The following is an 891,810-nucleotide window of genomic DNA, read 5'->3' on the forward strand; positions in this document are numbered from 1 at the left end:
TCCGCCGTACTACGGCGGCCAGGCCAGCGGGGCGGGCAACGAGGCGTTCTTCGAAGCAGTTCTGGCCGACGCACCGCTGCCAGTCTACCTTTACAACATCCCCGGGGCCGTCGGACAGGAGCTGTCCGTCGAGACGGTTGCCGCGCTCGCCGAATCGGACACCGTTGCGGGACTCAAGGACTCCTCGGGCGACCTGCCGTACGTCACCGCGGTCCTCAATCGAACGCCGGAGGACTTCACCGTCTATCAGGGCCACGACGGCCTGTTCGTCCCGTCGCTCGTGCTGGGCGGCGACGGCGGCGTCAGCGCGCTCTCCCATCTATTGTACAGCGAGCTAGAACGAGCGGGCACCGCCGTCGCCAACGGCGACGTGGCGGAAGCCAGAACGGTCCAGCGGAAGATCCTCTCACCACTCTCAGAAGCGTGTGCCGAGTTCGGTTTCGCGCCCACCGTGAAGGCGCTGCTCGCCGACCGCGGCATCATCGCCCACGCGACGGTGCGGCCGCCCCGGGACTCGCTCTCTCCGGACGCAGTAGAGTCCGTAACCGGGATGCTGTAGTGGCAATCAGACCGCGCTATACTGCATATCGACCGTCCCGCTGTCACCAGAAGGTGTGTCGTTCGCCTTCGATAGCGGGCTCTGAGACTCAAATGGGCCTGTGAGGTTCCACGAGATTCATTACGCTGGGCGGCAGTGAACGGAATATATGTCGTTGCTGCCCTCCCGCGGTCCCGACACGAGCACCTCACAGGACGGGGAGCTACAGGTCGTCGGGGTCGACGAAGACGTCTCAGATGTCCTCGATGCCCTCTCCTCGGAAACGGCCAGAGAGATCCTCAACACCGTCTACGACGAGCCGGGAACACCCTCTGAACTGGCCGACCGGCTCGATATGTCGATACAGAAGGTCTCCTATCACCTGGAAAAGCTGGAAGACGAAGAGCTGATCACCGTCGCAGGGGTCCAGTACTCGGAAAAAGGCCAAGAGATGAAGGTGTACGAGCCCCCGGAGGACCCGCTGGTGTTGTTCGTCGGGACGCAGGAGCGCAAGCAGTCGCTCCGGTCGCTCGTTCGCCGGGTCCTGCCTGTCATCGGGGTTCTCACCGCGGCTAGCGTCATGCTGCAACTCCTGCTCGGGCAGTTCCCGATCCAGCTCGGGAGTTCCGGGGCCGGCGGCGACGCGGGAACCACCGGTGACGGTGCCCAGGGCGGGGACGCCGAGAGTCTCGAGGCGGCGAACGAAACGGCCGCGACGGCCGAACCCACGTCAGCCCCGACGGAGACAGACGACAGCGGGTTCCAGATAGCCGAGGCGACGGAGACGCCGGAAGCCACGCCGGCCCCGGAAAGCACTCCGGTGCCAGAAGCCGACACCCCGGTCGAAGCGATGACCGAGGAAGCGCGTAAACTGACGACCGACGCCGCGGCCAGTGGTGGCATCGACCTCGAACCCGGCGTGGCCTTCTTCCTCGGTGGGCTGCTGGTCCTGACGCTGTACGTCTCGTTCTGGGCGTACAAGAACTACCGCTGAGCCGGCTTAGCGGTCCAGTAGATTCAGTCCGAATCGATCCGTTCGGCGACCAGCACGCCAGCCTGCTCGGTGACCATCTCGACGGCCGTCAGCGCGTAGCCGGCGTCGGTGAAGGCGTCAGCCAGGACACCGACCGTCGCCGGGTCGTCGACTTCGGGGCTGTAAAACGGCGCATCGGGGTCGTCGTCGCCGAACAGCATCACGTCTCCGAGGACGATTCGTCGCGGCCCCAGATCGGCGATGGTGTCGATGGCGTCGCGCTTCTCGTCATCGCCGAGGTGATGCATCGCGAAGTTCGACGTGACGATGTCCACCGGGCCGTCGACGTTCGGAGCGCGGAAACGGCCATCGCCGAAGCTCACGTTCTCGACGCCTCGCTCGTCGGCTTTCTCCCGTGCTTTCTCCAGCATCCCGTCGCTGATGTCGCGGCCGATAACCTCGCCCGCGTCGGGCGCGAGTGCGAACGCAATCGCTCCGGTCCCCGTGCCGAGGTCGAGGACTACGTCGTCGCTTTCGGGGGCCGCGTGCTCGACAGCGAAGTCGACACAGGCGCGATACGCCGCCGAATCCTGGTCCTCGTCGTACGCGTCGGCGTGTTCGGAGAAGCGCTCGGCGTGTTCGTCGAGTGATTTCTTCATACTCGCTTCTCGTCGTGCTCGCACAAGTGTCTCCCGCTCCGTTTCGCGGTTTTGTCGCGGCTCGGGTTCACTTAAAACGCGTTTTGAGCCACAGGTGGGCTTTTGCTATCCCCGTCCAAAGCATGAACTGCGCCGTCGACGGGTGACCTGCCCCCGAGCCGCCCTGACCCCGTCCCCGCCGACGGCCACCGCCCTCACTCCGCTGACGCTCCCTGGTAGTCTCCCCGCCCCCACACGCCAACGCCTTTGTCCGTTCGCTCGCTGTCGTCCGGTATGCGTCTCACGTTTCTCGGCACCGGCAGCGCCATGCCCACCGGCTCTCGAATGCAGTCCGGCTATCTGCTGGAACGCGACGGAAAACGGCTGCTCGTCGACTGTGGCAGCGGCGTGTTGCACTCGCTGGCCCGAACAGACGCGGGCTACGAAGGCGTCGACACCGTGTTACTGACCCACCACCATCTAGACCACGTTTCCGACCTCGACGTGCTGATGAAGGCCCGCTGGCTGGCCGGCGAAACAGAGCTCACGATAGCGGGTCCGCCGGGCACGTCCGACCTGGTTCGGGACCTCCTCGAAACACACGACTACATGCAGGACCGACTGGACCTGACGCTCAGGGACCTCGATGGCGGACCGTTCGAACTGGCTGGGTTCAGCGGCGACACCTGCGAGACGCGCCACTCGATGCAGTGTTTCGCCTACCGACTCTCAGTCGATGACGGACCGGCGATAACGCTTGGCGCAGACTCAGAGGCGTTCACGGACCTCGTCGAGTTCGCCGAAGGGTCGGCAGTGCTCGTCCACGACTGCTCGTTCCCGGATGACGTGGACGTGTCGAACCACCCGACGCCGACGACGCTCGGAGCGACGCTCCGCGATGCCGACGCCGAGGTCGGGCGTGTGTATCTCACCCACTTGTATCCACACACGGAGGGACGACACGAGGAGATGCTGGAGTCGATAGCGGACAGCTACGACGGCGACGTGCAGTTCGCCGAAGACGGCCTGACGATAACCGTCGACAGGACCTAAACGCGTTCGAGCGTGACGCGGAACTCGGCTCCACCGGCGTCGCTTTCTGCCACGCTGACCCTGCCGCCGTAGGACTCGGTCAGCGCCCGAACGAACCCGAGGCCGAAGCCGGTCCCCGAACTCTTCTGCCCCTTCACACCCATTTCGAAAATATTCTCGCGCAGGTTTGGCGAGACACCCGCCCCATCGTCGGCGAAACAGACAGTGACCTCGTCAGGGGTGGCTTCCGCCGGAGCCACTCGCATGTGTACCTCGCCCTCGTTGTGGACCGCCGCGTTGGACATGATGTTCGTGAACACGGAGTCGAGCAGGTCGCCGCCGTACACCTGATACTCGAACGCTGACGGCTCGAAATCGACAGTCAGTGACCCGTAGTTGGCTCTGACATCCCGGACTGTGTCCCCGAGAACCGTCGCGAGGTCCTGTGGCTCCGGGTTGTCCTGCGATTCTAGCGTCGAGACGAGGTCGCCGACGCGCTGGATGAGGTCGGCGGCGCTCTCGGCCGCGCGCTGTATCTTGCCGGCGTACTCCTCGGTCTGGCCGTCGACCTGTCCCGCGACGACATCGGCGAACCCGGCGATGACCTGAAGGTCGTTGCCCAGGTCGTGGCGGAGAAGCCGGTCGTACATCTCGATCATCTCCTTTCGCCGTTCCAGGTCCCGGTGTGCCCGTTCTAGCCGTTCGCGGGAACGGATGTTGGAGATGGCCGTCGCGGCGTGGGTCGCGAGAATCTCCATTGGTCTGACGTACTCGTCCCCGAACTCCTCGACGGTTTGTGACCGTGTGACCAACACCGCTGTCACCTCGTCACCCATCCGGGCCGGGACAGCCAGCGCACCCGTCACGTCCGAGTCGGCCGTGACAGCGGCGTCAGCGCCCTGTTCGACGAGCGTCTCGCCGGCCTCCTGCGCCCGTCGAGCCAGGTCACTGGGTGGCTCGCCCTGAACGAGATTCGGGTTCGTGCTGTGGACGACCCGGAGGTCGTCGTCACGAACTTCGACGAACGTAGAGTAGGAGAACTCGAACAGCAGCGACATCGCTTCGAGCGTGAGGGAAACGACCTCGTCGACGGACTCACAGCGATTGAGCGCCTGCCCGTACTTGTTCAGGTCGGCGACCTGTCTGGCAAAGTCCTGTTGTTCTTCGAACGACATATCACCCACTCCTCGCAGACATTGGAACTACGTAGCAATAGTGAGCGGGGCAAAAAACGGTTTCGGGAGACTCACCGGCGGAATGAAAGACGGCAGACACGTATCGTGGGTACGCGGTCTCAATCGAGTCGGTACCGAAGTAGCGCGGCGATGCCACCGAGGTTCGAGAGCTGCTGGCCGGGCGCGAACTCCGCGGAGAAGACGGTCACGTCGCCGCCTTTCTGCTCTGTCGTCTCGATGATCTGGTCGACGTCGATGTCCCAGTCGCCCTCGCCGGCCCGCTCCAGTCGGAGCCGCTCGTCGAGCACGAGCAGCGTCTCGATAGCGCCGTAGTCGGCCGCCTTGGCGACTTCCTCCGGGCCGTAGGCCACCTCCGAACCCGACCCGATGCGCTCCATCAGTTCGTCGATGTAATCCGCCTCCTCGGCGATGCGGGTCTGCTGTTGCACGTCCTCGACAGCGCCGCGTTTGAGTACTTCGTGGACGCCTCGGTCGCCGACAGCAGACGTGTCTACGACGGTAATCTGCTCGGCGATATCGGGAATCTCGTCCTGAAAGTGGTCTAGCGCGTCCTGTTTGGTGAAGCCGGGACCCGCGAGGATGTAGGCGTCCACGTCCTGGCGTTTGAGGACTGACGCCAGTTCGTCGAACAGTTCCTTGCGCGGGCGGGCATACTCGCCCTTGCCAGTCGTCGAGGTGATGGTCGCCCGCTCCTCTGTGCCGTACTGGGCGACGGTGTGGACGTGGGCCTCACCCTCTTCGACGGTCGCGATCGCCACATCGGGGTTCTCCGTGGCTTCGACGGCCTCCTCCAGGCGGTCGGCCTGGTCCGGTTTGAGATGCTTTTCGATGGTGAGTTCGGTGTGTTCCTCGACGTTGAGCGTGTGGTGAAAACCCAGTTGGTCCTCCCGAGAGCAGTCGACGATTTCGCCGCCGACCCGGAGGCGGTTGGCGAACTTCGCGAACTCCACGTCGGTGACCTCGATCTGAATCCACATCGGCTCTCGCTCGCCGCCTTTGTCCCGGAGGTTGTCGTCGTTGCGCTGGATGCGACGGGTCGTGTCGCCGGAGACGAGGTCCCCCGGCTCGATGACGTACGAGAGATGCCAGAGGTCGTCCAGCGTCTCGGGGACCACCTCGATGCGCTCTGCCCCTTCGGCGGTGGTCTCCTGACTCTGTATTTGCATACTGAAGCGTCCGCTTCAGGGACACAAGTGTTCTGCCATTCGACGCGCTGGGACAGGAAAACCGTGACCGAACTAATCAGGCGACCGAGCCTGCAGCGGGCGTCGCGGGTTCAGAGGCGATTTCCGGCATCTCCCTGACAGCGGTCCCGATAGCGTAGGCCCCGGCCACGTAAGCGTAGAACACTACGAAGGGTGTCAGGACGGAACCCACGACGGTGGCGCTCAGGACGCTGACGACGACGCCGGCGAGGAGGCTGATACCGAACGCGACGACCCAGCCAGTAGCGTAGGTGCGGCTGAACAGGAGCGGGCGGAGGTCACTCGGCGAGAACGCCGCGGCGACGCTGTCGGTCCGAACGTAGGCGACGACGGCGGCCGGAACAATGTACACTGCGGCCAGGGAAATCGCGAGCATTCCGAGCGCGGCGACTGTGAGGAGCAATCCCGTGATTACGCCACTGAAGACGGTCTCGCTGGGTCCGAAGGTGGCAACAGTGAGAAACAGTGCTGTCCCTGTGATCACCGTCGGGACCAGCGAGTAAACGAATCCGATAGCGAACGCCTTCAGCCCGTCTATGCCCAGGTCGCCCCATTCGTCGAACTCCGGCGGCGTCGTCTCCCCGTTCATCACGGCCCGGAGTGACCGGACGACGTACCCGAACACGAAGAACAGCGGAACGACGAGGAAACTCAGGAACAGCAACGCACCCCCGATAGCGATGGTTTTCACTGCGCTGTCGCCGTCCTGCGGATACGATATGGCTTCTTTGAACATGATGACGCTCCGTGACAGTAGCCTGGCTGGCGTGGCCGCTGCCACGTCAGTCACGACGATGTGTCACATTGAATTATAATACGTCTTACAAGTACATATAGCAGTAGGTGTTACGTGCTGTCAGTTCGCGTCGGGAGAGTCTCCGTGTCTCACCGCTGGTCTGTGTCGCCCTCGGCAGCCGCCTGCAGGCGTCCAAAGGCCTCCCACGACGGGTCCGCCCCGGGGTGCGATTGTCGGGTGCCGTCGACGTAGAGCCCTGAACCGTTGGTCACTTCGCCGACGACGGCGGCTGGCGTCCCGCGGTCCCTGAGCGCGTCGACGACGCTATCAGCGTCTGCAGGGTTGACGGCAGCCAGAAGCGTCCCGCAACTACTGACGTGCCAGGGGTCGATGTCGAGCGCGTCACAGAGCGCGCCGACGCCGTCAGCAACCGGCATCGCCTCGCTATCCACGTCGAACCGGACGCCCGCACCGTCGGCCATTTCGATGAACGCACCGGTGATACCGCCCTCCGTCGCGTCGTGCATCGCCGTCACGTTGCCGGCGTTTGTCGCGGCCATCGCGTCCTCGACGAGCGCGGTGTCGGCCAGTCGCTCCTGTGCGATGGCGGTTCGGTCGGGCGACAGCCCGATCTGTTCCGGAAAGAGATTGGCGAACAGGCCAGTGACTTCGGCCCCGGGGCCGGTGCCGACGACCAGTTTGTCGCCCGCCCGAGCGCCGTCCGGCCGGACGATGTCGTCGTGGGACCCGACGCCGAGCACCGTCGCACCACCGACCCAGGAGTAGTCGACGCCGGCGTAGCGGGCGGTGTGGCCGGTGACGACGCTCACGCCGACTTCCTCGGCCCGCCCGGCAAAGCCGTGCCACATCGCCGCCAGTTCGTCGTCGCTCATCGCCGGTGGGAGGGTGAACGTTACGGAGAGATGCGACGGCGGGAGACCGGAAACGGCAACGTCGGCCAGGACCACGTCAAGCGCGAACCGACCGGCCCGCTCGAACCCCAAATCGGGGAGGACCGACAATGGGTCGGTGGCCGTGACGAGGGCGTCGCCGCCGACGTCGATGACGCCGAAATCGATACCGTGGGTCGGCCCCAGCGTCACGTCCTCTCGGTCCGCGCCCAGTTCCGGGTAGATGACGGTATCGAACAGTTCGCGGTCGATTTTTCCGAGATCACTCATGCAGCCAGCTACCTCCGGCGCGGTGTTCTCTCTGCCCCGGCATCGTCACTCCTCGGTCATCCGGCTGCCGCCCGGCGGCAGGAACTCCTGTATCTGGTCCGGGCTGGCGACCTTGCGGACGAACGTCTCGTCGGCGAAGCGGTCCTTGAATTCCCGGTACAGGCGCTTCGCGATGTCGTTCTGGGCGTACTGGCCCGGTTCGACGGTGATGCTGGTCGCGGCCTGCCCCTCGATGGCAGCCGGCGGGCCGCCAATGACTCGCGTCTCGTCGTCGCAGGTGATGCCGACGGCGACGCCGGCCGGCGTGGACTCGAAGTACGTCCGGTCGCCGCGGATGGCGAAGCCGCCCTTCTCCAGATATTCGCCGCTTTCCGGCGTCTTCGACACCTGGTCGGGGTCGACCATGTACACGTCGCCGGCGAACTTCCCGTCTTTCCAGACAGAGGAGTACGAGACAGCGAACTGTGCGGCTTGGTCCAGTGAAGACTGCGGGAAATCCACCTCTTTGGACGGTTCGCTGGGACCGGTCGCTTTGAGCACCGTGACCGGGCCGCCGTGGGCCTGCGCGTGGAAGAACTTGTCACCGCCCTCCAGATACTTCTGGACGAGTTCTTCGTTGTCGTCGGCGTCGCGGCCGCCGATGACGAGGAAGCCGTCCGAGGTGTGGAACCAGCGGAACTGCTCGTACCAGCGCTCGGTCGACCGGGTCGGAATGGACTGCATCGAGAGCCAGTCCGTCGGTTCGTCCTCGGCCTCGTCGTTATCGGCTTCGTCCTCGCCGTCGTCGGCCTCCCACTCCTCGCGCCGCTCTTTGACCGCTTCGAGGTCCTCGCGGGTGTTCTCGATGGCAGCGAGCGCGCCCTCCTTCTTCTCCTCGATGCGTTTGGCCTCCTTGTACAGTTCGTCGGCGTTCTTCTCGACGCCGGTGAAGGCGTCCACTGTGACCCGCGTCCCGTCGATGTCGAGGGTCACCGTCCCCTCGCTCCCGTCAAGCGAGACAACTGCTTCGGCGGCCGCGATTCCGCGGTCGGCCCCCTCGTCAAACTTCGCCTCGATGTCGTCCCAGGACACGTCGTCCTGGCGGGCGGCCTGCACCGTCGAGAGCACGTCGTCGACGAGGTCGTAGTTGGCGTACAGCAGTTCGGCCTTCTCCCGTTCGACCTCGGCGTCGGCTTCGAAGTCCTCGATAGCCTGCTCCTGTTGCTGGATGATGCGCTGCTGTTTCTCTATCTCGGCCTCGAAGTCCGGGCGCTGTGTTTCGCCGCCCTCGACTTCCTCCTCCCGCTGGAAATTGAAGAAGTAGTCGTCCAGCGCGGGGTTGAACTCCGTGAAAGATTCGCTGTACAATTCTTCGTACTCCGCCAGCGGAATCGGCGTCACGTCGATGCGCCGGCGGTCCGGGTCATCGCCGGATTCCCCGTTGCCTGCACCGTCACCGTCGTCGAGCGTTTCGTAGTACACCCGCGGGTCGACATCTCCCTCACGCAGGCGCGTCCCCATCTCGTCGATGAGTTCGTACAGCCGCTCGAAATCGGACTCATCGAGGTCGTCGACGGCGACGTTGTAGTCGATGCCGGCGCGGGTACACAGCTCCTCGCCGTAGAGGCCGCCGAAGTTCAGTTGCGTCGCCAGCGTCCGTACGAGGTCAGCGTCGGATTCCTTGATACGAGCGACGAACCCGTCGTAATCGACGGTCATCGGGTTGAACCGCGCCGAGGGGAACTCGTAGGGCGTCCCGGGCGCGACGGTCCGTGATTTGAGCCGCACAGTTTCGAGACAGTCGATGACCTCGCCGTATTCGTCGAGAACGGCGACGTTCCCGTCACCGAACAGTTCTGCAACAATAGTCGTCGAGGCGTCCTCGCGGTCGAACTCCAGTTCGATGATGCGGTCGAACTCGAACTGCTCGACGCGGACGAGGTCAGCGCCCGACAGCCGGTTCCGGAGCATCATCGCGAAGTCCGGCGGGCGGCCCGGTGCGTCGGGGACGTGACTCTGGTCGGCAGCGTGGGCGCGCTTGACGTCGCCGACTTCGATGAGGAACTCGACGCGCCCGCGGTCGAAGTCCCGGAGCTTCAGTCTGACGAGGTCGTCCTCGGGGTAGAGGTACGCCTTGTCGAGCTTCGCGCCCTCGTAGCCGGCGAGTTCGCCCTCAAGAGCGGCGAGGTCGACGCTCGTCAGTTCCCGCTTGTGGTCCATGTCGGTGGCTGTCGGCGGGCACCCAAAGGCGTTCCGTTACCCGCTGTCGGCGATTGCCTCGCCCGTCTCCAGTCCGTTCCGCAGCGCCGCGTGGAGTCGCCCCTCGCCGGCCACCCAGTCGCCGGCGAAGTACAGGTCGTGCTCGGCGGCACACGCCAGCAGATCGTGGTCGACCTTGCCCTCGGGCTGGGAGTAGCGCCAGTGCTGATGGTCGGTCCAGTCGGGGTCGGCAAGCCGGTCGTCGTCCAGCAGTCGAGCCGTCCGCGTCGCGATGTCGTCGACGAGCGTATCGGGGTGTTCGTCGTAGTTCGCAATCGACCACGGTTCGTTCATCTGGACCAGCAGCAGGGACTCGCCGTCGGGGACGTGGCCGTCCTTGCACTCCTCGCGGCCGACCCAGCCGATGTCGTGGTCCTTGTCGCTGTTGACCGCGGCGTACCACGGCACGTCGAGTTCGAAGGGGTAGTGCAGCACCCCCGCGATGACCGTTCGATAGGGGACGGCGGCGATTTCCTGCCGAAGCGCCCGGCAGTCGTCGTGATCCCACCGCGACTGTCCCAGCAAATCTGCTGTCTGGGGGGCCGGCGGTGTCAGCAGCGCAGCGTCGAAGTGCCCCAGGTCCGCTCCGTCGTCGTCCTCGAGCCGCCAGCCGTCGCGCTGCCGCTCCAGGCGTTCGACCCGGACGCCGTTCTCTACTTCGGCGTCGGTCTCGTCGAACAGTCGCTTTGCAAGCTGTGTAATGCCCGCCTCGTACGTCCATTTGTGTTCGTCAGCGTCCCGTCCGGCGTCGATTTCCCCGGTCCTGTCGAACGCGTGCACCGGTTCCTCGATATCGACGAGTCCCTCGGTCGGGAGCGCCTCCGTGACCAGTTCCGTCACGCGCCCGTCGTCCGCCTTGAGATAGTTCGCCCCGTACTCGTACGTGCAGTCGCCGTGCCGCCGGGTCGCGGCGCGCCCGCAGACGCCGCGGCTCTTCTCGAACACTGTTACGTCGACTTCCGCGTCGTGGAGCGCGTACGTTGCCGCCGCACCGGCACCACCGGCACCGACGACTGCGAGGTTACGAGCCATACGTGCCAGTCGGACGGTGTGAGTAAAAATCCACCACACAACCAGTTCGGACCGCCCGCCAGTGGTCCGGTTCAGCGGTCCCGCTGGCGTCGGAGACCCCGACGCGTCCAGCCGACCACGGCGAGTATCGCGACACCGACGCCCACTTGGCGGAGTGAGAACCCGGGGCCCTGTGCCGCGGTCGTTGCCCTGTCATCGCTGTCAGTGGCCGGAATGGATTGGTTTTCGACTGTGAGTGGGCCCGCCGTCTCGCCGTTGACCCGAACGGTTCCGTTGACCGCCTCGAACTCTGTCTCGACGACCGTCTCCTCACCGGGCTCAAGCGCCACTTCGTCCGTCGTCACCGGTTCGCCGTCGACCGTCACCGTCAGTGTCTCGTTGACTGGCCGCGGACGGGCGTTCTTTACTGTCGTTCGCACGGTCGTATTGAACCCGGCCCGAACCCAGTCAGCCGACAGTGAGGCCTCCCTGATCTGCAAATCGGCGTTCCCCTGACCTTCGGGAGTGGGTTCCCCATCGGTACCCACTTCGGTTCCGAATCCGGCGGTTTCGTTTCCGTCGCCGGTCGTGTTGCCGGCAGGCGCGCCCCCGCCTGTTGTTCCGTTCCGCGCGGTTGCGTTCGTCCCATCGGTCGACGTCCCGTTTTCATTGCCATCCGACCCCGTGATCTCGTCATAGATTCCACCGTCAGACTGGGAGTCATCGTCGTTGTCCGAGCCGTCAGAGTCCTCGGAGCCGCTATTGTCGGAGTCGCCTGAGTCGTTCGAACCGTCTCCACTGGAGTCGGTATCGTCGTCGGAGTTGCCACCTGAGTCGTCAGTGTCGGCAGCGCCGACATCGCTATCCGCCTCAGTTTCCTCCTGTGTACCGTTCTCAGTTCTTTCACTGTCCGTCGGTGCCTCGGTCTCCTCACTGTCCGTTGGTTCTTCAGTTTCCTCACGGTCAGTGGGTTCCTCGGTCTCATCACTGTCCGTTGGTTCTTCAGTTTCCTCACTGTCCGTTGGTTCTTCAGTTTCCTCACTGTCCGTTGGTTCTTCAGTTTCCTCACTGTCCGTTGGTTCTTCGGTCTCCTCACTGTCCGTTGGTTGCTCAGTCTCTCCATCGTCCGTCGGTTCCTCGGTCTCCTCACTGTCATTCGGCTCTTCAGTCTGGGTCTGTGTCTCGGTATGTTCTCTTTCTGTGGGGTTCTCGGTTTGCGTCGGCTCCTCCGTTTCTTCGTTTTCGGTCGATTCCTCCGTTTCCTCGCTCTCAGTCGGTGTCTCCGGGCTCTCCGTAGGTTCCTCCGTCTGGTCGGTCGGGTCTTCGGTTTCTTCGGAGTCTGTCTGTGGCTGTTCCGTCGGCGTCTGTTGGGCCTCCGCAGTCTGCTCGCCGTCGGTCGGTGCGTCCGTTTCGTTTACCTGCCCGAGCAGTCTCTCAGAGTCGGATTCGATAATAGATTCGACGGCGGCTCCGGGTGTGCTCACTGCGGCGTCCGATACACCGTTCTGGGGGCCGGCGCCGGAGGCACCCACGCTGCCGACAGCGAATACGGACGCGAGCGCAGCGGTGCCGAAAACGATAGTGACAGCAGCAAAGAGTTGTTTGACCTCGCTCATACAGGGAGGTACGCGAGTAAAGGATTAGTTACCCAGCAGCCAAACCCTCGGTAAGGTCGTCCTTCGTACACAGAACCGGTAGTGTGGCCGGAAAATCCGCCGTCCGTACGACCTCTACACCCTACGATGGACTCGGACGAGACCGCCGATTAACGCCAGCACAAGTGCGACCAGCTGAACGGTGAATCCGGGCCCGGAGGCCGAGACCGTCTCGGAGGCTGGCTCCGCACCGCCGCCGCTTTCACCAGTCTCGGCAGTCCCGGACCCGCCCGTACTCGGGGCCGAGTTCGAGCCAACGCGGAGGTCACCTGCACTGACGCCGTTGACCGCGACTGCGCCGTCGACAGCTTCGAACTCCATCGTCACGGTAGTTTGTTCGCCGGCGTCGAGTCGAACGGTCCGAGAAGCGACCGGGTCGCCGTCGACAGTGACCGTCAGCGTCTGTTCGACGGTTTCGTCGGTCGGGTTCTCGACGGTCGCTCGCGCTGATGTGTTGAAGCCGGCCCGGACCCAGTCAGCCATCAGGGATGCATCGGCAACAGTGAGTTCTGCGGGCGTCGGCGTCGATGCATTCGTATTCGAGGAGCTGGCTGTCGTCGTCGGGGTGGACGTATTAGCGACCGGGGAGACGACAGCGATGGTCGAGAGGTTGGACGATGACGCCTGGATAGACGTATTCGTCGCGTTGGCGCTACTGGGTAGCTGACTCCAGGACCCGTTGTGGTACTGGAACACCCGGACGGCGTCCATCGATCCGTTGGTCGGCAGCGCCGATTCGTTGAGCCGCAGGGTGTACCTCACCCGGCTGATGGCAGACGCATTTGCGCCGGAAGTGACGGTCACGTACCCACGCACACCGTCTGCCTGAACTTCGGTCATGTTGTTCGGCGTGGCCTGCGGGCCGAGCATCGTCGCGTTGAACCCATCACTGTCGTTGGTCACGTCGAGCGAGAGTGCAGAGAGGGTGAACGCCGGCGCGGTCTCGGACGGCCCGGAGCGGTTCAGCGATTGGGTGACCGTCGAGTTCGCGGCGTCGGCAGTCACTCGGACAGTGACTCCGTTGTCGATCTGGGACTGCGAGATCGCGGGCGCCTCTGCGCCGCCGCCGTCGTCGGTCTCGTCCGACTCGTCGTCGAGATCGAAGCCGCCACCGCCACCGCCTCCGCCGCCGCCACCGCCTCCGCCACCGCCTCCGCCACCGCCGTCACTACTGCTTTCGGCTTCGACAGCAAGCGTTTCAGTGGCGGCGTTGCCAATAGCGAGCGAGCGGTTGCCCTCGTTGTCGAAGGAGATACTGAAGGAGACAGTTACTGTTTCACCGCCGGCAATCGGGCCGATAGTTCTGGACTTGAGCGTCTGGTTGGTCTCTGTAAGCGCCGCGGTGTAGTTCCCACTCTCTGTCCCGACGTTTGCGACAGTCGCTGTCACGTCCACTGACTCGCCGGTTTCGGTGGACGAATTACTCAGTCGGGCGTCGCGAACCTCGAACGTCGCGGGTTGGGTCACTGAGATGTTTCCACCGGAGTCACCGTTGACCGCCACGTCGTACTCTCCGCCGCTCTCGAAGACGTAGACGAAGGAGACCTCGGTCTGTTGACCGCCCGAGAGCGTGACGTTCCTCGTGTCCACGATGTCGTCGTTGGTCTGGAGGCGCACCGGGGAGGTCCCTGTCTCGTCGCCGTTGTTGACAACGGTGGCAGTCACCTCAATCGGTTCGCCTGTCCGAGCGCTCGTCCGGTTCAGGTCGACGGCAGCCGTGTCGAATGCCGCCGGCTCCTTGACCGTGACAGTGCCAGCCCGCTGGCCGTTGATGTCGACTACGTAGTTCCCGCTGTCGTTGAAGACGTGGTTATACGTGATTTCCGTCGCTTCACCGCCCTCCAGCGTCACTTCTCGGCTCTCCGCGATGGAGCCCGCGACGGCGAATTCACCGGTGACAGTCCCCGCTTGGCCACCGGTGTTCGTGAGGGTCGCGCTAAGCTCGACAGAGCCGCCCTGAGTCACGGACTCGCTACTGACCGCCGCGTTGCTGACCTCGAACGTCGCCGGTTCCGTGACCGTCACGCTGGCTCCGAACTGGTTGTCGACGGCGATGTCCCGCGTCCCCGCATCGCTGAACGACTGGACGAACGTGACGGTCGCTTCCTCGCCGCCGTCGAGTGTCACCGACTGCGTGTCTATCGTGTTGCCGTCCTCCTGCAGCCGTACATCGGCTGTCCCGGTCTGATCGCCTTCGTTCCGGACGGACGCGGTGACAGCTATCGGCTCCCCGGTGACGACGTCCGTTCGGTTCAGGTCGACGCTAGTGGTTTCGAACGTCGCCGCCTCGGAGACTCGAACTGTTCCGACCCGCTCGCCGTCGAGGTCGATAGGGTACGTGCCGACGGCGGTGAACGACTCCGTGAACGAGACAGTCGTCGATTCTCCAGGGCCTAATTGCAGTTCCGTGGCGTTCACCCGCTCGTCAGCGACTGTAAGCGGGACCTCGTAGGTACCGGTCTGGTCGCCAGTGTTCGTAACCGTCGCGGTCACCGCGACGCTCTCGCCCTCGCCCACCCTCGTCGTGTTCAGCGCCCTTTCGGAGACTTCGAACGTCGCTGGCTGCTCCACCGTGACGGTCTGAGTCTCGCTACCGACCGTGAACTGGTACGTGCCGGGCTCCTCGAACGTGTGCACGTACGTGTCCGTATCGGATGCATCGGGTTCCAGATCGAACGAGACGGCGTCGACGGCTTCGTTCTCCGTTTCGACCCAGAACTCCTGCTTCGCGGTCACGGTCCCATCGTTTCTGGCCGTCACCGTCAGTTCTGCCGCGTCGCCCCGGGTGACCGTTGTTCTGTTCCACTTCGCGTCGGTGACCTGAATATCGGGCTGGCCGACAGTCAGGGTGCCGGCGATGACGCCGTCGACCGTGACCTCGTGGTCGCCCTCGTCAACAGCTCCTTCGAGTCGATAGAGGAGTGTCTCGTTGACTGTCTCTCCAGCCGGGACCGTTACCGACTCCTGGCCAACCTGTGTGCCGCCAACTTCGATAGGCAGCGTAATCGTTCCGGTCTGTCCGCCAGTGTTCTCCACCGTCACCCACAGCTCCGGCTCGCGGGTCCCGATGCCACCCGTGTCCGTGTCAGTATTGACCTGGGTGTCGATGAGCCCGGCGTCCTGAATCTGGAGCGAGCCCTCGTCCGCAACGTCGACAGTCCCGACCGATTCGCCGTTTATCGTCAGGTCGTAAGTACCCTCGCTGTCGAAGCTCGGTGAGAACTCCAGCGTCTCCGTATCGCCGTTCTCGATTTCGACGGTCCGGGTGGCGATTTCGGAGCTGTCAGTCTGCAGAACGACGTCCTCTGTCGCCGACCCGTCCCCGCCTCTGGGGTTTTGCATCCGGACCGTCAGGTCGACGGGCTCGCCGGTGACCGTCGAGTCGTCGCTTAGCTGCGAGTACTCGACGGTGAACTGCCTGGATTCCTCGATGGTGATGGTCGGGTTCGAGCCGGAACCGTCCCGCAGTTCGTACGCCCCGGCAGGCAGCTCGTCAAGGGTCCCGGTGTCCAGCGTCCACGAGGTCGTCTCCGTGTCGCCGCCACCGACCTTGACGGCGAGTTCGTTGACCATCCGGGACGCTCCGGTGTCCGTGTTCTCAAGTTTCGGTATGATCGTCAGTTCGCCGGTTTGCCCGCCAGTGTTTTCGAGCGTATGAGTTACCTCGATGGTTTCGCCTCGCGTGACAGTAGCCCGGTCGACTGTCGTCTCGGTGACCGTGATGTTCGGCGGTTCGACGACGGTTACCGTCCCGGCCGGGACTCCATCGACGGCGAGGTCGTACTCGCCGGTGTCGTCGAGGGTGACGGGAACAGTCTCCGTCGTCTGCTGGCCGCCGCCAACCGCAACGTCGGCTTGCTCAATTTCCTCGCCGTCCGCCGTGACGGCTACTTGTTTCGTCCCATCGCTGTCTCCGGTGTTCTCAGCCGTGAGCTCCACCTGGAACTCCATCCCGGAGACGACAGAGAACGGCGCATCGTGTATACCGGAACTGTTGGTCTTTGTCGCAGAGGCGTCGGTCACCTCGATAGCCGCTGTCTCGTGATTGGACGCGGCTGCGACACCCGGCCCGAACACCGGGGCCGTCGACACCGCAACCACAGCCAGTAGCGTCATCGCTGATAGCCACAGGCCCGTAATCTTACCCATGGGAGGGCCGATGACAGTATGGTAATTAGTTAGCGGGAACGAATCGCAGAGTAAGGTACTATTATCGCGTATACCGTCCGCTACCGCCGGTTCTATCCTAATAAGGGCTGAAAGGTGGCATTACAAGTAATGGCTCACTCGGCGCACCCAGCCCACAGGGCTGGCACGTCGGTATACATATAGTACCTCAAACGGCGGCTGTTCTTTCGGTCAGCGCCCGTCACTCGTCGCGCGATGAAAGCATCTCTCGCTGGCGGGATCCACAACAGCGCGGCTGTAATCTATCGATGAGACGCTCAGGGACACACCTGAGGCCGGTAAGAATTAGACTGAGGCTGTGAGGCTATCAGAGACGCTTGCTCACGTATGGGCCGTCCTGCTTGTACCCCAGCTTCTCCCGGTAGTACTGCCGGACGCCGATACCGGAAATAACGGCCAATTTCGGGTAGCCGGCGTCCCGTGCCAGTGTTTCCGCTTTTTCCAGCAGTTTCTTGCCGTAGCCTTTGTGCTGGTGGTCCTCGTCGTCACCCTCTTGACCGACGCCGACGGCGTTGCCGTAGACGTGGAGTTCGCGGACGATTGCGGCGTCCTGTAGCTCCCGGCGTACCGGATCGTTGGGGAATCTGAGCCGACAGAACCCGACGAGCACGTCGTTGTCGAAGTCTTCGAAGGAGATGAAATGCTCCGTGCCGCCACAGGCCTCGTAGGTCATCACGTCGAGTTCGATGTTCTCGGCGGCATCGTCGCTGTGTCCGGCCTCCCGACAGCGGATACAGTCACACGTCCAGTCGTGCTCTTCCATCCGCTGCCAGGCGAGCTGGCGGAGGTTCGACTTCCAGACGCCGCCCTCGATGAAGTCCGCCGGGATGTCCCGCTGGACGCGCTGGAGGCGGGTGTAGCGGGGAATCATGTCCTTGATTTCGGCGACCAGTTCGGCGGCCTCGTCGTTGGAAAGCGGGTCGAACTCGTCGTTGCGCCACCAGTCGTATGTGACGGTTCCCTCGACAATCAGCGTCGGGTATATCTTGAGGTAGTCGGGCCGCCAGTCCGTCTGGTCGAAGATGCGCCGGAAGTCCTCCAGACACATCTCCTTGGACATCCCGGGCTGGCCTGGCATCATGTGAAAGCCCACCTTGAACCCGGAATCGCGCAGGCGGCGGTTCGCGTCGATGGAGGCCTGCACGCCGTGGCCGCGGTGCATCTCGCGGTTGATCCGCTCGAAGGTCGTCTGGACGCCGACCTCGACTTTCGTCCCGCCGAGGTCGAGCATCCGGTCGATCTGTTCCGGATCACACCAGTCCGGCTTCGTCTCGAACGTGGTGGCGACGTTGCGGACGTCAGCGGTCTCGTTTTCCGCGATGACATCTTCCAGATACCGGAACTCGTAGTCGTCCTCGGCGAAGCTCACGTCCTCCGCGGGCGTCGGCTCCGAATCCACGTCGAAGTCGTTCATCGCCTCCAGGGCCCGCTTGACGAACCACTCCTGGTAGTCGTGGCTCCGGGCCGTCATCGTCCCGCCCATCACGATGAGTTCGGCCTTGTCGACAGGATGGCCGATCTCCCGCAGTTGGTTGAGTCGGAGGGTCACCTGGCCGTAGGGGTCGTAGTCGTTCTGTTCGCCGCGTGCGGCCGCGGGCTCGTGGCCGGTGTAGGACTGCGCGGAGGAGAACTCCGAATCCGGGCCGCCCGGACAGTACAGGCACTTCCCGTGAGGACACCGCTCGGGTGAGGTCATGATAGCGATAGGGGAGACACCCGAGGCAGTCCGAACGGGCTTGCGCTGGAGGACCTCCTCCAGCACCTCGCGGTGCTCCTGTGGCGCGTAATCGAGCAGTTCGGAGTTTTTCGGCACTTTCGGCGCGGAATACTCTCGACAGACATCTATCTTGGCCGATTCGACGTCGTCGCGCTCGACCTCGCCTGCGAGAATCCGGTCGACCAGCTCCGCACACACCTGCTGGAAGGTCTCTGTCTCGTCTGGGTCCGGCGTCTCCGTGCTCATCGGCGTTGTGCGAAATCGGCGTCTCGGCCGAATAAGCGTGTCGCTCGGGTATCGTCAGCGACGGGGGTGGCCGTGGGGTTCATTGTGCTGTCACACCAAAGAGAGGTATGAGAAGCGAAACGGACGACACCAGGAGCCCCGACCGACCGACCTTCCGCGGCTGTGTGTTCTGTTACAGCGCGGAGTGGGCGTACTACGGTGCGAAGAAGGCAGCCAGGTCCGTCTCGGCGACTGATACGTAGCGGGACCCGGGTCGCAGTCGGCAGCGAATGAGCTGTCTGAAAACAACTCCAGAGTCGTTGAAGCCCCGTCTCAGGCGCTCTACCCCGTTATTTCGAATGATACTGCCAGGGGAGTCTTTTAGTCATTGCTCTCCTCGACTGTGTATATATGCCAGACACGACCAGTGGGTCTGCACAAACTCGCTCCCGGGAATTGACGCCGACGGAACGGTTCCAGGAGTTCATTGCATACATTCCGAGTGGCGATACGATCCCCGACGAGACATGGCGCGGCCGACACCGTAATATCCTCATTCTGCTGCTTGCGCATGTGCCGTTCCTGCTGGCACTCGGGCTGTATTCGGGAACTGAGTCGCTCGTCACGGGCGCGACGCTTCCCGAGATAGACACGCTCCACGTTCTCGCAGAGGTCGGGGTCGTCGTCGGCCTCGCCGTGTTAGCGAGGTTGCCCTGGTTCGGTCGGCGAACGCGAACCGCGCTGGCGACGATGGGACTCGTCACGACGTCCGGGTTCCTGGTCCACTTCTCCGGCGGGTACATCGAGGCTCACTTCCACTTTTTCGTCGTGATGGCTGTGGTTGCCGTCTACGAAGACTGGCTGCCGTTCTTCCTCGGCATCGGGTACGTCTCCGTCCAGCACGGGATTTTCGGCATGATCGACCCGAGTCGGGTGTACAACCACTCGGCGGCGATCAACAACCCGTGGGTGTGGGCGTTCATCCACGCGGGCTTCGTTCTGATGCTGGCCGCGGCGCTGATGGCGCACTGGTCGTCGACCGAGCGATCCCGTGAAGCGGCGGAACAACAACTCGAACAGGCCAGAGAGAAGACCCAAGAGGTCGAAAACCTGGAGGAGAAGAAAGCCGAGATGGAGCGGACCATCGCCGAGGCCGAAGAGGCGAAAGCCGAGGCCGAGGCCCGACAGCAAGAGGTCGAAGAGTTCAACGAGCACCTCGAAGCCACGGCCGACGCTTACAGCGCGGCGATGTCCCGGGCGGCCGACGGAGACCTCACGGTCCGGATTGACCCCGACAGCGAGAGTGACGCGATGGCACAGATCGCCGAGTCGTTCAACAAGATGATGACGGAGACGGAGTCGGCGATGGCCGAAATACAGACGTTCTCGCAGGAGGTCGCGTCGACGAGCGACCAGGCCACGGCCGGTGCCAACGAGGCAACAGGTGCCAGCGAAGACATGAGCGAATCGATTCAGGGCATCGCCAGCGGGGCGGTCGACCAGCGTGAGATGCTCGAAACCGTCTCAAGCGAGATGACCGACCTGTCAGCCACCGTCGAGGAGGTCGCCGCTTCGGCCGAAACCGTCGCGGAACGGTCCCGCGAGACAGCCAAGATCGCGGACGACGGCGAGGAGACCGCACAGGAAGCGATAGCGGGCTCCCGGGAGGTCCAGACAGCGATCGATTCGACCGTCGAAAACGTGGAGCGGCTGGACGAGAAGATGGCAGAGATCGGTGAGATCGTCGATCTCATCGGCGACATCGCCGAGCAGACGAACATGCTGGCCCTGAATGCCAACATCGAGGCCGCACGGGCCGGAAACGGGTCGGGCGGCGATGGGTTCGCTGTCGTCGCAGACGAGGTCAAACAGCTGGCGGAGGAGACGCAGGCCTCTGCGACCGAAATCGAACAGCTCATCGCGGAGACCCAGGCCCAGACCGAAACCACGGTCACAGAGGCACGGGGGGCAAAGCAGGATATGCAGGAGAGTACAGAAGCCGTCGAAGACGTCGTCGACACGTTCACGCAGGTGGCCGAGAACGCCGAGGCGACCGACGACGGGATTCAGGAGATCAGCGACACGACCGACGACCAGGCCGCCACGACCGAGGAAGCGGTGTCGATGGTCGAGGAGGCCGTGGACATCAGCGAGGCGACCGCCGCGGAGACCGAGACCGCCTCCGCGACCGCGCAGGAACAGGCCGCGTCCATGTCGCAGGTCAGTGCCAGCATCGAATCACTCGCCGAGCAGTCCGAACGGCTCCAGACGATGCTGTCGGAGTTCGAAGTCGACAGCCGATAGCGGCTCACTCCTCCCAGTACTCTTTTTCCGCGTTCCTGTCGAGATACGTCGACAACGTCCGGTCCGCCTTCTCGCCGCCCGGCGGTGACCCGGCGTACAGCCCGACCATCTCCCGGTCGGGGTAGACGGTGATATCCGGTTCCTCCATCGTCGAAACCATCAACAGTCGGAGTTCAGACTCGCCGGCTTCGATTTCGTGCGCACTCTCCTCGCCGGCCGGAAGCGCGACGAAATCGCCCGGCTTGAGTGCGTGTTCCTCAGCGTCGGGGCCGAGCCAGAGCGTGCCGGTCCCGGCCTGGACAAATATCGCTTCCTCGTTGCCTTCGTGGTAGTGGCGCACCCAGAGCCGTTTCCCCGGTGGGACGGCATAGAGGCTCGCGCCGAGTTGTTCGCCCCCGGCGGCGTCACCAAGCTGCTTGCGCCTGAACGTCCGGTCGCCGTGGTCGTGGTCGGTCCAGTCGAGGTCGGCTTCGTTGACGGGGCCGTCGCTCATGCCCGGTCAGACTGCCGGCGGATAGAAAAAGTCCTCTGCGCTACAGTTCGTCGGCCAGCACGTCGAGCGTGGCGTCGAGGACGGCCGGTCGCTCGCCGGCCAGGTAGCGGATGGTCCCCTCGCGGACGCTCCGCGTCGCGACGCCGCCTTCGGGAACTCGCTCGCTGACTTCGCTGACTAGCTCGTGCAGGTCCAGGTCGCCGTTGGCACGGACGTACATCGTGTCCGTCGAGATGCCGAGCACGGCGTCGCTCTCGTCGCGGACATCCCGGTGGAGTTCATCCAGCAGGAGCGACTCCGGCGGGAACTCGTACTGGTGGGTAAAGGCGTCCGTGTCGAGCACGGCGATGTCCACGTCACCGACGGTCCGGTGGTCGAGGTTGGCCCGGGCGGTGGACACCTCTTCGTCGACCTTCTCGCGGAACTGCTCGGCGATGTGGCCGGCCAGGCCGCCCACGTCCTCCTCGTCGTCGCCGAACACGAGGTCGGTGATGAGTTCGCGCTTGTCCTCGTAGGACTGGTAGTGGGCTTCGAGCGCGACGGCTTCGCGGAGTTCCGACACGGCGGTCTCGTCGTAGCCGGCCTCGCTGGCGGCCTCGACGTACGGCTCGGGGATGTCCTCCCAGAAGCTCACGGCCGGAAGGTGTTGCAGGTCGTCACGAACGTCTTCGTTGACGTGTGCGGCGACGTTGGCCGCAAGCGCCGTCGAGGTGGTCTCGGAAACGGCGTCAGCGGAGGGGGAGACAACGGCGTCGACCGTGTCGACGACCGCGCCGTCGACGTCGATGTCGTCGATGACGACGCTCGGCGCGCCGTAGACGTTCAGCAGGTCGAAGCCGTCAAGGCTCTCGCGCGTGCCGCCGGCGGCGACGAAGACGAACAGCGGGAGTTTCTCCTCGTGGCGCTCCCGGTTGTCGAGCATCGTCGTCGTGTCCTTCGTCGCGTCGTCCATGTCGTAGACGCCGCCCTCGATTGGTCGCCGGTCGAAGTAGTGGTACTTCGCGTCGGCGCGGCGGTGCTGCTCGGTGACCAGCGGGAGTGCGGCGCGTTCGAGCGCGCTGCCGGCGAGATAGCCGTCCGCGGTGTTGGCGTGGCGGACGATGACCGGACGGTCCGTCAGCACTGCCTTCCGGATCTGGGTCGCCGCTTCGACCAGATCATCGGAGAGGGCCGCAACCGCCGTATCATCGGCGAGCGGTTCGGCCGTGTCAGGTCGGGCCTCGTCGTCGAGGGCGTCGGCGAGCCGCTGTTCGACTTCCTCGCGCTCCTCGGCTTCGAGGACATCGAGCTCCTCGGTCTCGACCTGCAGTTCACCGCGACGCTCGCGGACTTCGCCCGAGAGTCGGACGTAGTCGTCTTCTTCGACCTCGGGGTAGGCGCGGACGCCTGCCTCGACGAAGGCCGCGCAATCGACAGTGCCGGTCTCGTCCTGCAGTTCGAACACCGTCGGCCCGGAGGTCTGTCGGATGCCGACGACTTCGCCTTCCAGTCGAACGTCCGCACCGACGTGGTCGTCGAGATCGCCGATAGCCGCGGCGACCGGTTCGGCCGTGGTCGCCTCGTCCGTCTGCTCCTCGCTTTCGTCGCTCTCTGCGTCGGCTTCCTCGTCGGACTCGGTCATGACGGCGGTGTTCGACCCGCTGTCGTTGCCGCCGACGGCCGCAGTGCCTTCGACGCGGTCGTCATCGCTGGCCCGACTGACTGCGCCGGCGTTCGTGGCGCTGCTGTCGTCGGATTCGGTGCCTTCGTCCGCGTCCGATTCGTCGTCGCTTTGTCCCGCTGACTCGTCAGTTGAGGGTCGAGACGCCTCCTCGTCCGAATCGTCGGACTGTGTCTCGTCTTCGTCGTCTTCGTTTTCAAGCAGAACGGAGTGACCGATTTCCGGGTCGTCGACGAGGACGCCGCGGAACTCGCGTTCGGACTGGCGGATCGACCAGCCGAGGTCGACGTTGCCGTTGTCCCGTACGTTCTTGACCTGGACGTAGACGGTGTCGCCCGAGTCCCAGTCGAGGGAATCGAGCCGCTGGTCCAGTTCGCTCCGGTGGAGCAGCCCCGTTACGCTGTCGCCGATGTCGACGAACACGCCGAACTCGGCGAAGCCGTCAACACTGCCGCGGTAGTAGCGGTCGACCGATAGCTGGTCGGCACGCGAGCCACGGAACTCGAACAGGGCGTCCTCCTCGTGGAGGTCACAGATGCGTCCTTCGACAGATTTGCCGCAGATGATACACGAACCCATTACACGGTGCAAGCATGTCGGGCCTAAAACGGTTGTCGAATTCCGGACGAACTGAACGGGTCCGCTATTCGAACATCTCGCTCTCTTCTTCCAGTAGTTCGAGCCCTGAAGCGACCGCTTTCGCCTGTTCAGGGAACAGAGCGACCTCGATTTCGCTTCCCTGTTCGTCTTCGAAGGCAATTTTCACGCGCTTGTCGCCGTACTCGCGAACGTCGACGCCCTCCACGTCGTACATCTTGATCGTCGCTTCCTTGTTCGACGGGCCGACGCTCTTGAACGCTCCATCTTTGAGTTCCAGCATGAACTGGTCGATGTCGATACTGAGCATCGTGTGGAAACGCACGCCGGCGGACCCTAAAACCCGTAGTCAGCGGCCAGCACCGAGACGGCCTGAAAGCCCCGGAAGCCGTAGCCGAAAATAATTGCGGCGGGGACGGCTCCGACGATTGCGGCCACGGGGTGCCGGATATTGTGGACGACGGCAGTGCCGAGCAGGTACAGGCCCGCGCCCCAGGCGGTGACGAGCACCCGGACTTCTGCGCTGGGCAGCCCCGCCAGCAGACAGGGGGCCATCGCGTAGCACATCACCTGGACGGTTTCGCTCACGCCGCCGCGGTCCGACGCGACGGGGAGCAGTCCGAGGGGAAGCAACAGCAGCGTCTGTAGCGCCGCCGTCAGATGCACCGTCGCCGGCGTGACGAACACGAGAATAGCAAACAGCGCCAGTACCGCGACGCCGGGCGAAGAGCCACCGATAGCGGGGTAGTCGAACGGCCCCGTAGACAGCAGTCCCCGCTGGGCCAGCTTGACGACGGCGTAACGGCTCACCTCCTCGAAGAGGACTACTGTCGCCGCAAACACCAGCCCCGGAGCCTGGTCACCCGGCGCGACGCCGGTCCGGAAGAACCGCCGCGGACGGCGGAGTATTTCCACCCACGCACGCACCAGCGCGGCTGGCCCGCGGTCCCGGCCACCGGTCGGATTCTCGACCCACTGAGTCACGCCTGAAACTTGGGCACGAGCCGGTTTGACCGTTTCCTTCTATCCGTCAGCCCCCTTCGGCTCGGACACGCACAGCGGTCCTCACGGCTAATCGTCCGCTCCGACGTTCTCCGTACTCTCGAAACACGCCGAGTCCGGCTCGATGTTCGCGTACTTGACTGCTTCCTCACCGAGCGACGTCACGCGTTCCTCGATATCGGCGTCGACTATCTGACCGTCAGCGATGTGATTGTGTGCGTTCGGAACCGCGGCCTGATGCGGGATGACCCAGCAGTTCAGCGCCCGGCAGACCGAGCGGAGGTGTTCGAGCGCGGTGATGGGAAAGCCCCCACCGGCGACCGCTAGCAATCCCACGGTTTTGTGTTCGAACTCGTCGAAGCCACAGTAGTCGAGTGCGTTCTTCAGCACGCCGGAATAGGACCCGTGATACACCGGCGTCCCCAGCAGAATTGAATCAGCCGCGTGAACTCTATCGGCGAACTCGACAGCGTCGCCGACCTCGCGATGGTCGGCATCGAACACCGGTAGGTCGAATTTCTGAAGATCCAGCAGTTCCGTGGTCGCCCCCAACTCCTCGGCGGCGACGAGCGCGCGCTCGATACCGACCCTGGTGTAGCTCTCCTCTCTGAGACTGCCGACGACACCGACGATGTGTGGTTCGGACATGTCGGGTCTATGGAGTGGGGCCGGTATATCGATGGGGGAGACGAGGCGCAGCGCTAGTCCCTTTCCGGCTGTCGGTTTGTCAGGCCATGAAGGTCGCTCTGGCCGACGCTCAGTTGTCGTGGTAGACGTAGAGGAGGTTCGGATACGGGATGTACGCGACACGTTCGAGCCCGCCACTGCCGACCTCCTTCTTCAGATGGACACCGTTCGACCCCTCGACCACGTCGTGAATGTTCTTGATTTCGGTGCCGTCACTCAGCTCAGCTGTCATGTGTGACATTATGAACCATTCGCACTCTGGTCGTAAAGCACCCCGGGCTGTGGGTGGTCGATGACAGCAGAAGCTGAGAGTATTCCGGATTACGCACGGATCGCTGGCGCTAGCGGCAAGAAAAGGAGTCCGTGGCTCAGGAGCCGAGCTGAACCTTCTCGGACGACGCTTCCTCGCGGGAGCGGTGGCCGAGGTCGGCTTTCAACGCCTCGATAGCCTCCTCAGGGTCGGTCTCCGAATCGAAGACCCGGTCGAAACCGAGCGCTTTGAACGTCTCGCGCGTCTCCTCGAAGGAGTCCTGCCCGACAGCGAGGTTGCCGCCGATGTAGGTCGTCACGTCCAGACCCGCCTCGTTGATCTGCTGCTGGAACCCCTGACAATCCTGCTCGGCGTGGCCGTACAGCGACGAAACGAGTATCGCTTCGGCGTCGTGTTCATCCGCGGCGTCGATGAACTCCGACTGGGACGACTGGACACCGAGGTTGACTACGTTGAACCCTGCCGCTTCGAACGCTCGTTCCAGAATGGTAATCCCAACGACGTGCGCGTCGGAGCCGATGACACCGAGGATGACTGTCCTCATACAAGACCACCAATGGGTGTCAACTACATAAACCTAATGATAAACCATGATAGATTATGGGGATGGTTCACACACCGGGGAGAGGATATTAGCCATGATAGCCCAAACGAACCGATAGACACAGCATCTATGGTACGCGACACGATTCAGCATCTGGCAGATCCCCGGGTACTGCGCCGCCTATCGCGTCAGTCCACCCACTGTGGCACCCGCTCGGAACAATCTGTCTGTCCGTCGTCGGGACACGCATGACGACCATCCGCCGAGCCTTCGACGCCGACGCCGACGGCATCCGCCGGGTCGCACGGGCGGCGTGGCACGACGCCTACGACTCGCTGGACTCCGACGTCATCGACGAGACGATATCCGACTGGTACGCCGACCCGCTGGGCAGCGCGCTCCACGGGTGGGCCGGCGGCGTCCCCGCCAACGACCTCGACGACATCGAGGCGACGTTACTGGTTGCCGAACAGGACGGCGAAATCATCGGCTTCACCCAGGGCATCACCATGCATACGATGGGGACGATGCTGCGGCTGTACGTCCACCCGGACTACCACGGGGAGGGTGTCGGGACGGCGCTGTACGACCGGCTCGAAGACATCTTTCTGGAACACGGCGTTGAGCAGTTCCGGGCGCTCGACCTGGCCTCGAACGACCGGAGCCGGGAGTTCTTCGAGAACCTCGGCTTCGAGCGGACCAAGACTCGGACACTCACTATCGGCGGCGATCCCTACGACGAGGCCGTGTATTTCCGCGAACTATCGCCCGGAGAAGGCGATGAGTAAGCCCAACAGGGCAGTTTCCCGAGAGCATCGAGGGCGGATGCTGGCTCACCAGTGACGGCACTGTGGACCCGCCTCAGATACCGCTAACCGTCTCAATAAGCCCGACCGATTCGAGGGCCATCCAGCAGACGAACACCACGTACAGCCCAAGCAGGGTGTACGCTTCGCGGTCGGTGAGCTCGAGATCGGTCCGGATGAACACGATGAACACCAGCGTTGCGAATCCCAGAAACCCCATCGTCGGAATTGCCACGAGAAAATCGATTGTCGCCCGCCCTGCCAGGAGGACGCCGACCGGAATCGCCACCAGCAGATTGAACGTATTGCTTCCCAGAACGTTCGTCAGACTCGTGACGCTGTCGTCGTTTTTCGCGGCCCGGACGCTGACGAAGGCATCAGGGAGGCTCGTCCCGGCGGCGATGACGGTCAATCCCCAGAGAAACGTCGGGGTGTCGAAGATGACACCGAGGGCGAGCGCGCCCTGGACCATCCCCTCGACGCCGACAGTGATGATGACGAGTCCGACCCCGAGCATCCCCCACTCCCGGCCAGGCCGGACACTGTGGGTTTCGTCCGCGACGTGCTCGCTGGCGTCCTGCTGATGCAGGAAGGCGTAGATGCCGTAGGTCACGAGCGGAATGGCCGCGAGCGTCGGAGTCAGGATAGCCGCCCGATTGGTCCCGCCCGGAACGTACGTCGCCCCGAGCGCGAACACGATGAACAGGATGAGGATGCTGATGACGTAGAACTGGGCGTCTTTGTGGACGATGTCACGCGTCGACCGGAGTTCTTCGCTCGACAGCGCCGCGAGGGCCGGAATCACGAGCAGATTGAATATCGCGCTCCCGACGATTGCACCGACGCCCAGCGAGAACTCGTCGTGGACGACGGTGCTGATAACGACCGAACTTATCTCGGGAAAGCTCGACCCGACGGCGACGACGATTGCGCCGTGAACCGCCACCGGTAACCCGTAGTACTTGCTCAGCCGTTCTGCGGCCCGCTCGAAGTACGCGCTCCCTTTCCAGATGACAGCGGTTGCGACGACGATGAGAGCGACCGAACCCAGCAAGCCAGCCATTGTGGACGTATTGACCGCACGGGTTCAAGGGTGTATGCCACTGGCGGTCAGCGCTGGAGGCGCGCGACCGCCTCGCCGTCGCTGTTCTCGACATCGACTAGCCCGTCGTCGGCCAAATCCTCCAGAAGCCCTCGGAGCCATTCGCGGCCGTACTCCCCCTCGGGCGCGTAGTCCACGCGCACACGCGGCCCCAACTGGTCCAGTTGTAGCTCGTCGTACTCCTTGAGCGCCGAGATGACGCGGCCGCGCATCTGTCGACGGCTCCCCTCGAACTCGGGCTGGGTCGGGACGTCCGGCGCGGTGAAATCGCCCGTTTCGTAGGCCGAACACCACTCACGCCACGGGCACTGCGCGCCGTCACAATCCGGCGTCTTTTCGCAGGCAACCCCGCCCAGTTCCATGATGGCGTTGTTCCAGACTCGCGACTGGCCCCCGGGCATGAGTTTGCTTGCGGCCGCTTCAAACTCTGAATCGTCGTCCGGCACGTCGAAGGCGCGGTACAGGACACGCTTGACGTTCGTATCGACGACGGCGTTCCCGTTGTTGAACGCGAAGGAGGCGACGGCGTTGGCGGTGTAGGGACCGACACCCATCAGGTCGCTGAGGCCGTCCGGGTCGCGGGGCCACTCGCCGTCGTAGTCGTCGACCACTTGGCCGGCCGCCTCGTGGAGGTACTTCGCACGATTGTTGTAGCCCAGCGAGTGACTGGTCCAGAAGCCCACGACATCCGAACGGTCGGCCTCGGCCAGGGCCGCCGCAGTCGGCCAGCGGTCCAGAAAGTCCTCCCAGGCGTCGACGACCCGGTCCAGTTGGGTCTGCTGGCTCATCACTTCGGAAACGAGAATCTCGTAGGGGTCAGTCGTCTCCCGCCACGGGTACGAGCGGTGGTCCGCCTCGTACCACTCCACGAGCGCGTCCTGGACAGCCGACGGGTCCGCGGGCACGGCCCCATGACGGTCCGTCGCTGTCGACTGGTCGGTCATACCCCCGTTTAGCCCTGTCCCGATTTGTGCGTGGCGGTCGTTGCCGCCCATCCCGTCGGCTGTACGTCTGGAAAGAATCGCCGCCCTGAGATGGCGGATATCTTACAGTAGTTACAGCCAACAGTATCAGTCGTCGACTTCGGACCGTCCCCACTCGAACTCGGTCCCGTACCAGTCCGGCTCGTCCTCGCTGAACACGTCCGCGAACACGAACATCGCGCCGTCGGGGTAGGTCGTATCGAGGTACAGCCGCCAACCGTGGGCCTCCGCGATGGTCTTGACGATAGAGAGGCCGAGCCCGGTACCGTCCGCGCTCGTCGTGTGACCGTACTCGAAGATGTTGTCGACCGCTTCGCTCGGAATCCCCGGCCCGTCGTCGGCAACGTAGAAGCCGTGTTCCGTCAGCCCGACCGTGACGGTCACCTTCGGGCCGACGTGGTCGAGGGCGTTGCGAAACAGGTTCTCGAGGGCTCGCAAGAGCCGCGTCCGGTCGGCGTCGATGGTTCGACTGCCCGCGACCTCGATGCTGGCGCTTTTGTTGTCGATGTTGTCCCACGCATCGGTGACGACGGCCTCCAGCGGAACCGGGGCCGTCTCCTCGACGCTTGCGCCCTTTCTCGTCAGCGTCAACACGTCGTCGATTATGGACTCGATACGGTCGTGTGCGTCTTCGAGTTTCTCGATGTGTGACTGGAGGTCGGTCGAATCCGTCTCCGGGTCCGACAGCCGCGTCGCAAGCAGTTCGACGTGGCCCCGGGCGACCGTAAGCGGGTTTCGGAGATCGTGGCTCAGTGTCGACGCGAACTCGTCCAGCCGCTCGTTCTGACGTTCGAGTTCGTGGCTCGACCGCTCGGCCTCCTCGCGGGCCGCCTGGGCCTGGCGGATCTGACTCCGGAGCGTGTCCCGCATATTTCCGAAGGCGTCGTACAGCCTCCCGATCTCGTCCTGCCGGGCTGTCGAGATGTCAACGCCGAGGTCACCCTGTTCCATGGCCTGCGTCCGGTTACGGAGCTGTCTCAGGGGCCGAACCGTATGCCGTCCGAAAAGATATCCCGCGATGCCCAGCGCGGCGACTGCCGTCCCGATGACAGCGAGGAAGCCCCAGCGGACGAGCCGACTCGTTCCGTACAGTGTCTCTTGCGTCGCACTCGTCGTGACCACCCACGACGTACCGTTGACGGGCGTGTACGTCGCGACATGGGACCCCGTTTCGATAGTCGTCGTTCGGCCCGCTGTTGCGGCCCGGAGACCGTCCTGACTGATGGGCACGGAACCACCCTGGCCCCCGATAAGCGGGTCTCCGTCCCCAGTGAGCAGTTGCGTCTCGAACCCGTCGCGCCCGTCCTGAAACTGCTCGACCGGGACCCGGGCAACCAGCACTAGTGCTCCATCGCCATCGGAGACGGGAGTCACGAACGCCATCGAGTGGTTGTCACCGTCCGCGTATGCTGTCGAGTGGATAACTGTGCCAGTGTCGGTGGAGCCGTTCATCGTCGCCATCACGGGGGACTCCCACGCGGGTTCGACCGCCCACGGTGACCGGCCTTCTGTGTTCGTCCCGGTGCTCGCGACGACTATCTGAGAGTCGTCGACGGCAGAGACGTAGTGAAGCGAACGAATCTGTGACGACTCTGCCGTGGCTGCTGTCGTAAGGTACTGTCTGATATCTGCGGGCGTCCCAGTGACGTACACCCCTGCGGCTGCGATAGCGATGGCCTCCGTCTCGGTGGTCGTCCGCCACTGCCCGATACTGTCGGCGCGATGCGTGGCCGACGTTTCGAGGTCCGTCACCGCGTCGCTGACGACCCGGTCCTGTATCTGCAGGTAGCTGCCGAAGCCGACGGCTGCGAGTACGACGACGATTACCGCCAGCGCGACAGCGAACTTCGCCACGTAGTTACGCGTGTACACGTCCGGGAGGACTGCGTGAAGCCGCTCTAGCAGCCCGTCGGGCTGGCTGGACGCTGCTGTCTCGTCCCCACCACCTGTCATTATCTAATCTGAATCCTTCGGTAGTTGACCGCTACCAACCGTTATGTTCAGTCCATGATATAATTTATCATATGTTATAATCGTAGACATCCGTGTTTCGAGGGAGCGGTCCCAGACGAGTCGTAAGGGGTTTCCTCGCGCTCACCGTCCCCGTTCGTATGAGCCTCGACGATCTACAGGAGGATATCGAAGCGGCGTACGGCGACTTCGACGACGAGTTCGAACTGTCCATCGACCGCGAGACGCGCAACGAACTCGCGATGCTGTCAGTCGCACTCGACCCGGACGACCCGGACGAACTCGTCAGGCGCGCGGTCCATATGCTGTTTCAGTCGACCGTCGACCGCGGGACGCTGGATTTCCACCTCCGGTCGAGCTACGACTGTACGTACGACGAGTACCTCTCGGGGATGACCTTCGACCAGATGACCGGGAACGACTTCCCTCAGCAACAGGACAAGGACGACCGGCGCTACCAGTTTTAAACGAAGAGCCCAAGCGCCGGCACCGTTACCGTACCGAGGACGACCGAACGAAACATCCCGAGCGCCCCGCAAGCAGAATACGAAACACGGTCGTCTGAATCGGCTCCAGGGATCGCTGCAAGAGGGCCGACATAGCTCCCATATACATGAGATTAGTTAACAGTTAGTGGTGCTATAGAGTCTTTCCTCGCTACTTGTACGGCGAAGATATCCGCGACACGGCAACTGCCTCACCCAGCTATCCGTCAGGACAGCGTCTCTGCCGGGAACCGCCCCTGGGTTGAGAGCCCCGCTGACACGAAATAGGCAGTGCGTCCCAACAATGATCGGGGTCGAATCGCGTACCCCACTCACCACCGCCCATAGCCAAGACAGACTACCATCTGTTTCCGATAGTCTTTGCCAAAATATCAATAAATGAAACAGATGTTCCGAGCTACTGTCTTTTATCTTCCGTTAAATACAGCACAAACGGCCGATTCTAACACAATATGTGAGGTGTCGAACAGACTTATTCAAGTTTGATAGTTGGAGGGGAATTATAAAACGACCCTAAATCAACGCTGACGTGTGGGATTATCGCCAGGCATACCGACGTGGGTTCTCCTCATCGCGTTCGGCATAAACCTGGGAATTGCCGGTATTGCCGTTCGTCGGCGGAGTGTACGCGGGGCAGTGCCGCTCGCCGCGATAATGATCTCTGTCGCACTTTATTCGCTCGGCAACGGCGTTCTGTCGGCAAGCACGACAATGCCGACGTACCGGACCGGTCTCGTTATCAAATACATCGGGGCGGTCGGGCTCGGGCCAACACAGTTCTGGTTCGGGCTGACATACAGCGGCCGGGAATCACTCCTGACCCGCCGACGCTGGGCGCTACTGCTCGCTCCCCCAGTCGTCGTTTTCGGGCTTGTCGTGACTGCACAGTCACACAACCTGCTGTGGACCCTCGACGGGTTCGTGCAGGGACCGCCGCTCGCGAGTCCGGAGCGCGTGAACGGCCCCGTCTTCTGGTTCAATCTCCTGTACCAGTACATTCTGATAGGGACGACGTACGTCATCGTCGGGCTCTTCGGACTCAAGCGAAGCGGTCGGTATCGAACACAGGCGACGTTGATGTTGCTTGGCGGCATTATTCCGCTGATTGCGAGTTTAGTGTTCGTCTTCGGCAGTGATCCGATGGGGTCCGCTGACCCGACAGCGTTCGCGTTCACGTTTACGGGGGTTGTCTTCGCTATCGCGCTCTTTCGCTTTGACCTCCTCGACCTGATGCCCGTCGCGAGACACACGCTCGTTGAAGAGATGTCTGATCCCGTCTTCGTCGTTGATAAAGACGGGCGGCTTGTCGACGTAAACGAGACTGGCACAGACCTCCTCGACGATGAAGGGACGGCGATTGGCCGGTCTGCGTCGGAAGTCATGCCGTCCTACGACTCGCTACCAGACGACGACGGCAATGCCGACGCCGATGTCGTCATCGAAGCTGACGGCGGACCACACTACTTTGATATCAACCGTTCAACGCTCACCGACCAAACCGGCTCAGTGATCGGACAGCTGCTCATCTACCGTGACGTGACTGAGCGCCGTATCGCGGAAGAGCGCTTCCAGCGCCTCATCGAACGGTCTTCGGACATGGTGACGGTTCTGGACGAAGACGGGGAGTTCACGTACGTCAGCCAGCCAGTTAAGAAGATACTCGGATACGAACCTCCCGAGTTGGTCGGTGAGAACGCCGTCGAATACATCCATCCCGACGACAGACAGCGCGTTGTTGAGGACCTGGCCAGATACGTCGACGATTACGGCTACTCCGGCACGTACGTCGTGCGATTCCGCGACGCAGCGGGTAACTGGCGTTTCATCGAAGCGCACGCAACAAATCTGCTCGCCGACCCGTTCGTCGAGGGGATCGTCCTCAATTCCCGAGACGTGACCGAGCAACTACAGCGAAAGCGGAAACTGGAACGGCAGAACGAACGGCTCGACCAGTTTGCGAGCATCGTTGCGCACGACCTCCGGAACCCACTGAACGTCGCGAGTGGACGACTTAGCCTACTTGAGAGCGATGTCGCTAGCCACGACGCGTCGATCGGGACGATTCAGGAGCAACTCGAGCGCATGGAGTCGATCATCGACGACTCGCTCACGTTGGCTCGCTCAGGAGAAACGGTGACTGAGACCGACGAGGTAGACCTCGAACTGATCGCATACGATGCCTGGCAGAGCGTCGAGACTGGCGGGGCGACCCTCGTCGTCGAAACAACGCTCCAGATCGATGGCGACCGTAATCGGCTCCGGAATATGCTCGAAAACCTGTTCCGAAACAGCGTCGAGCACAACGAGTCGGCTGACCTGACCGTCAAAGCCGGGTCCTTACCCGACGCGGTCGGGTTCTACGTTGAAGACACCGGGGCAGGTATCCCCAGCGAAGAACGTGACGCAGTGTTCGAACAGGGATATACCACAAACGCGGAGGGGACAGGATTCGGCCTCGCTATCGTTAAAGACATCGTGCAGGCCCACGGGTGGGACATATCAGCCACTGAGGGCGAGAGCGGCGGAGCCAGGTTCGTGATCGAGTGCCACGAGTCACCTATGGTGAACCAACCCGACACCACATGACGCTGAACGACTCCAGCGACGAATGCCGTCATCGTAGCGTTACCCGCTCCCGTCACTGAAGACGGACCCACCGCTACCGACGATACGACGGCCTCAGCACAAGGGGCGGTGCGACACTCTTACAGGTCGACGTACTGGTCTTCCCATTCGCGGCGGGCGTCGATCTCACGACGCCCGCGGCGCGTAAGCGTATAGAAGTTGGTCCGGCGGTCGCGCTGGCCCTTCTCGACCAGTCCCTTGTCGACCAGAGTGTCGAGGTTCGGGTACAGACGACCGTGATGGATCTCCTTCTCGTAGTACGCTTCGAGCTCCTCCTTGATAGCTAAGCCGTGGGGCTCTTCCCTGCCAGCGATCACGTAGAGAAGGTCACGCTGGAATCCTGTCAAGTCGTGCATCGGTTTTCCTATGTAATGATTTAGTATCTATACTGTTAAATATATCGGCCCAGAGAACTTGATGTTGTTTCGGTAGTCCAGAGTGTCGAATTTTCTGTATTTAGGCCCTCAGTCATCGTTTTGTTCAAATGGTAAATACAGTCAGTATATCATCATTCTTCGGAAATTGATGGCGACAGTATTATTTGTCACTGGAGGGCACTGAGAGGTTGGTAGAAACAGTCCTGCTCGAAAGCGAGCAAGGACTCGACCACAGCGCCGTCGCAGCATATCTCAGAACGGTGGTCGACTCTCCGGGAGATAGATCTGAGATCACGCTCAGCGCAGGGAGGGGTCGGGGCCACGTCGCGCCGCCATCACAGGCGGAGTTCGAGGTGAACGCCGAGCGCGCGAGTCCGGAGTGGGCGACGGTAACTCAGTATCGGAGTCGAACCGGAGTGGCCCGAGAACGCGACAGACACAGAGTGGTCTATCGAGTACGTCGTATCGTCCAGCGGTTCCTTTTCGGATGTACAGCAATCGCTCGTATCTGGTCGTTAGCAGCGAAGTAAGTGGAAAGCGGTCGCGAAAAACGCGACCGCTTGCCGCCCTGAATTGGTCCCCGCTGACGCTTCGGCCCTCCAAGCGAAGCGTCACTTGGTCGAATGGGGCAGAATAACTTAAAAGTACCGGCCCCGTCCAGCAGATGTTAGTTATCGAATTAGAAGCGAATGTAAGCTGTAACTAACCTAGATATGTTCCTCCTCGAGCACCCATCCAAGTGCCCGCTTGTAGTGGGTGAACATCATACGGACCCGCTCGTGATCCATCTCCTCGTCGTCTAGCTGTTCAGCAAGGAACTCGTACTGCTCGCGGATCTCGTCTTCCGAGCGCATACGTTGGCGTAGACAGCCCTCACGGAACAATCTTGAGGGCTGGCCTCTCAGCATCACGTATGAAAGTCCGCGGGGAGCGCGAGTGCCAGGACTGTGGCACGCGATGGCGGTACTACGAGACGGGGAGCATCGCCTGTCCGGACTGTGGCAGCATCCACAGCGTCGGCATCGACGAGCACACCGAACACACGGACGCACCGGCCACCCTCGACCTGACGCCGGTCCGGAGCCGGATCGACGCAGACCCGACCCGGGAGCTCGCTGACGCGGCCGCCGAGCGCTGTCGGGAGTACACACGCAAGCGGGGGTTCATCGACGCGGGCGAGCTTCGCTCGCTCAACCCGACGTTCGTCGCCGCGGTCGAACTCCAGCACGTCGGTGCACACCTCTCCCGGGAGTTGCGCAGCGGCGACCCGGCGGAGCGGTACTTCTACGAACTTCTCGGCAGTGCTGACGACGGCGACCGTCCGGCTGTCGAGTCGGTCCCGTCGGAGCTTCGAGTGCCGTACGGCCTGGCGATGGCGGCCGCCGTCGATAGCTATCAGCGCGACGTACGGACGTATCTGGACGCCAATTCGGAACCGACCGCACGACAGCTCTCCGGACGGATTCGCGACCATCGAAAGCGGATCGAGGCGCTGGACGGCGATGTCGACCCCGCGGACGCCAACCGTCTCGTTCACGCGGCGCGGGACCTGGGGTCGTACATTACCGGCGACGAGAGCGCATTCGTCAGAGCCGAGAACTGGCTTGCCGGAATCGAGAACGACACGGTCTAAGCGGTCACTGGAGCCGCCGTACGAGGGTTTCGTCCAGACAGTTTTCCGGAACCGCATCCCGCCACGCTACGGTCTCTATCGACTCGCCGTCGAGTCCGGGGTCCGACGCGAGGTCCGTGGAGTCAGCCGTCGCGCGATAGGTCCCGAAAAAGAACGTCGCCTCTCGGCCGCCATCGGTCACCGTGACCTCGGTGACGGCAGCCAGTTCGTCGACGGTACTCTCGACGCCCGTCTCCTCGCGTACCTCGCGGCGCACCGCCTCTTGGCGCGTCTCGCCGGCTTCGACGCCGCCGCCCGGAAGCTTCCAGCTCTCGTCCTCGTAGACGAACAGTATCCGGTCCGCCGGGTCGGTGACGAGCGCGCCGACCGCCCAGTGGAGCCCCCGGTCAGCACGGGCGCGGACCCCTTCTACACCCGCTGTGTCGGTCTCGCGAGTCACCCGACGGGTGAGCACGTCACGGTTCTCGAAGGCCGCAAGCGACGGCATTCAGGGCAGGTCGACGTCGATGTCGTGTTGCAGGCCCGTCGCTTTCACCGTGTTGTACAGGAGCATTGCGCGGGTCATCGGGCCGACGCCGCCGGGAACCGGCGTGATCGCGCCCGCGACCTCCTTCGCGCTCTCGTATTCCACGTCGCCGACCAGTTCGTACCCCTTCTCGGTATCAGCGTCGACGCGGTTGATGCCCACGTCGATGACCGTCGCGCCCTCCCCAATCATGTCGCCGTCGATCATCTCCGGGACGCCGGCCGCAGCGACGAGAATGTCGGCGTTGCGGGTCCGCTCGGCGAGGTTCTCGGTGCGGGAGTGACACACCGTCGTCGTCGCATTGCCGCCCGGTGCCTTCTGGATGAGCAGGTTCGCCATCGGCTTACCGACGATGTCCGACCGGCCGACGACGACGGCGTCCTTGCCTTCTGTGTCCACACCCACGCTCTCGATGAGCTTCTGGATGCCGTGGGGTGTGCAGGGCTTGTAGCGGGCGTCACCGGCGACGAGTCGGCCAACGTTCTCCGGGTGGAAGCCGTCGACGTCTTTCATCGGGTCGATGGCTCGCAGGACCGACCTGTCCTCGACGTGGTCGGGGACCGGCATCTGGACCAGGATGCCGTTGACGTCGTCGTCGGCGTTGAGGTCCTCGATAGTGTCGTACAGTTCGGCAGCGTCCGCGTCGGGGTCGATGTCGATGTCGATTGCCTCGATACCGACCTCCTCGCAGTCGTTCTGTTTCATCGAGACGTAGGTCTCGCTGGCCGGGTCCTCGGACATCAGGACCGTCGCCAGCGACGGGCGCTCGCCCGCGTCGGCGAGGTGGTCGATGGACGCGACCAGGTCATCCCGAATCGACTGTGCGACGGCGTCGCCGTCGATAATCTCTGTCATTGGGTACAACGGCGGCGCGGGGCGGTATGAACGTCCCGGATTTCGGCCGGCCGCGACAGGCAGGCGCGCGCTCGCTCAGGGACAGTCCGACTCGGCGACCGACTTCCGCTCGGCCCCCTGCCGGATGGCCCGTGTCGGGCCGCCCGGGACAGCCACCGTCATCGCCTGGCCGCCGTAGCCGTGGGTCTGGTCGTGGCCCCGGACTACGACACAGGTCGTATCGTCGGGAACAGTAATGGTCTCCGACCGGGTGAACGGAGCCGTCGAGTGAGCGTGCCGGAGATCACGGCGACCGAGTCGGTCGCCCGCCAGCGTTTCGACCTGCCACCAGTTCGCGTAGCCGTCCTCGCCGTCGTCATCGTGATAGAGTGTTACGTCGAAGCGGTAGTCGTCGCCTTCGTCCGTGAGTTCGACCCCGACGACGTTGGCCTCCCGCAGGTCGAGTTCTGTGGCTGTTTCGGTCTGTCCAGCAGTCGACTCCTGGCCTGTGGGGGTAGCGGCGTCTGTCTCCGCCGCCGTGGCCGTCACTGTCGGCTCGCTCGCGCCGCCGTCGCTTTGCCCGGTTTCCGCCCCTGACTCGCTCTCGAACTGCGTACAGCCAGCGAACACCGACAGGGAGGCACCCAGTGCATAGAGCGTCCGGCGTCGGGTTGTGCGGGGCATACCAGTCGTATCGGAGAGAGATGCCAAAAAGGAGGATGCCAGTGGGCGGACAGCAGAATCCGCGCTCCAGGGCTAGCCTGTCGCTACTCGTACAGCGTGTACTCGTCGGTCATCTCGTCCACGCGGTCGCTGACTTCCGCCACGACATCGTCGTCGTGGGGGGCGTCGACGACCTTGTAGATGAGATCGGCGACCTCGCGGCAGGCGTCCTCGTCGAAACCACGGGTGGTGAGCGCGGGCGTACCGGCGCGGATGCCCGAGGGGTTGAACGCCGAGCGGGTCTCGCCGGGGACGGTGTTGGCGTTGAGGACGATGCCGGCCTCTTCGAGCGCTTCCTCGACTTCCTTGCCAGTCGTATTCGGATGGGACGGACGGAGGTCGATGAGCACGAGGTGGTTGTCCGTGCCATCGGAGACCAGATCCAGACCGTGTTCCTTGAGTCGGTCACCGAGGGCGACGGCGTTGTCGACGGTCTGCTGGGCGTATTGCTCGAACTCGGGGGCCAGCGCCTCGCCGAAGCCGACGGCCTTGCCGGCGACGTTGTGCATCAGCGGGCCGCCCTGGGAGCCGGGGAACACCGCGCTGTCGATGTCGTCGGCGTACTCCTCGTCGCACATGATGATGCCACCGCGGCCGGCGCGGATGGTCTTGTGCGTCGAGCCGGTGACGAAGTCGGCGACGCCGACCGGCGACTCGTGGACGCCAGCGGCGACGAGGCCGGTGATGTGGGCGATGTCCGCGAGGTGGTACGCGTCGACCGCGTCGGCGGCTTCCTGAATCCGCTCGAAGTCGACTTCCCGGGGGTACGCGGAGTAGCCCGAAACGATGATGTCCGGCTCGAACTCCTCTGCGTGGTCGTGGAGGCCCTCGTAGTCGATGTAGCCGGTTTCCTCGTCGACCTTGTACTGTTCGACCTCGTACACCTGGCCGGCGAAGTTCGCTGGGTGGCCGTGCGAGAGGTGGCCGCCGTGCGTCAGGTCCAGCGAGAGGATCTTGTCGCCGGGTTCGAGCACGCCGAGGTAGACGCCCATGTTGGCCTGGGAGCCGGAGTGTGGCTGGACGTTGACGTGGTCCGCGCCCCACAGTTCCTTCGCGCGGTCGATTGCCAGTTCCTCGACGTCGTCGGCGTACTCGCAGCCGCCGTAGTAGCGCTCACCGGGGTAGCCCTCGGCGTACTTGTTCGTCAGTTCGGAGCTCTGTGCCTCCATCACAGCCTCGCTGACGTGGTTCTCACTGGCGATCATCGCCAGCGTGTCGTTCTGCCGGCCTCGTTCGCCCTCCAGGGCGTCTGCGACTGCCGGGTCCGCTTCCCGTACGGTTTCGTAGCTCATGTATCCGAGTCAGGACCGATACGACAATAATCTACCCTTTGGGCCACGTATGTGCTATGTTATCACACATTGTCCGGTGCCGCGGGTACAGTTGGGGAGACGACATCCTGACACCCGTACGTATATATCAGATGACGTTCCACATGTCTATGCATGGTCACCTGGGGGGTGGCAGGCGAGCGGGTGGACCGGAACAGCAGTAACACGCCGGAGTGGGATGGAGAAACGGTCGACCCGAGCGCACTGGTGCGCCAGTTACACGATCGAGAAGTTACGGACGGCGAACAGTTACCACATCGTGTCGACGACTGCTACAGCGGGTCCGTCACCGAGTTAGCACTGCCGGCGGTGGATGCCACGGTAACCCGAGTCGCTACTGACACGAATACTGGAGCAGTTGATTCACCGACGACCCTAGAGGAGGGGGAGTACCTGCTGACGATGGAGGCCCGTGCTGCGGATAGCGACCGAGGGTCGCCGTTGGGCGTCGTTGACGACATTCGGATCCACGTCCGCTTCGACGGGCCGGCGTCGCTCCACTCGGCCGGCATTACCTCTGTCCTCGGTTTCCAAGAGCCGACGAGTATTACCGTCGGGTTCGTCTGGGAGACGAGCGCGGAGCGGCCGCATCTGCAGGTCCCCGCGACACCTGCCGGACTCGCAACGGCGATTACCCATCTGAGTGGGGCCCATCATACGATGCAGCCGTCCCGCTCACATCCGGAACTCCGCGGCCATCCGCCGATAGTCACGACCGGCGAGACGACCCGTATTCCCGAACCGGTTCGGCAGAACCGTCCGGAGACTGGCATCACGCTCCGTGTTCCGGAGTGCGAGGCGGAACTGCTCGTCAGCGCCCCGCTGGCGTACTATCTCGGGGCCGAAGTGGTAGTCGAGTCACGGGATGCAGCACTGTTGACGGCCGACGGCACGTCGGTACACCGCTCTTTCGACGCGTGGCCGTCGCTACAGGCCGGCGTCGCGGCGCTGCTCCGGAAGGTGTTCTACCTCGACTGTCTGGTCAGACGCGTCGATCCAGCCGAGAGTGGCGCTCGTATCACGTCCGCGCTCTCGCTCGACCCGGACACAGTTCGGTCGCTGTCGCCGGCTGGACGGCTCGAGCGGTACATCGATGTCTCCGACGAGGCCGTGAACTCGATTCTGCCGGAGTGGCCACTCTCGACGTACGTCTCACCCGAACCGGAACGGGTCCGATGCCTGCCGTTCCTGCTCGACCGACTCAGTCTCATCTACCTGCCGGACAGCTCCCGGCTCGACCAGGATGAGCTTCTCGACAGGACGCTGTCGGATTCGTATCTGAGCCGCGGTTCGGCCGAGCGCCCACCGGTCATCGAGCCGAACCTACGCGAGGGCCAACTGCACTCGTGGCTCGCTCCGGGGAACCCGATAGACGCCTGTAAAACGCCGGCGGAGGCGTACGTGAACCGCTACCGGAGTCAGAACCGGGATGCCGACAGCCAACGGGTCGCGGTCGTCCTCAACGACGAGGAGATGGCCGGCGAACACACGGAAGTCACAGAGATATACCGGGCCGCGGACCTGCCGATGGACGTCCAGGTCAGCGAACTGCTGTCGGTCAACGAACTGGCCGACGTGTTCGAACAGCCGGCCGATTTCGTCCACTTCATCGGCCACTGCGACGAGGAGGGACTGCGCTGTCCCGACGGCAATCTGGCGCTGTCGTCGCTGTCGGAAGCCCGAACGCAGACGTTCTTCCTGAACGCCTGTGGCTCCTATGACGAAGGGCTTGACCTCGTCAAACAGGGCGCGGTCGCCGGTGCGGTGACACTTACCGACGTGCTGGACAAACACGCCGCCCTGGTCGGGACCGCCTTCGCGCGCCTACTCAGTAACGGATTCAGCATTCAGCGAGCGCTGGAACTCGCTCGCCGACGGATAATGATGTGCAAGGACTACGCGGTCGTCGGCGACGGGACCTACTCTATCGTTCCCAATCCCGCACACCCCGCGGTCGTCTGGGTCTCCAAAGGGGAAACGGGATTCGACGTCCAGTGTACGGTCGTGTCCCCGGAACGGCCCGGTGAGAGCTACCGCCTGCCGTTCGACGACAGCGCCGCGCTGAACGGCGAACAGACGAGCCACTCGCTCGGCGCTACGGAGTTGGCCGACGCGCTGGGCCAGACCTCACTGCCCGTCATCTTCGACGGGGAGTTTCACTGGTCCGACGACCTCGCTGCGCGTCTCCGGACGGACTTCTGACGAGCGCGAAGCTGTCAGACTCCGTGATGGAAGCCGAGACGGCCGCCATCTATTTTCGAACCGGCCACCCGAGGAGCCGTGTTGATGCGACACTCTCCGTACGCACTCAGGTACAGATTTGATACTGTGCTCCAGTCGTGGCTTCCGGCGGGTAGGAGACAGTGACAGTAACCACTGATTCGAGCGAATTCGCGTGACGACGACGAGCAGAACAGATGGTTCAGTCCGTGAGACGAACGGCTTCTGCTTAGGACAGTTGACCAATATTTTATCGCCTCTCATCGGTGGGTGTTGTCGGATTGTTGGCGAAATCAACACAGTATGGCCGGTAAAATTAAATATAATAATACACTATATACTTGGAAGGGACAATGACTGAAAATCTCCTGCAAGACGACGTCGGGTCTATGTTGACCACGGTGTTTGGGGCAACTGACGAGCCGGTGTACGTCGTGAACCCGTCGCGGCGGACCATCTCTGAGCTTGTATCGACACTGGACGCGGATTCGGGCGCTCCCGAAGTTCGGCTGCTCGCCGACGAGCGCGCACTGAAAGACGTCATGGACGACTTCCTCGTTGCGAGCACCGCGGCCGACCTCATCGACGAGGAGCGGCTCACGATGCGACTGCTCGACGACGTGCCGAACCACTCGGTCGCGGTAACTGTCGATACGGTGTACGCGCTCGTCACCATCAGCGACACGGTCGGCGGTCTCGGGACCGACGACGCGGCGTTCGTCGACAACGCCTACGACTACTACGGCTCGACCTGGGAAGACGCCGACGAGTACTCGCTCCGGACGCCACCGCTCAACCGCGTCCAGAGCACACTTGAAGCCGATATCGGCCCGGAAACCGCGTCGGACTTCAACGACGTTCTCAGCTCTCTGTCGACGGCTCGTGGCGACGGCGACGGTCTCGACGAGGTCACCATCAGCCTGCTCGTGGCCGCACGGAACGGCGAACTGCTGTACGACATCAGCAAATGGGGCGAAGACGTCGGACTGGCGAGCAAGGCGACGTTCTCGCGGACGAAGACGAAGCTCGAAGACATGAACCTCATCGACACGGAGAAGGTCCCGATCGACGTGGGCCGACCGCGGCTCCGCCTGATGCTCGGTGACGACCGGCTCAAAGACGCCGAGCCGGACGAGCTGGCCTCCGTGGCTCAGTCGATCCTCGCCGCGTAGGTTTTTCCCGCTCCACCGCGAGGGGTTCGGCATGCAAACTGTCGAAGTCGTCGGGCGTGGACCGGCCGTCGACGCACTCACTGCGTTTCTCGCTGATATCGACGTTACAGTAGCACAGCCGTCGACACCGGCGAACAGTAGTGGCGACCTCGCCGTCGTCGTCGATACTGTCGGGTCAGAGACGTTTGCGGCGTGGAACGACCGAGCGAAAGGCGATGACGTCCCGTGGGTCGCCGTCGAACTGGGCGGCGTCGGCGGCGTCCCGGTGACTGACGCCGCGATCAGCGGCTTCGGACCCGAAACGGGCTGTTTCGACTGTCTGCGGACTCGGGTCGAGGCGACGGTCGACGATACCGAGGAGATCACAGAAGCCCCAGCAGCAGCCACGCAACGATTCACGGGAGCGCTGGCGGGCCGACTGGTAACCCAGTTTCTCGACGGCGACACTGCCCTCTTCGGGACAGTTACGGAACTCCCACATACGCAGCGCCGGTTCCTCCCCGTCCCGGGCTGTGACTGCAGTGAGACGCCGAGCCGTACCCTCGGCGACGGTCGCCGAACGGCCCCGGACAGCGAGGCGCTCTCGCGGGCGGAACTGGGCCTCGACGACCGGGTCGGTATCGCCACGGAGGTCGGCGAAGTCGAGTCGTTCCCCGCCCCGTACTACCTGTCGACGCTCGCCGACACCGCCGGTTTCAGCGACGTGTCGGCCGCCGCCAAGGCCGCCGGTGTCGCTATCGACTGGGACACGGCGTTCATGAAAGCGCTGGGCGAGAACTACGAGCGGTACGCGGCCGGGGTCTACCGAGACGGGAATCTGCGGCACGGGACGGTCGTCGATGTTCCGGATGCCGTCGCACCCGACGCGTTCGTCAGGGACGAGGCCGAATGGGACGACTCGACGGCGCTTCCCTGGGTCCCGGCTGAGAATCTGCTGACCGACGAACGGCGGTCGCTTCCCGCCGAGACCGTCCACTATCCGCCGCCATCGAACGCCGTTAGACCGGCAACGACGACCGGGCTCGGGCTTGGAAACACCGTCACCGAGGCGCTGCTGACCGGGCTCTACGAGGTCATCGAGCGCGACGCCGCGATGCTGTCGTGGTACTCGACGTTCGAGTCGCTTCGAGTTGCCGTCGACGACCACGAGCGGTACGACACGCTCCGGCGTCGCGCGGCGTCCGAGGGGCTCGACGTGACGGCGCTGTTACTGACACAGGACGTGGACGTGCCGGTCATCACCGTCGCACTGGAACAGGACGAGTGGCCTCGCTTCGCACTCGGCACCGATGCGGATCTGGACCCGGGTACGGCCGCCGTCGGTGCGCTGGAAGAGGCGCTCCAGAACTGGATGGAACTCGACAGCATGGGCCCAGACGCGGCCATGGACGCACAGGGATCAATCGGGCGCTACGCCGAATCACCCGGCGAGGGGGCCGACCTGACGGCCACCGAGACGGCGGTCCCGCTGGACTCGCTCGGCCCCGACGCAGACCTCTCCGGCGAGGCGGAGCTAGAGACGTTGTGTGACCGGGCAGCTGACGCAGGACTCACGCCCTACGGAGCGCGGCTGACGACGCGCGACCTCGAACAGCTCGGATTCGAGGCGGTCCGCGTCGTCTGTCCGTCGGCACAGCCGCTGTTCTTCGGTGATTCGTTCTTCGGCGAGCGGGCCGAAGCCGTGCCTGCTGACCTGGGCTTCGAGCCGCGGCTCGACAGGGAGCATCATCCGTTCCCGTAGCAACAGCCGACGAGCGAGAGTCAGATACCGGACAGTCCGTATTCAGATGCCGAACGTCGCCCGCAGCATGTCCCGCGTCCCCGGCCCGAGGCCGACTGCGGTAACGGCGATGAGCAACAGCAGTGCGTACCGCGGGCTGTCGTCGATGAACTCCTGGTTGAACAGCGAAACGACCAGCGAGGCGACAGCGAGCTTAACAATCAGGAACGGCCAGGATGTGCCGATGGCAGCAGTCAGACCGGCAGACTGGAGAGATTCGGTGGCTTCAATGATGAATGCGTTGGCCGGATGTTTCGGGTAGTACGTCAGCGGGACGTTGAGTGCATCGAGCCAGTCAGCCAGCAGGACGTTCGCGACGCCGTCGATGGCGTGGCCCCAGATGACCAGCAAGCCGATATAGCCGGTTCCGTCGTTCAGCGCCGGTCGATAGGACTCGAACAGGCGGTACAGACCGTACGACAACGCCGACGCCAGTGCGACAGTCGTGATGAGGACCGACGGGTACAGCGTCGCGTACTCTCGTGTGAGCGCGACAAACGTAAGATAGAGCAGCGTCACGGCGACGAAAATGCTACCAACAGCGCCGGTCGTCCGGTAGTAGCTGTCGACGACGCCGCGCTGTTCGAGGTCCACACAGACGACGAGGACGAGCAGCGTCAGCAGGAACACCGTGCCGTAAATAACGGGACTGATGATGAGTGAACTCAGCGGGTACTCGACGATAGGTGAGACGCCGGCATCGACCGCGCGGTCGGTTGCATCCTCGACAGTCCGCAACGCGCCGCCGAGCAGCATGAACGGCACGAACGCGAAGTAGAGCTTCGGGTCCTCGGCGATGTCCAGTCGCTCGAGGAGGAAGTAGACGCCGACGAGCATATACACCAGAATCAACATGTAGCCGATCTCGGAGACGATAGTGTATCCCGGCTCGGCGATGAGCCGTCCCTCCTGAATAGCCGCCCTACAGCCATCGTACAGCGGTTGTGGCCCGGATGCAGTCATCTCGGCACAGCTGGCCGCCTTGGCGTCCGCGTACACTGGCCCCCAGAAGTACTGCCAGAGGAACCGATCCCAGACGGCCTGTGGAGCGGCCATAACGGCTCCGACCGCGACGAGGAGGACGGCAACGAAAGAGCCCACCCAGAGCTGGCCGGGCCCGTACTCATCGACGGCTCGCTCGAACGTTTCCATGGCCGAGTGACCGGTGGCAGGCGGTTTTAGCGTTCCGGTCCCGTGTGCATGGAGCGGACTTCCGCGAGCCAGACGCGGCGGGATTTGATGGCGAAACTGTGTTCAATCCTCAGCGAGTGCCTCGTTGCCGGCCACCACGAAGGCCTCGTGTGCCTCGCCGTTGGAGGCGACGACGGAATCGCTGTCGTGGGTCCAGGGTTCGCCATCGAGGTCAGTGACCGTGCCGCCAGCCCGTCTGACCATATGGACGCCAGCGAGCGTGTCCCAGGGGGCCATCGGGCGCGTGCAAACGAGCCCTTCGAGCGCCCCGTCGGCAACGTGTGCCAGCGTGGCCTGGAACGAACCCAGACGCCGAATGTCGCCGAAGCGGTCGCCGACAGCGCTACACAGCCGACCGAACTCGTCCCTGTCGTCACGGTCCCACCAGCCGACAGGAGCCACGGCGAACGTCTCCGGGTCGGTTCGACCACTTACCGACAGTTCGGTCCCGTCTCGTGTCACGCTTTCGGGGCCAGCCGCGTAGAGGTCGCCATAGGAGGGGAGATAGGTCACCGATGCGACCGGCTCGCCGTCGACAACTGCGCTGACAACCGTTCCCCACAGACGCATCCCACGGACGTAGTTCGCCGTCCCGTCGATCGGATCGATGACCCACACAGAGCCGCTATTTGGGATACTATCGACCGCTTCAGGCTCGGAGTCAACGTCCGGGCCAGCTAACGTTGAGAGGTCTTCCTCACAGAGGAACCGGTCACGGGGGAACTCCGCTCGAATCGTGGCGACGACTTGCCGCTGGGCGTCGCGGTCCGTCTCCGTGACGAGATCGTTTTTGTTGGCCTTCGATTCGACACTGAGGTCGCCCCGGAACTGCTCCCGGGCCACGACACCGCCAGCACGGGCCGCTCGCTCGGCGACCGCCGCCCGGTGGCTTGCATCTGTCATACCTGACGCTGGACCTCCCTTGTTCAAACCATCTCGCCTTCCAGCAAAACAGGGCCGACGGCCAGCCATGGGTTACTCTTCTTCGACAGCCTCGTCAACAGCGTCGAGAATGGCTTCAGCGATGTCCTGCGCCTCATTGGGCGTGTACAGGACCTGGTTCCCCAGTGACTGTTCAATACGGACATAGCCGTCGTCGTCCTCAATGGAGAAAAACGCTGTATTCTCCAGCGGTGGCACATGCAGGCTCGCCCCCTCGGACTGATCTGTGGCCATGTTATCGTTTAGCACATAGGACGGCTTAAATCTACGGCTCTGGACAACAGCGGCCGCCCAGTTACAAATATTAATAATCAGACCCCAACGGCTTATACTCAGTCCAGATATGTACGTATATGGCATCGATACGTGGGGCACTTCGGTTCAGCAAGGACATCTCGGTTATCATGCTTTTGGGAGTCGTCTACGTCCTTGGGCTGAGCGTCGCAACGCTGATCAGTGCATCGGAGGAGCGACTGCCTCGGATACACGCTGTTGGTGGCGAGATACGGAGTCGGCTTCGTCGCCCAGTGTGAGACGCTCAGCAACCATGACACCAAAGCCACCGACCGGCACATGGAATCAGGTGGCTGTACCCGCAGCGTGTCTACTTGAATTGACGCATTTTCCCGATTACAGACGATCCGAGACAGCTTCTCAGTGCCTGTCGTAGTAGTTTCCCGGTGTAGTTCGACATTCGCAGACGTGACTTCCTAGTGATGGTTCCCGTTTTATCACCTTGCTTGAGATATCCGGCGCTGAAACCGCGGGAGACATAGTCTACTAGTCTGATAGATATCTGCTTCACAACGTACATTAGTGCGTGAATAATGTGCTTTATTGATAGATGGCACGCCACACTGTGGTCATGGGTCGAAGAAATCGTGTACAATCAGGGGAGGAGAGGGATTCTCATGACAACTATTGTTATTAATGATGGATTATCCCACCCGACAGCTTTATTATATGCTGCTTTGACATGACACTCTGTGTGGAAGCCGTGCGGTACATATCAGAAATTCGGCATTGAACTCAGATAAAATGGGGCCTACTAGCCGTGTTCATCGGAAGCCGCTCAGGGGAGTGGAGAGTGTATGCTACCAGACGCACCAGCGATAGCCGAGGTACGGGAATGACGATACAAGCAAATCAGGCAAATCAAGCGGGTCAACAGGGGATCACGAAGGCTGTAGACGAGTTTCTCGTCACGCCGGAGAGCGAAGTCACGCCGGTTTTGAGCGTCGTGATGCCCACCCTCAACGAGGAGAAAGGGATCGTCGAATGTATTGATCGGATCAAGACAGCGATCTCGGAGTTACGTGTGCCGACCGAGATCATCGTGAGCGACAGTTCGACCGACGCGACTCCGGAGTTAGCTCGCGAGCGGGGTGCGACAGTCGTGACACCTGATGAACCGGGCTATGGCTATGCGTATCGCTACGCGTTCGACAAGGCACGGGGAGAGTACATTGCGATGGGTGATGCTGACACGACGTACGATTTCGAGATGATTCCCCAGCTCCTCGAACCGGTCCAGAACGGCGACGCGGACATCTGTATGGGGAGCCGACTGGAGGGCGAGATCCGGGACGGGTCGATGCCGCCACTCCACAAATACGTCGGAAACCCGCTGTTGACGCGGTTCCTGAACACGTTCTATGGAGCCGGTGTAAGCGATGCACACAGCGGCTTCCGTGTGTTCACCAAGGACGCGCTCGAAACGCTAGAGCTAGAGACGACCGGGATGGAGTTCGCCAGCGAAATGATCATGGAAGCCGGTGCGAACGACCTCACCATAGAGGAGGTCCCGATTATCTACCACGAGCGGGAAGGCGAGGAGACGCTCGATAGTTTCAGTGACGGCTGGCGACACGTCCGCTTCATGCTCGTGAACGCGCCGGACTACCTGTTCTCGTATCCGGCTCTGTTGCTAGTGTCGGTCGGGGCAGTGTTGATGTCGCTATCAATCGCTCGGCTGTCGATCGGTGGCGTTAACTTCGGCATACAGACGATGGTCGGCGGGTCGTTGCTGGCAATCGTCGGGTATCAGGTCTGGACGCTCGCGCTGTTCAGTTCCATCGCCGCGAACCCGATAAACAAGCCCGAGGGTGTGCTTGTCGGCATGATACGGGAGCGGTTCCAGTTGGAGCACGGCGCGTCCATCGGCATTCTCGCGGCTGCAGTCGGGATTCTGTACCTCGGGAGCGTGTTCGGACAGTGGCTGCTCGCCGGCGAGGCGGCGTTACCGTCAGCTACAGCGACCCTTCTGGCCTCGACAGTCGTAGTGCTGGGGCTACAGACAGTGTTCGGGTCGTTCTTCATGAGTATGCTAGCAGACAGCAGCTAACCGTTGACAGTCGCTTTAGCGGAATTGGTCAGTTCTGGGTACACCTGCTAGGGCACGTTCCGTTCTCGACGCAGTCGATGTCGGGCTGTGTTCGGTTCTCGGCAACGAACTGCCACTCGTTTCGGCCTACACTGTCGGTGCCGTTGGAATAGGAAAGTTGTCTGTACAGCCCGTTGTAGTTCATCACGCTGTCGTACTCTGTCTGGGAGTACCGCTCCTCGTCGATACCGTCCTGATGGGCGTCGAGCCCCATCGCGTGCCCGAATTCGTGCATGAACAGCGAGGCGGTGATCTTCGGTGAATCGAACCGCTCCATCGCCGCGATTTCAGGTCGGCCCGCACCGACGAAGTAGTCGTCCCCGTTGTAGGCGACGTCGTCAGTTAGCAGGACGTAGTAGTAGCCGTCAGCACGGTGCTCGGAGTGGTTGGCCCGGAAGTCATAGATGTCGTTCCCGGCACCAGCACGGGATTTCGAGTGTACCGTCCCGTTGGCCGAGAGGTTCGTATCGTCTGTGACGAGATGGATATCGATACCGGTGGAGCCGTCGGGGTTCGAAACGGGTGCATTCTCAAACGTCTCGACAATAGATGTCCGGACCGGGTCGCTGAGCGTCGTTGACTGTGTAGAGTCGACTTCGACGTAGATGTCCGTTCGGAGCGGGTCTGCATCCGGAAGAGCCTGCTCACAGCGGACTTCCATGCCGTCCGGATAACCGTCGCCGTCCGTGTCCGGGTCCGTCGGATCAGTGCCGTAAACGGAGCGCTCTAGCGAATCCGACAGCCCGTCGCCGTCTGTATCAGTGGCGTTCGAAGCGGCCTGAGCCTGCTGTACGTCCGGAGTATCGGCCCCGCCACCGCTAGCAGTGTTCACCTGCGGCGACGTCCCGGCGACTGGAAACACGACACCGGCGAGAAGCAGCGTCACGAGGACGACGGCACCGACGCGAACCGTCGGCAGGCGACAGAACCAGTTGTTCGCGAGACGGCGGGCGCCAGCTGAGATGTCTGTGAGCATAGTTCTAATATTAATACTGATTCCAATAGCTACCTTTAGTTGAGTTCCAGAATTCCGATACAACGTGAACTCAGACCATTCATGACTCAGAATTTTCGAGTGACGGTTAAGTAGATAATCCCCTAAATATCAATATCGATTTCGATACTAGGTGCGGACCTATCTCTGAAGGACTCGGCTGTGTCTGTCGGTATCTTCAATGGGCTCGGTTCAGTAACCGAAGCTAATGCGTGTCACCCGGCGGTTCTGGCTCACGATCACTGCTATCGGTAGTCTCGTCGTGAGTGGTGGGCTGCTCGATGCGCCCCTGTTAGTCGTCGGGGCCGTCGGGCTCGCAGGCTGGCTGCTCGCAATGCAGTTTGCGTTCGTCCGTGGCGTTTCACGACTCGAGGACGAACTCACCGTCAGCCAGTCGCTCGACCGGTCCCGAATACGGACCGACGCCAAAACGAAGTACACTCTCGAGGCATCAGTTGCCGCCGCCGGCGATCACCTGCCGCTCTCCGTCGAGGCAAGGATTCCACTCGCAGCGCGGATGGAAGCGGGTTCCTCTCCGGATATCCATCTCGATACGTCGATGCAGTCCTCGTCGGTGACGCTTCCGCTCACCTGGGAGACTGTTGGCAACTACACCGTTCCCGGAGCCACAGTAACCGTCAGTGACGGCACCGGGCTGTTTACCCAGTCGTTCACGACGGCTCCCGGCCCCGAACTAGCAGTCGAGTCGCCGTCGGTCGGTCCGATTCACGTTGGCCAGAGCGGGAAACAGTTGCTACGCGGTGTCGGCGAGCACGATGCCCGGGGGCGGACGGGTGGCCTGTCAGCTGAGGAGATTCGAAAATATGTCCCGGGTGACGCACTGAAATACGTCGACTGGAAGGCGACTGCCAGACTAGACGAGACGCACGTCCGCAACTACGAGGCTGAGAGTAACCGTAGCGTGGTGCTCGTCCTCGATCACCGGCAGACTCTGGGTGATGGGACACCTGGCGAAACGAAGCTAGATCACCTCAGAGCGGTCGCCGCAGCGTTCCAGCAACGTGCCGAAACGATCCGTGATCCCCTGGGCTATCTCACTATTGACGACGCGGGCGTGACGGAATCGAGAATCCCTGTGGCGAGAACCGAGGCCTACAGGTCGTGCCGGCATCGGATCAACGACCTCGACACCGAAACTGAGACGCCGGCAACAGCTACCACGACAGCGTCTCACACCGGCAGGATGACAGGGACGGTGAACCCGACGGCGGACACACAATCACCGATGGAAACGACGTTGCTCGCGTATCGAGATGCCGCCGGATCAAAACGACACCTTCCCAACCAGCCGCTGTACAACGGGCTCCAGGCGGCACCACACGAGATACGCAGCGCGAACCTGCTGGTCATCTGTACTGACGACAGCAACCCGAGTGAACTACGGAACGCGGTTGGACTGGCGAGACGCAACGCAACGGAGGTCGTCGTGTTTATCGCTCCATCAGTAGCCTTCGATACGGACCTCCTCACCGATCTCGATACCGCATACGAACGGTATCGAACCTTCGACCAGTTCCGGCGTGAACTGAACGAGGTCGACTCGGTGACGGCCTACGAGGTTGGGTCCCCGGACCAGATCTCGGCTATTCTGTCCGGCAGCCCAGCGAACACAGACCGGAGGGAGTACGCATGAGCGTCGCACTGAAAACGGCACGCTCGCGCCGATCACTACCCACCGTGCTCGGCCTGCTGGGCATCGTCGTAGCTACAGGCGGACTCGTCTGGGGCGGGCCGGTATGGCTTGGTTTCGTCGGTGTTGTCCTCGGCGGTCTCTACCTGTCCGGTACACCCGTTCTCGCGGTCGTGCTCGGACAGGTAGCGCTCGTCACAGTCGATACACCATCACTGCTACCGCTCGTCATCGTCGAAGGCGGCCTGTTCCTTGCGTTGCTTTCGGTACCTATCGAGACACCCGACAGGCGAGTCGCCGGCAGCCTCGTCGCACTTGTCGTTCCGCTGCTCGGCAGTCTCGCCTGGCTGTCGCTCTGGCGCTGGGACTTGGCCCCCCTCAGCGTCGGGGCCACCGCGGTCATCGGAATTGCCATCGTCGGCTATCTCTTCCATCGCTATCTGCTGATAGAACTCGACATCGTGACTGAAGACGCAGCTTCGGACCGTGATTTCCTATGAGCCAACCCGAGCCTACGCAACCGGACGCATCAGCCGATGACAGCACCCGACAGACGGATATTGTACACGACCGCCAGACACTCGAAGCGGAGCTGGAAGTGTTACGGGAGGAGAACCGCCGGTTGCGCGACTCCTACGCGCATGCGAAGCGGGCAACGTTCAGACGGACCGCAGTGGGCTTCTTTGCGGTCGGTGGACTATCCCTCATAGCGGCACTCCTCTTTCCAACCCTGCAGACCATCTTCGTCGCGTTCGCAGGAACCGGTGTGTTTGCGGGCATCGTCACGTTCTATCTCACTCCCGAGCGGTTCGTCTCGGCGTCGGTCAGTGACACGGTGTTCGACACGTTGGCCGATGTCGAACAGCACCTCGTCAGCGAACTGGAACTCCAGACCGAGACGGTGTATGTCCCAACGGCATCCCGTCCGGAGACGAATGCGCGCCTGTTCGTCCCCCAACACGTCGAGTACGCGGTGCCCGATCCAGACCAGTTGGGAGACCTGTTCGTTACGAGCGGTGCCGAGGCGGAACAGGGCATATCGCTTCCCCCGACCGGAGACCGTCTGTACACCGAGTTCGAGCAAACGATCTCCGGCAAATTCGGTAACGACCCCGATGCAATAGCGGCGCAACTGACCGCAGCCCTGTCCGAGCAGTTCGAACTCGTCGATGACACAACAATCGAAATCGATGGCGGGAACCGAACTGCTACTATTGCCATCAGCAATCCCGCGTTCGGCGACGTTCACCAGCTAGATCACCCAGTGGTGTCCTTGCTCGCGGTGGGGTTTGCCACGGGACTTGATCGACCGGTTACTGTCGATACGCGCGATGACGACCGGTTCAGCGGTGTCGTGACCGTTTCGTGGAACGCACTCGAACAACCATCGGCGCAGTCCAATGGCGCGGCGACCCGAGAACGAGAGACGACACCAGCCCCGGAAAACAGCTAACTGCGGTCCAGTCGCTACTCGAACTCCCGTTTCGTTCCGCCGTCGCCGACCGCTGTCTCGACACCCGTACTGTGGTCGGTGTCGGACCCGGGCGGCGTAATCGACTGAAGGATTTCTTCGATAACCGTTTCGGCGCTGATCTGGCTTAGTTCGGCATCGCTGTTCATAATGAGACGATGCCGCAACACCGGGAGCGCCATCTCTTTGACGTCGTCCGGAATGACGTACTCCCGGCCGTTCAGACGAGCGACTGCTTTGGCCGTATTCTGCAGGGCGATTGTCGCCCGCGGTGAGGCCCCGTGAACGACGTTTCGGTGGTCCCGTGTCGCGCCGACGATAGCGAGAATGTACTCCTTGATGCTGTCTTCGATATGCGTCTCGGGGATGACTGACCGGGCGTCCAGAAGTTCGCTCCGGGAGATAACCTGCGAGATAGAGTCCGCGTCAAGCGTCGGGTTCGCGTCGAATCGGTCGAGGATCGCGCGCTCCTCCTCGGAGTTGGGAATCTCGGTGACGAGTTTCATCTGAAACCGGTCGCGCTGGGCCTCCGGGAGTTTGAACGTCCCTTCCATCTCAAGAGGGTTCATCGTCGCAACGACGGTAAACGGCGTCGGGAGTTCGAGCGTCGACCCTTCAATGGAAACCTGTCCCTCCTGCATCGCTTCGAGGAGTGCGCTCTGTGTTTTCGGCGGGGCGCGGTTGATCTCGTCGGCGATGACCAGATTGGTAAACACTGGGCCTTTCTGCAGCTCGAACTCGCCGTTTCGCTGGTGATACACCGTTGTTCCGGTGATATCCGCAGGGAGGAGGTCGGGCGTCATCTGGACCCGGGAGTGCTGGAGATCCGTCGCGTTGGCGACGAGCGTGGCGATCGTCGTTTTCGCGACACCGGGGACCCCCTCCAGAAGCACATGACCGCGTGTAAGCATGGCGACAGTAATGTGTCGGAGAACTTCCTCGTTACCGATAAGAACTGTCTCCGTCTCCTCCTTGAGACGGTCGTACAGCACCGACGGATCAGTCATTGCGTTGACGTTCGGCCCGCTGTTTAATAATGGCTTCCGTTACTCGCTCTACCTGTGCGGTCTCCCAGTCTGGATGACTGGCTCTGAGATACTTCTCAACGCCGTCCCTGGAGAGATTCGGGTCCGGATCGCCGCCACTGTATTCCCGGAGGCGATCCCGGAGATGCTCGTCGAGACGGCGGTCGTACGCGAGCAGCGCCCCGACCAGCACGACGCCACAGAGCAGTAACAGCGCGTCTGACCGCTGGACGGCCAGGACGGCAGCGGCCACCGGCGGGACGCTACTGGCGTGTGAGTAGTCCAGCAGTGCGTCGTCGTGGCTGGCGACGAGGTTCCGGACGAACCGTCGGTTGTCACCGCGTTCGAGCATCGCGTTCACGAAGATGCTCGGGTCACTGACGGCGATAACCCGGCCGTCGCCGACCGGTTCGCTCGTGACGACGGGTCGGGACGCTAACTGCTCCTCGCCGTCGAGTTCGCCGTTGCCGTTGGTGTCGAGGTAGGCGTATTCGGAGGTGTTGACGAGCGTCGTCGCGTTTCCGGCTCTGACAGTCGTCCCGTAGTTGAGGACGACAGTATCGACGCCGGCAGTCTCCGGATAGTCGCCGGCAGGCGTCGCTTCCGGGAGCGAGGAGTTGCGGTAGTAATTTCGGTTGTCGTACACCGGGCGACCGTCAAAACGCGCGTCAGCACCGACGGCAGCGAGCAGGGCATTCCCTTCTGGGCGGTAATCCTCGGCAACGACGAGTGTCCCACCGCTTCGAACGAACTCCGCGATTCGTGCCCGCTCGCTCGACGAGTACGGCTCCGCCGGCGAGAGAACGACCGCAACGGTGGTGTCCGTGTCACTCGTCAGATACTGACTCACGTTCGTTCCGACAGTCACGTTTGCACCGGCGTCAGCTGCGACGCTTCGGAGTTCACCTGCCCCGTCCCACTGGGAGTTGTATGCACCGAACGCTGCTGAGGACGTACTCGCGGCGTAGACGAGCGCGATGATCGTGAGGACGGTGTAAGCGGCCAGCAGGAGCTGCGGGAGAGTGAGCGACGGTAGCCAGGAGTCCTCGGAGAGCGGTGTCAGCGCCATCAGACCAGCCCCGGCGGTAGAATCTCGAGGATCCGTTTGATGACCACGTAGGCAAAGCCAACCAGTCCGAGCCCAATGAGCCACCAGAGCCGCCGTCGCCAGCGCGGCGACACGGCCTGCGGTGCGACCAGTTCGACAGTCACGAGAAACCCGATCAGCGAGACGACGAAAAACAGCTCCAACGTCAGCGCATCCAGGAGGGTCAACACGAGGATGGTACCAAGCACCCACATGAGATGCCCGTAAATGAACTGTTGGCGCTGTCGGGTCGCCATGGTACGGCGTTCTCCTCGGCAGACAGTCAAAGTTCCGACCGACGGCCGCTGACTGAGCCATGGGGGAACGGCTAACCTAGCAGTTCAGTCGTCGCTAGGCTGTCTCTCGTCGACCGACTCCTCGTCGGGCGTTCGCGTTCGGTCGCCGCTCGGGAGCAACGAGACCGGTGACGCCGTCAGATACGGCACCGTTGCGACGAGGGCACCGAACAGGGCGAGCGAAACGCCGCCGAGGAATATCGCTGCGAGGATAGCTGGCGGCGTCCGCGCGGAGAGGCGGAAGCCGAAGAAGACGAGCCAGCCAGCCCGCTCCAGCAACTGTAACGCGACGACCGAGAGGCCGAGAGCGAGCGCCGTCGCTGGGATCGCGATACGAGCGATGTCGGCCAGAATCGTCCGCAGGACCCGCCACTGCGTCGCGCCGGTCGAGCGATGGATGCCGATGGCCTGCCGACGCGCGTGGACTCCCTGGGCGAACGTCGCCGTGGTACTTCCGACGGTGCTCAGCGCCGAGAGGACGACGAGGACGCCGAGGATCAGCTGGACGTTCCCGAACACGCCCTCGACGGAGCGTTCGATGGGCGTTCCGGACGCGTACGACCCGCTACTTGCCACGGCAGACGCCAGCCGACGATCCCCGGTCACCTCGTACTCCGCCGTGGTGAGGGTGGTCCCGTTGGCCGTCACTCGGTAGGTGTAGGTTCCAGGCTGACTTCGTCCGCCGTCCGGGGAGAACCGCGTCTGTGTGACGTTTCCGGGCGGCATGTAGACGGTCCGGTTCCGGGAAACACCGGGGCCGATGACACCGACATTGCGGGTGATCGGCTCCTGCCAGGGGTTTGCGAGCCCGATCCTGAGGGTTGGCGTCGTCAGGACCGAGCCCGAAGACGGCGATATCGACAACTCCCCGTACAGTTCCCGCTCGGTACCACGGACGATCTGGATGTCGTGTGTCGCCGTCTGGTCGCCCGAACGAGCTGTTATCGTGTAGTTCCCCGGCTCGCGTGGCAGGGGAACGACGGCGACACCACTCGATCCAGTTCTGAGCGACGGCCCGTTCACCGTGACGGTGGCGTTCGAAACGCGGTCCCCCGTTTTGGTGACGACAGGAACTGAGAGACCCGATCCGGGCGGGGCCTGTGACGGCAGCTGGCTCGGAATCTCGATAGCGTTCGGCGAGACGACGGTCACGGAATGGGTGTACTCCCCGGCAGTGGCGTTTGCAGTCCCCAGTTCTGTCGCGGTAAAGGAGACGGACTCGGTCCGCTCCTGTCCCGGCGGGACGGCGACCGTCGTGGTTTGCTGCTCGCCCCGATATCGGACTGTGACCTCCCGGTCAGCCCGCTCGGTACCGACGTTTCGCACGGCGACAGTGAGGTTGACTGTGTCACCTTTCGTGACGCGTTTCGGACCCGATAACCCCGTCACGACAGCACCGGACCGGTTGGCGGCGACGCCGTCGGCGCCGTCAATCTCCGAAACGGACCCTTTCACGCGGATCATGTGGACCTCCCCTGGTCCGGTCGCCAAGTCGGCCGCGGAGTCGAGCGGCAGAATGAGCAGGTCATCGAGCGTTCTGGGGGCGTCGTACCGCCCGACGATAGTGACCCGTCGAACCCCGGGCTTGACGCTCCCACTGACAGTCAGTTCGTCACCGACCTCGACATCGAGCGTCCGCGCGAGGTCGCTCCCGATGACGGCCTCGTCGTACCGCTGCGGTCGCTTTCCGTCGACCAACGTGGCCCCGGTGACGTTCGCGAACGCGTCGTACTCCGCTCCGTGGGCCATGTACGGCTGGCCGTCCGACACCTGGGCGTAGATGATTTCCGGGCTGGCTGGCGTCCCGTCGGCCCGCAGGGCTGCGGCGTACTCAGCGTCGAGGCGACTGTTCAGCGGATGGGGCGCACCGGCTTCGGTGATGGTCCCGGAGCCCCCTCCCCCACCCCCAAGCGGAGACGCGAGACCGGCCAGGGAGACGACCAGCAGGAACGTGATGCCGAAGACGGTCAGCGTCGCCGCCGTCGGCACGACCGAGCGCCACGACAGGAACGTCGGCGCGACCCAGTTTCGGATCCTCCCAAGCGTCGACTGCTCGGACTGGCCGGACCGGGCGTGACGGCTCCCGAGCGCGGCTGGTGGGCGGGTCGCCGCGGGGTAGGCCGCGAGCGCGCCGGCAGCGAGGCCCATCAGAACGAACACACCGGCGACGCCACCGACGACGGTCGCGCTCTGGCCCGTGACGGTAACGTCGAGTGCGATGGGGAGACCGACGTAGATCGCGACGTTGACCAGCGCCTTGATGAGGATCAGTCCGACGGCGTAGCCCAGCACCACGCCGGTCGTCACGAGGAGGCCGGCCCGAAGTGTAAACAGGAGTCCCACGCGCCACCCCGGTGCGCCGGTCGAGCGGATGACCCGTATCGCGTCGAGTCGGTCACGGACGCTCATCCGCGTGACGTTGTAGACGACGATGAGGACCAACAAGCCACCGGCGGCCGCCGCGATGCCCAGCGCCCAGAGTACCTGCTCTAAGCCGCCGAGGACGTACAGGAGCGCGCTGACCAGCGGTGCCCCTTCGCTTGGGAGGCTTCCCAGCCCGGTCCCGCTCGGACTGTGGTCGATGACGAAGTAGCCGGTGACGCCGACCTGCTGGGCGGTCGAGGCGTTCGTCGCGTACCACTGATTGGAGAGGAACGTCGTCCCCCGCTCCTGTGGGACAACGGTAAGCGAGACGGTCCCGTCCGACCCGCTCACCGTCCGGGTCCGCTGCTGTGAGACCGGTCCCCGGCCGTCAACGCCGTCGGGAATCGTCGGTAATCGTCCCTCCTGCCACTGGGCCGACCCCTCGATGAGCACCCTGGGCGTATCGGGCGGGATGCCAACGAGCCGAACATCAGTCCCGTTTGTGGTCGCCGTCGCTGTCGGGAGCACGGTGACGTCCCCACCGGTTTCGGGCGGGCCGTTTTCCGCGTCGTGGTAGGTGACCGTCCCGGAGTTCGCGAGCGGCTCTGCGAACGTTTCCGAGTACGTGACTGCGGTGAACAACAGCAAGACCGTACCGATGAGAAACGCGGCCGTCACGGCGACGACGACGACGGTGAGCCGGTCCCGTCTGGACCAGCGAAACAGGAGGGCGTTTCTGTATCCCATCGGTTCGTTAGTTCGTCTCCGTGGACGGGCTCGCGTCCGGCGTCGAGGCGGCATCGGAGACGAGCGTGCCGCCGCGGATGAACAGCCGCTCGTCGAACCGCTGGGCCAGTTGGGGGTCGTGGCTGATGACGACGAGCGCGGTTTCCGTCGATTCCTTCATGCTGAACAGAAGGTTCAGCACCGACTCGGCCGTGTCCGGATCTAGCTGCCCGGTCGGCTCGTCGGCGAGGATCACCTCGGGGCGGTTCGCGAGCGCCCGTGCGATGGCGACGCGCTGTTTCTCGCCCCCGCTCAGCGTCGCAGGGTACTGGTGTTCGAGCCCGGCGATACCGAGGCGGTCGAACAGCGTGTCCAGCCAGTCTGGGTCGCGGTCGCCCGCGTGTTCCTGCGGGAGCGACGCGTTCTCGCGAGCGGTCAGATCGCCGATGAGCTGGAAGTCCTGAAAGACGAACCCGAGCGTCGTCCGCCGCAGGCTCGCGCGCTGGCGTTCGGACAGGGTACTCGCGTCCCGACCGTCGATCTCCAGTCGACCGCTAGACGGTGATTCTAGCAATCCGAGGACGTTGAACAGCGTCGACTTGCCGGCCCCGCTAGGGCCCTGAACGAGCATCGCCGCATCGGACCCGACCGAGAGTGAGACGCCGTCGAGAATCCTGGTGCCCCGTCGTGTGACACACAACTCCGAGCCGACGAGGACGGGGTCAGTCATTGTCGGCCTTTCTGCCGGCCCCGTATTGTATGCCACGGTTACATACCCGGGAGAGGTGAGGATGGGAGAGACCGTCGAACCGGGTCCGTTCAGAACTCGTCAACAACTCGTTCGGTTCCCGCCGGGCCGAACGAGGTACACGGAGTCGAGGCCGCGCGTGTCATAGACCACGTCGTTCTCGTAGCGCCACTCCGCCAGCGCCGCGGGCGTGGTCTCCTCGCTCGCTGCCGGGAACAGGTGCGCCCCTGTCGTCCCCCACGACGCCCGCGACAGCGTCGGGCAGTTGGGTTCCGTCCCACCACCGAGCCACCGGGCGGTCGGCTGGTACGTTCCGTTGGACGCGCTCGGATAGTACAGATCGACGATACGGCTGAACGGGTGGTCGGACGCCCACTGCTCGTCGACGTGGTCCGCGGTAAACGTCGCGGCCGCGAACTGCGATTCGGTCGCCCCGGTCGGGAACGCGAGCGTGTCGAGATTGACGAAGGCGATAGGCATCGTCGCAACTGCGGCAACCACGACGACGACCGTCAGGACTGTTGCGAGTCGGTGGCTGTGAGTCTTCGGCGTTCCAAGCCCGCCGTCCGGCGACCCCCGGTAGGCGACCGACGCGACGCCGATGCCGGCGAGGACGAACACGGGCAAGTGAACGAACGTCTGGCCGCGGAGCGCGGTCCCGTAGTACTCCGGCGTCAGCGAGGCGGTCAGCGAGAAGTACACGATGACAATCGGCGCCAGCAGCAACGCCAGCACGACCGGCCCGGTCAGCCGGCGGTCGCGGCTCGCAAGTGGGAGGCCGACGACTGCAAACACAACCGGGACAGCGAAAGCCGCGACGAGCACCAAGAGGCCGGCCGGCGTGGTCTGTGTCCCGGGAAACACGGTCTGTACCGCGTTCGCACCCAGCGTCAGGAACCAGAGACCGACCGCGCCGCCGATGGTCACCCGCTGCAGGCGAGCGCTCGTCCGCTGGAACCAGACCAGTGTCGCCACCAGAACGACGACCCAGGCCAGGAACAGCCCCGGATACGCACTGACACGGTCGACGTACGGGACCTCCAGAAGCGAGCGTTCTGCAATCCGGTAGTACCCCCACATGTACACCCAGAAGCCCGCGACGGCGACGAGCGCAGTGACGGCGTCACGACGCGACGGAATCCTGGCGAGATGGGCGGCTAGCACCCCCGTCAGTACCAGCGCAGCGATGAGCGAGCTGAACGTATGCAGGAGCGGGAAGGCAGCGAACAGGACGACCACAACTGCGCCCCATCGACGCCTGTATCGCTCCGTCGTGAGCAACCGATGGACGGCAATCGCAAACAGCGGCAGCAAGAGAAACGCCAGCGCTTCCTCGTCCGTTTGTCCGGTCCGCCGGAGATAGATGCCTTCCACCGCGAGCCCCATCCCGACCACGCCCATCGCCAGCGTCGTCCGCGAGTGACGCCACCGACTCGACTGTGCGAGTCGTTTGACCAGCGCCATCGCCGTCAGGCAGGACGCTGCACCGGTGACCGCGACGACCAGCTGTGCGATGTACAGTGGCCGCTCGCCGGTGAGTGCGCCGACGACGGTCAGAACAGCGGTAAACACGATGTTGTCAGCGCGGAAGCGTCTGAGCGGAAACGTCCCCGTTTCGAGCGTGTCCCTGGCCAGAGCGACGTAGCCGAACCCGTCTAGCGTTGAGGGCAGCGGCGTCCAGTGGAGCGTCGTCAACCGGGCCGCGACTGCCACGGCCAGCACAGCCACGATGAGCAGCAATCGCCCCTTCCGGCCGTCACTCATTGGCGGGTCCTACAGCGGGTGGGTGTAAGATAGTTACCGCATTTCGACGGCCGACTCGGGAGCCCTGACAGTCTCTCGGTCTACCGCTAGCCCTGTCGAAAATCCGGGATTGCTGCCGGGCTCTAGACACACCTGGAGTGTCCATGACGATTGGCGGTCACTGGTCCCCGTTCGACTTGATCTTGCGGGCGCGTTCGACGGCCGCCTCCGCGCGTGACGGATCAACCGATGTCGGTGCGAACGCCGCCGTCTCGAAGGCTTCGACCACCGTTTCGATATCCGCCATGCGTTCCTCGGGAACGCCGTGTTCCTGGCTCTGCTGGAGGAGTTCCCAGTGTGTCGCCCCCTCGTCAATACCGTTTTTCACCGCTAGCTCATCGTGGACTACAGTGTACGCTACCATCGCTGCGGCGTCGTAGTCCCCGCCATCCAGATACGTATCGACGCGGTCCGCAAACGTCGGACTCGTCGCGTTCGATGGCGTCGTCGCCTGGTCGGGTCCACTCATCGATACCTCAGTTGCCTCCACTGAGGAAGTCGCGTTCACATCCTGGGATTGGCGGCGCCGCGACACGATAAACCAAGCCCCGACGACAACTGCAAGCGCTACCCCGCCGCCCAGGACGGGCAGCCAGCTGTATCCGATGATCCCGTTCCCAAAGGCTACTTCCGGGTTCTCGTCAGAGCCGAACAGTATCGCTACCAGGGTATCGATAAGCAGATCCCTGTCCGAATCGGAGCCGACCGGTGGGTTTCCGCCGCCGGCTCCTGCGGCCAGCGTTGTCGTTGCGGTCGCGTTACCGAGGTTCGAACTCGGTTCGTCGTACGTAGCGGTAACGGTAACTGTCTCGTTGTTCTGCGGATATTCGAGGACGGTCTGGAACGACCCGTTCCGGTTCGTCTCGACGAGTTGGGTGCCGCCAGCACCGACCTGCAGGCGTACCGGGCGACCCGCGACAGGGTCCCCGGCAACGGTCTGGAGTTGCCCCCTGGCAAGGGCCCCATCATCCGTGCGTGACGCACTCACGGAGAGGGTCGTCTGAGTCTCGACGACGACAACAGGGGTCTCCGACTGGACGCCCGCAATCGCTCGGTTTTCGTACGGAACCCGAGCGACAACTACACGCTCACCGTCGTTTACCGACGCTGGGGCTCGGGTCGATGCTGTCGCCGTTCCGTTCGGTCCGGTCGTCGTTCGTGCAACGACAGTATCACCAACGGTGAACTCGACCGGTACTCCGTCGACACCTCTCGACTCGACTGTCACGGACGCCGTGGCGTCGAATCGGTCGCCGTACCCTACCGTCCCCGGTGCGATGTCGCTCGTCGCGTTCGGCGTCACCTGTTTCACGTCAATCGTGAACGTGGTGTCGTCGGACAGGTACACTGAGTCGGTATCCGGGACGTACTTGACCGGGACGGACTGCGACCCGAGTCTGGCTGAGCGTGGCCGGTACTGGGATTCGAACACACCGCTGGCATCAGTTCGAACAGTTTGTGTCCGGTTCCCGATCCTGAGTTCGACCACCTCGTCTGCGATGACCGAGCCGTTCTCAGTCCGTATCTGGCCGGAGACCGTTCCGGGATCGCTGAACGATGCAGTCGAGTCTATCGCCTGAACTGTGAGCGTCGTCCCAACGAGTGTCTCTTCGCGGATAACCGCCTGCGTCGTCGTAATGTTCTCTGTCGTCTCATTGATCTCGGTCTGTCCCGAAGAGAGGTCGACAGACGTGGTGTTCTCTATCCGTTCGAAGTTCCGGTTCAGTTCTCGGCTCCTATCGCTGATGTTCGACGCCGTTCGCTCCATCGCACGCGCAGTGATGCGGGCCTTGCTTTCGTTACCGCGCTCGCGTGCCGCCTGATACGCCGTATATTGCTGGCGGTACCGCTGTACCTCGTTCGTGAGATTCCGCTGGTTCTCGCTCGCGGCCTCGAACTCCCTTGCAGCGGTGTCGTCCGTATCCGAGGACGTGTCACCGGCAACGTCGACGTACTGCTCCAGACGCTTGTCGTAGTCGTCGCCGAGGACCGACCGAGCCTGGTCGTACTGGTCGTTCGACAGCGCAATACTGCTGTTCTCCAGCCGCCCCCCCATCGTCCGAGCCAACCAGGCGGCCGTTTCATCGCCGTACTCGCCGTCCGACACCGAATCCGGGTTTTCCTGTTGCGTCTCGTTGTCGTCCGTCGGCGTCTCCACCTGCCGGTTCAGAGCCGGACCCCCATCGTCGGTCCCCATCGCTGCCACCCCACCAGCACCCGCTGTAAGTCCAAGTATTGTCAGGGTGACGAACACGGCCCACGACTGGCTCCGGAACACACCGAGTTATTCCGCTGGTTTGATAAAATGCGTTCGGTTGACTCACCGGAGTCGGTCGCAGTCACGTACCGTGGCAGAGAGGGACGCAATCAGCTATTTTTTTACCGTGCCGACATGACTCATTGCCAATGGCTGAAACCCAGACGTGGAAACTACTCTTGCCACGTCAACTCCGCCACCTCCCGGCCGATCTGGCAGGCGTTATCGGCGTGGTGATTCTGACGAATCTGGCTGCCCTGCTGCCGGTCATCTCCGACACGCCGGTCCGCATCGTCGCCGGGCTCGTGTTTGTCCTCTTCATTCCCGGCTATGCGTTCATCGCAGCGCTGTTTCCGGAGGCCGGGAGCGGCCCCACGGCCGACGACGAGACCGTTTCGGATCCACGAGCCGACGGAATCGACGGTATCGAACGGGTCGCACTCTCGTTCGGACTCAGTATCGCCCTCGTTCCCTTGGTCGGCCTGGTATTGAATTTCACGCCGTGGGGTATCCGCCTGCTTCCGATTCTCGTGTCGCTCAGCGGGCTGACGCTCGTGTTGACCGCTGTCGCGGCTGTTCGACGCTGGGCGGTACCCGCTGACGAACGGTTTCGTGTCCCGTATCGTGCGTGGCTCAGTGCCGGACGTGCGGAGTTGTTCTCGCCGGCCTCACGGACGGACGCGGTCCTGAACGTGCTGTTGGTCCTGAGCATCCTGCTTGCGGCCGCCAGCGTCGGCTACGCGGTCACGGTACCAAAGGACGGCGAGCGGTTCAGCGAGTTCTACCTGCTGACCGAAGACGAAGACGGGGAACTCGTCGCTGACGGCTATCCGACGGAGTTTCAGCAGGGCGAAGGTCGCTCGTTGATCGTCGGTATCGGGAATCAGGAACACGAACGGACAGAGTACACCGTAGTCGCCGAGTTACAACGCGTCGAGCGCGTCGGCAACGAAACCCAGGTCCGGGAACGGTCGGAACTTCGGCGCTTCCAGCCGACCCTGGGCCACAACGAGACCTGGCACCGCCAGCACGAAGTGACGCCCGAGATGACTGGGGAGGGGCTTCGGCTCCAGTACCTGCTGTACCGCGGGTCACCACCTGAGACCGTGGACCAATCGACTGCGTACCGGGAAGTCCACCTCTGGGTGAACGTAACCGGCTGACCCAGGTTCTCGTAGCGAGCAGCGCTCCCCCAGGTAAAACAGGGACCGACTTACTGCCCATTCTTTTGAGATCTAACCCGGCAAACAGCTTTTCCTTGCCTGGATCATTGGTTTCATCGTGTACCCCGCAGGCCACTTCCTCCTCGCAGCCGTCCCGCTGACGGCATACATGGTGGCTCAGTGGCGTCGACTCCCGTCTGGGCCGATGGTACTGCTCTTGCTTGTTGCGACGCAACTCCCGGACGTAATCGACAAGCCGCTCGCGTGGACGGTCGCTATTCTTCCGAGCGGGCGTATGCTTGCCCATTCGCTGGTCGTCTCGCTACCCGTCCTCACCATCCTTGTACTGCTGGCTGCACGCCAGAGCTACGGACGGCACGCAGTGGTGTTTTCCGCCGGCTACCTCTCACACATCGCCGGCGACTTCTATCCGATTGTGCGGCTCGGGACGGACTACTACTTCTTTCCGAACCTGTTCTGGCCGCTGTTGTCGGCAACCCCCGATAGAACGCCGTCGTTTGCGGCGCATTCGCCCGACAGTCTACTCTCGCTTGCCGTCCCTGTGATCGTCTTCGGACTGGCCATCAGCTACAGCCTCGTGACGGTGTACTGGAGATACGAGCAGGTCTCAGCCGAAATACCACAACGGTAAAGCGTTCGCGGCCAACGGTCGTTGCTACTGAAGCAGTGGGTCTCAAGCGGCGGATTTCGAACTACCCGTCAGATATCAAAGCTACCGTTCCCGCCTCTGGAGATCGCGGAGTGAAGCTGAAACGCCTGTCTCAAACTGGGGTCGCCGATTCGATCGGTGCTTCGCCGCAGCTGACACAGATATACTCTTCGTCGACGGTGAGCACGACCGGTGAGTTACACTTGATGCACTTGATTTTCGCCGCACGGGATGGCTTTGCGTAGTCCCCCATTGTATGTACCTTACATAGCAATGTTATATGTAAAATGACATAAAATTACCCCTTTCAGCAATATTGTATCCGCAGCCGCTAGGAGGGGATAACTCAGTTATGCAGGAAAGCTAGCTCCGGCTAGTACACAACAGGAGAGAAATCCGTCAGAGAAAGAGATTCGTCAGAGAATAGACAAATGCCGCGTAAACTGTGGAAGTTCCTCAGTCCCGACGTGCCAAGAATCCAGCGCCTAGCAATGCTAGCACCGCGACGAGGACGGTGAAACCGGGGCCGCTCGAACTCGTGGTCTCGACCGAGCCCTCCGTTCCGGTTGTGTCTGTCTCATCAGGTTGCTGTGCCCCACCACCTGCGGTCGTGGCTGCTTCCGTTGGCACCTCTCCGTCTTCAGTCTCGACTGTCTCAGTGTCGTCGGTGTCGGTCGTAGCTTCGTCCTCAGTGTCTTCTTCAGTCCCCTCGGTATCGGAGTCGTCGTTCCCACTATCGTCATCGCTATCTCCGCTATCGCTGTCATCGCTCCCGTTATTGTTGTCGTCGTTGTCGTTGTTGTCGTTGTCGCCGTCACCGTTGTTGCCATCACTCCCGTCGTCGCCGCCGCCGTTGTTGCCATCACTCCCGTCGTCGCTATCGTCATCATCGTCGCCGGAATCGGTTTCATTCGACTGTGATAGCGTGACTGTCCCGGTCGCGGAGTTGATATCGTTTGAGTCTTCGCCAACAGCGACGTGAACGTACGTGTACGTCCCGTTTGGCCAGGAGTCGAGTGTTTCGACATCGACAGTGGTATCAGAGGTATCGGATACCGTCGTCGCCGAGGCGTGCATCACGTCGTCACCGGTCGAATCCGGCGATGCTTCGGAGAGAACGAACCCGAACAGCCCGATCAGTCCCGCTGACGGCATCGCTCCTGCTGCCGTCGAGTCCTCACCGGTGAGGGTAGCGTCATCGTCGGCCGACGAGACGCCGTTGACGCCGTCGAAGGAGTTCTCGACCGTGACCTGGTCTTCCGAGAAATTCTCATCGATTTCGCCGGTCACACGGACGGTGCTCGTCCGCTGTTGGAGTTCGTCCTCGTCGAGTAGCAACACAGCGTGCGTGACAGAGTCGTCCTCCAGTTCGGTCTCGATATCGAGCGAGACGTTATCGCCAGCGGTGATATCGTCAGAGGTCGTATCGACCGTCGACGGGCTTTCCTGAACCAGCGTCTGTTCGACGCCGACGACGGTCACGTTCCCATCGACCGAGACATTGTTGTCCGAAACGGACATGCCCTGTCCGTCATCGACAGTGACCAGGACGAAGCCGTAGGCACCGCCCGAGTCAGGCGTGTACGAGGTTTCGAGCGCACCGTTGTCATCTATCGAACCGACACCGTCTCCGTCGTCTAGCAGTTCGACCGAGTTGGCGTTGGAGTCGTTCGTAAAGATACTGGCCAGATCGGTTCTGACGCTTCCCTCACTAAACCCGGCCGAAGATGGGTTTTCGGAGAGTCTGACAGCGAGCAGTTGCGCCTCGTCACCAGCAAGTCCCGTCGTTCCGGCCCCGGTCGTTGATTCGAACCGAAGGTCTACTGATTCGCCCGTCTCGTGAATCGTGTACTCCTCCCTGTTGAGAGGGACGTCACCTGTCTGGGCAGACTCGATGTTGATGTACGTCTCCGGGGCTGCTATCGCCGTTGGGCCGGTGGAGGACGTCCGAAGCGGGAGCAGCGACCGTTCCCAGACATCCACGTTTTCCGTCACCGCTGTCGTTTGCCCTTCATCGACTGGCGTTGCCGCCGCCGACGTTACCGACAGGGGGGCGACTAACACCAGCAGCACTGTGATCGCACAAATTACAGTGCGTTTTCCGTTTGTTGTTTTATACATTACTGAATTTTTTCGGAGGGGTGCGGTATAATTCTTATGCAGTGACATTCGACGCTACACAGTGTCATATGACGGTTACAAAACACGTACCTGCTGTCCGGGGATTTACAGCGCGAATCGTGAGTCGTGTCTCGGTAAATTACCTATTCGCATTCATGACAGGTTCCCGAGTTGATGGATTCCTTATAGTAAATGCTCGACAGCGGATCCGGGTTTAACAGCAATCGGCCAACAGTCGGCCGTGTCATCGAGTAGAATCCGCACACGTCGGCGCACAAAGAGGTGCTGTGTTCGGTGGACACCACCAGTAAAGGCCGCCCGATCAGTTACTCTCCGTCCTCTTCGTCGTCGTCCCCAGCATCACTCGGTCCGCCAGCGTTGTCCGGGGGACCGCCACCGTTGCCCGGGCCACCACCGTTATCAGGGCCGCCGCCCGGACTCACTGCCACCGTGCCGGTATCCGAGTTGAGGGTCCCGGTTTCGTTACCGACTGCGACGTGGACGTACTGATACGCACCGTTTGGCCAAGAATCCAGGGTCTGGACCGTCACGTTGGCGTCAGCGTCACCGCTGACAATCGTTGCAGAGGCATGGATAACGTCCCCGCTAGCGTCCGATTCGGCCTCGGAAACCACCGTGCCGAACAGCCCCTGCAACCCGATTGCAGGTATCGACTGGTTCTCGGAGAGGGTGAAACTCCCCAGTCCAGTGTTGCTCTCAACCGTCCCAACACCGCTGATGTTATCGAAAGAATTCTCGACGGTGATCTGGTCAGCCGAGAAGCTCTCGTTCAGTTCGCCCGACACAGTCACCGTGCTCGACTGCCGCTGGAGTACGCCCTGTCGGACCAGCAGGACCGCGTGGGTGGCGTTTTCGTCTTCCATCTCAGTGTCGACAGCCAGCGTGACGTTGTCGCCGGGGTTGACTGGGTTCTGGGTCCGCTCGACGTTCGAGGCGTTGTCCTGCACCACGGCCTGTTCGACACCGACGACGGTCACGTTCCCGTTGACGGAGACGTTACCGTCCGATACCGATAGCCCTTCATCGCCCTCGTCGACAGTCACCAGAACGAAGCCGTATGCGCCGCCCGATTCAGGGGTGTAGGACGCCTGCAGTTCGCCATCCTCGTCTATCGTGCCGACGTCTTCCGCGTCATCGAGTAGCTCCGATGACGTAGTGTCCGAGTTATTTGCGAAGACATCTTCGAGGGAAGCGCGGGAGATGTTACTGGCGTTTGCCCCTGCCGTAGTCGGTGCTTCATCCAACTTGACAGCCAGCAGTTGCGCCTCGTCGCCGGCGAGTGCCCTCGTTCCGGCACCGATTCTGGGTTCGAAGGACATGTTTATTGACTCGTTGCGCTCGTGGATCGTCATCGTCCGCTTGTTGAGCGGCAAGTCGCCAGTCGCAGCTGATTCGACGTTGAGGAACGTCCGCGGTGCCACTATCGTGGTCGGCCCTTCTGACGTCGTTCGGAGCGTGAGCGGGGACCGGTCCCACACGTCGACGTTTTCGGTCACCGAGAGCGACTGGCTCTCAGCGACGGGGGTTGCCCCAACAGTGGTCGTCACTGATAACGGACCAGCGAGTACCAACGCGACTGCCATGACGAAGATGACAGCCGGCGTTATTATTGGTGTTTTTACCATTACTGAAACATTACTGAAGCCTGTGGTATATTTCTTGTGCAGTGATACTATTCTGAGGCCTTTAGAAGCCTTCTGGGCCGAGATAGTACATGAACTGAGGTATAATTGATTGTTTTCCTGTATTTATTAGTTTTTGATATATATTCACAAATAAGATGGTAACTAACCGATGCTAAAAGAGTCTAAATAATGTCTCAGTAACTGTAGTCCGCGTTTAGAGCGGTACTTACTGAACTGATCTGGGGCAATTCACGGGAGAGCCAGCTTCATCGGGCTGGTGTCACAGGGTGCCACATCGCTGAGACACGTCTCTAGCACATCGGTTCGGAGAATTGCGAGGGAAGATCGCTCCGTGCGAGTCTTCCGGCACCGGTCGGCCGTCGTCTTCACAGCGAGACACCATCGGGGTCGATGGCGTACTCGCGACCGTGACGAGGGCCGCTCACTGTTTGCGAGGGACCGCGTCGGTCCAACAGTGCGAGGGAAGGGATTTGAACTACGCGGAGACGGGCAACCGCCTTCTCTCGTTCAAACCCTTCCGTGTGCATCCTTCGGCGCCGCGTTGTGCGGCCCCTATACGATGCGAGGGAAGGGATTTGAACCCTTGGACCCCTACGGGAGCGGATCTTGAGTCCGCCGCCGTTTCCTGGCTTGGCTACCCTCGCACGCGTAGTGCATTCGGTACACATGGCGGTACGGTATAAATGTCGTACGGAAGCGACTCAAGGCCGGTGGGACAGTATGTCAGTAATTGAAAGCGTTTGCGTACTGGCCGCACTGCCGCCGCGCGATCAGGTGGGCATTGCGTTCCAATGGCGACTGTCGCCGATAGAACCGGTGGTTTGACCCACCGTGAACAAGTAGCGTAGGCATGGACGACCACACGCGCGACCCGACCGTCGAGGCCCCCGACGGGAACCCTTCGGGCTGGCGAACCGACGGTCAATGGGAACACGAGACGCTCAGGCGGGCCGTCGTCCACGGCGTCCGTCTGTACAACTCCGGGGAGTTCCACGAATCACACGACTGTTTCGAAGACGAATGGTACAACTACGGCCGCGGGAACACGGAGAGCAAGTTCCTCCACGGGATGGTGCAGGTCGCCGCCGGCGCGTACAAGCACTTCGACTTCGAGGACGACGACGGGATGCGATCGCTGTTTCGCACATCGCTGCAGTACTTCCGTGGCGTCCCCAACGACTACTACGGCGTCGACCTGCTAGATGTGCGGACGACGGTGACGAATGCGCTGTCGGACCCGTCAGCGCTCCAGGGCTGGCAGATCCGTCTCGACGGCGAGTATCCGACGTGTCGCCCGGAGGACATCGAGTTCGCTGAGTCGCTCGAACATTGACCGAATCCGGATAATTCTAAAGGCTGGAAGCGTTAGCACGGACAGATGCGAATCGAGCAACTGGGAGACGGGGTTCCGGAGGTGGCCGTCGTGGGAAGCATCCACGGCGACGAACCGTGCGGTCGGGACGGCATCGAAGCCGTCCTTGCCGACCCACCGGAGGTCGAGCGACCGGTCAAGTTCATCATCGCGAACGAGGCCGCCCTCGACGCAAACAAGCGATATCTCGATACGGACCTCAACCGATCGTTCCCAGGCGACGCTGACAGCGAGTCCCACGAGACACGGCTGGCCGCGGCTCTCGCCGCAGAACTCCACGATTGCACCGTGCTTTCGCTGCACTCCACACAGTCCTACGACGGAATGTTCGCCCTCGTCGACGACCTCACACCGGAAATGGAGGCACTCTGTAGCGCCCTCTCCGTGGACGCCGTCGTTCAGACGAAAGGCGCAAACGAGGGACGATTGTTCGCGACGGTAGACTCAGTCGTCGAAGTCGAATGTGGCTATCAGGGCTCCGCGGAAGCCGCCGAGAACGCGGAGCAGGTCATCCGGGAGTTCCTCGCTGCCACTGGAGTCACCGCGGAGTCACCTCAACAACGGGAGACCTCACTCCCAGTGTTCCAGCTTGGCGAGCCGATTCCGAAGGCAGCAGCAGAACAGTACGAGGTGTTCGTCCGGAACTTCGAGCCGGTGCCAGAGGGTGACCCTGTGGCAGCAGCCGACGACGAAACTGTCGTCGCGGAGGAGGCCTTCCACCCGGTGTTGCTCTCAGCCTACGGCTACGAGGACGTGTTCGGCTTTACCGCGGATCAGATCGGGATGCTTGACTGAGACGGGTTTGCCGCGGGGTTCCGGTCCGGTCGTGACTTCACCGTCGGATTAGTCATCATTCTGGGCGACGACTTCGTACGAGGTGTACTCGATCTTGTCCGAGTCGCCCGAAAGCACCGGATCGAGTAGCTCGTCCTCACAGCATGAGAGATGCGGGAACAGCACGAACCGTTCTTGCAGGGGTATCTGTGGGGCGGTTGATTCTGGGAGGAATCGTGCTACGTTAGGACGGCAGGCGACGTTTCGACCGATACGATTGAGCTATCGTCCTGTTCGTCTTCGTCCCCGTTTTTACAGAGAGAGGTGTACAGAAGAGGTATGCACGAACGCGCTTCGGAATTTGCGGACCGGGCCCGTGACCGATACGGGGTTGACCTCGATGTCTCGGAATTCGAGTCGGGAACGGAAACAGCCGCAGCGGCCGCCGAGGCCATCGGCTGCGAGACGGCCGCCATCGCATCGACCATCGTCGTCGCACTTGCAGGCAGCAATCGCGACGGTGACCTCGTCGCCGCAATCACGAGCGGTGCGAACCGTCTTGACCTTGACGCGGTCGCGAACCACTACGGTGCAGAAACCGCGTCGATGGCCGACCCGGGCGACATTCGGAGCGTCGTCGGCTGGAGCATCGGCGGCGTCCCCCCGATCTGTCACGATACGGCCCTCCCGACCACGGTCGACCCGACACTGACCCACTACGACGTTGTTCACGCTGCCGCCGGCACGCCGAGCGCGGTGTTTGCGGTCGAACCGGACCGATTGGTGGACCTCGCCGACGCCGACGTCGTCGACCTCACAGAGTAGCGCCGACGGTGCGGCCATCCATCGTTTCAGGCTTGTTGGCACTCAGACCGGGGGTCGAGTACTGGCCGCGGAACCGGCCGGTCAGTACCCGGGGAAACAGCCGACAGACGGACGAAACACAGCAGGAGCGGTTGTATCGCCAGCTGCGATGACAGATCGCGAACATACAGAAGAGGTTTACAACCGCAGATGAAACCGAGAAGACGCTACTATGCCCTCCAAGCAAGCCGTTAGTAGTCTCGGGAGTCTACTCGCCGTACTCGGACTCTCCGGGGTCGCAACAGCACAGCCTACAGCCTCGGGTGGGAGTCTTAGCCCGGCGCTCGAAGTCGTTCTCCGATTCGGTGTCGGGTTCGTCATTCTTGCAGTATTAGGTGCTGCAGCCGCCGCTATCGGCCCGAAGTATACGACTAACGCCGTGCGGGAGATTCAGGACGACCTCGGCGGCGCAATCGGCTGGGGAGTTCTCGTCGGCATTTTCCTCCCCATCGGGCTGGTGATACTCGCGCTGACGGTTATCGGCGCTCTGATCTCGATCCCCGGGCTGCTTCTCATCGGCATCCTGGGTATCATCGGTACCGGCATTACTGCCGTCTGGGTCGGGAACTCGGTTATCGGCGATGACGGGACCGTGAGCGCAACAGATGGCGTCGCTGGCGGACTGTTACTGGCCGTCCCGTTCGCAATTCCGGTCGTCGGTGGCCTCCTCCTCAACCTCATAACGCTCGTCGGCCTCGGTGTCGTCGGCCGCGGGCTGTACGAGGACTGGACGGACTGAGCGAGTTTCTCGCCCACCGTTCAGCGGTTTCTCTCTGTTGCTGACGAGTGGGTCAGCTGGCACCGGGACAGCCGAGTTCGTAGGGGTCGTCGTACACCTCCGGTGGTACCGAGATTTTGGTCGGTTCGTCGAAGTCAGTGTACCTGAGCGTAATTGTCGCGGTTGCGGTCGCGCCTCGCTGTGAGATTTGTAGTCGGAGTTCCGATTTTACTGGCCTGTTTGTTTCCGGGTCGAGCCAGAGTCGCGCCGTCGCGTTCTCAAGCGAGCCGCGGTTGAGCGCCATGTCGCCAGCCTGTCGGCGATTCATCAGTGACTCGATGGTCTCGGCGCTCGGGGACGCCGTGACGAGGACAGTCCGGTTGCCGTCGAGCGTCTCGTTGCCCCGCCAGTAGACGTTCGAGCGTTCGAAGAGCAGTACTTGCCGATGGAGCGGTGTCGCGGTTGCCCACGGCTCGGAGCGCGAAACGTTCTCGACGCCGTAGCCGTCCCAGGGTTCCTGACAGCCCTGGTACGCTTTGTACCCATCGACGAAGGACTCGACCGTCTGGTCTTGCATCCGTGTCGTCGCCTGCATCCGTTTTTCCGAGACGTTCACCGCACCCTCACCGTCGACTCTCACGGTCCGTGACTGCTCACCATCCGACGCAGTTACGTGCATATCCATTCCGAATCGGTACGCTTCGACGGCGGCGACAGTGCTGTTCGCCTCCTCGACGGCCGCGACGGCTCGTTCGTCGCTCGGCGGCGGACTATCACCCACGAATGTGCCACAACCAGCGAAGAGGGCAACGAAGCAGACGGCGAGGACCAATCGTTGCATACAATACCGTCGTTCGCCCGTCGGTCTAAAACGTCATGGCTCCGACTGATGATGCCCCTCACAACAATCTGGAGTCGAGTTGGGTCTGTAAGTCCACCACCAGAATGTACGCCGCCAGTGCGAGAACGAGCACCGAAAACCCGGTCCAGAGGTGGAGATTCACTGCACCCTCGCCGACCCACTGCGGGACTGCCGGGCGCATAACGGGCCGCTGGAGCGGCCAGAGCAAGTCCGACGACACGTACGGGTCCGGGCGAAGGAGCTGTCGGTTATCAGCCACCAGATGTGAGAGATGGGCGAACGCAAACGCCGCCCCAAGTCTAGTCCGATCCGTTCGGACCGCGTACGCGACGACGGCAATCGAGAGCGGAATCGCGAACGGAAGCGAGTGCATAAATACCCGTCCAGAGGGAATCAAATGGAGTTCGTACGCCAGTGGCTTATCGATGAGATCCGGGAACTGGCTGCCGAAGAACGTCACTGCCAGTAAGTGAAGCGTTGGGAGCTGTCGATCGCGGAGAAGGGCGTATACTGCGACGGGAAGGAGGGCGATGATGAAATGTTCGATTGGGAGGACCATTCTCTGACTCGGTAGTAGTGCTACGTTGATGTGGGAGGAAATACCTTGTGTGGGAGGGAAGTCTGCGTGTCACATGGCATTCTATTAACGAACAGCCAGTGCGCCCGCTGTAGTGATTCCCCACCGTGTCGAGTGCTTTCCAATTGATTCATACGGGCCTCGTGGGAAGCGGTACTCTATCGCTCTCCTACCCAGTCGCCGTCTCGTCGAGTGTCTCGAATGTCCTCTGTATTGGTATCTGAACCCGGGACACTCGACGTAGCGTAGTACTGCAATCACAACCTTGTTGCAGGATATCAGGTCCCTCAGCCAACTCCACGACAGTACACAGTCGCCCAAATAAATAGATACACAGAAAGTCAGACACAGATGCCGAGTAAAACAATCAGTCTCAAAGAGGAAACATACGAGCGGTTGCGTCGTAAGAAAGGCGAAGGTGAGAGCTTTAGCGACGTTATTGATCGTATCCTTACCGAAGAGGAACATTCACTGTATGGATTGGTCGGGTTGGCAGAAGATGACGAAGTAGCGCAGATTCAAGAGAAATCCCGCTCATTCCGTGATGATGTCGATAGACGCATCAACGATGAGAGCCAGATTGAACAGTGATTCTCGATGTATGCTTTTTGACTGATTTACTCGCTGAGGACGCCGGAGCAGTTGCAAAACTCGATGAGATCTCCGATGAACTACTTGTTGTCCAACCCTAGTCTATACCGACGTCGGGATCGGTATCGACCCAACGACAACGACTGGCCAACAGTTCGATGAGATTCTCGACGACAGTCCGTTAGTGCCATACGATAGCGAAGCTGCGTGTCGTGCCGTGGACGTTCAACGTGATCTTGCTCGCTCCGGGGAACAGATTGGTGCTGTCGAGGCAATGATCGCGGGGATTGCTGTTGGCCGTGATGAACCAGTCGTCACGCGCAATGCCGGTGAATTTGCTCGGACGCCTGTTCGCGTCTCGCCGTACTGAGGATGGTGTTTAGATTTCGAACGACGGCCGCAGAGAGACAGAAAGCCCTGGCTGGTTGAGGTCGGGGGACTTGCTCAGTACAGTCGTGATGGTCAACAAGCGCAGGTTCGAACACCAGATTTCCGGAGTGTTCTGGTAGCAAATATACCCGATCTGATGGCTGGAACTAGCTCGATAGCACCAGGGATATCCATTGACCGTTGAGACACACACCCGATTCGGAGTTAGTTCAGTTCTCAACTTCGTGAGGCAGGGCTATGCTTCAGCAGCTATCTTTGTAGACATCTGAGCGTCTAACTGGGTGTCAAGTGTGTCTCTGGGCACAGGAATTGAACTGAGGAGTTACGTGTCCTTCTGAATCGAACCGCCGAACTCCTCTTCGAATCCCTCGACGAGACGCGCGACGCCCGACTGAAGCGAGAATTTGGCGTCTTCTTTCGCTTCACGGAGGTGCTTCGCCTGCGTCCCCGACGTTTCCCCTGCCATATCGTCAAGTTCGATGACAAGCGCTTCCAGTGTCTCCTCATCGTCAAGCGCGTCGTAGGTTCGAAACACGTCTTTCAAGCCACGCTTGGCCGCTTGTCTAACACGGCCATCGTCGTCCGTGAGCGCCTCTAGTAGAAAGCCACACAGTGCATCTGTCTGGTCTTGGAAAGTTGCTTCGTCGATAGCGATAGATCGGTCGTCATTGTCGAGTGCCGCTACGATCGGAAGTCCAGGTACAAGCTGGTCTGCGACGCGGACAACTGACTGCCGGACGTATCCATCGTCGGCCGCCTCATACAGTTGGACTACCTCGTCGAAGCAGCTGTTGAAGAGTTCGCTCCGCTCGCTGAGACTCATATCGCTAATATCGTCAATAACGTCGTTGACGCGGTCCGATTCACCGGATTCGAGTTCTGGTGCGAAGTCTGACCACCGCTGGTGCATGGTTAGTGTTACTCTTTCCACTTACTAACACCTAATCAATAAGGCGTCAAGCGTCTCCGTGTACGAGTCAGCCGTGGGTTATGAACAGCTATAGTAGCCATTGCAAATCAATGTACACCTGATCGCACGATGGCAGTGTGATCTGTGTACATCGTTTCAATTGTTACTATAGGGACAACCGGAGCAGTACGTTGCAATCACATACTGGCTCGAAAAGCGATAACGGTCCGTATGACACATGGCGACCAGAAGCCTGTTCCTGCTACCACATGTCCAGTGTCTTTTGTAGCAGTTGGACGACCTCGTATCGAGGACAGCTCAGTGACTCCGATCAAGACGCTGTTGTACTTCCTTGAAGATACCCATGTGGCCTACCGTTTTGCTGATTGTCTCGATACAGGGAGTGGATTCGCAGCAAGAGCGTACTCGTAGTACCGTCCTCCAACGTCGTCTGTATCCTACTCAACCCAACTGGTGATTCCCAGCATGGCGAGCTCGTGTAGGTAACCTTGCATCCACCGAGGGAAGAGTGCACCTGTCACCGCCCGGTGGTGAATGACGTCGTACCGCGCTCGAATCGCTCGTGTCCGGACTGTCGTATCGCTTCCCTCGTGAGCTCTCATATGGACTACGCGGCTGCTGCCGTGGGTGGTGCTTTGGGGTTGATCTGCCGTTGGTACAGGTGTGCTGGTCCTGCCTGACTGGCGGAAAGCTTGTCCCGGACACACCTGATACCGAGTGTACTGGCTGGTTGTCATTGTCTGTCCGATAGATTCTCGTCTCAGACACACCCCACACCGAGTGAAAGATCGGATCTCCACAGCGTCTCTGATGAGCGGCAAGTAAGCGGGTTTCGGGACGAAAAGCGGACTGAGACAAAAGCCGCGAAGTTGCGGGTTGCATCGAATATGCAACCCGACTGCGTTTTATAATAGTCCACAAATGGATCTCGCAGGCACGCACCAAGTACCGAGTGTACTGACCGCTGATCGTCGTTGACAGAGAGATACTCGTCATGAGCGGATCATGAACCGAACGTAAGCTGTGTATTCTCGGCCAGTCGTTCGGCGTTTACTGTAAGTAGACGCTGCGCCAGTGGTGAAATGAGGGTAAGGGACTCCGATCTAGATATAGTCCATCGTGGACTGCATGCCTTCCCGCGCGTGACTTCAAGTAGCCTAGTGTGGGCAGTAGGCGATTACACTCGGTAGAGGGTGTGTGACACCCCACTCAGACATATATAAATTTATGTGAAAAGCTACTAAAATGGTTTTAGACGGGTTTTACTAAACTTCACTCGTTGCTTGGTCGCTGCACTTATCATACAGGGACGGATTTGATAGAGTAAATAATGTCAGACTCAGATGAAGATGATAATATCTTCAAAACCGGCGGAATATTTGCTAACAGGGAACTGGTACGCGTCGGCCACGTCCCCGATCTGGAGCGAGTCGTTGGGCGGGACGACGAAGTCAGCGCTATCGGGCAAGCACTCGGTCCAGCAACGGTCGGCGGCCCACCGGAGAGTACGATCATATACGGCAAGACCGGAACCGGAAAGTCACTCGTTGCGAGGTGTGTGTCTCGTGAGGCTCACTTCGAGGCACAGGCAAACGATATCTCGTTTCAGCAGGCGTACGTCGACTGCTCCGATTATCAGACCGACGCAAAGGCAAGCCGGGAGATGGCACGCAAACTAGTGGCGAGCCTCGACGCAGATATCGACGTCCCGCGTGTCGGGATCGGAGCCACCGACTACCGTGACATCACCTGGGACCTACTTGAGGAGTACAACATTAACTCACTGGTCGTCATTCTCGATGAAATCGACAAGTTAGACGATGATGAACTGTTACGCAGCCTCTCTCGGGCTCGCGAGAGCGGGAAAGCAGAGACACACGTCGGCGCCATCTGCATCAGTAACAAGATCGAATATCGCGAGCGCTTGAGCGAACGCATCGACTCAAGTCTGCAGGAGAACGAACTCGTCTTTGACCCGTATGATGCCGGCCAATTACGGGCAATTCTAGACAACCGGACGGATGCCTTCGAACCAGACGTGTTGGAGCCCGATGTGATCCCGAAGGTGGCGGCTCTCTCAGCCAAAGAACACGGGGATGCACGGAAAGCGATCGATACGCTATACGAAGCTGGCCGTCTCGCTGAGAAACAGGGGACGGAGACAGTCACAGTCTCGCACGTCGATGACGCCGTCCAGCAAGCAGAGGTGAACCGCTTCGAGAAACTCGTGCGTGGGACGACGCCGCATGTGAAATACATCCTCCGAGCGCTGGCGCTACTTACCGTCGACAACCCAGCTCAGGAAGCTTTTCGAACTCATCAGATCTATACGCTTTATTTAAAGGTCGCTGAGCAGGCTGGAGCGGATCCACTCTCCGAGGATCGCGTGTACCGGCTGCTGAAAGAACAGTCGTTTCTCGGGGTGACTGAATCGAATCACACAGGGGGTGGACAGGGTGAAGGGAGCTACCTGGAACATCGACTGCTTCGGGATCCAGAGGTTGTCATCCAAGCCATTGAGAGCTCAGCGAAGGGCGGGGACCCATGACGATGTTTCACTCGTTACGAGGTGTGTGGGTCGGCTTCGATATTAAACCGCAGAGGGGAGCCAAAGCGCAGTTCCGTTTCCGCTAGAGTTCATGTTACCATGACCCGTCAAGAGCTCGCTGATAGACGGTTTCGGCCTGGTCTGCAACCGCATCCCAGTCGTATTGCTGCGCACGTTCGACGGGATCCGTCGCTGGGCGGTCACCACCTAAAACATCGTCGAGTGTCTCTGTGAGGGAGTCAACAGTAGGATCAACGAGGAAGCCCGCACCATCGATGACTTCGTCCGCTGCCGAATCTGGGTGGTCAGCAGCAATCACGGTGCAGTCGGCGGCCATCGCCTCAACGAAGGTAATGCCGAATCCCTCTCTCGTTGAGGGAGACGCGAATATGTCTGCGGCCCGCATATGGCCGAGAACATCCTCGTACTCTTCGAGAAAGCCTAACATCGAAACGCGGTCGGCGTGTTCCAGTGATTCGCGTTTGGTATCCAGCCGGTCACGCTCCGGGCCGTCACCGATGATCCCCAGCGTGACGTCATGCCTGTCGGCGACTGCATCGAAAGCCTCTAGCAGAATGTCAACGTTCTTGTGCTCGATCAGTCGACCCGCGAAGACGATGTCGTAGCCGGTGTCGGGGCGGGGGGCCGTCTGGACCTGCTCGGTATCGAGCCCGTTTGGCACGACTTCGATGTGCTCGCGGCTCGGGCCGATCGCAGCGAGGTTGTCCGCAGTGATGCCTGAAACAGCGATCGGATGCTGGGGCGTCTTGGCAGTGAGTTGTTCGATGATTTTGCCACCGGGAGCGAGCGATCCGAGGTACTCCTCCCAGTAGTCGCCCCAGACTTCGTGCCAGGTCGTGACGACTGGCGTGCTAGTCCCGAGACTAGCAAGCTTCGTGGAGAGGACTGGAAAATACGGGAAGACACTAGCGATCACAAGGTCGTGTTCATCGTCGCTGAGACGGCGACGGAGCGGAGGGAGTGCGCGAGCCGCAAAGTCAATGGCCTCCGTGATGGACCGGCGGTCGTCTTCGTAGAGCTCTGCTTCAGGGGCGACTGCACGGAGGGTCATTCCCTCGTGTGTGGTCTCTGCCGGTCCGTCCCAGAAATGTCGGCCGTAGATCGTGACGTCGTGGCCCTCGTCGGCGAGACGGGTGCCGATTTCGTGGATGCGTTTCTCAGCGCCGCCTTTCACATAGGGAAATACCACATTACTGATAAAAGCGACATCCATCGTAAGGTAGCCGTATCGTCACGGGGCGGCATCTTGAACGCAGCGTTTCAAGAGTGCCGTTCAGTTTGTAGCACTTAGGATTTCGTTATTTGATGTCTTTCTTTCCACCTTCCGGCTTCGGGACTGGGAACAACACTATCGATTCGATGATGTACCGTGAGGTTGTGCCACCTCCCTACGTGAGCAATCTTACCTTGCAAAGAGGCAAGTTGAGTATACGCTCCGAAAACTTCACCACCGATGATTAAATTGGACAAGGCAGCCTATATCGGTTCATTGATGACCCGCGAGAGTATGAAAACATCTTGTTCACATACTCTAATTGTGGGATATATCTCGTCAGCAGTGGTAATAGTACAAACTTCTGTCGAACTGCTTATTATCCTGATAGTGTTGGGCTAACGTGATGGAGATTCTACAGACACCAGTACGGTTTTATCCATATATCGGCGGAGTAGAGTCCTATGTCCATGATCTTTCAAAGAAGCACGTAGCGTCTGGACACAACGTCACAGTCGTTTGTGCCAAATCTAAGCCTGAGACGGACAAACGAGAGATTGTTGATGGGATCACCGTACGACGCCTGGCAAGTATCGGACAGATAGCTAATACCAATATCACACCTGCCTTACCGAAAGTGCTAATCAAGGAAGCTCGGAAGGCCGATGTAATCCACACACATATCCCCACACCTTGGAGTGCCGATATAAGCGCTCTCGTGGGTGTAATCACCGACACCCCTATCGTCGTCACGTATCACAACGATATCATCGGTGATGGCCTTGCCGACTACATTGCGACCGCGTACAACCGGACGATGCTCCGACTATTGCTCAGAACCGCGGACCGAATCATCGTAACACAGGCAGATTATCTAGAGGACTCAAAACATCTTGAGCCATATGCTGAGAAGGTACGTGTCGTTCAAAACGGAGTCGACGTGGAACATTTCCATCCGGTTGAACTCGAATCTACAGAGCGAGAACAACTTGGGTTTTCTTTGGATCGGCCGAACTTATTCTTTTTGAGTGTGCTCGACGGCCATCATGGATACAAAGGCCTAGACGTACTACTGGAGTCGCTCGCACGCTTGGATGAGATCGAGGACGTGGTCCCAAAGTTGCTCGTCGGCGGCGGTGGTGACTTACACTCACAGTACAAACAGCAGGCCAGGAAACTCGACATTGACGACCATGTGGAGTTTCTGGGGCGTGTCCCTGAAGAGGATCTCGTCTCGCTATATTCTGGCGCTGACCTGTTTGTGTTACCCTCAAAATCGACTGATCAAGAGGGGTTTGGGTTGGTCATACTAGAAGCACTAGCCTGTGGAACGCCTGTCGTGACGACGGACGTCGTTGGTGTCTCTGACGAGATAATTGCAAACAATGCTGGACAATTGGTTGCTATCGATGATTCGGATGCACTAGCCGAATCTATCATAGATAGCCTTTATAACACTGTGTTCGACACAGAGAAGGGTCGAGAGATCTGCTCCAAACAGTACTCATGGAAAGCGAATGCAGATAAATTGGAGGCGCTGTATTACGAAGTTTCTGAGCTGTCAGCAATAGATTCTTCGTAGCTCCTTGAGATCCGATTGGCGCTTTGAGTGGTGACTAGCGAGACTATCGTGATGCTTCAATCGGGTGTTTACTTTGAAGTTCGAAAATAATTTCACTTAGAGTGTCAATCTTGGAAGTAGTAACGATGGGACCAAAGCCAAATATTATATTCCTCGTAGTCGATACTTGTCGAGCCTCCACTTTCCATGGTCTTCTTGAACAGGGAAAAATCCCAAACTTCGAATCACTGCTTGATGGCGCAGTTCTCTATGAGAATGCCACCGCGGCCGGTCCGTGGACCGTTCCCTCTCACGGCTCGATGTTCACAGGGTTATATCCCTCTCAACATGGTACTTCGGCAGACAACCCAAAATTTAACCCACCGAACACGCCTATTGCTCAGATACTTCGTGAGGAAGGCTATCACACTGTCGGAATCTCTGCTAACCCTTGGATATCTCCCGGTTTTAATTTTGATAAAGGATTTGATAGGTTCAAAACTGCGTATGACCTATTCTGGGGTGGGGCAGATCTCGGAGACATTCGGAACCTCTCTTCTCGACGCGAACAGTTTCGTGCACTAACAGACCGTGTTACTATGATGTCAGGTGCAAAAACTATCGGAAACATAGCGTACGAAAAATTCTGGGCAAAGCGGTTTGATAGCGGAGCGAAAAAAATCACCTCTGATGCCCTGTCTATATTAAAAAATACGGCGGACGGTCCACAGTTTCTTTTTTTGAACTATATGGAACCACATCTAGATTACGAACCACCGGATGATTTGGCAAGAGATGAACTGCCCGGCGATGTAGAGCTAGAGGAAGCGCGCCAGCTCAACCAAAATCCATGGAAATACATCGCCGGTCAAGAATCAATGAGTCCACAACACTTTGAGATTCTTCGTAGTCTTTACCGTACAGAACTCCGATATCTTGACACTCAAATCGGGCGGCTTCTGGAAGAACTTAAACAGAGGAATGTCATGGATAATACCTGTATCGTTATCGCTGGCGATCATGGAGAAAATATTGGGGACCACGGTTTGATGGATCATCAGTACTGCTTATACCAAACACTAGTCCATGTTCCACTCGCGATTCGATATCCAGATACGATAGCTCCAAGAAACGTCACAGACCCCGTGGAAACTAAAGAAATCTATGGGGCCTTGTGTGAGATTGCAAATGCAGGTAGTGAAGACGTAGAAAACCCATTATTGAAAGAAGAGGACAGAGGAAATCAGGTAATCTCGGAATACCCGGAACCTCAGCCTTCGATGGACGCTCTGGAAGAACGGGCTGGAAAGTTGGATGACGAAACTCGTGAGTATGATCGTTCTCTTCGCGCCATTCGAATAGGTCCTTGGAAACTAATTGAGGGGTCAGATGGTCTCACAGAGCTATACAATCTTGAAGAGGACCCAACTGAAACAACTCCAGTATGTGATACGGAGCAAGCTGAGCGGCTTCACAATCTGCTGGTAGATGAACTTGGCGAATTAACTGATGGTATGAACAAGGAGTCCAATGTGGATGAGACTACACAGGGTCGGCTAGAGGACCTGGGATATATTTAATTTGGACGATTAAAGCCCCTTTCTGGCCATTCTTTTTACTATCTCAAGATCTCGTCCCATTCTCGTTTCTACCTGTTCAATCAAGTCAATATCCGCCTCATCTACGCTTGAGGTCAGAATAAGGACTACTGGCTGAAGAAGGATTAAACTGATACCGACACAAACCAAACCTCTCAATCCAATAGGGGACGGTATAATTCTGGAAACCAGTATAGCAAGTGCAGACATAGCACCGATGTATTTAACAATATTAACTGAGAACGGAGACCCGCCAGTTAGGCGATAGATCCAGATTAGTTCAACTCCATTGTAGATAATATATCCAACAACAGTAGCAATAGCTGCACCGGATATTTCAAACACTGGGATCAACAGATAATTTAGGACGATATTCGACACCAAGCCTAAACCGCCAGAAAATAGTTCAATTCGGGGTCGGTCAATTGCTTTGACCATATCTCCGTCAAGTCCACTAAGAGCACGAAATAGTAGTCCGGTGCTCAAAATAGTCAAAACGGGTGCTGCAGGTAGATAGCTCTCTCCGAACAGTATTTGGATAACCTCCCCCGAAAACAGGGCGAATAATAGTACTGGAGGAAGCGTTATCAGAAGAATCCATTTCGTAGTGATTGTGAATATTTGATCAAGGCCTGCCGTGTCTCCCTCTGTGTAATACTCAGTCGCAACTGGGAGAAAAAGAAATGTAAAAGATCCCAGGGCAAACGTCGCAATCTTCTTTAGGGGCTGGACCGCACGGTAGTAGCCCACTTCATCTGACGGCAAAAAATATCCAATCATCAAAATATCCACCCTATTTAGCAGAAGGAATATCCCAGACCCAATTGCAAGGGGCCAAGAGAAGCCCCAGAGCTTACGAGCGGTTTCTTGATCGGGTAGTATATTGAACGGATTCCGTGATAATTCACTTGTCAAAATAAAATAAAGAGCAATAACCAATGCGAATAGAGGGCCAGTGACCCAGTATACGATGGCACCACCAAATTCTCTGCCAGCTAATATAAATAGAAGGAGAGAGACGAATGCTATTCCTCTTCCACCGATCTGTTGTGCTATTACTGCAGGAAGGGTTCTTTTTTGAGCTCGAAGAGTTGCAAGCGCAGCCCGTGAAAGTGGATAAACAAATAAAAACGGAGAGAGTAATAGTAGATAATGATAAAGATAATCAGCGGACATAACGTTTGCAAACCACCCCCGGAAAATATACAGACCGCCAACGGCAACAACAGCAGAAAGTAGCACCATACTGAATCCAGCATAGAATATCTGAACTTGACGCTTCCTGATCTCAGCTGCTGAGATTTGTCGGGTCATTCCTTGGTGGATCCCAAGTAGCGCAATGGTCCCAAGAGAAAACACGATGGTATATGTCAATGTTAGCTCCCCATAGAGTGAGGGAGGGAGAGATCTAGCGATAATAACCTCAGCCAATAACCCGACAGAATTTCCAAAGATAGTAGCTAATAGCACAATTGCCGCGCTTTTTGCCAATTTAGATAACGTTGAGCTGTTTGTATTCACAAGTCTCTAAGGACAGACAATATCTGTCATCTATTCAATTTTTGGAAATACAGTATACTGGCTATGTCCTCAATGGTCCCTAGTGTCATTCAAAAGTCATTTATTGTCATCGGTATTTAGCTGTTGAAGTTCAGGTTTGACACCAACAACCACTGTCTTAGACCATTTATCTAATAAAAGGTTTAATACGTTGGCTATTGCTTATGACGTATATGACAAACGTTATACTACTCACAATAGATTGCTTCAGATATGATAGGTGTGGATTTAATGGACATCATCGAAACACTACTCCGTTTTTGGATAAGTTAGCTGGAGAATCAATCATCTTTGATAACGCGTTTGCCACAGGCCCTTATACCACAGAGTCAGTCCCTGGTATTTTCGCTGGACAGCACTCGTTCAATGGCTGTTACTTTAATTCCCATGCGTGGAAAGCCATCCCTGAGAACAGTGAAACAATCGCATCTTATCTGAACAAACATGGGTATGAGACGCTTGCTGTTCTATCAAACCCACATATGACTGAAAGCCGAAATTTTGATTTAGGATTCGATTTGTTCCGAAATTTGCAGACAGATGGAAAAGATCCGAAGGCGAAGACAGGAGATGATAGCTCGGGGTTCTCCGTGGCCGACTATGCCCATGAGATTAAAACCCGGATGAGAAAGTATGATTCATTATTAACCCCATATACTATTCCGTACGTAGCTCACCGACTGCTACAGATGCGAACTGAATGGCCGGCGCACCGCGCTGAATACGTTCTTCAGGAATTCGCTGATGGACTCAAAGATGCGGTCAAGCCAGTGTTTGGGTGGACACACCTTATGGATTTACACGCCCCTATACATCCAGATGTTGGTGATACACCACTCTATAAGAACCTACTTGCCGATGCGGATCGAGTAGTGGGTGTTGATTCAGACAGGTACCGTCAATTATACGATGATGGGTTGAGATATGTCGACCAGCAGATATGGGAGTTTGTAAGAAAGCTTAAATCCGCTGGAATTTGGGATGAAACCGTTCTTCTTATTACAGCCGACCATGGAGAGGCGCTCTTTGATAGAAAAGAAATGTATGGGCACCCAAGACATCACCATTATGACGAACTGCTCCACGTTCCAATGCTAGTACGAGTTCCAGATGTGCCGTCACAGAGGATTCAAAGCCCATTCTCACTAGCATGGATACATGAACTTCTCGCTGAACTCATCTCCGAACCACCCGGAAATTTCCCTTCTGAGAGTGGGAATAATAGTTTCTTAGCAGATGAACCCGCGGAGGTGCCAGTAATCTCTGATACGGTAGATGAAAATGGGCACACAATAGCAATTCGAGACGACTCTTGGAAATATATTCGTCACAATGTCTCGCCCCCTCAGGGTTTCTGGTACCCGTTCGGTGACGATGAACAAGCATACCACTATACTACCGACCAGGGGGAACGGAATCCGGCAGACATTTCTAACGTGAGTGACCTGTCGGCAGCAGCAGGGAGTTACTTAACCGCACCTGAGAGCCTTCCTAAACTTGAAGGCGAATTTTCACGGGAGATGGAAGAACAGCTGGAAGATCTTGGGTATAAGATGTGAGCATTGATGTTGTATTGAGAATGAGTAGGGTTTCAGCCTGGGGCTAACACAAATACTCAAGGTGCGATTACTGTTGTGTCGTGCGTACAAAACCATTCATATCGTCTAGAGAAAGCTATAATTCGGATTGGGGACACATTCACTGCGCTTCTGCATTTTGCTGGCTATGATTTTTTTCTGAGATTAACCGAACATTTCCGGACGAATATACAATCGACCGATGTCTTAGTTCGGTGAGGGGTCTATAATCAAGTACTTGTGTTCCACTCATCCGATAGCGGTTGATATCTCTAAGCACGATATCGCCCTTTACGTTGGATATATTACCGTTGAATAGGGGTGCTCCAATCGGTGTCCATCCTTCTTGCAGTGAATGTTCCTCCCCTGTTTGGTAGGTTCTTTCGGCCGATATCTCGTGTAGTTCGCGCGCGTAATAGATATCTGTTGAAACGTGACTTGTTACTCCATCGATAGTTCCTTTTGCGTGTTGCTCTTCCTCGGTGAGATACTGCCTGAATTGACCGGGATGGTCCGGGGACGCAATTGGTGCGGTCAATTGAACTAAAATAAGGAGTCCAACAATAACGACTGTACCTGCGTGCGGGAGGCGTTCAACTCCGACTTCCGAGAATATAGCAAACGGGACGGCCGCTAATAGGATAACTCGCGTATACGGGATACCAGGCCCGAAGACCGCTACAGCAACGAGAACAGCGCTTATCATCCCAGTGGCAATCAGTAACTGGGTTGATGGATCGCGAGTTTTGAACTGTCTGTGACTGAAAAATGTCCAGCCGACTCCAGCCACAGCACCAAGAGTTAACCAGTGTAAATTCGTCAGAACCGATCCCCACAGCCCTCCTAAGACTGGCGATGCTGCTGAAAGATCAACGGCTCCTGTGGTAAATGACGCTCCAATAATAGACGGGAGGAGTATCACATTGAACAACCCCCATCCAAAATTTGTCAGGAAAAACCATTGGAGAGTGGCCAGACAAGATAGGATTATAACAAAACTCCCGAGTAACCGATTTCCTCTTGAAAATAGTGTTGCGAAAACAAAGATCGGGGCAATGAATCCAAGAGAAAGTTTATGAGTGAAGGTAAGTGCAGCTAGTAGAATGAGTAAGTTCAACGTCATCAGAATTTTACTAGACCCTTTTTTGAAGAAATCCTCTTGAATATAGACGATACTAGCTAAAAGGAAAATAGCGACAACTGGGACGGCCAGTCCCTGTGGAATGGGTTGGATACTCCACGCTCCAAGCGCTGATGCAGTTGCCGTAATGATTCCCGCGATGAGCCCGCTATACTGAAACCGGCGAGCGATTGCTGTTGCCGCAATTGAGGGGACAATTGTCAGTAGAATTGGAGAAATAATTAGGGCGTCTCGGCCTCCAGTGTTCATAAGTATTCCAGCGACTCCGGCAAGGACATGAAAATTTGCTGCAACCTCATAGAAGGCTAGATTGCCGATGGCTTCGGTTGATCCAGATTGAATGATTCGCTCAACGCCAACAGCAATCTTATCTGGATCCATTCCAATCATGGATGGAGTTGAGAGATAGACATAAACACGGATCATAACAAGACCCAACAAGAAAACTGCTAGCGAGGCTTTCGGATTTCGGTGAAGGAAATACGCGGCCACCAACAAAAGGAGAGAGAAACTAATTATTGAGATATAGTATCTTATAGGGAACAAGAAGGCTGTAGCCGATGCACCGAGGAGTGTGAGAATAAGTGCAAACTTTGATGCTTGTCTATGTCTTTTCATAATTCAGAATCCCACTTTGATAATTGTTCTTTGGTTGGCCTATCAGTGATAAAACCCTTACTCTAAGCCACTAGCATCAACTGAATTAATATTTGGAACGCTATGGACTTCTTTTATACAATATATTTGTGAATGATATTGTAGTATTTTAACCTATAGATGCGACTGGAGCAGCCGAATGTATCAACACCAACATATATTTAGGTATAATCCAGTAATGTATAATATATGCGCCCACTCTCCGTTTGTATTGCCACATATAATAATTCGGATACAATAAGGAGGGCACTCAACAGCATTAATTCGATAGCTGATGAAATAGTCGTATTAGACAGTCATTCATCTGATGGAACAAGAGATATCGTCAAGGAATATGAAAAGACGGCTATCTACAACTATGAATTTGAAGGGTTCGCGGATATGTTTCGGACTGCAGCAGAGAAGTCATCAAACGAATGGGTTCTCTTTGTTGATGCAGATGAAGAAGTCAGGGAAGATCTAGCCCGGGAGATTCAAAACGCCCTTCATAGACCTTCAAAAGATGCATACCGAGCAGAAAAGCAAAACCGTATGTGGGGACAATGGATGCACGCCACACACAAGCCGCGGCCGATTCTTGCTCGAAAGCAAGCGCTTAGTTGGGATGACTCTTTGGTAGGAGAGGAGTGGGAGGTCAGAGATGGGTTTTCCACAGGTGAACTTCGCAACCCTATTCATCATTATGCCTACGACGATATCGATGAGTATTTAGAAAAGTGGGAGAGGTATACAGCAGCTGATGCACTTGATGAATGGAGAGCAGGATACACACCATCAATTCCGAGATACTATTTAAAAGGCGTTGCCGCATTTTGGTATCGATATGTATACGAGAAGGCAATACTTGACGGGTGGCAAGGGTTATTTTTCGCAGTTATGTCTGGTGTTTTCTACCCTGTAGTTGATGCCAAGATGCGATATATCCAGACAATTCAGGGGCAAAATGAGAATTGGGAAGATTGGTGGATCGAGACCAAGCTCTGATATGAGTTGACAATCAGTACCGCTTCAGGGGATTTGTTACGTATTCACTTGATGACAAGATAATAATGGGTGGCGGTATTCAGTTCAGCTATGAAAGTCGGCTTTATAACATCTGAATTCCCTCCAAATAACCCAGGGGGTGCAGGAATCAGTAGTAAATTAATAGTTGATAGTATCCGAAATGAAGGAGTTGACATTGATGTATACGCCATCGTTGGCGAAGAATATTCAGTTACACAACAAGACGGGATCTGCCAGCTACCGGACGAGTCGCGCTATCCTGGTCCAAAAACTATCGGAGAGAATATTAGTGTACTTCGTCACCTACCGTCTCCAGATGAATATGATTTACTTCATGTCTATAATGTGAGGCATTTGCCAGGAGTGGTCCTGAAGAGTTCAACTCCAGTTATTTCCACTATGAATAATCACACATGGATATCGCCAGATGCTGAGCAACATCTCCGAGAAGGTTTACCCCAGTATGACTTGCCGACAATCTACCGACACGCTCAAACTAATGGATACACTGGAATTCAGGCGCCAATCCGTAGTGTAATAGAGTATGTCGGGAAAACAATAGCTAGGCGTCTTGATCGATACACCGTGCAGACAGAGGGAATGAAAAAAGTGATGAGTCGTTCTGGGTATGACCCAGAAAAAATAGACGTAATTCCAAATATCTTAGATGAGCGATTCAGAACTACTGAGAGAAGTAGCGAACACTATATTCTATTCGTTGGCCAACTGTACGATCACAAGGGACCGCTTGAAGTTATACGAGCGTATGATTCTCTTCCAAGAAAAATAAAAGATAACTGGGAGCTTAGAATCTATGGAAAAGGGGGGCTCGAACCTAAAATTGAGAATTTAATATCCAAGAAAGATCTCACACAAGTAAGTATAAATTATAGTCCATATAGTGAATTACCAGAAATTTATGCTAATGCAGGATTACTCATTCACGCCTCAAAGTACACAGAGCCCTTCTCTCGGACCTGGTTAGAGGCAATGGCGTCTGGAACGCCAATCGTTGCCTCTGAGAACCCTAGTTCATCACATATTCTCAAAGATGTGGCAAAATTCTATGATCCGTTCGATGCGCAGGCATTAGCAGAGACTCTACAGGAGGTACTAGAAAACCAATGTATGAGGGAGTCAATGGCGAAATCTGGAAAACGTGAAGTGGAGAAATATACCCCAGGAAAAATAGGGAAAAAGTACGCGAATCTCTACAACCAGATAATCCCATGAAGTTGATACTATTTCCTCTTCATGGAGTATATATGTTTAATGAATCGCTCATCCGTAGCACATTGTTGATTTCATAGAGTTGCTCGAATAGCGTATTTGAGAGCATCTCGGCCGGGTTTCCGAAACAGCTCTCGGCGTAGCTGAAATGCTCTAAGATACTGTGTGAGCTTGTCTTTGGAGATACCTCGGTGGGGCGAGAGCCACCGTCGCACCCGCGACGCGTGGCTCTCGCAGGTGTTGACGTGCACCTCGTCGTCGGCGTATTCGCCGTCGCCGTGGATGACGTATTCGCGGTCGAATGCGTCGTCGTCTTCGAGCGGTTCGTACGCTCGAAAGCCGTCGGTATAGACAGTGATCGACTCCTGCTGGCGGTCAGCCAGCAGGAGTCGAATCGTCGATTCGTCTGCGGCTTTCGCCGGGATCACGTACCGTTGTCCGGTGCCACGGTCAGCGATGATGAACACGGGTGGCTTGTCTCCGCTGTACCGAACCACGCCCGCGCGTGGACAGGCCACGCGAGCGCGACCGGGAGTCGCGCTCGCGGCCTTTCTTCCCGGCAGAGACGTACACTTCGTCGATTTCGATCGGGCCGACGAGATCGAGGGAAGGCGCATCGAGCGCTCTGGCGAAGCGCTCGATGCGCCGGTGCATGGTTTTGTGTGTTACCTCGATTTCGCACTGTAGTTGACGAAGACTCGTGTTAAACCGGAGAAACGCGAAATTGAGAACAACCACCGTCGGAGCGCAATCTTCGAGTGAGCGAAAATTGTGCCCGTCTTGTCGTTGAACGTGCGGTCGCAATTCTTACAGAGATACCGTTGAAACTCTCTGCAGCTGCCGTTTCTGACCGTACGGTCAGAACGGCAGCGAGGACAGGTAGCACCATCACGCCAGCGAACCCGCTCCTACAGGTCCGCTGCGACCGATTCCGACCCAAACACATCTAGCGGAATCATTCGTGTCGGGCACCGCTGACGCGGTGCCCTTGTCCTCTTCGACTCCACAGCCACCGCTCTGCAGTATCAACAATCTCCTACGCAAGAGCGTTAATGAATTTACCGGTAAAGGTATTCAAATTCCTCTCCAGGCCTTTTTAAGGAAACCACTCTGTAAAACATCGTCCAGGCTTTCTAGTATCCGATACCTCTCATCAAGCACGGGACCAGCGGATTCACAACAAGGAAGCCTTGGACACCGAATATCGCGACAGGAAGGTGTCAGCTGTGATTTGCTTAACATGACAAAAGCAAGGGGGAGGTCGTAGCTGCGCGCGCAGCGAAGCGAGCACGGAGCGGAAGGTAGGGGGTGGGGTCACGGGGCCGCGGTCGAAACAAACGGGGAAAGGTCCCGCTAGTCGGTCGCTACCAACTCGGCGACCGGGTCAGTCGGCATGAGATGTTTCAACTGCCTCGTACACCGCTTGGGAGTGTACGATCTTGGATTTCGAAGTCGGCACAGTCTCACTCACCGTCTCAACTACGTCCGCCTGAGTCAGGGTTTTCACCGGTGTGAGCCGATCCGCCGCGTAAGCTCCCGACCCAGCCGTGGCCATTCGTACCGGGCCCGGCTCGATCGGGACTGAGTCGGCCACGTCTAGCAACCGCTCGCCGACACGTACCAGTTCAAGCCCTGTTTCCACATCGATGCTAGTCTCAACGAGGGTCATCACGACCCGGTCCACCGCCCGATTGCGAACCATCGGTGCGTCTACGGGCGTCTGCAACCGGGTCTTCCGTGTAGCTGGACACACTCGCTCACGACTTATCCTTTCGAACTATTGGGCCGGCGTTCGCTCCACGCTGCCTGCACACCCTGCTAACTGCACTGCACCAGCCGCCAGCGACTCCCAGGCCATCCGCCCGGCAACCGCGTGTCTTTGGCCGCTTCCAGATAGTGCGCCGCGTCCGTGGTGACGTGGCCGGGGAATTCCAGGTTGGCTTTGAGCATCCCGATAGCACGGAAGCCCTCGCTCAGCCACTGTGTCGATCCGACTGCATCGTGATCGCCTGTGGTGCTACCGCAATCGCTCCATCTTGTCTATCCATTCCGGGCTGAGCATGTCGCCCTTACCGTCGGTCGCGAGAAAGAACGTTGTGTGCAATTCCTTGCCCCGGGGATCAATAAGCTAACACACAGATACCAAAGAGTGCATTCAACTATTCTCCGGGTGCTTCCAACTCAACCAACGTCAAATCACGATCTAGCATGCAGTAATCATGCGGCGGATCGCCGATAATCTCGTCAATCCGATACTCTTCATCAAATTCAGCGCCGGCGGGCTCACAGTAGGGATGGCTGGGACACTCGGTGTGTGGACAGGGACCCATTAGCGAGGCCTTGCTTCCAGCGTACGCACCCTTCGAGGGGACGTTGGCCTGAATCGGTGCGGGCTCAACCTCGACGGCCCGAACGCCGTTTTCATGCACGGCACAGTCTAGCGTCTGGCCGCTCTGTCTGACGTTGGTAATTCGGTATCGGTTTCCGGTCGTCAGATTGAGGCATTGGTCGCGGTAGGGACAGCCCTCACAGCCGCTGGCTTCGCCGCGGTAGACGAACTCCGCGCCGGCCTCGGCGAGGCGCGTCCCGACGAGCGTGACAGTGGTCATACCGGGCTATAGAACGCCGCCACGGTAAAGCATCATGTCCGCCCGGTCAGGTCGTCCAGTTTATCCAGATACGCCTCGCGGGGCACCTGATACAGCGAGCGGTAGTCCAGTTCGCCGTCGGCGAACCGAGTAGCGAGTGCGACAGCGCCCTCAACGGCAGCGTCGCGGCCCTCGTAGGAATCGGCGTCGCGCTCGACTTCGGGCTCAAGATAAAAGGTGACGTACCAGCTTTCTCCGGTCCGGTCAGCGCCGGGGCGGCGGGTCCGTTTCCCGCGCGTGAGATAGATCGTCGGGAGACACGGCGCTGGAAACTGCTCGGAGTCGAAGATGTCCGGGCGGTACGCGAGGATGAGCTTGTCGTCGGTCTCGTTCCACACCGTCCAGTCTTCGGGAAGGGCCGACAGGTCCATACCGTCGAATTGGCGTGGACCGGCAAGAATCCGCTGGTCCGTCCCGAAATCCGCCGGGCCCGGATACCGACACTCGTGCTGACGGCGGCAACGTCGATACGTCAAGCCACAATATCGTGTGGGCCGTTCCCAGTCGCCAATCAAACCAGCAACAGATTCACATCAATCCAGCGCTAAACACTGGCCGACACACCGAAGAGAACAGTTGACAACCGACACAGTATATAAATCCAACTCGAAACCAATGATGCACGCTAACATACATATGGCCCACCATCCCCGTGTTCGGCCTATCACGGCGTCGGAATTTATCGGCGGTATACCCACAAGAGGGCAAAGTTCTTATACGAACAGAGTTCGTACGGTAAATAGTATCGGAAACAGTTCCACACTGTCTCCCGTTACCACAGCAGGTCGGAGCAGTCCCCGTGTTCCGCCCGGCAGGTCAGCCATGGAAGGGCACACGCGTCACCCTGCAGCGAAGGGTGATTCGGCGGCTGTACGCGGTCACATCTGCAGCGGACAGAACCGACGACGAGTAGCCACACAGCCCCGGGACCGTCCCGCAACAGTCGGCGGTCGCCTGCAGCCACGACGAACTACTGAGATAGCATGAGCAAGAACAAAGAGACACTCGAAGCGCTGAGCAAGGAGTACCGTGACACGATACCGGCGGACCTCCGGAAGACGAACACGTTCGACTGGTATCTACAACAGTTGTACGACGAACCGAAGGTAGCCCGCAACGCCCACCAGCGCGTGGCGGACATGTTCGACTACTACGGCAAGACCTACGACGAGGAGGCCGGCGTGGTCGAGTACGAACTGGCGAGCGAAGATCCGCTCAACGACGGCGAGAACACCTTCTACGGGCGAGTCATCCACGAGGCGATCCACGAGTTCGTCAACAAGGTCAAATCCGGCGCTCGCGGACTCGGCCCCGAGAAGCGCATCAAACTCCTCCTGGGGCCGGTCGGGTCGGGCAAGTCTGACTTCGACCGGCAGGTCCGGCGCTACTTCGAGGATTACACCAGCCGGGACGACGGGCGGATGTACACGTTCCGCTGGACGAACCTCTGTGACGTCATCCACGACCAGGACCCTGCCGACGACGTGGTCCGGTCGCCGATGAACCAGGACCCGCTCGTGCTCCTCCCACAGGAGCAGCGGGACAAGGTCATCGAGGACATCAACGCGGAACTCGATGCGCCTTACACCATCCGGAACGAGCAGTCGCTTGACCCCGCCTCGGAGTTCTACATGGACCGGCTGCTGGCCGAGTACGACGACGACCTCCAATCGGTCTTGGAGAACCACATCGAGATAATCCGCTTCGTCGCGGACGAGAACCAGCGCCGCGGTATCGAGACGTTCGAGCCCAAAGACAAGAAGAACCAGGACGAGACCGAACTCACCGGCGACGTCAACTACTCGAAGATCGCCATCTACGGCGAGAGCGACCCCCGCGCGTTCGACTACTCCGGGGCGTTCTGTAACGCCAACCGCGGGATCTTCTCTGGCGAGGAGTTGCTGAAGCTCCAGCGGGAGTTCCTCTATGACTTCCTCCACGCCAGTCAAGAACAGACAATCAAGCCCAAGAACAACCCCCGCATCGACATCGACCAGGTCATCGTCGGCCGGACGAACATGCCCGAGTACCGGGACAAGAAGGGCGACGAGAAGATGGAGGCGTTCAACGACCGGACCAAGCGCATCGACTTCCCGTACGTCCTCCAGTACGAGGCCGAAGCCAACATCTACCAGAAGATGCTCCGCAACGCCGACCTGCCGGACATCCAGGTCGAGCCACACACCCTAGAGATGGCGGGCCTGTTCGGCGTCCTCACCCGCATCGAGGAGCCGGACAACGAGTCCATCGACCTCGTACAGAAGGCGAAAGCCTACAACGGTGAAATCGACGAGGCCGACGACGTCGACGTGAAGAAGCTCCGCGAGGAGGCCGAGAAAATGGCCGACATCGGCGAGGGGATGGACGGCGTCTCTCCGCGGTTCATCGGCGACGAGATCGCCGAGGCCATCATGGATTCGATGCACCGCAGCCGGGACTTCCTCTCGCCGCTGACGACGTTCAACCACCTCGAGGGCAACCTCGAGAACCACGGCTCTATCGACGAGGAGTCGTTCAGCAAGTACTACCGCTTCCTCGAACTCGTCCGCGAGGAGTACAAGGAGCGGGCCATCGAGGACGTGCGCCACGCGCTGGCCTACGACATGGACGAGATCCAGCGCCAGGGCGAGAAGTACATGGACCACGTCATGGCCTACATCGACGACGCGACCGTCGAAGACGAACTCACCGGCCGCGAGCAGGAGCCGGACGAACAGTTCCTGCGCTCCGTCGAGGAGAAGCTCAACCTCCCCGAGGACCGCAAGGACGACTTCCGGCAGGAAGTGTCCAACTGGGTGTCCCGGCGTGCCCGCGAGGGTGATACGTTCAACCCACAGGACAACGACCGCCTGCGCCGTGCCCTCGAACGCAAGCTCTGGGAAGACAAGAAACACAACATCAACTTCTCCGCGCTGGTCTCCAGCTCGGAGATGGACGACGAGGAGCGCAACCAGTGGATCGACGCCCTCATCGAACAGGGCTACTCCGAGGAGGGCGCCAAGGAAGTCCTCGAGTTCGCCGGCGCGGAGGTCGCCAAAAGCGAGATGGAAGAGTAATGACCGGCGAGGAGTACATCGACCGCGCGGACGAGTCACTCGACGCCGCCTACGAGGCCCCGATGAGCCTCGCGGAGTACGTCGACACCGTCCTCGAAACGCCCCAGGTCGCAGCCCACGCTTCGAAGTACCTGCTCGATGCAATCGAGGACGCCGGAACACGGATCGTCATCGAGGAGGGCGAGGAGAAGGAGCGCTACCGCTTCTTCGACGACCCGCACAACGACGGGGAACACGCCATCCTCGGTAACACCGAGGTCCTGAACGCGTTCGTCGACGACCTCCGCTCGATTGCGGCGGGCCGCGGGAAAGACGAGAAGATCATCTGGCTCGAAGGACCGACGGCGACCGGCAAGTCCGAGCTCAAACGCTGTCTCATCAACGGCCTGCGGGAGTACTCGAAGACGCCCGAGGGGCGGCGCTACACCGTCGAGTGGAACGTCGCCGGGGCCGGCGGCAACGCCACCAGCATGACCTACGGGAACGCGGCCGTCGGGGACGAGGACGACTGGTACGAGAGCCCCGTCCAGGCCCACCCGCTGACGGTGTTCCCCGACGACGTCCGCACCGATCTGCTCGCCGAGGTCAACGAGCGCCTCGACGACCACATCCCGATCCGCGTCGACGGCGAACTCGACCCGTTCTCGAGGGAGGCCTACGACTTCCTCGAAGAACAGTACCGCCGGCAGGGCGAGACGGACCTGTTCTCGGCGGTCACCCAGCCCGCTCACCTCCGTGTGAAGAACTTCGTCGTGGACGTGGGCCACGGCATCGGCATCCTGCACTCCGAGGACGATGGCACGCCCAAGGAGCGGCTCGTCGGCTCGTGGATGCACGGCATGCTCCGCGAACTGGATTCGCGGGGGCGCAAGAACCCACAGGCGTTTAGCTACGACGGCGTCCTCTCCCAGGGCAACGGCCTGCTGACCGTCGTCGAGGACGCCGCCCAGCACGCTGACCTGCTCCAGAAGCTGCTGAACGTGCCCGACGAGTCTCACGTCAAACTCGACAAAGGCATCGGGATGGACGTGGACACCCAGCTCATCATCATCTCGAACCCGGACCTAGAGGCCCAGCTCAACAAACACGCCGACCGCGAGGGTCAGGACCCGCTGAAGGCGCTGAAACGCCGGTTGGACAAACACGAGTTCACGTACCTGACGAACCTCTCGCTCGAAGCCCAGCTCCTGCGGCGGGAGCTGACCAACGAGACGCAGGTGTGGGACCCCGAGACCTGGGACGAACTAGAGACGTGGATTCAGGAGCCACTGACCATCTCGGTTCGGGACGAAGTCGAGTCGGCGACCGACAAGGAGCTGGCCCCACACACAATCGAGTCCGCGGCGCTGTACGCCGTCGTCTCGCGGCTCGATAGCGCCGAAATCCCGACCGGGCTGGACCTCGTCGACAAAGCGCTGCTGTTCGACCGGGGCTACCTGATGGAGGGCGACGAGCGCGTCGACATCGACGACTACGATCTGGAGACCACCGCCGAGGACGGCGACCACGGTATTCCGGTCACCTACGTCCGCGATATCATCGCCGACCTGCTGCACGAACCACAGGACCGCCACCATCCCGACCTCCCGGTCGAACACGTTCTGATGCCCCGAGACGTGCTCAACGCCGTCGCCGAGGGACTGGTGGATGCCCCCGTGTTCTCCACTGGTGAGGCTACCGAGTACGAGGAGCGTGTTGTGACTGTCAAGAACTACATCTTCGGCCAGCAGGAACAGGACGTGCTCGACGCGATGATGCGGGACAAGCGCGTCGACGAGGCGACCGTCGAAGAGTACATCGAACAGGTCTACGCCTGGGAGTCCGACGACCAGATCGAAAACGAGCGGGGCGAACTCGTCGACCCGGACCCGCTGAAGATGAAGGTGTTCGAGATCGAACACCTGGGCCGCTTCGACGAGAAGAACTACGACGGCAACGAGCCCGACCACGCCGTCGAGCAGTTCCGCACCGACAAAATCATCACCGCCCTGAACCGCCACGCGTGGCAGCGCCGCGACGAGGAGTTCCGCGTCGGCGACGTCAACCCCAAGGAGATTCCGGTCATCAACACCGTCCTCGGGAGCTACGACTGGGACGACATCCAGCGGACCTACGCGGACTTCGAGCCCGGGCTGTGGGACAACCCCCCGTCCGGCACCGAGACGGCCCGCCTCAAGGACAAGACGCTGGATAACATGGTAGAGATGTTCGACTACACGCCGGCGTCGGCCGAACTGACGAGCCGTCACGTTATGAGCCAGGTGAGTTACAGATGGGACTGAAAGACGACCTCGAGCGGTACCGCGACGTGGGCGAGGAGCGCCGACAGGACCTCGCCGAGTTCATCCAGTACGGCGACCTCGGCCAGTCTCGGGGCGACTCCGTTCGTATCCCGATCAAGATCGTCGACCTCCCTGAGTTCGAGTACGACCAGCGCGATCAGGGTGGCGTCGGTCAGGGAGAAGGCGCCGAAGAGGGCGACCCGGTCGGCCAGCCACAGCCCCAGCCCGGCGACGACGGTGACGAGGACGGCGAACCCGGCGAGGAGGGCGGCGAACACGAGTACTACGAGATGGACCCCGAGGAGTTCGCCGAAGAACTCGACGAACAACTGGGGCTCGACCTCGAACCGAAGGGCAAGAAAGTCATCGAGGAAAAGGAAGGCGACTTCACGGACATCACCCGGACCGGCCCTTCCTCGACGCTGGACTTCGAGCGGCTGTTCAAGAAAGGACTCAAGCGCAAGCTCGCGATGGACTTCGACGAGGACTACGTCCGCGAGGCACTCAAAGTCGACGGCTGGGGGCCGGCCACCGTCTACGAGTGGACCCGCGAGGGGAACATGCCCGTCTCGAAGGCGTGGATCGACGACGCCTACGAGGAACTGCCTGCCGACGAGAAAGCCGTCTGGGACTCCATCGAGGAGATGGAGGACAACGTCGAAAAAGTCGAGACCTCACAGCGCATCCGCCGGGAGGGCGTCGACCAGATCCCGTTCCGTCGCGAGGACGAGCGCTACCGCTACCCCGAAATCGTCGAGGAGCGCGAGAAGAACGTCGTCGTCGTGAACATCCGGGACGTCTCCGGGTCGATGCGCCAGAAGAAGCGCGAACTCGTCGAGCGGACGTTCACGCCGCTTGACTGGTATCTCACCGGCAAGTACGACAACGCCGAGTTCGTCTACATCGCCCACGACGCCGACGCCTGGGAGGTCGAGCGCGAGGAGTTCTTCGGCATCCGCTCGGGCGGGGGCACCCGCATCTCCAGTGCGTACGAACTCGCCGCCGAAGTGCTCGAAGAGGAGTACCCCTGGAGCGAGTGGAACCGCTACGTGTTCGCGGCGGGCGACAGCGAGAACTCCTCGAACGACACCGAGGAGAAAGTAATCCCGCTGATGGAACAGATCCCGGCGAACCTCCACGCGTACGTGGAAACCCAGCCGAGCGGCAACGCCATCAACGCCACCCACGCCGAGGAGGTCGAACGCTCCTTCCGCGACGCCGACAACGTCGCGGTCGCGTACGTCTCCTCGCCGGAGGACGTGGTGGACGCCATCTACGACATACTCAGCACGGAGGACCAATGAACGACGATAGATTCGCGAAACAGCGCGTAGCCGACGACCTCGACGAACCCGTCGAGGAGGCTGGCAATCTCGCCAGAAAGCTCGGGCTGAAACCGTACCCGGTGAACTACTGGATCGTCGACTACGACGAGATGAACGAACTCATCGCCTACGGCGGGTTCCAGCAGCGATACCCGCACTGGCGCTGGGGAATGCAGTACGACCGCCAGCAGAAACAGGGCCAGTTCCTCGGCGGGAAGGCCTTCGAGATCGTCAACAACGACGACCCAGCCCACGCATTCCTTCAGGAATCGAACACGCTGGCTGACCAGAAGGCCGTCATCACCCACGTCGAAGCCCACGCGGACTTCTTCGCCAACAACGAGTGGTTCCGGATGTTCACCGACGGCTCCTCCCGGACGACGACCGATGCGTCCGGCGAGGACCGCCGCCGCGGCCCTGACGCCGCCGGGATGCTCGCCCGCCACGGCGACACCATCCAGGAGTACATGCAAGACCCCGACATTGAGCGGGCCGAGGTCGAGCGGTTCATCGACCACGTCCTCTGTCTGGAGGACAACATCGACCAGCATATTCCCTACAGCCCGGTCGAGACGGTCCCCGAGGAGTTCGAGGACATTGAAGGGGCGGACGTGACCGAGCAGCTGGATGATCTTGAACTCTCCGAGGAGGTCAAACGGCAGGTGTTCGACGAGGAGTGGCTGGACGCCCAGCGCGACGACGACGAGAACGTCACGTTCCCCGCCGAACCCGAGAAGGACGTGCTCGGCTTCCTCCGGAAACACGGCATGCAGTACGACGGGGACGCCGAACGCGCGACCGAGATGGAAGATTGGCAGACGGAACTCTTGGAACTGCTCCGACGGGAGGCCTACTACTTTGCGCCGCAGAAAATGACGAAGGTGATGAACGAGGGTTGGGCCTGTGTAGACCCTGAGACGCCGGTTTTCACGGCTGATGGGTTAGTTCCAATGGAGGACGTGGTATCGGACCATGTCACCGTCTCCGATGGTGAACAAGCACGCGAAGTGTACGACTCTAACATTATCCCGGACCACGATACCGTGACGATAGAGACACGTCGTGGGTTCGAGTTGACCGGATCGAACAATCACCGTGTGCGTCAGCCCGATGGAGACTGGGTCAGACTTGATGAACTGGAGACTGGCGATGAAATCGCCGTCACTGGCGGGAACGGGACGTGGCCCGAGACGAACGTCCCAATCGAGTGGACCTGTTCGGAATACACGTCGCTGAATGACGTCGCTGATGAGGCGGGTGTCTCCGTCTGGACCGTAATGCGGTATCGGCGTACAGGTAGCGCCGAAAAGGCTGAGGCTATCGACCGCGCACTCGACGGCTACGAAGAAGGCGGTAACGCTGGGTTGAGTAACAGAGAGTCGATCCGCATCCCTGAAACCGTTGATGAGTTATTCGGGCGATTCCTCGGTTTGTTAATCGGAGACGGACACGTTCCGTCGAATTCCCGCCATATCGGGTTTACATCCGGTAAACAGGCCCATGCGGAAGAGTTCGCTGGGCTTCTCTCGGAACTGTTCGGTATCGAAGCGACGGTCGAACGGCAGGAGTCACGGTGGCGAGTCTACGCGTATTCGAAGAATCTCCGTGACTTGCTCACTGAGGAATTCGACCTCCCAACTGGTGTCGCTGCTGCTGAAAAAACGGTCCCAGACCAGATTCTGCGGTCGCCGAAACAGGTGGTCGCCGAATTCATTCGCGGTCTATTCGACGCCGATGGGTACGCCGGAGAGCAGGGTGCGATCCTGTCGACAAAGAGCGAAGATCTCTCGAAAAGGGTTCAGCTACTACTGACGAACTTCGGAGTTCTGAGCCGACGGCGGGAGCAGTCGGACGGCTGCTATCACGTCCATCTCACCGGTGCGTCTGCAAACACCTTCGCCGACGAAATCGGGTTCGGATACGAGGCAAAAGCGACGGAACTGTCGACGTACCTCGATGAACTCGCCTGGTTCGAAACTGAATCGTGGACAGACGAAATTGTCGATGTCGAAACCGGCACCGGAGATGTGTATGATATCTCCGTTGAGGAGACGCATCGGTACGCTGCCGCGGGGTTCGTCAACCACAACTCCTACTGGGAATCCACGATGATGACCGGCGAACAGTTCGCCGGCGACGACGAGTTCATCCTCTACTCCGACCACATGTCGAAGGTGCTCGGGTCGGGCGGGCTGAACCCTTACAGCCTCGGCCTGGAGATCTGGGAGTACGTCGAGAACACGGAGAACCGCCGCGAGGTCATCGAGCGCCTGCTCCGCGTCGAGGGCATCACCTGGCGGAACTTCGACGAGAGTGTCGATTACAAGATGGTACAGGACCACCTCGAACCGCCGGCGTGGCTCACTGCTGTCCCGAACCACCTCGACGACCTCGACCCCGAGGACCCGCGGGTCGATAGCGACGGGCTGGCGGCGGCCCGCGACGGCGAGTTCGACGTGGAGCAGTACCCCTGGAAGGTGCTGACCTACGAGGGGCTGGCCCAGCGCCACTACTCGCTGGTCAAGCCCCAGTACCGCGGCTTCGTCTCCCGGGTTGGGCAGGAGGAACTGGAGCGGACCGCCCGCTACATGTTCGACAATTCGCGCTACGACAGCGTCGAAGACGCACTCGACGACGTGGATTACACCCGCGGGTGGGAGCGCATGCGGGAGATCCGCGAGAGCCACAACGACGTGACCTTCCTCGATGAGTTCCTCACCCAGGAGTTCGTCGACGACAACGACTACTTCACCTACGAGTACACCCACGCTTCGGGTGACTACCGGGTGACCTCGACGGACCACGAAGACGTCAAGAAGAAGCTCATGCTGCAGTTCACCAACTTCGGGAAGCCCACCGTCGTCGTCGAGGACGGTAACTACCAGAACCGCAACGAACTGCTGCTCGCTCATCAGTACAACGGCGTCATGCTCGACATCGGCCAGGCCAAGGAAGTGCTCAAGCGCACCTTCGAACTCTGGGGCCGACCGGTGAACCTGCTGACCATCGTCAAGGAGTTCGACGACCACGACGTGGAGGTCGCCAAGCGCCGCGACCGCGAGCCCGAACCAGAAGAGGTCGGCAAGCGCATCCGCTACGACGGCGACGAAGTGACTGTCACCGATGTCGACTGGTCCGAGGTCGAACACCTCACAGCAACTGACATCGACTACAACACCAAGCCGGACGAGTGGCTTGCCTGAAGGGCGGAGTTTGAACGAGGCCGGGTTTTCCGACCTGTGACGCTGAGCGTAGCGGTACGCTTGAGTTCCGTCCGCTCGTGGGCGCAGATATGCCAACGAATCGGTTCACTGTCGCGACTGACGACCAGCTCTCGGTAGTCGACATCACCGACCGAGTCCGGGACGTGATTCCCGAAGACGCCGAGGGGACCTGTACAGTGTTCGTCCGCCACACCACCGCGGGCATCACAGTCAACGAGGCCGAGCCGCGGCTGCTCGGTGACCTCAGTGACGCACTCGGGGACCTCGTCCCGGACAGCGGGTGGGACCACGACGAACTGGACGGCAACGCGGACGCACACGTCCGGGCGATGTTTGTGGGGCCGAGCGAGACGATTCCCGTCCGCGACGGGGGCCTCGATATGGGGACGTGGCAGTCCGTGCTGCTCGTCGACTGCGACGGGCCGCGAGAACGAGCCGTCGACGTGGTCGTCACCGACTGAGGCGGCGACAGCATTACTGACGACTACCAGTCAGACAGCCTCGACCTGCTGTTCGCCGTATATCTCTGCGAGTTTCTCGCGGTACGCGCTGCGGATGTTGCGGCGCTTCTTTTTCATCGACGGCGTTAGCAAGTCGTTCTCGGCGGTCCACTCCCGGGAGACGAGCGCGAACGACTTGATCCGCTCGACGCGTTCGAGTTCCTCGTTGACCGCGTCGACGGCAGTCTGGACCCACGCGTGGACGCGGTCGTCCTCGACTAGTTCCTCGGGGTCGTCGGGGAGGTCGACGCCCTCGCTGTCGGCCCACCGGCGGAGTTCCTCGAAGTTCGGGACGATTATCGCGCCGACGAACTTCTGGTCGTCGCCGACGACCATGACCTGATCGACCCGGTCGTTCGTCGCGAACTGGTCTTCGATGGGCTGTGGTGCGACGTTTTTCCCCGTCGAGAGGACGAGCAGTTCCTTGAGGCGGTCGTGATAGATGAGGAAGTCGTCGTCGGTCCGTTCGACGATGTCGCCGGTGCGGAACCACTGGGTGCCGTCGATTTCGGTGAAGGCCCGCGTCGTCGCGTCGGGCGCGTTCCAGTACCCCTGCGTGACGTTCGGGCCGTCGACGAGCAGTTCGCCCACGTCGCCAGTGACGCCGTCGAATTCGCTGGCGTCGACGACGTCGGTATCGATGTGAACGTCGACCTCAGTCAGCGGAGCACCCAGGGTTCCGGGACGGACGTCTTCCGGCGGGTTCACCGTCAGAACCGGTGAGGTCTCAGTGAGGCCGTACCCTTCGAGTATCGTCAGCCCCATCCCGAGGAACGTCTCACAGAGCGTTTTCGAGAGACTCCCGCCGCCGCTGACCATGAACTCGATGTTCCCACCGAGCCGTTCTTTGACCGTGCTGTAGACGAGTCGATCAGCGAGCGAGTGTTTCGCAGTGAGTATCGGTCCCGGGTCGTCAGTCCGGGCGTAGTCGCGGGCCACGTCCATCGACCAGTCGAAAATCCGCTTTTTGAGCGGGGACTCGCTGGCCTGCGTTCGCATATTGTCGAAAATACGCTCGTAAACTCTGGGGACGCTCAGCCCGGTCATCGGTTTGACGGTCTGGAGGTCGTCGGCCAGCGTATCCGGGCTTTCGGCGTAGCTCACAGCCGCGCCGGAGGCGTACATGAAGAAATGGCCCGCGAGGCGCTCGAAGACGTGCGCCAGGGGGAGGAACGCTATCGAACGCGTATCGGCGGTGACGGTCGGCAGGTCCGGCGGCTTGTCCGGTCGTGGCCCGATTCGCCTGCGGGCCTGATTGACGTTCGCTCGGAAGTTGCGGTGGGTGAGTTGGACCCCTTTCGGCTGGCCCGTCGTCCCGGAGGTGTAGATGAGGCTCGCCAGATCGTCGGGGTCGCGGTCGTCCAGCCAGGACTGGTACGCCGACTCGCTGAACGTCTCCTCGCCGCGCCTGTACACTGTTTCGAGTGTGTACACGTCCTCGCGGTCCACGTCGATGTCGTCCATGACGACGATGAACGAAAGCGACAGGTCCTCCTCGATAGCCAGGACACGGTCCAGCATCTCGGCGTTCTCCACGACGACGGCGCTCGCCTCTGGGTCCGACAGCAGATACTGCACCTGTTTCGGCGAGGAATCCGTGTACACGGTCGTCACCACCCCACCCGCAGACAGAACGGCAAAGTCGCTCAGCGCCCACTCCATCCGCGTGTTGGCCAGAATACCGACGCGGGCGTCCGGGCCGACACCGAGGTCACGGAACCCTGCGGCCAGGTATTTGACCAGGTGATGCATCCGCTCGTAGCTGATCTCGGCGTAGTCGCCGTCGGGAGCCGCCGGTATCACGTCGCCAGTCAGTGACCGGTCGTAGACACCACCCTTGTACAGTTGGGCGGTCGTGTCGGCGTTCCGGGCCGCGCTTGCGGCAAACATTTCGCCCAGCGTGTCGTCGCCGATGACGTCATCAGTGTGCGCTTCCTCGGCCGTCCGCCAGTCAGAGTGATTGCCCGCAGTCATGTCATACCGCAGTGTTCACTAGGCCAGCCCAAATATGTGCAGGATGTTAACACTCAATTGGTTTGTCGGAGTTGATTCCGTCAACGGTTTTGGAAGAAGGGGCGACGAGTGGCAACCTGTCACACCAAAGCTTTGCCATGAGAGCGAGATAGCCATCACATGGTCGTCTCGACGGAACCAGCCTGGGGTGATGCCGTGGAGCAGTTCGTCAAAGAGTACGAGAGCGCCATCGTGTACGCCGATATCGAGCAAGAGACAGTCCTGCACGAGGGAGCGGTTCGCGTGCTCGCAAACGGCTGGGTCGAACTACCAACGGGGCGACTGCTCTCACCAGAAGCAGTCCACCACATCGATGCGCAGGTGGACTGAAAAGAGCGTGCGAGTTTGCCAGCGAAGGGATGCACCCGAACGGCCGGAGTCGCGGGTACGCACCCGGAAAGCGGTACACCGTCCGGAAGACAGTTAGAACAGACGTGTTACTGCCACTCTAGTCGGCAGTCCTCGTTGCAAAAGTGGGCGGTTTCGACGCTGCCGTCTTCTATCCATGTGATGACACGGTGTGTCACTTCGTTAGCGATAGCGTCGCCGCAGGTAGCACACTCCGGTGCCTCGTCCTCGTCGATATTCTCGTGGTGATCTGATGTCGGGTCGACCATCTTAGTTGAGAGTGTCTTTCACGCCACTTAATCCCACATACTTGCACTGAACGTCACGAACGTACACGAATGTCGAATCGGTTACAGAAGGCTAGCTACACGTAGTTACCGCAAACAGACGCTCGATAGAAGATGCCCGCTATCGGTCTCGCGTGACGGACTCTCCGGGAGTCGTCGTCGCGTCCGACGAGAGGACGACACCGGCGTTCAGGCTCGTGTTGATAGCCGTCTTCGCGCCGTCGCCTGCGACGACGCCGAACTTCCGCCGCCCCGTCGAGACGCGGTCGCCTTTCACTGTCATCCGGACCGGGTCGCCGTCGTGGCGGAGGTTCGCTACCTGCGTTCCCGCGCCGAAGTTGACCTCGCGCCCGATGACGCTGTCACCGACATAGGAGACGTGGGGCACGTTCGACCCCGCCATTAGCACCGTGTTCTTGAGTTCGACGCCGTGGCCGACGTGGGTATCCTCCCCCAGAAGGGTCGCCCCGCGGACGTAGGCGTTCGGGCCGACGTGTGCGCCCGAGCGGACCAGCGCCGGGCCTTCGATGACAACACCGGGCTCGATGACTGCGCCCTCCTCGACGACGACTTCGCCGCGCAGGTCTGCATCGCCCCGTACCTCGCCGTCGAGTCGTCGGTCCAGTTGCCCGAGTTTCCACTCGTTGGCTTCCAGTAACTCCCAGGGACGACCCACGTCCAGCCAGCGGTCCACCTCGACGGCCGTGACCGTCGACTCCTCGATGACTTTCGCGAGCACGTCTGTGATTTCCCGCTCCCCGCGGTCGCTGAGCGGCACGTCCAGCCAGTCCCGCGCTTCCGCCGGGAAGACGTACGCTCCTGCGTTTGCGAGGTCCGTCGGTGGGTCGTCGGGCTTCTCGACGATGCCGGTGACGGCGTCGCCATCCGTCGACAGCACGCCGTAGCTCGTGGGGTCGTCGACGCGGTAGGCGGCGACCGACGGTGCGGCGTCGAAGAGGCCGCTGAGACTCGCAGCGTCGTAGAGGTTGTCGCCGTTGAGGACTGCGAAGGGACCGTCGAGGTGCTCCCTCGCAGCGGCGACAGCGTCGGCGGTCCCCAGTTGCTCCTCCTGAACGGCGAAGCTGACCGGGACGCCGTTGTACTCGTCGCCGAAGTACGAGCGGACCGCCTCGGCCTCGTAGCCGACGACGAAGATGAGTTCGTCGGCCCCCGCCTGGATTGCCGTGTCGGCGGTGTGTGCCACCAGCGGCCGGTCCGCGACCGGGAGCATCGGCTTCGGTGTGTGGTCTGTCAACGGCCGCATACGCGTCCCCTGGCCTGCCGCGAGTACGACTGCTTGCATGGTCGGTCCGTTGCTCGGGCCCGAAAAATACCTACCGCTGTTGACTCGTTCGGGAGGCGGATTAGCGAGAAGTCACGCTGATTCGGTCGTGGAGAAAGCCCTATCTACACCTATTCCACGGCCTCGAACGTCCACTCTGCCCCGAATGGCGTCGTCCGGTAGTCCCACCGCCTGTCCGCGTCCGGTTCCGTCACCAGTTCGATGGTTCTGGTTTCCCCAGCGGGAATCCGCTGCGTGTAGGGGCCATCAGAGTCAATGTACCACGTATCTGCGGAATAGCCGGCAAGTATGCCTGGTTCCTCGGGCGTCTTGAACTCGAAGATGGACTTGAACATCCCTGCGCTGTCGCCCACGTTCTCGACCTCCATCTCGACTATCGCTTCATCGCCCGTGACGTCCTCCGGCGGAACGTCGATGTTCGCCAGTTCGAACTCGGGGAAGCCACCGGGCGACTGAAGCGGGATTTCGATATCAGCGACTGCACTCCCTTCTGCGAGATTTATGCCGAACGCGAGGTTGTCAATCTTGGCCTTCGGGACAGCGTAAATCAGATGGCCGCTGTAGGTCTGCCCTGGGTTGATGTTCTCCCCGGCTGCGTTCGTCCCGTCACGACCTGCGGCCGACTCGCTCACGAAGCTCGATTCGGGAACGACAAAGTCGTCTTTCGACACCGTCTTCGCCTCGCCAGTTCCGTTCTCGAACGTCACGCTCAGAATCAGGAGGATATTATCTGAGACCGTTTCGCGAATGGCATGGACAGTGTTATCGCCCAAAGCCCGTTCGCCAGAGGGGAGCTCGTAGGCGATCATCTGTTCGTAGGACATATCAGACACTGTGGCCTGAACGCCGCTCGCAAGCTCGATGGTTTCCCCAGTGCTCCCCCGCTTCGGGAGGACCGACACGGTTGACGTGACCGTATCGTCGACGGCGTAGAAGTCCGACGACGGTTCAAACGCCCAAGCACCGGCGTACTCGGCGTCGACACGATAGCTATGCGAGACTTCTTCGCCGGACGCCAGTCCGTCAGCGTTGACGGTGACTGTCTGTGGCTCAGTGTTAGCTGCTTCCGAATGGACGAACTCTATGGTTGCGTTCCCGGATATCGGCTCACCACCGACATTGACGGCAGTCACGTCACCCTCGATGGTGTCACCGAACGCGACCTCCTTTGGCCCATTCACGGAGAGCAGTTTCAGCCGTGCCGGTGCCTCTTGATCTACTTCATACGTTGGTTCCGGCGTTGCTGTCGACTCACTGGTTCCGTCTCCGCCGTCTCCGTCTCCCCCGTCGCTCCCACTACATCCTGCAAGGCTGAGTGCAGCGAGGCTGCTTCCGATCGTACTTACGTATGTTCGCCGTTTCATATACTACTGCCTTCATATACATATATAAATATGTGTTCTTTTACTCATATACTTGTCAAATATTAATACACAGAGCGGCGACACTGCGAAGCTCGGAGGTTGAATTCGCGGCTACGTACGGGCCGGTCAGAATATTGACGCGTCGAACAACGGGCACGGCAGCCGCTCACTGATTTGGTTGCGACAGTAATGTGCTCGGTCAGGGATTTGAACCCTGGTCCTCGGCTCGAAAGGCCAAGATGATTGGCCGGACTACACCAACCGAGCGTACTCAATCGTTCCGGGTGGACCAATTTAACCCCATCGAAATCAACGCTACCTGAGGATGCGTACCACAGACGTACGACTGTTGTGAGTCGGCAGGCTCCAGTAGCGTGTGTCAAAAAGATACGACGTATTCAGCCGGTGGGCGACTGTCCGCTATTACTTGCCTTCGAAGTCCGGCTCACTTCCGTCAGAGCGAAGCTCTGACGACGGTCGCCTCACTTCCCTTCGAAGTTCGGCTCCCCGTCGCCCATGAACGCGTTGATGCCCTCCATCACGTCGTCGGTCCCGATGAGATGACCGAAAGCCTGTGATTCGACTTCGAGGCCGGCATCGATGTCGTCGCGGCCGGCCAGCATCGCGCGCTTGGTGAGTTTCTGTGCGACCGGCGGGCCGGCGGCCATGTCTTTGGCCAGTTCGAGTGCGTGCTCGTGGAGGGCGTCGTTGTCGACGACCTCGTTAATGAAGCCGTATTCGGCCATCTCGTCGGCGTCGTAGCGGTCGCCGGTGAAGATAATCTCCTTGGCGCGGCCTTCGCCGACGATGCGGGCGAGGCGCTGTGTGCCGCCCCACCCCGGCAGGAGGCCGAGGTTGTGTTCGGGCTGGCCCAGTTCGGAGCGCTCCGAGGCCACGCGGAGGTCGGCACAGGTCGCCAGTTCCATCCCGCCGCCCAGCGCGTAGCCGTCGATGCCGGCGACGACCGGCATCGAGCACTCCTCGAGCTTCCCGAAGGTTTGCTGGCCCTTGCGGGAGAGTTCGATGGCGTCCAGCGGCGTCGCGTTCGAGGCCATCGCCTGCACGTCTGCCCCGGCGGAGAACGCTTTGTCGCCGGCCCCGGTCAGCAGGATGGCGCGCACCTCGTCGTCGTCTTCGAGCAGGTCGACGGCGTCGGCGAGGTCGTCCATCAGCTCAGGGCTGACGGTGTTCATCCGGTGTGGGCGGTCGAGTTCGATGTGACCGACCATGTCACCGGGGTACTCGACGGTGACATTATCGAACTCCGCTGGAGCCTCGTCCTCGGTACTGTAAAAGCCACCTTCCGCCGCGGCCTCTCGGAGGCCGTCAGAGACCGCGTAGCGCTCCGCGCCGGTCTCCTCGTGGGTTTCCTCAAGCGTGTCGACGAGCGTCTCGAGACCGGTCTTGTCGGCTATCTTCGCGGGACCGTCCGGGAAGCCGCCGCCGAGCTGGACGGCCTGGTCGATGTCTGCAACGGGGGCCACGTCGTTCTCGACGAGCTTCCCGACCTCGTTTGCCATCACGGCGACGAGGCGGTGCTCGACGTCTTCGCGGCCGGCGTCGGTCGGAATATCGACGCCGCCGTTCTCGTAGTCGTAGAAGCCCTTGCCGGTCTTCTTCCCGAGTTCCTCGTTCTCGACTTTCTCCTCGAGCAGGGGACACGGGGCGTAGGGCTCGCCCAGCACTTCGTGCATATATTCGAGGACGTGGAGGCCGACGTCGTTACCGACCTGATCGGAGAGTTCGAACGACCCCATCGGCAGGCCCATGTCGAACTTCGTCGTCGAGTCGACCTCGGCGATGGTCGCTTCCTCGCCGTGGACGAGCCAGGCGGCCTCGTTCATCAGCGGGACGAGGATGCGGTTGACGATGAACCCCGGCGAGTCCTTGCGGACGCGGACCGGCGTTTTGTCGAAGTCTTCGGCGAGCGCCTCGATGGCGTCCAGCGTCTCGTCGCTGGAGTGTGCACCGGAGATGACTTCGACCAGCTGCATCCGGACCGGCGGATTGAAGAAGTGCATCCCACAGAACTGCTCGGGTCGCTCGGTCACTTCCGACAGTTCCGTGATGGAGAGGCTGGACGTGTTCGTGGCGAAGATGGCGTCTTCGGGCGCGTGTTCTTCGACCTCCGTGTACACGTCCTTCTTGATCTCCATTTTCTCCGGCACGGCTTCGATGACCACGTCGACGTCGCTGACTGCTTCCTCGACATCGACCAGCGGCGTGACGCGGTCAAGCGCCGCATCGGCTTCCTCCTGGGTGAGCTGGTCTCGCTCGGCCAGCTTGTTCAGCGACCATTCGATGTTGTCGTAGCCGTCCTCGACGAACTCGTCTTTGATGTCACGCATCCGCACGTCGTAGCCTGCGATGGCGGCCACTTCGGTGATTCCATGGCCCATGTTCCCGGCACCGAGCACGGCGATAGTGTCAATATCCTCGAAATCCATGACATATCGTTCCACTGCCGGCCGAGGCTTCAACGTTTCTCTCATTAGAAAACCACTCTCCAGTTTATTTCGGATTACAAACCATTAATGCATTTCACGTCAACACACCACATATGGACTTCGAACTGACAGAAGAGCAGCGACAGATACAGGACGAGATCGCCCGGTTCGCCGAAAACGAAATCAAGCCCGTCGCGACCGAGTACGACACGGAAGAGAAGTTCCCTCGAGAGATCGTCGAGAAGGCCGCCGAGATGGGGCTGACAGGCGCGAACATCCCGATGGAGTACGGTGGCGCAGGCTACGACACGCTGACCAACGCTATCATCGCCGAGGAACTGTTCGCGGCCGACCCCGGAATCGGCCTGAGCATCCAGTCGGCCGCCTTCGGTGCTGACGCCCTCATCGGGTTCGGCTCAGAGGCCCAGAAAGAGGAGTACCTGGAGCCTGTGGCAACTGGGGACGCCATCATGGGCGCGGCCATCTCCGAACCAGACACCGGCTCGGACGTGTCGTCGGTGTCGACACAGGCGCGCAAGGAGGGCGACGAGTGGGTCATCAACGGCAACAAGATGTGGATCACCAACGGCTCGGTCGGCGACTACTTCGTCGTGCTCTGTGAGACCGACCCGGACGCGGAGGGGCGGTACAACGGCTTCTCACAGATTCTCGTCGAGTCCGACCGCGATGGGTTCGAGGCCGAGAAGATCACGGGGAAGCTCGGCATCCGTGCGTCGGACACGGCAGAACTCATCCTCAACGACGTGCGCGTCCCCGAGGACAACCTCGTCGGTACGCGCGGGGCCGGCTTCCTCCAGATAATGCAGTTCTTCGACGAGACCCGGACCGGCGTGGCCGCACAGGGCGTCGGTATCGCCCGCGGGGCCGCCGAGCGCGCTCTGGAGTACGCACAGGACCGCGAGCAGTTCGGCCAGTCCATCTCGGAGTTCCAGGCCATCCAGCACAAGCTCGCCGAGATGTTCACCGAAATCGAGGCGGCACGGCAGCTCACGCATAAATCCGCCTGGAGCGTCGACAACGACGCCGACCGGCTCACCGAGTTGGCGTCGATGGCCAAAGAAAAGGCCTCTCGCGTCGCCGTCGAGACGGCCGACGAGGCCGTCCAGATCCACGGCGGCGCTGGTTACGTCAACGACTTCGACGTCGAGCGGTTCTACCGCGACGCAAAGATTACCCAGATCTACGAGGGAACGACCGAGATCCAGAAGAACATCATCGCCCGGGAACTGCTCGGGAAGGGCATGACGTAAACTACCCCACCCTACTTCGCTCGGTCTGACGACCTCGCTTCGTTGAGGGTGGGGCTTTCGCGTGGACTCCCGCTCTGGCCGGAATCTCCGGCAGGAGTCTCATACTCTCCGTTCGCGTTCAATGTCCCGCGATTCAAGCGCACGCCTACGGGTGCGCCTCCACCGTCCCCAGTTTGGTTACGACGGAGATACCGCAAACCGATGTTTTTTGCCGCATTGTAGTCGGCGTGGTTCTCGTAGCCGCATTTCAGGCACACGAACGCCTCGCTGTCGCGGTTGTCCGGGTGGGTGAACCCGCAGTGTGAGCAACGACGTGACGTGTTTTCCGGGTCTACCACTGCCACATCAATGCCGTGCAACTCGGATTTGTATTTGACGTACTCGTACAACCGCTCGAACGCCCACTTGTGGCCCCACGACGCTTCGGGGAGTCGGTCACGGATGCCGCTCAACTCCTCGAAGGCGATGATCGTACACCCGTTCTCGGCGGCTTCTTCGATGATACCGTTGGCAATCCGGTGGAGCATCAGTTTGAACCGGCCCGTTTCCTTCCCTCCGACCGACTGGATATTCTCGTGAGCGGCCCACGTGCCACACTGCTGGAGCGAGCCACGCCGCTCCTCGTACTCGCGCCTCCAGTGGTCGAACTCGTGGCCGCTCCAGAACGTCCCTGTCGAAGTAACAGCGAGTTGGTTCACGCCGAGGTCAACGCCGAGGACTGTCCTGTGCCCGGTCGTCGCCTGTTTCGGCGTGTCAGACTCCACCTCCGCGTTTGTACGGAAATGAAGGAACCACTGGCCGTCTCTGTGGTGCAGTTCTGCGCCCGTCACTTGGTAGTCGTCGCTGTCGAGATACCGACTGTGTGGTGTGTCGCGGTCGGCGGCGGGAAGGAGGTACTCGACTTCGATACGGCCCTCAACGGTCGCCAGCGACACGTACTCGTCGTGGAATGTCGCGCACCGTTTGTCGTACACCACGTCGGACTCGTGAAGTGCGGTTTTCCCGCGTACTCGCCCTGCTTCCAGCGGGCGACGGCGCTCTGTACGGCGTCGGCGGCCTTGTTGCGAGCGTTCTGGACGAGATTCGCGTGCAATCGTGTTTGCTCACGCACGTCGTCGTAGGTTTCTGCCTGCAACTGGGCCTTGCTCGTCGTTTTGTATTCGCCCTGCCATGCGTGGTCTACGACGTAGTTGGCGGCCCACAGAAATTCATCGACGGTTTCGCGGAGAAGTGCGGCGTCGTTGCTGTCCACGTCGAGTTTGACTGAAACAGTGCGCCGCACTTCCATGGCTCAGACGTGTGCTCGGTGTTTTATCAGCGTTGGGGAGAACAGACGGCAACAGTCCGTGGTCTGTGTCCGGGTTGTCGGCTTCCTCTCCGGCCTACTCGTTCGCTTCGCTCACTCCTTGAGGCCGGAGGCTCCGCCTCGAAACTGCATGATTTTTGCCTCGGTCACCGCTTAGTGGCCTGTGGACCTCCCGCTGCTTTCTTTAATTGCTGGTCGAACCACTGCTTTTTAAGCTATCGAGCGTCGTAGTTGTGGTAATCATGGGCGACCGAACTTCACGCCACGTTGCTCGCCCGCTTCGAACCACAGGCAGTCACCGCTTCTCCCGTCGCTGTTGTCGATTCTAATGTCCAGTGCTTCGGCCCGGCCAGCCGTCCCGTCTACAGACGACACCACCCACACTACACACCATGTTTGACCGACTGAAAGCGGATATCCGTACAGCACTCGCAAAGGACCCGGCGGCGACGAGCGCCGTGGAGGTCGCACTCACGTACCCCGGCCTGCACGCGATCTGGGCCTACCGCGTCGCTCACTGGCTCTGGACGAACGACCGGACGCTGGTCGCCAGGCTTATCTCCCACGTCACGCGGTTCCTGACCGGCGTCGAGATACACCCCGCCGCGGAGATCGGCGACCGCGTGTTCATCGACCACGGGATGGGCATCGTCGTCGGCGAGACGGCCGAAATAGGCGACGACGTGCTCCTGTACCACGGTGTGACCCTCGGCGGCACGTCCATGCGCCGCGAAAAGCGCCACCCGACGGTCAGGGACGGCGCGACCATCGGCGCTGATGCCTCGATAATGGGGCCGATCACCGTTGGAGAGAACGCGTCCGTCGGCGCTGGCGCAGTCGTCGTCGATGACGTGACCCCGGAAACGACAGTCGTGGGCAACCCGGCGGAGCCTGTCGGCGCTGCCGGTGTCGCCTCACCAAATCCGGACCCTATCATCGCTGACGGCTAACGGCGACAGATACGTTCTTTTCCGTCGAGTCAGTATCACAGAGCCATGAGTGACTCGCCACATGAGGTGTTACGCGCAGACCCCGATATCGGGCCGCTGGTCCAGACACACGGCGAACTCACGCTCGACCCGGCGTCGGACCTTTTCGAGCGGCTCGTCGTCTCGATTCTCCGCCAGCAGGTGTCGATGGCGTCGGCCGCCGCGACACGGGAGCGACTGTTCGACGCCGTCACCGTGACACCGGCGGGCATCAAAGACGCTGACAACGACCTCCTCCGGGACGCCGGGCTCTCGCGGCAGAAAACCCGCTACGTCAACGAGGTCGCCGATGCGTTTCTGGAACACGGCTACTCGCTGGAAACGTTCGAGGACGCCGCCGACGAGGAGATCCACGAGGAACTGACCGCCATTACGGGTGTCGGCGACTGGACCGCAAATATGCAACTCCTGTTTGCCTTCGGCCGCGAAGACGTGTTCCCGGTCGGCGACCTCGGTATCCGCAAGGGATTCGAGGCCGTCGTCGGCGACGGGTACAGCCGCGCGGAGATGCGGGAGTACGCCGATCGCTGGTCGCCGTATCGGAGCTACGCGAGCCTGTATCTGTGGCGGGCCAGCGAGGATATCGCCGAAAGCGTCGCAGAAGTGCGCGAGGACTGAGACGGCTCGAAAGCTGGTACTAACGCGTCGCTACTCTTCGCTCTGCTCTTCTTCCTCTGTTTCCACGTCTGACTCGTCGTCCGCACGGCGGGTCACGTCGACCTGATAGTGCTTGAGGATGTCCCGACCCAGCAACAGCGGATAGTCCATGTGCCCGCGGTCTTCGACGCTGGCGGTGACGGTGTGCTGGGTCCCGCCGACGCCGACGACGAGGTCGACGACCGGGCGCGAACGACCGGACTTGAGGCTCCCTGATTTGATCTTCACGATGTCGAGAATCGGCCCCGTTCCGATTTCCGCGGCGAGCTTGGCGTCGATACTGGTTCTGGTCGCGCCAGTGTCGGATTTCGCGAGGACGGACTTTGTCCCCTGCGTCCCGGTGACGACAACCTCCTCGATGTAGCCGACGACGACGTTCTCCTGTGCTTTCGGCTGTGGCTTCTTCGGCGTACACGCAGGCTTGGAGTCGTCAAGCCGGTCGGAGAGTCGCTCGACGGTTTCCTCGTCGACGCTTCCGCCGGCCCGCTCGATAGCGAGCTGAGCGATGTAGGGGGCAGGACTGACGCCGCTGGCCTTGAACAGGCCGCGGAACCCGGCGGTGGGGTTCACTTCGAGCACGTAGTAGCCGTCGTCGCTCTGGACGATGTCGACGCCGGCATAGTCTAGACCGATAGCCTCGACCGAGTCGAGCGCGATTTCCCTGACCCGCTCGGGGAGTTCGCCCGTCATATCCTCGACCTCGCCGCCGAGCGCAACGTTCGTCCGCCACTCGCCTTCGGGCGCGTAGCGGTTCATCGCGCCGACGATCCGGTCGCCGACGACGTACACGCGAAGGTCGTGGTGGCGCTGCTCGTCGTGTTCCATGTACTCCTGTAAGAACGCGTAGCGGCCGCCGACCTGGGCGTTGACCTGGTTTTCCAGATCGACCATCCACGTCCCGCCGCCGTGGGTGCCGATAGCCGTCTTGTACACCGCGCGGTCACCGAAGCGGTCCCGTTCCTCGTTCAGCAGGTCGCTCGACAGCGCGAGCAGCGCGTCCGGGACCGGGACGCCGGCGTCGGCCAACGCGGCAGCGCTGGCGAACTTGTGCAGTGCCGTCGTCGCCGCCATCGGCTCGTTCAACGTCGGTGCGAGCCGGCTGATAGTCATCCCGAGCCCGATCCCTTCCGCGGGATGTTCGTCGCTGGAAAGTAGCAGACGGTTCGCGACCACGTCGACACTCGGTTCGAGTGTCATTTCGCCGTCAGCAACGCTGATCGCGGTGTTTTCGGTGCGAAGCCACTCCGTGTCGTAGCCCATCTCGTCGACCGCGTTCAGGATGGCCTTCGACTCCTTGCTGGAGTGGAGGCTGAGAACGCCGACTGTGATATCCTGGTCGCTCATGCTGTCGACTTCTGTCGGCCACAGTATAGATGTACGGATACTCGCTTGTCCCGGAGGGGTTTTAGCCGCCGACTCTCGTTGTGATGGCATGGAAGAGGCCAAGCCGTTCACCTTCGACGGCGGCCGCGTCAAACCGGGGGAAACCCGCAACGTTCGCTACACGGTCAGCGAGACGTATCTGGGGGACGCCGTCCGGATGCCGGTTACCATCGTCAACGGCGAGCGGCCCGGTCCGACAGTGTTTCTCACCGCAGCGGCCCACGGCGACGAACTCAACGGCATCGAGGTCGTCCGGGAGGTGGCCCACGAGTGGAACCACGACGGGCTGGCGGGGACGCTGGTCTGTCTGCCGGTGTTGAACGTCCCGGCGTTTCTGGCACAGGAGCGGTACCTGCCGATCTACGACCGGGACCTGAACCGCTCGTTCCCCGGCGACCCCGAATCGACGAGCGCGAAACGGATGGCCCACGAGATTTTCCGGAACTTCCTGGCCCCGTGTGATGTCGGCCTCGACTTTCACACGTCCACGCGCGGGCGGACGAACATGCTCCACGTCCGGGCGAACATGGACGACCCCGAGGTCGCGCGGGTCGCGAACGCCTTCGCCTCGAACGTCATCATCTCTTCGGAAGGTCCGTCGGGGTCGCTCCGGCGGGAGTTGAGCGATTCGGGCGTCCCGACGATCACGATAGAGATGGGCGAAGCCCACCGGTTCCAGCGGCCGCTCATCGACTCGGCGCTTGATAGTGTTCGGTCGGTGCTGGCGGAGTTCGGCCTGCGGGACTCCGACACCGTCCGGTGGCCGGGCTGGCGGACGGTCATCGACGACAACGGCGAGAAAACCTGGATCCGCGCGGACTCGGGCGGCCTGGTAGACATGCACTACGACCGCGGCGACCTGGTGTACGAAGACGACGTGATATGTACGATCACGAACCCGTTCAAGACGGAGAACACGCTGATGCGTGCGCCGTTTACCGGCCTGCTGGTCGGCGTCCTCGAGAACCCACTGGTGTATCCTGGCAATCCCCTCTGCCATCTGGTCCGACTTGACGACCGGATACAGCGGGCGATCGAGTGGAATCGGCGGACGAACGACGACGATTGGTAACTGCGGAGTAGTCAATTGACGAACGTCTTCGGGCGGGATTCCGGTGATACGCGTCCGTTGTAGAAACTACTATCTGTCCCCGGACTAACCCCCCAGTGTATGAGTCAGTCTTACAATCGCGGCACCGTCGAGGACTTCGGACGGTGGCGGGAGTTCACGGCCGGGATGTGGGCCTGGATCTTCCACAAGTTCACCGGCTGGGTTCTCGTGGGCTACCTGTTCACCCACATCGCGGTGCTGAGCACTTCGGTCGGCGTCGATCCGGCGAGCGCGCAGGCAGGCAGCGACCTCTACACCAGCACGATCAGCGGCCTCGAATCGCTGCTTATCGTCCGGTTCCTCGAAGTCGGTCTGCTGGCCGTCGCCGTCTTCCACATCCTCAACGGCATCCGATTGCTGATGGTTGACCTGGGTGTGGGGCTGGAATCGCAAGACAAGAGCTTCTACGCGTCGCTCCTGCTGACGGGCGCTATCGTCGTCGCCAGCGTGCCGACGTTCCTCGGGGGGAAGCTAGCCTGATGGCTGAACACTACTCCTCCTTCGACCGTGGCGGGCGTCGCTGGCTGTTCCAGCGGCTGACGGCAGTGTTCCTCGTCGGCGTGCTCGCGTTCCACTTCATGCTGTTGCACTTCGTGAACCACGCCGCCGACCTCACCTTCCTGGGTACGCAGGCCCGAATGAACCGACCCTGGTATCTCATCACGATGTGGCTGTTCCTCGTCACCGCCACGTTCCACGGCGTCAACGGCGTGTACAACGCGCTGGTCAACCAGGGACTCACCGGCTCCCGGAAGAACGCAGTCAAATACCTGCTCGGCATCGCCGGCATCCTGCTCATCGTGCAGGGGACCCGCGTGTCGCTGGCCATGACAACCCTCGTCTGAACTATGAGTACGCAAATCGAACAACAGGAAACCGAGACGGAGGCCGACGAAGAGACAGAGCCCGAGGTCCAGTCCCCGGGCGACCGTCGGCGCGCACAGCGAGACGAACGACAGGCACAGGAGCAGGCCCAGCGGGAAGTCGAAGAGGAGACGCTCGACGACGAGGACACGATTACGCTGAAAGTGTTCCGTTACGACCCCGAAGTCGAGGGGAAGCAGGAACCTCGCTTCGACGACTTCAGCGTGCCGTTCCACAAGGGGATGACCATCCTCGATGCGCTCATCTACGCGCGGGACCACTACGACTCCTCGCTGACCTTCCGACACTCCTGTCGACAGGCTGTCTGTGGGTCGGACGCCCTGTTCGTCAACGGCAGGCAGCGCCTCGGCTGCAAGACGCAGATCTCCGAGCTTGAGGACCCGGTCCGCATCGAGCCGCTCCCCCATCAGGAGGTCGTGAAGGACCTCGTTGTCGATATGGAGCACTTCTACGACCAGATGGAGGCCGTCGAGCCGTACTTCGACGCCGACGAGACGCCGGACGACAAGCTCGAAGAGCAGCGCCAGACCCGGGAGAACCGCGAGAAGGTCAAGATGTCCACGCGGTGTATCTGGTGTGGCGCGTGCATGTCCTCGTGTAACATCGCCGCCGGCGACAACGAGTACCTCGGCCCCGCCGCCATCAACAAGGCCTACCGCTTCGCGATGGACGAGCGCGAGGGCGAGAACCGCAAGCAGGAGCGCCTGCGCATCATCGAACAAGAACACGGCGTCTGGCGCTGCCAGACCCAGTTCTCCTGTACCGAAGTGTGTCCGAAGGACATCCCGCTAACCGAGCATATCCAGGAGCTCAAGCGGGAAGCGGTCAAGAACAACCTGAAGTTCTGGTGACTTCAGCGTAGTATACCCGATACGCTACTTCTGCCGTGCTCCGCTGATCGAACGAACCGATGACGGGCAGAGGGTTGTGACCTCGGGGACACCCGCCCTGAAACCGTTCGTGTACGAGCACAGGTGTTCGGTACGCCCCAGTTGCCTCTCCCGATTGAGACTACTAGCGGCCGCGAAGACAGTTCTGACACCTGAAGCACAGTGTGAGACGATGTCTACGAAACCATCTCTCGGATTCGAAAGCGAAGGAAAGTTGCTGGGGCTACTCGGCCTGCCCAGCACGTATGTCTGGCTGAGCGGTGCCGGGAACGCGTCCGCCAACGGCCACCTTGTAGATGGCGTAGACGGCCCAGATGAGAAACCCCAGGAGGATGATATACGACCGGATCTCGAGCGGAACGAGGGCATCGTGCACGACTTGCCCCTCGCCGGAGACGGGGTGGGTACTCCCCAGGAACATTTCCACGAGGCCGATACCAACCGTACCGAGAAGCACGAGGCCGCCGCCGACGTACATAGCGATCTTGTCTGCTGTAGTAAGGTCACTCATATTTTGGCACCTCCATTAGCCGATGAGGTACTGAAGCCGCGGGTGGTTCTTGACGAACTCGGTGTTCTGCAGGTACGCGTCGATGCCGAGGACGCGCCCGGCACCGAGGGTGGCAATCATCCCGAAGATGAGAATGCCCAGCAACTCGCCCGTGACGACGCCGTGAGACCAGGCACCGGTCTCGCCGTTGATGAAGTAGAAGAACACCATCATGAACGCGCCGAAGAACGCTGCTGTCCGGGTGAGCGCCCCGAAAACCAGTCCCAGGCCGATCAGCACCTGACCGATCGGGACCGCGACGTTGGTGAACGCCAGTCCGGCGCCACTACTGAACAGAGTGACGATGGGACCGAGACTCGTTCCCTGGGCGGCGCCACCAACGAACCAGCTTGCGTCGAACGGCCAGCTAGCGAGTTTGTCGAGGCCGGCGTGTAACAGCCACCAGCCGCCGACCAGCCGCATAATGACCAGCCAGTAGGCCAGCCACGGTTGTGACACGCTGAACGTGACGTCTTGCCCGAGCATCCGGGTTTGAATATTGGTGAGGTCGCTGGTTGCCATATGTTTCCACACTATTTGGTAACATGGTTATATGTATTCAATTTTTGCCTATACGATGAGTGTCAAAAACCCGTTTAACACGTCGGTATTAAACGAAGAGATACCTGCACCACCAACAGCTGTGCCTACGGGGCCAGTCGAGACACCAGTCCCACCAGCGGAGACACTGATTCTCGGCGCGAATTAGAGAGAACAGACGAGTGCAACCCCGAATCGTGGTGGGTGGGCGCATCACACCACATCCCAGTATCGAAGGCACGGGGAACCGCCCACCGCCGGTGTCCGAGTGTACCGAACCGGCCGCAGTCCCACAGGTCGACCGACTCCGAGCGGTAACGCTACGTACAGCGACAGGTGCCGGGGCGGTGGGCCACCAGTTCGGTGCGGACCGCCCCCAGCTCTCACAGTCACCTGTGTGCAGGTGTACTGCTTTGCGGTCAGCGGACCCCGCGACTCAGTCGCTCCCGTCGGCCCACGGCGGCAGAATCGCGGTCAGGGCCTCGTTCAGCGGGACCGCGACGCCAACATCGTCGGCGTGGCGGACGACCGAGCCGTTGAGCGCGTCGAGTTCCATGGGCTTGTCGTGGGTCAGGTCGTAGTCGAGCGAGGAGTACATCCCCGGGTCGAGGTCCTCGGCGAAGTCGAGCCACTCCGAGACCGTATCGTCGGGCAAGTCGAGAGACAGAGTTTCATACTCCGTATAGCTACAGCGAACCGGGTGAAATGGGCTTGGGCGGCGACCACAGCCGTCAAACGCAAAAGCGTACTCAGTTATCGCGGCAGATGAACTCGAATCGCGCACCGCCGCTTTCGCTGTCAGTCGCGATGACCTCCCAGTTGTGTGCGTCGACGATCTGTTCGACGATGCAGAGGCCGAATCCGGTCCCCTCATCGGCCGTCGAGTAGCCGGGTTCGAACAGGTCCGCGGTGCCGTCGGAAAAGCCCGTCCCGTCGTCCGTGACGTAGAACCCCCACGATTCCGTCCCGACAGTGACAGTCACGTCGTCGCCACCGTGTTCGATAGCGTTCCGAAAGAGGTTCTCGAGTAGTTCCAGCATCGCCCCCTCGTCGGCTTTGATGCTGTCGGCGGCCTCAGTTTCCAGCGTCGCGTCCTGTGTGTCGACCATCGACCAGGCCCGTTGCGAGAGGGTGCTGAGGTCGACTGTCTCGATCTCCTCCGGGTCGACGCCCTGTTTGGCGAGCACGAGCAAGTCGTCGATGAGCGTGTACATCCGGTCGATGCTCCGTTCGGCGCGCTCGAAGTGCGCGTCTTCCCCTGTCTCACGCGCGAGTTCGAGCGAGCCATCGAGGACGTCCAGCGGGTTCCGTAGGTCGTGACTAATCGCGTCCGAGAACCGCTCGAGGCGCTGGTTCTGTCGCTCGAGTTCCTGTTCGCGCTGTTTCCGCTCGGAGATGTCGCGAGTCGTCACGACGACGTGGTCTTCCAGCGGGCCGCTCTCGACCTGCTGGCCGCGGGACTCCGCCCAGATCCAGTCGCCGTCTGCGTGGCGATAGCGGTGCTCGATGACGGCGATATACCCCGGGTCGTCTATCATCCGGCCGAACTCGGTGAGGGCGTTCGAGAGGTCGTCCGGATGCACGTACTCAAAGAGGTCTGAGTCCTGCATCTCGTCTTGCTCGTAGCCGAGGACGCGTTCCACGGACGGACTGATGTACTCGACATTGCCTTGCTCGTCGAACACAGTGAGCACGTCGGAGGTATGCGTGACGAACTGGCGAAACTGGGCTTCGAAGCGCGGTCGGTCGCTGACGTCGCGGGAGGTGAACACCCGGCAATCGCGGTCTGTCTCGGTGTCTGATGAGACGATGGTTTCGAGCCAGACCCAGTCGCCATCGGCGTTCCGGAACCGGTACTCGGCCCCGTCGTCCTCCCGTTCGCCCGTAAGCGTGGCGAGGACGCGATCCGTATCCTCCGGGTGGACGAGATCCAGCCAGTTCGTGCCGACGAGCGACTCCATATCGTACCCTAACACGCGTTCGATCGCTGGGCTCACAAACCGTATTATCAGTTCTCCATCAGTAACTGTCAGTACTGAGGGTGCCTCGGCTAACACCGCTTCGAAGTCATCAGTTGACGTGAGATACTGGTCTGGCATCAGGTTTGAGACGGGTCAGCGCCCGTAGTGGGACTATCCGTCGGGTCTAGTATCAGTAGTTGGTTCCTAAGTATTCACAGCGCGTGATATAATTCCATCGGATAGGTCAAGAATTCAGTCTCCCTGACAAGACATCCCGATACCAGGAGCGGGATGCAACCCACTAGTGGAGCCATACTCGGTAACGCAACAGGGAGGCTTAAGTTTGGCTAATCCTAAGCCGAAACCACGCCAAGAGACACTCTCACAATGTACGAACACGATGTCATCGTGGTCGGCGCGGGTGGCGCTGGCCTCAGGGCGGCTATTGCAGCGGACGAAGAGGGTGCAGATGTGGCCCTCGTGACCAAGCTCCATCCAGTTCGGAGCCACACAGGTGCCGCGGAGGGTGGAATCAACGCCGCCCTTCAGGAAGGGGACTCCTGGGACCTCCACGCGTACGACACGATGAAGGGGTCCGACTACCTCGGCGACGCCCCTGCCATCGACACCTTCGCCAAGGACGCTCCGGAAGAGGTCATCCAGCTCGAACACTGGGGGATGCCCTTCTCCCGCGAGGACGACGGCCGCGTCTCACAGCGTCCCTTCGGCGGTCTCTCCTATCCGCGGACGACGTACGCCGGTGCCGAGACCGGTCACCACCTGCTGCACACGATGTACGAGCAGGCGGTCAAGCGCGGCATCGAGGTGTACGACGAGTGGTACGTGACCCAGCTCGCGGTCACCGACCACGACGACCCCGAGGACCGCGTCTGTCACGGCTGTGTCGCCTACGATATCAAGTCCGGCGAGATTCAGGGCTTCCGCGCGAACAACGGCGTGATTCTCGCAACCGGGGGCCTGGGCCAGGCCTTCGACCACACCACGAACGCCGTCGCCAACACCGGCGACGGCTGTGCGATGGCCTACCGCGCCGGCGTCCCGATGGAGGACATGGAGATGATCCAGTTCCACCCGACCACGCTGCCGTCCACGGGCGTCCTCATTTCTGAGGGGGTTCGCGGTGAGGGTGGTATCCTCTACAACGACAACGAGGAGCGGTTCATGTTCGAGCACGGCTACGCCAACAACGAGGGGGAACTGGCCTCCCGCGACGTGGTCGCTCGTGCCGAACTGACCGAGGTCAACGAGGGCCGCGGGGTCGAAGACGAGTACGTCGACCTCGACATGCGCCACCTCGGGGAGGAACGCATCCTCGACCGTCTTGAGAACATCCTCCACCTCGCGGAGGACTTCGAGGGCGTCGACGGCCTCGACGAGCCGATGCCGGTCAAGCCCGGCCAGCACTACGCCATGGGCGGCATCGAGTGCGACGAGAACGGCGAGACGTGCATCGACGGCCTCTACGCGGCCGGCGAGACCGCGTGTGTCTCGCTGCACGGTGCGAACCGGCTCGGGGGCAACGCCCTGCCGGAACTACTCGTGTTCGGTGCCCGCGCCGGCCATCACGCCGCCGGCAAGGACATGAAGACCGCCGAAATCCAGACCGGCCCCTCCGCCAAGAGCGAGCCCGGCGACGTGGAGCCGCCGGTCGAACCCGGTGCCATCGACGCCGGCAGCGACGACGTCGCCGCCGACGGAGCGGCTGTCGAGCCAAAGGCGGTCCTCGAAAGCACCGTCGAGCAGGAGCGCCAGCGCGTCGAGGACCTCATCGAATCCGACGGCATCAACCACGCCGAGGTCCGCGCGGACGTGCAGGAGACGATGACCGAGAACGTCAACGTGTTCCGGACCGAAGCGGGTCTGGAGAAGGCCCTTCAGGACCTCCGGACGGCGCGCAAGGAGTACGAGAACGTCGCCGTCGAAGACCCGTCCCGGACCTACAACACGGACCTCATCCACACTATCGAGACCCGCAACATCCTCGACGTGGCCGAGGCCATCACGCTCGGCGCGCTCGCACGCGAGGAGTTTCGTGGCGCACACTGGCGTGCGGAGCACCAGGAACGCAAGGACGACGAGTGGATCAAGCACACGATGCTTGCCTGGAACGAGGGTACCCCCGAACTCTACTACAAGCCCGTCATCCTCGAAGGCGACGAGGAGACCTACGAGCCGAAAGTCCGGTCGTACTGACGACCTGACCACCGGCGACGATATCTGTTTCTGCGAGTTTCAGGGTGCGCCGACGAGGACGAACGTGCTCTCGGTATCGCCGTTGTGAATCGTTCGCTCCGCCTCCGGCGGGAGTCTGATTGCGTCGCCCGCAGTGAGAGCCACGTCGTCGCCGTCAACCTCGACAGTCGCTTCTCCCTCGATAAGGACGTACACCTCCTCGTGGCCCTCGTCGGCGTGGTCGTGCGGTTTGCCGGTCCAGCCGGCCTCGCAATCCAGCACAGTGACGCCGACCTGCTCACAGTCCAGGGGGTCTCGGAGGAAGTGCATCGCATCGGCCACCGGTTCCACATCGGTGTAGTTGACTTTCGTGTAGCTCACAGACACAGGTGTCGCCGGCCAACACAAAATAAGTTGTTGTGGATTCGAAAGGAAAAGCTGCAGAGGCGGATACCGCTCCCGCTCTGGGCGTTGCCATTGGTGAGATACCGGATGAGCGACCGGCTCAACGGCACTCGAGTGTCGGCAGCGTTGACTGCGGAAACACCCGGAATCATCACTTACTTGGTTGTCAGGAGCGTATTGTAGATAGCTTGGAAGGGTGGCTCAGTGGTAGAGCGCTACCGACCAACATGCCAGAATCGGTTGGTAGTTACCCCGCAAAGGGCTCCGCGTGGTTCGACTCCCGCCCCTTCCATTTTCCGTCGGTTCGTCGTGAGCGGAGTAGCCGGCTCCGGGTGTGCCACACTGGCAAGTCGGATCTGACAGTTGAGCCGCCTGGAACTACCCCAGTAGGGTTGACTATAGCTATCGGGTACGAAAACCGTCGATGTGGAAGCCGACGCCTCACCGGAAGTGGAAAGGTAAGGAATGTGGGGGTGGGGGGTGGGGTGGTGCGGCACCAGTGTGGTGCCTATTGCGAAAAACGGGAGGAGATGTATAAAAATCCATTGCTGTGATTATCACAGTTGATATTGGGGTGAGATGCTGTTGCCGGATTCTACACTACTGGCGTAGAGAATTGGCGGAGGACCAACGAGATGACACCTGTCCCGGCAGTTACTTGTGGGTAAACAACACGACGTTCCCATCGTTGATAGTCGTACAGAGGTCCATCTCGAAATCGAGATTGAGGGAGGTGAACTCCTGCTTACAGACGACCATATCGTCGAACGGTTCTTCACAGGATGGACAGGCCACAGCCGTCGTGTTCTGGTAGGAAGCGATCGCCTCGTTGTCCTCACGCGGCGTCAACGACGAGAGGAGTTCGTCAAAATCGTCCATGTTCGGGGAACCGCGGGCGTACGGTATAAATCATGCGCCGCCCCAGCACCAAGGTATTAAAGTTCACTTGTAGTAATACAACTACAATGACGTCACCCGGTGGCGGAACACGCTTTGCGCTCGTCGCAGGAACGACCGAAACCGCGGGTCGGGCGGGGATTAGCGCCGCCGGAGCCGACCCCGAACTGATGTCGGTAACGCCCGCGGCAGACGCGGAGTTAGTGACCTACGGCACGCCAGTTCGGACGGACGTGACACCGGTCAGTCCCAGCGGCTGTCCGACGCCGGCGCTGGTGACACGAGCCGTCCGGGACGTCCTGGGATTTGACGTCACTGTGGTCGACGGCGGACTGGCCGAGAAAACGGGCGCGCCGACAGTCTCCGTCGGCGCACGCCCGGGAAAGGACATCGCGGAGCAGGACCCGGTGTCGACGGCCCACGGGGCGTTCGCGGCCGCCCGACAGCTCGGGCAGGCACTCCCGGCCGACGAACTGTATCTGGGCGAAACAATTCCCGGCGGGACGACGACAGCCCTCGGGGTCTTTCGAGCGCTGGGCGAACCGGGAATGGTCTCCTCGTCGCTGCCGGAGAACCCGACCGAACAGAAGGAGAAACTGGTCGCCGAGGGCCTCCAGGCCAGTTCGCTGTCACCGGGCGACGCCGCGAACGAACCGAAACGGGCCGTCCGCCGGATGGGTGACCCCGTCCTGGCAACGCTCGCTGGGCTGACCGCCGGAGCCGTCGAGAGCGATACCGCCGTAACGCTTGCCGGCGGCAGTCAGTGCGTCGCCGTCGCCGCGCTGGTCCGCCACGGCGGCTACGAGGGACCGCTTGGACTCGCGACGACGAGCTACGTGGCCGACGACGACAGCGCCGACGTGCGGGCGTCGGCTGACCGACTCGACCTCGACCTGACAGTAACGGACCCCGGCTTCGACCAGAGCGATCACGTCGCGATGGAGCGGTTCGTGGCCGGCGAGGCCAAGGAGGGGGTCGGCATGGGCGGCGCGCTGGCGCTCGCCGACCGCGCCGGCATCCCGATGGCGGAGGTCCGTGACCGCTTTGCGGCCATCTACGACGACCTGATTGGCGACGCGCCCACAGCAACGGCCGAGGAGAGGACGTGAACATGGAGGGGTTCGTTCTCGCCGGCACAAGCTCCGGCGTCGGCAAGACCGTTGCCACGCTGGCGACCTTGACAGCGCTCGAAGACGCCGGGTATCAGCCCCAGCCGGCCAAGGCTGGCCCGGACTTCATTGACCCGAGTCATCACGAAGCACTCGTCGACACACCGTCGCGGACGCTCGACCCCTGGCTTGCGGGCGAGGACGGGATGCGCCGGACCTACTGGCGCGGCACGGGCGATATCTGCATCGTGGAGGGCGTGATGGGGCTCTACGACGGGACGAAGACGTCGACGGCAGCGGTCGCCGAGGGGCTGGACCTCCCGGTCGTTCTGGTCGTCGATGCGAAAGCCGGCATGGAGAGCGTCGCCGCGACGGCGCTGGGGTTCGCGCAGTACGCCGACCGCATCGGTGTCGACATCGAGGTGGCTGGCATCCTCGCACAGCGCGCCCACGGCGGCCGACACGCCGACGGCATCAGGGACGCGCTCCCCGAGGGCCTCACCTACTTCGGTCGGATTCCGCCGATGTCGGACCTAGATATTCCGGACCGCCATCTCGGGCTACACATGGGCTCGGAGGCCGGGCTCGACCGCGACGCGCTCTCGACGGCGGCGGAGACCATCGATATCGAACAGCTGGTCGACGTGGCACGGGAGCCACCGGAAGTCGCGCCTCAGGGAAAGGACAGCGACGGCGTGGCGGCCGACCACCGAATCGCCGTCGCGCAGGACAGCGCGTTCTGTTTCATCTACCCCTCAGTACTCGAACGACTCCGGTCTGAGGCGTCCGTCGAGCCGTTCTCGCCGGTCGCCGGTGACTCAGTGCCTGATGCCGATGCGATATATCTGCCCGGCGGCTATCCAGAACTCCACGGCGAGTCGCTCGAAACCGGCGGGACACTCGACGAGATAGCCCGTCGTGCCGCCGACGGCGTCCCCGTCTACGGCGAGTGTGGCGGGCTGATGGCGCTGTCGGAGTCGCTGACGACGACCGACGGCGACACCTACGAGATGGCCGGGGTCCTCCCCGCGGACATCGAGATGCAGGACCGGTATCAGGCGCTTGACCACGTTGAGTTAGAAGCACGGACAGACACCGCCGTGGCCGCGTCCGGAGCGCACCGCCGCGGACACGAGTTTCACTACTCCGCTGCGGCCCTCGGCAGCGATGCGTCGTTCGCTTTCGACATGGTTCGGGGCGACGGTATCGACGGCGAACACGACGGCCTCACAGAATACAGCACCATCGGGACGTACTGTCATTGCCACGGCGAAAGTGGCGCGTTCGACCGTCTGCTTGCAGTGCCTTCGAAGGATATCTGACGTACGGCCCGCCGTCGGACGCGTGGCTGACTGCCCGCAACCTTTTTTTCGACAGACAGCGTCGTTCTGATAATGAACGAGTTGCGCGACCTGCTCGGAGACCTGGTCGCAGACGTCGACGCCGTGTTCCTGTTTTCCCCGAACGCGTCGTTCTTCGAGGAGTTCGACGACGTTGACGAGGAAATCGTCGTCGTCGGCCCGGAGAACACCCTCGATGCGGAGCCGTTCGTCGAACTACCGATCGACTTCACTGACCTCGAAGGCCGTCTCCGCTTTGGTATCGAGGGCGCACTGGAGCAGGGCATCGTCGACGAGGGCGACGAGGTGCTCTGTGTGACAGAGGTGCTGGACGGGGCCGAGAACACGCTCGTGCGGGTCCAGACCAACGACTTCTCGCCGTCCGGCGTGTACGACATGTTCGTCAACTCGCGGGCGGACGCGAGCGTCGTCCGGGACGTGTTCGAGGTCGCTATCGAACTGGGGAAGAAAGGCCAGAAGGGCAAGCCCGTCGGTGCCCTGTTCGTCGTCGGCGACGCCGGCAAGGTGATGAACAAGTCCCGGCCGCTGTCGTACAACCCCTTCGAGAAGTCCCACGTCCACGTCGGCGACCCCATCGTCAACGTGATGCTCAAGGAGTTCTCGCGGCTCGACGGCGCGTTTGTCATCTCCGACGCCGGCAAGATCGTCTCCGCGTACCGGTACCTCGAACCCTCCGCAGAGGGGGTCGACATCCCCAAGGGACTCGGCGCTCGGCACATGGCGGCTGGCGCGGTCACCCGTGACACCATGGCGACGGCTATCGTTCTCTCGGAGAGCGACGGGCTCGTACGGGCGTTCAAAGGCGGGGAGTTAGTCCTCGAGATCGATCCCGAGGAGTACTGAGGATGCAGTTTGGTTTCGACTGGGCAACCATCATCCGGCAGGTGTTCTCGCCACAGGGAACGTTCGTCTTTTCGCTCGTGGTACTGGCGTTTGGCATCGTGCTCGGCTATCTCGTCTGGCGCTCGTCCCGGCGGTTCATGCGCGAACTCGGTGTGCCAGAGGCAGTTGAGGGGACACCGTTCGAGCGGACGGCGCGGGGACTCGGCACATCAACTGTCGGCATCGTCTCGAACCTGGCGGCGCTGTTTATCTACATTACGACGGTCACCGCCGTCCTCAACATCGCGCAACTGACAGACCCGGAACTGTACTGGGCCCGCTTCACGTCGTTCCTACCTGACCTGTTTATCGCCCTGTTCGCCGTCATCATCGGCCTCATCGCGGGCGACAAGGCCAAGCTCATCGTCTCCGAGCGACTGCGCAGCGTCAAGATGCCCGAGGCGACGGTGCTGCCCGAACTCGTCAAGTACAGTATCTTCTATCTGGCAGTACTCATCGCACTCGGGCAACTGGGCGTCGAGACGCTCGCCCTGCTCATTCTCCTCGGGGCGTACGCGTTCGGGCTGGTGTTCGTCTGTGGACTGGCACTGAAGGACATCCTGCAGGCCGGTGCAGCCGGTCTTTACCTCCTGTTGACAGAGCCATACAGCATCGGGGACGAAATTGTCATCGGTGACCAGAGCGGCATCGTGCAAGAAGTCGACATCCTCGTCACGCGTATCGAGAGCGACGGCGAGGAGTACATCATCCCGAACAAGCGCGTGTTCAACACGGGTATCGTCCGTATTCGCGGCTAAGTGAGGTTACGCTTCTTCGGTTGTCTCGTCGTCCGCGCCCAGCGGTTCGGCCGGGACGCCAGCAACGGTCGTCTCTGGCGGCACGTCGGCAGTCACGAGCGAGTTCGCGGCGACCTGTGCGCCCGGGCCGATTTCGACGCCGGGAAGCACAATCGCGCCCGCACCAATCATGGCCCGTTCGCCGACAACGACTTCGCCAGTGCGGTACTCGTCCTGCAGGAACTCGTGACACAGCAGCGTCGCGTCGTAGCCGATGATAGCGTGGTCCTCGACGGTGATGAGTTCCGGCCAGAACACGTCCGGCGTTGACTCCAAGCCCCACGCGACGCCGTCGCCGACAGTGACACCGAGTCGCGAGAGCAGCCAGTTCTTCAGTCGGAGGCTCGGCGAGATGCGACAGACGAGGATGACGACGTAGTTGACCATCACCCGGAGCGGGTGTTTGGCGTCAGGCCACGGGAACAGGGAATTGTGCGGGCCGGGCGTCGGGTGCTGGCGCAGTCGGTCGTGTCGTGGACCACTCACGTCCGTCGTGTACGGGGCCGCGATAATCAAACCCGTCGGCTCGCCGGCGGTCACCGCGTCCAGAACGTCGGCGTCAGCATCACCAGCACGGGGACGATTTCGATTCGGCCGACCCACATCAGCAGTATCATCAGCACCTTGCTCGACTGGGCGAATCCCCCGTAGGTCCCGTAGGGGCCGGCCTGCCCGAACGCCGGACCGATGTTGAAGAACATCGACGCGGCGGCGCTGAGGGCCTCGAACTCGGTTATCGGTGCGCCCGCCCGCTCGCCGTCGGCCACGAGCAGGACAGTACCGAGTATGAAAAACACCAGCGCGACCAGCGTGTACGCATACACGTCGCGGACGGTGTCCTCGTCGACGATTTCCCGTCCCAGTCGGACCGGGCGGACACTCCAACGGTGGGCCGAAACGTTCAGGTCCCGCCAGAAGGACTTGGTGACGATGAGCCAGCGCAGCGTCTTGATAGAGCAGGTGGTGCTCCCGGCCATCCCGCCGATGAACATCATCACGAAGAGGACGTTCTTTGCGCCGGCCGACCAGGTGTTGAAATCCGTTGAGGCGTAGCCCGTCGTCGTGACGATGGCGGCGGTCTGGAAGACGGCGTGGCGAACCGTCGCCCCGACGCCACCGGTGAATCCCTGATCGAGCACGAGTAGGCCGCCGATGAGCAGGGTGCCGACCCCGAGAATCCCCACGTAGAAGTGGAACTCCTCGCTCTGCCGGAGTCGGTCAGTGTCGCCCCGAACGAGCGCGTACAGCAGGACGAAGTTCGTTGCGCCGACGATCATGAACAGCGTCACCGCCCACTGGACGGGCGGGGAGAACGCGCCGATGCTCTCGGCCCGTGGGGAGAAGCCGGCCGTCGCGATGGCGGTGAACGCATGAGCAATCGCGTCGAAGAGGGTCATCTTCGGGGCGAGGCCGCTCACTCCCAGCGCGAACAGAATAGCCGCCGCAGCAGCTGTTAGACCGAGATACAGCAACCCCAGGATGCGCGCCGTATCCTCGATGCCGGGCGTAAGCTTTGTCACATTCTCGGTCCGCGTCTCCGTCTCCATGAGCTGTGCGCCGGCGACCGAGAGCCGCGAGAGCACGGCCGTCGCGAGCAACAGGACGCCGAGGCCGCCGAGCCACTGGAGGACCTGCCGCCACATCAGCAGTGCCTGCGAGTGGGCGTCGAAGTCCCGGATAACGGTCGCGCCCGTGGTGGTGATGCCGCTCATTCCCTCGAACAGCGCGTTGACGGGGGTGGCGAAGACGCCGGTCCCCTCAAGGAACAGCGGTATCGCGCCGACCACGGCGATGGACAGCCAGGCCAACGACACCGTCAGGAACGCCTCGCGGTCGTCGATGCGCTTGCGCTGGAGGCGAGCGAGCGCTGTGCCGACGCCCAGCGTAATCGCTATCGTGACGAGATACGGTAGCGGCGACTCACCGTACAACACAGCCACCAGTGCGGGAATCACCAGCGGAACGGCCAACCACTGCAAAATCGCACCGAGAACGTTCAGCGACGACCGCACGTCGACAGTGGTCAGTGCCAAGGGCGTTCACCGCCCGGCGATTTTCCGGCGCGTGACCGCTGACGCTGCCACCACGCGCTCAGTCCGCGCCGCCGCGGATGTCGTTCATGTGGTCGATACGCTGCTGAACCAGGTCGGCCGTACCGATGTCGTGGCGGACCCGAAGCCCCTCCGTGCCGGCCCGTTGGAGTGATGCCTCAGCGATGGCCTCTGCGTCGCCAATCGTTTCGGCCAGGCCGACGACGGCGTAGGATCGCGACGTGGTCGTGTAGATGCCGTCCTCGCGGTCGTCGACGCTGGCGTAAAACAGCAGCGCCTCCGGAGCCGTCTCCGCGTCGTCGCCGGACTGCTCGCGGTGATCCTGAACGACTTCCGCGATGACATCGTCGTCAATGGTCACCTTCGCCCCGGCGTCGGGGTCGGTCGGGTAGCCGTCCGGGACGGCGTACTTACAGACGGTCGCCATCGGGCGGAAAGAGAGTTGCGGCAACGGCTCCTCGTCGCGGGCGGCAGTCAGCACGTCGAGGAAGTCCGTGTTGAGCACCGGCAGCGTGTTCATCGCCTCGGGGTCGCCGAAACGGGCGTTGAACTCCACGACGCGGGGCCCGGTCTCGGTGAGCATGAACTGGCCGTAGAGAACACCTTTGTAGCCCTCAAGCGCGTCGACGGTCGCCCGGAGCACGTCGACGGCGTCCATGTAGTCGTCCTCGTCCATGAACGGGAGGTGGAGGCTGGAGTCCGAATAGCTCCCCATCCCGCCGGTGTTCGGCCCCTCGTCGCCCTCGTAGGCGCGCTTGTGGTCCTGCACCGCCGGCGTGACGCGCAGTTGGCCGTTGGCGACAAAGGCCTGGACGGTGAACTCCTCGCCGACGAGGCGCTCCTCGAGGACGACGCGGTCGTAGTCGGAACTCCGGAGGTATTCCTTGGCCTCCGCGGCGGTACACTGGTCGCCGATGACACGGACGCCCTTGCCGCCGGTGAGGCCGGCGGGCTTGACCGCGAGGTCGCCGTCGTACTCGTCGATGTACTCGCAGGCGGCGTCCATGTCCTCGAACGTCTCGAAGTCCGGACAGCCGGGGATGTCGTGTTCCCGCATGAACCGCCGCTGGAACGCCTTGTCCGTCTCGATGCGAGCCTCCGCCTCCTGTGGCCCAAAGGTGTAGACGCCGGCGTCGTCCAGCGCGTCGGCGACCCCGGCTGCAAGGGCCGCTTCGGGTCCGATGACGGCGAGCGTCGCGTCGACCTCCTGGGCGTAGGTCGTCACTGCCGTCGGGTTTGTCGTGTCGAGTGCCTCGAAACCGTCGGCCAGTGCGACAATACCCGGGTTCCGGTTGCCGGCACAGGCGTACAGCTCCCCCGGTGAGTCCGCGAGCGAGCGCGCAATCGCGTGTTCCCGGCCGCCGCCACCCACGAGCAGCACTGTCTCTGTCATACTCGAAGGCCGGATTGGCTCTCACCTAAGTATTGTCTTTTCGGGGGTTCAGGGACGCCCTCGATGGCCCCGAAGCCGACTCACTCACGCTCTTGGAGGTCCTCGATAGCCGCCTCCTGCTCGCTCCGAGTGAGGCCGCCGGCCTCGGCGAAGCGGCCGTTGTACTGCCACTCAGGAATGGCGTCCCACGCCGACCCGTCATCGGTGTTGCCACCCCGTTTCCAGACCCACACCGTGGTCAGGGCGAGGCCCCCACCGATTGCCACACCGAACGACTGCAGGACAGTGAGCCCCAGCACGCTGAGCCCGGCGGCGACCACTGGGCCGAAAAAGAAGACTGTGACGACGGCGCCGACGAGAAACTGCCGCTTGCGACCCGACAGCGAGAGGGACACCGTCTTGCTCATGGCAAATGGTCATCATATCTACGCAAATTTCTTGTGATAACCTCGGTCCGAGAGAGACAGTCACGGAGGACACACCCCTTTTGAGTCCGGCACTCCGAGAGACAGGCATGAGCGACACGACGGACCCGACATCTCGCAATCGACTCGGCGAGGCGGAGAGCCCGTATCTCCGCCAGCACGCGGACAACCCCGTCAACTGGCAGCCCTGGGACGAGCAAGCCCTGGAGGCCGCCAAGGAACGGGACGTGCCTATCTTCCTCTCGATCGGCTACGCGGCGTGTCACTGGTGTCACGTCATGGAGGAGGAGAGCTTCGAGAACGAGGCCATCGCCGAGCAACTCAACGAGCACTTCGTCCCGATAAAGGTCGACCGCGAGGAGCGGCCGGACCTCGATTCGGTGTACATGAGCATCTGCCAGCAGGTGACCGGCGGCGGTGGCTGGCCGCTGTCGGCCTGGCTCACGCCCGAAGGCGAGCCGTTCTACGTCGGGACGTACTTCCCGCCGGAGGAGAAGCGCGGCCAGCCGGGCTTTGGCGACCTGCTCCAGCGGCTCGCCGACTCGTGGTCGGACCCCGAACAGCGCGAGGAGATGGAGAACCGCGCCCAGCAGTGGACCGAGGCCATCGAGAGCGACCTCGAAGCGACGCCGGCTGACCCTGAGGACCCCGCAGAGGACATCATTCAGACCGCCGGCACCATCGCCCACCGCGGCGCGGACCGGCAGGACGGCGGCTGGGGCTCCGGTGGCCCGAAGTTCCCCCAGAACGGGCGGCTCCATGCACTTCTGCGAGCCCACGCGGACGGCGGCCAAGAGGACTACCTGACCGTCGTCGAGGAGACGCTGGACGTGATGGCCGACCGGGGGCTGTACGACCACGTCGGCGGGGGCTTCCACCGCTACGCGACGGACCAGCAGTGGGCCGTCCCGCACTTCGAGAAGATGCTGTACGACAACGCCGAGATCCCGCGGGCCTTCCTCGCCGGCTACCAGGCCATCGGCTCGGAGCGCTACGCGTCGGTCGTGCGGGAGACCTTCGAGTTCGTTCAGCGCGAGCTGCAACACCCCGACGGGGGCTTTTTCAGCACGTTGGACGCCGAAAGTGTCCCACCTGAAGATTCGGATGGCGACAGCGAGGAAGGGCTGTTCTACGTCTGGACGCCCGAGCAGGTCCACGACGCCGTCGATGACGAGACTGACGCTGACATCTTCTGTGACTACTACGGCGTCACTGAGCCGGGCAACTTCGAGGGGGCGACGGTGCTCGCCGTCCGGAAGCCGGTGTCAGTGCTGGCCGAGGAGTACGAACAAAGCGAGGACGAAATCACGGCGAGCCTCCAGCGCGCACTGAACGAGACGTTCGAGGCCCGCGAAGAACGTCCGCGGCCGGCCCGCGACGAAAAGGTGCTGGCCGGCTGGAACGGTCTGATGATTCGGGCGTTCGCCGAGGGCGCGATTGTCCTCGATGACGCCTACGCCGACGTGGCCGCCGACGCCCTCTCGTTCGTTCGGGAGCACCTGTGGGACGCCGATGCGGAGCGACTCAATCGCCGCTACAAGGACGGCGACGTGGCCATCGACGGCTATCTGGAGGACTACGCGTTCCTCGGCCGCGGCGCGCTGACGCTGTTCGAGGCGACCGGCAACGTGGAGCACCTCGCGTTCGCGATGGACCTCGGCCAGGCCATCACCGAGGCGTTCTGGGACGACGACGAGGGCACGCTCTTTTTCACGCCGACCGGCGGCGAATCGCTGGTCGCGCGACCCCAGGAACTGACCGACCAGTCGACGCCCTCCAGCACCGGCGTCGCCGTCGACCTCCTGCTGTCGCTATCCCATTTCAGCGACGATGACCGCTTCGAGACGGTCGCAGAGCGGGTCATCCGCACCCACGCCGACCGCGTCTCCTCGAACCCGCTCCAGCACGCCTCGCTCACGCTAGCGACGGATACCTACGAGCAGGGTGCGCTGGAACTGACGCTGGTCGGCAATCAGCCCGATTATCCGAGCGAGTGGACGGAGACCCTCGCCGAGCGGTACGTCCCGCGCCGCCTGCTGGCTCACCGACCGGCCGACGAGGGCCGCTTCGAGCAGTGGCTCGACGCGCTCGAACTGGACGAGTCGCCGCCGATCTGGGCCGGCCGCGAGCCGGTCGACGATGAGCCGACGGTGTACGCCTGCCGGAACTTCGCCTGTTCGCCGCCGAAACACGACCTCGGGACGGCGTTAGACTGGGGCACAACGGCCGACGACGGAGAGTAGCCTCACGCCATCGCGTCTTCGATCTGGTCGGCGAGAGACACGGCGATAGGGACCGGCTCCTCCTCGACAAAGCGGGCTATCTCCTCGCCGTCGTGCTCGACGACGACCGTCGGAATGAGTTCGATGTCGTACTCCTCGACATGTGGTCCGGTTTTCGAGCCGTCGTCTTCCTTCTCGACGGGATAGTGGTGAATCTGGGCGTCCGGGATATGGGCGGCTTTCAGGGCCGCGCCGAAGTCGGGGAGCTGGGCCCGGCAGTCCTTGCACCAGTCGCCGCCCCAGATCTTGTACTCGAACTCATCAGCGTAGTGTGTGAGAACGTCGACGGTGTCGGAATAGGCGTCTTCGACCCACACCGGGTTCGGCTCCATGGTTTCGAGCGTTTGACTCATAGCTGGCTGTATGTAGTCAGGGGGCTTGAAATCCCCGGCCGTGAATTTTCCGCTTCAGACGGGCTCCAGCGGAAAATCGGTGTTTCAGCCGAGGCGAGTCCGGACGCGCTAGCGGTCGACTCGGACAGTCGTCCGAACGTCCCGAGACGACCGGCCGATTTCGACGGTGTAGGTCCCGGAATCGACTGTCCAGCCGGAATCCGTGTCGTACCGCGAAAGCGCCAGGTCGTCCAATGTCAGCTCCACCGTCTGCCGTTCGCCGGCGTCCAACTGCACGGCCTCGAACCCGGCGAGTTCGCGCTCCGGGCGGTCGACGCCGTCCACGGATGGCGGTCGGACGTAGGCCTGAACGACCTCTCGGCCCGGCCTGTCGGCGACGTTCTCGACGGGGACTGCGACTGTCTGTTCGCCTGTGGTTTCGGCATCGCCGTACTCGAACGCCGCGTACGAGTGGCCGTGGCCGAACGGGTAGGTCGGGTCCACATCCGCGTCGTCGAAGTGTCGGTAGCCGATAAAGACGCCCTCATCGTAGTGGACTTCGTCATCGACACCGGGATAGCGGCGTTCAGTCCCTGCAGTCGGATACTCGCTTTCCGGGGCGAAGGTGACCGGGAGCCGGCCGCTCGGGTCGCGGTCGCCGTAGAGGACGGCGGCCGCCGCGTCCCCGTCCGCCTGCCCGGGATACCACTGTTCGAGGACCGCGGCCACGTCCTCCCGCCACGGGAGTTCTACGGGGCCGCCGGACCTGACGACGACCACGGTGTTCTCGTTGGCGGCCGCGATGGCCGAGACGAGTTCATCCTGTCGTCCCGGCAGTTTCAGGGAATCCCGGTCCCGCGCCTCTGTCGTCGCGTCGCGGACGAACACGACGGCGACATCGGCGGACTCGGCTGCCGTGACGGCGTCGTCGAGCGATGGTTCCCGGTCGGCTGTGTCGCCAGCCGCACCGTCGGTTTCGTCGTCCTCGCCGACGAACGGCAGGAGGTCGAACAGCGAAACGGATTCGATTTGCGGGACGCCGAGCGCTGTCGTGACTGCGCCCTCGGAACGAGATTCGATCCCGTCGACCGGGGTAACCGAGTGGATCGGCGTTGTTTCTGAGGAGCCACCACCGCCCAGTTTCGGCTCGTCGATATTCGGCCCGATGACGGCCACGTCCGCCCCGTCATCCAGCGGCAGGACGCCGTCGTTGTCGAGCAACACGGTTCCGCGGGCCGCAACGGCCGAAGCGATATCTCGGTGTCGCTGGCTGTCGAGTTCGCCCACCGACGCGTCGCTGCTTTCACCGGCTTCGGCAGTAGTCCGATTACTGTCCAGCCGCCCGAATCGATCTATCTGGCCGAGAATCCGCCGAACCATGTCGTCCAGCCGGCCGGCCGGGACTTCGCCGCCGTCGATGGCATCGGCGAGCGGGTCGCCGAACAGGCCCGCCCGCGTTGCGTCCGGGATGCCGTCGGGCCACTCGAACTCCTCGTCGCCATCCGCGGTGTCGCTGTCGGCGGCTTCCGCTGCGCCGGGGGCCGCCACGCCGGGCATCTCCAGGTCCATGCCTGCATTCGCCGCGTCGACGGTGCTCTCCAGTCCGTACCAGTCCGAGACGACGTAGCCGTCGAACCCCCACTCGCCTTTGAGTACGTCGCCGACGAGGCGCTCGTGGTCGCTCATGTGCGTGCCGTTCACTCGGTTGTACGCCGTCATCACCGACCCGACGCCGGCGTCGACGGCCGCGCGGAACGGCGGGAGGTACAGCTCTCGGAGGGTCCGCTCGTCCACTTCGGCGCTAACGGTCGTGCGGTGTGTCTCCTGGTTGTTTGCGACGAAGTGTTTCACTGTCGCCGCGATATCCGCGGACTGAATGCCGTCGATAAGGCCGGCCCCGACAGCGCCGGCGTGGACGGGGTCCTCGGAGAGATACTCGAAGTTGCGACCGCAGTGTGGAATCCGGATGATGTTCACGCCGGGCGCGAGCAACGCGTCCTGATCGAGCGCCGTCGCCTCGCGGCCCATCGCCGCTCCCTGTCGCCGAGCCAGGTCGAGGTCGAACGTCGCCGCGGTCGCAATCGACGCCGGAAAGGCGGTCGCACGTTGGCCCTCAGCGCGGATTCCCAGCGGCCCGTCGACGAGGCGAAACGGCGGAATCCCGGCCGCCTCAACGCCAGAGATGTATCCCGTCGCTGTGCCTTCCGGGTCGGTTGCGCCGCGAACGAGCGCGAGTTTCTGTTCGCGGGACAGCCGGGCGAGCACCGCTCCAATGTGGTCGTCGTCAGCCATATCGCAGTTCACAGCCGAGCGGGCCTTATACTGTCGGCTGCTCAGGACGGCGTCTCAGAGAGCTGTGTCGACCTTGTTTCGAGCCCCGAAATGACGAGTTTCGCGCCGCCGGACCGGCTCTCCGTCATCTCGACGTCCCACCCGTGGGACTCGACGACGTGCTGGACGATGGCCAGTCCGAGGCCGGTCCCCGACTCGGAACTGGTGACGCCGTGCGTGAATACCTCCTCTCGTTCCTCGGGCGGCACGCCGGGGCCGTTGTCGCTGATCGTGAACCCGTCCGGGGTGGCGTCAACGCGTATCGTTACCCCCGCGCCGCCGTGTGCCACACTGTCGTCGGACCCTGTCCGACTGTGCCCGTGGTCAGCGCTGTCGTCGGCATCTGGTCGACTGCCTGTGGAACCATGTTCCACACTGTTCCGAACCACGTTTTCGAACAGTTGCAGGAGCTGGTCACGGTCGCCGATAATCTCCCGGTCGCCGTCGATTCGCAGCGTCGCCTTGCCGGTGTCGACGTGGCCCCAGGCCGCCTTCGCCAGCGCCGAAAGCTGTAGCTCGACCCTGTCAGTCGTCTTTTCGTCGCGGGCGAAGGCGAGTACCTCGTCGATGAGGCTACTCATCCGGTCGTGGGCCTCCTCGACACGGTCGAACTCTTCGGGGTCGTTCCGCTCTCGGGCCAGCGCCAGTCGGCCCGAGGCCACGTTCAGCGGGTTCCGGAGGTCGTGAGAGAGGACAGCGGCGAACTGGTCGAGCTGCTGGTTCCGGCGTTCGAGTTCCCGCTCGCGCTCTTTCTGCTCGGTGATTTCGTGGACGAGAAACACGCGTCCGACCAGCGCGTCGTGGGAGTCATACAGCGGGGTGAGTTGGACGTCGAAAAACCGGTCGCGCTGCTCGATGACGGCCTGCGTTTCCTCGGCGTCGTCGTTCAGGCCGCGGTACTTTTCCAGTAGCTTTGGCGACGTTTCGAGCGCGTCCTCGACGGATTTCCCGACGATATCTTCGTCTCCGAGCAGTTGCCGGCCGACGTCGTTGGCCTCGATTATCGTATCGTCCGTATCGACGACGAACACAGCGCTGTTGAGGGATTCGACGACCTCCCGGTAGGCGACCGGCGAGATGTCCAGCAGTCGGCCTTTGAAAAACGCCCACGAGAGCGTGAGCCCGGTGCCAGCCAGCAACAGCGGTGTAAATTCGATTGCGGTATCACCGAAGATGCTGACAACGCTCCCGAACCACGGGAGCACGATAGCCAGTAGGACGGCGTACACCTGCTTCCGGTACAGGCCGCCGGAGACGAGTGCGTAGTGGATGAGAAGCGCACTCGACACGGCGATGAGTGCATAGGAGTATACCAGATGCCCCCAGAAGACCGGTCCAGGGGTTATCTCCCAGCCGTACATACCAGCGTCCGTCGGGCCGGAGATAGCGTATATCGCACCGTCGGGGCCGACAAACAGCGCGGCAAAGAACACGAGAGGTTCGACAGCCAGTAACGCGACGGCCCGCCAGCCGAGATACCGGTCGCGGCCGGTGTAGGCCAGCGCGAACACGAACAGGCCGGCCATCGCGGGCATCACGCCGACGTACAGGCCGTACGCGAAGAACAGAGCCAACTCAGTCCCGCGCGTCAAAACACCGACCGCGGCACAGAGGTCCCATATCGAGAGCCCGGCGAGCAGAACAGAGAGCGCGGTCCCGCCGGGAGAGTCACGCCGGCTCCACGCGTACACCGACAGCGTCCCGAGGACAACGGCCACGACAAGCAGGGAAAAGGCATATGCAACGAGCAGCGTGGCCATTGACGTATAATCCGGCTCTGCGAGTAAATGGGTTCCGCCCAGTTCGAGGGATTTACCCACTCGCTCGGCATACCGGCGGGTATGCCTGTCGACAAGCAGGAGTTCGACGAGATACTGTCGTTCGAGCTCCACGAACCCGCGGACATTCTCGACGCCGACAAACTGTACACCATCCCGGAAATCGCCCGCCTCCTGCAGGGCCTCCCGGCGGACGCCGAACTCAGCGAGGCCAGCGAGTCGGTGTTCATCGACTGGGCCATCCCGTGGATGATCTTCAATCAGGACGACCTCGTCATCGCCGACCCGCAGGACGACGACGTCGTCGGGCTGTACGGCCTCGCTGAGTCATGAAGCTCCTCGTTGCCGGCAGTGACCGGGTCGACGCGGGCAAGACCACGTTCAGCGTCGGCCTGCTCGAACGGACCAGCGCTCAGGGGTTCAAGCCCAGAGCGGGCAACAACTACTGGTTCGACCACGACGACTATCAGCGAGCGACAAACGAGGGGCGGCTGTACGGCAAGGACGCCAAGCGCCTCGCGGCCGCGTCACCGAGCGATGTCGCACCGGAAGAGATCAATCCGATTCACCGCCTCTGGCACCCCTCACCGGGAGCCGAGACGGGCCTGCTCGGGAAAGAAAACCAGCAGTTCGTCGTGGACCGGGTCGGCCGTCCGAGTTCTGAAACCGGGGTCGAATACGTCGTCAACGGGACCGTCGACCTGCCGGAGTCCGTTGCCGAACGACTCCCGGTTGCCAACGCGCCACGGGTCACCTCAGTCGCCGATTTCAACGACCTGATGCGGGTGATGCACGTCGAGGCACTGGAGTCACTCGCCGCGGACATCGAGACGACGGACCGGGCGGTCGTAGAGTCCTACGGCGACGTGGCCCGGCCGCTGTCGGGCATCGAACCGGACGCCGTGGCCGTCGTCGAGCCGGGACGAGCACGCATCTACGACGGCGACCGGTACAGCAAGGCCTGTCAGATCGCCACCGGTGGTCCCGGCGACGGCCAACTGGAGGAACGGGTGCCGAACGTCGTCGACCTTATCGAGCAGGTCGCCGCGGTGCGCCTGCCCGCGCTCGACAGCGAGCAGCGCAACGACCCGGCGGCGGTCGCCGATGCGTACGACCACGCCTACGACGCCTTGCTGGCCTGTGCCTTCGACTAAAACTATCGCTCAGCCGCAGCCTCAGAACTTCGCGGCCTGCAGGGCCAGTTCGATGTCCTGATACGGCGCGTCGGTGACGCTCGGCCCGTGGCCGGTGTGCATCTCCTGCAGGTCCTCGTCGACAACCGACAGCACCTGCTCGATACTGTCGACGAGCAGACTACGGTCGCCTTCGTCGAGGTCGGTCCGGCCGAAGCTCCCGTTGGCGAATACGAGGTCGCCGGCGAACAGGACGCCGGCTTCGTCCGAGTAGAAGCAGAGATGGTCGTTCTTGTGGCCGGGCGTGTGCAGCGCCCGGTAGTCGTGGTCACCTAGCTGTATCGTTCCGTCATCAGCGATAGCGTGCTCGACACCGTCCTGGTCCGTGTCGTAGCCGTACACCGGCACGTCGAAGGCGTCGACGACGCTGTCGAGGTTCTCGACGTGGTCGTAGTGGGTGTGGGTGACCGCAACAGCGTCGATGTCGTCGACGTGCTCTTCGACGGCCGACACCACGTCGAACTCGTTGCCGACGTCGACCAGAACGGTTCGGTCCCCAGTGACGAGGAACACGTTGCTCGTGAAGGCCTGCTGCCCACGGGCGAGGTTTCGGATCATTACAGGCCTGTTTGCCGTCGTCCCGGATGTGGGTATCGTTCTGTCACCGGCCGAGACGCGCTACACGCCCGCACCCACAGGGCTATGTACGTGGATATGCAAACGGGGGATAGTAGAACATTATGTCAGATTCGGACCTACCTGTGGTGCTTATCGTCGAAGACGAACCAGATGTTGCCGAGACGTACAAACTGTGGCTGCAACAGGAGTACGAGGTCCGCATGGCACAGAACGGCGACGAGGGCCTGGAGCAACTGGACGCGGATGTCGATGTCGTGTTGCTCGACCGGATGATGCCCGGACTTTCCGGGGACGAAGTACTGGAGCGTATTCGCGAGCGGAAGCTGGGCTGTCGGGTGGCAATGGTCACTGCCGTCGAACCGGACTTCGATATTCTGGAGATGGGCTTTGATGCATACCTCTCAAAGCCGATCCGGAGCGAACAGCTCCACGAGACGGTCGACAATCTGCTCGACCGCTCCGAGTACGACTCTCTGCTGCAGGAGTACTACGCGCTCGTCGAGAAGCAGGCGACGCTGGAAGCGACGAAATCGAGCGCAGAGCTGGCGGAGAGCGACCAGTACGACGAACTGACCCAGAGAGTCGCAGAGATGCGAGACGACCTCTCGGAGACACTCGGTGGCATCGAAGACGACTCCGATTTCATCGCAACGCTTCGCGGACTGAGCGACGATGAAGACAACTGAGCGACAAACAATGTATGATCTCACCTCAGTACTAGAGTTCGATGCGCTCAGTGAGGTCCGGCCAGGGTCCAGCATCCTGATCTCCGGCCCAGCAATGAGCGGGAAGGAACGACTCGCATACGATATTCTCGCCGATGGTCTGCGAAAGGACGACGGCGCAGTGGTCGTGACGACCGGAGACGGCGCGGGCAGCGTCGTCGAGGAGTTCCGGTCGCTCGTGCCCGACCTCGACGACTCCCAGCTCGGTGTCATCGACTGTCGGGGCGAAGGTGGCACGGACGAGGAGGCAATCGGCAACGCCCACGCCCACCACGTCTCTTCGCCCGGTGATCTCACCGGCATCGGTATCGGCATCACGAAGGCGCTGGAGGGACTACACAACGCCGGCAACGAACAGGGCCGTCTGGCCCTCGTCTCGCTGTCGACGATGCTGACCTACACGGACAAGAAGACCGTGTTCAAGTTCTGTCATGTGCTGTCCTCGCGGCTGGACTCCGCGGGCTACATCGGCGTGTTCACCATCGACTCGGGAGCCCACGACGACCAGACACTACAGGTCATCAAGCAGGCGTTCGACGGGATGATCGACGTGCGCGACGCCGAGGGCGGCGGCCGCGAGGCCCGCGTGCTCGGCCTCGCCGGCGAGCCGACCGACTGGCAGGACATCTGAGTACGTCGCCATCCACAGGCGGTCCGAACCCCGTGTCGGTCCGGGAAGGAAGTATTTTGCCGCTCCGGTTCACCCACCCGATATGGACGTAAAGCTGCTCGAAGCCACAGACGACCCCGAGGACCTCATCTGCAAGGCAGCACGTAACGACTACAGCGACACCTCCGTCGGCAGCCAGTCGTTCGAAGCGACGATGGCTGAGGTCGACGGAGACACCCTTGACGACAAGAAGGAGACGCTCATCGGCCACCTGCTCGACCACGGCCACTTCGGTCCGTTCGAGCACGCGCAGGCGACCTTCGCCGTGGAGGGGGTCTCCCGCTCCTGTATGGCCCAGATCACCCGCCACCGCCACGTCTCCTTCGACGTGCAGTCGATGCGGTACGTCTCCTTCGACGACGTGGACCCCGAAGCCGTCCGGGAAGGCGAACTGGTCGTGACGCCGCCGTCCGCGACGGACCCGGACTGGATCGGCCGGAACCAGCAGAAAGCGAGCGTCTCCGACGAGGAGTTCGAGGAGCGCACGGAAATATTCAAAGACACCATCGAACAGGCGGTCGAATCGTACCAGGAACTGCTTGAGCTGGGAATGCCACCGGAAGACGCTCGGTTCGTGCTGCCAATCGGAACAAAGGTGAACATCGTGATGTCGATGAACGCCCGGATGCTGATGCACGTCGCGGACATGCGAGCCGCGGCGGACGCACAGTGGGAGATCCGGGAGATGACCGAGGAGATGCTCGACCTGGCAGCCGACTGGTGTCCCAAGACCTTCGACTACTACGAGCGGGAGATGAAGGGACGCAAGAACCGGCTCGCACCCTGACAGAGCCGCACTTCTCGCGGCAGTTCAGAACAGCTGTCTTCGGTCGTGGGCATCGACAATTGTTGGATCGACCTTGATACTCACAACGGCAATAGCGAGACACGAGCCGTTTTGTTGCGTCAGCGACCGGATTTCAGAGTATCAAAAGACGAAACGAGTACGACACATTCATTACCGCACATCCTAGATAAACAATTGTGTCTTACGAGGTTGAACGTCCCACCCGTCGGTCGGGCACTGCGTCTGATGTGATGTGTGCTGTCGACGATGTCGACGGCCAGCAGCGGTTCGTCATCGCCGATATTGCCCACGATGACATCTGGATTTCGATGGTAGCGGACGAGACCTGCACACTTACAGCCTGGCGATAGCGGGCCACCACCGGCTGTGACGGATTCTTGTAGATAGTTCCGGATAGTGCCGACCTCGGGGTCGACACAGACCGGGAAATCGCTCAAACAGTCCGTATGAAAAGTTTTTGTTGACCGCTCTGTGACGTAGGAGTATGGAATACGACGACATGCTCGACCGGGCGATGGAGGAGACGCCCGAGATTGACGGCACAAGCGAGCGGTTCGAGGTCCCCGATCCAGACGTCCGACAGGAAGGGAACGTCACCGTCTACGAGAACTTCCAGTCGACGTGTTCCCGGCTCGGACGCGAGGACGACCATGTGATGAAGTTCCTCCAGAACGACCTCGGGACGAGCGGCCACATCGACGAGAGCGGTCGAGCGCGCCTGACCGGCGAGTTCGATGCCGACCGTATCGAGGCGTCCATCGACGAGTACGTCGACGAGTTCGTGCTCTGCTCGGAGTGTGGCCTGCCGGACACGCAACTGGAACGGGAACAGGGCGCGCTGTTGCTCCGCTGTGAGGCGTGTGGCGCCCGCTCGGCGACGAGCGAGTAGCTACTGCAGACCTTTCAGCGTCTGCAAGTCGTTTTCCGTGCGGGTAAAAACGGCGAGCCGATGGCTCGCGTGACAGTTCGGGCAGTGGAACGTCGTGTCGTGTCGCGGCAAGTCCGTTGGCGTCGACTCCCAGTCTTTCTTACACTCAGGACAGAGCAATCGAACGTACGCTTCCTCCATGTATGTTACTCACACACATATCCAACGATAAAAAGCCTTGGCGTCTCCCCATTAGTCTGCCTTCACCCGGGCGTCAGGCCGGAAGGTCCTCGGCTTCGAGGAGTTCCTTGTACCGGTTTCGAATAGTCACTTCGGAGATGTCGGCGACGTCGCTGACCTGACTCTGTGTGACCTTCTCGTTGGTCAGCAACGCGGCGGCGTAGACGGCCGCTGCGGCGATGCCGACCGGCGATTTGCCGGAGAGCATCCCCGACTGGCGAGCACCTTCGATGAGGTCCCGTGCCTGTCGCTGGGTCTCCTCGCTGAGTCCGAGGTCGGAGATGAACCGCGGGAGGTAGTGTTCCGGGTCCGCCGGCTGGACTTCGAGGCTGAGTTCCCGGACGATGTACCGGTAGGTCCGTGTGAGTTCCATCTTTTCGACGCGGGAGACGCGGGCCATCTCGTCCAGCGACCGGGGGTTTCCGGCCATGCGAGCGGCCGCGTACAGCGCGGACGTGGCGACGCCCTCAATGGAGCGGCCCGGAAGGAGGTCGTCACCGAGCGCGCGCCGGTAGATGACGCTGGATGTCTCGCGGACGTTCTGGGGGAGTCCCAGCGCCGAGGCCATCCGGTCGATTTCGCCCAGCGCCTGCTTGAGATTGCGCTCCTTGGAGTCACGGGTACGGAACCGCTCGTTCCAGGTCCGGAGCCGCTGCATTTTCTGGCGCTGCTCGCTGGAGAGGGAACGCCCGTAGGCGTCCTTGTTCTGCCAGCCGATGTTGGTCGAGAGCCCCTTGTCGTGCATCATGTTCGTCGTCGGCGCACCGACGCGGGACTTGCGGTCCTTCTCTGCGGAGTTGAACGCCCGCCACTCCGGCCCGTGGTCGATCTCGTCCTCTTCGACGACCAGTCCACAGTCCTCACAGACTGTTTCGCCGTGTTCGGAGTCCGTAACGACGTTGCCACTACATTCGGGACAGGCCTCTACAGCCTCCTGCTCCGTCGGTTCGGATATTTGCTCGTCTCGTTCTCGTGTGCTCGTCCGCGTTGGTGATTCACTCATGATTGGGAGTTCTGTTCTGCCGGGTGCAGAAATTTTAAGACTATTTGGGGAAACTGTCTTACCCTATAGTTAGTCCGTAAAGTATATAAATCTTTCCCCGGATTTCCGCAGGAACCGCCGGATAGCGGAGTGATAGGGTATGACATGGCCCGCCGTACGGCTATATAATCTTGGTGGTTATCGCCGCCGTCCGTGCACAACGCATAAATGGGGGGCTGCACCGCCGTGCGACTCCATCTGTGCTCCGTCGAACGACCAGTCCTCACCTCGATACGACCGCTCCTGATCGGTCGGGAGCGGCAAGTGGGTCCCGGAATTATCGGGTCAGCGGGAGTCACCGTGTGGTTCCGCACATCGTGGGGGAGTGATGAGATATAAAAAGCGATGTTACCAACTGACATAATTTGGTTGCAGTTGCATACCAGATACATACATCCACACGACGACAGCCCCCGTTTGAGGGATGTCGCGGCAACCGCTCAATCGAGCGAGATCCACGCCAGAAACAGCAGCCCTCCGAGCTCCAGTATCGCAACGAATGTCATCGCGCGACCGGCGACAGGGGCGGCGCTTCGCAACAGCACGGCGACCTCCGGGTCAAGGACGTAGTAGTAGACGGACAGGCAGTTCTCGGCGAGCAACAGTACCCCGAAGACCGTCAGTCCGAGCGCGTGTTTCGAACCCACTGCCAGGTAGTTCCGGACCCAGACTGACAGTAGCACGAGCAGGACCACGACGTTGAGCGCGGACGCGACACTCGCCGCGGTCATCCAGACTGCCATCTGTGCCCTCCTATGCCGGCTCGTGGTAAGACTCCTTTCCCGATTTCAGCCATTGTCACTCGATCTCCGCGATGATTTCCTCGATGGTGTCCCAGTACTGTTCGGTCCTGTCCGTCAGCGTGTAGACGGAGCCGTAGTCGCCGCCGGTGTTGTCGACGACGCCGTTGTCCAACAGCACGTCAAGGTGGTGCCGGACGGTCTTGTAATCGAGGTCGAGGTCCTCCGCCAGTTGGTTAGCGTTCCGGGGCCGTCGCTTGAGGGCCTTGAGGATACGGGCTCTGTTTGGCCCCCCACGGGTCCCGGAGAGAACGTACCAGAGGACACCCTCCATCAGCAGACCCAACTCTCCGGGCGTACGTATATCCACTGGCCGATTGTGCGATAGCTGCCTACGAGCGTAACGGCGGAAGCTAATTGTCAGCGGTGGGCATCAAGAACCCGAAGCGGTCGTCGCGGGGTGGCAATTCTGGCCGGCTGTCACGCACGGGCTCGAGATAGTCGTGCGCCGGGTTACGGCTGCAACACGCCGTCGATGGCGTGGATGAAGCCGTTGGAGGCCTCGATGTTCGTGTCGACGATATCGGCCTGGTCGCCGTTGAGGTCAGTCCCGTCTACGTCGATCTTCGCCCCGTTCAGCGTCGGGATTTTCTCCGAGTCGACGACGGAGCTTGCGTCTCGCTCGCCCGGTGCGACGTGGTACGTGAGGACGTCCACGAGGAACTCGTCGTCGACATCGCCGACGTTGTCGACAGTGATTCCCGCGGCGTTAAACGCATCGTCGGTCGGCGCAAACACCGTCAGCTGACGGTTCCCGCTGAGCGTGTCGACGAGGCCGGCTTCCTGCACTGCGGCCACCAGCACGTCGAAGCCGTCGGCCGCCATGGCCACGTCAACGATCGTATCGCCGTCTCTCGGCGGCGCGGCACTCGCGGCACCGACGCCACCGACTGCGACTGCTGTTCCGGCACCGATACTCCGTAACACACTGCGCCTGGTCTGTTTCATGGAAACCCGGACGATTCGGAGGACTGTTGACAGTTAACCGGTTTCCGAACTGGGACCCAAATTAGACCATAGTTTCAGACAGTGAATAGGTGACCCTCGGTCGGAACGTCGAAGAGTCCGATACGTGCGCCCGCGTCCAGCCACGCATGCCCGTACGAGAACGATGCCAGCGCGTTGACCGGGTCGTCGTCGTCCCTGAAGTGGCGACCGTCCGCCAGATACGCCGCCGCCATCTCTTCACACTCCAGTGCGGCGTCGTGCATCGGCGTCCCTTCAGGTGGCGCGACTGATGCCGCGTCGAGCGCCTCGGCGAGCAGTCCCTCGTAGCGGTCGGTCTTCTCTTCGAGATCTGCGGCCATACCCTCAGCGAACGGTGGCAGTGGCCTAAGCGTGTCGTCCCAGTGCGAGTTCGGCGCACGACAACACAAGCTAAATACGGCCCGGTAGTCTAGCTTGGCTAATGACAGAATCGGTCGAACACCGACGACTCATCGTCGCTGGCACCGGCGCAGCGGGACTGACAGCGGCCATCTACGCCGCCAGAAGTAACAACGACCCACTCGTTCTGGAAGGCGACGAACCGGGCGGGCAGCTCACGCTGACCAGCGAAGTCGAGAACTTCCCCGGCTTCCCCGAGGGGCTCTCCGGTCCGGACCTCATCAACAACATGAAAGAGCAGGCCGAGCGGTTCGGGACCGAGCTGAAACACGGCATCGTCGCCGACATCGACGACAGCGAACGGCCGTTCCGCGTGGAACTGTCGAACGGCGACGTGTACACCTGCGACGCCTTCATCGCCGCCTCCGGAGCCAGCGCCCGGACGCTGGGCGTCCCCGGCGAGGACGAGCTGATGGGCTACGGCGTCTCGACGTGTGCAACCTGTGACGGCGCGTTCTTCCGCGGCGAGGACATGCTCGTTGTCGGCGGCGGCGACGCGGCCATGGAGGAGGCCCACTTCCTCACGAAGTTCGCCGACACCGTCTACATCGCACACCGCCGCGAGGAGTTCCGCGCCGAGGACTACTGGATCGACCGCGTCCAGCAGAAGGTCGACGAGGGCGAAATCGAGATCATGCGAAACACCGAGTTGCTGGAGATGCACGGCTCACCCGAGAACGGGGTCGACCACGTCACCCTCGCACAGAACGACGCGGGCCATCCCAGCGAGAAGCTCGACGCCGACGGGACCGAAACCTTCGACTTCGACGTTGGTGCCGTCTTTATTGCCATCGGTCACACGCCTAACACCGACTACCTCGAAGACACCGGCGTCGAGCTGGACGATACCGGGTACATCCAGACCCACGGCGGCACCGGCGGCGACCAGACCGCCACCGACGTCGACGGGATCTTCGGTGCCGGCGACGTGGTCGACTACCACTACCAGCAGGCCGTCACCGCCGCCGGGATGGGCTGTAAGGCCGCCATCGACGCCGACGAGTACCTCGAATCACAGGCCGAGGCCGCCGCCGAGGCGGAGTCCGAGGCCGCGGCAGAAGCCGACGACTAGCGCAGTTGTTTCTTCGTTCGTCCCCACATCCACAGACCCTTTAGGATAGCCCCCGGAGTGAGCGGCATGGCAACCGATACTGTCACGCTGACTATCGACGACGGCGAAGAGACCGACGAACTCACCGTCCCAAGCGAACTCGTAGACATCCTCCGAGAGTCGCCCGAGGAGACGGACCCGCAGGTCGTCGGCGACATCGCGATGTTCGGCATGACCCAGCGGATTCACAGCGCTGTCCACCACGCGCAGGGCGAGCCGGACGAGCAGATCGTCGCGCTCGAAGAGGAAACCAGCGAACTGTTCGAAGAGCGCTTCGGCCAGTCCTTCGCCGAGCTGACCGGCCACGACCACTAATTCTGTCGGCCAGTTCTTAGAACTGCCAGTGTAGCACCACGCCGTCGTCGACCCGTTCGACGTCGGCCAGCTCCGGCTCCGGGAAGTCCTCGATGAAGCCGTCGCCGTCGGCCAGCGTCGGCGCGTCCCGGCCGCCGATGACCTTCGGCCCGATGTAGACGAACAGCTCGTCGACCAGCGCCTCTTCTAGCAGGCCGAAGATGAGTTCGCCGCCACCTTCGACCATGAGCTGGTCGATACCGTCGCCCTCCAGTTTCGCAAGCGTCGTCGTCAGGTCGACCCGGTCCTGCCCGGCGGCGATGACGTACGCGCCGGCGTCTTCCATCTCCTCGATGAAGTCCGGCGGGGCGGCTTCGCTGACGAGGAGGTAGGTCTGGGCGCGACCGTCCAGCACTGTGGCGTCCGGCGGCGTTCGGATGCGGGAGTCGGCGACGACGCGTGCGGGATTTTCCGGCTTGCCGCGGTCGGCCCGGGCGGCGCGGCGGTCGGCGTCGTCGACGGTCAGTGAGGGGTCGTCAGCGAGAATCGTACCGACGCCGACCATCACAGCATCACTGTCGGCTCGAAGCTGGTCGACGCGGTCGAAGTCGTCCGGGCCGGAGATAGCGATCTGTTCGCGGCGGCGGGAGGAGAGTTTCCCATCGACACTCATGGCGGCGTTGACGACGACGTGCATACTCGTTCGTGCCGGCGACACGTCAAACGGCTTTTGGGTTACAGTCAGGAGGACGTTGTTTCGGGGCGCTTCGACAGCTTCCGGACGTCGAGTTTCTTCACGGTGCCGTCGCCGGTTTTCAGCTTCAGCACCGTCTTTTTCAGTACGAGTTCTTCGACGTCGAGCGTCGTCTCCGTGCTCCAGCCCCGTAGCCTGACCATCCCTTCCTCGTCGATTTCGAGGAACGTGCGGGGTTTGCGCTGGGACCCCATCGTCCACTCCTCGTCGCCGACGGACAGCTCCTGCCCGCCGCTTTTCGCCCAGCGGAACACGCAAGCGAACTGCTCGCGGGGTTCGTCACCGCGGTCGTGATCGACGCGGGTCCACTGCTCGAAGTCGACGCCGAAGTGGGCGGCCCACAGCTCCAGATACTCGAAATCGAACTTCTTCTTGCCGTCGTTGTTCCGGCCACTCCGCCAGATGACGTGCGCCTCCGACGGCTTCGACCCGAACATACTGCCCACAGTCAGGCCCCCGGGCGACTGCCGTTATTATTTGATCTGATATCACGAATCCCGACTAGTCGAATATCTCCGATAACGTACTTTTTAGCCATTTGAAACGTCCCAACACAGTCAACGCCCATATCCTGAGAGATTACAGTATCACAAATAAGAATTGTGGGCGATTTTGAACAGGTGTGAACGGTCGTGACTTGCACGGCCGGCCGAAAACGCTTTTGAGTGCTCCCGTCGAACCGTCAGTCGATGTCTCTCGAAGACCATGCCGAGGAGCTCGCCTCCGACCTCGGTGTTGACAAAGAGGAGGTCACACGCGACCTGGAAAACCTCGTGAACTACTCCGTCCCGATGGACGAGGCCAAGCAGAGCCTCAGACGGAAGTACGGCGACGGCGGCTCGGGCGGCGACGGCACGCCGTCGAGCAAGGCCATCAGCGAGGTGTCGACCGACGACTCGAACGTGACGGTCACCGCCGTGGTGCTCACGTCGGGTCGTCGCTCTATCCAGTACAACGGGGAACAGCACGTCATCCGCGAGGGCCAACTCGCCGACGAGACGGGGAAGATATCCTACACGGCCTGGGACGGCTTCTCGGGCGACCTCCAGCCCGGACAGACCGTCCGGCTCGGTAACGCCGGCGTCCGCGAGTGGGACGGCCAGCCAGAGCTCAATCTGGGCGACAGCACCGACCCCGAGGTCGTCGACGAGACGCTCGACATCGACTACGATGTCGGCGGCCGCGCCACGCTGCAGGACCTCGCACCGGGTGACCGCGGCATCACTGTCGAGGTACAGGTGCTCGAATGCGAACAGAAGGTCATCGACGGCCGCGACGGCGAGACGACGATTCTCAGCGGCGTCCTCGGCGACGAGAGCGGCCGGCTCCCGTTCACCGACTGGGAGCCTCACGACGAAATCGAGGAGGGGGCGTCCGTGCGCCTCGAAGAGACGTTCGTCCGCGAGTTCCGCGGCGCGCCATCGGTGAATGTCTCCGAGTTCTCGACGGTGACCGCGCTTGACCGTGCGGTCGAGGTGGCCGAGTCGGCACCCAGGATGTCCATCCGCGAAGCCGTCGAGAGCGGCGGGCTGTTCGACGTGGAACTGGCCGGCAACGTCATTGAAGTGCGGGACGGCTCCGGCCTCATCGAGCGCTGTCCGGAGTGCGGCCGCGTCATCCAGAACGGCCAGTGTCGTTCCCACGGCGCGGTCGAGGGCGAGGACGACCTGCGGACGAAGGCCATCCTCGACGACGGCACCGACACCGTCACCGCGGTGCTCGACGACGAACTGACCGCCCGGGTGTACGGTGGCGACCTCGACGACGCCCGCGAACACGCCCGCGACGCGATGGACAAAGAGGTCGTCGCCGAGCGCATCAGCGACCGCATCGTCGGCCGCGAGTACGTCGTCCGCGGCTCGCTGTCGGTCGACGAGTACGGCGCGAACCTCACCGCCTCGACCTTTACCGAGGCCGACGACGACCCGGCGACGCGTGCGCAGGCCCTCCTACAGGAGGCGGACACATGAGCGAATCCGGCGACAGCGGCCCCGGCCGCCGGGAGGTCGCCCATCGGCTGTTCGCCGCGGAGTTCGACGACGCCGACTTCTCGTATTCGGAGTCCGACGAGGAGCGCGCGCCGAACTACGTCGTCACGCCGACCGGCGCGCGGGTCAACCGCCTGTTCCTCGTCGGCGTCCTCACCGAACTCGAACAGGTCAACGACGACGTGTTGCGCGCCCGGGTCGTGGACCCGACCGGCCCGTTCGTCATCTACGCCGGCCAGTACCAGCCCGACGAACTGGCGTTTCTGGAAGGGGCCGACCCGCCGATGTTCGTCGCCGTCACGGGCAAGGCCCGCACCTTCCAGCCCGACGACAGCGACCGGGTGTTCACCTCGGTGCGACCCGAGAGTATCAGCGAGGTCGACGCGGACACGCGGGACCGCTGGGTCGTCCAGGCCGCCGAGCAGACCGTCTCGCGCATCGGACAGATGGCCAGCGCGAAACAGGCCGGTTTAGCCGGCGACGAACTCCGCCTCGCGCTGCTGGACCAAGGCATCGACGAGAGTGCCGCGGCCGGCATCACGCTCGCGCTGGATCATTACGGCACGACCGGCGACTACCTCGACGCGCTCCGGACGACGGCGCTCGACGCCGCTCGTGTCGTCGCCGGCGACACGGACGAGGCGGAAGGGCTGTCGTTGTCACCGGACGACGGGACCGACGACCCGATTCCGCTCCTTGCCTCTCTCGACCTCGATACTGACGTTTCCACCCCGGAGACGGCGACTGAGGACGCAGAGGGAGACGCGACGGCAACCGAGTCCGGCGCTACTGAGCCGACGACAGACGAGGAGGTGGCCGACGCGGCCGAGAAAGGTGCGCCCGCAGACGCTGCCGACGCCGAGCCCGCGCCCGGTTCGCCCGGCGCACCGGTCGGCGACGAGTCGACAGAGCCAGACGCCGGCGCGGCCACGAGTGACGCACCCGTCGAGACGCCCGAGACAGCGACCGACGCCGCAGCCGACGAAACCACGCCGGGTGAGTCCGTGGGTGAGGACGTGTCCTCGACGCCTGAACAGAGCGAGCCCGTGGACGAACCACCGGTGTCGAGTGAGCCGGTGACCGACGCCGACGCGATGGGACAGGACGAACCGGAGTCGTCGTCCGAACCCGACAACGGCGGTGACCTCGGCGACTTCGACACCGAGTTCGAACTGGACGAGGACGAACGCGAGGAAATCGAACAGGAGTACGGCACTGACTTCCAGAGCGGGACGGAAGTGGATGAGCCCGGCGAGGCCGACATCGAGACGCCGGACCACGAAGAACTGGCCGACGCGGCTCAGGAGGGCGCGCCCGCAGACGCCGCCGACGCCGAGCCTGCACCCGGTTCGCCCGGTGCACCGGCCGGCGATGAGTCCCCCGAGCCGACCGCTGACGCGGCCACAAGCGACGCACCCGCCGAGACGCCCGAAACAGCGACCGACGCCGCAGCCGACGAGACCACACCAGACGAGTCGGCGAGCGAGGACGCGCCTACCGAGGACGTGGACCTCGAAGACGCCGTCATGGCGGTCATGGATGACCTCGACGACGGCAGTGGGGCCGACCGCGAGGAACTCCGCTCGACGGTCGTGAGCCGCCACGGCGCGGACGCCGATGCCGTCGAGGACGCCATCCAAGACGCGTTGATGGGCGGACGCTGCTACGAGCCCGAGGACGGCAAGCTCACACCCATCTGACGGGGCGAGCCGCGGTCCTTTTCTCCCCTGCGACCCAACCGAGCGCAGATGCGTGTCGAACCGCTTCCCGACGTCCCGGCGGCCACCGTCGATACTGACGGGGAGCGACTGCTGGCGGTGGCCGATTATCACGCCGGCATCGAAGCAGGGCTCAGATACGAGGGGGTCGAACTCCAGTCGGCCGCCGAGGCCCGCCGGGAGCGGTTGCTGACATGCCTGAGACGCGCCCGGGCCGACCGGCTGGTCGTCATCGGCGACCTGGGCCACGCCATCGGCGACCCGTTCGCAGACGAGCGAGCGGAGCTCGAAACGCTGTTCGACGCCCTTGACGTGCCCGTGACACTGGTGAAAGGGAATCACGACGGCGGTCTGGAGCCAGTCTTGTCTGACCTCGACGCCGACGTCGAAGTGACGCCGGGACACGGCACCCGCATCGGCGCTGTCGGGTTCGCCCACGGCCACACCTGGCCCGCGCCGGACGTGCTCGAAGCCGACGTCGTCTGTGTCGGCCACGAACATCCCGTCGTCCGACTCGAAGACAGCGTCGGTGGGGCCCAGAAGGAGCGGGCCTGGCTCCGCGGCTCGCTGGTGACTGAGCCCTTTGCCGAACAGTTCGACCAACCAGTCGAGAACGCGCCGGACATCGTCGTCTTTCCGGCGTTTAACGACCGCTCCGGCGGGACGTGGGTCAACGTCGACGGCCAGGAGTTCCTCGCCCCGTTCCTGCCCGAGGGCATGGCGGATACCGAGGCGTTCCTGCTTGATGGCACGCGGTTAGGGGCCTACCGACAGGTCTGAGCCAGCGTTTTGTACCCGCCTATGTTTCCGAGAGCGCCGCTTCGAGTTCGTCGACCAGTTCTGTGTTCCCGAGGAACGTCGGCGTCCGGTCGTGGATACCGTCCGGTTCAACGTCGAGCAACGACTGCGAGCCGTCGCTAGAGGCCCCACCGGCAGCCTCGACGAGGTACGCGAGCGGCGCTGATTCGAAGTGGACCCGAAGCTTACCGTTTGGGTACCCCGACGTCACCGGATACCCGAACAGCCCGCCGTATTCGAGCACCTGCGCCAGGTCGGCGACGGTCGCGCCGCCGTAGCGGAGCTTCAGGTCCCGCTCGAAGGACTGGGCGATGTCGTTGAACGCGTCGCTTCGTTCGCCAGTCTTGCCCGCTAACCCGACAACAGTCGCCTCTGCTGGCAGTTCGAACTGGCCCCAGCGCTCGCTGTGCCCGTCCCGGAGGAGGTGCTCCTGAACGACATCGCGGTCGGACCGGGCGATTGTCAGCGTCGTGTATGGGCCGTACAGCACCATCAGCGATGCGACCATTTCCCGGCCCGCCGCGGGCAGTTCAGCGTCGTAGACCCCGATTATCGTCCCCACGGAGTTGTTCGAGGCGAGGTTCGAGGAGCCATCGAGCGGGTCGATAGCGATACTGTAGCCTTCACCGCAATCGACCACGTCGCTACGTTCCTCGCTCGCGTACGCGCCGATGCCGTCGATGTACGCGAGTGCGTCGAAAAACAGGTCATCGGCCCACACGTCGCCACCGACCTGTTGCTCCCCACTCGGGTTCTCGCCAGCGGCTCTGTTGGCGTAGTTCGCCAGGTTCCCGCTAACGTAGTGGGCCGTGTCCTTTACCGCCCGTTCGATCTCATCAAGCGTGTTCACAGGCCATCACCGGCCGCAGTTGCACAGGCGTCAGTCATGGTTCCACATATCCCAGGGCAACGACATAAGGCTGTACCCGTTCTCCCCCGCAACGCCCGTAATGCCCTGGTTACCGACGGGGGACGAGAGAATATGACACAACGTGTTTAACCCGGTGTAGTCGCTAGAGGGGGGCGATGACTGACGGGGTCGCTCGCGGCGATGACGCCTTCACTGCGCTCGGGCCGGCCGTCCGCAGTGCGCTCTCCGAGCGCGGCTTCACGACGCCGACCGACCCACAGCGAAAGGCGATTCCAACTCTGGCTGACGGGCGAGACGCGCTAGTCGTCGCCCCGACCGGAACCGGAAAAACTGAAACGGCGATGTTGCCGGTCTTCGACGCACTGGCCGAGTCCGAAGACCGCTTTGGCATCGGCGCGCTGTACATCACGCCGCTCCGGGCGCTGAACCGCGACATGCGCCAGCGCCTCGACTGGTGGGGCGAGACGCTCGGTCTCGAAGTAGACGTCCGCCACGGCGACACGACGGACTACCAGCGCCAGAAACAGGCCAACGACCCGCCGGACGTGCTCGTGACCACACCCGAGACGCTCCAGGCAATGCTCACCGGGTCGAAGCTCCGAACTGCGCTGGAGGATGTCGAACATATCGTTATCGACGAGGTCCACGAGCTCGCTGCGGCCAAGCGAGGCGCGCAGTTGACGGTCGGACTCGAACGGCTCCGGGAACTGTCCGGGCGGTTCCAGCGGATCGGCCTCTCGGCGACCGTCGGCGACCCACACGAGGTCGGCCGGTTTCTCACCGGCGGCCGCACATGTACCATCGTGGAAGTTGACATCGGCAGCCGGCTGGACATCGAGGTGGTCCGGCCCCAGATTACTGACCGGGACGAGGAACTGTCGAGTTCCCTCGTCACCGACGCGGGAACGGCCAGCCACGTCCGGTTCATCGCGGACCTCATCGATGAGCACGAATCTGTCCTGCTGTTTGTCAACACTCGACAGACCGCCGAGGCGCTTGGCTCGCGGTTCAAGGAACTCGGGACCGACCTCGGGGTCCACCACGGTTCGCTGTCGAAGGAGGCCCGCATCGACGTGGAGGACCGCTTCAAGGCCGGCGACCTCGACGCCCTGCTGTGTACCTCCTCGATGGAGTTGGGCATCGACGTGGGCCACGTCGACCACGTCGTCCAGTACGGCAGCCCCCGGCAGGTGTCCCGCCTCGTCCAGCGGGTCGGCCGCGCCGGCCACCGCCGGGACCTCGTTTCCTCGGGCACGGTCGTTACGACTGACACCGACGACACGCTGGAGGCGCTGGCGATAGCGAGACAGGCCGAAGCCGGCGATGTCGAGCCCGCCGAAATCCACGACGGGAGCCTCGACACAGTTGCCAACCAGATCGCCGGACTGGTGATGGATACCGGCGAAATTCGGGCGATGCGGGCCTACGAGATACTGACCCGCGCGTACCCGTTCCGGGACCTCGACGAGGCCCAGTTCAAGCAGGTCGTCGAGGAACTCGCAGCGAACAACGTCATCTGGCTCGACGAGGACCGGGACACTCTGGAGAAACGCCGCGGGACCTGGCAGTACTTCTACCAGAACCTCTCGATGATTCCCGACGAGGCCACATACGACGTGGAGGACGTGGCCTCAGGCCAGCAGGTCGGGACCCTCGATGAGAAGTTCGTCGTCAACTTCGCCACGCCCGGCGAGGTGTTCGTCCAGCGCGGGGAGATGTGGCGCATCACGAACATCGACGAGGAAGAGGAAGTCGTGACCGTCTCACCCATCGAAGACCCCGCCGGTGAGGTCCCGTCGTGGGTGGGGCAGGAGATTCCGGTTCCGAGAGCCGTCGCCGCGGAAGTCGGCGAACTCCGTCGTGTGGCTGGTCGGCAACTCCAGGACGGCGCGGACACCGAGGCCGTCGCCAGAGACGTGGCGACTCGCTATGCCGCCGGCCCCGAAACCGTCGTCGACGGGCTCTCGCAGGTGGAAGAACACGAAGGGCCGATTCCGGACGACACGACTATTCTGGTGGAGTTCCACGGCCGGGAGGTCATCGTCAACGCTTGCTACGGGCACAAAATCAACGAAACGCTGGGCCGGGTCCTCTCGGCGCTGCTCGGTCAACGGGCAGGGTCGTCGGTCGCGATGGATGTCGACCCGTACCGGATTACGCTGGAGGTCCCGCGCCGGATCACCGCCGGCGATGTCATCGAAGTCATTGAGGACACCGATCCTGACCACCTCCCAGCACTCATCGAACTCAGCCTGAAAAACGCCGACGCGCTGAAGTTCAAGCTCGCGCAGGTGGCGACGAAGTTCGGCTCGCTCAAGCGCTGGCGGGGCCGGGGGTCGACTGACTTCGGCCGTGACCGCCTGCTGGCAGCGCTTGAGGACACGCCGATGTATGACGAAGCCCTGCGCGAGGTTCGCCACGAGGACCTCGCTATCGAAGCGACAGCCGACCTCCTCCGGGATATCCAGCGCGGCGACGTGGCGCTCGAAACAGTGGGCGAACACACGCCAATCGGGACTGGCGGCAGTTCCTCCGGGCGGGAACTCCTCTCACCGGAGAACGCCGACGCGAGCGTCATCAAAACCGTCAAGGAGCGTATCCAGAGTGACCGCGTCATCCTCGCATGTCTGCACTGCAAGAAGTGGGACCGCAAACAGCAAGTCAAGCGCGTGCGGGATCAGCCGTCGTGTCCGCAGTGTGGCTCGACCCGCATCGCCGCGCTGAATCCGTGGGCCGAGGAAGTCGTCTCGGCCGTCCGGACCGACGACAAGGACGAGGAGCAGGAGAAGATGACCGAACGAGCCTACCGCTCGGCCTCGCTGGTCCAGAGCCACGGGAAACGGGCGGTGGTCGCGCTGGCCGCCCGCGGGGTCGGGCCCCACAACGCCGCCCGAATCATCAACCGCCTGCGAGAGGACGAAGACGAGTTCTACCGGGACATCCTCCGGCAAGAGCGGGAGTACGCGCGCACGCAGTCGTTCTGGGGTTGAGGGCGGCAACGTACGCCAGCGAGCTAACTCAGTTCCCGAATCGCCTCCGCGAGTCGTGGCTCGATAGCATCGGGGTCAGGGGCTTCTATCGTGAGTTTCGTGTGTCGCTCGTCGGCGTCAGTCACCTCCGAGAGCAGTCCGGCGCTGCGGTCGACCTCGACGTACACCGTAAGTCCGTCGTCGTCGAACACCGGGACGATCTCGACCTCGTCGACCGCGCCGGCGAACTCGCCGCGCTGGGGCCGGAACTCGAACTCCTGAGCGAAGTTCGCCGAGGTAGTGAACAGGCTCCCGGCCGTCGCCTCACAGGCCGAGGCATGGAGCGAGAAACCGAGCGAATCCAGCGCGTCGAACACCGCTTGCGTGCGGTGTGTCGGTTCGACTTCGATGTAATCCTCGTCGCCGGGGTCGACCGCCATCGAGATATCGAGGCCGGTCTCGATTTCGACGGCCGTCGAGCGCGTAGTCACCGGCGTCTCCCTGGGAATATCTATAGTGGTCTCGAAACGCCGCTCCTCACCCGCCCCGATAGTGAACGGTTCGGTGAGTTGCCACTGATCGATGATGGCGTCCTTGTACCCCTCGTCGGATTTATATTCGGTTTCCAGCGCGAAGTAGACCGCGTCGACATCCTGATCCGTCGACCCGCCCTCGACGTGGACCTCGGCCTGGACGGATTCGCCGGCTCTGACGGTATCCGTCGGCAGAATCGTGTCTACTGTGGCCGAGCCGATGCCGATTCTGGAGAGCACGTCTTTCATTCGTGTTGTGAAATTCGACCGTCACAGAGTATAAAGTTCAGGGAGCGACGCTATCGAAAGAATGGGGTTACGAGAGTGCCCGGGCACGTCCGGCTCCGGGCTGAGAGAGCCAGTTGGGACCGTTTCACCCTGACATAGCCGTTTGGAGCCGTCGGTTCCACTGCGGACGCAACCGATCAGTCGTCTGATGTACGCTGACCTATCATGACGACCCCGGCCGTGTTGCCGTCCAAGTCGGTGAGAGAGCGGCCGCTGAACTCATACGTACGGCGGTGCCCGCCGTCGGTGAGTAGGTCGGCCGTAACGGTAGCTCGCCCGCGATCGAGAGACCGATGGACCGCGTCGGTAATCGCCTCCCGCTCGGCTTCGGGAAACAGGTCGGTGATCGGCAGCCCTTCGGCTGCTTGTCCGGTGTGGCCTGTAAGCTCACCCGCCCGTTCGTTGCAGTGCTCGATGTGCCCATCTGCACTGAGGACGAACAGTGGGTCCTCCAGCGCATCGAGCGCTTGCTGGATGACCGCACGCTCCTCCAGTAGTTCCTGTTCGCGGTTGTGACGCTCGGTGATGTCAGTAAACGCAACGACCAGTTGTTCGACCTCGCCGTCAGAGATTATCGGTGTAGCGCTGACTTCGTGGATGACTTCCCCGACCGGGTGGTCCAGTGTCAGCGTATATTCGATTGTCTCGCGCGTGGCGACGCATTTCCGGTACGCACCAGCGATCTTTCTACTATTTTTCTCCCCAAGTGCTTCAACTGGAGTCTTACCGATAAGCTCTGACTCTACGAGGCCAGTGAACTCAAGCACTCGTGAGTTGCATCGCCGGAATCGGAACCCGTCTTGTTCAACATCGACGAGGAGGAGTCCGTTTCGCGTGTTCTCGAAAACAGCGGCGTACTCTGCTGTGGTTTCCTCCAGTTGCTTTCTCGACTGATACTGCGTGACAGCGTTGCTTATTCGATTGGCTAGCAGCTCGTACTGCTCAGCTCCGGATTGTTTCTGCAAGTAATCAGTCGCACCGGTAGAAATGGCATCGCTTGCAATCTCTTCGCTTCCTCGACCGGTGAACATGATAAACGGGAGTTGCGGGTGTCGCTCACGGACCGCCTGCAAAAATTCAAGCCCGTCTGTCTCGGGCATCTCGAAGTCTGAAACGACACAGTCAGGAAGAGAACGATCCATAGCCTGTAGCCCATCGGTGGCACTTGGGACAGTTTCGACCGTGAACCGCTCGTCTTCACGTTCAAGTAGCTCAGCCGTCACTGTAGCGAGGGCCTCGTCGTCGTCCACAAGAAGAATGCTAACCTCCCCCATATATCATGATAGCAGCCGAATGGATTATCTCTTTGCATAGTTCGCACCAATCATGACATTTAAATTTTAACTAAGTGGATAGGCAACGCAACCGCTCTACGATCTCTTAAGCCGTACTTTCTCTAAGTGTGTCCGAATTCATACTATTCTAATAGCAATGGTTTATCCGGACCACTCAAAGCGCTCGGCGTGCAATGGGGGATATGACCGAGTGGCGCGATGCGTCGGACCCCGCCTGCCCGGAGTGTGGCGAGCCGCTGGAGCCGACGGCGATGGCCTGTCCACACTGTGATGCGTCGTTACTCACCGACGAACAGACGGAGATGCTTGACGAACGCCTGGCCGAGACGCTCGAATCGATGGACGCCGGTGCGCCGACGTGGGCCGTCACGCTCACGGGGCTCTCGCTCGGCGTCGCTATCGCACCGCTCGTGCTGTACGCCGTCGTCATCCTCGTCGGCGATCTCTCGCTTCCCGTGGCCGTCGGCGTCTTGCTGGCCGGCTGGCTCGGTCCAGCCGCGTATCTCTCGCGGCTGCGTAATCCCAGCGAGGTGCTGGCCCGGGGGCTGTACCTCGTCGTCGCCGGCGTGGCCGTCGTCGTGCTCGCAGTCGGCTACGAGGTCCTCCTGTCGGATGGCCCGTCAGTCGTCTCCGAACAGACCGCGCTCGTGTCGCTCGGTCTTGCGATTCCGGCGACGCTGGGAGCACTCATCGCGCGCCGCGCGGCCCGGCGGGCTGACCGGCAGGCCCGCGGGGAGCCGGGGCCGCTGCACGAGCGCTTCGGTATCGACGACGACGAGCCCGACAACTGAAAACGCCTAAGCGGGCCGCCGTTGTCCACCCGTGCATGCGACTGGAGGAGTACTGGGGCATCGGCCCGAAGACGTCCGAACTGCTCACCGAGGAGCTGGGCGTCGAGCGGGCCATCGAGGCCATCGAGTCGGCGGATACGCGTGCGCTAACCACGGCCGGCCTCTCCCGGGGGCGAGCGACGCGCATCCTCCGGCGGGCGACCGGGGCCGAGTCGATGGACCTGCTCGCCACCAGGGACACCCGCGACGTGTACAAGGAACTGCTGGACCTCGCCGAGGAGTACGCGGTCACGGCGGACGCGGCCGACAGCATCCGGGTGCTGACGCCGCTACCGACCCGCGAGGCGATGGACGAGCGGCTGGACGACGTGCTCGAAGCGCGGGATACGTGGGCCGACCTCTCGGAGGCGGACCAGCGGGCCGTTCTCGACGCGTTCGACGCGTTCGACGCTGACGGGGGTGAACTGGCCGCGGTCGACGTGGCGCTGGCGCTCCGGGACACCGGCATCGAGAGCGGCGTGTTCGAGCCACTGGCGACCCTCGACGGCGAGTCACTGACGGCTGGCCGGGCGGCGCTCGCCGGCCTCGCGGGCGACGGCGAGTCCGTCGGCGAAGGGGCCGACGAGGAACTCGACCGCCTGCGCGACCAGCTCGGGCAAATAGAGGATCTTGCAGCGGCATCAATGGAGGTCGTCGAGGCCGTTCAGGAGGGCGCTCGGCGGCCCGACGAGTTCCAGGACGCGCTCGTCCGGCACGTCACGGGCGAGACAGGTATCGACGCTGCCAGAGTCCGCGACGCGATGCCCCGCGAGGCGACCGACGCGCGGGATTTCGTCGACGTGGCGCTCCGGGAACTCCGAAGCACGCTCCGAAGCGACGTCCGGGAGCGCGAGGGGACGGTCGCCGACCGGCTGGAAGACGACCTCGCGGACGCCCGCGGGGACATCGACGCCGCCATCGAGGCGGTGGACGACATCGCGTTCTCAGTGTCGCTCGCCCGCTTCGCCATCGCGTTCGACCTGACGCGGCCCGCCTTCGTCGAGGACCGCAAGACCATCGCGGTGAAGCGGGCCCGGAACCTCACCATCGCCGACGTGGAAAGCGTCCAGCCGGTCACCTACGCCATCGGCGACCACACGCTGGACCTGGACCGGGCGAACCAGCCGCCAAGCGGCGACCGGGTGGCTGTCCTGACCGGCGCGAACTCCGGCGGGAAGACGACCCTGCTGGAGACGCTGTGTCAGGTGCAACTGCTGGCCCAGATGGGGCTGCCGGTCCCCGCCGAGGCCGCCGAGGTGGGCATTGTCGACACCGTCGTGTTCCACCGTCGGCACGCCTCGTTCAACGCCGGCGTCCTCGAATCGACGCTGCGCTCTGTCGTCCCGCCGCTGACCGAGAGCGACCGGACGCTGATGCTCGTCGACGAGTTCGAGGCTATCACCGAGCCCGGCTCCGCCGCCGATCTCCTCCACGGACTCGTGACGCTGACCGTCGACCGCGACGCGCTGGGCGTGTTCGTCACTCACCTCGCGGACGATCTCGAACCGCTGCCTGTCGAGGCCCGTGTCGATGGCATCTTCGCCGAAGGGCTGAATCAGGACCTCGAACTACAGGTCGACTATCAGCCCCGGTTTGGCACTGTCGGGAAGTCCACGCCGGAGTTCATCGTCTCCAGGCTCGTTGCGAACGCAAAGGACCCTGTCGAGCGAAACGGGTTCGAGACGCTCGCCACGGCCGTCGGCGAGGAAGCGGTCCAGCGGACCCTCTCGGACGCGCTCTGGACCGACGAGTAGCGCGGTTACGACAGCGAACTGGCGACGACTCGCTCCTCTCCTTCGACCGCCTCGGCGACGTTGTCCAGCAGCCGCCGTACCTCCCGGCGGTTGTACCACCTGATAAGCGGCGCGAGGAGAACCTCCGGGAGTGGCCCGGGGACCTCGTACTCGGCCGCGTATGTGAGCCGCGTGCCCCCGCGCTCCGGTTCGAACCGCCAGGCTATCCGGCCCGTCAGGTCGCCGCTCATCTCGTAAACGATACGCTCGGGCGGCTTGTACGTCGAGGCACGGACCTCACCGGTGAAGGTGATTCCGAACATTTTGTACTCGTACGCAGCGCGGTTTCCGCTGTTTGGCAGCCGCTCGATGCGTTCGGCGCGGGTAAGGCTCGGCGTGACGGCCGCCTGGTTCGACGGCTCGTCCATGAACGTGAACACTGTCTCGACTGGTGCATCGAGCCAGCGGTCGTCGGACGTATGGACCGTCATGTGTCCTGCTTCGCACTCCAGTATCTTACACGCTCGGCCACACAGTGACAACAGACCAGTCTGGGGGTCAGGAACTAGTGCGACCGGTCCCGGCGGCTACAGCCGACGGGTACGGCGTGACTGTGCTCGGCTCTTCGAGTCGCGTCGCCGCCTACCGATGACAGCGGCGAGGTAGGTTCTATGCATCATGAATGACTCCCCGGCAGGAGCCGAACCTGCGCCGGGCGGGAACCCGACTCCGCCTGGTGATTCCATGGAGGCAAGAGACGGGACGAGTTGGAGGGGTGCGCTTACGCGTCACCGGCCACGTCGACGCGGTTGACCGCCATCACGCCGAACCCCGCTTGCAGGAGTTCGGTGCGGCCGTCGGCGGTGTTTTCGTCGTCGTTGACTCGCAGGGTCAGCGACACGTCGGCGTCGACCCGGATGTCGGTCCAGGTCGGCCGGACGCTGGTCACGCGGTCGACCGCCACGTCTTCGACGCCGTCGACGGCCGCGAGGACACCGGCGACACCGGCTTCGAGGGTCTCGGACCCGCCACGCGGAACGCGCAGTGATACGTCGGCCGATACCTCGGTCGGGGGAGTCGCCTGCAGCGACATAACGCCGACGGCCGGAGTCGAACCGGGCCGAGAGGGCACTCACCAGTCGAGTCGCGTCGGTCGGAGACTGCGCGGGTGGCGGGCGCGTACGTCCGGCCCGGAACGGCCGGTACAGGATTCCCACACCGGGAGGATGGGGAACCCGAAGGCTGGACAGCGAGATAGCTACACGACACAGTACAGACTCGGGGGCGAGTGGCACAGGCCGACAGGCCACACTGGGCGGTGCAGGCCTATCAGACGGAGTGGCCGAGCGGGAGACAGGGCTTCACCGCTTGACAGTGAGCCCGAACGAATCGCCACCGCAGTGCGGCGTCCGTGAGTGGGACGCCGGTCCCACGGCAGCGAACCAGTCTATGGTGCCACGGGCGGAATTTTCACCGAGCGGGTGTCCGCAGTGGCCCGTTCCCCAATAAGGGATGCGTACTCGACCGTAGCGTCAAGGCTACGTTCGATAGCCGACCGCCCGCTGTACAGCCAGCGAGCGAACGACGTTGGCGCGGGAACGGGAATTGCGTAAGTCATGGGTCACCACGTCGGTGAAAGCGACGTATATCCGACCAGAACCGGTGATATATTAAATCTGTTTCAGACATGATACCAAATGACAAGAACGGGCGCGTTCGCTGGCACGACAGCACGGCTTCAGTCGGCCGCTGCTGGTTGCTGCGTCGCAGTCGGTCCCTCGGCACTCGCCTTGCTGTGTGACGCGGTTCCCGCGAGCGTCCGCGTGGAGTTCCCCACGACGAGCAGGCTGCTGGCCGTCATCGCCAGCGCCGCAAACAGTGGGTTCAGGACGCCAAGCAACGCGAGCGGGAGCGCCACGGCGTTGTAACAGAACGCCCACGCGAGGTTCTGTCGGACCCGCGTGCGAGTTGCGGCCGTCACGGCGAACATGTCAGGAACGGCGCGCAGGTCGTCTGTTGTGACGACCGCGTCGGCCGCATCGGCGGCCAGTGACGTGCCTGACGCCATAGCGATGCCGACGTCGGCGGCAGCCAGGGCCGGGGCGTCGTTACTCCCGTCGCCGACCATCGCGACAGTCCCGCGGGACTGCAGTCGCTCGACGACTTCGGCTTTCGCCTCCGGCGGCACCCCGGCGAACACTTCGTCGACGCCGTCGTGGCGCTCGAACGGGACGGCGGCCTCGGGCCGGTCGCCAGTGATGACGACGACATCGCGGTCCCGGGCGAGCGTCGAGACGACCGACTCCCAGTTCGCGCGGAGCCTGTCCCCCGCGACGAGCACGTCCTGTGCTTCGCCGTCCCAGCCGACGAGCGCCGGGACGCGCCCGTTCTCGGTCGCACGTTCACACCGGGTCCGGAGGCCGGCGGGCACGTCGAACCCGAGGTCGTCGAACAGCGCTTGCGTCCCGACGACAACCCGGTCCCCGTCGACCGTCGCACTGACGCCCTGCCCCGGGTGTTGCTCGAACTCGGAGACAGTCGCGTCGGGGACCGACACGGCGTCCGTCACCGCTTCGGCGACGGGATGCTCCGCGAACTGCTCGACTGCGGCCGCCCGGGCCATCGCCCGCTCGTCGGCCTGCTCCAGCAGTTCCATCTCGCCCGTCGTCAGCGTCCCCGTCTTGTCGAACGCGACCACGTCCGCGTCGGTCGCCGTCTCGAACACCGCATCGCCGGTGACGACCGTTCCGCCGTCCAGCGCCCGGCGGATGCCGGCCGCGGTCGCCAGCGGCGTCGCCAGCCCCAGCGCGCAGGGACAGGAGACCACGAGTACAGCCAGCCCGGTCAGCATCGCGTCCGTCGGCGTCGCTCCGGCGACGAGGTGCCCGCCGGTAGCGAGAACAGCCAGAAAAACCACCAGCGGGACGAAGACGGCGGCGATACGGTCAACCAGCCGCTGGACGCCGCCGCGCGTGCTCTGGACCTCCCACAGCAGGTTCGTCAGCCGGTCGACGGTGCTCTCGGCGTCCGGCCCGACCTGGACGACGACGCCGCCCTGCGTGACCAGCGACCCCCCGATGACCTCGTCGCCGTCCGTCTTCCGGACGGCTAGCGACTCCCCCGTCACGAGCGACTCGTCGACGGCAGCGGTCCCTTCCACGACGGTGCCGTCGACCGGGACGCGATCCCCGGACCGGACGACGACTTCGTCACCCGGGCCGAGGTCGCCGACCGCGACCTCCTCGTGACCACCGTCGGTGCGTCGCCGGGCGCTATCGGCCCGCTGTGTCGTGAACTCTGTGAGGCGGTCCAGCGCGCGCCGCCGAACCCGGTCCTGGTAGTAGTCGCCGACCGAGACGGCCATGACGATGACCGTCGCCACGTCGAAGTACACCTCTGTATGTCCCAAGATGACGGCGACGACGCTGTATAAGAAGGCAGTCACGGCGGCCATCGCCACCAGCAGGTCCATGTTCGGACGGCCAGCCCGGAGACTGACGTAGGCCCCGCGAAGCAACGGCCACCCAGTGTACCCGACTACGACGCCGGTCATCACGGCCATGTTCCACAGCAGGTAGTCCCCCGCCTGCCCCGCCGGGTCGAACAGCAACAGCGACGAGTCGACACCGAGGTAGGCCGGGTAGAGAAAGAGGACGTACCACAGCATCGTCATCATCCCGAAGAAGCCGCCGACGATGAGACGCCCCTCCAGCTCGTACTCGTCGTCGGTCTCCGTGGCCTGCAGGCTGGCGTCGTAGCCGGTGCCGGCCACTACGTCTGTGAGGTCTGACTCCGAGAGCGCGTCGGCGTCGTAGGTGATTTTCATCGTCCCCGTCGGGTAGCTGGCGGCCGCGGCGGCGACGCCGTCGTGGTCTGTGGCCCGCGCTTCCAGAAACGTCTCGCAGGTCGCACAGTGCATCCCCTCGACGGAGAGGAAGGCCGTCTCGCCGTCGGCGTCGTCCGGATCGGGTCCTGTGTCGGCCGCGTCGCGGGTCTCCGTCGCCGGGTCGTCGAGCGTCCGGGCGACCTCCAGACAGCCGCGACAGCAGAACGTCCCCTCGACCGCGTCGTCGGTGACCGGCGTATCGACCGGCAGGTCACAGAGCGTACAGTGGGTCATGTCCAGGGCATCGGCAGGGGTGGTTTCGGGATGGCGATACCGAACGCCGCCAGCCCGTTCGACAGCGGGACGAGCGCGAGCGCGATGAAGACGACCCCGAGCACCCGGTGTAGCGTCGCGCGATGGCCCGGCGACAGCGTGCCGAAGGCGGTCCCGTAGGCGAACACCAGCGGGAACGTCCCGAGGCCGAGCGCGGCCAGCGAGAGCCCGCCAGTGAGCGCGGATCCCGTCGCAAACGCATACAAGAACGCCGGGTAAAGCAGCGGACAGGGGAGCAGCCCGTGCATTGCACCCAGCGCGACCATCCCCGGGCCGTCGACCCACCGGTCGACTCTGGCGACGAGCGACGCGGAGAGTCGCTGGAACAGGTTCCCGACCAGCGGCAGCGACCGGGCGACATCGACGGCGCGGCCACGGGAGAGATACCCCAGCCCCACGGTGATGATAGCGAGGCCGACGAAAACCCCGACGGCTCCACGGACGGCGGTCCCGAGGCGTGCTAAGCCGGCCACGTCGTACAGAACGCTGCCAGCAGCGCCAAGCACCGTTCCGACGAGCGCGTAGCTCAGCGTCCGTCCGGCGTTGAACAGCGCGTGCTGACGTATTTCGTGGCCTGATACCGGCCCGCCGTCGTCAAGTCTATCGGCGTAGGTGGTGACTAACGGCCCGCACATCCCGAGGCAGTGGACACTCCCGACGAGTCCCAGCCCGACGAACGCCGCGAGGCCGGCCGTCTCACCGGAACTCAGCCCCGCCGTCCCGAACTGCATATCAGACGGTACTCGACTCGGTTGGTTGTGTCATCCAGAACAGGCTGCCGGCGATGATGACGACGCTGACCAGCGAGAGCGCGACGATGGAGCGTCCGGTTCCCTGCATGTAGTACGCGACCGGCGCGAGACCGAGCAGCGCCAGCAACGTCACGAGCCGAGGGCTTGACGCAGACATATCTGGCCGTACGTTAGAGGGATTATAAAAAGAAACGGGTCGTTCCTGCCGGCTGAAAACACCATCAGGGGTTTTTTTAGGTAATCTGCTATCTTCCCAGATATGGTACGGCACGAAGCTAGAAGCAGCCAGCTGCCAGATTCGCACGACGCGGTGGGGGTGCGACGATGGCGCTGAGTCGGCGACAGTTCGTCGGTGCCGCAGCCGGGACGGCGGCGCTGGCCGCGACCGGCACGGCGACAGCACAGGAAGAACCGGACTACGGCGGCTGGTTCGACGACGTGTCGAACTACGACGGGACCGCCGACAAGCGAGGCCAAGACACTGTTACAATCACCGTCGGCGCGCAGGGCAACAACGGCGCGTTCGCCTTCGACCCGCCGGCAGTGATGGTCAGCCCGGGCACAGAGGTCGTCTGGGAGTGGAACGGCGAAGGCGGCGGTCACAACGTCGTCTCCGACGGCGACGGCCCGCTCGACTCCGGGGGCGCGGTCAGCGAAGCCGGCACGACCTACAGCCACACCTTCGAGTCTGAGGGGATGTTCAAGTACGTCTGTGTTCCCCACGAAGCGCTCGGAATGAAAGGCGCAGTCGTCGTCCGGTCCGGTGGCAGCGGGGGCGGCGACTCCGATGGCGGCGGTCAGCAACAAGGACCGCCGGCAAACCCGGATTACGGCGGCTGGTTCGACGACGTCTCGAACTACGACGGAACGACAGTCGACAGAACCGACGCCGATAGCGTCGAGATATCGGTCGGTGCACAGGGCAACAACGGCGCGTTCGCCTTCGACCCGCCAGCGGTTCGGGTGACACCCGGCACCGAAGTGACGTGGAAGTGGACCGGCGAAGGCGGCGGCCACAACGTCGTCTCCGACGGTGACGGTCCACTCGACTCCGGGGGCGCGGTCAGCGAAGCCGGCACGACCTACAGCCATACCTTCGAGGAAATGGGCGTGTACAAATACGTCTGTGTCCCTCACGAGTCACTCGGGATGAAGGGCGCTGTCGTTGTCGGTGGCCCGCTCGATGGCAGCGGTGGTGGCAGTGACGGCGGCAGCGGACAGGAAGGGAGCGGTATCGAACTCTCCGGCCCGCAGTGGCTCCTTTCAGGCTCGGTCCTGCTGGCGTTCTTCTCGCCGCTGTTGTTCGCGGTCGCGATGCGACGCCGCCAGAACGGGCGGCCTCCACAGACGGGTGAAGGTGGCGAGCTACGGCGGGCGAGCGGCCCGGAACCTGTTGAAGAGGCCGCTGAAACTGAACCGGCTGTCGAGCTGGGCCACGACGAGTACGACCCGAAGGGAACGGCGGCGTTGGTCGCCTTCTACTTCGTGTTGATTGCCCTGCTGTGGGTGTTCATGTACTTCGTCGAGTTCCTCGGCCGCGTCTCCATAATCGGGTGATACCATGCAGGTTCATAGATTCGAAAAAGTTTGGCTCGGTGCAGCGATACTGCTCATCGTCGGTTTCATCGCCACCATCGCGTACGGGTCGGTTGGTGTCGGCGTCGGGATGGTCGACGATACGGGCGGACAGATCAGCGCAGAAGAAGTACAGAACGGTAACACTGGGACCCAGTTCGACGACCCCGGTGTCGTCAAAGAGGACGGGCAGTACGTCGTGTACGTCGTCGCCCGGCAGTTCCAGTTCTCTCCCGGAACTGGGGACACACCGATCCGCGTGCCCGCGGGTGAGAACGTCACGTTCAAGGTGACCAGTGCAGACGTGGTGCACGGCTTCTCAGTGGTCGAAACCAACATCAACACGATGGTCATCCCGGGACAGGTCTCAGAAGTCTCGGCCCGATTCAACGAGCCCGGCACCTACGGGCTCATCTGTCACGAATACTGCGGGGCGGCCCATCACACGATGGGTGGCTCCGTCGAGGTCGTCCCGCCGGAGGAGTACGATATGCAGCAAGAGAACATCGACCAGTCCGCAGATGACGCACAGGCTCAGGAGGAGGCGGATCAGTAATGGTGTTCGTCGACTCCTATCCGAAAACGTCGAAGCTCGTCCGTAGCGAGTTCCTCGTCTCGTTCATCGCTCTCGGAATCGGTGCGCTGTTCGGCGTCATCCAGGCGCTCCATCGGACCGGCGTGTTCCGGGGCTTCGTCAGTTCAGCCGACTACTACACGATTCTGACGGGCCACGGCGTCTTGCTGGCGCTCGTGTTTACCACGTTCTTCATCGCAGGACTGTTCACATGGGCTGTCGCCAGCAGTCTCGAACGGGAGTTGCCACAGCGTATCGCCTGGTCGGCCTTCTGGATAATGCTCACGGGGACGGTGCTTGCGGCCGTGTCTATCATCGGCGGTATCGTCGGTTCGCCGTCGATCCTGGGTCACGACCTCGAAGCGGACGTGCTGTTCACCTTCTACGCCCCGATGAAGGCGCACCCGGCGTTCTACATCGGCGCCGCGCTCATCATCGTCGGCTCGTGGGTCGCCGGCCTCGCGTACTTCAAGTCCCTGTGGGAGTGGCGCTCTGAGAACCCGGGTGAACGCATTCCCCTGCAGACGTTCATGGTCCTGACGACGATGCTGATGTGGTACGTCTCCACCATCGGCGTCGCCGTCGAGGTCGTCGCCTTCCTCATTCCGTGGTCGCTCGGACTCATCCAGAACGTCGACCCGCTGCTGACGCGGACGCTGTTCTGGTACTTCGGCCACCCGGTCGTGTACTTCTGGCTCATGCCGGCGTACCTCGTCTGGTACACGATCCTGCCGAAGCTGGCCGGCGGGCGACTGTTCAGTGACCCGCTGGCCCGCGTCGTGTTCGTCGCCTTCCTGCTGCTCTCGACCCCGGTCGGCTTCCACCACCAGTACACCGACCCCGGTATCCCCTCGGGCTACAAGTTCATCGCGATGACGAACACGATGTTCCTGCTGTTGCCCTCGCTGTTGACCGCGTTCACCGTGGTCGCCTCGGTCGAACACGGCGCTCGCCAGCGGGGTGCAAAGGGCTATCTCTCCTGGCTTCGGAATCTGCCCTGGGGTAAGCCGGCCTTCGCCGGCTGTATGCTCGCCGGCCTGATGTTCGCCGCAGGAGGGTTCTCCGGCATGATCAACGCCGGGATGAACATCAACTACCTCATCCACAACACCATCTGGGTGCCCGGCCACTTCCATCTCACCGTCGGGACTGCGTTCGCGCTAACGGCGATGGCGATCAGCTACTGGCTGGTCCCACAGATCACCGGGAAGAAACTCCGACAGCGCACCATCGCCACGCTCCAGCCGTACGTCTGGTTCGTGGGCATGGCGGTGATGTCGAACGCCATGCACCGCGCCGGCCTCGCCGGCATTCCGCGACGGACTGCCGAACCGACGTACGACGAGTTCGCGTTCGAGGGCGTCGCCGGAACGGTCGGCGAAATGCGCATCCAGATCGCCATCGGCGGCTTCCTGCTGTTCGTCGGCGCGGCGATGTTCCTCATCGTCATGGCCGACACCTTGCTCGCTCGCCGCGGCGGGACGCTGTCGGTCAACGGGACGATTCCGGAGCCGCTGTCCGGCGCGGACCACAGCCCGCGTATCCTGGACAACTACAAGCTCTGGACGGCGATTGCCCTGCTGCTCATCGCCATCGCCTACGGGCCGCCGCTCGCCAGCATGGTCGCTGATGGACTGTTCGCGCCCGGTAGCCCGCCGATCCCGGTCTAACACAACTTCACTACTCTCTCATCATGTTCGACGACGTCGACGGTCCGGAGCAGAAAACGCTGCTACGACTCCTCATCATCGTTGGAATCGGCTTGCCGATCCTCATCGAGGTCGTTACCTTCGGGAGTATGATGGGGCATCATTTGACCGGGGACACCGGAGGTGAGGCGGTCCCCGAAACGCCGACTGCGGAGCCGGCCGGTGCCGGCGTCGGCGACCCGATTCTGGAATCCGCGAACGTCTCAGCCCGCATCGATGCGGCGTCTGTCGTCACCGCTGACGAGGGGTGGCGGTTCACGCTCACGGTGAACGTGACGAACACCGGGACAGACCCCGCGGCAGTTCGTCTCGACAGCGTCACCACCCGCAGCGGCGAGACGGTTGCGGAATCCGCGAGCACCGGACAGCTACCAGTGAATCAGACTGACGACGTGACCAAGTCGTGGCTACTGCCCCCCGGCGAACGACCGGACACTGTCTCCGTAACAGTGCTAGTGTATCCGGACGGGGGCTCGGTACAATCGACGCAATACACCGTTGCGCTCGGTGACATCCCCGTTTCGAACCGCTGACCGTCTCACTCGTCCACGGGGTCGCCACAGGACGGGCAGGCGGTAGCATCGGGCGGGAGCGACTCGCCGCACTCGCCACAGTACGACTGGCCGGCGTCGCGGCCGCCCGGCGTGAAGACGGACGTATCGTCCATCCATGCCTCGTCTGTCGCCGAGGCAGTCTCATTCGAACTGTCCGTCCCGGCCGTCTCCGATTCCGTTTCTGTACCGCTGTCGGTGGCCGCCGTTTCCGGTTCCGCGTCGGCGTCCGACGGCTGCGCGTTGTTCTGTTCCGATCCGTGAGCGGGCGGTTCCGCCGCCGGGACCTCGTCGGGCGAAAACACTCGCGTCCCGGTGTGTCCCGGTGGCTCCTCGTCGCTGTCAGCATCTGCGGTGTCGGTCCCCGCTCCAGTCTGTTCCCGGGAGTCCGGTGCGGCGTCCACAGTCCGTTCGGCAGTCGGACTCTCGTCGCTGCTTTGTGAGCCGCCGACCGGTGGCATGATAGGGAACCGCTGGTCCGGACGGCGCTGGGGGTTCGAAAGCGGCGCACGGATTCGAACGACGGTTCCAGCGAGCAGTTGGAACAGGAGGTACGCGCTCGCCAGCACGCCGGGGACGGCGATGAACAGAGGTGTGGCTTGCGATGGCTGTACGCCCGTCAGTTGCAGCGCCGTCTCCGCTACGGGAGCGACGCCCGCCCGCGCCAGCCACGGGGACAGCGACGACGACACGCCGGGTGCGACGACCGGCTGGGTCAGCCACCCAGTCCCGAGAGCAGCGGCGCTTACGAACACCAGCAGCGACAGGAGTCGTGGAACCGAAAGCGTGTAGACGCGGTGTCCATAGGCGACGGTCCGGACGACGAGATGCACCGTCCCGAACAGTGCAACTACCGTGAGCAGACGTTGCTGGCCGAGCGTGACACTGAGCAACAGGCAGCCCAGAAGCACACTGCCGGGGAGAGCGAGCAACAGGCTCGGATGGTCCAGCCGATACGCGTCGGCGAGGTTGCCGTAGCTGTTCCGAAGCCGTCGGTTGACGAGGACAACGGTCGCCAGCGACGGACCGAGGAGCCAGAGACTGGCGGCAAGTACAGTGCGTAGCGAGATAGTCCGGCCAGCAAGTGTCACAAGAACAGTACTTTCGATCCCTGGGAACTGCGCCAACAGCAGCCCCGTCGCGAGCACCCAGCCACCGTAGACGAGCCATGCCAGACCCACACCCACAAACAGCCAGGTTTCAGTTCGCAGTAGTGCGGCGGACTCGCGGAGTTCCAACCCCAGTCGACCACGCTCCATCAGCCTGATGTTTCCCGACCGACCGCTTAACTGTGGGTGGTCACGCCGCCCGAATTGTCATCGTGGCGACGCCCGACAGTTCGAGTTCGTCGCCCGGTTGGATCGGTTCCCGGTCGCCTTTCTTCAACTGGGTCTCGTTCAGCCGCGTCGGGTTGTCCCCGAGGTCGACCAGATAGTACCCTTCCGGCTGGCGGTCGAACCGGACGTGTTCGCGGTGGATCCGAACCGCTTCGTCTTCCGGTCGCCCGGCATCCAATAGTGCCGCCCGAATCTCCCGGCCGATGCGGTCACCGTCTTCGATGGTGATGTCACGACCCTCGACCGAGAGGACGAGTTTGTCCGGTACCGCCGCGTCGTCGGTGGACTGTGACGCGAGTGTGTCGACGGCGTTGCCCGTGGCTCCTGACTCACTCTCCGTCTCGTCGGCGGTCGACGACCCTGTCGAGTCAGCCGTCGGCGTGTCGCTCTCGCCGCGATGTGCGTCTAAGTCCTCCCCACAGTTGACACAGAAGCTGGCATCGTCGTCGACAGCGGTGTCACAGGATGGGCACGCGTCGAGCGAGCCGTCGTCGCCCGGTGTGATATCCTGTACGTCGGCACCGCAGGCGACACAGAAATTCGCGTCGGCGTCGAGTTCGCGGTCACAGTCCGGACAGGAAATCGTCGCCGCATCGTCATCTGTCTCCGAGGCGTCGTTGGATGTCTCGGCGTCCGCATCGGAGTCACTGCTGGACTGGTCCGAGGTGTCGTCATCCTCGTCGGGTTCTTCCGCAGCCTTCGGCTCGGTTTCGTTTTCGGCATCGGTGTCGGCTTCAGGCTCGTGTTCCGTCGCCGTCTCCGCCGTCCCCACCGTCTCGTCTCCGGCCTCGGCTGCCCCAGTATCCGAGGCTCCATCCACCGATGCGTCGTCGTCGCTGTCATTGTCGACAGTGTGCCCATCCGGGGCGTCGGCTTCGTCGCTAGCCCCCATCGACCGGCCATCCGTCGGGTCCGCCTCGTCCGTGCCTTCCGGTATCAGGTCGGCGTCGTCCGGCACCGCATCGTCGGTGTCAAAATCAGCAGCGCTTTCGTCAGTGTGTTGCCACTCACCACAGTCCGGGTTTGTGCACCATCCGCCCGCGACTGTCGGATCAAAGTCCTCGTCGCATATGGGGCATTTTACCGTGCGGTCGGATTCAGGCATGGGTTTCGTTAGAGAGTATAGAGTCGAGAAATAAAATACTTGTCCCACGAAACTTTCTCTCTATTCGTCTGTCATAATAACGGTATCCCGTTCGGAAATGTCGAGATCAGGGTCGATATCTCGGACAGGCATCCCGCCGCTTTCCGGTGTTTCCGGAAGCGCACTGTCGGCAAACAGGAGCACGGAGATGTTGTCCTTCCCCCCGCGGTCGTTTGCCAGTGACACGAACTCCCGACTCGCCGCGTCGAGGGACGCTGCATCGAGGACCACGTCACGGATCTCATCGTCGGTGACGGCCGCTTCGCGGATACGCTCGGCCACTGAATCGGCGTGGTCCGAATCGACGTACTCCTCGTACAGTTCCGGCGCGTCGGTCTGTGCGTCGATGAGTCCGTCGCTAGTCGCCAACACCGTGTCCTCCGCGTACAGCCTGACCGTCCGCGTGTCCACCCCGACAGTCGCCTCGTCGGGGTCCTCGTAGCCGGACCCGCCCAGCGCGCGTGTGATCTCGTTGCCGTTCGGGTGGACGTGTGCCTCGACCGGGTCGATTTCGTCGTTGTCGACCCACTCCTGAACGACGGCGTGGTCTCTGGTCAGCGGTGAAATCGTCTCACGGGCGCTGTTGACGACGTAAGCCCGGCTATCACCGACCCAGCCGTAGTGGAGTTTGCCGTCGGCGTAGATGCCTGCAACGACCGTCGTGTAGGATTGGGTCCCGGTCTCGTTTGCGTACCGGATGATCTCGCGGTGGGCCGCCGTAATCGCCTCCGCCACGGCAGTTTCGAGTTCCTGTTCGCCGGGCGGGTCCGGGAGGACATCGCGGGCGACATCGACGTCGAACCCGCCGGGATAACTCCGGGCCGTTCGAATCGCCACGGGGGCGAGGTGTTCAGCCACGATAGTCGTCGTAATGTACGACGCAATGTCTCCGGCGTCGTGTCCGCCGGCACCGTCGGCCACCACGAACACGCCGGCCGAACGGTTCATCGGTCTCCCGTTGCCCTCAGTGTCAGCTGAAGCCCCTTCGTCAGTGTCCGCTGCGTCCGTGTCGTCAGCGGTATCGGTCGCCGTCTCAGTACCGACTGTCTCGTCTGTCACATCCGCCGTCTCGTCGCCGTCTGCTGTGACCGGCTCCTTCGACTGTGGTCTGTCTTGCCCGCGGTAGCCGTCCCGATGCCCCTCCTCGAACACCGTCAGCGAGACGCTGTCCTCGTTGATGCCCTGTCCTCGCTTCCGCTCGCCGATGTCGTAGTTCGTGCTGTATCTCATGACTCCTCCGGATGGAACTCGAACGTGACCCCGTAGGTCGGATGGACCAGCGACACCAGGTCGCCGTCGGTGAGTGTCACCGACTCGGGTGGAACGTTGCCGTGTCTGTCGGTCGGGTCCTCGCCCTCGGAGCGCAGACGGTTGCGTCCGGGTTCGGAGAGGACCCGCTGCCAACCGGCCCCCTTCTGGACGAACGTCCCGTTGAGGCTCCGGTCGTGGAGGGACCACTCGCCGTCCTCGATATCGAACTGTACCTGCACCGAGGAGATGTACTCCCCCTGCGGGTCTTCGATTGTTATCGATGCCGGGGGACCGCTCGCGCCCTGTCGCCCGATAGTGTCGCCCGGTTCGACGGTGAACTGCCTGTCCGCTTGAATGTACGTCACTGACGCCGTCGCGGGCGGCGTTGGATCGCGCCGTTCGAGGACCTCTTTGAGGACCGTCGCGTTCCGGTATCGGTCGCGGTAATGTGACTGCGTGGCCCGTTCGACGATTTCGGCCAGATAATCGTCGCAGTCGGCCCCGAACGCTTGCGGGTTCACCCCGTCTTTCTTCGGGACGCTCCCCTTGAGCAAGAATAGGAGTATCTTCCCGATAGAATACACGTCCGACCACGGCCCCTGCCGAACGTCGGTTCGGCTGGCCTCGGCGACTTCGCGGGGCTTGAACGGCCCCAGAATCGTCGTCCCGGTGTTGCCGGAGGACGGATCCTCGGTGGCATCGAACCCCGTCGCCGTATTGAAATCGATCAGCGTGGGCGTGATGTCGGGCGTGAGCATCACGTTCTCCGGTTTCAGGTCCCGGTAGACGATCTCGTTCTCGTGGAGAAACCCCATCGCGTCACAGAGGTCGATGCCGATCTGTCGGACCTGCTCGCTGTCGTCGATTGGGCCGTGCTGGTCGATGACTTCGTCGAGTTCGATGCCGTCGACGATCAGCTGGACGACCAGAAACGGAACGTCACGCTCCGTGACCTGATCGTAGTAGTCCATCACGTTCTCGTGACCGCCGGCCCGGCGGATGCGTTCCAGTGATCCGACCTCCTTTTTGAAGTACTCCTCGATGATGTCGGGGTCGTTCTGGGATTCGGTGTAGTTGGGGTACTTCACAGCGACCGCCTCACCCGTCTCGGTGTCTCTGGCGCGGAACGCCTTCGCGAACCCTCCCTTGCCGAGGAACTCCTCGAGTTCGTACTGGCCGGCGATGACATCACCGCTCTCAGGTTCCCAGTTCATGGATCACCCGTTTCTCCGGCCAGTAACGGCCCTGCCGACACTGCAGGTCGTTGCAGTCACTTCTGGATGCCCTCGTCAGTGACGATCTTCGTCGCCTTGTTCTGCTCCTTGCGTCCGCCTTCCATCACGATCCGCGTCTCACGCTCAGCGGTCTGGACGGCCTCGGTGTCCTCGCCGTGGATGCGCGTCATCCGCTCCAGTTGGGTCTGTGCCTCGGCGACGTTGCCCTTGCCGAGTTCCGTCTTGATAACGGTCTGTCGGTGGTCCACGTCGACCTGTTCGTTGTGCGCGGCCAGTTTCGCCTCGTCGTCGGTGTAGTCGACGGTGATCGATTCCCGCGTCGTCTCGCCGCCAGCGTGCAGCGTGACATCCGCCACGGACACGGCGTCTTGCGGGTCGTTGGCCGGCGCGTGTATCTTCAGCACGACTCGCTGAGTCTCCCGCTCTAGCAGGTCGGGCAGCGGCACGACAGCCGCGTTGTCCTCCCAGTTGGGGTCTACAGACTGGGTCTGTGGCAGCGAGCGGTACACTTCACTCACCTCGACACCGTCAGCCACGTCAAGTTCGAGACGGGCGTCGGGAGCGACGACGGTCCCGGCCTCCTCGACTGCGTCGCCGAAGAACGACTCGATGTCACCGGCGGCGTCCAGGTGTGTCCATTCGCCGCGGGCAACGGTACCGAGCGTCCGGATCGTCTCCTCGCGGTAGTCGCTCCCGATACCGGCCGCCTTGATTCTGATGCCCTCGGTGTCGATTTCGTGTGCTAGCGTCCCGAACGCTTCCGGGTCGTGGGAGTTGTCCTTCCCATCAGAGAGGAGCAGGACCCGCCGAGCCGTGTTGTCGTCTGTCGGCAGATCCTGCAGGGACGCCTTCGCTTCCAGCAGGCCGCTGTACATATCGGTGCCCCCGCCAGCGGAGATGTCAGCGACCGCGTCCACTGCCGTTTCACGCGAAATAGTCCCCCACCGGGTCGGTGCAAGAACCGTCGTGACCTCGTTGTCGAAGGCGATGATCGAGATGTAATCGTCCTCGTCGAGTAGCCCGAACACCCATTCAGCGCCAGCGCGGGCCTGTTCGATGTCTTCGCCGGCCATCGATCCACTCGCGTCGATACAGAGAGCAATCTGTCGCGTGGGTGGCTCCTCCAACCGTCCGGGCTCGACTTCGATCTCAGCGGTCAGTTTCGCCCCGCCCGTCGGCACGTAGGGTCGGTTGACCTCGCTCACGACAGTAGCGGTCATACTGGTAGATGGGTCGTACGGAGTAATTATATGTTTCCCTCAAATCGAGGGAAAAAAGTTCCAACCGCTACCTGGGCCGGTAGCCTGTAGTTACTAGCTACCCCCCGGTAGTAGGAACAATCTACGTCGCCTGTCACGCTGGCTCGACTCGGCTGCCGACCCAGAGAAGGGTTCCGAGCAGTGCCACGACAGTGATCGGGAGGAGCCACTGGAACAGCGAGAGAAGCCCAGCGCTCGCCTGCACGCCGACGACGAGCAGGATAGTGGGGCCACAGCAGGCGAATCCGGAGAGCAGTCCCGGCAACCCCGACACAGCCCCTGCCCCCGGGCCGAGACGGCAGGCCGATGGGCCGCGCCACGCGACGGCGGAGACGGCGAGGTTGAGTCCGACCAGCGATGCCAGGACGGCACCGAGAAGCACGTTCAGCGGCGAGACGAGCAGTTCGACTGGGCCGACGACGACCAGTGCAATCGGTTCCCACTGAAACGGCCCGACCTGCCGGAACGCACGGGTAAGCGGGTTACTGACGACAGAAACCTCGTAGCCGGCTGGGCCGAAACCGAGGTGTCTGAGACCAGCGAGGTACAGCAGGAAGTACGCCAGTCCAGACACACCCAGAAGCAACTGACCGTCGCGGCGGGTGAGCGCTCCCCGGACCGCAACCGCAGTGTGCCGAAGCAAGCGTTCGATGCGAGCGGCCACACCAGCCCCGTCGGCTGCACTATCAGTCGACATACGCACTCTCCGGATAGAAGCCGGCCCAGGCGAACCACATGGCGTCGAAGGCCAGTGAACGGTCCAGCGGGAGCGAATCGGCATCGTGTGTGGTCCCTTCGAGCGTGTAGCCGTCGTCCGCCGCTTCGACCGTCGCTGACTCCGGATTCGCGTACACGTAGCCCGTTTCGAGGTCGGTGTCGGCGACGGCGACGTACGGCGTGTCGCCGATGTTGCCTGTCAGAACGCGCTGACTCAGCAGTGTTCCCTTATCGAAGGCCACCGCCCCCGTCTCCGTCCGGGTCCCGATGACGACGGTCTTTGGGTGCGCGCGGCTGTCACCCTGCAGCGGCTCAAACAGCGTCCGAGTGCTCGAATAGTAGCCGCGTTTCGCGTTGTACTGGCCATATGGATCAGTGCCGTAACGCCGCGAAAAGCCGGTATCCTCGGTCAGAACGGTCGTTTCCGGATAGGTACTGGACCAGCGGTCCCACGTCGTCCAAGTGACCCGGAATTCCTGCAGCGACTCGCCCGTTAGTGGGCCTGTAATTGCCGTCGCGAGCATCTGTGGCCACCAGCTGTCGGTGCCCCGGTCGTACATTGTCAGGTTCGAGTTCACCAGTCGACCGGAGACGCCGAACTCCACCGGACCGCGCTCGAATCCCTGTGCGGTGCCCGTCAGCGGACAGTACGTCACGGCGACGGAGTCACCAGCGACAGTGTCGTTCACGATTTCGTGGTGGACGAGAATGTACTGCGGATAGGCTTTCGCCTCCCCGTCGCGGACCACGCCGAACACCGGGTCGTCCAGATCCAGTATCTCTGGAGGCGTGTTGGTGAACGTCGGGTCGTCGATGGACGGAATACCGTCTTTACGAACGCCACCGCTGACGATGTTCTCTTCAAGCGTCCCGATATCGTAGTCCAAATCGAGGCGGCCATCAGCCGTCGGTGGCTTCGACCCGTCGCTTCGGTCGGTTGCCGTCGATGGCGTCCCGGTTCCGCCGCCGGACCCGGCCACTGAACGCGATCCAGTAGTCGAGCCGTCATCTCCCGCGCAGCCTGCGCCGCCGAGTGTCACACCGGCACCAACCGTCGTGAGAAGCCGTCGGCGGGAAAGGTCCATGCCATGTGTAGTCTTTCCAATCACTAAGTCTCGCGGTGAGGGGCCGGTAACTCCCTGCTGGCACGCTCAGCGAGGCTATCTCGGTGTACGAACCAACGCTCGGACGGCCTAATTGACGAGGGTGGCGGCCAGCGACGAGACGTACGCCAGTTCGTCCTCGTTCACGCCGTGGCCCATCCCCTCGTAGATGCGTTCCTCCACGTCCCCGTTCAGCTGCTCGAAGACCGAGGCCGTAACGTGAACGCGCTCTTCGGGAATGTGCGGATCGACGTCGCTACAGCCCAGGAACACCGGCGTTTCCTCGATGTCGCCCTCGTACTCGCTCTCGTCGATGGTCTCGCCGATGAGGCCACCACTGAGAGCCACGAGCCCGCCGTAGCGCTGCGGGTTACGGGCGACGAACTCGCTCGCGAGACAGGCCCCCTGGGAGAAGCCCAGGACGAGCACACAGTCGGTTGGTATCCCGGCTTCCTCGGCCTCCGTGACGGCGTCCTCGATAGCCTGCAGTCCCGATGTCCGCCCGGGTTCGTTCTGCTCGACCGGCGAGAGGAAGGAGTTAGGGTACCAGGTGTTCCGCGCGGCCTGGGGGGCGAGCAGAGCCAGCCCGTCCTGCTGGAACTCTGTTCCCATCTGGACGATACTCCGGGCAGTCGCACCCCGACCGTGGACCAGCACCGCCGCCGCGCTCGCCTCCGATAGCGCGGCTCCAGCAGTCACGAGTTGCTGGCCCTGATGGGGGCCGCTCATCGCGCTCCTCCCGGCCGTCGGCTGTGCCCTGTCACGTCCGTGCAGTCCGTTTCTGTTCCCGTTCGCCCGGTTGCCGTAGCCAGCCACCGTGTCGTGTGCATACCTCAGATAGCGCGCGAAGACACTTGACTTGGCACATCGGTCAATCGGTCGAGATATCCCGTGTTCAGGCTCGCAATCGGAGTTCGATGTCGTCACCGTCACGCACTGTGAGACCGGTATCGGTTTCGGAGACAGCGTAGCCGGACTGACGGAGGCGCTTACGTGTCGCAGCAAGGGTTGCTTCGTCGGGGAATCGAATCTCGAACCACGCCAGACCCTGTCCGGCGTGGGGCCTTGACCGCCCCTGCCAGACGTTGGCTCCGATGTGGTGGTGGTAGTCACCGGCCGCCAGAAACACCGCGCCGTCGTACGCGGCTCTGACACGCAATCCGAGTGCGTTGGCGTAGAACGACCGGGCCGTCTCCACTGACGAAACTTCCAGATGTACGTGTCCAATATCGGACCTAGCGGGCATCGACTGTTCACCGGTCGCGGCAGCCGCGACTGACTGCGTATCGAGGGGCTCTGTCACCATTTCGACGTGACCCGACGGTGTCTCCTGCCACGACGCCCGCGGAAAGTCCCGATAGATCTCGACGCCGTTACCGGCCGGGTCCGACAGATATAGCGCCTCGCTGACACCGTGATCCGATGCGCCGGAAAGTGTCCACTCCGATTCGATACGCTTGAGTGCATCACCCAGCGCCGCTCGCGACGGAACGCGAAACGCGACGTGGTACAGCCCGGTCCCGGCAGAACCTCTCGCTGGTGCGTCTGGCCGACGGTTCAGGATCAGTAGTTCCTGTCCACCCGCACCGAGTATCGTCCGGTCGTCGTCTGAGTCTAGGACCTGGAGGCCGACAACATCACGGTAGAAATCGACAGTCGGTGGTAAGTCAGCAACGGTCAGGGCCACCCGGCCGATCTCGGTTTCTGATGGGAGAGTGGCTTGGTCCATACCGATAGCAGGTATAGGCAGCCCATAACTCTGGGTGCCAGCCGGAGACTCCCGCAACGAGTTTGAGTCGACAGTGTTCGAGTCGAGGCCGTCCGTCATCGAAGCGTTGTACATTGCTATCACTCGACAGTGCCTTTGGAGAAATGGTAAAATTCAGTGTAAAAAACTCAAAATATACTCCGCGCCAGGAATTGTTCATGAACTATTACGTATTACTAGCAGAGCCGTGTGTTAACCTTCATCAGAGTAGTACTATAACCTTCGAGTTGTTACCTTGGGTTGACTATGAAAAAGCAGGAGCTCATCCACCTTCACGGCCTGCTTGCACAGGTACAGAACCACTACGAAGCCGAATCCGGGACAGAAGTAGACCACGACGAATACGAGGAACTGGGCGTCAAGCCGACATCGATTCACAAGTCGAAAACAGACCACAAGGCCGCTGTCTTTGCGATTGCTGACGGTATTGCCTCCGAGATGGCTGACGAGACCAAAGAGCCAGTTTCTGCCGCCGCGGACTAACAGTTCTCCGTCGTTTCTATGCAGTTCTCCCGACGAGCAATGCTATTAGTGACTGTATAACGGCTGTCGGAATCATATTGGAGACGCGATACGTCGAGGGTGTTGAACAGAGAGACCCTGTTGCTCGGTAACCGGACTTACTCGTCGATTAATTCCTCGAATTCGGGTAACACGTCGTCCGATTCGTCCTCGGACTGGCCCGACGACTGGTCATCGGCCTCTGCTGTCGACTCTGTCGACGAAGACTCGTCGTCCGTCGTTTCGTCGGCCTCCTCCGGAATCTCCTCGATTTCGAGCACGTCAAGCGGGATGTTCTCGAGTCGTTGCCCAATCTCCTTGCGGGCGATTCGAGCGGCGTGTTCGTCCCGTTCGACGTTGAACACGGTCATCTCCAGTTCGAGTGCGACGAGACTCTCATCAGCCGCGAGAAAAGCCGGTTCCAGTGTCTCGCCGCAGTGCGGGCAGTGCCGGTCGCCCATGTTGATCTCGACGTAGTTGAGGTCGGGGTTCAGCATTTCCCCCGTCTTCGAGATGGCGATGCGAACTGCCTCGTCCGCAGATGCCACATCGTACACTGGGACTGCGGCCTCGACAACAACTCGGCAATTCATGCTAGTATGTTTGTTTCCCAATATAATGAAGGTTAGCCCTGAAACGGGGATCACCTCTCATCCCATATATCGTGGTATAGAAAGTCAGAAAGCATCGTTGAGCCGCACAGACGCAAGCGACATAAAACATCACGACGGCGAAAAGCAGTGACAGATCAGACGGATATGAACGTCCGCTAGTCGAGAGAAATCCCCAACCCGTGCGAGCGGAACTCGTAACGCCATTACCTCCGGGTCCGTACACACGGACAATGGAACAGGGCGTCATCGACGTCGGGTTGCTGGCCGGCGGTATCGACCTCCAGGCAACTGTCGAGAGCGGGCAGTCCTACCTCTGGAACCGGGAGGACGGCGAAATGTACCAGCGCGACGGGGCAACCGGGGGCGACGCGTGGTACTGGACGACAGTCCGCCGAGACGGGTCACCAGCAGTCATCCGCGTCCGGCAGCGGGACGGTGTCCTCGAATGGGAGTCCACGATCGACGCGGAGGCAGACCTCAAGCGACTCCTGCGGCTTAGGGACGACCTCTCCGCGATTCGGACGACGGCACCGGCCGACGACGTGGTCCAATCAGCCTACGATAGGTTCTGGGGGATGCGTCTCGTTCAGGACCCACCGTTTGGCTCCCTCATCTCGTTCATTTGCTCGGCCCAGATGCGCGTGGCCCGGATACACAGTATGCAACAGGCGCTCCGCGACGCGTTCGGCGAGACAGTCGAGTTCGACGGGCGGACGTACAACGCCTATCCGACGCCGTCAGCGTTGGCCGAAACGACCGAAGAACGCCTCCGGGACCTCGGGCTGGGCTATCGAGCGCCGTACGTCCAGCGCACCGCGGAGATGGTCGCAGGCGGCGAGGCCGACCCGGAGGAAGCCGTCGGTCTCGACTACGAGGACGCCAGGGAGTCGCTCACCCGCTTCGTCGGCGTCGGCGACAAGGTCGCGGACTGCGTGTTGCTGTTCTCGCTTGACTACCTCGAAGCGGTCCCGCTAGACACCTGGATCCGGTCGACCATCGAGGAGTACTACCCGGAGTGTGAGCGAGGGAACTACACCGACACGTCCCGGGCCATCCGGGCCGCGCTCGGCGGCGAGTACGCCGGCTACACGCAGACCTACTTGTTCCATTATCTCCGGACGGGCAGCGACGAAAACTGACGCGGGTGATGGAAGGCGACAGTATAACGGAGTCCGCAATCAAACCCTCGGACATGGCTCGCACGCGAGCACATGTATTCGTCTCCGGTCGTGTCCAGGGCGTCTATTACAGAGCGACCACGCGGGAGCGTGCACAGGACCAGGGGGTCGACGGGTGGGTCCGGAACCTCGACGACGGGCGCGTCGAAGCGGTGTTCGAGGGCCCCGAAGCCGACGTGGATGCGATGGTCGAGTTCTGCCACGAGGGGAGCGAACGCGCGAACGTAACCGACGTCGAAGTCGAGTTCGAGGAGCCGAGGGGCATCGACGGATTCGAGGTCCGCTGGTAAGCCGCCGTCCCGTAGAGTTACTTCACTGGCGGGCGAACCCGCGGGTATGCTCACCGGCTCCGAAATGGGTGTCGTCGATGAGAACGCCGCGGCGCTCGGCGTCCCGCGCAAACAGCTGATGGAGTCGTCCGGGCACGCCGTCGCACGGGCGGTCCGTACCCTCGCTGACCCCGGCGACCAAGTCACCATCGTCGCTGGTCGAGGGAACAACGGCGGAGACGCGCTCGTCACCGCCCGCTTTCTCGACGAGTACGACCTCCGCGTCCTTTTGTTGGGCCGCCCGGACGCAATCTCGACGACGATTGCCAGGGAGAACTGGGATGCCCTCCAGCACGCCGAGTATCCGACAGAGACGGTCAGGGATTCCTCGGCACTGGATCTCGGGACCCCTGATGTCGTCATCGACGCGATGCTGGGAACGGGTATCGCCGGCGACCTCCGGGAACCGGCGGCAACGGCCGCCACGGCGATGAACGAGAGCGACGCGACCGTCCTCTCTGTGGACGTCCCGTCGGGTCTCGACGCGGAAACGGGGCGGCTGGCCGAGAACGCCGTCGACGCCGACCACGTCGTCACGTTCCACGACACCAAGCCCGGCCTGCCGGACCTCGACGTACCGGTCACCGTCGCCGACATCGGTATCCCCGACGCGGCGGAGCTTTTCATCGAGCGGGGCGACCTCAGCCGCCTCGAACGAGACCCAGCGAGCCACAAGGGCGACAACGGCGAGGTGCTGGTCGTCGGCGGCGGCCCGTACACCGGTGCGCCGGCGCTCACGGCCCAGGCCGCCCTCAGAGGCGGGGCCGACCTCGTCCGAGTCGCCTGCCCGGCCGTCGTCGCGCGGGAAATCCAGTCCTACAGCGAGAACCTCATCCTCAGACCGTTCGACGGGGACCACCTCGCGCCACCCCACGTCGACAACCTCGCCGAACTGATGGCAGAGCACGACACGCTGATCGTCGGGCCGGGACTCGGGAACGCCGACGCGACGCTGGAAGCGGTCGGGGACCTGCTGTCAGGATTCGAGGGGACGGCTGTCGTCGACGCCGACGCTCTTTCCGTGGTTCCGGACATCGAAACGGACGCGGACCTCGTCTGTACGCCCCACCAGGGCGAGCTTCTCGGGATGGGCGGCGAGACGTCCGAGGACTGGCGGGAGCGGGCGGACCTCGTGGAGTCCTTCGCATCGGAGGTCGACCAGACACTGCTGGTCAAAGGCCCGTACGACATCGTCTCCGACGGCGAGCGAACCCGCGTCGGCCGGACGGGCAATCCGGGGATGACGGTCGGCGGCACCGGCGACGTGCTCGCGGGCGTGACGGGGGCGCTCGCCTGCGTTCAGGAGCCGCTCGACGCGGCCGCCATCGCCGCCTACACCGTCGGCACGGTCGGCGACCGGGTCGTCGACGACCGCGGCTACGGATTGGTCGCAACGGACCTGCTAGACGAGATACCGAGCGTACTGTGGCAGCGGGAAGCAGAAGCGTAGCGTCCGCAGTCAGGCCGACGCACCGACCAGCTCCCCGGCTTTCGCTCGGGACTGCTCGATGATCGCGGGCCGCGCCTCGAACTCGATAACCACCTGGTCGCCGTAGTCGACCGTCTCCACGCTGGCGTGGTCGTGAATCCACGAGACGAGGCTCATCGTGTCGTCGGTCATCGGGAGCACGAGTCGCTCGCGTTCGTAGTCCGGCAGTTCGTGGTCGATGCGGTCCGCCAGGTCGTCGATGTTGAGCCCCTGCTTGGCGCTGACGGCGACGGGGTTCGGAGCCAGCGACGAGAGCGCGTCTTTCTTGCGGCGGACCTCCTCGTCGTCGACCATGTCGGTCTTGTTGAGGACTGTGACGATGGGCGCTTCGTTGCGCTCGTACAGCGTGTCGTGGCTCGTCACCAGTTTCTCCCGGATTTCCTCGACCGACTCGGAGACATCGACGACGAGCAAGACCAGATCGGCGTGATACACCGACCCGAGCGTCGATTTGAACGATTCGACGAGCCAGTGCGGGAGGTCCTGAATGAACCCGACGGTGTCGGTGACCAGCACCTCGCGCTTGCCGACCGCCGCGCGGCGGGTGGTCGTGCCAAGCGTCGTGAACAGACGGTCCTCGCTCTCGGCCGTGGTATCGAGGTCGGGATGCAAGTCGTCGTTCTCATCGACGTCGAGGTCGTCGGCGAGGCGGCGCAGGAGCGTCGACTTCCCGGCGTTGGTGTAGCCGGCCAGCGCGACGAGGTCGAAGCCGGACTCGCGGCGCTGCTCCCGGCGGTGTCGCTCAGTCTCCTCGATGGATTCCAGTTCGTCCCGGATGTTGGCGATCTGCTTTTTGATGTCTTCTTCGCGGGACTCGTCGTACTCGCCGAGCCCCATGAACCCCGGCCGCTCGTCGCGTTTGGCCAGGCTCGCCTTGGCCTCGGCGCGCGGGAGTTCGTAGCGCAGTTCCGCGAGTTCGACCTGGAGCTGGGCTTTCCGTGTCTGGGCCCGCTGGCCGAAGATTTCGAGGATGAGTCGGAAGCGGTCGATGACGCGCACCCGCTCGGGGAGTTCGTTCCCGATGTTGTACGTCTGGTACGGGCCGAGTTGATTGTCGAAGATCACGACGGCGGCCCCTTCGCGAGCGACCGCGTTGCTCAATCGCGTTACTTTCCCCTCGCCGAGGTGGTACGCCGGGTCCTCCGTTCTGGTCTGTGTGATCTCGTCGACGACCTCGTAGCCGGCCGCCCGAGCGAGGTCCCGGATCTCTTCGGTGTCGGCGGTGCCACTGTCGACGCGCTTCGCGATGACCGCCCGTTCCGTGGTGTGTGTCGCCGTCACTCGTTGGAAAACTACGGCGTCCGATTATTTAACCCCCCGGGAGGGGACTCACACTCTTCCGGGGGTCGGCGGTTGGACGGTAAAATGGCAGATACTGAGCGATTCCTGCAGCCGGCTGGCGAAACTAACGACTTCGATACCCGCTCGAAGGCTGAAATGCAGCCAGCAAACCGGTAGCGGTCAGTCCGGCTTATTCGAGGTCGAAGCGGTCGAGCTTCATGACCTTGTTCCATGTGTCCACGAAGTCGTGGACGAGCTTCTCCTCCGCGTCGGCAGAGCCGTAGACTTCCGAGATGGCCCGGAGCCGGTCGTTCGAGCCGAAGACGAGATCGATGCGTGTGGCTTCCCACTTGACCTCGCCGGTATCACGGTCGAGACCTTTGTAGACGTGTTCTGAGTCCGACGCCGGCTCCCACTCCGTTCCCATGTCGAGCAGGTTCACGAAGAAGTCGTTGGTCAGCGTCTCCGGTTCGTCGGTGAAGACGCCGAGGTCGGTGTCCCCGTAGTTCGCACCGATCGAGCGCATCCCGCCGATCAGGGCGGTCAGTTCCGACGCTGTCAGGTTCAGCAGGTCCGCGTTGTCGACCAGCACTTCCTCGGCCGGTCGCGTGATGTCGTCCTGGATGTAGTTTCGAGCCCCGTCGACCTTCGGCTTGAGAGCGTCGAAGGAGGCGGCGTCGGTGTGTTCCGGCCCGGCATCCACTCGGCCGGGTTCGAACGGAATCTCGACGTCGTAGCCCGCGTTCGCTGCCGCCTGCTCGACGGCCGCGTTGCCGCCCAGCACGATCAGGTCAGCAAGCGAGACCTGCGTCCCGTCGGATCGCGAGTCGTTGAACTCCGTCTGGATGTTTTCGAGTGTCCCCAGGACCGTCTCTAGCTGCTCGGGCTCGTTTACCTCCCAGTTCTTCTGGGGTTCGAGCCGGAGGCGAGCGCCGTTAGCGCCGCCGCGCTTGTCGCTGTCGCGGTAGGTCGATGCCGACGCCCACGCGGTCTTGACGAGCTGGGAGACAGAGAGGTCCGAATCGAGGATCTTTTCCTTGAGCTCGGTGACCTCCTCGTCCCCGATCAGGTCGTAGTCGGCGTCCGGGAGCGGGTCCTGCCAGATCATCTCTTCGTCAGGAACCTCCGGACCGAGGAACCGCTCAGGCGGCCCCATGTCGCGGTGGGTCAGCTTGTACCAGGCCTTCGCGAAGTTCATCCCGAACTCCATCGGGTTCTCCTGGAAGGTTTCCATGACCTCTCGGTAGTCCGGGTCGCGCTTCAGGGCGATATCCGTCGTGAGCATCATCGGCGTCTGCTTTTCGTCCGGGTCGTGGGCGTCCGGCACGCTGTTTTTCAGCTCCTCGCTCGTGGGTGCCCACTGCCACGCGCCGCCAGGACCCTTCTCCGGCTCCCACTCGTAGTCGAGCAGGTTGTTGATGTATCCCATATCCCACTCGGTCGGCGACTGGGTCCACGGCCCTTCGATACCGCTCGTGATCATCTCGCCGCCTTTGCTGTTCCCGTTCTCGTTTTGCCAGCCGAGGCCCTGCTGCTCGATGGGGGCCGCTTCGGGCTCGGGACCGAGGTTCTCCTCGGGGTCGTCAGCGCCGTGGACTTTGCCGAACGTGTGTCCGCCGGCGATGAGCGCGGCCGTCTCCTTGTCGTTCATCGCCATCCGGTCGAACGTCTGCCGGATATTCTTCGCCGACGCTTCCGGATCAGGGTTGCCGTCCGGTCCTTCCGGATTCACGTAGATGAGGCCCATCACGGAGGCACCGAGCCCTTCTTCGATTTCGCCTGGCTCGTCGAAGCGCTCCTGGGTTTCCATCTCGTCTTCCGGCCCCCAGTTGACAGCCTTGTCCTCCTCAAAGGCGTCCTCGCGGCCGCCGGCGTAGCCGAACGTCTTGAATCCCATCGACTCGATGGCGACGTTCCCTGCGAGGATCATCAGGTCGGCCCATGAGATCTTTTTGCCGTACTTCTGCTTGATCGGCAGGAGCAGCCGTCGCGCCTTGTCGAGGTTCGCGTTGTCCGGCCAGCTGTTGATAGGTGCAAAGCGCTGTCGGCCGCCAGCCGCGCCACCGCGACCGTCGGCGGTCCGGTACGTCCCGGCGCTGTGCCAGGCCATCCGGATGAACAGCGGGCCGTAGTGGCCGTAGTCGGCTGGCCACCAGTCCTGCGACGACGTCATCAGCTCTTCGAGATCCGACTTCACCGCTTCGAGGTCGAGTTTCTGGAACTCCTCCGCATAATCAAAGTCGTCCTCCATCGGACCGACATCACGGGCGTTCTGGTCGAGGATCTCCAGATTCAGCTTGTTTGGCCACCAGTCCTGATTAGATTTCGGTCGCTTCGAATGTCCACCTGCGGCACCGCTCATATCGGAATTCGGTGTTTCTGCCATCTTAACAGTAAGTAAGATTCGTCGGTAGCATACAAATCTTTGGATATGAGTAAAGAAATGGCATCGTGTGAAAAATATCGCCCCGAATTCTTTGGGACACCCCGGTAGCAACGACCCCCGTTCCTGTGGCGGAGGCTGTGTAAAAGGGAAAGCGCCAGAGGGAGCACAAAGGATTTAAAAACAGGCGGTCAGGTACGCTGTATGGATGAGTTCGTACTCCAACTAGATGGGTTGGGCCTCCAGCAGATGGGCCTCGAATTCGGTGGTGGCGGCCTTATCGGCGGGATCATCGGGTTCGCCGCCAAGAAGGTCGCAAAGCTCATTGCCGTCATCATCGGCATCGAGCTGGCACTGTTCAAGTTCCTCGAGACGCGTGGCATCCTCCAGGTGAACTGGGACGCGATAGGCGGGGCCGCACAGAACGCGACCGGCACCGCCGGGAACGCGGCGTCGGCGCAACCGCCGTCCTGGGTCACGTCACTGCTCTCGGCGCTGCCGGTCAGCGCTGGTTTCACTGCCGGGTTCTTGGTCGGCTTCAAGAAAGGGTAACGCGACGCCGCGGCGTTAGCGCGTACTGATGTCGTCTTCGTCTTTGATTATCTGGGTTTCTGCCTCGCCGCTGGTGTGTTCGTTCACCACGTCGTAGAAGTCGTTCTGTAGGCCGGCCGGGAACGTCATGACGCCGACCCACGAGCCGTCGGACTGCCACTCCTCGCGTTCGAGGTCGCCGAACTGTCGGATCTGTGCCTGGGCGCTCCCAGCGTAGTCCGCGGGGACCTGCACGGCGACGGTGACCTCGTCGAACCGGATCGGGATGACCGGCCGGAGCGCATCGAGGGCGTCGTCGACCTGCGCCTCGACGGGTTCCATCGGGTCGACTCTGAAGTCCGTCTCTTCGAGCGCGGATTCGATGCGCTCCGGCGGGTGCGGCGCGTCGTCCATCTGTGGGTTGACCGCGTTGCGCGTGATCCGCTGGATGAGCTGTTTGTGCTTTTGTTCCTGCATCTCGCGGCGCTGGTCGGCCGTGATCTGTATCTCCCCCCGCTTGATGACTTCGGGGATGATGGCCATCGGATCAGTGGTGTCAAACACCTCTTCGAGCATATTCTCGGGCGGTCGGTCCCCCCGCGAGGCGTCCTCGAACACGTCCTCCGCGGCGATAACGTCCTCGAGGTCGCCGTCGAAGTCATCACGTTTTATCGCTAGCGCCGCGTCCGGATCCACCAGTACCTCGAACCGCTGGCCGTGGGATTCGAGGCGCGCCGTCACCGCCTCGTCAAGCGATATCATACCCGTCGGTAGCAGTGGGCCAGTTAAAGGCCTTACTGCGTGGTCGGACAGAAAAAGTCCAGTCGCCCGCGAGGGCTGTCGGAAGGGTTACTCTTCGGTGGCGTCTTCGCCTTCGTCGTCCGCGTCTTCACCGGTATCAAGGAGGTCGGCCTCCGCGAGGTGAGTCTCCTTCTCCTCGTCGGTCAGCTGGCCGAACGTCTCCGTTTCGACGTCGACCGTGGCGACGCCGATGCCTTCCGGCGTGAGCCCGTCCTCGTTGACCGACGCGAGAGCGGCCAGCGCGAGGTCGACGCCCTCGTCGAGGTCCATCCCCTCGTCGTAGTGCTCTTCGAGGTAATCCCGGATGTCGCCGCGGTCGGCTCCGACAGCGAGGGCCTTCCATTCGTAGGGCGTCCCGGAGGGATCGGTCTCGAACAGGCGCGGCTCGCCGTTGACGATGCCGCCGATGATGAGCGCAACGCCGAACGGGCGCGCGCCGCCGACCTGCGTGTACTGCTGGATGTAATCGGTGATTTCCTTGGTGAGGGTCTCGACGCCGACCGGCTCGCCGTAGCGCAGCTGGTTCACCTGCGCCTGGCGGCGGGCGAAGTCGATGAGCTGTCGGGCGTCGGCGACGTGGCCGGCCGAGGCGATGCCGATGTGGTCGTCGGCCTTGTGGATCTTCTCGACCGAGGAGCGCTCCATCAGCGGCGACCGGATGCGCTTGTCCACGGCGAGAACGACGCCGTCGCTCGTTCTGACGCCGATGCTTGCTGTGCCGCGTTTGACCGCTTCGCGGGCGTACTCGACCTGGTAGAGGCGTCCGTCCGGCGAGAAGATAGTAATCCCGCGGTCGTAGGCCTGCTGTTGATTTTGTCCCTGCATAGTTATCGGAAATCGAGTGCTGTCGCGCCGACGAACGCGCCGCCGGAGGCCGCTTCGACATCGTAGCGCGGAGGCCGAACAGTAGCGCTCCGGTCTGCGTTCTCGAACACGACGTGTCTCTGTTCAGTGGCTTCCGGCGGCCCGCGTATATACTTTTCTTCACAGGCACGCACAGTGCCGCTAATCCCCCGGACACGGACCCGAACCTCATCGCCGTCGACGCTGTCCAGACAGGTCAGTGCGGCCCGCGCTGGGTCTGTCTGGCCGCGTCTGGTCCGGACGATGGCCTCGGCCGTGCCGTCGTAGTCGTGGAACTGGAGGACGGTCATGTCCGTCTCGGCGCTGCCGGTGTCGCCCAGCAGGTTCTGGGCGGCGTACCACACCGCCCGCTGGAACGCCCGACGGTCCAGCGACGCTGTCGGCCACGTCTCGATACCGACGGCCAGATAGCGCCACCGGGGCCGGAGATGCTTCGGGAGGTGTTTCATACGCCAGCGTTGGGGCGGAGGACAATGAGCAGTGTGGTGTAGCTACTGACTTTGAAGGAGGTACGACTCGTCAGTCACGCGCTGGCGTTCTTTGTACCGGTGTGGGTCCTTACCCGGTAGTATTTCTCGCACACAGGGCCGTTGTATTCGTCTTTTGACCAATCCACAAAACACTTAGCGACCAGAAATCATAATTCACTGTGGATTTGTTCCGACGGTCAGTGCTTCGGCTGGCTGGTGTTACACTCGGTGGACTCGTCACGGGATGCTCGTCAATGGATACAGAGCCACCCACAACGCAGTCACCGAAAACTGTGGCTCAGCCAGCACTGGAACTCACCGGAGAGGTTAAACGCCAAGCAGCAGCCGCGGCCCCTGCACGAGTGGCAGCGACGCTGACAAACGTCGGGAGCGAAACGGTCCGTCTCGGGTACGGTCCGACGCTGCTGTTTACCGATACGGGTCCAAGTGAGGACGTGACCCGGACCGACACCCTCGTGTTTGATCCGAAGAGTCGGGGCGTACTGCGAGCCGACCCCGTACAGACATCAGCAGGGTGCTGGCGGTACCAAGCGGACGGGAGAGAAGGGATCCAGAGTTCGATACAATACCGGGAGCTGACGCCAAACGACGAGGGATCCGGAGAGTACGATATTTATACGGCTGCCGCGGCCGAGGCGTGTCTCCCTGCAGGGACGTATCGACATCAAGACATCGTCGAAACGCCCGAGCCAGTTCGGTCGGCGACGCTGACGCTCCAGCTGGACATCGACGAGCAACAGCGGATCGCCGTCTCCGGCGAGGTGTCGGCATTCAGGAGCGCGGCGTCCACCCAATAGGCACGCAGCTACTGCGGGATCGATGTCGCTCGAAAAACACACTCCGGGAAACGCCTTTGGTGATACGTCCCCCCGTCAGTTCCGGGGTGGGGCTATCGGAGTGGTTTGTCGGCTCAATGTGTCTGGCAGCTGTCTGGGTCACTACAGAACTAAGGGAGCTGGGTTGCTGTGGATCGCAACAGCACCGCTACGCGTCGTCGCCCTGTTGATCACCGTCTTCCAGTCGGACGCCCGGTTCGATGACGGCGTCGCTCTGGCGCTCGCGGTTGCGCTCCGCGACCCGCTCCCACTCTGCCAGGCCCTTTCGGAGGGTATCAGCGTCGAAGCCGATGGTCTCCCCGACCGCGATGAGATCCCGCGGTGCGCGAATCTGGAGATGGTTACTCGGCGATGCCGAGACGACGAACGGTGCGCCGGCGTCCTCGACCAGTTCCCTGAGCTTCCGCAGTTCTTTGATGGCTCGGACGCGAGTGCCGCCGGAGGCCCGGAGCACCGGGCCGAAGTCGAACTCGACGCGGACGCCGTTGTCGGCCGCCGCGTTCGCCAGAACGTGGTTGAAATCGCCGTCCTCGCGCATCGGGTGGGCGAGCACGTCGACGGTCGGTTGCTCGACAGCGAACCGATTGATGCGGCGGTCGCCGCCGTGGACGACGACGACCGTCCGGTCGCTCCGGTAGTTCCCGACGAAACCGCTCGCTCGCGAGGGGTCGTCCGCCCGGACCTCGACGCCGGCGGCGACGTCGATGTCGTACGCATCGCTGATAGCGTCGGCGTCGTAGTCCGCCTGCGCGTCGCCGTGGTTCCTGACGACGATGCCGTCGTAGCCCGAGTCGGCGGCCGTCAGCGCGTGCCGGGCGACGGTGCTGTCGCCGTCGGGGTGAGCGTAGACGGCCTCGTACATCACAACTCCTCAAGGAGTTCGCGGGCGTTAGCGACGGCCTTCTCCCGCTTTGCGGGGTAGGCCTCGACTTTCGCCCGGAGCGTGATGCCGTCGCCGCGTTCGACGCTCCCGCCGAACGCGGCCTGTTTGTCGAAGGTGAGGAAAAACGAGCAGTTGTCGTCGACCCGGTCGTCCAGTTCCGCACGCACTGCGTCGATATCCGGCGCTGACGCGACCTGCGTGAGTACGTGCCGGATATCGTCAGCGTTCTCGACGCGAGCCGAGAGGACGACGATCCGGTCGCCGTAGTGCCCCTCGCTCTGTGCGCGCTCGATAGGGTAGTCCTCAGGCAGGAACGTTCGGAGCGCTCCCTCAACACGCTTGTCGTCCTCTGTCGCATAACAGAATGTCCGGAGGTCGACGTAGTGGAACGGAACCGACGACATTGAAGCCCTACTCGTCCTCGGCGGCTTCGAGGTTGTCTTCGGGGACGCCCTGCTCCTGTCCGTCCTCGAAGGAGACCGTGTAGTTGGCGTCGCCGAACATCGTCTCGACGACCTGCGTGATGGTGCCTTCCTCGCCGTCGTAGTCGCTGTGCTCGTCGTGGAGAATAACGCTGTCGTCCTCTTCGAATGCCATACTGGGCGGTACTCGGTGGCTCGTCAAAAAGGGACTGATTCAGGTTTGCTCGGCCCAGTCGCGGACGTGGTGGGAAAATGTCCCTGTGACACGGCCCAGATCTGACAATCAGGACCGCGACAAACCTCGATCAGCCCAAAGCCAGGGGTACGCTGATCAGGGCTGACCGATCTTGGTGTTCCCTGTCGCTTCCGTTGCGAAAGGCATGGCCATGATTAGACTTGTCTAAATATTTTCTTAGATAGATAGAATTAAGTGTCAGATCATTCTACAGTCACATGCGTTCCATCAACCACGGAACGCAAAGGCGTACAGATCGAGTGGGTAGAACAATCCGTCAGGTCGTCGAAACAGCCAATGAGTTCCTGCTACACGGGAGCGTGGCTATCCTTGTTCGGGCCTCTTCCCGTGTTTCGCTTCGAATGAGCCGGACCAGACATGTATCCGCGTTTGCAAGCTCTCCACCAGTGTCAGTGGCACAACGGATTCGGTTTCGAAACCCCCCTGAGATACGCCACGGCAGCCGATACGTCACAACAACTGTTATGGGACTCTCTCGACTAACCATCGACATGATCAGTCCACCGCTCTCCCCCGTCAAGACGGTTGTTTCGTCGAGGTGTCAGACACAGATAGGACACAGATGACGAGCGTCGACGACCTGTGGTACCTCTCCGACGGGGCGTGTCAGACCGCCGAGCAGACGTATCACCAGCTCCGGGAGCAGTACAGCGGCTACATCGAGTTCACGCGCCACCGTAACGTCCCGCGGAATCGGTTCCGGGACGTGGCCGCTGTCGCTCGGGACCACGGCGCACCGTACGGGGCGCACACGCTCGCCTACCGGCCCACCGGTGAACTCCTGCTCGTCCGCCACGAGGGCGTCGACATGTGGGTACTGCCCGGCGGCGAACTCGATGCCGGTGAATCCCTGCAGGAGGCCGCACTGCGGGAGTTAGGCGAGGAAAGCGGCATCGAAGCGGCCATCGAGGGACTGGGGCTGCTCGGACGGGTCGAGTTCTACTGTGACGGGAACATGGCCTGGGGCGTGCTGCCGGTGTACGAGGCGCGAGCGGAGACGACCGACATCGCAGTCAATGACCCAGATCATGAAATCAGTGAAGCCCGGTGGTTCGACGAACTGCCGGCCGATACGCGCGACCGCGAAGAGATTCTGCAGTGGCGCGGGCGGCGGTTCGGCGGCGGGGCGTAATCCGCTGAAACTGCACGGGTTACTCCGGGCCGAACGACTGGCCTTCGCGAGCGTCGGCGTTCATCCGCCGGATGGTCGCGCGAGCGTTGCTGGCGTCGTAGCCGAACAGCACGGTTTCGGCGTACTCTTCGGCCACTTCGACGGCCTTCGAGAGGTCGTCGACGTCCACGTCGACGGCGTACAGTTCGATGCTGAACGGGGTCGAGAGACGGTCCTGCCAGCCCTTTGCGAGAATCTCCAGCCAGTAGGTCGTCGAGTACGCCATGTCGTAGATGGGGACGACGAACTCGTCGACGAACTCGGCGATGTCGTCGACGGCGACGCCGGAGCGGGCTTCGAGGTGGCCGGGATAAGGGTCGGGATACAGCGTGAGGTACATCTCGCCGGGCACGCGCTCGCGAGCCTCGGCGACGAACTCCGTGATGACGTTACTGCGCCAGGCCGACCAGTCCTCGAACTCGCTGTCGGCAAAGCGTTGCTCACAGCGATCACAGTGGCAGTACTCGTCCCGTGGAAAGCCCACGTCATCGAGGCGGACGTCCTCGTTGACGGCGGCGGCCTCCTCGATGATGTCGAGCAGGCCCTCGCGGTAGCGGTCGTGGGTCGGGCAGACGTACGTCCAGTCGAAGTACGGCTGGTTCCGGGTCGCCGGTGTCCCCTCGTCGTCGAACGCGAGCAGGTCCTCCTCGCTCTCGACTGCGTTGTCGCCGAAACAGGACACCATGTTCACCGCGCCGGCAATCGGTTCGACAGCGCGGCCGGTCACGTCCTTGACCTCGTAGAACGCCCGGTCGAACTCGGACCACTCCGTCTCCTCCTCGTTACGGGTGACGACGCCGTACATACACGCTGGTACGGCGGTTCGCCGGGTAAGAGTTCGGAAAGCGACGGCGCTGTCGCTGACAGCGCAGAGACCGAGAGAATACTGCCGGCCATCGGGATACCCCACCCCATACGACGCCGTTGAGGACCAGTAGGCAGGGCGGCCGACAGTAGATTCAGAGGGCGATACAGTCGATTCGCGCAGCCTTACCGCTTGACGTAGTACGCGAGGGCAAGTGCCATGACCGCGACAAGGGCGATGACTTTCTTTTGCATCATTTCAATAAACGAACACCGATTATAAAGAACTATCGCCGTGCTAATCGTCGGCACTCCCCTCTGTATCAGCGGGCATATCGGCGTCAGGGCCGGGGATATCGGCCTCGTCGTGAGTACCGACGGGCGGCCGGTTTACCTCCGCCGCTGACGACTCTTCGAGAGCAGTCCGGTCGTCAGCGTCAGCCTCAATCGTCTCCATCTCGCCGTCTTCTCGCGCGTCCTGGTCGATCCGCATCGAACAGAACTCAACGCCGCACATCGAGCAAAAGCGCGCCTCTTTGTAGTTGTCACCGGGGAGCGTCTGGTCGTGGTACTCGCGGGCGCGGTCGGGGTCTAACGCCAGGTCGAACTGTTCGCGCCAGTCGAAGGCGTACCGGGCTTCAGAGAGCGCGTCGTCCCAGTCCCGCGCCCCCTCGCGCCCGTTTGCCACGTCGGCGGCGTGGGCGGCGATGCGATAGGCCGCAAGCCCGTCCCGCACGTCGGACTGCTCCGGGAGGCCGAGATGCTCTTTGGGCGTGACGTAGCAGAGCATCGCCGCACCAGCACGGCCCGCCTCCGTCGCGCCGATGGCGCTCGTGATGTGGTCGTATCCCGGCGCAACGTCGGTCACGAGCGGGCCGAGGACGTAGAAGGGCGCGCCGTCACAGACCTCCTGCTGACGTTCGACTTGCTCGGCGACCTGATCCATCGGGACGTGGCCCGGCCCTTCGACCATCACCTGCACGTCGTGCTCCCAGGCGGTCCGCGTGAGTTCCCCGAGCGTGTCCAGTTCGGCGAACTGCGCGTCGTCGCCGGCGTCGGCGAGACAGCCCGGCCGGAGGCCATCGCCGAGGCTGAAGGTCACGTCGTGCTCGCGGAATATCTCGCAGATGGCCTCGAATTTCGTGTACAGCGGGTTCTCCATGCCGTTCTCCTCGATCCACTGGGCGAGGATAGAGCCGCCCCGGGAGACGATGCCCGTCTTCCGGCCGTCGGTCAGCGGCAGGTGTTCCATCCGGACGCCGGCGTGGATGGTCATGTAGTCGACGCCCTGCTTCGCCTGCTTCTCGATGACGTCGAGCAGCAGTTCGTGGGTAATCTCGCTCGGGTCGCTGGCGCGCTTGACCGCCTCGTAGATGGGAACTGTTCCGATGGGGACCGGCGAATGTCGGACGTTGGCCGACCGTATCTCGTCGAGGTTACTCCCAGTCGAGAGGTCCATCACCGTGTCCGCGCCGTAGTGGACAGCGGTGTGGAGCTTCTCCAGTTCGCCCTCGATATCGCTCGTCTCCTCGCTGTTGCCGATGTTTGCGTTGACCTTCGTCGCAAACTCCCGGCCGATAATCATCGGGTCCAGTGAGTCGTGACCGACGTTTGCGGGAATCACCGCCTGGCCATCGGCGACTTGCTGGCGGACGAACTCCGGTTCGACACCTTCGCGCTCTGCGACTCGCGCCATCGCCTCGGTGACGGTCCCGTTCCGGGCCGCTGCTAGCTGCGTCATAATCACTAGGTTATACTACTTGGTTATAAAACTGCGGTGATCGGTCGCGGTAAAGAGACCCTGTCAATACTGGGACCGACCCCAACACCGATGTACGCGAACAGGAAATAGACGAACAATGGCCCGCCGGACCCGCCGCACAGTACTCACGGCGCTGGGGAGTGGTATCGCTGCGACGGCAGGCTGTGGGGCGTTCGGTCGGGAGCGGGTGGACGTGCTGGTCGCAGGGAGTTTACAAAAGGCGGCCAGTGAGACGCTACAAACCCAAACAGACGTGGAGGTCGCTGTCGAAGCCCGCGGCTCTGTTCAGGCCGCGCGTCTGGTCGCCGGCGGGAAGCGCGACCCGGCTATCGTCGCGCTGGCGGATCCGACCCTGTTCGACCGGGTCATGAACACCGCCTGGCACGCCGTGGTCGCCAGCAACGAGATGGTGTTGGCGTACAACCCTCAGACGGGCGGCGGGACGCGCGTCGCGGAGGCGGACCCGTGGTACGTCCCGCTCCGGGGGGACAGTGTCTCACTGGGCCGCACCGACCCGACGCTCGACCCGCTTGGCTACCGGACGCTGTTCGTGCTGGCCCTCGCAGCCGACTACTACGACGAACCCGGGCTAGCTGAGGCGGTTCTCTCGCCGGACCAGACCTATCCGGAGACGCAACTGCTCGCGCAGTTCGAGACGGGAGCCGTCAACGCCGCGTTCGTCTACCGGAGCATGGCAATGGAGCGGGACTACCCGTTCCGGGAGTTCCCAGCCGAAATACACCTTGGCGACCCCGCGCACGCCGAGCAGTATCGGACCACCAGCTACGAACTGCCAAACGGCACGGCAGTCGCCGGCAACCCAATCGAGTACGGAGCCGTCCGCCGTGACGAACAAGAAGCGACGCGTACAGCCTTTGAGACAGTCCTGTCCGGCGACTGGCTCACACCACACGGATTTACCGTCCGTCAGGCGTATCCTCGACTAGTGGGAGATGTCCCGAGTACTGTCACGCGGTGAGACCAGGGCCGGCCACACGGTCGGCGTGCGCGAACTCGTGCCCGTCCTGGGAGCGGTGCTGCTCCTGTATTTCGTCGTGCCGGTGCTGGTGCTCGTGCTCACGTACTCCCCGGCAGCACTGCTGACAAGTCTGACTGAAACGTACGTCATCAACGCCGCGATTACCTCCCTCGTCGCCGCGCTCGGCAGTACCACCATCGCCGTCGTGTTCGGCCTGCCGCTGGCCTACTGGCTCTCGAAGAACACCGGCGCGCTGGCGACCGCCGCGATGGGGGTCGTCGTCCTGCCGCTCGTCCTTCCACCGATCGTCAGCGGGATGTTGCTGTTGACCGTCGTCGGCCCGAACGGACTCGGCGGCCTCACAGACCTGGCGCTGACGCGGTCGCTGCTGGGGGTCGTCGCCGCCCAGACGTTCGTCGCGTCGCCGTTCTTCGTCGTCACCGCCAAGGCCGCCTTCGACGGCATCGACGACCACCTCGAAGAGGCGTCGCGGTCGCTGGGCCGTGACTGGGTCGGGACGATGCGCTCGGTGACGGTGCCGCTCGCAAAGCCCGGCCTGCTCGCCGGTCTCGTGCTGACCTTCGCCCGCGCGATGGGCGAGTTCGGCGCGACGATGATGCTGGCGTACTACCCGCGGACGCTGCCGGTCCAGATCTGGGCCTCGTTCATTTCGGACGGACTGGACGCGGCGCTTCCCGTGGCAGTGGTCCTGCTGAGCGTCGCGCTCGGGACGCTGCTGATAGTCCACGCCCTGCGGGCGACGCCGTGGCGGTAGCAGTCGGTATCGTGAAAACAGCGCCGCCGACTCACCGCTCGTGTGCCCAGAACTCCTCGTCGACGGTGACTTCTTTCTTGAACAGCGGCACCTCCTCCTTGAGACGGTTGATGCCGTCTTCGACAGCACGGAACGCCTCGCCCCGGTGGCCGGCCAGGATGACGACGAAGACGATGTCCTCGCCAGCGTCGACTACCCCGGTCTTGTGGTGCAGGCGAACCGCGTGGACGCCGTCCCGCGCTTCGAGGTCCCGCCGGAGCGCGGCCATTTTCTCGGCAGCGACCTCGTCATAGCGCTCGAACTCCAGAAGCTCTGTCGGCTGGTCCTCCGGTCCCTCCCGTGCGCGGACGCGCCCGGTGAAGGTCGCAATCGCGCCGGAGTAGACCTCGTCCGGGTCCCGCTTTACGTCCGCCACGAGCGTCTCCAGCGTGATGTAGGGGTCCCGTTCCTCCATCGCCGCGACGATGTCGTCGAGATCGGCGTCCGCGCCGTGGGGTGCGCGATGCACGACGGGGTCGGCGACCTCGCGGTCGGCCAGAACGACCTTCGGGATGCTCGCGTCCGAATATCCCTCGACAAGTGCGTAGTCGTAATCGGGCGCGAGCGCGTCCAGCGTCTCATCGAGCGTTCGGGATTCGCCCGTCGCGTACCACTCGCCGTCGTCGGTAAGCGCGACCGTCTCGGCCGCGCCGGCGTCGCGGTGGCGAGCCGTGTCTTTCCCGTCCGTGTCGACGTCCGGGGGGTGCGTGCAGTGTTTGACCGTCGCGACACGTCCGGACCCGGAGAGCCGCTGGGTCAGCCGCTCGACCAGCGTGGTCTTCCCCGACTCGGAATGGCCGACGATACCGAGGACTTGCATGCACACCGGTAACAGGGCGACGTAGATAGACCTTTTTCATAGGAGCGGCGAAGGTGCCGCCGGTAGCTGCTCTTCACCGGTCGACGGTCTTCTCGACCACGCGGATGTCTTCGATGGCCGTCGCGGGGTACTCGCCGTCCTCGTCTTTCTCGTTTGCCTTCACCATGTCCCAGACGACGTTGAGGCCGGTCGTCACGCCCTCCAGCGCCTCCATCTCGCAGCCGGTCTTGCCGACCGTCTCGACGGCGACCGTGATTTCGACGGCCTCGTCGCCGACGGTGAACTCGACTTCGACGTTCGTGATGGGAATCTGGTGGCACATCGGCACTGTCTCCCAGGTGTGTTTGACCGCCTGAATCGCGCCGATGCGGGCCGTCGTCAGCACGTCGCCTTTCTCCACCTCGTCGGCATCGATGGCCGCCAGCGTGGATTCTGTGAGCCGAATCTGTCCGCGCGCGACCGCGCGGCGCTGGCTCTCGGCCTTCTCGCCCACATCGACCATCTGTGCGTCCCCGTCCTCGTCGACGTGCGTGAACTCCTCGGGCATGCGTCCCTGTAGCCGACGCCGGCCCAAAACCGTGCGGGTCCGCGTTACCGACGGACGAGGCCGAGTAGGTGGCCCACCGCTGGCGCGACGAGTTTCTCCGCGCCCGTCCGGGCGGCGTTCTCGCTCCCGGGCAGACAGAACACCAGTCGGTCGTCGACAACGCCGGCGGTTGCCCGCGAGGCCATCGCCATCGGCCCGACCTCCTCGTAGGAGAGCCAGCGGAACAGCTCGCCGAAGCCGGGAATCGGCCGGTCGAACAGCGGTTCGATGGCGTCCACGGTCACGTCGTCGGGCGTGAGTCCGGTCCCGCCGGTCGTCAGGACGACGTCGACGCCGTCATCCAGCAGGTCGGCGACGGCGTCCTCGATTGCATCCGTCTCGTCGGCGACGAGGCGGCGCTCGACGATTTCGTGGCCCGCGTCTTCACAGGCCGCGGCGATGATATCGCCCGCCGGGTCGTCGTCCAGCGTTCGCGAGGTCGAGACCGTGAGGACCCCTATTTCAACCCCTTCGGCGTCGTGGGCGTGATGATCGTCGTAGTCGTGCTCCCCATGACTGTGGTCGTGGTCACTGTCATGGCCGTGCTCTCCGTGTTCGTGGCCCGCCTCGCTGTCGCTGGCTGCCTCGTCATGGTCGTGTCCCATACCCGAAACGACAGTCGGCGGAGAAATATACCCTCGGCTGTCTGGCCGGTGACCGGCGGTCGGACGGCGGCCCCGGCACCGCACCAAGCCAGGTCTGGGCTGAGAGGACAGCGGCTTACTCGTAGTACGGCAGGCGCTCGACGACCTCCGCGAAGGCCACGTTCTCGCGGACCTGCTCCATCTCGACGCGGAGGCGCTCCCCGACATCTGCGTCAGAGACGATGACGACGTACCCGCCGTCGATACGCGCGACGCCGTCGCCTTTGTCGCCGATGTTTTCGATCTCGACCACGCGCGTTTCACCCTCGGCAACTGGCGGGGACGACGGTGCGAACTCCGGTTCCCTGCTCCGCCCGTCGGACCGGGAATCGGACTGGGTCTCAGACTTAGATTGGGAATTGGACTGAGGCTCGGGCTCCGATTGGGAATTAGAGCGAGGCTCGGGACTGGAATGAGACTGTGGCTGGGGAGTGGGTGCCGCAGCCGCCGACTGGAACAGTGCGATCCGGTACAGCGTCTCGGGGGCCAGCGTTCCCAGTTCGACTTCTTGTTTCGGAATCTCGACCACGTACGAGTCGTGCTGCTCCTCGACGGAAGCCGTAAAGAGACAGTGAAGATCTGAATCGGTCGCCATTAGTATAATTGGTTCAGCTAGCACCGGAACTGCATTGATTCTGGTGTTTTCGATCCGCCGGGCCGACCGCTGCTGGAAGGGGTGACAGACAGGCTGTGCACGCCCGCTATCGAGCGATCCGTCGGGCAGAACTCGGGGTTACTCGAACTCGAACAGCCGACGGAGCTCGCGCTCGATGGCGTCGGTGAACGCCGACAGCACTGTGTCGAACGTCGCTTCGTCGCCCGGCAGAGACTGTGCACGCGCCGCAGTGTCGTCGGGCAGCCGGATGCTGAACGCCCCGTCCCCCTCGTACACCGGCTCGCTCTCGCTGAGAATCTGCCGGTCGATCCCGCGAAGGACCTCGGAATCGTACTGCCCGTGTAGCTCCTGGTACGCGTTCGAATACGCCGTTTCGAGCTCCTCGAAGTAGTGGACGTACTTCTCGTCGAACTTCTCGGCGTCGAACTCGGTCATAGATGCAGTGTCGCCGGGGCGAGGGTAAAGGGTTCCGTGCCTCAGAGATGGAGTTCCCAGCCGAAACCGCTGCAGCGTCAGTCGACATCAATGCGGTCGGATTCGGGCTCCGCCGGTCGAGGGTCTATCGGTCACGACCGGACGCCGCTTACCACTCCCGCGTACCCCCGATTTCACCGTCGAATCGAGTGAAAAACTCGTCCATGAATTCCCGACGAGTCCGACCGAGACGGCGGCCGGGGTGGGTGTACAGCATATCTAGACGTTCTCGGGCCCATTCCCGAAGCAGCGTGATATCCGGATGATCCGACGATTCGAGGTCAGTATCTGACGTGTCATCGATGACAGCGTATTTCTTACCCGTCCGCCCAGATCGCTCGCCGACGATACAGGCCAGTCGGACGAGTCCGCGTGCCCCGGCAGCGTCCAGTTTGTCCGCATCGAAGAGGAGTTTCGCCTCCAGCGTTCTCGGCTCCGGAGAACTCGCGCGGATACTGTGTGCTCGGATACAGTGTTTGACACGGTCGATTCGGTCGGGCTTCACGTCTTCGGCCGCGAGTAGTTGCGCGGCTTCCGCCGTGGCCCATTCGTCGTGGTCATCGATTTCACCGGCCCGCTCCCGGGGCCGACCGATATCGTGGAGCCACGCCGACGCGGCAAGGACATCCCGGTCGACCGAGCCGTCGCAGTGCCCCGCGAGCCGAAGCGCGACGTCTCGGACTCGCTTGGCGTGAAACTGGTCGTGCGCTGGGAGGGCGTCTTCGTAGTACGGGACCGACAGTGTTCGAGCGAGGGGACCAAGTTCCTGTGTCATTGGCGGCGGTGGCACCTCGCATGCCGGCTGGAATAACTGCTGTGAAATGCCTCTGTATCGCTGACATGAAGCGGAGCGGTCCCACTCAGCGGGAGTCAAGCAGGTCGTCGAGGAGTTTCCGCTGGGCGGCGGCGAGATGTTCGGTGAACGTCGAGGTGGAGATGTCAAGCGCTTCGGCCACGTCGCCGGCAGTCGCATCGCGCGGATGCTCGAAGTACCCCATCTGGTGGGCCTGGCTCAGCACCTCGCGCTGGCGATTGGTCAGTTTCGCGCGGTCGAGCACGACCGGCTGATCCGTCTCCGTGGACGTGTCTTCGAGTAGCCGCCGTAGTTTGACAGTCTCGCCTTCCGACTGGAGGTCGGCAACGATATCCCGCAGAGTCGGCATATCGTCGACGAGAAACGTGACAACGATGGATTCGGTATCCGCCGTGAACTTCTGGACGACACAGCCGGCCGCTTCGATACGTTCACAGACACAACCCTGTTCGGCCGCCCGGGACACCTGGAAGACGTGTCGCTGGTCGTAAGCGAAGACATGGTCCACATTCGGGAGTTCGCTCTGTAGCGCTCCCGGGTGGTCATCACCGCCCTTGAGCGTGAACTCTTCGAGGACGTGGTCGGCATCACCACTCGTTGCGCTCCGAGAGACCGACGACACTGACCACTCCTCGTCAGCGTGTGGCTGTACTTGACAGGACCGAGGACCGAACACTTCGACCTCGGCGAGCATTCGGCCCGACATACACGGTAGATGTGCCGGCTTCCATAAGAAAGGGCAGGCGAACATGTTCGTATAAAAAACCGCCATATAATGGGCCTAAGATGTCGGGCTGGCAGTTCATCCGGGTTCTGGGACAAACCCCGAACACAGCGACACAGCGCAGCCGTTCGAATCGCTGGCGAACCGAGATAACACAAGATTATGAGACGCAACACGATACTCATCGGTCTGTTGATAACAGCGGTGTTGCTGCCGATGTGGTACGTCGCCTTGCACGGCGAGCCACCGTCGGAAGAAATCGCTATCGACGAGAGCGTCAGCGACATCCGGCCGCTCGAAAGCCCAGTAGAGACGCCGAACAAGCTGTCACCGAGCCAGGTCGGTGTCGTCGTCTGGGTCGCCCTGTTCGGTCTCGTGGGCGTGTTGACGGCCGCCCACCAGTTCATGAACAGGGCGGTCCGGCCGCCTGACGACGCCGAGCCGGTCACCGACGGCGGGACCGTCTCGCTGCCGTGGCTCAACACGGAGCACCGCTGGGTTGTCGAGTACCACGACGCCTCGGACGCCATAGAGGGACTCGTCGCCATGAGCGGGCTGACAGTCCTGTCTATCGTCTTCGCGGCGCTGTTCACCGGCGAGTACCTCACGCTCGCCCGCACCCAGTACTTCGGGCTGTACGCGACCGGGATGTTCCTCTCGCTCGCGCTCTCGACGGTCGCGTACTACGCCTGGTTCATGCCACACGTCGAAGTCGCCGAGATCAGGGGGCACGAATGATAGACTATCCGAAACCCGATGACGACGACGAGGAACAGGGCGATGACTGCTCGTGTGAGGGGGCCACCGGTACGTCCCCGACGCTGTACGGGGACGCCCGCGCGGAACTCCGCCGCAGGGACTTCGCGAAGTTCCTCGCGACCGTCGGTGGCCTGACTGCCGTCGCCAGCCTCACCGCGCCGCTTGCCAGCACCACGCAGGTGTTCGAGCGGGGGTACAAGGGACCGGTGTACTCCGACGGCATCCACCTCGTCGACAGCGAGGGCGAGCGCATCACCGAGGAGCGACTCTCCGAAGGCGAACACATAACCGTCTTCCCGGAGCCCCGGCCCGGCATCGAGGATGCCCCGACGCTACTGGTACGCTACGCCGAGTCCGACTACGGCAGCGACATCGCAGAAGGGTTCACCGTCAGCGGGTACGCTGCCTTCTCGAAAGTGTGTACCCACGCCGGCTGTATGGTGTCGGACCGGGAGGACGACCTGGTCGTCTGCCCCTGTCACTTCGGGAAGTTCAACGTCCTGGAAGGGGCGGCGGTCAGTGGCGGCCCGCCTGGACGACCGCTCCCACAGCTTCCGATTACGGTGACCAGCGACGGGTTCCTCGTCGCCACCGGGGACTTTGAGGGGCCAGTCGGCCCCGGAGGTGGATAATGTCCCGCGCCAAAGCCGTCTACGACTGGTTCGACACGCGCCTCGACCTGGAGAACGGCCAGACGTTCCTCGGCAAGGCGTTCCCGGCCGAGGACTCGTTCCTGCTGGGCGAGGTGGCGCTGTTCTGTTTCCTCCTCCTGATCCTGTCGGGGGTCTTCCTCGGGTTCTTTTTCGAGCCCTCGACCTCCGACGTGGAGTACGACGGCAGTGTCCAGAAGTTCCAGGGCGAGGAGATGCCCGAAGCGTTCGTCTCGGTGTTGCACATCACCTACGACGTGCCCTTCGGGATGTTCATCCGCCGGCTCCACCACTGGGCGGCCCACCTCTTCGTCGCCTCCATCGGATTGCACATGTTACGGGTGTTTTTCACCGGCGCGTACCGCAACCCCCGGGAGCCGAACTGGATCGTCGGCACCGGCCTGGCAGCGCTCTCGATGGGCGCGGCCTACACCGGCTACGCGCTGCCGTTCGACGAGTTCGCCGCCACAGCGACGAGTATCGGTTACAACCTCACGATATCCATACCCCTGTTAGGTGATTTCCTCGGCCAAGTGGTGTTCGGGGGTGAGTTCCCCAGCAGCGCCACCATCCCGCGGCTGTACTTCCTGCACGTTCTCGTGATACCGGCGGCTATCGCCGTGGGCTTAGCCGTCCACATGGCCATCCTCATCAGGCAGAAACACACCGAGGCCCCGCGGGACGGCGACGTGACCGGCGGCCGTCAGTCCGTCGACGAGGAGGACGACGACATCATCATCGGCCTGCCGGCGTTCCCGAACCAGGCCGCCGTCTCCGCGGTGGTGTTCTTCGTCACCGCGGCGACGCTGTCGGCACTTGCGGGCCTGCTCCCGGTCCACAACGTCGCTGAGTACGGCCCGAACGACCCCGCGGCCACGCCGGAACTCATCATGCCGGACTGGTTCCTGATGTGGGTGTACGGCTTCCTGAAGCTCCTGCCACAGATCAGCTTCAACGTCGGCCCGGCCCACATCAACGGGGAGTTCATCGGCGGCATCGTCCTCCCGGGGCTGGTGTTTGCCGCGGTCGCCCTCTGGCCGTTCATCGACCAGACGGAGCCGACTCACTTCACCGCGGACCCGCTGGACCGGGCCTGGCAGACCGGTGTGGGCGTGGCCGCCGTCGCGTTCATCATGATTGCCTCGATTGCGGGGATGAACAACATCCTCGCGGACCAGGTGCTCGGAACGACGACGAACGTGGTCAACCCCATCCTGACGGCGGCGCTGCTCGTCGTCCCACCCGTCTTCGGCGGCATCACGTACCTACTGTTGCGGGACGGCGAGCCCACGCCGTCACAGGAGGGCGACGTAGCCGCTGACGGTGGTGCAGTAGACGAGAGAACGGCTAGCACCGAATCGGAGGAGAACGGATGACTGCGAGCATCAAACTGACTGAGCAGCAGTATCGCCTGCTGGATACGACGAGCAAGCTGGTCGGCCTCGTGCTGGTCGCCGCCGGCCTCGAAGTCGGCGGCGGTACGCTCGCCGGCATCGCCTTAGCCGTGGCCGGCACTGCCTGCGCGACTGCGACAGTGTTCATCACCAATGAGTAGAAACGACCTGACCGACGACGAAAGGGACAGTGCGGGAATCAGTCGCCGCGACTTCGTGCGCGGTCTCGGAGCCGCGTCGCTGCTTGGCGCGACGGGGCTGTCCTTCGCCGACGACGGCATGGACGGCCTCGAAGCGGTCGACGACCCCATCGGGTCGTATCCGTATCGGGACTGGGAGGACCTCTACCGCGACGAGTGGGACTGGGACTCCGTCGCCCGCTCGACCCACAGCGTCAACTGCACCGGCTCCTGTTCGTGGAACGTCTACGTCAAGGACGGCCAGGTCTGGCGCGAGGAACAGGCCGGCGACTACCCGACGTTCGACGAAAGCCTCCCCGACCCGAACCCGCGCGGGTGCCAGAAAGGGGCCTGTTACACGGACTACGTCAACGCCGACCAGCGCGTGCTCCACCCCTTGCGCCGCACCGGCGAGCGCGGCGAGGGCCAGTGGGAGCGGATTAGCTGGGACGAGGCGCTGACCGAAATCGCCGACCACGTCATCGACGAGGTGCAGGCGGGCCGGTACGACGCGATTTCGGGCTTTACCCCCATTCCGGCCATGTCCCCAGTAAGCTTCGCCTCCGGCTCCCGGCTGGTCAATCTGCTCGGCGGTGTCTCCCATAGCTTCTACGACTGGTACTCGGACCTGCCGCCGGGCCAGCCGATTACGTGGGGCACCCAGACGGACAACGCCGAGTCCGCCGACTGGCACAACTCTGACTACATCATCGCCTGGGGGTCGAACATCAACGTCACGCGCATCCCCGACGCGAAGTACTTCCTCGACGCCGGCTACGAGGGCGCAAAGCGGGTCGGTATCTTCACCGACTACTCCCAGACGGCCATCCACACCGACGAGTGGCTCTCGCCCCACGGCGGCAGCGACACCGCGCTCGCGCTGGGCATGGCCCAGACCATCGTCGACGAAGGACTGCACGACGAGGAACACCTCAAAGAGCAGACCGACATGCCGCTGCTCGTCCGGGAGGACACCGGCAAGTTCCTCCGGGCGAGCGAGGTCGACCTCGCCGAGGACGCCGACGACCCGGACAAGGTATTCGTCATGGTCGACGCCGACGGCACCCTCCGTCGTGCACCCGGTTCGCTCGGCGAGCGGGACGGCCAGAAGGATTACTCCGCAAGCATCGAACTCGACTTCGACCCGCAGCTCTCGGTCGAGCGTAGTGTCGACACCGACGAGGGCAGCGTCGCGGTCCGGTCGGTCTGGGAGAACCTCACTGACGAACTCAGTCAGTACACGCCGGACGTTGTCCACGAAGAGACCGGCGTTGGGACGAACACCTACCAGCGGGTCGCCCGCGAGTTCGCCGAGGCCGACGCCGCGAAAATCATCCACGGCAAGGGCGTCAACGATTGGTACCACAACGACCTGGGCAACCGCGCCATCCAGTTGCTCGTGACGCTGACGGGCAATCTCGGCGACCCCGGCACCGGACTGGACCACTACGTCGGCCAGGAGAAGATCTGGTCGTTCCACGGCTGGAAGGTGCTCTCGTTCCCGACCGGAAACGTCCGCGGCGTGCCGACGACGCTGTGGACCTACTTCCACGCGGGCATCCTCGACAACACTGATCCGGACACCGCAGAGAAGATACGCGAGTCCATCGACAAGGGATGGATGCCGGTCTACCCCGAGGAACGGGACGACGGGAACCGACCGGACCCGTCCACGATGTTCGTCTGGCGCGGGAACTACTTCAACCAGGCCAAGGGCAACGTCGCCCTCGAAGAACAGCTCTGGCCCAAACTCGATCTCGTCGTCGACATCAACTTCCGGATGGACTCGACGGCGATGTACTCCGACATCGTCCTGCCGGCGGCCAGCCACTACGAGAAGTACGATCTCTCGGAGACGGACATGCACACCTACGTGCACCCGTTCACGCCGGCCGTCGAACCGCTCGGCGAGGCCAAGACCGACTGGGAGATATTCCGCCTGCTCGCCGAGAAGATACAAGAGCGCGCCCAGGAACGCGGTGTCGAGCCGATCGAGGACCGCAAGTTCGACCGGACCATCGATCTCACGACCATCTACGACGACTACGTCCGCGACTGGGAGACCGGCGAGGAAGAAGGGCTCGTCGAAGACAAAGCCGCGGCGGAGTTCATCCTCGAACACTCCGAGGAGACCAACCCCGAGGGTAGCGACGAGCAGATAACCTTCGACGACATCGACGAGCAACCACAGCGGTTCCTCGAAGCCGGCGACCACTGGAGTTCGGACATCAAGGACGGCGAGGCCTACGTCCCGTGGCAGGACTACGTCCACGACAAGAACCCCTGGCCGACCTTCACCGGCCGCCAGCAGTACTACATCGACCACGACTGGTATCTGGAACTCGGCGAGGAACTCCCGACCCACAAGGAGGGGCCGGAGAACACTGGCGGGGACTACCCGCTGTCGTACAACACGCCTCACGGTCGCTGGTCCATCCACTCGACGTGGCGCGACGACCCCAAGATGCTCAGGCTCCAGCGGGGGGAGCCGGTGGTGTACATCAACCCCGAGGACGCCGAAGAACGCGGCATCGAGGACGGCGACACCGTGGAGGTGTACAACGACCTCGGCGCGGTAGAGGTGCAAGCGAAGATCTACCCCTCCAGCGAACCGGGGACCGTTCGGCACTTCTTCTCCTGGGAAAAGTTCCAGTACCCCGACCGGGACAACTTCAACACGCTCGTCCCGATGTACATGAAGCCGACGCAGTTGGTCCAGTACCCGGAAGACACCGGGGAACACCTGCACTTCTTCCCGAACTACTGGGGGCCGACCGGGGTCAACAGCGACGTGCGTGTCGATGTCCGACCGAGCGGAGGTGACACCGAATGAGTACCGACCAACAGGACGACCAAGGCGAAGAGGACACGCTGGTCAACGTCGCTGACGGCGTCGACCACCAGGTCGCGATGGTGATGGACCTGAACAAGTGCATCGGCTGCCAGACGTGTACGATCGCCTGCAAGAACCTCTGGACGGAGGACGGCGGCAGCGAGTATATGTACTGGAACAACGTCGAGACCAAGCCCGGCGAGGGCTACCCGCGGGGCTGGGAGGACTCCGGCGGCGGCTGGGAGTCTGAGGAACACTCCGACCGCTCGCCCGGCGAGATTCCCGACGAGGAAGACTACGGCCGCGCCTGGGAGTTCAACCACGAAGAGATCATGTACGAGGGCAGCGACGAGCCGCTGCGGCCCCGCGACGGCGCGGAGTGGGGACCGAACTGGGACGAGGACCAGGGGGCCGGCGAGTACCCCAACAGCTACTACTTCTACCTCCCGCGCATCTGCAACCACTGCACCCACCCCTCCTGTGTCGAGGCCTGCCCGCGCTCGGCGCTGTACAAGCGCCAGGAGGACGGCATCGTTCTCGTCGACCAGGACCGCTGTCGGGGCTACCGCTACTGCGTCGAGGGGTGTCCGTACAAGAAGGTGTACTACAACACTGTCTCGAAGAAATCCGAGAAGTGCATCTTCTGTTACCCCCGCATCGAAGGCGAAGGCCCCGACGGGGAGACGTTCGCCCCGGCCTGTGCCGAGGAGTGCCCGCCCCAGCTCCGGCTGGTCGGCTTCCTCGACGACGAGGAGGGTCCGATCCACAAGCTCGTCAATGAGTACGAAGTGGCCCTGCCGCTCCATCCGGAGTTCCGCACGCAGCCGAACGTCTACTACATCCCGCCCTTTGCCCCCGGGCAGCACACGGAGGACGGGGAGACGGTCGACATCGACCGGATTCCCCGGCAGTACCTCCGGGACCTGTTCGGCGACGGCGTCGACCAGGCGCTAGACACCATCGACGCCCACCGACAGCGCGTCCGACAGGGCGGTGACAGCGAACTGATGGAACTGCTCCAGGACAAGAACCCGGCCAAACAGTACCGACTGGAGGTGTTCGACGATGAGTGAGCACCGCGAACGAACGTCGAGCTCGGAAGACCTGCGGTCTTCCGGCGTTCGAACGAGCGAGCGTAGTGAGCGAGTTCGAATCCGCTGGCGAATACGCCAGCGGTGTTCGACGATGAGTAGCGAGCCGCTACGCGGCTCGGAAACGCGAACGGGCGATGCCCGCGAGCGGCCCCAGTTGGCCGCTCCGGAGCGTGCTCAGGGGGTGGTCAACGATGGCTGACCACCGACGCACGCTCACACTCACGGTGGTGCTGGCGGGGCTCATCGTCGTCTCGACGGTGGCCGCGCCGATGGTGAGCGCCCGGCCAGCACACGAAATCCCGGTTTCCGAGGTATCGACGGCCGACCTCGCCGAACCGAACGCCGACGGCTGGGAAGAAGTCCCGGCCTCGGACGTACCGCTTGCGAGCGCCCCGAGTAGCGTCCCGAACGCCGACGACACGTCCGTCGAGACAGTCGACGTGCAGGCGGCTCGCACTGATGAGCGACTGTACGTCCGGCTGGAGTGGCACGACGCGACACAGGACATGAACGCTAGCGCCACGCGTGAGTTCGCCGACGCGGTCGCGGTCCAGTTCCCGACGAACACGAGCTCCCGGCCGCCGATAGCGATGGGCGGCCCGGACAACCGGGTCAACGTCTGGTACTGGAGCGGAGCGACCGGAACCCAGGAACTGCTGGCCGGCGGCGCTGGCTCGACCACGCCGTTCGAGAACCCGACCGTCCAGGCGAACGCGAGTCACAGCGGCACCGGCGGCAACGCCACCTGGACGGTGGTGTACTCGCGCCAGCTTGACGCGCCGAGCGAGAACCGGACCGACCTGCGGACCGACGGCGACCTCGACGTGGCCTTCGCCGTCTGGAACGGCTCTAACGGCGAGCGGTCCGGCCAGAAAGCGGTCAGCGAGTGGCACTACTACCCGTTCAGCGGCGGCCCGCAGGGCCCGCCCTACGAGACGCTGCTGTGGACCGTCGCCGGCATCGCCATCGTCGCCGTCGTCGGCGTCACCAGCTTCGGCATCTACCGCACGCGGGGGGCCGAGTGATGGCGACCACGCCAACCGACCCCATGGACGACCTCGACGAGGACGCCGCCGCCCGGGGTGCGGTGTACGCCACGCTCGCCAAGGCGTTCGAGTACCCCGAGGAGTCGTTCCACAGCGCGGCGGCCGACGGGACGCTGGAAGCCGATTTGCGAGCGTGTCTCGACCGGACGGGCCTTGCCGTGTCCGTCCCGTCGCTCACCACCGACGACGACTACGAGACGCTCGCGGCCCGCTACAATGACATCTTCGAACTCGGTTACAGCGAGTACACGGACCGGACCGACGGCTCGCTGGAGGCGGAGGGGCCGCCGGTCCCGCTGTACGAGTCCAAATACCGGCCGGACCACTCCTGGAACGACGTGAACCTCGACCTCTCGCGGGCCTACAGCCACTACGGCCTCGAAATCGACCAGGACGAGCGGGACAACCACGACGCGCTGACCTACGAGCTGGAGTTCGCGGGCTATCTGGCCCGCCGTGAAGCCGCCGTCGGCGAGGACGCCGCAATCGCTCGGCTGGACTTCCACGACCGCCACCTCGGCCACGCGGCGGCCGGCGTCGCGGACCGACTGGCCGACGAGCCCGGGACCGACATCTACGGCGGCTTCGGCGAACTGCTCGAGGCGTTCGTCCGCGCTGACCGCAACGACCTCGCGGAACGGCTGGAGGACCAGCGATGACGGCGGCGCTACAACAACGAGTCAGACCGCTGCTGCACGGCGGGAGCCACTCGCTGGCGAACCTGGCAGTCGGCGCTGCGGCCGTCGCGGTCGCTGCTCGATACCTCGCCGTCCTGTTCGTCAACGCGCCCGGATACGCTGGCGTTCCGGTCTCGCCCGGCCTGGCGACAGGCGTGTCCACGGCCGTCGTCGCCGCCGCGGCTATCGCCGTCGCCGTCACCGACGCCGACCCGCTCACCGGCATCGGGCTGCTGTTCGTCGGCGTGTTCGGCCTGCTATCGCTGGTCAGTAGCGCGGCGGCACTGCCGGCGGCCGCCGCAATCGTCCTCGGGACGGCGACCGTCGCTGCTGTCTCGGGTCGGCGGCTGGACCTCGTTTCGGCCGCCGCGGTCGCCCTGCTCGTCGCGGCGCTGAGTATCGGGCTGGCCAGCGGCGTCGGCGGCTGGACGGACCTCCGTCCGGTTGCCTCGACCGTGGCACTGCTCGGCATCGCGTCGACGCCGGCGTTCGCCGCGGCGGACTGGCGCTCGCTATCAACGGCAGACTGGGGCGCGATACTCGGCGGACTCGCCGCCTTCGCCGTCGTCTTCGGTGTCGGTCGGGCCGTCCCGTTCGTCACCGGCGCGGTCACGCTCACAGGAACCGGCGTCGTCGGCACGAGCCTGCCGGTCGTTGCACTGGCCGCTGCCGGTGCGGTGACGGCGGCCAGCGCGGCTAGCCGAACGCGGCGATGGTCGCTGCTCGCCGGCGTCGCGCTGGTCGCGTTCGCGGGCGTCCCGGCGTCGCTCCCGCGTGCGCTCCCGTTCGCGCTCGGCATCGCCGTCCTCACCGCACAGGAGGGCCAGCGATGACGGGCTGTCACGACGACGACGAGTTCGAGAAGCACCTCGAAGAGGACCCGGACCCCCAACTCGACCCCGAGCGCAGTCCGGGCCTGCACACCGACATCGAAGCGCTCGAAGACATCGAAGTATCCCGCGAGGACGTGACCATCGGCGAGGCGACACCCGAAGAGTTGGCCGCCAGCGACACCGAACCCGTCGAGGACGACGCGGTGGCGTCGCTGCTGTCCGACATCGAACACGGCGCGAAGACCGACCGCCGGCGCGCCGCCCTCGAACTCAAAGACCGCGCGTCCACTGACGAAATCGTGGCGGCACTGGCCCGCGCCGCAACGACCGACGACGACAGCGACGTACGCCAGTTCGCCGTCGAGGCGCTGACGGCCCACGGCGGCGAGCGGGCCGCAGCGGTGGCGGTGGAACTGCTTTCCGACCCCGACCCGTGGGTCCGGGCGGAAGCCGTCGTCACGCTCGACAACGTCGACCGCGAGGCTCACGAGGACGATATCGCGGCCGCAATCGACGACGACCACCACGCGGTCCGGCGCAACGCGGCCATCTCGCTATTCAAACTCCGTGGGGAGGAAATGGCCGACTTGCTGCTGGAGCAGAGCCGCGACGACAGCGAGCGGGTCCGCGAGTGGGCCGCCCACATGCTCGGCGGCGTCGACGAGGACCGCGCCCGCGAGCGACTGCAGGAACTCACCGACGACCCGGCCACCGTGGTCCGCCAGACCGCCGAGCGGTCGCTCGACGTGGACCCCGGACGGTTCCGCCGACAGTTCGGTGGTGCGCTGGAGAACGACGCCCGACTGCTGCCCGGTGAAGACAGACTCAATCGGATGCCCGACCTCTGATGATGACTGACGGAACGCCCACCACACTGACCGACCGCATCGAAGCCGCACTGCAAGACGTGCGCGACCCGAACGCCGACCTCTCCGTGTTCGACGCGGGCTTCGTCGAGAACATCGACGCGGCCGACGGCGAGGTGACCATCGAAGCTGACCTGACCGCGCTGGACGGCCAGACAAGTACGCAGGTCGTCCAGGCGATGCTCCACGCGGTTGACGACGTGGACGGCGTCGACAGCGTCCACGTCGAACGGACGACGCCATCGAGCGAGGGGCAGGCCGGTGTCGAGTCCTTCGACCACGTCGTGGCCGTCGCCAGTGCGAAAGGCGGCGTCGGCAAGTCCACGGTCGCCACGCACCTGGCCTGTGCGCTGGCCGCCGACAACGACGTGGCGCTGTTCGACGCCGACATCCACGGGCCGAACGTCCCCGAACTGCTGGAGGTGAGCGGCCCGGTCCACTCCAGCGAGGAGGGCGACCCGCTCCCGGTCCGGGCGGGCGACATGGACGTGATGAGCGTCGGCCTGATGGAAAGCGGCGCGCCGCTGGCCTGGCGCGGGGCGATGGCCCACGACGCGCTTGAGGACCTCTTCGAGAACACCGCATGGCGCAACGACGAGATACTGGTGCTTGACCTGCCCCCCGGAACCGGTGACGTGGTGCTGACGACGCTGCAGGAGGTCCCCGTCGACGGCGTGGTCGTCGTGACGACGCCGTTTCACGCCAGCGTCAGCGACACCAGCCGGACGGTCGAACTGTTCCGCGACAACGACGTGCCGGTCCTGGGAACCGTCGTCAACATGGCCGAGTACGTCTGTGACTGCTGTGGCGAGCCGAACGACCTGTTTACGGGCGACGCGCTTTCGGACCTCGATGCCGAGGTGCTGGCCGAACTCCCGTTCTCGCACGACCTGCAGGGGACGCCAGCGCCCGGCGACGTGCCCAGCGCGGTCAGCGATTTGGGGGATGCCGTGGAATCGGCCCTCGACACCGCCGGCGAGGTGGGCGTCGACCCGACCGCCGATATCCGGGGCCTGCCGCCACAGGAACGCAAGGATCTGGTTCGAGAGCAGTTCACCGCACTGGACAGCGACGAGTCGTTCGTCCTCGTCAGCGACCGCGACCCGACGCCGGTCGGGCAGTTCCTGGGCCGACTCGCGGAGGCCCCGCGAGAAGCCTTCGACACGTTCGAGGTCCGCCGAGCGACACCGTCCGACTGGGTACTGGAGACGGTCAAGCCGTGAGTACGGTCGCTGGCAGTCGACAGTGATAGCCGGGGACATACCTCGCGGGCAGGACTAAAGGCCTAATTGTCCGCACCCGTAGTAGTAGCATAATGACCGCGAAACTCGTGACAGCGGGTCGACTCGGTCGGGTTCGCTCATGCGCCGTGCCCCAGCGGGCCGGAGGGGGAGCGTGACCGACCCGTTTGCGGTGATGAACGCTATCGGGCTGGTCGGGTTCGCGTTCGTCGGCGCGGCGAAGGCTGTCGAGGAGCGCTACGACGTGTTCGGCGTCACGGTCGTCGGCGTGATGACGGCACTGGGTGGCGGGACGACGCGGGACCTGCTGTTGAACCGCGTTCCGAACTCCCTGCAGTCGCCCGGCGAGGTCGCCCTATCACTCCTTGGTGTCACCGCCGCTGTTCTGTTCGTGCATTTCCTCGACGACGGCCACCAGCATCCGGTCGTCCTGACGGCCGACGCCATCGGGCTGGCGGCGTTCACGACCACCGGAGCGCTGCTGGGCCATCAGGCCGGCCTTCCGGTGTTTGCCGTCGTCGCGCTGGCGACGGTCAACGCGGCCGGCGGCGGGGCGATATCGGACCTGCTGCTGGGCCGGACGCCGTTCATCCTCCGCGAGGACTTCTACGCGTCCTGTGCCGTCATCGGCGGCCTCGCCTTCTGGGCGCTGGCACAGCTGGGCGCGGCTGCCGGTGCGGCATCGGCCGGGTGCGCGCTCGCGGTGCTGTTGGCCCGAGGGCTGGGCATCGGTCGCGGGTGGTCGCTCCCGACGGTCCAGGCGTGGGAACGACGCGACGCACAGTAGGACCGCGCCGCCGCTCCGGGTTCTCGTCTGTCATGCCCCGCTCTCCTGCATCCGCTGGGCTTCGTCGCTGTGACCGACTGTGCGACCGCTGCGGGAGCTGTCTCTCGTACTCGTCGCGATACTGGTCGCTGACGGCGCACACGACTCTGGGGGCGTATTGTCCGCGAAGATGGGTGAGGAGACAGTCGGCCGCCGCGACGAACCCGATCAGTGCCCCGCAGGTCCGCTATTGCCCGAGCACCTCCCGGGTCGTGGCTGCCAGTGACGCGTAGAACGCTTCGCGCGTCTCTGCCTCGACGTGGCCGAGGAACTCGTCAGCCCACGCATCGAGGTGCTCCGCACGGAACTGGGCAAGCCGTTCGTCGAGACCCGCTTCTGCCAGATAGGCGGCGAACTCCAGTTCGGTCGCAATGTGGTCCGGGAGGTCCGGATGGTCAGCCGCAGGCTGGACGCCGAACTCCCGGTACCAGCGCACGACAGCCATCGTAGCTGGTCCCTTGACCGGGCCGAGTTCGTCCGGGTCGTCGCCGTCGCGATAGACGCTCTCGTAGGGTGGACACGGTGGCCCGTCCGGCCCGATAAACAGCCGGGTGTACTCGGCGCTGAGACGGCGAAGGTCAACCGAGCCAACGTCGCCGACTACCGGTCCCAGTTCGCCGGTATCGACGGCTTCGACCAGCTGTTCGGTCGGTTCCCGCCAGCATTCGGCGAGGACGGCGTAGGTCGCCGCGACATCCGAGCGGAATCCGTCGCTGTCTGTGCCGCGCTCGGCTGCTCGCTCACGCTTGGCGGGAGCGTCAGTCTGTCTGTTCATTGTCGCTCCTGTCGACCGCCGTCAGTCGCGTACGACTCCGGTCTCTCGACTCGCTGAATCGGCACGTATTTCAGGCCGAGCGTGACGATGAGTGCGCCGAAGGCGACGATACCGAGGGTGACAGCCACTTCGACCAGCGTCGGGGTGTAAGCTCCGGCAGTCGCCCAGATGTCTGTCGTGATGCCGGCATACTCCCCACCGGTCGAGATACCCGGTGGGAGAGCGATGTTAGCGACTTCGTATCCCGTGAACACCAGCCGGATCCCCTCGAACATCGTGCCGAAGACCGCGAGGAGGCTCGCGGTGAAGATGACCGACACGCGCTTCCGGAGCGACGGAATCATCAGCATGACAAGCGGGACCGCCCCGCCGACGACTGTCCAGAGCCAGAAGTAGACGGACTCGCCGATGAGGAAGCTACTGGTGATGGCCCAGAACTCGAAGTGGTTCGCCCAGGCGTGGGGCAGTCGCTCGGCCGCGAGCAAGTACACTACGTGAAGCGCGAGGAAGATGCCGAGTATCTTCCCGAGACTCGTGAGTTCCTCGCGGTCGACCTCGTAGTTCGTGAGCCGATCTGCGAGTACCGACACGACCAGCAACAGCCCGAGCCCGGAGACGAGCGCCTTGGCGATGAACACCGGTGCGACGAGGGGACTGAACCAGTCGCCCCGACCGATCTGCGTCGCGAAAATCCACCCGGTCACCGAGTGGAGTGCGACCGCGGTCGGGAGAGCGAGTGCTGCGGTCCAGAACATGAGCGTGCGGTCACGCTCGCGCCCAGCGTCGGTGTCATCGACACCCAGTGCCAGTGGCGACCCACGCGCGGCCAGGTCGCGGCGGGTCAGCAGCCATAGATACCAGAGGTTTAGCACGCCATAGAGGATGACGATACCGAAGTCCCACACCATCGGCGAGCGGAAGTCCGGCGAGGTGAAAAACTGGTAGAGTCGCTCGGGCCGACCGATGTCCGGGAGGATGAGCAGACCCGCGACGGTGATACAGGCGAGACTGACCAGCACGCCGAGCCGTGCGAACCCCTCGTAGCGGTGTGAATGGAAGAACTTCGGTGCACTGGAGATGATGAGTCCCCCGGCAGACAGCCCGACGAACAGGACGAACATCATGATGTACAGTCCCCACGAGAAGACGTTGCGCATCCCCGTGGCGACAAGCCCAGTGGTGAGTTGGTAGCCCCAGGCTGCCAGTCCAGCGACCATGAGGGCCGCGAGCAGACCGAGCCACAGCTTTCCTTTCGTCCCGAAGGCCGGAATCGCGATCCGTGACGAGTCAGCGGCCATCAGTCATCACCTCCGGACCCCACTGCCGGGACGTGTGGAGCGGCATCACCCTCGATGGAGTGGGGGCTCCCACCCGAGTCGCTACTGTCGCTTCCGTCGGCGTCAGACGGCACGTCCTCGGCTCCATCGGACCACGGAGAAACATCGTCGAGTTCGCTCTCCATTTTATCCGACGTTTGCGGCCGGCCGGGACTCATCTCGCCGCTGATATAGTGCGTCTTCGGGTTCGTCCCGCGGTCTTCGAGGAGCTGGTCCGTCTCGTACTCGTTGATGTACTTCGAGACGGTACTCCCCTCGTCGTCGAGGTCGCCGAAGATGCGTGCGTCGGCCGGACAGTTGACGACACAGGCCGGGTCGAGTCCCTCGTCGACGCGGTGGCTACAGAACGTACACTTCTCGACGACGCCCTGTGGACGGGCGGCAACGTCGCCCGTCCCCTCCTCGGGCATCTGCTCGGGTTCGTCCCAGTTGAACACCCGTGCGTTGTACGGGCAGGCCGCCATGCAGTAGCGACAGCCGATGCACTTGTCGTAGTCGATCTCGACGATCCCGTCGTCCCGGGTGTACGTCGCGTTGACCGGACAGACCTTCACACAGGGCGCGTTTTCGCAGTGTTGGCACGCCGTCGGCTGGTACTCCATGTCCAGCGAGCCACTGCCGCCGTCTTCGGGATAGCCACCGGACGGGGTGTCAATCTTGTCGCCGCCCTCCGTCAGGACGCGGTTCCAGAACTGCCCCATCGGGACGTTGTTCTCCTGTTTACACGACACTGCGCATGCCTGACAGCCGATACACCGCTCCTGGTCGATTACTAGGCCGTAGTTCGTCATTGTTAGTCACCTCCTGCGCGCGGTGCGTCGGCACCGGCCCCGCGCGGGTTATCGGCTTCGTACTTGTCCGTATCGACGTCATCGGGGGCCGGTTCGACTTCGACACGGACGTCGTAGAACGCCATCGTCTGGCCGACCTCGCTGACCTCGTTGTGCGTGAGGTCGTTGTGGTGGCCCGCGACGTAGTCGCGTGACCACCATCCCTGGTCAGTGTTTACCAGCCCCGGCTGGAACGCCTCGTTGTACTTCGCCTTCACGATCATCTCGCCGCGGTCGTTGTGCACCCGGACGTACTCGCCGTCCTCGATGCCGCGAGCCTTCGCATCCGACGGATGGATGTCCAGCTGTGGTTCGGGGTTGACCTCACGCACCCAGTTCAGCATCTCGTACTGCGAGTGGATGCGGAACCGACTGTGCTTCTGCATGAACATCAGCGGGTACTCGTCGGCCTTCTCGTAGTCGTCGGCTGTCCGGTCTTCGAGTGGCCGCGGGAGGTCGAACGTCACGCCCTCCTCGCTCGGGGCGTCGTCGTCGTACATCTTGATTCGCCCCGTGTCGGTGGGGAACGCATCGGTGTACTTGACGATGGGGACGCTCTCTTTCTTCTGTGTTCCCTGCTCGAACAGCGTGTCGAAGTCGATATCGTCGTCTCGGTCGGCGAGTTCCCGGAGCATTTCGCGTTTCGTCTCCGGGAACCGGTCGACAAAGCCGAGCCGCTCCGCGAGCCCGCGGATCGCGTAGTAGTCGTCTCTGGCCTCCCACAGCGGTTCCTGTACCTTGTGTCGGTAGCTGATGTGTGGATGGGACCCCCAGCTGGACGTGATATCCTCCTGTTCGAACCAGTGTGGAACCGGGAGGATGATGTCCGCGTGCTGGACCGTATCCGTGTGGTGCATATCCGCGACCACGTACATCTCAAGGCTCCTGATGGCCTCTCTGAACCGCTGCCGGTCCGGGAACTGGTTGCCCATCATGTTCGACTCGATCGAGTAGACGGCCCTGACCTTGTGCGGGTCACCGTCGAGTATCGCGTCTGGGTATTCGGGGAAGAACAGCGACGGGCCGGGGTCAGCGTCCTCCGGCGCGCTCCAGCCACCGGTACTGAGCGTCGCCCCGCCGGAGTGATGGGCGTGGATGTTTCCGTGCCGACCGTAGTCACCGGTCAGTGCCATGAGCATCGCGTAGGTCTGGCCGAAGATGTGCCCGTGTTTGTACCGCCCGATCGCGTAGCTGGGGGCGATGCCACCGGGGCCGCGAGTCGCCAGCCATCGGACTGCAGTGCGGATGTTTTCCGCGTCGACACCGGTCTTCGCCGCGACTTTCGATGGCGCGTAGTCGGCCACATGGTCACGGAGTCTGGTCAGTGCCGTCTCGCATTCGATGCCGTCGACGGTGTACTCCCCAAAGAGCGCATACGGGCCACCGGTCTCCGGTTCGAGTTCGACCGGCGTCGTACTGCCCTGTTCGACGGCGACGACCTGGTTCTCGCCGCCGTCTTCGAAGACGTCGCTCGCCTTGAGCAACTCCCCGGTGTCCGTGCGGATTAGCGCCGGCGCGGTCGTCCGTTTCCGGAGGAAGTCCTCGTCGTACGTCTCGTCCTCGAAGACAGTGTGCATCATCGCAAGGGCGAGATGCACGTCTTTCCCGGGTTTGACCGGGAGCCACAGGTCGGCTTTCGACGCTGTCGTCGTGTACACCGGGTCAACCACGACGAGCTTCGCCCCGCTCTCGACGGCGTCGAGAACCTTCGAGGCGTCCATCTGGAACTGGCTGGCGAAGAGGTCCGACCCCCAGACGATGATGGTGTTCGCGTTCTCCCAGTCCTCGGCCTCGTTCGTCGACGGAAGGAAAAAGCCGGTCCCAGTGACCCGGTTGAATCCGCGACCGACGTTGGCGTCGATGCCCCAGGCAGACTGGGTCGAACCGAACAGAGAGGCCAGTCGATTGAACGCCGTGCTGGACTGGCCGTAGTTCCCCGACCCCGCGTGGAAGAGGACGCTCTCCGCGCCGTGGGCTGCTTTCAGCGACTGCATCTTGTCGGCGACGAGGTCGAGTGCCTCGTCCCAGGAGACGCGCTCGAACTCGGCATCCGGGCCGCGTCCGTCGGGGTTTGGCTCGTCGGGCGACCAGTCTGTGCGCTTCATCGGGTACTTCAGTCTTGTCGGGTCGTACACACGCTGGGTGTGTGAGAGGCCGAGCACACAGGCCCGCTTGTACTGCTCGTCTTCCGGCGGATGTGGCTCGACCTTCTTCACCTGGCCGTCGCGGACGTGGACGTCGATGGGGCACTTCCCGCGACAGTTCGGCGAGCAGACGGTCTGGATGACCTCGTTTTGCCCGACGTAGCTCTCGATACCGGAGTCACGGTTGGACGGCCCGGTTCCGTCTCCGCTTTCGACCAGCGTCTGGAAGAACTCGCCCCCGCCAAGACCGAGGGCAGCAGCCGCTCCGCTGGCTTTCAGTACGTCACGTCGGTAAACGCCGTCGTCGTCAGTCATCGTCGAATCCCTCAGGTTTGGTCGGCCGCTCGTCTTCACCGAACTCTGCCAGTAGCTCCTCGTGATACTTCTCGTGGAATTCGGCGTCGCTCAGTTCTCCGTTCGAGACACGAATCGCATCCCGAGCCATCCGTAGCCCCAGATCAGTGTCGTACTCGACGCCGTCAAGCATCGCTGCTGCTTCGTCTTCCCACTCATCAATCGGCGTCAACCGCGGCTGCTGTGGGTCATTCATGGCTCTAGTTACCGATTACCCTCGAAACTCGGTAGGGAGAGCGCTGTATTGTGAAGAGGTTTAAATACGGGCGGGAGTGTCACCGGGAGTCTCTGCCGCTGCCAGTGCGTCCAGCCCGAAAAGGCGAGTCTACGGGTCGAAGGCGGCCGTCGCGAGTTTCGATTCGACGGCGTTCAGGCGTTGAGAGAGTGCGGATTTCGAGATGTCGAGCGTGGCCGCGAGTTCGTCGAGGGTCGTCTGTCGGGGTGTCTGATAGTATCCTTCGTCCACTGCGAGTATCGCCGCTTCCCGCTGTTTTGTCGTGAGACAGGCGAGGTCGACTGTAGTGGGCTCCGACTCGGTCGCGACGTCCTGTCGGGATGTCAGCCGTCGCAGACGCACTCGTTTCGCGGCCGATTCCAACTGGTCGACTAGCTCGCTGATGACGCTTCGGTCTGAGACGTACGTCTCGATGAAAAGCGAGTCACCGTCTACGCGCCGGGTTCGTGGAACACACCCGACCTCGCTAAAGGCGAGACAGAGACAGGCGTCCCCGACCTGATTTGTCGAGTGGAGAACCCGCTCGGTACCGGCCTCGTCGGTGACAGTCACCTCGGCGTGACAGACGCCGTCGTCGATCTGGTTCTGAGCGTTCTCGATGTCTGCATCCGGATCCGAAAGGGGGCACGAACAGTCATCGGGCAGTTCAATTTCGAACAGAACCTTGAGGGTTCGTTCTTTCGCGGTCCCCGATGTCGCCCCTGTAGGCCCGCTCTCGGATTGTCCCATTCTGATTGTCACTCGACTATCTGCAGTTAAATGGGTTTTGTCATCGCCGCCGAAATCCGCAGACTGCGGGCGTATTCTACCTGTTCTTCTATGTGGAGAATGGAGCCTCCCGAAGCCGCGGCGGCGTCACTCATTGCGTCGGTGACAGCGTTCGTCTGCTATCGGAGGATCGAAAATAACCGCCTGTACTGCTGTGCTGGGCCATAGCCGGCGATGAGTCGGCCGAGAGACACCGCCGTCAGGTGCCCGAACGGTGGTGTCACTATATTCACAAGATAAATGCCGCCTCCGCCTGATACACAGACAATGGTCCTCTCGGACGTTTTGCTTGCCCCCCTGGGACTGGCGGCTCTCCTCCTGGCGGTGCCGATAGTGGTGCTGTATCTCATCCGACCGGACCCGCAGGAACTCACGCTGCCGACGTACCAGTTTCTCGTCGCCGGAGAACGCCAGCAGTCAGCGACGCCGTTTCTCGAACGGATCTCGCGGAGCCTCCTCCTGCTGTTGCAGGTACTGGTCGTGCTGGTGCTCGCGGTCGGACTGGCGACGCCGTACGTCACCGTCTCCGAGCGGGCGACGGTCGAGGAGACGGTCATCGTCGTGGACACCAGCGCGTCCATGCAGACCGACGCCGACGGTCAGACACGCTTCCAGCGGGCCGTTGCGGCCGCCCAAGAAGAAGTAACAGGAACGACCTCCGTCGTCACGACGACCAACGGCGGCGAGGTCGTGCTCCAGCGTGGTACGCCGACGGCAGCGCAGGGGACGCTGGACGGGCTCAGCCCGACGGACGCGCCGGGAGCGCTCAGCGGCGCTATCTCGCAGGCGGCCTCGCTCGCCGGTGAGAACGCCAGAATCATCGTCCTGAGCGACTTCGCGGGCGAGGAGTGGACCACTGCAGTCACCTCAGCGCGCGGGCGCGGCCTCTCCGTCGACCTCCAGCAGTTCGACGGTGGGGGCGACGCAAACGTCGGCTTCATCAACCGCCGGTTCTCCGGCTCGGCGGTGACGCTGTCGGTGAAAAACTACGGCGACTCGACCGTCACCCGGACCGTTCGGCTCGGCAACACCCAGCGAGAACTGCAGCTCGGACCCGACGACGTTGGCTCGGTGACGATGCCGGTCCCGGCCGGCGGGAGCGAGGCCCGGCTCAGCCCGGGCGACAGTTTCGCGACTGACGACAGCGTCTACGTCGCCGCACCGGCGGACGCGGCTGTCGACGTACTGGTGCTGACAAACGACCGGAACCGGTACCTGACCACCGCGCTGTCGGTCGTCGACCGGGTGAACGTGACGGTCAGCCAGCCGCCGACGACCATTCAGAAGAACTACGACGTCATCCTGTACAGCAACGTCGACCAGAGTTCACTGTTGCCCGGCAACGTCGAAAGCGGGCGCGAACTGGTCGAAGACGGTGGCGGCGTGGCGGTACTGGCACAGGACGACCTCCCACAGCGGTACCGGGACCTCCTCCTCATCGAGCCCGGCGAGACCCGGGCGGGCGCGACAGTGGGCCAGACGGCACAGACACAGCTCACCCGCGGCATCGACTTCCAGCCACCGGACGAGTACATCTCCGGGTCGCTGCGCTCCGGGTCGGCCCAGGTGCAACTGGGGGACGGGACGCCGCTCATCGCGACCGAGGATCGGAACGGCGGCCGCGTGATGTACTACGGCTACATCGAGGACCGGTCCAGCTTCAAGTTCAACTACCAGTACCCCGTGTTCTGGAAGCGGGCGGTGTATTATCTGGCGGACAGGGAACAACTCCCGGCGCTGAACCACGAGACCGGTGAGACCGTCCGGTTCGGTAACACCACCGTCGAGGGGCCGGCCGGCCCCGTCTCCGGGAACTCGGTCCCGCTCCAGCGAGCCGGGCTCTACCGAAGCGAGAGCCGGCAAGTGAGCGCGTCGCTGCTGGACGAGGGCGAGTCAAACACCAACGTCGGAGCGCTCGACCAGCGCTCCGGGACGGCCGGGAACCTCACCCGGACCGAACAGCGGTCGGTGCCACAGCCGCTGACCGAGTACTTCGCGCTGGGCGGGCTGATACTTGCGCTGGCCGAGGTCGGCTATCTGCGCCGACGGGGTGACCTCTGATGGCGGTGTCCTACACCCTCAGGGAGGGACTCACCGTCGGTGTCGAGCACCTGTGGCCGCTGCTCGTCTTGCCGGTCGCCGTCGGCCTCCTCGCGTATCTCGTCCGGCGTGGCGACGGTGGGCCGCGGTCGGCCTCGAACCGGAGCCGCCGGCTCCTGCTTGCCAGCCGCGTGCTCATCGTCTGCCTGCTCGTCCTCGGCGCGATGGAACCGTACACCGTTCAGACCCGCGAGACGCCGGGTGAACCGGGCGTGACACTGCTGACAGACGAATCCGCGAGCATGGGTATCTATCCGAACACGACCGACGAGCTGGTACAGGATATCGAGAGCGAGGGCGTCCCGGTGACACGGGCGACCATCGGCAGCGGGTCGAACTCGCGGATCGGCGACGGCGTGGCGGCAAATCTCCAAGCAAACGGGACGGTCGTCGTCGTCTCCGACGGCCGCGTCACAGAGGGCCGGAGCCTGGCAACAGCCGCCGAGGACGCAGCCGGGCTCAACGCGACCGTCCACAGCGTCACCCCGCAGTCGCCACGCACTGAGCGAGCCGTGGCGATAGCGGGGCCGTCGACGGTGAGCCGCGGCGTCCAGTCACAGTATACCGTCTCGATGCAGGGCGTGAGCGTCCTCGAGCCCGTGCCCGTCGAAGTGACTATCGACGGTGAGAGCGTGACTGAAGGAGAACTCCGGCCGGACGGCACGCTCACCGTCGACCACACGTTCGAGGAAATCGGGTCACACCGCGTGACTGCGACGCTGTCCGGCGACGACGAGTACGCGCGAAACGACGTGTTCTACAAGAGCGTCCGCGTCGTCGAACAGCCCGACGTGCTGTACGTCTCACAGGGCGAGTATCCCCTGCGGAACTACCTCGACTCGCTGTACAACGTTTCGACGGCCTCGTCGGTCCCGGCGGACCTCGACGACTACGCCGCCGTCGTCATGCAAGACACACCGTCGGGCAATATCGGGAACGCCACCGCGCTGCAGGACTTCGTCATCAACGGCGGCGGGCTCGTCGTCGCGGGCGGTGACAACGCCTACGAGAACGGCGGCTACGAAACGTCATCAGTGGCCTCGATGCTCCCTGTCCGAGTAGGGAACGCGACGGGAGGCGAGTCGAACATCGTCATCCTCGTCGACGTGTCCGGTAGCGCCGAGGGCGGCCTCTCGATACAGAAAGCCGTCGCCCTGGACGTGCTCGACCAGCTCGGCGACGAGAACCAGGTCGGCGTCGTCGCGTTCAACCACAACGCATATCGCGTCTCGGAGATGCAAGCGCTCGGGCAGAACCGGGCGGAGACTGCCGACAAGATACGACGGCTGGAAAGCGGTGGCGCGACGGATATCGCCGTCGGGCTTCAGGGGGCCGACGAACTGCTTGGCGACCGCGAAGGGACGATCATCCTCCTCAGTGACGGCCAGGACCGGCTCGGCCCGCCGGCGGCCGTTGCCAACCAACTGGGCCGCGAAGGGACCCGCGTCGTCTCGGTCGGTGTCGGCAAGCGAGTCGGCGTCGCGACGATGCGCCAGATCGCAAGCGAGTCGGGCGGGTCGTACTTCGCCGCCGACGAGACCGAGCGGCTGCGGCTCCTCTTTGGCGGCTCCTCGCGGCGCTACCAGGGGGAGAACCTCACAATCGTCACGGAGGACACGTTCATCACCGCCGGCGTCGAGCTGACTGCGAACCCCGGCCAGGCGAACAACGTCCAGGTCAAGCCCGGGGCCGACTACCAGGTCGCCACCGCGGACGGGAAGCCGGCCATCGCCTCCTGGCGGTTCGGGCTGGGCCGCGTCGTCTCGATCACCGCCTACGACTCGGACAACACGATGGGCGGCCTGCTCGACCGGCCGGACTCGCTGGTCGTCACGAAGTCGGTCAACTACGCGGTGGGTGACCCCATGCGCACGCAGACCGGCGTCACAGCGGTCAGCGATGCTCGTGTGGGGCGTCCAACGACGCTGACCTACCAGGGCGATAGCCGCCCGGACGCGGCGAACATCTCCTTCCGCCAGATCGGCGACGGCCGGTATCGCGGCGAGTTCACGCCTCGGGAGGCGGGGTATCAGACCGCACTCGACACCGAGTACGCGGCGAACTACCCCGTTGAGTACGGAGCCTTCGGTCCGAGTGACAGCCTCGATGCGCTCGTCGAAACGACGGGCGGGCAGACCTTCAGCCCGGCCCAGGGCGAACAGATAGCCAGAGAGGCGCGCCAGAAGTCCACCCGGGTCCGGACCGTTCGGAACACCTGGGACTGGCTCGCCTTGCTCGGCGCGCTCCTGCTGTTCACCGGCGAGGTGGTCGCCCGGCGTGTTCAAGTGTACCGCGGTCGCACCTCCCTGGAGAGTGGTCTCCCGTGAGCGCAATCGGCCGCCGGATCAACCTCGGGCTCGTGGTGTTCGTCGTCCTCTCGATGGTCGGCACCGGCGGAACGACGGTGCTGTACCAGGACTCCGCGAGCGAGCTTCGCTCGCAGAATCAGGAGCTCAGACAGGAAAACGCCGAACTTCGGGGGAACCTGGACGACACCAGAAATAAACTGGAATCCACACAGACCCGTGTCGAGGAACTCCAAGAGCGACTGGAGACGCGGTCGGAGGATGTCGATCAGGTCGCGACCAACCTGAACCAGACAGAGGAGCAGTTGAACGCCACGCAGAGTCAGTTGGCAGAGACCCGGCAGTCGCTCCGCCAGAGCGAGGGCCGCGTCGATGAACTGGAGGGGACAGTCGACGACCTTCGGGACGAGCGTGACACTCTCGAGGACGAAGTCGATGACCTCGAAACGACAATCGGCGATCTGGAGGCCGAAAACGAGGAGTTAGAGGACGAACGCAACGAACTGAAGGGGCAGGTATCCGACCTGCAGGACGATATCGACAGCCTGGAATCGCGGATCGACACCCTCGAAAGCGAAATCAATGAACTCGAAAATCAGAACGAAGCGCTGAGAGACGATATCGAGACCATCTGTAACAGGATGGAGACACCGGACCCGACCTGCGAGGACTACTAATGGACGACCCCGACACAGATACCGGAGAAAACGGCGACGAAGAGCCGCCTGAAAACGGACGGGCACAGGCACGCGAACGCATGGCCGACGCCATCGCCGAGGTCAGACGCGAGGGCAAGAAGGCGGCGTTCATCTACGCCATCGTCGACGCGGTGTTGGTCTTTCTCCTGGTGAACATCTTCCTGACTGTCCTCTCGCCGACTGCACTCCCGACACAGCTGTCAGTTCCGACGGCGGTGACGGACCCGGTCGGGGCGGCTGTCGGCCGCTCGATACCTGCGCTATCGTTCCCGACGGGCGCAGTCGTCGGCATTGTCGTCGGCGCGCTCTGGTTCGTCGGCGAGTATCTGTACCGGGTCCGACAGCCACTCGTCGAGCAGTTCGAGGCGGCGAACGCGAACGTCACCGACGCGCTCCGAACGGCGCGGGACGCGGTCGAGGACGGGGCCGAAACGCGGATGGCGGCCCGGCTCTACGAAGACGTGCTTGCGAGTCTGAGACGGAGTTCGAGCGTCGCGCTCGTCGATAGCCGGCGGCTGCTCGGCACGCTTATCGTCGTTATCCTGCTGAGCTTGGCGACAGTGCAGGTGGCCGTCGTCGACATCGGCCTACTCGACCGCGACCCGGTCGAGACGGACTCGCCGAACGACCGGCCCAGCGAGTACGAGGGGCTCGAAGACGGCGACGCGATACTCGGCGACAGCGAGGACGTGCAGGCGGGCGACGAGAACCTCACCGCCGAGATTGATTCGACGGGCGGCGACGAGGAAATCGACCGGAGCCAGTCGTTCCCGTCGTCGTCGGACACCGGGGGGCCGGGAAGTGGAAGTGGCACAGTCGACAGCCAGCAGGCCGGGTTCGCCGGCCAGGAAGACGTCGAGGACGCGGACCTCATCCGCGAGTACAATCTCAGGATTCGAGAGCAAGACACGGACGACGAGGACACCGACCCATGAGCTCAGAGCACGACATCGACGAACTACAGCAGAAGATCGCGAACGCACGCGAACAGATCGGCACGCGGATCGTCGGTCAGGAGGAGGTACTGGAGCAACTGCTCATCTGTATCCTGGCCGACGGCAACGCCCTGCTCGAATCGAACCCGGGACTGGGGAAGACGACGATGGTCCGGACCGTCGCGGAGGTGACCGACCTCCAGTTCTCCCGGATTCAGAACACGCCCGACCTGATGCCCTCCGACATCACGGGGACCGAGATCATCCGCGAGACCGACAGCGGCCGCGAGTTCGTCTTCGAGAAAGGGCCGGTGTTCGCCAACGTCGTGCTGGCCGACGAGATCAACCGGGCGACGCCGAAGACACAGGCCGCCCTGCTGGAGGCGATGCAGGAGAAGCAGGTGACCGCCGCTGGCGAGACCTACGAACTGCCGCGCCCATTTTTTATCCTGGCGACCCAGAACCCCATCGACCAGTCGGGGACCTACGCGCTCCCGGAGGCCCAGACCGACCGCTTCATGCTGAAGCTGCTGGTCGACTACCCCGACTACGACGAGGAGCGGACCATCGTCGACATGTACACCGCCGGGGCAGAACAGGTCCCCGTCGAACGCTCGCTGACCCGCCCGGAGATTCAGGAGATCCAGCAACTGGTCCGCGAGATGCCCATCGCCGACGACCTGCGCGACCGGGCAGTCCAGCTCGTGCGCCGGACGCGTGAAGCCGACGACATCGAGTTCGGGGCCAGCCCACGGGCGAGCATGGCGCTCGTCCAGACGGCGAAGGCGCGGGCGTTCCTCCACGGCCGCTCGCACGTCACGGGCGAGGATATCGAGGCGCTGGCCGCGCCCGTCCTCCGGCACCGGATTATCGTGGACTTCCGGGCCGAGCGCGAGGGCCGGACGGCGGACGACCTCATCGCGGACTTGCTGGGATGAGCCACCCGACGCACGCAATCTGGCGGGCGGACCCGTGGGAGGGACAGCCGTGACTATCGAACCGGATTTTCTGGACGAACTCGGCCGGTTTACCGCCGCGCTGAACCGCCAGACGACCTCGATTCGGCAGGGCGACCAGCAGTCCCCGCGGGTCGGCGAGGGGCTCACGTTCAGCGACTATCGGCGGTACTCGCCGGGGGACGACACGCGACGAATCGACTGGAAGCTGTTCGCCCGGACGGAGGAGTACTTCATCAAGCAGTACGAGGAAGAGCGGAGCCTGACCGTCCACCTGCTCGTCGACACGAGCGCGTCGATGGACTACGGCGACGCGGCGAGTCACAAGTTCGAGTGCGCCGCCAAGCTCGGCCTCGGCTTCGCCTACCTTACAGCGGAGGAGAACAACGACTTCCGGTTCTGCACGTTTCGTGACCGGGTGAACCGCATCGACACCGGGCAGTCGAACCGCGGCGAACTCCTCTCGCTTATCGACCAATTGAACGAAATAACGCCCGACGGGACGGCCGATTTCGAATCCGCGCTGGAGGCGTACGCCGAACGCATTCGCTCGCGCTCGCTCGTCGTCGTGTTCAGCGACTGTCTGGCCGACCCCGAGGAGCTCGAGTCGGGCGTCGCCGCGCTCGCACGCAACGACGCCGACGTGTTGCTCGTCCGCGTGGTCGCCCCGGAGGAACGGGACCCCGGCGTCGTCGGTGACGTGCTGTTCGCCGACCCCGAGAGCGACGAGAAACGCCGGTCGTATTTCAGCGGCTCGCTGGCCGAAACGTACCAGTCGCGGCTCGACGCCCACATCGACTCGGTGTCAAACCGCGTTACGGCACTCGGCGCGGACCACGTACTGGTCGATACCGGCGAAGACTACTTCGACTCGTTTGCGAGCATCTGGTTACAGTAGCCAGACGGCGGCAGGGTCGGCTTACTCCGCGAGGATGTGTGCCGGCAGGTCGTCACGGATGATCGTATCGCAGTACTCACAGCGGACGCCGTCGTCGCCGACGGCGAAGCGCGAGTCGACGGGTTCGGCTTCGGTCGTGATGCAGTTGTGGTTCGGGCATTCGAGGACGCCCTCGACGACCGACGGCCGCTCGACGCGGCGCTTCTCGACGACATCGTAGTCACGGATGATGTTGATCGTCGCCGCGGGGGCGATGAGCGAGAGCACGTCGACCTCGTCCTGGGAGAGTTCGCGGCCCTCGACTTTGACGACATCTTTGTGCCCCAGACGGTCGGAAGGCATGTTCATCGCGACGGAGACGGAGTCACCGCTGGTCCCGTCGATACCCAAGATCGCGAGGACGTTCAGCGCCTGGCCGCCCGCGATGTGGTCGATGACGGTGCCGTTCTGGATCTTCGAGACGCGGAGTTGCTGGTCGTTGTCGCTCATTGGTCGCCTCCGAGCATCAGGTCGAGCAGCGCCATCCGTACGGGGACGCCGTTGTGGGCCTGTTGGAAGTACTGTGCGTGGGTGGTCTCGTCGACGTCGTGGGCGATCTCGTCGACGCGCGGGAGCGGGTGCATCACGGTCAGGTCGTCCTTGGCCGCGTCCAGCGTGTCGGCGTCGATCTGGTACTGGCCGGCGACTTCGCGGTACTCGCTCTCGTCGGGGAACCGCTCGGCCTGGATACGTGTCACGTAGAGCACGTCCAGGTCGGGGAGAATCTCGTCGAGATCGGTGTGCTCGCGGATGCCCGCGCCGGCCTCGTGGAGGTCGTACCGGACCGACCGCGGAAGCTGGAGCGACTCGGGGCTGATGAAGTGCTGCCTGGCGTCGACGGTCGTGAGCGCGTGGGCCAGCGAGTGGACCGTCCGACCGTACTTCAGGTCGCCCATGATGCCGATAGTCAGGTCCTCAAAGCCCGCGTTCTCACGGATCGTGTAGAGGTCGAGTAGCGTCTGTGTCGGGTGCTGACCGGCCCCGTCGCCGGCGTTGACGAGCGGCACGTCGACGAACTCGCTCGCCATCTTCGCGGAGCCCTCCATGGGGTGCCGGAGCACGAGCGCGTCGGTGTACCCCTCGACGACGCGGACGGTATCTGCCAGTGACTCGCCTTTCTTCACGCTGGAGGACTCGACGGAGCCCATGTCGACGATGTCGCCGCCGAGGCGTTTCATCGCCGTTGTGAAGCTCATCTTCGTCCGGGTGCTCGGCTCGAAAAAGAGGAGGCCAAGCAGCGTGTCGCTGTGCCGGTCCGCGAACGCTCCCGGGTCAGCCGCGATGTCGGCCGCGTGGTCGAGCACCGTCTCGATGTCGCCCCGCGAGAGCTGTTTCGCGCTGATGATGTGGTCGTGCCGCATTTCACTCGATACCGCGCTCCGGACGGTCTTGAATCCCCCGACACGGGAATTGAACGGTCACTTACATCGTCAGGTTCGGCTTCGGGAGCATCGGCACTGGCTTCGAAAACGGGGTCTGAAAGATCCTAGCGGCCGAAATAGAAGGACAGGAAACTAGTCAGGGATTGCTCTGCCAGACGTCGACGCGGGGCTCGGTGTATGCCTTGCCGACGATGTCGGGGAGACCGTCGCCATCGAGGTCGACGACCTTCGCTTCGTGGGTGGGGATGCCGGTTCCCAGTTCTTTCTGCTCGAAGTTCCCCGCCCCGTCGTTGTGGAACACGAACTGTCGCGGTTCGTGTCCGTCCTCTAGCCCCATTTCCGCGACGAAGATGTCGGGATTGCCGTCGCCGTCGAAGTCCGCTACGTCGAGGCTGTGCGGGTTCGAGAGGTCGTCGTGCAGCAGCGTCAGATCCCACTCGGGCGGGTCGAACACGCCCAGCCTGGCCGGGCGGTCGTCGAGATACGGTTCGTCGCCCTCGACGAGAATTATTTCCAGGTCCCCATCGCCGTCGACGTCCTCGATAGCGACGCGGGTACACTGCCAGTCCTCGGCGATGGGCTCCCGGTCCCACCCGTCGGCCGTCCGATGGAAGACGTTGGGGCCGGCGACGATTTCGACCTCGCCATCGCCGTCGACGTCCTCGACAGCGACGCCCTCGACGTCGATATCCTCGGCGACAACGTGTCGGTTCGCCACCGGCCACGGTTCACGCGTCGGGTCATCGGGGATGTCATAGTAGAACACCGTTTCGGACTCCTGAGACAGCCCGACGACCTCGTTCTGTCCGTCGCCGTCCACGTCCGCCACGGCGGTGTCGTGATACTTCTCGAAGTCGTCGGTGATGAGCCGGCGCGTCCACTGCTTTCGCGGGTTGTCCGGTATTTCGAACCACCACAGCTTGTGCTGGTGAATGTTCTGGCCGGCGACCATGTCCGGGCGGCCGTTCCCCGTTATATCGCCAAGCGAGCCACCGACGGAGAGTTCGGGTGCGCTGGCGACATCGTGGCGCTCCCAGCCGGGGTTTTCGTACCAGAACACGTTCGTCTGGAGCCAGCGGGCCAGCGGCCCCATGCCGAACACGGACAGCAAGTCGACTGACGTATCGACCAGCGGGAACTGGACCTCGTGCTCGTCGCCGAGCGCCCCGACGATGACGTCCGGTCGACCGTTCCCAGTGAGGTCGGTCGTGAGACAGAAGCTCATCGTGCTCGCCGGCGGCGAGGCTTCGATGCGCTCGTGATGTAGATTCATGTCCCAGCCGTTCGGGTGTATCGCTATTGTTATGGCTGGGCTAACATCGACCGATAGCGAGTGGCTCGGGCGGGGTACGAATGCTGTATAGCTGAAGGGCCGTGTTCGGTTTACTACCCATGTCCCCAGTAGTGGTGTCCCAGTTATTGTTACACACCAGTTATCAAGACCCATGCAGGACAGGCTCGAACGGGTCGACTGTCGGGACCATCGCCACCGAAAGCGTAGACTTGCTACGGCCAGGGGAGTGCAGGATATAACGACCGATTAAAAGTAGGCAACGGCCAACCGACGTAAGCCAGTCCCTTCGGCCCAGTTCGGTTGTCAATGTTCTCGACTCCAACACAAGGGTTCAAAACCGATAGGCGGACCATCCGCAGTATGCTCGCAATCGCTGGCGGCAAGGGTGGCTGTGGCAAAACGACCATCGCCCTCGGAGTCGGTCAGGCACTGGGGACGCCGACCAGACGGTCGCTAGTCGTGGACACCGACCGCGACATGCCGAACCTCCACCGCCGCGCTGGCGTCGATCCGACGCCCGGAATCGCTGATATCACGGTCTCGGCTGAGCCGACCACGGTTGCCAAGCGCGCCACGGCCGTCGAGAACGTCGACGTACTCCCCTGTCAGGACGCAACCGAAGCCGCTGTCGACAATGCCATCGGCACACTGCCCCAACGTGATCGCCCGGTGGTACTCGACTGTCCGGCCGGCGCTGGCCCGGACGCCGCCCGGCCACTGCGGGCGGCTGACAGGACGGTGCTCGTGAGCGCACCAACCCGCCAGAGCCTCACCGATACAGCCAAAACCGCGGCGATGGCCCGTGCGCTCGATGCACCGCCCGTGCTCACGGTCCTCGTCGGCAGCGACGGGTCCGTAGACCCATCCCGACTGCTGTCCTGCCCAGAGACGGTTCACGTTCCGTCGGTGTCGAAGCCGCTGGAATCGGACCGGGCAGCGGCAAAATACGTCGAGATAGCGAACGTTCTCGCCAAGCGGAATACTTAATCTCGTGGCTAAATAACTTCTCAGTGGTATGGCCAACCGGCTGCGAACGGGCATCGATGTCCTCGACAGAAAGCTCGATGGTGGCATCCCTGCGGGGAGTATCGTCGTGCTCTCTGCCCAGCCGGCTAGCCAGGCGGAGCTGTTCCTCTATGAACTCACCGCCACGCGCGGAACGCTGTGGCTGTCGCTCGACCGGACCGCCGAGTCGGTCATCGCGAGCATCGAGCAGACGCCGGCCAACACCGGGGACCCGACGGTGCGGCACATCTCCGGCGAAGCACCCCTCGACAACGCCGGCAAGCTCGTCTCGGCGCTGCCGGAGACCTCGAACCTCATCGTCGACCCGCTCGATGTGCTGGAAGCCCAGGAGCCACACTCGCGCTTTCGCGCGTTCATGAACGACTTGCAGAACCACATCGTCAACACCGGGAGCCTCGCTATCGTCCACTGTCTCGATGGCCGTGACGTGCCACCGCTTCGGGATACGACCGAGCACTTCGCGGACGTGGTGTTCCAGCTCAACACCACGACGACCGGTGACGAGGTGGAAAACCGCCTCGCGATTCCGAAGTTCCGCGGCGGGCGCGCCCCCACTGACATCATCAAACTCAATCTCGTCGAAGAGGTCAGCATCGACACCAGCCGCGACATCGCCTGAGACGGATTCTATTCGCGGCCGGGCTGTAGTTCTCTGTCCGTCGAGCCGAACTCCGTACCCACGAGTATCAACAGGAACAGTCCGAGACCGACGCCGACGCCGGCTGCCAGTCCAAGCCCGGCGCTGCCAGTCAGCACAACCGTGCCGACACCGAAGGCGATTCCGGGCGGGAGCGCGAGCAGTAGCGGGTACATCAGCGATACTCGCATGGGTAGTGATGACGTGTCGTGGATATAACCGTTCTCCCGTCTGTGCCGTCAGAAAGTGGCAGTCGCTACCGCTCGGAACCGCAAAAGCGCTCGCTGGCGCTTATCACTCAAGAATCGCTCGGCGTGCTCGCGGCGCAGTTACTCTTCGGCGCCCTCGATCTCTTCGACGATCTCTTCGGCGTCCACGTCAGCGTCTTCCAGCGCGTCTTCGATGTCAGCGCCGCCGGCACCGCCCATGCCACCCATCATGCCGGGCATGCCCATGCCGCCGCCACCGATTTCCTCCTGCACGATGATGCGGTCGATGTCGAGCAGCTGGGTGAGCTGCTGGGCGATCTGCTGTTTGCCCATCATCCACTGCTGGTTCATCGTCAGCTGCGGCGTCGCCTCGATGTAGAGCGTCTCCTTCTCGACTTCGACGGTTTCGTACTCGGGCTCGTCCGAGGTGTCTTCCGACTCCTCGCTGTCCTCGCTTTCGACGAGCTGTTCTTCCTCGACGGTGTCGGTCTCGAACCACACGTCGAGCTCCATGTCGAGCATCATCTGGATGATGCCCTGGGCCTTCTCCTCGCGGTCCGTGACCTCTTCGAGGATTTCGTAGTCGTACTCGACGTCCTCGCCGGCCAGCGGGTGGTTGAAGTCCACTCGCGCGCGGCCGCCGATGATGGTCTCGATGTGGCCGTGCTCGCCCTCGATGTCGACGTGCGCGCCGGGGTAGCGGTCGTCCTCCGGAATCTTGTCCTTCGAGACCGTCCGGACCTCTTCCTCGTCGTACTCGCCGAAAGCGTCGGCGGCCGCAACGGTCACGTTGCCCTCGTCGCCGACCTCCTTCCCGTAGATGTCCTGCTCGACGTCCGGGAAGATGTGGTTCTCGCCCAGCACGATGGTTCGCGGGCCGAACTCCTGCTGTTCGGTGTCGATGCCGTCGTCCTCGGCGACTTCCTCGTCAGTCGTGTCGACAAGCTGGCCGCCGTCGACGGTGCGGGCGGTGTAGGCGAGCTTGACGACATCACCTTTCTGGAGTCCCTCCGCTTGCTCTTCTTCGTCTGCGGTTTCCTCATCGACTTCAGTCTCAGACTCGTTGCTCATACCCTGTTCGTCAGTCGTGGCACTCTTAAGGACAACGTTTCCCGGTCAGTAGCAGTCGAGCAACTTCGGAAGTGGCCGACTAGTACTCGCTTTCAGCCAACAGTCGGTCGAACTTCTCGCGGTCGATGTTCCGCCCTGAAACGGGGAGGACAACCGTCTCACCCCGTACTTCGTCACCAGCCTGGAGCGCTGCAGCGACAGCCGTCGCGCAGGCCCCCTCCATGACGATGCGGTCCGTCTCAAACAGGCGTGCCACGGCGTCCGCGATGGCGTCCTCAGATACGAGACGGAAATCCGAGAGCCCCTTCTGGAGTATGCCGGTCGGGAGTGCGAACGGCACCCGGGTCGCGACGCCCTCAGCGATGGTGTCGACGCTGTCGAGGGCCTCCAACGTCTCCTCCTGCCAAGCGCGGTACACCGCGGGCGCGCCCGCGGCCTGCACACCGACGACAGCGGCGTCGGTCATCGCCCCGAGCGTGATGCAGTACCCGGCCGCGGCGGTGCCGCCGCCGACGGGACAGAACACGCGGTCGACATCGGGCCGTTCGTCGAGGATTTCGAGGCCTGCCGTGCCGACGCCGGCGAGCAACTTCGGTTCGTTGCCGGAGTGGACGTAACGCGCCTCGCGCTGGGTCGCAAGCTCCTCGATGTGTTCGCGGGCCTCGTCGTAGTCCTCGCCATACTGGATGACCTCCGCGCCGAGTTGCTCCAGCGCGTCGACCTTTCCGGCGTTGGCTTCCTCCGGGACGCCGATAGTGACGGGCACGTCGAACTCGCGGCCTGCCCAGGCGATAGACTGGCCGTGGTTCCCCGTGCTCGCGGCGAGTAGCCCGGCGTCGTGGAACTCCTCGTCGAGGGACGCGACGAGGTTCACCCCGCCGCGGACTTTGAACGCGCCGGTCGGAAGTGTGTCCTCACGCTTGAGCAGGACATCCGCGTCGAGGGCTTCGGAGAGGGCTTCGCTGCGGACTAGGGGCGTCTCCGGGAGGTGTTGTCGGATGCGTTGCCGGGCGCGCGCGACCGTTGCAACTGTCGGCGGCGTCAGGTCGTGATACGGAAAGAGGGTCGTTTCGTCCGGGGAATCGATCGGTTCGTAGCGACCGGCCATACTACTACCCGAGAGAGCGGACACAGTAAATGGCGCGGTCGACGGGAGCGTTTTTCAGCGACCCGGTCCAGCCCCACAGTATGTACGAAGTCGAGGTGAAAGTGCCAGCGGACATCGAGGCTGTCGCGGAGCGACTCGACGAACTTGGGGCCGAACAGGTCGACACGGTGATACAGACGGACACGTACTACGACGCCCCCCATCGGGATTTCGCCGAGACGGACGAGGCGTTCCGGGTCCGTCGCGAGACCAGAAAGGGGGAGACGAACGCGAAAGTCACCTACAAGGGGCCGCTCCTCGAAGCGGAGTCGAAGAGCCGAGAGGAGTTCGAAACAGGCGTCGAAGACGGCGACGACATCGACGCTATCGTCCAGCACCTCGGCTTCGAGCCCGCGGCGACCGTCCGGAAGAACCGCCGGGTGTACGAGGTCCGAGAATACGACGTCACGCTCGACGCTGTCGACGACGTCGGCGAGTTCGTCGAAGTCGAACGGGAGACCGACGGCGACATCGAACCCGTGCGAGAGGGGGCCTACGAGGTGCTTCAGGACCTCAGTCTGGACCCCAGTGACCAGCAGCGGACCTCCTATCTCGGTATGCTACTTAGCGATGCGAACGAGTAATCATTCCGCTATTATCTGTTCCCGTAAGTTATAGAACCCGGCCAGACGAAGTCGAGGCAATGACCGAGCGGAACATCCACGTCCAACCTGCAAGCGGGCTCGCCGTCGAAGATCAGGACATCGAAGTCGTAGAGCGCAAGGGTATCGGCCATCCGGACTCCATCTGCGACGGCATCGCGGAGACAGTGTCGCGTGCGCTGGCACAGACGTACATCGACCGGTTCGGCACAGTCTTGCACTACAACACCGACGAGACACAACTCGTCGCCGGCACTGCCGCCCCTGCGTACGGCGGCGGCGAAGTGCTTGAGCCGATCTACATTCTGGTCGTCGGCCGAGCGACGAAGAAGTTCGACGGCGAGCGCATCCCGGCCGAGAGTATTGCCCTCCAGGCCGCACGCGACTACCTCGACGAGCAGTTCCCCCACCTCGACCTCGGTTCCGACGTCATCGTCGACGTCCAGTTCGGCGAAGGGTCGGGCGACCTCCAGACCGTGTTCGGCGAGGAAGCAGCAATTCCGATGGCGAACGATACCAGCTACGGCGTCGGCCATGCTCCCCTGACAGAGACTGAGAAGATCGTTCTCAACACCGAGGAGACATTGACCGGCGAGTACGCCGAGTCCAACCCGGTCGTCGGCCAGGACGTGAAGGTAATGGGCAAGCGCGAGGGCGATCACATCGACGTGACCGTGGCCGTTGCGATGGTCGACGAACACGTTCCGGACCTCGACGCGTACAAAGCCGCTGTTTCGGACGTTCAAGCGTTCGTCACCGACCTCGCCGAGGAGTACACCGACCGGGACGTAACGGTTCACGTCAACACGGCTGACGACTACGACGCCGAGTCGATCTATCTCACGACGACCGGCACCAGCGCCGAGCAGGGCGATGACGGCTCCGTTGGCCGCGGGAACCGCGCGAACGGCCTCATCACGCCCAACCGCCCGATGAGCATGGAAGCGACGTCCGGGAAGAACCCCGTCAACCACATCGGGAAGATATACAATCTCCTCTCGACGGAGATCGCACAGTCCGTCGCGAGCGAGGTCGATGGCATCCGACAGGTCCAGATGCGCCTGCTCTCACAGATCGGATCACCGATCGACGAACCCCACGTCGCTGACGCGACGGTTATCACTGAGGACGGTGTCGCAGTCGGCGACGTCGAAGCGGACATCCAGGCCACAATCGACGACGAACTCGCCGACGTGACCGATATCACGCGACAGGTCATCGACGGCAACCTCTCGACGTTCTGAGGCGGCGAGGCGACACCCCTTTACTCGCCGGTAGTCAACTCGCGGGCATGCATCCACCGGACGCCGATAGCGTGCTCGTCCGCCACGGCGAACTCGGCGTCAAGAGCGATCAGGTCCGCCGGAAGATGGAGGGGCAACTGGCGGACAACCTCCGAGCGATGCTCGACGCGCGCGGCTTGTCAGGAGACATCGAACAGCGCCGGAACCGGCTGTTCGTCCACACTGACCACCCGGAGGGCGTGACCGCAGCCGCGGCCGACACGTTCGGCGTCACCTCCGCCTCGGCGGTCACGACCGTCGATCCGACGTTGTCTGCAATCAAAACGGCACTGGCCGCGACCGCACGAGAACAGCACGACGGCGGCACTTTCGCTGTCAACGCTCGCCGGGCAGGGCCAGCAGACGCACACCCCTTTTCGAGTACGGACATCGAGTCCGACGGTGGCACCGCCGTCTGGGAGGTAATCGAAGGACTGGGCGGCGAGCCTGCTGTCGACCTCGACAACCCCGATTTCGAGCTGTTCGTCGAGTGCCGGACTGACGAGGCCTACGTCTTCTGTGAGAAACGTGCGGGACCCGGTGGCCTCCCGCTCGGGACCCAGCGCCCCGTCGTCGCCCTCGTCAGCGGCGGCATCGACTCGCCCGTCGCCGCCTGGCAGGTGATGAAACGCGGCGCACCCGTGATCCCCGTTTACGTCGACCTCGGTGACTACGGCGGCCCCGACCACCGGGCGCGAGCCGTTTCGACTGTCGAGACGCTCGCTTCGTATGCACCTGGACACGACCTGTCGCTGTCCGTAATCGACGCCGGTGACGTCGTCACCGACATCTCTCAAAACCTCGGGGCGCTCCGAATGCTCGTGCTCCGCCGGTTCATGCTCGCGGCCGCCGACGCTATCGGGCAGGACCGGGACGCCGTCGGCATCGTCACCGGCGAAGCTATCGGGCAGAAATCCAGCCAGACGAGCGCGAACATCGCGGTCACGGACGCCGCGACTACGCTCCCGGTGCACCGACCGAACCTCACCGTCGACAAGTCCGAGATAACCAATCACGCGCGGACAATCGGGACCTTCGAGGACTCGACAATCGACACCGGTTGCAACCGCGTCGCCCCATCGCATCCGGAAACCAATGCATCGCTCGAAGCAGTTCGGACAGCCGAACCAGACGACCTGTTCGAGCGTGCCGAGGCCTGTGCCCGGGACCGCGTCATCGTCCCCATCGAAAGCTAAATTTCCGGGGCGGGCCAGGGTTGAGCCATGACGCAGGTCTGTCTCGTCGGGAGCGAGGACGTGAATCTCCGGTACGAACTCCTCTCTCGCGAGACCGCACGGAACGCACTCGCCACCTACGACCTGCGGGAACCGTTCGCGAATACCGTCGCCGTCGACACCGTGAGTCTCGGGGCGGCGGTGGCGCTTCTCAACGACTTGAACTGGTATCTCGTCCGCTTCGCTGACGCCGCGTTCGTTCGTGATCCATCGATCAGCGAAACGGAGTGGCTCTCCCGGGATCTCGCCGCGGCGATCCGGGACGACGACGTTGCGCCCGAAGATACCGGTCGCTTTCTCAAGGTGTACGGTATTGTCGAACCGGACGTGACCGGCGAATCTAATGCCGAAGGCTCGTCGGAAGGAGAGTCGGAGCCAACGCCGGACACACAGGCGATGGAGACCGAGCGCCCACCCGAACTTGTCGAGCCGATGCTCCTGACACGGACTGGAGACACGATTCCCGAGTACGACCTTCGAGACGTGGACGACACGCTCATCGTCAGGGTGACCGAATCGGAGTTCGGGGCCTGACTCGGGCCACACCGCGCGCGCAGAACAGACCGGGCTCAGTCGAACATCCCGGTCGACATATACCGCTCCCCGCTGTCCCAGTAGACTGTGACCACGAGCGGGTCGTCGACGCCGTCTGCGACGAGTTGTTCGGCTACCTCTCGCGCGGCGAGGTTCGACGCGCCCGAGGACTGGCCGACGAGGATGCCCTCCTCGTGGGCGAGTCGACGGCACTCGTCTTCTGCGTCCGGAAGTTCGACTGTCAGTACGTCGTCTAGCAGGTTGGTATCCAGATTGTCGCTGACGAATCCCGGTCCCATTCCCTGGAAACTGTCCTCGCCGGTGCCCGGTTCCATCCCGGAGAGGACGGCGTTGTCGGCTGGTTCGACAGCGACGATGTCCATCTCAGGGAACGCCTCGCGCAGTCGACGGCCGGTCCCAGTGAGTGTACCACCAGTGCCGACGCCCGCGACCAGCGCGTCAACGGTCCGGTCGCCTACCTGTTCGAGTATTTCCTCACCCGTCGTCTCGTAGTGCGCCGTCGGATTTGCCGGGTTTTCGAACTGTCGTAACTGGACGTGGTCGTCGCGGTCGCACAGTTCATCCGCGCGCTCTTTCGCGTCGGAGATGTCACCCTCGACCAGTTCGATCTCCGCGCCGTAGGCCTTCATTATCTGGCGGCGCTCCGGTGACTTCGAGGACGGCATCACCAGCACCACGTCGTAGCCTTTGGTCGCGCCAACCATCGCCATTCCGATGCCAGTGTTGCCACTCGTCGGTTCGACCAGCGTATCACCCGGTTCGAGCGTGCCGTTTCGCTCGGCGTCGTCGATCATGTACTTCGCCGGCCGGTCCTTCGCGGACCCGCCCGGGTTGAACGACTCGATCTTCGCTGCAACGGTTGCCCCCTCCGGCGCGCGAACCGAGACCAGTGGGGACCCGATTGTATCGAGAATAGAGTCTTTCATCGCCGCCGGCTACGCGCGCCCGACTTAAACGCCTACTGAAGGTCCCAAACAGTTCGTGGACTCACGACACGCGGCAGCGCTTTCCGGCGTCGACACCCTCTCACGTAAACAGATTTATGTCGTCGACCGGCAGCACCGAGTAATCGACTGACAGCGTGTCTTTCGTGGCTCGGACTTTGCCGACGAACGCGGAAATATCCTCTAGCTGTCCCTCCAACACGAATAGTTCCATACAGTACCGGTCGCCGACGTGGCTGTGGAAGTTCGACGCGACGATAGACTCGTGGTCGTGCCGGAGGTGCATCATTTTCTCCTCGACGGTCGTCGTCTCGTAATCGAACAGCACTGTGACGATGGCCATCAGTTCGCGGTCCTCCAGCCGCTTGTCCTCGAACTCCCCCATCAGATTCCGGACCGCTTCCCGAACGACCTCGCTGCGACCCGTGTATCCGTGTTCGTCGGCGAACGTGTCGATTCGCTCCTCCAGTTCGTCCGGCATCGAGATACTAACAACGCCCATGTATTAACTCGGCGCCGTTGGAGTATTAATAGTTCATATCTGCCCGCATAGACTGGAATCACTCTGGATAGCGCTGCCGCTAGCTCGTATCTTGTAAACGACGAACGACTGGCTTGGTGAGCTGACAGCTCTCGGTTTGTACAAATACAGAAAGCCCACTCGGGAGAGATACCTCTCCTGAGTGGGCTATGTAAGTATGAATGGTGGCGGCGAACCGCGTTTCCCAGAGGCTCGCGCACTCCAGTACTCCCCGGAACGCTGGTGGGCTTATCTTCCGTGTTCGGGATGGGTACGGGAGGCAACCCCACCGCTGTGGCCGCCTAACGTCGAGTCGTGGAATCGAACCACGAAAGCACCAGTCTCGATTAACTTTTCCACCGTGTGATTACGTGCGATCCAGTTTGCGCCTGGACTCGTTCAGCGACGAGATAATTCGTCGGTGAATGAGTCACAGTGCGTATGAATGATGGCTTTGGTCTGTTAGTGCTCGTGGGCTTAACGTCTCGTTACCTCGACGCGCACACCCCGAGTCTATCGACCGCGTCTTCTACGCGGGACCTCAACGGTGTCTCTTTTCCAGGTGGGTTTCGAGCTTAGATGCGTTCAGCTCTTACCCCGTGTTGCGTGGCTACCCGGCACGTGCTCTCTCGAACAACCGGTACACCAGTGGCAACCAACCGTAGTTCCTCTCGTACTATACGGTCGTTCCCGTCAGACACCATGACACACCCAGTAGATAGCAGCCGACCTGTCTCACGACGGTCTAAACCCAGCTCACGACCTCCTTTAATAGGCGAACAACCTCACCCTTGCCCGCTTCTGCACGGGCAGGATGGAGGGAACCGACATCGAGGTAGCAAGCCACTCGGTCGATATGTGCTCTTGCGAGTGACGACTCTGTTATCCCTAGGGTAGCTTTTCTGTCATCAATTGCCCGCATCAAGCAGGCTAATTGGTTCGCTAGACCACGCTTTCGCGTCAGCGTTCCTCGTTGGGAAGAACACTGTCAAGCTATCTTTTGCTCTTGCACTCTTCGCCGGGTCTCTGTCCCGGCTGAGATAGCCATAGGGCGCGCTCGATATCTTTTCGAGCGCGTACCGCCCCAGTCAAACTGCCCGGCTATCGGTGTCCTCCTCCCGGAGTGAGAGTCGCAGTCACCGACGGGTAGTATTTCACTGTTGTCTGGGTGGCCCGCTAGCGCGGGTACCTCTGTAACGACTCCTACCTATGCTGCACATCGGCGACCACGTCTCAGCGACAGCCTGCAGTAAAGCTCCATAGGGTCTTCGCTTCCCCCTGGGTGTCTCCAGACTCCGCACTGGAATGTACAGTTCACCGGGCCCAACGTTGGGACAGTGAAGCTCTGGTTAATCCATTCATGCAAGCCGCTACTGATGCGGCAAGGTACTACGCTACCTTAAGAGGGTCATAGTTACCCCCGCCGTTGACAGGTCCTTCGTCCTCTTGTACGAGGTGTTCAGATACCTGCACTGGGCAGGATTCAGTGACCGTACGAGTCCTTGCGGATTTGCGGTCACCTATGTTGTTACTAGACAGTCCGAGCTTCCGAGTCACTGCGACCTGCTCCGTTCCGGAGCAGGCATCCCTTCTTCCGAAGGTACGGGACTAACTTGCCGAATTCCCTAACGTTGGTTGCTCCCGACAGGCCTTGGCTTTCGCCGCCATGGACACCTGTGTCGGTTCTCGGTACGGACACTATGCTCGTCTTTTCATGGGCCCCAGGTTGAATCACGTTTCCCTATACCGCCGTTCGTCCGCTTCGTGCCATTACGGCTTCCACGGAGTTGGACGGTTCGACCGGGCGAATGCCCGGCGTGATCGACCCCAGGGCGTCAACTTTCACTGCATAGTGGCACGGGAATATTAACCCGTTTCCCATTTCGTCTCAGTCGAGTTGCGGTGAGACTTAGGACCGGCTAACCCTCAGCTGATCAGCAGTGCTGAGGAACCCTTATCCATTAGGCCGTCGGGGTTCTCACCCGACTATCGCTGCTACTATGGCCAGGATTTTCGTCACTAATCGGTCCACAGGAGCTCTCGCCCCTGCTTCCACCCAATTAGAGCGCCAATCTACTCGATCACCCTGTAACGGGTGCGGACAGGTCTCGGTGGTGGATTTGAGTCCCGATCATTTTGGGCGCCTCAAACCTCGGCCGGTAAGCTGTTACGCTTTTCTTAGAGGGTAGCTGCTTCTAAGCTCACCTCCCGGCTGTCTAGGGCTCGAGACCACCTTCAGAGGATTACACTTAATCCACACTTGGGGACCTTAACCTATCTCTGGGTTGTTCCCCTCCTGGTACACAGGCTTACCCCGCGCACCGGAATCCCCGCGTCAAACAGCGTCTGTAGGTTTGGAGTTTGACAGGTGTGCCGACTCCTCTCGGAGGCGGACACACCAATCGGTCGCTCTACCCCACAGACTACCTCGGCGGAGGTCATGCTTCGACATGTTTCGATTGGAACCAGCTGTTGCCGGACTCGATGGGCCTTTCACCCCTACACATAGATCACGAGAGGGTATTGTAGGACACCAACTCTAACAGACTTCCACGTGCCTTTCGGCACGCTTCATCTTGTCCATGCGTAGATCGTCCGGATTCGGGTCGTGTCCACATGGCTCCCCGCGCTTGAACACGGCGGCCCTCGGGCAAAGCCCTGCGGCCATGTCGGTTTCCCTGTGCCTCCCCGGATACTCCGGTTAGACTTGCCATACAGACACACTCCCTGGCTCGTTTTTCAAAACGTACGACAGAACATCGGCTTCCCGTGAGTCTTACTGGAGACTCGCGTCTCGGTCATTCGTCATGGGACCTTGTATGCCCTGTCGCTCGATCGCCAACTGATTTCATGCTCTATTTCGCCTCCCTTCTGAGGGTACTTTGCAGCGTTCGTTCACACTACTTGTTCACTATCGGTCTCAGGTTGTGTTTAGCCTTCGCAGTCGATGCCTGCGTTATTCGCGAGGGATATCCAACCCCCGCTACTCTGGCACTACCGCACAGCGTACTGGTCTCGAGTACGGGGTTGTCACCCTGTATCACGCTCTGTTCCAAGAGACTTCGTCGAGACGGTCGGCTGATGAGAGGTAGCCCGGACACCACATTGCCCGTGAGGGCTTCGGTTTGGGCTGTATCGCGTTCACTCGCGGTTACTAACGACATCACGTTGCGTTTTCTTTTCCTCCCGATACTGAGATGTTTCAGTTCTCGGGGTTCCTCATTGCGCGAAGCAATTGTTAGAGAGATTCTCATTCGGAAATCTGTGGTTCTTCGCCTCCGTGCGGCTCCCCACAGCTTATCGCAGCTTGGCACGTCCTTCATCAGCGCCTGAGCCGAGCAATCCACCAGCTGGCATAGTAGCCAACGTCGTTGTGACTCGTTCAACTGAACGAGTCCAGTGGACGCCTGGATCGCACGTACACACGGTTTCATACTCGCCCCCAAGGTGGAGATGGTGGGCGAATCGACCCTTCCCAGGCGCGGTTTCACCCGACCTGGTGCATCTGTCGTCGTATCACAGTCGAACGCCGTCCCACACTTAAGGGGACGGATTCGAAGCGATACGGAATACGGACCCGTCGGGAGTTGCACCCGACATCCCCGTGAGGGGATATCCGCCTCGGATAGGTCTTTGTGAGCCCAGCGGGCCCATGCAGTAGTCGGCGCTTACCGACTCGCGGTGACTTGTGGTCACCAGTCAGTGTAGGTGGGTCAGGGCAAGGCCCTGATCCCGGTCAGTAGGAGGTGATCCAGCCGCAGATTCCTCTACGGCTACCTTGTTACGACTTAAGCCCCCTTGCGGAGCCCAGATTCGACCGTCGCATGACGGCCTCATCCGGACCCCACTCGGGTGCTTTGACGGGCGGTGTGTGCAAGGAGCAGGGACGTATTCACCGCGCGCTTCTGACACGCGATTACTACCGAATCCAGCTTCATGCGGGCGGGTTTCAGCCCGCAATCCGAACTACGACTCCGTTTGGAGATTAGCTTCGCCTCTCGGCGTCGCATCCCACTGTCAGAGCCATTGTAGCCCGCGTGTTGCCCGGTCCATTCGGGGCATACTGACCTACCGTTGCCCGTTCCTTCCTCCGCTTTAGCAGCGGCAGTCCTCCTAGTGTACCCAACTACCTCAAGGGTATTGCTGGCAACTAGAAGTGCGGGTCTCGCTCGTTGCCTGACTTAACAGGACGCCTCACGGTACGAGCTGACGGCGGCCATGCACCTCCTCTCAGTAGCGTCGGGTAAAGTCTTCAACCTGACTGTCATTACTACTGTCGGGACCGGTGAGATTTCCGGCGTTGAGTCCAATTAAACCGCAGGCTCCTCCGGTTGTGGTGCTCCCCCGCCAATTCCTTTAAGTTTCATCCTTGCGGACGTACTTCCCAGGCGGCTCGCTTATCGTCTTCACTACGGCACATCACGTGCTCATGGCGCGTGACATACCTAGCGAGCATTGTTTACAGCCAGGACTACCCGGGTATCTAATCCGGTTCGAGACCCTGGCTTTCGTCCCTCACTGTCGGGTCCGGTCTCTCAACGTGGTTTCCCCATTGGTGGTCCGTCCAGGATTACAGGATTTCACTCCTACCCCGGACGTACCCGTTGAGTCTCTCGGCCCCAAGCTGTGTAGTTTCCACCGGACGCCGACCAGTTGAGCTGGTCGATTTCCCAATGGACTTACACAGCAAGCTACGGACGCTTTAGGCCCAATAATATCGGCCATCACTTGGACTGCCGGTATTACCGCGGCGGCTGGCACCGGTCTTGCCCAGTCCTTGTTCCTGTACCACCTTACGGTACAGAAAAGCGAGGGCTATATGCCCTCACACTCGGAGTCCCCCTATCGCACTGTCGTGCAGTGTAAAGGTTTCGCGCCTGCTGCGCCCCGTAGGGCCCGGTATCTTGTCTCAGATACCGTCTCCAGGCTCTTGCTCTCACAACCTGTACCGATTATCGGCATGGTGGGCCGTTACCCCACCATCTACCTAATCGGCCGCAGCCACATCCTACAGCGCCGGAACGTTTCTAACTCTCGGCACTCCAGCCTGAGAGTTATATCCGCTATTGGCCTCAGTTTCCCGAGGTTATCGCGGTCTGTAGGGTAGTTTGGCCACGTGTTACTGAGCTATATGCTACGAGTCTAAACTCGTGCAACTAGCATGGCTAAATCGGACTCCGATAGCAATGGCCTCCGGCAGGATCAACCGGAATGTGCTGATATACATCAGCGGCGGAAGTGGTTGCACTCCGTCGGAAGCTAACACACTGGTTCCTACGCCAGTGTTGACTACTGCATGGGTCCGTGAGCTCACATCAGATTCCATCTTGACGGCGGACCGCAGGGGTGGAATCCTCATGGGGTGGATCTCGCCGGCCCCAAAGGGGAAGGCGAGATCCTCTCGTAGCTCAAGCCGACCCAGGTGGCCGACCGAGCGTGTCGACCCGGGCTCGCTGCCCGGTGCGACCTTCGCATTAGTTCAGAAGACGGGGGAACATATAAATGAATCGTCTCACACCCGCCCTGTGTAGAACACACACGACGCATACGTAACGTGATGGCGTGACACGCATAACCGCAAGACGGCATCCGGGTGTCGGTGATCCAACGTGTATTCGTTCTCAGATTCTGACATCCGGTTCAGTGACCGAGTTCCAGCCAGCCATTATATATCAATTGGGAGTAGTAGGAACTCGACGGTAGACAACTGTAGTGTGCCGAGAGCTAAGAGCAAGGGTCGGAACACTCGACAAGCAAGCAGTCAGACCAGGGACAATCGCTGGTCACAGCAGAGAACTATCTCACTGTCGTCGTGAACCAGGACGCGGTACAGTGGTAAAATTAGGCGGTCAGCGAGTCGATGTGGCCTTCGGCACGGAGCTGGTCAGCGTCTTGCCCCTTGTAGCGCCATTCGATGTTGGCCTTCTCGTCTTGCCAGTCCCATGGTTCGGCGAGAACGATGTCGTCCTCGTTAATCCAGGTTCGGAACTTCATCCGGCCCGGAATCCGTCCGAGTCGGGTTTCGCCGTCCTCACAGCGAATGCGGACGTGGTTCCCACCAAGGTGCTCTGTTACCACTGCAAACATCTCGTCGTTTGTAGGCATGCGGAGATTCCGCCGCCCTGAATCGTCGCTCACAATATAAATACAGTGTCCTCCCGTATAAGTCGTTTGAGAGGCGAGATAGCGTGTACCATGCGCCCGACATAGCGGCCGTGCCACGGCAGGAGCTTGCCGATAGCTACTGGGAATAGTGAACGGTGAGAACGAACTGACGACAGGACGTCGATTCAGTCGGCAGTCAGCGCCTGTGGTTCGTCGGCTTCCTCGGCCATCGCATCCGTCAGTCCGGAAGCGAGCGCAAACACTGCTTCCTTGTGGTCAGTCTTCGATTTGTGGATCGATGTCGGTTTGACACCGAGATCAGCGTACAGATCGTGCTCGACGCTCGTGTCCGCTTCGTGCTCGTAGTGGTGTTGTACCTGCGCGAGGAGGCTGTGAAGGTGAATGAGTTCTTGCTTCTTCATTAGTGTCCAATCTTATGGAGTGGAGGGTAATAGTACTACCTTGCCAACGACTCACATGTCGCTACCGTTCGGATACGACTCCTCCCAATCTCAGATGCAAAGATAGAGCCGTTTACCGGCATATGAGCACCTGTATCACGATTTTCGTCTACGGATCGTAATATTCTGTTTTCCTACCCTAATATCGAACAAAACAGAGAGTTGCCACTATGTAACTCTCCCTTCATTAACGGCTAAAGAGAATTGAGGAGGCTACTGACTTGCGAAGCGCTCTCAATCATGAAAGACCACGACAATGTATTAGTATTCGAACACTTCATACCTGCTGAACACGTACCTATGGCCGTAATGAACTGGAAGCACCCACGAGACAAGACTGCGGCTATGGCGAAACAAGAAGAAGCAAACAGCGGGACGGAGTGGTCATTCATCGCAGCGCTGATGACTGCTGCATAACGGTTTTCTCACCGTCCAGAACTGAGTCCTACAGCGACGGGTCTATGCACCGCAGACAGAGGCCGTTAGGTGACAGTACGGATATCGACCGTCGTATTGTGGACGACAGCGCGGCTGACACCAGTACACTGGTAGGTGTGTGGTTCCGAGTGGCCCGACCAGTTCGACAGTTCCTGCTCGAACAGGCGGTGCCATGCATCCGGATATGCAGTCTCCGAGACGTTGATCGAGACGGTTGTCGCGGACGGTGACTTGCCAGCCTGTGGCGAAATAAGCGTCTTGTTCTGGATAGCGGTCTCGATTGTGACGCGGTTCGACGACGAGAAATCTGTCTCTCCGTCGAGGGAAAGGGCAGAGATGTATACACTGTCACTTCCGGGGCTACACCGGAAGCGGGGTTTCCGTGAAACGACCAGCCCCTCCTGCTGGACCCGGTACACTGCACCGCTGGTGTAGACGATATCAGTCCCCGAATCAGTCTCCCGAACGAACGCTCCGGTCGAAATATTCGTTGACTGCCCGTCGACAGTTACGTTAAGCGTCGACGGTCGGATGGAGAGTCCGTGACCCTGGAGTTTCATACTCGTGGTCCGTCGTGGAGCGTTGCCCTGAATGTGGTCGCCCGTGGTTTCCGCGAACCCGACCATCGACGTTTCTGCGACATCGGTTGTCGCCCCCTGTTGGATGGCATCGAACGCCCCAAGCCCACCAAGCGTCACCAGCCCAATCCCAGTAATGATGATGCTGAACGTGAGCGTAAACGCGAGCAGGTCGGACACGCCACGGTCGTGACCGCTTTGGCTTGACAGCGGCGAAGTCATCCGCGAGTCACCTCCATACAGCCGGCTGTCTGGTTGTACGATACAGCCAGGGGCCCACTGGAGACGACAGACGGGCAGACATTAGTTTCGTTCTCGAAGCGGACGACAGCATACCGATTCAGTCCTGATGCGTTCACGTACACACGCGTGCGCGAAGCATCAGGAGAGACCTCGACGTTGTACGACTGATCAGCGATGCGCTCGGGATACATCGCACGGAACGATACTGTCGAGTTGAGCGTGTCGGTGTCGAACGCATCTAAGCGGATCAGGTCGCGCGCGATACCATCGCCGACGTTCTCCAGAGCTTCTTCAGTCACTCGCTCACGCTGTGAGTCGACCATCTGGCTCCCGCCGATGAGGAGGCCGGTCACCAGCAGCGACGTGATACCGATAGTGAGTGCCTGCGTGACCGCCGGCGAGACGCCGCGGCTGTCAAACAGGAAACGGGCGAGGTTCATCAGTCGTCGACCTCCACCAGTACTGTTCGATTGTAGCTCGCAGACGGTGTGTCGTAAGTCATGTCGATGGCAGGGACGACTGGATAGTTGACACGAGCAACTGGAGCGGCATAGTTCGAGGACGGGAACGTCCCGACTGCCGCAAACTGGTACCGCCCTTCGGCCTTATTTCCGTTCTTTATTTCAACTGAGTACGGGGGGTTGAGGCTGTGATAGCTATCGAAGGAGCTGCTGTTGCTTCCGACAGTGCATGACCCGGCGGCGAGGTCGACAGTGACGTCTCCGTTGCCGTGACATTGCGTTTTTCCGTCGACTGTGACGTTGTTTCCACTATCACTTGTACTCGGTTCAACTGACAGTTTCATGTCCTCAGAGCCGTTTCGAATGACGACAGTGAAGGTATTCGTTGAGCCGCCGACGACGTCCGCAGTGAGATTGAACACCGCGATGTGAGAGACGCTGTTCGCAACCGTCCAGTCGTTCCGGTTACCACCACCCGATGGGTTTGGTCGCTTGAATTCGGAAGAGGAACCTGTCCGGTTCACCTCTGTCCCTTTCGACGCCGACTCGTTCAGCGTCGCGTTGAGATAGGTTCCGCCGCTGCTTGCGACGACCCGGTTGTGCGTTCGCGTGTAGTTCCGAAGCGCGTACTCGTATCGCTCCTCGAATCCATCGAGGCCATCGCCACGCGCTTGGGCCGCGAGTTGTCCGAGGTCGCGCTCGACAGAGGCTTCGCGGTCAGCCGTGCGCTCGATGGTATCCGCACTTCCGGTAGTCGTGATACCGTCAGTGACCGCGAGACTGTGAGCAAACAGAATCGTGCTGAACACGACGATAGCGACAGCAATACCACCGACCAACAGCAGTTGTCCGCGCTCGTTGGCTACCATACGACCAGACGCACCTCCACGACGTTGTAGACGATAGAGTCGGGCTCCGCGTCGGGAGCGAAATACCCGTCGACGGTCGAGAGGGGCGGTCCGGTCCCGCTGCAGTCGCCGATTCGAGCGGGCATATCGTCGGTCAGCGTCACCGTTTCGGTCGCGACGGCTGCGTCGGCTGGCCGGTCAGCAACGTTTGCGTCTGTTTCCTGCGAGACGATGGTAGTCTGGCGCGCGTCCGAATCCGAGTCCCAGTAACTGAAGTATAGATTGTACTGGTCGCCCTGTCGGTCGAAGGTCTGGTTCAACATCATCTCGAACTCGGTGGAACTGCCAGTCTGATTGCCGTTGAGTGTCGGCGTTCCGACGCTGTAACACGCCGTCGCGTTGTGCAGCGCACCGGTTTCTGCCGCCAGTGATAGCGTATCGCTCGCACGACTCTCCAGTTCTGCTGTCCGCTGCTGGGAACCCGTCTGGAACGGGCCAGTGTCGACTGCCGACAGGCCGTAGACGGTCGCCGTCACAACGACGATGGCCGCGAGAACGCCTTCCAGCGTATAGGCTTGGCCACGCATCGTTACCACACCCTCACGACGAGCCAGCAGACCGGATCGCACTGGCCGGTTGCGTTGGTCAGTTTCACCACGCGAGACGTCGTTGCGACGTTGTCTCTGTCGGCGACATCGGGCCCCCAAGCGAGCCGCTGGTCGTGGTCATCAACTGCCGGGTCCCGTGTCCCTGCTTTGAGCGATGACGCGTTGACCACCGTTACGTTCACCCGCGGGTTCACGCGGCGCTCCGTCGCGACGTCGAGTCCGGCTTTCTCCTTGAGACCGCTGAGATCTGTGTCCGCGTTGAGGGACGCATTGATCCCACCGCTCGTGTTGTAGCGAATGAGGTTCCGCGTCCCGTCGACGGAGTAGTTTTCGACGAGGTACGTCCCCGCCCTGTCCGCAATTGGTTGGTTACGCTGTACGTCTGGGGATTCGTACACGCCGACCGCACTTCCCTGTACGAAGGCCAATACCCCGATTATCGTCACGAGCAGGACGCTCACCCCTACGGCGAAGTCCTGCGGTGTTTGTGCTCTTGTATCCATGTCCCACACACCCTATTTTCTGTCTGATACGTCCGCTGTCGAACCGCGAGTGGGGCCGCTATCCCACGGCGATCCACACCACCAGTGCAATCGTCGACAGGACGACTGCGAACTTTACGCCGGCGACGAGCTTCACTTCCCGAATGTAGCCGGCGATAAACGACGACAGCAGTGCCTGCAGCGTCACCGCGTGGAAGAACAGCATCGACAGCAGTTCCGTGTCGACACTGCCACCGAACCCACCGCCGGGCGCGCTCGAACTGCTTGACCCGGAGGCCTGCGTCGCCAGCCCCGACATCACATCGAGGAACTGTGTCTTTAGCAGCGCCATCACGCCCAAAAGCGTCAGGTAGGTCATCAGGATGATGACCGTCTGCATCCGCGTCCGGGATTTGCGCTCCCGCTCGATGTCGTCCTGGTTCTCCGAGGCCTGAGCGGCCGTCGAGAGTACGTCCTGAATCTGGCTGGAGGCCTCCTGTGCCTCCGCGATAAGCTTGACCGTCCGGGCCAGTCGTGGGACGTTGTACTTGTTGTTAAATTCCCGGAGCGCGTCTTTCAGGCTCGTTCCGTAGTTGACCTTTGCGTGGATGGTCTCGAACTCCTCGGAGAGCTTTCCAGAGGACGTCTCGGAGACCACCTTGACCGACTCCAGCAGCGTCATTCCGGTGTCGTTGGCTGACGCGAGCTTCCGGAGGTTCTCCGAGAGTTTCCCGATTATCGCCTTCCGCGAACGCTGGTTCCACTCGTAGAAGATCATCAGCGGGATGAAGTTGATGTACATCGGGACGTACACCCAGAAGAACGTCGAGCGGACCGGGACGGCGATCATTCCATCCAGCGATAACGGAGCCCAGCCGATGACGATAGCCGCGACGATGGCAAGGATGGACAGCGGCACCGTCAGCCACAGCACCAACAGCGGGTGGTCACGGAAGAACAGGTCGGGCCGTGTGAGGATGGCGAGGAGTTCGTGGGTCCCTTCCCGGCTCTTGATCCGGTCGAAGACGCTGTAGGTACCCGTGTAGCTCTCGATGAGTCCGAGGTTGAACACGCCGACACCTTCGTCGACGACGAGTTCCTTCTCGCCGGGACTCGAACGCAGATAGCCGTCCCCGATGGAGTCCTGCGTGACAGTCGAGACGAGGACGAGAAAGCCCAGACCCGTCAGGGGAATCAGCCCGTACACGGTGCCGTAGATGAGCGACTTCTGGGCGTTCCCCATCATCGACATGATGACCAGAATGATGATGAGAAGCAGCGGGAACAGCGAGAGCGTCATGTACATCTCGCCGAACAGTTCCAGCGTCTCCAGCATCTTCTCCTGTTCCTGCCGGGCGGTTCGCATGTGCTTTTCCTTCTGGTCTTCGAGGAAGGAAGTCATGTCCCCGCCGGAGTTGATAATAGAGAGCATGTCCGTCAGGAACTGCGACAGTTCGTCCGACGGAGTCTGCAGCGCCTGGTTCCGGACAGCGGTCCGGTAGTCGGTATCGAAATACTCCGTCTCCAGTACGATAGACTGGAACTCCTTTGCGACCTCACCGTACGTGTCTTCAGCCTTCCCCATCGACTGCAGAATTTCGAGTTGATTGAGCCCGCCTACGGACAGCGCATACATGAACGAGATCGAGTCGGACAACAAGACGTTGATTTCGCGCTCGCGCGCGCTCGCACGGAAATACGGAATCGAGACAAGCGAGCCAAAGCCGATACCGAACCCGATGGCGCCGAAGACGAAGCCGGTCACGATGACGAGGAAGGGGAGTTTCAGCACGGCCAGAATCTCTGAGACGCTCTCAGACACCGGAATCCCGATGAGCGTCGGCGCTTCCCCACCGGCAAACAGCAACTGGACCAGCAGATAGCCGAGGAACGTGCCGACGAGCCACAGTGCGAGGCCCGCGATGACGCCGACCGCGAGTGCGCGTGCGAGGAACATCTCGACGTTGTCGGCCATCCGGGCCTCCGCGAGTTTGTTCTCGACGCTGTTGACGAAGTCGCCCTCGTCGTCGAACACCATCTGGTACGCCGGGTAGAACGTGTCACCGAGGGCACCGCCGCTGCCCACCTGTTGCTGACTCGGGGTGTCGAGGCTCATTCGCTATCTGCCTCCGCTCCGGCCTTCGGAACGAACTGGCCGAAGTCGATGCTGTCTTCGTCAGCGCTTTCCTCGGAATCGTCCATCAGCGCCGAGACGATGTCCGGCGTTTCGCGGCTCTTGTACGTGTTGAACAGCGGCTGTGCGTTGTCGAGCACCTGCTTTGTCTCCTCGACCATTTCCGGCGGCGCGTCCGGCCGGGGCACCATCTCCTCTTTTTCCGGGTCGATATCGATCTTGACAGATTCCATCTCCCGGAGGTCCTCGAGCGACAGTTCGAGCTGGTCGTTGGCGATGAGCGTGAGAATGGTGTCGGGGTCGTTGATGAACGCCTGGATGGTCGCCGCGACCTGCGTGTAGGTGTTCAGCCCCTTCTCGATGAGGTATGCGAGGACGACCTTGCGCTTGAACAGTTCCTCGTCGAGTTTATCCTGGGTCCACCCGCGGTCGAACTTGATCTCTTCGAGTGTGTTCGAGTTCCCCATCTGGATGTACTCGTCCGTCTCGGCGCGCCACTCGTACACGTCCCGGACGTTGATCTCGTCGTTCTCGGCGGAGTACTCGTTGATTTCGGTCAGGGACTTGTTCCGGCGGACCTTGTTGCCATCGACCCGCGTCTGGGTCTGAATCGACACGAGGTCGAGCGCTGTAAACAGCGTTTTCGAGACGTTGATAGGTTCGGTCGTGAACCGCTTGATGACCTCGCCGACGGAGTCGGCGTGGAACGTGGTGTAGGTGGTGTGGCCGGTCGACATGACCTGAAACAGCGTCCGGCCTTCCTCGCCACGGATCTCACCCATGACGATGTAGTCAGGGCGCTGACGGAGTGCGGCCTCAAGCAGGTCGAACTCGTCGACGTCGCCCTTGTCGTCCTCACCGAAGGAGGGGCGCGTGACGCTTGCCACCCAGTTCCGCTGGGGTAGCTCAACCTCGCGCGTGTCCTCGATAGAGACGATCTTGGAGTTCGACGGGATGAACAGCGAGACGGCGTTCAGGCTCGTCGTCTTCCCCGAGGCAGTACCGCCGGCGAAGATCAGGCTCTTGTTGTTCTCGATACAGAGCCAGAGGAACGCCATCTCGTCCAGCGAGAAGGTGTTCCAGTTGATGAGGTCGATCGGGGTAAAGGGCACGTCCTTGAACTGCCGGATGGTGTAGTTCGTCCCGTGGTCGGACACTTCCCGGCCCAGCGTCAACTGGGCACGCGACCCGTCCGGCAGCGTCGCGTCGACCTGGGGCTGGCGCTTCGAGATACCCTTCCCGGAACGCTGGGCGAGTTTCACGACGAAGTCGTCGAGTTCCCCCTCGCCGTGTTCGACGTTCGAAATGATCTGCTCGTAGTCGGTGTGATAGACGAACACCCGGGAGTTGTACCCGTCACAGGAGATGTCCTCCACGTTGATGTCGTGTTTGACGCCGTCGATGCGGGCGTAGCCGACGAAGTCCCGCTTGAGCATGTACAGCAGCTTCTCGACCTGATACTCGTTTAGCTTCGGGTCGTCGTCTTCGAGGATAGCCGGCTCAGGCCGTGTCGAAATGCCGGAAAGTTGGCCCGTGGTTTCACTTTGTGTTTCCTCGTCCAGTCCGAACAGTTCCTTGACCTGCCCGAGAACGCTTTCTTCACCGCTACTGGAGACTGTGCCGTTGTAGAGGTCGTACCGCGAGAGGAGTTGTTCGGCCTCCCGCTGGATGACCTGTGCTCGGTCGGCGTCGGTCCCCTGGACGATGACATCGTCCTCGGAGTACTTGATCGCGGTCTTGAGCTTGCCCGAGAGGAACTCTCGGAGGTCGATCTCGATATCGGTGAGATACGGCTCGATGACGTAGTACTTCTTCTCGTTCTCTTTCCGTGAGTGGAAGATGATGACGCAGGCGTAGGGCTTGTTGACCCAGTACCGTTCTAGTTCGTTGAAGTGAGATTTCTTCGACTGGGGAACGGCTTTTTCGAGGTCGTAACGGTTGACGACGGTTGTATGGCCGTCTCGTGTCGAGAAGAACTCGTCTTCGTCCAGTTCCGGATTCACGTCGACGGTGTTTTCGTCGACGTACTCGTGCAGTTCACTGGCGATGTCTTCGGCGGCGGACAGCTTGTTTTCCGTGTGTTCGGGATCGAAGTTCAGATACTCACTTTCGTCGAAAGGGATGACTTCGCCGTCACTGTCACGGGGGAGACTGCCGTCCTCGTAATAGTACTCCTGTTTGAAATGCTCCCATGTGTAGATGTCTTTCGCGACTGGTGTCGTGGTTGGGTCGAGATACTCCTCGAACGGCGCTTGCAGTGTTTTACCGGCACTTGCCGCGTCTTCGAGACGCTGACTGAGTTCTCTCGGCTCGAAGCCGAGGTACACGCTCCGGTCGAACCGCCCCCCATCGTGTACCTCCCGCCGGAGATCGTCCCATGTGTATTCGCCGACCCGTACAGGCTCGTCAGTCAGGTTCCCCCCACCGTTGACCTGATCCGACTCACCTCCCCCAGTATCATCGATAGCCATTGTTATTCATCTCCAGTTAGGCAGGAAAAAACTTTATCCCCACCAAATGTCGATGAAAAAGAAGTTCCGGTTGTTCGTATCACGGTCTCCTTACGGTAGTAAGTGGACCATACTGAATGTTTCGCCGAGATTAATTGTCAATTAAGGAACGATTCGATCCGGGCCATCGCTTCTTTGAGATCGTCGAGACCGGTCGCGTACGACACTCGCAGGTGGCCCGACCCGCCTTCCCCGAAGGCGGTTCCGGGCACGACCGCGACCCGCTTTTCCTGAAGGAGACTCTCGGCGAACTCGCCGGCATCGTCCCAGGGACATTCCGGGAACGCGTAGAACGCCCCGGCCGCCGGGAAGCAGTCCAGGCCCATCTCTTCGAAGCGGGTGAGGACGTACTTCCGTCTGCGGTCGTACTGGGCGGCCATGTCCGTAACCTCGTCGCGGCAGTTGTCGAGGGCCTCGATAGCGGCGTGCTGGGCCGTCGTCGGGGCCGAGAGCATCGAGTACTGATGGATGCGGTTCATCGCCTCGATGGCCTCCGGCGGGGCCATCGCGTACCCCAGTCTGAACCCCGTCATCGCGAACGCCTTCGAGAAGCCGTTGAACACGACGGTCCGCTCGCGCATCCCGGGGAGGGTAGCGATAGACGTGTGGTCGTGTTCGTACGTGAGATCGGCGTAGATCTCGTCGGCGAACACGAGGAGGTCGTTTTCACGACAGAACGCCGCGACAGACGCCATCTCCTCGGCCGTCATCGTCGCACCGGTGGGGTTGTTCGGATAGCAGTACACGAGCGCGTCGGCCTCGGCCGCGCCGGACGATTCCAGCACCTCTCGGGTGAGTTTGAACTCGTCTTCCGCGCGTGTCGGAACGTCGATAACGTCGATCCCGGCGAACGTCGCGCCGGGGACGTACGAGACGTAGCAGGGCTGGGCGATAGCGATGGAATCGCCGGGGTTTAGCAGCGCCCGGAAGGCGAGGTCGAGCCCCTCGCTCGCGCCCGCCGTGACGAGGATTTCCTCGTCGGGGTCGTACTGGAGATTGTGCGTCGCCGCCTCGTAGTCCGCGATGCGTTCCCGGAGTTCCCGCTTCCCGCGGTTGGCGGTGTACGAGGTCTGGCCGCGTTCGAGCGACGCGATAGCGGCTTCGCGGGCGGCCCACGGGGCCGAGAAGTCCGGTTCTCCGACCCCGAGCGAGATGATGTCGTCCATCTCCTCGGCCAGTTCGAAGAACCGCCTGATACCCGAGGGCGGCACGCTGTCGACTCTGTCCGCTGCTTCGAATGTCATGGTGAGACGGACAGGCGGTCGTCGTCGTCGTGGTCGTCGAACTCCATCCCCTGCTCCTTGTACGACTCCATGATGTAGTGGGTTACCGTCTGCGTGATCTCGGGAATCGGCGCGATTTTGTCGCTGATGAAATGCGACACTTCGCGCATCGAATCGCCCTCGACCTCCAGGTCGAAGTCGTAGTCACCGCTGACGAGGCGAAGCGAGGTCACTTCCGGAAACTTCGCGATCCGGTCGGAGATGTCGTCGTAGCTGGTCTCACGGTCCAGTGTGACGTTGAGTTCGACGGTGGCGCGAACGCGCTCCTCGTCGGTCTCGACGGCGTTCCAGTCGACGACTGCCCCGTAGCCGCGGATAACACCTGCCTCCTCGAACTCCTCGATAGCCTCGGCTACCTCGCTCTCGGAGTAATCAGTCAACCGAGCGATGTCCTCGGTCGTGTAGCGAGCGTTCTCCCGTAGCAGGTCGAGTATCTCGCGGCGACTGCTCATACAGTTCCAGGAGAGTGACGCGGACAAAAGCCTTGCTCAATAGTGAGAGAGCGTCACACCATTCGGTCGGAAATACACCAGACAGTTTTAATATCTCTGACGGTTAGGTGTCGACTAATGTTCGAAGAGGGTGGCCAGCGGGCTGGTTCTGACACGGGATGGGCACACATCTCGAACCACGACAAGGCGGCGACAGTTATTGACACGATACTCCGCCTCGATGCGGACGAAACGTATACGAAAACGGCCTTGAGCGAGGCAGCCGGTGTGCCGCTGAAGACGCTGTACCTCGACGGGACGCTCGAAGAACTGGTGACGGTCGGATTACTGGAAAAACACGAGGCGGAGGGGAAAGAGACGCTGTTCTCCGTTGACGACGGGAGCGCCGCGTTCGAGGCAGCGAAAGCCTTCGATACTGCGGCAGCGACGTCGGAAGAAGCGGACAGTTGAGCAAAAAGCGGTCGTCTCGGAAGTCAGTGTAGCGCGTCCGTGGACTTTTAGCGGCGACAGTCGTAGTAGGGAGCGATGGTTTCACTCGATTCGGAGTCCGACGTGCTCGGGCGTGGGGACGAAGCACCGCCGTTCGAACTCTCGGGAGCGGACGGGGCGACGTACTCACTGTCGGATTTCGCGGACAAGGACGCGCTACTGGTCGTATTCACCTGCAATCACTGTCCGTACGCGAAAGCGAAGATTGACGAGCTAAACCGGCTCGCGACGGAGTATGACGACCTCGCTGTCGTCGGGATCAATGCCAACGACCCCGAGGAGTACCCCGACGACTCCTTCGAGCGGATGCAGGAACTCGTCGAGCGCGGCGAGATACAGTACGACGCGTATCTGTTCGACGAGACCCAGGAGGTCGCGGCCGCGTACGGCGCCCGCTGTACCCCCGATCCGTTCCTGTTTCACAACGACGGCGGGACGTTCAAACTGGCGTATCACGGCCGCCTCGACGACGCGCCGAACCCGGACGACGAACCCAGCGAGCGGGAGATGGCCGCACACGTCGAAACGTTGCTCGATGGCGACCAGATTACAGCCGCTGAAAAACCGTCCAGAGGCTGTTCGATAAAGTGGAAGCCCGGCAACGAACCGGCGTACTGGGACGCCTGATCGGGGCGGCCCAGCGTGAGCAGTGCCTTCGAGACGAGTGCGTCGCCCGGAGTGAATCGGTGATCCAGAAGACGTGTTTCAAGCAAGACACTCCTAGCTACGGCCATTTTTATGCAGTGGTGGGACAGCCGTCAGCATATATCATCAAGAAGCTCATCCACGACGTGGAGACGGTCGTCGGCAAGGTGCTTGAAGATCGGTCGACCGAGGCTGCCTTCTGGCACCCAGACCGTAGAGCCCGTCGTTAGATTTCGTCCAGCGACTCGAACCCGCTCCAGCACTCACAGTCGAGGTCGTCGATAGACGTGACCTCGTCCGGAAGCGAACTTATCGGCATCCCGTCGTCAAACTCATCACACTCCTCGATGTGGATAGAAAAGTCGCTACTCGACATGATTGGCATAGTAAGTAATACGCCGTAGTACTGCAAAAATCCTCGGAATCGAGACTGTCCGGGACACGCCCTGAGAACCGCTCACATAGAGGGGGCCGATCCGGACAGTGCCTCATTTTCGAGCGGTTCCTGATTGAATGTTACCCTATATCAAGGGAACGCTTATTTGTTGATGGGTTTATGGTTCCTGATACGATACAGTACGCAATGAACTCCGGGAGTGGGACAGTGGACCAGCCTCTGAGCGAGGCCGCGTCCGTATTGGTACTGGCACGCGGTTCGAGCGACGCCGAACGAGAGGGGTGTGCCGGATTCCTGACTGAACAGGGAGTCAGTGACTCGAAGGCCATCTGTGTCACAGTGTCTGAGTCCCCCGATTCCCGCCTCTCGCTGTGGCAGCAGCACCTCGACGACGAGATGCCGGAAGAGGCGATTATCGTCGACGCCGGCAGCGAGTTACCGGCTAACTCGCAGGCAGCGGCGTCTGGCGCATTTCCCTCATTGACGCTTGATACCCTTCCCTCGACAGTGGAGCCGATAGACATCGGAGCGGCCGTCTCTCGCCATCTCGGCCGACTGGAACAGGCAGATGCACCGCTGCTTCTGTGCCTGCATTCGCTTACTGGACTGCTTGAGTCCTGGGAACGTGACCGCGTCATCGCGCTGGTGACCGCGTTGAACCGACAATGTGCCGAGATGGACGTCTCCGGCCACCACCACATGGACCCGGAGGCCCATACGGAGGAGACAATCGAGATGTTTCGGCCGCTGTATGACGTCGTGTACGAGTACCTCCCGGACCACGGCTGGACCGTCACAGCATCGAAAGACGCGGAGGAGATGCCGACGTTTCGGGACACCGTCGCCCCACCCGGTGGCGTCAAGAAGGGCGACCCGGAAGAGCCCGAAACAATTCCGATACCATACTCGTTTGACCAGGTTCTGGAGTTGATCTCCGCCCCGCGGCGACGCAGTCTCCTGTATCACCTGAAAGACCGGTCGGACGCCGAGGTCCCACTGGACGACCTCGTCGACCGCGTCTACGAACGCGAGAAGGCCATCCCGGCCAGAGCGACCCCCAAATCACGCGACGAAGTGGGCGTGTCGCTGGCACACAATCACCTGCCGCGGCTGGACGACCTCGGAATTCTCTCGTACGAGACAGCGGCCAACACCGTCGAGTACTACCCCAATCCCGCGCTGGAGTCGGTCATCCAGTACGTCGAGCGCCTCGAACTCGGCTAATTCCGGTCCCGACCCACTCATTTATGTCGCCCCTACCGGCATAGCCCGGTATGGACGAAACCCCGCTCCCCAATGTCACAGAGCAATTCGCCCGTACGATAGCGCCGGCCAGCGATCCGGTCATAGAGGAGATGGACGCCAAAGCCGATCGGGAAGGGTTCCCGACGGTCGGTCCCGCAGTCGGTGGCTGGCTTCGCCTCGTCGCCCGGATGGTCGACGCCGACCGTATCTTCGAGTTCGGCTCCGGCTTCGGGTACTCCGCGTACTGGATGGCCCCCGCGGTGTCCGACGACGGGCAGATCGTCCTGACGGAGATTGACGCCGACGAACTGGAGGAAGCCCGAGAGTTCCTCGACCGCGGCGGGTTCACCGACCGGGCCGCTTTCGAGCACGGGGACGCAATCGAAACCGTTGAGAACTACGACGGCCCCTTCGACGTGGTGCTCGTCGACAACGAGAAACACCGCTATGCGGAAGCATTTGAGGCTGTCCGCCGGAAAGTGCCGGTCGGTGGGGCGGTGGTCGCCGACAATATGATCGAGGCCGGGCCGCTGGAGTTCGAGGAAGTACAGGCGTTGCTGGACGGCGGCGACATCGACGCCAACGAAACGAGTCGCGGCATCGCCACCTATCTCGAACGCGTCGGCGACGACCCGGCGTTCGAGACCGGATTGCTGCCGCTCGGCGAGGGCGTCGCTGTGAGCGTCCGCGTGGAGTGAGCAAAGCGGTATCAACACGCTCCGATTCTCGCCGACGAAAATGCGGGTGCATAGCTTATGTATGAGGACACACAACTCAGCGGCAACGCTGGTCCTAACGAATGAGTCTGATGATAGATATTCGGAAGCTCGGGTTGTTCAATCAGATGGCTAAAGAGGGCGGTAACACCGTTGCGAACCACCTCAGCCAGATGACAGGGATGGAGACGGAGATGGAGATCACGAAGATCAACTTCATCGATATCCCCGATATCAAAACGCACGTCGGCGACGAGAAGCAGATCGGTATCAGTATCGAAATGGTGGAAAAGCCCCACGGGCACATCCTGTTCCTGTTCAACGCCGCCAGTGCGAAGGACCTCGCCACTGGGATGATCGGCGATATGGGGGAAACGGACCCCAATGCCGACGGCTTCACCGACATGGAGCGCTCGGCGATTCAGGAGATCGGCAACATCATGACCAGCGGCTTCATCGATGGCTGGGCGAACGTCCTCGATACGACCATCGACATCTCTACGCCGAACTTCACGTTCGGCCCCGGGAGTGGGATGGTGGACCAGCTCGTCGGCGACCGGGACAACGAGATGGCGCTGATGTTCGATTCCCGCGTCCACGCGCTGGAGTCTAACATCAACGTGAAAGTGTACACGTTTCCGGAACTGGAAGAGCTGGTCGACCTGATGCAGGAAATCGAAGTGTAAGCAGACGTGTGCGAACGGGGCGGCGAGCACTGCGGATGAACTCCTTTTCCCTCATGAAAGATTTAGCAGTGTTTCTTGTATCGTGAGCCCCTGCATCATGATATGCCAGGAGGCAGCCCGCAAACTCTACGACCGTTCCTGTGGCGTGCAGAAACACTGTATCCGGACACGGAAGTCGTCTCTCGTACCCACGAAGGCATCGTCCGTCACGACTACGCCGAATACGCCGAACGGACGGCGCAGCTAGCGAACGCGATCGAGGAAGCCGGCTACGGCGACGGCGAACGGCTCGGGACGTTCTGCTGGAACCACAGCCGGCACTTCGAGACGTACTTCGGGGTACCGGGAACCGGTGCGCAGCTACACACTATCAATCCGCTCCTGCCAGACGAACACATCCAGTACATCGTCAACGACGCACAGGACGAACTCATTTTCGTCGACGAATCGCTCCTGCCGAAACTCGAAGGTGCCGCCACCGATGACCCCGAGTCCTTCGAAACGGTCGAGCAGTTCATCGTGATGAGCGAGTCCGTCCCCGAGACGGACCTCGATGCCGTCGCCTACGAGTCGTTCATCGCCGACCAGCCGACGGAGTACGACTGGCCAGAACTGGAAGAAGAACGGCCCGCAGGCCTCTGTTACACCTCCGGGACGACCGGACGACCGAAAGGTGTCGAGTACACCCAACAGATGCTGTGGAGCCACACGATGGCGATCCAGTCGCCACAGGGGATTCCACTCGACGACGACGACGTCATGATGCCCGTCGTCCCGATGTTCCACGTCAACGCGTGGGGACTCCCGTTTTCGGCAACTGCGGGCGGGGCCAAGCACGTCTACCCCGGCCCACAGCCGGAACCGGCGGACCTCGCGAAGCTCATCGAAGAGGAGGACGTCACCGTCACCGCCGGCGTCCCGACCGTCTGGCTGGGGCTGATGGAGTACATCAAGGAAAACGACGTCGACCTCTCGTCGCTCGAACGGCTCATCGTCGGCGGAAGCGCTGCGCCCGAAGCGATGATCCGGTTCTTCGACGACCGCGACGTGGAACTCGTCCACGCCTGGGGGATGACCGAGACGGCCCCGGTGGGTGCGGTGGCGTCCCTGCGGAGCGACCTGGAGGACGCCGACTACCAGACGCAACTGGACAAGCGGGCGAAGCAGGGACTCATCGCACCCGGGCTGGAGTTCCGTGTCATCGACGACAACGGCAACGAGGTCCCGCACAACGGGGAGGACTTCGGCGAACTCCACATCCGCGGGCCGTGGGTGACGACGGAGTACTTCAAGCGGCCGGAAGCGAACGAACAGGAGTTCGAGGACGGCTATCTGAAGACCGGTGACGTGGTGTCCGTCGACGAGGACGGCTACATCAAGATCGTCGACCGGGCGAAAGACGTCATCAAGAGCGGCGGGGAGTGGATCTCCTCGCTCGAACTGGAAAACGAACTGATCGCCCACGACGACGTGAACGAAGCGGCAGTCATCGGTGTCCCGCACGAGCGCTGGCAGGAACGCCCACTTGCGATGATCGTTCCGACGGCCGATGCCGACGAGGAGACGCTTGGTGATGAACTCCGTGAGTACATCCTCGAGTCCTACCCCAAGTGGTGGGTCCCGGACAACTTCGTCACCATCGACGAGGTTCCGAAGACGGCAACCGGAAAGTTCGACAAAAAGTCGCTCCGTGACGAGTACGCCGACGAATCGCTCGTCGAAGGTCGCGTCCCTGACGACGCCGCGCCGGAATAGGGGAGTTGGCGCGTTTTCAGCCGCTCAGTAGCGTTACTGGACGCCAGTGACGAGATTCCGGACTTCGGTCCGATAGGTTTCGGGCTGGAGTCCGAGGTCGACATCGACGGTGACCGTGATGCCGTCGCTCAGGTCGTTTTCAACGACCTGTTCGAAGTTCTGTGCCGGGTACGCGCCCCCGGAAATGATGACGAAGTCGCCGTGGTGCCAGACGGCGAACATCGCCGAGATGTCGATGTCGCTGGCCGGTATCTCGACGGCCTCGTTCTCGGTCACGTCGAACGAAATTCCCTCGAAGGGGTACACGGCGGACAGTTCGACCGTCTCGGCTGTCTCGCCGGTGTCGATATCGATTGTTCCCTCGCCGGTTTTCTCGATATCGGTCAACCCCTGGGCTTCCATCTGCTGTTCGAAGCTGTCGCGGGCGTTCGTTCTGACTTCTGCCAGCAGTTCCTTGCGGCCCACGCCAGCCGGGAGATTGTCAAGATTCGGGCTGAAGTCGACGCGGGTGGCGAAAAACACGGAGAGCGCAGTCTGGACCTGATCGAGGGTACGACTGGCGACGCGTTCCTGTAGCTGTTCGTCGACGTACTGGACCGTACTTGAGACGGCCTCGACCGAAACCGGGCCGTAGCTCCGGTCGAACACTGTTTCCGAGGACTGGTCCGTTCGCGTCCAGCCGCCGTCTTCGAGGCGCTGTTTCGGAACGTCCGGTGGCGGTGCCTCGGCCGCGGCCAGAAACGAACACCCCGCAAGCCCGGCGGTTCCGAGGGTGGCTCCGGCAAGCAGGTAGTCTCGACGGTTCATGCCCGAGGAAGGCTACAGCCATGGAAAAGCGTGCTGGCCGATTATCAGGAGTTTCCGGGAAACAACTATGGCGGTGTTTTGCAGAGTTCCACGGAGTATATCAGTACACAAACCATGATAATTCCCATGGATCTGCTATCCGAGAAACTCGTTCCGGAGCACGCACGCGAGGTCAAGGAAGAGGCTCGGGAGTTCGCTGCGGAGCACATCGAACCAGTCGCCGGTGAGTACTACGCGTCCGGGGAGTATCCCTGGGATGTGCTTGAAGCAGCCAGGGAGGCCGGCCTCGTCGCACAGGATATCGGCGAGGAGTGGGGCGGGAGCGGCTACGACCTCCAGCAGATGCTTGCGATGGCGGAGGAGTTGTACAAGGCCGACGCAGGGATTGCGCTGACGATCCAGCTCGCCAGCTTCGGGGCAGAGATCGTCGAGGATCACGGCGCAGACTGGCAGAAAGAGGAGTTCCTCGAGCCCGTCGCCACCGGCGACCAGCTTACCGGCCTCGCCGTCTCCGAGCCAGAGACGGGGAGCGACCTCGCCGGGATGACGACAGCCGCCGAGAAGGACGGCGACGAGTGGGTGCTCAACGGCGAAAAGTACTGGATCGGCAACGGCGTCGAGGCCGACTGGGTGACGCTGTACGCCAAGACCGGTGACGACCCGAACGACCGCTACGGGAACTACTCGATGTTTATCGTCCCGACGGACGCCGACGGCTACCACGCCGAACACATCCCCGAGAAGATGGGCTTCCGGGCGTCCAAGCAGGCTCACATCGTGCTCGACGACTGCCGGATTCCGGAGGAGAACCTGATCGGCGTCGAAGGAGCCGGCTTCTACATGCTCGCCGAGTTCTTCAATCACGGCCGCGTCGTCGTCGGCGGACACGGCATCGGTCTCGCCGCCGCGGCCATCGAGGAGGCCTGGGAGTTCGTCCACGACCGCGAGGCCTTCGGCAAGACCGTCGACGAGTTCCAGGCGGTCCAGCACAAACTGGCCGATATGCAACTCGGTCTCCAGTCCGCCCGAACGCTCACCTGGCACGCGGCCGAACGCGTCGCTAACCAGGAGAACGCCGGTTACTGGGCCGCATTGGCAAAGACTAACGCGACCGAAGCCGCTATGGACTGTGCGGAGAAAGGAATGCAACTACACGGGGGCCGGTCGGTGCTGACGGAGAACCGCATCTCTCGCGTTTACCGCGACGTGCGCATTCCGGTCATCTACGAAGGGGCCAACGACATCCAGCGGAACCTCATCTACAAGCAAGCCCCGATGTAACGGAGAGGGCTCAGTCGATCACTGTCGATTGGTTGATTGCGTCGCAAACGACGTATTTTTCGCTGGAACACCACCCTACGAGTGTTCTGACAGCCCTATACAAACGATCCGACACCACCCTACAAGTGTTCTATCACCACCCTGCAAGTGTTTCCAGTACGACTACAACTGGACCAGAACAGTGGACAGGTGTTCACACCCCACCCTGCAAGTGTTCGCACGGGGGTATGCGTCGTGCGGGGGTGCGCGAGCGTCTGAGATTCCCGAAAACACCACCCTGCAAGTGTTTTTGAGACGTTGTTCGGAGTTCCGATGCGCCACTCTAACACCACCGTGCAAGTGTTTCCCGCACTGGGAGAGACAGACGAGAGCCCACGGGAACACCACCCTGCAAGTGTTCAGGAAAGCCCGTTTTGAGCGGTTTTCCCGGCGAATCGGTGTTGACACCACCCTGCAAGTGTTTTCGAAACGGAATACCGGGAGGCTGTGGTGGAAACGGACGGACACACCGGTCTGCAAGTGTTCTACACACTGCAGTGGAGGGTAACTGCCACATAATCGCTCGGTAGCACTCCGGGTTCACGGTCTACTGTTGGCACACACACACACCACCCTGCAACTGTTCTGGACTGTACAATAGAGGGACTGCCACTGAACACACACACACCACCGTGCAAGTGTTCTGCCATGTGAGTCGGTGGGGGGAGGGGAGCAAATACGCTGGCTACGTGAACTGCCAGAGGTTCTGTTGCTCGTCGTCGGTCGTGTCCGGTGCCTCAAACTCGGTGGCCTCGTCTTCCAGATAGTGTTCGAGTATCCCGTTGACGTTGCTCGGCACGGCATCGCTGTAGGACGACTGGAGCGCGGCGTTGATGATATCGGTCGCGTCGTCGGTGACCTCGTAGATGTACTTGCGCCCACCCTTGCGACCGAGGTTGCGTTCGGCCGAGCGGACTAGCCCTTGCATGGAAAGCTGGTCGAGGAACTCGTAGATCTTGCGTTCGGATTTCACGCGGCGGCCACTCGACTCCGCAATCGAGGAGTAGAGGTTGTAAATCCGCTTTGTCGACGCCTCGTGTTTCGGTTCGATGAGCGCAAGCGTCGTCGCGAGGTACGTCAGCGCCTGCTGTGAACTCAGGTCGTGCTCGAAGTAATCCAGCAGTTCGTCGGTTTCGATAGTGTCTGTCGCCCGTCGCGTATGTGCTTCTGTCACACCGTCCGCGCCCTCCATCCGCGCGTACTCTCCGGCCTTTTCGAGGATTCGGAGTCCCTGCCGAACGTCGCCCCGTTCCTGCGCCGAGAAGGCCGCCGCCAGCGGGACGACATCTTCGCCGAGCACGTCCTCTCGGAACGCAATGTCGGCGTAGTAGCCGAGAATGTCTCGGAGTTCCGTTGCGTCGTACGGACCGAACTTGATCTCTCGCTCCCCGAGCGTCGATTTCACTTTGGGTTCCAGCACGTCGACGAACTTGAGGTCGTTCGAAATCCCGATGAGTCCGACCTTCGCATCGGTGATCGGCGTGTTCTCGTTCGCTTCGGCCCGCGGCAGTTCATACAGGAAGTCGTTCCGCGCGTCCGCTGGAATGTTGTCGATCTCGTCCAGGATGATGAGGACGTTCCCACCCACGGCTTCGATCTCCTCGTAGAGGAACTCGAAGACGCTGTCAGTGCTGTAGCCGCTCTCGGGGAGTTGGTTCTCCGGATCTCGGAACTCGTTGACGAGTGTGTTGACCAGGGCGTACGCCGACCGGTAGTTCCGGCAGTTTATCGGACCGACAACGGTGAGTGGGATGTCCTCGGCCTCGGCCTTCTCTTCGAGTTTGTCCCGTACCCACTTCGTAACGGCAGTCTTTCCGACCCCCGTTGGGCCGTAGACGAAGACGTTGTTGGGGTCGTGGCCGACGATGACGTCCTGAAGCGCGTTGATGTAGAACTCGATCTCCTCGTCGCGGTGAAAGATCGTATCCGGCGTGAACGTGTCTTTTTTCAGCGGTTGCTTTCGTTCGAAGATCGCGTCAGTCCCATCGAACGGGTTCTCGTTCACGTCGACCATCGTACGCCACCTTTTGAGTGACTCTATATAAAACCAGTGACCACCGTACAAGTGTTTCAAGTGTTTTCACGCCGAACAGTCACACACCACCCTGCAAGTGTTTCTTCGATCCCTCTGGAAAACAGCCACGAACAGTCTGCTGCACCGACCCTTCATCTAGAACACTTGAGTCCTGCGATTCTCGACTGTCTCGTTCTGGACCGTATCTAGAACTAGTAATACTATTATATATTTTATGGTAAAGGCAATAAATCATATTCACCATCGAACGTCCACCTCCATAGAATTCAAGCTACAAGTGCTTCAGAGCACTCATATCTGCATATACGAATAGTCTTCTGATCATTTACTCTCAGTAGAATCGAACAGCCTACCGCTTCTTTAAGTATGCAGTGGGACCCTCCCCCTCCCCACCTCCACCCCTGCAAACACCGAGAACACTTGCAGGGTGGTGTGTGTGGGTCCCGCTTTTCCACCGACATTTCGTTATAAAGGTCTCTCGGCATCGATATAGCCTGCAATCCCTGCCACAGCGAACGATGGATGATATAGCGAACTAGCCTGCTCCCCACGCGCACGGCACCGCTCTTTACTTTCTGACAGCCCGTAGACACCGTATGGACGACCTTACAGTGACGTTCGTCGACCGGGGCCGCGTACAGGCTGATCGAAACTTCGTCGTCGACGGCCACAGCGTCGCGACGGCCTCGGACCGCGACCCGGAACACGAGTACGAAACGTACGTCGTGTGGAACCTCATCGTAGAGACGCCCGAGATGACTATCCTCTGGGACACTGGCTCGCATCCGGAGGCCGGCGACGGGTACTGGCCGACGCCGCTGTACGAGGCGTTCGCACACGTTGACGCCGAGGAGCACGCCCTGCCGGCGGATCTCGAAGATGCGGGCTACAGCATCGACGACATCGATGCCGTCGTGATGAGCCACCTGCATTTGGACCACGCTGGCGGCTTGCACAACTTCGCGGGAACAGACGTCCCGATCTACGTCCACCGGGAAGAACTCCCGTACGCGTACTACAGCGCCAATACGGACGACGGCTCTATCGCCTACCTCGCCAGCGACTTCGACCGGGACCTGAACTGGGAGATCGTCCACGGCGACAGCTATCATCTCACCGATGGGGTCGAACTGTTGCACCTTCCCGGCCACACGCCCGGGCTCATGGGCGCGTTCATCGACCGGCCGGGCCAGTCGCTCCTCGTCGTCGGCGACGAAGCGTACGTCGAGGCGAACTACGCGGGCCAGCCGATGGCGACGAGTCTCCTGTGGAACAACGGCGCGTGGAAGGAGAGCCTAGAGCGGTGCCGCGACCGACAGCGGGCGACGGGGGCTGAAGTGCTGCTCGGCCACGACCTCGCGGTGTTCGAGGATGTGTCTGGGACTGCGGATTGATTCGATATCGGCGTGAGATTAGTCCGGCACAGCGACAAGCGTTCGGCGCTCCCTGTCGTCGGTCGCCACGACCCATCGGTCTTCGTGGCGCTCGATGACTGCCCACACGCCGAAAAACAGGTGCAACTCCAGTTCGAGACCGTTGACGCGCTCTCCGGTCTCCTCGATGCGGAACTCTCTGGACTCGGCCACGTTCGTCATCTCAAGAGCGGATGCCAACCGACGGCAAGCCGTAGTAATGATCGCGCTGGCCGGTTCGAACGCGGCTCACTGTTCGAGATAGCCGTAGGTCTCCTCCAGATAGTCGATGATCCAGTCGACCGTCGACTCGTCGTAGGTCCAGAAGCCGTAGAACTCGCGTGGCTCGCGCTCCTCGGCCAGCAAGGCGCACTTCTGGGTCGGGTCACCGCCGCCGTCGAACACGACGAACCACGAGTCGGCGATCTCGTCCGACCGTTCCAGATGCAGCGAGAACGTGCTGTACTCGGGTGGCTCGACGTCAGGGACGGCATAGGCGTGAACGTCCACGTCGGTCTCACCCAGCCGTTCGTAGAGGTCGAGTTCGCCCTGAAGCGTAGACAGTGTCTGGAAGCCGGCGTGCAGCGTTCCCTGTCCCACACGCCACGCGCGGTCCTCGATCTCGCGGGACGCGGCCGTCATCCGCTGGATAGACCACGAGGTGAACATCGTCTCGTCGAGGTGGTCGAGAATCGACGCGTACGGGCTGTCGTCCCGCGTGATGTACTGACGGCCTTCGTCAAGCGAGTCGGTAAACGAATTGAGACTCGCGGCCGCGATGACCGCTTCGTCCTCGCTGAGAGTGATAAACTCGCCCGGGCGTCCGCTCTCAGTCTGCTCGGTCTGAACGTGGACGTTGCGGTCCGCGAAGCGCTCGCGCAGGTCTTCAGCCGCTGTCGGCCCGGCGTTGAAGACAGTCAGCGTCTTCTGATGGTCCTCGACGCCAGCGATGAGTTCCGTTAACGACATCCTCGACTATACATCGGTAGTCACTGTGTTAGTCGTTGCGGGAGGAAGTTGCATGGCTTACTATTGCTGGCTGACACCTGTCTCCCAGACGGATATCTCGCCCCTGTGAACGTGTCCCAACAGCGACGGACTTCAATTTCGAAAACGGCAATCTGAGGTACCTGAGCCGAAAGATAACGATTAATGAGTGGTGATGTAGTGGAAAATCTTTAGTCATGGCCCCCCAACGGGATGATACGGCACCAGAGCTGGGGCCGAGGATTTCACCATGACAGACAACGAACTAATCTGGCGAATCGCCGGTGGTTCCGGTGACGGAATCGACTCGACAAGCCAGAACTTCGCGAAGGCCTTGATGTGGTCGGGGCTGAACGTGTTCACACACCGCCATTACCCGTCGCGTATCCGCGGCGGCCACACGTACGTGGAAGTACGTGCGAAAGACGAGCCAGTACAGTCCCGCGGGGACGGCTACAACTTCCTGCTGGCCCTGGGTGACTCCTTCGCCCGGAACCCGCAGGAAGAGGCCTACTACGGCAAAGAGGAGCTGAAACCGCTGTACGAGAACTTCGACGACCTCCGCGAGGGCGGCGTCCTCCTCTACGACGAGGGACTGCTCGACGAGGAAGACGTCGACGAGATCGGTCTCGAAGAGGCCGCCGAGGAGAACAACTGGCACGTCGTCCCGATGGACCTCCGCGGCATCGCCAAGGAGCACGGCCGCGAGATCATGCGGAACACGGCCGGTATCGGCGCGACCGCGGCCATTCTCGACATCAGCACCGACGAGTTCGAGAAGCTCATCAAACAGAACATGAGTGGCGACATGCAGGAGGCGAACCTCAACGTCCTGCACGACGCCTACGAAGCCGCAAGCGAACTCGATATCGATCACGACATCGAGGTCCCCGAGGGCTCCCACGACGAGGAGCAGGTCATCCTCTCGGGCTCGAACGCCATCTCCTACGGCGCAATCGACGAGGGCTGTCGCTTCATCTCGGGCTACCCCATGACTCCGTGGACCGACGTGTTCACGATCATGTCACAGCACCTGCCCTCGTTCGGTGGGATCTCCGAACAGGTCGAAGACGAGATCGCGGCCGCCGCGCTGGCCCTCGGTGCGTCTCACGCCGGCGTGAAAGCCATGTCCGGGTCATCCGGCGGTGGCTTCGCGCTGATGTCCGAACCGCTCGGACTGGCGGAGATGACCGAGACGCCTATCGTGCTCGTCGAAGCGATGCGGGCCGGCCCCTCGACGGGGATGCCGACCAAGCCCGAGCAGGCGGACCTCGAACACGTCCTGTACACGTCACAGGGCGACTCCGCCCGCGTCGTGTTCGCGCCGGCGAACATCCGCGAGTGCTACACGCAGACCCGCTCGGCGTTCCGCATCGCCTACGAGTACCAGATCCCGGCTATCGTCATCTACGACCAGAAGATCCAGGGCGAACTCCGGAACCTCCCGGCCAGCCACTTCGACGAGGAACCGAACGCCGATCCCGGCTCGGTCCTCACCGAAGAGGAGATTCAGGACGCCGCACACCACTCCTCCGGGAAGTTCCAGCGCTTCCTCCACGAACCCGAGGACGGCTCGAACGTCAGCCCGCGCTCCGTGCCGGGCCAGAAGGACGGCCGCTTCCTCGCGACGGGCAACGAGCACAACCCATCGGGCCACATCAGCGAGGACCCCGAGAACCGTATCGCCCAGATGAACCGTCGGCTCAACAAGCTCGACGACATCCGTGCTGATCTGGACGAAAACACGTCCCACCAGACCTACCACGGACCCGACGAGGCCGACTACGGCATCCTCGTGTGGGGCAGCCAGCAGGGGACCGTCTTCGAGGCCGTCGACAGACTCAACGAGAACGGCCATTCCGTGAAGGCGCTTGGCGTCTCCGACATGGCTCCGTACCCGAAGGAGGAGGTCTCCGAGTGGCTCGAATCGGTCGACGAGGCGCTCGTCGTCGAGATGAACGCCACGGCCCAGTTCCGCGGCCTGACTCAGAAGGAACTCGGCAAGTACGGCGACAAGATGTCGAGCCTCCTCAAGTACAACGGCAACCCATTCGAGCCCGCCGAGATCGTCGACGGGTTCGAGTCCAGCATCGACGGCGAGGAACTCGCCGCGAGCAACATGAAGTACGTCCCCGCGGCAGGTGACTAACCAATGAGTGCATTCTCAGCAATCAACGAAGAACGCGAGATCGAGCGCGACGAGTTCACACCCGGCATCGAACCCCAGGCGACCTGGTGTCCGGGCTGTGGTGACTTCGGCGTCCTCAAGGCGCTCAAGCAGGCCATGCCGGAAGTCGGCAAGAATCCCGACGAAGTCGCGCTGTTTACCGGCATCGGCTGTTCCGGGAAGCTCAACAGCTACTTCAACAGCTACGGCTTCCACACCATCCACGGCCGCTCGCTGCCCGTCGCCCGGGCCGCGAAGCTCGCCAACCCCAACCTCGAAGTCATCGCGGCCGGCGGGGACGGCGACGGCTACGGTATCGGTGGGAACCACACCATCCACACGGCCCGTGAGAACCACGACATCACGTACATCGTGTTCAACAACGAGATCTTCGGGCTGACAAAGGGCCAGACATCCCCGACATCGCCGAAGGGCCACAAGTCCAAGACACAGCCCCACGGCTCGGCGAAGTCGCCGATCCGCCCCCTGTCCCAGCAGCTCAACGCTGGCGCGACGTACATCGCCCGGACCGCGGCTGTCAACCCGAACCAGGCGAAGGAGATCATCGCTGAAGCCATCGAGCACGACGGCTTCGCACACATCGACTTCCTGACCCAGTGTCCGACCTGGAACAAGGACGCGAAACACTACGTCCCGTACACGGACGTCCAGCAGTCCGACGAGTTCGACTTCGACGTCTCGGACCGCGCGGAAGCCGCCGAGATGATGCGAAAGACCGAGGAGCGTCTGTACGAGGGCGAAGTGCTCACCGGTCGGATGTACGTCGAGGACGCGCGCCCCTCCTACGGCGAGGAGAAGCGCCAGATCGGCGAGATGCCCGACGAACCGCTCGCAGAGCGGTACTTCGACGAGGACGCGGAGTGGGAGCGGACCTACGACAACCTCCTCGAACACCACAAGTAAGGTCCGCTGCCGGACTGCAGATACCCTCTCGAACGTGGGTTTCTGGTTCGGAAGATATTTTTTCATGCACCGAAAAGATTAGTCCATGAGTGCCGAGTCCACGGAGCGTCGAATCCTGTCGGTCCTTGAAGAGGACGCACAGGCCTCGTACGCAGAAATCGCGGAGCGAGCCGACGTATCGAAGCCGACAGTCCGGAAATACATTCAGAAGCTCGAAGAGGAGGGCGTCATCGTCGGCTACTCCGCCGATGTCGACCCGAAGAAGCTGGCAGGCCAGTCGATTGCCCTTGTCGGCATCGACATCGCGAGCGATTGCTACGTCGAGGCCACGCGGAACCTCAAGGAGATCCCGGAGATGGAGGAACTGTACACGTCCAGCGGCGACCACATGCTGATGGCGGAGGTCCGAGCGATGGACGGGGACTCGCTGGCGGACGTCATCGAAGACAAGATTCTCGCGCTCGACGGCGTTACCGCCGCGCATCCGTCGTTTCTCCAGGAACGGCTGAAGTAACGGGTTTTTAGACGCTCCAGCGCTGACTGCACGGTATGCTTTCTCGGCTGGTGCTCGGACTCGGGCCGACGGCCGCGGACCTTCTCGACGCGATTAGCGACGACCGCGGTGACCTGACAGTCGTGACCCAGGACGAGCACCGTGCTGAAACGCTTCGGGCGGACGGTATCAACGTACTCGAAGCCGACCAGACTGATCCATCTGTTCTCGCCGACCTCGACGTTCACCCCGAGAGCGTCATCGTTGCCAGTGAAGACCCCGAGCGGAACGCCGACGCGGCGACGGCCGCCCGTGACTGCTTTCCCGACGTGTTCCTGCTTGCCTACGCCGGCCGCGGCGCAACGGCGGACCAACGCGACCGACTCGATAGCGTGGCGGACCGGCTGGTTACGCCGGAGTCTGTCGTTACCGACTACGTCACCCAGTCGGTCGGCGACGAAGGAACGCGGGCCAGACAGCTCCATCAGGTACTGCGGGACATCGACGACCACCTCGCCGTCGTCACGCACGACAACCCCGACCCGGACGCGATTGCCAGCGCTGTCGCCCTCGGCGCGCTCGCTGAACGGGCCGATTGCGAGGTGACGATCTGTTACTACGGAGAGATTTCTCATCAGGAGAACCGGGCGTTCGTCAACCTCCTCGATTTCGACCTCCGGAACTTGGATGCTGACTCCCCGGACGAACTGGACGCGTTCGACGCGTTCGCGCTGGTCGACCACTCCAGAGCCGGTGTCAACGACCAGCTCCCACCGGAGACCCCCATCGACATCGTCATCGACCACCATCCGCCGCGCGTCCCGATCGAAGCCCGATTCGTCGATCTCCGGAGCGGCGTCGGGGCGACGAGTACGTTACTGGTCGACTATCTCCGGCGGTTCAACATCGACATTCCGACCCCAATCGCGACGGGCCTGCTGTTCGGCATCCAGGTCGACACGAAGGACTTCCGCCGGGAGGTCGCCGCCGCTGACTTCGAGGCCGCCGCGCATCTCGTGACGAACGCCGACATGGCGACGCTCCAGCGCATCGAAGACCCGAGCGTGAGCCCGGAGACGCTGTCGGTCATCGGCCGCGCGATCGCGAACCGCGAACAGGAGGGCTCGGTGCTTCTGACCGGCGTTGGCGAGATAACCGACCGTGACGCGCTCGCGCAGGCGGCCGACAGGCTGCTCGATCTCGAAGGCGTTCAGGCGACGATGGTGTACGGCGTCGTCGACGGGACGATCTACGCCTCTGCACGGGCTCGCGGGGCGGATATCGACCTCGGCGAGGCGCTGCGGGACGCCTTCGGACAGATCGGGTCCGCGGGCGGTCACGCCGATATGGCGGGCGCACAGATCGACCTGGGGATGATCACCGTCGACGAGCGCGAGGAGTCGCTGGAGGAGATCGTCCGCTCTATCGTCTCTGACCGGTTTCTCGACGCCATCCAGTCGCGGTCCCACCGGCTGCTCGGGCGCGTCTACGCACGCGCCGACTACGACGTGGCCGCGTTCACGGAGTCGACGGCGCTCAGACGGGACAGCGGAGACACCATCACGACGGCTGGAGACACGCCTGCAGGGTCGAGCGACGACACCGCAACGGACTGGAACAGCGATGTGCTGTTTCTGGAAGACGGCGACGAAGACGGAGGCGACGAGCCAGAACAGGCGGACGACGCGGCTGAATCGTCAGACGGTGCGTCGGCCGACGCGTCCGAAGACAGCCCGGAGACGCTCGTCGAACCCGACGACAGCGAACCGTCGTAGGCGAGCCTTTTTTGCCGTCGGTCGAGAACGTCGCGCCGATGGAGGAATCGAGTCGACCGACGGTCGGAGACTACATGACACGCGAGGTTGCCACCGTCGAACTCGACGACACTGTCGGGGAGGTCGCCCGACGTATCGCCGACAACGACCACTTCAGCGGGTTTCCGGTAACAGACGGCCGCCGCGTCGAAGGGTTCGTCAGCGCGCGCGACCTGTTGCTCGCGGAGGACCACGAGCCGATGTTCCGCGTGATGACCGACGACATCCTCGTGGCGCACCCGGACATGGCCGTTCAGGACGCGGCGCGCGTCATCCTGCGGTCGGGCATCCAGAAACTCCCGGTCGTCGACGACGCCGGCCACCTCGTCGGCATCATCTCGAACGCCGACGTGATCCGCTCACAGATCGAACGGGCGACACCGGGCAAGGTGGACAAGCTCGGCCGGACGCTGGAGAACATCCACGGCATCACGACACACGAAGGTCGACGGGAGGTGGAGCTCGACGACCTGACGCCGACACAGACGACGGTGTACGCCGACGAACTCGAAGGCCGGGTGTACGAACTGGAACGCGGGCTAGCGGAGCCGCTCGTCGTCATCGACAACGGCGGGGACCTCCTGCTGGCTGACGGCCACCACCGCGTGAAAGCCGCCGCGCGGCTCGATATCGACGAGATGGATGCTTACGTCATCGTCCTCGACGAGACGGTCGAACTGGGGATGGCCGAGACGGCCGCAGACTCCGACCTGGAGTCGATCGACGATATCGAGGTCGTCGACTACGCGCACCACCCGCTCGTCCAGACGACGGAACGACTCCAGGATTAGTCCCCGCCGGTGTGTCTGACGGTAACATCAAGCTTGCCCGAACCTTCTTACTAAATCATGACATACACCGGAGTATGTTCGACGAGTCGGACCTCCAGCGCATCCGCGAGCAGAAAGGCGAGTGGGAAGCCGAGACACTGGACCCCGTACTGGACGCCTACGGCGAACGCAAGGAGCAGTTCGCGACGGTCTCAAACCTCGACGTAGACCGGCTGTACACGCCGCTCGACGTGGACGACGTCGATTACGAGGAAGACATCGGCTTCCCCGGCGAGGAGCCGTTCACACGCGGTGTCTATCCGACGATGTATCGCGGCCGGCAGTGGACCATGCGGCAGTTCGCGGGCTTTGGGACCGCCGATGAGACCAACGAGCGATTCCACTATCTCATCGACGAGGGCCAGACCGGGCTCTCGACGGCTTTTGACATGCCGACGCTGATGGGGATCGACTCCGACGACGTGATGGCCGACGGCGAAGTCGGCAAGGAGGGCGTCGCCGTCGACACGCTGGCGGACATGGAGCGGTTGTTCGACGGCATCGACCTCGGTGAGGTCTCGACCTCCTTCACGATCAACCCCAGCGCCCCCGTCATCTACGCGATGTACATCGCGCTGGCTGACCAGCAGGGCGTCCCGCGCGAGGAAATCCGCGGGACGCTCCAGAACGACATGTTCAAGGAGTTCATCGCACAGAAGGAGTGGGTCATCCCGCCGGAGCCGTCGCTGAAACTCGTCACCGACACCATCGAGTTCGCCAGTCAGGAGACCCCGAAGTTCAAGCCCATATCGGTGTCGGGGTATCACATCAGGGAGGCCGGCTCGACAGCCGTACAGGAACTCGCGTTCACCCTCGCGGACGGCTTCGCCTACGTCGAGGACTGCCTGAACCGGGGGCTTGAGGTCGACGAGTTCGCCCCGCAGCTCTCCTTTTTCTTCAATTCGCACAACTCCATGTTCGAGGAGATCGCGAAGTTCCGCGCGGCCCGGCGCATCTACGCCCGCGTGATGGACGACTGGTACGACGCGGAGGCTGACGCGAGCAAGCAACTGAAGTTCCACACCCAGACCGCCGGGCAGTCACTGACAGCCCAGCAACCGCTGAACAACATCGTCCGCGTGACGATTCAGGCCCTCGCAGGTGTGCTGGGCGGAACCCAGAGCCTACACACCAACAGCTTCGACGAAGCGCTGGCGCTCCCATCGGAGCAGGCCGTTCGCGTCGCCCTCCGGACACAGCAGATCATCGCGGAGGAGTCGGGAGCCGCCGATATCGTCGACCCGATGGGCGGCAGTTTCGCCATCGAGTCGTTGACCGACGAGGTCGAGGAGAAGGCGATGGCCTACATCAACCACATCAGGGACGAACTCGGCGACGGGTCTGTTCGTGACGGCGTCATTCAGGGGATTCAGGACGGCTACTTCCAGCGTGAGATTCAGGACGCCGCCTACGAGTACCAGCAGCGTGTCGAGAGCGAGGAAGAAGTCATGGTCGGGGTTAACAAGTACACCGTCGAGGAAGATACCGAACCCGAGATTCTCACCGTCGACGAGGACGTACAGGAACGCCAGCGGGACAAGCTTGCGACGGCCAAGGCAGAGCGCGATGACGCGGCCGTGGAGGCGGCGCTCGACGAACTGCAGCAAGTGATCACCAACGGTGGGAACGTCATGCCCGTCATCATCGACGCGGTGAAAGCCTACGCGACGATGGGCGAGATCATGGCCGTCTTCGAGGCAGAGTACGGGAGCTATCAGGAAACGGCCAGCGTCGCCTGACTGGACAGAGCGTACGCTCAATCGTCGCTTGAAGAACTGTTTTCGAGGTGCAACCAACTTCCATCATCACCCGCATCAGGCACACTGATACGACCCGAGCCGTTCCTGGTCGACAGATTCGGACCCGTTCAGGTTGGTCGACTCGGTCAGGACAATCAACTCCACGCGTTCCATCGCGTCGTCGTGGCGTTGATTCCACCGGGAACACAGATACGTTGCGAGCGACTGTCGAAGACTGGGTTCGTGACGGGCTGTCCCGAGGAACTTCTTCCAGCGCTGGTTCGGAAACCGGTCTGACACCTCTGGCGGCCGGGAGAGAGTGACCGGCTCCCCGGTAAGCGCGTCGACCCGATTCCCGGACTCCAGGGGTGCCGGGGCCGCGTACCACCACGTTTCCTGTGGCGGGTCTGGCGCGAACATATTCCAGCTCCGGTCCTCGATTCTGTCCGGCGTACCTGTCGGTGCGGCGACGAAGCCGACTGCGATAGCGTTGAGAACGACAATGGCGACGATCCCGAGCGCCGCTAGCGAAGCCGTCGTCGTAGGGAACCAGATCTGTGGCGGACCTGTCGCTGCATCCGGCCACCGCGGGCGCAACGCTTCGATAGCGGCGGGCCAGCGGTTCGCGAGCCCGTCCCAAAGCGGCGTCGGGAGAAACAGGACCAGCCCGAGAATCGAGACGAGCGGAAACACACCCAGGCGAAACGAGAACGCCATACAGACGTGTGCGGTGACGAACGCCGCGACCAGTGCCGTCCGATACCATCCGGTCCAGATGAGCAACAACGGGGACCCAACGAGCAAAGCGAGCCAGAGCCAGTTTCCCAGTACTAGCACCGGGTCCCAGCCCGCAACCACGTCACCAACGCGGACAGTGAGGTGGTCGAGCTGGAACACGTACCGCACTGCAGTCCCCCGGTGCCAGTACGTGCCACGAAGCTTCATGAGGCCGTTCGTCACGTACACAGCCAGTACTTGCAGGAGGATGCCCGCAGTGCCGGCGGTGGCGACCCGTGTCGAGGCGGAGTCCGGCGGCCCATCTTCCCAGGCACAGCCGAGCGGGAGCAGGAGACTCCAGAACAGCAGCCGGCGAAACAGCGTATCGCCGGCGTTGAGGACGACAGGGTTCCGGAGCTGTATCGATACGAGCAGGACGAACGCGACGCCCGCACTCAGGCGAGAGTGGTAGCCGACCACCAGCGCCAGTCCTGCGAGCGCCGCCAGTCCGAAGGCCACCAACGGTAGCCAGACGGCCCCCGAGACAGTGAGCGGTGACATACCTCCCAGGACCGGATACAGTTCAGTCAGTGTCGAGCGCGGGAACGCACCAGTATCTGTGTAAAACACGACAACGTCCGACAACCGAAGGCCGATGTCGATGAGGAGGCATAGCCCGAGTGCCACTCGAAACGCTGCGAGCGCACGTCGGTCGATAGCGATTCGGCGGACCAGCCACTGGCGGAGGGCAAACTTGTGGCGCATCTGTGGGGGAGGGCGGCGAGACACCAGCTTGGTGTCACGGAGGTGACCATCAGCCAATTTTTAGCCGTGTTAAATTAAGCTGGCGGTCTGCAGGAATCAGGTAGCAAGAGAAAGGCGAGACGGGATAGTGGGTAGAAGCCAGTACAGACCCTCAAGGACCTGCCGTGTCGTCGATTCGCTCGGAGACGTACACGACGAGCCCGAGCAACACGCCGAGGACGATGCCGATGGTAACGAACCCGTAGATAGCGACGCCGAACGGCGTTGGCGGCAGCGCAATCACACCGAACAGTTCGGGTTCGAGGTCCTCCGGTCGGATACTGCCAAGAACGAATCCCATTACACCCGCGAGAACGACAATAGCAACGTACAGACGAAGGACGATTTGCTGCCCGGACCTGGCCTCGGCTGGCTCGCTCATGTGTGAACAACGGCTCGAAGACGATTAGCCTTTTTCACTTCCACGCCGTAGCTATCCTATGTCACAGAAGGAACTGTTGTTTCTCGTCCTGACCGGAATCGCGCTCATGATGTTCGTGACGGCCATGGTACTCGTCTCCGGCGCGAGCTAACAGGCACTGTCAGTTCGGGCGTGGCTGCGAACGACAAAAAGTAGACGAAAACAGAATTCGGCCGCTTACGAGTCGTCTTGTTCTTCCTGGCCGCCGTCAGCGAGCAGCGACGGGTCCTTCTCCGGTGCTTCGGCTTCGAGTTGCTCGTCGAACCACTGGAACTCACGGTCTAGCATGCCGTCGCGTTCGAGGTTCCACGGGTCGCCGTCCTCGACTTTCGGGCCTTCGAGCCAGGACTGGACGATGTTCCAGACGAAGAACAGCTGGCCGATGAACAGGATGAGTGCGCCCACCGTCGCCGCCTGGTGGAAGGTGCTGACCTGCGTCAGCGGCGCGATAGCGCCATCAAACTGGTAGGTGGCGTACCGGCGCGGCATCCCCAGATAGCCGAGCGCAAGCATCGCGAAGAACGTGATGTTGGTCCCGACCATCGAGAACCAGAAGTGGGCCTTGCCGAGGGTGCGCTGGTACATCCGCCCGGTGAATATCGGGAACCAGTAGTAGATGCCGGCGAAGGCCGCGAAGCCGATGGCACCCATCACGATGTAGTGGAAGTGCCCGACGACGTAGTAGGTGTCGTGCAGAATCAGGTCGACGGGAATGGAGGCGAGGAACACGCCAGTCACACCGCCGATGATGAAGTTCGAGACGAAGCCGATACAGAACAGCATCGGCGTCGTCAGGCGCAGGCGGCCGTTCCACATCGTCGTGATCCAGTTGAACGTCTTGACTGCGCTCGGTATCGCGATAGCCAACGAGACAGCCATGAATGAGGCCCGGAGCCGCGGGTCCATACCCGTCGAGAACATGTGGTGGGCCCAGACGCCAAAGGAGAGGACCCCGATGGCGAGCGTCGAGTAGACGACGAACTTGAAGCCGAACAGTTTTCGGCCGGAGAACTTCGGCAGGATGAGGCTGACCAGTCCCATCGGCGGCAGGACGAGGATGTACACCTCGGGGTGGCCGAAGAACCAGAACAGGTGCTGCCACAGCAGCGGGCCGCCACCCTCGACGGCGAAGAACGTCGTCGAGAGGTTCCGGTCCAGGAGGAGCATGACGATGGCGCTCCCCAGCAGCGGGAACGCGAACAGGATGAGCGCGGACTGGGTGAGGATCGTCCACGAGAAGATGTCGAGGTTCGCCCAGTTGACCTCCTCGTTGCGCTCCGTGAAGATGGTCGCGATGAAGTTGATCGCCCCCATCGTCGCTGCAACGCCCGAGAGGTGCAGTCCCAGCAGCATCAGGTCGACGCCGGGGTTCGCCTGCTCGACCGACAGCGGCGTGTACATCGTCCAAGCCGTACGAGCCGGCTCGATCATGTTCTCGGTTACCGGCGCGAGGAAGAATCCGGCCCAGATAAGCAGGGCCGCCGGCGGAAGCAGCCAGAACGCGATGGCGTTGATACGCGGGAACGCCATGTCGTCAGCCCCGATGAGCAGGGGGATGAAGTAGTTCGCGAACGCCGCGATGATGGGCGTCCCGAACAGGAACAGCATCGTGATGCCGTGACTCGTCAGGATGGAGTTGTAGGCGTTGTTGCCGAGGATGGCCCCGGCGGGCGTGACGAGCTGGAGGCGGATGAGCATCGCCATGATGCCGCCCACGGCGAATGCGATGACCGCGTACACCCCGTACAACAGACCGATGTCTTTGTGGTCGACGGTTGTTAGCCAGCGAATGATACCTGCGGGTTTCTCACGGTTGATGACCGCTGCCTCGTCACCCGTGACGGCCCCGCCACCCGCGAGCGGCGTATACGAACGCCAGTTCTCGACACGGGTGAGAAGCGCGGCGACGCCGACGAGGAGGACGGCCATCAGCCCCGTCAGCACAATATCTCCTGCTACCATAGTCGTCCTTCAGGACTGGGACATTATCAAAGGGTCGATTCCTGCAGCAACGATCATAAAACACGGCTTCCATCCGGCGGTGAAACCGCAGAAAGGAGGGACCACCTCGCACTGTCATCCGGTGGCGACCGCGGTCGGCCTTCGAAACGGTTTGTCTGGAACTGTCAGATCAGTCTTCGTGGCCGAGTTCGCCGCTCTCCTTCTCAGCGTTCTCGACGGCCTTCCCCGCGTAGTAGGTCAGGACAGCGAGCAGCAGGAACATCGAGATGATCAGTGCGAACTGCATTCCGGAGAAGACGGGATCCGTTCCGAATGCCGGGAACGCGGCGAACGCGACGATGAAGAAGAGGAGGATCCCGAGCGGGATAACGTTCACAGTGAGGTCGAGCAGGGTGTCTTTTTCGAACCCGAACAGTGCCATGCCTGTCCGTTAGAACAGGTCGGTAAATAGAGTGTTGGTTTCCGAACCGGGCGGGTACCCGTCTCAGGCCGCGGTCTGTTCCATTATCGAGGCGACGCCACCCATCGCGATCATCACGGTGCCCGCCGCGGCGACGGCCACCAGCCGAGTGAGGAGTGGCCCGGTCCCGACGTTCGAGAGCGCGATATCGGCGACCGGGACCTGCCAGAGCGCAAACGCGGCGGCGAGGACGATAAGAACCACTCCCACGCCCAGCAGGGTCGGCCACGGCCGTTCCACGTACCCGGACTCCGTGAGGATACCGGCGATACTGCCGCCGAACAGTATCAGTCCGAAGACGGCTACCGGAAAGAGTCCGACGAACACGCCGATCTCTGACAGTGCTAATCCCAGTGCGACGAACAGCGGCCACGGGCTCGCAGTCGGATACTGGTCGCTTAGTCCCGGCTCCTCTGCCATACACGCACTTACACTCGAATCGACATATGTCCATCGGACCGCGCCCGTGGGCACAAACTATTTGTCTGCCATCCGGCTTGGTGGGAGTAATGAGTACACGCACGGTCGAACGGGTCGACGGCTGGGAGTCGGTTCCGTTCGACGGCGGGTTCGCGGGCCTGCAAGACCTCGCCGGGCAGGAGTTCTCCGGCGCGGTCATCACGGGTCCGACGCGCCTGTTCATGTTGAACGGGACCGTCGTCGGCGTCCTCGACGGCACTATCGAGGACTTCGAGGACGCGTCGGGAACAGCCAAGCGATCACCCCACGAGGCCTTGCCCCTGCTTGCAGTGATGCAGGAGCGGGCCGACGAGGTGAAAGCGCAATACTACACCGAAGACACCGCGCTTGCAGACGTCGATCAAACCCTGTCGAGCGGCAACTTTACGGGCTTTATCGAACTTTCAGAAAACGTCCTCTCGGGGGACTACTACACTGTCTACCACCAGGGCCGCTCGATGAGCGTGGCGTGGGTCGGGAACTCAGACAATCTCATCACCGACGACGAGGCGTTCGAGACGGCCAACGACGAGGTCGGCATCTACGAGGTCATGCCGGTCGACATCGAGCCGATCGAGATTCCGGAACCGCCGGAATCCGCGGCGGACGAGCAGTCAGCGGACCCGGCGGCCGCCGGCGTCGATCCGCTCGACGCTGGCGACGAGACGGCTGTCGCCGACGTACCCACCGACGAGGGTGCAGTGGATAGCACGCCGACAGAGACGGCAGCACCGGACGAACCGACACCACAGGACGACGCCAGCGATGAACTGGCGGACCCATCCCCGGACCCCGTCGGAGATACCGAAGCCGGTGGAACCGACGAGGCTGAACAGGCCCAGACCGCAGCAGAGTCGACACCGGACCGCGGCCCTGCAAGCAGCGGCCCGCCGGGGTCGAAAGCCGCCGGCGCGACTCCGGGCCGGTCCCGCCGCAGTTCTGAGTCGGACGAGCAATCGAGCGTGGACGAGAAGCCGAATGCGGACAGCCGGTCAGACAGCGGAGCGACCGACCGGGCGGCGACAGATACTGACACCGCGACACGGACGGAACCGAACAACGACGCCGCGACACGGACGGAACCCGACAACGACGCCGTCGAACGGGAGACCAGAGTGCGTGAGACTGCCGGGGAGACCGAACCGAATCGCCCGGCGACGGACCCGTCACAAACGCAGGAATCCCAGCAGGCGAGTGCTCGGAACGCCCCGGCACAGAGCGACCAGACGGCTTCGACGGACCGTCGCGCCGAACCGACCGACGCGAAACCGAACCAGAGCACCGAGTCACGGCCGTCCAAGGCACAAACCGGGACTGGAGCGGCAACGTCGACGCCGGACGCCGGTTCTGGCGGGTCAACCACGGACCTGGAGACGCGCTCGGTCCCGTCGCTGGACCCGAACAAATCCGGGGGTGCTCGGGAAAGCATGACAACCAGCGTGTCCCCCACCCAGACGCCACCGAAAGGTGGGCAACAGGCATCGACCCCGCGACGTGACCAGCCAGCACAGGACGACTCGGCACCGTCGACCGAATCCAGTGTGCAGGGACCAGCACCGGCACAGGAGAGCCGTAGCACACCTGTGAAAGACCCACAGCCGGCCGAGACGCCCAAGACCCAGCCTTCGACAGAGGACCAGCGCCAGTCGCCTGCCGACGAAGAGCCGACACCGCACGAGCAGGAGCGCGTCGCGGAACTGGAGTCCGAACTGGAACAGCGGGCCGAGACGGTGTCGGAACTCGAATCCGAACTCACAGATCTGGAAGCCACGAACCAGGAACTCCGGGACGAGCGCGACCGCCTGGAGTCGGAGCTAGCCGACGCACGGGCCGAGATCGACCGACTGGAGGAACAACTCGACGAGCAGGACGACACCGCTGCGGGTGGCACCCGGCTCAGCGTCGGCGAGGCGATAAACGGGACGAACCTCTTCGTCAGGTACGACTCGAAGGGCAAAGCGACGCTGGAGGAAGCCAAGGACGGCGAGGCGAGTCGCGAGGAAGTCGAGGCGAACCTCAGGCTGGAGTACCACACGCAGTTCGAGGCCGAGGGCGCCACGGTCAACGGGACGCCCTTCGAGGAGTTCCTCGAAGACAGCATCCAGTACCGCTTCGTCAACTGGCTCATCCGGAACCTCCTCTACGAGATTCGGGACACCGGCCACGCGGGAGCGATGAAGGACCTCTACGAGGGCCTTCCGGCTATCGACCGCGCCGAACTGAACGGCAACGTCACGGTGACCTACACGGAGGACGGCCAGGAGAACCGCTCGCAGGAGCGGTTCGACGTCGTCGTCCGCGACCGGATGGGGAACCCGCTGGTCGTCGCCAACATCAACGACTCGCGTGAGCCGGCCTCCGAGGGTCAGATGTCGGACCTCATCCGGAACGCTGAACGGGTCGGCAACGCCTCCGGATCGCTTGCGTCGGCGTTTCTCGTCACGAGCAGCTTCTTCGAGCCGGGGGCGCTCGAAACCGCCGAAGAAGCCACTTCCAGTGGGCTGTTCAACCGCGATAAGCGGAAGAGCTTCGTGAACCTCTCGCGCAAGGAGGGCTTTCACCTCTGTCTGTTAGAAGCGAGAAACCAGGAGTTCCACCTGGCGGTCCCGGAACTCTGAGAAAGAAGCTTAGCCTTCGATTTCGGCCGCGTCTTCGATCTTCATACCTTCGAGCTTGTCGATGATCTCGTCGACCTTCTCGTCTAAGTCGTCGACGAACTCACCGGTCTGTTCGGTCGTGATCGCACCCTGGCTGGAGGGCTCGATGAGGTTCTCCTCTTCGAGAACGCGCAGGGAGTACCGCACCTTGTGGTGCGGGTAGCCGGTTTCGTTGGACATCTTCACGATACCGATAGGCTCGTTCTCGATAACCATGCGAAGCACCTGCAAGTGGCGCTCCAGCATGTCAACTTCCTTTTCAAGCCTGTCTATCATGGCAATTGTTAACTTGTGTTTGCGGTATTTAAAGGTTCTCCCTCGGATAATCGCTACAACGTTGATACGTTCGAACAGGGGTGTCTTAAAACCGTCGTAACGGTTCACATGGGTACTGCTCACGAGCGTGATTTCCGGACCGTAATCTGTTTATCACGGTGGATGGAAGGTGCGTGCGATGACCGTAACCATCGTCGGCTCACAGCTCGGCGACGAAGGGAAGGGCGGCATCGTCGACCTGTACGGCGACGACGTGGACGTCGTCGCGCGCTATCAGGGCGGCGACAACGCCGGCCACACCGTCGTCCACGAGGGCGAGGAGTACAAGCTCTCGCTGGTTCCGAGCGGAGCCATCCGCGGCAAGGTCGGCGTCCTCGGCAACGGGTGCGTCGTCAATCCGCGAACGCTGTTCGACGAGATAGACACGCTCCAGGAACGCGGCCTCGACCCGGACGTTCGCATCGCCGAACGAGCACACGTCATTCTCCCATTCCACCGGGTGCTCGACGGCATCGAAGAGAAGGTAAAGAGTGAAACAGACCAGGAAGTCGGAACGACGGGCCGGGGTATCGGCCCGACCTACGAGGACAAGGCCGGCCGGCGCGGCGTTCGCGTCGGCGACCTGCTCGACCCGGACGTGCTCCGGGAGCGCCTCGAATACGTCGTCCCGCAGAAGCGGGCCGTCGTCGAGGACGTGTACGACCTCGACGTCGACGAACTTGACGACCCGGACGCCTTCGACGTGGACGCCATCTTCGAGGAGTTCCGCGAGTTCGGCCGCCGCTTCGAGGCCGAGGACATGACCGTCAACGCCGGGGCCTTCCTCAGCGCGACCATCGACGAGGGCCAGAACGTCATGCTGGAGGGCGCACAGGGGACCATCATCGACATCGACCACGGGAACTACCCCTACGTCACGTCATCGAACCCGACGGCCGGCGGCGCGGCGACCGGGACCGGACTCAGCCCCGGCGTCGTCGGCGACGGCGAAGTTATCGGTATCGTGAAGGCGTACCTCACCCGTGTCGGAAGTGGCCCGCTGCCGACCGAACTCGGCGGCGTCGTCGGCGACACGCCCGGCTACGACGAGCAGGGCGAAGGCGAGAACGAGGAACTGGCGAACTACATCCGCGAGGAAGGCGGCGAGTACGGGACCGTCACCGGCCGCCCGCGACGTGTCGGCTGGCTCGACCTGCCGATGTTGCGCCACTCAACGCGCGTGTCCGGCTTCACCGGCATTGCCATCAACCACCTCGACGTGCTCGCCGGCCTCGACGAAGTGAAAGTCGGTCACACGTACACGCTCGACGGCGAGGAACTGGCGTCGATGCCCGCGACGACCGAGCAGTGGAAGCGCTGTGAAGCCAACTTCAAGTCCTTCGACGGCTGGCCCGAGGTCGACTGGGCGGACGCCGCCGAGGAGGGGTACGACGCGCTGCCGGAGAACGCGAAAGCCTACGTCGAATACATCGAGTCCGAACTCGACACGCCGGCCTACGCCATCGGCGTCGGCCCCGGCCGCGGCGAAACTATCGTTCGCGAGCACCCGTTCTAGCGGGCTGTTCTCCCTACTTCGACGCGGGGTTCACACACGATTCCCCAGTGACGTGGCGACACTCACTGGGAGAGCGGCAGACTTTTGCGACCGCCGGTCTTGGTCGAATGTATGAAAGAGGACCTGATGGAAATTATTTGCTGCCCTCTGGACAAGCACGACCTCGACCTCGAAGTGACGGAGCGCGACGACGGCGAGATTCTGTCGGGCGAACTCACCTGTACCGAGTGTAGCGAGACGTTCCCCATCGAGGACGGCATTCCGAACCTGCTCCCGCCGGATATGCGCGACGAGGCACCGGCCTGAACCTTTTTTTCCTCGCCCCGCGGAGTCACGTCCGTGCCTGACTCCCTGCCCGTGCACCTCAATCGGACGGACATCCACAGCCTGGAGGTTCCAAACGAGTTCGACGCGACAGGGAGTTTCGACGTACGATTAGTCAATCACGGCGAGGCCCTGCACGTCCATCTCCACCTCGACGACTCGCTTTCCTCCGTCGCATCGCTCGACGCCACGAACCACCACGTACGGGCCGAAACCGACCGACTGGTCAGGATAACTGTCGACGGTGACGGCCCGGTCCGCGGCAAGCTAAAGGTCGTGACGGGGTACGGCGCCGAGACCCGGTACATCGACATCTACATCCCGGAAGGCGGGACCGAGAACGAACCGGTCATCGTCGACGACGAGCTGTCGAAGCCACAGCCGAAATCGGCGACGGAATCGGAACCCGGGCTCGAAGACCTGTCCGCGGGACCGATACTGGCGGCTGGCGGTTTCACGGTCCTGATTGCGGGCCTCATCACGCTGGTTCTCACCGAGAGCCTGCTGTTGACCGCTGTCGCAGTCCTCGCAGTCACAATCGTGCTGGGACTTCTGTCCGTCGCCGTTCGCTCGTCCTGAACCCCGTTACTGTTCCGTCTCGACGCCGCCGAGGTTCCCCTCGTCGTCGAACAGCTTCGCGCGCAGGAACCGCGCCCGGTACCGGTTGGCTCCCTCGTAGATGTCCGCCTCGCGGATGTCCTCGGCCTCGCCGTCGGCGACGGCATCGATGATGGCCTCGACCTGCTCTTTCTCGCTGGGCGTGAGTTCGAACTCGTAGGTCTGGCTCGTCTCGCCTTCGAGTTTCGTCCACTGGCGTGCGCCAGCGATGACGAGGGAACAGGGTTCACGGCAGGGGAATTTCCCCGACCCACCGTCGACATCGAGCTCGGTCTCGTCGTCGTACTGCCACTCTCGGCGCTTGAGACACTGGGAGTCGTCACAGCAAGCCTCGGCGACCCAGTTGACGTGTTCGTAGCCGTCGCCGCGGTCCCAGGTCTTGACGACGCCGTAAATGCCCGTCTGGCGGTCGACGGTGTCGCGCCAGTGGCTCACGTCCAACTCGCCCTCGCGCTCACGGTGCCAGTTCGAAATCGTGGCCGGATAGAAGAAGTCCACCGCCTGGACTAGCTCCGTCGGTCCGAGTTCGGGAAACACCCAGCCTGACTGGAGAGTGGGGGCTGTTTTCAGCGGGCGGTAGCGGTCACGGTCGTCGTGTTTGGCGAGGGTACGGGCGTCCAGTGGGTCGTCGTACGCGTCCAGCGAATCGGCGTCTGTCCCCGTGTCGTCGACGTGGCGGAGGTCGTACACCCGCTCGTCGTCCTCGTCCAGTGTCACGGTAATCGAGAGCTCACCCCACGTCGTCGTCAGCCCCTCTCGTAACTGGTCGTATCGGTCCGGAATCGGCGTCGACTCAGCGTTTTCGAGCCACCGGAGATACGCCCAGCGAGGCTCCGCCTGAGGCGCTTTTGCGTGCCAGAAGTACCAGTTCGAGATGTACTCGGGGTACGACGCGGCCAGGCCATCGAGGTCCGCGATACTCGTACTCTCTGCTTCCGCTGTCGTCTCGACGGCGTAGCGTCCACCCTCGACCGCTGCCTCGATACCGTCGAACGCGATACCGTCCGACGCTGCCTCGGCGAACGCCTCGACATGGGTGTCGTCCATACCGCCGCCGTAGGTGTCGCACCGGGAAAAGTCGCCTGTTCCGGCAATCGGAGTGGAGATAGTTCCAAATTCGGTAAAATTATATTTTACAAGAATCGTAGATGATTTATGACATTTTGGTGGGGGCGGTCCGTGTCCGGAGGTGGACGCTGTGGACTGGCCGACTGACCGGGGGTTACAGGTCCGAATGGCGACTGCTGTCGTCCTTGTGGGACTCCTTCCGGTGGGGTTCGTCTACGCGGGCCTTGCACTCGTGAACACGGCCGGAATATGGCTGGCGAAGCTAGCCACCGACTGGGTGCTGGCCGGCGAGTTCTACATCGAGCCGTGGCTGGTCGCTGGCGGCGTCGTGGTCGGGTTCGCCGCGCAGTTGGCCGTTGGTGACACCATCGCCCTGCGGGCGCTGGACGCTCGCCCCGTGGGCCCCGACGACGAACCCGGTCTGGTTGAAAACGTGACACGGCTAGCGCAATCAGTGAACCTTCCGGCACCGGCAGTCGCCATTGCAGACAGCGACGCGCCGAACGCATTCACTGTTGGCCGGAGTCCCGACAGCGCCACGCTGGTGCTCACGACCGGACTGCTCGACGCACTCGACGACGACGAGCGCGACGCCGTCATCGCCCACGAACTCGCTCACATCAAGAACCGCGACGCCACCGTGATGTCGCTTTCCTACGTGCTCCCGACGCTAACCTACAGCCTCGCAGCCAGCACCCTCGGGCTTCTTCAGGCCATCCCCGGTGCTTTCACCGGCTTCCGACACACCGATAGCGACAGCGCCCGGGGCCTCTTACTCGGCATCTTTATCTTGACAGTCAGTGCCTTACTGACGCTCGCTGTCTCAGCCGTGTTCTGGCTCGCCAGTTTCACGCTGTTTCGCGTGCTCTCGCGGTACCGCGAGTACGCCGCAGACCGCGGGGCCGTCGCTATCACCGGCGACCCTGCGGCGCTCGCCAGCGCGCTGGCGACCATCGATGACGAGATGGCGGCGGCCCCAGACCACGACCTCCGGGCGCAAGACGGTGGTCTCGACGCGCTCTATATCGCACCCATCGACGAGACACAGTTCAAAGACGCGCCTGATTTCGTTGCCAACGACGTGTTCCCCCAGACCCATCCGCCAACCGAGGCCCGCATCGAACGACTGGAGACGATGGCCCGGGAGGGACCGTCGTGACCGAGTACAGCCGACGAACCGTTCTCACGGGGCTTACCGGCGTTATCGGGTCGCTCGCCGGGTGTGGCTATCGCCCCGGCCCGGGCGATAAGAAGTGGGAAACCGCCGACGACGGCGGCCGTCTGGTCACGCTGGTCGACGGGACGCTGTTCGAGGTCACGTTCGAGACCATGGACTTACTCGACGACAACTCGGCTGGGGCCGTTGCTCGGTACAATCTCGCCGACGGCTCCCGACTGGGCCGGTTTGAGTTCGAGGGCGTCGCGGTAGACTGGGCCAGCCATGCGGCCCGCCTCTACGTCGGGACAGCGGCCGGTCGGGTCATCGGGGTGGCCGGGGACGGACGAGACTGGACGAAAACAGTCGAAGAGCCAGTGTCGAGCGTCGCCGCCGCTGACGGCCGCGTGTATGTCGGGACCGAGAGCGGGCGTCTCGTTGCCTTCGGCGGCGAGAGCGGGGCCGAGCGGTGGTCGAAGTCGCTTCCTGTCCCCACCGACCCATCCAAGAGTGACGTGCCGACAGTCGGGGCAGGACCCGGCGGACTCGCCGTCGACTGGGGGACCGGCGACGAGTACCGACTTGACGTGTTCGCGCTGGACGGCGCAACCCTGTGGGACCAGCCCCTCCAGCGGAGCCTCAACGGTTGGCCACATGTCCGCGGCGACACCGTCTACGTCCGCTCAGAGTACTTACAGGCGTTCGACCGCGACTCGGGGACGCGCCGCTGGGTCAATGAGGCCATCACCGTTCCAGACGGTCCGTTACGGTTCAGCCGCGACGACGAAATCGTCTACGTTCCGGAGCGACACGCCCTGATAGCTGTTACGACCGCTGACGGTACTGAGCGATGGCGGTTCAATGACGAACGGTACGCGAGCATGGAACAGGGGCGAAGCGCGTACCAGACGGATATCGGTGCGACGGGCGCAGCCCCGGCTCCCGAGGGTGAGTCAGTGTTCCTCAACACGAAACACCACGGCCTGTTTCAGTTTGACAACGACGGAAGCTTGAAATGGCACGAACCCCGTCTCGACTTCAGCTTTCTCTATGCGGTCACAGAGAACGCGATAGTCCACTCCGGTGACGAAGCAATCGTCGCTCGCTATCGGTAGTCCCCGCCGTCGGCGACGGGTCCGTTAGTCGCCCGCGGCCGTGGTGCCCCCGCCGGTCTCCTCGCGCACCTGTTCGATGGCGCTGCTCACGTCGGCTCCCGCGTCAGCCGCTCGCTCAAGCACCACGTCGGCCATCAGGGGCTCCGTTCCGACCGCTCCGGCGTACCAGATATCGTGGCCCTCGACAGTGGTCGGCACGTCGTATCCCGTCCGGTAGTCGTCGGTCAGGCCCATGTCCTCGGGGATATCCTCCTGGGTGTGGAAGCCGTCGGCGATGAACAGCGGCACGACGACAATGTCGTCGCTCTCGAAGTAGTCCGCGACATCATCGACCTCGGGGTCCTCGTCCATGAACAGCGACTGCACCTCATCAAAGCGGTCCCGCTCGCGGATGCGGTCAGCGTGGTACTGGATGGCCTTCGCGGAGTTCTCGTTGCGCTCCGTGCCGTGGCCGACGACTGCGAGTCCGAACCCGTCGCCGACGTCGGGGTCACCGGTGACGGACTCGGCCCGCTGGACGATGACGTCGCTCATCGAGTCGTGTGTCCCGACCGGGCCGCAGTAGTGGACCGTCTGGTCCGTGTCCTCGGCGGCCAGCGTCGCGTTGGTCGCGCTCGTCCCGTCGGAGTCCCACAGCTCGGGGTCCCAGTCCTCCAGGCGGAACTCTCGGGGGATGACTTGCTCGGTGAAGTAGCCCTCCGAGATGAACAGCGGAACCAGATACACCTCGTCGGCGTCGACGGTCCGCAGCGCCTCCCGGAACGACGGTTCCTCCTTCCAAAAGGATTCACGGACCTCGCTAAACGCGCCGGTCGCCCGAATCGTGTCCGCGTGGTCGTAGGTGGGCGTACTCGACTCGGCGTTCAGGTGAGAGCCGTGGGCCGCGATAACGAGCGCTTCGTCCATATCCACCGGTTGGTGCGAGCCGTCCTTAGGGCCTTCGTTGGCCTGCCCGGATAGCCGGCAGGCTGTTCAACGTTGAACGCCGAAAGTGTGTACTTGCCGACCGATTCCACTCGGTCACAGCCCGAACAGGAGGACGTAGAACAACACCCCAGCGGCTGCCAGCAGTGCGGCGTGTCCCAGCGCGCCAGCAGCGACGACGATGCCACCGATGACTCGTTCCGCCGGTTCCAGGGGCTGTCCGAACACTTGCCGTTCGCGTTGTGCAATAGCCATTGTCCTTCCCTCATGTAGAGAGACGGCCTCCTGTGGCACAATCCCCTATGACTGTTCTCAGTCGCTGGGAGTGGTCCCGAAGTTCTGCGGGTCCAGCGCGCCCGTTTACCGTTCATCACAGGACGGCGAGGCCCCTCGGTAGCGAGCGGCCCCGTGGAACCGCGTTCGCTCGCGCCTGATAGAACGACTTTTGCCCACGCCGCCCGTGGCCGACGCCAATGTCACTCGCAGCCGCGACCAGGGATGCCGTCCGCGAGCGGCCGTTTCTCTACGACGCACTCCGGGCGGGCATCGTCAACTACACGGCCGCCGCACGTACGCTCGACATCGACGGCGAGGAGGAAGCCGTCGCGACTGCGCTCCGTCGGTTCGCCGAGGAACTGCCCACCGACCCGCCACACGACAGCGACGCCAGGGTCTCGATGCAGAGCGGGCTTGGCCGGGTCGAGTCCCCCGATGCTGAGTCGGCCGCCGTCCTCACAGTCGGCGACGCCGCCTTCGCCGATGGCGCCGGGTCGCTGACTGGCATCGTCGCCACCGGTGACCTCTCGGCGGCGGCGCTGGCCGAGGTGCTGGGACGCCTGCGAGCGACCGATATCTCGACCGAGGCCGCCGGCGTCACCGACGACGCGCTCGTCGTGGTAGTGAGCCGCCGCGCGGGACCGGACGCGCTCCGAGTGGTCGAAGCGACTGTACAGGGGTGAGCCGCCTTCCGACGGCTTAAAGCGGGCGGCCCCAGTTTGCCCCGATAATGACGCTTCGTGTGACGAACACGTTGACCGGTGAGAAAGAGCCCTTCGAGCCGCGCGACCCCGACTCCGTGCTGTTGTACTACTGTGGGTTGACGACCTCCGACCCACCCCACCTCGGGCACGCGCGCGGCTGGGTCCATGTCGACGTGATGGCCCGATGGCTCGACCACCTGGGCTATGACGTCCACCACGTCGAGAACTTCACCGACGTCAACGAGAAGATCGTCGCCCGCGTCGGCGAGGACGGCGACAGCGAGGAGAGCGTGGCCCGCCACTACGTCGGGCAGGTCATCGACGATATGCGCTCGCTCAACCTCGGCCGCGCGGAGGTGTACCCCCGCGTCTCCGAACACGTCCCGGAGATTATCGACCTCGTTGAGCGACTCATCGAGCAGGGCCACGCCTACGAAGCCAACGGCTCTGTCTACTTCGACGTGACCAGCTTCGAGGACTACGGCAAGCTCTCGAACCAGTCCGTCGACGACATCGAGTCCCAGGGCGAAGACACCGAAGGGGAGAAGCGCCACCCGGCCGACTTCGCGCTCTGGAAGGCCGGCGGCGTCGACCCGGAGGACATCGCCGAACATCAGCACCCCGAGGCCGCACCCGCCGAAGAGGCCTGCCAGACAGCACAAACCTGGGACTCCCCATGGGGCGAGGGGCGACCCGGCTGGCACATCGAGTGCTCGGCGATGTCCATGACCCACCTCGACGAGTCTATCGACATCCACGTCGGCGGGCAGGATCTCGTCTTCCCCCACCACGAGAACGAGGTGGCCCAGAGCGAGGCCGCGACCGGAAAGCAGTTCGCGAAGTACTGGCTCCACGTCCGCCTGCTTGAAACCGAGGAGGAGAAGATGTCCTCCTCGCTTGGCAACTACTTCACCGTCGCCGATGCCGTCGAGGAGTTCGGCTCCGACGTGCTTCGGACCTTCCTGCTGTCGACGGCCTACACCTCGCGGGCGACCTACAGCGACGAGACCATCTCGGAGGCTGAAGAGCGCTGGGACCGCCTCTCTCGCGGCTACGAGCGAGCGGCCGAGGCCTGCGACGGCGTGGACGCCTACGCGAAGGTAACCGACGAGACGCTTCGTGACGCTGTCGCAGACGCCCGCTCGGCGTTCGAGGCCGCGATGAACGACGACTTCAACACGCGGGAGGCGATGACCGCGCTGCTCGACCTGACGGCCGCAGTGAACTCCCACCTGGATGCCCACGAGCAACGGGACTACCAGGGGCTCCGCCGCGCTGTCGAGACGTTCGAGGAACTCGGCGGCGGCATCCTCGGGCTGGCGTTCGGCGACGACGACAGCGGCGACGTGTCGCTTGCCGGCGACGTGGTCGATCTGGTTCTGGACATCCGCGAGCAGGAACGAGAGGCCGGTAACTACGAACGCGCCGACGAACTCCGGGACGAACTGGAAGCGCTCGGCGTCGAGGTGCAGGACACCGACGACGGGCCGACCTACCGGCTCTGAAAGGAGACAACAGACCGGCTCTGGAACGGTTATCGGCGGTGTTTTGTACCTCATCCGACAGCTTGAACGGCCATGTACTTTATATACTGGACACAGTGTAGGAACAACAATGCGAAAGGGCATCCTCACGCTTCTCGTCGGGTTACTCGTCGTCTCGTCGGGCTGTGTCGGCCTGATAACCGGGGAGACGGTCGAGTTCGACTCCGCACCGGCGTCAGTCGGCGACAGTGCGCTCGAAGAGACCGGCTACGAGCAGTCGATGGCTGACGAACAGACCATCGAGCGGACGGTCACCGTCGCCGGGCAGGAGCGAACCATCCGCGTCACGAACCACGTCCGACAGTACGACCGTGGCATCGACCTCGGACCGCTCGGTGAGGTCAACGCCGGCCGGTTCATTGTCTTCTCGACGCCCAGCGCCAGCGTCGCGGGGAAGTCGCTGAACCCGGCCGCCAGCTGGTCCAACGAACGCCTCGTCGAGGAAGTCGCCAGCCGGAACGACCAGATAAACGATGTCCAGTTCGAACGCAACCGCTCGGTGGAGGCACTGGGCGAGTCCCGTGAGGTGGCCGTGTTCTCCGGAACGACGAGCATCGAGGGTCAGGAAGTCGACGTCCTGATCCACCTCACGAGCTTCGAGCACGAGGGCGACGTGGTCGTCGCCGTCGCCGTCTACCCGGAACGGATCGACGACCGCGAAGGGCCACGCGTCGATACGCTGCTCGGCGGCCTCTCGCACTCGGGCAACTGACTTCGGGGACACTGTTTTCTTTCGGGCCAGTGATGACGGAGGCATGAATCGGCTGTTTGTCGCCGGTGCGGTGCTCACGCTCGTCGGCATCGCCGGCTACGTCGTCGGGACGAGCGTCGCCTACCCAGGCCGGTCTGCGTCGGTGACGGCGGTTATGGTCGGCCTGACGGTGGCCGCTGTCGGCCACGCCACGCCGACGGAGGACACACCGTGATTTCCGCAGTGGTGTACGCCGACGGACAGGCAGTGGAGTACGAGGACCTGGCGGCAGCCCGAACGGCCGTCGGGACGACGTGGGTTCACGTCACCGACGCGACACCCGAAGAAATCGACGCCGTCAGTTCCGCCTTCGATCTCCACTCGCTGGCTATCGAGGACATCAAGACCGACGTCCGGGCGAACGTCCAGGAGTTCAACGCCTACACGTTCGCGCTCGTCAAGTCCGCGTCGCTCACGCCCGGCGATACGACGTTCGACAAGGAGGTGAAAACGACGCCGCTTGGCCTGTTCATCGGCCCCGACTGGGTCGTCACGCTGTCGACGGGAGCCGTCCCGTCCGTCCAGCGCGTGATGGACGCCGTCGGCCGCGGGGACGAGCGACTCCTCCACCGCGGCCCGGATTTCACGGCCTACCGGGTCATCGACGTCATCGTCGACGCGTACTTCGACCTGCTGGACGAGATCGAGACCGATATCGAACAGATCGAGGAGGAAGTGACCATCTCCACCGATATCGAGACGCTGGAACGGATCAACGACGTTCGGCGCGACCTGCTGTCCTTCCGCAAACAGGTCTGGCCGGCGCGGGAGGCGATCGGCGTGCTCGCCCGCGGCGACCCCAAACAAATCCAGCCACAGACGGAGAAGTATTTCCGGGACGTGTACGACCACCTGGTCCAGATAGTGGACCTGACCGAGACGTACCGCGACTTGGTGGCGGGGGCGCGGGATATCTACCTGAACACGGTGTCCCAGTCGACCAACGAGGTAATGAAGATGCTCACCGTCGTCGCGACCATCTTCATTCCGCTGACCTTCGTGGTCGGCATCTACGGGATGAACTTCGCCGATAGCCCGTACAACATGCCGGAACTGGGCTGGGCGTTCGGCTACCCCGCGGTGATGATCGGGATGGTGATCGTCGTCGCCGTCTTGCTCGCCCATTTCCGCCAGCGGGGCTACCTATAACGCCAGCGGGACGAGCAACACCCCCATCAGGGTCGCCCGCCGAGCCCCGAACTTCGGGGGCAAGTGGCCGACTGCGGTCGCGGCCCCGAACGCACCCACGCCGACCAGCCCCGCGAAGAGCGCGGAGAGACAGATCAGGACCGCAATCACGGACAGCGAGAGGTATGTCGGGTCTAGTCGACCGACAATCCGGAGGTAGCGGTCGCCCAGCGTCGGGACGAGTATCGCGCCGGCGACGGCAGCGATGGCGACCGCGGCGAGCAGTGCCGGGAGCACCAACGGGACTTCGGCCCGATCGAGCGCGACGAGAACGCCGGTTCGGGGCGTTCCCAACGAGATGAGCGCGAACAGCGCAAAGACAGCCGTCGCCGTGTTGACGCCGCTCGTCGTGACGATGAACGCTCGCGGCCCCTGGTCGGAGACCAGGCCCAGCGCCAGCGTCGCTGCGATAGCGCTGGAGACGCCCGGAATGTAGCCGACAGCGCCACCACAGAGCGTCCCGATACCGGCGAGAACGCCGACCGTTCGTCGCGGCGTCGTCACCGTCGCGTCGGCCTGTGGCGGGACGCCGTCCCCCTCGATAGCGGCCAGGAGCACCGGCGCGCCGAACAGTCCCGAAAACAGCGGGACCAGCACGTCCGACACAGGCAACGCTCCGGTTACCGGCGCATCGAGCAGGCCGATTCCGAGCAGACCGCTGGCGGCCAGGGAACACGCCGCGCCGACCTGCTGGTGGCGGCCGTGCTCCGTGACCACGAGCAGGACGGCGACCCCCGCGAGAAGCACCGACAACCACGGCCGGAGCAGCGGATACGCTCGCTCCATCAGCAGGGTAAGCGGAACTGCCAGCGGGACGGCAAACACCACGGCCAGCCCGCTCCCCAGCGCAGACAGGCGAAGCGCCTCCCGGCCGCGGCCCTCGATGACCAACTGGTGGCTCGGCAGTGCGCTGGCTGCCATCGCCGGGTCCGGCACGCCAAGCGCCAGCGCCGGAATTACGTCGAGGAAGGTGTGTGTCACGCCGGCCGAAAGCATCGCGACGCCGACGTACAGCCGCGGGCCGGGCAGGCTGCTCGCCGCGGCGGCGAGCAAGAGCGCGAACGTGTTGGCGTGCAGCCCCGGGATGAGGCCGCTGAGCGTTCCCAGCCCGACTCCCGTTCCGACCGCAGCGAGTAATGCGAGCGTCGCTGCCGGGTCGGCGGCGGGAGCCATGGACTGCATACCGGGGCGTGGCCCCGTTCCCGTACTTGAACCTCCGTGCCGGCCGCGTGCCCACTCACTCCGCCGAACTGTCGTACATGTCGTCGAAGGCCTGTTCGCCACGGATGAGCTCGTCGACGCCGTCGGTGAGCGTCACCTCGCCGAAGACAGTCGCACTGTAGTATGTGTAGAGTCCATCTTGGCCGCGGTCCGTCCGCTGGCGCTTCTCGACGAGGCCGGCGTCGACGAGCGTGTTGAGGTGATAGTGGAGCGTACTGTCATCGACAGTTAACATGTCATCCAGTTCCGTCGGACTCATCTCCCCACCGTGGACGAGGCGGTAGAGGATTTCGTACCGAATCCGGTTGCCGACCGCAGCGTGCATATCAAGGTACTCCTCAAGACTGAGAACGCTGTCGTCGGGCAGCAGGTCGGCCGGGTCCTCCGGCGGCTCCCCGTCCACCGCTCGCGAATGGTCCGTCGACATCTCAATTGTGTGTACGGACGGCTCATATTTAGCTGTTCTCAAGCCAATGAATACTGAAAATACCTACTTTTATAATATGGTGGCAGATTGGTGTCACTATGGCGACGGAAATAACACGGGAGCGGATTATGGACCAGGTCGGGGATGTTCGGTACGACCGGTTCCTGTTCTATCTGATGGGGCCCTACAAGTCGTTCAATCTCAACTACGTTCTTAGCGAGTCCGAGCGAGCCGATATCGATATCGGCGACCTGCCTGGCCCACTCCGGCGACTGTTTCAGAACAAAGCTGAAATCGATGAGGCGAAAGCACTGTTGCGGCGGGTACAGGGGGCGCTCCGGGCCGACCCGGGCTTCAACGCTTTTCTGGCGCTTGATGTCGACATTGACACTGACGACGTGGACGCGGCGACACAGAGTATCGAGTTTGCGCGATGCAGCAATGCCACCGCGTTCGTGTTGCCGTTTCTCGGACACAACTTCGGCGTTGGTGAGGAGGCCGGCAGTATCCTCGAACGGCTCGCGGACACGCACGGTGATCGGATGGTGTTCATCCATGAGGACGACGTGACGAGTGCGATGATTCGGTCGGCGTCGGTGCGCTGGGACTTGCGAATCGAAACGTACGAAACCGAATCAGAACTCGTCGACACGTTGCGTCGGTTCGCCGGTGGTGTCATGCATCGGGAGCGTCGGGGTGACCTCAACCGCCTCGACTGACCGAGCTGGGGACGGTGATACTCACCTCTCCACGGCGTGGTGCGGCCCGACCGGCCCGTGTTCGGGGCAGGTCCCGGCGATAGGTGTGGCGTTGAGACAGCAGTGCCGGCTGTCGGTCGCGACTAGCCCCGTCGAGAGTTCGCTCCCGCAGAGACGACAGCGGAGGGTCGACTCACTCACACCTACGCTACTGTCACTACCCTCCTGAACCTGGCGAGCTTTTTGGTGTGCCGGCCATTCGTACCCACATGAGCAACGAGTCCCGAAAGTCGGCCGGGTTCAAGGACCGAACGCCGGTGACGGCGGCCAGGGAGACGCTGCTTGACGCAGTGTCCCCACACGAGCGGACGGAGCGCGTCCCGCTGCGCGACGCCGACGAGCGCGTCGTCGCGAGGGAAATCACTGCCGAGCGCGCGGTGCCACACTACCGCCGCGCAGCGATGGACGGCTTCGCCGTCAGGGCCGAGGACACGTTCGGCGCGAGCCAGCGGTCGCCGGCATCGCTCCGGGTCGATGAGGCGGTGACAACGGGAACAGCGGCTCGCGTCCACACGGGGAGCGAACTCCCCGAGGGTGCCGACGCCGTCGTGATGGTCGAGGAGACCGAGGTGGCCGGCGACACCGTCACGGTGTTCGACGCGGTCGCGGGCGGCGAGAACGTCGCGCCGGTCGGCGAGGACGTGGCGGAAGGGCAGACCCTCTACGAGGCAGGCCACAGGCTCCGTCCGTCGGACCTCGGCCTGCTGAAATCCGTCGGTAACGACACCGTCGAGGTGTACGAGCAGCCAACCGTCAGCGTGATTCCGACCGGGGAGGAACTGGTGCAGGACGACCCCGCGCCGGGCGAGGTCATCGAGACGAACGGCCAGACCGTCACCCAGTACGTCGAACGCTGGGGCGGCACAGCGACTTACCGCGATATCGTCACCGACGACGTGGACGCGCTCCGGGCGGCCATCAGCGACGACCTCGACCACGACATCGTGGTGACGACCGGCGGGTCCTCCGTCGGCGAGCGGGACCTGCTCCCGGAGGTCGTCGATGGAATCGGCGAGGTGCTGGTCCACGGCGTCGCGCTGAAGCCGGGCCATCCAGTCGCGCTGGGCGTGGTCGAGGAGACGCCGATTCTGATGCTCCCGGGCTATCCGGTCGCCTGTATCGTCAACGCCGTCCAGTTCCTCCGGCCGGCGCTCCGACAGGCCGGCCACCTCCCGTCGACAGCGCCGCCGACCACCGAGGCCGAGCTGACACGAAAGATAGCCAGTGAACCGGGGACCCGAACCTACGCCCGGGTGGAACTACACACCGAGGACGATGACGAACCGACCGCGACGCCGACGCGGGCCAGCGGCTCGGGCGTCCTCTCGAGTGTCGCGCTCGCCGACGGCTGGGTCGTCGTGCCGGAGTCCGTCGAGGGGTACGACGCCGGCGACACCGTGACTGTCGAAGACTGGGAGTGGTCCCAATGAGCGACCGCCGCGAGTTCCGCGACCTGGCGTCGCCCGAGGAGGCCCACGAGGTCGTCGCGGACCTCGACATCGACCCTGCCCCGGAGACGGTCCCACTGGCAGATGCCAGGGACCGTGTTCTCGCAGAGCGAGTCGACGCCGACATCGACGTGCCGGGGTTCGACCGCGCGAGCATGGACGGCTACGCCGTACACGCCAGGGACACCTTCGGCGCTGACGAGGCCGACCCGGTGACGCTTTCAGTCGCCGGCGAAGTTCACGCGGGCGAGGAGCCCGACGTGACGGTCGAGTTGGGGTCGGTCGCCGAGATCTCCACTGGCGCGGTGATGCCGCCCGGCGCGGATGCCGTCGTGATGGTCGAGCGAACGACCGAGACAGCCGACGGCGTCGAGATACGCACATCCGTCGCGCCCGGTGACAACGTGATGCTTGCCGGCGCGGACATCGCGGCCGGGGCACGCGCCCTCGGACCTGGAACGCGCATCACGCCGCGGGAAATCGGACTCCTGTCGGCGCTAGGCCTCGACGAGGTCCCGGTGCGTGGTCGTCCCAAGGTCGGCATCCTCTCGACCGGTGACGAGCTCGTCCGGCCCGGGGATCCCCTCGACAGCGCCGCCGGCCAGATATACGACGTGAACAGCTACACGCTCGCCGGCGCTGTCTCGGAGGCCGGCGGCGATCCGGTGATGTACCCCCACGCCGGCGACGACTACGCGGAGATGGAGCGGTTGCTCCACGAGGCGGCCGACGAGTGCGACCTCGTTCTCTCGTCGGGGTCGACCAGCGCGAGTGCCGTGGACGTCATCTACCGCGTGATCGAGGAACGCGGCGAACTCAGGCTCCACGGCGTCGCCGTCAAGCCCGGCAAGCCGATGCTCGTCGGCACTATCGGCGACTCGGCGTACGTCGGCTTGCCCGGGTACCCGGTGTCGGCGCTGACCATCTTCCAGACGTTCGTCGCGCCGGCGGTCCGGGACGCCGCCGGGCGGGACCCGCCACAGACAGCGACGGTCTCGGGCACGATGGCGGTCCAGGAACGCTACGGCGAGGGGCGCAGACGCCTCATGCCGGCCGGCCTGGTCGAGGACGAGACGGGGTCGCTGCTGGTCTATCCCGTCGACAAGGGCAGCGGCGCGACGACGAGCCTCGTCGACGCCGACGGCTTCGTGGACGTGCCGCCGGGGACAGACTACCTTGCTGAGGGGGAGGCAGTCGACGTGACGCTGTTCTCCCCGGCGGTCAGACCGCCGACGCTTCTCGGCATGGGCGAGGACGACCCCCTCCTCTCGCGCTTGCTTGACACCGTTTCCCGCCCGCGGTATCTCCCGCTCGGCTCCACCGAGGGGCTCCGCCGCCTCGACAACGGCGTGCCCGATATTGCCGTCGTCGCGGGTCCGACCAGCAGCGACCACGAAGCGACCGACATCGGGGGATGGCAGCGTGAGTGGGGACTGGTCGTCAGTCCTGATACCGATGTGTCCGACCTGGGCGACCTCGTCGACGGCGACTACCGCTTCGTCAACCGCGACAGCGCTTCTGGACTGCGGCGGAGCTTCGACGACGCGGTCGACGCACTTGGCGAGGAACGGGGTGTCGGCCGCGCCGAACTCATCGATGCTATCGACGGCTACGAACTCACGACGAAGGCACACGAAAGCCCCGCTCGGAAGGTGCTTGCAAGCGACGCGGACGCGGGCCTCGGCCTCCGTGCTACGGCGGCGAAACTCGACCTCGGATTCGTCTCGCTGGGAACGGAATCGGTTCGGGTGCTCGTGAACCCGGACCGACGGGAGAAAGACAGTATCGGTTCGCTCGCCGAGGTGCTTTCCGACCTCGGCGCACTGACTGACGGGATGGCCGGCATGGAGCCACAGTAGGCGGAGCCGGTCTGAGCACGGGAATCCTGCCGAGAATACGCTACGGTTTTACCACGGACAGACGACGTGACCACGCTTGCAGACGACCCGAACGCTCGACCTGTGGCGACCGACGGCGCTGACGACCTGAAGGGCTAAAGACGAGCGGGGCCGAGTGAGTCACAGCAATGCCCGACACACCGCTTGCCGCCGACCTCAACGCCCCGTTCCGGTTCGAGTACGACCCTGCGACGCTGCGGTACGGCCCCGATGCCGTTCGGTCGCTTGACACGGAGCTAGACGCACAGGGCGACGACCGCGCGCTGGTCGTCTGTGGCGCTACCGTCGGTGAGACGCCGGCTGTGATGGACCCCGTTCGAGAGGGGCTCGGTGACCAGCTGGCTGGCGTCTTCGCGAAAACGACGCCAGCCAAGCGGCTCGGTACCGCTTACGACGGGCTCGAACGCTTCCGCGAGGTCGATGCCGACTGTCTCGTGGCCGTCGGCGGCGGGAGCAGCCTCGACGTGGCGAAAATCATCAGTATCCTCGCGGCAACCGACCGTGATCCGGCCGCTGTCGGTCAGGCGTTCGTCGATTCCGGAACGATAGCCGTCCCCGAAACGGAGCTGCCGCCGATTGTGGCTGTCCCGACGACACTGGCCGGCGCTGACCTCTCTATCGTGGCGGGAGTCACAGCCGTGCCCGATACTTGCCCTGTGGACGAACCGACCAGCGGCGGTGTCGGCGATCCGAAACTGATGCCCGCAGCCGTCTGTTACGACCCCGAACTGATCGCGACGACGCCCCGGTCGGTCCTCGCGGCGTCGGCGATGAACGGCTTCGACAAAGGTATCGAGACGCTGTACGCGGCTAATTCAACCCCGATAACTGACGCCACAGCGTCGCGCGGTCTCGGTCTTCTCACAGACGGACTGCTCGCACTCGGTAACGGTGACGACGACCCGTGGGTGTATCAGTCGCTCACCCGGGGCATCATGCTCGTCCAGTACGGCATCTCGCGGGCCGATGGGACGACGCTCTCGCTGATCCACGCCTTCGGCCACGGACTAACCCGGACCTACGAGGTCCAGCAGGGCGCGGCCCACGCGGTTATCGCTCCACACGCCCTCTCGTACCTGTTCGAGCAGGTCGACGGCCGGCGGTCACTACTCGCCGATGCTCTCGGTGTCGGTGAGGCCTCTGACCCCGCTGCTGCGGTCGTCGACCGGGTCAATGACGTGGTGACGACGCTGGGACTGCCGACACGACTCCGGGATGTTGACGGCCCCGACCGCGAGGCGTTCCCCGAAGTTGCTGACGCCGTCCTCGAAGACGCCTTCATGGCGAACGTCCCGTCAGAACTGGAACCCACACGAAAAGACATCGTCAGCGTGTTAGAGTCGGCCTGGTAGTGCCTTGCTCGGAGACGGGCAAAACAGCATACCGCGCGCCATCGGCGCGCGGTTTCACGTCTCGCGACCAGCGGGAGCGAGACGGTCGTTTTTAGCGTAGATTTTTGCGAACCCGCTCCCCACAGCGGCGCGAAGCGCCGCGAGGAGAGGGGGTGACGTAAAAAGGTACTACATGTCGGGCCAGGCCTTGACGGCCCGACCGACGCCAGTAACGTCCTTGATCCAGCGGGCGGCAATCGCCTTTTTCAGCAGTTTCGCGGGCATCCCGCCGAAGGTTTCGATGGGCATGTTCACAACGTCGTGGGCGACGGCTTTCTCGCCGACCGACACAACCGTCCCCTTGTCCTTGTGGGTCCAGGTCTTCAGCGGCTGGCCCCGCACCGCACGAGCCAGGTTCTCGCCGGCGACTTCGGCGGCTTGCCAGGCGGCCTGGGCGGTCGGTGGGGCGGGCTGGTCGCCCGGCTGGTCAATCAGCGCCGAGTCGCCGATAGCGAAGACGTGCTCGTCGTCGGTCTGGAAGTTCCCTTCCGCGTGGACGCGGTGGTTGCGCTCGTCTTTGTCGAGGTCGACATCTTGCATACAATCGCGGCCGGTGATGCCGCCAGTCCAGACCAGTACGTCGTAGTCCAGTTCGTCTTCGTCGCCGATGTACACCGTCTCCTCGTCGACCTCGCCGATGAACTCCCCGCATTTGATGTTCACGTCGGCGGCTTCCAGACGCTTACGCAGGGCACCCTGCAGTTCCGGGTCGCTGTTGGGCAGGACCTGGTCGAGCCCTTCGACGAGGTGGATGTCGATTGGTGCGTTGTGTTCGTCGCGGAACTCGGCGACTTCGCCGGCGGTCTGGATACCCGAAAGGCCAGCGCCGCCGATGACGACCTGCGCGGGGTCGTTGGTGGAGGCGTCACGAGCGGCCTGCTGGATGTTGTCGTGGATGTCGAGCGCGTCGTCGAGGCTCTTGAGCGTCAGCGCGTGCTCTTTGAGGCCCTCGATGCCGAAGAATGCGGTCTGCGAGCCCAGCCCCACGAGCAGGTAGTCGTACTCGACGGTGTCGGAATCGGCGAGGGCCACTTCCTGGGCGTCGGTGTCGATGCCGACGACTTCGTCCTGAACGAACGAGGTCGAGGGCTGTTTGATCTCGTGGACGGGAATAGCGATGTTCTCCTGAACGCTCGGGTCCCGAATGCAGCGGTGGGACTCGTGCAAGACCAGGTGGTAATCCGTCTCAGAAATCCAGGTCACATCGACGTCCGTCACACCGTCTAGCTCGTCCTCTAAACTCTTTATTGCCCCCGCACCAGCGTACCCCGCACCGAGTACGACCACGTTCTCTGTCATAGGCCACTCTCCGAAGTCATTAGATACAAACCCTTTGGAATCGGTCTACGGCTCCGCTGTTGTCCTCGCATGCTGGCTCACGGTCGTGACCCAGCCCCCTAAGTTTGCAGTCGCCTTCGGTCACCCTCCCGAGGTAAAACAGCACCTACCGTTCCGAAAGACGCCTCCTAATCACCTATTTACAGAGACAGTCTGTCCTTTCTGGTCGGCCAATCAAACAGAAGGAGGGGCAACCGAGAGCTAACAGACAGCACAACGGTTGTCCCGACTGTCAGGACTGTCCAGCGCAGCGGTGGTCGGTCTCATCCGGCGCGGCCCAGGTAACAGCGTTGTGCAGGAGCTTCTGGACGACCGGCCGGTGATACACTGGAAACGTCTCGTGGCCGGGTTGGAAGTAGAATATCCGTCCTGCATCACGGTAGTAACAACACCCGCTGGGAAACACTGTGCCGTCGCCACACCAACTTACAGTCACCAGGGTGTCCGGTATCGGCAGGTCGAACCCCTTTCCGTAGATCTCGGCACGTTCGAGTTCGAACTCCTCGGGAAGCCCGTCGGTAATTGGGTGGCTCGATTCGACGACCCAGACGTGCTCGCGCTCGCCCTCCTCGCGCCAGCGCAGGGTGCCAGTCGTTCCCATGAGTGCCTCGAACGGCTTCGATTCGTGACTGGAGTGTAGCGGGATGAACCCCATTCCCTCACGGACAGCCTGCTCGACGCGGCTCGCAGTCGCATCGCTGACAGCATCGTGTGCGACATCGCCCCACCACAATAAAACGTCAGTTTCGGCGAGTATCTTCTCGGTTAGTCCGTTGGCAGGGTCATCGAGTGTCGCTGTCTGGACGGTGTGGCCGTAGGAAGTAAGCATCTCAGCCAACGTCGTGTGGATCCCGTCGGGGTACATCGCATTGGCCGGGCCTGTCGCCCGTTCGTGCCGGTTTTCGTTCCACACGGTGACTGCAACCATACAAGAATACACTGAATAACCGGAGAAAAATATAATTACTCTCTCATGGCTGGGAAGCTGCCGCTCGCCATGATTTTGGGCAGGCACACGCTGTGCGAGGGTCCACTGTGTCTCCCAAGCTATAGTAGCCATTGAAAATCAATACACACCTGATCGCACGACAGCAGTGCGATCAGGTGTGTACATCGTTTCAATTATTACTATAGCCCACGAACAGTAGCGTCCGGCTACCTGCACAGGGGTAGTTATTAGCCGGCCGCGGCCGAAATCCCGACAAGATATGAGCGATTCACCGGAGAAGCTCTCCGTCTGGTGTGCTGGCGAAGAGTGGTGTCCGATAACCACGACGGCGTCCCTCATCGGGAAGAAGTGGCACCCCGTCATCATCCACCGACTGCTTGATAACGGCCCGTCAGGATTTAACGAACTCAAAGAGAACGTCGACGGGATTTCTTCCAAAGTGCTCTCTGACAGCCTCGAAGACCTACAGGAGAAAGGGCTCGTTGACCGGGAAGTAATCAACGAACAACCGTTTCGCGTCAATTACTCGCTCACCGAACACGGGGAGTCACTTGAGTCCGTAATCACCGAAATGGCAGCGTGGGGCCAGACATACCTGCAGGAACCGACAGGGGCCGACGAGCCCACGGAGTAAGTCCCGCAGGCAATCGCTTTTGTTGCTGCCCGGCTAACATCCGTGTATGCCTGTTACTTCGGACGACGAACTCCGAGAGATCCTCGAACTGGACCGCGTCGCCGTCGTCGGGTGTTCGACCAGCCCCGGCAAGGACGCTCACGAGATCCCGAAGTACCTCCGCGAACAGGGGTACGAGGTGATTCCGGTCAATCCCTTCGCAGACGAGATATTCGGACAGAAGGCCTACGACTCGCTGTCAGAGATTCCCGGCGAGATAGACATCATCGACGTGTTCAGGCCAAGCGACGAGGTCAGCGACATCGTTGACGCGGCCCTGGAACGGGACGACGACGCCGTCATCTGGCTCCAGCTCGGCATCCACGACGACGAGGCCGTCGAACGTGCCGAAGCGGCCGGCCGCCGCGTCGTCCAGGACCGCTGTATGAAGCCGACCCACCAGCAACTGATGGCCTGAACAGGCAGATAACGGCTGAATGCGGTTGACACAGCCGTCGCCCGTACGGTCAGTCTGTGTCTGGGCCACATCCGGAGTGTGCTGCCGTGGGAGCCAGAGGGTACTGGCTCGTCCGGATGCTGTTCACCGGGCGCTGGCGGTCAGTTACCTCCTGGTGTTCGTTGTCGCGACCACGCGGTTCCGGTGTCGGTTCTGCGCTACGCCAGCCCGGTCAGCGAGGGCAATTTGCAACACGCCAGGGTCCGAGGTCGTCAGTTCGTGCCGTCCCTGCGCGCTGGCGGCGTCTTCGACATGACCTTCCCCCACTTCGAACGGTTATCGGCGACCTGTCGATAGGCCCGCTCGCGGAACCGCTCGTAGTCTTCGAACTGCCGGAAGAAGGAGACCAGCGGCCGCGCCGGCTTGCCTATGTCAGTGTAGGTGAGCGCTGTCTCGATGGACTCCCCACAGGAGTACACCTCCTCCTCGGTCACCAGATGCGAGCAGGACTCGTAGTCGTCCGGGAGTCGCTCCAGCAGGTCGTCGTCGAGGTCGGAGAACCCGACGATTTCGAGGTCGGACCGCTCGTCGATGAAGTCCGCCCACCACGTACAGAAGCCGCAGCCGTCGTCGTAGACGAGCGTAGCGTCGCTCATATTCGAGCTACGTACCCGAGGCACAAACACCTGTGGTTCAGCCGGCGGGAATTTACAGCCGATCACCACAGGTACGGACGTGGAGCGATTCGTCAGACTGATCGTGGCCGGCGGGCTTGCCTTGGTAGTCGGGCTCTGGACGGTTTGGCTTGTGGCCTCGTTCTCGGCAGTCCGGTTCGGCGGGGTCGCGCTCGCACTTCTGGGACTGGCCGCCCTCGGAGTCGGTATCAGCCGGCAACTGTCACTCAGTTAGTGACCGCGGCGTGACTGTGACGCCAACTGTTTTGCCTGCCGCTCTCTTCAGAGCGCGTATGGACGAGGATGCAGTCGCCGAACTCATCGAAACGGAACTGCCGGAGGCACAGGCGACGGTCACCACACCGCGGGACCCCGACGACGACAAACACTACGCCGTACGCGTGGTGTCCCCGGCGTTCGAGGGAGAATCACTAGTCGACCAGCACCAGCTCGTCCACGACGCGCTCGGGGACCATCTCACCCGCGACATTCACGCTATCGAGCTGACGACACTGACGCCCGAGGAAGCCGAGTAGTCGTATCCCGGCGGTGCGGTTCCGCTCGACCCGTCGGTACAACCTCGTTTGTCCCGTCGGTACGCCTTTATTGCCGACGGCGTTAGTGAGGGTATGGCATTCGAGCCCGAAGAACTCTCGCCCGAAGAAGTCACGGACCAGGTAGACAGCGTCATCGAGGACAACGAGGTCGTGCTGTTCATGAAAGGCAACGAGCTGATGCCACAGTGTGGCTACTCGAAGAAGGCCCTCGCACTACTGCAACAGCACCGCGACGACATCGAGACAGTGGACGTGCTCAAGGCGACCGACGCCTATCGGGAGGCCCTAGAGCGCCACAGCGACCGCGAGACTATCCCCCAAACGTTCGTCGACGGGGAGTTCATCGGCGGCAGCGACATCCTCGAACAGCTGGACGAGCGCGGTGAACTCGCGGAAAAAGTCGGCCAGTAAGCGCAGTCGGGAGTGGCGGCGGCGTTACTCCTCGTCTTCGTCTTTCATGTCGCCGAGTTTGTCGACGAGGTCGCTCGTGGTCGCCTCCGTCTCGAAGGAAACCGACCCGTCGTGGTCGTTCTCGTGAACCGCAACGCCCTCGCTGTCGTCTGCGTCTACGTCGTTGTCCTTCTGTTCGGATTCATCGTAGCTACCAAAGCCCATACAACTACAACTCGCAGTCCCACACTAAAATTCGCCGGTTCCTGCCGAGACACGACCACACGATGACATACCGAGACAAGCAAAGGTTCTTTACCGTGCTTGCACTCCCGCTAGATAACGGCAGTCGAGAGCCGTGGTTTTACCGACGGCTATCGGGCCTCCATCTCCAAACTTATGAGTTCCGCAGACGAGACACTTGATCGAATCAAAGCACAGGTCGAAGAAGAGACACCGGACGACATCGAAATCGATTCCGTCGCGTTCGAGGGGCCGGAGCTGGTTATTTACACGCCGGATGCGCAGACGGTCGCCAACCGCGACGGGATCGTCAGAAACCTCGCACAGACGCTTCGCAAACGAATCAACGTTCGCCCCACGCAGGAAGCCCTCGTCCCGCCGAACGAAGCCCGGGCACGAATCACACAGACGATTCCCGAGGACGCCGGCGTCCAGAACCTGGATTTCGACCGCCAGACCGGCGAAGTGTTCATCGAGGCCGAAAAGCCCGGCCGCGTCATCGGCCGCCACGGCGCGACCCTCGACGAAATCTCCGCTTCCGTCGGCTGGACCCCCGAAGTCGTTCGGACGCCGCCGATGGAGTCCTCGACGGTCTCGAACGTCCGGAACTACCTCAAGCAGGAACGGGAGGAACGACGGGACATCCTCCAGCGCGTCGGTCGACAGATCAACCGCCCCACTACGAGCGACGAGGACTGGGTTCGACTCACGACGCTGGGCTGCTGTCGCGAGGTCGGGCGCGCCGCCTTCATCCTCTCGACGCCCGAGTCACGCATCCTCATCGACTGCGGCGACAAGCCCGGTGCTGAGGGCGAGGTCCCGTACCTTCAGGCACCCGAAGCGCTCGCGGCGGGGCCGAACTCCCTCGATGCCGTCGTCCTGACACACGCCCACCTGGACCACTCCGCGCTCATCCCGATCCTGTTCAAATACGGCTACGACGGCCCGATTTACACGACAGCGCCGACACGAGACCTGATGGGCCTGCTCCAGCTGGACTACCTCGACGTGGCTTCGAAGGAAGGGCGGACGCCACCATACGAGAGCCAGCAAGTCCGTGACGCGCTGAAACACACGATTCCTCTGGAGTTCGGCAACGTCACCGACATCGCGCCCGATATCAAACTCACGATGCACAACGCCGGTCACATCCTCGGCTCGGCGGTGTGTCACTTCCACATCGGCGAGGGACGGTACAACGTCGCCTTCTCCGGTGACATTCACTACAAGGACACTCGGCTGCTCGACGGCGCTGTCAACGACTTCCCGCGGGTGGAGACGCTCGTGCTGGAGTCGACCTACGGCGGGAAAAACGACTACCAGACCGACCAGTCCGACTCCGAACGGGTCCTCAGAGATGTCATCAACGAGGCCTACGAGAACGACGGCAAAATCCTGATTCCGGCTTTCGCCGTGGGTCGGTCCCAGGAGCTCATGCTCGTCCTCGAAGAAGCGATGCGAAAGGGCGATATCCCGACGATGCCGGTGTATCTCGACGGGATGATTCGAGAGGCAACGGCCATCCACACCGCGTATCCGGAGTACCTCCGGGACGACCTCCGCCAGCGTATCCTGTACGAGGACGAGAACCCGTTCCTCGCCGAGCAGTTCGAGCAAGTCGACGGCGGCGACGAGATGCGACAGGACATCGCCGACGACGAGCCGGCCATCATTCTGACCACCTCCGGGATGGTCACCGGCGGCCCCGTGATGTCCTGGCTCCGACTGCTGGGCAGCGACCCGGACAGCACGATGGCCTTTGTCGGCTATCAGGCCGAGGGGACGCTCGGTCGCCAGATCCAGCGCGGCCAGGACGAGATTACCTTGGGCGATACGAGCGGGCCACGCGCCGAGCGGGTGAGCCTCAGGCTCAACGTGGAGACGGTCGATGGCTTCTCCGGCCACGCCGACCGACAGGGGCTTGAGTCGTTCGTCGAGACGATGCACCCGCGACCGGAGAAAATTCTCTGTGTCCACGGCGACGCGTCCACGACGAACCAGCTGTCCTCGGCGCTGTACCAGAAGTTCAATATGCGGACGCACAACCCGAAGAACCTGGAAACGTTCCGCCTGTCCTGAACGGCGTCTCAGTCCTTTTCAGAGAGGTTCAGTCCGGCAAACAGCCGCGCCGAAATCACTTGCTCGACGATGTCGACGAGCACGGCGTCGTCGCTCGTGTAGTCGGCGAAAATGCCAAGCGGGACCTCGCCGCCGGCCATCTCTCTGTGACCACCCGCGCTCCCGACATCGCCCAGCGATGCGTCCAGAACGTCACCGATATTGATACGGGAGTCCGTTGACCGGGCGCTGAGCTGGATGGTGTCCTCGACAATGCCGAAGACAATGGCCGTCTCGACGCCCTCGAGCGTCGCCAGGTAGTCGGCCGCCTGCGGTAGTGCGTCCCGCTCCTGTGTCCGGCCGACGTGCGAGATTAACACCGAGCCTTTGACCGTCCGGTTCTCGATTGCGTCCGCGATGGCGTCGACGGTCGCACCACTGACTGATGGCGAGGAAAGCTGGCGCAACAGGTCCGAATCAGCCGCCGCTGTCAGGAAGCCGGCCGCCCCGTGCTCGTCTGTCGTCACGCCGCGCAGGAAGCCCAGCGTCTCGCGTCGAATGGCAAACAGTAGCGCCGTCGCCAAGCGGTCGTCGAGTTCGATGTCGAGGTCCCGCAGGTACTCGGTCAGTATCGTCGCCGTCGCCCCGATTTCTACCCGGTGATCGACGAACCGGGCGCTGATATCCTCGGCGGGATGGTGGTCGATAACGATGTCGACCGAGACGTCTTCGGGGACCCGGTTGTTCGCCCCCGGAATCGAGTGGTCGACGAAGGCGAGCAATTCCGAGGATTCCCGGTCGGTCACGTCGGCTGCATCGAACTCCTGGATGTCCATCTCCAGCAGATTGACGAACGAGCGGTTCTGCTGGTGTGAGATCTCGCCGCTGTAGAGGATGCGTCGCTCGTCGATGCCGACGGCGGCCGCGATGCGACCGAGTGCGAGCGCGCTGGCCAGGCAGTCGGGGTCGGGGTTGTTGTGACAGACGATGGTGAGTGACTCCGCCTCTCCGAGCAAGTTTTCGAGTTCCGTTGCGGGGCGCATCTATCAGTCGACCCTTCGGGCTCCTGATACAAGCGTGTGGGGGCCAGCCGCTGAGTCACAACTGGGTGCGCAGTTGCTGGACGAGGACGCCGACGACGAACGCGAGACCGAGGTTGACGAGTACGCCGAGGACGCCGATTGCCGCGACGACCGCCAGGTCGTCCGTTTTGGAAACGCCGGTCCAGCCCAGTTGGAGCGCGATTAGTACCAGAATGACCCCGAGCAGCGCCGTCGGGTAGGCCGCGATGACGCCGACGGCGAGGAACGCAGTCAAGACGTAGCCCGCGCCGAGTAGCAGGTTCGCGCCGGGCGTTCTGGCACCGAAGGCGTACTTTCCGGCGACGCCGCCGCTCCCGTGACACATCGGGAACGCGCCGAACGGGACCGCGGCGAGGTTCATCAGCCCCATGCTGTTCGAGAGCTGGTCCGCGGACACGTCCCGATCGAAGTAGTCTGCAAGCAGGACTGACGTGGCGAGGGCGGCGTTGCCGACGGTGACTGCAATCTGGGCGAGGACGGCCTCTGCCGTTTGCACCGACAGTGTCATGCGTGGAAGCATGAACATGGCGTCGACAGCGGGGACGGACGGCGTCGGTACGCCGGTCTCCGCGAGGGCGAGAACGACGCCGAGGACGAAGACGGCGAAGGCGCTCTGCCCACTGTAGCCCAGAAGTGCGAAGAGGGCCACAAGGCCGACGGCAACGACCAGGAGTGTTGGGTCGCTGAGCCCGAGACCGACGCCCGTCTCCAGCAAGACCAGCGCGACGCCGAGTTGGACCCCCCGGACCACGGTGTCGTCGACGTACCGATTGACCGTCCCGAGCGACCGCGTGGTACCGAGTACGAGCAGGATGCCCGCCAGCAGGAGCCCCGCAACGACGAGTTCGCCGGTGGAGATAGTCCCGACGATGACCAGCGCGGCGAAGGCCTTCATCGGCTCGACCGATATCGGGACGCCGTAGTACAGCCCCCAGACGACCTGAAAAACGCCGAACCAGACGAGCATGACCGGGAGCGAGAGCTCCGTCAGCACGGCGACGGCCACGACGACCGGGAGCACCGTCGCGGAGTCCCCGACAGCGCCGGTGAGTTCGTTCCACGACAGTGAAATCGCGGTTCGGTCGCGGAGCGGGAGACTCATCCTGGCCGGTTTTCACGATGGAACAGTAAGAGCGTTTGCCCGCGGCGACCGCTACTCCGAGTACTCGTAGGGCGCACGGTCCCCGTCGGTGTCGATGTACTCGTCGTTTATCTCCCACTCGCCGTCCTCGGTCTCGACCATGTACTCGCCGTAGTAGGGGACGCGGGTGTCGACCGTCTCGCGGAACGCGGCGCGCATCGACTCCTTTGTCGTGCCGATGTCCCGCAGGTCGTCGTTGCGGTTCAGACAGCCCTTGAGATAGCCATCGTGGGTGAGCCGGACGCGGTGGCAGTTCGCACAGAAGTTCTCGTTGCCGACGGGGTCGACGATTTCGACCATGCCGCTGTTCTGGTTGTTGACCGGTTCCGTCTGAACGCCGCCGTCGGACGCGGCCAGCGAGGTGGTCGCGCCGCTCCCTTCGACCGCCGCCTCGGTGCTGTGTATCCAGTAGCGCTTGCGGTCGTGCATCTCCCGGTGTTCAACCGTGTCCGCGCGGTCTTCGAGCCAGTCGTGGACGCGGTCGATGTCGATGGCCCACTCCGGGTGGCCGGCCAGTTCCGGCATATACTCGATGAGCTGGAGCTGGAGCCCGGGGTTCTCGGCGACGTGGTCGACCATCTTCGGGACGTAGCCCGCGGTCGGCTCGAAGACGACCATGTTGAGCTTCACCGGCGCGAGGCCGGCGTCCAGCGCCGCTTCGACGCCTTCGAGGACGCGGTCGTAGGCCCCGCTCTGTGTCAGCTCGGCGAAGGCCTCGCTGTCGAGCGCGTCCTGCGAGACGTTGACCCGCTCAAGGCCCGCGTCGACGAGGTCCGGGGCGCGGCCGGGGAGGAAGGTGCCGTTGGTCGTCATCGATACCTCCATCTCGTCGGGGGCGCGCCGGACGATTTCCTCCAGGTCCTCCCGGAGCATCGGCTCCCCGCCCGTGAACTTCACCGAGTCGACGCCGAACTCGGCGGCGACTTCGAGGAAGGCCACGATGGTGTCGGCAGTGAGTTCGTCGTCCTGTGCCTCCATCGGGCCCCGTGTGTCGCCCAGCCCCTCATTGTGGCAGTAGACGCAGTCGAAGTTACACCGGTCGGTCAGGGAGACGCGGACACCGGAGACCTCGCGACCGAAGTCGTCTTCGAGCATTTCCTTGCTAACTGTTCACAGCACAACCTCTTAAATGGCGTGACTGGTCCGGTTCCGTCGTCGCGCGCACCAGGGTAACGATTAATTCGGCGACTGCCGTGCACTGCGTATGAACATCGTCGATGCGCTGGACGCGCGGCGGGGAACGACCTGTTTCGTCGGCGCTGGGGGGAAGAAGACGACGATGGCAGCGCTCGCAGCGCGACTAGAACACGCCGTCGTCACCGCGACGGTTCGGATTCCGATTTTCGACGGGTGGGTCGAGGACGTTGTCGTGACGGAAACCCCACGGACAGCCATTGACGAGGCGTCTGCGTGGCCGCTGGGCGTCGTCCCGACACAGGAGCGGCCGGACCGCTACCGCGGCTACGACCCGGAAACCGTCGCCGACCTGGCAGACGTCGACCACCCGATTCTGGTGAAAGCCGACGGCGCGCGGATGCGTGAGTTCAAAGCACCGAGCGACCGGGAGCCACAGCTACCCCCGACCGCATCGACGGTCGTTCCCATCGCCAGCGCGCACGTCGTCGGCGAACCCCTGACCGACGACATCGTCCACCGCGTCGACGAGGTAGCCGCGATTACCGGGCTCGATCCTGGCGACGAGATTCGACCACAGGATGTCGCCGCGGTCCTCGCCCACGAACAGGGCGGGCTGAAAGACATCCCTCCCGACGCGACCGAGATTCCGCTACTCAACATGGTCGACGACGAGAGACTCGAAACGAACGCGCGGGCTGTCGCCGAGGGGATTCACGACCGCGCCGACGTGCCACGCGTGGTGCTCGCGGAAATGCGAGCCGACGACCCACTGGTGGCAGTCGTCTGAGAGCGAGCCGACACCGGCCCCGTTCGTTCAGAACCGTTCGGCCGCGGCCTCGAACTCCTCGCGGGTGTTGAGGTTGTTGAACGTATCAAGTGAGGTGCATTCGAGTATCTCTTCGCGTTCGACGACGACGTAATCGAGGTCGAACAGCGGTTCGACGACTTTGTGCTCGCCGCGTTCCAGCGCTCGCTGGCAGGCCGCCTGCATTGCCTCGGCGTGGTACACCGCCTGTGTCGTCTGGAACCACTCGTCCGGGCGCGGCACCGCGGCCTCGTGGGACGCTGCCCGCTCGAACAGATAGTCGAGGAACGCGGGATCGACGAAAGGCATATCACAGGCCACCACGGCGGCGTACTCGCTATCGACGGCCCCCAAACCGGTTGCGATGCCCGCCATCGGCCCCTGATCGGGGTCCTCGTCGAGCGCGAACGTCGGGTCGAGGGTGTGGCCCGACAGCGCCGCGTCGATGGCCTCGACCTGGTCCTCGCGGCAGTTCACGACGAGTTCGTCGACGACCTGTCCCAGTCGGTCGGCGACGCGGCGAATCATCGGCGTCCCCGCGAGGTCGGCGACGGCTTTGTCGCTGTCGCCGAACCGCGTCGACCGACCGCCCGCAACGATGACACCTGCGCGCATACCCTGCCTTCTCGGGTCTGGCAGAAAGGTGCTTGGTGCTGTGGGTAATCCTTTAGTCGACAGACGGAAGAGTGAGGTATGATGACAGTAGCCAATCGGGACCGGATGCTCCACGTCGACCTGTCGTCGGCATCGGTCGAGAGCCGTCCGGTCCCGGAGGCCTGGCGTCGCCAGTTCGTGGGTGGCAAGGGACTCGGCGCTCGGTATCTGTACGACAAACTCGACGCAGGCACCGACCCGCTAGGCCCCGAGAACGTCCTGTTGTTCATGCTCGGGCCGGTCTCCGGGCTGCTCCCCGGCGAGACACGCTACGCGGCGGTCACGAAGTCGCCCTTGACTGGCGGCTTCCTCGACTCCTATGCGGGCGGGACGTTCCCGGACACGCTGGCCGGCGCGTTGCAGGACCACACCGGGATTCTTGTCACCGGGCGCGCTTCGGAGCCGGTCAAACTCGTCGTCGAGGCCGACGGCGCGACGGTCGAACCCGCCGAGACGTGGGGGCAGGATACAGCCGAAACCGACGCAGCGTTCCCCGAGGCTGCGGTGGCGTGTATCGGCCCGGCGGGCGAGCAGGGCGTCGCGTTCGCGACCATTGCCTCCGACGGCGGCGAACACCACGCGGGGCGGGGCGGTGCCGGAACAGTGATGGGCGCAAAGCGGCTGAAAGCCGTCGTCGTCCGCGGCGACCCGCCGACGGACCTCGCGGAGCTACGGGAACAGTACGCCAAGCGGTACCGCGAGGGCGACACCGGACAGTGGCTCAACGCCAGCGGGACCGTCGAAACGGTCGACTTCGCCAACGAGATCGGCGCGCTCTCGACGCGCGGCTGGGAAGACGGCCAGTTCGAGGGAGCCGATGGGGTCGGTATCGAAGCCGTGCAGGAACTCGCCGCGGGGCGGGAGTACGACGACGATGCTAGCCCCGGCGGGTTCCGCGTCCAGACGGAGGACGGCGAAACCGTCCCGCGCGGGGCGACGGCGATGAGCCTCGGGGCCGGCCTCGGCATCGACGACTTCGACGCCGTGGCGGCGCTGGGCGAGACCTGTAACCGGTTGGGTCTCGACCTCATCAGCGCCGGGAGCGCCGTCGCGTGGGCCATCAAAGCCGGCGACGCCGGCCTACTCGACGAATCGCTCGATTACGGGAGCCCCGACGACGCGCGGGCGCTCCTCGAAGCCATCGTCGCGCGGGAGTCGACGCTCGGCGACGCTCTGGCCGACGGCGTTGACGCGGCCTCGGCCCGTCTAGGCGGGGACGACCTCCTGCCGACGGTCAAGGCTATGGAACTGCCCGCGTACGACCCCCGCGGCGCACGGAGCATGGCACTGGCGTACGCGACCAGCGACCGCGGGGCCTGTCATCGGCGGGCGCTCCCCATCGAGCGGGAAGCCTTCGACTCCGATTGGGACCCGGAGCGGGCGGCCGCGGCCGTCATCCGCGAACAGGACCAGCGCTCGGTGCTGTGGTGCCTCGTCGTCGACGACTTCGTCGGCGACGCCTTCGAAGACCTCGGCGCGGAGTGGCTCGACGCTATCGGCCTGGACACGGACGGCAACCTCGCGACGGTCGGCGAGCGGGTCTGGACGCTCACGCGCCTGTTCAACGTCCGGGAGGGCGTTTCCCGAGCCGACGACGAACTCCCGGCAAAGCTGCAGGAACCGCTTGATTCTGGCCCGAACGCTGGCGCGGCAATCGACACCGAGTCGTTCGACGCGATGCTCGACGAGTACTACAGCCAGCGCGGCTGGGACGCCGACGGCCGGCCCACCCCCGAGACAATCGAGCGACTCGGCCTCACGGACGCCGTCGACCAATCGACACGACCAGCGGACACGACACTCGGAGAATGACAGACGAAATCGACCTCGACGAACTCGACGTACAGGACGACGAGGAGACGCCGAACCGGGGCGACTGGTTCTGGAGTGGTGATGGCGACCCCGAAGACGAACCCGACTCCGGAGCGACTGGGACCGAATCGGTACGGCCCGACAGCGATACCGAGGCTGAGAGTCCCGGCGCGGCCACAGGTACGGGTCCTGCTTCGGACACTGGTGTCGAAGGGAATGGCGGAGATACCGCCAGCGCAGACTCCAGAGACCAAGCGGTCCCCCACGTCCCGCGGGAGAACAAGGACAAGCCGGTCGGTATTCCGACAGACAGCGGCGGCGCGGGCGGCGCGGGCGGCGCGGCCGCGACCGACACAGACCCGGCCTCGAACGTCGCCGAGGACCCCGCTGCCGGCGAGGAACCCGTCGAAGCGAGCGGTCCCCACGGCGGCGGCATCGACGACATGACGATGGCCGTGACCTACGACGCGGCCCGGCAGTTCGCCGACCCGCAACTGGTGTTCCGTGAGGCGCGGGGATGGGCCGACTGGGTCGGTATCGTCGGCGACGTGGAGGCGTTCGTCATCAACAAGTTCCAGCGCGACCATGGCATCGACGCCGATTTCTTCAGCGGCGCGGGCCAGGAGCCAGCCGAGCGACTTGCCGACATCGACAAGCACTCTATGTTCTACGCCGAGCGGATGGTCCTCGTCGGCCGCCCGGACGACGAACCGATTGCAGAGCGGACCGGCTGGGAGTTCATCCCACTCGCCGACGCCGCCGAGAAAGCGGACTGGGACCTCGTTGATGAGTGACGGCGTATATTTATAATGCTTGCTGGTCATTGTCATACACGAACGACAATGACACTCCGAACCGCGGTCCGACAGTCGAAGATACTCACGTTCGTGGTACTGGGTGCCTTCGTCTGGCTGTTACTGACGCTGTTCGAAGTACTGTCGACCATCGACCTCGCGACCGGCACAGCGACGTTCGTCGGCCAGAACGCGCTGGGTGGCATTGCCGGGGTGTTGGTGTTGACCATCGTGCTCGGAGCGCTCGTGGTCCTGTACTCCGAGATAACCGAGTCAGACCCGGCCCCGCAGTCGTGGCCCCCGTCGGAAGAATGACGTACTACAGTTGCGAAGAATGCGGCCAGATGATAGACCTCTCGGCGTTCGAGGGGCAGCCGCGCCGGCAGGACTGTCCGGTGTGTGAGGAGACGACGCTGTGGACGCCCGAGTTCGAGGGTGAAGGGGTGTCGTTTTGACACTCGCTTTCGAGGTGAGCGACCGCCTGTACGAGGCCGCTCAGGAGTGGGCCGACCGGCGGTTGGAGGACATCGACGAAGCGATGGAAACGAAAGTCGAGCAGGCGTTGCTGGAGATCGAACACCTCGTCTCACAGTCCCACGACGTGGCGTTCGAGGTCGACGGCCGCGAGGTACGGTACGAACCGACAGAAGAACTGGCCGCGTTGCTCCGTCGGCAGGCCGAGGAGAGCGGAATCGACGAGAGTACCGTGCTGAAGATGCACGTCGACCTCTACGCGAACGCGTTCCTCGACGAAGTCTCGGACGAGCAGAAACCGCCGGGAACGCCGTCTGAGTGACGGCACCAAAACTTAAGCCCGGCCACTACGACAGATGATATACAATGGCACACGAAGAGAGTGAGTGGAAACCGAAGGGTGCGACAGAGACGTTCAACGACTTCGAGGTCTGGGACCACGGCGTCTGGCCGGGCGACGTGAACCAGAACGACACGACGACGGACGACGACGAGGAGTGACCCGCTGCCGGCGTCAGGTTCGTACTGTTTTCGTGGCCCCTCTCTACATGCGAGCGACAGCTACGGGGCCGGGAAGACCCGTTTGTCACGCGGCGGGACGTAGAAGTTCGAGCGTGACGCAACCTCGATGAATTCCAGCAGGCCGTTGTTCTGTCGATCCCGGAGTTCCTCGTGTTCCTCCCGGAGCCACCACCCGTTCATCGCGTCCCGGACTTCCTCGAAGTCACGCGGGCGTTCCTGTAACGAGAGGAAGTGAATCCCGGCCTGGCCGCCGTCAATCGTGTTGAAATCGCGCCGGAGGACAATCGGCTCCCCGTCCTTGCGGGCGCGGGCCACCTTCTCGAAGTGGCCGACCTCCCCCTCTGTGCTCGCGTGCTCGCGGACCATGTCGGCGAAGGGGAGGGTACCTCTGTCGATGTCCTCCGGCGAGAACTCCGCCGAGAACAGTCGCTTGACGCGGTCGGACTGGGCGAGTTCCCACCAGTTGTCGAAGGCCTCGTTGATTCGTGAGAGGTGTATCGTCGTCCCGCCGGCGTACGGGCCGTCGTCGATGGTGACGCGGTCCTCGCTGGCCTGCGTCCCGGCCCGGCCGGCGAAAAAGCCCGAGAACATATACGACTCCTCGGGGATGTCGGCGGGGACGCCCTCCGCGTCGGCGTGGGCCGCCGGGAGCCCCTCGCCGATGAAGCCGCCGCGGCGGTCGGCGACGGAGAACACGTCGCCGAGTCGACCCTGAATCTCCGCGTCCGCGAGCGTCGGCCGCGTGTCGAACATCGCCGACTCGGCGGCCGCGAGGTGCGAGGGAACGTCGCTCGCGAGGACGAGCATCGCGTCGAAAGACTGCAGGTCGGGGTTGTCCGTCCGGGAGAGGACTCGCGGGCTGCGTATCGGGGACGAATCGAGCGACCCGTAGGTGTCGAAGTAGCTCGTCCCCCAGCCGAGCATATGCAGGAGCCCCGAACTGATGAACTCGTAGGCGTCTTCCAGTGTTCGCATCGCTAGCTCGACAGTCTCCGCGGCAGAATCCGACGGTGACCCGTCGAGGTCGAGCATGAACAGACGGAAATGACGTGGCAACAGGTCGTTGCCGGCGGCGTCGCTCCGGAGGCGCGCGTTCCAGGCGTGTTGCCGTCTCGGGAGTTCGTCGGCTCGGGGGTTCGGGTCGAGGTCACCCGTCGGCGACTCCGCTTGCCTGGCCAGCAGGGACGAACACCCGCTGAGACCGGCTGCTCCGGAGAGTGCGGAGAGTCGAAGCAGCAGCCCTCGGCGCGAGTTCATGGTATGATATCACAAGGGTAGGTCTGCGTGGAGAAAAACGTTGTCTCAAGGGAACAGGTCGCAACGGTTTTTACTTGACATTCCGTACCATATACCATGTTAACTATACTCATACACTCGGAATCGGGACTCACCCTCCCGTTTCCACCCGATATGGGCACGGCGGTCCTCGGTGTCGGACTGGTCGTCCTCGCCGTCGTCACGTACGATATCTATCAGCAGCACTGGACCGGGGAGGGAACCTGATGGCCACCGAACAATCGGACTCCCGGCTGACAGCCGTCTCGCTCCTCGGATATCTTCGAATCCTGGTCTACACTCTCGCTACGCTGCTGGCGCTGTCACTGCTTGTCGTCGGAACGATCGGACTCATCGCCGAGCTCAAGGGGAGCTGGCACTGGGAGATTCACCTCAAATCGACTATCAGCTACATCGGCCTGTTCGTCAGCCGGCTGCTGATCGTTCTCGTCCCGCTGTTCGTGGTCCTCGTCGTCGGTCGGCGGGTGGTGCCCGATGCGTGAGCGACTGCGTGTGAACCCCTTCGGCGTCGTCGCGGCGGCGTCAGTCACGCTCCTCTGCGTGCTGGTCGCGGGCGCGGGAGCCGTCGCAGTCGTCGCACGGTCGGTCAACTCCTGGCGGTCGCTCTTTTTCATGGAACAGACGATGGCGTTCCTGCTGCCCGCGGTGAAGGTCCTGCTGGTCGTCGGCCTCATCGCAAGCACGGGCCTCGTGCTCCGTATCCGGTAGCCGCCCTGCTAGCCGATCTGCGCGACGATCTCGTCCTCGAAGCGGACCAGCCCCTCACAGATGAGCGCCGCCGCGAGGAACAGCCCCTCGTCGGCTTCCTCGCGCATCTCGTCGGCGAAGTCGATGACCCACTCGCTGAGGTGTTGCTCGATGAACACCCGCTCGTAGCCGACGGTCTCCTCGTCGCCCTCGCGCTGGCGCTCGATGAGATACCGCAGGAACGCCAGCTCGACGGCGATGAAGTCGTCCTCTTCGGGGTAGTCCTCGGGCGGTGCCCAGCCTGCCGCACCGTAGCTGGCATCGACTTCGGCGAGCCCCTCGCCGATGAACTCCGTGTCCTCGCGGTAGTTCGTCTCGTGGGGCAACACCGGCGGCCGCGGGCCGACGAGCAGGTCCGTGTACTCCCGTTCGAGTTCGTCCTGCACGTCCGAGACCGACCGGTCAGTGTTGTCGTCTATCCACGCCTGCAGCATCTCGAAACCCTCGTCCAGCTGGTCGTTGATGGAGTCCTCCGGCAGTTGAACCTCGCCGCTCAACAGCCGCTCGACGAACGCCTCCTCGGGCACATCCCAGAACACGTCGATGACGAAGTCCACCAGTTCGAGGCGGGCCTCGTAGACGGCCGCGTCGTTCATCGTTTCTCCCCCTGGTCGAACAGCAGGCGACTCCGACAGTCGCTACAGTACTCGAAGACGCTGTGGTCGGCGTCGGGGGCCAGCCCCTCGACCTGGTCGCCGACCTCCGCCTCGATCTTGTCGGCGGAGGCAACACTGGTGAACGGTTTGCCACAGCGAACGCACTCGAGCATGTCGCCCTCGTGGACGGTCACCCAGGCCTCGCCGTCGCGGTTCTCGGGGAGCAAGGAGAGGTCGAGCCCGTCGCGCATCGTGATCGCCGTCTCCGGACACCCTTCCTCACAGAGGCCGCAGTTCACGCAGTCCGCGTGGTTGAACGCCAGTTCACCCTCACCGGTTCGCTGGATGGCGTCGGTCGGACAGAGGTTCGTACAGGTCGGCGTCAGCGTACACGCGTCGTTGACGTCCATAATGCCGAAGTCTTTCAGCCCGCGAATCACCTCGCGTTCGGGCTCGACGTGATCGAGGATGGTTCGAACGCTCTCCAGCGTCCAGCCGTGGCTGTCGAAGTCGGGGTTAGGGCGGGGCTCCTCGCGGTCGGTGTCGCTGCGGCCGGTCGCCTCGTAGTCGCCAGCCGGAATCGGCGTCTCGTCGAGGCCGAACTCGACGAAGCCAGACAGCGATTCGACGAAGGCTTGGGGGTTGCCGGCCTCCGGCGCGAAGAAGCCGACCCGGTCGCCCAGGCCCAGATCGGTCGTCGCCTGATTGAGCCGGTCGACCAGCTCCTGCTTGGGGTCCGGGCCAGAGTGGAGGCAGGAGCCGCCACAGCCGACGATGGCGACGCCGTCCGCGCCGGCCGCCAGCGCGTGCATGACGTGTGCTTCACCGACCGTGTCCGTGCAGTTGACCTGCACCGGGAGAATCGGTGGGTAGTCGAGATCGCCCGATTGGACGGCTTTGCGTCCGTGTGCGCGGAGCCGTTCGGCGGCGTACTCCGAGCAGACGAACGCGATGACCTGCGTGTCGATACCTGCGCTGTCGCCACGCGAGAGTAGTCCCTCGTCCGTGTCGTCTTCCAGCAGCGCCTCGACTTCGCGCGCAAGCCGCCGGTTCGAGGGCTCGCGGAGCTGTGTCGCGCCCGTCGGACAGGCACTCGTACAGGCCCCGCAGTTCTCGCAGGCCACCTCGTCGAACTCGACTGAATCGATAGTGGGCCGGTCGACCGCGCCGTGGGGACAGGCGTCTACGCAGGCCGTACACCCCTCCTGGCTAGATGCCCCGGCGGCACAGACGTCCATATCGAGGTCGAGGAACTGCGGCTTCTCGATGCCGCCCAGTTGCGATTCGACGGCGGCGATGGTTCCGGCGTCGACGGGACCCGTATAGAAGCCAAGCCGGCCACCGCGGGCGTTGTCCCGGCCGCCGGGGTAGATGACCTGGTCGACTTCGACGGTGTGGGTGACGCCGTCCAGATCGATAGCGTCGGTCGGGCAGATGTTCGTCCATTCGCCGTCGGGCGCGTCGGGGTGAATATCGACAGGGAACTCGATCACCATTCCGTCCGGCCCCTCTCGAACGCAGTCCATGCAGTCGATGCAGTCGTCGGTGACGCGGGCTTCCAGCGTGAGTTCGTACTCGCCGTAGGAGCCATCGATGTCGACGACGCGCCCGCGCTCCATCGTCACGTCGCCGAGCCCTTCCACGTCCGCGAAGTCCCGCCCGTCCGCAACGAACGTCACGTCGGCGCCGTCGGTCAGTGACCGCGCTGCTTCCGGATCACCAACGACGGCGACGCGGTTCCCGGCGTCTTTCGACACCGTCCGCGACGGCGCTTCCTCGCGGAGGCCGGCCCGCTTTGCATTGATGAGACGGGCCGTCTTGTCGGTGGCCGCGGCCCCGTCGTGGACCCAGGCGTTGGTTTCCCGGTGGTCGACGAACACCGACGCCTCGGGGTGAAGGCCGTGTTCGTCGGCGAGCCCGCGGATGCGATCCTGACACGACGGTTCCGGTGTCGTCGCGATGACCTGATCGAGATCGTACTCCTCAATGACCTGTGACATCCCGGCCAGGCCGTCCTGACAGAGCAGTTCGGAACTGGCCACGACGTCGACATCGCTGACACCGTCCCGTACCGCTTCGAGGTCGATATCGCACGATCCCCCACAGGAACACACGAAGGCGCCCGTGTTCATTAATCATGCAAAACCCTGTCCCGGTAATAGACCTTGCGGAGTGTTCACACATCTATTCATGAATACAACCCCAAATATTTGGCTGGGTAGAAAATTTCATGAATTATTATGGCTAACTATGACACATTTTATCATGGATGACATCGAATTTGTGGCACGTCTAGAGAGACAATGACAAACCAGATTTCGTGGCAAACACGGACAGCATCGGTAATGGGTGGGCACCATTCACCATGAGTACACAGCAGGAACCAGTCTCACTGGATCTCGACCGGCGCTCGTTTATGAAGGCGAGCGCCCTGGCGGGCGGGGTCGCCCTCGGCGTCAGCGGCGCTGGTCAGGCACTCCAGGAGGACGGCGAGGAAACGGACGGGACAGACACGGACACCGAACTGACCAAGACGATCTGTAATTACTGCTCAGTTGGCTGTGGCTTCCGTGGTGAGAAGGAGGGCAACTCCTTTGTCGGCATGGAGCCGTGGCATGAACACCCGATAAATGCCGGGTCGCTGTGCTCGAAAGGAGCCGGCATCTACGAGACCGAACACTCCGAGAAGCGCCTCAAACACCCGATGATACAGGAGGACGGGGAGTGGCGCAAGCTCGGCTGGAACGATGCCTACGACCGTCTGGCGACTGACATCCGAGCGCTGTGGCCCGATTCCGACGTCTCACCAGCGGAAGCCGTCGACGTCGACGCGGAGCACAGCCGCGAGAGTGTGATGTTGCTGGGCAGCGCGCATCACTCCAACGAGGAGGCCTACGCCATCCGAAAGCTGGCGGCGTTCATGGGCACGAACAACATCGACCACCAGGCGCGTATCTGTCACTCCACGACGGTGACGGGGCTGGCGAACACCTGGGGCTACGGCGCGATGACAAACACCGTGCAGGACTACCGGAACTTCGACCTGAACATCATCATCGGCCAGAACCCCGCCGAGGCACATCCCATCGCGATGCAGCACATCCTCGAAGGGCAGAAACGCGGCGGGACCATCCTCAATCTGGACCCGCGGTTCACGAAAACGTCGGCCCACGCCGACGAGTTCATGCGGTTCCGCCCGGGCACCGACGTGGCCCTGATGATGGGTATCATCAAAGAACTCCGCGACAAGCACGGACTCGCGATGGACCCGGACGCGGACGACAGCGGACAGAACATGCTCACTGACCGCGTGCAGGGCTGGGAAGACGTCGACGCGGAACTCGATGAGTACGACAAGGAGACCGTCGAGGAGATCACCTGGGTGTCCGCCGAGGACATCGAGCGCATCGCCGACATGATCGACGAGGCCCGGCCACACGTCCAGATCGAGTGGGCGATGGGTGGGACCCAGCACAACAACGGGACTCAGAACATCCGCTCGTATGCGATGGCGAGCCTCGCCTCCGGGAGTGCGGCCCGGAGCGGCGGCGGCCTCCAGGTGATGCGAGGACACGCGAACGTCCAGGGGGCGACCGATCTCGCGGTCGCGAGCCACATCCTTCCGGGCTACTACGGCCTCACAGCCGGCGGCTGGTCCTGGTGGGCCGAAATCTGGGACAAGACGCCGGAAACCAGCGGCTCCACCTCGTTTGCGGACATGTACAACCGGTTCGAGCTGATGCCGCCGGAGAAGTACGTCCGCCAGAGCCCGAACTACGAAGGGAGCGAGGACGCGAACGAACTGCCGCCGAACGGCGACCACGGCCCGGAGAACCCGGCCGAGAACTCGATGATGTTCCAGAACGGGCTGACGGTGGCCCGCTGGTTCGAATCAGCGCTCGACCAGGAGGACCGGTATCAGGAGACGCCGATCTACCAGCCCGACCAGACGAAAATCGCCGTCTTCTGGGGCCACTCCGCGAACTCCATCAGCGAGATGGAGCAGATGAAAGAGGGGATGGAGAACCTCGACCTGCTAGTCGTTGTCGACGTGTTCCCCTCGGTCGCGAGCGTCCTCCCGGACTACGAGGACGGACCGCCGGTGTTGCTGTTGCCGGCGTCCAGCCAGTACGAGCACCACCGGTCGCTTACCAACACGAACCGGTCGGTGCAGTGGTCTGAACCGGTCCGCTCGCCGGCGCACAACTCCAAGCCGGACCTCCAGATCATGCAGGAACTGGCCGGCTATCTGGGCTTCGGCGAGCACTTCGACTGGGGCGCGGGCTCGGAGCTGTACAACGGCAAGTCGAGCTACGAGGGCGTCGTCCGGGAGTTCAACCTCGGGACCAACACCATCGGCTACCGGCAGACCCCCGAGCGGCTCCAGCAACACCTAGAGTACGACTGGGCGTTCTCCAACGAGGACCTCAAGGGGGCCGAAGGGACGCCTGTCGCGGGCGAGTACTGGATGCTTCCCTGGCCCTGCTGGGGCGAAGACCATCCGGGCACGCCGATAATCTGGAACGACGACTTAGACCCCAACAACGGGGGGCAAGACTTCCGGACCCGTTGGGGCGTCTCGGCACCGACCCCGGAGGACTGGGACGCGATGCCGACGGACGACGAGTACCCGATGCAGGAGACGCTCGACGCCGTCGGCGACCGATACGACAGCCAGGCGGAAGCGCTGGACCTGACCCGGGCACCGTACAACCCCGAGTGGGCCGACGACGACGACACGGCTGCAGACGGCATGATTCACGGCATCCCGGAGTATCCGGGCTGGAAGGTGACGCCGCCACAGAGCCTCGTGGACCCCGAACAGGAGGTTCAGCCGGACGAACTCACCATTCCCCAGCAGTACGCACTCGACAACCAAGAGTCGGTGTACACCGCCGCGCAAGCGTTGAACAATCCCGACACGGGGAGCGCGGTCTTCGACGAGTACCTCGAAACGATGATCGGGCAGGGGGTCGACCCCGAGTTCTACGAGGAGTACGATTACAACCAGCCCGACGCGCCGACCGGACGCGGCCGGGCGCGTGCCGTCGTCTGGAGCTTCCTCGACAAGGTGCCGGTCCACCGCGAGCCAATCGAGGGGCCGGACACGGAACTGCTGAACGAGTGGCCGGCAAACGGCCAGCAGCGGAACTTCTACCGGCTCGACCAGAACAACCTCGTCGAACAGGAACAGGCCACGGACATCATCCACAATCAGGACGACGGGCCTGATCTGGACATGATCATGACCAGCGGTCGGCAGGTCGAACACCAGGGCGGTGGTGCGGAGACGCGGAACAACATCCACACCGCCGACCTCCAGCCGCATATGTACGCTGAGATAACGCCGAACAAGGCGGCGGAACTCGGCGTCGACGGCGGCGACCTCGTCGTCATCTCCTCGACGGACCGTGGCTCCGTGCTGGTGAAAGCCCGCGTGACGGACCGGCCGAACGATCAGGAAGTGTTCCTGCCGTATCACTGGGGCGGCGTGTTCAAAGGCGAGAGTCTGGAGGACAAGTACCCCGACGGCCACGTTCCCTACGCAATCGGGGACTCAGCCAACGCTATCACGTCCCGCGGCTACGACGTGGAAACCCAGATGCAGGAGACAAAAGTATCGATGGTCGCGGTCAACCCGGCGACGCCGGAGGTACTGGACCGGTACAACATCGACGTGGACCTCGATCTCACGTTCCCGCAAGACGAGAACGACGTCGGGACACAGAAGGACTTCGACGTCCGCGACAACTCGACGGTGCAATGAGGTGAGCTAGTATGTCAACAGGCAACGAAGTGATGCACGACGGCGTGATGAGTACCGGCGAGGACGCGCGCATCTTCCCGGACGTCGAAGCGTGCATCGACTGTGGCGGCTGTGTCGTCTCCTGTAAACGAACGTGGGACGTCCCGCGCGACGAACAGCGAATCAGCATCGCGACGATGCTCGAAGGCCAGGAGGCCGCGTCGGGGCTCAACGCCAGCAGCGGCAAGGCGATGGAACAGGGCGAGTCGCCCGGCGAGACCGCGGTGCCGATGCAGTGTTACCACTGCGAGAACGCGCCGTGTGTCTCGGTGTGTCCGACCGACTCGCTCATTTCGAAGGAGAATGGCTTCGTACGGGTCCGGGACGACCTCTGTATCGGGTGTCAGTACTGCCTCTCGGCGTGCCCCTTCGGCGCGCCGCAGTTCCCGAGCGAGGACGAGGGCGTCGCGAACCTCGTCGGCAGCGGTGGCAACATGGACAAGTGTACCATGTGCGAGGAGCGCCAGGACGTCGGCAAGGGGCCGGCCTGCGCCGAGGAGTGTGCTACCGACGCCATTCTGGTCGGGACGCCCGCCCAGATATCCGACGAACTGGACAACAGGGACAGCGGCACGTTCTTCAACGACGTGGCCATGGACATCATCTTTGGCGAGGACGCCAGTGAGTTCCAATGACTGACAGGGATGACCTTCCGGAGGTGAACGGGTATAGCCGCGTCTCGGTGCTCATCAGCACGGTCGTCGGCCTCGCCGTCGCGGGGCTGGCGCTGTTCTGGGCACAGGGGTTCAGACTCGGCTACGAATCGCTGTACCGGGTCAATCCGAGCGTCGCGGGCGGCGGTATCGGCGCGGACTGGGTGTTCGGGAATACTATCCCCGCGCTTGACTTCCTCATCGCACTCATCCACGCGGCCGACGTCATCCTGGGTGCGTTCATTCTCGTGATGGTGTTCATCCACTGGGCGGCGTTCCAGCGGCTGGCCGACCAGATGCGTGAGCCAGACGAGGACGTCAGCGAGGCCGTCGCGGCCGACGGTGGCTCGCGGGCCCGCAGCGACGGACAGGGAGGTGACGGCGCGTGAGCAATCTCGACCACGGGAAGTTCACGCGGGTGACGACCCTGTTTCACTCGCTTTTGGGGCTGGACGTGTTCCTGCTGTTTTTCACCGGGTACGCCATCATGTTCAACGACGAACTGTGGTGGATGCTGACGCTGATGGGCGGTGCATCCGGTGTGACGGCGATCCACCGTATCACCGGCATCGGGCTGGTCGCACTCGTCGTCTTCTGGATTACGCTCCAGATTATCTCCCCGACCGGCCGGAGCAACTTCTCGAAGATCCTCCCCAGCAAGGGTGACGTCGACGCGTTCATTCAGGACATCCAGTTCGTGCTGGGTCGGGCCGACGAACGGCACCCCAGTGCGCGGCAGTTCGCCGGCTACAAGGCCGACGAGGTCCCGTTGCTGTCCTACATCGGCAAGGGCGTCGTGTTCATCTTCTCCATCGAGCTGACCCTGCTTGCGATTTCGGGGCTACTCATCTGGAGCAAGACCGGACTCGCCGCGATGTTCCAGACCAAGGCGGCCGCGATGGCCTTCGTCACGTTCCACGGCCTGCTGGGCGTCATCATGCTGATGGGGGTCATGTTCCACATCTTCGAGCACGGGATGCATCCCGCCTTCTACCCCGTCGAGACGAAGGCGTTCATTCCCCGAAGCATGGTGCCAGAGCACCACGGTGACGACGATGAGGAGCCGGACACCACGGGGATCGAACGGCTCTCGCTGTCCCCGTCCTGGCGCACTGTCTCGACAGTCTTCGGTGCGATGACCGTCATCGGCATCGTCTCCGTGCTCATCGGGAGCATCTTCGACGAGGGCTATCCGGTACCCCGTGAGCTTGCCATCGGCGGCGGGCCGTCGAGCATCCTGTTGACTATCGGTATTAACCTCGGGATGGTCGTCCTCGGTGTCGGGCTCGTGCTGTCGATGTACGGGAACGTCCTGCGCATCCGCTGGGAACAGCAGCTAGAAGCGGAGCGGGAACCGTCGACCGCGGCCGATGGGGGCGAGCCCCAGACCGACGGCGGCCAGCCTAAATCAGACGACAACGAGAACTGAACCGACTCGGGGCCGTTTTTCCGTGCAACTACGCGATGAGTGCCTGTCCTTCAGGTGATAGCTCGACGTCGACGTCCTGGCGGGTCTGCTCTTGAATCTGGTTCAGGTTTCGAGTCAGGACCTGGAGGATGTCTTTTGGCTCCGGGTAGACGAGCATGTTGCCGTCGCCGTCCTCCATGACCAGTTGTGTGTCGGAGAGCGCGACCTGGTCGCCCTCAATGCTGGCGACGATGACGTCCAGTGCCTCCGCGCCGCCGGGGTCGCCTTCCGTCACCTTCGTAATATAGAGTGCATCGAGGCCAATGAGATCCTTGTACTCGCGGACCTGTTCGGCGCAGGCGACCATATCCTGTGTCACAGCCGTCTTTTCGGCGTTGCCGTGATCCCCCTCGTGGCAGTGTTTACAGATTCGGAGTTCGAGACGCATGCCCCTGTCTATGTGATTGGCTCTCATTACCGTTGGGGAGGGGGCGCTCAACCACTAGTGTTTACTGTACCGCTGTGAAATGGTATCATATGGCATCAGCGCTCAACGCGGTGTATCTGGCACTGGTCGTAGTCGTCGGCGTCGTCGGAACGCTGTTCGTCGCAAGTATCAGGTCCGCCGACGTGCGGTCCCGGTGGCTCGAACTGTCATCGATCGGGATCGTGGTACTGTTCCTGCTGTCCCTGGGCGTCCAGTTCCTCGCGTAACCGTACCCGATTGCCGGGAGACACTGCCGAAGCGATAGCCATCGTTGTGTCTCTGCCAAGCAAGATCCATCGACGGATGGCTCGAACTCTAGCTCAGTACCGGCAAATATAATCCAATCTACCCAAACTTATGAATATATTTTCCTTTATCTATTTTTCAGGCACTGAATTAGCGCTATATCTCGGAGACTCGTATATAAATACAGTATTTGGGTGTACTCCCCCGAAAGTCGGTGGGTTTAGCTACTACTTAGAACGTATCCAGTGATAGGAAACCGATAGTCGATATCCCTCGTTTAGAGTAACAGTAGTACATCCATTATTGAGATAGGGACCGCGTCAGGGGCGTGGTACTATATAGTACCACACGGTGTAAGATAGCGTTGGAACGTCGTTCACTCATGATGAATGATACGTATAGTGGCTATTTATCAAACAAAACCTAGAACCGGCATCTATGAGATGAAAGCCGGAACTCGTGTCTACTCGTTCGTGTCGCGGGACCGAAACACATGCTCGAAACGCCTTCCAGACATACTTCCAGTACCCTCCTGACTAGTCTGTGCTGTTCTGCAATCACTGGCCGAGGACGGTGCTATTGTCGAAAGACGCTGTTTAATTACCGCTGTCACAAGACTGTACTACCGTTCACCGTTTCTGAACACTGCCGTTACGAATAGGTAACGTTCAGCTCGATGACGTTGGCGACTTCCAGTACCTTCTGTGGGAGTTCCTCGCGGAACCGGTCGCCACGGAACCGATTCGTTGGCCCCGAAACGCTGATCGCACCGATGATTTCGTTATCGTGGTTGAGCACTGGGGCAGCGACACAGCGGAGCCCTTCGAGACGCTCTTCGTCGTCGAAAGCGACGCCGCGGTCCCGGACGTCCGCTAGCTCTTGCTCCAGTTCCGCTCTACTGCTGATCGACTTGCTGGCCTCCCCGCCGAGTCCGTGGCGGTCGACGATCGCATCGACCCGTTCGGTCGACATATGTGCGAGGATCGCTTTTCCCAGCGCTGTCGTATGAAGCGGAACGCGTGTTCCGACGTGGGCCTTGACCTGGACAGCTTTGTCTCCCCGAGCACGGTACAGGTACGACCCGCGGCCGTGTTCTTCGACGAGAATATTCGCGAGTTCGCCGGTTTCTGCGGCCAACCGATCGACCTCTGGCTTCGCGATCCCGAACAGTTTCTCCCGGTGGCGGGCGTAGGCCCCCAGCTCCAGAAACCGGAGCCCTACCTCGTACACACCGTCCCTGTTGACAACGTACTCCTCCTGTTCCAGCGTGCTCAGATAGTTGTGAACCGTGCTCTTCGGGATGTCGAGATGCTGGGCCAGTTCGGTGACACCGGCCCCGTCGAGGTCTTTCAGTGCGTCAAGCACCTCGAACGTCGTCTCGGCGGATTTGACTGGGTTTTGAGCGGTCTTTGCCATACCCGGTCATGGTACGCCCTCGTATTAAACAGTTGTTCAAACATCTGGGACAGAGCGGGGACCTCGATGCCACACCGGTTTCTGTCACGACATATCGATGGCATATCACCGCACACAGACACGTACGTTCCGGCCGATTGTCGCAAGTAGAGATACCCATAGAGCGTGTAGGCAACCGACGGGTGACAAAACTCTGTCGGGACAAATCCTCACAGCAGACCGACACACAGGCACGCAATCGGAACCAGTCGGGGGCCGAGTGGGGTATCACGCTGTGAAACCCCATGCGAAGGGGTTCCCAGAGAGACCGCGGCCCCGTTCCCGGTTCACTAGCCGCTTAGACGACCGTGACGGGATTTTTCAGCGTTCCGATGGACTCGATGTCGATGGTGACTTCGTCCCCTTCCTGCAGCGTAAAGTCGTCGTCGGGAACGAGCGAGGTCCCGGTAAGTAGCACCGATAGTTCGGGGACCGCGTTGTGTGCGGTGTAGTACGAGACGAGTTCCTCGCAGGTGCGTTTCATCTCGCTGGTGTTGGTCTCCCCGTGGTAGACACGCTCACCGTCGCGGTGGATCGACATCGAGAGCGCCAGCGAGTGCGGGTCTTCGATGTCCGTGACGACGGCCGGGCCGACCGAACAACAACGGTCGTACACCTTGGCCTGAGGGAGGTACAGCGGGTTCTCCCCCTCGATAGACCGACTGCTCATGTCGTTGCCGATGGTGTAGCCGACGATTTCTCCCTCGTAGAGAACAATCGCAAGCTCGGGCTCGGGCACGTCCCAGTCCGAGTCGGCCCGGATACCGACTGCTTCGTTGGGGCCGACAGTCCGATTGGGCGTCGACTTGAAGAAGATCTCCGGTCGCTCCGCGTCGTGCACGTACAGATACATCTCCGGCGTGTCGCTTTCTTCTGTCCGCGCTTCTTCGCTGATCTGGTACGTAACGCCGGCGGCCCAGACTTCGTCGGCAGTGACGGGGTCGGTAGCATCGGCTTCGAGTCGCTGCTCGGACACCGCTTCAGCGGTATCGAGATGGCGGGCACTGAGTTCATCCGGTGCAGTCTCCGCAATCGAGGCCGACTTGAGGAGGTCACGGAACGTGCGGAGTTGCGGTTTGACGCTGGTCAAATCGTACACACCGTCCCCAGTTTCGACCGCTAACCGCTGTGAGTTCCCGTCGCGTAGCTGGTAGTACCTCATACAGAGTAGCAAACTGCAACAATACATCAATCTTGCGCTGCCAACGGCGTACTTCCTGCCTGTCGCAAGGGGACACAGACACTAGTTGTGGAGAGCATCAGCTATCCGGCGGTAGACACACAGTCGGTACAAACGGCACTTTCCACAGAGACACACAAGGGAAACTCGCTTCCGTCGGTCAGTAATCCATTTCGCTTCAGGCGAACCGCCGTTCAGTAATACGGAACATCATGGATGACAGACGTACATACGTTATTCTGGTGTCCCAGTGAGTCTGTCGTGAGAGATGGACTTCTATCGAGCCACAGATCACGTCCGAAGTTGGACTTGAGTTCCCTAAGTACCACGTAAACTTCTAACCGTACTCATTTTTCTTACCAAATAGCACATATATGGATAGATCTTATTAATATCTAGCACCGTATTACTTAATATAGAGCTATCTGTGCAAGCTCTCACTTAGGTGGCCGAAATATGCGGACAGTATCCCGCTTCCCATCCATCGAATCTACTTCAGTAAGTCCACAGTCTGTGAACACCGCGTTCCAGTCCCGATAGTACAGCGGGACGTTGTCGTCGACGTAGTTTACCTCACCCGGGTCGCCGCCCTCGTTCTCGACGGTGATCAGCAGGTCATCGACGATACGCGCCAACTCCCCGAACGCCCAGTCCACGTCCGGGTGGAGGTGCTGTAGCGTCTCGACGGAGAAGACGACGTCGTACGCGTCGTCCGCGACATCCGTGACGAACTCCTCGATAGCCATCGCGTGGAACGAGCCGGTGGCCGCAAGGTCGGGATACGTCTCGGCGAGGACATCTAACGCGTCGGCGTTGATGTCGACCCCGGTCAGATCCGAGTAGCCAGCGTCAGACAGTGCAGCGAGATGTCGCCCGGAGCTACACCCGACCTCCAGAATAGCCGCGTCCTGCTCGACGTGCTCCGCAAGTATCGACTGCACTAGCTCACTCGTCTCGTCCGCTCCATAGTAGGCATAATACGCGGGGGAGTATTCGCCGGACCGGTCGGCCCACTCCTCGCGGATGTCGGTAGAGTCCACGGTCAAGTCGGGAGGGGAAGACGGAAAGTTCTGCCGGCTCGGTCGCAGCGGCGGTGGTTCGACCGAAAGACGCAACAGCCACCCAGCCGACCGGTATGCCATGGTCTGGACAGTGATGCCGGACTTCGAGGGGTACGACGAGGCCCGCGATCAGTTCAGCTGGGACCTCCCGGCGTCGTACAATCCGGCGGTCGATTTTCTGCAAAAACACGACGACCCCGACAGGGTGGCGCTCGAACAGGCATACCCCGACGGGCGGCGCGAGCAGTACACGTTCCGCGAACTGGACGAGCTATCGGACAGGCTCGCCGCGGGGCTGGCCGGGCTCGGTGTCGAGGCCGGCGACCGGGTCGGCGTCGTCGTACCACAGAAGCCACAGAACCCGATCACACACTTGGCGAACTGGAAGCTCGGAGCCGTCTCGGTTCCGCTGACGGTCCTGTTCGGGACGGACGCACTCCGGTATCGGCTGGACGACGCCGGCGCGACCGCCGCTGTTATCGACCCGGCCGTGCGCGGCGATATCGATGCAGTCCGGGACGACTGTCCGGCGCTGGAACACGTCGTCGAGATCGAAACCGACGCACCGGCGGGCGATGTCCACGCCTTCGAGGACGTGCTCGCCACGCCGGAACACACCGATATCGAACCCTACGAGTCCACACCGGACACCGATACGGCGATACTGTACACGAGCGGGTCGACGGGGCCGCCGAAAGGCGTCCGGCACTCACACGCGCTCTGGCTCGGGCGAGCCGCGGCCGCGTACAACTTCTTCGATCACGGGCTGGGACCGGACGCGACGGTCTGGACGCCCGCGGATTGGGCCTGGGGCGCGGCGCTCGGGGGGACGCTCTTCGCGACGTGGCACCACGGCGGGACTATCGTCGGCTACCCCGCTTCGGGGTTCGATGCCGAGGAGGCGTTCAGCCTGCTTTCTGAGTTCGGCGTTACCCGGTCGTTCATGCCGGCCACCGCCCTCCGAATGCTGATGGACGTCGAGAACCCGACGGCGGCGTACGACCTGGCCATCAAGACGTTCGCCGTCGGCGGTGAGTCGCTGACGCCCGAAATCGTCGACTGGGTGGCTGAGACGTTCGACTCTGTCACGATTAACGAGTTCTACGGCCAGACGGAGCTGAACCTCGTCGTCGCCAACAACTCGAACTGGTTCGACACTCAGCCCGGCAGCATGGGTAAGCCGTTACCGGGGTATGACCTGACAATTCTGGATCCCGAAGCCGCCGACAGCGGCGTTGCCGACCCCCTCCCAAGCGGCGAACTCGGTGAGATAGCGGTGCGACCCCACGACCGCTCGGTGTTCTTCGACGAGTACTGGAACATGCCAGACAAAACCGCAGCCAAGGAGGTCGAGGGCTGGTTCGTCACCGGCGACCTGGCTCGACGGGACGACGACGGCTACGTCTGGTTCAAATCGCGCAAGGACGACGTCATCATCACCAGCGGCTACCGCGTCGGACCGATGGAAGTCGAGAGTGCAATCCTTGAGCACCCCGACGTGGTCCAGGCGGGCGTCATCGGTGTGCCCGACGACACGCGTGGAGAGATCATCAAGGCCTACGTTGAGACAGCCGAGGACGCACCGGCCCGCGAACGGCTTCGGTCGGAAATCCAGTCCGCCGTCAGAGCGCACCTCGCCGAGTACGAGTACCCCCGCGAGATCGAGTTCGCCGATGCGTTGCCCCAGACGACCAGCGGGAAGATCCGGCGGAAGGAATTGCAGGAGTGGGACGCCGACGACAGCGCTGCCGGCGGGCCACCGTAGTCCCCAGTGTAACTCTCGGTAGTCATAGAGCGTCCGAAATCAGTTGTGTATCGCGGATACTGTCGGCAGCGAGGGGTACGTTGGATCTCGATATGCAAATTTCTGGTTCGAAAAGACGATAATCGATAGAAGATTGTAATTATAGTCCTATCAGCTGTTTTGATATTCATATCCTAGATATGCAGAGCTAAATCTGAAGGTCAGATCTAAGACACCCCTTCATTGGTGCCCCTCTGTAGTGTGTTGGTCAACCATAAGCCGGGAGCGTGGTCCAGCGGATGGTGGACCTCGGTCGTCAACCTCCGTTGACCGGCACCCGAGCGACGTACAGATTGCGTCGATAGCTTTCGGAAGACGACTACAATACGGCTGCTCGGGGAAATTAAACGCAGGTATGAATGGAACGGACAGCCAGGATGGCCCGGCGTTCGGACGCGGGTAATCCCGTTTGCCTCCTCCACCCCGCGACCCCACGAGCGACGGGTGTTCGATGGTCCGCTGCTCACTTCCGTGCCTGGCGGAGTGCCATCGTTTAACCACATGGGCGCACCCCTGCAGGTGCGACCACGCGGACCGCCGTCCCCGTGGGACGAGGCTTCCACGTTAGCTTACGGGGTCCACGTCCGTCAGACCGGACGCCCCCGGTGTTCGGTCCCCGCTCAAGACCACAGTGCGGGCGAGGAGGGGGGCCTAGCCCCCCGACCTAGTCCACCTGAAACTCCGCCGCCGCCCCATAAGGGCCTTTCGGATGCGCCCACAGACCGCTGGACGACGCGCCGGTGGGCAGACCGGCCTACAGCAGGTCCAGCGCTCGGGCAAACCATGTCCCACCGAGCGGGATGAGCACACCTGCGAGGACGACACCCCAGCGGTGGTACTCCATCAGTGTCGACTCAGTCAGTCCCAGCACGAGGCTCTCGGGAACGGTGACTGCCCAGAGGACGCTGAGGGCGACGATGAACACGCCCATGCCGATGCTGGCCCCCGCCGCAACACTCGGGTCCGACCGACCCTCGCGGCCGGCCGCCAGCACGATGATGCAGACGAGCGCGAATACGCCCGGTAGCAGCGGGGATAGCGCCCCTGAACTGTAGTACGCCCCCACGGCACTGGTCGTCTCGACGAGGCCATACGGGACCGCGAGTGCAAGGAGATATAGAACGCAACCGACGATGCCGACAGCCGGAGCGAGCCGTAAGTCGTCCATACCGTTGCTCGGTCCGGCGGCGTCATAACAGCGACGTTCGAGCGAAACGAGGAAATGTCGCCTCTCCGTAGCCGTGACCATGGGACTGGGTTCCACCGCGAAAAAGATACAGAAGGTCGCCGACATCGCCGAGGACCTCTACAAGAAGGTCAACGAGCTGAAGACGCAGCTGGAGGACCTGCGCAGCACCGTCGACGAGACGAACACCCGCGTCGACGGGATGGAGCGGGAACTGGCCGAACAGCGCGCACTCATCGAGGCACTCGCCGAAGAACGGGGCGTTGACACGGAGGCTGTCGTGGCCGAGGTCGCTGCTGACACCGACTCCGACACTGCTGAAGCGGTTTCGGAGTAATCCCATGACTGCGGTCCCATCACGCGGCGGAACCGGTTGGTTTAAACCATAACGTCATCATACCATTGTACGTAGGGCGCTTAGCTCAGCTTGGACAGAGTGCTTGGCTTCGGACCAAACCGTCGGGGGTTCAAATCCCTCAGCGCCCGTATCGCTTAATTCATCCGAATTTTCCGCGTACAGAGGTTTAAGCCCCAAATATGATTTTATTACCTCGATTCCTTTCGTTCGACAATCGAACGGTTCTGAGTTGGAGCGGTGTCGTCTGGTGATTCGCGTACTTCTACACGGACCTCACGGGGAAATCAACCGCCAATTACGACGCTACCACCGCTTGTGTCGGGTAACTTACGGCGCTCAAGAACCTTCCTAAACTTCGTCAAGTAGTTCGGGCTGAATACAGAGAGTGTAGTCAGCACAGCGGCCTCATTTGCTCCAGATACGTTACGTTTTGTAAGCTGCTCAGTAGGCGTGTCACGACGAATCAGCTGGACCACACTACGTGGAGTCGCCCGCCCTTGTCGTCACCTGGTAACGTTCTCCCTGGAACTCGTAGATGCGGGAATCGTCAAGTCCGAAGGGCGGGATGGAGCTGGTGAACTCTTCTATCCGGACTCGGGCGGCGTCGTATTCCCGGCTCAGTGCGATGGCATCGCGCAACTGATCGTCGCGTACAACCTGCTCAATGATGATTTGCTCTGCATGGGGCTCGGAGTCGTCGATTCGTTCGAGCATATACGCATCGTGTTCATCGTTGTCGTTGTCAGCCTCACCCCGGGTTGACCGTGCAACCAGCGTCTCGCCGTCCCATTCCGTCTCGGCGATGGCGGCTGTTGTGGTCAACTGCAGTGGATCGGCCTGCAAATCGAAGCTTGCCGCGAGCGCAATTGGCTCCTCGTAGGAACCTGCTTCGAACCACCCATCGGTTGCAAACGCGTAGTGCCCGCCGCCGAGCCCATCGGCTGAGAGTGATTCCGTCCCTTGGACCCTGTCGATGGCAGCGCCATCGTTGACGCTACCAGTCGTAACGGTTAGCGTCCAGGTGTGGTCCTCGCCGGCCGCCATTATTGCCAGTGGTTGTGGCGTAGACCGAGGCATGATATAGTACCAGCCGCCATCGACTCGTTTGTACAGTTGCCAGTTGTAGAAGTTCGCCTCGAACCGCTGTGCACTCCGGTTTCTGAGCGTGAAATCGGTTGGTTGATCCAGTTGGACGGTCTGGGTTTCTGGAACGAGGACCACTGGCATCGCCTCAGGATCGACCGCCTCATAGCAGACGACTTGGGCGGCGTCATCGAACGGTGGGCACGCCTCCGAGGCAGTGTCACCGGGGAACTCCGGCACCGCTTGGGTCGGTTCGGTTGGGGAGTTGCCATCGGCGGTTGTCGTCGATGTCGCGTTTGATTCGTCTGGGGCGGCCGTACAGCCGGCAAGCAGTGTGGCAAAACCTGTAGAGAGGCCAGATAGAATCTGTCTTCGAGAGGGCTTGGGCATGTTAGTTCGCTCCCGATGCGATTCGTATATGTTTTCTGTCCGGTCAGAAGGATCTCCACTGCGCGCCGCTGAGAGCCTTATTCAGGCGTTTAGCGGGTGTCAAACGAGTTAATCACGTCGATCGTCGAGTAAGTCTCGGCCAGATCCTGGTCGTCAAAGTCGGAATCATCGCTCCAGATAGCTGCATCGTTGGCAATCGCACACGCCAGATAGAGAACATCGTCCGGGTCGGTGTCACCGATTGCTTCCTTTGCCCGTTCGATAGCTTGGTAGAAGTCGTCAGCAGGAACAACGTCGATGTACTGGAACAGGAGGTCGATGAATTGTGTCACTCGGTCCTGCTCCATCCCAGATTTCTTCACGATTAGCTCCTCGTAGTTCTCGATTTCTTCGTAGACGAAGGCGGGTGTCAGGAGGTCGGGTTCGAGCGTGACGATGAGCTCACGCGTTTTCGAATCAGCGATGAGTGCAGATATGACAACGTTGGCGTCGATGACCAGCTTCATTCGTCGTGTCTATGCTGATTCCTCGTCAACGCGCTTACGTCCGCTATCGTTTATTTTGTCGGCGATTTCCTGTACGTCGCTCTCGGTGAGATTACTCTCACTGGTGAGTTCGTCCATCACTTCGAGCGCCTCGATTTTTTCTTCGATGGCCTGTCGCGTGATCTCGCTCCAGTTGATCTCCGGGTGGCTCTCCATTCGCTCCTTGAGGTCGTTGTCCACATTGACGGTGATACTAGGCATACAGAAACCTATGGATTCACAGATTACTGTATTTTTCGGTGTATCTAAGAGCGCTCGAAGTCGGTTGCCTCACGCCTATCAAGGGGATTCGCTCGCCCCACGAACGAGCGCCCTCAGCGCCCGTGATTTCTGTGCGAACGACAGTGAGCGGTGAGGAGCGTCGGCTGCGGGATTTGAACCACGCGAGACGAGCGAGAGCGAGTCTCGCAGTCGGGTGAAAATCCCGCAGCGCCCATCGCAGATCTTCTCCACCCAAACCGTCCGACAGCGGCGGCTTAGTTCTGCCAGTGAACGGAATGGACTTACTGTCCCGAGGTGACGGAGGCCGCGACCGAAGCACGAGTATGGCGATACCGACACGGTAGCCAGATACCCCGGCATTTACAGCCAAAATACGCTACTGTGCGGTTCAGTCGTCGGCCGGCTCCACGACGCCGTCGAGTCCGGTCATCTCCAGCCCGCCACCGATGGTCCGGTTCGGGTACGGCATATTGATGTCCTCGGCATCGAAGCGTTGCTTGACTGCCTTGACGTATTCGGCGCGCGTCTTGACGAAGTCGGACCGACTCGGGTTCTTGATCCAGATACGGGACTGCAGTCCGACGGAGGAGTCACCGAGTTCAACGAGGCGAACCGATGGCTCGGGGTCGTCCATAATCTCCGGGTGTGCCCTAGCCTCGTCGAGAATGATTTCAGTCGCCTCGTCGATGTCGTCGTCGTAGTCGATACCGAACACGAACTTCAGTCGGAGTTGCTCCTTGGCGACGGGGTTCTTGATGACGCCGTCGGTCAGATTCGAGTTCGGCACGGTCAGCAGCTCGTTGTCGAAGGTCCGGACGCGGGTAACACGGAGACTAATGTCCTCGACGACGCCGGAGTTGCCGTCCCACTCGATCCAGTCGCCGATCCGGAACGGCTTGTCGGTGTAGATGAACACGCCGGCGACGAAGTTCTGGATGACGTCCTGCATCGCGAAGCCGATGGCAAGCGTCGCCGCGGCGGCGATGGTTGCCAGCGACTGCAGGAAGTTCCCGTACTCGGCCATCCCGAAGGCGACGGAGATGGCGACGAACACGACACCGATGCTGACGACCTTCTTCAGCGGCCGCCGTGCGTGGGTATCGAGGTCCCGTGACTTGAGCGAGCGGTCGACGATGGGGAGCACTATCGCCTTCCCCAATGCGTAGACGAGGACGAAGGCGACGACGAAGACCACTGCCGAGGCGATGGACCCGGCCGCCGGTACGCCGAAGCCATTGAGTAGGTCGGTGAGCGGTTGGACCTGCATCATTTCTCGAACACCGCGGTGTGGCCCCGCACTTGAATCACCTCAGCGTTGACCATCTCGGCCAGGTCGTCAGCGAGTTCCTCGGCCGTCGTGCCGCCCCGGGACGACCGGAGGAACTTGACCTTCACGAGGTCCGTGTTTTCCAGTTGGTCGTCGAGTTCGTCCGCTACGGATTCGATGCCGTGTTTGCCGACGCGGAGCGTCGCGTCGAGGTCGTGTATCCGCGACTGTCGAGAAGAGTCACTCATGTACACCGTTTAGCGAAGACAGCCCCTTAAAACCAGCAGTCGTAAAGAATCCTCAGTCGTACGGATAGCGGGACTGTGACCCACAGTCACACGTAATGACGACGTGGCCGGACTGGGTCCGGGATCGGGCGTTGTGTCCGTGCAGCAGGTACGTGTCGCAGGCGTCACACGTCGACCGCTCGAACGACCGCGGCAGGCGCAGCCGGTGGCGTTCGGCGACCCGGCGAGCCCGGCGGACGTACGACCGGGCGCGCTCCTCGTTGCCGGCCTGGACGGCCTCGCGAGCGAGCGACTGGAGGCGCTCGATCCGCTCGCGGGCGATGGTCGCCTCGTCCGTCATTGGCGGTACTGGGTCGGCGGCGGGAAAATGCCTTCCGAACGAGCTAGCAATGGTCGCCGTACGATTTGGTAGCTTTGTGAACAGCCGGAAAGCCCCGAGACGCTGGGCTACTGCGACTCTCACGGCTCGCTTCGCTCGCCGTTCGAGTGGTCGCGGCGCGGAGCGCCGCGCACTCGCTGCGCGCTTCTTCGCTCCCTACCGTCGCTCATGCAGTGCTTGCTTCGTCTCGAACGCCCAGCGTCTCGCCCCTTTCAGTCCCACCTGTGACTGTTCGACCAGCCGACACGGGTGGGACTGAAAGGGGCCGCGCTATCGACGAACCCCGGTGAAGCAAGCACTGGACTGAGTGAACGGAGTGAGCGAGGGAAGCGCACAGCGAGCCGCGGGAGTCGATAGCGCGGGGGCTTTCTGGCTGTTCTGAACGTTTGTTTGGTAAGTAAACGCTTCTAATCACACCCTCCACAAGTGAAGTCGATAGGATTTTCGGCCCCGACAGAGTTGCCCGAGACGTGCGCGTCCTGAACTATCTCGAACTGGCCGACCGCCTCGACCGGTCGGGCATCGGCACCGCCGTGGACCACCAGCGGGCGGCGCTGTCCGAGACCGACATCGAGGTGGAGACGACGCCCTGGCAGGAGGGCCATCCGGCGTGGGCACTGGGTGGCAATATCGCCTTCAACGACCCGGTGTTCCGCGAGTTCGACATCGCCCACTGCAACATGATCGGACCCGGCTCCGTCGCCGTGGCACAGCACGCGGCGCAGGCGGACATCCCGCTCGTCCTGCACGCTCACGTCACCCGCGAGGACTTCCGGGACAGTTTCCGCGGGTCGAACCTGGTCGCGCCGGCGCTGGGTCGCTATTTGAAGTGGTTCTACTCCCAGGCTGACCTCGTGCTCTGCCCCTCCGAATACACGAAGAACATACTCGAATCCTATCCCGTCGACGCGCCCATACAGCCGATGTCGAACGGCGTCGACATCGACGCGCTGGCGGGCTACGAGGACCTGCGCGAGGACTACCGGCGGCGCTACGACCTCGACGGGATGGTCGTCTTCGCCGTCGGCAACGTCTTCGAGCGCAAGGGGCTGACGACGTTCTGTGAACTCGCCCAAGAGACGAAGCACGACTTCGCGTGGTTCGGCCCCTACGACGCCGGGCCACAGGCCTCCAGGACCGTCTCGCGGTGGGTGAACGACCCGCCCGAGAACGTGACCTTCACCGGATGGATCGAGGACATCCGCGGGGCGTTCGGGGCCGGCGACGTGTACCTGTTCCCGACGAAGGCCGAGAACCAGGGCATCGCCGTGCTAGAGGCGATGGCCTGCGGGAAGGCGGTCGTCCTCTCGGACATTCCGGTGTTCCGGGAGTACTACGAGGACGGCCACGACTGCCTCATCTGTGCGGACGAAGCGGAGTTCCGCGAGGCGCTGGAGCGTCTCGCCGAGAACCCCGACCTGCGGGAGCGACTGGGCGAGAACGCCAAAGAGACGGCCAGAGAGCACAGCCTGGAACGGGTCGGCCGGCGGCTGGTCGAGACGTACGAAGAACTGGCCTGAGCGGATCGAGGCAGATGGCTCGAGCGGTCGAAGCGATTGTTATGCCGATAGCGGTTCGCTGTTGACAGACACCGACGGCGAGCGCCGCCAGACGACCGCGACCAGCACCGCGCCGACCAGCACCAGCGCGCCAGCGACGGCGAACGCGAGCAGGAAGTCGTAGCCGCCGAGCCAGCCGCCCAGTAGCGACCCGACGCCGCTCGCCAGCCCGGAGACGGCGGTGTAGATGCCGAGCGCCTCGCCGCGGATGGCCGACGGCGCGAGCTGGGTGACGACGCTGGCCGCGGTGACGGCGATGACGGCCCAGGCGACGCCGATGAGGACGAACACGACGCCGTTGATGATCGTGCCCGCGAGCGTCGCAGATAGCAGGAGCCCCACGACGGCGACAGCCGGATGAAGCGCGGCGCGGGCCAGCAGGCCCCCGACCTGGAGCCCGCTCGGGCTGTAGCGTTCGGCGAGTGCGCCAGCGCGGTCGTACCACAGCGCCGAGCCGACGCTGGAGACGAGATACAGCGCGAAGACGAGTCCCGACTCGTAGCCGAGCGTCCGCGAGAGATACAGCGGCAACGGCCCCCAGAACACGCCGAAACCGACGAAGAAGGCGATGACGGCCCCGAAGTAGATGGTCAGCGACGGGGAGAACCGGGCCGCGACTTCTCGGGGGTGTATCGACCGCGTGAGCCAGTACAGCCGCCCCTGACTGACCGGGAACGTCGCGCTCCGGACCGGCAGCCGACGCGACCGGGCAATAGCCCGCGCCATCCGACTGGCCTGCGGACGGTCGAGTTCATCTGGGTCGGACGGCAGCCACTTCGCCCCGAAGAACGCCGACAGGCCAACGGCGGCCGCACACAGCCACAGCAGCGACTGCTGTGCGGGGATCTCTCCGAGTGGTTCGGAGAGCAGCGCCGTCCACACGAGACCGAGGACTAACCCGCCGGCCCAGCCCCAGCCCTGGTAGCGGTTCAGGACGGCGAACCGGGCCGGCCAGTCCCGCTCGACGGTTCCGGTGGTGACAAGCAGCGTCAGCACCGGCGCGGCAGCGCCGGCCGCGAACCACAGCAGGCCGTTGCCGACGATGACCAGCCACGGCTGTTCGGTGAGCGAGACGAGCAACAACGCGGAAGTCGCCAGCCCCAGTGCGAGGAGGACGAGCGACCGGCGCTTCCCCGTTTTGTCAGCGACGCGTCCGAAGATGAGTGCGCCCGGCGCACCCGCGGCGGCGGCCACCCCGGCGAGGACGCCCAGCATGAACGTCTCGCCGCCGATGGCGACGAAATACAGTGGAACGAGCAACGAGCCCGCGCCAAACGCGACCGATGCGATTGCCCAGGCGTACAGCCAGCCGTCCCGATCCATTACCCCAACTGTGCCACGGTCCCCCAAAAGAACTCTGGCACCCGCCAGCGAGTGACAACTGTCTGACTGATGGCGCGCCAATGGCAACGGTTTAAGCCCTGGTCCTGCTACGCCGCGGCGATGACACTGCCGCACGTCGCGACGTTCACCGACACGTACCTGCCGACCGTCAATGGGGTGACCTACACGGTCCAGACGTGGCGGGACCGCTGGCGCGACCGCGGCGGTCGCATGGGCGTGGTCTACCCGAAAAGCAATCACGACCCATCAGAGAACGAGTATCCGGTCCGGAGCCTTCCGTTCCCCTTCTACGAGGGGTTTCGCCTGGGGATGCCACAGATACCGAAGGGCGTCCGGGACGCCGAACTGGTCCACGCTCACACGCCTTTCAGCCTCGGGATGGCGGGCCAGCGACTCGCGGGCAAACTCGACATCCCGTTCGTCGCGTCGTATCACACGCCGACGAGCGAGTACGCCGAGTACGTCTCGTTCAACGGCGCTGTCGAGTCAGCGGTCCGCTCCAGCGCCGAGAGCTACGAACGCTGGTTCCTGGGCCGTGCCGACACCGTGATCGCGCCAAGCGAGCGCGCGGCGACTCACCTCCGGGAGGCTATCGGCCTCGATACGACGGTGACAGTCGTTCCGAACGGCGTCGACACGACCGTGTTCGAACCGGTCGACACGGCCGACTTCCGGGACCGCTACGACCTCCCCGATAGCCCTATCGTCGGCTACACCGGCCGCCACGGCTACGAGAAGTGCTTGGAGGACATCATCACCGCCTGCGAGGGGCTGGACGTGACTGTCGTGTTCGCCGGTGACGGCCCGGCCCGTGAATCGCTCGAAGCGACGGCCGAGCACAGCGACGTCGACGTGCGGTTTCTCGGATTTCTTGACCGTGCAGAACTGCCCGAACTGTACTCGACGCTCGACGTGTTCGCGTTCCCCAGCCCCGTCGAGACGCAGGGTCTGGTCGCGTTGGAGGCAAACTGCTGTGGGACGCCCGTCGCCGGTGTCGACGCTGGCGCACTCAGCGACACTATCGAGGACGGCGAAACCGGCTACTCCTACGACGAAGGCGACATCGACGGCTTCCGTCGGGCTATCGAGCGCGTCCTCAACGAACGCGAACACCTTCGGGAGCGCTGTCTCGCCCGGCGGGACGTGATCAGCGTCGAGCACGCTATCGACAAACTAGCCGACGTGTACGACAGCGTGCTGTAGCTGTCGCCGGCACAGCGTCTGCGTCGCGTAACTCAGGCCCGCGAGTGCGACCAGCCGATACCGAAAGCGAGCCCGTTGAGTGTGCCAAGCAGTATTCCAAGATAGAAATCCCCCAGTGACACGGCCAGTATCAGGCCGGCCCCGACTCCCAGCGCCAGCCCTTTCAGGACCGTTGGCCAGTGGAGCCAGCTGAGTCGCCCCTCGGCGTCGTCGCTCATACGCTCTCTCGGGTCGCCGGCGAGTAAACTGTACCCCTTCGTCACGACTGCCCGCGCCGGTCGAGGGCGGACTGGTGGTCCTCCAGAGCAGCGATGCGGTCAGCGACATCTGGATGCGACCCGGGCAGCAGCCGCTCGGAGACGCTCCGCCAGCGGTGAGCGAGCCGTTCGGCCCGCCCCTCCGGCGGAGTTTGCTCGTCGGACGCAATGGCGTGTGGGATCACACAGAGTTCTCGAACACCGGTCTCGGCGGTTCGGATGTCTGTGGTCGGACGCTGGTCGTCTGTCAGCGTCTCCAGCGCGCTGGCGAGTGCTGCCGGGGAGCCACAGATGGCGACACCGCCCGCGTCCGCGGCGTACTCCCGAATCCGTGAGAGGAGCCGGTAACAGGCTGTGCTGGCGAGATACAGCGTCGCCGTGACCGGTATCGCGATGACAGCGAAGAGCAGAATCACGAGGTGAATGTTCCCGCCAGCGACCCACGTCCCGTCCTCGTCGTCGCCGCCGAGGAACCAGTGGAAGAACATCGAGTACTGCAGCGTCTTTCCGAGCGTGCGAGTAAACAGCGCGCTGACGGTCGGGAGGAACGCGGCCGCAGTCATGACGAACGCGTCGCCGTTCTTGAGGTGGGCCAGTTCGTGGGCGATGACGGCGTCGAGTTCCGCGTCGTCGAGCTGGTCGACGAGCGCCGTGGTCACGACCAGCGTCTGTTCGCCGGGCCGGCTGGCGACGTAGCTGTTGGGCGTCTCCGAGTCGATGACTGTCACGTCCGGTGTCACCATATCCGCCGTCTGTGCCAGCCGAGCCACTCGCTCTCGGAGGCGGTCGGCGGTTTCGCTACGCCGTATCTTCGCCCGCATCGCGTCGACGGACTCAGGATCGGACGCCCTAGATTCGGTCGCAGTTGTTCCGGAATCCCGGAGCGTCATCCGGTAGCCGTAGATGGACTGGACGGCGAGCACGAGCGGCGTCCCGACGAGGACGACGGGCCACAGCGGCACGATATCGAACCCCATCGTCCAGAACAGCGTCCCGATATCGTAGCCGACCAGCGGCAGGAGACCGAACGCGACGTGGCCCAGCACGTACGCGACGGCGACAGCCACGGCGTCGAAGGCGACGAGCACCACGACGAGCGCGAGGAGACGTGCGCGGAGGGACCACGTAGTGGACGGGCGGGGAGCCATAATTGTTCGTTCGTTATGACGAACAAAAAGCGTACGGGAGGGTCCGGCCCTGCCTCAGGCCAGCGCGCTGCCGGCCCGAATTATTTCGCGTTCACCAAACGCCGGGCCGACCAGTTGCAGCCCCACAGGTAGCCCGTCGTCGGTTTCGCCGGCGGGGACGGAGACGGCCGGGAGGTTCGCGAGGTTCACCGGGGTCGTGTTGGCGTCGGCCAGATACATCGTGAGCGGGTCGTCCAAACTCTCGCCGCGTTTCATCGGCGGCACGGGCATCGTGGGTGAGGCGAGCACGTCGGCGTCCTCAAGCGCCTCATCGAAGTCCTGTTTGACCCACGCGCGGGCGTCCTGCGCCTTCTTGTAGTACTTGTCGTGGTAGCCCGCCGAGAGGGCGTAGGTTCCGAGGAGAATCCGACGCTTGACCTCCTCGCCGAAGCCTTCCTCACGGGCGTTCGCGAACGACTCGTTCCAGTTGCCGTCGTAGCCGCCGGACTGCCCGTACCGGACGCCGTCGAACCGCGCGAGGTTCGAGGAGGCCTCGGACATCGCGATGACGTAGTACGCCTCGACAGCGTGTTCGACGGAGGGGAGGTCGACCTCGTGGTAGCTCGCACCCTGTGCTTCGAGGTCGTCCATCGCCGCCCAGAACGTCTCGACGACATCCTCGTCGGCCCCGTCGAGCAGTTCCGTCGGAACGCCGATAGAGAGTCCGTCGACGTCGCCGTCGGCGGCCGCCGCGTAGGAGCCGTCGCTCTCGGGCGCTTCCTGCGTCGTCGCGTCGTGTTCGTCCGGCCCGGCGATGACATCCAGCAGTTCCGCGGCGTCCTCGACCGTGGGTGCGATGGGGCCGATCTGTTCGAGGCTGTTGGCGTAGGCGACGAGGCCGTATCGGGAAACCAGCCCGTAGGTCGGCTTGATACCGACGACGCCACAGAAGGCGGCCGGACAGCGGATGGAGCCGCCGGTGTCACTCCCCAGCGCGAGGTCGGCGTCGCCGGCGGCGACGACAGCGGCCGAGCCACCGGAGGAACCGCCCGGCACCCGGCCCTCGGCGACGGGGTTCTCAACGGGCCCGAACGCCGACGTCTCGGTGGTCGTCCCCATCCCGAACTCGTCCATGTTCGTCTTGCCGGGGATGGTCGCGCCGGCGTCTTTCAGGCGCTCGACGACCGTTGCGTCGTACGGCGGGACGTAGTCTTCGAGCATCGCCGAACCGCAGGTCGTCCGGACGCCCTCGGTGGAGATGTTGTCCTTGACCGCGACGGTCTTGTCCGCCAGCGGGCCGTCGTCCGCGCCCTCGATGGTCTCGTCGGTGATGTAGCCGTTGTACGCCGTCATCTACGACACCTTCGGCCCTTTGAACTGCCCTTCTTCGGTATCACTGGCGTTCCGGAGCGCGTCCTCCTGCGAGAGGCTCTCGCGTGTCTCGTCGGGGCGCATCACGTTCGAGAGGTCAGCCTCCCGTTCTGTCTCTGGGACGTCGTCGAGCGCTTCGAACGCGTCGAGGATGTCGCCAAACTGCTCGGTGAACCGCTCGATCTCGTCGTCTGCGAGGTCGACACGGGCGAGGTCGGCGACGTGCCGGACCTCCTCGGGATCGACGGCGGGGTCGCTCATGTCGGGCCGGAGTGCTGGATGCGCGGTAAGCGTTTCGAAACACCGGGCAGATATATAGCATAGTTAATAATTGTGGAAGCGAATACACAAGAATTGCCAACTCTTGTTTCCCCTTCGGAAAATTGGACTTCTGAAACGGACAAAAGTTTTAAGTCGCCGTAGATACAACAGTAGGCTACAACACGTTTTTCGGGTACGATACCCGGTTGTCCCACCCCCAACAAATGACCGATACCAGCATCCGCCGATACTCGAACGAGCGCGAGACGGAGACAGAGCAGACGGACGAAGAGGAGTCGGAGACGCTCGTCTGTCCGGAGTGTAACGGGTCGTTACTGTCCGACAGCGAGCGCGGTGAAACGGTGTGTGAGGACTGTGGGCTGGTCGTCGAGGAGGACGAGATCGACCCCGGTCCCGAGTGGCGCGCGTTCGATTCGAAGGAGAAAGACGAGAAATCCCGTGTCGGTGCGCCGACGACGAACATGATGCACGACAAGGGCCTCTCGACCAACATCGGCTGGCAGGACAAGGACGCGTACGGCAATTCCCTGTCCTCGCGCCAGCGCGAGAAGATGCAGCGACTGCGCACCTGGAACGAGCGGTTCCGTACCCGCGACTCCAAGGAGCGCAACCTCAAACAGGCCCTCGGCGAAATCGACCGCATGGCGAGTGCCCTCGGACTGCCCGAGAACGTCCGCGAGACGGCCAGCGTCATCTACCGTCGCGCACTGGACGAGGACCTGCTGCCCGGCCGCTCCATCGAAGGCGTCTCGACGGCGTCGCTGTACGCCGCCGCGCGACAGGCCGGGACGCCGCGCTCGCTCGATGAGATTGCCGGCGTTTCCCGCGTCGAGAAAGACGAAATCGCCCGGACCTACCGTTATGTGGTCCGCGAACTCAGCCTCGAAATCCAGCCGGCCGACCCCGAGAGCTACGTCCCGCGGTTCGCGTCGGATCTGGACCTCTCCGAGGAGGTCGAACGGCGCGCCCGCCAGCTGCTCCAGAACGCCAAGCAAGAGGGCGTCCACTCCGGGAAGTCGCCGGTCGGCCTCGCCGCCGCTGCGGTGTACGCCGCCTCGCTGCTCACCAACGAGAAGGTAACTCAGAGCGAGGTCAGCGAAGTGGCCAATATCTCCGAGGTCACCATCCGCAACCGCTACCACGAACTGCTGGAAGCGGAAGACAACATCCACCCCTGACCGGTATCGTAACCTAAACCACCGACTGTGCCCTCCTGTCGGTATGGAGACCACGCGTCATTTTGTCGCGACCGTCTACGTCGTCAGCGACGGCAGCGTCGCGCTCCACGAACACAGTAAACTCGACATGTGGCTGCCCGCTGGCGGCCACATCGACCGCGACGAACTCCCGCACGAGGCCGCGCTCCGCGAGACGCGCGAGGAACTAGGCCTCGACGTGGATCTCATCGCATCACAGCAGGACATCGAGAGCGAGACGGTCAAATCGATGCCCCAGCCACAGCACTTCTTGCTGGAGGACATCAACGTCAACGCCGAAGGCGAGGTCGGCCACCAGCACATCGACTTCATCTTCTACGGCCGGGCGGACACCCGCGATATCGCGCCGGGGCCGGGCGAACAGCCGGCCGAGGACTGGGAATGGTTCTCTGCTAATGACCTACAGAATCGGAGCGATGAACTCCCGGCAGACGTCGTCGAGGTCGGCCAGCAAGCAATCGAAGCGGTACGCGAGCCGTAGCCGTGACTCACTCCACGAGCGACTCGACGTACTGCGTGACGTGGTCGTCCATCCGGCGCTTGTAGCCGGCCTGTCGGGCCAGACGGTCCAGTTCCCGGGCGGCAAGCGAGCCGTACTGTGCGGCCTTCTTGTCCCGGTTTGCGATCTCGTCGGGGAGTGATCCGCGCGCTGCCGCCCGGAGCGCGACCTTCCGCGTTTCGCCGTCCACGAGCAGCTCGCCGTCCAGTCGGAGCGCGGCCTCGACAACGCGGTCGTGTAACAGCGGCGTCACCGGCTCGACGCCGGCGGCCCGCAGGGCGAGCACGTCCCGCTCCAACTGGTCGGGGAGCGAGCCGATGACCTCCCGCTGTGCCCCGCGGACGGTGTCGGCTTCTACGCGGGGGTCCTCGGGGGCCTTTGCGACTTTTGCGTAGCCACCGAACAGCTCGTCGGCTCCCTGGCCGAGCGCCAGCCGGTCGAAGCCGTCGGCGGCGACCCGTTCCGCGGCGAGATACAGCGGGAGCGCAATTTGGACCGCCATGGCGTTGGTTCGACCGGTGGCGTGTGCGATTTCGGGGACCGCCCGCTCGATAGCCTCGTGAGTCAGTTCGACCACACGGACCTCGGTCCTCAGCAGGTCGGCGGCCGACCGAGCGGCCTCAACGTCGTGACTGTCCGGGAAGCCCGCGACGTACAGCGGCGCGTCGAGACGAGCCGCGAGCAGCGCCGAGTCCACACCGCCTGAGAACGCGATAGCGAGAGAATCAGTGTCGACGGCGTCGATGCTCGTCTCGACAGCCTCGCGAACCCGATTGATGGCTGTCTCGCGGTCGCTGAACGGGTCGGGCGACGGGAGCGACCACCGCTGCCGGGTCCCGTTGTCGTCCCGAATATGACCGGCGGGGAACGACCGCGGATCGGCCAGCGCGGTCGGGTCACGGCTCCACTGCCCGGGGTCGAGAGGCTCCCCGTCAGAAACAGTCCGCTCCACGAACAGCGGGTATCGCCCGAGAACGTCCCGGAGGAGCGTTCCGTCCAGTTCGCCCGCGAACCCGCCGCTTCCCGGCAGCGCGTCGCCGCTGTCGAGGGCGTCGACGACGGTATCTGGGTCAGCTCCCTGCATCACTGCAGTAGTTCCGCAATGCCGTTCTTGACGCGTCGCTTCGCCCCGCCGGCGGCCTGCCGGAAGCTAATCCGCCACGGCGTCCGCTTGCCCTCGACGGTCGTCTTGCCCTCACGGATGGCGTCGAGAATCGCGTCGGCCGTTCGTTCGTCCGTGCCGACGTTGGTGACTGCCTGCCCGACCATCTCCGCGATGTGGGCGTCACTGCCGGCGGTCATCGGCAACCCGTTACGACGGGCGAACCGCTCGGCCTGCCGGTTCGACCGTCCGGTCAGCAGCCGCGAGTTGTACACTTCGATAGCATCGGCGGTCGCAAGTTCGGCCTTCGAGATGTGTTCCAGCACGCCGTGGCGGGACTCCTGAAACGGGTGTGGGACGACTGCGAGTCCCCCCTGATCGCGAATGCGGTCGAGCGTCTCCTCGAACGGAAGGTGTGGCGGAATCGCCTCCTGAATCCCCAGAGCGAGGACGTGTCCGGCGGCACATGTGACCTCCATCCCGGGAATCCCGACGAGGCCGTACTCCGGGGCGAGTTCGGCCGCCCGGAGGCTGGCGTCGATTTCGTCGTGGTCAGTCACGGCCAGCGCGTCCAGTCCGACGGCGCTGGCTTGCTCTAAGAGGAGCTCGACCGGGTCCCGGCCGTCGTACGACAGCGACGAGTGCGCGTGTAGCTCAACCGACTGCACAGGTATCGATAACGGGGGGCAGGGCAAAAACGCCCCGGTCCGCCCCCGTTCTCACAGAGAACAAACCGGCCGCCGTGTCCAAGGCGGCCGAGTGCCCGAAGAACGCCCATCTGTCCCACGAGACTGAGCGTGTGCTTCCCGACGATACGACCGTCAATCGACGGTCGCATGTTGCAATTACTGGTGTGCAGGAATGAGTGAGCCCCCTCAGCTTGGTGGGGATTAAAATGGGGTTAGACGCTGCCGACTCAGTCGGCCGAGCTCCCGCTCGCCACCGAGCGCTCACCGGTGTCGAACGGCGGCGACCCGTGGATCTCCTCGTCTTCCAGGTAACACTGCGGGTCCGGGGCGAACAGGTCGTCTTCCACGGTGAGCGCCCGGAGCCGGGAGGCCCCGCGGCAGACCTCGGCGTAGCGGCAGTCGGCGCATTTCCCCGTGAGGTGCTCTTCGCGGTTGCGGAGTGCCGTCAGAAGCGGGTTCGACTCGTCCTCCCAGATAGCGCCGAACGAGCGGTCGCGGACGTTCCCCAGCGAGTACCCCTGCCAGAACTGCGTGAGGTGGACGTTGCCCTGATAGTCCACGTCGGCGACGCGTTCGCCGGTCGGGTCCCCGCCGTTGACCCGCAGGTACTCGTACACCCGCTGGGCCTGTGCGTCGCTCATGTGCTCGCGGGCGTACTCGACGAGGTAGGCCGCGTCGGCGTAGTTCCCGACCAGCAGCGTCTCGATCTCCTCGCCGCGGTCGTGGTACTCGCGAGTCATGTCACAGACTCGCTTCACCGCCTGCCGGCGGTCCTCGGGCGTGAGATCGGCGTCGACAATCTCGGTCCCGCGGCCGCCGTAGTCCAGGTGGTAGAAGCAGAAGCGGTCCACGCCCACGTCAGTCAGCAGGTCGACGACGCCCTCCAGGTCCGCGGCGTTGCGCTCGGTTATCGTGTACCGGAGTCCGGTCTTCAGGCCCGCGTCGAGGCAGTTCTCTATCCCCTGAACCGCGCCCTCGAACGCGCCGTCGACCCCGCGGAAGTCGTCGTTTCGCTCCGGCAGCCCGTCGACTGAGACGCCAGCGTATTTCAGCCCGGCGTCCTTGAGCGACCGGGCGCGCTCTTCGGTGATGAGCGTCCCGTTGGTCGAAAGCACCGGTCGGACGCCGACCTCGTTCGCGTAGGCGACCAGTTCTTCGAGGTCCTGCCGGACGAGCGGCTCGCCGCCGGAGAACAGCACCACCGGCGCGCCGTAGTCGGCCAGGTCATCGAGCAGCGCTTTCCCCTCCGCGGTCGAGAGCTCCCCGTCGGCGATTTCGGTGTCGGCGGCAGCATAGCAGTGATCACAGTAGAGGTTGCACTGCTTGGTGACGTTCCAGACGACGACGGGCCGGCGCTGCTTCTCGTCCCGGATCTGGCGTTTGGTCGACTCGTTGGCCGCGTCGTACCGGAGGCCGTCCCCCTCAGCGTCGAGGTCACAGAGCAGTTTCGAGACCGAAATCATCGGTTTTCACCCCGGAGCGTCTCCGACTCCATCTCGTCGACGCTCATAGTGGCGTCGTCCCCCGCGTTCCCCGTTCCGAGCGTCGCCTCGTCCGTCTGGTAGCGGCGGGTCTTGTCGGCGGGACACAACCACAGTGTGACGGCCGTCCGCGCGAACAGCGACGCTGCCTGCTCTCTGGCGATGTCGGCGGACGGCGCGCTGACACTGCCGACGTGGGTGAGCGGGTCCGCCGTGTCCTCGCGGACGAACACCTCCCACTCGCGACTCGTTGCGCCGCGCGGGGCGTCTACCTCGTGGTCGAACTCTTCCATACCCCTCTGTTAGACTCCCCAAGAAAAACGGGACTAGCGTGTTCTCAGCTACTGGGAACCACTCGGTCAACGGCGTTTCAGTTCGATTGGAATACAGCGTTTGCCGTCCAGACGCTGGGCGGGAGCTGTGCAAGCACAGAGTGAGACTGGAGGATAGCGGTCACAGTCGAGTTGCTCGTGGCTGCCGGAAGTGGTCGCAATAGCCGAACTCCGAATTTTGGTATAGCAGTATCTGATTTACTAACGGGTCGTGCCTGCGTGGCTTAAAAGGAAAGTCTGCTATTCGAATGTAGCCGAGATGTCCCGCGAAAAGACCAATCAACTCACGCAGCCTATCGAAACGCCGTCTTACGCTTCGTAGCCGGCGTAGTCCATCAGCTGTTTGAAGATGTCGGTGTCCATCGCCTCCTTGTAGACGACACCGGTGATCATCCCACCGGGGTAGGAGGTCCCGTTCATCGCGTGGCTGACCTTGTGACAGTGCGCGAGGTAGATGCCGGGGTCGGCGTCGGCCTCGAACTCGATAGTGTGCCGACCGGCGGGCGGGATGCTGGTGATGTCCTGGTCGTGGCGGGCGGCTTCCGGAATCTTCCCGCCGTCCTTGTGGGTCACCTGGAACCGGTGGTTGTGAATGTGCATCGGGTGGTCCATGTACCCGTTATTACACATGTGGATACGCACCGTGTCGCCCTGCTCGACGATGATCGGCGAGCCGTCCTCGGGATGCAGCGTCCGCGGCGCGGACTTGCCGTTGACCGTGAACGTATCGGGGCGACGGTTGCGAACATCGTAGCTGGCGTCCATGCCGGCCATCTGACGGTTGAGTCGGGAGTCCCACTCCTTCAGCGTCATGAAGTACTCCTTGTCGGCCGGTTCGTAGCCCTTCGGGTCGACGCGGAAGATGCCGTACATCCCCATGTCGATGTGGCGGTGAGTCTGGTAGTGGCAGTGATAGAGATGCGTGCCCGTCACGTTCGCGGGGATCGTGTAGGTGTGTTTCTCGCCGGGGTCGATGCGGATGCCCGTCGTCGTCGGGACGCCGTCGTCTTCCCACTGCTTCTGGACGGCGTGGAAGTGGACCGTGTGCGGGCGCATGCCGTCCGTGTTGTCGAAGGTGACCTCCATGTCCTCGCCTTCCGTCGTCCGGAGAATCGGTCCCGGAACGCTCGGTTCGCCGTCGTCGGCCTTGAACGCCCACACCTTTGGCAGTTCGACCGGGCCGCCCATCGACTCGCCGGGATGGGCCTCGTGCTTGGCCGGGACAGAGGAGAGCGTCACTTCGCCACCCTGTTCGTCGACGTTGACGATCTCAGGCGGCGACGTGGTCGGGAGGTCGCTGTCGGATTGTGCTGGAGTTGTGCTGGTGTCGACTGACTCTTCGGTCGGAACCTCACCCGGGGCGGTACAGCCCGCAAGCGCGACCGTGCCACCGAGGCCGGAGGCTTTCACGAAGTCACGACGGGAGATGCCCGATCCGGGTGCGCCAATCTGGTCTTCCATAAGCAACTGTGGATAAGACACCACAGTATAAACCCCCGAAGGGAGTTCTCAGACCGACAGAAGCGTTCTCAGTTGCTGGGAACGAACGAACGGTTACAGATAAGTCCCCCATATATTGCGTGCTGTGTGGCGCAAACGTCGGCTGTGTCGGGCGGTAAGCGCTCCCAAGTCGGTTACATTAAACGTCTTGGGCGGGCAGTGTCGAGCAAGGATGGTCCGGGACCCCTTCGCTGACGAGGAGACGCCGGAGTTACAGACGGTCCTCGACGCACTCGACGACGAGGACTGTCGCGCCATTGTCAGCGTACTGGAGGAACCGTTGACGGCGAGCGAGATATCCGACCGGAGCGGCGTACCGCTATCGACGACCTACCGAAAGCTCGAACTACTGACCGAGTCCTCGTTGCTGTACGAGGGCGTCGAAGTCCGGTCGGACGGCCAACACGCGAGCCGGTACGCGATCGACTTCGAGGAGGTCGTCATCAGTCTCGACGAGGAACTGTCGCTCACCGTCGACATCTCACACCGCGCTCGGACGCCGGACCAACGGCTCGAAAACCTCTGGTCCGAGGTGCGAAAGGAGACATAACCATGGTACACATTCCAAGTTCACAGGTCGGCATCGTCGTCTCGAAGACACTGATCCTCATTCTTGGCGGACTGATTACGTACTACTCGTATCAGGCGTACAGCCGGACGAAAAGCCCCCAGCACAAGTGGCTCACCTACGGGTTCGGTGTGGTGACCCTTGGCGCATTTATTGGTGGCGTTCTCGATATCGTTGTCGGCAGGTATCTCGGTCAGCAACTGCTCTCCGTGAGCGTCTTCACGTCGAGTTCACTGACGGCCATCGGCCTGGGTATCATCCTGTACTCGCTGTACGTTCGGTAGTGACCACGCGACGTACCCGCGCAGCAATCTCGTCGCCTCTCGCTTCTCGATTTCGGCCGGAGCGGGCAACTGGTCCGTATCGTGTCGTGACACTGGTATTCTCACCGACTGGAAACGCTACGGACGGTATATTTATCAGGACGTGTCAATCAAAGCCATGCTTGGAGCGAACGCAGTGTTGTTAATCGGGATGAAGACAGTCACGCTGTTCTGCGGTGTGATACTGACGACGTTGACATACCGCGCATACCGCCGCACTCGGGCACCGGCGATGCGAGCGCTCTGTCTCGGTATCGGGTTCGTCACACTGGGTGCAATACTCGGCGGCAGCCTCCACCAGTTCGTCGGCATGCCGGTCGCACAGAGCGTCACTGTCGAAGAACTGTTCACCGCTGCTGGGTTCTTTATTCTGACCTACTCGGTGTACACTGACCAGCCGACCACGACGAACTGAGTTACGAGTCCTCGGCGGGCGTGCGTCCACGACCGGTCAGGAGTGTTGGTAGCGATTGCGGGCTGTGTTCGACGAGGACGGCGACGAGGTTCCCCGCGAACAGGACAGTCCCGAAAAACGCGAGCGCCCCGGCGACTAACGCCGTGCCGTCCGGTGTCTCGAGCCACTGATTGCTCACGAGGAGGCCGTACGCAACTGTCAGCGCCACACCATCTATTGCCGCGATTCGGTGGTCGTACAGGTCATCGACCATCGGCACGTCCTCGAAGCCGAGGCGGTCGCTGTACCGGTGGACCCAGACGATAAACGGGACGACGTGATACAGCGTCCCGAGGACGACGAAGCCGACGCCGCCGACGAGCAGCACCGTCGACGGCTGACCGAGCAGCCCGGCGTACGCCAGCGGGTCGTTCCACCACGCGAACACCGTCAGTCCGGCCCAGAGAAACAGCGACAGCGCTGCGACGCTGTATCGGGTCAACATCGGGGACCACTCGACACGCGCCCCGACGAGCTGTCGCGCCAAGAGCACCGCCACCACGCCAAGGCCAGCAGCGACGAGAACTGCGCCGAACCGGGCCAGAACGGGTGACCCAACTAGGCGACCGCCGGCGAGCGCAAGAACGCCGAACGGATAGACGGCCGTCTCCGCCCGCTGGACCGCTGCATCGACCCTGCCTGTGTCGGCCTGCGTGAACATCGGGGCGAGCTGTGCCAGTGCACCCGCGACAGTCGTCAGGACAGCACCGAACACGGCGAGTGTCCCGTGGGCCAGCAAGAGCCCCTGCCGGCCGATTCCCAAAATCGGGAGGACGCCGGCAGCGTGATCCAGCGCCAACACTATCCCGGCGGCCGTCACGAGGGCGAAAAACACCAGTGCCCAGCCGAAATGAATCGCCGTGACGTCGGGCTCCGCAGCGAGTAGCGTCCGTCCGATGTTGTAACAGAGCGTCCAGACGCCGATCAGCGCGAACGCGCCGGCGACCGGTAGCAGGGCAGGAGTCGCTGTCAGGAAGCCAGCGGCCAGACCCGCGAACCCGACCGCAGCGAGTGGTAACTGCGCTGCAGCGAGGCGGCGCGAGTGGAGTTCGATGCCACACCAGACCGGGACGAACTGCGTCAGTGCGCCCATGATGGTGAGACAGACCCACCCCGCGAGCAGGAGGTGGACCTGTGCGAGGTGGCCAGCACGGCCCTCGACGACGCCGACGGTGACACCGGCGACCAGAAACGCCAGCGCGACGACGAAATGACGCAGCGGGACCGTCATCGGCGGGGCGGCGTCTGCGTCCACGTCGGCAGGTATTCCGCTCATTGCTGTGTAGTACGACCTTGTCCCTGCTGGCACTGAGGCCGAATATGTTCGGGGAAAGGGTCGGCCCGTTCACAACCGAACGCGAACACATGACGTCGAACCACCAGCCAACAGAGCAAATCGCGGCCCTGATTTCGGAAACCGGTGCGCCCGGTGACGCGCCGACGGAACGCCTCGATGTGCAGTCGCTGGGGCCGCCAAAGCCGCTCAAGCAGACACTAGAGCGGCTTGCGGACCTTGACGACGACATCGTCCTCGTCCAGTTCAACGACCGCGCCCCACAGCACCTCTACCCGAAACTCGAGGACAGAGGATACGAGTACGAAAGTGTTGAGACCGACGACGCGACAGTGACAGTCATCTGGCACAGATGAATCAGAACACGGAGCCGCCTGTCGACGTCGAAGAAGCGATCGCTCGTATCGACAGCCGTGGTGCGAAGATTCAGCGGGAGCAACTCGAACGGACGCTGTCACAGCTACAGCAGGACGGTGAACTGACGGCTGACCAGCAGCTTGCGGTCGAAAAACTGAGCGAACGGCTCGTCGACCGATTGCTCGCCGTCCCCCGGGCAACTCTACAGGACGCGGCGAGGAGTGCGGACGACGAGCGGATCGAAACCGCGATTTCCCTGTTCGAGTGAGCCTACTCCGACGACGCCAAAACGAGCAGTGCCTCGCTGTCCGCCGTTGCGGCGGGGGAGATGTCCTGGTCACCGTCGAACCGGACGACGTCGCCGGGAGAGAGCGACACCGTCTCGTCGCCGAGCGTCAGGTCCACGGCGCCCGAACGGAGGAGGAACACGATGTCCCGACCGGGATGCTTGTGGGCCGGAATCGACTCGCCCGCATCGAGTGTCAACCGGATGGTCTTTGGCTCCCCGTCGAACAACCTCGTCCGGCCGTCCCCGTCGCCGTCGAGCGTTGCTCGCTCCGTTTCTGTGACGGTAGATTCGCTCATTGTTTCGGAAGGTCGGCGACGAACTTCTGTGGGCCGTCCTGCTCGCACCGATAATTCGCCGCGTCGAACGCCTCGACCTCGGCTTGCATCTCGTAGAACAGCGGCTTTGGCTCGTGATCGTTGATAATCCGAAGCGTCTCCCCTGAGGACAGCGCCTCGAAGGAGTCGTGTATCTTCGAGTGTCGCTCCGGCGGCGGCGTCTCGCGCAGGTCGAGTGTGGTTGCTGGCATCACCTGAGCGTTCGCCGGGCGTCGGTGAGGGGGTTCCCCCGAACACGTTCGGGAGTAGGTCCTGATGGATGCCGCCCGTTCGATTCAGTATGAGCCTTCTCTCCGGCCTCCGTGGCGGCTCAGACGTCGGGTTCGATAGCTACGGGACGTTCGTACCCGAACACAACCCGGACCCCGGCCCGTTCCTGTCTGAGACAGCAGTACTGACCGGCACCGACCACGCCGCGTTCCACCGACTCACGATGGATCTGTTCGACGAGCGCGGCGTGTACGACATGACTTTCGGGTACAACCTCGCACGGCTGAACCTCGACCATCGGCACCCGGACGCGGGCTTCCGCTACGGCCGTGAGACGGACGACAGGAGCGTGTTGCGAGCCGAGTTCACGCCGACGACCGAGTTCTGCCCCCAGAGCGACACGCTGACTGTCGGCGCGTTTCGCGCCTGGAACGGGCTGTCGGACCGCCACGAGTACGACCTTGTCCGCGTCCGCGTGAGCCCTGGCCACCACCAGAGTACGAGTATCAACGACAAACTCCAGCAACTCGAAACGCGGTACCGGAAAACCGGTGAACTCCGGACGGACGATGCGGACGAATCGTCCGACGAGAGCGTGCCGTTCTGACGGCTGAGTACATGGAAAACGTTATACGGTTTGCTGGGCGACATATCGTAAGCTGAGCCGACTGGGTGGGATATCGGTGGCTTGGTGGGATAGTGGAGGGTCCCTCCACGACAGAAAGCAACAACCTATCAAAAAACGATGGTATCGGAGTACTTACAGTGCGGCGTCGCGGCCCGCCGGAGGCGGAGCCGAGATGGATAGCGATATCTTTCGGGATGCGGACGGAACCTACAACAAGCGGCTTCTGGGACTGGTCCTTCTCGTTTTACTCGCCGTCGTCGGTGCTGGCGTTGGGACCCTCGGTCTCACCGACAACAGCGACGCGACTTCTGAGCCCGCCACCGAGATGACGCCAAGCCCGACGGAGTCGACACCGGACGGAACTGACGCCACTTCGACCGAAAGCGGCGGCAGTGCCTCCCCACCGCCGAGCGCGCTCCTGTCCGAAACTCCGACAGAGACTCCGGCTAACAACCAGTCGGACGGGACCACCGCGGGCAACGCGACGGCTGAATAGGCCGGCAGTAAAACGGCGGTTCCTCAGGAAAACAGCAGATTGAGGTTGAACCCGGTCACGGCGAGCCCCATCACTGTCAGAAGCACCGGCGGACCGTAGTAGAGCAACGGGTCTTCTTCGAGCACGCCGCCCCAGATGCTCACGCCGAGACAGCAGTATATCACGAGGAGTTTGAGGCCGAGGAAGCCGCCGCCGCCGAACGACTGGATCGCCCACCGGATCGCGGGATTCGCCTCGGTGAACGTCGGCACGAAATAGACGATGGCGATGGTGGTAACCACGTCCCCGACGCCGTAGGTCGCCAGCGCCACCGCCCATACGCTGGAGAAGGACCGACTGGAGAAGGAACTCCCTTCCAGCGTCAGCCAGTCACCGTCGGCAGCACCCATACTGCATTGGGGTATGGCCAGCGGTCATATATACTCCGAGTGCCAGTTATCTTATTTGAAACCCTGATCTCGATGTGACGCCTCCGGATATATTGAGCCCATAACCTCGTATAGCCACTCCAACAGCGCATATTACCCTCTTGATACCCATGACCGATTCTCAGTAGCCACTCGTATTCAGCTGTGAATCTCAGTTATTGGGAGTGGGTGTCGAGTCGTTGTACAGGCGCGCCTCGACGGTCGCCGGTCGCTGAGTTGCCGACGCGAGTTTCGCTGCGTTCCCGACCAGGTGTACGTTCGCGTACTGCCGGCGCGGGTGCATGGAAAGGGACTTATCTTGTGGGCGGCCACGACGAGGTAATGAGCCTGTCCGACGCGGACCACGAACTCGTGGTCGAGGAGATCGGTCGGGAGCCGACCCGGGCGGAGGCCGCTCTCTTCGAGAACCTCTGGAGCGAACACTGCGCGTATCGCTCCTCTCGCCCCCTGCTGTCGGCGTTCGACTCCGAGGGCGACCAGGTCGTCATCGGCCCCGGCGACGACGCGGCCGTCGTCTCCCTGCCGACCCACGGCGACGGCGAGGAGATGTACATCACGATGGGCGTCGAGTCCCACAACCACCCGTCCTACGTCGACCCGTTCGACGGGGCGGCGACGGGCGTGGGCGGGATCGTCCGCGACACGCTGTCGATGGGGGCCTACCCCATCGCGCTGGCCGACTGTCTGTACTTCGGCGACTTTGACCGGGAGCACTCCCGCTATCTCTTCGAGGGCGTCGTCGAGGGTATCTCCCACTACGGGAACTGCATCGGCGTTCCAACTGTCACCGGGAGCGTCGCCTTCCACGACGACTACGAGGGGAACCCGCTCGTGAACGTGTCCTGTATCGGCCTGCTGGAGCCCGAGCGGACCATCACCGCCGAGGCACAGGAGCCCGGCAACAAGCTCGTTCTCGTCGGCAACGCGACGGGGCGAGACGGGCTCGGCGGGGCGTCCTTCGCCAGCGAGGACCTCGCGGAGGACGCTGAAACGGAGGACCGACCGGCCGTGCAGGTCGGCGACCCGTACTCGGAGAAGCTACTCGTCGAGTGCAACGAGGCGCTGCTGGACGAGGAACTCGTCGAGTCGGCCCGCGACCTTGGGGCCGCTGGCCTCGGCGGCGCGTCGTCCGAACTGGTCGCCAAGGGCGGCCTCGGCGCGCGCATCGAACTGGACCGCGTCCACCAGCGCGAACCGAACATGAACGCCATGGAGATTCTCCTCGCAGAGAGCCAGGAGCGGATGGTGTACGAGGTCGCGCCGGAGAACGTCGACCGCGTGGCCGAACTCGCCGAGCGATACGACCTCGGCTGTTCGGTCATCGGCGAACTCACCGAGCCGGGCACGAACTACGTCTGTACGTTCGAGGGGAGCGAGACAACTGTCTCGGACAAGTCGAGCGGGCAGCGCCCGCGAGACAGCGAGACAGTCGTCGACGTGGACGCGGAGTTCCTCGGTGAGGGCGCGCCGATGAACGACCTGCCCAGCGACGCGCCGCCAAGACAGGAACGAGACCTGCCAACGGTCGCGCTGGAGGAAGCCTTCGAGGAGATCGTCAGCAGCCCGAACTGCGCCTCGAAGCGGTGGGTGTACCGCCAGTACGACCACGAGGTGCAGGTCCGCACGAGCGTCCTGCCCGGCGACGACGCCGCACTGCTCGCCATCCGTGAGGCCGGGACCGGACTGGCGTTCTCTGCTGGCGCGGACCCCAACTGGACCGACGCCGCGCCGTACGAAGGTGCACGCGCCGTCGCGCTGGAAAACGCCACGAACGTCGCCGCGAAGGGCGCGACACCCCATGCGGCTGTGGACTGTCTGAACGGCGGCAACCCCGAGAAACCGGACGTGTACGGCGGCTTCAAGGGTATCGTCGACGGCCTGGCGGATATGTGCAGTGACCTCGACGTGCCGGTCGTCGGCGGCAACGTCTCGCTGTACAACGATTCACAGGACGGGCCGATTCCGCCCACGCCGACGCTCGCGCTGGTCGGGGTCAAGGAAGGCTACGATGCCCCGCCGCTGTCGCTGTCCGGCGAGGGAACGCTCGTCGTCGTCGGGGACACCGCACTGGAGGGCAAAACCGACCCGCGTCTGGGCGGGTCCGAGTACACCGCGCAGTTCGGCGGCACCGACCGCTTCCCCGCCCTCCCGGCGGACTCGACGGACGTTGTCGAGACGATTGCCGAGGTCGCCGACGCCGACCACGTACTGGCGAGCCACGACGTGAGCCACGGCGGCCTCGCGGTAACGCTGGCCGAGATGGTCCACGAGGACGCCGGTGCGTCGGTCGGAATCGGGACCACCGAGCACGGTACCCCGGCTCGACTCCTGTTCAACGAGCGGCCCGGCCGGGTCGTGTTCGAGACGACCGACCCGGCGGCGGTCCGGGAGGCCTTCGACGGCGTCGCCCCAGTGACGGAACTGGGCGAGGCGAACGACTCGAACGGACTCGATATTACGGTCAACGACGAGACGCTGGCGTACAACGCTGCGGACATCGCCGACCTGCGGTCGGTCATCGACGACGAACTGGCCTGATTACCAGCGGACATCGAACCGCGCACCGCCCCTCTCGCTCTCCGAGACTGCGACCGACCAGCCGTGTGCTTCGGCGATGCTCTGAACGATCGACAGGCCAAATCCTGTCCCGTCCGAGTTCGTCGAGTAGCCGTGTTCGAACACTAGCTCACGGTCGTCCGGTGAAATGCCGGGGCCGTCGTCGGCGATGGAGAACCCGTTCTCATGTGTCCCGGGCGCGGACACGACGACGGTGCATTCCGCGCCCGCGTGCTCGATGGCGTTCCGGTAGAGATTCTCGAATAGCTGCTGGAGGCGCTCGGCGTCCGCCTCGATGGTCGCGTCGGTTTCGATAGTAAGCGTTGCGTCCCCGGTTTCGACCTGTTGCCACGCGTCGGCTGCGACGGCTTCGATGGAGACGCTCGTGGTCTCTCCGACGACCCGCCCCTGACGAGCGAGCGTCAGCGTGTCATCGAGGATGCGTGCCATCCGCTCGTGTGCTGCGGCGACCTCCTGTAACCCCTCCCGAACAGCCGCATCCTCGATGTCGCCGAGCAGAAGGTGGGTGCGGCCGGATGCGACGTTCAACGGGTTCCGAAGGTCGTGGCTGACGATACTGACAAACTCGTCAAGCCGCTCGTTCTGGTGTCTCAGCTGTTGTTCGCGGCGCTTGCGCTCGGTGATGTCGGTGTATATCCCGTACCCTTCCAGCTGGCTGCTGTCACGGGTGACGATGGTACTCCGGAACAGGTAGGTCCGTATCTCGCCTGATGCAGTCGTCCGCCTGACCTCTTGCTCCGACTGGCCGGTCTGTTCCCACCAGTCTGCCCTGATGACTTCGGAGTCGGCTCCGGGCGGCGCGAGGAGTGTCCGAAGCTCCGTTCCGACTGCATCCGTCTGGTCGTAGCCGAACGTGTCCGCGAACGCTTCGTTGATCGACTTGACGTACGGTTCTCGCTGCTCAAACTCGACGACGACAGCCGGGTTTGGGATGTTCCCCAGGAGCGCGTCAAACCGTTCCTGTGCCGCCAGCTGCACGCGGAGTTCACTCGCGACGAGTGCGACGTATCCCTCGTTGTTGTGCTGGATTATATCACAGATATCCTGTGCATCCGTGTCGTCTATCTCCGTGTCGCCACTGATACCCAGGTCAGCCATCGCGTCGTCGACGATAGCCGACGCCTTCTCGATGCCGACCGTTTCTGCGAACTTTGAGACGAGTCCTGTTCGATTCATCTGTTACTCCGGCAGTGCAAAGAGCACCGTTGTCGTGTTGTGAAAGCCACTGAGTTGTCCGGCCTGCATACACAGCTCTCCGTACGTCTCAAACCCAGCAACTGGGGCCGACAGGGTCGATGTGATACCATCGACAGTCGCCGAAAACGCGTCGTCGAAGAGAATCTGACGACACGCGCAGTCGTAGACGAACGCGCCAGCGATGGGACCGTCACACAGCGAGACAGCGTCGGCAGCAGCCTGTTCGGCGGACGCGATCTGGTCAGCTTTGTTGCCATGCATTACGCGGAGGACAGTTCCCTCCGGAATATCGACGGCAAACTGCAGTGCGCCAGTCTCTTCAATCGCAGTCCGGGGCCAGCGGATCTTGTAGGTTTCACCCTGGTCGATACCGAACAGGTATTCGACCATGAGCTTCCTGAGCGCCGCTGACCCGACTGGGACGTCGTCGACGGCTACCCCCGATGTCTCCACAGCGTGGTCTCGAACAGCGTCTTTCCATACCGCAAACGCTGGTTCACCGTCGAGTTCGTGAACCACGTTCCCGGAGACCTCGGTTACCTCCCACGGCTCTGAGATGGGGCTGTGGCCGTGATTGACGGTAATGATCGGACGCTTTTCGCCGGAGACGAGTACGATAACGACTGCGTCGTCGACAACCGACTCATCGCAAAACACTGGTGTCGACTCCATCCGGAGACCGTCAGACGCTGCCCCACCTGCGAATTCGACATAGGGGCCAAGCCGTCGCTGGACTGACAGCGACAACTGTTCACCGACGCCCGACAGCCCGTCGTGGAGGACGATCGCTGACTGGTAGGGTTCCTCGATATCTTCGGGAAGCGCTCGGACAGCATCTCTGACAGCCCCACGGGTGTTCTCGCTGAGACCGGCGGCAAGGGCCGTATCGAACCGGAACGAATCACTGGTAACGAGCGTGACGGCCACGCCGGCATCCATCGTTCGCTCTTCAGTGAACGTTCCGCCAGCCGTGCAGCCGACAACGGCTGTCTCGTCGTCGACGAGCGCATTCACGCCCGCCAGAACGGCTTCGGGGTCGAACCCAGAGCTGGCAAACACCTGACAGAAGTCCACCCGCTCGGCGTCCAGTCGGTCACGAGCAGCGCTGGTCGCCTCTCGGCCAGCGCGCGTCCCAGCGGTCGCCACTGACGTTCCCGTTGCGACCGCTGTACTCGCGCCTGACTGGGGCGACATTGTACAACAGTTATTCGCGCGGAAACCTATATACTCTCCCCAGAAGTATCAGAAATGATATTCCTGGCGGCCGACGTGGTCATACCGACCTGCTCAGGCCAGCGCCAGCGCGATACCGAACGTAAGCACCAGTCCGACCAGCAGGACGCCGAGCCCTGTCCCGACCTGCGACATGGTGAACGGGCTCTGTGGGGCCGTCGACCGAAGCGGCGGTTCTCGCGCGGGCAGTTCGACGTGTTCGGGGTCGTAATCCGGCCGGTCCTCCTCGTGGTGGTCGTCTGCCATAAGCGGTGGTTCTGGTGCGTCGTACGTGTAGCTGTCGGATTGTCACTGCGTGCTCGGCCAGACACTTGCACCAGTCGAAACGGTCAAACGGCGTTGCGTCGAACCCACAGGTATCGAATGACGCTCACGAAACGGATCATCCCCTGTATCGACGTCGACGTGGACGAGAACGGGGACGCGGCGGTGTACACGGGAGTCAACTTCGAGGACCTGGAGTACACTGGCGACCCGGTAGAGATGGCCAAGGCCTACAACGAGTCCGGCGCCGACGAGTTCGTCTTCCTGGACATCACCGCCTCCGCCGAGGGCCGCGAGACGATGCTCGATACAGTGTCGGCCGTGGCCGACGAGGTGTTCATCCCGCTGACCGTCGGCGGCGGCATCCGCACTCGTGACGACATCAAAGAGACGCTGCGGGCCGGTGCGGACAAGGTGTCGATCAACTCCGGCGCTATCGCCGAGCCCGACCTGATCAACGAGGGCGCGGCAGCCTTCGGGAGCCAGTGTATCGTCATCTCCGTCGACGCTCGCCGTCGCTTCGATTCGGAAGGTGAGCACTACACCGAGGTCAACGGCGAGTCCTGCTGGTTCGAATGCACCGTCAAGGGCGGCCGCGAAGGGACCGGACTGGACGTCGTCGAGTGGGCCACAGAGGCCGAAGAGCGCGGCGCCGGCGAATTGTTCGTCAACTCCATCGACGCCGACGGAACCAAGGACGGCTACGATATCCCGCTGATGCAGGCCGTCTGTGACACCGTCTCGACCCCGGTCATCGCCTCTTCGGGCTGTGGTAGCCCCGCTGATATGGAGGAAGTGTTCGTCGACGCCGGCGCGGACGCCGGACTGGCGGCCTCTATCTTCCACTTCGGCGAGTACTCCATCGAGGAGACGAAAGAGTATCTGGACAGCAAGGGGATTCCGGTCCGACTGTAACGCATCTCCGACTTAGGGTAGCAATATTAAATACCCACTCCTGTCATTATCTCTGTATGACGCAGTTCTTCTGTCGCCTCGGACGCCTCGGTTTTCCCCGCGTCCCGGCGTTCGATATCGGTTCTCGCTGTCAGCGGTCACGCCCACCCCAGTCCCTGGAAGCAGGCGTCAACGGGGTCGAACAGCCCCGATGAGTCAGCCTGTGACCGAGCGACCGTGGGGGAACGTCTCCCCGGAACCGCAGCACTGTGGCCTGGCATCGGGCAGGTTTTATTCGCCCAACACGGAGAATCAACAATGAAATGGCGGTGTGAATGGTGTGGCAAACCCCACGAGGAGGACGACCCGCCGTGTGACAACTGCGGGCACGGTTCCTTCGAGGAGGCCGTGACGCAGGTCAACGAAGCGGTCGTCGAGGGCGGGCCCAGGTGGGTCTGTCTGGACTGCGGTCGCCAGCACCAGAAGAACTCCCCGCCGTGCAAACGCTGTGGCGGGAGTAACTTCGAGCGGCGGACGGGGCCGCCGGAGGACGATCCGCTCGATGAGATACAGACCGGCTGGCTGGACGTGCTCGAAACGAAGTACGCGATCGGCTACGCCGCCGTGGCACTGCTGCTCGGCCTCATCGTGCTCGCTGCTGTGGGCGGTATCACGTTGCCGGGCTTTGCCGCCGAAACTCCCACCGGCCCACCGTCGATCGCGTCCCCTGCCGGCAGCGGCGACACCGTCGACTCGCTCTCGCTCGCCGAGGTCGAGGACACCTACGTCGACGTGTACAACGTCCGGCGGTCGGGCGTCGGCGGTGGAACGGTCTCGCGGAACGCGACCATCGACGACGCCGCGGCCTACTACAACAAGGGCCGCGTCGATGCGCGATACGACAACGCGGAGCGGCCCACGCGAGAGGGAGTATCCCGGTTCCCGCTCCCCTGTGACCGCCCAGTCGTGGTCAGCTACGAGGTGGCCTACGACCGGACGCCACAGTCACTCGACCAGTTCGAGAACGAGACAGCGCTGGCGACCGCGCTTGTCGACAGTTACATCGAGCGAGGTAACAGGCTTCGGACGTCGGACGCCGGACTGATCGGCCTCGATATCCACGTCGGTCCGGACGAACGCGTGTTCGTCACGTACGTACTCTGTTAGAACTACGCGGCGGCTTCGAACGCGTCAGTGAAGTTGTCCGCCTTCTCGATGACGGCGTCAGTCCCGTCTTCGAGAGCTTCGAGCGCGTCGACGCCATCCTCAGTTTTGATGGTCAGGACCGGGTCCGTCTGGCCACCGGACTGTTCCGGGTTCACGTCGTAGGTCGCCGCCGTGACGCCTTCTGTCTCCAGTAGCGCCCCCTTGATGACGTTCATGAACGTGTGGTCCTCACCGGCGATTTCGATAGAGAGTTCCGTGTCGGATTTGTCGATAACGCGAAGGTCCATACCCACTGTTTGGTCGCCTCCGACCCATCAACGCTTCGCTTCCCGCCCGTTGTCGGTGCGGTCACCAGGCCGAGTGGAGCTCACACGAGCGCGTAGATCATCAGGAGACCGAAGTAGATGAGCACAAGCGCGCCCAGCGCCTGGAGTCGGAACGTCGAAAGCGACTCCTCCTCGTCGTCGTGAGCCGCCCGGAAGGCCTCGATCTCCGCGTCGTCGAGTTCGTTGGGATGGGCCAGACCGCGGTGGAGCGCGAGCCATGACTCGCGGGCGAACGGCCGGCCGCAGTACGCACAGGTGTAGGCCGTGGCGTCGGCCGGGACGTCGTAGGCTGCTCCGTCATCGGTGCTTGTCGCTGCCGTATCAGCCGCCGTCTGGGTTGCTGTGTCAGTCATAGATGGGGGAGTGCCACCTCCGGCTGAGAGACGACCCAGAGGCTTGTCATCGTGTAGAACACCATGACCGCGATGAAGGGGTACTGCGACCGAATCGCCTGTAGTCGTGCGGGAAACAGGTCGTACGCGGCGGCGTGGGCCACCCAGATAGCGACCAGATGACCGACGATGACCGACGCGAGCGCAATCGCGCCGAACCAATCCGGTAGTTCGATGGTCGGCACTACTGCCGGGTCCGCGAACGGCGACGTGAGCGCGACGGCCAGCGAAGGTGCGAGTACGAGGAAGTACCCGAGGTAGTGCGCGAAGTGGTAGCCGACGGCGATAGCGACGAGCGGCGGCGCGAACCGCTGTGCGAGCACTGCCGGAGCCAGATACGTGTCCGACATATCACGGGAGAGCCGGACCGCGAGTCGATACACGCCGAGGAAGCCGGCGAAGCCGATCCCGAGCGCGACCGGATACAGGAAATGCGGCGGGACGCCGGCGTCGACGAGTGGTGTCGTCAGGTCCCGCCAGGCCGGCGTCGTGACCAGCCCGTCGTAGGTCGTGACCCACAGCAGGGCGACCACGAACGCCACCTCGTCGGGGCCGTCGACCAGCCGCGGCGTCGAGAGGTCCATTCCGGGGAGCCGAAGTCGGAGTCCCCCCTCGTCGCGGCCGATGGGCGCAAAGCGACCGTAGTAGCGGAACACCCGCTCCACCGGGTCGGCGTGAGCGAACCAGTCCTCGGGTCCGAACACGAGCGCGCCCGCGAGCGTCAGCACCGAGTAGCCGGCGACGACCGACGCGAGCAGTCGCGGCTGGTCGGCGAGCGGGCTGACGACTTCCAGCCACACCAGCACGAGCAGGCCGCCGACGGCGGGCCACGATCCGACGCGGGCCGGGTAGGGGCGGTCGAGCGTCGGGAGGAGGTCGGCGAGCGTCTTGAACGGATTGAGCGTCGCCCAGGCGTTGCCCAGGAGGTATGTCGTCATCGCCAGCCCGGCCCACCAGCCGACCCAGACGAGCAGTATCGCGAGGTTCGTCCGGGCGTTCGTCGGTCCGAGGAAGCCGACGACGAACACCGCGGCGAGTCCGGCGAGCCCGAGGAGTTGGCCGGCGAGCTTTAGGACACGCTCGTAGTCGCCCGACAGCGGCCGCCCCCAGTCGTGGATGCGCTCGACGAACGCCCGGTCGGTGACGAACGAGGCCAGCAGGAACGACGCGCCGACGGCCGCACCACCGGTACTCAGGAAGAGCCACGTCGGTATCGTCAGCGATTCGCGCCCGCCGCCGGCGAGACTGCCGCCGTGTGCGCTCGCTGTTCCCGTCGCGGCCAGCCAGCCCAGCCCACACACCACCAGCGCGACCGTACGACGCCTCCCAGATGTCATCGTCGGCAGTTGGGCCTTCGCCCCCGTGTAGCTTCCGGGACGCCGGCGGGCCATTCAGAGACGGAACCGGACCAATCCGCAGTGAATTGGATGGGCTTTTAGTATTCCGTTCGCAAGGGCCCTAGTATGAGTGTCTCCGATGAACACGCGGACGACGGGCACGGGGAGCACCACCTCCCGGCGACGGAGGACTGGCCCCACGGGTTCGGCGAGGCCAGCTGGTGGCCCTTTGTGACGGCGATCGGTGGTTCGGGCATCTACGTCAGCGCCGCCCTGCTCGTGCTTTCGATGGGCGAGAACGCACTTGTTAGCCAGACGGTCGGGGCGGGCGCGATGGCCGGGAGCGTCGGGCTCTTCCTCGTCGGCATCTACGGCTGGCTGTATCACGCCTTCGTCTCCGACTTCTGGGAACGCGGGACGGACTACCACTCGGACAAGACGCTGAAGTTCGCCATGCTCCTGTTCCTCGGGAGCGAAATCGCCACCTTCGGCGCTGGCTTCGTGTACTACTTCATCGTGCGTGGCGGCGAAGTCTGGGCGCAGGCGGCAGTGCCAGAGGTGTTCGGCTCGCTGGTGATCGTCAACACGCTGATTCTGATCGCCAGCTCGGTGACGCTTCACTACAGCCACATCGCGCTCCGGAACGGAAACCGAAGCCGGTTCCTGAAGCTGCTGGGCACGACGCTGCTGCTGGGCATCGTCTTCATCGGCGGGCAGGTGTACGAGTACTACGAGTTCATCGTGCACAAGGGCTTCAGCATCGGTGGCGGCATCTACGGCTCCGCCTTCTACGGTCTGACGGGACTCCACGGCCTCCACGTCACGATGGGGGCCGTGCTTCTGGGTATCGTCTTCGTCCGCGCGTACTACGGTCAGTACTCGGCTGAACGGCACACCTCCGTCTCGACAGCGTCGATGTACTGGCACTTCGTCGACATCGTCTGGATCTTCCTCGTCGTCGTGCTCTACATGGGCGCGAACCTGGTGTAGATCGCCGACGAGTTTTAGACGGCCGACACTCGTTTCACACGCATGGACCGGCTAGACGTCAGCGGGAGCTTCGACGTCCACGAGTACCGACACGGACTCAAGCTGCTGAAAGACGACCGCGGGACGATGACGCTGTCGAACCGGAAGGGGTTCGCCTGTCCGGCCTGTGGCAACGAGTTCGAGACGCTCTTTATCAGCGAAAAGCGGACGAACACTTTCGGAGACCCCGGGTCCCCCTTCTGTCTGGTTCGGACTGACGACCAGCTACTGGTCCTCACACATTGAGCCGAATCGGCCCCGGTAACAAGGCTTATCCCATCTGACCCGATTCGGTGAGGTATGAATCGGATTGTCCCTGCGATCGGTCTCGCTGCCCTCGTCGTCCTCTCCGGCTGTGTGACGGCGACGGTCGACTCGACAGTGGCCGGAGACGGCACAGTTTCGGAGTACGACCTGACTCTCGACATGTCCCCGTCGGTGTACGACGGCCTCCAGAGCCAGGCCCAGCAAGAGGGCTATGACTCGGTTGAAGGATATCTCCTGGCCGACGTGAACACCAGTCGGATGGCGAATCACACGTACGAACAAGAGCTTGAGGGTGAGAACGTCACGCTCTCGATGACGTTCACGGACTGGAACCCCGGCCCGGAAAGCGACGTGTCGGTCAACGCTAGCGGGGGCAACGTCACGTACGAAGACCGGACGTTCGTCACTGCGAACGAGGATACCGACGTGGCCTTCGGCGATGGCGTCGCAGTCGAGTACCAGCTGACGATGCCCGCCGACGTCTCGTCCTCGAACGCTGATATCGTTCGGAACGAGACCGCTGTCTGGGAGTACGAGGCTGACGAACCGGTCGAGGAACCGATCCGCGCGACCAGCCCCGCACCGTCGTCGGCCTTCGGCCCCGGAATGGGGATTCCCGTCGCCGTCGTGGCGCTGCTCGGGGCCGCACTGCTGGCCAGTCGGGACTGAGACTGTCGGCTGTACCTCCCTGAAGATACTCGCTACCTCGGGGTAGCAATATTCTCCACGAGATGACAGCCGGAAGTCTGTGTAGCTGAGGGCGTCACCACACGCATCGTTCCTTGCATCCGGATTCGGAGTCTACAGACGCTGGCCGGGTGGCTGATACTCTTCTCAGACAGTGGGATGGGCGATACCGTCAATATATCTGATATTTTATAACGGGCGTTTAATGTCGTTTCGCCCGGATACAGAACGATGCGCGCAGCCAGACTCCACGAGTACACGCACGACATGTCGAACGGGCTTTCGATAGACGAGGTGGACGCACCACAGGTCGCGTCGGGGGACGACGTCATCGTCGAGGTCGAAGGGGCCGGCTGGTGCCAGACTGACAATCACATCATCGAGGGGATGTGGGACCAGTACGTCCCGCAGGACCTCCCGATGACGCTGGGCCACGAGAACGCCGGGACAGTCGTCGAGACCGGCGACGACGTCGATATCGTCTCGGAAGGCGACCAGGTCATCTGTCATCCGGTCCAGACCTGTGGCACCTGCCGACCGTGCCGGCAAGGTGAGACGATGTACTGCGAGAACGACGCGTTCAACGGCCTGACGACCGACGGCGGCTTCGCCGACCAGCTACTGACCAGCGACCGGTCGGTCATCCCGCTGCCCGGGGGCGTCGACCCGGCCGACATCGCCCCGCACGCCGACGCCGGTATCACGGCCTACCATGCGGCGAAGAAAGCCGTCGACGGACTCAACCCGGGCGACACTGCGGTCGTCATCGGTATCGGCGGGCTCGGACACATCGGTCTCCAGTGTCTCGACGCGATGTGTGCCGCCGACCTCGTCGCCGTCGACATCAAGCAGTCCGCCCGCGACCTCGCTGACGACCTCGGCGCACACTACACCATCGACCCCGAAAGCGAAGACGTCGCCAGCGAGGTCGAGGCCATCAGCGACGGCGTCGGCGCGGCGCAGGTGCTCGATTTCGTCGGGGCCGACGAGACGACGGCGCTCGCGCCCGATATCTGTGCCGCCGGCGGCGACCACCACATCATCGGCTACGGCGGCCACATCCACGAACCCGCACAGGCGCTCGTCAACGGCGAGTTCGCCTATCAGGGCAACATCGTCGGCCAGTACACCGAGCTGCAGGAACTGGTCGCGCTTGTCGAGCGCGGCGCGGTCGACCTGCACACGACCCAGTACGACCTGGGCGAGGTAAACACCGTCGCACAGATGCTCGAAGACCGAGAGATCGACGGTCGGGCAGTCATCACGCCCTGAATGGCCTGTGTTGCGGTGTCGTATCGCCGGACAGGGCACCCTTCTTTCGGCTCACCGACCGTCGGCGCGAGTCTGTTCCGCGTCCTCGGCCAGGTCGTGATAGCACCTGAGAAACGCGTCCCGGCTCACGGTCCCGGCACCGGCCGCTTCGAGTCGGTCTTCCAGCCCGCTCCGGTCGACGTGCCAGCACTCCTTGTAGCAGGGCTTGCACAGGTACTCGAAGGACTTGCCGTCGCGGTTCCAGCGGTCCCCGTACTTGTCGTATTCCCGGGCATCCGACCGGGCGACCGTTTCACCGCAGGCGATGCAACAGACGTCTTCGTCGGTGGCGCGATGCCAGGCGTTTCTGAAATCCATCAGACCCACACTCCGTCTAACTGTCCGCAAGTGTGTCTGTCGTGCCGCTCTCGCCCGTACACCGCAGTACCCGCCGGTAATCCGTACTGTGTGCCCATCGTTTACGGCTAGAAGTACCGTCCAGCAGCCCGTCGCCATATCGCATCACTGATGAGGGTCGTTTTTATGCGGCTCACGGAGCACCGTCGGGATAGCGACGCAACACCTACGGCTGCCGACAAGTCGTCTTCGGTAGAGAACGCGGCTAACTCGCAGAACGGCATTCGAAAAGGGAAGCCGGTGGAGGGATTTGAACCCTCGGCCTAATCCTTACGAAGGATTCGCTCTGCCAGTCTGAGCTACACCGGCGCCGTACTCGCGTACATCAGTTGTTGGACGCATAACCGCAATAAGGATTGCGAATCGGGACCACCGAGAGAGACGTTCTCACTCCGCTCGGGACCCGACGACGGTGACCGGGTCGTCCGCCTCGAGCAGGACCTGCTGGGAGACGCTCCCGAACACGGCCTTGCCGGTCGGCGACCGCTTTCTGGACCCCATGACGATCTGGTCGACGTCGAACTCCTCGGCCAGATCGATGATGCCGTCCGCAGGCGGCTGCTGACCCTCAGCCAGCTGGACATCGACGTCGTGGTCTTCGAGGTAGTCACGCACGAGGCGCACTGTCGAGATCCGCTCGACGTTGCGTATCTCCTCGGGCGCTTCCGCCTCTTCCTTGGTCAGTGCGTGCGTGATCACGGCCTCGACGTCGGTCTCAGCAGCCGGTAGCTCCGCGACGAAGGCGGCCTGGCCGCGGGCGCGGTCCTCATCGGCGTCGACGGGGACGAGTATCGTGTACATATTTTACCCTCCTAGATACAAGCGTCCGACTTCCTCGTCGTTAAGCAGTTCGGTCCCCGTGCCGGTGAACTTGATTTCCCCGCTCGCGAGCACGAAGCCGCGGTCGGCGATAGAGAGGCCCTTTTCAGCGTTCTGTTCGACGAGCAGGATGGTCGTTCCGAGGTCGTTGAGTTGCTCGATGCGCTCGAATACGTCGTCGATGAACCGCGGCTCGAGTCCGATAGACGGCTCGTCGAGCATCATCACGTCCGGTTCGACCATCAGCGCGCGGGCCAATTCCAGCAGGCGACGCTGGCCGCCCGAGAGAGTACCGGCTGACTGGCTCCGGAGGTCGGCGAGCACTGGGAACTCCTCGTACAGTTCCTCGGCGCGGGCAGCGGCGCGGTCGTCGTCGTTGAACACGTAGCCGCCCATCAGCATGTTCTCGTGGACACTCATCCCCGGAAAGACGCTGGCGTCCTGCAGGACGTAGCTCATCCCGTTGGCGAGGTTCTGCTGGGGCGACCGGCCGGTGATCTCCTGGCCGCGGAACGACACCGTCCCGGACTGGACGTCCGCGAACCCGTAGATGCTCTTCATGAGGGTGGACTTCCCGGAGCCGTTCGGACCGATAAGGCAGGCGACCTGTTCGTCCTCGACAGCGATGCTCACGTCGTGCAACACGGTGGTGTTGCCGTAGCCGGCCGTGACGTTTTCCATCCGGAGCACCGGGTCCTCGGTCGGGTCGCTCGTTGCGTCTGGTGTTGATGCCATACTCACTCCCTCCCGAGGTACGCGTCGAGTACGCGCTGGTCGTTCTGAATCTCTTCGGGCGTCCCGTTGGCGATGCGCTCGCCGTGGGCCAGGACGTAGATGCGGTCGGCGATGTCCATGACGAAGTCCATGTTGTGTTCGATGAGGAAGATGGTCGACTCCTGCTCCTCGTTGGCACTGCGGATGTAGTCGATGAGATTGCCCAGCATGGAGGGGTTGATGCCGCCTGCCGGTTCGTCCATCAGCAGGATTTCGGGCTCCGACATCAGCTCCATGGCGAACTCCAGTAGCTTCTGTTGGCCGAAGCTCATCCGTCCGGCGCGGGTCTCCGATAGCCCCCCGAGGTCAACGTAGTCAAGCAGTTCGTCCGTCCGGGAGAGCAGCGAGCTATCCGGGCGGCGCAGGAGACTACCGACGTTCGCGCCGCCCTCCTGGGCCGCAAGCAGCAGGTTCTCGCGGACGGTCATGTCGCCGAAGATCCGGGTTTCCTGGAACATGCGCCCCAGGCCGGCCCGCGCGATCTTGTGCTCGGGCCAGTCCGTCACGTCCTCGCCCTGGAGGTAGACCCGGCCCTCGTCGGGCGTCAGCGTCCCGGTGATACAGTTGAACAGCGTGGACTTGCCGGCACCGTTCGGCCCGATGAGGCCGACGATTTCGCCGCTGTGTATCTCGATATCCACGTCGTCGACGGCGGTCAGGCCGCCGAAGCGCTTCGTGACGCCGTCGGTCCGCAACACCGCACGGTCGCTGTCCGTGACAGCTGTCGAACCGCTGTCCGCTTTACTCATCGGCGTTCACCTCCTGGTCGTCAGTGTCCGTGGCGGCCATGCCGCCGTGCTTGTAGTAGTCCATCTGGCTGGCGTATTCGCTGAGCGTTCCGACGACCCCCTTGGGGAAGCCAATGACCGTGACGATGACGGCTCCACCAAGCAGGACCAGCTGCCACCCGACGGCGTACGTCTCCACGAGTTCGATGATGGTGTGGAGGCCGAACGCACCGATGACGGGGCCAGCGACGGTGCCGGACCCGCCAAGCAGCGCCATCGCGATGAGTTCCACGTTCCACGCGCCGTTGTAGGCCGTCTGGGGGTCGATGAACGTGTTGAACAGGCTGTACGCCGCACCGGCAAAGCCCGTGAACAGGCCGGCCAGCATCCACGCGGCCGTCTTGTAGTACGTGGTGTTGAACCCCATCGCTGTGGCCTTCTCCTCGTCGTCCCGGATGGCGTTCAGGACGAAGCCAAAGCGCGTCCCGGAGAGGTAGTAGACGAGCGCCATCTCGACCACGAGGACGCCCAGGAACAGGTAGTAGAAGGTCTCGGCCGAGGGCGTCTCCAGCAGTATCTTCCCGCTGGCGCCACCGGTGATGTCGAGGATGCGAGAGACCTGCTGGGCGACCAGCAGGACGCCCAGCGTCGCGATGGCGAAGTAGTGGCCGCGGAGTCGGAGCACGACGATGCCGATGATGGCTGCGAAGGTGACGGCGAGCAAGCCGGCCAGCAGGAACGCGACCGGGAACGCGACAGCGAAGTCTTTCGTCAGGATAGCCGTCGCGTACGCCCCGATACCGAAGAAGGCCATGTTTCCGAAACTGGGATAGCCGGTCTGTCCGCCGACGATGTCCCAGGACAGCGCCAGGATGGCGAACAGGAACATCTCGGACAGCACTGTCATGAAGTAGCCGCCCTCCAGTCCGAGCACGGGGAACGAAGCCGCAATCAGCGTCCCAAGACCGAGGAGCGCCCAGCCGTAGTCGTCACAGGTCCCGAGGAACCGATCGACCTGTTCCGGCGGGAGGATCGACCGCAGGACGCCGCTCGAATCCTCGTCGGTCGTGCTCATTGTTCAGCCCCCTGGCCGAACAGACCCCTCGGTTTGAGGATGAGCAAGACGATGAGCAGCGAGAAGCTCACAGCGAGCGTCCACTGAGAGGAAATAAAGCCTGCGACCAGTTCCTCGACCGACCCGAGCAACAGGCCCCCGATGAGTGCGCCGGGGATGCTCCCGACGCCGCCAAACACCACGATGATGAAGCTCTTGAGCGTGTAGATGAGCCCCATCTGTGGCTGGATGTTCAGGATGACAGCGATGAACGCGCCGATACCGCCGGCAATAGCCGATGAGACGCCGAAGGTCACCGCGCGGGTGTGTTCGACGTCGATGCCGACCAGCGCCGCGGCCTCGGGGTTCTGCGAGACGGCCCGTATCGCTCGTCCGGTCCGCGTTTTCTGGAGGAACACGTACATGAGCGCGGTGAGAACGAGCGCGCCCGCGAAGGCGACGAGTTTCATCTTGGGGACGACGATGCCAGCGAGGTTCACCGACGGGTCCGCGAAGCTGACCTGAATCGACCGTGGGTTCGCCGACCACGCCTGTATCGCCAGTTGCTGGATGGCGATGCTCGCGCCGAAGGTCACCAATAGCGTGAGGAAGATGTCGGTCCCGATGACCCGCGACACCAGCGTCCGCTGGAGCGCGTACCCGATGCCGAACAGTACGGCGATGGCGACCGGGATGGTCGCTAGGAACAGGAGCGGCGACCCCTCCGCGTTCCCGGTGACCAGGGTTAGCATCCAGTAGGAGGTGTATCCACCGAGCATCACCATCTCGCCGTGGGCGAGGTTGATGATGTCGACGACGCCCCAGATGAGCGCGAATCCGACCGCCACGCCTGCAAACAGTGCCCCGACCAGCAGGCCGTTGACGACGAATTGGGTGGCAGCCATCGCTCTCAGCGCTCGCTCCAGTCAGGCATCGGGTACACCGGATCGGACTGCGCCACGTTGTCCGGGTACACTATCTGGAGGTCGGACTCGGGCTGCCACTGGTAGACCAGCATGTTCTTGTCGATTACGCCGCTGTCGTCGAAGGCGACGGTGCCGTACACCGTCGAGAACTCGGCCTGTCGAATGTGGTCCCGGACCGCCGTCGGGTTGAGTTCGTCGACGTTCTGGAAGGCGTTCATGTACGTGAGGATGACGGCTTCACCGGCCGCACTGTGGTAGTCCGGCGTGTAGTCGTAGTTCTCCTCGATGGCCGAGACAAAGTCCCCGGTCTTGCCATACACCGGGTCGTCGAAATCGGCGTTGACTGCCCACGAGGACGGCCCGTACATATAGTCGCCGTTCGCGCCGGCCTCGTCTTTGAACGATTCGTTGAGGCTTCCGACGGTCCCCATCGCCGCGTCGACGTTGACATCCTGGCTCTCCATCTGGTTGGCCAGGATGATGTTGTGCTTCTGGTGGGCACACAGCAGGAGGATGTCGGCCTCGCTGTCCCGAACCTTTCCGAGGTTGGTCGAGAGGTCCGACGTGTCCGAGGGGAACGTCTGGTCGACAACCAGTTCCAAATCCGTGTTGCTGATTTTGTTACGTGCGCCCTCCGCGGTCGACTGGCTGAACGTGCCGTCTTCCGCGAGGATCGCGATGGACTCCGGCGTCGAGTCCTGTGCGAGGCACATGTCGATGTAGCTCTTGGCGTACTTGTTCGCCGTCGGCAGGAGGCCGAAGATCCACTCGTTGCCCTGTGCGAATATCTCCGGGCTCGCACCGCCACCCTCGACCATCGGCTTCTGGTTCTGTGCGGCCACGGCGCTGGCGGGCAGGGTCACCGTACTGGAGTACGGTCCGAGCAGGTAGTCGATGCCCTCGCGGTCGATGAGTTCCTGGTAGATAGACTTCGACTGGGAGGCGTCTGTCCCGTCGTCACGGAGAATCATCTCCAGTTCGTAGGTGTTGCCGTCCCCGGCCTCAACCCCGCCGGACTCATTAATGCGCTGGATGGTCAGCTCGTAGGCGTCTTTATACAGCTGGCCGAGGTCGGCGTTGTCCCCAGTGAGACTCATCGAACCGCCGAGCTTGATGACGTTCATCCCGCCATCGCTATCCCCGGTGGACCCGCCGTCACTACCGTCACCGCCACCACCGCCATCGCCCCCGTCACTACTACCGTCGCCACCGTCACCGGAACAGCCAGCGAGGCCGGTCAGTCCGAGGACACCTGTACTTCCTGCCACCTTCAGAAACGCGCGTCGGTCTTGTTTTCCAGTCATAGGTCGGTTTACGCCCGTGTATCAATGATACACGGCCTGTACGTTCCGTTGTGACATACCCTATTAAATGTTAAGGATAGTGTGGCGAGGTAGGACGTATACGTAGAAGTACGTCCTCAAGAACAATCGACACCGCAGACCGGCCTACCAGAGTACGCGGGGCCAGAGGACCGCGAAGGAAACGAGGACGAGTGCCGTCAACACGAGCGTCATCAGGACGTTCAGTACGACGCCGGCCCGAATCATGTCCCGTTGCTCCAGGTGGCCGCTACCGAAGACGATAGCGTTCGGCGGGGTGGCGACGGGGAGCGCGAACGCGAAACTCGCCGCGACAGCCCCGGTAACGGTCAGCGTGACGGCTGCCTGTACCGGTTCGACGCCGAGTGTTCCAGCGAGCACACTTCCGAGGCCGATGAGGACCGGGGCGAGTATCGTCGTCGTCGCCGTGTTCGAGGACAGTTCCGTCACCAGCACGGTGAAGACGACGACGGCGAGCACGACGAGGACCAGCGGCGCGCCGACCAGCGTGTCGAAGACAGTGCGTGCGAGCCACGTCGTCGCCTCGGTTTCGGCCAGCGCGTCCGCCAGCGAGATGCCGCCGCCGAACAGGATGATGGTACCCCAATCGATGTCGACCAGGTTCTCCCAGTCGTCAGCCCCCGAGAGGACGAGTGCCGGGATAGCGAGCAGTCCGACCACCACGAGGTACAGGACGCCGCGGTGGCCCGTCAGACCGAACACTGTCTCGCCCGTGCCGCCGAACAGCGTCACGAACACCGGTCCAGGGAGGAGTCCCTCGAACAGGAACCCGAGCCCGCCGAGAATCCACAGGCCCGCCGTAGCCGCAAAAATATACGCCGCGCGCCGGCCGCTTTCGGACAGTGGCCCCTCCTCTTCGAGGTACGTGTTCGCCTGCGCTTTTGCCCCACTCACGTCCTCGACCTCCGGGGGGTACAGCCAGAACGTCAGGACGTACCACGTCAGCGGGAGGGTCAACACGACGATGGGGAGCCCGACGGCCAGCCACTGTACGAACGATATCTCGACGCCGATGAGCCTGTCGAGAAACGCCACGGCGACGACGTTTGGCGGCGTACCGATGAGGGTGCCAACCCCGCCGACGCTCGCCGCGTAGGCCGTGCCGAGCAAGGTCGCGATTCGCATGTTCGACGCCTCGCCGTCGGGGACATCTCGGCCGACGACCTCAGCAAGCACACCCAGTGCGACGGGCGTCATCATCGCCGTCGTCGCCGTGTTCGACACCCACATCGAGAGAAACGCCGTCGCGACCATGATTGCCAGGATGAGCAGCCGCGGCGACCGCCCCATCCAGCCAATGAGGTGCAGGGCGATCCGGCGGTCGATGTTGTGGGTCTGGAGTGCCTTCGCGAGCATGAACCCCGCCACGAACAGGTAGATGAGCGGGTCGGCAAAGCCCGATAGCGCGGCCTCCATCTCGGTGTAGATACCGAACACTGTCAGCAACACCGGTATCAGCAGCGCCGTTACCGGGAGCGGCAGGGCGTCCGTGACCCAGAGAATCGCCGCAAACGCCATGGTCGCCAGCGCGTACTGGGCGGCGATGTCGAGTCCGGGTGGCGTCGGGGCTGCGGCTATCGCGGCCGTCGAGGCGAGCGCGACGAGGATCGCCCCTGCCGTTCGCCGCGGTCGCGTTCGGCCCGACCAGGTCATGGCCGACCCCGCTGGCCAGCCGCCGCGTCTCGGCGTCCGTGGAATATCCGTTCAGTCATGGTTAGAAGTTCGAAACCAGTACGCGCACCTGTTCGTTGGTCAGTTCCGAACGGTACAGTTCGAACAACACTTCGAGTCGTTGCTCCGAGAGACTCCGGTTGTTGTTCTCCAGCATCGAGATGTGAGCCTGCATGATGTCGTCGATTTCCACTTCGACCTCCCGCTGGCCGAACCCCGCCGCAACGCGGAGGAGACGCCACGCTGTCGGCGAGATGTCGTGGATGTCGATGTTGTCATCCTCGCTCACCTCCATCTGCTACTATTCCCCACCATCAGACGAATGAACATAACTGTTCGTTTCAGCGCGTCAGTCGAACGTCGAGCACGACGTTGTGTTCCTTCGGGGCATACGACCGGACGGTGTGGCGCGTTTCGACCGTCACGTCGTAGGCCGGCTCCGCAGCCGCCCGAATCGCTCGCTCGCCGGGCCCGAACAGGTCGTCCTCGTGCTGGATATCGTAGTAGTGAAAGACACAGTCGTCAGCCGCCAGGCGGACGGCGGTCTCCAGAAACTCGTCGGCGCTATGGGGCAGATTCATCACGACGCGGTCGGCCCAGTCCTCGTACTCTCCGGCGACCTCTCGTACGTCGCCACAGATGCCCGTCACGCGGTCGGCGACGCCGTTGCGCTGTGCGTTCGCCCGGAGGTACTCGATTGCCGTCTCGTTGATGTCTGTTCCGACGCAGGTCGCGCCGCGTTTGGCGAACGGAATCGCGAACGGGCCGACGCCCGCGAACATGTCGAAGGCCTGCTCGCCCTCGCTGACCTGTTCGGTGACACGATGGCGCTCTGTCGCCAGCCGTGGCGAGAAGTACACCTCGGCGAGGTCGAGGTCGAACGTGCAGCCGTACTCTCGGTGGGTGACTTCCGTCCCCTCACCAGCGAGTACGTCCCAGTCCCGGACCCGCTGTTCGCCTTTGATCTTCGACGCGCGGTTCAACACCGCTCGCACGGGCAGGTCTGAATCCATAATCGCGTCGGCAATCGCCCGCGCCCGGTCGGCGTCGTCCTCGTCGACAATCGCGACGTCGCCGATGCGCTCGTAGCTCGGGTCGAAGTCGAGTCCGTCGGCCGGCATCGTCTGGCCTTCGCGGACCGGCGGGTCTGCCTCCACGACGGTGAGGTCCGACGGCACCGCTGTGGGATCAGTGACGGGGACGTACAGTTGTCCGTCGACGACCGTGATGTCGTAGCCGTCGTCGACGAGGTTTGCCTCGGCGAGGCGCTGGCGCGTCTCTTCGCCGGCCTCGCGGGAAACGCGAACGCAGGGAACGCCCATACTCACACTCTCCGACCGCGGGCGGTAAGCCTGACGCTTCGCGCCCTTTATGCCCGACGGCGACCCACTCCGGATATGCTCACATTCGTCGGGCTGGGCCTCTACGACGAGCGCTCGGTCACAGTCGCCGGCCGCGACGCCATCCGAGACGCCGACCGGGTGTTCGCGGAGTTCTACACGAGTCGGCTGGTTGGTACCGACCTCGAAACGCTAGAGGACGTACTGGAGACGAGTATCGAAGTCAGGGACCGCGCCGGCATCGAGCAGGACCCCGAACCGATTCTCGAAGCCGCCGAGAGCGAAGATGTCGTCTTCTGTACTGCCGGGGATACGATGGTCTCGACGACACACACCGACCTCCGGCTCCGCGCTGCTGACCGCGGTATCGAAACCCGAATCGTCCACGGAACGACAGCCCAGACGGCCGCCGGCTCACTGACTGGCTTACAGAACTACCGCTTCGGGAAGGCCACGACGCTCCCGTTCGAGGACGCCCACGGCGGTGACGGCGTCCCGGATAGCGTCGTCGCCACCATCGAGGACAACCGGGAGCGGGACCTGCACACGCTAGTCTATCTCGACATCAAGGTCGACGACCCCCACTGGGACGAGAGTGACGACACGTACATGACTGCCAGCAAGGCCGCCGCCATGCTATCCGAGCCGTTCCCCGACACGCTCGGCGTCGTCGTGGCCAGAGCCGGTAGCCCGGACCCGCTGGTGGCCGCCGATACGCTCGACGCTCTCGCCGCACAGTCATTCGGCGAGCCGCTACATCTGCTCGTCATTCCCGGTTCGCTCCACCCGCTCGAAGCTGACGCACTGGAATCGATTGCTGGAGCAGAATTAGAATAACGGCCGTTCCTCCCGACGCAGTTCAGTCGTCACCAGGCGTTGCAGGACCCGACTCCGACTGGTTCTTTTCGAACGCCGTTCCGAGGTCGTACTCCGTGCCAGTCACCAGGAAGAGGAGGTCCTCGACGATGACCGTGAGTTCCGGTAGCTCCCGCATCAGCACCCACGTCAGCCCGACGAGAACGATGACGGAGCCGAACTGCGCCAGAATCCGGTCGACGATGTAGTAGGACACCAGCTGTGCGTCGCTGAGGCCGAACAGCGCCATGACCGTTCCCGGGAAGAACTGCGCCTTCTGCAGGCCAAAAGCCAGCGCGATTCCGAGGTTCCGAATCAGATTCAGTACGTAGATGATGCTGACAGCCGCGACCAGCACGCGGAGCTTCCGCCGCCACGGCGCCTTGACCGCCAGTATTCCGCCGGCGAAGATAGATATACTCCCGATACCCGTACAGGCCAGAATGATGGTGTACGTTATCGGCCGCTCGTTCCCGCCGAACCAGAACGTGTTTTCGTAGGGGTACTGCTTCGAGGCGATATCGATGCCGTTGTGCGAGAGCCCGTCGACTACCACCGGGTCGTAGCCCAGGACGGTCATGAGGAAGGAGACCTGCCCGGTGACGATCTCGATGATGGTCTGGCGGAGCGGCCCGATGGTGAGAAACGGTACGTAGATGACGCCCATGAGGCCGATTGCCCGGGTCAACACCAGCAGCGACTCGCGGCCGTTCCAGAGCAGATAGCCGGTGTACAGCGACAGGGGGACGGCGATGACGCTCCCCAAGCCCTCGACGACGCTCTTCTGTATCAGAATGAAATGCGGGGCCAAGACGAGCCAGTATGCTGCGAACAAAGCCCAGCCGACTGTTCCGACGGGACGGGCCAGTCGCTCGTCGTACTGGGCGACAGCCACGCTTCCCAGAAACGCCGCGAGAACGAGCCACATCAGCGGTTCCGAGACTGTGACCGGGTCGAACGACAGTCCAGCGATGTCGACGCCTGCCTGCAGGACTGTCTCACTCATTGCTCGTACGTTGGCCAAACCGGCGTATATGTTTTGTCGTTGCGCTACTGTGCGGTGTCGTCGTCAGACCGACCTATCGACAGTGCCGCCGCTACCCACGTAGCGCGCGAAAGAAAGAACGGTGTTCAGAGACCGGAGCTGTTCCGGTTAGTTGTCGCGTCGGACAGCGAGGAGCGCAGCGGCGACGAGTGCGATGAGCGCGATGGCTGCCGTGAAGCCGGGACCTTCCGCGGCGGTGGTCTCGGATTCATCGGTTGCCGGCTCATCGGTTGCCGGTGCGTCAGTTTCCTCTTCGGTTTCGGCTTCCGTTTCGGTTTCCGTTTCGGTTTCCGTGTCCGGTGCTTCAGTCTGCTCTTCCTCGACGATGGTCACGTTCGCACTGTCCGTCACGGCAGAGCCGTTCTGGGTGTACGGATCGTCATCGCCGGGGAAGTCGTACGCTTCGTTGCCGTTGGTGTCCTGGTGCGGCATCGCGACCGCAGTGAAGTCCTCGTCCATCGGCTCGTCGAGCGTAACCGTGATGTCCTCGTGGCTGCCTGCCCCGAGGTACTCGGAGTTCCCGACGACGTCGCCGGATGCGTTACCGGCGTGGATTGCGATGAAGCCACCCTCGGACAGCTGTGCGCTGTCGACGACGACTTCGCTACCGTCGGATTCCTGCTCGCTGATGCTCACAGTAGCCGTGTCGGCTTCGACGATACGGCCATCTTCCTCGTCGCTGAAGTCAGAGTCACCGTCGACGTCCAGCGTCTGGACGGTGAAGTTCGTTCCAGCGGAGTAGTCGCTGAAGTCGGCCGTGGCGGTGTACGTACCGTCAGCGGCGACATCAGTTTCGGGGCGGAGGACGAACGGGTTCGCGTCACTCTCGGACTCCATCTCGACTTCGAGCTCGGAGCCAGGTGCGACGTTCGTCTCACCGGTCACTTCCTGACCAGTGGCGGCCGAGACCGTAACGACGCCGCTGTCGTCAAGGTCCAGTGTGGCGTCGCGCTCGGACGTGGTGTAGATCGCGCTGTCGCTGTTCCGGTCGTCGGTCAGCGGACCTTCTCGGACGGAGAAGGTAGCGTTGAGGCGCGTGTCTTCTTCTTTGACAATCGTCTTGCCGTTTTCGAACACAACATCGCTCGTGTCAACAGCGACGAAGTAGGTGTTGTTGTCCGGGTCGTCGACAACAGTTACCGCGTCACTGCTGTTCGAGAAGTCAATCGGGTTCGCGTCAGCGTTTGCACCGACGTCGGTCCGGTTGACGTAGAGTCGAAGACCGGACGTCGTCGCGTCACTGTCGTTGATGCGGTATGGCGTGGTATCGGTCGCTGCGATGAACGCCTCAGTAACATCAGAGGCACTTCCGTCTTCCTGCTCGTATTCGAGCGCACCCTCGATACCGGATGCCTGAATTTCGTGGACGACAACGTCCTCAGCTGCGACGTCGTCGGACTGCGTGAGGTTCTCACCGATGCGGTCGTAGATGTCGACATCATCGTCGTCGATATCTGCGTCGCTCGGTGCAGCCCACGTCTGGATATTTTCAACGGAGTTCTCGTTGAGTCGGAGCGTTCCAACCGTGTCGGGGCTGGTGACATCCGGGGAGGTCCCGGCGGTCACGTTCATCGAGTAGGAGCCTGCTTCGAGCGTGTCTCCACTCAGGCTACCTCGGGTGTAGTCGCCACCCTCCTTGATGTTGTCAATGTCGTCGTCACCAGGCACGCTGAGAACCGTACTATCGCTGTAGTTTCCAGCGGTGTAGCTGTTGAACTGAACGGTAACTTCGCCGTCACCGTTGTCGTCCTCAAGCTGGCCCTGGATGTAGTAGTTGTCGTCGTTCTCGTCGCCGATGTTGATGACGGCGTCCTCGGTGTTGTCAACCTGCACCGTGATGTTGACAACGTCGCCAATGTTGTCCTGAACGGTCGAGCTTTCGAAGCTTGCCTCACCGTCGTCGGACTCGGAGACGTTGATCTGGTCGGATTCGGCGGAGACGCCGGTCTGGTTGTCCGTCACTTGGACGTAGTACGGACTGTCGTCGGCGCTCTGGTTACCGAAGTCGAACACGACGTTCTCGTTACCTTTCAGGCTCTTGACCTGCGTGGCAACCTTGTCGTCGTCCTCGTTGAACAGCGTTGCGTTGGCCGGCTCGCCACCACGCGTGGTCGAGACGTTGACCGCAAGCGTGTCCTTGTCGTCGATGTTGGCACCGTCGCCGACATCGTCGTCAATGTTCACATTGAGATCGAGATTGCTGATGGTGATGTTTTCGTCCGCAGTACCACCAACGGTGACCTCGTATTCTTCACCAGTGTCGAGGTTTTCCGTTTCGTAGGTGTAGACTTTGCTGTTGGCTGTGTAAGTGTCCTGCGTGACGACAGCGCCGTTCGAGTCCTCGACCACAATCTTCGTGCTCGAGGTAGCATCGTCAGCGTCACTTTCTCCGCCGTCGGCTCGGACAGCCAGGACTTCACCGCGGAAGGCGTTAGTGTCGCCCGAGCTATCGTCGGCCACAATCGTCTGGGACGTCACGTCGATGTCCTCAGCGACGACCGTGTTGTCACCGCCGGTGAGACCTGAAACCTTGACGGTCAGGTTCCGGTTCGGCTGAACGTCCTGATCCAGGCTGAACTGGAGGCGTCCAGTCGTCCCGTCGTCAGTCCCGTCGACTGAGGTGACATCGTAGTTGCTCGGGTTCTTGTTGCCATCGACGTAGATGTCGATGTCAGTGTCACTGACTGTGCTACCGGTTGAACCATTGAGTGCCAATTCGACTGTCCCGCTATCGTATTCTACTGCCTGCTCGACGGTCACGTTCGCGGCGGCGGCTGCGCCACCGGAGAACGCGATGGTCCCGGCGAATACCGAGAAGACCATCAGCGCCGTCAGGAACAGGCTGCGGATTTTTTCGTTTGTATCTGTCATAGTTTGTGTTGCTATCGGGCGACCCCAGCAGTTTTCCACCTGGTCGGAACGCGGTCACCGCGACCGCGCATAGACCGAACCGGCGTACTCACTTCTGGCGTCATGGGTAGGGGTATCGGTACATTACCCGAAGTGCGGTAAATGCTTTATGGATAAAGGTTACATCCAAATTACACATTGCTGTCAGGTAATAATTATTTTGAAATGGTATGTACTCTTATTCTGGATATTTATTTGACTCTTTCCTGGGACCAGATCTGAGAAACACGCCTCCCGATTCGACCGGCGGTTGTTCCATCACTCGACTACGGACGGGTCCCAAACCGTTACCGAAACCACCCTCGCAGTGGCGGACATCGAGGAGGTGTCCGGCAGGCGCTGGGTTACTGCCGCGTTGGGCCAGCGTTCGACTGTGATCCAGTCACGACTGCCGATGGGGCAGTTAGCCGTTCAGAAGCGGACGGAATCGTGTCTGAGTAAACTACGAGTCCCCGAGTCGATCTGCAGTCTGTTTGCACTCTTCACGTAGCGTGCGAAAGAAAGAACGGTGTTCAGGGACCGGAGTGGTTCCGGTTAGTTGTCGCGTCGGACAGCGAGGAGCGCAGCAGCGACGAGCGCGATGAGCGCGATGGCTGCCGTGAAGCCGGGACCTTCCGCTTCGGTGGTCGCGGTTCCAGTGTCCGGCGTGTCCTCAGGCGTGTCCGCAGGCGTGTCTTCGGGCGTGTCCTCAGGCGTGTCTTCGGGCGTGTCCTCAGGCGTGTCTTCGGGCGTGTCCTCAGGCTCTTCGGCGGAGACGGTCACGTTCGCACTGTCCGTCACGGCGGAGCCGTTCTGGGTGTACGGACCGTCATCGCCGGGGAAGTCGTACGCTTCGTTGCCGTTGGTGTCCTGATGCGGCATCGCGACCGCAGTGAAGTTCTCGTCCATCGGCTCGTCGAGCGTGATCGTGAGGTCATTGTACGTACCTGCTTCGAGGTACTCCGAGTTGCCGACGACGTCACCGGATGCGTCACCGGCGTGGATAGCGATGAAGCCGCCACTGGACAGCTGTGCGCTGTCGACAACGACTTCGCTACCGTCGGACTCCTGATCGCTGATGCTCACGGTGGCCGTATCGGCTTCGACGATGCGGCCGTCTTCCTCGTCGCTGAAGTCGGAGTCACCGTCGACATCCAGCGTCTGGACGGTGAAGTTCGTTCCAGCGGAGTAGTCGCTGAAGTCTTCCGTAGCGACGTACGTGCCGTTCGGACCAACAGTTGCTTCCGGTCGTTCGACGAATGGGTTCGCCTCACTCTCGGATTCCATTTCGACTTCGAGCTCGGAGCCGGGGGCGACGTTCGTATCGCCGCTCACTGTCTGTCCGGCGGCGGCGCCAACGGTGACAAAGCCGTCGTCGTCAAGATTCAGCTCCGCGTTCCGCTCAGACGTGGTGTAGAGCTCGCTTTCGCTCGAAGAGTCGTCAGTCAGCGGACCTTCTTGCACGGAGAAGGTGGCGTTGATTTCCGTGTCCTCTTCCTCAGTGATCGTGTTACCGGACTCGAACTCGACGTCCTCGGTGTCGAGGGCGACGAAGTAGGTGTTGTTGTCCGGGTCGTCGACGACGGTCACTGCGCTACTGCTGTTGGCGAAGTTAATCGGATCTGCGTCAGCGTTTGCACCGACGTCGGTCCGGTTGACGTAGAGCTGGAGGCCGGAGGCGCTCGTGTCGTCGTTGATACGGTCCGGCGTGGTGTCGGCAGCTGCGATGAACGCATCAGTCACGTCGGAAGACCCGTTGTCTTCCTGCTCGTATTCGAGCGCACCCTCGATACCGGATGCCTGGATTTCGTGGACGACGACATCTTCGACTGCGACGTCGTCGGACTGCGTGAGGTTCTCACCGATGCGGTCGTAGATGTCGATATCCTCGTCGTCGATATCTGCGTCGCTCGGTGCAACCCAGGTCTGCATACTCTCGACGGAATTCTCGTTGAGACGTAGCGTCCCAACCGTATCAGGACTGGTGACATCCGGGGAGGTCCCGGCGGTCACGTTTATCGAGTAGGATTGTGGTTCCAGTACATCTTCGTCCAAGCTGTTCCTACTATCGGTGAAGCTTCCCTTCTCTTCGACTTCATCGAGGTCGTCGTCACCGGGGACGGTAAGAACCGTGTTGTTGTTGTCGGTCCCAGCGGTGTAGCTGTTGAACTGAACGGTAACTTCGCCGTCACCGTTGTCGTCCTCGAGCTGACCCTGGATGACGTAGTTGTCGTCGTTCTGGCTGCCGACGTTGATGACGGCGTTCTCGGTGTTACCCATCTGGACGGTGATGTTGGTGACGTCACCGACTTCATCCTGTACGGTGGAAGTCTCGAAGCTGGCGTCACCCTCACCGGACTCGGAGACGTTGATCTGGTCGGATTCGGCGGAGACGCCGGTCTGGTTGTCCGTCACTTTGACGTAGTACGGACTGTCGTCGGCGCTCTGGTTACCGAAGTCGAACACGACGTTCTCGTTACCTTTCAGGCTCTTGATCTGCGTGGCAACCTTGTCGTCGTCCTCGTTGAACAGCGTTGCGTTGGCCGGCTCGCCACCACGCGTGGTCGAGACGTTGACCGCAAGCGTGTCCGTGTCGTCGATGTTGGCACCGTCGCCGACATCGTCGTCAATGTTCACATTGAGATCGAGATTGCTGATGGTGATGTTTTCGTCCGCAGTACCACCAACGGTGACCTCGTATTCTTCACCAGTGTCGAGGTTTTCCGTTTCGTAGGTGTAGACTTTGCTGTTGGCTGTGTAAGTGTCCTGCGTGACGACAGCGCCGTTCGAGTCCTCGACTACAATTTGAGTACTCGAGGTAGCATCGTCAGCGTCACCTTCGCCGCCGTCGGCTCGGATAGCCAGGACTTCACCGCGGAAGGCGTTAGTGTCGCCCGAGCTATCGTCGGCCACAATCGTCTGGGACGTCACGTCGATGTCCTCAGCGACGACCGTGTTGTCACCGCCGGTGAGACCTGAAACCTCGACGGTCAGGTTCCGGTTCGGCTGAACGTCCTGGTCCAGACTGAACTGGAGGCGTCCAGTCGTCCCGTCGTCAGTCCCGTCGACTGACGAGACACCGTAGTTGCTCGGGTTCTCGTTTCCGTCGATGTAGATGTCGATGTCTCCCGTCGTGACTGCGCTACCGGTTGAACCATTGAGTGCCAATTCGACTGTCCCGCTATCGTATTCTGCTGCCTGTTCGACGCTGACGTTCGCGGCGGCGGCTGCGCCACCGGAGAACGCGATGGTCCCGGCGAATACCGAGAAGACCATCAGCGCCGTCAGGAACAGGCTGCGAACCTTGTCTGAATTTCCTGTCATAGTTTGTGTTTGCTATCGGGCGACCCCAGCAGTTTTCCACCTGGTCGGAACGCGGCCACCGTGGCCACGCATAGACCGAACCGGCGTACTCACTTCTGGCGTCATGGGTAGGGGTACAGTCTAAACGATAGGTGTCTGTTGTATATGTTTTGTGGTTAGGAAATCTGATTGTCATGAATAGTCAAGCCCCAAAGACGCCATCTGAGGCGATTAGATGTGGTCCAAGCAGCTTGTAGGTCATAGCACAGGATCGGCATTCGGGCGTTTGACGGCCCAGAGCTACGTATCGGAGATGGTATCGCTGGCCTGAGACGCTAGGGCTTCACAGATCCTCACTGCTCGCTCAGGAACGACTCCGTAGACGAATCTCCTTCTGACAGCTACCGCGCGAGAATAGATTAGAACAGACGGTTAGTACCGACCAGTGCCGTCAGTTGGTCACGATTTCGATTTCGCGGGCGTCGGGGTCTTTGGTGAACGCGTAGCGGTCGTCACAGCTCTCGGGGTCGCGGTAATCCTCGGCGTGGCGACCCATCAGCGTCTCCCACGCGCTATGGAGGTCATCGGTTCGAACCGCGAGATGCCCCCAGGCATCGCCGAGTTCGTACGACCGGCCGTCGTAGTTGTAGGTGAGTTCGACCGACATCGCCTCTTCTGGGGCATCCTCGGGCTTGAGGAAGTACAGGGCGAAGTCGTCGAACTCCTCGCGGCGGAACAGGTCGTAGTCGAGCTTTCGGGTGTACCAGCCGATAGCCTGTTCGGCGTCTTCGACACGGATCATCGTGTGGTCCAGCGACCACTTCGCGCCGTGGTCCCGTTCGACGATCTCGATCTCGTGACCGTCGGGATCCGTGACGAAGGCGTAGGAGCCGCCACAGGAGTCCGGGTCGCGATAGTCCTCGACGCCGGCGTCCATCAGCTCGTCGTAGGCCTCGTACACGTCGTCACAGCGGACGGCGATGTGTCCCCACGCGTCGCCCATCGTGTACGAGCGCCCGTCGTGATTGTACGTGAGTTCGAGCAGGGCACCATCATCGTGGACGTCCTCCGGACCGAGGAAGACGTTCGTGAAGGTGTCGGCCTCCCAGCGGCCCTTCTCCTCGTAATCGAAATACGTCTGGTACCAGTCCAGCGACGCGTCCAGATCCTCGACGCGCATCATCGTATGATCGAGTGACCACATACACGGCACATGGTGCGAGCGAGCGAAAAGGCTACCGCCACAGGTGGTTCCGTCCGGATTCGATACCGCGGCTCACTCCGTCGCCGTGTCCGCTCGGATAGCCGGGAGGTAGTACCACCAGACCACGATAAGCAGGACAAGGGAGCCGACCGGGACAGCCACGTAGTTGAGCCGCCTGTTGAATCCCAGAAACACCGGAAACTGCGTCAGACCCGCACCTGCGAGTGCGAGGGCGGTCACCCGAACATCCTCACGCCAGACGACACCGGCAACGGCGCTGGCTAGAGCAAAGGCATACAGCAGGACGCCCGAACCCCACGATTCGATAAACTGCGGGAGTGCGCTGGTAAAGCGGATGAAGTAGCTGTAGACCGAGAGCAACTCCGGCGGGTTCGTGTTGAACAGGCCAAACGAGAAGACGAGCGTCAGTTCCTTTCCAATTAGCACCACTGTCCAGGGGACGAGGCCGGCAACAACGACGGCGATAAGACGGCGTCTGGGACCGCGGTCCATAGTTGGTAGCAGGGTTCCACACCAATGAACGCATCTACTCCGCTATGCGGTAGCGGTCCTCCACAGGATTGTTCTTCCGTGGGACCCTTTCTCTTCAGTTGTTCGCGTGCACGCGAGAACCGACGCGCGACAACCTAGCGGTTAGCGACGATCCGCAAGATATCTTCGTCAGCGAGTTCGTGGTCGCGCCCGACCTGCTGTTCGTCGTGCTTGGCGCTTGGACCGGTCACACGAGCGAATCGGAAGCGCTCGTCGAAGCTCCCGCCGAGTTTCTCGCAGGCGTCGTCGACGGTGTCGCCCTCGCGGAGTATCAGCGGTTCCTCGCGGTCGACACCGCGGCCCGGCTTGTCCATGTAGATCCGGATCAGGCCGAGTTCGTCCCAGATGCGTTCGGTGAGGCTATCGAGCCCTTTCTCTTCCTCGGCGCTGATGAAGATTGCTTCGTCGGGGTCGATGTCACGCTCCCGGAGCTCGTCTTCGACTTTGGGGAGGTAGTCGGGCTCGATGAGGTCGGCCTTGTTGACAGCAACGAGGGAGGGCAGATAGACGCGGTTGTCCATCACGCCGTCGATGAGCTGGTCGATGTCGATCTGCTCGCCGATGGTGACGTCGGCGTTGACGTAGCCGTGCTCGCGCAGAACGGCTTTGACCGTCTCGTCGTCGAGTTCGACGCCGGAGGCAGTGTTGACCGAAATCCCGTCCTTGCCCTTCTTCCGGACGTTGACCCACGGCGGGTCCTGGTCGAGTCGGATCTTGTTCTTGTACAGTTCTTCGCTGAGTCGGTCGTACTGGTCGATCTCGAAGACGGAGATGAGGAAGACGATGAGGTCCGCAGTCCGGACGACGGACAGCACCTCCTTGCCGCCACCGCGACCACCAGCAGCCCCTTCGATGAGACCGGGAACGTCGAGAATCTGGATGTTCGCTCCCTTGTGCTTGAGCATCCCCGGGTACACGTCGAGTGTGGTGAATTCGTAGGCTCCAGTTTCGGATTCGGCGTTAGTGAGGGCGTTTAGCAGCGTCGACTTCCCGACGCTGGGGAACCCGACGAGCGCGACGGTCGCGTCGCCGTGTTTCTCGACGCCGTAGCCACCGCCGCCGCCTGAAGAGGCCTGCTGTTCGAGCTTTTCCTTTTTCTCCGCGAGCTTGGACTTCAGCCGACCGATATGGGCCTCTGTAGACTTGTTGTAGGGAGTGCTGGCGATTTCGTCCTCGAGTTCCTGAATCTCCTCTTCGAGCCCCATTAAGTGTATGTCGGCCCCTCACACCGAATAAGGCTTTCCTCCCTCGACGACGCCACCCCATCGGCCCGGGTCGACGCAGTTGTCCTGCCGTTCAGAATGGTCAAACGACCCTCATGTAATTCGACACACCTATAGGGTATCCACCGTCATGTGTCGATAATGGGAGCGGCGAGTCGGTTCCGCGACAGCACGCAGATACTGCTGCCAGTCGGTGCGCTCGACGGAATTCGCGAGGAGTTGGAACAGCAGTTCACTGTGAGTGTTCATCAGGACGGTGAACAGATTCGGATAATCGGCTCCCCAGTCGAAATCAAGGACGCGAGCGACTTCCTCGCGCGGCACGGCGTGACGTTCGCCTGAACTGACTGGGATTCTATTCTTTGCCGCGCTGACCTCTTGTTTGTTGGTTCCAAACGGTGAGCGTTCGTGCGTGTGGAGGCCTCACGCAGCGATCCGTGAAACGCAATCCTTTAAACTGCCGCGAGGATTCCACTATGTATGGCTGGAACTATCGAAGTCCTCGTTCCCGGTGGGGAGGCCAACCCTGGCCCGCCACTCGGTCCGGAACTCGGCCCGACACCGGTGGACGTGCAGGCAGTCGTACAGGAAATCAACGACCAGACGGCAGCGTTCGACGGCACCGAAGTCCCCGTCACCGTCGAGTACGACGACGACGGCTCCTTCGAGATCGAGGTCGGTGTCCCGCCGACGGCCGAACTCATCAAGGACGAGGCCGGCTTCGAGACCGGCAGCGGCGAACCGCAAGAGGACTTCGTCGCTGACCTCTCCGTCGACCAGGTCAAACAGATCGCCGAGCAGAAGCATCCCGACCTGCTCTCCTACGACCTGAAGAACGCTGCAAAGGAAGTCGTCGGGACGTGCACCTCCCTCGGTGTCACTATCGAAGGCGAGAACCCACGCGAATTCAAGGAACGCATCGACGCGGGCGAGTACGACGACGTGTTCGCGGCCGAAGCACAGGCGTAAGTCGGACCGCTGTGCGACTGGCGTGTGTTTTCCCTTGCTTTTGACGCTGTTGAGCCACTGCACAGTCGATGGGACCCCCGTCACCGACTGGTCCCTGAGAACCGGAAACACGCCCGTCAGCGGCCCTTGGGCTGGTTCGACGGGTTTAAGTGTCGCATTGGCGTCTACCCGCACGAGACAGGCATCCGCCTGTTTCACTGACCCGTAGAAGCCGATTGGCGTACTACGGAGGTGAACAATGGCAGATCAGGAAATAGAGAACGCAGTCTCGCGCGCACTCGAGGACGCACCTGAGCGGAATTTCCGCGAAACGGTCGACCTCGCTGTGAACCTGCGCGACTTAGATCTTAACGACCCGTCGAACCGCGTCGACGAGTCCGTCGTGCTTCCTGCTGGCACCGGCCAGGAGACCACTATTGTGGTCTTCGCCGAGGGCGAAACCGCCCTCCGTGCCGAGGAAGTCGCAGACGACGTACTCGACGAGGACGAACTCGAGGAACTGGGTGGCGATGACGACGCCGCCAAGGACCTCGCCGATGACACTGACTTCTTCATCGCAGAGAAGGGCATGATGCAGGACATCGGTCGCTACCTCGGGACCGTCCTCGGTCCGCGTGGGAAGATGCCGGAACCGCTCGACCCCGACGACGACGTCGTCGAGGTCATCGAACGCATGAAAAACACCGTGCAGCTCCGCAGCGGGGAACGGCGAACGTTCCACACGCGGGTCGGCGCGGAGGACATGTCCGCCGAGGATATCTCGGACAACATCGACGTTATCCTTCGCCGTCTGCACGCGGACCTCGAGAAGGGCCCGCTCAACATCGACACTGTCTACGTGAAGACGACGATGGGGCCTGCGATGGAGGTGGCCTGATATGAGCGCCGAATCCGAACGCAAGACCGAGACCATTCCCGAGTGGAAGCAGGAAGAGGTCGACGCCATCGTAGCGATGATCGAGTCCTACGAGAGCGTCGGCGTCGTCAACATCGCCGGGATTCCGTCCCGACAGCTCCAGGACATGCGACGTGACCTGCACGGGACCGCCGAACTTCGCGTCTCCCGGAACACGCTGCTTGAGCGTGCGCTTGACGAAGTCGACGACGGACTCGAAGACCTCAACAGCTACATCACCGGGCAGGTCGGGCTCATCGGGACCGACGACAACCCGTTCTCGCTGTTTCAGGAACTCGAGGCCTCCAAGACGCCCGCACCCATCGGTGCCGGCGAGGTGGCCCCGAACGATATCGTGATTCCGGAAGGCGACACGGGCGTCGACCCCGGTCCGTTCGTCGGCGAACTCCAGAGCGTGGGTGCCGACGCACGCATTCAGGAAGGCTCCATTCAGGTCCTTTCTGACTCGACGGTGCTTGACACCGGCGAGGAAGTCTCCCAGGAACTCGCGAACGTGCTGAACGAACTCGGTATCGAACCGAAGGAGGTCGGTCTCGACCTCCGCGCCGTCTTCGCTGACGGCGTGCTGTTCGAACCCGAGGAACTGGAACTCGACGTCGACGAGTACCGGAGCGACATCCAGGCGGCTGCCGGCCGGGCGTTCAATCTCTCGGTCAACGCCGACTACCCGACCGCGACGACGGCCCCGACGATGCTCCAGTCCGCTCGTGGCAACGCCAAGAGTCTCGCGCTCCAGGCGGCCATCGAGGACCCCGAGGTCGTGCCTGACCTCGTGAGCAAGGCCGACGCACAGGTCCGTGCGCTCGCCTCGCAGATCGACGACGAAGAGGCGCTCCCGGAGGAGCTCCAGGGCGTCGAGGCCGACGTGGCGACAGAGGAACCGACTGACGATCAAGACGACGACACCGCATCCGAGGACGACGCGGACGCCGACGACGCGGCCGAGGAGGCCGACGACGGCGACGACGACGAGGACGCTGGCGACGCGCTCGGAGCGATGTTCTAACAACACACACTACAACAATGGAATACGTATACGCTGCACTCATCCTGAACGAATCGGGCGAAGAGATCAACGAAGACAACCTCACCGACGTGCTCGACGCCGCAGGCGTCGACGTCGAGGAGTCCCGCGTCAAGGCCCTCGTCGCCGCCCTCGAGGACGTCGACATCGAGGAGGCCGTCGACCAGGCCGCTGCGGCACCGGTGCCGGCAAGCGGTGGCGCGGCCGCACCCGCCGAGGGTGGCGCTGACGAGGCCGACGAGGCCGACGAGGAAGCCGAAGAAGAGGCTGCCGACGACGGCGGCGACGACGATGACGACGAGGACGACGAGGCAAGCGGTGAGGGCCTCGGCGAACTCTTCGGCTAACTCGGTTCAACACAGCTCAGCTTTTCTTTGCGTGCGCTCGACTGGTGAGAGGCATCGCTACCGCTCGAATCCTGGGAGCCGTCGTATTGCCTGCCTTCGAAGTATCGTCCGACGAACAAGCGACTGCAGAAGGATGTCGACGCGGCTGTTTAGCTACCGAGTGTCACCGTGTCTGAGTCGACCGTAACCGGTGAGTCGTTCCCGGTCGCCCCCGTTTCGTCGACGTTCTTGAGATATATCTCACCCGTCGCGGTGTCGGCCACGGTGCCGCTCGCCGTTTCGTCGTACACGGTCACCTCATAGGTGTAGTAGCCGGGGTCGAGATCGACGTCGTAGCCCGCCCAAGCCGGGAACGGATCGGTATTGGTCAGGTCGCCGGTCCCAGCAGTGACCATCTCGGAGCCGGCGAAGACGGTCGACCCGTCGCTTTTGTTTTTGATTGTGAGGTTCACTTCCCGTTCGTCACCCACGGTCCCGTTATTGCGGACCTCCACGGTCATCCGCTGTGCGCCGCCGCGACGCTCGATTAGTTCTGAGGTGTTGTAGGTCTCCGCGCCGATGTTCACCGACTGCGTGTCGTTGACGACAACGTTCGACTCCCCCACGAAGAACGACAGTTCCGGGGACGTGGAGTTCGACGTTTCGATGTAGTAGGTGTAGTTGCCGCGACTGGTCGGCATATCAAGCGTAAACTGTCGGGTTTCACCTGGGTTGAGGTCCGCTGACATGGTTTTCGAGTCGATGTCGGTAAATGACGGACTTGTATCGTCGTTGTTTTTCGCACGGAGGACGACGGTATCTGTACCGTCCTGCTCGCCAACGTTAGTGACGTTGACAGTCGCCGTTGCCGTGTCGTCACTGTCAATCACACTCTCGGCACGGACTGAATCAATCTGCATGAACTGTCCTTCCGTATCACCGACACGCACGTTCCCGCTCGCCTTCTGTTGCGTACCGGGGATAGATACCGTGTACGGATAGCTTTCCCCAGTTGCCTTTGAACTAGTCGGAAGGGTGAACGTGACGGTTTCGGTCTCTCCGGGTTCAATTGTCGTCGAGTTCGTCCCGGCACTGTTGCCATCAAAGCTGCTCTCTAGGGTAGCTTCACCGCTCTTTCCGCCGACGTTCATTACCTCAGCCGTCAGCGTTGCGTCGGTTGTCTCATCAACCCTGCTTGGGGCGTCGGTGTCGATGAGGTTGTACTCCGGACCCGTCTGTACGTCTTTTTCGATTGCGTTGACTGTGAACAGGACAACGGCATCGTTATAGTCAGGGTCGCCGTCATTTGCCGCGTTAGCTGGGTCTGCGTCCTCCTGTGAGAGTTCATAGAGGAGTGCGCGTTCCCCGTCGCCCAGTTGGAGATACCCCGTGTCGTTCACGCGGCTTCCGAGCGTATCCTGAATGTCTCGCTGGTACCACTGTGCTTGCTCGAACGCTGGAAGCTCGTCGCCGTCGTTCAGGATGACGAGGTTCTGCTGGTTCTGTGTCTGGCTGACAGTGGTCGTGTCGTATGTATCCCAGTCACTACAGTACTTCGTGTCATAACCAGCCAGCTCAATCGAAGGAGAGGTGTAGGAATACCTGTCACAGCCGTAGGACTTTGCAAAGACTGAGATCTCCGTTCCGGGTTCGAACGAATCGGAGTAGTAGTACGGGTTCTCGTGTTCGTCAGAGATGAGGCGCTGCTCCGCGTGCGGACCATTGATGTCGCCGTTCTCGTACCCCCGCCAGAGTCCGATCGACTGTGGGTCGGACCCGTTGTCGACATATAGTGACATCTGCACGGGTGCATGGTAGATGTAGTTCCAGCGATTTGAGAAGCCTTCCAGGTCCGCACCCTTCAGCGCAACCGAAGCATTGACCGACTGCTGTATCGTGATCGTCGAGCCGTTCCCTTCGAGCAGCGAGTCCGGCTCGACGGTCAGCGTCGACTGTCGCGACCGGTTCGCCGTCGAGAAGGTTACCGAGTAATCTCCGGGTTCGGTGGGCGCCGTGACGGTCCGATTGAGCGTGACGCTCTCCCCGGGGTCGAGCCGTTCGTCCTCCGCAATGTGGGTCGTTCCGTTGTACTCGACGCGCAGTGTTTGCTTTCCTTCGGTTCCGCCGGTGTTCGCGACGGCGAACTTGATATTCGTCTGGTTGTTCGGTGCGACGGGGTTCTGTACGTCTACAGCGGTGATCTCGTACAACGGCGGCGACGATGAACCGACGACGAAGGACCCTGACCCGGTATCGTCCGGTGTCTCGACGACATAGGTGTACTGCTGTGGTGACCCGACTATTAGCGGGCCACTGGTCACTGAAGCGGTCCCCGACTCAGTGCCTCGGCGAGTCCCGTTGAGGGTGAGCGTCGTGGTCTTCGACGCAACAACGCTGCCAGACGCGTTCTCGATACGGACCTCGACATCGGTGGATTTCCGAATGTCACCAGTGTTTTCGACCGTTGTGTCAACGGTCGCCGTATCCCCACTTTGCAATCCACCCGGCGGCGAAACGGACGCTATCTCGAACACACCTGCATCACCGACGATGAAGTAGTGTCCGTCGTCGTTGTGTTGTGAGTATGTATCATCCTCTGTTTCGACTTCCAGGTCGTACGTGCCGTTCTCCGACGTTGGCATTGACGGCCCGAAGTCGATTGTTCGGCTCTGTCCAGGGCCGACCAGCACGCTTCGCGTCGCGCTTTTCGACCCGTTGACGCGGAAGACGACCTCCTGATCTGCCGTCATTTGCCCAGTGTTCGTGACTGTGACCTCAGCCGATGGGACCTGATTCAGCCGCGCTGTTGCCGGAATCGAATTGCTGGTGACATCCAGTGACGGCGTTCCGTGGACGGACGTATACTTGATGACTTTGTAGTCTTCGTCCTGCTTTGACTCCACAGTGAAGTTGTGTGGCGTCGCCGACGAGACGCTCACCGACCGACTCACAGTGGTCGATTCCCCGCCGATGAGGGTCATTGTCTCCTCCACCTCGCTTGGTGACCCCGACTGGTTGTGCTTCAGCGTGATATCCTGTGTATCTTTTAAGCCTCCGGTGTTCCGGACCGTCGCTGTCACGACTGCTTTCCCAGGGTCTGACGGGTCCGGCTTGACCGTGACACCCTCAACTTTGAACTTCGGGTTCGTCACGTCGCCGAGTGCAAAGCGTATGTGAACGCTCTCTCCCGGCTTGACAGACGCCGGGGTCACCTCAACGTACTGATCATCGTAGGTGCTCCGTGCCCAATCTGCCCAGGCGCGGGCATAGCTACTGTTTTCGATAGTCAATGTCGCGTTGGCGACTTGCGACGGAGTACACTCATAACTGGGTGACGAAATTGAACCGGTTCGCGCGTCCTCGTAGGACGCGTCGGTGAACAGGGCCATCTGCAGTGCCGCTTCGTGCGACCGCTTGGCCGTCGCGTTGGATTGAATGGCAACCGAACTCCCCTGGATCTGCTGTCCGGAGATATTTGCGAACGATACCGACAGTGCCCCTTCGTCGTAGTTCACTGCTGGGGGCGACGACATCGTTGCGCCCGACTCGGTCATCCGCCACACACCCCCGCCCTGATAGCCGACCTGTTGGCCGTTCTTTTGATACCGAATCGTCTGCAGCGAGCGGTTCCCCGTCGAACAGGCCGAGCGTCCGTTCAGCGTCAGATTGTATGCCGCGTTGCCAGAAACGGCGACGTCAGACCGAACCCGGTCTGGGATCTCGACTGATTCGTTGGTGTCTGACCGCTGGAAGCTCTGATCGACCGACAGCAGCACCTCCTCGGCGAGTTCGACGTTCGCGTCGTCGTTGACATCTCCGATTGTCTGTTGCCCCACCTGAACGATCAGTACGGCACCAACAATGACGGCGCTTGCCAACAACACCACACCCAGAACATGCGATACACCCCGGTCTCCAGCCCCCCGGCTGCCCCACTCGAACATACTTATTTACATACCAACTATTGCACATAAGTTTACTGTTTCACCCATACTAATAACGGTTCCATCGGTGACCTACTGAGGTTAAACAGCAGGTATTCCCTCTAACGGGACCTATCAGCGGTATACACTACCGGCACCGTGTGTCGAATTCCGGAGCCACTGACATTACAATACCCTCCGGAAATGTCATATATTAATCAAGATTGCTATGCCATATGTTGGAACGCTTGTGATATGTGACAACACTAAACAAGATTTAGTTGACTAAGGTTCCTTATTATTCGTATACGGTGGACTGGACGGTACTTACGTAATGCGAATTGAGCCCCAACTTGACCTTTTAATTGAATCCGGCAGCAACGGGTAACGGTTGGTTTAGTAATGTCTCTAGCTGGTTTTTCTCCTAATATCTTGGTTAGACAGTATTGTGCCCTCGATTGTGTGGTTTATTATAGAATCCGCCGGGCTACATCCCAAATCAGCCTACCTGTGTTGTCGATCTCTCATCCACGACGGTAAAATAAGGATGGACTCGCCGGGTTGTTAGCCTATTCGAGGATGCGCGCTTTCTAGGTTCATCCGCTGTAGTGTACTGGTGCTGGATCATGCGTCGTCGATGAACTCCCGTCGAACCTCCATCTTCTCGCGCTCGCTACGCTGGTCGTAGTGCTGGTCGAGAACGTCATTCGAGACGTTCATCCGATCCGAAACGACTTCTTCCGGCGTACCGTCTCGAAGGTGCTTCGTGATCGAACCGCGGCGGATACCGTGCGGAGATCGGGACGACGGGCAACTGCTGGCAGTGTCCCGAGTCATGTACTCACAGCTCTCGGGGTTCTCTCCGTGTGGACACTCGCCGACCATACAGGGCCGAGTCCACTGGTAGACAGTACTCCGGATAGGTGTCTCACTCAGACGGCCCCGGTCGCTGGTGATGAGCGGTTCCCGACCGTATTCGTCGGTGACCGAATCTCGGTGGTTCTCGATGTACTCCTGAATCACTTCGGAGTAGAAGTCACCGACAGCTATCGACCGCTCGGCAGCTCGTCCGTTCTTCAGTGGAGTTCCAGTTTCCGGCCGGTGGCGCAGTTGTAGGTACTGCCCATCAGCGTCGAAGTCGTCCAGGTCAAGCGAGCGGAGGCTACCGAGTCGGATACCAGTGTGCCAGAGGATTCCGAATATGACGTGTTCGCGGGAGGCGTACTGGTAGCGATTCAGGTGGTCGAGGATCGCTTCGGTGTGTTCGGTATCGAGTTTCTCATCTTTCGAGGCTTCCTCGGGGTCGACCTCCGGGAGCAACACCCGTTCACGCATTCCCTGTTCGACCGCGTCGATGCTGGCACAGAATTCGAGGAACTTTCGGAGCGTAGCGAGGATGCCTCGAAGGGTTACCTTCGACACCTCACCGTATTCGCTTCCCTTGCCCTGTCGACGCCAGACACGGAACTCGTGGAGATCGCGCCCGGTTAGCCCGTTCATGTTCTCGATTCCCTTCGACTGGGTCCACTCGATGAACGAGTTGAGCCGGTACCGCTGGTTCGTGAGGGACTTTTCAGATAGCTCTGGTTCTCGGTGATCGAGGTAGAGGTTCACCGCGGTCGCCGGAGCTATCGGTTCGAGGTCGTCGCTCATGGTTCCCCCATCGAGGCAAGCAGCTGGCGGGCAGTCTCAAACGCATTGTCCTCTGTTGGTTTATCACCAAGCGGGTAGCCGTCACCGTCTCGACCCATCGCCTCGAGTATCTTCGAAACGGAGGGTGCAGGACCATCGATGAGAAGTTCGCGGCGGGCTTCGCAGGCAGCCGCGACTGCTTCAGCAGCATCAAGCGATTCATTTCGTCGCTGCTTCGACACCTCCGACAGACCGAGCATTCGGTCACAGTGCGGGCAAGGATGGCGGCGCTGGTAGGAAGTCGCGTCGGCATACGAGTCGTGCCGTTTGGAGAAGTTACAGTCAGGACACCGAACGCGGTACTCCGTACGTGGGCGAACAGCGGACTTTTCAGCAGGCGATTCGACTACTCTCGTGCGGGGAGTACTCCCCGTATCGGTTCCGTACGACATTGGTTTGCCGGGCGGAGCCACTTTCTGGGCCGTGTCACACCACGGCCCGGTTCTCGACGACCGAGAGCCATCAGTGACCCGCAGATACACAAGAACGTGCTGACAACATAAATGTAACGACGTGGTTAGTAAGTTGTAAGAGAACTTGAGAGGGCCTATAAAATGTATTAGGTGTCCACACGTAGAAGCGATAATAGAATGCGCCTATCTGGGTCGTGGCAGAGCGTATGGGATGACCGAATCCTAGAGTGGATGTCTGAAAATGAGGGATCCGGTACACCCAAGCAGCTCAACGAAAGTGGCCTCATCAGAGTCTCTCAAACGCACATCGCGCGTCGATGTAAGGAGTTAGCCGAACACGGCCTACTCCGACACGTTGGGAACGGAGCTTACGTGATTACTGAGGAAGGAGAAGCGTACCTCGATGAAGAATACGACGCCGAAGAAGGCGTCTACATCGACGGAGAAAACAGCATTTCAGAGCCATCGCCGACGGCTGAATCAGAGACGAACGGCGTGTAAGTAGTCCTCCACCATGACGATACGAAAGACCGCCCGCTGGCAGCAGTGTATCGACGACCGAATACTGGAACACCTTCGTGACGATTCGTGGTCGACCGCGAGTCAGATTGCACTTCAAGATGGGATTCATGCCACCGAGGCACAGGTCCAAGAACGATGTCGTGTTCTGGCCGATGCCGATTTGGTGGCATTTCTGACGGAAGATCAGGACCTCGTTGAGTTGACTACCGAAGGCGAACAATATCTCGAAGGCGAGGTCGATGTAGAGCTGTACCCACGCCCGCGCCATCCCCGACTCATGGAGTGAGTTTACCAAGGGCCGTCAGGGTGTGTCGGGATGTGATCAACATTGGGGTCCCAAGTATATGGGTCATGGCCGCTGCCTTTATCATACTCTTGCCAGTCAATTTGAGCGGCAGCGAAAACTTCCTCGGGAATCTCTCGTGATAGGGCCGTTTTAATTGCATGATCTCCAAAAATCTGATATCTGCGTCCAAAGATGGATGAATTTTCCTCGGATGCAGAAATGAGGGTTTCAAGATTCTTTTTATTACTGACTATATCAAACAACCACTCCTCTAGTAGATCTCTATCTGGTGCCTCGTCTGAGTCTGGGTCCTTTATATGTATTAGAAATCGCGCAAGCTCAGCAGAGTCGACTTCCGGAAGAGGATATGGGCCCAAGTATTCACTTCCCTTTGCATCGACTTCGCTTCGGAACTGATCACTGAAATTATCTAGCTCATGCCGTATTTGTGAGAAAAATATAATCTCCCCTTCTGACTCGCTATATGACATACTATCTCATTCAGGCGTGAATGACATATAGTGCTTGGATACAAATTGGTAATATGATGATTTAGCCAGTCCATTTTTTACGATTAAGTATCCGCTCGCTCAGCCCCATCTGAAAGAGCGGGTCGGACCGTGGTGAATCTGTATCCACGCCCGAGCCATCCCCGACTCATGGAGTGAATTCAGGGGAATGTTCATACCGATTGAGTCTACTGATTGACTTGTGTATCAATTTACTCCCGACGAAATAGATAGAGATCGCGCCCATCATCAAGCAGTGAAGCAGGGCGCAGATAATGTCGATGTGAAGCGTATCGGAAATCTTGGGGAAATCGCGTTTGAGCAGTTCTGTCGAGAATACCTTCCAGCGGAGATGTGGGAATGGGAAAACGAAGATGCCATTCGACGGTGTAACCCAGAGAGCTACTCTGGTCACGATTTCGAGGTTTTCGGCTATAATATCGACGTGAAGACCTCTCGGGACGTATCGTCATTTCTGCCAGAGACGCTCGTCGAGAAGGATTCCGAAGACGATATTATTGTGATGGCCTGGCACCGGGACAACGAGGATAGTTTGATTCTACTCGGGTGGGAACACGTCGAAACGCTCGAATCCAAGGTTGAGACAGAGGAACAGTTCTCTGGTAACTCTCCTGAGAAGCTCGAACACTTGGCAACTCGTCCGATGAACGACCTTCAGGACCTCGGGCCGAACACTGCGAATATGAACCAAACTCCCGAGAATCCATTCCAGCCGGGAGATCGCGTACAGAAGCGTGACGACGAAGATGCGTCAGTGGGTGTTGTAATTGAGGTTCTCCCCCCAGAAACGCAGGTAGAACTCTACGGGCAGGAGCTTGACGGCGAAGCGGTCAGAGTAGCTTTCCCGAGCTCGCTCGATGAAGGCCCGGGTGACTGGAGAGATATTTCACCAGCTCTGCTTTCATCGTACTGCGATGACCAAGATATCAGTCTCTACACTTACAAGCACGAGAATCTGAAATTCGCCGAGAATCCGTACACTGTAGGTGATTACGTCATCAAATCCTCACACGATGATCCTAATCTTGCGGTCGTAATCGAGGTAGATGGATACGATGTTACTGTCGTGTATGAGGGGCCGAAAGGTGACGAGGTCACCCCAGCGAACCTGAGTGAACACTGTAAGGAAGAGGATCTGTCGACGTACCAATATCCAGAGAAAGAGTTAGAATTTGTCAATACAGACAATTTCTGAGCAGAAACTGCACTTACGTTCCGGGTCTTCGACCGGGCTTTCGCATTGGGATTGCCCCCGTCGCTCCGCTCGGGGGCGTGCGCTCACAGGCTCGCTCGGCCCCCCATGTGAGGGGGGCGCTTCGCGTCGCCGTTCGCTTGTGGCGTTGGTGTAATCAGTAGATACACCGTGGCCGGACCCCTGAGAGCGGTGGGTCGGCGGGTGGGTGGGCGACGGGGTTGTGGAGATCTTCGGCTACGTGGTTGGGCCGAGTTCTTCCAGACGGTCGCCGAAGTGGTCCCAGTCGTCGAAGCCGTGCCACACGTCAGGGTCGAGATTCCACTTCCAAGAGGCAACGTCGTCCGGGTCGTAGCTGTGAAGTGTCGGTTCGAGATCGGTCAGATCGGCATCGAAAAGCGGAGAGTCGGGCCGGTCTGCGTCACCGTCCCAGTTAGTGTAGAACTCAACGACATCCGGCGCAGATTTCCAGAATGCCAAGTTGGTCAGTCGCTTGCACTCTGGGACGACGTCCTTTCCGGTGTGTCCGACCGCACCGACGACTTCGACACCGAGTTTGCTCATAGCTTTCAGTGCGGGAGCGTACTGGGTACTCACTTCACGGCTGTATACACGAGCATCCATGTATCGGCTGGCTTCGTCAAGAACGAACGTTTTCGGAACGTCGCGGTTCTCGACGAGGAGCGTCATCAGCTCGTGCATCGAGGAGACGTAGCGGTCAGCGCCTTCCCAGGTCTTGGAGTTCGAGATAACCAGCACGTCATCCCAGACAGCACGAGCCATATCCGAAGCGAGCAGGAACATCGTGTTCGTCTTGCCAGTGTTGGGTCGGCCCGCAGCGAGAACCGTCGTCAGTGTCCCATCGGCATCGAGCCGATCCATCAGGCGAGCGGTCACCGTCAGCGACGACGCGTCGAGTTCCTGTTCAGTGATGCCGACGAGGTAGGAAGCGAGTGATCCGTTGCCGTTCTCAATGGCGCGGGTAGCCGCTTCGGTGTGGTACTTGGACTGGAGAACATCGGAGAGTGCAGTCTGTCCGAACGACCGGGAACCGTTTACCTCAGCACCACGGTCGAAGAGCGACGAGACGAACGACAGGGTCGCTCGTTCTGCGTCGTCAGCCACGACGCCGGTATGCTCGTGCAGGGACTCGCCGCCTTCGATGTTACCAGCAACGGCCTCGTTGAGTTTGGCCGCCGTCAGCAGTCGTTCGTCGGAGTCAGTCATCAGCTGGCACCTCGGCAGAGTCGGTATCGTCTTCCACGAGCTGGTCCCGGAACGCGTAGGCGAAGCCGATCAGCGGCAGCGCCACCGACAACACAGGGAGATGATCAGGAACAGGACGGTACGCAGCTTGGTATGCCTGTTCACCGGCGCGATACGTCACGTCAACTGGTACATCGAGTGCCTGCGGCGGAACTGCCCATAGGCCAGCCCAGTAGCCAGCGATGAACGTCACAGTAGCAGTCACCACGACGATACTCTTCTCACGATGGGTTAGGTTAAGTTCAATCATCAGCTGAAGCACCTCCGTCGCCAGCACCGGCGAGATCAGCGAGATCTTGGTCGAGATCGACACGGACACCCGGAACATCAGACTCCGGAGACTCATCGTCCTCGGTGTGTCGAATCTTCCGGTCAAGTCCGAACTGCTCGATAGCCGAATCTATCTCGTCGGTCAGTGCGTCACCTTCGTCGGGCAGTGTCCCGCGCTCGAACGTCGACACGATACGGAGAACCGCCTTTCGGGTGGCGTTGCGGATGATCGTGAACGCCTGGGCTTCGATGGCGAACCCGCGCTTGGCGTCGGCTTCGAGCTGGCCGCGACACTCTTCGACGGCCTGGAGCGTTCGCATCAGCTCCCGGTCGGAGAGCGTGCCGCGCCAGCAGCCGTCGACGGTCTGGGCTTCGAGATCGACGTTCTTGCCAAAGGCGAGATTGGGACTCACCCAGTCGAGTTGGCCGTCGTCGACGGACCACTCGCGGAACCGTTGCCCAGGAGTTCGGAAGATACCGCCTTTCGTTTTTCGGGCATCAATGTCGACAAGCCAGACGTAATTCGGGTCCCACAGCAGCGACCGGACCTTCTTGCCGGTCGGCCGTCCGACCAGTGGAATCGTCACGAGCGCGCAGAGTCCGATCAGACGCAGGCTTCGTGGGAGTTCGTAGCCGAGAATCGACGCGATGACGAACAGGACAATACCGACACCCGACGCGATCAACAGCAGGTTGTTCGTGAGCCACCGGAACAGTCGATAGGTCCGACTGTGGTCCGGGCCAGGATCAGCGTTGTGCGCCATCTCGTCGCGGTCGAGATCGGGATTGCTCTCGTCTTCGGTCATGCCAATCGCTCACCTCGTTGAGCCGAACCAATCTTCGCGGAGACGGCTTCGTACAGGACGGCAATCACGACACCGAGCGCACTGCCGAGGGCAGCGTTGCGAACGTCCTCACCACTCCACGGGCCGGTGATGATGAACGAATTGGGCTTGCGGAGGTAGTGGAACCGCTGTTGTTCGATGGATTGCTCAGTCCAGAGTGTCACGCCACCGCTGGATGGCACTCGAACGGTCGTCGTCGTATCCGCGTCGACGACAGCCGCACGGAATGAGACACTGCCGGCTTCTGAACCGTCGTCAACCTGCGGGGCGACACTGACAACTTTGTACTCGTCCGACCAGAAGTCGATGACCAGCTGGCCGTCCGCGTAGTGATAGTCAGTCACGACAACGTTCTCATCGACGACGAGTTCGACATCACTGGGTGCGCCATCAGGTGCGGAGACGTTCGTCGAGGTCGCCGTTTCGTTCGTTGTTTCCTGCGCTGCTGCTGGAGCAGCGAGAGCGATACAGCTGACAATCAGCATGAGGAGTATAGGCGTACGTGGGTTCATGCTCGAAAAATTCGCGTGTTGGTCACCAGAACCAGTCGAGCGACGGTTCCGGGAGCCAGGACGACACCAAGTCAATGGCTGGCCCGATCACATCGACGGTTCCCGAGAGTTGCAGCGCAACGAGTGCGACTATGACGAGCCACAGGTACCGAGGAACGAGCTTGAGAGCCAGCCAGTAGACCATCAGTTGTTACCTCCCGTTCGCCGCTGGCTCACGGCGTAGAGTGCGCCAACGCCAATCAGTACCAGCACGAGCGAGGAAGATGAACTTCCGAGCAGGCCACCACCAGCCGAGCCACGAAGGTTCTGTTCACGCGCCTCGATCTCCGCTCGCTTCCGTGCCAGATCCTCGTACTGTTGCTTGAGTTCGGTTACGTTAGTCGTCTCATAGGTGGTTTTCTGGATAGTGACGTTCTGGACGGTCTGGCCGTCCTGTGTGGAGATACTGTCGATAGTAAACTCACCATCCAACTCGACAATGCGATCCGAGGTAACGACGTACTGCGTGCCGCCAATGTTAGACGTGTTGTAGGTCGTCCCATTCTCGAACTGACCGCTGGCGGGATTCTCCTGCGAGAACAGGACGCCCTCGTACTGCGTACCGGATTCAGTGGTGACGTTGAAGCTCCCGATCTGGTCGAAGTTTTCGGGAGAGTTCGTGCCGAGTAGCGTTAGCTGTGCTGCGGCCCAGCCTTGGAAGTCGTCGCCCGGCGACTGCTGGGACGCCAGCACGTACGGGTCCACGAGGTCGCTATTGTTGATTTCGCCAGCCTGATAGGCGCTGTATGTGTTCTCTGCCAGCGTGTCCATCTCATCGCGAACAGTCTGGTCTTGATTTTCGATAGTTGTCCACGTAGACTGGAACCGCTCGAAGGGGACGACAGCAACATACGACGTATCGGAACTGTACCCATGGACTCCAAGCGACTTAGCCGATATACCGAGGGTTGCACCAGATTTTGCAGTGTTTGTGATGTAGTGGTCGTACGTTTCGGTGTCGCCACCCGGACCGTAGGTCTTGGATATTTGGACGTATGTGTAGTCCTCAGTCGTGCCATCAGTGAGAGTTACGGAGTCTGTCGGTTGATTCCAGTCGTAAGTGTAGTCCCCGGTGCTTGATAGCGACTGGTCGTCAGTATCCACGTAGCTACTATCTATGCTCTCGTTGAGGGCAGTACTACGCAGGTACTTGAAGTGGGAGACGGTCAGTGTGTACTCAGCCAGCAGATTCCGCTGGTGGGTCGCGTAGAAATCACTTACAGCCTCTTTAGCCGCATTTTTAGCGGCTGACTTACTGCTTCCGTTGTTCAGTGCGCGGATATAGGCGTTTTTGCCCTCAATGCGAGCTTGCGTCTTAGCATCCTTCAGGTCGTTGTTCAGGACGGTTAGCGTGTTGTCAGTGCTAGCATTGCTGTTGAGGGCAGACTGATAGATGTCCGTTTTGACCTGTGCAGTGTCGGTATTCGTCGTGTTGACGGTCGTCGTGCCCGGCTGTGCCGTACAGTCGAGACTGTCGACGTAGCCAACAACATCCGCGATTTTATCAGACACATCACATGTGAGGTCTGAGTCGCCGCCGGTTGTCCCCACCTTCGTATGGAACGTTTCGCCACGGCCATCCCAAGTGTCGAATTTCGGTTCTCCACCAGAGTACTCGGAGACGGTGACGTTCACCGATTCATATGCCCCGGAATTTAAGAACAGGAGCACGTCCCCGTCAAGATTGGCCGTATTGTACGTTTCACGGGCTAAGACGGTCGTGCCGGTGGACGGGCCGCCCTGCGTGGTGTACTCGACAGTGAACTCCGTGCCACCGTCAAGATTGCTGGTATCAACAATCAGCGTCGTTGGGGAGCCGGTGTACTCGTAGGTGACTGGCCCGCTGTCCGTGGCTGTTTGTGCCAGCGCGGGGCCGACACCAGTAACGACTGTCGACAAGACGAGCAGGCCAGCCAGCAAGATCGAGCGTGCGTGACTCATCGGGGTTCACCTCCGAAAGAATAGCGTCGTATCATCGGTTTACTGAACAGCAACTCCCCAGGAGACGACCGTAGCGAGGAACGCCAGCTGCATCCCGAGCGGGTCGCCCAGGGAAGTGAGGAAGTCGTTCACCGTTGGCAGGTACTCGTTGCCGAGGATGACAGCGGGACCCAGCGCAATGGCGATCTTTTCCCAGTCCTCGTAGTACTCGAACTGCTTTGTCTCGGAGCTGGCAAACGCCGCAGCGAAGGCCCCGAGCGAGATCAGCAGCGAGTGCTGTGTCGTCAGCGTGTACGACAGCCATGGGAGTTCGACCGTGGTGATCCCGCCGAACTGGTAGAGACTGGCCGCGACGAACGCCACCGACAGCATGGCGGGCAGACTACGGATGTTCATGTAGTCGCTCACCATGTCGCTCGCGCGATTCTGGTAGCTCATTCAGGCCCTCCAGCAGGGAGTTCCCGGACCTTCCAGATGTCGTACTCCTGTTCCTCGCCGTCCTCGTTCGTGAACGTACTCGTCTGTTCGGTGTGCTTGATACCGACTACGTCGCCCTCGCCGAGGTCGTTGTCGTCGAGCGCGTTGTCGATCTGGCTGTTCGACCACATGGCGACCACGTCGCCGATGCCACGGGCCAGCTCAATGACGGTCGTGTCGTACTTGCCGCAGTTGGGTGTGAGTTCCCGAATCTCACCGACGACCGATTCGCCGGGTTCGAGGTCAATCCACTCCGAATCGTAGTCGTCAGAGGTGCTGTTATCGACCGGTTCGAGATCGTCGAAGGATGGCGTTTCCTGAGTTGCCATACACGACGAAGATTCGCGAGTTGATACTAGAAGCGGTCGCTCGCCTCGGTGAAAGTGAAAGCAGAAATTAATACATTGGGTGTCTGACCCACAGAGAGTTTCATATCCTCATGCTTTAACGAATATAACTGCACTGTAAGTTAATTATCACGAACTAGGGGCTGCACCAAAGTTATTGGAATAACACTCAATGCCTAATTTCCACTCACTGGTTCGGGGCTACTACTCACAGCTATATTTGATACTTAGTATTGTAGAAATAGTCGGAAAACAATTAAGGCGATTCACAGTCTGGACATTTGGTAAGGGAGTTCTCTCATCTGAGATGTCAAAGGTTACTTTTGAGACAGGTTTGGAGCAAGCGCTAATTAGTGCAGCAGAAGATTCTGAAAATGCGGCTGGATTTTTGGAGCAATACAAACAGACTAAGAGATATCTTGAAAATGAGATGTATCCTTGGGTCCAATCAAACTGTAGCTGGTATACAGACCACGGCGAACAGCATATTACTGCAGTAATGAATCAAGCCAGCCGGCTACTGAAGAATGAACTAAGAGATCTTGACGAAGGGGATCTAAACGAATTAGATCTATTCATTCTCCTTACGGGGATCCTCTGGCATGATGTAGGTATGATTATAGACCGATCCGAACATGAAAGAATATCGACTGAAGTAAATTCCCGCTTCCGTGACATTGCCTTTCCATCTACCTCGATAAAAGCGACGACGGACGATATTATCAAGGGGCACCGTCATCAGGCAGGATTAAATATTCCTAAAAAAAGTGCAACATTCAACATAAAAGGTGGAGTTTATAAAATATATCCAAAGTCATTAGCTGGAATTTTGCGCTTTGCTGACGAAATTTCAGAGACACAGGAACGGGTGTCAGGTGATACTTGGGTACGAGAAACTGTACCAGAAGAGAGTGAAATATTCTGGCGTTACGCCGAAACGATTCAGGGATGTCATCCACACCTAAATGCTAAAGCTATAAATCTCAATATCGAAGTTAGCTTTGAGAGGGCTACCGAAATGTATCCTTGCCCGGGAAGTTTCGAAGAAAGAAGAAATGAGAATGGTGAAATATCATTAATCGAATACATAATTTGCCGCCTTGAAAAATTAGTAAATGAGCTGTCGTATTGTGAGCGATATTTCAACAGGTATGCCGAAATCCGGGAGGCTAACGTGGAAATTACTATTCGTGATGACTCAAACAACATTATAAAAGAAATAAATGAAACCCTTGCTGCGGCAGGGCTGACTACCAAAGGAAATTATCCAAATATCAACATATATGATGAATTTTTCGAAGAGTATTCAGAGTGGAAACCTCATCAACTACCCGAGTCAGACCAGATTGATACAGCTGGATCTGGTTTACCACACGGAGGGAAAGGACAATGATAGATCTTGCAGAAAATCCATTTGCTGTACACAGCCCTGACGCACTTAAGGACGTTCCAGCTGAGCAGATTGTTGACCTCTTTATTAAGGAACATACTCAGTTAGACAATGTCAAAGAACAAAAACACACCTTTATTTGGGGTCCCAGAGGGTCTGGCAAGAGTTTTATGCTCAGATACTTGGAACCGCAATGTAGATTCGTAGAGTACAATTCACCTGACGATTTCTTTGATAGCGATCAACCATTTCTGGGCATTTATACTCCCTGCAAAAAAGGAGAGATAGATAAGACTGAACTTGATTTATTAAATGATCGTGCCTCACAAGTTATATCTGAACATCTGTTGAATTTGACAGTTGCAGAAGAAACCCTTTCAACTCTCTCCGGACAATTTCCAAGCGGCTACTTCAACCATGATAAGAAAGTTAGCTTTTCGCGCAAGATTCTAGATTTATTCGATAGTGGTTCAATTACTGCTTCTCGGGAGTATGCCTCCGACCGATATGAGCAAAATAAAGACCCTTTCAAATGGTTAGAGGAGTTATTCATATCGGAAAAACGTCAAATATCGCATTATCTACAAGAACTTGCGCTAAGTTCAGATGCGAAGTACACCGGCGCAACCAGCGGATACCACGACTTTTTGCTTCCGTTAATGTCCAATGTCCAGCAGTTACTCGGTCGTTCTGATGTTCCGGTGTACATTTTTATTGACGACGCTTTCCATCTATTTGAAGAACAGCAAGAAGTAATTAACACATGGATTGCAAATAGAGATCAGAGTACCCTCTGCGTGAAGATTTCTTCAACTAGAGATAGATATGAAACGTTTGAGACAACGGGTCGAGGGAGAATTGAGGAGACGCACGATTATAACAAAATAGATTTTGAGGAGCTCTATACTGGGGAAGACAAACAGTATTCAAAGAAGGTCCGAGATATTGTAGAAAAACGATTGGAAGTATCTGGTGTACCCACAACTGATATTGAAGAATTCCTGCCGTACCGGGAGTTTGAGCAGGAAAGATTAGAGGAGATTAAAAGTGAATTGGAAGACGAATGGTTAGAAGAAGGAAAACCAGGTAGGCAGTCTGATTATACCTCAAGGTATGCTAAGGCCCGCTTATTCCAAGAGCTGGCCGCAGGAAAAACAGAAAAATTCTATTCCGGGTTCGATGAGATTGTACATATCTCTTCGGGTGTAGTTCGGAATTTCTTGGAGCCTTGCCAATTAATGTTCAATGAGGTTAAGCGTGAAGGAGATAATGTTGATGATATAACACACATACCGCCGAGGATTCAACATAAAGTACTGAAACAGAATTCTGAAGACTTCCTAAAGGAAGCCCCTGAAAAAATCGCCAAAACTCTACCTGAGGAGGATATTGGATATATTGAAGATTTAAAAACGCTGGTCCGATCCTTAGGGGAACTGTTTTATCACCGGCTTCATGACCCTGACTCCCGCGAACCGCGAGTGTTTTCATTTACCATCCGTGGCGACATCCCCAGCGATTCAGATCTAGATAGGGTCTTAGAATTGGGAGAGAGAATACGATATTTCAAAGTAAAGACATATAGTACCAAGGAGGGTGGTGGAAGATCTGATTGGTATATACTCAATCGAAGATTAGCACCTATGTTCAAATTAGACCCAACCGGATTTGAAGGGAGAATAACACTGACCCCAGAGCTACTCGAAATAGGCTGCAATGATAGTTCTGAATTTGTCAGACGCAGATTAGATATTGATGAAAAACAGGAGTCCTTGAATACGTTTACGGAGGAAAAATGAGCAAGCAGTTCATCGAAGCCGAACAGCTTGGGTCAGAATTTACTGTCGGGCAGATCGACTCCAGTAAACCTGATGATCTTTATCTTACCAGTGCCGGTTTCGAGGAACGAACGCTGACCGCAACTGAGTCCCTAGACTCAGATTATGAAGCAGACTGGGGTATTATTTATGTGAATAAGGAGTACTTCAAACGATCAAACAGTGAGGTAACCAAAACTCATCTAAAGGAACAAAAGGAGTCCCTTCGGAAACACTGCGAAAACGTGGATGTATTGATGGGGAGTTGGCTGGAAGCTGATGAACAACTCTATACTCTACGAGACGGGTTTAAAAATTTCACAGAGCGCAATAGCCTAAATATCACAGTTGATGTTACTTCGTTTAATCGAGAGTCGCTTCTGGTGGCTTTTAATATTCTATATTCTCTAAGCAATGATATTTCTACTAGAGTACTGTATGTATCGCCAGAGGATCATGGCGAGTGGCTTACCAAAGGCCATCGACTGGTACGGAATGTCATTGGGTTTGCTGGAATACAAAATTCAAGCAAGCCAACATTATTAATAATCTTATCGGGATTCGAAAAAGATCGAGCAGTCAGTACAATTGAAGAAATCGAACCCGGTAAAGTATTGATGGGGATCGGCAACCCTCCAACGAAGGAAACGTTTCTTGAAGAGAATCTGCAGAAGCAGGAGTTGGTTCTAAACCAACAAGACACAGACAGATTTCGATTCTCTGCCAATAGTATAACTGATAGTAAAAATGATATCAAAGAGGTTATTGAGAAATACACTGATGAATACAATCTGATTCTGAGTCCGATGAGCACTAAACTGTCCACCTTAGGTGCATGGAGCGCAGCCAGAGAATCACGGGAGGTACAAGTTGTCTACACTATTCCTGGCGAATATAATCTAAAAAATTACTCATCAGGTTCAGAAGCAATGTACATTGACTGGGTAAAATAATGTCAACTATCTCCTAATGAGGTGAACAGTTTAAAGTATAACGCTGCGGAATGAAATTGATAGATGCCGAAGACGGAACTCAAGAATGTTGTCGACATTTTTTGTGGAGCAGGGGGACTGAGTGCCGGTTTTTCTAAAGCAGGATATAATGTTGTCACTGGTATCGACAATAATGAGAACTCTATTGAAACGTTTAGGGCTAATCACGATTGTGAACCCATTGTAGGAGATATTCAGCGACAAGATGTAATCTCTGATATTAAAGAAGCGGTGTCTCAGAATGGATATAATACCGAGGAGATTGATTTAGTGATTGGGGGACCACCGTGTAGAGGTTTTTCAATGGCGAATGTTCGGTCAGATTCTGCAGAGCATCCTTTGAATGAACTACCAGCTCGATTCTTAGAAATAGTTCGAAAGATTAGTCCTGAGGCTGTTCTAATAGAGAATGTCCCGAGATTGCTCACCGTAGCTGACGGTAAATTCAAACAGTCGATAATCGCACGGCTTGAATCAATGGGGTACAACACCACATATGGTGTTTTAGAAGCAGAAAAGTTTGGAGTCCCGCAAAAGAGACGTCGCGTATTTTTTATTGGTCATAAATCCGCTGAACCGGAATTACCTACTCAAGCAGAGTTCGAATTCAAACTGCCAGTAACTGTTAAACAAGCAATATCAGATTTACCTGAATTACCGACAGGGGGCGGTGGCGAGCTGAAAATGGAATATTCATTCGATAATTCTGAAGCTAGCGAATATGTAGCGGAAATGCGACGTCACGAGGAGCCAGGTGTCGTTATGAACCACCGAACTACAAGAAATCAAGAAAAGACATATCGACGATTCAAGCATATTCCTCAGGGTGGTAATTGGAGAGACATTCCAGAAGATCTTATGAAGAACTATACAAATCGCCAGCAGACGCATGATCACATTTACCAACGATTAGAGGAACATGAGCCAGCAAAAACGGTAGCGAATTTTCGAAAGCAGATGATAGTTCATCCCACTCAGAATCGCTTACTCTCGGTACGGGAAGCAGCACGACTTCAATCGTTCCCTGATGACTATCATTTTAAAGGCAGTAGTTTCAATGCTCGTCAACAGATGGTTGGCGATGCAGTCCCCGTGAATTTGGCATATTCCATTGGAAAGTCTCTCCGAAATTGCCATGCTACGGGTGAGCTCTCATCTGTTTGAATCTTAATTGTTTATCAGGCGAATTTAATTATGTTACATATATCCAAAGTTGTAGCTAACAGACAACTATTTCTGAGATATTGGATTTTATAGATGGTATATCTAATTAAAATCAATTCGTGTTTTTCTCGCATTTGTCGATTATAGTTTCGGGAAACCGTTCCTGTAGGCACACATATTATACAAAACCCACAATAGAACCAATTATGACCACACATCTAGAATCGGTGAGGTATTCTCAGAGTCAACCTCAGATAAACTGTCGGTATCAACAACACAGTCCTCAATGTCCTCAAGATTTCCTGAACCGTCGGCCACCTCTCTTCCCGGGAGGTCCCAATAAGCGTATGCACCAATGTAGTCGACAACGCTCCGGAATGTCATTTCGTTAGGAAGCGTTGAACGTACCTTCGGCTGTTCGACATCAGAAATGGCGCGCTCTATGGCTGCATCGAGATTGGCGAGGTTGTCCCACTGTTGACGCGCAAGGTCGTCACGTATTTCGCTCTCACTCGCGGCTTGAACGGAGTCAAGGGAACACCAGCGAACGACTTCACGTACGTCCGGGTCTTGCAGGTGGTCGTTTGGATCTATCCCCTCCGTAATCGACCGGGAACAAGACCAGAACCGTCGGTTCGTCGCCCAGTACAGCGCGAGCTTCCAGGTGGCCGCTTTGTCCGCGTAGGTCTCTCGATCTTCGTCACCCTGCTCGAAGGACTCCGTCGCCTCAAGCAGCGAGCCGAACGTCGCGCTCAGGTACTTCCCAAGATACGCGCCAGCAGTTGATTCTTTCTCGTGACCGTCGTCGCCGAACTCTATCAGCTCGTGCGACCGGGTTCGTTCGCGCACCCACTGTTCGCCGTGATCGTGGTCGCCAAACCTGTACCAGTCGACGAAGCCCTCGTCGCTCTGGAACTCCGGCTCCAGCTCGTCGAGGTCGTCACGGTAAGTCAGCGGATACACGTCGACGATCTCGCCCTGGCCGTAGTCGGCCCACTTCGTGGCTACTTCCGGTTTGTCGCAAAGCCACGGCATACCGTCCTCGTCACGGGTTGGTACGTCGAAGAACAGGACGTGCAGGTGCGGATAGCCTTTCTCTGTGAACTCTAGGGCTTTGATGTAGTCGGGTCGGTCACGCGGTCGCCCGGTCACCTCGCTATCGAGATCGTGCCGCCAGCCAGGTATAGCGGAACGTCGAGTATTCTCTTTCGTCGAAGGGTCGGAATCGAAGTACGACAATAGCCGGTTAAAATTCTCGTTGATAGAGTCGATTCCGTCGAGCAATGAGTCCTGACGCTTCGGGTCGGTCGTCAGTGTGACCAGTACAGCGTTATCGGCGTTCTCGTAGCCGTATTCGAGTGCATCGTTGAACCGTGCAAACTGTTTGGAAACGCGCCCCTGGTCGTTGAAGCGAGTCTTGTAGTCCTTCGTCATCCGTTTGGTGGACTCGCCACCACGCCGGTCGACGAAGTGGACATCGAACAGGAGCTTGTAGTCTTTGATGCGATTGAGGTAGGATGTAAAACCGTCTTTCAGTAGCTCCCGGAGGTCATCGTCGACAGAATCAACCTTAGAGAGGTAATTCCGCAAAAACTCTCTGTCGTACTTGATGCCCTCTTCGTTGGCTGTTTGAGTAATGCCTTCTGTAATCAAGTCAAGAAGGCGGAGGGTCGGGGTCACCATCAGAACCCCTGCAGACTCGGATTTCCGCACGTAGGGGTTTTCAGGGGCTACAAGGTCATCGACAAAGCGGTATGCAAACTGGTAGTCGGGGTCAGAGCCTTCGACGCGCTCGCACGTTTCGGGTGAGACTCCTTTGACTGCGTACGAAACAACGTGTGACAGCGGTGTACCCTCCGGATGCGCCGCAATGAACTTCGCTACGCGTACGCGGTCTTCGTCACGTTCTGTAAGTGTTCCATCGAGCAGTTGGCCGTGACCGAGAAGATCGCGCTCTTCGAGAAGGTCTGCTAAGACGGGAGTGTTACATCTATCGGCGAGGTCGAGACCGCCCAGGTGTCCCGGCGGCTCGACGACGCTCATTTGGGACCATCAGAATGGGCGTCCGTTCGTCGACTGCCCAGTGTGTCGCTGTTGGGATTCCCCTCACCCTCCGGGTTCGGGGGAAACGCTCGGGCTTCCGGGTCGCCCCGCGTGGGGGCGCTTCCAGTTGGTCGAGCTGGTGCGGAGTGCGATTGGCGCTCGCCCTCCGGTCCGGGATGCTCACTCCGTTGCGCTTCCGGGCGTGCCAGCTCTCCCGTACCCTCGCTTGTGGTGTCTGCCGAGGGGACTTTGTAGCACTGCTTACAGCGATTGGCCTCCGCCGCTGGATGGTCGGCCCTGTTGATACAGTTGTCCTGACAGAGTGGACAGCGGTACTGGACGTAGTTCGACCAGTCCGTCACTGCTGACCACCGTCCTCGACGCGCTCGATTGCTCGACGAACATCGTCGTCGGTCGCCTCTATGAGGCGAGACGCACGGACGAACTCATCACGAGCGAACGGCCAGTCGGCAGGCTGGGCGAGGTCGCGTTTAGGCGACACACCGACCACCTCCGAGAAGTGTCAGAAAGCCGTCCTCCCTCGGAATAATCGCGTGACTGCGAGGGGTGCATCCGGATTCCCGATGAACTAGCTTTCTCCGGGGAGGGTTCTCGAAACCCGATTGTGCCGAAAAGGTGGAGAAACGGCGCTCTCGTCGTGTTATTAATTCCCCGCTTACGACGGTAAAATGAGGATGGACTCGCCGGGATTTGAACCCGGGGCCTCTCCCATGCCAAGGGAGTGATCTACCCCTGATCTACGAGCCCTTGCGTGCATTGTTTGCTTCCCGATGGGATTGCTTAAACCCATCGAAGCACCGGGACATAGAGAACCGGCCCCACGGTCTCGGTTAGGCCAGTACTACATCGGCCTCGTGGAGTGCATAGAAATCTGGTAATTGGAGTTACAGTACGGCCATAATGGCTATAACGACTGAGGCCATCCCTACAGTAATCTCAGTTTAGTGAATCAGGCTCATGAACCGTAGGAGAAACGAGACGCAGTCTAACGACCGGCGTGTCGGCCGGTCACTCTGGATCGAAGAGCACCGGCGCGGGCAGACGACGCTGGACTTCGCGATCGGTATGAGCCTGTTTCTGAGTGTCCTGATATTCATTTTCCTGTTCATTCCGGGGTTGTTGTCGCCGTTTTCTGCGGGGGTTCAGGAGGAGACAGTCACGACCGACAGAGTCGCCGATGGGCTCACAATGGGGATGCTCGGTTCGCCACAGCAGCCGTACGTCCTAGACGAACACTGTACTCGGGAGTTCTTCGCTGGGAACGCACCACCGTCAGGATGTGGCTACGAGTCAGGCGGGAGTGCGGAGGAACGGGTCGGGCTCGACCCGGCTCGGGAGAACGTGAACGTCACAATCCGGGGGAACGCGACGGCAACAGCGGCCTCCGATGAAACGCTCTGCTGGGATGGAGCAACTGAGGAACTCGTTGAAGCTAGTGGTAGTTGTGGGACGGTACTCACTACTGGTGGGAACCCGCCGACAAACAACGACGCGTCGGTCACTGCGTTGCGAGTGGTCTCGTTGAACGGGCAGGATGTCACAGTACGCGTGGTGATGTGGTAGCATGCGCGCGCAGGCACACACGCTCGAAGCCATCGTCAGCGGCATGCTGTTACTCGCGAGCCTGGTGTTCGCGCTGCAGATGACGGCGGTGACGCCGCTGTCCGCGAGCACGTCGAGTCAGCACATCGAGAACCAGCAGCAGGCAATCGGCCACGGCGTCCTCGCCTCCGCGGCGGCAGAAGACGCACTGAAACCGGCTGTGCTCTACTGGGACAACAGCACGGCGCAGTTCCACAACACGGCCGGCGGTCGGGAGTACTACACGAACGGGCCGCCGGACAATCGATTCGGGGAGTTGTTAGAACGCGCGTTCGACCAGCGGGGAATCGCGTACAACGTCTATCTCAGGTTCCAGAACACGCAGGAGCGAACCGTCACGACACGATACATCTACAGCGGCGAACCGAGCGACAACGCGGTGCGTGCGAGCCACACAATCACGCTCATGGACGACGACCACCTGCGTGATGCGGACGGGACGCGCAACAGCACGCGGCTCGGTGACCCAGCGACCGATTATACGGTTTCGGACACTGGAAAGAACGTCTACAACACGGTCAGCGTAGAGGTGGTCGCGTGGCGCATCTGAACGACGACGACCGCGGACAGATAATCCTCATCGCCGCGTTGGCCCTGGCGGTGACGTTCATCGGGCTTGCGCTGGTCGTCAACTCCGCGATCTACACGCAGAACCTCGCGAGTCGGGGCGAGGTCGCCGGGAGCAACGACGCGCTGGAGATGCGGGCGATGGTGGAGACAAACGTCGGGGGCGGCATCACCGCGGCGAACAAGTACAACTACTCGACCCAAACAACACTCGAAACCGGTGTGCGTGAGAGCATCGGGACCGTCAGTACACAGACGGAACGCCAGCGGGTCACGAGCGGGACGCTGGTGAACGTCACACTCGCCGGCCCGCCGACCTACGGCACGCGGATCGCCCAGACCAACACGTCATTGTTCGAATCCGGCGAGGCGACACCGAGCGCCGATTGGATGGTCAGAGAGCGGGTCACGCGCCCGGGTGACGGAACGAACGCGACCAGACGGTTCGTCATCAACGCGACACAGCTCCCCAGTTCGGGAAGTGAGTTCGTCGTCGTAGCGAACGGCACCGGCGGCAACCCGAAATGGACGATGCGGGTCTGGGGTGACGTCGGACCCAGCGGGACGGTCAACGTGGAAGTCGACACACCGAGTGGCACACAGACGTGTGCTGTCCCTATCGAGGAGCCGTACGCCCACATCGACGTGACCGGCGGAACAGTCCAGGGCGAGCCGTGTCTCGCGCTCCAGGGCGGGAGCTTCGACGGGCGGTTCGCTCACGGTGTCGGCGACGAATACAACATCAGCTACGAGTCGGGCGACCAGATCAGGGGGAACTACTCGATGGTTGTCCGCGATAGCAAGCGGGCCTACACGCTCGATACAGCGCCCGCGTCGCCGTTCAGCACAACCGCAATCTACGATGTGACCGTCCGCTACCGCTACGACACGTCGAACCTCCGGTACGAGGCAAAGATACGGGTGGCCCCGGGTGAGCCAGATGCGTCGTAACCGTGCCGTCTCAACGACGCTGAGCTACACGCTGAGCCTGGCCATCGCCTCGATTCTGGTGTCCGGGCTCCTCATTGCCGGCGGCAACTTCGTCGAGAATCGGCAGGAGCAGGTCATCAGGGACGAACTCGAGGTCGTCGGACAGCAGGTCGCCGCCGACATCGCCCGTATCGACCGGCTGGTGGTCGCTGCCGACGACGACCCGACTGCGCGGCTGAATCACACGTTCCCGGCGCGGGTGAGTGGAACCGGCTACCGGGTTTCGATTGACGCCGGCGCCGATGAACTCGCGCTCGAATCGACGTCGCCGGACGTGTCGGTGACTGTGTTGCTCAAAACCCGGACAGACCTAGGGGACTCCAGTGCTGGCGGCGGTGTTATAACCGTGTTCTACGACGAATCGAACGATCAACTGGAGGTGCGAGATGGCTGACCGCGCCGTAAGTGAGGTGCTGAGCTTCGCCCTGGTGTTCAGCCTCATCGTGGCATCGATAATACTCGTCTCAGTGAGCGGGCTGGGGGCGTTACAGAACGCTCGGGACGCGGAGCAGATGGAGAACGCCGAACGGGCGTTCGACGTGCTCTCCGACAACATCGCGGACCTCCACAAACAGGGCGCGCCGAGCCGTGCGACGGAGGTCAGCCTCGGTGAAGCCACGCTCAGGACGGGCGAAAACACGACGATATCGGTACAGGTCCACGACGGGACTGCCCCCAAAGACGTCGGGACCTGGGAGATACGACCGATAATCTACGCCGGCAACCAGGAGCGAGAGCTCGTCTACGAGGCAGGGGCAGTGTATCGGACGAACCGGGACAGCGGAATACAAAAACGGACGCCACCGATACTCGTCTCAGACGACCGCGTGCTCATCACCGTGGTCGGCACGACCGCCAGTGGCCAGCAGAGCCTGGGCGGGTCGACGGTGCTCGTCCGGACGAACCACCGGAGCAGCAACGTCTCGTTCGCCGATACCGGTGGGAACATTGAACACGTCAACGTCAGTGTCGACTCGACTCCACAGCGCGAGGCACTCTGGCAGTCGTACTTCGAGCAGGAAGGGTTCGCCTGTGGGGCCGACGGCTGGTGTAACTTCACGTCGTCTTCCGGCGGCATCCAGCGGACGTACGTCGTCTACCACGACATTGCGGTCGACATCGACCAGTAGCCGGTCGACTACCCGCTGGTCACGTTGATCCGGTTCTTCGAGACGTGGAGGTACGTCAGCCGGATGATGTTCGTGTTCTTCGGGACGGCCCGCTCGTTTCTGAGCGCCCGGTCGTAGTGGACCAGTCCGCCGTTATCCACCGTGACTGACCCGGCGACGAGGCCGCCGTACAGCTCCGCCTTCTTGAGTGAGACGCTGCTGGCACCGACGCCGCCGGCGGGTGCGTAAATCACGCCCTCGAACTGCGGAGTATCGGTGTCCCCCTCGATGACGGCGTCGAAGTCCGACTGACCGTACACCCAGAACTGCTTGGAGTTATTGGCGTTGTCGATGTTGACGTCCCCGGTGCGATAGATGTGGAAGTGGTGACCGCTGGCGGACGTCGCCTCGCCTTTGACGTAGAGGCGGACTTTCCCGCCACCGTTGACTTTTATCTGCCCGTTGTTCTCGATGTAGACGTAGTCCCGGACGGCGATGGTCACGTCGTCACCACCAGTGTTAATCGTCAGCGTCTCGCCGCTCAGTGTCAGGTCTTCTAAGTAGTAGGTGCCTGCGCCCAGCGTCTGGTCGCCGCTGTCGAGCTGGTTCCCCGAAATACTGCTGGTCGCGCCGTTGTCATTGGTATCGCTTGCGTTGGCGACTCGCCGGTTCACCAGGCCGTCGATAGCGCCGGCTCCCTCGACGCCCGAGATCTGTCTGACATCGCCGTTGACAGTGCCCTTGATGTGCTTGGTAGTCGAGTACTCCACGTCACGGGTGACGACGCCGCTTCCCTTGACCTCGACTCTGTCACCGGATCGAACGGAGCCGTCCACCTCGCTGTTTCCTTTCACGTACACGTCACCGGCTGTGGTGATCGTTCCGAACGACCCCCGTGAGGTCGAGTAGTCGCCGACAGACGAGTTGTAGCTGTCCGTTCGAGCGGGGTCGGTACCGCTACCGGAGAGCGTAATCTGTCCGCCGGCGGACGTGGCCGCGACGGCGCTCGTCACTTCTCGCGGCCCCGTCGGCACGACCAGCGTCGTGGTCACGCTGTCGTTTTCGTGGTCGTAGTACGCGTCACCGTCGGTCCGCTCTTCGAAGTAGCGCCCCCATGACCGGTAGTACTCGCTCTGGACGGTGATGTTGACCGTCCCGGTATCCAGCGGATTGATGTTCCCAGCTGCCTGGTCGGGATACACCTGCGTCGTGCCGTCCTTCGAGATACTCGCCCGCGAGCCAAGCGAGCGGTCACCGCGGACGGTGATGAGTGGGAGCGTCAGCGTCGCGTCGCGGTAGTAGAACTCCGGCGGTGAAACCATGACACTGCCGCTGTCGGAGCGCCGCCACACCCCGCCGCCCTGATAGGCGACTTCCTGGTTCCCGTTTTCGTAGACAACCGCGCCGAGGCGCTCGTCCATCAGCGTGACGGTGGTCGGGGGCGAAGCAGAGTGGTTGGTGATATTGACGGTCATCCGACCGGCAGTGTCGTCGATTCGGTACGTGGATCTGTCCGTCCCGACGAGAGACACCCGCTGGCTGTCGGCGTTCCCAAGCGCCACCAGGGCCGCCTGGGAGTCCAGTTGGGTCATCCCCGTCTCCGCCCGGGAGACGTCGAGCCCGGCCTCAGTATCGACCAGCGCCGTCGCTCCCAGGCTGACAACGACGCCGGAACCGACGATGACGAGACTGAGAACCAGTATCAGCCCGAGCGGGGCTGATTGTGCCCGTTGCTGACCCCGACCCTGACCCCAGGGGAATCGCATTATCCAACAGTAGTTATCACAGCTGATAAGGCTGCTGGCCGTCCCGTCAATAGTCGCTACCAGCGACTGTCTATGGCAGCCACAACAAAAACCGACCGACGCTAAGTGCTACCATTTCTGGTAGTGATGAAGTGAGGTGTGTCGGCGGTCAATTGGACGTGATGTTGACGTCGTTCGTCGAGATGTGGAGATAGGTGATCGCAACCACGCTCGTGTCTTTGGGAATTGTACGCTCTTGTTTGAGTGCCCGGTCAAAGTGGACTCTGCCACCCTTTTCCAGTTCGACTTGGCTGGTGACCGCACCGCCGTAGAGTTCGCTCTTCCATATCTCGAACCTGCTCGTTCCGGTCTTTCCCCCCGGCGCGTAGATGACGCCAGTGACTTTGGACTTGTCTGACCCTTTCTTCTCCATCCGGGCCTGGAGATTATCTTTGCCGTAGATCCACACTTGCGTCGACCGCTCACTGACCGCCCCGGTTGTCCTGATCTCACTCGCCCGTGTGAAGAAGTGATAGCTGTCAGCGCTCCCGCCCGACGCGGGCGACTCGCCTTTTACGTAAATCTTCACCTGATTCGGGCCGGACACCGTGATATCGTTTCCGGTGTTGAGGCTCACGTAGTTCTCGACGCCAATGATTACGTTTCCACCAGTCGTGTCGAACTCCACGTCGTCACTGAGGTCGATTCTGTCGACGTGATAGCGGCCCGCGGACAGGGTCGTCGTCCCCTCGGTCCCGTCGATGACGCCGTCGTCGGCTATCGTTCCCCCGTTATCGTTCGACGACGATAGGTCGTCGACCTGTGTGTCGACATGGGAGTTGATATTGGTGGTATCACCGAACGAACTGATCTGCTCGTCGGAACAAGAGCCGGAACACGCTCCGTGTTTGTCGTCGAATGCGTCCGCCCATTCTACCCGGTCACCGTTGAACGTCATCGAGTTACTACTGAATTCGACGCGACCGCCCGAGGTGATGTTTCCATTCAGTTCCGCACTCCCGGTGACGATGACATCACCTGCCGTCGTGAGATCGCCGCCGTCACCGGCCTCGGAGGCGTCGTACCCGTCCCCGTCTGCCGAGGTATAGCTGTCGGTAAATGCATCGTTCCCGCTCAGTTTGATCGACCCGGAATCACTCGTCGCGGCGACGGCGTTCCGGACTTTTCGCGGCCCTGCAGGGACCTTGAGAACGATCGAAACACGATTGCTGTCGGGGTGGTACGTCACGTCACCGTCCGTTCGCTCCTCGAAGTACCCGCCCCACGCGCGGTAGTACTCGCTCTGGAGGGTAACGTTGACTTTCCCGTCTTCCAGCGGGTTCGTGAAGTTCGCGTTTCGCGTGGTGTTCGGAAAGTGCGACGTTGTTCGGTTGTGGGTGATCGACGCGCGGTCTCTGATTGTCCCGGACCCGCTCACTGTCACCAGGGGGAGCGTCAGCGTCGCGTCCCGGTAGTGGAACTCGGGCGGGGACACCATCACCGACGTTCCGTCACCGCTGGACCGCCAGACGCCGCCGCCCTGATACGCGAGTCGCGTCTCGTCACTGCCGTGATACGCCACCTCACCCATCGATTCGTTGAATACGGTCGTCCGACTCCCGGACGTTGTATTCTGATAGGAGACGTTCATCCACCCAGCGTCCTCGTCGATACGATAGGTGCTCGAACTGCTCGCAGGAAGTGAGACCTGCTGTACGTCCGTCTGTCCCAGTGCCACGAGCGCGGTTTTGGAATTGAGTTCCGTCAGCGACTTTTCCGTTCGTTCCGCGTCGAGTTGCGTCTGCGTGCTCGTAATTGCGTCAGCACCCAGTGCGACGACCGCCGTCGTCGATATAATCATCACCGCAAAAACCAGCGCTAGCCCGAGCGGAGCACTCTGCCCGCGACTGCCGAGTCTCCGCCCTGCGCTACCCATACTACGCATATCTACTCTAACAACTCACTTAAAGAAGCAGGGCGAGTTATCAATCGTAATACTGTGAAGCCGCTCGGCTGTGAAACGGGTTTCGCGGCTATCCTCGTTTCGAGACGCGACCGGGAAGCGGAACGGTTTAGTCGCGCCCTCTCAGACAGGGAGATGGGAACAGCACGACCGCAAATCTGACTCGCTGTGGACTTTCACAGCTCGGGATTGCGGCCGTGTTCGGCACTGTACAGTGCCAATACGCCTCGTAACGAGAGCGGTTCGTGCGGTTCCAACCAGATTACAATGGCACGAATGCATACACGCCGTCGCGGTTCGTCCGACTCGGACAAACCGGCGGCAGACGAACCCCCGGAGTGGAGCGACGTCGACGAGGACGCCATCGAAGAGCGCGTCGTCGAACTGGCCGAACAGGGCCACTCGCCCAGCGAGATCGGCCTGAAGCTGCGCGACGAGGGCGTTCAGGGCACGCCGATCCCTGACGTCTCGCTCGCGACCGGCAAGAAAGTCACCGAGATCCTCGAGGAGAACGAAGCTGAGCCGGACCTGCCGGAAGACCTTCGGAACCTGCTCGAGCGGGCCGTCCGCCTTCGCGACCACATGGACGAGAACCCCGGTGACTACCAGAACAAGCGTGCGCTCCAGAACACGCAGTCGAAGATCCGACGCCTCATCGACTACTACCGCGGTGACGAGGTCGACGAGGACTTCACCTACAGCTACGACAACGCCGTCGAAGCGCTGGGTCTCGAATAGATGTCGGCGACCGGTCGGGAACCGACGCCAGCCACGTCGCCCGGTGACCTCGCCGGGTCGCTGCGGGAGGCCGCCTTTGTGCGCCTCGTCAGCGACGCGACCGGCGAGGCGCTGGCTGCGACTGGCCTGCTGGCGCGGGCGCTCGATGACACGCCGTTCCAGGTGAGCGTCGTCCGCCCGTTCGAGGACCCCGACCGGACCACGGAAACCGACATCACTGTCGCCATCGGTCGCACGCAGCCGACTGCCGACGTGACGCTGACCGACCGCGCCGCCGCGACCGCCTTCGAGACCGCCCGCGAACTCGGCACGGCCGACGCCGCGCTCGCCCTGGCCGGCACGATTGCCGCCGGGGACGTTGACGGGACTGTTGCCGAAGCCGCCGAGCAGGCAGGGCTCGACCGCCGACCCGGCGTCGCAGTGCCGGGCACGGACCTCGCGGACGGGCTGGCCCACTCGACGCTGTTTGTCGCGCCCTTCTCGGGCGACGCCGACGCAGCGCGGGCCACGCTCGCCGACCTGGGCCTCGACGCGGACCGGATTCAGTCTGCGGACTTTTCGGCCGACGACCACCGACGCCTCGCGTCGCTGGTCGCCCTGGCCGTCACTGCGGACGCGCCGCCTCGGGCCGCCAATGCGGTCCAGCGCGCGCTCCGACCAACGGTGGGCGGCCCCTTCGAGACGGTCGGCGGCTACGCCGACGTGCTCGACGCCGTCGCTCGGGAAGAGCCCGGCACTGCCGTCGCGCTCGCACTCGGCCACGAGGCCGTCCGCGAGGACGCCCTGGCCGCCTGGCGCTCGCACGCCACGCGCGCCCACGAAGCAGTTTCCGAGGCGACCACAGGGCGGTACGACGGTCTGTTCGTCGCCCGCGGCGACGCGATGCCGACCGGCACCGTCGCCAGACTGTTCGCGGACTTCCGCGCTCCGGAGCCAGTGACGCTCGTCGTCACCGACACGGAGGCCGCGGCCCGCGCCACGGACGGCCGGGACGTCGCCGAAACGATGCACGCTGCCGCCGAGACGGTCGGCGGCGATGCCGTCGGGACCGGCGACCGGGCACGCGCTCGGTTCGACGTTTCAACGGCCGATTTCATCGAAGCGTTCCGGGAGGCAGTATGAGACGGGCCGAGATTCGTACGACACACGACTCGCCCGAACGCGTCGCACGCGCGGTGCGGCCCGACAACACCGACGAGATGACCACGCGCGTCGAGGGCGACGCGGTGGTCACCACCGTCGAGCGCGACTCGACCAGCGGCCTGCAGGCGACCGTCGACGACTACGTCGTCAACATCCGGGTTGCAGCACAGCTCGCAGACCAACACACACAATCCAATCATGAGTGAACGAAGCGTTTCAAAGCGCGCAGAACAGAAACGGTGGTACACCGTGCAGGCTCCCGAGCAGTTCGACCGGGAGGTTCTCGGTAAGACACCGGCAGACGAACCGGACAAGGTGCTCGGACGCACCATCGAAACAACGCTCGGCGAACTGACCAACGACGCCAGCGAGAACAACACGAAGCTGACCTTCAAGATCAACGAGGTTGCCTCGGACTCAGCGTACACGGAGTTCATCCGCCACGAACTCACGCGGGACTACCTCCGCTCGCTCGTCCGCCGCGGCTCCTCGAAGGTCGAGGCCTACATCACCGTGCTGACCACGGACGACTACCGCGTCCAGATTCAGCCAGTCGCCGTGACGACGAAGAAGGCCGACGCCTCTCAGGAGAAGGCAATTCGCCGGACGATGATCGACCTCGTCCGCGAGACGGCCGAAGACCGCACTTTCGAACAGCTGATCGACAGCGTCGTCGAAGGGCGTCTCTCCTCGGCTATCTACGGCGAGGCCAAGGACATCTACCCGCTCCGACGCGTCGAGATCAAGAAGACCACGCTCGAAGCGCGGCCCGAAGAAGTCGCCGCCGAAGAAGAGACGGCCGTCGACGTGGACGAAGAAGACGTCGACGTCGAAGCCTAACGCGTTCCAGCACCGACGTTCGATTTTTCGGCCGGAGTGAGAGAACGAGCCCTAGCGACGCGGCAGGCGTGAGTCTACTCTCCGACGTATGTTTCACACGACGGACACGAGTTAGCGACCGATACCGCAAAACAGCGCGTAGAAGACCCACTCAGCGCAGACAGGAAAAAGACTCGGCAAAAGCGACAGTGTCGCTACTCGCCGCTCGTCGCCGTTTCGGGGTTTTCGGTCACGACGACGGTCCCGACCATCCCGGCTCGCTCGTGTGGAATACAGAAGTAGGGATGTTCGCCGAGCACCTCGAAGGTGTGGGTGAAATCGTCACCCTCGTACATCGTCCCGCCGGAGGAACTCCCCCAGTTGTCGCGGGCCGCCTGTTCGGTGTCGAAGCCGCCGGAGGCGAAGTAGTCGGCGTCGTCGGGGATGTCGTCCTCGTAGGCCGTGACCGAGTGGCCCTGTTTGCTCGTGTTGAGCCACCGCACGGTCGTCCCCGGTTCGACGGCGATGCGAACCGGGCGAAACGCCTTCGCGGACATCCCCACGTCGTAGTCGGTGTCAGCGCTCCCACCGCCGAGGCAGCCGGCGAGCCCTGCGACCGCCGCCGGGCCGGCCGCACGGAGAAAATCCCGTCGCTCCATACCGTGACTCAGGACCGCATAGTCAAAGACCACTCGGTTCCGGACTGTGGAGAACCCCGGTGTCAGTCCGTCGCGGTCACTCGAAAGTCAGTCCGTCGCGGAGGCCGCGCGCGTCGGCGAGCAGGCCGTCGCGGTCGTCAGCCGTCAGCGTTACGTGCCCCATCTTCCGGAGGTCGTACACCTCGCGCTTGCCGTACCAGTGCAGGTGCGCCCGTGGCGTCTCCAGTATCCCGTCTTCGCCCCGCAATGCTGCCGACTGGCGCTCCGAAACGTCCCCGAGGATGTTCGTCGACACAGTGGGGAACCGCTGGTCGGTCGATCCCAGCGGCTGGCCGGTGACGGCCCGCAGGTGTTGCTCGAACTGCGAGGTGTGACACCCTTCGATAGTCCAGTGGCCGGAGTTGTGCGGTCGCGGCGCGATTTCGTTGAGCAGAATCTCGCCGTCGGTCGTCTCGAACAGTTCGATGCCGAACACGCCGCGGCCGTCCATCACGTCGAGCACGTCGTGAGCGACGCCTCGTGCGCGCTCGCGGACGGCTCTCGACGCTCTGGCTGGCGCGACGGACTCCCGGAGGATTTCCTCGCGGTGAATCGTTTCGGTGACTGGGAACGTATCGCGTTCGTCCGCGCCGCGACAGCCCATGACCGCGAGCTCGCGCTCGAAGTCGACCATCTCCTCGGCCATCGCGGGGCCGGCGATGTCGTCGACAGCGTCCTCGACGTCTTCCGGGCCTTCGACGCGGATGTTCCCGCGGCCGTCGTAGCCGCCGGTCCGGGCCTTGAGCATCGCGGGGTAGCCCAGTTCCTCGCAGGCCTCGCGGAGGTCGGCGGCGGTGTCGACGGCGCGAAACGCCGGCACTGGGACGCCAGCCTCGGCCAGCCGGCGCTTCTGGACGAGCTTGTCCTGAATCGTCCGGAGCGTCTCGGGAGCAGGGTGGATCGGCGTTCCCGTCTCCTCGGCGACCCGTTCCAAAACATCGGGGTCGGCCAGTTCGATCTCGAACGTGAGGTAGTCGGCGCGCTCGGCGAGTTCCCGCAAGGTCGCCTCGTCGTCGAAGTCGCCGACGATCTGGTCGCGGACGACCGGTGTTGCCGGGCAGTCCGGCGTCGGGTCGGTCACGAGCAGTTCGAGGCCGAGCGGCGCGGCCGCCTCGCCGAGCATCCGGCCGAGTTGGCCACCGCCGACCACGCCGACGGTCGGCCCTGGTGACGTGAGCGTCATACCGCGCGCTTTCACAGCAGCAGGGTTAACCGTTCGGTTCTCGCCCGTAGGACTCGTGGACCCACACCGTCATGTCGTTCGAGCCGTACTTCGTTCGCATTCGGTGGGTCTTGGGCACGTACCCGGCGGCTTCGAGCCGTTCGGTGGGGACCGTGCTGTCGATCTGCTGGGTAATGACTATCGGCGGCTGGTCTTCTTGCGCCTGTTCGGCGAGCGTGTCGGGTCGGTTCTCACACGAGACGTTCACGTCCTCGGCCGCGTAGTACCACGGCAGCGGCAGTGAATTGTGCCATTGCAAGCAGGTCGGTCTGGTGTTCCACCACGAGTCGTTCCACTGACCGCGGTCTTCCTTGACGTACGCGTCGTCGCCGTCGTAGGCGTCGCCGCGCTCTCCGTGATACATGACGACATCGGTGCCGTTTCCGTTGGCCGTCGCGATCCGGTCCATCTCCGCCAGATCCGCACGGAGCGACTCCTGTGGTTGGGCGTACTGGACCAGCGGGTTCCCCTCCAGATGCTCGTTGGTGTACACCCGCGTTGCGGTCGTGTTGACGACGAGTGCAGTAACGAGCAGGACGATGGCAGCGGCGATGGCAGCGCCGGTCACGTCGTCGGTCGACAGCGATTCGTTCCCCCACCGGATCACAGCAGCGAGTCCGACGGCGGCCGGAATCGACAGCGGGACCACGACGTGGACGGCGAGCCACGGCGCGCCGATGTCGGTCCCGATGGGGTAGCCCAGAATCGAGACGTAGCCGCCGTAGGCCGCGAACGGGACGAGGTGGCGCGGCTCGACGGTTCCGAGGCGGTCGAGCGCGTACCCGAACGCCGAGAACAGGACCAGCGGGGCGGCGGTGTAGCCCAGCGCTTTCAACAGTACCTCGTAGTGGCCGTCGACGCTCTCGTAGAACGTCTCGATAGACTCGACGAGGCCCGTCTCAGTGGTCGTGGCTTTCTCCGAGGCCGGCGAGAACCACTCGCTGTACTGGTCGACGACGCGCTCCCAGGTGGTCCCGACGAGTTCCGGGAACAGCGACGGGTTCGTCACGCCTGACCAGAAGTTCACGTCGCCGCTTGCGGCAGGGGCTGGCGGGTGTTCGATGCCGGCGACGCCGGCCCCGCGAGGGGCGTAGAAGAACAGCGAGACGAGGCCGAACACCAGCGCGGCGAGGACGATGTGGCTCGCGTACGCCGCGAGGACGGACGCGGCGCTGTCGTGGCGGTCGCGGAACGAGCGAACCGTGCCGACGACGAGTCCTACGTCCGCCCGGACGCGACCCGCCATCCGCCCCCAGATTGCGCCGACGGTCGGGACGCCACGGAGGAAGCCGAACGCGTCGCGGTAGCCGTTCGGGAGGACGAGCACCTTCGCCAGCAGGAGACCGGTCGCGCCGAGCCACGTCAGCACGTAGACGATGGCGTTCTCCTTCGAGGCGAACCCCAGTGCCATGAACGCCCCGACGCCGTAGAGATAGCGCGCCTTGCGGGTATCGACGAACCGGACGAGCAGGCCGAAGGCGGTGAACATGAATGCCGCGACCAGCACGTCGCTGCGCATGAACCGCGAGAAGTACAGCAGGACCGGATTGAGTGCGAGAAACACGGCCATGAACACAGTCTCGTCGGACCGGAGGTGTTCGCGAAAGAGCAGCGCTGTCAGCGGGAGGAGGCCGCCGACAATCGCCACCGGTAACCGCATCGTGAAGTCAGTCGGCGCGGCGACGGTGAACACCCAGCTATCGACGTGCTGGATGAACGGGCCGTGGATGATGTAGCGGTACGCAAAGGAGCCGGAGTCGCGGAGATGGAGCGCCCAGTAGGCCACGCGGCCCTCGTCGAAGTGAGCGACGCGGCTCCCGAGCGCCGCGACTCTGAGGACGAGTCCGAGAAGCGTCACAGCGACGACGAGCTTCACGGTGGCGCGGGGGTCGTCCGCGAACCAGGACCGGGTCCGGTCCCGGAAATCGTGGAGGGCAGACAGCGGGGACGACTCAGCCATATCTGGCTCAAGCACATGGGGCATTAGAATCCTTCTGGTTTCTATAACATGTTTTTAACCTAGCGGGCCACCTCAGATGCCGGCACAGCAGTCTGGAACTACGGAGGCATGGAACGGTAGTTCTTTAGTCGCCCCTGCCCGGGTGTCAGGTATGGTGCAGCTCGGGCTGGTTGTCGCCCAGTATGATAAACACGGGGCCGTTATCGAGGAGATGGAGCACGGGGCTTACGAGGCCGCTGCCAACAATGACGCCGAGATTGTCGCGTCGATTGACGTCCCGGGGTCCTACGATACGCCGCTGGCCGCCGACCGGCTGGCGCGGCGGTCGGATATCGACGCCGTGGCCGTGCTCGGCGCGATTATCAGCGGCGACACTGACCACGACCAGGTCATCGGCAACGCCGCCGCACAGGGGCTGACCGACGTGTCCCTCGACCGCGACACCCCCGTCACGCTGGGCATCATCGGCCCGGGCATGAGCCAGGACGAAGCCGAGGCCCGAACCGACAAGGGTGCCTCGGCCGTCCGGAGCGCGATCGAACTCGCCACTGAACTCGAACAATGACTATGGACTTCGCTTCCCGCGTCGAACGTGTAGAACCGAGCGCGACCCTCGCGATCAGCAACAAGGCCGCAGAACTGGAGGCCGAAGGGAAAGACGTCGTCGACCTGAGCGTCGGCGAACCCGACTTCGACACGCCGGAGAACATCAAAGACGCCGCCAAGGACGCACTCGACGCCGGGCACACTGGCTACACGTCCTCCAACGGCATCCCCGAACTGAAGGAGGCTATTGCCGACAAGCTCCACGACGACGGCCTCACTCAGTACGGCCCGGACAACCTCATCGTCACGCCCGGCGGCAAGCAGGCGCTGTACGAGATTTTCCAGACCGTCATCGACGATGGCGACGAAGTCGCCCTGCTCGACCCGGCCTGGGTGTCCTACGAGGCGATGGCGAAACTCGCCGGCGGGACGCTGACCCGCGTCGACACCGCCGCCCACGACTTCCAGCTTGAAGGCGCGCTGGACGACCTCGCCGACGCCGTCTCCGACGAGACGGAACTGCTTGTCGTCAACTCGCCGGGCAACCCCCACGGCGCGGTGTACTCCCGCGATGCGCTGGAGGGCGTTCGTGACCTCGCCGTCGAGCACGACATCACGGTCATCTCCGACGAGATTTACAAAGAGATTACCTACGATGGCGTCGAAGCCGTCTCGCTCGGCACCCTTGAGGGCATGGAGGACCGAACGATAACGCTCAACGGCTTCTCGAAGGCCTACTCGATGACCGGCTGGCGGCTGGGCTACTTCGCGGCCCCGGAAGAACTGGTCTCCCAGGCCGGGAAGGTCCACTCCCACTCCGTCTCGTGTGCCGTCAACTTCGTCCAGCACGCCGGCGTTGAGGCCATCACGAATACCGACGACGCCGTTGAGGAGATGCGCCAGGCCTTCGCCGAGCGCCGCGAGTTCCTCATGGGCCTGTTCGAGGACCACGGCGTCCACGTCCCCGAGCCACAGGGCGCGTTCTACATGATGCCCGAAATCGCACCCGACGGAGACGACACCGAGTGGTGCGACCAGGCCATCTCGGAGGCACAGGTCGCCACCGTCCCCGGGACCGCGTTCGGGACGCCCGGCTACGCTCGCATCTCCTACGCAAACAGCAAGGAGCGCCTGCAGGAAGCCGTCGACCGCCTCGCCGAGGCCGACCTGATCTGACGCGCGAACCGTCGTTTTGCGAACGGTTTTGCCCCGACCACCGTTCGGGAGTCCTACCCGCCCGAGCCAGGCTGGGACTCCGTCGCTGATTCAGGCCCCGACAATCTGACCGTAGCCGTTCCGAACGACGGCGAGTACGCGCTGGCGATTGCGGCCGGCATCGACAGTACCGGTGAGCGCGTCGTCTCAGAGGCGGTTGTTACTGTCGTAAAACGAAGGCTGTGGTTAGACTGGAATCGGGGCCACTCACATCACGCCTCCAAGAACTGTGAGCACCACGTTCGTATCTCGGACTGGAACAGGGAGGGCTACGTCACCGATTACAGTGTCCCGATAGCCCGGTGGCGGCGAAAGAGGTAGTAACAGCCGAGTATGGGGTACACTACTGGTCCGAACAGAAAGAAAAAGACACTGAAACCGACGTAGCTCCCTGGGTTGGGCTGCCACGCGCCGGAGTGAAGTCGGACGTAAGTCGCGTCGCGGTATATCGCGACAGAGAACGGTACCGCAGTGAGGATACCGACACCAATCAAAACAAGTCCGATACCGATGCTTCCGCTTGAAGCAAGTACGCCTCCAAGAACGAGGCAGACGGGCGGCAGCACGGTCCCGACAGCGACAACCGTCCACCACCAGTCCCGGTCCACCCAGTCGACGACATATTGATGGCGTTTATACAGATGTTGAAGTTTCATCAGGTAGCCGAGGAAGAAGCCACCGACCGCGTACAGGGCCGGATTCGGGTCCCAGTCCACGTCCGCATCCTGTAGCGTCTTTGTATCGAAATAGAGGACAACCGGTGTTACGAGCCACGATATTAGTGTCACGACAATGCCACCGAGGTACCAGATGCCGAACGTCCCGAAGATGCTGGCCAGTCCAACTGGCCCGTTACCTACATTCTCGCCCCCTATCCCGACAATAATCAACCCGAGCCCGAGAAACCCGAACAGAAGGGTCGGCAAGAGCAGCAGTATCTCTACAGCGCGGTACGACCGTGAATCGACGTCGTTGACTGTGACCATCCCCATTGTATCGTCCCAACTGGTGATTGCATTAGCGATACAGGGGTGTAAAATAATTTTGCTAATATGCTGATAAGAGTGGGCAGACTACGGAACCGAGTCAGCTACGCTCGTCGACAATCCGGTCGATGATCCGGCCTGTCGACAGGAGCCGGTCAGCCGCCTCGGCTTCCAGCGGGCTGGCCCGGCAGATATCACAGTCGAGGCCCCGGGCGGACAGCGCCGCTTCGAGTTGCTCGTCGTCGTGGTGCTGGTCGTAGCCCAGCGCGATGATGTCCGGTTCGATGCGCTCGATGGGAACGAAGATGTCCTCGGGATGGCCGAGGTGCGCTTTGTCGACCGGTTTGAGCGCGCCGACCATCTCCCGGCGCTGCTCGTCCGGGACGACCGGCGGCTCCTTGTGGGTGACGTTGACCGAGCGGGCGACGATGACGTGCAGTTCGTCGCCCATGTCGGCGGCGTCCTGTAGATAGTGGACGTGGCCCGGATGCAGAATGTCGAACGTTCCCTGTGCGACGACGCGGGTCACTGATCGAACTCCTCCTCACGTAGCTCCGCGTCGATGTCGGCCTGATCGAAATCGAAAAAGGACTCCTCCGGCGGCTCCACGTCGAGCACCGGGAGGTCGACGACCGAGCCGTCGCTGTCAAAGGCCTTCCAGTCGTCGCGACCGTACGGGTAGCCGACGATGATGTGAACGTCGCCGCGGCCGAACGTCGCGAGGTCGGCGTCACTGGGCTTGAGGACGCCGTTCGGGTGCGAGTGAATCGACCCCGCTGCTCGCATGTCGTTCGGAACCATGCTCGTCTTGACAGTCGCACTGACCGGGTTCGACTCCGTCCCCGGAATGACCAGAACATCGGTCAGAACGGTCCCGTCGTCGTCGAGCCCGAGCTTGCTGGCGTCATCGCCCCTGAGAAAGCCCATATACTCGTTGGGATGGGCCTCCTCAGAGGCTGCGAGCGCGAACTCGAGTGCGGACTCCGCGATCCCGAGTATCCCGCTCGTTCGGAACAACCCCATACCACGGGGTCGGGCCGGACGCTTTTTACGCGTTGTGTTCGTCCCTCCGCGGATTCCGAAGAGTACAAACGGGGGAGCACCGAAGGATTGACAAATGTCTTCGCCAACTGGCACCGGTGACGGTGCTACGGTCCCCGACGGCGGGACCATCGTCTACGATCTCGCGGACCAATGTACGTCCGACGATCTCGAAGAAGGCGCACTGTACCACGCAACTGTCAACGGCACCGTCGAATACGGCGTGTTCGTCGATCTCTCCGACGCTGTCTCCGGTCTCGTCCACGACTCTAATCTTCTGGGCCAGTACGACGTGGGCGAGGACCTCATCGTCGAACTCGGCGAGATCCGTCCCGACGGCGACCTGAGCTTCGAGGAAGTGCGAGTCGCCGATTACGAGGAACAGCACGTCGCCCACGGCAACGCGACCACTGTCTCCGCCCTCGTCGACGCCACCGGTGAGACGGTCATCATCGAGGGCCAGGTCGTCCAGATCAAACAGACCGGCGGCCCCACTGTGTTCCAGGTCCGGGACGAAACCGGTATCGTCCCCTGTGCCGCCTTCGAGGAGGCCGGCGTCCGGGCGCACCCCGACGTCCAAATCGACGACATCGTCCGCGTCTCCGGGCGCGCCGAGGAGCGCGACGACGGCTTGCAGGTCGAGGCTGAATCGCTGACCGTCCTCGACGGTGAGGAAGCCGACGACATCGAGAGCGACCTCGACGCCGCGCTGGCCGAGGCCGCAGAGCCGGCCGACGTCGAGCCGCTGGTCGAGTGGTCCGCCTTCGAGAAGCTGTGGGACGACCTCCGCGAAGTCGCGACCGAACTCCGCAAGACGGTGCTTTCGGGCCGCCCGATTCGCATGCGACACCACGCCGACGGCGACGGGCTCTGTGCGAGCGTGCCGCTGCAGGTCGCGCTGGAATCGTTCATCGCCTCCCAGTACGAGGACGCCAGCGCGCCCCAGCACCTCCTCAAGCGCCTGCCGAGCAAGGCCCCCTACTACGAGATGGAGGACGTGACCCGGGACCTCAACTTCGCGCTGGAGGACCGTACCCGCCACGGCCAGAAGCTCCCGATGCTGCTGATGCTCGACAACGGCTCCACCGAGGAGGACACACCGGCCTACCGTAACCTCCGGCACTACGACATCCCGGTGGTCGTCGTCGACCACCACCACCCGGACCCGGAAGCCGTCGAGCCGCTCATCGAACAGCACGTCAATCCGTACCTCCACGACGAGGACTACCGCATCACCACGGGGATGCTGTGTGTCGAACTCGCCCGGATGATCGACCCCGACCTCACCGAGGATCTCCGACACGTCCCCGCGGTCGCGGGCCTGTCGGACCGCTCCGAGGCCGAGGCGATGCGCGACTACATCGACCTCGCCGGCGAGAAGGACTACGACGAGGCCGACCTGCGCGACATCGGCGAGGCGCTGGACTACGCGACCCACTGGCTGCGCTACAACTCCGGCGAACAGCTCATCACCGACGTGCTGAACGTCGACTGTGACGACCGAGACCGCCACGGGGAAGTCGTCGACTTCCTCGCCGACCGGGCCGAGCGCGACGTCGAGGACCAGCTCGACGCCGCGATGAGCCACGTCGAGCACGAGCGCCTCGACAACGGCGCGCACCTCTACACGATCGACGTGGAGAACCATGCCCACCGCTTTACCTACCCCGCGCCGGGCAAGACGACCGGCGAAATCCACGACCGGAAGGTCGCCGAGACGGGCGACCCCGTCATCACCATCGGCTACGGCCCGGACTTCGCCGTCCTGCGCTCGGACGGCGTCCGGCTTGACATCCCGCGGATGGTTACCGAACTGACCGAGGAGGTCGACGGCGGCGGCGTCTCCGGCGGCGGCCACCTCGTCGTCGGCTCCATCAAGTTCGTCAAGGGCCGGCGCGAGTCGGTCATCGACGCCCTCGTCGAGAAGATGGCCGAAGCCGAAATCGACGAGGAGCTCGGAAGCTCGACGGCGCTGCCGGAAGAAGTGTAACGCCGCTCGACACACGATACCCGTTTTTTACGCCTCGAACGAAACCCGACGAGCGGCGAGCCCGGCGACCACGATGAGTCCGAGCAAGGCCACGAGTGCCCCAATCGGCGTGTCGAACCCGCCGGCCCCCCAGTCAGCGTCGAAGACGGCACCGAAGTAGTCGGCCGCGTCGCGGCCGTGCAACACGAGTACGACCTCGCGATTCGACGTCGCTGCCGCCTCGTTCCAGTTGAGGCTGCCGACGACGACCTGCTTGTTGTCGATGACGGCGCCCTTCGCGTGGATCTTCTCGTAGCGACCGGCGGGGTCCGCCACTTTCGCCGTCAGCGATGCGTCGTTGCGGTCGGCCCACTCCCGAAACCGCTGTGCTGTCTGCGTGTTCTCCTCGCGAACGTACCACGCGTCACTCAGCAGGAGGCGGACTTCGACGCCGCGCGACGCGGCCCGGCGGAGCGCCCGCAGAAGTGGGCTCTCCCAGTTTCCGACCGTGGGCTGGATGACGTCGATGGAGTCGTCCGCGTTGTCTATCGTCGCGACGAGTTTGCCCTGGGCATTGTCCGGGGTAACCAAGAGGTCCGTCCGCTGGACGGCCACCGACTCCGTCCGGAACTCGCTCGGGTACGAGCCCGTCGCCGGCTCGCCCTGCTCGAACTGTCGCCCCTGACGGTACTCCCCCCACCGCTCGCTGTCCTGCCAGCCGGCGTCAGATCGGAACGTCTGATTCAGCCCGTCGACGACCCGTCGTTGTGCCGTGATGACGCCCCAGCCCCGGCTGCTGTTTCCGCCGGTTCCCGCGGGTTTCCAGTTCTCCGTCAGCACGACGGCCCGCCCGTCGGCGACAGCGTACTTCGCGTGGTGGTAGCGGTATCTGGTGCGCGGGCCAGTCACTACCCGAACCGGGACGCCGGCGTCGGTCAGCCGGTCGAGGGTGCGGGCTTCCGCGGCGGTGCGGCTCCCGACCGGTTCACCTTCGAGAAGGACGCGGACCGTCGCGCCACGGCGCTGGGCGGCGATGAGGGCGTCGGCGACCCTGGCCGAGGAGAGCGTGTAGCCGGCCAGGTACACCCGTTCGGTAGCATTGCGAATCGGTTGCATCGGCGCGGCGGGCGAGTCCGGAAGCGTGAACGCTTGTACCTCGCTGCCGGCGGCCCTGACGACCGGTCGGTCCGTCGCGCCCAGCGGTCGCCAGCGGATAACTGACCCGTTCACAATACCGAGTTCACCCTCGACGGCCTCGGTGTACCGAACGGCATCGACAGTCTGATTGGCACGCTGAAGGCGAACCCGCTCGCCCCCGTTTGCCAGTGCGAGATGTCCGTCGAGGCCGACGACCGGCCGGTCGGTGAGCCCGCGTGTCCGGTTCGGTGCCGTCGAGAGGACGACGCGCCCGCGTGCGCTGGTGTTCGGAATACCCGCAGTCCCGTCACCGTCGGTAATGGCGTACTGTCCGATGTCGGTCCCGTCGGGGATGTCAAGGACGACGAACTCCCCCGCGTCGCCGCCAGCGACAGGGTCCGGGTACACCGCGTGAATCGACGGCTCCGCAGGACGGCTGGCTGTTGTGCCGGCTTGAGACGCCTGTCCAACTGCGATATGGGGACCTATCGCGGCGAGGACGAGCACGCAACAGACGAGTGGGGCGAGCGACCGCATCGGGGCGTCTGGCCGCCCGTTCGTATAAAAAGATTCCCTGACTCAGGCGCTTGACGCCTTCTCGGCTTCGGCCTGGACGATGTACGCGCGGTCGTCCGTGTAGCGGGCGGCTTCCTCGAGCGCCGTTTCGGTCCCGATCTGTCGGAGCGCCCACGCGGCGGAGGCGCGCACGGAGTCGCTGTCGTCGGACTCGAGTATGTCGCCGAGCGGCTCGATAGCGCGGGTGTCACCGAGCAGGCCCAGAGTGCGGGCGGCGACCGAGCGGATTTCTTCGCTGTCGGCGTCGAGTCGGTTGGCGACCGGCTGGACCGACTCCGCGCTGCCGATAGCGCCCAGCGCGCGCAGCGTGACTTTCTGGAGCGCGGGGTCGCCGTCGCCGTCGATGTAGTCGTGCAGCGTCTCGGTCGCGCGCTCGTCGCCGATCTTCCCCAGTACCTCGATTGGCCCTTTGTCGCGCTTCTGGGCGCGCTGGTGCATCGCGTCGAAGGCCGGCTCGGCGTCGCTGCCGAGGTTGTACAGGAGGTCGACGATGTATCCGTCGAAGAACTCCGACCCGAGTTTGTCGTATGCGAACAGAACCTGTTCGAAGTCCCCCTCCTCGGCGTGGAGCTTCGCGGCGTTCCACTCCGGCGGGAAGTCCTTCCGGTTCTCGTTGGTCAGGATATCATAGAAGCCGCGGGCGTCGAGTTGCTCCTGTACCGTGAGGTCGTCCCAGACTTCGGCTTCGTCCAGCCCTGTTTCCAACGTTTCCGCCGCTTCGAGGAGCCCTTCGATAGTTTCCGTGTCCTCGTCAGGGTCGAGGTTTGCCGCTTCGATAGCGTCGACGACTGTGGTCAGCGCATCCCCGGCAGCGACGAAATCGCCGCCCGTGTCGGCGTCGTGGTCGACGAACTCGGCGCTTTCGTCGAGGAACGTCTCGACGGCCTCCTGGGCCTCGCCCTCGCCGTCGTCGGTCCACTCGCTGTCGGTGACGGTGTCCGCTGCGTCGGAAACGATAGTGACCACGTCCTCGGCGTAGGGGCCGCGCTGTGCTTCGAGGTCGTCACGCAGGTCCGAGAGCTGGGACTCCAGTTCCTTGCGGGGGTCCTCGGCTTCGTCGTCATCCTCGTCGGGCTCGGGCAGGTCGGCGGCTTCGAGGTCGCTCTCGATGTCGTCGAGGGACGACTCGACGTCGTCGAGGTCTGCCTCCGTCTCTGCGGCGTCGAGGTCCTCGCTGGCCTCTGTAAGACGCGATTCCAGTTCTTCGGCGGTCACGTCGATCTCGTCTGCTGCCTCGGCGTCGTCCGACGCGTCGGCCTCGTCGTCCCCGTTGCTCATGTCCAAGACTGTGTCGGAGCGGGCCAAGAGCGTTTTCCTTTCGAGGCGGGCGGCTGAACCACGTCGCCGCCGGGCCAACGAGCAAAGAATATGTATCGGGAGTTGCAGTGCCATGGGTAGCGAGCATGACTGACGCGACACCGCCGGACGACGGACAAAACCCGACGACACCGGAGGAACCGGAAACCGCCGGCTTCGTCGAGTACGGCATCGACGACAAGCCACCGCGAAAGCAGGCGATACTGCTCGGCGTCCAGCACTACCTGACGATGATCGGCGCGTCCGTGGCGATCCCGCTCGGACTCGCGGGCGCGATGGGAATGTTCGAGGCCGCGCCGGACCAGGTCGGCCGTCTCATCGGGACGTTCTTCGTCGTCTCCGGTATCGCGACGCTCGCCCAGACGACGCTCGGAAACAGATATCCCATCGTCCAGGGCGGGACGTTCTCCATGCTCGCGCCCGGGCTGGCCATCATCGGCGTGCTGGCCCAGCAGGGGGCGGACTGGCAGACAATGCTCGTCGAACTACAGGGAGCTGTCATCGTCGCCGGCATCGTCGAAGTGGTGATCGGCTACAGCGGCCTCATGGGGAAGCTGAAGCGGTACGTCGGGCCGGTCGTCATCGCGCCGGTCATCGCGCTCATCGGACTGTCGCTGTTCAACGTCCCACAGATAGCGAACCCGAACTTCGGCAACCCCGGGACCGGGCAAAACTGGTGGCTGCTCGGGCTCACAATGCTCTCGATTATCGCGTGTTCGCAGTATCTCGATCGACGCCACCGCGCGTTCAAGCTCTTTCCCGTACTTCTGGGTATTCTGTTTGCATGGACCGTCGCGGCTATCCTCTCGGTCACCGGCGTCTTCGCCGCAGGCTCGGTCAGCTATGTCTCGCTCGGTTCGGTCACGAACGCACCGCTGGTCCAGCCCATCTACCCGTTCCAGTGGGGGCTCCCGCAGTTCACGCCGGGGTTCATCGTCGGGATGTTCGCCGGGATGCTCGCTTCCGTCGTCGAGAGCTTCGGCGATTACCACTCCGTCGCCCGCATTGCCGGCCGCGGTGCGCCGAACAGCCGCCGAATCAACGACGGTATCGGGATGGAGGGGGTCGGCAACGTATTCGCCGGCATCATGGGCACCGGCAACGGCTGTACGTCGTACACTGAGAACGTTGGAGCAATCGCTATCACCGGCGTCGCGTCCCGCTATGTCGTGCAGATCGGCGCCGCGGTAATGATTCTGGTCGGCTACTTCGGTCCAGCGGGCCAGCTGTTCGCGACCATCCCGTCGCCGATCATCGGCGGCCTCTACATCGTCATGTTCGGACAGATCGCTGCCGTTGGCCTCTCACAGCTCAAATACGTCGACCTCGATGCCAACCGAAACGTCTTCATCGTCGGTTTCGCACTTTTTGCCGGCCTCGCGGTGCCCGAGTATATGAGCCAGGTCGGGCAGGGAATGGACGTCGGCAGTGCGACAGCTCTCCAGCAGGGCTTGGCAGCCGTTCCGGTCCTCGGGAGTGTGCTCGGGACCGATGTGGTCGCGACGACGCTGTTCGTCATGGGTGGCACCGGGATGGTCGTCGGCGGTATCGTCGCCTTCGTCCTCGACAACACCGTGCCGGGGACCCGCGAGGAGCGCGGCCTCGCAGCCTGGGCCGCGCTCACGGAGGACGACAGCGAATACGTGTCGTCACTGGACCGCATCCGCGGCCGCGGCGGCGACCGCCCGGCTGCAGTGAGCGACGACTGACCGTGGACGACGACGGCGACGGCGCGACCGCAGACACCGCATCGCCTGTCAGCGACCAGCGGTACGCCGGCACGCTCCGGACCGGCGGGACAGTCGTCCTCGGTGCTGATCGCCTTGTGGTCGACCGTGGCGACAATCCGGTGGTCGTCGACCTCGACGACATCGTCGAGGTAAGTCTTCAGGACGTCGACTGGTTTCTCGCGGTGATGAGCGCCGCGCTGGTCGGGTTCGGTCTGCTGTCACTTGACCGGTCGGTCCTCCTCGGCGGGGCCTTCGCTGTCGCCGGTGCCGCCAGCCTCGCGCTCACCTACCGCAAGCGGTACGCGCTCAGGATACAGGTCACCGGTCGTACCGACCCACTCAGGTGCTTCCCTGCGGACCCACAGACGCTGCTTGCCGAACTGGAAGCGGCCCTAGCCGACTGACCGGAAATCGCCTACACTTACGCCCGTCCCCGTTCCAGTCGGTCGTATGCCCGCAGACAGCGTCCAGTCGCTCATCGACCAGTTACGCGAAGAAGCCGAGATGGACCGGCCGAACGATCTGACGCCCGATGTCGGCATCGTCATGGGGTCGGACTCGGACCTGCCGACGATGGCCGGCGGGCAGGGCAAGCGGCCCGGGGCCTACGCGGCGCTTGCCGACGAACTCGGCTTCGAGGAACAGACGGACTACACCGACGCGCCCGAGAGCCGCTTCACCTTCGAGACGTTCGTCTGCTCGGCCCATCGGACGCCGGACCTGATGTACGCGTACGCAGAGACGGCCGCTGACCGCGGCATCGACGTCATTATCGCCGGCGCTGGCGGCAAATCCGCGGACCTGCCGAACATGACCGCCAGCATCGCCTACCCGCTGCCGGTTATTGGCGTCCCAGTGCAGGAGAAATCCGTCGACTCGGTCATCGGGATGCCACAGGGCGCGCCGCTGACCGCGGTCGACGCTGGCAAGTCGTTCAACGCCGCGCTCTCCGCGGTACAGATTCTCGCACGGCAGCACGACGAACTCCGTGACCGTCTCGTCTCGTATCACGAAGGCCTCCAGACCAACGTCGGCGAGGCGTCGCGCGACCTCCACGAACTCGGGACACCCGGGTTCAAGCGCGAGTACTGGGACGAGTGATAACTGAGGGGCGTCACACCCTGGGAGGTGCGGCAGTTACAGGTCACTTGCCATCCGAGAGCGCGTCGGCTCTTAAAGACCCACAGGGCCGAAAAACCGAACAATGAACCCTTATATGCGAGTACTTCTAACCGGCAGACGATAGGAGATACCGGAATGAGTAATCCATGGATCGCCATCGGCGCGCTCGCGGTCGTGGCGCTAGCCATCCCACTGACGATGATGGCAGTTTCGAGCCTATTGCGGCCCAGCGTGCCGGAACAAGGCAAACGCACCACCTACGAGTCCGGTGAAGTGCCGACTGGCAGCAGTCGACAGATCAAGTTTAATATCCAGTACTACATGGTCGCGCTGCTGTTCGTCGTCTTCGACATCGAGACCGTCTTCATCTTCCCGTGGACGGTCATCTACAGCGACGCTGCCGCTGAGCTCGGGATGACCACGGCACTGCTACCGATGGTCGTATTCATTACGATTCTCGCCATCGGACTCGGTTGGGCCTGGCGTAACGGTGCAGTTCAGTGGGTGCGCAGTCCGCGCGCCACGAAGGGGGCAGACACATATGAGTAGTGACCAGACACCACCGGCCGTCGAAGACGTATCGACACAGGAGGCCCGCATGGGCGACGGGGCCGACGACCGCTTCAACTCGACGCTACGTGAGGCGTTCGGGTCGACGCCGTTCATCCTGACCAAGTTCGACAAGTTCATGAACTGGGTCCGGGGCTCCTCGATGTTCATGCTGCAGTTCGGGATCGCCTGCTGTAGCATCGAGATGATCCACACCTACGCGATCAAACACGACCTCGACCGCTTCGGGTCAGGGGTGCCACGCGCGTCCCCGCGCCAGGCGGACGTCATCATCGTCCCGGGGACCATCGTCTCGAAGTTCGCGCCGCGGATGAAGCGCGTCTACGACCAGATGCCCGAGCCGAAGTTCGTCGTTTCGATGGGGTCGTGTACCATCTCCGGCGGCCCGTTCCAGGAAGGGTACAACGTGATCAAGGGCGCGGAGGAGGTCATCCCGGTCGACATCCACGTCCCGGGCTGTCCGCCCCGCCCCGAGGCACTCATCTACGGCGTCGCCAAGCTGCAAGAGCGCATCGCCGAGGGCGAGTCCTCACCGGTGACGGTCAAACCCTACGAACTGGAGCAGTTCGGCGACCTCGAACAGGACGAGCTCGTGGATAAACTCGCCAGCGAGATCGACGAGGAAGACCTCGTCATGCGGTACAACTGGAACGACTCTCCATAACCTGCCATGAGTTTAGAAAAACCATCACGCGATACAGCGCTCGACGTCGGCGTTACGGAGGACGGGCTCGATTACGACGCGCTCGCGGACCTGCTCGGGGGCCACGTCCTCGACCGCGAGGAGCACGTCAACGCCGAGGGGTTCGTCATCCGTCCCGACGAGGTCCAGGAAGTCCTCTCGACGCTGAAAGAGGAGGCCGGGTTCGACCACTGCGCCTGTGTCACGGCACAGGAGTACGACGACCGGTACGAATCCATCTACCACCTGCGGAAGTACAACGACCCGACACAGGAGCTGTCGATCGTCGTCCCGTCGCCGAAAGACGACCCGCACAACGAGTCGGCCGCTCGCGTCTACGACACCGCGGACTGGCACGAGCGGGAGGCGTATGACCTGGTCGGGATCGACTACAACGACCACCCGGACCTGCGTCGCATCCTCCTGCCAGAGACCTGGCAGGGCCACCCCCTGAGCCAGGACTACAATCAGGACCAGCCACAGATCGTCTCACTGCGCGAGCACGCGAACCCACTGAAAGACGACAAACGCAGCGAGGACGATCCGGACACGATGTTCGTCAACATCGGCCCGCACCACCCGGCGACCCACGGCGTGCTCCACGTCGAAACGGTGCTCGACGGCGAGCAGATCGCCGACCTCGAACCCGACATCGGCTACCTGCACCGCTGTGAGGAGCAGATGTGCCAGCAGGGCACCTACCGCCACCAGATCATGCCGTACCCCGACCGGTGGGACTACATTTCCGCTGGTATCCTCAACGAATGGGCGTACGCGCGCGCGGCCGAGGACCTCGCGGATATCGAGGTCCCCGAGTACGCGCAGGTCATCCGGACGATGGCGGCGGAGATGTGCCGGATCGCCTCGCACGAGCTTGCGCTGGCGACGTTCGCGCTGGACGTGTTCGGCGACTTCACCGCCGTCTTCCAGTACGGCATCCGCGACCGCGAAATCGTCCAGAACCTGCTGGAAGACCTGACCGGGCAGCGGCTGATGTTCAACTATCTCCGGCTGGGCGGGGTCGCCTGGGACCTACCCGAGCCTCGCGACGAGTACTTCGAGAAGATCCGCGACTTCCTCGACGATCTTCCACACAAGCTCGAAGAGATCCACGACCTCGTCACCGGCAACGAGATCTTCCAGATGCGGTGTGTCGACACCGGCGTCCTCTCGCCGGAGCAAGTCAAACAGTACGGCGCGACCGGTCCCGTGGCACGCGGGTCGGGCGTCGACTACGACATCCGGCGCGACGACCCGTACGGCTACTACGACGAACTCGACTGGAACGTCGTCACCGAGCAGGGCGGCGACAACTTCAGCCGCGTTCTCGTCCGCCTTCGCGAGGTCGAGGAGTCCGCCCGCATCATCGAGCAGTGTGTCGACCTGCTGGAGCAGTGGCCGGAAGACGACCGCGAGATTCAGGCCAACGTCCCGCGGACGCTCCGACCCGACCCCGACAAGGAGATTTACCGCTCCGTCGAAGGTGCAAAGGGCGAACTCGGCATCTACATCCGCTCGGACGGCACGGACAAGCCGGCCCGGTTCAAGATCCGCAGTCCGTGCTTCTCGAACCTGCAGACGCTGCCGGAGATGTCCCAGGGCGAGTACATCCCTGACATGATCGCCTCGCTCGGGAGCCTCGACATCGTACTCGGGGAGGTGGACCGGTAATGCAGTCGGCGCCGTTACCGGAAACGCTCGCGAACCTGCTGGACCTCGACCCCAACAGCACGGCCGTGATGATCGTGCTGAGCCTCGTCGGAGCTGGACTCATCGGGACGCTCATGATGACGAACACGGCGCTTGCCGGTCCGTGGGCGAAGCGAAAGATTACGGCCGCGTTCACCGACCGCATCGCCGTCGACCGTATTGGCCCGTACGGGCTGTTCATTATCGTGGCTGACGCCGTTCGCCTGCTATCGAAGGAACTCATTGTTCCCGAAGGCGTCGACCGACCGGCGTGGGACCTCGCGCCGCTGATTATCGCCAGTACCGCGCTGCTCGGCTTTGCCGTGATTCCGATGGGGAACGGCATTCACCTCGCCGACCCCGAGGTCGGGCTGGCGTACGTGTTCGCCGTGGCCTCGACCACGTCGATCGGTCTCGTGATGGCCGGCTACGCATCGAACAACAAGTACTCGTTCCTTGGCGGGCTGCGCGCCGTCGCGCAGAACCTCGCCTACGAGATCCCGCTCATCCTGACGGGCGCGTCGGTGGTCATCTTCGCCGGTTCGCTCCAGATGAGCGAGATCGTCGCGGCCCAGCAGCAGTCCCTTATCGGCCCGCTGCCGTCGTGGTACGCGTTCGTGAACCCCTTCGCGTTCGTGCTGTTCATGATCGCGAACCTCGCGGAAGTCGGCCGGAACCCGTTCGACATCCCCGAAGCGCCGACCGAAATTGTCGCCGGGTATCAGACCGAGTACTCCTCGGTGTACTTCGTCCTGATCTACCTCGGGGAGTTCATCCACATCTTCCTCGGCGGGGCGATCATCGCCACGATCTTCCTCGGTGGGCCGGCCGGTCCGGTCCTGCCCGGCATCGTCTGGTTCCTCATCAAGATCTGGGGCGTCTTCCTGTTCACGCAGTGGGCCCGTTCGGCGGTGCCCCGCGTCCGGATCGATCAGCTTATCGAAATCGGCTGGAAGGGAATGCTGGTGCTCTCGCTGGCGAACCTACTGCTGACCGCGGTTATCGTCGGGGTGACCGTCTGATGACGGCCACGCGAACCGACCCACGAGCGACCGGAGGTGACCTGTCATGATCGGAATCCTGAAATCCATGGCGACGACGATGAAACACGCCCTCGACGGGGAGACGTTCACGGTGGAGTACCCGGACGTCGCCCCCGAGGTGAGCCCCCGCTTCCGCGGCGTCCACAAGTGGAGCCAGGAGCGGTGTATCTGGTGTCGACAGTGTGAGAACGTCTGCCCGAACAACACGATCCAGATCGTGATGGACGAGCAGCGCAACGGCGAGCAGTACAACCTCCACATCGGCCAGTGTATCTACTGCCGGCTGTGTGAGGAAGTCTGCCCGACCGACGCCATTCTCCTGACCCAGAACTTCGAGTTCACCGCGGACACGAAAGACGAGTTCGCCTACGACAAGGAGCAACTCAAAAACGTCCCGTGGTACAAGGACATCGACCCACTCGAGTCACGCGAACCGGACCGGGGCGCGTGGATCGGCGAAGGCGACGGCGAAGTGGACTACCAGTAACTCCTTTTACGACGGCTTTCAGCGGTTCTCTGTCGGGTCAAGCGTCGTTGCTGAACTGTCATCCGTACGTGACTCGCCGAAACGACCGTCCGCTCAGCGAGGCCGACCTTCCAGTATCACTCCCTGGGTAGAGCTACGGGCTCCACCGCTGCAACCCACCAGTTAATTGATAGGTGTTCGCCAGCAGGACGGAAGTGCCCCGAAATATGGGGGCCATACCGGCAAACAGTGGCTCTACTGGCGAGACGAAAGAGGAATCTTCAAAGGGACGCCGCAAAGAGTCTCCAAGTAAGATGGCACTGGCAGAGTCAATTGCGTTCGCGCTGTTCGCTATGGTAACGGTGGGCAGCGCTGCGGGCGTCGTGTTAGTCCGGGACGTCTGGCACTCGGCGCTGTTACTGGGCGTGTCACTCGTCAGCGTCGCAGTGTTCTACGTAATGAACCAGGCGGCGTTCGTCGCAACGATGCAGATCCTGGTGTATGTCGGCGGCGTCCTCGTCCTCATCACCTTCGCGGTGATGCTGACCCGCGAGGACGAGTCGGTGATCGAGGTGACACCATGACCACAAAACCCGAACTACAGACGGAGGGGAGTTTCGTCGCTGGACTGGCCGCAATCGCCCTGTTCGTCGTTCTCGGTGCAGTGTTCATGGGCGTCTCGTTTCCCGCACCAGCGGGCTTCGGCGAGGGAGCGGCGATAACCAAGAGCCTCGGCGCGGCGCTGTTCGATATCGCCCCGAGCGCGATTATGGGCGAGGGTGAGACGGCCGTTCCCGGTGAAGGGTTCCTCGTCGCCTTCGAGGTCATCGACATCGTGCTGGTGGCCGCACTCGTCGGGGCCGTCATGCTCGCTCGCCGCGAGGTCGCCGGCGAGTCGGTCACGCTCGGTGTCGAAACCAAAGAAGACGAAGACGTGCCCGTTGCCGCTGACGGTGGCCCGGGAGGTGACGACTCGTGATTCCGGCCGAGACGTATCTCCTCCTGTCGGCGGCCATATTCTGTATCGGCCTGTTCGGCATCCTCACGCGACGGAACGCGCTCATCTTCCTGATGTCCGTCGAGCTGATGTTGAACGCTGCGAACATCAACCTCGTCGCGTTCTCGCTACAACACGGGAACCTCACCGGCCAGGTGTTCAGCCTGTTCACGATGGCACTCGCCGCCGCGGAGGTCGCCATCGGGATCGGTATCGTCCTGGTCCTGTACCGCAACTTCTCAGACGTGGACGTGACGAAGGCGACGACGATGAGGTGGTAACAGATGGCTGCATTCACATACGCTCCGGCGATTGTCCTGCTGCCGTTCGTATCGTTCCTCGTCGCGCTGTTTGCCGGCGACCGCATGCCGAAAGGCGGCGCGCTCGCGGGCATCACTGCGACGGGTGGATCGCTTCTGCTATCGATCTGGGTCGCGCTGACAGTGGCCGGCGGTGAGGTTCACAATGAGATACTGTACCAGTGGACCACGAGCGTCGAGTCGCTCCAGCTTAACTTCGGACTCCTGCTGGACCCGCTGTCGGCGCTCATGCTGCTTATCGTCTGTCTCATCTCGTTCCTCGTCCACATCTTCTCGCTCGGGTATATGAACGACGAGGGCGAGACCGGTCTCCCGCGCTATTACGCCGGGCTCGGCCTGTTTACGGCGAGCATGCTCGGGTTCGTCGTCGCCAACAACCTCCTGATGGCGTTCATGTTCTTCGAGCTGGTGGGCCTGTGTTCGTACCTGCTCATCGGCTTCTGGTTCCGTGACGACGGCCCGCCGAGCGCCGCGAAGAAGGCGTTCCTGGTCACCCGTTTCGGTGACTACTTCTTCCTCATCGGCGTCGTCGGCATCTTCGCCACCTTCGGGACCGGTCTCTTCGCCCCCATTACGCAGGGCGGCGAAGTGGTCGCCGAGAGCTTCCCGATGCTTGCCGAACACGCCATCGTCGACGGCGAGACCGAAGGCATCGCGATGCTTGAGACAGTCGGCATGGGGCCACAGCAATGGTTCACCGTGCTCGGCCTGCTCGTGCTGGGCGGCGTCGTCGGCAAGTCCGCGCAGTTCCCGCTGCACACATGGCTGCCCGACGCGATGGAAGGTCCGACGCCGGTCTCAGCGCTGATCCACGCGGCGACGATGGTCGCGGCCGGTGTGTACCTCGTCGCGCGCATGTACGGTTTCTACGCCCTCTCGCCGACGGCGCTGGCCGTCATCGCGCTCATCGGCGGCTTCACCGCGTTGTTCGCGGCGACGATGGGTCTGGTCAAACAGGAAATCAAGCAGGTACTCGCGTACTCCACCATTTCCCAGTACGGGTACATGATGCTCGCGCTGGGCTCGGGTGGCTACATCGCTGCCGTCTTCCACCTGACGACCCACGCCGTGTTCAAGGCGCTCCTGTTCCTCGGCGCGGGGTCGGTCATCATCGCCATGCACCACAACGAGAATATGTGGGACATGGGCGGCCTGAAAGACCGGATGCCGGTGACCTACTGGACGTTCCTTGCCGGCTCGCTCGCGCTCGCTGGCATCGTTCCCTTCGCCGGCTTCTGGTCCAAAGACGAGGTGCTGTACGAGGCGCTTATCCACGGCTTCGGCACTGAGGGTGGTCTCGGCACGGCCTACCTCGTCGCGTACGCGATGGGGCTGCTGGCCGTGTTCTTCACCGGCTTCTACACCTTCCGGATGGTGTACCTGACCTTCCACGGTGACGCCCGCTCGGACACCGCGCGTGACCCCGAGCCCGTCCGCTGGAATGTCAAGGGCCCGCTGACGGTGCTTGGGATTCTCGCGACGACGATCGGGTTTATCAACATGGCTCCGGTCGCGAAGCTCACCGGTGCCCACATCGACTTCCTCCACAAGTGGCTGACCGGGCCGGAGAACGGTGGCTGGCCTGCGGCGCTCAACACTGGACTGCACCACTACGAGGGTCTCCTGCACGATGTTTCACACGTTGTGAAGGGCTACCCGCTTGGAGAGACGCCGACACTGCTCGCTTCTGCAGGCGTCTCGCTCGGGCTGGCACTCGCCGGTGTGTTCGTCGCTCGGAGCCTCTATGCCGGTGCCGACCCGGTCGAGCATACGGACAAGCTTGGCGGTCTGAAGACGCTACTCATGCACAACTACTACCAGGACGAATATCAGGTGTGGCTCGCGACGGGTGTCACCTACCCGCTCGCCCGTGTGATGAACAAGTTTGACCAGGGTGTCGTCGACGGCGTCGTCAACGGCATCTCCAGCGTGAGCCTGTTCGGCGGCAGCCGCATCCGACGCATCCAGTCCGGCGTCGTCAGCAACTACGCGACGCTGCTGACGCTTGGACTCGTGCTCTTGCTTGCTGCCTTCGGCATCATGGGAGGGTGGTTCTAGATGTGGGTCGCTGCACTGCTGCTCGTGACCCTGCTGGGAACCGGCCTCGTGTTCCTCTCGCCTGACCGGTACGCCGGAAAGCTCGCCGCGGCCGTCAGTGCGGTGCCGGCGCTTGGCAGCATCTACATGTATTGGGTGTACCTCACGCAGTACGGCGGGACGGGCAACGCACTGCTGTCGCCCGCCGACATCGCGTTCGGCCAGCAGATCCCGTGGATCACGCTGGGTGAGCTGGAAGTGTCGTACTACGTCGGCCTCGACGGCATCAGCATGCCGCTGCTCGCGCTGACGACGGTGCTGACGACGCTCGCCATCGTGTCCGCGTGGACGCCCATCGACGAGCGCCAGTCCCAGTTCTACGGGCTGATGCTGTTCATGGAAGTGAGCCTCATCGGCGTGTTCTCCGCGCTCGATTTCTTCCTCTGGTTCGTCTTCTGGGAGGGCGTCCTCATCCCGATGTACCTGCTCATCGGTGTCTGGGGCGGCCCGCGCCGGAAGTACGCCGCGATCAAGTTCTTCGTCTACACGAACGTGGCGTCGCTGATCATGTTCGCGGGGCTGTTCGCGCTCGTGTTCAGCACCGACCTCACGTCGCTGTCCCTGCCCGCGATGGCCGAGGCGTTCCGCACCGCGAGCGGGCTGCCGACCATCGCCGGCGTGAACCTGATGACCATCTCGTTTATCCTGATGTTCTTCGGGTTCGCGGTGAAGGTGCCCGTCTTCCCGCTGCACACATGGCTGCCCGACGCACACGTCGAGGCCCCGACGCCGGTGTCGGTCATGCTGGCCGGTGTCCTGCTGAAGATGGGGACCTACGCGCTGCTGCGGTTCAACTTCACGATGCTCGCTGACACGGCGCGCCAGCTCGCCGTTCCGCTGGCTATCATCGGCGTTGTCAGCGTCATCTACGGCGCGATGCTCGCGCTGGCACAGCGTGACCTCAAACGCATCGTCGCCTACTCCTCGATTTCGTCGATGGGCTACGTCATCCTGGGCCTGGTCGCGTTCACGCCCTACGGCATGGGCGGGGCGACCTTCCAGATGATCGCCCACGGCCTCATCTCGGGGCTGATGTTCATGTGTGTCGGCGTTATCTACAACACGACGCACACGCGCATGGTCGGCGACATGTCCGGCCTCGCGGACCGCATGCCCTGGACGGTTGGCATCTTCGTCGCCGCCGCCTTCGGCTACATGGGCCTGCCGCTGATGGCCGGCTTCGCCGGGGAGTACTTCATCTTCCAGGGTTCGTTCAACGCGCCGACACTCGGCGGGGCTGCACCGGTGTTAACCTCGCTGGCGATGTTCGGCATCGTCATCGTGGCCGGCTACCTGCTGTGGGCCATGCAGCGCACGCTGTTCGGGGCCTTCAGTCTGGAGACGGACTACGAGGTCAGCCCGGCCGCGTTCCACGACGTCGCGCCGCTGGCCGTGTTGCTCCTGCTGGTCATCGCACTCGGTGTCGCACCGGACCTCTCCTTTGCCATGATACAGGACTCGATTTCACCGGTTCTCGAAATCGGAGGTGGTGCATAGATGGTCGCACTCCCTGACTGGATGGCGCTCGCCCCGGCACTTTCGCTGGGCCTCGCCTCTCTGGTGTTGCTGCTAGCGGACTCGATCGACCCGGACACGACGAACACGGGGCTTCTGGCCGGCATCTCGGTGCTCGGCTCCCTGCTTTCCTTCGGGTTCGCCGGCTGGTTTATCACCGCCGGCACCGGCATCGCCGATAGCACTGGCGTCGCACTGTTCAACAACCAGCTCGTCGTCGATCAGATGGCCCTGTTTTTCATGGCCATCGTCGGCAGCGTCACGACGCTGGTCGTGCTCGCGAGCTACGACTACGTCGCCGAACACAGCTACCAGGCCGAGTTCTTCGCGCTGGTCCTGCTGTCCGCGACCGGGATGAGCCTCCTGAGCGCGGCCAACAGCCTGGCGACGGCCTTCGTCGCACTCGAACTTGTCTCCCTGCCGTCCTACGCACTCGTCGCCTTCCTCAAGGAGAACAAGGGCAGCGTCGAGGCGGGATTGAAGTACTTCCTCATCGGCGCAGTGTCCTCGGCGGTGCTCGCCTACGGTATCTCGCTTGTGTACGCTGCGACGGGCGTCCTTCGATTCGACGGCGTCGCGACGGCCATTTCCAGTGGCACGGTCCAGACCATCGTCGACGGGTCGGTTCAGGCCCAGTCCGGTGAGCCTGCCGTCCCGATGGCTATCCTCGGCGTCGGTATCCTGATGATTATCGGCGGCGTCGCGTTCAAGACGGCTTCCGTGCCGTTCCACTTCTGGGCACCCGAGGCGTACGAGGGCGCGCCAGCGCCGATCTCGGCGTTCCTCTCCTCGGCGTCGAAGGCCGCCGGCTTCGTGCTGGCGTTCCGCGTCTTCGCCGTCGCCTTCCCGATCGGTGACCTGCTCGCCGCCGGCGGCGCGATCAACTGGGTGATGGCGTTCCAGATCCTCGCCATCGCGACGATGTTCATCGGGAACTTCGCCGCCGCGACCCAGGAGACGGTCAAGCGGATGCTGGCCTACTCCAGTGTCGGCCACGCCGGCTACGTCCTCATCGGACTCGCCGCCGTGTCCGGTTCCGGTGAGGGCCTGAATCTCAGCATGAGTGCGGGGATGTCCCACCTGCTCGTCTACGGCTTCATGAACACGGGCGCGTTCCTGTTCATCGCGCTGGCCGAGTACTGGGGCGTCGGCCGCCGCTTCGAGGACTACAACGGCCTCGGCAAGGAAGCGCCGGTCGCCTGCGCGGCGATGACGGTGTTCCTGTTCAGCCTCGCCGGCCTGCCGATCGGCGGCGGGTTCTTCTCGAAGTTCTACCTGTTCCAGGCGACGCTCAACGTCAGCGCGTGGTCGCTGGCCGCCGCGCTCATCATCAACAGCGCGCTCAGCCTGTTCTACTACTCCCGCGTCGTCAAGGCGATGTGGATCGAGGAACCGACCGGCAGCCGGACCATCGAGTCGTACCCGATGGGGCTGTACACCGCTGTGGTGGGCGCCGCCATCGTGACGGTGCTCCTGCTGCCCGGCTTCAACCGCGTCTCCGAGATCGCGTTCCAGGCAGCGCAGTTGCTGTAGACGCCTGGCTATTTTCTTTCTCACACGCTTGTTAGCGAGGCTTACGCCGACTCGTAGACGAACACGCCGCCACTCTCGCGCTTCTCGACGCGGTCGGTGACTTCGAGTACGTCCAGGTGGCCGACAGCCTCGCTCATCCCAGCGAAGTACTCCGTAGCGGGCAGGTCCCCGAACAGCGCCGTCATCACGTCACTGGGTGTCGTCGCCCCGCCGGAGACGATGTCGGCGACCTCCGCGGTGCGCTGGTCGTGTTCCGCGAGGATGTCGTCGATGCGTTCCTGCGGTGATGCAACGGGCTCGCGGTGGCCGGTGAGAAAACGGTCGTGGCCCTGCTCGCGGAGCCACCGGAGCGAGTCGTTGAACGCCGGCAGCACCCGCGGGCGCGTCCCGCTCTCGTCGGGCACCTGCAGGAACGGGTTGGGCGTGATGTCGCCCAGCACGTTGTCGCCGACGATCGCCTCACGGCGACCCTGAAAGTCGTACGAGAAGATGATTTCGCCGGCGGAGTGGCCCTGTACGGTGTCGACCGTGAGTTCTGTGTCGTCGACGGTAGCGATATCACCAGCCGCGAGCGCGCGGTCGGTATCGACGCTCTGGGCGTAGGGCAGGAACGCTTCCGGTAGCTGTGTGACCGTCTCGGCAGTCTCGCGTGAGACGCCACACCGCTCGAAGAAATCCGCGAAATAGGACTGTTCAGTGTGTAGCTGCGCCGCGAAATCGCGCATGATATCGGCTGCCGGCTCGCTGGCGAGGACACGCGCCCCCCGCTCGGCGAACCGGTTTGCCATGCCGAAATGGTCCGGATGCGGATGTGTGACCAGTACCTGCTCGATGTCATCCGGCGACAGCTCGCGTGCTTCAAGCGCCTCAACCAGACGCGACCACGCTTCCTCGCTGTCGGGTCCCGGATCGACGATGGTTCGTCGCGCGATATATGCATTGACTGGCCCGACCTGAAACGGCGTGGGAATCGATACCCGTGTGAACATGTCTCCCCGTTGCAGGTGCCGGCGCAAAACAGTTCGTACCCGCGGGACACGTTTACCATCGTGGCCGCTCGCAGTCCCTCGATCAGCCGTGATTGGGGACTGTGTTCCGGGCACAAGAGATATATTCGTCCTTCGCGTAAGGTCATATATGAACAAGCACTTCGAAGACGCACGATACTACCTGAAGCGCGCCGGCAAGACCGCCACCAAGGGCGTCAAGGAAGAACTCGAACCGGTCGAGGAACGGTTCCGAGAGCTTACTGGGAAGGAAGCCGAGCCCGAACCCAGCCGACTGGAGGCCGTCAAGGCTGACCTGAAAGAACTGCAGGGGAAAGCCGAAGGCGAAGCCGAGGAAGCGATCGCTGACGCCCGCAAAAAGATCGGCGAGTACCGCGGGAAGGAAGAGCCGGAAGCGTAGTCGGAAAGCAATTCTTAAGGGATACGCTCGAATAGAGTCGAGTGCATCGGGTTGGTGATCTAGTTCGGTTATGATACCTCCTTCACACGGAGGAAGTCGGCGGTTCGAATCCGCCCCAACCCATTCTTGTGACGAACAGGCGTGAGGAGCAGAATGGTCCGGCGGATTCGGACCCTGCGAGACGAACGCAGTGAGTCTCGCTTCGGTGAGAATCTGCCCCAACCCATACGCTCGCTTCACACTTTTGAAGGACAGAATACCACTGTATGAGGCTGTGCTACGGCAGTTTCCATCGAGGCCAGTAGTACACGGAGAGAGGGGTTTGCCCGTCTGCAGGGCTTTGTTCCACCCGCGAGAGCGGATTCGATACCGGTGACGGCAGTGTCACCGAACCAAGGCCAGCGGGTGATTGCAGTTCACTCCCGACAGTTTTTACCGCTCGGTAAACAAGGAGCGGTATGACCGAGAGCGAGTCACAGGCGTCGACTGACGGACCGATTCCTGGAGAGATGGTCCGGCATGGAACGGGCGTGAATTCGAACCGTGCGTTCCCGACGGACAGCTATCCGTACAATCTGGACCCATTTGTCCTGTTTGAACAGTTCTATATCGACCCTGACACGGGGTTTCCGATGCATCCCCACCGCGGCTTCGAAATCGTCTCGTACATGATCGAAGGCGGGATGGAACACGAAGACTCGCTCGGCGTCGCAAACACTGCATACGAGAACGATGCGATGCGAATTACAACCGGAAGCGGGATACGTCACTCCGAATTCCCCGCGGATGGGCAGGCCTGTACCGGACTCCAGCTCTGGGTAAATCTGCCGCAGGCGGTGAAGGACGCTGACCCGGATTACGTCGACGCGACGGCCGACATGCTTCCGACGGAAGAACAGGACGGCGCGACGGTCACGACAGTTGTCGGCGAGGGCTCGCCGATCAGCCTCTATACGCCGATGGAGTATCTGGACGTTTCCGTAACCGACGCGTGGACGTGGTCGGTTCCGGCGGAGTGGTCCGGGTTCCTCTACGGTGTCGCCGGTAGCGGGACGGTCGAGGGGCATTCGTTCACTGACGGTGATGTTCTACCGGTCACTGACGCACGGTCAGTGACACTCCGGGGCAATGAGTCGCTCCGTGTCGTCGCCGTCTCGGGCCGTCCGCACGGCGAGTCGATCCGACAGCGCGGGCCGTACGTTCTTTGAGTGGGCAGCGTTACGTGGTTGAGAGCCACCTGTGAGCTTCCGGCCGAATTTTACCAGATGGTAAGACTCTTTTATTGGTGGCCCCTGGCTTGAGACATGGCAGATGTAGCAGTTGTCGGCGGCGGCCCCGCCGGATTGAGTGCGGCACAGTACGCTGCGAAGAACGACCTCGAAACGATCACTTTCGACACGGACGAGTCGTGGATGCACAAGGCACACCTGTTCAACTACCCCGCCGTGCGGTCCATTAGCGGCGAGGAGTTCCTCACCATCGCTCGCGGGCAGGCCCGCGACCGTGGCGTGATGCTGTACGAGACGGAAGTCACGGCTATCGAACAGACCGACGACGGGTTCGTCCTGACGACGGACGACGACGAGTACACCGCGGCGTACGTCGTCCTCGCGACTGGTGGCGACCGCAGCCTCGCCGAGGATCTCGGCTGTGCGTTCACCGATGAGGATGTCGTCGACGTGACCGTCGACATGGAAACGTCGGTCGAGAACGTGTACGCGACCGGTGCAATGGGGCGAGCGGAGAAGTGGCAGGCGGTTATCGCGGCCGGTGACGGTGCTGCCGCTGTCCTCGACATTCTCTCGAAAGAGAAAGGCGAGTACTACCACGACTTCGATATGCCGTCAGACGTGCCGGAACTCTAACGATGCAGCCAGAATCGACTCCCACAATGAATTCCGCTACTATCCCGAATCACACTGCTGGAAACGCCCGCGTGGGCTCGGTGGTGAGTTTGTGATGGCACCCGAACTCAACGTCGTGTTGCTCGTCACCGGCCGTGTCCTCTTCGGCGGCGTGCTCGCCTTTACGGGCCTGAGCCACTTTACGCAGACCGAACAGATGGCCGGCTACGCCGAGTACAAGGGCCTCCCGGCGCCGAGATTCTCCGTCCTCGCGTCCGGTGGGCTCCTCATCCTTGGCGGGCTCGGTGTGACCGTGGGTGTCTTCCCAGTCGTCGCAGCGGTCGCCCTCGCCGTGTTCCTCATCGTCTCGGCGGTTGCGATGCACGACTTCTGGGCCGTGCCGGACGAGGACCGGCAGGACGAACTGAACAGTTTCCTGAAGAACGTGACGCTTGCAGGCGGGGCGCTCGTCGTCGCGGCGTCGGCAACTGGAACATGGGCGCTCAGCGTCGGTATTAGCCCCCTCTGACGCTGCCTTTTCAGCCCAATCTACTGCGGCGGGTACAGCGAGTCGAGAATAAAGTCGTTGACGGCCCGCTTGGCCTCGTCGGGTGCGTCCTCGTGGCCAAGCGCAATCCGCCGGCCGCGGGCCGCGTGAATCACGTCCGTGATGAGCTGCCCCATCAGTTCAGCGTCAACATCGCGAAACGTGCCCTGCTCGACTCCGTCTTCGATGACCGTGGCGATGCTTTCGCGAAGGCGGTCGTAGTGCTCGTTGAACAGCGCCCGGTGCTCGTCGTCGTTTTGGGCGTAGGCGTACAGTTCGTGGTACACCTTCATCCGGTCCCAGTGCGAGAAGTCGTCGAACTCCGGGCCGAACAGGCACCGGTCGATGCGCACATCGAGCTCTGTGCGGGGGTCAGTCTCGTCGTCAACCTCGACACTTCCTTCGTACTGATCGATGATGTACTCCAGAAACGAAGAGATGAGGTCGTACTTGCCGTCGAAATGATAGTGAATCACCTGCCGGGACATGTCCATCTCCTCGCCGATGTCCCGGACCCGCAAGTCCTTGTAGCCGTGCTTGCTCAGCGCCCGAAAGGTGGCCTCCATAATGACCTCCCGGGTGTCCTGTGGCGTGCTCTGCCCGTCCGATTCGCTCATGCCCTGTTTTATCCTGGTAGGCACATATCGGTTTCTCCCTCCGTCGGGACTGGCGATCCGTCGTCGAGCGGGACGTGCCTCGCCTCGAGGCTGTAACCGCTCCCCTCGCTCACGCGCGTTCGACGAACCGAGCGTCGGCGGAGGTGTGGCCCCGGTTGAACGACAGCACCTTCGCTCGAATCACATCGCCGGCTGACACCGACGACGGCACGTCTTCGGTGAACAGGACGAATCCCTCGACTTTCCCGACGGCGACGGGGTCGCCGGAGTGGTGGTCGCTGAATTCGGTGACGCCGAACTCGTAGGTCTCGCCGAGTTCGACCGGCGGGTCTCGCTTCTGTGCGGCCTCGTGGGCGCGTTTCGACGCACTCTCTCCGGAGCGGCGAGTGATCACAAATGCCAGCGCGAGGCCCACGGCGAGGGCGGCCCCGCCAGCGGCGAGCCAGATCGGTTCCATGCCAGAGGTTGCAGGACGAACGGATTAATACCTTTCAGAGTCCGGCGGGCGTGCTCACAATCCGAGGCGGTCCAAGAGGCCGCCACTGGAGTCCGAGCTCCCGTCTTCGGAGTCCCACTCCGTCGGTAGCTCGGCCGCGAGTGACGTGACCTCGTCGTCGCTGTAGCGGGGGTCCGTCGTCGCGTCGTCCAGCCAGTCCGCCCACTCTTCGGCCGTCATCTGACCCTGTGAATCGACTTCCCACTGGTCGACGAGCGCCTCCCGGTCGCGGAACGGGATGTCCATGCCGCTGTCGCCCCAGTACAGCGGCGAAAGCGCGAACTCGTGGGTGTCGCTCTCCAGCCAGACGAGCCGGTAGGGGTAGTCGTTGTAACAGAACACGTCGTCCGGTGAGACGACATCGCCGTTGGGGAGCTCCAGGGTCTGAGACATTGTGTTACTGTAGGGGCTACCCACGTTTCAGGATTATGTGTCGGTAGAAATACCGGAGCCACCGGAGCAGCGCCGCTACACGAGCGGGTCACACAGCGCCCACTCGTCCGTCTCGGGATCGAGGTTCGAGGGCTCCGCACCGCGGTCGGTCACGATACCGGCGTGGTAGAAAATCGCCTTCAGTTGGAAGACGGTGGGTGAGTGGTAGACGCTACCGTCAGTAAGCTCCGAGCGGCGGAGTTCGCCGTCGCCGGTCAGCACCTGCTGGCGAACCGCCTCGTCGCCGCGGAGGAACAGTTCGACGGTGAACTCGGGGTGCAGCGCGTGGAGGTACGCCACGAACTCGACGAGCGACGGGGAGCCGTAGCCGTCCCGGTGGCAGGCGTAGAGCCCGTCGACGAGGAGGTCCGTGGCCGGATAGTCGGAGACGACACGGCGGACGAGCTGGCCCCACTGTGGCGCGATGTCGATGAATCGCTTGCGGGACCGCTGCCAGTCCTCGAACCGGCGGAGTGCGGCGTCGATGTCGCCGACTGTCCGGAGCGCGAACCGGACAACCTCCCGACCCAGCGGCGTCAGCGTGAGCGACCCCTGGCCGGCGTCAACCAGATTCAGGAACTCCGCGCCAGCGATAGCGCCGTCGACGGCCCCGACGACGTGGCTGGCAAGCAGGTCCCGCGCGTCGCCGTCATGGTAGACGGCCAGCGGGACTGCGACGTAGTTCTTCGGATGGTTGAGCCCGAAGTTCTGGTCGGCGACGCCCTGGGCGCTGGCCTGGAACCGGATCGCCGAGGCGGCGTCCATCGACCCGTGGCCGACCACGCGGGGCCGTTCCAGCACTGAGACCGAGCCATCGGATTCGACGCCCAGCACGCCAACGTTCAGCTCGCGGGCCATCGTCCGCGCGGCGGTGGAGATGCCGCTCCGGGGGGCGGTCAGGAAGGCGACGTTCGCCTCGTTGAGCCGGTCGTGGGCCTGGACGACCCCGCGCTCGGCGTCGACGCCGCCGTTGCCGGTGTACCCCTTCGCCTCGACGACGATCAGCGGCGGCCGGTCACTGAGCCGGTCGACGGACAGCAGGTCCGTCGAGAGCGTCTGCACGCCAACGAGATCGGGATAGCCCGTTCCGACCCGGACGTGGTTGAACGGTGCGAGCGTCGCCTGCACGGCCGCCTCGATAGGCGTTTCGTCCAGCCAGCGCTGCTGTGCGAACTGTGTGTCCGCGACGACGTAGGCGTCCTCGCGGTCCGCAAATAGCCGGTCTTTCGTCCGGGCGAGTACCTGTGGCTCGGAGAGCCCCGACGCCGCTGTGGCCATAGACGGCGTTCACACAGGGCGGACATGAGTGTTCTGTCCCCGGAGAATCAGATCGGGGCCGCTGCTCTGGGCCACACCACCCGGCAGCAGTGTTATCCTCTGTCACGATCGATAGGAAGATATGACAGCACCACTACCGAACAGCGTACGGGACTGGTTCTGGAGCCGCCACTCGAACCCCAAGAGCGGCTGGTCGCGCGTTCCGACCGGCGCTGTCATTGTGTACGCGGTGTATCAGCGTCGCTGGCGACTCTTGACCGCGGCGCTGCTGTGGACAGCTATCAACCCAATCCTGTTCGCGCCGCCGGACACCGAGGACGCTTGGATGACCCGCGCCGTGCTGGCAGAGCGGTGGTGGCTCAGGGAGCAGGATAACGGAACGATGGGCCTCGATTATCCGAACGTGTGTAACACCGGCGGCGCGCTGGCGTCGACCATCGCTCTGTACGCTGCCTGGCGTCGCCGACCGGTCAGCGCCGCGGCCGCCACGCTGGCGATGAGCGGGCTGAAGCTCTGGTGGCTCCGTGAGATCGTACAGCAGTACGACAAACGCGGCCCGGAGTAGGCGGCGTTTGCGAAAGCGACAGGGCGTCGAAAAGAGGAATGTCTCTGCTGGTCGTCAGTACTGGTGGAGCGGCTGCTGGCGGATTTTCGCCCGCAACTCCCCGATTGAAGGGTCGCCGTCGCCGCCGAACTGCTGTGTCACGGAGTGGACCTCCTCGCGGGAGATCTTGACGTTCCCCTGCTCGATGACGTCGGCGGGCCGTTCGCGGAGTTCGCGGATCGTCCCGACGGCAAGCAGGAACGGAATCGCCCACGCGGAGAGCGTGTTGCCGCGGGTCTCCGGCATGGCTTCGAGCCACGCCTGCGCGTCGTCGAGGTACCCCTCCGCTCGCTTGGTGACCTGCTCGATGACGGGGACCAGCGAGTCGACGTTGTCGGTGTCGCTCACGTCGCTGTGGTCGAGCCCCTGCTCGTGGAGCAGTTCAAGCGGGAGATAGACGTTGTTCTCCTCTTCCATGTCCGTCGCGGCGTCCTTGGCGACGTTGACGAGCTGGAGCAGGAGGGCAAACGAGCGGGCGTTTTCCTCCATCTGGGCGATCTGCTCGTCTGTGGCTTCGTGGGAGACCAGCCCGGTCACCAGCGTACCGACGGTGCCGGCGGCGTACCAGCAGTACTCTTCGAGTTCGTCGAGTGTCTTGATTCGAAGTCCGCCGGCGTCGGCGTAGCGGTCGACGAACATCGCCATCCCGTCGACGAGTTCCCGGACCGGCCCGCGAATCGTCTGCGTGGAGTGGTCGTCGAGGGTGTGAAACACGTCGACGATGCGGCCCGCATTCTCGACGACCTCCCAGTCGGCGTTCGTCGTCGTTGGAATCCACTCCTCGACGGCGTCGTGGAACGACGACACGGTCGTCCCGCTCGACGGTTCGAGCGAGCGGCTGTACGTCTGCAGGAGTTCGGTCTGTACCGCTGGAGGGAGGTGGCCGGCGTCCTCGATCGTGTCAGCCACGCGGCAGAGAAGATAGCCCAGACAGATGTCCCGGGCCATCGGTTCGTTGAGTTCCGAAATTGTGAGACTAAACGTCCGCGACACACGATGGACAGCATCGTAGCACCACTCGATGTCTTCCGAAGACGACCGGTCTGTGTGGTTCTGAGACATTCCCGACATCCGGGGTAGGGCATACGATGATAAAAATGGGACGGCTACGGCGTCAGTCTCGTCCCGGTCACGGGTCGGTGTTCCGACAGACTCAGGAGTGTCCGAGCCTCATTTGTGGTATGAACGGCACAGCAACGTGGGGGCTGCGACCGTGAACAATCGGGACACGGCAGTGCTGGTACTGACGGTTCTCGCTGCGATCATTCTCCCCGGACTCGCGAACTGGGGGTTCAGCACGCTCGGCTACCCGTGGATCGGGAGCGCCGTCTGGGCGCTGGGGTACGGCCTCGGCGTCGTCTTCATCTGGCACGAGTGGGTCCGGCCGCTCGATATCACCGGTCCAGAGGGTGTCAGCGGCAGCGAGGACTCAAGCGAGTAACGTGCTGTTCGGCCCCAGGCTACCAACTGTCTGTTTTCCCTCCAAGTTCTGGCCCGGCAACACACATATTGAAAAATCTTCATACAACACCCGTAGTACCCGCCTGGCAACATTTATACCCGTGGTCGGCCCAACGTGAGATATGACAAACGAGGCGCTCGGCGAGGGTCGTCCCGGAACGAAGGGGCGCGCCGGGTGGACACGCGAGCAGGCGAGTCGGATCGAGCGGACCGACGACACCGTTGCCCCCATCGTCTACCCGCCCGCGACCGAACAGATTCCGGAGGTCCACATCTGGGATACCTGGTTCCTCCGCAACCGCGACGGCACGCTGGCGACGGTCGACGGCTATCGGGTCTGTTTCTCGCTGACGGCTCCGTCCGACCTGTTGCCCGGCAAGCGCCACGACGTGGCGACCATCCGCTGTTTCTACTCCGATGACGGTCGCAACTGGCACAACGCCGGCCCGGTGTTCGAGGACGCACTGGGCCAGCGCCAGTGGGCCGGGTCCGCGCTGTACGACGACGACGGCAGTGTCTATCTATTTTATACTGCAGCCGGCGAGGAGGGAGCCGACGACCTGACCTACACGCAGCGCATCGTCGGCGCGGGCGGCGGCAGCATCGACACGACCGACGGGTTCGAGCTCTCCGGTCCGTGGACCCACCACGAACTGCTCCACCCCGGCGGCGACCGCTACGAGCGGGAGGACCAGTCCAGCGGGATGATATACACCTTCCGCGACCCGTGGTTCTTCGAGGACCCCGAGACGGGCGAGACGTGGCTCCTGTTCGAAGCGAACACGCCGGTTCCGGAGGGGAGCGACGTCTGTGGTGGCGACGCCGCGTTACAGGAGTTCAACGGGAGCGTGGGCGTCGCCCGCTCGCCGACGGGCGACCCGCTGGAGTGGGACCTCGAAGACCCGCTGCTCGACGCTGTGGGCGTCAATCAGGAACTTGAACGGCCCCATATCGTGTATCGAGACGGCCTGTACTACCTGTTCATCTCCAGCCACCTCCACACGTTCGCGCCGGGACTGGAGGGGTTCGACGCGCTGTACGGCTTCGTCGCAGAGGATCTCCGCGGTGACTACGTCCCAATGAACGAGTCGGGGCTCGTCGCCACGAACCCCCAAAACGCGCCGTTCCAGTCCTACTCGTGGATGGCCTTTCCCCACGACGGCGAGGTGCTGGTCCAGAGTTTTTTCAACTACTACGACTTCGACGGCGACACGCTGGACGAAATCGCCCATCTGTCCGAGTCTGAGCAGATGCGCCGGTTCGGCGGCGCACTCGGCCCGACGCTCCGGCTTGAGGTGGAGGGGAGCCGGACACGCATTATCGGGTCGCTTGGGCACTGGCACATCCCGCTGGACGGCGAGACACTCCCACTGACGGACCGAGAGCTGATTCGGCGCGGGAAACGCAACGATACCAGTACCGGTGGCTACGGCGCGCGAACCGAGGCTGAGCGGAAGTAAAGCGTCTCAAAGCGGTCTTTTCACAGGAATTCGGCCGGGGCTGTCTACCAGACAGAGTCCAGGTCCCAGACGTCCAGCGACGCGATAGTGGCGCGACCGCCGTCGGCCGACAGCGAGATGCCGGTCGCATCATCGCGGGTCGGATACACGCGGCTGGTCAGGCAGTGGCGTTCGTTGGCGAACACCTCGACGACGCTCCCGTCGACGAAGACGCGCAGCGACAGCGGCGCGTCGTACGGTCGAACTCGCATCCACTGGGTGTCGCCGGTTGCCTGCGGATCAGTGCTTGAGGCCGACCGGTCGATGGCGACCTCGCTTTCGTAGGTGTAGCTGATCGGCGTCCGCTCCTCGCCGTCCGGCGATTCGAGGACGGACAGTTCGACGGCTTCGGCGTCCTCAAGTCGAACCGTGGCGCGGAGCTCGAACGACCGGCTCTCAACCGGCAACTGCTCGGTGTCGCCCGCGTCGAGGCGCACCACGTCGTAACTGGTGTTGTCGCCCCGTAGCTCGGTGAGTTCGGGGGCCGGCCGCTGGCACAGGCCGCCGTCGTCGGCCAGGGACAGCTCCCGGGGCAGCGACATCGCGCCGGACCAGCCGGCGTTCCACTGCCCGCTCACGTCACGGGCCTCGGGGAGCCACCCCCAAGTCAGGATGCGGCCGTCGTCGGTCCACATCGACTGCGGGGCGTAGAAGTCGCCGTGGTCGAGCTTGTCGCGGCGGTCGGCGTCGAACTCGCCGTCCTCGTACGTCCCGAGGAAGTACACCACGTCCTCGTAGTTCGAGATGTGGAGGAGCTGTCGGTCCCCGAAATCGAGCAGCTCCGGGCATTCCCAGACGGTCCCGGCGGTGTCGCGGTCGCCGGTGAGAATCGGGCCCTGGTACTCCCAGTTCCGGAGGTCGGAGGACTCATACAGCAGGGCCGCTCCGCCGCCTCCCTCTATGCCCGCTCCGATAAGCTGGTACCAGGTTCCGTCCTCGCGCCAGACACAGTGGTCCCGGAACTCCCCCTCCCAGTCCTCGGTGCGGAGCACCTCCGGTTCCGTCGGCAGTTCCTCGATGATGGGGTTGTCCGGGTCCTTGTCCCAGGCCGTGAGGTCGTCGTCCGCTGCGGTGGCGATGCAGGGAAGCTGGCGTTTGTCCCGGCCGCCCGTGTACAGCACGGTCGGGACGCCGCCGTCGTCGACCGCACAGCCGGACCAGCAGCCGTCCCGGTCCGGGCCGTCCGGCGAGGGCGTAAGCGCGACCGGGCGGTCCTCCCAGTGGACGAGGTCGTCGCTGACGGCGTGGCCCCAGTGAATCGTGTTGTGGAACGGCCCGGCCGGGTTGTACTGGTAGAACAGGTGGTAGCGCCCGTTCCAGTGGATGAGCCCGTTCGGGTCGTTGAGCCAGTTCGCCGGCGGCGTTACGTGGTAAGACGGGCGACTCGGGTCATCGCCGAGCCGCTCGCGCAACTGCCCGAACGTGTCGACGTCCTTCGGACGGCCGGTCAGCGGGTGCCGGTCGGCCGTCGCCAGGAATCCCAGCGCGTTCTCGATGAGCGTCTCACGGTTGCCCCGGCACACGTCGTGGGTCGGCTGGGCGAACGCTACGGACGACCCGATGCCCAGCACCTGCCCGGCCCCGGGCTCCCAGGAAAGAATCGACATCTGCTTGACCACGTCGGTGTCGCCACGGACCGTACTCGCGAGCACGTCCCCGGACTGGGGCGCGATGGACTCGTATCTCGCGTAGGGGATCGTCACGCCGGCCCCGCGGGTGTGGACGCGAAGGGTGTCGTAGTCCGCGTGGATTGGGTGGTCGGCGTACAGGGCCTGCCAGAGGTGTCCGGTCGGCTCCGGAATCTCCTCCCAGCCGACGGCGTCGGGCGCGACGTCGTCGAACCCGAGCGGTTCGACGGCCGAGAGCGCGCTCAGTGTCAGCAGGAGCGAGCCGCCGTCACGAACGTACGCGGCCAGGGCCGGCGCGTCGGCCAGCGCTCGCTCGTCGAACAGTTCGTCCCGATGCCACCAGAGGACATCGTACTCGGTCGGCTCGACCGACGAGAGCTCGCACCGCTCGGCATCGTCGACTGCCTCCTGACACCAGTCGTACGCCGCCGCCTGCTCGTCCGTACAGGCGTCGGCGTAGAGACAGCCGATGCGTGGCGAATTTCCCATTGCCTCGGTATCCCTTCCTGAAATATAAAAACATTCGGCAATCGTTTCTGAACGAATATGCACGCTCTTGTTGATTATGTCGTCGATGCGGCCAGCGGAGCGTCCGGCAACCTATCGAGGTCGCATCAGCATGGGCCGTCGAAGATTCCGAGCAGTACTGGGAAGGGGCAATAGCCAGAGCAGTGGCTGAAAGCGGACTATCGGTGAGAAAGCGGGCGGAACCGGTCAGTGAACGCGGGCGTTGCGGGCCTCGGCCTTCCAGTCGATGACGGTTTCGTGACAACTGGGACAGACGAACTCGGTGAGCTTTGTCGTCTGATCGTTGTATGACATCCGCGTGCCACAGTTGGTACAATCCATTATAATTGTATATATTCTACTGAAGGATATAAATTTTCTCCTGACCATAGTCGGCTCGGGCGGGAGAGGTCCTGACACGGCTGAATTATGCTATGTCATTACATGGTGTTGATCAGATACCCTCAGTCTGTGGTGATAGCGCCACCGCTACACAGTTTCGCCAGGGTGCGGACGGTCGCAGACAACGGACGGCGAGCCGAGAACGGATGGCTAGCGAGGACTACGACCCACCGTGTCCCGTCGGATCGATTTTCGGGTCGGTGCCGTCGATACCGCTCTCGATATCCGAGAGGTCAGTCGTGTCAGTCGGTGACGGCGAGGGTTCGTCGGCGGTCGTGATGTCCAGGTCCGGCGTTGTCCCAGTCTCGTCGAAGCGGTCGTCCACGTCGACGGGTTCGCCACCGAGTCTGGCCTCCGTCCGCGAGAGTCGCTGTTCCACGGCATCCAGTTCCGCTTCAAGGTGGTCGGTGGCGTCCGGATAACAATCCCTGGCGTCCGCCAGCGCGGTTTCGAACGCCGCCCGGGCCGTCTTGTACTCCTTTAACGCGGCGTCGGGCTGGCTGGCGTCGGCGTACCAGTCCCCTGCCTCCATCGCGTCCGTCGCGACCGTCCGCCGCGCGGCGACGAGGTTCTCCGCGACTGTTCCCAGTCGGTCCCGGACCTTCTCGGGGTCGCCAGCGAACCGCCGCTCGTCCGCGCCCCAGTCGAGTTCGAGAACGTCTCGGTAGGCTTCGAGCGCCTCGGCCCAGTGATCGGCGGCGACAGCGGGGTCTTCCGCCGCGACGGCCTCGTTGTCGGCCGCGACCGCAGTGCGCAACGGCGACTGTTCGAGGTCCTCGATGACGGTGTCGAGCCGGTCCCGCTCGGCACGGATGTCGGCAAGTTCGGGGACGACCGCCGTCGGGAGCGAAAAGATCTCGTCGTACTCCGCCCGCGCCGCCTCGTAGGCGTCGTACGCCGCCTCGAAATCGTTCCCCCGCCAGTGCTTCTCACCGGTGTCGACCGCCCTTCGGGCACGGCTGCGGCGGACTTCCGCGAGTGTCGCGACGTGGCGCTCCCGTACCGTCGCGACACGCCTTTCGAGCGCATTCGCGTCTCCGGGCGGCCCGAATTCGGTGGCCGTCTCGCCGGCCGCGTCGAGTCGGTCCCCGGCTTCCAGCACCGACTCCAGTGCCTGCTCGTGGTCCCCTCGGTCGCGCTGTTCGGTCGCAGTCACGAGGATCCGCTTGACCTCGTCCAGGATGTTCTCGACGCGGACCCACGCCTGTGACGCGTGCGAGAGATACGCCGTCAGGTCCACGAGTCCCTGCTTGCCACAGTGGACCTGCCACTCCGTGTCGCCACATCGCCGAAACGTGATCCGGCCGTGTCCGAGCGACCGGTCACCCGAAATCTGGTCGATATCGACGTGTGGGATGGCGAACCGCGTGTCGCCGTCGTCGTCGCCCACCAGCAACAGGAACCGCTTGTCAGTCACGATCCCGATCATCCGGTAGTTACTTCCTGGTCGCACCGTCTCGCCGGACTCCGACGTGCCGATTTCGATGCCGTGCTTGCGACTGGTGAGGGCGAACTGCGCCGTCTCGTCGTCGTCGACGGCTCCCAGTGCTGGCCCATCGTGGAGATATCCGGCCGAGAGGAGTCCGCCCGAACCGGTGCCGGTGAGAACGTCGGGCGGATCTCCCTCGAAATTATCTAAGTTGATAATTTTTCCCATTACCGGGTAGAATAGGCCTTAGGACTTGATATTCACTTATCTATTCTGATATCGCCGTGGTAAATTAATCTGGTTTGGATGCATATCGTGCTGCTGTTCCTCGGTCACGGCAGCCCTGTCGACTACGCCGTGACTCCCTACCGTGCGTCAGCCGGCAGACGGCTGTCTGACTTGGCTTTAGGTATCATGTCTCCGTACTTGGCCACATGCCACGTACCCGTCTCAGCGGGGGTTCGTCTCAGGAGCGACAGGGTGGTGGTCTCTCGACCGACGCGACCCGTCTCGGAATCGACACTGACGTATTCGAACTGCTCTCGACCGATCGTGGTCACGAAATGGCACAGTCTGAGCCCAGAATCGAACGGTGGCTGAACTGCTGGCGGAACCCCTAGTTGGTCTCGACGAGACGCGCCGCGATCCGCTGTGCGCCGATGGTCGGCGCGACGTCCGGTTCGTCGGCGGCGATGACTTCGATGTCGCGGTTCAGCTCCGCACTGAGTCGCTCCTCGAACTCGTCGACGATGCCGGGGATACAGGCCATGCCGCCGGTGATGGCGATCGGCCGGTCCAGTGCTAGCTGGTACACCTTCATGTAGTCGTTCGCCAGCTCCGGCAAGAACGTGTTCGCCAGTTCGTCGACAGCATCGTCGAGGTACTCGTTGACCGCGTCCATCACCGAGCGCTCGATGGTGAACTCGTGTGAGCCGCCGCCGGGCTGCTGGATGATGTCCGTGAACGGCTCGAAATCGACGAAGTCGGCGTGTTCCTCCTTATATTCGCGGGCAGTCTGATTGTCGATGTTGACCCGGCCCTGGGTCTCCTCCTCGACGTAGTTGGCGATCATCCGGTCGACCTCGTTCCCGGTCACCGCACCCGTCGTGAACGGAGAGAGCTGTTCACCGCGGCGGTACGCGGAGGCTTCGAGGTTCGTCGACCCCATGTTGACGGCGACGAAGATCTCGTCGATGGCTTCCAGGTCGTCACCGAAGGCCGGAATGGAGCCACACAGCGACTCCGGATAGCTCTCGACGAGTTCCAGCCCGATAGAGGAGTTCTCGATGACGTTCTGCAGGTTCTCCAGCCCGGTCGGGTTGTCGATAGTCGGGATGGCGTACACGACGCCGCTGTTTGCCGGAATGTCGTGCTCCTCGATGATCGCCTCGAAGAACGTCTTGGTCATCTCGGCTCGGTCGGCGTCCTCGGGGAGTCCCGACCGAAGCATGTACTCGACGCGGTCCGGATACTCGCGGGCCGCTTCCTCGCCGTAGAGGATCTTCTCTTCGCCGGTCAGGGCGTCCTCGTACGTCGCCATGCACGTCAGTGTCTTGATGATTCGGTTCTCCGTGCCGTGTTCGCCCGGCAGGGCAATGACGGTCCGGGTGCTCCCGAGTTTGACCCCGACCGGAACAGCGGCAGCGCCGTCCGACGACACACCGGCGTCCGATTCGGACCCGGTGCCGTCGTCCGCATCCTCGTCACTCATATACGGTCGTCCTTGTCGACCGCCCGATATATATCCTCTCCCTAGTATTCAGGACTGATAGCTGTCCTCTCAGGTGGCTGATACTGAAACCCCTTCGGTAGCGGGGATTCGAAGGAAAAAGCTGGTGCTGAAAACGAGAGTTACGTCATCGCAGTGAGCTTCGCGACGTAGACGAGACTCAGCATGTGGTCGTCGACGCTCAGTTCGTTGTCGTCGTTCGTCGCCGACTCGTCGATGCCGAGCAGATAGTCCGAGAGGTCGTCCTGTACGTCCTCGGTGATCCAGTCGATAGAGCGGTAGTAATCGAGCGCTTCGTCGGCCCCCTGATACCCGGAGTGCATCAGCAGGAACTCCAGCCACTCGAAGACCACGAACTCCGCGGCGTAGGTCTCGGGCAATGTTTCGAGATAGGGCTTCTCGTTGGCGTCGCCGCCGAGGAACGGCAGCAGTTCACGGTACAGCCCGGAGCGGAACGAACTCCCCGCAAGCACCTCTTCGTCGGAGTCGTCAAGCCCCATGTCGAGGCCCGTCGGGTCCGGGACGTCTTCGTCGCTCATCCCGTTCCCCCGCTGACGAGCCATCTTCCGTAACTCGTCGAGGTCGTAATCGCGCGGGTTGATGGTCATGATACTGACCCTTCAATCTACACAATCATAAATCTTGCACACCGTCAGACGGCCGTCATGCACACGCTCGCGGGTGTTTCTGTCTCGTCCGCGTTCCGTCCCCCAGTTGCGACGTTGATAATCGGGACCACATTTTTATAGTGGCTCGGAGTCGACCTGTGGATACTTGGATGATGAACCGGCAATCAGAAACCGGTCCAGCCCGCTTCTGTGTGACCAACGCGAAAGGCGGGACCGGAAAGACGACAGTTGCTATCAACGTAGCCGGTGCACTGAACGACCGCGGCCGGGACGTCCTCTTTATCGACCTCGATCCCCAGGGCAACGCCACGGAAGGCGTGGGCCTCGTCGAGGCGTACGACGCCGACCCGCCGACGCTGTTCGACGCACTGACTGGCGACCCATCGGCGCTGGGTGAGCTTATCTGCGAAGGCGAGGAGATGGACGTGATCCCCTCCAGCATCGATATGCTCCAGGCCGAGCACGAACTGACCATCGCCGACCTCATCGCCCGGGTCAACACCCAGGGCGGGGATATCGATCAGGCCGCGCTGGCCTCGTTCGCGATCAACATCACGCCGGAGATGGTCACGGGGTCACACGCGCTCGACACGCTCGACCGGGCGCTGTCGACGCTCGATGCCGAGTACGACTACGTTATCATCGACTGCCCGCCGTTCTACGGGAAGCTGACTGACACCGGCATGTACGCCGCACAGAACGTCCTCATTCCCGCATTGACTGAAGCCACCTCCGAGCGGGCCATCGAACTGCTGATGGACCAGATGGCCGCGATGGAGCGCCAGACCGACGCGTCGATCAACACACTCGGCGTCGTCGCCAATCGGGTCGAGACCACGTCCGAGGACGAGACGATGCTCGAATGGTTCAACATGGCGTTCCCGGACAGTCCCGTCTGGGAGGTCCGCAAACGGGTGGCGCTTCAGCGGGCGTTCAGTGCCGGCCAGTCTATCTTCGCGACCGAGGAATCGTGTGACATGGCGGCTGTCTTCGAGGACATCGCCGCTGAACTCGACGAGCAGTTCGGCTTTACCGACACAGAGGTACCAGCATGAGTGACGACGAACGTATGGACAGGGCGGAGCGCATCCGGCAGATGCGCGAGGGGAACAAGGCAGAAACTACCGACGACACTGAGGAGACAAACGACGCCTCCGCGGACGGCTCCGGTGAGCAGCCCACCGACGAGGGCGAAACCGAGGAGACAGCAACCGAGGTAGCCACCACGGACTCAGCGGCCGCCAGCGATGACGCGGCTGACGAAACGGCTACTGCCGATGAACAGGCCACCGACGATGGCGGTAGCGATACTGGCTCCGACGGCGCAACGACTGATCAGAGCGACACTGACGCGATGGCCGCCGCACAGCGAGCGGCAGAGGCCTCCGCCCAGGTAACTCCCGAGAACGTCGCCGCCGGTGGTGCCGACCAGCCGACGGACGACCTGTCGGCGTCGGCCAGCCCGATGCAGGGACCGACCGGCGTTGAGTTGCCGGACCAGGAACTCATCGAGGAGGCGATGGCGTCGGACAACACCGCCACGACCGAGGGTGGCGCTCGCGCCGCGGCTATCGACGACGACGCGACCCAGACAGAAGAACTGGTCCGGGTACTCGAGTTCGCGCTCGGTGACGAGTACTACTGTCTCGATATCGACTACGTCGAGGAGATCGTCAAGCGCGAAACGGTCACCCGCGTTCCCAACACCGAAGACTACGTCGAGGGCGTCGTCGACCTCCGCGGGCAGATTACGACGATTCTCAACCCCAAGGAGATGATGGACATCGACAGCGATGGGACCGAGAATCTCATCGTCGTCTTCGACGCAGGTGTGTTCGAGGAACAGGGCGCGATGGGCTGGATCGTCGACGAGGTCCGACAGGTCGTCCCCGTCGCCGAATCTGAAGTGAACACCGCCCCAGTCGACGGCGAGTACATCAACGGCGTCGTCGACCGCGACGGCGAAGACGAGTTCGTCATCTGGATCGAACCCGACGACGTGCTCGGGAACGCGACCGCGGACGGCGAGGACTGACGCGCCGATCTACGGTTTTTGCGGTACTTTATTCGGGTTTCGTGTCCCTCGCATCGAGGTCCAACTCCTCGCTGACGAGATCGACCGCGTTCTGGACGGCTCCAACTGTTCCCAGATAGCCCGCGCCGACAGTCGTCTTGAGCGCCAGCGCGGCCCGCCCGGTGAGGATAGAGGGGCCGACCTTCGCCACGGCGTCGTCGCCGACCGAAACGAGCCACCCTGGGACATTGAACTGGTACTGGGTCAGTCGGGGCTGGAACTCGCCGGAACCGCCCTGTTGCCGCTCGACGAGCGTCCCGATGTTGTCCGCGGCCACACGGGCCTCGCGGATGGCAGCCGCCGCACTCGCCGGCACGGCCTCGCCGTCGCTGTCGACGACTCGGGCGGCGTCGCCGACGGCGAACGTCGACTCGCCGAGTCGGAGGTCCGCCCGGACGACGGGGCGGTCGGCGTCGAGTGCCGGCGACCCCTCGATACCGCCGGTCCAGACGAACTGGTCCATCGCCAGGTCCGAGCCGTCTTCGAGCGCGATGGTGTCAGCATCGGCCCCAGCCACGCCCGTTCCGGTCTTGACTGTCACACCAGCGTCGACCAGCGCGTCGTGGACCGCCGACTGGAACGACGCCGGGAACGACGGTGCGACGGCGTCTTCCTGTTCGAGCAGGAGGACCTCGCTGTCGCTGTCCGAGGCCATTTCGGCCAGTTCGCCGGCTACCTGCACGCCAGACAGGCCAGCGCCGCCGACGACCACCCGGTCGCCGTCACCGAGTTCGAGGAACCGCTCGCGGATATCGTGGGCGTCGGCAAGGCGCTTCAGCGGCGTCGCGTGCTCGCGTACGCCCGGAAGATCGTAGAAGGCCGTTCGCGCACCGAGACATACCGCACCCACGTCGTAGGACAGCGTCTCAGCACCGTCCAGCGTCGCCGTCCCTTCGTCGGGCGATACGTCCGTGACCGTTGCCTGTCGGACCTCGCAGTCGAGGACGGCGTCGAGGTCGACAGTGATCTCGTCGGCCAGCGACGGCCGGCGGACGACCCGGTGGAGTTCGTGCTGGACGAGGTGTTCGGGCTCCTCGTCGACGACGACCAGCGAGACGCTATCGGGGAGAGTCTGTTCGAGCTTTCTGGCGAGCGTGAGCCCGGCGTATCCGGCTCCGAGAACGGCGACGCGCATTGTGTTCTCCGGTTAGGACGGCGTCGGGTTAACCCTGTGCTCGGGAGCGACGATTCGATCAGTGCCGGTTCAGAACAGCGCCTTGTCTTCGTCGAGAATCTGTGCGGGGCCGCCAACATCCCAGACGCGGGTGTCGACGCCGCAGTCGGCGACCGTCTCTTCGACGCGGCCGACGTACTCCTCAGTCGTATTGATGTAGACGCTCGCGCCGGTGTCGACGGAAAAGTACACCGGCACGTCCTCGGTGTTCCGGAGCTCCCGGACGGCGTTGAAAATCTCGATGGTGCGAGGCTGCCAGTACACCCAGCCGGCGGGACCGGTCATCGTCGCGGCGGCCAGCGACAGCGAGTCCTTCTCGGCGAGGTCGAAGACGGCGTCGAAGTCGCCGTCGTACAGCGCGTCGCGCATATCCGAGATCTGGCCGTGGATGTGGGCCATCCGCGACTCGAACATGTGGCTCTCGGCAGCCTCCTTGTGGGCTTCCTCGGTTTCCTTGTAAGATGGGACCATCCCGGCGACGATCCGCAGGTCGTCTTCGAGGTCCGTCTCGATGCGCTCGCTCCGACAGTCCTTGTCGTTCATGCCGGTTCGGAGGTGAGAGAACGCGCCCGTCACCGCGCGGGCGGCCGAGGAGGAGCCGCGGCGCGCGACCGTCGATATCTCGGGTCGCGTCATGTCAAGGCCCGCCGCCTCGACCAGCGCCATCGCGGCGGCGGCAAAGCCCGACGAGGAGGAGCCAAAGCCGATGTTCGTCGGGAAGTTGTTCGCCGACTCGAAGCGGACGCCGTGGTCGATGCCCGCCAGATCGCGGACGTGATCCACGACGGCGTCGATGCGCTCGGCACCGCGGCCAGTGACCTCCTCGCCGTCGATGACGTACACGTCTTCCTCGCGGTCCGGGTCGAAGGCGGCCGTCGTCTTCGAGTGGCTCGGCGCGGTACAGACGGAGATGCTGTCGTGGTACGGCAGTCGCAGTTCCTCGTCGCGCATCCCGTGGTACTTGACCAGCCCCTGAATCGGATGTGCCTTCGCGGTCGCTTTCATACCTCACCCTTCCGGGCCGGTCACTTTGCTATTGCGAACCGCCGTCGCCGGAACGGCGTTGGCTCTCCGGGGACTCCCTGCCGAGCAGAAATCCTGAAGCGTCAGTACTCGGGGTTCTCTTCGCGGACGCCTTCGCGCTTGTTCACGAGGCGGGCGAGCGTGAACAGGGCGTCAGAGAGGCGGTTCAGGTAGATGATCGCCGTCTCGTTGACGCCTGCCTCCTCGGCAGCAAAGGAGACGCAGCGGCGCTCGGCGCGCCGACAGACCGCACGGGCGTGGTGGAGCTTCGCCCCGGGTTCGGACCCGGAGGGGAGGATGAACGATTCGAGCGGGTCAAGCTCCGAATCGGCCTCGTCGATGAGGTCTTCGAGCGTCTCGACGTGGGACTCCTGTATCCGCGGGTCGTCCTCGTCGGGGTCGGGGTTGGCGAAGTCGGCCTGGACGATGTGGAGGTGGTTCTGGATGACACGGAGCTTCTCGTCGATGTCGTCGTGGCCGGTCGGCCGCACGACCCCGACTAGCGCGTTCACCTCGTCGACGGTGCCGTACGCCTCGATACGGCGGCTGTCCTTCGACACCCGCTCCATGTTCCGGAGATCAGTCTGGCCCTGGTCGCCGCGGCCGGTGTAGATAGTCATAGCTGGATCTGGCACTGCCAGCGTCTTATAGCCGTGGGCGAATCGTTGGGGCGCGCGGGCGGCCGAGCCCCGTGGCGACTGTGAACCGCTAGCTCCGTGTTCAGAGCCGGCGGCGGACCTCTGAGAGCGCAGCCGGTGAGATATCCAGTTCGGCAAACAGCGCCTCGCGCTCGGCGTCGTCCCCGTGGCCAGCGACGAAGCCGTTGAGCCGGGCGGCGACCGTCGAATCGACGAACGCATCGCCGTAGATATCTTCAAGTTCATCGGCGACCACTGGCGTCGAGCGGAGTTCGTACTTCTGGTGGTAGTCTTCCGCCAGGTAGAACTGGTCGAGGGTTTCGATGGCCGTCTCGACTGACCTACCCGTTCGCGATTCGAGTTCCTCGCGCGTCCGCTTGGCGGTTTCACGCTGCTGATCGTTATGAGCCAGCACCACGCCGCGGTACTGGCGTTTCCGAGGGGCGGAAAACGGCGTATGGTTCGCCCAGAACACGGCAAGCAGGTCCTCGTAGCGCACCGCCTCGGGGTCGTACTCGACCTGGACGACCTCGGTGTGGTCGCCCAGCGAGTAGTAACTGGGGTCCAGGTCGGTGCCGCCGGCGTAGCCGACTCGTGTCCTGACCACGCCCGGTGTCGCGCCGAAGCGGGCGTCTGGCCCCCAGAAACAGCCCATGCCGAACGTCGCCGTCTCGGTCGCCGACGGCGGCAGCGATTCAGCGTCGACGGCCAGTTCGGTCGGATGAGTCGGCTCGTACGCACTCGGAATCATACTGGGATACAGGGGTTCGAGCGGTTTGCCCCCTTCGACGCCCCGAGTGGAACCGGGAAATTCAACTGTACCCCCGCGGAAACAACTGGATATGGGCCTCGAACTCGAACACTACTGTCCTGAATGCGAAGAGTACCGCGACTTCTGGAAGGTCGCGAGCACGACGATGCACCTGGGGACCAAGATCAAGTGGCACTGCCCGGAGTGTGACTACGGGTTCGTCCGCATCGACGGCGAAGTCGACACCGGCCAGGCGGCATAGCTCTCCGGAGCGGTATAGAGACCTCTTAGCAGCCGTTTTACACCGTCCCTGAGAGGTATCCATTACCGATGAGTCTCGACCCGGACGGTGCGGGAAACGCGACCGCCGAGCGAACGCAGGCCCCGCACGACCTGTCGATGACCGTGGTTGAGTACACCGGCGAACCGGACCGCTGTACCGTGTCACCGCGGGGGCTCTCCGGCATTGCCAAGCTATCGACGTGGATTACCGTGGACAAGGACATCGTCGTCAACCTGGATGCGATGCGGTGACCGAGAGTTTTTACCGGGGAACCACGGACCTAGAACCGATGAGTATCGAGGTCCTACTGGTAGACGAGGACGTAGACGTTCTGGACATCGTCGGGACGTTTCTGGGACAGGAAGACGAGTTCGAGATCACGACGGAAGCCGACCCAGAGGCGGCACTGGACCTGGCAACTGACGGCGATTTCGACGCCGTCGTCAGTGACTACAAGATGCCCCGGCTCGACGGGATGGAGCTATGTGCCGCGCTCCGGGAGAACGACGTCGACATCCCGTTCCTGCTGTTTACGGCCCGCGAGTACGACGACGTCGCAGATGCTGCCGCGGAACATGGCGTCACTGCCGTGGTTCAGAAGGGGACGGGCACGGAGCAGTACAGCGTGCTCGCCGACCGGATCCGCGACGCCATCTAAGTATCCAACCGAGGCAGCTCTAGCGTGACGACTGTCCCGCCGTCCCGACCGCTAGCGAAGTCGACGGTGCCGCCGTAGGTTTCGGTCACCCAAACGACCAGCCACAGGCCGAGGCCGGTCCCGTGACGGAGTTGTGTAATCGGTTCGTCGCCGGTCACGACGTCGAGTTCGTGCTGTGGAATCCCCGGGCCGTCGTCGGCGACAGTGATTGAGACGGTTCGCTGGTCGGCCGTCACGTCGACGCTAATCGACGGGTCGTCGCCGGCATGTTCGAGGCTGTTTTCGAGGAGTTCACCGAGGATTCGATGGAGCCGCCCATCACCCGCCGTAACCGACACATCCGGGAGGTCTGTTTTGATTTCACCGGCATACTCGTCGTGATACGAGGATACGGTATCCGTAACGGTTGCGGGCACGTTGACCGGGGCCGCGCCGTACTGGTCGCGGCGAACGGAACGCTCCATGTCGCGCGCCCGCTCACTCAGCGACGCCATCTCCTCCGCCTTTCGCTGAAGTCTGTGGAGAATGGCTCGCTGGTCCTCGTCGTCGATTCGCTCGTCCAGCGCGTCAGCCATCCCGAGGACGACAGTCAGGTCGTTCCGGAGGTTGTGCCGAAGGACGCGGTTGAGCAGTTTCAGCCGGCGTTCGCGCTCGCGCTGCTCAGTGATGTCGGTGTAGATACCGAACCCGCGGACGCTGTCGCCGTCCCGGCTGTACGGCACGCCCCGGAAGAGGAAGTCACGGAACCCCGTCTCGGTCATCAGTCGGAGTTCGGTCTGGAAGGGGTCGCCGTTCGCCCGTCGGTCGTCGAACTGGGGCAGTTCGTCGTGTGCAGTGTCCGGTGGTCGGAGGAGGTCGGAGAGTGGGCTGTCGACGGCTGTGTCCTCGCCGTACCCGAACACGGCGGAGAACGCGGGGTTGACCGACCTGACGACCGACTCGTCCGCGACCGTCTCCGTTTCGATGACGGCGTCTGGGAGCGTGTTGAACAGGTACGAGAACCGGTCACGCTCGTCTTTCAGCTCTGCCCGCGCCTGCTTGAGTTCGGTCAGGTCCCGGACGACGCCGACAGTGCCGCGGAACTGGTCCGCGTCGAGCAGCGAGACCTCGATTTCGGCCGGACGCGTCCCTCCGCTGGCCGTTTCCAGCGCCGCTTCGAGCTGGACCGCCCCGGTTCCGCCCGCGCGGCAGAGGTCGCCGATACGACAGGCGAACTCGTCGATAGTGTCCTGGTCGAGAACAACGCGCGGATGCTGGCCCAGAAGCGTCGCCCGCTCGTAGCCGAGCCACTCCGCGAGCGGTTCGGTGACCAGCTGGAACCGACCCTCGTCGTCGAGGACGTACATCATGTCACGGACGTTCTCGAACACTGACTCGTACCGTAACAGGCTTCGCTCACGCTCGACGCGGTCGAACGCGGCGGCTGCATTGGACGCGAGAATCTTGCCGACGGAGACGTCCGACTCGGTGAACTCGTGGCCCTGTCGCGCACCGATGCTCACGACTCCGTGGTCCCCCATCGGGAGGTACATCACCGCTGTCAGCACGTCGGAGTCGTAGTTGTCGATCCGCTCGAACTCGTCAACGATCAGCGGCTCGTCGCGCTGGAACGCGTCGCCGGGGAACCCTTCGTCGGCGTCGTACACCGGTCGTTCCGGGACCTTGTCGCTGGCTGCGACCGGTCGGAGTGTGTCCGCCTCCTCGTCGTACAGCCTGACGAGCGAGTGGTCGAACCCGAGATCCGACTCAGTCGCCTCGATGACTGTTTCGGCGACCTCCTGGGGTGTCTTGGCCTGCATGAGCGACCGAGTCGTATCAAGCAGTCCGGACAGCGCCTCGTCGCGCCGTTTCTGTTCCGTGATATCCCGGATGACGCCCGCGGTCCCGGCGAATCGCTCGTCGTCGTCGTACAGCAGCGTCATGTGGTCCTGGGCGGGGAACGAGTTCCCCGACGCCTGCTGGATCTCCAGCTCGAACGATTCCTCGTCGTCGCGGTCCCCGAATATCATCTCCTGAACGATTGATTCGGCGCGCTCGACGACGGCGTCGTTCTTGATGAACCCGGTGTAGGCGCCGAGCAGCTCCGACTCGGAGTAGCCAGTGAGGTCGGTCATTGCTTGGTTGACGAACTCGAAATACCCCTCTGAGTCGAGCGCATAGACGCCGTCGTCGACCGCTTCGATGATGTTCTCGTATCGTTCGAGTTCGTCCTCGCGGCGGCGGCGTTCGAGTTCGCGGTTCATCCATTCGGTCAGCAGTTCGAGAAACGCCTGCTCCGAGTCCGAAAACGGCTCCGGACGCGGGTCGCTGTCGGCGAAACACAGCGTCCCGTAGGTCGTCCCGTTGACGCTGAGTTCGCTCCCGATATAGCAGGACATCCCGGTTTTCTGGGCGATTGGTGGACCGCCCGCCACGTCGGTAGCGTCGGCGACCTCGTACATCTCGCCGGTCTCGATGACCCGATCACAGTAGGTCTCTTCGACCGGGGTCGTGGTCCCGGGCTCGAAGCGGGGGTGATCGCCGACCATTACCGCGACCTCGTGTGTCCCGTCCGCGATCCGGTTCAGAAAGCCAAGTGACACGCCGAGCCGCTGGCATCCGATTTCGAGGACTCGTTCGACCGTTTCGGTCTCCGTGAGCCCGTCTTCCGTTGCGAGCTGTGCTAGCTTCCGAAGCGCCGCGTTGTTCGTCTGTAGCTCGTGCTTGCGCTCGATGGGATCGGCTGGACTGTCGGCGTTCGTGTCGGTCCCTGTCAGGATGTCGCCGACCCGTGTCGCCAGGTCCACGTCGCTCCGCGGGACGTACTCAGTGACGGCCAACTGCGTCGCACGGGCGGCGACCTCGCCGTCCGGTTCGGCCGTACAGAGAACGACCGGGAGGGCGTCGTATTGCTCGCGTATCGCCGCCAGCACGTCCAGACCAGTGTCGTCCCCCGGGAGCTCTTGCTCGCAGATGACGGCGTCGTAATCGCGGTCGGCCAGTTCCGACAGCGCGTCTGCCGCGCTGGTGACTAGTGTGGCTGGGGCCGGTGTGTCAGGTGTGGCTGTGTCCGCGTCATCGTCGGTAGAACCTACGTACAACAGGTGCGGCGTCTCGGACATAGCGTTGCGTTGTAACTGCTATACAACGGGGTGGCATATACGCTCGGGCGGGAGTATCAATTGTCGAAACGAGCAGCTACGTGTCGTCAAGCGCCTGCCAGGAGAGCCGCGGGTTTCGGGCCGCAGTCGCCTGGTCGATGCGTTTCGCCGCCGGCCGCGACGGTGCTTCGGCCAGCTCAGCGTCGGAGTCGCCGGCTACGGCGTTGAACGCGGCCGCGAGCTGGTCCAGCGAGCGTTTGGTTTCGCTCTCCGTGGGCTCGGTCATCAGCGCCTCGTCGACGATTTCGGGCCACTTCGTCGTCGGCGGATGGACGCCGTAATCGAGCATCCGCTTGGCCGCGTCGGCGGCGTCCTGCTCGCCGGCGCTGGCGACGAACTCGTGGTGGAACGGGCCGAAGGGCACCTCGTACTCGATCTGCTCGGCGAGGTAGTTCGCGTTCAGCACGGCCTTCGCGCTGGCGTCCCGGAGTCCCTCGTCGCCCAGTCTGGCGATGTAGGCGAAGGTCTTGAGCAGTACCGGCCAGTTACCGTAGAAGCCGTGGACCTTCCCGATCGTGTTGTCCGGCTCGTAGTGTTCGTAGTTGCCGCCGCGCTCTCTGACGTGTGGGTCCGGGAGGAACTGGGCCAGTTCCTCGCGGACGCCGACCGGGCCGGCCCCGGGGCCGCCGCCGCCGTGGGGCGTCGCGAACGTCTTGTGGACGTTGTAGTGCATCACGTCGAAGCCCATGTCGCCGGGGCGAGCGCGCCCGAGCAGGGCGTTGAGGTTCGCGCCGTCGTAGTACAGCAGGCCGCCGGCGTCGTGGACGATGTCGGCGATGTGCTCGATGTCGCGCTCGAACAGCCCCAGCGTGTTGGGGTTCGTGAGCATCAGCGCGGCGGTGTCGTCGCCGACAGCCGCCTCCAGCGCTTCGATGTCGACCCGGCCGTCGTCGCCGCTCGGGAGCTCGACGACCTCGTAGCCGGCCATCGCCGCCGTCGCGAAGTTCGTGCCGTGGGCCGAGTCCGGGATGACGACCTCCGTGCGCTCGTCGTCGTTATGCTGGTGGTAGGCTTTCGCTATCTGTATCCCGGTGAACTCGCCAGCCGCGCCGGCCGGGGGCTGTAGCGTCACCGCGTCCATCCCGCCGATGCGGCCGAGGTAATCCTGCAGGCGGTGACACAGCGCCAGCGTCCCCTGCACCGTCGAATCGGGCCGGTCCGGGTGGATGGCGGCGTCCGCCCGTGCAGCCACGTCCTCGGTGAAGGAGGGGTTGTACTTCATCGTACACGAGCCGAGCGGGAACGGCCCGCTCTCGACGCCGTAGTTCATCTGCGAGAGGCGCGTATAGTGCCGGGCCAGTTCAGGCTCGGCCGGGTCCGGCAGGGAGAGCGAGTCCCGCGTCAGGTCGTCGGGCAGCGGCGAGTCTTCGGTGTCGACCGTCTCGCTGGCTTTCTCCGAGAGCAGCGGCTCGTACCGGTCGTCGCTGTCGTCGGTCCAGCGCGCCTGGTCGTATTTCACGCGAGACACCCCCGTGTCGAGCGTGACGCTCGTGGGACGCGGTTTGTCTCACGGTGTTTCGCCGAGTAGCGCGAGGCGAGTGTCACTTCGCCACCTCCCGGAACGCCGCCACGAACTCGTCTGTGGCGTCAGCAGTGGTCTCGGTCGCACACACCTGCACTAAGTGGTCGTCGACCGCGTGGACCGCGAAGCCCTCGCTCGCGAGGTCGGCCACGATTGCGCTGGCCGGCTGGTCCGTGCGGGCGAGGAACTCCCGGAAGTGGTGGCGGCCGTGAATCGGGGCTTTCACGCCGACGATGTCGTCGAGGCGGTCAGATAGGTCACGAGCGCGGGTCACACAGTCCTCGGCGAGGTCGACCAGTCCGTCCGGGCCGAGCCACGCGGCGTGCATCGCAGTCCGAAGCGCGACCCACGCCTGATTCGTACAGATGTTGGAGGTGGCCCGCTCCTTGCGGATGTGTTGCTCCCGCGTCTGGAGCGTCAGCGTGTACGCGCGGCGGTCGGCGGCGTCTTCGCTGGCCCCGACCAGCCGACCGGGGACCTGCCGCAGATACTCCTCGCGGGTGACGAACATTCCGAGGCCGAATCCGTAGGCGGTCCCGGTCCCCAGCGACGCGGCGTCGCCGACGACTACGTCGGCTCCGACATCGGCCGGGCGCTCCAGCAGGGACAGCGCGATGGGGTCCGAGCCGAGACAGAACAGCGCCTCGTGGTCGTGGGCCAGGTCGCCGACAACCCCGAGCCGTTCCTCGATAACGCCCCGGACCGTCGGCGACTCGGCGTACACCATCGCGGTGTCGTCGCCTATCTGGTCGGCCAGCGCCGCCACGTCGACGACGCCGTCGGTCATCGGGTATGACTCGACCGTGAGGGCCGGTCCTTCGGCGTAGTTCGACAGAACGGTGCGTTTGCCCTCCCGGAGGTGCTCGGGAACCAGAATCCGGTCGCCCGAGACCGAACGGACGCGCTGGGAGAGCGTCGCCGCCTCGCCCAGCGCCGTCGCGTCGTCGTACATCGAGCAGTTGGCGACGCCCAGTCCCGTGAGTTCGACCAGCATCGACTGGAACTCGAACAACGCTTGGAGAAAGCCCTGTGCGACCTCTGGCTGGTACTGCGTGTAGGAGGTCAGGAACTCCGAGCGGCCGGCGAGGTCGTCAACGACGCTCGGGACGTAGTGGTCGTAGTGGCCGCGGCCGAGAAACTCGGTGAGGTCGGCGTTGCGGCCCAGGAGGCCGGCGACTTCCCGGCGCGCCGCCCGCTCGCTCCGGGCGTCGATACCGAACTCGCCGTCGAAGGCGACGGACTCGGGAACGTCGAACAGCGATTCGAGGTCGTCGGCCCCGACTGCATCGAGCATCGCCGCGGTCTCTGCGGCCGTCTGCGGTGCGTACGGACTGCCTGTTGCGTGTGAGTCACTATCGCTCATTGGAGAACCACCCAGTAGCGCCGGGGTGACATGATATCGACAGCTAGCGACCGTGCCCACATTAGGTTACTCCTTTCACCCCCGCAGGGACCGCTGCCACCGAGGGTTACTCGATCTGGTCGCGGTACGCGTCGGGTGAAAGCAGGTCGTCGCTCTCGTCGGCTATCTCGACCTCAAGCATCCACCCGTCACCGAACGGGTCCTCGTTCAGCAGTTCCGGCTCGTCGCGGAGCCGGTCGTTGACTGCTGTGACGGTGCCGGAGACGGGGGCGTACACGTCGGACACGGCCTTGATAGACTCCACTACGCCGAAGTCCTCGCCCGCGGTCAGCTCCGCCCCTGCCTCGGGCAGTTCGACGAACACCACGTCGCCGAGTTCGTCCTGTGCGAACGCCGTGATGCCGACCTCGGCGGTGTCGCCGGAGACGCGTACCCATTCGTGTGACTCCAGATATCGCAGGTCGTCGGGAACGTCGAAGCTCATCTATCGAGGAATGGTGTGCTCCTGGTACGTGCTTTCTTCGGTTCGCCGCGGACGACGACGCGGACAGTCTCGCCCGGTTGGGCGTACGCCGTCGGGACGTAGGCGAGGGCAATCGGCGCTCCCAGCGTCGGACTCATCGTACCGCTGGTGATGTGACCGATCGGCTCTCCGTCCGGCGTCGTCACGTCGTACCCGTGACGCGGGACGCCGCGGTCGATGAGTTCGATGCCGATGAGCTTCTCTTCGGGACCGTCAGCGGCGACGCCCTCCAGTGCGTCCCGACCGACGAACTCCGTATCTAGTTTGACGGTCCAGCCGATACCGGCCTCGTAAGGCGTCCTGGGCTCGTCGACCGGGTGGAACTCCTGCCCGGAGAGCAGAAAACCCATCTCCAACCGGAGGGTGTCGCGCGCGCCGAGCCCGCAGGGCTGGCACTCAAGCGCGCCCCAGACCGCCTCGGCATCGTCGGGCGGACAGAGGATTTCGAAGCCGCGTTCGCCCGTGTATCCCGTCCGAGCGATCAACGAGTCGACACCGGCGACAGCCCCGTCAGCCACCTCGAACCGCGACAGGGCAGCGAGCGAGACATCTGTCTCGGCTGCCAGCAGGTCCGGCGCGTCAGGCCCCTGGACGGCGATCATCGCGTACTCCTCGGTCCGGTTCGTCACCGTCGCGTCGATCCCCCGCTCGTCCCGCTCAGAGAGCCACCGTTCGGTCATTTCCCCGTCGTGCCCGGCGTTCGGGATGAACAGGAACTCGTCGGCCGCGCCTTCGGGCAATCGGTAGACGACGGTGTCGTCCAGCATAATTCCGTCCTCGTCTGTGATGGCCCCGTACTGGGCCTCGCCCGGGTCCAGCACGGTCACGTCGTTGGTGGTCAGCCGCTGTGTCAGCGTCGCCGCGGCCGGCCCGGACACGGTTATCTGTCCCATGTGTGAAACGTCGAACTTCCCGGCTTCGCTCCGGACAGCCTCATGTTCCGTGCGGATCGACTCGAACTCGACCGGCATCTCCCACCCGCCGAAATCGGTGAACGAAGCGTCGGATCGCTGGTGAACCGCAGAGAGCGGTGGTGCCCGCAGTGTCATACGCGGACCTCTCGTACCGCGTGGTCTTACCGTTTGGCCCTTGACCGCCTGTGGCCTCGCGATAAACCATATGTGGCGATATCAAATCCCGGATTGCGGTATAGTAGCCATTGAAAATCAATGCACACCTGATCGCACGACGGCAGTGCGATCAGTGTTAAATCGTTTCAATTGTTACTATAGATGGAGCGACAGAACCGGGACGGAAAATAAGCAGTCGTCTTCCTTACTCGCTTCGCGCCTGCGGAAACACGATCTTGACTGGTGTTCCGCCGTCGTCGTGGTCCTCGTCCATCGTCACGGACCCGCCGAGTCGTCGGGCAAGCCACATGACTGCCCACAGTCCGAGCCCACGGCTGTGTGCCACTGGCCCTTCCGTCTCCGAAGCCAGGACATTGCGCTCCATCTCGGGTATCGCGGAGCCATCGGTATCGACGCTGACTGTCACCTGTCCCGACGGTGTCTCTTCGGCCGTAAGTTCGACAGTTGGGTCGGCCAGGTCACTGTATTCCAGAGCGTTCTCGAGGAGAATCTCCAGTATCAGGTCGATAGCCATCCTGTCACCCGAAACCTCCGCGTCAGTGGGTGCGATTTCAATGGTGACTCTGGGGTGCTGTTCTGTGAGGTCATCTTGGACATCATTGAAGACCTGCCGGAGGTGGACTGTCCCGCTTCGGAGGTCTCGATCAATGACACGGTCGAACGACCGTGCCCGCTCGGCCAGTGAGTCGAGTTCTTTCGAGGCGTTTTCGATTCTATCGATATGTCCCTTAGTGGCATCAACGGGGAGCTCAGACGAGGTGAGTTCTTCCTTGAGGAGCCTCGAATTGCCCCGTATCACGGTCAGCTTGTTTCGGATATTGTGTCGGAGGATCCGACTCATGACCATTAGCCGCTGCTCTCGCTCCTTGTCCTTCGTGATGTCGCGGACGATGCCTCGCAGTTTCGGTGTCCCGTCCCGGACAGTTTTTTCCGCACGGAGTCGGAACCAGCGCTCGGTTTCGTCCGCGGTCTGGCGGCGTGCCTCTATCTCCATCGGTTCGCCGGTTTCACAACAGGTCTTGATCGCGTCGCGAACGACCGCTCTATCGTCGGGGTGGTACTGCTCGATAGCCTCCTCAAGCGTCGGATTGTACTCTGGCGTCCCGTAGAGGCGTTTCATCCCGGTAGTTCCCTCTATCATACCCGTCTCCAGATCGAGTTCCCACCCGCCAACGTCGGCCAGGGTTTCGGTCCCGACCAGCCACTCTAGTTGCTCCCCCCTCTGTTTTAATCCCGTTACGTCGTCCAGACCAACGACGACGCGCTCAACAGTCCCGTCCTCACCCAGTATCGGCGCGGCATTGCTCGAAAGCCACCGCTCGCTCCCGTCGGCAAGTTCTATCCAGTGCTCGAACCCGAACACCGGTTCACCCGAGTCAAGCACCTGCGTGACTGGGTGTTCCGAATTGGGGATCGGTGTCCCGTCTTCGTAGTATATGTTCCACTCCGGTTGGGTGTATCGTCTCTGAGTGATTTTCTCGCGTTCGAGACCGAGCAGTTCCTCGGCGCGCTCGTTAGCTAGCGAGATTCTGCCAGATCGTTCTACGGCGACGATGCCAACCGGACTGACCTCAAACACACGCTCAATGAGGGCTTGCTTTTCTTCCCGCCGCTTACGCTGCGTGATATCTTCTGCCAGCCATAGCACGCGCCCCACGTTATCACCGCCGACCGGCGTGACACGAGCCTCGAAATATCGCTCTCCGTGGTCAAGCGATAGCTGGTACTCGATATCCTGCTGTTCACCCGTTTGTAAAACGTCCTCGATAATCGCGTGGAACTGGTCGGCCTGTGCTGTAGAGAAAATATCCCAGAGATCCGCTCCTAGCAGTGTTTCCGGATCTTTGAAAAACAATGCCCCGTTGTGGGCGTTGTGAATGACATCGACAAAGGTGCCGTCGGCGTCTATGACCAGAGCCGGATCGGAAATTATCTCACAGAGCCCGTTTAGTACGTCTTGGTCGTGAAGATGTCCTTCACTCATAGTCAAGTCCCACGCATTGTTGCTGGCTGACTGTGGACGGTGGTGCGTCCATAGTGTGAGGGGGGAATCATCCTAAGCTTTGTGTCGCACCATTCTATATAGCAGAAAAAGGTTTACCGACCGAAGCGGCACGCATAAGCGGGCCGGGCAGGGAAAGAGGCGCATGGAGCTGTTTCGTCGGATATTCGGGGAGAAAGACTCGCAACAGCGCGTTGGACTGTTCGTCGACGGGCCGAACGTGCTCAGGTCTGAGTTCGATGTCGACCTCGACGAGGTCCGGGACATTGCAGTCGACTACGGGCCGCTGGCGTTGACTCGCCTCTACGTCGACCAGAACGCCTCGCCGGGGCTGATTCAGGCCGCCGAGGCCCGGGGCTTCGAGGTCCGGACCACCAGCGGTGACGTTGATGTGCGACTCGCCGTTGACGCGACAGACGCCGTCGCCTCGGGACAGATCGACGTCTTGGTCGTCGCCTCGCGGGACACGGATTTCAAGCCGGCGCTGGAAGTGGCCGCACGGGAAGGGGTCAAAACGGTCGCCATCGCGCCGGGAGAGTATGGCCGCTCCGACGCGTTACGCAACGCGGCCGAAGACGCAGTGACGCTCTGAGGGCCGAACTCCGTGACGCCAACTGTTTTTTCCGCCAGTGCCATTGGCCACGTATGGACATCGACGACACGCCGGTACTGGACAACCACCTCCATCTCGATCCGGTCAACGGCCGGAACGTCGCGGCAGCCGAGGAATTCGCCTCACAGGGTGGCACACACCTGCTAGTGCTCAACAAGCCGTCCTGGCACCTCGTCGAGAAGGCGACAGCGGCGGAGACGTTCCGCGAGGTGTTCGACCTCACCGTCGAGGCCGCTGCCGCCGCGACCGAGGTACTGGACGGCCGCGCCTGGCCTGTCCTCGGGGTCCACCCGGCGCTGATTTCGAAACTCGTTGATGACGGCTACACGCCGCCGGAAGCACGGGACATCATGCAGACCGGCCTCGACGTGGCGGCGGAGTACGTCGATAACGGTGACGCGCTCGCGATGAAGTCCGGGCGACCGCACTACGACGTTGACGACGCCGTCTGGGAGGCCTCCAATGCGGTGATGTGCCACGGGTTCGAACGCGCCGCCGACGTGGGCTGTGCGATACAACTCCATACGGAAGGCGGCGAAGACTTCGAAACAGTGGCTGGCTGGGCCGAAGACCGTGGCCTCGACCGTATGCAGGTCGTCAAACACTACTCCGGCGGGCGGCTCCGTGGCCCAGTCAAATCAGTGCTTGCGGATAAGGACGAACTGGAGATTGCGGTTGAGACGGACGAGCCGTTCCTGATGGAGACCGACTACATCGACGACCCGGACCGTCCCGGCGCAGTGCTCGGCCCGAAAACGGTGCCACGGCGCGTCCGCTGGCTACTGGAGAACGGCCACGAAGACGCAGTCAGAACGGCACACGTCGAGACGCCGGCAGACGCGTACGGCATCGACACCGAGGCGACGCTAGAGCGGTAGGCGGCGACGGCAAAAGCGAGCCGCGACGGCTATCCGAACTTGCCGGTGATATAGTCCTCGACGCGCTGACTGTCGGGATTCTCGAAGATTTTGTCCGTGTCGTCGAACTCGACCAGCTCGCCACCGGTGAGGAAGACGGCGGTCTTGTCCGAGATACGGGCCGCCTGCTGCATATTGTGGGTGACGATGACGACGGTGAACTCCTCGGCCAGTTCCTCGATGAGGTCCTCGATTTTCGAGGTGGCAATCGGGTCAAGCGCCGACGCCGGCTCGTCCATCAGGATTACGTCCGGGTCGACGGCAATAGCGCGGGCGATGCAGAGCCGCTGTTGCTGGCCGCCCGAGAGGTCGAGCGCGCTCTTGTCCAGTTGGTCTTTGACTTCGTCCCACAGCGCGGCGCGCTTGAGCGCCGTCTCGACTTTGTCGTCTATGTCCTCCGTCTGGTCCTGAATCCGGAGGCCGTAAGCGACGTTGTCGTAGATGCTCTTCGGGAAGGGGTTGGGGTGCTGGAACACCATTCCGATGCGTCGCCGCAGCGCCACCGGGTCCACGTCGGCATCGTAGACGTTTTTCCCCTCGAAGTAGAGGTCTCCCTCGACCCGCGCCGCGTCGATGAGATCGTTCATGCGGTTGATACACCGCAGGAACGTGGACTTGCCACAGCCGGAGGGTCCGATCATGGCCGTCACCTGTTTTTCCGGGATGGCCAAGTCGATACCCTGTAGCGCCTGCGTCTCGCCGTAGAACACGTTCAGGTCGCGGGACTCGATGACTGGCTTCCCCGTCTCGCCCGCGTTCGCGTCCGTTCCCTCCACGTCGATCGACTGGTCGACGAGGGGGTCGCCGGACGGGTCCGGCGACGACGCGGCTGTTTCAGTGGTCGGTGTGGGCTCGGTACTCTCGTTGCTCGTCATCTCGTTCTCTGTCATGAATTATCCTGTTCGCTGATACCGGTTCCGGATGACAATCGCTGTCGCGTTCATCACCAGCAACACTGCAAGCAGTGTAATCACGCCGGCCGCCAGCACGCCGTGGCGGAACGACGGGTCCAGTTCCGACGACCATGAGAAAATCTGGCGTGGCATCATGCTCGCCACGTCGAAGAAGCTATTCGGCGCGAGCCGGACCGACGCCGCCGCCCCGATCATCAGCAGCGGGGCCGTTTCGCCGATGGCCCGACCCAGCGCCAGTATCGTCCCGGTCAGAATGCCCGGAAGTGCTTCGGGGAGGACGACCTGCCGGATCGTCTGCCAGCGGGTCGCCCCCATTCCGTAGGAGGCCTGTCGGAACGAGTCGGGGACGGATCGAATCGCCTCCTGTGCGGAGATGATCACAATCGGGAGGATCAACAGGCCGACCGCGAGGCCGGCGACGATGACGGAGCCCTGGGGCCACTGGAGAACTCGGATGAAAAGCGCCAGTCCGAGCAGGCCGTACACGACCGACGGCACACCGGCGAGGTTCCCGATGTTGATTTCGATGAGTGTGACGAACTTGCCCATCAGCCCCTGGGAGGGTGCGTACTCCTCAAGGTAGATCGCCGCCCCGACGCCGACCGGGAACGTGGTGAGCACGATCACGATAATCATCATCACCGAGCCGACCATCGAAGGGTAGATACCGGCATCGGCGGCGGTCCGTGAGGTCGCGCTCGTCAGGAACCCCCAGTCGAGCCAGGGGTCCGGTCCGGCAAACCCGAGCGCGCCGGTGACGACGCTGCCGACGACCACGCCAAGCACGGCGGCGACCGGGAAGGCGAGGCCGCGGACGCCTTCGCCACGACGGAGCACGCCTTCCACGTAGACACCCAGCGGGAGTACGGCGAATGTGACTATGAGCAGCCACACGTCGGTCCCAATTCCCAGCAGTGGTCCGGCGACGACGCCCAGCACCGCAACTGCCGCCGTCAGCCCGACGACGGCCAGGCCGTCTCGCCGCGACTCGCGTCGCTGTTCGACGAACCAGCCTGCGGCACCGGCGACTGGGAGCACGAGCGTCAGGAGTAACATGACCCAGTCCGTGGGCACGAACGGGAGCATCATGATGGCTTCTCGGAGGCTTATTACGCGATAGTACAGCCCGAAGTCGAGGCCGAGCGCCGCGGCGGCGTCGGTGACGAACCAGTTGAACCTGGTGGGTGGCAGCCCGAATACCGTGATAATCGGAGCGAGGAGCACCACGGCGAGGCGTTCGAGCGCGGCCTTCGGCCGCAGTCGGCCGTGTGCAACGATCAGGCCGCCGGCCACGACCAGCGAGATGAGGAGCGCGAACCACTCGAGTACGGAGAGCAGTTCGATGAACAGGACCGCAAACCCGCCCGTGAGCAGGAGTCCCACGACCGGGAGTCCGCTGGTGACGTAGGCGACCTCGCCGGCCGGCTCGTCGAGTCGATAGTAGTAGACGGCTAGTGCGGCCAGCGGCACCAGCACCGTCGCGGCGTAGGTCGCCAGCCACCCTGCGTCGGCCGAGAAGGGTCGGAACGCGTCGTTGGCGACGAACAGCAGGAGGAGCAGGACGGAGACGAGTCCGAACGCGGTCGCCGCGAGACAGGTCGCCTCGAAGGCACGCCCCCGAAGATGGTTGACATCGCTGTTCTCCCCGTGCCAGCCCGTTTCAGGTTCTCGTGTTGCCATCAGTTCAGTCCCCCAGTGTTCATTCGTACTCCTCCCGGTATCGCGCCGCGATTCGGTTGCTCAGCAGGTTCAACAGGAACGTGATGACGAACAGCGTCAGGCCGATAGCGAAGAGACTGGTAAAGCCCAGTTGACTGACGCTGTCGGCGCTGTTGATCTGGACCATCGCCGCCGTCATCGGCTGGTACCCCTGAAAGAGGTTCGCAAGCGGGTCCGAGAGGTTCAGCATTCGGGGCCGGCTGCCGGCCGCGACGACGACGATCATCGTCTCGCCGATGGCCCGCGACAGGGCGAGAATGAACGAGGAGAAGATGCCCGAGGCTGCCGCGGGGACGACGACGCCGGTGGTCACCTCGAACTTCGTCGCGCCCATCCCGTAGCCGGCCTGTCGTAGCGAGTCCGGGACGGAACTCATCGCATCCTCGCTCAGGCTGGAGACCATCGGGATAATCATGATACCGACCATGATGGAAGCGCTGAGGATGTTGAACGTGTTCACCGGGAGCCCGATGGTCTGGAGGAACGGCGTCACGTACACGAGCGCGAAGATACCGTAGACGACTGTCGGGATACCAGCCAGAATTTCCAGCCCCGGTTTCAGCACCGAGCGCATCTGGTCGCTAGCGTACTCGCTGAGATAGACCGCGGCCGCGACACCCGTCGGGAGTGCGATGACGGCGGAGATCACCGTGACCAACAGCGTGCCGCTCAACAGCGGGAGTAACCCGTAGACGTTCCGACTGATGAGGAACTCCGTTCCGGTGAAGAAGTCGACCGGGTTCACCAGCGTAAAGAACGTAATCGCGTCGCGTGCGAGCAACACGACGATGCTGACGGTGACGAGAATCGACGCGGCAGCACACAGGAGCAAGACGTATCGGTACATACGCTCGCGTGCTGCACGCCCACTCGGTCTGGACGTAATATTCGGCCCGGGCATCTCGGTACTCATTGTGTTGTCTCTCATAATGTACTCATGTGAGTAAGCCGGCTCTCGACCGTGTTAGCCGGCGATCTCGTCCAGCTTTTCGAGGTTCTCGTCGCGCTGCTCGGCGCTCGACGGCACGTACCCGATATCCTGCACTAGGTCGGTTTCGGCCTGCTCGAGGTAGAACTGAATGAACTCGTACACTTCCTCTCGCTGAAGCGCTGACTCGGCCGCGTAGATGAACAGCGGTCGGGCCAGCGGATAGGAACCGTCCTTGGCGTTTGCCAGACTCGGAGGGGTACATTCGTCGCCCTCTTCGGCTTTGACTTCGACGGCTTTCACCGCCTCGGAGTTGGAGTTGTAGTAGGCGAAGCCGAAATACCCCATCCCACCCTCGTTGTCACGGATCCCTTTGACGATAGTCTCGTCCTCTTCGGTCGGCTGGTACTCGGTTGTGTGTTCGGTGTCCTCGCCGACAACGTTCTCGTTGAAGTAGTCGAACGTCCCGGACGTCGACGCCGGGCCGTAGCGTTCGATCTCCATATCGGGCCACTCGTCGCGCACGTCCGACCAGTTCGTGACGCCCGCTTCGTCGCTCCAGATCTGGCGAAGTTCGTCGAAGGTCATGCAGTCGACCCAGTCAGCGTCGTTGTTGACCGCGACAGTCAACGCGTCACCCGCGATCTCGAACTCAACAGGCTCGACGTCGTTGCCCGAACACTGCTCTATCTCGGCGTCGCTGATAGGGCGGGAAGCCCCGTTGATATCGGAGTCGCCGGGACAGAACCAGTTCTCGAAGCCGCCGCCGCTCCCCGTGGAGTCGACGGTGACGTTGACGTTCCCGTGTTCTTCCATGAACTCCTCGGCCATCGCGTCGGAGATGGGGAACACGGTACTGCTGCCCTTAATAATGACCTGCCCCGAGAGGCCGTCAGAACCGCTGTCAGTGGAGCCGCCGTCGTTGCCACGGCTCGTGTTCTGCGTACAACCGGCCAGTGCCAGCGCCCCAATCGCACCAGAACTTGTTAAAAATCGGCGACGTGAGAGACCACTGCTCGGTGAATCTGTCATCACCTGATGGAAGTTAGAGAGCGGATAAGTACCCTACTATTAGCCCTATATCTGGATATAAACACTATATACTACTATATATTTTGATGGCGTTGCTATCTCGCGCGCCTAAAGCGGGGTAACGGGCGTCTAAGCCCGATAGCGGCCCAGTTAGAGAACAACTCGTTGATCCTGATATTGACACCATACTACACGGGGTAGCGCCCGCAGCGTGTGTCGTTATTTCATGACAGCACAGGTCAGAGTTTCGATCAGTAATATATAGTCACAGCATATTTTATAAATCTGCAGCGCGTATTCGTAGTACTATGGAGACGCGCAAAGTACAGCTGACGGGCGGGTCCACGTACACTGTCTCACTACCGAAGGAGTGGGCGACTGAGAATGGTGTCGAGAGCGGCAGTATCGTCGAGTTTTACGCCGAAGACGACCTGCTACTGGTCTCGCCACAGCACGGCGACGACCACGTCGAGGGAACGCTAGACGTGACCGGCCTCGAAAACAGGCACGAACTCACGCGGGCAGTGATGACGATGTACGTCAGCGGCTTCGACATCATCCGACTGGAGGCCGCTCGCATAACGGCCGAGCAGCGACGCATCATCCGCGATGCGACACAGGGACTGGTCGGCCTCGAGATGATAGAGGAGACGGCTGACCGAGTCGTCCTGCAGGACCTGCTGGATTCGTCGGAGCTCTCCGTTCTCAACGCCATCACGCGTATGCGGCTGGTTTCGTTGACGATGCTCTCAGACGCCGTCAAGGCGCTCATCGAGGACGACAACGACCTCGCCGAAGACGTTATACAACGCGACGACGACGTGGACCGCCTCTGGTACATGGTCTCGCGCGTGTTCCGAACCGTCCTTCGCAATCCGACGGCTGCCAACGAAATCGGCTTCCCGCGTGAGACAGTGTTCGACTATCAGTCCAGCGCCCGTCAGCTAGAGCGCATTGCCGACCACGCGACCAAGATCGCCAGCCTCTCCCAGGAGATCGGTGAAATCACCGGCGAAACTGCCGACCTTCTCGATCAGTTGGAAACCGAGGCCATCGCCGTCCCCGAAACCGCGATGGATGCGCTGTTGGCTGACGACAACGACGAGGCTGTCGAGTTGGCAAACGAGGCCCGTGCTCGCATCCCCGAAGTCGACGAAACCGCCCGCGAGGTCGACGGGAAAGTCAGGGAGCTAGACCCACAGAGCGCACAGCTACTTGGCCGCGTGGTCGACTCGCTGTCCCGAACCGCCGACTACGGCGGCAACATCGCCGAAAGCGCGCTCCAGAAGGCCGCTCCCCGGCCATAGCTGACGCTGTCGCTCCGAGTCCGTGAACAGCCGAAAAAGCTGATTGCGTGCCGGATTACTCGACCAGCACGGCGTTGACCTGACCGTGCTGCCCCGGGCGGGAGGTCACGCGGGCCTGTCCCTCGGAAGTGTCGAGGATTGCGCCTTTCGTGATGATGTTTCGCCGGGCGTAGTTCGGGTTCGACGGGTTCTCGACGACGTTCTCGATGGTCGCTTCGATGGTTTCCGCGCCGTCGGCGATGCTCGCAACGTCGGTCTTGACCGCACGGACCTTCTGGGTGTTACCGCGGGAGTCGACGGTCTTCAGTCGCTGCTCGCCGACCTGCGTCTCGACGGTGTCCTTGCCGAGCTCGTGTTTCTTCTTCTTGTGGTTCGGTCGTCGGCGGCCGCCTGTCCGCTTGCGAGGGGAGCGTCCCTGGTCTTTCATACGGGAAGGAAGACCCAGCGGCTACTTGAACCGTTCGATGCCGACTCGCCATCGTAATCGTTACCCCCGCGCCGACCGGTTGCTCTGACGATGAGTCTGAAGACGGCCGTCGCCGCACCGTTCCGCCAGCGTGGAACCGACCGGATGGCGGAAAGCGAGTTCGTCGTCGCGCTCTCGCTGGACCGGAACTGGTTCTCGCCCGACCAGGCCAAGACGCTGGTCGACGTGGCCGCGAGCGAGGGGCTGGTCGAACGGGACGAGGACGACCTCGTCGTCGCTTTCGACGCGACACACACCGCGATTCCGGACGGGTTCACGCCGGGTGAGGAAATCCTGCAGTCGCGGTCGACGTTCGAGCGGGTGCTCGATGCGGTCGTCGAGGCCGGCATCGAGAAACAGACCGCTGTCGCCGGTATCAACGCGCTCCAGTCCGACATCGGTGTCACGCTCGAGGCCGCGGCCGTGGTGTACGCGCGGAGTGAGGGTGTCGACGTCGAAGCCATCGCTGCCGACGTTCGGGAGGAGCTCTAATGGTCAAAGACAGGATTGCTGACGGCCGACGGATCGGACAGTTGCTCGCCTCGGAACTGACCGGCCTCCAGCGCGGGCCGCTTGCCGACGTGTCCGTCGTCGATGCCGATAGGGACGTGGACCCGACGCCGGACGGGGCCTTCGCCTACCGCGTGACGGCCGACGACGACGAAGTGGCAATCGTCGAGGTAACGCCGGCGACGGCCCGATTGCTCCTGAAGCAGGAGCCCGGGGCCGTTCCGGAGCGTGATGATCTCACCGTCGACGGGACAACCATCGTCGTTCACAGCGGCGCGGCGGTGAAAGCCGCGGTCGACGTGCTGGAGCAGTCCCTCTCGGGGTAGGAGGGTTTTCCGGAGAAAGAAACGGTTGGCTGCGACTCCGACTGAAATAGCTGTACTCATACTGTCGGCTGTACGTCTGTAAAGAATTTCGCCACCCGGGGTGGCGAATATCTTAAAATAGTTACAGCCAACAGTATCAGTGACGACTCGGCTCGGCAATAGCCGCGGACGTCCACGCGACGAAGCCAGTGAGGACGAGCACGGAACCGAGCACCGCTGTCGCGGCAGCGATAGCAAGCACCAGCGTCGGGAGGCCGAGCGGCGTTCCGACGGCGATGACAATCGGTGTCGCGGTGATACAGAGCGACCCCAGCGCGACGGCCCGGCGCTGTGTCGTCGTTAGTTCGATGCCGAGATGGAACAGCGACCCGGGCTCCGGGTCGGGAGCGGCGAGGCCGAGACACAACAGCGGAACGCCGATAAACACCAGCGTTGCCGCGACAGCGTACGACCAGAACAGCCACTGTCCGGACGCGGGCGCGAGCGACAACAGCGCGCCGACGGCCACGAGCAGGACACCACCGACGAGTCCGAACTGCCGCAGCCGCGGGTCGTCCAGAGCTTCGCTCAGGTCTGGGAGGGTCTCGGCCACATGGCCGACATCCATGAAACGGTCCATGAGCGGGCTTCTACCTGCGTTGTGAAATAGACACGGGGGAGAATATCAAATCTGATTCCATCGAAGCGGGCACGACGCGAGAAGGAAACGCTTGTATCGCTGCCAGCCGCCGCGGTATCTATGCACTTCTTCGACCGTCTCGCGGACCGAATCGCGACCGCCGACAGCGTGGTGTCGGTCGGCCTCGACCCGGACCCCGACCGCCTCCCCGACAGCGTGCTGGACGCCGACCTCCCGCGCTGGCAGTTCAACCGCCGCATCATCGATGCGACCCACGAACACGCCGCCTGCTACAAGCCGAACGCCGCCTTCTACGAGGACCCCGATGGCTGGCGCGCCCTCGAAGAGACCATCGCCTACGCACACGGGAAGGACGTGCCCGTGCTGCTCGACGCAAAGCGGGGCGATATCGGCAACACGGCGCGGCAGTACGCCCAGATTCTCGACGAGGATGAAGGGCCTGCCGCCGACGCCATCACGGTCAACCCGTTCCTCGGCCGGGACTCGTTGGAGCCGTTTCTCCAGCGCGCGGACAAGGGCGTGTTCGTGCTGGGGCGCACGTCCAACCCCGGCGGCGAGGACCTCCAGGACCTCGAACTGGCCTCCGGCGAGAAGCTCTACGAGCGCGTGGTCCACCTCGCGGACCTCTGGAACGGGAACGGGAACGTCGGACTCGTCGTCGGCGCGACCAACCCCGACGAACTCGAAGAAATCCGCGAATTAGTTCCGGACATTCCGTTCCTCGTCCCCGGCGTCGGCGCGCAGGGTGGCGACGCCGAAGCAGCCGTCGAGCACGGTCTCGCCGACGGCGTCGGCCTCGTCAACTCCTCGCGGGGCATCATCTTCGCCGGCGAGGACGCCGACACGCGGCGCGACGACTCCGGTGACGCGTTCTTCAAGGCCGCCGGACAGTCCGCGAAACAGCTCAAACAGCGACTGAATCAGTTCCGATAGCTTAGAACCGGTACGTGTCCACGCCGTCGGGCATGTTCTCCGGTGATTTCCGGTCGCTCGGCTGGCCGACCTCCGCACCGCACTCGACACACATCCCGGTGTCCTCGTCCCAGTGGCGGTCACAGACGAGTCGCCCGCATCTATCGCAGGTGTGGTCCACGTCGGGGCGCTCACAGAGTTCACACAGTCCGGCTACGCTCATGTCAGGATGTAGCATACCTGATGGTTTGAATCTTTGGCGGCGTGACTGCGGTAGTTAGTCCGGCAGGACGAACACAGAGAACCGGAGAGCCCCGAGACAGCCACGAAGTATTTCCCCGTGGGCATTCCTCTCTATAATATGTTGCCACTCCTCCAGCTCGGATCGCTTCCCTCACCGCCGGCGATACTCGTCGGCTTGCTGGCTATCGCCGTGGTGCTACTGGTCGGTCGGCTCGTGATGAAGGTGGCGTGGCGACTCGTCATCATCGCTATCATCGCCGTCGCCGTCCTCTGGATACTCGGAATACTGGGCTTCCAGGTGATCTAGAGTCCGGCGAGGAAGTTCCGGATCACGTCGTGGCCGACCGCGGTCAGGACTGACTCCGGATGGAACTGAACAGCTTCGATGGGGTGCTCGCGGTGGCGGACGCCCATCACCAGTTCCGTGCCGTCCTCGGTCTCCGTCGTCGCGCTGACGACGAACTCCTCGGGAACGTCCTCTGCAATGAGCGAGTGATAGCGCCCGCCCTGGAACCCCTGTTCCAGTCCCTCGAAGACGCCCTGCTCGTCGTGGTCGATGGGGAACGCTTTCCCGTGAATCGGCTCCGGCGCGCGGCCGATGGTACCGCCGTAGGCGTACACCGCCGATTCGAGGCCGAGACAGACGCCCAGCGTCGGCACGTCGGGGCTGACCGCCCGGAGGACCGCCAGCGTGACGCCGACGTCCCGTTCGTTCTTCGGGTGGCCCGGACCCGGCGAGAGGATGATTGCGTCGGGGTCGAACGCCTCGACGTCTTCGAGCGATGCCGTGTTCCGGACGACTTCAGTCTCGGCGTGTTCGGAGACGTACTCGACGAGGTTGTACGTAAATGAGTCGAAGTTGTCCACGAACAGCACGCGGAGGTCGTCCCTGACGGCCTCCTCGCCGGCGGGCTGTGACGCGCTCATCGGGTCACCTCCTCGGGGCTGTCGGCTGACGACTGATCTCCAGTCTCTTCGATTCCTTCCAGCGCCGTCAGCACGCCGTCCATCTTCTGCTCGGTCTCGATGTACTCGCTTTCGGGGTCCGAATCCGCGACGATGCCGGCCCCGGCCTGGACGGTGATGCGGTCCCGGTCGCCCTCGTCCTCGACCGTCGCCGAGCGGATGACGATGGCGAAGTCGGTGTCGCCGTCCCAGTCGAAGTAGCCGACGCCGCCGCCGTAGGGGCCACGCGGCGAGCGTTCGAGTTCGTCGATGATCTCCATGGCGCGGATCTTCGGTGCGCCCGAGAGGGTGCCGGCCGGGAACGTCGCGCGGGCGGCGTCGAAGGCGTCCTTGTCTTCGGCGAGTCGTCCTGTCACCGTGGATTCGATGTGCTGGACGTGGCTGTACTTGAGGACGTTCATGAACTCCGGGACGCGGACGCTGCCGGCCTCGGAGACGCGGCGCACGTCGTTGCGCGCGAGGTCGACGAGCATCGTGTGCTCGGCCCGCTCCTTGCCGTCAGCGAGCATCTCGCCGGCGAGGCGGCGGTCCTCGACGGGGGAGTTCCCGCGCGGGCACGTCCCCGCGATAGGATTCGAGACGACGTGGTCGCCGGCGACGGAGACGAGCGTCTCCGGGCTCGCGCCCACGATAGTCAGGTCGTCGTAGCCAAGCAGATACATATACGGCGAGGGGTTCACGTCTCGGAGCGCCTCGTAGAAGCCCAGCGGGTCGACCTCGCCGTGCAGTTCGCGGGTCCGTGAGATGACGCCCTGGTAGATGTCGCCCGAGAGGACGTACTCCTTGGCGCACTCGACGGCGTCCTCGTACTCGTCTCTGGGGCCGGCGACTTCGTCCTCGCGGCGGAAGCCACCGGTCTCCAGCGGGGCGAGGTCCGAGAGGATGCCTTCGACGCGCTCGGCCTCGGTGACCAGTTCGTCGTAGCGGTCACCGGCGTCCTCGCCCTGGCGGACGACCGGCGTGAACACAAGCGAGACAGTGTCCTCGACGTGGTCGAAGCGGACCGTCGATGTCGTGAGCACGAACTGGGCGTCAGGGAACCGCGAGTCGGGCCGGTCCAGACCGACTTCATCGAGCCAGAGGTCGTAGACGGCGTCGTACGAGAGGAAGCCGACGAGGCCGCCTTCGAGGTGCTGGCGGTCCATCTCCGGGAAGTTCCGCAGCGCCACGTCAGGCATCGCCGCCCGGAGGTCGTCGACCACGTCGCCGCCGTCAGTCGTCACGAGGTCGGCGTAGCGGTCGTCGAACGCCTCGACCTCGCTCTCGTCGCCAGTCACGGTAACGACGGCGCGCGGGTCGTAGCCGACGAAGGAGAAGCGGGCGTGGCGGTCGTCGGTCTCCGGCGCGAACGCGCCGTCGGGGTCGCTTGAGGCGACCTTCTCGGCGCTTTCCAGCAGGAACGTGTAGTCGTTTGCGGCCACGTCGCTCGTGCGGCCGGTCAGCGCCGAATACGCGGTCAACGGCTCCACGTCGACAGCCAGCTCCGCGGCGGTGCGGACGACGACCGGGCGGTCGGCCTTGGCGTGTTCGACGAACTCCGCGCGGGAGATATCGAGGGTCATACCCCACCCTCCGGCGCTCGCGTGGCGTTCCGGACGAACCGCTCGACGGCGTCGTGGTCTTTCGTGCCGCCCGAGGACTCGACGCCGCTCGCCACGTCGACGGCGAACGGCTTGACAGTCTCGACGGCCTCAGCCACGTTCTCGGGAGTCAATCCGCCGGCCAGCACGACGGGGACGTCCAGCGAGTCGACGAGGTCGCGCGTACGCTCCCAGTCGTGTGTCTCGCCCGTGCCACCGCCGCCGTCGGCGTCGACCGAATCGACGAGCAAGGCGTCGACGTGGTCGGCGTAGTCTTCGATGGCCGGCGCGTCTGCCTCGACCACGGAGACGATGTCCTGAGTGATTCGGCTGGCGAGAGCCCCGAGCTCGGCCGGTGAGAGGCCGTCGTGGACCTGCACTGCGTCGGGTTCGACCCTGTCGATGCGCCTGACGGCCTCCTGAACCGTCGTCGGCATCGTCACCAGCACGCTCGTCACGAACGGCGGGACGCCATCGACGAGCGTCGTGGCTGTCTTCTCGTCGACCTCTCGGGGCGTGTCGACCGGGACGCCGTGGATGACGCCGACCGCATCAGCGCCAGCCGCGATAACGGCGTCGCGGTCCTTGTTGTCCGTCACGCCACAGATCTTCACGCGCGTCATGCCCCGATCAGGTCGTCGAGTTTGTCGGCCGCCGCGCCCGATTCAATGGCCTGTCGGGCCTGTTCGACCCCCGCTTCGTGCGTGTCGGCGACGCCGGCGACGTAGATGGCCGCGCCGGCGTTCGCGAGAATGATATCCCGCTTTGCACCGGTCACGTCGCCAGTGACGATGCCACGGAGGTCGGCGGCGTTCTCCTCGGGCGATCCCCCGGAGATGGTCTCGATGTCGTGCATTTCAAGCCCTATATCCTCCGGAGTGATGGTGTACTCCTCGATCCGGTCGCCGGTGACCTCCGCGACAGCCGTCTCGCCGTGGATAGCGATCTCGTCGAGGCCGTCACCGTGGACGACCAGCGCTCGTTCGACGTCCAGTCGGGCCAGCGCCTCTGCCATCACGGGCACGAGGTCCGGGTCGTAGACACCAAGCACCTGCGCGTCCGCGTCAGCGGGGTTCGTCAGCGGGCCGAGAATATTGAAGACTGTCCGCATCCCGAGCTCCTGGCGCGGGCCGATGACGGCCTTCATGGCCGGGTGGAACACGGGAGCGAGCATGAAACCGATGCCGTCTCGTTCGATAGTCTCCTCGACGGCCGGCGGTTCGGCCTCGATGTCGACGCCGACTTCTTCGAGCACATCGGCACTCCCCGAAGATGAAGAAACAGAGTAGTTGCCGTGTTTGGCGATGGGGACGCCAGCCCCGGCAGCGACGATGGCGCTCGTTGTCGAGACGTTGATCGTGTTGTAGTCGTCGCCGCCGGTCCCGCAGGTGTCGACAAGCCCCTCGCGGTCCGGTCGAATGGTCCGTGCGGCGTCACGCATCCCCTCGGCGAAGCCGGCGATCTCGGCCTCCGTCTCCCCCTTCGCCCGCAGTGCCGTCAGGAGCGCACCGATCTGTGCCTCTGTCGCATCCTCGAAGACAGTCGTCGCAACGGCTCGGGCCTCGTCCTGTGTCAGGTCGTCACCGTCAGTGACGCGTTCAATATACTCTTTCATTGTATTCACCAATGGACTTTTTCGTGTTGTGATGTACAAATCCGTACATTGACTTAAGCCTATCGGGACCCCTGCTCGCCGACGAGTATGTGTGGGCAATCAACAGACAACGTGGTGATACGGAATTCGAAACCTTCAATTATACCCACCGGAAACAATGTGGTGTACCTCGCAGTGAGGGTTCGTGGTCTAGGTCGGTTATGACACCTCCTTGACATGGAGGAGGCCGGCGGTTCAAATCCGCCCGAACCCACTACTTCTGTCGCAAGCAAACCGCGAGCGACGAATCTACGCGTGAGTGCGGATTTGAACCCTGAAAGACGAACGAAGTGAGTCTTTCTCTGGTTCACAATCCGCCCGAACCCATTTCTGACGACGTAGCCGACGAGCGTAGCCAGTCGCGTTCGTCGTCTGTCTCTACTATCGTCGAGTAAGTGATTCCGACGGATGTGCGTTTCAACAGAATCGGAATGAGATCACCGGACCGACAGAGTCGTCCCATAGTTTCTTGCCCCAACCGCGTTAGAGTCATCTATATGAGAGATCAGGTCCAGTCGGCGGACGCGTTCGAACAGTTCGTGCTACTGGCGGTTGCGGAACTCGAAACGGCCGGCGAAACGCCGGCCCACTCCTATCATGTGACCCAGACGGCGAAGGCACATCTCGCGGATATCGACCGACAGCCGTTCGGCGGCGTCGAGCGCCAGAAGGTCATATCGGCGCTGGGCCAGCTCGCCGACAAGGGGCTGTTACGAACCGAACAGACGGAGTCACCGACGGGGAAAGGACGGCCTGGGTACGAACTGGCTGGCGACCCGGACGAAGTGCTCGAAGTGCTGTCGGCGACAGACGAGTTCACGTCGTATATCGAAACGGTCCGGTCCTCGTAACCGATCCCTCGTTAGACGACGCTCACCCCGCCGTGCTCCTGATCAAGGGCGGGTGGCTGGCCCGCTTCGAGGCGTTCGAGCCGGTCCGTAATCGTGTGGACGACATCGCCTTTCGTACAGGGTGCGACGTGGACGAGTTCGTTGCCGTCGTACTCAGCCAGCCCCATGACTGGTAGCGCCATGGTGTCGTACGCCGATTCCGCCACTTCTGAGTCAACGGTCGTGTCCTGATAGAAGGATTCCAGCGAGACGTTGTTGGTCAGCGCCCACTGCTTGAACTCGGCGACGCGGTTCAGGATGTACGTGCCTTCCTCCGTCCGTGCGGCGGCCGACTGGGGTGCGATCTGCTTGCCCCAGACGATGACGTTGAACCCGTCGATGTGGTCGTTCTCGTCGAGCGTCTGGAGACGGTCGATGACCGCCTCCTGTCGTTCGTGTGCGCCGTCGGGCAGCATCGACCGAACGTACAGCTCGATGTGAGGTGTCGGGATAGTATCACTCATAGCTATCAGACAGCACTCCCGGCTGACACATATAGGTACTGTGAGAGATGTCTGCATAGGACAGATTGTGTCTTCAGACCCTGATACGCACGAAATCCCCATTTCTTGTGAGATGGTCTACTTCCAGTTGTAACGCTAACGCAGGAGTAGTTAACAACTGAAACCAGTATTCGATTACTGACTATTCGGCGTTTGACCCGGACGAAAGACCGTGGAGGTTCTCGTGGATGCCGAGGATGAGCGCGGGAACCACGATCATGAAGATGTGCTCTTCGATGGGAATCCCGAGCAGGTCGACACCGGTCCGGAGTTTGATCGCGAAGACACCGACGGTGAGGGTGTACCAGTCCCAGACGTAGGCAATCGGATAGAGCACGACGATGGTCTTGGCCGCCATCCGGAGGGCGTTCGCACGCCAGAGCAGCACGAGGGCAATACTCCCCCAGACCACCTCTGTGACAAGATATGTGTAGGGACCGAAGACGCCAATGTCGGGCAGCATACACTGACCTTAGACCCAAGGGCCTAAAGCTTAGTTCGTCTCTCGGTTTCCGGGGACTAAACCAACCTTGATAACCCCACACGTCGAATCTACGAACTGTGAAGAACGATGGATATTGCTGATATCGCCACCAGAGAGTTTGTCGAGGTTGACGCCAACAAGCGCCTGGGGAAAGTCCGGTCTATCTTCGAACGCGAGAACCCCAAGGGTATCATCGTCACGGAAGACGGTGACTACGCTGGCGTTATCACGCAGAAACAGCTGGTCCAGTCCCACGTCGAGGACAACGCGAAAGCGGGGGCGATGACGCGCTCGGCACCGAAAGTCGAGCGCACCGACGACGTGCGCGAGGTCGCGCGCGTCTTGGTCGAGGGTGGAGTCAAGCTCGCGCCGGTGTTCGAGGCGGACGAGCTCTGGGGTATCGTCACCGAGGACGATATCCTCGACGCGGTTCTCGACAACCTCGACGCGCTGAGCGTCGAGGACATCTACACGCGAGATGTCATCACGGTGTCCGAGGATACCAACGTCGGGCAAGTCGTCAATCTCCTCCGGAAACACGGCATCTCCCGGCTGCCGGTGCTCGGTGACGACGACGGCCTGACCGGAATGGTCACGCGCCACGACATCGTCGACGTCGTCGTCCGGGACATGAACAAGACGACGCGGGGCGACCGCTCCGGCGAGATCGAGCGCGTGCTCGACATGCCCGTCTACGACGTGATGAGTAGTCCGGTAGAGACGGCGAAGCTCGGCGACTCCGTCGAGGACGCCGTCGCGCGGATGCTGGAAAACGACTTCGCCGGGCTCGTCGTCACGCCGGAAGACGACGACACCCACGTCGCCGGCATCCTCACGAAAACCGACGTGCTCCGCGCGCTGACCTACACCGAGGAGGAACACATGGACGTCCAGATTACGAACATCAAACTGCTTGACACCATCTCCCGTGCGGACATCCGGTCCGACATCGAGGCGGTCGCGGACAAGTACGGGGCGATGCAGGTCCAGCACGCCCACGTCCGGTTCCACGAGCACAAGGAGAAGCTCCGTGGCACGCCGCTCATACAGTGTCAGATCCGCCTGCGAACCAACAAAGGCCAGGCGGCCGGCTCCGGCGAAGGCTACGGCGCTGAAACCGCGTTCAACGTCGCGCTCGACAAGCTAGAGCGCAACGTCCTCGAACTGAAAGGCGTCCAGGCCGACGAGGAGTACCGCGGCCAACTCCTCCGTAAGCTCGGCGAACTATAACCGGATACTCGCTTTTTCTATCGCTCGGCGACCTGCACGAGCTGCTTGCCGATGTTCTCGCCCTCGAACAGCCCGAGGAACGCGTCGGGCGCGTTCTCGATGCCTTCGGTGACGGTTTCTCGGTAGGAGATGTCGCCCGAGGCGACCCACTGACCGAGCTGCTTCGTCGCTTCCTCGAACCGCGGCTCGAAGTCGGAGACGAGAAGCCCTTCGACGGTCGCCCGGGACTGGATGACCTGAGTCAGCTTGCGCGGCCCCATCGGGACTTCCTCGCTGTTGTACAGCGAGATCTGTCCGCAGACGGCGACACGCGCGTCGGTGTTGAGTCGCGTGAACACCGCGTCGGTAATCGGTCCGCCGACGTTGTCGAAGTAGGCGTCGACGCCGTCCGGTGCGGCCTCGTCCAGCGCGGCCCGATAATCGTCGGTCGTCTTGTAGTTGATCCCCTCGTCGAAGCCCAGGTCGTCTTCGAGGAACGAGACCTTCTCGTCGGAGCCGGCGAAGCCGACGACGCGTGCGCCCTGGAGCTTGGCGAGCTGGCCCGCCACGGAGCCGACGGCCCCGGCAGCCCCGGTGACGACGAACGTGTCGCCGGCCGAGGGCTGTGCCACGTCTCGGGTGCCGAAGTACGCTGTCAGGCCCGGCATCCCCAGAACACCGAGAGCCGTCGAAATCGGTGCGAGTTCCGGATTGACCTCTGTCAGTACCGGTCCGGGTGCCGTGGCGTACTCCGCCCATTCTAGCTCGCCGGTGACGACGTCGCCCTCGTCAAACCGCGCACCGTTGGATTCGACGACCTCACCGACGACGGCACCGCGGAGCGCGTCGCCCACGTCCCACGGCTCCTCGTACGATTCGCTGTCGCGCATCCGGTCGCGCATATACGGGTCCACAGAGAGGTACAGCGTCTTGATGAGCACCTCGCCAGGCCCCGGTTCCGGGATCTCTTCCTCGGAAAGCTCGAACGTATCGTGGTCGGGAGTCCCTTCGGGCCGCTTTGCTAGCCTGTAAACGCGGTTAGTGTTCGACATCATCCCCTATACACTTGGGACCCGAAAGGGGGCTTCGAAAGGAGAAACAAACACCGGTTGTATAGTTTATCTAATAATTATACACGGATATTGTGTAACCACGGGAGACGCATCACTAATCAGAAGCAATGAAGCCGCACACGCGTTCGAAGAGCGGCCAAAAACAGGTATCGAAGTCGCTGGAGTTACTGGAAGCCGATCCGGCCGCCGGTCCCGGCCTGGCGCTGCGGACTGGAACCGCCTCTGAACTCCTCTTCCATCTGCTCGTAGTACTCCCGGATGTCGTCGGTAATCGTCGGGCGCACGCTGTCCATCGCCTGCCGGAAGTGACGCATCTCGACTTCCTCCGCGTCGTCGTCCTCACGGAGTGCCTCGATGGCAGCCTCCCGGGCGATAGATTCGAGGTCCGAGCCGACGAACCCATCGCTGACTTCGGCCAGTTCGCGCAGGCTCACATCGGGCGACAGCGGCGTGTCGTCCGTGTGGATCTTCAGGATCTGCTCACGGCCCTCGATGTCGGGCTCGCCGATCATCACGAGCCGGTCGAACCGGCCCGAACGGATTAGCGCCGGGTCGATCATGTCCGGCCGGTTGGTCGCGCCGATGACCATCACGTCCTCCATCTCTTCGAGCCCGTCGAGTTCGGTCAGGAGCTGATTGACGACGCGCTCGGAGACGTTCGACCCCATCTCGCCGCCCCGACCCGGTGCCAGCGAGTCGAGTTCGTCGAAGAAGATGATGGTCGGGGCGACCTGGCGGGCCTTCCGGAACGTCTGCCGGATGGCCTTCTCGCTCTCGCCGACCCACTTCGAGAGCAGTTGCGGGCCACGGACTGAGATAAAGTTCGCGTCGGTCTCGTTGGCGACGGCTTTCGCCATGAGTGTCTTTCCGGTGCCGGGCGGGCCGTACAGCAACACCCCCGAGGGCGGCGTCACGCCCATGCGCTCGAACTTCTCCGGGGAGTTCATCGGCCACTCGACGGCCTCCTGGACCTGCTCTTTGGGGCCGCTGAGGCCGCCGACGTTGTCCCAGGACATCTTCGGGAGCTCGACCAGCACCTCCCGCATCGCCGACGGACTCACCTCGTTGAGTGCGCCCTTGAAGTCGTCCCGCTTGATGATCATCCGGTCGATGAGGCTCGGCGGGATGTCCTCCTCGTCCAGATCGATCTCGGGAAGGTAGCGCCGGAGCGCCTTCATCGCGGCCTCCTTCGTGAGACTCTCGATGTCGGCTCCGACGAAGCCGTGCGTGTCCGTCGCCAGCTTCGCCAGATTCACGTCGTCCGACAGCGGCATGCCGCGGGTGTGAATCTGGAGGATCTCCTCGCGACCGACTTCGTCCGGGACGCCGATCTCGATCTCGCGGTCGAAGCGGCCCGGGCGACGCAGCGCCGGGTCCACGCTGTCGACGCGGTTCGTCGCGGCGATGACGATGACCTGCCCCCGCGATTCGAGGCCGTCCATCATCGTCAGCAGCTGGGCGACGACCCGGCGCTCGACCTCGCCGGTCACGTCCTCACGCTTGGGCGCGATGGAGTCCAGCTCGTCGATGAAGATGATCGAGGGCGATTCCTCGCTCGCGTCCTCGAATATCTCGCGTAACTGCTGTTCGCTTTCCCCGTAGTACTTCGAGATTATCTCGGGGCCGGCGATAGAGAAGAAACTGGCAGAGGTTTCATTGGCGACGGCCTTCGCAAGCAGCGTCTTCCCGGTTCCGGGCGGCCCATGCAACAGGACCCCCTGTGGCGGCTCGATGCCGAGCTTCTTGAAGATCTGGGGGTGTTTCATCGGCAATTCGACCATCTCTCGCACCCGCTGGATCTCGTTTTGCAGGCCGCCGATGTCCTCGTAGGTGATGCCACCGCCGGTCTTCTCGAAGCCGGAGATCGGTTCCTCGCGGAGTTCCACCTCGGTGTCTTCGGTGATGAGACAGACGCCCTCGGGTTCGGTCTCGACCGCGATGAGCGGGATGGCCTGTCCGGGCGAGCGCATGAACGGGTGGTTCGTCGAGGACATCACCGGGACGATGTCGCGCTCGACGACCGGCCGTTTCAATATCTGCCGCTTAACCATGCCAGCGGCGTCGGAGCCGAACTGGACCGACGCTTCCTCGGGCGGGGCGAGGACGAGCTTGTCGGCCTTCTCGGCCTCGGCCTTGCGGATGGTGACGCGCTCGCCGATGCCCACGTCAGCATTCTGGCGCGTGAAGCCGTCGATGCGAACAGTGTCAGTGTTCCAGTCCTGCCGGTCGGCCCGCCACACCTTGGCCGCGGTCGTGTCGCTCCCCTCTATCTCGATGATGTCTCCGGGGGAGAGCTTGAGATGCAACAACGTATCGGGGTCGAGTCTGGCGATACCGCGTCCCGAGTCGTTCGGGTACGCCTTCGCCACTTCCAATTGAACTTCGTTCATAGTAGAGCCTGCTTACGATGAACTCGGGTAGCCCCGGAGATATGCTTTATGCTACCGGCGGCCAAGACGCAGGGCGACGGGTTTATATGATACCTAATAGCACACCGCACAGTAGGGGGTAATAGCCACCGGTCTGGGTTGCCGTGACACAGGCTGCCGCCATCGCCGCGTTTCATAAGGCTGGACGCGATAGCGCCGGTATGGTATTTCTCGTTCCCTTCGACGGATCACCGCTCGCAGACGCCGCGCTCGACCGTGCCGTCGCCTACGCTGAAGCGCTCGGCGAGGACGTCGTCGCTGTCGCGTTCATCCCGACCGGGGCCGACTACGCCGAGCGCCGCCGCCGTGTCGACCCCACTGAGGACTTCGCCGCGGAAACCGCCGCAGACGACCTCCGGCGCAAAATCGAGGAGGCGACCGACGACTCCGAACTCCGCTACGACGACGTGAGCGCCCACTCCACCAGCGAACTGTCGACGACGATCAGACAGAGCGCCCGGGACGTCGATGCCAGTGTCGTGTTCCTCGGCAGCGACGACACCGAGGACATCGTCGTCCCTATCGACGAAGTCACCGACGGCGAGACCTACGACATCCACATCGTCCGTCAGGCCTAGGCGGTTCAGCGACTCGACACGCTGGGTGGAATCGTAGTATGAGGGCTTTTACTCGCGGGGCGCGACGCCCCGTGTATGCGAACACTCGCTTTCGACGGCCGGATGGGCGCAGCCGGCGATATGCTTCTGGGGGCGCTACTGGCTGCCGGGGCCGACCGCGAAGCCCTGGCGCCGGTCGAGGACGCACTCGCTATCGAGTACGCCGTCTCCGATGTGGACCGCTGCGGAATTGCTGCGACGCGTGTCGAGGTACTGCTGACCGGCGCTGCTAGCGACGCTGATGGACCTCACGACCACGCTCACGACGATCACTCGCACTCCCACGACGAGGGACACGGCCACACTGGGGACGACGACGGATATTCTCATACCCACGATGAGCACGACCACACCCACGCCGAGGGCCACGGCCCGAGCCGAACGTACGCCGAGGTGGTCGAACTCGTCGAGGAGATGGACCTCTCGAAGTCCGTCAAGGCGGACGCGCTGGCCATCTTCGAGATACTTGGCGAGGCCGAGGCGTCGGTCCACGGGACGGACCTCGACGGGACGCACTTCCACGAGGTCGGGGCCGACGACGCCATCGCCGACATCGTCGGTGCCTGTCTCCTGCTGGATGACCTCGACGTCGAGCGGGTCGTAACGACGCCGCTGGCGACGGGCGGCGGGAGCGTGGAGATGAGCCACGGCACCTACCCGGTTCCGACTCCCGCAGTAGTCGAAATCGCCGAGCGGGCCGACTGGTCGCTGCAAGGCGGCCCTATCGACAGGGAACTGGTGACGCCGACCGGCGCGGCGATTCTCGCCCACATCGCGGACGGCACTGAGTCGCTGCCACCGCTCGATATCGACGCGTCGGGCTACGGCGCCGGCGGGTGGGACCTCGACGACCGCCCCAACGTCCTGCGGGCGCTGGTCGGCGACGGCGCGGGGCGGCTCCGCCGCGACGAAATCACGGTCCTCGAAACGAACGTCGACGACGCCCCGCCCGAGGTACTCGGCGACCTCCAACGTTCGCTTTCAGAGGTCGGCGCACGCGACGTGTCGATCGTGCCGACGACGATGAAGAAGTCCCGGCCCGGCCACATCGTGAAGGTCATCTGCAGACCGGACGACGCCGAACGGGTCGCGCGTCGGCTTGCCGAGGAAACCGGGACGCTCGGCGTCCGCGAGTCCGGGGCCGGTCACCGCTGGGTCGCCGACCGCGAGTACGAGACGGTCGCGCTCTCCGTCGACGGCGAGGAGTTCGAGGTCACGGTCAAGATCGCAAGCGACACCGACGGTACGGTGTTCGACGTGAGTACGGAGTACGACGACGCCGCGGCTGTCGCGGATGCGGCCGGACTTCCCGTCCGTGAAGTGATGCAGCGGGCCGAGCGGATGGTTTCGCGTTAACCGCTCTCGTCGGCTGCTTCGTCTTCTGAATGGGCCGCTTCCTCGCCGGCTTCCCCCTCGCTCTCGTCGGCCGGGCTATCGCTGTCGTGTTCCGCCAGCGCCTCCTCGACGGTGAGCGAGCCAGTCGCGACCTGCCGGGCGAGGTCCTCGCTGATCGCCCGGTTCGTGTCGCTTTCCTCCCGGGAGCGGTCCTTGATCTTCTGGAGTTCTCCAGCCGTGGGCTCGATAGTCCGACTCTCGATTTCTTCGCCGTCGAGGCGGGCGATGTTGACCGCAGCCAACACGTCGCCCATCCCGCGCGCCCCGGAGCCGAGATACGGCGTCGTCCCCGTTTCGTCGACCAGTTCCACCGGCACGGATTGGATGTCGTCGATGATGCGCGCGCCGACGAGCCGTGCGCCGTCGCCGATGCGAACGACCGGATTGACAGCGTCTTCGACCTCCTCGCGGACGATTTCGCCGACCTCCGCCGCGGGCACCTGAAACGCTGCCACGACCATGTCACCGTGGAGAATCGCGACGCCCGGTCGCTCGCCGGGGTCGATGCCGATGACGGTGCGACCGTCGCCACCGCGGAGTGTCGAAATAACGGCTTCGACGGCCCGCCGCGGCGCGTCCGGGTCCGCCTGCACGACGTCGACGCCGTCAGGGATCTCGACCGACTCCCCGGCTGCGATGACCGCGACGTCGGCCCCCTCGGGCCACTCGTCGCCCGGTTCGATAGTCGTGAACGCTACGCCGCGGTCGCGGAGTTCGTTGACGACGCCGTGGTACACTTCGAAGTCCTCGGTGGCGACGACAATCACGACCGGATTTCGGCCGCCGATTACTTACAAATGTGGGGGTACAGTGGTCCGCGTATATGTTGCAGATAATTACGAGGTACTTGATAATACATCCAGATAAGAATCTCCCCGATCCCTATTACGTTTGACAGGATTTTTATAACAGCTAACTGGAGTGTCAGTGATGGGTCCAGCGGCCAGCACTGATGGAGAAGACGCGGCGTCAGACCCACTGTTCGGTGGTGTCAGTGGTGCCTATCTGGGCTTAATTCTAGCACCGCCAGTCATACCGCTCATCGAGCGTGTCGGCGTCACCGAAGCCTGGACGCTGTATCTGGCACTGATCGTGACGTTCGGGCTTGTAACCACCGGGACGGCCTGGATACTCACCAGTCGACCGACAGTGGCTGTTACACTCGGCGCGACTCGCGCACGCTGGCTTCTGCCGGTGATTGCGGTTGGGTACGCTGTCGTCGGCTTTGCGTCGCTGGAGACGACTGGAATCAGTGGCGTGCTGGCGTTCTTCTTCGGCCTGCTGGCCTTTTTACTCGGAGTTGCTATCGCGACCATGGCACAGACGCGGTACGCCGCTGCGGTCACCGCAGACACGAACGAGCTGACCCGCTGGCGAGCGAGCTGGCCCGAGTCTGCACAGCGCCGGCGGTTGCACGTCGGCGGAGCCATCGCTGGCGTCGCGACCATTGGCTTCGCCGTCGGTGCGGTGTTCGATATCGCCCTGCTCCAGTACTCCGGCCAGGTGCTGTTCCCCGCTGGGTTCGTCCTCCTCTCGACGGGCGGGTCCCGAACCGCCGTTGCGACCGAACGCGGTCTGGAAATCAGACTGCCGGTCGCCAGGCGGTTCTATGCCTGGGAAGAACTGGAATCCTACGACCTCGACGCCGAATCGCTCGTCGTCACCCGCAAATGGGGGTCGGACCTGCGGTTTGCGACGGCCGAAATCGACGACGTGTCGCTCGTCGAGTGGACGCTGGCCGAGCGGCTTTCGGACGACTGACAGTAGTGCTGCCAGGTACCAGCGTTTTTATCGGAACCTGCCCAACCCTTGCCCGTGAGCGAGTACGTCCCGACCGGGTGTGATGCAATCGACGATCTCCTGGGTGGTGGGCTGGAGCGCGGGGCCGTGACGCAGGTGTACGGCCCGCCAGCGGCCGGGAAGACTAACTTCGCCCTCTCGGCGGTGATGGAAGTCGCTGCTGCCGGCGACGCGGCGCTGTACATCGACACCGAGGGGCTCTCCGCAGACCGCATGGAGCAGGTCGCCAAGGGCCGCGCACGCGGGACGGCCCAGACCGTGGACGACCTCGCTGGCCGGCTCATCATCACCGAGGCGCTGGACTACGACGAGCAGGCCGAGGCCGTCCAGGACGCCGCCGAGTTCGCCGCCGAGGTCGAACTCATCGTGCTGGACAGCGCGACCGGGTTCTATCGGCTCCGCCGGGACGACGAGGACGGTGGCGAGACGCTGCGGGACGTGGCCCGCCAGATCACCCACCTGCTCTCGCTGGCCCGCAAACACGACATTGCCGTCTTGTACACGAACCAGGTGTTCACCGACCCGGACAGCGACCGCTCGACGGCGCTTGGCGGCCACACCCTGAACCACTGGTCGGGCGCAATCGTCCGTCTGGACCGGTTCCGCGGCGGCAACCGTCGCGCCACGCTGGAGAAACACCGTGCCAAACCGGCCGGCGACACGGCCCAGTTCCGCATCACCGACGCGGGACTCGTGGGCGACGACACGCCCGAGACGCCGAAGTAGGCTTTTCGTCGAGAAGCAGTGCTGTCAGGCGCGCGCCGTCGCGGCGACGGCCGCGTCGTAAGCGCGAGGGACGAGTCGCACAGGCGAGCGGAGCGAGCCGAGCAACGCAGTCGGCTGGGGAGGCGTGTGGCTGTCGCGGTTTTGTGGCTGTCGTAATTAATGCATACCGCGCGAGCGGAGCAAGCGCGGTTTCGCTCCGAGCGCGGCCCTGGCCGCGACTCGGAGGTCGTTTTTAGCGTAGATTTTTGCAAAGGGGGTTCCCGCAGCGCCGCAGGCGCGAGGAAACCCCCTGCAGTAAAAAGGTACTCTCAGTAGATGAGGTCGTCGTCGTTCTCGACCATGTACAGCGTCCGCGCGGCGATGTTGACAGCGTGGTCCCCGACCCGCTCGATGTCCCGAATCGTCAGCAGCAGGCGGGATACGTCGGCCATCAACTGCTCGATTTCGGCCTCGCTGGAGTCGGCGTCGATCTCACGCTCGATGAGGTCGCGTACGACCGTCTCGGAGGCGGCCTCACAGCGTTCGTCCACCTCGTCGTCGATGTCGGCGATAGCGTAGCACTGGTCGGCGCTCTCGTCGCCGTAGGCTTCCATGGCGTTCTCGACCATCTCGATGGTCACGTCGGCGACCTCCTGAATGTCGACCTCGGGGTACACGTCGCGTTCGGCCTCCAAGGAGTACTCGCCGAGGTTCGTGGCGAGGTCACCGATACGTTCGAGGTCGGTGATGATCTTGAACGACGCGGCGATAAAGCGGAGGTCGGACGCGACCGGCTGTTGCAGCGCCAGCAGGTCGATACAGTCCTGTTCGAGGTCGAGATACAGCTGATTGATCTCGTGGTCACCCTCGATGACCTCCCGGGCCATCTCCTCGTCTTTCTGTTCGAGCGCATCCAGGCCAAGCCGGAGCCGCTCGAGGACGATCTCTGACATATAGAGGACATCCTCGCGGAGCGAGTTCAGTCCCTCCTGATAGGAATCGCGTGGCATAGTCCGGAATGTGCTAGTGGTATGCATCAGCCTTTCCCTTCTCCCAATATCTCCCGATACCGACCGGCGCGACGGTAGCAGCGGGCGTGCTATGCAGGGACAGGCATGCTCGACAGCGAGAACCGGCTACTGTGACACTGCCTCGGCGTCGTCACGGGGACGGATTTCCAGCGTTGTCGCGTCGCCGAGTGCTGTCCCGCCCTCGACGCGCTCGACGCGCAACACCACGTCCTGTGGCGTTGCACAGCCACAGCTCACGAACTCGTCCCACTCATCGCCAACAGCCACTGGGCCGCCGTGGGCGCGTCGGAGGTACTGTTGATAGGTGTCCCCGCGGAGTTCGTCGGCTATCCACTCGGTATCGACGCCTGACCACGGGTCCCCATCGGCGATGCTGGGGGCAAACGAGAGCACGAGACGGTCCGCAACGGGAGTCATACACTGGCTGAGGCGGGAGACAGGCTTAGTCCCTTGGGAGCGACCGCCTCGGCGCGGCTACAGTTTGTCGTTGACCGCTTCCAAGCAGTCGGCGTCGACGAACACCACGACGTGATCGCCGGGTTCGATGACGGTGTCACCACGGGGGATGACCAGTTCGCCGCCGCGGCTGATAGCCCCGATGACCACGCCGGTCGGCAGTTCCTGCACCGATTCCTGAATCGGCCGTCCAGCGAGGACGCTGTCGGCGGCTACCTCGATTTCCAGCACCTCGGCGCGGTCGGATTCGATGATAGCAACCTTCGTCGCGTCGTACTCCCGGGTGAACCGCGTAATCTCTTCGGCGGTCGTCTCGCGGGGATTGACGGCCACGTCGACGCCGACGGCCTCGAACAGGTCGACGTACTCGCCGGAGTTGACGACGGCGACGGTTCGCTCCGCGCCGAGCCGCTTGGCCAGCAGCGTCACCAGGAGGTTCTTTTCGTCGCTGTCGAGCGTCGCAACCACGGCGTCGGCGTCTGAGACGTGTTCGCGCTCGAGGAACTCGCTATCCGTTGCATCACTCTCAAGCACGGTGGTTCCCTGCAGGTCCTCCGCGAGTTCGCGCGCTCTGTCGTGGTCTTGCTCGATGAGCCGTGGCTTGATGCCGCGATCCTGGAGCAGTCGTGCGGTGTGATAGCCGACATCACTCCCCCCGACGATGAGGACGTTCTGGGTCGCCTCCGACTCCGGTGCGATCTCGGTCGCGAACTGGCGAACGCTCTCGCAGCTGCCGATGACGACGAGATCGTCGCCTGCTTTGATGACTGTCTCCCCACGCGGGATGATGACTTCGTCGTCACGCAATACGGCAGCGAAGGTCAGGGATTCGTAGCGGTCAGCCTCCGCGACGGTCAGGTTCGTGATTGGACTAGACTCACGAACCTCGAACTCCCCCATCTGGACCTGCCCGTCGACAAACGTTTCCACGTCACGCGCGCCGGGGAGCCCGATGACGCGAGCGATGTTCTCCGCGGTGAGCAGGTTCGTCGCAACCATGTGGTCCACGCCGAAGGCGCCACCGGACTTCTCCCAAGTCCGGAGGAACTTCGCGCTCTTGACGCGGGAAATCGTGAACGGGTCGGCGGCCGTTACCGCCGTCCCGCAGGTGACGATGTTCGTCTCGTCGTCGTCGGTACTGGCGATGAGTACGTCGGCTTTCTCGATACCGGCCTCTGCGAGCGTGTCGAGTTCCGCGCCATCTCCTTCGACGCCGAGCACGTCAGCCTCGTACATCAGGGCCTCCACACGGTCAGGGTCGATATCCACAACGGCGACTTCGTGGCTTTCGGCGAGGCTCTCGGCGATGTTCGAACCGACCTCGCCCGCACCGACGATTACGATATACACGGCTGTGCCTCCGCCTGATACATGTGCATCAGCTTTCCACCGATAGGTGAAGTGTATTTTCATCCGGCTGGCAGGCCAACTCCATCGGGGCGGCCGGGCTATCGAACCCGGCGATGAACGAGTGCTGATCTATCGGTGAAGATGCAGCCTTCGAGCCACTTACGGCTCATCCCGGAGCGGCACGTCTAACCAGGGACAGAGGGCTGACCGACGCTGGAACCGTTCGACCGCATCGAACGACTCTTTCGTCTCTTCGATAGCCTTTCGCATACTGGCGTAGTCGGTCATACACACTTCATCTGTCGCCCCACCGTTTGATTATATGCTTCTTTACGCCCGCTACCTGGCCGGTAGACACGTACTTCTGTCGGTCGCTCGCGTCGGTCTGTTCGTCGAACCGACCTCGGCGACTGTGACGCGATAGCTACACAGATCTTGTCCAAGATTCTGGCCAACGCGTGGCGGACACTTGGCGGACCGTTCGCTTAGTAGCAGGTGACTACTCTCCCGTCGCTAGTCGGCGTGACTGCCACTCACCGTCACGCTGGCAGCTTAGTGACTATTTGTAGACGTGGCTGTGGACGCGAGTACGAGAAGATGGACTGCACTAGATCTGACTGTCGGCAGCAAGCGTTATCCGCCTCCGGGTGTGCCACTGTGTCACGCATCTCTCCAGTACGTAGCTTATTTCTCCGTATCGAGAGCGGCCCGCAGACGGTCAGCAAGTGACTGTGGTGCCGACAGTGAGAGCCGATGGCTCACCGCCAGTGCTACAAACACCACGCTCACGACGAGCGCGACGGCGATGCCCGGCACTGTGACCCCGCTAAGTGCGAGTCCGCCGACGGTAATCAGTGTGGCACACGCGGTCCCGAGATACCGACCTGACCACCGCTCATCGGCCGAGGTGTGAGCACCTGTCCGGTCGTGATCGATGACGGACTCAGTCGACGGCGTCGACTCCGCGTCCGGCGTCGACAGGAGCGATGGTTCCTCGTCGAGATACCCGTCGAAGGAGTCCGCGAGTGCGGTCGCTTCGACGAGTCCGCGGTCCTGATTGTAGTTGATGACGCCCGCGTCGTCCATCTTCGGGAGGTGGGACTGGTACAGCGCGATGTAGACGCGCTGGCGCTGTTTCGAGCGGAGCGAGTCGACCGTCGTGTCGTGTTCCAGCGCCGCGATGTGTTCTGCGATGTCGCTCATATCGGCCGGCTCGTCGCCGGAGTGTTCGTGGAGGTACTTGAGGACCAGGCGGCGGCGACGACACTGGAGGACGTGGAAGAGGTCGTCGCGGGTGAGTTCGTCGCTCGATGTGGACTCCGAAGACGACGACTCCTCTGTCGCGGACTCCTCGGCCTCAGTTGTCGTGGGGTCGGAAGTCGTTTCAGCTATGGACATGTTCGCTCGTTCCTTTTCCAGCAACCGACATATACCGGGTCGACTGTTCCGCCGATTGCGACTGTTTCACCGATTTAACGGGTCGATAATGGCCGACTTACCCGGGGCCAACGTGCGATAAAATAACGTTCTGAAGTGCCTACACCTATTTGCTGGGGGTTTCGGGTCAAGAACTCTGTTCCACGGCTGTTTCACACAGCATACTAAATTGTTTCATCACTACGACGGTAAATAATGTCTACAAATACACATATGTGCAGTTGCGGTAGGCGTTGTTTCCCGGGCTAATTCTGCCGTTTGTCGGCCATAGAAGGGTCAGAGGGCGAAAGTTATCGTTTCTATGTGTCTGTCGGCTATCGGTGTGGCTTCAGTTGCGACTGTCGTGACAGTGGCGAATAGTTTCACTTGGCGGAGACACACCCGAAAAACGCCGGTAGTGAACAGTGATGCCACTATCGACCCGGCTATCCGAGCCGTGAGCCAGTTTATCCGCCGGGCGTCGGTGGCTTGATATCGCCTGCGTGTGGCGAGTTCGCGGCTGCGGGTTTCGCCCGCTCCAGACAGATGAGGTTCTCCCTGCCGAGACGGATCTTGACGACCTCGTCGTCGTCGACCATCCGCGAAAGGAGGCGGCTGACCTTCGCTTTCGACCAGTCCGTCGCCTCGACGATGTCGGTCTGGTGCATACGGCCGTTCTCGACTTGCAGCATCAGTTTCACGAGCCGCGCGTCAGGGGTGAGTTCCCAGTCGGCTTGCTCGAAGGCTTCAGCCGCGGTGTCCGCGTCGATGTCTGCACGGTCAGCTTCGGCCACCCTGTCCGTCGCCTCGATTTCACGGTTGACCTCGATAATCTCTCGGTCCAGTTCGAGGCGGCGATAGATGTACAGTCTGGCCGCCACGGAAAGCTCCGTGACCCAGCCACGCCTGATCGCCGCGATTGCCACCCCGATCCCAATGAGGAACCCAAGAAGCGAACTCGTCACCCAGACTGGCGTCAGCATGCTGTTCGGATTCGTTCCCCAGGCGACTTCCTGGCGATCGGTCAGGAAGTCACCGTCCGAATCGGCCGCGAGCGGGTCCGTTCCGAGGTCCGAAACCTCGCGCCCGTCGCTGAGACCATCGCCGTCGGTATCAGCGGTGGTCGGGGACGTGCCAGCCGCCAGTTCCTTTCCGTCGTCGAGGCCGTCATCGTCCGTATCGCTCTCGGTAGGTGCGGTGCCCGTTTCGAGTTCTGTCCCGTCTGTTACCCCATCTCCGTCAGTGTCTGCGACTGTCGGGTCCGTGCCTATGGCCAGCTCTCGCCCGTCGGCGACCTCATCGGCGTCAGTGTCAGCCTGTACTGGGTTCGTGCCAATTTCCAGCTCCCGACCGTCGAGAACACCGTCGTCGTCCGTGTCTGCGTCGGTCGGGTCGGTCTTGCCGGACGCCTCTCGCTGGTCGGACAGCCCATCGCCGTCAGTATCGGCGACGGTCGGATTCGTCCCAAGTGACAGTTCGCGCTCGTCCGACAGCCCGTCGCCGTCCGTGTCCCTCTGTCGCGGGTCAGTGCCCTGTTGAAGCTCAGTCCTGTCGGCGACACCGTCTTCGTCAGTGTCTGCGGCCGCTGGGTCCGTCCCGTGCTGGTGGACCTCTGTCCCGTCCAACAGCCCGTCACCGTCAGTGTCGGCGTCAGTGAGGGTCGTCCCCCGGGCTACCTCGTTGCTGTTGTTGAGCCCGTCGTCGTCAACATCGCCGGCACGCTGAATCGGCTGCAGAGACACCGGCTGCCGATCTAGCGTGGTGTCAGAGCTCGTGTTGGAGAGCGAGATAGAGAGATCATCGAGCCCCGCCGTTCCGGGGGTTGTGAGGGCTGCGGTTCCGTTCGGGCCGACCGGCGTACAGGCCGACGACCCGTTCGCACGCGCACAGACTGAGAGGTTTTCCTGCGGCGAACTGACAGTCACTGCGATCCGATACCCGCTGACCCGCTCGCCGTCTATCCGTTCCCAGACGAACGCGGTTCCGTTCGGCCCGTCCGCAGCAGCCTGTGTGGGCTCGGCCGACTGTATCGCCGGCGCTGTTTCGTTGCCCGCTGCTGTGTATTCAGCATACTGCCCGGCGTCCGCTGCGGTAGCGACACCTACGGAGACAGACGCGACTGTCAAGAGGAGGAGTAAAGCGCAGATCCCGCTCACGATCCGGTGTCTCATACAGTACGAGTGTCACAGCGGGACAATATCCTTTTTGGCACATAGTCTCCTTGTCACTTCTAGACACACCTGATAATTCAATGATGGTTTCGGCTGCGTCCAAACTACTTACTCATCGGATAACCCGAGCTCCGACCCAACGACCTGATCCATCCCCCGCCGAATCCGCTGTGACATCGCCGATGGCGAAATGTCGAGTTTGTCCGCCAGCTCAGCCTGTGAGATGCCACGGGGCACGTCGAAGTACCCCTCTCTGTGTGCCGTCTCGAGCGCGACTTGCTGGTCTGCGGTCAGTCCGCATACGCCGGCGTTTGCCTCCCCAGAGGTCCAGTACAGTCGATCAAGTCTAAACGTGATACTCCGTTCAGAGCACTCAGATCGGAACTGCGACAGTGCCGCTCGCGACCGAAACTGCGCCTGTACCTGCCACTGTCCACCCGTCCCTTCGATGTCGAGCACCCGTCCACCGGCTCGGACGAGCGAGGGCGTGAGTCGGATGGCGCTGTCGGCCACCCTAACCCGATAGACGCGGTTCGTCTCCGTCCAGTCTAACACGACAGGCTCGTATACCGTACTATCCCTCTCCAGTTCTGCTTCGAACTGGTCAAGGCCCTCACCGACGGCTTCTATCACCAGAAAGCTCGACGTCCCGTCATCGACCATCTGTTCCGGACGGACTGTTATGTCCGGCGTGCTCTCGACTGCCTCCGTCAGAACCAGCTCCGGATGACTCAGACACAGATCGACACCGAGGCTGTTCTCCCGTGGTGTCCCATCCGTCTCCGATGGGCTTGCCGGCCCGTGTCCAGCACCATCGACTGGCTGGTCTGCCTCGGTTGCCGATCCCTGGTCGCCGGTGTTGCGCATGTAGACACCAATCGAATCGGGCACAAGGACATTATCACTATATAGATAGTGTCTGACAATATAGAGGCTATACTAATAGCCACTCTGTGGGTCCGGTGTTTGACCACCTGTCGAGACAGAACAGTATCTTCCAATAGCAGGTTTCGCTGGGACAACTCAAACTGAATGAAATAAGTCCTACTTCACGGTGGTTCCGGACTGGCTTCGAGTAGGGTGCTGTCCCACGAAATCAGCCATATTGGCCGATCAGATACGGCATACGCCGGCTGGGTCATCCACCGATCTAGTCAGATACGACAGCGGTCATTCACCTTGTTCCGGTGGTGTTGACGTGGGGTGGACACCCGCAGATTGGCAAAGGACGGTGTTCGGTCGGTTTGTCGGTCTCAGCTGGTCTATTCCACCCTTGCAAGTCATACGAAACGGAGGGGTCGGTGCAGTCGAGCAGTGGTTGCCGGTTGCTATACTTGCAACTTCGCTGCGTTGACTGGCCGCAGTCGGGGCAACGTTCTCAATCCATTGGAATGTATAGACGATTATGGGCGACCCAGCGTGTTACCGCGACTACTGTCCTGCATGTGACGCGCAGGTAACGATCACTGACGGTGAGTGTCCGGACTGTGGCACGAGCTTAGAGTCGTACGAGGCATAGAACCGATTGAGATTTCACTCGTTGTGGGGTCTCCATAGTTCAGTTGGAGCGAGACCTGAATGATTGTGACGACTAACTACACTCGGCCCGGGAGATGAGGAATCAGTCAGAACGGTATCTTTACTGACGGACTGGAATTACTTAGAGAAGTGCAAATTGAGAGGTGCACAGTCATAGTAGTACAACGAAACAGCCAAACCACTCCGAAAAAATGCCTACAGTATGGCAGATAGTCGTTCGCCGGCCCTCCTCGACGAGGATGGAAACCTCTTCGGCCTCGTCAACGTCGTCGATGCACTGGCCGTCCTGCTCGTCATTGCGGTCGTTGTGGCAGGCGCCGCACTTGTCCTCCAACCGGAGCCAGAGCCACCTGATCCAAATACTACCAACGTCACCCTCGATCTCGGGACACAACCCTCATACATCGTCTCAGAAATCACCGGGGGAGATACGTACAGTCCAAGCGGTAATTCACAGCTCACGATCACAGACGTCCATCTGACACCGCAGGGCAACCAGACACGTGTCATCTTACGCGCTACGCTTCAGGGACCGCCTGACGGGGACAGTCTCACATATGCGAATGCGCCCCCGCGCCTCGGGCGACCGCTAACCATCGCGACGAGTCGATACGAAGTAGACGGCCAGATTCGTGCAGTGGGTGGTGACAACAGTTTCACTCAGGAAGACACGACGGTGGTTCTCAGAGACACCATGGCCACCGCCGAAGCGCGAGACGTCACCCCCGGTGATGAGATCCGACTCAGCGGACGCACTGTTGCGACTATCGAAGACGTAGCTGCATACACAACCGAGAATTCAACCGAACAGACCGTCTTCGTCGAAGCAGAACTCGACACACACAGACAGCAGTCTGACCGTCGGTTCGGCGGCACACAGATGCGGCGCGGGCAGACGGTCACGCTCCCGGCCGAAGACTACACCTTCGACGGTCGCATTGAAAAGGTGGATAGCGGCCTCCAGCCAACGACTACTGATGTGCTCCTGGAAACAACCGTCGATGCAGAAACGGCTGGCCGTATCGCTGCCGGCGACGTCACTACCGTCGCCGGGTACGAGGCAGCCGAAGTACGAACGGTTACCACGTACGCGACACAGAACCCCGACCGCAAACGCGTGCTCGTTGGGCTCTCGTTGGCCACTCTCGAAAACGCCGGTCGTCAGCAGTTCGGTAGCGCCGCCGTCCAGCGTGGGAACAACATCACTATTTCGACTGAAAGCTACGCGCTCTCCGGCACCATCGAACGTGTTGGCGCACTCGAACCGCGTGGAACGCTCACCAATCGGACGGTAACCCTACGGATGACCGATATGCGTGCGGACATGGCGGATGCGATCGAACCCGGCATGACCGAGACCAGTGGTGGCGAAACAATCGCTCGCGTCAGCCGCGTCAATACCGAGCCATCTGTCATCATTACGACGGGCGATAACGGCACGGTAAACGTCGCTGATCATCCGTACTTGCGTGATATCACTATCACGACTGAACTCCGGGTCCGCGAGTCGACAAGCGGTGTCCAGTTCAAAGGCGAGTCTCTCCAGCAGGGCTCGACAGTTGTGATCAATCTGGGGACAATCACTATCGAAGCGACGGTTGTGAGTGTTGGGCTCTGAACGACATCACAAATGGTATGGTAGATCACTCAAACCAGTATGTAATCGGATGTCCGAGGAATCCGGGTCGCTAAACCATGACGCTGTCGGAGAGAAAATCAGCGCGATTAGCGACGGGTCACAGGTCATCAGCACCGGGCGAGCGATCGGCACTCGTGTAAGTGAGTTCGTTCGGGAGTCGTATTGCTATCGCTGGCTCACGAAGGAACCTGACCCAGACATCATCGTTATCGATCTTCGAGAGACGTACACTGTCGGTCCGTTTATTACGCTGCTGGATACGCTTATTCCACATATTGAAGACGCTTGGAATCAGTCGCGTGTGGAGTCTGCCGCGAGCCGAGTGTTTGAACGGCTTAGTGAGGAGGTGTTTGACCCGCTTTCCGAGACGCGTGGCTACGAACTCGCAGTCTCGGTCTTGGTGCCACCGGAACCACCAGAGCAAACGCGCACTGGGGATGACGAATCGGAATCTGCCAGGGATGGCTCGACCTGACGTTCCAGAATATTCTTTTTAGTAATTCCAGCGACTTGCCAATACTCTCTTCGGGGTGAGGAAATCGCAGTTTCAAACAATCTTGAATGACCCCAGGCTGAGTTTTATCGCGAGTGCAGTCAGAAATTCGCGCTTCTGGCACGTCCGACCATCCATTCCTGCGATGGGATGTTCCTCAACTGGCGAAGCCCGGGTATTGCACTCACACTTCCGATATTACCCTTTTATCCCGGAGTGGCTTCGGAGTCTGATCCGGATAGACCACCCAGAATAGTCGGTGTACGGATATGATGACGGTGATTCGGAGTGTGATCGCTCGGGCAGGCGGTCCCGAAGTGGACAATAGGCAATCATCTGTGATAGCCTCGGCTCGTTAATGTGATAATGCTTGGTGGCGTTCCGGAACTGTACGTCCTCTCGACCAAGGGGACCCTTCGGGAGGATCGTTGAACATCAACCCTCTGGAACCCGACGAATCAGGATCCGAGACCTAGTCAATGAGACGGTAAAACGGGGGTCAACTACAAATTTGTGGTTATGATCCTGCTGTGGCGAGTGGTTTACATATATATATATATATATATAATTCCTGAAACGTATAGTGGTCCGCGTTTGCCGGAAGTGCGCACAGTCAGTCGGTTTGGGCACGCGTCCCCACCGTTTGTTGCTCGTCTCTCGGACCAATAGTAGCACACAGGTATTACCACAGAACAGGTCTCAGTTGGTGCTGGTATGCTCTCATCGAATCCCGACTCAACAACCGGAACGAGCCGAACGGGTTAGTTTTCAGGCCAGAGCTGGTCTTTCAGGGACCGCTCCCACACCCATTCGCCGTTTTCCCGGTACCAATCGATGGTTCGCTGTATCCCCTCACGAATATCAATCTGTGGTTCGTAATCGATCAGGTTCGAGGCCTTAGAATAATCACAGTGAAGCTGCTGGACGTCCAGCGGTCGGAACCGAGACTGTTCAACCTCGATGCTCACTTCGGCGTACCCCATCTCTTCTGCGATTATGTGCGCAAGCTCCTCGACAGTATAGTCCTTACCGAAGCCGAGATTCACGACTTCTCCTTCCGCGTCGGGACAGTTGATAAGCTTCGAGGCGCCGCGGACTGCGTCTTCGACGTACGTAAGGTCGCGACTCGCCTCAATGTTCCCCAGCGACAGCTGATTATCCGTCGATAGCTGTGCGATCAATTCTGGAACGATGTAGGGGTGAGTTTCTCTTGGCCCGTAGCAATTAAACTGACGGAGGATGACGACCGGGACGTCCTGTTCATGGAAGAGCGTAAAGCAGAGGCGGTCGGCCGCGAGTTTACTGACCGCGTAGGTTGACTGCGGATACGTACGGTGAGACTCGCTCATCGGGACTTCCTGTGCGGTCCCGTACACTTCCGACGACGAGTAGGTAAGGATGCGCTCAACCCCAGCGTCCCGGCACGCGAGCAGCAGTTTGAGCGTCCCGTTCGCGTTCACCGAAAAGAAGTCTGTGGGTCGGTCATAACAACTCGGGATGTATGGTTCTGCGGCGAGGTGGAACACGTAGTCGATTTCGTTCGAATTTAGCAAATCGACCAGATCCGACCGCAAGATGTCACCACTGACGAGGTCGATGTGGTCCGCCAAGTCGGCTCGTTCCCCTTCGATTCGGTTGACGATATTTTGTAAGTTATCTAGAGCGCCCGTCACGAAGTTGTCCAAGACGGTGACGTGGTTGTCATTCTCGAGCAGTCGCCTGACGAGAGCGGAACCAATGAAGCCGGCGCCCCCAGTAACCAGCACCCGCTCGTTCTGGAGTTCGGTAACCATACAGGTTAGTTTTTTTCGGGGATTATAACCTTCTCGTCTCGATGCCGAGGTCAGAGGGCATCGCGGATAACGTCACATATCTCGATTATAATCTGATCATTAAGATTCGGAGCGGACGGCAGATTCATACCACGCTCGTGGAGTCGTTCCGTCACGGGGCAATCGCTTCCACTCCCGGCGTAGGGCGGTTGCTCGTGGAGTGGGTAAAAAAATGGCCGCGTCTCTACGTCGGCATCAGCGAGTGCGTTCCGCACCCGCTCGAACTGTCCGGTCGTTCGAAACACCGGGGCGACCATCCAGTGGGCTGACTCCCCCCAGCCGGGTGTCGCCTGGAAGCGAACGTCCTGCGTCGTCAACTCGCGGCGATATGTCGCAGCGACGCGGCGTTTGTTCTCAAGGATCGCGTCGGCACGCTCAACCTGCCCAATGCCGATCGCGGCCTGTATGTTCGTCAGTCGATAATTGTACCCGATCACCGAGTGGTAATATTTTCTGTCTCTCGACATACCGTCCCGCCGGAGCAGCCGTATTCGCTCTGCAAGTTCGTCGTCGTCCGTCGTTATCATCCCACCCTGACCGGTGGTGAGGATCTTGTTCCCGTAAAAGCTGAAACAGCCGACATCGCCGAGGCTCCCCACACGTCGACCACGATACGTCGCTCCGTGTGCCTCGGCAGCGTCCTCGAGGACCAAGAGGTCATGCTCGTCGGCGAGCCGTTGAATCGGCGTCATCTCGCATGGCTGTCCATAGAGATGGACTGGCATCACCGCCTTGGTGTCTTCGGTGAGACGCTCACGGACGCTAGCGGGGTCAAGTGTGTATGTGTCCGGGTCGACGTCCGCGAACACCGGAGTTGCACCGACGTAGGACACCACGTTCGCACAGGCGATCCACGTCAGGTCCGGGACGATTACCTCATCTCCCTCGCCGATCCCGGCAGACAGGAGTGAAAGGTGGAGTGCAGCGGTTCCGGTTGAGGTAGCGAAAGCGTGTTCGGTTCCGATCCAAGCCCCGAATACATCTTCGAACTCCGTAACGTACTCGCCCTTCGGGGAAATCCATCCACGTTCGAGTGCGTCAAGCACCCGGGAACGCTCGGCGTCCCCAAATGTCGGTTCTGCAAGCGGAATCATGTATAAGTAGTAGAGTGCCAGTGAAAGTGATCGTACATTCTCAAACTATAAGCGTTGCATTTCATTTTTCTGCAAGGGTCCTGACTATCTCTAGATCTATCGGTTCGTCAATATCAATTGACCGGTCTCTTGGCATTTCGAATGGGACTGTAGCATCGGTATAGAATGATTCGTGTTTAATAAAAGCGTTCCTCCGCGCGGCAAAGATGGCCCCGTTCGGGCAGCGCAAAGCTGGAAGGTCCTGGCTACGTGGAATGTCGTCAGTCCAAAGGACGTCCCTATCGAAGTACGTATGTAGGTACCCGTCATCGTCAGGTTCCACTGCCCAGAAAGGTGGTTGCTCAAACTCAGTCACGGAGATGACCGACTTCGCAGCCTCGTCGTTTTGCAGCTTCCGTACTGCCTGGTCGATGTCATCTACTCGACGGAGTGGAGAAGTAGCTTGCAACTTTACAACCACGGTCGGCGGTTCCTGTTGTTTTTCGATCCAGTTGAGCGCGTGTTGGATGACCGGTGGCCCCGGTGTCTCATCCGTTGCTAGTCTGGCCGGCCTTATAAAAGGGATTTCCCCGCCGTACTCGCGTGCTACTGAGGCTATCTCCTCGTCGTCAGTCGAGACAATCACTCTGTCTATCGTTGTCGCTTCGTTCGCCTGCTCCACCGTGTGGGCGATGAGGGGTTTTCCAGCCACTTCCTTGATGTTCTTTTTCGGTATCCGCTTTGACCCCCCACGCGCCGGAATTACGGCGAATACGTCACACGTCATTGCTTGATACCGTGTCGACGTCGGAGACGACGGTACTCCGCCATCGACGTTATCTCGAATTCCTGACCGCCGAATTCGGCTACTGCGGGTCGAAACGGTGGGTAATACATCGCCCGGATGAATCGATCGATTTCATCGTCAGACCACTGATGGTTAATAACTCCGTCGTTTGGAAGGTCGCCTCGCCCGTGATACGTGCCGACCCCCGTCTGTGGTCGGCCGCTGTACTCTTCTTCCACGATCAATTCGAGTACTGGCAGGAAGTTGCTCATTCCGGCGTGGATGAGTCGGTGGTAGAGCGAATAAGCGGTATCGGTAGGCCCGATGGAGACCTCTTCCTGCTTGAGTATCGGCCCAGTATCAATTTCGTCTGTCATGTAGTGGTACGTGTAGCCGGTACGCGATTCACCTTCGACCATCGCCCACGGCACCGACAGCACACCGGCGTACTGCGGGAGCAACGATGGGTGGAGATTCACACCACCGTACTGTGGAATATCGAGAATACGGCTCGGAATCTTGTCTCGATAGTAGAGGGAAAAGATGAGGTCTGGGTTGAAGGCCTCGATCCACGACTCTGTATCGGGGTCGGAAATATCGTCGGTCTTATACGATATATCCTTCTTTTCGAGAAACTCCAGTAGTTCTTCGTTCCGCTCAATATCGTAGGTCAGGACGCGAAGTTGCTCTTTTTCGAAGCCACTATTCAACAACTGCCTGATCGCTAGAATCCCAGACCGATAGAACGTCGCCAACAGAATTTTCGTGTCAATCATCACCGTTCACTCTTAGCGCCTAAGCGTAGCAACAGTTGTTTTAAGTCTCTTGCGTTCCCGTGATGTGATTCGACTACCCGAGTCAGCCCTGACATCGACGACACGGGTATGTCGTCGTCGGTTGGATTGACCGCGTCGTGTTGGTCAACGCGTCCGTTATTTGTATGCAGGTGGAGACAATCGAGATAGTCTGCTACTTCTTGTACGACTCTTGACTTATCGTAATCAAAGGTCTGTGAGGACACGTTCAGATGGCCAGTATCGAGTAAAACGCCGCAGTCAGATGGGTCTACCTCCTCGAATAAACGACTGAACTCGTCAGGTCGACAAAACATGAGGAGGGGGTCTCCTCCGACCACGTTCTCCGTGGTGACGACGTTGTTCTCGATCGAGATCGACACGTCGGTCGACGTCGCATGGTCAATTACAGACCGCAGTGACGAAAGAAACCGTTCGAAGCACGTTTCGTAGTCGGGTGGCGACTGCTTAGGGAATGTCAGGGACAGATCCGGGTCGACTCTGAACCCGCCGTGGAACGTGTACCGCGGTATATCGTGCTTCTCGCAGAAGGTGATCGCGTCCTTGACGTAGTCGACGCTTTGTCGTCGCAGGGACTCGTCCGGCGATGCGAGGTTCAGGATGAACTCGTCCTGAACGGGGAGAAAGTAATTGTGGGCAACGAAATTGAACGAATACTCCTCAACTAGCGCCGAGACATCTACATCCTTTTCGCTGCAGTAGCCGAGTTCGACGTTTTCGATGTCGGCCCGAGAGTACGCCATTAGTGTTTCCTCCATCCCGGTGTCTGGAAGACACTGCGTTGATGCACATATCATGCGATGTGATCCCACGTAATCGGTGCATGCTTGGGGATCTCCTGCGTGGTAGACTTACCGACGACATCGTCGTAATTCCACGGATCTATTCCTTCGTCTGGGCGGACGATCAACAAGTCGTCGGGAGAGATAGCCGCACCAGATTCGATATCGCGACTGGCGTGTAAGCTCCGGCGCATGGAGTGTTTGTTGTTCCGTTCCACTGTGGAGATCAACCGACGAGTACTTCCGATCGCCTTCTCGGCGAATCGCACGTTGTCCACCATCTGCGAGAGTTCATCGGGTTCTAACGACGCGTAGTGATCCGGGCCCTCCATCCCCCGGTCTAGAGTGAAGTGCTTTTCAATCACAGAGGCTCCGTATCCCATCGCCAAGACTGGAGCCACGACCCCCCTCGTATGATCCGAAAACCCAACCTGCCCAGGGAACGCCGTTGCGAGAGTCTCGATAAATCGCATATTGAGTTGGGTGGCCTTAGCTGGATACGATGAAACGCAGTGCAAGAGAGTGACGTCCCCGCAATTTCGAAACCGGAGGAACTCGACTGCGCGTTCAATTTCACCAAGGTTTGCCATCCCCGTGGAGAGGATGACGGGCTTTCCTGTTTCTGCGATCGCGCTCAAGAGGGGTTTATTCACGATGTCGGCCGAGGCGACTTTATACCGATCAACGCCGGTGGATTCAAGAATTTCGACGCTCTCCGGGTCGTACGGCGTAGACATGAATTCGATCCCAACTTCCTGGCAATATTCCATCAGGACGTCGTGATCTTCTTCTCGCAGTTTTACGTTGTCCAGCATTTCGTACTGGTTTGTACTGGCATCCCGTTCCTTCTGATAGTCGGCCTGCTCCGTCTGAGCTGTCGCGACTTCTTTCGGCTGGAAGGTCTGAAATTTGACCGCGTCAGCACCGGCGGAAGCGGCTGCGTCCACAAGGTCTTTCGCGATCTCGATATCGCCGTTGTGGTTCACACCCGCCTCCGCGATAACTTTACAGTGGGGTTCGAAACCAGTGTCTGCAGTCATGAATGAGTACAACTCACCATCGGATAAGAATATATCGACGTATGGCGACCACTGTCTCCCCCATGCTTCCCCGGTCGTGGGTGAGCGTTGGTAGATCTGTGATCGAACGAGGCGGCGCCAGCGCTGGTAGAATGGGACAATCGCGGCCAAACACATTCGATTCCGATCGAATCACGTACACCGATGCTCATCAAGTACCACACCTAGCTATGATCGTGTCTGTCGACGTGCTTGCGGACTATACCCACGACAAGATGCCATATCCCGGGGGCGACGGCTAGCGGATCGGATCGTTTTTATTGGTAGAGGGTCCACCGCCGATTGAACCCTACTTTCCTAAACAAATGAACAACGAAGCCTCGCAGCGGGAGAAGCTAGCTGCGCTCGAACACGTCGCTCGTCATCGGCCGCTGACGACACTCGCCATTCTTGGGATGAGTCTGGTAGCCGCCGTGCTGGAGGGTATCGGTCTCAGTTTCATTCTTCCCATCATTGAGGTCACCCGAGGGCAAACGTCTTCGTCCGACCAGAGCCAATTCGTTGAGGCGTTCGTTACGCTCTACGACGTTCTAGGAATTCCGTTCTCACTCGAGTACATCATCGTCGGTGTTATCACCGTCATGGGTGTTCGGTACGGGTCCAGTTTTGTCGTCGACTGGTTGAAGGCCTATCTCCGAACAGATTACGTCCGTCACCTGCAGACAACGGCCTTCAACCGGGCACTCGATACCGAGATTGCGTACTTCGATGAAAAGGGGTCCGACGACATCCTCAATACGATAGTGACGCAAGCAGAGTATGCCGGTCAAATGATCCAGTGGCTCGTCGAGATCCTCAAACAAGCGTTTATGAGTTTGATTTACGTGGCGATAGTGGTCTATTTGGCACCGAAGTTCCTGATCGTGGCAGCCGTTTTCCTCGGTGGCCTCTTCTATTTCGCGCGGAAAATGGTCGAGTCCGGCTACTCCGTCGGTGATCGGGTCGCCGACGCGAATCACGAGATACAGACGGTCGTTCAGGCCGGGACGCAGGGCATCCGCGACGTGAAACTCTTTGCGCTCTCGGACGAACTAATGGACGACTTCCTTGAATCGGTTCAGAAGTATACCGATTCGACGATCCAACTGTATCGGAACCGGTCTGCGATTGATCACTTCTATCAGTTCACCATAGCCGTCACAATCTTCGCTTCGCTGTACGCGTTCCTCGAGTATTCTACTCTTTCGTTCGGCGGACTGGGACTGCTCTTGTTCGCAGTCTTCCGACTTGCACCCCGAGTTAGTACAATCAACAACCAGTTCTACCAGATCGAAGGACACCTGCCACACCTCATTCGGACCCAGACGTTCGTCGACGAACTAGCGGACCGGAAGGAACCGGGTTCCGACGGGGACCCATGCCCCGATCAGCTCGAAAGCGTTTCCTTCCGCGATGTCACCTTTGCATATCAAGATGAAACCGTACTGGACGATATTTCCTTCGCGATCGAGCAAGGCGAATTCGTCGCGTTCGCCGGTGGCTCCGGGGCCGGGAAGTCGACCATCGTCTCGCTTCTCGCTCGTTTCTACGACCCCGACACAGGGACCATCACGGCCAACGACGTACCAATCGAGACCTACAAACTTGACGAGTGGCGCCGGCGGCTCTCGGTTGTCCGCCAGCAACCGTACATTTTCAACGATACGCTCTGGAAAAATGTGACCGTCGCTGACAGGGATGCGACCAAGGAAGAGGTCGAAGCGGCCTGTCGAGCGGCGCAGGTGACGGAGTTCCTCGACGAACTACCGAACGGATTCGACACCGTGCTCGGTGACGACGGGGTCCGACTCTCGGGTGGCCAGCGACAGCGAATTTCCATCGCGAGAGCCGTGCTCAAGGACGCGGAAATTCTGGTTCTCGACGAGGCGACGAGTGATCTGGACTCGCACCTCGAAGAGGAAATACACGAACGCATCGAGCGTCGCGATGACGTCATGCTCGTCGTCATCGCGCACCGTCTCTCGACGATCACGGATGCGGACCGGATTTACGTTGTAGACGATGGCGGGGTCCGGGAAGTGGGCCCCCACGACGAGTTACTTGAGCAGGATGGAATGTACGCCTCGATGTATCGAACGCAAATCCGGTCGCCCTGATTCACCTCGTCAAGAAACCGCACTGGCGTTATTCCAAGCGTTTTTAAATTCCACCGACTTGAGCATCCCTATGCTCTCGAAGTGGCAGATCTATCAGACTCTCTCTAGGGCCGGTCTCGGATCGGCCGCAATCCGGCTAGAGAATCACTTTACTCAGAAGTACGACTTTGCGGATCTGACGGACGAAAGTATAAAGTCGTATTCGGAGCCTACAGATGAGGGGTACGTCCTCATTCCCCTCACGCGCGGGCAAGATGGGCTGAATTCCTTCCGGTACTGTATTCTCGCACACGCCTTTCGGACGCGGGGCTACACTCCGATTATTCCTCTTTGCCACGCCGATCTCGATCTTTGTCAACGGAAGACGTGCGAGAAGGATGGGAAGGCGGTCTGTGACGTGTGTAACTACGCCGGGCGGTCGCTCCTTTCAGCGTTCGGACTTGAGGGCATCCCCATCGAGTCACTGCTCAGTGAAACGTACGGTGCACCGGAGGTAGATACAACGCTCGAAACATATCGCGGAATTTCCGTCGCTGATTACGCGATGTCATCCACTCGCCGCTTCCTCTTGCGACACTCGATCGACTTTGAGGACAGCTACCATCGTGAAACGTACCTCAGATTCCTCCGAAGTGCGGTCATCCTCGTCGACATGTGCGAGGCGCTGTTCGAGCAATATCCGTTCGACGCTGTTCTCGCACACGACGACCGTTACGTTCACGGCGGGATCCATCTCGCAGTCGCGCAGAAACACGGCGTAACGTCGTACAGTCACGACCTCGGTCGCCGCGAGGGGACTATCCTGTTCGGTGACGCAGGAAACCGCTCCTCATTACCATTTTTTACTGACCATGATACGCTCCAGACGGAGTTAGCGGAACCACTCTCTGCTAGCGAGGAGCGCCGCGTCGAAGAAATCATGGCTGCCAGAACCGAAGGCTCTGACGTCAGGATCAACTATTCCGCTCGAACCAACAACTCGTTCGACTCGTCTGCTGACTGTACGGTCGGCATATTCACGAACCTGATCTGGGACGCTTCTCTCGAAGTCGAGGAACTCGTTTTCCCCGACGTACTCGATTGGATAGATGACACAGTCGAACACGTGTCGAGTGTCGATGACGTACAGTTCGTCTTGAAGACCCATCCCGCCGAGGCGAAGTTCGGTACGGACGAGTCAGTTGAAGGACGGATCCGTGACGGCCACGACCCACTCCCCGACAATCTCGAAATCCTATCACCGGATACCGACGTCGATACGTACGCGCTTATTCGTGATCTGGACGCAGGGATCGTGTACAACTCTACCGTTGGCCTTGAGATGGCGTACGAAGGTGTCCCAACTATCGTGGCCGGGGACACCCATTACCGCGATCTCGGTTTCACGTTCGATCCAGAAACGCAGGACGAGTACTTCGGATTGCTAGGCGACATTCGCGATCTAGAGATGGACGAAGAAATGGTCGCACGCGCGAAGCGGTACGTACACGTCTACTTCGAACGCAAGCACGTCGACTTTCCGTTCTTCAAGACGCAGTCTGCAGGCGACAACGAGTATTTCAAAGTGGAACATGACAAGGTCAAGCCAGGGAACGAGAACTTCGATTTCATTGTTCGGAAAATCCTCGCCGACGAACCGGTGCTACGGTAGGTACCGCCGCTCACATCTTGTATCCAAGCGCCTCTAGCTGTTCCGTTTCTACTCCGTTCTGGAACTCGTTCGACTGGTCGGCCCGCAACTGGCGACACTCCTGGTACCACAAGCCGAGTTCCGCCCGCAATTCGCTGGCGGTTTCGGTGTCCTCACTGATCCTGTTCTCCGTCTCCCGTGGGTCCTCGTCGACGTGATAGAGCATCTCATCGTCAACAAGGAGTCTATATCCGATCATCTCTCGCAGATGATTTTTGAGGTTCTCGAAGGACCAGTCTGGTGGATCGATAGAGATGAGCTTCCTGTCCGTAGAACGGACGCTGGTGAAGGCTGGCCCGCGCCGTCGGCTCTGGGTTCTACTGAACACGAACTCATGTCCAGACACGACTCCCGGCTCCCAGACAACCGATCCTTGTCCGCTGAGGAATTCAGGATCAACGTCTGCTGCTCGAAGAAGCGTATATGGAACGTCGATCAGTGACACGACCTCGTCGTGAACACCACCATCCGTCGACGAGGTTTTGAGAACGAACGGAACGTGGGTCTGTTCGTCATGCGGGATAGTGTTGTGTCCTCGCGCCGGATTCCGGAACAGTACGCGTTCACCGAACGCCTCGCCGTGGTCACCGACGACCGCGACGATAGAATCGTCGGCCCGTCGGTTCGATTGCAGGTATGAGCGTAACTCCCCCAGCATATTGTCCCAATAGTTGATGCAATCGTCGTAGAGACTTTCCAGCCGTCGAACTCCCCGGAGAACCGCGAGAACCCGTCCGGTGGGTCGTAGGGGGAGTGAGGGTCGATCGACCATATGAGGACGAACGTATCCTCGTCCTCGTGTTCCCCGAACCATTCGAAGAGATAACTGTTCAGGTCCTCGGCCCGTGGATACGCGAGTATATCCTGGTCGGTGTCGTGAAGTTCACGGTCGGCCGTCGTCGTGGTCCGTCGATCGAGTACTTCGGGGTGTTTGTACACCTCGATTACGTCGTCGAACCCGCGGTCGAAGCCTGTCGCGGACGAGACGTTGCCCATCGAGGTGACGCAGAGCGTCTTGAAGCCTACGGAGGCGAAGAAAGCAGCGGGACCCCGCCCGGTATGCTGTCAGAACGCGTTTCGAAACCGTGTGCCGGCGGATAACGGCCCGTTAAAAGAGACGAAGCGACCGGACGAGTCCACGTGGACGGGCTGAAACACTGAGTAAACAGCCGCCCTTATTCGGCGAGATTATCAAGGTTCGGAGTCGTGGCGCGATCGTATCCGTAGGCGGAGACGTGATCCGCCCGCAACGAATCGACGACGGACAGAATGACGTCCATTGCTTGCTCTGATAACTTTCACAAACGCACTTAATCGAATCGTTTGAGCGAGTCATGCTCCGGCGCCGACCTGTGTCTGTTACTGTTTTCACCGATGCTATGCCGACTCTGCGTCCGGCAGACCAGTAGATTCACAATAGCCGCTAGCCTACGAATCGCTCACACATGGCTTCTATCGGCGTTATCTATCCTCGTCTCACTGCCTTCGGTGGTGCGGAAGCAGTCTGTCTTACCATCGTTGACGCTCTCCGTAACGAACACGACGTGGAACTGATCACTGCAACTCCTCCTCGAACGCGGGAGCTGAGTACGGAACTGGTCGGGACCGAGTTTACCCTCAACTACCGGGAACTAGACGTCGACGCGACCGTTCCCGGTCGCGTCACAAATCTACTCGGGACCGTGAGCGGAAATAACTTCGACCTAGTGACGAAGTCCCTGTTCATCCGTCGCGTCCGTGCCATTGCACCGGAGTACGACCTCCTTGTGAGCGTCCGCGACGACGTTTCGCTCCCGCAGCCGACGCTCCAGTACGTTCACACGCCACGGTTAGCGTTGCTCGCCGCGGGTCGTCGGGTATCGCACCCTGACCGGAGTGAAAAAAGTACCGTCAGGCGCATCTACAACCATATTTGTACCACTCTCGCCGGACACAACCCACCGTCCGTTCATAACGACGTGTTGCTGACGAACTCTGACTGGACCCGATCGCTTACCAGAGAGTTCTACGGTCCCGACGTCGATATTCGGACGGTGTACCCACCCGTCACTCTCTCCGAGTTCGATCCCGTTCAGTGGGACCGCCGAGAGAACGGTTTCGTAACGATCGGCCGCGTCTGCCCATCGAAACGGACGCTTCGGACCATCAAAATCGTGTCTGAACTCCGTGACCGCGGATTCGACACCCACTTACACGTCATCGGGACAGTCGGGGATTCCTCGTACGCCGACAGCGTCTGTGACGCGGCGGCTGAACGGGACTTCGTCAGCCTCGAGGGCGAGGTGAAGCGAGCGACGCTTGTCGAACTTCTGACGACCCATCGGTATGGTATTCACGGGAAGGAGCGAGAACCGTTCGGCATGAGCGTCGTCGAAATGGTCGGCGCAGGTATGATTCCGTTTGTTCCGTCGGGGGCGGGGCCTGCCGAGATTCTGGGTGGCGAAGACGCACTGGTCTACGACTCCCTCGAGGATGCCGTAACGCTTGCCGAAGCCGTCCTTGAAAACCCCGACGTTCAGGCATCCCTCCGCTCGTCGTTGCCCGACTCGAACGAGAACTACGGGCCAGATCGATTCAAAACGAGCGTCGTCGAAGCTGTGGAGGAACTGGTTTGAATGTCGGGTTCGCTGGTCATCTCACTGGACACTGAACTCCAGTGGGGGTTCCACGGCATCGATGCTGAAAAGGAGTTTTCCACCGCCGGACGGGAGGAACGATCGAACGTCGATACACTACTTGACCTGTTCGACGCCTTCGATGCACCGGTGACGTGGGCAGTCGTTGGGCACCTGTTCCTAGACGCCTGCGACGGACGGCACGCGGATATCGAGCCGCCCCGAAGAGACTGGTTCGACACCGATCCGGGAACGTCACAGTCCGCCGATCCCCTCCGGTACGGACGCGACATTGTCGAGAATATCGTTTCCGCCCCAGTCGATCACGAGATCGGGTCCCACACGTTTTCACACGTCCTCTGTCACCAGCGTGGGTGCACCGAGGCGGTGCTCAAAACCGAACTAAAGCGATGCCGCGAACTCGCGTCGTCGTTCGGCGTCAACCTCCGCTCGCTCGTGTTCCCGCAGAACCAGATCGATATGCTCGGAACCGTGGCCGACGCCGGTTTCACTGCCTTCCGCGGACTGTCCCCGGAACATCGGCTGCGGGACGAAGCGATTGCAGGGCGCTACCGGCGTTTCGCTCGCTACCTCGCCAGACGACCGGCACCGACCGTCCAGCCCGTCCGGGATCCGTCCGGGGTATGGGAACTTCCCGCTTCCCAGTATTTCCCGTATGTCTCGCCGGGCCCTCTCAAGGATTCTCCCATCCGGCTCGCCCGGACACTCCGCGGACTCGAACGCGCCCACGACCGGGACGAGGTGATCCACCTCTGGGCTCATCCACATAACTTCACGCCCACACTGCTTGAAGACCTGCGCCGTGTTCTGGAGTACGCGGAGCGTATCGATGTCCCTGTCCGTCCGATGGCTGACGCCGTCGCCGTGCACGCAGATCGGTCGTAGGGTTGATAACCCCCTCTCAAGAATTCACGATAATGAGCCAGCGACAGACAGTCGTCATCGGTCTCGACGGTGCGCACTTCGAGCTGCTCCGTCCGTGGATCGAAGATGGTAAACTTCCCAACATCGCTTCCATTATCGACGACGGTACCGCTGCAGACCTGTGCTCCGTTCTCCCGCCGGTCACATCCCCGAATTGGAAGGCGTATCTCACCGGGAAGAACCCAAGTAAGTTCGGGATCTTCTGGTGGGAGAACATCGACACCGACAACCGACGCGTCTACTACCCGTCCCATCGCAAGAACGAGCAGACCGAGTACTGGGAACGCATCGCGGAGGACGCGTCGGTCGGCGTCGTCAACGTCCCAACAACGTACCCACCGAAGTCCGTCGACAATGCGTGCGTGGTGGCAGGTGCGCCGGACGGCGAGAACACCGGCTTCTCGACACCGGAGTCCCTAGAAGCGGAGCTTGTGGACAAATTCGACTACACCGTCACCACCAAGAATCGAATGGAGACGAAGCCGGATGCTACCGTTGACGAGATTCTCGATCGCATCGACAGCCGGTTCAAGGTTGCAAAACACCTTCTCGAAACACGCGATCTCGATTTCCTGCAGGTGACGACGTTCTACATCAACACGCTCCACCACTTTCTGTGGGACGACGAGACGACTCTGGAGGCTTGGCGGGCAATCGACGCGCACATCGGCGACCTCCGCTCAGGAGACCGGAACGTGGTTCTGATGAGCGACCACGGATCGACGGAGATCGAGACAGTATTCAACATTAACGCCTGGCTTGAACAGGAGGGGTTCCTCACGCTTAAGCGAGATGTCTCCGATTTCATGTATCGGCTTGGGTTGACGACAAACCGGGTCGAGCAGTTCGTCGACGCGCTCGGGCTTCGGAATCTCGCGTTCAAACTCGCTCCGGAGCGGCTCAAACGAAAAGTTCCGGACGAGCAGGGCGAAGTCCACAAGGGTGCAAAGACTGACCGGGTGGACTGGGACGAAAGCGTCGCCTTAGCGAGCGGACAAGGGCCCGTCTATCTCTTGCTGGACCCGTCGACATCGGAGTACGATCGTGTTCGGTCGCATATCGTCGAACAACTCACTGCCGTGCGTGGCCCGAACGGCGAAAAGGTGTGTAACGATGTTCTGGTCAAAGAGGAGTACTACTCGGGGCCGTATGAGAACGAAGCGCCAGATATCATCATCGACCAGCGTGAAGGCGTTCATATCCGCGGTGGGATCGGTAACGACAATATATTTGCCGACCCAGAAAATGAGGGATGGCGCGCAGAGAACAAACGCCGCGGCCTGTTCGCAGCGTGTGGTCCCGACTTCACCTCGGAAGCTGTGGACCCGATGTCGATTCTCGACCTTGCACCGACGCTGTTACATCTATATGGAAAGGATATCCCGACGGCGATGGACGGAACGGTTAGGTCTGATGTGTTCGCTGCAGACAGCTCCATCACAGACACCCCTATCGAGTATCGTGACTCAGATGAGCGTGATGCAGAAATCCGGCGAATTCGACGAATTGCTCGCTCGCTTGACGACTACTAGAGGTATCCAAGATCTTCCAGCCTGTCCTCGAGATCGTCATCCTCGGCTTCGGTACCCTCCAACTCGCTGATGACGATATGGAGAATGGTGGAAGCGTATTCTTCGCCGGAGTCGAACCCGTATCTTTTGGCACGCGCGGAAAGTTTCTCTCTAAGATCCGAATCGACATCAATCTCCATATTCGTGCAATATCTCCGCTGCTAATAAATATTGTTTTGATCGTCCCCTTCGCTCCGTCTTCCGTGTCATTGGTCGTCGGATTGATACTGCGGAGCGGTTACACTGGCCCGCTGCTGCAAGTCAATAAATGCCAAAGCGATCCCAACCCACATCCATCCAGCCTTCCCAAACCCAACGAGGAAGTTCGCTTCGACGACGACGGCTGTCATCGAAGTTAGAAGCGCGAGCGCGAGCAGCCTGTGTTCGATTAACTTCGAACCCGATATCAATCTTACAAGGAATCCGCAGGTGGTAGTAATAACACCGATAACAAATACAATCGCCGGGATCCCCGCACCAACCCCGATTATAAGGAATGCATTATGTGGGAGACGATTTCGGAAGAAGTGTTGCCGAATATTTCCCCATCCGACCCCAGTTAAGATGTTTTCTGATATCAGCCTATACGAGACTTTGAGCTGGCTGAGACGGTGAGCGAGCGATCCACCCCCGCTCTCAAGGCCGGTAAATAGGTGAAAGACGAAAGCAATGGCCAGCGGAAGCAAGACGATTCCAGCGAGTCGAAGCAGGGCTATCGGCGTTCGAGCTGAGCTATTTCTCAGCGGATACAGGTAGAATGCCACGTACACCATCGCTAACAGCGCTCCCCATGTACTACGGGACTGCAGAATAAACACAACATAAAAGAGAATCACTGCTACGCCCACGAAAGGGAGATATTGCCCGCTTCGTTTCGATGTGAAAACAACGTACGGTAACGAGCCAAGGGTGAACATTCCAATCTCGCCATGTGACAACTCTATCCCCGAAGTACGCGTAAACGGAATAATGTAGGAAGCAATCGACCGCGACGGCAGGAACTCGCCACCGAAGAAAACCCCCGTAAGCGAACTCACGATACCAATAACACTAATGGCCAGACTAGAGAGAAAAACTGCCGATAGAACAGTATGTAGCCGCTTCCAGGAGTCGACGTACAGGAGCAGCGAGACAACCAGCATGAGGTACCCCACCTGTGTTATGATCCGGCGATATGAGCCACCGTTGATGGCTTGCACGAGAACATTATACAATAGAAATGTGATAAATAGGATGACAACCAAATAAAGCAACGAGAGCCGCGAAATTTCTGCCCGCAGCAGTTGTCGAATTGTGAGGGCTGTGATTGTCATTAGGATAAGAATGTTTGTGGGGCTGACAAATACTATACCAGTCGGAATCGCGTACCCGGCGAATGGGAGAGAGAAAACCATACACAGCACCAGAAGATCTACTGTGTCGAAATCTTCAGTAAATAACTCAGTCTTCTTCGACGTTTCCATCGTGTTGGTCTTATTTTTCTTGAGTCAGAGGGTCACATGAACGTTTTGATATCACTGACAAATTGGCCTGTTTGATAGCTGTATCATTTGTTGGGTTCTGTAGAAACATCGATTAAAATTGTATTTAATTCAACGAAGATTGGGGTAGAGAACTGATAATGAAAACACACTGTTTATTGCTGGTATAACTGATAATTCCGAACCGCGCTCGGCCGTCACGGCCTTATATTCCGGCATAGAAGGTATATAGATATTGGAATGCCGTTAGATGCTTCTGTCGGTAAATAAAACGACGGTAACTTTCGCTCTCAAACAATTTCACTCAAACTGAGCGCGAAACGGTCGAAATCAGTATAGGCAAATATCCAAAATGCTTAATTAAACGCGGTCATCCAGTGGCAGGTCTTTTGATTGGAGTACTATGAACCAACGGGTATGCATGCGCATACCAATTGATTTTTTAATTTCCTGCGGCTGTTTCCCTAAATACTCAACAAGAGGCCGGCGCAAAGATCTGAGCGATGCTGAATCGTGGAGTTGAGGATATATTTCTAATTCGAGACCCGCCATATGCGCAAATAATTCATATTCTTCCACTGAATAGATCAATTCGTTTTGTTCCGGCGTCTCCGCCTGCCGTTCCTCGCGAGGAATGTTGTTATCCAGCGTGATCGACCACGGCCCTAGTAATCGGTTCGGACTCAGGAGGGGGTAAAGCGTCGGTTCGCGTTGAAGCAGGACATAACCATCATCTTTCACAACGCGCGATACCTCGTGGAGTAACTCGATTGGATGGTACGTGTGATGAAATGCTGAATCAAACACCACTATATCAAATTCGTTGGCACCAAAGCCCTCTAAGTTTAGGAAATCACCGATATAAAAATCGATTAAATTAAGATCTGCGTTGACGTACTCAAGTACCGGTGGTGCCACAGAGCGTAACCAATTTTCAGACAGTTCAACGGCACAAACACGGTCTACTTTATCCATTTGAGATAAGTGACCAGATAGCCAACAATGTCCAGCGCCAAGTTCGAGAATATCGCCTTCAATTGGGCCAACCCAATGTTCAAAATATTCTAGGGTGCGATAAGATTTATTCTTATCAACCCATTCTTTGACTTCTTTGAGGTTCTCTTTATCAGCAGATTCCCACGTCGCCTCTTCGTTTTTAGACAATTCTGTCTTAGAGAGATAAGATATATCCAAATCTTCATCACTTAAGCTACCACTCATTATCGTAACTGATTGATGCCACCAAGTAAATGCGTTACGTTATTGATGGATAATGGTCGATTCAGGTGGCCAACGGTAAAACTCCAGCAGAGGGGCTGAACTGAACAGAACTATTGACTACAACTTCCCGATTTGACAACGGTCTGGATTGTTCGTTCTCCGCTTGTTGCACTATTCGGCCAATTCTCGAAACAGCTGAAACGGTTAGAATTCAATCCCACACTCGCTAGCTCTGCATGCTGTCATCATTGTGTTTCAGTGTTGACTGATTAGTGAGGGCTCCCGCGTTCTCATACGCCAGCAGTGAGATCAATCATTATTTAATTCTTAGACCGACGATACTGCACCATGTCAACGACCGCCTGTTTCTACATCGGATCTGCAACCGCATTTAATGTTGGCTTGACGACAAGGAATATCGGTCTGATGATGCACGACGATCTAGACCTCCACCTCGTCGGTACTGCGGTCAACGAACTCGACGCTGACGTACGCGAACTGTTCTCGGTCCACGGGACAGCGTACGATTCGACCCGAATTGGTGGGATGCGAGCCCTCCACTCCTATCTCCGTACACACGGTCCGGATGTACTGACACATGTCGTACAGCCGCCGATTCATGGGACTATCGGGGCGACACTCGCCAGCCTGTACGATGTTCCCTTCGCATACCGCTACAGCGGCGACAGGTTCTTTGAATACCGAGTCGCGTCCGACCTACAGTCCATCAAATTCTTCGCGGTCAACAACATGCTTGGACGTCTCCCCATCGCCCTCTCTACGAAGTACGTTACTCTTGGCCCGGCCGGGACTAATCGGTTGATGTCCCTCTTTCTCGGACCGAACGAACGCGAGGTGGCCGAACTCCCGACGCCGGTGAATCTAGACCGGTTTTCCAACGTCGGGACGGAGTCGCCGTATGGTGTCGAGGGGCCTATTGCCGTATCAATCGGCAGAATAACCGATTTGAAGGGGGCCAAGTTTATCGAAGCGACCCTCCCGCGTCTGCTTACTCGCCGACCGGACCTACATGTAGTGTTTATCGGTAGCAAACGAGATGCAATTGGTGTCCCGCCAGCGCTGGAGCATCGGGTTTCTTTCACAGGCCCAATCGCTCCAGCAGCGGTCCCGAGATATTTGACATTCGCTAATGTACTGATCCACCCATCTCTTACCGAGGGCCTCCCCAGAGTCCTACTTGAGTCGCTCGCTTCGGGCACACCGGTCGTTGCTCGAGACGTCGGTGACGTGGCATCAGTTACCGAGAACACGTTCACGACGGCGGACGAGTTTCTCGATTTAGTTTCGCAGTTCGAGTCACTCCCGGTTGATGACGTCGAAAAGTTCTCAACTGATGTGTTGCGCCATAGATACGTCGAATTCTTCAGTTCGTTTGCCTGATCGCTCGGCCGAAGTCAGCCATGGTCAGCACATCGATTTCACCCTGCTCCTGTCGTGCTCCAGCATAAGCGATAAACCGCTCAACGATGTCCCGCTGGTGAGCGTTCGAGAGGTCCCAAAGGTGAGACCAGACGTGCAGCGTGGCGTCCGACCGGATTGCCCTATCGACGCCGCGGTAGAGCCGTCTGAGGTGCCACCGTTTTCGAAGTGAGACCGGGATCAGCCTGAACACGGGGTGCGGATCGATCTGCCCCATTGGCAGGTTCGGACACCCGAGCGAGATGTACGGCGTGCTCGGTGTGACGGCAGTCCCATCACAGACGCGTCCGTCACTCGGCTGGTAAGGGGACAAAGCGTTGTGATACAGGCGCCGACCTGCATTCATCTGGATTAGCCGACACGGTTCGGGAGTGCGAACCGTGTCGATACCGTTCTGTTTGAGCACACGCTCCGGTGCTGAACTGTGACGCGGCGGGACGAATGCCCGCGACCACGGGATGCCGAACTCGTCGTGGGCGTCCTGAGCACGTCGCAGTTCCCAGTCGACCGTTTCCGATGTCACCTCTCCACACGGCGTGTGCGAAAATGTGTGCGTGCACACGTCGTGGGGAACCGGACTCGAACAGATTGCATTGATCATGTCCGGTGCATAGAAGAGAGGGTCGGATTCCACGTCCGTCCCCGGATCAGCTTCGAACCACCCGTCACCAGGACGCCCCTCATGATTGCCACCGCACGTATCAAGCAAAAGGTGTCCGACGACATCAAACGTAATGGGGACCTCGGCAGATTCACACCAGTCTAAGAGACTACTCAGCGTCCTTGTTTCGGTGCGTCGGTCTTCACTAAGGTGGTCATACTCGTTGAGGTCATGTTTTGCCCATCCGAGTTCCACTTCGAGGCTGATAACGACGCTTCCCGTCAATCTCACGCCACCTCGCTACTCTGTTGCTTCGTCCGTAGCGATTCCATGGTCTCCAGTATCGCTCTCGTCGATGACTCGATAGAATACTTTTCGAGGGCCACCTCATCGTACGTTTCGAGTGGTTTCCACTCCGTTTCTCGAATTATTTCAGGGAGTTCGTCGACCGTTCCTGCGTGAAGGCGTGGGTAGTCAGTTTCTGGAATTGTCCCGACCGGCGTCGCGAACACATGCTTCCCCAGCGTGAGGCCTTCGTACACAACTGTCGGATGTGATTCGAAATCAGACGTGAGCAATACGGCATCCGTCGCTGCGACAGTTTCGAGTGCCAAATCGTGCTCCAACACCCCGGTAAAGCGAATGCGGTCGGAAAGCCCACGCTGTTCGACCGTATTCTCGAGCTGATCGAACATCGGTCCGTCGCCGACGACCACAAGTTTGTATCGGTCGGGAAGAGCGGCGACGATATCAAGGGCCGTGTCGGGGTTCTTTAGAGGGACGAGCCTGCCTACGAAGCTGAGAACGATGTCGTCGCTGTCGAATCCCCATTCGTGTCGGAATACTGCTCTGTCGCTTGACTCGTCAGCCACGCGGATTGCTTCTGCGTTCACGATACCGGGTGTCGTTTCGACGTTGTTTCCCGCCGTTCGGATGACGTTCGCAACGCGGGAGGCCTGACAGTAGACGAAGTCCCCCAGCCAGAATCTGAAGTTGAGACGCTCAAGAAAAAATTTCGGCGTCCACTGGAACTCGGATCTCGCGGACGGTGTTCCACCGACAAAATTCACGACCGGAACGTCTTGGAACCGCGAGAGCACCTTCGCAACCCAATGTAAGGAGAGGGAGCTCACGTATATCCCGTCGACATCATTTCGAATAGACCAGCGGTACGCATAAAAGAACGTGTACAGCGAAAACGCGAGCCGGTACAACACCGCGTGCGGTTCATACCCCTCTGCTGATGCTGGCTTCGCACGCATCGGTCGATGGATCTTCACTCCATCAACCTGGCTTAAACATCGCGTCTCGCTCGTCTTCGCCGTGAACACTGTGACGTCGTGCCCGTCTTGTGCGGCGATCTGGCAGATTCTCCACTGTAATAACGCACCCCCGTTGATTGCGGGATAGAAGTCCTCAGCAAATACAGCGAGTTGCATACTGGTGATTCGATGTTTTGGAAATATATGTCTGTCCATGCGATACTGGTCCCTCTCACTGGAGATTTACAGTGTGGCAAGGGTGTCATCCCCGGGTTTCGAACCGGTGCCCGACAATCAGCCGTTTAGGGGTCGCAAAGGAGGTCCAGTAGAAATCGCTATCACAAACCTCATAATCCGCTCCAGCAAAGTCTCTCCCACCTTGGCTCGTATTCTGGTACTTTGTTCTCGGCTTCCGTATCCGCTCACTGGGGGTGCGAAGCTCCGGATGTTTTACACGGCTCGTGAACTCGCCCGGGAGCACGATGTCGAATTACTCGTCATCGATCAAGAGCCGATCGACGAATCGGCTGTCGAGGCGCTCAGATCGGAGTTTGAGGCCATCCACCTCTTCACTTATCCACACTACAAATTCTATTTTAATACGCTACCGGGGCTCATCTCTTCGAAGCCGCTTCAAACGCATTATTATAGATTCGATGAGGTCGATGCCTGGCTCGACGATCACGCGCACAGGTACGATCTGCTCCACTGTAACCACGTTCGGACGACCGAGTACGCGTTCGGTCAGTCACCACCAGTGACCGCGGACCTCGTAGACGCGATATCTCGGACCTATCGCGAAGCCTCGAAGGACGCGACTGGATTTTGGCGCGCGATCTATCCGGTCGAATGGCGGCGGCTCAGGGAGTACGAGCGGTCCGTCGCGGATTCCTTTGACCACTCGTTCATTATCACGGAGGCCGACCGCGACTTTGTCACCGGTCGGCAGTCTTTTCCGTCGCTCTCTGTCCTCCCGAATGGCGTGAAGCCAGACCTCGTCGGACGAGGCTCCAGCGAATTCAGGACTGCACCCAACGATCCAAGGATTGTCTTTCTCGGGAAGATGGATTACTTCCCGAACGAAGACGCCGCGTTGTATTTTATAGAGGAAGTTTTTCCGACCATTCGGTCCAAGTACCCTACTGCCGAGTTCCAAGTCGTTGGAACGGATCCAAGCGACCGAGTCGCATCAGCAGACGCACGCCCGGGCGTGACGGTAACAGGGTTCGTGGACGACCCTGCAGAGTATCTTGATCGCGCTGACATCGTCGTCGCGCCGATGCGACACGGAGCCGGACTCCAGAACAAAGTCCTTGAGGCGATGGCGCTGGGGCGACCCGTCGTCGCTACCCCACTCGCAAGGGAAGGAATCAACGCGCTGGACGGGAAGCATATCGTCATTTCAGACAACGCGACGGAATTCGCCAGCGCCATCGATCAGCTACTATCCGACACTGATAAACGCCATGCTATCGGCACCGCCGCCAGAACACTGGTTGAGCAGCGGTACATATGGCCCCAAATCGGCTCTGAGTTGCGCGATCGCATCTCGGCCACCCTCGATAATCACGCCGGTACGGAGTGAGCGAGCTAAGCGAGTACACTTTGGCATAACGTTTTGCAATCATTAATTACAGCCTTCGATCTGCCATTTCAAGTATTTGAACCCGGCTGCAGACAGCAGTCATGAACTAATGGTTCTGGAAGAATCAGTCAAGTCGCTTTCAGACGCAGCGGACGCTGAGTATTTCAACCCCGGCCAACTTGTTCCGAATGGAACTCGCTGCTCAAATCTGTCAACGGCGGGTCCTTTGCCGGCGAATATGAGATTGGGAGACATAACAGCATGCACCACTTCGAGAGCTACGTCAGAATCGCCATTTTGAACGACCCATTCCATTGAGGTCGATGAGACAGCTGACAACTTGGAGTGCCGATTAACATTTTAATGCATTACATAGTCTTCACGCATTCGGCTAATTACGGAAGATTTTATTTAGGAAACGACGAGCTGAATATCCACGTCACGCTCTTGTAATCGAACTCAATTACGCGTAATAACTTCACGGTGAGCACGAAGGGTCTTGAAGATCGTCCGGAATATCATATTCGTTGTCATCGGTTATCAGCACCCCTGTCCCTCCTCACTTCAATCGCCTCCCACGGAGCGGGCACCGCTGGCTGCAGCGCAAGATTCCTCAGCATATGAACCAATCATTTTATTAAGTTCTGAGGATGAGAGCCCGCGGACTGATAAGGACCTACAGTGAGTCACAGTCGACGAGTACAGGGTCTACGTGTGCCAAACCGCTATTTCGGCGACGAGCGGCATCAATGGCGTCACGTGTGCTACTCAACTAAGATTACTTCTCTGAGCGGGAAGAATGAAGCCGAAACAGCCGCTCAGCAGTATTGATAAAATAAAGAAAGGTAGCTTCCGCGGCTCTATCCAAACATCTGGCGCATCATCGGATGCATCTCCATGAGCTGCTCTTCGGCGATCTCCTCGTACAGCTTGTACGTAATGGAGACCGTCAGTAGCAGCCCGGTACCGGAGACGCCGCCGATGGTACCCAGCATGTTGGCCATCACGGCGAGCAACCCAACCAAGGCGCCGCCGATGACAGTCACTTGCGGGATATACCGCTCGAGGACCTTTTCGATGACGCCGACGTTCTGTCGGAAGCCGGGGATCTGCATCCCGGAGTTGTGGATCTGCTTGGCCGTTGCTTCCGGGCCCATGTCGGTGGTTTCGACCCAGAACACGGCGAAGACTGCGCCGCCGACCAGCATGACGAACAGGTCGATTCCAACGCGGGTCAGGATCTGCCAGACCGGCTGAGCAGTCCCTTCCAGCCACCACATCCAGTCGCCACGGCTCTGGATGGGGGCGAGGAAGTAGAACAGGCCGCCGGTCGGCTGGCCGTTGGCGTACGTGCCAAGGAACGCTGGCATCGAACCCAGCTGGGCGTTCAGGATACGGCCCAGGAACTGGATGTTCGCCTGCAGTGCCCGGACGAGGATCATCGGCAGGACGCTCGCGTAGATGAGCTTGACCGGGAAGCGGCCACGGGCTCCTTTCACGCGGGCGTTCGACAGCGGGATCTCCACGCGGACCGATTCAGCGTAGACGACCACTGCGAAGATGAGGACCGTCGTGAACAGTCCCAGCAGTTCGCCCTGCAGCAACACGGTCTGGAGGCCATCAGCAGCCAGCACTGGCCCGGTGCCGCGCTCGCCGGTGATGAACAGGTACCAGGTGTAGATTATCCCTTCGTTGTTGCCGATAAACGGCGTCGTCAGGATGCCACCGATGAGTCGCTGGCTCACGCCGGCGACAATGAACAGGCCGATACCGGAGCCGACGCCCCATTTGGAGATGACCTCGTCCATGAACAGGATGAGGACACCGCCGACGAACATCTGGGCGAAGATGAGCCACTGGACACCGGCCGTACCGATACCCAGTGAGTTCGCGACCGCCGTGTCAGCCGGGAGGAAGCCGCCGGCAAACACCATCGGGAGCCCGGTAAGACAGATCATCACGAGTACCAGCAGCTTCTGGAGCCCCTGATAGAGGATCTGGTCTCGCGGGTCGTCTTGGGTGTTCAGCCCGAGCAGGTCCGCCCCACCGAGGAGCTGTAACACGATGGACGCCGTAACGATCGGACCGATACCCAGCTGCATGATGCTCCCCTGGCCAGAGGCCAGAATCGAGGAGAAGCGCCCGAACACCTGTTGACTGGCGTCGATGTCCAGCCCGAACAGCTTCACGTTCGTCAGGAAGAAATACAGCAGGAGCACGCCTCCTGTCCAGGTGAGCTTGCGCTTGAACGGAACGTGTCCGTCCGGCCGCTGGACTGCGGGCATCCGGACAAGCAGTGGTTCGGCGGTGTCCTTCCAGCTCATCGTTCGTTATTCCTCGTCCGCGTCCGCGTCTTCGTCTGTCTCGGCCTCGGCCTGGCGCTCCTGGCCGAGGTCGGTCAGTTCGACGCTCCCGCCTGCGGCTTCGACTTTCTCGCGAGCGCCCTCGGAGAAGTCGTCGGCGATGAGCGTGAGTTCGTGGCGAACCTGGCCGGCACCGAGTACCTTCACGTAATCGGCGTCGTCGGCGTCTTCGACCACATCACGGACATCAACGCGGAAGCCACCGTCTTCGACTTCGGCGACGTCGTCGGCGGCCAGCAGCGTCACGTTCTCGTCGATCTCGCGAACGTCGATAGTGGCGGCCTCTTCCTGCACCTTCTGCGGGCGCTTGAAGCCGCTCTTGCCGAGCGGTTCGTGGTTGTGGAATTCGTGCTTGTCACGGCCTGCGGCACCGCGACCACCGCGGTGGCCGGCACCACGTCGGTTCTTGTGCGAGCCGCCGCCGTGCGTGCGCGAGCCACGCTGTCGTTTCTTTTTGCTCGTCATTATCGCATCGCCTCCAGGAGTTCGTCGATTCCCTCGGTGTCGTGTTTCCCGAGCTGCCCGCCCTCCTTGACGGGGTGTTTGACGCCGTCGTGGCCGCCACGGGGCGGGTGCAGACGGAGCGTCGGGGACAGTCCCTGCTCGCGTAGCGTCGTCTCCTCGGAGAGGAGCGCGAACGCGAGCCCGGAGATGTCGTCGTAGTCCGTGTTCTCGGCGACCCACTCGTCGTCCACGTCGGCGTCGCCCTCGAGCGGCTCGGCGCGCGTCGCCAGGACTGTCTCCAGCGTCTCCTGGCTCGGCTCACCGAAGGCGACGAAGTCGTTGACCTTCGTCACCATGCCGCGGTAGGCGTCCGTCTCGGGGACGAGCGTGCAGTGGTTCACGTGGTGGATGTTGAGCATCTCCAGCGTGTCCTGGATGTCGGTGTGCATGTTGACTTCGCCACGGAGCTGGACGAGCGCGTGCATCACTCGATCACCTCTCGTTTCTCGAAGGTCCGTTCGGGGACGCGCGCCTCGGCCGTGTTCTGCAGGGCGTTGAACGTCGCCTTCGCGAAGTTGACCGTGGTGCGCGTGTTCCCGCTACTGCGTGTCCAGATGTCCTCGATACCGGCGAGTTCAAGCACCTTGCGGACGGTCTCTCCGCCCGCGAGGCCCAGCCCGCGCGGGGCCGGCTGCAGCTCGACTTCGACGCTCCCGGCCTTGCCCTCGGTGCGCAGCGCGACCGTGTGCGGACGGCCACAGCCACACTCCCAGGACCCGCAGCCGCGGGAGACGTCGATGATGTTCAGCTTTGCGATGTCGATGGCTTTCTGGATGGCACCGCCGACCTGGTCGTCACGCCCTTCGGCGTAGCCGATGAGGCCGTCGCGGTTGCCAACGGCGACCACGCAGCGGAACTTCACGCGGCGGCCGGAGTCTGTCATCCGCTGGACCATGTTGATGTCCAGCACTTCGTCTTCCAGGTCGGGAACGAGCTGGTCGACGACTTCCGATTCTTTCAGCGGGAGCCCGGAGTTCAGCGCCTCCTGCATGGAGTCGATTTCGCCCTCGACGACCTGCTTGCCGAGGCGTGTCCGTGGCTCCCATCCGTTGTTAGCACTCATAGTTCGATGTCACCGTCCAGTAGGGTCTCTCGGAGCTCGTCGAAGTGCTCCGGGAGGTCTGCAGCGTCGAAGTCACCGCTGTACAGCGGCTCCTCGAGCTGCTCGTCGTACTCGGCGATGTGGGCACCGCGCGTGCGCTGCCAGTCGGCGAGTACGTCGTCGTTGTGCGGAATGTCCAGGCCGGCGTCGATTGCGCCTTCCTGTATTGCGAATACTTTGCTTCCGGGGGTCGGGCTGTTGAGTCCGATGTCGAGCACTGCCTCCTCGATGCCCGCTTCCTGCGCGCGAAGCCCGGCGAGCAGACCGGTGAGGTAGGCCGAGGGCATGTTGCCCGTCGGGGCCTCCCAGCCGTACTCGGCGAGGTCGCTCGAGTGAGCGGACGCGAGAGTGTCGTCGCCGTTGGGGCCAAGCGTCACCAGCTGCGCCCTGACGTGTTTATTGCTCTTTCGAGCAACGAGACGTGGCTTACCGGATTTCAACAGGCGCAACCGCTGATGGTAATCGGTTCTGGCCTCGCGGCGTCGCCGCATCGGTACTTTGTATCGTGGTCCTGTCGCCATTATGCGTCACCGTGGTTTGCGTCGATGTAACGTTCGAGATCGGCAACGCTATCGAACTCGCCACCGCCGGCCTTGTCGTACAGGTCGCGGTACTGCGAACTCGAAAGCGTTCCCTCGTCACGCAGTTCGCGCAGCTTCGTCCGCTGTGCGCGGATGCGTGACTCCCAGTCCTCCTTGGAGTTCTGCCGTGCGCCTGCCTTGCCCTTCCGGGAACCGGCTCCCTTCTGGTGGCCGTACGCACGCTTCTTCTGGCGCTCCCGGGCGCGTCCGCGGGAGTTGCCTTTCTTGTCTTTCGCCTGAATGGCGCCCTCATCGACCAGTTCGCGAACGTCCTCGCGGGTAATCGCATCGGCGATGTCGCCCTGTCGCTCGGGGTCGAACCAGACGCGGTTCTTCCCGACGTCGAGGACGTCAGCCGCGAGTCGCTTCTGTGCGGAGAGATCAGTCATCACTCACTCACCTCGACTTCGACGTAGGTGGGGTTGAGCACGCGGATGCCCGCGTCCTCGGCTGCCTCTTCGATTCGCTCGCGCTTGCGAGCGCCGACCTTCGAGGCGATGCGGACGGCCTGGATGTCGCCGTCGACGCCTTCGAGGTCGTCCACGTTGTGCACGCGAACCTCCTCGAAGCCGGACGGATGCTTGCCGCGAACCGCGGTCGGCGAGCGGAAGCCCGCCTCGACCGTGTCGCCCTTGCCCTTGATGCCGCGGCGCTGCTTCGAGAGCTGGCCGCGGGGCTTGCGCCACGAGGTCGAGACGCGCTTTTTCTTGTGGTGGTCCTGGCGGTTGAACTGCGGCTTGCCGACCCGGTGTCGCTGGGTCAGGAGCCGCGCGTCCTCGTCGGAGAGGTCCGGCGTCTTGTCGGTGAGCCCGCGGGCCTGGAGTTCCGTCTCCACGTCCTCGTCGGGCGCTTCCTCGCCGCCTTCCTCTTCGACTTCGGCTTCGGTCTCGGACTCGACTTCGAGTCCGCCGACGTCGGCCTTGATTCGGGCCGCCAGCGCGTTCCCGATACCGCTGACATCGGCGAGCGCGGACTGGTCGGCACCGCGAACGTCTTCGACCGATTCGAAGCCGGCCTCGCGGAGCGACTCCGCCTTGGACGGGCCGACGCCGCTGATGTCAGTCAGTTCGGTGTACTCTTCCTCTGCTTCGACGTCTTCTTCGTTATCCGCCATCAGGCGTCACCTCGGTTCGGTTTGCGGGTGATGTACACCCCGTCCTGGAACACGCGCACGTCCTTGTCGTTGATGCGCGTGAGCTGCTCGATGTCCGCGGCGGTCTGGCCGACGGCTTCGATGTCGGGACCGCTGATGGTCAGCTCCTCACCGTCGATTTCGACGTCCGTGTCGCCGTGGATCGTCGTGCGGCGGGGGGCCTTCTCGCCCAGGAAGTTCTCGATGACGACTTCGTCACCCTCGACGTCGACCTGCATCGGGAAGTGAGAGTAAAAGACCTCCATACCGTACTCCCAGCCCTCGGTCACGCCGTGGAACATGTTCTCGATGTGGCTCTGGAAGGTACCGATCGTCGACATCGTCTTGGCGTTGTCCTCATCGGATTCGATGACGACCGTGTCGCCGTCGACGGACACGTCGATGTCAGGGTACCAGAGCCGACGCGTGACGCTGCCGTTGTCCCCCTCGACGGTGATGTCAAGGTGGTCCTGCTCGGCGTCCACGTCCTCCGGAATCTCCAGTTCTACTCGTGGCATTGTTAGTATACGTACGCGATGACTTGGCCACCGACGCCCTGCTCACGAGCCTCGTAGTGGCTCATGATGCCGTGGCTGGTCGTAACGACGAGGGTCCCGTAGTCACGGGCCGGGAGGAACCGCTTCTCCCATTTCTCGAACTCGTCTGCGCCCGCAGAGTAGCGGGGCTTGACCGGGCCACACTCGTTGATGGCTCCTTTCAGTTCGACTTCGAACTCGCCGGCTTTGCCGTCGTCGACGAAACTGAATCCGTCGATGTACCCGCGGTCGTAGAAGACCTCGAGGACGCTGCCGATCTCGTTCGAAGCGGGCGATACTGTCTGCTCTAGGTGCCCGACGCTTTCGGCGTTGTTAAGCGCCGACAGTGCGTTGGCAAATGGGTCGTTCCCTGTCATTGTTAGCTGTACTTCCTGAAGCCCATGCCTCGCGAAATCTCGCGGAAGCACTGGCGGCACAGCCAGATGTCGTACTTGCCGACGAGTCCCTGTTCGCGACCGCAGCGCTGACAGGACTCGAGCTGGCCAGTTCGCTCACTGGATGCCGTCTCGGAATCGGGCTCGTCTGTGGTTTCACTTTCGCTCATTCGCTCACCTCCACGTCGTAGGTCGACTCGATGAAGGCGACGGCGTCCGCCGGGTTGAGTCGATGCTTCGTCGGAATCGAGCGTGACGCCTTGTCGCGCTTTGCGACGCGGTAGCCGGGGCGGACGAGGTTGACCGTCACGTCCAGCCCGTAGATTCCGATGCTCGGGTCGTACTCCTGGCTCGGGAACTCGGTGTGTTCCTCGACGCCGAAGCTGAAGTTGCCGGTGTCGTCGAACTGGCTCGTCGCCAGTTCGGCCAGCGGCAGCGCCGTCTGGAGGAACTCTTCAGCCATCTCATCGCGGAGGGTGACCTTCGCACCGATGGGATCGCCCTCGCGGATGTCGAACTCGCCGACAGTCCGCTTGGCCTTCGTTCGTACCGGCGTCTGCCCGGTGATTTCCCCGAGGATGTCCTCTGCGTTGGCGAGGTCACGGCCACCGTGGCCGATACCCATGTGAACGACGACCTTCTCGATACGCGGTTCGCGCATCTCGTGGAAGTCGCCGCCGGACTCACTCTCGGAGCTCATTCGTCATCACCTGTGAAGTTCTCGTCGATGACGACGACGTACTCTTCGACCGTCTCGAAGCCTTCGTCGCCATCCTGCGAGACTATCACGTTGTTCTGTGCCGAACCCGGCGTCACCTGAATCTCCTCGATTTCGCCGACTTCGCCCGCGTGGGCGCCGTCGACGGCGGTGACGAGCGCGCCCTCTTCGTACTCGAAGTGGGCGACGATTTCACCGTCCTCGTTGCCGACGACGATGGAGTCGCCAGCGTCGTAGGTCTGGGCGTCCTCGACGACGAGCGTCTCACCGTCGTGGAGGCCCAGCTGAACGTCGCCACCGGAGACGTGGGTCTTGGTGACGATTTTACCGAGCTTGGACTCGGCCGCGTCCGGGTCGATTGCGGTCAGCGCCAGCCGACCACCCTCGCCGGGGAACACGCGGTAGTACTCCTCGCGCTCGGTGAAGGCCAGGATGTCGAACATCCCGACGGGGCGTTCCTCGTCGGAGATGGCCTTCCCGTTGATGAGGACGTTGTCCTCGTTGAGGGCGTAGCGGGCTTCTTTGCGGTTGTCGGCGTAGCCGAGCACGTCCCGAAGAACGATGAGTAGGGGAACCCCGTCCTCACCGTGCGGGCCGGCGCCGGCTTTCACCGTAAACGTCGCGGTCTTGCGCTCTACGGGCCAACTGTTGGGCACCGAGAGTCGCTTCTGGTGGTTACTCATGCGGAATCATCCTCCGATTCGAGACGCGCCTCGCGCTTCTCGTCTTCGAGGTCCAGGTCCGTCACGCGGACGTTCGAGGTGTCAAGCGGTCGCGGGACTTCCTCGCCGTCCGTCTTCTCGAGCGTGACGTCTTCGACGTGGATGACGGCCTTGTCGAGGTCCACCTTGAGGACTTCGCCTTCCTCGCCGGCGAAGTCGCCGCGGAGCACCTCAACGGTGTCACCAGCGTTGACGCGGACGTTGCGCTGGCCGTACTCCTCGCGGAGGTCGGCCGAAAGCGTCGCCCGGACCTGCTTGTGCCGCTCGTGAAGCGGGGCACGTCGTTGACTCTTGCGTTGTTTGTCTGGTTGCTTGCTCATGGTTCTATACGATCATCGTCGCTGCTGATGCCACACTGCCGAATCGCTGTGCGACTTCCCGTGCGATAGGACCTTTCAGCTCGGTCCCGCGCGGGTCCTCGTTCTCGTCGACGATGACGGCCGCGTTGTCTTCGAACTTGACGCGGGTGCCGTCGGGTCGACGGATCGGCTTTCGCTGGCGGACGACGACGGCTTCGAGCACCTGGCGACGCATTTCGGGCGTCCCCTTGGTGACCGAGACCGTGATCTTGTCGCCCAGCCCAGCTTTGGGGTGGCGGTTCTTCGTTCCCGAGTAGCCGTGGACGGAAATGACCTTGAGTTCGCGCGCTCCCGTGTTGTCCGCACACGTAATGAGCGAGCCCTTCTCGAGGCCTTGCGTGACGTCAGCACCGAGTGCTTCCATCAGGCATCACCGTCCTGTTCGTCGTTCGCGGCCTCGTCCGAGCCCGCGCTAACGACGACGTGGCTTTTCGTTTTCGAGAGCGGTCGACACTCTGCTATCGTGACCGTGTCACCGACCGCGAGGTCGAGACAGTCCGGTGCGTGAGCCGGAACGCGGCTCCGCCGCTTCATAAAGCGGTCGTATTTCGGCACCTTCACGTCGTACTCGCGCTCGACGACAACGGTCTTCTCCATGTCAGTGGAGGCTACCTCGCCGTTCAGTGTCTGTCCGCGCACGGAGAGCTCTCCGTGGAACGGGCAGTTCTGATCGGCACAGGTCTCCTCCGGTTCCTGTACGTTCAGTCCTAGCGCCATAGTGAATCTCCTGTGTTCTCTGTGCGACGAGCGGGACGCGCGACGAGTCGGCCCCCGTCGACCCGGACTCGCTGTCCGTCGACGGCGAACGAAAAGGTCGCGCTGTCCTTCGGCACGTGCCACACCCGGTCGGCCCCCTCGATTGTCAGCATCTGTGTCGTCTCCATGACGACAGTTCCGCGGATACCGACGGCGGCCGGGTTGGACGCCGCGACGACCTCGCAGTCGAGGCCGACGAGTTCGTGTCGTGGGAGCGTCTCGGGTGTCAGTGGCATTATTCGTTCTCCTGCAGGTCGCCTTCTTCGCCCTGAATCGTCTTGATGCGGGCGATGGCCTTCCGCAGCTCCTTGATGCGGCCGGGGTTCTCCGGCGCACCACCCGCGGCCTGCACGGCCCGGGCGTTCAGCAGTTCGGTCTTCAGGTCGTCGAGTTCCGCCTCGCGTTCGGCGGGCGTCATGTCCCGAATCTCCTGGACGTGCAGGACGGTCATTCGTCGTCAGCCTCCTCGTCGTCCATTTCGTCCATCAGCTCTTCGGCTTCCGCCTCGACGTCCTCGTCGAGTTCCTCGTCGACAGCGTCTTCGAGTTCGTCGACGTCGACGTCCTCGACGTCGTCGTCAGTCGGGACTTCGACGTCTTCCTCGACGATCTCCTCGTCGACGAACTCCTCGTCAGCCTCGGCGTCGTCGGCCCCGGCGGCCACGTCTTCCTCGAGTTCCTCGGCCGTCTCGCTGTCTTCGGGCTCGCCTTCGAGGAGTTCCTCGACCGACTCGCCGTCGGTGTCGGCCACGTAGTCCTCGACGTCGACATCCTCGTAGATCTCGAAGTCGTCGGGGAGCTCCGCGTCCGGCGGGATGATCTTGACTCGGACCCCGATGGTACCGAGCTTCATCACGGCGACGCCGACACCGCTGTCGACGATCTCCTCCGCGGGCTCGCCGTTGTGCTTGACGTAGCCGCGGTTGAACTTCTCCACGCGCGAGCGTGCACCGGTGACCTTCCCGGAGAGGACGATCTCTGCACCGAGTGCGCCCGACTCCATGATGCGGTCGATGGTGGTGTGGCCCGCTTTGCGGAAGTACCAGCCACGCTCGAGTGCGTTGGCCAGTCGGTCCGCGACGATGCGGGCGTTGAGGTCCGGCTCGTCGACTTCCTGCACGTCGACTTGCGGGTCGTCGAGGTTGAATCGGTCCTCGAGTTCCGTCGTGATCTTCCGGATGTTCTTCCCGCCCTTGCCGATGACCATCCCTGGCTTCTCGGCTTTGAGCACGATCTGGGTTCCCATCGGCGTCTTGGCGACGTCCATGCCGCCGTAGCCAGCGCGACCGAGTTCTTCTGCGAAGAACTCGTCTATCTGGGTCCGCTGGAGTCCGTCCTCGATGAACTGTTGTTCGTCGGCCATTAGTCTTCGACCTCCGGCTCTTCGAGGATGAGTTCGACGTCGACCTGCGGGCTGTTCCACGCCGAGGCACGCCCCATCGCGCGGGGCTTGCGACCCTGCTGCTCGCCGACCTTGTGGGCGGCGACGTGCGTGATCGTCATGGCCTCACCGTCGAAGCCCTGGTGGTCGGCGTTGCCGACCGCGTTCTCGAGCAGGTCGAGGAAGGCCTTGCTGGCCTTCTCCGGGTATCGCCCGGCGTCCCAGCCGTCGACCTTGCTTTTGTGGCCGACGCCCGAGTTGTGCTGTTTGAACGGAACGGGCTGGTCGCCCTCGATAACCGCGTCGAGGTAGTCGACAGCCTCGCCGGCCGTTTTGCCCTTGATCTCGCGGGCGATGGCCTTGCTGTGCTTGAAGCTCATCTGCCGCTCCCGGAGCATCGCTTTGGCCGTCGTGTCCGGGTCGGCTTCGACTGAGTAACTGATTCCCATGATTATTTGAGCGGTACGAACTTCGAGGAGCGTGTCGCTCCGATACCGGCCTGACCGTGTTCGACACTACTCCGGGTGAGCTGGAACTCACCGAGGTAGTGGCCGAGCATCTCGGGCTCGACTTTGACACGCTCGAAGTTCTGGCCGTCGTGGACGGCGAAGGTCAGCCCGACCATCTCCGGGACCACCGGCATGTCGCGCAGGTGCGTCCGGATCGGGTCGTTGGCTGTCTCCTCTTCGCCGGCCTCGCGGGCCTTCTCGAGGAGCTTGTGTTTCTCCTCGGTCAGGCCGCGTACGATACTTCGCCGCTGTCGAGCGGGGAGCAGTTCCGCGACTTCCTCGAGCTCCATCTCCTGCAGCTCGTCGAGCGTGTGGCCGCGGAAGGAGAACTCTCCTTCGTGGCCGATTTGATATTCTGAGCTCATTCGTTGCCACCTCGACCAGTTCGCTTCGAGGCGATGTCCCCGACCTTACGGCCAGGCGGGGCGTTCCGCGAGATGGACTTGGGCTTGCCGGGGTGCTGGCGGCCGCCGCCACCGAACGGGTGGTCGACGGCGTTCATCGCCACACCGCGGACGTTGGGCCACTTCGTCCCTCGCGCTTTCATCTTGTGATGCTTGTTGCCAGCCTTCACGAACGGCTTGTCAGTTCGGCCGCCACCGGCGACGACGCCGATGGTAGCACGACACTGCGGGTCAAGCCGCTTCATCTCCCCGGAGGGGAGCTTGACGACCGCGACGTTGCGGTCGTGGGTGAGCAGCTGGGCGTTGACACCCGACGCGCGGGCGAACTTCCCACCGTCACCGGGGCTGGATTCGACGTTGCACACCGGGACCCCCTCTGGGATCTCGGCCAGCGGGAGCGTGTTCCCGGGTGCGATCTCGGCGCTGACGCCGACCTGTAGCTCGTCGCCTACCCCGACGCCTTCCGGCGCGAGAATAAGTCGTCGGTCGCCGTCTTCGAACTCGACGGCAGCGACCGGAGCCGAGCGGGCAGGGTCGTGCTCAATGTCGACGACCGTGCCGGCGATGACGTCGCCGTCCTCGACCTTGCGGTGCTCCAGATCAGCCTTGTAACGGTGCGACGGAGCACGGAACGTGGAGGTCCCGCGGCCGCGCCGTTGTCCTTGGATTCGTCGTCCCATCGTTAGAACACCCCAATTCTGGAGGCGACTTCCTGGGCGTCGTCGTCCTCAGAGAGGCGAACGACGGCCTTCTTCTCGCCGTCCATCGTGTTCTGCGTGTTGACCTGTTCGACTGTCACGTCGTACTGCTCCTCGACGGCGTCGGCGACTTCGCCCTTGGAGGCGCGGTCGTCGACGGCGAACTGGAGCTTGTTCTGGAAGTCCATGTCGTTCATGGCCTTCTCGGTGACGTGTGGGTGTTTGATGACATCCCAGCTCATCGCTCGGCCACCTCCGCGAGTGCGGATTCCGTGAAGACGGTGAGTCGACCGGGCGCGCCGCCGGGCGCGAGGTCTTCCGTGTTGACCTCGCTTGCGGTCGCCACGTCGGCGCCCGCGAGGTTGCGGGCGGCCGTCGACGGCTCGTCGCTGGTCACGAAGAGGATCGAGGCGGGACGACGGTACTTCCGTCCACGGGCCGAACCCTGTCCAGCCTTGATCTTCGTCTCGTCGGCGCGGTCGATGTCCGCGTGGACGTCGAGCGCCTCCAGCAGCGAGACGACTTCCTGCGTCTTGACGAGGTCCTCGAAGTCGTCGGAGACGACGACGGGCACTTCGTCACGGTCGAACTCGTGGCCGCGGTCGGCGACGAGGTCGGCGTCGGCCGTCGCGGCCAGCGCCGAGCGAACGGCCAGCTGCCGTTCCTTGTCGTTGAGGTCGAGCGAGCGGTCCTTCTCGGCTTTCGGCGGGTGGGCGCTTCGCCCCTTGACCGCCTGCGGGACGCGGCGGGCACGGCCGTCCTGCTTCGGGACGTGTGCCTGGCCGCGGCCGCTACCGAAGGACTCGGCCGGCGTTCGGAGGCCGGCGTACTCGTCGGACCCGTAGTCCTGCTTTCGGTTGGCCTGTGCGGCACGTACAGCTTTGCCGATGAGGTCGGACCGAACCGGCGTCTCGAAGACGTCCGGCAGGTCGACCTCGCCGTCTGTGTTGCCGTCCAGGTCGTAGATTGTTGCCTGCATAGGTTATCCCTGGTTCGATTCGTTGGAGACGTAGCGCACCTCGGGGTCGAGGCGCGGCTGGTCGTTCGGACGCACCGCGGGCCGGAAGCGCACCAGGCGCTTGTCCGGACCGGGTACGGAGCCCTTCACGAGCGTGTACGGCCCATCGACTTCGCCGTAGTTGACGAAGCCGCCATCGACGGTCGGTTCGTCGCCGTCGCCGATGTCGATGAGGCGCTTGTTGAGCTCGGTGCGCTGGTGGTAGCCGGTCTGCCCCTGCTGGGGGACCGTCGAGCGCACACGGGACGGGTTCCACGGACCGAGGTTGCCGATCCGTCGGCGCCATCCCTGGCGGGCGTGCTTGCCTTTCCGCTTCTGGACGCCCCATCGCTTGACGGGACCCTGCGTCCCTTTGCCTTTCGTGACACCGGCCACGTCGGCGTACTCGCCGGCGCGGAAGATGTCGTTCATGGCGTGTTCGCCACCGTCCTCAACGAGGTCGAGGGCGTGGTCGAGGCGGTCCGAAACGGACCCACCGCCGACGCGAGTCTCCATCACGTCGGGCTTTTTCTTCGGGACGCTCGGGACGGCGTCGGGGACGGTGTGCGTAATGAGTCGCACGTCCCCGAGGTCACCGGCCTCGAGTGCGTCTCGTACCTGTTCCTCAGCAGCGTCCGGATCGTGGTCCTCCGGAACGTCCAGGGTCCGGTCGAGTTCCGAGTGGAACTCGTCGGTCCAGACTTCCGTCAGCGGACGCTGACCGTACGGCGTGTCTTCGTACGCTCGCAGGGCGACGGCGCGCATCGGCGGCGTCTCGATGACTGTCACCGGGACAGTCTCCTCCATCCCCTCGCGGGGGGAGTTGGGTTCGTCGTTGACGAGCACGACGTGTGTCATGCCTGCCTTGTAGCCGGCGAACCCTTGGACGCCCGGCTGCCCGTCGTCAGACGGCCAGCTGTTGAAGCGAGGCGTCTCGCTCGTCGAGCGCTTGCGCGGGCCGAAGCCCAGCGAGCCTTTGCGTGGTCTGCTTGGTTGTGGCATTCGTTTACTCCGTGAGGGTTAGACAGGTGAGGGAGGCGAACAGAGCTTCTTCCGTTCGCACGACCTCACTGCCCTGGTTCGGAACCGTATTCAGCCAGAGGTCGAACCCTTCTGGTTCGTCGCTCGTCTGGTCTCCCCCGACGGCGTCCGGGGCAACGTCGAGTATCGACGGTAACCCGCGCTCGGGTGCCCCGAAGGCGACGGTCATGCCGCCCTCGGCGTCGCGCCGCTCGGCCAACTGGCCGAGACGGGTCGACGTTACCGGCTCGCCGTATCGCGAGGACGCGATAGTGAGCCCGGCATCGTCGCGCGAGAGTGCCGCATCGAGGTCCGCGGCGACAACGTCGAATCCCGTTGTGGGGGCGTCGACGAGTTTCGCCCGGACCGGCCGTCGCGAAGAGACCCTGACGGTCACGCGCTCCCCCTGTTCCACGTCCATATCCGCTGGGACGGGAAGGGAGATCGGGTGTTGCATGCCGCAATTGACCCGGACGCGCCCATCAGCTCCGACCTCGGTCACGATTCCCTGTCTTAACGACCCCGAACCCTCAGATCCGGAGCCGGTCTGTGAACGCACGCGGAGCGGCGGCAGGACGCCGACGTACTCCAGTTCGTCCCGCTTACCCCACATCTCCTTTCGGAGGTGCGGGGGCGTCGCGGCGTACCGCAGCACGGTTTCGACGAACCCGTCTTCCCACTTGCCCGCCCCGTCAGGGTCGGGGTACACTGTCAGCCGATCAACCCGGTAGACCGCGGCCGCGCGGGCCACGTAACCGAGCTTGCGAGTTGCCTCGCGTCTGTCTTCGGCTTCCCGTGCGAGGGAAGACGGCACGAGTACGCTGGTCGTCATGCCGTGACGCTTCCACGTCGCGCCACTAGACTGTGCCGATATCTCCCCTTCCCGGGCTTAAAAAGGCCCCGTTTCGCGTTCGCGATGCGTCGCGTTCACATGGTCCGTCATGCCGGTTCGGGACCGATGGGACCGTTCACTGGATTGCCGCTTCCGAAAGGCCATGCCCCGTGAAGTCATCACACGATACGGCTCTCAGACGGGGCGGCGATTGCCCTCACTTCCCATGGTTTTCCCCGGAAAACGGAAGGCTTTTTACTCTCACCCCCGCCAGATTTGATTGCAACGAGGCGTTGCGCGCTGGTACCGAGCGGCCGACGGCCGTGAGGGTCAGTGCAGAACGAAGCGAGCGCTGGTAGTGTAGTTGGTATCACGTGACCTTGCCATGGTCACAACCTGGGTTCAAATCCCAGCCAGCGCATTTCTCTTCATCCAAACTCCTGAGCGGTGCGTTTTATCGCGCCGCGTACTGGATGCTGTAATCGCACTGTATTTGAGCCCTGCCAGTCGCAGCGCCCACAACAAGCGTAGCGAGTGAGGACACGGGTCTGTTTTTCCGTCCAGTTCCCTCAGTGAATGTCTGTCAGCAACCACCGTTTCGTGGGCCTCACCATTTGTGCGTCCGAGTTCTCACTGTGTAGAGTTATCATCTATCCGCAACAAAACCCGGCAGTTAACAGTCTGCAAGCCAGTTAGAGGGTACGATGGAGTCTGCTGGGGATATCAGTGTACTCGTCGTTGATGACAGTGATTTCTTTGTCGAGATAGCGTCGGAAAAGCTCAGTGACGCACACGGCTTCACCACCAAAACGGCAAGTACAGGGCAGGAAGCGCTTGCGTCGTTACGAGAGCAGCGTGTCGACTGTGTCGTCAGCGACTACAAGATGCCAGGCATGGACGGGCTGGAGCTGTGTACCGAGGTGAGTGAGGAGTTTGACATACCGTTTATTCTACTAACCGGGCAAGGCGGGGAGGACGTAGCCAGTGACGCAATCGGGACCGGTGTCGATGATTACCTTCAGAAGAAGAAAATCATAGACGGAGAACGACTCCAGTTGCTCGCCACGCGGATACGCAACGTTGTCGGGCAACACCGTGCACAACAGAAGTACGAGAAACTGGTCGACAATACACCGGACGAAATCGTGGAGGTCTCCACCGACGGACGAATCCGTGCAGCGAACAAGTCGATGGCGCGGGCACACGATACCACGCGCCCGGAACTCATCGACTCGCAGTTGTCGGACGCACTCCCGGCCGAAATAGCGTCCGACCGCCTCGAATACGGTCAACGCGCCATTACCGCCGGGAGCGCGGTGACGTTTCAGGATTCCATTGGGGTACGTCACTTTCACAACATTGTCACGCCGCTCAGCGAGACTGGGGACACAAACACTGTCCAGTTCATCTCCAGAGAAATTACACAGCAGAAACACGACGAGCAGAAACTCAAAAAGACAAAGCGAGAGCTCGAACAGTCCAACGAGAAACTGGACAAGTTCGCGAGCGTCGTCTCGCATGACCTCCGGAACCCGTTGATGGTTACGAGGGCCAGAGTGGATTTCGTCCGAGATGATGCGCCCACGGAGCACGTCGAGACGATGGAGAGGAACCTCGACCGGATGGAAACGATGATAGACGAATTGCTGACACTCGCTCGTGTGGGCGAGAGCATCACCGACTTGTCTCGGGTCGCACTCGCTGCCGTCGCTGAGGACGCGTGGGAACACACCCAGACAGACGGCGGGACGCTCGAACTGAACCTTACAAGAGATGTCGCGGTTGAGACAGACCGTGACCGCCTGCTACAGGTTTTCGAGAATCTCTTTCGGAACGCGTTCGACCACAACGACACGCCGCTGACTATTCGAGTGGGGACACTCGACGATGCGGACGAAACTGAGCTTTCGGGCTTCTATATCGAAGATGACGGCCGCGGCATCCCCCCAGAGGACCGGACGACTGTTCTTGAACACGGGTACACGACGAGCAACGACGGGTCCGGATTCGGACTCTCTATTGTCACGGACATCGTCACCGCCCACGGCTGGGAAATCACCATCAGTGAGGGCCGCGACGGCGGGGCACGCTTCGACATTTCTCTCTGATTCTGTAATGCCCTACGTGGCGGATTCGTCCCACAGGTGCCACTCGTTGTTATGCTATCGAAATCGACAGTGTCAGTGCCTGACGAGTAGCGGCGAATTCACACAGCGTACTTCTCTGTCCCGAATTGGAAGGAACCTGTCGCATGGGGTCGCGTAGCCCTTCGTACACACCCGTCAGTCGTCGTTCCGGTTCGACGACCTATTACGTGCCGTCGCGGGAGAGCTGTCCACCAGAGGGTGCATCGTGCCAGCCGAGACCCTGTTATTTCGGTCAGCTGTTCTGAGGAGGTCGGGTGCCGTTTTGAGTATGGAGTACCATTATTTGTTGTCCCATCGTCAGTCCGGTTGTATGACAGACGAGACGGTCCACGAGTCACAGGAAACGCGGAGCCGAAGAGGAATTGCGTCGTACTTCCGACGGCTGGCGAACAGGCTCAGCCGCGGTGAGCCGGCCCCGGCAGATGAGGAACAGACTGTGACGGTCACGCCGCCGGCCGAATCCGAGTTCGAGGTTGAGGTCGAGCAGGAAGACGGCACTGTCACACTTGAAATCGATATGCAGTGGGACGAAGACGAGGGGGAGGTAGCGACTGACGTGGCTGCGAGCAAGGCGACCTTCGAGGTGTACGAGGACAATGCCGAGCAGTACCGCTGGCGGCTCGTCCACGACAACGGAAACATCATCGCCGACAGCGGGGAAGGCTACGCCTCCAAGCAGAAGGCCGAACAGGGGCTCGAAAGCGTCAAATCCAACGCACCCGGCGCGTACGTCGTCGACGAGTCCAAAGACGACGACGGTGTTGTCGAAGAGGGGGGCAGCAAAGCGACGTTCGAACTCTTCAAAGACAGCGAGGGCAAGGCGCGCTGGCGGCTCCGCCACGACAACGGGGAAATAATCGCGGACTGCGGACAGGGCTACGCCTCCAAGCAGAAGGCGAAGCAGGGCCTCCAGAGCGTGAAGACGAACGCTCGCGGGGCTCCGGTCGAGGAAGGCGAGTAAGCGCTTCGAACGGGAGTTTCTTCGGTCCAGTCCCCAGGCGAGTACCACAGCGGTTAGGTCGCGGGCACGCGTCGGAACCGGTATGACCTGCATAGGGTTTCTCTCGGTCGCACCGGTCATCGAAGGGAGCATGTCTTCCTACGTCGCCGACGCCGTCGCGGCGCTGGAAGCGTTCGACGTCGAATACGAGACGACGCCGATGGGGACCATCATCGAAGCGGAGGACAGCGAGGAGCTGTTCGCGGCCACCCACGCGGCTCACGAGGCCGTCGGCGAGCAGAGCGACCGCGTGAGCACGTTCCTGAAGATCGACGACAAGCGGACCGTCGACCAGCAGGCGCGGGACAAGGTCAACGCCGTTGAGGAGCATCTGGGTCGGGCAGCCAGAAGCGACGCGGCCGAAGGCGGAGATTAAAGGGAAGGGTGCCAAAGACGGCGTATGGACAGTCTCAATCGGATGGCCACGGAACTCGTTGACGAGGCCATCGACTTCGCCGACGAACTCACGATAGACGTACACGCGCTGGAGGGCGACGCCGCGGTGCTGGACTTCGGCGTCGAGGTCCCCGGCGCTGTCGAAGCCGGCATGCTACTCGCGGAAATCCAGACGGCCGGGCTGGCGACGGTCCAGTCCACGATGGCCACCGTCGACGGCGCGCCGCTGAACCACGTCGAACTGTCGACGGACCACCCGGCGCTGGCCCTGCTGTGCTCACAAAAGGGCGGCTGGGAACTGACTGTCGACGACTTTCAGGCACTCGGGAGCGGTCCCGCACGCGCGCTCGTCGCTGAGGAGGAGGCCTTCCAGCGCATCGGCTACCGCGAGGACGCCGACTTCGCCGTGCTGGCCCTGGAAACCGACGAACTGCCGGACGAGGACGTTGCGAGCCAGGTCGCCGAGCGCACCGGCGTCCCCGAGACGGGCGTGTTCCTGCCGTCGTTCGCAACCGCGAGTGTCACCGGGAGCGTCGTCGCCGCGGCCCGGGCCGCCGAACTGGCCGTGTTCCGGCTGGCCGAACTCGGCTTCGACCCGGTGTCGGTGCTGTCGGCCAGCGGCCGCGCGCCGGTCGCGCCGGTCGCCGGCGACGAAGCGACCGCGATGGCCCGGACCACGGACGCGCTCGCCTACGGCAGCGAGGTCCACCTCACTGTCGACGAGTCCTTCGACCGCTTCGACCAGGTGCCTTCCGTCGCAGCCGAAGAATACGGCGAGCCGCTGGAAGGCGTCTTCGAGGACGTCGGCTGGGACTTCGCGGAGCTCCCCGTCGAACTGTTCGGCCCCGCGGCGGTCACCATCGACGTGGTCGGCGGCGACACGCACGTCGTCGGTGGGACGAGCGAGGGCGTCTTGGCCGAGAGCTTCGGCCTGTAATCGGGTATGCGTTACAAGGTCGCGCCACCGGCCCGCTCGCACTCGTTTCTGGAGAGCGCCAGAGACGCGATTCCGCTCGTCCCCGACAGCGAGGCCGACTGCTGTCGCGCGATTCAGACGGCGACTGACGTGTCCGACCGCGAAACGGCCCAAAAATATCTGGTTTTCCTACAGGCGCTGGGACTGGTCGCCGAGAGCGACCGGGGCTACTACCGGACGCGGACCGACCACGACCAGGCGGCCCTCGCAACAGCGTTCGAGAAATCAGTCTTCGGCGTCGACGTGCTCGTTGAGGCTCTCAATTCGGAGCCGGTAGATACTGATGATGCGTTCGATGCCCTTCGGGCTGAGATTCCCCGCTGGGAGCGAGAGCGTCACGCTGACTGGGAAGCCGTCTGGCAGGAGCGCACGGCGAATCTGCTGGAGTGGGCCGTACTGTTCGGACTCGCCGAGAAAACGACTGACGGCTACAGACAGCCGACTGAAGACGGGAAAGACCAGTGAGACAGCGGACCGCTACTCCGCCGGGTCGATGTCGGTGACGGTCCCGACGCCCTTCGAACTCCCCTCGCGGAAGACGAACTTCTGGCCTTCCTCGACGAGGTAGGAACGGCACTTGAACCGAACCCGGGCCTTGCCCGCGTCGCCCGGGAGCAACTGCCCGCCCTCTGGATAGAAGGCCGCGGCCTCGCTGACCGTTTCGAGGTGGACGACGGGTTCGTAGCCGTCGCCGATGCGGGTCGGATGGTTCAGCACCATCACCTCGGCTTCGAACTCCCGGACGGGCGAGGGGTCGGCGTCGGCCGGGAGCAGGACCATCCCGCGCTCGATGTCCTGCTCGCGGACGCCTTTCAGTGCGATACCAACGATGCGACCGGCCTTTGCCTCGTCGACCCGGTGGTAGTGCATCTCGATGGACCGGACCTCGACCTCGCGGAAGCTCCCGTCCTGCATCGGGCCGAGTAGCAGTTCGTCGCCAGCTTCGACCTCGCCGGATTTGATGGTGCCCGAGGCGACCGCGCCGACTCCCTGGACGTTGTACGTCCGGTCGACGTACATGCGGAAGTCGCCCACCTCCCCGGCGGTCTTTGGCAGGGCCTCGAACATCTCGTCTAAGTCGTCCAGCCCCTCCTTCGTGACGGCGCTTGTGGTGACGACGGGGACGACGGTCTCGGAGATTTCGTCGATGGCCGTGTCGACGCCGTGGCGCTCGACCCGAAGTGGCGTCTTGTCGACCTCCCGCAGTGCCTGTTCGACATCCCGTTCGACTTCTGCGACCCGTTCCTCGTCCACCAGATCGGTCTTGGTGATGGCGACAATCGTCGGGAGGTCCGTCGCTAGTAGAATCCCGAGGTGTTCCCGCGTCGTCTCGGTCACCCCGTCGTCGGCCGCGACGGTCAGGAGGCCGTAGTCGAGTTTCTGCCCGACGAGGCCGCGGATCGTCGTCCGGAGCCACGGCTCGTGGCCCACAGTGTCGACGAAGGAAACGAGCCGGTCTGATGCTTCGACGACCCGCGCTCGATCGTCCTTCCGGTGCGGATTGTCCATGCGGATCGGCTCACCGTCCTCATCGAAGCCGTAGACGCCGTAGGAGAGGTCCGCCGAGAGACCTCGGTCGACTTCGTGTGGTTGCACGTCGAGGAAGCCGCGTGTCCCGCCTTCCCCGTCGTCTGCGTCACCAGTGACCAGCGACCCCACGAGCGTGGATTTGCCGTGGTCGACGTGGCCGGCGGTTCCGACGACGATGTGGTCGTCGTCCGCGAGGACCGATCCCTCCGAGACGGTCGCGACACCGACGATGCCATCGGAGGCTGTCGACCCGTTCTCCGAGACGCCGTCGACGCCCCACGTTTTCACCTCTTCAATGTGTGCACCGGCTTCCTCTGCCAGCAGGCTGAGTACGTCCATCGACTCGGAGAACTCCGCCGGTGAGATGCCGGCCAGACCGCCGTCGTCGGTGACGCCGACGACGTACGTCGCCTCCCCATCCCCGGAGAGAACGCGGTGGCGGAGTTGCGCTGCAAGGGATTCGAGTCTGCCCTCTGACAGGTGGAGATCTTCGGTGAGCCGTTCTTTGAACTCGACGCTGCCGCCCTCCCGTTCACCGCGGTCAAGCGCGCGCCGGAGGACAGCCCGGTCGGGGCTCATACCCACCCGTTACTGTGGGGTAGATATAAGCCTTCCCCGGATTTACGGCTCCAGAGAACTCCTGAGAGCGGTGGCTGAGTGTATCTCTCACAGTATCAGTCGGACGGATATTTATACGCGAAGGCGCTGCCAGACCGGGTCGTGGACTGAGTCGCCACACGGAGTTTGCGGTTGTGTGACGCCGCTCCGTGTGCTGGGTTGCGCCGATGGCGTCACCTGTTTGCCCATCTGGTTAGCGACTGGTCTAAAAGTGAATCACACGACTGTCACTCCCGGTACGGCGCGACCGCTTCGAGAAAGCCGTCGCCGTAGGTCCCGTCGGTAACCCGGTCGGCGCGTTCGAGCGCTGTCTCGTCGGCATTGGCGACGGCCACGGCCTCTCCAGCCAGGTCGAACATCTGGGCGTCGTTCACTGAGTCGCCGACGGCGAGGAACGTCTCCGGAGCGAGGTCCAGTTCAGCACACACCGCTTCGAGGCCCGTCCCCTTGTCGACGACCGGGTCTGTAACGTGGTACGCGAAGCCGGTGTCGAGGACGACGAGCCCGCGTGCCGCGGCCAGGTCCTCCAGCGGTTCGAGCGGCTGGTCGAGCGACACGACGAGTTCCGTCTCGCGCCATCGGTTTGCCAAGTCGACCTGTCCGAATCCCAGGTCATGGCCCAGGTCGCGATAGGCCTCGCCGACCGCGAGCGCCGCCTCGTGGTCGCCTTCGAGCCTGAGCTCGTCGGTAGCTTCGACGAACACCACGCCGCCGTTCTCGGCGACGACCGTCCGTTCGATGCCGAGAAACTCACAGAGCGCAATTGGAAACGGCATCGCTTTTCCGGTCGCGATGACAACGCGTGCGGGCCACTCGCGAAGGACCGGCATGACGCGGGGGTCAATCGCTCGGCTTTCGTCAGTCAACGTTCCGTCGATGTCGACGATGAGCGGCGGCGTGTCGTTGTCCATACGTCCGGGTTCGGAGCGCTGCATATGGGAATTGCGGTCAGTCGTCAGTCAGCGTTTCGTAGGCCGCTTGCACCTGCTTGAATTCCCTTTCGCTCCCGCTGTCAGTGTCGGGGTGGACCTCCTTGACTTTCTCCCGGTAAGCCCGCTTGATCGTCCCCTGATCGGCGTCCGGCTCGATGCCGAGCCGCTGGTAGGCCTCCGCCGGACTCGGTCCCGACGACTGAACCCGCTGTCGGCGCTGCCGGCCGCCCGCTGCCTGGCGACGCTGTCGCTGCCGTCCCTGGCGACGACGCTGGCCACCCTGCGACGCTCGCGAGCGGCGCGCTCGGCGGCCGTCTCGCGGTGGTTCCCACTCCTCCCGTGGGCCGGCACCGAACCCACCGCGACGGGCGTTCCCCGTGTTCTGTGCCGCCTGTCGCTCGACCCGTTCGTAGAGGCTCGCGGCCATCTTCCCACTGAGGTGGTAGTACATGAAATACGTCGACACGCCGAACATGAGCGCCAGGAAGAGTACCGCGGGATTGATCACGAGGCCCACCGCTGTCAGGACGACTGTCAGGCCTCCAAACACCACTGCGATTCCCTTGGTGAGCCCGTCGTACTGCACGCACACTCCTTCGGTCCACAGACCTGTAAGCGTCCCGCCTCTCGCCTTCCATTCGGTCCGGCCTCGGACTGAATACCGGGCACGTTCCCGGATGGCACAGGGACGAACTGAGCTACCACCACACCATATCGACACCGCATGGACTGACAGGCCTGTTTTGCCAAAACCGCAGTACTGCGGTGCGTCTGACACAGCCTTACTCCCTCCCTACGCACTGTTAGCGAGCGTATATCACCACCCGCAAACCCCCGTCAGTTTCTACTGGATATCTCACTCACGTCTGGTGGTTCACAGGGACGGGGTTTCACTTTCACTTCGGTCTGGACAGTATTAAGGAGAATCGACGGCATCTATTCCGTTGTACGCGACTATCGTTTCACGCGTCACCAGCACAGTTCGTCGAGCACCGTAGCCACGACTCCGGAGATTGCTACGGCCGCCGCCGAATCGCAGACAAGAAGGATTAAACGCTATCGATGAATACGTATTCGCCGCCAGAAATGACAGGATCACGGGTAGCTACGACGAGGGGTATCGACCGACAGACGGCCGCTGTCGGGAGGAGGAGCGGGCGATGAGTAACAGCGACCTTTCCGCCGACGAGATCACGCTCCCGATCAAACGTACCGACGGTGACACTATCGAAGAGCGACTCACAGGCAACGCCTACCACAACATCCTCCCGGCTCGCTACCTCCGGAAGGACGCCAACGGCGACCTCATCGAGGAACCCGAAGACCTCTTCGACCGTGTCGCAAAGAACATCGCGCTCGCCGAGGCCGTGTTCGAGGCCAACAAGCAGGACGTCGACGTACACGTCTCGCCGGACCAGCTGAAGCCCGACCACCCGCGCCGCGACGAACTCGCCGACGAAGTGTTCGGCAAGGGAACGTCCGTCGACGACGACGTCGAGACCGAGCTCTCTGTCTACAACGTCAACAAATTCGCCTACGAGACGGTCGTCCCGGAACTGCCCGAGGGTGTCCGCGACCACGTCGAATCGACCGCCGACGCATTCCAGGAGCAGATGGAGCAGCTCTCCTTCATGCCGAACTCGCCGACGCTGATGAACGCCGGCGACGAACTCCAGCAGCTCTCCGCCTGTTTCGTCGACTCACCGGCTGACGACATCGACGACATCCACCAGACCGCCAAGGAGGCCGCACAGGTCTTCCAGTCCGGCGGTGGCATGGGCTATGCGTTCTGGAAGCTCCGCCCGTACGGCGACCCCGTCGGCTCGACCGGCGGCATCGCCTCCGGTCCCATCACGTTCATGCGGACCTACGACCAGATGTGCGAGACCATCGCCCAAGGTGGCGCCCGCCGCGGTGCCCAGATGGGCGTCATGCGCGTCTCCCACCCGGACGTCATCCAGTTCATCCACGCCAAGAACAAGGACGTCTCGCTCGCCGAGACGCTGCGCCTGAACGACCCGGACGACTTCACGCACAACTCCTTCGCCGAGGCGCTGGAGGAGGCTCGCGAACTCATCGACGACGACGGAAAGGTGCCAAAGCACCTCCGCAACGCCGTCGAGGGCCACCTCTCGAACTTCAACATCTCCGTCGGCGTCACCGACGACTTCATGGAGGCGCTGAAGGCCGGTGAGGAGTTCACCTTCACCAACCCCCGCACCGAGGAGCCCCACATCGTCACTGAGGAGACGAAAGAGCTGTACGACATGTTCGGTCTCGGCGAGCACGTCGAGGTCGGCGAGGAGCTCTCGATTCCGGCCGAAGAGCTCTGGGATGACATCGTCGAGGGTGCCCACGAGAACGGCGAACCCGGCGTCATCTATCTCGAGCGAGTGAACAAACAGCACTCCTTCGACGTGGAGGAACACCCCGACCACGAGATTCTCGCGACGAACCCCTGTGGCGAACAGCCCCTGGAGGAGTACGAGGCCTGTAACCTCGGGCACATCAACCTCTCGACGCTGGCCGCCGAAGACGCCCCCGACTGGCGCGTCTGGTCGGCTGCCCACGCCGACGAGTACGACTCGAAAGAGGCCGCTATCGACGCGTTCCTCGAAGACGCCATCGACTGGGACGAGTTCGACCGCCGCATCGAACTCGGCACCCGCTTCCTCGAGAACGTCGTCACGATGTCTGACTTCCCGGTCGAGAAAATCGAACAGAAGGTCCGGGAGATGCGCAAGATCGGCCTCGGTATCATGGGCCTCGCCCAGCTGTACATCCAGCTCGGCGTCGCCTACGGGACCGAGGAGGCCAACGAAATCGCCCGCCAAACGATGCGCCACATCAACCACGGGTCCAAGGCTGCGAGCCACGAGCTTGCGACCGAGCGCGGCACCTTCGAGGAGTGGGACAACTCCAAGTACGCGAACCCGACGGACTACCCCGACTGGTTCGAGAAGCAGACCGGCGAGGACGCGGCGGACTGGGAAGACGGCTACCCGATCCGTAACCACAACACCACGACCATCGCCCCGACCGGGACGACTTCGATGATCGGCAACACCACCGGCGGGTGCGAGCCCATCTACAACGTCGCCTACTACAAGAACGTCTCCGACGACGTGCAGGGCGACGAGATGCTCGTGGAGTTCGACGACTACTTCCTCCGCGCGCTGGAGGACAACGACATCGACGTCGAGGCCGTCAAACAGGAAGCCCAGGAGCAGATGGCCAACAACGAGTTCGACGGCGTCGACGGGCTGACGACCGTGCCCGACGCTATCGGAGAGCTGTTCGTCACTACTGGCGACCTCTCGGCGAAGCAGCACGCGGGCATCCAGGTTGCCTGTCAGGAAGGCGTCGACTCCGCTATCTCGAAGACGGTCAACGCCCCGAACGACTCCACGACCGAGGACGCCGCCGAAGTCTTCGAGTACATCTACGACCACGGCGGCAAGGGCGTCACCTACTACCGCGACGGCACCCGCAGCAAGCAGGTGCTGACGACGCGCGCCCAGAACACGGAGTTCTCGGACATGGATGCCGACGAGATCGTCGCCCAGATCGAGGAGGTCTTCGGCGGTATCGAGGGCTTCCTCGAAGACGAAGCCGTGCAGGCGGCTATCGACGACTCCATCGAACAGGTGCTTGGTGTCGCCGACGGGGACGCCGAGTACGCCGAGAAGCAGACTCGGCCGGACGTGCTCCACGGCGTGACCCAGCGCATCGACACCGGCTACGGGAAGCTCTACGTCAACATCAACGAGGACCCCGAAACCGACCGGCCGTTCGAGCTGTTCGCCAACATCGGCAACTCCGGCGGCTTCACCGCCTCCTTCACCGAGGCGCTGGCCAAGACCATCTCGACGGCGCTACGCTCGGGCGTCGACCCCGAAGAAATCGCCGACGAACTGCAGGGCATCCGGTCGCCGAAGGTCGCCTGGGACAAGGGCGAGCAGATCCAGTCCATCCCGGACGCCATCGGCACGGCCCTGCGTCGCTACCTCGACGGCGACGTCGACAAGGCCTACCCCGACCAGACCACGCTGGAGGAGACTGCCGAGAAGGCCGACGGCGAGACCGCCACGCAGACCCAGACTGACGGCGGTGCGGCCGCCGCCGCATCTGACGCAGGTGGCGACCAGCAGGACATCATCGACGCCGGCGAGAGCCCGGAGTGTCCTGACTGTGGCTCGCTGTCGCTGTACTACTCGGAAGGCTGCAAGACCTGCGAGTCCTGTGGCTGGTCCGAGTGCTGAGTCGGTGACACACGGAGTCGGCTTTCACCGCGATTGACGCCGTTTCTTTTCTAGTAACAGCGTGTCATAGAACTATTCGCAAACCCCGTGTCGGTTATTGATAAATGGTCAATACAGATGACATACTGATTAAATCATCAAAAACTATTGGTTAATATTATCCGCTCTTTCTCAATGGTTCCGGCAAGAGTGTCCACCCGGTATGGGGCCTATATGAGTTGGATCACAAAGTATTCACTCGATAACACTAACCAAACTGTAATGGATTCCTCACGATCGGTCTTTCTGGCAGTACTTGTCCTATGTCTGGTTGGCGCGGGTTGTGTGTCTCCGAATAGTTCTGAGATCAGCACATCAACCGAGTCTTTACGTGAGGATACAACAACCGATGAGCAAACTCCTCAACTAGTGGTAAATAACAGTGCAAAAAAACGAGCACTATCCGCTGAGGAGGATTATATTTTTAATCAGCTACAAAATGCTTCTTGTGCAAGTGGTGCACCTGGAGGGCAAACTGGAACGAAATATGCTGAAATAATAAATGAGACAAATCGTGGAAAGTATGTTGAGGTAAACGTCCCGTATCACTACTCAACGAAAGAATTAGAAGCGGATTACGAATCAAAGGCCCTCTATCTAATTGATGGTGCGAATATAATGAGAGTTAAAGGAGATGAGATTACCCCTTGCTGAATAAACATCAGTTATTCTTATCACTCTATGAAATATTTAGTGTCGGTATCCGGTGCGTCCGCTACCGGAATTCCGTGACGTCGTACACACCGGTAATCGTCGTTTCCTCGACAGCCGCCGTGATTTCCGCGCCCTCCTCGGCCGCCGAGTCCGCGACGAGCGTCACCGGCTCGATAGGCTGGCGGCGGAGAAAGGCCGCGATCCGTTCGAGCCACGATGGCTTCCCGCCCTTGCGACAGACGATGACGTAGCGTGAGTCCGCGAGCGACGCCATCTTGGGCTCGAAGTCGTAATCCTCGTGCTCGGCCGGCTCCACGACGTGGATGACCTCGCCGGCAATCGTCTCGTCCATACCCACGATAGCGACTACAGCGGTATGTGCCGCTCGCTTCTGTTGCTGGGACAATTGCCATAGGATGCGTGCAAACAGCGGTCAGTACAGTGCAACCGAAAGGCCATCGACTGTCTCGAAGTCGGTATCGTTGGTCACAACCGGCTCGTTGTGGACGAGCCCCGTCGCTGCAACAATCGCGTCGCCGGGCCCGAGCGTTGGCTTCGAGTCGCTTGTGAGGTGCTCCCCTTCGAGGACGCCCGCCCGGCGAGCGATGTTCTCGTCGAGCGGGACGACCGGTTTGTTGGCGACCAGTGCGTCGTACGCGCGGGCGTTCTCGTTCGGGTCCCCGCCAGCACCGACACTGACGTACAGTTCCTGAATGACCACTGTCGGAATACGCGTGGGCACCCCGTCGGCTTCGAGTTCCGCCGCCTGCTCGACTGCCCCGGGCTCCTCGGCCTGCAAGGAGATGAGAAACTCCGTGTCGAGAATCATTCAGCGTCGAGTTCCAGCCGTTCGAGCCGGTCCTCTCGGTCCGCCGTCGCCTGCTCGTCGGCCTGGTCGAGCAGTGCACGGTGGCGGTCGGCGTCGTCGGCCGAGTAGCCGCCGGCGAAATCCAGCAGCGAGTACTCGCTTGTGAGTCGGTCAATAGCCTCGGAGAACGTCTCTCCGTCCCGCTTGTGAGCTTTAATCCGCTCGTAGACGTCCTCCTCAAGCCGAATGGACTTTGTCCCCATGTGTATACAGTCGTATACAACTCGCTTGAATCTTTTCCTGAACGCCGTCTCACAGGCGACGCCCAGTTGACCGGCACATCACTGCTGTTCTGCGCACATCGGGCCCGTCTGTACAATTGGTTCCGGTCCAGCGTGAGGGAACTCGGAGGCTACGAGTACTGCTTGGAGACCCATCCCGAGGGACCGCTGGGGTAGGAGTCGGTCTCCTCCTCGGGCTGGAGTTCGCCGCGCTGGTCGACCATCCGGACGACGACGGTGTGGCCGCCCGAGGGCAGGTCGTAGGTGTACTCCCACTGTCGCCACGCGTCCTCTGCGGGGCCGTTGCCGTCGGCCGCCGGCAGTTGGTCCGAGAGCGTCGCGTCAGCCCACGTCTCGCCGCCGTCGGTGGAGACTTCGACGCGCTGGACGCCGTGCAGGCCGGCGTAGGCGTGGCCACCGATGCGGCGGCGGCCGTCCGAAAGCGTCGACTCGTGGTGGAGTTTGGCAACCGGATTGACGGGGCCGGTCCCCTGCCAACCGCGTTTCTCCCAGTAGCCGTCGGCCTCCTCGTCGAGAATTTCGATCTCCGAGAGCCACTTGACGTTGACTTCGCCCCAGTGGCCGGGGACCAGTGCTCGGACGGGGTAGCCGTGGCCGCGCGGGAGGACCTTCCCGTTCATGCCGTAGGCGAGCATCCCGCCCCGGAGCGCGTCGATGGGGAACTCCTCGTAGTAGTCGTCCTCAGCCCGGAGCATGACGCATTCACAGCCGCTCTGAACGCCGGCTTCTTTGAGGAGGCTGTCGACGGGAACGCCGGTCCACAGCGCGGTGTCTGTCTTGTAGCCGTTGAGACTTTCACCGACACAGCGGAGCGTAACGAACCGGTTTTCGGCATCCATCTCTATGATATCCTCATAGTCGAGCGTGACTTCCTCCTCGACAGCACCGGTGATGGAGAGCGACCAGTCCGCGGTCGAGAGTTCCGGGTCGATGGAGTTGATGTCGACCTCGTAGAAGTTCTCGCTGACCAGCGGGTCGATATCGCCGAGGCCAAGGGAATAGTCTGCCGCGACGGCGAGCTTTTCGTCGACATCGTCGAGGTCCGCTCCCGGCGCATTCAGCACGGGCGCATCGTCACCCGTCGCGACGACCGACCGCTGGTTGCCAGTTGCGTAGCCGACCGTCGCCGCGCCGATGGCCGCGCCAACCGTCGAGAGCGCTCGCCGCCGCTTCGAGGAGAGCGGAGACGTCGGGCCACCGAGTCCGTCAAGCGCCTGTGCAAGTCCGACGACGGCGGCGGCGGGAACCGCCGGACCGGCCGCGAGGATGACCTCACCGGTGAGAACGACGCTCACGGCCCAGGTTACGACAGCCGTCCCGACGACCGGGAGGGCGCGGTTGTTCGCCAGTTGGCCGGTGAGTATGGCTGCCCTGGCTGCCAGCGCGATGAACAGCCCCGCGAGTCCGACGGCGAGCAGGAGATTCAGCTGTTGGCCGAGGCTGCCGAGCGTCGAGATAGCGGTCGAGACGACGATACCGGGCATCGACCGCGCGAGCGTCCGCTCGATTGGCGAGGCGATGAATGTGGGTGCGTAGCCGGTCACAGCGTAGGAGCCCGCCAGGCCTGCGACGGCGGCGGCAACGCTAACCAGCAGCCGACCGCCGGGCGAGTCAAGGAGGTCGTCAGTCATGACTCAATCGAGGGTCTACCTCGCAAAAGGGATTGTTCCAATTTCGTCCGGATTCCGTTCCGAAACTCCGGAAGACACAAGCGAGCGGAGCTGTTCTACGAAATCATGGACGAGCAGCCCGGGGGTCGGCCCTGCCCACTCTGTGAACGGGCAATGTACCACCGACACTGCAAGTACGTCTGTCCGGAGCACGGCGTCGTATATGACTGCGCTGACACGTTCTACTGACGATACGCTCGCGGGTTTAATATCTTGGAACAACGAAAGAAGTGATATGAGTGGCCACGGGGGAGAGATTTCGGTGCTGCACGTCGACGACGACCCCGACCTTGGCGATCTCGTTGCGGTCCATCTGGAGCAAACTCACAATGATATCTCCGTCTGTACCGTGCGAAGCGCGGCAGATGGGTTACAGCGGTTGTCCGAGCGTACGTTTGACTGTGTCGTCAGCGATCACGACATGCCGGGCATGGACGGACTCGAATTCCTGAAGGTCGTCCGCGAGGAGTACGAGGAGCTACCCTTTATTCTCTTTACTGGCAAAGGAAACGAGGAAATCGCGAGTGATGCCATCTCCGCTGGCGTCACCGAATACCTCCAGAAAGGAGTCGGGACGGACCAGTACACCGTCCTTGCCAACCGTATCGAGCGGGCTGTCGGGGAACGGCGGGCCAAGGCCGCGCTCGAAGAGTCCGAGCGGATGCTGTCGACGCTCATCTCGAACCTGCCGGGGATGGTGTATCGCGCACGGAACGTACCCGATTGGCCGATGGAGTTCGTCAGCGACGGTGCGACGGAGTTAGTTGGCTACAGTTCGGAGGCGCTTGAGAGCGGCGACGTCTCCTGGGGGACGCTGATCAAAGAATCCGAGACGGAGCGTCTCTGGGAGACGGTCCAGACTTGTATCGCCGCCGACGAACCGTTCGAAGTCTCCTACCAGATCGAGACGGCCGACGGTGAGACCCGCTGGATGTGGGAGCGCGGGCGCGTCGTCGGCACTGACGACGACGGGGTCGAAATCCTCGAAGGGTTCATCACTGACGTAACCGCGCGCGAGGAGCGCGAGCGCGAACTCGCGAATCAGCGGGCATTTACCGAGAAGCTCATCGACTCCGTCGACGATATGTTCTACGTTGTCGGTCCCGATGGCAGTCTGGTCCGATGGAACGACACCGTCTCGTCGGTGACCGGCTACACAAACGAGAAGCTAGCGTCGATGGGCATTGGGGAACTCATCGTGGATTCCGACCACGAGAAATTATGGCGAGTGTTCGAGGAGACGCTGGAGACCGGATACGGAACCGTTGAAGCAGGTGTCGAGACGGCTGACGGCAGGGCGCTCCAGTACGAATTCAAGGGCTCGCTCATCGAAGACGAGCGCGGCGACCTGTTCGGGATTGCCGGTATCGGCCGGGATATTACGGAACGGAAACGCCGGGAACGGGAGCTCAGGGAGTACCGGACGCTGGTCGAAAACGTCGGGGACCCGATGTACGTCCTCGATACTGACGGGACAGTAGAGATGGTAAACGAGGCGATGGCCGCCCATCTGGGGTACGACCGCTCGGAAATCGTCGGCTCGGAACCAGTCCGTTTCATGCCCGAGACGGATGTCGAAAGAGCGACAGCACTCATCTGTAACCTGCTCGACGACGACGAGCGGACGTGGGGGGCCTACGAGATGCGGACGATATCCGCTGACGGGACAGTCCGGATCAACGAGGACAGGATCGCACCGCTGTTCGACGAGGACGGGAACTTCGACGGCTCGGTCGGCGTGATGCGCGAGACGACGGAGCGCAAGCAACGCGAACGGGAACTCGAACGCTACGAGACGATCATCGAGGCCGTCGGCGACCCGGTGTACACCCTCGACGACGAGGGTGTGTTCACCTACGTGAACGAGGCGATAGAGCAACTGACGGGGTTCGAACCGGACGAGCTGATCGGCGAGCACATCTCGACGATCATGACCGGCGAGGACATCAACCGCGGAAGCGAGCTCATCCGGACCATCCTGTCTGACCCGACCCGACAGAACGTGACCTTCGAAACGGATATTGTCGACCAGACCGGGAATCACACGCCTATCGAGATCCATATCGCGTTGCTTCCAGCCGCGGACGGGGAGTTCAACGGCACAGCGGGCGTCATCCGCGATATCAGCGACCGGAAAGACAGGGAGCGACAGCTTGCGGAGTTCGCGTCTGTCGTCAGCCACGACCTGCGAAACCCGCTGAACGTGGTCAAAGGGCGAATATCGGTCGCTCGGACGTCGGGCGACGTCTCGCACCTCGAAGCGGCAGAGTCCGCGGCCGATCGGATGGACGAACTCATAAACGACCTGTTGACGCTCGCCAGACAGGGCGATACGGTCGGCGAGACGACGATGGTCGACCTCGCTGCCCTCGCGAGCCAGGCCTGGATCGATGTCGAAACCGGCGAAGCCACGCTCGAAAAACACGGGACAGCGGCGGTCGAAGCCGACGCGGCACGGCTTCGCACGGTGTTCGAGAACCTGTTCCGGAACAGCGTAGAACACGGCTCCACGAGCAGTCGGACGGAGTCCGACGACAGTGTGGAACACGGACGTTGTGCAGACGGCGCAGCCCCGGTCACTGTCTCCGTCGGAACAACGGACGACGGATTTTACGTCGCCGACGACGGCGTGGGAATCCCACCGGAAGAGCGAGATGACGTGTTCGAGCGCGGCTACACCACGAGCGACACCGGGACCGGGTTCGGGCTGGCAATCGTCGTTGAGGTCGCACAGGCCCACGGCTGGTCTGTGTCGGTGACCGAAAGCGAGGACGGCGGCGCGCGGTTCGAGTTCACGACGAGTTCGGAGCGCTGACATGGCGGTAAGCCGGGCCGGCGAGTACCAGCACAGCCAGTGCCGCGGAGAACAACAGGACGTGCGGGAGCGCGTCGACACTGAGCCCCGTGAGCGTCAGCGACCGCAGCGACGCGCCCGCGGTGACCTCGACCGCGACCCACGGAATCTCGCCGAGGAACGTCCCGACCGCAAAGGAGCGCGGCGAGACGCGGGCGAACCCGGCTCCATAAGAGACGGGGTCCGCAGGCACCGGTGAGAGCCGTGCCGCGAGCACCCCCCGCGTCTCGCCGGTCACCTCGATAATCCGGCGGCCTGAGTCCCCCAGCCAGCCGAACATCCCGCCCTGTTCGCCGGCCCGGAGCGCGAACCGGTAGGGGATGAGGCAGGTGACGAGTGCGCCCATCAGTGCGACCGGGAAGCCGTATTTGACGCCGAGGACGAACCCGACGAACGCGGACAGCGGCATCGTCGGCCACGCGAAGAACGGGCGAACTAGGTACAGCCCGACGATGACGCCCGCGAGGTAGACAGGGTGGTCGGCGAGATGCGTCGTCTGGGCTACCACCCGCTCGGGGGTGAGCAGCGTTGTCGCGACGGCGACGACTACCACCAGCCCGGCAGTCCCGACCAGTTGTCGCTTCGCGAGGCGGTCCATCTACCCAATTGAGCGGTAGCAATCGACAAACGCTTTGTGGTATCTTTTAGGTTGTTCGGGGTTGAATCGGCGATTGTGTCCGAGAGGCGTGATCCGGTCGAACTCGGCGTCGAACTGCTCGCCCATCTGGAACACGGGGAGCTGTCCGTCGCCGACGCGCTCGACCGTATCGAGACAGTGACGACCAACCCACAGGTCCAGCGCGAGATACTCGATACTGCAGTGATGCGTGGCCTCATCGAGCGCGAGAACGGCGTCGTCCGCCCGCGGTCACAGGGGTCGTACGTGAACTTCGACAGCGACGTGGTCGTCCGCGAGGGGGAGTTCTCGTGTCAGCGCTGTGGCGCAGCTATCAGTACGGGCCACTTCGTCCAGTTCGACGGCGGCGAACTGGGACCGTTCGGGTCGACGTGTATTCGGAAAGTGTTAGGGCGGGAGTAGCGGGGGGCGCGAGCGAAGCGAGCGGCCCTCGGAATTACGAGCGGCGAACGAAGTGAGCCGCGAGTAGCGAAGTCGTGGACGGAGTGAGCGCCCCTCGTTGTGAAGGACAGGCAGTCAAAAACAGACCGTTCAGCGGCCCTGGCGGAGTTCCTTGATGAGCTGTTTGATGGTGCGCTCCTGCTTCTGGAGCTGTTCGTTCTGGGCCTCGACAGCGGCGGTCAGTTCGGCGACCTGTGCTTCGAGTTCAGCGATATCGGGGTCTGCCGAGGTGTCCGGCTCGACCGAGTCGGTGTCTACGCTGGTTACGTCACTGGATTGGGTATCCGTCGTGGCTTCGGCGGTGGTTCCCTGCTCGGTGGTCGCTGCAGTCGTGGCCTGTGTCCCGGCGCTCGCAGATTCAGCTTCGGAGCCGTCACCGCCCTCCTCGTCGTTGCTCACGAGCGGGTCGATACCGGATTCGAGGCCGAGACCGTTGCCGGATTCGTCAGCATTCTTCTCGGGGTCGGCCCCGACCTTGGCGTTGAGGTCGGCAAGCGAATCAACTTCGTGGTACGCGAAGAGAGCCTCTTCGAGTGTTTTCCGGACCATCGGTGCCTGCTCGGACGGGGCCTTGATGCGCTCTGGCCGCTCGTTGAACGAGAGCACGACAGCCGTGGCGACGCTGCCCTCCTCGAACTCCAGACCGGTCACGTCGTCGAAGGAGAACGCCTCGTAGTCGGCGTCCCAGGTGACGTTGCCGATGTGCTTGAGTAGCTGGCGGTCGGTGACGACCAGCGTCAGTTCGCTGAACCGGAACACGCCGGCGAGACTCTCGTCTGGGGCGATACCGCCCGAGACGGTGAGCTTCCCTTCGAGCAGCCGTTCGAGGACGGCATCGCCGCGGCTGCCGGGAACGGATAGTTCGAGCTTCTCACTGGTGTAGATGAGCGAGAACTTGGTCTTGCGGCGGCCTTCCGAAACCGTGAGCCGTTCGAAGTCGTGCGGATAGCTGGCGACCTTCTCGTCGCTGAGAAGGCCCTCACCGCGGTAGACGAGCGTCCGGGTCGGTGTGAAACAGGCCGCGTCTTCGTCGCCGAGGTTGACACCGCCCCGGATCTCCTCGTCCCCGAGTTCCTGCTGGACGAGGTCTGGTATCTCCATACTGCCTGCATACCTGCGTGGTGGCTTAAATCCGCGGGTCGATTATCAGCGCCGATCAGGCGGACAAAGCGTGGGACTGTGCCACAGTCCCGGCAGAGATGAGAACCTTCAAGACGGCTAACGGCCAACGGCTGAATGCACCCGCGCCCGGGTGGCTTAGCTGGACATAGCGCCGCACTCATAGGGTCTTTCGACTCATGCGGCAGTGCACCCGTCATGACCCCGGGGCGCTCGTCACGCCCCAGACCTGGGCCATGCGGAGATCGAGGGTTCGGAGCCCTCCCCGGGCATTTTCCAGATCACATCGGCCAGCAGCCAGCAGCATCACTGGCCCGTGCCGAACAAACGGTACGCGACTAGCCCGAGCAGGGCTGTTCCGAGCGAGCAGACGGTATCCTCGCCGAGTCGCTCCCGAACGCTGTCGTGCTTGTCACGACTGTTTGGAGACGTAGATGGTAGTTTCGTGGGAAAAGAACCGCCAGCGGTCAGCCAGACGAGAGGCCGCCGCCGGGGAACTCCTGAAACACGGCTTCGAAGTCGTCAATCTCTGCGGCCGTGGAATCGGCTGTCTCGCGGAGTTCTTCGAGTCGTTCGCTGACAGTCCGGTACTCGTCGCTGGCTTCCAGTTGCGCGGTGTTCTTCTGCGTTTCCAGCGTCGCCTTCTTCGAGGCCACGGCGAAGTACTCCTGCACCTGATCGTCGTACGTGGTCCGGACGAGCATCTCCGAGACGGTGTCGAGGAGGTCCTCGCGGCTGACCGGCTTAGTCAAGTACTCGTCGAAGGGCATCTCGACGATGTCGAAGTCCGGGTCGACGGCCGTTACCATCACTACCGCCGGGTCGACACCCCGTTCTGCGATGGTATCGAGGACTTCGTCACCGCTCATATCGGGCATCTGCCGGTCCAGAAAGACGACGTCGACGGACGCGTCGACTAACTGGAGCGCTTCCGTACCGCTGTGTGCGGTCCGAACGTCGTGTGCGGTCAGCAGCCACGTCGAATACAGATCCGCGATATCTTGTTCATCGTCGACGACGAGAACCGTTGCCTCCTCCGTCTCAACACGCTTTTGCACTTGTTGTCCCTCCTGTCGACTCACGTACTGCTCTCACGGTGACTTTCCCGAACAGCAAGATAAAGGTACCCAGCATATTATCGATTCTGAGAACACTGCAGTTGGTCTGTTGACTTTTTCATGGAGGCGTGCTGTCACAGGGCAGTGACTCATGCCAGAGATGTTAACATAGCGGCGACCGTACCCTGTGTGTATGGTGACCGTCTCCGGACCGTGGACGAGCGGGGAGATGGAACAGTTTCTCAGCGCCGAAACGGTTCCACTCCGTCTCGGGTGCCGAACTCCAGCAGACAGGCCCTGGATGCTCTCGCTCTGGTACCGATTCGTTGACGGTGTCTTCGAGTGTGCGACCGGGGCAGACGCAGCGGTTGTCGACTACCTCGACTATGACGGCGACGTGTCATTCGAAGTCTCGACGAACGAGCCGCCGTACCGCGGCGTCAGAGGCAATGGCACAGCGACGATGACAACAGACGAGGACAAGACGGTGCTCACCGACCTGCTGCACCGCTATCTCGGCGGGACCGACTCACCACTGGCCGAACGACTGCTCGCACCCGACCGCCGCGAGATCCAGATCACGATCACACCCGACCGTCTCCACACCTGGGACTATAGCAACCGGATGTAACTGCCTGAACCAATGGGACCCACAGACTCAGCCATGGAAACTGACCCGACAGACATCAAATCAATCGCGATAAGCGCCACCGACCTCGTCGCAGCTATTGAAGCGACTGCAGACGAATCAGAGACCGTGTTGCGCGTCACACCACCGTTCAGCGGCCGGATGCGGGCGCGTCTCCACGTCATTCAGGCCGACGACGACGATGACACGGTTCACATCGAGCCCGACTCACTGCTGACTACGGATGCACCGTCGTATCCGACGCCCGATGACACCGCCGACGAACTCCGAGCCGCGGACGATGAGACGTACTCGGTGGAGCGCCATCGGACCTACCACGAGCAGCGACTCGCCGAGTGGCGGGAGTCGCTTCCGGACCACGTCGTCGATAGCACGACACTAAGCGACACAGCGCACGACGTAACTGTGTCACTACTCGGACCGTAATCGGTCGTACACGTCCACCGGAGGCGTCACCGGGACTGGGAGTGTTACAGTAGGTTATACCACAGTTACACCGCCGATAAAACGTCTAAGCGTCTTTCAGCCGGTAATAAAATGAACGGCTAGGGGCCGCTGTGCGTGAAACGAAGCGAAACGGGCGGAAACCTCTAGAGGTTATAAGCTATCTCCAGTAGAAGCCGTGGGTAGGTCCCCCATATGTCAAGTTCGTCCGCATACGAATTACTCGCCCAGTTTGATGAGTCCGTCCCGGAGTTCGACGAGTCGCTCGTCTCCGCCGTTCGAGGTATCGCGTTCTGGACGGCGATTGCACTCCCGTTTTTATATCTCCCGCTACTGATTACCGGCCTGAACTCCGGGGCGACGCGGATCGCGTTCGTCGCGCTCGTCGTCTTCAACGCCGTGGCGCTGCGTATCGGCCACGCACACGGAGGAGACGACTGACACGGAACCCTGCGGTGCCGGTCACCACCATGGATATTGCGGCCCTCCACTCCGCATTGCCGCTGTGACCATACTTTCATCCACCTAGTAGTCGTTCGTATGCATATGTCACGGACAGCAGTTATCGCAGGTGTCGGTCCGGGCCTCGGGGAGTCACTGGCCAAAACGTTCGTCGACGAAGGCTGTCAGGTCGGCCTGTTCGCCCGGTCGGCGTCGTATCTGGAGTCACTGTCGGCAGACCTCGGTGACAACGCGCTCGCAGTACAGACTGATATTACCATCCCGGACCAGGTCGCAGCAGGCTTCGAGCAGGTCCGGGACGAGTTCGGCCCCGTCGACGTGCTCGTGAACCACGCCAGCGGCGGGGCGTGGAAGGGAACGCAGGAGATTTCACACGACGAGTTCCAGCGCGCGCTCGCCGTCGGTCCGGCGGGCGGGCTGGCCTGTTCCCAGGAGGCCGGCGACGACATGCTGACGGGTGACGGAGGGACGATAATCTTCACCGGTGCGACATCCGCCGTCCGGGGCCGCGACGGCGCAGTTGGGTTCAGCGCCGCCAAGTTCGCCGTCCGCGGGCTGGCCGAATCGATGGCCCGAGAACTCGGGCCCGAAGGCATCCACGTCGCCCACGTCGTCATCGACGGTCAGATTCTCCCGACGAACGCCGCCGACGCAGCTGACCGCGACACTCAGTCGTATCTTGACCCGGACGAAATCGCACAGTCGTACTGGCACCTCGTCGAACAGGACCGCTCGGCGTGGACGCTGGAACTCGATCTCCGCCCCCACGTCGAGACGTTCTGAGCGCCTCGGCTCCGATGCCGGCTATTCTTCGAGGAGGTCGACCCACTCTCTGAGCGGCCCCCGAATACCGTCGACTGAGATCGTCACGTCGCCGTCGAACCGCCACGTCGCTTGCGGGGAGTCCGAACCGAACCGCATCGGAATAGAGACCGAAATATCGTCGGCCGTGACGTGGAGCGCCTCGTCGCGGTCGACCGTCTCGTCGAGCAACCGTTCAACGGCCAGGCGGAGCTGTTCCGGGTCCGGGTCTGGAAGGTCTGTAGATTGACTCATACCTGTGGCTTGGAACCGAGGCTACCTCCGTGTTGCGTCGAACCGGTCGGTTCACCCCTGCTATTTACGGGTGTGTGGGACTCAGACGGTTTCGATGGAGTTGCCAACGCCGTATGCCCTCGGCGGGACCTACTACGTCGAGTCGGTGTCCGTGGGAAAGCAGACAGACGACGAGACGGTGCGCGATTGCGTGGTCTGTGGCGGTCACGTGTACGCCGACGACTGGCATCTCGTCGTCGGGGTCCTGGATACAGACGGCGGTCGACAGCGCCACCACCACTGTAGCGACGATTGCCTGACCGAGTGGCTCAAGCTCATGACGGCTGCCTGAGCAGCGGTGAGTCCGCGGAGTCTTGACGGTGGAACCCGTCGGGAAGATATGGACGAGCGTACGGGCGTATTCAGGGTCTACCGCGTCGTCGAAGCGGTCCCGCACATCAATTTATTTGACACCGACGCGACGCGGCTCTACACCGTGTACCAGTCCGGCTACGGCGAACGCCAGCCAGCAGTCGACGACCTCCGAACGGGAGACCTCGTCGAGGCGACGCTCGGCGGTGATCCCGACGATTCGGACGAGGCCTGGTCGCTACTTTCCTTCGAGCGGCTCGACCGGGTCGCGATGGACTTTGCTGTGGATGCTGAAGTCCCAGAAGTGGCGGCCGACCTCTGGGAACCGGGGCTCGAACGCCCGGCAAGCGCCGTGCTCGAAGAGGACGGCGAGCCGGTCGCGAAGTGTTTCGTGCAGCCGCGCGCGCCGCTGCCCGGCGGCACGTTCGTCCCGAGCGTGCTCACCGGCCTCGTGCCGATGGAATCACTGCTGACCGAACTCCCCGGTATCGGCGAACCGCCGACAGACGCTATCTTCATCGACCCCGACCCACCCGATGCCGACTCGTACGCCCGCCCCTACGGCGTCGCCGTGTTGTTCACCGCCGCCGCTGACGACCTACTCGCTGAGTTCCGGGACCGATATGATCTCTCTGCCGACACGGACAACAGACCCGAGTACGACCCGTACGGGCTGTAAGGGGTCGGTGGGGCGGTCCACAGGAGCCTACATCGTGATGACGAGCGGCACTGGAACGAAACAGAGCATGCCCAGAACGAACGTGACCAGGCCGATAGCCCAGCGGCCCGACCCCAGCGGCGTCTCGTCCAGCGGCGTCGCCGACCCGAGCCGACCGAACACCAGCGCCAGGAGCCCCCAGAACGCCCACAGTCCGGCTGCGCGACCCCCCTCAAACGCGACGAGGTAGCCCGCGAGCCCGAACAGGGCGACGGGGACGGCTAGCTGGACCAGCGACAGGCGGTCGCCGAACAGCGAGCGGGCGACGTGTGCACCGTCGAGTTGGCCGACCGGCAGGAGGTTCAGGAAGGTCACGAACGCACCCACCCAGCCGCCGATGACGACCGGGTTCGGGAGGAGCTGCGGGTTCGCGTACTCCAGTTGTTCACCCATCACCGCCGCGATGCCCTGCAACAGCAGCGGGTAGCCGAGTTCGATGTTCGTGACGATGCCGCGGGTTACCTCCACCGGTGGGAGCGTCACGCCGATGGCGGTCACGACGATTGTCGCGGCGAGGCCCGCCAGCGGACCGGCGACGCCGATGTCGAACAGCGCCTTCCGGTCGGGGATGTGGTCGTTCATGCTGATGACCGCGCCCAGCGTCCCGAGCACGTTCGGAAACGGCAGGAAGTACGGCAGGCTCGCCTCCACCTCGTGGTAGCGGCTCATGACGTAGTGGCCGAACTCGTGAATCGCAAGGATTCCCAGTGCAGCGGCGGCGAAGGGCCACGCCTCGAGCATGGCTGTCGGGTCGTCGAGAACAGACAGCCCGTACCAGCGGGTCCCGGCGTATAGTGTCGACAACAACGTCAGGACGGCGAGTCCGACGTTCAGCCACGGGACGCCGTCGACGCCGAGGGACCGCTCCCGCGCGATCAGGACCCACTCGCCCATCTCGCGCTGGAGCGCGACGCGATACCCGCGCTGACGGAACGCCGGTGCGATGCGGTGGATGACCTGTTCTGACTCGGTCATCGGCTCGCCGTAATACCGGACGCCGTCCTCGGCGGTCCTGTCGACCTCGTAGACGTAGAACGTGTCTGCGAGCGCTTCCGGGTCCGGTAACTCCGGCGGCGAGGACTGGGTCGCCATTACCTACGTTTAGGGTTCGACCCGTTTGAACCTGTTTGCCGCGGCACTAGAAGAGGGGCACACCGCCCATAGAGGACTCGGAGGGCGTTAGTCTGCGACGGCCTCGTCCGACCCGGTCGCAGCGTTGGGGTCCTGAATCCAGAGGTCGCCGAAAAGGTCGTCCTGCTGGAGGCGGACCTGGCCGCGGTGGGCGAGAAAGAGGAGCCCGAGGAACGTCTCGACGCGGGTCCCGCCGGCGGTGTCGACCTCGCGGTACAGCACCTCCTCGCGGCCCTGGTCGTACTGCTCGCGGACGGCGTCGTGGACATCGGCGATGATGTCGTCGATGTTCTCGGCGTGAGCCGTCCCGGTCACATCCGCCGCTGACGGCTCCTCGTCCAGTCGCATGTCGTCGGCCCCGCGGTAATCCAGTTCCTGCGTCCCGCGGTCGTACCCGCTCGGGGAGTCGCTGGTGTCGTACTCCCGGGATTCCTTCCACCACGATTCGCGCTCGGCGTCGCGGAGGTCCCGAACGAGTTCGTCGAGCGTCTGTGGCATCCCGCGGGCGCGGCGGCGCTCCAGCCGGCGGTCCATCTCCGACTCCAGCGCGGCGAAGGGGTCCGGTTCCTCGATAGGAGCATCCTCGTGCATCGCCTGCTCCCACGGCTCGGCCGGCTCCTCCTCATCCTCGCCAGCACCGAGCATCGCGTCGCTTTTCATCCGGATGAGGACGCTCGCGTAGAACAGCGCTCGCCCCGACGTGCGCAGGTCGGCGTCGTCGATTCGTGCGAGGAACTTGTCGGTGACCCGGACCACGTCAATGTCCCACGGGTCGATTTCGCCGTCGTCGGCGAGCTGGACCAGCACCTCGACCGGTTCGACGTCTTCGTCCTCGCTGTCGTCGTCCGAGTCGCTTTCGGGGCCGCCCTGCTCGGGAGAGGCATCATCTGAATCGGGGGAGTCGCCCAGCAGCGCCGCCGCATCACCTGATTCGCCGGGCGGCTCACGGTCCTCGTGGCCGGTAATGTTGAGTGGAATGTCATCCGCTTGCCTTTCAACCCCTTCATCAGTCATCAGCCGGCACCTCCTCGTCACCGTCACCCTCGCCCGAGAGGTCAATCCCAGTCACGGCGCTCACGTTGTCGCCCTGCATCATCACCCCAATCGCGCGCTCGGACCGCTCCAGCATGGCCGAGCGGTGCGAGACGACGACGAACTGGGCGTCCCCGGCGAGTTCGTCGACCAGTTCGCCGACGAGGTCGGCGTTGGCCGCGTCGAGGAAGGCGTCCACTTCGTCAAGCGCGTAGAACGGCGCGGGGTTGTGCCGCTGGATGGCGAAGATGAACGCCAGCGCCGTCAGCGACTTCTCGCCGCCGGACATCGCGTTCAGGCGCTGAATCGGCTTGTCGCCCGGCTGGGCCTTCATCGTCAGTCCGCCCTCGAAGGGGTCGTCTTCGTCTTCGAGGTGGAGGTGGCCGGTGCCGTTCGAGAGCCGCTCGAAGATGTTCTGGAACTGGTCGTTGATCTCCGTGTACGACTCCATGAACGTCTCCTTCTTGCGGGCCTCGTAGGTGTCGATGCGCTCGCGGATGCCGTCGGCCTCCTCGACCAGCGTCGCCTTCTTGTCTTCGAGTTCCTGCAGGTCGTCGTTGACCCGGTCGTACTCCTCGATGGCGCGCATGTTGACCGGCTCCAGCTTCTCCATCTCCGTTTCCAGCCGGTCGATCTCCTGCTCGACTGTGTCGTGGTCGGGCACGTCTTCGGGGTCGTAGTCGCCGACCTGCGCTTCGAGTTCGTCGATCTCCCACTCCAGGCGCTCCTGCGTTTCCTGTTCGGATTCGAGGTCCCGCTCGATTTCGGAGACGGCTGCCTGTTGCTCGTCACGGGCTTCCTTAGCCTCCTGCAGGTCGTCTTTCAGGTCTTCGCGCTCGGACTTGAGTTCGGCCAGTTCCTCTTCGAGGTCGGCGACGGCCTGCTCTTTCTCCGTTTTCAGATCCTGCTTCTCGGCAATCTTCGCTTCGAGGTCGTCGATGCGCTCCTCGTGTTCGGCCTTGCGGTTCTGGGCCGCCTCGATGTCGTCGTGGAGGTCCTCGATGGCATCCTCGGCGTACTGCTTTTCGAGTTCGTACTCGTTGAGTTCGGCGTCGAGTTCGCCCTGGCGGTCTTCGAGCCCGTCGATGTCGTCCTTGATGGACTCGCGCTGGTCCGTCAGGTCCGGCAGTTCCGAGTCCTCAACCTCGGCTTCTAGCTCGTCGATATCGCGCTGGAGCGCGTCGATCTCCTCGGTCTTTTCCTCGATGTCGGCCTCCAGTTCGTCCATCTGGTCGGCCACGTCTTCGCGTTCCGCGGCGATGTCTTCGAGGTCGGCTTCCAGCTGATCGATGCGGTCACGGGTGTCTTCCAGTTTGCTCTGCTTGCGTTCGATGCTCGTCTCGATGTCGCGGAGCTGCTCGGTCGCGTCGGACTCGCGGTCGCGGGCGTCGTCGAGGCGCTCCTCCACGTCCCGGAGGTCCTCACGCACGTCCGCACGCTCGTCTTCGAGTTCGTTGATGCGCGTGGCGACACGTTCGAGCTTGCCCGCGCCGCCCGAAAAGGAGTAGCGTGTGCCCGAGGAGGAGCCGCCGGTCATCGCCCCGGACTTCTCGACGAGGTCGCCGTCGAGCGTGACCATCCGGTAGTCGCCCATCAGGTCGCGAGCGGTGTCCATGCTGTCGACGACGACGGTGTCACCGAGCACGTACGAGAAGATGCCCGCGTACTCGCGGTCGAAGTCGACGAGGTTGTACGCGAAGTCGATGACGCCGTCAGCGCTGGGCAGCGATCCCAGCGAGCGGTTCTGCATCTGTGTGATCGGGAGGAACGTCGCCCGGCCGGCGCTGCGTGATTTGAGGTACTCGATACAGCGCTGACCAACGCTGTCGTCGTCGACGACGACGTGTGCGAGCCGCCCGCCAGCCGCCGTCTCACAGGCCGTGGCGTACTCGGGGTCAACGCCACCCAGTTGGCCGACGGTACCGTGAACGCCGTCCTGACCGGCGTTGAGAATCGCTGTCACGGCACGCCCGTACGAGGAGTCCCCGTCCTCGCCGGCTTTCGCCTCTAGCTGGGCGTACTCCTGCTGTTTCGCGCTGATTTCGTCTTCGAGTTCGTCCAGGTCCGACTGGAGTTCCCGCTTCTCGGCCCGGAGGTCGTCGACGACCTCGCCGATGGTGGCCTTGTTCTGCTTTGCTTTCTCCAGTTCCGTCTCTAAGTCCTCGATATCGGCTTCGAGGTCGGGAATCTCGGCTTCAGCCTCCTCGATAGCCTCGCGCTTCTCGTCCTCGGCGTTCGAGCGCCGTCGGGCCTCGTCGAGCAGGCGGTCCTGCTCGCGCTGGAGGTCGTTCTTCTCGCTTTTGAGCGTCTCCAGCCGCGAGCGCTTCGCCTCCAGTTCGTCCTTGACCTCCTGAAACTCCTCGCCGACCTCGTCGATGCGCTGCTGGACCTCCGCGAGTTCGGACTCCTTCTCGGCGATGTCGGCTTTGACGTTGGATTTGGCGACCTTCGTCTCGCGGATGTCGCTTTCGAGGTCGTCGATGGTCTCCTGCTTGCGGTCGATCTGGACGAACGCCTGCCGGCGCTCGTTCTCGGCGGCCTCGACGGTCTCCTCGGCGGACTCGACCTTGTCCTCCAGTCTGGAGATGTCGCCTTTGATCTCCTCGATCTCGCGCTTGATGGCGAGCTGTTCGTCCTCGCCCTTGCGCTCGATCTCCTGATTGAGTTCGTGGAGCTCGTCTTCCAGCCGGATGACCGCGCCCTGGCGCTCGTCGAGTTCAGTCTGCAGTTCTTGGAGTTCCGCTTCCAGCTCGTCGATAGTTTCCTCGACGGCCGCCAGTTCCTCGCGTTTGTCTTCGAGTTCGGCGGCTTTGCGATAGCCTTCGTACTCCTCTTTCTCGTCACGGAGGTCCTGGTATTTGAGCGCCGTCTCGCGCTCGTCTTCGAGCTGGTCGAGGCGGTCCTGTTTCTCTTCGATGCGGAGCTCGGCCTCGTCGATGCGCTCTTGCACGACCTCTAGCTCGTCGAAGGCGTCGGCCTTCTTCGCGTCGAACTGGGCGACGCCGGCGATCTCGTCGATGATCTCCCGACGGGAGCCGGCGGTCATATTGATGATCTCGGTCACGTCGCCCTGCATGACGACGTTATAGCCTTCAGGAGTGACGCCGGCCTGGGCGAGGAGGTCCTGAATGTCCGAGAGGTTGACCGAACGGCCGTTGATGTAGTAGTACGAGTAGTAGTTGTCTTCGGTCTCCTTGACCCGGCGCTTGATGGCGATCTCGTCCACGTCGCCCACGTCCTCGGTGCCGGCGGCGTTGACGACCTGTGAACGTGACAGCGTCCGGTCGTCGTTTGCCAGAATCACCTCGACACTGGCCTGCCGTTCGCCGTCGTACTCGGCGTCTTCGTCGGCGTGGCCGGGGTTGTAGATGAGGTCAGTCAGCTTCTCGGCGCGGATACCCGAGGTGCGAGCGAGTCCGAGCGCGAACAAAATTGCGTCGATGATGTTGGACTTGCCCGAGCCGTTCGGGCCGCTAATAGTAGTGAAATCTTCGTAGAACGGGATTCGGGTCTTGCGTCCGAAGCTCTTGAAATTGTCGAGGACGAGCTCTTTGATATGCATGCGGTGGTGTGGCCGACAGCCCTACGCGACGATGATGTCGGACTCCGAGTCCTCCTCGGTCTCCGACGCGGCCTCGGCTTCCTCCCTGTTATCAACCTCGTCGGTATCCTCGGTGTTAGGTGTGTCGGCCTCCGTCGGGGTGGCGGCCGATTCCTCCGAGTCGGACTCGTCAGCGCTGAATCCGTTGTCTTCGTCGACGCTGGCTTCGAGTTCCCGGATGCGGACCTTGCATTCGACGAGTTCGTCGGTCAGTCCTTCGACCGACGCTTCCAGTTCTCTGACGCGCGTTTCGAGTTCCTCGACTCGGTTGCCGCACATATCCGTAACCCAGCCATTGTGGACACTTATACCTACGTCAGACATTGGCAGTCCGAGTGATACGTCCGACTGGTGAGTCGAGTCCGTCCCGACACTGTACAGGGTCGTTAGCCTTTAGCCACGCGCCACCGAATCCCGGACAATGACTGCGCAAGCGTCCGAAGCCCGCGAACTCGCGGCCGTCATCGGGCTGGAGGTCCACGTCCAGCTCGAGACGGAGACGAAGATCTTCTGTGGCTGTTCGACCGATGTGGCCGATTCCGAACCCAACACCCACACCTGCCCGGTGTGTCTGGGACTACCCGGCGCGCTCCCGGTCGTCAACGAGGGGGCGGTCGAGGCCGCCGTGAAGGTCGGCAAGGCCATCGACGCCGATATTCCGGAGGAAACCACCTTCCACCGGAAGAACTACTACTACCCCGACCTCCCAAAGAACTTCCAGATCACGCAGTATGACTCGCCCATCTGCCAGGACGGGGAGCTGGAATTCTCCGTCGAGAGCGAGCGCCGCAGCGTCGACATCCGCCGGGCACACCTCGAAGAGGACCCCGGGTCAATCAAGCACGTCCGCGAGGGCTCGGGTCCGCTTGAGTCCCGGACCTGTTCCATCGAGCGCGCGGACTACACGCTCATCGACTACAACCGCGCCGGGACGCCGCTGATGGAGATCGTCACGGAGCCGGACTTCCGCGCGCCGGGCGAAGTCCGGTCGTTCCTCGAAAAGCTGGAGGAGGTACTGGAATATCTGGGCGTGTTCGACGCGACGCGGGACGGCAGCCTCCGCATCGACGCGAACCTCTCCATGGTCGACGCCAGCGAGGTGGACGACGACGGTGACATCGACGAATCCGTCCTCGAAGACGCCAACCGCACCGAGGTCAAGAACATCTCCAGTCACAAGGGCGCGGAACAGGCGCTCTCCTTCGAGGCTTCCCGCCAGCGGAAGCTCATCCAGTCGGGCCGCGCCGTCGAGCAGGAGACCCGCCACTTCAACGAAACGCACGGCAACACGGTGTCGATGCGCTCGAAGGAAGAGGAGAAAGACTACCGCTACTTCCGGGAGGCCGACCTGCCGCCGCTTCGCGTGAGCCACTGGAAGGACGAGGTCCCGATTCCGGAACTCCCCGACGCCCGCCGCGAGCGGTTCGTCGCGGAGTACGGCCTCAGCGAGGAAGCCGCCTCGAAGCTCACGAGCACGAAGCAGGTGGCGGACTTCTTCGAGGACGTGGCCGAGCGCTTCGACGCCAACCTCGCTGCGACCTGGGTCGCCGACAATCTACTCGGCGAACTGAACTACCGCGACATGGCCATCACCGATATCGACGACCGCTTCGACGAAGTGACCCGGCTCGTCGAACTCGTCGCCGAGGACGATATCACGGCGAAAAACGCGCACGAGACCGTGCTTCGGGAGATGCTCGACACGGGCGACGGCCCCGACGCTGTCGTCGACCGCGAAGGGCTTGGCAAGACCTCCGGCGACGAGGTCCAGCAGGCTGTCGTGGACGCCATCGACGAAAACCCCGACGCCGTCGAGGACTACCATAACGGCGAGGACGGCGCAATCAACTTCCTCGTCGGACAGGTCATGCAAAAGACCGGCGGGAGCGCCGACCCCGGCGACGTGAACGGGCTGCTTCGCGAGGAGTTGGAGAGCTAAGACAGCGTCCTACGCGGCCTGCGCGGCACAGTGGTGAGTTGTCACAGTCACCGCTGTGGCCAGTCGGCTGGCAGTTCATCAGCGTGGTTCTCGAGCAGGTCGAGCATCGGTTCGATTTCGTCGAATCGCTGGCCCCGAGATACTTCATCGGCCGCTCGGTCCCAGTCGATGTATGCCAGACTGGCCAGCCGCGGCAGGTCGTCGTGGCGGAGTTCGGTTTCGGTGTTTCTGGCCCCGGCACTTCTGGGCAGAAAGTCGACAATCGGCCGTGGACTACTCTGTTTTACCATAAACAGAATCATTCGTCGACGGCGGGTAAACAACGCCTCGAACACCCGGTCCATCCCTGGGTCCCATATCACATCCGGGATAGAGGTTTCCATCCTGTAACAAGAGACATACTATTGATGATAAATGTCACGATACCGCCGTTTCCTTGCCGAATCGATCCTGAATCGTACAGGTGGATTTGATTTGAGAGGCCGGCCCGATAGCCGCTACGCTGAGTTGCGTGCTACGATTCGCTCGACGCGTTCGACTCGACGCTCTCGCGCCGCTCGCCCGGGATGATCGCGGGGTCCTTCCACAGCAGCGTGACGAATATCGCAGCGGCGAGGGCTTCGAGGGTCTTGATAGCTGATTCGGTCGGTTCAGTGTTGAAATGGTCTAGTATCAGCAACGCGGTACTCCCGCCGTGGTGTCCGCCGCCACCGGACGACGGTGCAGAGAACCCCTCGACGAGGAAGGCACCGTGTCCAGTAGCGTGCCAGAACACCCAGCCGGCGATGGACGCGATCATGAGGAGCGTCCCGGCGATGTAGGCGTTCCGCAGGCCGATGACGCCCCGGGTGATGAGATACGGGCCGGCGAACAACACCGCGGCGAAGGCCACAAACAAGAAGGGCCGAGGGTCCGGCGGGAGGCCTCGTCCGAAGAGTCCCTCGATCGCCTGCGCGTAGATGATGCTTCGCGGGAGTCCCCACCAGAGGTGAAACGTCGCCGTCGCGAAGACGAGTGCGGCGGCGGTTCCGCGGAGGAGTTTGGTCGTCCGGCGATCCATACCGGCAGTCGGGGTGGCAGTGGCAAGAGTGCATCGAAGTGATAAGTGCCGCCGGTCACGGCGGCAGTGCGGGACCGCTACCGAGTGGTAAGAGGCTACCTCCGCGCGAGCGCGAGCGGCCCCGCAAGCGCCCGCACACCCGCGCTGTCGCCTGATTTTCCCGAAAGCCTTTAGAACAACTGACTCCGTAGCGACGAGTAATGACAGAGACAGGTGGTGTCCCATGCGGCTGATTATCACCGAGAAAGACAACGCCGCCCGCCGCATCGCAGAGATCCTCTCCGAGGGGAGCGCATCCGCGAGCAGGCAAAACGGCGTCAACGTCTATCGGTGGGGGAACACCCGCGTCGTCGGCCTCTCCGGGCACGTCGTCGGCGTCGACTTCCCCGAGGAGTACAACGACTGGCGCGACGTGGAGCCGGTCGAACTCATCGACGCCGACGTGACGAAGGAGCCGACCCAGGAGAACATCGTCACGACGCTGAAGCAACTGGCCCGGGAGGCCGACGAGGCCACCATCGCGACTGACTACGACCGCGAAGGGGAACTCATCGGCAAGGAGGCCTACGAACTCATCCGCGAGGAGACCGACGCGCCCGTCGACCGCGTGCGCTTCTCCTCGATCACCGAGCGGGAGGTCCGGGACGCCTTCGCCAACCCCGACGACATCGACTTCGACCTGGCGGCCGCGGGCGAGGCCCGCCAGATTATCGACCTCGTGTGGGGCGCGGCGCTGACGCGGTTCCTCTCGCTGTCGGCCCGACAACTGGGCGACGACTTCATTTCCGTTGGTCGGGTCCAGTCGCCGACGCTGAAGCTCATCGTCGACCGCGAGCGCGAGATCCAGGCTTTCGACCCCGAGGACTACTGGGAGATCTTCGCCGACCTCCAGAAGAACGGCTCGGGCTTCGAGGCCCAGTACTTCTACGACGACGACGGGAAGGAGGCCGAGCGGGTCTGGGTCGAGGACGACGCCGACGACGCCTACGCCGACCTGACGGGCGTCGACGCGGCGACGGTGACGAGCGTCCGCCGCCGGACCCGCACCGACAGCCCGCCGACGCCGTTCAACACCACCGCCTTCATCTCCGCCGCCAGTTCGCTGGGCTACTCCGCCCAGCAGGCGATGTCTATCGCCGAGGAACTGTACACCACCGGCTACATCACCTACCCGCGAACGGACAACACGGTCTACCCGGACGACCTCGAAGAGGACGCCCTGCTCGATGAGTTCGTCGGAGCCGGACACTTCGGCGAGGACGCCGAGAAGCTGCTGGAGCAAGACGACATCACCGCGACCGAGGGCGACGAGGAGACCACCGACCACCCGCCCATTCACCCGACGGGAGAGATTCCGCCGAAGGTCGACCTCTCGGACGACGAGTGGGAGATCTACGAACTGGTCGTCCGGCGCTTCTTCGCGACGGTCGCCGAGGCCGCGACGTGGGAGCACCTCCGCGTCGTCGCCGACGCCGGCGGCCGCTCGCTGAAGGCCAACGGCAAGCGCCTGGTCGAACCGGGCTACCACGAGGTGTACCCCTACTCCAGCGCCAGCGAGAACCACGTCCCCGACGTGGAGGAGGGCGAGGAACTGGCCATCTCCGAGGTCCGGATGGAGGCCAAGCAGACCCAGCCGCCCCGCCGCTACGGCCAGTCACGGCTCATCCAGACCATGGAGGACAAGGGGTTGGGGACGAAGTCGACCCGTCACAATTCAATCGAGAAGCTGTACGACCGCGGCTACATCGAGGGCGATCCGCCCCGGCCGACGACGCTGGCGATGGCCGTCGTCGAGGCCGCCGAGGAGTTCGCCGACCACGTCGTCAGCGACGAGATGACCGCCCAGTTAGAGGCGGACATGACCGCCATCGCCAACGGCGAGGCGACGCTCGACGACGTGGCCGACGAGTCCCGCGAGATGCTCAAACGGGTGTTCGATGAACTGCGTGATTCCCGCGAGGAGATCGGCGAGCACCTCCAGGAGTCGCTGAAGGCCGACAAGACGCTCGGCCCCTGTCCGAAGTGCGGCGAGGACATGCTCGTCCGGCGCTCGCGTCAGGGGTCGTACTTCGTCGGCTGTGACGGCTTCCCCGAGTGTCGCAACACGCTCCCGCTGCCGTCGACGGGCGAGCCGCAGGTGCTCGAAGAGCACTGCGAGGAACACGACATGTACCACGTCAAGATGCTCGCCGGCCGGGACACGTTCGTCCACGGCTGTCCCCGCTGTGAGGCCGAGAAGGCCGACGAGAGCGAGGACGAGGTCATCGGGCCGTGTCCCGAGTGTGGCGTTGCTCCGGCGGAGCAACGAGGCGACGGCGGCGAAGCCGCCGAAGCGGAGGGTGGCGAACTCGCCATCAAACACCTCCGTTCGGGCTCCCGGCTCGTCGGCTGTACGCGCTACCCCGACTGTGACTACTCGCTGCCGCTGCCCCGCAACGGCGATATCTCGGTGACGGAGGCCTACTGCGAGGAGCACGACCTGCCGGAGCTGGTCATCGACGCCGACAGTGACGACCCCTGGGAGCTTGGCTGTCCCATCTGCAACTACGAGGAGTACCAGGCCCGCACCGCTGTCGAGGACCTCGAAGACCTGAGCGGCATCGGCTCGGCGACCGCGGAGAAGCTCGGCGACGCCGGTGTCGATTCGCTGGCGGCGCTCCGGGAGGCCGACCCCGACATCGTCGCTACCGAGGTGCAGGGCGTCAGCGCCACGCAGGTCCGGGAGTGGCAGGACGAACTGGAAGCCTGAGATTTGAAGTCGCCGGTTTTCCGGTCAGTCGGAGACGAACGTCACGCCGTCACAGACCGGACACTCGACGGCGTCCGCGTTGTCGGCTGTGACTGTGTCGACGGTACCGTAGGCGACCGCGTGTGTGACCGGCTCGGGGATCTGGCGCTCACAGAGCGGGCATTCGACGACGCCGGCCCGGAGTCGGTCCCGGTCGATGCTGTGGCCAGTGGTCACAGCTGGAGGTGAGACGTGGAACTCGGGCCGTCGTCGTCATCGATACCGCCCTCGTGGGCGAACGTGTAGTCGTCGTCCGTGAGGAACACGTCGCCGTGAGTCTCCGAGACCTCGACGCCGGGGAGCGTCGTCCCCGCGGCGTCGCCGTTGTCACAGCCGCCGTCGCAGGCATCGAACAGTGAGCCGTGTCGGGGGCAGATGAGCTGGTCGTCCCGCATCGGAACGCCTCGCCCGGTGTCGAACCGCTGTGCCTCGTGCGTACATCGGTTTACCCACGCCTCGACGCCGTCCTCGCAGGGGACGAGAACGACCTCCTCCAGGTCGCCGTATGGGTCTTCGGCGGTGAACAGCCACGACCCGTCCTCGTGGACCGTCTCGACTGTCGTAAGTCGCTGCACGGCTGGCGTGTTTGGCTGCCGCCGGTATCAGCGTTACCGTAGTACGGCGAGAACTGTGCGCATCATTCTCCGGTCTCCGCGGCGATGAGGCGCACCAGTGCAGTAACGAACACCTCGAACAGTCGCCAGACCAAGACGCAACTGATGACGAGCACAGCAAGGACGATGGCGACGAGCCAGAGAAGGAGGCCGAACTGCAACTCGGTGAGCAGCCCCGTCGACAGGCCGACGACGAACCCGCCGACGAAGAGACCGCCAGCGCCCTGGAGACAGCGGCGTTGCCAGCGGTCGAACGCCAGCGCGTCGTCGGCTCCCAGCAGCGATGGCAAGGCGATGCCGAGTCCGGCACCGCCCAGCGCAAGAATAAAGAAAACGCTACCGAACAGATACGAGAGCCCGCGGACGAAGCCCGCACTGGACGACGACGCTGTCGGCATCGTCGAGAAGGAGTACAGCACTCCCACCGTGACGACGACCCCCGTAAACACGAGGACGGCCCGGATGGTAGCGACGACGTACCGGTGCCTGTCCGCTGTCATTGTCTGACGATTGTAACATAGCCATCATAAATCTTCGGAGATATACGTATAGCGCCGACGCCACTCGGTCGCTATCTGTCTGTCCGGGCGGGCTGTCAGTGTGACCCACTGTGGTCGGTGTATCCGAAGCGGTTATACGGCCACGCGCAAGTCTGGCAGGTATGAGCGACTGGGCGGACTGGGACCACATCGTGAAGATAGACCCCGACAAGACGCTGGTCGACGGAGAGACGTTCGAAGACGTCGCGGCGACGGGGACCGACGCCATCGAAGTCGGCGGGACCACCGGAATGACAGAAGAGAAGATGAAGCGGGTCGTCGACGCCTGCGGGAAACACGACATTCCCGTGTATATCGAGCCGTCCAACCCCGCATCGGTCGTCCACAGCGACCGCCACGACGGCTATCTCATCCCGGTCGTGATGAACGCCGGCGACGTGGCATGGATCACCGGCGCGCACAAGGAGTGGATACGCATGGACGACGATATCGACTGGTCGCGGACCTTCACCGAGGCCTACATCGTGATGAATCCGGAAGCGTCGGTGGCGTCCTACACGCAGGCCAACTGCGACCTCGACGCGGACGACGTGGCCGCCTACGCCGAAGCCGCCGAACACCTCCTCGGGCAGGAAATCGTCTACGTCGAGTACTCGGGGATGCTCGGCGACACCGACATCGTCGCCGCCGCCGCGGACATCCTCGACGACGCCACGCTGTTCTACGGCGGTGGCATCCACGACTACGAATCCGCCCGCACGATGGCACAGCACGCCGACACCATCGTTGTCGGCGACCTCGTCCACGACGAAGGTGTCGACGCGGTGCGAGAGACGGTGAAAGGCGCGAAAGACGCGACGGCGACGGTCCGGTAGCTAGAACGCCAGCCGTTCGAGCAGTCGGCCGACGACGCCGTCGGGGTGACGTTTCGTGTCCACTTCCATCGACGCGTGGTCGCTGTCCTGAATTGCTGACTGCGTAGACCCGTCGTCGTTTGACGTACGAGCCGCGAGCCTACCGTTGTTCGCGTGTATCAGGAGCGTTCTGTCGCTGTCAGCCGCGTCTATCGCCGCTGAAAACTCCTGTCGGTCGACGAAGGTCCGCTCCGTCGGCACGTCACAGAGGTCCAGCAGATCGTCGTGGTACGCTTCGAGTTGCTGGCGTTCCTCCGCGGACTGGCGCTCGTCGAGCGGGTAGAGGAACTGGAGGTCGGCTCCGGTCTCCGTCGCGACGGCGTTGCCGACGCGGACTTTCAGCGGGTCGTACGGGCCGCGGGTGGTGACAAGCGTGATCGTCTCCAGCGCGTCAAGCGGCTGTGCGTCGACGGCGATAGTGTCACAGTCGGCCTGTTTCCGGATGCGGTCGATACTGTCACCCAGTAGCGAGTCTTCGAACGACGCACCGCGTTCCACCAGTAGCACATCGACGCCACGCTCGTCGACGGCGTTGGCGACGGCCCGCTCGGGATGGTGGCTCACGAGTTCGCCGTATTCGACAGGAACATCGAACTCAGCCGCCAGCGTGTCGGTCCGGCACTCGAACTCGAGGTCGTCGTGAGACTGGACGCCGGAGGCGTAATCGAGGGGCTGCTGGTCGGGTACTTCGTCGAACTGGACGATAGAGAGACTGCTACCGTTGGGTGTGAGCGCGGCCCCGACTTCCAGCAGTGTCGCTTCGCTCCGTCGCGAGGACCCTTCGGGAAGCGCGACGAGCACGGCAGTCTCCGCCGTCTCGTCGAGTGTCTCTTCGGTCCGGTCGAGCGCGCGGTCGCCGATGCTCCGGCGGACGGACTCCTTGATCGCGCCCTCTCTGGTGACCCGCGGCCGGACGTAGCCCAGATACCAGACGACGCTGCCGACGACGATACCGACGGCCCCGACGATCGCGATGAGGCCCATCTGCGTCAGCAGGGCGAAGCCGGTTATGGTGCCGAATATCGGCGTCCACGGGTACAGCGGCACCTCGAAGGAAGGGTCGTAGTCGGGGGCGTCGCTCTCGCGGAAGCCGATGAGCGCGACGTTAATGAGCGCGAAGACGAGAATCTTGAACGCGCTCGCGAGCTTCGCGATCTCCAGGATCGGGACGAAGAGGATGAGCAGCAACATCACGCCGCCGGTCAGCGTAATCGCGGTCACCGGCGTCCCGAACCGGTCGCTGACCGTGCTGAACAGGTCGGGTGCGAGGCCGTCACGGCTCATGGCGAACGGGTACCGCGACGAGGAGAGGATGCCGGCGTTGGCCGTGCTGACCAGCGCCAGAATCGCCGCGAGAACGACGGCCGCGACGCCAGCAGTTCCCAGCGTCGCCTCGGCCGCGTCCGCGATGGGCGTCGTGCTCCCGGCGAGTTGGTCGAGCGGGATGACGCCGACGACGACGGCGACGACGAGGACGTACAGCAGTGTGGTGAAGCCAAGCGAGCCGAGCATCCCGAGCGGGATGACGCGGTCCGGGTCTTCGACTTCTTCGGCGACAGAGGCTATCTTCGTCACGCCCGCGAAAGAGACGAACACGAGGCCGGTCGCGGCGAAGATGCCGCTCGCGCCGTACTCCCACATCCCGCCGTAACTCGCGGTGTTGACCGCCGGACCGCCGCCGGCGACGAACCAGCCGATCGCCACGAGCATCACCGCGACGATGCCGATCTGGAGTCGCCCGGTCTGTTCCGCGCCGAGGATGTTGACGAGGACGAGAACGACGGCGAGCGTGATTGCAACCGGACGGATCGGCAGGTCGAACAGAAGGACGAGGTACGGCACGCCGCCGACGAGCGCGAGCGCGCCCTTGAACGAGAGTGAGAACCACGTTCCGAGTCCCGAAACTGTGCCAAGCAGCGGCCCCATCGACCGCTCGATGTAGACGTACGTACCGCCGGCCTCCGGCATGGCCGTCGCCATCTCGGCCTTGCTGAGTGCGGCGGGCAGCACGAGCACGCCCGCGAGGAGGTAGGCAGCGATGATGCCGGCCCCGGCGTCTTTCACCGCCAGCGCCGGCAGGATGAAGATACCACTGCCGACCATCGCGCCGATGGATATCGCTACCACTGACAGCAGTCCGAGGTCGCGTTCCAGATCCTTGGCCATGGTTACGCGGTTTCCGGCGTCCGGAGCGATGTTTCGACGGAGCGTTCCAGTTCCGTCGCCAGAACGCGTGAGCCACAGATCACCGTCGAGCCAGCCGACTCGAACGCCGGCCGGTTCTGTGGGTCGTTGAGCACGACGACCACGGTTTCGACATCGAACTGTGTCCGAAGCAGTTGTGTCACGAGGAACGCCCCGTGGTCCGTCTGCATCGATACCAGAGCGACATCGGTCGTTTGGGCCCCGGCGTCCTGAAGAACAGTACGCTCCCGCCCGTCACCGACTACCACGCGGGTGTCGTCGGGCGTTTGCCCGGCAACGCCGTCGTGGTCGGTGACGAGACAGGCATCGATGCCTCGGTCTAACGCCGTTACTACCTCAGACCCGACGTGACGGTCGCTGATGACCAGCACCGACGGGGGGTCGATGTCGTCGTCCACTCGTTCGCGGAGTCCGGTAAGAGATACCATGAGTTCGTAGGGGCCGGAGTTACCCGACCGGTATCCACCCATTGGTTCCGGAAGCCGATAAATATCTAGGAGGTGATTCCGATTCCGGACTATTATAGATATATAATCACCTTTCGGAAGATTATACTATTTAGACTCACCCTCGGTATCGTCGTGCCCGAACTGGTGGAACGGCCGGGTGTACTCGTTCCGAATAAGGTCCTCGTCGACGACCTCCAGTCCGATATCGTTGAGGTCCCTGCCGATTCGGCTCAGGTCGTTCCCGTCGGTTCCGACCACCTCGACGTGGACGTTGTCGGCCCCGGTCATGACCTCCCGGATGGCAACGACGCCGGACACGTCGAGCGCCCGCTGTGCGACCTCCTCGCGCTCGTGGATCGGTGCCGTACAGACGATAAGCGTATGGAGCTGGTACCCCGCGGCCTCGTAATCGACATCGACATCGTAGCCGGCGATAACGCCGGCCTCTTCGAGCTTTGTGATGCGATTCCGAACAGTTCGTGCGGAGACGTCAAGCGATTCAGCGATCTCACTCGCCGACGTGTGTCTCGCATCCTGCTGGAGCGCGTAGATGATGTTCCGGTCCAGATCGTCGATAGGGTACTCCGCGTCGGCCATGTCGATTGTTTCGGCGGCTACCAGTACAAAGGTTCAGGATATTGTCCCGACGCCTTGGTATCGCCCGACTGTCCTCGACACTCCGCTGTGGTTCGCCAGCAACACAGGGACTCGCTATGTGGATTCGAGGCACAGACGCCGCTGTGTCTCAGGGAAGCACCGACTGTTCGGTGAGTGTCACGGATACTGACGGGTGGTACGCGACCCAGTCCGCATCCTCGTCCGTGCGGTAGGAGAGGGGGACTTCGTCAAAGTAGCCCTGCAACGTGTACGTGCCGGCAGTTGAAACCCGCCGCCCGATGAGTTCGTACTGCCGCTCGATGGATTCACCAGCCTCCAGCGTTCCGGTGAGTGGGGCGTTGTCTTTGTTCGCTCCGTTTGGCCGTATCTCGACGGTATCTACCTCCGCATACTCGTCAGTCAGTAGTAAGATGTCGAGTGACCCCGAATCGCCTGCTGAAACCAGTCCTAACACCCCGAGTGGCCAGACGCCGGTGTTCTTGATGCTGAGGTCCTGTGTCCCAGTGTTTCGGAGGGTTATGTCCAGCCGACCGGGGCTTTCGATCTCGATATCCCGGTCAACGACTGTCACGTCGAGTGCGAGCGGGTGCGAATCATCTTCGGTTTCAACGCTGGAGATAGTGTACTCGGTATCGCCGAGACAGCCGGCGAGACCGGACAGCGCTGCTGTCGACACAGCCAGATACTGGCGGCGGTTCATGCGTCCACCGCCTCGGCGTGATCGGAGCCGTCAGTCAGTGTCATGAAGATGTCTTCGACTGTCGCGTCAGACGAAAGGTCACAGGTGTCCCGGAGCGCCGGCAGGGCCCCTTCGACAATGAGGTCCCCTTCATAGAGGATCCCGACACGGTCACAGACCAGATCGACCTGCCCGAGGACGTGACTGGAGAAGAACACCGTCGCACCGCGTTCGGACTCGGCTTCGACAACATCTCGCACCAGCGCGACGCCGTGGGGGTCGAGCCCGGTGAACGGCTCGTCGAGAATCAGGAGGTCCGGCTCCCCGACGAGACTCATCGCGAGTGCCAACCGCTGTTCCATCCCCTGTGAGAACTCGCCAGCGGGTCTTTCGATAGCGTCGGCCAGTCCAACGCGCTCGAGCAGTGCTCGCGGGTCGTCGTCCGTACGCTTCGTATCGATCACCAGTTCGAGGTGCCGCCGCGCAGACAGCGACGCATACGTCTCGAAGCGGTCGGGACAGATACCGACACGCTGGTGGCAGGCGACGACATCGTTCCACGGGTCGTGGCCGAGAACGCGGGCCGTTCCCGACGTTGGTTTGATGTAGTCCATCAGTAGATTGATCGTGGTCGACTTGCCGGCACCGTTCGGGCCGAGGAAGCCGTACACCTCGCCCTGTGCAACGGTCATGTTCAGCGCATCGAGCGCAACAGTCTCGCCGTACTGCTTCGAAAGCCCGTCGGTCTCGATTGCCGGCGGTGTCATGCGAGGTCACCTCGCTTGAACCGATAGCCGGCCAGTGCCAGCGGGACGACACCCCAGAAAAGCAGTACGACGAGGGCGAGCGATTCGTGAAGGTAGACCGGAACTGGCTGTCCACTAAAGGCTGCATCAACGACGTACTCGTTGGTTGAGATACCGGGATACAGCACGTCGATGACTGACGTGTACTGGCCACCGGAGTTCGCCAGTCCGAGTATCCAGTTCGTTACAGTTCGGTACGCTCGACCCGGCGAAAGCCGAAGTATAGCGAACAACAGACCGTCAGCCGGCGGTTCGAGCGGATTGACTGCGTTGCCGGTCACAGCCAGGTAGAGACGGACACCAACGACTTTCCACCCCAGTGTCAGCAGCAGAAAGAAACCGCCGAAGAGTACGCTGGTGACACGGACTGTGCTGGTCGTGGCTGCCGATGCCGCTGTTGCGACTGACACGAGCACAACGATGTACAGCACTGTCACCAGAAACACGCCGATGAAACGTAACGGGGAGAACAGCCCGAACTTGACACCGCCAATCACGCCGAGAATAACTGTTGCGAGGGCAAACGGGAGCACAGCCCCGACACTCCGACCGAAGACCTTGCCGATGAGAATATCAGTTCGCGTGAGGGGCAGTCCAAGCAGGAATTTCAAACTGCCCGACGTGCGCTCCTGAATAATCGACCGATACGTGAGTAACAGGACACCCAGCGGGAGGAGAAACGACCCGGCCACCTGAACGAAGCCAACCGTGACGTTCGGGCCAAGCACGTCCCAACTCTGGTAGGTGGGACCATACCCCCAGACGACGAGCAGGGGCGCAAGTATCCAGGTTCCTTTCGATTTGAGTAACGCGACTGCCTCTTTCCGTGCGACGGGAAACCATCGGGGGAGGGCCATGTTGGCGGGTTTGAAAGTGTATCATATAAAACACACTGTCAACGGCTACTCTGTTTACACGGCACCGAGCTATCGCTTCGGCCGGACCTGATCATCAATGGCGTCTTGTCCCGAGACCAACTGCGTCCGAGAGGGACCTGCGCCCTCGCCTCGAAAGACTGTTCTTAAGTTAGGCCCACAAGAACCAACGTCCATGGAAAACCGAACCTACACGGCGGACGCAACGCCGGGTGACACGGTCACCGTCGCCGGCTGGGTCCACGAGATCCGAGACCTCGGTGGTATTGCCTTCCTTATCCTTCGAGACACCACCGGAAAGATTCAGGTCAAGTTCGAGAAAGACGAGATGGACGACGACCTCGTGGAGACGGGGCTGAACGTCCAGCGCGAGTCGGTCATCTCGGTCACCGGCGACGTCGAGGAGGAGCCGCGCGCACCGACCGGCGTCGAAGTCACGCCAGAGTCGGTCGACGTCATCTCCGAGGCCGACCCCGAACTGCCGCTCGACCCCTCGGGCAAGGTCGACGCCGAACTCCCGACCCGCCTTGACAACCGCACGCTCGACCTCCGCAAGGACGAAGTGAAGGCCATCTTCGAGATCCGCGCGGAAGTCCTCCGCTCCGTTCGCGAGGCGTTCCGCGACCTCAACTGCACGGAGATCAACACGCCGAAGATCGTCGCTACGGGGACCGAGGGCGGCACCGAGCTGTTCCCGATCACCTACTTCGGGCAGGAAGCGTTCATGAACCAGAGCCCGCAGCTGTTCAAGCAGCTGATGGTCGGCTCCGGCCTCGAACGCGTCTTCGAGATCGGCCCGATCTTCCGTGCCGAGGAGCACAACACGCCGCGACACCTCAACGAGGCGACCTCCATCGACTTCGAGTCAGCGTTCTACGACCACACCGAAGCGATGGACGCCTGCGAGCACGTCGTCCAGTCTGCCTACGAGGGCGTCGCCGAGAACTGTCAGGACGAACTGGAAGCGCTCGGCCTCGAAGATGAGTTCGCGGCCCCCGAGGGCGACTTCCCGCGACTCACCTACGAGGACGCCCTGGACCGCATCAACGCCACCGGCGAACTCGACGAGCCGCTGGTGTGGGGCGACGACCTCTCGACGGAGGCCGAGCACGTCCTCGGGCAGGAAGTCGGCGAGCACTACTTCATCACCGACTGGCCCAGCGAGATCAAGCCGTTCTACATCAAGGACCACGACGACGACGAGGAGATCTCGACGGGCTTCGACATGATGCACCCGTCGATGGAACTGGTCTCTGGCGGCCAGCGTGAGCACCGCTTCGACCACCTTGTCGAAGGGTTCGAGCAGCAGGGCCTGGACCCGGAAGCCTTCGAGTACTACACCAAGATGTTCAAGTACGGCATGCCGCCACACGCCGGCTGGGGCCTCGGCGGCGAGCGCCTCATCATGACGATGCTCGGGCTGGAGAACATCCGGGAAGCGGTGCTGTTCCCGCGAGACCGGCAGCGTCTGTCGCCGTAGGCGACGACGCGACTGCCGAGCGGGAGCTTGTCACGAGCGAAGCGAAGTGACAGTGTTCCCGCGAGATCGCCAGCGTCTGTCTCCCTGAGACAGACAGCGACTCCCTCCGTAGGCGAGGGCCTGAAGGGAGTGAAGGGTCTCGAATCGCCGTAACGACACGCGAGCGCGCGTTTTACACCACTTTCATCCAACAACTGCTACAGTGGAGAGCTGTGGATCTACGCACCATTCCGGGCCGACACAAGAAAGAGAACGTATTGTTTCTCCCGCTATGCGTTCGCCGCCGCCTGTTTCAGAATCTGTGGCGCAACCACAACTTCGAGCGCGGCGATCCCGAGTGCGACATACCGTATCGTCCCTTCCAAGAAGAGGAACGCGACAGCCGCGACGACCGTGGCGCTGACCAGTGGGATACCGTAGCGAAGGGCTGGGTTTTCGAAAGGGGAGGGCATACAGACTAGTCGCTTGGCCGACATAACTTATCTTTTCTGCATTTGCTACTGTGCGGGCAGGGATGGAGAACGGTCAAAATATAGCTGCGGGGACGCAGGCAGGACGAATACTGCTCACGTCTCGATACGCTACTCAGTCGTCAGCAGGAGCCGCGCCGCCGGAGCCGATGCTCGCCCCGGACCCCGAGACGGTGCCTTCGTTAGCGGCGACCCAGCGCAGGAGCAGGAACGCGAAGACGTACTTCGCGAGGATGTCCAGCCCGGAGTAGCCCCACGAGGTGACGCCGACGCTCAGGAGGGCCACCCCTTCGGAGCCCAGCGCCCACAGAATCGGGTAGCCGAGCCACAGCACGACTGTCAAGAGCTTGAGCGTCCCGAATATCTCGCTTGTCCCGGCGGCCTCCGCATCGGCCGGCCACTGGACGAGCAGGACGTACAGCACCGCGACGAAGAACGCGCAGCTGATGCCGTAGAACACCCAGCGCAACAGGTGCGAGGAGGTGATCAGCGCGGCGGCGAGGCCGGTCACGCACATGCCGATGTCCATCGTAATTGCGGTGAACAGCGACGCGATATCGGTGTCGGCCAACAGGCCCAGCGCCAGGAGAATCATCGGCGTCGAGAGCGTCCACGTCAGGTAGCGGCCCCACGGTGACAGGACTTCCTGCCCGGCGAGAGCGTGGCCCGGCGGCATCTGCAGGAAGCCGACTGTCAGGCCCGAGGCCAAACCGGCGTAACTGGAGATCGAGACCAGCGGAACCAGCATCGTCGCAACCCAGATGAGTTTGGCGCGAGGCGACTCGATATCCCGACCCATCGCGACGAACAGGAGGATGACCACGCCCGCCAGCGCGATGTTCACCCAGAGCGATGAGTTCAGGAGGAAATTCGACTGTATCTCCTGGAGCACATCTGACTGTGTCGCCTGGAGTACTGTCGTTGCAGTGGTACTGGCAGCTGTCATACATTCAATATACGAAAGGACCACTTAAGACCGTATGGCCAAACGGTATCGGTATTCGGTTTATATTCAGACTTCGGAAAGGAACGCTCACTCCGCGAGAATGATATGAAAAACGGCCAACAGCTAACCGCTCCGGGCAAGCATCACTCAGGAAACAGTTCTTTTTCGCGTTCGATGGCTTCGATGCGCGCAATTTCGGCGTCGGTCAGTTCCAGGTCGGCAGCGGCGAGGTTGGCTTCGAGATGGGGTCGGGAGGACGCCTTCGGGATTGTGACGACGTTCTCGTAGCTGGTCACCCAGGCGATGCTGACGGCGGCCGGCGACGTATCGTGCTGGTCCGCGATGTCGACGACAGTCGGCTCCTCGAACACGCGACCGCCCGCCAGCGGTGCGTACGCGACCAGCGGGTAGCCGTGTTTCTGGGCGTCAGCGAGCAGTGGTTCGCGCCAGAATAGCGGATGGAACTCGACTTGGTGTGCAGCAATTCCATCGAGGTGCTCGCGCGCAACAGTCAACTGGTCCGGCTCGAAGTTCGAGAGCCCGACGTGCTCGGTCAGTCCCGCCTCGCGCACGGACTCGACAGCGGGCAGCGTCGTTTCTGGGTCGTAGTCGCCACGCGGGCGGTGGACGTACAGGAGGTCGACGGTGTCGAGACCGAGTCGGTCGAGGCTGGCTTCCGTGCTCGGACGGACAGCGGTCGGCTCAAGGGCGTCGATCCAGAGTTTCGTCGCGACAGTCAGGTCAGCCCGATCGGTGTCGGCGGTGGCGATGCCTGCACCCACAGTACTCTCGTTATCGTAGATCTGAGCGGTGTCGAGGTGGCGGTAGCCACAGTCGATGGCTGTCCGAACGACAGCCTCGTCCTCGATACCCATCGTGCCGAGTCCGACTGGCGGGAGGTCCATGCTCCGGCGTTCGGACCCCCGTTAAAAAGGAGTAGCGGCTCCGACGGGCCACAGCCCCCCAGATGCGGCCCGCCGGTCGGTTAGAAGTCGGTCCGCTGCGTGACAGCTTCCGCGTGGTCAGCCCACTTTTCTACGGTCGGGGACCCCCAGTACTTCACTGCGCCGCTTCGCTCGTCGTAGTCGATGAGCCCGATCCGATGGAGGACTGGCAGGTGCTCCTCTTCGAGCTGCGTTCGGATCGTCGAGGGTGACGTATCTGTTGCGTCGACCGTGCTCGTCTCCCCATGCTCCGATATTGCCGAGGCTAGCGCCGTGACGTCAGCGGCCGTCTGGTCACCGCTCGCGAAGTAGTGACAGACGGCACGGCGTCGCCAATCAGCCAAAACCTCGAACACGTCGTCTACATCCGCCGTAGACAGCGTTCTGTCCGACGGCGTCATCCCACACCACTGGTCACTCTGAGACCCTCCATTCCTTTGGTTACTCATTTACGCGCATTAAATTAATAGCCCCCAATATTATTAACTCTGTACCTAGACGGCTAGGTACCCGTCGAACGCGCTGGCTGTAATTGCCAACAGCGTCACCGGCGCGTATCACTGCATATCGAACACAGCGTCGATGAGATTCCGCTGCGCTCGCCGGAGATGCTGATGGAGCGTCGGTGATGCGATACTGAGCCTCTCTGCCAGTTGCTCGGCGTTCGTATCTCGGGGCCAGGCGTAGTAGCCCGTCAGGAAGGCCGTGCGGAGGACTTCCTTCTGGCGGTCAGTCAGGTGGTTGCGTGGGTCCGTTTCGGTGTCAAGTATGTCGTCTGTCCGGTCGCACTCCTGCTTTGCCGTCAGCGTGCTGTCAGGCACCCGGTCGGAGACTGCGTCCCGTATCGCCCGGGAGTCGGCATCCGGCGGGGCCTCGACAGTAATAGAGAGCGCCCCGTCGTCGGCAACCACAGTCCGGCAGCGGGCACCGACATCGAGAAGCAGCGATTGGACGGTTTCTGTAACCTGCAACTCGATAATGCCGCTGGAATCGTCTGCACGGACGACCCGCGAACCGAGAATCTCCGTCTGAGAACAGAGATGCGCAGAGACTGCATCGGGCGGCCCTTCGTCGACGGAGACATAGAGGAGATGCGTCGGCTCGGTATCGACAGATTCGACGACCTCGATTCGGCATCCGTACGCATTCGCTGCCGAGACAAGGGGTATGTCGGAACATTCCGATTCGAATGTCAGTTCGAGCGTGGTATCGTCAGACAGGAGTTGCCTGTTCTGGACCGCGGCGAGCGTGTACCCGACCATCTTGCCGAGGACAGCGAAACTGTCAGCTATTCGGCCGCCGAACGCCGCTGGCTGGTCGGCGTACACGCAGAGAACGCCGTGGACGGTGTTTCCCTGAACCAGTGGAATCGCTGCGGCGGACTTGAACCCCTGCTCGCGAGCAGCGGCCCCACACTGCTTGAATTCGGACGGGTCGCCGCAGTCCTGTATCGTCTGGACCGCACCTGTCACGAGGGCTGTTTCACACAGCACTTGGTCGTTCCCGTCACTAACGATGAGTTCGTCGAGAACGTCACTATTGTCGCCGGCTACCGTTTTCGGCACGAGTCTATCGTCTGCGCCGGCTCGCTCACCGATCCACGCTAGCTCACAGAGGTCCGATTCGACAATGCGCTCACACACTGTCTCTGCAGTCTCGTGGCGAGTCGCGGCACCACCCAAAGCGTGAATGAGGTCCTGTATGAGCATGTTGACCCCGTTGAGTGTCGCCAGTTCGTCGCGCTGTCGTTCGATCGCATCCTGACGTTTCCGCTCTTCGGTGATGTCCTGATGGATCCCGACGGCCCTGATCGCCTCGCCGTCGTCGTTCCACTCGAACACCTTCCCGATGTCCCGGATCCATCGCCAGTCCCCGTCTTTTGTCCGCATCCGGAACTCGCTCTGATACAGATCGGTCTCCCCGGACTTCAGTTCCGCGAGCGCCTGTTCCACTCGGTTGAGGTCGTCTGGATGGACGAGGTCGGCCCACGTCTCGTAGTGTGGCTCCAGTTCGTTCGTGGTGTAGCCGAGCATCCCGGTCCAGCGCTCGTCGAAGGTGACATCGTTGGTTTTGGGGTTCCAGTCCCAGACGCCGAGTTCCGCGCCTTCGAGCGCGAGATTCAATCGCTCAGTCATCTCCTGATACTCCCGCTCGCGGTTACAGCGCTCCGTGATGTCCCGAGCGACGCCGATCAACCCGCTGTAGTTGCCGGCTTCGTCGTGAATCAGCGTATAGTTGATCGACACCTCCCGTTCGGTACCGTCTTTCCGATAGAACGTCAGATCGGCAGTCGTGCTCTCCTTCTCAGGCGTTTCGAGCAGCGTTTCCACAGTCGCCTGCCCCTTCGACAGTTCACCGGGGGCCAGCACTGTCGAGGCGTGTTCGCCACACAGTTCGTCCGGCTCGTACCCGAGGTTCGCCGCGAACGACTCGTTACAGAAGTCGATGACACCCCGTTCGTCGAGCGTGTAGAGGCCGTCCTGTGCCTGCTCGACGAGGAGATCCAGCAGCGCCGTGCGGGCATCACGCCGGGCGGTTTCGGTGATGTCTCGCAGTAGGACGAGCGTGAGTCCCCCTGCGGCGTCCGGTAGCTCGTGCCCGTGTCGAAGGAGGTACTGGTCGCGGTCGCTACCCGGAACCCGGACCGCAACCGGTTCAGTCGGGGCGTCCCGGAGTCGCTGTAGCTGTCGACGGCCGCCGGGCGTGTCGGGGAGTGCCGTCCGCATGGCGTCGTAAAAGCCCTCGACCCGGCGGGTATCGTCGAGGCGGTCAACGAACGTCGACACCGAGTCGCTCGACCAGTGTACCGTTCCGTCATCCGCCAGTAGGACAGCGATTTCGTTCGCTTCAGCGCGCGATTCGATTCCGGACAGCGCATCTCGGAGCGCGGACTCGGTCCGATCGGCCGACGCCGACACGACGCTGACAATCTTCTCCGCCAGAAACGTCGGCTGTCCGTCCCCCTGTTTCCTGACGACCGTCTCTGCATCGTCGAAGACAGTCGCAGCGCTGTCCGGGGCAGTGGCGTCGGTGTAGAGGACGACCGGGTAGCGGTCGTTCGACACCAGTGGGGCCGGGATATCGCCCAGTCCAGTCGGGTCGAGGACGAGACAGGAGACCGCTGTCGACGCGGCAGCTTCCAACGCGGCATCCGTCGTTGCCACGCTCGTCACCGTCATCTCGGCGCTGTGATCCGCCAGAACCTCGTGTATCTGCTCTCGTGCCGTCGCGTCGGAGTCGAGATACACGACTTCGATGTCTCGACTGGCAGCGCCGGTCTGTCTCGCTCCCGCAAACGCGACATCGTCGAGGCCATTCCCAATCATCGCCCTGGTATGCTGTTCAACCACTTTACTGAGGCATAATAACTGTTCGGCGGCCACAGCAGCTCCAGACAACGAGCCGACACGTTTGCCGACACAGTGGCTACCCCATCGGGGATAACACACGGTTCCTGTCGTACCCCATCGGACAGAAAACGCTTGAACCGGTGACGCACTGTGTTCAGTCACCACAGTCCCGCCAGCTATCATCCCGGCAACGGGTCCAGTGACACATCCGAGTCAGTCGACAACGGACAGCCGCTCTCGGAGGGTTTCTGCGACATCGGTGAGGTGGGCCTGTCCGAACGCCGCGACCAGGAGCGCCCCGAGCGAATTGAACATCGTGTCCCGGACCGTGTCGTCGAGGCCGTGTTGCGCCAGCGGCATCGTGACACCCGTTTCGGTGGCGATGATGTCGAGCGCGAACTCGAACAGTTCCCAGATCACGCCGAAGGACAGCACGACGACGAAGATGTACACGAAGAAGACGCGCTTGGGGATGTGAATCGAATCGTTGTGGAGGTCGATGGTCCGGGCCGTCGTGTACCCGAACGCGGCGATGAGCGAAGCCGACATCGCGTGGGTGAGGTGGTCCCACCAACCGATCTGTCCGTAGAGCCCGGCCGACCCGAGGGTGTGCAGGAACACCGCGGTCGTGATCCAGAGGGCGAGCCACGGGTCCAGAGCCAGATTGTAGTTTCGCCGCATCACCGCGGGGAGAAACGTGACGAGCAGGCCGATACCGCCGTTCGTGATCGGCTTCGGTTGGCCGGCGACGATGCCGTAGCCGACCAGCCCGAGCAAGACGAGTTGCATCGCGCGGGTGATCCGCCGCTGGTTCCGCATCGACGGTCGGGGCAGCCTCATCGCCGCACCATCCGTCGGAGACCACGCCAGAGGCGGCGGTCCCGCCGTCTGAAGTAGCCATCGAACAACACACCCGCGGCGAGTCCGGCGAGGGTGACGTACAGCCACTCGGTCATCAGCGCCTCGTTGGTCGTGAGATACGACGTCCCGAGAAACCGGTCGGCGTTCCACCGGAACACCGTCCAGGCCGCCACGGCGGCGAGTGTCGTCAAGACGACGAGACAGACGGCAAACCAGTGTGTGACTTCCAGCTCGGTGAACATATGCAGTTCCACGATGACGAGTAGCGACAGCGCTGCCAGCGAGAGATACGTGGCAAAGGTTCCGACCGTCCCCCCGACGAGGCCGCGGACCAGGATCGGCAGGCAGGCGAGAAAGAGCAGTTCCCAGGGCAGCATGACGCGCCACTCGCGGAACGCCACCGGCGGCACGAGGACGACGAAGCCGACGACACCGACGAGCAGTATCCACTGGTAGTCGATATCGAGGACGCTTTCGACGAACACAGCCGTGAGAATCGCGACGAGCACCCACGCGATGATCGCGTTGGTTCGCCCGTCACGAAAGAGCTTCTCGAACGTGTCATCGAGGTCGATAGCCCCGAGACTGCTGTCGGGACGGCCGGCACCATCGCTCATTGCAGTGGACTGGGGTACGACGGAGAATAAACCCAGCGACGTGTTTATACCGGCTACGGCCCCTTGTACAGGTATATGATGCTGCCGACGCACGCGATAGCGGGGCTCGCAATCGCGACACCGCTGCTCGTCCTTGCGCCAGACCACGCCGCAGTAGCGCTCGCTGGCGGCCTCGTCGGTGGCGTTTTGCCCGACCTCGACCTGTACTCGGGCCATCGGCGTACGCTGCATTACCCAAGCGGGTACACGCTCGCGGCGCTCCCGACCGCCGGGTTCGCCGCTATCCTCCAGACACCGCTGCTCGTTGCGCTCACGTTCGTACTGCTGGGCGCTGCCCTCCACTGCCGGATGGACCGGTACGGCGGCGGCCTTGAACTCCGCCCGTGGGAAGGCACGTCCGAACGCGCCGTGTACGACCACGTCCGCGGGCAATGGCGGTCGCCCAAGCGATGGATACAGTACGACGGTGCACCGTCGGATGTGGGGCTGATGGTACTCGTGGGTTCGCCGCTGTTCGTCGTTCTAGACGGGCCGTTCCGGTGGGTCGTCGCCGCGGCCCTCGTCACCGGTGCGACGTACAGCCTCCTCCGGCGTCGACTGGCAACCCTGGCCCCGGTCGTGTTCGGCAACGTTCCCGAGTCGATCTCGGCCCACGTCCCGGACCGTTACCGGCAGTAGCGCTCGGCTACTGACCCGTTTCCGATATTTCTGTGACGCCGCCGTTATTTCCGCGCCGCTTTCCTCACTGCGGTCCCGCGACAGCGTCTTCAGCGACGCCGCGTAGCGTCAGCCATGTGTTGATTCCGGCCCGCAGTGCGACGAGATCACTCGCCTCGACCGTGAGTTCGACCCGCTGTCCGTCCCGGCTGAGGCGCGCCGTCGTCCGGTCCCCCTCGATGTCGTCGATTTCGGGACGGATGCTCCGCTCGATGGCGCGAGCCCGGTCGGCGTTGTCGTACTCCGCAGTCAGGTGGGTCTGATGTGGTGCAGTCATACTGTTCGAAATGGGAGCGTCGTCGTATCAGTCGCGGGACTGCCCCAGAAAAGCCGTTTGCAACGTGGCGCAGTCGGCCGTCGACCGTCAACGGCGTACCGACAGTCTCAGTTGACGTTGATCTCTTTGACGTCGGGTGACCGCTCCTTCAGCAGGACGCGGTGTCCGCAGTACGGGCAGCGAACGCCGCCGTACTCGTCCAGCGTCACGTCGCGCTTACAGCGTGAACACTTGTAGCTCATAGTTGAGAGATTGGAACGGGGGTCCTTTACTCCTCGTCTTCGGACAGTGCGGCCCGAATGGAGCGTCGGACGGTCTTGCCGCCAGGCGTCTCCGGCTTGTAGCTGCCGCCGGTGAACTTGTAGTCACAGTAGCTGCACTGCCAGATGCCCGTCCCCTGGCGGTCGACTCGGTCTTCGCCGCAGTTCGGACAGGCGTGGTCCTCGTTCATCTCCGATTCGATCTCCGCGACGCGGCGTCGAGACACGCGACCGTAGCGAGCGCCGAAACGGCCCGAGCTGCCGGTCTTTCCGCTCTTGCTAGCCATAGTGGTCTGTTGTCCGCCGAGCGGCCACATAAGGCCTTCGAGATGCGGCCCGGTCGACCGACGGCCACAGGGATTAACAGGCCCGGCCGGCAACGACCGACTGACATGGACGAGCTACTCGACGTCGTCGACCTCGTCGCGGACTCCGGGTTCGAGGGTATCGTCACATGGCTCGTGCGAATCGTCGGTCTCGTCGCGCTGCTGGGCGGGCTCGGGCTGTGGCTGTTCACCGAGATGGGACTGCTCGTCGTGCCGGCAGTGCTGATACTCGCCGGTATGGTCCTGCTCGTCGCGCCCAGCATTCTCCTGCTGACCGCGGAGCTAGCCTAGAGAACTCAAGAGGGAGGCGGGCAAACCGTCGGTCGATGGCAGCGTTCGACGGGCTTCGAAGTCGCCTCCAGCGGGTCGCACCGGCCACGAGCGGGCGGCTTACGGCCTCGGAGTTCTTGCTCTCGGGCGCAGCAGCCGGACTGCTCGGCTGGGGCGGCACCCAGGCGCTCACCTGGCTCGACCACGCCAACGGCCAGCTGCTCGCAACGGTGCTGTGGGTCGTCTTGATCGGCGGCTTCGTCGGCCTGACGGTCCTGCACGCACCGGACTCGGTCCGCTTCTCCGACGCGATGCTCGCCTGGGGAACGGTCAACACCACTGCGACGGCGCTGACGGTCGGCGGCCTCCTCAGTGTCGTCCCCGAACAACTGGCGTACTGGCACGCGTGGGTCGGCGCGACGGCCATCGGCTACTGCTGGACCGGCGGCGTTCTGAAAGGGGCGGGTCAGCCCGCGCGCGGACGCGGCTACCTCGGAGCGGGCGTCGTCGGCCTCTGTCTGCTGACTATCGGGGCCGTCGCGTTTCCGCTGGTCGCCCCGACCGGCTATCTGGCGCTCGCCGCGCTCCATGCAGGTCCGATGGTACTCGACGTGCGGACGGCGTTACCGGCTGTTCACCGGACTGGTGTCGTTGGAGCCGCGGTAGCCGCTGTGCTCGTTGTCGGCGTTGTCGTGGCGTGACAACCGGTCCCGGCGCGGGTGCTACTCCTGCAGTTCGGCTTCCTTGAGTGCCTCGTTCAGATCGGCCCGGACGTGTTCGCCCAGTTCGCGGTCGCCGGCCGTCGTGACAACGCGGTTCTCCTGGACGCTTGAGCCGTCGCGGATGAGCACCCGGACGTTGCCGTTGGCGTCGGCGCGGGTCGCCTTCGCCCGGACGCCCGTCGGCGAACTCGCGCCGCCAGCGTCGATGGGACCGGGGATGACCTTCTTGACGTGGGGGTGGCCGGCGACGGTCTGGATGACTCGCTGGCCCGACCGGCCGCCGATGAGCGTCGAGTGGCTCCCGCCGAGTTTCTCCGAGGGCGCGGCGTCGACCACTTCCAGCGCGGGCTCGCCCTGGCGGTCGATGACCCGCTGAACCGGATCGTCGCCCTCGACGCGGAAGAACTCGTAGTGCAGTTGCGGGCGGACGGCGGCGATGACGTCGCGGTCGCCCGTGACGTACACCTCCTCCGGTCGTTTCCGTCGCACCTCGTCCGCGACGAGGCCGGCGAAGTTGCGGAGCTCGACGACGACCGTTTCGTCGCTCCCCTCGCCCTCCGGCGTCGTCGTCACCGTCCGCTGGCCGACGACCGACCCGTCCAGCAGCGAGGTCACTGTCGCCCGCTCGCGGTCGAGTTCGAGGACGACGGCGTCCGTATTGGCAGTGTGACAGACCAGGCAGTAGTCGCCCGGTCGGTCGAGCGGCGTGGCACACTGCCGACAGTCCATAGCTGTGGCTACGGCTGCGCGCTGATAAGGAAGCCGGTTCGGTGGTTTTGCGACGTGTGGTCAGCCCTCGTCTTCGATGGTCGCACCGGGCGGATAGATAGCGGCGACGGTCGCATCGTAGCCCGCGTCGGTGAGGCCGGTCCCCAGCGCAAACACCGTCTCGCCGAGCATCGCCATCGCGGCGTCCCCGCCCGCTTCGGCCACGTCGTCGATGACGCTTTTCACCTCCGGCGTCAGCAGCTCCGCTTCACGGGAGAACTGCCGGGAGGCCTGGATAAACGTCGACAGTTTCGGCTCCTTGACGACGGTAGAGAGCGCGCGCTCGCCGGCAGCTGTCAGGATGTCCGTGTCGCCGCCGACGACATCCGCCGTCGATAGCTCCCCGAGTGTGACGTACTCGATGCGGCTGCGGGCCGGAATGGCGTCGAGATAGTTGAACTGCGGCCCGCCGGGTTCGAGCCGGAGCGGCACGCCGCCGCGGGCCTGCGCGACAACGTCGCCGAGCCCGGAACCGGCCTGGACCTCCGCGCCGTGGGCGATGGTCACCAGTTCGTTGTACGAGAGCCCGTGGCCGAAGACGGCATTGGCCGCCAGTGCGGTGCCAAGCGCCAGCGCGCCGGAGACGCCGAAGCCCGAGCCGAGCGGGAGCGGTGTTTCGGCGGTGACAGTCGCCGTGGTTCGCAGCGCGTCCAGCACTCGCTCGACGGCTTCCACCTCGATTTCCTCGCCGTTCAGCGTTATCTTGGTTTCAGCCCCGCGGCTGACGGTAACAGAAACGCCGTCAGACAGGGCCAGCCCGCCGCCGCGGGAGCCGGTCTCGATCGGGTCATCGCCACGGTCAACGGTAAAAAAGCCCGTGATGTGGCCGGGGACGAACGCGTGTGCTTCGTCGGTCATTGCCTCCTCGTGGGACCCAGTGGCGTTAAGGATTGGTGGTCGCCCGCTCCGTCCGCACACGCTCCGCCCAGAGTTTCAAGAGGCCGACAGGCGGTTCTCCGACCCGTAGTTTGATGTGTGTTTACGGCGGATGACTGTGCAAACATGCCGACAATCAGCGCGCGGCTCCCGAGTGAAGAGAAAGACGAACTGGACGACGTCGCCGAGTTGCTCTCCGAGGACCGGTCGACCACGATTCGGAAAGCCCTGCGGGAGGGACTGGAAACGCTCCGGCTCCGCGTCGCCGTCGAGCAGTACCAGTCCGGCGACGTGTCGGCGGCCGAAGCCGCACAGCTTGCGGACCTCTCCATCGCCGAGTGGCTCGACGTGGCCCGCGAGCGAAACCTGACGACGCAGCTTGAGCTGTCCGACTTGGAGCTCGACGCCGACACGGCCGCGGAGCTATGACCCGCATCTACGTCGGGCCGACGTCGCTGTACTCGCTGGGACAGGTGGGGGAACTGTCGCTGCTGGACGCGTTCGACGGCGACATCGTCATTCCCGAGCCCGTCATCGACGAGGTCCAGGTCGAACCGACCGCAACGAACCTGACCGAGTACCGCGAGAACGGCATCGACACCGGCGTCGACGAGGACTACGTCGACCAGGCCGAGTCCCTGCTCGGCGATTCCGACCTCGGAGCCGCTGTGACGGTGCTCGCCGGCGTGTTAGCCCACCGCGACAGCGACGACCGCTCCGCCGTGGCCGTCGTCTCCGAGGACCGCACTGTCCGCCGGATGGCGCAGGGCCTGGGGGCAGAGGTGACGAGCAGTTTCGGCGTCGTGGTCCGGGCCGCTATCGAGGACAAGTACCTCAAACCGACCCAGGCGAAGCGGATCGTCAGGCGGATTGATCAACACGGGATGCACCTGACCGGGGAGCTACGGGAGCGGGCGGTTGGAGAGGTCGCCTGAGTTCACTGCCGCGAATAGTGGGTTCATGTCTTTTAGCGCCGGGTTTTCGACAGAACGACTGTGCTCTCAGCCCCTTGCCACCCCGCTGCTGGACTTGAAAGCGTGGGTTTAACAGTGCGGCCCCCAACTCTGGAGGTATGCAGGGTAATCTTCCGCCTGAAGCACAGGAGAAGCTCGAGGAACTGCAGGACCTTCAGCAGACAGCACAGCAGGTCGCCGCACAGAAACAGCAGGCCGAGACAGAGCTCCAGGAGTCCCAGACGGCTCTGGACGAGCTCGACGACATCGACGAGGACTCGACCATGTACCGCGAGGTCGGCGAACTCCTCGTGAAGACCGAGTTCGACGAGGCGCAGGACGACCTCGAAGAGAAGGTCAACAGCCTCGAAGTCCGCGTCGAGACGCTCGAAAAGCAGGAAGAGCGCGTCCAGGAGCAGTTCGAAGAGCTCCAGAGCGAGCTCCAGCAGATGCTCGGTGGCGCAGGCGGCGCGGGTCCGGCCGGCGGCCCCGGCGCTGGCGGCGCATAAGGCGATGCCGACAGACGATGAGGTCGTCGAGACAGCCTCGACCGCAGCCGAAGACGTTGTCTTCTCGCGATACGATGTCAGCGCGGTCGAGGACCTCGACGTGACTGTCACCTTCGAAGACGGCGTACTAGATGTCGACGTGTACGTCAACGCGCCCGACAGTCGTCAGGACGAGGCACAGGTCGCGGACGACGCTGCCCTTGCCGCTCGGGCCGCCGTCGACGACCTGTTCGAAGAATAGGGACCCGCAACGGAGCGGGCAATCGCTCGGTGTTCTACCGACGCCGCGAACCGTCAGTCGTGGCTGGGTCCCCGGTCCGGTCGCTCGCGAACCCGGTTCGGAACGCAATCCAGCCGAGCACTGAGACGAACAGTATCGGCGGGAGAATCATGAACCCCCATAGCGGGTCTAAGCCCCAGCCGAGTAGCAGGGCCAGGTCGAACAGCCCGATAGCGAGAAACGGCGAGACGAACAGGAGGGCGCGCTTCCGGTTCACCCCGTCCGACGATTCCGACGCCGACGAGTCCTCGTCACCCGCAAGGAGGTCTGCAGTCGTACGGTCACGGGGTCCGTCGTCGGCGTGGACGCTGGACTCGGCGGTGTCATCCATACCCGTCACTCGGAGTTCAGCAAGCAAAAAAACCGCGCTTGGTCGATCGTCGAAGGAAGAGCCGTCAGGTCAGGGGGGGATTACGCGTCGCTGTCGTCGCTTTCGTCGTCAGTGGACTGTTCGTCGTCCGCGTCCGTCTCGTCGGTGTCCTCGTCCGCATCCGCGTCGTCAGTGGACTGTTCGTCGTCCGCGTCCGTCTCGTCGGTGTCGTCCGCGTCAGCGTCCTCGGACGCGGATTCGGTTTCGTTCTCGGCCCCGTCGCTCTCGTCACCGGGGGTCAGGTCGCTGATCTGTGCGCCCAGGTCGCCCGCGAGTTCGCCGGCCTGCTTCTGCCCGATGAGCGTGTGAATCTCGCTGACGAAGTCAGGGACCTGTCCGGGGAGGTCCGACGGCGGGCCGCGCTGGTCGCCTGCCTGGCCGGCGTCAGCGGGCGGGCCGCGGCGGTCAGCTGCCTCGGCAGCGCCGCCTGATTCGTTCTCGTCTGCGGTCGTTGTTTCGTTCGCTGCCTGCTCGGCGGCGTTGTCCGCCTGTGCGTTGTCCGCGTGGTCATCGGCCTGTGCGCCTGCTGCGCCGGGGAGTGCCGCCGCCGAGCCCGTGATGACGAGCACGGCAAGCAAGCCGCCGGCAATCGTAGTGAGTTTCATTGTGATCGTTGCCTCCGCTCGTCTCTCTGGCCCAGTGGCATATGAAGGGGGCAAGCCGAAAAGGCGAATTAAGTCGAATTTATCCGAATTGGACGCTCTATTTCCCGTTTTAATTCGGTTTAATCGCGATTCAGTGTGCGCTCACCAGGCCGTCGCGTCCAGACTGGACTGCTGGGCGGGATGGCTGGCGTGCGCGTCACGCGGTCGGTCCGGTCGACGGAGGCGTAGCCGGAGTCGGCCAGGCGAATAACGGACAGGATAGACCCCTGAAACCGCCGCCGGGGTAGCTTTTCATACCCGCAAACCCAACACTGGTCCATGGAACACGATGCCACGGTCGAAGGGGTCGGCGTCGGCGTCAGCGAAGAAGGGAGTGGCACGCCGGTCGTCCTGCTCCGTGCGCGCGAAGAGATTGTCCCCATCTTCGTCAGCAAGGACCAGGCCCAGTCGATGCAACTGGCGATGGCCGGCGAGCCCTTCGAGCGCCCGCTCACCCACGATCTGCTGGTCGAGATGGTGACGGAGTTCGGGGGCGCCATCGACCGGGTCCGTATCGACGATCTGGCCGACGGGACCTTCTACGGGAAGATCGACGCGGAGCAGTACACCGACGACCGGCGGAAGGACATGGTGTTCGACGCCCGCCCTTCGGATGCCATCGCGATTGCCCTCCGGGTAGACTGTCCGGTCGTCGTGACAGACGATGTTATCGACGAGGCCGGGCGACCGCCGGAACAGTTCGACCAGAGTGGGAGCGGCAGCGAAGACCTCGGACTGTGAGAACACGAAACATTTCTGCGTCTGTCCGCCCTTGATACCCTTGATGGGGTACGAATCGGTCATTTTCGACAACGACGGCGTGTTGCTGACGCTGACTGACATGGACGCACACTACGTCGGCGCGCGCCGGGCCTTCGAGGAACTCGGCGTGCCGTCGCCGTCGACAGCCCACGTCGAGGCCATGAGTATCGGCGTGACTGTGCCCGAACTCACCGACATCTGTACCCAGTACGATATCGACCCCGAGCGGTTCTTCCGGGCCCGTGACGAGGCACTGACCACGGTCCAGCGGGCGCTTATCCGGGCCGGCGAGAAACAGCCCTACAGCGACGTGTCCATGCTCGACCGACTGGACTGTCCGCTGGGCGTGGTCTCATCGAATCAACGGGACACCGTGGCGTTCGCGTTCGAGCATTTCGATATCGGTCACTACTTCGACACCGTCTGGGCGCGCGAGCCGACAGTCGAGAGCCTCCGCCGGAAGAAACCCCGGCCGTACTACATCGAGCGGGCGATGGCGGACCTCGATGTCAGTGACGCCCTGTTCGTCGGCGACAACGAATCTGACATCGAGGCGGCACACCGGGCCGGAATCGACTCGGCGATCATCCGTCGTCCGCATCGGACCGACACCCGACTCGACGTGACGCCGGACCACGACGTGTCCGGCCTCGAAGACGTGGTTCGGATCGCTGGCCGACGCAGCGGGAGCGACTGATCCGTATCCGGACCTAACAGATACATAGTCAGCACATTCTGGTACGTATACTGAAAGCAACCTTTCCCATGGCAAGTGCCGTGAAACGGTATGGAGAAGCCGGTCGGTGGAACGGACGAGAACGAACAAGCGGCATGCGACACACCGGCACAGCAGTCTCCCCCTGTGCTGTTGGAGACTCTCGCCGCGCGAATGCCCGAGCCAGTGGTCGTCACCGCCGCGGACGGGGAGATACGGACCGGGAACGATCACCTCTGTGACCTCCTCGACTCCGACCCGTCGGACGTGTTCGGGCGTCCGATAGCCGAGTTCTGCCCGGATCTGCGTGACGTTGACCTCGGAACCCACTGCAATCAGTCGCCAGGAACACCGCTGACGTCGTCGTGTTCCGCCGGCGACACGGAACGGTGGGTCGAAATCGCCTTCGAACCCCAGCAGTGGGACGGCGAGGAACTGTACCTGGGTATCGTCCACGACATCACCGAGCGCCACGAGCGGACGGAGATGCTCGAACAGTACGAACGCATCGTCGAGACCATCGAGGACGGCATCTACACGCTCGACGAGGGGTTCACGATGCAGACGGTCAACAGCGCCGTCGAGTCGATGACCGGCTACGACAAGGACACGTTGGTCGGGTCGAACGCGACGCTACTGGCGGACGAATCCGTTATCGAGGAGGCCGCGGAGATGTCCCGGCAGTTCATCGAGGGCGAGCGCGACGTCGGGACGCTGACGACGGACCTCAGAACCGCTGACGGGGACACGCTTCCGATAGAGACCAAGTTCACGACGTACGACCGCGAAGACGGAAGCTATCGGCAGGTCGGCGTCGTTCGGGACATCTCGGACCGGAAGCGGTTCGAGGAGACGCTCGCGGCGCTGCACGAGTCGACCAGAAAGCTGCTGCACACGGAAACCAAGACAGCCGTGGCCGAACAGATACTCGACACGGCCGTCGACGTGCTGGAACTCCCCGACGTGGAGATCTACCTGTTCGACCGAAGCGACAACACCCTTCGCAGCGTCGGCGACGCCGAAGCGGACCGAAGCGCGTCGGTCGGGCCGGGTCAGAGCACAGTGTGGGACGTGTTCGTGCAGGACAGCGCCGTCGAGGTCGCCCCCGGCGAAAGCATCGACCTCGGAGCGGGACCGGTCACGGCGAACGCGAAGCGGCTCTGCCTCCCGCTCGAAGACCACGGCGTGTTCTACGTCGAACTGGGCGAGCAACACAGCGACGCCAGGACCCGAGAGATGGTGGATCTGCTCGCCGCCAGCGCGGAAGCCGCGCTTGCGCGCGTCGACCGCGAAACGACGCTCCGCGAACGCGAGGCCGAGCGCCGCGAACAGAACCGCGAACTGCGGCGGCTCAAGCAGGTCAACGCGATCATTCGACGGATCGATCAGGTGCTGGTCGAAGCGGAGACCACCGAGGAGATCGAACAAGCCGTGTGTGACCAGTTGGCCGAATCCCAGTGGTTCTCCTTCGCCTGGATCGGCCGACAGGACGCGACGGAACTCGTCCCCAGAGCGTGGGCGGGCGACACCGCCAGCTATCTGGACGCCATCTCGCTGTCGCTGGAGCGCGAGGGCGGGCCGCCGGCCGTCCAGACTGCACAGTCCGAAGCGATGACTATCGTCCCGTCGGTGGCTGACAACCTCCGAGGCGACCATTGGCGGACGGAGGCGCTCTCCCGCGAGTTCCAGTCGGCGCTCAGCATCCCGCTCGAATACGACGACTTCGTCTACGGTGTCCTGACGGTGTACGCCGAGCAAGAAGACGGGTTCGACGAGATGCTTCAGGAGGTGTTTGCCGAACTCGGTGAGACCATCGCGAACGCGATACGGGAGGTCGAGTCCCGGCAACGCCGGGCCGGCGACGGCACTGTCGAACTCGAACTATCACTGTCAGCCCCGCAGTCGTTCTTGACGCACTTCTCGGATCGCGTCGGCGTCCCGGTCGTCTGTGAAGGGGCCGTCCAGCGGAGCGACGGTGCGATCCGTCTCTTCCTCGCTATCTCGGACTGCGACCCGTCTGTCGTCAAGGAGCAGATGCTGTCGATGGCTCGCGTCGACACCGCGCGAGCGATTTCGACCGACCAACTGGACGGGCTCTATGAGGTTGTCGTGACCGGCCAGACTGTCGCGGAGACGCTACTGGAGCAGGGCGGGCGGTTGAAATCGATCCGAACGTCGACGGGCGGACTCACGGTGACAGTTGTCGTCTCGGGCGAAACTGACGTCCGCCAGTTCGTCGAACAACTCGGCGAGCGCTACGCGGACGTCAAACTGATCGCGCGCCGTGACGGCGCACAGTCCAATGGCCAGCGGGACAGTACAGTCCGGTCGGCGCTGGAGGAGCAACTCACCGACAGACAGCTCGAAGTACTCCAGACGGCGTATCTGAGTGGCTTCTTCGACTGGCCTCGGGAGACGACCGGCCAGGAAATCGCGGCCAGCCTGGACGTGTCACAGCCGACGGTCAACCGGCATCTCCGCGTCAGCGAGCGAAAACTGCTCGAACTCGTGTTCGGCGATAGCTGAGACCGTCGCTATAGTATTAGTGACCAGTCCGGCGGGCTGTATCTGTATAGCCACAATCACCTTTTCAATCACTCATCAAGGGACAAACAGCGACAAACTATGTCCCAGGCAAAACTGGTCTACAGACCGACACCCAACGAACCGTTGAGCGAAACCATCGTCCACGCTGTGGCCGACACGCTGGGTATCGACCCCGTCGACCTCGATGACCGAATCAGTGACTGTATCGACCCTGATGCGCTGGACCGGCTGTTCCGTCCGGATACGGACGGCACCCCGAGCCCTGACGGGCTGGTCGTGTTCAGTATGGCTGGCTGTCGTATCGAAGTCGAAGGGAACCGTTCGGTGCTGGTGACACCGTCCCGCGACGTCTCGGCGGCAACTGGACTCGAAGCGTAACTCGACTCCGTGTGCGGGTGTTCTGCTGGCGCTGTGTACCCTTACCCGTGGCCCTCGTCAAGAGGTGCATTATTATCGCCTTATTTTCCTCACTCATTTGAATATCATTGAGAAAGTTCAGTAAGCAGATATTTCCTTTGCAGTAGCAATTGAAAAACTGGTACGTAACTTGGAGTAAAATTGTGTAAGTATACCGTTAATAGAACATTACCAGCACCCTACAGGTCAGTACCACTATAAGCGCAACTTCGCCTCTCGAATGTATGGACCTCGGACACCAACTGATCGAAACCGGCTCGCAGTCGGGCAAGAGCGTCGAGGCAGTGACCGGCCAATCTGAAGAAGTAGAATCACCCAAAAGTCGGTTAATCAAACATTATTCCACTGCCGAGATGCAGGGTGCAAGCGTTGGGGGACAGTCACAATGAGTGTTGAGTCACCCTCGGTCGATACACAGGACCTTCTCGAAGAGGTTCGGACGACCAGTCTCCCCGACCGGGTTGCAGAACTGGCAGACGAGTACGAGCGGGTCTGTGGCGAGCGTGACCGATTCCTCTGGCAGTGGATCTACTCGCTGTTCCCCGAGTTCACGCTCTCCTCCGTCCACCCGGACCACGCAGACCACGTCCGGACGCAGAAGACGGTACTCACGATGTACGTCACGATTCTGGACGACATCGTCGAGAACGACGGGGACCGAGACACCTTCGAAGAGGCCCGACGACTCGTGCAGGATCCGTCGTCCGTTGACCCGAGCCGTGCGGCGGTAAGCGAGGAATATTTCTCCTTTATCGAGCGTGTGTGGCGAGAGTTCGAGGGGGGACTAGCTGACGCGCCCCGGGTCGACGAGTTCTACGACGTGTTCACCTACGATATGCGACAGACGCTGAACGCGATGGATTACAGCGCCGTCGTCAACGAGAACCCACGGATTGCGAACCTCAGCGGGGCCGAAACATACGGGGCACATAACATGGTAATGTTCCCCTACGCGGCCGTTGACCTCATGTATTCGCCGGAATTCGAACTCGCCGATTACGGCACGGTCCGGGACCTGATCTGGGACCTGCAAGAAATGGCCCGCATCGGCAACTGGCTCACGACCTGGGAACGAGAAGTCAGGGAGGGAGACTACACCGCGGGAATCGTCGTGCTGGCCCTTCAAGAAGGGTTCGTCACTCCCGAAGAACTGGAAAACCCTGACGGAAAGGCCGAACTCATCGACAAAATCAAAGCCGAACAGTTCGAGGCCCGGTTCCGGGACCGGTGGGCCGACATCTACCAGTCCGTGCGCGACCGCGAGTTCGATACGGACAGCGTCGACCTCAACGCGCTGGTGGAGGGCATGGAAACCGTGTTCCAGTACCACGAAGCCAGCCGCGGACACAAGTAACGTACCGGGATCGGCCCCGTGGTCCACGGGCACACTGGCGTCTAATTCTACGGAATATCAGTCGAAACGGGAGGTGCTGTGCCGTCAGTCGTCGGCGACGAGCGGGTCCTCGTCGTCGGTGACGAGGCGGTCCATCGCGTCGACCATCGCGCGCACGGACGCCCGTGTGATGTCAGAGTCGCTGGCGGAGACGACGACGTGGTCGTCGCCGCGCGACATCTCGATTTCGACCGTGACGAGCGCGTCCGTTCCGCCGGTGATGGCGTCGACGTGGTAGTCTTCGAGCGTCGCGTCGGCGGTGTGGGACAGTGCCACCTCGGCGGCGTTCATCGCGGCGTCGACCGGCCCGGAGCCGACCGCTGCCTCCTTGCGTTCCTCGCCGTCGACCGCGAGTCGGACGCTCGCCGTCGGCGTGTCGGAACCGGAAACGGCGGTCAGGCCGAGCAGTTCGACCCGGCGGTCGCGCGCGTCGCCGGTCACCTCGTCGGCGATGGTCAGCAGGTCGGCGTCGGTGACGCGCTTGCCGCGGTCGCCGATCTCCTTGACGCGGCTGACGATTTCCGAGAGCTGGTCATCGGTGACCTCGACATCGTGCTCGTCGAGGGCGGCCTCGACACCGGCTCTGCCCGCGTGTTTGCCGAGTGCGAGGCGGCGCTCGCGGCCCACTTTCTCCGGCGGGTACGGTTCGTACATCGAGTCGTCCTTGAGCGTGCCGTCGGTGTGGATACCGGACTCGTGGGTGAAGGCGTTCTCGCCGACGACCGCCTTGTTGGGAGCCAGCGGGATGCCGGTCCGGTTGGCGATGAGCTGGGCGAGGTCGTACACCTCGGTCAGGGCCATCGACTCGACGCCGTACCCGTGGTCAAGCGCGATAGCGACCTCTTCGAGGGCGACGTTGCCGGCGCGCTCGCCGATGCCGTTTATCGTCCCGTGGACGAGGTCTGCACCTGCCGCGATGGAGACCAGGGCGTTCGTCACTGCGAGCCCCAGGTCGTCGTGGGTGTGGGTACTGACTGGGCCCAGGTCGGAGAGCCGGGAGACGCATTCGAGTGCGCGGTCCGGCGTCGCGTGACCGACGGTGTCGGCCCAGCAGATGCGGTCCGCGCCGGCCTCGACGGCGGCTCCGAGCAGTTCTTCGAGGTAGTCCAGGTCGGCTCGCGAGCCGTCCTCGCCGATGACCTCGACCCAGAGCCCGTGGTCGGCGGCGTACTCCACCAGTTCGACAGTGTTGTCGACGTTCTCGGACTTGGACGTGCCGACCTTCTGCTCGACGTGCTTGTCGCTGGCCGGAACGACGAGATTGATGCCATCGACACCACAGTCGAGTGCGAGATCGATATCGTTCCGGATACCGCGACAGAAGCTAGTGACGGTACCGTCGAGGTCGAGCCCCGCGACGCGAGAGATCGTCTCGCGCTCGCCGGGGCCGGTACAGGCGCTCCCGGCTTCGATGACATCGATACGGGCCGCGTCGAGCGAGCGGGCGATATCGGCCTTGTCGTCCGGCGTCAGTGACACGCCGGGGGCTTGCTCACCGTCGCGAAGTGTCGTGTCGAGAAACTGTACCTCACCGACATCTGAGAGCGCACGCATCGCTGGGTGCCCCTCGAACAATGTGTTCTGACTCACAGAAGATGCTCCATCACGCGCCACGAATTTCGCGGCCAGCCGCCTCGCGGCGACTTCCTCTATCCTCCGTCGGGTATTCCGACATAGTGGTGTCTACTCTACTCTTCACGGTCTAAAAGGTGACGGAACTGATTACCACGACCCATGCTATTGAGACTCGTTATTCAAGACGGACCGTATCGCCCTCGGAAACGTCCGACGCCGCGCCACCAGGCAGTTCGATGACAGTATCCGCGTTCGCGTAGCCGACCGAGCGCCAGGGCTGTAGGGTTTCGACGGCCTGGACCTCCTCGTCGACGAGCCAGAGCACGTCGAGTGGGAACCGGACGAACAGCATATGGATGAACTGTCGGCTCGCGCGGTCGAAGGGGAAGACCAGCGCGTAGTCGTCGGGAATCGACGACCGGAACATCAGCCCCCGGCCCTGTTCGAGCATCGACTCGGCGTACTCCACCTCCGTCGCGAGGGAGCGAGCCGCGCCGTCGGGGTCGTGGACGAGACGCATACCACCGCGGAAGTCGTAGGCAGGCAAAAAGTCTTCTGTCGGAACGGAGGGTTTGAGGGGGCACGGCCACTCACTATGTCACATGGAGAAGGCTCCCGGGGGGACGTCCGTCGGCGTCGACGACCCATACGACCACGTCCAGCGGTGTGACTTCGTCACCGGCGAGGGGAAGTGTCGCTGGGCGCGCGAACACGGCCACCACGACCCCGAGTTCGCCAACACCCGTAGTGCCGACGACTTTCGCTGTCCGGCAGCGATTGCACCCGATGACGCGGACGCAGACGCGGAGCCGGAATGGGATTGGGTCGATTGTCCGCATTTCCGCTCTCGGAACCACGATCGGGAGTGTGTTCGTTGCGGACTCGAAGAGCGGCGGATGGCCCACTCCGAGGACCGACCGCTGCTAGAGGAACACCACCTCTCGTACCGCGAAGGCGGCAACGAGCTATCACACGAAATAACGGTCTTTCTCTGCCGGTGGTGTCACGCGCAGATCCACCAGTCGTGGGCGCGGCTCGACGACGACGCGAATCCGGACCCTGAAGCCATTGCACAGCGGGAACAGCGCCGCTCTAAGGAGCAATCCGAACTGGGGTTTGAATCGGCTGCCGACCGCTACGACGACTCGTAGCTCCACTCGATTATCAAACCCGATAATCAGTGGCAGACGGATAAGTAGGAACACAGTAACTGATTAGTATAGTGACCTCTCCGGCGCTCACGAAGCAGTCGCTGGGGACGGGATATGTCGTCGCAACGGGTTTCGTGATTTCCGGCGCGTTACTCGCCCACGGCATGTCTATCGTCCGGCCGTCCCCGATAGACGTGGTCATCCTCAGCGTGGGGTTGACACCGGCGCTAGCCCTGGTAGCCGCGAACTACTGGCTCCCGGTGAGCGGACTGTCCGGAGATCAGATATGGACTGCCGCGGAGTGGTGCGGACTGGGCATCGCGCTGTTTACGCTCATCAAAATCGTCGTGCTGCTCGCCCCAGTACCGCAGTCCTCGATGATCCCGTCGATACTCGCAAGCGGGGTCGCAGTCGGCGGGTTTGGCGGGGTTCTGTTCGGGTGGCTGCTGGAACTCCGGCGGTCCCGGCGCAGACTCACCCAGAGCAACGAGGTGTTGTTTCGAGTGCTCAGGCACGACCTCCGGAACGACCTCAACGTCGCACTCGGGCATCTCGGCGAACTGCAGCGGGAGACAGCAGAGCGTGGCGACTCCAAGTCGCGTGCGCACGTCGAGCAGTTGAACGGTACTATCGACGATATCATCGCCACTACGGAGAAGGCGAGGCAGATAGAGTTCGCGTTCGACGCGGACCGTCGCGCACAGCAACCGATCGACCTCGTGCCGTGTGTCAGAGAACAGGCGAAAAAGATCACGCAATCGCACCCGGAGACAACTGTTGAACTCGACCTCCCGGATCAGTCGAAGGTGTACGCCGACTGGATGCTCGACACTGTGCTTCGGAACGTCATCGAAAATGCGGTCGTTCACTGCGAAGATACCCCGACGCTGTATATCTCAGTCGAAGAACACGGCCGAACCGTGTTCGTTCACGTCGGGGATAACTGCCCGTCGATTCCACAGCACGAACGGGATGTCCTCAATAGCGGCGTAGAGACACAACTGTGCCATTCAAAAGGGATCGGGCTCTGGCTGACGACGTGGATCGTCGAGAGTTACGGCGGGGCAGTACACCTCACGACCTCGGACGGCGGCAACACCGTGACGCTGGAACTGCGTGGCCCGACAGTTCTCGACGGGGTTCGCCAAACCCTTCGAGAGTGGCCCTGAAACCGGACGCGGGGGAACCGTCGACCGCATCAGGAGATATATACGCCTTCGTAGCCTTCGCGTCAGTAATGACCCGAATCGACGTTATCGACAATCACGGACAGTTCACACATCTGGAGCAGCGCGCGCTCCGGGACATGGGCGTCGACGTCTCACTCAGGGACAACACGACCCCGCCAGAGGAGATCGACGCCGACGGCATTGTTCTCTCCGGCGGCCCCGACATGGACGATATCGGGAACTGTCCCGAGTATCTCGATCTCGACGTGCCCGTGCTCGGCATCTGTCTGGGGATGCAACTCATCGCCGACGAACTCGGCGGTCGGGTCGGCGGCGGCGAGTACGGCGGCTACGCGGACGTGACGGTGGACATCCTCGATGATGACGACCCGCTGCTCGGCTCGCTGTATCCCGAAACGCGTGTGTGGGCCAGCCACGCTGACGAAGTGAAGGAAGTCCCGCCCGGATTCGAGCGGACCGCGACCTCCGATGTCTGTGGCGTCGAGGCGATGAGCAACACAGACGAAGCGATATACGGCGTCCAGTGGCATCCAGAGGTCGCTCACACCGAAGAGGGCGAGGAAGTGTTCGAGAACTTCCTGTCGGTCTGTGACCAGCAGTCTGTCGCTCGCCAGTAATCGCTGCAGCGTGATGTAACTGGTTTTATATTCACGCGTAGGATGTGATACATAAATGACGGCGACACAGGGAAATCTCGCTAGCCTTTCGCGGTTTATTTTCAGGGCTCCGACCTGGTATACGAGCCTGGCCTTTGCACTGGTCATCGCGGCGATGACTGGTATCGTTGCGTTCGATTCGCGGTTCATCCTCGACGACGCCTGGCAGGGCGTGTTTCTCATCGGCCTGCCGACCTCAATCGCCAGTGCCGTGACGCCGTGGGTCGACCGGCAGCTGGGCGGACAATTAACCCCGAACCGGGCCACGCTGCTTGCGGTCATCTGTGAGTTGATCACTATCGCGATGCTGACTGTCGCCGGCGTTATCGCCATCTTTACCGTCCGCCTCGGGCAGAACTTCGTCTTCGACGTGCTGTTAGTCGCGCTGGCGTCGATATTCGCCTTCCGGCTGCTGATACTGATGGCCGTCTCGCGGCACTCACTGCTGAAGGCGGCGATTCCGGCGAGCGTCCAGACGGTCACTGCCGCCGTGTTGCTGGCGATATACAGCGGGGCGACCGCGTTTATTCTCGAAGACCCGATGCTTCGGGAGTACCTCTCCCGCCCGGAGGAGGTCCCGCCGCAGGTACAGGGGTTTATTCCGCAGGACTTCATTATCCTCGCGGTTATCTGTGTCATCTACGCGCTAGCAGTCTGGCTGTTCCTGGTCGTCATCGACCAACCATGGCGCTCCTCGCTCGGCGTTTCCGCGCTGGATTTCCTCCGGGGGTTCATCGGGCACATCGCCGAAGGCACGCGCGAACTGGAGGAGTTCTTCGAGGACATCGGCGAAGAAGCCGTCGTCCCGGTCACCTTGCTGTCGGTCCGTCGGCCGGGCGGCGAGGAGAAAGCCCGGTTCGTCCTGCCGATGATTCACCCCGGCCCGATGGGTGAAATCGGCGGCGGCAACCTCCCCAGACGCGTCGCCGAATCGGCCGACGGCCTGGCCTTCCCGCCACACGCGACCGCCGGCCACGACTTCAACCTCGTCACGGAGCGGGAGGTCGACACGATCCTGTCGACCGCAGAGACGGCGTACCAGAACCTCGAATACGACGACCAGGCGACGGCGGGCCTCCGTGTCACAGAGGGCGAGGCCACGCTGACGGGGCAGGCCTTCGGCTCCGATGCGCTCGTCGTGAACACGTACGCGCCGGGCTGTGCCGACGACGTGGAGTACGCCGTGGGTCTCTCAGCGATGTCGGAAGCGCGGGCCGACGGGCTCGACGACGTACTCCTGGTCGACGCACACAACTGCAACGACGGGCTCGAGGGCGACGACCTCGGCCACGTCGTTCCCGGCAGTCAGCGGTCATTCGACATGCTCCACGGGGCCGGTCAGCTTGGAACCTTGCTCACAGATGCCGAAACCGGCCAACTCCGCTGTGGAGTCGCCTGGGACAGGACCCCCTGGGAGCCCGAGGAGGGCATCGGCCCGCTCGGAATCCGGGTCTGTGTCTTCGAAGTCAACGGCCAGCGGACGGCGTACGTGCTCATCGACGGCAACAACATGGAGCCGGGCCTCCGTCAGCGCATCATCGACGCCGCCGACGGCGTGGATATGATGGAGGTGATGACCAGCGACACCCACATCGTCAACACCGTCGAGGCCGAGAATCAGGTCGGACAGGTCATCCCCGAGAAGGAAATCGTTGCGCTCATCGGGGACCTCGTCGACAGAGCCGTCGCCGACCTCGAACCCGTCGAGGCCGGGATGGCGAGCGAACAGGCGACCGTGACGGTGTTCGGCAACGACCGGACCGAGACGCTGGCCTCGACTGCCAACGCGATGGTCTCGATGGGTGGCGCACTGGCCGGGGCGTTCATTCTCGTCGTAATGACGATCAGCGTGTTGATTTTCCTGCTGACCTGACGGCGGTCGGCCGGATACGATCCGATTCCTGCAGCACTACCGACTCGCTACGCTCGCCGACTCTGGTACAGAGAACGCCGAGGAGGAGATTTGAACCACGCCCAGACGGTCCGGGCGTGCGGCGCGGTGCGCCGTTCCGGGCTGCGACTGGTCTACTCCAACTCTCCACGCATCACGGTCCTGCAGCACTGCCGACTCGCTGCGCTCGTCGGAATGGCTGCAGAGAACGCCGAGGAGGAGATTTGAACTCCTGAGTCCGTGAGGACAGTTGCTCTCGAAGCAACCGCCTTGGCCAGGCTAGGCTACCTCGGCTCACCCATCAGTACCGCCGTTTGCTCTTTAGGGGTTTCGATTTCGGACTCGACACCCCTTTACCGGACCCGTAACATGACAGGCTATGGACGCTACCGAGGCAAGCGAGGTGTCGAGTCAGATCCTCGACGAGATCGGGAGTGCCGTCATCGCCGACCGCGGTTTCTTCGAGACAGTGCTGCTGGGGGTCGTCGCGAAGGGCCACGTCCTGCTCGAGGACGTTCCCGGCACGGGAAAGACACTGACCGCCCGCAGCGTCGCGACCGCGCTGGGGCTGTCGTTCTCCCGCATCCAGTTCACGCCGGACCTCCTGCCGGCCGACATCACGGGAACGCACATCTTCAACGAGGAGTCCCGGAGTTTCGAATTCACCGAAGGACCGGTGTTCGCCAACGTTCTGTTGGCCGACGAGATCAACCGCGCGCCGCCCAAGACCCAGTCCGCCCTGCTCGAAGCGATGGAAGAGGGACAGGTCACCGTCGACGGGGACACCTACGACCTTCCCGAACCGTTCTTCGTCATCGCCACGCAGAACCCAGTCGACATGGAGGGGACTTTCGAACTCCCCGAAGCGCAGGTCGACCGGTTCCTGGCAAAGACATCACTCGGCTATCCTGACGACGAAGGCGAGGTCGAACTCCTCCGGCGGCGTGCCGGCCGGACGACACAGAGTCCGACCGTGGAGCCGATACTTGACGCGGAGTCGGTCACGGAACTCCGGAGCGTTCCGGAGACGGTTACCGTCGACGACGACCTGCTGCAGTACATGGCTGCCCTCGCCCGGGCGACCAGAGACGATTACCGCGTGGACGTCGGGGTCTCACCGCGCGGGACCCAGCGGCTGTTCGAGGCAGCGCGGGCGATGGCGACCATCGCGGGCCGGGAGTACGTGGCACCGGACGACATCAAACGGGTCGCACAGCCAGTGCTGGCACACAGACTGGTGTTGACGCCTGACGCCCGCGTCGAGCAAGTCGACAAGGGGACCGTTATCCAGAGCGTGCTCGACGAGGTCCCCGTCCCGACCGTCTAACCCCACGTCCAGCGGGCGTCAAGCGCGTACCGGTACACACCCGTGATGACGATAGCCCCGCCATTGCCGACCAGCGGCACGACGCCGCCCCAAGTGACAAACGCGTAGAGGAGGCCCAACTGGAGCGGGATCGCCGTCCCACGAACGAGGTTCGTCTTCCCTAACCCGACTACGTACTCTCGCAGATCCGAGTGCTGTGACCGGTGGAACGTCCAGGCGTTGTTGAGGACGTACTGAAGCAGAATCGTACACTCGATTGCGATAGCGGCCGCGAGAATGTAATTCAGGCCACCGACATCGTTGAACAACCATAGCAGCGCTTGCTGAATTGACGCAGCAAACACACCGACGAGGAAGAACCGGACGAGTTGCTGTCGTCGGGCCGGTGTGACGACAGCGGACGCCATACAGCCTTACTGATAACCGAGCGCCTTTAACCGTGCTGTTATCTCGTCGGATGCCTCGGTGTTTTCCGCCCCCGTCCCGTCGCTATCGAGTTCTGCGAGGTGTTCGGCAACTGCATCCGAGAGCCGGTCGAGAACGGTCACAGGCGGATCGGCGTCCGCCGAGTCCGAACACAGATCGACCTGCTCTTCGGGATCGCTCGTCCGGTCGTACAGTTCCTGACGCCCCGATTCCGTGAATTCGATGTACGTGTAGCGCTCGTCGCGTGCGCTGAGGAGGAGCTCCCCGTCCGCACGGCTCCGCGGGATCGGCTGGCTGGTCACGCTCTCGCCCCGGACCGCTGCAGAGACGATGGGGCCGCGGTCCTCGATGTCCGCGCCGTGGATCGCCGGGGCGACGGACGCTCCGTCCCACTCCGTCGCCGGCGTGAGCGACAGCAGATCGCACACCGTCGGCGCGATCGTGTCGAGGCCGACCGGCGTCTCGACCGACTGGCCCTCGCTGTCCGGTGTCGAGACGATGTAGGGAACGTCGATGAGCTCCCGATAGAGCTTGGGGTAGTGAGCGAGATGGCCGTGTTCGAGGAACTCCTCACCGTGGTCGCCGGCGACGACGACGGCCGTATCATCGCGATGGCCCTCTGTTTCGAGGGTGTCGAGTAGCCGACCGACGCTGGCATCGACCTGCCGAACCGTCGCCTCGTACAGCGTCCGGAGCGTCTCCAGCGTCCGGTCGTCGACTTCCCAGCCCAGCCCGGTTCGGAGGTGGGAGGTGAGCATTCGGAGGACACCGAAGTGGTTGTCCGACACCTCGCGGATGTGCCGCGGGGCCGGCACGTACGGTGTGTGCGTGTCCATGTAGTGGACCCACAGGAAGAACGGTCCGTCGGTCGTCGCCAGAAACTCGGTGGCGCGGTCTTCGAGGTCGCCCATCCGGGACACGTCGGCGAAGGGCCGTTCGTCAGACCCGCCGCTGAGGACGGTCGCAGCACGACGGAACGGTGAAGTGCCGAGTTGGACCCACGCCTGGATGGTCGGGTGGGCCGCCAAGTACTTGCTGTAGCCGCCGCTGTCGACGAACGGCTCGAACTCGTCGAACCCGCGGTCGTATCCCCAGTGATCGGTGAGAAAACCGTTTGCGGCGTTGAACCCTGCCGTCTCGATACCGGCATCGGACACCTGCTCGGCCAGCGTCGGCGTCGACGCCAGACCGATGTCGTCGCTCTCAGCGAACACCGGCCGCGAGCCGTGGATGGACGGGAACGAGAACGGCGTCCAGTTCCCCTGTGCGACGGCGTTTTCGAAGACAACGCCCGACTCAGCGAGCGAGTCCAGGACTGGGGAGACGCTGTCAGCGCCACCCAGTGCGTCCGCTCGCAGCGAATCAACCGTGACCAGCACCACGTTGTTCGTTGCCGGGGCCGTCATTGTCGGCCCACACTCCTCCGTGATCGTAATGGTATCGACGTATCGCGTCCGCGATCCGGGGTTTGCACCCGGTACGTGCCACCGTATTTTCTCATACCCCCTATACCAGACACTGAATACTGAACGTTCCGGATAAATTCAGGAGGCTATAATAGAACCATACTCTGATAAGGTAGAATTAAACCCGTTCTCCGATAATGTGCTGTCCAGAACATATTCGATGACCAACTCCATTCAGCTTCGGTCCTACGACGACCGGGACGCCGACGCTGTCTGGTGTCTCCACGAGTGGGCAATGCGAGCGACCGGCAATGACCCCAGTGACATCCCCGGAACGTCGGACCTGCAAAACATCGAGACGCGGTATTTCGACACTGGCGGCGCGTTTCTCGTCGGCGTCGTTCCCGATGCCGACGATGACCTCCCACAGACGTTCGACGGCGGCCTAACCGCGATGGGCGGGTTCCTCCCGAACGAGGTCGGCCACGCGGACGAGCGAACCGTGCCCGGCGCGGCCGAACTCCACCGAATGCGGGTCGCCCCGTCCCGGCAGCGGCGCGGCTACGGTCGCAGCCTCCTCCACAAGCTCGAACAACAAGTGGCCGAGCGGGGGTACGAGGTCCTGCTTGCGACGACGTCACAGAGCCAGCCCGCCGCGGTCGCGTTCTACCGCGACGAGGGGTATCAGGAGGTCGGCCGGTCGACGCAGGGCGAGTACGAACTCGTCCACTTCGAAAAACGTCTCTGACCGTATAGCCGGAGGGCGTTCAGTCGCCGCTGTAGGCGTCGTCGGTGTCCTCGCCGAAGGAGGTGTTGAGCCCACCCGGGCTCTCCCGGTCCTGCTCACGCATACTCTGTCGCGTGAACTGCGGCTTGGCGCGGACGGCCTTTTTCGAGCGGAACGACCACCACAGCGCCAGAGAGAGCCCGACGGTTCCAGCGATGCCGACACCAGTGGCCGGCAGCGACGCCTGCGTGTAGAGGAACGCTGTCGAGAACAGCGTGCTCGCGAGCAACATCCCGAGGATGAGCCGCTTGGTCATCGTCGCGAGCAGGCCATCGGAGTCCTCAATGTCGGCCTGTACGCGGAAGTCCTCCCGCTCGACTCTGTCGAGGGCGGACTCCAGTTTTGGCGGGATACGGACGGCCGACCGGGCGGCGTCGGACACTTCGGTCGCCCGGTCCTCGACGAAGTTCCGCACGCCCTCGGCGAGATACCCCTCCTCGCGGAGATAGTCGGTAGCAACGCCGATGAAGTCGAAGTCCTCGTCGAGGGTGACACAGACGCCTTCAACGACCGTGGCGACACGCAACACGAGCGCCAGATTCGCCGGCAGGCGAAGCGGGAACTCGTAGATGGTGTCCTCGACCTGCTGAATGATCTGCTGGACGCGGTACTGCTCGATGTCCTCGCCACGGGCGTCGGCGATGGCCAGTTCCATCACGTCGCCCATCACCTGCCGGTCGGCCTCCGGCGAGAGCGTCCCCATCTCGATGAGGGCATCGAGGATGGCGTCGATGTCCTGATCGGCGACGGCGGCGTAGAAGTCGATGATCTTGTCCTGCACGAACGGGTCGACTCGACCGGACATCCCGAAGTCGTAGAAGACGAGTGTCCCGTCGTCCTGCACAGCGAGGTTCCCGGGATGTGGGTCGGCGTGGAACACGCCATCGTCGATAATCATCTGGAGGTACGCCCGCTGGAGCGTCTCGGCCAGTTCCGTCCGGTCGATACCACCCGCATCGAGGCTGTCGATGTCGTTGATCTTCGTGCCCGGAACGTACTCCATCGTCAGGACGCGCTGCGTGGAGTGGGACTCCTTGACCTTGGGAATGCAGATACGGTCGTTGTCCCGGAAGTTCTCCCGGATTTCGGTGAGCATGCGGCCCTCCCGCTGGTAGTCCATCTCCTCGCGGATGGTCTTCGAGAACTCGTCGGCTAGCGTCTCAAGCGAGAACGACCGGGAGTCGTCGATGAAATACATCAACAGCGGGAGCGACCAGCGGACGACCCGCAGGTCGGCCTCGACGAGCGTCTCGATACCGGGCCGGCGGATCTTGACGGCGACCTTCTCGCCGTCGACCTCCGCCAGATACACCTGGCCGAGCGACGCGCCGCTTATCGCCTCTGTCTCGAACTCGTCGAAGCGGTCGTCGACGGAGCCCAGTTCGTCCTCGATGACGACCCGTGCCTCGTCCCAGTCCGCCGGTGGCACGCGGTCCTGCAACTTCGAGAACTCCTCGATGTACTCCGGCGGCAGGACGTCCGGCCGGGTCGAGAGTATCTGTCCGAGTTTGATGAACGTCGGGCCGAGCGTCAGCAGCGAGTCGAGCAGCTGCTGTGCACGTTTGCGACGCTGTTCAGGCGTGACACGGCGCGACGAGCCGACCACGAAGAACCGCTTTCGGTCTCGTGCGTACGCGACCAACAGGGGCAGGAAGTGGCGAGCGACGACGAGGAACCGCCAGTACGCGCGAAGGTTCACCGGCTTGCCACCTCTGGGTCAGTCCCCGTCGATCGGGATTGTAGTGCTCGGTGCGGCTGTCGCCTTCGGCAGGCGGAGCTCGAGGACGCCGTTTTCCACGGTCCCCTCCCCGCCCTGCCCGGTCGTGTCCGGCGGGAGCGGGAGCTCGGCGTCGAGGAACACGGAGCGGTCCTCGCGGACGAACGTGAACTCCCCGGGCACGTCTTTGGTCCGTTGCCCGTCGATACGAAGGCGGCCCCCTTCAACGGTCACGTCGATTGTGTCCGCGGTCACACCCGGCAGGTCGAGCACGAGCAGGTATTCGTCCTCGGATTCGAGCACGTCCGCGAACACGGCGTCGGGAAGATCCCGAAGCGCTTCACGCAGGGCTGGCATACGCCTGTCTAAGTGGTACGCAGTGGTAAACCCGACGGTCTCTGCTACTCTACAGGGGTACGGAGAGGAGGACGGCAGCACCGATGAGGACAGCCGCTAGTCCGAACACAGTTTCAGCGATAGCGCCGCGAACAATCCGTCGGGCCGTGCCACGCTCGCTGGTGTCGGAGATGACGAACACCGGCGTCCCATCGCCATCCCCGACGACGGCGTCGACCAGATTACTTCCCCACTCCGATGCGGGGCCGCGCATCGCCTGACCGTAGACGTACACGTCCTCGCCAACGTCCAGCCGGCGCTCGGTAAAGCGCTGCTTGTTCCCCAGGCTGATCTCAGTCACGAGCAGGTTCACGGACCCGTCCTGTGCCTCGACGCCCTCCGTCCGCTCGACGTAGTCGGCCAGGCGCTCGGGGAGTTCAGTCCCGGGGGATACCGTCACGGACTGGGACTCGAACCGTACGTCCGCGCCGTCGGGATTCACGCGGACGCGAGCGTTCCCATCGTCGACGATGAAGTCGACGCCGGCCTGCCCCTCGTCTAGCGTCTCCCAGCTGGAGTGTTTCCCCGACGACCGATACTCCTCGACCTCGTAGGTGTAGGCCAGACACTCGCTGCCGGTGAAGGGAGCCGTGACGGTTCCGGCGTCCTCGTCGGCAACGGCTGTGCCGGTGATTTCGACGGGACCGGAGTGCCCGTCGAGCGAGCGCACCGGGACTGGATCGTTCCGGAGGATGTGAAACACCGTTCGGAGTTCCCGGCCACCGCGGAGGAGGACGAAGCTGCCGATGACCAGGAACACGATGGCGACCAGTTGCGGGAGGACCATACGGCCACTCCGCGTCGGACCGAACAAAAGCGTTCCCAGTCCATGTAGGCGAGTGACTGATGGGACGTGGCCACTCGGGGCGTTTTTGCCACAGTACCCACTAGCAAGGGTATGGCTGGCTCCCCGCCGTCGGAGGCCGAGTCGCTCGCGCTGGAGACTGCCCGCAGACAGCTCGGTAGCTTCGCTGTCCCCGTCGACCGGACAGACAGGATTCCGCTCTCCGTCGCTGTCGGACGAGTGCTGGCGACAGATGCGACGGCGAACGAACCCGTGGAAGCGGCGGATATCTCGGTCGACGACACCGTCTTCCAGCAGGGGCATCAGGTACGGCCCGGCGATGTGGGACTGTTGCGGGCAAGCGGCGTCTCCGAACTGCTCGTCCGCCAGCGACCACAGGTCGGAATCGTACCGACGGGCGACGAACTCCGAGCGGCTGCCAGCGCGGCCCGCGAGGTCGAGACAGCGGGGTTCACGCTGGCGCAGTACGCCGACCGGTGGGGCGGGAAAGTGACCTACCGGGACCCCGTCGCCGACGACGCACCGGCGCTCCGGATGGCCGTCCAGCGCGACCTCACCCGTGATGCGCTCGTCATCACCGGGACCGAGCCGGGGGACACGCTTCGAGAGGTCGTTGCGGACCTCGGCGAAGTGTTCACCGACTACGTCGATATCGACCCCGGCCAGCGGACGGGAGTCGCCGTCGTCGAGGACCGCCCAGTCCTGCTGTTGCCGGAGTCGCCGAGGGCAGCCCGCGCCAGCGCGGTACAACTCCTTCGTCCGCTATTGAAGGCGTTTGCCGATGCGCCGCTGTCTGCGCATCCGGAGACACGAGCGACGCTGGCGGAGCAAGTCGACAGTCAGGACGCGGTCCGGACGTTTACTCCGGTCGCCGTGAGCGACGGGACGGCGACGCCGCTACCCGGCGTTGACCTCGTCACGGCGACCCGAGCCGACGGCTGGGTATCCGTGCCTGCAGACGAAACTGGTATCGATGCCGGGACGACCGTCAGGGTGGAAAACTGGGACTACCTCCCCTGAGACGACGCCAGATCGAGCAGCGAGGCGACGCGCCTGTCGCCGCGCACGCACCGACCCATCTCCGCCGGGGACCGCCGACCGACGTGGACCCCGTCGAGGCCCGCGTTCCACGCTGCACCGATGTCTGACGGATTGTCCCCGGCCAGCACGCCGCTGTGACCGTTGTACCAGACATCCATCTCCCGCATCGCCAACTCCACCGGCTTGGGGTCGGGCTTCCAGCCGATGTCGTCGTCACAGCAGACGACCGTCTCGAACCAGTCTGCGATGTCGAGGTGATCGAGCACCGGTTCGGTGAGGTACTGCTGGCAGTGCGTGACCAGTCCGACCGGTGTATCGAGGGTGGCGAGGAACGCCTCGGCGTCGTCGTAGAGATACGTCGCCTCGGCCCGGGAAATGGGGTCTTCCTCCTCGTGGAACAGCCGCCAGAACTCCTGCTGGTCGACATCGCGCTCTGCGAGTGTCTGTGACCGTGTCCCACCGAACCCGTACCAGAGCGCATCCCGCTCCCGGTCCGTGAACTCGACGCCGAGGCGGTCGCCGACGGCACCCATCACTTTCCGGGGGTAGGCTGGCTCGATATCGACGAGCGTCCCGTCGAGGTCGAACAGCCAGAAATCATAGTCGGTGGTCATGAGGGGTGATTTTATTGGGGATTTTCTAATAAAGTCTTTCGGGCCCTACTACCAGTTTTGATGCGTATAACACCGCTGTAAACACTGACTACGCAGCGACGTTTCTTTTCACGCCACACGGATCGAACTGCCGAGGTACTTGTTGAGCACTTCGCTGACCGAATCAGCGTTGAACAGGGCCAGGTCGTCGGCGATTTCGGCTTGTAGCGCGTCGAGGTACGCCTCCTCGGTCCGGAGTTCACGGAACGACGCCGAGACGACCGGGCAGCCGAGTTCGTCCTCGACAAGCCGACGGAAGTGCGGTTCGTCGGCCAGTTCGCCCCGCCAGAGCGTGTCCCGGAAGAACAGCCAGCCGCCGGTCCCCGGGGTGTCGGCCGCTCGATACAGCGTCGTCTCGAACCGGTCGGGGTCAGTCCACAGCCCATCCGCGTCCGGCTCCAGCCGGATTTCGACCCGAAAGACGTACCGTGCGGTCGCCCCCTCGGGGTCGGTCGGCCGGAGCGACGCGAGTCCATCGGCGGTGTCCACGGTCACACCGTCAGTCGTGGATGCCGTTCAGCCGCTCGGCGAGATCGATGTCGTTCTCGGTGATGCCACCGGCGTCGTGGGTCGTGAGTCGGACTTCGACCTCGCCCCAGCGGATGGTCATCTCCGGGTGATGCCACGCGTCCTCGGCGAGGCCAGCGGCGGCGCTCAGAAAGCCCGACGCGTCCAGATAGCCGTCGAACTCGAAGACGCGAACGATTTCGTCGCCGTCGCGGGTCCACTCCTCGGGTAGCCGGTCGCTAATCTCTGCATCAGAGAGCAGGTCTGCCATATCGACTACGTCGGACGGCGTGGGCAAAAAGGTGGGCGTGGTCAGTCGTCGGAGAGCCGGTCGAGCATCGCGTTCGGGATTTCATCGCGCATGCCGTCGGGGATGTCGTCGACCGACATGCCCTGGGTGAACTCGGGCGGAGTGGCCTGGTCCGGGCCGCCGAAGTCCGGGTCGAACAACTGGAGCGCCGTATGAATCGTCGACCAGTCGTCCTCCTCCGCGGCGTCGCGCAGGCTCTTGGTCGGCGCGGCGAGGATCTGCGAGACGATGGCGTCGGCCATCGCTTCGACGACTTCCGCCTGGTCATCGTCGAAGTCAGCCGCCGAGAGCGCGCTGTTTATCTCGGCCGCCTTGACCTGTTCGGCGCTCTCGTACATCGTCGAGATGACCCTGTCGGCGCGTTTGCGCTTGTACTGCGTGAGCAGGCGGTCGAACTCCTCGTCGACGATGCGTTCGACTGCCTCGGCGGCTCGCTGCCGCTTGTTCCGCGTTTCGGCGGTCACCGACTCCAGCGCGTCGAGGTCGTACACCGTCACTGACGGGAGTCGGTCCGCGCCGGCCGGAACGTCACGCGGCTGGGCAATATCGACGATAGATACGTCACCGGCATCGCTGAAGGTCCCGATATCGAACACCTGGTCGCCGCTCCCCGTCGCCGAGATGACGGCACTGGCCTCGGAAACGGCCGCTTCGATGCCGTCGAGCGCAACCGCACTGGCGTCGATGTCGACCGATTCGGCGACGTGCTCCGCGTGTGGCACTGTCCGATTAGCCACGAGCAGCCGTTCTACCTCCTCGCTGAGCGCATCCGCAGCGAGTTGGCCCATCTCGCCGGCACCGACGACGAGCGCTGTCCCGTCAGTCAGCGAACTCTCCTGTTTGAGCAAGCGAACCGCGGCGGAGGCAATCGAGACGACACCCTCGTTGATCTTCGTCTCCGTGCGGGCGCGCTCGCCGACGTGAATCGCTTTCGTGACACCGTCTTCCAGCATCGGCCCGATGCCGCCAACGCCGCGGGCTGTCTCGTAGGCGGTCCGGAGCTGGCCGAGGATCTGGTCCTCGCCCAGCACAATCGATTCGAGCCCGGCGGCTACCCGGAGCAAGTGACGGAGGCTCTCCTCGTGACCCATCTCGACGACGACATCTTCGGGCACGGCGCGGGTGAACAGTTCGAGCGCGTCGAGCCCGTCCGCGTGATCAGAGACGACGACGTACCCCTCGGTACGGTTACACGTCTGTAGCGCAATCGCCTCTTCGACCTCTGGGTTGGCGAGCAGGGATTCGACGGCGTGGCGCTCGCTGTCCGCCGCAGCGGTCTCTAATTGGTCGACGCTTGCGCGTTCATGGGAGATACAGACCCCAACGATTGCACCAGTGTCCCCTCTCACGTTTGATCACCAGGTAACTCTCCGATCACGTCTCTAGCTACTTGCTCTCCCTTGTACCTGCCACTATCTAAAGCCTTCCAAACTTCCCGTGACCTGACAACGAACCTGACGGCGTCACGCCGTTCGGCCGGCGGGACGCCCCGGTCGCGAAGGTCCTCACGGAGGTCACCAACGAGTTCCGCCATCAGACCGGCGTTTCCGAACTCGTCTTCGAAACGCTCGCGGAGGTGTTTCGACAGCGCCGGCGCGCGCCCGCCGGTCGCAATCGCCAGCGTCACCGGGTCGTCCCGCACTGTCGCCGGGACGACGACATTGCCGAACGACTGGTCACCGTGGTCGTCGGCACGGTTGACGAGCGCGCCGTGGTCCTCGGCAGCCGCGGTGAAGGCGTCGTTCAGGGCCGAGTCGTCCGTCGCGGCGACGACCAGTGCCGGGTCGGTCCGCTCGACCCATTCTTCGGCATCCTCGGGGTCCGGGGCGGCCCGGACCTTTTCGGCGTCCGCGAACGCCCGGTCGGCGAACTCGGGACTGAGGACGACGACGCTCGCCTCCGTGGCGAACGTTCGGGCCTTGCGCGCACCGACCGGACCGCCGCCGACGACGAGCACTGTCTCGCCCTCGAAGTCGTGCATGAGCGGAATCATCGGTGCTCCCCTCCTGATCTGGCGCTGCTACACCAAGCGGACACGGTCACGCCGTCTCTGTGTTCTGCCGCGCTCGTTCGTCCAGCCTGATTCCCGTCTTCTTCAGGATGCGCGTCGAGAACAGCGTGTCCCAGTCGTCCTCGGACACGTCCCAGTGGTCGGCCATCCGGTCGCGGACCTGCTGGATGCGCTCCTGGCTCTCCGCTTCGCTTCGCCCGTGGGTCATCGCGAAGAAGTTGTACGGCCAGACGCCGTCGTGGCGCGGCCGCTCGTAGCAGTGGGTCACGAAGTCGAACTCGGCGATGGCCGGCCCCACCTCGTCGATGACCTCGTCGGGCACGTCCCAGACGGTCATCCCGTTCTCGCTGTAGCCCAGCGCGTAGTGGTTCGGGATGACGCCGACGCGGCGGACCTTCCCTTCCATGTTGAACCGCTGTATCGTCTCCAGCACCCAGTCGACGTCGGCGTCGATTTCGTCGGCCACGTCGGCGTAGGGCGTGGCGGTAATCGGCAGGCCGTCCTGGATTTCCAGCACGAGGTCCAGTTCGTCGGCGGTCAGGGACTGGCTGTCGGTCGGCGTCACGTCCGGCCCCAGGTCCGAACAGTCGATATCTTGCGTCTGTGGCCCCTCGACGGGGAACTTCGCGCCGACGTGGAACTCCTGCTGTTTCGGGAGGTTGTACGTCTCCTCGCCGGTTTCGGCCTCGATTTCTGCCAGGACCTCCTCAACCCGGCCTTCCTCTGCCACCGAGAGGACGAACCACATGTTCAGATGCGGATGTTCGCGTTCGTAGTTGTGCGCGACCTCCGGGTACGCGTTTATCATCTCGGCGTGTTCGTCGTAGCTGTCCTCGGGGGCGTGAGTTGCGACAAGGGTGGCGGTACCGCCGATAGCTTCGGCGTTGATGAGTGCCCCGAACCGCGTGAGAACGCCCGCGTCGTCGAGGTCCTGTACACGCGCTAACAGCTCGTCCGCGTCGATGTCGACGCCGTGGTCGGCGAGGGCCGCCGCGGCCGGTTCGAACGGCCGTTCGACGACCGGGAAGCCGCCCTGGAAGGCGTTCAACACCGCCCGGTCTACCGTCCCGAGGTCTTCGCTCATGCCGAAAGCTGGGGGGCCTGCGAATAAAAACAGTCCGGGACAGCCGGTACCATGTCCGGGTCGCCGGAGCGTTTTACCCCCTTGCGCCCCTAACCCGCGCGTGGCAATCTCGACAGCCGAGCTGGCGGTCCGGCTGCTGGTCTACCTGTTTGTCCTGATAGGGGTACCGCTGTGGTTCGTGCTGATGTTCCGGCTCATGGACTACGCCGCACACGATACGCTGGTCGAGCAGTTCAGTGGTCGACGTAACGGTCGCGACACCGGCCAGCTCAACGCCTACTTCGAACAGGCCGCCGTCGAGGCCACGACCTGTCGTATCTGTGGCGCAGCGAACGGCCCGGACTACACCTACTGTCACAACTGCCAGGAACGGCTGGCGGCCGGCGACTGATACTGTTGGACGTAACTTCGTACAGCTATTCGCAACCCTGGGAGTGGCGACATTCTTGAAAGGCTTCCGTCCGACAGTACGACGCGGTTACTCGCCTTCGACACCGGTTACCGCGTAGCCGGCGTCCTCGATAGCTTCGAGAATGCCGTCGTGGTCGGCGCTGGCCTCGTAGTAGAACACCAGATCGAAGGAGCCGTTGCGCAGGAGTTGCTGGCACTCCCAGACGAACTCCTCGCCGTCCAGCGTGAGGCCCTGGTGCTGGTTCGACGCGAACTCGGGGTCGTCGCTGCCGGAGTAAACGTACGTATCCTTCGGGTCCAGGCTCGCGCCTTCGGCGATGAGTTCGCCGACCTCGATGGTGGCCTGCATCATCTCGATCTCGTCGCTGCCGTCGTACTCCGTGTGGACGACAGCGCCGTTGAGCTGAATCTCGCCGGGCTCAAGCAGTTGTTTAGTCCGGCGGTAAAGGTCGTCGTCAAGTGCGTCGGCCTCGCTCATACCATGCGGTCGGTGTTGCTGTCCCTAAGACACTTCGGATTCCAAACGCTGGTCGGCTCTACCCGAAGATATTCGGTTCGAGGGGCGGCACAGCGACAGCGGTGGGAACCCACGCGCTGCCGAGTCGCACCGCTCGGTCAGTCGCGAACCCGTTGAAAAGCGAGCCGGTCTCGCTTACAGTCGCGTGAGGTTCTTCGCTCGCGGGCCTTTGTCTGCCTGTTCGATGTCGAATTCGACTTCTTGCCCTTCTTCTAAGTCCGGGCCGCCGACGTCTTCCATGTGGAAGAACACGTCTTCGTCGGCATCGTCGGTTTCGATGAAACCGTAGCCACCCGTATCGTTGAAGAAGTCGACAGTGCCTGTCGCCATGGTTACAGCCGCGTGAGGTTTTTCGCGCGCGGGCCTTTGTCGGCCTGCTCAATCTCGAATTCCACTTCTTGCCCCTCCTCGAGGTCAGGACCGTCGATGTCCTCCATGTGGAAGAAGACGTCCTCGTCGGAGTCTTCGGTATCGATGAACCCGTAACCGCCTGTGTCGTTGAAGAAGTCTACCGTACCGGTCGCCATTGCAATTTGAACGTTAAGCCGGGGTATATTAAAACTATGCGCATATATTTCGATAGATTAGGTGGGAAATAACTGTACCCAGTCCCTTCCACAAAGCCCTTATTGAGTGGTTGAAATGTACACAACGATGCTATCGAGGGGGAAGCGACTGGGATATGCGGCCTACGAGCGATTGCTCCAGTGGGAACTGTCAGGGACGCCCGACCACGTCGCAGTCATTATGGACGGGAACCGAAGATACGCGGAAAAGCAGGGCGCCAAAAAACAGGAAGGCCACAGAGAAGGAGCCCAAACAACGGAGGCGCTGCTGAACTGGTGTGACGAACTCGGCGTTCGTGAGGTGACGCTGTACACGTTCTCGACGGAAAACTTCGACCGCGACCCCGAGGAACGCGAACACATCTTCGACCTCGTCGAACAGAAGCTCCGAACATTTGCCGACGCCGACCGGGTCCACGAGGCCGGCGTGTGTATCCGCGCCATCGGCGAGACAGAGATGCTACCCGACCGGGTCCGAGACGCTGTCGACTACGCTGAAGGGCGAACCGCCCAGTACGACCAGCTCAACCTCAACATCGCGCTGGCCTACGGCGGCCGGGCCGAACTGCTCGGCGCGGCCCGCAACGTCGCCACTGCCGTCGAAGACGGAACCCTCGACCCGACGGACGTCTCCGCGGAGACTATCGAAGCGCGGCTCTACGAGGGGCCGACCCGCGACGTTGATCTCATCGTTCGAACCGGCGGTGACGAACGCACCTCGAACTTCCTGCCGTGGCACGCCAACGGCAACGAGGCTGCCACGTTCTTCTGTACGCCCTACTGGCCCGAATTCCGGAAGGTCGACTTCCTGCGAGCGATTCGGACGTACCAGAACCGAGAGCAGTCCTGGCGGACGACCCGTGCCGAGCGCTCGCTGGCACTGGTTCGTGCCATCGAGCAGTCGGAACTCCCGACGGCCAAACGGATGCTCGGACGGTTCCGGGACGCGCTCCCGAGCGCCGAGCGCGAGCAACTTGAGGACGAGTACGAAATCGCAGACTGACCTCTTACCGACCGAACCGCCGCTGGCGCTCCTGGTAATCCCGCAACGCCCGCAAGTAATCCCGAAGCCGGAAGTTCTGCCAGTTCACGTCAGTGAAATACAGCTCCGAATACACGGACTGCCAGATCATGAAATCGGAGAGCCGCTCGGCCCCGGTCTTGATCACCAGATCCGGGTCGGTCGGGAAGACGAGATGCTCCTCGACCGCAGCCTCGTCGATATCGTTCGGGTCGAGTGAGCCTGCATCGACGTCTTCCGCGAGCTTCTGGACGGCCGTCGCGAACTCCGACTGTCCGCCGAGGCCGATGGAAATCTGGATCGGGGCGTCGGCCGTCGTCTCGTCGTCCGGTACTCTGACCGCTATCTCCCGTGGCGCGGTGACGCTTTCGAGTTCGCGCTGGAGCGTCGGAATCGCTTCCTCGTCGAGGACGCTCACGTAGACGACGACGGTATCGGTGCCGTACTGAACGGCCCAGTCGAAGAATCGCTCTAAGGTCCGGTATGCACCGTCTCCCAGGAGGTCCCGCTCGGTGATCACCAGCGCGACCGTCTCGGGCAGGTCGGCGTCGCTGCGCCGAACGCGCATCGCGAGATATCGGTCGTATAGTCCCACGCCCGCCGGTATGCTGACAGCCCCAGTAAATCTCACGGTACCGTCGCCTCCGCAGTTCGGAAAGGGTAAGTGCCTCTCGGGGATACCGGTGGGACGTGACTGGCACAGTCCGTCGGGCAGGCGCGTTCGCCGCCGTGGGGACCCTCGCGGTCGCCGTCCCGGCCGCAACGGGCTTTCGCTCGCTCGAACTCGCGACTGTCGCCGCTATCGCACCCTTCGTCCTCGTCGCCGCGCTCGGCGTGACGGTCATCGGGCAGGACTCGCGGCTGTTCGACCTGTTCGCCCGTCCCGGCGACTACGAGGACGGGAAACTGTACGGCCTGGCGGCCTTCTCGCTTGCCGCCGCCGGGCTCGCGCTGCTTGCCGTCCGATTCAGTCTACCGGTGCCGGTGTTCGTCGGCGTCGTCGTCATCGTCGCCTACGGGAACCTCGGCCAGCGACTCGCCTACACCGTCCGCTCCGACGAGGTGGTCGCAACCGCAGGCTTCGTGCTCGTCGGCTTCGTCGCCGGCGTCGCGGGACAGGTGGCGGGAACGCGGATTCAGGCCGCCGTCGGCGAGGGAGCGGCCGCCGTCGACATTCCACTCGTGCTGTTTCTCGCCGCCAGCGGCGCGTTCGTCGCTGCCCTGCTTCGCTCGGTCCTGTTCGAACGGGACGACCCGCTGGTGATGCTCACGGTGGGACTGCTGCTGTGGCTGTTTTTCGAACTCGACCCGTCGGTGACTGCACAGCGCGTCGTCATCGCGCTCGCCGTGACAGTACTGCTCGGCTATCTCTCCTACGCGCTCGACACGGCGTCCCTCCCGGGGATGCTCACCGGCGTTCTCCTCTCGTTTTTGACCATCGTTCTCGGCGGTTTCGGCTGGTTCGCCATGCTGATTTCCTTTTTCGCGCTCGGTGGCCTCTCGACGAAGTTCCGCTACGAGGAGAAACTGGACCGCGGCATCGCCGAGGAGAACGAGGGCGCACGCGGGAGCGGGAACGTGCTCGCGAACTCCATCGTCGCGCTGTTCGCCGTCGTCGCCGCGGCGGCGAGTCCGAGCCACATCGCCGTCGACCCGCTGCTGTTCTTCTATGCCTTCGCCGGGGCCGTCGCCGCCGCGATGACCGACACGTTCTCCAGTGAGTTCGGCGGGCTCTACGACAACCCGCGACTCATTACGACGCTCAAACCAGTCGAGCCGGGCACTGACGGCGGCGTCACCTGGCAGGGCGTGGCCGCCGGGGCCATCGGGGCAGGCATCATCGCTGGCATCGCCGCGCTCACGCAGGACATCAGTACAGTCGGCAGCGGCGTCATCCTCCTGTGTGGACTGGTCGGCATGACCGTCGACAGCCTGCTGGGTGCGACCGTCGAGGGCTCGGTCGTCGGCAATCAGGGCGTCAATATGCTCGCAACCCTGGCGGCCGCGCTGACCGGCGCTGGCGTCGTGCTGACCGCCGGCCTCCTATGATCCGGGAGGCTCGTTCCGAAGACGAGGTTCGTCTTCGGGCCATCCAGACGGACGCGCTCGACGAGCCGTGGCCGGAGCTCCTCGGCGTCGGAATCGACGGCCCGCCGCTCGTGCTGGTCCTCGATATCGGCGAACCGCTCGGCTACGCGCTTGTCGTGCCGGACCACCCGGTCGCGTACCTGGCGGAGTTCGCCATCACGCCCGGCAAACAGGGGCAGGGCCTCGGGACGACACTTATGCACGGGCTTCTGGACAGGCTCCGGACTGGTGGGTTCGAAACAGCGAGACTCACCGCGCGCGCTGACGACGAGCGGGCACGCTCGTTCTACGACGGGTTCGGGTTCTCCGTGGCCGACGAACTACCCGACCACTACGACGACGGCGACGGTGTGTTGCTCGTTCGCGAACTCTAGTCCTCGATGCGAACCTGTACGGCCGTCGGCTGTTTGACGTACTCGCCGTGGCCGGCAGCGACGACGACATCGACGCCGCGCTGGGCGGCAACGTCGAGGAGCTTCTGCGAGCAGTTGGCATCGATGACGACAGTTTTGGGAACGTCCTCGGTGGATTCAAGCAATGAAACAACGGCATCTGCGTCACCCTCCGCAAGCAGCGTCGCATCCTCGTCGACCAGCCTGGCGGTTCCGCTGTGGGTCTGAATAACGGCTTCGATGTGGTCCGAAAGCGAGGGGATGGTCGGTCCGTCGCCGCTTTCGGTCGACTCCTCGTCGGCTGCGGCATCCGCCACAGCGGTTGCGTTCGAGTTGTCCGCGACACTCGTCGCCCCCTCGGTCGTTTCGGCCTGCGCCGACCCGGCCTGCGGAGCGGGCGCGGGCTGGCTGTCTGCGGTGTCCTCCGACGTCGCGGCCGCCACGGCACCGCCGTCAGCGGTCGTCGACTCCTCGGGATGGGACATCTCCTCGCGGATGCTGTCGAGGCTCTTGGCGCTTGCGACCGTCTCGTAGGGAACCTTGTCCCGGAGCGCCGACATCACCTCGCTGCGTGAGAGGTCCTCGACGGACTTGCCGGTGGGAGTGACAGCGACATAGTCAACGTCGCCGACCTGCGCGAGTTCCTTCAGAATGAGGTCCCCGCCGCGGTCACCGTCGAGGAACGAGGTCACCGTCCGGCCGGCCGTCAGGTCCGCAATGGCGTCGGGGACGTCCGTTCCCTCGACTGCGACGGCGTTTTTGATGCCGTATTTGAGCAGTTGCATCACGTCCGAGCGACCCTCGACGACGACAATCGCGTCGGAGTCGGCCACCCGCGGGCCGGCCGGGAGTCCCTCGTAGTCGGTCACGTCGGCGACCCGGACCTGCTGTCTGACCGTCTCGACGATGTCCGCGGTCTGGATCGACTTCTCCTCGAAGTCGTTCAGGAGTTCCGTCGCGCGCTCGACGACTTCGCGCCGCTTGGCGCTGCGTACGTCCTCTATCTCTGAGACCTCGATTTCGGCGCGACACGGCCCCACCTGTTCGATGGTCTCCAGTGCTGCGGCGAGGATCGCTGTCTCGACTCTGTCGAGACCGCTCGCGACGGTGATCTCGCCGAAGGACTGTCCGCCTTCGGAGCGTATCTCCACGTCGATGCGGCCGACCTTCTTCGAGTCCTGCAGGTCCCGCAGGTCCAGTTCGTCGCCGAGTAGCCCTTCCGTCTGGCCGAACACCGCGCCGACGACGTCGCTCCGCTCGACGACTCCCGCCGCCGTGATGTCGGCATGTATCAGATATTTCGCCGTATCTTGCATGATTGTCCTGTTTTCCAGCCCGTCGAACGCTGTTCCGACGGACTGCTGTCACTATACTGATGTTGGGAAGTACAGCGGAATAACCTTGCGCACGCGAGTCGGTGGAGGAAAACCTCACTCAGTTGACTTTCGAGCCGACACTGCCTCGATGGATCGCTGTGCACCAGACGGGTCAGCCACTCACTCCAGCAACGGGCGCATACCGCCGATACCCGCCTGGATGGCGTCGACCGGGTCCTCGGGGTCGTCGTGTTCGAAAACGAGCCATTCAGTCCCGGCCTCGCGGGCCGCATCCACCACGGCCTGGAGCGGGACGACCCCCTCGCCGAGAGCGGTCGGCTCCCCGTCCTCTGTCATGTCCTTGAGGTGGACGACGGGAACGCGCCCGTCGAGTCGCCGAATCAGGGCGGCAGGGTCTTGACCCGCCGCGTGCGCCCAGCCGGCGTCGAACTCGAAGTCGATCGTCGTCCGGTCGACGAGCGCGTCGAAGGCGGTGCCATCGCCGAGCGGGACGAACTCGTGGTCGTGGTTGTGATACAGCAGGGGTCGGTCGAACTCCGTGTCGAGCATCCCGAGCAGCGTCGCGGTCGACTCGACGGCGCGCTCGCTCGCGAAATGGTCGTCATCGAGATACGGGAGGACGACGTACGGCGCGTCGAGCGTCCGGGCCTGATTCTCAACGGTGCGAGAATCGGACTGCAGGTCCTCCAGTTGGACGTGGACGCCGGCGATACCGAGTCCCGCCTCGTCGAGCGCGCGTCGGGATGCGCCCGGGTCGCCGATGCCGGCGAACTCCACGCCGTCGTAGCCGGCGGCCGCGATACGGTCGAGTACGTCCGATAGCGGCTCCTGGAGCTTTCGGAGCGTCCAGAGCTGGATCGCTGTCTGCATACCGTTGCTGCGAACGCTGTCGTGAAATAACTGGACATACTACCGGCGGGCATGGGATTCACTGAAACAGAGATCGACCCCGCGCGGTTCCTCGAAGACGTAGAGATGCGTATCGGCGAAATCGTCGACGTCGAACCGTTCCCCGAAGCCCGCAAGGACGTGTACAAACTCGACGTGGATTTCGGCGACGAGACGCGCCAGTCCGCCGCGGGACTGACCGACGTGTACGATCCGGAGGACCTGCTCGGCTCGCAGGTCGTCGCTGTCGTCAACCTCGGGACAGTCTCTATCGCCGGCTTCGAGAGCGAGTGCCTGGTCACCGGCGTCGACAGCGAGGACGGTGTCGTCCACCTGACGCCCGAGCGGGAGGTCGAACCCGGGACGCGCGTGTATTGAAAGCGATCTCTGTGACGCGGACGTATTGAAGACGATTGTTCTTCAACGAGGCTGGGTGAAGGTTCGTTACCCATTAGTATCGCTAGCGGCTAGTTTGTCGTAATATGAGTTCGGTCAGGGTCGCTGGGTGGACAGTCGTCGCGTTCGTGCTGATGGCGCTGGCAGTGCCGTGGTTCCTCTGGGACACCAGCGCGATTGCCGCAGGGCTGCCGGTGTGGCTGTGGTGGCACATCGGGTGGATGGCGCTCGCGAGCGTCGTCTTCGCCGTCTTCGCGCGCACCGACTGGGGCCTCGGCGTCGAGGAGGTGAACTGACGTGGCCGATACCGCGCTCCAGTTGGGTATCGTCGGCGCGTACATGGTGGTCGCGCTCGCAGTGGGGGCCGTCGCTTATCGACTCACCGAGCGCACCGCCGAGGACTACTACCTCGCGAGCCGGACGCTCGGCACGGTCGTTCTGCTGTTCACGACGTTCGCGACGCTGCTGTCGGCGTTTACGTTCTTCGGCGGCCCGAACCTCGCGTTCAGCGCCGGCCCCGAGTGGATTCTCGTGATGGGGCTGATGGACGGCGTTATTTTTGCTGTTCTCTGGTACGTGCTGGGGTACAAGCAGTGGCTGGTCGGCAAGCGCCACGGCTACGTGACGCTCGGCGAGATGCTGGGCGACCGGTTCGGGTCAACGGCGCTGCGGGTCCTTGTCGCCACCGTGAGCCTGGTCTGGCTGTTCCCGTACGTGATGCTCCAGCAGAAGGGGGCCGGCCAGGCCATCGTCGGCCTCACGAACGGCGCGGTCCCGTTCTGGGTCGGAGCCGGCGGCATCACGCTGTTCATGATCCTCTACGTTGCGCTCTCGGGCATGCGCGGCGTCGCCTGGACGGACACGCTCCAAGGGCTGTTCATGCTCTCGCTGATCTGGGTCGCCGTCGCCTGGGTCCTGTCGGCCGTCGGCGGCGCGGGCGAGGCGACGGCCCTGCTGGCCTCTGAAGAGCCGGCCTTCGTCGGCCTTGGCGGCGGCCTCTACACGCCGCAGTACATCATCTCGACCGCGGTCAGCATCGCCTTCGGCGTGACGATGTTCCCGCAGATCAATCAGCGCTTCTTCGCCGCCGGCTCGAAAAAGGTGCTCAAGCGGACGTTCGCGCTCTGGCCAGTGCTGGTCCTGCTCCTGTTCGTCCCGGCGTTCATGCTGGGGGCGTGGGCGGCCGGCCTCGGCGTCACGGTTCCGGAGGGCGGCAACGTCATCCCCGCGCTGCTGGGGGAGTACACGCCGACGTGGTTCACCGCGCTGGTCATCGCCGGCGCGATGGCCGCGATGATGTCCTCAAGCGACTCGATGTTGCTTTCGGGGTCGTCGTACCTCACCCGTGACCTCTACCGGCCGCTGACCGGCCGCGACGATGCCAGCGACGAGGCGACCGACCGCCGCGAAGCGCTCGTCGCCCGCATCGGCGTCGTCGCCTTCGCCACACTGTCCTTCGTTGCGAGTCTCTACACGCCGGGGACGCTGGTCCAGATCGGCGACACCGCCTTCAGCGGCTTCGCCCAGCTAACTGTCCCAGTCGCGCTGGCGCTGTACTGGCAGGGAACCACGCGCACCGGGATGTACGCTGGCGTGGTGGGTAGTCAGGTGTTCTACGGCCTGCACGTCTTCCCGGTGCTTGCGACGATTGGGGGACTGGCCGGCCTCGACGTCGCCCTGCCGACAGCGTACCTGGGCTGGACGCCCGGCATCGTCGGCATCCTAGTCGGTCTCGTGTTGACAGTCGCCGTCTCGCTGGTGACTGCCCCCGCCGCGACCGAGAACCGTACCGCCTACGCCGTCACCGGTATCGAAAGCGACTGAGACGCGGTCGGTCTGCGTGCCGCCCTCCGGCACGGCAACCACTGGACGGCGGCCGTCGGCAGACATGTAAACCTACAAAAGCGTCCAGACCAATGTGTCGGTATGGACTCCGATCAAAACGTCGGCGGTCGCGACCGCCTGATCCGAGCGGTGCTGGCAGTCGTGCTGACAATCGTCTCCCTGCGCTGGCTTCGCAGCGGGAAGCGCAAGCGCGGCCTGCTCGCCGGGATCGGCGCGCTCGGCCTGGGATTCAACGCCTCGACGGGCTACTGTGGCTTCAACGATACGCTCGACATCGACACGTCGGCCGATAACGACGACGTGTTTGCCCCGGATGCGGACGACGAGCCGGCAGCCGACGAGTCGACGGACGTGAGCGTGGACTTCACCTCCTCCGGCGATACCGAGGCCTCGAACGGCCACGCCAGTGGTAAGCTGACCTGCGCCGTCTGCGAGGACCCCATCGTTCCCGGGGAGCGCCGCGGACCGAACGATGACGGCGCTATCGTGCACGAAAGCTGCGAGTAACGCGCCGCCCCGATACGCGCTCGGCAGCCCGAGTCTGGTTCTTTTTATAATCACCGTCCCAGTCTTTCACGTATGCAGACCCACATCGTCCCGGTCGGGTTCGACTACGACCGGCTCATCGCGCCGCTCGTGCGCGAGCAACTCGACGTTGACCGCGTCATCCTGCTCGAGGGCGCGGTCGGCAGCGAGGCCAACGTCGAGTACTCGCGAAACCTCGCCGAGAAGTTAGAGAAGGACTACCAGAACCTGCTCGGAGCGGAAACCGAGCGGTTCGTCGTCGCCGACGTGTACGACTACGACGAGGCCTTCGAGCAGGCCTTCGAGCTCATCAACGCCGAACTCGACGCGGGCAGCGAGGTGTGGGTCAACGTCTCCGCGATGCCTCGGACTGTCTCGTTTGCCTTTGCGACCGCAGCCCACTCGATCATGGTCGAGCGCGAGGGCGACCGGGACCGCATCCACACCTACTACACGGTCCCCGAGAAGTATCTGGAGACGGAACTCGCCGAGGAACTGCGCAAGCAGATCGACATGCTAGAGGACATGCGCACGGGCGAAGAAGTCGACGAGCGAATTGACGACCGACTCGAAACCGCGCGGGACCTGCTATCGGAGTTCGACGAGCGGGGGACAACCATCGGCGCGAAGGAGATCGACGGCTCCCACATCGTCGAACTGCCGGTCGCTTCCTTCTCGAACGTCAAGCCCTTCGAGGAGGTCATCCTCTTCACGCTGGGCGAACACGGCGAGTTCGAGTCCGTCTCCGAACTGGCCCAGCAGTTGGCCCGGGATCTGGGTGAGGAGTACACCGACTCCTTCCGCTCGAAGGTCATCTACAACGTCGACCGGCTCGGCCCCGGCGGAAAGGGGTACATCGAGCAGGAGGAACACGGGAAATCCTACCGGACGACGCTCTCCCGCATCGGGCAACTGTGGGTCCGGGCCCACTCCGCCGAGGACCGCAAGCACCGCGAGTCCGACCTGCCGTGAGCTGGTCGCTGGTATGAGCCCGTCGGGACGCTGGCGAAAACCGAAGTCATTAATCCTGCCGTAGGTCGAGTATTGTACAGATGGTGCGTCGACTCTCCCGAACGCTGGTTCTCGCGCCCGTCGGTGTAGGGGCCCCCACGCCCCACACCACCCCCACCTATCGACGCACGCACCGCTGATAACCACGCCGCAGTCCGATGCGACCCGGGTGTTACACCCACAGTTTGAATATGAGTGATACACAGGACCCACCGCAGGACGAATCGACCGCAGACGAATCAGAAAACGCCCTCGACGGGGAGTACGACCCCCGAGAGGTAGAGCCGGAGTGGCAGGACCAGTGGGTCGCCGACAAGACCTACGCCTACGACGAGGACGCCGACACCCGCTTTACTATCGATACGCCGCCGCCGACGGTGTCGGGGAACCTCCACATGGGCCACCTCTACCAGTTCACGCTACAGGACTTCGTCGCCCGCTTCCACCGGATGCGCGACGACACCGTCTACTTCCCCTTCGGCTACGACGACAACGGCATCGCCTCGGAGCGGCTCACCGAGCGCGAACTCGACATCCGGCACCAGGATTATCCGCGACGGGAGTTCCAGGAGAAATGCCGCGACGTGTGTACGGAGTTCGAGGACGACTTCACCGAGGACGTGCAGTCGCTTGCGATCTCCATCGACTGGGACAACACCTACAAGACCATCGCGCCGGACGTGCAGCGCGTCTCCCAGCTTTCCTTCCTCGACCTCTACGAGCAGGGACGGGAGTACCGCCAGCGCGCGCCGACCATCTGGTGTCCGGACTGCGAGACGGCTATTTCGCAGGTCGAGCAGGAGGACAAGGACAAGCACACGAAGTTCAACGACATCGCCTTCGATCTGGTCGAGACCGGCGAGGGACCAGCCGACGAGGGCGCAACCTTCACCATCTCGACGACACGACCGGAACTGTTGCCGGCGTGTGTCGCCGTCTTCGTCCACCCCGACGACGACGAGAACCAGCACCTTGTCGGCGGCAGTGCGCGGGTCCCCATCTTCGAGCAGGAGGTGCCCATCATCGCCGACGAGCGCGTCGACATGGAGACCGGCAGCGGCATCGTGATGTGCTGTACGTTCGGCGACCAGAACGATATCGAGTGGTACCAGGCGCACGACCTGCCGCTGCGGCTCGCCATCGACGAGTCCGCGACGATGACCGACCTCGCCGGTGAGTACGAGGGGATGCACACCACCGAGGCCCGCGAGGCCATCATCGAGGACCTCGGCGAAGAGGGCTCGCTGCTCGAGAGCCGCGACCACGACCACACCGTGCAGGTCCACGAGCGCTGTGAAGAGGAAGTCGAGTACCTCGTCACCGAGCAGTGGTACATCGAACTGCTCGACAAGAAAGAGGAGTACATCGAGGCCGGCCGCCAGATGGAGTGGTTCCCCGAGAAGATGGCGACCCGCTACGAGCACTGGATCGAAGGGCTCGAATGGGACTGGTGTATCTCCCGGCAGCGCGATTCGGGTATCCCGATTCCGGTGTGGTACTGCGACGACTGCGGCGAGCCCGTGATGGCCGAGCGCGACCAGCTCCCGGTCGACCCGCTGTCGGACGACCCGCCGGTCGAGGCCTGTCCCCACTGCGGCCACGACTCGCTGACGCCCGAGGAGGACGTGTTCGACACATGGGCGACGTCGTCGCTGACCCCGCTCGTGAACGCTGGCTGGGACTGGGACAGTGAGAGCGAGGAGTTCACCTGGGACAACCCCGAGCTGTACCCATTCGACCTGCGCCCGCAGGGCCACGACATCATCTCGTTCTGGCTGTTCCACACCGTCGTCAAGTGCTACGAGCACACCGGCGAGGTGCCCTTCGAGAACGTGATGATAAACGGGATGGTGCTAGACGAGAACCGCGAGGCGATGTCCAAGTCCAAGGGCAACGTCATCCCGCCGAGCGAAGTCCTAGAGGAGTTCCCGGTCGACGCCACGCGCTACTGGGCCGCTGGCACTTCCATCGGCGACGACTTCCCGTACAAGGAAGGCGACCTAGAGGCCGGCGAGCGCCTCCTCCAGAAGCTCTGGAACGCCTCGCGGCTGGTCGACCAGCTCACGCCCGCGAGTCAGCCCGACGAGCCCGGGGATCTGGCGGCGGTCGACGAGTGGTTGCTGGCCGAACTGGACGCAACCGTCGAGTCGATCACGACGAAGTTCGAGGACTACGAGTTCTCGAAGGCCCGGAACGAGCTCCGCTCCTTTTTCTGGAACACGTTCTGTGACGACTACCTCGAAATCGCCAAGCAGCGGTTGTCTGATGGTGGGGACACCTCGACCGAGTTCACGCTACTGCAGGCCCACCGGACCTTCCTGCAACTGTTCGCACCGTTCCTCCCGCACATCACAGAGGAGCTGTGGGAGCGGTGCTATTCGGAAGAAGACTCGATTCACACGACGGACTGGCCGACCGCAGGCGGCTACGACGCCGACCTCGAAGCGGGCGAGACGGCGATGGAAGTCGTCTCCGCGCTCCGGCGGTACAAGACCGAGAACGGCCTGCCGCTGAACGCCGACCTCGACCACGTCGAGGTGTTCGGCCACATCGCCGGCTTCGAGGACGCCGTCGCCGAGGCGATGCACGTCGCCCAACTGGAGACCTACGACGAGGCCCCGGACATCACGACCGAGGTCAGCGGTATCGACCTCGACTACTCCATCGTTGGCCCCGAGTTCGGCAGCGAGGTCGGCTCGATTGACGACGCTATCGAGAGCGGCGACTACGAGATCGACGGCGACACGCTGCGGGTCGCCGGCGTCGAACTCGACGACGAGATGTTCGCCGTCGAGGAGTCCCGGACCTACTCCGGCGAGGGCGAGATGACCGAAACCGAGAGCGCAGTCGTCGTCGTTCGGTAAGCTCGCCGCGTTTTTCCGACATCCGGCACTCCTATCCGGTCGCACCCATCGCCGCGACCAGTAGCATCAAGACCTGTGGGTCCGGTCATTGGAACCATGCGAACAGAGGAGACGATCCGGGACCGCATCGAGGCGCTGCAGGACGAGTACGACAGGCACGACCCGCCGTCGACCGAGCTAGAAGACGAGGCCGAGGTCGCCATCCTGCGCGCTATCGAGGAACTAGAGTGGGTCCTCGACGAGCGCGAGGCCGAGGACGGGTTCACGACCTGAGACCCGAGGACACCACTAGCGGAGGACAGCGCCGGTCACGCCTGCCGCTTCACTTTCTCTACGCGCGTCGCCAGTGCGAGAAACGTCGCCATGAGCGTCAGCACGACCGCCCAGCCGCCCGCGAGGTCGTGGGCCAGCACCGTGTGGTCGAACCCGCCGGCTGCGGCCAGCGGCTCGGCCCGCAGCCAGGTGTGGTGTGGCCCGTCGAGAACCGGGACGAAGTAGTCCACGATGTCGTTGAAGCCGTACCAGAACACCGCAACGGCGACGGACACGACGGAAAAGCTCGCGTAGCGGTGGATGAGGAAGGCCTCGGCGGCCATCGCCAGGTGGCTCAGAATCAGGAACCAGTAGAGCCACAGCGGAATCCCGCCGGGGCCGTTGAGAACGAGTTGGACGTACGGCGTCCACAGACCGAGCTTGATACAGCCGAAGAAGCCGAGCATGTGGAGCCATTGCGTATCCCAGTCGAGCCGCCAGGCCACAAGCGAGAGCCCGATGAACATCGTCGCGACGGGCGAGTCCGGAATCAGGGGGTAGGCGGCCAGCGGAGCCGCGCCGAGTTGGCCCTCCACGAGCGGCGGCGCTGTGTTCAGCGGGCGGCCGGCGTAGTACCAGAAGCCGAAGAGCGTCCCGACCAGATTGACGAGGGCGATTGGCCAGGCGAGCCGAAGCCCGACGTTCTCTAACCACGCCGGTAGCGGCGCGACGTACCGCGGGAGCCCTTCGGCATCGGGGAGCCGGCGGCTGAACACCCGCGCGACAGCCGCGTCGATGCGCCCGCCGACACCCTCGTCCGTAGCCATGTCGATGCAGTGGGGAGACGCGATGAAAACGGTAGTGGTCTCAGCCCCGTCCCCTGGAGAATATTGTGGTCGCTGGCGCGATATCGGGGCCTCTGCGCGTGGGTCAAACGCCGTTCTGTCCCTCGAAAGGACACGCGTTAAGTAAATCCAGTCCTAAGTCTGGGTAATGACTGAAGAGACCGACCTCGAGGACCTCCGTCGCGGGACTGACCTCGTCAAGCGCGGCTTCGCGAAGATGCAGAAGGGCGGCGTCATCATGGACGTCGTCAACCGCGAGCAAGCCCGAATCGCCGAAGACGCTGGCGCAGTCGCCGTGATGCACCTGGAGTCGGTGCCGGCCGACATCCGCAAGCGGGGCGGTGTCGCCCGGATGGCGGACCCCGGCAAGCTCGAAGAGATCATCGAGGAAGTGTCGATTCCGGTGATGGGCAAGGCCCGTATCGGCCACACCGCCGAGGCCCAGATTCTGGAAGCGGCTGGCGCGGACATGGTCGACGAGTCGGAAGTGCTGACACAGGCCGACGACCGCTACCACATCGACAAGCGGGAGTTCACCGCGCCGTTCGTCTGCGGGGCGCGGAACCTCGCCGAGGCGCTGCGCCGCATCGACGAGGGTGCAGCGATGATCCGCACGAAGGGTGAGGCAGGGACTGGCGACGTGAACCAGGCCGTGACTCACCAGCGCAACATCCAGCGCTCCATCGGGATGCTTGAGGGGATGGCCCACGAGGAGCGCGACGAGTGGGCCCGCGAACACGGCGCGCCCCGGCGACTCGTCCACGAGACGGCGGACCGCGGCCGACTTCCGGTCGTCAACTTCGCGGCCGGCGGTATCGCGACGCCTGCCGACGCCGCACTGATGATGCAACACGGCTGTGACGGCATCTTCGTCGGCTCGGGCATCTTCGGCGCGGAGAACCCACAGGCGATGGGCGAGTCCATCGTCGCGGCGGTCAACAACTACGACGACCCCGAACAGCTCAAGGAGATCGCGAAGAACCCCGGCAAGGGGATGAAGGGACAGGCGAACGCGGACCTAGACGAGGAAGAGCAGTTGCAGGGCCGCGGCGTCTAACGGCGCGACCAGTCGGTTTCCCTCCGGTGTCAGACAGCTTACAGACGGCCGCACAAAGACGAAGACACAAGTTCCTACGGCGGCGATAGGTGGCTGTGCAGGGGACGGCCACGCCGACGCCAGCGGCCAACGACACCGGTGAAGGCCTTTTGGAACTCTTTACCGTGTTACAGCGATCGCTGGACCAGTTGGTCGCGACGCAGGGGCGACTCGTCGCGACGCTCATCCTCCTGGTCGTCCTGCTTTTCAGCGTCGTCGTCGTTCCCGCAGCCCTCTCCCGGCTTCGGTCTGTCACGTCGGACCGAACCGGCGACTGGCTGCAGGTCATGGCCGACTACACGCCGACGACCATCCGGGGCGTGTTTCTCCGGATCGCTCAGTTCTCGATGGTCGTCCTCGTCGTCGTCTCGTTTCTCATCGTCTGGGGAGTCCTCGATGTAGTCCAGACAGTGGGTCCGTACCTCGACGGGAGCGATCAGTCAGTACTGGCGACGATACAGACGGTCGTCCTCGTCATGCTGGCCTTTGTCCTGTCCGATCAGATGCAGCGGTGGATCGGCCGGTTCAGCCAGGCCGTTACCGGCTTCACCGAACACCAGGAAGAGATCCTGCTCCGACTGGGGCAGGTCACTGTGTTCGTCACTATCGGTGCGACGATCTTCGCCGTCTGGGGCATCGACCTCAGCGGCCTGCTCGTCGGGGCCGGCTTCCTCGGTATCGTGGTCGGTCTGGCCGCCAGACAGACGCTCGGGTCGCTCATCGCCGGCTTCGTCCTGATGTTCTCCCGCCCGTTCACCATCGGCGACTGGGTGCTCGTCGGTGACCAGGAAGGGATCGTGACCGATATCACCATCTTCAACACGCGGCTAGAGAACTTCGACGGCGAGTTCGTCATCATTCCGAACGACCGCGTGAGCGACCGCGCAGTGACGAATCGTAGCCGCAAGGGGCTGTTGCGGCTCACGGTCGACATCGGTGTGGACTACGACACCGACGTTGACCGGGCGATGGACCTCGCTCGCGAGGCGATGGCCGACATCGAACACGTCGTCGATTCGCCGACGCCGGATGTTGTCCCGAAAGATTTCGGGGACTCCGCTGTGGTGATGGAACTCCGGTTCTGGATCGATCATCCGACGCCACCGCGAAAGTGGCGCGCCATCTCGGCGGTCGTCCGAGGTGTGAAAGCCACCTTCGACGACGAGGACATCACGATCCCGTTCCCCCAGCGGACCCTCTCGAACCGCGTGGACGCGGCGGACGAGGAGTCGCTGGAAGGCGGCGTGGAGATGCGTCCGGACGGCGACGGCTGACCTACAGGTCGAGACCGTCGAGAAGGAGCCCCAGTCCGAGAACCCAGCATCCCAGTGCGGTCCCGAGCGTGCTGACGTAGAACAGCCAGGACAGCCCCTGCTCTGTTGTCAGCGGCCCGCTCATCGCGGCAGTCGCGGCATCGCTCGCAGCCGAGAGCGACCCAGAGGTCAGAACCATACCGGCGAATGTGCCGACGGCGACCGGTAGCGCCACGGCGATCAGCACCAGACCGACACGTTCGGCTCGCGCGGCGACTGCAGCCGGGTCGAGGGGTCCGCTGTAGGTCGCGGCCGGCTGTCCCTGTGCCATGCTATTTCATAACATGTTCGAATGATATAAAAGTGCGCTCCTCGACGGAGACCGTGACACATATTCGGAGTGCGCAGCCGATCCGGTAATCACACAGAACAGTCGTCTCAGGCGCTAAAACCAGTACTTGCCGTTCGCCCTGGGTGGTAGACACGCCGCGGCGGAGCGGCCGCCGGTCGAAACTACTATCCCCAACGGGACGAACGGAGTGATATGAGCACTCCGCCGGGGGAGTATTACACCGAAGAACGCTGGCAGAACTGGCTAGACCGTATCGAGGAAGAAGAAGTCGACCCTGAAGACGAGGATTCAGCACGGCTCCTGTTGAACCTCCAGGACGACGCCGCGATCGCGGTCGCGAAGATCCTCACCGATTACGAGGACGGGCCGCTCGACGAAGAGGCGACCATCGACGAGCTTACCGGCGTCCGAGAGATCGTTCTCGACGACATCGACATCGACGACGAGGAGACCGTGATGCTGATCGACGGCGTCCAGACCTCGCTTTTGTGCGTGTTCTACGCGGCCGAGGAGTTCGTTGCTGAAGGGGCCGCGGACGACGCGACCATCACCGACTACATCGAGGCCGCCGCAGACGCGGAAGCGGAGGAGGACCTCGATGCGGCGCTCGGGTACTGTGTACAGGCCGGCACGCAGATCATCGGCGGGTCGGAGCTCCCGATGGAGGTCGCCGAGGACCTCGAATACGGGCTCGTCTCCGAGTGGGTCAACGGACTCGACAGTCTCCAGACCGCGATGAGCGACCCGGAAGTCGTCGAAGAAGACGAGAGTTGATAATTCGGCAGTCAGGTTTTTACCGCCGTCTCCGCAACTCATCGGCATGACTTTCACGGGCGATGAGCGCGCGCAGTCAGTACAGGTCGGGGCTGTACTGCTGTTCGGCGTGCTGATCATCGCCTTCTCCTCGTACCAGGCGTTTGCCGTACCGGAGCAAAACCGGGAGGTGGAGTTCAACCACAATCAGCAGGTCCAGACACAGCTACAGGACCTGCGAAACGCCATCGTCTCCGTTCCGGGACAGCCGAGCCAGCAAGCCGTCTCAGTCCAGTTGGGAACCCGATACCCGAGTCGGCTGGTGGCGACGAATCCCGGGCCGCCGTCGGGGTTGCTATACACGGACGGAACGACCAACGAGTCGCAGAACCTCACGGTTCGTAACGCCGAGGCGATTAACCCCGAGACGGCAGATTACTGGGACGGAACCGCACCGCGGCACTACAACACGGGGGCCATCGCCTACAAGCCGGAGTACAACGTCTACGGGGAGGCCCCGGAGACCGTGTACGAGCACTCGGTCGTCTACAACCAGTTCCGCGAGGGGAACATCACGCTCTCGGAACAGGCGATGGTCGATGGGCGCGACATCACGCTCGTCGCACTCAACGGGTCGATGAGCCGCTCGGCGAGCGATTCGGTTACGGTCGACGTGCGGCCGACATCGCAGTCGTCCCGAACGGTTCGCGTCACGAACGCGACAGAGACGTCGAACGTGTCGGTCTCGTTTCTCTCCCGGCTCCCGGCGGAGGAGTGGAGAGTGCTTCTCGAAGACGAAATCGACCCAAGTCCGGGTAACAAAAGCAACGACCGGTACATCGCAAACGTCATCGAGGCCGAGGGGCCAGGCTCGCTCTACAACGTCACAGTCGTCTTCGAGCGGGGAGCCACATATCGCCTGAAGATGGCGAAAGCGGGCGTCGGCACTCGTGTTGCCTCTGAAAGTGACGCGTACCTCACCACTGTCGGCAATGAGAACGTTACTGTCGCAAAGGGCGACGACGAAGAGATTGTGCTGGAGGTTCGGGACGCGTACAACAACCCCGTAAGCGATGTCGAAGTGAACGGCTCAGTCGATGGGAGTAACGCGGGGTCGCTTACCACGGACACAGAGTCATCCGACAGCGACGGTCGCGTCAGGTTCGTCTACGAGACAAGCCAGTCGACGACAACTGGAACAGCCACCGTCCAGTTCAGCCTCGACGAGATCAACGGTTCGTTCGACGGCGAGTCTCCTGAAGACGTCTCAGTGCCGGTGACGGTGACGGAAGCGAATCCAGGATCCGGGGGCGGGTCCGGCAACAACGGGCTCATCTACAACGAGGACGCTGTTGCCCTCGACAGCAACGGGGACGTTGATGGAGGCGTCCAGTTTACGGTCACCAATGAATTAGGCGAGACCATCACAATAACGACGGTGGCAATCGACCCGGTTAACGACGATATAATCCGACTCAGTGACACCTTTAGCAACGACCGTGACCCAGCACCACAAGAGAACGAAGTATATATTCAGGCAGACACTAACGGATATACCGACTTCGGTGGCGGAACAGATGTCCCACGGACTGTTGATGTCGACAGTGATGGCAGCCTGAACGGTCCAAACCCAGTGCTGTCCGATACGTCAACGGCGACATTCCACCTGTTCGAGTTTATTCAGGATACCTTGTTTGGCTCTTCCGAGATAGATATGACTGGAGAGAGCGTCACGATAACCGTCACCTACGAGCTATCGAGTGGTGGTACCGATTCGAAGATGTTCACCGTCACTCCCGGAGGTGCGAACACGAACGAGCAACCGAACGCCGACTTCACGATAACCTCTGACGGGTCGGAATCGAATGGCAAGTGGGACTTCGACGCCAGCCCGTCCAGCGATCCGCAAGGCGACATCGTGACCTACGAATGGGATTTCGACGAAGACGGTATCTTCGAAACGACCGGCCAGACAGTAGAAAAGAAAAGAGTGGACTCCGGCACAGTGGTCGCACTCCGCGTCGTTGACTCAGAAGGGAATGCCGACACTGTCCGCAAAGAGGTTCCGTAACGGCCGTTCTCACCGCCCCTCAGCAGAGACTCACGGTAATGTAGACGACGCCGTCAGCGGTGGCCGCACCGACGCCGATGTGGTTCGCGTTCGCCACGTACAACGTGTCACGGGGGCCAGAGAGGTCGAACCAATGGTCGGCGACGGCGTCGGCCGTCCGAGTCGCGTTCGCGCCGTTGGGGTCGACGCTCGTGACCAGTTCGAGGTCGGTTACCGGGCGGATGTACGCGTTTCCTTCGTGGCGGAGGCGACACTGCTCGGACAGTCCGGCGGCCGCGTACCGGTCCGCCGTGTCTGACCCGTTCGCGATCGGTGAGGCCGACCCCTGCGCGGCCATTCGCTCGCTGTGGTTGCCGGCCATGGCTGACAGCGTCTGTCCGGTTTTGGTCTCATCCGAGAGGGAGCCGTCGAAGGCGTCGTTGGCAACCGGGTTGCCGCGTCGGTCGTTGATCGCCGCCACAAGCCGGTCTTCGAGGCGGACCGTATCGATAGCCGTCCCCGAATCAGCTGGCGTGGTCTGTGCCGCGTCCGGGGTCGCGGTCGGTTCTGCGGACTGCGTCACTCCGGCCGCAGTCGCCTCGGTACTCGGCGTCACCGGTGACGCACTTTCTGCACTGGGCGTCGCTGCCAGTGACGGCTCCGTGGATTCCGCCGGCGCTGACTCGGTCGCGTCTGCACCAAGCGTCCCTTCGACTGCTACTCCTGCGAGTCCCGAGACACTGAGTGCCGCCAGAACAATCAATCCGAATGTGATGACCGATCTGTTCATGTGAAACGTTCCTGTCCTGTTCCGAGAGATGATAGCTGAGATACAGTTCTCTCGGGACTGGGTCGAACGGCGTAGATTCGGCTCTCTCTCCACAAATATGTTTGGACAGAATCGGCGTTCCGATTACCAGCGACGAAAACCTGCCCGTAAACATCTTTACTGTGGCTGCGTGTGCTGAGGTATGGGTGACCTGTCGCGGCGCGGCTTCGGGGCCTCGGTGCTCGCCGCGCTCTCCGCCGGCTGTCTCGGGAATCGACCGACACAGGAGTCCGAGACGACGCCAGTTCCGGAACCGACAGCGTCACAGCGTGCTGCTACAACTGACCACGCCGGGGCTGCCTCGACGCCAGCGGCGGACAGTGCTGCGGCTTCAGCGGACCCCCCGACAGCACAGCGCGCCGAGGCGTCGCAGACGAATAGCTCGACGGAAACGTCGGCACGGCTGCAGGTCGAAACCGAGACACCGACGCCGACACCCGAGCCGAACCACCGGTCGGTCGATACGACGTTCCGGCTGGAGGAAGACGAGTACCAGGATTTCACGGTCGAGGCGACCGGCCAGACGACGCTCACCTACGACCTCATCGTTCGGCGTGGCCCGGCCGTCGATGTCATGCTGTTCACCGAGGAAGAGTACCGGGCGTTCCAGAGCCGCTACCGGGCCAGATACGCCGGTGAGGTGTCGCGGTTTCACGAGACGAACATCCGCGACAAGCGGATCACCATCTCGCCGGGGACGTATCGGCTCGTAGTCAACAACACCGACTGGTCGCGTGCCGTTCCGTCACCGGATGAGCCGTACGACGTTCTCGAAGGCGAATGCATGGTCGATTTCTCTTTTAGTACGGAACCGGCGACCAGCGAGTAACTGTCCCACAGAGAGTTCGCGGCCCATCGGCGCAATACTAGTCAACCGTCGAAAAGCCAGTCGACAAGCCCATATACATCCACGCTGACGCTAGACCCATGACTGCAGTCGGTATCGACGCCATGGAGATCTGGACCGGGAAGCTCAAACTCGACCTCGCGGAGACGTTCGCGCCGGCTCAAGGAGACGACCCGGGGAAGTACACGAAGGGGCTCGGCCTGCGCGCGTCGTCGTTCCCGGACGTGTACGAGGATATCGTCACGATGGGGGCGAACGCGGCCCATCGCCTGATGGAGCGCAAGGGGCTGACGCCCGAGGACATCGGCCGGATCGACGTGGCGACAGAGAGCGCCTTCGACAACTCGAAGCCTGTCTCGACGTACATCGCGGGCTGTCTCGAACAGGTGTACGACGAGAACTTCCACCACGCCAACAAGGGCGAGCGGAAGTTCGCCTGTATTTCGGGGACACAGAGCCTTGACGACGCCTACAACTGGATCCGCGCCGGACGGAACCGCGACCGAGCCGCACTCGTCATCGCAACTGACACCGCACTGTACGCCCGCGACGACCCCGGCGAGGCCACGCAGGGGGCCGGCGCGGTGGCGATGCTCGTCGATGAAGACCCGAATCTGGTCGAACTCTCGACCGAACAGGGGTACGGCAGCGCCGACGAGACTGACTTCCTCAAGCCCAACCAGCAGTTCCCGTCCGTCGACGGGAAGCGCTCGGTGAACGTCTACCTCGCCCGCATGCGCGAGGCGCTGGAGGACTTCGCCGAGGTGGCCGGCGACATCCACCCGGGCGACTACGAGATGATTCCGTTCCACACGCCGTTCCCGGGGATGGTCCGGAAGGCCGCGGCACTCGGCTACCGACACATCATCCGCGGCACCGACGTGGGCGACCTGATGGCCGAGGAAATCGGTCACCAGCCCATGCGCGCGGACTTCGAGACCGACGACGAGTTCCACGCCGCTATCAAGGAGTACACCGACGCACTCACGGAAACCGAGCGCTATCAGGACTGGTACGCTAACACCATCGAACCGACGCTTGCGATCTCCCGCGAGGTCGGCAACTGGTACACCGGCTCCGTCCACATCGCCCGCGCCGCCGGCCTGAAACACGCCCGCGAGAGCGGACTGGATCTGGACGAGGCCCGTTTGTTAGTTGCCTCCTACGGGTCCGGCGCACAGGCGGAAGTCCACGCTGAGACCATCGTCCCCGGGTGGGAGGAGGAAATCGGCGCGCTCAACATCGACGAGCAGATACGGAACCGCTACGACCTCTCCTTCGCCGAGTACGAACAGGTCCACGACGTCCATAATCACGAGACCGAGACCGATGTCGAGGAGTTCACCGCGCCCGAAGACGAGTTCGCCTTCGACGGCTGGGGCCGGATGGGTGAGCGGAAATATCGGTACGTGGAGTAGCGAGTGGCACGACCGAAGCGAGGGGTCTCGTACAGACGAGCGGCGCAGCCGCGAGAATAGCGAGGTTCGGAGCGAGCAGCGCGAGCGAGAACCTCGAATTGAGAGGGACATGTTATGGGCTGCTGCAAATATCCCAGCACTATTTGTGTCGGCAGTGAACAGTACGGAACAACCACCTGTCAGCTCGTCAACCAGATGCGTGCTTGAAACGTAACCAAGGAACCAATGATCGGATTGGAACGAGGGACAGTCGAACTCGTACCGTATCAAGAGGGGTGGAAAACCTCCTACGAGGAAGAGGTTGAGCGCCTGAAAACCATTGCCGGTGAGCGACTGCTCGATTTCGAACACATCGGTAGTACCGCAATTGAAGGCTTGCCAGCGAAACCGATAATTGATATCCTCGCAGTTGTCGAGAGCCTGGAAGAAGCGAGAGACTTGGTTCCAGTTCTTGAACAGAACGGGTATGAGCACCGGCCCGATGAAGACGTATACGGTCGGCTATTCTTCGCCAAAGGCCCACGTACGAACCGGACGAACTACCTCTCACTCGTTGAATGTGACAGTGATTTCTATCACGAAAAAATCGCCTTCAGGGAGCACCTCAGAGAACATCCAGAGGTTGCTGAACAATACGCGTCGCTAAAGAGGGCACTAGCAGAGAAGTACCCGAAAAGACGAGAGAGATACACTGCTGAAAAAGGTGATTTCATTCGAGATGTACTTGGCAGTGCAATGAATGAGTAGCAGTCCGACAGACGGTTGTGTCACGCTGTCCGGTGAACAAAGAGATCGCAGTCACGACAACAGTCGTTTTCCAGAGAGTACGTCGACGGGCGCGAAACAGCACGGCCGGAACCGGTGCGCTCAGGGAAGACGCCGCAGCCCGCCGAGCAGGTCCTCCAGATCGATATCGGTGATCGCAAGGGAGAAGTCGTCGATGCGGGCGAGGTCCTGTGCGTGCTCCCAGACCGCCTCGTCGTCAAGCCCGTGGAGGATAACCGCGTTGGGCGTCGGCGAGACGACCCGGAGCGCGACCAGCGGGGATTCGCCGCGGGTCACGTTCGTGAACACGAGGGCGCGGTTCGTCGACTGCCCGTATAGCTGGTAAAACTCGTCCGAGGAGAGGCGCGTGATGGCGGCGATGGAGTTGATGACGGTGTGGCCCGCGACGGTGTCCTGACTGCCCCGGAACAGTTCTTCGGCGTCGATAGCGTCGTAGACGCGCTCGACGCCGACGTTGGCCGAGTACTCGCGGAGGTCGTGGACAACGTCGCTGTCGAACCCGGCCGAGAGCACGCGGGCGTGCTGGCGGATGTGGTCGCCGCCGCGGTTCTCGTCGATATCGAGCAGTGCGACGACGAGTCGCCTGACCACGCCGATACCGGGGTTGTCGCGCCGCCCGCTCTCGTAGTCCGAGACCACGGACGGAGAGACGTCGAGTTCATCGGCGAGTTCGGTCTGTGCAACGTCGAAGTCAGTGCGCCACTTCCGCAGGGTCGCCCCTGGGTCGTCGCTCAGTGCCACCTCACCCGCCATTTTCTCCGCGAGGTCGTCGCGTGCGCCCCCTGCCATTAGTTCACACGCTGGAGGGTCGCGAATAAAAGGGTATCGGAACCACGGGCGCTTACCGGCGGGCGGTCAGTTCGACCGCAGCGAGGACGCCGTTTGTGGGAGCGTGAACGACGCGCACTTCGATGCTATCGCCCGGGTCGACAGTGCCGCCGCCGGCGTTCAACTGAAAGGTGATTGCCCGGCCCGCTGACCACCGCTTGCCGCCATTGGCGATGACACCGCCGACACAGTAGTCGTAGACGATGTTGTCGGGGTCGTCGGTGTTGCTCGCTGACAGCGCCGTTCCGGAAACTGGCAGGTCGAGGATGCGGGCGTCGGTGTCTGGCAGTGCAACAGCGATTGCCAGTTCGTCGGCCGGGACCGGGTCGCCGCCGGCGTGTCGAATCGCTACTGTGTTCCCGCCGCATCCCCCCGACGGGCCAGTCACGAAGTTTCCGGTCGAGCGGGCGACGGTGGGCGTCCGCTGGTCCAGGTCGGTAGTCGCAGTGAGTGCGAACCCACCGACTGTCGCGGCTAAGAGGACGGTGACCGAGAGCATGAGCACCACGCCAATGACGGGGCTGACGCCGCGACGGTCTCGGCTGAGGCTGGAGGAATACACGACTGGGACGTACTGTCCTCCTTTTCGGTCAAAAGTCTCAGGAGTGGGGGCCCGCTATGAGTCCCCGAACGCGGTCGCGATTGCGGCCCCGACAGTCCCGAAGACGGCCGGGTAGACGATGCCGGCGAGGACAACTGCCGTCAGCAGCGTCGGCGCGCCCTGTCCGGAATCGCCGGCGCTGACAGTAAACAGCACCGCCCCGAGCGCCGCAAGCGGGAGGTAGCCCAGGACGACAGCGGGACCGACACGGACCGCACGGCTGAGGTCAGTTGTCCCGTCGATACGAGCCGTCGCGATCCCTGCGGCCGTCAGCACTGCCGGCGGGAGCAGGTACAGGATCGGCGACAGCGACTCGTTCTCGGCGATGAAGTTGACCGCCGACGTCCCGCCGAGGAAGGGGATGTTGACCGTAACTGTCGTTGTCACGAACTGGGCGTTGAAAAACACCCAGCCGACGATTTTCCAGGCCGCCCGGTCGTCGCCGAACGACTCGGCGATGTTCGTCAGCAGCGCGTCCTGAACGGTGGAGATGCTCAGGGCGTAGACGAGGACGTACGCCAGAACGAACGCCGCGATACCGGCGAGGGCACCGACCGCGTAGCGCTGACGGGGTGTGTCACTCATGACGGTTAGCCCGCGGCCAGTAACGGGGATATGTCTTCTGGCTTGAGGAGCGGTGTGGCTCCGCAATCCCTAAACGCCGGTCGCGCCAATCACGATCCAATGGATTGGACGGAGAAGTACCGCCCGACGACGCTGTCAGAGGTGCGGGGCAACGACAAGGCCCGCGACGCACTCAAGAAGTGGGCGGACACGTGGGACGACCACCGCGAGGCGGTCATCATCCACGGGTCCCCGGGTATCGGGAAGACCTCGGCCGCCCACGCGCTGGCAAACGATATGGGGTGGCCGACCATCGAACTCAACGCCAGCGACTCCCGGACCAAGGACGTTATCAATCGGGTGGCCGGCGAAGCCGCCAAGTCCGGCACGCTGACCGCCGGCGGTGGCGGCCGTCGACTGGTCATCATGGACGAGGCGGACAACATCCACGGCAACGCCGACCGCGGCGGCGCGCGGGCCATCACCGCGCTGGTCAAGGAGGCCAGCCAGCCGATGATCCTCATCGCCAACGAGTACTACGAGATGTCAAACGGCCTGCGGAACAACTGCCAGGACATCGAGTTCCGGGACGTCTCGCCCCGGTCTATCGTTCCCGTCCTCCGCGATCTCTGTCGCCAGGAGGGCGTCGAGTACGAGTCCGACGCGCTGCAGGAACTCGCCGAGCAAAACAGCGGCGACCTGCGGGGCGCGGTCAAGGACCTCCAAGCTATCGCCGAGACGACGGAGCGCCTGACCGCCGACGACGTGGTGACCGGCGAGCGCGACACGACCGAGGGCATCTTCGAGTACCTCGACGTGGTACTCAAAGAAGCCGGCGCGCAGGAGGCGCTGGAGGCCAGTTACGACGTGGACGAGACGCCCGATGACCTCATCAACTGGATCGAGGACAACATGCCCAAAGACTACGAGGGGGCCGAACTGACCCGGGCCTACGAGTTCCTCTCGAACGCCGACCAGTGGCTCGGCCGCGTCCGCGAGACACAGAACTACTCGTTCTGGCGCTACGCCGGCGACAACATGACCGCGGGCGTCGCCGCGGCGCGGGACGGGACCAAGGGCGGCTGGACCCGCTACGGACCGCCGAGCTACTGGTCGAAACTCGGTCGGTCGAAAGGAACCCGGAACACACGGGACTACGTCGCCCAGCAGATAGCCGCCATCGACGGCGTCTCGATGCGGACCGCCCGCCGGGAGATCATGCCCTTCCTCTCGACGCTGACCCACCACTGTCGGAACCGCGAGCTAACGGTGGCGATGGCGGCGACCTACGATATGGAGGCCGAACACGTTTCCTTCGTCACCGGATCGGGCAAGGACACGAACAAGGTGCAAGACATCGTCGCTGACGCCGAGGCGCTCAAGGAGGAAGCCGCCGTCGAACACTCCGGCGGAGTTTTCGAGGGGGCGAGTGCGGACGGCGGTGACGGAGCGGGTGTGGCGGATGGCGACGAAACCGCCGACGCTGACGAGGAGAACGGCGACCAGCAAGTAACGCTTGCGGCCGACGACGAAGCAGGGTCCGATGACACCGGAGCAAGCGATGCGGCTGACAGCGACGATACCGAATCCGCGAGCGAGGCGGCCGAAGACGACGACCAGCAGTCCGGCCTCTCTGACTTTATGTAGTCACCGCCCGGTCGTGCCGAGACCGGGAATCGCGACACGGTCTTCGACGTACTCCATCAGGAGCGACGCCGAGATGACCAGCGCCAGGTACAGCAGGCCGGCGAGGACGAACAGCTCCGTATAGCGGTAGGTCTCACTGGCGATAGAGTCGGTTCGCTGGAACAGTTCGCGGACGGTAATGAAACTCGCGAGCGAGGAGTACTTGATGAGGTACACCAGTTCGTTCGACCAGCCCGGAATCGCGTAGCGCAGGCCCTGGGGCAGGACGACGTGCCGGATTCCATCGACCTTCGAGAGGCCGATAGCGCGCGCGGCGGTGAGTTGCCCCTCCGGGACGGAGTTCAGCGCCGAGCGGATGTACTCGGACTGGTAGGCCGCGCTGTTGAGGGTAAACGCGATGACGGCCACCCAGAACGCCTGTGCGGGGATGAATCCGGTCCCGACGGTGGGTAGCTCGCGGATGATCGTCGTCAGCGGCGTCGCGAAGTAGAGGACGAACAGCTGAGCGAGCAACGGCGTCCCGCGGAACAGTTCGGTGTACCCCAGCGCGACCGAGCGGGTGGCGCTCCCGCCGTACACTCGGGCGACGCTGAGCGGGACGGCGATGACGAACCCGAGGGCGATACCCAGCAGCGTCAGCAGTATCGTCGCCCACACGCCGGTCGCCAGCGGTGGCAGGTAGGGGATCGACGCCGCCAGAAACTCGAAGAAGCCGGCGACCCAGCCGACGGGGAACCCGACCGGACCGAGACTCGCCGCGAGACCGCCAAGCGTCGACGCGGCCGCCTCGAACGGTGCCGTCGGGAAAAACGACGTGTTGCGCTCGATGAGCGCGCCGTCTAGCAGAAAGTCGTTCGTCCAGCGCACGACGAGCCACGTCCAGAAAGCCCCGACAGTCAGCAGCGTCAGCGGCTGGTCGGTCAGTCCGGCGGCACGGGCGCGGATCGTTCGGCCGGTCGTCGTGGACTCCGGCGTCCCCATCGGTCACTCCCCCTCGTGGGTCGTCTCCAGGCGACTGAGGAACTCGCCGGTTCGGGCCGCCTGCGGGTTCTCGAACAGCTGTTCCGGCGGGCCGTGTTCGACGATTTCACCGTCGTCGAGGAAGATGATGTCCGACGCGGCCGACCGCGCGAACCCCATCTCGTGGCTGACGACGAGCATCGTGATGCCCTCGGCGGCGAGGTCGCGCATCACCTCGACCACTTCCCCGACGAGTTCCGGGTCGAGCGCGCTGGTCGGCTCGTCGAACAGCAGGAGCTTCGGGTCCATGGCGAGCGCGCGAGCGATGCCGACCCGCTGTTTCTGACCGCCTGAGAGTTCGGCGGGGTAGGAGTCGGCCTGGTCAAGCAGCCCGACCTGTTCGAGGTGTTCGTAGCCTTGCTCCTGAGCCGCCGCCTTGTCCATGCCACGGACCTTCCGGAGGCCGAGCGTGACGTTCCCCAGCGCGGTGAGATGGGCGAAGAGGTTGAAGTCCTGGAACACCATGCCGACCTGTTTCCGGAGTTCGTTCACGTCGGTGTCGGTATCGGTGACGCACTCACCATTGAGGTAGATGGCACCGCCGTTAATCTCGGTGAGGCGGTTCACACAGCGAAGCATCGTCGACTTGCCGCTCCCGCTTGGGCCGATGACCACGTCGACGTCGCCGGCGTCCATCTCGAAGCTGACGCCGGAGAGCACCTGTTCCTCGCCGTAGGACTTGTACACGTCGTCGAGTTCCAGCAGCGGATCGCTCATGCACGCTCACCTCCGGGGATGCTGAAGTGGTCGTCGACGTAGTCGAGCGAACGGTTCGTCACGAACGTGAGAACGAAGTAGATGAGACTCACAGTCAAGAAGATTTCAAGCGCGGCCGTGCTCTGACCGCCCTGGTAGAGGTTCTGGCCGACGGTCAGCAGTTCGCCGAGGCCGATGACGATGGCGATACTCGTGTCTTTCAGGACGATCGTGAACTCGTTTTGGAAGCCGGGCACGCTCCGGCGCAGCGCCTGCGGGACGACTACGCTACGGATCGCCTGTAGTCGGCCCATGCCGACGGCGCGAGCGGCTTCCAGTTGCCCCTCGTCGACGCTCTGGAGCGCGCCACGGAATATCTGTGATTGATACGCGGCGCTCCGGAGTCCGAGCGCGATAGTCGCCGTCACGAAGGCGCTGCTCGACACCGAGAGACCGAAGAACAGCAGGATAATGATGACGAGCAGCGGCGTCCCGCGGAGCACGACGCCGGCTGTCTCGACGGCGCGTTTGAGCGGGCCGCGGCCGTACACCTCGACGGCTCCCGCCGGGAACCCGAGCAGAAAGCCAAGCAGGATGCTCGCCGCTGTCAGGGCGACCGTGACACCCGTACCGACGAGTAGCAGGTCGAGGTTCCCGACAACGAACGCCCAGTCACTCTGCAACGGGAGGGGTGGCATCGGTTACTGCTGACCGAACCACTTGTTCGTCAGGTCCTGATACGTGCTCCCGTCCCTGACAGTGGACAGACCGTCGTTGAGAGCCTGTGTGAACTCGTCGTCGCCCTCGCGGACGCCGAAGCCGAAATTCTCGCCCGTCTCGTACGTGAAGGCGATGACGACCGGGCGCTGGGCGGCGAAGGTCTGAGCGACCGGCTCGTCAATGACGACCGCGTCGATGTTGCCGTTCTGGAGGTCTTCGACAGCCAGCACGTAGTTGCCGTAGGAGTTGTAGTTCGACTCATCGAGGTTCCCCGGTTCGATGAGCTCCGACTGAACCGTACTCTCGCCGGTAGTCCCCTTCTGTGCGCCGATGGGGCGTCCGGAGAGGTCCGACAGCGAGGACGGGGAAAAGTCACCGTCTTCGCGGACGACGATTGCCTGATTCGAGCTGTAGTACGGGTCAGTGAAGTCGATGGTCTCGTCGCGCTCATCGTTGATCGTCATCCCTGCGGCGACTACGTCGATGTTCTCGTTCGTCAGCGCCGGAATCAGGGACTTGAACTCGAACTCTTCCCAGCCGGCCAGGGTGTAGTCGGTCTCGTCGACGACCGCTTCAAGCAGGTCGATGTCGAACCCGACGAGTTCGCCGTCCTGCTTCATCTCGAACGGGGGGAAGCCCGGTGCAGTTCCGGCAGTGATTTCGGTAGTGCCGTCATCACCGCCACCGCCGCCGCCGAAACAGCCGGCGAGCGATACGGTCACTGCAGTTCCACCGACCGTGGATAGATACTGGCGTCGTGAAAGGCCGTCGTCTGACATAATCCCCACCACACGACAGACCGGAATATATCTTACGTGTTAACCACGGGGGTGGTACTCGTGTTCAATCGTCTGCGCGTGCCGTGTGCTGGGTATCGGCCGATTGTACCGACGGTGACTCCGCCGTGTCGGTGTAGGCCCACGCCGTCGCCGCGACCATCGCGCCGAAGATGAGCTGTGCGGCCCCGTGGTGGAGGACCTGCGCCGTGGCACCGAAGTTGAAGATGGTGTTCGCGCCGAGGAGGACCTGCACCGGGAGCACGACCGTGGCGACGGCAGTTGCGAGCTTGATCCGCCGGCTGTACTCACCGCGCCACGCGGCGATTGTCGAACCGAGAATACCGAAGCCGGTGATCATCGCGACTAAACGGTGGAACCACTCGACGAAACTCGCCCAGTTTGCGGGGAACAGACCCATCCAGCCGTCACAGAACGGCCAGCGTGCCTCACAGGTCAGCCCGGCGCCGATAGCCCCGGTGTACACGCCAAGCAGGATGAGTGCGAACGTCAGCACCGTCGTCGTCGCCACCAGTCGGCGGAAACGGGTGGTCATACCTATATCTTCGGTTGCACGTACTTATGCTCTCTTTTCGCGCCTTGCCAGCGAGTACCATTATCTTTACTGATATTCTCGGAGTCATCTTTATCTACAGGTGTTCTGGAATGTAACATAGCTACCTTATGTTCGAACAGATCCGCACCTACATCTACGGCCAGGGGTCCCGTTCTTCGGACGCTGCGGCCCGACGGGCGGACGGAGGCCTCGTCGCGAGTGACGGGCAGACCCGCTTTCTGGCCGACGCCATCGACCCGGACTCGCCACGCCTCAACGACCGCTTCGACGACTCCGATAAGGCCGCTATCGGGACCCAACACGTCGAGCGGCAGTTCGAACTCGAACCTGACGAACTCCGAGCGCTGATCGACGAATACGAAACCGCCGGAATCAGCCAGAGTGAGTTCATTGCGGCCCAGGGCTTCGTCACCGACTCGCTCGTCGAAGGCGCGTTCGAGCAACTTCGGGACGAACTCGGCCCGGATGCACAGGCCGCTATCGACTCCGTCGAGGCGGAGCTCCAAGAAAGGCTGGAAACGACACAGTCTGTCTCACAGGCCGGTGTCGATGCGTTCACCGACTCTGTGGCGGACAGTGGCTCCGGCACGGGACTCGACTACCACAGCGTGTTGCATCACATCGGGACACCGCTCTTTATTCTGGATACGAACGGTGATATCCTCAGCTGGAACCGTTCGATCGAAAACCTCACCGGCGTCTCCGAGGCCGAAGCAAAGGAGATGGAGATGGCGAGCATGGCGTTCTATCCGGACGGCCGACGCGGGAAGACCCTCGCCGACAAGGTTCTCGACGCCCCGGAGACCACCCATACGGAGTACGACGTGCCGAAGGTCGAGGACGAGGACTTCACGCTGTACCGCGACACGAGCGTGATGGCCGACCAGCACGGGAACGAACGCCATATCTCCTTTAGCGCCGCCCCGATTTACGACGACGACGGCGAACTCATCGCGGTCGTCGAAATGGTCCAGGACCGGACTGACGAGGCCAACCGCCACGAGGCCGTGACGAGTCTGGTCGATGAGATCAAATCGACCATGGCCGCGCTCAAGAACGGCCGCCTCGACGCCCGGGCGTCGTTCGACCGGACCGACGGCGGCGAGTACGTCGACGACCAGCTGTACGAGGTCGTCGGCTCGCTCAACGACATGGCCGAACAGGTCGAGCAGTTGGCGGACCAGGTGGACGCACAGGCGCAGCAACTTGCGACCACTATCGAGCAGGCGAATTCGTCCGCAGAGGACGTCGAGAGCCGGGTTACCGAACAGACCGACTCCCTCACCCAGGCGGCCGACAACATCCAAGATATCGGGGCCGGGATGGAGGAGGTCGCCGCGACATCTAGCGAAGTGGCGTCGGCAGCACAGCGCGCGAAGGCGGCCGCGGAAGACGGGTCAGACGCCGGTGAAGCAGTCATGGACGTTACCGACGGGCTCGCCGAGACGAGCGAAGACCTCGTGGACACCGTCACAGACCTCGACGACCAGATGGACGAAGTGAGTGAGATCGTCGAGATAATCGCCGACGTGGCGGAGCAGACGAATATGCTCGCCCTGAACGCCAACATCGAAGCGGCCAGAGCCGGCGAAAGCGGGAGCGGGTTCGCTGTCGTGGCCGACGAGGTGAAGACACTCGCTAACGAGACAGGCGAGTACGCCTCCGAGATCTCGACGAGCATCACCACGATTCAGGATCAGGCGACCGAGACAGCCGAAATGGTCGAGACGTCACACGAGCAGGTCGAGCACGCGGAATCCGAGATCGCGGACGCCCTGGATGCGCTGGACGAGATTTCCGACGCCGTCGAGGAAGCGACGCGAGGCATCCAGGAGGTCGCCGACGCCAACGACGATCAGGCGAGCGCTATCGAGAACGTGACTTCGATGGTCGAAGACGCACAGAACCACGCTCAAGAGGCAGAAACGGCGACGAAAGAGATCGTCAAAGCGACCGACCGACAGGAAGAGGCGGTCACCGAACTGACCGACCGGGTCGGCGAACTCACCAACACGAACTGAGGTCCGCGGCCGGTCCATCGGGCGGGTCCCCGGCGGCGGCTGTTTTCCAATTGATGGGACACGACCGGGGCAAAAACCGCTGCAACAAGGCGACATTCGACAACCGTCGTTGTACCGCTCGTCCGTTGACGGTAAACTTGTCTTTTTTACAGTTGGGTTCGACGTCTTGGTATGGGACTTGACGAGGACGCACTGGAGTACCACCGGAGCAAGCCGCCGGGGAAGATAGAGATTGCGACGACGAAGCCGACGAACACACAGCGTGACCTCTCGCTGGCGTACTCGCCCGGCGTGGCCGCACCGTGTGAGGAGATCGACAAAGATCCCGAGAAGGCCTTCGAGTACACCGCGAAGGGGAACCTCGTGGGCGTCGTCTCCGACGGGTCCGCCGTGCTCGGCCTCGGCGACATCGGCCCGGAAGCCGGGAAGCCGGTCATGGAGGGGAAGGGCGTGCTGTTCAAGCGGTTCGCTGACATCGACGTGTTCGACGTGGAGCTGGACACGGACAACGCCGAGGCGATGATACAGACGGTGGAGGCGATGGAGCCGACCTTCGGCGGCATCAACCTCGAAGATATCGCCGCCCCGGAGTGTTTCGAGGTCGAGCGCCGACTCAGCGAGAAACTCGACATCCCGGTGTTCCACGATGACCAACACGGGACCGCGATCATCTCCGGCGCGGCGCTGGTCAACGCGGCCGACATCGCCGACAAGGACCTGGAGGACCTGGAGGTCGTCTTCTCCGGGGCCGGAGCCTCCGCTATCGCCTCGGCGAAGTTCTACGTCTCGCTTGGCGTCTCGAAGGACAACATCACGATGTGTGACTCCTCGGGCATCATCACCGAGGAACGAGCGACCCACGAGGAACTCAACCGATTCAAACAGGAGTTCGCCCGCGACATCCCCGAGGGCGACCTCGCCGACGCGATGGACGGGGCCGACGTGTTCGTCGGGCTCTCCGTCGGCGGCATCGTCGACCAAGAGATGGTGCGGTCGATGGCCAGCGACCCCATCATCTTCGCGATGGCGAACCCGGACCCGGAGATCGGCTACGAGTCGGCCAAGGCCGCCCGCGACGACACGGTCATTATGGCGACCGGCCGTTCGGACTACCCGAATCAAGTCAACAACGTCCTCGGGTTCCCGTTCATCTTCCGCGGCGCGCTCGACGTGCGGGCGACCGAAATCAACGAGGAGATGAAAGTCGCAGCGGCCCGCGCACTGGCCGACCTCGCCAAGCAGGACGTGCCCGACGAGGTCGTCAAGGCCTACGGCGACCAACCCCTGCAGTTCGGCCCGGACTACATCATCCCGAAACCGCTGGACCCGCGGGTCCTGTTCGAGGTGACCCCCGCCGTCGCCGAGGCCGCCATCGAGAGCGGCGCGGCACGGACGAATATCGATACGGAGGCCTACGTCGAAGAGCTCGAAGCGCGGCTGGGCAAGTCCCGCGAGATGATGCGCGTCGTGCTCAACAAGGCCAAGAGCGACCCCCAGCGGGTCGTGCTCGCCGAGGGCCACGACGAGAAGATGATCCGCGCGGCCTACCAGCTGGTCGAACAAGGAATCGCCGAGCCGGTCCTCATCGGTGACGCCGACCGCATCGAGTCCACGCGCCGGAAGTTCGGCCTGGAGTTCGACCCCGTCGTCGTCGACCCCGAGACAGCCGACGTGGCAGACTACGCCGACCGACTGTACGAACTCCGCCGGCGGAAAGGCATCACCCGCCGCGAAGCCGACGAACTCATTCGGGACGGGAACTACCTCGGCAGCGTGATGGTCGAGATGGGTGACGCCGACGCGATGCTGACCGGCCTGACCCATCACTACCCTTCGGCCCTGCGCCCGCCGCTGCAGGTCATCGGGACGGCCGACGACGCCGACTACGCGGCCGGTGTGTACATGCTGACGTTCAAGAACCGCGTCATCTTCTGTGCGGACACCACGGTCAATCAGGACCCCGACACGGACGTGCTGGAGGAGGTCACCCGTCACACCGGGGAACTGGCCCGTCGGTTCAACGTCGAACCGCGAGCGGCGATGCTGTCGTACTCGAACTTCGGGAGCGTCGACAACCCCGGGACGAAGAAGATCCGCCGGGCGGTCTCGCGCCTGCAGGACGACGACCGCGTGGACTTCCCGGTCGACGGAGAGATGCAGGCCGATACCGCCGTCGTCGAGGACATCCTGCAAGACACCTACGAGTTCTCCGAACTCGACGACCCCGCGAACGTCCTCGTGTTCCCCAACCTCGAAGCCGGGAACATCGGCTACAAGCTCCTCCAGCGACTGGGCGGCGCTGAGGCCATCGGGCCGATGCTCGTCGGCATGGACAAGCCGGTCCACGTCCTCCAGCGTGGCGACGAGGTCAAGGATATCGTGAACCTCGCGGGCGTCGCCGTCGTCGACGCTCAACAGGAGTAACAGACGCGAGCGTGGCGAGCGTTTTTCGCCGCCGAAAGACTCGCTGCCCTCGTCTTTCGAGCCCTCGTTCGCTCCGCTCACGAGAACCACGTTTTTCGAGGAGTGGTGTGCGAGTGCTGCGAGCACACCCGAGCTGAAAAAGGTGGTAGCGACATCGTGAACCTCGCGGGCGTCGCTGTCGTCGACGCACAGCAGGAGTAGCGACTAGCGACTGCTTTTTTCGAGCTAGGGCGGAATCATCCGTCAAAAAACGTAGCGTTCAGGCCTGTCGCCGGAACGCGATGTCACGTATCGCCTCGCCGTCGGCCGCGGGTCGGTGGGTGGACGAAGAGTGCGTCAATGACCGCCACAGCACCGACAACTGATGCGCCAGCGATCGCTACCTGCATCGAGAGGCCCAGAACGACCGCGGCGACGAGTGTGAGGACGAACACCGCGGGGATGACGGCGAGAACGAGGTCGTGCCGCGTCGGCGACTGACGCGGCAACAGCTGCTCGACGTACTGTCCGCTGAAACCGTCCGGTCCGTCAGTTCTGGTACTCAACGTTGCTCACCTCCCACTGCATACTATCTCATTTCTAATATATAAAATTTGGTCTGTGTGACGTTCCCCAAACGTACGCTAGAATGGTTCCAACTATCTACATAACTTATAGCGATTATCTTCTGTGAAACGTGACTGACAGAGAGCCTCGGAACCACCAGTTACGATGTTTTCTGGCTGTGGTCAGATTTATCCACAGAATCGCGGTCGTATGTGATATTTCAGGTACGACAGCTGTGTGCCGGTCGAAGGGCTGGTACGGCTACGTGCTACTGTCGGCAGCGGCGTGAGAGAATGGGATACCGTGGCCGGCAGGGGTGCCGGTGCGCTCCGTCAGTCAGATGCGCCGCCACGCTCCGCGCGTGATGGCGGCGGGACGCGTTCGTTTACCGTCGGCGCGTCAGGGAGGACACATCGGTCCGGCTCGCCGTTGACGTGAGCGTACTGGTCGGGTGCGTTCGCCAGCGGATGAGCGGGGTTACGGTCGCCGGAGATCCGTGCGGCACGGACCTCGCCGAACCCGTTGATACGTGCCTGGATTCCGCGCCAGTGCAGTCCCGTTGCCGGCGGGACCGACACGGAGTGTGGCGGGTCGTAAGCGGAGCCATGGGAGGCCAGCACCTCCGCGTTCACGTTCTCGGCGAGCTGGTCGTGGTCGATGAGCAGGCCGACGCGGGCGTTGGGCGGGGCCCGTCTCGCAAGCACGTCGAGCCCCAGATGGAGCGCCCGGTACTCCGCGACGTTGTTGTCGGGGCAGGTGTCTGGGACAGACAGCCTGACGACGCGCTCACCGTCGAGCGTTTCGACGACGACACCCAGCCCCCCTGTCGGGCTGTCCGAATCGCTGTCGGGCGATGTCGTGCCGCCGTGGGGCCTGAACGACCCGTCTGTGGCAACGTAGAAGTCTCGATGGTGACTCCGCGGCGGATGCGCGATGTGCGGCGTCGGTGATTCATCGAACAGGTCTCGAAGTGACGGCCGGCCGTAAGCGGCCATAGTTTCCGTTGGGTAAGCAGGGTATTAAATATATTCCCTCGACAGACTTCTCGTCTCAGTACAGCGGTTTGACGGCTTACTGGACGGGCTACTCTCTACTTCAGACCCGCACCCCGTGTCGAATCTGTTAGCTGGTGAGAAAGAGTTATATCCACGTAGGCCCATGTTACCAACACACATGACTCCGACGAAAATTCGTGAGCGACTCGAAGAGGCAGAAGGCCGGGTCGACAAAGAGCAGTTCGTCAGCGCGTTAGAGTACGTCCGGGACGACGGTCGCACGCGTCGCTAACCGTATTTTTATCCTGGCTAGCGGAGGCGCGTACTGGGCCTAGCGATGGTGAGCGACGAGACTAGCGGATCTGAGCGATACCTGTTGGGCCACTTTGTGGCCCGGTTCAGTCGTCGGTGAGTTGCCAGCCGTCGCCGACCGATTCGACGACGCCGCGCCGCTCCATCTCGGTCGTGACCTCGCCCAGTCGGTTCGGCTGTGCGATCTCTAAATTCGTGCGGCTGACGCCGTGGTACTCCCGCAGTAGCTGACGGATGTCGTCTTCGTTATGGGTCTGCTGGTCGCTCTTTTCCATCACGCCTGCGACGAGTTCGACCATGTCCTCGACGAAGTTCCAGGGGTAGACGACCCAGGTCCACTCCTCAAGGCGCTCGCCGACGAACTCCGGCTCGTGGTCGCTGGTCTGGAGCAACTGGAGCGTCGCTGTCCGGACGCTGCTCGGGTTTCGGTCGCGCACGCACTCGGCGGCCGTTTCGATGGACTGGCCAGTGTCGGCGATGTCGTCGACGACCAGCACGTCTTTCCCCTCGACCGCGCCGTCAGCCAGCGGGTATTTCACCTGTGCCTCCTCGCCTTTCGCCGCGGTCCCGACATAGTGTTCGACTTTCAGGCTCGCCAGGTCGTCCAGCCCGAGGAAGTCACAGAGACAGCGCCCGCCGAACCAGCCGCCCCGTGCCAGCGCGACGACCACATCGGGTTCGAACTCGGCGGCCTTCACGTCGTCAGCCACGTCTCGACAGAGGCCGTAGATGTACTCCCAGTCGGTGATGGTACACGAGAACTCATCCGGTAGCTCGCCCATACGAGATGGCGTGTGTGGCCGGACTTAACCGTTGCATATTCCGCATCAGTTGCCGAGCACGGTTGAACCGCTACGCGTCCGGGTCGCCTTTCCGGAACTCCCGGAGGAGGACCGTCGCGTAGCTCCCCTTTGGCAGCGAGAACGAGAACGTCAGGTCGGCGTCGTCGCGCTCGACACCGAGGTCCGTTCGGAGCAGGATGGCCCGCCGCGTCCCGTCGCTGTCGAACGCGCCGGGGAGGTCGAAGTCGCCCTGTTCGAGGCCCACGTCGTCGAGGACTTCACGGGCGATATCGCCCGGTTCGCCACTGCCCAGCTCGGTATCGGTCCCGACCAGCGGCGCGGTGACAAACGCTCTCCCGCGCTCGCAGTGGCGCTCGACGGTCGACAGCCGCTTTTCCGTGACCTGCTGTGTGCGGTCGGCGTCCGGAATCGGGAAGGCCTCGGGTGCGTCGCTGTCACGGAAACAGACTATGTCGCCTTCCACGGGCCGGTCGAAGGGGAGCCCGCGGTCCAGCCGCTCGGAAAGGATGCGGTTGAAGACGTAGGACTGGGCGGCGTTGACGAACAGCGACTGGAGGTTCGACGGCAGCGCCTCCAGCGCCTCGCGGAAGTCCGCCGGCTCGCTGGCTCCGTTCTCGACCAGCCGGTGACAGATGGAGCGCTCGTAGCCCAGCGCGCCGGGCAGCCTGTCCAGCGCGCCGGCCCAGTCGTGGGTTTCGTCGACGTATGCTCGCGCCTCCTGCGTCGACTCCGGTTCGCGCTCATCCGGGTTTCCGACGTAGGCGAGGACTGCGTTCTTCCACTCGCCGCGGGCGATGGCCAGCCCGACCTCGTGGGTGACCGGCCGGCGAGACCCGAACCGCTGCTGGCCGAAGTAGTTGGGGACGCCGACCGTCGTGTCGCCGTCTGGCAGCGTGGCGTCGCTGGACCGGGCCCTGTCCCCCGTCGGGTCCTCTCCGCTGGCGAACGCCTGCAGGTCGGCCACCACGCTGGCGGCGTTGTCGGTGTTCTCGGTGTCCCGGACGACTATCTCGAAGGCATTGCCCGCCAGATCGCCGAAGAGGATGGGGCGGCCGGCGCGGCCGATAACCTCGATGTCCGTGCCGCCGATCTCCGGCAGGTCCTCGGCTGCGACTCCCTTTACCGAGAACAACTGGGTCGTGACCGCGCGCTTGTCTTTCGTTCCCGCCCACGACACCCGCTCGCGGGAGATACCCAGCCTGTCGGAGAGTTTGCTGGCAAAGTCGTTGGTCTCCCAGTTACGAAGCTCCGCCCGGAAGACGAGATGCGGGTACGCCCCGGTGTCGGCGTCGACCGGTTCAGTGCCGAACGCCTCCAGTTCCCGAACCCGGAAGTCCGCAGGGGAAGCGCGGAGGTGGCCGCCCACCCCGTCGGCGTCGCTGACGTAGTACTCCATACCGACCGCTCGCTCGATTGGGTGGGCCGCTTGCATTGTGTGGCTGTTTGCGGGTCAGCGCTTAGGGCTGGCGTTTGCGGACGCACCCTCGTTTTACGCCGTTCCTCGCACCTAGTGTTATCACGACACACAATCTAGCTGTTTACAGGTCGTGGCTATGCGGGCGACCGGAGAGCACCACGATGCCAAAGCTAGCATGCGAGAGTTGCGGACGAGAGATAACGTTCGACAGGGACGGTCAGGAGTCCCGCGCGCCGATGCGGTACTGTCCACGCTGTGGCGAGGAGTTCCCGCCGCGCGACGAGTGGTAGGCCGGCACGGCGATTATCTGTAGGCCTCGAACTCCCGGCCGAAGATAGCGAAGTAGACGACGCCGACGAGGCCGACGACCGTAGCGACGCCGAAGGCCAGTTCCGGACCGGCCTGTATGACGACATCGCCAACGGGCACTGCCCACTCGCTCCCGTAGAGCCAGCCGCCGAGCGCGGCGCTCGGGATGACCAGCGTGTTCCGAAGCAGGTAGTACGTCCCGGTGACGCGGCCGCCAGCGTCCTGTTCTGCCGGGCCGACGATGAGCGCCTTGTGGGCGGGCAGGCCGGCAAAGCGCAGGCCGGAGAACGCGAACAGGAGCACCAGCACCCACTGGTTGCCCGGCGCGAAGATGAGCAAGAGCGGGAACACGGCGTAGACGAGAAAGCCCAGCGCGACGGCGGGCTTGAGGCCGGCCCACTCGGTGAGCTTTGCGACGGGAGCCATCGAGATGATGGCGACGACCATCTCGACGCCGAGCAGGACGCCGAAGAAGGCGTCGGGCCGTAGCTCCACGCCAAAGCCGGTGAACCCCACCGAGAGAAATTCCGTGACCACGATGACGAAAAACACGTACACCATACCGTTGGCGAAGCGGACGAACGTATCGGCGACCAGAAGGGGGCGGAGTGTCGCCGGCATCGTCCGCAGGTCGGCGAGTATCTGGTCGATGCCCTCGAAGGACTTTCCGAGCGTGTCCTCGCTGGCGTCGTAGAGGAAGTGCTGTGCAACGGTGGCGACGAGACCACAGGCCAGCGCGACCAGTAGCACGCGCTGGAACCCATCGACGAAGGTCGCCGTCGTCGCGAGCAGCGCCGCGGCAGCGAGGGGCCCGAGCAAGAAGCCGATGCGGCGGAACATCTCCGTACTGGCAAACCCCATCGCAAGCCGCTGTGACGGGACGCTCTGTTTGACGATGGCGAAGGTCGCACCCAGCCCGAAGGACTTCCAGGCCTGTGCGAGAAAGAGCCCGACGAACACGAGCGTCCACGCCGGCAGCGTCGTCGCGCCGAGCGTGATGTCGCCGACGACCGAAGCGAGATACCAGATACCGAAGCCGACCGTCGCCAGCGTCGCGAAGGCAGTCAGTGCCAGCCGCGAGCCGATGCGGTCCGACACCGCGCCGCCCGGATAGGGATACACCGCGCTGATGAGGTTCCCGACGCTCCCGTACAGGCCGATGACGCCGGCGCTGGCCCCCAACAGCCGCATGTACTCGGGGATGTAACGGCTGGTCATCTGGAACGCGAGGCTGAACGCCAGCATGGACAGCGACAGCACGAGCACGTCCCGCTCCAGCGCGAAGAACTGCCGGAAGGAGTCGAGCAGGTCCACGTCCTCCTCGGCTCCCGTCTCGGTTGCCATTATCGGAGTGCAGTTTCTCTAACAACTTAACGCTCGAAGAAGAGGCAATCAGCCTCGGCTGTCCCGCCGGGTCCCTGCTCAGTACGGCAAGACGAACAGCACGACCGCCAGGAACGGCGTGAGCGCGAGCATCATCGCGATAGCGTAGCCGAACATCTCCCGGGCCTTGATGCGGGTGATGGCGAGCAGCGGCAGCGCCCAGAAGGGGTTCAGGAGGTTCGTGTGGGCGTCGCCGACGGCGTAGGCCATCGTCGCCTGGCCAACCGGGACGCCGAGGTTCTGGGCGGCTTCGAGAATCGGCGGCCCGAGGATGATCCACTCGCCGCCGCCGGAGGGAGCGAAGATGTTGACCGTCGCGCCGGTGAGCCAGGCGATGACCGGGAACGTCTGTGGCGACGAGACCGAGATGAGCGCGTTGGCCATCAACTGCGCCAGCCCGGAGGTGGCCATCATCCCCTGGATGCCGGCGAAGAACGGAAAGAGCAAGACGATGCCCGACGCGGCGGTCGCCGCCTCGCCGAACTTCTCCCGATAGGTCTGTGGGTCCATGTAGATGAAAATGCCAATCGTCAGGAAGCCGAAATTGACGATGTTCAGTCCGAGCGCGTCGATGCCGGACTGAACGAACTGCGAGGCGACCAGCGCGATGCCGGTCAGGCCGTAATCCCACCGAGAACGCGGCTGTGGTTGATGCGCTCGGCCGGGACCTGCTTGGATGTCGCAGTCGCTTCCACGCCGCCGTCGCTTGCGGACTCGAACAGGTCGTCTTCGGGGATGTAGTGCGTGATGCCCCGTGCCTGGTCGCCGGTCGGCGTGATGACGTAGAGGACGACGAGGGCGTAGGCTATCGAGAGCCCGGTCAGAATGAGGCCGTAGGGGTGGAAGATGGTCTCCGAGGCGGAGACGACAACGTCGATGACGCCCTGCTGGATGAACTCGTTGCCCTCGGTTGCGAGGAGGAGCGGTGCGGACCCGGACAGCCCCCAGTGCCAGGTGAGGCCGAGGCCGAGATAGCCGGCCACGCAGAGGACCGGATAGTGAACGTCGATGTCGTTCTCGTGGGCGGTCTTGCCCATCTCCCGGGCGAAGATCGCGCCGAGGATGAGGCTCAGTCCCCAGTGAACCCAGCCAAGCAGCATCGTCAGCAGGCCGACGAGAACGACCGCCTGTTTCCCGGTGTTGGGAAGCTCCGTCAGCCGGCGGATACCGGCGTTGACACGCGGATGGTACGCCACGACGAAGCCCGTCATCAGGATGAGGACCATCTGCATCGAGAACGTCAGGAAGGCCCAGAAGCCGTCGTACCAGAACCCGACCATCTCGACGGGGCCGGACCCGGTGAGGCCGACACCGGCCAGAAACACGACGTAGCTGAGGATGAGCGCGAACAGGAACGGACTGGGCATCCACCGTTCCACCCACGTGGAGAGTCGATAGCCGATACGTTCGAGGGAAGTTTCATCTGTGTTACCAGCCGACATACTGTTGCCACCTCCTCGCGAATATATCATAAAAGTTTGCTGCTATTCTGTCAGTTCTCCGCTAGTCACCGCTGTGCAGCCACAGTCCTGTGACGCGATTCCGATGACCGGACCGATCCTGACAGATGATTTTATCTCGGGTCCGAAGCAAGCCAGAGTATGTCATACAAAGTCGTCGTCTCTGACACCAAAGTGATGGACGGGGAGACACGGGCGGCGGTGCTGAACGCGGTCGACGCGACTGTCGAAACGATAGCGGCGAAAGAGCCGGCGGCAGTCGCACGCGCAGTGAAGAACGCCGACGCGTTAATCGTCGACGCCGGCACGCAGGTCACGGCCGAGGTCATCGACGCCGCCGACTCGCTCAAAGTGGTGGGCCGGGCCGGAATCGGCGTGGACAACATCGACGTCCAGGCGGCAGTCGAGGCCGGCGTGGCGGTCGTCAACGTCCCGGAGTACTCTGTGGAGGAGGTGTCGACCCACACGTTCGCGCTCGTGCTCGCTTGCCTGCGGAAGATACCCACGTTCGACCGCTCGGTCAAGCGCGGCGAGTGGGAGTGGTCGGTCGGGCAGCCGATCCGTCGCCTCGCCGGCAGCACCGTCGGCCTCGTCGCCTTCGGCAAGCTCGCCAGCCGGTTCGCCGCGAAGCTCCGGGGGTTCGACGTGGACGTCGTCGCCTACGACCCGTACGCGGCCGAGTACCGGATGGGCGACCTCGGCGTCGAGCCGGTCACGTTCGGGACGCTGCTGGCCGATTCCGACATCGTCTCGCTGCACGCGCCGCTGACCGACGAGACTCGGGGGATGATCGACGCGGACGCGCTCGACCAGATGCGCGACGACGCGCTGCTCGTAAACACGGCCAGGGGTGGGCTCGTCGACGAGACGGCGCTGTACGACGCGCTCGCCGGCGGCGACCTCGGCGGGGCCGGACTGGACGTTCGTGAGGCGGAACCGCCCGGTGACTCGCCGCTGCACGACCTCGACAGCGTCGTCTGTAGCCCCCACGTCGCGTGGTACTCCGAGGAGTCCCGGGTCGAACTGACACAGACCGTGGCCGAAGACGTCATCCGGGTACTGCGGGGCGAGGAGCCGGAGAACCCCGTCGATCCCGAGACCGGCTGGTTCTGACGGTCTCGGCGGCCGAGACGGTTATGTGTCGGCTTCGGCGAGGAGTTCGACCGCAAGTTCGGCCGCCTCGACCGCCGACTCGCCGAAGACGTAGGTTATCGGTTCGATGCCGAACGCGCCGCTGTGGTAGATGACACGAGGGACGCCGCCGCGTTCGCGGAAGGCCGCTTCGAGCCGCTCGTCCCGGTCCTCGTAGCCGGCGTCGAACTCCAGCGGCTCGATGCCCTGCTCGTGGGCGGCGTCGAGGACCGCCTCGTCAGTGCTCAGATTGAGCGCCGCCCGGCGCGAAGGGTCGACTGCCATCGCGGCCAGTATCGTCCCCGCGACGTGTTCCGACGCGCCGAACTCGGGGTTCGACGGGACGTTGACCCGCCCCCGCAGATCGTGAATCCGGCCGGGGACCGCCGCCACGTCGAGGGCGTCCCCGGCGTCCGGCAGCGCCATGCCGACGTTCATCCCCACGTTCGGGATGGCGTCGACGACGACGGCGCTGTCCGCCAGCAGTCGCGTGGCTCGCCGGACCGACGACAGCACGGCCCGTTCCGCTTTCACGGCGGTATCTGTTCCCCGAACACAGAGGTCACAGCCCATCCCCTGTAGCGCCGGCATCTCCTCCTCGTGGACTGCACAGATGGGTCCCCTATCCTCGAACTCCCGTACCAGGGCGAGCAGTTCGCCAAGCACCGCGAACTCGTCCATCTCGCCCGCGGCCAGTCCGTCGGCGATCCGCTCGATAGTCTGTTGCATCCGGGCGTCCTCTCGAAACCGCTCTTCTACGGTGACCGAGCCGCTGCCGTACTTGCTTACTGCGGCCTGTGTCACTCCGAGCTGGTCGGCGATCTCCTGCTGGGTCCACCCCTTCTCGTCGAGTCTCGTGGCGAGCATCGCCCGGGCCGTCGGGAGGAATCGCTCGACCACGATTTCGCTCGGCAACTGCAGTGTCATTGCCAGAAGTGAGGGCCGTAGTTCGTTTAGCAGTTTGGACTACGAAAGCTGCTGGTCGACTGCGGCGTTCTGGAAGCAGACAGCCGGAGGGGCCCGCTCGTACTCGGAGTTCGCCGTGTGCGTCACGAATTACCTTGTTACAACTTGGTTGTATTAGCAGGATATAATACGTCGGAGGTTGTTGTGTTGGCCACCAATGGCGTTCAGCGACCACCTGCTCGACATCGGCGAAGACATCTGGGACGCACAGAAGGACCACCCGTTCGTCCGCGAACTGGCCGACGGGACACTCGACGAAGCGGCGTTCGAGCACTGGGTGAAACAGGACTACCGGTACCTGCAGGACTACGCGCGGCTGTTCGCGCTCGCCGGCGCGACGGCAAACGACGAATCGACGATGACGCACCTGCTCGGGGTCGCCCATCAGGTGCTCGACACCGAGATGGACCTCCACCGGGAGTTCGCGTCGGACTACGGCATCTCGCGTCGTGAGTTGGAGTCTACCGAGAAAGCTCCGACCTGTCTGGCGTACACGAACTTCCTCGTCCGAACGGCCTATGAGGGCCACGAGGCGGAGATCGCCGCCGCGCTGTACCCCTGTATGCAGGGGTACCTCGACGTGGCCGAACACATGGCCGACCTGGCCGACGGTGAGCACCGGTACACGCCCTTTATCGAGATGTACACCAGCGACGACTTCCGCGAGGCGACGGGCTGGTGTCGGGCGTACGTCGACCGCTGTGGCGAGCGCTATCCCGGCCAGCACGACGCCATGGAAGCGGCATTTCGCACGAGCGCGAAACTCGAACACCGGTTCTGGGAGATGGCCTACACGCAGGAGGGGTGGGAGTTATGACTGGTGAGACGTACTCGGCGTACGCCGAGCGAACCGACGAACCCCGATTCACCGACTGGCTCCGGGAGCAGAGTCAACCGGACTGGGACGCCGCCGTCGAGCACCGCTTTGTCGAGGAACTCGGGGCCGGTACGCTCGACGAGGACGCGTTCGCCGGGTATCTGGTACAGGACTACGCCTTCGTCGACGAACTCGTCGGGACGTTCGGCCACGCGGTCGGGCAGGCCCCAGATATGGCCGCCAAACGCCAGTTTGTGGAGTTTCTCGATACCGTGACCGACGAGGAAGACGACTACTTCGAGCGCTCTTTTGCCGCACTCGGCGTCGAAGATTCGCGCTGGCAAGACCCCGAGCCGACGGACGCGACGGCGGCGTTCGTCGACCTGCTGGGTCGTGCCGCCCGAGAGGGGGGCTACGCCGAGACGCTGGCCGTCCTCGTCCCGGCAGAGTGGATATACGAGTCGTGGGCGACGGCCGCCGCGGCGGCCCACGGCGACCCGGACAGCGACGGCCTCCCCAGCTCCGGGATGGGACTGCCGTTCTACTTCGCCGAGTGGGTCGATCTCCACGCCGTCGACTCCTTCGTCGCGTTCGTCGACTGGCTCCGGGGCGAACTCGACGCCGTCGGGCCGACGCTTTCGCCCCGCCGGGAGGCCCGCGTCGCGTCGCTGTTCGACCGCACGGTCACGCTCGAACAGCAGTTCTTCGAGACGGCCTACGAGGAAACCGCTGAGACGCCCGACCACGAGGTGAGCCCGTAGATGGTATCCTCAGCTATCGTTCTCGGTCTGACCGCGGCGACCGTTCTCGTGTTCACCGGCATCGGCCTCTTCGCCGCCCGCGGCCGAATCGACTCGGTGGAGACGTACATCTCGGCCCGTGACTCGGCCGGTAGTGGGACCCTCGCTGCGACGGTCATCGCGTCGATGATGGGCGTCTGGATTCTGCTGAGCCCCGCCGAGGCCGGGGCCGCCTTCGGTGGGCTGCCCGCCGTGCTGGGCTACGCCATCGGCAGCGCGATTCCACTTCTCCTCTTTATTCCAGTCGGCGCTCGCATCCGCGAGGTGATGCCCGCAGGCCACTCGCTGACGGAGTTCGCCTACGCTCGCTTTGGCTCCGGGATGTACCTGCTCGTCCTGCTAGTCTCAGTGTTTTACATGTTCATCTTCCTCGCCGCGGAGATGACCGGTATCGCCGGCGCGCTCGCGCTCGTCGCAGACGTGCCGCTCTGGCAGACCTCGCTGCTCATCGGCGGCTTCGTCCTCGTCTACACGGCCTACGGCGGCCTGCTTGCGAGCATCGTCACCGACACCGTCCAGACGCTGGTCATCCTGCCGCTTCTGGCCGTCGGCTTCGGCGGCGCGCTCCTCTCGCTGGGCGGGACGAGCGAGTTCCACGCGACGGTGGTGTCGGCCGACCCGACGCTGCTGGACCCCGGATTCGGCCCCGGCCTGGAGTTCGGGCTGTACGTCGCCTTCGCTCTCCTGGGCGCGAACATGCTGAACCAGGGGGTCTGGCAGCGGGTGTACGCCGCCGACGGGGAGCGCGCCCTCCGTCGCGGACTGGGCATCGCCGCCGTCGTCGTCGTGCCGATGCTCCTGCTCGCCGGCCTGTTCGGCATCGCCGCCGCGGGGCTGGGCCTCACGGAATCCGGTTCCGCCAGTATCGCCTTCTTCCTCGTGGTGGCGGAGGCGTTCCCGACGTGGGTGACCCTCGCCATCGTTGTCCTCGCCGTATTGCTGGTGATGAGTTCCGCCGATACGATGTTCAACGCTATCGCCAGCGTCGTTACGGCCGACCTCGCCCGGTTGCTCGACGATCCCGACCAGCGGACCCTGTGGCTGGGCGGGCGCGGGCTGACGGTCGCCGTCGCGCTCGCCGCGATGTTCATCGGTGCGCAGGGGTACAGCGTCCTCCAGTTGTTCCTGACTGCCGACCTGCTGGCGGCTGGCGTCTTCGTGCCCTTCCTCGCCGGTCTCTACACCGAGCGGCTCACCGGGCCGGGTGCGTTAGTCTCCGGCATTGCGGGGCTACTTGTCGGGTTCGCCTACTTCCCGTCGCTCCGTGGCCTCGTCGCCGCCGTGCCAGGCGTCGGGAGTATGCTGCCAGCGCCGTCGTTCCTCATTGCCTTCGCTGGCGCGACGCTCGTCTCGGCCGCCCTCACCGTGGTTGCGACGCTTCTCGGCGGGGCCGACGCCGACCTCGAAAGCCTCGGCCGGGAGGTCCGTGCGCTTGACGATCCGGTGGCCGACGGGGGGTCCGAGCAATGACGCTACCAGCCGTCCTCCCCCTCGCCGCACTCGGGTCGACGGCGTTCGCGGCGCTGGCCTGGGGGTCGATTCTGCTTGTGCTCGCTGTCTTTCTCGCCGTCGGCTGGCTGGTCCTGACCGAGTAGTCCGGCGACCGTGAGAGTCCGGATATACGGCGTTTCGTGGTAACAAGACACATACTTATCATGATGGGTGAGGAACGTCGCATATGCAGACTTTCGTGCTCGCAACCAATTCCGAGACAGTCAGCCAGACACTGTGTTCATACCTCGAAGACGTCCTCGACCCGGACGACAGCGTATACGCGGTCAACTCACAACCGGGCGGAGACAGGACGCCACCGGATGCGGTTGCCGACGGGAAGGCCGCACTCGAAGTCGTCTCGGACCGTCTGGGCGACCAGGTGTCCGTCGAGACCTACCAGATAATCCGGGGGAACAGCCCGGCTGAAGATATCTTCGACATCGCCGAAGAGGTCGATGCCGACGAACTCGTCATCGGCGTCCGCAAGCGGAGCCAGACCGACCGGCTCATCTTCGGGAGCGTCGCCCAAGATATCATGCGGCAGTCGAACTACCCAATGCGGGTCGTGCCGCGGGAGTAGCGACTGGCCGCCGGTAACGGACCGCAGAGAAAGCAAAGACCGAGACAGCCGCGCTATTCGGCCGACTCGTAGTCGTCGAAGGCGTCGATCTCGACGCCCTCGTCGGTGATTTCAGCCAGCACGACACCGTTGCCGGACCCGGTGTCACGCTCGGCCGCGGCGTTGACCGCGCGAATCGCCAGATTGCGAGCCTCGGAGAGACTCATCTCGGGGTCGTACTGCCCTTCGATGGTCCCCGTCGCGACCATCGTCCCGGAGCCGGTGACGGTGTAGTCGTCTTCGAGCACGCCGCCAGCTGGGTCGACGCTGTAGACGTGGCTGCCTTCTTCGTCGACGCCGCCGACGATCGGGTTGATGGCGAAGTACGGGCCACCGCGGGCGAAGTTACCCGCGAGCGTCGCCAGCGCGTGAATCGAGAGCGGTTCGTCGCGGCGGACCTCGTAGAGGTCGGCCTCGGCGCGCAGCGAGCGGATGAACGACTGGGCCCCGCCGACGCTGCCGACCAGCGTCATCGCGGCCGTCGGGTGGATCTGCTCGACCTTCTGGACCTGCTTGTTCGAGACGAAACGGCCGCCCAGCGAGGCGCGGCGGTCCGTCGCGATGATGACGCCGTTCTCCGTCGAGATGCCGACGGTCGTCGTCCCGGTCTTGACGACGTTCTCCTCGTCGCGGCCGCCGTCCTCGTTCGGCAGGTTGCCGACCTCGGGTTCGTAGGCGTCGGTCAGTCGGTTCTCGGGGTCGTACATCAGTTCTCACCTCCGAGTTCGAACTCTTCCAGGCGCTCGGCGATGTCGTCCTCGGCGAGCTTTTCGAACTGCTCGCTTTCCACGTCGATGGTGGCGATGTCGACGCCGGTCGCGTCGAGGCCGTCCTCGTTGACCGAGGCCAGCGCCCGGAGCGCGAGTTCGATGCCGGCTTCGAGGTCCATCTCCTCGGCGTACTCGTCTTCAAGGAACGTCTGGATGTCCTCGCGGGAGCCGCCGATGGCGACTGCCTGCCACTCGTAGGGCGTTCCCGAGGGGTCTGTCTCGAACAGCCGGGGTTCGCCGTCCTCGATACCGGCGACGAGTAGCGCCACACCGAACGGGCGTGCGCCGCCGGTCTGGGTGTACTGCTGGATGTAGTCCGTAATCTCCTTCGTCAGCGACTCGACGGAGGCGGGCTCGTCGTAGCGCAGACGGTTGACCTGGGCTTGGCGGCGCGCCACGTCGATGAGCTGGCGCGCGTCGGCCACATGGCCCGCGCTGGCGACGCCGACGTGAGAATCGATCTCGTGGATCTTCTCGATGCTGTCGCGCTCGATGAGCGGGGACCGGGCGTGGCGGTCAGCGGCGATGACCACGCCGTCCTCGGTGCGGACCCCGACGCTCGCGGTTCCGCGCTTGACGGCTTCTCGTGCGTACTCGACCTGATAGAGGCGTCCGTCCGGGGAGAAGATGGTAATCCCGCGGTCGTAGGCCTGTTGTTCGTTTCCTTGCATGATGTATCGTGTTGTTGTTCACCTGAGGTTAGGGTTGCTCTTATATAACCGTATCGCGGGCCGCTGCCCTCAGAACAGCGGCAGGTCGCCGGTGACGCGGTCCACCAGCTCGTCCTCGGCGGGGCCGACGGCGAGTGCCGTGACAGTCCCCGGGTCGAGCTGTGTGTGGCCGGCGTCTCGGACGACCGCATGCGGCAGGCCTTCGCGCTCGGCCACGTCCGCGAGTTCGAACAGCTCGGACTCGCTGGTGACCTTCAGGACGACTTTCTTCTGCCCCGCGCCCTTCCAGGCTTTGCGGGGTTTCGGGCCGGCGTCCTCGTAGGCCGACAGCGAGGCGTGGGCAACCTGGGCGGCGAGCTTGCCCTCGCCCATGCCGATGTTGGCCCGCGCGACGATAGCCTGCTTCATACGATTACATGGCCACCCGTACTTAAACGCCCGTCGGACTCCCTCCACGGTTGCACATACCACAGAGTACATACGCCGTGGCCGAGCACACCCCGGAGATGCCCTCCATCATCCGAACGTTCCTCCTGCGACCGGGCGCGTTCTTCGAACAGCGACGTGACCGGCTGAACGGACTCCGTGGCGGCGGCCTCGCTCTCGGCATCGCTGTCGTCGTCACAATCGTTCTCGGAGTCGCGCTCCGGCTGTTCGCTGACCAGTTCACCGGCACCGTCGAGCGAGACAACCCCGCACGGCCGCCGGAACAGCTGTGCGAAGACGGCGGCGTCGGCGGAATAACCGTGTCCGGCTGTGACGAACCGGCGACACAGACCGTCGAAGTCGGGTCGTTCATCTGGGACTACGCGACTAGGGCCCTTCCAAGACTGTTTTTCGGCTTGATTATCGCCTGGATCGGACTGATGATCGGGCTGTATGTCGGCGCAAAGCTAGCCGGCGGCTCCGGGCGGTTCGGCGAGACGGCAGAGATCACCGCCTGGGGACTGCTCCCGTCCGTTGTCGGCGTTGCCGCTGGCGGTGCTGCACTCGTCTTCTTCGCTGCCACCACCGACCTCTCCGCGTCCTCGCCGGAGCTCCTACTCGAACAGGTACGGCGTCTACAGAACGGCCTCTCCGGACTCGTATTTCTCGCAATACAGGTCGGGACAGCGGCCTGGCAGGCGTACGTCTGGGCTGGCGGCCTCCGGGTCGTCCACGAGATCAGCAGGTACGCAGCAGTCGCCATCGCCGTCATCGCCGCGACGCTCCCCGTGATTGCCTCCTGAGAATCGGGGAGTTTAGGCTTCCGGCCGCACACGCCACTGTCATGATACTCTCAGATGCGGATATTCTCCGGCGGCTGGAACAGGGAGACCTCGTCGTCGAACCGCTCGACGACCCGGACATCCAGATTCAGCCGGCCAGCGTCGACCTCCGTCTCGGTCGTGAGTTCCTGGAGTTCCAGCACGCCAACATCCCCTGTATCCACCCGAACTCCGAGGACGAAGTCGCCGACTACGTCGAGGAGACTGTCGTCGAGGAAGACGAGGAGTTCATCCTCCACCCCGGCGACTTCGTGCTGGGGACGACCCACGAGCGCGTCGCCATCCCCGACGACCTCATCGCCCACGTCGAAGGGCGCTCCTCGCTGGGCCGACTTGCGATTGTGGTACACGCGACGGCCGGCCTGTGTGACCCCGGCTACGAGGGCCAGATTACCCTCGAACTGTCGAACCTCGGCACTGCGCCCGTTGCGCTCACGCCCGGAATGCGAATCTCGCAGCTCACCTTTACCGAACTCAAGACACCCGCCGACCGCCCGTATGGGGCCGAACGCGGCTCGAAGTACCAGGGCCAGTCCGGACCGCAGGCGAGCAAGATACAGGGAGATAGAGAATTCGGGGGCGACCAATGAACGGGACGGCTCACGGTGGAGGGCGGCGATAGATGCGGTTCATCGAGGAAATCGTCGTCGACGACTTCCTGCCGACGTTTCGCTCGCTGCTGGCCGACGCCCTCAGAGAGCGCGGGCTGACACAGTCCGAAGTCGCTGACCTGCTGGGCATCAGCCAGAGTGCGGTCTCGAAGTACGTCCACGGCGACGTGGCGCGTCAGGAGGACCTGCTGGCCCACCGCGGGCTGGAGGAACTGGTCGAGCGACTGGCTGACGGGCTGGCGGACGGCGATATGAGTCCGGTACAAGCGCTGGTCGAAACAGAAGTGTTCATCCGCGAACTCGAACAGGGCGGCGTCCTCGCGCAGTTACACGAGGATGCGGTTCCGGAACTCGGCGCGTACGACGACGAGTTCGCCGTCCACGACCCGGACTCACAGCTCCGGTCGGCCGAGCGGACGCTCGCGTCGGTGCGGCGGGGGCTCAGCGTGCTGGAAAACACCAGCGGGTTCGCGACGCTCATTCCGGCGGTCGGGTCGAACCTCGTCCAGTGTCTCCCCGAGGCCGATAGCATCGAGGACGTGGCCGCCGTCCCGGGGCGGATTCTCGACGTGAAAGGACGGGCAACGATTCCGGCGGACCCGGAGTTCGGCGTCAGCGAGCACGTCGCGTCGCTGTTGCTGGCGGCGCGGGCCGCCGGAAGCGACGCCCGCGCGGTGTTGAACGTCCGGTACGACGACGGCGTCGTGACCGCGCTACGAGATGCCGGTCGGACCGTGGTCGAGTTCGACGCCGAGGAGAGCGTCGAGCCCGCCGTCGCGGCCGCGCTGGCTGACGACCCAGCGGCCGACGTGCTCTACCACACCGGCGCGATGGGTATCGAGCCGGTGGTGTACCTGCTCGGGGACGACGCTGTGTCGGTCGCTGAAACGGCGCGCGAAATCCTGTGACCGACGCGCAATCATTCTACGGCCGGTGGGCGCGAGTGTACGACTGGGTAGCGAATGCCCCCGGCGTGGCGTCCTGGCGCGACCGGACGGCGGACTCGCTGGCGCTCGCGCTCGGCGATACCGTCGTCGAAATGGGCTGTGGGACCGGGGCGAACGTGCCGGCCCTCCGCGAGCGAGTCGGGCCGTCGGGTCGGGTCGTCGGCATCGATGTGACCCGAGCGATGCTCGACCGCGCACGCGAACGGCCCGCGAGAACCGGCGAGACCGTTCATTACGTGCAGGCCGACGCCGCCCGCCCGCCAGTTCGAGCGGCGGATGCCGTCCTGGCGACATTCGTTGCCGGTATCTTCGAAGACCCCGCTTCGGCCGTCGACGCGTGGTGTGACAGCGTTGGCCCGGGCGGCCGTGTCGCCCTGCTGAACTTCCAGCGAAGCCCCAGCGCTCTCGCCGCACCGTTGAACCTCGCGTTCGAGGGGTTCGTCCGCCTCTCCGCGCCGGGAACGCGCCTGTCCAGACAGTCACACGTCAGCGCGTTCGAGCGACGGGTGCGGGCGGCCCGCGAACGGCTCACCGAGCGGACGGTTGCGCGCCGCTACGAGACGATGGCCGGCGGGTTCGTCGGCCTGCTCAGCGGGACCGTCGCGTAGCGCACGCGGGTTCCGGCGGGCACCGGGAGGGCCGAAACGCTTCCAGCGGATTCGGCGGGCGGAGAGGGGGCAGGGCGGCCCGGTCACGCCACCTCGGACCCCGTCGCACGGCCCATGAGCCAGACGGAGACGGCACCGAAGACGACATCGAGCGCACAGAGAACCGCGAGCGCCGGCACGAGGGTGTCGTAGACGCCGCCGAACGCCGTCACCTCGACGACTGTCAGCACGTCCCGACCGAGGACCAGCGCTCGAATCGCGTCGACGCCATAGGTGACCGGATTGACCGTGGCGACCACCTGCACCGACTCTGGCAGCGAGGACGCGGGGAGAAACGCCGAGGAGAGGAACAGTAGCGGGAACAGCAGGAGGTTCCCGACCGCGTCGAGCGTCTCCTCGTCCCGGGTCGCCACCGCGACGGCGTTCGAGAGCGCCATGTACCAGAGCGCGAAGAGGACACAGACGAGGACGATGCCGAACAGCCCCACGAGTCCGGTCTCGACGGTGGCGCCCATCGCCAGCCCGAGGCCGAAGATGACGAACACGTAACAGACGAGGCGGAACAGTTCGGCGGCGGCCTTGCCGGCGAAGACGGCGGTCCAGCGCATCGGCGAGACGGTCACCTTCTCGAACATCCCCGTCTGGAGGTCCTCGACCAGTCCGAGGCCGGAGGAGAGCGACGACGACATCGACACCTGGACGACGGCCGCGGGGAGGACGAAGGGGAGGTAGCCGACGCCCTCGAATCCGGCCCGTTCGATAGCGAGAGTGCCGACGTCGCCGAAGACGGCCGTGAACATCAGCAGGGAGAACACCGCCATGAAGAGTTCGAGAAAGACGACGGTCGGATTCCGAATCGCCTTCCGGGTCCACCGCTTGAAATTGACCCAGATGTCTCCGACGAGGGAGTTTCCGGCCGACCGCGACGGACCGGCGTCGACGCCCGCGGAACTCATCGTGTCCCTCCGGACGGCCCCGGCCCGGTTTCGCCGTCGTCCCCAGCGGTGAAGCCGTCGGTTCGCCCGTCCGCGATGGCGAAGAAAACGTCGTCGAGCGTCGGTTCGTCCACGTCGAACCCGGTCACGGCGACGCCCGCCTCGCGGAGCGCAAGCAGGTAGTCCGTGCCGCGCTCGGCGGCGTCCGTCGTCGTCACCCGAACCGTGTCGTCGACGGTTTCGACCGTCGCGTCCGGACCGAAGCGCGTTCCCTTGCGGGCCACGTCGGCCGCCGTTTCGGCGGTCTCACGGCCGCCGTCCACGTCGACTTCGAGGATCTGACCGCCGACGCGGCGCTTCAGTTCGGCGGGCGACCCCGTCGCGGCGATGCGGCCGTCCCGGAGGACCGCGACGCGGTCACAGAGCGCGTCGGCTTCTTCGAGATACTGGGTCGTGAGGAATATCGTGGTCCCCGTCTCGTTGAGCCGGCGGAAGTGGTCCCACAGGCGGTTTCGCGCCTTCGGGTCCATCCCCGTCGTCGGTTCGTCGAGGAAGACGAGGTCCGGGTCGTGGACGAGGGCCGTCACGGCGTCGAGTCGCTTCTTCATCCCGCCGGAGAACCGTTTGGCGGGCGTGTCGGCGACGTCACCGAGGTCCGCGAGTTCGAGCAGTTCCTCGATTCGCTCTGCTCGCCGACCACGCGGGACGCCGTAGGCCTCGCAGGCGAACGCGACGTTCTCCCGCGCGGTCAGTTCCGCGTCGACACTCACGTCCTGTGCCATGTATCCGATGGTCTCCCTGACCGCCGTCTGCGCCGCGGTCGCGTCGTGACCGTTGACGACGACTTCGCCCTCGGTCGGTTCCAGCAGCGTCGCCAACACCTTTACCGCGGTCGTCTTGCCAGCACCGTTCGGCCCGAGGAACCCGAAGAACTCGCCACGAGGGACGGTGAGCGACACGTCCCGGACGGCCGTCGTTCCGTCCGCGTAGGTGACGCGCAGGCCGTCGACGCGTATTGCCGCCGTCGAAGCGGCAGCCGACCGATCGGGAGCGTTCGCGACACGTCGCTGTTTCGGTTTCGTCATCGCCGTCAGAGTGGTCGCTCGCCGGTACCGAGAGCGTTCTGTGACGTATGAGAGGTGGGTTTATGTGGCGGTTCCGGCACACATCGGACATGAAACACCTCCGGGTCACCGCTCGCATACCGCCCGACTACGCGCCGGAGTTCTTCGACCTGCTGGCGAACGACCCCGAAATCGAGGAGTCGCGCATCGTCGACTGGAACCGCACCCCCGAAGGGTGTGATACCGTGCTGTTCGCCATCGACGGCGACGCGACCCGGTTCGTCGACCGCGCGCCCTCGACGCCCGGCGTCGAATCGGTGACGCTCTTGGGGGCCAAGCGGCGACGGACGTACGCACTCGTCGAGAACCGGCCGCTGTCGATGCCGATGTTCGGCGCGATACACGACGCTGGCACTCGTCTCGGCCTCGTTGTCCTCAAGCCGCTCATCTATCGCGACGGCACGGTCTCCTGCCGCGTGGTCGGCGAAGCGGGGCCGCTGCAGGACGCCCTCGACGAGGCTCCCGAACCCATCGACGTCCGGCTGGACAGCATCAGCGCCGTCAGCGACGGACTGGCGCGGCCGTCGTCCAAACTCAGCGAGCGTCAGCGCGAGGCCGTGAGGACGGCCCTCGCCCTGGGTTATTACGACCGGCCTCGCGGTGCGACCCACGAGGACGTGGCCGCCGAGCTGGGGTGTGCCCCCGCGACGGTCAGCGACCACCTCCAGCGCGCCGAGGCGAAACTCGTCCGCGCCGTCATGGACGACTTCGGTCCGACGGTCTAGCGCCGATAGCGCTCGGCGTGGCGGGGACAGAACTCGGTGCCCCGTAACTGGGCGTCGACGACGCCGGGCTGTCGGTGGGGGTTGTGGAGTCGACAGCCCTCGTCGTCGCAGAAGGCCTCGCCGGTGTCGAGGTAGTGGTACGCCTGCAGGACGTATCCCTTGATAGCGTCGGTCGTCCGCGGGTCGTCCTCGACGAGAAACTCGCCCTCGACTTCGTTTTCCAGCACTTCTCGGGGCGGTGCGCCGCCCCCGAACAGGGCGTGTTTCTGCTGTTCCTTGTAGTACTGCTCGGGCTTTGCGGGGGCCTCGTAGAGTCCCGGTACCGAGACGATTGCGGACTGCCCGAGGATGTTTACGCGCTTGTGCCAGCGGCCGTCGTGGTCGCCCCAGGTCCCGACGACGCGGTCCAGCAGCGGGACGTGGAGGTGGTCGAGCGAGCGCTCGGCGTCGGGCAGTCGGTCGCCGAGGGCGCGCTGGACCGCCAGGCCGTCGTAGATGACGCCGCCGGCCCGCTCGGGCGAGTCGAGGGCGCGCTCCTCGTAGCGATCGATACCCAGCATCGTGTTGCCGGTCTCGCGGTCATAGGGCGAGAGCACGCGCGCCTCGGCGAACGACTCCGCCAGGGCCGAATCGCCGTGGCTGGCGAGAAACCGGTCGCGGACAGAGACAGTCGCATCGACACGGGCGTCCAGCCAGTCGGCGATAGCGTCAGCATCGGCGACAGTGGTCGGCGCGCGATACAGTGTGACAGACTCCATATATTGGCCGGTGGTATCGCCGAGTAATACCGTTTACGTCTCGTGGGCCCGGCGGATTTGATACCGGGTGGTGAGGGCGGCGCCCGATTCGAGTTCACCGGTGTCGGCGTCGCCCACTTCAGCGACAGACTGCCCGTCGCTGGAGTGAGCTACGATCCTGTTTCGTGGGGGAGTTCTGGACTCTCTTCGGTGAGGGCGTCGATGAGGTCCATGACCGACCACGTCGTTCCGTCGTCGGTACATGGGTACACCCCGACGAGGTCATCGTCAGCGTAGGCGGCGGCGACAAGCATCGGCAGTCGGAGCACCTCTGTACTCCCGCCGACCAGCAACGAAGACGTTCGCGTTTCGAACGGCGGTCGGAGACTCAGTCCGTGTTCCTCGGCCCACTGTTCGTACCGGTCGACGGTGGCCAGCACGTCACCGTGGCCCTGCTCCTGTGCCATCGGAACCTCCTCGGGCCAGGTCTGTACGGTGAACTCGTCGATGACCCCGGCCGCGTTGAGTTCGGTAAATCGGTCAATAGCCGTTGTTCGCGGCCCACAGACCGGCCGCCTGCTCCAGAGCTGGACGGTAAACGCCCGGGTGGCTGACTCCTCGGCGCTCTGGTCGGTGGTCCGCTGCATCTTTTCAGACATTGGTTGATAATTACTAACATGATGTTTCCATGCTACCATAATTGTTGGCATTTATGCGATATTAGCGCCGCTATAGCACAAATAATGCAAATATAACCGCACATTTGGTCCCTTATTATCTATATAAGTGGACAGATTTCAAACCAGTAGCTATGGGACGGTATCGGTACCATGGGTGTTTTTATACACTAGTGTATAGAAGTGTCCATAATGGCAGACGCATTTGAAGTACAAGAGGAGTTCCGGTTCCTCGGCCGAACGTTTGCGGAGTACTGTCGGCTGTTCGGGCTGGACCCGTCGTCGCTCGGGGGCCACTCGGTGCTGGACTGTCCGGGCGGGCCGGGGTCGTTCACCGCTGTCGCGAGCACGCTGGCCAACAGCGTGGTCGCAGTCGATCCGATGTACGGCCGGACGGTCACTGACCTACAAACAATCTGTCATGACGCCGTCGAACAGACGGTGGCCCAACTGCAGGCACAACGCGAGGCCTTCGTCTGGAGCGAGTACGGCAACCCGGCGACACGGGGCCGGTATCTCAGGGCGGCCGCCGAGCGGTTTCTGGCAGACTACGCGCGACATCCCGGCCGGTACGTCCAGGCTGGCCTGCCCGAGCTCCCTTTCGAGTCGGACGCGTTCGATATTGTGCTGTCGGCGAATCTCCTCTTTCTCTACGATGACCGTCTGGACGAGCAGTTTCACGCTGACGCGATGCTGGAACTGGCCCGCGTCGCCCGCACCGAGGTCCGGGTGTTTCCGCTGCACTCCCTAGATGGCAGTCGCTCGGCGTTCGTCGACCCTGTCCGCAACCGAGTCGAAGACGCGGGCCTCACGACCCGCTTCGAGTCGGTTCCCTACGAGTTCCAGCCCGGCGCGACCGAGGCGCTGGTGGTGACAGACCCCGCCCAGTGGGTATGACCGGTCACAGACAGCGTCGGCTTCGTGCTGGCCTGTCGCTGCCTCCCAGCCCACTCGCTTACAGCGTCAGTCGCAGGAAAACCCTGAGAACTGCATCGCGCCACAGGAACGACCTACAGAGAAGGGAGGGCGTTAGTCGTCAGCAGGGGATGCGGCGTCGCGGCTCGTGACATCGACCGGTTCGGCGTCGACTTCCAGCTCGTCCAGCGCGACCTGCGCGGCGCGCTTGCCGGAGACGAGCATGGCACCGAACGTCGGCCCCATGCGCGGGAGGCCGTAGGTGGTCGCGGTGGCCATACCGGTGACGACGAGGCCGTCGTGGGCGAGGCCGGTGTGTTCGACGACGGCGTCCTCGCTCTCGCCGACCCACATCGAGTCGTGACCGGGCGAGTCGTGGCCGGGTGCGCCGTAGGTGTCGTCGTCGGTCTGGTCCATGCCGCTGGCTTCGTCTTCGAGGCCCGGCGCGTTCAGGACGCCGCGCTCGTCGAGTTTCTTGACGGCCATCGCGTCGTGGCCCGTCGCGTCGATGACGAGGTCAGCCTCGACGGCGATGGGGTCGACGCAGGTGATTTCCCGTGGCAGCGCGTGGACTGGCGTCCAGTTCATGACGATGCCACCGACGCGGTGGTCCTCGCGGATGACGATGTCGGTGAACTCCGTCATGTTCTGCATCTTCGCGCCGGCATCGCAGGCGGCCTTGATGAGGCCGGAACACGCTTCCGGCCCGTTAGCGACGTAGAGGCCCTCGCTGTCCTTGGACTGCTTGTGGTCGACGTCGAGTTCATCGAGCACCTGCTGGGCCGGGTCCCGAACGGTAACCTTGTTCATCAGGAAGCCGCCGAGCCAGAAGCCGCCGCCGAGGTAGTTGTTCTTCTCGACGACCATCACCTGCACGCCGCGCTCGGCGAGTTCCTTTGCGGCCATCAGCCCCGATGGGCCGCCGCCGACGATGATGACATCGGAGTCCGAGAAGTCCATGAACTCCTCGGTCCACTCCTGCCCGATTGCGCGTGTGACCTCTGCTTCGCCAACGTCGCTGAACTGTTCGAATGAATCTGAATCGCTCATACCACCTAGTGATATTCTTTGGTGGTACATAGTCGTTCTGATGGCCTCGTCTGTTTGCTGAATCTCGCGCACGGCCGCTGGCGTGGAAGGCAGTAATAAAAATGGTTCCACGCGGTGGTTTCAGGACTAACTATCAAATGAGAGTATTGTGTGCTAATGTCTACCGAAACAGGCAACACGTACACGGTCGACACTGAACCGGCGGCAAGAGACATCGACGATATCGACCTGCACGAATACGAAACGCGGCCGGTGCTGAAGTTCCTGATCGCGTTTCTCATCGGCGGGGTGTTCTTTCTTCTGCCGGTCCCGTACCAGGGCGAGGTAACAGTCCCGTTCGACATCGTCGTCAGCAACATAACCGGGGCGTTCCCGAACGTCATCGGCGTCTACTCACTGGCGATCATCCTCGCCGGCGGGATACTGACGACGCTCGCGATGGCCAGTGACGGCGAGGTCGCGGGGTACGACCTGTCATCCTTCGAAACCTCGGGAGTCTTCTGGGCGCTCCGAGTCGCCGGCGTGCTCGTCGCGCCAGTGATGTTCTTCAAACTCGGTCCAGAGTGGCTCCACACACCCAGCACCGGCGGGCTGATGTGGGGGACGCTGGTGTACAGCGTCGGCGTCATCATCCCTATCGGGGCCATTTTCATCACGATATTCGTCGAACTCGGCGGGCTGGAGTTCGTCGGAACGCTTGCGAGGCCGATAATGCGACCGTTGTTCAAGGTCCCGGGGCGGGCCGCACTGGACAGTCTCGCATCGTGGGTCGGCTCCTACAGCGTCGGCCTGTACGTCACCCGCAATGTCTTCGAAGACGGCGGCTACCACAAGCGCGACGTGTTTACCATCGCGACGTGCTTTTCGACGGTGTCAATCGGCTTCGTCGGCGTCGTCGCCGCCACGCTCGGGATGCTCCCGAAGTTCCCGCTCATCTTCGGGGCGTACTTCTTCTGTGTCGTCGTCACCGGCGTTATTCTGGTCCGGGTGCCGCCTATCTCCAGGATTCCCGAGGAGTACATCGCTGAACCCGACCCGGAACTCGCCTTCTCCGGGACGCCGTCGGATTACGTCCGGCTGGCGGTCAGCGAGGCCGTCGGCAAGGCCAAGGACGGCGAGACGTTCGCACAGGCAGCCAAACGAGGCTTCGTCGACGGCCTGAAGCTCACCAGTCTCATCCTGGGAACCATCCTCGCTGTTGGACTCGCCGCGACGCTGCTCTCGGCACACACCCCAGTCTTCGACATTCTGGGTCGCCCGTTGACGCCGGTCATCGCTGCGCTTGGAATCCCGAACGCAGAGGTGGTCGCGCCGGCGACCATCGTCGGTATCACCGAGATGTACGTCCCCGTCCTGCTCGTGAGCGAGACAGCGACGAAGGCAAAGTTCTTCGTCGGCGTGCTGGCCGTCTCTCAACTCATCTTCTTCTCCAGCGTCGGCCCGATGATGATGGACATGTTCAGTGACGTCCCCATCCGGTTTCGGGACCTCGTGGCGTTGTTCATCATGCGGACGGTGCTTCTCGTGCCGCTCATCGCCGGCATTACTCACGCTCTCGCTGCGCTGGGCCTCCTATAGGTATTCGACCAGCGCTTCAGCCAGTTTCTTTTCCGCCCGCCGCAAGTGGTCCTCCGCGGTTCGGCGCTCCACGCCCACCTGCTCCGCAATAGCCGCCGTTGTCGTCTCGCGGGGCAGTTCGTAGTACCCCTGCTCGTAGGCCGTCAGGAACACCTCACGCTGCCGCGGCGACAGATCGGGGAGCATAGCATCGACGGTCAAAAGCGGTGCGTCCGGCGTTACGGAAGTAATCTCACGTTTCGATTCGACGGTAACGTCGAACTGTCCTGCCAGGGACTGGTACACTCTGGCCAGTGCGTCGGGGCTGAGACCGAGTGCCCGGACGAGCTTGCCGCCACTGGCGTATTTCAGCGGCGGGACCAGCAGACAGCCCTCGTTCGCCAGAAAGCGCTCGACGTTGTTGTCGAGCTGTGCTTTCAGACACTCCTCAGTGACCAGCACCTGCTCGTCGCCGTTTTCCAGCCGCTCACCGATACCGACGGTGGTGCGCACCTGCTCGATAACGTCCCCGACGTCCCCGCCGCTAACGTGCAGAAGGTCGCTGTGGTCGTTACACCACAGCTCGATGCGGGTGCCGGTCCCGTCGGTTGCCGCCTCGTAGGCCCCGTCGCCGTAGACACGGAACAGTACTTCGTACATAGCTAGCGGTGCACAAGGATATATAAAAACAGTTCCGAACGGTGACGATCTGCTAACACGGTTCTCCACTAATGGTGTGGTATGGCACAGCAGTCTTCCCCAGACACCGACCACGACGTCGGGACGCCCTCGGAACAGTGGCGCGAGTACCAGGGTTCACCCACCGGCACCGGCATCGAGTGTGAAGGGTGGCGACAGGAGGCCGCGCTCCGAATGTTGAACAACAACCTCGATCCCGAAGTCGCCGAGAAACCGGAGGAGCTAGTCGTGTACGGAGGGACGGGGCGTGCGGCCCGGTCGTGGGACGCCTACGATACTATCGTCGACGAACTCCGTGAACTCGGCGACACCGAAACCCTCCTCGTCCAGAGCGGCAAGCCGGTCGGTCGGTTCGAGACCCACGAGAAGGCCCCGCGCGTCCTCATCGCGAACTCGAACCTCGTCGGCAAGTGGGACACCTGGGAGCACTTTCACGAACTTGAAGCGAAGGGACAGATCATGTACGGCCAGATGACTGCCGGCTCGTGGGCCTACATCGGCACGCAGGGCATCATCCAGGGGACCTACGAGACGCTGGCCGCGCTCGCCCGGGAACACTACCCGGACAACGACGGGCTCCGCGGGAAGATTGTCGTCACCGGCGGCCTCGGCGGAATGAGCGGTGCGCAACCGCTCGCGGTGACGATGAACCACGGCGTCTGTCTCGCGGCCGAAGTCGATGAGGACCGTATCGACCGGCGCATCGAAACGGGGTACTGCCAGGAGAAAACCGACGACCTCGCGACGGCCATCGAACGCGCACAGACGGCCGCGGCGAACGGTGAGCCCTACAGCGTCGGCGTCCACATGAACGCCGCGGACATGCTCGCGGAGATGTTGGACATGGGGTTCGTCCCCGATGTAGTGACCGACCAGACGAGCGCACACGACGAACTCGAAGGGTACTACCCCGCTGGCTACACTGTCGAGGAAGCCGACCGGCTCCGCGAACGCGACCCCGAGACGTACGTCGCGGAGAGTCTCGATACGATGAAGCGCCACGTCGAAGGCATTCTGGAACTGCAGGACAGGGGAGCCATCGCCTTCGAGTACGGCAACAACATCCGGGGGCAGGTCGAGGACCAGCGCGACCTCGACACAGCATTCGACTTCCCGGGGTTCGTTCCCGCGTACATCCGCCCGCTGTTCTGTGAGGGCAAAGGACCGTTCCGCTGGGCCGCGCTCTCGGGCGACCCCGCGGACATCCACCGGACAGACGACGCGGTCAAAGAGCTGTTCCCGGAGAAAGACGACCTCCATCGCTGGATCGACCTCGCCCAAGAGCAGGTGTCTTTCCAGGGCCTGCCATCGCGAGTGTGCTGGCTGGGGTACGCGACCGAGGATGGGCTGACCGAGCGCACTCGCCTCGCGCTCCGTATAAACGAGCTTGTCGCCGACGGCGAGATTACGGCACCCATCGTCGTCACGCGGGACCACCTAGATGCCGGGAGCGTCGCCTCGCCACACCGCGAAACCGAGGCGATGAAAGACGGGACTGACGCCGTCGCCGACTGGCCGATTCTGAACGCCCTGCTGAACTGCGCCGCCGGCGCGGACATCGTCAGCGTCCATGACGGCGGCGGTGTCGGCATCGGCAACTCCCTGCACACGAACAACCACGTCGTCCTCGACGGGTCTGATCTCGCAGCCGAGAAGGCCCGCCGTGTGTTCACGACCGACCCCGGGATGGGCGTCATTCGCCACGCCGACGCCGGTTACGAAATCGCACAGGAGATGGCCGACAAGAACAACGTCGCGGTCCCGATGCGTGACCGCAACCGCGACCAATGACCGACCTGACAGACCCGTCACCGTGGACCGGCTCGTCCGACGACCCGAACGACGAGCAGTTCGGTGACGTCGTCGAAACGGCCACACTCGCGACCGCTGCCGAGTACGACGTGGTGCTGGTGGGCGAGCCGTACGACGGGGCCGTCATCGGACGGCCGGGCGCGCGTGCCGGCCCGGCGGCTCTCCGACGCGAACTCGGCGGAACGAAGACGCATCACATCGAACGCGGACCGGTCCGCTCGGTCGCCGACCTCGGCGACATCGAGATTCCGGCCGGCGGCGTCGAACGGGTCCAGAGCGCTGTCCGCTCGATGACGGCCGAGATTCACGCAACGGGCGCAGTGCCGGTGTTTCTCGGTGGCGACAACTCACTGACGTTCCCGAACGCCGCGCCGCTGTTGGCTCACGAAACGGTCGGCGCAGTCAGCTTCGACGCCCACCTCGATTGCCGCGCCGTTCGGGACGAGCCGACGAGCGGGACGCCGTACCGACAGCTCCACGATGCAGGCCTCGACGCACTGGCCGTTGTCGGCGCGCGCCACTTCGAAACCTCGACAGCGTACCACGACTACCTCGCCGAGCAGGGCGGGACAGTCCTGCCGCCGGCGTCGGTGGCCGGCGACCCTGCCGGCGCGGTGGACGATGCGCTCGCCGCGCTCGGCGACGTGGACGCCGTCTACGTGAGTCTGGACCTCGACGTGCTCGACGCCGCAGCCGCGCCGGGCGTGAGCGCGCCGACGCCGGGCGGCCTCTCGACGCGAGAATTGTTCCGGATGCTGGGCCGCATGGCGTCCGACGACCGTATCGCCGGCTTCGAGATAGTCGAGTGCGCGCCGCCGCTGGACGCCGGGAACCGGACCGCCCGCGCCGGTGCCCGCGCCGTCGCACACTTCCTCAGTGGCCTGGGAGGTGACCGATGACAACCCTCGATGCGGTGGTCTACGGCGCGTCCGAACTCGTCGCGGGCCCGGCGGCGGACGGCCGCGGACTGGAGACCTACGAGGACGGCGCAGTCGCCATCGTGGACGGCACTGTCGCCGCTGTCGGTCCGACCGCGGAGGTGACCGCCGAATACCCGCCGGAGAGTGCCAACCACGCTGTCGACGCCGACGGTCAGGCCGTCGTTCCGGGCTTCGTCGACCCCCACACCCACGCGCTGTTCGCCGGCGACCGCTCGGACGAGTTCGCCGCCAAACTGCGCGGGAAGTCCTATCAGGACATCCTCGCCGAAGGCGGCGGCATCCTCAGAACGGTCCGAGCGGTCAGGGACGCCGACGAGGAAACGCTGCTGTCGAACCTGCTGGCCCATCTCGACACCATGCTCGCTCACGGGACGACGACAGTCGAGGTGAAGTCCGGCTACGGACTCGACACGGAGACGGAGCTACGGATGCTCCGAGTTATCGACAGGGCCGACGACGTCCATCCCGTCGACGTGGTCCCGACGTTCATGGGCGCACACGCTGTTCCCGAGGGGTGGGACGCCGACGACTACACCGCGGCGGTCGTCGACGAGCAGCTTCCGGCTGTCGAATCGCAGGGCATCGCCGAGTTCTGCGACGTGTTCTGCGAGGAAGGGGTGTTCTCGGTCTCGCAGTCCCGACGGGTCCTCGAAGCAGGCGCGGCCGCGGGGCTGACACCGAAGGTCCACGCCGAAGAACTGGCCCACATCGGCGGGACGCAGCTGGCGGCGGACGTGGGCGCGGCCAGTGCCGACCACCTCCTGCACGCGACCGGCGAGGACATCGACGCGCTTGTCGACGCTGCCGTGACGCCGGTGTTGCTCCCCGGAACGGCGTTCGGTCTCGGCGCAACGTACGCGGACGCGACGGCGTTCCGCGACCGGGGTGCGCCCGTCGCGGTGGCGACGGATTTCAATCCGAACTGCCACAGCCACAGCATGGGCTTTGCGCTGTCGCTGGCCTGCGTCGAGATGGGGCTGCCACCGGCTGAAGCGCTGGTCGCTGGAACGAAACACGCCGCGCTCGCGCTGGACAGGACCGATGGGCTGGGGACGCTCCGCGAGGGTACGCCCGGTGACGTCGCCGTCCTTGCCGCGCCGAGTCACGTCCACATTCCTTACCAGTACGGGACCAACGTCGTCGACACCGTCCTGAAAGACGGCTCGGTCGTCAGCACCCCAACGCATGAGTCATACGCTCGGGATATGCAACCATGACCGCCGAAGTTGTCCTCGACGGCGAGTCGCTCACGCCCGCCGAGGTGGTCGCTGTCGCCCGGAACGGCGCGACCGTCACCGTTGCCGACACCGCCCGCGAGCGAATCCGCGAGTCCCGCGAGCGCGTCGAGAGCGTGCTGGACAGCGGCGAGGCGGTGTACGGCGTCACCACCGGTTTCGGCGACCTCGTCGACGAGCGCATCCCACGCGAGGACCTCGATGCCCTCCAGCGGAACCTACTGCGGAGCCACGCCGCCGCGGTCGGACGGGAGTTGACGACCGAGGAAGTCCGGGCGATGATGGTCACACGGGCGAACACGCTGGCGAAGGGGTATTCAGGCATCCGTGAGTCCGTCGTCGATCTGCTGGTGGCGATGCTCGACGCTGGTGTCCACCCGGTCGTCCCGTCGCGGGGCAGCCTCGGCGCGAGCGGCGACCTCGCGCCGCTCGCCCACATGTCGCTGGTCCTCATCGGCGAAGGAGAAGCCGAGGTCGAGGGGGACCGACTCCCCGGCGACGAGGCGCTCGACGCAGTCGGCCTCGAACCGGTGACGCTCCGGGCCAAGGAGGGGTTGGCGCTCATCAACGGGACACAACTGACCGTCGGCGTGGCCGCACTCCTCCTCGCCGACGCGGAACGGCTGGTCGCCGCCGCCGACATCGCCGGTGCGCTCACGACGGAGGTGACCCTCTCCTCGACAGTACCGTCCCACGAAGCCATCACCGACGTCCGGCCCCACGCCGGCCAGGCCGCGAGCGCGCGAAACATCCGGCGGCTGACGGCCGACTCCGACGTGGTTGAGTCTCACCGCAATTGCGACCGCGTGCAGGACGCCTACGCGATGCGCTGTCTGCCGCAGGTCCACGGCGCGGTCCGCGATGCCGTCGCCCACCTCCGGGAGGCCGTCGAGGTGGAACTCAACAGCGCGACCGATAATCCGCTGGTGTTCCCCCGTGAGGCGGTGGGGGACCGGGCCTCCGGCTCCGACAGCGCGGGCGTGCTGTCCGGCGGGAACTTCCACGGCGCGGTACTCGCCATGCGCCTCGACTATCTGACGAACGCGCTCACCGAACTCGCGGCCATCTCGGAGCGCCGGACGGACCGGATGCTCAATCCGAATCTGCAGGAGCCACACCTCCCGCCGTTTCTCACCGAGCGAAGCGGCGTCCGGTCGGGCTACATGATCGCACAGTACACTGCTGCCGCACTGTTGAACGAATGTCGGTCCTTCGGCCGGCCCTCGATGGACAACACGCCCGTCAGCGGCAATCAGGAGGACCACGTCAGCATGAGCGCGCAGTCGGCCTATCTGGCCCGAAAAGCAGCCCGAAACGCCGCCGCGATTCTCGGCGTCGAGCTGTGCTGTGGGGCGCAAGCCGCCGACTTCGTCGACGACGCCCTCGAACTGGGCGTCGGGTCGGCCGAGGCCTACGACGCCGTCCGTGCAGTGGTCCCGAAGCTAACGGCGGACCGACCCATCCACGAGGACATCGAGGCCGCGGGCGCACTCGTCGAGTCGTCGGCCTTCATCGAGCGGGTTGCTGCGGCGCTCGACGAAGGGCTAGAGTGACCCGGCCTCAGGACCCAAGCCCCAGGTCCGCGGTCCCTTCAGCCCCCTGATAGCGCTCCCGGTCGTCCCAGTCGGCGATACTCGAATGGGTCTCCCGGACGGCGATTTCGAGATGCTCCTGTGTTATCTCCGAGCCGTCTCGCAGGGCGTGCCGCGCCGCGTCCTCGGCGACGAGTTCGAGGTCGCTGGCGGCGTAGCCAGCCGTCGGTTCAATGATGGCGTCCCAGTCGATGTCACCGGCGACGGGCCGGTCCTGCAGGTGGATCTCCAGAATCTGTTTGCGAGCCTCGGCGTCCGGTGGCGGGACTTCCACGCGCTCGTCGAAGCGGCCCGAGCGCCGTAGTGCCGTGTCGATGTCCTCGACAAAGTTCGTCGCGGCGACCACGACGATGTCGTCGGCCGCCGCGCCTTCGAGTTCGGTGAGCAGTTGGTTGACCAGTTGCTGCTCGCTCGTGTTCATCGACCCGCGCCGCGAGCCCGCGATGCCGTCGATTTCGTCAATGAACAGCACGCAGGGCGCGTTCGCGCGGGCCACCTCGAACACCTCGGCGACGTTGCGGGCCGGCTCGCCCATCCACTTGCTAGTCACGTCTGCGGGACTGATCTCGACGAAGCTGTGGTCGAGTTCGCCAGCGAGCGCGCCGGCGAGGTGGGTCTTCCCGCAGCCGGGCGGACCGTACAGCAGCAGGCCGGAAAGCACGTCGATGCCGTACGTTTCGTATTCCTCGGCGTTCTCAAGCGGATCGAGGACCGTGTCTTCAAGTCGGTCCTTCAGTTCACCCATCCCACCTACGTCGGCGAAGTCGCGTCCGGCGTCAGTCTCGACGAGCGAACTGGCCTGCAGGTCGACGCCGTCGGGCTGGACGACGCCGTTCTCGGCGACCATCTCGGGGTCGACCCAGTCCGGGATGCTGGTGTCGGTCTCTGTGGCGGCCTGCAGCAGATGGTCCGTCCCAATCGGGGCGTCGGCCCGCAACGCCTTTCGGGCGGCGTCCTCGGCAAGGAGTTCGATGTCGCTGGCCGCGAAGCCGGCCGTCTCCTCGACGACGGGGCCGAGGTCGATGTCGGCCGCTGTCGGCCGGCCGGCGAGGTGAATCTCCAGAATCTGCGTTCGCGCCGCGGGGTCCGGCGGCGGGACCTCCACGCGCTCGTCGAACCGGCCCGAGCGGCGGATCGCGTCGTCCACGTCCTCGACGAGGTTCGTCGCGCCCAGCACCACCACGTCCTCGTCGGCGATCCCTTCGAGTTCGGTGAGCAGTTGGTTGACCAGTTGCTGCTCGCTGCTGTTCATGTTGCTGTCGCCGTCGCGTGCGCCGGCGATGCCGTCGATTTCGTCGATGAAGAGGATACAGGGGGCGTTCGCGCGGGCGATCTGGAACAGTTCCTCGACTTTCTGTGCGGGTTCGCCCATGTACTTGCTGGTCACGTCGGCGGGCGTGACCTCGATGAAGGCGTGGTCGACCTCGCCCGCGAGTGCGCCTGCGACGTGTGTCTTCCCACAGCCGGGCGGGCCATGCAGCAGGACGCCGTTGACGACGCCGATGCCGTACTCTTCGAAGGCGCTGGGGTCCTGCAACGGCCGGACGACCTTGTGGTTGAGCGTCTCAAGTAGCTCGGACATCCCACCGACATCGGCGAAGCTCCGGGACGGGTTTGGGTCGACCAGCCCGTCGGCTTGCATATCGACGCCGTCGGGCTGGACCACCGTCCCGTCGTCCGAGGGTCGTTCGCGGTTTATCGAGGGCGGGCCGTCGGTGCTGTCGGAGCCAGAATCGCCGCCCATCCCGGCCGTGCCGGATTCGTCGGACTGGTCGATCCGCTCCCGGATGTTCCGTTCGAGGCGGTCCGGGTTGACCTCGTAGCCGTACTCGGCCAGCCGTCGGGGTTCGGCGCTGAGGAATTCCGCGAGCCAGCCGTGGCGCTGCAGGTCCTCGGTCGGGGCGTCCGGGTCCCGGAACGTGACGAGCTTGACGTCCGAGCTGTCGGGCGAGTGGTACTCGGCGAGCCAGAAGGGGAGATACAGGCGCTCGATGCCGGTCACGCCGTCGAATCCGTCGGGGTCGAAATCCCCGGGGAGCCCGTAGGACTCGCGAAGCTTCCGGAGGAACACGTTCGCCGCGCCCGAGGCGGAGTCGTGGCGCTGCTCGCGGTACTCGGCGACACGCTGGGGTAGTAGCGACCGGGCGTCGTCGTCGGTGACCTGGAACTGCAGCAGGACGGAGCGGCCAAGCGCGGGGTCGTCGCGGCCGAAGTCGTAGTCGCCCGTCGGCCGGCGGACCACCGAATCAGTGTCCTCGACGTACTGCGAGACGGCCCGGTCGTTGTCCGCCCAGAGACCGTCGAGGAACGCGGTCTCGGATCGCGTCGTCGTGCCGAACAGCTTCCCCTCGCCGGTCTCGTACTCGTAGTCGACTTTGAACACTGGATAGAACACCCGGTGGAGCCGTTCGAGTCGTTCGGTATCGCCGAACGCTGTCATCGTCCGCTGGTCGAGCGTCTCTCTGACAGTGTCCTCGTCGGGGACCCGACGGTCGGCGTAGATGTACGGCGGCAGGCTCATTCGAGGTCACCCTCCCGAATCGTCCGCTCGGCGGCAGTCAGGGCGCTATCGGCGTCGAACGTGTCGATGGCATCCTGCTGGGCGTCCGGGTCGCCACGGAGGTCGCGGGCGTGCTCGGTAATGTTCGGTATCGCGCGAATGATGTTGTCGATGATGGGCACTGTTGCCACCTCAGCCGAGCGGCTTCGAGGGTTGAGGTCGATGACGAGTTCCGTCTTGCCCATCTCGCCGAGCGCCTCGGCGCGGTCACCGTCCTCCAGCGGCACCAGCACCACGTCCGCTGCGCCGATGCCGTCGGCGTCGACCTTCGCGCGCTCGTGGTCGAGGCCGGGAATGCGCCCGTCGGCGGTGAGCCCCTTCACGTCCGTCGCCCCGTGCTCGCGAAGGTAGTCGGCGATGGCCTCGATGCGTTCCTCGGTCCGGTTGAACAGGTTCACTTCGAGGTCTGCGCGGGTCACCTCGGCCAGTTCGACGAGTTCGCCGGGCACGAGGGCGGCGGCGTTGCCGTTGACCGAGACGACGGCGTGCTCGGCGGACAGAAGGTGTGCCGCGGCGGCACGCTCGGCGTCGTCGGCGCTGTCGATGGTGCGCTCGCCCAGCAGGTAGTCGAAGGCTTCGCCGCGGCCCTGTGCGATGAGGCCCTGCCGGGAGGTGATACCGTGGTCGACGCCCGCTTCGATACGGTGGCGGGTCAGAAGCGACTCGTAGCGGGGGTGGCTTTCAGGGAGGTCGACGTCCTCACTCATACGTTCCAGTGATAGCTCCCTGTACTAAAGTCGTCCGTCAGGCGCGTCCCGGGCGTTGTTGCGTGTCTCACCGGAACCGATCACCGGACGACGATGGCTAGCTCCGGAAAAGATTATCTGCGGGTCAGCACAACTCCGTGCCATGGATACCCGACAGGCGTTGCTTGTCGACGCGTTCGCCGCGGAGCCGACGGCGGGCACACCGACCGGCGTCGTCCCTGAAGCCGACGGACTGACCGACGACCAGATGCAGGCTGTCGCCAGCGAACTGGGGGCCACCGAGGCGGCGTTCGTCCTGCCGGCAGAAGACGCCGACCGCCGGCTTCGCTGTTTCTCGCCGACCGAGGAACTGGCGCAGGCAGAGACGGCGACAATCGCCGCGTACGCGGCGCTCTACGAGCGTGGTGAAGTCGACGCCGCCGAATTAACGGTCGCCACAGCTGGAGGCGAAATCGCCATCGAAACCAAACCGAACGGCATGGTCTGGGTCGAGCAGGGCCGGGCCGACATCACCGAGGTCGATATCCCCTACAGCGATGTCGCGGACGCGCTCGGACTCGACGAAGCCACGCTCAAGGACGTGGGTGCGGACCTCCCGCTCGTGACAGCCGACGCGAGTGAGTCGTGGCTCATGGTCCCGGTCAACTACTTCGAGCATCTGAGCACCCTCGCCGTGGATGGGACCGCCGTCGCCTCGCTCTGTGACCGCGCGGACGCAGTCGGCGTGTACCCGTTCACCTTCGACACCGTTGGCGGCGACGCAACGCGCCGGTCGACGTTCCACGGGCGAGCCTTCCGCGCGGGGAGCCGGACAGAAGAGCCGGTAAGCGCGGCAGCATCGGGGGCCTGCGCGGCGTTCGTCCGCCGCTACGGGGCGCTCGATGACACCGTCGAACAGATCATCGCCGAGGGCGGGCATTTCCGCGACCGACCCGGGACGGTGTCAGTCGATACCGACGGGACCGAGGTGTGGGTCGGCGGTCGCGGCGTGACCGCATTGGACGGCACGGTAACTGTCCCCGCTGTTGACGACGACGATATTATCGAAGCGTGACCGTCCACACCGCACCGGCAGCCTGACCGCCTAATTCACTCGAAATCGAGTGAAGAGCGATCTCTCACTGGTTGCAACCGGAACATCCTTAATTGTCGTTGAAGATGGTACGAATGAGTCCATGCCAACACTGTGGCTCGACGAAATCGGTGCCGACGACCTGGCGCGGGTCGGCGGCAAGGCGGCGTCTCTCGGAGAACTGACCGGAGCGGGCCTGCCCGTTCCGTCGGCGTTCGTCGTTACCGCCGACACGTATCGGTCGTTCATCGAAGCAACTGGAATCGACGAGCCGCTGTTCGAGGCCGTCGATGTCGACAGCGACGACTCGCAGGCGCTGGCCGAGGCAGCCGAACGCGCTCAGGAGTTGATCCTGGAAACCGACACCCCGCCGTCGGTCCGCGAGGACCTGCTGGCTGCATACGACGAGATGGGCGACGAGGACGTTGCGGTGCGGTCTTCGGCAACTGCCGAGGACCTCCCGGACGCCTCCTTCGCCGGCCAGCAGGACACGTACCTGAACGTCTCGCGTGCGGACCTCCTGCAGCGAGTCAAGGAGTGCTGGGCCTCGCTGTTCACACAGCGGGCTATCTACTACCGCAACGAGAACGACTTCGCCCACGACGCCGTGGACATCGCCGTCGTCGTCCAGCAGATGGTCGACGCGGAGAAGTCCGGCGTCATGTTCACCAGCCACCCCTCGACCGGCGGTCCAACGGCCATCATCGAGGCCGCGTGGGGGCTGGGCGAGGCGGTCGTCTCCGGTGCGGTTTCGCCCGACAACTACATCGTCGACCGCGAGACGGGCACCATCGATGAGGTGACCGTCGCCGACAAGAAGGTGATGTGTGTTCGGGGAGAAGACGGCGAGACAATCGAGCGCTCCGTCCCCGAGGAGAAGCGCAACGAGCGCGTCCTCTCGGAGGACGAGATTCACCGGCTCATCGAAATCGGTGAGCGCGTCGAAGACCATTACGATACACCACAGGACGTGGAGTGGGCGGTCTACGAGGGGGAGGTGTACCTGCTGCAGTCCCGCCCGATCACCACTATCGACGATCCTGAAGGGAGCGCCGGCTCGGCCAACGAAGCCGAGAGTCAACCGCCGGGGGCAAAATCGGGTGTCGCCGACGGCGGAGCGATGGAGAGCCAGTCGGAGTCGGTCCGGCTCTCCGGAATCGGCTCCGCGCCGGGCCGGGTCACTGGCGTCGTCCGCATCGTCGACAAACTCGACAACCTCGACAAGGTCGAGGACGGCGACATCATCGTCGCCGAGATGACCACGCCGGACATGGTCCCGGCGATGAAACGCGCCAACGGTATCATCACCGACGAGGGCGGGATGACCAGCCACGCAGCCATCGTCTCCCGTGAACTCGGCGTTCCAGCCGTCGTCGGTGCCGAGGACGCGACACAGAAACTCCGGGACGGCGAAACGGTCACGCTCGACGGCGACAAGGGCACAGTCGAGAAAGGGGCCAAGGTTCCCGAGACGACCGGCGAGGAAGAGGATGCCGGGCCGGTCGAGGCACACTCGCCAGTCAAGCCGATGACCGGAACGGAAGTCAAGGTCAACGTCTCCATTCCGGAGGCCGCGGAGCGAGCGGCTGCGACCGGTGCCGACGGCGTCGGCCTGCTGCGCATCGAGCACATGATCCTCTCGACGGACAAGACGCCCTCGCGCTACGTCGAGGACCACGGCGAGCGCGCCTACGTCGACGAAATCGTCGAGGGGGTCCGCTCGGTTGCCGAGGCGTTCTACCCGCGCCCGGTCCGCGTCCGGACCCTCGATGCCCCATCCGACGAGTTCCGCCAGCTCCAGGGCGGCGAAGACGAGCCGAGCGAGCACAACCCGATGCTCGGCTATCGGGGCATCCGGCGCTCGCTTGACCGACCCGGCGAGTTCAAGCTCGAACTCCGGGCGTTCGAGCGCCTGTACGACCTCGGCTACGACAACGTCGAACTGATGCTCCCGCTGGTGACCGACGCCGAGGACATCCTGCGGGCGAAGGCGCTGATGCAGGAGGTCGGCATCGACCCCGAGAAGCGCGACTGGGGCGTCATGGTCGAGACGCCGGCGAGCGCGCTGTCCATCGAAGACATCTGTGAGGCCGGTATCGACTTCGTCTCCTTCGGGACGAACGACCTCACGCAGTACACGCTGGCCGTCGACCGCAACAACGGCAACGTCGCCGACCGCTTCGACGAACTCCACCCGGCCGTTCTCGAACTCATGCGCCAGGTCATCGGGACCTGCCGCGAGCACGACGTCGCCACGAGCATCTGTGGCCAGGCCGCCTCGAAGCCCCAGATGGTCGACTTCCTCGTCGACGAGGGAGTCACCTCTATCTCGCCGAACATCGACGCCGTCCGCGACGTACAACACGAGGTCAAGCGCGTCGAACAGCGCCTGCTGCTGGAATCGGTCCGCTGAGGCCGCGGCCGCCCGACGTAGCCAGCAGATTTTTTTGCACCGTTCGCTTCGTTGCGGTATGGCACCCGAATCGACACCGGAAGCCAAGAGTATCAGTTCCGGTGTGTCCTACATCCCTTTCGGCATCCCCGGACTGGACGGACAGGTCCGCGGGATTCCGACCGGGAGCACGGTCCTGCTGGCCGGGGCGTCGGACGCGGGCGGCGATGCGTTCACCTACACGAGTCTCGCGACGCTGATGCTCGCGAAACACCGGCCCGAGATGGTCCCGAACAGCGTTGCCCGGCGCAGCGAGGCGATTCCCGACTCGGTGACCTACATCACGCTCTCGCACGACCGCGAACACGTCTACAGCGAACTTGACGCCGTGCTCGACGGCTATCAGTTCGACACGCTCACGGACAACATGACCGTCGCGGACTTCTCCCAGCGTTTCATGGAGCTGTTGCCGGTTCCGGAGCCGCTGTTCGATGCGCGACGGAGCGACGCCGAAATCGAACAGCCCGACGCGGAGCCACCAGAGTCGGAGCCCAACGAGGGGACCTTCGAGAAACTGCTCGCCGACATCAGCGACCGGGTGAGCGACGCCGCGGAGACGCTCATCGTCATCGACTCGCTGACCGACCTCGAACGAGCGACGGAGTTCGGTCTGCCCCAGAACCACGAAATCGCGTTCCTCATGGGGCTCCGGGAAGCGGTCGTCAACTGGGGGACCGTGGCCTTCGTCAAACTCGACCGGCCCGCGGGCGACGTGCGCTCGGACGAACTCATCCACGGCCTGCTGCACGGCAGCGTCTACTTCTACTCCAACGACAAGGGGTTCGAGACGTACCGGACGATGCGGGTCGGCTCCTTCGGCGGCGCGCTCGACACCGAGCGCCAGACCGTCTTCGAGTCGCTGATCGGTCCCACGGGCTTTCGAGCGAAGGCGACGAAGAAGATCGGGCCGTCGAACTGGTAATTCGGTCGGGACGAGCGCTACAGGACCAACTACGGACGGCTGCCCCGTTCTGGCCACCGTTTCGCCGTCAGGGCGAATAAACAGCAGACAACGGACATGCCCGAGCACAACGGCTAAACCGCTCCCCCTCTATACTCGCGATAGATGCTCCAGCGGGCAGAGCCACAGGACTTCGAGCGCGTCCTCTCGTCGATGTGTACGGTACCGCATCCGTCGGCACGCGAAGCGGCGGAACGCTTCCTCGCGACGAACCCCGGGGACCCCGGTACGTACGAGACCATCGCCGACCTGGAACGCGAGGCCGTCGACTATCTCGGCGACATCACCGGGCTCTCGGACCCCGCGGGCTACGTCGCCTCGGGCGGGACGGAGGCCAACCTCCAAGCGATACGTATTGCCCGTAACCGCGCCGATACGGACGACCCGAACATAGTTGCGCCCGTCCACGCACACTTCTCCTTTACCAAGGCCGCTGACGTACTCGGTGTGGAACTGCGGACCGCGCCAGCGACGGACTACCGCGCCAACATGGAAGCGATGGGTGAACTCGTTGACGAGGACACGGTGTGTGTCGTCGGCGTCGCCGGCTCGACCGAATACGGCTACGTCGACCCGATTCCGGCCATCGCCGACCTCGCCGAGACGGTCGACGCACTCTGTCACGTTGACGCCGCGTGGGGCGGTTTCTACCTCCCCTTCACCGACCACGACTGGCACTTCGGCCACGCGAACATCGACACGATGACGATTGACCCGCACAAGGTCGGGCAGGCGGCGGTCCCCGCCGGCGGGCTACTCGCGCGCGACCGATCACTGCTTGATCAACTCGCCGTCGAAACGCCATATCTGGAGTCGACTGACCAGCTCACGCTGACCGGCACGCGCTCGGGCGCTGGCGTGGCCTCCGCCGTCGCGGCGATGGAGTCGCTGTGGCCGGCTGGCTACGAGCAGCAGTACGAAACGTCGATGGCCAACGCCGACTGGCTGGCCGACCAGCTGTCGGCGCGGGGCCACGACGTGGTCGGCCCCGAGCTTCCGCTTGTCGCGGCCGATCTCTCGATGCCGATGACCGACGAACTCCGGGACCGCGGCTGGCGGGTCTCAAAGACCGGGGCTGGCGAGATGCGTGTCGTGTGTATGCCCCACGTTACGCGGTCGATGCTGCGGTCGTTCGTGGCGGACCTCGACTGGTACTGAATCGCGGACCTCGACTGGTACTGAATCGCGGACCTCGACTGGTACTGCGTCGCCGCCCTCGGTCCCGAACATACTGGTATTGACTACTCCCGAGAAGACATACGAAGGTTTAGAAGTGCCTGTTTGCTACAGAGGGTCGTGGACCTGGTAGTACCGACCACAGCGTTCATTGCCTTCATCGGTGACTGTACGACCGCCGGCACTCCACTGTCGCCGCTGGAAGAGGCCGTCTGTACGGCCACCGGTCCAACCGGACTGGGTATCATCGCGGTGTACTCGTTTCTGATCGCGTTCATTCTCCCACTCCCGAGCGAAGTTGTACTAGTTCCGGCCGAAACGCTTCGGCTTGGACTCTCTACGAACGGGAATCTGGTGGCGATTATCCTCGTCAGTGGTCTCGGGAAGGCGTTCGGCAGTCTCGTCGCCTTCCACATCGGTCAGGAGGCAAAGGAGTACGGCCCACTCGTGCGCTGGATCAAGCGCTCACGGTTCAATATCATCGAATGGTCGGAGAAGAAGACGGTACAGCTCGCACAGAAGTACGGCTACGTCGGTCTGGCGCTCGCGCTCTGTGTTCCCTTCTTCCCCGATACGATCTCTATCTACGCGTTTACCGTCCTCGAACGCGACTACTATCGGTTCGGCGCGGCGACGTTCTTCGGCAGCGCCGGGCGGCTTGTGGTGACACTCGCACTCGCAGGCGGCACGCTCGTGCTGCTGTGAGCGGCCGGCACACAGATTTATGTAATCTGTTTGAGTAAATGCACGCATGTCCCGAAGCCGTTTGGCGGCCCAGACCCTCCTCGGCGGAATCGTCGTGTTGATCGGCCTGGCGCTGCTCGGACGGTCGACCGGACTGTTCGACGCCAGCGCGCTGTTCGTCTACGTCCCATCGTTGTTCGTCCTCGTCGGCATCTACGCGCTAGTGTCCGGCGGGCTACGGAACCTCGTGGGTCCGCTGCTGGTCATCCTCGTCGCTGGCGCGTGGCAACTGGTCACGCTGGGCGTGCTCGCCGCCCGTGACGTGGTGCAGTTCTGGCCGCTGTTAATCATCCTGTTTGGACTATCGCTCCTCCTCGGACAGTACCGGGCGAAAGCACGATCCGAGCGGAGCGATCACGTCCTGCTATTCGCGTTCTTCGGGGGCGCGGAGCGACGCATCACGGCCGACGCCTTCCGGAGCGCGGACCTGACCGCGCTGTTCGGCGGGATCGAACTTGACCTCCGGGACGTGAGGAGCAGCGACGCGCCGGCCCACGTCAGCACGACGACCATCTTCGGCGGGACCGAGATACGGGTCCCGCGGGAGTGGAACGTCCGCCTCGACGTGCTACCGCTGTTCGGCGCGGCGGAAGACTCTCGCCCTCGTTCCGACGAGGAACACAAGGATGTCGACCTCGTGATCACCGGGTTCGTCGCCTTCGGCGGTCTGGAACTGCTGGACTGACGGACAGCAGCCCGTCCAGCGCGGCGCCGAAACCAACCCCCTTTTGACCCGTCGGTGGCACACGAACAGGTATGAGCAACGACGAGTTTCCGACGGACCAGCCGGCGGTCGTGACCTGTGGGTTGCCCTACGCGAACGGTGACTTGCACGTCGGCCACCTCCGGACGTACGTCGACGGGGACGCGCTGTCGCGCTCCCTCCGACGGATCGGCCAGCAGACGGCGTTCGTTTCGGGGTCGGACATGCACGGTACACCGGTAGCGGTCAACGCCGCCGAGGAGGGTGTCGAGCCGCGGGAGTTCGCGCTTGACTTCCACGAGACCTACGCCGAGACGTTCCCGCAGTTCAACATCGAGTTCGACAACTACGGGCACACCGACGACGAGACCAACGTCGAACTCACCCAGGAGTTCGTCCGCTCGTGGGTCGAAAACGACCACGTCCACGAGAAGGAGATCGAGGTCGCCTGGGACACCGAGGAGGACCAGCCCCTCCCCGACCGCTACGTCGAAGGGACCTGTCCCTACTGCGGGGAACAGGCCCGCGGCGACGAGTGCGACGAGGGGTGCCAGCGCCACCTCGAGCCCGGCGAGATCGAGGACCCGGTGTCGACGCTGACCGGCAACCCCGCCGAGTACCGCACCCGCGAACACAAGTTCCTCCGGCTTGCAGACTTCCAGGAGTACCTCCAGGGCTTCCTCGACCGCCTGGAAGGCACCGACAACGCCCAGAACCAGCCCCGCGAGTGGATCGAGGGCGAACTGCAGGACCTCTGTATCACGCGGGACATGGACTGGGGCGTCGATTATCCGGCGGACGTAGACGGTGGCGACGAACTGGTGCTGTACGTCTGGGTCGACGCGCCCATCGAGTACGTCGCCTCGACGAAACAGTACGCCGAGCGCGTCGGCGACGACGAGTACGACTGGGAGCAGGTCTGGAAAGTCGACGGCGAGGAGCACCACGGCACCGAGTGGGACGACGAGTGGTCCGACGACAACGGCGAAATCATCCACGTCATCGGGCGCGACATCATCCAGCACCACGCGGTGTTCTGGCCGGCGATGCTTCGCGGGGCGGGCTACAACGAGCCCCGGTCGATTCTGGCGACCGGGTTCGTCGGCATCGACGGCAAGGCGCTCTCGACCTCGCGCAACCGCGCCGTCTGGGCCGACGAGTACCTCGACGCCGGCTTCCATCCCGATCTGTTCCGGTACTACATCGCGACCGGCGCTCAGATCGATACGGACGTGGACTTCTCCTGGGACCGCTTCCAGGAGCGGGTCAACGGCGAACTCGTCGGCAACGTCGGCAACTTCATCTACCGCTCGCTGCTGTTCGCCGAGCGCAACTACGACGGGACGCCCGACGCGCCCGTCAGCGACGACGTGCGCGACCGAATCGAGTCGGCCATCGAGGACTTCGAGGCCGCCGTTCGGGAGTACGACGTGCGCGAACTCGCCGAAATCGCCATCGAACTCTCGAACTACGGCAACGAGTACATCCAGCGCAACGAGCCCTGGAACCTCGTCGACGACGACCCCGAGCGCGCCGAGCAGGTCATCCGTGACTGCGTCCAGCTAACGAAGGCTGTCGCGGTGCTCATGCAGCCCGTTCTGCCAGGCAAGGCCGAGCGCCTCTGGGGCCAGCTCGGCGAGCAGGGCTCCGTCGCCGACGTGACCCTCGACAGCGCGCTCGAAGCGCCGCCGGCCGAGTTCGGCGAGCCCGCGGAACTGTTCGAACAGGTCGAGGACGACCACATCGAGGCGCTCAACGAGGAACTACAGGAGCGCGTTGAGGCGGCCAGCGACGACGAGTCCGAGGACGATGACGGCGAAGCCGCCGGAGACGAAGGAGATGACGACGCAGAGACCGCCGACCTCCAGCCCCTCGTCGAGGACCGCATCAGCTTCGAGGACTTCGAGGGCGTCGACATGCGCGTCGGCGAGATCCGCAGCGCCGAGCCGGTCGAGGGCGCGGACAAGCTCCTGCGGCTGGAAGTTGACATCGGTCACGAGGTCCGGCAGGTCGTCGCCGGCCTCCGACAGCTCCACGACGCCGAGGACCTCCCCGGAACGCGGGTCATTCTGCTTGCCAACATGGAGAAAGCCGAACTGTTCGGCATCGAATCCAACGGCATGGTCCTGGCCGCTGGCGACGAGGCCGACCTGCTGACGACCCACGCGGACGCCCCGCTGGGGACCCGCATCAAGTAAGCCCAGTCGCCAGCGCTTTTGTAGTCACGGCACGTACCGCGAACCATGGATGACGACGGGGCCGCACGAGACGATGCGGCCGCTACGGGTGACACGTTCACCGAGGAGTACGAACTGGCGACGGAAGCCGACGTGATTCAGGTCGACGGTGACGCAGCCGACGAGGAGGAGGGCGCGGTCGCCGGCTCGTTCGCCCCGGACCTGGAAGTGACTCCCGATGCGCCGAAGCCTGAGAACGTTGTCTTCGTCGCGCTAGGGGTCTGCATCGCGATTCTCGCCCTCGGACGGATGTTCCTCGGGGCGGAGATGTACGCGCCGTCCATACTCGGCGGCGTGGTCCTGTCTGTCGCGCTCGGAACCGCTGTACTGTACGGGTTCTTTGTCCGGACGAGCGACGCGTAAGACCTGCACCGGTGCCTTCAGAGTCGCGCTCTCTACCCCGACACTTAATCCTGCTCCGACACTAAGTCGGGGCATGGTGAACCCGCTGGCGGCAGTTGCCCCACTGCAGGCCGAACCACTGTTAGGTATGTCGCTCTCCATTCTGCTGTTTCTGGCCGGCGCGGGCCTCATCGTGGGCGAAGCGCTCGCCCCTGGGACCCACTTTTTCGTCCTCGGCGTGGCCCTGCTGACGGCGGGGCTGGTCGGGCTGTTCATCCCAGCGAGCCTGGGTATCTTCGCGCCGCTCATCCTCACAGTCATCGTCCTGGCGACCACGGCGGTCACGCTCTGGGGGTATCGAAAGCTCGATTTCGCCGCGCCGGGCCGCGGCCAAACGCTCAGTTCCGACTCGCTTACTGGCCAGTTCGGGACTGTGACCGAGCGCGTGACCCGAAGTGACGGCGAGGTCAAACTGGAAGACGGCGGCTTCAATCCGTACTATCAGGCCCGCAGTTCCGGCGACCCGATAGAGGAGGGAACGGAGGTCATCGTCATCGACCCCGGCGGCGGGAACGTCCTGGAAGTCGAGGCGGTGGAGTCGGCGACTGACGAAATCGACCGCGCGCTCGAACGCGACCGGAGCCGGGGCGACGGGGATGCCGAACCGGAGCGCGACCGGAACCGGAGCGACAAGGATGCCGAGCCGGAACGAGAGTCGGAGCGGGCGTAGGTGTGTAATTCGGTAGTTTGTGACAGGGACACCGAAGCCTTTTCCTTGAGCGCTCCGGAGGTTTGACTGTCATGTTCCCCGCGACAGCACCGCTACAACCCGGAGGACTCATCGGTTTCGTTACCGTAATCTTCCTCCTGATCGCCATCGCGCTGGTGTACTCCAGCGTCGTGATCATCCGCCCGTACCAGAAAGGTGCCTACACGGTCCTCGGCACCTATCGCGGCGTCCTCGACCAGGGGATTCACTTCATCTACCCCTTCGTCTCAGACGTGACGCGGTTCGACATGCGGACCCAGACACTCGACGTGCCACGGCAGGAGGCTATCACCCGCGACAACTCGCCGGTGACCGCCGACGCCGTCGTCTACATCAAGGTGATGGACCCGAAGAAGGCGTTCCTCGAAGTCGATAACTACGAGCGTGCCGTCTCCAACCTCGCCCAGACGACCCTCCGTGCCGTGCTGGGTGACATGGAGCTGGACGACACGCTGAACAAGCGGGGCGAAATCAACGCCCGAATCCGGAAAGAACTCGACGAACCCACCGACGAGTGGGGTGTCCGCGTCGAGAGCGTGGAGGTCCGCGAGGTCAACCCGTCCAAGGACGTCCAGCAGGCCATGGAGCAACAGACCTCCGCCGAGCGGAAACGCCGTGCCATGATTCTGGAAGCCCAGGGTGAACGGCGCTCCGCCATCGAGACGGCGGAAGGTGACAAGCAGTCCAACATCATCCGCGCGCAGGGTGAGAAGCAGAGCCAGATTCTGGAAGCCCAGGGTGACGCAATCTCGACCGTCCTCCGCGCGAAATCCGCCGAATCGATGGGCGAGCGCGCCGTCATCGACAAGGGGATGGAGACGCTCGCCGAGATCGGCCAGGGCGAGTCGACGAAGTTCATCCTCCCGCAGGAACTCACCTCGCTGGTGGGCCGCTACGGCAAGCACCTCCAGGGCTCGGACGTGAAGGAGAACGGGCACGCGCTGGAAGCGCTCGACTTCGACGACGAGACCCGCGAGATGCTCGGTCTGGACGACATCGAGGAAATCCTCGGCCAGATCGACGAGGAAGCGCAGGTCGACGTCGAAGCGATGGAAGAGGAAGCCCAGAAGATCAAGGAGGGCCAGGACAGTGGCCTCGACAGCGCCGACGAGATGATTCAGGAGATGGACGCCGAAATCGACGACGACTCGGGCACGACTGACGTGGCCGGCGGCCCCGACGACACGACGCGAACGTCGGAAGTCGACAAGGACGACTAGTCCTGATAACCAGGCGAAGACGTTTTATTACCGACCCACCTTTTCGGTAGCAATGACGCGTGAGGGCGACGTGGACGAGGACAAGCGGGCGACGCTCCGTCGCTTTGCCGCCCTCGGTGCAGCGAGCCCGTTTGCCCGCTTCGGCGATAGCGGGAGCGAGAGCGACGCGCCCGACGCCATCGCCGGGTACGTCTCCGCACATCCCGGGACGCACTTCTCGAAGCTTCGCGACGACCTCAAACTCGGGACCGGCGAGGCCCAGCATCACCTCCACCGGCTGGAAAACGAAGACGTCGTCGCCTCACAGAAGGACGGCGACTACCGGCGGTACTTCCCGGCTGGCCAGTTCTCCGAGTTCGAACAGGTGGCGCTTGGCTACCTGCGACGCTCGACAGCCCGCGGGATGCTCGTCACGCTCCTTCGCCGTCCGGACGTGACGGCCTCTGAACTGGCCACCGAACTGGACGTTTCGCGGCCGACGGTGAGCAACTACGCCGGCGACCTGGAGTCCGCCGGACTGCTGTCCCGAGAAGACGGGTACGCGGTGACCGAGCCAGAGACAGTGTTGACACTGCTTATCCGGTACGCCGATTCGTTCGATGACGATGTTGCCGAGCTAGCGGGCGAGGCCGACTCACTGCTGCGGTACGATCCCTGAGCTGATTCTTTCCGCCGAGTTACGTCTCCCGGTCAACACCGGTAATTTCGAACCTGGCTCCGCCCGACTCGCTGTCGGTCACACTGACATCCCAGCCGTGGACGGCGGCGATATCGGCCACGATTGCGAGGCCGAAGCCGGTGCCTTCGGGCGCGGTCGAGTAGCCCGCTTCGAACACCGTGTCTCGCTCGTCTTCTGGAACCCCCGGACCGTCATCAGCGACGTAGAAACCGCTGGCGTCGTCGATGTCACCGACAGTAACCGTCACTCCGGTATCGCTTTCGACGATCTCGTCGGACTGTCCCGGACTGCCCACAGAGCCCTGCTCCATGCTGTTTTCGTGCATCTGCGAGAGCGAGGGTTCGGACCCGTGTGCCACGCAGTTCCGAAACAGGTTTTCCAGCAGGCGCTGCAATCGGCGGGGGTCAGCAACGACGACACTGTCCGTATCGGTCACCAGAGTCCCGTTCTCCGTCCCGATAGTCTCCCAGCACGCGCTTGCGGCGGTCTGTAAACTGACGGGCTCGGTGGTCGTCGCCTCGCGTCCGTCCCGTGCCAGCGTCAGGATATCGTCAATGAGCGTCTGCATCCGCTCGTGGGCGTCGTCGATACTGTCGAGGTGGTCGTTGGTCACTGCCTGTTGGGCCAACTCCAAGTGGCCCTGTGCGACTGTCAGTGGCCCCTGAAGGTCGTGGCTGACGACGCTGGCGAAGGACTCCAGTCGATCGTTCTGAACGCGGAGTCTGCGTTCGCGCTCCTTCTGTTCGGTGATATCCTGGATGAACCCCTGAACTGTCCGCTTCTCCGCGCCTTCGACGCGTTTGCCGTGGGTCCGGACCCACCGACAGTCGCCTGTTGCGGTGATGAGCCTGGTCTCGATATCGTACGGTTCCCCGTCTTCGAGGGCCGCATCGACGGCGTCCGAAACCATCTCCCTGTCTTCGGGATGATAGAAGGACAGTCCCTCTTCGATTGTCGGATCGAAGTCGTCGTCGACTCCGTGGATACGGCGAGTGCCCGCTGTCCAGGTCAACGTCCCGGTTTCGTCGAACTCCCAGGCACCGAGGTCGCCGAGTTCCTCCGCCTCGGCGAAAAAGTCCCGTAACTGGGCGAGGTTCTGTTCGTGCTCGATGCGCTCCGTGACGTCCTGGCAGTGCGAGAAGATGGTAACGACATCGCCCGAGTCGTCAGTGACGAGGCGATTGTGCCACTCGACCATGATACGCTCCCCGCCCTTCCGGACGTTCTCGTTGACGCTGTGGTAGCCACCGCTGGCCTCGCTAAGTGCGGACGTGACCGCGTCGACGTGGTCGTAGCTTTCCTCGCTGACGAACACCTCCCACGTCTCGCCGACCAGTTCCTCCTCGGTGTAGCCGAATATCTCTGTGAGAGTGTCGTTGACGCGGACGATTTCGAAGTCCTGGTTATACTCGACGAACCCGAGCGGCGACTGGTCGATAAACAGCGAGAGCCTGTCTTTACTCGCTTCGAGGGCGCGCTGTGACCGGTACTGTTCGACGGCGTTGACGATGCGGTTCGCGAGAAGGGCGTAGTGGCTGGTGTCTGACGTCTTCTGTAGATAGTCTGTGACGCCCGCGGAGATAGCGTCACCGGCGATCTCTTCGCTACCACGGCCCGTGTACAGGATAAACGGGAGATCAGGGTAGTCCTCGCGGACAGATTCGAGGAAGTCGATGCCGTTCTCGCCGGGCATTTCGTAGTCGGAAACGATACAGTCGACCGACTCTGTTTCGAGCAGACGCAGGCCCGCTGCTGCACTCGTCGCGGTCTCGATGTCGAACGCAGGACGCTCTCGCGTGAGGAATGCCGCTGTCGTCTCTGCGTACTGCCGGTCGTCGTCGACGTGAAGCACCCGGATAGCGGAGCCAGCCTCGCCCATTGATGTGTACAACTATGGCTTCAATAGTTATCAATATAGACATTCACCACTTACAATATGTATGGATATATCAGGGATAAATCGTCTGAAACGATGAATGAGCGACGGCACCGAGCGTTCTCTAGAGTAAGATACAGTTTGCACTCACTCGGACGACCGAGTGAGAGTGGGGATGTATCCGCGGTCGAACCGGCACCGGTTCAGGTCTCGACCATCCACGTCGTCGAGGAGGAGTAGCCCCACTTCTCGACGGCCAGATCGTGGTCGCCGTCGGCGATAGCTGTCATGTTCGTCCCGACCTCTTTGGCTGAGAGACCGAGTTCATCACCGATGAGCCGCGATTTGAAATACGTCTGTTCGTCAGCATTGGAACGGAGATACTCCAGAATACGTCGCTGCTTGTCCGAGAGCGGACTGTCGGGGGTTTGTGCGGTGGCGCTCATTAGTACAGTTACTAACAGTATCGAGACACCCTTATGGGATTTGGTACAGACGGTTAACGGCTTGCAGTCTTGCGGTTTTCCCTCGCTCGAACCGGGGATACTGCCGCGAGTTGGGCCACGCGACAGGTAGTTGGTACAGGCGGGAAACACCGTGAGCGCTCGTCGTCGCTCCGCAGTTGGGACGGTCACAGTCGTTCGCTCCGGCAGTTCTTTAGTAATGGCCCGTTTTGTGGCCGAACGGAGGTCTATCACATTGGAAATCTCGGATCAACTGCTGTGTCTGTTCAGTGCCGATATCCGCGACGAGGGGGACCGGTACGTCGTGGAGGTCCCGCGTCGAGAGATCGAGACGGGCGCAGTCGACTCGGGCAGTACCTATCGTGTTGCGCTCATCTCCACAGACGAGGGGACAGAGACGGAGGAGGAGACGGTGTCGGACACGCCACCGGACCAGCCACAGCCGCCGGTCGAACCGGGTGAGACGCGCTACGTCGAGATCGAAGACATCGGGAAGCAGGGCGACGGCATCGCTCGCGTCGAACGCGGCTACGTCATCATCGTTCCGGGGGCCGAAATCGACGAACGAGTCAAGATCGAAGTTACCGAAGTCAAGTCGAACTTCGCGGTCGGCGAGATCATCGACGACGTCTGAAACTACTCGTAGGCACTGCCGTCGGGGCGCTTTGCCCCTTCGGAGTCGTGGACGACGACCTGTCCGGCTGACGGGTCGACGGGCCGGTAGTTGTCGCGGACGCCGATGGCTTCTTCGAGTTCCCGAACGGCGCGTTCCTTGAGCGCCGCCGCCAACTCCTCGGCGTCGGCTCTGGAGATATCCCGGCCGAGTCCCTCACATTCGTGAGCCCGGACCATCCCCTCCTCGTCGACGGCTTCGCCCATCGGCTGGCTCGTCCCGCCCAGCGCGACGCTGAACGGGTAGGTCCGGCAGATGAGCGGGCGGTCGCCGTGGACCGTACAGGCACCCGTGCCATCGTCGTCTTCAGCGTAGAACGTGCAGTCGCCGCAGTCGTCAGTCTGGAGCGCCCACTCGAACGTCTCACCCTCGGGGCCGTCCGGGCCGTCGGCCAGTCCGTACGGCATCGGGCGGGCGACGTCACGGAAGTCGTACTCCCCGGCGGACTGTAGCTGCCTGATCTCGTCGGGAAACACCGTCGCCGTGTGGGGTTCGGCGTCGGTTTCTCCAGAGCCGTCGTTCTCATTCTCACCGGCACCACCGGCGACTCTGTCCGTCTCGTCGGCACCCTCTCCCCTCTCGCCACACGCCGACTCGGCCTTGCAGCAGGCCCCACAGCGGGTGCATTCGAACCCGATGGTCTCGATAGCGTCGGCCAGCTCCGACTCGTCGAGCGTACGGGCCCGTTCGAGTTCGGTTTCCAGGGATTCCACAGCCGTGGTAGCGGGCCGACAGGCAAAAAGGCGTCACTCCGCTGGATGCAGTGCGGCCCGCTCGCCGTCCCACGAAACAGTACCCTCGACGGCGAGCTTTTCGAGATGGGCCAGCACTGTCCCGCGGGCCAGGTCGCGAACGCCAGTGAGGTCCTTGTCGTAGGCGGCGTCGAGGATTTCGTCGAGTGTGTCGGCCCCGTCGTCGTTGACAGCCGCCCGAACACGTTGCTCGCGCTCCAGTCGGTGGCTGATGAGGCGCGCACAGGTCTCCCGTGGGCTCTCGATACGCGGGCCATGGCCCGGTAACAGCACGTCGGGGTTTCTGGCGTGGAGTCGCCGCAGTGACGCGAGATAGGCCCGAACGTCGCCCTCTGGTGCGCCGACGACGACGCTGCCCTCGGCCACGGCGAGGTCGCCGGAGACGACGGTCCCGTCAGTTGCGAAGGCGACGTGCTCCGGCGCGTGGCCCGGCGTGTCGAGGACGGTCACCGGGCCGGCGTCGGTCGGAATCGTCGTCCCGTCGCTGAACAGTTTGTCAGGGGTAACGCCGGTCGCAGCCTCGAATGCGGTCGCCCGGCCACGCCGCGCCCAGACCGTCGCGTTCGTCTCTCTGGCGTAGTGTGCGACGGCACCGGCGTGGTCAGGGTGGTAGTGTGTGAGCGCAATGTGAGCGAGGGTGCGGTCACTGAGAAGCGAATCGAGCGCATCATCCGTATCCGCGGGGTCCACGAGAAGCGCCGCCTCGTCGCCGCAAACGTATGCCGCCGTGGTGCCGGTCGGTGCCCGCGTCGGGACGGGCACGTCGGCCCGCTGCCAGTCCATACCGACGGGTCAGACTGTGAGGAAATAAACCTGTTTGCGTGCGTCAGTGAAGCTGTACCGCGAGTCGACCAGCTCTGACTCCTCCAGTCGGTTCAGGGCGTACCTGACAGTCCGGTCCGGGAGCAGCGAGTTCTCGGCTAGTTCGCCCTGTGACAGCGGGGCGTCGTCCTCCAGCACCTTCGCGACGAGCTTCGCGCTCGGCGGGAGTTCACGCAGGGTGTCGCGGAACTCCTCGTCGGTGAAAGGTGCTGGTGCAGCGTTTTCAGTTAATGCGCTCATAGTGGCTGATATTCCAGACTTACTGGTAAAACTTGGCTATATGCATGACCAAACAATACAGATTCTATGAAGTGTTTAATGTGTCCTTATACAGAACCGCCATCGTGCGGTTCTCGTCGCTATCCGGAAAGTACGACCAGAACTATCAGGGCCGAGAGCGCGAGCGGATCTGACCTGACTGGAAAACAGCCAAACCGATGAAAGGGGATTCCAGTATCGTTTTATCCCCCGCGGGGTGAGCAATACACCGTGAAAGGGCAGGAGTGGTATCAGGCCGACACCGTGGCCGAAGAGTACGAGGCCAAGCGGTTCTCCCGTGGCGGTCGGCTTATCGACCGACGCGAGAAACAGGCCGTCCTCGACGCAATCGGCCCCGTGGCTGACAAGGACGTGTTAGAGGTAGCTTGCGGAACCGGACGGTTCACTGTGATGCTGGCCGAGCGCGGCGCGAACATCACCGGGCTGGACATCTCAGGACCGATGCTCCAGCAGGGCCGTGAGAAAGCACAGGCGACTGGTGTCGACGACCGTGTCGAGTTCATGCGGGGTGATGCGGCCCGGCTCCCGTTCCCGGACGACCACTTCGACACCGTGTTTGCGATGCGCTTTTTCCATCTGGCGGACACGCCGGCGGCGTTCCTCGCTGAGATGCGCCGCGTCTCGAAGGAACAGGTCTTCTTCGATACGTTCAACCGGTTTTCGACCCGGTCGATATACAACTGGGCGCTCCCGATGGGGTCGCGGCTCTACTCCCGCTGGGAGATCGACCGGCTGCTGGACGGAGCCGGACTGGAACTGACCGAGGCGAACCACGACTGGCTGCTTCCCTACGGATTCTACCGGAAGATTCCGAACGAACTGGCCGCCTCGTTCCGCTCGCTCGATACGGCGCTCGGCGGCACGCCACTCGGCGAAAAGCTGGCATCGGTGTCGTACTGGAACACCCATGTGTAGCTCGCCGCCGCTCGGACAGCCCGTTTTCCCTGAATGGATGTCGCCGTCCGTCTCCCGCGACTTTTAAGCGCCTTCGCCGCCGTACCCAGAGGTATGGATATCTCGGTAGTGGTCCCGACGTTGAACGGCCGGGAGGAGCTGTCCGGCTGTCTGGACGCACTCACCGAGCAGGTTCCCGATGCCGAAGTGATTGTGGTCAACGGCCCGTCGGCCGACGGCACGACGGGCATGGTCCGCGACCGGGACGACGTGTCGATCCTCGTCGAGATCGCCGACCGCTCGGTCACGGTCGCCCGCAACGCAGGGATCGACCGGGCAACGGGAGACGTTATCGCGCTCGTCCACCAGGCTCTCTCGGTCGAGTCCGGCTGGGCTGACGCGGTGAAAAACGGGCTCTCGGGGGCAACCCAGGCCATCACCGGGCCGACACACCAGCAACTCTGGGCCGGAATGACGACCGAAACCGAGGAGACGCGGACGATAGCCGGCCGCGACGTGACGTATTTCAATCCCGGAAACGTCGCGTTCGACGCGGAGGTGCTGGAAGCGCTCGACGGGTTCGACGAGTACCTGAACGTTGGCAGCGCCCGGGACTTCGCGCACCGGATGGCCGCCAGTGATTACGGCGTCGACTGGAGCACGGCGATGTGCGTCAGCCGCGAGTTCGAGGCCGACGGCGGCACCACGGAGACCGACTGGAACTGGAAGTACCGCTCGCTCGCCTACCGGCTGGTGAAGAACTACAACGTCCGCCCAACCGTGTTGCGGCGACTCCTCAGCCACGCGGTGAGTGACGCGACGGACGCGCTGATCGATGTCGTGCGCGGGGAGACGACGCCGTCGCAGTGGCTCGGCAACGGGCAGGACGTGTTCGGCGGCGTCGGGTCCGGCATCGTCGACGGCCTCCGCGCACGCGTGACCGACCGGACACCCTGTCGGAACCCGAACGGCCGCTCCGCGCGCGCGGACCGCGCGGTGACTGTGTACGACTGGCGGTAGTAGCGGTAACCGGTACTGGCCGCAACCGTTCGACCGGAATAGGAGTTGTCGGCGGTCAGGGGGCCAGCGCCTCGATGACGCGGTTGGGATTGTTCGAGAACACCTTTCGCATCGCGTCTTCGGGAACGTCCAGTGTCAGAATCTCCATCACGGCCACGTTCGGGTGGACGCTGGGGACGCCGCTCCCGAAGAGAACGCGGTCGGGATGTTCTAACACCGCCCGTTCCATCGGCCCGCGGTAGCGGACCGCGCTGGTGTCGAGATACAGATTATCGTGAGTCTCCAGCAGGTCGATGGCCCGTTCCATCAGGTCCTTCCGGAGCGGGTGCGCGCCGAAATGTGAGAGGATAACCGGGAAGTCATACGCCAGCAGCGACTCAGCGACAGCTTCGGGTCGGAACCCTTCGCCACCGTGGACGATGACAGGCAGCGACACCGACTCTAGTTCTGCGAGCACGTCCTCGTCTGGCAGCCCGTCGGTCGGCGGATGGAGTTTGAAGCCGTAGAACCGGTCGTCGTATGCGTACTGCTCGATGTCTTCCGGGGACGTGTGGTCGTCCGTGCGACTACTTGCGAGGTTGCGAAGGGTCGACCCGGGACCGGTCCCCGGGTCCCGAGCGCCGTTGACTCTGGCGAAGGCGACCATCGGCCGCTCGACAGTCATCCGGGCGACGGCGTTGTTCGCTTTCAGATACGAGCCGTCTCGCTCGCCGGGAAAGACGACGGAGCGGACGACACCGGCCTGGTGCATCTCCCGTTCCAGTTGCTCCGGGTCACCCATACCGTCTCGGGGTCGGCGCTGCTCGTCGGGTTCCAGTCGCGCGTGCACGTCGACGACCCGAAAGCCGTGCTCCAACTCCAGCATCTACTATACGGTGTGTATACTCCCATATTAAAAGGTGTGTAGGTCCAGCCGGGATTACAGGGACAGCACGGCGCTGTCACCCGACGAGCGGTCTACGCCGTTAGAAAGTTTTATATAGAACCGCTTGCCTTGTCTTAAGTGAGGTTCAACACATATGTCATCTGGCCAGCGACGCATGGGCGGCCAGCCTCTTTTCATCCTTGATGAGGACGCCCAGCGCACACACGGGAAGGACGCACAGTCATCGAACATCTCCGCCGGAAAGGCCGTAAGCGAGTCCGTACGGACCACGCTCGGTCCCCGCGGCATGGACAAGATGCTCGTCTCCGACGACGGTGATGTGGTCATCACCAACGACGGGGCGACCATCCTCTCCGAGATGGACATCGAACACCCCGCGGCCCAGATGATCGTCGAAGTCGCCCAGACCCAGGAGGACGAAGTGGGCGACGGCACGACGACGGCGTCCGTGCTGGCCGGGGAACTGCTGACGAAAGGCGAGGACCTGCTCGATGACGACGTCCACCCGACAACAATCGTCGAGGGGTACTCCGCCGCGGCCGAACTCGCACAGGACGCTATCAACGAGCTCGTCCTCGACGTCGACCTCGACGACGAGACACTCGTCGAAGTTGCCGAGTCCTCGATGACCGGCAAGGGAACCGGTGACGTCGAGGCCGAGAAACTCGCCGAAGTCGTCGTCGACGCCGTCCGCCACGCCAAGAGCGACAACGGCGTCCGCCGGGACAACATCGAAGTCCACACCCAGACGGGTGCGGCTTCCTCCGCGACCAAGCTCGTCGAGGGCGTTATCGTCGACGAGACGGCCGTCCACGACAACATGCCGACCTCGGTCGAGGACGCGTCCATCGCGGTCATCGACACCGAACTCGACGTCCGCGAGAGCAACATCGACGCCGAGTACAACGTCTCCAGCGTCGACCAGCTCAACGCCGCGCTCGACGCCGAGGACCAGGAACTCAGCGGCTACGCCGAGGAAGTCGTCGAAAGCGGCGCTGACGTGGCCTTCGTCACCGAGGACGTCGCCGACCGCGTCGCCTCCCAGCTCGCCAAGGAAGGCGTCTTCGTCGCCGACAGCATCGGCTCCTCGACCGCCAAGGACATCGTCGAGGCCACCGGCGCGAAGCGCGTCGGCTCGCTGGAAGCCCTCGACGAGGACTCGCTCGGCCACGCCGACAGCGTCGACGTCGAGAAGCAGGGCGACGACGACGTGACGTTCATCACCGGCGGCGCGACCGCCGAGTCCGTCACGGTCATCGCCCGCGGCTCCACCGAACACGTCGTCGACGAGCTCGAACGCGCGCTCAACGACGCGCTCGACACCGTCATCGCCGCGCTCGACGCCGGCGGTGTGGTCCCCGGCGCAGGCGCGACTGAGATCGCCATCGCCGACCACATCCGCTCCGAAGCGGCGTCCATCGAGGGCCGCAAGCAGCTCGCCGTCGAAGCGTTCGCCGACGCCGTCGACGTGCTGCCCCGCACGCTCGCGGAGAACACGGGCCTCGACGCCATCGACGCGCTCGTCGACCTCCGCGCCGAACACGAGAGCGAGGGCATCGCCGGCATCATCAGCGAAGGCCAGACCGGCGTCGTCGGTGACCCCGTCGACTACGGCATCCTCGACCCCGCCGCTGTCAAGCGCGAAGCGGTCGACTCCGCCACCGAGGCGGCAACGATGATCGTCCGTATCGACGACGTCATCTCGTCGAGTTAAGCGAGGTCGCAGCGCGACCTCGACACGAGCGGCATCGCCGCGAGTGTTCACAATCTGTTTTCTTTTGACTGTGCCAGAGAGCGGCGCGACCGCTGTAGAAACTACCGCTCAGTCGCCGCTGGGTTCGACAGAAAGCGTCAGCGTCGCATCGTGGCCGTCAGCGAGCGCTTCGACGAGGTCCCGGTCCACGTCGCCGGCTGCCGCGTCGGCGTTCACCATCACGGTCCGGTCATCGACGTAGTCGCTCGTCCGCAGGACGTGGCTGCGGTCGTTCTCGAAAGACAGGTCGGGGTGGCCGGTCCCGGTCACAGTGACGGTCTGATCGCCAGCTTCGATAGTTGCCGTAATCGTCGCGTCGGCGTCCTGGCAGGCCGTCACGAACTCGCTGTCGAAGTCGGCGGGGACGCGGTCGGCTTCGATAGCGAGGATGCAGTCACCTGCAGGAGTCAGAAAGTCGTCGCTCGTCACTTCCAGCGTGCTGGCGTGCTCGCCGGAGACGTTCTCGTGGCCCTGTGCGTGGACCACTTCCTCGAGTGTCATACCTCCCGGTCACTGCCGGGCGTACTTCAGCGGGACGAATCCGACCTGACGACGGTAACCGTCACCGCACCGCAGGCGCACTCGTGGGCCTCGCGGCGGCCGGCCTCGGTCTCGAACACCAGCGCTGGCTCGCCGAGCGGGCGCTCGCAGTGCTGGGCCTCGCAGGTCGGTGTCGCCGCCTCGTGTAGTTCGGTGAGCATATCTGGATAGTAGATGGCTACCTATGTCAAGGCGAGCCATCCCCGTAGTGAAAGTGAAAGTGAAGCCGTGGGGCAAAGGATATGCCCCCGCGGAACGGGCCACAAGGTATGTCGCTGGAGTGGCGCGGCGCGGCGGTTGCGCCGGACGACGAGATGCCGTCCCCGGAGTCGTGGGAACCGGTGTCAGTGCCCGGCCGGCCCGAGGGGTTCGCCGGCGCCGAGGCCGTGGCCTACGAAACGACGTTCTCGGACCCGCGGGACGAGAGCGATGCACACACGCTGCTGGTGCTGAACGGAGCGTACGCGCACACGCGCGTGTGGTGCAACGGGGATCTGCTCACCAGCCACGACGCCTACTTCGAACCGCTCCGGGTTCGACTCCCCGAGAGCGAGGAGTACCGGATCGTCGTGGAGTGTCGCGCGCCGGCGGACCGTTTCGGCGGGTTGCACGCGACCGACCAGCTACCGCCGGAGCGCTGTGTCCCGGGCATCTGGTGGGACGCACGGCTCGAAACCCGGCCCGACCCCTGCGTGAGCGAGCTTTCGGCCCAGCCACAGGTATCGGAAGCCGACGTAACCGATGCGACAGTGGAAGTGTCGGCGACTGTCCTGTCCGAAGAGCCGCTTGACGACCGGATTACGCTCTCACTCCGGCCGGAGGGTGACGTTCGTGGCGGCGGGATGATGGACCGCGCTCGCGTCTCGACTGACGAGGAGACGACGTCGGTGACCTACACGATAGACGTGCGCGACCCGTCGCTGTGGTGGCCCCACGACCGCGGCGAGCAGTCCCGCTACGTCCTCAGCGCGAAGCTCGATGACGACGAACACTCGGTGACGACGGGACTACGTACTGTTTCGTACGACGACGGCCTGCAGGTCAACGGCGAGGAGGTGCCGGTTCGCGGCGTGACACTGCTGGACCCGACCGCGGAGGACGTCGTGCGGGCCGTCGACGCCAACGCAAATCTGGTCCGGGTTCGGGCGCAGGGGACGCCGCCCGAAGTGGCCCGCGCCTGTGACGACCACGGCGTCCTGCTCTGGCAGGACCTCCCGTTGTCGGGCCCCGGTTCGTTCGACAACGAACGGGGAACCAATCTCGCGGCACGGCTCGATGCGACCTACGCGCAGCATCCCAGTTTCGCGGCGGTCGGCGTTCACGACGAGCCAGTGTCACCCTACGCCGACGGCCTTGGGTCCGGGTTCCTCGACCGACTACGCTTTCGCTGGCGGGCCTGGCGAACCGGATACGACAGCACCGAGGCCGAGACCGTGGCTGGGGCCGTGGACTCCGTCCCGACGTTCCCGGTGGTCGGCCCGCCCGGAATCGACCCCGACGCGGCCACGCTGTACCCGGGGTGGCGGTACGGCGACACGGCCGACCTCCCATGGCTCTGTTCCCAGTTCGGCGTCGGCGACGTCGTCGCCGGCTTCGGGGCCGGCGCGCTCGGGACGGCCGACCCGGTGGATACCCCGGGGTTCGACCGCGCCCGGCACGACCGCCACATCGACGACGGGGTGGCTGGGTCACAGGCGTACCAGGCTGACGTCGTCCGCGAGGTGGCCGAGGGATTGCGCCAGCGCCGCGCACCGGTCGTCGTCCTCGACAGCCTCCGGGACGTCGGCGACGCGGGCATGGGTGTACTCGCCGCTGACGGGAGCGAAAAGACGGCACACGACGTGCTCGCCGACAGCTACGAGCCCACACAGGTCGTCCTCTCCGCACCCAGTCCCGGAGAGCGGGACGTCGTCGTCCTCCACGACAGGCCGGAGAGCACGAACCTCACCGTCGAGTGGGACTGCAACGGCGAGCGCGAGCAGGCCGAACACACTGTCGGTCCTTTCGCCCGCGTCCCCGTCGACACGCTCACGCTGTCGGCCGGCGACGAAGTGACACTCGCCGTCACCGACGGGCAGCGGGTCGTCAAAAACGAATACACCATTAGCCAGTAATATATGTCCGTGATATACAAGGGTAATCCGGTGAGGTTACGACCGGTTCACCCGCCGAATTGGGGCGTGTGAGACGTTGACGCGGTATTCAATGCACCGGAATGTTTAAACAATATCCACCTCTATTTGTAGACACCAGAACGCTTCCGCGTTCAGGCAGTATCGCTTTCAGCCCAACATGAGAGGGAACCCTTGTTATTGGTGTCAGCCCCTCAGTAGTGGGCCGACTGTCTGTGCTGAAGCGGTGATGGCATAGAGGATTCAACAATGGCAGACTCGATAGACGAATCAAAGAACGTTACAGTAACCGAAGAGGATCTCGAAAACAAATCGAAAGGCGAGCTTATCAAACTCGCCGGCCAGCTCCGCGACCGACGGAACGAGCTGAACCAGATGGCGTCCGAGCGGGCCTCCGCCCGTGACGACCTGAACGCGAAGACTCGCGAGAAGGTCGACGAGGCCCAGGAACACCGCGAGAAGCGCGACGAGCTCAACGAGCAGGTTCAGGAGCACAAGGACCAGCGCAACGAGCTCAATGCGGAAGCAAACGAGCTGTTCGACAAGGTCGACAACCTGAAAAACGACCTCGAACTCGACGAGGGCACGTCGGTCGAACAACTCAAAGAGGAGATCGAAGACCTCGAGTTCAAGCAACAGACCGAAGTGCTCTCCTCGGAGGACGAGAAGGAGCTCATCGAGAAGATCGAGACCAAGCGCGAGAAGCTCCAGGAGAAACAGGAGAAGCTCGACCAGGGCGGCGACCTCGAAGAGCTCAAAGAGGAAGCGGAAGAGGTCCGCTCGGAAGCCTCAAAGCACCACCAGAAGGTCACGGAACTGGCCGACGAGGCCCAGAAGCACCACAACGAGATGATCGAGGCCTACCGCGAGGCCGACGAGATCCGTGACGAGGCCGACGAGAAGCACGAGGAGTTCGTCGAAGCGCAGGAAGCGGCCGACCAGCACCACGAAGACTTCGTCCGCGTCCAGAAGCGCCTGCGCGAACTCGACAAGAAGGAAGAGGAGCAGGAGCGCTCCCAGCGCGAGGAGAAGCAGGAAGCCGCGCGCGAGGAAGCCGAGGAGATTTATCAGAAGTTCAAGGAGGGCGAGACCCTCGACACCGAGGACCTGATGAAGCTCCAGAAGGCCGGCAAGCTGTAAGTCTGTAGGATTTTCTCTCTGTTTTCACCGATTGTAGATGCATCACTCACTCGGCCTGCTCCAGCTCGGCGCGCTCTCGCTCGTCCCGACAGCTCTCGGTGGAGTCCTGTTCGGCCTCGCACTCGCCGCGCCACCGGGTCCGATGAACGCCGTCATTGCTGAGGAGAGCGCACTGCGGGGCTGGCGGGCCGGCTTTTTCGCCGGCCTCGGCGCGATGACCGCTGACGCCTGTTTCCTCGTGCTCGCCGTGCTCGGCGCTGCAACAGTCATCACCGAGACGCCAGGCGTTCGGCGCGTGATGGTCGGGGCCGGCGGGCTCCTGATGCTCTGGTTCGCCTACGGTGCAGTCAAAGAAGCGAATACAACAGTTACCGAGGGGGACTCGTCGGTCACGTCTGGGGACAGTCGCGGCTTTCGCAAGGCACTCGTGCTGGCGCTGACCAACCCCTATCAGGTCGCCTTCTGGCTCACCGTCGGCGTCGGCCTCCTCGAACCCGGTGTGGTCGACGTGGCGTCGTACGTGCCTGCGGTCGGGACTGATGCGCTAACCGTCCAGACCGGACATCCGGTGCTGCTGGGTGGGTTTTTCGGCGGTATCGGCCTCTGGATCACGGGGTTTCCGGCGGCGATTGTCGCCGCGAGAACGCGTATCGAGCGGCTCGCACCGCTAATCGCGTGGGTCAGCGCTGCTGTTCTCGCCGGGACCGGCGTCCTGTTCCTGCTGCGAGCGCTATGAGTCGCCCATCCCGGTCGCCACGTCATCGAGGTCGTCTTCGACGGCCATTTCGGCGACCTCCATCGTCAGCCACTCCTGGAACCAGCGGGTCCGCTTGAGCCGCTGGTGGACGATGGACTCAGCGGTGTCGCTCTGAACACGCTCGCGGGCATCCTCGCCGCGCTCGATGACCCGGTCGACCATCTCGGCCGCGTCCATGTGCGTCCGGGACTCATAGCCCATCCGCAACAGCATCAGGGCGGTCCCGTTCGCGCCCACCTTATCCAGAATGTCCGCCTCGATGAGACACTGTACTTCCAGGGGTAGGTCGTCCAGCGGCCCCTGATACGAGTGGGCATCGACGGCGGAGCAGACCTGTTCGATAAACGATTCGGGGTAGTCACCGTGTGCCTTCAGGTACTCGCGTGCGATCCGAGCGCCGGCTTCCGCGTGGAGGTCCTGCTCGGCTTCCAGTTTCGCGATGTCGTGAAACAACGCTGCCACGCGAGTCACGTCCACGTTCGCCCCTTCCTTGCGGGCGATTTTTGTCGCGATGTCGACGACGTTGAGGATGTGGTTGAAGCGGTATTCCGCGGAGTGCCACGGGTACCAGCGCATGCGGCCGCCCTCTTCTTCGTTTTCGACGCTCGCCGCAAGGTAGTCGTGGACGAACTCCTTCATATCCTCGAACGCGTCGGCTGAGACAGGTGACTCCCTAATCTCGACGCCCACAGCACCACCTCCGGAGACGGATTTCGATAGTCATCTTACACATATAGACGTACGTTCGACTCTTTAGCGTTACGACAGGGAGAACGGCTGCCACACCCGGTATTTCTGTCTGCAAACAGCGTCACAGAACCGGCCTTCGGAGCGGTTGTCCGGACGCCGGACAGCCACCATCCCTGGCCCCGACTCCGTGTCGAGTTGGGTCGCTGTCGGGTGACTGCCGACGACTGGTTCTCAACGGCTGAGAACATTAGTCCGGCTTTTTACAGCTAATAGATAAATCAGTACATATGCCTCTCCAGCCACTCCACACGCCCGTCGGCGATGTGTCGATCGTTACCCACGCGATAAACGAACACGCAGTGACTGACGTACTCGTCGGCGTCGGTATCGCCCTGTGTCTGTTCGGACTGTACTACAAGCTGATACTGGTCCCGGCGAACAGGCAGGAATCGTCACAGCGCTCGGGAGACCAGTCGCCCCCGTAATTACAGGTAGGCGGCGTCCCAGCGCATCGGCTTGCGAACGTTCCCGCAGTTGTCACATTCGATGCGCCCCATCGAGTCCATCGCGTTCGCCAGCGTCTCGCAGTTACTGCAGTAGTAGCCGTAGCGGTCGCTGCCCTCCTCTGTGACGTGGACCACATGGAACGGCGCCATCGACCCTGACTCGTGGTTGTTGTGGTCGACGTAGACCGTCCGACCGTCGTCAGTTACGGGTTCGCGACCGAGTTCGTCGGCGTCGGTGTAGAGGTTCTCGACGTAGGTTCGTCCGGCGATGTCGACTTCACCCGTGCCGGCGCGTTCGAAGCCGCGGTCCTCGTAGAAGCTGTTGCCCTCGACGTTGTCGGCCAGCACGCGCCCCTGGAGTGTCTCGGCACCCCGGTCATGGAGTTCCCCGTGGGTCTCGTCGAACAACGCTGACCCAATCCCCTCGCCGCGGTATGCCGGGTCGACGTGCAGCCAGAGAATCGTCCCGATACTGTCGCCCGACAGGACGCTCTCGGAGAGGCCGACCACCTGCCCGTCCTGCTCACCGACGAGAATCAACCGATTACTATCGTCGTCCAGCACTTCCTCGATGCGCGCTTCGTCGTACCACTCCTCGATAGCGCTCGTAATCGCCTTCGGCCCCAGCGAATACGACGCCTCTAGTGAGCGACGCGCCACGTCACGGATAGCCGGCCGATCCGACGGCACTGCCTCCCTGATTTTCATATGCCACTAGTTGGCACGGAACATCATAAATCTACAGTTCAGTGTCAGAATTTGTGACACCCGTTGGGCTATTCATGCGAGGACACCGCGAATTGTGACCTCGACCGGCCTGTAGCTATCCTGTCCACTCGCTTGCGCGTCGGACAGGAATGCGGGCGCTGTTCGTGCTCATGTCGTAGGGTACTTCGGGCGGATTCGAACCGCGGTCGCTCCGCGTTGCTCCACTCCCTGCTTTGAATCCGCTGAACATATTTGTCGCTCGCGGTGTTGCTCGCGACAAAAGTAGTCCCGGGCGGATTCGAACCGCCGTCAAGGGCTCCAAAGGCCCTTATGATTGGCCACTACACCACGGGACTTCGCTTCGCTCGTCCCGCGTACCTCGCAGAACCGTCCGGTTCTGCTCACCACCACGGGACTGCACTTACCGCGTTCGGAATAATCGACGGAACGCACTTGAACGCTTCGAGAGCGGGCGGTCAGTCGCTGGTGACTTCGGCCTCGACTTCGAGCAGGCCACAGACGTCACCCTCGGGGTCGAAACAGTCCGGACACTGCGGTTCGCGGTCGATAATCGTATCGAGGCGATCAGCGACCGTTTCGTCGATGACGCCCTCCAGTTGTTTTGCCTCGGCCTGGAACTCCTCGACCTCTAGCACTTCGATGAGGAACCGCTCGATGATGCAGTAGTTCTGGAGCGCCTCGCGAGCCTGTGCGATGCCGTCGTCGGTGAGGTCGACGCCCTTGTACTTCTCGTGGTTCAGCAGCCCTCGGTTTTCGAGTTTGCCGATCATCTCGTTGGCGCTGGCCGGACTGACATCGAGCATGTCGGCCACGTCGCCGGTGGATGCCGGACCGTCTTCTTGCTGTTGCGTGAGATAGATCGCTTTCAGATACTGGGCCTGCGTGTTCATTGATAGTCCTCCATCAGGTCGGTCACGTCTTCGACACCCTCTGCTTCGTCCTCGCGGATATCCGACAGCACGGCAAGCAGCCGCTCGCGGTCGATGGTGAATGTCACGTCGGACGCCTCGATGGCTTCGATGAGGTCGTCGTAGAACTTGTACGCCGTCTCCTCGTTACAGAGTTGGTCGTACAGCACGCCGTCGAAGTCCTTGTCGGCTTCGTACTGGGCCTCGACTAGCATCTCGATTTCCTCGAAGGGGACGGTGTCCGCTTCGAGGTCGTCGATGAGCGCCTCCAGTTGCCGGCGGTGCTCGGCCGACTCCGTCTCGGCGTGCGCGAGGAGGTCGAGCACCGCCTGTTCGTGCTCTCCGCTCGTTTCCTCGGCATGCTTGGCCGACCGTGCCTCGACGACCTCTTCGAGGACGATACCGATCTGTAGCAACCGGGCGAGCTGATGGTCGGATGCGACCGGCTGTGTAAGACTCACGGCAACACCCCCACTCGGCACTGTGCTGCAGTCATACACGTAGTTCGGGGAGGCCCGGACTTAAGCGGTTCCCTGTCGTCGAGCCCGCGTTTCGCTCCGGTAGGGGACGTTCTCAATCTCCGCCTGCCGAGCACTCGTATCAGGCGGACCGCCACGATACCGGCGCGAATGAAATGAGCGTAGACGACATCAAGCAACGCTCTGATGAGCCCGCGTTTACAGCCCTACGGGCTATTCACGAAGACGCCGCGGGAACAGAGTTCCCGCGAGCCTGTGCTCGCGTTACTCGTGCAGACACCGGGTGAGCAAAGCTCTCCCGAGACTTCGTTCGTAGCCTACCGGCTACTCACGAAGACGCTCGTAAATCAGCTGGTCGAGGTCCTCGCGGAGTTCGTCGACCTGCACTTCTTCGAGCACGGGGACGTAGAACCCTTCGACGAGCATGTTCTTCGCTCGCTCAGGGTCGACACCGCGGGAGGTCATGTAGAACATGTCCTCTTCGTCGACCTGCCCGACCGTCGCGGAGTGGGAGGCCTCGGTGTCGTGGTTGTTGATGATGAGCTTCGGCGACGCGTCGGCCTCGGAGTCGTCAGAGAGCATGAGCGTGTTCTCACGCTGGTACGACGACGTGTCCCAGGCCTCGCGACCGACGTCCTGAACGCCCTCGTACACCGAACGGGCGTCGTCGTCGAGGACGCCGCGGGTGACGAGGTCGGCGATGGTGTGTTCGGCCTCGTGCCAGACACGCGACGCGATGTCGAAGTGCTGGTCCTCGTGGCCGAAGAAGGCCCCGAGAATCTGGGACTCCGAGGAGTCGCCGAGCAGTCGGGTCTCGACGTTGGACTTGGTCAGGCGGGAGCCGATGTTGCCGTCGATCCAGTTGACCGTGGCGTAGGTGTCGGCGTGGCCGCGCTTGACCTGGAAGTTGTAGGTCTCTTCCGAGAGGTTCTGGAGCGCGCCGTACTGGACGTAGGCGTTCTCCTCGGCGACGACCTCGACGATACCGGAGTAGTACTGGTCAGCGTCGGTCGTCTCGCCCGTCTGCTGGCGCTCCAGAATCGTGACCGAGGAGGACTCCTCGGCGAGGACGAGCGTGTAGTTGAACAGCGACTGGCTGTTCATCGTTGTCCGGATCTTCACGTCCTCGGCGTCGACGCCCTCGGGGACGTAGACGACTGTCCCGGCCGAGAACAGGGCCGTCGACAGCGCAGTGAGGTAGTCCCGCTGCGGGTCGACAACGCTGCCGAAGTGTTCCTTGACGAGGTCCGCGTGCTCGTCGAGCGCCTCGCTCCAGGACAGCACTTCGACGCCCTCTGCGTCGACGCGGTCCTTGTCCTGGGCGTAGTCGAGCGGGTCGACCAGCGACTCATATTCGAGCGCGTCGAGGTTCGTCCAGGTGCGACCCGGCGTCCGGATGACGTCCGGCATGTCGAGCTCTTCGAGCGCTGCGAGCGCGTCCTTTCGCGTCTCGAGCAGCCACTCGGGCTCGCCGAGGTCGTCTGAAATCTGTTCCACCTGGGTCTCTGTGAGATTGGCGTGTACCTGCGTACTCATGGTTATCCGAGCGACCCCTCCATCTCAAGCTCAATGAGGCGGTTCAGCTCAACGGCGTACTCAATCGGCAGTTCCTCCGTGATCGGCTCGATGAAGCCGGCGACGATCATCTGCTTCGCGTCGTCGTCGTCCAGTCCGCGGGACTGGAGGTAGAAGACGTCCTCGTCGCCGATCTTGCCGACGGTCGCCTCGTGGGCGACGTCGACTTTGGACTCCTTGATCTCCATGTACGGCATCGTGTCCGACGTGGACTCGTTGTCGAACATCAGGGCGTCACACTCGACGGAGGTCGAGGAGTCCTCGGCTCCGTCGGCGATGTGGACGAGGCCACGGTAGTTCGTGCGGCCGCCGTCCTTGCTGATGGACTTGGACTCGATGGTGGATTTCGTATCAGGCGCGTTGTGGTAGACCTTCGCGCCCGTGTCGATGTCCTGGCCCTCGCCGGCGAAGGCGATGGTGATGTGGTTGTCCGTCGCGCCGGGACCCTTGAGAACGGTGGAGGGGTACAGCATCGTGGCCTTCGAGCCCATGCTGCCCGAGACCCACTCCATCGTGCCGTCGGCCTCGCAGATGGCGCGCTTGGTGTTGAGGTTGTACGTGTTCTTCGACCAGTTCTGCACCGTCGAGTACTGGACGTGCGCGTTCTCCTTGACGAACACTTCGACGCCGCCGGAGTGGAGGTTGAACTCGGAGTACTTCGGGGCGGAACAGCCCTCGATGTAGTGGACCTCGGAGTTCTCCTCGGCGATGATGAGCGTGTGCTCGAACTGGCCCATGCCGTCGGAGTTCATGCGGAAGTACGCCTGGACCGGCATGTCGACCGTGGTGTCCTCGGGGACGTAGACGAACGACCCGCCGGACCAGATGGCACCGTGCAGCGCCGCGAACTTGTTGTCGCTCGGCGGCACGGCCTTGGTCATGAAGTACTCTTTGAGGATGTCTTCGTGCTCCTGGACGGCCTTGTCCATGTCACAGAAGATGACGCCCTTGTCCTCCCAGCGCTCCTGCATGTTCTGGTAGACAATCTCGGACTCGTACTGCGCGCCGACGCCCGAGAGGGCGTTCTTCTCGGCTTCCGGGATGCCCAGTTTGTCGAAGGTGTCCTGAATCTCTTCGGGGAGATCGTTCCAGTCGTCGACGCCGCCGCGTGTCTCGATGTCGGGGCGAATGTACGGGACGATTTCGTCCACGTCGACCTCGGAGAGGTCGGGTGCGCCCGGCCAGCCGGTCGGCATCGGCATTTCCTGGTACTGCTCGAGCGCGCGCAGGCGGCGTTCGAGCATCCACTCGGGCTCGTCCTTGTCTTCGGAGATGACCCGGATGGTCTCCTCCGTGAGGCCCTTTTCGGCTTCGAAGGCGGACTTCTCCTCTTTCTTGAACTCGAAGCGCTTCTCGGTGTCGGTCTCTTTGAGGTGGTCTTGATCTGAACTCATAGTGTGTGTAATGTTATCGCTGTGTACGGAAGGGCGTTACGCGGCCTCGTAGGCTTCCTCTCGGACCCAGTCGTACCCTTCGTCTTCGAGCTTTTCGGCGAGTTCGGCACCGCCGGAGGTGGCGATCTGGCCGTCGAGCATTACGTGGACGTGGTCGGGTTCGACGTAGTCGAGGATGCGCTGGTAGTGGGTGATCTGGAGGATGCCCGCGCCCTGCTCGTCACGGAGCGCGTTGATGCCGTTGGAGACGTCCTGCAGTCGGTCGATGTCCAGCCCGGAGTCGATCTCGTCGAGCACGGCAACGGAGGGCTCGAGGATCGCGGCCTGAAGGACTTCGTTTTGCTTCTTCTCGCCGCCCGAGAAGCCGGCGTTGAGATACCGGGACGCGAACTTCTCGTCCATGTCCAGCTGCTCCATCTTCTCCTGGAGGATCTCCTGGAACTCGGCGACGCCGATTTCGCCCTCTTCGACGTTGCCTTCCATCGGGGAGGTGTCGTAGCCGGCGGCGTCCTCGTTGGTGTCGCCGCCCTCTGCGTCGGCTTCCGCTTCTTCGTCGTCATCCTCGAAGAGTTCCTCGCGCTCTTCGAGCTTGGCGTTGAGCGCGGTGCGGAGGAAGTTCACCATCGTGACGCCCTCGATCTCGGCCGGGTACTGGAAGCCGAGGAAGATGCCGAGCGCGGCGCGCTCGTTCGGTTCGAGGTCGAGCAGGTTCCAGGTGCGGAGGTCCTCCGGGATTGCCTCGTCACCGAACTCGTTCTCGTCGAGGTGGATGAGCACTTCCCCGTCGGTTACCTCGTAGGCGGGGTGGCCGGCGATGATCTTCGCCGTCGTCGACTTCCCCGAGCCGTTGGGACCCATCAGCGCGTGGATCTCACCGGACTCGACTTCGAGGTCGACACCGCGGAGAATCGTCTCACCGTCCTCTTCTGCGACTTCTGCGTGGAGATTGTTGATTTCGAGTTTAGCCATAGGTATCTCTTAGGTCAACCGAAAGAAGGTACGTTTCACCCATGAAGCTTTCGCATTGCTGTGAACTCAACTTCTTCATATGGAAACAATATTTCTCGTAGCGGTAATCGCCCGTATTCTGTGGGTTACATGAAGCTACCGAGTCCCGTCTGTTCCTGACCGGACTTGACCTCCTCCCAAGAGATATCCATGGCTTCCAGAATCCGAGCAATCGGGCCTTTCAGCGTCTTATCGAGCATCTTGTCCCAGTCTATCTCGAACTCCTCGGGGATCTGGTCTGCGTACTCGAAACAGATTACGTCAGGGTCCCGCCGGAACTCGCCGTACAGCGGGTCCCGCTGGGGGTCCAGTCCTTCTTCCTCCTCGATACGCTGGAAGAAGTCCGAGTGGACCCGGTCGAGATACAGCCGCTTGGGCTTGGAGCCGCTCTGGAAATTCGTCCCCAGAAGCATGTTGGCGTACTTCGCGCCCCGGACCTGCGCGGTGTCGGTGTCGTAGTTGTCGAGTTTCTTCCCGATGCCACCGGGAATGCCCACGTCGTCGTAGTTGACGTTGCCGTCCTGATAATCCTCGATGACGTCGCTGACATACTGCTTGATGGACTCGGCATCCTCACCGCGGACGATGCGGTCGATGACCTCTTTCTGGACCCGTTTGGTGATGGGGGCGATATCCGAGCGCTGGTACTCGAAGCCCGTGATGTCGATGTCGTCGACGTGCTTGCCCTCCTTCCAGACGATGTTGCCCGCGTAGCGCTTCTTTTTCCCCGCCTGGAAGAACCGCCGGTAGAGCTTCTCGAACTCGATCTCGAAGCGGTGGAACTCGGCGTTGAGCTGCTCCATCGCGAACTCGTCGTAAGAGGCGTTGATCGTCTCCTCCAGCTCGAACCCTTTCTGAATGGTCGTGGCGATGAGTTCGAGTTCGTCGTCACCCATTTCGGGGTGCTTCTCGCGCATCTCGTCGGTGATTTCGACGTCGCCTTCTACGTCGTTGGGACCCACATCGCCAAGCTGGAGCATGACGGAGTCGGTGTCGCCGTAGACGACCTCGTACCCCTCGTTTGCGACGACCTCGTCTGTGTAGTCGATGACCTCTCGTCCAGTGGCGGTGACCGCTGCGCCCATCTCCTTGTCGTAGAGGCGGAAGCGGTCCCACCCCAGAACGCCGTAGAGCGACTGACCGACGAACTGGAATTTTCCGTTGCGGCCGGCCATCAGCGTGTGGTTGTCTTCGACGGTGACGCAGTAAACACCGTCCTCGGCCGTACTCCGTGACCCGCTGCGATGCATCCGGAGCGTGTTCTTGCTGTCTTCCGTGACGTAGATTCGCCAGGAGCCGCTGTCACGGTTGTAGTTCGCAGTCAATCCGAGATGCGCACAGAGCCGTAGCACGTCGTCGCGGAGTTGGTCACTGGAGGTGGTGTACCGCCAAGAATTCTTCTGTCGGTCTCCGTCACCGGCGATAAGCGTGTCGAGGAAGCGCCGCTTCTGTCGGTGGCTCAGGTCGAAGACGAACTCGGGAATCCGCTTCTCGAAGGTCCCGCCGCCACAGATATCCCGGAGCAGGTCGCCAAGCAGTGCCGAGGTGAACTGGTAGCTCCGGTCGTCGACGTAGTAGTCGAACCCCAGTCGGTCGAGCAGATCCCCGATTGCCGCGTGGTCGGACTCGCCACCATCAGCGATGGCGTCCTGAGCGATCTGGACCGTGGTCGATGCGCCGCGCGTCTTCTCGCCGAACTGCTTTGTTTCGGAGGTGTAGACGTTCCCTTCTGTGATGTACCACGCGAGCAGTTCGAGGAAGTCGTCGCCATCGAAGGTTCGCGGTATCCACTTCCGACCCGATTCGGCGTGGATATACGTCCGTTCGGCGACCGATTCGATATACTCACGGTTGGCCTCGAACTCGGTGGGGTCGAAGACATATCCTTCCTCGCCGATGTCGTTTTTCAGAACCGTATCCGGATAGTGGCCGATCTCGGCGGCGAACGTGTGGCCATGGACTGACGGCCGGACCCACACCTCGTAGTCGTCGGCGTACTCGGTCAGATCCACCGTGTCCAGCGGGTCGCCGTCCGGTCCGTCCCAGTCGTGGGGGAGTTCGTAGTCCGTGGCATCGTCGAGGTCACCGGCTTCGACGAAACTGTACCCGTCTTCAGTGATTCCGTTGGTCTCGTTCTTTCGGACGAGCATCCGGTGGTTCGGCGTCACACGGAAGTCCATCTTGCTCGTCTCTATATCCACGAGGTCGCCGCGGTAGTCCGGATACGACTGTGTCTCGACCACCGGTTTGACCTCCATCTCCTCCGTCTCGGGGTCCAGCGAATACACCTCGTCGCCGATATCAAGGTCGCGAATGTTCTGAACGCCTGCCGGTGTCAGCACGTCGGTATCCGGCGTGAAGCAGTTCATGATGACCTTAACTGCCGCTTGCTGCCGGTCAAAGCGCTCGTACTCCGGGTTATCGGGGTCGAAGCTGTTTCGTTCGGCCTTCTTCTCCTCGCGCTCGGTCAGCAGTTCGTCGACCATCTCCCGGATGACGCCGTCCGGTTCCTTCCGGAAGTGGGTGCCATTAGGTGCGCGGTAGGTGTCGCCGTCGTAGGTCTCCGGGTCGACCTTCGTCTCCGGGCTGGCGTTGGTCGTCACCATACACATCGGGTACAGCGACTTCAGGTCCAGCACGGTGACGTTCTCGCGGACGCCCGTAATGGGGTCAAACACTGCGCCGCCCTCGTAGTCCTCGCTCTCCTGTTGCCCTTTCGAGGGGAGCGCGAACTCGCCGTGGAGCTTGTGGAGGACGTACATATCCACTGCGTCGCCGGGCGTCGTCGCGTCCTCCAGTTTGCAGCCGACGAAGGTGCGGACCTCGTCCCAGAAGTCGATGATGTCCTGCTCGCGGTCGAGTTCGACACAGAGCTCCACGTCCCGGAGGTTGTACTCCAGCAACTGCTCGGGGTCCTGCTCCCAGAGGTCACCGATGTCGCCAGTGTAGCGTTCCTTGCCGACGCCGAGTTCCTGCTCGCCGACGGCGTCAAGCCGGTAGGATTCGAGTTCAGTGAACTGCGTTCGCTTGTAGGCATAGAGGAGGTCGAAGACGACACGGCCTTTGATATCGGGGCCACCCCAGCCCGAACGCCAGACCTCGTCGACCCGCGAGAGTCGGTCTATCTGGAGGTCGAAGTCGTGGTTGTAGCTCTGGAGTTCCTCCAGCCGGTCGAGGAAGTACGGCGCGTCGAAGTCGTCGAAGTTCCAGCCAGTCAGCACGTCAGGGTCCGTGTCGACGATGTAGTCGACAAAGGCCTCCAGCATGGCCTCCTCCTCGTCGAAAACCCGAACGTCGGCCTCGAAATCTTCCCGAATCGGCTCGTAGCCGGCCAGCGCCTCGGGACCGTTGATGCCGTCGGGGGACTCGTACAGCCAGACGACATACTCGTCGCGGTAGGAGTCGTGAGAAGTGAGACAGATGATGGGCTCCTCGCCGTCCTCGGGGAAGCCGTGGCGGTCGTCGACCTCGATGTCGAAGGTGTTGACCCGCGGCTCGGCGTGGGCTTCGACCGGCGTTATCTCCTCGTGATGGACTTTCAGGCTGCCGTCGTCGAGTTCGCGGGCGGGGACGCGCACGCCGCTCGTGATGTCCTTGTCGATGAGCAGGCGGTTAGGAAAGAGGATGTCCGCCTCGTAGTGGTCGAAGTCGTCACGAATTTGGCCCACGTCGCGGGGCGTCTGGCCGAATATCTTCGTCAGGCGCTCGCCGCGAATCGACTCGTAGGGCTCGCCGTCCTCGTCGGCCGCTTTCCAGTCGGTGATGCTGTCGTACTGGCGGAGTTCGTCCTCAGTGACGCTGTCGGTCGGCGCGTAGAAGTACGGCTTGAAATCGAAGACCCGCGCGTGGATCGGTTCGTTGTCGTCGGTACGCCCGAAAACGTGGACGACCGGTGACTCATCATCGCCCTGCCCCTCGATGGTGTAGTCGACCTGCGTGACGACGAACTCGACGGTCTCCTCGACCGGCGGGAACTGGCGCTCGTCGAGGTCGACGACGCTCGTGTCACCGTCGTCGCTCCCACCGTTGCCCGCGATGGCCGCCGCTTCGTCGGCGACCGGGCGATCCTCATCCGCATCTTGCTCGAAGTCCCCCAGCGTGCCCTGGGTCCCGTCACTCATTCTTGGCCTTGTTTCGAGATGCCGCATAAAAACACCGGCGGTCGACGGGGTATTGCCACAGGCAGAAAGTATATGCCATCGAGTACCATACCCAAGTTTGACGGCCAATGTCGCACCACGCATCCCCCCACGGCGAGGCGGATAGGTCCGAAGAACTGCGGTCGGAGCCGGCGCTCCCGGACGCCATCCAGACGACCGAGACCTACGAGACCGAGGAGGGGACAGTGTTTTACGACGCCGAGAACCCTCTCGCGTGGCTGCAGACCGATACGGCGCTCACCTTACAGGAGATCGCCTGACACAGAGTCCTTTTATTTGCCGGACGACGTAATGCGCCTGTGATGGATATCCCCGGCGAGGACGACCCCAACCAGAGCCCGGGGGTTCTCTCCGAAAAGAGCGAGCACGAACCCGCTGAGTTCGATCCGGAGAGCCTCGGCCCGGACGTACCCTCGCCGTCAGACAGCGATTACGATGGCGAGGCCACGGGCCTGTTCGTCAGGCTCGTTATCGTGTTCAACGTCGCGCTGCTGGCCCTCTCGCTCGGGCCGATGCTGGCCTACTTCGAGGGGCAGGTCGACCTCGGGATACGGATCTTCCTCGTCGGTGTCATCGCCTTCGGCTACGGAACGTTTCGGTACGTGAAGTTCGAGCGGGAGCGCAAATCGGACGACGACGAGGGCGAAACAGCCGAGACAACGGATACCCAGCCTGACAGCGCGGAGTCAGGCGACCACAACGGCTAACCGGCCCGATCAGCTACGGACGGCCATATGCGTACTGTGCGGGACAACGACGGCACGCGTTACTTACTGCTGAAGGAGTCCACCGAGTCGAGTCTGGTCCGGGACCCCGAAACCGGCGAGCAGCGCCACATCCCGAACGCCGATCTCGAACCCATCGAGGGTGAGTCACCGCTGGCCACGGCCGCCGCAGCGGTTCCCGACGCCGCTCGTCGCGTCCTCACAGCGGCCCACGACGACCAGGCACTTGGCCTGCTCGTGGAACTCGACGAGCGTGGGCCGGTCTCCGTGGCAGAGCTGCTTTCGGCCTACGACCTCTGTGAGAGCGACCTCCACGGCCTGCTGGCCGAGTTCCGCGCCGCCGGCCTGCTCGTCGAAGCGACGGTCCACGGCCAGCGAGGGTACGACACAACTGAGACTGCCAGCGACGGGCTCGCTCAGCTTCGGGACTGAGGGCAAGTCACTACCGCGCACCAGGCTCAGGCCAGTTCTGCGACCGTCGCTTCGACCTGCTCGACCCGTGAGCGGTTGGTCGTGGCGTCTTTCTCAACGCGGACGAGGTCGTCCGCCGCACCGACCAGTTCTTCGTCGTGGCTGACCACGAGAATCTGCTCGACGCCGACCTCATCGCGCATGTACTCCACGAGGTCAAGCAGTTGCGTGACGTGGCCCGAGTCCAGAAACACCGTCGGCTCGTCGAGGATGAGCGGGGGCATCGGCGCTGCGCCTTCGATACCCTCCGCGAGCAACCGGTAGATGGCACACCGCAGGCTGAGGTTGAACAGCGCCCGCTCGCCGCCGGAGAGCTGTTCGGGCTCCAGCGGCTCGCCGTCCTTTTGATACACCGTCAGCTGGTACTGCCCGTCGAGTTCGATGTGGGAGTACGAGTCGTTCTGATACACCAGATCGAACGTCTGATTGAGCATCCGTTCGAGCGTTTCGACGTTGCGCTGGCGCAGTTCCGCCCGAAGTGTGCCGTACATTTCCTGTAGTTCCTCTGTCTCCTCGTACAGCGTTTCGAGTTTCTCTAGGGTCGCTTCGAGGTCCTCGCGGCGCTCCCGTAGCGATTCCAGTTCCTCGATTTCGTTCGTGACGCCGCCGATGGCGTTCTGGAGTTCGTCGCGCTTTTCGCGTTTCTCCGCCAGTGCTTCCTCGGCCTGCTCGATGTACTTTTTCGCGCGCTGCTTCTCACTTCTCGCTTCTTCGATACGGTCCTCGTCGAACGACTCAGCCAGGTCCTGCTTGCGCTCGCGCTTCTCCGCGAGCTGTTCGCGGCGCTGGTCGTTCAGTTCGGCTTGCTGACTGCGCTTCTCGCGCAGGCGCTCGATGTCGTCGTCGCAGTCGTCGATGTTCCCAAGGAGGTCTTCGACCCGCTCTAGGTTCTCTATCGATTGTTTGACCTGCTGGCGCTCCTGATTACACTCGGCGACGACCGAACGGCAGTCCTCGGCCTGTTCGCGGGCCTCGGCCGCCTTCTCGCGTTTCGTCTCGGCCTCGGACTCGTGGTCCGCTGCTTCCTTGCGGAGCGTCTCGATGCGCTCCTGATCCGCGTCCAGCCCGTTCTCCTTCTCCTCGACGAGTTGGACGATATTCGAGCGGTTGTTTTCGAGCGTCGATAGCTCGTCGGCAGTCTCGACCAGCGCTTTCGCCGTCTCGTGTTTCGACTCTAGGGCTTCGACGTCCTCGCGGGCGTCGGTAAGCGTGGCCTCCAGCTCCGATATCCGCTCGCGGTCGTCCTCGATGGAGTCGACGTGGGGCGACTCGGCCACGTCCTGCCCGCATTCGGGGCACTTGCCGGCCTCCAGCAGCGCCTCGGCTTCTTCGAGTGACTCCCGCTCGTTCTTTAGCTTCGTCTCCAGTTCGGTTACCCGCTTCCGGGCCTCTTCGAGGTCACTGGCGACGGATTCCTTGTACGACTGTGCCTCCTCGCGGCTGGTCGGCCCATCCTCGAACCTGGCTTCGAGATCGGCGATCTGGTCGTCGATGTCGCTGATCTGCTCCCGGCGCTCGGCGATAGTCTCCCGCGCAGCTTCGATGTCTGTTTCCAGTTCGGCGGCTTCCTCACGCTTCTCTTCGGCGCGGGATTCGAGGTCCGCGGCGCTCTCGGCCAGCGCGTCGGCCGTGCTGCTGTGTTCCTTCGCGTCGACGCGCTGGTCCTCGATTCGGTTCTGTAGTTCGTCGTCACGGGACTGCAGTTCGTCGAGTCGTGCGTCGACGGTGTCCGGGTCCGGCTCTGCGCTGTCGAGGTCTGTTTCGGCCACCGTTTCCGAGAGCTCCTCCCGTAGCGACTCCCGGTGGTCCTGCAGGTCGCTGATCTGCTCTTTGAGCTCGGTTCGTTCCGTCTCCGTCTCGGTGATGGTAGCTTCGAGGTTCTCGATATCGGCTTCGAGGGTCGACAGTTCCTCGCGTTTCTCCTCGTACTCTTCCAGTACAGACTCGGCCTGCGTGAGCGTCTCCTCGGCGGTGGCTTTCTGGTCCTCGATGTGCTCGATCTCGTCCTGCAGATTGGATTCCTGCGTTTCCAAACTGTTCAGGCGCTCGTGAAGCTCTTTCTCCTCTTTCTCCTGAATCTGCTCGTCGAGTTGTGAGAGTGCCCCCTGTTTGTCATCGCGCACGCGGCCGACGCCGACGCGGGCGTCGCTGGCCCGCTCGCGGTACGCCTCCAGTTTCCCCAGTTGCAGGAGGTCGTCGAGCATATCCTGGCGGTCGCCGGGGGAGGCGTTGATGAGCTTGTTCACCTCGCCCTGACGGACGTAGGCGCAGTTGACGAACGCCTCGCTGTCCATCCGCAGGAGTTCCGTAACGCGTCGGCGCACATCGCGCGCGCCTTCGTAGTTCCCTTCGGGCGTCTCCAGAACGCATTTCGCCGTTGTCGGCTGCGCTCCGGTCGCGCGGACCCGGCGCGTGAGGTGGTAGTCGCCGCCGGCGTGGGAAAACCACAGTTCGACAGTACAGTCGTCGGCCCCAATGGTGACCACGTCACCGAGGTTTTCGTCCAGCGCTTTCGAGCCGTACAGCGCGAAGAAACAGGCCTCAAGCAGGGAGGACTTCCCGCTCCCGTTGAGCCCGTGGATGACGGTCACGCCGTTGTCCAGTCGCAGGTCAGCATCGTCGTAGCACTTGAAGTTGGATAGTTTGACGCGTTCGAATTTCATTGTCGACCCTCCATTACAGGAACTCCTCGACGCTCGCCTGGCCATCGTCGTCTGTGCCGTCGGCCTCGTTCACCGCCGCTCCGTCTTCAGTATCGTCCTCGTCCGTGCTTGCGGCCGCATCTGTGCCGTCTGCTCCATCGCTCGCGGCCGTCTCAGCGTCGGCTGCGAGGGCGTCTGAACCCTTAGAGAGCAGTTCACGAACGTGCCGTTCGACCTCGTCTTTGACGTTCGCATCGGCGACCTTCGAGGCGCGAATGGTCTCGTCGATGTCGTGGGCGGCCTCACTCAGTCCGAGGTCGCGGACGCGCTCGGTGACGGCGTCGTCGGGGTCGGCGAAGCTGATATCCGTTTCTTGCTCCTCGGCCGTGATTTCCCGGTGGTCGGTGACGCGAGCCACGAGCGCCCCTCGGTCAAGCGCGAACGATTCGACGCTGGCTGGGGTCACTGGGTCGCCGTCGCCGCTGATAGAGACGATGACGACGGCGTCCTCCAGGTCGTGCTGGCCGACGCGGCTCCGAACCCGTTCGACACCCTCTTCCGGGCCGAGGTCAACGTCGACGAAGACGAACTCGCGGGTGTCGAGGCCGCGGCGGGTGATACGGACCTCGTCGTCGAAGGTGACGATGTTGTAGCCGCGGTCCTCTCGCTCGCTCGCGCTCGCGCGCTCGGTCGACCCACAGTAGGTGACCCAGGCGTCCTCGACCTGCTGTTTGCCGGGGTCGTGGTTGTCGCCGAGCAACATCGCGTCGAAGGTCACCGACGACTCGGCCAGGATTTCTTCGGCGTCCCAGTCGCCGTAGTCGAAGGGCTGGAACAGGCCGTGAGTGACCAGCGCGGCGCTGTCGGCGTCGTGGGCGGCGAAGTCGTAGTCGAGGTCGTCGCGCTGCGAGCGCGGGACGAAATCGAGGCCGTAGAAGGCGGTGTCGCCGACGACCGTCGGCTCGTCGTCGAGCCGCGTCGCCAAGCCCAGCGACTCGTACAAATCGAGCCACTGGGCGTCCCGTTTGGCTTCATGGTTACCCACGACGGCGAGAAACGGAACATCGGCTTCGGAGAGTTCTTCGAGAACGGTCAGCGTGCCCATGATATCAGCCAGCGCCGGACGGCGGTCGTGGAACAGGTCACCGGCGTGGACGACGGCGTCGGCGTCGTCCGCGATGGCGTCTCGGACCACCTGCCGGAACGCATCGAGGAAGTCGTCCCGTCGGTCGGGGACGTTGTACTGCTGATACCCGACGTGGGTATCGCCGGTGTGTATCACCCGTGTCATTTGCCCATCCGTAAGCCAGCGCCACCTAAAGGGGTATCGTGACCGCAGTGAAAGTGGTCGGCCCGGTGGCTACGACCCATCGCTGGGCCCCGCCGCGGCGTCCCGGTACCGCCGGAACGCTCGCAGAGCCGCCCGACCCTCGTCGGCCAGCCCGCTCACTTCGTGTTCGGCCTGTGCGACGGCCGCTTCGAGTCGCCCGACACCGAACGTCTCGACGAAGGCGACCGCCTCGTCTAAATCGTCGGTCGCCTGGGTCGCTCGCTCAATGACTGTCCGATAGTCGGCGTTGCCGCCTGTATCGTGGGTTCCAATCCGGCCTGCGCTACAGTCGCCCTCTCCGTCGGCTATTCCCATCGTCCCGCCTCCGTCGTCGCTGTTGTCGGCCTCCCCGTCAGCTAGTGCCGCGAGTGCCGCTTTCACCTGGTCGCTATCGGCCATAGAACGGCGTGGCCACGGCATCCGAAATAAACGTTTGCTGGCTCCGGGTCAGTTGATGGCGCGTTCGAGAACCCGTTCAACTCGAACCGATTGAAAAAGCGTACAGTTTGGCGAGGTGACTGGTTCGATAGAATTAACAGCCCAGTCCCGGTGGTACAGGACGAAAATCCACTGTCGGATGGCCTCCACAATGTCTCTACGCACACTCCGCTCCGACGACAACGCGCTCTCCCCGGTTACAATCGTCGCGCTACTGATTCTGGCTACCCTGCTCATTTCCGTCGTCCTCGCGCTGTTCATCCTCGGCGGGTGAGGCGGGACGAGCACTTGCTGGCAGCAGCCGGTACGCTTCCCGCAGTCCCCCGTCCGAGCGTTCAAATACCAGCACGCGACCAGGGCCGGGCATGACAGATATCGAGACGCTGGCCGACCGGCTCCGCACGGTCGAACGCGCGGTCACGGACGGAACGACTGAGTTCCCGGAGGTGACGGACCTCGCTGAGTTGGAAAGCCGCGTGGCCACCGTCGAGCAGCGTATCGACGACATCGACGAGCGGACGGCGGAGCTCGAAGCCGCCACGCAGGCCCTCCGCGGCTACGTGGGGAACATCCGCGCGGTCAACGAAGATGTCGAGCAACGCGCCGACGCGGCGCTGGCGGCGACCGACCGACTGGAAGTCCGACTCGACGAGGAACTGGCATCGCCGTCGGCATCTGACCCATCAGCGGCGGGGACCGACCAGTTACGGGCGGAGACAGTACAAGGCCATCCAGGCTTGTCGGATAGCGGCGAGCACAGAGAAACGAACGCCACGACCGAGGAACCGACCGATTTCTCCGCCATCACCGACGGCGGAGATACCGACGACGAGACCACTGACGCGGGCGTTATCGGACGTATCCGTGCGCTGCTGTGATATACCGGCTGGTTCTCGCCGTCGCGGTCATGACCGCACTTGTCGGTGCAACAGCGCCAGCGCTATCGACGGCCCGAGCAGACGCAGCCAGTGGTGCCATGGAGCGTCAACTGGACGAACTGGGGGCCGAATTGACCACTTTAGTCGAGACTGACGACGCGACGGCGAACGGCGACGCGCGGCGCGCGGTGGAGATACGACTCCCCCCGCGGACCTACACGAACGCCGGCGTCAGTCACCTGCAGTTCGCGGAGCGGGCCGGTGTCGGCGTCGCGATCTGGACTGTCGAGTCCCGGAAGCGGACCGAACGGCTGGTCGGTATCCCGATCCGAACGACGGCGTCGACCGACCGGCTCGACGAACCCGGTACACATCGACTCGTGTTCGTCTTGACGCGGTCGGACGGCCAGCGGGTGCTGAGGGTCCATCGGTTTAAGTCCGAAGCCGCGGCGAGGAACGGCCATGCGTGAGTGGCTCTTCGGGTCATCGGCGTCGGACTGCCGCTGTGAAACGGCAATCGAGGGTGAGCGGCTGGTGGTGACGGCGGATCAGTGTCCGGGCGGTGGCGACCTCGCCGCGTCGGCTGACTGCCGGGCGACAGTCGTCGGTTCGCTCTCGTCGACCGGTATCGATACCGTCGTCACGGAGCAAGCAGGACAGGAGCGAGTGTACGTCGACCGGGCGGCGGCGGTACTCACCGCGGCTGGCCGGTTCGCGACCAGAGTCGCCTCGCTGGACGACCGCCTCGCAGACCGCGCTCGCCGGGACCCCGTCGCTGCCGCCGCGGAGGCAGTCGGCCGAGCGGGGCCGGTCGCTGACCTGGCAGCGGAGACCGGGTTGGCGGTCGCCACAGAAGGCTTCGATACCAGCGAGCAGGCGCTCACTGCATACACTGGGCCAACGATTAGCGACGCCCGCGTCGGCGCAGCGCCGCCGGCGGCTGCGGCTCTCCGAGACCAGCAAACGCTCCCGACAGGGGCCGTCGTTCGGCGATACGACACGCGCAGCGACCACCTGCCGATGTATCATATCGAACCCCGCGAACAGCGGTTCGACGTGGATACGATGGAGACGCTCGTCGAAGCGTACGAGCGAGTCGCCACCGCTGCCGCCGACGGCGACTGTCACCCGTACGACGCAGCTACCGCGGTGGCCGGCGACAGTACGACGGCAACCGCTGTCGGGGCCGTGCTGGAGAAACGCACGGGCGGGCTCGGGATTCTGGAAGATATCTTCGCCGATCAGCGGGTGTCCGACGTGTTCGCGACAGCCCCAGTGAGTGACACCCGGCTCCGAGTGCGTTGTGACAGCGAGACGATGCGGACGAATGTCCGCCTGACGCCGGCGGGCGCGAACACGCTGGCGTCGACGTTCAGACGGTCGAGCGGCCGGGCGTTCTCGCGAGCGAGCCCGACGCTCGATGCGACGGCGACGGTGGCTGACCGACAGATTCGCGTCGCCGGTGTGAGCGAACCGGTCAGTGACGGCCTCGCCTTCGCCTTTCGCGCCCATGACAGCGACGTGTGGCGGCTGGCCGACTTCGTCGACAACGGGACGATGCCGACAGCCGTCGCCGGGCTGCTCTCCGTCGCCGCGGAGCGCGGCGGGGCCTGTCTCGTCGCCGGCCCCCGCGGCGCGGGCAAGACGACGACGCTCGGGGCGTTGCTCTGGGAACTCCCCTACGAGGTCCGGACTATCCTTATCGAGGACACGCCCGAACTTCCGGCGTCGTCCCTGCAGTCCGACGGGCGGGACGTGCAGGCGCTTCGGACCGCCCGCGGAGAGGGGCCGTCGGTCGACGCCTCGGAGGCCCTGCGGACCGCGCTCCGGCTCGGCGAGGGCGCGCTCGCCGTTGGGGAGGTCCGCGGCGAGGAGGCCAGCGTTCTCTACGAGGCGATGCGTGTCGGTGGCGGCGACGGGGCCGTCCTCGGGACGATTCACGGCAACGGCCCCGAAGCGGTTCGGGAACGGCTGGTGTCGGACCTCGGCGTCCCGGTGCAGTCGTTCGCTGCGACGGACCTCGTGGTGACGCTGGCTCCGCCCGCGTCGGAACACGGCCGCGGTATCGCATCTGTCGCGGAGATCGTCTCCCACGACGACGACGTTTCTTTCGAGATGCTCTACGAGCGCGACGGAGCGACGGCGACAGCCACCGGTCGCTTAGAGCGGGGCAGCAGCCGTCTGGTGGAGTCACTCGCCGCACCCGGCGAGTCCTACGCCGAGGTACTCGACGCTGTCGAGGCGCGAACCGAACGATTCGAGGAGTCAGTGGCTGTCGAGACACGCGGGAACGAGCCACCCACAGACGAGGTCCAGCCGTGAGCCACGCCAGCGGTTCAGACGGCGACAACGACAACGCGAGCACAGCACCAGCCGCACCGCCCACAACCGCAGTCGGTGCGGCCTCTCCTGGCACTATCGAGGTACCAGACGACTACCGGCGAGCGTGTCGGCTGCTCTCGGTTTCGGCCCCGCCTGAGGCACTACTGACGGCGAGCTACGCCGTTGCGGTGTGTGGCTCCCTGCTCGCACTGGTCGCCGCTGTGACGGTGACCGGACTGCTGGCGACGACTGTCAGCCTCGGACTCCTCGCCCTGTCCCTGAGCGTCGCGGCGCTGGGACGGTACGGCGTGCCGTTCGCCGCCGAAGCAAAGCGGATTCGAGCGCTGGGGACCGCGCCGTCGCTCGTAACGACACTGGTGCTCGGCGCAACGCTGTGGCCCAGTGCTGAGCGGGCGGCGGCGTTCGCCGGACGGGCCGGAAACGGCCTGCTCGCCACACGGCTGCAACACCATCGACAGCGAGCCGCGGGCACGCCACGGAGCGGTCTGGGAACGTTCGCGGCGGCCTGGAGCGACCGGTTCCTGGCGCTCGAACGCGCAGTCGGACTGGTCGAGAACGCGACGGCGGCCCCAGCCGAGGAACGGCCCGAGGTCCTCGAACGCGCGCGGCGATGCATCCTCGACGGGACGCGCGACGAGATGGCGGCCTTCGCGGCCTCGCTCCGCGGCCCAGCGACCGGCCTGTACGCGTTCGGTGTGCTCCTACCGCTGGCGATGGCGTCGCTGTTGCCCGCCGCCGCTGCCGCGGGTGTGCCAGTGACCGCCCCTGTGCTGGTCGGGACCTACGTCGTGGTCTTGCCCGGCGCACTGTTGGTCGCCTGTTGCTGGCTCCTGGGCCGGCGACCGGTCGCGTTCCCGCCGGCGACAATCCCGCGAAGCCACCCGGACGTGCCGGCATCGGCACTCCCGTCAGTTGTGGTCGGCATCGTCGCCGGAATCGGGGGGTGGCTCCTTGCCGGCGCGCTCGTCGCTGCGTGGGCGTCTCCTATCGGGGCACTCGGGGCCGGCGTCGGGAGCGCGCTCGTCAGCTACTACCGACCCGTCGCCGAGGTCCGGGCCCGTGTCACCGACATCGAAGCGGGCCTCCCCGACACGCTGTCTGCCGTCGGTCGACGGCTGGGCCGCGGCCAGTCAGTCGAAGCCGCGCTCGTCGAGGCTGTCGACGAGACTCCCGAACCGACCAGCGCCGTCATCGAAGCCGCCGTCGCGCGTCAGGAGCGTCTCGGCACCAGTGTCGAGGGGGCGTTTCTGGGTCCCGGCGGCGCGCTCGCTGATGTTCCGAGCCATCGGGCCCGTCGGGTGGCGACACTGCTGGATACAGCCGCAACAATCGGGCCACCAGCGGGACCGTCAGTGACGACGATGGGTGAGCATCTGGATGCGCTCCGCACCATCGAGCGTGAGACGCGTCGTGACCTCTCGCAAATAACCGAAACGCTGTCGAACACGGCCGCGCTGTTCGGTCCGCTGATCGGCGGCGCGACGGTTGCGCTGGCCGGGTCGATGGGCGGCGGCGAGCAGTTCAGCACTATTTCGAGCGCGCTGCTGGGCCCGGTCGTCGGCTGGTACGTTCTCGTCCTGGCTGTCCTGTTGACGGCGCTGTCGACGGGCCTGCACCGGGGCCTCGACCGGGCGCTCGTCGGCTACCGAACCGGTCTGGCGCTCCTGTCGGCCACGGCCACCTTCCTCGTCGCCGTGGTCGCTACCGGGCTGCTGGTCTGAGTGTTTAAATCGGAGGCCGCGGCCAGGCCGTTCTATGTTCGAGACGTACGTCGATACGCTGTACCTCTGGGTCGGTCTGGGAACGGTGAGCGTGGCCGTTCTTGGCGTCGTCGTCGGCCTGCCGACGACCGCACCGCCGGACGCGACGGCGACAGCCGCAACTATCGATGAGGTCACCACCAGCCCGCCCGGGTCCGTCGCACACCGACGAGTCGTCGCTACGGAGTGGCGGTTTAACGGGCGTGACCTCCGCCTTCGCAACGACGGCGGGACAGCCACCGCACGACTGATCCGAGCGGCTGTCCCGGCGCGGACCGACCGGCTACAGGCTGTGTTGAACGGTGAGCGACCGAAGGCGGTGTACGACTCGCCCGACGCCTTCCGTCGGGACACCCGCCAAACTCGGGCCGGTGACGACGGGTGGCGACCGGCCCCCGACCGACTGACGGTCAGGCACGTCGCCTGGGGAGGGACCGATGTCACCATCGTCGGATAGAGCGACGACGGAGCCGCTGGCCGCACTCGTCGCCGTCTTCGCCGTCACGCTCGGCGTGGCGCTGTACGCCGGCGTAGTAGACGAAGCATTCGGAACGCTCGACGACGACCGCAATATCGCCACCCCGACCGCCGATGCTGTGGAACAGCGGCTCTCGTCGGCCGGCATCGTTCAGCCCGGCGCGCTCGACACCGCGCTCGATGCAGTGCCGGCGAATTACCACGGGAACGCGACCATCACGGCGACGGCTGGCGGGCGATGGAGCAGTGGCCAGAAGCCACCGAGCAGCGCCGACACCGAAACCAGAACAGTGAGCGTGCAGGTCGGGCCGGGGGCAGTCCGCCGGGGAACGCTCACCGTTCGGGTGTGGCGATGACCCGAGCCATGAGCGCCGTCGCCGACGTGACGGTGTTTCTTCTGCTCGTCGGTGCGGCCGCAGGGACTCTCGTGAGCGGTGTCGGGGTGGAAAAGCCGGTAGCAACCCCAAACCCTGCGGCCGAGCAAGCGTCGGCGCTGGCGACGAGCACCACGAGCGTCGAGTACGATTTGCTCGTCCCACCGTCCGACCGCCACAGGCCACCCGACCACGCCACGCGACGGCAGCGGACGAGCCACGGGACCGTCGCGGAACTGCTCGGTGAGGCGGCGATGAGCGGTGTCACCGTGGACGGCGAACGGGTATCGAGCGCCGGCACGGACTTCGAGTCACGAGTCGCTGCGGCAACGCGTGACAGACTCCACAGCCGCGGGCATCGAACGTCCGTCCGTGTCACCTGGGCACCGTATCCCGGTGCGCCAGTCAGCGGCGAGTACCGTGTCGGCGACCGGCCCCCTGACAGCGTGGACGTTCGGGCGGCGACGGTAACAGTTCCGAGCGGGATGGAGGCCGTCTCGGAGCCGGCCCGTGAAGCAGCAAAGACAGGCGGCTACGACGGCGTGGCGACGGTCGTAGCTCGGAGCGTCGTCGACGGGCTGTTCCCGCCGACACAGTCGCGGTACGCTCTCCGTGGCGACTACCCCTCGGACGTGCTGCTGGCCGCGCGGTACGAGCGCATGGCCGACCTGACGGGGGCGAGCGTTGCCGTTGAGCAGCAATCGGCGACAGAAATGAACCGCGACCTGACCGCGGCGCTCGCCGCCCGGCTTCGGACCGACATGCGGTCGCGGTACGACTCGCCAGCGGACGCCGCCCGCGCCGTTCGAGTGAGCCGTGTCCGCGTAACTGTCAGGACGTGGTCGCCGTGAGAGACGACACCCGCGGCCGGATCCCGTTCGCGTTGCTCGGCGTCCTCCTTCTGGTAAGCAGCCTCACGCTGGCCCCGACGTTCGTTAGCGAGCCGGCCCCGAGCGAAACAGCCGTCGAGCGGGCGCTGAATCAGGCCACGGCGGAGACGCAGGTCGCCGTGCGGGACGGCGTCTCGACGGCCGGCCGGCAGGCGGCCGCGAACCCGGTCGTCACGCTGGCCGATACGCCCACTGGCCGGGTGCTGAACGGCTCGACGGCGTTCCGGGACTCGCTCAGAATCCGCGCCTATCTCCGGGTTGCGGACCGACTGGAGCGCGTCACCGGCCGAAGCGGTGACGTAACCGTGACCGCCAGTTTGCCGACGGTTTCTAACGCGAGCGACCTCCGGGCTGCGAAACGTCGCGTCTCGGTCGAACGCGCCGGGCCGAACGAGACCGCGATGCGGGCGACGGTCGAGAATATCGTTCTGACGGTTCGGCGCAACGGAGCGGTGGTCTCGACACGGCGGGTTTCGCCGACCGTCGTCGTTCCGAACCAGGCGCTCATGCTCCACGACCAGGTGTCAACCTACCAGACGCGGTTGAACAACGGTCTGGACAAGCCGGGCCTGAGCCAGCGGATGACAGCGCGGCTGTACCCGATGGCGTGGGCGAGAGGATATGCCCAGTACGGCGGCGCAGGCGTCGAGAACGTCGTCGCGAACCGGCACGTCTCGCTGGCGACGAACGGCGCACTGCTCGGCGTCCAGCGGTCGACCTTCGGGCGGAGTGACCCCGCCGGTCGTCGTGCTCTGACAGAGGCGACAGCGATGACGGGAATCGAAGACGTCGTTCGGGGGAGCAGGGGTTCCGCTGTCTCCAGCGACGTGCTCGATCAGGCCGACTACAAACCGGTCAGCGAGACGCCGCCGCGCCCGAAGTCCACGGCCAGTCCGAGCCCGGGGGATTCGATGACCATCGGCGTCAACGAGACGGCCGACACCGCGTTCCGGTCCGTCACCGAGCCGTCGGCGCTCAACGAAACGCTCGAAGACGCGTACACCGTCGAGGTAGCGCTGGAAGTCGACGAGCACCGACTGGGCGGGGGGCCGCCGGGGAAGCCGGCCTCGCCGGGCAGCGAGTGGACACTAGTCGCCGACCGGACGACTACATCCGTTGAGGCGGTCGGGAACGCCAGCGGGGGTGTTGCGACGCCGGACGGCTGGCACAGATTGGAGACGTTCAGCCGGACCGTCGAGCGACAGTACACGCGGACCGCCGTCTGGCAGAACGGGTCAGTGCGTCGGCGCACGACTGTGTCGAGCACCGCGCGCTATCGCGTGACCGTCGCCGTCGTCGGCCGCCATCACGGCCGCTCAGTGGCACCGAACCGCTCGATTCGGACCGCACACGACGCCAGCGCAAGCCCGTTGAACGGGTCGAACCTCGCCGATGTGGAGCCGAAAGCGATGGACAGGCTCGTCGGCCACGCCGGGGGGAGAGACGAGACCGCCGAGCGAGTCGTCGACGACAGCCTGGGCCGGACGGAAGCGACGGTGACGGCCGACCGACCACCGGAACTGCACGAGTGGGTGTATCGGGACCTGATGGCTCTACGGGAGCCAATCCGCAACACGACCGTCACCGTCGAGCGCGGACGTGTAGGGACCTTCGAGACGAATCCGCCGCGAGAACTTCGGGAGCGGGTCGCGCAACGCCGTGCCGACCTCGCGGCCGTGCCGGACACCTACGACAGCGCGGCCCAGAAGGCCCGCGTCGCGGCCCGGCTGACCTATCTGAATGCAGTGTTGGCGGAGCTAGATAGGCAGGCCTCGGCTCGGGACAGTAACCGGAAGCGAGTCGACGCACAGCTAACGGACCGCACCGAGGGGTCGCTGCGTGCCCTCCGGAAAGGGTTGGCCGCCCGTGAGACGCGCGTCCCCCGGTCACGCCCAGTGCCAGTCGGCCCGGCCGGTCCCGTCAGGACACGGGTCGATACGCAGACGCCATATCTGACGCTGGCCGAACTGGACGAGCGCCGGTATCGCGCGCTGGACGGAAGCGAGCATCCGCTGGTGGCGCGGAACGCGAACGTGTTCACGGTCCCCTACGGCGACGCCGCCGACGCCGTCGTTGGCGGTGCGTTCGAGGGTGGCGATAGGGTGCGCCTTGCAACGGCAGCGAACGCACTCGCAGCCGCGAACGAAACCCTCGAAGACGAGTCGAGCGCCACGCTCGCTTCGGAACGTGATGCGCTCCAGCGGGAGGTGGAAGCAGCCAACGAGGAGCTGACGACGACGCTCTGGCTGGAAGTTTCCCAGCACACCGAAGCTGAACAGGACGAGAGCAAGGCCATTGTCGCTGAAGCGATGTCGCCGTGGAACACACCGGCGGCCCGAGCGCTGGCGCTGACCAACGGCTCCGCGCAGGAGCGGGTCGCCCACGTCGCCGGTGCCCAGCTGAACCTCACGCGGGTCGAACGCGACCGTCTCCGCCTGACGCTGCTCTCAGTCGACACGCCAGCGACCAGACCGACGCTGGAGTCGACAAACGGGACGGCCTCGGCGGTACGGTCCGTTGCGAAAGACGAACTGAGCAAAGCGCTGGCGAACGCAGGGGAACAGAAGGTCCAGCAGTTCGCGAAGAAGCGTCTCGGAACGGACAAACTGCCGGCTGGCCTCCCGCTGGCACCGCCGGTCACCCCCTGGTACGCGACGGCGAACATCTGGTGGGTTACCGTCAAGGGCGAGTACGCCAGGTTCGCCGTCTCTGCGAGTCACGGCCCGCCGAGGGAGCCAGGCGCACGGACCACCTATGCGCGTGACGGGCACAACGTCACGCTCGACGTGGACGACGACGGATCGACAGAGCGATTGGGTACCGCCGACCGCGTCTCGTTCAGCGCCGATACGGGCGTCGTCGTCGTGGTACCGCCCAGACCGCGCGGGGTCGGTGACAAGGGCGGGACCGCCGTGGAGGAATCGAGCGGGTGGCCGCACGCAGGTACCTGACCCCGGGCCGCATAACGGAAGTGAAATACCCCGGGGCCATACCGACACCCATGCTTCGAGGCGAGTTTCCGGACGCGGGCGAGCAGTCCCACGAGGAGTTACTGGCGGCCTACGGCACCGTGCTGGCCGAGACAGTCGAGACAGTCGGCGTCGAGGAAATCGTCGCCACGACCGGTCTCGACCGGGCGACAGTGACAGCGTTCGTCGACGGCGATATCGGCGACCGAACACTCGATGAGGCGGTCGCCGTACTGGCGACCGGACCGAACCGGCCGGACGCCGACGCGTTGCAAGCCGAGGCGCAGGATATCCTCCTGATGGGGATGACGACGGCCGTGATGGACGTAGAATCGCTGGCCTCCGGCATCGACGACGAACTGGAGCCAAAGGAAATTCAGCAGAAAATCGAGGGCAGACATCCGGTGACGCTGGCCGAGTACGCCCTCCTGCACAGCCACATCGAGGGGGAAAAGCGGTGACGGAGCGCGTCGCCATTCTGGGCTGTGGCTACGTCGGCCTCGAACTCGGGCGGCAGTTGCACGACGACTACGAGGTCGTGGGCGTTCGCCGGTCGGACGGCGGTATCGAAGCTATCGAGGACGCCGGCTTCGAGGCCGTCCGGGCCGATGTGACCGACCCCGAGTCGCTGTCGGCGGTGCCGGACACTGACTGGCTCGTCTTTGCCGCAAGCTCTGGCGGGCGGGGAGCCGAGGCTGCCCGCAAGGTGTACGTCAAGGGACTCCAAACGGCCATCGACCACTTCTGGTCGCGGGCCGATCCTCCTGAGCGGCTAGTGTACACCTCCAGTACCGGCGTCTACGGCGACCACGACGGCGCGTGGGTCGACGAAGAGACAGGGCTGGACCCACAGACCGAGAAGACCGAAGTGCTGGCCGAAGCGGAGCGGGTCGCCCGCGAGCGCCCCGTGGAACACGGCGGTCACGGTACCGTCGCTCGCTTTGCCGGCCTGTACGGCCCGGACCGCTACCGGCTGGAGCGGTATCTGGAGGGGCCGGTGACGGCCGGCTACCTGAACATGGTCCACCGTGCCGACGCGGCCGGTGCCGTGCGTCACCTGTTGACTGAGGACCACCGTAACGAAGTCGTGCTGGTCGTCGATGACGAACCCGTCGAGAAGTGGGCATTCGCCGACTGGCTGGCCGAACAGTGTGACGTCCCGTTCCCGCCGAAACAGACGACAGCGGAACGACTGGCCGACGACAGCCTCTCGGAGACGGCGAAGCGCCGTATCCAGACGAGCAAGCGATGCTCGAACAATCGGCTTCGGGAACTGGGCTACGAATTCGAGTACCCGACCTTCCGGGAGGGGTACCGCGACGCCGTCCGGGAATACCGGCAAAATTAGCTGTATCGGGGGCGAACTTTATTACTGATAGGCTGGCGAACAGCGTGGTATGACACGCGTTGCCGCCGGTGGACTCCAGATCGACGCCGCCGCGGCGTTCGCTAGCGAGAACCCCCTGCTGGTCGCTGGTGTCGCTGTGGTCCTCCTCGCCCTCCTCGGTGCCGGCATCTGGTTGCGTCGGTATCTCAGCCGAACGCCCGGCGAGCGACTGCGTCGGACGCTGACCGGCTACGACCGGATCGCGGTGTTGATGCACCCGAACCCGGACCCGGACGCGATGGCCTCCGCGCTGGCCGTCAACCAACTCGTCGCCGGCACTGATACGTCAGCGTCGTTGCTGTACCCCGGGGAGATACGCCGCCCGGAGAACCGGGCCTTCCAGACGGTGCTGGATCTGGATTTCGACCACATCGAGACTGTCGACGACATCGACGGCGAGGCAGTCGTCCTCGTCGACCACAACACGGCACGCGGCTTCCCCGGTGCCGAAGAGATAGAACCGGTCGCCGTCATCGACCACCATCCCGGCAACGGCAGCGGGGACGAGTTCACGGACATCCGGTCCGATTACGGGGCCTGTGCGACCATCTTCGCGAGCTACTTCAATCAGTTGGAGTTCGAGTTCAGCGACACACAGGGGAACGGGGGTATCGATATCGACGCGTCACCGGCAGAGACCATCCCCTGTGCGCTGGCGACGGGGCTGATGTACGGTATCCAGTCGGACACCCGGTCGCTGACCAACGGGTGTAAGTCCGAGGACTTCGCGGCTGCCGCGTACCTCTACGATGGGATGGACAGCGACCTGCTCAACCGCATCGCGAACCCGCAGGTCGACGCCGAAGTCCTCGACGTGAAATCCCGAGCCATCGGGAAACGAGAGGTGCGAGCGCCCTACGCGTTCAGTGATGTGGGCGAGGTGTCGAACACGGACGCGATTCCGCAGGCGGCGGACGAACTGGAGACGTTAGAGGGCGTCTCAGCGGTCGTCGTTGTCGGCGAGAAGAAAGGGACCATGCGCATCGCCGGGCGCTCGCGGGACGACCGGGTCCACATCGGCCGGGCGATAGAGGCCGTCGTCGACGATATCCCGATGGCCGAGGGCGGCGGCCACGCTCGGATGGGCGGCGGCAAGGTCCCGGTCGAGCACATGGCCGGCCTCGGCCCCAGTAACGGCGTTTCCCGGGAAGATTTCCGCGAGCGGGTGTTCGATGCGATGAGCGGCGAACTGTGACAGGCGACTCCTGCGCTGTCGCCGACTCCAGTGAATCTCTGTCCTTTTGTCACTGCCCGACCAACACCCGGTATGGCCACACGGGAGGCGACCTGGGCGTACCGGGACGACCACGACGAGTTCGCGCGCACGTTCTACCGGCGGTTCGGCGACGGCGTCGTCTCCAGCATCGGCATCGGAACGTACCTCGGCGACCCGACCGACGAGCGGGACGCGAGTTACCACGACGCTATCGTGACGGCACTCGAATCCGGCATCAACGTCGTCGACACGGCGATAAACTACCGTCACCAGCGCTCCGAGCGGGTCGTCGGCGACGCCGTCGCGGACGCCGAGGTGGACCGCGATGCGATTGCCGTTGCGACGAAAGGAGGGTTCATCCCGTTCGACGGAGAGCGCCCGGCGGACCCCGGCGCGTTCGTCCGGTCGGAGTACCTCGACACCGGCATCGTGGACCGCGACGACCTCGTCGCGGGCCAGCATTGCATCGCGCCCGACTACATTGACGACCAGGTCGACCGCTCGCTCGCGAATCTGGGGCTGGACACCATCGACCTCTACTACGTCCACAATCCGGAGACGCAACTGAAATCCAAGTCCCGTGAAGCGGTGTACGACCAGCTAGAGGCAACCTTCGAGCGACTGGAGGAGCGCGCTGCAGCCGGCGACATCGAGCACTACGGTGTCGCGACGTGGGAGGCGTTCCGCGTGGCCGCTGCCCACGACAGCTATCTCTCGCTGCCCGAGGTCGTCGAGCGCGCACGCGCCGCGGCAGAGACGGTCGGCAACGCGGCGACGCATCTCCGCGCGATTCAGTTGCCGTTCAACGTCTCGATGGCCGACGCGTTCACCGTCGAATCCCACGACGGCGCGGAGGGGGCGCAGTCGGCGCTGTGGTTCGCTCACGAGGCCGGGCTGGACGTGTTCACCAGCGCATCCATCATGCAGGGCAAGCTGGCCGCAGCGGTCCCAGACGACGTGGCGGCGAAGCTCTCGGGCGAGACGAGCGCACAGCGCGCCATCAACTTCGCACGCAGCGCGCCGGGCGTGACCTGCTCGCTGGTCGGCACGGGCTCGGTCGAGCACGCCCGGGAGAACGTCGATGCCGGTCGGTACGAGCCGCTCGGTGCGGACGCGTTCGACGCCGTCTTCGAGTAGCTAGCTGAGTTCCTTCCACTTACCGTCGCACTCGGGGCAGACGCGCACTTTCCCGACCTCGTCCGGGTCGTTCTCCGTCGCGAGCGGCTCGTCACAGCTGGTACAGGAGAGCCGTCCGTAGTTGTCCTTCTCGACGTCGCCGGCCCGGAGGGCCTTCCTCACTGAGTCCATACCTGCCAGTGTGCTACCCGCGTGTAAAAACCCCGTGGCGGCGTTCCGGAACGTTGTTCATGGCTTCCGGTCTATCACCGGTCGTGTCTCGTCGCCGTATCTTCGGCTCGCTGTTGGGGATGGTGTTCTGCATCAACCTCGCGAGAGTCGTCTTTGCACCACTTATCGAGCCGATCCGGGCGACGACGGGTGCGTCCGATGCGACGCTCGGACTGCTCGCAACGATGGCCTGGGCCGGGAGCGCCCTCCCGAGGCTTCCCACCGGCGTCCTGCTGACCCGGATATCGCGGGCGAAGGTCATCTTCGGCTCCGGTGTCGTGTTGACGCTCGGGACGACGTTCACCGCGTTCGCGTTCGACCCGACGTTGTTGCTCGTCGGCGCGTTCACTATGGGGCTTGCCAGCGGCGTCTACCTGACTGCGGCGAACACGCTGGTCAGCGAACTGTACCCGGAGCGGCCCGGCCGCGCCCTCGGGCAACATGGGGTCGCTTCCCAGCTCGCCGCCGTCGGCGCGCCGGCGCTGATCTCGTTCGTACTCATCGTCGGAACGTGGCGGACCGCGCTGCAGGGGATAGCGGTCGCCGCGGGACTGGTGACCATCGCGTTCACGCTCATTGCGAGACGCTCGCAACTCCCCGACGCCGGGAGCGAAGACCGCGACCTCCTCGGCGCGGCGCGCGCCCAGTGGCACATCATCGTCACCAGCGTCGCCACCATCGGCGTCGCGGGCCTGGTCTGGAACGGACTGTTCAACTTCTACGTCACCTACGCCACGAGCGTTGGGCTGTCCGCGGGGTTAGGTCGAACGCTGCTGTTGCTCGCGTTCGGCGCCGGCGTACCGGCCTTCTACGTCAGCGGTCGGCTGGCCGACCGTCTCCCGTCGATTCCGTATCTCCTGACGATTCTGGCGGCCTTTACCGGCTGTGTGCTGGTGCTCCCGTCACTGACCGGATTCTGGTCGCTGGCCGCGTTCAGCGTCGTCGTCGGCTACGTCATCCACAGCATCTTCCCGGCGGTGGACGCGTACCTGCTCGGCTCGCTCCCGGACCGCCACCGCGCGAGCGCCTACGCCACCTACGGCGCGGGAATGATGGTGATGCAGGCCCCCGGGAGCGCGCTCGTCGGCCGACTGCTTGATGCCGGCGTCACGTTTCCGACACTGCTTCGCGGCATGGGAATCGCGTTGCTCGTCGTCCTCGTTGCGATGGTGTCGCTGCACCTCGACGGTCGCCTGCCGAGCGCAGCCCGAGCCTAAAGGCTGAAGCCGCTCGGTGCCGCGTCACCTGTATGGACCTGCAACCGGACGAGCTGGCTGGCGTCGTCGACCTCTTCGGCTCGCTCACCAGAGCGGAACTCGTCGACGCCTGCGGCGAACTCGCCTTCAAGCAGGGCGTCGACGCCGACCCGGACGCGGTCGCGGCGGCCATCGACGGCGCTATCGACTCGTATCACCTCGTCGCCGTCGACGACCACGCCGCCGATACAGACGAGACGCTGCTGGTAGTCGGCCCGGTCGCGTTCCCGGCCCTGCCCGACGGCGCGGCCGACCTCCCGCATATCATGGACGTCCCGTCCCGCGACCTCGCGCGCGACGCTGTCATCGAGGCCGTCAAGTCCCGTTTCCGGGAGGACGCGGTGATGGCCGTCAAGAACGGCGACGAGGACCGCGTCGAGACACTGCTCGACGTGAGCTACGACATCGAAGCCTGGGAGAGCGTTGAAATGGACGGCCTCCGCGACCGTCTGGACGACGTGTGAGCCCGACATCCGTATTCTGCACCATTAAATCGGCTAGTTCGCAGGAGTGAGCCACCCGAATTAAGACGCTCGGGTACCTACGATGTGCTATGCAGTTCGACCGGGTCGCGGCCCACGAGCCAGTCGTCGTGGACGACGAGCCACAGGAGGCCGCCGTCATCGCCCCGGTGGTCACGCGACCCGAGGGCGAGGCGATACTGTTCACGAAACGCGCTGACCACCTGTCTGACCACCCCGGGCAGATGTCGTTCCCCGGCGGCGGCCGCGAACCCGAAGACGAGGACCTGCTGCGGACGGCGCTCCGGGAGGCCAACGAGGAGATCGGACTCGACCCGCTGGCAGTCAACGTCGTCGGCCGGCTGGACGACATCAGGACCATCACGCGCTACTCCGTGCGCCCGTTCGTCGGCCGGATCCCGGACCGCGACTATCTGCCCTCGGACGAGGAAGTCGCGGAGATCGTCACCCTGCCGGTATCGGAGCTGACCGACTTAGACAACTACGAGTCAGAGCACCGCGACCACCCTCACTACGGCGAGATACGGCTCCACTTCTTCTACGTCGACGGCTACACCGTCTGGGGCGCGACGGCGCGGATGCTCGTCCAGTTGCTCGAACTCGCAACCGACTGGCGGATGCCGCCCGAGCCGGACCGCTACATGGAGCCGGACGACGACCTCCCGCCGAGCGTGCGCGACGAAGCAGAGTGACACAGAGTGGGTTGTGGTAGGGCCGAGAGCGACAGGATTTTGCGACCCCGAGACGTTGATCGCGTACTGGATGACCACGCTTACCGGTGCGACACTGGCGGTCGCCGGCATCGACGCGGTGGCGCTCAAGCCGACAGAAGTGGACGTGTCCCGAGCGACGGGCCTCGACATCGAGACGCTCGCAATCGATTACGAGGGGGCGGCTCACGTCCCGGAGACGGACACTATCGAACGACTGGCGTCGACCGCCGACGTACGCGTCACCGCGCCAGTCCGGGCCGACGGCTTCGATCCGCTGGGCGACGACAGCGGGTTCGACGCGCTGCCGGCAGGTGCGGGACACGTACTGGTCGCCGGCCACAGCGCATATCTCTCGGAGGACGAGGCCGAACGGGCCGTCGCACCACGGTTGCGGGCGGCCGTCGACGACGCCAGCGACCCCTGGGTCGGCACCGAGGGCATCGAACGTCTCGCGCTGGCGGTCGGGGGCACGCAGTACGAACTCCTCTCCCGGACGACGGCCCGCGACGTGCGGACGCTCCGGACGGCCGGCTTCGAGGGATCGATTGCCGTCTACGCCCCGCTCGTGCTCTCGAACAGCGAGGACGCGATGCTGGACGCCGTCGGCGACTACGCGGCCCGGCGCGGCCCGGTTCGGAACGCACTGCCCGATAGCGCACCGACGGACAGCCGAGCGACGGGGCGGGCCAGAGACGTACTCAAACAGGCCATCCGCGACTACGCGCTCGTCGGCTCCGTCGAGACAGTCGCCGAGCGAACCGAGCGACTCCACGACATCGGTGTCGACACGATTGTCGGCTATCCGGCGCGTGGACTCGACCCCTTCCTCTCGTAAATGAACGTCGCCGTCGTCGGCGGCGGGGCCGTCGGCCTGTCGACCGCAGCGGCACTGGTTCGCCGCGGCGCGTCAGTGACGGTGTTCGAACGCGACGGATTGGGAAGCGGTGCAAGCGGTCGCGCGGCCGGCCTCTGTTACGACGCGTTCGCTGACGACGTAGACGCGGCCGTGGCCGCGGACGCGCTCGCTCGCTACCGCGACCTAAACCTGTTCGAGCCACAGCCCTACGTCTGGGTCGCGCGCGACGAGAGCGACGCCACGGCCGTCCGCGAGCAGATCGCGGGGATGCGGCGAAACGGTGTGGCAGTCGAGGCGCTCACGCCAGCGGAACTCGGCGACCGCTACCCCGCGCTGGACATCAGTGGTATCGAAGTGGCCGGCCTCGCCCGAGATGCTGGCGTACTCGACCCGGACGCGGTGGTGGCGACGCTCGCGGAGCAGGCCCGGGCGGACGGGGCAAATATCGAGACGGGAACCCCAGTCTCCCTCGCGTCGCCGACGACCGTCGAAACGCCGGACGAGACGCGGACGTTCGACGCAGTGATCGTTGCGGCCGGCCCGCAGACGAAGCCACTCGTCGCTGCTGTCGGCGTCTCGCTCGCGTTGAAGGCCTACCGGGCACAGGCGCTCGTAACCGAGCCGGTCGACGCCGCCCTGCCGTCGTTCTACGACGCGACGCGGGAGTTCTACTGGCGGCCGAAAGCCGACGCGCTGCTGGTCGGCGACGGCGCACACGAGGTCGACCCGACGGAGTGGAACCCGGAGGCTGACGCCGAGTTCGTCACTCGGAGCCTCGACCGTGTCGAGCAGTCAACGGCGCTCTCGCCGGCTTGTGACCGAGCCTGGTCTGGTCTGTGTACAGCGACGCCAGACGGCGCGCCGCTGGCCGGGCAGGTCGCCGACGGGCTCTGGGTGGCGACCGGCTGGCAGGGCCACGGGCTCATGCGCGCGCCAGCGATGGGCGACTATCTCGCCGCAGACGTTCTCAATCGCCCGAATCCGCTCTCCGAGCATTTGCCCGACCGGGTCGACCCAACGCGGTTCGACGGCTCCGAAGAATTCGCCGCGCTGGACGACCCGACGCGTGACTGGAACGAGTGAATACGCTGTGAGAAGGAGTATACAGAAGGATCAGGCGTCGTCGTCTTCGCCCTCGTCAGCTGCGTCGGTCACGTCTTCAACATCAGCCGTTTCGCTGTCTGCATCCGCGTCAGTCACCTCAGCAGTCCCGCTATCATCGGTTGCAACGCCGACATCCGTTGCTTCGTCCTCGTCGTGGTCCGTGTCGGCTTTCGGGACGCGGACGTGGAGCGTGCCGTTACTCTTGAGCGTCGCCTGCGCTGTCTCCGGGTCGACAGCGGCATCGCTCGGCAGCGTGACGCTCCCGTCGAGTGCGAGCCCGCGGCCCGGGTAGCGCATTTCGAATCCATCGTAGAAATCGCGGAAGCGGTCGATACGGACCTCCACGCGGTCGTCGACGTACCGGACCTGGATGTCCGACGCCGTCGTGCCGGGCGCGTCGAAGACGACGAGGTAGGCATCGTCTGACTCCAGCAGGTCCGAGGCCAGCGGCTTGTTCTCCTGCACCCGGCCGGCGGCCCGGCCGATGTTCTCGAAGATCGCGTCGCTGATCGAGGAGCCGATGTCCCGCATCATAGTTCCACTTCGTCGAGACAGTCCGTCCCGCCACAGTACGGACAGGAGAACGCCGCGAGTTCGACATCGTCCGGCATATCGTACGTGTAGTGCATCTCGAACATGTCGAGTTCGCAGCTGTCGTCCGTGCAGACGACCTCCATAGTGGCTGGCATACTATTCCGTTGGTCCGTCGGGGACAAACCCCTTACGGACGGGGAAGGGGCCACCCCGTTCGTGCCAGTCCCAACATTGATACCGTCACCGGCGTACTCGGGTGTATGAGTAAACGCGTCCTCGGGGTGGATTTCAGCGGCGCAGCGACCGCTGGCGACGCGCTCTGGGTCACCGAGGCGATCCCGACGGAAGACGGGCTGACGATTCAACGGTGCTACCGCGGGACGGACGAATGGGGCCGGGACCGTGAAGCGGCTCACGCTGGCCTTTTCGATCGCATCACCGACGATGATGTGGGCGCTGTCGGGCTGGATTTCCCGTTCAGTCTGCCACAGGCGCTGCTTGACGCGCAGTGCGGGGGGACCTGGGACAGCTTCGTCGACTGGCTTGCGAGCGGTAGCGGCCCGACTGACCCGGGGTCGCTTTCGGAGGCCTGTCGGCACACCGCCGAGATGGCGACCGGCAGCCGTGACCTGCGCCGGGAGACGGACTTCCGACGCGGCGCGCTGTGTCCCTACACGAATCGGACGCGCAGTATGACCTTCTACGGCGTCCGGGACGTGCTCGGAAAACTGCGAGACGACGAGACGACAGCCGTGGTACCGATGGAGGGCTGGGACGCCGACACGCTCGTCGCCGAGGTGTACCCCGCCGCGACGTTCGGCTGGCTGGGGTGTTACCGCGAGGGGTACAAGAACGTCGACGACCCCCGGCAGCGCCGGGAGGCCAACGTCACGGCGGTCGAAGCCTGTAGCGTCACCGTCGGCGACCACCGCGATACCTACCTCGGGAACCACGACGCGCTGGACTCGCTGGCCGCCGTGGTTTCGGCGGGCCGGCTGGCCGACGGTGCCGGACCGCCCGTCTCGGGTCCCGACAGTGAAGGCTGTATCTACGTTTGACGACGCAGTGAAGTCACCGTCTCCGGGTCGAAGCCCGGCATATATCAGTTTCCGGACCAACTAGCGTCTATGCCTGACGACCAGGGCGGCTTCGAGGGCGTCCGCGAGAACGTCGACGGCCACCCGATGGTCAACCTCGTCGGCTACGCCACCCCCTACTGGCTCCGTCTGCTCGTCGGCATTCTGGCGGCGTTCTGTACCCGGTTCGCCCGCCTCGTGCCGCCGATAATCGTCGCCGCGGCCATCGACCGTGTCGTCCTCAGCAGCGGCGAGCCGGGGCTGCTGACGGATGCCGGCCTGTTGCCGCCCGGCCAAATCACGGGCGAAGCCGCCCGTATCGCGTTCCTCCAGCGGCTGGTCGCCATCGCAGCCATCGCCTATCTCCTTCGGTCGGCGACGCGCTTTGCCTCCAGATATCTCCTCCAGTCGAGCGCCCAGAAGATACAGCGGGACCTCCGGAACGACACCTACGACCACCTGCAACACCTCTCGCTGTCCTTCTTTGCGAACCACCAGACCGGCGGAATGATGTCGATACTCAACAGCGACATCAACCGCCTGGAGTCGTTTCTCAACACGGAGTTCCGCCAGATGATTCGGGTGGTGGCGACCGTCGGTGGTATCGCGGTCATCCTCTATCGGTACTCTCCGAAACTGGCGCTCATCGCGCTCGGCCCGGTGCCACTCATCGGCATCGCCAGTGGCTTCTTCCTCACCTGGATTGAGCCCAAATACCGCTCCATCCGCCAGACAGTATCCCGCCTCAACACCCGGTTAGAGAACAACCTCAGCGGCGCGCCAGTCATCAAAGCGTTCGACCGCTACGACTTCGAGCGCAAGCGGGTGACCGACCAGAGCCAGGAGTATCACGACCAGAAGGTAGCCGCCCTGCGTATCCGCCGGGCCTTTTTCGCCGGCCTGCGACTGCTTACTGGTATCGCGTTCGTCCTGATTCTGTACGTCGCCGGGATGGACTTCATCACGGCTCCCGAGAGCGAAGCGGCGCTGTCGACCGGGGCGTTTGCCCTGTTTTTCCTGTATATCCGCCGGCTGTACTCGCCGATGCGCCGAATCGGGCGCTCCGCAAACAAGTACCAGCTCGCCAAGTCCAGCGCCGAGCGCGTGTTCGGGCTGCTGGGTCAGGACCCCGAAGTCACCGACCCCGCAGACCCGTACGAACCCGACAACATCGACGGGTCGGTCGAGTTCGACGACGTGACGTTCGGCTACGGTGACGAACCGCCGGTCGTCCGCGACGTGTCGCTTGACGTGCCCGATGGCGCGACAATCGGCCTTGCTGGGGCGACCGGAGCCGGCAAATCGACCTTGCTGAAACTGGTGCCGCGGTTCCACGACGTGGATGCTGGTGCGGTCCGGATGGATGGCGTCGACGTGCGCGAGTACGGCCTCCAGAGCCTCAGGGGCGAAATCGCCATCGTCGAACAACAGCCGTACCTGTTCTCGGGGACCGTCGCCGAGAACATCGCCTACGGCGACCGCGAGGTACTCGACGCCGAACAGTTGGACGAGGAGACCGAAGAGGTCGGCTGGGAGACCGCACGCGACCGTGTCCGCGATGCGGCGAAAGCCGCACAGGCCCACGAGTTCATTCAAGACTTGCCGGATGGGTACGACACGCAGATCGGCGAGCGGGGCATCAAACTCTCGGGCGGCCAGCGGCAGCGGGTCGCCATCGCTCGCGCTCTGCTGAACGACCCCGAGATCATCATCTTCGACGAGGCGACCAGCGACGTGGACACGGAGACGGAAGACCGGATTCAGGAGAGCATCGAACAGTTGGTCGCGGACCGCACCGCCTTCGTCATCGCCCACCGCCTCTCGACAATTCAGGACGCGGACCGTATTGTCGTGATGGACGACGGGGAAATCGTCGAACGGGGTAGCCACGCTGACCTGCTCGCGGCCGACGGCGATTACGCCGATCTCTGGCACGCCCAGGCCGACGACCGAACGGTCAGCGCCGACGACTGAGACTGCGTCTGTTCGGCCGCCGCCGGTACTGGGTCAGCAGCGCCGAGATGCCCTAGTACCGTCGAGAACCCATTGAGTAGCCCGTTAAGCCCGGTCCACACCAACCAGCGTGAGCCGCTGGAGGGACGCATACTAAGTGCACATTAGTCCCGCTTTGCGTCTGTGATAGTGGTACTTGATAACAGTGCCTTCGAAAGAGATACTTTCTCATATGCACTACAGAGATATTATCGCTCTTTTTAATACATATGAGTTATTAGGTCGGCGTAAGCGTGACATCACTCACTCTCGAACCGCTGACGTACGAGGACATCCCGTCGGAGCGCCGTCCCGGGGTACTCCAAGCGTTGGTCCCCGTACTCGGTGTCGTTCTGTTCCTCGGCATCGGGTCCGGGTATCTGAAGCTGGCCCCACACGGGCCGTTGCTCTGGAGCATCGTGCTGACTGGCGCAGTCGGCAAATACTGGCTCGGCTACTCGTGGGACGACCTCTACGAGGGCCTCGCGGACAGTCTGCTGATGGGGCTGCAGGCCATTCTCATCCTGTTCATCATCTACGGACTCATCGCGACGTGGGTGAGCGCGGGGACTATCCCCGGGCTGATGTACTATGGCCTCTCGATACTGACGCCGGACGTGTTCCTGCCGGCGACGGCGCTGCTTGCGATGGTCGTCGCCTTTTCTATTGGGTCGTCGTGGACGACAGCCGGCACTCTTGGCGTGGCCTTCATCGGCATCGGCTCCGGTCTCGGCGTGCCAACACCGATGACTGCCGGTGCCATCCTCTCGGGTGCCTACGCGGGCGACAAACAGTCCCCCCTCTCGGATACGACGAACCTCGCGGCCGCCGTGACGAACACCGACCTCTACGACCACATCCGGGCGATGCGCAACGGGACCGTCCTGGCGTTTGGCCTCTCAGTCCTGCTCTACGCTGCGCTGGGGCTGCGTACTGTCGGTGAAATCCCGGACGGGCGCGTCGCCGAGATACAGGGCGCACTCGCGGGCAGCTACGACCTCTCGGTGCTGGTGCTTCTCCCGCTCGTCGTCACCTTCGGGCTGGCGCTGTACGGGATCCCCGCGCTCCCGACGCTAGTCGCCGGTGTCTTCGCCGGGACCTTCACGACCATCTTCGTGCAGGGCCGGTCGTTCACTGCCGCCTGGACTGTCTTTCTCGATGGGACGGCCCCTGAAACGGGGATGGACCTCGTGAACGACCTGCTGGCAAGCGGTGGCATCTCGGGGTCGGCCTGGACGATTGCCGTCGTCGTCGCGGCTCTCAGTCTCGGTGGGCTCCTTGAGCGGACCGGCGTCCTCGCCGTGCTCGCACACCATCTCGCAACTGCTGTCCGCGGCCCGCGCAGCTTAGTCGTCGGGACCGGCGTTTCGGCCATCTTCGTCAACGCCTTCTCGGCCCAGCAGTACATGAGCATCGTCGTCCCCGGACTCACACTACGGAACCTCTATGACGAGTGCGGTCTGGCCAGCGACGACCTCTCACAGGCTATCGAGTCCGCCGGAACCCCGACCGGCGCGCTCTTCCCGTGGCACGCCGGTGCCGTCTATATGTCCGCAGTCTTCGGGGTCGGAACGCTTGCCTACGCCCCGTACTACTTCTTCGCGTTCCTCTCGCCGCTGATCCTGTTTGCGACAACGCTGTTCGGCGGACGGTATGACGGGTCCCAACAAGCTGATTCGGCCCCGTCGTCTGCTGTCGCCGACGACTGAGTGTGTGGACCGGTGCCGACTTGTCGCTCAGGCATCACGCCCATTAGGCACCCACTCGTGTGTCAGCTATGGACACGGAACCGGCAGCACTGGGCCGTATTCGAACCGTCGCTCACATCCTTGACGAGAGCGTCCGCGTACCCGGCACAACGCTCCGTGTCGGTCTCGACCCGATAATCGGCCTGCTCCCGGTCGCGGGCGACGTCGCCACTGCGGTGTGCTCGCTGTACATCGTCGCAGAGGCGATTCGACTCGGCGTCCCGAAACGGACGCTGCTCCGACTGCTCGCAAACATCGCGGTGGAGATGCTGTTCGGAACCGTCCCCGTCGTCGGTGACCTCTTCGACGCCTACTGGAAGGCCAACGTCAAGAACGCCGAACTGGTCGCCGCCGCGGTTTCGGAGTGAGACGCAACGGCGTCGTGGATTCGGACCTGATACCGGCTCTGGGACCCCATAAAACGTTTATACGTAGGTTTTGACGCCCTACGAAATGGTCTCCAGACGTACCCTCCTTCGAGCGGTTGGCGTCTCACTCCCCGCTGGACTGGCCGGTTGTAATGTACTCACCGACAGCGGCGCTGATGAGGCAGCCACCCCGACACGGACGGCAACACCCACGGCGACGTTGTCCCCGTCGACGGCCGATAAGCCGGCGACGTCCACCCCCTCTGCGGGGCGCACGGAGACCACGACAGCCATTTCGAGTCCGACCGAGACAGCCTCACCAGCGGTGGCGGAGGAGGCTGGAACGCCTGTGTTCACCCCCACTCCGAACGGGACCGTCGACGAGTTCGGCCGGGCCGTTGCACTGTCGGCGGACGCCGCAGTCGTTCTCGCCGAAAGCGACGGGGCCTACGTGTTCGAGGCTAACGGCGGCTGGCGACCGACAACTGTATTGACTCCTGACGAGGAGGAGCACTTCGGCGGCTACAACATCTCGGCTGCGATGGTCGGTGAGGAAGCGATTCTCGGTGGCCCCGGAGCCGGCTCCGAAGGGGGCGCAGTCTACCTCTTTGCGCGGGACGACGACCAGTGGCGACAGCGGCATCAGTTTGTCCCCAACGAAGACAGGGATGAGTTCGGCCGGTCAGTCGCGTTCGACGGCGAACGGGTTGTCGTCGGCGACAACAACGATCCGACGACGATGCGGTCGTGGAGCGGCAGCGCGTACGTGTTCGGTCGCGACGGAACGGACTGGACACAGGAGGGCGCGCTCGGAAGCGACGCCGAGAACCTCTTCGGAACCGCCGTCACGGTTGCTGGCGACACTGTGCTGGTCGGTGCGCCCTACGCCGAGCAGGACGGCCAGGAGACAGGCGCGGTGTTTGTCTACGAGCGGGCGGACGGCGAGTGGTCACAACAGATGCTACTCACACCCGACGACTCGGTGGCTGATAGCCTGTTCGGACAGTCGGTCGCGCTCGACGGCGACACGGCAGTCGTCGGCGCTCCAGGCGACGGGGGCGGCAGTGCGTACGTGTTCGAGCGAACCGAAACCGAGTGGACACAGCGGGCCCGGCTCACCGCCGCGGATGCCGGTTCGGGAGACGACGTCGGTTGGTCGGTGGCGTACACTGGCGGGGTGGCGGTCCTCGGGGCACCCAAGGCAGGTGCGTCCGGCCACGCCTACGTGTTCAGGGCGGCCGACGACTGGACCGAGACGCGACGGCTGGTCCCGAAAAACCCCAAACAGGACGCCGAGTTCGGCTTTGCAGTCGCGCTCCATGGCACGACCGCGCTCGTTGGCTCTCCCGCCTTTGATGGGCCGAGTCCCGCCTACCTCTTCGAACTGTAGTATTGACACCGCTACGAAGAGCTACAGCGAACGTGTGCGTGCTGTTCTATGGTTCCTGTTCGTCCGGAAACTGGAGAGAGGCAGAAACCGCCATCCAGCTTGAGCAGTCCACCCGGCTGTCGGTGGACACTAAGAGGAAACCAAGGCTGTCCGGAGCGTTCTGACGTTCAGATACTCCGTTCACCGGAACGTAAGACAAGCCGGACCAGACACGGTTTTAGGTATCGAACGTCAAGCGACGGGTATGACTGCCCCCGAGACGCTCGACGTGACCATCGTCGACGGCTACGTCGACGAGCCCGCACACTTCGGGGTGCCGCCGTACATCTCGACGTATCCGCGGTACGCCGCCGGCGCGCTTGTCGACGCCGGCGTCCCCCGCGAGCAGATAACGTATCACACTATCGACGAACTCCGGGAGGACAACGCCGTCTGGCGCGACGTAGAAGACGCCGACCTGCTGGTGTACGTCGGTGGCATGACCGTCCCCGGCAAGTACGTCGGCGGGACGCCGGCAGAACCCGACGAAGTGCGCGAACTCGCCTGGACGGCCGACGGGACGTCCATCATGGGCGGCCCGGTCCGCTTCGGCGTCGGCGAGGCCAACGAGGGCGCGAGCGAGACGGCCCGCGACGACCTCGATTTCGACTTCCTGGCGATGGCCGACGCCGAAGCCGCGGTGTTCGACCTCGTGGAGTCCGGCCTGGAGGGGTTCAACGACCGCTACCGGGACATCGAGGAGGAGACGCGGTGGGCCCGCGCCGGCGCGTTCGTCGTCGAACAGCATCCGAACCATCCGGAGTACCTCATCTGCGAGATGGAGACCTCTCGGGGCTGTCCGTACCGGTGTTCCTTCTGCACGGAACCGATGTACGGCAACCCTGACTTCCGGCCGCCCGAGAGCGTCGTCGACGAGGTGGACGCCCTCTCGGACCGCGGCGTGAAGCACTTCCGGCTGGGCCGGCAGGCCGATATCCTGGCCTACGGCGGTGATGGCGAAGCGCCCAACCCGGACGCCCTGCAGCGGCTCTACGGCGGCATCCGCGAGGTCGCCCCAGACCTTGAGACGCTGCATCTCGACAACATGAACCCCATCACGGTCGTGAAGTGGCCCGAGAAGGCCCGCGAGGGGATTCGCATCATCGCCGAGCACAACACGCCCGGCGACACCGCCGCGTTCGGCCTCGAATCGGCCGACCCGAACGTGATGAGCGACAACAACCTCAACGTCACCGCCGACCAGTGTTTTGAGGCGGTCAAAATCGTCAACGAAGTCGCTGGCTGGCGGCCTGGGGGAGACGGCGACCCGCGCAGCGGGTCGGATACGCGAGCGGCATCGCCGCGAGCGCGGGACACTGCTCCCAACTTCGGCGACGACGCCGCCCGCCGGCTTCCCAAACTCCTGCCCGGCATCAACCTCGTCCACGGGCTGAAAGGCGAGACGCGGGAGACCTTCGAGCACAACAAGCGGTTCCTCCAGCGGGTGTACGACGAGGGGCTCATGCTCCGGCGGGTGAACATCCGACAGGTGATGGCCTTCGAGGGGACCGACATGGCCGACACCGGCGCGGAGATCGCCAAGGACCACAAGCAACTGTTCAAGCAGTACAAACAGGAGGTCCGCGAGACCATCGACAACCCGATGCTCCAGCGGGTCGCGCCGCCGGGGACGATACTGCCCGACGTGCACCTGGAGTACCACCAGGACGGCAAGACCTTCGGCCGCCAGTTGGGGACCTACCCGCTCCTCGTGGGTATCCCTGGCGAGCGCGAACTCGGCAGCGTCGTCGACATCGCGGTCACCGACCACGGCTATCGGTCGGTCACTGGCGTCCCGTATCCGCTGGACCTCAACAGCGCGTCGATGAACGAACTCACCGCGATTCCCGGTATCGGCCGGAGCACCGCCGGCGACGTGGTGGTAAACAGACCCTACGAGTCGGTCGGCGACATCGACGTTGCGTCCATCGAGCGGTTCGCGACCACCAAGTCGCAGGAAGGCGCTGACTAACGGCCGGTTCGGTTCCGTCAGCCTATCGAGCGGAAAGTACTTTTCACTCCGGAGATGACCAAGAGCGTATGACTGCGGTCGAGGTGAGCGTCGTTCTCCCTGCCTACAACGAGGCGGACACCATCGAGCAGACGGTATCGATAACGCTCGAGACGCTCGCCTCGTTTCTCCCCGAAGACGCGTACGAAGTCATCGTCGCGGAGGACGGCTGCTCGGACCACACGCCCGAAATCGCGACGCGACTCGCGAACGAGGACAGCCGGGTCCGACACGTCCACAGCGACGACCGCCTCGGGCGCGGCGGCGCGTTAGAGTACGCCTTCGAGCGGGCCGACGGCGAGACGCTGGTGTATTTCGATACGGACCTGGCGACGGATATGTCCCATCTCGAAGAGCTCGTCGACGCCGTCCGCGTCGACGGCTACGACGTGGCGACCGGGTCACGCTGGATGCCCGAAAACCGAGCCGACCGGCCCGCGAAGCGCGGGATTCCGAGCTTCGGCTACAACACGCTCGTCCGAACAGTCCTCCGCTCGGACCTCAAGGACCACCAGTGCGGGTTCAAGGCGTTCGACCGGCAGGCACTGGAAACGCTGTTACCCATCGTTCAGGACGAGCACTGGTTCTGGGACACGGAACTGCTCGTGAAGGCCCAGCGCAACGGCTATCGAGTGAAGGAGTTCCCCGTCGACTGGACACCCAAGGGCGATTCGAAGGTCGATATCGTCCGGGACGTGTTCGGGATGGGCAGCCAGATACTCCGGACCTTCTGGGAGCTGTCGGTTAGTCCCCGGATTACCCGCGAGGTATCGCTCGGCGCGGGGACGATGCTGGTCGTCGTCGCACTTCTGTTGATGACGCAGTATCTCGATCCCGACCGCGTGCTCGCAGAGATGGCGGGCGCAGCGCCGGAAGTCGTCGCGCTGAGCGCCGTCGTCTACGCCGTCTCGTGGCCGCTTCGCGGTATCCGCTATCGGGACATCCTCGTCTCGATGGGGTACCGGGAGCGGTGGGGCTTTTTGACGGGCGCGATATTCATCAGCCAGACCGGGAATCTCGTGTTTCCGGCGCGGGCCGGTGATGCGGTTCGGGCGTACGTCATCAAGGCCCGGCGTTCGATTCCGTACCCCTCCGGGTTCGCGTCGCTGGCCGTCGAGCGCGTGTTCGACCTGCTGACGATCACGCTGCTTGCCGGCGTCGTCATGATCGGGCTGGCTGTAACGGGGTCGGCCGAGCAGTTGCTGACCGCGCTGACTGGTGATACCGTCGGCGGCGACGCGGCCAGCAGCGGGCGAACTGCCGTGGCCGTGGCCAGCGGCGTCGGCCTCGCGGCGATCGGGGCGGTGATGGCTATCGTCGCCAGTGCGCGGAGCGACCGGAACTTCGTCCGGGCGGTCATCGGGCGGCTGAGCAGCGACTCCTACGCCGACTACGTCGCCGGCGTCATCGAAGGGTTCGTCGGCGACGTACAGACGGTGGCTGCCGACGGGTCGGCCTTCACCCGTGTCGGCATCGGAAGCCTCCTCATTTGGACGTTCGACGTGATAACGGCCCTGATCGTCTTCGCGGCCTTCGGATACAGCCTGACGCCGTCGCTGGTGGCCGTTGGCTTCTTCGCGGTCAGCGTCGGGAACCTCGCAAAGGTCCTGCCGCTGACGCCCGGCGGTGTCGGCCTCTACGAGGGTGCGTTCACCGTCATCGTCGCGTCCCTGACGCCGGTCGGCGTCGCCGCGGCTATCGGCGTCGCTATCGTCGACCACGCGGTCAAGAACGTCGTCACCATCATCGGCGGCGTCGCATCGATGGCCTGGCTCAACGTCTCGCTGACGACGGCCGTCGAGGAGTCCCAGTCCGCCGACGCTATCGAACCGGAAACAAACGACTGAGCGCATTCTGACGCGCCCCGCAATAGCACTCCGTCGCTACTGGGATTGCGCTGGTAATACTCGGGACAGTACAACAGCACTCTACTGAGATTGCTCTTCTAGAGTAACAATTGAAACGATTTCCACACTGATCACACTGCCGTCGTGCGATCAGGTGTGAATTGATTTTCAATAGCTACTGTAGCTACCAGTCTCCAGAGCGGCGTATTTCTTTACTAATATTATAAATAAGGGCCTTTTTACTAACAACGTTAATTATAATAGTTAATATTATACAATACGGAAAACTACGCAGTTCTGCTATGTTTCAACGTAGCATACAATCGAGCGAACTGGGCAGGCAAACGCGACGCAGTTTCCTCAAGGCCTCGACCGGTGCTGTGGCATCGGTAGCAGCACTCGGTACGAGTGGCGCTGTACGGGGCGGCAAGTTCGGCGGTGATGACGGAGAGTACACAGCTCCAGCGGAGTTCCCACTCGTTTCGACGCGTGATCAGTTCACTGACGACGCTGAACTGAAGTCCGAGTATACAGAGACAGAGTACGAAACAGTGGGGGATTGGGAGTCGACCCGGGCCAGCGACGATACGGAACTCGTCATCTTCGTCCACGGCTGGAGTCTCGGAGAGACGGATGCCAGAAACGCCGCCTACACCTGCCAGATCGGGCTTGAAGAGAACGAGTACGACCAGTTCACCGTGGGGTTCACCTGGGATGCCGATAAGGGCGACGGCATCGGCTGGAGCGAGGGTGTCGCCATCGCCAAACAGAACGGTCCGAAGCTCGCACAGTGGGTTGCCGACCACAACGACAGCGGTGGGCTTCCAGTCCGGGTAATCGGACATTCGCTCGGCGCAAAGGTGGCTGTTGAAACGATGGCGTCGCTTCACGAGCGTGGACGCGAAGACGCAGTCGAGTCGGTGACGTTACTGGGTGGCGCTATCGGTGAATCCGTCGTTGAGCTCGACGAGGCATACGGCGAGTCCATCGAGTACGCCACCACGTCCTTCGACAACTTCCACAAGGACGACGACGCGGTGCTGGGGACTGCATTCAGTGCTGCCGAGTGGGCGGAAGCGGTCGGTGAAACGGGTGTGCAGAGTCCCGATGACGCCCCCGAGAACTACACCGAGCACGATGTAACAGAAACCGTTGCGGACCACAATTCATACTACGAGCCTGGCGAAGGGTGTCTGCCCACTGTCGTTGAGACGTTCGAGTAGAGAGGGACGTGGCGGCGGTGACGCTACCAGTTGTATACGATTATAACCGGGTTGTGGGAAATCAGTCAAAAATACCCGGCAGCGATTATATGAATGGTCATGCGACTGATGCACAAACGTGGGTTTCGTGACGTGTATCGGTGGTCTCCATGACAATACCGGAATGTTTTAATGACTTTCGTTCGAATACAGTGTTACCGACTGCCTCCGGGTTCTGTGATGTCTCCCACCCGGTGAGCACCCGCCTTCGCAACCAATGAGTGAACACACACGGACGCGACAGCAGCACGAGGAACAGACGACTGAGTCGACGGAATCGGAGAGCACTGCGTGCCCGGAGTGCAGTGGCTCGCTCGTCATCGACGACGAACACGGCGAAACGGTCTGTGAGGACTGTGGTCTCGTCGTCGAGTCCGACGAAATCGACCGCGGCCCCGAGTGGCGCGCATTCGACTCCAGCGAGAAAGACGAGAAGTCCCGCGTCGGCGCACCGACGACGAACATGATGCACGACAAGGGCCTCTCGACGAACATCGACTGGCGCGACAAGGACGCCTACGGCAACTCCCTCTCTGGCAAACAACGCCAGAAGATGCAGCGTCTCCGCAAGTGGAACGAGCGGTTCCGCACTCGCGACTCCAAGGAGCGCAACCTCAAGCAGGCCCTCGGTGAAATCGACCGTATGGCCTCCGCGCTCGGACTGCCAGAAAACGTCCGCGAGACGGCCAGCGTCATCTACCGCCGCGCGCTGGACGAGGACCTGCTCCCCGGCCGCTCCATCGAGGGCGTTTCGACGGCGTCCGTCTACGCCGCCGCGCGACAGGCTGGCGTCCCACGCTCGCTCGACGAGATTACGGAGGTCTCCCGCGTCGAGAAGAGCGAAATCGCCCGGACCTACCGCTACGTCGTCCGCGAACTCTCGCTCGAAGTCCGCCCCGCGGACCCCGAGAGCTACGTCCCGCGGTTTGCCTCCTCGCTGGAACTGTCTGACGAGGCCGAACACCGCGCCCGCCAGCTCCTCCAGAACGCCAAGGAACAGGGCGTCCACTCCGGCAAGTCCCCGGTCGGCCTCGCCGCTGCCGCAGTGTACGCGGCCGCCCTGCTGACCAACGAGAAGACGACCCAGGCTGCCGTCTCCGAGGTCGCCGACATCTCCGAGGTCACCATCCGCAACCGCTACCACGAACTGCTGGAAGCCGAGCAGGACCTCCCCGTCGCGTAAGCTCGGTATTTGCGTTGGATCGCTGTGAGAATCAGTTTTTGGTTGATGTTTCAAGCGGAGTATTTGCTACTGCAGCGGACAGTCTGAACAGCCAGAAAGCCCCGGCCGGCTGAACTCGGGGGACTCGCTGTGGTCCTCGCTCGCCATGCTCACTGCGGTCCTTACTTCGTCCGTCTTCGTTCAGCCGCCCGCCCCTTTCAGTCCCACCCGATGTCAGATGGCCAATCAGCTACGGGTGGGAGTGAAAGGGGCCGACCCGCTCCGGGAACCTCAGCGATGTAAGCACCTACTGGAGCGCAACGAGCCGGGGGACCGAAGCGGGTCGGGAGCTTTCTGGCTGTTTTCGGACGGTATTTCAAAATAAGGCACGGCCACCACAGAGCGACACACATCAACGACTCCCCCGACCGATAACCGCAAGACTAGAGTCGTCTCATCTGCTGGGACCGGTATGGAGACGACACACCGGGTTCGAACCGGTGACGCCCGTACGCTTGAGTGTCCCGACGACAGCGTCGAATTGGTGGTCACGTCCCCTCCGTACCCGATGATCGAGATGTGGGACGACATCTTCGCGGACCTGGACCCCGACATCGGGGCGGCGCTGGACCGCGGCGACGGTGACCGAGCGTTCACACTGATGCACGACGTGCTCGATGCGGTCTGGGCAGAGCTGAAACGCGTGCTGGTTCCCGGCGGCATCGCCTGCATCAACGTCGGGGACGCGACGCGGTCCCTGGAGGACGGCTTCCGCTCCTACCCCAACCACGCCGAAATAACCAACCGGCTGACCGACCACGGCCTGCGCGCGCTGCCGGATATCCTGTGGCGCAAACCGACCAACAGCGGCGCGAAGTTCATGGGCTCGGGGATGGTGCCGCCGAACGCCTATCCGACCCTGGAACACGAGCACATCCTCGTGTTCCGCAACGGGGAGCGCCGCCGCCTCGAACCCGGCGCGGACCGTCGCTACGAGAGCGCCTATTTTTGGGAGGAACGCAACGAGTGGTTCTCCGACCTCTGGGAACTGCCCGGCGAGACGCAGGGCATCGACGACGGGCTCCGGGACCGCTCGGGTGCCTTCCCGCTGACCGTGCCATACCGGCTCATCTCGATGTTCTCGGTGTACGGTGACACCGTACTCGACCCGTTCCTCGGGACCGGGACGACGACGCTGGCAGCGATGGTCACCGGCCGGAACTCGGTCGGAGTGGACCGCGACCCGGACCTGCTGTCGGCGCTCGAAGACCGGGTCGCGGCCGCCCCGGAACGCTCTCGGACCATCGCTCAGGAGCGCCTCGCCGACCACCGCTCGTGGGTGGAACAACGGCGTGCCGACGGGAAAGAGCCGGGCTACGAGGCCGAACAGTACGACTTCGCGGTCAATACGAAACAGGAGCAACGGATTCAGTTCTACGCGGTCGACTCCGTCACGACGACCGATGACGGCTTCCGGACCGCCCACGAGCCGGTCGAGTAAGCGCGGCTTTTTGTGTGGCTCCGTCGAAGCCGACCTATGGACTTCGAGTCGTTCACCCTGCTCGCCGCCACAGACGACCTCGGGGTGGAGCCGGCCGCCCGCGCTGACGCCGACGGGCTGGAGCTACGGATGGATTTCTCCGACGAGCCGCTGGCACAATTGGACGCCTACGACGGCGACCTCCCGATACTCGTCACGAACCGGCCGACGTGGGAGGGTGGCGAGGCCGCCGACACCGCGGGCCGCCTCGACGCGCTCGAAACCGCGCTCGAACACGACGCCGTGACGGCCGTCGACCTCGAACTCGCGGCGCTTGCGGGGGCTGGCGACCACGATGCCGGCCGCGTCGCCGACGTTGCCCGCGACCGCGGCGCGTCTGTCGTCGTCTCGACGCACAACTTCGAGTCGACGCCGGACCGCGACAACATCGTGAGTCGACTCGAACGGGCCTGTGCTCACGGTGACGTGGGGAAAATGGCCAGCACAGCCCAGTCGCCGGACGACGTACTGGCGATGCTCGGGGCGACCCGCGAAATGACTGCCAGAGGCGAGCAGGTCGCCACGATGTGTATGGGTGCAGCCGGTCGTCACTCCAGAGCCGTCGCCCCTGTGTATGGCTCCCGCATCGGCTACGCACCGGTCGACCCCGCTGACGCAACCGCGCCGGGGCAGTACGACCTCGCGACGCTCCGGACGCTGGTCGGACAGCTACAGAGCGACGCCTGAACCGGTGGCCGCCGGTCACGGGGTTTTCCTCCGGACGGTGATCCTTCGGAAGATATAGGGGTATGCGAGACGGATTCGCGGAGTATGACTGACACAGGACGCAAGCGGCCGTTACTGGCCGTGGTGCTTGCGTTCATCTTCCCTGGGTTGGGACACTTCTACCTCCGCAAGTGGGGACGGGGACTGCTGTGGCTCGGGTTATTGTTCATGCTGTCGGTGGTGTTCGTCGTCACTGGCGCTATCGACCCCGTCACCCAGTTGAGCCTAGAGGCTATCTCGTCGTCGTATCAATCCAGACCCACCGAGGTGACAATCGGTTCGGTCGTGATCACGACGCTCAACGTCGTCGACGCCTACTGGGTCGCGGTCAACGAGAACCAGACACAGGAGGTCGAAGCCGGTATGACGTGTCCGAACTGCGGCAAGGAACTCGACGAGGACATCGATTTCTGTCACTGGTGTACAACGCAACTGGAACCGGTCGAGGCGGACCAGCAGTAACCTCCGGCTTGCGGTCCGTTCCGGGCCGAAGCCGGCTTACTTCTCGATGATACTTTCTTCGATCCGCTCGCCGAAGTGCGTCGCCGTGTCCTCGTGGTAGATGAGGATTTCGTCACCGGGTTCGAGGTTCGTGACGGCAGTTCGCCCGTCCCGGGTGTGGACTTTGATGGTCTCGGCGTTCTGGAGCAGCGTCTCGATGCGGTCGCCGTCCTCGGTTTCGGCCTGCACGCGGAACATCGGACGCTTCTCTATCTTCGCGCGGCCGACGATGGCCTCGCGAGTGTGCCCGTCTGCGTCGACGATCTGTACCTCGTCGCCGGACTGGAGTTCCGAGAGGTACTTCGTGCCGCCGTCGGGGGTCCGGACGTAGGCGTGGACCGCGCCAGCGTTGACGCGGAACGGCCTGCTGGCGACGTAGGGGGATTCAGCCGTCTCGGCGTGGACGAAAAAGAGCCCACGGGCCATCGAGCCGACGAGCATCCCTTCGTCGTGTTCCATCAGGCTGCCCGTGTCGATGCAGACGCGGTCAGCGGAGCCGGTCTGCTCGATAGCGGTGACCTCGGCGTACTCCAGGTCGAGCGATTCCCGCCCCATCTCGTCACGGACCTCGACCGTCTTGCGGATTTCGTCGAGGTCGTCGGTGTCCAGCAGGACGCCGTCAGCCCCGATTTCCAGCGTCTCGTAGGCCGTTCGTGCGTCCTCAGCGGTCCGGACACCGGCGATGAGGTCCGTCTCCTCGCCGACCCGGGCGATGAGGTTTTCGAGCGGAATGATCTGCCAGTTCTCGCCGATGACGATAGTGAAGTCGGCTTCGGCGGCGACCGCCTCGGCGAAGGCCTCGTAGTCCTCGTCGAAGATGCGGACGTAGCCGCCGTCGGGGGCGGCCCCGTTCTGCCGGAGCGTCGAGAGGTCCGCGGAGCCGGAGAAATCAGACGGGAGGTCGACCGTGCCGTCGCCCTCACCGTCTTTGCCGACGATGGTCGCATCGGCCACCGAGTCCTCCGCCTCGGCCTCCATGACGTGGACGTCGCCATTAGTGAACGCGGCGATGTTTATTTCTCCGAGTTCCGAGGCGCGGTCGACATCTTCCTCGTCGACCAGTACCCAGTCGACGCCGGCCTCGATACCGGCGGTTATCCGGCGTTTCCGTGTTTCCCAGTCGCCGACCTCGCTGTCGGCTTTGAGCCAGACGCTTCGAGTCATACGCCCACGTCCGCAACGGCGGGGCTTGAACGTGGCGGAACCCGGGTCGGTCTGTCGGATGCCAGACAAGCAAGGGAGAAACGTGATCTGGCTCCGGTGAGGGAAAAGCCCACTCTGTTCTGTGGTTCGAGACTGCGTAATACGGCTATTGGTCCGTATCCGTGTCCAGTTGTCCTGATTTGGCCCCTAGGCCTCGACGGCCAGTCCGGCCTCGCGAAGCGCTTCCTCGGTGGTGGCGTCGTCGTGGACGACGGCTGAGACGGCACGGGCGATTTTCTCCGGTTCGTCGTGCTGGAAGATAGAGCGGCCCATCGAGACGCCGGACGCCCCGGCGTCCATCGTTCCCCGGACCATACGAACGGTGTCTTCGTCAGTTCCTTTCGAGCCGCCGGCGATGACCACTGGCAGCGACGTGGACTCGACGACGTGCTGGAAGGTCTCGGCGGAACCGGTGTAGCCGGTCTTGACGATATCCGCGCCAAGTTCCTCGGCCAGCCGGACGGCGTGGCCGACGGACTGGTTGTAGTCCTCGTTCTCGGAGTCGATGTCGGGGCCGCGGGCGTAGGCCATCGCCAGCACCGGCAGGCCGTACTGGCTGGCCTCAGTCGTCAGTTCGGAGAGTTCCTCGATCTGTTCGGGTTCGTACTGGCTGCCGACGTTGATGTGGAACGAGACGGCGTCAGCCCCGGCGCGGATGGCGTCTTCGACCGTGCCGGTCATCCGCTTGTCCTGCTCGTCAGGGCCGATAGTAGTAGAGCCGTTGAGATGCGTGATGTAGCCCGCGTCGTTCTTGTTCGGATGGACGCGCCCGGCGATGCCCCGCTGGGTGAGGACGGCGTCCGCGCCGCCGCTAGTGACCGCGTCGATAGTCGATTCGATGTCTTTGAGGCCCTTTACGGCCCCCATTGTGATGCCGTGGTCCATCGGGATGATGACGTATGTGTCGTCTGTCCCGATGCGTTCGAGTCGTGCGCGTTTTCCTGCAGTCATGATATGAGACAGTGTGGCAAGTACGATTATGTGCGTTCCGGTTGCGGTCGTTCTGCCGCGCCCCGGAGCGCACCGTCTTTGAGTTCACGAGCCTTCGCTTCGAGCCGGTCGGCCACTTCGTCGACTGGGTCGCCGTTCTCGTGACCCTCGGCCACGATATCGACCAGCGCGGAGCCGACGATAACACCGTCAGCGCCGGCAGAAACGATTCGCTCGGCGTGGTCGCCCGTCTTGATGCCGAACCCGACGGCCTTGGGCACGTCCCAGTCCGAGAGCCGGGCCAGCGATTCCTCGGTGGCGTCGTCCACGTCCTCGCGCGCGCCGGTGACGCCCAGGCGCGCCTGGACGTACACGTAGCCCGACACCTGTTCGAGCATCCGTTCGAGTCGGTCGCCTTTCGTCGTCGGCGCGACGATGAACACCAGGTCGAGACCGAACTCGTCGCAGGCCTGGCGGAGCGGGGCAGCCTCCTCGGCGGGCAGGTCCGGAACGACGAGGCCCTCGATGCCGACCGCGGCGGCCTTCTCGACGAACGGTCGGGGACCCTGGCTCGCGGTTTCACCGCTCGCGTTTTCCGAGTCGCTTCGCGACTCGCTATCTCCCTCACCGTACTGATAGATGAGGTTGTAGTATGTCATACACACCAGCGGCACGTCGACGTCGAGATCCTCGACGAACTCGAAGAAGCGGTCGGGCGTCATCCCGGCTTCCAGCGAGCGGACGATAGCGTTCTGGATGGTCTTGCCCTCCGCGATTGGCTCGGAGAACGGCAGGCCGAGTTCGATGACGTCTGCCCCGCCGCGGGCCAGCGCCTCGACGTACTCCAGTGAGGCCTCGTAGCTCGGATCGCCGGCCGCGAGGTACGGGACGAAGGCGGGCTCGTCGGCAAAGGCGCGTTCGAGGCCCATCAGAGGCCACCTCCGCCGACCCGCTCGAAGATGGACATGTCCGGCGCGATGTCGAGGTCGCGCTTGCTCGTCTCCTCGATGACCGTTTCGAGGTCCTTGTCGCCGCGGCCGGAGACGTTGACGATGACGGTGTCACCGACCTCGTCGTGGTGCTCTTCGAGATAGCCGAAGGCGTGGGCCGTCTCCAGGGCCGGGATGATACCCTCGTCCTGGGAGAGCCGGTGGAACGCCTCCAGCGCTGCGTCGTCGTCGACGTTGACCGGCGTGACGCGGTCCTCGTCGACGAGGTGGGCCAGTTCCGGGCCGACACCGGCGTAGTCAAGCCCCGCGGACACGGAGTGGGATTCCATGATCTGGCCGTCCGAGTCCTGCAGGAGCTTCGTTCGCGCGCCGTGAAGCACGCCCTCGTCGCCGGTCGAGAGCGTGGCGGAGTTGGGCGCGACGCCCTCTTCCTCGTCGACCTGCAGCGAAGAGCCGCCGGCCTCGACGGCGTAGAGGTCGACGTCGGTATCGTCGACGAAGTGCGCGAAGGTGCCCATAGTGTTCGAGCCACCGCCGGCACACGCGAGGACTGAATCTGGTAGCCCACCGGTTTTCTCGATGGCCTGCTCGCGGGCCTCCTCGGAGATGACCGCCTGGAAGTCACGCACCATCTTCGGGAACGGGTGCGGGCCGACGATGCTCCCGATGACGTAGTGGGTGTTCTCGACGGTGGTCGCCCAGTCACGCATCGTCTCAGAGATGGCTTCCTTCAGCGTCCCGCGGCCGACTGTGACGGGATTGACCTCGGACCCGTTGATGCGCATCCGGAACACGTTGGGGCGCTGGCGCGCGATGTCGGTCTCGCCCATGTAGATCTCGCAGGGCATGTCGAGGTGGGCCGCCGCCATCGCCGTCGCCGTGCCGTGCTGGCCGGCCCCGGTCTCGGCGATGATGCGCTCCTTGCCCATGTACTTCGCCAGCAGAACCTGGCCAAGCGCGTTGTTGAGTTTGTGCGCGCCGCCATGCAGCAAGTCCTCGCGCTTGAGGTACACGTCCGTGTCGTATCGGGCCGAGAGCTGGTCCGCGTACTGCAGTGGCGTCGGTCGGCCGCCGAAGTCGGCCAGCCGCTCCCGAAACTCGTCCATGAAGCCGTCCTCGTTTTCGAGCACGTACCGCTGGTAGGCGTCGGTCAGCTCTTCGATAGCTGGCATCAGCGCCTCGGGCACGTACTGTCCACCGTACTCACCGAACTTGGGGTCGTGTGCGTCGTCAGTACTCATGTGTCTGTAGTCGTCGTTTCAACCGCATCAGTGTCCGCATCTGTTAGTCGCCGCGTGTTCGCTTCCACGTCCGTCGCCGCGTCGTGGTCCATGATCGCCGAGCCGATCAGCAGCGCGTCCGCACCGGCGTCGCGCATCCGTGTAACGTCGTCCGGCGTCTGTATGCCGCTTTCCGCAATGAGTGTGACGCCGTCCGGGACTTCGGGCGCGACGGCTTCGAACGTTCCGAGGTCGACCTCCAGCTCCGCGAGGTCGCGGTTGTTGACGCCGATGATGTCCGCGCCCGCGCCGAGTGCTTTCTCGACCTCTGCCGCGGTGTGGGTCTCCACGAGGACCTGGAAACCGCGCTCGCGCGCGGCCGTGAGGAGATCAGCAAGGTCGTCGGTCCCGTCCGCTTCGAGAAAGCGGACGATGAGCAGGACGACGTCCGCTTCGACGACGTCCAGCTGGCTCTCGTGGAGGACGAAGTCTTTCCGCAGGACGGGCACGTCGACGGCGTCGCGGACCCGTTCGAGCGTCGCCGCCGACCCGCCGAAGTGGTCCGGCTCGGTCAGCACGGACAGCGCCGCTGCGCCGCCCGAAACCATCTGTCGAGCGAGGTCGACCGGGTCGTCGGTCCGCTCACCGTCCGCGGTCGGGCTCGTAGGCTTGATCTCCGCGATGACCGGCGTCCGCCCAGCATTCTCGGCCGCTTCGAAGGCATCGGCCAGCGACCGGGGTGTCACCGAGACCCGGTCTCCGCCGCCACCGCGCTCCCGCGCCGCGTCGAGAATCGACTGGACCGCTGGTGCAATCTCCTCACTGTAGTCCATTACTGAACACTAACGTACAGAAGTGTACATAAGAGTTGCCCTATTATCTCAGGAGTGAGGACACGACGGCTACCCTGCGTTGTCAGACATGCCACAGTTCTATAGACCTACACGTTAAATGTTCACACATGTCGTTCCAGACATCCATCCGGCCGGCCGAACCAGTGGACATCGCGGATATACGGCGGATCGCCAGGACCACATGGCATACCGTGTACGACGACATCCTCGGAGCAGAAACCGTGGAAGAGCACCTCAAAGAGGGGTATGCGCCGCCGCTATTGGAGCAGATGATCGAACTCGAAGAGGTCGGCCTGTTCGTCTCGACGGCCGACGACGACGTGGTGGCGTACATGAGCTGTGGGATGACGGACGCGACCGGCTTCGGCGACCTCGATCTGTACGTCCACCCGGACTACTGGGGGGAAGGTATCGGGACGAAGCTGCTGCATCGCGGGGAACAGCACTTGCACGAGCTCTCCGTGCGGAAAATCCGCGACGAGGTGCTGGCCGAGAACGAGGTCGGGAACGCGTTCTACCGGAGCCACTTCGAGAAGGTCGGCGAGCGGACGACCGAGGTCGGCGGACAGGAACACTCCGTCAACGTGTACGAGCGGCGGTTGTGAACGCCGGCTCGCATTCGCAGCCCGCAGTACGTGTGTGACTCACACGCTCTCGTAGCTCGTGTAACAGCGTTTAAGCCGCTGAAACCGCTTCATCGGTGCAATGAGCTACAAGATCGGACTCGTCGGCAAGCCCTCTGTCGGCAAGTCCACGTTTTTCAATGCGGCGACGATGAACGACGTGCCCGAGGGCGCGTACCCGTTCACGACAATCGACCCGTCGATGGGCGAGGCGTACGTCCGCGTCGACTGCGCGGCCCCGGAATTCGATCACACCTGCACCCCGAATCACGGCTACTGTACCGAGGGCGTCCGGTTCGTCCCGACGAAACTCGTCGACGTGGCCGGCCTCGTCCCCGGCGCACACGAGGGGAAAGGGCTCGGAAACCAGTTCCTCACGGACCTCAACGAGGCCGATGTGCTCGTCCACGTCGTCGACTTCACCGGTGAGACTGATCTGGAGGGTGAACCCACCGAGGACCACGACCCGCGCGAGGACATCGACTTCCTCGAAGACGAGCTGGATATGTGGTATCTCGACATCTTAGAGAAGGGTATCGAGCGCTACCGCTCGGGCTATCACGGCGAGGACAAGGCCATCGAAGACGACCTCGCCGAGCAGATGTCGGCGTTCAAAATCAACGCCGACGAGATTAAACAGGTCGTGCTCGCGCTGGACCTGGAACTCGACCCCGACACCTGGGACGACGAAGACAGAGAGGCACTCGCTCGGGAGATCCGCATCCGGACCAAGCCGATGCTCATCGCGGCGAACAAGATGGACACCCCGGAGGCTCAGGCGAACTGGGAACCGATCACCGAGGACCCGGAGTACGAGCACCTCACGTTCGTCCCCGTCTCGGCCCACGCGGAGAAGGCGCTGAAAAACGGCAACGAGCAGGGCGTACTCGACTACCGGCCCGGCGACGAAGATTTCACCGTGACGGCGGACCTGCCCGAGGAGAAGGCCGCGGGGCTGGAACAGATCCGGGAGTTCGTTACCGAGTTCGGCGGCACTGGCGTCCAGCAGGCGCTGGAAACCGCGCTGTTCGAGGAACTGGGCGCAATCGCGGTGTTCCCCGGCGCTCGCAAGCCACAGGAGGACGGCACCTTCCTGCAGGACTGTTTCGTCCTCCCCGACGGGTCGACCGCCGAGGACTTCGCGTACTTCCTGCACACCGACATCGGCGAAGGGTTCCTCCACGCGCACGACGTGCGCACCGAGCGACAGATCGGTGCTGACACCGAACTCGACCACCGCGACGTGGTCGAAATTACGACAACGAACTGACACTGAAAAACTCACCGCTGATACTCCGGGGGTGCGATTTTTCATGGGGCGGGAGTGAACGTGTCACATGCACCCCGAAAGGTCCAGTTCCGTAGTCTGTTTGGAATCGATGTCGAGGCGGTTTCGATGACGACGGCAGATGATGCGACGGGCCCGCTCGGCCGACTCATGCTTGCGGTCGGTACTGTGCCGATGGCAATCGAGCCGTACCTGCCGACGCCGCTCCGTCGGACGTTCAGCGTCCGTGTGTTCCTGCTGGCAGCAATGTCGATCGTGGGCGCACCGGCGCTGGCTATCGTCCTGTTTTCCTCCGTGACAGCCGCCGCGGTGTTCATCGGGTTTGTCGTCGCCGTGACCGGGTTTCTGGGCTACTGTGAGATGTACCGCGCGATAATCGAGATCAACCGAAAGGCGACGGCAGTCGACAACGGCCAGTACGACATCGACTTCGGTGTCGACCGGATCGACGAGGTCGGAGACGCATACACGAAACTCGAACGGGCCGCGGCCTCGCTCGGCCGGAACATCGAGGAGGCAAACGAAGCCCAGGAACGCGCCGAGGAAGCGCGCGAAGCAGCCGAAGCGGCCCGTGAAACCGCGGAGTCCGAGCGCAGTGAGATGGAGGCGCTGAGCAGTCACCTCGAACTGAAAGCGACCCAGTACCGGACGACGCTCGACGAGGCGGCCGACGGCGACCTGACCGCACGCGTCGACACCGACAGCATCAGTGACGCCATGGCGGCCGTCGGGACCGCGATCAACGAAACGCTGGCTGCCCTCGAGACTGCCATCGGCAGCGGCCAGTCGACCTCGACACACATCGCAACCGAGAGCGAAACCGTGTTGACTGACGGTCAGCAGGTCCGTGACGAAACGCAGTCCGTGGCCGACACCGCGTCCGACATCGCGGACGGAGCAGAAACCCAGCGCCAGCAGCTAGACGACGCGGCGAGCGAACTCAGCGACCTCTCGGCAACCGTCGAGGAAATGGCCTCCTCCGTGGCCGAGATCGCCGACCAGAGCAACACTGCCGCAGACCTCGGCCGAGATGCACAGCAGTCCTCGTCGGAAGCCCAGAGCGCCGTCGACGAGATCCGACACCACTCGACGAGCGCCGCGAGCGAGGTCCAGCAACTCGACGACATCGCCGAAGACATGGCCGAGATCGTCGAAGTCATCGACGGCATCGCCGAGGAGACGAACATGCTCGCGCTGAACGCCTCCATCGAAGCTGCGCGTGCCGGCCAGGCAGGCTCGGGCTTTGCCGTCGTCGCGGACGAAATCAAACAGCTTGCGACCGAGACACAGGCCGCCACCGCCGATGTGGAGGACCTCATCGGCTCGCTGCGGTCCCAGGTCGGGACGTCCGTCGACGCCATGGAGACGATGGAAGACGCTGTCGACCGCGGAAGCAACACTATCTCCGAGACCATTACGACGCTTGAAGACGTGGTCGACGCCACTGTCGATGTCAACGGCGGCATCCAGGAGATCGACCGGGCGACCGACCAGCAGGCGACCAGCGCGCAGGAAGTCGTGCGGATAATCGACGACATCAACGATATCGCCGGTGACACCGCAACTGACGCCCGTGAGATGGCCACCACGGTCGATCAGCAGGGCCAGACCGTTGCCGGGATGGTCGACTCGGTGGAGCGGTTCGCCGACGACGCCGACACGCTCCACGACGAACTCTCACAGTTCGAGACCGCCGAGACCGACGTCGTGAACACGCCCGCCGGCCCCGGCTCCGCTACGAGTGACTGAGACGAATTGGGTACCGTATCCCAGTCGCGCCAGCCAACACTGCCGTCGAACGGTTTGGAACTCTACAGCAGGAGGTGCGCCAGCAAGGCAATGATGGCAACTTTCTTGACGAGAATAACACCGATAATCAGTTGCGTCGTCGAGAGCGCCCGGACGCGCTCGATGCCCCGCCGGAGGAACGCGGGCGACTGGGCGAGTTCACGCACCAGCAGCCGTACCTCCGCGCGGAACGTCTCGACCGCCGACCCCTCGCCGTCAGTGTAGGCGGCTTCCGGCCGGGGCAGCCACTGCGACCCCGTGTATTCGAGTTCGACCAGCGACCCCTCCAGATGACTTGCCTGCTCGAACTGCAGGCCGTTGGCTTCACAGAGGCGCTCGACCTTGGCGATGTCGCGGTCGCTGTTCAGGTCGTACCGCCGCTGTATCGGGTCGGTCGCCCAGTCGAACTGGAACCGACAGACGAGTTCGCTCTCGCCGACCCACACGTCGACGATTTCGGCCAGTTCGACCGTGCCGGCCGTCTCTTTCCGCTTTTTCTGGAGGTGCTCGTACTCGGTGGGGGACTCCATCGAGGCCGTCACCTGGGACTCCGTCTCGGGCATACCTTCTCGACACGAGTGTTCGGCTGACGACACTATACGTTTTCTCCCGCTTGAACGGTTGGAACTCCGTAACCGGGGCGAAACGAGGACCTGCCAACGAGACAGTCAGATATCCACCGGACACCCGTTTATCTCGCCGCCGCGCATCCCTTCGGCGAGCCAGTAGATAGAGAGGGTCAATACCGCGAGCGCCAGCAGCGCGAATTCCAGCCCATCCAGTGGCAGAAACAGCAGCGAGGTCGAGACGCCGAGTAGTGACAGCAGGCCCAGCAGGACCGCCGACCCACAGGCCGCACAGCCCGCGCCGAGCGTTCCGAGGACGACACCCGCGACGCCCGCGCCGCCCTGCTGGAGGTCGAGGCCATGTTCGCGGAAGTGGTAGGTCACCAGCCCGATGTCGACGCCTGTGAGGACGGCGACGACGACCAGCAGGATTCCCTGTGCAGGGTTGAACGACGTACCGACGAACGGGTACAGCTCCCCGAGCACGCGCAGTCGGCTGGCGAGTGGGAGCGACCCACCGACCACGAGGTCCAGCACCAGCGGGACGTTCAACGAGACGACAAACAGGGTCAGCGAGACGATTGCGGCGATCACGGCGACTGCCGCGTAGACTGGCAGCGTGAGCACGAGCCTGACCGTCCGGCCCATGAGCCGCCAGTCCCCGCGCGTCGTCGGCAGGCGGAGCCCCTCTGCGGTGCTCATCCGTCGTGCTCTCCCAGCGCCTCCGCGATGAGTTCGTAGCTGACGCTCCCGTTGACCTTCGTCACGAACTCGCCGTCCTCGAACAGCAGGATAATCGGCGTCGTCTCACCCAATCCGGCGTCCTCGGCCGCCTGGATATCGGCCTGAACGGCGTCATCGTGGGCACGGTTTCGGGCGTCGCTTGCGACCGCCTCGCCGTCTACCTCGGTCTCCTCGGTGAGAAACGTCGCCGTCCGCGCCAGAACGTTGTCCGGGTCGAACGACGACTGCTCGGCGAAGTAGTGATCGAACAGCGACCAGTACGCCTCGCTGTCGCGGGCGAACGTCGATTCCAGCGCCTGCGTCGCTGGCTCACCCCAGGGATAGATCACGGGGTAGGTCCGGACGACGTACGCGCCTTTGCCCGCGTCCACGATGTTCTCCCGAATGTCCGGCAGCGTGTTCTCGTGGAAGCGGCGACACGTAGGACAGGAGGGGTCTTCGAACGCCAGGATGACGTGGCCGCCCAGTTCGCCGCGGCGGGGCTGGGCGTCGAGGTCGGCGGCCGCCGGGTGGCTGTCGACGGATTCGACGCTGTCCGCCTCGCTACTGCACCCAGCGACTGCGCCGACGACACCCACCCCGGAAAGTGCTAGAAAGCGTCGTCTGTTCATATACGACTGGTTGGCCCGCGTTGGTTTAGCGTTTGTTCCACTATGTGGCCACGATGAGTAACCGTCTTGTCGCCAGCGGCGGTAGCATCTGCCGGCCGATGACGACGACTCACGGGGCCGAACCGGGGTGACTCCCCGGTGGTGACGAGCCCTATGAGTGCCGAGGCTCTTACCCAAACTGGTAGCTGCAGCTGACGACCGTTTGCCACGGGTATCTCTGCGGTTCGGTTGCAACTGACATGATCTGGATCTGGGACGACAGCGACTGCGATGACTCTCCTGCAGAGAGTCCCTCTGTGGAGATCCCCAACAGTTAGGGACTAAATTGTACACGGTTTTATTGTTTTGCTATCAATGTTGATATTCTCGGCAACGGTTTTTTGACTATCATTAGCTCAGGTTGAGCAATGATAGATGAGAGAGGAGAGCCATGGACTGGGAGCCGGCGACGGTTACTCGGGATGCTCGCAACTGGCGGAACAGCCACGCTGGTCGGCTGTTCGACTGGCGGAGAGACGGAATCAAGTACAGCCGAAAGTGGGGGCGAAGCCGCCGGGTCGACCGACGGCTCGCTGTCAGTCGTTGTCAGCTCGAAAGGCTACACAGAGCAGTTGAACCTCGGGTACATCGCCTACGAATTGCTCGCCAACAACACGGGTGTGAGTCTTGTGGACGAAACCGGCTTCGGCGGGAACGCTGCACACGCCGAAGCGTATCAGGCCGGCGACATCCACGCGTACTACGATTACATGGGGTCACTGTGGGCTGCGCACCCGCCCAAGCACGACGAAGCCGACTTCGAGACACCTGACGAGCAGTACGAAGCGCTGAAGTCCGAGATGGAGTCGGAACACCCGATACGGATTCTCGACCGCGCGGACTGGCAGAACACATGGGCCGTGTTCATCCGCGAGGACGCTATCGAAGGGACCAGTATCGAGACAATCAGTGACCTCGCCGGTTACGTCAACGACGGGAACTACGACATTAGACCGGCGTTTGGCGACGGATTCAGGACTCGTAGCGACGGCTTCGATGCTTTGCTTGAATACTACGGGTTTGAGGGCGAGCATGTGGAGCGCTGGGAGGCAGAACAGGAGTTCATCGAGGCGGCGTCGGCGCAGGCGGCTGGCACGGCCGTCGACGAAGGCTACGCCGATCTCAGCTTCGGGTACAGCACCAGCGCGTGGCTCACAACCGTTGAAGACATCGTGTACCTCGATGACGACCGGAACTTCTGGCCGTTTTTCCACCCGGTCGGCGTCGTTCACGAGGACGTCGCGACGGACGCCGTGGTGTCGGCGCTGAACAAGATGCCGGACGCCATTCCGGACGCGAAAACGATGCAAGAGCTGAACAGTCACGCAACCGAGGTCGGCAGCCAGCAGGCGGTTGTTGACCACCTCACGGCCAACGGCTTCATCTGAATCAGTATGGAAGAATCTACAGCACATTCAGGCGACGGTGACGACGAATCAGCAGACGCGACAGCGTCAGCGGCCTCGGACACGACAGCGCTGGAGCGAGTGAAAGCCGTTGCGCTGCTGCCAGTCCGGTCGTACCTCGTCAAGTTCGCTGTTGCGTTGCTCGTGATCGTGGTACTCATCGCGGCCGGCGGGTTCTGGGTGCAGGGGAACGCAACTGCCACACTCGAAGACGACACGGCACAACAGCTCGTACAGGAGGTCAACGCCGAGTCCGGCCTGTTGAACGAGTGGATTGAGCGCAACGAACGGCCGGTGCTCGTCGCGTCAAACAATCCGCTGCTCGGTTTCAACGCGACGCGCGAAGACCAGCAGGCCTACACGGAACGGCTCGCCGCGGATGAGCTCCAGTCCGACCGCGTCGCTGCCGTCCACCTTGCAGACCCCACTGTCGGCACAGCGGGGGAGGCAAGGATTGTGGCGAGTACTGACGAAACGCTCCGCGGAACGCGTGTCACATCGGACGCACATCCGTGGGTCGACCGGACTCGGTCTATCGGCCGCGACACAGTGGTTTCATCGAACCCGTACACGAACGCGAACGGCAAGCGAGTGGTCAGTTCGATGAGTGTCGCCGCCGACTTCACACACGTACTCGTGGTCGAGTACGACGCCAGCGACCTGAGCAAGCAGTTCAGCACTGGTATCGACGGGACGTTCACACAGGTGGTCCGCCCGACATCGAGTTCGACTGAGGTGTTGTTCTCCGACGCCGGCACCGATGCCGTCGGACAGCCGTACATCCCGAACCAGTCACAGTCCGACATCCCGGAGATCAGCACGGCTACCGAACAGGGCACCTTTACCGACACGCCAGCGAAGGACGCAGTGCTTGACACCGACCACGTCGCCGCGTACGCGACCATCCCCGGCACAAACTGGGTCGTCATCAAGCACACGCCTGCGGCGAACGCGTTCGCGCTGAGCGAGCAGATTCGGACCGATATCCTGGCGTTCATCCTGCTCGCGCTCGGTGGCGTTGTCGTCGTGGGTGGAACGATTGGACGGAACACGGCGACATCCGTGCAACAGCTCTCTGCGGCCGCTACTGCCATCGAGCAGGGAGAGTACAATGTCGACGTTTCGAGCTCTCGCCGGGACGAAATCGGTCAGTTGTTCACGTCTATCGGGAGCATGCGCGACGCACTCGTCTCGAAAATCGACGAAGCCGAGGCTGCCCGTGAGCAAGCAACAGACGCCCAGGAGGAGGCGGAAGAAGAGCGAGCCCGCGCCGAGCAGGCAAAGGAAGAGGCTGAGACGCTCGCGGCGGAACTCGAACAGCAAGCAGAGGTATACAGCGACGTGATGGAAGCGTGCGCGGACGGTGACCTGACCCGGCGTCTCCCCGAAAGCGAGACCGACAACGAGGCGATGGCGGCTATCGCGTCGTCGTTCAACGATATGCTCGCACAGTGGGAACGCACTATCGTCGACATTCAGGAGTTCGCGGAGACTGTCACAGCCGCCAGCGAGGAGGCCGAAGTCGGGGCGACTGACGCCGAGCGTGCGAGCGGCGAGGTCAGCGAATCGGTTCAGGAGATCGCGGCTGCCGCCGACGAGCAACGCGATATGCTGGACACAGTCTCGGGAGAGATGACTGACCTTTCGGCAGCTATCGAAGAGGTAGCTGCGTCCGCTGACTCGGTTGCAGAGCACTCGAACCAGACCGCTGACGTCGCCCGAAAGGGCGAAGACACGGCCAGAGACGCGCTCGAAAGTTCACGCAGAGTACAGGAGGCAATCGACACGACTGTCGAGAACGTCGAACAGTTAGACGAGCAGATGGCGGAAATCAGCACCATCGTCGAGCTGATCGCCGACATCGCCGAGCAGACGAATATGCTCGCGCTGAACGCGAACATCGAAGCCGCTCGTGCCGACAAAGACGGCGAAGGGTTCGCCGTCGTGGCCGACGAAGTCAAGGAACTCGCCGGGGAAACGCAGGCATCGGCGACCGAAATAGAGCAACTCATTACCGACGTCCAGTCCCAGACGGAGACGACTGTCGACGAGGCCAGAGTCGCTGAGGAGTCGATGGAAGCAGGCATCAGTGCGGTCGAAGAGGTCATGGAAGCGTTCACAGAAGTGTCGGAGTACGCCGACAAAACGGACGCCGGCGTCCAGGGGATCAGCGACACCACTGACGATCAGGCCGCCAGTACTGAAGAAGCGGTATCGATGACCGAGGAAGTCGCCGACCTCAGTGAATCCACTGCCGATGAGGTACAGAGCGTGTCCGCCGCCGCAGAGGAGCAGGCGGCCTCGATGTCGGAGATCAACGACAGTATCAAATCGCTGAGCGGGCAGGCCGAGCAGCTCAAGGCGCTCCTGTCGGAGTTTGACGTCGCTGTCGACGAAACCGAGCGATCCCGAGACCGCTGATCGACAACAGCGTGAGCACAGACTGACGCTCGGAGCGGTTCGGCACACGCGTTTTCCTGTACCGTTTCGCCGCGTGTATCCACCACAACGCGCAACGCGTCCCAGTACGAGCAGTGATGGAGTCGCAATCCGCGTTGCAGGGACAGCGTGAACCGCCTCGGCCTGCTCCGCCTGTGGATGGTCGTCGAGCGGCTCCGACCTCGCCGGTCGGTTTCGGCGCGTGGGAATCCCCAGTACGCCTTTATTTTGGTCGGGCGAGCAACACATATGAGCGTCATCTGTGAGTTCGAGTTGCAGTCCGCGGATATGCCGCTGTGTGCGGTCGCTGCCGAACTGGACACCCGGCTGATCGTCGACACCGTCGTCTCCGGAACGACCGCGGAGCCGGCACTCGTATTCTCCGCGACAGGCGTCGAACCGGATGCCCTCGAATCGGCGTTGCTCGGCGACGAGTCCGTCGTGGAGTTTGTCGCCATGGACTCGGCTATCGTCGAGTCCCGCTATCGGGTCGTCCTCGACACGGACTACGTCGAGATGTACACCCAGCTCATCGACCGGCAGACGTATCCGATGGGTGCGCTCGTGACCGAACACGGGTGGAAGGTGAGTACGCAGTTCGCCGACAGAGCGGACCTCGAAGCGTTCCGGGACGCCTGTCAGTCCAGCAGCGTCACGTTCCGCCCGCATCGGCTCTGCGAGACGGAACACGGCGGCGATGACTACGGACTCACCGCCCCGCAACGAGAGGCGCTGCTGGCAGCCCACCGACTGGGCTATTTCGCCGTCCCTCGCGGAGCAGACCTGACGGAACTCTCGGCGGAACTCGACGCGACCACGTCCGCGATCTCGGAGCGTCTCCGACGTGGAACGGACCAGCTGATCGACCACACGATTGCCAGCTCCGAACAGTGACAGCGGGCTACCCGGAGCGCGGCTATGTCGGCGAGATGTCCCCTCTTATAAACTGCTGTACATATGTTGGCAACGGTTAGGGCTGGGAGTTGCGTAGTACTACATGACGGTGACCCAAAATGACCATCCACCAGCACCCACACGTCACTGACCGCGACGCACACTTCGTCGGCGGTGGTATTGCCTCCCTCGCTGGGGCGGCGTTCCTCGTACGGGACGGCAATATGCCCGGCGAAAACATCCATGTCTACGAAAAGCTGGACGTCGTCGGTGGCGCGATGGACGGCGCTGGCGACCCGGACGAGGCCTACCTGATCCGGGGCGGCAGGATGTTCAACTATCCGGCGTACGAATGTACGTGGGACCTCTTCGAGTCCATCCCGTCGCTCGAAGACGACTCGCGGTCGGTCAAAGACGTGATGGACGAGTTCAACGAAGCGCACCCCTCGTACGCGAAAACGCGGCTGATGCACGAGGGCGAACGGATCGACGCGGGCGAGTACGGACTGACGAGCCAGCATCGACAGTCGATAGCTCGGTTGCTCCTCACGCCCGAACCGCGACTCGGTGACACGCGCATCGAAGAGTGGTTCGACGAGTCGTTCCTGGAGACGAACTTCTGGTACGTCTGGGCGACGATCTTCGCGTTCCAGCCGTGGCACAGCGTCGCCGAAGTCCGGCGGTACATGTACCGGTTCCTGCACGAGTTCCCGCGCCTGCACACCATGGAAGGTATCGACCGGACGAAGTACAACCAGTACGACTCGATGATCCTCCCGCTCCGGCGCTGGCTCGAAGACAGGGGCGTCTCCTTCGAGTACGGCCACGAGGTGACCGATATGGATATCGTCCCGTCGCGGACGGGGCGTACCGTCGAGCGGCTCTACTGTGAGACCGACAGCGGCACCGAGACGGTCCCCGTCGAGCCGTCCGACCTCGTGTTCGTGACGAACGGGTCGATGACCGACGGCTCGTCCATCGGCGGGATGGACGAGGCCCCCGAACTGAACGAAACCGGGGCGTCGTGGGAGCTGTGGAAGTCCATCGCCGAGGACAACCCACAGTTCGGCAACCCGTCGGTGTTCGCGGACAACGTCACGGAGACGAAGTGGGAGTCGTTCACCGTCACCCTGCACAACACCGACTTGTTCGACCACATCGTCGACTTCACGAACGAGGAACCGGGCAACGGGCTCGTCACCTACCTCGGGTCGAACTGGCTGTTGTCGACAGTCGTCGCCGCACAGCCCCACTTCGCGAACCAGCCGGACGACGTGAAGGTGTTCTGGGGCTACGCGCTGTTCCCGGACCGCGAGGGGAACTACGTGGAGAAACCGATGTCCGAGTGTACCGGCCGGGAGATCCTCCAGGAGCTGTGTTACCACCTGCAGTGTGAGGAACGGCTCCCGGAGCTACTCGACGACGTGACCTGCATCCCGGCGATGATGCCGTTCATCACGGCGCACTTCCAGCCCCGGGAGCCCGGTGACCGACCCGAAGTCGTTCCTGACGGGTCGAACAACCTGGCGTTCCTCGGACAGTACGCCGAACAGCCGCGGGACGTGGTGTTCACCGTCGAGTACTCGGTCCGGTCGGCGATGACCGCCGTCTACGAGATGCTCGACCTTGACCGGGAAGTCCCCCCGGTGACCAAACACTACCGGGAGCCCGGTGTCATCGCGGACACTGTCCGCGCCGCGTACCGCTGAGAGAGTCGACGGCGGTACGGGCGCGGAGATTCCAGCACTTTAGTACGGTGACGGAGATGGGTGTGTATGAACACACCGCCGCTCGCCGTCCGGAGGCTGCGATGGTAAACCTCGCGCTCTCGGCGGCACAGCTCGTCTTGGCGCTGGTACTCGTGGGACTGAACGGCTTTTTCGTCGCCGCGGAGTTCGCCTTCGTTCGCGTTCGCGGCACCTCTGTCGAACAGCTCGCTGACGAGGGGAAAGCCGGTGCGGGCTCGCTCCAGGCAGTGATGGCGGACTTGGACAACTACCTCGCGGTGACCCAGCTCGGGATTACGCTCGCCTCGCTGGGGCTGGGGTGGGTCGGTGAGCCCGCCGTGGCGGCGCTGCTGGAACCTGTTCTGGCACCGATACTGCCGGAGACCCTCCTCCACCTCGTGGCGTTCGCGATTGGGTTTACAATCATCACGTTCCTCCACGTCGTCTTCGGCGAACTCGCACCGAAGACGTTCGCGATTGCCCAGACCGAGCGGCTCTCACTGTTGCTCGCACCGCCGATGAAGCTGTTTTACTACCTGTTCTATCCTGGTATCGTCGTCTTCAACGGCTCGGCGAACGCCTTTACGCAACTGCTCGGCGTCCCGCCGGCCTCGGAAACGGACGAGACGCTCGGCGAGCGTGAGATACGCCGGGTGCTGGCTCGGTCCGGCGAAGAGGGGAACATCGACGCGGCGGAGGTCGACATGATAGAGCGCGTGTTCGACCTCGACGATACGGTCGTCCGGGAGGTCATGGTCCCGCGCCCCGACGTCGTGAGCGTGCCGGCCGACGCCACGCTGTCGGATATCCGGGCAGTCGTTTTCGACGAGGGACACACCCGCTATCCGGTGGTCGATGCCGACGACAGCGACCAGATCGTCGGGTTCATCGACGTCAAGGACGTGCTACGGGCCGGCGAGGAAGGCAACGAAAACACGACTGCCGGCGATATCGCCCACGAGATACCGGTCGTCCCGGAGACGACCGCTATCAACGACCTCCTGTTGCAGTTCCGGCAAGACCGCCGGCAGATGGCCGCGGTCATCGACGAATGGGGGTCGCTCGAAGGCATCGCGACCATCGAGGACGTGGTCGAGGCCGTCGTCGGCGACCTGCGCGACGAGTTCGACGTCGACGGCCGCGAACACGCCATCCGCAAGCGAAGCGACGGGAGCTACGACGCCGACGGCGGCGTCCCGCTGTCGACAGTCAGCGAGGCGCTCGGTGTCGACCTCGACAGCGACGCAGTCGAAACCGTCGGCGGGCTGGTACTGAGTCATCTCGACCGCGCGCCGGAAGTCGGTGATACCGCCGAAGCGGCCGGACACGCGTTCGAGGTGACAAGCGTCGACGGCACCCGTATCTCGACGGTTCGGATTCGAGCGAACGACGGCGACACCCCGACCACCGACTGAGCCGGTCCCAGACCCGGGTGACGAGAACAGGGCCAGTCACGGAGTGCCGCCCGTCTACAAGGGAATCAGTCCACGACGGCCGCCAGGCTTCGGTCAACGGCTCGCTCGACGTGCAGCGCCGTCGTGTCGAACAGCGGCGTGTCGGGGCAGTCCGACTGTTCGACGAGGAGTTCGATTTCGGTACAGCCGAGGACAATCCCTTGTGCCCCCGCCTCCACCAGCCCGTTGATGACGTCGAGATACCGCGCTCGTGAGTCGGGGCGCACCTCGCCGGCGGTCAGCTCATCGAAAATAATCAGGTCGACATCCTCACGGGCGCTCGGGTCGGGGACGACCGTCTCGATGCCGTGTGACGCGAACCGGTCGTGGTAGAACGCCCCCGACATCACGGCGTCCGTCCCCAGGACGCCGACGGTCTCGATGCCCGCAGCACGGATTGCCTCCGCCGCCACGTCGACGATGTGGAGGAACGGCACCGAGAGTGCCTCGACCAGTTGGGGCGCGACCCGGTGCATCGTGTTCGTCGCCATCACTACGAAGTCGGCTCCGGCGGCCTCCAGGTCCAGCGCCGCATCGACGAGGATTGACGCGGCGCTGTCCCAGGCCTGGTCACGGATACACTGCTCGATGGCGGCGAAGTTGACGCTCCGGATGACGATATCGCCTGCACTGTGCCCGCCGAGTGCGTCGTTGATTCTGTGGTCGATACGCCGATAGTAGGTCCGCGTCGACTCGCTACTCATCCCGCCGAGGACGCCGATTGTCTGCATCTCGTCTAGTGGCATCGTGGTGACACTCAGTGGCCCCTTCCCAGCGAGTTCGCTTAGCGGTTCCGCCCCCAAGCTCGCCAGTGAGCGTCGACTGGGAGGAGCTGTCTTGGGGAACGCTCTCAGAAGAACTCGCCCAGATACACCGGCTCGGGCTGGAACACGGTAGCGAGCGGGTCCCGAACCGAGTCGTCGCGTATCTCCAGGCCGGCCACTCGTTCGGCGGCGTCGACGCCATGGGTCCCGACGGCCAGTTGAGAGAGGGTCGCAATATCCACCGACGCGTCGGCCGACGGCGGCTCGTTCCGGTTCGCGACCGAGTCGACGCTCGCCGAGCCGTTCTCCACGGTCAGCCGAAACAAGCCGTCATTGCGGTCGAGCAGCGGGTCGCTGACCGAGAGGGTACAGGCGAGGTCGGTGTCGGGCCAGTCGAGACGTTCGAGATGAGATATGTCGGTGAGCCGCACCATCGGTCCGGCCTCGACGGTACAGTCGACCGCGCCGGGGTCGTCGACGCGATGGAGGAGGTCGGCGTCGGGTGGCAACTGGAGTGTAACGCGCTCTATCTGTGCGCCGTGGGTCCCGAGGAACGCGAACAGCGCGCGGCGACCCTCCTCGTCGGCGGCCGCGAACTGTGTGGCCGAGAGCGTGTGGTCCGCGTCATCCGCGACGGTGTACACGACGTACCCACGGAGGTCCCCGTCGCGTTCGTAGCCGTAGCAGTACGGGACGCCGTCGTCGTCCCAGTCGGCGAGCGTCCGCTCGCGCCACCACGCTTCCGAGCGGCGGAGCGAGAGCGCCGCCCCGGCGGCTGAAGCGGTCTCGACCCGACGGAGCCGCTCCCAGTCGTCGGCGTCGAGGCGGACCAGCTGTCCGGCGGTGGAGTGGTCCGGGAGCGCCGACGGCGGCAGGTCGTAGCGGTGGTAGGTGTTCGCCGTTCCCCAGCCCAGGCGTCGGTAGAACGGCGTCGAGAACGGCCAGAGGGTGACGAACCCGACATCGGCCTCGCGGTACTCGTGTAAGGCGTGCCGACAGAGGTCGGCGGCGTATCCCTGCCCGCGGTATTCTGGTGGCGTCGCGACCGCGCCGAGGCCGCCGACCGTCGCCGCTTCGTCGCGAACGGTCGTGTCGAGATAGTAGAGCTTGCAGACCGCACGAAGGCTGTCGTCGTCGTAGAGGCCTCGCTGGTCGAACAGCGACGGCGGCCAGTCACTATCGGGCTCCGGCGTCACCGGACCCGTTTCGGGCGCGAACGCGTACTGGAGCATCCGCTGGCAGGCTTCGCGGTCAGTCGCCGGGACGGGGCGCAACTCGGACATACCGTCCCAGGTGTTCGCCAGCTACAGAAACCTAGTCATCTGTGGACCGACGCCGTGGCCGTCCCCGAGTACTGAGCCGTCACGGAACGTACCAGATACCCCGGTCACGGTCGAGGACCGACCCGACGACGATGTGCGGGAGCGCGACGATACTGATGAACACGCTCCAGAACGCCACCGCGCCGGGGAGCAGGTCGCTCGTCCCCAGTGGGTTCGGGAACGCCCAGTAGACGGCGACGAGGACGCCGAAGGTGGCCAGCGCCCCGACGACGAGGACGACCCAGGCGCGCAGTGCGACGGTCGAGGGGTCCGCGCCGCCGAGCAGGTCCCAGCGCTCGTCGCCGACCGGCTCTGTTTCGACGGACGCCGTCCGCGCCACCTGTCGGGCGGAGTACCAGAACGGGAAGTACAGGCCGACAGCCACGAGGACCGGAACGAACGCGAAGTACGCCGCCAGCAGCAGCGACTCCCCCGCGTCGACGAGCCACGAACGGCCGCCGCCGCGCACGTAGCCCAGCAGGATATGTGTCACCAGCGCGAGACCGTAGCCCGACCCGATGACGACCCGGGTCGTGTCGAACGAGCCCGCGTACGACGAGAGCGCCCCGGGTTCGACGAGCCCGACCATCAGCGCGCTGAACGCGTGGAACGTCTGCGGCCAGAACACGATGGGGACGAGCATCACCGCGCCGCCGCGGACGGCCGCTGCGAGCCCGCGCTGGAACCGTGTCCGGAGGTGCTCGGTGCCGCTCGTGGCTTCCAGCACCTGCAGGCCGCCGAGCCCGCCCTTCGCCATGGCGACGGTCAGCGCCAGCGCGAGGCCGGCGACTGGCGCCACGAGGAACAGGCCGACGAATCCGCCGATGGCCGCCAGATACACCGCGACGTACCGCCAGCGAAACGAGGGGCGACGGCGGCGGAGGTTCTCGAAGTGCTCGTACCCGCCGTGGGGGAGATTGAGCGCGACCATCCCGACGAGATACACCACCATCTGGGCCCGGAGCGGGACCCTGACGCCGACGGTGCCGAGGAGGCCGAAGGTGGCGGCGAGCACCAGCAGGCTCGCCCGCGAGAGCCAGAGCGACGGATGGCGGTCGGTGTCCCGATGCCGCTGCCAGACGGACCCCAGGCCGGTCGTGGGCATATCGTGGCCCTAGGGAAATACTCACAATAAACGAGACAAGCGATTCCAGCGAACTGGGAACGGCCCAGTGGATTAATTATGACAGTGTCTGTTGTGAGGTCTTGAGAATCCAGACAACCCTTTTTCAGTCATAGTCGCTAGCGGCTGCTATGCGTGATGGCCTCCCTCGCGACCGGACGGTGACCGTCGTCGGCGGCGGCTTCGGCGGCCTCTCGGCCGCGTGCTATCTGGCCGACGCCGGGGCCGACGTGCGACTGGTCGAACGCCACGACCGCCTCGGCGGGCACGCGGGCGTCCTCGAACGCGACGGCTTCCGGTTCGACACCGGTCCGTCGTGGTATCTGATGCCCGACGTGTTCGAGCGCTTCTTCGGCCACTTCGACCGCGAGCCCGCGGACTACTACGAACTGGAGCGACTGGACCCCCAGTACCGGGTGTTCTGGAAGGACGGCGATCGCGTGACGATGCGGCCGAACCGCGAGAACGCCCGCGAGGTGTTCGAGTCCTACGAGGAGGGGGCCGGCGATGCGCTAGCCGAGTACCTCGACCGGGCCGAACAGAACTACGAACTGGCGATGAACCGGGTCGTCTACGAGGGCCGCGAGCGGTTGCGGGACTACGTCGACACCGACCTCCTCCCGCTCGCGCCGCGGGCGCGGCTGTTCGGCTCGATGGACGACTACGTGGGCCGCTACATCGACCACCCGAAGCTCCGGCAGCTGCTCGAATACACGCTGGTGTTTCTCGGCGGCGCGCCACACAACACCCCGGCGCTGTACAGCATCATGAGCCACGTCGACCTGAACATGAACGTGTTCTACCCGGAGGGCGGCATCGCCGGCGTCGTCGACAGCCTCGGGTCGCTGGCTCGCGAACTCGGCGTCGACGTCCAGACCGGGACCGAGGTCCAGCACATCGCCGGCGAGGCGGGGGCGTTCGAACTGACCACCAAGGACGGCGTCGTCGGCTCCGACATCGTCGTCAGCAACGCCAACCCCGCATACACCGAGCAGCACCTGCTCGACCCCGCCGCGCGTGACCACGATACCGAGTACTGGGACGACCAGACCTACGCGCCGTCCGCGTTCATGCTGTATCTCGGCGTCGAGGGCGACGTGGAGCCGCTGGCGCATCACTCGCTGGTGCTGCCGACGGACTGGGACGGCCACTTCGAGCAGATATTCGACCGCCCGGCGTGGCCCGACGACCCCGCCTACTACCTGTCGGTTACGTCGAAGACCGACGAGACGGTCGCCCCGGACGACCACCACGCCGTCGTCGTTCTCGTCCCCATCGCGCCGGGGCTAGACGACGGCCCCGACATCCGCGAGGAATACCGGGAGTTCGTTCTAGACGACCTCGCCAAACAGACCGGTGTGGACCTCCGTGACCGCATTGTCGTCGAGGAGTCGGCCTGCGTGAGCGAATTCGCCGAGCGCTTCGGCGACCCGCAGGGGACGGCGCTCGGACTGGCCCACACGCTGTTCCAGACCGGGCCGCTTCGCCCCGGCCACCGCGCCGGCCTCGAGGGGCTCTACTACACCGGGGCCTACACGACCCCCGGTATCGGGATGCCGATGTGTCTCATCAGCGGCGAACACACCGCCCGCGACATCATCGAGGACAGCCCGTTCGAGACGAAACAGGACCGTTCGGCCTCGACGGCGGACTGACGCCGTGGCTTTCGGTTCGTCGTTTGTGTGGACCGTCCGAGTCACAACATGATACTGTAACGCACAGACCGCAGCCCAGCCTCGAACGGTTTATTGTCCCGCTTCAGGTAACGGGGGCATGGAGAAGCTCCGCGAGTCGCTGCACGAAGCCCCGATCATCGACAAGGACGGATACTCCTACCTGGTCCACCCGCTCAGCAACGGCGTCCCGATGCTGGAGCCGGAACTCCTCCGCGAGGTCGTCGTCGGCGTGACGCGGGCGGCCGACCTCGACGTGGACAAGATCGTCGCGCCGGAGGCGATGGGTATCCACATCGCGACCGCGCTCTCGCTCCAGACGGACATTCCGCTCGTGGTCATCCGCAAGCGTTCCTACGGCCTCGACGACGAGGTCCCGCTGCACAAGACCACCGGCTACTCCGAGTCGGAGATGTTCATCAACGACATCGAGGCGGGCGACGACCTGCTCATCGTCGACGACCTGCTCTCGACCGGCGGCACGATGGCCTCCATCTGCGAGGCGCTCGACGATATCGGGGCGGATATCTCGGACATCGTCGTCGTCTTCCGGAAACAGGGCGAGTCAGCGCTTGACGACACCGACTACGAAGTGACCAGCCTGCTCGATATCTCGGTCGATCAGAACGGCGTCACCATCCACGACTGAGAAGACTGCTGTCCCTGTTTACGCCTGCTCGACAGCGGCGGCCATGTGCTCTCGGGCTTCCTCGGGCGTCATCCCGCGAACGCCACACGCACAGGAGAGCAGTTCGGGGTCGGTCAGGTCGTCGACCTCCTCGGCGCTGGCCCGTTCGAGCGCGTCCTCGTCGGCGTCGTAGTCGAAGGTCACCCGATATGTGACCTGTGCCACCCCCTCGATCTGGTGGGACTCGTCGGGGTCGGGGTTTGCGATGGCCTCAGCGTGCTCTTCCTGCATCGCGGACTTCCACTGTTCGAGGTTCGCCTCGGGGTCCGAATCATCAGGCATACGCTGGCTGTCGGCGGCAGGACTGAAAAAGCGAGCGCTGGCGCTCCGGTCAGGCGGGAGCCGAGAAAGAGGGCGACTCTCGGAACGCTTTTTCCGCCAGCAAACGCTGGCTTCCCTGTGGGCGATTCTCGATCCGATTCCGACCGAGCCCGGTTCCTGTTGGCCGCGGCGACTACCGTCGCCACCGTTGCGACGGCCGGCAGCCTCTATCTCTCGCTGGGCCTCGGGCTGACCCCCTGTCGGCTCTGCTGGTATCAGCGAATCCTCATGTATCCGCTGGTGGTCGTCCTCGGCGTCGCCGCCGTCGAGAACCGGCCCGGTGTCGTCCGGACGGCGCTGCCGCTGGCGGTGCCGGGGGCCGCCATCGCGGCCTACCACTCCTGGCTGCAGGTGAGCCAGACGACCTGCGGCATCGGGGCGGTCAGTTGTGCGCAGATACAGTACCGGGTGCTCGGTCTGACCGTGCCGAACCTCTCGCTGACGGCGTTTCTCCTGGTGACCGGGCTGGTCGTCGCGGCGTCCGTGAAGCGGTCGTAGAGTACCGGACAGCCTTCGCCGGGACCGCACCCCTTTTTCCGGTCGCCCGTCGTGCCCCCGATATGGAATACACCAGACTCGGTTCGACCGGAACGACGGTTTCACAGCTGTGTTTCGGCACCTGGCGCTTCGGCCGGGAGACCGGCGGCGTCGTCGAAACCGACCGCGAGGAGGCCCACGAACTGCTGGACGCGGCGTGGGAGCGGGGCATCAACTTCATCGACACCGCCAACGTCTACGGCAACCCCAACGGGACCAGCGAGGAGTACATCGGCGAGTGGCTCGACGACTACGACCGTGAGGACTTTGTCATCGCCTCGAAGGTGTACTTCCCCTTCGACGGTCGCGGCGAGCCCGGCCCCAACGACTCTGGTCTCGGCCGCAAGCACATCCGCGCACAGATCGAGGGGACGCTGGACCGCCTCGACACGGACTATCTCGACCTCTACTACATCCACCGCTGGGACGAGCACAGCGACATCGAGGAGACGCTGTCGACGCTCGACGACCTCGTCCGCGCGGGCAAGGTCCACCACCTCGGCGCGTCGACGATGGCCGCCTGGCAACTGACCAAGGCCCTCTGGAAGAGCGACGTCGAGGACTACGAACGCTTCGAGGTGACACAGCCGCTCTTCCACGCCGGCTACCGCGATGACGTGAAAGACTACCTCGATGTGTGTGCCGATCAGGACATCGCTGTCTGTCCGTACTCGCCGCTGGCCGGCGGCTTCCTCACGGGCAAGTACGAGCGCACGGACGACGACGACCCGACGGCCTTCGAGGGACCGGCGGGCGCTCGCGGCTCGCTGTCCGACCGCTTCGAGGACTTCTACCTCTCGGAGCGCGGCTGGCACGTCCTCGACGAACTCCGCGCCGTCGCGGACGAACTCGACGCCACGCCCGCCCAGGTCGCGCTCCGCTGGCTCATCGAACAGCCGGATATCACCTGCGTCCCCATCGTCGGCGCGCGCACCGTCGACCAGCTCGACGAGAACGTCGGCGCGGCCGACATCTCGCTGTCCGACGACCAGTTCAACCGGATTGTGAGTGCCCGCTACGCCGAGAACGGCGAGCGCTGGGGCCACCGGGCGTAATCGGGATACAAACTGACCGAACCGCGTTGTAGTCGGGATAGTCCGCTGTCGTTCGGAGGAGACTGCGATATACTCCTGAGCCGGTCGGAACTCCCGGCCGACTGCCGACGGCCCTACGATGCCGATTTGCTGGCCCTGTCACCGGACGCAGTCACTGCCTCAGGCGCAATCGCCCCGAACAGCCAGACTGCGCCGCCAGCGACGAGAAACAGGCCGCCAAGCGCCGCAACTGCTGTGGTCGCCGTGGTTGCATCCGCCGCCACCCCAGCAGCAAGTGCCAGCGGCGTCCGGAGAGCCATATACGACATCGAGACCGCTGAGAGCAACGTCGCCCGCCCGACCGCCTCGACATGGTCGTTAATATACCCGTTTGCGATGGGCTGGACCAGCGGCTTCGCGGTTCGGACTGTCGCGAACGTCGGTAGTGCCACCAGCGCAATCCACAGCGGTACCACGAGCGCGACAGCCGTCAGGGCTGGCACGACGATCACGGCTTTGCGGACGCCGAGACGGGCCTCAATTGCGCCGGCGTAGTAGCCGCCAGCGGACGAGACTGCTGTCAGGGCGGCGTACAGCACACCCAGTCCGAGCGCGAGCGCCGCGCCGGCCTCACCTGCTCGCGCCGCCGCGATCGGACCACCAGCAGGGACCTCTACGCCGAGAGTGGCGACGTACGGCCCCAGCGTCTCGACCGCCATCGGCTGGACGTAGGTGTGAGAAACGCTCAACACGGCATAGAACAGTCCGATGTACAGTATCAGTGCTCGGAGCGGCGGTCGAGCCAGATGCGTGCGGATGACGGCGACGGTTTCCAGCGGATCGAGACGGTCGCCGGAGTCAGAGTCACCACCCCGGTCTGCGTACTGCCGGTTCTTCGGCAATGAAAGCAGTGCGACGGACCCGAGGCTATTGAAACCGACCGCAGCAACGAACGGATAGATCGGGTCCAGCCCGTACAGCAGGCCACCGACAACCATTGAGACTGCCGCAGTCCAGTTCTGCATCGCGTCACCCCGGCCGCGGATATGGCTGAACTGCCCGCTATCGAGTCGTTCAGAGAGTGTATCGTACAGCCACGCATCCATACTCCCCGAGCGTAACGTCAGCGCCAGCGCCCACAGTGCATAGAGGAAGCCGTACCAGAGAAACCCCGAAGCGAGAACGAAGCCTGCGAGTGAGGTAACGGTGAACAGCACGCTGAGAAGGAGGCTCGCACGCCGCCCGAGCCTGTCACCGACGTAGCCTGTTGGTATCTCGCCGACGACTGACAGCGCCGAACAGACCGCTGAGAGGACACCGACCTGTGTGAACGTCAGTGTTCGCAGGAGAAACAAGGTGAAAATGGGAGTTATGAATCCGACCGAAATCGTGGCACGGTACAGGTAGTACCGGCGCACTAACCCACGGTCGGATACCGGTCCGAACATACGGACGTTGTCACTTTCGGGGGACTAAAGCACTTCCTGAAACGTGATTCAGTACGATTTTTGACAGGAGAGTGCAGATATCAGCACCCAACGATAGTATTGCAGGGTACTGTGAAGCGTTAGACCGTTTCCGATGGGTCGGTGACCTCGTCAGCGGCCGGATACACGCCGACTTGGTCGCAGTGGCCCGCCAGCGGGCAGGCGTCGGGGTCGTCCAAACAGGCCGGCTTCCGGGCGCTACAGTACTCCCGGCCGAACTGGATCATCGCGGTATGTCCGAAGCCGCATTTCTCCCCAGGGACGTCGCGTTCCAGATACTCGCGGACAGCCTCGTGGTCGGCATCGGGTGGGGCCAGCCCCATCCGGCGGGCGATGCGGTGGACGTGTGTATCGACGGGGAACACACCGCCGCGACCGCCCGCGAACAGCAGGACGCAGTCGGCGGTCTTCGGGCCGACGCCGTTCATGTCGAGCAGCGTTGACCGCACCTTCTCGGGGTCGCTGTCGCGGACGAACTCGTCGAACCCGGCCTCACCGCCGTACTCCTCGCAGATACGCTGAGCGAGGGCGATGATGCGCTCGGACTTCTGGTTGTAGAGCCCGGCTGAGGAGATGGTCTCGGCGAGTTCGGGCTGGTCGGCGTCGGCCAGCGCGCGGGCGAGGTCAGCATCGGTGCCGCCACCGCTCGCAGCCCCGCCGCCGCTCCCGTACCGCGCCATCAATTCGTCGTGGGCCGGCTGGCTCGCCTTGTCGGAGGTGTTCTGGCTGAGAATCGTCCGGACCAGGCACTCGAAGGCGTCCCGGCCGCCGTAGGTCTTCGTCCAGTACATTTCGCCGAGGCGGTCCACGATAGCTTCGGCCCGCGTCCCAGCCGTTTCCGGGTCGAACGTGGCTGACTGGCCGCCGCCAGCGGTCCCGCCGCTGATGTTCTCCGCTGGTTCCTCGTCGCTCATATCCAGTGCCAGGGCCGGCGGACTCAAAACGCCTACCCCGAACCGTTCGCATGACGGCGGCATCGCTTCTTCGCCGTCGCTATCGTCGTCAATGGTATGATGAACGGGAGTGATTGGCGGCGGGACCTATCCGGGCTGAGCGTCATCACAAAAGTGCTGATACAGACGATGTGAGATGGGTTCTCGTACTCTCCAGACACCATCCGCTGGGAGGACCGATAGTTCCGGTGTGGTCCACAGCAAAGGACCTGAAATGGGGCGTCCTTGGGGCGAGACGCCCACGGGACAGACACGAAAAACTCGTGGCGCGCGGCGACGGGCTATGCCCACGGTGGTCGTCGCCGCGAAAGATGGTCGAGACTGACAGGTCAATACCCGGTCACGTCCTGACTCTCACCTCCTGTAGGGCGGCGTTTGCGCGGACGACAGGGACGGCAGTACCCGACTCGCTACGGCGACAGATATCCCGTCTCGATGTGGCCTGTTCGTCCGGCATACAATTGTTTAGGCTACCCTAAAATACAAAAAGCCATCGGTTTCTAGGCGAGCCAAAAAGTAGAGCGTCGATTACTCCTCGACGATGACGGTGCCAACCATCCCCGCGGCTTCGTGCGGAATACAGACGTAGCCGTGCTCGCCAGCCGTCTCGAACGTGTGAACGTAACTCTGGCCGGACTGCACTGCCCCTTCCCCGTTCTCCCATCCCTCGCGTGCGGCCGACTCGCTCTCGAATCCGCCGGAGGCCCAGTAGGTCGCGTCCGACGGGATTTCGTCCGCCACAGCGGTGACCGAGTGCGGTTCGCCGCCGACGTGTTCCCAGGCGACTTTATCGCCGACGCTGACAGTGAGTTCTTCCGGCGCATACGCCACTGCTTCCATGTCGACGACGTGGTCGGCGTCGTCGGGAACGCCCTCGACGACGTTCGGGCCGCCGGACAGCGACGTCTCAGTCTCCTCGGACTCCTCGCTACCGTGGCCTCCGGACCCGCTCGGGGCGCTGTCGACAGCGCCGACGACAGCGAACTGCGCGGTTCGCGTCGCATCTGCAAGCACTGTCGGGTCCCCGTCGCCGTTCGTAAGCCCTTGCGAGTAGTCGCTCAACGCAGCCTCGAAGTGCTCGTAGGCGTCGTGGTCCGCTTCCTCCAGCATCTCGTGAACCCGTGCTTCCTCGAAGGTCGCGAAGACGTCCTGTACGATGGCTGTCGCGGCCTCCCCGTTGCCGCCGGCGCTCCCGGCGATGGCATACGCCGCCGCGATGGCCTCGTCGTTGAACGCTGTCGCCGCGCTGGTGACATCCCCACCGTCCTGAGCGGCGGCACGAACGTCGGAAAGCGTCGATTCGAAGCTCTCGTAGATTTCCTCGTCGGCTTCTTCCAGCGCCTCGTGGAAGCCCGCCGCGCCGCTCTCGAAGTGGGCGAAGGTATCCTGGATGACGGTCGCCGCGCGGTCGGTTTCCGACAGCGCCGCGAGGCCGGCCGCGTCGAAGGCCCGCCCGATCATGTAGTCCGCCTCCGCTCCGCTGGCGACAGCCGTCGACAGGGCCGCTTCGAAGTCAAGCAAGGCCTGCTGGACCCCGTCGTGATGGGTCGCCACGGCTTCGCTGTCGTCGTTCTCGTAGGCCGACTGGAGTGCCACGAGGTGTTCCTCTTCGAAGCGATGGTAGAGGTCCTCGCTCTCGTGCTCCATCGTCTCGTGGAAGCCGAGTTCGTTCTCCTCGAAGCGGGCGAACACGTCTGAGACGATAGTCGCCGCGCTGTCGGCGTCGCCGAGGCGATACAGTTCGCGAGCGTCCGCAATGCGCGCACGGAAGAAGGCGGACTCCAGCGCCGCCCGGGCGTCCTCGCCGCCGACCAGCGCTTCGATACCAGTCACGAGGTTCGTATCGACCGTTTCGACGGCGCTGTCGATGCCGTCCGCGCTCCCGTTCTCGATGGCACTGGAAAGGTCCTCCAGTCCGCCCTCGAAGGCTTCGTAGGCCTCGCCGTCGGCCTCCTCCAGCGCGTCGTGCGCGTTCGCTCCCTCGAAGTGAGCGAAGACGTTCTCGACGGCCGTCGACGCTGCATCGGCCGCGTCGTTGGCGGCGAGCCAGTCCGCATCGGCAATCCGGGCACGGTAGCTGTTCAGCGTGACCGTGTGCGCGTACGCCTGCCCGGGACCGCCGGCGGACGCGAGTGCGGCCGCGTCCCAGCCGCGGGCCTGCATCGTCGCGAGGTGACCTGCACCAGCGACCGCCTCTTGCTGGACCAGCGCATACGCACCTGTGACAGTCGCATCGAGCGCGGCGCGGGCCTGTTCGGTGACACCGCTCGCGTCTTCACTGCCCGCGGCGGAACCGATGCCAGCCAGTGCGTTCTCGAAGGCTTCGTAGGACTCCGCGTCCGCAGTCTCTATTTTGCTGTACACCAGCGCGTCCTCGAACGCGGTCATCGTCTCCTCCGCGATGGTAGCGGCCGCTTCGAAAGCGCCCAGCGTCCCGGCCATGGCGGCATTGCTCGCCCGACTACCCAGCACGAGCAGGTCCAGCACTCTGGTGGCCTGCTGTCCGGCAGCGGCCTGCTGCGCTGTCTGGAGGTGGCCCGACGCTTTGTCTGCGGCCGAGGCGGCTCCGGACACGTCGCCCTCGGACAGCGACGACTGGACGGACCCGAGCGCGTCCTCGAACCCCTCGTATGCCGACTCGGACGTGGCTTCTAGCTGTTCGTGGGCTCCGTACTCGCCCGACGCCCCCTCGAAGCGGGCGAAAACGCTCTGGGCGACAGCCGCCCCGGCACCGGGCGCACCGGCCCGACCCAGCGCGACGGCATCGTACAACCGCGCCCGGTAGACGTTCCACTCAGTCGCGACAGCGGTCATCGGCCCGACCGAGACGCCGCTTTCGTCCCCCTCGTCGGTTTCCGCACCCGTTACCTGTTCTGTCGCTGCTTCGGTATCAGCTGACGCCGTGTTCGGTTCGGACGACCCCTGGCTTGGACAGCCAGCAAGGAGTCCCGTCGCAGCGATCCCCACCGTCTTCAGCAAGTCGCGTCTCTGTGGCATACAGTCGATTAGGCAGGCCTAAAAGACTTAACAGCACCGATCTTTCGGCGAGCCTAAAACCCTTCGTAGTTACACGTCATCACAGTGATACGGAAACTGTGTCGCCGGTACTGACACCGAACGCTTCGTCGCCGCGGCCGCGGTTGACGGCGAGTTCGACGTTCCCATGGCTGCCAACAGTGACGAGTCGCTGGCCCTGGTCGACGGCGGCGTAGGCCCGTCGGACTGGAGCCTCAACGCCGTCGACCGAGACCACCCCGCCGAACCGCTCCGCAAGTACCGCACCGGGTATGTTCGTCACGGCGTTCCCGAAGTCATCGACGACGAGTACCTCGCCGGTCGCTCCGTCACCTTCGACTGCGGCTGCCGGGAACCGAAGGTCGACGTAGTCGTCGGTCGGCTCGATTTCGGGCCGTGTTTCAATGGTATCGACGCCGGTGTCGTGGACGGCCGCCGCGGCGGGCGCAAACACGTCCCGCCCGTGGAACGTCGTACTCGCCGGGTCGTCGTAGGCCCAGGTGAACACCTCGAACGCGTCCGGGGCGTCGTTCTCGGTTTCAGCCAGTTCGCGGGCGACTGGCAGGAGGACGCCGTTGTCAGGCCCCACGAGCGCGTGGTCGCCCGCACGGACGACGATGGCGTCTCTGTCGGTTCCGACGCCCGGGTCGACGACGACACAGTGGACTGCCGGCGGAAAGTACGGGAGCGTCTGCGTGAGCCAGAACGCCGCTGCCCGCACGTCCTGCCGTGGGAAATCGTGAGCGATATCCGCGATACGCGCGTCCGTCGCCCGACAGATGACGCCCTTCATCGCCGCCGGATACGGTGATCCGAAATCAGAGCTGAGCGTAATCATCAGTCGTCGAGGTCATCGATGGATTCGGTGACGGACTCGCCGCTGGCGGTGTATCGTTCGAGCGAGTCACTGTCTGAGACGTGCTGGAGTCGCTTGATGCCGTGGATCTCCTCGATGACTTCCACAACAGATGCCGGGACCCGGTCACGCCAGGACTCGTCGTCGATCATCCGCTGGCGGATCTCGCTGCCCTCCAGTCGGTCGCGGTCGAACATCGGCGACTGGCGGACCTCGATACCGGCCTCCTCGAACAAGCGGACGACAAGCGGATTGTTCGAGTACGCCACGTCGAAGTCCGGGCACATACTCTCGACGTGGCTCACCCAGACGGCGTTGCGGTTGATGTCCTCAAGGGGGACGACATAAGTCGTCAGGTCGTACTCCGCGACGGCCTTCGTAATCATCATGATTCGCTCGCCGGCCGTGAAGGGGTCGTGAGTGGTGTGTGAATCGTCGGCGCTTCCGATGCCCAGGACGAGTTCGTCCACCTCATCGGCGATACGTTCGACCATCGAGTGATGGCCGTTGTGGTAGGGCTGGAAGCGACCGATGTAGAACCCACGCATATTCCCCAGTGGGTGTGGTGGTTTGATAAACCCGACGACGCGGTACCGCCGGAATACAAGCACACCCAATTCGGGCGCTGTACTGCGGTTTCCGGGGTGTTGCAACAACCGACACGGGGAGAAAGTATATCAGTCGACAGGCCTTCCGTGAGTATGTTAGCAACGTTTGTATGAGCGACAACACCGACACCGACGCGACTCCCGACCCTGACCGGGAGGCATCCGACGCTGGGGAGGAAGAGGCGTCGACCAACGGGGCCAAACAGGACCCCGACGAACCCGCCTCTGAGCCCTCGGCCGACGAGCCATCCGACCCGTCCGAGGAGCGATGGGGCGGCGAGGGAGAAACGTCCGAAACGACACTCGGAAGCGATGTCCAAGTTGACGGCGAGTCCGAACTGGACGGAGACGAGGAGAATCTCCTCGGCGGTCTCGAAATCGAGTCGACCGCCGACATCGAAGTGCCAGACCGACTCGTCGACCAGGTCATCGGGCAGGACCACGCCCGTGACGTGATCAAGAAGGCGGCCAAACAGCGCCGCCACGTCATGATGATCGGCTCCCCCGGAACGGGGAAGTCGATGCTGGCGAAAGCGATGTCCCAACTGCTTCCGCGGGAGGAGCTGCAGGACGTTCTCGTCTATCACAATCCCGACGACGGCAACGAGCCGAAAGTTCGCACCGTCCCCGGCGGCAAAGGGGAACAGATCGTCGAGGCCCACAAGGAGGAGGCCCGCAAGCGAAACCAGATGCGGACCTTCCTCATGTGGATCATCATCGCCATCGTCATCGGCTACGCCCTGATCCTCGTCCAGCAAGTCCTGCTGGGGATTCTCGCGGCCGGTGTCATCTATCTCGCGTTCCGCTACGGTTCGCGCGGTAGCGACGCGATGATCCCGAACCTGCTGGTCAACAACGCCAACCAGAAGACTGCGCCGTTCGAGGACGCGACGGGCGCTCACGCCGGCGCACTGCTGGGCGACGTTCGCCACGACCCGTTCCAGTCAGGCGGGATGGAGACGCCGAGCCACGACCGCGTCGAACCCGGTGCCATCCACCAGGCCAACAAGGGCGTGCTGTTCGTCGACGAGATCAACACGCTCGACATCCGCAGCCAGCAGAAGCTGATGACGGCCATCCAGGAGGGCGAGTTCTCCATCACAGGCCAGTCCGAGCGCTCCTCGGGCGCGATGGTCCAGACCGAGCCCGTTCCCTGTGACTTCATCATGATCGCGGCGGGGAACCTCGACGCGATGGAGAACATGCACCCCGCGCTGCGCTCCCGTATCAAGGGGTATGGGTACGAGGTGTACATGGACGACACCATCGAGGACGACCCCGAGATGCGACGGAAGTACGCCCGGTTCATCGCCCAGGAGGTCGAGAACGACGGGCGGCTCCCGCACTTCACCGAGGAGGCCGTTCAGGAACTCATCCTGGAGGCCCGGCGTCGCGCCGGCCGCAAAGGCCACCTCAGCCTGAAGTTCCGTGACCTCGGTGGGCTGGTCCGCGTCGCCGGCGACATCGCCCGCGCCGAGGACCGCGACCGCACCGAGCGAGCGGACGTGCTACAGGCCAAACGCCGCTCCCGGTCCATCGAGCAACAGCTCGCGGACAACTACATCGAGCGCCGCAAGGACTACGAGCTCACCGTCAACCAGGGCGACGTGGTCGGCCGCGTCAACGGGCTCGCCGTCATGGGCGAGGACAGCGGTATCGTCCTCCCTGTCATGGCCGAGGTCAGCCCATCACAGGGTCCCGGTCAGGTCATCGCTACCGGACAGCTCAAGGAGATGGCCGAGGAAGCCGTCCAGAACGTCTCGGCGATTATCAAGAAGTTCTCCGACGAGGACATCTCCGAGAAGGACGTCCACATCCAGTTCGTTCAGGCCGGTGAGGGCGGCGTCGACGGCGACTCCGCCTCTATCACCGTCGCCACCGCGGTTATCTCCGCGATAGAAAACGTTCCGATCAAGCAAAACCTCGCCATGACCGGCTCACTGTCGGTCCGGGGCGACGTGCTCCCGGTCGGCGGCGTCACGCACAAGATCGAGGCGGCCGCCAAGTCCGGCCTCGATACGGTCATCATCCCCGAGGCGAACACGCAGGACGTGATGATCGAGGACGAGTACGAGGACATGATCGAGATCATCCCCGTCTCGCACATCTCTGAAGTCCTCGAAGTCGCCCTCGCCGGCGAAGCCGAGAAGGACTCGCTGGTCGACCGCCTCAAGTCCATCACGGGCAAGGCGCTCGATCACGAGGTCGGCCGGCAGAGCGGCAGCCCAAGTCCCCAATAGATGCCCGAGTGGGCCGCGTTCGTCGGCCTGACGGGGTTTCTTTTAACCGCGCTTCTCGGTCTCGCACGGCTCTCACAGGGAGCCGTACGGTCCGACGGCGGCGTCTCGTCGACAGTCGACAGTACTTCGATGGCCACCGAACCCCAGGACCCGACTCTCCCACGCTTCGAGACACAACGGGCGGCGGCCCAGCGACGGCAGATGCAGGATACGCTCGCCCCAAGTGACCTCTCGACAGGGGCCTTACTGGCCAACGTCGCGTTCACGCAGGGGCTGTTCGGCGTGTTGCTGGTCGCTGGCGCGTTCTACTTCGAAATCCCGGCCAGTGCGTTCGGTATTACTGCGGACGCTCTCTCGACTGGACTGCCGGCGATAGCCGTCGGCATCGGCGCTGGCGTCGGGTTCTGGCTGGGCAACGAACTCGCCGCGGCGCTGGCCGACGGCTTCGGCGTCGCCTTCGACGAGTCGCTGCGGGAACTGCTCGCCCCGGACTCGGCCGGCGGCTGGGTCGTCCTGCTGGGCGGTGTCCTGCCGGTCATCGCCATCGTCGAGGAACTCCTCTTCCGGGCGGCGGCTATCGGCGTTCCCGTAGCCGGCCTCGACGCACCGGCGTGGGCGATGGCCATCGTTGCCTCCGTCGCCTTCGCGCTGGGCCACGGTGCACAGGGTCGGGTGGGAATCGTCGTCACCGGCACGCTGGGGCTGGCGCTCGCGGGCCTGTTCATCGCGACAAACAGCCTGCTCGCCGTCGTCGTCGCCCACTACCTCGTCAACGCCCTCGAACTGATCGTCCACGAGGGGCTGGGCGTCGACCGGCTCTGGGCCTAGAGGCCCTCGATAGCCCGGAGCTTCTGCTCGACGGGCGGCGGCGCGGCGCTCGGTCCGTCACGGACTCTATGGTCCGGAATCAACAGCGGCACGGGGTTCGCGGCCAGTGCCTTCCGGACCTGCGCAAGGTCGCCCTCGTCGTCGTCGTCCAGATCCGGCGTCATCCGCGCGACCTGTGCAACGGTGGCGTCCTCGCCGTACGGAATCTCTTGGACCGCTTCAAGCACTGTGCGCTGGTCCGTCGGGACGGTGAGGCCGACGGTGACGTCCGCGAAGTCGTCCTCGACCCCCTGAAGATACTCGTCGATGCGGTCGAGCAGCGCGTGGTCCGCCCCGGCGTCGTCCTCGGGCTGGGACGGAAACGACAGCGAGATGATCCGGTCGCCGGCCTCACCGAGCTGGACGTACCGGTCGAGATACGACGACTCGCGGGCGTAGATTCCTGCGTCCCCGGTCGGTGCTTCCATACTAGCGTCGTCGGCCGGTCGCCCCTTCAACATTCGGCCTTGGATTGATTGAAGAGACAGACTGGGAAGCGATTTCGAACAGCCAGAAAGCCCGTTGGACAATCCAGGCTGGGTGGGACTGAAAGGGGCGAGGCGCTGGGCGTACGAGGCGACGCAAGCACTGGAGCGAACGCAGTGAGCGAAGGGCGCAGCGAGTCGCAGTAGCCCAGCGCCTCGGGGCTTTCAGGCTCTTTGAGGAAACACAACGAAAACGAGATCCGCCGTCAGTCCTGAACGGAGAGCACGCTGGGGTAGTCAGAGATGAGCCCGTCGACGCCGGCCCGGACCAGTTCACGGGCCTGATACCACGTACTGATCGTCCAGACGTTCAGATCACGGCCTTCGTCGGCAGCGACGTCGACGAGGTCGATATCGCTCAGATCGGACTCGATGTAGCCGTCGTCGTTGAAGAAGGGCGTTCCCTGAACCATGTTCCGAGGGACGTGCATCGCGTCACAGTCGTAGCGGCGGGTAATTTCCAGCCCCGCCTCGATGTCATTCCAGAAGAGGCAGGCAATGGGAATCGAGTCGTCGTAGTCGCGGACGGTCGCGAGCGCGGCCTCGTAGAACGACGAGACGAGGATGTCGTTGTCGTACTCGCTGACGAGGTCGAGCGCGCGCTCGGTGTAGGGCCGCCACACCGCTCGCTGCGCCGACAGCGCCTGGTCCGGCAGCGACTCAGCGAAACGGAGGTCCTGACTGCCGGGGTTCTTGAACTCCAGATTGACGGCGACGCTCGGCGGAATCGAGTCCATGACCGTTTCGAGCGTCGGGACCGTCTCCCCGGTGCCGAGAACAGTCGCACTGGTCACAGTATCGGTGTCGGTCTCGAAGACGAGCCCGTCAGCGTCGGTCAGACCGCGCTCGCCGCCGTCACGCTCGGCCAGCCCGTCGTCGTGAAAGGTGACGAGCGTGCCGTCGGCCGTTGGCACGACATCGACCTCGATCATGTCGGCGCGTCGGTGGGCCGTCTGGGCTCCCGGACCGCCGAACGAGGACGCTTCGACGGCCAGTTCCGTGTTCTCCGGGTAGACGCCGGCGAACCCGCGATGGGCGATGAGGGTCGTGCCGTCAGTCATCGCTTCGCGCTCGCTGTCGTCCGCGTCACTGTTGGTTGTGTCAGTATCATCCGATTCCTGAGGCGTTGCGCTCCCCACGAGTCCCACGCTTGCCAGCGTCGCCGCCGTCCCTCCGACGAACGTCCGTCGGCCGATGTACCGTGACATGCTATGTACGGCTGCCGAGCGGTCGTGAAAGACCGTTTATATGAGGGATATATGCCTCTCCGTAGAAATGGCTCCCACCGGCCAGGTCTGTAGCCGGTTACGCCGGCGTGGTCACGCTTACGCGCTGTGCCGCTCGCGGGCCGCGGCCACGACCAGCGGGAGTGTAATCGTCGCATCGGCATACACCGAGACATTCCGGGCGTCCTTTTCAAGTTTCCCCCACGAGCGAGCCTCGTCGAGCGTCGCGCCGGAGAGGCCGCCGGTGTTAGACGGGTCCATCGTCAACTGGACGGCGTAGTCGTAGGCGTCGGGCGAGACCAGCATCGTCTGGAGGACGTAGTTCTTCGGGACGCCGCCGCCGACGACCATCGCACCGGCGCTGTCGGCCTCGTACGCGATGTCGGTAATCTGTGTCATGTCCGCCAGCGCGTCGACCGTGAACTCGCTGGTCTGGGAGTACATCCACGCCTGCAAGCCCAGCACGGAGTCCTGGAAGGCCGGGCAGTACACCGGGACGTCGTTTTCGTAGGCCGCCGCCAGCACACCGGGATCTTCAGGCACGTCCTCGCGCTCGTTGACCTCGCTGTTGGCCCGGCCCAGTTCCTCCGTCATGCGCTGGATCGAGACCGCGCCCTCGTCTTCCAGCGTCGAGAACACCTCGTCCCGGAGGTGGTTCTCGAACAGGGCGAAGTGCTCCTGAGGCAGGTAGACGTTGTAGATGCGGTCGACGCCCTCGTCACGGAGCGTCTCGTCGTGTTCGCGCTCTGTCTGCCCCTCGGGCGTGACCTCGCCGTGGTGGTGCTTGCCGCCGATGGCCTCGATGCTGTCGTGGGTGCAGTTCGCGCCTGTCGTCACGAGCACGTCGATGTGGCCGTCGCGGATGAGTTCGCTGACGATGGCCCGCATTCCCGTCGGGACCATCGCACCGGCGAGGCCGAAGAAGGTCGTCACGTCGTCATCGAGCATCTCGCTGTAGATGTCGACGGCCTCGTGGATGTCGCTCGCGCCGATGCCGGCCTCGCCGTAGCTGTTAGCCAGTTCGCCGACCGTCATTCCGGCCCGAGCTTCCGCGTGCCCGATCGGATCGTGATGGAACGTCTCTCGCTCGTCGGTGTGGTCGCTCATTGCTGTGCAGTCGAGCGCGGGCGGGTTTCAACGTCGTGGTTCGCCACGACGGGTAGAGGCCGTTGTCGACGTGCCGTCACACCCCGCGGACGGCCATGCATCGACGTGCCGTCACACACCGCGGCTGAAACGGAGGGCTTAGACGCCCCTGCGTTGGATTGGGAGCTATGGATACTGCTGCGTTCAGGCGCGGCGTTCGGGATGTTGCGCCGCTGTTGCTAGGAATTATTCCGTTTGGCCTCGTTGCCGGCATCGCGACCGTCAACGCCGGACTGGGGCTGCCGACCGCAGTCGGGTTGTCGGTGGTCGTCTTCGCCGGCGCATCACAACTCGCGGCGCTGGAACTGCTGGGACAGAACGCACCGCTGACGGTCGTCGTCGCGACAGCCGTCGTCATCAACCTCCGATTGCTGATGTACTCGGCGTCGATTGCCCCGTACTTTCGGGAGTTCACCGGCCGGTGGAAAGCGGTGCTCGCCTACGTGTTGACTGACCAGGCGTACGCGCTGTCGGTCGCCAGCTACCGGTCGGACCGTGAAACGGACCGGAAGTGGTACTACCTCGGCGTCGCCGTGACGCTCTGGGCGGTGTGGCAGGTCACGACTATCGCCGGGGCGCTGCTCGGCACCGGCGTCCCCGACGCCTGGGGCCTCGAATTCGCTATCCCCCTCGTCTTCCTCGCGATTCTGGTCCCAGCAATCGAAGACGCAGCGACCGGCATCGCCGCTGTCGTCGGTGGAACCGTCGCCGTCGTCGGCGCTGGCCTCCCGCTCAATCTCGGACTGCTCGTCGCGGCCGGCGTTGGCATCACGGCTGGCGTTCTCACGGAATCCGCCACGGGAGGGGCCGATGGCGACTAACTACGGCCCGGCTGAGATAGTCGGCGTCATCGCTGTCATCGGCGTGTTGACCTACGCCTGTCGCCTCTCGTTCATCGCGCTGTTCGGTCGGCTCGACGAGATTCCGCCGGTCGTCGAACGGGTGTTGCGGTTCGTCCCCGCCGCCGTCCTCGCCGCGCTCGTCCTCCCCTCGTTCGTGACACTCGACGCCAGTAGTTTCGCCGCAGACAAGTTCGTCGCCGGCGCGCTCGCGGCCGGTGTCGCCTGGCAGACCGAGGACGTGTTCGCGACAATGGTGACCGGAATGGGCGTTCTCTGGGCCATCAGGTTCCTGCTGTAGTCAGCCCAGTTCCAGCGAGGCCCCACAGCAGTCAGACCGGTACTGCTCGCGTCGCTCGACGAGCGTGCAGTCCTGATAGCGGCGGGCAACGAGGTCGCCACACGCCCCGCAGGTGAGGACGTGCTTGGGCTCGGAGAAGGCCGGACAGTGGACGTCGGTATCAAGCTGGTCGGCCCGCTGCCGGAAAGCTCGGCCGTGGTCGGTCGTCCCGTCGCGCTGATATTGCTCGACGTGAATGAGTTCGTGGCGCAGTGTTGCCTCCCAGGCGTCCCGCTCGAAGGCCGAAAAGGCGTCCCAGGTCAGCGACACCGTACATCGAAGCGGGCGGCCGTCGCTCCCGTCGACGCTGTCCCAGTCGTACCGCTCGCCGACGGTGGCGTCGTCCAGTTTCGACCGCTTGACTGCGGCGGCCCGACGCTTGGCTCGGTGGGACACTGCCCAGTCGACGAGGTCGAACCGAACCGAGACGCCCTGCTCGCGGCGGACCCCGCGACAGTACTGTTGCGACCAAGCGATGAGGTCCGCATCCGAGCTAACGCCCTCGAACGAAACGACATCTGCCATCGCCTTAGAGGCCGGTCGGGCAGTCGATGTAGGTCGTCTCCAGCCCCCAGTCCTCGACGACGGTCTGGAGCGACTGAACGCCGAACGTCTCCGTCGCGTAGTGGCCGGCGAGAATGACGTGGAGTCCCTGCTCGCGCGCCTCGTGGAAGGCCTGCTGTTTCCCCTCGCCGGTGATGAGCACGTCGGCGTCCGTCTCGACCGCCTCTTGCAGCCAGTCGACGCCGCTGCCAGTGACGATGGCGACGTCCTCGACAGTCGACGGGCCGAAATCAAGCACTTGAATTGGCTGTCCGCCAGTATCCAGATTTCCTTCGAGGGTTTCGGCGAGTTCGGAGACCGTCTGTGGTTCTTGGAGGGAGCCACGCTGGCCGATGTGCTCGCCGCCCATCGATCCGAACGGCGCACGGTTGTCGAGGTCCAGCAGGTCCGCGACGCCGGCGGCGTTGCCAAGCGATTGATGGCCGTCTAGCGGGAGATGCGCGACGTACAGCGCGAGGTCGTTGTCGATCAGCGGTGCGACCCGGCGGTAGTTGGTTTCCGTCACGCGCTCCATCCCGCCCCAGACGATACCGTGGTGGGTCACGAGCAGGTCAGCGCCCGCGTCGGCGGCGCGGTCGATGGTCTCGACGGCCGCATCTACTGCGAAAGCGACGTGCTCGACCGGCTGGCTCGCCGGCCCGACCTGCAGACCGTTCGGACTGGCGTCGATGTCGGCGTAGGCCTCGATGTCGAGTCTGTCGTCGAGACGCGTCGCGATGTCGCCTGCGTTCATGGCGCGGACTTCGAGATGACCGGTGGTATGTTTTTCTCTACCGGCGACGGGCTACCCATCCGATTCGACCAGCTGGCCGTTTTCCTGACCGATGAGGTCCCGGTCCACCGCGGCGTCGATGATGGCGTCGAACTGCTCCCCGTCGATGTCGTAGGCGTTGACCGCGACTTCGCGGATTTCCACACGGTCGACGGGCATCTCGCGGTTCTGGAGGAGGCGCATCACCTTGTTGTACTCCAGTTTCGTCAGCGAGGGGCCGTCAGCGCTGTCGTCGCTGTCCGTACCGCGTTCGGTGTCCTCGCTCCCAGTGTTCGCCGCCGAGTCATTCGACTCGGTCGGCTCCGCCGCTTGTCCGTCCGTGGTGTCCGATGCCGCCGGGTTCGTCGCATCTGGCTCCGCAGCAGCCTCCGTCGTCGCCGCTGACTGCGCCGACTGTTCCTGTCCCGCCGCACTCGCGCTGTCGTTGCCAAGCAGCGAGCCGTCATCGGCCGGCTCGACCACGCTGTCGGTGGTCGCCTGTGCGTCGCCTGCCGTCGTTCCAGAATCATCCAGTAGCCCCGGCGGCTCCGTGGTCCCGGCATCGCCAGTCGTTTCCGCTGTCTCGCGGGCGTCCGCCTTCGCCGCCTCGACGGCCGGTTCGACGATGGTTGCGAGCTTCTCTCGGCAAGTCGAGCAGAGAACGACCGTCCCCTGCTTCTCGGCTTCCGGGTCCAGCGATTTCGGGATAATCGGATATTCGGAGAGCGAGACGTCGAGCGCGCCGCCACAGAAGTAACACGACGATAGCTGGTCCATGCTCTCAACCGAGATGGCCTGTTTACTAAAAGACTACTTGCTGTGTCGGATGCCGAGCAAGTGGTGACGGCCACGGCGGTCCGAACAGCACTGACGCTGAGCGATTGTTTGCGGTGTATTATAACGAAAACGCTCAGTTATCGAAGAATCCTCGGACCAGTCCAGCGACTTCATCACCTGGTTCCAGCCACGGCGTATGACCGTGTCCCGGGAGTTCGTGGAACTCGGCGTCGGGCATCTTCTCGGCGACGGGGCGACCGACGTCAGGCGGATAGAAGGCGTCCTCCGTCCCCCAGACGAACTGCGTCGGGCAGTCGATTCCAACGATTTCGTCCCGAATATCGAACAACGGGTGGGCACGGCCGTACGAGCCTTGGGCAGTCGCCAGCGACCGCTGGCTTTCCGGCCGGCCGGGCAGATCCTGGCCGGCGGCGAGCAGTTCGTAGAACACGTCGGGTATCGCTGAGGCGTCAACGACGTTGACCCGCTGCATCGACTGTCTCGCGTTCTCTACCGGGTCACCGCGGCTGAGCAGCCACAGCAGCACCCGGTTGAGGCCGCGAACCGTCAGCAGACGAAACAGGAGCGGGAGGTCTCGCGAGACGCCGCCCGGCGCGCCGACCAGTTGCAGTCGGTCCACACGGTCGTGGTCGATTGCGAGCAGGAACGACTGCAGGCCGCCGTGAGAGTTACCGGCGACGTGGGGACGGTCGATAGCGAGGTCGTCGAGCAGTTCCAGCAAGTATGCGACCAGATACGAACGGAGGTCCCGGTCCCGGTAGCTCGGCGCGGCTGAGAGGCCGAGGCCGGGCCGGTCGGGAGCGTACACGCGGTACTCGTCGGTGAGCGCCGGGAACAGCGGGAGCCACGTCGCCGCCGGCGTCCCGACCCCGTGAAGGAGGAGGAGTGGGTCGCCGTCCTGACTCCCACCGACCAGATAGTGAACGCGACCCGCGGCGTCCGTCTCGGTCACTCTGGACTCGACGGCGAGGTCGTAGTGGTCCGCGAGACGGGCCTGTGCGTCCGCGTAGCGTCGCTCCGCCGGATGGGACCAGTCGTCTGGCGACAGCGCGCGGCCCTCGGAAACTGTGGTACTGCCACTCATACTCGAACTGTCCGGCGCCGGCCGCATCAGTCTACCGCGGCCCGGTGCTACGTGGCGAGATTGTGCCTCCATGAGACACATATAGCTCCGCTCCCTCGCTCCCATATGGAGGCTATCGAGGGGACCGTCCTTGCCGGGCGGTCGTTCGAGCCGGTCCACGGCAGCGTTGTCGTCGAGGACGGCTACATAACGGCCATCGAGGAGACGTCCGAGCGCGAGAGCGACCACGACCGCATTGTCTTGCCGGCGTTCGTGAACGCCCACACGCACGTCGGCGACTCAGTCGCCAAGGAGGCCGCTGTCGGTCTCGGCCTGGAGGAGGCAGTGGTGCCACCGGACAGCCTGAAACACCAGCAGATCGCAGCGGCCGACGACGAGACGCTGATTGCCGCGATGCACCGCACACTTCGATTCATGCAGCGAACCGGCACCGCGGCGTTTCTCGACTTCCGGGAGTTCGGCGTCGACGGGGCACGGGCACTACGCGAGGCCGCCGAGGGACTCGATATCGAGGCCTTCATCTTCGGGAGCGATGACACTGCGGTGCTGGACGTGGCCGACGGGTTCGGTGCCAGCGGCGCGAACGACGACGATTTCACCGCCCGGCGGACCGCCACCGAGGAGCGCGGGGCCCCGTTCGCTATCCACGCCGGCGAACCGGACGCCACTGACATACACCCGGCGCTGGATCTGGAGCCGGAGTTGCTGGTCCACATGGTCCATGCCGAAGCAGAACACCTCGAACGGGTGGCCGATCAGGACGTCCCTATCGCGGTCTGTCCCCGTGCGAACCGCGTCCTTGAGGTCGGCCGACCGCCGATTGAGACGCTTCTGGAGTACACTGACGTGGCACTCGGGACTGATAATGTGATGCTCAATGCACCATCCATGTTCCGTGAGATGGAGTACACCGCGAAGACGTTTGACCTCCCCTCGCGGACGGTGCTTCGGATGGCCACGACCGCTGGGGCCGAAGCGGTCGGCCTCGACTGCGGTGTCATCGAACCCGGCCGCCGGGCCGCACTGCTGGTCCTCGACGGCGACTCAGACAACCTCTCGGCTGTCGCCGACCCAGTCGACGCGGTTGTCCGGCGAGCGTCGCCGATGGACATCCACCGAGTTGTCTGCTGAAGCCGACGGCGAGAATATTCCCCGATACATCTCGGATTAGCGCTGGTCCGCGTGGGCGAACACGAACGCCCGGAGGAGTTTCGCGGCCAGCGTCGCCGTCTGACCGTCGTCGCGGTCGTTGACCTCGACTACGTCGAAGCCGACGGTCTGCGGTGCGACGGCTCGGACCACGGTGTGCATCTCCCGCGGGTCGAGGCCGAACGGTTCCGGCGTCCCGGTGCCCGGCGCGAACCCGGGGTCGGCGGCGTCGATGTCGACTGAGAGGTACACCCGCTCGTCGTCGAACGCAGGCGACCAGTCGGCCACGTCCTCGGGCGGGACGACGGTCACGTCGGGTTCGTTCGCGCGGTCCCATTCGGCTTCCGAGCCAGTGCGTGCGCCCAGCACAATCGCTTCGTCAGCCACCGAGAGCGCGTGGTGGGTCACCGTCGCGTGGGAGTACTCGTCGCCGGCGTAGGATTCGCGCAGGTCGAGATGCGCGTCCAGACAGACGAACACGTCTGGATCGAGCGCACGCACGCCGGCCACAGAGACGGTGTGTTCGCCGCCGACGACGAGCGGGACGGCCCCCTCGCTCTCGAAATCCGAGAGAGTGCCCTGGAGGAAAGTGAGGTACTCGGCAACGTCGGCCGTGGGGCCGATGTCGCCGTGATCGTAGACGGAACAGTCAGTGAAGTGCTGGTCGGTGCGGTGGTCGTAATCGTCGAACTGCTGGCCGAACTGGCGGATGCGGCGTGGGCCGAACCGTGTCCCGGGGCGAAACGACGTCGACGCGTCGAGTGGTGCGCCCACGAGCGCGTAGTCGGCCGCCCCGCGGTCGGCCCCCGCACCGGGTAACATCGTTACGAGCGTGTGATCTTGCGCTGTTCCTCGTACTGGAGGTACTCGATTTCGTCGTCAGGCTGGAGGTCGATGTCCTCGGGGACGCGCATCGTGAACGTGTCGTAGGTGTCGAGGTCCATTACCTGGGCGTCGTTGCCGTCGGTCGAGACGACCTGCCCCTGCTTTCGGTTGACAATCGGGACCCAGACCTTCGCGTCGACGGGCTGGGACAGCGAGCGCTTCTTGCCGTCGAAAACGCCCTTGGCGTCGATGCGGGCCTTGGCGCTGCCGTGCTTGCCCGGCTTGGCCGTGCTGTAGGAGTTAATCTTACACGGCGTGTCTTCGATCATGACGTAGCTTCCCTCGTCGAGCTCTCGAACTTCGGTCTGCTCTCTTGCCATACCGCCGGATTACCCCTGTTTGGGTATAAACGGTTTGGAATGCCGCAGGCCAGGTCCATCGCTGGGCTCGTCCGAAGAAACGAGTCCTCCAGCGCCCGGAACTCCTCGACAGCAGCCCGACTCCCACAGCAGTTCCCACGTCTACCCCCACAGTTCAAGTGAGCTTGCACTAACCACACAGATGTGGCACTCTCGTTCGACCTGTTCGGGACGCTCGTAGCGGCAGACCGGCCGTCAGAGCCGTGGGACGCCATTGCGGAGACGCTTTCGGCCCAGTCGGTTCGGGTGCCGGACGACTGGGAGGACGCCTATCGCTCGGCCCACCGCGAGTACGACCGCGGCCGGGAAGCGCCGCTGGACGAACACGTTCGACTGGCGCTTGCCAGCCGCGGAGTCGAGGTTGCCGAGGAGACGGCGACCGAGGTTGTCCTCGATGCCTTCGACAGCCCGGTGACGGTCCGCGAGGGAGCCATCGAAGCGCTGGACGCCGCAGCACAGCGTGGCCCGGTCGCTGTCTGTTCGAACTGCAGTGTCCCTGGATTGGTCGAGCGAACGCTGGAGCGAGCGGCCATCGAGAATCAGAGCGGCCACGCGTTCGACGCCGTCGTCACCAGCGTCGACTGCGGCTGGCGGAAGCCGCATCCGACCATTTTCCAGTCGACCGCCGACGCACTCGACGTGGCGCTTGCCGACCTCGTCCACGTCGGCGACGACGCCCGAACGGACGGCGGCGCGGGCCGCGTGGGCGCGCAGTCGATGTTACTGGAAGACCACCCGCTACCGGCGATAGCCGAAAAACTCCGGGAGGGGGAGCTGTGCTGAGCGCGTTGGCGGTGGCCGTCGCCGGGGGGCTGGAACTCGCAATCGGTGAGCCACCGACCCGATTGCATCCCGTTGCGTGGTTCGGACGGCTCGTCGGGGCGGTCGACCGCGAGTGGGACCACCCGCTTGCGGTCGGAGGGTTCGCCGCGGCGCTGTTGCCCGTCGGAGTTGCTGTCGTCGTCGGTGGCAGCGTCGCACTCGCCGCCACTCGCGAACCGCTGGCCGCCGTCGCGCTCGCCGGCCTCGCGCTGTTCCTGACCACGAGCCTCCGCAGTCTCCTCTCGACCGCTCGGGGCGTCATCGCCGACACCGAGGCCGACCTCGCGGCTGCTCGGGACGGGCTGCTCGCACTCGCTGGCCGCGACGCCAGCGCGCTCTCTGCGGGCGAGGTTCGCAGCGCCGCCGTCGAGAGCGCGTCGGAGAACCTCGCCGACGGCCTCGTCGCGTCGCTGGCCGCGTTCGTCCTGGGCGGGCTCGCCGCTGCGGGCGTCGGCCTTCTACCGCTTCCCGTCGCTGCCGGGACAGCGGCGTGGATCAAGGCCGTCAACACGATGGACTCGATGCTTGGCTACCGCTCGAAACGCGTCGGGACGCCTGCGGCGCGGCTCGACGACGCCGTGATGTGTCTCCCGGCCCGACTGAGCGCGCTCCTGCTCGCCGTCGCCTGCGGGTCGCCCCGGTCGGTGGCCCAGGCCCGGGACTGGCTGGACGGCGTTCCCTCGCCGAACTCCGGGTGGCCGATGGGGACGGCCGCCGCGGCGCTGGACGTTCGACTCGAAAAGCCCGGCGTGTACGTCCTCAACCCCACGAGACACCTCCCCGATGTGGCGACAGCCCAGCGTAGCGTCACGCGGGTTGGCGTCGCCGGGGTGCTGGCGTATCTGCTGGCCGGTCTGGGGGTGCTCGCGTGGTTCTGACCGCGGTCCGGGGGGCGCTCGGCTTCCTCTCACGGCTCCCGGTCGGCCACAGCGAACGGGCATGGGACGCCTTCGTCGGGACGCCGGCGGCGTTCCCGATGGCCGGCTACGTCGTCGGCGGCCTCGTCGCGCTCCCGTTCCTCGCCGCCGGCCTGCTCCCGGCCCCGGTCGTCGCCGCGGCCTACCTCGGAGCCGTCGTCCTCGTCGCCGGCGTCAACCACGCCGACGGCCTCGCGGACCTCGGGGACGCCGCCGTCGTCCACGGCGACCCCGCGGAGCGCCGCGAGGTGATGCGGGACACGACTGTCGGCGTCGGGGCCGTCCTCGCGCTGGGGACCGTCCTCCTCGCGCTGGCGCTGGCCGCGCTGGCCGCTGCCGGGCTCCCGCCGCTGGTCGCTGTCGCGCTGGTCCTCGCCGCCGAGGTGGGGGCGAAACTCGCGATGGCGACGCTGGCCTGCGTCGGACGCCCGAGCCACGAGGGATTCGGGTCGACGGTTATCAACGGGAACAGCCCACGCCACCTCGTCGGCTCGCTCGCCATCGCACTCCCGGCCGCTGTCGTCGCCGTTCCAGCAACCGCAGTCGTCGTTCTCACCGGCCCGCTGCTCGCTCTTGGCCTCTCTGGCTGGGCGAACCGCCGACTGGGCGGCGTCAGCGGCGACACGTTCGGCGCGGCCAACGAACTCACGCGCGCTGTCGCGCTCCACGTCGGCGTCGCCGCGTGGTCGCTCTTCGGCGGCGTCCGGTCGGTACCGCTCGTCGACTGGGAGGTGCTCGCATGGACGCTCTGGTGATGTGTGGCGGGCGCGGGACGCGGCTGGACACCGAGGCCGAGAAACCGCTCTTTCGGGTCGGCGGTGTCCCGATGGTCGACCGGGTCGTCGGCGCACTGGAAGACAGTTCCGTTGAAAGAGTTATCGCTGTAACGTCGCCGAACGCACCGGAAACGCAGTCACATCTGGACGTGCCCTGTATCGAGACGCCGGGCGAGGGATACGTCGCGGACCTCGACGCGGCGCTGGCCGACGGCCGACTCGCCCGGCCGGTGCTGACCGTCGCCGCCGACCTGCCGCTGCTTGACGGCGAGATAGTGGACCGCGTGCTCGACGAGCACAACGGGGGCTCGCTGACGGTCCTGGTCCCGGCTTCGCTGAAGCGTGCCCTCGGCGTGAGCGACGACACGACGTTCGACAACGGAGGTCGGGAGGTCGCGCCGACAGGCGTCAACGTCGTCAGCGACGGCCCCGACGACGCCTGGCTCACGCGGGACCGACGCGTCGCGGTCAACGTCAACACGCTTGCTGACGCGCGCGTGGCTGAGCAATGGCTGTAACGGCGTGGGGCGGAGGCCGAACGCCGCGAAACCTTCTCCACACCGCCCGCCGTAGCCCCCGTCAATGGACCCTGATTCGGTCGAGGGCTTGCGGGCGAGTGGCGGCAACGGGGCCGAGGACGCCATCGGGCCGGACGGGCGCGTCCCACACGGCAGCAGCGACGACCCGGACCTGCTGGATTTCAGCGCGAACACGAACCCCCGCGTCCCGCCGGACGCCGCGAAGACGTACCGGGAAGCGTTCGAGGCCGCCCGCTCGTATCCGGCGGACGACTACCCCGAGTTCCGGGCGGCCGCGGCGTCCTTTGTCGACTGCGAACCGGAACAGGTGATACCCACGGCCGGCGGCCTCGAAGCCATACGTCTGGCGATCCAGACGACAGTTCGGACTGACGACAGCGTGCTCGTCCCGTATCCCAGTTTCGGTGAGTACGCCCGCGAGGTCCGGCTCCAGGGCGGGACGCCGGAGTTCGTCCCACACGACGACCTGCTGACCGCCGACCCGGACGGTCATGCGCTCGCCATCGTCTGCAACCCGAACAATCCGACCGGCGAAGCGGCCGACCCGTCGGCGCTCCGGGCCTTCGCCGACGACTGTCTCTCTGCTGGGACGACACTGCTGGTCGACGAAGCCTTTCTCGGCTTTACCGACGAGCAGTCGCTGGCGGGCCGTGAGGGCATCATCGTCGCGCGCTCGCTGACGAAACTGTTCGGCCTCCCCGGCGTCCGGATGGGCTACGCTGTCGGAGCGGGCGAGGCCCGTGACCACCTCGCCACCGCGCGACGCGCCTGGTCGATGAGCGCGCCGGCGGCCGCGGTCGGCACGCACTGCTACGGGCAACGCGAGTTCGTTGCGGAGACGAAGGCCCGTGTCGCCGACGAGCGAGCCCGTATGCGGGACCGACTCGCGGCGCGGTTCGACGTGTTCCCCTCCGATGCGCCGTTCCTGTTGTTGTCGGTCAGCGACGCCGACGAGTCTGTCGACGACATCCTTGCCTCGGCTCGCGAGGCTGGTATCGCACTCCGGGACGCCCGAACCTTCCGCGGGCTGGACTCGCACATCCGCGTCGCCGTCAGAGCCCCCGAAGAAAACGACCGGCTGCTGGACGCGCTGGATGTTTGAGACGACCGTCGAAGATGGTGTCTGTCAGGTCCGCCGCGAGGGTGCCAACTGGCTCTCGACGGCGTGGGACGGGGGCTACCGGACCGCAGACGCCGTCTACAACGTCACCGTACCCGAGGGGTTCGAGCGGACCGACCTCGACGCCTACCGCGCGGAGCGACTGTCCGCGACCGGTTTCCCCCTCGGCCCGGCGCTGCTCACCGGCGTGCATATGGAGCACGCCCGCTGTGTCCGGAGCGGCCCGGTGTCGGTGTTGGCGACCGCGGGCCTCTCGAACCCCGCGGCGTTACCGATGTCGGGAGAGGGGACAGCGGACGACTCCGACGGAACAGCATCGAATCCGGCAGACAGCCCCGACTGGCGTCCCGGCACGGTCAATCTCGTCGTCGGCGTCGACCGAGCGCTGGACAGCGGCGCGCTGGCAACGCTACTCGCCACGGCTGTCGAAGCGAAGGCCGCGACGCTACTCGACGCAGCGGGCGTGCCCGGAACCACCTCGGACGCAGCCATCATCGGCTGTGTCCCGAGCGCTGAGTCCGCACCGTTCGCCGGCAGCGCAACAGAAATCGGGGCCGCCGCTCGCGTCTGTGTCCGCGACGCTATCCGGTCGAGTCTCGCCGCCCGCTACGACGGCGACAGCCTGCCGACCGTCGACGACGCGGCGTACGGCGTCGTCACCGACCGTGAGACGGAGGTGTTCGAGCCGTGAAAAAGCCGTTTATCACACGACATTCCCGGAGACCAAACGGCTAAACAGAATCCGGTCGAACAGACGGGTATGAGCGATAACACGGCCGGACCGACCGCCGAGCCCATCAGTCCAAGCGCGCCCGAGGAGTTCGGACTGGTCCAGGTCTGGTGGGGCGATGGCAAGGGCAAGACGACCGCGGCGCTTGGGATGGCGACCCGCGCCGTCGGCCACGGCTACCGCGTCCACCTCCTGCAGTTCATGAAGGGCGGGACCAGCACCGTCGAAGACGTGCGCGGCGAGTACAACGCGATTGCCGCCCTGCCGGGCTTCTCATACGAGAACGCGGGCCACTACGGCTGGCACGGCTTCCTCGACGGCAGCGAGGACGACGAGCACGAGGCCCGTGCGAAAGGCGCACTCGACCGGGCACAGGAACTCGTTCAGGCCAGCGCCGACGCCGACCTCTCGACGCCGCGGGACGCCGACGGGCCGCCAGAGGAGGGCGTCAATATGCTCGTCTTCGACGAGATTCTCTACGCCGCGAACCGCGACCTCGTCGATCCGGCGGACGTGATTGGGCTCATCGAAGCAAAGCCCGACGACCTCGAACTGGTCCTGACGGGCGGGCACGAGCGACCAGAATTTCTGACCGACCATGCCGATCTCATAACGGAAGTCAACAAGGAGAAACACCCCATCGACGCCGGGCAGGGCGCGCGGAAGGGAACGGAATTCTAGAAGGTTCCAAGCAGATAGTCAAGACAGACGCCGAAGACTAGCGAGTACGTCACGTTGGCGATACTCCCCGTGAGATAATACGTCGTGTTCCCACTGGAGATGTCTTGCCAGCGGACAATTGACTTTGCGGTGAACACCAGTCCCAGTGCCGTGTATGCGCCGAGTAGCGTCAACGTGAGTATCAGAATATTCTCTACTTTCCCGACCGCACGTCCCGTATCCGCTTCTTTTTCACTCACATCGGCACCGGCGTATTGGAGAGCAGCGGATACCATGGTCCCACTTGTCGACAGCAACAGAGCGTACCCGGCACCAACTACGACCGCTGAGCGAAATGAGATAGACGAAATCAAATCACCGGTCGCCCAGACAAGACCAAGAATAGCACCGACTGTGACTACGGCCGACGCTGGTGTCCGCCAACTCACAGAACTCATTCCCAGACCTCTGTCATGGCCGCTTCAAGATTTGCTTCGGTTGACAGTACCATCTCCGCCTTTGCCCGCGAAAGCGTCTGTGAGACGGCCTGAATCGAGACGTCTCGGTCGTCAGCCAACGCCTGCATACTCTTTCTTTCGCGGTACTCACGGACGATCGACGCCTGGTGTGGCGTCCATTCCTGTTTCCACGCAAACAGCAGGTGTATCTGGTCGGCAAGCAGTGAAAGTAGCCAAGACTTCACGACAGGATCGTGCAGCGCAACGGCCCGACCGTTTTCCGTGATGTCAGCTAGCAACGTATCTGCTTTGTGGAACGCAGGGCCATCCATCTCTGAAACCTCGCTCGTTGTCATCCCCACGTCAACTTCTCCGTGGACAACCGCAAACCGAATCGCAGTCGGGTGTATCGATTCGGTGATTTCCCGGATAGCGCGGTAAGCATGTCCAGGGTTTCTGATGACTCCTCCGACCTCGTCAACCCCCTTCAACACCGAGAACGGCGCAACCGTCTGGTCGGCGAGTGCGTCGGTCGCTCGTGACACACCCTGATTGAGCGCCGCTCGCAACGCCTCTCTATCTGTGACCGACCGTGACTCGATGACATCACCGATGATGACGCACCATCGCTCCGCCATAGTCATCGACTCAACCCGATATCGTTTACTTGTTTCGGTTAAACCGTTTCACGTTGAGTATCGTGTGAACGGCTAATCCGGATTCAGTTGATTGGGCAGTGTTAAATCGATATGGGTTTAGTGATCTGAGCGAAAGACACCAGTGCGTTCGTCTCCCAACACAGCCTAATGGCCCACACGCTGCTGGTCGCCGGAACGGCGAGCCACGTCGGCAAGTCGACCGTCGCGGCCGGGCTCTGTCGCTATCTGGCCGACCGCGGCGTCTCGGTCACGCCGTTCAAAGCCCAGAATATGAGCAACAACGCCCGGGCGACACCCGGCGGCGAAGTCGGCGTCTCGCAGTACGTTCAGGCCCGCGCGGCCGGCGTCGCGCCGTCGACCGACCACAATCCGGTACTCCTGAAACCGCGAGGGGACGGCGAATCCCAGCTCATTCTGGATGGCGAGGCGGTCGGGCATTTCGAGGCCCGTGGATACTACGACGAGCACTGGGAGGACGCGCTGGACACCGCCCGCGCGGCCCACGACCGACTCGCCCGGTCCCACGACGTGATTGTCGCCGAGGGCGCGGGATCGATTGCCGAAATCAATCTGCACGACCGCGACCTGGCGAACGTCGAGACGGCGCGTTTCGCCGACGCCGACATCCTCCTCGTCGCCGACATCGAGCGCGGCGGCGTGTTCGCCTCGCTCGTCGGGACGTTGGAACTGGTTCCCGACGACATCCGGGACCAGGTGGCCGGCGCGGTCATCACGAAGTTCCGCGGCGACCGCTCGCTGCTTGACCCCGGCATCGACGAGTTCGAGGACCGGACCGGCGTGCCCGTCGTCGCCGTGATTCCCTACGACGACCCCGGACTCCCCGAAGAGGACAGCGTTGCGCTGCCGCCGGTCGGCGAGCGGTCCGTCGTCGGCGCTGACGATGGCGTCCCCGACGACGGGAGTGTTACTGTCGCCGTGCCGCGACTCCCGCGCATCTCGAACTTCACTGACCTCCAGCCACTCGCCCGCGAACCCGGCGTCAGGGTCGCGTACGTCCCACCCGAAGCCGCCCTCGACGACGCCGACGCGGTGGTCCTGCCGGGGAGCAAGAACACGGTCGACGACCTGCTGACGCTCACCGACGCTGGCTTTGATGGCCGCCTCCAGTCGTTCGACGGCCCCGTCGTCGGCCTCTGTGGCGGCTACCAGATGCTCGGGGAGGAAATCACGAACGCCGCAATCGAGGGGACCGGCGACGCGGACCGCGTCGAGGGTCTGGGCTTGCTCCCGGTGACGACGGAATTCAGCGAGTCGAAGACAGTCGAACACGTCCGGCGGGACCTCCGTGGCGTCGGCCCGCTTTCCGGGGCGAGCGGGACTGTCGAGGGCTACGAGATCCACATGGGCGACTCGACGCTGACCGACGAGGCGGCCCGGCCGTTCGACGGCGACGGGGCGGCGACCGACAGCGTTCTCGGCACATACCTCCACGACCTCTTCGTCAACGAGAGTGCCAGAGGTGCCTTCGTGCGAAATGCGTTCGAGAGTGCTGGTGTTAACTCCCCAGCGGCAAACGAGCGAGAGAGCGGCGACCCGTACGAGCGAGCCGCCGGCCTCGTCGCCGACCATGTCGACCTCGGCCCGCTCGGACTGGCCGATTGGTGACTGTTTGATACTTCTTCAAATTCCGGAAATTTATATACATCTAGCTCGCAATATTCTCCAATGGTCGAAGTGTTCGCGGTCGCCAGTGGGAAGGGCGGGACTGGCAAGACGACGAGCACCGTCGCCCTCGGGATGGCGCTGTCCGACCGCTACGACGTGACGGTGGTCGACGCCGACACGGGGATGGCGAACCTCCTCTTTCACGCCGGCCTCTCCGACGCCGAGACGACGCTGCACGACGTCCTGGCCGACGACGCGCCCGTTGAGGCGGCCACGTACGACCGGTTCGGGCTGACCGTCGTTCCCTGTGGAACGAGCCTGGACGGTTTCAGAGACGCCGACCCGGACCGCCTTCGAGACGTGGTTGCGACGCTTGCAGAAGATACTGACATCATCCTCCTCGATTCGCCGCCAGCGCTCGACAGCCGGACCGCCGTCCTTCCCATCGTGCTAGCCGACCGCATCGTCGTCGTCCTCCAGCCGACGATCCCCGCCATCTCGGACGGGCTGAAGGTCCAGGAGTACGCGACGACCTACGACACGGACGTTGCGGGCCTCCTGTTCAACAAGGTCCGCGAGTCCGAATCCATCGAACAAGTCTCAGAGAAGACCGAACGGTACTTCGACGGGCCGACGCTGGCCGCGGTCCCCGAAAGCGAGCGGGCCCGTGAGGCACGCCGTGCTGGCCGGCCGCTCCTTGCCCACGCCCCCGAATGCGAGGCGTCGACGGCCTACCGAGAGGCCGCCGAATCGCTTACCGTGCGGGATGGGGCGGCCGCCGACGCCGCCGACCGGTTCCAGAGCGCCGTCATCCCCGAGTCACTATGAAGTTGCCCCGCGGCCGACTCGACAAGTCCCGCGTCGTCACGGACCCGCGGGACACGCTGGCCGACGTGCTCGACCGCGAACTGACCGGCTATGCCGTCTTCGAGTCCCAGGAGACGCTCCTGCTTGACGGCGAGGGCCGGGGCGTCATCACGTTCACCGACGGCGTGCCGGTGCTGGCCTACCACACCGGCACGGACCGCGGCGGTCCGCCGGCGCTCGCGGACCTCGCCATTCCCGGGCCGTACCACGTCTCGTTGTACACGCTTGACGCCGCTGACCTCGAATCGGCACACGAAGCAGCCAACCTCCGAGTCCCACCCGGGATGCCCGCCGAACGGCTGGGCGGCGACCCGGCGCTGGCCGACAGTACGCGACGGGCGGCTCCCGACGAGCGGCTGCCAGCGATGGGCGACGGCGACGCGGCAGCAGCCGAGGACGGAACCACCGAACAGAGTGCCGTCGAAGCGTTCCTCGACGATGCCGAGAAAATCGAGGCCATCAAACAGCAGGCGCGCTCGGAGGCCCGCGAACGTGCTCAGCAGTGGGAGTTCTGAATGGTCCCGCTTGCGTGGGGTTCTATACAGCCAGCCATGAGATCAGTCTGCTTTGCTACAGGTCTTCAGTGTGTCCGTCGTGACACGGCCCCAATCCCACTCCAAGAGTAAACCGCCTGACGGCACCGTCGCATAGTTGTAGCGATGTACCGATCTGTGTCGACTCCGAAGTCGGTACTATCGGGAAATAGTCGACAACAATCCGCATCAATCCGCTCGCACGGGGATCCACCACACCCGCGACCGGCCCCCGACTTTCTTGCTCGTGATATCTGTCTCCGATTCGAGGTCGTGGAGTTTGTTCAGCGCAGTCCGTCGCGAACAGCCGAGTCTGTCCGCCACCTCCGACGCCGTGAGTGGCTCCGCGTAATCGTTTCGGTGTCTGAACACCTCGATAACGTCCGATTCAGTGTACTGAATCTCCCGTCCAGGCGGAGACATACTTCTGTCAACGATTGCCACATACTTATACTGTCGGCTATTATTTCATTCTGGGTGAAAGTATAGAAACACAGCCCGTTGTTGTCGCAAAACGAACCCGGACGTCGGATCAGAATAGCATGAACGTTCTAAGCTGTTACAGCCCCTGTAACAGGTGTTGTGTCCCGAAACAGTTACAGCGAATAAGTATAGGCCCCCACCGGCTATACCATGCTCCGGGGATACGCCATCCCGCCCTCCAGTGAGTGCTGGCGCGCCGACCAGTGCTCCCTTCGGCCCTTCCACACCGGATTCCATCCGTGAGCGACTGGATTATTGCTTGTTTTCTTGCACCGACAGGACCGATTCAAGCGGCTGTGACCGCGCTCTGTATCGGTCGAACACCGTCTCAGCCCAGCTATACACCGCTGTGGCGTCGGATTCGGCTATTGCCCGGACGTTGTTCCGATCGTCGTAGGCCGCCAGACAGACCCGCGAGCGGTCCAGTGCGAGGCCGATATCAAGCGGAGTATCGTGGACGTACGTGTCGATGTTCTCGTGTTCGACGCCTCGTTCCAGCGCGTCTGCGAAGTCCGACGCTGACCGTTCGAGGACGCTGTGATCGATGATGAACTCGATACGCGTCCCCGTTTCGAGCAGGTCCACCGCGACGTCGTTGAACACCGATGTAACGATCGGCGAGATGGCCCGAACGTCGCCGTCGACCTCGTGCAGCCAGTCCGTGAACCGATCAATCGCGGCCAGCGGGTTCTGTTCGGAACTCGTCGTGAGACAATCGGGGTCTAACAGCTCCGCCGGGAGATCCGCCGCGATGGAACCGAGGTGGGCTGCCAGCGGACCGACCGCCCGAGCCCGTTCGATCTCGCTCATGAGTGCCGTGTACTGGTCCAACACCCGCTGTCCAGTCACCGTGAGCCGGTACTCGCCGTCCCGTTTGACGACCCACTGCCGCTCGGAGAAGCCCGCGAGTATCCGCTGGATCGTGGTCCGAGTCGCGTCCACCGCATCGCACAGATCGGTCGGCCGTGCCGGACGCTCCCGGAGCTGGGCCAGTACTGCGAACCGCTGTGGTGACCCAGTAAGGAACTGGCAGTCCTCGAAAACGGTGTCGTCCGGACCCTCCGCCATTGGATACGTCTGTGTGCGCAACCGTCTTAGCCTCTTTGGCGTTTGGCAACACTGAACGAATTATGGAGCTACTCGTCGCCGAACGAGCCGAGACTGGTCTGGGTCCCACCGTCTTCTGCGCCGTTCGACGCATCCGTCCCGTGTTCCGCGGCGATGCGTACAGCGGCTTCGTGGCCGCCGGAGAAGGAAGCCCGGCGCGCAATAGCCGAGTCCTGCAGGGCGTCGGCCGCGTCAGCGCGGACCTCCTCGTAACGCCTGCGGAACGCCTGTCTAGCCGCGTCGTAGTCGACGACCGGGTGCGGGTAGTCTTCGCCAATGCTGACGCCACAGGATGCCTGTACGTGGACCGGCGTCCCCTCGGGCCGGTCGAGGTACTCGTCAGGGAGCGAATCGAGTTCGGGCACCCACCGACGAATGAACTCGCCGTCCGGGTCCTGATCGCGGACCTGCTTTCGGGGGTTGTACAGCCGGAGCGTCGGCTTGCCGATCAGGCCGCACTGGGACTGCCACTGTGTGTAGTTGATCGCCGCCGAGGCGTCAATGAGGTGGTGGTAGAACCAGTCCGCGCCGATCCGCCAGGGCTGCTGGAGCAGGTGATAGTAGACCGAGGCACACATCGCCCGCATCCGGAAGTTGAGCCAGCCGGTCTCTTTGAGACACCGCATCGACGCGTCGACCATCGGAAACCCGGTCCGTCCGTGCTTCCATGCTTCCACCAGCTCGGGGTCGTACTGCGCCGCGTTGAACCCCTCGAACACCGGGTTCACCGCCGCATCGAGCCAGCCGGGCCAGTCTTCGAGTTTCTGTTCGTAGTGCTTGTTCCAGAACAGCCGCGAGACGAACATCTCTTTCCCGCGGCCGTCGGGCGCGTGGTCCTCGATGTACTGAATCACCTGTCGCACGGAGAGACAGCCAAAGGCGAGATACGGCGAGAGCCCGCTGGTCCCGTCTCGCGCGTCCGTCGGCGCAGAGATGTTCCCCGGATAGTCGTCGATCCGCTCGGCGAACGCCGACAGCCGTTCGCGCGCTGGCCCGGTCCCGCCGCGAGGGACGGAGGATTTCGACGGCGTGACGCCGTAGTGGTCCTCGATTGTACTGATGTCGATGCCGGTATCGAAGCTCCGTGAGGTGACCGTGTTCGGGTCCCAGTCGTACTGGTCGGCGGAGAACCACGCCGACACGTCGTCCTGCCACCCGTTGCGGGTCTCCGCTCGGTCCCGAACCAGCCCGTCGCCGTCGACGAATGTGACGCCACACTGTTCCCGAACGCGGCGGTCCCGCTCCCGGCCGTAGCGTCCGGTGGGAACGGCCATCGTCACGATGTCCCAGCCGGCCTCGCGGAACCGCCCCAGCACGTCCACCGGGTCCCCGTGGGCGTAAGTGAGCCCGCGGCCGGTCACGGTGTGGTACTGGTCTGAGAGGTCGGCCAGACAGTCGTGCAGGAACCGGATACGGCTGTCACAGGCGAGGCCGTCCGCGCCGTAGAACGCCGGGTCGAACACGAACAGCGGAAGCACGTACTCGGACGTTGCAGCCCTCGCTACCGCGGCCTGATCGCGAATCCGAAGGTGTTCGCGATGCCAGACAACCGTGCCGGATACATCGCTCTCAAGCGTCGGAATCGCGTCTTGCCGTGGCGCGTCCAGCGTCTCGTCTGACTCCAGTCCCGCCATACGCACTATTGATTCAGCATTGGACCACAGGCACCACTGTCTTTCGTCTCTCGAAGCCACAGCGTTTGAGAGGGCAGCCCCAAGGACGGGAGTGAGCCGCGGTCGGCTACCAGAAGGGTTACACCGCGAGACCCGCGCTAGTCGATAATGGAATTCGAGTCCACACGCCGACGATTCATGGAACTCGCCGGAGCAAGTGCAACAGTGTCGCTCGCTGGCTGTAACGCCCTTCAGGGAGGCGACAGCGACGGAACGAACACGGGTACAGGGCCACAGAGCCAGAGCGCGGACGCGGACTCCGCGACCGTGACGGTCGTGGTTGAACCGGACCAGACGCAGTTGCGGGAACGACAGCAGGAGATCCAATCCGAAATTCAGGCAGGGAATCTCACACAGAGCGAGGCACAGGCCGAATACCGCACCGCACAGGAGAACCTTGCCGAAGACGCAATCACCTCGTTCGAGGAGCGCGCGACGTCTGACCTCGGTCTCACTGTCGACGATTCTATTTCCGAAGCAGGTGCGCTGCTGGTCACCGGTCCACCAGCCGGCCTCATCGATACCCTTTCAATCGAGAGTGTCACCGGGATCCTCTCACAGGCGACGTTCGAACAGATCCGGTCGCAGGTTCGAACCGAGACGCCGGGCGCGACGGAGTAACGCACACTGCGGACCGTTTTCTGGTTTGCCGCGAGTAGTGCAGTTTTTGTTCGGACGCTCACCGCGAGGACCGACCGCTGGTCTCCAGAACCACGGTGACGGTGGTTTCGCCGCGTTCGGTCGTCGTCGTCACGTCGAAGCCGACGGCGAGAACGTGCGTGCGGCCTACCCGGTCCTGAGCAACGACGCCGCGATCGGCGACGCAGTCCCCGAACTGGCGGTCCGGCCCGGACGGACAGTTCACGTCTTTCCACCGCCGTGTTGCAGTACCGTTGTAGGTTATATTGTAGTGGACACCGTCTTCGATTCGGGAGGTCTGGAGTCGGTCGAGCCGAGGCTGCAACCCCGTCCGAACGGCCGTCACTGCCGAATCGTTCGCGGCCCAGGCGTACTGGCTCGGGATGGACGTGCTCTCCGTCGCGACGGCTCGCTCAAGGACCCGAAGCGCGTCAGCAGACGGGTCGTCGTCGTAGTCGGCCGTCGCCCGAACGTCGTCGTGATAGCCCAGTTGGAGTGAGGCGAGCACGATTGGGACCAGCGCTACAGCGATGACCGTGGCCGCAACGAGGACTAGCTGTCCGCGCCGGGTCATGCGTACCACACGATGATTTGGACACTCCCGTGTCCCGTCGGCACAGTTGCGGTCCCAGTGCTGACGCCCTGTGGCGTCGGTGTTCCGACCGCTCCGTGCGGTGTTTCGACCCGGAAGAGGACGTTGTCGGGCAGGATACGGGCGACCCGGTTCGAAAGCGCGTCCCGTTCGCGGTCGAACGCCGTCGGACTCGACACGATCTCCTGCAGTCGCGTCGCTCCGCTGTGTCGCGGCGGGTCGTTAGCCAGCAGCGCCGCCGTATCGGAAGCGTAGGCGTCGAGCTGTGGCCCCTGTCGGTCCGGCGCTGGCGTCCCCAGGGCAAACCCGAGCGCGACGCCGAGAATCAGTACTGTCCCGAGGGCAACTTCCACGAGCGACAGCGGCAGCTGGGCTCTACGCATCAACGGTCACCACCATGGTTTCCTTCGTCGACTGCGGGGCGTCGTACGCTACGGTCACGTTCCCGGATTCGAGTCGGCCGGCGCGCTGGAATCGCAGTTCCGTTGTCTCGTAAGGGACCAGTGGGACCTCGTAGCTGCCGTCCAGCCCGCTTCGGTTATGCAGGACGACCCGGTCGTTAGCGCGGACCGTCCAGACGGTCGTGGCGGCCGGCGGGTCGATAGTTACTGTGGCCTGCGCGCTCCGGCGAGGGAGCGTCACCGCGTCGGTCGTTGCCAGATCAGGCGTGAGGGTGCGTTGCTCCTGAGACTTGACTACGACGAGACGGCTGATTCGCGTGCCGCCGTGAACCGTACCGCTGCGTGCGATCTCCTCGTCAGCCACCGCGACGCTGACCGCGTACTCACCGGCCGGCGGTGCGCTCCCCTCCAGCGCCGACTGGTCGAAGTCGTCCACCCGAGATTTGTTGAGGACGTTGCTCCGGGCGGCCAGTGGACCGCCCGCCGCGACGAGTCGGTCAGCGATAGCGGCGGCGACCCGACGCTCGTCGGGGGCCCTGTCTGCGCCGGCAATCGCGGTGTCGGCCATGGCGACACCCAGTCCGGTGACGACGGTCAGCAATACAAGCGCGATGCCCAGCGCTGGTAGCGACGTCTGTGCGCGAGTAGAATGGTCACAGCGACGGTTCGACAGGGTCATCGCTCCGCCTCCAGTGTCACCGTCACGCTCCCCCGTGTTCCGGAGACAGCGACGACGGTCGGACTGCCGCTCTGCCACTCGCCTTCGAAGGTATCGACTCTGTCGGGCAACAATGGCTGTGTTCGGCCGCCGATTTCGGGGTCGGGATGGTCGAGGACGAGAGCATCCCCGTCAGTCCGGATGCTGTATCCTGCGCCGTCGATGGTCTCCGGCAGCGAAACCCGAACAGTGGCCGAGACGGCCCGAGCATCCGGCGGGATAGCCTGCTCGACGCGGGCCGTGGCTTCGGCGAGCGTCCGGTCGCCGAGTTCCGCCCCAACGGCGGATTGGTACGCTGGGACAGTGCCGCCGTACAGCGTAGTCGTCACTAGTCCGATGTACAGCAGCACCAGTCCCATGCTCAGCAGTTTCTCGACGACGGTGCTGAGCGCACGGTTATCCATGCCCCACCTCCGTCCGCATATCGTGGCGGACCAGATACAGCGTCCGGCGGCCCGGGAACGTCGCCACGACGCTCTGAACGCCGTCGCCGTCGATATCCCTGACTCGCGTGGTTGCGCCGACACGCTGGAAGGACTCGGTAAACGGACGGGGCGTCTCCGTCTCGATAGCCACGCTATAGTTGTCGGCCGGGAGCCGTTCGCGTTCGTGGCTGACGTTCTGGCGGATATGTGCGGAGACGCCGCCCGTTCCGGACACCGTGCCGCCGCTGGCGTTGACGAGCGGTGCACCGACGATGACCGCCGTGTCGTCCCGCGTCGCCGTCACCGGCGGGTCCGATTCGAGCCAGGCGTTGCCCGCTGTCCCGCGGACGACACTGCCCCCGAGAAACCGAACGCGGCTGTCGCCGGAGTCGTACACTATCGCGTCGATGGGAACCGTCCGCTGAACTCCCGAATCGTTGAGGACTCGGAGTTCCCGCTCCGCAGTGGTCAGCCGCCCCGCAGTAAACCGGACGCGAGCAGTCTGGTGGCCCGTCTGCTCGACCGGCCGGAACGTCGTCTCGAACGTGTTGGCGACGCGGGTCTCATCGGCAGTCGCAGTGTGGCCGTCGACGACGGTCCCGACGACAGCCGTCAGTCCACCGAGCGCGACGACGGTCAGTCCCAGCAGCAACACCACGCCGACGACGTGTGACTGAGCGTCGGTGTCGGGAATCAAATCAGACCAGCCCCCGCGAAGACGACGTAGGCGACGAGTACCAGCCCCGAGGAGTGTAACAGCGCTTCGTAGACGCCGCGACTCGCCGTGCCGGCGAACCAGCCACAGGCCAGCATCGTCGCCTGCGTGACGACGTAGAACCGATGTTGCTCCCGTGCGGGTTTGATTGCGGTCGGGTCGAAGGCGATGTTGGCACCGCCCGAGACGGCAGATAGTTGCGCGAAGCTATCGAGGACGTAAACGTTGACAGCGACGGTGATCCCGATGACGAGCAGCGCCGTCGTCCAGCCGACCGCAACGTAGACGAGCAGCGCTGAGCGGATGGATTTCCGTAGATGGTAGAGCTGACCGATTTCAGTCTGTAGCGTTTCGAACACGTCCTCCGCGTCACTCCCCGTATCCAGTGCGCCGACGACCAGCCCGATGGTCTGTTCGGCCATCGGCGTGCCGACGCGGTCGACGAACTGGTCTAGCGCCGCAGCCCGGCGGTCAGCCGCGGCGTCGCCGGGGCTATCGCCCAGCGACAGTGTGAACGCGAGCGACTGGACATCGCTGGCGAGCGCACCGAGTTCCACGTCGTCGGCGACGCGTCGGACCGCCTCTGGAAACGGGCGGCCCAGCGCGACGTGGCCGGCGACGGCGTGAACGAAGTCCTGAATCTCCCTGTCTTTCGCGTCGTCCGCTCTGGCCCGGCGAACCGTCACCACGCCGACGGGGACGCCAACGGTAGCATACGAGAGAAGCGCGACGTTGACCGGCCGGTAGCCCAGCGACCAGAGGCCGGCCGCGACGCCGGCACCCAGCGGGACGCAGGCGAGGAGTGCACTCGCAGGGTTCGAGGGGATCGAGGTGAGTATTGCCACGGGACCGTCCGGGAGGCTGTAACTCGGGGCAGCCGTGTTCCGTGGTCGGAGCGTAGCGACGACAAAGGCTGCCAGCAGCCCAGAAGCCATCACGAACGCCGCGCTCCCGTAGACGACGATGGCACGGACAGTCGTCTCGCCCAGCGGCGTCGCAACGGGCTCAGAGAGGCCGGGCGCGAGAATACCCATCACGGTGACGATGAGCACCACGAGCGCCGGCAACACCAGCAACACGACGAATAGCTCCGCAAGCAGTTCGAGATAGCCGGTCGCCCGCTCGTGCTGCCGGCTCTGCTCGTGGGAGAGCAAGCGGCCCTCCATCTCCAGGTACCCCTCAAGCGCCTCGGCGCTCTGGTTCGCGTGTTCACGGAACTTCAGCAGAAACGGTGCAAGCAGGTCCCGTGAAGGGGTTTCGCTAGCGACTCGTTCGATACCGGTGTCGAGACTGCCGGTGAGAATGCCCTGATTGAGTGCGCGCCGGAAGGCGACCGCCGTCTCGCCGTATGCGTCCTGTTCGGCAACGGCGCGGAGCATCTCGCGGCGGTCGTGGGTTCCGGAGGCGAGCACTCTGAGGTATCGGACTGCGCCAGGGAGCGTGGCCGCGATGTCCGCGCGCCGCGCGCTGGCCACCCACGAGAGATACCGGTTTCCGGCGACGAACACGCCCCGCTTGAGCGTGAGTCCAGCGACGGTTCCGATACCGGTGGCCACGAGAAGTCGAGGGACTTCCGGCAGCGCCAGCCGATTGATGACCGGGAGGCCCTGCTGGAGCACCGCGACGAACGAGTCGAAGGTCCCCGGCGGCACGAGCATCGCTGTCGTCGCGGTTCCGACGACGCCCACAACGAGTGCCAGCCACGACAGCCCGTACACTCTGGCGACGTAGACGCCGAAGCCGGTGCTCGGATAGGCGGCCCGGTAGCGGTCGCGGGTGCTCGCGTGCCGGTCGTCCTCGGCGTGGTGGGCAAACAGAGCGTACAGGCCCCGGTCGAGCAAGCCAAGTGTCCCGCCGCCCTCAGTCGTCACCCGTACTGACCTCCAGTTGCGGGTCGTCGGGCGTCCCGGCCTGTCGCCGCAGTCGCTCGACGGTCGCTGCCTCGTTCGTCTCTAAGTCGGCCAGCACGCCGAACAGGTCGTCGAAGTCGGTCACCTCCTCCTGGACGAGATACTGCACGTAGCGATGGCGGCGGTGGAACGCGTCCTCGACGGCCGACACCGGTTCGTCCCGGAGGTCCGAAAGCCGGTCGAGAATGCCGGTGTCGACCTGCCGCTGCTCGTCGCCGAACTGCGGGTGGTCGTAGGCGAGTTCGAAGCTTCCGTCCGGTCGCCGCCAGCAGACGCTGTTCCAGTGGATGGTCGTCCCGTCCTTGTGTATCGTGCCGCTCCGGTCGGTCCCGCTCTCGACCATCGATGGGTCGTCGACGAACTCGACCACTTCGCCGACGTAGCGCTCTCCGCCGACGTGGCGGGGGAACACGACGAGGTCGATCTCGTTGAGCAGATAGGTCGGCAAGCCCTTCTCGATGACGCGATTGACCAGCGACTCGATATCGTCGGCGTGGGTCGTCCCGAGGACACCGTGACCCGTATTCAACGTCTCAGCGAAGGTTTCGAACGACGCGGCCGTGTTGATCTCCGCGATGACCTCGACATCGGGGTTCAGGTAATTGCACTGCGTCATCAGGTCGGCCATCGTCACGCGGCGGTGGTCCCGCTCGTGGTCTCTCGTGGTGAGCGAGACGCCGGTCTCGTGGGGAATCCGAACCTCACGCGACCCTTCGTCGATACTGATGGGACGGTCCCGATACGGGATAAACGGCATATGGGCGTTCATAAGGGTCGTTTTGCCGGCTCCCGTGGGTCCCGAAAAGAGGACGACCCCGTGAGACTCGTACAGGAGCCACAGCAGCGCGACGAGTTCCGTCGGCAGTGAGTCCCGCTGGACCAGATCGACCGGCGTCATCGCGTCGCCCGACTGTTTCCGGATGGAGATGTGTGGACCGCCTTCGCTAATAGTCGGCAAGGCAACTGCACAGCGGATGGTGTCGTCGGCGTCGTGGAGGCTGTCCCCGTCCGGGTCGATGTTGACCTTCGCGCTCGGGTTCGAGGCGTTGAGTTCGACGCCGTCGTCGGCGGCCAGTTGCGTGACGACGTTGACGAAGGCCGCCTCGGAGTCGAAGGCGAGGTTGGTCGGCACCCGGCCGTCGTGGCCGAGATCGGCGCGTGGGAGGACCTTCACGCGCTCGTCGACGCGGTTCGCCTCGATGTCTTCCAGCGTGTGGTCCCGGATGGGAACGGTGAGCTTTCCGTAGCCGACGAGGTCTCGAAGCACGTAGTACAGCAGGTCGTCGAGGCGGTCGTCGGCGAACCGATGGTCGACCGGCGGCACGGCCAGGTCGAGTTCGGCCAGCGCCGACCGCAGCCGGTAGCGGGCGGCGTCGACCCACTCGGTCGTGTTGCGGACGGTTAGCTGCCGGGCCAGGAGCGAGCGGGCACGCTCCCGCACGAACTCGACACGGTCCTGAACGACGCCGTCGACGCCGGTTTCCCAGACGCGCTCCTTGCACACCTCGATGAGTTGCTCGTCGCCGGGGAGCAGGTCCGGCTCTCGAACCGCGTACTTCGTCGTGAACGGGTCGGCACCGAGGAGATGCTCGCGGTAGACGACGACCGGAATCTCGAAGCCCTGAAAACGGACGGTGTGGCGCTCGACACGCTCGCTCGCGAACCGGTTCAGATACGCCGGGTCCGGGCCAAGGTCGGTCTCGGCCGGGGCGTAATCGTCTGTATGGACGACGACGCCGTCGTCGGTCACGTCAGCAACGTCGATTCGGGAGTCCAGCGCGTACGGGGTCAGGTCGTCGAAACACGCCAGCGACGAGAGCGCGTGGTACTCGATTCGACGACGGCTCGCCGGCGACGCGTCGATCAGTCGGTCGATTACCCGGCGGTGTTTCGCGTCGAACCCCCCGTTCATCCGCTCGACGGCCCCCTCACGCGTCCGCGGTCGCTCGATGTTCGCACCTGCGAAGTGTGATTCGACAGTCGACAGTGCGTCAGCCTCTGCCGCTGAAAGTACCGGATCACGGACATCGTACCGGAACCCGCTGCGTTCCCGTCGGACGGTCACGACGACGCCCGGATACACCTCGTCTTGCTCACGAACGTCCGGCGCGTACCAGGCGTCGGCGGCGTCCGGTGGCGTCGGTGCGGGAACCACCGGTGCGGTCTCCGTGCCAGCCTGTGCGGTCATACGCAGTTTTAAACTAGCTATTGTACTTAAAGTTGTAGACTTAGTTTTGCGGAATTTAATTAAAATATAATCTCCCTATATGGAGAATGTGAGTTGGAGTACAGACCATGAAAACACTCTGTCAGCATAGAGGCATACGAGCACAATAGGGGTGTCTGATAACATCAAAAAACCACTAATTAGGAGATATGATCCCGCTTTCGGGTCCGCTCTCTCCCATAACTCGGTGTTTCGAGATATGCACCAGAATTATCATAACTGTGCCAGCGGATCAGTTCACGTGGATGAAAGGAAAGGAGTCAGCGACGAGCAACGATAGCACAAAATCGGCAACTACCACACGACGACGGCTCCTCAAAGGAACACTTGGCACAGCAGTGACCGCGGCCGCGGTTCCGAGCCTGAGCGGCGTCGCGGCGGCCCACTTCCCGGTCGAGATCACGGTCGACGTCCAGCCCGAGAACGCGGAGAACTTCATCGACCTGTCGGAACACGACACCATCACCGTCGCAGTCGAGCAGTCAGAGTTCGTCAACAGCGACGGGGACAGCGAGACCTTCGACCCCACGGAGCGGGCCGTCCGCTATCGGTTCGGCTCGCGTCTCGCGCTGGAAGACGGCGAGGGGGCGCGTCCCGTCGAGGATGGCGAGATCAGGGAACCGGACGACGATGCTGCGGACGGCCAGGCGTCGCTCGTTCTCACATTCCCAGTCGATGAGATGGGCTTCGATGGTGGGGAGGAGACAGCATGGCTGTACTGGGAGCGGGACGAATCCGGGAACCACGGGTACGCGGGCTTCGATTCCGTGCGGGTGTATCGTGGGCAGCCCGCAAGCCGCTCGTTAATCGAACAGCTACAGCGATTGCTGGGTGGTGAGACAGCGTCCAGTTCTGACTGAGCGGCTGCGAACCGGAGCGGGGCTGTCAGTGCGCCTGTAATCGCAATGCTGGCGACTATATACGTCGACTCCGATGGCACGCTATGGCCATCGTTGCTGAAATCCTCCTCGCGGACGAGACGCTTCCGCTGGTCGGTGTGGCGGACTCGATTCCGAGCGGCGAACTCTCGATTTCGAACGCCGTCGGCCTCGAAGACGGACGACTGCTGCTTACAGTTAGCGTCGACGCTGGCTCCCGCGACGCCTTCGAGCGAGAACTCGACGCGCGGCCACAGATCACCGACGCGGCGGATATCGGGCAGACGGCCGATGGCTGGTTCTACAAGGTGGTCGTCGACAACGCACCGGATCTCATCGCGTCACACGACCCGGAGGAGTTCGAGGGCGTTGCGATGGACGCGACGGTCACCGGCGACGGGATACGGGAACAGAAGGTGTTCTCCGACTACGACGCGTTCAGTGCGCTACGGGACCGGTGTGCGGTCAACGACATCCCGCTCGAACTACTGCACATCGCTTCGGACCCCGAGAACCCCGGGGAACGCGACCAGTTCGGACTCACGGACAGGCAGTATCGGGCGATGTCCGTCGCCCTCTCCTCGGGGTACTACGACTCGCCGCGTCGCTGTTCGACGGCGGAACTCGCCGACAAGCTCGATGTGTCGGCCGCCGCGGCCTCTGACCTCTTGCGTCGAGCCGAAAAACAACTCATCAGTTCGACAGTCGGCCCCGACCAGTTCCGGAACGCGCTCGCACAGTAGCCGCCAGCCTGTGCGACTGCGCTGTTGCAGCCAGTGTATAAATGGGCTTATCAGTAAGCAAAGGACGCTCGTGGCTGTCGCACTGACTAAACAGCGATGTCAGACGAATCTGCAGCAGACGATCAGGACGCACAGCGGCTTGCAGGCGACGTGGCGATTGTAACCGGCGCATCGTCGGGAATCGGTGAGGCAACCGCGGAGGCGCTGGCCGACGCGGGCGCGAGCGTGGCGCTGGCGGCCCGCCGCGCTGACGAGCTAGAGGCTCTGGCGGACCGAATCGAGTCGGCTGGCGGGGATGCGCTGGTTGTGCCGACCGACGTGACCGACGAAGACGACATCGACTCGCTGGTCGACGCGACGACCGACGAGTACGGTCGCATCGACATCCTCGTCAACAACGCCGGCGTGATGCTCCTCGAACCACTGGAGCGGGCAGATCGCTCGAACCTCCGGCAGATGGTCGAGGTGAACCTGCTCGGACTGATGAACCTCACCCACGCAGTGCTTCCGGTCATGCAAGAGCAGGAGAGCGGCCACATCGTCAACGTCTCCTCCGTCGCGGGACGCCGGGCCTCGGCCGATTCGAGCGGCTACAACGCGACAAAGTTCGGTGTGAACGCGTTCACCGAGGCAGTCCGGCAGGAAGTGACGACACAGGGCATCCGGACGACGGTTATCGAACCGGGTGCTGTCGATACGGAACTCGCGACACACGTTCCGGACGAGCAGGTGCTTGAGCGGTTCGCGGAGATGGACCTTCCGATGCTCCACCCCGACGATATCGCTCGCGGCATCGTGTACGCGACGAGCCAGCCCGCCCGCGTGGACGTGAACGAACTCCTGATCAGGCCGACCGGGCAGGATATCTGATCGAGGCAGGTCTTGCGAGTGGGAGACAACGGAGAAACGGAGCAGCCACCATTTACGCGGTCACACAGCCGACGACAACGGCTACTGGAACCGTGTCTCACTCGTTCGATCCGGTAGCACTTTACCGGGTTCGTGTCCACCGGCCGCGGTCAGTTTCCGGGGGTGAAACTGGACGCACAGTTGTCGAAACCCCCGGTATCGGAGGAATCTTACGTCGTCTACCCTAACCAGACACATGGCAATTGAGACGGATGTCCTCGTCGTCGGTGGTGGCGCGACCGGCGCTGGCGTCGCTCGTGACCTCGCACTCCGTGGTATCGACGTGACGCTCGTCGAGCGTGACGGGCTGACAAGCGGTACCTCCGGACGTTCGCACGGGTTGCTGCACAGCGGTGCCCGCTACGCCGAGGCAGACCGGGTCGGTGCCGAGGAGTGCATCACCGAAAACCGGATACTCAAAGAAATCGCCGGGGCCTGCATCCGTGACACCGGGGGCCTGTTCGTCCAACTCGCCGGGGACGACCCCGACTACTTCGAGGCCAAACGGGCGGCCTGTGAGGACATCGGCATCCCCGTCGAGACGCTGGACAGCGATGCAGCCCAAGAGCGGGTTCCCGACCTCGCCGCGGAGGTTGAGCGCGCGTTCGAGGTCCCTGACGCCGTCATCTACCCGTCGCGCCTGGTCGCCGCGAACGCCGCCGATGCTCGCGACCACGGCGCAGCGATACACCCGCACGCACCTGTCGAGGACGTGCTCGTCGAGGACGGACAGGTGACCGGCGTGCGGGTCGGTGGGGCAATCAACGACACTATCGAGGCCGACTACGTCGTCAACGCGACCGGTGCCTGGGCGGGCGAGTTCGCCGCGATGGCCGGCCTCGACGTCGAGATGCAACCGACGCGGGGCGTGATGGTCTCCGTCGAGTACGACGACCTCGGGCCGGTACTCAACCGCTGCCGGGACCCCGACGACGGCGACATCGTCGTGCCACACGAGCGCGAGGCTGTCCTCGGAACGACGAGCGTCCCCGTCCGCGACCCGGACGAGTACGAGACGGAGCAGTGGGAAATCGAAGAGAGCATCGAAGAGTGTGCGGCGATGCTGCCGCCAGTTGCAGACGCCCCCGAGGTCCGAACCTGGTGGGGCGTCCGGCCGTTGTACGCCCCAGACGAGGACGAGCGCGGCGGCCGCGGCATCTCGCGTGGCTTCTTCCTGCTCGACCATGCCGACGACGGCGTCGACAACATGGCGAGCATCGTCGGCGGTAAACTGACCACCTACCGGCAGATGGCCGAGGCGACGGCCGACCTCGTCTGTGACGGCCTCGGCGTCGATGCAGACTGCCGGACTGCGGACCGGAGGCTCCCGGGCGTCGACGACCCGGAGCGGTTGGATGCGCTCGTGGCCGAGTTCGACGGTCAGGGACCGACCGACGAGGACGTGGTCGGGTCGGTGTGACCACGCCCGTCGTGGCCCGTTGCAAGCCGCGGGAACGGGCTGTCAGCCGGCTGTAGCGTTATAAGGGAGGCAACCGCACGTACACTCATGATAAACGAGACCGTGCGGCAGATCGAGGAGATGGAGACACAGAGTTCCTCGATTGCCGCCGTGAAAGCTGCGAAGGCGCTCCGCGAGCTAACAGACCGCGAGTGCCACACGGTCGAGGACTTCCTCCGCGTGGTCGAGCGCAACAGCAGCGCGCTCCAGCGGGCGAACCGCTCGCACGCGCCGCTGTACACCACACAGCAGCGTATCGTCACGGACCTGAAAGACGCCGACCCCGACTCCGTCTCAGAGGCCAAGGAGCGATTGCTCGACACAATCGACGAGGTCGTCACGGAAATCGAGACCAGCAAGGACCGCGCGGCGGAGCGGGCGGCGACGCTCATCGACGACGGCGACGTGCTGGTGACTCACGAGAACTCCTCGACGGTGATGGCGACGCTCATGGCGGCGCTTGACGACGGCAAGGAGTTCCACCTGTACGCCAGAGAGTCGCGGCCGCATTTCCTGGGCCGTCGGACTGCCCGCCAGTTGGCCGACCGGGACGGGGCCGACGTGACGCTCATCGTCGACGGCGCGGCGGGCCACTACCTCTCGGAGGCCGACCGCGTCTTCGTCGGGATGAACTGCCTCATCGACGACGTGGTGTACAACCGCATCGGGACGCTGCCGCTGGCCGCGACGGCCAACGAGATGGACGTCCCCGTGACCGTCGTCGGGACCTCGTCGAAGTTCATCGGGAGCGGCTTCACCTTCAGGAACACGTTCCGGCAAGGGGCCGACGTGATGCTCGAACCGCCGGAGGGGTTCGACATCGGGAACCCGGGCTACGACGCGACGCCGACCCGGCTGCTCGATACGGTCGTCACGGAAGACGGCATCCTCCAGTTCTGAAGGTATTTAGCGGATCGTTCTGTCGGTGACTTGGCGGAGCCGCTCGGCAACATCGGCGTCGAGGGCCGCTTCGCTCACCCGCCACTGCCAGTTCCCGGTCGCCGTGCCGGGGACGTTGAACCGGGCGTCGCTGTCGAGGCCGAGCAGGTCCTGCATGGTCGTCATCGCGACGACGGCGTTCGAGTTCCACACCGCCTCGATGAGGTCCCAGTTGATTTCGTCGCCGTCGGTGCCGAGGTTGTAGTGGAGACAGTCGCGCTGGCGGTCCGAAAGGTCGCGATAGTAGCCGACGATGGTGTCGGTATCGTGGGTCGAGGTGTAGCCGACGGCAGACTCCGGGTAGTGCATCGGCTGGTACATGTGCCCCTCCTCGCACCAGTCGGCGTACTGCGGCACGCGCATGCCGGGGAAGCCGAACTGGTCCCGGAGCGCGACGATGCTCTCGTCGAGAAAGCCCAGGTCCTCGACGAAAAACGGGAGTTCGCCGAGCCTGTCTCTGACCGTCTCGAAGAAGTGCGCGCCGGGGCCGTCGCGCCACTGTCCGGCGGCCGGGTCCTCGGCCTCGGCCGGAATCGACCAGAACTCGTCGAAGCCCTTGAAGTGGTCGATGCGGGCGATGTCGACGAGGTCGAACAGCCGTTCGAAGCGGTCGACCCACCAGCCGTAGTCGTTCGCACGGAGGGCGTCCCAGTCGTAGACCGGGTTCCCCCACCGCTGGCCGTCGTCGCCGGGATTGGGCGGGACGCCGGCCACCTCTGCAGGGTGGTGGTCGTCGTCGAGTCGGAACACCTCTGGATACGCCCAGACGTCCGCCGAGTCGAGGCCGACGTAGATGGGGAGGTCGCCGACGAGGCCGATGTCCCGTTCGGCCGCGTACTCGGCCAGCGCCTGCCACTGGCTGTCGAAGCACCACTGGACGAACTTGTGGTAGCGAATATCGTCGGCCAGTTCGTCCCGGTATCGCTCCACGGCCGCCGGCTCGCGCGTTCTGATATCGTCCGGCCAGTCCATCCAGCCGGCATCGTCGAACTCGGCTTTCAGCGCCGTGAACAGCGCGTAGTCGTCCAGCCAGCCGGCCTCGCGCTCGCAGAACTCGGCGAACGACTGCTGGTCCGCATCGCTTGCGCTCTCGTCGAAGCGCTCGTACGCGGTCCGGAGCCGGCGCTCCTTGAACTCGGTCACGCGGTCGTACTTGACGTGCTGTTGTGAGAAATCCTCGGGCGGGTCGACCTCGTCCGCTGTGAGATAGCCGCGGTCGACGAGGTCGCGGAGGTCGATGAGCAACGGGTTTCCGGCGAAGGCGGACGACGACTGGTACGGGGAGTTCCCGTGGATGCTCGCCGTGGGACCGAGCGGACAGAACTGCCACAGCGACTGGTCGGCCCGGTCGAGAAAGTCGACGAACGCCCGCGCGCCGGCACCGAGGTCGCCGATACCGTGTGGCCCCGGGAGCGACGTTTGGTGGAGAAACACGCCACTCTGCCGTTCGAATTGCATACGCACCTGTTGCCCTGACAGGCATTTCAATGGGCGGGGTCGGTGACTGCCATCGTGTCTGCTTGCGGGGCCGGAGAAGGGCGCACGCAAACATATATATTGTATCCATTTGATGCTATGGTGAGAGAGCCAGTTACAGAGATGCCACCGAACGTTCTGATGCTTGGCTGGGGGTTCCCACCCAACATCACCGGCGGGCTTGATACCGCTATCGGGGAGCTGTTCGAACAGCTTGAACCGAGAGACGACGTCGAGTTCGAGTTGGTGTTGCCCGCGGAGTACGCGCCGCCGGACCGCGACGGCATCCACGGCGTCTCGACGGGAAGCGGCGACATCGTCACTCGCATCGGCCGGCTGGCTGGAGAGTTCGCCGACGAGGCGGCCGATGCCGACATTATCCACACGAACGACTGGTTCGGCTACAACCCCGGTTCGCGAGCCAAATCGGCCCACGACGTCGAATGGATCTCGACCTTCCACTCGCTGTCGGCGGACCGGAACGTGACGCCGCCACAGCGGGAAGTCGAGACGGAACAGCGGGTCGCCAACCGCTCGGACCACCTCGTCGCGGTGAGTGAGTTCACGCAGCGACGGATACGCGAGCAGTACGACGCCGACTCGACGGTCATCTACAACGGGTTCTCGTCGGTGGAGCCGACGGGCCGGGACATCAAAGCGGAACTCGGTATCGACGGGAAGATGCTGTTTTTCGTCGGCCGACACACCGACCAGAAAGGGCTGTCGTACCTGCTGTACGCGCTCTCGAAGCTCGGTCGGGACGACGTGAGCCTAGTTCTCGGTGGCTCGGGGCATCTCACTGAACAGCTCGAACGGTTCGCGGAGCTGCTGGGCGTCGAGGACCGAGTCTACTTCCCGGGGTATCTCCCCCAGTCGGAACTCGGGGACTACTACAACAGCGCGGACCTGTTCGTCTCGCCCTCGCTGGCGGAGCCGTTCGGCATCACCATCGTCGAAGCGCTATCGGTCGGGACGCGCGTCGTCGCCTGCGAGAGCGGGGCCGCGGAGCTGTTGAACGAGGACTGCGTCATCGAGGTCGAACCCGATTCGGACTCTATCGCCGAAGGGATCGAGCGCGCTCTATCGCTGTCGACGCCCATCGACTACGATGTTCGGACCTGGGAGGAAGTAGCCGACGAACACGTCGAGTTCTACCACGAGGTTCTCGACGAAGCCTGACGACGACCGAACGCTTACCGGAGGAAGCGAACGTCAGTGACCGGTTCCGGGTGAACGATGAGGTAGCCGTCGGCGGTCGGCTCCAGCCCCGTTACGGATGTCGTATCGGTTTGGGTCCGGTACGGGCTGTCTGCGGTCCCGTCAGCCGACTGGTAGGGGCTGTCGTACGGTGTCTGCCTGTCCTCTGGGGGGCGGTCGAAGTCCTCCGGCGGCAGGTATATCTTCTCGCCCGATTTCGAGCGGACCACGACGGCCGTGTCGCGGTCGCCCGAGACGTCGATTCTGGTCCGGCCGTCGTCGATTGTCATCTCGAACGTGACTGGCTCCGTTTCTGGTTGTGCCATGTTGTCAAGTAGCTTGCGTGCGGCGAGTAAACGGCGCTGTGTCACTTAGTCCTTCGCCAGCGGTGTGGTGGCTGGCGGCGAATCGTGTCGCGTCCTGCACTCGAACGGTGGCCCCATCGCCGCGAGCCATCAGCGGTTGATGATGAGCGACCCGGACATGTTGTACCCCTCGACGTGGACGTTCTCGCCGAGAATCGTTTCGTCGATATCACAGTCGTGGACCTCGGCGTCCGGGAAGACGATGGACCGGTCGAGGCTGCTGTCGGTCACTTCCGCCCCAGCCATCACATGGACGGTGTCACCGATCTCGGAGTTCTCGACGGTCGCGTCGGGGTGGATGAGCGACCCGCCGTCGAGTTTCCACTCGACCGTTTCGAAATACGAGTCGGGCGTTCCGATGTCGAACCAGACGTCGTCGAACGTGAACGCGGACACCGGCTCCTGCTGTTGCAGCCAGTCGATGTACCAGCCCGGTTCGTCGGGGTTGTTGTCGCCCGAGAGGTACTCCTCAAAGCGGAGCGAGTCGGCCGGGAAGGCGTAACAGGCAATCGAGACGAGCGTGCTCTTGGGGTTGTCGGGCTTCTCCTGGAAGTCGACGACGCGCTCGCCGTCGAGTTCGACGAGCCCGTAGGACTTGGCTTTCTCCCGTGAGCCCACGTCGTAGGCGGCGAGTGCCGGCCCGTCGCGCTCCTCGAAGAAATCCAGAAACTCCGAGGGGTCGAAGCCGATGAGGTTGTCGCCGCCGATGACAAACAGGTCGTCGTCGATGCCCTCGCGGTCGATCAGTTGCGCGAGCGCGCCGACGACGCCGAACTTCTCGTCTTCGTCCGCCGTACTCTCGACGGAGAGCTGGACCTTCTCGTAGCCCATCTCGTCGATGTGAGCCTCGAACTCGTCGGCGAAGGCCTCGTTCGTGCTCAGGTACGTCGTCTCGATTCGGTCGTCGGCTTCCAGTGATTGCAGGACTCCATCGATAACCGTCGTCTCGCCGACCGGGAGCAGCATCTTCGGTCGACGACGGGTGATCGGCCACAGCCGTGTCGCGTAGCCGCCAGCTAGAACTATCGCGTCCATATCCCACAGTCAGACCCGAGTTATAAAGTGGTAACTACTTGTTGGAGTGGCTAGAGGTTGAGCTGCCAGACGGTTGTCCCGGCGGTGACCAGATCCTCGTCGTCCGCGGCGGCGACGATCACCTGGTTCTCACCGGGGTCGACGTCGACTGCGACCTCGAACTCACGTTCCTCGACGGGGATGTACGTGATATCAGCGGGCGTTTTGACGACGACACAGACGCCGGTCGTCTCGCCGGAGACGACCAGTTCGTTCCCGCGGAACTGCGTGTCGACGCGGAGCGCGGGGCTGCGGTCGGGCGTGTGGGCCCGCCGCTTGCGGTAGCGGTCGTCGACGAACGCGGGCGTTTCGACCGGTTCACCGGCGCTGATGCCGTGGGCCAGCCGCACGTACTGGGCCATCGACCACGCCAGCGGCGTCGCCGAGCCGGTCCCTTCGGCGAACTCCCAGTCGTAGTCGGTCGCGTGGCCCCGGTCCCATATCTGTTCGGCGATCATCCGGCCGGAGTTCGCCACGTCCTGCATCATCCGGAGGCAGTTCTCGGGCGGGATGTCCGGGTCGTCACGGTGGAGTTCGTACTCGGCGCGCTCGCCGGTGAGCAGCGGCCAGAGGCGGCCCTTCCCTTTGTGTTCGACCGTCCACGGCGCGCCCTGGTCGTCCCGGCCGCGTTCGCCGTAGCCGTCGCCGTTGTACCGGTAGAACCCGGGTGCGTACTCCGTGTCGACGCTGATCGTGTCGTCGACTTCGACGAGCGAGTTCCGGATAGTTTCGTCGTCGTCGGGCTTGATGCCCAGCCGGACAAGTTCGAGGAAGCCGCCGTCGATGATGTTGCGTTCGTCAAGCGTCGGGCCGTCGTTGGCGAGTGTCCGGAGGTGCCCCATCTCGGGGTTCCCATCGAGCGTGACCCGCGTGTAGTAGGGCGTGTTAGTGTGGCGCTCGGTCCCGGTCTCGGTCGCGGTCCAGGCCTCGACGTTGTTCGCCCACTGGTCGGCCAGCGACAGCCAGACAAGCGCGTCGGCCTCGTGGCCAGTGTCGAGCGCGAGCTTCGCCGCACACGCGAGTCCGGCAATCTCGGCCGCAATCGAGGACGGCGAGAAGCCGGCCTCCTCCTCCCAGCGCTCCTGTGCGGTCTCGGGGCCGTGGCGGACGACGTACTCGGCCGACCGCCGGACGTTCTCGTAGCTGTACTCGACATCCTCGAAGTCGACGCCGCTCTCGGCGAGGCGATAGGCCATCACCTGCGGGAACGAGATGTTGTCCATCTGCTCGCCGCCCCAGCGGGTCGTCCCGTTGACGTAGGTGTTCTGCGGGATGAAGCCGGCGTCGTCCTGTTGGTACTCGTAGATGTACTCCAGTTGGTCCGTTGCGATGTCCAGCGACCCGATGGCGTCGAACACGCTAAACACCTGATACAGGTCACGTGACCAGACGAAGTTGTAGCCGTAGCCCTTGGGCTCCTCGGCGTGGACGGCTTCGCCCCACGGCACGGACGGCGAGGCAATAGACGCCCCGTGGTAGGTCTTGTCCTCGACCGCTAACAGCGTCATCAGCGCTGTCCTGTACTGGTTTGCCAGTGCCTCGTCGTCGGCAACCGACTCCGGAAGTTGCTTGTCCGAAAGGAAGTCACCCCAGCTGTCGGCGTACTCCGCGCTGACCGTCTCGTAGCCGCGGTCGAGCGCCCCGTCGGCTTCGCCCAGCGCGGCGGCGGTGTCAGCCTGTCGCGCGAAGCCGAGCGCGACCGTGTCGCTGACTCTGGTCCCCGAGTCCAGCCGGCCGATGAGGACGAGGTTCGTCCCGTCGATGGATTCGACCGGGTTCGGGAGGTCTCCGTCGGAGTACAGCCCATCGAGGTGGTCGCTGCCGGCCGCGCCGACGGTGGCCCAGTCGAAACGCCCGGCCGCGGCCATCGCCACGGCGATGGAGTATGCGTCGCCGTTCTCGTCGACGAGCAAGTCGTTGTCCGTCTGATCGGTGTAGGCGCGAGGGTTCCGGCCCACGAGGTGGTAGCTCCCGGGCTGGCCGTATCTGATGGCGCGGTCCTCGGTGACCGTGCTGGTGAGCGCGATGTCCGCGACCGAGAACACGTCGTATGATTTGCCGTCCTTGGCGCTGAAGGACACGTCGGCGACGATGGCGTCGTGCTCGGGGTCGGTCGCGTAGTCGACGGTCAGCGTCCACTCGTGGCCCCGGCCGTCGCCGGTCTCGGTGAAGACGTGGCGATAGAGGAGCGCCTCGTCGTCGACCGGTTCGACGCGTCGCCTGACGCTGTCGTCGGTCCGGCGGTTCTCGCGGTGGGTCCGGACGGCGTAGTCCGTCTCGTCCGTACACCGGACCAGAAAATCCAGCGTCCGCAGGTTCATCAGGTCGACCTGCGGGTAGCGAGCCTCCGTCAGCGCGCCCTCTGTGAGCGTGAACCAGACGCGCGAGGGGTCCGGTTCGTCGTGGTCGGCGACGGTGCCGACGCCGTACTTCTCCCCGGTCGTCCAGGTCGGGCGCTCGCTCGGCCCCTCGGTTCCCGCCGATGTCGTCGGGAGCGCGTTGAGTTCGTCCAGGCGCGCAGTCGCGTGGAGCCGCAACGCGTGGGACCAGCCAAGCGGCGTCGCGCTGTCGAGGTCGCCGTCGTCGAAGGCCTGTTCGGCGAGGTAGCCGGCGTCGGTCGTGAGCGGCCCGTCGTCCTCGAGCAGTTCGTACAGGTCGCTCGCGCGGTCGAGGTAGGCGTCGCCGCTCCCGTCGCGGTCGTTCAGCATATCGCCGACGCGGGCGGCGGCGAGGGCCCCCATCGCCGTCGTAACCGTCCAGACCTTCTCGCTGTCCTGATGACCGGTCCGCCAGCGGTCGCCCTCGTAGCGGGCCAGTCCCGCGACCTGGCTCTCGGTGGGGTTCCGAAAGAGTGTATCGAGCGTCGTGCTCACATGGTCGGCCAGACGTGTGAGGTGCTGGTCAGAGAGCGCCGTCCGCTCGACGCTGTCGTACTCCTGTAGCGCGTCCGCGAGGTGGAGCCCCGCGGCGTCGATGCGGTGGTCCGGCGTCCCGTTTGTCAGCCCCATCACGTACACGCCCAGATCACTGTCCCAGAGCGTATCCAGCCCGTCTAGCAACCGGTCGGCTGCCGCCAGACTCTGCTCACAGACCGATTCGGGCATCGGGGCGCGGGTCACCGCGGCGAAGGCCTCGATGAACGTCGCAGTGGTGTGCGTGAACTGGCCGACCGAGTCCTCCCAGACGTTCTGACACGGCTCGGGCAGGTCGTTGGCCGCGATGTCTTCGATGAGCGTGTCGACGGCCGCATCGATTGTCTCCCGAACCATCGCCGTCAGTTCGGCGTCCATCTTGCCGCGGTGTGTTCGCAGCAGCGTCGCGAGGAAGGCGGTGACGGTCGCGGTCTGGTCGGCCTGGTACTCCGGCGATTCGGCGTTGTGCTCGACTCTGGCGTTGGCCCAGCCCGGCGCGATAGCCCCGGTATCGGCCCAGACGCGGTGGGGCCACCGCCCGTCGGAAAGCTGGCTGTCACAGAGGAACGCCGCGCTCTCGGTCAACATTTCGACGGTGTCGATATCGAGTCGGTCGCCGGCTTCGAGCAGATGCCGGGAGACCGAGGCGTCGTCGCGGAACCAGACGTAGCCGTAGCCGCCGGAGTTCGAGTAGAACGGGTCGAACTCCGGGGCGGCGATGCGACCGCCGGTCGGCGAGGACAGCAGGTCAAGCACCCGCAGGTCCATCCGTATCGAATCTGACCGCGGCGTCGATTCGGCCACGTCGATGCGCGTTCGCTCCCGCCCGGCCTGCCGGAGATCGTCAGACGTCGTGTGCTCCGTCACACAGTCGGCGAGGTCGAGGAGTGCCGTCTCCCGGTCGACCTCGTCGTGGTTCGAGAGCTGACTGACCAGCGTCGTGTCCTTGCTGCGTCCGGACCGGTCAAGCGGCGCGGTCACGAGGAAGTCACCGGTGAGGCGGGTCTGGTCGCGTCGCTCGACTGGCTCCGACCGCGGGAACGCAATCGGGCTGCCGTCGAGTATCTCCGCGAGGCGTTCCGGCCGCTGTCCGGCGACGGCGTCCAGCCCGGTCGACGAGGCGAGGTAATCGTGCTCTCGCCGATGGTACACCTCCAGTACGCGCGAGTCGTCTGGCCCGGCGTCTTCGTGAATCAGCGAGCCGACGCCGCTGTCGCTGCTGTCGGGGGCCAGCGTGACGAACGCCACGAGCTTGGCGTCCTGTGGAACCGCCCCGCGCATCGCGACGTGCGTGACGTGGGCCCGGCCCAGCGTCAGATCGTACTGGTGGACCGTGAACGACCCCGCGTCGTATTCGGTCTCGACGAGCCGCGTCTCGCGGTAGTAGTGCTGTCTGATCGTCTCCAGGTCACTGAACCACCGTGTTTCGTCCCCAAGCATAACCCCGAGCCTGGAGCGGTCAATACCGGAGAGCCCGGAGAGCGAATCGGAATAGTCCTTCAGCGTGCCGTCTTCGCCGACGTGTACGAGCCGATCACCGTGCCCGGAGAAAGAGCCTGAAACAGTCCTGCGTTCTTCTGGAAAGCGCTCGTGACGAGTCCGCTTGTATTCGTTGAGCGCTGTCGAAAGCCGCATACACATCAAAGCAGACCAATCTCTATAAACTCCTGTGGTTCGGACAAATTAGTGATACTTCGAGGGAGTGGCTGCATATCCCGGGAGAACGGGGCCGCTGATGCCGAACAGATCCGCGCGCTCGGTCTACTGGTTTAGAGCGCTCTCGTCAGCCGGGAACACGGCGGCGCTGTCGACGGTGACTGCCGTGTCCCCGTCATCAGCAGCTCCACGATGCTCCCCAGAAACGAGGTCGGTATCATCGGTCCCGGCTGGTAGCCCGACCGTCGACGGTTCACTACTGAAGTTGAGCACGACGACAGCCGCGTCCTCCGCAGTTGTCCGCGCGTACGCGACGACGCGGTCGGACGGGCCGTCACGGACCTCGTACGGGATTCGGAGGAGGTCCGCGTCGGCCGACAGCGCCGGCTGGTCGTGTCTGACCGCGGAGAGGTCACTGACGAACGACTGGAGCGCCTCGTCGGCGTGGTCCCACGCGAGGTCGTCGCGCCGGCCGCGCTGTCCGAACTCCTGGCCGGCGTACAGCAGCGGCGCGCCCGGGAGCGTGAACAGCGCACCCGCGGCGGCCTCGGCGGCGTCCCGCCCGTAGTCGACGACGTAGCGCGTCTCGTCGTGGTTCTCCGCGTACAGCATGAACGACGCGTGCTCCGGGAAGCCGATCTCCGCCCGCCCCTCGATAGCACCGAGGACGGCCTCGGCATCGCCGCCGTCGCCGACCTGCCGGAGCGCGGCGTAGGTCGTCGAGTCGAAGTGCATATCGAACAGTCCGGCCTGAAAGTCTGGGATGTACGGGATGGTCTCGTCCAGCAGCAGGAACTCGCTGTCGCGGTCCTTGCAATAGTCGTGGATCTCGCGCCAGAAGCTGTTCGGGACGGCCCAGGCCATGTCACACCGGAACCCGTCGACCAGTTCGGCCCACTGCGCGACCGCATCGAGCAGGTGCCGGCGGACCGGCAGGTGATCGAAGTTGAAGTTCGCGATGTGCTCCCAGTCGAAGTATGTCTCCGGTTCAGTGTCGGTGCGCCACTCGTACCAGTCGCGGTATTCGCTGTCCGGGTCGTCGCGGGCGGACTCGAAGTAGGGGTGGGTCCGCGCCGAGTGGTTACACACCAGATCGAACAGCACCTTGAACCCGCGGTCGTGGGCCGCCTCGACGAACCGCTCGTAGTCCGCGCGGGTGCCGAGGTCCGACGCGATTTCGAAGAAGTCGGTGATGTTGTAGCCGTGGGGCGCGTGGTCGTTCTGTAACACCGGCGTGAGCCAGATGGCGTCGACGCCGAGCGAGTCGAGGTAATCCAGACGGTCGATGATCGCGTCGAAGGGCGATTCGTCGCTATCGCCGGCGAACGTGCGAACGTAAATCTCGTAGATGACCGAGTCCTCGGCCCAGGCCGGCGCGTCGTAGGGTCGTCGGGCGGCGACCTCCGCACCGCTCGTCACCGTCTCGACGCCGTCCCCGTCGCGGGTGAACTCGACGGCGTCGGGCACGCTGTAGCCGTGGTCTCCGACTGCAACGGCGTGGATGCGAGCACGGTCCGGGAGCGCGTCCAGCGGAATCCGGAGAGCCGTCCCGTCCCGGGTCACCGCGTCGGCGTCGATATCATCACGGTCGTCCAGCAGGAACTCGACGGCGAGGTCGGCGGCCGTCTCGGTCGCCTCGGGATGGGGACTGCAATCGGCGCGAACGACGGCTTCGTCGCCCTCAATGTCCGGCCGCAGAGTCAGGCGTGGCTGGCCGCCGCCACTGCCGCCGTCGCCGCCGTCCCCTGCCTCGGTGTACTCGCCGCTCCCGCTGCGGCCGGAACCGCTTTGCCCGCCGGAGACGCCACCGCTGTGACCGCCAGAGCGGCCGGACGTGTGTGTCCCGCTCGATTCGAGGGTCCCCGGGAACGCGCGGACAGTGAGGTCGTGTTCGCCGTCCGGTGCGGTGAGTCGGACGACGTATCTGCCCGGCGCGTCGGGGACGAGGTGTTCGACCGGGCCGTCTCCGAGCGATACCGTTGATTGCGCCGGTGCCTGCGTCAGTCGCCAGGTGTAGGTCGCCGACGGGTCCGGGTCGCGGGGCGCGAGTTCGACCTCGTCACCCGTCGCCACGAACCGCGGCGGTCCAGGATGGTGCATAGGTTCACTGCGATTGTCAGTGTCTTTGTACTTGGGGTAGCCGCGAGCGTGCCGCCGCCGGCAGCATCGCTTTCCGGCTACGGCGTGTACCTCCGCTGTGCCCGACTACCGACGCGACGCCGGGTTTGCGCTGCTCTGTGGACTGGCACTCGTCGCGTATCTCCGACAGACGGGCGCAGTTGAGACGCTCTGGTCCGAGTCCGCCATCGCCGTCGGCGTGGCCGTCGCACTGTGTGTCGAGGCGCTGTTCGTTCTCGACACGCCCGTCGCGGCGCTGTGGGAGCGCCGCGGCGTCCGGACGGCGTCGGCAGTCGTACTCCTGGGTGTTGCCGGCGGATTCGCCGTCTTTCTGGGCCCGGTCGTCGTCGCCGCGGCGTGCTGGGGACTCGTGACGTACTTCGGCATCCTCGCTGTGTGCCTGTGTTACCGGTGAGCGTTCACCCTCGCGGGGATGACACCGGTCGATGACCGTAGTAACCACCTACAACTATACGCTCCAAGCTAGTACTGTAATAGAATTATATAACTACTGCTTGCGCTACTCGGAGTTGTTTTTGAGGTTTCGAACCCAAATAGAAGATGCTATATTTAAAAAGAGTTGAAGTATCCCGATTATGTAGCTAAATGAGGGTACCGAGGGCGGAGTATTTCTCTACAGTAGCCAGACTTGTCCACCACGGACAGCGGGTATTCGGCTGTCGAATAACAACTGTACTGGTATTAGACTCTTCCAGTACCGGCCAACCGTCGGCGACGGAACTCGGTGTATCTGTCGAGACAACAGACAGAGCGGTTATTCGTGAGCCAGATTCACTTCGATGACGTTAGCGGCCTGCTGCACCGTGTCGATGAGTTGTGCTTTGCGGCCCGGCGACTGCAACCGGTTGATGGGCGCGGTGATGCTGATGGCGGCCTCACGGCGGTCGCCGGTGTCGATGGGGACCCCGACACAACCGGTTCCGTCGACCCGTTCCTCGGTGTCATCGGCGACCCCGCGCTCCCGGATCGTCTCAAGCTCTGCGAACAGCGTCTCGCGGTCGGTGATGGTGTTTTCCGTCTCGGCCGGCAGCCCCCGGGTCTCGATGATTTCCGCGACACGGTCGTCGTCGAAACTCGACAGGAGCGCTTTGCCGATAGCGGTCTTGTGGAGGTGGATGCGCTTCCCGAGGCGCGTATCGAGTGCGACCGCCTGGTCGCCGCTGGTGGTGTGGATGTAGATGCCGTAGCCCTGCTCCTCGATCATCAGGTTCGCCAGTTCGCCGGTCTCGACGGCCATCCGTCTGACCTCGGGCTTTGCCACCTCGTAGATGCCGTCGTAGCGCTGTGCCATGCCGCCGAACTCCAGCCACCGGAGCCCGATGCGGTACTCGCCGTCCCGTTCCACGACCAGTCCCTCGTCTTCCAGCGTCACCAGGTGTTTGTATATCGTGCTCTTGGCCGGGTCCAGCGAGTCGGCGAGTTCGACCAGCGTGGCGCTCCCGCCGAGGTCTTTGATTCCCGAGAGGACCGACAGCGAGGTCTGCGTCGCCCGGACCGAGTCCGTTTTTGCCCGTGTCATTAGGCACCAGTTCTGGTGCCGCTCGAATAAAATTGCCGTATCGGTTGTGACAATCGCTCTACGGTAGCTTCCGAGGCTTGACGCACGGCGAGGTGGGCGTCACCCAACTCTACGACCGTCACAGGCATTCGGAAATACGAAACGGAATGTGGGGTTCAACGGCGCGAAGCCAGCGACCGAAGTCGCCGGGGGCTCCGTGATGTGGCGACTGAACGGTCGCGAGATACCGACAGAGCAGTGTGCGCCGCCGACCGTTGTGTCGTCCGGGCGAACGAGTAGTGAAAGGAAATAAAACAGACATATTTCGTATTTTCGAATCCGCTGAAAGACGGTGGAACGACCGCTCTCGTCGATGTTTCGGTCGATAGTGGACGGTAGATTTAAGCTGTTCCGTCGGGTTCTTTGAGACGAGTTATGAGTGTGAAACGACACTACGACCGCGAGTTCGTCAGAACGTTCTTTACCTCGCCGACAGCGGTGGACGGGGAGGAGGACTCCGCGAAGATGCTGCGGAGCGCCGGCCAGCTCCGCGGCCTGCAGGCGCCCGACGTCTGGGTCCCGGACAACGAGGACGCGACGGCACCGAACATGCGCGAGGAGGGCGTCGAGAACATCATCGAGGTCGTCGCCGAACAGGGCGCCGAGTTCCCCGGCGAGATCCACCCGCGCGTCGTCTGGCACCGCGAGTCCCCGGCGACCCGCTACCAAGGGTTCCAGCAGATGCTGGAGATCACTGACCCGGACAACGGCGCGGTCGAACACATCGACGGCTTCGTCATTCCGGAGGTCGGCGACATCGACGACTGGAAGAAGGCCGACGAGTTCTTCACCATCATCGAGCACGAGCACGGGCTCGAAGAGGGCAGCCTCTCCATGTCGGTCATCGTGGAGAGCGGCGAGGCCGAACTGGCGATGGGTGACCTGCGCGAGGAGATGGGCAAGCCCTCGAACAACCTCGAACGCATGTTCCTGCTCGTCGACGGCGAGGTCGACTACACGAAGGACATGCGTGCGATGACGCCTACCGGCGAACTCCCGCCGTGGCCGGAACTGCGCCACAACACCTCCCGCGGTGCCAGCGCCGCCGGCCTTATCGCCGTCGACGGCCCCTACGACGATATCCGCGACGTCGAGGGGTACCGCGAGCGGATGAAGGACAACCGCGCGAAGGGGATGACTGGCATCTGGTCGCTGACACCGGGGCAAGTCGTGGAGGCGAACACGGCCCCGCTCCCGCCAAAGACCGGGAGCTGGCTGCTCGACGTCGGCGGTCAGGAGGTCGAACTCGACGCACAGGACGGCAAGCAGGTGTACGACGGCGACGACCTCTCGCTGGAAACGGACGGCGAGGGCGGCTACGTCCTGCAGGCGGGCGGTGACCGGCTGGAACTGGACGAGGACGAACTCACCGAGGAACTGCTCGACCGCACCGCGTACATCCCCAGCATGACCGACATCGTCGACTCGATGGAGGAGTTCGAGGCCGCGAAGGAGGCCGGCAAGGGAGCCATCGCGATGACTCAGGCCGCGACGCTGGTCATCGACGGCGTCGAAGTCGAGGTCAGTAAAGACCGGATGTGGGACGAAGCGACCTACCAGGCCGCCCAGACACCCATCACGCTGTTCCAGGACGTGTACGAGCACCGCCCGGACCAGCACGAGGAACTGGCGGAGATGTACGGCACTGACATCGTCGAACGCGCCACGGCTGTCGGCAACTAACGGCCGTCCTCAGTATTTCGTCACTCGAAACGCCGCGGGCGTGGTTCAGTCTTCCAGCGGTTCGATGAGTTCGACGTGGTGGCCGTCGGGGTCCGCGACGAAGGCCGTGTACGCGCCGGCCTCCGGCTGTGGGCCGGGCTCTTTGACGACGCCGTGATGATCGATGCGGTCGACCGTCGCGTCGACATCGTCCACGCCGAGAGCGAGATGGTCCCAGCCGGACCCCATCTCGAAGCTCGTCTCCCCGTCCGTTTCTGCCAGTTGCAGTTCGACGCCGCTGTCGTCGGCCACGTAGTAGTTCGTCGTCTCGCCGTCGGGCGTGGTGAACTGCCAGGACTCCTCGAAGCCGAACTGCTCGTAGAACGCGATCGATGCTGTGGCGTCGGCCACGTTCAGGCACATATGAAGGATGCTTGCATTGCCCATACATCGCTTCCAGTGCCCTGCGTCAAATAGCTGGCGGGCTACGTAAAGCGAATTGTGACCGCATGCCACAGACTTTAATGATTATTACTCCTGAATGCTCGTATGGCGATCGAAAATGTCGAGGACACCTGGTCAGCACAGGAACTGGACCTCGACCGACCGGACGTGGATGCGTACCGGGACCTGGCGGAAGCGCTTCGCTCGCGGGTCTCGGGTGGGGTCGAGTTCGACGAATACGCCCGGGTTCTGTACGCAACGGACGGGAGCATCTATCGCGCCGAACCGGCAGGGGTCGTGTATCCGACTGATACCGACGACGTGCAGGCGGCCGTCGAGGTGGCGACGAGCCACGGCGTCCCGATCATGCCCCGCGGGACCGGGTCGTCGCTCGCCGGACAGACCGTTGGTCCGGGCTGTGTCGTGCTAGACCTGTCCCGGCACATGGACGGTATCCTCGATATTCGGCCGGGCGAGCAGACGGCGCACATCCAGCCCGGTGTGGTGCAGGACGACTTAGACGACACGCTGGCCAACTACGGTCTCAAGTTCGCGCCGGACCCGGCGTCGTCGAACCGCGCCTCGGTCGGCGGCGGCATCGGAAACAACTCTACCGGCGCACACTCCGTCAGGTACGGCATCACCGACGCCTACACAGATGCGGTGAAAGCTGTCCTCTCTGACGGCTCACTCATCCACGCCCGCGAGGTCGTCATCGACTCGCCGGAGTGGGACGACATCGTGAGCAAAGACGACCGCGAGGCCGACATCTATCAGACGGTCCGCGAAGTCGTCGAGGAGAACGCAAGCGAAATCGAGGACCGCTACCCTGACCTCAAGCGCCGGGTGTCTGGCTACAACCTCGACCGCGTTATCTACGAAAACGACGACGGCGAGCGCGTGCTGAACCTCGCGAAGCTGTTTGTCGGGAGCGAGGGGACCCTCGGGGTCATTGTCGAAGCCGAACTTTCGCTGGTGACCGTCCCCGAGGAGACCGCGCTGGCGCTGTACTGCTTTGACACGCTTCCCGATGCGATGCGGGCTGTCCCGGTCGCGCTTGACTACGATGTCAGCGCGGTCGAGTTGATGGACGACGAGATGTTCAGGCTCGCAGCTGGCTCCGACGGCTACGCCGAGTACGTCGACCCGATTCCGGACCGAGCGGCCGCGGCGTTGATGCTCGAATACGACTCGGAATTGCACGATGACTTCGAGGCGGCCATCGCGCGGACCAACGAACGGTTCCTCGATAACGGAGCGGCCTTTGACGTGGTGGAAGCCTACACCGACGCCGACCAGGCTGACCTCTGGAAGCTCCGCAAAGCCGCGATTCCGCTCCTGATGTCCATGGACGGCGACCCCAAGCCGTACCCGTTCATCGAGGACGCGACGGTCCCGCCCGCCGAACTGGCCGAGTACGTCGAGAAGTTCGAGGCTGTGCTAGCTGACCACGACACCTCGGCCGCGTACTTCGCCCACGCCGGCTCCGGAACACTCCACATCCGCCCGATTCTCAACCTGAAGGAGGAATCCGGTATCGAAGACATGCACTCCATCACCGACGACGTGACCGACCTCGTGCTCGAACACAATGGGTCGTTCTCCGGTGAGCACGGCGACGGGATGGCCCGAACGGAGTTCACGCCCAAGATGTACGGCGAGACGCTCTGGGATGCGTTCAAACAGGTCAAGACGGCCTTCGATCCGCAGTGGTGGATGCACCCGGGCAACGTCGTCTACCGTGAGGGGCCGGCGGATATCGGCCCTGATGCCGACCGAGGGGTCGGTGCGGACATGCGTGAGAACCTCCGGTACGGGCCCGACTACCAGTCTCTGGAGCCACAGACGACGCTGGACTTCGAGGACGAAGGCGGCTTCTCGGAGCTCGTCGAACTGTGTAACGGCTGTGGGACCTGCCGCCAGACCGACGGAGACGTGATGTGTCCGACATACCGCGCCTCGGAGGAGGAGGTCCAGACGACACGGGGCCGCGCGAACCTCCTCCGGTCGGCTATTAGTGGCGACCTAGATGAAGACGAGATTCACTCCGACCGCTTCCAGGAGGAAGTGCTCGACCTCTGTGTCGGCTGCAAGGGCTGCAAGAGCGACTGCCCGACCGGCGTCGATATGGCGAAACTCAAGACCGAGCTGAAACACCAGCACCACGAAGCGGAGGGGGCCAGCCTCCGGGAACGCCTGTTTGCTAACATCGACACTGCCTCGAAGCTCGGGTCGGCGCTGGCACCGATTTCGAACTGGGCGACAGACATTCCGGGCGCGCGGGCCGTTATGCAGAAACTGTTCGGCATCGCGCCGGAGCGCGAACTCCCCACCTTCAGCCGAGAGACACTCCAAGACTGGTTCGATGCACGCGGTGGCTCGACTGTCTCGCGGGCCGAAGCCGACCGCAAAGTCCTGCTGTTCCCCGATACGTACACGAACTACTCGTACCCGACGGCCGGCAAGGCCGCCGTCGAAACGCTGGAAGCCGCAGGCGTTCACGTCACCATTCCGGACAACACCGCGCCGTCCGGGCGAGCGGCGTACTCCACCGGAATGCTGGACGTGGCCCGCGACCGAGCCGAGACGAACACGGACCGGCTGGCGGACCGCGTCACAGAGGGGTGGGACATCGTCTTCGTCGAGCCCTCCGACGCCGTGATGTTCCAGGACGAATATCTGGACTTACTCGACGGGTCGGCAGTGTCGCAGGTGGCCGACAGCGCCTACGGCGTGCTGGAATACCTCGACACGTTCCGACTCGACGACGCGCTGCCGGTCGAGGACCGGTCGCTCGGGGCCGCCGGGGCGGTCAGCTATCACGGCCACTGCAACCAGAAGGGGACCAACAAGGATCACCACGCCGTCGGCGTCATGCGTCGCGTCGGCTACGAGGTCGACCCGCTGGACTCGACGTGCTGTGGCATGGCCGGGAGCTTCGGCTACCACGACGAGCACTACGATCTCTCGAAGACTATCGGCCGGCTGCTGTTCGATAAGGTCGAGGAGAGCGACGGCGACCGCGTCGTCGCGCCCGGCGGGTCCTGTCGCTCCCAACTGGGCGACCGGGACGGCATCGACGAGATTCCACCGCATCCTATCGAGGTTGTCGCCGAGCGACTACCAGACACAGCGACGACCTCACGGTCGGCGTGATAGGAACATGGGCTGTTTGTCTGGACTCATACCCGAATGGGATGTTGTTTTCGGACATTTGGAGGTATATTTGGCAAAACACATAGATATAACCGTTCGACAACTACAATCGGGATATATCTCCAGATAGTACGATGATAGCGCTCGAATATCACAGTATATAGAGTTTTATCAGCAGCTCTGCCTGTATTCAGGTCCACCGCTTGTTCGGATCGAATCACATGCCCAAAGTAATACTGGTATAATATGTTGTAGTCGGAGAAACGGATGTACAGTTGTTAGAAATTGTTCCAGATGCATGACGGGGACCGTCGTCACCCGACTGTCAGTCCCGGGTAAACGACGCGGTGCCGTCGGTGAACGTGAGCGACTCGCGGCCGGTAACCTCGGCGGCGGTCGGCAGGTCCTCGACGAGCGGCTCGGAGACGTGCAGTTCGGACAGGTCCTGCGTGGTCTGTATCCAGACGATCCGGACGGTGTCGGGGTCGTAGCCACCGAGCGCGGACAGCGCCGTCCGGATGGCGAACTCATCGTCCGGCGCAACGAGGGGGAGCTTCGCCTTCGCCGTTGACCCGCTGGTGAGCGCGTTCGCGTACGTCTTCTGCAGGTCCAGCTGGTCAACCGCAGCCTGGCGGGTGATATCGGCCAAGCCGATGCCGTTGCCGTTGCCCTTCGTCGCCTCGGTGAGCCCGCGAGCGTACAGCAGTTTGATCGCCGGCTCGTCGGGGTCCGGCGCGTTGAGGACGCGGTAGCGGCCGATGACGTTCGTGTCCATCCCCGCGCCGGAGACGTCCTTGCCGAGTTCGTCGACGACGAGCAGGTCAATGTCGTCGACCGGAAGCGTCGCCATCTCGTCGTACGCCTGCTCCAGCAACGCTGGCTCGCGGTCGGTGAACGAGCCCGCGGGAATCGCTTCGACGTGGGCCGTCTCCTCGTGGAAGTTCTCGACCAGCGCCACGCCGCCGACAAGCGGCAGTGCCGACTCGACAACCGGGAGTGCGGTTTCCAGCGCCTCCACGTACCCCTCCTTGATGGCTGTCGAGTGGAACGCTTTCGCGCCGTGTTGCTTGCCCAGTCCGACGACAGTCATCTTCGTCAGGCCGCTCTCGATGCGGCCGCTGTAGTTGGTATGGGGCTTCACCCGGTTCACGACGACCACGGCATCCGCTTCCTGTGCCGCCGTCGAGACGTGGACCGGAAACTCGGTGTCACCGACAGTAACGGTGTCGACCTGTGCAGTGTCCATCCGGGCGTCGATGGGGGCATCAAGGCGCGACTCCGTGATACCCAGGCTCTCCAGCACTTCGCGCTGGCCCTCGGGCGTTGCCCCGCCGTGGCTCCCCATCGCCGGGACGACGACCGGCTCGAAGCCCCGATCACGGATATCCGCAACGACAGTCTCGACGATGTCGTCGATACGGTGGATGCCACGGCTGCCGACGGCAACGGCAACAGTCGCACCCGCTTCCAGCCCGTCAAAGTCGAGGCGGTCGAGTTCGGTCCGCGCCGCGGCCGACGGGTCGTCGACGGCGGCCGTCTCCGGCTCGTACCGGACGCGAGCGAAGCCCGGCAGCGGCTGTGGGTCGATAAGGTGGTCCACGTCGCCTCGGTCGGGGAAGTTCATAT

General features: G+C 63.1%; 887 protein-coding genes, 12 tRNA genes, 3 rRNA genes, 1 other RNA gene and 5 pseudogenes (1 of these 908 only partly in view). 423 read left to right on the plus strand and 485 right to left on the minus strand.

Going from position 1 to position 891,810, the window contains the following annotated elements:
- Window positions 1-559, plus strand: the 3' portion of a protein-coding gene (locus tag ACNO8S_RS07505; protein WP_420182739.1) for a dihydrodipicolinate synthase family protein. It extends 314 nt beyond the left edge of the window; the window shows 559 of its 873 coding nt (coding positions 315-873); its start codon lies beyond the left edge, outside the window; it ends in the stop codon at window positions 557-559.
- 148 nt (window positions 560-707) lie between these two features.
- Window positions 708-1,532: an ArsR/SmtB family transcription factor gene (locus ACNO8S_RS07510; RefSeq protein WP_050038099.1), complete on the plus strand. Its 825-nt coding sequence runs from the start codon at window positions 708-710 to the stop codon at window positions 1,530-1,532.
- Window positions 1,533-1,555: 23 nt separating this feature from the next.
- Here ACNO8S_RS07510 and ACNO8S_RS07515 read toward each other — a convergent pair whose 3' ends face one another.
- Window positions 1,556-2,170: a class I SAM-dependent methyltransferase gene (locus ACNO8S_RS07515; RefSeq protein ID WP_050038100.1), complete on the minus strand. Its 615-nt coding sequence runs from the start codon at window positions 2,168-2,170 to the stop codon at window positions 1,556-1,558.
- Window positions 2,171-2,443: 273 nt separating this feature from the next.
- On the opposite strand from ACNO8S_RS07515, the gene ACNO8S_RS07520 reads away from it, so the two are divergent.
- Window positions 2,444-3,202, plus strand: coding sequence for an MBL fold metallo-hydrolase (locus ACNO8S_RS07520; RefSeq protein WP_023843268.1), 759 nt, complete (start codon window positions 2,444-2,446; stop codon window positions 3,200-3,202).
- Here ACNO8S_RS07520 and ACNO8S_RS07525 read toward each other — a convergent pair.
- The 9 genes from ACNO8S_RS07525 to ACNO8S_RS07565 form a co-directional block, all read right to left on the minus strand.
- Window positions 3,199-4,356, minus strand: coding sequence for an ATP-binding protein (locus tag ACNO8S_RS07525; RefSeq protein ID WP_050038298.1), 1,158 nt, complete (start codon window positions 4,354-4,356; stop codon window positions 3,199-3,201). The two genes, ACNO8S_RS07520 and ACNO8S_RS07525, sit on opposite strands and share 4 nt — an antisense overlap.
- A 119-nt stretch (window positions 4,357-4,475) precedes the next feature.
- Window positions 4,476-5,543: an mRNA surveillance protein pelota gene (locus ACNO8S_RS07530; protein ID WP_420182740.1), complete on the minus strand. Its 1,068-nt coding sequence runs from the start codon at window positions 5,541-5,543 to the stop codon at window positions 4,476-4,478.
- 76 nt (window positions 5,544-5,619) lie between these two features.
- Window positions 5,620-6,318 (minus strand): DUF4013 domain-containing protein, encoded by a 699-nt coding sequence (locus ACNO8S_RS07535; RefSeq protein WP_064288092.1) that lies wholly within the window; start codon window positions 6,316-6,318, stop codon window positions 5,620-5,622.
- A 149-nt stretch (window positions 6,319-6,467) separates the two neighbouring features.
- Window positions 6,468-7,499, minus strand: a complete 1,032-nt coding sequence (locus tag ACNO8S_RS07540; RefSeq protein ID WP_151146174.1) for an AIR synthase family protein — start codon at window positions 7,497-7,499, stop codon at window positions 6,468-6,470.
- A gap of 45 nt (window positions 7,500-7,544) precedes the next feature.
- Window positions 7,545-9,698 (minus strand): ribosome rescue protein RqcH, encoded by a 2,154-nt coding sequence (gene rqcH / locus ACNO8S_RS07545; protein ID WP_420182741.1) that lies wholly within the window; start codon window positions 9,696-9,698, stop codon window positions 7,545-7,547.
- 36 nt (window positions 9,699-9,734) lie between these two features.
- A complete protein-coding gene (locus ACNO8S_RS07550; RefSeq protein WP_420182742.1) occupies window positions 9,735-10,769 on the minus strand; it encodes an NAD(P)/FAD-dependent oxidoreductase in 1,035 nt (344 codons plus the stop codon).
- 71 nt (window positions 10,770-10,840) lie between these two features.
- Window positions 10,841-12,364 carry a hypothetical protein gene (locus ACNO8S_RS07555; RefSeq protein ID WP_420182743.1) on the minus strand — a complete coding sequence of 508 codons (1,524 nt, stop codon included), beginning with the start codon at window positions 12,362-12,364 and terminating at the stop codon, window positions 10,841-10,843.
- A gap of 114 nt (window positions 12,365-12,478) precedes the next feature.
- Window positions 12,479-16,552, minus strand: a complete 4,074-nt coding sequence (locus ACNO8S_RS07560; RefSeq protein WP_420182744.1) for a CARDB domain-containing protein — start codon at window positions 16,550-16,552, stop codon at window positions 12,479-12,481.
- A 346-nt stretch (window positions 16,553-16,898) separates the two neighbouring features.
- A complete protein-coding gene (locus ACNO8S_RS07565; protein WP_014040428.1) occupies window positions 16,899-18,554 on the minus strand; it encodes a tRNA uridine(34) 5-carboxymethylaminomethyl modification radical SAM/GNAT enzyme Elp3 in 1,656 nt (551 codons plus the stop codon).
- 107 nt (window positions 18,555-18,661) lie between these two features.
- On the opposite strand from ACNO8S_RS07565, the gene ACNO8S_RS07570 reads away from it, so the two are divergent.
- On the plus strand, window positions 18,662-18,796 hold the full coding sequence (locus ACNO8S_RS07570) for a hypothetical protein (RefSeq protein ID WP_014040429.1): 135 nt from the start codon (window positions 18,662-18,664) through the stop codon (window positions 18,794-18,796).
- Between the two features lie 148 nt (window positions 18,797-18,944).
- Window positions 18,945-20,837 (plus strand): methyl-accepting chemotaxis protein, encoded by a 1,893-nt coding sequence (locus ACNO8S_RS07575; protein WP_191449329.1) that lies wholly within the window; start codon window positions 18,945-18,947, stop codon window positions 20,835-20,837.
- A 4-nt stretch (window positions 20,838-20,841) separates the two neighbouring features.
- Here the strand turns inward: ACNO8S_RS07575 and ACNO8S_RS07580 are convergent, their stop codons facing one another.
- The 7 genes from ACNO8S_RS07580 to glmS all read right to left on the minus strand — a co-directional run bounded on the left by ACNO8S_RS07580 (window position 20,842) and on the right by glmS (window position 26,091).
- On the minus strand, window positions 20,842-21,330 hold the full coding sequence (locus ACNO8S_RS07580; RefSeq protein ID WP_014040431.1) for a cupin domain-containing protein: 489 nt from the start codon (window positions 21,328-21,330) through the stop codon (window positions 20,842-20,844).
- 40 nt (window positions 21,331-21,370) lie between these two features.
- Window positions 21,371-23,569: a DHH family phosphoesterase gene (locus ACNO8S_RS07585; RefSeq protein WP_050038109.1), complete on the minus strand. Its 2,199-nt coding sequence runs from the start codon at window positions 23,567-23,569 to the stop codon at window positions 21,371-21,373.
- 64 nt (window positions 23,570-23,633) lie between these two features.
- Window positions 23,634-23,897: a hypothetical protein gene (locus ACNO8S_RS07590; protein WP_004592637.1), complete on the minus strand. Its 264-nt coding sequence runs from the start codon at window positions 23,895-23,897 to the stop codon at window positions 23,634-23,636.
- A gap of 26 nt (window positions 23,898-23,923) precedes the next feature.
- Window positions 23,924-24,571 (minus strand): YIP1 family protein, encoded by a 648-nt coding sequence (locus ACNO8S_RS07595; RefSeq protein ID WP_420182745.1) that lies wholly within the window; start codon window positions 24,569-24,571, stop codon window positions 23,924-23,926.
- Window positions 24,572-24,658: 87 nt separating this feature from the next.
- Window positions 24,659-25,237, minus strand: a complete 579-nt coding sequence (locus ACNO8S_RS07600; RefSeq protein WP_420182746.1) for an NADPH-dependent FMN reductase — start codon at window positions 25,235-25,237, stop codon at window positions 24,659-24,661.
- A gap of 109 nt (window positions 25,238-25,346) precedes the next feature.
- Complete coding sequence (locus ACNO8S_RS07605) at window positions 25,347-25,517, minus strand: hypothetical protein (RefSeq protein ID WP_004518074.1); 171 nt, start codon at window positions 25,515-25,517, stop codon at window positions 25,347-25,349.
- A 127-nt stretch (window positions 25,518-25,644) separates the two neighbouring features.
- The gene (gene glmS, locus ACNO8S_RS07610) at window positions 25,645-26,091 is read right to left on the minus strand and encodes a methylaspartate mutase subunit S (RefSeq protein ID WP_014040435.1); all 447 of its coding nucleotides are present in this window, start codon (window positions 26,089-26,091) and stop codon (window positions 25,645-25,647) included.
- A gap of 248 nt (window positions 26,092-26,339) precedes the next feature.
- Between glmS and ACNO8S_RS07615 the strand changes: the two genes are divergently transcribed.
- Window positions 26,340-26,879, plus strand: a complete 540-nt coding sequence (locus ACNO8S_RS07615) for a GNAT family N-acetyltransferase (RefSeq protein ID WP_064288103.1) — start codon at window positions 26,340-26,342, stop codon at window positions 26,877-26,879.
- Window positions 26,880-26,952: 73 nt separating this feature from the next.
- On the opposite strand, the gene ACNO8S_RS07620 is transcribed toward ACNO8S_RS07615, so the two are convergent.
- The 3 genes from ACNO8S_RS07620 to ACNO8S_RS07630 form a co-directional block, all read right to left on the minus strand.
- The gene (locus tag ACNO8S_RS07620) at window positions 26,953-27,960 is read right to left on the minus strand and encodes a sodium:calcium antiporter (RefSeq protein ID WP_191449331.1); all 1,008 of its coding nucleotides are present in this window, start codon (window positions 27,958-27,960) and stop codon (window positions 26,953-26,955) included.
- A gap of 47 nt (window positions 27,961-28,007) precedes the next feature.
- Window positions 28,008-28,943, minus strand: a complete 936-nt coding sequence (locus tag ACNO8S_RS07625) for an A/G-specific adenine glycosylase (protein WP_044952223.1) — start codon at window positions 28,941-28,943, stop codon at window positions 28,008-28,010.
- A gap of 126 nt (window positions 28,944-29,069) precedes the next feature.
- Window positions 29,070-30,935 (minus strand): sensor histidine kinase, encoded by a 1,866-nt coding sequence (locus ACNO8S_RS07630; RefSeq protein ID WP_420182747.1) that lies wholly within the window; start codon window positions 30,933-30,935, stop codon window positions 29,070-29,072.
- A 158-nt stretch (window positions 30,936-31,093) separates the two neighbouring features.
- On the opposite strand from ACNO8S_RS07630, the gene ACNO8S_RS07635 reads away from it, so the two are divergent.
- Window positions 31,094-31,420: a hypothetical protein gene (locus ACNO8S_RS07635; RefSeq protein ID WP_008309033.1), complete on the plus strand. Its 327-nt coding sequence runs from the start codon at window positions 31,094-31,096 to the stop codon at window positions 31,418-31,420.
- A 570-nt stretch (window positions 31,421-31,990) separates the two neighbouring features.
- Window positions 31,991-34,045: a histidine kinase N-terminal 7TM domain-containing protein gene (locus tag ACNO8S_RS07640; protein WP_079980832.1), complete on the plus strand. Its 2,055-nt coding sequence runs from the start codon at window positions 31,991-31,993 to the stop codon at window positions 34,043-34,045.
- A 119-nt stretch (window positions 34,046-34,164) separates the two neighbouring features.
- Here the strand turns inward: ACNO8S_RS07640 and ACNO8S_RS07645 are convergent, their stop codons facing one another.
- On the minus strand, window positions 34,165-34,440 hold the full coding sequence (locus ACNO8S_RS07645; protein ID WP_004518082.1) for a PadR family transcriptional regulator: 276 nt from the start codon (window positions 34,438-34,440) through the stop codon (window positions 34,165-34,167).
- Window positions 34,441-34,649: 209 nt separating this feature from the next.
- On the opposite strand from ACNO8S_RS07645, the gene ACNO8S_RS07650 reads away from it, so the two are divergent.
- Window positions 34,650-34,991 (plus strand): amphi-Trp domain-containing protein, encoded by a 342-nt coding sequence (locus ACNO8S_RS07650; protein WP_175055157.1) that lies wholly within the window; start codon window positions 34,650-34,652, stop codon window positions 34,989-34,991.
- 177 nt (window positions 34,992-35,168) lie between these two features.
- Here the strand turns inward: ACNO8S_RS07650 and ACNO8S_RS07655 are convergent, their stop codons facing one another.
- Window positions 35,169-35,315 carry a hypothetical protein gene (locus ACNO8S_RS07655; protein ID WP_004961170.1) on the minus strand — a complete coding sequence of 49 codons (147 nt, stop codon included), beginning with the start codon at window positions 35,313-35,315 and terminating at the stop codon, window positions 35,169-35,171.
- Window positions 35,316-35,374: 59 nt separating this feature from the next.
- Here ACNO8S_RS07655 and ACNO8S_RS07660 point away from each other — a divergent pair, with 59 nt between their 5' ends.
- The gene (locus ACNO8S_RS07660; protein WP_050007612.1) at window positions 35,375-36,094 is read left to right on the plus strand and encodes a DUF7117 family protein; all 720 of its coding nucleotides are present in this window, start codon (window positions 35,375-35,377) and stop codon (window positions 36,092-36,094) included.
- 4 nt (window positions 36,095-36,098) lie between these two features.
- On the opposite strand, the gene ACNO8S_RS07665 is transcribed toward ACNO8S_RS07660, so the two are convergent.
- From ACNO8S_RS07665 to glyA, 4 genes are all read right to left on the minus strand, one after another.
- Complete coding sequence (locus tag ACNO8S_RS07665) at window positions 36,099-36,581, minus strand: NUDIX hydrolase (protein WP_050038113.1); 483 nt, start codon at window positions 36,579-36,581, stop codon at window positions 36,099-36,101.
- Window positions 36,582-37,475 (minus strand): bifunctional methylenetetrahydrofolate dehydrogenase/methenyltetrahydrofolate cyclohydrolase, encoded by an 894-nt coding sequence (locus tag ACNO8S_RS07670; protein ID WP_050038114.1) that lies wholly within the window; start codon window positions 37,473-37,475, stop codon window positions 36,582-36,584.
- A gap of 75 nt (window positions 37,476-37,550) precedes the next feature.
- Window positions 37,551-38,138 carry a hypothetical protein gene (locus ACNO8S_RS07675; RefSeq protein ID WP_058990820.1) on the minus strand — a complete coding sequence of 196 codons (588 nt, stop codon included), beginning with the start codon at window positions 38,136-38,138 and terminating at the stop codon, window positions 37,551-37,553.
- Window positions 38,139-38,221: 83 nt separating this feature from the next.
- Complete coding sequence (gene glyA / locus ACNO8S_RS07680) at window positions 38,222-39,469, minus strand: serine hydroxymethyltransferase (protein WP_129755194.1); 1,248 nt, start codon at window positions 39,467-39,469, stop codon at window positions 38,222-38,224.
- Window positions 39,470-39,622: 153 nt separating this feature from the next.
- Between glyA and ACNO8S_RS07685 the strand changes: the two genes are divergently transcribed.
- From ACNO8S_RS07685 to ACNO8S_RS07695, 3 genes are all read left to right on the plus strand, one after another.
- Window positions 39,623-41,710, plus strand: a complete 2,088-nt coding sequence (locus ACNO8S_RS07685) for a hypothetical protein (RefSeq protein ID WP_014040447.1) — start codon at window positions 39,623-39,625, stop codon at window positions 41,708-41,710.
- A 371-nt stretch (window positions 41,711-42,081) separates the two neighbouring features.
- On the plus strand, window positions 42,082-42,900 hold the full coding sequence (gene tbsP, locus ACNO8S_RS07690; protein ID WP_008309020.1) for a transcriptional regulator TbsP: 819 nt from the start codon (window positions 42,082-42,084) through the stop codon (window positions 42,898-42,900).
- A 31-nt stretch (window positions 42,901-42,931) separates the two neighbouring features.
- Window positions 42,932-44,641 (plus strand): YcaO-like family protein, encoded by a 1,710-nt coding sequence (locus ACNO8S_RS07695; protein ID WP_420182748.1) that lies wholly within the window; start codon window positions 42,932-42,934, stop codon window positions 44,639-44,641.
- Between the two features lie 42 nt (window positions 44,642-44,683).
- Here ACNO8S_RS07695 and ACNO8S_RS07700 read toward each other — a convergent pair whose 3' ends face one another.
- From ACNO8S_RS07700 to ACNO8S_RS07710, 3 genes are all read right to left on the minus strand, one after another.
- Window positions 44,684-45,832, minus strand: a complete 1,149-nt coding sequence (locus tag ACNO8S_RS07700) for a DUF63 family protein (RefSeq protein ID WP_420182749.1) — start codon at window positions 45,830-45,832, stop codon at window positions 44,684-44,686.
- Between the two features lie 102 nt (window positions 45,833-45,934).
- The gene (locus ACNO8S_RS07705) at window positions 45,935-46,774 is read right to left on the minus strand and encodes an inositol monophosphatase family protein (RefSeq protein WP_420182750.1); all 840 of its coding nucleotides are present in this window, start codon (window positions 46,772-46,774) and stop codon (window positions 45,935-45,937) included.
- Between the two features lie 72 nt (window positions 46,775-46,846).
- Complete coding sequence (locus ACNO8S_RS07710; protein WP_420182751.1) at window positions 46,847-47,047, minus strand: hypothetical protein; 201 nt, start codon at window positions 47,045-47,047, stop codon at window positions 46,847-46,849.
- Between the two features lie 119 nt (window positions 47,048-47,166).
- On the opposite strand from ACNO8S_RS07710, the gene ACNO8S_RS07715 reads away from it, so the two are divergent.
- Both ACNO8S_RS07715 and ACNO8S_RS07720 read left to right on the plus strand, forming a co-directional pair.
- Complete coding sequence (locus ACNO8S_RS07715; RefSeq protein WP_144443754.1) at window positions 47,167-47,346, plus strand: hypothetical protein; 180 nt, start codon at window positions 47,167-47,169, stop codon at window positions 47,344-47,346.
- Window positions 47,347-47,942: 596 nt separating this feature from the next.
- Window positions 47,943-49,157, plus strand: a complete 1,215-nt coding sequence (locus ACNO8S_RS07720) for a glycosyltransferase family 2 protein (RefSeq protein WP_014040453.1) — start codon at window positions 47,943-47,945, stop codon at window positions 49,155-49,157.
- A 28-nt stretch (window positions 49,158-49,185) separates the two neighbouring features.
- Here the strand turns inward: ACNO8S_RS07720 and ACNO8S_RS07725 are convergent, their stop codons facing one another.
- Window positions 49,186-50,172, minus strand: coding sequence for a hypothetical protein (locus tag ACNO8S_RS07725; protein WP_420182752.1), 987 nt, complete (start codon window positions 50,170-50,172; stop codon window positions 49,186-49,188).
- Between the two features lie 226 nt (window positions 50,173-50,398).
- On the opposite strand from ACNO8S_RS07725, the gene ACNO8S_RS07730 reads away from it, so the two are divergent.
- Genes ACNO8S_RS07730 through ACNO8S_RS07740 form a run of 3 tightly spaced genes read left to right on the plus strand, consistent with a single transcriptional unit; the run spans window position 50,399 to window position 53,294 of the window.
- The gene (locus tag ACNO8S_RS07730; protein ID WP_420182753.1) at window positions 50,399-51,844 is read left to right on the plus strand and encodes a DUF58 domain-containing protein; all 1,446 of its coding nucleotides are present in this window, start codon (window positions 50,399-50,401) and stop codon (window positions 51,842-51,844) included.
- Window positions 51,841-52,341 carry a hypothetical protein gene (locus ACNO8S_RS07735; protein WP_050007608.1) on the plus strand — a complete coding sequence of 167 codons (501 nt, stop codon included), beginning with the start codon at window positions 51,841-51,843 and terminating at the stop codon, window positions 52,339-52,341. Before ACNO8S_RS07730 ends, ACNO8S_RS07735 begins: the two co-directional genes overlap by 4 nt.
- Complete coding sequence (locus ACNO8S_RS07740) at window positions 52,338-53,294, plus strand: hypothetical protein (protein ID WP_050038121.1); 957 nt, start codon at window positions 52,338-52,340, stop codon at window positions 53,292-53,294. Before ACNO8S_RS07735 ends, ACNO8S_RS07740 begins: the two co-directional genes overlap by 4 nt.
- Before the next feature lie 14 nt (window positions 53,295-53,308).
- Here the strand turns inward: ACNO8S_RS07740 and ACNO8S_RS07745 are convergent, their stop codons facing one another.
- The 7 genes from ACNO8S_RS07745 to ACNO8S_RS07775 all read right to left on the minus strand — a co-directional run bounded on the left by ACNO8S_RS07745 (window position 53,309) and on the right by ACNO8S_RS07775 (window position 63,558).
- Window positions 53,309-54,319, minus strand: a complete 1,011-nt coding sequence (locus ACNO8S_RS07745; protein ID WP_050038122.1) for an AAA family ATPase — start codon at window positions 54,317-54,319, stop codon at window positions 53,309-53,311.
- Complete coding sequence (locus ACNO8S_RS07750; RefSeq protein WP_050038123.1) at window positions 54,312-55,406, minus strand: DUF4350 domain-containing protein; 1,095 nt, start codon at window positions 55,404-55,406, stop codon at window positions 54,312-54,314. The genes ACNO8S_RS07745 and ACNO8S_RS07750 overlap by 8 nt, the downstream gene beginning before the upstream one ends.
- Complete coding sequence (locus ACNO8S_RS07755) at window positions 55,406-55,681, minus strand: hypothetical protein (protein ID WP_014040460.1); 276 nt, start codon at window positions 55,679-55,681, stop codon at window positions 55,406-55,408. Before ACNO8S_RS07755 ends, ACNO8S_RS07750 begins: the two co-directional genes overlap by 1 nt.
- 84 nt (window positions 55,682-55,765) lie before the next feature.
- Window positions 55,766-58,831, minus strand: coding sequence for an FtsX-like permease family protein (locus ACNO8S_RS07760; protein WP_420182754.1), 3,066 nt, complete (start codon window positions 58,829-58,831; stop codon window positions 55,766-55,768).
- A gap of 7 nt (window positions 58,832-58,838) precedes the next feature.
- Window positions 58,839-59,540: an ABC transporter ATP-binding protein gene (locus ACNO8S_RS07765; protein WP_014040462.1), complete on the minus strand. Its 702-nt coding sequence runs from the start codon at window positions 59,538-59,540 to the stop codon at window positions 58,839-58,841.
- Window positions 59,541-59,639: 99 nt separating this feature from the next.
- Window positions 59,640-61,322 (minus strand): sodium:phosphate symporter, encoded by a 1,683-nt coding sequence (locus tag ACNO8S_RS07770; RefSeq protein ID WP_420182755.1) that lies wholly within the window; start codon window positions 61,320-61,322, stop codon window positions 59,640-59,642.
- Window positions 61,323-61,479: 157 nt separating this feature from the next.
- Window positions 61,480-63,558: a hypothetical protein gene (locus tag ACNO8S_RS07775; RefSeq protein ID WP_420182786.1), complete on the minus strand. Its 2,079-nt coding sequence runs from the start codon at window positions 63,556-63,558 to the stop codon at window positions 61,480-61,482.
- A gap of 209 nt (window positions 63,559-63,767) precedes the next feature.
- Here ACNO8S_RS07775 and ACNO8S_RS07780 point away from each other — a divergent pair, with 209 nt between their 5' ends.
- Window positions 63,768-64,781, plus strand: coding sequence for a DUF1616 domain-containing protein (locus ACNO8S_RS07780; protein WP_014040465.1), 1,014 nt, complete (start codon window positions 63,768-63,770; stop codon window positions 64,779-64,781).
- Between the two features lie 169 nt (window positions 64,782-64,950).
- Window positions 64,951-65,433, plus strand: a complete 483-nt coding sequence (locus tag ACNO8S_RS07785) for a metal-dependent hydrolase (RefSeq protein ID WP_252718706.1) — start codon at window positions 64,951-64,953, stop codon at window positions 65,431-65,433.
- A gap of 474 nt (window positions 65,434-65,907) precedes the next feature.
- On the opposite strand, the gene ACNO8S_RS07790 is transcribed toward ACNO8S_RS07785, so the two are convergent.
- From ACNO8S_RS07790 to ACNO8S_RS07800, 3 genes are all read right to left on the minus strand, one after another.
- The gene (locus tag ACNO8S_RS07790; RefSeq protein WP_420182756.1) at window positions 65,908-67,572 is read right to left on the minus strand and encodes a PGF-CTERM sorting domain-containing protein; all 1,665 of its coding nucleotides are present in this window, start codon (window positions 67,570-67,572) and stop codon (window positions 65,908-65,910) included.
- Window positions 67,573-67,898: 326 nt separating this feature from the next.
- Window positions 67,899-69,176, minus strand: coding sequence for a hypothetical protein (locus ACNO8S_RS07795; protein ID WP_064288135.1), 1,278 nt, complete (start codon window positions 69,174-69,176; stop codon window positions 67,899-67,901).
- Window positions 69,177-69,799: 623 nt separating this feature from the next.
- Window positions 69,800-69,883 (minus strand) — tRNA-Leu (locus ACNO8S_RS07800).
- A 206-nt stretch (window positions 69,884-70,089) separates the two neighbouring features.
- Between ACNO8S_RS07800 and ACNO8S_RS07805 the strand changes: the two genes are divergently transcribed.
- The 5 genes and pseudogenes from ACNO8S_RS07805 to ACNO8S_RS07825 all read left to right on the plus strand — a co-directional run bounded on the left by ACNO8S_RS07805 (window position 70,090) and on the right by ACNO8S_RS07825 (window position 72,988).
- A complete protein-coding gene (locus ACNO8S_RS07805; protein WP_014040469.1) occupies window positions 70,090-70,572 on the plus strand; it encodes a DUF309 domain-containing protein in 483 nt (160 codons plus the stop codon).
- Window positions 70,573-70,617: 45 nt separating this feature from the next.
- Window positions 70,618-71,406: a succinylglutamate desuccinylase/aspartoacylase domain-containing protein gene (locus ACNO8S_RS07810; RefSeq protein ID WP_014040470.1), complete on the plus strand. Its 789-nt coding sequence runs from the start codon at window positions 70,618-70,620 to the stop codon at window positions 71,404-71,406.
- Between the two features lie 147 nt (window positions 71,407-71,553).
- Window positions 71,554-71,667: pseudogene (locus tag ACNO8S_RS07815) on the plus strand (IS200/IS605 family transposase); the annotation flags it as partial.
- A gap of 57 nt (window positions 71,668-71,724) precedes the next feature.
- Window positions 71,725-72,210: a YbaK/EbsC family protein gene (locus tag ACNO8S_RS07820; RefSeq protein ID WP_014040471.1), complete on the plus strand. Its 486-nt coding sequence runs from the start codon at window positions 71,725-71,727 to the stop codon at window positions 72,208-72,210.
- A gap of 211 nt (window positions 72,211-72,421) precedes the next feature.
- Window positions 72,422-72,988 (plus strand): hypothetical protein, encoded by a 567-nt coding sequence (locus ACNO8S_RS07825; RefSeq protein WP_050038131.1) that lies wholly within the window; start codon window positions 72,422-72,424, stop codon window positions 72,986-72,988.
- Between the two features lie 52 nt (window positions 72,989-73,040).
- Here ACNO8S_RS07825 and ACNO8S_RS07830 read toward each other — a convergent pair whose 3' ends face one another.
- The gene (locus ACNO8S_RS07830) at window positions 73,041-73,808 is read right to left on the minus strand and encodes a hypothetical protein (RefSeq protein ID WP_420182757.1); all 768 of its coding nucleotides are present in this window, start codon (window positions 73,806-73,808) and stop codon (window positions 73,041-73,043) included.
- A 58-nt stretch (window positions 73,809-73,866) separates the two neighbouring features.
- Window positions 73,867-74,388, minus strand: a complete 522-nt coding sequence (locus tag ACNO8S_RS07835) for a metal-dependent hydrolase (protein WP_420182758.1) — start codon at window positions 74,386-74,388, stop codon at window positions 73,867-73,869.
- 369 nt (window positions 74,389-74,757) lie between these two features.
- Between ACNO8S_RS07835 and ACNO8S_RS07840 the strand changes: the two genes are divergently transcribed.
- Window positions 74,758-74,997: an antitoxin VapB family protein gene (locus ACNO8S_RS07840; RefSeq protein WP_420182759.1), complete on the plus strand. Its 240-nt coding sequence runs from the start codon at window positions 74,758-74,760 to the stop codon at window positions 74,995-74,997.
- Window positions 74,998-75,709: 712 nt separating this feature from the next.
- On the opposite strand, the gene ACNO8S_RS07845 is transcribed toward ACNO8S_RS07840, so the two are convergent.
- Window positions 75,710-76,297, minus strand: a complete 588-nt coding sequence (locus tag ACNO8S_RS07845) for a hypothetical protein (protein ID WP_050007777.1) — start codon at window positions 76,295-76,297, stop codon at window positions 75,710-75,712.
- 1,351 nt (window positions 76,298-77,648) lie between these two features.
- Between ACNO8S_RS07845 and ACNO8S_RS07850 the strand changes: the two genes are divergently transcribed.
- On the plus strand, window positions 77,649-78,866 hold the full coding sequence (locus ACNO8S_RS07850) for a Cdc6/Cdc18 family protein (RefSeq protein WP_420182760.1): 1,218 nt from the start codon (window positions 77,649-77,651) through the stop codon (window positions 78,864-78,866).
- 94 nt (window positions 78,867-78,960) lie between these two features.
- On the opposite strand, the gene ACNO8S_RS07855 is transcribed toward ACNO8S_RS07850, so the two are convergent.
- Window positions 78,961-80,100 carry a glycosyltransferase family 4 protein gene (locus ACNO8S_RS07855; protein WP_420182761.1) on the minus strand — a complete coding sequence of 380 codons (1,140 nt, stop codon included), beginning with the start codon at window positions 80,098-80,100 and terminating at the stop codon, window positions 78,961-78,963.
- Between the two features lie 406 nt (window positions 80,101-80,506).
- Here ACNO8S_RS07855 and ACNO8S_RS07860 point away from each other — a divergent pair, with 406 nt between their 5' ends.
- Window positions 80,507-81,682: a glycosyltransferase family 4 protein gene (locus ACNO8S_RS07860; RefSeq protein WP_420182762.1), complete on the plus strand. Its 1,176-nt coding sequence runs from the start codon at window positions 80,507-80,509 to the stop codon at window positions 81,680-81,682.
- 125 nt (window positions 81,683-81,807) lie between these two features.
- Window positions 81,808-83,241, plus strand: coding sequence for a sulfatase (locus ACNO8S_RS07865; RefSeq protein ID WP_420182763.1), 1,434 nt, complete (start codon window positions 81,808-81,810; stop codon window positions 83,239-83,241).
- Window positions 83,242-83,250: 9 nt separating this feature from the next.
- Here the strand turns inward: ACNO8S_RS07865 and ACNO8S_RS07870 are convergent, their stop codons facing one another.
- Window positions 83,251-84,729: a flippase gene (locus tag ACNO8S_RS07870; RefSeq protein WP_420182764.1), complete on the minus strand. Its 1,479-nt coding sequence runs from the start codon at window positions 84,727-84,729 to the stop codon at window positions 83,251-83,253.
- 263 nt (window positions 84,730-84,992) lie between these two features.
- Between ACNO8S_RS07870 and ACNO8S_RS07875 the strand changes: the two genes are divergently transcribed.
- Window positions 84,993-86,378, plus strand: coding sequence for a sulfatase-like hydrolase/transferase (locus tag ACNO8S_RS07875; protein ID WP_420182765.1), 1,386 nt, complete (start codon window positions 84,993-84,995; stop codon window positions 86,376-86,378).
- Window positions 86,379-86,517: 139 nt separating this feature from the next.
- Here the strand turns inward: ACNO8S_RS07875 and ACNO8S_RS07880 are convergent, their stop codons facing one another.
- Window positions 86,518-88,155, minus strand: a complete 1,638-nt coding sequence (locus ACNO8S_RS07880; protein ID WP_420182766.1) for a hypothetical protein — start codon at window positions 88,153-88,155, stop codon at window positions 86,518-86,520.
- A 228-nt stretch (window positions 88,156-88,383) separates the two neighbouring features.
- Between ACNO8S_RS07880 and ACNO8S_RS07885 the strand changes: the two genes are divergently transcribed.
- Both ACNO8S_RS07885 and ACNO8S_RS07890 read left to right on the plus strand, forming a co-directional pair.
- Entirely contained in the window at window positions 88,384-89,178 is a 795-nt protein-coding gene (locus ACNO8S_RS07885) for a glycosyltransferase family 2 protein (protein ID WP_420182767.1), read from the plus strand.
- A gap of 90 nt (window positions 89,179-89,268) precedes the next feature.
- A complete protein-coding gene (locus tag ACNO8S_RS07890) occupies window positions 89,269-90,432 on the plus strand; it encodes a glycosyltransferase family 4 protein (RefSeq protein WP_420182768.1) in 1,164 nt (387 codons plus the stop codon).
- A gap of 71 nt (window positions 90,433-90,503) precedes the next feature.
- Here the strand turns inward: ACNO8S_RS07890 and ACNO8S_RS07895 are convergent.
- From ACNO8S_RS07895 to ACNO8S_RS07910, 4 genes and pseudogenes are all read right to left on the minus strand, one after another.
- Window positions 90,504-91,388, minus strand: a pseudogene (locus ACNO8S_RS07895) (IS1595 family transposase).
- Between the two features lie 425 nt (window positions 91,389-91,813).
- Entirely contained in the window at window positions 91,814-92,098 is a 285-nt protein-coding gene (locus ACNO8S_RS07900; RefSeq protein WP_420182769.1) for a hypothetical protein, read from the minus strand.
- Window positions 92,099-92,588: 490 nt separating this feature from the next.
- A complete protein-coding gene (locus ACNO8S_RS07905) occupies window positions 92,589-93,038 on the minus strand; it encodes a UPF0179 family protein (protein WP_420182770.1) in 450 nt (149 codons plus the stop codon).
- 32 nt (window positions 93,039-93,070) lie between these two features.
- Window positions 93,071-93,448: a DUF5820 family protein gene (locus ACNO8S_RS07910; protein WP_151103449.1), complete on the minus strand. Its 378-nt coding sequence runs from the start codon at window positions 93,446-93,448 to the stop codon at window positions 93,071-93,073.
- A gap of 612 nt (window positions 93,449-94,060) precedes the next feature.
- On the opposite strand from ACNO8S_RS07910, the gene ACNO8S_RS07915 reads away from it, so the two are divergent.
- The 5 genes from ACNO8S_RS07915 (at window position 94,061) to ACNO8S_RS07935 (ending at window position 103,425) form a co-directional block, all read left to right on the plus strand.
- The gene (locus tag ACNO8S_RS07915; RefSeq protein ID WP_014040494.1) at window positions 94,061-96,133 is read left to right on the plus strand and encodes a PrkA family serine protein kinase; all 2,073 of its coding nucleotides are present in this window, start codon (window positions 94,061-94,063) and stop codon (window positions 96,131-96,133) included.
- Window positions 96,133-98,415, plus strand: coding sequence for a PrkA family serine protein kinase (locus ACNO8S_RS07920; protein WP_191449344.1), 2,283 nt, complete (start codon window positions 96,133-96,135; stop codon window positions 98,413-98,415). Before ACNO8S_RS07915 ends, ACNO8S_RS07920 begins: the two co-directional genes overlap by 1 nt.
- Window positions 98,406-99,719, plus strand: coding sequence for a YeaH/YhbH family protein (locus ACNO8S_RS07925; RefSeq protein ID WP_146418111.1), 1,314 nt, complete (start codon window positions 98,406-98,408; stop codon window positions 99,717-99,719). The genes ACNO8S_RS07920 and ACNO8S_RS07925 overlap by 10 nt, the downstream gene beginning before the upstream one ends.
- Entirely contained in the window at window positions 99,716-102,943 is a 3,228-nt protein-coding gene (locus ACNO8S_RS07930) for a SpoVR family protein (RefSeq protein ID WP_050038142.1), read from the plus strand. The genes ACNO8S_RS07925 and ACNO8S_RS07930 overlap by 4 nt, the downstream gene beginning before the upstream one ends.
- Before the next feature lie 89 nt (window positions 102,944-103,032).
- Entirely contained in the window at window positions 103,033-103,425 is a 393-nt protein-coding gene (locus tag ACNO8S_RS07935) for a secondary thiamine-phosphate synthase enzyme YjbQ (protein WP_014040498.1), read from the plus strand.
- Window positions 103,426-103,455: 30 nt separating this feature from the next.
- Here ACNO8S_RS07935 and ACNO8S_RS07940 read toward each other — a convergent pair whose 3' ends face one another.
- Window positions 103,456-105,438: an AMP-dependent synthetase/ligase gene (locus ACNO8S_RS07940; RefSeq protein ID WP_129755219.1), complete on the minus strand. Its 1,983-nt coding sequence runs from the start codon at window positions 105,436-105,438 to the stop codon at window positions 103,456-103,458.
- Between the two features lie 159 nt (window positions 105,439-105,597).
- On the opposite strand from ACNO8S_RS07940, the gene ACNO8S_RS07945 reads away from it, so the two are divergent.
- Complete coding sequence (locus ACNO8S_RS07945; RefSeq protein ID WP_146418108.1) at window positions 105,598-105,807, plus strand: hypothetical protein; 210 nt, start codon at window positions 105,598-105,600, stop codon at window positions 105,805-105,807.
- A 107-nt stretch (window positions 105,808-105,914) separates the two neighbouring features.
- On the opposite strand, the gene ACNO8S_RS07950 is transcribed toward ACNO8S_RS07945, so the two are convergent.
- From ACNO8S_RS07950 to ACNO8S_RS07970, 5 genes are all read right to left on the minus strand, one after another.
- A complete protein-coding gene (locus ACNO8S_RS07950) occupies window positions 105,915-106,094 on the minus strand; it encodes a DUF7576 family protein (RefSeq protein ID WP_008308944.1) in 180 nt (59 codons plus the stop codon).
- 139 nt (window positions 106,095-106,233) lie between these two features.
- Window positions 106,234-107,415: a bifunctional sugar-1-phosphate nucleotidylyltransferase/acetyltransferase gene (glmU, locus tag ACNO8S_RS07955; protein WP_420182771.1), complete on the minus strand. Its 1,182-nt coding sequence runs from the start codon at window positions 107,413-107,415 to the stop codon at window positions 106,234-106,236.
- Between the two features lie 110 nt (window positions 107,416-107,525).
- Window positions 107,526-108,779 (minus strand): DUF4352 domain-containing protein, encoded by a 1,254-nt coding sequence (locus tag ACNO8S_RS07960; protein WP_420182772.1) that lies wholly within the window; start codon window positions 108,777-108,779, stop codon window positions 107,526-107,528.
- Between the two features lie 192 nt (window positions 108,780-108,971).
- Window positions 108,972-109,046: transfer RNA gene (locus tag ACNO8S_RS07965), tRNA-Glu, on the minus strand.
- 215 nt (window positions 109,047-109,261) lie between these two features.
- Window positions 109,262-111,226 carry a 3-hydroxyacyl-CoA dehydrogenase/enoyl-CoA hydratase family protein gene (locus ACNO8S_RS07970; RefSeq protein ID WP_191449347.1) on the minus strand — a complete coding sequence of 655 codons (1,965 nt, stop codon included), beginning with the start codon at window positions 111,224-111,226 and terminating at the stop codon, window positions 109,262-109,264.
- Window positions 111,227-111,339: 113 nt separating this feature from the next.
- Here ACNO8S_RS07970 and ACNO8S_RS07975 point away from each other — a divergent pair, with 113 nt between their 5' ends.
- On the plus strand, window positions 111,340-112,497 hold the full coding sequence (locus ACNO8S_RS07975; RefSeq protein WP_064288166.1) for an acyl-CoA dehydrogenase family protein: 1,158 nt from the start codon (window positions 111,340-111,342) through the stop codon (window positions 112,495-112,497).
- 11 nt (window positions 112,498-112,508) lie between these two features.
- Here the strand turns inward: ACNO8S_RS07975 and ACNO8S_RS07980 are convergent.
- Window positions 112,509-113,785 (minus strand): annotated as a pseudogene (locus ACNO8S_RS07980) (RNA-guided endonuclease InsQ/TnpB family protein).
- A gap of 410 nt (window positions 113,786-114,195) precedes the next feature.
- Here ACNO8S_RS07980 and cysE point away from each other — a divergent pair.
- Both cysE and ACNO8S_RS07990 read left to right on the plus strand, forming a co-directional pair.
- Window positions 114,196-114,753, plus strand: coding sequence for a serine O-acetyltransferase (cysE, locus tag ACNO8S_RS07985; RefSeq protein ID WP_420182773.1), 558 nt, complete (start codon window positions 114,196-114,198; stop codon window positions 114,751-114,753).
- A gap of 45 nt (window positions 114,754-114,798) precedes the next feature.
- On the plus strand, window positions 114,799-115,410 hold the full coding sequence (locus ACNO8S_RS07990) for a DNA-3-methyladenine glycosylase family protein (RefSeq protein ID WP_420182774.1): 612 nt from the start codon (window positions 114,799-114,801) through the stop codon (window positions 115,408-115,410).
- A gap of 30 nt (window positions 115,411-115,440) precedes the next feature.
- On the opposite strand, the gene ACNO8S_RS07995 is transcribed toward ACNO8S_RS07990, so the two are convergent.
- Window positions 115,441-116,793, minus strand: coding sequence for a RimK family alpha-L-glutamate ligase (locus ACNO8S_RS07995; protein ID WP_420182775.1), 1,353 nt, complete (start codon window positions 116,791-116,793; stop codon window positions 115,441-115,443).
- 88 nt (window positions 116,794-116,881) lie between these two features.
- Here ACNO8S_RS07995 and ACNO8S_RS08000 point away from each other — a divergent pair, with 88 nt between their 5' ends.
- From ACNO8S_RS08000 to ACNO8S_RS08015, 4 genes are all read left to right on the plus strand, one after another.
- Entirely contained in the window at window positions 116,882-117,904 is a 1,023-nt protein-coding gene (locus ACNO8S_RS08000; RefSeq protein WP_014040513.1) for a succinylglutamate desuccinylase/aspartoacylase family protein, read from the plus strand.
- A 99-nt stretch (window positions 117,905-118,003) separates the two neighbouring features.
- Window positions 118,004-118,423 carry a succinate dehydrogenase, cytochrome b556 subunit gene (gene sdhC / locus ACNO8S_RS08005; RefSeq protein ID WP_420182776.1) on the plus strand — a complete coding sequence of 140 codons (420 nt, stop codon included), beginning with the start codon at window positions 118,004-118,006 and terminating at the stop codon, window positions 118,421-118,423.
- On the plus strand, window positions 118,423-118,788 hold the full coding sequence (locus ACNO8S_RS08010) for a succinate dehydrogenase hydrophobic membrane anchor subunit (RefSeq protein WP_008308927.1): 366 nt from the start codon (window positions 118,423-118,425) through the stop codon (window positions 118,786-118,788). The genes sdhC and ACNO8S_RS08010 overlap by 1 nt, the downstream gene beginning before the upstream one ends.
- Before the next feature lie 3 nt (window positions 118,789-118,791).
- Window positions 118,792-119,679, plus strand: a complete 888-nt coding sequence (locus tag ACNO8S_RS08015; RefSeq protein ID WP_129755225.1) for a succinate dehydrogenase/fumarate reductase iron-sulfur subunit — start codon at window positions 118,792-118,794, stop codon at window positions 119,677-119,679.
- A gap of 262 nt (window positions 119,680-119,941) precedes the next feature.
- On the opposite strand, the gene ACNO8S_RS08020 is transcribed toward ACNO8S_RS08015, so the two are convergent.
- From ACNO8S_RS08020 to ACNO8S_RS08035, 4 genes are all read right to left on the minus strand, one after another.
- A complete protein-coding gene (locus ACNO8S_RS08020; RefSeq protein WP_050038155.1) occupies window positions 119,942-120,229 on the minus strand; it encodes a hypothetical protein in 288 nt (95 codons plus the stop codon).
- Window positions 120,230-120,244: 15 nt separating this feature from the next.
- Window positions 120,245-120,790 carry a DoxX family protein gene (locus ACNO8S_RS08025; RefSeq protein ID WP_151146016.1) on the minus strand — a complete coding sequence of 182 codons (546 nt, stop codon included), beginning with the start codon at window positions 120,788-120,790 and terminating at the stop codon, window positions 120,245-120,247.
- A gap of 454 nt (window positions 120,791-121,244) precedes the next feature.
- Window positions 121,245-121,463 carry a ketopantoate reductase C-terminal domain-containing protein gene (locus tag ACNO8S_RS08030; protein WP_420182777.1) on the minus strand — a complete coding sequence of 73 codons (219 nt, stop codon included), beginning with the start codon at window positions 121,461-121,463 and terminating at the stop codon, window positions 121,245-121,247.
- A gap of 94 nt (window positions 121,464-121,557) precedes the next feature.
- Window positions 121,558-122,907: a PAS domain S-box protein gene (locus tag ACNO8S_RS08035; RefSeq protein ID WP_420182778.1), complete on the minus strand. Its 1,350-nt coding sequence runs from the start codon at window positions 122,905-122,907 to the stop codon at window positions 121,558-121,560.
- 249 nt (window positions 122,908-123,156) lie between these two features.
- Between ACNO8S_RS08035 and ACNO8S_RS08040 the strand changes: the two genes are divergently transcribed.
- Window positions 123,157-124,983 carry an FAD-binding protein gene (locus ACNO8S_RS08040; RefSeq protein ID WP_014040516.1) on the plus strand — a complete coding sequence of 609 codons (1,827 nt, stop codon included), beginning with the start codon at window positions 123,157-123,159 and terminating at the stop codon, window positions 124,981-124,983.
- A 39-nt stretch (window positions 124,984-125,022) separates the two neighbouring features.
- Here the strand turns inward: ACNO8S_RS08040 and ACNO8S_RS08045 are convergent, their stop codons facing one another.
- Window positions 125,023-125,343 (minus strand): cupin domain-containing protein, encoded by a 321-nt coding sequence (locus ACNO8S_RS08045; RefSeq protein WP_014040517.1) that lies wholly within the window; start codon window positions 125,341-125,343, stop codon window positions 125,023-125,025.
- A 214-nt stretch (window positions 125,344-125,557) separates the two neighbouring features.
- On the opposite strand from ACNO8S_RS08045, the gene ACNO8S_RS08050 reads away from it, so the two are divergent.
- A tRNA-OTHER gene (locus tag ACNO8S_RS08050) sits at window positions 125,558-125,659 on the plus strand.
- 362 nt (window positions 125,660-126,021) lie between these two features.
- Here ACNO8S_RS08050 and ACNO8S_RS08055 read toward each other — a convergent pair.
- Window positions 126,022-126,246 carry a DUF7385 family protein gene (locus ACNO8S_RS08055; RefSeq protein WP_004592515.1) on the minus strand — a complete coding sequence of 75 codons (225 nt, stop codon included), beginning with the start codon at window positions 126,244-126,246 and terminating at the stop codon, window positions 126,022-126,024.
- Between the two features lie 86 nt (window positions 126,247-126,332).
- Here ACNO8S_RS08055 and ACNO8S_RS08060 point away from each other — a divergent pair, with 86 nt between their 5' ends.
- From ACNO8S_RS08060 to ACNO8S_RS08075, 4 genes are all read left to right on the plus strand, one after another.
- Window positions 126,333-127,373, plus strand: a complete 1,041-nt coding sequence (locus tag ACNO8S_RS08060; RefSeq protein ID WP_420181770.1) for a nicotinate-nucleotide--dimethylbenzimidazole phosphoribosyltransferase — start codon at window positions 126,333-126,335, stop codon at window positions 127,371-127,373.
- A 2-nt stretch (window positions 127,374-127,375) separates the two neighbouring features.
- Window positions 127,376-128,695 carry a cobyrinic acid a,c-diamide synthase gene (locus ACNO8S_RS08065; RefSeq protein WP_420181771.1) on the plus strand — a complete coding sequence of 440 codons (1,320 nt, stop codon included), beginning with the start codon at window positions 127,376-127,378 and terminating at the stop codon, window positions 128,693-128,695.
- A gap of 72 nt (window positions 128,696-128,767) precedes the next feature.
- Window positions 128,768-129,577 (plus strand): diadenylate cyclase DacZ, encoded by an 810-nt coding sequence (gene dacZ / locus ACNO8S_RS08070; RefSeq protein WP_004960990.1) that lies wholly within the window; start codon window positions 128,768-128,770, stop codon window positions 129,575-129,577.
- Window positions 129,578-129,579: 2 nt separating this feature from the next.
- On the plus strand, window positions 129,580-130,374 hold the full coding sequence (locus tag ACNO8S_RS08075; RefSeq protein WP_004960988.1) for a mechanosensitive ion channel domain-containing protein: 795 nt from the start codon (window positions 129,580-129,582) through the stop codon (window positions 130,372-130,374).
- Between the two features lie 6 nt (window positions 130,375-130,380).
- Here ACNO8S_RS08075 and ACNO8S_RS08080 read toward each other — a convergent pair whose 3' ends face one another.
- From ACNO8S_RS08080 to ACNO8S_RS08095, 4 genes are all read right to left on the minus strand, one after another.
- Complete coding sequence (locus ACNO8S_RS08080) at window positions 130,381-130,929, minus strand: acyltransferase (RefSeq protein WP_175055171.1); 549 nt, start codon at window positions 130,927-130,929, stop codon at window positions 130,381-130,383.
- Between the two features lie 20 nt (window positions 130,930-130,949).
- Complete coding sequence (locus tag ACNO8S_RS08085) at window positions 130,950-132,446, minus strand: TrkH family potassium uptake protein (protein WP_420181772.1); 1,497 nt, start codon at window positions 132,444-132,446, stop codon at window positions 130,950-130,952.
- Between the two features lie 58 nt (window positions 132,447-132,504).
- The gene (gene purD / locus ACNO8S_RS08090) at window positions 132,505-133,857 is read right to left on the minus strand and encodes a phosphoribosylamine--glycine ligase (protein ID WP_050038162.1); all 1,353 of its coding nucleotides are present in this window, start codon (window positions 133,855-133,857) and stop codon (window positions 132,505-132,507) included.
- An 80-nt stretch (window positions 133,858-133,937) separates the two neighbouring features.
- Window positions 133,938-134,264 (minus strand): hypothetical protein, encoded by a 327-nt coding sequence (locus ACNO8S_RS08095; protein ID WP_014040523.1) that lies wholly within the window; start codon window positions 134,262-134,264, stop codon window positions 133,938-133,940.
- 107 nt (window positions 134,265-134,371) lie between these two features.
- Here ACNO8S_RS08095 and ACNO8S_RS08100 point away from each other — a divergent pair, with 107 nt between their 5' ends.
- Window positions 134,372-136,525 carry a thioredoxin domain-containing protein gene (locus tag ACNO8S_RS08100; protein WP_420181773.1) on the plus strand — a complete coding sequence of 718 codons (2,154 nt, stop codon included), beginning with the start codon at window positions 134,372-134,374 and terminating at the stop codon, window positions 136,523-136,525.
- A 2-nt stretch (window positions 136,526-136,527) separates the two neighbouring features.
- On the opposite strand, the gene ACNO8S_RS08105 is transcribed toward ACNO8S_RS08100, so the two are convergent.
- The 3 genes from ACNO8S_RS08105 to ACNO8S_RS08115 form a co-directional block, all read right to left on the minus strand.
- A complete protein-coding gene (locus ACNO8S_RS08105; RefSeq protein WP_050038165.1) occupies window positions 136,528-136,917 on the minus strand; it encodes a thioredoxin family protein in 390 nt (129 codons plus the stop codon).
- Window positions 136,918-137,025: 108 nt separating this feature from the next.
- Entirely contained in the window at window positions 137,026-139,188 is a 2,163-nt protein-coding gene (locus ACNO8S_RS08110) for a beta-glucosidase (RefSeq protein ID WP_050038166.1), read from the minus strand.
- 41 nt (window positions 139,189-139,229) lie between these two features.
- Complete coding sequence (locus ACNO8S_RS08115) at window positions 139,230-140,987, minus strand: histidine kinase N-terminal 7TM domain-containing protein (protein ID WP_050038167.1); 1,758 nt, start codon at window positions 140,985-140,987, stop codon at window positions 139,230-139,232.
- A gap of 27 nt (window positions 140,988-141,014) precedes the next feature.
- On the opposite strand from ACNO8S_RS08115, the gene ACNO8S_RS08120 reads away from it, so the two are divergent.
- Both ACNO8S_RS08120 and ACNO8S_RS08125 read left to right on the plus strand, forming a co-directional pair.
- Window positions 141,015-141,338 carry a DUF5827 family protein gene (locus tag ACNO8S_RS08120; RefSeq protein ID WP_023843290.1) on the plus strand — a complete coding sequence of 108 codons (324 nt, stop codon included), beginning with the start codon at window positions 141,015-141,017 and terminating at the stop codon, window positions 141,336-141,338.
- A complete protein-coding gene (locus tag ACNO8S_RS08125; protein ID WP_014040529.1) occupies window positions 141,335-142,159 on the plus strand; it encodes an ATPase in 825 nt (274 codons plus the stop codon). The genes ACNO8S_RS08120 and ACNO8S_RS08125 overlap by 4 nt, the downstream gene beginning before the upstream one ends.
- 21 nt (window positions 142,160-142,180) lie before the next feature.
- Here the strand turns inward: ACNO8S_RS08125 and ACNO8S_RS08130 are convergent, their stop codons facing one another.
- Complete coding sequence (locus ACNO8S_RS08130; RefSeq protein ID WP_014040530.1) at window positions 142,181-142,756, minus strand: MBL fold metallo-hydrolase; 576 nt, start codon at window positions 142,754-142,756, stop codon at window positions 142,181-142,183.
- A gap of 122 nt (window positions 142,757-142,878) precedes the next feature.
- Between ACNO8S_RS08130 and ACNO8S_RS08135 the strand changes: the two genes are divergently transcribed.
- The 5 genes from ACNO8S_RS08135 (at window position 142,879) to ACNO8S_RS08155 (ending at window position 145,869) form a co-directional block, all read left to right on the plus strand.
- Window positions 142,879-143,463: a response regulator transcription factor gene (locus ACNO8S_RS08135; protein ID WP_023843291.1), complete on the plus strand. Its 585-nt coding sequence runs from the start codon at window positions 142,879-142,881 to the stop codon at window positions 143,461-143,463.
- A gap of 10 nt (window positions 143,464-143,473) precedes the next feature.
- Complete coding sequence (locus ACNO8S_RS08140; RefSeq protein WP_044951863.1) at window positions 143,474-144,133, plus strand: RAD55 family ATPase; 660 nt, start codon at window positions 143,474-143,476, stop codon at window positions 144,131-144,133.
- An 82-nt stretch (window positions 144,134-144,215) separates the two neighbouring features.
- Window positions 144,216-144,959 (plus strand): FAD-dependent thymidylate synthase, encoded by a 744-nt coding sequence (thyX, locus tag ACNO8S_RS08145; protein ID WP_014040533.1) that lies wholly within the window; start codon window positions 144,216-144,218, stop codon window positions 144,957-144,959.
- Window positions 144,960-145,156: 197 nt separating this feature from the next.
- The gene (locus ACNO8S_RS08150; protein ID WP_155120743.1) at window positions 145,157-145,330 is read left to right on the plus strand and encodes a DUF7556 family protein; all 174 of its coding nucleotides are present in this window, start codon (window positions 145,157-145,159) and stop codon (window positions 145,328-145,330) included.
- Window positions 145,331-145,464: 134 nt separating this feature from the next.
- Window positions 145,465-145,869 carry a translation initiation factor IF-2 subunit beta gene (locus ACNO8S_RS08155; protein WP_014040534.1) on the plus strand — a complete coding sequence of 135 codons (405 nt, stop codon included), beginning with the start codon at window positions 145,465-145,467 and terminating at the stop codon, window positions 145,867-145,869.
- On the opposite strand, the gene ACNO8S_RS08160 is transcribed toward ACNO8S_RS08155, so the two are convergent.
- The 6 genes from ACNO8S_RS08160 to ACNO8S_RS08185 form a co-directional block, all read right to left on the minus strand.
- Complete coding sequence (locus ACNO8S_RS08160) at window positions 145,870-146,049, minus strand: hypothetical protein (protein WP_004515550.1); 180 nt, start codon at window positions 146,047-146,049, stop codon at window positions 145,870-145,872.
- A gap of 73 nt (window positions 146,050-146,122) precedes the next feature.
- Window positions 146,123-147,091 carry a transcription initiation factor IIB gene (locus tag ACNO8S_RS08165; protein ID WP_014040535.1) on the minus strand — a complete coding sequence of 323 codons (969 nt, stop codon included), beginning with the start codon at window positions 147,089-147,091 and terminating at the stop codon, window positions 146,123-146,125.
- Window positions 147,092-147,570: 479 nt separating this feature from the next.
- Window positions 147,571-147,873, minus strand: coding sequence for a hypothetical protein (locus tag ACNO8S_RS08170; protein WP_023843293.1), 303 nt, complete (start codon window positions 147,871-147,873; stop codon window positions 147,571-147,573).
- A 55-nt stretch (window positions 147,874-147,928) separates the two neighbouring features.
- Window positions 147,929-148,204: an ArsR/SmtB family transcription factor gene (locus ACNO8S_RS08175; RefSeq protein WP_014040537.1), complete on the minus strand. Its 276-nt coding sequence runs from the start codon at window positions 148,202-148,204 to the stop codon at window positions 147,929-147,931.
- 179 nt (window positions 148,205-148,383) lie between these two features.
- Window positions 148,384-148,878, minus strand: coding sequence for a fasciclin domain-containing protein (locus ACNO8S_RS08180; RefSeq protein ID WP_064288182.1), 495 nt, complete (start codon window positions 148,876-148,878; stop codon window positions 148,384-148,386).
- A 74-nt stretch (window positions 148,879-148,952) separates the two neighbouring features.
- Window positions 148,953-149,237 (minus strand): DUF357 domain-containing protein, encoded by a 285-nt coding sequence (locus ACNO8S_RS08185; protein WP_014040539.1) that lies wholly within the window; start codon window positions 149,235-149,237, stop codon window positions 148,953-148,955.
- A gap of 101 nt (window positions 149,238-149,338) precedes the next feature.
- On the opposite strand from ACNO8S_RS08185, the gene ACNO8S_RS08190 reads away from it, so the two are divergent.
- A complete protein-coding gene (locus tag ACNO8S_RS08190) occupies window positions 149,339-150,388 on the plus strand; it encodes an NAD(P)/FAD-dependent oxidoreductase (RefSeq protein WP_014040540.1) in 1,050 nt (349 codons plus the stop codon).
- Between the two features lie 66 nt (window positions 150,389-150,454).
- Window positions 150,455-150,742 (plus strand): DUF7545 family protein, encoded by a 288-nt coding sequence (locus tag ACNO8S_RS08195; protein WP_014040541.1) that lies wholly within the window; start codon window positions 150,455-150,457, stop codon window positions 150,740-150,742.
- Between the two features lie 16 nt (window positions 150,743-150,758).
- On the opposite strand, the gene ACNO8S_RS08200 is transcribed toward ACNO8S_RS08195, so the two are convergent.
- A complete protein-coding gene (locus tag ACNO8S_RS08200; protein WP_420181774.1) occupies window positions 150,759-151,418 on the minus strand; it encodes a 2,5-diamino-6-(ribosylamino)-4(3H)-pyrimidinone 5'-phosphate reductase in 660 nt (219 codons plus the stop codon).
- A 44-nt stretch (window positions 151,419-151,462) separates the two neighbouring features.
- The gene (locus ACNO8S_RS08205) at window positions 151,463-151,921 is read right to left on the minus strand and encodes a hypothetical protein (protein ID WP_023843295.1); all 459 of its coding nucleotides are present in this window, start codon (window positions 151,919-151,921) and stop codon (window positions 151,463-151,465) included.
- A gap of 243 nt (window positions 151,922-152,164) precedes the next feature.
- On the opposite strand from ACNO8S_RS08205, the gene ACNO8S_RS08210 reads away from it, so the two are divergent.
- The 3 genes from ACNO8S_RS08210 to ACNO8S_RS08220 are packed head-to-tail and all read left to right on the plus strand — an operon-like array spanning window position 152,165 to window position 155,961.
- Entirely contained in the window at window positions 152,165-153,445 is a 1,281-nt protein-coding gene (locus ACNO8S_RS08210; protein WP_420181775.1) for a Single-stranded DNA binding protein, read from the plus strand.
- Window positions 153,442-155,163, plus strand: coding sequence for a hypothetical protein (locus tag ACNO8S_RS08215; RefSeq protein WP_420181776.1), 1,722 nt, complete (start codon window positions 153,442-153,444; stop codon window positions 155,161-155,163). Before ACNO8S_RS08210 ends, ACNO8S_RS08215 begins: the two co-directional genes overlap by 4 nt.
- 48 nt (window positions 155,164-155,211) lie before the next feature.
- The gene (locus ACNO8S_RS08220; protein ID WP_007190136.1) at window positions 155,212-155,961 is read left to right on the plus strand and encodes a metallophosphoesterase; all 750 of its coding nucleotides are present in this window, start codon (window positions 155,212-155,214) and stop codon (window positions 155,959-155,961) included.
- A gap of 19 nt (window positions 155,962-155,980) precedes the next feature.
- On the opposite strand, the gene ACNO8S_RS08225 is transcribed toward ACNO8S_RS08220, so the two are convergent.
- Window positions 155,981-156,829: a class 1 fructose-bisphosphatase gene (locus ACNO8S_RS08225; RefSeq protein ID WP_004960905.1), complete on the minus strand. Its 849-nt coding sequence runs from the start codon at window positions 156,827-156,829 to the stop codon at window positions 155,981-155,983.
- Window positions 156,830-157,005: 176 nt separating this feature from the next.
- On the opposite strand from ACNO8S_RS08225, the gene ACNO8S_RS08230 reads away from it, so the two are divergent.
- Window positions 157,006-159,840, plus strand: coding sequence for a DEAD/DEAH box helicase (locus tag ACNO8S_RS08230; protein ID WP_420181777.1), 2,835 nt, complete (start codon window positions 157,006-157,008; stop codon window positions 159,838-159,840).
- Window positions 159,841-159,863: 23 nt separating this feature from the next.
- Here the strand turns inward: ACNO8S_RS08230 and ACNO8S_RS08235 are convergent, their stop codons facing one another.
- Together ACNO8S_RS08235 and ACNO8S_RS08240 are read right to left on the minus strand one after the other, a co-directional pair.
- Entirely contained in the window at window positions 159,864-160,601 is a 738-nt protein-coding gene (locus ACNO8S_RS08235) for a sporulation protein (RefSeq protein ID WP_050007420.1), read from the minus strand.
- 176 nt (window positions 160,602-160,777) lie between these two features.
- Window positions 160,778-161,914: a PAS domain-containing protein gene (locus tag ACNO8S_RS08240; protein ID WP_044951868.1), complete on the minus strand. Its 1,137-nt coding sequence runs from the start codon at window positions 161,912-161,914 to the stop codon at window positions 160,778-160,780.
- A gap of 203 nt (window positions 161,915-162,117) precedes the next feature.
- Here ACNO8S_RS08240 and ACNO8S_RS08245 point away from each other — a divergent pair, with 203 nt between their 5' ends.
- Window positions 162,118-162,726, plus strand: coding sequence for a zinc ribbon domain-containing protein (locus ACNO8S_RS08245; protein WP_129756132.1), 609 nt, complete (start codon window positions 162,118-162,120; stop codon window positions 162,724-162,726).
- A gap of 35 nt (window positions 162,727-162,761) precedes the next feature.
- Complete coding sequence (locus ACNO8S_RS08250; protein WP_420181778.1) at window positions 162,762-164,519, plus strand: MutS-related protein; 1,758 nt, start codon at window positions 162,762-162,764, stop codon at window positions 164,517-164,519.
- A gap of 5 nt (window positions 164,520-164,524) precedes the next feature.
- On the opposite strand, the gene ACNO8S_RS08255 is transcribed toward ACNO8S_RS08250, so the two are convergent.
- The 5 genes from ACNO8S_RS08255 to ACNO8S_RS08275 all read right to left on the minus strand — a co-directional run bounded on the left by ACNO8S_RS08255 (window position 164,525) and on the right by ACNO8S_RS08275 (window position 169,566).
- Window positions 164,525-164,989 carry an SRPBCC family protein gene (locus ACNO8S_RS08255; protein ID WP_050007419.1) on the minus strand — a complete coding sequence of 155 codons (465 nt, stop codon included), beginning with the start codon at window positions 164,987-164,989 and terminating at the stop codon, window positions 164,525-164,527.
- A gap of 290 nt (window positions 164,990-165,279) precedes the next feature.
- Window positions 165,280-165,591: a hypothetical protein gene (locus ACNO8S_RS08260; protein WP_050007418.1), complete on the minus strand. Its 312-nt coding sequence runs from the start codon at window positions 165,589-165,591 to the stop codon at window positions 165,280-165,282.
- A gap of 645 nt (window positions 165,592-166,236) precedes the next feature.
- On the minus strand, window positions 166,237-168,618 hold the full coding sequence (locus ACNO8S_RS08265) for a heavy metal translocating P-type ATPase (protein WP_420181779.1): 2,382 nt from the start codon (window positions 168,616-168,618) through the stop codon (window positions 166,237-166,239).
- Window positions 168,615-169,388, minus strand: coding sequence for a sulfite exporter TauE/SafE family protein (locus ACNO8S_RS08270; RefSeq protein ID WP_420181780.1), 774 nt, complete (start codon window positions 169,386-169,388; stop codon window positions 168,615-168,617). The genes ACNO8S_RS08265 and ACNO8S_RS08270 overlap by 4 nt, the downstream gene beginning before the upstream one ends.
- A 1-nt stretch (window position 169,389) precedes the next feature.
- A complete protein-coding gene (locus ACNO8S_RS08275; protein ID WP_023843297.1) occupies window positions 169,390-169,566 on the minus strand; it encodes a hypothetical protein in 177 nt (58 codons plus the stop codon).
- A gap of 167 nt (window positions 169,567-169,733) precedes the next feature.
- On the opposite strand from ACNO8S_RS08275, the gene ACNO8S_RS08280 reads away from it, so the two are divergent.
- The 4 genes from ACNO8S_RS08280 to ACNO8S_RS08295 are packed head-to-tail and all read left to right on the plus strand — an operon-like array spanning window position 169,734 to window position 173,800.
- A complete protein-coding gene (locus tag ACNO8S_RS08280) occupies window positions 169,734-170,966 on the plus strand; it encodes a halocyanin domain-containing protein (RefSeq protein WP_014040558.1) in 1,233 nt (410 codons plus the stop codon).
- Between the two features lie 4 nt (window positions 170,967-170,970).
- Window positions 170,971-171,540: a cytochrome c oxidase subunit II gene (locus tag ACNO8S_RS08285; RefSeq protein WP_014040559.1), complete on the plus strand. Its 570-nt coding sequence runs from the start codon at window positions 170,971-170,973 to the stop codon at window positions 171,538-171,540.
- A complete protein-coding gene (locus ACNO8S_RS08290; protein ID WP_014040560.1) occupies window positions 171,540-173,228 on the plus strand; it encodes a b(o/a)3-type cytochrome-c oxidase subunit 1 in 1,689 nt (562 codons plus the stop codon). Before ACNO8S_RS08285 ends, ACNO8S_RS08290 begins: the two co-directional genes overlap by 1 nt.
- 23 nt (window positions 173,229-173,251) lie before the next feature.
- Window positions 173,252-173,800: a hypothetical protein gene (locus ACNO8S_RS08295; RefSeq protein WP_014040561.1), complete on the plus strand. Its 549-nt coding sequence runs from the start codon at window positions 173,252-173,254 to the stop codon at window positions 173,798-173,800.
- A gap of 5 nt (window positions 173,801-173,805) precedes the next feature.
- Here the strand turns inward: ACNO8S_RS08295 and ACNO8S_RS08300 are convergent, their stop codons facing one another.
- The 9 genes from ACNO8S_RS08300 to ACNO8S_RS08340 form a co-directional block, all read right to left on the minus strand.
- Window positions 173,806-175,077, minus strand: coding sequence for a zinc ribbon domain-containing protein (locus ACNO8S_RS08300; RefSeq protein ID WP_420181781.1), 1,272 nt, complete (start codon window positions 175,075-175,077; stop codon window positions 173,806-173,808).
- A 40-nt stretch (window positions 175,078-175,117) separates the two neighbouring features.
- Window positions 175,118-176,260 carry a double zinc ribbon domain-containing protein gene (locus tag ACNO8S_RS08305; protein WP_420181782.1) on the minus strand — a complete coding sequence of 381 codons (1,143 nt, stop codon included), beginning with the start codon at window positions 176,258-176,260 and terminating at the stop codon, window positions 175,118-175,120.
- Between the two features lie 60 nt (window positions 176,261-176,320).
- A complete protein-coding gene (locus ACNO8S_RS08310; protein WP_146418083.1) occupies window positions 176,321-177,529 on the minus strand; it encodes a PP2C family protein-serine/threonine phosphatase in 1,209 nt (402 codons plus the stop codon).
- Window positions 177,526-178,764, minus strand: coding sequence for a serine/threonine protein kinase (locus ACNO8S_RS08315; protein ID WP_014040565.1), 1,239 nt, complete (start codon window positions 178,762-178,764; stop codon window positions 177,526-177,528). Before ACNO8S_RS08315 ends, ACNO8S_RS08310 begins: the two co-directional genes overlap by 4 nt.
- 56 nt (window positions 178,765-178,820) lie before the next feature.
- Window positions 178,821-180,005: a vWA domain-containing protein gene (locus ACNO8S_RS08320; RefSeq protein ID WP_023843299.1), complete on the minus strand. Its 1,185-nt coding sequence runs from the start codon at window positions 180,003-180,005 to the stop codon at window positions 178,821-178,823.
- Window positions 180,006-180,138: 133 nt separating this feature from the next.
- Entirely contained in the window at window positions 180,139-180,741 is a 603-nt protein-coding gene (locus ACNO8S_RS08325; RefSeq protein WP_420181783.1) for a hypothetical protein, read from the minus strand.
- Entirely contained in the window at window positions 180,731-181,846 is a 1,116-nt protein-coding gene (locus tag ACNO8S_RS08330) for a DUF3179 domain-containing protein (RefSeq protein WP_196219984.1), read from the minus strand. Before ACNO8S_RS08330 ends, ACNO8S_RS08325 begins: the two co-directional genes overlap by 11 nt.
- A gap of 108 nt (window positions 181,847-181,954) precedes the next feature.
- A complete protein-coding gene (locus tag ACNO8S_RS08335) occupies window positions 181,955-182,593 on the minus strand; it encodes an alpha/beta hydrolase (protein ID WP_014040569.1) in 639 nt (212 codons plus the stop codon).
- Between the two features lie 166 nt (window positions 182,594-182,759).
- Window positions 182,760-183,593, minus strand: a complete 834-nt coding sequence (locus ACNO8S_RS08340) for a VOC family protein (protein ID WP_050038184.1) — start codon at window positions 183,591-183,593, stop codon at window positions 182,760-182,762.
- 285 nt (window positions 183,594-183,878) lie between these two features.
- Here ACNO8S_RS08340 and ACNO8S_RS08345 point away from each other — a divergent pair, with 285 nt between their 5' ends.
- Window positions 183,879-184,115 (plus strand): UPF0058 family protein, encoded by a 237-nt coding sequence (locus ACNO8S_RS08345; RefSeq protein WP_004592453.1) that lies wholly within the window; start codon window positions 183,879-183,881, stop codon window positions 184,113-184,115.
- Between the two features lie 137 nt (window positions 184,116-184,252).
- On the opposite strand, the gene ACNO8S_RS08350 is transcribed toward ACNO8S_RS08345, so the two are convergent.
- Complete coding sequence (locus ACNO8S_RS08350; protein ID WP_014040571.1) at window positions 184,253-184,726, minus strand: DUF555 domain-containing protein; 474 nt, start codon at window positions 184,724-184,726, stop codon at window positions 184,253-184,255.
- Window positions 184,727-184,977: 251 nt separating this feature from the next.
- Between ACNO8S_RS08350 and ACNO8S_RS08355 the strand changes: the two genes are divergently transcribed.
- From ACNO8S_RS08355 to ACNO8S_RS08365, 3 genes are read left to right on the plus strand one after another with little or no spacing between them, the layout of a single operon-like run.
- The gene (locus ACNO8S_RS08355) at window positions 184,978-185,886 is read left to right on the plus strand and encodes a DNA-3-methyladenine glycosylase family protein (RefSeq protein ID WP_420181784.1); all 909 of its coding nucleotides are present in this window, start codon (window positions 184,978-184,980) and stop codon (window positions 185,884-185,886) included.
- A gap of 5 nt (window positions 185,887-185,891) precedes the next feature.
- Window positions 185,892-186,215 carry an acylphosphatase gene (locus ACNO8S_RS08360; RefSeq protein ID WP_151145980.1) on the plus strand — a complete coding sequence of 108 codons (324 nt, stop codon included), beginning with the start codon at window positions 185,892-185,894 and terminating at the stop codon, window positions 186,213-186,215.
- A 46-nt stretch (window positions 186,216-186,261) separates the two neighbouring features.
- Window positions 186,262-187,704, plus strand: coding sequence for an NAD(P)H-hydrate dehydratase (locus ACNO8S_RS08365; RefSeq protein WP_420181785.1), 1,443 nt, complete (start codon window positions 186,262-186,264; stop codon window positions 187,702-187,704).
- A gap of 9 nt (window positions 187,705-187,713) precedes the next feature.
- Here ACNO8S_RS08365 and hflX read toward each other — a convergent pair whose 3' ends face one another.
- On the minus strand, window positions 187,714-189,024 hold the full coding sequence (gene hflX, locus ACNO8S_RS08370) for a GTPase HflX (RefSeq protein ID WP_129755252.1): 1,311 nt from the start codon (window positions 189,022-189,024) through the stop codon (window positions 187,714-187,716).
- 190 nt (window positions 189,025-189,214) lie between these two features.
- On the minus strand, window positions 189,215-191,410 hold the full coding sequence (katG, locus tag ACNO8S_RS08375) for a catalase/peroxidase HPI (RefSeq protein WP_191450225.1): 2,196 nt from the start codon (window positions 191,408-191,410) through the stop codon (window positions 189,215-189,217).
- 201 nt (window positions 191,411-191,611) lie between these two features.
- On the opposite strand from katG, the gene ACNO8S_RS08380 reads away from it, so the two are divergent.
- Window positions 191,612-191,959 (plus strand): FUN14 domain-containing protein, encoded by a 348-nt coding sequence (locus ACNO8S_RS08380; protein ID WP_420181786.1) that lies wholly within the window; start codon window positions 191,612-191,614, stop codon window positions 191,957-191,959.
- A 15-nt stretch (window positions 191,960-191,974) separates the two neighbouring features.
- On the opposite strand, the gene ACNO8S_RS08385 is transcribed toward ACNO8S_RS08380, so the two are convergent.
- The 3 genes from ACNO8S_RS08385 to ACNO8S_RS08395 all read right to left on the minus strand — a co-directional run bounded on the left by ACNO8S_RS08385 (window position 191,975) and on the right by ACNO8S_RS08395 (window position 194,052).
- The gene (locus ACNO8S_RS08385) at window positions 191,975-192,700 is read right to left on the minus strand and encodes a ribosome assembly factor SBDS (RefSeq protein WP_014040578.1); all 726 of its coding nucleotides are present in this window, start codon (window positions 192,698-192,700) and stop codon (window positions 191,975-191,977) included.
- Between the two features lie 87 nt (window positions 192,701-192,787).
- Window positions 192,788-193,564: an archaeal proteasome endopeptidase complex subunit alpha gene (gene psmA, locus ACNO8S_RS08390; protein ID WP_014040579.1), complete on the minus strand. Its 777-nt coding sequence runs from the start codon at window positions 193,562-193,564 to the stop codon at window positions 192,788-192,790.
- 2 nt (window positions 193,565-193,566) lie between these two features.
- Window positions 193,567-194,052 carry an Rpp14/Pop5 family protein gene (locus tag ACNO8S_RS08395; protein ID WP_014040580.1) on the minus strand — a complete coding sequence of 162 codons (486 nt, stop codon included), beginning with the start codon at window positions 194,050-194,052 and terminating at the stop codon, window positions 193,567-193,569.
- A 275-nt stretch (window positions 194,053-194,327) separates the two neighbouring features.
- Between ACNO8S_RS08395 and ACNO8S_RS08400 the strand changes: the two genes are divergently transcribed.
- Complete coding sequence (locus tag ACNO8S_RS08400) at window positions 194,328-194,891, plus strand: hypothetical protein (RefSeq protein WP_146418079.1); 564 nt, start codon at window positions 194,328-194,330, stop codon at window positions 194,889-194,891.
- A gap of 187 nt (window positions 194,892-195,078) precedes the next feature.
- Here ACNO8S_RS08400 and ACNO8S_RS08405 read toward each other — a convergent pair whose 3' ends face one another.
- Genes ACNO8S_RS08405 through ACNO8S_RS08415 form a run of 3 tightly spaced genes read right to left on the minus strand, consistent with a single transcriptional unit; the run spans window position 195,079 to window position 196,410 of the window.
- Window positions 195,079-195,792 (minus strand): RNase P subunit p30 family protein, encoded by a 714-nt coding sequence (locus tag ACNO8S_RS08405; RefSeq protein ID WP_146418078.1) that lies wholly within the window; start codon window positions 195,790-195,792, stop codon window positions 195,079-195,081.
- Window positions 195,792-196,217 carry an RNA-binding protein gene (locus ACNO8S_RS08410; protein WP_014040583.1) on the minus strand — a complete coding sequence of 142 codons (426 nt, stop codon included), beginning with the start codon at window positions 196,215-196,217 and terminating at the stop codon, window positions 195,792-195,794. Before ACNO8S_RS08410 ends, ACNO8S_RS08405 begins: the two co-directional genes overlap by 1 nt.
- 7 nt (window positions 196,218-196,224) lie before the next feature.
- Window positions 196,225-196,410 (minus strand): hypothetical protein, encoded by a 186-nt coding sequence (locus ACNO8S_RS08415; RefSeq protein ID WP_004515500.1) that lies wholly within the window; start codon window positions 196,408-196,410, stop codon window positions 196,225-196,227.
- Between the two features lie 643 nt (window positions 196,411-197,053).
- On the opposite strand from ACNO8S_RS08415, the gene ACNO8S_RS08420 reads away from it, so the two are divergent.
- The gene (locus ACNO8S_RS08420; RefSeq protein WP_044951872.1) at window positions 197,054-197,623 is read left to right on the plus strand and encodes an NUDIX hydrolase; all 570 of its coding nucleotides are present in this window, start codon (window positions 197,054-197,056) and stop codon (window positions 197,621-197,623) included.
- 19 nt (window positions 197,624-197,642) lie between these two features.
- Here ACNO8S_RS08420 and ACNO8S_RS08425 read toward each other — a convergent pair whose 3' ends face one another.
- Entirely contained in the window at window positions 197,643-198,467 is an 825-nt protein-coding gene (locus ACNO8S_RS08425) for a hypothetical protein (RefSeq protein WP_014040585.1), read from the minus strand.
- 297 nt (window positions 198,468-198,764) lie between these two features.
- A complete protein-coding gene (gene thiC, locus ACNO8S_RS08430; RefSeq protein WP_420181788.1) occupies window positions 198,765-200,207 on the minus strand; it encodes a phosphomethylpyrimidine synthase ThiC in 1,443 nt (480 codons plus the stop codon).
- A gap of 118 nt (window positions 200,208-200,325) precedes the next feature.
- Between thiC and ACNO8S_RS08435 the strand changes: the two genes are divergently transcribed.
- Together ACNO8S_RS08435 and ACNO8S_RS08440 are read left to right on the plus strand one after the other, a co-directional pair.
- Window positions 200,326-201,207: an extracellular solute-binding protein gene (locus tag ACNO8S_RS08435; protein WP_420181789.1), complete on the plus strand. Its 882-nt coding sequence runs from the start codon at window positions 200,326-200,328 to the stop codon at window positions 201,205-201,207.
- On the plus strand, window positions 201,182-201,982 hold the full coding sequence (locus ACNO8S_RS08440) for an ABC transporter permease (protein WP_008308799.1): 801 nt from the start codon (window positions 201,182-201,184) through the stop codon (window positions 201,980-201,982). The genes ACNO8S_RS08435 and ACNO8S_RS08440 overlap by 26 nt, the downstream gene beginning before the upstream one ends.
- A 31-nt stretch (window positions 201,983-202,013) precedes the next feature.
- On the opposite strand, the gene ACNO8S_RS08445 is transcribed toward ACNO8S_RS08440, so the two are convergent.
- The 7 genes from ACNO8S_RS08445 to ACNO8S_RS08475 form a co-directional block, all read right to left on the minus strand.
- The gene (locus ACNO8S_RS08445; RefSeq protein ID WP_336330526.1) at window positions 202,014-202,841 is read right to left on the minus strand and encodes a molybdopterin synthase; all 828 of its coding nucleotides are present in this window, start codon (window positions 202,839-202,841) and stop codon (window positions 202,014-202,016) included.
- Window positions 202,842-202,914: 73 nt separating this feature from the next.
- Complete coding sequence (moaC, locus tag ACNO8S_RS08450) at window positions 202,915-203,388, minus strand: cyclic pyranopterin monophosphate synthase MoaC (protein WP_336358169.1); 474 nt, start codon at window positions 203,386-203,388, stop codon at window positions 202,915-202,917.
- Between the two features lie 44 nt (window positions 203,389-203,432).
- Window positions 203,433-204,032, minus strand: coding sequence for a molybdopterin-binding protein (locus tag ACNO8S_RS08455; protein WP_420181790.1), 600 nt, complete (start codon window positions 204,030-204,032; stop codon window positions 203,433-203,435).
- Window positions 204,033-204,147: 115 nt separating this feature from the next.
- Entirely contained in the window at window positions 204,148-204,666 is a 519-nt protein-coding gene (locus ACNO8S_RS08460) for a TRAM domain-containing protein (protein ID WP_050038194.1), read from the minus strand.
- A 138-nt stretch (window positions 204,667-204,804) separates the two neighbouring features.
- Complete coding sequence (locus ACNO8S_RS08465) at window positions 204,805-205,122, minus strand: DUF5783 family protein (protein ID WP_008308793.1); 318 nt, start codon at window positions 205,120-205,122, stop codon at window positions 204,805-204,807.
- 148 nt (window positions 205,123-205,270) lie between these two features.
- Complete coding sequence (locus ACNO8S_RS08470) at window positions 205,271-205,936, minus strand: HD domain-containing protein (RefSeq protein ID WP_014040594.1); 666 nt, start codon at window positions 205,934-205,936, stop codon at window positions 205,271-205,273.
- 85 nt (window positions 205,937-206,021) lie between these two features.
- Window positions 206,022-206,681 (minus strand): helix-turn-helix domain-containing protein, encoded by a 660-nt coding sequence (locus ACNO8S_RS08475; RefSeq protein ID WP_420181791.1) that lies wholly within the window; start codon window positions 206,679-206,681, stop codon window positions 206,022-206,024.
- 180 nt (window positions 206,682-206,861) lie between these two features.
- Here ACNO8S_RS08475 and ACNO8S_RS08480 point away from each other — a divergent pair, with 180 nt between their 5' ends.
- From ACNO8S_RS08480 to ACNO8S_RS08540, 13 genes are all read left to right on the plus strand, one after another.
- Window positions 206,862-207,437: a hypothetical protein gene (locus ACNO8S_RS08480; RefSeq protein ID WP_007190101.1), complete on the plus strand. Its 576-nt coding sequence runs from the start codon at window positions 206,862-206,864 to the stop codon at window positions 207,435-207,437.
- The gene (locus tag ACNO8S_RS08485) at window positions 207,434-208,090 is read left to right on the plus strand and encodes a ubiquinol-cytochrome c reductase iron-sulfur subunit (RefSeq protein WP_014040596.1); all 657 of its coding nucleotides are present in this window, start codon (window positions 207,434-207,436) and stop codon (window positions 208,088-208,090) included. The genes ACNO8S_RS08480 and ACNO8S_RS08485 overlap by 4 nt, the downstream gene beginning before the upstream one ends.
- Window positions 208,090-209,484 carry a cytochrome b gene (locus ACNO8S_RS08490; RefSeq protein ID WP_420181792.1) on the plus strand — a complete coding sequence of 465 codons (1,395 nt, stop codon included), beginning with the start codon at window positions 208,090-208,092 and terminating at the stop codon, window positions 209,482-209,484. Before ACNO8S_RS08485 ends, ACNO8S_RS08490 begins: the two co-directional genes overlap by 1 nt.
- Window positions 209,481-209,663 (plus strand): hypothetical protein, encoded by a 183-nt coding sequence (locus tag ACNO8S_RS08495; protein ID WP_420181793.1) that lies wholly within the window; start codon window positions 209,481-209,483, stop codon window positions 209,661-209,663. The genes ACNO8S_RS08490 and ACNO8S_RS08495 overlap by 4 nt, the downstream gene beginning before the upstream one ends.
- Window positions 209,656-212,514, plus strand: a complete 2,859-nt coding sequence (locus tag ACNO8S_RS08500) for a molybdopterin-dependent oxidoreductase (RefSeq protein ID WP_420181794.1) — start codon at window positions 209,656-209,658, stop codon at window positions 212,512-212,514. Before ACNO8S_RS08495 ends, ACNO8S_RS08500 begins: the two co-directional genes overlap by 8 nt.
- Entirely contained in the window at window positions 212,511-213,587 is a 1,077-nt protein-coding gene (locus tag ACNO8S_RS08505; protein ID WP_151103483.1) for a 4Fe-4S dicluster domain-containing protein, read from the plus strand. The genes ACNO8S_RS08500 and ACNO8S_RS08505 overlap by 4 nt, the downstream gene beginning before the upstream one ends.
- The gene (locus ACNO8S_RS08510) at window positions 213,580-213,807 is read left to right on the plus strand and encodes a hypothetical protein (RefSeq protein ID WP_151103484.1); all 228 of its coding nucleotides are present in this window, start codon (window positions 213,580-213,582) and stop codon (window positions 213,805-213,807) included. Before ACNO8S_RS08505 ends, ACNO8S_RS08510 begins: the two co-directional genes overlap by 8 nt.
- Window positions 213,800-214,633: an ethylbenzene dehydrogenase-related protein gene (locus ACNO8S_RS08515; protein ID WP_151103485.1), complete on the plus strand. Its 834-nt coding sequence runs from the start codon at window positions 213,800-213,802 to the stop codon at window positions 214,631-214,633. The genes ACNO8S_RS08510 and ACNO8S_RS08515 overlap by 8 nt, the downstream gene beginning before the upstream one ends.
- Window positions 214,633-215,313 carry a molecular chaperone TorD family protein gene (locus ACNO8S_RS08520; RefSeq protein ID WP_146418067.1) on the plus strand — a complete coding sequence of 227 codons (681 nt, stop codon included), beginning with the start codon at window positions 214,633-214,635 and terminating at the stop codon, window positions 215,311-215,313. The genes ACNO8S_RS08515 and ACNO8S_RS08520 overlap by 1 nt, the downstream gene beginning before the upstream one ends.
- Complete coding sequence (locus ACNO8S_RS08525) at window positions 215,310-216,164, plus strand: phosphate ABC transporter permease (protein ID WP_151145955.1); 855 nt, start codon at window positions 215,310-215,312, stop codon at window positions 216,162-216,164. The genes ACNO8S_RS08520 and ACNO8S_RS08525 overlap by 4 nt, the downstream gene beginning before the upstream one ends.
- A complete protein-coding gene (locus ACNO8S_RS08530; protein WP_146418065.1) occupies window positions 216,161-217,012 on the plus strand; it encodes a HEAT repeat domain-containing protein in 852 nt (283 codons plus the stop codon). Before ACNO8S_RS08525 ends, ACNO8S_RS08530 begins: the two co-directional genes overlap by 4 nt.
- 2 nt (window positions 217,013-217,014) lie before the next feature.
- On the plus strand, window positions 217,015-218,253 hold the full coding sequence (locus ACNO8S_RS08535) for a P-loop NTPase (RefSeq protein WP_151103486.1): 1,239 nt from the start codon (window positions 217,015-217,017) through the stop codon (window positions 218,251-218,253).
- A gap of 172 nt (window positions 218,254-218,425) precedes the next feature.
- The gene (locus ACNO8S_RS08540) at window positions 218,426-219,058 is read left to right on the plus strand and encodes a trimeric intracellular cation channel family protein (protein ID WP_420181795.1); all 633 of its coding nucleotides are present in this window, start codon (window positions 218,426-218,428) and stop codon (window positions 219,056-219,058) included.
- Between the two features lie 226 nt (window positions 219,059-219,284).
- Here ACNO8S_RS08540 and ACNO8S_RS08545 read toward each other — a convergent pair whose 3' ends face one another.
- The 6 genes from ACNO8S_RS08545 to ACNO8S_RS08570 all read right to left on the minus strand — a co-directional run bounded on the left by ACNO8S_RS08545 (window position 219,285) and on the right by ACNO8S_RS08570 (window position 225,501).
- Window positions 219,285-219,872 (minus strand): TorD/DmsD family molecular chaperone, encoded by a 588-nt coding sequence (locus ACNO8S_RS08545; protein ID WP_420181796.1) that lies wholly within the window; start codon window positions 219,870-219,872, stop codon window positions 219,285-219,287.
- Window positions 219,869-221,170 carry an NrfD/PsrC family molybdoenzyme membrane anchor subunit gene (gene nrfD / locus ACNO8S_RS08550; protein WP_420181797.1) on the minus strand — a complete coding sequence of 434 codons (1,302 nt, stop codon included), beginning with the start codon at window positions 221,168-221,170 and terminating at the stop codon, window positions 219,869-219,871. Before nrfD ends, ACNO8S_RS08545 begins: the two co-directional genes overlap by 4 nt.
- On the minus strand, window positions 221,170-222,000 hold the full coding sequence (dsrO, locus tag ACNO8S_RS08555; protein ID WP_050038204.1) for a sulfate reduction electron transfer complex DsrMKJOP subunit DsrO: 831 nt from the start codon (window positions 221,998-222,000) through the stop codon (window positions 221,170-221,172). Before dsrO ends, nrfD begins: the two co-directional genes overlap by 1 nt.
- Window positions 222,001-222,002: 2 nt before the next feature.
- Window positions 222,003-224,498, minus strand: a complete 2,496-nt coding sequence (locus ACNO8S_RS08560) for a molybdopterin-dependent oxidoreductase (protein WP_151103487.1) — start codon at window positions 224,496-224,498, stop codon at window positions 222,003-222,005.
- A complete protein-coding gene (locus ACNO8S_RS08565) occupies window positions 224,491-224,733 on the minus strand; it encodes a 4Fe-4S ferredoxin N-terminal domain-containing protein (RefSeq protein WP_008308761.1) in 243 nt (80 codons plus the stop codon). Before ACNO8S_RS08565 ends, ACNO8S_RS08560 begins: the two co-directional genes overlap by 8 nt.
- 129 nt (window positions 224,734-224,862) lie before the next feature.
- On the minus strand, window positions 224,863-225,501 hold the full coding sequence (locus ACNO8S_RS08570) for a helix-turn-helix domain-containing protein (protein ID WP_420181798.1): 639 nt from the start codon (window positions 225,499-225,501) through the stop codon (window positions 224,863-224,865).
- Window positions 225,502-225,807: 306 nt separating this feature from the next.
- Here ACNO8S_RS08570 and ACNO8S_RS08575 point away from each other — a divergent pair, with 306 nt between their 5' ends.
- Genes ACNO8S_RS08575 through ACNO8S_RS08600 form a run of 6 tightly spaced genes read left to right on the plus strand, consistent with a single transcriptional unit; the run spans window position 225,808 to window position 233,433 of the window.
- Window positions 225,808-227,601: a vWA domain-containing protein gene (locus ACNO8S_RS08575; RefSeq protein ID WP_420181799.1), complete on the plus strand. Its 1,794-nt coding sequence runs from the start codon at window positions 225,808-225,810 to the stop codon at window positions 227,599-227,601.
- Entirely contained in the window at window positions 227,601-229,967 is a 2,367-nt protein-coding gene (locus tag ACNO8S_RS08580) for a VWA domain-containing protein (RefSeq protein ID WP_014040613.1), read from the plus strand. The genes ACNO8S_RS08575 and ACNO8S_RS08580 overlap by 1 nt, the downstream gene beginning before the upstream one ends.
- Window positions 229,964-230,623 carry a chromosome partition protein gene (locus tag ACNO8S_RS08585; RefSeq protein WP_014040614.1) on the plus strand — a complete coding sequence of 220 codons (660 nt, stop codon included), beginning with the start codon at window positions 229,964-229,966 and terminating at the stop codon, window positions 230,621-230,623. The genes ACNO8S_RS08580 and ACNO8S_RS08585 overlap by 4 nt, the downstream gene beginning before the upstream one ends.
- On the plus strand, window positions 230,623-231,579 hold the full coding sequence (locus ACNO8S_RS08590) for a DUF7502 family protein (RefSeq protein WP_014040615.1): 957 nt from the start codon (window positions 230,623-230,625) through the stop codon (window positions 231,577-231,579). The genes ACNO8S_RS08585 and ACNO8S_RS08590 overlap by 1 nt, the downstream gene beginning before the upstream one ends.
- Window positions 231,576-232,517 (plus strand): AAA family ATPase, encoded by a 942-nt coding sequence (locus ACNO8S_RS08595; protein ID WP_014040616.1) that lies wholly within the window; start codon window positions 231,576-231,578, stop codon window positions 232,515-232,517. The genes ACNO8S_RS08590 and ACNO8S_RS08595 overlap by 4 nt, the downstream gene beginning before the upstream one ends.
- Window positions 232,518-232,566: 49 nt before the next feature.
- Window positions 232,567-233,433 (plus strand): DUF58 domain-containing protein, encoded by an 867-nt coding sequence (locus tag ACNO8S_RS08600; protein WP_014040617.1) that lies wholly within the window; start codon window positions 232,567-232,569, stop codon window positions 233,431-233,433.
- 21 nt (window positions 233,434-233,454) lie between these two features.
- On the opposite strand, the gene pyrI is transcribed toward ACNO8S_RS08600, so the two are convergent.
- From pyrI to ACNO8S_RS08615, 3 genes are all read right to left on the minus strand, one after another.
- Window positions 233,455-233,922, minus strand: a complete 468-nt coding sequence (gene pyrI / locus ACNO8S_RS08605; protein ID WP_008308747.1) for an aspartate carbamoyltransferase regulatory subunit — start codon at window positions 233,920-233,922, stop codon at window positions 233,455-233,457.
- Window positions 233,919-234,833: an aspartate carbamoyltransferase gene (gene pyrB / locus ACNO8S_RS08610; protein WP_008308746.1), complete on the minus strand. Its 915-nt coding sequence runs from the start codon at window positions 234,831-234,833 to the stop codon at window positions 233,919-233,921. The genes pyrI and pyrB overlap by 4 nt, the downstream gene beginning before the upstream one ends.
- 157 nt (window positions 234,834-234,990) lie before the next feature.
- Window positions 234,991-236,127 (minus strand): FG-GAP repeat domain-containing protein, encoded by a 1,137-nt coding sequence (locus ACNO8S_RS08615; RefSeq protein ID WP_014040618.1) that lies wholly within the window; start codon window positions 236,125-236,127, stop codon window positions 234,991-234,993.
- Between the two features lie 381 nt (window positions 236,128-236,508).
- Between ACNO8S_RS08615 and ACNO8S_RS08620 the strand changes: the two genes are divergently transcribed.
- Both ACNO8S_RS08620 and ACNO8S_RS08625 read left to right on the plus strand, forming a co-directional pair.
- A complete protein-coding gene (locus ACNO8S_RS08620; protein WP_014040619.1) occupies window positions 236,509-237,135 on the plus strand; it encodes a MinD/ParA family ATP-binding protein in 627 nt (208 codons plus the stop codon).
- Between the two features lie 28 nt (window positions 237,136-237,163).
- The gene (locus tag ACNO8S_RS08625; protein ID WP_004515458.1) at window positions 237,164-237,793 is read left to right on the plus strand and encodes an RAD55 family ATPase; all 630 of its coding nucleotides are present in this window, start codon (window positions 237,164-237,166) and stop codon (window positions 237,791-237,793) included.
- 8 nt (window positions 237,794-237,801) lie between these two features.
- Here the strand turns inward: ACNO8S_RS08625 and ACNO8S_RS08630 are convergent, their stop codons facing one another.
- The 3 genes from ACNO8S_RS08630 to ACNO8S_RS08640 form a co-directional block, all read right to left on the minus strand.
- On the minus strand, window positions 237,802-238,002 hold the full coding sequence (locus ACNO8S_RS08630; RefSeq protein WP_008308737.1) for a hypothetical protein: 201 nt from the start codon (window positions 238,000-238,002) through the stop codon (window positions 237,802-237,804).
- 138 nt (window positions 238,003-238,140) lie between these two features.
- Window positions 238,141-239,091 (minus strand): FKBP-type peptidyl-prolyl cis-trans isomerase, encoded by a 951-nt coding sequence (locus ACNO8S_RS08635; protein WP_050038209.1) that lies wholly within the window; start codon window positions 239,089-239,091, stop codon window positions 238,141-238,143.
- A 79-nt stretch (window positions 239,092-239,170) separates the two neighbouring features.
- Window positions 239,171-240,199 (minus strand): threonine ammonia-lyase, encoded by a 1,029-nt coding sequence (locus ACNO8S_RS08640; RefSeq protein ID WP_050038210.1) that lies wholly within the window; start codon window positions 240,197-240,199, stop codon window positions 239,171-239,173.
- An 80-nt stretch (window positions 240,200-240,279) separates the two neighbouring features.
- Between ACNO8S_RS08640 and cyaB the strand changes: the two genes are divergently transcribed.
- From cyaB to ACNO8S_RS08660, 4 genes are read left to right on the plus strand one after another with little or no spacing between them, the layout of a single operon-like run.
- Entirely contained in the window at window positions 240,280-240,822 is a 543-nt protein-coding gene (gene cyaB, locus ACNO8S_RS08645; RefSeq protein WP_008308731.1) for a class IV adenylate cyclase, read from the plus strand.
- Window positions 240,823-240,881: 59 nt separating this feature from the next.
- Entirely contained in the window at window positions 240,882-242,084 is a 1,203-nt protein-coding gene (locus tag ACNO8S_RS08650) for a methionine adenosyltransferase (RefSeq protein WP_014040623.1), read from the plus strand.
- 47 nt (window positions 242,085-242,131) lie between these two features.
- A complete protein-coding gene (locus ACNO8S_RS08655) occupies window positions 242,132-243,319 on the plus strand; it encodes a tRNA sulfurtransferase (RefSeq protein WP_151103495.1) in 1,188 nt (395 codons plus the stop codon).
- Window positions 243,320-243,346: 27 nt separating this feature from the next.
- Window positions 243,347-243,892: a DUF5804 family protein gene (locus ACNO8S_RS08660; RefSeq protein WP_151103496.1), complete on the plus strand. Its 546-nt coding sequence runs from the start codon at window positions 243,347-243,349 to the stop codon at window positions 243,890-243,892.
- A gap of 35 nt (window positions 243,893-243,927) precedes the next feature.
- On the opposite strand, the gene ACNO8S_RS08665 is transcribed toward ACNO8S_RS08660, so the two are convergent.
- The 7 genes from ACNO8S_RS08665 to ACNO8S_RS08695 form a co-directional block, all read right to left on the minus strand.
- Window positions 243,928-244,839: a PLP-dependent cysteine synthase family protein gene (locus ACNO8S_RS08665; RefSeq protein WP_151103497.1), complete on the minus strand. Its 912-nt coding sequence runs from the start codon at window positions 244,837-244,839 to the stop codon at window positions 243,928-243,930.
- A gap of 100 nt (window positions 244,840-244,939) precedes the next feature.
- The gene (locus ACNO8S_RS08670) at window positions 244,940-245,359 is read right to left on the minus strand and encodes a CopG family ribbon-helix-helix protein (RefSeq protein ID WP_014040627.1); all 420 of its coding nucleotides are present in this window, start codon (window positions 245,357-245,359) and stop codon (window positions 244,940-244,942) included.
- A 201-nt stretch (window positions 245,360-245,560) separates the two neighbouring features.
- A 5S ribosomal RNA gene (gene rrf / locus ACNO8S_RS08675) occupies window positions 245,561-245,683 on the minus strand.
- A gap of 136 nt (window positions 245,684-245,819) precedes the next feature.
- A 23S ribosomal RNA gene (locus ACNO8S_RS08680) occupies window positions 245,820-248,749 on the minus strand.
- Window positions 248,750-249,118: 369 nt separating this feature from the next.
- A 16S ribosomal RNA gene (locus tag ACNO8S_RS08685) occupies window positions 249,119-250,590 on the minus strand.
- The 16S, 23S and 5S rRNA genes sit together here, the layout of an rRNA operon.
- A 628-nt stretch (window positions 250,591-251,218) precedes the next feature.
- Window positions 251,219-251,515 carry a translation initiation factor eIF-1A gene (locus ACNO8S_RS08690; RefSeq protein WP_044951882.1) on the minus strand — a complete coding sequence of 99 codons (297 nt, stop codon included), beginning with the start codon at window positions 251,513-251,515 and terminating at the stop codon, window positions 251,219-251,221.
- 152 nt (window positions 251,516-251,667) lie between these two features.
- Window positions 251,668-251,904 (minus strand): UPF0058 family protein, encoded by a 237-nt coding sequence (locus tag ACNO8S_RS08695; protein ID WP_004516302.1) that lies wholly within the window; start codon window positions 251,902-251,904, stop codon window positions 251,668-251,670.
- Between the two features lie 279 nt (window positions 251,905-252,183).
- On the opposite strand from ACNO8S_RS08695, the gene ACNO8S_RS08700 reads away from it, so the two are divergent.
- Window positions 252,184-252,360: a hypothetical protein gene (locus tag ACNO8S_RS08700; RefSeq protein ID WP_023843307.1), complete on the plus strand. Its 177-nt coding sequence runs from the start codon at window positions 252,184-252,186 to the stop codon at window positions 252,358-252,360.
- 65 nt (window positions 252,361-252,425) lie between these two features.
- Here the strand turns inward: ACNO8S_RS08700 and ACNO8S_RS08705 are convergent, their stop codons facing one another.
- From ACNO8S_RS08705 to ACNO8S_RS08745, 9 genes are all read right to left on the minus strand, one after another.
- Complete coding sequence (locus ACNO8S_RS08705) at window positions 252,426-253,181, minus strand: DUF7289 family protein (RefSeq protein WP_064287440.1); 756 nt, start codon at window positions 253,179-253,181, stop codon at window positions 252,426-252,428.
- Window positions 253,178-253,642: a DUF7266 family protein gene (locus ACNO8S_RS08710; protein ID WP_014040631.1), complete on the minus strand. Its 465-nt coding sequence runs from the start codon at window positions 253,640-253,642 to the stop codon at window positions 253,178-253,180. The genes ACNO8S_RS08705 and ACNO8S_RS08710 overlap by 4 nt, the downstream gene beginning before the upstream one ends.
- Window positions 253,642-254,532 (minus strand): hypothetical protein, encoded by an 891-nt coding sequence (locus ACNO8S_RS08715; RefSeq protein ID WP_146417184.1) that lies wholly within the window; start codon window positions 254,530-254,532, stop codon window positions 253,642-253,644. The genes ACNO8S_RS08710 and ACNO8S_RS08715 overlap by 1 nt, the downstream gene beginning before the upstream one ends.
- Complete coding sequence (locus ACNO8S_RS08720) at window positions 254,526-255,098, minus strand: DUF7288 family protein (protein ID WP_014040633.1); 573 nt, start codon at window positions 255,096-255,098, stop codon at window positions 254,526-254,528. Before ACNO8S_RS08720 ends, ACNO8S_RS08715 begins: the two co-directional genes overlap by 7 nt.
- A 2-nt stretch (window positions 255,099-255,100) precedes the next feature.
- Window positions 255,101-255,622: a DUF7287 family protein gene (locus ACNO8S_RS08725; RefSeq protein ID WP_044951885.1), complete on the minus strand. Its 522-nt coding sequence runs from the start codon at window positions 255,620-255,622 to the stop codon at window positions 255,101-255,103.
- Between the two features lie 58 nt (window positions 255,623-255,680).
- Window positions 255,681-257,717 carry a type II secretion system F family protein gene (locus tag ACNO8S_RS08730; protein ID WP_014040635.1) on the minus strand — a complete coding sequence of 679 codons (2,037 nt, stop codon included), beginning with the start codon at window positions 257,715-257,717 and terminating at the stop codon, window positions 255,681-255,683.
- The gene (locus ACNO8S_RS08735) at window positions 257,714-260,206 is read right to left on the minus strand and encodes a type II/IV secretion system ATPase subunit (RefSeq protein WP_008313377.1); all 2,493 of its coding nucleotides are present in this window, start codon (window positions 260,204-260,206) and stop codon (window positions 257,714-257,716) included. Before ACNO8S_RS08735 ends, ACNO8S_RS08730 begins: the two co-directional genes overlap by 4 nt.
- A gap of 137 nt (window positions 260,207-260,343) precedes the next feature.
- Complete coding sequence (locus ACNO8S_RS08740) at window positions 260,344-261,489, minus strand: pyridoxal phosphate-dependent aminotransferase (RefSeq protein ID WP_014040636.1); 1,146 nt, start codon at window positions 261,487-261,489, stop codon at window positions 260,344-260,346.
- Window positions 261,486-261,980, minus strand: coding sequence for an Lrp/AsnC family transcriptional regulator (locus ACNO8S_RS08745; protein WP_008313373.1), 495 nt, complete (start codon window positions 261,978-261,980; stop codon window positions 261,486-261,488). Before ACNO8S_RS08745 ends, ACNO8S_RS08740 begins: the two co-directional genes overlap by 4 nt.
- Before the next feature lie 117 nt (window positions 261,981-262,097).
- On the opposite strand from ACNO8S_RS08745, the gene ACNO8S_RS08750 reads away from it, so the two are divergent.
- From ACNO8S_RS08750 to ACNO8S_RS08760, 3 genes are all read left to right on the plus strand, one after another.
- Window positions 262,098-262,430, plus strand: coding sequence for a hypothetical protein (locus tag ACNO8S_RS08750; protein ID WP_014040637.1), 333 nt, complete (start codon window positions 262,098-262,100; stop codon window positions 262,428-262,430).
- A gap of 75 nt (window positions 262,431-262,505) precedes the next feature.
- A complete protein-coding gene (locus tag ACNO8S_RS08755; RefSeq protein ID WP_420181800.1) occupies window positions 262,506-263,096 on the plus strand; it encodes a thioredoxin family protein in 591 nt (196 codons plus the stop codon).
- Between the two features lie 119 nt (window positions 263,097-263,215).
- Window positions 263,216-263,344, plus strand: a complete 129-nt coding sequence (locus ACNO8S_RS08760) for a hypothetical protein (RefSeq protein ID WP_023843309.1) — start codon at window positions 263,216-263,218, stop codon at window positions 263,342-263,344.
- Here the strand turns inward: ACNO8S_RS08760 and ACNO8S_RS08765 are convergent.
- Complete coding sequence (locus ACNO8S_RS08765; RefSeq protein ID WP_014040640.1) at window positions 263,341-263,499, minus strand: hypothetical protein; 159 nt, start codon at window positions 263,497-263,499, stop codon at window positions 263,341-263,343. The two genes, ACNO8S_RS08760 and ACNO8S_RS08765, sit on opposite strands and share 4 nt — an antisense overlap.
- A 198-nt stretch (window positions 263,500-263,697) precedes the next feature.
- Between ACNO8S_RS08765 and ACNO8S_RS08770 the strand changes: the two genes are divergently transcribed.
- From ACNO8S_RS08770 to ACNO8S_RS08785, 4 genes are all read left to right on the plus strand, one after another.
- Window positions 263,698-264,735: a DUF7504 family protein gene (locus tag ACNO8S_RS08770; RefSeq protein ID WP_050007437.1), complete on the plus strand. Its 1,038-nt coding sequence runs from the start codon at window positions 263,698-263,700 to the stop codon at window positions 264,733-264,735.
- Window positions 264,736-264,785: 50 nt separating this feature from the next.
- Window positions 264,786-265,454, plus strand: a complete 669-nt coding sequence (locus tag ACNO8S_RS08775) for an O-methyltransferase (RefSeq protein WP_191449883.1) — start codon at window positions 264,786-264,788, stop codon at window positions 265,452-265,454.
- Between the two features lie 101 nt (window positions 265,455-265,555).
- On the plus strand, window positions 265,556-266,158 hold the full coding sequence (locus ACNO8S_RS08780; protein WP_023843310.1) for a chemotaxis protein CheC: 603 nt from the start codon (window positions 265,556-265,558) through the stop codon (window positions 266,156-266,158).
- Between the two features lie 102 nt (window positions 266,159-266,260).
- Window positions 266,261-267,913: a long-chain fatty acid--CoA ligase gene (locus ACNO8S_RS08785; protein WP_050036696.1), complete on the plus strand. Its 1,653-nt coding sequence runs from the start codon at window positions 266,261-266,263 to the stop codon at window positions 267,911-267,913.
- A 33-nt stretch (window positions 267,914-267,946) separates the two neighbouring features.
- On the opposite strand, the gene ACNO8S_RS08790 is transcribed toward ACNO8S_RS08785, so the two are convergent.
- The gene (locus ACNO8S_RS08790; protein ID WP_014040644.1) at window positions 267,947-268,720 is read right to left on the minus strand and encodes a DUF6517 family protein; all 774 of its coding nucleotides are present in this window, start codon (window positions 268,718-268,720) and stop codon (window positions 267,947-267,949) included.
- A gap of 126 nt (window positions 268,721-268,846) precedes the next feature.
- On the opposite strand from ACNO8S_RS08790, the gene ACNO8S_RS08795 reads away from it, so the two are divergent.
- Entirely contained in the window at window positions 268,847-270,001 is a 1,155-nt protein-coding gene (locus ACNO8S_RS08795; protein ID WP_008313353.1) for an acyl-CoA dehydrogenase family protein, read from the plus strand.
- A gap of 724 nt (window positions 270,002-270,725) precedes the next feature.
- Here ACNO8S_RS08795 and ACNO8S_RS08800 read toward each other — a convergent pair.
- Window positions 270,726-272,054 (minus strand): Cdc6/Cdc18 family protein, encoded by a 1,329-nt coding sequence (locus tag ACNO8S_RS08800; RefSeq protein WP_008313351.1) that lies wholly within the window; start codon window positions 272,052-272,054, stop codon window positions 270,726-270,728.
- A 617-nt stretch (window positions 272,055-272,671) separates the two neighbouring features.
- On the opposite strand from ACNO8S_RS08800, the gene ACNO8S_RS08805 reads away from it, so the two are divergent.
- Window positions 272,672-273,469, plus strand: a complete 798-nt coding sequence (locus ACNO8S_RS08805; protein ID WP_129755279.1) for an N-acyl homoserine lactonase family protein — start codon at window positions 272,672-272,674, stop codon at window positions 273,467-273,469.
- An 18-nt stretch (window positions 273,470-273,487) separates the two neighbouring features.
- Here ACNO8S_RS08805 and ACNO8S_RS08810 read toward each other — a convergent pair whose 3' ends face one another.
- Window positions 273,488-273,670, minus strand: coding sequence for a hypothetical protein (locus tag ACNO8S_RS08810; RefSeq protein ID WP_420181801.1), 183 nt, complete (start codon window positions 273,668-273,670; stop codon window positions 273,488-273,490).
- Window positions 273,671-273,736: 66 nt separating this feature from the next.
- Window positions 273,737-274,456, minus strand: coding sequence for a DICT sensory domain-containing protein (locus ACNO8S_RS08815; protein WP_064287445.1), 720 nt, complete (start codon window positions 274,454-274,456; stop codon window positions 273,737-273,739).
- Between the two features lie 268 nt (window positions 274,457-274,724).
- Here ACNO8S_RS08815 and ACNO8S_RS08820 point away from each other — a divergent pair, with 268 nt between their 5' ends.
- The 6 genes from ACNO8S_RS08820 to ACNO8S_RS08845 all read left to right on the plus strand — a co-directional run bounded on the left by ACNO8S_RS08820 (window position 274,725) and on the right by ACNO8S_RS08845 (window position 282,441).
- Complete coding sequence (locus ACNO8S_RS08820) at window positions 274,725-276,623, plus strand: 2-oxoacid:acceptor oxidoreductase subunit alpha (protein WP_014040648.1); 1,899 nt, start codon at window positions 274,725-274,727, stop codon at window positions 276,621-276,623.
- 3 nt (window positions 276,624-276,626) lie between these two features.
- Window positions 276,627-277,565, plus strand: a complete 939-nt coding sequence (locus tag ACNO8S_RS08825) for a thiamine pyrophosphate-dependent enzyme (protein ID WP_008313341.1) — start codon at window positions 276,627-276,629, stop codon at window positions 277,563-277,565.
- A gap of 85 nt (window positions 277,566-277,650) precedes the next feature.
- Window positions 277,651-278,079, plus strand: a complete 429-nt coding sequence (gene lrpA1, locus ACNO8S_RS08830; protein ID WP_004591923.1) for an HTH-type transcriptional regulator LrpA1 — start codon at window positions 277,651-277,653, stop codon at window positions 278,077-278,079.
- A 35-nt stretch (window positions 278,080-278,114) separates the two neighbouring features.
- Window positions 278,115-279,833, plus strand: a complete 1,719-nt coding sequence (locus ACNO8S_RS08835) for a DHH family phosphoesterase (protein WP_420181802.1) — start codon at window positions 278,115-278,117, stop codon at window positions 279,831-279,833.
- Window positions 279,834-279,871: 38 nt separating this feature from the next.
- Window positions 279,872-280,663 carry a CBS domain-containing protein gene (locus ACNO8S_RS08840; protein ID WP_008313337.1) on the plus strand — a complete coding sequence of 264 codons (792 nt, stop codon included), beginning with the start codon at window positions 279,872-279,874 and terminating at the stop codon, window positions 280,661-280,663.
- A gap of 74 nt (window positions 280,664-280,737) precedes the next feature.
- Window positions 280,738-282,441 (plus strand): methylmalonyl-CoA mutase family protein, encoded by a 1,704-nt coding sequence (locus tag ACNO8S_RS08845; RefSeq protein WP_151103504.1) that lies wholly within the window; start codon window positions 280,738-280,740, stop codon window positions 282,439-282,441.
- 75 nt (window positions 282,442-282,516) lie between these two features.
- Here ACNO8S_RS08845 and ACNO8S_RS08850 read toward each other — a convergent pair whose 3' ends face one another.
- The 5 genes from ACNO8S_RS08850 to ACNO8S_RS08870 form a co-directional block, all read right to left on the minus strand.
- Entirely contained in the window at window positions 282,517-283,923 is a 1,407-nt protein-coding gene (locus ACNO8S_RS08850) for an HTTM domain-containing protein (protein ID WP_420181803.1), read from the minus strand.
- 151 nt (window positions 283,924-284,074) lie between these two features.
- Complete coding sequence (locus tag ACNO8S_RS08855; RefSeq protein ID WP_146417178.1) at window positions 284,075-284,344, minus strand: DUF7520 family protein; 270 nt, start codon at window positions 284,342-284,344, stop codon at window positions 284,075-284,077.
- 216 nt (window positions 284,345-284,560) lie between these two features.
- Complete coding sequence (locus ACNO8S_RS08860; protein ID WP_014040655.1) at window positions 284,561-286,345, minus strand: cytochrome c oxidase subunit I; 1,785 nt, start codon at window positions 286,343-286,345, stop codon at window positions 284,561-284,563.
- A 169-nt stretch (window positions 286,346-286,514) separates the two neighbouring features.
- Complete coding sequence (locus ACNO8S_RS08865) at window positions 286,515-286,766, minus strand: DUF6684 family protein (RefSeq protein ID WP_008313331.1); 252 nt, start codon at window positions 286,764-286,766, stop codon at window positions 286,515-286,517.
- 63 nt (window positions 286,767-286,829) lie between these two features.
- Window positions 286,830-287,225, minus strand: coding sequence for a DUF7541 family protein (locus ACNO8S_RS08870; protein WP_014040656.1), 396 nt, complete (start codon window positions 287,223-287,225; stop codon window positions 286,830-286,832).
- 89 nt (window positions 287,226-287,314) lie between these two features.
- On the opposite strand from ACNO8S_RS08870, the gene ACNO8S_RS08875 reads away from it, so the two are divergent.
- Window positions 287,315-289,882: a DUF7527 domain-containing protein gene (locus ACNO8S_RS08875; protein ID WP_151103505.1), complete on the plus strand. Its 2,568-nt coding sequence runs from the start codon at window positions 287,315-287,317 to the stop codon at window positions 289,880-289,882.
- Window positions 289,883-289,891: 9 nt separating this feature from the next.
- Here ACNO8S_RS08875 and ACNO8S_RS08880 read toward each other — a convergent pair whose 3' ends face one another.
- Window positions 289,892-290,197, minus strand: coding sequence for a hypothetical protein (locus ACNO8S_RS08880; protein ID WP_004516266.1), 306 nt, complete (start codon window positions 290,195-290,197; stop codon window positions 289,892-289,894).
- 178 nt (window positions 290,198-290,375) lie between these two features.
- Between ACNO8S_RS08880 and ACNO8S_RS08885 the strand changes: the two genes are divergently transcribed.
- The 3 genes from ACNO8S_RS08885 (at window position 290,376) to ACNO8S_RS08895 (ending at window position 292,655) form a co-directional block, all read left to right on the plus strand.
- The gene (locus ACNO8S_RS08885) at window positions 290,376-291,752 is read left to right on the plus strand and encodes an adenylosuccinate synthase (RefSeq protein WP_420181804.1); all 1,377 of its coding nucleotides are present in this window, start codon (window positions 290,376-290,378) and stop codon (window positions 291,750-291,752) included.
- Between the two features lie 111 nt (window positions 291,753-291,863).
- Window positions 291,864-292,058 carry a methytransferase partner Trm112 gene (locus ACNO8S_RS08890; protein WP_004956717.1) on the plus strand — a complete coding sequence of 65 codons (195 nt, stop codon included), beginning with the start codon at window positions 291,864-291,866 and terminating at the stop codon, window positions 292,056-292,058.
- Window positions 292,059-292,091: 33 nt separating this feature from the next.
- A complete protein-coding gene (locus ACNO8S_RS08895) occupies window positions 292,092-292,655 on the plus strand; it encodes a DUF7524 family protein (RefSeq protein ID WP_225306764.1) in 564 nt (187 codons plus the stop codon).
- A 6-nt stretch (window positions 292,656-292,661) separates the two neighbouring features.
- Here ACNO8S_RS08895 and ACNO8S_RS08900 read toward each other — a convergent pair whose 3' ends face one another.
- Window positions 292,662-293,741, minus strand: coding sequence for a DR2241 family protein (locus tag ACNO8S_RS08900; RefSeq protein ID WP_050036701.1), 1,080 nt, complete (start codon window positions 293,739-293,741; stop codon window positions 292,662-292,664).
- 187 nt (window positions 293,742-293,928) lie between these two features.
- Between ACNO8S_RS08900 and ACNO8S_RS08905 the strand changes: the two genes are divergently transcribed.
- Both ACNO8S_RS08905 and ACNO8S_RS08910 read left to right on the plus strand, forming a co-directional pair.
- The gene (locus tag ACNO8S_RS08905) at window positions 293,929-294,921 is read left to right on the plus strand and encodes a M48 family metalloprotease (protein WP_050038233.1); all 993 of its coding nucleotides are present in this window, start codon (window positions 293,929-293,931) and stop codon (window positions 294,919-294,921) included.
- Window positions 294,918-296,033: a PQQ-binding-like beta-propeller repeat protein gene (locus ACNO8S_RS08910; protein WP_151145914.1), complete on the plus strand. Its 1,116-nt coding sequence runs from the start codon at window positions 294,918-294,920 to the stop codon at window positions 296,031-296,033. Before ACNO8S_RS08905 ends, ACNO8S_RS08910 begins: the two co-directional genes overlap by 4 nt.
- 24 nt (window positions 296,034-296,057) lie before the next feature.
- Here ACNO8S_RS08910 and ACNO8S_RS08915 read toward each other — a convergent pair whose 3' ends face one another.
- Both ACNO8S_RS08915 and ACNO8S_RS08920 read right to left on the minus strand, forming a co-directional pair.
- Window positions 296,058-296,939: a CbiX/SirB N-terminal domain-containing protein gene (locus tag ACNO8S_RS08915; RefSeq protein WP_151145911.1), complete on the minus strand. Its 882-nt coding sequence runs from the start codon at window positions 296,937-296,939 to the stop codon at window positions 296,058-296,060.
- 114 nt (window positions 296,940-297,053) lie between these two features.
- The gene (locus ACNO8S_RS08920; protein WP_023843316.1) at window positions 297,054-297,212 is read right to left on the minus strand and encodes a hypothetical protein; all 159 of its coding nucleotides are present in this window, start codon (window positions 297,210-297,212) and stop codon (window positions 297,054-297,056) included.
- A 218-nt stretch (window positions 297,213-297,430) separates the two neighbouring features.
- On the opposite strand from ACNO8S_RS08920, the gene ACNO8S_RS08925 reads away from it, so the two are divergent.
- The 5 genes from ACNO8S_RS08925 to corA all read left to right on the plus strand — a co-directional run bounded on the left by ACNO8S_RS08925 (window position 297,431) and on the right by corA (window position 301,381).
- Window positions 297,431-297,916 carry a DUF7523 family protein gene (locus tag ACNO8S_RS08925; RefSeq protein WP_050007442.1) on the plus strand — a complete coding sequence of 162 codons (486 nt, stop codon included), beginning with the start codon at window positions 297,431-297,433 and terminating at the stop codon, window positions 297,914-297,916.
- 47 nt (window positions 297,917-297,963) lie between these two features.
- On the plus strand, window positions 297,964-299,442 hold the full coding sequence (gene cysS / locus ACNO8S_RS08930) for a cysteine--tRNA ligase (RefSeq protein WP_064287454.1): 1,479 nt from the start codon (window positions 297,964-297,966) through the stop codon (window positions 299,440-299,442).
- Window positions 299,443-299,551: 109 nt separating this feature from the next.
- Window positions 299,552-300,193 carry a DUF6517 family protein gene (locus ACNO8S_RS08935; RefSeq protein WP_064287455.1) on the plus strand — a complete coding sequence of 214 codons (642 nt, stop codon included), beginning with the start codon at window positions 299,552-299,554 and terminating at the stop codon, window positions 300,191-300,193.
- Between the two features lie 43 nt (window positions 300,194-300,236).
- Window positions 300,237-300,407, plus strand: coding sequence for a hypothetical protein (locus ACNO8S_RS08940; protein WP_014040668.1), 171 nt, complete (start codon window positions 300,237-300,239; stop codon window positions 300,405-300,407).
- On the plus strand, window positions 300,404-301,381 hold the full coding sequence (gene corA / locus ACNO8S_RS08945; RefSeq protein WP_420181805.1) for a magnesium/cobalt transporter CorA: 978 nt from the start codon (window positions 300,404-300,406) through the stop codon (window positions 301,379-301,381). The genes ACNO8S_RS08940 and corA overlap by 4 nt, the downstream gene beginning before the upstream one ends.
- Here corA and ACNO8S_RS08950 read toward each other — a convergent pair.
- Both ACNO8S_RS08950 and ACNO8S_RS08955 read right to left on the minus strand, forming a co-directional pair.
- A complete protein-coding gene (locus ACNO8S_RS08950) occupies window positions 301,376-302,593 on the minus strand; it encodes a tripartite tricarboxylate transporter permease (RefSeq protein ID WP_191906066.1) in 1,218 nt (405 codons plus the stop codon). The two genes, corA and ACNO8S_RS08950, sit on opposite strands and share 6 nt — an antisense overlap.
- Window positions 302,594-302,657: 64 nt before the next feature.
- Complete coding sequence (locus ACNO8S_RS08955; protein ID WP_014040671.1) at window positions 302,658-303,068, minus strand: ArsR/SmtB family transcription factor; 411 nt, start codon at window positions 303,066-303,068, stop codon at window positions 302,658-302,660.
- A gap of 98 nt (window positions 303,069-303,166) precedes the next feature.
- Between ACNO8S_RS08955 and ACNO8S_RS08960 the strand changes: the two genes are divergently transcribed.
- Window positions 303,167-303,787: a DUF7509 family protein gene (locus ACNO8S_RS08960; RefSeq protein ID WP_023843318.1), complete on the plus strand. Its 621-nt coding sequence runs from the start codon at window positions 303,167-303,169 to the stop codon at window positions 303,785-303,787.
- 21 nt (window positions 303,788-303,808) lie between these two features.
- Here the strand turns inward: ACNO8S_RS08960 and ACNO8S_RS08965 are convergent, their stop codons facing one another.
- Entirely contained in the window at window positions 303,809-303,967 is a 159-nt protein-coding gene (locus ACNO8S_RS08965) for a hypothetical protein (protein ID WP_165353755.1), read from the minus strand.
- Between the two features lie 68 nt (window positions 303,968-304,035).
- Here ACNO8S_RS08965 and glp point away from each other — a divergent pair, with 68 nt between their 5' ends.
- From glp to ACNO8S_RS08980, 3 genes are all read left to right on the plus strand, one after another.
- Window positions 304,036-305,256, plus strand: coding sequence for a gephyrin-like molybdotransferase Glp (glp, locus tag ACNO8S_RS08970; protein ID WP_420181806.1), 1,221 nt, complete (start codon window positions 304,036-304,038; stop codon window positions 305,254-305,256).
- Entirely contained in the window at window positions 305,253-307,133 is a 1,881-nt protein-coding gene (locus tag ACNO8S_RS08975; protein ID WP_420181807.1) for a molybdopterin biosynthesis protein, read from the plus strand. Before glp ends, ACNO8S_RS08975 begins: the two co-directional genes overlap by 4 nt.
- 167 nt (window positions 307,134-307,300) lie before the next feature.
- Complete coding sequence (locus tag ACNO8S_RS08980) at window positions 307,301-308,524, plus strand: iron-containing alcohol dehydrogenase family protein (RefSeq protein ID WP_014040675.1); 1,224 nt, start codon at window positions 307,301-307,303, stop codon at window positions 308,522-308,524.
- 168 nt (window positions 308,525-308,692) lie between these two features.
- Here the strand turns inward: ACNO8S_RS08980 and ACNO8S_RS08985 are convergent, their stop codons facing one another.
- Window positions 308,693-309,862 (minus strand): NAD(P)/FAD-dependent oxidoreductase, encoded by a 1,170-nt coding sequence (locus ACNO8S_RS08985; RefSeq protein ID WP_420181808.1) that lies wholly within the window; start codon window positions 309,860-309,862, stop codon window positions 308,693-308,695.
- A 271-nt stretch (window positions 309,863-310,133) separates the two neighbouring features.
- Entirely contained in the window at window positions 310,134-310,829 is a 696-nt protein-coding gene (locus tag ACNO8S_RS08990; RefSeq protein WP_014040677.1) for a ThuA domain-containing protein, read from the minus strand.
- Between the two features lie 280 nt (window positions 310,830-311,109).
- On the opposite strand from ACNO8S_RS08990, the gene ACNO8S_RS08995 reads away from it, so the two are divergent.
- Window positions 311,110-311,484, plus strand: coding sequence for a winged helix-turn-helix transcriptional regulator (locus ACNO8S_RS08995; RefSeq protein WP_014040678.1), 375 nt, complete (start codon window positions 311,110-311,112; stop codon window positions 311,482-311,484).
- Window positions 311,485-311,530: 46 nt separating this feature from the next.
- Window positions 311,531-311,941 carry a CoA-binding protein gene (locus ACNO8S_RS09000; protein ID WP_014040679.1) on the plus strand — a complete coding sequence of 137 codons (411 nt, stop codon included), beginning with the start codon at window positions 311,531-311,533 and terminating at the stop codon, window positions 311,939-311,941.
- Window positions 311,942-312,192: 251 nt separating this feature from the next.
- Here the strand turns inward: ACNO8S_RS09000 and ACNO8S_RS09005 are convergent, their stop codons facing one another.
- Complete coding sequence (locus ACNO8S_RS09005) at window positions 312,193-312,576, minus strand: thiol-disulfide oxidoreductase DCC family protein (RefSeq protein ID WP_420181809.1); 384 nt, start codon at window positions 312,574-312,576, stop codon at window positions 312,193-312,195.
- 311 nt (window positions 312,577-312,887) lie between these two features.
- Here ACNO8S_RS09005 and ACNO8S_RS09010 point away from each other — a divergent pair, with 311 nt between their 5' ends.
- Window positions 312,888-313,130, plus strand: coding sequence for a BolA/IbaG family iron-sulfur metabolism protein (locus tag ACNO8S_RS09010; protein WP_014040681.1), 243 nt, complete (start codon window positions 312,888-312,890; stop codon window positions 313,128-313,130).
- A 93-nt stretch (window positions 313,131-313,223) separates the two neighbouring features.
- Window positions 313,224-313,562 carry a glutaredoxin family protein gene (locus ACNO8S_RS09015; RefSeq protein ID WP_008313275.1) on the plus strand — a complete coding sequence of 113 codons (339 nt, stop codon included), beginning with the start codon at window positions 313,224-313,226 and terminating at the stop codon, window positions 313,560-313,562.
- Between the two features lie 24 nt (window positions 313,563-313,586).
- On the opposite strand, the gene ACNO8S_RS09020 is transcribed toward ACNO8S_RS09015, so the two are convergent.
- Window positions 313,587-313,766 carry a DUF5786 family protein gene (locus tag ACNO8S_RS09020; protein ID WP_004516241.1) on the minus strand — a complete coding sequence of 60 codons (180 nt, stop codon included), beginning with the start codon at window positions 313,764-313,766 and terminating at the stop codon, window positions 313,587-313,589.
- Between the two features lie 174 nt (window positions 313,767-313,940).
- Here ACNO8S_RS09020 and ACNO8S_RS09025 point away from each other — a divergent pair, with 174 nt between their 5' ends.
- On the plus strand, window positions 313,941-315,863 hold the full coding sequence (locus tag ACNO8S_RS09025; protein ID WP_014040682.1) for a beta-CASP ribonuclease aCPSF1: 1,923 nt from the start codon (window positions 313,941-313,943) through the stop codon (window positions 315,861-315,863).
- A gap of 8 nt (window positions 315,864-315,871) precedes the next feature.
- Here the strand turns inward: ACNO8S_RS09025 and ACNO8S_RS09030 are convergent, their stop codons facing one another.
- Genes ACNO8S_RS09030 through moaA form a run of 3 tightly spaced genes read right to left on the minus strand, consistent with a single transcriptional unit; the run spans window position 315,872 to window position 319,160 of the window.
- Complete coding sequence (locus ACNO8S_RS09030; RefSeq protein ID WP_014040683.1) at window positions 315,872-316,885, minus strand: DHH family phosphoesterase; 1,014 nt, start codon at window positions 316,883-316,885, stop codon at window positions 315,872-315,874.
- Between the two features lie 55 nt (window positions 316,886-316,940).
- Complete coding sequence (locus tag ACNO8S_RS09035; RefSeq protein WP_420181810.1) at window positions 316,941-318,026, minus strand: putative sulfate/molybdate transporter; 1,086 nt, start codon at window positions 318,024-318,026, stop codon at window positions 316,941-316,943.
- 51 nt (window positions 318,027-318,077) lie between these two features.
- A complete protein-coding gene (moaA, locus tag ACNO8S_RS09040) occupies window positions 318,078-319,160 on the minus strand; it encodes a GTP 3',8-cyclase MoaA (protein WP_064287562.1) in 1,083 nt (360 codons plus the stop codon).
- A 109-nt stretch (window positions 319,161-319,269) separates the two neighbouring features.
- Here moaA and yqeC point away from each other — a divergent pair, with 109 nt between their 5' ends.
- Entirely contained in the window at window positions 319,270-319,989 is a 720-nt protein-coding gene (gene yqeC, locus ACNO8S_RS09045; RefSeq protein ID WP_050036713.1) for a selenium cofactor biosynthesis protein YqeC, read from the plus strand.
- A gap of 27 nt (window positions 319,990-320,016) precedes the next feature.
- Here the strand turns inward: yqeC and ACNO8S_RS09050 are convergent, their stop codons facing one another.
- The gene (locus tag ACNO8S_RS09050; protein ID WP_151103520.1) at window positions 320,017-320,622 is read right to left on the minus strand and encodes a molybdenum cofactor guanylyltransferase; all 606 of its coding nucleotides are present in this window, start codon (window positions 320,620-320,622) and stop codon (window positions 320,017-320,019) included.
- A 78-nt stretch (window positions 320,623-320,700) separates the two neighbouring features.
- On the opposite strand from ACNO8S_RS09050, the gene ACNO8S_RS09055 reads away from it, so the two are divergent.
- The 6 genes from ACNO8S_RS09055 to ACNO8S_RS09080 are packed head-to-tail and all read left to right on the plus strand — an operon-like array spanning window position 320,701 to window position 324,242.
- Window positions 320,701-322,473, plus strand: coding sequence for an aldehyde ferredoxin oxidoreductase family protein (locus ACNO8S_RS09055; RefSeq protein ID WP_420181811.1), 1,773 nt, complete (start codon window positions 320,701-320,703; stop codon window positions 322,471-322,473).
- Entirely contained in the window at window positions 322,470-323,267 is a 798-nt protein-coding gene (locus ACNO8S_RS09060) for a DUF7124 domain-containing protein (RefSeq protein WP_420181812.1), read from the plus strand. Before ACNO8S_RS09055 ends, ACNO8S_RS09060 begins: the two co-directional genes overlap by 4 nt.
- A gap of 48 nt (window positions 323,268-323,315) precedes the next feature.
- The gene (locus tag ACNO8S_RS09065; protein WP_420181813.1) at window positions 323,316-323,582 is read left to right on the plus strand and encodes a hypothetical protein; all 267 of its coding nucleotides are present in this window, start codon (window positions 323,316-323,318) and stop codon (window positions 323,580-323,582) included.
- Entirely contained in the window at window positions 323,579-323,722 is a 144-nt protein-coding gene (locus ACNO8S_RS09070; protein ID WP_004516231.1) for a hypothetical protein, read from the plus strand. Before ACNO8S_RS09065 ends, ACNO8S_RS09070 begins: the two co-directional genes overlap by 4 nt.
- Window positions 323,719-324,063 carry a hypothetical protein gene (locus ACNO8S_RS09075; RefSeq protein ID WP_174878659.1) on the plus strand — a complete coding sequence of 115 codons (345 nt, stop codon included), beginning with the start codon at window positions 323,719-323,721 and terminating at the stop codon, window positions 324,061-324,063. The genes ACNO8S_RS09070 and ACNO8S_RS09075 overlap by 4 nt, the downstream gene beginning before the upstream one ends.
- Before the next feature lie 44 nt (window positions 324,064-324,107).
- On the plus strand, window positions 324,108-324,242 hold the full coding sequence (locus ACNO8S_RS09080; RefSeq protein ID WP_008313251.1) for a hypothetical protein: 135 nt from the start codon (window positions 324,108-324,110) through the stop codon (window positions 324,240-324,242).
- Between the two features lie 60 nt (window positions 324,243-324,302).
- On the opposite strand, the gene ACNO8S_RS09085 is transcribed toward ACNO8S_RS09080, so the two are convergent.
- A complete protein-coding gene (locus tag ACNO8S_RS09085; RefSeq protein WP_420181814.1) occupies window positions 324,303-325,520 on the minus strand; it encodes a DUF7405 family protein in 1,218 nt (405 codons plus the stop codon).
- 96 nt (window positions 325,521-325,616) lie between these two features.
- Between ACNO8S_RS09085 and ACNO8S_RS09090 the strand changes: the two genes are divergently transcribed.
- From ACNO8S_RS09090 to ACNO8S_RS09100, 3 genes are read left to right on the plus strand one after another with little or no spacing between them, the layout of a single operon-like run.
- Entirely contained in the window at window positions 325,617-325,766 is a 150-nt protein-coding gene (locus ACNO8S_RS09090; RefSeq protein WP_014040693.1) for a hypothetical protein, read from the plus strand.
- Window positions 325,766-326,041 carry a hypothetical protein gene (locus ACNO8S_RS09095; RefSeq protein ID WP_014040694.1) on the plus strand — a complete coding sequence of 92 codons (276 nt, stop codon included), beginning with the start codon at window positions 325,766-325,768 and terminating at the stop codon, window positions 326,039-326,041. Before ACNO8S_RS09090 ends, ACNO8S_RS09095 begins: the two co-directional genes overlap by 1 nt.
- Entirely contained in the window at window positions 326,034-326,267 is a 234-nt protein-coding gene (locus ACNO8S_RS09100) for a hypothetical protein (RefSeq protein ID WP_050036718.1), read from the plus strand. The genes ACNO8S_RS09095 and ACNO8S_RS09100 overlap by 8 nt, the downstream gene beginning before the upstream one ends.
- An 8-nt stretch (window positions 326,268-326,275) precedes the next feature.
- Here the strand turns inward: ACNO8S_RS09100 and ACNO8S_RS09105 are convergent, their stop codons facing one another.
- A complete protein-coding gene (locus ACNO8S_RS09105) occupies window positions 326,276-326,902 on the minus strand; it encodes a TorD/DmsD family molecular chaperone (protein WP_014040696.1) in 627 nt (208 codons plus the stop codon).
- On the minus strand, window positions 326,899-329,034 hold the full coding sequence (locus ACNO8S_RS09110) for a 4Fe-4S dicluster domain-containing protein (RefSeq protein ID WP_420181815.1): 2,136 nt from the start codon (window positions 329,032-329,034) through the stop codon (window positions 326,899-326,901). Before ACNO8S_RS09110 ends, ACNO8S_RS09105 begins: the two co-directional genes overlap by 4 nt.
- Before the next feature lie 233 nt (window positions 329,035-329,267).
- Between ACNO8S_RS09110 and ACNO8S_RS09115 the strand changes: the two genes are divergently transcribed.
- From ACNO8S_RS09115 to ACNO8S_RS09130, 4 genes are read left to right on the plus strand one after another with little or no spacing between them, the layout of a single operon-like run.
- Window positions 329,268-332,669, plus strand: coding sequence for a formate dehydrogenase subunit alpha (locus ACNO8S_RS09115; protein ID WP_420181816.1), 3,402 nt, complete (start codon window positions 329,268-329,270; stop codon window positions 332,667-332,669).
- An 11-nt stretch (window positions 332,670-332,680) separates the two neighbouring features.
- Complete coding sequence (locus ACNO8S_RS09120; RefSeq protein WP_023843324.1) at window positions 332,681-333,343, plus strand: 4Fe-4S dicluster domain-containing protein; 663 nt, start codon at window positions 332,681-332,683, stop codon at window positions 333,341-333,343.
- Window positions 333,340-333,750, plus strand: a complete 411-nt coding sequence (locus ACNO8S_RS09125; protein WP_050007239.1) for a hypothetical protein — start codon at window positions 333,340-333,342, stop codon at window positions 333,748-333,750. Before ACNO8S_RS09120 ends, ACNO8S_RS09125 begins: the two co-directional genes overlap by 4 nt.
- The gene (locus ACNO8S_RS09130) at window positions 333,747-334,790 is read left to right on the plus strand and encodes a cytochrome b/b6 domain-containing protein (RefSeq protein ID WP_014040701.1); all 1,044 of its coding nucleotides are present in this window, start codon (window positions 333,747-333,749) and stop codon (window positions 334,788-334,790) included. Before ACNO8S_RS09125 ends, ACNO8S_RS09130 begins: the two co-directional genes overlap by 4 nt.
- Before the next feature lie 28 nt (window positions 334,791-334,818).
- On the opposite strand, the gene ACNO8S_RS09135 is transcribed toward ACNO8S_RS09130, so the two are convergent.
- Window positions 334,819-335,217 (minus strand): hypothetical protein, encoded by a 399-nt coding sequence (locus ACNO8S_RS09135; protein WP_008313240.1) that lies wholly within the window; start codon window positions 335,215-335,217, stop codon window positions 334,819-334,821.
- Between the two features lie 89 nt (window positions 335,218-335,306).
- Between ACNO8S_RS09135 and ACNO8S_RS09140 the strand changes: the two genes are divergently transcribed.
- Window positions 335,307-335,483: a hypothetical protein gene (locus ACNO8S_RS09140; RefSeq protein ID WP_008313239.1), complete on the plus strand. Its 177-nt coding sequence runs from the start codon at window positions 335,307-335,309 to the stop codon at window positions 335,481-335,483.
- A 670-nt stretch (window positions 335,484-336,153) separates the two neighbouring features.
- Here ACNO8S_RS09140 and ACNO8S_RS09145 read toward each other — a convergent pair.
- The 3 genes from ACNO8S_RS09145 to ACNO8S_RS09155 form a co-directional block, all read right to left on the minus strand.
- Window positions 336,154-336,918: an IclR family transcriptional regulator gene (locus ACNO8S_RS09145; protein ID WP_008313236.1), complete on the minus strand. Its 765-nt coding sequence runs from the start codon at window positions 336,916-336,918 to the stop codon at window positions 336,154-336,156.
- A gap of 337 nt (window positions 336,919-337,255) precedes the next feature.
- On the minus strand, window positions 337,256-338,119 hold the full coding sequence (locus ACNO8S_RS09150) for a fumarylacetoacetate hydrolase family protein (RefSeq protein WP_050007238.1): 864 nt from the start codon (window positions 338,117-338,119) through the stop codon (window positions 337,256-337,258).
- A 455-nt stretch (window positions 338,120-338,574) separates the two neighbouring features.
- Entirely contained in the window at window positions 338,575-339,177 is a 603-nt protein-coding gene (locus tag ACNO8S_RS09155; protein ID WP_014040704.1) for a class I SAM-dependent methyltransferase, read from the minus strand.
- Window positions 339,178-339,277: 100 nt separating this feature from the next.
- Between ACNO8S_RS09155 and ACNO8S_RS09160 the strand changes: the two genes are divergently transcribed.
- Window positions 339,278-340,963 (plus strand): acyl-CoA synthetase, encoded by a 1,686-nt coding sequence (locus ACNO8S_RS09160; RefSeq protein WP_151103525.1) that lies wholly within the window; start codon window positions 339,278-339,280, stop codon window positions 340,961-340,963.
- 401 nt (window positions 340,964-341,364) lie between these two features.
- Here ACNO8S_RS09160 and ffs read toward each other — a convergent pair.
- Together ffs and ACNO8S_RS09170 are read right to left on the minus strand one after the other, a co-directional pair.
- Window positions 341,365-341,677, minus strand: an RNA gene (gene ffs / locus ACNO8S_RS09165) — signal recognition particle sRNA.
- Between the two features lie 79 nt (window positions 341,678-341,756).
- Window positions 341,757-342,170: a DUF7548 family protein gene (locus ACNO8S_RS09170; RefSeq protein ID WP_050038235.1), complete on the minus strand. Its 414-nt coding sequence runs from the start codon at window positions 342,168-342,170 to the stop codon at window positions 341,757-341,759.
- 79 nt (window positions 342,171-342,249) lie between these two features.
- Between ACNO8S_RS09170 and ACNO8S_RS09175 the strand changes: the two genes are divergently transcribed.
- Together ACNO8S_RS09175 and ACNO8S_RS09180 are read left to right on the plus strand one after the other, a co-directional pair.
- Window positions 342,250-342,525 (plus strand): DUF5798 family protein, encoded by a 276-nt coding sequence (locus ACNO8S_RS09175; RefSeq protein ID WP_014040706.1) that lies wholly within the window; start codon window positions 342,250-342,252, stop codon window positions 342,523-342,525.
- Window positions 342,526-342,599: 74 nt separating this feature from the next.
- Window positions 342,600-342,674 (plus strand) — tRNA-Arg (locus ACNO8S_RS09180).
- Between the two features lie 349 nt (window positions 342,675-343,023).
- Here ACNO8S_RS09180 and ACNO8S_RS09185 read toward each other — a convergent pair.
- The 6 genes from ACNO8S_RS09185 to ACNO8S_RS09210 all read right to left on the minus strand — a co-directional run bounded on the left by ACNO8S_RS09185 (window position 343,024) and on the right by ACNO8S_RS09210 (window position 346,641).
- Entirely contained in the window at window positions 343,024-344,019 is a 996-nt protein-coding gene (locus ACNO8S_RS09185) for a hypothetical protein (protein WP_050036724.1), read from the minus strand.
- Between the two features lie 89 nt (window positions 344,020-344,108).
- Window positions 344,109-344,525: a PIN domain-containing protein gene (locus tag ACNO8S_RS09190; protein ID WP_014040709.1), complete on the minus strand. Its 417-nt coding sequence runs from the start codon at window positions 344,523-344,525 to the stop codon at window positions 344,109-344,111.
- 9 nt (window positions 344,526-344,534) lie between these two features.
- Entirely contained in the window at window positions 344,535-344,765 is a 231-nt protein-coding gene (locus ACNO8S_RS09195) for a hypothetical protein (RefSeq protein ID WP_044951905.1), read from the minus strand.
- Window positions 344,766-345,174: 409 nt separating this feature from the next.
- Window positions 345,175-346,053, minus strand: a complete 879-nt coding sequence (locus ACNO8S_RS09200) for a mechanosensitive ion channel family protein (protein WP_044951907.1) — start codon at window positions 346,051-346,053, stop codon at window positions 345,175-345,177.
- Window positions 346,053-346,301 (minus strand): YhbY family RNA-binding protein, encoded by a 249-nt coding sequence (locus ACNO8S_RS09205; RefSeq protein ID WP_008313216.1) that lies wholly within the window; start codon window positions 346,299-346,301, stop codon window positions 346,053-346,055. The genes ACNO8S_RS09200 and ACNO8S_RS09205 overlap by 1 nt, the downstream gene beginning before the upstream one ends.
- A 52-nt stretch (window positions 346,302-346,353) precedes the next feature.
- Window positions 346,354-346,641, minus strand: coding sequence for a ribonuclease P protein component 4 (locus tag ACNO8S_RS09210; protein ID WP_005538431.1), 288 nt, complete (start codon window positions 346,639-346,641; stop codon window positions 346,354-346,356).
- 509 nt (window positions 346,642-347,150) lie between these two features.
- Here ACNO8S_RS09210 and ACNO8S_RS09215 point away from each other — a divergent pair.
- A complete protein-coding gene (locus ACNO8S_RS09215; protein ID WP_050036725.1) occupies window positions 347,151-348,200 on the plus strand; it encodes a glycosyltransferase family 4 protein in 1,050 nt (349 codons plus the stop codon).
- A 39-nt stretch (window positions 348,201-348,239) separates the two neighbouring features.
- Here ACNO8S_RS09215 and ACNO8S_RS09220 read toward each other — a convergent pair whose 3' ends face one another.
- On the minus strand, window positions 348,240-349,562 hold the full coding sequence (locus ACNO8S_RS09220) for an MFS transporter (protein ID WP_420181817.1): 1,323 nt from the start codon (window positions 349,560-349,562) through the stop codon (window positions 348,240-348,242).
- A gap of 120 nt (window positions 349,563-349,682) precedes the next feature.
- Here ACNO8S_RS09220 and ACNO8S_RS09225 point away from each other — a divergent pair, with 120 nt between their 5' ends.
- Window positions 349,683-350,786 (plus strand): glycosyltransferase, encoded by a 1,104-nt coding sequence (locus ACNO8S_RS09225; RefSeq protein WP_146417154.1) that lies wholly within the window; start codon window positions 349,683-349,685, stop codon window positions 350,784-350,786.
- A 32-nt stretch (window positions 350,787-350,818) separates the two neighbouring features.
- Here the strand turns inward: ACNO8S_RS09225 and ACNO8S_RS09230 are convergent, their stop codons facing one another.
- The 4 genes from ACNO8S_RS09230 to gatC are packed head-to-tail and all read right to left on the minus strand — an operon-like array spanning window position 350,819 to window position 353,802.
- Window positions 350,819-351,004: a hypothetical protein gene (locus ACNO8S_RS09230; RefSeq protein ID WP_044951910.1), complete on the minus strand. Its 186-nt coding sequence runs from the start codon at window positions 351,002-351,004 to the stop codon at window positions 350,819-350,821.
- A 41-nt stretch (window positions 351,005-351,045) separates the two neighbouring features.
- A complete protein-coding gene (locus ACNO8S_RS09235) occupies window positions 351,046-352,191 on the minus strand; it encodes a M48 family metallopeptidase (RefSeq protein WP_420181818.1) in 1,146 nt (381 codons plus the stop codon).
- 54 nt (window positions 352,192-352,245) lie between these two features.
- Entirely contained in the window at window positions 352,246-353,523 is a 1,278-nt protein-coding gene (gatA, locus tag ACNO8S_RS09240) for an Asp-tRNA(Asn)/Glu-tRNA(Gln) amidotransferase subunit GatA (RefSeq protein WP_050036729.1), read from the minus strand.
- On the minus strand, window positions 353,524-353,802 hold the full coding sequence (gene gatC, locus ACNO8S_RS09245) for an Asp-tRNA(Asn)/Glu-tRNA(Gln) amidotransferase subunit GatC (protein ID WP_008313198.1): 279 nt from the start codon (window positions 353,800-353,802) through the stop codon (window positions 353,524-353,526). It abuts the gene before it with no gap.
- 224 nt (window positions 353,803-354,026) lie between these two features.
- On the opposite strand from gatC, the gene ACNO8S_RS09250 reads away from it, so the two are divergent.
- Window positions 354,027-355,001, plus strand: a complete 975-nt coding sequence (locus ACNO8S_RS09250) for a transcription initiation factor IIB (RefSeq protein WP_008313196.1) — start codon at window positions 354,027-354,029, stop codon at window positions 354,999-355,001.
- Between the two features lie 43 nt (window positions 355,002-355,044).
- Entirely contained in the window at window positions 355,045-355,521 is a 477-nt protein-coding gene (locus tag ACNO8S_RS09255) for an NUDIX hydrolase (protein ID WP_420181819.1), read from the plus strand.
- Between the two features lie 7 nt (window positions 355,522-355,528).
- Here ACNO8S_RS09255 and ACNO8S_RS09260 read toward each other — a convergent pair whose 3' ends face one another.
- The 5 genes from ACNO8S_RS09260 to ACNO8S_RS09280 all read right to left on the minus strand — a co-directional run bounded on the left by ACNO8S_RS09260 (window position 355,529) and on the right by ACNO8S_RS09280 (window position 360,604).
- On the minus strand, window positions 355,529-356,623 hold the full coding sequence (locus ACNO8S_RS09260; RefSeq protein ID WP_129755303.1) for an asparagine synthase C-terminal domain-containing protein: 1,095 nt from the start codon (window positions 356,621-356,623) through the stop codon (window positions 355,529-355,531).
- Window positions 356,623-357,309, minus strand: a complete 687-nt coding sequence (locus tag ACNO8S_RS09265; protein WP_151103531.1) for a PHP domain-containing protein — start codon at window positions 357,307-357,309, stop codon at window positions 356,623-356,625. The genes ACNO8S_RS09260 and ACNO8S_RS09265 overlap by 1 nt, the downstream gene beginning before the upstream one ends.
- Before the next feature lie 248 nt (window positions 357,310-357,557).
- The gene (locus tag ACNO8S_RS09270; RefSeq protein WP_151103532.1) at window positions 357,558-358,793 is read right to left on the minus strand and encodes a TIGR04347 family pseudo-SAM/SPASM protein; all 1,236 of its coding nucleotides are present in this window, start codon (window positions 358,791-358,793) and stop codon (window positions 357,558-357,560) included.
- Window positions 358,790-359,104: an Htur_1727 family rSAM-partnered candidate RiPP gene (locus tag ACNO8S_RS09275; RefSeq protein ID WP_151103533.1), complete on the minus strand. Its 315-nt coding sequence runs from the start codon at window positions 359,102-359,104 to the stop codon at window positions 358,790-358,792. Before ACNO8S_RS09275 ends, ACNO8S_RS09270 begins: the two co-directional genes overlap by 4 nt.
- A 348-nt stretch (window positions 359,105-359,452) precedes the next feature.
- Complete coding sequence (locus ACNO8S_RS09280) at window positions 359,453-360,604, minus strand: multicopper oxidase domain-containing protein (protein WP_014040725.1); 1,152 nt, start codon at window positions 360,602-360,604, stop codon at window positions 359,453-359,455.
- A gap of 211 nt (window positions 360,605-360,815) precedes the next feature.
- On the opposite strand from ACNO8S_RS09280, the gene ACNO8S_RS09285 reads away from it, so the two are divergent.
- The 3 genes from ACNO8S_RS09285 to ACNO8S_RS09295 all read left to right on the plus strand — a co-directional run bounded on the left by ACNO8S_RS09285 (window position 360,816) and on the right by ACNO8S_RS09295 (window position 361,949).
- Entirely contained in the window at window positions 360,816-361,193 is a 378-nt protein-coding gene (locus ACNO8S_RS09285) for a helix-turn-helix domain-containing protein (RefSeq protein WP_004591803.1), read from the plus strand.
- 2 nt (window positions 361,194-361,195) lie between these two features.
- Window positions 361,196-361,495: a DUF7521 family protein gene (locus ACNO8S_RS09290; RefSeq protein WP_014040726.1), complete on the plus strand. Its 300-nt coding sequence runs from the start codon at window positions 361,196-361,198 to the stop codon at window positions 361,493-361,495.
- A gap of 157 nt (window positions 361,496-361,652) precedes the next feature.
- A complete protein-coding gene (locus tag ACNO8S_RS09295) occupies window positions 361,653-361,949 on the plus strand; it encodes a DUF7521 family protein (RefSeq protein WP_023843329.1) in 297 nt (98 codons plus the stop codon).
- Window position 361,950: 1 nt separating this feature from the next.
- Here ACNO8S_RS09295 and ACNO8S_RS09300 read toward each other — a convergent pair whose 3' ends face one another.
- Complete coding sequence (locus ACNO8S_RS09300) at window positions 361,951-363,264, minus strand: hypothetical protein (RefSeq protein WP_064287579.1); 1,314 nt, start codon at window positions 363,262-363,264, stop codon at window positions 361,951-361,953.
- Between the two features lie 32 nt (window positions 363,265-363,296).
- On the opposite strand from ACNO8S_RS09300, the gene ACNO8S_RS09305 reads away from it, so the two are divergent.
- Both ACNO8S_RS09305 and ACNO8S_RS09310 read left to right on the plus strand, forming a co-directional pair.
- Window positions 363,297-363,638 (plus strand): DUF2249 domain-containing protein, encoded by a 342-nt coding sequence (locus ACNO8S_RS09305; RefSeq protein WP_079980840.1) that lies wholly within the window; start codon window positions 363,297-363,299, stop codon window positions 363,636-363,638.
- Window positions 363,635-363,907 carry a glutamyl-tRNA reductase gene (locus ACNO8S_RS09310; protein WP_014040730.1) on the plus strand — a complete coding sequence of 91 codons (273 nt, stop codon included), beginning with the start codon at window positions 363,635-363,637 and terminating at the stop codon, window positions 363,905-363,907. Before ACNO8S_RS09305 ends, ACNO8S_RS09310 begins: the two co-directional genes overlap by 4 nt.
- 2 nt (window positions 363,908-363,909) lie before the next feature.
- On the opposite strand, the gene ACNO8S_RS09315 is transcribed toward ACNO8S_RS09310, so the two are convergent.
- Together ACNO8S_RS09315 and ACNO8S_RS09320 are read right to left on the minus strand one after the other, a co-directional pair.
- On the minus strand, window positions 363,910-364,224 hold the full coding sequence (locus tag ACNO8S_RS09315; RefSeq protein WP_014040731.1) for a cupin domain-containing protein: 315 nt from the start codon (window positions 364,222-364,224) through the stop codon (window positions 363,910-363,912).
- The gene (locus tag ACNO8S_RS09320; protein WP_008313171.1) at window positions 364,221-364,454 is read right to left on the minus strand and encodes a DUF2249 domain-containing protein; all 234 of its coding nucleotides are present in this window, start codon (window positions 364,452-364,454) and stop codon (window positions 364,221-364,223) included. Before ACNO8S_RS09320 ends, ACNO8S_RS09315 begins: the two co-directional genes overlap by 4 nt.
- A gap of 89 nt (window positions 364,455-364,543) precedes the next feature.
- Between ACNO8S_RS09320 and ACNO8S_RS09325 the strand changes: the two genes are divergently transcribed.
- Both ACNO8S_RS09325 and ACNO8S_RS09330 read left to right on the plus strand, forming a co-directional pair.
- Window positions 364,544-365,080 carry a hypothetical protein gene (locus tag ACNO8S_RS09325; RefSeq protein WP_008313170.1) on the plus strand — a complete coding sequence of 179 codons (537 nt, stop codon included), beginning with the start codon at window positions 364,544-364,546 and terminating at the stop codon, window positions 365,078-365,080.
- A 193-nt stretch (window positions 365,081-365,273) separates the two neighbouring features.
- A complete protein-coding gene (locus ACNO8S_RS09330; protein WP_008313168.1) occupies window positions 365,274-365,597 on the plus strand; it encodes a hypothetical protein in 324 nt (107 codons plus the stop codon).
- A 23-nt stretch (window positions 365,598-365,620) separates the two neighbouring features.
- Here the strand turns inward: ACNO8S_RS09330 and ACNO8S_RS09335 are convergent, their stop codons facing one another.
- A complete protein-coding gene (locus ACNO8S_RS09335) occupies window positions 365,621-365,986 on the minus strand; it encodes a hypothetical protein (protein WP_420181820.1) in 366 nt (121 codons plus the stop codon).
- A 360-nt stretch (window positions 365,987-366,346) separates the two neighbouring features.
- Here ACNO8S_RS09335 and purL point away from each other — a divergent pair, with 360 nt between their 5' ends.
- Window positions 366,347-368,563 carry a phosphoribosylformylglycinamidine synthase subunit PurL gene (gene purL, locus ACNO8S_RS09340; RefSeq protein ID WP_420181821.1) on the plus strand — a complete coding sequence of 739 codons (2,217 nt, stop codon included), beginning with the start codon at window positions 366,347-366,349 and terminating at the stop codon, window positions 368,561-368,563.
- Here the strand turns inward: purL and ACNO8S_RS09345 are convergent, their stop codons facing one another.
- From ACNO8S_RS09345 to ACNO8S_RS09355, 3 genes are all read right to left on the minus strand, one after another.
- Window positions 368,564-369,778 (minus strand): two-component system sensor histidine kinase NtrB, encoded by a 1,215-nt coding sequence (locus ACNO8S_RS09345; protein ID WP_420181822.1) that lies wholly within the window; start codon window positions 369,776-369,778, stop codon window positions 368,564-368,566.
- 3 nt (window positions 369,779-369,781) lie between these two features.
- Window positions 369,782-370,993 carry an FIST signal transduction protein gene (locus tag ACNO8S_RS09350; protein ID WP_064287582.1) on the minus strand — a complete coding sequence of 404 codons (1,212 nt, stop codon included), beginning with the start codon at window positions 370,991-370,993 and terminating at the stop codon, window positions 369,782-369,784.
- A gap of 93 nt (window positions 370,994-371,086) precedes the next feature.
- Window positions 371,087-371,278, minus strand: coding sequence for a DUF7550 family protein (locus tag ACNO8S_RS09355; protein WP_004591771.1), 192 nt, complete (start codon window positions 371,276-371,278; stop codon window positions 371,087-371,089).
- Between the two features lie 117 nt (window positions 371,279-371,395).
- Between ACNO8S_RS09355 and hisF the strand changes: the two genes are divergently transcribed.
- On the plus strand, window positions 371,396-372,211 hold the full coding sequence (gene hisF / locus ACNO8S_RS09360; RefSeq protein WP_129755313.1) for an imidazole glycerol phosphate synthase subunit HisF: 816 nt from the start codon (window positions 371,396-371,398) through the stop codon (window positions 372,209-372,211).
- Window positions 372,212-372,508: 297 nt separating this feature from the next.
- The gene (locus ACNO8S_RS09365; protein WP_050036738.1) at window positions 372,509-373,357 is read left to right on the plus strand and encodes a hypothetical protein; all 849 of its coding nucleotides are present in this window, start codon (window positions 372,509-372,511) and stop codon (window positions 373,355-373,357) included.
- 2 nt (window positions 373,358-373,359) lie between these two features.
- Here the strand turns inward: ACNO8S_RS09365 and ACNO8S_RS09370 are convergent, their stop codons facing one another.
- The 3 genes from ACNO8S_RS09370 to ACNO8S_RS09380 form a co-directional block, all read right to left on the minus strand.
- Window positions 373,360-373,644, minus strand: coding sequence for a DNA-directed RNA polymerase subunit L (locus ACNO8S_RS09370; RefSeq protein WP_050036739.1), 285 nt, complete (start codon window positions 373,642-373,644; stop codon window positions 373,360-373,362).
- 80 nt (window positions 373,645-373,724) lie between these two features.
- The gene (locus ACNO8S_RS09375; RefSeq protein WP_129755314.1) at window positions 373,725-374,036 is read right to left on the minus strand and encodes a DUF7410 domain-containing protein; all 312 of its coding nucleotides are present in this window, start codon (window positions 374,034-374,036) and stop codon (window positions 373,725-373,727) included.
- Entirely contained in the window at window positions 374,033-375,379 is a 1,347-nt protein-coding gene (locus tag ACNO8S_RS09380) for a hypothetical protein (RefSeq protein WP_146417197.1), read from the minus strand. Before ACNO8S_RS09380 ends, ACNO8S_RS09375 begins: the two co-directional genes overlap by 4 nt.
- A 159-nt stretch (window positions 375,380-375,538) precedes the next feature.
- On the opposite strand from ACNO8S_RS09380, the gene ACNO8S_RS09385 reads away from it, so the two are divergent.
- The 4 genes from ACNO8S_RS09385 to ACNO8S_RS09400 all read left to right on the plus strand — a co-directional run bounded on the left by ACNO8S_RS09385 (window position 375,539) and on the right by ACNO8S_RS09400 (window position 378,667).
- Window positions 375,539-376,402: a cytochrome c oxidase subunit 3 gene (locus ACNO8S_RS09385; RefSeq protein WP_014040736.1), complete on the plus strand. Its 864-nt coding sequence runs from the start codon at window positions 375,539-375,541 to the stop codon at window positions 376,400-376,402.
- A 42-nt stretch (window positions 376,403-376,444) separates the two neighbouring features.
- Window positions 376,445-376,687 carry a DUF7385 family protein gene (locus tag ACNO8S_RS09390; protein ID WP_004957007.1) on the plus strand — a complete coding sequence of 81 codons (243 nt, stop codon included), beginning with the start codon at window positions 376,445-376,447 and terminating at the stop codon, window positions 376,685-376,687.
- Between the two features lie 54 nt (window positions 376,688-376,741).
- On the plus strand, window positions 376,742-377,377 hold the full coding sequence (locus ACNO8S_RS09395) for a PGF-CTERM sorting domain-containing protein (protein ID WP_050036742.1): 636 nt from the start codon (window positions 376,742-376,744) through the stop codon (window positions 377,375-377,377).
- A 249-nt stretch (window positions 377,378-377,626) separates the two neighbouring features.
- A complete protein-coding gene (locus ACNO8S_RS09400; protein WP_420181823.1) occupies window positions 377,627-378,667 on the plus strand; it encodes an NAD(P)-dependent alcohol dehydrogenase in 1,041 nt (346 codons plus the stop codon).
- Window positions 378,668-378,718: 51 nt separating this feature from the next.
- Here the strand turns inward: ACNO8S_RS09400 and ACNO8S_RS09405 are convergent, their stop codons facing one another.
- From ACNO8S_RS09405 to ACNO8S_RS09455, 11 genes are all read right to left on the minus strand, one after another.
- The gene (locus ACNO8S_RS09405) at window positions 378,719-379,024 is read right to left on the minus strand and encodes a DUF7562 family protein (protein ID WP_014040740.1); all 306 of its coding nucleotides are present in this window, start codon (window positions 379,022-379,024) and stop codon (window positions 378,719-378,721) included.
- A 274-nt stretch (window positions 379,025-379,298) separates the two neighbouring features.
- A tRNA-Thr gene (locus ACNO8S_RS09410) sits at window positions 379,299-379,372 on the minus strand.
- Between the two features lie 78 nt (window positions 379,373-379,450).
- A complete protein-coding gene (locus tag ACNO8S_RS09415; RefSeq protein ID WP_014040741.1) occupies window positions 379,451-379,864 on the minus strand; it encodes a universal stress protein in 414 nt (137 codons plus the stop codon).
- A gap of 3 nt (window positions 379,865-379,867) precedes the next feature.
- Window positions 379,868-380,617 carry an ABC transporter ATP-binding protein gene (locus ACNO8S_RS09420; RefSeq protein WP_014040742.1) on the minus strand — a complete coding sequence of 250 codons (750 nt, stop codon included), beginning with the start codon at window positions 380,615-380,617 and terminating at the stop codon, window positions 379,868-379,870.
- A 2-nt stretch (window positions 380,618-380,619) separates the two neighbouring features.
- A complete protein-coding gene (locus ACNO8S_RS09425) occupies window positions 380,620-381,405 on the minus strand; it encodes an ABC transporter ATP-binding protein (protein WP_420181824.1) in 786 nt (261 codons plus the stop codon).
- A complete protein-coding gene (locus ACNO8S_RS09430; protein WP_014040744.1) occupies window positions 381,398-382,459 on the minus strand; it encodes a branched-chain amino acid ABC transporter permease in 1,062 nt (353 codons plus the stop codon). Before ACNO8S_RS09430 ends, ACNO8S_RS09425 begins: the two co-directional genes overlap by 8 nt.
- Window positions 382,456-383,343: a branched-chain amino acid ABC transporter permease gene (locus ACNO8S_RS09435; protein ID WP_014040745.1), complete on the minus strand. Its 888-nt coding sequence runs from the start codon at window positions 383,341-383,343 to the stop codon at window positions 382,456-382,458. The genes ACNO8S_RS09430 and ACNO8S_RS09435 overlap by 4 nt, the downstream gene beginning before the upstream one ends.
- A 5-nt stretch (window positions 383,344-383,348) precedes the next feature.
- Window positions 383,349-384,668 carry an amino acid ABC transporter substrate-binding protein gene (locus ACNO8S_RS09440; protein WP_014040746.1) on the minus strand — a complete coding sequence of 440 codons (1,320 nt, stop codon included), beginning with the start codon at window positions 384,666-384,668 and terminating at the stop codon, window positions 383,349-383,351.
- A gap of 144 nt (window positions 384,669-384,812) precedes the next feature.
- A complete protein-coding gene (locus ACNO8S_RS09445; protein ID WP_064287588.1) occupies window positions 384,813-386,360 on the minus strand; it encodes an SLC13 family permease in 1,548 nt (515 codons plus the stop codon).
- A 61-nt stretch (window positions 386,361-386,421) separates the two neighbouring features.
- Window positions 386,422-386,673, minus strand: coding sequence for a hypothetical protein (locus ACNO8S_RS09450; RefSeq protein WP_014040748.1), 252 nt, complete (start codon window positions 386,671-386,673; stop codon window positions 386,422-386,424).
- A gap of 46 nt (window positions 386,674-386,719) precedes the next feature.
- Window positions 386,720-387,700 (minus strand): class I SAM-dependent methyltransferase, encoded by a 981-nt coding sequence (locus ACNO8S_RS09455; RefSeq protein ID WP_151103543.1) that lies wholly within the window; start codon window positions 387,698-387,700, stop codon window positions 386,720-386,722.
- A gap of 75 nt (window positions 387,701-387,775) precedes the next feature.
- On the opposite strand from ACNO8S_RS09455, the gene dph5 reads away from it, so the two are divergent.
- A complete protein-coding gene (gene dph5, locus ACNO8S_RS09460) occupies window positions 387,776-388,555 on the plus strand; it encodes a diphthine synthase (protein ID WP_014040750.1) in 780 nt (259 codons plus the stop codon).
- Window positions 388,556-388,577: 22 nt separating this feature from the next.
- On the opposite strand, the gene artA is transcribed toward dph5, so the two are convergent.
- The 6 genes from artA to ACNO8S_RS09490 form a co-directional block, all read right to left on the minus strand.
- Window positions 388,578-389,579, minus strand: coding sequence for an archaeosortase A (artA, locus tag ACNO8S_RS09465; RefSeq protein ID WP_014040751.1), 1,002 nt, complete (start codon window positions 389,577-389,579; stop codon window positions 388,578-388,580).
- A gap of 147 nt (window positions 389,580-389,726) precedes the next feature.
- Window positions 389,727-392,489, minus strand: a complete 2,763-nt coding sequence (locus ACNO8S_RS09470; RefSeq protein WP_420181825.1) for a DUF7282 domain-containing protein — start codon at window positions 392,487-392,489, stop codon at window positions 389,727-389,729.
- 573 nt (window positions 392,490-393,062) lie between these two features.
- Window positions 393,063-395,831, minus strand: coding sequence for a DUF7282 domain-containing protein (locus ACNO8S_RS09475; protein ID WP_151145846.1), 2,769 nt, complete (start codon window positions 395,829-395,831; stop codon window positions 393,063-393,065).
- Window positions 395,832-396,261: 430 nt separating this feature from the next.
- Complete coding sequence (locus ACNO8S_RS09480; RefSeq protein WP_014040754.1) at window positions 396,262-397,014, minus strand: VOC family protein; 753 nt, start codon at window positions 397,012-397,014, stop codon at window positions 396,262-396,264.
- 72 nt (window positions 397,015-397,086) lie between these two features.
- On the minus strand, window positions 397,087-397,527 hold the full coding sequence (locus ACNO8S_RS09485; protein ID WP_014040755.1) for a TIGR04206 family protein: 441 nt from the start codon (window positions 397,525-397,527) through the stop codon (window positions 397,087-397,089).
- Window positions 397,528-397,661: 134 nt separating this feature from the next.
- Entirely contained in the window at window positions 397,662-398,771 is a 1,110-nt protein-coding gene (locus ACNO8S_RS09490; RefSeq protein WP_014040756.1) for an OBG GTPase family GTP-binding protein, read from the minus strand.
- 159 nt (window positions 398,772-398,930) lie between these two features.
- On the opposite strand from ACNO8S_RS09490, the gene ACNO8S_RS09495 reads away from it, so the two are divergent.
- The 5 genes from ACNO8S_RS09495 (at window position 398,931) to rpl12p (ending at window position 402,045) form a co-directional block, all read left to right on the plus strand.
- Window positions 398,931-399,131, plus strand: coding sequence for a hypothetical protein (locus ACNO8S_RS09495; RefSeq protein WP_044951920.1), 201 nt, complete (start codon window positions 398,931-398,933; stop codon window positions 399,129-399,131).
- A 138-nt stretch (window positions 399,132-399,269) separates the two neighbouring features.
- Window positions 399,270-399,758, plus strand: a complete 489-nt coding sequence (locus tag ACNO8S_RS09500) for a 50S ribosomal protein L11 (protein WP_004591731.1) — start codon at window positions 399,270-399,272, stop codon at window positions 399,756-399,758.
- 238 nt (window positions 399,759-399,996) lie between these two features.
- Complete coding sequence (locus ACNO8S_RS09505; protein WP_014040758.1) at window positions 399,997-400,635, plus strand: 50S ribosomal protein L1; 639 nt, start codon at window positions 399,997-399,999, stop codon at window positions 400,633-400,635.
- Window position 400,636: 1 nt separating this feature from the next.
- Complete coding sequence (locus ACNO8S_RS09510; protein WP_064287596.1) at window positions 400,637-401,680, plus strand: 50S ribosomal protein L10; 1,044 nt, start codon at window positions 400,637-400,639, stop codon at window positions 401,678-401,680.
- Between the two features lie 17 nt (window positions 401,681-401,697).
- A complete protein-coding gene (gene rpl12p / locus ACNO8S_RS09515) occupies window positions 401,698-402,045 on the plus strand; it encodes a 50S ribosomal protein P1 (protein ID WP_014040760.1) in 348 nt (115 codons plus the stop codon).
- A 149-nt stretch (window positions 402,046-402,194) separates the two neighbouring features.
- Here the strand turns inward: rpl12p and ACNO8S_RS09520 are convergent, their stop codons facing one another.
- The gene (locus ACNO8S_RS09520; RefSeq protein ID WP_420181826.1) at window positions 402,195-405,968 is read right to left on the minus strand and encodes a DUF7289 family protein; all 3,774 of its coding nucleotides are present in this window, start codon (window positions 405,966-405,968) and stop codon (window positions 402,195-402,197) included.
- 603 nt (window positions 405,969-406,571) lie between these two features.
- On the minus strand, window positions 406,572-407,600 hold the full coding sequence (locus tag ACNO8S_RS09525; RefSeq protein ID WP_420181827.1) for a tyrosine-type recombinase/integrase: 1,029 nt from the start codon (window positions 407,598-407,600) through the stop codon (window positions 406,572-406,574).
- An 824-nt stretch (window positions 407,601-408,424) separates the two neighbouring features.
- On the opposite strand from ACNO8S_RS09525, the gene ACNO8S_RS09530 reads away from it, so the two are divergent.
- Both ACNO8S_RS09530 and ACNO8S_RS09535 read left to right on the plus strand, forming a co-directional pair.
- Window positions 408,425-408,553, plus strand: coding sequence for a phage repressor protein (locus ACNO8S_RS09530; protein ID WP_225308098.1), 129 nt, complete (start codon window positions 408,425-408,427; stop codon window positions 408,551-408,553).
- 13 nt (window positions 408,554-408,566) lie between these two features.
- Entirely contained in the window at window positions 408,567-408,860 is a 294-nt protein-coding gene (locus ACNO8S_RS09535; RefSeq protein WP_151145836.1) for a hypothetical protein, read from the plus strand.
- Window positions 408,861-408,862: 2 nt separating this feature from the next.
- Here the strand turns inward: ACNO8S_RS09535 and ACNO8S_RS09540 are convergent, their stop codons facing one another.
- Window positions 408,863-409,351, minus strand: a complete 489-nt coding sequence (locus ACNO8S_RS09540) for a hypothetical protein (RefSeq protein ID WP_420181828.1) — start codon at window positions 409,349-409,351, stop codon at window positions 408,863-408,865.
- Between the two features lie 220 nt (window positions 409,352-409,571).
- Between ACNO8S_RS09540 and ACNO8S_RS09545 the strand changes: the two genes are divergently transcribed.
- On the plus strand, window positions 409,572-410,585 hold the full coding sequence (locus ACNO8S_RS09545; protein ID WP_420181829.1) for a hypothetical protein: 1,014 nt from the start codon (window positions 409,572-409,574) through the stop codon (window positions 410,583-410,585).
- Between the two features lie 234 nt (window positions 410,586-410,819).
- Here the strand turns inward: ACNO8S_RS09545 and ACNO8S_RS09550 are convergent, their stop codons facing one another.
- The 8 genes from ACNO8S_RS09550 to ACNO8S_RS09585 are packed head-to-tail and all read right to left on the minus strand — an operon-like array spanning window position 410,820 to window position 416,261.
- A complete protein-coding gene (locus tag ACNO8S_RS09550) occupies window positions 410,820-411,809 on the minus strand; it encodes a hypothetical protein (RefSeq protein WP_420181830.1) in 990 nt (329 codons plus the stop codon).
- On the minus strand, window positions 411,802-412,098 hold the full coding sequence (locus ACNO8S_RS09555; protein ID WP_420181831.1) for a hypothetical protein: 297 nt from the start codon (window positions 412,096-412,098) through the stop codon (window positions 411,802-411,804). Before ACNO8S_RS09555 ends, ACNO8S_RS09550 begins: the two co-directional genes overlap by 8 nt.
- Window positions 412,091-412,924 (minus strand): hypothetical protein, encoded by an 834-nt coding sequence (locus ACNO8S_RS09560; protein ID WP_420181832.1) that lies wholly within the window; start codon window positions 412,922-412,924, stop codon window positions 412,091-412,093. The genes ACNO8S_RS09555 and ACNO8S_RS09560 overlap by 8 nt, the downstream gene beginning before the upstream one ends.
- Complete coding sequence (locus ACNO8S_RS09565; protein WP_420181833.1) at window positions 412,921-413,448, minus strand: hypothetical protein; 528 nt, start codon at window positions 413,446-413,448, stop codon at window positions 412,921-412,923. Before ACNO8S_RS09565 ends, ACNO8S_RS09560 begins: the two co-directional genes overlap by 4 nt.
- 49 nt (window positions 413,449-413,497) lie before the next feature.
- Complete coding sequence (locus ACNO8S_RS09570) at window positions 413,498-413,659, minus strand: hypothetical protein (protein ID WP_420181834.1); 162 nt, start codon at window positions 413,657-413,659, stop codon at window positions 413,498-413,500.
- Window positions 413,659-415,455 carry a hypothetical protein gene (locus tag ACNO8S_RS09575; protein WP_420181835.1) on the minus strand — a complete coding sequence of 599 codons (1,797 nt, stop codon included), beginning with the start codon at window positions 415,453-415,455 and terminating at the stop codon, window positions 413,659-413,661. Before ACNO8S_RS09575 ends, ACNO8S_RS09570 begins: the two co-directional genes overlap by 1 nt.
- Window positions 415,456-415,494: 39 nt before the next feature.
- Window positions 415,495-415,893, minus strand: a complete 399-nt coding sequence (locus tag ACNO8S_RS09580; RefSeq protein WP_420181836.1) for a hypothetical protein — start codon at window positions 415,891-415,893, stop codon at window positions 415,495-415,497.
- Window positions 415,890-416,261 (minus strand): hypothetical protein, encoded by a 372-nt coding sequence (locus tag ACNO8S_RS09585; RefSeq protein ID WP_008313104.1) that lies wholly within the window; start codon window positions 416,259-416,261, stop codon window positions 415,890-415,892. Before ACNO8S_RS09585 ends, ACNO8S_RS09580 begins: the two co-directional genes overlap by 4 nt.
- Window positions 416,262-416,586: 325 nt before the next feature.
- Between ACNO8S_RS09585 and ACNO8S_RS09590 the strand changes: the two genes are divergently transcribed.
- The 4 genes from ACNO8S_RS09590 (at window position 416,587) to ACNO8S_RS09605 (ending at window position 421,642) form a co-directional block, all read left to right on the plus strand.
- Window positions 416,587-417,672: an HD domain-containing protein gene (locus tag ACNO8S_RS09590; RefSeq protein WP_420181837.1), complete on the plus strand. Its 1,086-nt coding sequence runs from the start codon at window positions 416,587-416,589 to the stop codon at window positions 417,670-417,672.
- Window positions 417,669-419,468: a hypothetical protein gene (locus tag ACNO8S_RS09595; protein WP_420181838.1), complete on the plus strand. Its 1,800-nt coding sequence runs from the start codon at window positions 417,669-417,671 to the stop codon at window positions 419,466-419,468. Before ACNO8S_RS09590 ends, ACNO8S_RS09595 begins: the two co-directional genes overlap by 4 nt.
- Window positions 419,465-420,439, plus strand: a complete 975-nt coding sequence (locus ACNO8S_RS09600; RefSeq protein WP_420181839.1) for a hypothetical protein — start codon at window positions 419,465-419,467, stop codon at window positions 420,437-420,439. Before ACNO8S_RS09595 ends, ACNO8S_RS09600 begins: the two co-directional genes overlap by 4 nt.
- 63 nt (window positions 420,440-420,502) lie before the next feature.
- Entirely contained in the window at window positions 420,503-421,642 is a 1,140-nt protein-coding gene (locus tag ACNO8S_RS09605; protein ID WP_420181840.1) for a DNA cytosine methyltransferase, read from the plus strand.
- 204 nt (window positions 421,643-421,846) lie between these two features.
- Here the strand turns inward: ACNO8S_RS09605 and ACNO8S_RS09610 are convergent, their stop codons facing one another.
- The 3 genes from ACNO8S_RS09610 to ACNO8S_RS09620 form a co-directional block, all read right to left on the minus strand.
- Entirely contained in the window at window positions 421,847-423,685 is a 1,839-nt protein-coding gene (locus ACNO8S_RS09610; RefSeq protein WP_420181841.1) for a hypothetical protein, read from the minus strand.
- 358 nt (window positions 423,686-424,043) lie between these two features.
- The gene (locus tag ACNO8S_RS09615; protein WP_420181842.1) at window positions 424,044-424,187 is read right to left on the minus strand and encodes a hypothetical protein; all 144 of its coding nucleotides are present in this window, start codon (window positions 424,185-424,187) and stop codon (window positions 424,044-424,046) included.
- A 194-nt stretch (window positions 424,188-424,381) separates the two neighbouring features.
- Window positions 424,382-424,453 (minus strand) — tRNA-Ala (locus tag ACNO8S_RS09620).
- 210 nt (window positions 424,454-424,663) lie between these two features.
- On the opposite strand from ACNO8S_RS09620, the gene ACNO8S_RS09625 reads away from it, so the two are divergent.
- From ACNO8S_RS09625 to ACNO8S_RS09645, 5 genes are read left to right on the plus strand one after another with little or no spacing between them, the layout of a single operon-like run.
- Window positions 424,664-425,269, plus strand: a complete 606-nt coding sequence (locus ACNO8S_RS09625; protein ID WP_050036754.1) for a DUF7287 family protein — start codon at window positions 424,664-424,666, stop codon at window positions 425,267-425,269.
- A 1-nt stretch (window position 425,270) separates the two neighbouring features.
- Window positions 425,271-425,858, plus strand: a complete 588-nt coding sequence (locus ACNO8S_RS09630; protein ID WP_014040763.1) for a DUF7288 family protein — start codon at window positions 425,271-425,273, stop codon at window positions 425,856-425,858.
- Window positions 425,846-426,826 (plus strand): DUF7261 family protein, encoded by a 981-nt coding sequence (locus ACNO8S_RS09635; protein WP_014040764.1) that lies wholly within the window; start codon window positions 425,846-425,848, stop codon window positions 426,824-426,826. Before ACNO8S_RS09630 ends, ACNO8S_RS09635 begins: the two co-directional genes overlap by 13 nt.
- Window positions 426,816-427,259 (plus strand): DUF7266 family protein, encoded by a 444-nt coding sequence (locus ACNO8S_RS09640; protein ID WP_008313095.1) that lies wholly within the window; start codon window positions 426,816-426,818, stop codon window positions 427,257-427,259. The genes ACNO8S_RS09635 and ACNO8S_RS09640 overlap by 11 nt, the downstream gene beginning before the upstream one ends.
- Window positions 427,252-427,995, plus strand: a complete 744-nt coding sequence (locus ACNO8S_RS09645; protein WP_050036755.1) for a DUF7289 family protein — start codon at window positions 427,252-427,254, stop codon at window positions 427,993-427,995. The genes ACNO8S_RS09640 and ACNO8S_RS09645 overlap by 8 nt, the downstream gene beginning before the upstream one ends.
- An 8-nt stretch (window positions 427,996-428,003) precedes the next feature.
- Here the strand turns inward: ACNO8S_RS09645 and ACNO8S_RS09650 are convergent, their stop codons facing one another.
- Both ACNO8S_RS09650 and ACNO8S_RS09655 read right to left on the minus strand, forming a co-directional pair.
- Entirely contained in the window at window positions 428,004-429,740 is a 1,737-nt protein-coding gene (locus ACNO8S_RS09650; protein WP_129755330.1) for a polymer-forming cytoskeletal protein, read from the minus strand.
- A gap of 148 nt (window positions 429,741-429,888) precedes the next feature.
- Window positions 429,889-431,580: a DUF7289 family protein gene (locus ACNO8S_RS09655; protein WP_420181843.1), complete on the minus strand. Its 1,692-nt coding sequence runs from the start codon at window positions 431,578-431,580 to the stop codon at window positions 429,889-429,891.
- Window positions 431,581-431,949: 369 nt separating this feature from the next.
- On the opposite strand from ACNO8S_RS09655, the gene ACNO8S_RS09660 reads away from it, so the two are divergent.
- The 4 genes from ACNO8S_RS09660 to ACNO8S_RS09675 are packed head-to-tail and all read left to right on the plus strand — an operon-like array spanning window position 431,950 to window position 434,403.
- Complete coding sequence (locus tag ACNO8S_RS09660; protein ID WP_008313088.1) at window positions 431,950-432,420, plus strand: 30S ribosomal protein S15; 471 nt, start codon at window positions 431,950-431,952, stop codon at window positions 432,418-432,420.
- A complete protein-coding gene (locus ACNO8S_RS09665) occupies window positions 432,421-433,542 on the plus strand; it encodes a hypothetical protein (protein ID WP_420181844.1) in 1,122 nt (373 codons plus the stop codon).
- Window positions 433,539-433,769: a KEOPS complex subunit Pcc1 gene (locus ACNO8S_RS09670; RefSeq protein WP_050007148.1), complete on the plus strand. Its 231-nt coding sequence runs from the start codon at window positions 433,539-433,541 to the stop codon at window positions 433,767-433,769. Before ACNO8S_RS09665 ends, ACNO8S_RS09670 begins: the two co-directional genes overlap by 4 nt.
- A complete protein-coding gene (locus ACNO8S_RS09675) occupies window positions 433,762-434,403 on the plus strand; it encodes a 30S ribosomal protein S3ae (protein WP_050007149.1) in 642 nt (213 codons plus the stop codon). Before ACNO8S_RS09670 ends, ACNO8S_RS09675 begins: the two co-directional genes overlap by 8 nt.
- Window positions 434,404-434,597: 194 nt before the next feature.
- On the opposite strand, the gene ACNO8S_RS09680 is transcribed toward ACNO8S_RS09675, so the two are convergent.
- The 3 genes from ACNO8S_RS09680 to ACNO8S_RS09690 all read right to left on the minus strand — a co-directional run bounded on the left by ACNO8S_RS09680 (window position 434,598) and on the right by ACNO8S_RS09690 (window position 438,262).
- Window positions 434,598-434,885: a plastocyanin/azurin family copper-binding protein gene (locus ACNO8S_RS09680; protein ID WP_369804294.1), complete on the minus strand. Its 288-nt coding sequence runs from the start codon at window positions 434,883-434,885 to the stop codon at window positions 434,598-434,600.
- 232 nt (window positions 434,886-435,117) lie between these two features.
- On the minus strand, window positions 435,118-436,263 hold the full coding sequence (locus ACNO8S_RS09685; RefSeq protein WP_420181845.1) for a 5-(carboxyamino)imidazole ribonucleotide synthase: 1,146 nt from the start codon (window positions 436,261-436,263) through the stop codon (window positions 435,118-435,120).
- Between the two features lie 25 nt (window positions 436,264-436,288).
- The gene (locus tag ACNO8S_RS09690; protein WP_420181846.1) at window positions 436,289-438,262 is read right to left on the minus strand and encodes a flippase activity-associated protein Agl23; all 1,974 of its coding nucleotides are present in this window, start codon (window positions 438,260-438,262) and stop codon (window positions 436,289-436,291) included.
- A gap of 151 nt (window positions 438,263-438,413) precedes the next feature.
- Between ACNO8S_RS09690 and ribH the strand changes: the two genes are divergently transcribed.
- Together ribH and ACNO8S_RS09700 are read left to right on the plus strand one after the other, a co-directional pair.
- Window positions 438,414-438,827, plus strand: a complete 414-nt coding sequence (gene ribH / locus ACNO8S_RS09695; RefSeq protein ID WP_050007152.1) for a 6,7-dimethyl-8-ribityllumazine synthase — start codon at window positions 438,414-438,416, stop codon at window positions 438,825-438,827.
- Window positions 438,824-439,984, plus strand: coding sequence for a pyridoxal phosphate-dependent aminotransferase (locus tag ACNO8S_RS09700; RefSeq protein WP_146417132.1), 1,161 nt, complete (start codon window positions 438,824-438,826; stop codon window positions 439,982-439,984). The genes ribH and ACNO8S_RS09700 overlap by 4 nt, the downstream gene beginning before the upstream one ends.
- 320 nt (window positions 439,985-440,304) lie before the next feature.
- Here ACNO8S_RS09700 and ACNO8S_RS09705 read toward each other — a convergent pair whose 3' ends face one another.
- From ACNO8S_RS09705 to ACNO8S_RS09715, 3 genes are all read right to left on the minus strand, one after another.
- Window positions 440,305-441,015, minus strand: a complete 711-nt coding sequence (locus tag ACNO8S_RS09705) for a hypothetical protein (protein ID WP_225306769.1) — start codon at window positions 441,013-441,015, stop codon at window positions 440,305-440,307.
- Window positions 441,016-441,109: 94 nt separating this feature from the next.
- Complete coding sequence (locus ACNO8S_RS09710) at window positions 441,110-441,538, minus strand: adenylyltransferase/cytidyltransferase family protein (RefSeq protein ID WP_064287605.1); 429 nt, start codon at window positions 441,536-441,538, stop codon at window positions 441,110-441,112.
- Window positions 441,535-442,032, minus strand: a complete 498-nt coding sequence (locus ACNO8S_RS09715) for a Mov34/MPN/PAD-1 family protein (protein WP_014040778.1) — start codon at window positions 442,030-442,032, stop codon at window positions 441,535-441,537. The genes ACNO8S_RS09710 and ACNO8S_RS09715 overlap by 4 nt, the downstream gene beginning before the upstream one ends.
- Window positions 442,033-442,126: 94 nt before the next feature.
- Between ACNO8S_RS09715 and ACNO8S_RS09720 the strand changes: the two genes are divergently transcribed.
- A complete protein-coding gene (locus ACNO8S_RS09720) occupies window positions 442,127-444,040 on the plus strand; it encodes a DHH family phosphoesterase (protein WP_050036761.1) in 1,914 nt (637 codons plus the stop codon).
- 27 nt (window positions 444,041-444,067) lie between these two features.
- On the opposite strand, the gene ACNO8S_RS09725 is transcribed toward ACNO8S_RS09720, so the two are convergent.
- Together ACNO8S_RS09725 and ACNO8S_RS09730 are read right to left on the minus strand one after the other, a co-directional pair.
- On the minus strand, window positions 444,068-445,693 hold the full coding sequence (locus tag ACNO8S_RS09725) for a phospholipase D-like domain-containing protein (RefSeq protein WP_420181847.1): 1,626 nt from the start codon (window positions 445,691-445,693) through the stop codon (window positions 444,068-444,070).
- 42 nt (window positions 445,694-445,735) lie between these two features.
- The gene (locus ACNO8S_RS09730; protein WP_420181848.1) at window positions 445,736-447,010 is read right to left on the minus strand and encodes a HEAT repeat domain-containing protein; all 1,275 of its coding nucleotides are present in this window, start codon (window positions 447,008-447,010) and stop codon (window positions 445,736-445,738) included.
- A gap of 125 nt (window positions 447,011-447,135) precedes the next feature.
- Between ACNO8S_RS09730 and ACNO8S_RS09735 the strand changes: the two genes are divergently transcribed.
- The 14 genes from ACNO8S_RS09735 to ACNO8S_RS09800 all read left to right on the plus strand — a co-directional run bounded on the left by ACNO8S_RS09735 (window position 447,136) and on the right by ACNO8S_RS09800 (window position 460,813).
- Window positions 447,136-448,758 (plus strand): uracil-xanthine permease family protein, encoded by a 1,623-nt coding sequence (locus ACNO8S_RS09735; protein ID WP_014040782.1) that lies wholly within the window; start codon window positions 447,136-447,138, stop codon window positions 448,756-448,758.
- Window positions 448,759-448,760: 2 nt separating this feature from the next.
- The gene (locus tag ACNO8S_RS09740; protein ID WP_420181849.1) at window positions 448,761-449,183 is read left to right on the plus strand and encodes a hypothetical protein; all 423 of its coding nucleotides are present in this window, start codon (window positions 448,761-448,763) and stop codon (window positions 449,181-449,183) included.
- Window positions 449,184-449,229: 46 nt separating this feature from the next.
- Window positions 449,230-449,880, plus strand: coding sequence for an AIR carboxylase family protein (locus ACNO8S_RS09745; protein ID WP_014040784.1), 651 nt, complete (start codon window positions 449,230-449,232; stop codon window positions 449,878-449,880).
- A 156-nt stretch (window positions 449,881-450,036) separates the two neighbouring features.
- On the plus strand, window positions 450,037-450,450 hold the full coding sequence (locus tag ACNO8S_RS09750) for an NADH-quinone oxidoreductase subunit A (RefSeq protein ID WP_004957100.1): 414 nt from the start codon (window positions 450,037-450,039) through the stop codon (window positions 450,448-450,450).
- Window positions 450,443-451,135, plus strand: coding sequence for an NADH-quinone oxidoreductase subunit B (locus tag ACNO8S_RS09755; RefSeq protein ID WP_004957101.1), 693 nt, complete (start codon window positions 450,443-450,445; stop codon window positions 451,133-451,135). Before ACNO8S_RS09750 ends, ACNO8S_RS09755 begins: the two co-directional genes overlap by 8 nt.
- 6 nt (window positions 451,136-451,141) lie before the next feature.
- On the plus strand, window positions 451,142-452,824 hold the full coding sequence (locus ACNO8S_RS09760; RefSeq protein ID WP_014040785.1) for an NADH-quinone oxidoreductase subunit D: 1,683 nt from the start codon (window positions 451,142-451,144) through the stop codon (window positions 452,822-452,824).
- Complete coding sequence (locus tag ACNO8S_RS09765; RefSeq protein ID WP_014040786.1) at window positions 452,824-453,864, plus strand: complex I subunit 1/NuoH family protein; 1,041 nt, start codon at window positions 452,824-452,826, stop codon at window positions 453,862-453,864. Before ACNO8S_RS09760 ends, ACNO8S_RS09765 begins: the two co-directional genes overlap by 1 nt.
- Before the next feature lie 46 nt (window positions 453,865-453,910).
- The gene (locus ACNO8S_RS09770) at window positions 453,911-454,372 is read left to right on the plus strand and encodes a NuoI/complex I 23 kDa subunit family protein (protein ID WP_004518194.1); all 462 of its coding nucleotides are present in this window, start codon (window positions 453,911-453,913) and stop codon (window positions 454,370-454,372) included.
- 293 nt (window positions 454,373-454,665) lie between these two features.
- Window positions 454,666-454,935 (plus strand): NADH-quinone oxidoreductase subunit J, encoded by a 270-nt coding sequence (locus ACNO8S_RS09775; RefSeq protein ID WP_004591678.1) that lies wholly within the window; start codon window positions 454,666-454,668, stop codon window positions 454,933-454,935.
- The gene (locus ACNO8S_RS09780) at window positions 454,932-455,330 is read left to right on the plus strand and encodes an NADH-quinone oxidoreductase subunit J (RefSeq protein WP_014040787.1); all 399 of its coding nucleotides are present in this window, start codon (window positions 454,932-454,934) and stop codon (window positions 455,328-455,330) included. Before ACNO8S_RS09775 ends, ACNO8S_RS09780 begins: the two co-directional genes overlap by 4 nt.
- Complete coding sequence (gene nuoK, locus ACNO8S_RS09785) at window positions 455,327-455,629, plus strand: NADH-quinone oxidoreductase subunit NuoK (protein ID WP_014040788.1); 303 nt, start codon at window positions 455,327-455,329, stop codon at window positions 455,627-455,629. Before ACNO8S_RS09780 ends, nuoK begins: the two co-directional genes overlap by 4 nt.
- Before the next feature lie 3 nt (window positions 455,630-455,632).
- Entirely contained in the window at window positions 455,633-457,726 is a 2,094-nt protein-coding gene (gene nuoL / locus ACNO8S_RS09790; protein WP_014040789.1) for an NADH-quinone oxidoreductase subunit L, read from the plus strand.
- Window positions 457,727-459,262 (plus strand): complex I subunit 4 family protein, encoded by a 1,536-nt coding sequence (locus ACNO8S_RS09795; protein ID WP_014040790.1) that lies wholly within the window; start codon window positions 457,727-457,729, stop codon window positions 459,260-459,262. It abuts the gene before it with no gap.
- Window positions 459,263-460,813, plus strand: a complete 1,551-nt coding sequence (locus ACNO8S_RS09800; RefSeq protein WP_420181850.1) for an NADH-quinone oxidoreductase subunit N — start codon at window positions 459,263-459,265, stop codon at window positions 460,811-460,813.
- 41 nt (window positions 460,814-460,854) lie between these two features.
- On the opposite strand, the gene ACNO8S_RS09805 is transcribed toward ACNO8S_RS09800, so the two are convergent.
- On the minus strand, window positions 460,855-461,802 hold the full coding sequence (locus ACNO8S_RS09805) for an MBL fold metallo-hydrolase (protein WP_008313026.1): 948 nt from the start codon (window positions 461,800-461,802) through the stop codon (window positions 460,855-460,857).
- Window positions 461,803-461,950: 148 nt separating this feature from the next.
- On the opposite strand from ACNO8S_RS09805, the gene ACNO8S_RS09810 reads away from it, so the two are divergent.
- From ACNO8S_RS09810 to ACNO8S_RS09830, 5 genes are all read left to right on the plus strand, one after another.
- A complete protein-coding gene (locus tag ACNO8S_RS09810) occupies window positions 461,951-462,220 on the plus strand; it encodes a DUF7553 family protein (RefSeq protein ID WP_008313024.1) in 270 nt (89 codons plus the stop codon).
- Between the two features lie 48 nt (window positions 462,221-462,268).
- Window positions 462,269-462,343: transfer RNA gene (locus tag ACNO8S_RS09815), tRNA-Val, on the plus strand.
- Window positions 462,344-462,678: 335 nt separating this feature from the next.
- Complete coding sequence (locus ACNO8S_RS09820; RefSeq protein ID WP_050036771.1) at window positions 462,679-463,428, plus strand: pirin family protein; 750 nt, start codon at window positions 462,679-462,681, stop codon at window positions 463,426-463,428.
- Window positions 463,429-463,524: 96 nt separating this feature from the next.
- A complete protein-coding gene (locus ACNO8S_RS09825) occupies window positions 463,525-464,085 on the plus strand; it encodes an NAD(P)/FAD-dependent oxidoreductase (RefSeq protein ID WP_146417129.1) in 561 nt (186 codons plus the stop codon).
- A gap of 94 nt (window positions 464,086-464,179) precedes the next feature.
- Window positions 464,180-464,593 (plus strand): DoxX family membrane protein, encoded by a 414-nt coding sequence (locus ACNO8S_RS09830; RefSeq protein ID WP_420181851.1) that lies wholly within the window; start codon window positions 464,180-464,182, stop codon window positions 464,591-464,593.
- Window positions 464,594-464,613: 20 nt separating this feature from the next.
- Here the strand turns inward: ACNO8S_RS09830 and ACNO8S_RS09835 are convergent, their stop codons facing one another.
- The 4 genes from ACNO8S_RS09835 to ACNO8S_RS09850 all read right to left on the minus strand — a co-directional run bounded on the left by ACNO8S_RS09835 (window position 464,614) and on the right by ACNO8S_RS09850 (window position 467,434).
- On the minus strand, window positions 464,614-465,228 hold the full coding sequence (locus tag ACNO8S_RS09835) for a TetR/AcrR family transcriptional regulator (protein WP_420181852.1): 615 nt from the start codon (window positions 465,226-465,228) through the stop codon (window positions 464,614-464,616).
- Window positions 465,229-465,337: 109 nt separating this feature from the next.
- Window positions 465,338-465,685 (minus strand): TRAM domain-containing protein, encoded by a 348-nt coding sequence (locus tag ACNO8S_RS09840; protein WP_050007155.1) that lies wholly within the window; start codon window positions 465,683-465,685, stop codon window positions 465,338-465,340.
- Window positions 465,686-465,739: 54 nt separating this feature from the next.
- Entirely contained in the window at window positions 465,740-466,117 is a 378-nt protein-coding gene (locus ACNO8S_RS09845; protein ID WP_050036775.1) for a hypothetical protein, read from the minus strand.
- Between the two features lie 75 nt (window positions 466,118-466,192).
- Entirely contained in the window at window positions 466,193-467,434 is a 1,242-nt protein-coding gene (locus ACNO8S_RS09850; RefSeq protein WP_146417128.1) for a hypothetical protein, read from the minus strand.
- Between the two features lie 121 nt (window positions 467,435-467,555).
- Here ACNO8S_RS09850 and ACNO8S_RS09855 point away from each other — a divergent pair, with 121 nt between their 5' ends.
- Complete coding sequence (locus tag ACNO8S_RS09855) at window positions 467,556-467,999, plus strand: DUF6653 family protein (protein WP_050007157.1); 444 nt, start codon at window positions 467,556-467,558, stop codon at window positions 467,997-467,999.
- Between the two features lie 54 nt (window positions 468,000-468,053).
- On the opposite strand, the gene ACNO8S_RS09860 is transcribed toward ACNO8S_RS09855, so the two are convergent.
- The gene (locus ACNO8S_RS09860) at window positions 468,054-469,100 is read right to left on the minus strand and encodes a phytoene/squalene synthase family protein (protein WP_014040800.1); all 1,047 of its coding nucleotides are present in this window, start codon (window positions 469,098-469,100) and stop codon (window positions 468,054-468,056) included.
- A gap of 136 nt (window positions 469,101-469,236) precedes the next feature.
- Here ACNO8S_RS09860 and ACNO8S_RS09865 point away from each other — a divergent pair, with 136 nt between their 5' ends.
- Window positions 469,237-469,479, plus strand: a complete 243-nt coding sequence (locus tag ACNO8S_RS09865) for a hypothetical protein (protein ID WP_014040801.1) — start codon at window positions 469,237-469,239, stop codon at window positions 469,477-469,479.
- A 142-nt stretch (window positions 469,480-469,621) separates the two neighbouring features.
- Complete coding sequence (locus ACNO8S_RS09870; RefSeq protein ID WP_420181853.1) at window positions 469,622-470,959, plus strand: glycoside hydrolase family 68 protein; 1,338 nt, start codon at window positions 469,622-469,624, stop codon at window positions 470,957-470,959.
- A gap of 44 nt (window positions 470,960-471,003) precedes the next feature.
- On the opposite strand, the gene ACNO8S_RS09875 is transcribed toward ACNO8S_RS09870, so the two are convergent.
- The 3 genes from ACNO8S_RS09875 to ACNO8S_RS09885 all read right to left on the minus strand — a co-directional run bounded on the left by ACNO8S_RS09875 (window position 471,004) and on the right by ACNO8S_RS09885 (window position 475,192).
- Window positions 471,004-473,115 carry a GH32 C-terminal domain-containing protein gene (locus ACNO8S_RS09875; protein WP_420181854.1) on the minus strand — a complete coding sequence of 704 codons (2,112 nt, stop codon included), beginning with the start codon at window positions 473,113-473,115 and terminating at the stop codon, window positions 471,004-471,006.
- Window positions 473,116-473,340: 225 nt separating this feature from the next.
- A complete protein-coding gene (locus ACNO8S_RS09880; protein WP_023843340.1) occupies window positions 473,341-473,475 on the minus strand; it encodes a hypothetical protein in 135 nt (44 codons plus the stop codon).
- A 220-nt stretch (window positions 473,476-473,695) separates the two neighbouring features.
- Window positions 473,696-475,192, minus strand: coding sequence for a hypothetical protein (locus tag ACNO8S_RS09885; RefSeq protein WP_420181855.1), 1,497 nt, complete (start codon window positions 475,190-475,192; stop codon window positions 473,696-473,698).
- Between the two features lie 206 nt (window positions 475,193-475,398).
- Between ACNO8S_RS09885 and ACNO8S_RS09890 the strand changes: the two genes are divergently transcribed.
- Window positions 475,399-475,584 (plus strand): hypothetical protein, encoded by a 186-nt coding sequence (locus ACNO8S_RS09890; RefSeq protein WP_008311620.1) that lies wholly within the window; start codon window positions 475,399-475,401, stop codon window positions 475,582-475,584.
- On the opposite strand, the gene ACNO8S_RS09895 is transcribed toward ACNO8S_RS09890, so the two are convergent.
- Window positions 475,581-476,675, minus strand: coding sequence for a rod shape-determining protein (locus ACNO8S_RS09895; protein ID WP_008311619.1), 1,095 nt, complete (start codon window positions 476,673-476,675; stop codon window positions 475,581-475,583). The genes ACNO8S_RS09890 and ACNO8S_RS09895 overlap by 4 nt on opposite strands.
- 140 nt (window positions 476,676-476,815) lie before the next feature.
- On the minus strand, window positions 476,816-477,301 hold the full coding sequence (locus tag ACNO8S_RS09900; RefSeq protein WP_014040806.1) for a FlaD/FlaE family flagellar protein: 486 nt from the start codon (window positions 477,299-477,301) through the stop codon (window positions 476,816-476,818).
- 170 nt (window positions 477,302-477,471) lie between these two features.
- Between ACNO8S_RS09900 and ACNO8S_RS09905 the strand changes: the two genes are divergently transcribed.
- Both ACNO8S_RS09905 and ACNO8S_RS09910 read left to right on the plus strand, forming a co-directional pair.
- Window positions 477,472-478,377, plus strand: a complete 906-nt coding sequence (locus tag ACNO8S_RS09905) for a ParA family protein (protein WP_014040807.1) — start codon at window positions 477,472-477,474, stop codon at window positions 478,375-478,377.
- Entirely contained in the window at window positions 478,374-479,357 is a 984-nt protein-coding gene (locus tag ACNO8S_RS09910; RefSeq protein ID WP_191450684.1) for a chemotaxis protein CheW, read from the plus strand. The genes ACNO8S_RS09905 and ACNO8S_RS09910 overlap by 4 nt, the downstream gene beginning before the upstream one ends.
- 28 nt (window positions 479,358-479,385) lie before the next feature.
- Here the strand turns inward: ACNO8S_RS09910 and ACNO8S_RS09915 are convergent, their stop codons facing one another.
- The 4 genes from ACNO8S_RS09915 to msrA all read right to left on the minus strand — a co-directional run bounded on the left by ACNO8S_RS09915 (window position 479,386) and on the right by msrA (window position 482,982).
- On the minus strand, window positions 479,386-480,531 hold the full coding sequence (locus ACNO8S_RS09915; RefSeq protein WP_420181856.1) for an NAD(P)/FAD-dependent oxidoreductase: 1,146 nt from the start codon (window positions 480,529-480,531) through the stop codon (window positions 479,386-479,388).
- 69 nt (window positions 480,532-480,600) lie between these two features.
- Window positions 480,601-481,575: a phosphomevalonate decarboxylase MvaD gene (gene mvaD / locus ACNO8S_RS09920; protein WP_008311607.1), complete on the minus strand. Its 975-nt coding sequence runs from the start codon at window positions 481,573-481,575 to the stop codon at window positions 480,601-480,603.
- Window positions 481,576-481,676: 101 nt separating this feature from the next.
- Window positions 481,677-482,213 (minus strand): cob(I)yrinic acid a,c-diamide adenosyltransferase, encoded by a 537-nt coding sequence (locus ACNO8S_RS09925; protein ID WP_420181857.1) that lies wholly within the window; start codon window positions 482,211-482,213, stop codon window positions 481,677-481,679.
- Window positions 482,214-482,313: 100 nt separating this feature from the next.
- On the minus strand, window positions 482,314-482,982 hold the full coding sequence (gene msrA / locus ACNO8S_RS09930; RefSeq protein ID WP_014040812.1) for a peptide-methionine (S)-S-oxide reductase MsrA: 669 nt from the start codon (window positions 482,980-482,982) through the stop codon (window positions 482,314-482,316).
- Between the two features lie 91 nt (window positions 482,983-483,073).
- On the opposite strand from msrA, the gene ACNO8S_RS09935 reads away from it, so the two are divergent.
- From ACNO8S_RS09935 to ACNO8S_RS09945, 3 genes are all read left to right on the plus strand, one after another.
- Window positions 483,074-483,244, plus strand: coding sequence for a hypothetical protein (locus ACNO8S_RS09935; protein ID WP_004591646.1), 171 nt, complete (start codon window positions 483,074-483,076; stop codon window positions 483,242-483,244).
- 68 nt (window positions 483,245-483,312) lie between these two features.
- Complete coding sequence (locus ACNO8S_RS09940) at window positions 483,313-483,516, plus strand: DUF7511 domain-containing protein (RefSeq protein WP_014040813.1); 204 nt, start codon at window positions 483,313-483,315, stop codon at window positions 483,514-483,516.
- Window positions 483,517-483,554: 38 nt separating this feature from the next.
- Window positions 483,555-483,923, plus strand: a complete 369-nt coding sequence (locus tag ACNO8S_RS09945) for a response regulator (RefSeq protein ID WP_014040814.1) — start codon at window positions 483,555-483,557, stop codon at window positions 483,921-483,923.
- Here the strand turns inward: ACNO8S_RS09945 and ACNO8S_RS09950 are convergent.
- The 6 genes from ACNO8S_RS09950 to ACNO8S_RS09975 all read right to left on the minus strand — a co-directional run bounded on the left by ACNO8S_RS09950 (window position 483,920) and on the right by ACNO8S_RS09975 (window position 493,546).
- Complete coding sequence (locus ACNO8S_RS09950; protein ID WP_420181858.1) at window positions 483,920-487,024, minus strand: PAS domain S-box protein; 3,105 nt, start codon at window positions 487,022-487,024, stop codon at window positions 483,920-483,922. The two genes, ACNO8S_RS09945 and ACNO8S_RS09950, sit on opposite strands and share 4 nt — an antisense overlap.
- Window positions 487,025-487,100: 76 nt before the next feature.
- The gene (gene gcvPB, locus ACNO8S_RS09955; RefSeq protein ID WP_420181859.1) at window positions 487,101-488,522 is read right to left on the minus strand and encodes an aminomethyl-transferring glycine dehydrogenase subunit GcvPB; all 1,422 of its coding nucleotides are present in this window, start codon (window positions 488,520-488,522) and stop codon (window positions 487,101-487,103) included.
- Window positions 488,523-488,604: 82 nt separating this feature from the next.
- Window positions 488,605-489,948 carry an aminomethyl-transferring glycine dehydrogenase subunit GcvPA gene (gcvPA, locus tag ACNO8S_RS09960; protein ID WP_050036783.1) on the minus strand — a complete coding sequence of 448 codons (1,344 nt, stop codon included), beginning with the start codon at window positions 489,946-489,948 and terminating at the stop codon, window positions 488,605-488,607.
- A gap of 106 nt (window positions 489,949-490,054) precedes the next feature.
- Window positions 490,055-490,432: a glycine cleavage system protein GcvH gene (gene gcvH / locus ACNO8S_RS09965; RefSeq protein WP_014040818.1), complete on the minus strand. Its 378-nt coding sequence runs from the start codon at window positions 490,430-490,432 to the stop codon at window positions 490,055-490,057.
- A complete protein-coding gene (gene gcvT / locus ACNO8S_RS09970; RefSeq protein ID WP_151145710.1) occupies window positions 490,429-491,520 on the minus strand; it encodes a glycine cleavage system aminomethyltransferase GcvT in 1,092 nt (363 codons plus the stop codon). The genes gcvH and gcvT overlap by 4 nt, the downstream gene beginning before the upstream one ends.
- A 226-nt stretch (window positions 491,521-491,746) precedes the next feature.
- On the minus strand, window positions 491,747-493,546 hold the full coding sequence (locus ACNO8S_RS09975; protein WP_151103583.1) for a PAS domain-containing sensor histidine kinase: 1,800 nt from the start codon (window positions 493,544-493,546) through the stop codon (window positions 491,747-491,749).
- A 163-nt stretch (window positions 493,547-493,709) separates the two neighbouring features.
- Between ACNO8S_RS09975 and ACNO8S_RS09980 the strand changes: the two genes are divergently transcribed.
- Window positions 493,710-494,156: an NYN domain-containing protein gene (locus ACNO8S_RS09980; RefSeq protein WP_014040821.1), complete on the plus strand. Its 447-nt coding sequence runs from the start codon at window positions 493,710-493,712 to the stop codon at window positions 494,154-494,156.
- A 53-nt stretch (window positions 494,157-494,209) separates the two neighbouring features.
- Window positions 494,210-495,055: a TatD family hydrolase gene (locus ACNO8S_RS09985; protein ID WP_420181860.1), complete on the plus strand. Its 846-nt coding sequence runs from the start codon at window positions 494,210-494,212 to the stop codon at window positions 495,053-495,055.
- 29 nt (window positions 495,056-495,084) lie between these two features.
- On the opposite strand, the gene pstB is transcribed toward ACNO8S_RS09985, so the two are convergent.
- Genes pstB through ACNO8S_RS10005 form a run of 4 tightly spaced genes read right to left on the minus strand, consistent with a single transcriptional unit; the run spans window position 495,085 to window position 499,687 of the window.
- Window positions 495,085-495,984 (minus strand): phosphate ABC transporter ATP-binding protein PstB, encoded by a 900-nt coding sequence (pstB, locus tag ACNO8S_RS09990; protein ID WP_420181861.1) that lies wholly within the window; start codon window positions 495,982-495,984, stop codon window positions 495,085-495,087.
- 3 nt (window positions 495,985-495,987) lie between these two features.
- Entirely contained in the window at window positions 495,988-497,688 is a 1,701-nt protein-coding gene (pstA, locus tag ACNO8S_RS09995; protein ID WP_014040824.1) for a phosphate ABC transporter permease PstA, read from the minus strand.
- 19 nt (window positions 497,689-497,707) lie between these two features.
- Window positions 497,708-498,640, minus strand: a complete 933-nt coding sequence (gene pstC, locus ACNO8S_RS10000; protein ID WP_420181862.1) for a phosphate ABC transporter permease subunit PstC — start codon at window positions 498,638-498,640, stop codon at window positions 497,708-497,710.
- A gap of 51 nt (window positions 498,641-498,691) precedes the next feature.
- Window positions 498,692-499,687, minus strand: a complete 996-nt coding sequence (locus ACNO8S_RS10005; RefSeq protein ID WP_014040826.1) for a PstS family phosphate ABC transporter substrate-binding protein — start codon at window positions 499,685-499,687, stop codon at window positions 498,692-498,694.
- Between the two features lie 308 nt (window positions 499,688-499,995).
- Between ACNO8S_RS10005 and ACNO8S_RS10010 the strand changes: the two genes are divergently transcribed.
- Entirely contained in the window at window positions 499,996-500,994 is a 999-nt protein-coding gene (locus ACNO8S_RS10010) for a phosphate uptake regulator PhoU (protein ID WP_014040827.1), read from the plus strand.
- A gap of 55 nt (window positions 500,995-501,049) precedes the next feature.
- Here ACNO8S_RS10010 and ACNO8S_RS10015 read toward each other — a convergent pair whose 3' ends face one another.
- On the minus strand, window positions 501,050-501,421 hold the full coding sequence (locus ACNO8S_RS10015; RefSeq protein WP_008311571.1) for a 30S ribosomal protein S8e: 372 nt from the start codon (window positions 501,419-501,421) through the stop codon (window positions 501,050-501,052).
- A 90-nt stretch (window positions 501,422-501,511) separates the two neighbouring features.
- On the opposite strand from ACNO8S_RS10015, the gene ACNO8S_RS10020 reads away from it, so the two are divergent.
- Window positions 501,512-501,952, plus strand: coding sequence for a DUF2240 family protein (locus ACNO8S_RS10020; RefSeq protein ID WP_008311569.1), 441 nt, complete (start codon window positions 501,512-501,514; stop codon window positions 501,950-501,952).
- Entirely contained in the window at window positions 501,952-502,296 is a 345-nt protein-coding gene (locus tag ACNO8S_RS10025) for a hypothetical protein (RefSeq protein ID WP_050036790.1), read from the plus strand. The genes ACNO8S_RS10020 and ACNO8S_RS10025 overlap by 1 nt, the downstream gene beginning before the upstream one ends.
- Window positions 502,297-502,432: 136 nt before the next feature.
- On the opposite strand, the gene ACNO8S_RS10030 is transcribed toward ACNO8S_RS10025, so the two are convergent.
- A complete protein-coding gene (locus ACNO8S_RS10030; RefSeq protein WP_049943000.1) occupies window positions 502,433-502,915 on the minus strand; it encodes a hypothetical protein in 483 nt (160 codons plus the stop codon).
- A 120-nt stretch (window positions 502,916-503,035) separates the two neighbouring features.
- On the opposite strand from ACNO8S_RS10030, the gene pyrF reads away from it, so the two are divergent.
- Window positions 503,036-503,869, plus strand: coding sequence for an orotidine-5'-phosphate decarboxylase (pyrF, locus tag ACNO8S_RS10035; RefSeq protein WP_050007160.1), 834 nt, complete (start codon window positions 503,036-503,038; stop codon window positions 503,867-503,869).
- Between the two features lies 1 nt (window position 503,870).
- Here pyrF and ACNO8S_RS10040 read toward each other — a convergent pair whose 3' ends face one another.
- Window positions 503,871-504,071 (minus strand): hypothetical protein, encoded by a 201-nt coding sequence (locus ACNO8S_RS10040; RefSeq protein ID WP_050036791.1) that lies wholly within the window; start codon window positions 504,069-504,071, stop codon window positions 503,871-503,873.
- A 138-nt stretch (window positions 504,072-504,209) separates the two neighbouring features.
- On the opposite strand from ACNO8S_RS10040, the gene ACNO8S_RS10045 reads away from it, so the two are divergent.
- On the plus strand, window positions 504,210-504,398 hold the full coding sequence (locus ACNO8S_RS10045; RefSeq protein WP_146417115.1) for a hypothetical protein: 189 nt from the start codon (window positions 504,210-504,212) through the stop codon (window positions 504,396-504,398).
- Here ACNO8S_RS10045 and trpG read toward each other — a convergent pair.
- Genes trpG through trpD form a run of 4 tightly spaced genes read right to left on the minus strand, consistent with a single transcriptional unit; the run spans window position 504,395 to window position 508,252 of the window.
- Complete coding sequence (gene trpG, locus ACNO8S_RS10050) at window positions 504,395-505,018, minus strand: anthranilate synthase component II (protein WP_420181863.1); 624 nt, start codon at window positions 505,016-505,018, stop codon at window positions 504,395-504,397. The two genes, ACNO8S_RS10045 and trpG, sit on opposite strands and share 4 nt — an antisense overlap.
- Complete coding sequence (trpE, locus tag ACNO8S_RS10055; protein WP_420181864.1) at window positions 505,015-506,619, minus strand: anthranilate synthase component I; 1,605 nt, start codon at window positions 506,617-506,619, stop codon at window positions 505,015-505,017. The genes trpG and trpE overlap by 4 nt, the downstream gene beginning before the upstream one ends.
- Entirely contained in the window at window positions 506,616-507,260 is a 645-nt protein-coding gene (locus ACNO8S_RS10060) for a phosphoribosylanthranilate isomerase (protein WP_151103587.1), read from the minus strand. Before ACNO8S_RS10060 ends, trpE begins: the two co-directional genes overlap by 4 nt.
- Window positions 507,257-508,252, minus strand: coding sequence for an anthranilate phosphoribosyltransferase (trpD, locus tag ACNO8S_RS10065; protein ID WP_044952246.1), 996 nt, complete (start codon window positions 508,250-508,252; stop codon window positions 507,257-507,259). Before trpD ends, ACNO8S_RS10060 begins: the two co-directional genes overlap by 4 nt.
- 178 nt (window positions 508,253-508,430) lie before the next feature.
- On the opposite strand from trpD, the gene ACNO8S_RS10070 reads away from it, so the two are divergent.
- Together ACNO8S_RS10070 and ACNO8S_RS10075 are read left to right on the plus strand one after the other, a co-directional pair.
- Window positions 508,431-508,505: transfer RNA gene (locus ACNO8S_RS10070), tRNA-Val, on the plus strand.
- Window positions 508,506-508,788: 283 nt separating this feature from the next.
- Window positions 508,789-509,142, plus strand: a complete 354-nt coding sequence (locus ACNO8S_RS10075; RefSeq protein WP_050007161.1) for a hypothetical protein — start codon at window positions 508,789-508,791, stop codon at window positions 509,140-509,142.
- 11 nt (window positions 509,143-509,153) lie between these two features.
- Here ACNO8S_RS10075 and ACNO8S_RS10080 read toward each other — a convergent pair whose 3' ends face one another.
- A complete protein-coding gene (locus tag ACNO8S_RS10080; RefSeq protein ID WP_050036795.1) occupies window positions 509,154-509,645 on the minus strand; it encodes an HTH domain-containing protein in 492 nt (163 codons plus the stop codon).
- A 181-nt stretch (window positions 509,646-509,826) separates the two neighbouring features.
- Window positions 509,827-510,147 (minus strand): lycopene cyclase domain-containing protein, encoded by a 321-nt coding sequence (locus ACNO8S_RS10085; RefSeq protein ID WP_050036796.1) that lies wholly within the window; start codon window positions 510,145-510,147, stop codon window positions 509,827-509,829.
- A 108-nt stretch (window positions 510,148-510,255) separates the two neighbouring features.
- On the opposite strand from ACNO8S_RS10085, the gene ACNO8S_RS10090 reads away from it, so the two are divergent.
- A complete protein-coding gene (locus tag ACNO8S_RS10090) occupies window positions 510,256-511,398 on the plus strand; it encodes a CBS domain-containing protein (RefSeq protein ID WP_050007162.1) in 1,143 nt (380 codons plus the stop codon).
- Between the two features lie 17 nt (window positions 511,399-511,415).
- Here ACNO8S_RS10090 and ACNO8S_RS10095 read toward each other — a convergent pair whose 3' ends face one another.
- Window positions 511,416-512,429: an NADP-dependent oxidoreductase gene (locus tag ACNO8S_RS10095; RefSeq protein WP_050038238.1), complete on the minus strand. Its 1,014-nt coding sequence runs from the start codon at window positions 512,427-512,429 to the stop codon at window positions 511,416-511,418.
- Window positions 512,430-512,614: 185 nt separating this feature from the next.
- Window positions 512,615-514,840, minus strand: a complete 2,226-nt coding sequence (locus ACNO8S_RS10100; protein ID WP_004518130.1) for a CDC48 family AAA ATPase — start codon at window positions 514,838-514,840, stop codon at window positions 512,615-512,617.
- Between the two features lie 200 nt (window positions 514,841-515,040).
- Between ACNO8S_RS10100 and ACNO8S_RS10105 the strand changes: the two genes are divergently transcribed.
- The gene (locus ACNO8S_RS10105) at window positions 515,041-515,457 is read left to right on the plus strand and encodes a universal stress protein (protein WP_420181865.1); all 417 of its coding nucleotides are present in this window, start codon (window positions 515,041-515,043) and stop codon (window positions 515,455-515,457) included.
- Window positions 515,458-515,532: 75 nt separating this feature from the next.
- A complete protein-coding gene (larC, locus tag ACNO8S_RS10110; RefSeq protein ID WP_420181866.1) occupies window positions 515,533-516,852 on the plus strand; it encodes a nickel pincer cofactor biosynthesis protein LarC in 1,320 nt (439 codons plus the stop codon).
- Here larC and ACNO8S_RS10115 read toward each other — a convergent pair.
- Window positions 516,849-517,658, minus strand: coding sequence for a hypothetical protein (locus tag ACNO8S_RS10115; RefSeq protein WP_058990830.1), 810 nt, complete (start codon window positions 517,656-517,658; stop codon window positions 516,849-516,851). The genes larC and ACNO8S_RS10115 overlap by 4 nt on opposite strands.
- A 163-nt stretch (window positions 517,659-517,821) precedes the next feature.
- On the opposite strand from ACNO8S_RS10115, the gene ACNO8S_RS10120 reads away from it, so the two are divergent.
- Together ACNO8S_RS10120 and radB are read left to right on the plus strand one after the other, a co-directional pair.
- Window positions 517,822-518,652 carry a hypothetical protein gene (locus ACNO8S_RS10120; protein ID WP_420181867.1) on the plus strand — a complete coding sequence of 277 codons (831 nt, stop codon included), beginning with the start codon at window positions 517,822-517,824 and terminating at the stop codon, window positions 518,650-518,652.
- Between the two features lie 54 nt (window positions 518,653-518,706).
- Window positions 518,707-519,417: a DNA repair and recombination protein RadB gene (radB, locus tag ACNO8S_RS10125; protein WP_008311538.1), complete on the plus strand. Its 711-nt coding sequence runs from the start codon at window positions 518,707-518,709 to the stop codon at window positions 519,415-519,417.
- Between the two features lie 308 nt (window positions 519,418-519,725).
- Here the strand turns inward: radB and phoU are convergent, their stop codons facing one another.
- The 7 genes from phoU to ACNO8S_RS10160 form a co-directional block, all read right to left on the minus strand.
- Window positions 519,726-520,406, minus strand: coding sequence for a phosphate signaling complex protein PhoU (gene phoU, locus ACNO8S_RS10130; protein ID WP_050036799.1), 681 nt, complete (start codon window positions 520,404-520,406; stop codon window positions 519,726-519,728).
- A 126-nt stretch (window positions 520,407-520,532) separates the two neighbouring features.
- Window positions 520,533-520,844, minus strand: a complete 312-nt coding sequence (locus ACNO8S_RS10135) for a hypothetical protein (protein WP_151103595.1) — start codon at window positions 520,842-520,844, stop codon at window positions 520,533-520,535.
- A gap of 57 nt (window positions 520,845-520,901) precedes the next feature.
- Window positions 520,902-522,233 carry a Trk system potassium transporter TrkA gene (gene trkA / locus ACNO8S_RS10140; RefSeq protein WP_050036800.1) on the minus strand — a complete coding sequence of 444 codons (1,332 nt, stop codon included), beginning with the start codon at window positions 522,231-522,233 and terminating at the stop codon, window positions 520,902-520,904.
- Between the two features lie 159 nt (window positions 522,234-522,392).
- Window positions 522,393-522,521, minus strand: a complete 129-nt coding sequence (locus ACNO8S_RS10145; protein WP_255355535.1) for a hypothetical protein — start codon at window positions 522,519-522,521, stop codon at window positions 522,393-522,395.
- 396 nt (window positions 522,522-522,917) lie between these two features.
- Entirely contained in the window at window positions 522,918-523,631 is a 714-nt protein-coding gene (locus ACNO8S_RS10150) for a DUF7344 domain-containing protein (RefSeq protein ID WP_420181868.1), read from the minus strand.
- A 485-nt stretch (window positions 523,632-524,116) separates the two neighbouring features.
- The gene (locus ACNO8S_RS10155; protein WP_420181869.1) at window positions 524,117-525,820 is read right to left on the minus strand and encodes a DUF7343 domain-containing protein; all 1,704 of its coding nucleotides are present in this window, start codon (window positions 525,818-525,820) and stop codon (window positions 524,117-524,119) included.
- 108 nt (window positions 525,821-525,928) lie between these two features.
- Complete coding sequence (locus tag ACNO8S_RS10160) at window positions 525,929-526,687, minus strand: helix-turn-helix domain-containing protein (protein WP_129755361.1); 759 nt, start codon at window positions 526,685-526,687, stop codon at window positions 525,929-525,931.
- A gap of 874 nt (window positions 526,688-527,561) precedes the next feature.
- Between ACNO8S_RS10160 and ACNO8S_RS10165 the strand changes: the two genes are divergently transcribed.
- Both ACNO8S_RS10165 and ACNO8S_RS10170 read left to right on the plus strand, forming a co-directional pair.
- On the plus strand, window positions 527,562-528,977 hold the full coding sequence (locus ACNO8S_RS10165) for a DUF4330 family protein (protein WP_420181870.1): 1,416 nt from the start codon (window positions 527,562-527,564) through the stop codon (window positions 528,975-528,977).
- Window positions 528,978-529,026: 49 nt separating this feature from the next.
- Window positions 529,027-529,473, plus strand: coding sequence for a hypothetical protein (locus ACNO8S_RS10170; RefSeq protein WP_151145674.1), 447 nt, complete (start codon window positions 529,027-529,029; stop codon window positions 529,471-529,473).
- A 779-nt stretch (window positions 529,474-530,252) separates the two neighbouring features.
- On the opposite strand, the gene ACNO8S_RS10175 is transcribed toward ACNO8S_RS10170, so the two are convergent.
- The 6 genes from ACNO8S_RS10175 to neuB all read right to left on the minus strand — a co-directional run bounded on the left by ACNO8S_RS10175 (window position 530,253) and on the right by neuB (window position 535,820).
- The gene (locus ACNO8S_RS10175; protein WP_151145671.1) at window positions 530,253-531,284 is read right to left on the minus strand and encodes an NAD-dependent epimerase/dehydratase family protein; all 1,032 of its coding nucleotides are present in this window, start codon (window positions 531,282-531,284) and stop codon (window positions 530,253-530,255) included.
- Window positions 531,285-531,334: 50 nt separating this feature from the next.
- Window positions 531,335-532,417, minus strand: coding sequence for a DegT/DnrJ/EryC1/StrS family aminotransferase (locus tag ACNO8S_RS10180; protein WP_151145668.1), 1,083 nt, complete (start codon window positions 532,415-532,417; stop codon window positions 531,335-531,337).
- 61 nt (window positions 532,418-532,478) lie between these two features.
- On the minus strand, window positions 532,479-533,183 hold the full coding sequence (locus ACNO8S_RS10185) for a cytidylyltransferase domain-containing protein (RefSeq protein ID WP_151145665.1): 705 nt from the start codon (window positions 533,181-533,183) through the stop codon (window positions 532,479-532,481).
- Window positions 533,180-533,959, minus strand: a complete 780-nt coding sequence (locus tag ACNO8S_RS10190) for a methionyl-tRNA formyltransferase (protein WP_058994870.1) — start codon at window positions 533,957-533,959, stop codon at window positions 533,180-533,182. Before ACNO8S_RS10190 ends, ACNO8S_RS10185 begins: the two co-directional genes overlap by 4 nt.
- Entirely contained in the window at window positions 533,959-534,741 is a 783-nt protein-coding gene (locus tag ACNO8S_RS10195; RefSeq protein WP_191907473.1) for a sugar phosphate isomerase/epimerase family protein, read from the minus strand. The genes ACNO8S_RS10190 and ACNO8S_RS10195 overlap by 1 nt, the downstream gene beginning before the upstream one ends.
- A gap of 50 nt (window positions 534,742-534,791) precedes the next feature.
- Entirely contained in the window at window positions 534,792-535,820 is a 1,029-nt protein-coding gene (gene neuB / locus ACNO8S_RS10200; RefSeq protein WP_191907472.1) for an N-acetylneuraminate synthase, read from the minus strand.
- Between the two features lie 344 nt (window positions 535,821-536,164).
- Here neuB and ACNO8S_RS10205 point away from each other — a divergent pair, with 344 nt between their 5' ends.
- Both ACNO8S_RS10205 and ACNO8S_RS10210 read left to right on the plus strand, forming a co-directional pair.
- Entirely contained in the window at window positions 536,165-537,955 is a 1,791-nt protein-coding gene (locus tag ACNO8S_RS10205) for an ABC transporter ATP-binding protein (protein ID WP_151145655.1), read from the plus strand.
- A gap of 397 nt (window positions 537,956-538,352) precedes the next feature.
- Window positions 538,353-539,606 (plus strand): hypothetical protein, encoded by a 1,254-nt coding sequence (locus ACNO8S_RS10210; RefSeq protein WP_420181871.1) that lies wholly within the window; start codon window positions 538,353-538,355, stop codon window positions 539,604-539,606.
- 10 nt (window positions 539,607-539,616) lie between these two features.
- On the opposite strand, the gene ACNO8S_RS10215 is transcribed toward ACNO8S_RS10210, so the two are convergent.
- Window positions 539,617-539,973 (minus strand): hypothetical protein, encoded by a 357-nt coding sequence (locus tag ACNO8S_RS10215; RefSeq protein WP_420182797.1) that lies wholly within the window; start codon window positions 539,971-539,973, stop codon window positions 539,617-539,619.
- Between the two features lie 129 nt (window positions 539,974-540,102).
- Window positions 540,103-540,459: pseudogene (locus ACNO8S_RS10220) on the minus strand (sulfatase-like hydrolase/transferase); the annotation flags it as partial.
- Between ACNO8S_RS10220 and ACNO8S_RS10225 the strand changes: the two are divergent.
- Entirely contained in the window at window positions 540,399-540,746 is a 348-nt protein-coding gene (locus ACNO8S_RS10225; RefSeq protein ID WP_420182798.1) for a hypothetical protein, read from the plus strand. The pseudogene ACNO8S_RS10220 and the gene ACNO8S_RS10225 overlap by 61 nt on opposite strands.
- A 74-nt stretch (window positions 540,747-540,820) precedes the next feature.
- On the opposite strand, the gene ACNO8S_RS10230 is transcribed toward ACNO8S_RS10225, so the two are convergent.
- Window positions 540,821-540,925, minus strand: a complete 105-nt coding sequence (locus ACNO8S_RS10230; protein WP_420181872.1) for a sulfatase-like hydrolase/transferase — start codon at window positions 540,923-540,925, stop codon at window positions 540,821-540,823.
- Window positions 540,926-541,090: 165 nt separating this feature from the next.
- Between ACNO8S_RS10230 and ACNO8S_RS10235 the strand changes: the two genes are divergently transcribed.
- Genes ACNO8S_RS10235 through ACNO8S_RS10245 form a run of 3 tightly spaced genes read left to right on the plus strand, consistent with a single transcriptional unit; the run spans window position 541,091 to window position 544,737 of the window.
- Window positions 541,091-542,260 carry a glycosyltransferase gene (locus ACNO8S_RS10235; RefSeq protein WP_151145646.1) on the plus strand — a complete coding sequence of 390 codons (1,170 nt, stop codon included), beginning with the start codon at window positions 541,091-541,093 and terminating at the stop codon, window positions 542,258-542,260.
- Window positions 542,261-543,166 carry a polysaccharide deacetylase family protein gene (locus tag ACNO8S_RS10240; protein WP_151145643.1) on the plus strand — a complete coding sequence of 302 codons (906 nt, stop codon included), beginning with the start codon at window positions 542,261-542,263 and terminating at the stop codon, window positions 543,164-543,166.
- Between the two features lie 32 nt (window positions 543,167-543,198).
- Window positions 543,199-544,737: an alkaline phosphatase family protein gene (locus ACNO8S_RS10245; RefSeq protein WP_151145639.1), complete on the plus strand. Its 1,539-nt coding sequence runs from the start codon at window positions 543,199-543,201 to the stop codon at window positions 544,735-544,737.
- Here ACNO8S_RS10245 and ACNO8S_RS10250 read toward each other — a convergent pair.
- The 3 genes from ACNO8S_RS10250 to ACNO8S_RS10260 all read right to left on the minus strand — a co-directional run bounded on the left by ACNO8S_RS10250 (window position 544,734) and on the right by ACNO8S_RS10260 (window position 547,478).
- Window positions 544,734-544,916 carry a hypothetical protein gene (locus ACNO8S_RS10250; RefSeq protein ID WP_151145636.1) on the minus strand — a complete coding sequence of 61 codons (183 nt, stop codon included), beginning with the start codon at window positions 544,914-544,916 and terminating at the stop codon, window positions 544,734-544,736. The two genes, ACNO8S_RS10245 and ACNO8S_RS10250, sit on opposite strands and share 4 nt — an antisense overlap.
- A 66-nt stretch (window positions 544,917-544,982) precedes the next feature.
- The gene (locus tag ACNO8S_RS10255) at window positions 544,983-546,089 is read right to left on the minus strand and encodes an O-antigen ligase family protein (RefSeq protein WP_151145633.1); all 1,107 of its coding nucleotides are present in this window, start codon (window positions 546,087-546,089) and stop codon (window positions 544,983-544,985) included.
- 528 nt (window positions 546,090-546,617) lie between these two features.
- Window positions 546,618-547,478 carry a class I SAM-dependent methyltransferase gene (locus tag ACNO8S_RS10260; protein ID WP_151145630.1) on the minus strand — a complete coding sequence of 287 codons (861 nt, stop codon included), beginning with the start codon at window positions 547,476-547,478 and terminating at the stop codon, window positions 546,618-546,620.
- 348 nt (window positions 547,479-547,826) lie between these two features.
- Between ACNO8S_RS10260 and ACNO8S_RS10265 the strand changes: the two genes are divergently transcribed.
- Complete coding sequence (locus ACNO8S_RS10265) at window positions 547,827-548,879, plus strand: glycosyltransferase family 4 protein (RefSeq protein ID WP_151145628.1); 1,053 nt, start codon at window positions 547,827-547,829, stop codon at window positions 548,877-548,879.
- On the opposite strand, the gene ACNO8S_RS10270 is transcribed toward ACNO8S_RS10265, so the two are convergent.
- Complete coding sequence (locus ACNO8S_RS10270; RefSeq protein WP_151145623.1) at window positions 548,863-549,810, minus strand: polysaccharide deacetylase family protein; 948 nt, start codon at window positions 549,808-549,810, stop codon at window positions 548,863-548,865. The two genes, ACNO8S_RS10265 and ACNO8S_RS10270, sit on opposite strands and share 17 nt — an antisense overlap.
- On the minus strand, window positions 549,807-550,958 hold the full coding sequence (locus ACNO8S_RS10275) for a glycosyltransferase family 4 protein (RefSeq protein WP_191907470.1): 1,152 nt from the start codon (window positions 550,956-550,958) through the stop codon (window positions 549,807-549,809). Before ACNO8S_RS10275 ends, ACNO8S_RS10270 begins: the two co-directional genes overlap by 4 nt.
- Before the next feature lie 268 nt (window positions 550,959-551,226).
- Between ACNO8S_RS10275 and ACNO8S_RS10280 the strand changes: the two genes are divergently transcribed.
- The gene (locus tag ACNO8S_RS10280; RefSeq protein WP_420181873.1) at window positions 551,227-552,366 is read left to right on the plus strand and encodes a glycosyltransferase; all 1,140 of its coding nucleotides are present in this window, start codon (window positions 551,227-551,229) and stop codon (window positions 552,364-552,366) included.
- Between the two features lie 860 nt (window positions 552,367-553,226).
- On the opposite strand, the gene secY is transcribed toward ACNO8S_RS10280, so the two are convergent.
- The 25 genes from secY to ACNO8S_RS10405 are packed head-to-tail and all read right to left on the minus strand — an operon-like array spanning window position 553,227 to window position 567,374.
- A complete protein-coding gene (gene secY, locus ACNO8S_RS10285; RefSeq protein ID WP_014040867.1) occupies window positions 553,227-554,690 on the minus strand; it encodes a preprotein translocase subunit SecY in 1,464 nt (487 codons plus the stop codon).
- A 6-nt stretch (window positions 554,691-554,696) separates the two neighbouring features.
- The gene (locus tag ACNO8S_RS10290; RefSeq protein WP_008312927.1) at window positions 554,697-555,194 is read right to left on the minus strand and encodes an uL15m family ribosomal protein; all 498 of its coding nucleotides are present in this window, start codon (window positions 555,192-555,194) and stop codon (window positions 554,697-554,699) included.
- On the minus strand, window positions 555,194-555,658 hold the full coding sequence (gene rpmD / locus ACNO8S_RS10295; protein WP_050036837.1) for a 50S ribosomal protein L30: 465 nt from the start codon (window positions 555,656-555,658) through the stop codon (window positions 555,194-555,196). The genes ACNO8S_RS10290 and rpmD overlap by 1 nt, the downstream gene beginning before the upstream one ends.
- A complete protein-coding gene (locus ACNO8S_RS10300; RefSeq protein WP_004957374.1) occupies window positions 555,658-556,296 on the minus strand; it encodes a 30S ribosomal protein S5 in 639 nt (212 codons plus the stop codon). The genes rpmD and ACNO8S_RS10300 overlap by 1 nt, the downstream gene beginning before the upstream one ends.
- Entirely contained in the window at window positions 556,293-556,856 is a 564-nt protein-coding gene (locus ACNO8S_RS10305; protein ID WP_023843357.1) for a 50S ribosomal protein L18, read from the minus strand. The genes ACNO8S_RS10300 and ACNO8S_RS10305 overlap by 4 nt, the downstream gene beginning before the upstream one ends.
- A complete protein-coding gene (locus tag ACNO8S_RS10310; protein WP_191449873.1) occupies window positions 556,856-557,305 on the minus strand; it encodes a 50S ribosomal protein L19e in 450 nt (149 codons plus the stop codon). Before ACNO8S_RS10310 ends, ACNO8S_RS10305 begins: the two co-directional genes overlap by 1 nt.
- A complete protein-coding gene (locus tag ACNO8S_RS10315) occupies window positions 557,305-558,030 on the minus strand; it encodes a 50S ribosomal protein L32e (RefSeq protein WP_420181874.1) in 726 nt (241 codons plus the stop codon). Before ACNO8S_RS10315 ends, ACNO8S_RS10310 begins: the two co-directional genes overlap by 1 nt.
- A complete protein-coding gene (locus ACNO8S_RS10320) occupies window positions 558,030-558,566 on the minus strand; it encodes a 50S ribosomal protein L6 (RefSeq protein WP_004591564.1) in 537 nt (178 codons plus the stop codon). The genes ACNO8S_RS10315 and ACNO8S_RS10320 overlap by 1 nt, the downstream gene beginning before the upstream one ends.
- A 2-nt stretch (window positions 558,567-558,568) precedes the next feature.
- The gene (locus tag ACNO8S_RS10325) at window positions 558,569-558,961 is read right to left on the minus strand and encodes a 30S ribosomal protein S8 (protein ID WP_004516956.1); all 393 of its coding nucleotides are present in this window, start codon (window positions 558,959-558,961) and stop codon (window positions 558,569-558,571) included.
- A gap of 2 nt (window positions 558,962-558,963) precedes the next feature.
- Window positions 558,964-559,149, minus strand: coding sequence for a 30S ribosomal protein S14 (locus ACNO8S_RS10330; protein ID WP_004591563.1), 186 nt, complete (start codon window positions 559,147-559,149; stop codon window positions 558,964-558,966).
- Complete coding sequence (locus ACNO8S_RS10335; RefSeq protein ID WP_004591562.1) at window positions 559,146-559,679, minus strand: 50S ribosomal protein L5; 534 nt, start codon at window positions 559,677-559,679, stop codon at window positions 559,146-559,148. Before ACNO8S_RS10335 ends, ACNO8S_RS10330 begins: the two co-directional genes overlap by 4 nt.
- The gene (locus ACNO8S_RS10340) at window positions 559,676-560,380 is read right to left on the minus strand and encodes a 30S ribosomal protein S4e (RefSeq protein WP_023843358.1); all 705 of its coding nucleotides are present in this window, start codon (window positions 560,378-560,380) and stop codon (window positions 559,676-559,678) included. The genes ACNO8S_RS10335 and ACNO8S_RS10340 overlap by 4 nt, the downstream gene beginning before the upstream one ends.
- Entirely contained in the window at window positions 560,377-560,739 is a 363-nt protein-coding gene (rplX, locus tag ACNO8S_RS10345) for a 50S ribosomal protein L24 (RefSeq protein WP_050036840.1), read from the minus strand. The genes ACNO8S_RS10340 and rplX overlap by 4 nt, the downstream gene beginning before the upstream one ends.
- Before the next feature lie 4 nt (window positions 560,740-560,743).
- A complete protein-coding gene (locus ACNO8S_RS10350; protein WP_004516961.1) occupies window positions 560,744-561,142 on the minus strand; it encodes a 50S ribosomal protein L14 in 399 nt (132 codons plus the stop codon).
- The gene (locus tag ACNO8S_RS10355; protein WP_008312918.1) at window positions 561,142-561,495 is read right to left on the minus strand and encodes a 30S ribosomal protein S17; all 354 of its coding nucleotides are present in this window, start codon (window positions 561,493-561,495) and stop codon (window positions 561,142-561,144) included. Before ACNO8S_RS10355 ends, ACNO8S_RS10350 begins: the two co-directional genes overlap by 1 nt.
- Window positions 561,486-561,770: a ribonuclease P protein component 1 gene (locus ACNO8S_RS10360; RefSeq protein WP_420181875.1), complete on the minus strand. Its 285-nt coding sequence runs from the start codon at window positions 561,768-561,770 to the stop codon at window positions 561,486-561,488. The genes ACNO8S_RS10355 and ACNO8S_RS10360 overlap by 10 nt, the downstream gene beginning before the upstream one ends.
- A complete protein-coding gene (gene rpmC, locus ACNO8S_RS10365) occupies window positions 561,770-561,985 on the minus strand; it encodes a 50S ribosomal protein L29 (protein ID WP_004516964.1) in 216 nt (71 codons plus the stop codon). Before rpmC ends, ACNO8S_RS10360 begins: the two co-directional genes overlap by 1 nt.
- Window positions 561,982-562,896: a 30S ribosomal protein S3 gene (locus ACNO8S_RS10370; RefSeq protein WP_014040874.1), complete on the minus strand. Its 915-nt coding sequence runs from the start codon at window positions 562,894-562,896 to the stop codon at window positions 561,982-561,984. The genes rpmC and ACNO8S_RS10370 overlap by 4 nt, the downstream gene beginning before the upstream one ends.
- On the minus strand, window positions 562,896-563,363 hold the full coding sequence (locus ACNO8S_RS10375) for a 50S ribosomal protein L22 (protein ID WP_008312913.1): 468 nt from the start codon (window positions 563,361-563,363) through the stop codon (window positions 562,896-562,898). Before ACNO8S_RS10375 ends, ACNO8S_RS10370 begins: the two co-directional genes overlap by 1 nt.
- A gap of 2 nt (window positions 563,364-563,365) precedes the next feature.
- Window positions 563,366-563,788, minus strand: a complete 423-nt coding sequence (locus ACNO8S_RS10380; RefSeq protein WP_004516967.1) for a 30S ribosomal protein S19 — start codon at window positions 563,786-563,788, stop codon at window positions 563,366-563,368.
- Entirely contained in the window at window positions 563,785-564,507 is a 723-nt protein-coding gene (locus ACNO8S_RS10385; RefSeq protein WP_004957415.1) for a 50S ribosomal protein L2, read from the minus strand. Before ACNO8S_RS10385 ends, ACNO8S_RS10380 begins: the two co-directional genes overlap by 4 nt.
- Before the next feature lie 2 nt (window positions 564,508-564,509).
- A complete protein-coding gene (locus tag ACNO8S_RS10390) occupies window positions 564,510-564,767 on the minus strand; it encodes a 50S ribosomal protein L23 (protein WP_004591553.1) in 258 nt (85 codons plus the stop codon).
- Window positions 564,764-565,504: a 50S ribosomal protein L4 gene (rpl4p, locus tag ACNO8S_RS10395; RefSeq protein ID WP_121303386.1), complete on the minus strand. Its 741-nt coding sequence runs from the start codon at window positions 565,502-565,504 to the stop codon at window positions 564,764-564,766. Before rpl4p ends, ACNO8S_RS10390 begins: the two co-directional genes overlap by 4 nt.
- A 3-nt stretch (window positions 565,505-565,507) precedes the next feature.
- Window positions 565,508-566,524 carry a 50S ribosomal protein L3 gene (gene rpl3p, locus ACNO8S_RS10400; protein WP_008312890.1) on the minus strand — a complete coding sequence of 339 codons (1,017 nt, stop codon included), beginning with the start codon at window positions 566,522-566,524 and terminating at the stop codon, window positions 565,508-565,510.
- A 4-nt stretch (window positions 566,525-566,528) separates the two neighbouring features.
- A complete protein-coding gene (locus ACNO8S_RS10405; protein WP_004957426.1) occupies window positions 566,529-567,374 on the minus strand; it encodes a putative RNA uridine N3 methyltransferase in 846 nt (281 codons plus the stop codon).
- A gap of 349 nt (window positions 567,375-567,723) precedes the next feature.
- On the opposite strand from ACNO8S_RS10405, the gene ACNO8S_RS10410 reads away from it, so the two are divergent.
- From ACNO8S_RS10410 to ACNO8S_RS10435, 6 genes are all read left to right on the plus strand, one after another.
- A tRNA-Gly gene (locus ACNO8S_RS10410) sits at window positions 567,724-567,795 on the plus strand.
- Window positions 567,796-568,078: 283 nt separating this feature from the next.
- The gene (locus tag ACNO8S_RS10415) at window positions 568,079-569,482 is read left to right on the plus strand and encodes a hybrid sensor histidine kinase/response regulator (protein ID WP_129755374.1); all 1,404 of its coding nucleotides are present in this window, start codon (window positions 568,079-568,081) and stop codon (window positions 569,480-569,482) included.
- A gap of 349 nt (window positions 569,483-569,831) precedes the next feature.
- Window positions 569,832-570,482 carry an HVO_2922 family protein gene (locus ACNO8S_RS10420; RefSeq protein WP_050007733.1) on the plus strand — a complete coding sequence of 217 codons (651 nt, stop codon included), beginning with the start codon at window positions 569,832-569,834 and terminating at the stop codon, window positions 570,480-570,482.
- Between the two features lie 82 nt (window positions 570,483-570,564).
- Window positions 570,565-570,897, plus strand: a complete 333-nt coding sequence (locus tag ACNO8S_RS10425) for an MTH1187 family thiamine-binding protein (protein WP_064287669.1) — start codon at window positions 570,565-570,567, stop codon at window positions 570,895-570,897.
- A 24-nt stretch (window positions 570,898-570,921) separates the two neighbouring features.
- Window positions 570,922-571,854, plus strand: coding sequence for a methenyltetrahydromethanopterin cyclohydrolase (mch, locus tag ACNO8S_RS10430; protein ID WP_014040879.1), 933 nt, complete (start codon window positions 570,922-570,924; stop codon window positions 571,852-571,854).
- Window positions 571,855-571,860: 6 nt separating this feature from the next.
- On the plus strand, window positions 571,861-572,358 hold the full coding sequence (locus tag ACNO8S_RS10435) for a hypothetical protein (RefSeq protein WP_014040880.1): 498 nt from the start codon (window positions 571,861-571,863) through the stop codon (window positions 572,356-572,358).
- Between the two features lie 12 nt (window positions 572,359-572,370).
- Here the strand turns inward: ACNO8S_RS10435 and ACNO8S_RS10440 are convergent, their stop codons facing one another.
- From ACNO8S_RS10440 to ACNO8S_RS10450, 3 genes are all read right to left on the minus strand, one after another.
- Window positions 572,371-574,002, minus strand: coding sequence for a GTPBP1 family GTP-binding protein (locus ACNO8S_RS10440; RefSeq protein ID WP_420181876.1), 1,632 nt, complete (start codon window positions 574,000-574,002; stop codon window positions 572,371-572,373).
- A 266-nt stretch (window positions 574,003-574,268) separates the two neighbouring features.
- A complete protein-coding gene (locus ACNO8S_RS10445; RefSeq protein WP_014040882.1) occupies window positions 574,269-574,952 on the minus strand; it encodes a phosphoglycolate phosphatase in 684 nt (227 codons plus the stop codon).
- A 37-nt stretch (window positions 574,953-574,989) separates the two neighbouring features.
- Complete coding sequence (locus tag ACNO8S_RS10450) at window positions 574,990-575,559, minus strand: J domain-containing protein (RefSeq protein WP_014040883.1); 570 nt, start codon at window positions 575,557-575,559, stop codon at window positions 574,990-574,992.
- Between the two features lie 574 nt (window positions 575,560-576,133).
- Between ACNO8S_RS10450 and ACNO8S_RS10455 the strand changes: the two genes are divergently transcribed.
- Complete coding sequence (locus tag ACNO8S_RS10455) at window positions 576,134-579,235, plus strand: adenosylcobalamin-dependent ribonucleoside-diphosphate reductase (RefSeq protein WP_420181877.1); 3,102 nt, start codon at window positions 576,134-576,136, stop codon at window positions 579,233-579,235.
- Between the two features lie 261 nt (window positions 579,236-579,496).
- Window positions 579,497-579,928: a hypothetical protein gene (locus tag ACNO8S_RS10460; RefSeq protein WP_151103619.1), complete on the plus strand. Its 432-nt coding sequence runs from the start codon at window positions 579,497-579,499 to the stop codon at window positions 579,926-579,928.
- 61 nt (window positions 579,929-579,989) lie between these two features.
- Here ACNO8S_RS10460 and ACNO8S_RS10465 read toward each other — a convergent pair whose 3' ends face one another.
- From ACNO8S_RS10465 to ACNO8S_RS10480, 4 genes are all read right to left on the minus strand, one after another.
- Entirely contained in the window at window positions 579,990-580,280 is a 291-nt protein-coding gene (locus tag ACNO8S_RS10465) for a DUF7526 family protein (RefSeq protein WP_014040885.1), read from the minus strand.
- Between the two features lie 81 nt (window positions 580,281-580,361).
- Entirely contained in the window at window positions 580,362-580,757 is a 396-nt protein-coding gene (locus ACNO8S_RS10470; protein ID WP_191450596.1) for a PIN domain-containing protein, read from the minus strand.
- A complete protein-coding gene (locus tag ACNO8S_RS10475) occupies window positions 580,754-580,999 on the minus strand; it encodes an antitoxin VapB family protein (protein ID WP_191450597.1) in 246 nt (81 codons plus the stop codon). The genes ACNO8S_RS10470 and ACNO8S_RS10475 overlap by 4 nt, the downstream gene beginning before the upstream one ends.
- Window positions 581,000-581,148: 149 nt before the next feature.
- Complete coding sequence (locus ACNO8S_RS10480; protein WP_420181878.1) at window positions 581,149-582,669, minus strand: sulfite oxidase; 1,521 nt, start codon at window positions 582,667-582,669, stop codon at window positions 581,149-581,151.
- Window positions 582,670-582,774: 105 nt separating this feature from the next.
- Here ACNO8S_RS10480 and ACNO8S_RS10485 point away from each other — a divergent pair, with 105 nt between their 5' ends.
- Window positions 582,775-582,897 (plus strand): HVO_2523 family zinc finger protein, encoded by a 123-nt coding sequence (locus ACNO8S_RS10485; RefSeq protein ID WP_004591539.1) that lies wholly within the window; start codon window positions 582,775-582,777, stop codon window positions 582,895-582,897.
- A 46-nt stretch (window positions 582,898-582,943) separates the two neighbouring features.
- Window positions 582,944-585,523: a PAS domain S-box protein gene (locus ACNO8S_RS10490; protein ID WP_146417076.1), complete on the plus strand. Its 2,580-nt coding sequence runs from the start codon at window positions 582,944-582,946 to the stop codon at window positions 585,521-585,523.
- Here the strand turns inward: ACNO8S_RS10490 and ACNO8S_RS10495 are convergent.
- The gene (locus ACNO8S_RS10495; protein WP_014040888.1) at window positions 585,501-586,160 is read right to left on the minus strand and encodes a TVP38/TMEM64 family protein; all 660 of its coding nucleotides are present in this window, start codon (window positions 586,158-586,160) and stop codon (window positions 585,501-585,503) included. The genes ACNO8S_RS10490 and ACNO8S_RS10495 overlap by 23 nt on opposite strands.
- A 51-nt stretch (window positions 586,161-586,211) precedes the next feature.
- On the opposite strand from ACNO8S_RS10495, the gene ACNO8S_RS10500 reads away from it, so the two are divergent.
- Window positions 586,212-586,601, plus strand: coding sequence for a DUF5830 family protein (locus tag ACNO8S_RS10500; protein ID WP_008312872.1), 390 nt, complete (start codon window positions 586,212-586,214; stop codon window positions 586,599-586,601).
- A gap of 129 nt (window positions 586,602-586,730) precedes the next feature.
- On the opposite strand, the gene ACNO8S_RS10505 is transcribed toward ACNO8S_RS10500, so the two are convergent.
- Window positions 586,731-587,741, minus strand: coding sequence for a DUF7115 domain-containing protein (locus tag ACNO8S_RS10505; RefSeq protein ID WP_014040890.1), 1,011 nt, complete (start codon window positions 587,739-587,741; stop codon window positions 586,731-586,733).
- A gap of 145 nt (window positions 587,742-587,886) precedes the next feature.
- On the opposite strand from ACNO8S_RS10505, the gene ACNO8S_RS10510 reads away from it, so the two are divergent.
- A tRNA-Met gene (locus ACNO8S_RS10510) sits at window positions 587,887-588,031 on the plus strand.
- A gap of 195 nt (window positions 588,032-588,226) precedes the next feature.
- On the opposite strand, the gene ACNO8S_RS10515 is transcribed toward ACNO8S_RS10510, so the two are convergent.
- A complete protein-coding gene (locus ACNO8S_RS10515; RefSeq protein WP_014040891.1) occupies window positions 588,227-588,817 on the minus strand; it encodes a HalX domain-containing protein in 591 nt (196 codons plus the stop codon).
- A 193-nt stretch (window positions 588,818-589,010) separates the two neighbouring features.
- Between ACNO8S_RS10515 and ACNO8S_RS10520 the strand changes: the two genes are divergently transcribed.
- The 4 genes from ACNO8S_RS10520 to ACNO8S_RS10535 all read left to right on the plus strand — a co-directional run bounded on the left by ACNO8S_RS10520 (window position 589,011) and on the right by ACNO8S_RS10535 (window position 591,155).
- Window positions 589,011-589,448 (plus strand): pyridoxamine 5'-phosphate oxidase family protein, encoded by a 438-nt coding sequence (locus tag ACNO8S_RS10520; RefSeq protein ID WP_014040892.1) that lies wholly within the window; start codon window positions 589,011-589,013, stop codon window positions 589,446-589,448.
- Window positions 589,449-589,460: 12 nt separating this feature from the next.
- Window positions 589,461-589,892 carry a hypothetical protein gene (locus ACNO8S_RS10525; RefSeq protein WP_420181879.1) on the plus strand — a complete coding sequence of 144 codons (432 nt, stop codon included), beginning with the start codon at window positions 589,461-589,463 and terminating at the stop codon, window positions 589,890-589,892.
- A gap of 213 nt (window positions 589,893-590,105) precedes the next feature.
- Entirely contained in the window at window positions 590,106-590,351 is a 246-nt protein-coding gene (locus tag ACNO8S_RS10530; RefSeq protein WP_014040894.1) for a hypothetical protein, read from the plus strand.
- A 105-nt stretch (window positions 590,352-590,456) separates the two neighbouring features.
- Window positions 590,457-591,155, plus strand: a complete 699-nt coding sequence (locus ACNO8S_RS10535) for an SDR family NAD(P)-dependent oxidoreductase (protein WP_420181880.1) — start codon at window positions 590,457-590,459, stop codon at window positions 591,153-591,155.
- Window positions 591,156-591,176: 21 nt separating this feature from the next.
- Here the strand turns inward: ACNO8S_RS10535 and ACNO8S_RS10540 are convergent, their stop codons facing one another.
- Window positions 591,177-591,428: a hypothetical protein gene (locus ACNO8S_RS10540; protein ID WP_014040896.1), complete on the minus strand. Its 252-nt coding sequence runs from the start codon at window positions 591,426-591,428 to the stop codon at window positions 591,177-591,179.
- A 94-nt stretch (window positions 591,429-591,522) separates the two neighbouring features.
- Here ACNO8S_RS10540 and ACNO8S_RS10545 point away from each other — a divergent pair, with 94 nt between their 5' ends.
- On the plus strand, window positions 591,523-591,759 hold the full coding sequence (locus tag ACNO8S_RS10545; RefSeq protein WP_420181881.1) for a DUF7576 family protein: 237 nt from the start codon (window positions 591,523-591,525) through the stop codon (window positions 591,757-591,759).
- 48 nt (window positions 591,760-591,807) lie between these two features.
- Window positions 591,808-592,458, plus strand: a complete 651-nt coding sequence (locus tag ACNO8S_RS10550) for a hypothetical protein (RefSeq protein ID WP_420181882.1) — start codon at window positions 591,808-591,810, stop codon at window positions 592,456-592,458.
- Window positions 592,459-592,485: 27 nt separating this feature from the next.
- On the opposite strand, the gene ACNO8S_RS10555 is transcribed toward ACNO8S_RS10550, so the two are convergent.
- The 4 genes from ACNO8S_RS10555 to ACNO8S_RS10570 all read right to left on the minus strand — a co-directional run bounded on the left by ACNO8S_RS10555 (window position 592,486) and on the right by ACNO8S_RS10570 (window position 598,540).
- Window positions 592,486-593,589 carry a site-2 protease family protein gene (locus ACNO8S_RS10555; RefSeq protein WP_420181883.1) on the minus strand — a complete coding sequence of 368 codons (1,104 nt, stop codon included), beginning with the start codon at window positions 593,587-593,589 and terminating at the stop codon, window positions 592,486-592,488.
- 87 nt (window positions 593,590-593,676) lie between these two features.
- Window positions 593,677-594,642 (minus strand): segregation/condensation protein A, encoded by a 966-nt coding sequence (locus ACNO8S_RS10560; RefSeq protein ID WP_420181884.1) that lies wholly within the window; start codon window positions 594,640-594,642, stop codon window positions 593,677-593,679.
- Window positions 594,635-598,222: a chromosome segregation protein SMC gene (gene smc / locus ACNO8S_RS10565; RefSeq protein ID WP_420181885.1), complete on the minus strand. Its 3,588-nt coding sequence runs from the start codon at window positions 598,220-598,222 to the stop codon at window positions 594,635-594,637. The genes ACNO8S_RS10560 and smc overlap by 8 nt, the downstream gene beginning before the upstream one ends.
- A gap of 21 nt (window positions 598,223-598,243) precedes the next feature.
- Window positions 598,244-598,540, minus strand: coding sequence for a DUF7518 family protein (locus ACNO8S_RS10570; protein ID WP_064287723.1), 297 nt, complete (start codon window positions 598,538-598,540; stop codon window positions 598,244-598,246).
- A gap of 142 nt (window positions 598,541-598,682) precedes the next feature.
- On the opposite strand from ACNO8S_RS10570, the gene gatB reads away from it, so the two are divergent.
- Window positions 598,683-600,200 (plus strand): Asp-tRNA(Asn)/Glu-tRNA(Gln) amidotransferase subunit GatB, encoded by a 1,518-nt coding sequence (gene gatB, locus ACNO8S_RS10575; protein WP_420181886.1) that lies wholly within the window; start codon window positions 598,683-598,685, stop codon window positions 600,198-600,200.
- 47 nt (window positions 600,201-600,247) lie between these two features.
- On the opposite strand, the gene ACNO8S_RS10580 is transcribed toward gatB, so the two are convergent.
- Window positions 600,248-600,544 (minus strand): hypothetical protein, encoded by a 297-nt coding sequence (locus ACNO8S_RS10580; protein ID WP_008312747.1) that lies wholly within the window; start codon window positions 600,542-600,544, stop codon window positions 600,248-600,250.
- Window positions 600,545-600,714: 170 nt separating this feature from the next.
- The gene (locus tag ACNO8S_RS10585; RefSeq protein ID WP_050036856.1) at window positions 600,715-601,260 is read right to left on the minus strand and encodes a hypothetical protein; all 546 of its coding nucleotides are present in this window, start codon (window positions 601,258-601,260) and stop codon (window positions 600,715-600,717) included.
- A gap of 223 nt (window positions 601,261-601,483) precedes the next feature.
- Here ACNO8S_RS10585 and ACNO8S_RS10590 point away from each other — a divergent pair, with 223 nt between their 5' ends.
- Window positions 601,484-604,009 carry a DNA topoisomerase I gene (locus ACNO8S_RS10590; RefSeq protein WP_420181887.1) on the plus strand — a complete coding sequence of 842 codons (2,526 nt, stop codon included), beginning with the start codon at window positions 601,484-601,486 and terminating at the stop codon, window positions 604,007-604,009.
- A gap of 24 nt (window positions 604,010-604,033) precedes the next feature.
- On the opposite strand, the gene ACNO8S_RS10595 is transcribed toward ACNO8S_RS10590, so the two are convergent.
- The 3 genes from ACNO8S_RS10595 to ACNO8S_RS10605 form a co-directional block, all read right to left on the minus strand.
- On the minus strand, window positions 604,034-604,225 hold the full coding sequence (locus tag ACNO8S_RS10595; RefSeq protein ID WP_129755426.1) for a hypothetical protein: 192 nt from the start codon (window positions 604,223-604,225) through the stop codon (window positions 604,034-604,036).
- Entirely contained in the window at window positions 604,222-604,623 is a 402-nt protein-coding gene (locus tag ACNO8S_RS10600; protein WP_129755427.1) for a Rieske (2Fe-2S) protein, read from the minus strand. The genes ACNO8S_RS10595 and ACNO8S_RS10600 overlap by 4 nt, the downstream gene beginning before the upstream one ends.
- Window positions 604,624-604,685: 62 nt before the next feature.
- Window positions 604,686-605,162 (minus strand): hypothetical protein, encoded by a 477-nt coding sequence (locus ACNO8S_RS10605; protein ID WP_050007016.1) that lies wholly within the window; start codon window positions 605,160-605,162, stop codon window positions 604,686-604,688.
- Window positions 605,163-605,323: 161 nt separating this feature from the next.
- Between ACNO8S_RS10605 and ACNO8S_RS10610 the strand changes: the two genes are divergently transcribed.
- The gene (locus tag ACNO8S_RS10610; protein ID WP_014040908.1) at window positions 605,324-606,037 is read left to right on the plus strand and encodes a phosphoglycerol geranylgeranyltransferase; all 714 of its coding nucleotides are present in this window, start codon (window positions 605,324-605,326) and stop codon (window positions 606,035-606,037) included.
- Here the strand turns inward: ACNO8S_RS10610 and ACNO8S_RS10615 are convergent, their stop codons facing one another.
- The 6 genes from ACNO8S_RS10615 to ACNO8S_RS10640 form a co-directional block, all read right to left on the minus strand.
- Window positions 606,038-608,242, minus strand: coding sequence for an APC family permease (locus tag ACNO8S_RS10615; RefSeq protein WP_420181888.1), 2,205 nt, complete (start codon window positions 608,240-608,242; stop codon window positions 606,038-606,040).
- A 2-nt stretch (window positions 608,243-608,244) separates the two neighbouring features.
- Window positions 608,245-608,709 (minus strand): NAD-binding protein, encoded by a 465-nt coding sequence (locus tag ACNO8S_RS10620; RefSeq protein ID WP_044952261.1) that lies wholly within the window; start codon window positions 608,707-608,709, stop codon window positions 608,245-608,247.
- A gap of 126 nt (window positions 608,710-608,835) precedes the next feature.
- Window positions 608,836-609,327: an Lrp/AsnC family transcriptional regulator gene (locus tag ACNO8S_RS10625; RefSeq protein WP_014040911.1), complete on the minus strand. Its 492-nt coding sequence runs from the start codon at window positions 609,325-609,327 to the stop codon at window positions 608,836-608,838.
- 148 nt (window positions 609,328-609,475) lie between these two features.
- Entirely contained in the window at window positions 609,476-610,048 is a 573-nt protein-coding gene (locus tag ACNO8S_RS10630; protein ID WP_014040912.1) for a hypothetical protein, read from the minus strand.
- The gene (locus ACNO8S_RS10635; protein WP_064287732.1) at window positions 610,045-610,794 is read right to left on the minus strand and encodes an ABC transporter ATP-binding protein; all 750 of its coding nucleotides are present in this window, start codon (window positions 610,792-610,794) and stop codon (window positions 610,045-610,047) included. The genes ACNO8S_RS10630 and ACNO8S_RS10635 overlap by 4 nt, the downstream gene beginning before the upstream one ends.
- Window positions 610,791-611,690: an ABC transporter permease subunit gene (locus ACNO8S_RS10640; RefSeq protein WP_146417067.1), complete on the minus strand. Its 900-nt coding sequence runs from the start codon at window positions 611,688-611,690 to the stop codon at window positions 610,791-610,793. The genes ACNO8S_RS10635 and ACNO8S_RS10640 overlap by 4 nt, the downstream gene beginning before the upstream one ends.
- Window positions 611,691-611,883: 193 nt before the next feature.
- Between ACNO8S_RS10640 and aspS the strand changes: the two genes are divergently transcribed.
- Window positions 611,884-613,188, plus strand: a complete 1,305-nt coding sequence (aspS, locus tag ACNO8S_RS10645) for an aspartate--tRNA(Asn) ligase (RefSeq protein WP_420181889.1) — start codon at window positions 611,884-611,886, stop codon at window positions 613,186-613,188.
- 269 nt (window positions 613,189-613,457) lie between these two features.
- Here aspS and ACNO8S_RS10650 read toward each other — a convergent pair whose 3' ends face one another.
- The 7 genes from ACNO8S_RS10650 to ACNO8S_RS10680 all read right to left on the minus strand — a co-directional run bounded on the left by ACNO8S_RS10650 (window position 613,458) and on the right by ACNO8S_RS10680 (window position 620,376).
- Window positions 613,458-613,640, minus strand: coding sequence for a hypothetical protein (locus ACNO8S_RS10650; protein WP_014040916.1), 183 nt, complete (start codon window positions 613,638-613,640; stop codon window positions 613,458-613,460).
- 133 nt (window positions 613,641-613,773) lie between these two features.
- Complete coding sequence (hop, locus tag ACNO8S_RS10655; protein ID WP_044951950.1) at window positions 613,774-614,604, minus strand: halorhodopsin; 831 nt, start codon at window positions 614,602-614,604, stop codon at window positions 613,774-613,776.
- A 143-nt stretch (window positions 614,605-614,747) separates the two neighbouring features.
- Window positions 614,748-615,509, minus strand: a complete 762-nt coding sequence (locus ACNO8S_RS10660) for an aldo/keto reductase (RefSeq protein ID WP_050036865.1) — start codon at window positions 615,507-615,509, stop codon at window positions 614,748-614,750.
- 80 nt (window positions 615,510-615,589) lie between these two features.
- Window positions 615,590-615,949: a DUF7344 domain-containing protein gene (locus tag ACNO8S_RS10665; protein ID WP_008312718.1), complete on the minus strand. Its 360-nt coding sequence runs from the start codon at window positions 615,947-615,949 to the stop codon at window positions 615,590-615,592.
- Between the two features lie 156 nt (window positions 615,950-616,105).
- On the minus strand, window positions 616,106-618,874 hold the full coding sequence (locus ACNO8S_RS10670; RefSeq protein WP_050036866.1) for a PAS domain S-box protein: 2,769 nt from the start codon (window positions 618,872-618,874) through the stop codon (window positions 616,106-616,108).
- Between the two features lie 237 nt (window positions 618,875-619,111).
- Window positions 619,112-619,717 (minus strand): hypothetical protein, encoded by a 606-nt coding sequence (locus tag ACNO8S_RS10675; RefSeq protein WP_008312715.1) that lies wholly within the window; start codon window positions 619,715-619,717, stop codon window positions 619,112-619,114.
- A 17-nt stretch (window positions 619,718-619,734) separates the two neighbouring features.
- The gene (locus ACNO8S_RS10680; protein ID WP_014040922.1) at window positions 619,735-620,376 is read right to left on the minus strand and encodes a hypothetical protein; all 642 of its coding nucleotides are present in this window, start codon (window positions 620,374-620,376) and stop codon (window positions 619,735-619,737) included.
- 75 nt (window positions 620,377-620,451) lie between these two features.
- Here ACNO8S_RS10680 and ACNO8S_RS10685 point away from each other — a divergent pair, with 75 nt between their 5' ends.
- A complete protein-coding gene (locus tag ACNO8S_RS10685; protein WP_023843365.1) occupies window positions 620,452-621,054 on the plus strand; it encodes a metal-dependent hydrolase in 603 nt (200 codons plus the stop codon).
- 64 nt (window positions 621,055-621,118) lie between these two features.
- Here ACNO8S_RS10685 and ACNO8S_RS10690 read toward each other — a convergent pair whose 3' ends face one another.
- The 3 genes from ACNO8S_RS10690 to ACNO8S_RS10700 all read right to left on the minus strand — a co-directional run bounded on the left by ACNO8S_RS10690 (window position 621,119) and on the right by ACNO8S_RS10700 (window position 621,947).
- On the minus strand, window positions 621,119-621,370 hold the full coding sequence (locus ACNO8S_RS10690) for a KEOPS complex subunit Pcc1 (protein ID WP_129755431.1): 252 nt from the start codon (window positions 621,368-621,370) through the stop codon (window positions 621,119-621,121).
- 107 nt (window positions 621,371-621,477) lie between these two features.
- Complete coding sequence (locus tag ACNO8S_RS10695) at window positions 621,478-621,612, minus strand: DNA-directed RNA polymerase subunit P (protein WP_004517024.1); 135 nt, start codon at window positions 621,610-621,612, stop codon at window positions 621,478-621,480.
- A gap of 26 nt (window positions 621,613-621,638) precedes the next feature.
- Window positions 621,639-621,947: a 50S ribosomal protein L37ae gene (locus ACNO8S_RS10700; RefSeq protein ID WP_004591489.1), complete on the minus strand. Its 309-nt coding sequence runs from the start codon at window positions 621,945-621,947 to the stop codon at window positions 621,639-621,641.
- A gap of 75 nt (window positions 621,948-622,022) precedes the next feature.
- Here ACNO8S_RS10700 and ACNO8S_RS10705 point away from each other — a divergent pair, with 75 nt between their 5' ends.
- Window positions 622,023-622,247 (plus strand): hypothetical protein, encoded by a 225-nt coding sequence (locus ACNO8S_RS10705; RefSeq protein ID WP_008312705.1) that lies wholly within the window; start codon window positions 622,023-622,025, stop codon window positions 622,245-622,247.
- Between the two features lie 35 nt (window positions 622,248-622,282).
- Complete coding sequence (locus ACNO8S_RS10710) at window positions 622,283-622,927, plus strand: hypothetical protein (RefSeq protein WP_050036867.1); 645 nt, start codon at window positions 622,283-622,285, stop codon at window positions 622,925-622,927.
- A gap of 21 nt (window positions 622,928-622,948) precedes the next feature.
- Here the strand turns inward: ACNO8S_RS10710 and ACNO8S_RS10715 are convergent, their stop codons facing one another.
- Together ACNO8S_RS10715 and ACNO8S_RS10720 are read right to left on the minus strand one after the other, a co-directional pair.
- Window positions 622,949-623,677, minus strand: coding sequence for a DUF2103 domain-containing protein (locus tag ACNO8S_RS10715; RefSeq protein ID WP_014040927.1), 729 nt, complete (start codon window positions 623,675-623,677; stop codon window positions 622,949-622,951).
- A gap of 60 nt (window positions 623,678-623,737) precedes the next feature.
- Window positions 623,738-624,574 (minus strand): pantoate kinase, encoded by an 837-nt coding sequence (locus ACNO8S_RS10720; RefSeq protein ID WP_014040928.1) that lies wholly within the window; start codon window positions 624,572-624,574, stop codon window positions 623,738-623,740.
- Window positions 624,575-624,718: 144 nt separating this feature from the next.
- Between ACNO8S_RS10720 and ACNO8S_RS10725 the strand changes: the two genes are divergently transcribed.
- The 4 genes from ACNO8S_RS10725 (at window position 624,719) to ACNO8S_RS10740 (ending at window position 626,295) form a co-directional block, all read left to right on the plus strand.
- Window positions 624,719-625,021, plus strand: a complete 303-nt coding sequence (locus ACNO8S_RS10725; protein WP_004517029.1) for a UPF0175 family protein — start codon at window positions 624,719-624,721, stop codon at window positions 625,019-625,021.
- The gene (locus ACNO8S_RS10730) at window positions 625,018-625,527 is read left to right on the plus strand and encodes a hypothetical protein (RefSeq protein ID WP_014040930.1); all 510 of its coding nucleotides are present in this window, start codon (window positions 625,018-625,020) and stop codon (window positions 625,525-625,527) included. The genes ACNO8S_RS10725 and ACNO8S_RS10730 overlap by 4 nt, the downstream gene beginning before the upstream one ends.
- A 137-nt stretch (window positions 625,528-625,664) precedes the next feature.
- A complete protein-coding gene (locus ACNO8S_RS10735) occupies window positions 625,665-626,054 on the plus strand; it encodes a prefoldin subunit beta (RefSeq protein ID WP_004591484.1) in 390 nt (129 codons plus the stop codon).
- Between the two features lie 4 nt (window positions 626,055-626,058).
- Window positions 626,059-626,295, plus strand: coding sequence for a hypothetical protein (locus ACNO8S_RS10740; RefSeq protein ID WP_005537965.1), 237 nt, complete (start codon window positions 626,059-626,061; stop codon window positions 626,293-626,295).
- Between the two features lie 34 nt (window positions 626,296-626,329).
- On the opposite strand, the gene ACNO8S_RS10745 is transcribed toward ACNO8S_RS10740, so the two are convergent.
- Window positions 626,330-626,665: a hypothetical protein gene (locus ACNO8S_RS10745; RefSeq protein WP_050036868.1), complete on the minus strand. Its 336-nt coding sequence runs from the start codon at window positions 626,663-626,665 to the stop codon at window positions 626,330-626,332.
- Window positions 626,666-626,745: 80 nt separating this feature from the next.
- Window positions 626,746-627,309, minus strand: coding sequence for a hypothetical protein (locus ACNO8S_RS10750; RefSeq protein ID WP_420181890.1), 564 nt, complete (start codon window positions 627,307-627,309; stop codon window positions 626,746-626,748).
- Window positions 627,310-627,627: 318 nt separating this feature from the next.
- Between ACNO8S_RS10750 and ACNO8S_RS10755 the strand changes: the two genes are divergently transcribed.
- The 5 genes from ACNO8S_RS10755 to ACNO8S_RS10775 all read left to right on the plus strand — a co-directional run bounded on the left by ACNO8S_RS10755 (window position 627,628) and on the right by ACNO8S_RS10775 (window position 633,143).
- Entirely contained in the window at window positions 627,628-628,089 is a 462-nt protein-coding gene (locus tag ACNO8S_RS10755) for a bifunctional nuclease family protein (protein WP_014040933.1), read from the plus strand.
- A gap of 43 nt (window positions 628,090-628,132) precedes the next feature.
- Window positions 628,133-628,807 carry an HAD family hydrolase gene (locus ACNO8S_RS10760; RefSeq protein ID WP_014040934.1) on the plus strand — a complete coding sequence of 225 codons (675 nt, stop codon included), beginning with the start codon at window positions 628,133-628,135 and terminating at the stop codon, window positions 628,805-628,807.
- 90 nt (window positions 628,808-628,897) lie between these two features.
- On the plus strand, window positions 628,898-631,351 hold the full coding sequence (locus ACNO8S_RS10765; protein WP_420181891.1) for a bacterio-opsin activator domain-containing protein: 2,454 nt from the start codon (window positions 628,898-628,900) through the stop codon (window positions 631,349-631,351).
- 99 nt (window positions 631,352-631,450) lie between these two features.
- Window positions 631,451-631,750: a HalOD1 output domain-containing protein gene (locus ACNO8S_RS10770; RefSeq protein ID WP_014040936.1), complete on the plus strand. Its 300-nt coding sequence runs from the start codon at window positions 631,451-631,453 to the stop codon at window positions 631,748-631,750.
- A gap of 424 nt (window positions 631,751-632,174) precedes the next feature.
- On the plus strand, window positions 632,175-633,143 hold the full coding sequence (locus ACNO8S_RS10775; protein WP_050036872.1) for a terpene synthase family protein: 969 nt from the start codon (window positions 632,175-632,177) through the stop codon (window positions 633,141-633,143).
- Window positions 633,144-633,227: 84 nt separating this feature from the next.
- Here ACNO8S_RS10775 and ACNO8S_RS10780 read toward each other — a convergent pair whose 3' ends face one another.
- The gene (locus ACNO8S_RS10780; RefSeq protein ID WP_014040938.1) at window positions 633,228-634,736 is read right to left on the minus strand and encodes a (R)-citramalate synthase; all 1,509 of its coding nucleotides are present in this window, start codon (window positions 634,734-634,736) and stop codon (window positions 633,228-633,230) included.
- Window positions 634,737-634,932: 196 nt separating this feature from the next.
- Complete coding sequence (locus ACNO8S_RS10785) at window positions 634,933-635,277, minus strand: DUF192 domain-containing protein (protein ID WP_014040939.1); 345 nt, start codon at window positions 635,275-635,277, stop codon at window positions 634,933-634,935.
- A gap of 82 nt (window positions 635,278-635,359) precedes the next feature.
- On the opposite strand from ACNO8S_RS10785, the gene ACNO8S_RS10790 reads away from it, so the two are divergent.
- The 4 genes from ACNO8S_RS10790 (at window position 635,360) to ACNO8S_RS10805 (ending at window position 639,627) form a co-directional block, all read left to right on the plus strand.
- Window positions 635,360-635,908 carry a DUF7097 family protein gene (locus tag ACNO8S_RS10790; protein ID WP_420181892.1) on the plus strand — a complete coding sequence of 183 codons (549 nt, stop codon included), beginning with the start codon at window positions 635,360-635,362 and terminating at the stop codon, window positions 635,906-635,908.
- Between the two features lie 71 nt (window positions 635,909-635,979).
- Window positions 635,980-637,077: an ATP-binding protein gene (locus tag ACNO8S_RS10795; protein ID WP_420181893.1), complete on the plus strand. Its 1,098-nt coding sequence runs from the start codon at window positions 635,980-635,982 to the stop codon at window positions 637,075-637,077.
- Between the two features lie 68 nt (window positions 637,078-637,145).
- A complete protein-coding gene (locus ACNO8S_RS10800) occupies window positions 637,146-637,715 on the plus strand; it encodes a GMP synthase subunit A (RefSeq protein WP_004957654.1) in 570 nt (189 codons plus the stop codon).
- Between the two features lie 55 nt (window positions 637,716-637,770).
- On the plus strand, window positions 637,771-639,627 hold the full coding sequence (locus ACNO8S_RS10805) for a DUF2070 family protein (RefSeq protein WP_420181894.1): 1,857 nt from the start codon (window positions 637,771-637,773) through the stop codon (window positions 639,625-639,627).
- Between the two features lie 227 nt (window positions 639,628-639,854).
- Here ACNO8S_RS10805 and ACNO8S_RS10810 read toward each other — a convergent pair.
- Window positions 639,855-639,939, minus strand: a tRNA-Ser gene (locus ACNO8S_RS10810).
- Between the two features lie 85 nt (window positions 639,940-640,024).
- Between ACNO8S_RS10810 and ACNO8S_RS10815 the strand changes: the two genes are divergently transcribed.
- The gene (locus ACNO8S_RS10815; RefSeq protein ID WP_008312676.1) at window positions 640,025-640,972 is read left to right on the plus strand and encodes an AAA family ATPase; all 948 of its coding nucleotides are present in this window, start codon (window positions 640,025-640,027) and stop codon (window positions 640,970-640,972) included.
- Here ACNO8S_RS10815 and ACNO8S_RS10820 read toward each other — a convergent pair.
- On the minus strand, window positions 640,969-641,379 hold the full coding sequence (locus tag ACNO8S_RS10820; RefSeq protein WP_014040942.1) for a GtrA family protein: 411 nt from the start codon (window positions 641,377-641,379) through the stop codon (window positions 640,969-640,971). The two genes, ACNO8S_RS10815 and ACNO8S_RS10820, sit on opposite strands and share 4 nt — an antisense overlap.
- Before the next feature lie 6 nt (window positions 641,380-641,385).
- The gene (locus ACNO8S_RS10825; RefSeq protein ID WP_050036877.1) at window positions 641,386-642,804 is read right to left on the minus strand and encodes a sulfatase-like hydrolase/transferase; all 1,419 of its coding nucleotides are present in this window, start codon (window positions 642,802-642,804) and stop codon (window positions 641,386-641,388) included.
- Between the two features lie 220 nt (window positions 642,805-643,024).
- Between ACNO8S_RS10825 and ACNO8S_RS10830 the strand changes: the two genes are divergently transcribed.
- Window positions 643,025-643,552 (plus strand): GNAT family N-acetyltransferase, encoded by a 528-nt coding sequence (locus tag ACNO8S_RS10830; RefSeq protein WP_050036878.1) that lies wholly within the window; start codon window positions 643,025-643,027, stop codon window positions 643,550-643,552.
- A 19-nt stretch (window positions 643,553-643,571) separates the two neighbouring features.
- Here the strand turns inward: ACNO8S_RS10830 and ACNO8S_RS10835 are convergent, their stop codons facing one another.
- Genes ACNO8S_RS10835 through ACNO8S_RS10845 form a run of 3 tightly spaced genes read right to left on the minus strand, consistent with a single transcriptional unit; the run spans window position 643,572 to window position 646,491 of the window.
- The gene (locus ACNO8S_RS10835; protein WP_050036879.1) at window positions 643,572-645,290 is read right to left on the minus strand and encodes an ABC1 kinase family protein; all 1,719 of its coding nucleotides are present in this window, start codon (window positions 645,288-645,290) and stop codon (window positions 643,572-643,574) included.
- Window positions 645,291-645,308: 18 nt separating this feature from the next.
- The gene (locus tag ACNO8S_RS10840; RefSeq protein ID WP_014040946.1) at window positions 645,309-645,665 is read right to left on the minus strand and encodes an Hsp20/alpha crystallin family protein; all 357 of its coding nucleotides are present in this window, start codon (window positions 645,663-645,665) and stop codon (window positions 645,309-645,311) included.
- A gap of 49 nt (window positions 645,666-645,714) precedes the next feature.
- On the minus strand, window positions 645,715-646,491 hold the full coding sequence (locus ACNO8S_RS10845; protein ID WP_129755439.1) for a GIDE domain-containing protein: 777 nt from the start codon (window positions 646,489-646,491) through the stop codon (window positions 645,715-645,717).
- Between the two features lie 111 nt (window positions 646,492-646,602).
- Here ACNO8S_RS10845 and ACNO8S_RS10850 point away from each other — a divergent pair, with 111 nt between their 5' ends.
- Window positions 646,603-647,529: a molybdopterin-binding protein gene (locus ACNO8S_RS10850; protein WP_151103642.1), complete on the plus strand. Its 927-nt coding sequence runs from the start codon at window positions 646,603-646,605 to the stop codon at window positions 647,527-647,529.
- On the opposite strand, the gene ACNO8S_RS10855 is transcribed toward ACNO8S_RS10850, so the two are convergent.
- The 6 genes from ACNO8S_RS10855 to ACNO8S_RS10880 all read right to left on the minus strand — a co-directional run bounded on the left by ACNO8S_RS10855 (window position 647,517) and on the right by ACNO8S_RS10880 (window position 652,115).
- A complete protein-coding gene (locus ACNO8S_RS10855; RefSeq protein WP_151103643.1) occupies window positions 647,517-648,164 on the minus strand; it encodes an HAD family hydrolase in 648 nt (215 codons plus the stop codon). The genes ACNO8S_RS10850 and ACNO8S_RS10855 overlap by 13 nt on opposite strands.
- Window positions 648,165-648,272: 108 nt before the next feature.
- On the minus strand, window positions 648,273-648,692 hold the full coding sequence (gene lwrS, locus ACNO8S_RS10860; protein WP_014040950.1) for an LWR-salt protein: 420 nt from the start codon (window positions 648,690-648,692) through the stop codon (window positions 648,273-648,275).
- Window positions 648,693-648,702: 10 nt separating this feature from the next.
- Window positions 648,703-648,981: a 4a-hydroxytetrahydrobiopterin dehydratase gene (locus ACNO8S_RS10865; RefSeq protein ID WP_008312658.1), complete on the minus strand. Its 279-nt coding sequence runs from the start codon at window positions 648,979-648,981 to the stop codon at window positions 648,703-648,705.
- A gap of 41 nt (window positions 648,982-649,022) precedes the next feature.
- The gene (gene hemA / locus ACNO8S_RS10870; RefSeq protein ID WP_420181895.1) at window positions 649,023-650,369 is read right to left on the minus strand and encodes a glutamyl-tRNA reductase; all 1,347 of its coding nucleotides are present in this window, start codon (window positions 650,367-650,369) and stop codon (window positions 649,023-649,025) included.
- Window positions 650,366-651,013: a precorrin-2 dehydrogenase/sirohydrochlorin ferrochelatase family protein gene (locus ACNO8S_RS10875; protein WP_129755442.1), complete on the minus strand. Its 648-nt coding sequence runs from the start codon at window positions 651,011-651,013 to the stop codon at window positions 650,366-650,368. Before ACNO8S_RS10875 ends, hemA begins: the two co-directional genes overlap by 4 nt.
- A 46-nt stretch (window positions 651,014-651,059) precedes the next feature.
- Window positions 651,060-652,115 carry an Lrp/AsnC family transcriptional regulator gene (locus ACNO8S_RS10880; protein WP_014040953.1) on the minus strand — a complete coding sequence of 352 codons (1,056 nt, stop codon included), beginning with the start codon at window positions 652,113-652,115 and terminating at the stop codon, window positions 651,060-651,062.
- A 100-nt stretch (window positions 652,116-652,215) separates the two neighbouring features.
- On the opposite strand from ACNO8S_RS10880, the gene ACNO8S_RS10885 reads away from it, so the two are divergent.
- Entirely contained in the window at window positions 652,216-652,506 is a 291-nt protein-coding gene (locus tag ACNO8S_RS10885; RefSeq protein ID WP_014040954.1) for a DUF7577 domain-containing protein, read from the plus strand.
- Window positions 652,507-652,593: 87 nt separating this feature from the next.
- On the opposite strand, the gene ACNO8S_RS10890 is transcribed toward ACNO8S_RS10885, so the two are convergent.
- The 3 genes from ACNO8S_RS10890 to ACNO8S_RS10900 form a co-directional block, all read right to left on the minus strand.
- On the minus strand, window positions 652,594-653,004 hold the full coding sequence (locus ACNO8S_RS10890) for a DUF5778 family protein (RefSeq protein WP_014040955.1): 411 nt from the start codon (window positions 653,002-653,004) through the stop codon (window positions 652,594-652,596).
- A gap of 174 nt (window positions 653,005-653,178) precedes the next feature.
- Window positions 653,179-653,373: a cold-shock protein gene (locus ACNO8S_RS10895; RefSeq protein ID WP_004591449.1), complete on the minus strand. Its 195-nt coding sequence runs from the start codon at window positions 653,371-653,373 to the stop codon at window positions 653,179-653,181.
- A gap of 2 nt (window positions 653,374-653,375) precedes the next feature.
- Entirely contained in the window at window positions 653,376-653,570 is a 195-nt protein-coding gene (locus ACNO8S_RS10900; protein WP_004517065.1) for a cold-shock protein, read from the minus strand.
- Window positions 653,571-653,685: 115 nt separating this feature from the next.
- On the opposite strand from ACNO8S_RS10900, the gene uppS reads away from it, so the two are divergent.
- Complete coding sequence (gene uppS, locus ACNO8S_RS10905) at window positions 653,686-654,612, plus strand: polyprenyl diphosphate synthase (protein ID WP_079980806.1); 927 nt, start codon at window positions 653,686-653,688, stop codon at window positions 654,610-654,612.
- A 4-nt stretch (window positions 654,613-654,616) separates the two neighbouring features.
- Here the strand turns inward: uppS and ACNO8S_RS10910 are convergent, their stop codons facing one another.
- Entirely contained in the window at window positions 654,617-655,225 is a 609-nt protein-coding gene (locus tag ACNO8S_RS10910) for an undecaprenyl diphosphate synthase family protein (RefSeq protein ID WP_023843370.1), read from the minus strand.
- A 95-nt stretch (window positions 655,226-655,320) separates the two neighbouring features.
- On the opposite strand from ACNO8S_RS10910, the gene ACNO8S_RS10915 reads away from it, so the two are divergent.
- Entirely contained in the window at window positions 655,321-656,679 is a 1,359-nt protein-coding gene (locus ACNO8S_RS10915) for a DUF92 domain-containing protein (RefSeq protein WP_014040958.1), read from the plus strand.
- On the plus strand, window positions 656,676-657,092 hold the full coding sequence (locus ACNO8S_RS10920; RefSeq protein ID WP_050036884.1) for a GNAT family N-acetyltransferase: 417 nt from the start codon (window positions 656,676-656,678) through the stop codon (window positions 657,090-657,092). The genes ACNO8S_RS10915 and ACNO8S_RS10920 overlap by 4 nt, the downstream gene beginning before the upstream one ends.
- Here the strand turns inward: ACNO8S_RS10920 and dnaG are convergent.
- Together dnaG and ACNO8S_RS10930 are read right to left on the minus strand one after the other, a co-directional pair.
- Window positions 657,089-658,426 carry a DNA primase DnaG gene (gene dnaG / locus ACNO8S_RS10925; protein WP_064288907.1) on the minus strand — a complete coding sequence of 446 codons (1,338 nt, stop codon included), beginning with the start codon at window positions 658,424-658,426 and terminating at the stop codon, window positions 657,089-657,091. The two genes, ACNO8S_RS10920 and dnaG, sit on opposite strands and share 4 nt — an antisense overlap.
- A 180-nt stretch (window positions 658,427-658,606) precedes the next feature.
- Window positions 658,607-659,317, minus strand: coding sequence for a sugar phosphate isomerase/epimerase family protein (locus tag ACNO8S_RS10930; RefSeq protein WP_420181896.1), 711 nt, complete (start codon window positions 659,315-659,317; stop codon window positions 658,607-658,609).
- A gap of 51 nt (window positions 659,318-659,368) precedes the next feature.
- Here ACNO8S_RS10930 and ACNO8S_RS10935 point away from each other — a divergent pair, with 51 nt between their 5' ends.
- From ACNO8S_RS10935 to ACNO8S_RS10965, 7 genes are all read left to right on the plus strand, one after another.
- Complete coding sequence (locus ACNO8S_RS10935; protein WP_008312635.1) at window positions 659,369-659,713, plus strand: tRNA-binding protein; 345 nt, start codon at window positions 659,369-659,371, stop codon at window positions 659,711-659,713.
- A gap of 104 nt (window positions 659,714-659,817) precedes the next feature.
- On the plus strand, window positions 659,818-660,027 hold the full coding sequence (locus ACNO8S_RS10940; protein WP_008312634.1) for a DUF3311 domain-containing protein: 210 nt from the start codon (window positions 659,818-659,820) through the stop codon (window positions 660,025-660,027).
- A gap of 1 nt (window position 660,028) precedes the next feature.
- Window positions 660,029-661,555, plus strand: coding sequence for a sodium:solute symporter family protein (locus ACNO8S_RS10945; protein WP_336329097.1), 1,527 nt, complete (start codon window positions 660,029-660,031; stop codon window positions 661,553-661,555).
- A 102-nt stretch (window positions 661,556-661,657) separates the two neighbouring features.
- A complete protein-coding gene (locus tag ACNO8S_RS10950; protein WP_420181897.1) occupies window positions 661,658-662,083 on the plus strand; it encodes a YgaP family membrane protein in 426 nt (141 codons plus the stop codon).
- A 72-nt stretch (window positions 662,084-662,155) separates the two neighbouring features.
- Window positions 662,156-663,073 (plus strand): DUF6293 family protein, encoded by a 918-nt coding sequence (locus tag ACNO8S_RS10955; protein ID WP_014040964.1) that lies wholly within the window; start codon window positions 662,156-662,158, stop codon window positions 663,071-663,073.
- A gap of 230 nt (window positions 663,074-663,303) precedes the next feature.
- A complete protein-coding gene (locus tag ACNO8S_RS10960) occupies window positions 663,304-665,976 on the plus strand; it encodes a valine--tRNA ligase (RefSeq protein WP_420181898.1) in 2,673 nt (890 codons plus the stop codon).
- 96 nt (window positions 665,977-666,072) lie between these two features.
- Window positions 666,073-666,249 carry a hypothetical protein gene (locus tag ACNO8S_RS10965; protein ID WP_008312626.1) on the plus strand — a complete coding sequence of 59 codons (177 nt, stop codon included), beginning with the start codon at window positions 666,073-666,075 and terminating at the stop codon, window positions 666,247-666,249.
- 35 nt (window positions 666,250-666,284) lie between these two features.
- Here the strand turns inward: ACNO8S_RS10965 and ACNO8S_RS10970 are convergent, their stop codons facing one another.
- The gene (locus ACNO8S_RS10970) at window positions 666,285-667,055 is read right to left on the minus strand and encodes a DUF1405 domain-containing protein (RefSeq protein WP_146417049.1); all 771 of its coding nucleotides are present in this window, start codon (window positions 667,053-667,055) and stop codon (window positions 666,285-666,287) included.
- A 166-nt stretch (window positions 667,056-667,221) separates the two neighbouring features.
- Between ACNO8S_RS10970 and pdxS the strand changes: the two genes are divergently transcribed.
- Both pdxS and ACNO8S_RS10980 read left to right on the plus strand, forming a co-directional pair.
- The gene (pdxS, locus tag ACNO8S_RS10975; RefSeq protein ID WP_050036890.1) at window positions 667,222-668,130 is read left to right on the plus strand and encodes a pyridoxal 5'-phosphate synthase lyase subunit PdxS; all 909 of its coding nucleotides are present in this window, start codon (window positions 667,222-667,224) and stop codon (window positions 668,128-668,130) included.
- Window positions 668,131-668,219: 89 nt separating this feature from the next.
- Window positions 668,220-669,443, plus strand: a complete 1,224-nt coding sequence (locus ACNO8S_RS10980) for a mechanosensitive ion channel family protein (protein WP_008312620.1) — start codon at window positions 668,220-668,222, stop codon at window positions 669,441-669,443.
- Window position 669,444: 1 nt separating this feature from the next.
- On the opposite strand, the gene ACNO8S_RS10985 is transcribed toward ACNO8S_RS10980, so the two are convergent.
- Window positions 669,445-669,753: a hypothetical protein gene (locus ACNO8S_RS10985; protein ID WP_008312618.1), complete on the minus strand. Its 309-nt coding sequence runs from the start codon at window positions 669,751-669,753 to the stop codon at window positions 669,445-669,447.
- Window positions 669,754-669,966: 213 nt separating this feature from the next.
- Here ACNO8S_RS10985 and ACNO8S_RS10990 point away from each other — a divergent pair, with 213 nt between their 5' ends.
- Together ACNO8S_RS10990 and ACNO8S_RS10995 are read left to right on the plus strand one after the other, a co-directional pair.
- Complete coding sequence (locus tag ACNO8S_RS10990) at window positions 669,967-670,548, plus strand: DUF2150 family protein (RefSeq protein WP_008312616.1); 582 nt, start codon at window positions 669,967-669,969, stop codon at window positions 670,546-670,548.
- A gap of 46 nt (window positions 670,549-670,594) precedes the next feature.
- A complete protein-coding gene (locus tag ACNO8S_RS10995) occupies window positions 670,595-672,598 on the plus strand; it encodes a PKD domain-containing protein (RefSeq protein WP_420181899.1) in 2,004 nt (667 codons plus the stop codon).
- A 19-nt stretch (window positions 672,599-672,617) separates the two neighbouring features.
- Here the strand turns inward: ACNO8S_RS10995 and ACNO8S_RS11000 are convergent, their stop codons facing one another.
- A complete protein-coding gene (locus tag ACNO8S_RS11000) occupies window positions 672,618-673,367 on the minus strand; it encodes a CAP domain-containing protein (RefSeq protein ID WP_014040972.1) in 750 nt (249 codons plus the stop codon).
- 181 nt (window positions 673,368-673,548) lie between these two features.
- Between ACNO8S_RS11000 and ACNO8S_RS11005 the strand changes: the two genes are divergently transcribed.
- The 3 genes from ACNO8S_RS11005 (at window position 673,549) to ACNO8S_RS11015 (ending at window position 676,418) form a co-directional block, all read left to right on the plus strand.
- Complete coding sequence (locus tag ACNO8S_RS11005; RefSeq protein ID WP_014040973.1) at window positions 673,549-674,235, plus strand: hypothetical protein; 687 nt, start codon at window positions 673,549-673,551, stop codon at window positions 674,233-674,235.
- A gap of 98 nt (window positions 674,236-674,333) precedes the next feature.
- The gene (gene hmgB, locus ACNO8S_RS11010; protein ID WP_420181900.1) at window positions 674,334-675,671 is read left to right on the plus strand and encodes a hydroxymethylglutaryl-CoA synthase; all 1,338 of its coding nucleotides are present in this window, start codon (window positions 674,334-674,336) and stop codon (window positions 675,669-675,671) included.
- Window positions 675,672-675,896: 225 nt separating this feature from the next.
- Window positions 675,897-676,418, plus strand: coding sequence for a GrpB family protein (locus ACNO8S_RS11015; RefSeq protein ID WP_420181901.1), 522 nt, complete (start codon window positions 675,897-675,899; stop codon window positions 676,416-676,418).
- 120 nt (window positions 676,419-676,538) lie between these two features.
- On the opposite strand, the gene ACNO8S_RS11020 is transcribed toward ACNO8S_RS11015, so the two are convergent.
- From ACNO8S_RS11020 to ACNO8S_RS11030, 3 genes are all read right to left on the minus strand, one after another.
- Window positions 676,539-677,246 (minus strand): helix-turn-helix domain-containing protein, encoded by a 708-nt coding sequence (locus ACNO8S_RS11020; RefSeq protein WP_014040975.1) that lies wholly within the window; start codon window positions 677,244-677,246, stop codon window positions 676,539-676,541.
- A 52-nt stretch (window positions 677,247-677,298) separates the two neighbouring features.
- Window positions 677,299-677,784, minus strand: coding sequence for a type IV pilin N-terminal domain-containing protein (locus ACNO8S_RS11025; protein ID WP_050038245.1), 486 nt, complete (start codon window positions 677,782-677,784; stop codon window positions 677,299-677,301).
- 117 nt (window positions 677,785-677,901) lie between these two features.
- Window positions 677,902-678,471, minus strand: a complete 570-nt coding sequence (locus ACNO8S_RS11030; RefSeq protein WP_050036892.1) for a hypothetical protein — start codon at window positions 678,469-678,471, stop codon at window positions 677,902-677,904.
- Window positions 678,472-678,570: 99 nt separating this feature from the next.
- On the opposite strand from ACNO8S_RS11030, the gene ACNO8S_RS11035 reads away from it, so the two are divergent.
- On the plus strand, window positions 678,571-680,097 hold the full coding sequence (locus ACNO8S_RS11035; RefSeq protein WP_420181902.1) for a replication factor C large subunit: 1,527 nt from the start codon (window positions 678,571-678,573) through the stop codon (window positions 680,095-680,097).
- Here the strand turns inward: ACNO8S_RS11035 and ACNO8S_RS11040 are convergent, their stop codons facing one another.
- From ACNO8S_RS11040 to ACNO8S_RS11060, 5 genes are all read right to left on the minus strand, one after another.
- Window positions 680,098-681,078 (minus strand): amino acid ABC transporter permease, encoded by a 981-nt coding sequence (locus ACNO8S_RS11040; RefSeq protein ID WP_146417045.1) that lies wholly within the window; start codon window positions 681,076-681,078, stop codon window positions 680,098-680,100.
- Between the two features lie 3 nt (window positions 681,079-681,081).
- Window positions 681,082-681,834: an amino acid ABC transporter ATP-binding protein gene (locus ACNO8S_RS11045; RefSeq protein WP_420181903.1), complete on the minus strand. Its 753-nt coding sequence runs from the start codon at window positions 681,832-681,834 to the stop codon at window positions 681,082-681,084.
- A complete protein-coding gene (locus ACNO8S_RS11050; protein ID WP_014040983.1) occupies window positions 681,831-682,511 on the minus strand; it encodes an amino acid ABC transporter permease in 681 nt (226 codons plus the stop codon). Before ACNO8S_RS11050 ends, ACNO8S_RS11045 begins: the two co-directional genes overlap by 4 nt.
- A 3-nt stretch (window positions 682,512-682,514) precedes the next feature.
- Window positions 682,515-683,312, minus strand: a complete 798-nt coding sequence (locus ACNO8S_RS11055) for a basic amino acid ABC transporter substrate-binding protein (RefSeq protein WP_420181904.1) — start codon at window positions 683,310-683,312, stop codon at window positions 682,515-682,517.
- A gap of 64 nt (window positions 683,313-683,376) precedes the next feature.
- Window positions 683,377-683,865 (minus strand): COX15/CtaA family protein, encoded by a 489-nt coding sequence (locus ACNO8S_RS11060; RefSeq protein ID WP_008312570.1) that lies wholly within the window; start codon window positions 683,863-683,865, stop codon window positions 683,377-683,379.
- Between the two features lie 128 nt (window positions 683,866-683,993).
- Here ACNO8S_RS11060 and ACNO8S_RS11065 point away from each other — a divergent pair, with 128 nt between their 5' ends.
- Window positions 683,994-685,907 carry a methyl-accepting chemotaxis protein gene (locus tag ACNO8S_RS11065; protein WP_420181905.1) on the plus strand — a complete coding sequence of 638 codons (1,914 nt, stop codon included), beginning with the start codon at window positions 683,994-683,996 and terminating at the stop codon, window positions 685,905-685,907.
- 171 nt (window positions 685,908-686,078) lie between these two features.
- Window positions 686,079-688,331, plus strand: a complete 2,253-nt coding sequence (locus ACNO8S_RS11070; protein WP_151145550.1) for an NADP-dependent malic enzyme — start codon at window positions 686,079-686,081, stop codon at window positions 688,329-688,331.
- 284 nt (window positions 688,332-688,615) lie between these two features.
- On the opposite strand, the gene ACNO8S_RS11075 is transcribed toward ACNO8S_RS11070, so the two are convergent.
- The 4 genes from ACNO8S_RS11075 to truD form a co-directional block, all read right to left on the minus strand.
- Window positions 688,616-688,876: a hypothetical protein gene (locus tag ACNO8S_RS11075; RefSeq protein WP_014040987.1), complete on the minus strand. Its 261-nt coding sequence runs from the start codon at window positions 688,874-688,876 to the stop codon at window positions 688,616-688,618.
- A 333-nt stretch (window positions 688,877-689,209) separates the two neighbouring features.
- The gene (locus ACNO8S_RS11080) at window positions 689,210-689,872 is read right to left on the minus strand and encodes a hypothetical protein (protein WP_014040988.1); all 663 of its coding nucleotides are present in this window, start codon (window positions 689,870-689,872) and stop codon (window positions 689,210-689,212) included.
- Window positions 689,873-690,270: 398 nt separating this feature from the next.
- On the minus strand, window positions 690,271-690,966 hold the full coding sequence (locus ACNO8S_RS11085; RefSeq protein WP_014040990.1) for a phosphoribosyltransferase: 696 nt from the start codon (window positions 690,964-690,966) through the stop codon (window positions 690,271-690,273).
- Window positions 690,967-691,036: 70 nt separating this feature from the next.
- Window positions 691,037-692,419, minus strand: coding sequence for a tRNA pseudouridine(13) synthase TruD (gene truD / locus ACNO8S_RS11090; protein ID WP_420181906.1), 1,383 nt, complete (start codon window positions 692,417-692,419; stop codon window positions 691,037-691,039).
- 146 nt (window positions 692,420-692,565) lie between these two features.
- Between truD and ACNO8S_RS11095 the strand changes: the two genes are divergently transcribed.
- Entirely contained in the window at window positions 692,566-692,694 is a 129-nt protein-coding gene (locus ACNO8S_RS11095; RefSeq protein ID WP_255355537.1) for a hypothetical protein, read from the plus strand.
- 13 nt (window positions 692,695-692,707) lie between these two features.
- Here ACNO8S_RS11095 and ACNO8S_RS11100 read toward each other — a convergent pair whose 3' ends face one another.
- Complete coding sequence (locus ACNO8S_RS11100; protein WP_014040992.1) at window positions 692,708-694,057, minus strand: MFS transporter; 1,350 nt, start codon at window positions 694,055-694,057, stop codon at window positions 692,708-692,710.
- Between the two features lie 78 nt (window positions 694,058-694,135).
- Window positions 694,136-695,538, minus strand: a pseudogene (locus ACNO8S_RS11105) (short-chain fatty acid transporter).
- 159 nt (window positions 695,539-695,697) lie between these two features.
- Here ACNO8S_RS11105 and ACNO8S_RS11110 point away from each other — a divergent pair.
- Window positions 695,698-696,669 (plus strand): C-terminal binding protein, encoded by a 972-nt coding sequence (locus ACNO8S_RS11110; RefSeq protein WP_420181907.1) that lies wholly within the window; start codon window positions 695,698-695,700, stop codon window positions 696,667-696,669.
- Between the two features lie 21 nt (window positions 696,670-696,690).
- Here ACNO8S_RS11110 and ACNO8S_RS11115 read toward each other — a convergent pair whose 3' ends face one another.
- Entirely contained in the window at window positions 696,691-697,614 is a 924-nt protein-coding gene (locus ACNO8S_RS11115) for a thiamine-phosphate synthase family protein (protein ID WP_420181908.1), read from the minus strand.
- A gap of 196 nt (window positions 697,615-697,810) precedes the next feature.
- Between ACNO8S_RS11115 and tenA the strand changes: the two genes are divergently transcribed.
- From tenA to ACNO8S_RS11140, 5 genes are all read left to right on the plus strand, one after another.
- On the plus strand, window positions 697,811-698,470 hold the full coding sequence (tenA, locus tag ACNO8S_RS11120; RefSeq protein WP_064288894.1) for a thiaminase II: 660 nt from the start codon (window positions 697,811-697,813) through the stop codon (window positions 698,468-698,470).
- Window positions 698,467-699,231, plus strand: a complete 765-nt coding sequence (locus tag ACNO8S_RS11125) for a TenA family protein (protein WP_420181909.1) — start codon at window positions 698,467-698,469, stop codon at window positions 699,229-699,231. Before tenA ends, ACNO8S_RS11125 begins: the two co-directional genes overlap by 4 nt.
- Window positions 699,232-700,740, plus strand: a complete 1,509-nt coding sequence (locus ACNO8S_RS11130; protein ID WP_146417036.1) for a sodium:solute symporter family protein — start codon at window positions 699,232-699,234, stop codon at window positions 700,738-700,740. It abuts the gene before it with no gap.
- Window positions 700,737-700,865, plus strand: coding sequence for a hypothetical protein (locus tag ACNO8S_RS11135; RefSeq protein ID WP_004957827.1), 129 nt, complete (start codon window positions 700,737-700,739; stop codon window positions 700,863-700,865). The genes ACNO8S_RS11130 and ACNO8S_RS11135 overlap by 4 nt, the downstream gene beginning before the upstream one ends.
- Before the next feature lie 83 nt (window positions 700,866-700,948).
- On the plus strand, window positions 700,949-701,344 hold the full coding sequence (locus ACNO8S_RS11140) for a universal stress protein (protein WP_014041000.1): 396 nt from the start codon (window positions 700,949-700,951) through the stop codon (window positions 701,342-701,344).
- 53 nt (window positions 701,345-701,397) lie between these two features.
- Here the strand turns inward: ACNO8S_RS11140 and psmB are convergent, their stop codons facing one another.
- The 3 genes from psmB to pth2 form a co-directional block, all read right to left on the minus strand.
- Window positions 701,398-702,090 (minus strand): archaeal proteasome endopeptidase complex subunit beta, encoded by a 693-nt coding sequence (gene psmB / locus ACNO8S_RS11145; RefSeq protein WP_014041001.1) that lies wholly within the window; start codon window positions 702,088-702,090, stop codon window positions 701,398-701,400.
- Window positions 702,090-702,824: an archaeal proteasome endopeptidase complex subunit alpha gene (psmA, locus tag ACNO8S_RS11150; protein WP_007188840.1), complete on the minus strand. Its 735-nt coding sequence runs from the start codon at window positions 702,822-702,824 to the stop codon at window positions 702,090-702,092. The genes psmB and psmA (ACNO8S_RS11150) overlap by 1 nt, the downstream gene beginning before the upstream one ends.
- A 69-nt stretch (window positions 702,825-702,893) precedes the next feature.
- A complete protein-coding gene (gene pth2 / locus ACNO8S_RS11155) occupies window positions 702,894-703,232 on the minus strand; it encodes a peptidyl-tRNA hydrolase Pth2 (protein ID WP_420181910.1) in 339 nt (112 codons plus the stop codon).
- Window positions 703,233-703,309: 77 nt separating this feature from the next.
- Here pth2 and ACNO8S_RS11160 point away from each other — a divergent pair, with 77 nt between their 5' ends.
- From ACNO8S_RS11160 to ACNO8S_RS11175, 4 genes are read left to right on the plus strand one after another with little or no spacing between them, the layout of a single operon-like run.
- Window positions 703,310-704,053: a YIP1 family protein gene (locus tag ACNO8S_RS11160; protein ID WP_014041003.1), complete on the plus strand. Its 744-nt coding sequence runs from the start codon at window positions 703,310-703,312 to the stop codon at window positions 704,051-704,053.
- 41 nt (window positions 704,054-704,094) lie between these two features.
- Window positions 704,095-704,682: a dCTP deaminase gene (gene dcd / locus ACNO8S_RS11165; protein WP_008312536.1), complete on the plus strand. Its 588-nt coding sequence runs from the start codon at window positions 704,095-704,097 to the stop codon at window positions 704,680-704,682.
- Between the two features lie 32 nt (window positions 704,683-704,714).
- On the plus strand, window positions 704,715-705,611 hold the full coding sequence (locus ACNO8S_RS11170; RefSeq protein WP_064288890.1) for a thiamine-phosphate synthase family protein: 897 nt from the start codon (window positions 704,715-704,717) through the stop codon (window positions 705,609-705,611).
- Window positions 705,608-706,258: a methyltransferase domain-containing protein gene (locus ACNO8S_RS11175; protein WP_064288889.1), complete on the plus strand. Its 651-nt coding sequence runs from the start codon at window positions 705,608-705,610 to the stop codon at window positions 706,256-706,258. The genes ACNO8S_RS11170 and ACNO8S_RS11175 overlap by 4 nt, the downstream gene beginning before the upstream one ends.
- An 83-nt stretch (window positions 706,259-706,341) precedes the next feature.
- On the opposite strand, the gene ACNO8S_RS11180 is transcribed toward ACNO8S_RS11175, so the two are convergent.
- Window positions 706,342-707,214 carry an ABC transporter permease gene (locus ACNO8S_RS11180; RefSeq protein ID WP_420181911.1) on the minus strand — a complete coding sequence of 291 codons (873 nt, stop codon included), beginning with the start codon at window positions 707,212-707,214 and terminating at the stop codon, window positions 706,342-706,344.
- On the minus strand, window positions 707,211-708,278 hold the full coding sequence (locus tag ACNO8S_RS11185; protein WP_420181912.1) for an ATP-binding cassette domain-containing protein: 1,068 nt from the start codon (window positions 708,276-708,278) through the stop codon (window positions 707,211-707,213). The genes ACNO8S_RS11180 and ACNO8S_RS11185 overlap by 4 nt, the downstream gene beginning before the upstream one ends.
- Window positions 708,279-708,367: 89 nt before the next feature.
- Between ACNO8S_RS11185 and ACNO8S_RS11190 the strand changes: the two genes are divergently transcribed.
- Window positions 708,368-709,042 carry a helix-turn-helix domain-containing protein gene (locus tag ACNO8S_RS11190; protein ID WP_420181913.1) on the plus strand — a complete coding sequence of 225 codons (675 nt, stop codon included), beginning with the start codon at window positions 708,368-708,370 and terminating at the stop codon, window positions 709,040-709,042.
- On the opposite strand, the gene ACNO8S_RS11195 is transcribed toward ACNO8S_RS11190, so the two are convergent.
- Both ACNO8S_RS11195 and ACNO8S_RS11200 read right to left on the minus strand, forming a co-directional pair.
- Window positions 709,039-709,800 (minus strand): DUF7001 family protein, encoded by a 762-nt coding sequence (locus tag ACNO8S_RS11195; RefSeq protein ID WP_420181914.1) that lies wholly within the window; start codon window positions 709,798-709,800, stop codon window positions 709,039-709,041. The two genes, ACNO8S_RS11190 and ACNO8S_RS11195, sit on opposite strands and share 4 nt — an antisense overlap.
- A gap of 149 nt (window positions 709,801-709,949) precedes the next feature.
- Window positions 709,950-710,438: an HTH domain-containing protein gene (locus tag ACNO8S_RS11200; protein ID WP_044951969.1), complete on the minus strand. Its 489-nt coding sequence runs from the start codon at window positions 710,436-710,438 to the stop codon at window positions 709,950-709,952.
- A gap of 210 nt (window positions 710,439-710,648) precedes the next feature.
- On the opposite strand from ACNO8S_RS11200, the gene ACNO8S_RS11205 reads away from it, so the two are divergent.
- The gene (locus ACNO8S_RS11205; RefSeq protein ID WP_014041011.1) at window positions 710,649-711,353 is read left to right on the plus strand and encodes a class I SAM-dependent methyltransferase; all 705 of its coding nucleotides are present in this window, start codon (window positions 710,649-710,651) and stop codon (window positions 711,351-711,353) included.
- 132 nt (window positions 711,354-711,485) lie between these two features.
- On the opposite strand, the gene ACNO8S_RS11210 is transcribed toward ACNO8S_RS11205, so the two are convergent.
- Window positions 711,486-712,421, minus strand: a complete 936-nt coding sequence (locus ACNO8S_RS11210) for a sulfide-dependent adenosine diphosphate thiazole synthase (protein ID WP_008312519.1) — start codon at window positions 712,419-712,421, stop codon at window positions 711,486-711,488.
- A 156-nt stretch (window positions 712,422-712,577) separates the two neighbouring features.
- Here ACNO8S_RS11210 and ACNO8S_RS11215 point away from each other — a divergent pair, with 156 nt between their 5' ends.
- The gene (locus ACNO8S_RS11215) at window positions 712,578-713,999 is read left to right on the plus strand and encodes a YjiH family protein (protein WP_064288885.1); all 1,422 of its coding nucleotides are present in this window, start codon (window positions 712,578-712,580) and stop codon (window positions 713,997-713,999) included.
- Here ACNO8S_RS11215 and ACNO8S_RS11220 read toward each other — a convergent pair.
- On the minus strand, window positions 713,994-714,638 hold the full coding sequence (locus tag ACNO8S_RS11220) for a helix-turn-helix domain-containing protein (RefSeq protein WP_014041014.1): 645 nt from the start codon (window positions 714,636-714,638) through the stop codon (window positions 713,994-713,996). The genes ACNO8S_RS11215 and ACNO8S_RS11220 overlap by 6 nt on opposite strands.
- 81 nt (window positions 714,639-714,719) lie before the next feature.
- Here ACNO8S_RS11220 and hutU point away from each other — a divergent pair, with 81 nt between their 5' ends.
- From hutU to hutH, 4 genes are read left to right on the plus strand one after another with little or no spacing between them, the layout of a single operon-like run.
- On the plus strand, window positions 714,720-716,468 hold the full coding sequence (gene hutU / locus ACNO8S_RS11225; protein WP_420181915.1) for a urocanate hydratase: 1,749 nt from the start codon (window positions 714,720-714,722) through the stop codon (window positions 716,466-716,468).
- Window positions 716,465-717,388 carry a formimidoylglutamase gene (hutG, locus tag ACNO8S_RS11230; RefSeq protein WP_064288883.1) on the plus strand — a complete coding sequence of 308 codons (924 nt, stop codon included), beginning with the start codon at window positions 716,465-716,467 and terminating at the stop codon, window positions 717,386-717,388. Before hutU ends, hutG begins: the two co-directional genes overlap by 4 nt.
- A complete protein-coding gene (gene hutI / locus ACNO8S_RS11235; protein ID WP_420181916.1) occupies window positions 717,385-718,647 on the plus strand; it encodes an imidazolonepropionase in 1,263 nt (420 codons plus the stop codon). The genes hutG and hutI overlap by 4 nt, the downstream gene beginning before the upstream one ends.
- A complete protein-coding gene (hutH, locus tag ACNO8S_RS11240) occupies window positions 718,644-720,218 on the plus strand; it encodes a histidine ammonia-lyase (RefSeq protein WP_420181917.1) in 1,575 nt (524 codons plus the stop codon). The genes hutI and hutH overlap by 4 nt, the downstream gene beginning before the upstream one ends.
- Window positions 720,219-720,225: 7 nt before the next feature.
- On the opposite strand, the gene ACNO8S_RS11245 is transcribed toward hutH, so the two are convergent.
- Together ACNO8S_RS11245 and ACNO8S_RS11250 are read right to left on the minus strand one after the other, a co-directional pair.
- Window positions 720,226-722,778, minus strand: a complete 2,553-nt coding sequence (locus ACNO8S_RS11245) for an AAA family ATPase (protein ID WP_420181918.1) — start codon at window positions 722,776-722,778, stop codon at window positions 720,226-720,228.
- Complete coding sequence (locus tag ACNO8S_RS11250; protein ID WP_420181919.1) at window positions 722,775-723,524, minus strand: 4-phosphopantoate--beta-alanine ligase; 750 nt, start codon at window positions 723,522-723,524, stop codon at window positions 722,775-722,777. The genes ACNO8S_RS11245 and ACNO8S_RS11250 overlap by 4 nt, the downstream gene beginning before the upstream one ends.
- Window positions 723,525-723,666: 142 nt before the next feature.
- Between ACNO8S_RS11250 and ACNO8S_RS11255 the strand changes: the two genes are divergently transcribed.
- The 11 genes from ACNO8S_RS11255 to ACNO8S_RS11305 all read left to right on the plus strand — a co-directional run bounded on the left by ACNO8S_RS11255 (window position 723,667) and on the right by ACNO8S_RS11305 (window position 735,858).
- The gene (locus ACNO8S_RS11255; protein ID WP_420181920.1) at window positions 723,667-724,578 is read left to right on the plus strand and encodes a PhzF family phenazine biosynthesis protein; all 912 of its coding nucleotides are present in this window, start codon (window positions 723,667-723,669) and stop codon (window positions 724,576-724,578) included.
- Window positions 724,579-724,699: 121 nt separating this feature from the next.
- Window positions 724,700-727,009, plus strand: a complete 2,310-nt coding sequence (gene ppsA, locus ACNO8S_RS11260; RefSeq protein WP_014041022.1) for a phosphoenolpyruvate synthase — start codon at window positions 724,700-724,702, stop codon at window positions 727,007-727,009.
- Window positions 727,010-727,067: 58 nt separating this feature from the next.
- Window positions 727,068-727,970, plus strand: coding sequence for an RAD55 family ATPase (locus tag ACNO8S_RS11265; protein WP_151103672.1), 903 nt, complete (start codon window positions 727,068-727,070; stop codon window positions 727,968-727,970).
- A gap of 144 nt (window positions 727,971-728,114) precedes the next feature.
- The gene (gene mfnA / locus ACNO8S_RS11270) at window positions 728,115-729,167 is read left to right on the plus strand and encodes a tyrosine decarboxylase MfnA (protein ID WP_064288876.1); all 1,053 of its coding nucleotides are present in this window, start codon (window positions 728,115-728,117) and stop codon (window positions 729,165-729,167) included.
- Window positions 729,168-729,305: 138 nt separating this feature from the next.
- Window positions 729,306-729,890, plus strand: a complete 585-nt coding sequence (locus tag ACNO8S_RS11275; protein ID WP_050036920.1) for a YqaA family protein — start codon at window positions 729,306-729,308, stop codon at window positions 729,888-729,890.
- Window positions 729,891-729,936: 46 nt separating this feature from the next.
- On the plus strand, window positions 729,937-730,614 hold the full coding sequence (locus ACNO8S_RS11280; protein WP_050036921.1) for a LiaF transmembrane domain-containing protein: 678 nt from the start codon (window positions 729,937-729,939) through the stop codon (window positions 730,612-730,614).
- Between the two features lie 71 nt (window positions 730,615-730,685).
- Complete coding sequence (gene metG, locus ACNO8S_RS11285; protein ID WP_420181921.1) at window positions 730,686-732,830, plus strand: methionine--tRNA ligase; 2,145 nt, start codon at window positions 730,686-730,688, stop codon at window positions 732,828-732,830.
- A 45-nt stretch (window positions 732,831-732,875) separates the two neighbouring features.
- Window positions 732,876-733,232: a DUF7312 domain-containing protein gene (locus tag ACNO8S_RS11290; RefSeq protein ID WP_050036923.1), complete on the plus strand. Its 357-nt coding sequence runs from the start codon at window positions 732,876-732,878 to the stop codon at window positions 733,230-733,232.
- A gap of 73 nt (window positions 733,233-733,305) precedes the next feature.
- Window positions 733,306-733,941, plus strand: a complete 636-nt coding sequence (locus ACNO8S_RS11295) for an NfeD family protein (RefSeq protein WP_151103674.1) — start codon at window positions 733,306-733,308, stop codon at window positions 733,939-733,941.
- A gap of 71 nt (window positions 733,942-734,012) precedes the next feature.
- Window positions 734,013-735,200 carry an SPFH domain-containing protein gene (locus ACNO8S_RS11300; protein ID WP_050036924.1) on the plus strand — a complete coding sequence of 396 codons (1,188 nt, stop codon included), beginning with the start codon at window positions 734,013-734,015 and terminating at the stop codon, window positions 735,198-735,200.
- A 52-nt stretch (window positions 735,201-735,252) separates the two neighbouring features.
- Complete coding sequence (locus tag ACNO8S_RS11305) at window positions 735,253-735,858, plus strand: winged helix-turn-helix transcriptional regulator (RefSeq protein ID WP_050036925.1); 606 nt, start codon at window positions 735,253-735,255, stop codon at window positions 735,856-735,858.
- A gap of 19 nt (window positions 735,859-735,877) precedes the next feature.
- Here the strand turns inward: ACNO8S_RS11305 and ACNO8S_RS11310 are convergent, their stop codons facing one another.
- The gene (locus ACNO8S_RS11310; RefSeq protein ID WP_420181922.1) at window positions 735,878-737,758 is read right to left on the minus strand and encodes a PAS domain S-box protein; all 1,881 of its coding nucleotides are present in this window, start codon (window positions 737,756-737,758) and stop codon (window positions 735,878-735,880) included.
- A 200-nt stretch (window positions 737,759-737,958) separates the two neighbouring features.
- On the minus strand, window positions 737,959-738,201 hold the full coding sequence (locus ACNO8S_RS11315) for a DUF7123 family protein (RefSeq protein WP_008312482.1): 243 nt from the start codon (window positions 738,199-738,201) through the stop codon (window positions 737,959-737,961).
- A gap of 253 nt (window positions 738,202-738,454) precedes the next feature.
- On the opposite strand from ACNO8S_RS11315, the gene ACNO8S_RS11320 reads away from it, so the two are divergent.
- Window positions 738,455-738,853: a TRAM domain-containing protein gene (locus ACNO8S_RS11320; protein ID WP_420181923.1), complete on the plus strand. Its 399-nt coding sequence runs from the start codon at window positions 738,455-738,457 to the stop codon at window positions 738,851-738,853.
- 2 nt (window positions 738,854-738,855) lie between these two features.
- Here the strand turns inward: ACNO8S_RS11320 and ACNO8S_RS11325 are convergent, their stop codons facing one another.
- The 3 genes from ACNO8S_RS11325 to ACNO8S_RS11335 are packed head-to-tail and all read right to left on the minus strand — an operon-like array spanning window position 738,856 to window position 740,706.
- The gene (locus tag ACNO8S_RS11325) at window positions 738,856-739,605 is read right to left on the minus strand and encodes a YkgJ family cysteine cluster protein (RefSeq protein ID WP_151103676.1); all 750 of its coding nucleotides are present in this window, start codon (window positions 739,603-739,605) and stop codon (window positions 738,856-738,858) included.
- A gap of 33 nt (window positions 739,606-739,638) precedes the next feature.
- Window positions 739,639-740,427 carry an MBL fold metallo-hydrolase gene (locus ACNO8S_RS11330; protein WP_151103677.1) on the minus strand — a complete coding sequence of 263 codons (789 nt, stop codon included), beginning with the start codon at window positions 740,425-740,427 and terminating at the stop codon, window positions 739,639-739,641.
- 9 nt (window positions 740,428-740,436) lie between these two features.
- Window positions 740,437-740,706 carry a MarR family transcriptional regulator gene (locus ACNO8S_RS11335; protein WP_004591318.1) on the minus strand — a complete coding sequence of 90 codons (270 nt, stop codon included), beginning with the start codon at window positions 740,704-740,706 and terminating at the stop codon, window positions 740,437-740,439.
- A gap of 249 nt (window positions 740,707-740,955) precedes the next feature.
- Between ACNO8S_RS11335 and ACNO8S_RS11340 the strand changes: the two genes are divergently transcribed.
- The gene (locus ACNO8S_RS11340; protein ID WP_014041035.1) at window positions 740,956-741,660 is read left to right on the plus strand and encodes a class I SAM-dependent methyltransferase; all 705 of its coding nucleotides are present in this window, start codon (window positions 740,956-740,958) and stop codon (window positions 741,658-741,660) included.
- Between the two features lie 93 nt (window positions 741,661-741,753).
- Entirely contained in the window at window positions 741,754-742,659 is a 906-nt protein-coding gene (locus ACNO8S_RS11345) for a glycosyltransferase family 2 protein (RefSeq protein WP_014041036.1), read from the plus strand.
- A 55-nt stretch (window positions 742,660-742,714) separates the two neighbouring features.
- On the opposite strand, the gene ACNO8S_RS11350 is transcribed toward ACNO8S_RS11345, so the two are convergent.
- Window positions 742,715-743,524, minus strand: coding sequence for an amidohydrolase family protein (locus tag ACNO8S_RS11350; protein WP_420181924.1), 810 nt, complete (start codon window positions 743,522-743,524; stop codon window positions 742,715-742,717).
- Between the two features lie 175 nt (window positions 743,525-743,699).
- Here ACNO8S_RS11350 and thsA point away from each other — a divergent pair, with 175 nt between their 5' ends.
- Complete coding sequence (gene thsA, locus ACNO8S_RS11355; RefSeq protein WP_420182787.1) at window positions 743,700-745,259, plus strand: thermosome subunit alpha; 1,560 nt, start codon at window positions 743,700-743,702, stop codon at window positions 745,257-745,259.
- A gap of 108 nt (window positions 745,260-745,367) precedes the next feature.
- Here thsA and ACNO8S_RS11360 read toward each other — a convergent pair whose 3' ends face one another.
- Window positions 745,368-745,799, minus strand: a complete 432-nt coding sequence (locus ACNO8S_RS11360; protein WP_420181925.1) for a DUF371 domain-containing protein — start codon at window positions 745,797-745,799, stop codon at window positions 745,368-745,370.
- A 26-nt stretch (window positions 745,800-745,825) separates the two neighbouring features.
- The gene (locus ACNO8S_RS11365) at window positions 745,826-745,999 is read right to left on the minus strand and encodes a hypothetical protein (protein ID WP_420181926.1); all 174 of its coding nucleotides are present in this window, start codon (window positions 745,997-745,999) and stop codon (window positions 745,826-745,828) included.
- Between the two features lie 108 nt (window positions 746,000-746,107).
- Between ACNO8S_RS11365 and ACNO8S_RS11370 the strand changes: the two genes are divergently transcribed.
- From ACNO8S_RS11370 to ACNO8S_RS11380, 3 genes are all read left to right on the plus strand, one after another.
- The gene (locus tag ACNO8S_RS11370; protein WP_014041041.1) at window positions 746,108-747,952 is read left to right on the plus strand and encodes a hydrolase; all 1,845 of its coding nucleotides are present in this window, start codon (window positions 746,108-746,110) and stop codon (window positions 747,950-747,952) included.
- 267 nt (window positions 747,953-748,219) lie between these two features.
- Window positions 748,220-749,110 carry a coiled-coil protein gene (locus ACNO8S_RS11375; protein ID WP_014041042.1) on the plus strand — a complete coding sequence of 297 codons (891 nt, stop codon included), beginning with the start codon at window positions 748,220-748,222 and terminating at the stop codon, window positions 749,108-749,110.
- A 37-nt stretch (window positions 749,111-749,147) separates the two neighbouring features.
- Window positions 749,148-749,846, plus strand: coding sequence for a LysE family translocator (locus tag ACNO8S_RS11380; RefSeq protein WP_014041043.1), 699 nt, complete (start codon window positions 749,148-749,150; stop codon window positions 749,844-749,846).
- Here ACNO8S_RS11380 and ACNO8S_RS11385 read toward each other — a convergent pair.
- Window positions 749,841-750,557 (minus strand): HD domain-containing protein, encoded by a 717-nt coding sequence (locus ACNO8S_RS11385; RefSeq protein ID WP_008312457.1) that lies wholly within the window; start codon window positions 750,555-750,557, stop codon window positions 749,841-749,843. The genes ACNO8S_RS11380 and ACNO8S_RS11385 overlap by 6 nt on opposite strands.
- 287 nt (window positions 750,558-750,844) lie before the next feature.
- Here ACNO8S_RS11385 and ACNO8S_RS11390 point away from each other — a divergent pair, with 287 nt between their 5' ends.
- Entirely contained in the window at window positions 750,845-751,042 is a 198-nt protein-coding gene (locus tag ACNO8S_RS11390; RefSeq protein WP_008312456.1) for a hypothetical protein, read from the plus strand.
- On the opposite strand, the gene ACNO8S_RS11395 is transcribed toward ACNO8S_RS11390, so the two are convergent.
- The 8 genes from ACNO8S_RS11395 to ACNO8S_RS11430 all read right to left on the minus strand — a co-directional run bounded on the left by ACNO8S_RS11395 (window position 751,043) and on the right by ACNO8S_RS11430 (window position 761,277).
- The gene (locus ACNO8S_RS11395; RefSeq protein ID WP_014041044.1) at window positions 751,043-751,771 is read right to left on the minus strand and encodes a GNAT family N-acetyltransferase; all 729 of its coding nucleotides are present in this window, start codon (window positions 751,769-751,771) and stop codon (window positions 751,043-751,045) included.
- Between the two features lie 283 nt (window positions 751,772-752,054).
- Window positions 752,055-752,127 (minus strand) — tRNA-Gln (locus ACNO8S_RS11400).
- Window positions 752,128-752,247: 120 nt separating this feature from the next.
- Complete coding sequence (locus tag ACNO8S_RS11405) at window positions 752,248-752,682, minus strand: metal-dependent transcriptional regulator (protein WP_014041045.1); 435 nt, start codon at window positions 752,680-752,682, stop codon at window positions 752,248-752,250.
- A complete protein-coding gene (locus ACNO8S_RS11410; protein WP_008312442.1) occupies window positions 752,679-753,161 on the minus strand; it encodes a hypothetical protein in 483 nt (160 codons plus the stop codon). The genes ACNO8S_RS11405 and ACNO8S_RS11410 overlap by 4 nt, the downstream gene beginning before the upstream one ends.
- A 342-nt stretch (window positions 753,162-753,503) precedes the next feature.
- Entirely contained in the window at window positions 753,504-754,715 is a 1,212-nt protein-coding gene (sufD, locus tag ACNO8S_RS11415; RefSeq protein ID WP_050036930.1) for a Fe-S cluster assembly protein SufD, read from the minus strand.
- 2 nt (window positions 754,716-754,717) lie between these two features.
- Window positions 754,718-756,148, minus strand: a complete 1,431-nt coding sequence (gene sufB, locus ACNO8S_RS11420) for a Fe-S cluster assembly protein SufB (protein ID WP_064288868.1) — start codon at window positions 756,146-756,148, stop codon at window positions 754,718-754,720.
- Between the two features lie 36 nt (window positions 756,149-756,184).
- Window positions 756,185-757,117 carry an ABC transporter ATP-binding protein gene (locus ACNO8S_RS11425; protein ID WP_014041049.1) on the minus strand — a complete coding sequence of 311 codons (933 nt, stop codon included), beginning with the start codon at window positions 757,115-757,117 and terminating at the stop codon, window positions 756,185-756,187.
- 125 nt (window positions 757,118-757,242) lie between these two features.
- The gene (locus ACNO8S_RS11430; RefSeq protein ID WP_420181927.1) at window positions 757,243-761,277 is read right to left on the minus strand and encodes a DNA polymerase domain-containing protein; all 4,035 of its coding nucleotides are present in this window, start codon (window positions 761,275-761,277) and stop codon (window positions 757,243-757,245) included.
- A 107-nt stretch (window positions 761,278-761,384) separates the two neighbouring features.
- Between ACNO8S_RS11430 and ACNO8S_RS11435 the strand changes: the two genes are divergently transcribed.
- From ACNO8S_RS11435 to ACNO8S_RS11445, 3 genes are read left to right on the plus strand one after another with little or no spacing between them, the layout of a single operon-like run.
- Window positions 761,385-761,576: a DUF7331 family protein gene (locus tag ACNO8S_RS11435; protein ID WP_004517169.1), complete on the plus strand. Its 192-nt coding sequence runs from the start codon at window positions 761,385-761,387 to the stop codon at window positions 761,574-761,576.
- A gap of 42 nt (window positions 761,577-761,618) precedes the next feature.
- On the plus strand, window positions 761,619-762,023 hold the full coding sequence (locus ACNO8S_RS11440) for a DUF7322 domain-containing protein (RefSeq protein WP_044951976.1): 405 nt from the start codon (window positions 761,619-761,621) through the stop codon (window positions 762,021-762,023).
- A 27-nt stretch (window positions 762,024-762,050) separates the two neighbouring features.
- Window positions 762,051-762,473 (plus strand): DUF7346 family protein, encoded by a 423-nt coding sequence (locus ACNO8S_RS11445; protein ID WP_014041052.1) that lies wholly within the window; start codon window positions 762,051-762,053, stop codon window positions 762,471-762,473.
- A gap of 26 nt (window positions 762,474-762,499) precedes the next feature.
- Here the strand turns inward: ACNO8S_RS11445 and rad50 are convergent, their stop codons facing one another.
- The 3 genes from rad50 to ACNO8S_RS11460 form a co-directional block, all read right to left on the minus strand.
- Complete coding sequence (rad50, locus tag ACNO8S_RS11450; RefSeq protein ID WP_420181928.1) at window positions 762,500-765,175, minus strand: DNA double-strand break repair ATPase Rad50; 2,676 nt, start codon at window positions 765,173-765,175, stop codon at window positions 762,500-762,502.
- Window positions 765,176-765,188: 13 nt separating this feature from the next.
- The gene (gene mre11, locus ACNO8S_RS11455) at window positions 765,189-766,445 is read right to left on the minus strand and encodes a DNA double-strand break repair protein Mre11 (protein ID WP_050036935.1); all 1,257 of its coding nucleotides are present in this window, start codon (window positions 766,443-766,445) and stop codon (window positions 765,189-765,191) included.
- 69 nt (window positions 766,446-766,514) lie between these two features.
- The gene (locus tag ACNO8S_RS11460; protein WP_050036936.1) at window positions 766,515-766,883 is read right to left on the minus strand and encodes a hypothetical protein; all 369 of its coding nucleotides are present in this window, start codon (window positions 766,881-766,883) and stop codon (window positions 766,515-766,517) included.
- 190 nt (window positions 766,884-767,073) lie between these two features.
- On the opposite strand from ACNO8S_RS11460, the gene ACNO8S_RS11465 reads away from it, so the two are divergent.
- From ACNO8S_RS11465 to ACNO8S_RS11525, 13 genes are all read left to right on the plus strand, one after another.
- Window positions 767,074-767,196: a hypothetical protein gene (locus ACNO8S_RS11465; RefSeq protein WP_420181929.1), complete on the plus strand. Its 123-nt coding sequence runs from the start codon at window positions 767,074-767,076 to the stop codon at window positions 767,194-767,196.
- Window positions 767,197-767,287: 91 nt separating this feature from the next.
- Window positions 767,288-767,800 (plus strand): DUF7310 family coiled-coil domain-containing protein, encoded by a 513-nt coding sequence (locus tag ACNO8S_RS11470; RefSeq protein WP_420181930.1) that lies wholly within the window; start codon window positions 767,288-767,290, stop codon window positions 767,798-767,800.
- On the plus strand, window positions 767,797-768,270 hold the full coding sequence (locus ACNO8S_RS11475) for a DUF7311 family protein (RefSeq protein WP_420181931.1): 474 nt from the start codon (window positions 767,797-767,799) through the stop codon (window positions 768,268-768,270). Before ACNO8S_RS11470 ends, ACNO8S_RS11475 begins: the two co-directional genes overlap by 4 nt.
- Window positions 768,263-770,122 carry an ATPase, T2SS/T4P/T4SS family gene (locus ACNO8S_RS11480; protein WP_420181932.1) on the plus strand — a complete coding sequence of 620 codons (1,860 nt, stop codon included), beginning with the start codon at window positions 768,263-768,265 and terminating at the stop codon, window positions 770,120-770,122. Before ACNO8S_RS11475 ends, ACNO8S_RS11480 begins: the two co-directional genes overlap by 8 nt.
- On the plus strand, window positions 770,119-771,864 hold the full coding sequence (locus ACNO8S_RS11485) for a type II secretion system F family protein (RefSeq protein WP_420181933.1): 1,746 nt from the start codon (window positions 770,119-770,121) through the stop codon (window positions 771,862-771,864). Before ACNO8S_RS11480 ends, ACNO8S_RS11485 begins: the two co-directional genes overlap by 4 nt.
- Window positions 771,865-771,898: 34 nt before the next feature.
- Window positions 771,899-772,360, plus strand: a complete 462-nt coding sequence (locus ACNO8S_RS11490; protein ID WP_014041061.1) for a DUF7283 family protein — start codon at window positions 771,899-771,901, stop codon at window positions 772,358-772,360.
- Window positions 772,341-772,736, plus strand: coding sequence for a DUF7285 family protein (locus tag ACNO8S_RS11495; RefSeq protein ID WP_014041062.1), 396 nt, complete (start codon window positions 772,341-772,343; stop codon window positions 772,734-772,736). Before ACNO8S_RS11490 ends, ACNO8S_RS11495 begins: the two co-directional genes overlap by 20 nt.
- Complete coding sequence (locus ACNO8S_RS11500; RefSeq protein ID WP_186764062.1) at window positions 772,733-773,605, plus strand: DUF7284 family protein; 873 nt, start codon at window positions 772,733-772,735, stop codon at window positions 773,603-773,605. The genes ACNO8S_RS11495 and ACNO8S_RS11500 overlap by 4 nt, the downstream gene beginning before the upstream one ends.
- Entirely contained in the window at window positions 773,593-776,595 is a 3,003-nt protein-coding gene (locus tag ACNO8S_RS11505) for a DUF7286 family protein (RefSeq protein WP_420181934.1), read from the plus strand. Before ACNO8S_RS11500 ends, ACNO8S_RS11505 begins: the two co-directional genes overlap by 13 nt.
- Window positions 776,596-776,645: 50 nt before the next feature.
- Complete coding sequence (locus ACNO8S_RS11510; RefSeq protein WP_420181935.1) at window positions 776,646-777,074, plus strand: DUF5791 family protein; 429 nt, start codon at window positions 776,646-776,648, stop codon at window positions 777,072-777,074.
- On the plus strand, window positions 777,071-777,961 hold the full coding sequence (locus ACNO8S_RS11515; RefSeq protein WP_420181936.1) for an SDR family oxidoreductase: 891 nt from the start codon (window positions 777,071-777,073) through the stop codon (window positions 777,959-777,961). The genes ACNO8S_RS11510 and ACNO8S_RS11515 overlap by 4 nt, the downstream gene beginning before the upstream one ends.
- A 49-nt stretch (window positions 777,962-778,010) precedes the next feature.
- Entirely contained in the window at window positions 778,011-779,195 is a 1,185-nt protein-coding gene (locus tag ACNO8S_RS11520) for a DHH family phosphoesterase (RefSeq protein WP_014041067.1), read from the plus strand.
- A gap of 72 nt (window positions 779,196-779,267) precedes the next feature.
- Window positions 779,268-780,353, plus strand: coding sequence for an aldo/keto reductase (locus tag ACNO8S_RS11525; protein WP_014041068.1), 1,086 nt, complete (start codon window positions 779,268-779,270; stop codon window positions 780,351-780,353).
- Here the strand turns inward: ACNO8S_RS11525 and ACNO8S_RS11530 are convergent, their stop codons facing one another.
- A complete protein-coding gene (locus ACNO8S_RS11530; protein ID WP_004517187.1) occupies window positions 780,354-780,524 on the minus strand; it encodes an HVO_0758 family zinc finger protein in 171 nt (56 codons plus the stop codon).
- A gap of 119 nt (window positions 780,525-780,643) precedes the next feature.
- On the opposite strand from ACNO8S_RS11530, the gene ACNO8S_RS11535 reads away from it, so the two are divergent.
- The 5 genes from ACNO8S_RS11535 (at window position 780,644) to ACNO8S_RS11555 (ending at window position 784,953) form a co-directional block, all read left to right on the plus strand.
- Complete coding sequence (locus tag ACNO8S_RS11535) at window positions 780,644-781,780, plus strand: MFS transporter (protein ID WP_044951980.1); 1,137 nt, start codon at window positions 780,644-780,646, stop codon at window positions 781,778-781,780.
- Between the two features lie 32 nt (window positions 781,781-781,812).
- Complete coding sequence (locus tag ACNO8S_RS11540) at window positions 781,813-782,283, plus strand: DUF7109 family protein (protein ID WP_014041070.1); 471 nt, start codon at window positions 781,813-781,815, stop codon at window positions 782,281-782,283.
- 89 nt (window positions 782,284-782,372) lie between these two features.
- Window positions 782,373-782,993, plus strand: coding sequence for an NUDIX hydrolase (locus ACNO8S_RS11545; RefSeq protein WP_008312395.1), 621 nt, complete (start codon window positions 782,373-782,375; stop codon window positions 782,991-782,993).
- 70 nt (window positions 782,994-783,063) lie between these two features.
- Window positions 783,064-783,849 carry a DUF7388 family protein gene (locus ACNO8S_RS11550; protein WP_420181937.1) on the plus strand — a complete coding sequence of 262 codons (786 nt, stop codon included), beginning with the start codon at window positions 783,064-783,066 and terminating at the stop codon, window positions 783,847-783,849.
- Window positions 783,850-784,953 carry an NAD(P)/FAD-dependent oxidoreductase gene (locus tag ACNO8S_RS11555; protein ID WP_420181938.1) on the plus strand — a complete coding sequence of 368 codons (1,104 nt, stop codon included), beginning with the start codon at window positions 783,850-783,852 and terminating at the stop codon, window positions 784,951-784,953.
- A 30-nt stretch (window positions 784,954-784,983) separates the two neighbouring features.
- Here ACNO8S_RS11555 and ACNO8S_RS11560 read toward each other — a convergent pair whose 3' ends face one another.
- Together ACNO8S_RS11560 and ACNO8S_RS11565 are read right to left on the minus strand one after the other, a co-directional pair.
- On the minus strand, window positions 784,984-785,508 hold the full coding sequence (locus ACNO8S_RS11560; protein ID WP_004957992.1) for an Hsp20/alpha crystallin family protein: 525 nt from the start codon (window positions 785,506-785,508) through the stop codon (window positions 784,984-784,986).
- The gene (locus ACNO8S_RS11565; RefSeq protein WP_004517194.1) at window positions 785,505-785,663 is read right to left on the minus strand and encodes a DUF7559 family protein; all 159 of its coding nucleotides are present in this window, start codon (window positions 785,661-785,663) and stop codon (window positions 785,505-785,507) included. Before ACNO8S_RS11565 ends, ACNO8S_RS11560 begins: the two co-directional genes overlap by 4 nt.
- A gap of 105 nt (window positions 785,664-785,768) precedes the next feature.
- Here ACNO8S_RS11565 and ACNO8S_RS11570 point away from each other — a divergent pair, with 105 nt between their 5' ends.
- The 12 genes from ACNO8S_RS11570 (at window position 785,769) to ACNO8S_RS11625 (ending at window position 801,131) form a co-directional block, all read left to right on the plus strand.
- Window positions 785,769-786,566 (plus strand): DUF429 domain-containing protein, encoded by a 798-nt coding sequence (locus ACNO8S_RS11570; RefSeq protein WP_420181939.1) that lies wholly within the window; start codon window positions 785,769-785,771, stop codon window positions 786,564-786,566.
- Between the two features lie 69 nt (window positions 786,567-786,635).
- On the plus strand, window positions 786,636-788,558 hold the full coding sequence (locus tag ACNO8S_RS11575) for an ABC transporter ATP-binding protein (RefSeq protein WP_420181940.1): 1,923 nt from the start codon (window positions 786,636-786,638) through the stop codon (window positions 788,556-788,558).
- A 272-nt stretch (window positions 788,559-788,830) separates the two neighbouring features.
- Window positions 788,831-790,285 carry a Na+/H+ antiporter NhaC family protein gene (locus ACNO8S_RS11580; RefSeq protein WP_151103695.1) on the plus strand — a complete coding sequence of 485 codons (1,455 nt, stop codon included), beginning with the start codon at window positions 788,831-788,833 and terminating at the stop codon, window positions 790,283-790,285.
- Window positions 790,286-790,353: 68 nt separating this feature from the next.
- On the plus strand, window positions 790,354-790,692 hold the full coding sequence (locus ACNO8S_RS11585; protein ID WP_420181941.1) for a DUF4112 domain-containing protein: 339 nt from the start codon (window positions 790,354-790,356) through the stop codon (window positions 790,690-790,692).
- Between the two features lie 85 nt (window positions 790,693-790,777).
- Window positions 790,778-792,082, plus strand: a complete 1,305-nt coding sequence (locus ACNO8S_RS11590) for a hypothetical protein (RefSeq protein ID WP_420181942.1) — start codon at window positions 790,778-790,780, stop codon at window positions 792,080-792,082.
- A gap of 244 nt (window positions 792,083-792,326) precedes the next feature.
- Entirely contained in the window at window positions 792,327-794,093 is a 1,767-nt protein-coding gene (locus ACNO8S_RS11595) for a radical SAM protein (RefSeq protein ID WP_420181943.1), read from the plus strand.
- Between the two features lie 68 nt (window positions 794,094-794,161).
- Window positions 794,162-795,979 (plus strand): flippase-like domain-containing protein, encoded by a 1,818-nt coding sequence (locus ACNO8S_RS11600; protein WP_420181944.1) that lies wholly within the window; start codon window positions 794,162-794,164, stop codon window positions 795,977-795,979.
- A gap of 380 nt (window positions 795,980-796,359) precedes the next feature.
- Window positions 796,360-797,202, plus strand: a complete 843-nt coding sequence (locus tag ACNO8S_RS11605) for a DUF726 domain-containing protein (protein ID WP_014041082.1) — start codon at window positions 796,360-796,362, stop codon at window positions 797,200-797,202.
- Window positions 797,203-797,458: 256 nt separating this feature from the next.
- Window positions 797,459-798,424: a transcription initiation factor IIB gene (locus tag ACNO8S_RS11610; RefSeq protein ID WP_004517203.1), complete on the plus strand. Its 966-nt coding sequence runs from the start codon at window positions 797,459-797,461 to the stop codon at window positions 798,422-798,424.
- A gap of 451 nt (window positions 798,425-798,875) precedes the next feature.
- Complete coding sequence (locus ACNO8S_RS11615; protein ID WP_014041083.1) at window positions 798,876-799,904, plus strand: DNA-methyltransferase; 1,029 nt, start codon at window positions 798,876-798,878, stop codon at window positions 799,902-799,904.
- Window positions 799,905-799,940: 36 nt separating this feature from the next.
- Window positions 799,941-800,630 (plus strand): type I 3-dehydroquinate dehydratase, encoded by a 690-nt coding sequence (locus tag ACNO8S_RS11620; protein WP_050007549.1) that lies wholly within the window; start codon window positions 799,941-799,943, stop codon window positions 800,628-800,630.
- Between the two features lie 84 nt (window positions 800,631-800,714).
- Window positions 800,715-801,131 carry a zinc ribbon domain-containing protein gene (locus ACNO8S_RS11625; protein ID WP_014041085.1) on the plus strand — a complete coding sequence of 139 codons (417 nt, stop codon included), beginning with the start codon at window positions 800,715-800,717 and terminating at the stop codon, window positions 801,129-801,131.
- 36 nt (window positions 801,132-801,167) lie between these two features.
- Here the strand turns inward: ACNO8S_RS11625 and ACNO8S_RS11630 are convergent, their stop codons facing one another.
- The 5 genes from ACNO8S_RS11630 to trpC all read right to left on the minus strand — a co-directional run bounded on the left by ACNO8S_RS11630 (window position 801,168) and on the right by trpC (window position 806,306).
- The gene (locus ACNO8S_RS11630) at window positions 801,168-802,334 is read right to left on the minus strand and encodes a 3-dehydroquinate synthase II (RefSeq protein WP_420181945.1); all 1,167 of its coding nucleotides are present in this window, start codon (window positions 802,332-802,334) and stop codon (window positions 801,168-801,170) included.
- A gap of 186 nt (window positions 802,335-802,520) precedes the next feature.
- A complete protein-coding gene (locus ACNO8S_RS11635) occupies window positions 802,521-803,324 on the minus strand; it encodes a 2-amino-3,7-dideoxy-D-threo-hept-6-ulosonate synthase (protein WP_420181946.1) in 804 nt (267 codons plus the stop codon).
- A gap of 26 nt (window positions 803,325-803,350) precedes the next feature.
- On the minus strand, window positions 803,351-804,232 hold the full coding sequence (gene trpA / locus ACNO8S_RS11640) for a tryptophan synthase subunit alpha (RefSeq protein ID WP_014041088.1): 882 nt from the start codon (window positions 804,230-804,232) through the stop codon (window positions 803,351-803,353).
- Window positions 804,232-805,494 carry a tryptophan synthase subunit beta gene (trpB, locus tag ACNO8S_RS11645; RefSeq protein WP_420181947.1) on the minus strand — a complete coding sequence of 421 codons (1,263 nt, stop codon included), beginning with the start codon at window positions 805,492-805,494 and terminating at the stop codon, window positions 804,232-804,234. Before trpB ends, trpA begins: the two co-directional genes overlap by 1 nt.
- On the minus strand, window positions 805,491-806,306 hold the full coding sequence (trpC, locus tag ACNO8S_RS11650; protein ID WP_420181948.1) for an indole-3-glycerol phosphate synthase: 816 nt from the start codon (window positions 806,304-806,306) through the stop codon (window positions 805,491-805,493). The genes trpB and trpC overlap by 4 nt, the downstream gene beginning before the upstream one ends.
- A 128-nt stretch (window positions 806,307-806,434) precedes the next feature.
- Here trpC and ACNO8S_RS11655 point away from each other — a divergent pair, with 128 nt between their 5' ends.
- The 3 genes from ACNO8S_RS11655 to ACNO8S_RS11665 all read left to right on the plus strand — a co-directional run bounded on the left by ACNO8S_RS11655 (window position 806,435) and on the right by ACNO8S_RS11665 (window position 809,987).
- Complete coding sequence (locus ACNO8S_RS11655) at window positions 806,435-806,932, plus strand: GNAT family N-acetyltransferase (protein ID WP_420181949.1); 498 nt, start codon at window positions 806,435-806,437, stop codon at window positions 806,930-806,932.
- Between the two features lie 100 nt (window positions 806,933-807,032).
- Window positions 807,033-808,220 carry a redox-regulated ATPase YchF gene (locus ACNO8S_RS11660; RefSeq protein WP_004591222.1) on the plus strand — a complete coding sequence of 396 codons (1,188 nt, stop codon included), beginning with the start codon at window positions 807,033-807,035 and terminating at the stop codon, window positions 808,218-808,220.
- A gap of 126 nt (window positions 808,221-808,346) precedes the next feature.
- Window positions 808,347-809,987 (plus strand): methyl-accepting chemotaxis protein, encoded by a 1,641-nt coding sequence (locus tag ACNO8S_RS11665; RefSeq protein ID WP_420181950.1) that lies wholly within the window; start codon window positions 808,347-808,349, stop codon window positions 809,985-809,987.
- Between the two features lie 62 nt (window positions 809,988-810,049).
- Here ACNO8S_RS11665 and ACNO8S_RS11670 read toward each other — a convergent pair whose 3' ends face one another.
- The 3 genes from ACNO8S_RS11670 to ACNO8S_RS11680 all read right to left on the minus strand — a co-directional run bounded on the left by ACNO8S_RS11670 (window position 810,050) and on the right by ACNO8S_RS11680 (window position 811,947).
- Window positions 810,050-810,589 (minus strand): hypothetical protein, encoded by a 540-nt coding sequence (locus tag ACNO8S_RS11670; protein WP_050036954.1) that lies wholly within the window; start codon window positions 810,587-810,589, stop codon window positions 810,050-810,052.
- Between the two features lie 105 nt (window positions 810,590-810,694).
- Window positions 810,695-811,294, minus strand: coding sequence for a hypothetical protein (locus ACNO8S_RS11675; RefSeq protein WP_064288843.1), 600 nt, complete (start codon window positions 811,292-811,294; stop codon window positions 810,695-810,697).
- Window positions 811,291-811,947 (minus strand): DsbA family protein, encoded by a 657-nt coding sequence (locus tag ACNO8S_RS11680; protein WP_014041096.1) that lies wholly within the window; start codon window positions 811,945-811,947, stop codon window positions 811,291-811,293. The genes ACNO8S_RS11675 and ACNO8S_RS11680 overlap by 4 nt, the downstream gene beginning before the upstream one ends.
- A 407-nt stretch (window positions 811,948-812,354) precedes the next feature.
- Between ACNO8S_RS11680 and ACNO8S_RS11685 the strand changes: the two genes are divergently transcribed.
- From ACNO8S_RS11685 to ACNO8S_RS11705, 5 genes are all read left to right on the plus strand, one after another.
- Window positions 812,355-813,374: a glycine betaine ABC transporter substrate-binding protein gene (locus ACNO8S_RS11685; RefSeq protein ID WP_044951992.1), complete on the plus strand. Its 1,020-nt coding sequence runs from the start codon at window positions 812,355-812,357 to the stop codon at window positions 813,372-813,374.
- Window positions 813,375-813,380: 6 nt separating this feature from the next.
- Window positions 813,381-815,813 carry a methyl-accepting chemotaxis protein gene (locus ACNO8S_RS11690; RefSeq protein ID WP_014041100.1) on the plus strand — a complete coding sequence of 811 codons (2,433 nt, stop codon included), beginning with the start codon at window positions 813,381-813,383 and terminating at the stop codon, window positions 815,811-815,813.
- 267 nt (window positions 815,814-816,080) lie between these two features.
- Complete coding sequence (locus ACNO8S_RS11695) at window positions 816,081-816,725, plus strand: helix-turn-helix domain-containing protein (RefSeq protein WP_146416999.1); 645 nt, start codon at window positions 816,081-816,083, stop codon at window positions 816,723-816,725.
- Window positions 816,726-816,844: 119 nt separating this feature from the next.
- Window positions 816,845-818,434, plus strand: a complete 1,590-nt coding sequence (locus tag ACNO8S_RS11700; RefSeq protein WP_420181951.1) for an oleate hydratase — start codon at window positions 816,845-816,847, stop codon at window positions 818,432-818,434.
- 56 nt (window positions 818,435-818,490) lie between these two features.
- Window positions 818,491-819,867 carry a hemolysin family protein gene (locus ACNO8S_RS11705; RefSeq protein WP_050036958.1) on the plus strand — a complete coding sequence of 459 codons (1,377 nt, stop codon included), beginning with the start codon at window positions 818,491-818,493 and terminating at the stop codon, window positions 819,865-819,867.
- A gap of 65 nt (window positions 819,868-819,932) precedes the next feature.
- On the opposite strand, the gene ACNO8S_RS11710 is transcribed toward ACNO8S_RS11705, so the two are convergent.
- The 3 genes from ACNO8S_RS11710 to ACNO8S_RS11720 all read right to left on the minus strand — a co-directional run bounded on the left by ACNO8S_RS11710 (window position 819,933) and on the right by ACNO8S_RS11720 (window position 823,097).
- On the minus strand, window positions 819,933-820,652 hold the full coding sequence (locus ACNO8S_RS11710; protein ID WP_420181952.1) for an aspartate/glutamate racemase family protein: 720 nt from the start codon (window positions 820,650-820,652) through the stop codon (window positions 819,933-819,935).
- A 104-nt stretch (window positions 820,653-820,756) separates the two neighbouring features.
- On the minus strand, window positions 820,757-821,953 hold the full coding sequence (locus ACNO8S_RS11715; protein ID WP_420181953.1) for a GNAT family N-acetyltransferase: 1,197 nt from the start codon (window positions 821,951-821,953) through the stop codon (window positions 820,757-820,759).
- A gap of 79 nt (window positions 821,954-822,032) precedes the next feature.
- Window positions 822,033-823,097: a Brp/Blh family beta-carotene 15,15'-dioxygenase gene (locus ACNO8S_RS11720; protein ID WP_420181954.1), complete on the minus strand. Its 1,065-nt coding sequence runs from the start codon at window positions 823,095-823,097 to the stop codon at window positions 822,033-822,035.
- Between the two features lie 149 nt (window positions 823,098-823,246).
- Here ACNO8S_RS11720 and ACNO8S_RS11725 point away from each other — a divergent pair, with 149 nt between their 5' ends.
- The gene (locus tag ACNO8S_RS11725; protein ID WP_420181955.1) at window positions 823,247-824,770 is read left to right on the plus strand and encodes a phytoene desaturase family protein; all 1,524 of its coding nucleotides are present in this window, start codon (window positions 823,247-823,249) and stop codon (window positions 824,768-824,770) included.
- A 118-nt stretch (window positions 824,771-824,888) separates the two neighbouring features.
- On the plus strand, window positions 824,889-825,437 hold the full coding sequence (gene hpt / locus ACNO8S_RS11730) for a hypoxanthine/guanine phosphoribosyltransferase (RefSeq protein ID WP_014041107.1): 549 nt from the start codon (window positions 824,889-824,891) through the stop codon (window positions 825,435-825,437).
- 18 nt (window positions 825,438-825,455) lie between these two features.
- Here hpt and ACNO8S_RS11735 read toward each other — a convergent pair whose 3' ends face one another.
- On the minus strand, window positions 825,456-825,758 hold the full coding sequence (locus ACNO8S_RS11735; protein ID WP_420181956.1) for a hypothetical protein: 303 nt from the start codon (window positions 825,756-825,758) through the stop codon (window positions 825,456-825,458).
- 117 nt (window positions 825,759-825,875) lie between these two features.
- Between ACNO8S_RS11735 and ACNO8S_RS11740 the strand changes: the two genes are divergently transcribed.
- Window positions 825,876-826,295 carry a disulfide bond formation protein B gene (locus ACNO8S_RS11740; RefSeq protein WP_420181957.1) on the plus strand — a complete coding sequence of 140 codons (420 nt, stop codon included), beginning with the start codon at window positions 825,876-825,878 and terminating at the stop codon, window positions 826,293-826,295.
- Between the two features lie 62 nt (window positions 826,296-826,357).
- A complete protein-coding gene (locus ACNO8S_RS11745) occupies window positions 826,358-827,389 on the plus strand; it encodes an aldo/keto reductase (protein WP_420181958.1) in 1,032 nt (343 codons plus the stop codon).
- A 113-nt stretch (window positions 827,390-827,502) separates the two neighbouring features.
- On the opposite strand, the gene ACNO8S_RS11750 is transcribed toward ACNO8S_RS11745, so the two are convergent.
- The 5 genes from ACNO8S_RS11750 to ACNO8S_RS11770 form a co-directional block, all read right to left on the minus strand.
- Complete coding sequence (locus ACNO8S_RS11750; RefSeq protein ID WP_064288832.1) at window positions 827,503-828,816, minus strand: MFS transporter; 1,314 nt, start codon at window positions 828,814-828,816, stop codon at window positions 827,503-827,505.
- A 119-nt stretch (window positions 828,817-828,935) separates the two neighbouring features.
- Window positions 828,936-829,769: an endonuclease III domain-containing protein gene (locus ACNO8S_RS11755; RefSeq protein WP_191449933.1), complete on the minus strand. Its 834-nt coding sequence runs from the start codon at window positions 829,767-829,769 to the stop codon at window positions 828,936-828,938.
- 567 nt (window positions 829,770-830,336) lie between these two features.
- Complete coding sequence (locus tag ACNO8S_RS11760) at window positions 830,337-832,805, minus strand: DUF5059 domain-containing protein (RefSeq protein WP_420181959.1); 2,469 nt, start codon at window positions 832,803-832,805, stop codon at window positions 830,337-830,339.
- Between the two features lie 79 nt (window positions 832,806-832,884).
- Window positions 832,885-833,661, minus strand: a complete 777-nt coding sequence (locus ACNO8S_RS11765; RefSeq protein WP_050036966.1) for an SAM hydrolase/SAM-dependent halogenase family protein — start codon at window positions 833,659-833,661, stop codon at window positions 832,885-832,887.
- Complete coding sequence (locus ACNO8S_RS11770; RefSeq protein WP_014041115.1) at window positions 833,661-834,227, minus strand: nicotinamide-nucleotide adenylyltransferase; 567 nt, start codon at window positions 834,225-834,227, stop codon at window positions 833,661-833,663. The genes ACNO8S_RS11765 and ACNO8S_RS11770 overlap by 1 nt, the downstream gene beginning before the upstream one ends.
- Window positions 834,228-834,397: 170 nt before the next feature.
- Between ACNO8S_RS11770 and lonB the strand changes: the two genes are divergently transcribed.
- Together lonB and ACNO8S_RS11780 are read left to right on the plus strand one after the other, a co-directional pair.
- Window positions 834,398-836,527: an ATP-dependent protease LonB gene (gene lonB, locus ACNO8S_RS11775; RefSeq protein ID WP_014041116.1), complete on the plus strand. Its 2,130-nt coding sequence runs from the start codon at window positions 834,398-834,400 to the stop codon at window positions 836,525-836,527.
- On the plus strand, window positions 836,528-837,355 hold the full coding sequence (locus tag ACNO8S_RS11780; protein ID WP_420181960.1) for a CPBP family intramembrane glutamic endopeptidase: 828 nt from the start codon (window positions 836,528-836,530) through the stop codon (window positions 837,353-837,355).
- On the opposite strand, the gene ACNO8S_RS11785 is transcribed toward ACNO8S_RS11780, so the two are convergent.
- The 3 genes from ACNO8S_RS11785 to ACNO8S_RS11795 form a co-directional block, all read right to left on the minus strand.
- The gene (locus ACNO8S_RS11785; RefSeq protein ID WP_420181961.1) at window positions 837,352-837,855 is read right to left on the minus strand and encodes an MGMT family protein; all 504 of its coding nucleotides are present in this window, start codon (window positions 837,853-837,855) and stop codon (window positions 837,352-837,354) included. The genes ACNO8S_RS11780 and ACNO8S_RS11785 overlap by 4 nt on opposite strands.
- A gap of 230 nt (window positions 837,856-838,085) precedes the next feature.
- Window positions 838,086-839,087 (minus strand): glycerophosphodiester phosphodiesterase, encoded by a 1,002-nt coding sequence (locus ACNO8S_RS11790; protein ID WP_420181962.1) that lies wholly within the window; start codon window positions 839,085-839,087, stop codon window positions 838,086-838,088.
- Window positions 839,088-839,204: 117 nt separating this feature from the next.
- Window positions 839,205-840,212, minus strand: a complete 1,008-nt coding sequence (locus ACNO8S_RS11795) for a deoxyhypusine synthase (protein ID WP_420181963.1) — start codon at window positions 840,210-840,212, stop codon at window positions 839,205-839,207.
- A gap of 167 nt (window positions 840,213-840,379) precedes the next feature.
- Here ACNO8S_RS11795 and ACNO8S_RS11800 point away from each other — a divergent pair, with 167 nt between their 5' ends.
- Both ACNO8S_RS11800 and ACNO8S_RS11805 read left to right on the plus strand, forming a co-directional pair.
- Complete coding sequence (locus ACNO8S_RS11800) at window positions 840,380-841,072, plus strand: AzlC family ABC transporter permease (protein ID WP_420181964.1); 693 nt, start codon at window positions 840,380-840,382, stop codon at window positions 841,070-841,072.
- Window positions 841,062-841,391 carry an AzlD domain-containing protein gene (locus ACNO8S_RS11805; RefSeq protein ID WP_420181965.1) on the plus strand — a complete coding sequence of 110 codons (330 nt, stop codon included), beginning with the start codon at window positions 841,062-841,064 and terminating at the stop codon, window positions 841,389-841,391. The genes ACNO8S_RS11800 and ACNO8S_RS11805 overlap by 11 nt, the downstream gene beginning before the upstream one ends.
- On the opposite strand, the gene ACNO8S_RS11810 is transcribed toward ACNO8S_RS11805, so the two are convergent.
- The 4 genes from ACNO8S_RS11810 to ACNO8S_RS11825 form a co-directional block, all read right to left on the minus strand.
- Window positions 841,392-841,955: a SprT-like domain-containing protein gene (locus ACNO8S_RS11810; protein ID WP_420181966.1), complete on the minus strand. Its 564-nt coding sequence runs from the start codon at window positions 841,953-841,955 to the stop codon at window positions 841,392-841,394.
- 4 nt (window positions 841,956-841,959) lie between these two features.
- Window positions 841,960-842,727 (minus strand): Nif3-like dinuclear metal center hexameric protein, encoded by a 768-nt coding sequence (locus ACNO8S_RS11815; protein WP_014041124.1) that lies wholly within the window; start codon window positions 842,725-842,727, stop codon window positions 841,960-841,962.
- Between the two features lie 51 nt (window positions 842,728-842,778).
- Window positions 842,779-843,522, minus strand: coding sequence for a hypothetical protein (locus ACNO8S_RS11820; RefSeq protein WP_420181967.1), 744 nt, complete (start codon window positions 843,520-843,522; stop codon window positions 842,779-842,781).
- 133 nt (window positions 843,523-843,655) lie between these two features.
- On the minus strand, window positions 843,656-844,627 hold the full coding sequence (locus ACNO8S_RS11825; protein ID WP_420181968.1) for an alpha/beta fold hydrolase: 972 nt from the start codon (window positions 844,625-844,627) through the stop codon (window positions 843,656-843,658).
- Between the two features lie 105 nt (window positions 844,628-844,732).
- Between ACNO8S_RS11825 and ACNO8S_RS11830 the strand changes: the two genes are divergently transcribed.
- Complete coding sequence (locus ACNO8S_RS11830; protein ID WP_014041127.1) at window positions 844,733-845,758, plus strand: amidohydrolase family protein; 1,026 nt, start codon at window positions 844,733-844,735, stop codon at window positions 845,756-845,758.
- Window positions 845,759-845,794: 36 nt separating this feature from the next.
- On the opposite strand, the gene speB is transcribed toward ACNO8S_RS11830, so the two are convergent.
- Both speB and ACNO8S_RS11840 read right to left on the minus strand, forming a co-directional pair.
- Window positions 845,795-846,598, minus strand: coding sequence for an agmatinase (speB, locus tag ACNO8S_RS11835; protein WP_146416985.1), 804 nt, complete (start codon window positions 846,596-846,598; stop codon window positions 845,795-845,797).
- A 2-nt stretch (window positions 846,599-846,600) separates the two neighbouring features.
- The gene (locus ACNO8S_RS11840) at window positions 846,601-846,981 is read right to left on the minus strand and encodes a translation initiation factor IF-5A (RefSeq protein WP_004515075.1); all 381 of its coding nucleotides are present in this window, start codon (window positions 846,979-846,981) and stop codon (window positions 846,601-846,603) included.
- A gap of 183 nt (window positions 846,982-847,164) precedes the next feature.
- On the opposite strand from ACNO8S_RS11840, the gene ACNO8S_RS11845 reads away from it, so the two are divergent.
- From ACNO8S_RS11845 to ACNO8S_RS11875, 7 genes are all read left to right on the plus strand, one after another.
- Window positions 847,165-847,803 carry an HAD family hydrolase gene (locus tag ACNO8S_RS11845; protein WP_151103715.1) on the plus strand — a complete coding sequence of 213 codons (639 nt, stop codon included), beginning with the start codon at window positions 847,165-847,167 and terminating at the stop codon, window positions 847,801-847,803.
- Window positions 847,797-848,720 (plus strand): CobD/CbiB family cobalamin biosynthesis protein, encoded by a 924-nt coding sequence (locus tag ACNO8S_RS11850; protein WP_146416983.1) that lies wholly within the window; start codon window positions 847,797-847,799, stop codon window positions 848,718-848,720. Before ACNO8S_RS11845 ends, ACNO8S_RS11850 begins: the two co-directional genes overlap by 7 nt.
- On the plus strand, window positions 848,711-849,514 hold the full coding sequence (gene cobS / locus ACNO8S_RS11855; RefSeq protein ID WP_050036976.1) for an adenosylcobinamide-GDP ribazoletransferase: 804 nt from the start codon (window positions 848,711-848,713) through the stop codon (window positions 849,512-849,514). The genes ACNO8S_RS11850 and cobS overlap by 10 nt, the downstream gene beginning before the upstream one ends.
- On the plus strand, window positions 849,514-850,053 hold the full coding sequence (locus ACNO8S_RS11860; RefSeq protein WP_191907487.1) for an NTP transferase domain-containing protein: 540 nt from the start codon (window positions 849,514-849,516) through the stop codon (window positions 850,051-850,053). The genes cobS and ACNO8S_RS11860 overlap by 1 nt, the downstream gene beginning before the upstream one ends.
- A 64-nt stretch (window positions 850,054-850,117) precedes the next feature.
- Entirely contained in the window at window positions 850,118-851,176 is a 1,059-nt protein-coding gene (cobD, locus tag ACNO8S_RS11865) for a threonine-phosphate decarboxylase CobD (protein ID WP_050036978.1), read from the plus strand.
- The gene (locus ACNO8S_RS11870; protein WP_014041134.1) at window positions 851,169-851,885 is read left to right on the plus strand and encodes an adenosylcobinamide amidohydrolase; all 717 of its coding nucleotides are present in this window, start codon (window positions 851,169-851,171) and stop codon (window positions 851,883-851,885) included. The genes cobD and ACNO8S_RS11870 overlap by 8 nt, the downstream gene beginning before the upstream one ends.
- Before the next feature lie 69 nt (window positions 851,886-851,954).
- Window positions 851,955-852,605, plus strand: coding sequence for a cob(I)yrinic acid a,c-diamide adenosyltransferase (locus tag ACNO8S_RS11875; RefSeq protein WP_050036979.1), 651 nt, complete (start codon window positions 851,955-851,957; stop codon window positions 852,603-852,605).
- Here ACNO8S_RS11875 and ACNO8S_RS11880 read toward each other — a convergent pair.
- Complete coding sequence (locus ACNO8S_RS11880) at window positions 852,602-852,880, minus strand: hypothetical protein (protein ID WP_225306779.1); 279 nt, start codon at window positions 852,878-852,880, stop codon at window positions 852,602-852,604. The two genes, ACNO8S_RS11875 and ACNO8S_RS11880, sit on opposite strands and share 4 nt — an antisense overlap.
- 158 nt (window positions 852,881-853,038) lie before the next feature.
- Window positions 853,039-853,680 (minus strand): SatD family protein, encoded by a 642-nt coding sequence (locus tag ACNO8S_RS11885; RefSeq protein WP_014041136.1) that lies wholly within the window; start codon window positions 853,678-853,680, stop codon window positions 853,039-853,041.
- Window positions 853,681-853,848: 168 nt separating this feature from the next.
- Here ACNO8S_RS11885 and ACNO8S_RS11890 point away from each other — a divergent pair, with 168 nt between their 5' ends.
- The 3 genes from ACNO8S_RS11890 to ACNO8S_RS11900 are packed head-to-tail and all read left to right on the plus strand — an operon-like array spanning window position 853,849 to window position 856,709.
- Entirely contained in the window at window positions 853,849-855,327 is a 1,479-nt protein-coding gene (locus ACNO8S_RS11890) for a cobyric acid synthase (protein WP_420181969.1), read from the plus strand.
- Window positions 855,328-855,387: 60 nt separating this feature from the next.
- A complete protein-coding gene (locus ACNO8S_RS11895) occupies window positions 855,388-856,155 on the plus strand; it encodes a P-loop NTPase (RefSeq protein WP_050036982.1) in 768 nt (255 codons plus the stop codon).
- A complete protein-coding gene (locus tag ACNO8S_RS11900; protein WP_151103719.1) occupies window positions 856,152-856,709 on the plus strand; it encodes a hypothetical protein in 558 nt (185 codons plus the stop codon). The genes ACNO8S_RS11895 and ACNO8S_RS11900 overlap by 4 nt, the downstream gene beginning before the upstream one ends.
- A 207-nt stretch (window positions 856,710-856,916) precedes the next feature.
- Here the strand turns inward: ACNO8S_RS11900 and ACNO8S_RS11905 are convergent, their stop codons facing one another.
- From ACNO8S_RS11905 to ACNO8S_RS11915, 3 genes are all read right to left on the minus strand, one after another.
- Window positions 856,917-857,150, minus strand: coding sequence for an HTH domain-containing protein (locus tag ACNO8S_RS11905; RefSeq protein ID WP_008308192.1), 234 nt, complete (start codon window positions 857,148-857,150; stop codon window positions 856,917-856,919).
- A gap of 312 nt (window positions 857,151-857,462) precedes the next feature.
- Entirely contained in the window at window positions 857,463-858,278 is an 816-nt protein-coding gene (locus ACNO8S_RS11910) for a helix-turn-helix transcriptional regulator (protein ID WP_050036983.1), read from the minus strand.
- Window positions 858,279-858,346: 68 nt separating this feature from the next.
- Window positions 858,347-859,951, minus strand: a complete 1,605-nt coding sequence (locus tag ACNO8S_RS11915) for an FAD-binding domain-containing protein (RefSeq protein ID WP_420181970.1) — start codon at window positions 859,949-859,951, stop codon at window positions 858,347-858,349.
- A 147-nt stretch (window positions 859,952-860,098) separates the two neighbouring features.
- Between ACNO8S_RS11915 and ACNO8S_RS11920 the strand changes: the two genes are divergently transcribed.
- Window positions 860,099-860,611 carry a hypothetical protein gene (locus ACNO8S_RS11920; RefSeq protein ID WP_420181971.1) on the plus strand — a complete coding sequence of 171 codons (513 nt, stop codon included), beginning with the start codon at window positions 860,099-860,101 and terminating at the stop codon, window positions 860,609-860,611.
- Between the two features lie 58 nt (window positions 860,612-860,669).
- Here ACNO8S_RS11920 and ACNO8S_RS11925 read toward each other — a convergent pair whose 3' ends face one another.
- The 7 genes from ACNO8S_RS11925 to ACNO8S_RS11955 are packed head-to-tail and all read right to left on the minus strand — an operon-like array spanning window position 860,670 to window position 867,578.
- Entirely contained in the window at window positions 860,670-861,203 is a 534-nt protein-coding gene (locus tag ACNO8S_RS11925) for a DUF7261 family protein (RefSeq protein WP_420181972.1), read from the minus strand.
- Window positions 861,200-861,604: a DUF7262 family protein gene (locus tag ACNO8S_RS11930; protein ID WP_008308187.1), complete on the minus strand. Its 405-nt coding sequence runs from the start codon at window positions 861,602-861,604 to the stop codon at window positions 861,200-861,202. The genes ACNO8S_RS11925 and ACNO8S_RS11930 overlap by 4 nt, the downstream gene beginning before the upstream one ends.
- Window positions 861,597-862,301, minus strand: a complete 705-nt coding sequence (locus tag ACNO8S_RS11935; RefSeq protein WP_146416974.1) for a DUF7263 family protein — start codon at window positions 862,299-862,301, stop codon at window positions 861,597-861,599. Before ACNO8S_RS11935 ends, ACNO8S_RS11930 begins: the two co-directional genes overlap by 8 nt.
- Window positions 862,298-862,744, minus strand: a complete 447-nt coding sequence (locus ACNO8S_RS11940) for a DUF7266 family protein (RefSeq protein WP_014041146.1) — start codon at window positions 862,742-862,744, stop codon at window positions 862,298-862,300. The genes ACNO8S_RS11935 and ACNO8S_RS11940 overlap by 4 nt, the downstream gene beginning before the upstream one ends.
- Window positions 862,737-863,462 carry a DUF7289 family protein gene (locus tag ACNO8S_RS11945; RefSeq protein ID WP_014041147.1) on the minus strand — a complete coding sequence of 242 codons (726 nt, stop codon included), beginning with the start codon at window positions 863,460-863,462 and terminating at the stop codon, window positions 862,737-862,739. The genes ACNO8S_RS11940 and ACNO8S_RS11945 overlap by 8 nt, the downstream gene beginning before the upstream one ends.
- A complete protein-coding gene (locus tag ACNO8S_RS11950; protein ID WP_420181973.1) occupies window positions 863,459-865,351 on the minus strand; it encodes a type II secretion system F family protein in 1,893 nt (630 codons plus the stop codon). The genes ACNO8S_RS11945 and ACNO8S_RS11950 overlap by 4 nt, the downstream gene beginning before the upstream one ends.
- Window positions 865,341-867,578, minus strand: coding sequence for a type II/IV secretion system ATPase subunit (locus tag ACNO8S_RS11955; protein WP_050036991.1), 2,238 nt, complete (start codon window positions 867,576-867,578; stop codon window positions 865,341-865,343). The genes ACNO8S_RS11950 and ACNO8S_RS11955 overlap by 11 nt, the downstream gene beginning before the upstream one ends.
- A gap of 377 nt (window positions 867,579-867,955) precedes the next feature.
- On the opposite strand from ACNO8S_RS11955, the gene ACNO8S_RS11960 reads away from it, so the two are divergent.
- From ACNO8S_RS11960 to ACNO8S_RS11980, 5 genes are all read left to right on the plus strand, one after another.
- The gene (locus ACNO8S_RS11960) at window positions 867,956-868,477 is read left to right on the plus strand and encodes a hypothetical protein (RefSeq protein ID WP_014041151.1); all 522 of its coding nucleotides are present in this window, start codon (window positions 867,956-867,958) and stop codon (window positions 868,475-868,477) included.
- A gap of 83 nt (window positions 868,478-868,560) precedes the next feature.
- Entirely contained in the window at window positions 868,561-869,238 is a 678-nt protein-coding gene (locus tag ACNO8S_RS11965; RefSeq protein WP_014041152.1) for a helix-turn-helix domain-containing protein, read from the plus strand.
- Window positions 869,239-869,334: 96 nt separating this feature from the next.
- A complete protein-coding gene (locus ACNO8S_RS11970; RefSeq protein ID WP_014041153.1) occupies window positions 869,335-870,108 on the plus strand; it encodes an SDR family oxidoreductase in 774 nt (257 codons plus the stop codon).
- Between the two features lie 235 nt (window positions 870,109-870,343).
- Window positions 870,344-871,567: an FAD-dependent oxidoreductase gene (locus tag ACNO8S_RS11975; RefSeq protein ID WP_420181974.1), complete on the plus strand. Its 1,224-nt coding sequence runs from the start codon at window positions 870,344-870,346 to the stop codon at window positions 871,565-871,567.
- An 87-nt stretch (window positions 871,568-871,654) separates the two neighbouring features.
- On the plus strand, window positions 871,655-872,506 hold the full coding sequence (locus ACNO8S_RS11980) for a translation initiation factor eIF-2B (RefSeq protein WP_336328996.1): 852 nt from the start codon (window positions 871,655-871,657) through the stop codon (window positions 872,504-872,506).
- 6 nt (window positions 872,507-872,512) lie between these two features.
- Here the strand turns inward: ACNO8S_RS11980 and malQ are convergent, their stop codons facing one another.
- Window positions 872,513-874,003: a 4-alpha-glucanotransferase gene (gene malQ, locus ACNO8S_RS11985; RefSeq protein ID WP_420181975.1), complete on the minus strand. Its 1,491-nt coding sequence runs from the start codon at window positions 874,001-874,003 to the stop codon at window positions 872,513-872,515.
- Between the two features lie 141 nt (window positions 874,004-874,144).
- On the opposite strand from malQ, the gene ACNO8S_RS11990 reads away from it, so the two are divergent.
- Window positions 874,145-875,200, plus strand: a complete 1,056-nt coding sequence (locus tag ACNO8S_RS11990; protein WP_044952006.1) for a glycosyltransferase family 4 protein — start codon at window positions 874,145-874,147, stop codon at window positions 875,198-875,200.
- Window positions 875,201-875,214: 14 nt separating this feature from the next.
- On the opposite strand, the gene ACNO8S_RS11995 is transcribed toward ACNO8S_RS11990, so the two are convergent.
- The 4 genes from ACNO8S_RS11995 to malA form a co-directional block, all read right to left on the minus strand.
- Entirely contained in the window at window positions 875,215-875,544 is a 330-nt protein-coding gene (locus ACNO8S_RS11995) for a DUF7510 family protein (RefSeq protein ID WP_011223949.1), read from the minus strand.
- Between the two features lie 129 nt (window positions 875,545-875,673).
- Window positions 875,674-876,618: a sugar phosphate nucleotidyltransferase gene (locus tag ACNO8S_RS12000; RefSeq protein ID WP_014041158.1), complete on the minus strand. Its 945-nt coding sequence runs from the start codon at window positions 876,616-876,618 to the stop codon at window positions 875,674-875,676.
- Window positions 876,619-876,668: 50 nt separating this feature from the next.
- Complete coding sequence (locus ACNO8S_RS12005; RefSeq protein WP_420181976.1) at window positions 876,669-881,204, minus strand: glycoside hydrolase family 15 protein; 4,536 nt, start codon at window positions 881,202-881,204, stop codon at window positions 876,669-876,671.
- Between the two features lie 126 nt (window positions 881,205-881,330).
- Window positions 881,331-883,325, minus strand: a complete 1,995-nt coding sequence (malA, locus tag ACNO8S_RS12010) for an alpha-amylase MalA (protein WP_420181977.1) — start codon at window positions 883,323-883,325, stop codon at window positions 881,331-881,333.
- A 97-nt stretch (window positions 883,326-883,422) separates the two neighbouring features.
- Between malA and ACNO8S_RS12015 the strand changes: the two genes are divergently transcribed.
- Entirely contained in the window at window positions 883,423-883,758 is a 336-nt protein-coding gene (locus ACNO8S_RS12015; RefSeq protein ID WP_050007057.1) for a hypothetical protein, read from the plus strand.
- Window positions 883,759-884,118: 360 nt separating this feature from the next.
- Here the strand turns inward: ACNO8S_RS12015 and ACNO8S_RS12020 are convergent, their stop codons facing one another.
- Window positions 884,119-884,883: an IclR family transcriptional regulator gene (locus ACNO8S_RS12020; protein WP_420181978.1), complete on the minus strand. Its 765-nt coding sequence runs from the start codon at window positions 884,881-884,883 to the stop codon at window positions 884,119-884,121.
- A 414-nt stretch (window positions 884,884-885,297) separates the two neighbouring features.
- Here ACNO8S_RS12020 and aceB point away from each other — a divergent pair, with 414 nt between their 5' ends.
- Window positions 885,298-886,605, plus strand: a complete 1,308-nt coding sequence (gene aceB, locus ACNO8S_RS12025; RefSeq protein WP_420181979.1) for a malate synthase AceB — start codon at window positions 885,298-885,300, stop codon at window positions 886,603-886,605.
- 45 nt (window positions 886,606-886,650) lie between these two features.
- On the opposite strand, the gene ACNO8S_RS12030 is transcribed toward aceB, so the two are convergent.
- Window positions 886,651-887,031: a VOC family protein gene (locus ACNO8S_RS12030; protein ID WP_011223955.1), complete on the minus strand. Its 381-nt coding sequence runs from the start codon at window positions 887,029-887,031 to the stop codon at window positions 886,651-886,653.
- A gap of 102 nt (window positions 887,032-887,133) precedes the next feature.
- Between ACNO8S_RS12030 and ACNO8S_RS12035 the strand changes: the two genes are divergently transcribed.
- Entirely contained in the window at window positions 887,134-890,184 is a 3,051-nt protein-coding gene (locus ACNO8S_RS12035) for an FAD-binding and (Fe-S)-binding domain-containing protein (RefSeq protein WP_420181980.1), read from the plus strand.
- 325 nt (window positions 890,185-890,509) lie between these two features.
- Here the strand turns inward: ACNO8S_RS12035 and ACNO8S_RS12040 are convergent, their stop codons facing one another.
- Window positions 890,510-891,808, minus strand: coding sequence for a DUF362 domain-containing protein (locus ACNO8S_RS12040; RefSeq protein ID WP_151145399.1), 1,299 nt, complete (start codon window positions 891,806-891,808; stop codon window positions 890,510-890,512).
- Window positions 891,809-891,810 lie beyond the last annotated feature (2 nt).

The sequence above is a fragment of the Haloarcula sp. KBTZ06 genome (genome assembly GCF_048595605.1).
GTDB classification, from domain to species: domain Archaea; phylum Halobacteriota; class Halobacteria; order Halobacteriales; family Haloarculaceae; genus Haloarcula; species Haloarcula hispanica.

Bases quoted from the DNA above. Each gene is read 5' to 3' on its own strand.
- ACNO8S_RS07510 (WP_050038099.1), top strand. From the start codon at position 708: ATGTCGTTGCTGCCCTCCCGCGGTCCCGACACGAGCACCTCACAGGAC.
- ACNO8S_RS07515 (WP_050038100.1), bottom strand. From the start codon at position 2,170: ATGAAGAAATCACTCGACGAACACGCCGAGCGCTTCTCCGAACACGCC.
- ACNO8S_RS07520 (WP_023843268.1), top strand. From the start codon at position 2,444: ATGCGTCTCACGTTTCTCGGCACCGGCAGCGCCATGCCCACCGGCTCT.
- ACNO8S_RS07525 (WP_050038298.1), bottom strand. From the start codon at position 4,356: ATGTCGTTCGAAGAACAACAGGACTTTGCCAGACAGGTCGCCGACCTG.
- ACNO8S_RS07530 (WP_420182740.1), bottom strand. From the start codon at position 5,543: ATGCAAATACAGAGTCAGGAGACCACCGCCGAAGGGGCAGAGCGCATC.
- ACNO8S_RS07535 (WP_064288092.1), bottom strand. From the start codon at position 6,318: ATGTTCAAAGAAGCCATATCGTATCCGCAGGACGGCGACAGCGCAGTG.
- ACNO8S_RS07540 (WP_151146174.1), bottom strand. From the start codon at position 7,499: ATGAGTGATCTCGGAAAAATCGACCGCGAACTGTTCGATACCGTCATC.
- rqcH (WP_420182741.1), bottom strand. From the start codon at position 9,698: ATGGACCACAAGCGGGAACTGACGAGCGTCGACCTCGCCGCTCTTGAG.
- ACNO8S_RS07550 (WP_420182742.1), bottom strand. From the start codon at position 10,769: ATGGCTCGTAACCTCGCAGTCGTCGGTGCCGGTGGTGCCGGTGCGGCG.
- ACNO8S_RS07555 (WP_420182743.1), bottom strand. From the start codon at position 12,364: ATGAGCGAGGTCAAACAACTCTTTGCTGCTGTCACTATCGTTTTCGGC.
- ACNO8S_RS07560 (WP_420182744.1), bottom strand. From the start codon at position 16,552: ATGGGTAAGATTACGGGCCTGTGGCTATCAGCGATGACGCTACTGGCT.
- ACNO8S_RS07565 (WP_014040428.1), bottom strand. From the start codon at position 18,554: ATGAGCACGGAGACGCCGGACCCAGACGAGACAGAGACCTTCCAGCAG.
- ACNO8S_RS07570 (WP_014040429.1), top strand. From the start codon at position 18,662: ATGAGAAGCGAAACGGACGACACCAGGAGCCCCGACCGACCGACCTTC.
- ACNO8S_RS07575 (WP_191449329.1), top strand. From the start codon at position 18,945: ATGCCAGACACGACCAGTGGGTCTGCACAAACTCGCTCCCGGGAATTG.
- ACNO8S_RS07580 (WP_014040431.1), bottom strand. From the start codon at position 21,330: ATGAGCGACGGCCCCGTCAACGAAGCCGACCTCGACTGGACCGACCAC.
- ACNO8S_RS07585 (WP_050038109.1), bottom strand. From the start codon at position 23,569: ATGGGTTCGTGTATCATCTGCGGCAAATCTGTCGAAGGACGCATCTGT.
- ACNO8S_RS07590 (WP_004592637.1), bottom strand. From the start codon at position 23,897: ATGCTCAGTATCGACATCGACCAGTTCATGCTGGAACTCAAAGATGGA.
- ACNO8S_RS07600 (WP_420182746.1), bottom strand. From the start codon at position 25,237: ATGTCCGAACCACACATCGTCGGTGTCGTCGGCAGTCTCAGAGAGGAG.
- ACNO8S_RS07605 (WP_004518074.1), bottom strand. From the start codon at position 25,517: ATGTCACACATGACAGCTGAGCTGAGTGACGGCACCGAAATCAAGAAC.
- glmS (WP_014040435.1), bottom strand. From the start codon at position 26,091: ATGAGGACAGTCATCCTCGGTGTCATCGGCTCCGACGCGCACGTCGTT.
- ACNO8S_RS07615 (WP_064288103.1), top strand. From the start codon at position 26,340: ATGACGACCATCCGCCGAGCCTTCGACGCCGACGCCGACGGCATCCGC.
- ACNO8S_RS07620 (WP_191449331.1), bottom strand. From the start codon at position 27,960: ATGGCTGGCTTGCTGGGTTCGGTCGCTCTCATCGTCGTCGCAACCGCT.
- ACNO8S_RS07625 (WP_044952223.1), bottom strand. From the start codon at position 28,943: ATGACCGACCAGTCGACAGCGACGGACCGTCATGGGGCCGTGCCCGCG.
- ACNO8S_RS07630 (WP_420182747.1), bottom strand. From the start codon at position 30,935: ATGACAGGTGGTGGGGACGAGACAGCAGCGTCCAGCCAGCCCGACGGG.
- ACNO8S_RS07635 (WP_008309033.1), top strand. From the start codon at position 31,094: ATGAGCCTCGACGATCTACAGGAGGATATCGAAGCGGCGTACGGCGAC.
- ACNO8S_RS07645 (WP_004518082.1), bottom strand. From the start codon at position 34,440: ATGCACGACTTGACAGGATTCCAGCGTGACCTTCTCTACGTGATCGCT.
- ACNO8S_RS07655 (WP_004961170.1), bottom strand. From the start codon at position 35,315: ATGCGCTCGGAAGACGAGATCCGCGAGCAGTACGAGTTCCTTGCTGAA.
- ACNO8S_RS07660 (WP_050007612.1), top strand. From the start codon at position 35,375: ATGAAAGTCCGCGGGGAGCGCGAGTGCCAGGACTGTGGCACGCGATGG.
- ACNO8S_RS07665 (WP_050038113.1), bottom strand. From the start codon at position 36,581: ATGCCGTCGCTTGCGGCCTTCGAGAACCGTGACGTGCTCACCCGTCGG.
- ACNO8S_RS07670 (WP_050038114.1), bottom strand. From the start codon at position 37,475: ATGACAGAGATTATCGACGGCGACGCCGTCGCACAGTCGATTCGGGAT.
- ACNO8S_RS07675 (WP_058990820.1), bottom strand. From the start codon at position 38,138: ATGCCCCGCACAACCCGACGCCGGACGCTCTATGCACTGGGTGCCTCC.
- glyA (WP_129755194.1), bottom strand. From the start codon at position 39,469: ATGAGCTACGAAACCGTACGGGAAGCGGACCCGGCAGTCGCAGACGCC.
- ACNO8S_RS07685 (WP_014040447.1), top strand. From the start codon at position 39,623: ATGGTCACCTGGGGGGTGGCAGGCGAGCGGGTGGACCGGAACAGCAGT.
- tbsP (WP_008309020.1), top strand. From the start codon at position 42,082: ATGACTGAAAATCTCCTGCAAGACGACGTCGGGTCTATGTTGACCACG.
- ACNO8S_RS07695 (WP_420182748.1), top strand. From the start codon at position 42,932: ATGCAAACTGTCGAAGTCGTCGGGCGTGGACCGGCCGTCGACGCACTC.
- ACNO8S_RS07700 (WP_420182749.1), bottom strand. From the start codon at position 45,832: ATGGAAACGTTCGAGCGAGCCGTCGATGAGTACGGGCCCGGCCAGCTC.
- ACNO8S_RS07705 (WP_420182750.1), bottom strand. From the start codon at position 46,774: ATGACAGATGCAAGCCACCGGGCGGCGGTCGCCGAGCGAGCGGCCCGT.
- ACNO8S_RS07710 (WP_420182751.1), bottom strand. From the start codon at position 47,047: ATGGCCACAGATCAGTCCGAGGGGGCGAGCCTGCATGTGCCACCGCTG.
- ACNO8S_RS07715 (WP_144443754.1), top strand. From the start codon at position 47,167: ATGGCATCGATACGTGGGGCACTTCGGTTCAGCAAGGACATCTCGGTT.
- ACNO8S_RS07720 (WP_014040453.1), top strand. From the start codon at position 47,943: ATGACGATACAAGCAAATCAGGCAAATCAAGCGGGTCAACAGGGGATC.
- ACNO8S_RS07725 (WP_420182752.1), bottom strand. From the start codon at position 50,172: ATGCTCACAGACATCTCAGCTGGCGCCCGCCGTCTCGCGAACAACTGG.
- ACNO8S_RS07730 (WP_420182753.1), top strand. From the start codon at position 50,399: ATGCGTGTCACCCGGCGGTTCTGGCTCACGATCACTGCTATCGGTAGT.
- ACNO8S_RS07735 (WP_050007608.1), top strand. From the start codon at position 51,841: ATGAGCGTCGCACTGAAAACGGCACGCTCGCGCCGATCACTACCCACC.
- ACNO8S_RS07740 (WP_050038121.1), top strand. From the start codon at position 52,338: ATGAGCCAACCCGAGCCTACGCAACCGGACGCATCAGCCGATGACAGC.
- ACNO8S_RS07745 (WP_050038122.1), bottom strand. From the start codon at position 54,319: ATGACTGATCCGTCGGTGCTGTACGACCGTCTCAAGGAGGAGACGGAG.
- ACNO8S_RS07750 (WP_050038123.1), bottom strand. From the start codon at position 55,406: ATGGCGCTGACACCGCTCTCCGAGGACTCCTGGCTACCGTCGCTCACT.
- ACNO8S_RS07755 (WP_014040460.1), bottom strand. From the start codon at position 55,681: ATGGCGACCCGACAGCGCCAACAGTTCATTTACGGGCATCTCATGTGG.
- ACNO8S_RS07760 (WP_420182754.1), bottom strand. From the start codon at position 58,831: ATGGGATACAGAAACGCCCTCCTGTTTCGCTGGTCCAGACGGGACCGG.
- ACNO8S_RS07765 (WP_014040462.1), bottom strand. From the start codon at position 59,540: ATGACTGACCCCGTCCTCGTCGGCTCGGAGTTGTGTGTCACACGACGG.
- ACNO8S_RS07770 (WP_420182755.1), bottom strand. From the start codon at position 61,322: ATGAGTGACGGCCGGAAGGGGCGATTGCTGCTCATCGTGGCTGTGCTG.
- ACNO8S_RS07775 (WP_420182786.1), bottom strand. From the start codon at position 63,558: ATGGGGACCGACGATGGGGGTCCGGCTCTGAACCGGCAGGTGGAGACG.
- ACNO8S_RS07780 (WP_014040465.1), top strand. From the start codon at position 63,768: ATGGCTGAAACCCAGACGTGGAAACTACTCTTGCCACGTCAACTCCGC.
- ACNO8S_RS07785 (WP_252718706.1), top strand. From the start codon at position 64,951: ATGGTGGCTCAGTGGCGTCGACTCCCGTCTGGGCCGATGGTACTGCTC.
- ACNO8S_RS07790 (WP_420182756.1), bottom strand. From the start codon at position 67,572: ATGTATAAAACAACAAACGGAAAACGCACTGTAATTTGTGCGATCACA.
- ACNO8S_RS07795 (WP_064288135.1), bottom strand. From the start codon at position 69,176: ATGGCAGTCGCGTTGGTACTCGCTGGTCCGTTATCAGTGACGACCACT.
- ACNO8S_RS07805 (WP_014040469.1), top strand. From the start codon at position 70,090: ATGGACGACCACACGCGCGACCCGACCGTCGAGGCCCCCGACGGGAAC.
- ACNO8S_RS07810 (WP_014040470.1), top strand. From the start codon at position 70,618: ATGCGAATCGAGCAACTGGGAGACGGGGTTCCGGAGGTGGCCGTCGTG.
- ACNO8S_RS07820 (WP_014040471.1), top strand. From the start codon at position 71,725: ATGCACGAACGCGCTTCGGAATTTGCGGACCGGGCCCGTGACCGATAC.
- ACNO8S_RS07825 (WP_050038131.1), top strand. From the start codon at position 72,422: ATGCCCTCCAAGCAAGCCGTTAGTAGTCTCGGGAGTCTACTCGCCGTA.
- ACNO8S_RS07830 (WP_420182757.1), bottom strand. From the start codon at position 73,808: ATGCAACGATTGGTCCTCGCCGTCTGCTTCGTTGCCCTCTTCGCTGGT.
- ACNO8S_RS07835 (WP_420182758.1), bottom strand. From the start codon at position 74,388: ATGGTCCTCCCAATCGAACATTTCATCATCGCCCTCCTTCCCGTCGCA.
- ACNO8S_RS07840 (WP_420182759.1), top strand. From the start codon at position 74,758: ATGCCGAGTAAAACAATCAGTCTCAAAGAGGAAACATACGAGCGGTTG.
- ACNO8S_RS07845 (WP_050007777.1), bottom strand. From the start codon at position 76,297: ATGCACCAGCGGTGGTCAGACTTCGCACCAGAACTCGAATCCGGTGAA.
- ACNO8S_RS07850 (WP_420182760.1), top strand. From the start codon at position 77,649: ATGTCAGACTCAGATGAAGATGATAATATCTTCAAAACCGGCGGAATA.
- ACNO8S_RS07855 (WP_420182761.1), bottom strand. From the start codon at position 80,100: ATGGATGTCGCTTTTATCAGTAATGTGGTATTTCCCTATGTGAAAGGC.
- ACNO8S_RS07860 (WP_420182762.1), top strand. From the start codon at position 80,507: ATGGAGATTCTACAGACACCAGTACGGTTTTATCCATATATCGGCGGA.
- ACNO8S_RS07865 (WP_420182763.1), top strand. From the start codon at position 81,808: ATGGGACCAAAGCCAAATATTATATTCCTCGTAGTCGATACTTGTCGA.
- ACNO8S_RS07875 (WP_420182765.1), top strand. From the start codon at position 84,993: ATGACAAACGTTATACTACTCACAATAGATTGCTTCAGATATGATAGG.
- ACNO8S_RS07880 (WP_420182766.1), bottom strand. From the start codon at position 88,155: ATGAAAAGACATAGACAAGCATCAAAGTTTGCACTTATTCTCACACTC.
- ACNO8S_RS07885 (WP_420182767.1), top strand. From the start codon at position 88,384: ATGCGCCCACTCTCCGTTTGTATTGCCACATATAATAATTCGGATACA.
- ACNO8S_RS07890 (WP_420182768.1), top strand. From the start codon at position 89,269: ATGAAAGTCGGCTTTATAACATCTGAATTCCCTCCAAATAACCCAGGG.
- ACNO8S_RS07900 (WP_420182769.1), bottom strand. From the start codon at position 92,098: ATGACCCTCGTTGAGACTAGCATCGATGTGGAAACAGGGCTTGAACTG.
- ACNO8S_RS07905 (WP_420182770.1), bottom strand. From the start codon at position 93,038: ATGACCACTGTCACGCTCGTCGGGACGCGCCTCGCCGAGGCCGGCGCG.
- ACNO8S_RS07910 (WP_151103449.1), bottom strand. From the start codon at position 93,448: ATGGACCTGTCGGCCCTTCCCGAAGACTGGACGGTGTGGAACGAGACC.
- ACNO8S_RS07915 (WP_014040494.1), top strand. From the start codon at position 94,061: ATGAGCAAGAACAAAGAGACACTCGAAGCGCTGAGCAAGGAGTACCGT.
- ACNO8S_RS07920 (WP_191449344.1), top strand. From the start codon at position 96,133: ATGACCGGCGAGGAGTACATCGACCGCGCGGACGAGTCACTCGACGCC.
- ACNO8S_RS07925 (WP_146418111.1), top strand. From the start codon at position 98,406: ATGGGACTGAAAGACGACCTCGAGCGGTACCGCGACGTGGGCGAGGAG.
- ACNO8S_RS07930 (WP_050038142.1), top strand. From the start codon at position 99,716: ATGAACGACGATAGATTCGCGAAACAGCGCGTAGCCGACGACCTCGAC.
- ACNO8S_RS07935 (WP_014040498.1), top strand. From the start codon at position 103,033: ATGCCAACGAATCGGTTCACTGTCGCGACTGACGACCAGCTCTCGGTA.
- ACNO8S_RS07940 (WP_129755219.1), bottom strand. From the start codon at position 105,438: ATGACTGCGGGCAATCACTCTGACTGGCGGACGGCCGAGGAAGCGCAC.
- ACNO8S_RS07945 (WP_146418108.1), top strand. From the start codon at position 105,598: ATGGTCGTCTCGACGGAACCAGCCTGGGGTGATGCCGTGGAGCAGTTC.
- ACNO8S_RS07950 (WP_008308944.1), bottom strand. From the start codon at position 106,094: ATGGTCGACCCGACATCAGATCACCACGAGAATATCGACGAGGACGAG.
- glmU (WP_420182771.1), bottom strand. From the start codon at position 107,415: ATGCAAGCAGTCGTACTCGCGGCAGGCCAGGGGACGCGTATGCGGCCG.
- ACNO8S_RS07960 (WP_420182772.1), bottom strand. From the start codon at position 108,779: ATGAAACGGCGAACATACGTAAGTACGATCGGAAGCAGCCTCGCTGCA.
- ACNO8S_RS07970 (WP_191449347.1), bottom strand. From the start codon at position 111,226: ATGGATTTCGAGGATATTGACACTATCGCCGTGCTCGGTGCCGGGAAC.
- ACNO8S_RS07975 (WP_064288166.1), top strand. From the start codon at position 111,340: ATGGACTTCGAACTGACAGAAGAGCAGCGACAGATACAGGACGAGATC.
- cysE (WP_420182773.1), top strand. From the start codon at position 114,196: ATGTTTGACCGACTGAAAGCGGATATCCGTACAGCACTCGCAAAGGAC.
- ACNO8S_RS07990 (WP_420182774.1), top strand. From the start codon at position 114,799: ATGAGTGACTCGCCACATGAGGTGTTACGCGCAGACCCCGATATCGGG.
- ACNO8S_RS07995 (WP_420182775.1), bottom strand. From the start codon at position 116,793: ATGAGCGACCAGGATATCACAGTCGGCGTTCTCAGCCTCCACTCCAGC.
- ACNO8S_RS08000 (WP_014040513.1), top strand. From the start codon at position 116,882: ATGGAAGAGGCCAAGCCGTTCACCTTCGACGGCGGCCGCGTCAAACCG.
- sdhC (WP_420182776.1), top strand. From the start codon at position 118,004: ATGAGTCAGTCTTACAATCGCGGCACCGTCGAGGACTTCGGACGGTGG.
- ACNO8S_RS08010 (WP_008308927.1), top strand. From the start codon at position 118,423: ATGGCTGAACACTACTCCTCCTTCGACCGTGGCGGGCGTCGCTGGCTG.
- ACNO8S_RS08015 (WP_129755225.1), top strand. From the start codon at position 118,792: ATGAGTACGCAAATCGAACAACAGGAAACCGAGACGGAGGCCGACGAA.
- ACNO8S_RS08020 (WP_050038155.1), bottom strand. From the start codon at position 120,229: ATGAGTGACCTTACTACAGCAGACAAGATCGCTATGTACGTCGGCGGC.
- ACNO8S_RS08025 (WP_151146016.1), bottom strand. From the start codon at position 120,790: ATGGCAACCAGCGACCTCACCAATATTCAAACCCGGATGCTCGGGCAA.
- ACNO8S_RS08035 (WP_420182778.1), bottom strand. From the start codon at position 122,907: ATGCCAGACCAGTATCTCACGTCAACTGATGACTTCGAAGCGGTGTTA.
- ACNO8S_RS08040 (WP_014040516.1), top strand. From the start codon at position 123,157: ATGTACGAACACGATGTCATCGTGGTCGGCGCGGGTGGCGCTGGCCTC.
- ACNO8S_RS08055 (WP_004592515.1), bottom strand. From the start codon at position 126,246: ATGGACGATTTTGACGAACTCCTCTCGTCGTTGACGCCGCGTGAGGAC.
- ACNO8S_RS08060 (WP_420181770.1), top strand. From the start codon at position 126,333: ATGACGTCACCCGGTGGCGGAACACGCTTTGCGCTCGTCGCAGGAACG.
- ACNO8S_RS08065 (WP_420181771.1), top strand. From the start codon at position 127,376: ATGGAGGGGTTCGTTCTCGCCGGCACAAGCTCCGGCGTCGGCAAGACC.
- dacZ (WP_004960990.1), top strand. From the start codon at position 128,768: ATGAACGAGTTGCGCGACCTGCTCGGAGACCTGGTCGCAGACGTCGAC.
- ACNO8S_RS08075 (WP_004960988.1), top strand. From the start codon at position 129,580: ATGCAGTTTGGTTTCGACTGGGCAACCATCATCCGGCAGGTGTTCTCG.
- purD (WP_050038162.1), bottom strand. From the start codon at position 133,857: ATGACAGAGACAGTGCTGCTCGTGGGTGGCGGCGGCCGGGAACACGCG.
- ACNO8S_RS08095 (WP_014040523.1), bottom strand. From the start codon at position 134,264: ATGAGCAAGACGGTGTCCCTCTCGCTGTCGGGTCGCAAGCGGCAGTTT.
- ACNO8S_RS08100 (WP_420181773.1), top strand. From the start codon at position 134,372: ATGAGCGACACGACGGACCCGACATCTCGCAATCGACTCGGCGAGGCG.
- ACNO8S_RS08105 (WP_050038165.1), bottom strand. From the start codon at position 136,917: ATGAGTCAAACGCTCGAAACCATGGAGCCGAACCCGGTGTGGGTCGAA.
- ACNO8S_RS08110 (WP_050038166.1), bottom strand. From the start codon at position 139,188: ATGGCTGACGACGACCACATTGGAGCGGTGCTCGCCCGGCTGTCCCGC.
- ACNO8S_RS08115 (WP_050038167.1), bottom strand. From the start codon at position 140,987: ATGGCCACGCTGCTCGTTGCATATGCCTTTTCCCTGCTTGTCGTGGCC.
- ACNO8S_RS08120 (WP_023843290.1), top strand. From the start codon at position 141,015: ATGGGTTCCGCCCAGTTCGAGGGATTTACCCACTCGCTCGGCATACCG.
- ACNO8S_RS08125 (WP_014040529.1), top strand. From the start codon at position 141,335: ATGAAGCTCCTCGTTGCCGGCAGTGACCGGGTCGACGCGGGCAAGACC.
- ACNO8S_RS08130 (WP_014040530.1), bottom strand. From the start codon at position 142,756: ATGATCCGAAACCTCGCCCGTGGGCAGCAGGCCTTCACGAGCAACGTG.
- ACNO8S_RS08135 (WP_023843291.1), top strand. From the start codon at position 142,879: ATGTCAGATTCGGACCTACCTGTGGTGCTTATCGTCGAAGACGAACCA.
- ACNO8S_RS08140 (WP_044951863.1), top strand. From the start codon at position 143,474: ATGTATGATCTCACCTCAGTACTAGAGTTCGATGCGCTCAGTGAGGTC.
- thyX (WP_014040533.1), top strand. From the start codon at position 144,216: ATGGACGTAAAGCTGCTCGAAGCCACAGACGACCCCGAGGACCTCATC.
- ACNO8S_RS08155 (WP_014040534.1), top strand. From the start codon at position 145,465: ATGGAATACGACGACATGCTCGACCGGGCGATGGAGGAGACGCCCGAG.
- ACNO8S_RS08160 (WP_004515550.1), bottom strand. From the start codon at position 146,049: ATGGAGGAAGCGTACGTTCGATTGCTCTGTCCTGAGTGTAAGAAAGAC.
- ACNO8S_RS08165 (WP_014040535.1), bottom strand. From the start codon at position 147,091: ATGAGTGAATCACCAACGCGGACGAGCACACGAGAACGAGACGAGCAA.
- ACNO8S_RS08170 (WP_023843293.1), bottom strand. From the start codon at position 147,873: ATGGCAGTCTGGATGACCGCGGCGAGTGTCGCGTCCGCGCTCAACGTC.
- ACNO8S_RS08175 (WP_014040537.1), bottom strand. From the start codon at position 148,204: ATGGAGGGTGTCCTCTGGTACGTTCTCTCCGGGACCCGTGGGGGGCCA.
- ACNO8S_RS08180 (WP_064288182.1), bottom strand. From the start codon at position 148,878: ATGAAACAGACCAGGCGCAGTGTGTTACGGAGTATCGGTGCCGGAACA.
- ACNO8S_RS08185 (WP_014040539.1), bottom strand. From the start codon at position 149,237: ATGGCCGCAGATCTCGAAGAGAAGACCGACCGCTACGAGGGACTGCTC.
- ACNO8S_RS08190 (WP_014040540.1), top strand. From the start codon at position 149,339: ATGACAGAATCGGTCGAACACCGACGACTCATCGTCGCTGGCACCGGC.
- ACNO8S_RS08195 (WP_014040541.1), top strand. From the start codon at position 150,455: ATGGCAACCGATACTGTCACGCTGACTATCGACGACGGCGAAGAGACC.
- ACNO8S_RS08200 (WP_420181774.1), bottom strand. From the start codon at position 151,418: ATGCACGTCGTCGTCAACGCCGCCATGAGTGTCGATGGGAAACTCTCC.
- ACNO8S_RS08210 (WP_420181775.1), top strand. From the start codon at position 152,165: ATGTCTCTCGAAGACCATGCCGAGGAGCTCGCCTCCGACCTCGGTGTT.
- ACNO8S_RS08215 (WP_420181776.1), top strand. From the start codon at position 153,442: ATGAGCGAATCCGGCGACAGCGGCCCCGGCCGCCGGGAGGTCGCCCAT.
- ACNO8S_RS08220 (WP_007190136.1), top strand. From the start codon at position 155,212: ATGCGTGTCGAACCGCTTCCCGACGTCCCGGCGGCCACCGTCGATACT.
- ACNO8S_RS08230 (WP_420181777.1), top strand. From the start codon at position 157,006: ATGACTGACGGGGTCGCTCGCGGCGATGACGCCTTCACTGCGCTCGGG.
- ACNO8S_RS08235 (WP_050007420.1), bottom strand. From the start codon at position 160,601: ATGAAAGACGTGCTCTCCAGAATCGGCATCGGCTCGGCCACAGTAGAC.
- ACNO8S_RS08240 (WP_044951868.1), bottom strand. From the start codon at position 161,914: ATGGGGGAGGTTAGCATTCTTCTTGTGGACGACGACGAGGCCCTCGCT.
- ACNO8S_RS08245 (WP_129756132.1), top strand. From the start codon at position 162,118: ATGACCGAGTGGCGCGATGCGTCGGACCCCGCCTGCCCGGAGTGTGGC.
- ACNO8S_RS08250 (WP_420181778.1), top strand. From the start codon at position 162,762: ATGCGACTGGAGGAGTACTGGGGCATCGGCCCGAAGACGTCCGAACTG.
- ACNO8S_RS08255 (WP_050007419.1), bottom strand. From the start codon at position 164,989: ATGACGGTCCATACGTCCGACGACCGCTGGCTCGATGCACCAGTCGAG.
- ACNO8S_RS08260 (WP_050007418.1), bottom strand. From the start codon at position 165,591: ATGTCGCTGCAGGCGACTCCCCCGACCGAGGTATCGGCCGACGTATCA.
- ACNO8S_RS08265 (WP_420181779.1), bottom strand. From the start codon at position 168,618: ATGACCCACTGTACGCTCTGTGACCTGCCGGTCGATACGCCGGTCACC.
- ACNO8S_RS08270 (WP_420181780.1), bottom strand. From the start codon at position 169,388: ATGCAGTTCGGGACGGCGGGGCTGAGTTCCGGTGAGACGGCCGGCCTC.
- ACNO8S_RS08275 (WP_023843297.1), bottom strand. From the start codon at position 169,566: ATGTCTGCGTCAAGCCCTCGGCTCGTGACGTTGCTGGCGCTGCTCGGT.
- ACNO8S_RS08280 (WP_014040558.1), top strand. From the start codon at position 169,734: ATGGCGCTGAGTCGGCGACAGTTCGTCGGTGCCGCAGCCGGGACGGCG.
- ACNO8S_RS08285 (WP_014040559.1), top strand. From the start codon at position 170,971: ATGCAGGTTCATAGATTCGAAAAAGTTTGGCTCGGTGCAGCGATACTG.
- ACNO8S_RS08290 (WP_014040560.1), top strand. From the start codon at position 171,540: ATGGTGTTCGTCGACTCCTATCCGAAAACGTCGAAGCTCGTCCGTAGC.
- ACNO8S_RS08295 (WP_014040561.1), top strand. From the start codon at position 173,252: ATGTTCGACGACGTCGACGGTCCGGAGCAGAAAACGCTGCTACGACTC.
- ACNO8S_RS08300 (WP_420181781.1), bottom strand. From the start codon at position 175,077: ATGGAGCGTGGTCGACTGGGGTTGGAACTCCGCGAGTCCGCCGCACTA.
- ACNO8S_RS08305 (WP_420181782.1), bottom strand. From the start codon at position 176,260: ATGCCTGAATCCGACCGCACGGTAAAATGCCCCATATGCGACGAGGAC.
- ACNO8S_RS08310 (WP_146418083.1), bottom strand. From the start codon at position 177,529: ATGAGATACAGCACGAACTACGACATCGGCGAGCGGAAGCGAGGACAG.
- ACNO8S_RS08315 (WP_014040565.1), bottom strand. From the start codon at position 178,764: ATGAACTGGGAACCTGAGAGCGGTGATGTCATCGCCGGCCAGTACGAA.
- ACNO8S_RS08320 (WP_023843299.1), bottom strand. From the start codon at position 180,005: ATGACCGCTACTGTCGTGAGCGAGGTCAACCGACCCTACGTGCCGACG.
- ACNO8S_RS08325 (WP_420181783.1), bottom strand. From the start codon at position 180,741: ATGTCGACTGATAGTGCAGCCGACGGGGCTGGTGTGGCCGCTCGCATC.
- ACNO8S_RS08330 (WP_196219984.1), bottom strand. From the start codon at position 181,846: ATGGACCTTTCCCGCCGACGGCTTCTCACGACGGTTGGTGCCGGTGTG.
- ACNO8S_RS08335 (WP_014040569.1), bottom strand. From the start codon at position 182,593: ATGAGCGGCCCCCATCAGGGCCAGCAACTCGTGACTGCTGGAGCCGCG.
- ACNO8S_RS08340 (WP_050038184.1), bottom strand. From the start codon at position 183,593: ATGGACCAAGCCACTCTCCCATCAGAAACCGAGATCGGCCGGGTGGCC.
- ACNO8S_RS08345 (WP_004592453.1), top strand. From the start codon at position 183,879: ATGAAAAAGCAGGAGCTCATCCACCTTCACGGCCTGCTTGCACAGGTA.
- ACNO8S_RS08350 (WP_014040571.1), bottom strand. From the start codon at position 184,726: ATGAATTGCCGAGTTGTTGTCGAGGCCGCAGTCCCAGTGTACGATGTG.
- ACNO8S_RS08355 (WP_420181784.1), top strand. From the start codon at position 184,978: ATGGAACAGGGCGTCATCGACGTCGGGTTGCTGGCCGGCGGTATCGAC.
- ACNO8S_RS08365 (WP_420181785.1), top strand. From the start codon at position 186,262: ATGCTCACCGGCTCCGAAATGGGTGTCGTCGATGAGAACGCCGCGGCG.
- katG (WP_191450225.1), bottom strand. From the start codon at position 191,410: ATGGCAGAAACACCGAATTCCGATATGAGCGGTGCCGCAGGTGGACAT.
- ACNO8S_RS08380 (WP_420181786.1), top strand. From the start codon at position 191,612: ATGGATGAGTTCGTACTCCAACTAGATGGGTTGGGCCTCCAGCAGATG.
- ACNO8S_RS08385 (WP_014040578.1), bottom strand. From the start codon at position 192,700: ATGATATCGCTTGACGAGGCGGTGACGGCGCGCCTCGAATCCCACGGC.
- psmA (WP_014040579.1), bottom strand. From the start codon at position 193,564: ATGCAGGGACAAAATCAACAGCAGGCCTACGACCGCGGGATTACTATC.
- ACNO8S_RS08395 (WP_014040580.1), bottom strand. From the start codon at position 194,052: ATGAAACACCTCCCGAAGCATCTCCGGCCCCGGTGGCGCTATCTGGCC.
- ACNO8S_RS08400 (WP_146418079.1), top strand. From the start codon at position 194,328: ATGGATACAGAGCCACCCACAACGCAGTCACCGAAAACTGTGGCTCAG.
- ACNO8S_RS08405 (WP_146418078.1), bottom strand. From the start codon at position 195,792: ATGTACGAGGCCGTCTACGCTCACCCCGACGGCGACAGCACCGTCGCC.
- ACNO8S_RS08410 (WP_014040583.1), bottom strand. From the start codon at position 196,217: ATGTCGTCGGTTCCGTTCCACTACGTCGACCTCCGGACATTCTGTTAT.
- ACNO8S_RS08415 (WP_004515500.1), bottom strand. From the start codon at position 196,410: ATGGCATTCGAAGAGGACGACAGCGTTATTCTCCACGACGAGCACAGC.
- ACNO8S_RS08420 (WP_044951872.1), top strand. From the start codon at position 197,054: ATGACGAGCGTCGACGACCTGTGGTACCTCTCCGACGGGGCGTGTCAG.
- ACNO8S_RS08425 (WP_014040585.1), bottom strand. From the start codon at position 198,467: ATGTACGGCGTCGTCACCCGTAACGAGGAGGAGACGGAGTGGTCCGAG.
- thiC (WP_420181788.1), bottom strand. From the start codon at position 200,207: ATGACGCAGCTAGCAGCGGCCCGGAACGGGACCGTCACCGAGGCGATG.
- ACNO8S_RS08435 (WP_420181789.1), top strand. From the start codon at position 200,326: ATGGCCCGCCGGACCCGCCGCACAGTACTCACGGCGCTGGGGAGTGGT.
- ACNO8S_RS08440 (WP_008308799.1), top strand. From the start codon at position 201,182: ATGTCCCGAGTACTGTCACGCGGTGAGACCAGGGCCGGCCACACGGTC.
- ACNO8S_RS08445 (WP_336330526.1), bottom strand. From the start codon at position 202,841: ATGCAAGTCCTCGGTATCGTCGGCCATTCCGAGTCGGGGAAGACCACG.
- moaC (WP_336358169.1), bottom strand. From the start codon at position 203,388: ATGCCCGAGGAGTTCACGCACGTCGACGAGGACGGGGACGCACAGATG.
- ACNO8S_RS08455 (WP_420181790.1), bottom strand. From the start codon at position 204,032: ATGGGACACGACCATGACGAGGCAGCCAGCGACAGCGAGGCGGGCCAC.
- ACNO8S_RS08460 (WP_050038194.1), bottom strand. From the start codon at position 204,666: ATGGCGACCGATTCAGATCTTCACTGTCTCTTTACGGCTTCCGTCGAG.
- ACNO8S_RS08465 (WP_008308793.1), bottom strand. From the start codon at position 205,122: ATGACCGAGTTCGACGCCGAGAAGTTCGACGAGAAGTACGTCCACTAC.
- ACNO8S_RS08470 (WP_014040594.1), bottom strand. From the start codon at position 205,936: ATGACACAGGAACTTGGTCCCCTCGCTCGAACACTGTCGGTCCCGTAC.
- ACNO8S_RS08475 (WP_420181791.1), bottom strand. From the start codon at position 206,681: ATGTCGGGCCGAATGCTCGCCGAGGTCGAAGTGTTCGGTCCTCGGTCC.
- ACNO8S_RS08480 (WP_007190101.1), top strand. From the start codon at position 206,862: ATGAGACGCAACACGATACTCATCGGTCTGTTGATAACAGCGGTGTTG.
- ACNO8S_RS08485 (WP_014040596.1), top strand. From the start codon at position 207,434: ATGATAGACTATCCGAAACCCGATGACGACGACGAGGAACAGGGCGAT.
- ACNO8S_RS08490 (WP_420181792.1), top strand. From the start codon at position 208,090: ATGTCCCGCGCCAAAGCCGTCTACGACTGGTTCGACACGCGCCTCGAC.
- ACNO8S_RS08495 (WP_420181793.1), top strand. From the start codon at position 209,481: ATGACTGCGAGCATCAAACTGACTGAGCAGCAGTATCGCCTGCTGGAT.
- ACNO8S_RS08500 (WP_420181794.1), top strand. From the start codon at position 209,656: ATGAGTAGAAACGACCTGACCGACGACGAAAGGGACAGTGCGGGAATC.
- ACNO8S_RS08505 (WP_151103483.1), top strand. From the start codon at position 212,511: ATGAGTACCGACCAACAGGACGACCAAGGCGAAGAGGACACGCTGGTC.
- ACNO8S_RS08510 (WP_151103484.1), top strand. From the start codon at position 213,580: ATGAGTGAGCACCGCGAACGAACGTCGAGCTCGGAAGACCTGCGGTCT.
- ACNO8S_RS08515 (WP_151103485.1), top strand. From the start codon at position 213,800: ATGGCTGACCACCGACGCACGCTCACACTCACGGTGGTGCTGGCGGGG.
- ACNO8S_RS08520 (WP_146418067.1), top strand. From the start codon at position 214,633: ATGGCGACCACGCCAACCGACCCCATGGACGACCTCGACGAGGACGCC.
- ACNO8S_RS08525 (WP_151145955.1), top strand. From the start codon at position 215,310: ATGACGGCGGCGCTACAACAACGAGTCAGACCGCTGCTGCACGGCGGG.
- ACNO8S_RS08530 (WP_146418065.1), top strand. From the start codon at position 216,161: ATGACGGGCTGTCACGACGACGACGAGTTCGAGAAGCACCTCGAAGAG.
- ACNO8S_RS08535 (WP_151103486.1), top strand. From the start codon at position 217,015: ATGACTGACGGAACGCCCACCACACTGACCGACCGCATCGAAGCCGCA.
- ACNO8S_RS08545 (WP_420181796.1), bottom strand. From the start codon at position 219,872: ATGAACAGACAGACTGACGCTCCCGCCAAGCGTGAGCGAGCAGCCGAG.
- nrfD (WP_420181797.1), bottom strand. From the start codon at position 221,170: ATGGCCGCTGACTCGTCACGGATCGCGATTCCGGCCTTCGGGACGAAA.
- dsrO (WP_050038204.1), bottom strand. From the start codon at position 222,000: ATGACGAACTACGGCCTAGTAATCGACCAGGAGCGGTGTATCGGCTGT.
- ACNO8S_RS08560 (WP_151103487.1), bottom strand. From the start codon at position 224,498: ATGACTGACGACGACGGCGTTTACCGACGTGACGTACTGAAAGCCAGC.
- ACNO8S_RS08565 (WP_008308761.1), bottom strand. From the start codon at position 224,733: ATGAATGACCCACAGCAGCCGCGGTTGACGCCGATTGATGAGTGGGAA.
- ACNO8S_RS08570 (WP_420181798.1), bottom strand. From the start codon at position 225,501: ATGGGACAATCCGAGAGCGGGCCTACAGGGGCGACATCGGGGACCGCG.
- ACNO8S_RS08575 (WP_420181799.1), top strand. From the start codon at position 225,808: ATGGTCCTCTCGGACGTTTTGCTTGCCCCCCTGGGACTGGCGGCTCTC.
- ACNO8S_RS08580 (WP_014040613.1), top strand. From the start codon at position 227,601: ATGGCGGTGTCCTACACCCTCAGGGAGGGACTCACCGTCGGTGTCGAG.
- ACNO8S_RS08590 (WP_014040615.1), top strand. From the start codon at position 230,623: ATGGACGACCCCGACACAGATACCGGAGAAAACGGCGACGAAGAGCCG.
- ACNO8S_RS08595 (WP_014040616.1), top strand. From the start codon at position 231,576: ATGAGCTCAGAGCACGACATCGACGAACTACAGCAGAAGATCGCGAAC.
- pyrI (WP_008308747.1), bottom strand. From the start codon at position 233,922: ATGAGCGACAACGACCAGCAACTCCGCGTCTCGAAGATCCAGAACGGC.
- pyrB (WP_008308746.1), bottom strand. From the start codon at position 234,833: ATGCGGCACGACCACATCATCAGCGCGAAACAGCTCTCGCGGGGCGAC.
- ACNO8S_RS08615 (WP_014040618.1), bottom strand. From the start codon at position 236,127: ATGAATCTACATCACGAGCGCATCGAAGCCTCGCCGCCGGCGAGCACG.
- ACNO8S_RS08620 (WP_014040619.1), top strand. From the start codon at position 236,509: ATGCTCGCAATCGCTGGCGGCAAGGGTGGCTGTGGCAAAACGACCATC.
- ACNO8S_RS08625 (WP_004515458.1), top strand. From the start codon at position 237,164: ATGGCCAACCGGCTGCGAACGGGCATCGATGTCCTCGACAGAAAGCTC.
- ACNO8S_RS08630 (WP_008308737.1), bottom strand. From the start codon at position 238,002: ATGCGAGTATCGCTGATGTACCCGCTACTGCTCGCGCTCCCGCCCGGA.
- ACNO8S_RS08635 (WP_050038209.1), bottom strand. From the start codon at position 239,091: ATGAGCAACGAGTCTGAGACTGAAGTCGATGAGGAAACCGCAGACGAA.
- ACNO8S_RS08640 (WP_050038210.1), bottom strand. From the start codon at position 240,199: ATGGCCGGTCGCTACGAACCGATCGATTCCCCGGACGAAACGACCCTC.
- cyaB (WP_008308731.1), top strand. From the start codon at position 240,280: ATGTACGAAGTCGAGGTGAAAGTGCCAGCGGACATCGAGGCTGTCGCG.
- ACNO8S_RS08650 (WP_014040623.1), top strand. From the start codon at position 240,882: ATGACCGAGCGGAACATCCACGTCCAACCTGCAAGCGGGCTCGCCGTC.
- ACNO8S_RS08655 (WP_151103495.1), top strand. From the start codon at position 242,132: ATGCATCCACCGGACGCCGATAGCGTGCTCGTCCGCCACGGCGAACTC.
- ACNO8S_RS08660 (WP_151103496.1), top strand. From the start codon at position 243,347: ATGACGCAGGTCTGTCTCGTCGGGAGCGAGGACGTGAATCTCCGGTAC.
- ACNO8S_RS08665 (WP_151103497.1), bottom strand. From the start codon at position 244,839: ATGAAAGACTCTATTCTCGATACAATCGGGTCCCCACTGGTCTCGGTT.
- ACNO8S_RS08670 (WP_014040627.1), bottom strand. From the start codon at position 245,359: ATGGGCGTTGTTAGTATCTCGATGCCGGACGAACTGGAGGAGCGAATC.
- ACNO8S_RS08695 (WP_004516302.1), bottom strand. From the start codon at position 251,904: ATGAAGAAGCAAGAACTCATTCACCTTCACAGCCTCCTCGCGCAGGTA.
- ACNO8S_RS08700 (WP_023843307.1), top strand. From the start codon at position 252,184: ATGAAAGACCACGACAATGTATTAGTATTCGAACACTTCATACCTGCT.
- ACNO8S_RS08705 (WP_064287440.1), bottom strand. From the start codon at position 253,181: ATGACTTCGCCGCTGTCAAGCCAAAGCGGTCACGACCGTGGCGTGTCC.
- ACNO8S_RS08710 (WP_014040631.1), bottom strand. From the start codon at position 253,642: ATGAACCTCGCCCGTTTCCTGTTTGACAGCCGCGGCGTCTCGCCGGCG.
- ACNO8S_RS08715 (WP_146417184.1), bottom strand. From the start codon at position 254,532: ATGGTAGCCAACGAGCGCGGACAACTGCTGTTGGTCGGTGGTATTGCT.
- ACNO8S_RS08720 (WP_014040633.1), bottom strand. From the start codon at position 255,098: ATGCGTGGCCAAGCCTATACGCTGGAAGGCGTTCTCGCGGCCATCGTC.
- ACNO8S_RS08725 (WP_044951885.1), bottom strand. From the start codon at position 255,622: ATGGATACAAGAGCACAAACACCGCAGGACTTCGCCGTAGGGGTGAGC.
- ACNO8S_RS08730 (WP_014040635.1), bottom strand. From the start codon at position 257,717: ATGAGCCTCGACACCCCGAGTCAGCAACAGGTGGGCAGCGGCGGTGCC.
- ACNO8S_RS08735 (WP_008313377.1), bottom strand. From the start codon at position 260,206: ATGGCTATCGATGATACTGGGGGAGGTGAGTCGGATCAGGTCAACGGT.
- ACNO8S_RS08740 (WP_014040636.1), bottom strand. From the start codon at position 261,489: ATGACATTCGAAGCAGCGGACAGAGTCGACAGCGTGCCGCCCTCGGGT.
- ACNO8S_RS08745 (WP_008313373.1), bottom strand. From the start codon at position 261,980: ATGAGCAGTCGCCGCGAGATACTCGACCTGCTACGGGAGAACGCTCGC.
- ACNO8S_RS08750 (WP_014040637.1), top strand. From the start codon at position 262,098: ATGTTCGAAGAGGGTGGCCAGCGGGCTGGTTCTGACACGGGATGGGCA.
- ACNO8S_RS08755 (WP_420181800.1), top strand. From the start codon at position 262,506: ATGGTTTCACTCGATTCGGAGTCCGACGTGCTCGGGCGTGGGGACGAA.
- ACNO8S_RS08765 (WP_014040640.1), bottom strand. From the start codon at position 263,499: ATGCCAATCATGTCGAGTAGCGACTTTTCTATCCACATCGAGGAGTGT.
- ACNO8S_RS08770 (WP_050007437.1), top strand. From the start codon at position 263,698: ATGAACTCCGGGAGTGGGACAGTGGACCAGCCTCTGAGCGAGGCCGCG.
- ACNO8S_RS08775 (WP_191449883.1), top strand. From the start codon at position 264,786: ATGGACGAAACCCCGCTCCCCAATGTCACAGAGCAATTCGCCCGTACG.
- ACNO8S_RS08780 (WP_023843310.1), top strand. From the start codon at position 265,556: ATGAGTCTGATGATAGATATTCGGAAGCTCGGGTTGTTCAATCAGATG.
- ACNO8S_RS08785 (WP_050036696.1), top strand. From the start codon at position 266,261: ATGCCAGGAGGCAGCCCGCAAACTCTACGACCGTTCCTGTGGCGTGCA.
- ACNO8S_RS08790 (WP_014040644.1), bottom strand. From the start codon at position 268,720: ATGAACCGTCGAGACTACCTGCTTGCCGGAGCCACCCTCGGAACCGCC.
- ACNO8S_RS08795 (WP_008313353.1), top strand. From the start codon at position 268,847: ATGGATCTGCTATCCGAGAAACTCGTTCCGGAGCACGCACGCGAGGTC.
- ACNO8S_RS08800 (WP_008313351.1), bottom strand. From the start codon at position 272,054: ATGGTCGACGTGAACGAGAACCCGTTCGATGGGACTGACGCGATCTTC.
- ACNO8S_RS08805 (WP_129755279.1), top strand. From the start codon at position 272,672: ATGGACGACCTTACAGTGACGTTCGTCGACCGGGGCCGCGTACAGGCT.
- ACNO8S_RS08810 (WP_420181801.1), bottom strand. From the start codon at position 273,670: ATGACGAACGTGGCCGAGTCCAGAGAGTTCCGCATCGAGGAGACCGGA.
- ACNO8S_RS08815 (WP_064287445.1), bottom strand. From the start codon at position 274,456: ATGTCGTTAACGGAACTCATCGCTGGCGTCGAGGACCATCAGAAGACG.
- ACNO8S_RS08820 (WP_014040648.1), top strand. From the start codon at position 274,725: ATGACAGACAACGAACTAATCTGGCGAATCGCCGGTGGTTCCGGTGAC.
- ACNO8S_RS08825 (WP_008313341.1), top strand. From the start codon at position 276,627: ATGAGTGCATTCTCAGCAATCAACGAAGAACGCGAGATCGAGCGCGAC.
- lrpA1 (WP_004591923.1), top strand. From the start codon at position 277,651: ATGAGTGCCGAGTCCACGGAGCGTCGAATCCTGTCGGTCCTTGAAGAG.
- ACNO8S_RS08835 (WP_420181802.1), top strand. From the start codon at position 278,115: ATGCTTTCTCGGCTGGTGCTCGGACTCGGGCCGACGGCCGCGGACCTT.
- ACNO8S_RS08840 (WP_008313337.1), top strand. From the start codon at position 279,872: ATGGAGGAATCGAGTCGACCGACGGTCGGAGACTACATGACACGCGAG.
- ACNO8S_RS08845 (WP_151103504.1), top strand. From the start codon at position 280,738: ATGTTCGACGAGTCGGACCTCCAGCGCATCCGCGAGCAGAAAGGCGAG.
- ACNO8S_RS08850 (WP_420181803.1), bottom strand. From the start codon at position 283,923: ATGCGCCACAAGTTTGCCCTCCGCCAGTGGCTGGTCCGCCGAATCGCT.
- ACNO8S_RS08855 (WP_146417178.1), bottom strand. From the start codon at position 284,344: ATGAGCGAGCCAGCCGAGGCCAGGTCCGGGCAGCAAATCGTCCTTCGT.
- ACNO8S_RS08860 (WP_014040655.1), bottom strand. From the start codon at position 286,345: ATGGTAGCAGGAGATATTGTGCTGACGGGGCTGATGGCCGTCCTCCTC.
- ACNO8S_RS08865 (WP_008313331.1), bottom strand. From the start codon at position 286,766: ATGGCACTGTTCGGGTTCGAAAAAGACACCCTGCTCGACCTCACTGTG.
- ACNO8S_RS08870 (WP_014040656.1), bottom strand. From the start codon at position 287,225: ATGGCAGAGGAGCCGGGACTAAGCGACCAGTATCCGACTGCGAGCCCG.
- ACNO8S_RS08875 (WP_151103505.1), top strand. From the start codon at position 287,315: ATGAGTACACGCACGGTCGAACGGGTCGACGGCTGGGAGTCGGTTCCG.
- ACNO8S_RS08880 (WP_004516266.1), bottom strand. From the start codon at position 290,197: ATGATAGACAGGCTTGAAAAGGAAGTTGACATGCTGGAGCGCCACTTG.
- ACNO8S_RS08885 (WP_420181804.1), top strand. From the start codon at position 290,376: ATGACCGTAACCATCGTCGGCTCACAGCTCGGCGACGAAGGGAAGGGC.
- ACNO8S_RS08890 (WP_004956717.1), top strand. From the start codon at position 291,864: ATGAAAGAGGACCTGATGGAAATTATTTGCTGCCCTCTGGACAAGCAC.
- ACNO8S_RS08900 (WP_050036701.1), bottom strand. From the start codon at position 293,741: ATGGACGACACCCATGTCGAGGCGTTCGCCGAGGCAGCGTCGGACGGT.
- ACNO8S_RS08905 (WP_050038233.1), top strand. From the start codon at position 293,929: ATGGCGACTGCTGTCGTCCTTGTGGGACTCCTTCCGGTGGGGTTCGTC.
- ACNO8S_RS08915 (WP_151145911.1), bottom strand. From the start codon at position 296,939: ATGGACGAAGCGCTCGTTATCGCGGCCCACGGCTCTCACCTGAACGCC.
- ACNO8S_RS08920 (WP_023843316.1), bottom strand. From the start codon at position 297,212: ATGGCTATTGCACAACGCGAACGGCAAGTGTTCGGACAGCCCCTGGAA.
- ACNO8S_RS08925 (WP_050007442.1), top strand. From the start codon at position 297,431: ATGTCACTCGCAGCCGCGACCAGGGATGCCGTCCGCGAGCGGCCGTTT.
- cysS (WP_064287454.1), top strand. From the start codon at position 297,964: ATGACGCTTCGTGTGACGAACACGTTGACCGGTGAGAAAGAGCCCTTC.
- ACNO8S_RS08935 (WP_064287455.1), top strand. From the start codon at position 299,552: ATGCGAAAGGGCATCCTCACGCTTCTCGTCGGGTTACTCGTCGTCTCG.
- ACNO8S_RS08940 (WP_014040668.1), top strand. From the start codon at position 300,237: ATGAATCGGCTGTTTGTCGCCGGTGCGGTGCTCACGCTCGTCGGCATC.
- ACNO8S_RS08950 (WP_191906066.1), bottom strand. From the start codon at position 302,593: ATGGCTCCCGCCGCCGACCCGGCAGCGACGCTCGCATTACTCGCTGCG.
- ACNO8S_RS08955 (WP_014040671.1), bottom strand. From the start codon at position 303,068: ATGTCGACGGACCATTCGCGAGCGGTGGACGGGGAGCCGCCGGAGGAC.
- ACNO8S_RS08960 (WP_023843318.1), top strand. From the start codon at position 303,167: ATGGCGACGGAAATAACACGGGAGCGGATTATGGACCAGGTCGGGGAT.
- glp (WP_420181806.1), top strand. From the start codon at position 304,036: ATGAGCAACGAGTCCCGAAAGTCGGCCGGGTTCAAGGACCGAACGCCG.
- ACNO8S_RS08975 (WP_420181807.1), top strand. From the start codon at position 305,253: ATGAGCGACCGCCGCGAGTTCCGCGACCTGGCGTCGCCCGAGGAGGCC.
- ACNO8S_RS08980 (WP_014040675.1), top strand. From the start codon at position 307,301: ATGCCCGACACACCGCTTGCCGCCGACCTCAACGCCCCGTTCCGGTTC.
- ACNO8S_RS08985 (WP_420181808.1), bottom strand. From the start codon at position 309,862: ATGACAGAGAACGTGGTCGTACTCGGTGCGGGGTACGCTGGTGCGGGG.
- ACNO8S_RS08990 (WP_014040677.1), bottom strand. From the start codon at position 310,829: ATGGTTGCAGTCACCGTGTGGAACGAAAACCGGCACGAACGGGCGACA.
- ACNO8S_RS08995 (WP_014040678.1), top strand. From the start codon at position 311,110: ATGAGCGATTCACCGGAGAAGCTCTCCGTCTGGTGTGCTGGCGAAGAG.
- ACNO8S_RS09000 (WP_014040679.1), top strand. From the start codon at position 311,531: ATGCCTGTTACTTCGGACGACGAACTCCGAGAGATCCTCGAACTGGAC.
- ACNO8S_RS09005 (WP_420181809.1), bottom strand. From the start codon at position 312,576: ATGAGCGACGCTACGCTCGTCTACGACGACGGCTGCGGCTTCTGTACG.
- ACNO8S_RS09010 (WP_014040681.1), top strand. From the start codon at position 312,888: ATGGACGAGGATGCAGTCGCCGAACTCATCGAAACGGAACTGCCGGAG.
- ACNO8S_RS09015 (WP_008313275.1), top strand. From the start codon at position 313,224: ATGGCATTCGAGCCCGAAGAACTCTCGCCCGAAGAAGTCACGGACCAG.
- ACNO8S_RS09020 (WP_004516241.1), bottom strand. From the start codon at position 313,766: ATGGGCTTTGGTAGCTACGATGAATCCGAACAGAAGGACAACGACGTA.
- ACNO8S_RS09025 (WP_014040682.1), top strand. From the start codon at position 313,941: ATGAGTTCCGCAGACGAGACACTTGATCGAATCAAAGCACAGGTCGAA.
- ACNO8S_RS09030 (WP_014040683.1), bottom strand. From the start codon at position 316,885: ATGCGCCCCGCAACGGAACTCGAAAACTTGCTCGGAGAGGCGGAGTCA.
- ACNO8S_RS09035 (WP_420181810.1), bottom strand. From the start codon at position 318,026: ATGAGTCTCCCGCTCCGCGACCGAACCGCGATTTCACTGTCGTGGAAC.
- moaA (WP_064287562.1), bottom strand. From the start codon at position 319,160: ATGCTCGAAGACGACTTCGGTCGCGAGGTCTCCGGTGTCCGCGTCTCC.
- yqeC (WP_050036713.1), top strand. From the start codon at position 319,270: ATGAACATCGTCGATGCGCTGGACGCGCGGCGGGGAACGACCTGTTTC.
- ACNO8S_RS09050 (WP_151103520.1), bottom strand. From the start codon at position 320,622: ATGCGCGCAGGTGTCATCGTTGCGGGCGGTCGGTCGACGCGGTTCGGC.
- ACNO8S_RS09055 (WP_420181811.1), top strand. From the start codon at position 320,701: ATGATGACAGTAGCCAATCGGGACCGGATGCTCCACGTCGACCTGTCG.
- ACNO8S_RS09060 (WP_420181812.1), top strand. From the start codon at position 322,470: ATGACAGACGAAATCGACCTCGACGAACTCGACGTACAGGACGACGAG.
- ACNO8S_RS09065 (WP_420181813.1), top strand. From the start codon at position 323,316: ATGACACTCCGAACCGCGGTCCGACAGTCGAAGATACTCACGTTCGTG.
- ACNO8S_RS09070 (WP_004516231.1), top strand. From the start codon at position 323,579: ATGACGTACTACAGTTGCGAAGAATGCGGCCAGATGATAGACCTCTCG.
- ACNO8S_RS09080 (WP_008313251.1), top strand. From the start codon at position 324,108: ATGGCACACGAAGAGAGTGAGTGGAAACCGAAGGGTGCGACAGAGACG.
- ACNO8S_RS09085 (WP_420181814.1), bottom strand. From the start codon at position 325,520: ATGAACTCGCGCCGAGGGCTGCTGCTTCGACTCTCCGCACTCTCCGGA.
- ACNO8S_RS09090 (WP_014040693.1), top strand. From the start codon at position 325,617: ATGTTAACTATACTCATACACTCGGAATCGGGACTCACCCTCCCGTTT.
- ACNO8S_RS09095 (WP_014040694.1), top strand. From the start codon at position 325,766: ATGGCCACCGAACAATCGGACTCCCGGCTGACAGCCGTCTCGCTCCTC.
- ACNO8S_RS09100 (WP_050036718.1), top strand. From the start codon at position 326,034: ATGCGTGAGCGACTGCGTGTGAACCCCTTCGGCGTCGTCGCGGCGGCG.
- ACNO8S_RS09105 (WP_014040696.1), bottom strand. From the start codon at position 326,902: ATGAACGACGCGGCCGTCTACGAGGCCCGCCTCGAACTGGTGGACTTC.
- ACNO8S_RS09110 (WP_420181815.1), bottom strand. From the start codon at position 329,034: ATGAACACGGGCGCCTTCGTGTGTTCCTGTGGGGGATCGTGCGATATC.
- ACNO8S_RS09115 (WP_420181816.1), top strand. From the start codon at position 329,268: ATGAGTACACAGCAGGAACCAGTCTCACTGGATCTCGACCGGCGCTCG.
- ACNO8S_RS09120 (WP_023843324.1), top strand. From the start codon at position 332,681: ATGTCAACAGGCAACGAAGTGATGCACGACGGCGTGATGAGTACCGGC.
- ACNO8S_RS09125 (WP_050007239.1), top strand. From the start codon at position 333,340: ATGACTGACAGGGATGACCTTCCGGAGGTGAACGGGTATAGCCGCGTC.
- ACNO8S_RS09135 (WP_008313240.1), bottom strand. From the start codon at position 335,217: ATGCGTCTCGAACTCCGAATCTGTAAACACTGCCACGAGGGGGATCAC.
- ACNO8S_RS09140 (WP_008313239.1), top strand. From the start codon at position 335,307: ATGGCATCAGCGCTCAACGCGGTGTATCTGGCACTGGTCGTAGTCGTC.
- ACNO8S_RS09145 (WP_008313236.1), bottom strand. From the start codon at position 336,918: ATGGCAAAGACCGCTCAAAACCCAGTCAAATCCGCCGAGACGACGTTC.
- ACNO8S_RS09150 (WP_050007238.1), bottom strand. From the start codon at position 338,119: ATGAGGTACTACCAGCTACGCGACGGGAACTCACAGCGGTTAGCGGTC.
- ACNO8S_RS09160 (WP_151103525.1), top strand. From the start codon at position 339,278: ATGGTCTGGACAGTGATGCCGGACTTCGAGGGGTACGACGAGGCCCGC.
- ACNO8S_RS09170 (WP_050038235.1), bottom strand. From the start codon at position 342,170: ATGGACGACTTACGGCTCGCTCCGGCTGTCGGCATCGTCGGTTGCGTT.
- ACNO8S_RS09175 (WP_014040706.1), top strand. From the start codon at position 342,250: ATGGGACTGGGTTCCACCGCGAAAAAGATACAGAAGGTCGCCGACATC.
- ACNO8S_RS09185 (WP_050036724.1), bottom strand. From the start codon at position 344,019: ATGCCCAAGCCCTCTCGAAGACAGATTCTATCTGGCCTCTCTACAGGT.
- ACNO8S_RS09190 (WP_014040709.1), bottom strand. From the start codon at position 344,525: ATGAAGCTGGTCATCGACGCCAACGTTGTCATATCTGCACTCATCGCT.
- ACNO8S_RS09195 (WP_044951905.1), bottom strand. From the start codon at position 344,765: ATGCCTAGTATCACCGTCAATGTGGACAACGACCTCAAGGAGCGAATG.
- ACNO8S_RS09200 (WP_044951907.1), bottom strand. From the start codon at position 346,053: ATGCAGGTCCAACCGCTCACCGACCTACTCAATGGCTTCGGCGTACCG.
- ACNO8S_RS09205 (WP_008313216.1), bottom strand. From the start codon at position 346,301: ATGAGTGACTCTTCTCGACAGTCGCGGATACACGACCTCGACGCGACG.
- ACNO8S_RS09210 (WP_005538431.1), bottom strand. From the start codon at position 346,641: ATGACGGACGAGGCGACCATCGCCCGCGAGCGGATCGAGCGCCTCCAG.
- ACNO8S_RS09220 (WP_420181817.1), bottom strand. From the start codon at position 349,562: ATGGATCGGGACGGCTGGCTGTACGCCTGGGCAATCGCATCGGTCGCG.
- ACNO8S_RS09225 (WP_146417154.1), top strand. From the start codon at position 349,683: ATGACACTGCCGCACGTCGCGACGTTCACCGACACGTACCTGCCGACC.
- ACNO8S_RS09230 (WP_044951910.1), bottom strand. From the start codon at position 351,004: ATGAGCGACGACGCCGAGGGGCGACTCAGCTGGCTCCACTGGCCAACG.
- ACNO8S_RS09235 (WP_420181818.1), bottom strand. From the start codon at position 352,191: ATGGCTCCCCGCCCGTCCACTACGTGGTCCCTCCGCGCACGTCTCCTC.
- gatA (WP_050036729.1), bottom strand. From the start codon at position 353,523: ATGACGGCGTACAACGGCTACATCACCGACGAGACCATCGAGGGCGCG.
- gatC (WP_008313198.1), bottom strand. From the start codon at position 353,802: ATGAGCGACCCCGCCGTCGATCCCGAGGAGGTCCGGCACGTCGCCGAC.
- ACNO8S_RS09250 (WP_008313196.1), top strand. From the start codon at position 354,027: ATGACCGATACCAGCATCCGCCGATACTCGAACGAGCGCGAGACGGAG.
- ACNO8S_RS09255 (WP_420181819.1), top strand. From the start codon at position 355,045: ATGGAGACCACGCGTCATTTTGTCGCGACCGTCTACGTCGTCAGCGAC.
- ACNO8S_RS09260 (WP_129755303.1), bottom strand. From the start codon at position 356,623: ATGCAGGGAGCTGACCCAGATACCGTCGTCGACGCCCTCGACAGCGGC.
- ACNO8S_RS09270 (WP_151103532.1), bottom strand. From the start codon at position 358,793: ATGATTTCGGTCTCGAAACTGCTCTGTGACCTCGACGCTGAGGGGGAC.
- ACNO8S_RS09275 (WP_151103533.1), bottom strand. From the start codon at position 359,104: ATGGAAGAGTTCGACCACGAGGTAGACGCCCCGCGCGGCGCAACGAGT.
- ACNO8S_RS09280 (WP_014040725.1), bottom strand. From the start codon at position 360,604: ATGGAAGACCAGATTGGCGCACCCGGATCGGGCATCTCCCGTCGTGAC.
- ACNO8S_RS09285 (WP_004591803.1), top strand. From the start codon at position 360,816: ATGGTCCGGGACCCCTTCGCTGACGAGGAGACGCCGGAGTTACAGACG.
- ACNO8S_RS09290 (WP_014040726.1), top strand. From the start codon at position 361,196: ATGGTACACATTCCAAGTTCACAGGTCGGCATCGTCGTCTCGAAGACA.
- ACNO8S_RS09295 (WP_023843329.1), top strand. From the start codon at position 361,653: ATGCTTGGAGCGAACGCAGTGTTGTTAATCGGGATGAAGACAGTCACG.
- ACNO8S_RS09300 (WP_064287579.1), bottom strand. From the start codon at position 363,264: ATGAGCGGAATACCTGCCGACGTGGACGCAGACGCCGCCCCGCCGATG.
- ACNO8S_RS09310 (WP_014040730.1), top strand. From the start codon at position 363,635: ATGAATCAGAACACGGAGCCGCCTGTCGACGTCGAAGAAGCGATCGCT.
- ACNO8S_RS09315 (WP_014040731.1), bottom strand. From the start codon at position 364,224: ATGAGCGAATCTACCGTCACAGAAACGGAGCGAGCAACGCTCGACGGC.
- ACNO8S_RS09320 (WP_008313171.1), bottom strand. From the start codon at position 364,454: ATGCCAGCAACCACACTCGACCTGCGCGAGACGCCGCCGCCGGAGCGA.
- ACNO8S_RS09325 (WP_008313170.1), top strand. From the start codon at position 364,544: ATGAGCCTTCTCTCCGGCCTCCGTGGCGGCTCAGACGTCGGGTTCGAT.
- ACNO8S_RS09330 (WP_008313168.1), top strand. From the start codon at position 365,274: ATGGATAGCGATATCTTTCGGGATGCGGACGGAACCTACAACAAGCGG.
- ACNO8S_RS09335 (WP_420181820.1), bottom strand. From the start codon at position 365,986: ATGGGTGCTGCCGACGGTGACTGGCTGACGCTGGAAGGGAGTTCCTTC.
- purL (WP_420181821.1), top strand. From the start codon at position 366,347: ATGAGCCTGTCCGACGCGGACCACGAACTCGTGGTCGAGGAGATCGGT.
- ACNO8S_RS09345 (WP_420181822.1), bottom strand. From the start codon at position 369,778: ATGAATCGAACAGGACTCGTCTCAAAGTTCGCAGAAACGGTCGGCATC.
- ACNO8S_RS09350 (WP_064287582.1), bottom strand. From the start codon at position 370,993: ATGTCGCCCCAGTCAGGCGCGAGTACAGCGGTCGCAACGGGAACGTCA.
- ACNO8S_RS09355 (WP_004591771.1), bottom strand. From the start codon at position 371,278: ATGGCAGACGACCACCACGAGGAGGACCGGCCGGATTACGACCCCGAA.
- hisF (WP_129755313.1), top strand. From the start codon at position 371,396: ATGACGCTCACGAAACGGATCATCCCCTGTATCGACGTCGACGTGGAC.
- ACNO8S_RS09365 (WP_050036738.1), top strand. From the start codon at position 372,509: ATGAAATGGCGGTGTGAATGGTGTGGCAAACCCCACGAGGAGGACGAC.
- ACNO8S_RS09370 (WP_050036739.1), bottom strand. From the start codon at position 373,644: ATGGACCTTCGCGTTATCGACAAATCCGACACGGAACTCTCTATCGAA.
- ACNO8S_RS09375 (WP_129755314.1), bottom strand. From the start codon at position 374,036: ATGACTGACACAGCAACCCAGACGGCGGCTGATACGGCAGCGACAAGC.
- ACNO8S_RS09385 (WP_014040736.1), top strand. From the start codon at position 375,539: ATGAGTGTCTCCGATGAACACGCGGACGACGGGCACGGGGAGCACCAC.
- ACNO8S_RS09390 (WP_004957007.1), top strand. From the start codon at position 376,445: ATGGACCGGCTAGACGTCAGCGGGAGCTTCGACGTCCACGAGTACCGA.
- ACNO8S_RS09395 (WP_050036742.1), top strand. From the start codon at position 376,742: ATGAATCGGATTGTCCCTGCGATCGGTCTCGCTGCCCTCGTCGTCCTC.
- ACNO8S_RS09400 (WP_420181823.1), top strand. From the start codon at position 377,627: ATGCGCGCAGCCAGACTCCACGAGTACACGCACGACATGTCGAACGGG.
- ACNO8S_RS09405 (WP_014040740.1), bottom strand. From the start codon at position 379,024: ATGGATTTCAGAAACGCCTGGCATCGCGCCACCGACGAAGACGTCTGT.
- ACNO8S_RS09415 (WP_014040741.1), bottom strand. From the start codon at position 379,864: ATGTACACGATACTCGTCCCCGTCGACGCCGATGAGGACCGCGCCCGC.
- ACNO8S_RS09420 (WP_014040742.1), bottom strand. From the start codon at position 380,617: ATGGCATCAACACCAGACGCAACGAGCGACCCGACCGAGGACCCGGTG.
- ACNO8S_RS09425 (WP_420181824.1), bottom strand. From the start codon at position 381,405: ATGAGTAAAGCGGACAGCGGTTCGACAGCTGTCACGGACAGCGACCGT.
- ACNO8S_RS09430 (WP_014040744.1), bottom strand. From the start codon at position 382,459: ATGAGCACGACCGACGAGGATTCGAGCGGCGTCCTGCGGTCGATCCTC.
- ACNO8S_RS09435 (WP_014040745.1), bottom strand. From the start codon at position 383,343: ATGGCTGCCACCCAATTCGTCGTCAACGGCCTGCTGGTCGGGGCACTG.
- ACNO8S_RS09440 (WP_014040746.1), bottom strand. From the start codon at position 384,668: ATGACTGGAAAACAAGACCGACGCGCGTTTCTGAAGGTGGCAGGAAGT.
- ACNO8S_RS09445 (WP_064287588.1), bottom strand. From the start codon at position 386,360: ATGACCTGGTCGGGCCGAACGCGACCGCGGCGAACGGCAGGGGCGATC.
- ACNO8S_RS09450 (WP_014040748.1), bottom strand. From the start codon at position 386,673: ATGGAGGTGAGCGAGGATGACAACATCGACATCCACGACATCTCGCCG.
- ACNO8S_RS09455 (WP_151103543.1), bottom strand. From the start codon at position 387,700: ATGGGCGTTCCCTGCGTTCGCGTTTCCCGCGAGGCCGGCGAAGAGACG.
- dph5 (WP_014040750.1), top strand. From the start codon at position 387,776: ATGCTCACATTCGTCGGGCTGGGCCTCTACGACGAGCGCTCGGTCACA.
- artA (WP_014040751.1), bottom strand. From the start codon at position 389,579: ATGAGTGAGACAGTCCTGCAGGCAGGCGTCGACATCGCTGGACTGTCG.
- ACNO8S_RS09470 (WP_420181825.1), bottom strand. From the start codon at position 392,489: ATGACAGATACAAACGAAAAAATCCGCAGCCTGTTCCTGACGGCGCTG.
- ACNO8S_RS09475 (WP_151145846.1), bottom strand. From the start codon at position 395,831: ATGACAGGAAATTCAGACAAGGTTCGCAGCCTGTTCCTGACGGCGCTG.
- ACNO8S_RS09480 (WP_014040754.1), bottom strand. From the start codon at position 397,014: ATGTGGTCACTCGATCATACGATGATGCGCGTCGAGGATCTGGACGCG.
- ACNO8S_RS09485 (WP_014040755.1), bottom strand. From the start codon at position 397,527: ATGGACCGCGGTCCCAGACGCCGTCTTATCGCCGTCGTTGTTGCCGGC.
- ACNO8S_RS09490 (WP_014040756.1), bottom strand. From the start codon at position 398,771: ATGGGGCTCGAAGAGGAGATTCAGGAACTCGAGGACGAAATCGCCAGC.
- ACNO8S_RS09495 (WP_044951920.1), top strand. From the start codon at position 398,931: ATGGGAGCGGCGAGTCGGTTCCGCGACAGCACGCAGATACTGCTGCCA.
- ACNO8S_RS09500 (WP_004591731.1), top strand. From the start codon at position 399,270: ATGGCTGGAACTATCGAAGTCCTCGTTCCCGGTGGGGAGGCCAACCCT.
- ACNO8S_RS09505 (WP_014040758.1), top strand. From the start codon at position 399,997: ATGGCAGATCAGGAAATAGAGAACGCAGTCTCGCGCGCACTCGAGGAC.
- ACNO8S_RS09510 (WP_064287596.1), top strand. From the start codon at position 400,637: ATGAGCGCCGAATCCGAACGCAAGACCGAGACCATTCCCGAGTGGAAG.
- rpl12p (WP_014040760.1), top strand. From the start codon at position 401,698: ATGGAATACGTATACGCTGCACTCATCCTGAACGAATCGGGCGAAGAG.
- ACNO8S_RS09520 (WP_420181826.1), bottom strand. From the start codon at position 405,968: ATGTTCGAGTGGGGCAGCCGGGGGGCTGGAGACCGGGGTGTATCGCAT.
- ACNO8S_RS09525 (WP_420181827.1), bottom strand. From the start codon at position 407,600: ATGAGCGACGACCTCGAACCGATAGCTCCGGCGACCGCGGTGAACCTC.
- ACNO8S_RS09535 (WP_151145836.1), top strand. From the start codon at position 408,567: ATGACGATACGAAAGACCGCCCGCTGGCAGCAGTGTATCGACGACCGA.
- ACNO8S_RS09540 (WP_420181828.1), bottom strand. From the start codon at position 409,351: ATGTCATATAGCGAGTCAGAAGGGGAGATTATATTTTTCTCACAAATA.
- ACNO8S_RS09550 (WP_420181830.1), bottom strand. From the start codon at position 411,809: ATGACTGACTCCGACGAACGACTGCTGACGGCGGCCAAACTCAACGAG.
- ACNO8S_RS09555 (WP_420181831.1), bottom strand. From the start codon at position 412,098: ATGATTGAACTTAACCTAACCCATCGTGAGAAGAGTATCGTCGTGGTG.
- ACNO8S_RS09560 (WP_420181832.1), bottom strand. From the start codon at position 412,924: ATGACCGAAGACGAGAGCAATCCCGATCTCGACCGCGACGAGATGGCG.
- ACNO8S_RS09565 (WP_420181833.1), bottom strand. From the start codon at position 413,448: ATGCTGATTGTCAGCTGTATCGCTCTCGCTGCTCCAGCAGCAGCGCAG.
- ACNO8S_RS09570 (WP_420181834.1), bottom strand. From the start codon at position 413,659: ATGGTCTACTGGCTGGCTCTCAAGCTCGTTCCTCGGTACCTGTGGCTC.
- ACNO8S_RS09575 (WP_420181835.1), bottom strand. From the start codon at position 415,455: ATGAGTCACGCACGCTCGATCTTGCTGGCTGGCCTGCTCGTCTTGTCG.
- ACNO8S_RS09580 (WP_420181836.1), bottom strand. From the start codon at position 415,893: ATGAGCTACCAGAATCGCGCGAGCGACATGGTGAGCGACTACATGAAC.
- ACNO8S_RS09585 (WP_008313104.1), bottom strand. From the start codon at position 416,261: ATGGCAACTCAGGAAACGCCATCCTTCGACGATCTCGAACCGGTCGAT.
- ACNO8S_RS09590 (WP_420181837.1), top strand. From the start codon at position 416,587: ATGTCAAAGGTTACTTTTGAGACAGGTTTGGAGCAAGCGCTAATTAGT.
- ACNO8S_RS09595 (WP_420181838.1), top strand. From the start codon at position 417,669: ATGATAGATCTTGCAGAAAATCCATTTGCTGTACACAGCCCTGACGCA.
- ACNO8S_RS09600 (WP_420181839.1), top strand. From the start codon at position 419,465: ATGAGCAAGCAGTTCATCGAAGCCGAACAGCTTGGGTCAGAATTTACT.
- ACNO8S_RS09605 (WP_420181840.1), top strand. From the start codon at position 420,503: ATGCCGAAGACGGAACTCAAGAATGTTGTCGACATTTTTTGTGGAGCA.
- ACNO8S_RS09610 (WP_420181841.1), bottom strand. From the start codon at position 423,685: ATGAGCGTCGTCGAGCCGCCGGGACACCTGGGCGGTCTCGACCTCGCC.
- ACNO8S_RS09625 (WP_050036754.1), top strand. From the start codon at position 424,664: ATGAACCGTAGGAGAAACGAGACGCAGTCTAACGACCGGCGTGTCGGC.
- ACNO8S_RS09630 (WP_014040763.1), top strand. From the start codon at position 425,271: ATGCGCGCGCAGGCACACACGCTCGAAGCCATCGTCAGCGGCATGCTG.
- ACNO8S_RS09640 (WP_008313095.1), top strand. From the start codon at position 426,816: ATGCGTCGTAACCGTGCCGTCTCAACGACGCTGAGCTACACGCTGAGC.
- ACNO8S_RS09645 (WP_050036755.1), top strand. From the start codon at position 427,252: ATGGCTGACCGCGCCGTAAGTGAGGTGCTGAGCTTCGCCCTGGTGTTC.
- ACNO8S_RS09650 (WP_129755330.1), bottom strand. From the start codon at position 429,740: ATGCGATTCCCCTGGGGTCAGGGTCGGGGTCAGCAACGGGCACAATCA.
- ACNO8S_RS09655 (WP_420181843.1), bottom strand. From the start codon at position 431,580: ATGATTATATCGACGACGGCGGTCGTCGCACTGGGTGCTGACGCAATT.
- ACNO8S_RS09660 (WP_008313088.1), top strand. From the start codon at position 431,950: ATGGCACGAATGCATACACGCCGTCGCGGTTCGTCCGACTCGGACAAA.
- ACNO8S_RS09665 (WP_420181844.1), top strand. From the start codon at position 432,421: ATGTCGGCGACCGGTCGGGAACCGACGCCAGCCACGTCGCCCGGTGAC.
- ACNO8S_RS09670 (WP_050007148.1), top strand. From the start codon at position 433,539: ATGAGACGGGCCGAGATTCGTACGACACACGACTCGCCCGAACGCGTC.
- ACNO8S_RS09675 (WP_050007149.1), top strand. From the start codon at position 433,762: ATGAGTGAACGAAGCGTTTCAAAGCGCGCAGAACAGAAACGGTGGTAC.
- ACNO8S_RS09685 (WP_420181845.1), bottom strand. From the start codon at position 436,263: ATGACGCTCACGTCACCAGGGCCGACCGTCGGCGTGGTCGGCGGTGGC.
- ACNO8S_RS09690 (WP_420181846.1), bottom strand. From the start codon at position 438,262: ATGGCTGAGTCGTCCCCGCTGTCTGCCCTCCACGATTTCCGGGACCGG.
- ribH (WP_050007152.1), top strand. From the start codon at position 438,414: ATGGTGCAGCTCGGGCTGGTTGTCGCCCAGTATGATAAACACGGGGCC.
- ACNO8S_RS09700 (WP_146417132.1), top strand. From the start codon at position 438,824: ATGACTATGGACTTCGCTTCCCGCGTCGAACGTGTAGAACCGAGCGCG.
- ACNO8S_RS09705 (WP_225306769.1), bottom strand. From the start codon at position 441,015: ATGGGGATGGTCACAGTCAACGACGTCGATTCACGGTCGTACCGCGCT.
- ACNO8S_RS09715 (WP_014040778.1), bottom strand. From the start codon at position 442,032: ATGGGGTTGTTCCGAACGAGCGGGATACTCGGGATCGCGGAGTCCGCA.
- ACNO8S_RS09720 (WP_050036761.1), top strand. From the start codon at position 442,127: ATGTCTTCGCCAACTGGCACCGGTGACGGTGCTACGGTCCCCGACGGC.
- ACNO8S_RS09725 (WP_420181847.1), bottom strand. From the start codon at position 445,693: ATGCGGTCGCTCGCCCCACTCGTCTGTTGCGTGCTCGTCCTCGCCGCG.
- ACNO8S_RS09730 (WP_420181848.1), bottom strand. From the start codon at position 447,010: ATGAGCAACGGGGACGACGAGGCCGACGCGTCGGACGACGCCGAGGCA.
- ACNO8S_RS09735 (WP_014040782.1), top strand. From the start codon at position 447,136: ATGACTGACGCGACACCGCCGGACGACGGACAAAACCCGACGACACCG.
- ACNO8S_RS09745 (WP_014040784.1), top strand. From the start codon at position 449,230: ATGCCCGCAGACAGCGTCCAGTCGCTCATCGACCAGTTACGCGAAGAA.
- ACNO8S_RS09750 (WP_004957100.1), top strand. From the start codon at position 450,037: ATGAGTAATCCATGGATCGCCATCGGCGCGCTCGCGGTCGTGGCGCTA.
- ACNO8S_RS09755 (WP_004957101.1), top strand. From the start codon at position 450,443: ATGAGTAGTGACCAGACACCACCGGCCGTCGAAGACGTATCGACACAG.
- ACNO8S_RS09760 (WP_014040785.1), top strand. From the start codon at position 451,142: ATGAGTTTAGAAAAACCATCACGCGATACAGCGCTCGACGTCGGCGTT.
- ACNO8S_RS09765 (WP_014040786.1), top strand. From the start codon at position 452,824: ATGCAGTCGGCGCCGTTACCGGAAACGCTCGCGAACCTGCTGGACCTC.
- ACNO8S_RS09770 (WP_004518194.1), top strand. From the start codon at position 453,911: ATGATCGGAATCCTGAAATCCATGGCGACGACGATGAAACACGCCCTC.
- ACNO8S_RS09775 (WP_004591678.1), top strand. From the start codon at position 454,666: ATGGCACTGGCAGAGTCAATTGCGTTCGCGCTGTTCGCTATGGTAACG.
- ACNO8S_RS09780 (WP_014040787.1), top strand. From the start codon at position 454,932: ATGACCACAAAACCCGAACTACAGACGGAGGGGAGTTTCGTCGCTGGA.
- nuoL (WP_014040789.1), top strand. From the start codon at position 455,633: ATGGCTGCATTCACATACGCTCCGGCGATTGTCCTGCTGCCGTTCGTA.
- ACNO8S_RS09795 (WP_014040790.1), top strand. From the start codon at position 457,727: ATGTGGGTCGCTGCACTGCTGCTCGTGACCCTGCTGGGAACCGGCCTC.
- ACNO8S_RS09800 (WP_420181850.1), top strand. From the start codon at position 459,263: ATGGTCGCACTCCCTGACTGGATGGCGCTCGCCCCGGCACTTTCGCTG.
- ACNO8S_RS09805 (WP_008313026.1), bottom strand. From the start codon at position 461,802: ATGTTCACACGGGTATCGATTCCCACGCCGTTTCAGGTCGGGCCAGTC.
- ACNO8S_RS09810 (WP_008313024.1), top strand. From the start codon at position 461,951: ATGAACAAGCACTTCGAAGACGCACGATACTACCTGAAGCGCGCCGGC.
- ACNO8S_RS09820 (WP_050036771.1), top strand. From the start codon at position 462,679: ATGACCGAGAGCGAGTCACAGGCGTCGACTGACGGACCGATTCCTGGA.
- ACNO8S_RS09825 (WP_146417129.1), top strand. From the start codon at position 463,525: ATGGCAGATGTAGCAGTTGTCGGCGGCGGCCCCGCCGGATTGAGTGCG.
- ACNO8S_RS09830 (WP_420181851.1), top strand. From the start codon at position 464,180: ATGGCACCCGAACTCAACGTCGTGTTGCTCGTCACCGGCCGTGTCCTC.
- ACNO8S_RS09835 (WP_420181852.1), bottom strand. From the start codon at position 465,228: ATGAGCGAATCGGACGGGCAGAGCACGCCACAGGACACCCGGGAGGTC.
- ACNO8S_RS09840 (WP_050007155.1), bottom strand. From the start codon at position 465,685: ATGGAACCGATCTGGCTCGCCGCTGGCGGGGCCGCCCTCGCCGTGGGC.
- ACNO8S_RS09845 (WP_050036775.1), bottom strand. From the start codon at position 466,117: ATGTCTCAGACCCTGGAGCTCCCCAACGGCGATGTCGTCTCACCGGAC.
- ACNO8S_RS09850 (WP_146417128.1), bottom strand. From the start codon at position 467,434: ATGGCCACAGCGGCGTCGGGGCTCTCCGAGCCACAGGTACTCGCCCGG.
- ACNO8S_RS09855 (WP_050007157.1), top strand. From the start codon at position 467,556: ATGACAGCACCACTACCGAACAGCGTACGGGACTGGTTCTGGAGCCGC.
- ACNO8S_RS09860 (WP_014040800.1), bottom strand. From the start codon at position 469,100: ATGTCTCAGAACCACACAGACCGGTCGTCTTCGGAAGACATCGAGTGG.
- ACNO8S_RS09870 (WP_420181853.1), top strand. From the start codon at position 469,622: ATGACAAACGAGGCGCTCGGCGAGGGTCGTCCCGGAACGAAGGGGCGC.
- ACNO8S_RS09875 (WP_420181854.1), bottom strand. From the start codon at position 473,115: ATGGGAAATTCGCCACGCATCGGCTGTCTCTACGCCGACGCCTGTACG.
- ACNO8S_RS09880 (WP_023843340.1), bottom strand. From the start codon at position 473,475: ATGGATTGTACCAACTGTGGCACGCGGATGTCATACAACGATCAGACG.
- ACNO8S_RS09885 (WP_420181855.1), bottom strand. From the start codon at position 475,192: ATGGGAAAAATTATCAACTTAGATAATTTCGAGGGAGATCCGCCCGAC.
- ACNO8S_RS09890 (WP_008311620.1), top strand. From the start codon at position 475,399: ATGCCACGTACCCGTCTCAGCGGGGGTTCGTCTCAGGAGCGACAGGGT.
- ACNO8S_RS09895 (WP_008311619.1), bottom strand. From the start codon at position 476,675: ATGAGTGACGAGGATGCGGACGACGGCACCGGGTCCGAATCGGACGCC.
- ACNO8S_RS09900 (WP_014040806.1), bottom strand. From the start codon at position 477,301: ATGACCATCAACCCGCGCGATTACGACCTCGACGAGTTACGGAAGATG.
- ACNO8S_RS09905 (WP_014040807.1), top strand. From the start codon at position 477,472: ATGATGAACCGGCAATCAGAAACCGGTCCAGCCCGCTTCTGTGTGACC.
- ACNO8S_RS09910 (WP_191450684.1), top strand. From the start codon at position 478,374: ATGAGTGACGACGAACGTATGGACAGGGCGGAGCGCATCCGGCAGATG.
- ACNO8S_RS09915 (WP_420181856.1), bottom strand. From the start codon at position 480,531: ATGCGCGTCGCCGTTCTCGGAGCCGGATACGCCGGGCTCACGCTCGCC.
- mvaD (WP_008311607.1), bottom strand. From the start codon at position 481,575: ATGAAAGCGACCGCGAAGGCACATCCGATTCAGGGGCTGGTCAAGTAC.
- ACNO8S_RS09925 (WP_420181857.1), bottom strand. From the start codon at position 482,213: ATGACTATCTACACCGGCCGCGGCGACCAGGGCCAGACTGATCTCCGG.
- msrA (WP_014040812.1), bottom strand. From the start codon at position 482,982: ATGATTCCGAGTGCGTACGAGCCGACTCATCCGACCGAACTGGCCGTC.
- ACNO8S_RS09935 (WP_004591646.1), top strand. From the start codon at position 483,074: ATGGGCCTCGAACTCGAACACTACTGTCCTGAATGCGAAGAGTACCGC.
- ACNO8S_RS09940 (WP_014040813.1), top strand. From the start codon at position 483,313: ATGAGTCTCGACCCGGACGGTGCGGGAAACGCGACCGCCGAGCGAACG.
- ACNO8S_RS09945 (WP_014040814.1), top strand. From the start codon at position 483,555: ATGAGTATCGAGGTCCTACTGGTAGACGAGGACGTAGACGTTCTGGAC.
- ACNO8S_RS09950 (WP_420181858.1), bottom strand. From the start codon at position 487,024: ATGTCCGAGACGCCGCACCTGTTGTACGTAGGTTCTACCGACGATGAC.
- gcvPA (WP_050036783.1), bottom strand. From the start codon at position 489,948: ATGAGCGATAGTGACTCACACGCAACAGGCAGTCCGTACGCACCGCAG.
- gcvH (WP_014040818.1), bottom strand. From the start codon at position 490,432: ATGAGCTTCGACGTTCCCGACGACCTGCGATATCTGGAGTCACACGAA.
- gcvT (WP_151145710.1), bottom strand. From the start codon at position 491,520: ATGACACTGCGGGCACCACCGCTCTCTGCGGTTCACCAGCGATCCGAC.
- ACNO8S_RS09975 (WP_151103583.1), bottom strand. From the start codon at position 493,546: ATGAGTGAAGGACATCTTCACGACCAAGACGTACTAAACGGGCTCTGT.
- ACNO8S_RS09980 (WP_014040821.1), top strand. From the start codon at position 493,710: ATGGAGCTGTTTCGTCGGATATTCGGGGAGAAAGACTCGCAACAGCGC.
- ACNO8S_RS09985 (WP_420181860.1), top strand. From the start codon at position 494,210: ATGGACATCGACGACACGCCGGTACTGGACAACCACCTCCATCTCGAT.
- pstB (WP_420181861.1), bottom strand. From the start codon at position 495,984: ATGACAGAGAACGAGATGACGAGCAACGAGAGTACCGAGCCCACACCG.
- pstA (WP_014040824.1), bottom strand. From the start codon at position 497,688: ATGGCAACACGAGAACCTGAAACGGGCTGGCACGGGGAGAACAGCGAT.
- pstC (WP_420181862.1), bottom strand. From the start codon at position 498,640: ATGAGTACCGAGATGCCCGGGCCGAATATTACGTCCAGACCGAGTGGG.
- ACNO8S_RS10005 (WP_014040826.1), bottom strand. From the start codon at position 499,687: ATGACAGATTCACCGAGCAGTGGTCTCTCACGTCGCCGATTTTTAACA.
- ACNO8S_RS10010 (WP_014040827.1), top strand. From the start codon at position 499,996: ATGGAGACGCGCAAAGTACAGCTGACGGGCGGGTCCACGTACACTGTC.
- ACNO8S_RS10015 (WP_008311571.1), bottom strand. From the start codon at position 501,421: ATGAAAGACCAGGGACGCTCCCCTCGCAAGCGGACAGGCGGCCGCCGA.
- ACNO8S_RS10020 (WP_008311569.1), top strand. From the start codon at position 501,512: ATGAGTCTGAAGACGGCCGTCGCCGCACCGTTCCGCCAGCGTGGAACC.
- ACNO8S_RS10025 (WP_050036790.1), top strand. From the start codon at position 501,952: ATGGTCAAAGACAGGATTGCTGACGGCCGACGGATCGGACAGTTGCTC.
- ACNO8S_RS10030 (WP_049943000.1), bottom strand. From the start codon at position 502,915: ATGGACCGTTTCATGGATGTCGGCCATGTGGCCGAGACCCTCCCAGAC.
- pyrF (WP_050007160.1), top strand. From the start codon at position 503,036: ATGCACTTCTTCGACCGTCTCGCGGACCGAATCGCGACCGCCGACAGC.
- ACNO8S_RS10040 (WP_050036791.1), bottom strand. From the start codon at position 504,071: ATGAGCGTAGCCGGACTGTGTGAACTCTGTGAGCGCCCCGACGTGGAC.
- ACNO8S_RS10045 (WP_146417115.1), top strand. From the start codon at position 504,210: ATGTTGCCACTCCTCCAGCTCGGATCGCTTCCCTCACCGCCGGCGATA.
- trpG (WP_420181863.1), bottom strand. From the start codon at position 505,018: ATGAGCGCGTCACAGCCCGCCGGCGAGGAGGCCGTCAGGGACGACCTC.
- trpE (WP_420181864.1), bottom strand. From the start codon at position 506,619: ATGACCCTCGATATCTCCCGCGCGGAGTTCGTCGAACACGCCAAGGCC.
- ACNO8S_RS10060 (WP_151103587.1), bottom strand. From the start codon at position 507,260: ATGACGCGCGTGAAGATCTGTGGCGTGACGGACAACAAGGACCGCGAC.
- trpD (WP_044952246.1), bottom strand. From the start codon at position 508,252: ATGAAAGAGTATATTGAACGCGTCACTGACGGTGACGACCTGACACAG.
- ACNO8S_RS10075 (WP_050007161.1), top strand. From the start codon at position 508,789: ATGAGAGATCAGGTCCAGTCGGCGGACGCGTTCGAACAGTTCGTGCTA.
- ACNO8S_RS10080 (WP_050036795.1), bottom strand. From the start codon at position 509,645: ATGAGTGATACTATCCCGACACCTCACATCGAGCTGTACGTTCGGTCG.
- ACNO8S_RS10085 (WP_050036796.1), bottom strand. From the start codon at position 510,147: ATGCTGCCCGACATTGGCGTCTTCGGTCCCTACACATATCTTGTCACA.
- ACNO8S_RS10090 (WP_050007162.1), top strand. From the start codon at position 510,256: ATGGATATTGCTGATATCGCCACCAGAGAGTTTGTCGAGGTTGACGCC.
- ACNO8S_RS10095 (WP_050038238.1), bottom strand. From the start codon at position 512,429: ATGTCGAACACTAACCGCGTTTACAGGCTAGCAAAGCGGCCCGAAGGG.
- ACNO8S_RS10100 (WP_004518130.1), bottom strand. From the start codon at position 514,840: ATGAACGAAGTTCAATTGGAAGTGGCGAAGGCGTACCCGAACGACTCG.
- ACNO8S_RS10105 (WP_420181865.1), top strand. From the start codon at position 515,041: ATGGTATTTCTCGTTCCCTTCGACGGATCACCGCTCGCAGACGCCGCG.
- larC (WP_420181866.1), top strand. From the start codon at position 515,533: ATGCGAACACTCGCTTTCGACGGCCGGATGGGCGCAGCCGGCGATATG.
- ACNO8S_RS10120 (WP_420181867.1), top strand. From the start codon at position 517,822: ATGGGTCCAGCGGCCAGCACTGATGGAGAAGACGCGGCGTCAGACCCA.
- phoU (WP_050036799.1), bottom strand. From the start codon at position 520,406: ATGCCACGCGATTCCTATCAGGAGGGACTGAACTCGCTCCGCGAGGAT.
- ACNO8S_RS10135 (WP_151103595.1), bottom strand. From the start codon at position 520,844: ATGACTCCCGTTGCGGACCGTCTCGTGCTCTCGTTTGCCCCCAGCATC.
- ACNO8S_RS10145 (WP_255355535.1), bottom strand. From the start codon at position 522,521: ATGACCGACTACGCCAGTATGCGAAAGGCTATCGAAGAGACGAAAGAG.
- ACNO8S_RS10150 (WP_420181868.1), bottom strand. From the start codon at position 523,631: ATGTCCATAGCTGAAACGACTTCCGACCCCACGACAACTGAGGCCGAG.
- ACNO8S_RS10155 (WP_420181869.1), bottom strand. From the start codon at position 525,820: ATGAGACACCGGATCGTGAGCGGGATCTGCGCTTTACTCCTCCTCTTG.
- ACNO8S_RS10160 (WP_129755361.1), bottom strand. From the start codon at position 526,687: ATGCGCAACACCGGCGACCAGGGATCGGCAACCGAGGCAGACCAGCCA.
- ACNO8S_RS10165 (WP_420181870.1), top strand. From the start codon at position 527,562: ATGGCAGATAGTCGTTCGCCGGCCCTCCTCGACGAGGATGGAAACCTC.
- ACNO8S_RS10170 (WP_151145674.1), top strand. From the start codon at position 529,027: ATGTCCGAGGAATCCGGGTCGCTAAACCATGACGCTGTCGGAGAGAAA.
- ACNO8S_RS10175 (WP_151145671.1), bottom strand. From the start codon at position 531,284: ATGGTTACCGAACTCCAGAACGAGCGGGTGCTGGTTACTGGGGGCGCC.
- ACNO8S_RS10180 (WP_151145668.1), bottom strand. From the start codon at position 532,417: ATGATTCCGCTTGCAGAACCGACATTTGGGGACGCCGAGCGTTCCCGG.
- ACNO8S_RS10185 (WP_151145665.1), bottom strand. From the start codon at position 533,183: ATGACGTGTGACGTATTCGCCGTAATTCCGGCGCGTGGGGGGTCAAAG.
- ACNO8S_RS10190 (WP_058994870.1), bottom strand. From the start codon at position 533,959: ATGATTGACACGAAAATTCTGTTGGCGACGTTCTATCGGTCTGGGATT.
- ACNO8S_RS10195 (WP_191907473.1), bottom strand. From the start codon at position 534,741: ATGGCGTACTCTCGGGCCGACATCGAAAACGTCGAACTCGGCTACTGC.
- neuB (WP_191907472.1), bottom strand. From the start codon at position 535,820: ATGACTGCAGACACTGGTTTCGAACCCCACTGTAAAGTTATCGCGGAG.
- ACNO8S_RS10205 (WP_151145655.1), top strand. From the start codon at position 536,165: ATGAACAACGAAGCCTCGCAGCGGGAGAAGCTAGCTGCGCTCGAACAC.
- ACNO8S_RS10230 (WP_420181872.1), bottom strand. From the start codon at position 540,925: ATGGACGTCATTCTGTCCGTCGTCGATTCGTTGCGGGCGGATCACGTC.
- ACNO8S_RS10235 (WP_151145646.1), top strand. From the start codon at position 541,091: ATGGCTTCTATCGGCGTTATCTATCCTCGTCTCACTGCCTTCGGTGGT.
- ACNO8S_RS10240 (WP_151145643.1), top strand. From the start codon at position 542,261: ATGTCGGGTTCGCTGGTCATCTCACTGGACACTGAACTCCAGTGGGGG.
- ACNO8S_RS10245 (WP_151145639.1), top strand. From the start codon at position 543,199: ATGAGCCAGCGACAGACAGTCGTCATCGGTCTCGACGGTGCGCACTTC.
- ACNO8S_RS10250 (WP_151145636.1), bottom strand. From the start codon at position 544,916: ATGGAGATTGATGTCGATTCGGATCTTAGAGAGAAACTTTCCGCGCGT.
- ACNO8S_RS10255 (WP_151145633.1), bottom strand. From the start codon at position 546,089: ATGACAATCACAGCCCTCACAATTCGACAACTGCTGCGGGCAGAAATT.
- ACNO8S_RS10260 (WP_151145630.1), bottom strand. From the start codon at position 547,478: ATGAGTGGTAGCTTAAGTGATGAAGATTTGGATATATCTTATCTCTCT.
- ACNO8S_RS10265 (WP_151145628.1), top strand. From the start codon at position 547,827: ATGTCAACGACCGCCTGTTTCTACATCGGATCTGCAACCGCATTTAAT.
- ACNO8S_RS10275 (WP_191907470.1), bottom strand. From the start codon at position 550,958: ATGCAACTCGCTGTATTTGCTGAGGACTTCTATCCCGCAATCAACGGG.
- ACNO8S_RS10280 (WP_420181873.1), top strand. From the start codon at position 551,227: ATGTTTTACACGGCTCGTGAACTCGCCCGGGAGCACGATGTCGAATTA.
- secY (WP_014040867.1), bottom strand. From the start codon at position 554,690: ATGAGCTGGAAGGACACCGCCGAACCACTGCTTGTCCGGATGCCCGCA.
- ACNO8S_RS10290 (WP_008312927.1), bottom strand. From the start codon at position 555,194: ATGACGAGCAAAAAGAAACGACAGCGTGGCTCGCGCACGCACGGCGGC.
- rpmD (WP_050036837.1), bottom strand. From the start codon at position 555,658: ATGCACGCGCTCGTCCAGCTCCGTGGCGAAGTCAACATGCACACCGAC.
- ACNO8S_RS10300 (WP_004957374.1), bottom strand. From the start codon at position 556,296: ATGAGTGCTAACAACGGATGGGAGCCACGGACACGCCTCGGCAAGCAG.
- ACNO8S_RS10305 (WP_023843357.1), bottom strand. From the start codon at position 556,856: ATGGCGACAGGACCACGATACAAAGTACCGATGCGGCGACGCCGCGAG.
- ACNO8S_RS10310 (WP_191449873.1), bottom strand. From the start codon at position 557,305: ATGACTGATCTCTCCGCACAGAAGCGACTCGCGGCTGACGTCCTCGAC.
- ACNO8S_RS10315 (WP_420181874.1), bottom strand. From the start codon at position 558,030: ATGGCGGATAACGAAGAAGACGTCGAAGCAGAGGAAGAGTACACCGAA.
- ACNO8S_RS10320 (WP_004591564.1), bottom strand. From the start codon at position 558,566: ATGCCACGAGTAGAACTGGAGATTCCGGAGGACGTGGACGCCGAGCAG.
- ACNO8S_RS10325 (WP_004516956.1), bottom strand. From the start codon at position 558,961: ATGACAGGGAACGACCCATTTGCCAACGCACTGTCGGCGCTTAACAAC.
- ACNO8S_RS10330 (WP_004591563.1), bottom strand. From the start codon at position 559,149: ATGAGCGAAAGTGAAACCACAGACGAGCCCGATTCCGAGACGGCATCC.
- ACNO8S_RS10335 (WP_004591562.1), bottom strand. From the start codon at position 559,679: ATGAGCTCCGAGAGTGAGTCCGGCGGCGACTTCCACGAGATGCGCGAA.
- ACNO8S_RS10340 (WP_023843358.1), bottom strand. From the start codon at position 560,380: ATGAGTAACCACCAGAAGCGACTCTCGGTGCCCAACAGTTGGCCCGTA.
- rplX (WP_050036840.1), bottom strand. From the start codon at position 560,739: ATGAGCAAGCAACCAGACAAACAACGCAAGAGTCAACGACGTGCCCCG.
- ACNO8S_RS10350 (WP_004516961.1), bottom strand. From the start codon at position 561,142: ATGGAAGCACTCGGTGCTGACGTCACGCAAGGCCTCGAGAAGGGCTCG.
- ACNO8S_RS10355 (WP_008312918.1), bottom strand. From the start codon at position 561,495: ATGGCGCTAGGACTGAACGTACAGGAACCGGAGGAGACCTGTGCCGAT.
- ACNO8S_RS10360 (WP_420181875.1), bottom strand. From the start codon at position 561,770: ATGCCACTGACACCCGAGACGCTCCCACGACACGAACTCGTCGGCCTC.
- rpmC (WP_004516964.1), bottom strand. From the start codon at position 561,985: ATGACCGTCCTGCACGTCCAGGAGATTCGGGACATGACGCCCGCCGAA.
- ACNO8S_RS10370 (WP_014040874.1), bottom strand. From the start codon at position 562,896: ATGGCCGACGAACAACAGTTCATCGAGGACGGACTCCAGCGGACCCAG.
- ACNO8S_RS10375 (WP_008312913.1), bottom strand. From the start codon at position 563,363: ATGGGAATCAGTTACTCAGTCGAAGCCGACCCGGACACGACGGCCAAA.
- ACNO8S_RS10380 (WP_004516967.1), bottom strand. From the start codon at position 563,788: ATGAGCTCAGAATATCAAATCGGCCACGAAGGAGAGTTCTCCTTCCGC.
- ACNO8S_RS10385 (WP_004957415.1), bottom strand. From the start codon at position 564,507: ATGGGACGACGAATCCAAGGACAACGGCGCGGCCGCGGGACCTCCACG.
- ACNO8S_RS10390 (WP_004591553.1), bottom strand. From the start codon at position 564,767: ATGAGCTGGGATGTCATCAAACACCCACACGTCACCGAGAAGGCCATG.
- rpl4p (WP_121303386.1), bottom strand. From the start codon at position 565,504: ATGCAGGCAACAATCTACGACCTGGACGGCAACACAGACGGCGAGGTC.
- rpl3p (WP_008312890.1), bottom strand. From the start codon at position 566,524: ATGCCACAACCAAGCAGACCACGCAAAGGCTCGCTGGGCTTCGGCCCG.
- ACNO8S_RS10405 (WP_004957426.1), bottom strand. From the start codon at position 567,374: ATGACGACCAGCGTACTCGTGCCGTCTTCCCTCGCACGGGAAGCCGAA.
- ACNO8S_RS10415 (WP_129755374.1), top strand. From the start codon at position 568,079: ATGGAGTCTGCTGGGGATATCAGTGTACTCGTCGTTGATGACAGTGAT.
- ACNO8S_RS10420 (WP_050007733.1), top strand. From the start codon at position 569,832: ATGACAGACGAGACGGTCCACGAGTCACAGGAAACGCGGAGCCGAAGA.
- ACNO8S_RS10425 (WP_064287669.1), top strand. From the start codon at position 570,565: ATGACCTGCATAGGGTTTCTCTCGGTCGCACCGGTCATCGAAGGGAGC.
- mch (WP_014040879.1), top strand. From the start codon at position 570,922: ATGGACAGTCTCAATCGGATGGCCACGGAACTCGTTGACGAGGCCATC.
- ACNO8S_RS10435 (WP_014040880.1), top strand. From the start codon at position 571,861: ATGCGTTACAAGGTCGCGCCACCGGCCCGCTCGCACTCGTTTCTGGAG.
- ACNO8S_RS10440 (WP_420181876.1), bottom strand. From the start codon at position 574,002: ATGAGCCCCGACCGGGCTGTCCTCCGGCGCGCGCTTGACCGCGGTGAA.
- ACNO8S_RS10445 (WP_014040882.1), bottom strand. From the start codon at position 574,952: ATGGACAACGACACGCCGCCGCTCATCGTCGACATCGACGGAACGTTG.
- ACNO8S_RS10455 (WP_420181877.1), top strand. From the start codon at position 576,134: ATGAGTAACAGCGACCTTTCCGCCGACGAGATCACGCTCCCGATCAAA.
- ACNO8S_RS10460 (WP_151103619.1), top strand. From the start codon at position 579,497: ATGGATTCCTCACGATCGGTCTTTCTGGCAGTACTTGTCCTATGTCTG.
- ACNO8S_RS10465 (WP_014040885.1), bottom strand. From the start codon at position 580,280: ATGGACGAGACGATTGCCGGCGAGGTCATCCACGTCGTGGAGCCGGCC.
- ACNO8S_RS10470 (WP_191450596.1), bottom strand. From the start codon at position 580,757: ATGATTCTCGACACGGAGTTTCTCATCTCCTTGCAGGCCGAGGAGCCC.
- ACNO8S_RS10475 (WP_191450597.1), bottom strand. From the start codon at position 580,999: ATGGGGACAAAGTCCATTCGGCTTGAGGAGGACGTCTACGAGCGGATT.
- ACNO8S_RS10480 (WP_420181878.1), bottom strand. From the start codon at position 582,669: ATGACTGACGACCTCCTTGACTCGCCCGGCGGTCGGCTGCTGGTTAGC.
- ACNO8S_RS10485 (WP_004591539.1), top strand. From the start codon at position 582,775: ATGGACGAGCAGCCCGGGGGTCGGCCCTGCCCACTCTGTGAACGGGCA.
- ACNO8S_RS10490 (WP_146417076.1), top strand. From the start codon at position 582,944: ATGAGTGGCCACGGGGGAGAGATTTCGGTGCTGCACGTCGACGACGAC.
- ACNO8S_RS10495 (WP_014040888.1), bottom strand. From the start codon at position 586,160: ATGGACCGCCTCGCGAAGCGACAACTGGTCGGGACTGCCGGGCTGGTG.
- ACNO8S_RS10505 (WP_014040890.1), bottom strand. From the start codon at position 587,741: ATGGAGATACCAGACCTCGTCCAGCAGGAACTCGGGGACGAGGAGATC.
- ACNO8S_RS10520 (WP_014040892.1), top strand. From the start codon at position 589,011: ATGGTGACCGTCTCCGGACCGTGGACGAGCGGGGAGATGGAACAGTTT.
- ACNO8S_RS10525 (WP_420181879.1), top strand. From the start codon at position 589,461: ATGGGACCCACAGACTCAGCCATGGAAACTGACCCGACAGACATCAAA.
- ACNO8S_RS10530 (WP_014040894.1), top strand. From the start codon at position 590,106: ATGTCAAGTTCGTCCGCATACGAATTACTCGCCCAGTTTGATGAGTCC.
- ACNO8S_RS10535 (WP_420181880.1), top strand. From the start codon at position 590,457: ATGTCACGGACAGCAGTTATCGCAGGTGTCGGTCCGGGCCTCGGGGAG.
- ACNO8S_RS10540 (WP_014040896.1), bottom strand. From the start codon at position 591,428: ATGAGTCAATCTACAGACCTTCCAGACCCGGACCCGGAACAGCTCCGC.
- ACNO8S_RS10545 (WP_420181881.1), top strand. From the start codon at position 591,523: ATGGAGTTGCCAACGCCGTATGCCCTCGGCGGGACCTACTACGTCGAG.
- ACNO8S_RS10550 (WP_420181882.1), top strand. From the start codon at position 591,808: ATGGACGAGCGTACGGGCGTATTCAGGGTCTACCGCGTCGTCGAAGCG.
- ACNO8S_RS10555 (WP_420181883.1), bottom strand. From the start codon at position 593,589: ATGGCGACCCAGTCCTCGCCGCCGGAGTTACCGGACCCGGAAGCGCTC.
- ACNO8S_RS10560 (WP_420181884.1), bottom strand. From the start codon at position 594,642: ATGACTGATGAAGGGGTTGAAAGGCAAGCGGATGACATTCCACTCAAC.
- smc (WP_420181885.1), bottom strand. From the start codon at position 598,222: ATGCATATCAAAGAGCTCGTCCTCGACAATTTCAAGAGCTTCGGACGC.
- ACNO8S_RS10570 (WP_064287723.1), bottom strand. From the start codon at position 598,540: ATGTGCGGCAACCGAGTCGAGGAACTCGAAACGCGCGTCAGAGAACTG.
- gatB (WP_420181886.1), top strand. From the start codon at position 598,683: ATGACTGCGCAAGCGTCCGAAGCCCGCGAACTCGCGGCCGTCATCGGG.
- ACNO8S_RS10580 (WP_008312747.1), bottom strand. From the start codon at position 600,544: ATGGACCGGGTGTTCGAGGCGTTGTTTACCCGCCGTCGACGAATGATT.
- ACNO8S_RS10585 (WP_050036856.1), bottom strand. From the start codon at position 601,260: ATGGATCGCCGGACGACCAAACTCCTCCGCGGAACCGCCGCCGCACTC.
- ACNO8S_RS10590 (WP_420181887.1), top strand. From the start codon at position 601,484: ATGCGGCTGATTATCACCGAGAAAGACAACGCCGCCCGCCGCATCGCA.
- ACNO8S_RS10605 (WP_050007016.1), bottom strand. From the start codon at position 605,162: ATGACAGCGGACAGGCACCGGTACGTCGTCGCTACCATCCGGGCCGTC.
- ACNO8S_RS10610 (WP_014040908.1), top strand. From the start codon at position 605,324: ATGAGCGACTGGGCGGACTGGGACCACATCGTGAAGATAGACCCCGAC.
- ACNO8S_RS10615 (WP_420181888.1), bottom strand. From the start codon at position 608,242: ATGGCCAAGGATCTGGAACGCGACCTCGGACTGCTGTCAGTGGTAGCG.
- ACNO8S_RS10620 (WP_044952261.1), bottom strand. From the start codon at position 608,709: ATGGTATCTCTTACCGGACTCCGCGAACGAGTGGACGACGACATCGAC.
- ACNO8S_RS10625 (WP_014040911.1), bottom strand. From the start codon at position 609,327: ATGGCCGACGCGGAGTACCCTATCGACGATCTGGACCGGAACATCATC.
- ACNO8S_RS10630 (WP_014040912.1), bottom strand. From the start codon at position 610,048: ATGAACCGCCGCCAGTATCTGGCTGTGTCGACAGCAGCGCTGTCCGGT.
- ACNO8S_RS10635 (WP_064287732.1), bottom strand. From the start codon at position 610,794: ATGACACCGCCGGCAATCGAGACCGACGGGCTTTCGAAGCAGTACGGC.
- ACNO8S_RS10640 (WP_146417067.1), bottom strand. From the start codon at position 611,690: ATGGCCCTCCCCCGATGGTTTCCCGTCGCACGGAAAGAGGCAGTCGCG.
- aspS (WP_420181889.1), top strand. From the start codon at position 611,884: ATGGAAAACCGAACCTACACGGCGGACGCAACGCCGGGTGACACGGTC.
- ACNO8S_RS10650 (WP_014040916.1), bottom strand. From the start codon at position 613,640: ATGCCCTCCCCTTTCGAAAACCCAGCCCTTCGCTACGGTATCCCACTG.
- hop (WP_044951950.1), bottom strand. From the start codon at position 614,604: ATGACAGCTGCCAGTACCACTGCAACGACAGTACTCCAGGCGACACAG.
- ACNO8S_RS10660 (WP_050036865.1), bottom strand. From the start codon at position 615,509: ATGGACCTCCCGCCAGTCGGACTCGGCACGATGGGTATCGAGGACGAG.
- ACNO8S_RS10665 (WP_008312718.1), bottom strand. From the start codon at position 615,949: ATGACGCCGTCGGACAGAACGCTGTCTACGGCGGATGTAGACGACGTG.
- ACNO8S_RS10670 (WP_050036866.1), bottom strand. From the start codon at position 618,874: ATGATTGGGAATGGCCTCGACGATGTCGCGTTTGCGGGAGCGAGACAG.
- ACNO8S_RS10675 (WP_008312715.1), bottom strand. From the start codon at position 619,717: ATGCGGAACCAGCGGCGGATCACCCGCGCGATGCAACTCGTCTTGCTC.
- ACNO8S_RS10680 (WP_014040922.1), bottom strand. From the start codon at position 620,376: ATGAGCGATGGTGCCGGCCGTCCCGACAGCAGTCTCGGGGCTATCGAC.
- ACNO8S_RS10685 (WP_023843365.1), top strand. From the start codon at position 620,452: ATGATGCTGCCGACGCACGCGATAGCGGGGCTCGCAATCGCGACACCG.
- ACNO8S_RS10690 (WP_129755431.1), bottom strand. From the start codon at position 621,370: ATGACTGCACCACATCAGACCCACCTGACTGCGGAGTACGACAACGCC.
- ACNO8S_RS10695 (WP_004517024.1), bottom strand. From the start codon at position 621,612: ATGAGCTACAAGTGTTCACGCTGTAAGCGCGACGTGACGCTGGACGAG.
- ACNO8S_RS10700 (WP_004591489.1), bottom strand. From the start codon at position 621,947: ATGTGGCCGCTCGGCGGACAACAGACCACTATGGCTAGCAAGAGCGGA.
- ACNO8S_RS10705 (WP_008312705.1), top strand. From the start codon at position 622,023: ATGGACGAGCTACTCGACGTCGTCGACCTCGTCGCGGACTCCGGGTTC.
- ACNO8S_RS10710 (WP_050036867.1), top strand. From the start codon at position 622,283: ATGGCAGCGTTCGACGGGCTTCGAAGTCGCCTCCAGCGGGTCGCACCG.
- ACNO8S_RS10715 (WP_014040927.1), bottom strand. From the start codon at position 623,677: ATGGACTGTCGGCAGTGTGCCACGCCGCTCGACCGACCGGGCGACTAC.
- ACNO8S_RS10720 (WP_014040928.1), bottom strand. From the start codon at position 624,574: ATGACCGACGAAGCACACGCGTTCGTCCCCGGCCACATCACGGGCTTT.
- ACNO8S_RS10725 (WP_004517029.1), top strand. From the start codon at position 624,719: ATGCCGACAATCAGCGCGCGGCTCCCGAGTGAAGAGAAAGACGAACTG.
- ACNO8S_RS10730 (WP_014040930.1), top strand. From the start codon at position 625,018: ATGACCCGCATCTACGTCGGGCCGACGTCGCTGTACTCGCTGGGACAG.
- ACNO8S_RS10735 (WP_004591484.1), top strand. From the start codon at position 625,665: ATGCAGGGTAATCTTCCGCCTGAAGCACAGGAGAAGCTCGAGGAACTG.
- ACNO8S_RS10740 (WP_005537965.1), top strand. From the start codon at position 626,059: ATGCCGACAGACGATGAGGTCGTCGAGACAGCCTCGACCGCAGCCGAA.
- ACNO8S_RS10745 (WP_050036868.1), bottom strand. From the start codon at position 626,665: ATGGATGACACCGCCGAGTCCAGCGTCCACGCCGACGACGGACCCCGT.
- ACNO8S_RS10750 (WP_420181890.1), bottom strand. From the start codon at position 627,309: ATGAAACTCACTACGATTGCCGGCGGCTTGCTTGCCGTGCTCGTCATC.
- ACNO8S_RS10755 (WP_014040933.1), top strand. From the start codon at position 627,628: ATGGAACACGATGCCACGGTCGAAGGGGTCGGCGTCGGCGTCAGCGAA.
- ACNO8S_RS10760 (WP_014040934.1), top strand. From the start codon at position 628,133: ATGGGGTACGAATCGGTCATTTTCGACAACGACGGCGTGTTGCTGACG.
- ACNO8S_RS10765 (WP_420181891.1), top strand. From the start codon at position 628,898: ATGGAGAAGCCGGTCGGTGGAACGGACGAGAACGAACAAGCGGCATGC.
- ACNO8S_RS10770 (WP_014040936.1), top strand. From the start codon at position 631,451: ATGTCCCAGGCAAAACTGGTCTACAGACCGACACCCAACGAACCGTTG.
- ACNO8S_RS10775 (WP_050036872.1), top strand. From the start codon at position 632,175: ATGAGTGTTGAGTCACCCTCGGTCGATACACAGGACCTTCTCGAAGAG.
- ACNO8S_RS10780 (WP_014040938.1), bottom strand. From the start codon at position 634,736: ATGCGTGCGCTCTCAGATGTCGGTGAGGTACAGTTTCTCGACACGACA.
- ACNO8S_RS10785 (WP_014040939.1), bottom strand. From the start codon at position 635,277: ATGCGTCTCGTCCACGACCCCGACGGCGCGGCTCGCTCCCTCGCGACG.
- ACNO8S_RS10790 (WP_420181892.1), top strand. From the start codon at position 635,360: ATGGAGAAGGCTCCCGGGGGGACGTCCGTCGGCGTCGACGACCCATAC.
- ACNO8S_RS10800 (WP_004957654.1), top strand. From the start codon at position 637,146: ATGACCCGAATCGACGTTATCGACAATCACGGACAGTTCACACATCTG.
- ACNO8S_RS10805 (WP_420181894.1), top strand. From the start codon at position 637,771: ATGACGGCGACACAGGGAAATCTCGCTAGCCTTTCGCGGTTTATTTTC.
- ACNO8S_RS10815 (WP_008312676.1), top strand. From the start codon at position 640,025: ATGGACGCTACCGAGGCAAGCGAGGTGTCGAGTCAGATCCTCGACGAG.
- ACNO8S_RS10820 (WP_014040942.1), bottom strand. From the start codon at position 641,379: ATGGCGTCCGCTGTCGTCACACCGGCCCGACGACAGCAACTCGTCCGG.
- ACNO8S_RS10825 (WP_050036877.1), bottom strand. From the start codon at position 642,804: ATGACGGCCCCGGCAACGAACAACGTGGTGCTGGTCACGGTTGATTCG.
- ACNO8S_RS10830 (WP_050036878.1), top strand. From the start codon at position 643,025: ATGACCAACTCCATTCAGCTTCGGTCCTACGACGACCGGGACGCCGAC.
- ACNO8S_RS10840 (WP_014040946.1), bottom strand. From the start codon at position 645,665: ATGCCAGCCCTGCGTGAAGCGCTTCGGGATCTTCCCGACGCCGTGTTC.
- ACNO8S_RS10845 (WP_129755439.1), bottom strand. From the start codon at position 646,491: ATGGTCCTCCCGCAACTGGTCGCCATCGTGTTCCTGGTCATCGGCAGC.
- ACNO8S_RS10850 (WP_151103642.1), top strand. From the start codon at position 646,603: ATGGCTGGCTCCCCGCCGTCGGAGGCCGAGTCGCTCGCGCTGGAGACT.
- ACNO8S_RS10855 (WP_151103643.1), bottom strand. From the start codon at position 648,164: ATGACCACCGACTATGATTTCTGGCTGTTCGACCTCGACGGGACGCTC.
- ACNO8S_RS10865 (WP_008312658.1), bottom strand. From the start codon at position 648,981: ATGGCAGACCTGCTCTCTGATGCAGAGATTAGCGACCGGCTACCCGAG.
- ACNO8S_RS10875 (WP_129755442.1), bottom strand. From the start codon at position 651,013: ATGATTCCGCTCATGCACGACTTCGAGGGCGAGACAGTGCTCGTCGTC.
- ACNO8S_RS10880 (WP_014040953.1), bottom strand. From the start codon at position 652,115: ATGAGCGAAGACCTCGGGACGGTAGACCGGGCGGTGTTGAACGCCTTC.
- ACNO8S_RS10890 (WP_014040955.1), bottom strand. From the start codon at position 653,004: ATGAGCGAGGCCGACGCACTTGACGACGACCTTTACCGCCGGACTAAA.
- ACNO8S_RS10895 (WP_004591449.1), bottom strand. From the start codon at position 653,373: ATGGCGACAGGCACTGTCGACTTCTTCAACGATACGGGTGGCTACGGT.
- ACNO8S_RS10900 (WP_004517065.1), bottom strand. From the start codon at position 653,570: ATGGCGACCGGTACGGTAGACTTCTTCAACGACACAGGCGGTTACGGG.
- uppS (WP_079980806.1), top strand. From the start codon at position 653,686: ATGTACACAACGATGCTATCGAGGGGGAAGCGACTGGGATATGCGGCC.
- ACNO8S_RS10920 (WP_050036884.1), top strand. From the start codon at position 656,676: ATGATCCGGGAGGCTCGTTCCGAAGACGAGGTTCGTCTTCGGGCCATC.
- dnaG (WP_064288907.1), bottom strand. From the start codon at position 658,426: ATGCAAGATACGGCGAAATATCTGATACATGCCGACATCACGGCGGCG.
- ACNO8S_RS10930 (WP_420181896.1), bottom strand. From the start codon at position 659,317: ATGCAGACAGCGATCCAGCTCTGGACGCTCCGAAAGCTCCAGGAGCCG.
- ACNO8S_RS10935 (WP_008312635.1), top strand. From the start codon at position 659,369: ATGGGATTCACTGAAACAGAGATCGACCCCGCGCGGTTCCTCGAAGAC.
- ACNO8S_RS10940 (WP_008312634.1), top strand. From the start codon at position 659,818: ATGAGTTCGGTCAGGGTCGCTGGGTGGACAGTCGTCGCGTTCGTGCTG.
- ACNO8S_RS10950 (WP_420181897.1), top strand. From the start codon at position 661,658: ATGGACTCCGATCAAAACGTCGGCGGTCGCGACCGCCTGATCCGAGCG.
- ACNO8S_RS10955 (WP_014040964.1), top strand. From the start codon at position 662,156: ATGCAGACCCACATCGTCCCGGTCGGGTTCGACTACGACCGGCTCATC.
- ACNO8S_RS10960 (WP_420181898.1), top strand. From the start codon at position 663,304: ATGAGTGATACACAGGACCCACCGCAGGACGAATCGACCGCAGACGAA.
- ACNO8S_RS10965 (WP_008312626.1), top strand. From the start codon at position 666,073: ATGCGAACAGAGGAGACGATCCGGGACCGCATCGAGGCGCTGCAGGAC.
- ACNO8S_RS10970 (WP_146417049.1), bottom strand. From the start codon at position 667,055: ATGGCTACGGACGAGGGTGTCGGCGGGCGCATCGACGCGGCTGTCGCG.
- pdxS (WP_050036890.1), top strand. From the start codon at position 667,222: ATGACTGAAGAGACCGACCTCGAGGACCTCCGTCGCGGGACTGACCTC.
- ACNO8S_RS10985 (WP_008312618.1), bottom strand. From the start codon at position 669,753: ATGGCACAGGGACAGCCGGCCGCGACCTACAGCGGACCCCTCGACCCG.
- ACNO8S_RS10990 (WP_008312616.1), top strand. From the start codon at position 669,967: ATGAGCACTCCGCCGGGGGAGTATTACACCGAAGAACGCTGGCAGAAC.
- ACNO8S_RS10995 (WP_420181899.1), top strand. From the start codon at position 670,595: ATGACTTTCACGGGCGATGAGCGCGCGCAGTCAGTACAGGTCGGGGCT.
- ACNO8S_RS11000 (WP_014040972.1), bottom strand. From the start codon at position 673,367: ATGAACAGATCGGTCATCACATTCGGATTGATTGTTCTGGCGGCACTC.
- ACNO8S_RS11005 (WP_014040973.1), top strand. From the start codon at position 673,549: ATGGGTGACCTGTCGCGGCGCGGCTTCGGGGCCTCGGTGCTCGCCGCG.
- hmgB (WP_420181900.1), top strand. From the start codon at position 674,334: ATGACTGCAGTCGGTATCGACGCCATGGAGATCTGGACCGGGAAGCTC.
- ACNO8S_RS11015 (WP_420181901.1), top strand. From the start codon at position 675,897: ATGATCGGATTGGAACGAGGGACAGTCGAACTCGTACCGTATCAAGAG.
- ACNO8S_RS11020 (WP_014040975.1), bottom strand. From the start codon at position 677,246: ATGGCAGGGGGCGCACGCGACGACCTCGCGGAGAAAATGGCGGGTGAG.
- ACNO8S_RS11025 (WP_050038245.1), bottom strand. From the start codon at position 677,784: ATGCTCTCGGTCACCGTCCTCTTAGCCGCGACAGTCGGTGGGTTCGCA.
- ACNO8S_RS11030 (WP_050036892.1), bottom strand. From the start codon at position 678,471: ATGAGTGACACACCCCGTCAGCGCTACGCGGTCGGTGCCCTCGCCGGT.
- ACNO8S_RS11035 (WP_420181902.1), top strand. From the start codon at position 678,571: ATGGATTGGACGGAGAAGTACCGCCCGACGACGCTGTCAGAGGTGCGG.
- ACNO8S_RS11040 (WP_146417045.1), bottom strand. From the start codon at position 681,078: ATGGGGACGCCGGAGTCCACGACGACCGGCCGAACGATCCGCGCCCGT.
- ACNO8S_RS11045 (WP_420181903.1), bottom strand. From the start codon at position 681,834: ATGAGCGATCCGCTGCTGGAACTCGACGACGTGTACAAGTCCTACGGC.
- ACNO8S_RS11050 (WP_014040983.1), bottom strand. From the start codon at position 682,511: ATGCCACCCCTCCCGTTGCAGAGTGACTGGGCGTTCGTTGTCGGGAAC.
- ACNO8S_RS11055 (WP_420181904.1), bottom strand. From the start codon at position 683,312: ATGTCAGACGACGGCCTTTCACGACGCCAGTATCTATCCACGGTCGGT.
- ACNO8S_RS11060 (WP_008312570.1), bottom strand. From the start codon at position 683,865: ATGACCACCCGTTTCCGCCGACTGGTGGCGACGACGACGGTGCTGACG.
- ACNO8S_RS11065 (WP_420181905.1), top strand. From the start codon at position 683,994: ATGTTCGAACAGATCCGCACCTACATCTACGGCCAGGGGTCCCGTTCT.
- ACNO8S_RS11070 (WP_151145550.1), top strand. From the start codon at position 686,079: ATGGGACTTGACGAGGACGCACTGGAGTACCACCGGAGCAAGCCGCCG.
- ACNO8S_RS11080 (WP_014040988.1), bottom strand. From the start codon at position 689,872: ATGGCCGCTTACGGCCGGCCGTCACTTCGAGACCTGTTCGATGAATCA.
- ACNO8S_RS11085 (WP_014040990.1), bottom strand. From the start codon at position 690,966: ATGGGCGAGCTACCGGATGAGTTCTCGTGTACCATCACCGACTGGGAG.
- truD (WP_420181906.1), bottom strand. From the start codon at position 692,419: ATGCAAGCGGCCCACCCAATCGAGCGAGCGGTCGGTATGGAGTACTAC.
- ACNO8S_RS11095 (WP_255355537.1), top strand. From the start codon at position 692,566: ATGCCAAAGCTAGCATGCGAGAGTTGCGGACGAGAGATAACGTTCGAC.
- ACNO8S_RS11100 (WP_014040992.1), bottom strand. From the start codon at position 694,057: ATGGCAACCGAGACGGGAGCCGAGGAGGACGTGGACCTGCTCGACTCC.
- ACNO8S_RS11110 (WP_420181907.1), top strand. From the start codon at position 695,698: ATGTCATACAAAGTCGTCGTCTCTGACACCAAAGTGATGGACGGGGAG.
- ACNO8S_RS11115 (WP_420181908.1), bottom strand. From the start codon at position 697,614: ATGACACTGCAGTTGCCGAGCGAAATCGTGGTCGAGCGATTCCTCCCG.
- tenA (WP_064288894.1), top strand. From the start codon at position 697,811: ATGGCGTTCAGCGACCACCTGCTCGACATCGGCGAAGACATCTGGGAC.
- ACNO8S_RS11125 (WP_420181909.1), top strand. From the start codon at position 698,467: ATGACTGGTGAGACGTACTCGGCGTACGCCGAGCGAACCGACGAACCC.
- ACNO8S_RS11130 (WP_146417036.1), top strand. From the start codon at position 699,232: ATGGTATCCTCAGCTATCGTTCTCGGTCTGACCGCGGCGACCGTTCTC.
- ACNO8S_RS11135 (WP_004957827.1), top strand. From the start codon at position 700,737: ATGACGCTACCAGCCGTCCTCCCCCTCGCCGCACTCGGGTCGACGGCG.
- ACNO8S_RS11140 (WP_014041000.1), top strand. From the start codon at position 700,949: ATGCAGACTTTCGTGCTCGCAACCAATTCCGAGACAGTCAGCCAGACA.
- psmB (WP_014041001.1), bottom strand. From the start codon at position 702,090: ATGTACGACCCCGAGAACCGACTGACCGACGCCTACGAACCCGAGGTC.
- psmA (WP_007188840.1), bottom strand. From the start codon at position 702,824: ATGCAAGGAAACGAACAACAGGCCTACGACCGCGGGATTACCATCTTC.
- pth2 (WP_420181910.1), bottom strand. From the start codon at position 703,232: ATGAAGCAGGCTATCGTCGCGCGGGCCAACATCGGCATGGGCGAGGGC.
- dcd (WP_008312536.1), top strand. From the start codon at position 704,095: ATGATACTCTCAGATGCGGATATTCTCCGGCGGCTGGAACAGGGAGAC.
- ACNO8S_RS11170 (WP_064288890.1), top strand. From the start codon at position 704,715: ATGCGGTTCATCGAGGAAATCGTCGTCGACGACTTCCTGCCGACGTTT.
- ACNO8S_RS11180 (WP_420181911.1), bottom strand. From the start codon at position 707,214: ATGAGTTCCGCGGGCGTCGACGCCGGTCCGTCGCGGTCGGCCGGAAAC.
- ACNO8S_RS11185 (WP_420181912.1), bottom strand. From the start codon at position 708,278: ATGACGAAACCGAAACAGCGACGTGTCGCGAACGCTCCCGATCGGTCG.
- ACNO8S_RS11190 (WP_420181913.1), top strand. From the start codon at position 708,368: ATGAAACACCTCCGGGTCACCGCTCGCATACCGCCCGACTACGCGCCG.
- ACNO8S_RS11195 (WP_420181914.1), bottom strand. From the start codon at position 709,800: ATGGAGTCTGTCACACTGTATCGCGCGCCGACCACTGTCGCCGATGCT.
- ACNO8S_RS11200 (WP_044951969.1), bottom strand. From the start codon at position 710,438: ATGTCTGAAAAGATGCAGCGGACCACCGACCAGAGCGCCGAGGAGTCA.
- ACNO8S_RS11205 (WP_014041011.1), top strand. From the start codon at position 710,649: ATGGCAGACGCATTTGAAGTACAAGAGGAGTTCCGGTTCCTCGGCCGA.
- ACNO8S_RS11210 (WP_008312519.1), bottom strand. From the start codon at position 712,421: ATGAGCGATTCAGATTCATTCGAACAGTTCAGCGACGTTGGCGAAGCA.
- ACNO8S_RS11215 (WP_064288885.1), top strand. From the start codon at position 712,578: ATGTCTACCGAAACAGGCAACACGTACACGGTCGACACTGAACCGGCG.
- ACNO8S_RS11220 (WP_014041014.1), bottom strand. From the start codon at position 714,638: ATGTACGAAGTACTGTTCCGTGTCTACGGCGACGGGGCCTACGAGGCG.
- hutU (WP_420181915.1), top strand. From the start codon at position 714,720: ATGGCACAGCAGTCTTCCCCAGACACCGACCACGACGTCGGGACGCCC.
- hutG (WP_064288883.1), top strand. From the start codon at position 716,465: ATGACCGACCTGACAGACCCGTCACCGTGGACCGGCTCGTCCGACGAC.
- hutI (WP_420181916.1), top strand. From the start codon at position 717,385: ATGACAACCCTCGATGCGGTGGTCTACGGCGCGTCCGAACTCGTCGCG.
- hutH (WP_420181917.1), top strand. From the start codon at position 718,644: ATGACCGCCGAAGTTGTCCTCGACGGCGAGTCGCTCACGCCCGCCGAG.
- ACNO8S_RS11245 (WP_420181918.1), bottom strand. From the start codon at position 722,778: ATGAGCCTGCCGCCGTACATCTACGCCGACCGTCGGGTCCCCGACGAG.
- ACNO8S_RS11250 (WP_420181919.1), bottom strand. From the start codon at position 723,524: ATGAGTGAGGACGTCGACCTCCCTGAAAGCCACCCCCGCTACGAGTCG.
- ACNO8S_RS11255 (WP_420181920.1), top strand. From the start codon at position 723,667: ATGGATACCCGACAGGCGTTGCTTGTCGACGCGTTCGCCGCGGAGCCG.
- ppsA (WP_014041022.1), top strand. From the start codon at position 724,700: ATGCCAACACTGTGGCTCGACGAAATCGGTGCCGACGACCTGGCGCGG.
- ACNO8S_RS11265 (WP_151103672.1), top strand. From the start codon at position 727,068: ATGGCACCCGAATCGACACCGGAAGCCAAGAGTATCAGTTCCGGTGTG.
- mfnA (WP_064288876.1), top strand. From the start codon at position 728,115: ATGCTCCAGCGGGCAGAGCCACAGGACTTCGAGCGCGTCCTCTCGTCG.
- ACNO8S_RS11280 (WP_050036921.1), top strand. From the start codon at position 729,937: ATGTCCCGAAGCCGTTTGGCGGCCCAGACCCTCCTCGGCGGAATCGTC.
- metG (WP_420181921.1), top strand. From the start codon at position 730,686: ATGAGCAACGACGAGTTTCCGACGGACCAGCCGGCGGTCGTGACCTGT.
- ACNO8S_RS11290 (WP_050036923.1), top strand. From the start codon at position 732,876: ATGGATGACGACGGGGCCGCACGAGACGATGCGGCCGCTACGGGTGAC.
- ACNO8S_RS11295 (WP_151103674.1), top strand. From the start codon at position 733,306: ATGGTGAACCCGCTGGCGGCAGTTGCCCCACTGCAGGCCGAACCACTG.
- ACNO8S_RS11300 (WP_050036924.1), top strand. From the start codon at position 734,013: ATGTTCCCCGCGACAGCACCGCTACAACCCGGAGGACTCATCGGTTTC.
- ACNO8S_RS11305 (WP_050036925.1), top strand. From the start codon at position 735,253: ATGACGCGTGAGGGCGACGTGGACGAGGACAAGCGGGCGACGCTCCGT.
- ACNO8S_RS11310 (WP_420181922.1), bottom strand. From the start codon at position 737,758: ATGGGCGAGGCTGGCTCCGCTATCCGGGTGCTTCACGTCGACGACGAC.
- ACNO8S_RS11315 (WP_008312482.1), bottom strand. From the start codon at position 738,201: ATGAGCGCCACCGCACAAACCCCCGACAGTCCGCTCTCGGACAAGCAG.
- ACNO8S_RS11330 (WP_151103677.1), bottom strand. From the start codon at position 740,427: ATGGACTGGCAGCGGGCCGACGTGCCCGTCCCGACGCGGGCACCGACC.
- ACNO8S_RS11335 (WP_004591318.1), bottom strand. From the start codon at position 740,706: ATGAGCGCATTAACTGAAAACGCTGCACCAGCACCTTTCACCGACGAG.
- ACNO8S_RS11345 (WP_014041036.1), top strand. From the start codon at position 741,754: ATGGATATCTCGGTAGTGGTCCCGACGTTGAACGGCCGGGAGGAGCTG.
- ACNO8S_RS11350 (WP_420181924.1), bottom strand. From the start codon at position 743,524: ATGCTGGAGTTGGAGCACGGCTTTCGGGTCGTCGACGTGCACGCGCGA.
- thsA (WP_420182787.1), top strand. From the start codon at position 743,700: ATGGGCGGCCAGCCTCTTTTCATCCTTGATGAGGACGCCCAGCGCACA.
- ACNO8S_RS11360 (WP_420181925.1), bottom strand. From the start codon at position 745,799: ATGACACTCGAGGAAGTGGTCCACGCACAGGGCCACGAGAACGTCTCC.
- ACNO8S_RS11365 (WP_420181926.1), bottom strand. From the start codon at position 745,999: ATGCTCACCGAACTACACGAGGCGGCGACACCGACCTGCGAGGCCCAG.
- ACNO8S_RS11370 (WP_014041041.1), top strand. From the start codon at position 746,108: ATGTCGCTGGAGTGGCGCGGCGCGGCGGTTGCGCCGGACGACGAGATG.
- ACNO8S_RS11375 (WP_014041042.1), top strand. From the start codon at position 748,220: ATGGCAGACTCGATAGACGAATCAAAGAACGTTACAGTAACCGAAGAG.
- ACNO8S_RS11380 (WP_014041043.1), top strand. From the start codon at position 749,148: ATGCATCACTCACTCGGCCTGCTCCAGCTCGGCGCGCTCTCGCTCGTC.
- ACNO8S_RS11390 (WP_008312456.1), top strand. From the start codon at position 750,845: ATGCCTCTCCAGCCACTCCACACGCCCGTCGGCGATGTGTCGATCGTT.
- ACNO8S_RS11395 (WP_014041044.1), bottom strand. From the start codon at position 751,771: ATGAAAATCAGGGAGGCAGTGCCGTCGGATCGGCCGGCTATCCGTGAC.
- ACNO8S_RS11405 (WP_014041045.1), bottom strand. From the start codon at position 752,682: ATGAACACGCAGGCCCAGTATCTGAAAGCGATCTATCTCACGCAACAG.
- sufD (WP_050036930.1), bottom strand. From the start codon at position 754,715: ATGAGTACGCAGGTACACGCCAATCTCACAGAGACCCAGGTGGAACAG.
- sufB (WP_064288868.1), bottom strand. From the start codon at position 756,148: ATGAGTTCAGATCAAGACCACCTCAAAGAGACCGACACCGAGAAGCGC.
- ACNO8S_RS11425 (WP_014041049.1), bottom strand. From the start codon at position 757,117: ATGGCTAAACTCGAAATCAACAATCTCCACGCAGAAGTCGCAGAAGAG.
- ACNO8S_RS11430 (WP_420181927.1), bottom strand. From the start codon at position 761,277: ATGAGTGACGGGACCCAGGGCACGCTGGGGGACTTCGAGCAAGATGCG.
- ACNO8S_RS11435 (WP_004517169.1), top strand. From the start codon at position 761,385: ATGTCGCACCACGCATCCCCCCACGGCGAGGCGGATAGGTCCGAAGAA.
- ACNO8S_RS11440 (WP_044951976.1), top strand. From the start codon at position 761,619: ATGGATATCCCCGGCGAGGACGACCCCAACCAGAGCCCGGGGGTTCTC.
- ACNO8S_RS11445 (WP_014041052.1), top strand. From the start codon at position 762,051: ATGCGTACTGTGCGGGACAACGACGGCACGCGTTACTTACTGCTGAAG.
- rad50 (WP_420181928.1), bottom strand. From the start codon at position 765,175: ATGAAATTCGAACGCGTCAAACTATCCAACTTCAAGTGCTACGACGAT.
- mre11 (WP_050036935.1), bottom strand. From the start codon at position 766,445: ATGACACGGGTGATACACACCGGCGATACCCACGTCGGGTATCAGCAG.
- ACNO8S_RS11460 (WP_050036936.1), bottom strand. From the start codon at position 766,883: ATGGCCGATAGCGACCAGGTGAAAGCGGCACTCGCGGCACTAGCTGAC.
- ACNO8S_RS11465 (WP_420181929.1), top strand. From the start codon at position 767,074: ATGTCTCTACGCACACTCCGCTCCGACGACAACGCGCTCTCCCCGGTT.
- ACNO8S_RS11470 (WP_420181930.1), top strand. From the start codon at position 767,288: ATGACAGATATCGAGACGCTGGCCGACCGGCTCCGCACGGTCGAACGC.
- ACNO8S_RS11480 (WP_420181932.1), top strand. From the start codon at position 768,263: ATGCGTGAGTGGCTCTTCGGGTCATCGGCGTCGGACTGCCGCTGTGAA.
- ACNO8S_RS11490 (WP_014041061.1), top strand. From the start codon at position 771,899: ATGTTCGAGACGTACGTCGATACGCTGTACCTCTGGGTCGGTCTGGGA.
- ACNO8S_RS11495 (WP_014041062.1), top strand. From the start codon at position 772,341: ATGTCACCATCGTCGGATAGAGCGACGACGGAGCCGCTGGCCGCACTC.
- ACNO8S_RS11500 (WP_186764062.1), top strand. From the start codon at position 772,733: ATGACCCGAGCCATGAGCGCCGTCGCCGACGTGACGGTGTTTCTTCTG.
- ACNO8S_RS11510 (WP_420181935.1), top strand. From the start codon at position 776,646: ATGCTTCGAGGCGAGTTTCCGGACGCGGGCGAGCAGTCCCACGAGGAG.
- ACNO8S_RS11520 (WP_014041067.1), top strand. From the start codon at position 778,011: ATGACACGCGTTGCCGCCGGTGGACTCCAGATCGACGCCGCCGCGGCG.
- ACNO8S_RS11525 (WP_014041068.1), top strand. From the start codon at position 779,268: ATGGCCACACGGGAGGCGACCTGGGCGTACCGGGACGACCACGACGAG.
- ACNO8S_RS11530 (WP_004517187.1), bottom strand. From the start codon at position 780,524: ATGGACTCAGTGAGGAAGGCCCTCCGGGCCGGCGACGTCGAGAAGGAC.
- ACNO8S_RS11535 (WP_044951980.1), top strand. From the start codon at position 780,644: ATGGTGTTCTGCATCAACCTCGCGAGAGTCGTCTTTGCACCACTTATC.
- ACNO8S_RS11540 (WP_014041070.1), top strand. From the start codon at position 781,813: ATGGACCTGCAACCGGACGAGCTGGCTGGCGTCGTCGACCTCTTCGGC.
- ACNO8S_RS11545 (WP_008312395.1), top strand. From the start codon at position 782,373: ATGCAGTTCGACCGGGTCGCGGCCCACGAGCCAGTCGTCGTGGACGAC.
- ACNO8S_RS11550 (WP_420181937.1), top strand. From the start codon at position 783,064: ATGACCACGCTTACCGGTGCGACACTGGCGGTCGCCGGCATCGACGCG.
- ACNO8S_RS11555 (WP_420181938.1), top strand. From the start codon at position 783,850: ATGAACGTCGCCGTCGTCGGCGGCGGGGCCGTCGGCCTGTCGACCGCA.
- ACNO8S_RS11560 (WP_004957992.1), bottom strand. From the start codon at position 785,508: ATGATGCGGGACATCGGCTCCTCGATCAGCGACGCGATCTTCGAGAAC.
- ACNO8S_RS11565 (WP_004517194.1), bottom strand. From the start codon at position 785,663: ATGCCAGCCACTATGGAGGTCGTCTGCACGGACGACAGCTGCGAACTC.
- ACNO8S_RS11570 (WP_420181939.1), top strand. From the start codon at position 785,769: ATGAGTAAACGCGTCCTCGGGGTGGATTTCAGCGGCGCAGCGACCGCT.
- ACNO8S_RS11575 (WP_420181940.1), top strand. From the start codon at position 786,636: ATGCCTGACGACCAGGGCGGCTTCGAGGGCGTCCGCGAGAACGTCGAC.
- ACNO8S_RS11585 (WP_420181941.1), top strand. From the start codon at position 790,354: ATGGACACGGAACCGGCAGCACTGGGCCGTATTCGAACCGTCGCTCAC.
- ACNO8S_RS11590 (WP_420181942.1), top strand. From the start codon at position 790,778: ATGGTCTCCAGACGTACCCTCCTTCGAGCGGTTGGCGTCTCACTCCCC.
- ACNO8S_RS11595 (WP_420181943.1), top strand. From the start codon at position 792,327: ATGACTGCCCCCGAGACGCTCGACGTGACCATCGTCGACGGCTACGTC.
- ACNO8S_RS11600 (WP_420181944.1), top strand. From the start codon at position 794,162: ATGACTGCGGTCGAGGTGAGCGTCGTTCTCCCTGCCTACAACGAGGCG.
- ACNO8S_RS11610 (WP_004517203.1), top strand. From the start codon at position 797,459: ATGAGTGAACACACACGGACGCGACAGCAGCACGAGGAACAGACGACT.
- ACNO8S_RS11615 (WP_014041083.1), top strand. From the start codon at position 798,876: ATGGAGACGACACACCGGGTTCGAACCGGTGACGCCCGTACGCTTGAG.
- ACNO8S_RS11620 (WP_050007549.1), top strand. From the start codon at position 799,941: ATGGACTTCGAGTCGTTCACCCTGCTCGCCGCCACAGACGACCTCGGG.
- ACNO8S_RS11625 (WP_014041085.1), top strand. From the start codon at position 800,715: ATGACTGACACAGGACGCAAGCGGCCGTTACTGGCCGTGGTGCTTGCG.
- ACNO8S_RS11630 (WP_420181945.1), bottom strand. From the start codon at position 802,334: ATGACTCGAAGCGTCTGGCTCAAAGCCGACAGCGAGGTCGGCGACTGG.
- ACNO8S_RS11635 (WP_420181946.1), bottom strand. From the start codon at position 803,324: ATGACTGCAGGAAAACGCGCACGACTCGAACGCATCGGGACAGACGAC.
- trpA (WP_014041088.1), bottom strand. From the start codon at position 804,232: ATGGGCCTCGAACGCGCCTTTGCCGACGAGCCCGCCTTCGTCCCGTAC.
- trpB (WP_420181947.1), bottom strand. From the start codon at position 805,494: ATGAGTACTGACGACGCACACGACCCCAAGTTCGGTGAGTACGGTGGA.
- trpC (WP_420181948.1), bottom strand. From the start codon at position 806,306: ATGGACTACAGTGAGGAGATTGCACCAGCGGTCCAGTCGATTCTCGAC.
- ACNO8S_RS11655 (WP_420181949.1), top strand. From the start codon at position 806,435: ATGTCGTTCCAGACATCCATCCGGCCGGCCGAACCAGTGGACATCGCG.
- ACNO8S_RS11660 (WP_004591222.1), top strand. From the start codon at position 807,033: ATGAGCTACAAGATCGGACTCGTCGGCAAGCCCTCTGTCGGCAAGTCC.
- ACNO8S_RS11665 (WP_420181950.1), top strand. From the start codon at position 808,347: ATGACGACGGCAGATGATGCGACGGGCCCGCTCGGCCGACTCATGCTT.
- ACNO8S_RS11670 (WP_050036954.1), bottom strand. From the start codon at position 810,589: ATGCCCGAGACGGAGTCCCAGGTGACGGCCTCGATGGAGTCCCCCACC.
- ACNO8S_RS11675 (WP_064288843.1), bottom strand. From the start codon at position 811,294: ATGAGCACCGCAGAGGGGCTCCGCCTGCCGACGACGCGCGGGGACTGG.
- ACNO8S_RS11680 (WP_014041096.1), bottom strand. From the start codon at position 811,947: ATGAACAGACGACGCTTTCTAGCACTTTCCGGGGTGGGTGTCGTCGGC.
- ACNO8S_RS11685 (WP_044951992.1), top strand. From the start codon at position 812,355: ATGATAGATGAGAGAGGAGAGCCATGGACTGGGAGCCGGCGACGGTTA.
- ACNO8S_RS11690 (WP_014041100.1), top strand. From the start codon at position 813,381: ATGGAAGAATCTACAGCACATTCAGGCGACGGTGACGACGAATCAGCA.
- ACNO8S_RS11695 (WP_146416999.1), top strand. From the start codon at position 816,081: ATGAGCGTCATCTGTGAGTTCGAGTTGCAGTCCGCGGATATGCCGCTG.
- ACNO8S_RS11700 (WP_420181951.1), top strand. From the start codon at position 816,845: ATGACCATCCACCAGCACCCACACGTCACTGACCGCGACGCACACTTC.
- ACNO8S_RS11705 (WP_050036958.1), top strand. From the start codon at position 818,491: ATGGGTGTGTATGAACACACCGCCGCTCGCCGTCCGGAGGCTGCGATG.
- ACNO8S_RS11710 (WP_420181952.1), bottom strand. From the start codon at position 820,652: ATGCCACTAGACGAGATGCAGACAATCGGCGTCCTCGGCGGGATGAGT.
- ACNO8S_RS11715 (WP_420181953.1), bottom strand. From the start codon at position 821,953: ATGTCCGAGTTGCGCCCCGTCCCGGCGACTGACCGCGAAGCCTGCCAG.
- ACNO8S_RS11720 (WP_420181954.1), bottom strand. From the start codon at position 823,097: ATGCCCACGACCGGCCTGGGGTCCGTCTGGCAGCGGCATCGGGACACC.
- ACNO8S_RS11725 (WP_420181955.1), top strand. From the start codon at position 823,247: ATGCGTGATGGCCTCCCTCGCGACCGGACGGTGACCGTCGTCGGCGGC.
- hpt (WP_014041107.1), top strand. From the start codon at position 824,889: ATGGAGAAGCTCCGCGAGTCGCTGCACGAAGCCCCGATCATCGACAAG.
- ACNO8S_RS11735 (WP_420181956.1), bottom strand. From the start codon at position 825,758: ATGCCTGATGATTCGGACCCCGAGGCGAACCTCGAACAGTGGAAGTCC.
- ACNO8S_RS11745 (WP_420181958.1), top strand. From the start codon at position 826,358: ATGGAATACACCAGACTCGGTTCGACCGGAACGACGGTTTCACAGCTG.
- ACNO8S_RS11750 (WP_064288832.1), bottom strand. From the start codon at position 828,816: ATGTTCGGACCGGTATCCGACCGTGGGTTAGTGCGCCGGTACTACCTG.
- ACNO8S_RS11755 (WP_191449933.1), bottom strand. From the start codon at position 829,769: ATGAGCGACGAGGAACCAGCGGAGAACATCAGCGGCGGGACCGCTGGC.
- ACNO8S_RS11760 (WP_420181959.1), bottom strand. From the start codon at position 832,805: ATGCCACAGAGACGCGACTTGCTGAAGACGGTGGGGATCGCTGCGACG.
- ACNO8S_RS11765 (WP_050036966.1), bottom strand. From the start codon at position 833,661: ATGATTACGCTCAGCTCTGATTTCGGATCACCGTATCCGGCGGCGATG.
- ACNO8S_RS11770 (WP_014041115.1), bottom strand. From the start codon at position 834,227: ATGCGTGGGTTCTACATCGGTCGCTTCCAGCCCTACCACAACGGCCAT.
- lonB (WP_014041116.1), top strand. From the start codon at position 834,398: ATGAGCGACAACACCGACACCGACGCGACTCCCGACCCTGACCGGGAG.
- ACNO8S_RS11780 (WP_420181960.1), top strand. From the start codon at position 836,528: ATGCCCGAGTGGGCCGCGTTCGTCGGCCTGACGGGGTTTCTTTTAACC.
- ACNO8S_RS11785 (WP_420181961.1), bottom strand. From the start codon at position 837,855: ATGTTGAAGGGGCGACCGGCCGACGACGCTAGTATGGAAGCACCGACC.
- ACNO8S_RS11790 (WP_420181962.1), bottom strand. From the start codon at position 839,087: ATGTCACGGTACATCGGCCGACGGACGTTCGTCGGAGGGACGGCGGCG.
- ACNO8S_RS11795 (WP_420181963.1), bottom strand. From the start codon at position 840,212: ATGAGCGACCACACCGACGAGCGAGAGACGTTCCATCACGATCCGATC.
- ACNO8S_RS11800 (WP_420181964.1), top strand. From the start codon at position 840,380: ATGGATACTGCTGCGTTCAGGCGCGGCGTTCGGGATGTTGCGCCGCTG.
- ACNO8S_RS11805 (WP_420181965.1), top strand. From the start codon at position 841,062: ATGGCGACTAACTACGGCCCGGCTGAGATAGTCGGCGTCATCGCTGTC.
- ACNO8S_RS11810 (WP_420181966.1), bottom strand. From the start codon at position 841,955: ATGGCAGATGTCGTTTCGTTCGAGGGCGTTAGCTCGGATGCGGACCTC.
- ACNO8S_RS11815 (WP_014041124.1), bottom strand. From the start codon at position 842,727: ATGAACGCAGGCGACATCGCGACGCGTCTCGACGACAGACTCGACATC.
- ACNO8S_RS11820 (WP_420181967.1), bottom strand. From the start codon at position 843,522: ATGGACCAGCTATCGTCGTGTTACTTCTGTGGCGGCGCGCTCGACGTC.
- ACNO8S_RS11825 (WP_420181968.1), bottom strand. From the start codon at position 844,627: ATGAGTGGCAGTACCACAGTTTCCGAGGGCCGCGCGCTGTCGCCAGAC.
- ACNO8S_RS11830 (WP_014041127.1), top strand. From the start codon at position 844,733: ATGGAGGCTATCGAGGGGACCGTCCTTGCCGGGCGGTCGTTCGAGCCG.
- speB (WP_146416985.1), bottom strand. From the start codon at position 846,598: ATGTTACCCGGTGCGGGGGCCGACCGCGGGGCGGCCGACTACGCGCTC.
- ACNO8S_RS11840 (WP_004515075.1), bottom strand. From the start codon at position 846,981: ATGGCAAGAGAGCAGACCGAAGTTCGAGAGCTCGACGAGGGAAGCTAC.
- ACNO8S_RS11860 (WP_191907487.1), top strand. From the start codon at position 849,514: ATGTGTGGCGGGCGCGGGACGCGGCTGGACACCGAGGCCGAGAAACCG.
- cobD (WP_050036978.1), top strand. From the start codon at position 850,118: ATGGACCCTGATTCGGTCGAGGGCTTGCGGGCGAGTGGCGGCAACGGG.
- ACNO8S_RS11870 (WP_014041134.1), top strand. From the start codon at position 851,169: ATGTTTGAGACGACCGTCGAAGATGGTGTCTGTCAGGTCCGCCGCGAG.
- ACNO8S_RS11875 (WP_050036979.1), top strand. From the start codon at position 851,955: ATGAGCGATAACACGGCCGGACCGACCGCCGAGCCCATCAGTCCAAGC.
- ACNO8S_RS11880 (WP_225306779.1), bottom strand. From the start codon at position 852,880: ATGGTATCCGCTGCTCTCCAATACGCCGGTGCCGATGTGAGTGAAAAA.
- ACNO8S_RS11885 (WP_014041136.1), bottom strand. From the start codon at position 853,680: ATGGCGGAGCGATGGTGCGTCATCATCGGTGATGTCATCGAGTCACGG.
- ACNO8S_RS11890 (WP_420181969.1), top strand. From the start codon at position 853,849: ATGGCCCACACGCTGCTGGTCGCCGGAACGGCGAGCCACGTCGGCAAG.
- ACNO8S_RS11895 (WP_050036982.1), top strand. From the start codon at position 855,388: ATGGTCGAAGTGTTCGCGGTCGCCAGTGGGAAGGGCGGGACTGGCAAG.
- ACNO8S_RS11900 (WP_151103719.1), top strand. From the start codon at position 856,152: ATGAAGTTGCCCCGCGGCCGACTCGACAAGTCCCGCGTCGTCACGGAC.
- ACNO8S_RS11905 (WP_008308192.1), bottom strand. From the start codon at position 857,150: ATGTCTCCGCCTGGACGGGAGATTCAGTACACTGAATCGGACGTTATC.
- ACNO8S_RS11910 (WP_050036983.1), bottom strand. From the start codon at position 858,278: ATGGCGGAGGGTCCGGACGACACCGTTTTCGAGGACTGCCAGTTCCTT.
- ACNO8S_RS11915 (WP_420181970.1), bottom strand. From the start codon at position 859,951: ATGGCGGGACTGGAGTCAGACGAGACGCTGGACGCGCCACGGCAAGAC.
- ACNO8S_RS11920 (WP_420181971.1), top strand. From the start codon at position 860,099: ATGGAATTCGAGTCCACACGCCGACGATTCATGGAACTCGCCGGAGCA.
- ACNO8S_RS11925 (WP_420181972.1), bottom strand. From the start codon at position 861,203: ATGACCCGGCGCGGACAGCTAGTCCTCGTTGCGGCCACGGTCATCGCT.
- ACNO8S_RS11930 (WP_008308187.1), bottom strand. From the start codon at position 861,604: ATGCGTAGAGCCCAGCTGCCGCTGTCGCTCGTGGAAGTTGCCCTCGGG.
- ACNO8S_RS11935 (WP_146416974.1), bottom strand. From the start codon at position 862,301: ATGACCCTGTCGAACCGTCGCTGTGACCATTCTACTCGCGCACAGACG.
- ACNO8S_RS11940 (WP_014041146.1), bottom strand. From the start codon at position 862,744: ATGGATAACCGTGCGCTCAGCACCGTCGTCGAGAAACTGCTGAGCATG.
- ACNO8S_RS11955 (WP_050036991.1), bottom strand. From the start codon at position 867,578: ATGACCGCACAGGCTGGCACGGAGACCGCACCGGTGGTTCCCGCACCG.
- ACNO8S_RS11965 (WP_014041152.1), top strand. From the start codon at position 868,561: ATGGCCATCGTTGCTGAAATCCTCCTCGCGGACGAGACGCTTCCGCTG.
- ACNO8S_RS11970 (WP_014041153.1), top strand. From the start codon at position 869,335: ATGTCAGACGAATCTGCAGCAGACGATCAGGACGCACAGCGGCTTGCA.
- ACNO8S_RS11975 (WP_420181974.1), top strand. From the start codon at position 870,344: ATGGCAATTGAGACGGATGTCCTCGTCGTCGGTGGTGGCGCGACCGGC.
- ACNO8S_RS11980 (WP_336328996.1), top strand. From the start codon at position 871,655: ATGATAAACGAGACCGTGCGGCAGATCGAGGAGATGGAGACACAGAGT.
- malQ (WP_420181975.1), bottom strand. From the start codon at position 874,003: ATGCAATTCGAACGGCAGAGTGGCGTGTTTCTCCACCAAACGTCGCTC.
- ACNO8S_RS11990 (WP_044952006.1), top strand. From the start codon at position 874,145: ATGCCACCGAACGTTCTGATGCTTGGCTGGGGGTTCCCACCCAACATC.
- ACNO8S_RS11995 (WP_011223949.1), bottom strand. From the start codon at position 875,544: ATGGCACAACCAGAAACGGAGCCAGTCACGTTCGAGATGACAATCGAC.
- ACNO8S_RS12000 (WP_014041158.1), bottom strand. From the start codon at position 876,618: ATGGACGCGATAGTTCTAGCTGGCGGCTACGCGACACGGCTGTGGCCG.
- ACNO8S_RS12005 (WP_420181976.1), bottom strand. From the start codon at position 881,204: ATGCGGCTTTCGACAGCGCTCAACGAATACAAGCGGACTCGTCACGAG.
- malA (WP_420181977.1), bottom strand. From the start codon at position 883,325: ATGCACCATCCTGGACCGCCGCGGTTCGTGGCGACGGGTGACGAGGTC.
- ACNO8S_RS12020 (WP_420181978.1), bottom strand. From the start codon at position 884,883: ATGACACGGGCAAAAACGGACTCGGTCCGGGCGACGCAGACCTCGCTG.
- aceB (WP_420181979.1), top strand. From the start codon at position 885,298: ATGAGTGTGAAACGACACTACGACCGCGAGTTCGTCAGAACGTTCTTT.
- ACNO8S_RS12030 (WP_011223955.1), bottom strand. From the start codon at position 887,031: ATGGGCAATGCAAGCATCCTTCATATGTGCCTGAACGTGGCCGACGCC.
- ACNO8S_RS12035 (WP_420181980.1), top strand. From the start codon at position 887,134: ATGGCGATCGAAAATGTCGAGGACACCTGGTCAGCACAGGAACTGGAC.
- ACNO8S_RS12040 (WP_151145399.1), bottom strand. From the start codon at position 891,808: ATGAACTTCCCCGACCGAGGCGACGTGGACCACCTTATCGACCCACAG.